At 60.7% G+C, this 922746-nt stretch carries 787 protein-coding genes, 6 tRNA genes, 21 pseudogenes and 2 riboswitches (2 of these 816 only partly in view); of the genes and pseudogenes, 384 read left to right on the forward strand and 430 right to left on the reverse strand.

Features of this window, described 5'->3' with window-relative positions:
- Positions 1-811 carry the 5' portion of a LysR substrate-binding domain-containing protein gene (locus J3P82_RS12550; protein ID WP_434563499.1) on the reverse strand. 86 nt of this gene lie to the left of the window's left edge, so the window shows 811 of its 897 coding nt (coding positions 1-811); it begins with the start codon at positions 809-811; its stop codon lies beyond the left edge, outside the window.
- 120 nt (positions 812-931) lie between these two features.
- Here J3P82_RS12550 and J3P82_RS12555 point away from each other — a divergent pair, with 120 nt between their 5' ends.
- The 5 genes from J3P82_RS12555 (at position 932) to yghX (ending at position 6929) form a co-directional block, all read left to right on the forward strand.
- A complete protein-coding gene (locus tag J3P82_RS12555) occupies positions 932-1123 on the forward strand; it encodes a hypothetical protein (RefSeq protein WP_434563501.1) in 192 nt (63 codons plus the stop codon).
- Positions 1120-2394: a glucarate dehydratase family protein gene (locus J3P82_RS12560; RefSeq protein WP_434563502.1), complete on the forward strand. Its 1275-nt coding sequence runs from the start codon at positions 1120-1122 to the stop codon at positions 2392-2394. Before J3P82_RS12555 ends, J3P82_RS12560 begins: the two co-directional genes overlap by 4 nt.
- Before the next feature lie 327 nt (positions 2395-2721).
- Positions 2722-3927 (forward strand): DUF1624 domain-containing protein, encoded by a 1206-nt coding sequence (locus tag J3P82_RS12565; RefSeq protein WP_434563504.1) that lies wholly within the window; start codon positions 2722-2724, stop codon positions 3925-3927.
- A gap of 377 nt (positions 3928-4304) precedes the next feature.
- Positions 4305-5948: a malate dehydrogenase (quinone) gene (mqo, locus tag J3P82_RS12570; RefSeq protein ID WP_434563506.1), complete on the forward strand. Its 1644-nt coding sequence runs from the start codon at positions 4305-4307 to the stop codon at positions 5946-5948.
- 90 nt (positions 5949-6038) lie between these two features.
- A complete protein-coding gene (gene yghX / locus J3P82_RS12575) occupies positions 6039-6929 on the forward strand; it encodes a YghX family hydrolase (RefSeq protein ID WP_434563508.1) in 891 nt (296 codons plus the stop codon).
- Positions 6930-6974: 45 nt separating this feature from the next.
- Here yghX and J3P82_RS12580 read toward each other — a convergent pair whose 3' ends face one another.
- Positions 6975-7445, reverse strand: a complete 471-nt coding sequence (locus J3P82_RS12580; protein ID WP_434563510.1) for an Rrf2 family transcriptional regulator — start codon at positions 7443-7445, stop codon at positions 6975-6977.
- A gap of 138 nt (positions 7446-7583) precedes the next feature.
- Here J3P82_RS12580 and J3P82_RS12585 point away from each other — a divergent pair, with 138 nt between their 5' ends.
- The gene (locus tag J3P82_RS12585; RefSeq protein ID WP_434563512.1) at positions 7584-8483 is read left to right on the forward strand and encodes an NAD(P)/FAD-dependent oxidoreductase; all 900 of its coding nucleotides are present in this window, start codon (positions 7584-7586) and stop codon (positions 8481-8483) included.
- A gap of 3 nt (positions 8484-8486) precedes the next feature.
- On the opposite strand, the gene J3P82_RS12590 is transcribed toward J3P82_RS12585, so the two are convergent.
- The 3 genes from J3P82_RS12590 to J3P82_RS12600 are packed head-to-tail and all read right to left on the reverse strand — an operon-like array spanning position 8487 to position 11517.
- On the reverse strand, positions 8487-9794 hold the full coding sequence (locus J3P82_RS12590; protein WP_434563514.1) for a CitMHS family transporter: 1308 nt from the start codon (positions 9792-9794) through the stop codon (positions 8487-8489).
- Between the two features lie 50 nt (positions 9795-9844).
- On the reverse strand, positions 9845-10168 hold the full coding sequence (locus J3P82_RS12595) for an AtuA-related protein (RefSeq protein WP_434563516.1): 324 nt from the start codon (positions 10166-10168) through the stop codon (positions 9845-9847).
- A complete protein-coding gene (locus tag J3P82_RS12600; protein WP_434563518.1) occupies positions 10168-11517 on the reverse strand; it encodes an acyclic terpene utilization AtuA family protein in 1350 nt (449 codons plus the stop codon). Before J3P82_RS12600 ends, J3P82_RS12595 begins: the two co-directional genes overlap by 1 nt.
- 99 nt (positions 11518-11616) lie before the next feature.
- Between J3P82_RS12600 and J3P82_RS12605 the strand changes: the two genes are divergently transcribed.
- Positions 11617-12507: a LysR family transcriptional regulator gene (locus J3P82_RS12605; RefSeq protein WP_434563520.1), complete on the forward strand. Its 891-nt coding sequence runs from the start codon at positions 11617-11619 to the stop codon at positions 12505-12507.
- Here J3P82_RS12605 and J3P82_RS12610 read toward each other — a convergent pair.
- On the reverse strand, positions 12501-13352 hold the full coding sequence (locus J3P82_RS12610) for a CAP domain-containing protein (RefSeq protein ID WP_434563522.1): 852 nt from the start codon (positions 13350-13352) through the stop codon (positions 12501-12503). The genes J3P82_RS12605 and J3P82_RS12610 overlap by 7 nt on opposite strands.
- A 347-nt stretch (positions 13353-13699) precedes the next feature.
- On the opposite strand from J3P82_RS12610, the gene J3P82_RS12615 reads away from it, so the two are divergent.
- Positions 13700-14926 carry an RtcB family protein gene (locus J3P82_RS12615; protein WP_434563524.1) on the forward strand — a complete coding sequence of 409 codons (1227 nt, stop codon included), beginning with the start codon at positions 13700-13702 and terminating at the stop codon, positions 14924-14926.
- A gap of 79 nt (positions 14927-15005) precedes the next feature.
- Here the strand turns inward: J3P82_RS12615 and J3P82_RS12620 are convergent, their stop codons facing one another.
- Positions 15006-16775, reverse strand: coding sequence for a sigma 54-interacting transcriptional regulator (locus J3P82_RS12620; protein ID WP_434563526.1), 1770 nt, complete (start codon positions 16773-16775; stop codon positions 15006-15008).
- Positions 16776-17058: 283 nt separating this feature from the next.
- Between J3P82_RS12620 and J3P82_RS12625 the strand changes: the two genes are divergently transcribed.
- The 6 genes from J3P82_RS12625 to J3P82_RS12650 all read left to right on the forward strand — a co-directional run bounded on the left by J3P82_RS12625 (position 17059) and on the right by J3P82_RS12650 (position 26122).
- Positions 17059-18531 carry a benzaldehyde dehydrogenase gene (locus J3P82_RS12625; protein ID WP_434563528.1) on the forward strand — a complete coding sequence of 491 codons (1473 nt, stop codon included), beginning with the start codon at positions 17059-17061 and terminating at the stop codon, positions 18529-18531.
- Positions 18532-18603: 72 nt separating this feature from the next.
- Positions 18604-19371, forward strand: coding sequence for a coniferyl-alcohol dehydrogenase (locus J3P82_RS12630; RefSeq protein ID WP_434563530.1), 768 nt, complete (start codon positions 18604-18606; stop codon positions 19369-19371).
- An 80-nt stretch (positions 19372-19451) separates the two neighbouring features.
- The gene (locus tag J3P82_RS12635) at positions 19452-21101 is read left to right on the forward strand and encodes a DUF1302 domain-containing protein (RefSeq protein WP_434563532.1); all 1650 of its coding nucleotides are present in this window, start codon (positions 19452-19454) and stop codon (positions 21099-21101) included.
- A gap of 15 nt (positions 21102-21116) precedes the next feature.
- Positions 21117-22478, forward strand: a complete 1362-nt coding sequence (locus J3P82_RS12640; RefSeq protein WP_434563534.1) for a DUF1329 domain-containing protein — start codon at positions 21117-21119, stop codon at positions 22476-22478.
- Positions 22479-22545: 67 nt separating this feature from the next.
- Positions 22546-23649 carry a WD40/YVTN/BNR-like repeat-containing protein gene (locus J3P82_RS12645; protein WP_434563536.1) on the forward strand — a complete coding sequence of 368 codons (1104 nt, stop codon included), beginning with the start codon at positions 22546-22548 and terminating at the stop codon, positions 23647-23649.
- A 52-nt stretch (positions 23650-23701) separates the two neighbouring features.
- Entirely contained in the window at positions 23702-26122 is a 2421-nt protein-coding gene (locus J3P82_RS12650; RefSeq protein WP_434563538.1) for an efflux RND transporter permease subunit, read from the forward strand.
- A gap of 67 nt (positions 26123-26189) precedes the next feature.
- On the opposite strand, the gene mhpT is transcribed toward J3P82_RS12650, so the two are convergent.
- Entirely contained in the window at positions 26190-27416 is a 1227-nt protein-coding gene (mhpT, locus tag J3P82_RS12655) for a 3-(3-hydroxy-phenyl)propionate transporter MhpT (RefSeq protein ID WP_434563540.1), read from the reverse strand.
- Positions 27417-27728: 312 nt separating this feature from the next.
- On the opposite strand from mhpT, the gene J3P82_RS12660 reads away from it, so the two are divergent.
- Positions 27729-29036 (forward strand): OprD family porin, encoded by a 1308-nt coding sequence (locus tag J3P82_RS12660; protein WP_434563542.1) that lies wholly within the window; start codon positions 27729-27731, stop codon positions 29034-29036.
- Between the two features lie 178 nt (positions 29037-29214).
- Here J3P82_RS12660 and J3P82_RS12665 read toward each other — a convergent pair whose 3' ends face one another.
- Positions 29215-29703 (reverse strand): MarR family winged helix-turn-helix transcriptional regulator, encoded by a 489-nt coding sequence (locus tag J3P82_RS12665; protein ID WP_434563544.1) that lies wholly within the window; start codon positions 29701-29703, stop codon positions 29215-29217.
- 214 nt (positions 29704-29917) lie between these two features.
- Between J3P82_RS12665 and J3P82_RS12670 the strand changes: the two genes are divergently transcribed.
- From J3P82_RS12670 to J3P82_RS12685, 4 genes are all read left to right on the forward strand, one after another.
- A complete protein-coding gene (locus J3P82_RS12670; RefSeq protein WP_010567568.1) occupies positions 29918-30748 on the forward strand; it encodes a p-hydroxycinnamoyl CoA hydratase/lyase in 831 nt (276 codons plus the stop codon).
- A gap of 112 nt (positions 30749-30860) precedes the next feature.
- Positions 30861-32309, forward strand: a complete 1449-nt coding sequence (locus tag J3P82_RS12675; protein WP_434563546.1) for an aldehyde dehydrogenase — start codon at positions 30861-30863, stop codon at positions 32307-32309.
- A gap of 146 nt (positions 32310-32455) precedes the next feature.
- Positions 32456-34333, forward strand: coding sequence for a feruloyl-CoA synthase (locus J3P82_RS12680; RefSeq protein ID WP_434563548.1), 1878 nt, complete (start codon positions 32456-32458; stop codon positions 34331-34333).
- Positions 34334-34420: 87 nt separating this feature from the next.
- Positions 34421-35134, forward strand: coding sequence for a GntR family transcriptional regulator (locus J3P82_RS12685; protein WP_434563550.1), 714 nt, complete (start codon positions 34421-34423; stop codon positions 35132-35134).
- Positions 35135-35151: 17 nt separating this feature from the next.
- On the opposite strand, the gene J3P82_RS12690 is transcribed toward J3P82_RS12685, so the two are convergent.
- Both J3P82_RS12690 and J3P82_RS12695 read right to left on the reverse strand, forming a co-directional pair.
- Positions 35152-36102 carry a PDR/VanB family oxidoreductase gene (locus J3P82_RS12690; RefSeq protein WP_434563552.1) on the reverse strand — a complete coding sequence of 317 codons (951 nt, stop codon included), beginning with the start codon at positions 36100-36102 and terminating at the stop codon, positions 35152-35154.
- Positions 36099-37184, reverse strand: a complete 1086-nt coding sequence (locus tag J3P82_RS12695) for a Rieske 2Fe-2S domain-containing protein (protein ID WP_434563554.1) — start codon at positions 37182-37184, stop codon at positions 36099-36101. Before J3P82_RS12695 ends, J3P82_RS12690 begins: the two co-directional genes overlap by 4 nt.
- A 168-nt stretch (positions 37185-37352) precedes the next feature.
- Here J3P82_RS12695 and J3P82_RS12700 point away from each other — a divergent pair, with 168 nt between their 5' ends.
- The 6 genes from J3P82_RS12700 (at position 37353) to J3P82_RS12725 (ending at position 49959) form a co-directional block, all read left to right on the forward strand.
- The gene (locus J3P82_RS12700; RefSeq protein ID WP_434563556.1) at positions 37353-37514 is read left to right on the forward strand and encodes a hypothetical protein; all 162 of its coding nucleotides are present in this window, start codon (positions 37353-37355) and stop codon (positions 37512-37514) included.
- 3 nt (positions 37515-37517) lie between these two features.
- Positions 37518-37943: a GlcG/HbpS family heme-binding protein gene (locus J3P82_RS12705; RefSeq protein WP_434563558.1), complete on the forward strand. Its 426-nt coding sequence runs from the start codon at positions 37518-37520 to the stop codon at positions 37941-37943.
- A 94-nt stretch (positions 37944-38037) separates the two neighbouring features.
- Positions 38038-38874, forward strand: coding sequence for an AraC family transcriptional regulator (locus J3P82_RS12710; RefSeq protein ID WP_434563560.1), 837 nt, complete (start codon positions 38038-38040; stop codon positions 38872-38874).
- A 54-nt stretch (positions 38875-38928) separates the two neighbouring features.
- Positions 38929-39531, forward strand: a complete 603-nt coding sequence (locus J3P82_RS12715; protein WP_434563562.1) for a LysE family translocator — start codon at positions 38929-38931, stop codon at positions 39529-39531.
- Positions 39532-39650: 119 nt separating this feature from the next.
- A complete protein-coding gene (locus J3P82_RS12720) occupies positions 39651-44768 on the forward strand; it encodes a dermonecrotic toxin domain-containing protein (protein ID WP_434563564.1) in 5118 nt (1705 codons plus the stop codon).
- Positions 44769-44880: 112 nt separating this feature from the next.
- The gene (locus J3P82_RS12725) at positions 44881-49959 is read left to right on the forward strand and encodes a dermonecrotic toxin domain-containing protein (protein WP_434563566.1); all 5079 of its coding nucleotides are present in this window, start codon (positions 44881-44883) and stop codon (positions 49957-49959) included.
- 41 nt (positions 49960-50000) lie between these two features.
- On the opposite strand, the gene J3P82_RS12730 is transcribed toward J3P82_RS12725, so the two are convergent.
- Complete coding sequence (locus tag J3P82_RS12730; protein ID WP_434563568.1) at positions 50001-50954, reverse strand: class I SAM-dependent methyltransferase; 954 nt, start codon at positions 50952-50954, stop codon at positions 50001-50003.
- 89 nt (positions 50955-51043) lie between these two features.
- Positions 51044-51706, reverse strand: a complete 663-nt coding sequence (locus J3P82_RS12735; RefSeq protein ID WP_186642956.1) for a murein L,D-transpeptidase catalytic domain family protein — start codon at positions 51704-51706, stop codon at positions 51044-51046.
- A gap of 180 nt (positions 51707-51886) precedes the next feature.
- Between J3P82_RS12735 and J3P82_RS12740 the strand changes: the two genes are divergently transcribed.
- Positions 51887-53449 (forward strand): L,D-transpeptidase family protein, encoded by a 1563-nt coding sequence (locus J3P82_RS12740; RefSeq protein WP_434563570.1) that lies wholly within the window; start codon positions 51887-51889, stop codon positions 53447-53449.
- Positions 53450-53461: 12 nt separating this feature from the next.
- Here J3P82_RS12740 and J3P82_RS12745 read toward each other — a convergent pair whose 3' ends face one another.
- On the reverse strand, positions 53462-54094 hold the full coding sequence (locus J3P82_RS12745) for an NAD(P)H-dependent oxidoreductase (RefSeq protein ID WP_434563572.1): 633 nt from the start codon (positions 54092-54094) through the stop codon (positions 53462-53464).
- Between the two features lie 86 nt (positions 54095-54180).
- On the opposite strand from J3P82_RS12745, the gene J3P82_RS12750 reads away from it, so the two are divergent.
- The 3 genes from J3P82_RS12750 to J3P82_RS12760 all read left to right on the forward strand — a co-directional run bounded on the left by J3P82_RS12750 (position 54181) and on the right by J3P82_RS12760 (position 58117).
- Entirely contained in the window at positions 54181-54807 is a 627-nt protein-coding gene (locus tag J3P82_RS12750) for a TetR/AcrR family transcriptional regulator (RefSeq protein WP_434563574.1), read from the forward strand.
- A gap of 129 nt (positions 54808-54936) precedes the next feature.
- Positions 54937-56463, forward strand: coding sequence for an alpha-amylase family glycosyl hydrolase (locus tag J3P82_RS12755; RefSeq protein WP_434563576.1), 1527 nt, complete (start codon positions 54937-54939; stop codon positions 56461-56463).
- Between the two features lie 10 nt (positions 56464-56473).
- Positions 56474-58117 (forward strand): alpha-amylase family protein, encoded by a 1644-nt coding sequence (locus J3P82_RS12760; RefSeq protein WP_434563578.1) that lies wholly within the window; start codon positions 56474-56476, stop codon positions 58115-58117.
- On the opposite strand, the gene J3P82_RS12765 is transcribed toward J3P82_RS12760, so the two are convergent.
- Positions 58070-59053 carry an SDR family oxidoreductase gene (locus tag J3P82_RS12765; RefSeq protein ID WP_434563580.1) on the reverse strand — a complete coding sequence of 328 codons (984 nt, stop codon included), beginning with the start codon at positions 59051-59053 and terminating at the stop codon, positions 58070-58072. The genes J3P82_RS12760 and J3P82_RS12765 overlap by 48 nt on opposite strands.
- Before the next feature lie 486 nt (positions 59054-59539).
- Between J3P82_RS12765 and nirB the strand changes: the two genes are divergently transcribed.
- The 3 genes from nirB to J3P82_RS12780 are packed head-to-tail and all read left to right on the forward strand — an operon-like array spanning position 59540 to position 62956.
- Positions 59540-62101, forward strand: a complete 2562-nt coding sequence (nirB, locus tag J3P82_RS12770; RefSeq protein ID WP_434563582.1) for a nitrite reductase large subunit NirB — start codon at positions 59540-59542, stop codon at positions 62099-62101.
- Positions 62101-62484 (forward strand): nitrite reductase small subunit NirD, encoded by a 384-nt coding sequence (gene nirD / locus J3P82_RS12775; protein WP_434563584.1) that lies wholly within the window; start codon positions 62101-62103, stop codon positions 62482-62484. Before nirB ends, nirD begins: the two co-directional genes overlap by 1 nt.
- Positions 62485-62515: 31 nt before the next feature.
- Positions 62516-62956, forward strand: coding sequence for a CBS domain-containing protein (locus tag J3P82_RS12780; protein ID WP_186611924.1), 441 nt, complete (start codon positions 62516-62518; stop codon positions 62954-62956).
- Positions 62957-63099: 143 nt separating this feature from the next.
- On the opposite strand, the gene J3P82_RS12785 is transcribed toward J3P82_RS12780, so the two are convergent.
- Positions 63100-64137 carry an AraC family transcriptional regulator ligand-binding domain-containing protein gene (locus J3P82_RS12785; RefSeq protein ID WP_434563586.1) on the reverse strand — a complete coding sequence of 346 codons (1038 nt, stop codon included), beginning with the start codon at positions 64135-64137 and terminating at the stop codon, positions 63100-63102.
- A gap of 8 nt (positions 64138-64145) precedes the next feature.
- Positions 64146-65060, reverse strand: coding sequence for a GGDEF domain-containing protein (locus tag J3P82_RS12790; RefSeq protein WP_434563588.1), 915 nt, complete (start codon positions 65058-65060; stop codon positions 64146-64148).
- A 483-nt stretch (positions 65061-65543) separates the two neighbouring features.
- Between J3P82_RS12790 and J3P82_RS12795 the strand changes: the two genes are divergently transcribed.
- From J3P82_RS12795 to J3P82_RS12815, 5 genes are all read left to right on the forward strand, one after another.
- Positions 65544-68066: a TonB-dependent receptor gene (locus tag J3P82_RS12795; protein ID WP_434563590.1), complete on the forward strand. Its 2523-nt coding sequence runs from the start codon at positions 65544-65546 to the stop codon at positions 68064-68066.
- 200 nt (positions 68067-68266) lie between these two features.
- Positions 68267-70135, forward strand: coding sequence for a phytase (locus J3P82_RS12800; protein WP_434563809.1), 1869 nt, complete (start codon positions 68267-68269; stop codon positions 70133-70135).
- A gap of 63 nt (positions 70136-70198) precedes the next feature.
- Entirely contained in the window at positions 70199-70906 is a 708-nt protein-coding gene (tolQ, locus tag J3P82_RS12805) for a protein TolQ (RefSeq protein ID WP_434563592.1), read from the forward strand.
- Positions 70907-70919: 13 nt separating this feature from the next.
- Positions 70920-71366 carry a protein TolR gene (gene tolR / locus J3P82_RS12810; RefSeq protein WP_434563594.1) on the forward strand — a complete coding sequence of 149 codons (447 nt, stop codon included), beginning with the start codon at positions 70920-70922 and terminating at the stop codon, positions 71364-71366.
- On the forward strand, positions 71363-72178 hold the full coding sequence (locus tag J3P82_RS12815) for an energy transducer TonB (RefSeq protein ID WP_434563596.1): 816 nt from the start codon (positions 71363-71365) through the stop codon (positions 72176-72178). The genes tolR and J3P82_RS12815 overlap by 4 nt, the downstream gene beginning before the upstream one ends.
- 6 nt (positions 72179-72184) lie before the next feature.
- Here J3P82_RS12815 and J3P82_RS12820 read toward each other — a convergent pair whose 3' ends face one another.
- Genes J3P82_RS12820 through J3P82_RS12835 form a run of 4 tightly spaced genes read right to left on the reverse strand, consistent with a single transcriptional unit; the run spans position 72185 to position 76852 of the window.
- Positions 72185-72697, reverse strand: coding sequence for a response regulator (locus J3P82_RS12820; protein ID WP_434563598.1), 513 nt, complete (start codon positions 72695-72697; stop codon positions 72185-72187).
- On the reverse strand, positions 72694-75006 hold the full coding sequence (locus J3P82_RS12825) for an ATP-binding protein (protein WP_434563600.1): 2313 nt from the start codon (positions 75004-75006) through the stop codon (positions 72694-72696). Before J3P82_RS12825 ends, J3P82_RS12820 begins: the two co-directional genes overlap by 4 nt.
- A complete protein-coding gene (locus J3P82_RS12830) occupies positions 75003-75671 on the reverse strand; it encodes a response regulator (protein WP_434563602.1) in 669 nt (222 codons plus the stop codon). Before J3P82_RS12830 ends, J3P82_RS12825 begins: the two co-directional genes overlap by 4 nt.
- Entirely contained in the window at positions 75668-76852 is a 1185-nt protein-coding gene (locus J3P82_RS12835; protein ID WP_434563604.1) for a sensor histidine kinase, read from the reverse strand. Before J3P82_RS12835 ends, J3P82_RS12830 begins: the two co-directional genes overlap by 4 nt.
- 174 nt (positions 76853-77026) lie before the next feature.
- On the opposite strand from J3P82_RS12835, the gene J3P82_RS12840 reads away from it, so the two are divergent.
- The 5 genes and pseudogenes from J3P82_RS12840 to J3P82_RS12860 all read left to right on the forward strand — a co-directional run.
- A complete protein-coding gene (locus J3P82_RS12840) occupies positions 77027-77548 on the forward strand; it encodes an SgcJ/EcaC family oxidoreductase (RefSeq protein ID WP_434563606.1) in 522 nt (173 codons plus the stop codon).
- A gap of 115 nt (positions 77549-77663) precedes the next feature.
- Positions 77664-78173, forward strand: a complete 510-nt coding sequence (locus J3P82_RS12845) for a sigma-70 family RNA polymerase sigma factor (protein WP_434563608.1) — start codon at positions 77664-77666, stop codon at positions 78171-78173.
- A complete protein-coding gene (locus J3P82_RS12850) occupies positions 78173-79117 on the forward strand; it encodes a FecR domain-containing protein (protein ID WP_434563811.1) in 945 nt (314 codons plus the stop codon). The genes J3P82_RS12845 and J3P82_RS12850 overlap by 1 nt, the downstream gene beginning before the upstream one ends.
- A 67-nt stretch (positions 79118-79184) precedes the next feature.
- Entirely contained in the window at positions 79185-81608 is a 2424-nt protein-coding gene (locus J3P82_RS12855; RefSeq protein WP_434563610.1) for a TonB-dependent siderophore receptor, read from the forward strand.
- 202 nt (positions 81609-81810) lie between these two features.
- A pseudogene (locus J3P82_RS12860) lies at positions 81811-81924 on the forward strand (nucleoid-structuring protein H-NS); the annotation flags it as partial.
- Between the two features lie 575 nt (positions 81925-82499).
- On the opposite strand, the gene J3P82_RS12865 reads toward J3P82_RS12860, so the two are convergent.
- Complete coding sequence (locus J3P82_RS12865) at positions 82500-82901, reverse strand: hypothetical protein (protein WP_434563612.1); 402 nt, start codon at positions 82899-82901, stop codon at positions 82500-82502.
- A gap of 247 nt (positions 82902-83148) precedes the next feature.
- Between J3P82_RS12865 and J3P82_RS12870 the strand changes: the two genes are divergently transcribed.
- Positions 83149-84219: a M42 family peptidase gene (locus J3P82_RS12870; RefSeq protein WP_434563614.1), complete on the forward strand. Its 1071-nt coding sequence runs from the start codon at positions 83149-83151 to the stop codon at positions 84217-84219.
- Between the two features lie 51 nt (positions 84220-84270).
- Here the strand turns inward: J3P82_RS12870 and J3P82_RS12875 are convergent, their stop codons facing one another.
- Positions 84271-84750, reverse strand: coding sequence for a DUF1348 family protein (locus J3P82_RS12875; RefSeq protein ID WP_434563616.1), 480 nt, complete (start codon positions 84748-84750; stop codon positions 84271-84273).
- Between the two features lie 111 nt (positions 84751-84861).
- The gene (locus J3P82_RS12880; RefSeq protein ID WP_434563618.1) at positions 84862-85428 is read right to left on the reverse strand and encodes a TetR/AcrR family transcriptional regulator; all 567 of its coding nucleotides are present in this window, start codon (positions 85426-85428) and stop codon (positions 84862-84864) included.
- A 124-nt stretch (positions 85429-85552) separates the two neighbouring features.
- Between J3P82_RS12880 and pssA the strand changes: the two genes are divergently transcribed.
- The 7 genes from pssA to J3P82_RS12915 all read left to right on the forward strand — a co-directional run bounded on the left by pssA (position 85553) and on the right by J3P82_RS12915 (position 93657).
- Entirely contained in the window at positions 85553-86896 is a 1344-nt protein-coding gene (pssA, locus tag J3P82_RS12885) for a CDP-diacylglycerol--serine O-phosphatidyltransferase (RefSeq protein WP_434563620.1), read from the forward strand.
- An 11-nt stretch (positions 86897-86907) separates the two neighbouring features.
- The gene (locus tag J3P82_RS12890) at positions 86908-87924 is read left to right on the forward strand and encodes an AraC family transcriptional regulator (RefSeq protein ID WP_434563813.1); all 1017 of its coding nucleotides are present in this window, start codon (positions 86908-86910) and stop codon (positions 87922-87924) included.
- Positions 87925-88092: 168 nt separating this feature from the next.
- Complete coding sequence (locus J3P82_RS12895; RefSeq protein ID WP_434563622.1) at positions 88093-89757, forward strand: AMP-binding protein; 1665 nt, start codon at positions 88093-88095, stop codon at positions 89755-89757.
- Between the two features lie 16 nt (positions 89758-89773).
- Positions 89774-90535, forward strand: a complete 762-nt coding sequence (locus J3P82_RS12900; protein WP_434563624.1) for an SDR family NAD(P)-dependent oxidoreductase — start codon at positions 89774-89776, stop codon at positions 90533-90535.
- Positions 90536-90539: 4 nt separating this feature from the next.
- Positions 90540-91733 (forward strand): acetyl-CoA C-acyltransferase, encoded by a 1194-nt coding sequence (locus tag J3P82_RS12905; RefSeq protein ID WP_434563626.1) that lies wholly within the window; start codon positions 90540-90542, stop codon positions 91731-91733.
- Between the two features lie 9 nt (positions 91734-91742).
- Complete coding sequence (locus tag J3P82_RS12910) at positions 91743-92870, forward strand: acyl-CoA dehydrogenase (protein ID WP_434563628.1); 1128 nt, start codon at positions 91743-91745, stop codon at positions 92868-92870.
- Positions 92871-92883: 13 nt separating this feature from the next.
- Positions 92884-93657, forward strand: coding sequence for an enoyl-CoA hydratase (locus tag J3P82_RS12915; RefSeq protein WP_434563630.1), 774 nt, complete (start codon positions 92884-92886; stop codon positions 93655-93657).
- 191 nt (positions 93658-93848) lie between these two features.
- Here the strand turns inward: J3P82_RS12915 and J3P82_RS12920 are convergent, their stop codons facing one another.
- From J3P82_RS12920 to J3P82_RS12945, 6 genes are all read right to left on the reverse strand, one after another.
- Complete coding sequence (locus J3P82_RS12920) at positions 93849-95000, reverse strand: acyl-CoA dehydrogenase family protein (protein WP_434563632.1); 1152 nt, start codon at positions 94998-95000, stop codon at positions 93849-93851.
- A 3-nt stretch (positions 95001-95003) separates the two neighbouring features.
- Positions 95004-96110 (reverse strand): enoyl-CoA hydratase/isomerase family protein, encoded by a 1107-nt coding sequence (locus J3P82_RS12925; protein WP_434563634.1) that lies wholly within the window; start codon positions 96108-96110, stop codon positions 95004-95006.
- Between the two features lie 123 nt (positions 96111-96233).
- Positions 96234-96941: an HPP family protein gene (locus J3P82_RS12930; protein WP_434563636.1), complete on the reverse strand. Its 708-nt coding sequence runs from the start codon at positions 96939-96941 to the stop codon at positions 96234-96236.
- A 173-nt stretch (positions 96942-97114) separates the two neighbouring features.
- Positions 97115-98494 (reverse strand): UDP-glucose dehydrogenase family protein, encoded by a 1380-nt coding sequence (locus J3P82_RS12935; protein ID WP_434563638.1) that lies wholly within the window; start codon positions 98492-98494, stop codon positions 97115-97117.
- 106 nt (positions 98495-98600) lie between these two features.
- Complete coding sequence (locus J3P82_RS12940; protein WP_434563640.1) at positions 98601-99521, reverse strand: LysR family transcriptional regulator; 921 nt, start codon at positions 99519-99521, stop codon at positions 98601-98603.
- A 138-nt stretch (positions 99522-99659) separates the two neighbouring features.
- Positions 99660-100463, reverse strand: coding sequence for a putative hydro-lyase (locus J3P82_RS12945; RefSeq protein WP_434563642.1), 804 nt, complete (start codon positions 100461-100463; stop codon positions 99660-99662).
- Positions 100464-100876: 413 nt separating this feature from the next.
- On the opposite strand from J3P82_RS12945, the pseudogene J3P82_RS12950 reads away from it, so the two are divergent.
- Positions 100877-101061: pseudogene (locus tag J3P82_RS12950) on the forward strand (OprD family outer membrane porin); the annotation flags it as partial.
- Positions 101062-101104: 43 nt separating this feature from the next.
- Positions 101105-101352, forward strand: a pseudogene (locus J3P82_RS12955) (OprD family outer membrane porin); the annotation flags it as partial.
- Positions 101353-101370: 18 nt separating this feature from the next.
- Here J3P82_RS12955 and phnE read toward each other — a convergent pair.
- Genes phnE through J3P82_RS12975 form a run of 4 tightly spaced genes read right to left on the reverse strand, consistent with a single transcriptional unit; the run spans position 101371 to position 104601 of the window.
- Positions 101371-102138 carry a phosphonate ABC transporter, permease protein PhnE gene (gene phnE, locus J3P82_RS12960; RefSeq protein WP_434563644.1) on the reverse strand — a complete coding sequence of 256 codons (768 nt, stop codon included), beginning with the start codon at positions 102136-102138 and terminating at the stop codon, positions 101371-101373.
- Positions 102135-102962 carry a PhnE/PtxC family ABC transporter permease gene (locus J3P82_RS12965; protein WP_434563646.1) on the reverse strand — a complete coding sequence of 276 codons (828 nt, stop codon included), beginning with the start codon at positions 102960-102962 and terminating at the stop codon, positions 102135-102137. Before J3P82_RS12965 ends, phnE begins: the two co-directional genes overlap by 4 nt.
- Entirely contained in the window at positions 102956-103753 is a 798-nt protein-coding gene (locus J3P82_RS12970) for a phosphonate ABC transporter ATP-binding protein (protein WP_434563648.1), read from the reverse strand. Before J3P82_RS12970 ends, J3P82_RS12965 begins: the two co-directional genes overlap by 7 nt.
- A complete protein-coding gene (locus tag J3P82_RS12975; RefSeq protein ID WP_434563650.1) occupies positions 103750-104601 on the reverse strand; it encodes a putative selenate ABC transporter substrate-binding protein in 852 nt (283 codons plus the stop codon). The genes J3P82_RS12970 and J3P82_RS12975 overlap by 4 nt, the downstream gene beginning before the upstream one ends.
- Positions 104602-104881: 280 nt before the next feature.
- On the opposite strand from J3P82_RS12975, the gene J3P82_RS12980 reads away from it, so the two are divergent.
- From J3P82_RS12980 to J3P82_RS13005, 6 genes are all read left to right on the forward strand, one after another.
- Positions 104882-105742 (forward strand): LysR substrate-binding domain-containing protein, encoded by an 861-nt coding sequence (locus J3P82_RS12980; RefSeq protein ID WP_434563652.1) that lies wholly within the window; start codon positions 104882-104884, stop codon positions 105740-105742.
- 119 nt (positions 105743-105861) lie between these two features.
- The gene (locus J3P82_RS12985) at positions 105862-106914 is read left to right on the forward strand and encodes a putative 2-aminoethylphosphonate ABC transporter ATP-binding protein (protein ID WP_434563654.1); all 1053 of its coding nucleotides are present in this window, start codon (positions 105862-105864) and stop codon (positions 106912-106914) included.
- A gap of 13 nt (positions 106915-106927) precedes the next feature.
- Positions 106928-108631: a putative 2-aminoethylphosphonate ABC transporter permease subunit gene (locus tag J3P82_RS12990; RefSeq protein ID WP_434563656.1), complete on the forward strand. Its 1704-nt coding sequence runs from the start codon at positions 106928-106930 to the stop codon at positions 108629-108631.
- Positions 108632-108647: 16 nt separating this feature from the next.
- Positions 108648-109475 (forward strand): phosphonoacetaldehyde hydrolase, encoded by an 828-nt coding sequence (phnX, locus tag J3P82_RS12995; protein ID WP_434563658.1) that lies wholly within the window; start codon positions 108648-108650, stop codon positions 109473-109475.
- A gap of 29 nt (positions 109476-109504) precedes the next feature.
- The gene (locus J3P82_RS13000; protein ID WP_434563660.1) at positions 109505-110524 is read left to right on the forward strand and encodes a putative 2-aminoethylphosphonate ABC transporter substrate-binding protein; all 1020 of its coding nucleotides are present in this window, start codon (positions 109505-109507) and stop codon (positions 110522-110524) included.
- Positions 110525-110599: 75 nt separating this feature from the next.
- On the forward strand, positions 110600-111754 hold the full coding sequence (locus J3P82_RS13005; RefSeq protein WP_434557200.1) for a TIGR03364 family FAD-dependent oxidoreductase: 1155 nt from the start codon (positions 110600-110602) through the stop codon (positions 111752-111754).
- A 52-nt stretch (positions 111755-111806) separates the two neighbouring features.
- Here J3P82_RS13005 and ppk2 read toward each other — a convergent pair whose 3' ends face one another.
- A complete protein-coding gene (gene ppk2 / locus J3P82_RS13010) occupies positions 111807-112724 on the reverse strand; it encodes a polyphosphate kinase 2 (protein ID WP_434557201.1) in 918 nt (305 codons plus the stop codon).
- Positions 112725-112894: 170 nt separating this feature from the next.
- On the opposite strand from ppk2, the gene pstS reads away from it, so the two are divergent.
- From pstS to J3P82_RS13040, 6 genes are all read left to right on the forward strand, one after another.
- Complete coding sequence (gene pstS, locus J3P82_RS13015; RefSeq protein ID WP_434557202.1) at positions 112895-113926, forward strand: phosphate ABC transporter substrate-binding protein PstS; 1032 nt, start codon at positions 112895-112897, stop codon at positions 113924-113926.
- 73 nt (positions 113927-113999) lie between these two features.
- Positions 114000-114965: a phosphate ABC transporter permease subunit PstC gene (gene pstC / locus J3P82_RS13020; RefSeq protein ID WP_434557203.1), complete on the forward strand. Its 966-nt coding sequence runs from the start codon at positions 114000-114002 to the stop codon at positions 114963-114965.
- Positions 114965-115876, forward strand: coding sequence for a phosphate ABC transporter permease PstA (gene pstA, locus J3P82_RS13025; protein ID WP_186611880.1), 912 nt, complete (start codon positions 114965-114967; stop codon positions 115874-115876). The genes pstC (J3P82_RS13020) and pstA (J3P82_RS13025) overlap by 1 nt, the downstream gene beginning before the upstream one ends.
- A 75-nt stretch (positions 115877-115951) precedes the next feature.
- Positions 115952-116713, forward strand: coding sequence for a phosphate ABC transporter ATP-binding protein PstB (pstB, locus tag J3P82_RS13030; protein ID WP_025214260.1), 762 nt, complete (start codon positions 115952-115954; stop codon positions 116711-116713).
- 93 nt (positions 116714-116806) lie between these two features.
- On the forward strand, positions 116807-117508 hold the full coding sequence (locus tag J3P82_RS13035; RefSeq protein ID WP_434557204.1) for a hypothetical protein: 702 nt from the start codon (positions 116807-116809) through the stop codon (positions 117506-117508).
- Positions 117505-118158, forward strand: a complete 654-nt coding sequence (locus J3P82_RS13040; RefSeq protein ID WP_434557205.1) for a hypothetical protein — start codon at positions 117505-117507, stop codon at positions 118156-118158. Before J3P82_RS13035 ends, J3P82_RS13040 begins: the two co-directional genes overlap by 4 nt.
- Before the next feature lie 2646 nt (positions 118159-120804).
- On the opposite strand, the gene J3P82_RS13045 is transcribed toward J3P82_RS13040, so the two are convergent.
- The 3 genes from J3P82_RS13045 to J3P82_RS13055 all read right to left on the reverse strand — a co-directional run bounded on the left by J3P82_RS13045 (position 120805) and on the right by J3P82_RS13055 (position 123559).
- A complete protein-coding gene (locus J3P82_RS13045; RefSeq protein WP_434557206.1) occupies positions 120805-120978 on the reverse strand; it encodes a hypothetical protein in 174 nt (57 codons plus the stop codon).
- Positions 120979-122167: 1189 nt separating this feature from the next.
- Positions 122168-122386 (reverse strand): antitoxin Xre/MbcA/ParS toxin-binding domain-containing protein, encoded by a 219-nt coding sequence (locus J3P82_RS13050; RefSeq protein WP_434557207.1) that lies wholly within the window; start codon positions 122384-122386, stop codon positions 122168-122170.
- Between the two features lie 516 nt (positions 122387-122902).
- A complete protein-coding gene (locus J3P82_RS13055; protein WP_434557208.1) occupies positions 122903-123559 on the reverse strand; it encodes a hypothetical protein in 657 nt (218 codons plus the stop codon).
- 317 nt (positions 123560-123876) lie between these two features.
- Here J3P82_RS13055 and J3P82_RS13060 point away from each other — a divergent pair, with 317 nt between their 5' ends.
- Positions 123877-124014, forward strand: coding sequence for a hypothetical protein (locus J3P82_RS13060; protein ID WP_434563815.1), 138 nt, complete (start codon positions 123877-123879; stop codon positions 124012-124014).
- A 127-nt stretch (positions 124015-124141) separates the two neighbouring features.
- Here the strand turns inward: J3P82_RS13060 and J3P82_RS13065 are convergent, their stop codons facing one another.
- The 14 genes from J3P82_RS13065 to arsQ all read right to left on the reverse strand — a co-directional run bounded on the left by J3P82_RS13065 (position 124142) and on the right by arsQ (position 138840).
- The gene (locus J3P82_RS13065; RefSeq protein WP_434557209.1) at positions 124142-126619 is read right to left on the reverse strand and encodes an arsenate reductase (azurin) large subunit; all 2478 of its coding nucleotides are present in this window, start codon (positions 126617-126619) and stop codon (positions 124142-124144) included.
- Between the two features lie 13 nt (positions 126620-126632).
- Positions 126633-127148, reverse strand: a complete 516-nt coding sequence (locus J3P82_RS13070) for an arsenate reductase (azurin) small subunit (protein ID WP_434557210.1) — start codon at positions 127146-127148, stop codon at positions 126633-126635.
- Positions 127149-127214: 66 nt separating this feature from the next.
- Positions 127215-127718, reverse strand: a complete 504-nt coding sequence (locus tag J3P82_RS13075) for an arsinothricin resistance N-acetyltransferase ArsN1 family A (RefSeq protein ID WP_434557211.1) — start codon at positions 127716-127718, stop codon at positions 127215-127217.
- A 113-nt stretch (positions 127719-127831) separates the two neighbouring features.
- On the reverse strand, positions 127832-128641 hold the full coding sequence (locus J3P82_RS13080; RefSeq protein WP_434557212.1) for an alpha/beta fold hydrolase: 810 nt from the start codon (positions 128639-128641) through the stop codon (positions 127832-127834).
- A gap of 16 nt (positions 128642-128657) precedes the next feature.
- Complete coding sequence (locus tag J3P82_RS13085) at positions 128658-129917, reverse strand: cytochrome P450 (protein ID WP_434557213.1); 1260 nt, start codon at positions 129915-129917, stop codon at positions 128658-128660.
- A 58-nt stretch (positions 129918-129975) separates the two neighbouring features.
- The gene (locus J3P82_RS13090) at positions 129976-130632 is read right to left on the reverse strand and encodes a class I SAM-dependent methyltransferase (RefSeq protein ID WP_434557214.1); all 657 of its coding nucleotides are present in this window, start codon (positions 130630-130632) and stop codon (positions 129976-129978) included.
- A 34-nt stretch (positions 130633-130666) separates the two neighbouring features.
- Complete coding sequence (locus J3P82_RS13095; RefSeq protein WP_434557215.1) at positions 130667-131731, reverse strand: methyltransferase domain-containing protein; 1065 nt, start codon at positions 131729-131731, stop codon at positions 130667-130669.
- Positions 131732-131770: 39 nt separating this feature from the next.
- Positions 131771-132616, reverse strand: coding sequence for a phosphate ABC transporter ATP-binding protein (locus J3P82_RS13100; RefSeq protein WP_434557216.1), 846 nt, complete (start codon positions 132614-132616; stop codon positions 131771-131773).
- A complete protein-coding gene (gene pstA, locus J3P82_RS13105) occupies positions 132607-133470 on the reverse strand; it encodes a phosphate ABC transporter permease PstA (RefSeq protein ID WP_434557217.1) in 864 nt (287 codons plus the stop codon). The genes J3P82_RS13100 and pstA (J3P82_RS13105) overlap by 10 nt, the downstream gene beginning before the upstream one ends.
- The gene (pstC, locus tag J3P82_RS13110) at positions 133457-134248 is read right to left on the reverse strand and encodes a phosphate ABC transporter permease subunit PstC (protein ID WP_434557218.1); all 792 of its coding nucleotides are present in this window, start codon (positions 134246-134248) and stop codon (positions 133457-133459) included. Before pstC (J3P82_RS13110) ends, pstA (J3P82_RS13105) begins: the two co-directional genes overlap by 14 nt.
- A 55-nt stretch (positions 134249-134303) precedes the next feature.
- The gene (locus tag J3P82_RS13115; protein WP_434557219.1) at positions 134304-135143 is read right to left on the reverse strand and encodes a phosphate ABC transporter substrate-binding protein; all 840 of its coding nucleotides are present in this window, start codon (positions 135141-135143) and stop codon (positions 134304-134306) included.
- Between the two features lie 51 nt (positions 135144-135194).
- Positions 135195-136208, reverse strand: coding sequence for a hypothetical protein (locus tag J3P82_RS13120; protein WP_434557220.1), 1014 nt, complete (start codon positions 136206-136208; stop codon positions 135195-135197).
- A gap of 19 nt (positions 136209-136227) precedes the next feature.
- Entirely contained in the window at positions 136228-137499 is a 1272-nt protein-coding gene (gene arsL, locus J3P82_RS13125) for an arsinothricin biosynthesis radical SAM protein ArsL (RefSeq protein WP_434563817.1), read from the reverse strand.
- A gap of 117 nt (positions 137500-137616) precedes the next feature.
- Entirely contained in the window at positions 137617-138840 is a 1224-nt protein-coding gene (arsQ, locus tag J3P82_RS13130) for an arsinothricin export permease ArsQ (RefSeq protein ID WP_434557221.1), read from the reverse strand.
- A 386-nt stretch (positions 138841-139226) separates the two neighbouring features.
- Here arsQ and J3P82_RS13135 point away from each other — a divergent pair, with 386 nt between their 5' ends.
- Entirely contained in the window at positions 139227-139730 is a 504-nt protein-coding gene (locus J3P82_RS13135; protein ID WP_434557222.1) for a MarR family winged helix-turn-helix transcriptional regulator, read from the forward strand.
- Positions 139731-140086: 356 nt separating this feature from the next.
- Here the strand turns inward: J3P82_RS13135 and arsH are convergent, their stop codons facing one another.
- The 6 genes from arsH to J3P82_RS13165 all read right to left on the reverse strand — a co-directional run bounded on the left by arsH (position 140087) and on the right by J3P82_RS13165 (position 145646).
- Positions 140087-140800, reverse strand: coding sequence for an arsenical resistance protein ArsH (gene arsH / locus J3P82_RS13140; protein WP_434557223.1), 714 nt, complete (start codon positions 140798-140800; stop codon positions 140087-140089).
- 47 nt (positions 140801-140847) lie between these two features.
- On the reverse strand, positions 140848-141318 hold the full coding sequence (locus tag J3P82_RS13145; RefSeq protein WP_434563819.1) for an arsenate reductase ArsC: 471 nt from the start codon (positions 141316-141318) through the stop codon (positions 140848-140850).
- A gap of 16 nt (positions 141319-141334) precedes the next feature.
- Complete coding sequence (locus tag J3P82_RS13150) at positions 141335-142618, reverse strand: arsenic transporter (RefSeq protein WP_434557224.1); 1284 nt, start codon at positions 142616-142618, stop codon at positions 141335-141337.
- Positions 142619-142643: 25 nt separating this feature from the next.
- Positions 142644-143000 carry a metalloregulator ArsR/SmtB family transcription factor gene (locus J3P82_RS13155; protein ID WP_434557225.1) on the reverse strand — a complete coding sequence of 119 codons (357 nt, stop codon included), beginning with the start codon at positions 142998-143000 and terminating at the stop codon, positions 142644-142646.
- A 788-nt stretch (positions 143001-143788) separates the two neighbouring features.
- Positions 143789-144343 (reverse strand): hypothetical protein, encoded by a 555-nt coding sequence (locus J3P82_RS13160; protein WP_434557226.1) that lies wholly within the window; start codon positions 144341-144343, stop codon positions 143789-143791.
- Between the two features lie 262 nt (positions 144344-144605).
- Positions 144606-145646 carry a DNA-binding protein gene (locus J3P82_RS13165; protein WP_434557227.1) on the reverse strand — a complete coding sequence of 347 codons (1041 nt, stop codon included), beginning with the start codon at positions 145644-145646 and terminating at the stop codon, positions 144606-144608.
- A 198-nt stretch (positions 145647-145844) separates the two neighbouring features.
- Here J3P82_RS13165 and J3P82_RS13170 point away from each other — a divergent pair, with 198 nt between their 5' ends.
- Entirely contained in the window at positions 145845-146795 is a 951-nt protein-coding gene (locus tag J3P82_RS13170) for a site-specific integrase (protein ID WP_434557228.1), read from the forward strand.
- A gap of 17 nt (positions 146796-146812) precedes the next feature.
- Here J3P82_RS13170 and J3P82_RS13175 read toward each other — a convergent pair whose 3' ends face one another.
- A complete protein-coding gene (locus J3P82_RS13175; protein ID WP_434557229.1) occupies positions 146813-147604 on the reverse strand; it encodes a hypothetical protein in 792 nt (263 codons plus the stop codon).
- Between the two features lie 823 nt (positions 147605-148427).
- Between J3P82_RS13175 and J3P82_RS13180 the strand changes: the two genes are divergently transcribed.
- A complete protein-coding gene (locus tag J3P82_RS13180; protein ID WP_434557230.1) occupies positions 148428-149396 on the forward strand; it encodes a toll/interleukin-1 receptor domain-containing protein in 969 nt (322 codons plus the stop codon).
- Positions 149397-149483: 87 nt separating this feature from the next.
- Here the strand turns inward: J3P82_RS13180 and J3P82_RS13185 are convergent, their stop codons facing one another.
- From J3P82_RS13185 to J3P82_RS13195, 3 genes are all read right to left on the reverse strand, one after another.
- The gene (locus J3P82_RS13185; RefSeq protein WP_434557231.1) at positions 149484-149942 is read right to left on the reverse strand and encodes a hypothetical protein; all 459 of its coding nucleotides are present in this window, start codon (positions 149940-149942) and stop codon (positions 149484-149486) included.
- A gap of 684 nt (positions 149943-150626) precedes the next feature.
- Entirely contained in the window at positions 150627-151124 is a 498-nt protein-coding gene (locus tag J3P82_RS13190) for a hypothetical protein (protein WP_434557232.1), read from the reverse strand.
- Between the two features lie 164 nt (positions 151125-151288).
- Positions 151289-151570: a hypothetical protein gene (locus tag J3P82_RS13195; RefSeq protein WP_434557233.1), complete on the reverse strand. Its 282-nt coding sequence runs from the start codon at positions 151568-151570 to the stop codon at positions 151289-151291.
- A 204-nt stretch (positions 151571-151774) separates the two neighbouring features.
- On the opposite strand from J3P82_RS13195, the gene J3P82_RS13200 reads away from it, so the two are divergent.
- The 3 genes from J3P82_RS13200 to J3P82_RS13210 all read left to right on the forward strand — a co-directional run bounded on the left by J3P82_RS13200 (position 151775) and on the right by J3P82_RS13210 (position 154471).
- Positions 151775-152410 carry a helix-turn-helix domain-containing protein gene (locus J3P82_RS13200; RefSeq protein WP_434557234.1) on the forward strand — a complete coding sequence of 212 codons (636 nt, stop codon included), beginning with the start codon at positions 151775-151777 and terminating at the stop codon, positions 152408-152410.
- Positions 152411-152678: 268 nt separating this feature from the next.
- Entirely contained in the window at positions 152679-153185 is a 507-nt protein-coding gene (locus tag J3P82_RS13205) for a DUF6338 family protein (protein WP_434557235.1), read from the forward strand.
- A gap of 641 nt (positions 153186-153826) precedes the next feature.
- Positions 153827-154471 (forward strand): hypothetical protein, encoded by a 645-nt coding sequence (locus tag J3P82_RS13210; protein ID WP_434557236.1) that lies wholly within the window; start codon positions 153827-153829, stop codon positions 154469-154471.
- A gap of 738 nt (positions 154472-155209) precedes the next feature.
- Here the strand turns inward: J3P82_RS13210 and J3P82_RS13215 are convergent.
- Positions 155210-155875 carry a hypothetical protein gene (locus J3P82_RS13215; RefSeq protein ID WP_434557237.1) on the reverse strand — a complete coding sequence of 222 codons (666 nt, stop codon included), beginning with the start codon at positions 155873-155875 and terminating at the stop codon, positions 155210-155212.
- 328 nt (positions 155876-156203) lie between these two features.
- On the opposite strand from J3P82_RS13215, the pseudogene J3P82_RS13220 reads away from it, so the two are divergent.
- A pseudogene (locus J3P82_RS13220) lies at positions 156204-156451 on the forward strand (DDE-type integrase/transposase/recombinase); the annotation flags it as partial.
- Between the two features lie 122 nt (positions 156452-156573).
- The gene (locus J3P82_RS13225; RefSeq protein WP_434557238.1) at positions 156574-157182 is read left to right on the forward strand and encodes a hypothetical protein; all 609 of its coding nucleotides are present in this window, start codon (positions 156574-156576) and stop codon (positions 157180-157182) included.
- Positions 157183-157226: 44 nt separating this feature from the next.
- Here J3P82_RS13225 and J3P82_RS13230 read toward each other — a convergent pair whose 3' ends face one another.
- The 10 genes from J3P82_RS13230 to J3P82_RS13275 all read right to left on the reverse strand — a co-directional run bounded on the left by J3P82_RS13230 (position 157227) and on the right by J3P82_RS13275 (position 172291).
- A complete protein-coding gene (locus J3P82_RS13230) occupies positions 157227-158897 on the reverse strand; it encodes a UvrD-helicase domain-containing protein (protein WP_434557239.1) in 1671 nt (556 codons plus the stop codon).
- A complete protein-coding gene (locus J3P82_RS13235) occupies positions 158894-160849 on the reverse strand; it encodes an ATP-dependent nuclease (protein WP_434557240.1) in 1956 nt (651 codons plus the stop codon). The genes J3P82_RS13230 and J3P82_RS13235 overlap by 4 nt, the downstream gene beginning before the upstream one ends.
- A gap of 211 nt (positions 160850-161060) precedes the next feature.
- Positions 161061-161969 (reverse strand): hypothetical protein, encoded by a 909-nt coding sequence (locus tag J3P82_RS13240; RefSeq protein WP_434557241.1) that lies wholly within the window; start codon positions 161967-161969, stop codon positions 161061-161063.
- 398 nt (positions 161970-162367) lie between these two features.
- A complete protein-coding gene (locus tag J3P82_RS13245; RefSeq protein ID WP_434557242.1) occupies positions 162368-163840 on the reverse strand; it encodes a hypothetical protein in 1473 nt (490 codons plus the stop codon).
- The gene (locus tag J3P82_RS13250) at positions 163809-164861 is read right to left on the reverse strand and encodes a hypothetical protein (RefSeq protein WP_146476376.1); all 1053 of its coding nucleotides are present in this window, start codon (positions 164859-164861) and stop codon (positions 163809-163811) included. The genes J3P82_RS13245 and J3P82_RS13250 overlap by 32 nt, the downstream gene beginning before the upstream one ends.
- A gap of 560 nt (positions 164862-165421) precedes the next feature.
- Positions 165422-165832: a hypothetical protein gene (locus J3P82_RS13255; protein WP_434557243.1), complete on the reverse strand. Its 411-nt coding sequence runs from the start codon at positions 165830-165832 to the stop codon at positions 165422-165424.
- Between the two features lie 1004 nt (positions 165833-166836).
- Positions 166837-167493, reverse strand: coding sequence for a hypothetical protein (locus J3P82_RS13260; protein WP_434557244.1), 657 nt, complete (start codon positions 167491-167493; stop codon positions 166837-166839).
- Between the two features lie 37 nt (positions 167494-167530).
- On the reverse strand, positions 167531-168442 hold the full coding sequence (locus J3P82_RS13265) for a TniB family NTP-binding protein (protein WP_434557245.1): 912 nt from the start codon (positions 168440-168442) through the stop codon (positions 167531-167533).
- Positions 168439-170247 carry a transposase gene (locus tag J3P82_RS13270; RefSeq protein ID WP_434557246.1) on the reverse strand — a complete coding sequence of 603 codons (1809 nt, stop codon included), beginning with the start codon at positions 170245-170247 and terminating at the stop codon, positions 168439-168441. Before J3P82_RS13270 ends, J3P82_RS13265 begins: the two co-directional genes overlap by 4 nt.
- A 1150-nt stretch (positions 170248-171397) precedes the next feature.
- Positions 171398-172291 (reverse strand): LysR family transcriptional regulator, encoded by an 894-nt coding sequence (locus J3P82_RS13275; RefSeq protein ID WP_434557247.1) that lies wholly within the window; start codon positions 172289-172291, stop codon positions 171398-171400.
- Positions 172292-172385: 94 nt separating this feature from the next.
- On the opposite strand from J3P82_RS13275, the gene J3P82_RS13280 reads away from it, so the two are divergent.
- Positions 172386-173552 carry an MFS transporter gene (locus J3P82_RS13280; protein ID WP_434557248.1) on the forward strand — a complete coding sequence of 389 codons (1167 nt, stop codon included), beginning with the start codon at positions 172386-172388 and terminating at the stop codon, positions 173550-173552.
- A gap of 65 nt (positions 173553-173617) precedes the next feature.
- Here the strand turns inward: J3P82_RS13280 and J3P82_RS13285 are convergent, their stop codons facing one another.
- Together J3P82_RS13285 and J3P82_RS13290 are read right to left on the reverse strand one after the other, a co-directional pair.
- Positions 173618-175471 (reverse strand): ABC transporter ATP-binding protein, encoded by a 1854-nt coding sequence (locus J3P82_RS13285; RefSeq protein ID WP_434557249.1) that lies wholly within the window; start codon positions 175469-175471, stop codon positions 173618-173620.
- 74 nt (positions 175472-175545) lie between these two features.
- Positions 175546-175680: pseudogene (locus J3P82_RS13290) on the reverse strand (GNAT family N-acetyltransferase); the annotation flags it as partial.
- Positions 175681-176003: 323 nt separating this feature from the next.
- Between J3P82_RS13290 and J3P82_RS13295 the strand changes: the two are divergent.
- On the forward strand, positions 176004-176750 hold the full coding sequence (locus J3P82_RS13295) for a hypothetical protein (protein ID WP_434557250.1): 747 nt from the start codon (positions 176004-176006) through the stop codon (positions 176748-176750).
- A 47-nt stretch (positions 176751-176797) separates the two neighbouring features.
- Here J3P82_RS13295 and J3P82_RS13300 read toward each other — a convergent pair whose 3' ends face one another.
- From J3P82_RS13300 to J3P82_RS13320, 5 genes are all read right to left on the reverse strand, one after another.
- Positions 176798-178507, reverse strand: a complete 1710-nt coding sequence (locus J3P82_RS13300) for a diguanylate cyclase (RefSeq protein WP_434557251.1) — start codon at positions 178505-178507, stop codon at positions 176798-176800.
- A gap of 359 nt (positions 178508-178866) precedes the next feature.
- Positions 178867-179181, reverse strand: a complete 315-nt coding sequence (locus tag J3P82_RS13305; RefSeq protein WP_434557252.1) for an antibiotic biosynthesis monooxygenase family protein — start codon at positions 179179-179181, stop codon at positions 178867-178869.
- Positions 179182-179215: 34 nt separating this feature from the next.
- Positions 179216-180190 (reverse strand): zinc-dependent alcohol dehydrogenase family protein, encoded by a 975-nt coding sequence (locus J3P82_RS13310; RefSeq protein ID WP_434557253.1) that lies wholly within the window; start codon positions 180188-180190, stop codon positions 179216-179218.
- Between the two features lie 62 nt (positions 180191-180252).
- Entirely contained in the window at positions 180253-180555 is a 303-nt protein-coding gene (locus J3P82_RS13315; RefSeq protein WP_186610312.1) for an ArsR/SmtB family transcription factor, read from the reverse strand.
- 67 nt (positions 180556-180622) lie between these two features.
- Entirely contained in the window at positions 180623-181537 is a 915-nt protein-coding gene (locus tag J3P82_RS13320; RefSeq protein ID WP_434557254.1) for a LysR substrate-binding domain-containing protein, read from the reverse strand.
- Positions 181538-181699: 162 nt separating this feature from the next.
- Between J3P82_RS13320 and J3P82_RS13325 the strand changes: the two genes are divergently transcribed.
- Entirely contained in the window at positions 181700-182710 is a 1011-nt protein-coding gene (locus J3P82_RS13325) for a zinc-dependent alcohol dehydrogenase family protein (protein WP_434557255.1), read from the forward strand.
- A gap of 43 nt (positions 182711-182753) precedes the next feature.
- Here J3P82_RS13325 and J3P82_RS13330 read toward each other — a convergent pair whose 3' ends face one another.
- Complete coding sequence (locus J3P82_RS13330) at positions 182754-183761, reverse strand: NAD(P)-dependent oxidoreductase (protein WP_434557256.1); 1008 nt, start codon at positions 183759-183761, stop codon at positions 182754-182756.
- A gap of 109 nt (positions 183762-183870) precedes the next feature.
- On the opposite strand from J3P82_RS13330, the gene J3P82_RS13335 reads away from it, so the two are divergent.
- Together J3P82_RS13335 and J3P82_RS13340 are read left to right on the forward strand one after the other, a co-directional pair.
- Entirely contained in the window at positions 183871-184500 is a 630-nt protein-coding gene (locus J3P82_RS13335; RefSeq protein ID WP_434557257.1) for a TetR/AcrR family transcriptional regulator, read from the forward strand.
- A 34-nt stretch (positions 184501-184534) separates the two neighbouring features.
- Positions 184535-185767, forward strand: coding sequence for an MFS transporter (locus J3P82_RS13340; RefSeq protein ID WP_434557258.1), 1233 nt, complete (start codon positions 184535-184537; stop codon positions 185765-185767).
- Here J3P82_RS13340 and J3P82_RS13345 read toward each other — a convergent pair.
- The 7 genes from J3P82_RS13345 to J3P82_RS13375 all read right to left on the reverse strand — a co-directional run bounded on the left by J3P82_RS13345 (position 185713) and on the right by J3P82_RS13375 (position 191928).
- On the reverse strand, positions 185713-186144 hold the full coding sequence (locus tag J3P82_RS13345; protein ID WP_434557259.1) for a DUF1810 domain-containing protein: 432 nt from the start codon (positions 186142-186144) through the stop codon (positions 185713-185715). The genes J3P82_RS13340 and J3P82_RS13345 overlap by 55 nt on opposite strands.
- Positions 186145-186147: 3 nt before the next feature.
- On the reverse strand, positions 186148-186840 hold the full coding sequence (locus J3P82_RS13350; protein WP_434557260.1) for a type 1 glutamine amidotransferase domain-containing protein: 693 nt from the start codon (positions 186838-186840) through the stop codon (positions 186148-186150).
- A 92-nt stretch (positions 186841-186932) separates the two neighbouring features.
- Positions 186933-188255: an NTP/NDP exchange transporter gene (locus J3P82_RS13355; protein ID WP_434557261.1), complete on the reverse strand. Its 1323-nt coding sequence runs from the start codon at positions 188253-188255 to the stop codon at positions 186933-186935.
- 67 nt (positions 188256-188322) lie between these two features.
- Positions 188323-189381 (reverse strand): oxidoreductase, encoded by a 1059-nt coding sequence (locus tag J3P82_RS13360; RefSeq protein WP_434557262.1) that lies wholly within the window; start codon positions 189379-189381, stop codon positions 188323-188325.
- A gap of 45 nt (positions 189382-189426) precedes the next feature.
- The gene (locus J3P82_RS13365) at positions 189427-189687 is read right to left on the reverse strand and encodes a DUF2790 domain-containing protein (RefSeq protein WP_434557263.1); all 261 of its coding nucleotides are present in this window, start codon (positions 189685-189687) and stop codon (positions 189427-189429) included.
- Positions 189688-189850: 163 nt separating this feature from the next.
- On the reverse strand, positions 189851-191224 hold the full coding sequence (locus tag J3P82_RS13370) for a heavy metal sensor histidine kinase (protein WP_434557264.1): 1374 nt from the start codon (positions 191222-191224) through the stop codon (positions 189851-189853).
- Positions 191224-191928, reverse strand: coding sequence for a heavy metal response regulator transcription factor (locus J3P82_RS13375; protein ID WP_434557265.1), 705 nt, complete (start codon positions 191926-191928; stop codon positions 191224-191226). The genes J3P82_RS13370 and J3P82_RS13375 overlap by 1 nt, the downstream gene beginning before the upstream one ends.
- A gap of 371 nt (positions 191929-192299) precedes the next feature.
- Between J3P82_RS13375 and J3P82_RS13380 the strand changes: the two genes are divergently transcribed.
- Entirely contained in the window at positions 192300-193100 is an 801-nt protein-coding gene (locus tag J3P82_RS13380; RefSeq protein ID WP_434557266.1) for an SDR family NAD(P)-dependent oxidoreductase, read from the forward strand.
- On the opposite strand, the gene J3P82_RS13385 is transcribed toward J3P82_RS13380, so the two are convergent.
- From J3P82_RS13385 to J3P82_RS13395, 3 genes are read right to left on the reverse strand one after another with little or no spacing between them, the layout of a single operon-like run.
- Positions 193076-194242: an alpha/beta hydrolase gene (locus J3P82_RS13385; protein WP_434563821.1), complete on the reverse strand. Its 1167-nt coding sequence runs from the start codon at positions 194240-194242 to the stop codon at positions 193076-193078. The genes J3P82_RS13380 and J3P82_RS13385 overlap by 25 nt on opposite strands.
- Before the next feature lie 47 nt (positions 194243-194289).
- Positions 194290-197421 carry an efflux RND transporter permease subunit gene (locus J3P82_RS13390; protein ID WP_434557267.1) on the reverse strand — a complete coding sequence of 1044 codons (3132 nt, stop codon included), beginning with the start codon at positions 197419-197421 and terminating at the stop codon, positions 194290-194292.
- Positions 197418-198581: an efflux RND transporter periplasmic adaptor subunit gene (locus tag J3P82_RS13395; protein WP_434557268.1), complete on the reverse strand. Its 1164-nt coding sequence runs from the start codon at positions 198579-198581 to the stop codon at positions 197418-197420. The genes J3P82_RS13390 and J3P82_RS13395 overlap by 4 nt, the downstream gene beginning before the upstream one ends.
- A 179-nt stretch (positions 198582-198760) precedes the next feature.
- Here J3P82_RS13395 and J3P82_RS13400 point away from each other — a divergent pair, with 179 nt between their 5' ends.
- The 5 genes from J3P82_RS13400 (at position 198761) to J3P82_RS13420 (ending at position 204483) form a co-directional block, all read left to right on the forward strand.
- The gene (locus J3P82_RS13400; RefSeq protein WP_434557269.1) at positions 198761-199570 is read left to right on the forward strand and encodes a MipA/OmpV family protein; all 810 of its coding nucleotides are present in this window, start codon (positions 198761-198763) and stop codon (positions 199568-199570) included.
- Positions 199570-200256, forward strand: coding sequence for a response regulator transcription factor (locus J3P82_RS13405; RefSeq protein ID WP_434557270.1), 687 nt, complete (start codon positions 199570-199572; stop codon positions 200254-200256). Before J3P82_RS13400 ends, J3P82_RS13405 begins: the two co-directional genes overlap by 1 nt.
- Positions 200225-201610, forward strand: a complete 1386-nt coding sequence (locus J3P82_RS13410; protein WP_434557271.1) for a sensor histidine kinase — start codon at positions 200225-200227, stop codon at positions 201608-201610. The genes J3P82_RS13405 and J3P82_RS13410 overlap by 32 nt, the downstream gene beginning before the upstream one ends.
- Positions 201611-201755: 145 nt before the next feature.
- A complete protein-coding gene (locus tag J3P82_RS13415; protein WP_434557272.1) occupies positions 201756-202229 on the forward strand; it encodes a (2Fe-2S)-binding protein in 474 nt (157 codons plus the stop codon).
- A 13-nt stretch (positions 202230-202242) separates the two neighbouring features.
- Positions 202243-204483: a molybdopterin cofactor-binding domain-containing protein gene (locus J3P82_RS13420; RefSeq protein ID WP_434557273.1), complete on the forward strand. Its 2241-nt coding sequence runs from the start codon at positions 202243-202245 to the stop codon at positions 204481-204483.
- Between the two features lie 199 nt (positions 204484-204682).
- Here the strand turns inward: J3P82_RS13420 and J3P82_RS13425 are convergent, their stop codons facing one another.
- A complete protein-coding gene (locus J3P82_RS13425; protein ID WP_434557274.1) occupies positions 204683-206203 on the reverse strand; it encodes a methyl-accepting chemotaxis protein in 1521 nt (506 codons plus the stop codon).
- A gap of 167 nt (positions 206204-206370) precedes the next feature.
- Here J3P82_RS13425 and J3P82_RS13430 point away from each other — a divergent pair, with 167 nt between their 5' ends.
- Complete coding sequence (locus tag J3P82_RS13430) at positions 206371-207519, forward strand: MalY/PatB family protein (RefSeq protein WP_434557275.1); 1149 nt, start codon at positions 206371-206373, stop codon at positions 207517-207519.
- Positions 207520-207650: 131 nt separating this feature from the next.
- Here the strand turns inward: J3P82_RS13430 and J3P82_RS13435 are convergent, their stop codons facing one another.
- Positions 207651-208055: a VOC family protein gene (locus tag J3P82_RS13435; protein WP_434557276.1), complete on the reverse strand. Its 405-nt coding sequence runs from the start codon at positions 208053-208055 to the stop codon at positions 207651-207653.
- A gap of 186 nt (positions 208056-208241) precedes the next feature.
- On the opposite strand from J3P82_RS13435, the gene J3P82_RS13440 reads away from it, so the two are divergent.
- Positions 208242-209099 carry an SDR family oxidoreductase gene (locus J3P82_RS13440; protein WP_186632555.1) on the forward strand — a complete coding sequence of 286 codons (858 nt, stop codon included), beginning with the start codon at positions 208242-208244 and terminating at the stop codon, positions 209097-209099.
- Between the two features lie 60 nt (positions 209100-209159).
- Here the strand turns inward: J3P82_RS13440 and J3P82_RS13445 are convergent, their stop codons facing one another.
- Genes J3P82_RS13445 through J3P82_RS13455 form a run of 3 tightly spaced genes read right to left on the reverse strand, consistent with a single transcriptional unit; the run spans position 209160 to position 210645 of the window.
- Positions 209160-209606: a DUF421 domain-containing protein gene (locus tag J3P82_RS13445; protein ID WP_186610290.1), complete on the reverse strand. Its 447-nt coding sequence runs from the start codon at positions 209604-209606 to the stop codon at positions 209160-209162.
- Positions 209607-209613: 7 nt separating this feature from the next.
- The gene (locus J3P82_RS13450) at positions 209614-210132 is read right to left on the reverse strand and encodes a hypothetical protein (protein WP_434557277.1); all 519 of its coding nucleotides are present in this window, start codon (positions 210130-210132) and stop codon (positions 209614-209616) included.
- A gap of 12 nt (positions 210133-210144) precedes the next feature.
- Complete coding sequence (locus J3P82_RS13455) at positions 210145-210645, reverse strand: CinA family protein (RefSeq protein WP_434557278.1); 501 nt, start codon at positions 210643-210645, stop codon at positions 210145-210147.
- 168 nt (positions 210646-210813) lie between these two features.
- Here J3P82_RS13455 and J3P82_RS13460 point away from each other — a divergent pair, with 168 nt between their 5' ends.
- Positions 210814-211425 carry a Yip1 family protein gene (locus J3P82_RS13460; protein WP_186632567.1) on the forward strand — a complete coding sequence of 204 codons (612 nt, stop codon included), beginning with the start codon at positions 210814-210816 and terminating at the stop codon, positions 211423-211425.
- A 154-nt stretch (positions 211426-211579) separates the two neighbouring features.
- Positions 211580-215725, forward strand: coding sequence for a CheR family methyltransferase (locus tag J3P82_RS13465; RefSeq protein WP_434557279.1), 4146 nt, complete (start codon positions 211580-211582; stop codon positions 215723-215725).
- Positions 215726-215961: 236 nt separating this feature from the next.
- On the opposite strand, the gene ligD (J3P82_RS13470) is transcribed toward J3P82_RS13465, so the two are convergent.
- The 4 genes from ligD (J3P82_RS13470) to J3P82_RS13485 are packed head-to-tail and all read right to left on the reverse strand — an operon-like array spanning position 215962 to position 222117.
- Positions 215962-218589, reverse strand: a complete 2628-nt coding sequence (ligD, locus tag J3P82_RS13470) for a DNA ligase D (RefSeq protein ID WP_434557280.1) — start codon at positions 218587-218589, stop codon at positions 215962-215964.
- A complete protein-coding gene (locus J3P82_RS13475) occupies positions 218586-219749 on the reverse strand; it encodes a carboxylate-amine ligase (protein WP_434557281.1) in 1164 nt (387 codons plus the stop codon). The genes ligD (J3P82_RS13470) and J3P82_RS13475 overlap by 4 nt, the downstream gene beginning before the upstream one ends.
- Positions 219721-220722 carry a methyltransferase gene (locus J3P82_RS13480; RefSeq protein ID WP_434557282.1) on the reverse strand — a complete coding sequence of 334 codons (1002 nt, stop codon included), beginning with the start codon at positions 220720-220722 and terminating at the stop codon, positions 219721-219723. Before J3P82_RS13480 ends, J3P82_RS13475 begins: the two co-directional genes overlap by 29 nt.
- Positions 220723-220731: 9 nt before the next feature.
- Positions 220732-222117, reverse strand: coding sequence for an iron-containing redox enzyme family protein (locus J3P82_RS13485; RefSeq protein ID WP_434557283.1), 1386 nt, complete (start codon positions 222115-222117; stop codon positions 220732-220734).
- 262 nt (positions 222118-222379) lie between these two features.
- Between J3P82_RS13485 and J3P82_RS13490 the strand changes: the two genes are divergently transcribed.
- Positions 222380-223723 (forward strand): cation:proton antiporter, encoded by a 1344-nt coding sequence (locus J3P82_RS13490; protein WP_434557284.1) that lies wholly within the window; start codon positions 222380-222382, stop codon positions 223721-223723.
- Here the strand turns inward: J3P82_RS13490 and J3P82_RS13495 are convergent.
- Complete coding sequence (locus J3P82_RS13495) at positions 223720-224256, reverse strand: hypothetical protein (protein ID WP_186632587.1); 537 nt, start codon at positions 224254-224256, stop codon at positions 223720-223722. The two genes, J3P82_RS13490 and J3P82_RS13495, sit on opposite strands and share 4 nt — an antisense overlap.
- 143 nt (positions 224257-224399) lie before the next feature.
- Between J3P82_RS13495 and J3P82_RS13500 the strand changes: the two genes are divergently transcribed.
- Positions 224400-224630, forward strand: coding sequence for a hypothetical protein (locus J3P82_RS13500; RefSeq protein WP_186632590.1), 231 nt, complete (start codon positions 224400-224402; stop codon positions 224628-224630).
- 27 nt (positions 224631-224657) lie between these two features.
- Here J3P82_RS13500 and J3P82_RS13505 read toward each other — a convergent pair whose 3' ends face one another.
- The 3 genes from J3P82_RS13505 to J3P82_RS13515 all read right to left on the reverse strand — a co-directional run bounded on the left by J3P82_RS13505 (position 224658) and on the right by J3P82_RS13515 (position 230625).
- The gene (locus J3P82_RS13505; RefSeq protein WP_434557285.1) at positions 224658-226595 is read right to left on the reverse strand and encodes a PAS domain S-box protein; all 1938 of its coding nucleotides are present in this window, start codon (positions 226593-226595) and stop codon (positions 224658-224660) included.
- An 89-nt stretch (positions 226596-226684) separates the two neighbouring features.
- The gene (locus tag J3P82_RS13510) at positions 226685-228976 is read right to left on the reverse strand and encodes an ATP-dependent DNA helicase (RefSeq protein WP_434557286.1); all 2292 of its coding nucleotides are present in this window, start codon (positions 228974-228976) and stop codon (positions 226685-226687) included.
- Complete coding sequence (locus tag J3P82_RS13515; RefSeq protein ID WP_434557287.1) at positions 228973-230625, reverse strand: VRR-NUC domain-containing protein; 1653 nt, start codon at positions 230623-230625, stop codon at positions 228973-228975. The genes J3P82_RS13510 and J3P82_RS13515 overlap by 4 nt, the downstream gene beginning before the upstream one ends.
- Positions 230626-230847: 222 nt before the next feature.
- On the opposite strand from J3P82_RS13515, the gene J3P82_RS13520 reads away from it, so the two are divergent.
- Entirely contained in the window at positions 230848-231072 is a 225-nt protein-coding gene (locus J3P82_RS13520) for a YgdI/YgdR family lipoprotein (RefSeq protein ID WP_434557288.1), read from the forward strand.
- Between the two features lie 95 nt (positions 231073-231167).
- On the opposite strand, the gene J3P82_RS13525 is transcribed toward J3P82_RS13520, so the two are convergent.
- On the reverse strand, positions 231168-232067 hold the full coding sequence (locus J3P82_RS13525; RefSeq protein WP_434557289.1) for a LysR family transcriptional regulator: 900 nt from the start codon (positions 232065-232067) through the stop codon (positions 231168-231170).
- Between the two features lie 131 nt (positions 232068-232198).
- On the opposite strand from J3P82_RS13525, the gene J3P82_RS13530 reads away from it, so the two are divergent.
- Both J3P82_RS13530 and J3P82_RS13535 read left to right on the forward strand, forming a co-directional pair.
- Positions 232199-233662, forward strand: coding sequence for an MFS transporter (locus J3P82_RS13530; RefSeq protein ID WP_434563823.1), 1464 nt, complete (start codon positions 232199-232201; stop codon positions 233660-233662).
- A gap of 192 nt (positions 233663-233854) precedes the next feature.
- Entirely contained in the window at positions 233855-234133 is a 279-nt protein-coding gene (locus tag J3P82_RS13535) for a DUF1652 domain-containing protein (RefSeq protein ID WP_186610273.1), read from the forward strand.
- 66 nt (positions 234134-234199) lie between these two features.
- On the opposite strand, the gene J3P82_RS13540 is transcribed toward J3P82_RS13535, so the two are convergent.
- The 5 genes from J3P82_RS13540 to J3P82_RS13560 form a co-directional block, all read right to left on the reverse strand.
- Positions 234200-236668 (reverse strand): UvrD-helicase domain-containing protein, encoded by a 2469-nt coding sequence (locus J3P82_RS13540; RefSeq protein WP_434557290.1) that lies wholly within the window; start codon positions 236666-236668, stop codon positions 234200-234202.
- Between the two features lie 210 nt (positions 236669-236878).
- Positions 236879-238525 carry a phosphoglucomutase (alpha-D-glucose-1,6-bisphosphate-dependent) gene (pgm, locus tag J3P82_RS13545; protein ID WP_434557291.1) on the reverse strand — a complete coding sequence of 549 codons (1647 nt, stop codon included), beginning with the start codon at positions 238523-238525 and terminating at the stop codon, positions 236879-236881.
- Positions 238526-238616: 91 nt separating this feature from the next.
- Complete coding sequence (locus J3P82_RS13550) at positions 238617-240014, reverse strand: PLP-dependent aminotransferase family protein (RefSeq protein ID WP_434557292.1); 1398 nt, start codon at positions 240012-240014, stop codon at positions 238617-238619.
- 75 nt (positions 240015-240089) lie between these two features.
- Positions 240090-241577 carry a hypothetical protein gene (locus J3P82_RS13555; protein ID WP_434557293.1) on the reverse strand — a complete coding sequence of 496 codons (1488 nt, stop codon included), beginning with the start codon at positions 241575-241577 and terminating at the stop codon, positions 240090-240092.
- 682 nt (positions 241578-242259) lie between these two features.
- Positions 242260-243285, reverse strand: a complete 1026-nt coding sequence (locus J3P82_RS13560) for a zinc-dependent alcohol dehydrogenase family protein (protein WP_434557294.1) — start codon at positions 243283-243285, stop codon at positions 242260-242262.
- 257 nt (positions 243286-243542) lie between these two features.
- Between J3P82_RS13560 and J3P82_RS13565 the strand changes: the two genes are divergently transcribed.
- On the forward strand, positions 243543-244457 hold the full coding sequence (locus J3P82_RS13565; RefSeq protein ID WP_434557295.1) for a LysR family transcriptional regulator: 915 nt from the start codon (positions 243543-243545) through the stop codon (positions 244455-244457).
- A 118-nt stretch (positions 244458-244575) separates the two neighbouring features.
- On the opposite strand, the gene J3P82_RS13570 is transcribed toward J3P82_RS13565, so the two are convergent.
- The 4 genes from J3P82_RS13570 to J3P82_RS13585 all read right to left on the reverse strand — a co-directional run bounded on the left by J3P82_RS13570 (position 244576) and on the right by J3P82_RS13585 (position 248174).
- Entirely contained in the window at positions 244576-245130 is a 555-nt protein-coding gene (locus J3P82_RS13570; RefSeq protein WP_434557296.1) for a hypothetical protein, read from the reverse strand.
- Positions 245131-245222: 92 nt separating this feature from the next.
- Positions 245223-246209 carry an acrylyl-CoA reductase (NADPH) gene (acuI, locus tag J3P82_RS13575; protein WP_434557297.1) on the reverse strand — a complete coding sequence of 329 codons (987 nt, stop codon included), beginning with the start codon at positions 246207-246209 and terminating at the stop codon, positions 245223-245225.
- A gap of 73 nt (positions 246210-246282) precedes the next feature.
- The gene (locus J3P82_RS13580) at positions 246283-247095 is read right to left on the reverse strand and encodes an oxidoreductase (RefSeq protein WP_434557298.1); all 813 of its coding nucleotides are present in this window, start codon (positions 247093-247095) and stop codon (positions 246283-246285) included.
- A gap of 194 nt (positions 247096-247289) precedes the next feature.
- On the reverse strand, positions 247290-248174 hold the full coding sequence (locus J3P82_RS13585; protein WP_434557299.1) for a LysR family transcriptional regulator: 885 nt from the start codon (positions 248172-248174) through the stop codon (positions 247290-247292).
- 149 nt (positions 248175-248323) lie between these two features.
- Between J3P82_RS13585 and J3P82_RS13590 the strand changes: the two genes are divergently transcribed.
- The 8 genes from J3P82_RS13590 to J3P82_RS13625 all read left to right on the forward strand — a co-directional run bounded on the left by J3P82_RS13590 (position 248324) and on the right by J3P82_RS13625 (position 261228).
- A complete protein-coding gene (locus J3P82_RS13590) occupies positions 248324-249556 on the forward strand; it encodes an MFS transporter (RefSeq protein WP_434557300.1) in 1233 nt (410 codons plus the stop codon).
- A gap of 298 nt (positions 249557-249854) precedes the next feature.
- On the forward strand, positions 249855-250610 hold the full coding sequence (locus tag J3P82_RS13595) for a substrate-binding periplasmic protein (RefSeq protein WP_434557301.1): 756 nt from the start codon (positions 249855-249857) through the stop codon (positions 250608-250610).
- Positions 250611-250790: 180 nt separating this feature from the next.
- Positions 250791-252044, forward strand: coding sequence for a multidrug efflux RND transporter periplasmic adaptor subunit MexE (gene mexE, locus J3P82_RS13600; RefSeq protein ID WP_434557302.1), 1254 nt, complete (start codon positions 250791-250793; stop codon positions 252042-252044).
- Between the two features lie 15 nt (positions 252045-252059).
- Positions 252060-255239, forward strand: coding sequence for an efflux RND transporter permease subunit (locus J3P82_RS13605; RefSeq protein ID WP_434557303.1), 3180 nt, complete (start codon positions 252060-252062; stop codon positions 255237-255239).
- Positions 255236-256660 (forward strand): efflux transporter outer membrane subunit, encoded by a 1425-nt coding sequence (locus tag J3P82_RS13610; RefSeq protein ID WP_434557304.1) that lies wholly within the window; start codon positions 255236-255238, stop codon positions 256658-256660. The genes J3P82_RS13605 and J3P82_RS13610 overlap by 4 nt, the downstream gene beginning before the upstream one ends.
- A gap of 190 nt (positions 256661-256850) precedes the next feature.
- Positions 256851-257906, forward strand: coding sequence for a tetratricopeptide repeat protein (locus J3P82_RS13615; protein WP_434557305.1), 1056 nt, complete (start codon positions 256851-256853; stop codon positions 257904-257906).
- Positions 257907-258043: 137 nt separating this feature from the next.
- Entirely contained in the window at positions 258044-259561 is a 1518-nt protein-coding gene (locus tag J3P82_RS13620) for an ATPase domain-containing protein (protein WP_434557306.1), read from the forward strand.
- On the forward strand, positions 259561-261228 hold the full coding sequence (locus tag J3P82_RS13625; RefSeq protein WP_434557307.1) for a response regulator: 1668 nt from the start codon (positions 259561-259563) through the stop codon (positions 261226-261228). The genes J3P82_RS13620 and J3P82_RS13625 overlap by 1 nt, the downstream gene beginning before the upstream one ends.
- 47 nt (positions 261229-261275) lie before the next feature.
- Here J3P82_RS13625 and J3P82_RS13630 read toward each other — a convergent pair whose 3' ends face one another.
- The 5 genes from J3P82_RS13630 to J3P82_RS13650 are packed head-to-tail and all read right to left on the reverse strand — an operon-like array spanning position 261276 to position 267795.
- Complete coding sequence (locus tag J3P82_RS13630; RefSeq protein ID WP_186610250.1) at positions 261276-261653, reverse strand: response regulator; 378 nt, start codon at positions 261651-261653, stop codon at positions 261276-261278.
- On the reverse strand, positions 261646-262911 hold the full coding sequence (locus tag J3P82_RS13635) for a hybrid sensor histidine kinase/response regulator (protein ID WP_434557308.1): 1266 nt from the start codon (positions 262909-262911) through the stop codon (positions 261646-261648). The genes J3P82_RS13630 and J3P82_RS13635 overlap by 8 nt, the downstream gene beginning before the upstream one ends.
- A gap of 5 nt (positions 262912-262916) precedes the next feature.
- Positions 262917-263504 (reverse strand): chemotaxis protein CheB, encoded by a 588-nt coding sequence (locus J3P82_RS13640; protein WP_434557309.1) that lies wholly within the window; start codon positions 263502-263504, stop codon positions 262917-262919.
- Positions 263501-264316 carry a CheR family methyltransferase gene (locus J3P82_RS13645; RefSeq protein WP_434557310.1) on the reverse strand — a complete coding sequence of 272 codons (816 nt, stop codon included), beginning with the start codon at positions 264314-264316 and terminating at the stop codon, positions 263501-263503. The genes J3P82_RS13640 and J3P82_RS13645 overlap by 4 nt, the downstream gene beginning before the upstream one ends.
- Positions 264316-267795, reverse strand: coding sequence for a response regulator (locus J3P82_RS13650; protein WP_434557311.1), 3480 nt, complete (start codon positions 267793-267795; stop codon positions 264316-264318). The genes J3P82_RS13645 and J3P82_RS13650 overlap by 1 nt, the downstream gene beginning before the upstream one ends.
- 261 nt (positions 267796-268056) lie before the next feature.
- Here J3P82_RS13650 and J3P82_RS13655 point away from each other — a divergent pair, with 261 nt between their 5' ends.
- The 10 genes from J3P82_RS13655 to J3P82_RS13700 all read left to right on the forward strand — a co-directional run bounded on the left by J3P82_RS13655 (position 268057) and on the right by J3P82_RS13700 (position 279379).
- The gene (locus J3P82_RS13655) at positions 268057-268428 is read left to right on the forward strand and encodes a response regulator (protein ID WP_434557312.1); all 372 of its coding nucleotides are present in this window, start codon (positions 268057-268059) and stop codon (positions 268426-268428) included.
- Positions 268429-268503: 75 nt separating this feature from the next.
- Positions 268504-269796: a glycosyltransferase gene (locus J3P82_RS13660; protein WP_434557313.1), complete on the forward strand. Its 1293-nt coding sequence runs from the start codon at positions 268504-268506 to the stop codon at positions 269794-269796.
- A gap of 93 nt (positions 269797-269889) precedes the next feature.
- Positions 269890-270795 carry an AraC family transcriptional regulator gene (locus J3P82_RS13665; RefSeq protein WP_434557314.1) on the forward strand — a complete coding sequence of 302 codons (906 nt, stop codon included), beginning with the start codon at positions 269890-269892 and terminating at the stop codon, positions 270793-270795.
- Between the two features lie 167 nt (positions 270796-270962).
- On the forward strand, positions 270963-272273 hold the full coding sequence (locus J3P82_RS13670; protein ID WP_434557315.1) for an ABC transporter substrate-binding protein: 1311 nt from the start codon (positions 270963-270965) through the stop codon (positions 272271-272273).
- 77 nt (positions 272274-272350) lie between these two features.
- Positions 272351-273286, forward strand: a complete 936-nt coding sequence (locus tag J3P82_RS13675; RefSeq protein WP_434557316.1) for a carbohydrate ABC transporter permease — start codon at positions 272351-272353, stop codon at positions 273284-273286.
- Positions 273287-273296: 10 nt separating this feature from the next.
- A complete protein-coding gene (locus J3P82_RS13680; RefSeq protein ID WP_434557317.1) occupies positions 273297-274127 on the forward strand; it encodes a carbohydrate ABC transporter permease in 831 nt (276 codons plus the stop codon).
- A gap of 38 nt (positions 274128-274165) precedes the next feature.
- The gene (locus tag J3P82_RS13685) at positions 274166-275269 is read left to right on the forward strand and encodes an ABC transporter ATP-binding protein (RefSeq protein WP_434557318.1); all 1104 of its coding nucleotides are present in this window, start codon (positions 274166-274168) and stop codon (positions 275267-275269) included.
- Between the two features lie 16 nt (positions 275270-275285).
- Positions 275286-276767, forward strand: coding sequence for a mannitol dehydrogenase family protein (locus J3P82_RS13690; RefSeq protein ID WP_434557319.1), 1482 nt, complete (start codon positions 275286-275288; stop codon positions 276765-276767).
- Positions 276768-276940: 173 nt separating this feature from the next.
- Positions 276941-278428, forward strand: coding sequence for a xylulokinase (xylB, locus tag J3P82_RS13695; protein WP_434557320.1), 1488 nt, complete (start codon positions 276941-276943; stop codon positions 278426-278428).
- A gap of 12 nt (positions 278429-278440) precedes the next feature.
- Positions 278441-279379, forward strand: coding sequence for a carbohydrate kinase family protein (locus tag J3P82_RS13700; protein ID WP_434557321.1), 939 nt, complete (start codon positions 278441-278443; stop codon positions 279377-279379).
- A 76-nt stretch (positions 279380-279455) separates the two neighbouring features.
- Here the strand turns inward: J3P82_RS13700 and J3P82_RS13705 are convergent, their stop codons facing one another.
- The 4 genes and pseudogenes from J3P82_RS13705 to J3P82_RS13720 all read right to left on the reverse strand — a co-directional run bounded on the left by J3P82_RS13705 (position 279456) and on the right by J3P82_RS13720 (position 282888).
- Positions 279456-279749 (reverse strand): DUF1652 domain-containing protein, encoded by a 294-nt coding sequence (locus J3P82_RS13705; protein ID WP_434557322.1) that lies wholly within the window; start codon positions 279747-279749, stop codon positions 279456-279458.
- A gap of 399 nt (positions 279750-280148) precedes the next feature.
- Positions 280149-281138 (reverse strand): annotated as a pseudogene (gene ilvA / locus J3P82_RS13710) (threonine ammonia-lyase, biosynthetic); the annotation flags it as partial.
- 224 nt (positions 281139-281362) lie between these two features.
- Positions 281363-282511 carry a PQQ-dependent sugar dehydrogenase gene (locus J3P82_RS13715; RefSeq protein ID WP_434557323.1) on the reverse strand — a complete coding sequence of 383 codons (1149 nt, stop codon included), beginning with the start codon at positions 282509-282511 and terminating at the stop codon, positions 281363-281365.
- A 35-nt stretch (positions 282512-282546) separates the two neighbouring features.
- Positions 282547-282888: a hypothetical protein gene (locus J3P82_RS13720; RefSeq protein ID WP_434557324.1), complete on the reverse strand. Its 342-nt coding sequence runs from the start codon at positions 282886-282888 to the stop codon at positions 282547-282549.
- A 213-nt stretch (positions 282889-283101) separates the two neighbouring features.
- On the opposite strand from J3P82_RS13720, the gene J3P82_RS13725 reads away from it, so the two are divergent.
- Both J3P82_RS13725 and ligD (J3P82_RS13730) read left to right on the forward strand, forming a co-directional pair.
- On the forward strand, positions 283102-283992 hold the full coding sequence (locus tag J3P82_RS13725; RefSeq protein ID WP_434557325.1) for a Ku protein: 891 nt from the start codon (positions 283102-283104) through the stop codon (positions 283990-283992).
- 33 nt (positions 283993-284025) lie between these two features.
- Positions 284026-285996 carry a DNA ligase D gene (gene ligD, locus J3P82_RS13730; protein ID WP_434557326.1) on the forward strand — a complete coding sequence of 657 codons (1971 nt, stop codon included), beginning with the start codon at positions 284026-284028 and terminating at the stop codon, positions 285994-285996.
- Positions 285997-286000: 4 nt separating this feature from the next.
- On the opposite strand, the gene lpxO is transcribed toward ligD (J3P82_RS13730), so the two are convergent.
- Complete coding sequence (gene lpxO, locus J3P82_RS13735; protein WP_434557327.1) at positions 286001-286903, reverse strand: lipid A hydroxylase LpxO; 903 nt, start codon at positions 286901-286903, stop codon at positions 286001-286003.
- 401 nt (positions 286904-287304) lie between these two features.
- Here lpxO and J3P82_RS13740 point away from each other — a divergent pair, with 401 nt between their 5' ends.
- Together J3P82_RS13740 and J3P82_RS13745 are read left to right on the forward strand one after the other, a co-directional pair.
- Positions 287305-288894 (forward strand): ABC-F family ATPase, encoded by a 1590-nt coding sequence (locus tag J3P82_RS13740; protein WP_186610222.1) that lies wholly within the window; start codon positions 287305-287307, stop codon positions 288892-288894.
- A 191-nt stretch (positions 288895-289085) separates the two neighbouring features.
- A complete protein-coding gene (locus J3P82_RS13745; RefSeq protein ID WP_434557328.1) occupies positions 289086-290285 on the forward strand; it encodes an MFS transporter in 1200 nt (399 codons plus the stop codon).
- On the opposite strand, the gene J3P82_RS13750 is transcribed toward J3P82_RS13745, so the two are convergent.
- Together J3P82_RS13750 and J3P82_RS13755 are read right to left on the reverse strand one after the other, a co-directional pair.
- Entirely contained in the window at positions 290279-291316 is a 1038-nt protein-coding gene (locus J3P82_RS13750) for an alpha/beta hydrolase family protein (protein WP_434557329.1), read from the reverse strand. The genes J3P82_RS13745 and J3P82_RS13750 overlap by 7 nt on opposite strands.
- Positions 291317-291499: 183 nt before the next feature.
- On the reverse strand, positions 291500-292108 hold the full coding sequence (locus J3P82_RS13755) for an FMN-dependent NADH-azoreductase (RefSeq protein WP_434557330.1): 609 nt from the start codon (positions 292106-292108) through the stop codon (positions 291500-291502).
- A gap of 130 nt (positions 292109-292238) precedes the next feature.
- Here J3P82_RS13755 and J3P82_RS13760 point away from each other — a divergent pair, with 130 nt between their 5' ends.
- Together J3P82_RS13760 and J3P82_RS13765 are read left to right on the forward strand one after the other, a co-directional pair.
- Complete coding sequence (locus tag J3P82_RS13760; RefSeq protein ID WP_434557331.1) at positions 292239-293147, forward strand: LysR substrate-binding domain-containing protein; 909 nt, start codon at positions 292239-292241, stop codon at positions 293145-293147.
- Positions 293144-293491 (forward strand): annotated as a pseudogene (locus J3P82_RS13765) (MmcQ/YjbR family DNA-binding protein); the annotation flags it as partial. The gene J3P82_RS13760 and the pseudogene J3P82_RS13765, both read left to right, overlap by 4 nt.
- 355 nt (positions 293492-293846) lie before the next feature.
- Here J3P82_RS13765 and J3P82_RS13770 read toward each other — a convergent pair.
- Both J3P82_RS13770 and J3P82_RS13775 read right to left on the reverse strand, forming a co-directional pair.
- Entirely contained in the window at positions 293847-294284 is a 438-nt protein-coding gene (locus J3P82_RS13770; RefSeq protein WP_434557332.1) for a hypothetical protein, read from the reverse strand.
- Positions 294285-294309: 25 nt separating this feature from the next.
- Positions 294310-295500: an NnrS family protein gene (locus J3P82_RS13775; protein WP_434557333.1), complete on the reverse strand. Its 1191-nt coding sequence runs from the start codon at positions 295498-295500 to the stop codon at positions 294310-294312.
- Between the two features lie 485 nt (positions 295501-295985).
- On the opposite strand from J3P82_RS13775, the gene J3P82_RS13780 reads away from it, so the two are divergent.
- On the forward strand, positions 295986-296498 hold the full coding sequence (locus tag J3P82_RS13780) for a hypothetical protein (RefSeq protein ID WP_434557334.1): 513 nt from the start codon (positions 295986-295988) through the stop codon (positions 296496-296498).
- 90 nt (positions 296499-296588) lie between these two features.
- Positions 296589-296903: pseudogene (locus J3P82_RS13785) on the forward strand (cytochrome D1 domain-containing protein); the annotation flags it as partial.
- A gap of 133 nt (positions 296904-297036) precedes the next feature.
- Here J3P82_RS13785 and J3P82_RS13790 read toward each other — a convergent pair.
- On the reverse strand, positions 297037-298515 hold the full coding sequence (locus tag J3P82_RS13790; protein WP_434557335.1) for a hypothetical protein: 1479 nt from the start codon (positions 298513-298515) through the stop codon (positions 297037-297039).
- Between the two features lie 183 nt (positions 298516-298698).
- Here J3P82_RS13790 and J3P82_RS13795 point away from each other — a divergent pair, with 183 nt between their 5' ends.
- The gene (locus J3P82_RS13795) at positions 298699-301356 is read left to right on the forward strand and encodes an excinuclease ABC subunit A (RefSeq protein WP_434557336.1); all 2658 of its coding nucleotides are present in this window, start codon (positions 298699-298701) and stop codon (positions 301354-301356) included.
- 167 nt (positions 301357-301523) lie between these two features.
- On the opposite strand, the gene hemN is transcribed toward J3P82_RS13795, so the two are convergent.
- The 3 genes and pseudogenes from hemN to J3P82_RS13810 form a co-directional block, all read right to left on the reverse strand.
- Positions 301524-302912, reverse strand: a complete 1389-nt coding sequence (gene hemN, locus J3P82_RS13800) for an oxygen-independent coproporphyrinogen III oxidase (RefSeq protein WP_434557337.1) — start codon at positions 302910-302912, stop codon at positions 301524-301526.
- Positions 302909-303403 (reverse strand): annotated as a pseudogene (locus J3P82_RS13805) (coproporphyrinogen III oxidase); the annotation flags it as partial. The gene hemN and the pseudogene J3P82_RS13805, both read right to left, overlap by 4 nt.
- 107 nt (positions 303404-303510) lie before the next feature.
- A pseudogene (locus J3P82_RS13810) lies at positions 303511-303690 on the reverse strand (hypothetical protein); the annotation flags it as partial.
- A gap of 336 nt (positions 303691-304026) precedes the next feature.
- Between J3P82_RS13810 and J3P82_RS13815 the strand changes: the two are divergent.
- On the forward strand, positions 304027-309639 hold the full coding sequence (locus J3P82_RS13815; protein ID WP_434557338.1) for a putative Ig domain-containing protein: 5613 nt from the start codon (positions 304027-304029) through the stop codon (positions 309637-309639).
- Between the two features lie 234 nt (positions 309640-309873).
- Here the strand turns inward: J3P82_RS13815 and J3P82_RS13820 are convergent, their stop codons facing one another.
- The 4 genes from J3P82_RS13820 to J3P82_RS13835 form a co-directional block, all read right to left on the reverse strand.
- Complete coding sequence (locus tag J3P82_RS13820) at positions 309874-311223, reverse strand: TolC family outer membrane protein (protein WP_434557339.1); 1350 nt, start codon at positions 311221-311223, stop codon at positions 309874-309876.
- A 2-nt stretch (positions 311224-311225) separates the two neighbouring features.
- On the reverse strand, positions 311226-312596 hold the full coding sequence (locus J3P82_RS13825) for an HlyD family type I secretion periplasmic adaptor subunit (protein WP_434557340.1): 1371 nt from the start codon (positions 312594-312596) through the stop codon (positions 311226-311228).
- A complete protein-coding gene (locus J3P82_RS13830; protein WP_434557341.1) occupies positions 312589-314310 on the reverse strand; it encodes a type I secretion system permease/ATPase in 1722 nt (573 codons plus the stop codon). The genes J3P82_RS13825 and J3P82_RS13830 overlap by 8 nt, the downstream gene beginning before the upstream one ends.
- Before the next feature lie 290 nt (positions 314311-314600).
- Entirely contained in the window at positions 314601-316001 is a 1401-nt protein-coding gene (locus J3P82_RS13835; protein WP_434557342.1) for an amino acid permease, read from the reverse strand.
- A gap of 221 nt (positions 316002-316222) precedes the next feature.
- Between J3P82_RS13835 and J3P82_RS13840 the strand changes: the two are divergent.
- Positions 316223-316327: pseudogene (locus tag J3P82_RS13840) on the forward strand (hypothetical protein); the annotation flags it as partial.
- Here J3P82_RS13840 and J3P82_RS13845 read toward each other — a convergent pair.
- Complete coding sequence (locus tag J3P82_RS13845) at positions 316284-317291, reverse strand: alpha/beta hydrolase (RefSeq protein WP_434557343.1); 1008 nt, start codon at positions 317289-317291, stop codon at positions 316284-316286. The pseudogene J3P82_RS13840 and the gene J3P82_RS13845 sit on opposite strands and share 44 nt — an antisense overlap.
- A gap of 14 nt (positions 317292-317305) precedes the next feature.
- On the reverse strand, positions 317306-317746 hold the full coding sequence (gene tspO, locus J3P82_RS13850; protein WP_305494863.1) for a tryptophan-rich sensory protein TspO: 441 nt from the start codon (positions 317744-317746) through the stop codon (positions 317306-317308).
- Between the two features lie 157 nt (positions 317747-317903).
- Here tspO and J3P82_RS13855 point away from each other — a divergent pair, with 157 nt between their 5' ends.
- From J3P82_RS13855 to J3P82_RS13865, 3 genes are all read left to right on the forward strand, one after another.
- Entirely contained in the window at positions 317904-319043 is a 1140-nt protein-coding gene (locus J3P82_RS13855; protein ID WP_434557344.1) for an epoxide hydrolase family protein, read from the forward strand.
- A gap of 369 nt (positions 319044-319412) precedes the next feature.
- On the forward strand, positions 319413-320348 hold the full coding sequence (locus J3P82_RS13860; protein WP_434557345.1) for an IS110 family transposase: 936 nt from the start codon (positions 319413-319415) through the stop codon (positions 320346-320348).
- 329 nt (positions 320349-320677) lie between these two features.
- Entirely contained in the window at positions 320678-320959 is a 282-nt protein-coding gene (locus J3P82_RS13865) for a fructose-bisphosphate aldolase (RefSeq protein WP_434557346.1), read from the forward strand.
- A 1004-nt stretch (positions 320960-321963) separates the two neighbouring features.
- On the opposite strand, the gene J3P82_RS13870 is transcribed toward J3P82_RS13865, so the two are convergent.
- From J3P82_RS13870 to J3P82_RS13890, 5 genes and pseudogenes are all read right to left on the reverse strand, one after another.
- Positions 321964-322185 (reverse strand): formate dehydrogenase subunit delta, encoded by a 222-nt coding sequence (locus J3P82_RS13870; RefSeq protein WP_434557347.1) that lies wholly within the window; start codon positions 322183-322185, stop codon positions 321964-321966.
- Entirely contained in the window at positions 322182-325058 is a 2877-nt protein-coding gene (gene fdhF, locus J3P82_RS13875; protein ID WP_434557348.1) for a formate dehydrogenase subunit alpha, read from the reverse strand. Before fdhF ends, J3P82_RS13870 begins: the two co-directional genes overlap by 4 nt.
- Positions 325055-326614, reverse strand: coding sequence for a formate dehydrogenase beta subunit (locus J3P82_RS13880; protein WP_434557349.1), 1560 nt, complete (start codon positions 326612-326614; stop codon positions 325055-325057). The genes fdhF and J3P82_RS13880 overlap by 4 nt, the downstream gene beginning before the upstream one ends.
- A complete protein-coding gene (locus J3P82_RS13885; protein ID WP_186610097.1) occupies positions 326608-327090 on the reverse strand; it encodes a formate dehydrogenase subunit gamma in 483 nt (160 codons plus the stop codon). Before J3P82_RS13885 ends, J3P82_RS13880 begins: the two co-directional genes overlap by 7 nt.
- Positions 327091-327400: 310 nt before the next feature.
- Positions 327401-327892: pseudogene (locus J3P82_RS13890) on the reverse strand (LysR substrate-binding domain-containing protein); the annotation flags it as partial.
- An 84-nt stretch (positions 327893-327976) separates the two neighbouring features.
- Between J3P82_RS13890 and J3P82_RS13895 the strand changes: the two are divergent.
- Positions 327977-328846, forward strand: coding sequence for an AraC family transcriptional regulator (locus tag J3P82_RS13895; protein ID WP_434557350.1), 870 nt, complete (start codon positions 327977-327979; stop codon positions 328844-328846).
- Positions 328847-328921: 75 nt separating this feature from the next.
- Here J3P82_RS13895 and J3P82_RS13900 read toward each other — a convergent pair whose 3' ends face one another.
- From J3P82_RS13900 to J3P82_RS13910, 3 genes are read right to left on the reverse strand one after another with little or no spacing between them, the layout of a single operon-like run.
- The gene (locus J3P82_RS13900) at positions 328922-329365 is read right to left on the reverse strand and encodes an HIT family protein (protein ID WP_434557351.1); all 444 of its coding nucleotides are present in this window, start codon (positions 329363-329365) and stop codon (positions 328922-328924) included.
- Positions 329366-329386: 21 nt separating this feature from the next.
- Complete coding sequence (locus J3P82_RS13905) at positions 329387-329749, reverse strand: response regulator (protein ID WP_434557352.1); 363 nt, start codon at positions 329747-329749, stop codon at positions 329387-329389.
- Positions 329746-331932, reverse strand: a complete 2187-nt coding sequence (locus J3P82_RS13910) for a PAS domain-containing sensor histidine kinase (RefSeq protein ID WP_434557353.1) — start codon at positions 331930-331932, stop codon at positions 329746-329748. Before J3P82_RS13910 ends, J3P82_RS13905 begins: the two co-directional genes overlap by 4 nt.
- Positions 331933-332384: 452 nt before the next feature.
- On the opposite strand from J3P82_RS13910, the gene J3P82_RS13915 reads away from it, so the two are divergent.
- Positions 332385-334106: an amidase gene (locus tag J3P82_RS13915; RefSeq protein WP_434557354.1), complete on the forward strand. Its 1722-nt coding sequence runs from the start codon at positions 332385-332387 to the stop codon at positions 334104-334106.
- An 82-nt stretch (positions 334107-334188) separates the two neighbouring features.
- Here the strand turns inward: J3P82_RS13915 and J3P82_RS13920 are convergent, their stop codons facing one another.
- Positions 334189-334968: an EAL domain-containing protein gene (locus J3P82_RS13920; protein ID WP_434557355.1), complete on the reverse strand. Its 780-nt coding sequence runs from the start codon at positions 334966-334968 to the stop codon at positions 334189-334191.
- Positions 334969-335059: 91 nt separating this feature from the next.
- On the opposite strand from J3P82_RS13920, the pseudogene J3P82_RS13925 reads away from it, so the two are divergent.
- Positions 335060-335173, forward strand: a pseudogene (locus J3P82_RS13925) (hypothetical protein); the annotation flags it as partial.
- 69 nt (positions 335174-335242) lie between these two features.
- Complete coding sequence (locus J3P82_RS13930) at positions 335243-336253, forward strand: DNA/RNA non-specific endonuclease (protein ID WP_434557356.1); 1011 nt, start codon at positions 335243-335245, stop codon at positions 336251-336253.
- Positions 336254-336320: 67 nt separating this feature from the next.
- Here the strand turns inward: J3P82_RS13930 and J3P82_RS13935 are convergent, their stop codons facing one another.
- The 4 genes from J3P82_RS13935 to J3P82_RS13950 form a co-directional block, all read right to left on the reverse strand.
- Entirely contained in the window at positions 336321-337085 is a 765-nt protein-coding gene (locus J3P82_RS13935; RefSeq protein ID WP_434557357.1) for an SDR family NAD(P)-dependent oxidoreductase, read from the reverse strand.
- Between the two features lie 184 nt (positions 337086-337269).
- On the reverse strand, positions 337270-338562 hold the full coding sequence (locus J3P82_RS13940) for a PQQ-dependent sugar dehydrogenase (RefSeq protein ID WP_434557358.1): 1293 nt from the start codon (positions 338560-338562) through the stop codon (positions 337270-337272).
- Positions 338559-338987, reverse strand: coding sequence for a DUF2231 domain-containing protein (locus J3P82_RS13945; protein WP_434557359.1), 429 nt, complete (start codon positions 338985-338987; stop codon positions 338559-338561). The genes J3P82_RS13940 and J3P82_RS13945 overlap by 4 nt, the downstream gene beginning before the upstream one ends.
- A gap of 136 nt (positions 338988-339123) precedes the next feature.
- Positions 339124-340047 (reverse strand): LysR family transcriptional regulator, encoded by a 924-nt coding sequence (locus J3P82_RS13950; RefSeq protein ID WP_434557360.1) that lies wholly within the window; start codon positions 340045-340047, stop codon positions 339124-339126.
- Between the two features lie 113 nt (positions 340048-340160).
- Between J3P82_RS13950 and J3P82_RS13955 the strand changes: the two genes are divergently transcribed.
- From J3P82_RS13955 to J3P82_RS13965, 3 genes are all read left to right on the forward strand, one after another.
- Complete coding sequence (locus J3P82_RS13955; protein ID WP_434557361.1) at positions 340161-341156, forward strand: aldo/keto reductase; 996 nt, start codon at positions 340161-340163, stop codon at positions 341154-341156.
- A gap of 107 nt (positions 341157-341263) precedes the next feature.
- Positions 341264-342673 (forward strand): putrescine-ornithine antiporter, encoded by a 1410-nt coding sequence (gene potE, locus J3P82_RS13960; RefSeq protein ID WP_434557362.1) that lies wholly within the window; start codon positions 341264-341266, stop codon positions 342671-342673.
- Complete coding sequence (locus J3P82_RS13965; RefSeq protein ID WP_434557363.1) at positions 342670-344973, forward strand: Orn/Lys/Arg decarboxylase N-terminal domain-containing protein; 2304 nt, start codon at positions 342670-342672, stop codon at positions 344971-344973. Before potE ends, J3P82_RS13965 begins: the two co-directional genes overlap by 4 nt.
- Before the next feature lie 21 nt (positions 344974-344994).
- Here the strand turns inward: J3P82_RS13965 and J3P82_RS13970 are convergent, their stop codons facing one another.
- Positions 344995-345690, reverse strand: coding sequence for a tRNA (adenine(22)-N(1))-methyltransferase (locus J3P82_RS13970; protein ID WP_434557364.1), 696 nt, complete (start codon positions 345688-345690; stop codon positions 344995-344997).
- A 241-nt stretch (positions 345691-345931) separates the two neighbouring features.
- On the opposite strand from J3P82_RS13970, the gene J3P82_RS13975 reads away from it, so the two are divergent.
- On the forward strand, positions 345932-346666 hold the full coding sequence (locus tag J3P82_RS13975; RefSeq protein WP_434563825.1) for a substrate-binding periplasmic protein: 735 nt from the start codon (positions 345932-345934) through the stop codon (positions 346664-346666).
- A 15-nt stretch (positions 346667-346681) separates the two neighbouring features.
- Here J3P82_RS13975 and J3P82_RS13980 read toward each other — a convergent pair whose 3' ends face one another.
- Complete coding sequence (locus tag J3P82_RS13980) at positions 346682-347140, reverse strand: winged helix-turn-helix transcriptional regulator (protein ID WP_434563827.1); 459 nt, start codon at positions 347138-347140, stop codon at positions 346682-346684.
- A 105-nt stretch (positions 347141-347245) separates the two neighbouring features.
- On the opposite strand from J3P82_RS13980, the gene J3P82_RS13985 reads away from it, so the two are divergent.
- Positions 347246-348502, forward strand: a complete 1257-nt coding sequence (locus J3P82_RS13985; protein ID WP_434557365.1) for an MFS transporter — start codon at positions 347246-347248, stop codon at positions 348500-348502.
- Positions 348478-348750 (forward strand): YceK/YidQ family lipoprotein, encoded by a 273-nt coding sequence (locus J3P82_RS13990; RefSeq protein ID WP_186642823.1) that lies wholly within the window; start codon positions 348478-348480, stop codon positions 348748-348750. Before J3P82_RS13985 ends, J3P82_RS13990 begins: the two co-directional genes overlap by 25 nt.
- 22 nt (positions 348751-348772) lie before the next feature.
- Here the strand turns inward: J3P82_RS13990 and J3P82_RS13995 are convergent, their stop codons facing one another.
- A complete protein-coding gene (locus tag J3P82_RS13995; protein WP_434557366.1) occupies positions 348773-349663 on the reverse strand; it encodes a LysR substrate-binding domain-containing protein in 891 nt (296 codons plus the stop codon).
- Between the two features lie 106 nt (positions 349664-349769).
- Between J3P82_RS13995 and J3P82_RS14000 the strand changes: the two genes are divergently transcribed.
- Complete coding sequence (locus J3P82_RS14000) at positions 349770-350225, forward strand: PACE efflux transporter (protein WP_434557367.1); 456 nt, start codon at positions 349770-349772, stop codon at positions 350223-350225.
- A 12-nt stretch (positions 350226-350237) separates the two neighbouring features.
- On the opposite strand, the gene J3P82_RS14005 is transcribed toward J3P82_RS14000, so the two are convergent.
- A complete protein-coding gene (locus J3P82_RS14005) occupies positions 350238-351092 on the reverse strand; it encodes a LysR family transcriptional regulator (protein WP_434557368.1) in 855 nt (284 codons plus the stop codon).
- 74 nt (positions 351093-351166) lie between these two features.
- Here J3P82_RS14005 and J3P82_RS14010 point away from each other — a divergent pair, with 74 nt between their 5' ends.
- The gene (locus J3P82_RS14010) at positions 351167-352111 is read left to right on the forward strand and encodes a DMT family transporter (protein ID WP_434557369.1); all 945 of its coding nucleotides are present in this window, start codon (positions 351167-351169) and stop codon (positions 352109-352111) included.
- On the opposite strand, the gene J3P82_RS14015 is transcribed toward J3P82_RS14010, so the two are convergent.
- Positions 352108-354162, reverse strand: a complete 2055-nt coding sequence (locus J3P82_RS14015) for a 2Fe-2S iron-sulfur cluster-binding protein (protein WP_434557370.1) — start codon at positions 354160-354162, stop codon at positions 352108-352110. The genes J3P82_RS14010 and J3P82_RS14015 overlap by 4 nt on opposite strands.
- Before the next feature lie 392 nt (positions 354163-354554).
- Here J3P82_RS14015 and yghU point away from each other — a divergent pair, with 392 nt between their 5' ends.
- Positions 354555-355394, forward strand: coding sequence for a glutathione-dependent disulfide-bond oxidoreductase (yghU, locus tag J3P82_RS14020; protein ID WP_434557371.1), 840 nt, complete (start codon positions 354555-354557; stop codon positions 355392-355394).
- Positions 355395-355450: 56 nt separating this feature from the next.
- Here the strand turns inward: yghU and J3P82_RS14025 are convergent, their stop codons facing one another.
- Positions 355451-356377, reverse strand: a complete 927-nt coding sequence (locus J3P82_RS14025; protein ID WP_434557372.1) for a Gfo/Idh/MocA family protein — start codon at positions 356375-356377, stop codon at positions 355451-355453.
- 91 nt (positions 356378-356468) lie between these two features.
- Positions 356469-357254 (reverse strand): DeoR/GlpR family DNA-binding transcription regulator, encoded by a 786-nt coding sequence (locus J3P82_RS14030; RefSeq protein WP_434557373.1) that lies wholly within the window; start codon positions 357252-357254, stop codon positions 356469-356471.
- A gap of 207 nt (positions 357255-357461) precedes the next feature.
- Between J3P82_RS14030 and mqo (J3P82_RS14035) the strand changes: the two genes are divergently transcribed.
- A complete protein-coding gene (gene mqo / locus J3P82_RS14035; RefSeq protein ID WP_434557374.1) occupies positions 357462-359111 on the forward strand; it encodes a malate dehydrogenase (quinone) in 1650 nt (549 codons plus the stop codon).
- Positions 359112-359174: 63 nt separating this feature from the next.
- Here the strand turns inward: mqo (J3P82_RS14035) and J3P82_RS14040 are convergent, their stop codons facing one another.
- The 20 genes from J3P82_RS14040 to gspG all read right to left on the reverse strand — a co-directional run bounded on the left by J3P82_RS14040 (position 359175) and on the right by gspG (position 392128).
- Positions 359175-360152 (reverse strand): LysR substrate-binding domain-containing protein, encoded by a 978-nt coding sequence (locus tag J3P82_RS14040; RefSeq protein ID WP_434557375.1) that lies wholly within the window; start codon positions 360150-360152, stop codon positions 359175-359177.
- 41 nt (positions 360153-360193) lie between these two features.
- The gene (locus J3P82_RS14045) at positions 360194-361159 is read right to left on the reverse strand and encodes a peptidylprolyl isomerase (protein ID WP_434557376.1); all 966 of its coding nucleotides are present in this window, start codon (positions 361157-361159) and stop codon (positions 360194-360196) included.
- 5 nt (positions 361160-361164) lie between these two features.
- On the reverse strand, positions 361165-361647 hold the full coding sequence (locus J3P82_RS14050) for a YbjN domain-containing protein (protein ID WP_434557377.1): 483 nt from the start codon (positions 361645-361647) through the stop codon (positions 361165-361167).
- A gap of 36 nt (positions 361648-361683) precedes the next feature.
- Positions 361684-362331, reverse strand: a complete 648-nt coding sequence (locus J3P82_RS14055) for a DNA repair protein (RefSeq protein ID WP_434557378.1) — start codon at positions 362329-362331, stop codon at positions 361684-361686.
- Between the two features lie 15 nt (positions 362332-362346).
- Entirely contained in the window at positions 362347-364038 is a 1692-nt protein-coding gene (locus tag J3P82_RS14060; RefSeq protein WP_434557379.1) for a putative porin, read from the reverse strand.
- A 35-nt stretch (positions 364039-364073) separates the two neighbouring features.
- Entirely contained in the window at positions 364074-364796 is a 723-nt protein-coding gene (locus tag J3P82_RS14065; protein ID WP_434557380.1) for an energy transducer TonB family protein, read from the reverse strand.
- Positions 364797-364799: 3 nt separating this feature from the next.
- Positions 364800-365225: an ExbD/TolR family protein gene (locus J3P82_RS14070; protein WP_434557381.1), complete on the reverse strand. Its 426-nt coding sequence runs from the start codon at positions 365223-365225 to the stop codon at positions 364800-364802.
- A gap of 10 nt (positions 365226-365235) precedes the next feature.
- Positions 365236-367068 carry a DUF2341 domain-containing protein gene (locus J3P82_RS14075; protein ID WP_434557382.1) on the reverse strand — a complete coding sequence of 611 codons (1833 nt, stop codon included), beginning with the start codon at positions 367066-367068 and terminating at the stop codon, positions 365236-365238.
- A gap of 31 nt (positions 367069-367099) precedes the next feature.
- On the reverse strand, positions 367100-368695 hold the full coding sequence (locus J3P82_RS14080; RefSeq protein ID WP_434557383.1) for a ShlB/FhaC/HecB family hemolysin secretion/activation protein: 1596 nt from the start codon (positions 368693-368695) through the stop codon (positions 367100-367102).
- 147 nt (positions 368696-368842) lie between these two features.
- A complete protein-coding gene (locus J3P82_RS14085) occupies positions 368843-369442 on the reverse strand; it encodes a transposase (protein WP_434557384.1) in 600 nt (199 codons plus the stop codon).
- Positions 369443-369695: 253 nt separating this feature from the next.
- Positions 369696-382187, reverse strand: coding sequence for a filamentous haemagglutinin family protein (locus J3P82_RS14090; protein WP_434557385.1), 12492 nt, complete (start codon positions 382185-382187; stop codon positions 369696-369698).
- Positions 382188-382389: 202 nt separating this feature from the next.
- The gene (locus J3P82_RS14095) at positions 382390-383622 is read right to left on the reverse strand and encodes a substrate-binding domain-containing protein (RefSeq protein WP_434557386.1); all 1233 of its coding nucleotides are present in this window, start codon (positions 383620-383622) and stop codon (positions 382390-382392) included.
- A 13-nt stretch (positions 383623-383635) separates the two neighbouring features.
- On the reverse strand, positions 383636-383869 hold the full coding sequence (locus J3P82_RS14100) for a hypothetical protein (RefSeq protein ID WP_434557387.1): 234 nt from the start codon (positions 383867-383869) through the stop codon (positions 383636-383638).
- Between the two features lie 91 nt (positions 383870-383960).
- A complete protein-coding gene (gspF, locus tag J3P82_RS14105) occupies positions 383961-385172 on the reverse strand; it encodes a type II secretion system inner membrane protein GspF (RefSeq protein WP_434557388.1) in 1212 nt (403 codons plus the stop codon).
- Positions 385172-386614, reverse strand: coding sequence for a type II secretion system ATPase GspE (gene gspE, locus J3P82_RS14110; RefSeq protein WP_434557389.1), 1443 nt, complete (start codon positions 386612-386614; stop codon positions 385172-385174). The genes gspF and gspE overlap by 1 nt, the downstream gene beginning before the upstream one ends.
- Positions 386611-388995 (reverse strand): type II secretion system secretin GspD, encoded by a 2385-nt coding sequence (gspD, locus tag J3P82_RS14115; RefSeq protein ID WP_434557390.1) that lies wholly within the window; start codon positions 388993-388995, stop codon positions 386611-386613. Before gspD ends, gspE begins: the two co-directional genes overlap by 4 nt.
- Entirely contained in the window at positions 388992-389546 is a 555-nt protein-coding gene (gspM, locus tag J3P82_RS14120) for a type II secretion system protein GspM (RefSeq protein WP_434557391.1), read from the reverse strand. The genes gspD and gspM overlap by 4 nt, the downstream gene beginning before the upstream one ends.
- Positions 389539-390711, reverse strand: a complete 1173-nt coding sequence (gene gspL, locus J3P82_RS14125) for a type II secretion system protein GspL (protein WP_434557392.1) — start codon at positions 390709-390711, stop codon at positions 389539-389541. Before gspL ends, gspM begins: the two co-directional genes overlap by 8 nt.
- Positions 390708-391691, reverse strand: a complete 984-nt coding sequence (gene gspK / locus J3P82_RS14130) for a type II secretion system minor pseudopilin GspK (protein WP_434563829.1) — start codon at positions 391689-391691, stop codon at positions 390708-390710. The genes gspL and gspK overlap by 4 nt, the downstream gene beginning before the upstream one ends.
- Positions 391679-392128 carry a type II secretion system major pseudopilin GspG gene (gene gspG / locus J3P82_RS14135; RefSeq protein ID WP_186610013.1) on the reverse strand — a complete coding sequence of 150 codons (450 nt, stop codon included), beginning with the start codon at positions 392126-392128 and terminating at the stop codon, positions 391679-391681. Before gspG ends, gspK begins: the two co-directional genes overlap by 13 nt.
- A gap of 173 nt (positions 392129-392301) precedes the next feature.
- Between gspG and gspI the strand changes: the two genes are divergently transcribed.
- Positions 392302-392682 carry a type II secretion system minor pseudopilin GspI gene (gene gspI, locus J3P82_RS14140; RefSeq protein WP_434557393.1) on the forward strand — a complete coding sequence of 127 codons (381 nt, stop codon included), beginning with the start codon at positions 392302-392304 and terminating at the stop codon, positions 392680-392682.
- A 1-nt stretch (position 392683) separates the two neighbouring features.
- Here the strand turns inward: gspI and J3P82_RS14145 are convergent, their stop codons facing one another.
- Complete coding sequence (locus J3P82_RS14145) at positions 392684-393112, reverse strand: type II secretion system protein N (RefSeq protein WP_434557394.1); 429 nt, start codon at positions 393110-393112, stop codon at positions 392684-392686.
- 93 nt (positions 393113-393205) lie between these two features.
- On the opposite strand from J3P82_RS14145, the gene gspH reads away from it, so the two are divergent.
- Positions 393206-393664, forward strand: coding sequence for a type II secretion system minor pseudopilin GspH (gspH, locus tag J3P82_RS14150; RefSeq protein ID WP_434557395.1), 459 nt, complete (start codon positions 393206-393208; stop codon positions 393662-393664).
- Positions 393664-394275, forward strand: coding sequence for a PulJ/GspJ family protein (locus J3P82_RS14155; protein ID WP_434557396.1), 612 nt, complete (start codon positions 393664-393666; stop codon positions 394273-394275). Before gspH ends, J3P82_RS14155 begins: the two co-directional genes overlap by 1 nt.
- Before the next feature lie 16 nt (positions 394276-394291).
- Here J3P82_RS14155 and J3P82_RS14160 read toward each other — a convergent pair whose 3' ends face one another.
- Genes J3P82_RS14160 through J3P82_RS14170 form a run of 3 tightly spaced genes read right to left on the reverse strand, consistent with a single transcriptional unit; the run spans position 394292 to position 396369 of the window.
- Positions 394292-395248: a FecR family protein gene (locus J3P82_RS14160; RefSeq protein WP_434557397.1), complete on the reverse strand. Its 957-nt coding sequence runs from the start codon at positions 395246-395248 to the stop codon at positions 394292-394294.
- Between the two features lie 54 nt (positions 395249-395302).
- Positions 395303-395848 carry an RNA polymerase sigma factor gene (locus tag J3P82_RS14165; RefSeq protein WP_434557398.1) on the reverse strand — a complete coding sequence of 182 codons (546 nt, stop codon included), beginning with the start codon at positions 395846-395848 and terminating at the stop codon, positions 395303-395305.
- 17 nt (positions 395849-395865) lie between these two features.
- Complete coding sequence (locus J3P82_RS14170; protein ID WP_434557399.1) at positions 395866-396369, reverse strand: secretin and TonB N-terminal domain-containing protein; 504 nt, start codon at positions 396367-396369, stop codon at positions 395866-395868.
- Positions 396370-396736: 367 nt separating this feature from the next.
- Between J3P82_RS14170 and J3P82_RS14175 the strand changes: the two genes are divergently transcribed.
- On the forward strand, positions 396737-397045 hold the full coding sequence (locus J3P82_RS14175; protein WP_186639264.1) for a hypothetical protein: 309 nt from the start codon (positions 396737-396739) through the stop codon (positions 397043-397045).
- A 225-nt stretch (positions 397046-397270) separates the two neighbouring features.
- The gene (locus J3P82_RS14180; RefSeq protein ID WP_434557400.1) at positions 397271-397444 is read left to right on the forward strand and encodes a hypothetical protein; all 174 of its coding nucleotides are present in this window, start codon (positions 397271-397273) and stop codon (positions 397442-397444) included.
- Positions 397445-397458: 14 nt separating this feature from the next.
- Here the strand turns inward: J3P82_RS14180 and J3P82_RS14185 are convergent, their stop codons facing one another.
- From J3P82_RS14185 to J3P82_RS14195, 3 genes are all read right to left on the reverse strand, one after another.
- Positions 397459-397830 (reverse strand): hypothetical protein, encoded by a 372-nt coding sequence (locus tag J3P82_RS14185; RefSeq protein WP_434563831.1) that lies wholly within the window; start codon positions 397828-397830, stop codon positions 397459-397461.
- A gap of 173 nt (positions 397831-398003) precedes the next feature.
- The gene (locus tag J3P82_RS14190) at positions 398004-398345 is read right to left on the reverse strand and encodes a hypothetical protein (protein WP_434557401.1); all 342 of its coding nucleotides are present in this window, start codon (positions 398343-398345) and stop codon (positions 398004-398006) included.
- Between the two features lie 170 nt (positions 398346-398515).
- A complete protein-coding gene (locus tag J3P82_RS14195; protein WP_434557402.1) occupies positions 398516-399694 on the reverse strand; it encodes a XylR family transcriptional regulator in 1179 nt (392 codons plus the stop codon).
- Positions 399695-399849: 155 nt separating this feature from the next.
- Here J3P82_RS14195 and xylA point away from each other — a divergent pair, with 155 nt between their 5' ends.
- From xylA to leuD, 6 genes are all read left to right on the forward strand, one after another.
- A complete protein-coding gene (gene xylA, locus J3P82_RS14200; RefSeq protein ID WP_434557403.1) occupies positions 399850-401166 on the forward strand; it encodes a xylose isomerase in 1317 nt (438 codons plus the stop codon).
- A gap of 149 nt (positions 401167-401315) precedes the next feature.
- Positions 401316-402317, forward strand: coding sequence for a D-xylose ABC transporter substrate-binding protein (gene xylF, locus J3P82_RS14205; RefSeq protein ID WP_434557404.1), 1002 nt, complete (start codon positions 401316-401318; stop codon positions 402315-402317).
- Between the two features lie 82 nt (positions 402318-402399).
- Positions 402400-403956: a D-xylose ABC transporter ATP-binding protein gene (xylG, locus tag J3P82_RS14210; RefSeq protein ID WP_434557405.1), complete on the forward strand. Its 1557-nt coding sequence runs from the start codon at positions 402400-402402 to the stop codon at positions 403954-403956.
- Positions 403957-405093, forward strand: a complete 1137-nt coding sequence (locus J3P82_RS14215) for a sugar ABC transporter permease (RefSeq protein ID WP_434557406.1) — start codon at positions 403957-403959, stop codon at positions 405091-405093.
- 150 nt (positions 405094-405243) lie between these two features.
- Complete coding sequence (gene leuC, locus J3P82_RS14220) at positions 405244-406665, forward strand: 3-isopropylmalate dehydratase large subunit (protein ID WP_434557407.1); 1422 nt, start codon at positions 405244-405246, stop codon at positions 406663-406665.
- A 3-nt stretch (positions 406666-406668) separates the two neighbouring features.
- Entirely contained in the window at positions 406669-407274 is a 606-nt protein-coding gene (gene leuD, locus J3P82_RS14225) for a 3-isopropylmalate dehydratase small subunit (RefSeq protein ID WP_434557408.1), read from the forward strand.
- 125 nt (positions 407275-407399) lie between these two features.
- On the opposite strand, the gene J3P82_RS14230 is transcribed toward leuD, so the two are convergent.
- Positions 407400-408071 carry a Bax inhibitor-1/YccA family protein gene (locus J3P82_RS14230; RefSeq protein WP_186609995.1) on the reverse strand — a complete coding sequence of 224 codons (672 nt, stop codon included), beginning with the start codon at positions 408069-408071 and terminating at the stop codon, positions 407400-407402.
- 124 nt (positions 408072-408195) lie between these two features.
- Between J3P82_RS14230 and J3P82_RS14235 the strand changes: the two genes are divergently transcribed.
- From J3P82_RS14235 to J3P82_RS14245, 3 genes are all read left to right on the forward strand, one after another.
- Positions 408196-408283, forward strand: a tRNA-Ser gene (locus J3P82_RS14235).
- A 122-nt stretch (positions 408284-408405) separates the two neighbouring features.
- A complete protein-coding gene (locus tag J3P82_RS14240; RefSeq protein WP_434557409.1) occupies positions 408406-409263 on the forward strand; it encodes an SPFH domain-containing protein in 858 nt (285 codons plus the stop codon).
- A 234-nt stretch (positions 409264-409497) separates the two neighbouring features.
- On the forward strand, positions 409498-411291 hold the full coding sequence (locus tag J3P82_RS14245; RefSeq protein ID WP_434557410.1) for a DAHL domain-containing protein: 1794 nt from the start codon (positions 409498-409500) through the stop codon (positions 411289-411291).
- Positions 411292-411335: 44 nt separating this feature from the next.
- Here J3P82_RS14245 and J3P82_RS14250 read toward each other — a convergent pair whose 3' ends face one another.
- Positions 411336-411527 carry a DUF2188 domain-containing protein gene (locus tag J3P82_RS14250; RefSeq protein WP_434557411.1) on the reverse strand — a complete coding sequence of 64 codons (192 nt, stop codon included), beginning with the start codon at positions 411525-411527 and terminating at the stop codon, positions 411336-411338.
- A gap of 102 nt (positions 411528-411629) precedes the next feature.
- A complete protein-coding gene (locus J3P82_RS14255; RefSeq protein ID WP_434557412.1) occupies positions 411630-412529 on the reverse strand; it encodes a polysaccharide deacetylase family protein in 900 nt (299 codons plus the stop codon).
- Between the two features lie 237 nt (positions 412530-412766).
- Here J3P82_RS14255 and J3P82_RS14260 point away from each other — a divergent pair, with 237 nt between their 5' ends.
- The 3 genes from J3P82_RS14260 (at position 412767) to J3P82_RS14270 (ending at position 413991) form a co-directional block, all read left to right on the forward strand.
- Positions 412767-413021 (forward strand): DUF6555 family protein, encoded by a 255-nt coding sequence (locus tag J3P82_RS14260; RefSeq protein ID WP_434557413.1) that lies wholly within the window; start codon positions 412767-412769, stop codon positions 413019-413021.
- A gap of 155 nt (positions 413022-413176) precedes the next feature.
- Positions 413177-413407 carry a hypothetical protein gene (locus tag J3P82_RS14265; RefSeq protein ID WP_186609990.1) on the forward strand — a complete coding sequence of 77 codons (231 nt, stop codon included), beginning with the start codon at positions 413177-413179 and terminating at the stop codon, positions 413405-413407.
- Between the two features lie 158 nt (positions 413408-413565).
- The gene (locus J3P82_RS14270) at positions 413566-413991 is read left to right on the forward strand and encodes a hypothetical protein (protein WP_434557414.1); all 426 of its coding nucleotides are present in this window, start codon (positions 413566-413568) and stop codon (positions 413989-413991) included.
- A 23-nt stretch (positions 413992-414014) separates the two neighbouring features.
- Here J3P82_RS14270 and J3P82_RS14275 read toward each other — a convergent pair whose 3' ends face one another.
- Positions 414015-414242 carry a PLD nuclease N-terminal domain-containing protein gene (locus tag J3P82_RS14275; protein WP_434557415.1) on the reverse strand — a complete coding sequence of 76 codons (228 nt, stop codon included), beginning with the start codon at positions 414240-414242 and terminating at the stop codon, positions 414015-414017.
- Between the two features lie 92 nt (positions 414243-414334).
- Positions 414335-414520, reverse strand: a complete 186-nt coding sequence (locus J3P82_RS14280) for a hypothetical protein (protein ID WP_434557416.1) — start codon at positions 414518-414520, stop codon at positions 414335-414337.
- A 247-nt stretch (positions 414521-414767) separates the two neighbouring features.
- Here J3P82_RS14280 and J3P82_RS14285 point away from each other — a divergent pair, with 247 nt between their 5' ends.
- The gene (locus J3P82_RS14285; RefSeq protein WP_434557417.1) at positions 414768-415130 is read left to right on the forward strand and encodes an NUDIX hydrolase; all 363 of its coding nucleotides are present in this window, start codon (positions 414768-414770) and stop codon (positions 415128-415130) included.
- Positions 415131-415205: 75 nt separating this feature from the next.
- Here J3P82_RS14285 and J3P82_RS14290 read toward each other — a convergent pair.
- Both J3P82_RS14290 and J3P82_RS14295 read right to left on the reverse strand, forming a co-directional pair.
- A tRNA-Leu gene (locus J3P82_RS14290) sits at positions 415206-415292 on the reverse strand.
- A 197-nt stretch (positions 415293-415489) separates the two neighbouring features.
- A tRNA-Cys gene (locus J3P82_RS14295) sits at positions 415490-415563 on the reverse strand.
- A 339-nt stretch (positions 415564-415902) separates the two neighbouring features.
- Between J3P82_RS14295 and J3P82_RS14300 the strand changes: the two genes are divergently transcribed.
- The 3 genes from J3P82_RS14300 (at position 415903) to J3P82_RS14310 (ending at position 418883) form a co-directional block, all read left to right on the forward strand.
- A complete protein-coding gene (locus J3P82_RS14300) occupies positions 415903-416739 on the forward strand; it encodes an SRPBCC family protein (protein WP_434557418.1) in 837 nt (278 codons plus the stop codon).
- Positions 416739-417911, forward strand: coding sequence for a zinc-dependent alcohol dehydrogenase (locus J3P82_RS14305; protein ID WP_434557419.1), 1173 nt, complete (start codon positions 416739-416741; stop codon positions 417909-417911). The genes J3P82_RS14300 and J3P82_RS14305 overlap by 1 nt, the downstream gene beginning before the upstream one ends.
- A gap of 192 nt (positions 417912-418103) precedes the next feature.
- On the forward strand, positions 418104-418883 hold the full coding sequence (locus tag J3P82_RS14310; protein ID WP_434557420.1) for a TSUP family transporter: 780 nt from the start codon (positions 418104-418106) through the stop codon (positions 418881-418883).
- Here J3P82_RS14310 and nudC read toward each other — a convergent pair.
- The 15 genes from nudC to J3P82_RS14385 form a co-directional block, all read right to left on the reverse strand.
- Positions 418851-419681, reverse strand: coding sequence for an NAD(+) diphosphatase (gene nudC, locus J3P82_RS14315; protein WP_434557421.1), 831 nt, complete (start codon positions 419679-419681; stop codon positions 418851-418853). The genes J3P82_RS14310 and nudC overlap by 33 nt on opposite strands.
- A gap of 6 nt (positions 419682-419687) precedes the next feature.
- A complete protein-coding gene (locus J3P82_RS14320) occupies positions 419688-420500 on the reverse strand; it encodes a crotonase/enoyl-CoA hydratase family protein (protein WP_434557422.1) in 813 nt (270 codons plus the stop codon).
- Between the two features lie 161 nt (positions 420501-420661).
- Entirely contained in the window at positions 420662-422143 is a 1482-nt protein-coding gene (locus J3P82_RS14325) for an efflux transporter outer membrane subunit (RefSeq protein ID WP_434557423.1), read from the reverse strand.
- Entirely contained in the window at positions 422140-425244 is a 3105-nt protein-coding gene (locus J3P82_RS14330) for an efflux RND transporter permease subunit (RefSeq protein WP_434557424.1), read from the reverse strand. Before J3P82_RS14330 ends, J3P82_RS14325 begins: the two co-directional genes overlap by 4 nt.
- Positions 425245-425353: 109 nt before the next feature.
- Positions 425354-428449: an MdtB/MuxB family multidrug efflux RND transporter permease subunit gene (locus J3P82_RS14335; protein WP_434557425.1), complete on the reverse strand. Its 3096-nt coding sequence runs from the start codon at positions 428447-428449 to the stop codon at positions 425354-425356.
- A complete protein-coding gene (locus J3P82_RS14340; protein WP_434557426.1) occupies positions 428446-429762 on the reverse strand; it encodes an MdtA/MuxA family multidrug efflux RND transporter periplasmic adaptor subunit in 1317 nt (438 codons plus the stop codon). Before J3P82_RS14340 ends, J3P82_RS14335 begins: the two co-directional genes overlap by 4 nt.
- Positions 429763-429952: 190 nt before the next feature.
- Positions 429953-430453, reverse strand: coding sequence for a thiol peroxidase (gene tpx, locus J3P82_RS14345; protein ID WP_434557427.1), 501 nt, complete (start codon positions 430451-430453; stop codon positions 429953-429955).
- A gap of 106 nt (positions 430454-430559) precedes the next feature.
- Complete coding sequence (locus J3P82_RS14350) at positions 430560-431231, reverse strand: DUF3313 domain-containing protein (RefSeq protein WP_434557428.1); 672 nt, start codon at positions 431229-431231, stop codon at positions 430560-430562.
- 92 nt (positions 431232-431323) lie between these two features.
- Positions 431324-431818, reverse strand: coding sequence for a hypothetical protein (locus J3P82_RS14355; protein WP_434557429.1), 495 nt, complete (start codon positions 431816-431818; stop codon positions 431324-431326).
- A gap of 266 nt (positions 431819-432084) precedes the next feature.
- The gene (locus J3P82_RS14360) at positions 432085-432882 is read right to left on the reverse strand and encodes a transglutaminase family protein (RefSeq protein WP_434557430.1); all 798 of its coding nucleotides are present in this window, start codon (positions 432880-432882) and stop codon (positions 432085-432087) included.
- A complete protein-coding gene (locus tag J3P82_RS14365) occupies positions 432879-433829 on the reverse strand; it encodes an alpha-E domain-containing protein (RefSeq protein ID WP_434557431.1) in 951 nt (316 codons plus the stop codon). The genes J3P82_RS14360 and J3P82_RS14365 overlap by 4 nt, the downstream gene beginning before the upstream one ends.
- A 3-nt stretch (positions 433830-433832) precedes the next feature.
- Positions 433833-435242, reverse strand: coding sequence for a circularly permuted type 2 ATP-grasp protein (locus J3P82_RS14370; RefSeq protein ID WP_434557432.1), 1410 nt, complete (start codon positions 435240-435242; stop codon positions 433833-433835).
- Positions 435243-435866: 624 nt separating this feature from the next.
- A complete protein-coding gene (locus tag J3P82_RS14375; RefSeq protein ID WP_434557433.1) occupies positions 435867-437900 on the reverse strand; it encodes a TonB-dependent siderophore receptor in 2034 nt (677 codons plus the stop codon).
- A gap of 241 nt (positions 437901-438141) precedes the next feature.
- Positions 438142-439911, reverse strand: coding sequence for a sodium:solute symporter family protein (locus J3P82_RS14380; RefSeq protein ID WP_434557434.1), 1770 nt, complete (start codon positions 439909-439911; stop codon positions 438142-438144).
- Between the two features lie 11 nt (positions 439912-439922).
- Positions 439923-440189 (reverse strand): DUF4212 domain-containing protein, encoded by a 267-nt coding sequence (locus J3P82_RS14385; protein WP_434557435.1) that lies wholly within the window; start codon positions 440187-440189, stop codon positions 439923-439925.
- A 242-nt stretch (positions 440190-440431) separates the two neighbouring features.
- Between J3P82_RS14385 and J3P82_RS14390 the strand changes: the two genes are divergently transcribed.
- Positions 440432-442228: a methyl-accepting chemotaxis protein gene (locus J3P82_RS14390; RefSeq protein WP_434557436.1), complete on the forward strand. Its 1797-nt coding sequence runs from the start codon at positions 440432-440434 to the stop codon at positions 442226-442228.
- 235 nt (positions 442229-442463) lie between these two features.
- On the opposite strand, the gene J3P82_RS14395 is transcribed toward J3P82_RS14390, so the two are convergent.
- The gene (locus tag J3P82_RS14395; RefSeq protein WP_003201656.1) at positions 442464-442661 is read right to left on the reverse strand and encodes a YbdD/YjiX family protein; all 198 of its coding nucleotides are present in this window, start codon (positions 442659-442661) and stop codon (positions 442464-442466) included.
- 15 nt (positions 442662-442676) lie between these two features.
- Positions 442677-444737 carry a carbon starvation CstA family protein gene (locus J3P82_RS14400; RefSeq protein ID WP_434557437.1) on the reverse strand — a complete coding sequence of 687 codons (2061 nt, stop codon included), beginning with the start codon at positions 444735-444737 and terminating at the stop codon, positions 442677-442679.
- A 238-nt stretch (positions 444738-444975) separates the two neighbouring features.
- Here J3P82_RS14400 and J3P82_RS14405 point away from each other — a divergent pair, with 238 nt between their 5' ends.
- The 3 genes from J3P82_RS14405 to J3P82_RS14415 all read left to right on the forward strand — a co-directional run bounded on the left by J3P82_RS14405 (position 444976) and on the right by J3P82_RS14415 (position 447908).
- Positions 444976-446337 (forward strand): cache domain-containing protein, encoded by a 1362-nt coding sequence (locus J3P82_RS14405; protein WP_434557438.1) that lies wholly within the window; start codon positions 444976-444978, stop codon positions 446335-446337.
- A gap of 31 nt (positions 446338-446368) precedes the next feature.
- Positions 446369-447001 (forward strand): response regulator, encoded by a 633-nt coding sequence (locus tag J3P82_RS14410; RefSeq protein WP_434557439.1) that lies wholly within the window; start codon positions 446369-446371, stop codon positions 446999-447001.
- A 115-nt stretch (positions 447002-447116) separates the two neighbouring features.
- Positions 447117-447908 (forward strand): transporter substrate-binding domain-containing protein, encoded by a 792-nt coding sequence (locus J3P82_RS14415; protein ID WP_434557440.1) that lies wholly within the window; start codon positions 447117-447119, stop codon positions 447906-447908.
- 76 nt (positions 447909-447984) lie between these two features.
- On the opposite strand, the gene J3P82_RS14420 is transcribed toward J3P82_RS14415, so the two are convergent.
- From J3P82_RS14420 to J3P82_RS14430, 3 genes are read right to left on the reverse strand one after another with little or no spacing between them, the layout of a single operon-like run.
- The gene (locus J3P82_RS14420; RefSeq protein WP_434557441.1) at positions 447985-449004 is read right to left on the reverse strand and encodes a TRAP transporter substrate-binding protein; all 1020 of its coding nucleotides are present in this window, start codon (positions 449002-449004) and stop codon (positions 447985-447987) included.
- A gap of 56 nt (positions 449005-449060) precedes the next feature.
- A complete protein-coding gene (locus tag J3P82_RS14425) occupies positions 449061-450341 on the reverse strand; it encodes a TRAP transporter large permease subunit (RefSeq protein WP_434557442.1) in 1281 nt (426 codons plus the stop codon).
- Complete coding sequence (locus tag J3P82_RS14430; protein ID WP_434557443.1) at positions 450338-450895, reverse strand: TRAP transporter small permease; 558 nt, start codon at positions 450893-450895, stop codon at positions 450338-450340. The genes J3P82_RS14425 and J3P82_RS14430 overlap by 4 nt, the downstream gene beginning before the upstream one ends.
- Positions 450896-451343: 448 nt before the next feature.
- Here J3P82_RS14430 and J3P82_RS14435 point away from each other — a divergent pair, with 448 nt between their 5' ends.
- Positions 451344-451532, forward strand: a complete 189-nt coding sequence (locus J3P82_RS14435) for a phage infection protein (RefSeq protein WP_434557444.1) — start codon at positions 451344-451346, stop codon at positions 451530-451532.
- A gap of 90 nt (positions 451533-451622) precedes the next feature.
- On the opposite strand, the gene J3P82_RS14440 is transcribed toward J3P82_RS14435, so the two are convergent.
- Positions 451623-456491 carry an NAD-glutamate dehydrogenase gene (locus J3P82_RS14440; RefSeq protein WP_434557445.1) on the reverse strand — a complete coding sequence of 1623 codons (4869 nt, stop codon included), beginning with the start codon at positions 456489-456491 and terminating at the stop codon, positions 451623-451625.
- 429 nt (positions 456492-456920) lie between these two features.
- On the opposite strand from J3P82_RS14440, the gene J3P82_RS14445 reads away from it, so the two are divergent.
- Positions 456921-457274: a hypothetical protein gene (locus J3P82_RS14445; protein ID WP_434557446.1), complete on the forward strand. Its 354-nt coding sequence runs from the start codon at positions 456921-456923 to the stop codon at positions 457272-457274.
- A gap of 166 nt (positions 457275-457440) precedes the next feature.
- On the opposite strand, the gene J3P82_RS14450 is transcribed toward J3P82_RS14445, so the two are convergent.
- Positions 457441-459594 carry a WG repeat-containing protein gene (locus J3P82_RS14450; protein WP_434557447.1) on the reverse strand — a complete coding sequence of 718 codons (2154 nt, stop codon included), beginning with the start codon at positions 459592-459594 and terminating at the stop codon, positions 457441-457443.
- Between the two features lie 242 nt (positions 459595-459836).
- Between J3P82_RS14450 and J3P82_RS14455 the strand changes: the two genes are divergently transcribed.
- The 15 genes from J3P82_RS14455 (at position 459837) to J3P82_RS14525 (ending at position 479964) form a co-directional block, all read left to right on the forward strand.
- Positions 459837-460862: a LacI family DNA-binding transcriptional regulator gene (locus tag J3P82_RS14455; protein WP_434557448.1), complete on the forward strand. Its 1026-nt coding sequence runs from the start codon at positions 459837-459839 to the stop codon at positions 460860-460862.
- An 80-nt stretch (positions 460863-460942) separates the two neighbouring features.
- Positions 460943-461725, forward strand: a complete 783-nt coding sequence (locus J3P82_RS14460) for a sugar phosphate isomerase/epimerase family protein (protein ID WP_434563833.1) — start codon at positions 460943-460945, stop codon at positions 461723-461725.
- A complete protein-coding gene (locus tag J3P82_RS14465) occupies positions 461718-462671 on the forward strand; it encodes a sugar kinase (protein ID WP_434557449.1) in 954 nt (317 codons plus the stop codon). Before J3P82_RS14460 ends, J3P82_RS14465 begins: the two co-directional genes overlap by 8 nt.
- A 62-nt stretch (positions 462672-462733) precedes the next feature.
- A complete protein-coding gene (locus J3P82_RS14470; protein ID WP_434557450.1) occupies positions 462734-464032 on the forward strand; it encodes an MFS transporter in 1299 nt (432 codons plus the stop codon).
- Between the two features lie 13 nt (positions 464033-464045).
- Positions 464046-465023 carry a 2-hydroxyacid dehydrogenase gene (locus J3P82_RS14475; RefSeq protein WP_434557451.1) on the forward strand — a complete coding sequence of 326 codons (978 nt, stop codon included), beginning with the start codon at positions 464046-464048 and terminating at the stop codon, positions 465021-465023.
- Positions 465024-465488: 465 nt separating this feature from the next.
- Positions 465489-467195: an ATP-binding cassette domain-containing protein gene (locus J3P82_RS14480; RefSeq protein ID WP_434557452.1), complete on the forward strand. Its 1707-nt coding sequence runs from the start codon at positions 465489-465491 to the stop codon at positions 467193-467195.
- A gap of 170 nt (positions 467196-467365) precedes the next feature.
- Positions 467366-468325, forward strand: coding sequence for an AAA family ATPase (locus J3P82_RS14485; RefSeq protein ID WP_039589986.1), 960 nt, complete (start codon positions 467366-467368; stop codon positions 468323-468325).
- Positions 468326-468334: 9 nt separating this feature from the next.
- Positions 468335-469279 (forward strand): DUF58 domain-containing protein, encoded by a 945-nt coding sequence (locus tag J3P82_RS14490; protein ID WP_434557453.1) that lies wholly within the window; start codon positions 468335-468337, stop codon positions 469277-469279.
- Positions 469276-469770, forward strand: a complete 495-nt coding sequence (locus J3P82_RS14495; protein ID WP_434557454.1) for a DUF4381 domain-containing protein — start codon at positions 469276-469278, stop codon at positions 469768-469770. Before J3P82_RS14490 ends, J3P82_RS14495 begins: the two co-directional genes overlap by 4 nt.
- The gene (locus J3P82_RS14500; protein ID WP_434557455.1) at positions 469763-470842 is read left to right on the forward strand and encodes a vWA domain-containing protein; all 1080 of its coding nucleotides are present in this window, start codon (positions 469763-469765) and stop codon (positions 470840-470842) included. The genes J3P82_RS14495 and J3P82_RS14500 overlap by 8 nt, the downstream gene beginning before the upstream one ends.
- A complete protein-coding gene (locus J3P82_RS14505) occupies positions 470839-472572 on the forward strand; it encodes a tetratricopeptide repeat protein (protein ID WP_434557456.1) in 1734 nt (577 codons plus the stop codon). Before J3P82_RS14500 ends, J3P82_RS14505 begins: the two co-directional genes overlap by 4 nt.
- A complete protein-coding gene (locus J3P82_RS14510; RefSeq protein WP_434557457.1) occupies positions 472569-474206 on the forward strand; it encodes a BatD family protein in 1638 nt (545 codons plus the stop codon). The genes J3P82_RS14505 and J3P82_RS14510 overlap by 4 nt, the downstream gene beginning before the upstream one ends.
- Before the next feature lie 276 nt (positions 474207-474482).
- A complete protein-coding gene (locus tag J3P82_RS14515) occupies positions 474483-475727 on the forward strand; it encodes an exonuclease SbcCD subunit D C-terminal domain-containing protein (RefSeq protein WP_434557458.1) in 1245 nt (414 codons plus the stop codon).
- Positions 475724-479365 (forward strand): AAA family ATPase, encoded by a 3642-nt coding sequence (locus tag J3P82_RS14520; protein ID WP_434557459.1) that lies wholly within the window; start codon positions 475724-475726, stop codon positions 479363-479365. The genes J3P82_RS14515 and J3P82_RS14520 overlap by 4 nt, the downstream gene beginning before the upstream one ends.
- Entirely contained in the window at positions 479362-479964 is a 603-nt protein-coding gene (locus tag J3P82_RS14525; RefSeq protein ID WP_434557460.1) for a glutathione S-transferase, read from the forward strand. Before J3P82_RS14520 ends, J3P82_RS14525 begins: the two co-directional genes overlap by 4 nt.
- A gap of 32 nt (positions 479965-479996) precedes the next feature.
- Here the strand turns inward: J3P82_RS14525 and J3P82_RS14530 are convergent, their stop codons facing one another.
- From J3P82_RS14530 to J3P82_RS14560, 7 genes are all read right to left on the reverse strand, one after another.
- Positions 479997-480122: a hypothetical protein gene (locus tag J3P82_RS14530; RefSeq protein ID WP_256207078.1), complete on the reverse strand. Its 126-nt coding sequence runs from the start codon at positions 480120-480122 to the stop codon at positions 479997-479999.
- Positions 480123-480291: 169 nt separating this feature from the next.
- Entirely contained in the window at positions 480292-480471 is a 180-nt protein-coding gene (locus tag J3P82_RS14535) for a hypothetical protein (RefSeq protein ID WP_434557461.1), read from the reverse strand.
- A gap of 156 nt (positions 480472-480627) precedes the next feature.
- On the reverse strand, positions 480628-481803 hold the full coding sequence (locus tag J3P82_RS14540; RefSeq protein WP_434557462.1) for a lactonase family protein: 1176 nt from the start codon (positions 481801-481803) through the stop codon (positions 480628-480630).
- Positions 481790-482086, reverse strand: coding sequence for a DUF5629 family protein (locus tag J3P82_RS14545; RefSeq protein ID WP_434557463.1), 297 nt, complete (start codon positions 482084-482086; stop codon positions 481790-481792). Before J3P82_RS14545 ends, J3P82_RS14540 begins: the two co-directional genes overlap by 14 nt.
- 201 nt (positions 482087-482287) lie before the next feature.
- Complete coding sequence (locus tag J3P82_RS14550) at positions 482288-483868, reverse strand: aldehyde dehydrogenase (NADP(+)) (protein ID WP_434557464.1); 1581 nt, start codon at positions 483866-483868, stop codon at positions 482288-482290.
- Between the two features lie 13 nt (positions 483869-483881).
- Complete coding sequence (araD1, locus tag J3P82_RS14555) at positions 483882-484874, reverse strand: AraD1 family protein (RefSeq protein WP_434557465.1); 993 nt, start codon at positions 484872-484874, stop codon at positions 483882-483884.
- Between the two features lie 64 nt (positions 484875-484938).
- On the reverse strand, positions 484939-486261 hold the full coding sequence (locus tag J3P82_RS14560) for an MFS transporter (RefSeq protein WP_434557466.1): 1323 nt from the start codon (positions 486259-486261) through the stop codon (positions 484939-484941).
- Between the two features lie 191 nt (positions 486262-486452).
- On the opposite strand from J3P82_RS14560, the gene J3P82_RS14565 reads away from it, so the two are divergent.
- The 3 genes from J3P82_RS14565 to J3P82_RS14575 all read left to right on the forward strand — a co-directional run bounded on the left by J3P82_RS14565 (position 486453) and on the right by J3P82_RS14575 (position 493858).
- Positions 486453-488189, forward strand: a complete 1737-nt coding sequence (locus J3P82_RS14565) for an IlvD/Edd family dehydratase (RefSeq protein WP_434557467.1) — start codon at positions 486453-486455, stop codon at positions 488187-488189.
- 105 nt (positions 488190-488294) lie between these two features.
- A complete protein-coding gene (locus J3P82_RS14570; protein ID WP_434557468.1) occupies positions 488295-489014 on the forward strand; it encodes a FadR/GntR family transcriptional regulator in 720 nt (239 codons plus the stop codon).
- Positions 489015-489154: 140 nt separating this feature from the next.
- Entirely contained in the window at positions 489155-493858 is a 4704-nt protein-coding gene (locus tag J3P82_RS14575) for a dermonecrotic toxin domain-containing protein (protein WP_434557469.1), read from the forward strand.
- Positions 493859-493942: 84 nt separating this feature from the next.
- Here J3P82_RS14575 and J3P82_RS14580 read toward each other — a convergent pair whose 3' ends face one another.
- The 8 genes from J3P82_RS14580 to J3P82_RS14615 form a co-directional block, all read right to left on the reverse strand.
- Positions 493943-496318: an efflux RND transporter permease subunit gene (locus J3P82_RS14580; RefSeq protein WP_434557470.1), complete on the reverse strand. Its 2376-nt coding sequence runs from the start codon at positions 496316-496318 to the stop codon at positions 493943-493945.
- Positions 496319-496361: 43 nt separating this feature from the next.
- On the reverse strand, positions 496362-497414 hold the full coding sequence (locus J3P82_RS14585) for a WD40/YVTN/BNR-like repeat-containing protein (protein WP_434557471.1): 1053 nt from the start codon (positions 497412-497414) through the stop codon (positions 496362-496364).
- A 258-nt stretch (positions 497415-497672) separates the two neighbouring features.
- Positions 497673-500330: an aminopeptidase N gene (pepN, locus tag J3P82_RS14590; RefSeq protein ID WP_434557472.1), complete on the reverse strand. Its 2658-nt coding sequence runs from the start codon at positions 500328-500330 to the stop codon at positions 497673-497675.
- 13 nt (positions 500331-500343) lie between these two features.
- Positions 500344-501174, reverse strand: coding sequence for a DUF2797 domain-containing protein (locus J3P82_RS14595; RefSeq protein WP_434557473.1), 831 nt, complete (start codon positions 501172-501174; stop codon positions 500344-500346).
- On the reverse strand, positions 501171-501431 hold the full coding sequence (locus J3P82_RS14600) for a YeaC family protein (RefSeq protein ID WP_434557474.1): 261 nt from the start codon (positions 501429-501431) through the stop codon (positions 501171-501173). The genes J3P82_RS14595 and J3P82_RS14600 overlap by 4 nt, the downstream gene beginning before the upstream one ends.
- 45 nt (positions 501432-501476) lie before the next feature.
- On the reverse strand, positions 501477-502349 hold the full coding sequence (locus J3P82_RS14605) for a rhomboid family intramembrane serine protease (protein WP_434557475.1): 873 nt from the start codon (positions 502347-502349) through the stop codon (positions 501477-501479).
- Positions 502346-503320 carry a metallophosphoesterase gene (locus J3P82_RS14610; RefSeq protein ID WP_434563835.1) on the reverse strand — a complete coding sequence of 325 codons (975 nt, stop codon included), beginning with the start codon at positions 503318-503320 and terminating at the stop codon, positions 502346-502348. The genes J3P82_RS14605 and J3P82_RS14610 overlap by 4 nt, the downstream gene beginning before the upstream one ends.
- Positions 503317-504207 (reverse strand): NAD(+) kinase, encoded by an 891-nt coding sequence (locus J3P82_RS14615; protein WP_003180647.1) that lies wholly within the window; start codon positions 504205-504207, stop codon positions 503317-503319. The genes J3P82_RS14610 and J3P82_RS14615 overlap by 4 nt, the downstream gene beginning before the upstream one ends.
- Before the next feature lie 105 nt (positions 504208-504312).
- On the opposite strand from J3P82_RS14615, the gene J3P82_RS14620 reads away from it, so the two are divergent.
- Positions 504313-505278: a DUF1853 family protein gene (locus J3P82_RS14620; RefSeq protein ID WP_434557476.1), complete on the forward strand. Its 966-nt coding sequence runs from the start codon at positions 504313-504315 to the stop codon at positions 505276-505278.
- A 47-nt stretch (positions 505279-505325) separates the two neighbouring features.
- On the opposite strand, the gene J3P82_RS14625 is transcribed toward J3P82_RS14620, so the two are convergent.
- The 3 genes from J3P82_RS14625 to J3P82_RS14635 form a co-directional block, all read right to left on the reverse strand.
- Positions 505326-506609, reverse strand: a complete 1284-nt coding sequence (locus tag J3P82_RS14625) for an arsenic transporter (protein WP_434557477.1) — start codon at positions 506607-506609, stop codon at positions 505326-505328.
- 37 nt (positions 506610-506646) lie between these two features.
- Entirely contained in the window at positions 506647-506997 is a 351-nt protein-coding gene (locus tag J3P82_RS14630; RefSeq protein WP_434557478.1) for a metalloregulator ArsR/SmtB family transcription factor, read from the reverse strand.
- A 129-nt stretch (positions 506998-507126) separates the two neighbouring features.
- Positions 507127-507684, reverse strand: a complete 558-nt coding sequence (locus J3P82_RS14635) for an NADPH-dependent FMN reductase (RefSeq protein ID WP_434557479.1) — start codon at positions 507682-507684, stop codon at positions 507127-507129.
- A 186-nt stretch (positions 507685-507870) separates the two neighbouring features.
- Here J3P82_RS14635 and J3P82_RS14640 point away from each other — a divergent pair, with 186 nt between their 5' ends.
- Both J3P82_RS14640 and J3P82_RS14645 read left to right on the forward strand, forming a co-directional pair.
- Positions 507871-508131 (forward strand): hypothetical protein, encoded by a 261-nt coding sequence (locus J3P82_RS14640; RefSeq protein ID WP_434557480.1) that lies wholly within the window; start codon positions 507871-507873, stop codon positions 508129-508131.
- An 85-nt stretch (positions 508132-508216) separates the two neighbouring features.
- Positions 508217-509110: a LysR family transcriptional regulator gene (locus J3P82_RS14645; RefSeq protein WP_434557481.1), complete on the forward strand. Its 894-nt coding sequence runs from the start codon at positions 508217-508219 to the stop codon at positions 509108-509110.
- On the opposite strand, the gene J3P82_RS14650 is transcribed toward J3P82_RS14645, so the two are convergent.
- The 4 genes from J3P82_RS14650 to J3P82_RS14665 form a co-directional block, all read right to left on the reverse strand.
- On the reverse strand, positions 509076-509690 hold the full coding sequence (locus J3P82_RS14650; protein WP_434557482.1) for a GNAT family N-acetyltransferase: 615 nt from the start codon (positions 509688-509690) through the stop codon (positions 509076-509078). The two genes, J3P82_RS14645 and J3P82_RS14650, sit on opposite strands and share 35 nt — an antisense overlap.
- 172 nt (positions 509691-509862) lie before the next feature.
- Positions 509863-510624: a DNA polymerase III subunit epsilon gene (dnaQ, locus tag J3P82_RS14655; RefSeq protein WP_434557483.1), complete on the reverse strand. Its 762-nt coding sequence runs from the start codon at positions 510622-510624 to the stop codon at positions 509863-509865.
- 82 nt (positions 510625-510706) lie between these two features.
- Positions 510707-511159, reverse strand: coding sequence for a ribonuclease HI (rnhA, locus tag J3P82_RS14660; RefSeq protein ID WP_434557484.1), 453 nt, complete (start codon positions 511157-511159; stop codon positions 510707-510709).
- Positions 511160-511248: 89 nt separating this feature from the next.
- Positions 511249-512007 (reverse strand): class I SAM-dependent methyltransferase, encoded by a 759-nt coding sequence (locus tag J3P82_RS14665; protein ID WP_434557485.1) that lies wholly within the window; start codon positions 512005-512007, stop codon positions 511249-511251.
- A 65-nt stretch (positions 512008-512072) separates the two neighbouring features.
- Between J3P82_RS14665 and gloB the strand changes: the two genes are divergently transcribed.
- From gloB to fabI, 8 genes are all read left to right on the forward strand, one after another.
- Positions 512073-512840 carry a hydroxyacylglutathione hydrolase gene (gene gloB, locus J3P82_RS14670; RefSeq protein ID WP_434557486.1) on the forward strand — a complete coding sequence of 256 codons (768 nt, stop codon included), beginning with the start codon at positions 512073-512075 and terminating at the stop codon, positions 512838-512840.
- Positions 512841-512939: 99 nt separating this feature from the next.
- Positions 512940-514388, forward strand: coding sequence for a transglycosylase SLT domain-containing protein (locus tag J3P82_RS14675; protein ID WP_434557487.1), 1449 nt, complete (start codon positions 512940-512942; stop codon positions 514386-514388).
- A gap of 286 nt (positions 514389-514674) precedes the next feature.
- Positions 514675-516504 carry an extracellular solute-binding protein gene (locus J3P82_RS14680; RefSeq protein WP_434563837.1) on the forward strand — a complete coding sequence of 610 codons (1830 nt, stop codon included), beginning with the start codon at positions 514675-514677 and terminating at the stop codon, positions 516502-516504.
- Complete coding sequence (locus tag J3P82_RS14685) at positions 516501-518354, forward strand: extracellular solute-binding protein (RefSeq protein ID WP_434557488.1); 1854 nt, start codon at positions 516501-516503, stop codon at positions 518352-518354. Before J3P82_RS14680 ends, J3P82_RS14685 begins: the two co-directional genes overlap by 4 nt.
- Before the next feature lie 4 nt (positions 518355-518358).
- Positions 518359-519432 carry a microcin C ABC transporter permease YejB gene (locus J3P82_RS14690; protein WP_434557489.1) on the forward strand — a complete coding sequence of 358 codons (1074 nt, stop codon included), beginning with the start codon at positions 518359-518361 and terminating at the stop codon, positions 519430-519432.
- Between the two features lies 1 nt (position 519433).
- Positions 519434-520453 carry an ABC transporter permease gene (locus tag J3P82_RS14695; RefSeq protein WP_186614950.1) on the forward strand — a complete coding sequence of 340 codons (1020 nt, stop codon included), beginning with the start codon at positions 519434-519436 and terminating at the stop codon, positions 520451-520453.
- Position 520454: 1 nt separating this feature from the next.
- Positions 520455-522065 carry an ABC transporter ATP-binding protein gene (locus tag J3P82_RS14700; RefSeq protein ID WP_434557490.1) on the forward strand — a complete coding sequence of 537 codons (1611 nt, stop codon included), beginning with the start codon at positions 520455-520457 and terminating at the stop codon, positions 522063-522065.
- Between the two features lie 19 nt (positions 522066-522084).
- The gene (gene fabI / locus J3P82_RS14705) at positions 522085-522879 is read left to right on the forward strand and encodes an enoyl-ACP reductase FabI (protein ID WP_150802880.1); all 795 of its coding nucleotides are present in this window, start codon (positions 522085-522087) and stop codon (positions 522877-522879) included.
- Positions 522880-522955: 76 nt separating this feature from the next.
- Here the strand turns inward: fabI and J3P82_RS14710 are convergent.
- A pseudogene (locus J3P82_RS14710) lies at positions 522956-523573 on the reverse strand (GGDEF domain-containing protein); the annotation flags it as partial.
- A gap of 187 nt (positions 523574-523760) precedes the next feature.
- Here J3P82_RS14710 and J3P82_RS14715 point away from each other — a divergent pair.
- Positions 523761-524585: an AraC family transcriptional regulator gene (locus tag J3P82_RS14715; RefSeq protein ID WP_434557491.1), complete on the forward strand. Its 825-nt coding sequence runs from the start codon at positions 523761-523763 to the stop codon at positions 524583-524585.
- Between the two features lie 49 nt (positions 524586-524634).
- Here J3P82_RS14715 and J3P82_RS14720 read toward each other — a convergent pair whose 3' ends face one another.
- Positions 524635-525222 (reverse strand): LysE family translocator, encoded by a 588-nt coding sequence (locus tag J3P82_RS14720; RefSeq protein WP_434557492.1) that lies wholly within the window; start codon positions 525220-525222, stop codon positions 524635-524637.
- Between the two features lie 174 nt (positions 525223-525396).
- Here J3P82_RS14720 and J3P82_RS14725 point away from each other — a divergent pair, with 174 nt between their 5' ends.
- The gene (locus J3P82_RS14725) at positions 525397-526851 is read left to right on the forward strand and encodes a TrkH family potassium uptake protein (protein WP_434557493.1); all 1455 of its coding nucleotides are present in this window, start codon (positions 525397-525399) and stop codon (positions 526849-526851) included.
- Positions 526852-526929: 78 nt separating this feature from the next.
- Here the strand turns inward: J3P82_RS14725 and J3P82_RS14730 are convergent, their stop codons facing one another.
- The gene (locus J3P82_RS14730) at positions 526930-527418 is read right to left on the reverse strand and encodes a hypothetical protein (RefSeq protein ID WP_434557494.1); all 489 of its coding nucleotides are present in this window, start codon (positions 527416-527418) and stop codon (positions 526930-526932) included.
- A gap of 150 nt (positions 527419-527568) precedes the next feature.
- Between J3P82_RS14730 and J3P82_RS14735 the strand changes: the two genes are divergently transcribed.
- Genes J3P82_RS14735 through J3P82_RS14745 form a run of 3 tightly spaced genes read left to right on the forward strand, consistent with a single transcriptional unit; the run spans position 527569 to position 529828 of the window.
- Entirely contained in the window at positions 527569-528651 is a 1083-nt protein-coding gene (locus tag J3P82_RS14735; RefSeq protein WP_434557495.1) for a bifunctional transcriptional activator/DNA repair enzyme AdaA, read from the forward strand.
- Between the two features lie 23 nt (positions 528652-528674).
- Entirely contained in the window at positions 528675-529292 is a 618-nt protein-coding gene (locus J3P82_RS14740; RefSeq protein ID WP_434557496.1) for a DNA-3-methyladenine glycosylase family protein, read from the forward strand.
- A 47-nt stretch (positions 529293-529339) separates the two neighbouring features.
- Positions 529340-529828 carry a GFA family protein gene (locus J3P82_RS14745; RefSeq protein ID WP_434557497.1) on the forward strand — a complete coding sequence of 163 codons (489 nt, stop codon included), beginning with the start codon at positions 529340-529342 and terminating at the stop codon, positions 529826-529828.
- On the opposite strand, the gene J3P82_RS14750 is transcribed toward J3P82_RS14745, so the two are convergent.
- Positions 529825-530427, reverse strand: coding sequence for a tRNA-(ms[2]io[6]A)-hydroxylase (locus J3P82_RS14750; RefSeq protein ID WP_434557498.1), 603 nt, complete (start codon positions 530425-530427; stop codon positions 529825-529827). The two genes, J3P82_RS14745 and J3P82_RS14750, sit on opposite strands and share 4 nt — an antisense overlap.
- A 160-nt stretch (positions 530428-530587) precedes the next feature.
- Between J3P82_RS14750 and J3P82_RS14755 the strand changes: the two genes are divergently transcribed.
- Complete coding sequence (locus J3P82_RS14755) at positions 530588-531451, forward strand: universal stress protein (RefSeq protein ID WP_434557499.1); 864 nt, start codon at positions 530588-530590, stop codon at positions 531449-531451.
- Positions 531452-531648: 197 nt separating this feature from the next.
- On the opposite strand, the gene J3P82_RS14760 is transcribed toward J3P82_RS14755, so the two are convergent.
- Positions 531649-532119 carry a DUF1289 domain-containing protein gene (locus J3P82_RS14760; RefSeq protein WP_434557500.1) on the reverse strand — a complete coding sequence of 157 codons (471 nt, stop codon included), beginning with the start codon at positions 532117-532119 and terminating at the stop codon, positions 531649-531651.
- A gap of 408 nt (positions 532120-532527) precedes the next feature.
- On the opposite strand from J3P82_RS14760, the gene acnB reads away from it, so the two are divergent.
- Positions 532528-535128, forward strand: a complete 2601-nt coding sequence (gene acnB / locus J3P82_RS14765; protein WP_434563839.1) for a bifunctional aconitate hydratase 2/2-methylisocitrate dehydratase — start codon at positions 532528-532530, stop codon at positions 535126-535128.
- A 78-nt stretch (positions 535129-535206) separates the two neighbouring features.
- On the opposite strand, the gene J3P82_RS14770 is transcribed toward acnB, so the two are convergent.
- Positions 535207-536487 (reverse strand): serine/threonine transporter, encoded by a 1281-nt coding sequence (locus J3P82_RS14770; protein ID WP_434557501.1) that lies wholly within the window; start codon positions 536485-536487, stop codon positions 535207-535209.
- A 298-nt stretch (positions 536488-536785) separates the two neighbouring features.
- On the opposite strand from J3P82_RS14770, the gene J3P82_RS14775 reads away from it, so the two are divergent.
- The 4 genes from J3P82_RS14775 to J3P82_RS14790 all read left to right on the forward strand — a co-directional run bounded on the left by J3P82_RS14775 (position 536786) and on the right by J3P82_RS14790 (position 541002).
- The gene (locus J3P82_RS14775) at positions 536786-537739 is read left to right on the forward strand and encodes a 2-hydroxyacid dehydrogenase (RefSeq protein WP_434557502.1); all 954 of its coding nucleotides are present in this window, start codon (positions 536786-536788) and stop codon (positions 537737-537739) included.
- 184 nt (positions 537740-537923) lie between these two features.
- Positions 537924-538991 (forward strand): phosphotransferase family protein, encoded by a 1068-nt coding sequence (locus tag J3P82_RS14780; protein WP_434557503.1) that lies wholly within the window; start codon positions 537924-537926, stop codon positions 538989-538991.
- A gap of 24 nt (positions 538992-539015) precedes the next feature.
- Positions 539016-539783: an SDR family oxidoreductase gene (locus J3P82_RS14785; RefSeq protein WP_434557504.1), complete on the forward strand. Its 768-nt coding sequence runs from the start codon at positions 539016-539018 to the stop codon at positions 539781-539783.
- A 103-nt stretch (positions 539784-539886) separates the two neighbouring features.
- Positions 539887-541002 carry a Gfo/Idh/MocA family protein gene (locus tag J3P82_RS14790; RefSeq protein ID WP_434557505.1) on the forward strand — a complete coding sequence of 372 codons (1116 nt, stop codon included), beginning with the start codon at positions 539887-539889 and terminating at the stop codon, positions 541000-541002.
- Positions 541003-541150: 148 nt separating this feature from the next.
- Here J3P82_RS14790 and J3P82_RS14795 read toward each other — a convergent pair.
- The 3 genes and pseudogenes from J3P82_RS14795 to J3P82_RS14805 form a co-directional block, all read right to left on the reverse strand.
- A pseudogene (locus J3P82_RS14795) lies at positions 541151-542581 on the reverse strand (FAD/NAD(P)-binding protein).
- A 326-nt stretch (positions 542582-542907) separates the two neighbouring features.
- Positions 542908-543273 (reverse strand): hypothetical protein, encoded by a 366-nt coding sequence (locus J3P82_RS14800; RefSeq protein ID WP_434557506.1) that lies wholly within the window; start codon positions 543271-543273, stop codon positions 542908-542910.
- A 131-nt stretch (positions 543274-543404) separates the two neighbouring features.
- Positions 543405-543968, reverse strand: coding sequence for a helix-turn-helix domain-containing protein (locus J3P82_RS14805; protein WP_434557507.1), 564 nt, complete (start codon positions 543966-543968; stop codon positions 543405-543407).
- Positions 543969-544068: 100 nt separating this feature from the next.
- Between J3P82_RS14805 and J3P82_RS14810 the strand changes: the two genes are divergently transcribed.
- From J3P82_RS14810 to J3P82_RS14840, 7 genes are all read left to right on the forward strand, one after another.
- A complete protein-coding gene (locus J3P82_RS14810) occupies positions 544069-544992 on the forward strand; it encodes a DMT family transporter (RefSeq protein WP_434557508.1) in 924 nt (307 codons plus the stop codon).
- 166 nt (positions 544993-545158) lie between these two features.
- Positions 545159-548080: a monovalent cation/H+ antiporter subunit A gene (locus J3P82_RS14815; RefSeq protein ID WP_434557509.1), complete on the forward strand. Its 2922-nt coding sequence runs from the start codon at positions 545159-545161 to the stop codon at positions 548078-548080.
- On the forward strand, positions 548080-548424 hold the full coding sequence (locus J3P82_RS14820; RefSeq protein ID WP_038579788.1) for a Na+/H+ antiporter subunit C: 345 nt from the start codon (positions 548080-548082) through the stop codon (positions 548422-548424). Before J3P82_RS14815 ends, J3P82_RS14820 begins: the two co-directional genes overlap by 1 nt.
- Complete coding sequence (locus J3P82_RS14825) at positions 548421-550106, forward strand: monovalent cation/H+ antiporter subunit D (protein ID WP_434557510.1); 1686 nt, start codon at positions 548421-548423, stop codon at positions 550104-550106. The genes J3P82_RS14820 and J3P82_RS14825 overlap by 4 nt, the downstream gene beginning before the upstream one ends.
- Complete coding sequence (locus J3P82_RS14830; RefSeq protein ID WP_434557511.1) at positions 550103-550591, forward strand: Na+/H+ antiporter subunit E; 489 nt, start codon at positions 550103-550105, stop codon at positions 550589-550591. The genes J3P82_RS14825 and J3P82_RS14830 overlap by 4 nt, the downstream gene beginning before the upstream one ends.
- Positions 550588-550866, forward strand: coding sequence for a K+/H+ antiporter subunit F (locus J3P82_RS14835; RefSeq protein WP_186615355.1), 279 nt, complete (start codon positions 550588-550590; stop codon positions 550864-550866). The genes J3P82_RS14830 and J3P82_RS14835 overlap by 4 nt, the downstream gene beginning before the upstream one ends.
- Positions 550863-551216, forward strand: a complete 354-nt coding sequence (locus tag J3P82_RS14840; RefSeq protein ID WP_434557512.1) for a Na+/H+ antiporter subunit G — start codon at positions 550863-550865, stop codon at positions 551214-551216. The genes J3P82_RS14835 and J3P82_RS14840 overlap by 4 nt, the downstream gene beginning before the upstream one ends.
- A gap of 173 nt (positions 551217-551389) precedes the next feature.
- Here J3P82_RS14840 and J3P82_RS14845 read toward each other — a convergent pair whose 3' ends face one another.
- From J3P82_RS14845 to J3P82_RS14855, 3 genes are all read right to left on the reverse strand, one after another.
- A complete protein-coding gene (locus J3P82_RS14845) occupies positions 551390-551827 on the reverse strand; it encodes a DUF3995 domain-containing protein (protein ID WP_434557513.1) in 438 nt (145 codons plus the stop codon).
- Positions 551828-551964: 137 nt separating this feature from the next.
- Positions 551965-552975: an ABC transporter substrate-binding protein gene (locus J3P82_RS14850; RefSeq protein WP_434557514.1), complete on the reverse strand. Its 1011-nt coding sequence runs from the start codon at positions 552973-552975 to the stop codon at positions 551965-551967.
- A gap of 189 nt (positions 552976-553164) precedes the next feature.
- Complete coding sequence (locus tag J3P82_RS14855; protein ID WP_434563841.1) at positions 553165-553614, reverse strand: hypothetical protein; 450 nt, start codon at positions 553612-553614, stop codon at positions 553165-553167.
- 458 nt (positions 553615-554072) lie between these two features.
- Between J3P82_RS14855 and J3P82_RS14860 the strand changes: the two genes are divergently transcribed.
- The 3 genes from J3P82_RS14860 to J3P82_RS14870 all read left to right on the forward strand — a co-directional run bounded on the left by J3P82_RS14860 (position 554073) and on the right by J3P82_RS14870 (position 554951).
- Positions 554073-554288 carry a hypothetical protein gene (locus tag J3P82_RS14860; RefSeq protein WP_434563843.1) on the forward strand — a complete coding sequence of 72 codons (216 nt, stop codon included), beginning with the start codon at positions 554073-554075 and terminating at the stop codon, positions 554286-554288.
- A gap of 108 nt (positions 554289-554396) precedes the next feature.
- Entirely contained in the window at positions 554397-554627 is a 231-nt protein-coding gene (locus tag J3P82_RS14865) for a hypothetical protein (RefSeq protein WP_434557515.1), read from the forward strand.
- Between the two features lie 87 nt (positions 554628-554714).
- Positions 554715-554951 carry a DUF2789 family protein gene (locus J3P82_RS14870; protein WP_434557516.1) on the forward strand — a complete coding sequence of 79 codons (237 nt, stop codon included), beginning with the start codon at positions 554715-554717 and terminating at the stop codon, positions 554949-554951.
- 150 nt (positions 554952-555101) lie between these two features.
- On the opposite strand, the gene J3P82_RS14875 is transcribed toward J3P82_RS14870, so the two are convergent.
- From J3P82_RS14875 to J3P82_RS14940, 14 genes are all read right to left on the reverse strand, one after another.
- Positions 555102-556709 (reverse strand): methyl-accepting chemotaxis protein, encoded by a 1608-nt coding sequence (locus tag J3P82_RS14875; protein WP_434557517.1) that lies wholly within the window; start codon positions 556707-556709, stop codon positions 555102-555104.
- 172 nt (positions 556710-556881) lie between these two features.
- The gene (locus tag J3P82_RS14880) at positions 556882-557286 is read right to left on the reverse strand and encodes a TraR/DksA family transcriptional regulator (RefSeq protein WP_434557518.1); all 405 of its coding nucleotides are present in this window, start codon (positions 557284-557286) and stop codon (positions 556882-556884) included.
- A 370-nt stretch (positions 557287-557656) separates the two neighbouring features.
- Entirely contained in the window at positions 557657-558679 is a 1023-nt protein-coding gene (locus tag J3P82_RS14885) for an ABC transporter permease (RefSeq protein ID WP_186615370.1), read from the reverse strand.
- A 34-nt stretch (positions 558680-558713) separates the two neighbouring features.
- On the reverse strand, positions 558714-560267 hold the full coding sequence (locus J3P82_RS14890; protein WP_434557519.1) for a sugar ABC transporter ATP-binding protein: 1554 nt from the start codon (positions 560265-560267) through the stop codon (positions 558714-558716).
- A gap of 73 nt (positions 560268-560340) precedes the next feature.
- The gene (locus J3P82_RS14895; protein WP_434557520.1) at positions 560341-561264 is read right to left on the reverse strand and encodes a sugar ABC transporter substrate-binding protein; all 924 of its coding nucleotides are present in this window, start codon (positions 561262-561264) and stop codon (positions 560341-560343) included.
- 52 nt (positions 561265-561316) lie between these two features.
- The gene (locus J3P82_RS14900; RefSeq protein ID WP_434557521.1) at positions 561317-561469 is read right to left on the reverse strand and encodes a hypothetical protein; all 153 of its coding nucleotides are present in this window, start codon (positions 561467-561469) and stop codon (positions 561317-561319) included.
- A 145-nt stretch (positions 561470-561614) separates the two neighbouring features.
- The gene (locus J3P82_RS14905; protein WP_434557522.1) at positions 561615-562664 is read right to left on the reverse strand and encodes a Gfo/Idh/MocA family protein; all 1050 of its coding nucleotides are present in this window, start codon (positions 562662-562664) and stop codon (positions 561615-561617) included.
- A gap of 33 nt (positions 562665-562697) precedes the next feature.
- Entirely contained in the window at positions 562698-563708 is a 1011-nt protein-coding gene (locus J3P82_RS14910; RefSeq protein ID WP_434557523.1) for a Gfo/Idh/MocA family protein, read from the reverse strand.
- A 31-nt stretch (positions 563709-563739) separates the two neighbouring features.
- The gene (gene iolD / locus J3P82_RS14915) at positions 563740-565671 is read right to left on the reverse strand and encodes a 3D-(3,5/4)-trihydroxycyclohexane-1,2-dione acylhydrolase (decyclizing) (RefSeq protein ID WP_434557524.1); all 1932 of its coding nucleotides are present in this window, start codon (positions 565669-565671) and stop codon (positions 563740-563742) included.
- 94 nt (positions 565672-565765) lie between these two features.
- Entirely contained in the window at positions 565766-566587 is an 822-nt protein-coding gene (locus tag J3P82_RS14920) for a TIM barrel protein (protein ID WP_434557525.1), read from the reverse strand.
- Positions 566588-566619: 32 nt separating this feature from the next.
- Positions 566620-568122 carry a CoA-acylating methylmalonate-semialdehyde dehydrogenase gene (locus J3P82_RS14925; protein ID WP_434557526.1) on the reverse strand — a complete coding sequence of 501 codons (1503 nt, stop codon included), beginning with the start codon at positions 568120-568122 and terminating at the stop codon, positions 566620-566622.
- 30 nt (positions 568123-568152) lie between these two features.
- Complete coding sequence (iolB, locus tag J3P82_RS14930) at positions 568153-568962, reverse strand: 5-deoxy-glucuronate isomerase (protein ID WP_434557527.1); 810 nt, start codon at positions 568960-568962, stop codon at positions 568153-568155.
- The gene (gene iolE, locus J3P82_RS14935; protein ID WP_434557528.1) at positions 568959-569852 is read right to left on the reverse strand and encodes a myo-inosose-2 dehydratase; all 894 of its coding nucleotides are present in this window, start codon (positions 569850-569852) and stop codon (positions 568959-568961) included. Before iolE ends, iolB begins: the two co-directional genes overlap by 4 nt.
- 91 nt (positions 569853-569943) lie before the next feature.
- Positions 569944-571881 (reverse strand): bifunctional 5-dehydro-2-deoxygluconokinase/5-dehydro-2-deoxyphosphogluconate aldolase, encoded by a 1938-nt coding sequence (locus J3P82_RS14940; RefSeq protein ID WP_434557529.1) that lies wholly within the window; start codon positions 571879-571881, stop codon positions 569944-569946.
- Between the two features lie 312 nt (positions 571882-572193).
- On the opposite strand from J3P82_RS14940, the gene J3P82_RS14945 reads away from it, so the two are divergent.
- Entirely contained in the window at positions 572194-573114 is a 921-nt protein-coding gene (locus tag J3P82_RS14945; RefSeq protein WP_434557530.1) for a MurR/RpiR family transcriptional regulator, read from the forward strand.
- 32 nt (positions 573115-573146) lie between these two features.
- Positions 573147-573758, forward strand: coding sequence for a glutathione S-transferase N-terminal domain-containing protein (locus tag J3P82_RS14950; RefSeq protein ID WP_434557531.1), 612 nt, complete (start codon positions 573147-573149; stop codon positions 573756-573758).
- Between the two features lie 480 nt (positions 573759-574238).
- On the opposite strand, the gene hcnC is transcribed toward J3P82_RS14950, so the two are convergent.
- The 3 genes from hcnC to hcnA are packed head-to-tail and all read right to left on the reverse strand — an operon-like array spanning position 574239 to position 577214.
- Positions 574239-575492 carry a cyanide-forming glycine dehydrogenase subunit HcnC gene (gene hcnC, locus J3P82_RS14955; protein ID WP_434557532.1) on the reverse strand — a complete coding sequence of 418 codons (1254 nt, stop codon included), beginning with the start codon at positions 575490-575492 and terminating at the stop codon, positions 574239-574241.
- Positions 575485-576894 (reverse strand): cyanide-forming glycine dehydrogenase subunit HcnB, encoded by a 1410-nt coding sequence (gene hcnB / locus J3P82_RS14960; protein WP_434557533.1) that lies wholly within the window; start codon positions 576892-576894, stop codon positions 575485-575487. The genes hcnC and hcnB overlap by 8 nt, the downstream gene beginning before the upstream one ends.
- Complete coding sequence (gene hcnA, locus J3P82_RS14965) at positions 576891-577214, reverse strand: cyanide-forming glycine dehydrogenase subunit HcnA (protein ID WP_434557534.1); 324 nt, start codon at positions 577212-577214, stop codon at positions 576891-576893. The genes hcnB and hcnA overlap by 4 nt, the downstream gene beginning before the upstream one ends.
- 281 nt (positions 577215-577495) lie before the next feature.
- Between hcnA and J3P82_RS14970 the strand changes: the two genes are divergently transcribed.
- Complete coding sequence (locus J3P82_RS14970; RefSeq protein WP_186640034.1) at positions 577496-578179, forward strand: response regulator transcription factor; 684 nt, start codon at positions 577496-577498, stop codon at positions 578177-578179.
- Entirely contained in the window at positions 578157-579542 is a 1386-nt protein-coding gene (locus tag J3P82_RS14975; protein ID WP_434557535.1) for a sensor histidine kinase, read from the forward strand. Before J3P82_RS14970 ends, J3P82_RS14975 begins: the two co-directional genes overlap by 23 nt.
- 16 nt (positions 579543-579558) lie before the next feature.
- Here J3P82_RS14975 and J3P82_RS14980 read toward each other — a convergent pair whose 3' ends face one another.
- The 20 genes from J3P82_RS14980 to J3P82_RS15075 form a co-directional block, all read right to left on the reverse strand.
- Complete coding sequence (locus J3P82_RS14980; protein WP_434557536.1) at positions 579559-579807, reverse strand: DUF1652 domain-containing protein; 249 nt, start codon at positions 579805-579807, stop codon at positions 579559-579561.
- Positions 579808-580045: 238 nt separating this feature from the next.
- A complete protein-coding gene (locus J3P82_RS14985; protein ID WP_434557537.1) occupies positions 580046-581530 on the reverse strand; it encodes a PAS domain S-box protein in 1485 nt (494 codons plus the stop codon).
- Between the two features lie 82 nt (positions 581531-581612).
- Positions 581613-582692, reverse strand: a complete 1080-nt coding sequence (locus tag J3P82_RS14990) for a tartrate dehydrogenase (protein WP_434557538.1) — start codon at positions 582690-582692, stop codon at positions 581613-581615.
- Between the two features lie 40 nt (positions 582693-582732).
- Entirely contained in the window at positions 582733-584190 is a 1458-nt protein-coding gene (locus J3P82_RS14995; RefSeq protein WP_434557539.1) for an NAD-dependent succinate-semialdehyde dehydrogenase, read from the reverse strand.
- Between the two features lie 1120 nt (positions 584191-585310).
- Positions 585311-586468 carry an acetylornithine deacetylase gene (gene argE / locus J3P82_RS15000; RefSeq protein ID WP_434557540.1) on the reverse strand — a complete coding sequence of 386 codons (1158 nt, stop codon included), beginning with the start codon at positions 586466-586468 and terminating at the stop codon, positions 585311-585313.
- Positions 586465-587619, reverse strand: a complete 1155-nt coding sequence (locus J3P82_RS15005; RefSeq protein ID WP_434557541.1) for an NAD(P)/FAD-dependent oxidoreductase — start codon at positions 587617-587619, stop codon at positions 586465-586467. The genes argE and J3P82_RS15005 overlap by 4 nt, the downstream gene beginning before the upstream one ends.
- Positions 587616-588992, reverse strand: coding sequence for an FAD-dependent oxidoreductase (locus J3P82_RS15010; RefSeq protein WP_434557542.1), 1377 nt, complete (start codon positions 588990-588992; stop codon positions 587616-587618). The genes J3P82_RS15005 and J3P82_RS15010 overlap by 4 nt, the downstream gene beginning before the upstream one ends.
- Positions 588974-589282, reverse strand: a complete 309-nt coding sequence (locus J3P82_RS15015; protein WP_434557543.1) for a (2Fe-2S)-binding protein — start codon at positions 589280-589282, stop codon at positions 588974-588976. Before J3P82_RS15015 ends, J3P82_RS15010 begins: the two co-directional genes overlap by 19 nt.
- Complete coding sequence (locus tag J3P82_RS15020; RefSeq protein ID WP_434557544.1) at positions 589279-591123, reverse strand: ABC transporter ATP-binding protein; 1845 nt, start codon at positions 591121-591123, stop codon at positions 589279-589281. Before J3P82_RS15020 ends, J3P82_RS15015 begins: the two co-directional genes overlap by 4 nt.
- Before the next feature lies 1 nt (position 591124).
- Positions 591125-592000, reverse strand: a complete 876-nt coding sequence (locus J3P82_RS15025) for an ABC transporter permease (protein ID WP_434557545.1) — start codon at positions 591998-592000, stop codon at positions 591125-591127.
- Positions 591997-592953 (reverse strand): ABC transporter permease, encoded by a 957-nt coding sequence (locus J3P82_RS15030; protein ID WP_186615531.1) that lies wholly within the window; start codon positions 592951-592953, stop codon positions 591997-591999. The genes J3P82_RS15025 and J3P82_RS15030 overlap by 4 nt, the downstream gene beginning before the upstream one ends.
- A gap of 42 nt (positions 592954-592995) precedes the next feature.
- Positions 592996-594639 carry an ABC transporter substrate-binding protein gene (locus J3P82_RS15035; RefSeq protein ID WP_434557546.1) on the reverse strand — a complete coding sequence of 548 codons (1644 nt, stop codon included), beginning with the start codon at positions 594637-594639 and terminating at the stop codon, positions 592996-592998.
- Between the two features lie 98 nt (positions 594640-594737).
- Complete coding sequence (locus tag J3P82_RS15040; RefSeq protein ID WP_434557547.1) at positions 594738-596012, reverse strand: NAD(P)/FAD-dependent oxidoreductase; 1275 nt, start codon at positions 596010-596012, stop codon at positions 594738-594740.
- A gap of 33 nt (positions 596013-596045) precedes the next feature.
- Positions 596046-596714, reverse strand: coding sequence for a haloacid dehalogenase type II (locus tag J3P82_RS15045; protein ID WP_434557548.1), 669 nt, complete (start codon positions 596712-596714; stop codon positions 596046-596048).
- Positions 596715-597052: 338 nt separating this feature from the next.
- Positions 597053-598699 carry a phospholipase D-like domain-containing protein gene (locus J3P82_RS15050; RefSeq protein WP_434557549.1) on the reverse strand — a complete coding sequence of 549 codons (1647 nt, stop codon included), beginning with the start codon at positions 598697-598699 and terminating at the stop codon, positions 597053-597055.
- A 52-nt stretch (positions 598700-598751) separates the two neighbouring features.
- Complete coding sequence (locus tag J3P82_RS15055; RefSeq protein WP_434563845.1) at positions 598752-599306, reverse strand: vWA domain-containing protein; 555 nt, start codon at positions 599304-599306, stop codon at positions 598752-598754.
- Between the two features lie 101 nt (positions 599307-599407).
- Positions 599408-600415, reverse strand: coding sequence for an ATP-binding protein (locus tag J3P82_RS15060; RefSeq protein WP_434557550.1), 1008 nt, complete (start codon positions 600413-600415; stop codon positions 599408-599410).
- Between the two features lie 66 nt (positions 600416-600481).
- Positions 600482-604255 (reverse strand): cobaltochelatase subunit CobN, encoded by a 3774-nt coding sequence (gene cobN / locus J3P82_RS15065; RefSeq protein ID WP_434557551.1) that lies wholly within the window; start codon positions 604253-604255, stop codon positions 600482-600484.
- A 3-nt stretch (positions 604256-604258) separates the two neighbouring features.
- Complete coding sequence (gene cobW / locus J3P82_RS15070) at positions 604259-605323, reverse strand: cobalamin biosynthesis protein CobW (RefSeq protein ID WP_434557552.1); 1065 nt, start codon at positions 605321-605323, stop codon at positions 604259-604261.
- A gap of 97 nt (positions 605324-605420) precedes the next feature.
- A riboswitch (cobalamin riboswitch) is annotated at positions 605421-605655 on the reverse strand.
- Complete coding sequence (locus J3P82_RS15075) at positions 605612-605782, reverse strand: hypothetical protein (protein ID WP_434557553.1); 171 nt, start codon at positions 605780-605782, stop codon at positions 605612-605614. (Overlaps the previous riboswitch by 44 nt.)
- 175 nt (positions 605783-605957) lie before the next feature.
- Here J3P82_RS15075 and J3P82_RS15080 point away from each other — a divergent pair, with 175 nt between their 5' ends.
- Both J3P82_RS15080 and rarD read left to right on the forward strand, forming a co-directional pair.
- Entirely contained in the window at positions 605958-606971 is a 1014-nt protein-coding gene (locus J3P82_RS15080) for an aldo/keto reductase (RefSeq protein ID WP_434557554.1), read from the forward strand.
- Positions 606972-607123: 152 nt separating this feature from the next.
- Positions 607124-608008 carry an EamA family transporter RarD gene (rarD, locus tag J3P82_RS15085; RefSeq protein WP_434557555.1) on the forward strand — a complete coding sequence of 295 codons (885 nt, stop codon included), beginning with the start codon at positions 607124-607126 and terminating at the stop codon, positions 608006-608008.
- Between the two features lie 74 nt (positions 608009-608082).
- Here rarD and hppD read toward each other — a convergent pair whose 3' ends face one another.
- Positions 608083-609159: a 4-hydroxyphenylpyruvate dioxygenase gene (gene hppD / locus J3P82_RS15090; RefSeq protein WP_434557556.1), complete on the reverse strand. Its 1077-nt coding sequence runs from the start codon at positions 609157-609159 to the stop codon at positions 608083-608085.
- A gap of 251 nt (positions 609160-609410) precedes the next feature.
- The gene (locus tag J3P82_RS15095; RefSeq protein WP_434557557.1) at positions 609411-610355 is read right to left on the reverse strand and encodes a DMT family transporter; all 945 of its coding nucleotides are present in this window, start codon (positions 610353-610355) and stop codon (positions 609411-609413) included.
- Positions 610356-610450: 95 nt separating this feature from the next.
- Here J3P82_RS15095 and J3P82_RS15100 point away from each other — a divergent pair, with 95 nt between their 5' ends.
- Both J3P82_RS15100 and J3P82_RS15105 read left to right on the forward strand, forming a co-directional pair.
- A complete protein-coding gene (locus J3P82_RS15100) occupies positions 610451-611323 on the forward strand; it encodes a LysR family transcriptional regulator (protein ID WP_434557558.1) in 873 nt (290 codons plus the stop codon).
- Positions 611324-611671: 348 nt separating this feature from the next.
- Positions 611672-612037: a histone-like nucleoid-structuring protein, MvaT/MvaU family gene (locus J3P82_RS15105; RefSeq protein WP_186641221.1), complete on the forward strand. Its 366-nt coding sequence runs from the start codon at positions 611672-611674 to the stop codon at positions 612035-612037.
- 92 nt (positions 612038-612129) lie between these two features.
- Here J3P82_RS15105 and J3P82_RS15110 read toward each other — a convergent pair whose 3' ends face one another.
- Positions 612130-612666: a DUF4946 domain-containing protein gene (locus J3P82_RS15110; protein WP_434557559.1), complete on the reverse strand. Its 537-nt coding sequence runs from the start codon at positions 612664-612666 to the stop codon at positions 612130-612132.
- Positions 612667-612853: 187 nt separating this feature from the next.
- Here J3P82_RS15110 and gloA point away from each other — a divergent pair, with 187 nt between their 5' ends.
- Positions 612854-613375 (forward strand): lactoylglutathione lyase, encoded by a 522-nt coding sequence (gene gloA, locus J3P82_RS15115; protein WP_434557560.1) that lies wholly within the window; start codon positions 612854-612856, stop codon positions 613373-613375.
- A gap of 66 nt (positions 613376-613441) precedes the next feature.
- Here the strand turns inward: gloA and ahpF are convergent, their stop codons facing one another.
- The 4 genes from ahpF to galU all read right to left on the reverse strand — a co-directional run bounded on the left by ahpF (position 613442) and on the right by galU (position 618239).
- The gene (gene ahpF / locus J3P82_RS15120; RefSeq protein ID WP_434563847.1) at positions 613442-615004 is read right to left on the reverse strand and encodes an alkyl hydroperoxide reductase subunit F; all 1563 of its coding nucleotides are present in this window, start codon (positions 615002-615004) and stop codon (positions 613442-613444) included.
- Between the two features lie 123 nt (positions 615005-615127).
- A complete protein-coding gene (gene ahpC, locus J3P82_RS15125; RefSeq protein ID WP_020294651.1) occupies positions 615128-615691 on the reverse strand; it encodes an alkyl hydroperoxide reductase subunit C in 564 nt (187 codons plus the stop codon).
- A 236-nt stretch (positions 615692-615927) separates the two neighbouring features.
- Positions 615928-617283 (reverse strand): glutathione-disulfide reductase, encoded by a 1356-nt coding sequence (gorA, locus tag J3P82_RS15130; protein WP_434557561.1) that lies wholly within the window; start codon positions 617281-617283, stop codon positions 615928-615930.
- Between the two features lie 116 nt (positions 617284-617399).
- Entirely contained in the window at positions 617400-618239 is an 840-nt protein-coding gene (gene galU, locus J3P82_RS15135; RefSeq protein WP_003182953.1) for a UTP--glucose-1-phosphate uridylyltransferase GalU, read from the reverse strand.
- A 232-nt stretch (positions 618240-618471) separates the two neighbouring features.
- On the opposite strand from galU, the gene J3P82_RS15140 reads away from it, so the two are divergent.
- A complete protein-coding gene (locus J3P82_RS15140) occupies positions 618472-618687 on the forward strand; it encodes a hypothetical protein (RefSeq protein ID WP_186614638.1) in 216 nt (71 codons plus the stop codon).
- A 114-nt stretch (positions 618688-618801) separates the two neighbouring features.
- Entirely contained in the window at positions 618802-619083 is a 282-nt protein-coding gene (locus tag J3P82_RS15145) for a hypothetical protein (protein ID WP_434557562.1), read from the forward strand.
- Position 619084: 1 nt separating this feature from the next.
- Here the strand turns inward: J3P82_RS15145 and J3P82_RS15150 are convergent, their stop codons facing one another.
- Positions 619085-619315 carry a hypothetical protein gene (locus J3P82_RS15150; protein ID WP_186614642.1) on the reverse strand — a complete coding sequence of 77 codons (231 nt, stop codon included), beginning with the start codon at positions 619313-619315 and terminating at the stop codon, positions 619085-619087.
- Between the two features lie 110 nt (positions 619316-619425).
- The gene (locus J3P82_RS15155) at positions 619426-619776 is read right to left on the reverse strand and encodes a hypothetical protein (RefSeq protein ID WP_434557563.1); all 351 of its coding nucleotides are present in this window, start codon (positions 619774-619776) and stop codon (positions 619426-619428) included.
- Positions 619777-619981: 205 nt separating this feature from the next.
- Between J3P82_RS15155 and J3P82_RS15160 the strand changes: the two genes are divergently transcribed.
- The 5 genes from J3P82_RS15160 to ada all read left to right on the forward strand — a co-directional run bounded on the left by J3P82_RS15160 (position 619982) and on the right by ada (position 623276).
- A complete protein-coding gene (locus J3P82_RS15160) occupies positions 619982-620284 on the forward strand; it encodes a DUF1883 domain-containing protein (RefSeq protein ID WP_434557564.1) in 303 nt (100 codons plus the stop codon).
- A 29-nt stretch (positions 620285-620313) separates the two neighbouring features.
- Positions 620314-620481: a hypothetical protein gene (locus J3P82_RS15165; RefSeq protein WP_434557565.1), complete on the forward strand. Its 168-nt coding sequence runs from the start codon at positions 620314-620316 to the stop codon at positions 620479-620481.
- A 246-nt stretch (positions 620482-620727) separates the two neighbouring features.
- Entirely contained in the window at positions 620728-621447 is a 720-nt protein-coding gene (locus tag J3P82_RS15170; protein ID WP_434557566.1) for a 2OG-Fe(II) oxygenase, read from the forward strand.
- Positions 621434-622114: a DNA oxidative demethylase AlkB gene (alkB, locus tag J3P82_RS15175; RefSeq protein ID WP_434557567.1), complete on the forward strand. Its 681-nt coding sequence runs from the start codon at positions 621434-621436 to the stop codon at positions 622112-622114. Before J3P82_RS15170 ends, alkB begins: the two co-directional genes overlap by 14 nt.
- 88 nt (positions 622115-622202) lie before the next feature.
- Positions 622203-623276, forward strand: a complete 1074-nt coding sequence (ada, locus tag J3P82_RS15180) for a bifunctional DNA-binding transcriptional regulator/O6-methylguanine-DNA methyltransferase Ada (RefSeq protein WP_434557568.1) — start codon at positions 622203-622205, stop codon at positions 623274-623276.
- Here the strand turns inward: ada and J3P82_RS15185 are convergent.
- Positions 623240-623728, reverse strand: a complete 489-nt coding sequence (locus J3P82_RS15185; protein ID WP_434557569.1) for a GyrI-like domain-containing protein — start codon at positions 623726-623728, stop codon at positions 623240-623242. The genes ada and J3P82_RS15185 overlap by 37 nt on opposite strands.
- Before the next feature lie 146 nt (positions 623729-623874).
- Between J3P82_RS15185 and J3P82_RS15190 the strand changes: the two genes are divergently transcribed.
- From J3P82_RS15190 to J3P82_RS15225, 8 genes are all read left to right on the forward strand, one after another.
- Entirely contained in the window at positions 623875-624936 is a 1062-nt protein-coding gene (locus J3P82_RS15190; protein ID WP_434557570.1) for an NAD(P)H-dependent flavin oxidoreductase, read from the forward strand.
- A gap of 114 nt (positions 624937-625050) precedes the next feature.
- Entirely contained in the window at positions 625051-625800 is a 750-nt protein-coding gene (gene modA, locus J3P82_RS15195; protein ID WP_434557571.1) for a molybdate ABC transporter substrate-binding protein, read from the forward strand.
- Positions 625801-626481: a molybdate ABC transporter permease subunit gene (gene modB, locus J3P82_RS15200; RefSeq protein WP_434557572.1), complete on the forward strand. Its 681-nt coding sequence runs from the start codon at positions 625801-625803 to the stop codon at positions 626479-626481.
- 3 nt (positions 626482-626484) lie between these two features.
- Positions 626485-627564, forward strand: coding sequence for a molybdenum ABC transporter ATP-binding protein (gene modC / locus J3P82_RS15205; protein ID WP_434557573.1), 1080 nt, complete (start codon positions 626485-626487; stop codon positions 627562-627564).
- 97 nt (positions 627565-627661) lie between these two features.
- Positions 627662-628699: a DNA topoisomerase IB gene (locus J3P82_RS15210; RefSeq protein WP_434557574.1), complete on the forward strand. Its 1038-nt coding sequence runs from the start codon at positions 627662-627664 to the stop codon at positions 628697-628699.
- 134 nt (positions 628700-628833) lie between these two features.
- Positions 628834-629397 carry an ATP-dependent Clp protease proteolytic subunit gene (locus tag J3P82_RS15215; protein ID WP_030142235.1) on the forward strand — a complete coding sequence of 188 codons (564 nt, stop codon included), beginning with the start codon at positions 628834-628836 and terminating at the stop codon, positions 629395-629397.
- Positions 629398-629626: 229 nt separating this feature from the next.
- Positions 629627-629806 (forward strand): general stress protein, encoded by a 180-nt coding sequence (locus J3P82_RS15220; protein ID WP_186614672.1) that lies wholly within the window; start codon positions 629627-629629, stop codon positions 629804-629806.
- Positions 629807-629869: 63 nt separating this feature from the next.
- Positions 629870-630094 carry a hypothetical protein gene (locus J3P82_RS15225; RefSeq protein ID WP_434557575.1) on the forward strand — a complete coding sequence of 75 codons (225 nt, stop codon included), beginning with the start codon at positions 629870-629872 and terminating at the stop codon, positions 630092-630094.
- A gap of 91 nt (positions 630095-630185) precedes the next feature.
- Here J3P82_RS15225 and J3P82_RS15230 read toward each other — a convergent pair whose 3' ends face one another.
- Together J3P82_RS15230 and J3P82_RS15235 are read right to left on the reverse strand one after the other, a co-directional pair.
- On the reverse strand, positions 630186-630938 hold the full coding sequence (locus J3P82_RS15230; RefSeq protein WP_434557576.1) for an OBAP family protein: 753 nt from the start codon (positions 630936-630938) through the stop codon (positions 630186-630188).
- Between the two features lie 88 nt (positions 630939-631026).
- Positions 631027-631563, reverse strand: coding sequence for a DUF3087 family protein (locus J3P82_RS15235; RefSeq protein ID WP_434557577.1), 537 nt, complete (start codon positions 631561-631563; stop codon positions 631027-631029).
- 218 nt (positions 631564-631781) lie between these two features.
- On the opposite strand from J3P82_RS15235, the gene ppnN reads away from it, so the two are divergent.
- Positions 631782-633155, forward strand: coding sequence for a nucleotide 5'-monophosphate nucleosidase PpnN (gene ppnN / locus J3P82_RS15240; protein ID WP_434557578.1), 1374 nt, complete (start codon positions 631782-631784; stop codon positions 633153-633155).
- Between the two features lie 44 nt (positions 633156-633199).
- Here ppnN and J3P82_RS15245 read toward each other — a convergent pair whose 3' ends face one another.
- Together J3P82_RS15245 and J3P82_RS15250 are read right to left on the reverse strand one after the other, a co-directional pair.
- A complete protein-coding gene (locus tag J3P82_RS15245; RefSeq protein ID WP_434557579.1) occupies positions 633200-633865 on the reverse strand; it encodes an HAD family hydrolase in 666 nt (221 codons plus the stop codon).
- Positions 633866-633932: 67 nt separating this feature from the next.
- Complete coding sequence (locus J3P82_RS15250; protein WP_434557580.1) at positions 633933-635279, reverse strand: MATE family efflux transporter; 1347 nt, start codon at positions 635277-635279, stop codon at positions 633933-633935.
- A gap of 592 nt (positions 635280-635871) precedes the next feature.
- Between J3P82_RS15250 and J3P82_RS15255 the strand changes: the two genes are divergently transcribed.
- The 10 genes from J3P82_RS15255 to J3P82_RS15300 all read left to right on the forward strand — a co-directional run bounded on the left by J3P82_RS15255 (position 635872) and on the right by J3P82_RS15300 (position 645157).
- Positions 635872-636783, forward strand: coding sequence for a methyl-accepting chemotaxis protein (locus tag J3P82_RS15255; protein ID WP_434563849.1), 912 nt, complete (start codon positions 635872-635874; stop codon positions 636781-636783).
- 9 nt (positions 636784-636792) lie between these two features.
- Positions 636793-637161: a response regulator gene (locus tag J3P82_RS15260; RefSeq protein ID WP_003203044.1), complete on the forward strand. Its 369-nt coding sequence runs from the start codon at positions 636793-636795 to the stop codon at positions 637159-637161.
- A 15-nt stretch (positions 637162-637176) separates the two neighbouring features.
- Entirely contained in the window at positions 637177-637461 is a 285-nt protein-coding gene (locus tag J3P82_RS15265) for an STAS domain-containing protein (protein WP_434557581.1), read from the forward strand.
- 39 nt (positions 637462-637500) lie between these two features.
- Positions 637501-639600, forward strand: coding sequence for a chemotaxis protein CheA (locus J3P82_RS15270; protein ID WP_434557582.1), 2100 nt, complete (start codon positions 637501-637503; stop codon positions 639598-639600).
- A 32-nt stretch (positions 639601-639632) separates the two neighbouring features.
- Positions 639633-641291 (forward strand): methyl-accepting chemotaxis protein, encoded by a 1659-nt coding sequence (locus J3P82_RS15275; RefSeq protein ID WP_434557583.1) that lies wholly within the window; start codon positions 639633-639635, stop codon positions 641289-641291.
- A 39-nt stretch (positions 641292-641330) separates the two neighbouring features.
- A complete protein-coding gene (locus tag J3P82_RS15280; protein WP_434557584.1) occupies positions 641331-641867 on the forward strand; it encodes a chemotaxis protein CheW in 537 nt (178 codons plus the stop codon).
- Positions 641864-642700 (forward strand): CheR family methyltransferase, encoded by an 837-nt coding sequence (locus J3P82_RS15285; protein ID WP_434557585.1) that lies wholly within the window; start codon positions 641864-641866, stop codon positions 642698-642700. The genes J3P82_RS15280 and J3P82_RS15285 overlap by 4 nt, the downstream gene beginning before the upstream one ends.
- Positions 642697-643191 (forward strand): chemoreceptor glutamine deamidase CheD, encoded by a 495-nt coding sequence (gene cheD, locus J3P82_RS15290; protein ID WP_434557586.1) that lies wholly within the window; start codon positions 642697-642699, stop codon positions 643189-643191. Before J3P82_RS15285 ends, cheD begins: the two co-directional genes overlap by 4 nt.
- Positions 643192-643193: 2 nt before the next feature.
- Positions 643194-644270 (forward strand): protein-glutamate methylesterase/protein-glutamine glutaminase, encoded by a 1077-nt coding sequence (locus J3P82_RS15295; RefSeq protein ID WP_434557587.1) that lies wholly within the window; start codon positions 643194-643196, stop codon positions 644268-644270.
- Positions 644271-644617: 347 nt separating this feature from the next.
- Positions 644618-645157, forward strand: coding sequence for a hypothetical protein (locus tag J3P82_RS15300; RefSeq protein ID WP_434557588.1), 540 nt, complete (start codon positions 644618-644620; stop codon positions 645155-645157).
- 42 nt (positions 645158-645199) lie between these two features.
- Here J3P82_RS15300 and J3P82_RS15305 read toward each other — a convergent pair whose 3' ends face one another.
- Both J3P82_RS15305 and J3P82_RS15310 read right to left on the reverse strand, forming a co-directional pair.
- Positions 645200-645688 carry an RES family NAD+ phosphorylase gene (locus tag J3P82_RS15305; RefSeq protein ID WP_434557589.1) on the reverse strand — a complete coding sequence of 163 codons (489 nt, stop codon included), beginning with the start codon at positions 645686-645688 and terminating at the stop codon, positions 645200-645202.
- Positions 645685-646131, reverse strand: coding sequence for an antitoxin Xre/MbcA/ParS toxin-binding domain-containing protein (locus J3P82_RS15310; protein ID WP_186614756.1), 447 nt, complete (start codon positions 646129-646131; stop codon positions 645685-645687). The genes J3P82_RS15305 and J3P82_RS15310 overlap by 4 nt, the downstream gene beginning before the upstream one ends.
- A 602-nt stretch (positions 646132-646733) precedes the next feature.
- Between J3P82_RS15310 and J3P82_RS15315 the strand changes: the two genes are divergently transcribed.
- The 3 genes from J3P82_RS15315 to J3P82_RS15325 all read left to right on the forward strand — a co-directional run bounded on the left by J3P82_RS15315 (position 646734) and on the right by J3P82_RS15325 (position 648911).
- Positions 646734-647261 carry an HvfA family oxazolone/thioamide-modified RiPP metallophore gene (locus J3P82_RS15315; protein WP_434557590.1) on the forward strand — a complete coding sequence of 176 codons (528 nt, stop codon included), beginning with the start codon at positions 646734-646736 and terminating at the stop codon, positions 647259-647261.
- A gap of 65 nt (positions 647262-647326) precedes the next feature.
- Positions 647327-648178, forward strand: coding sequence for an HvfB family MNIO-type RiPP peptide maturase (locus J3P82_RS15320; RefSeq protein WP_434557591.1), 852 nt, complete (start codon positions 647327-647329; stop codon positions 648176-648178).
- Positions 648171-648911 (forward strand): HvfC family RiPP maturation protein, encoded by a 741-nt coding sequence (locus J3P82_RS15325; RefSeq protein WP_434557592.1) that lies wholly within the window; start codon positions 648171-648173, stop codon positions 648909-648911. The genes J3P82_RS15320 and J3P82_RS15325 overlap by 8 nt, the downstream gene beginning before the upstream one ends.
- Before the next feature lie 179 nt (positions 648912-649090).
- On the opposite strand, the gene J3P82_RS15330 is transcribed toward J3P82_RS15325, so the two are convergent.
- Together J3P82_RS15330 and J3P82_RS15335 are read right to left on the reverse strand one after the other, a co-directional pair.
- Complete coding sequence (locus J3P82_RS15330; RefSeq protein ID WP_434557593.1) at positions 649091-649903, reverse strand: DUF1206 domain-containing protein; 813 nt, start codon at positions 649901-649903, stop codon at positions 649091-649093.
- Between the two features lie 193 nt (positions 649904-650096).
- Positions 650097-650681 carry a DUF6630 family protein gene (locus J3P82_RS15335; protein WP_434557594.1) on the reverse strand — a complete coding sequence of 195 codons (585 nt, stop codon included), beginning with the start codon at positions 650679-650681 and terminating at the stop codon, positions 650097-650099.
- A 183-nt stretch (positions 650682-650864) separates the two neighbouring features.
- On the opposite strand from J3P82_RS15335, the pseudogene J3P82_RS15340 reads away from it, so the two are divergent.
- A pseudogene (locus J3P82_RS15340) lies at positions 650865-651128 on the forward strand (AAA family ATPase); the annotation flags it as partial.
- A 60-nt stretch (positions 651129-651188) separates the two neighbouring features.
- Here the strand turns inward: J3P82_RS15340 and J3P82_RS15345 are convergent.
- Positions 651189-652160 carry a GlxA family transcriptional regulator gene (locus J3P82_RS15345; protein WP_434557595.1) on the reverse strand — a complete coding sequence of 324 codons (972 nt, stop codon included), beginning with the start codon at positions 652158-652160 and terminating at the stop codon, positions 651189-651191.
- A 151-nt stretch (positions 652161-652311) separates the two neighbouring features.
- On the opposite strand from J3P82_RS15345, the gene J3P82_RS15350 reads away from it, so the two are divergent.
- Entirely contained in the window at positions 652312-653202 is an 891-nt protein-coding gene (locus J3P82_RS15350) for an MBL fold metallo-hydrolase (protein WP_434557596.1), read from the forward strand.
- Positions 653203-653483: 281 nt separating this feature from the next.
- Here the strand turns inward: J3P82_RS15350 and J3P82_RS15355 are convergent, their stop codons facing one another.
- Together J3P82_RS15355 and J3P82_RS15360 are read right to left on the reverse strand one after the other, a co-directional pair.
- On the reverse strand, positions 653484-653927 hold the full coding sequence (locus tag J3P82_RS15355; protein ID WP_434557597.1) for a PaaI family thioesterase: 444 nt from the start codon (positions 653925-653927) through the stop codon (positions 653484-653486).
- 156 nt (positions 653928-654083) lie between these two features.
- Positions 654084-654812, reverse strand: a complete 729-nt coding sequence (locus J3P82_RS15360; protein ID WP_434557598.1) for a hypothetical protein — start codon at positions 654810-654812, stop codon at positions 654084-654086.
- A gap of 203 nt (positions 654813-655015) precedes the next feature.
- Here J3P82_RS15360 and J3P82_RS15365 point away from each other — a divergent pair.
- A pseudogene (locus J3P82_RS15365) lies at positions 655016-655234 on the forward strand (hypothetical protein); the annotation flags it as partial.
- A 421-nt stretch (positions 655235-655655) separates the two neighbouring features.
- On the opposite strand, the gene J3P82_RS15370 reads toward J3P82_RS15365, so the two are convergent.
- Together J3P82_RS15370 and J3P82_RS15375 are read right to left on the reverse strand one after the other, a co-directional pair.
- A complete protein-coding gene (locus J3P82_RS15370; RefSeq protein WP_434557599.1) occupies positions 655656-655769 on the reverse strand; it encodes a pyocin S6 family toxin immunity protein in 114 nt (37 codons plus the stop codon).
- Positions 655770-655810: 41 nt separating this feature from the next.
- Positions 655811-656698 (reverse strand): annotated as a pseudogene (locus tag J3P82_RS15375) (S-type pyocin domain-containing protein); the annotation flags it as partial.
- Positions 656699-656977: 279 nt separating this feature from the next.
- Here J3P82_RS15375 and J3P82_RS15380 point away from each other — a divergent pair.
- Positions 656978-657922, forward strand: a complete 945-nt coding sequence (locus J3P82_RS15380; protein WP_434557600.1) for a hypothetical protein — start codon at positions 656978-656980, stop codon at positions 657920-657922.
- On the opposite strand, the gene J3P82_RS15385 is transcribed toward J3P82_RS15380, so the two are convergent.
- From J3P82_RS15385 to J3P82_RS15395, 3 genes are all read right to left on the reverse strand, one after another.
- Positions 657902-658384 (reverse strand): HIT family protein, encoded by a 483-nt coding sequence (locus J3P82_RS15385; RefSeq protein ID WP_434557601.1) that lies wholly within the window; start codon positions 658382-658384, stop codon positions 657902-657904. The two genes, J3P82_RS15380 and J3P82_RS15385, sit on opposite strands and share 21 nt — an antisense overlap.
- Positions 658385-658426: 42 nt before the next feature.
- Positions 658427-659482: an alpha/beta hydrolase family protein gene (locus J3P82_RS15390; RefSeq protein WP_434557602.1), complete on the reverse strand. Its 1056-nt coding sequence runs from the start codon at positions 659480-659482 to the stop codon at positions 658427-658429.
- 221 nt (positions 659483-659703) lie between these two features.
- Positions 659704-660462, reverse strand: a complete 759-nt coding sequence (locus J3P82_RS15395) for a gamma-glutamyl-gamma-aminobutyrate hydrolase family protein (protein WP_434557603.1) — start codon at positions 660460-660462, stop codon at positions 659704-659706.
- 163 nt (positions 660463-660625) lie between these two features.
- Here J3P82_RS15395 and J3P82_RS15400 point away from each other — a divergent pair, with 163 nt between their 5' ends.
- Genes J3P82_RS15400 through J3P82_RS15420 form a run of 5 tightly spaced genes read left to right on the forward strand, consistent with a single transcriptional unit; the run spans position 660626 to position 664201 of the window.
- Positions 660626-662392, forward strand: coding sequence for a S8/S53 family peptidase (locus J3P82_RS15400; protein WP_434557604.1), 1767 nt, complete (start codon positions 660626-660628; stop codon positions 662390-662392).
- Between the two features lie 53 nt (positions 662393-662445).
- On the forward strand, positions 662446-662907 hold the full coding sequence (locus J3P82_RS15405) for a thiol-disulfide oxidoreductase DCC family protein (protein WP_434557605.1): 462 nt from the start codon (positions 662446-662448) through the stop codon (positions 662905-662907).
- Between the two features lie 39 nt (positions 662908-662946).
- Positions 662947-663108 carry a DUF2986 domain-containing protein gene (locus J3P82_RS15410; protein WP_434557606.1) on the forward strand — a complete coding sequence of 54 codons (162 nt, stop codon included), beginning with the start codon at positions 662947-662949 and terminating at the stop codon, positions 663106-663108.
- A gap of 4 nt (positions 663109-663112) precedes the next feature.
- Positions 663113-663913, forward strand: coding sequence for a DUF6630 family protein (locus tag J3P82_RS15415; protein WP_434557607.1), 801 nt, complete (start codon positions 663113-663115; stop codon positions 663911-663913).
- Between the two features lie 57 nt (positions 663914-663970).
- Positions 663971-664201 (forward strand): hypothetical protein, encoded by a 231-nt coding sequence (locus J3P82_RS15420; protein WP_434557608.1) that lies wholly within the window; start codon positions 663971-663973, stop codon positions 664199-664201.
- 52 nt (positions 664202-664253) lie between these two features.
- On the opposite strand, the gene J3P82_RS15425 is transcribed toward J3P82_RS15420, so the two are convergent.
- The 5 genes from J3P82_RS15425 to gabT form a co-directional block, all read right to left on the reverse strand.
- Complete coding sequence (locus J3P82_RS15425; protein ID WP_434557609.1) at positions 664254-664841, reverse strand: hypothetical protein; 588 nt, start codon at positions 664839-664841, stop codon at positions 664254-664256.
- Positions 664842-664845: 4 nt separating this feature from the next.
- A complete protein-coding gene (locus J3P82_RS15430; RefSeq protein ID WP_434557610.1) occupies positions 664846-665289 on the reverse strand; it encodes a DUF3592 domain-containing protein in 444 nt (147 codons plus the stop codon).
- A 202-nt stretch (positions 665290-665491) separates the two neighbouring features.
- The gene (locus J3P82_RS15435; protein ID WP_434557611.1) at positions 665492-665980 is read right to left on the reverse strand and encodes an Lrp/AsnC family transcriptional regulator; all 489 of its coding nucleotides are present in this window, start codon (positions 665978-665980) and stop codon (positions 665492-665494) included.
- Between the two features lie 45 nt (positions 665981-666025).
- On the reverse strand, positions 666026-666682 hold the full coding sequence (locus J3P82_RS15440) for a 2-haloalkanoic acid dehalogenase (RefSeq protein WP_434557612.1): 657 nt from the start codon (positions 666680-666682) through the stop codon (positions 666026-666028).
- A gap of 39 nt (positions 666683-666721) precedes the next feature.
- A complete protein-coding gene (gene gabT / locus J3P82_RS15445) occupies positions 666722-668017 on the reverse strand; it encodes a 4-aminobutyrate--2-oxoglutarate transaminase (protein ID WP_434557613.1) in 1296 nt (431 codons plus the stop codon).
- A gap of 287 nt (positions 668018-668304) precedes the next feature.
- Here gabT and J3P82_RS15450 point away from each other — a divergent pair, with 287 nt between their 5' ends.
- The 10 genes from J3P82_RS15450 to J3P82_RS15495 all read left to right on the forward strand — a co-directional run bounded on the left by J3P82_RS15450 (position 668305) and on the right by J3P82_RS15495 (position 678663).
- A complete protein-coding gene (locus J3P82_RS15450; RefSeq protein ID WP_434557614.1) occupies positions 668305-669231 on the forward strand; it encodes a 2-hydroxyacid dehydrogenase in 927 nt (308 codons plus the stop codon).
- Positions 669232-669436: 205 nt separating this feature from the next.
- Complete coding sequence (locus J3P82_RS15455) at positions 669437-670294, forward strand: GNAT family N-acetyltransferase (protein ID WP_434557615.1); 858 nt, start codon at positions 669437-669439, stop codon at positions 670292-670294.
- A 36-nt stretch (positions 670295-670330) separates the two neighbouring features.
- Positions 670331-671038: a cupin domain-containing protein gene (locus tag J3P82_RS15460; protein ID WP_434557616.1), complete on the forward strand. Its 708-nt coding sequence runs from the start codon at positions 670331-670333 to the stop codon at positions 671036-671038.
- Between the two features lie 503 nt (positions 671039-671541).
- Positions 671542-672735: an OprD family porin gene (locus tag J3P82_RS15465; RefSeq protein WP_434563851.1), complete on the forward strand. Its 1194-nt coding sequence runs from the start codon at positions 671542-671544 to the stop codon at positions 672733-672735.
- 180 nt (positions 672736-672915) lie between these two features.
- Complete coding sequence (locus tag J3P82_RS15470) at positions 672916-673737, forward strand: NAD-dependent epimerase/dehydratase family protein (RefSeq protein WP_434557617.1); 822 nt, start codon at positions 672916-672918, stop codon at positions 673735-673737.
- Positions 673738-673780: 43 nt separating this feature from the next.
- A complete protein-coding gene (locus J3P82_RS15475; RefSeq protein ID WP_434557618.1) occupies positions 673781-674686 on the forward strand; it encodes an SMP-30/gluconolactonase/LRE family protein in 906 nt (301 codons plus the stop codon).
- 56 nt (positions 674687-674742) lie between these two features.
- Positions 674743-675714, forward strand: coding sequence for a TRAP transporter substrate-binding protein (locus tag J3P82_RS15480; protein ID WP_434557619.1), 972 nt, complete (start codon positions 674743-674745; stop codon positions 675712-675714).
- Positions 675715-675788: 74 nt separating this feature from the next.
- Complete coding sequence (locus J3P82_RS15485; protein WP_186640446.1) at positions 675789-676316, forward strand: TRAP transporter small permease; 528 nt, start codon at positions 675789-675791, stop codon at positions 676314-676316.
- Complete coding sequence (locus J3P82_RS15490) at positions 676316-677596, forward strand: TRAP transporter large permease (protein ID WP_434557620.1); 1281 nt, start codon at positions 676316-676318, stop codon at positions 677594-677596. The genes J3P82_RS15485 and J3P82_RS15490 overlap by 1 nt, the downstream gene beginning before the upstream one ends.
- Positions 677597-677793: 197 nt before the next feature.
- Positions 677794-678663: an aldose 1-epimerase gene (locus J3P82_RS15495; RefSeq protein ID WP_434557621.1), complete on the forward strand. Its 870-nt coding sequence runs from the start codon at positions 677794-677796 to the stop codon at positions 678661-678663.
- 145 nt (positions 678664-678808) lie between these two features.
- Here J3P82_RS15495 and J3P82_RS15500 read toward each other — a convergent pair whose 3' ends face one another.
- The gene (locus J3P82_RS15500) at positions 678809-679609 is read right to left on the reverse strand and encodes a sulfite exporter TauE/SafE family protein (protein ID WP_434557622.1); all 801 of its coding nucleotides are present in this window, start codon (positions 679607-679609) and stop codon (positions 678809-678811) included.
- A 139-nt stretch (positions 679610-679748) separates the two neighbouring features.
- Between J3P82_RS15500 and J3P82_RS15505 the strand changes: the two genes are divergently transcribed.
- On the forward strand, positions 679749-680612 hold the full coding sequence (locus tag J3P82_RS15505) for an MBL fold metallo-hydrolase (protein ID WP_434557623.1): 864 nt from the start codon (positions 679749-679751) through the stop codon (positions 680610-680612).
- Between the two features lie 6 nt (positions 680613-680618).
- Here J3P82_RS15505 and bkdR read toward each other — a convergent pair whose 3' ends face one another.
- Positions 680619-681107, reverse strand: a complete 489-nt coding sequence (gene bkdR, locus J3P82_RS15510) for a Bkd operon transcriptional regulator BkdR (protein WP_003202929.1) — start codon at positions 681105-681107, stop codon at positions 680619-680621.
- Between the two features lie 192 nt (positions 681108-681299).
- On the opposite strand from bkdR, the gene J3P82_RS15515 reads away from it, so the two are divergent.
- From J3P82_RS15515 to J3P82_RS15535, 5 genes are all read left to right on the forward strand, one after another.
- Positions 681300-682535, forward strand: a complete 1236-nt coding sequence (locus J3P82_RS15515) for a 3-methyl-2-oxobutanoate dehydrogenase (2-methylpropanoyl-transferring) subunit alpha (protein WP_434557624.1) — start codon at positions 681300-681302, stop codon at positions 682533-682535.
- A 1-nt stretch (position 682536) separates the two neighbouring features.
- The gene (locus J3P82_RS15520; protein ID WP_434557625.1) at positions 682537-683595 is read left to right on the forward strand and encodes an alpha-ketoacid dehydrogenase subunit beta; all 1059 of its coding nucleotides are present in this window, start codon (positions 682537-682539) and stop codon (positions 683593-683595) included.
- Entirely contained in the window at positions 683596-684867 is a 1272-nt protein-coding gene (locus J3P82_RS15525; protein ID WP_434557626.1) for a dihydrolipoamide acetyltransferase family protein, read from the forward strand. It begins immediately after the preceding gene.
- A 17-nt stretch (positions 684868-684884) separates the two neighbouring features.
- Positions 684885-686267 (forward strand): dihydrolipoyl dehydrogenase, encoded by a 1383-nt coding sequence (gene lpdA, locus J3P82_RS15530; RefSeq protein ID WP_434557627.1) that lies wholly within the window; start codon positions 684885-684887, stop codon positions 686265-686267.
- 265 nt (positions 686268-686532) lie between these two features.
- The gene (locus tag J3P82_RS15535) at positions 686533-687552 is read left to right on the forward strand and encodes a branched-chain amino acid aminotransferase (protein ID WP_434557628.1); all 1020 of its coding nucleotides are present in this window, start codon (positions 686533-686535) and stop codon (positions 687550-687552) included.
- 179 nt (positions 687553-687731) lie between these two features.
- Here J3P82_RS15535 and J3P82_RS15540 read toward each other — a convergent pair whose 3' ends face one another.
- The gene (locus tag J3P82_RS15540) at positions 687732-688661 is read right to left on the reverse strand and encodes a DMT family transporter (protein ID WP_434557629.1); all 930 of its coding nucleotides are present in this window, start codon (positions 688659-688661) and stop codon (positions 687732-687734) included.
- A 110-nt stretch (positions 688662-688771) separates the two neighbouring features.
- On the opposite strand from J3P82_RS15540, the gene J3P82_RS15545 reads away from it, so the two are divergent.
- Entirely contained in the window at positions 688772-689563 is a 792-nt protein-coding gene (locus J3P82_RS15545) for a helix-turn-helix domain-containing protein (protein ID WP_434557630.1), read from the forward strand.
- Here J3P82_RS15545 and J3P82_RS15550 read toward each other — a convergent pair whose 3' ends face one another.
- A complete protein-coding gene (locus J3P82_RS15550) occupies positions 689564-690319 on the reverse strand; it encodes an ArsR/SmtB family transcription factor (protein WP_434557631.1) in 756 nt (251 codons plus the stop codon).
- Between the two features lie 82 nt (positions 690320-690401).
- Between J3P82_RS15550 and J3P82_RS15555 the strand changes: the two genes are divergently transcribed.
- Positions 690402-691514 carry a cytochrome P450 gene (locus J3P82_RS15555; protein ID WP_434557632.1) on the forward strand — a complete coding sequence of 371 codons (1113 nt, stop codon included), beginning with the start codon at positions 690402-690404 and terminating at the stop codon, positions 691512-691514.
- A gap of 13 nt (positions 691515-691527) precedes the next feature.
- Here J3P82_RS15555 and J3P82_RS15560 read toward each other — a convergent pair.
- Positions 691528-691626 (reverse strand): annotated as a pseudogene (locus tag J3P82_RS15560) (FKBP-type peptidyl-prolyl cis-trans isomerase); the annotation flags it as partial.
- A gap of 113 nt (positions 691627-691739) precedes the next feature.
- On the opposite strand from J3P82_RS15560, the gene J3P82_RS15565 reads away from it, so the two are divergent.
- Together J3P82_RS15565 and J3P82_RS15570 are read left to right on the forward strand one after the other, a co-directional pair.
- On the forward strand, positions 691740-692804 hold the full coding sequence (locus J3P82_RS15565) for a M4 family metallopeptidase (protein ID WP_434557633.1): 1065 nt from the start codon (positions 691740-691742) through the stop codon (positions 692802-692804).
- Entirely contained in the window at positions 692801-693124 is a 324-nt protein-coding gene (locus J3P82_RS15570) for a protealysin inhibitor emfourin (protein WP_434557634.1), read from the forward strand. Before J3P82_RS15565 ends, J3P82_RS15570 begins: the two co-directional genes overlap by 4 nt.
- Here the strand turns inward: J3P82_RS15570 and J3P82_RS15575 are convergent, their stop codons facing one another.
- Complete coding sequence (locus tag J3P82_RS15575; protein WP_434557635.1) at positions 693125-693433, reverse strand: RcnB family protein; 309 nt, start codon at positions 693431-693433, stop codon at positions 693125-693127.
- Between the two features lie 275 nt (positions 693434-693708).
- Here J3P82_RS15575 and J3P82_RS15580 point away from each other — a divergent pair, with 275 nt between their 5' ends.
- A complete protein-coding gene (locus tag J3P82_RS15580) occupies positions 693709-694803 on the forward strand; it encodes a DNA alkylation repair protein (protein ID WP_434557636.1) in 1095 nt (364 codons plus the stop codon).
- Positions 694804-694812: 9 nt separating this feature from the next.
- Here the strand turns inward: J3P82_RS15580 and J3P82_RS15585 are convergent, their stop codons facing one another.
- Positions 694813-696891, reverse strand: a complete 2079-nt coding sequence (locus J3P82_RS15585; RefSeq protein WP_434557637.1) for a putative bifunctional diguanylate cyclase/phosphodiesterase — start codon at positions 696889-696891, stop codon at positions 694813-694815.
- 228 nt (positions 696892-697119) lie between these two features.
- Here J3P82_RS15585 and pncA point away from each other — a divergent pair, with 228 nt between their 5' ends.
- The gene (gene pncA, locus J3P82_RS15590) at positions 697120-697773 is read left to right on the forward strand and encodes a bifunctional nicotinamidase/pyrazinamidase (RefSeq protein ID WP_434557638.1); all 654 of its coding nucleotides are present in this window, start codon (positions 697120-697122) and stop codon (positions 697771-697773) included.
- A 41-nt stretch (positions 697774-697814) separates the two neighbouring features.
- The gene (locus J3P82_RS15595; protein WP_434557639.1) at positions 697815-698456 is read left to right on the forward strand and encodes a DUF1345 domain-containing protein; all 642 of its coding nucleotides are present in this window, start codon (positions 697815-697817) and stop codon (positions 698454-698456) included.
- A 52-nt stretch (positions 698457-698508) separates the two neighbouring features.
- Here the strand turns inward: J3P82_RS15595 and J3P82_RS15600 are convergent, their stop codons facing one another.
- From J3P82_RS15600 to J3P82_RS15620, 5 genes are all read right to left on the reverse strand, one after another.
- Positions 698509-699822 carry an ATP-binding protein gene (locus tag J3P82_RS15600; RefSeq protein ID WP_434557640.1) on the reverse strand — a complete coding sequence of 438 codons (1314 nt, stop codon included), beginning with the start codon at positions 699820-699822 and terminating at the stop codon, positions 698509-698511.
- 3 nt (positions 699823-699825) lie between these two features.
- Complete coding sequence (locus tag J3P82_RS15605) at positions 699826-700527, reverse strand: response regulator transcription factor (protein ID WP_186615478.1); 702 nt, start codon at positions 700525-700527, stop codon at positions 699826-699828.
- A 181-nt stretch (positions 700528-700708) separates the two neighbouring features.
- Entirely contained in the window at positions 700709-703240 is a 2532-nt protein-coding gene (locus tag J3P82_RS15610; RefSeq protein ID WP_434557641.1) for an autotransporter outer membrane beta-barrel domain-containing protein, read from the reverse strand.
- Positions 703241-703465: 225 nt separating this feature from the next.
- Positions 703466-706294 (reverse strand): hypothetical protein, encoded by a 2829-nt coding sequence (locus J3P82_RS15615; RefSeq protein WP_434557642.1) that lies wholly within the window; start codon positions 706292-706294, stop codon positions 703466-703468.
- A gap of 195 nt (positions 706295-706489) precedes the next feature.
- Positions 706490-707677: a pyridoxal phosphate-dependent aminotransferase gene (locus J3P82_RS15620; RefSeq protein WP_434557643.1), complete on the reverse strand. Its 1188-nt coding sequence runs from the start codon at positions 707675-707677 to the stop codon at positions 706490-706492.
- Between the two features lie 93 nt (positions 707678-707770).
- A riboswitch (cobalamin riboswitch) is annotated at positions 707771-707992 on the forward strand.
- Between the two features lie 99 nt (positions 707993-708091).
- Here J3P82_RS15620 and J3P82_RS15625 point away from each other — a divergent pair.
- The 4 genes from J3P82_RS15625 to cobM all read left to right on the forward strand — a co-directional run bounded on the left by J3P82_RS15625 (position 708092) and on the right by cobM (position 710205).
- Positions 708092-708280: a CbtB domain-containing protein gene (locus J3P82_RS15625; RefSeq protein WP_434557644.1), complete on the forward strand. Its 189-nt coding sequence runs from the start codon at positions 708092-708094 to the stop codon at positions 708278-708280.
- Between the two features lie 11 nt (positions 708281-708291).
- Positions 708292-708987: a CbtA family protein gene (locus tag J3P82_RS15630; RefSeq protein WP_434557645.1), complete on the forward strand. Its 696-nt coding sequence runs from the start codon at positions 708292-708294 to the stop codon at positions 708985-708987.
- A complete protein-coding gene (locus J3P82_RS15635; RefSeq protein WP_434557646.1) occupies positions 708984-709388 on the forward strand; it encodes a cobalamin biosynthesis protein in 405 nt (134 codons plus the stop codon). Before J3P82_RS15630 ends, J3P82_RS15635 begins: the two co-directional genes overlap by 4 nt.
- Before the next feature lie 70 nt (positions 709389-709458).
- Positions 709459-710205 carry a precorrin-4 C(11)-methyltransferase gene (gene cobM / locus J3P82_RS15640; protein WP_434563853.1) on the forward strand — a complete coding sequence of 249 codons (747 nt, stop codon included), beginning with the start codon at positions 709459-709461 and terminating at the stop codon, positions 710203-710205.
- Between the two features lie 79 nt (positions 710206-710284).
- Here cobM and nfuA read toward each other — a convergent pair whose 3' ends face one another.
- Positions 710285-710869: a Fe-S biogenesis protein NfuA gene (gene nfuA / locus J3P82_RS15645; RefSeq protein WP_025214551.1), complete on the reverse strand. Its 585-nt coding sequence runs from the start codon at positions 710867-710869 to the stop codon at positions 710285-710287.
- Positions 710870-711123: 254 nt separating this feature from the next.
- Between nfuA and metH the strand changes: the two genes are divergently transcribed.
- Positions 711124-714834 (forward strand): methionine synthase, encoded by a 3711-nt coding sequence (metH, locus tag J3P82_RS15650; RefSeq protein WP_434557647.1) that lies wholly within the window; start codon positions 711124-711126, stop codon positions 714832-714834.
- A gap of 78 nt (positions 714835-714912) precedes the next feature.
- On the opposite strand, the gene J3P82_RS15655 is transcribed toward metH, so the two are convergent.
- A complete protein-coding gene (locus tag J3P82_RS15655) occupies positions 714913-721821 on the reverse strand; it encodes an NEL-type E3 ubiquitin ligase domain-containing protein (protein ID WP_434557648.1) in 6909 nt (2302 codons plus the stop codon).
- A gap of 168 nt (positions 721822-721989) precedes the next feature.
- Between J3P82_RS15655 and J3P82_RS15660 the strand changes: the two genes are divergently transcribed.
- From J3P82_RS15660 to J3P82_RS15670, 3 genes are all read left to right on the forward strand, one after another.
- A complete protein-coding gene (locus J3P82_RS15660) occupies positions 721990-722208 on the forward strand; it encodes a DUF2970 domain-containing protein (protein WP_434557649.1) in 219 nt (72 codons plus the stop codon).
- Positions 722209-722681: 473 nt separating this feature from the next.
- On the forward strand, positions 722682-724340 hold the full coding sequence (locus tag J3P82_RS15665) for a nitrite/sulfite reductase (RefSeq protein ID WP_434557650.1): 1659 nt from the start codon (positions 722682-722684) through the stop codon (positions 724338-724340).
- Positions 724324-724818 carry a DUF934 domain-containing protein gene (locus J3P82_RS15670; RefSeq protein ID WP_434557651.1) on the forward strand — a complete coding sequence of 165 codons (495 nt, stop codon included), beginning with the start codon at positions 724324-724326 and terminating at the stop codon, positions 724816-724818. The genes J3P82_RS15665 and J3P82_RS15670 overlap by 17 nt, the downstream gene beginning before the upstream one ends.
- A gap of 76 nt (positions 724819-724894) precedes the next feature.
- On the opposite strand, the gene sohB is transcribed toward J3P82_RS15670, so the two are convergent.
- Entirely contained in the window at positions 724895-725926 is a 1032-nt protein-coding gene (sohB, locus tag J3P82_RS15675) for a protease SohB (protein ID WP_434557652.1), read from the reverse strand.
- Positions 725927-726185: 259 nt separating this feature from the next.
- Between sohB and J3P82_RS15680 the strand changes: the two genes are divergently transcribed.
- From J3P82_RS15680 to J3P82_RS15690, 3 genes are all read left to right on the forward strand, one after another.
- Positions 726186-726896: a histidine phosphatase family protein gene (locus tag J3P82_RS15680; protein ID WP_434557653.1), complete on the forward strand. Its 711-nt coding sequence runs from the start codon at positions 726186-726188 to the stop codon at positions 726894-726896.
- Positions 726897-726948: 52 nt separating this feature from the next.
- Positions 726949-727266, forward strand: a complete 318-nt coding sequence (locus tag J3P82_RS15685; protein WP_434557654.1) for an SCP2 sterol-binding domain-containing protein — start codon at positions 726949-726951, stop codon at positions 727264-727266.
- 152 nt (positions 727267-727418) lie between these two features.
- Complete coding sequence (locus J3P82_RS15690; protein ID WP_434557655.1) at positions 727419-728282, forward strand: LysR family transcriptional regulator; 864 nt, start codon at positions 727419-727421, stop codon at positions 728280-728282.
- Between the two features lie 67 nt (positions 728283-728349).
- Here J3P82_RS15690 and J3P82_RS15695 read toward each other — a convergent pair whose 3' ends face one another.
- On the reverse strand, positions 728350-728583 hold the full coding sequence (locus tag J3P82_RS15695) for a YdcH family protein (RefSeq protein WP_434557656.1): 234 nt from the start codon (positions 728581-728583) through the stop codon (positions 728350-728352).
- Between the two features lie 217 nt (positions 728584-728800).
- Here J3P82_RS15695 and J3P82_RS15700 point away from each other — a divergent pair, with 217 nt between their 5' ends.
- Both J3P82_RS15700 and J3P82_RS15705 read left to right on the forward strand, forming a co-directional pair.
- A complete protein-coding gene (locus J3P82_RS15700; RefSeq protein ID WP_434557657.1) occupies positions 728801-729322 on the forward strand; it encodes a DUF4142 domain-containing protein in 522 nt (173 codons plus the stop codon).
- Positions 729323-729547: 225 nt separating this feature from the next.
- Positions 729548-730201 (forward strand): Pr6Pr family membrane protein, encoded by a 654-nt coding sequence (locus J3P82_RS15705; protein WP_434557658.1) that lies wholly within the window; start codon positions 729548-729550, stop codon positions 730199-730201.
- 81 nt (positions 730202-730282) lie between these two features.
- On the opposite strand, the gene J3P82_RS15710 is transcribed toward J3P82_RS15705, so the two are convergent.
- The 7 genes from J3P82_RS15710 to J3P82_RS15740 form a co-directional block, all read right to left on the reverse strand.
- Positions 730283-730564 (reverse strand): hypothetical protein, encoded by a 282-nt coding sequence (locus J3P82_RS15710; RefSeq protein ID WP_434557659.1) that lies wholly within the window; start codon positions 730562-730564, stop codon positions 730283-730285.
- A 94-nt stretch (positions 730565-730658) separates the two neighbouring features.
- Positions 730659-732770 (reverse strand): ATP-binding protein, encoded by a 2112-nt coding sequence (locus tag J3P82_RS15715; protein ID WP_434557660.1) that lies wholly within the window; start codon positions 732768-732770, stop codon positions 730659-730661.
- Positions 732771-733028: 258 nt separating this feature from the next.
- Complete coding sequence (locus J3P82_RS15720; RefSeq protein WP_434557661.1) at positions 733029-736127, reverse strand: error-prone DNA polymerase; 3099 nt, start codon at positions 736125-736127, stop codon at positions 733029-733031.
- Positions 736103-737524, reverse strand: a complete 1422-nt coding sequence (locus tag J3P82_RS15725; RefSeq protein WP_434557662.1) for a Y-family DNA polymerase — start codon at positions 737522-737524, stop codon at positions 736103-736105. The genes J3P82_RS15720 and J3P82_RS15725 overlap by 25 nt, the downstream gene beginning before the upstream one ends.
- 7 nt (positions 737525-737531) lie before the next feature.
- Positions 737532-738155 (reverse strand): translesion DNA synthesis-associated protein ImuA, encoded by a 624-nt coding sequence (gene imuA, locus J3P82_RS15730; RefSeq protein ID WP_434557663.1) that lies wholly within the window; start codon positions 738153-738155, stop codon positions 737532-737534.
- The gene (gene lexA, locus J3P82_RS15735; RefSeq protein ID WP_434557664.1) at positions 738155-738772 is read right to left on the reverse strand and encodes a transcriptional repressor LexA; all 618 of its coding nucleotides are present in this window, start codon (positions 738770-738772) and stop codon (positions 738155-738157) included. The genes imuA and lexA overlap by 1 nt, the downstream gene beginning before the upstream one ends.
- A 130-nt stretch (positions 738773-738902) precedes the next feature.
- Positions 738903-739787: a LysR family transcriptional regulator gene (locus tag J3P82_RS15740; protein WP_434557665.1), complete on the reverse strand. Its 885-nt coding sequence runs from the start codon at positions 739785-739787 to the stop codon at positions 738903-738905.
- Positions 739788-739917: 130 nt separating this feature from the next.
- On the opposite strand from J3P82_RS15740, the gene J3P82_RS15745 reads away from it, so the two are divergent.
- Together J3P82_RS15745 and J3P82_RS15750 are read left to right on the forward strand one after the other, a co-directional pair.
- Positions 739918-741561: a GMC family oxidoreductase gene (locus J3P82_RS15745; RefSeq protein WP_434557666.1), complete on the forward strand. Its 1644-nt coding sequence runs from the start codon at positions 739918-739920 to the stop codon at positions 741559-741561.
- A 123-nt stretch (positions 741562-741684) separates the two neighbouring features.
- The gene (locus tag J3P82_RS15750) at positions 741685-743307 is read left to right on the forward strand and encodes an MFS transporter (protein WP_434557667.1); all 1623 of its coding nucleotides are present in this window, start codon (positions 741685-741687) and stop codon (positions 743305-743307) included.
- 60 nt (positions 743308-743367) lie between these two features.
- On the opposite strand, the gene J3P82_RS15755 is transcribed toward J3P82_RS15750, so the two are convergent.
- Positions 743368-743775 (reverse strand): response regulator, encoded by a 408-nt coding sequence (locus J3P82_RS15755; protein WP_434557668.1) that lies wholly within the window; start codon positions 743773-743775, stop codon positions 743368-743370.
- 241 nt (positions 743776-744016) lie between these two features.
- Between J3P82_RS15755 and J3P82_RS15760 the strand changes: the two genes are divergently transcribed.
- Positions 744017-745963, forward strand: a complete 1947-nt coding sequence (locus J3P82_RS15760; RefSeq protein ID WP_434557669.1) for a DNA topoisomerase III — start codon at positions 744017-744019, stop codon at positions 745961-745963.
- Between the two features lie 681 nt (positions 745964-746644).
- Positions 746645-746974 carry a hypothetical protein gene (locus tag J3P82_RS15765; RefSeq protein ID WP_434557670.1) on the forward strand — a complete coding sequence of 110 codons (330 nt, stop codon included), beginning with the start codon at positions 746645-746647 and terminating at the stop codon, positions 746972-746974.
- 54 nt (positions 746975-747028) lie between these two features.
- Here the strand turns inward: J3P82_RS15765 and glsB are convergent, their stop codons facing one another.
- Positions 747029-747937 carry a glutaminase B gene (gene glsB, locus J3P82_RS15770; RefSeq protein ID WP_434557671.1) on the reverse strand — a complete coding sequence of 303 codons (909 nt, stop codon included), beginning with the start codon at positions 747935-747937 and terminating at the stop codon, positions 747029-747031.
- A gap of 139 nt (positions 747938-748076) precedes the next feature.
- On the opposite strand from glsB, the gene J3P82_RS15775 reads away from it, so the two are divergent.
- Entirely contained in the window at positions 748077-748271 is a 195-nt protein-coding gene (locus J3P82_RS15775) for a hypothetical protein (protein WP_434557672.1), read from the forward strand.
- A gap of 5 nt (positions 748272-748276) precedes the next feature.
- Here J3P82_RS15775 and J3P82_RS15780 read toward each other — a convergent pair whose 3' ends face one another.
- The 11 genes from J3P82_RS15780 to J3P82_RS15830 form a co-directional block, all read right to left on the reverse strand.
- On the reverse strand, positions 748277-749683 hold the full coding sequence (locus tag J3P82_RS15780) for a saccharopine dehydrogenase C-terminal domain-containing protein (protein WP_434557673.1): 1407 nt from the start codon (positions 749681-749683) through the stop codon (positions 748277-748279).
- 115 nt (positions 749684-749798) lie between these two features.
- Positions 749799-750608, reverse strand: coding sequence for a DUF3618 domain-containing protein (locus J3P82_RS15785; protein WP_434557674.1), 810 nt, complete (start codon positions 750606-750608; stop codon positions 749799-749801).
- On the reverse strand, positions 750605-751036 hold the full coding sequence (locus J3P82_RS15790; protein ID WP_434557675.1) for a phage holin family protein: 432 nt from the start codon (positions 751034-751036) through the stop codon (positions 750605-750607). Before J3P82_RS15790 ends, J3P82_RS15785 begins: the two co-directional genes overlap by 4 nt.
- Positions 751036-751695, reverse strand: coding sequence for a hypothetical protein (locus J3P82_RS15795; protein WP_434557676.1), 660 nt, complete (start codon positions 751693-751695; stop codon positions 751036-751038). Before J3P82_RS15795 ends, J3P82_RS15790 begins: the two co-directional genes overlap by 1 nt.
- A gap of 245 nt (positions 751696-751940) precedes the next feature.
- Positions 751941-752441, reverse strand: coding sequence for a ferritin-like domain-containing protein (locus J3P82_RS15800; RefSeq protein ID WP_434557677.1), 501 nt, complete (start codon positions 752439-752441; stop codon positions 751941-751943).
- Positions 752442-752567: 126 nt separating this feature from the next.
- Positions 752568-753497 carry a ZIP family metal transporter gene (locus tag J3P82_RS15805; RefSeq protein WP_434557678.1) on the reverse strand — a complete coding sequence of 310 codons (930 nt, stop codon included), beginning with the start codon at positions 753495-753497 and terminating at the stop codon, positions 752568-752570.
- Between the two features lie 107 nt (positions 753498-753604).
- Positions 753605-754486 (reverse strand): manganese catalase family protein, encoded by an 882-nt coding sequence (locus tag J3P82_RS15810; protein ID WP_434557679.1) that lies wholly within the window; start codon positions 754484-754486, stop codon positions 753605-753607.
- Positions 754487-754756: 270 nt separating this feature from the next.
- On the reverse strand, positions 754757-755134 hold the full coding sequence (locus J3P82_RS15815; RefSeq protein ID WP_039589227.1) for a general stress protein: 378 nt from the start codon (positions 755132-755134) through the stop codon (positions 754757-754759).
- 513 nt (positions 755135-755647) lie between these two features.
- Positions 755648-755896 carry a metallothionein gene (locus J3P82_RS15820; RefSeq protein WP_305500228.1) on the reverse strand — a complete coding sequence of 83 codons (249 nt, stop codon included), beginning with the start codon at positions 755894-755896 and terminating at the stop codon, positions 755648-755650.
- Positions 755897-755922: 26 nt separating this feature from the next.
- The gene (locus tag J3P82_RS15825; protein WP_434557680.1) at positions 755923-756192 is read right to left on the reverse strand and encodes a hypothetical protein; all 270 of its coding nucleotides are present in this window, start codon (positions 756190-756192) and stop codon (positions 755923-755925) included.
- Positions 756193-756264: 72 nt separating this feature from the next.
- Positions 756265-756774 carry a ferritin-like domain-containing protein gene (locus J3P82_RS15830; RefSeq protein ID WP_434557681.1) on the reverse strand — a complete coding sequence of 170 codons (510 nt, stop codon included), beginning with the start codon at positions 756772-756774 and terminating at the stop codon, positions 756265-756267.
- Positions 756775-756951: 177 nt separating this feature from the next.
- On the opposite strand from J3P82_RS15830, the gene J3P82_RS15835 reads away from it, so the two are divergent.
- A complete protein-coding gene (locus J3P82_RS15835; RefSeq protein ID WP_434557682.1) occupies positions 756952-757779 on the forward strand; it encodes an NAD-dependent protein deacetylase in 828 nt (275 codons plus the stop codon).
- Positions 757780-757793: 14 nt separating this feature from the next.
- On the opposite strand, the gene J3P82_RS15840 is transcribed toward J3P82_RS15835, so the two are convergent.
- Positions 757794-758696 carry a LysR substrate-binding domain-containing protein gene (locus tag J3P82_RS15840; RefSeq protein WP_434557683.1) on the reverse strand — a complete coding sequence of 301 codons (903 nt, stop codon included), beginning with the start codon at positions 758694-758696 and terminating at the stop codon, positions 757794-757796.
- 167 nt (positions 758697-758863) lie between these two features.
- On the opposite strand from J3P82_RS15840, the gene J3P82_RS15845 reads away from it, so the two are divergent.
- The 3 genes from J3P82_RS15845 to J3P82_RS15855 are packed head-to-tail and all read left to right on the forward strand — an operon-like array spanning position 758864 to position 761456.
- Positions 758864-759562 carry a CoA transferase subunit A gene (locus J3P82_RS15845; RefSeq protein WP_434557684.1) on the forward strand — a complete coding sequence of 233 codons (699 nt, stop codon included), beginning with the start codon at positions 758864-758866 and terminating at the stop codon, positions 759560-759562.
- A 35-nt stretch (positions 759563-759597) separates the two neighbouring features.
- Positions 759598-760263 (forward strand): CoA transferase subunit B, encoded by a 666-nt coding sequence (locus tag J3P82_RS15850; RefSeq protein ID WP_434557685.1) that lies wholly within the window; start codon positions 759598-759600, stop codon positions 760261-760263.
- 11 nt (positions 760264-760274) lie between these two features.
- Complete coding sequence (locus J3P82_RS15855) at positions 760275-761456, forward strand: acetyl-CoA C-acetyltransferase (protein ID WP_434557686.1); 1182 nt, start codon at positions 760275-760277, stop codon at positions 761454-761456.
- A 194-nt stretch (positions 761457-761650) separates the two neighbouring features.
- Here the strand turns inward: J3P82_RS15855 and J3P82_RS15860 are convergent, their stop codons facing one another.
- Positions 761651-762364 carry a FadR/GntR family transcriptional regulator gene (locus J3P82_RS15860; RefSeq protein WP_434557687.1) on the reverse strand — a complete coding sequence of 238 codons (714 nt, stop codon included), beginning with the start codon at positions 762362-762364 and terminating at the stop codon, positions 761651-761653.
- A 295-nt stretch (positions 762365-762659) separates the two neighbouring features.
- Here J3P82_RS15860 and gudD point away from each other — a divergent pair, with 295 nt between their 5' ends.
- On the forward strand, positions 762660-764003 hold the full coding sequence (gene gudD / locus J3P82_RS15865) for a glucarate dehydratase (RefSeq protein WP_434557688.1): 1344 nt from the start codon (positions 762660-762662) through the stop codon (positions 764001-764003).
- Between the two features lie 79 nt (positions 764004-764082).
- Here gudD and glgB read toward each other — a convergent pair whose 3' ends face one another.
- The 3 genes from glgB to J3P82_RS15880 all read right to left on the reverse strand — a co-directional run bounded on the left by glgB (position 764083) and on the right by J3P82_RS15880 (position 771863).
- Positions 764083-766317: a 1,4-alpha-glucan branching protein GlgB gene (gene glgB, locus J3P82_RS15870; RefSeq protein ID WP_434557689.1), complete on the reverse strand. Its 2235-nt coding sequence runs from the start codon at positions 766315-766317 to the stop codon at positions 764083-764085.
- A gap of 11 nt (positions 766318-766328) precedes the next feature.
- Positions 766329-769673: a maltose alpha-D-glucosyltransferase gene (treS, locus tag J3P82_RS15875; protein ID WP_434557690.1), complete on the reverse strand. Its 3345-nt coding sequence runs from the start codon at positions 769671-769673 to the stop codon at positions 766329-766331.
- A gap of 192 nt (positions 769674-769865) precedes the next feature.
- The gene (locus J3P82_RS15880; protein WP_434557691.1) at positions 769866-771863 is read right to left on the reverse strand and encodes an alpha-1,4-glucan--maltose-1-phosphate maltosyltransferase; all 1998 of its coding nucleotides are present in this window, start codon (positions 771861-771863) and stop codon (positions 769866-769868) included.
- A gap of 207 nt (positions 771864-772070) precedes the next feature.
- Here J3P82_RS15880 and J3P82_RS15885 point away from each other — a divergent pair, with 207 nt between their 5' ends.
- Positions 772071-772235, forward strand: a complete 165-nt coding sequence (locus J3P82_RS15885; RefSeq protein ID WP_434557692.1) for a hypothetical protein — start codon at positions 772071-772073, stop codon at positions 772233-772235.
- A 66-nt stretch (positions 772236-772301) separates the two neighbouring features.
- On the opposite strand, the gene J3P82_RS15890 is transcribed toward J3P82_RS15885, so the two are convergent.
- Positions 772302-772802: an MgtC/SapB family protein gene (locus J3P82_RS15890; protein ID WP_434557693.1), complete on the reverse strand. Its 501-nt coding sequence runs from the start codon at positions 772800-772802 to the stop codon at positions 772302-772304.
- A 138-nt stretch (positions 772803-772940) separates the two neighbouring features.
- On the opposite strand from J3P82_RS15890, the gene J3P82_RS15895 reads away from it, so the two are divergent.
- The 3 genes and pseudogenes from J3P82_RS15895 to J3P82_RS15905 all read left to right on the forward strand — a co-directional run bounded on the left by J3P82_RS15895 (position 772941) and on the right by J3P82_RS15905 (position 774250).
- Positions 772941-773177, forward strand: coding sequence for a DUF3203 family protein (locus J3P82_RS15895; RefSeq protein ID WP_434557694.1), 237 nt, complete (start codon positions 772941-772943; stop codon positions 773175-773177).
- Positions 773178-773204: 27 nt separating this feature from the next.
- Positions 773205-773687: pseudogene (locus tag J3P82_RS15900) on the forward strand (aminotransferase class I/II-fold pyridoxal phosphate-dependent enzyme); the annotation flags it as partial.
- A 131-nt stretch (positions 773688-773818) separates the two neighbouring features.
- Positions 773819-774250, forward strand: coding sequence for a hypothetical protein (locus J3P82_RS15905; RefSeq protein WP_434557695.1), 432 nt, complete (start codon positions 773819-773821; stop codon positions 774248-774250).
- A 30-nt stretch (positions 774251-774280) separates the two neighbouring features.
- On the opposite strand, the gene J3P82_RS15910 is transcribed toward J3P82_RS15905, so the two are convergent.
- Positions 774281-775027, reverse strand: a complete 747-nt coding sequence (locus tag J3P82_RS15910; protein WP_434557696.1) for an SDR family oxidoreductase — start codon at positions 775025-775027, stop codon at positions 774281-774283.
- 98 nt (positions 775028-775125) lie between these two features.
- A complete protein-coding gene (locus J3P82_RS15915; protein ID WP_434557697.1) occupies positions 775126-776004 on the reverse strand; it encodes a Dyp-type peroxidase in 879 nt (292 codons plus the stop codon).
- A gap of 227 nt (positions 776005-776231) precedes the next feature.
- On the opposite strand from J3P82_RS15915, the gene ampC reads away from it, so the two are divergent.
- Positions 776232-777380 carry a class C beta-lactamase gene (ampC, locus tag J3P82_RS15920; protein ID WP_434563855.1) on the forward strand — a complete coding sequence of 383 codons (1149 nt, stop codon included), beginning with the start codon at positions 776232-776234 and terminating at the stop codon, positions 777378-777380.
- 37 nt (positions 777381-777417) lie between these two features.
- On the opposite strand, the gene J3P82_RS15925 is transcribed toward ampC, so the two are convergent.
- The 4 genes from J3P82_RS15925 to J3P82_RS15940 form a co-directional block, all read right to left on the reverse strand.
- Positions 777418-777966 (reverse strand): DUF4174 domain-containing protein, encoded by a 549-nt coding sequence (locus J3P82_RS15925; protein WP_434557698.1) that lies wholly within the window; start codon positions 777964-777966, stop codon positions 777418-777420.
- Positions 777967-778101: 135 nt separating this feature from the next.
- Positions 778102-779460 carry an erythromycin esterase family protein gene (locus J3P82_RS15930; protein WP_434557699.1) on the reverse strand — a complete coding sequence of 453 codons (1359 nt, stop codon included), beginning with the start codon at positions 779458-779460 and terminating at the stop codon, positions 778102-778104.
- A 69-nt stretch (positions 779461-779529) separates the two neighbouring features.
- Positions 779530-780315: a sulfite exporter TauE/SafE family protein gene (locus J3P82_RS15935; RefSeq protein ID WP_434557700.1), complete on the reverse strand. Its 786-nt coding sequence runs from the start codon at positions 780313-780315 to the stop codon at positions 779530-779532.
- Positions 780316-780416: 101 nt separating this feature from the next.
- On the reverse strand, positions 780417-781166 hold the full coding sequence (locus J3P82_RS15940; protein ID WP_434557701.1) for a hypothetical protein: 750 nt from the start codon (positions 781164-781166) through the stop codon (positions 780417-780419).
- Between the two features lie 298 nt (positions 781167-781464).
- Here J3P82_RS15940 and J3P82_RS15945 point away from each other — a divergent pair, with 298 nt between their 5' ends.
- Positions 781465-782613 (forward strand): aldose epimerase family protein, encoded by a 1149-nt coding sequence (locus J3P82_RS15945; protein WP_434557702.1) that lies wholly within the window; start codon positions 781465-781467, stop codon positions 782611-782613.
- Between the two features lie 110 nt (positions 782614-782723).
- Complete coding sequence (locus tag J3P82_RS15950; protein ID WP_434557703.1) at positions 782724-783545, forward strand: aldo/keto reductase; 822 nt, start codon at positions 782724-782726, stop codon at positions 783543-783545.
- Between the two features lie 29 nt (positions 783546-783574).
- Here the strand turns inward: J3P82_RS15950 and J3P82_RS15955 are convergent, their stop codons facing one another.
- A complete protein-coding gene (locus tag J3P82_RS15955) occupies positions 783575-785938 on the reverse strand; it encodes a DNA polymerase II (RefSeq protein WP_434557704.1) in 2364 nt (787 codons plus the stop codon).
- 210 nt (positions 785939-786148) lie between these two features.
- Between J3P82_RS15955 and J3P82_RS15960 the strand changes: the two genes are divergently transcribed.
- From J3P82_RS15960 to J3P82_RS15980, 5 genes are all read left to right on the forward strand, one after another.
- Positions 786149-786589, forward strand: coding sequence for a CBS domain-containing protein (locus tag J3P82_RS15960; RefSeq protein ID WP_434557705.1), 441 nt, complete (start codon positions 786149-786151; stop codon positions 786587-786589).
- A gap of 70 nt (positions 786590-786659) precedes the next feature.
- The gene (locus tag J3P82_RS15965) at positions 786660-787256 is read left to right on the forward strand and encodes a paraquat-inducible protein A (protein ID WP_434557706.1); all 597 of its coding nucleotides are present in this window, start codon (positions 786660-786662) and stop codon (positions 787254-787256) included.
- A complete protein-coding gene (locus tag J3P82_RS15970) occupies positions 787253-787912 on the forward strand; it encodes a paraquat-inducible protein A (protein ID WP_434557707.1) in 660 nt (219 codons plus the stop codon). The genes J3P82_RS15965 and J3P82_RS15970 overlap by 4 nt, the downstream gene beginning before the upstream one ends.
- Positions 787893-789548 (forward strand): intermembrane transport protein PqiB, encoded by a 1656-nt coding sequence (locus J3P82_RS15975; protein ID WP_434557708.1) that lies wholly within the window; start codon positions 787893-787895, stop codon positions 789546-789548. The genes J3P82_RS15970 and J3P82_RS15975 overlap by 20 nt, the downstream gene beginning before the upstream one ends.
- 17 nt (positions 789549-789565) lie before the next feature.
- On the forward strand, positions 789566-790102 hold the full coding sequence (locus tag J3P82_RS15980) for a PqiC family protein (protein ID WP_434557709.1): 537 nt from the start codon (positions 789566-789568) through the stop codon (positions 790100-790102).
- Here J3P82_RS15980 and J3P82_RS15985 read toward each other — a convergent pair whose 3' ends face one another.
- Positions 790103-790732: a glutathione S-transferase family protein gene (locus J3P82_RS15985; protein WP_434557710.1), complete on the reverse strand. Its 630-nt coding sequence runs from the start codon at positions 790730-790732 to the stop codon at positions 790103-790105.
- A 197-nt stretch (positions 790733-790929) separates the two neighbouring features.
- On the opposite strand from J3P82_RS15985, the pseudogene J3P82_RS15990 reads away from it, so the two are divergent.
- Positions 790930-791202 (forward strand): annotated as a pseudogene (locus tag J3P82_RS15990) (hypothetical protein); the annotation flags it as partial.
- A 139-nt stretch (positions 791203-791341) separates the two neighbouring features.
- On the opposite strand, the gene J3P82_RS15995 reads toward J3P82_RS15990, so the two are convergent.
- The 3 genes from J3P82_RS15995 to J3P82_RS16005 form a co-directional block, all read right to left on the reverse strand.
- Complete coding sequence (locus tag J3P82_RS15995; protein ID WP_434557711.1) at positions 791342-792436, reverse strand: DUF1615 domain-containing protein; 1095 nt, start codon at positions 792434-792436, stop codon at positions 791342-791344.
- Positions 792437-792515: 79 nt separating this feature from the next.
- The gene (gene hemB / locus J3P82_RS16000; protein ID WP_434557712.1) at positions 792516-793490 is read right to left on the reverse strand and encodes a porphobilinogen synthase; all 975 of its coding nucleotides are present in this window, start codon (positions 793488-793490) and stop codon (positions 792516-792518) included.
- A 202-nt stretch (positions 793491-793692) separates the two neighbouring features.
- Positions 793693-794391 (reverse strand): glutathione binding-like protein, encoded by a 699-nt coding sequence (locus tag J3P82_RS16005; protein ID WP_434557713.1) that lies wholly within the window; start codon positions 794389-794391, stop codon positions 793693-793695.
- Between the two features lie 326 nt (positions 794392-794717).
- Here J3P82_RS16005 and J3P82_RS16010 point away from each other — a divergent pair, with 326 nt between their 5' ends.
- The gene (locus tag J3P82_RS16010; RefSeq protein ID WP_434557714.1) at positions 794718-795392 is read left to right on the forward strand and encodes a histidine phosphatase family protein; all 675 of its coding nucleotides are present in this window, start codon (positions 794718-794720) and stop codon (positions 795390-795392) included.
- Positions 795393-795479: 87 nt separating this feature from the next.
- Here J3P82_RS16010 and mnmH read toward each other — a convergent pair whose 3' ends face one another.
- Positions 795480-796583 carry a tRNA 2-selenouridine(34) synthase MnmH gene (gene mnmH / locus J3P82_RS16015; RefSeq protein ID WP_434557715.1) on the reverse strand — a complete coding sequence of 368 codons (1104 nt, stop codon included), beginning with the start codon at positions 796581-796583 and terminating at the stop codon, positions 795480-795482.
- Positions 796583-797617: a selenide, water dikinase SelD gene (gene selD / locus J3P82_RS16020; RefSeq protein ID WP_434557716.1), complete on the reverse strand. Its 1035-nt coding sequence runs from the start codon at positions 797615-797617 to the stop codon at positions 796583-796585. The genes mnmH and selD overlap by 1 nt, the downstream gene beginning before the upstream one ends.
- A 156-nt stretch (positions 797618-797773) precedes the next feature.
- Here selD and J3P82_RS16025 point away from each other — a divergent pair, with 156 nt between their 5' ends.
- The gene (locus J3P82_RS16025) at positions 797774-798043 is read left to right on the forward strand and encodes a hypothetical protein (RefSeq protein WP_186640255.1); all 270 of its coding nucleotides are present in this window, start codon (positions 797774-797776) and stop codon (positions 798041-798043) included.
- A gap of 5 nt (positions 798044-798048) precedes the next feature.
- Here J3P82_RS16025 and J3P82_RS16030 read toward each other — a convergent pair whose 3' ends face one another.
- A complete protein-coding gene (locus tag J3P82_RS16030) occupies positions 798049-798501 on the reverse strand; it encodes a DMT family transporter (RefSeq protein WP_434557717.1) in 453 nt (150 codons plus the stop codon).
- Position 798502: 1 nt separating this feature from the next.
- Positions 798503-798967 (reverse strand): DMT family transporter, encoded by a 465-nt coding sequence (locus J3P82_RS16035; RefSeq protein ID WP_434557718.1) that lies wholly within the window; start codon positions 798965-798967, stop codon positions 798503-798505.
- A gap of 146 nt (positions 798968-799113) precedes the next feature.
- On the opposite strand from J3P82_RS16035, the gene J3P82_RS16040 reads away from it, so the two are divergent.
- Complete coding sequence (locus J3P82_RS16040; RefSeq protein ID WP_434557719.1) at positions 799114-800049, forward strand: LysR family transcriptional regulator; 936 nt, start codon at positions 799114-799116, stop codon at positions 800047-800049.
- 115 nt (positions 800050-800164) lie between these two features.
- Positions 800165-800752, forward strand: coding sequence for a hypothetical protein (locus J3P82_RS16045; protein ID WP_434557720.1), 588 nt, complete (start codon positions 800165-800167; stop codon positions 800750-800752).
- A gap of 12 nt (positions 800753-800764) precedes the next feature.
- On the opposite strand, the gene J3P82_RS16050 is transcribed toward J3P82_RS16045, so the two are convergent.
- The 4 genes from J3P82_RS16050 to J3P82_RS16065 form a co-directional block, all read right to left on the reverse strand.
- Positions 800765-801481, reverse strand: coding sequence for an alpha/beta hydrolase (locus tag J3P82_RS16050; RefSeq protein WP_434557721.1), 717 nt, complete (start codon positions 801479-801481; stop codon positions 800765-800767).
- Between the two features lie 65 nt (positions 801482-801546).
- Entirely contained in the window at positions 801547-802659 is a 1113-nt protein-coding gene (locus tag J3P82_RS16055) for a succinylglutamate desuccinylase/aspartoacylase family protein (protein WP_434557722.1), read from the reverse strand.
- A gap of 104 nt (positions 802660-802763) precedes the next feature.
- Entirely contained in the window at positions 802764-803543 is a 780-nt protein-coding gene (locus J3P82_RS16060) for an ABC transporter substrate-binding protein (RefSeq protein ID WP_434557723.1), read from the reverse strand.
- 252 nt (positions 803544-803795) lie between these two features.
- On the reverse strand, positions 803796-804230 hold the full coding sequence (locus J3P82_RS16065; protein WP_434557724.1) for a rhodanese-like domain-containing protein: 435 nt from the start codon (positions 804228-804230) through the stop codon (positions 803796-803798).
- Between the two features lie 101 nt (positions 804231-804331).
- Between J3P82_RS16065 and ftrA the strand changes: the two genes are divergently transcribed.
- Positions 804332-805291: a transcriptional regulator FtrA gene (gene ftrA, locus J3P82_RS16070; RefSeq protein ID WP_434557725.1), complete on the forward strand. Its 960-nt coding sequence runs from the start codon at positions 804332-804334 to the stop codon at positions 805289-805291.
- Between the two features lie 47 nt (positions 805292-805338).
- Here the strand turns inward: ftrA and cobF are convergent, their stop codons facing one another.
- Both cobF and J3P82_RS16080 read right to left on the reverse strand, forming a co-directional pair.
- Positions 805339-806094: a precorrin-6A synthase (deacetylating) gene (gene cobF / locus J3P82_RS16075; protein WP_434557726.1), complete on the reverse strand. Its 756-nt coding sequence runs from the start codon at positions 806092-806094 to the stop codon at positions 805339-805341.
- Entirely contained in the window at positions 806091-806669 is a 579-nt protein-coding gene (locus J3P82_RS16080; RefSeq protein WP_434557727.1) for a histidine phosphatase family protein, read from the reverse strand. Before J3P82_RS16080 ends, cobF begins: the two co-directional genes overlap by 4 nt.
- Before the next feature lie 420 nt (positions 806670-807089).
- On the opposite strand from J3P82_RS16080, the gene J3P82_RS16085 reads away from it, so the two are divergent.
- The 4 genes from J3P82_RS16085 (at position 807090) to J3P82_RS16100 (ending at position 811067) form a co-directional block, all read left to right on the forward strand.
- Positions 807090-807842 carry an N-formylglutamate amidohydrolase gene (locus J3P82_RS16085; protein WP_434557728.1) on the forward strand — a complete coding sequence of 251 codons (753 nt, stop codon included), beginning with the start codon at positions 807090-807092 and terminating at the stop codon, positions 807840-807842.
- A 104-nt stretch (positions 807843-807946) separates the two neighbouring features.
- On the forward strand, positions 807947-808963 hold the full coding sequence (locus J3P82_RS16090; RefSeq protein WP_434557729.1) for an arginine N-succinyltransferase: 1017 nt from the start codon (positions 807947-807949) through the stop codon (positions 808961-808963).
- Positions 808964-809024: 61 nt separating this feature from the next.
- Positions 809025-810059, forward strand: a complete 1035-nt coding sequence (astA, locus tag J3P82_RS16095; protein WP_434557730.1) for an arginine N-succinyltransferase — start codon at positions 809025-809027, stop codon at positions 810057-810059.
- Between the two features lie 138 nt (positions 810060-810197).
- Positions 810198-811067, forward strand: a complete 870-nt coding sequence (locus tag J3P82_RS16100) for an isocitrate lyase/PEP mutase family protein (protein ID WP_434557731.1) — start codon at positions 810198-810200, stop codon at positions 811065-811067.
- An 81-nt stretch (positions 811068-811148) separates the two neighbouring features.
- Here the strand turns inward: J3P82_RS16100 and J3P82_RS16105 are convergent, their stop codons facing one another.
- Entirely contained in the window at positions 811149-812378 is a 1230-nt protein-coding gene (locus J3P82_RS16105) for an acyl-CoA dehydrogenase (RefSeq protein WP_434557732.1), read from the reverse strand.
- Positions 812379-812556: 178 nt separating this feature from the next.
- Between J3P82_RS16105 and J3P82_RS16110 the strand changes: the two genes are divergently transcribed.
- The 3 genes from J3P82_RS16110 to J3P82_RS16120 all read left to right on the forward strand — a co-directional run bounded on the left by J3P82_RS16110 (position 812557) and on the right by J3P82_RS16120 (position 814950).
- Positions 812557-813489, forward strand: a complete 933-nt coding sequence (locus J3P82_RS16110) for a LysR family transcriptional regulator (protein WP_434557733.1) — start codon at positions 812557-812559, stop codon at positions 813487-813489.
- Between the two features lie 103 nt (positions 813490-813592).
- Positions 813593-813994 (forward strand): MerR family transcriptional regulator, encoded by a 402-nt coding sequence (locus tag J3P82_RS16115; protein WP_434557734.1) that lies wholly within the window; start codon positions 813593-813595, stop codon positions 813992-813994.
- A 56-nt stretch (positions 813995-814050) separates the two neighbouring features.
- Entirely contained in the window at positions 814051-814950 is a 900-nt protein-coding gene (locus tag J3P82_RS16120) for a hydroxymethylglutaryl-CoA lyase (protein WP_434557735.1), read from the forward strand.
- A gap of 590 nt (positions 814951-815540) precedes the next feature.
- Here J3P82_RS16120 and J3P82_RS16125 read toward each other — a convergent pair.
- Positions 815541-817238: an AMP-binding protein gene (locus J3P82_RS16125; RefSeq protein WP_434557736.1), complete on the reverse strand. Its 1698-nt coding sequence runs from the start codon at positions 817236-817238 to the stop codon at positions 815541-815543.
- A 179-nt stretch (positions 817239-817417) separates the two neighbouring features.
- On the opposite strand from J3P82_RS16125, the gene J3P82_RS16130 reads away from it, so the two are divergent.
- The 4 genes from J3P82_RS16130 (at position 817418) to J3P82_RS16145 (ending at position 823060) form a co-directional block, all read left to right on the forward strand.
- The gene (locus J3P82_RS16130) at positions 817418-818581 is read left to right on the forward strand and encodes an isovaleryl-CoA dehydrogenase (RefSeq protein WP_434557737.1); all 1164 of its coding nucleotides are present in this window, start codon (positions 817418-817420) and stop codon (positions 818579-818581) included.
- A gap of 98 nt (positions 818582-818679) precedes the next feature.
- On the forward strand, positions 818680-820284 hold the full coding sequence (locus J3P82_RS16135; RefSeq protein ID WP_434557738.1) for a carboxyl transferase domain-containing protein: 1605 nt from the start codon (positions 818680-818682) through the stop codon (positions 820282-820284).
- A gap of 14 nt (positions 820285-820298) precedes the next feature.
- Positions 820299-821114 (forward strand): gamma-carboxygeranoyl-CoA hydratase, encoded by an 816-nt coding sequence (locus J3P82_RS16140; protein WP_434557739.1) that lies wholly within the window; start codon positions 820299-820301, stop codon positions 821112-821114.
- Positions 821114-823060 carry an acetyl/propionyl/methylcrotonyl-CoA carboxylase subunit alpha gene (locus J3P82_RS16145; protein ID WP_434557740.1) on the forward strand — a complete coding sequence of 649 codons (1947 nt, stop codon included), beginning with the start codon at positions 821114-821116 and terminating at the stop codon, positions 823058-823060. Before J3P82_RS16140 ends, J3P82_RS16145 begins: the two co-directional genes overlap by 1 nt.
- A gap of 28 nt (positions 823061-823088) precedes the next feature.
- On the opposite strand, the gene J3P82_RS16150 is transcribed toward J3P82_RS16145, so the two are convergent.
- Complete coding sequence (locus J3P82_RS16150; RefSeq protein ID WP_434557741.1) at positions 823089-823736, reverse strand: LexA family protein; 648 nt, start codon at positions 823734-823736, stop codon at positions 823089-823091.
- Between the two features lie 128 nt (positions 823737-823864).
- On the opposite strand from J3P82_RS16150, the gene J3P82_RS16155 reads away from it, so the two are divergent.
- Together J3P82_RS16155 and J3P82_RS16160 are read left to right on the forward strand one after the other, a co-directional pair.
- Complete coding sequence (locus tag J3P82_RS16155; protein WP_434557742.1) at positions 823865-824206, forward strand: DUF6124 family protein; 342 nt, start codon at positions 823865-823867, stop codon at positions 824204-824206.
- 492 nt (positions 824207-824698) lie between these two features.
- Complete coding sequence (locus J3P82_RS16160; RefSeq protein ID WP_434557743.1) at positions 824699-825850, forward strand: M14 family metallopeptidase; 1152 nt, start codon at positions 824699-824701, stop codon at positions 825848-825850.
- Between the two features lie 48 nt (positions 825851-825898).
- Here the strand turns inward: J3P82_RS16160 and J3P82_RS16165 are convergent, their stop codons facing one another.
- Together J3P82_RS16165 and J3P82_RS16170 are read right to left on the reverse strand one after the other, a co-directional pair.
- Positions 825899-826435, reverse strand: a complete 537-nt coding sequence (locus J3P82_RS16165; RefSeq protein ID WP_434557744.1) for a cytochrome b — start codon at positions 826433-826435, stop codon at positions 825899-825901.
- Positions 826432-827514 carry a catalase family peroxidase gene (locus J3P82_RS16170; RefSeq protein ID WP_434557745.1) on the reverse strand — a complete coding sequence of 361 codons (1083 nt, stop codon included), beginning with the start codon at positions 827512-827514 and terminating at the stop codon, positions 826432-826434. The genes J3P82_RS16165 and J3P82_RS16170 overlap by 4 nt, the downstream gene beginning before the upstream one ends.
- A 167-nt stretch (positions 827515-827681) precedes the next feature.
- Between J3P82_RS16170 and J3P82_RS16175 the strand changes: the two genes are divergently transcribed.
- Positions 827682-828188 (forward strand): sigma-70 family RNA polymerase sigma factor, encoded by a 507-nt coding sequence (locus J3P82_RS16175; protein WP_434557746.1) that lies wholly within the window; start codon positions 827682-827684, stop codon positions 828186-828188.
- Positions 828185-828937, forward strand: coding sequence for an anti-sigma factor family protein (locus J3P82_RS16180; RefSeq protein WP_434557747.1), 753 nt, complete (start codon positions 828185-828187; stop codon positions 828935-828937). The genes J3P82_RS16175 and J3P82_RS16180 overlap by 4 nt, the downstream gene beginning before the upstream one ends.
- 15 nt (positions 828938-828952) lie before the next feature.
- On the opposite strand, the gene J3P82_RS16185 is transcribed toward J3P82_RS16180, so the two are convergent.
- Positions 828953-829789, reverse strand: a complete 837-nt coding sequence (locus tag J3P82_RS16185; protein WP_434557748.1) for an IclR family transcriptional regulator — start codon at positions 829787-829789, stop codon at positions 828953-828955.
- A gap of 243 nt (positions 829790-830032) precedes the next feature.
- On the opposite strand from J3P82_RS16185, the gene J3P82_RS16190 reads away from it, so the two are divergent.
- The 8 genes from J3P82_RS16190 to J3P82_RS16225 all read left to right on the forward strand — a co-directional run bounded on the left by J3P82_RS16190 (position 830033) and on the right by J3P82_RS16225 (position 838077).
- Positions 830033-831058 carry an ABC transporter ATP-binding protein gene (locus J3P82_RS16190; RefSeq protein ID WP_434557749.1) on the forward strand — a complete coding sequence of 342 codons (1026 nt, stop codon included), beginning with the start codon at positions 830033-830035 and terminating at the stop codon, positions 831056-831058.
- Positions 831055-831924: an ABC transporter permease gene (locus J3P82_RS16195; protein ID WP_434557750.1), complete on the forward strand. Its 870-nt coding sequence runs from the start codon at positions 831055-831057 to the stop codon at positions 831922-831924. The genes J3P82_RS16190 and J3P82_RS16195 overlap by 4 nt, the downstream gene beginning before the upstream one ends.
- Before the next feature lie 6 nt (positions 831925-831930).
- A complete protein-coding gene (locus J3P82_RS16200) occupies positions 831931-832725 on the forward strand; it encodes an ABC transporter permease (protein WP_434557751.1) in 795 nt (264 codons plus the stop codon).
- Positions 832726-832732: 7 nt separating this feature from the next.
- The gene (locus tag J3P82_RS16205; RefSeq protein WP_434557752.1) at positions 832733-833023 is read left to right on the forward strand and encodes a (2Fe-2S)-binding protein; all 291 of its coding nucleotides are present in this window, start codon (positions 832733-832735) and stop codon (positions 833021-833023) included.
- The gene (locus J3P82_RS16210; RefSeq protein WP_434557753.1) at positions 833020-834375 is read left to right on the forward strand and encodes an FAD-dependent oxidoreductase; all 1356 of its coding nucleotides are present in this window, start codon (positions 833020-833022) and stop codon (positions 834373-834375) included. Before J3P82_RS16205 ends, J3P82_RS16210 begins: the two co-directional genes overlap by 4 nt.
- The gene (locus J3P82_RS16215; protein WP_434557754.1) at positions 834372-835487 is read left to right on the forward strand and encodes an NAD(P)/FAD-dependent oxidoreductase; all 1116 of its coding nucleotides are present in this window, start codon (positions 834372-834374) and stop codon (positions 835485-835487) included. The genes J3P82_RS16210 and J3P82_RS16215 overlap by 4 nt, the downstream gene beginning before the upstream one ends.
- An 18-nt stretch (positions 835488-835505) precedes the next feature.
- Positions 835506-836567 carry an ABC transporter substrate-binding protein gene (locus J3P82_RS16220; protein WP_434557755.1) on the forward strand — a complete coding sequence of 354 codons (1062 nt, stop codon included), beginning with the start codon at positions 835506-835508 and terminating at the stop codon, positions 836565-836567.
- Between the two features lie 157 nt (positions 836568-836724).
- Positions 836725-838077: a leucine-rich repeat-containing protein kinase family protein gene (locus J3P82_RS16225; protein WP_434557756.1), complete on the forward strand. Its 1353-nt coding sequence runs from the start codon at positions 836725-836727 to the stop codon at positions 838075-838077.
- Between the two features lie 3 nt (positions 838078-838080).
- Here the strand turns inward: J3P82_RS16225 and J3P82_RS16230 are convergent, their stop codons facing one another.
- Complete coding sequence (locus tag J3P82_RS16230) at positions 838081-838785, reverse strand: YebC/PmpR family DNA-binding transcriptional regulator (protein WP_434557757.1); 705 nt, start codon at positions 838783-838785, stop codon at positions 838081-838083.
- Between the two features lie 231 nt (positions 838786-839016).
- Here J3P82_RS16230 and J3P82_RS16235 point away from each other — a divergent pair, with 231 nt between their 5' ends.
- A complete protein-coding gene (locus tag J3P82_RS16235; protein WP_434557758.1) occupies positions 839017-840426 on the forward strand; it encodes a type VI secretion system Vgr family protein in 1410 nt (469 codons plus the stop codon).
- 7 nt (positions 840427-840433) lie between these two features.
- Here J3P82_RS16235 and J3P82_RS16240 read toward each other — a convergent pair whose 3' ends face one another.
- Positions 840434-841342 carry a 1-aminocyclopropane-1-carboxylate deaminase/D-cysteine desulfhydrase gene (locus J3P82_RS16240; RefSeq protein ID WP_434557759.1) on the reverse strand — a complete coding sequence of 303 codons (909 nt, stop codon included), beginning with the start codon at positions 841340-841342 and terminating at the stop codon, positions 840434-840436.
- 102 nt (positions 841343-841444) lie between these two features.
- Positions 841445-843484 (reverse strand): FAD-dependent oxidoreductase, encoded by a 2040-nt coding sequence (locus J3P82_RS16245; RefSeq protein ID WP_434557760.1) that lies wholly within the window; start codon positions 843482-843484, stop codon positions 841445-841447.
- Between the two features lie 436 nt (positions 843485-843920).
- Between J3P82_RS16245 and J3P82_RS16250 the strand changes: the two genes are divergently transcribed.
- Complete coding sequence (locus J3P82_RS16250) at positions 843921-845051, forward strand: carbon-nitrogen hydrolase family protein (RefSeq protein WP_434557761.1); 1131 nt, start codon at positions 843921-843923, stop codon at positions 845049-845051.
- A gap of 2 nt (positions 845052-845053) precedes the next feature.
- A complete protein-coding gene (locus tag J3P82_RS16255) occupies positions 845054-846091 on the forward strand; it encodes an AraC family transcriptional regulator (protein WP_434557762.1) in 1038 nt (345 codons plus the stop codon).
- A gap of 297 nt (positions 846092-846388) precedes the next feature.
- On the opposite strand, the gene J3P82_RS16260 is transcribed toward J3P82_RS16255, so the two are convergent.
- The 10 genes from J3P82_RS16260 to J3P82_RS16305 form a co-directional block, all read right to left on the reverse strand.
- Entirely contained in the window at positions 846389-847273 is an 885-nt protein-coding gene (locus tag J3P82_RS16260) for a DUF2242 domain-containing protein (protein ID WP_434557763.1), read from the reverse strand.
- A 223-nt stretch (positions 847274-847496) separates the two neighbouring features.
- Entirely contained in the window at positions 847497-849368 is a 1872-nt protein-coding gene (locus J3P82_RS16265) for a SurA N-terminal domain-containing protein (protein ID WP_434557764.1), read from the reverse strand.
- 224 nt (positions 849369-849592) lie between these two features.
- Positions 849593-849865, reverse strand: a complete 273-nt coding sequence (locus J3P82_RS16270; protein ID WP_008077714.1) for an HU family DNA-binding protein — start codon at positions 849863-849865, stop codon at positions 849593-849595.
- Positions 849866-850014: 149 nt separating this feature from the next.
- Positions 850015-852411, reverse strand: a complete 2397-nt coding sequence (gene lon, locus J3P82_RS16275; RefSeq protein WP_434557765.1) for an endopeptidase La — start codon at positions 852409-852411, stop codon at positions 850015-850017.
- 161 nt (positions 852412-852572) lie between these two features.
- Positions 852573-853856, reverse strand: a complete 1284-nt coding sequence (clpX, locus tag J3P82_RS16280; RefSeq protein WP_434557766.1) for an ATP-dependent Clp protease ATP-binding subunit ClpX — start codon at positions 853854-853856, stop codon at positions 852573-852575.
- A gap of 112 nt (positions 853857-853968) precedes the next feature.
- Positions 853969-854604, reverse strand: coding sequence for an ATP-dependent Clp endopeptidase proteolytic subunit ClpP (gene clpP, locus J3P82_RS16285; RefSeq protein WP_434557767.1), 636 nt, complete (start codon positions 854602-854604; stop codon positions 853969-853971).
- Between the two features lie 92 nt (positions 854605-854696).
- Positions 854697-856007, reverse strand: coding sequence for a trigger factor (tig, locus tag J3P82_RS16290; RefSeq protein WP_434557768.1), 1311 nt, complete (start codon positions 856005-856007; stop codon positions 854697-854699).
- Between the two features lie 424 nt (positions 856008-856431).
- Positions 856432-856516: transfer RNA gene (locus J3P82_RS16295), tRNA-Leu, on the reverse strand.
- Positions 856517-856574: 58 nt separating this feature from the next.
- Positions 856575-856650: transfer RNA gene (locus tag J3P82_RS16300), tRNA-His, on the reverse strand.
- Positions 856651-856691: 41 nt separating this feature from the next.
- Positions 856692-856768: transfer RNA gene (locus tag J3P82_RS16305), tRNA-Arg, on the reverse strand.
- A 281-nt stretch (positions 856769-857049) separates the two neighbouring features.
- Here J3P82_RS16305 and folD point away from each other — a divergent pair.
- Both folD and pbpG read left to right on the forward strand, forming a co-directional pair.
- Positions 857050-857904, forward strand: coding sequence for a bifunctional methylenetetrahydrofolate dehydrogenase/methenyltetrahydrofolate cyclohydrolase FolD (folD, locus tag J3P82_RS16310; protein ID WP_434557769.1), 855 nt, complete (start codon positions 857050-857052; stop codon positions 857902-857904).
- A gap of 278 nt (positions 857905-858182) precedes the next feature.
- Positions 858183-859121 carry a D-alanyl-D-alanine endopeptidase gene (gene pbpG, locus J3P82_RS16315; protein WP_434557770.1) on the forward strand — a complete coding sequence of 313 codons (939 nt, stop codon included), beginning with the start codon at positions 858183-858185 and terminating at the stop codon, positions 859119-859121.
- 76 nt (positions 859122-859197) lie between these two features.
- Here the strand turns inward: pbpG and J3P82_RS16320 are convergent, their stop codons facing one another.
- Together J3P82_RS16320 and J3P82_RS16325 are read right to left on the reverse strand one after the other, a co-directional pair.
- Positions 859198-859407 carry a DUF6021 family protein gene (locus J3P82_RS16320; protein ID WP_434557771.1) on the reverse strand — a complete coding sequence of 70 codons (210 nt, stop codon included), beginning with the start codon at positions 859405-859407 and terminating at the stop codon, positions 859198-859200.
- A gap of 100 nt (positions 859408-859507) precedes the next feature.
- The gene (locus J3P82_RS16325; protein ID WP_434557772.1) at positions 859508-860185 is read right to left on the reverse strand and encodes a peptidase C39 family protein; all 678 of its coding nucleotides are present in this window, start codon (positions 860183-860185) and stop codon (positions 859508-859510) included.
- Between the two features lie 225 nt (positions 860186-860410).
- Here J3P82_RS16325 and J3P82_RS16330 point away from each other — a divergent pair, with 225 nt between their 5' ends.
- Positions 860411-860575, forward strand: coding sequence for a hypothetical protein (locus J3P82_RS16330; protein WP_434557773.1), 165 nt, complete (start codon positions 860411-860413; stop codon positions 860573-860575).
- 66 nt (positions 860576-860641) lie between these two features.
- Here J3P82_RS16330 and J3P82_RS16335 read toward each other — a convergent pair whose 3' ends face one another.
- Both J3P82_RS16335 and J3P82_RS16340 read right to left on the reverse strand, forming a co-directional pair.
- Entirely contained in the window at positions 860642-861391 is a 750-nt protein-coding gene (locus tag J3P82_RS16335; RefSeq protein ID WP_434557774.1) for a TerC family protein, read from the reverse strand.
- A 27-nt stretch (positions 861392-861418) separates the two neighbouring features.
- Positions 861419-861682: a hypothetical protein gene (locus J3P82_RS16340; protein WP_434557775.1), complete on the reverse strand. Its 264-nt coding sequence runs from the start codon at positions 861680-861682 to the stop codon at positions 861419-861421.
- Between the two features lie 137 nt (positions 861683-861819).
- On the opposite strand from J3P82_RS16340, the gene nhaR reads away from it, so the two are divergent.
- Positions 861820-862716 (forward strand): transcriptional activator NhaR, encoded by an 897-nt coding sequence (gene nhaR, locus J3P82_RS16345; RefSeq protein WP_434557776.1) that lies wholly within the window; start codon positions 861820-861822, stop codon positions 862714-862716.
- Here nhaR and J3P82_RS16350 read toward each other — a convergent pair.
- The gene (locus tag J3P82_RS16350; protein ID WP_434557777.1) at positions 862713-863873 is read right to left on the reverse strand and encodes an MFS transporter; all 1161 of its coding nucleotides are present in this window, start codon (positions 863871-863873) and stop codon (positions 862713-862715) included. The genes nhaR and J3P82_RS16350 overlap by 4 nt on opposite strands.
- A gap of 280 nt (positions 863874-864153) precedes the next feature.
- Here J3P82_RS16350 and sstT point away from each other — a divergent pair, with 280 nt between their 5' ends.
- Positions 864154-865386, forward strand: coding sequence for a serine/threonine transporter SstT (sstT, locus tag J3P82_RS16355; protein WP_434557778.1), 1233 nt, complete (start codon positions 864154-864156; stop codon positions 865384-865386).
- Between the two features lie 63 nt (positions 865387-865449).
- Here the strand turns inward: sstT and J3P82_RS16360 are convergent, their stop codons facing one another.
- A complete protein-coding gene (locus tag J3P82_RS16360; protein WP_434557779.1) occupies positions 865450-865959 on the reverse strand; it encodes a DUF1993 domain-containing protein in 510 nt (169 codons plus the stop codon).
- Positions 865960-866088: 129 nt separating this feature from the next.
- Here J3P82_RS16360 and J3P82_RS16365 point away from each other — a divergent pair, with 129 nt between their 5' ends.
- The gene (locus J3P82_RS16365) at positions 866089-866736 is read left to right on the forward strand and encodes a YceH family protein (RefSeq protein WP_434557780.1); all 648 of its coding nucleotides are present in this window, start codon (positions 866089-866091) and stop codon (positions 866734-866736) included.
- A gap of 6 nt (positions 866737-866742) precedes the next feature.
- On the opposite strand, the gene J3P82_RS16370 is transcribed toward J3P82_RS16365, so the two are convergent.
- On the reverse strand, positions 866743-867564 hold the full coding sequence (locus tag J3P82_RS16370; protein ID WP_434557781.1) for a shikimate 5-dehydrogenase: 822 nt from the start codon (positions 867562-867564) through the stop codon (positions 866743-866745).
- A gap of 246 nt (positions 867565-867810) precedes the next feature.
- Here J3P82_RS16370 and J3P82_RS16375 point away from each other — a divergent pair, with 246 nt between their 5' ends.
- Positions 867811-868161, forward strand: a complete 351-nt coding sequence (locus tag J3P82_RS16375; protein WP_186609776.1) for a hypothetical protein — start codon at positions 867811-867813, stop codon at positions 868159-868161.
- An 80-nt stretch (positions 868162-868241) separates the two neighbouring features.
- Here J3P82_RS16375 and J3P82_RS16380 read toward each other — a convergent pair whose 3' ends face one another.
- The 5 genes from J3P82_RS16380 to J3P82_RS16400 all read right to left on the reverse strand — a co-directional run bounded on the left by J3P82_RS16380 (position 868242) and on the right by J3P82_RS16400 (position 876053).
- Positions 868242-869762: a nucleobase:cation symporter-2 family protein gene (locus J3P82_RS16380; protein ID WP_434557782.1), complete on the reverse strand. Its 1521-nt coding sequence runs from the start codon at positions 869760-869762 to the stop codon at positions 868242-868244.
- Between the two features lie 137 nt (positions 869763-869899).
- Complete coding sequence (locus J3P82_RS16385; protein ID WP_434557783.1) at positions 869900-870721, reverse strand: arylamine N-acetyltransferase family protein; 822 nt, start codon at positions 870719-870721, stop codon at positions 869900-869902.
- A 114-nt stretch (positions 870722-870835) separates the two neighbouring features.
- Positions 870836-871630, reverse strand: coding sequence for an exodeoxyribonuclease III (xth, locus tag J3P82_RS16390; protein WP_434557784.1), 795 nt, complete (start codon positions 871628-871630; stop codon positions 870836-870838).
- Positions 871631-871700: 70 nt separating this feature from the next.
- Positions 871701-874277, reverse strand: a complete 2577-nt coding sequence (locus J3P82_RS16395) for a bifunctional diguanylate cyclase/phosphodiesterase (protein ID WP_434557785.1) — start codon at positions 874275-874277, stop codon at positions 871701-871703.
- 204 nt (positions 874278-874481) lie between these two features.
- On the reverse strand, positions 874482-876053 hold the full coding sequence (locus J3P82_RS16400) for a sensor domain-containing diguanylate cyclase (protein ID WP_434557786.1): 1572 nt from the start codon (positions 876051-876053) through the stop codon (positions 874482-874484).
- A gap of 24 nt (positions 876054-876077) precedes the next feature.
- On the opposite strand from J3P82_RS16400, the gene J3P82_RS16405 reads away from it, so the two are divergent.
- From J3P82_RS16405 to J3P82_RS16420, 4 genes are all read left to right on the forward strand, one after another.
- Positions 876078-876269, forward strand: a complete 192-nt coding sequence (locus tag J3P82_RS16405) for a hypothetical protein (RefSeq protein WP_434557787.1) — start codon at positions 876078-876080, stop codon at positions 876267-876269.
- Between the two features lie 165 nt (positions 876270-876434).
- Entirely contained in the window at positions 876435-877790 is a 1356-nt protein-coding gene (chrA, locus tag J3P82_RS16410; RefSeq protein ID WP_434557788.1) for a chromate efflux transporter, read from the forward strand.
- A 222-nt stretch (positions 877791-878012) separates the two neighbouring features.
- Positions 878013-879155, forward strand: a complete 1143-nt coding sequence (locus tag J3P82_RS16415) for a mechanosensitive ion channel family protein (protein WP_434557789.1) — start codon at positions 878013-878015, stop codon at positions 879153-879155.
- A gap of 132 nt (positions 879156-879287) precedes the next feature.
- Positions 879288-879767, forward strand: a complete 480-nt coding sequence (locus J3P82_RS16420; RefSeq protein ID WP_434557790.1) for a hypothetical protein — start codon at positions 879288-879290, stop codon at positions 879765-879767.
- A 49-nt stretch (positions 879768-879816) separates the two neighbouring features.
- Here the strand turns inward: J3P82_RS16420 and J3P82_RS16425 are convergent, their stop codons facing one another.
- Together J3P82_RS16425 and J3P82_RS16430 are read right to left on the reverse strand one after the other, a co-directional pair.
- Entirely contained in the window at positions 879817-880071 is a 255-nt protein-coding gene (locus J3P82_RS16425) for a hypothetical protein (RefSeq protein ID WP_434557791.1), read from the reverse strand.
- 149 nt (positions 880072-880220) lie between these two features.
- Positions 880221-881432 (reverse strand): MFS transporter, encoded by a 1212-nt coding sequence (locus J3P82_RS16430; protein ID WP_434557792.1) that lies wholly within the window; start codon positions 881430-881432, stop codon positions 880221-880223.
- A gap of 240 nt (positions 881433-881672) precedes the next feature.
- Between J3P82_RS16430 and J3P82_RS16435 the strand changes: the two genes are divergently transcribed.
- Positions 881673-882590 carry an AraC family transcriptional regulator gene (locus J3P82_RS16435; RefSeq protein ID WP_434557793.1) on the forward strand — a complete coding sequence of 306 codons (918 nt, stop codon included), beginning with the start codon at positions 881673-881675 and terminating at the stop codon, positions 882588-882590.
- Here J3P82_RS16435 and J3P82_RS16440 read toward each other — a convergent pair.
- On the reverse strand, positions 882577-884109 hold the full coding sequence (locus J3P82_RS16440) for an amino acid racemase (RefSeq protein WP_434557794.1): 1533 nt from the start codon (positions 884107-884109) through the stop codon (positions 882577-882579). The genes J3P82_RS16435 and J3P82_RS16440 overlap by 14 nt on opposite strands.
- 11 nt (positions 884110-884120) lie before the next feature.
- Positions 884121-885416: a dicarboxylate/amino acid:cation symporter gene (locus tag J3P82_RS16445; protein WP_434557795.1), complete on the reverse strand. Its 1296-nt coding sequence runs from the start codon at positions 885414-885416 to the stop codon at positions 884121-884123.
- 227 nt (positions 885417-885643) lie between these two features.
- Here J3P82_RS16445 and J3P82_RS16450 point away from each other — a divergent pair, with 227 nt between their 5' ends.
- The gene (locus J3P82_RS16450; protein ID WP_434557796.1) at positions 885644-886561 is read left to right on the forward strand and encodes a LysR family transcriptional regulator; all 918 of its coding nucleotides are present in this window, start codon (positions 885644-885646) and stop codon (positions 886559-886561) included.
- 6 nt (positions 886562-886567) lie between these two features.
- On the opposite strand, the gene J3P82_RS16455 is transcribed toward J3P82_RS16450, so the two are convergent.
- The 4 genes from J3P82_RS16455 to J3P82_RS16470 form a co-directional block, all read right to left on the reverse strand.
- Positions 886568-887455, reverse strand: a complete 888-nt coding sequence (locus J3P82_RS16455; protein ID WP_434557797.1) for a LysR family transcriptional regulator — start codon at positions 887453-887455, stop codon at positions 886568-886570.
- Between the two features lie 5 nt (positions 887456-887460).
- Positions 887461-888147 carry a cysteine hydrolase family protein gene (locus J3P82_RS16460; protein ID WP_434557798.1) on the reverse strand — a complete coding sequence of 229 codons (687 nt, stop codon included), beginning with the start codon at positions 888145-888147 and terminating at the stop codon, positions 887461-887463.
- A gap of 111 nt (positions 888148-888258) precedes the next feature.
- Positions 888259-889116, reverse strand: a complete 858-nt coding sequence (locus J3P82_RS16465) for a TIGR03915 family putative DNA repair protein (RefSeq protein ID WP_434557799.1) — start codon at positions 889114-889116, stop codon at positions 888259-888261.
- Positions 889107-890327, reverse strand: coding sequence for a putative DNA modification/repair radical SAM protein (locus tag J3P82_RS16470; protein WP_434557800.1), 1221 nt, complete (start codon positions 890325-890327; stop codon positions 889107-889109). The genes J3P82_RS16465 and J3P82_RS16470 overlap by 10 nt, the downstream gene beginning before the upstream one ends.
- Positions 890328-890498: 171 nt before the next feature.
- Here J3P82_RS16470 and J3P82_RS16475 point away from each other — a divergent pair, with 171 nt between their 5' ends.
- The 3 genes from J3P82_RS16475 (at position 890499) to J3P82_RS16485 (ending at position 892061) form a co-directional block, all read left to right on the forward strand.
- Positions 890499-890669: a YhfG family protein gene (locus tag J3P82_RS16475; RefSeq protein WP_186609798.1), complete on the forward strand. Its 171-nt coding sequence runs from the start codon at positions 890499-890501 to the stop codon at positions 890667-890669.
- Positions 890669-891268, forward strand: coding sequence for a putative adenosine monophosphate-protein transferase Fic (locus tag J3P82_RS16480; protein WP_434557801.1), 600 nt, complete (start codon positions 890669-890671; stop codon positions 891266-891268). The genes J3P82_RS16475 and J3P82_RS16480 overlap by 1 nt, the downstream gene beginning before the upstream one ends.
- A 70-nt stretch (positions 891269-891338) precedes the next feature.
- A complete protein-coding gene (locus J3P82_RS16485) occupies positions 891339-892061 on the forward strand; it encodes a metallophosphoesterase (protein WP_434557802.1) in 723 nt (240 codons plus the stop codon).
- A 186-nt stretch (positions 892062-892247) separates the two neighbouring features.
- Here the strand turns inward: J3P82_RS16485 and J3P82_RS16490 are convergent, their stop codons facing one another.
- Together J3P82_RS16490 and J3P82_RS16495 are read right to left on the reverse strand one after the other, a co-directional pair.
- Positions 892248-892556 (reverse strand): BrnA antitoxin family protein, encoded by a 309-nt coding sequence (locus J3P82_RS16490; protein ID WP_434557803.1) that lies wholly within the window; start codon positions 892554-892556, stop codon positions 892248-892250.
- Positions 892553-892807, reverse strand: a complete 255-nt coding sequence (locus J3P82_RS16495) for a BrnT family toxin (protein ID WP_434557804.1) — start codon at positions 892805-892807, stop codon at positions 892553-892555. The genes J3P82_RS16490 and J3P82_RS16495 overlap by 4 nt, the downstream gene beginning before the upstream one ends.
- Before the next feature lie 177 nt (positions 892808-892984).
- On the opposite strand from J3P82_RS16495, the gene dusA reads away from it, so the two are divergent.
- The 4 genes from dusA to tal all read left to right on the forward strand — a co-directional run bounded on the left by dusA (position 892985) and on the right by tal (position 898962).
- Entirely contained in the window at positions 892985-893971 is a 987-nt protein-coding gene (gene dusA, locus J3P82_RS16500; protein ID WP_434557805.1) for a tRNA dihydrouridine(20/20a) synthase DusA, read from the forward strand.
- Between the two features lie 160 nt (positions 893972-894131).
- On the forward strand, positions 894132-895868 hold the full coding sequence (locus tag J3P82_RS16505) for a DEAD/DEAH box helicase (RefSeq protein ID WP_434557806.1): 1737 nt from the start codon (positions 894132-894134) through the stop codon (positions 895866-895868).
- The gene (locus tag J3P82_RS16510; RefSeq protein ID WP_434557807.1) at positions 895865-897853 is read left to right on the forward strand and encodes a UvrD-helicase domain-containing protein; all 1989 of its coding nucleotides are present in this window, start codon (positions 895865-895867) and stop codon (positions 897851-897853) included. The genes J3P82_RS16505 and J3P82_RS16510 overlap by 4 nt, the downstream gene beginning before the upstream one ends.
- Positions 897854-898035: 182 nt before the next feature.
- Complete coding sequence (gene tal / locus J3P82_RS16515; protein ID WP_186636508.1) at positions 898036-898962, forward strand: transaldolase; 927 nt, start codon at positions 898036-898038, stop codon at positions 898960-898962.
- A 107-nt stretch (positions 898963-899069) separates the two neighbouring features.
- Here tal and rssC read toward each other — a convergent pair whose 3' ends face one another.
- The 3 genes from rssC to J3P82_RS16530 all read right to left on the reverse strand — a co-directional run bounded on the left by rssC (position 899070) and on the right by J3P82_RS16530 (position 901766).
- Complete coding sequence (rssC, locus tag J3P82_RS16520) at positions 899070-899552, reverse strand: anti-sigma factor antagonist RssC (RefSeq protein WP_434557808.1); 483 nt, start codon at positions 899550-899552, stop codon at positions 899070-899072.
- On the reverse strand, positions 899552-900733 hold the full coding sequence (rssB, locus tag J3P82_RS16525; protein ID WP_434557809.1) for a two-component system response regulator RssB: 1182 nt from the start codon (positions 900731-900733) through the stop codon (positions 899552-899554). The genes rssC and rssB overlap by 1 nt, the downstream gene beginning before the upstream one ends.
- Before the next feature lie 343 nt (positions 900734-901076).
- Positions 901077-901766, reverse strand: a complete 690-nt coding sequence (locus tag J3P82_RS16530) for an MlaA family lipoprotein (protein WP_186636509.1) — start codon at positions 901764-901766, stop codon at positions 901077-901079.
- Between the two features lie 203 nt (positions 901767-901969).
- Between J3P82_RS16530 and J3P82_RS16535 the strand changes: the two genes are divergently transcribed.
- Both J3P82_RS16535 and J3P82_RS16540 read left to right on the forward strand, forming a co-directional pair.
- Positions 901970-902590, forward strand: a complete 621-nt coding sequence (locus tag J3P82_RS16535; protein ID WP_434557810.1) for an HAD family phosphatase — start codon at positions 901970-901972, stop codon at positions 902588-902590.
- 109 nt (positions 902591-902699) lie between these two features.
- Complete coding sequence (locus tag J3P82_RS16540; RefSeq protein WP_434557811.1) at positions 902700-902966, forward strand: DUF4404 family protein; 267 nt, start codon at positions 902700-902702, stop codon at positions 902964-902966.
- Between the two features lie 74 nt (positions 902967-903040).
- On the opposite strand, the gene queF is transcribed toward J3P82_RS16540, so the two are convergent.
- Positions 903041-903871 carry an NADPH-dependent 7-cyano-7-deazaguanine reductase QueF gene (queF, locus tag J3P82_RS16545; RefSeq protein WP_434557812.1) on the reverse strand — a complete coding sequence of 277 codons (831 nt, stop codon included), beginning with the start codon at positions 903869-903871 and terminating at the stop codon, positions 903041-903043.
- A gap of 167 nt (positions 903872-904038) precedes the next feature.
- Here queF and J3P82_RS16550 point away from each other — a divergent pair, with 167 nt between their 5' ends.
- Together J3P82_RS16550 and J3P82_RS16555 are read left to right on the forward strand one after the other, a co-directional pair.
- Positions 904039-904719, forward strand: a complete 681-nt coding sequence (locus J3P82_RS16550) for a heavy metal response regulator transcription factor (protein ID WP_434557813.1) — start codon at positions 904039-904041, stop codon at positions 904717-904719.
- Positions 904716-906074: a heavy metal sensor histidine kinase gene (locus J3P82_RS16555; protein ID WP_434557814.1), complete on the forward strand. Its 1359-nt coding sequence runs from the start codon at positions 904716-904718 to the stop codon at positions 906072-906074. The genes J3P82_RS16550 and J3P82_RS16555 overlap by 4 nt, the downstream gene beginning before the upstream one ends.
- A gap of 161 nt (positions 906075-906235) precedes the next feature.
- Here J3P82_RS16555 and J3P82_RS16560 read toward each other — a convergent pair whose 3' ends face one another.
- The 3 genes from J3P82_RS16560 to J3P82_RS16570 all read right to left on the reverse strand — a co-directional run bounded on the left by J3P82_RS16560 (position 906236) and on the right by J3P82_RS16570 (position 909485).
- Entirely contained in the window at positions 906236-907480 is a 1245-nt protein-coding gene (locus J3P82_RS16560) for a lipoprotein-releasing ABC transporter permease subunit (RefSeq protein ID WP_434557815.1), read from the reverse strand.
- A gap of 63 nt (positions 907481-907543) precedes the next feature.
- Positions 907544-908227 carry a lipoprotein-releasing ABC transporter ATP-binding protein LolD gene (gene lolD / locus J3P82_RS16565; protein ID WP_162843734.1) on the reverse strand — a complete coding sequence of 228 codons (684 nt, stop codon included), beginning with the start codon at positions 908225-908227 and terminating at the stop codon, positions 907544-907546.
- 7 nt (positions 908228-908234) lie between these two features.
- Positions 908235-909485: a lipoprotein-releasing ABC transporter permease subunit gene (locus J3P82_RS16570; protein ID WP_434557816.1), complete on the reverse strand. Its 1251-nt coding sequence runs from the start codon at positions 909483-909485 to the stop codon at positions 908235-908237.
- A gap of 94 nt (positions 909486-909579) precedes the next feature.
- Here J3P82_RS16570 and J3P82_RS16575 point away from each other — a divergent pair, with 94 nt between their 5' ends.
- Both J3P82_RS16575 and J3P82_RS16580 read left to right on the forward strand, forming a co-directional pair.
- The gene (locus J3P82_RS16575) at positions 909580-910176 is read left to right on the forward strand and encodes a PilZ domain-containing protein (RefSeq protein WP_434557817.1); all 597 of its coding nucleotides are present in this window, start codon (positions 909580-909582) and stop codon (positions 910174-910176) included.
- Positions 910173-910895, forward strand: coding sequence for a glycerophosphodiester phosphodiesterase (locus J3P82_RS16580; RefSeq protein WP_434557818.1), 723 nt, complete (start codon positions 910173-910175; stop codon positions 910893-910895). Before J3P82_RS16575 ends, J3P82_RS16580 begins: the two co-directional genes overlap by 4 nt.
- A 42-nt stretch (positions 910896-910937) precedes the next feature.
- Here J3P82_RS16580 and sthA read toward each other — a convergent pair whose 3' ends face one another.
- Both sthA and J3P82_RS16590 read right to left on the reverse strand, forming a co-directional pair.
- Entirely contained in the window at positions 910938-912332 is a 1395-nt protein-coding gene (gene sthA, locus J3P82_RS16585) for a Si-specific NAD(P)(+) transhydrogenase (protein WP_186609814.1), read from the reverse strand.
- Positions 912333-912556: 224 nt separating this feature from the next.
- On the reverse strand, positions 912557-913543 hold the full coding sequence (locus J3P82_RS16590; protein ID WP_434563857.1) for an FAD:protein FMN transferase: 987 nt from the start codon (positions 913541-913543) through the stop codon (positions 912557-912559).
- 131 nt (positions 913544-913674) lie between these two features.
- On the opposite strand from J3P82_RS16590, the gene J3P82_RS16595 reads away from it, so the two are divergent.
- Complete coding sequence (locus J3P82_RS16595) at positions 913675-914976, forward strand: MFS transporter (RefSeq protein WP_434557819.1); 1302 nt, start codon at positions 913675-913677, stop codon at positions 914974-914976.
- Between the two features lie 58 nt (positions 914977-915034).
- Here the strand turns inward: J3P82_RS16595 and J3P82_RS16600 are convergent, their stop codons facing one another.
- Complete coding sequence (locus J3P82_RS16600) at positions 915035-916498, reverse strand: glyceraldehyde-3-phosphate dehydrogenase (protein WP_434557820.1); 1464 nt, start codon at positions 916496-916498, stop codon at positions 915035-915037.
- Positions 916499-916667: 169 nt separating this feature from the next.
- Between J3P82_RS16600 and mfd the strand changes: the two genes are divergently transcribed.
- The 3 genes in view from mfd to J3P82_RS16615 are tightly spaced (at most 11 nt apart) and all read left to right on the forward strand, a layout consistent with a single transcriptional unit that may run on beyond the window.
- Positions 916668-920117, forward strand: a complete 3450-nt coding sequence (gene mfd / locus J3P82_RS16605; RefSeq protein ID WP_434557821.1) for a transcription-repair coupling factor — start codon at positions 916668-916670, stop codon at positions 920115-920117.
- A gap of 10 nt (positions 920118-920127) precedes the next feature.
- Positions 920128-920694 (forward strand): CsiV family protein, encoded by a 567-nt coding sequence (locus tag J3P82_RS16610; RefSeq protein ID WP_434557822.1) that lies wholly within the window; start codon positions 920128-920130, stop codon positions 920692-920694.
- Positions 920695-920705: 11 nt separating this feature from the next.
- Positions 920706-922746, forward strand: partial view of a DEAD/DEAH box helicase gene (locus J3P82_RS16615; RefSeq protein ID WP_434557823.1) — the 5' portion only. 653 nt of this gene lie beyond the right edge of the window; the window shows 2041 of its 2694 coding nt (coding positions 1-2041); the start codon lies at positions 920706-920708; the stop codon falls past the right edge of the window.

The following is a 922746-nucleotide window of genomic DNA, read 5'->3' on the forward strand; positions in this document are numbered from 1 at the left end:
GCAGCTCGCTCTGCACGCCTTGGCCCAGGTCGATCTCGCGAAACACCACGTGCTTGAACACCACGCTGGTCGCACAACGCGGCACCAGCGCCAGGCCCATGCCGGCGTTGACCAGCGCCAGGATGGTCAGCGACGACCCCAGCCATTGCACGAACTGCGGCGCGACCCTGGCCGAGCGCAGCATGCCGGTGAGCAGTTCGTTGAAGGGCGGGTAGGCGGAGTGGGAGTACATGAGGAAGGGTTGCCCATCCAGATCTTGCACGCTGACAGACTCGGCGCTCGCCAGCGGATGTTCGGCGGGCACGGCCAAAACGAACGGCTCGCGCACCAGGCATTCAGTGGCGTAGCCGGTTTCCAACAGCGGTGAGCGGACGATGCCCAAGTCGGTGCGTCGGGCCCGCAGGGCTTCGTGTTGCTGGTAGGTGTTCATCTCCGACAGGACGATTTTCACCTGCGGTTGTTTCAGCCGCGCCTCGGCGATGACTTTGGGCAGGAATTCATACACCGCGCTGCCAACGAAGCTGATGGTGACCGAGCCGATGTCGCCCTGGGCGAAACGTTTGGCGGCCACGGCGGCTTGCTGCGCTTGCTGCAACAGGTTCTGCGCTTCGATGAAAAACGCCCGGCCGGCGGCGGTGAGGGCGACGCTGCGAGTACTGCGAGTGAACAGCTCGACGCCTAGGTGATGTTCCAGCAACTGGATCTGCCGGCTCAAGGGTGGCTGGGTCATGTTCAGGCGTTCGGCGGCGCGGCGGAAGTTGAGTTCGGTCGCCACGGTGGTAAAGCAGCGCAGTTGGGCCAGTTCAAACATTGATTCAATCCGGGTATCAATCAAGTGCCAAGTTAGATTAGACGGGAACAATCCCCTGCGTCCATCATCGCACCGCTCTTCATAAAGAAAGCCCCACAAAAACAATATTGAGAGGCCCCCTTGAATCACATTCCAGATTCAACCCTGGCCATCACTTCGTTGGTCGCCGCCGTGGTGATCTTCTTCGCTCGTACCACACCCAAGCGCGACCCCCCCAATTCATTGTCCGGCCGGCGTGAAAGCGTTGCCGACGCCCAATCACCGGAAAAACCCCAAGCCCTGAACCCTGGCCCATCGGGAGCCGCTGTATGAAGATCAAACGCGTCACCGTGACACCCATTGCCTTTCGCGATCCACCGTTGCTGAACGCCAGCGGCATCCACGAGCCGTTCGCGCTGCGTTCGATCATCGAGATCGAAAGCGACAACGGCTACATCGGCCTCGGCGAGAGCTACGGCGATGCGCCGGCCCTGGCGATTCAGCAACAGGTCCAGAGCCAACTGATCGGCCTGGATCCGTTCAACCTCAACCAGTTGCGGGCCATCGTCCAGGCAACAGTCGCGGCCCATAAACCCGCGAGCGTCGCCGGTGCGGAACTGGCGCCGGGCTCTCACGCGAGCAAGGCGGTGAGCAATGCTTATTCGGCATTCGAGGTTGCCTGCCTAGATTTGCAGGCGCATTACCTGAACGTGCCGCTGGTGGATCTGCTGGGCGGCGCAATCCGTGACGAAATACCGTTCAGCGCCTACCTGTTTTTCAAGTACGCCGAGCACGTCGATTCACCGTACCCGCCGGACAGCTGGGGAGAGGCACTCAACGAGCAACAGATCGTCGCCCAGGCCCGGCGCATGATCGAGCAATACGGCTTCAAGAGCATCAAGCTCAAGGCCGGCGCCTTGGAGCCGGAACATGAAGTCGCCTGCATCAAGGCGTTGAAGCAGGCGTTTCCAGATCACCCGTTGCGCATCGACCCGAATGGCAACTGGTCGTTGGAAACGTCCATCCGCATGGCCGAGCTGCTCGGGGATGACCTGCAGTATTACGAGGACCCGACGCCTGGGCTGGAGGGCATGGCCGAGCTGCACAAACGTACGGGCTTGCCGCTGGCGACGAATATGGTGGTGACCGATTTCGACGAGTTTCGCCGCAGCGTGGCCCAGGACAGCGTGCAGATCGTCCTCGCCGACCACCATTATTGGGGCGGGCTGCGGGACACCCAAGTGCTGGCGAAGATGTGCGACACCTTTGGCCTCGGGGTGTCGATGCATTCCAACTCCCACCTGGGCATCAGCCTGATGGCGATGGCCCACGTGGCGGCGTCGGTGCCAAATCTGGATTATGCCTGCGACACCCATTACCCCTGGCAGGAACCGGATGAAGAAGTCATCAAGGGCGGCAAGCTGCCGTTTGTCGATGGCTGCGTGAAAATCACCCGGGCGCCGGGTCTCGGACTGGAGCTGGACCGCGATCAACTGGGCAAGCTGCATGAGCAGTTCCTCAGCTGCGGTATCCGCCAGCGTGACGATGTCCGGCAGATGCGTCGCTACCGGCCGGATTGGAAAACCGTCAAGCCGCGGTTCTGAGCTGAAGGCGAGGGGGCCTGCTGCGCAGGCCAGCGGGAGCAAGCTCCCTCGCCACAAGAGCGGGTCCGACTTCATTCCCAAGTACGGATACACCCCCCGTGGCGAGGGAGCTTGCTCCCGCTGGGTTGCGCAGCAGCCCCGGAACCAGACAACTCGGTGTCACTGCTCATTGAGTTGATCCTGCTGCGCAGGCCAGCGCTGCCAAAGCCCCCGCCAGTCCACACATTCGGGGACGATCAGAAAAGCCGTGTTATGTTATCCGCTTTCGTTCGGTAGGAATTCTCATTCCTGGCCCGGCACGGACCACCGACTTTCCTGAGTATCGCCATGAGCCTATCCCCAAGCGCGACAACACCGTGCGCTGTCATCGCTCCGTCCCTCGCGTCCAGCACCGCTAAAACCGCTACCCGTTTGCTTGCGATCGATGCCCTGCGGGGTTTCGTCATGTTGCTGATGCTGGTTGATCACGTACGCGAGACTTTCCTGCTGCACCGTCAAGTCACCGACCCCATCGATGCCTTGAGCGTGACCCCGGACCTGTTTTTCACGCGTTTGCTCAGCACGCTCTGTGCGCCGGTGTTCATCCTCCTCACCGGCTTGTCGGCCTGGCTCTACAGCCAGAAACACACGGCCAGTGAGACGTCGGTGTTCCTGCTCAAGCGCGGCCTGTTCCTGGTGTTCCTGGAACTGACCTTCGTGTGTTTCGCCTGGAATGCCGAGTTCCCGCCCAAGACTCTCTGGTTGCAGGTGATCTGGTGCATCGGTATCTGCATGATTGTCCTGGCGGCGCTGCTGCATCTCAAGCGCAGCTGGCTGATCGTGCTGGGCTTGGCCATCGTTGCCGGGCACAACCTGCTGGACGGCGTGGTGTTGGGGCCGGATTCGCCGTTTTTCGTGCCATGGTCGATCCTTCACCAGCGGGCATTCATCGACATCACTGAGTTCACCCGGGCTCGTACCACGTATCCGGTGCTGCCTTGGATCGGCGTGATTGTTCTGGGCTGGGCCATCGGGCCTTGGTTCGGCAAGGACATGGAACCCGCTGTCAGGTTGCGGCGGTTGTTCACGGTCGGCATCGGCCTGCTGGTCGCCTTCGTGCTGATTCGCTACCTCAATGTGTATGGCGACAAACCCTGGGTGCACACTGGTGACGCGCTGCGCACGTCCATGAGTTTTCTGAGCGCCACCAAGTACCCGCCATCGCTGATGTTCCTCCTGCCGACGCTCGGCGTGGGCTTGATCCTGCTGGCAGTCTTCGAGAAGGCCCAGGAGAAGGGCAGCATCGCGGTGCTGGCGGTCTATGGGGGCGCGCCGATGTTTTTCTATCTGCTGCACCTGTACGTGCTCAAGGCCATGTACCTGGTCGCCGTGATGATCTGGGGCACCAACCAGGGCGCCTACTTCGGCTTCGATCAGTTGCCGATGGTCTGGTTGTGGAGCGTGTTGCTGGGCGTCGCGCTGTTTTTTCCGACCCGTTGGTTTGCAGCCTTGAAGCAACGTCGTCGCGACATCGCCATCCTCAAGTACCTTTGAGTTAAAGGAGGGGGCGCACGTACGGGGCCGAACGGAGCCATTAAAACGCCGTCATTTGGTCGGCGTTTTTACCTCGAATGCAAAAATGCGCTTCGGTCTGCTTATTTCCTTCTGTAAACTCCCCCCGCTGCGACAATCGGGCACGGCCACGCCGGGCCCGATCCAGACCGTTTTGCAGTGTCCCTCACCCAGCTGAAGCCAAGACCTACAAGAAGACAGCGCCGGAGAGACATAAATGTGAGGCCGATATTGCTCGGCCCTGTAGGTCCATCCTCCAGTCCATTCGATACCCGCCCGCTGGCTGTGCCGGCATGGGCGTGGTCATCCCTCGAACAGGATTGGAGGGCGGAATGGCGTTTTATCCTAGGGATACACACATGTTGAAGAAAACACATACGGCGCTGCTGGGCCTGGCGATGGCGATGGGTCTTGCGACCACGCACGCCGCCGAGCCGAAAAAAGTGGATGTCTTGCTCATTGGTGGCGGCATCATGAGTTCGACCCTCGGTGTCTGGCTCAACGAGCTGGAGCCGGGCTGGACCATGGAAATGGTCGAGCGCCTGGACGGTGTTGCCGAAGAGAGTTCCAACGGTTGGAACAATGCCGGTACCGGTCACTCCGCGCTGGCCGAGCTGAACTACACGCCGGAAGACAAGAACGGCAAGGTCGACATCTCCAAGGCTATCGAAATCAACGAAGCCTTCCAGATTTCCCGCCAGTTCTGGTCGTGGCAGGTCAAGAATGGCGTGCTGAAGGATCCGCGCTCGTTCATCAATTCCACGCCGCACATGAGCTTTTTGTGGGGCGACGAGAACATCGCGTTCCTGAAGAAGCGCTACGAAGCTCTCCAGGCCAGCCCGTTGTTCGCCGGCATGCAGTATTCCGAAGATCCTGCGCAGATCAGCAAGTGGGTTCCGCTGATGATGCAAGGACGTGACCCGAGCCAGAAAGTCGCGGCCACCTGGAGCCCGCTGGGCACGGACGTGAACTTCGGTGAAATCACGCGCCAGTTCGCCACCTACCTGCAAACCAAGCCGAACTTCTCGCTCAAGCTGTCCAGCGAAGTGGAAAACATCACTCGCAACGAGGATGGCTCCTGGCGCGTTTCGTACAAGAACCTGAAGGACGGTACCGAAACCGAGACCGACGCCAAGTTCGTGTTCATCGGTGCTGGCGGCGGTGCGTTGCACCTGCTGCAGATGTCCGACATCCCCGAAGCCCGTGAATACGCTGGTTTCCCGGTGGGTGGTTCGTTCCTGGTGACCGAGAACCCGACCATCGCCCAGCTGCACTTGGCGAAGGCCTACGGCAAGGCTTCAGTTGGCGCGCCACCGATGTCGGTTCCGCATCTGGACACCCGCGTGCTCGATGGCAAGCGCGTCATTCTGTTTGGCCCGTTCGCCACGTTCTCCACCAAGTTCCTGAAGAACGGCTCGTACTTCGACTTGCTGACCAGCACCACGACCCACAACGTGTGGCCGATGACCAAGGTCGGTATCGAACAGTACCCGCTGGTGGAATACCTGGCCGGACAGCTGATGCTGTCGGACGAGGACCGTTTCAACGCGCTGAAGGAATACTTCCCGGAAGCCAAGCAGGAAGACTGGCGCCTGTGGCAAGCCGGCCAGCGTGTGCAGATCATCAAGCGTGATGAAGAGAAGGGCGGCGTGCTGAAACTCGGCACCGAAGTCGTTACATCCCAGGACGGCAGCATCGCCGGCCTGCTGGGTGCTTCGCCAGGCGCCTCGACCGCTGCGCCGATCATGCTGACCGTGCTTGAGAAGGTCTTCAAGGACAAGGTTGCGACCCCGGCCTGGCAGGAAAAACTGCGCCAGATCGTCCCGAGCTACGGCACCAAGCTCAACGAGAGCCCAGAGCGCGTAGCCCAGGAATGGGCCTACACCAGCGAAGTCCTGCAACTGACCCCGCCACCGGCTGTCGGCAAGGCAAACGCCGCGGCAGCACCGGCCAAACCGGCTGCTGACCGTGAGGCCAATCCAGCGGCTGACATGGCGCTGTAAACCGGACGCCGTCTGGTAAAAAGAAACGCCGCTCCTGGAGCGGCGTTTTTTTCGGCTATGATTTTTCGATCCCAGCCGAGGATCCTACCCATGACACGTCTCACCGCCAGGGACTTTGCTCCCGAACTGCTTGAACTCTACGACTTCTACGCCCATGGCCAGATTTCCCGGCGGGTCTTCCTCGAACGGGTCAGCCAATTCGCGGTGGGCGGGCTCACGGCGGGTGCGCTGTTGGCATCGTTGAGCCCCGATTATGCCCAGGCGATGCAGGTGAACTTCACCGACCCGGATATCCTGGCGCAGTACATCACCTATCCCTCGCCAAACGGCCACGGCCAGGTGCGTGCCTACTTGGTGCGGCCAGCCAAGGCCAGCGGAGCTACGCCCGGCGTGGTGGTGGCTCATGAAAACCGGGGGTTGAACCCATACATCGAAGACGTCGCCCGGCGCGTCGCCAAGGCCGGGTTCGTCGCGCTGGCACCCGATGGCCTGACATCGGTGGGCGGCTATCCGGGCAATGACGACAGGGGGCGCGAGCTGCAACAGCAAGTCGACCCGGAGAAACTGATGAACGATTTTTTCGCCGCGATCGAGTTTCTCGGCAAGCATGAGGCCGTGGGCGGGAAAAAAGTCGGCATCACCGGTTTCTGCTACGGCGGTGGGGTGGCCAACGCGGCCGCGGTGGCGTACCCGGAACTGGGCGCGGCGGTGCCGTTCTACGGACGCCAACCCAAACCCGAGGACGTGTCGCGGATCAAGGCGCCGCTATTGATCCACTACGCTGAACTCGACACGCGGATCAACGAAGGCTGGCCGGCCTATGAAGCGGCGCTCAAGGCCGGAAAGAAGGACTATCAGGCCTACATTTATCCAGGCGTCAATCATGGCTTTCACAACGACTCGACACCGCGTTATGACGAAGCGGCAGCTGATCTGGCGTGGTCGCGAACAATTGACTGGTTCAAGCGCTATCTCGCCTGAACGCCCGCCAACAAAACCCGCGCCATGGCGGTCTGCGTACTCGCTTCAATGATGGCTGTGTTCTGTCCCTGTGCCCGCCTCACCGGCGAAGAACTGCTGATAACGCTGATCAAAATCCTCCGCCAACTGCGCCAACGTAATGCTGCCCAGGCGCTTTAGCAGCAACGCCTGCGCCTCTTCGAACGCGTCCGTCAGCGCCGCGTTCACCGCCTGTTCCACCAGGCATTGCGGGTGATCGGTGGACAGGCCGATGGCGAAGATGGAGGTGCTGCCCAGCGCTTGGTGGATGTCGAGCAAGGTCATGTCCGACAAGGGCTTGGCCAGGCTCCAACCGCCGCGATGGCCTTTTTCCGACGTGACGTAACCCTGTTCCTTGAGCAGGGCCATGGTCCGGCGCACCACCACGGGATTGGTGCCAAGCATTTGCGCGAGGGTATCGGAGGTGGCGGATTGCTGATGCCGGTCCATATGGATCAGTACGTGCAGCATGCGGGAAAGACGCGTGTCGTTTCTCATGAAAATATCCGAAGGTAAAACCGTGTGGAGTATCGCCTGTAATCGCAAAAGTTACGAGACTATTGACAGTTGTTTTTCAAGAAACATACGATGTGTCGAGACTTTCCCACGCCCTCGTAAACATCTTGGAGAACGCTCATGGAATACGACGTCATCATTGCAGGCGGCAGCTATGCCGGAATGTCTGCAGGTCTTCAATTGGCCCGTGGCCGCCGCAAAGTGCTTGTCATCGACGCAGGCGAGCGTCGTAATCGGTTTGCCGCGACATCCCACGGCTTTCTCGGACAGGACGGCCGGGCGCCCGATGACATTGCCGATGACGCCCGAACGCAGCTCCTGGCGTACCCGACGGTGAAATGGGTTTCAGACACCGCAACGCACGCTGCCAGGCAGGAGGAGGGCTTCATCGTCGAAACCACCCACGGGCAACGCTACAGCGCTCATCGGCTGTTGCTCGCCACCGGGGTAATTGACGAACTGCCAGCGGTGCAGGGACTGGCGGAACGTTGGGGGCAAAGTGTCTTTCATTGCCCGTACTGCCATGGCTATGAGTTGGACCAGGGGCCGATTGGCTCCCTGGCGACCTCGCCGATGTCGCTTCACCATGCCTTGATGCTGCCAGACTGGGGGCCGACGACTTTCTTCACCAACGGCGTGTTCGAGCCGGATCCTGAGCAGTTGGCGAGTCTTGGGCAGCGCGGTGTTACCGTGGTGGAGGAGCCTGTCGAGCGCATCGAAGGCGAACAGGCCAACGTTGTGTTGGCCAGCGGTCGTGTGATCGCCATCGCCGGTCTGTTTGTCCTGCCGCGCACCCGGGTCGCCAGCTCGATCGCGCAAACGTTGGGCTGTACGTTCGAGGACGGCCCACTCGGGGCTTTCATCCAGTGCGACCCGATGACGCGTGAAACCAGCCTGCCGGGGGTGTTTGCCTGTGGGGATGCGGCGATGCCGTTCGGCTCGGTGGCGCTGGCCGTGGGCGATGGGGTGAGGGCGGGTTCGGGGGTGCATCGGTCGCTGATTTTCCAAACCCACCCTTGAGACTTATACCTGTACAGCCCCGGTCAGCACGGCGAAGGCGAGCATCACCAGGCTGACGCCCCAAGCCCAGAAAAAGGTATAGGCCATGTGCTTGCGCAGTTCGACACCGCTGAGGGCCAGGGCCAGGTAGACGCTGGGCACGACCGGACTGATGGAAAAACCGGTGTTCTCGCCGATCAGCATGGCTCGGGCCACCGCTTCGAGAGGAACACCGGCGGCAGCCGCTACGTCCTTGATCACCGGTAGCAAGGCGAAATAGTAAGCGTCCGGCGAAAAAATCATGCCCAGCGGGACGCCGAAGAACCCGACAATCACGTGCAGGTACTGGGCGGATCCGGCGGGCAGGATGTCGATCAGTGCCAGGGCCATGCCGTCGGACATTTTCGCGCCGGAGAGCACGCCCAACAGCACGGCGGCGGCCATCATCACCAAGACCATTTGCAGTGCATCGGAGGCGTGGGCCTTGAGGCGTTCGGCCTGGGCGTCCAGGGACGGGAAGTTCAAGGGCAGGGCGATGCCCAGCCCGACCATGAAACAGGCATACAAGGGAAAAATACCGGTGAACAGGCACGCGAGGATCACGCCAGTCAGGGCGACGTTCAGCCAGTAGCGCAGCTCGCGGGGCGACAGGCTGAAATCGCGTTGTTGAGTCTGCAGGTTGTCGATGTCACACGTCGCCGCCGCGCCTAGGGACATCGGTTGGCGACGCTGGGCGCGCGTTCCGAGGATGGTCGCCACCCCGAGCATGCACGCCAGGCCCACCATCTGTACCGGCAGCAAGCCCAGCCATAGCTCGGTGGCGTCGAGCCCCGACACCGCGGCGGCGCGGGCGGTCGTTCCGCCCCAGGGAACCATATTGACGACCCCAGCAGTAGTGCCGACCAGGCACAACAGCATCGTCGAACTCATGTTCAAGCGTTTGTACAAGGGCAGCAGTGCCGGGATGGTCAGCAGGAACGTCGCGGCGCCAACGCCATCGAGGTGCACCACCGAGGTCACCAACACCGTCACCAAGGCCACCGCCAGCGGCTTGCCGCCGGTGCTGCGGATCAGCAGGTTGACCAACGGATCGAACAATCCCCGATCACGCATGATGCCGAAGAACAGGATCGCAAACAGAAACAGCGCGGCGGTCGGAGCCACGGTGAGCAAGCCGGCCTTGATGAACTCGCCGATCTGCCCGAGGTTGAAACCGGCCAGCAGGCAAGCGACCACGGGGAGGGTGGTGAACGCCACCACCGGACTGATCCTGCGCAACAGTATCAATCCGATAATGACCAGCATCATCAGGAAACCCAGGGTTGTAATCATGTTGCAGCCTCTCTTTTTTATTGTTGTCGATGGATCGGGCAGCGCGTCGATCAGTCCTGCGGTCCCGGCAAGCGCAAGGCGAGCAGTAGATAGCTCAGGCTTTTGCCGTGGCGATCAAGACCGCAACTGCGATTCACACCACCTTCCAAGGCGTCTTCGAGCACGAAATTCAGGGCCTCCAGGTTCGGCAGCTCGTAGCGATGCACCTTCGACGGCTGGCGCGTCGCGAATTGCTCGGCCACGCGCTCGCAGGTCAGTTCGCGTAGCAACCATGAATAGTGGGCCGGGTCGTGGGGGAATACCGCGATGCTGAGGATGTTGCCTTTGTCGCCGGCACGGGCGTGGGCGAAATCGGCGAGGGTCACCAGGTTCATCAGTACCACTCCAGGGTTGTGTGGATTTCATCGCGCGGCAACAGGAAGCTGCGGGTTGTGACGGTCTCGACCAGATGTCGCCGGACGCCACCGCCACCCGCCGGTCCGTTGGTGTAGAGCGATTCCACTTCGGCCAGCAGGGCGTCGAGCAGCGAACGGTCGGTGTGGGTCAGGCCGATGCGCACGCGCACATCTTCCAGCGCGGGCGCCTGGGCCAGTTGTTTTTGCAGGTAACGGCCGCCCTGGTCGTTGAACAGACTGGCCACGCCCGACAGGTCAATCCAGGGTTGCACCCCAGGCGCCAACCGGTCGAAACGTTGCAGCAGAATCTCTCGAGCCAGTGCGGCGCGGGCCATGGCGCCGGGGCCTGCATAGGAAATTTCTGCCTCGCCGAACCAGAGCCCACGTTCGCCAGCCAGCCCTTTGAGCGTGTCGGGACGGGGATGGCCGAGCAGGCCGCTGACCTCGACACGGTCCTCACCCAAGTCATGGACGCGAGCCTGGCCCAGGTCCAGCACTACGTCGGGCGTCAGATAGCGTCGCGGGTCGTGCACTTCGTACAGCAGCTGTTCCTTGACGGTCTGTTCGCTGACTCTGCCGCCGCAGTCGCGCGTCTTTCCAATAACCAAGCGTCCATCCGCGTGGATTTCGGCAATCGGACATCCCAGGTTGGCCGGGTCGGGAATCTCTTTCACGCCGGGGTGGGCAAAATAACCACCGGTGACCTGGGTGCAGCACTCCAGCAAGTGTCCCGCCGTGGTGGCGACAGCCATCTTCTGCCAATCATCGGCGGCCCAGCCCAATCCGTGGCGGATCGCCCCCACGGCCAGTGACGGATCGGCGACGCGGCCACAGAGCACGATGCCGGCGCCGTCGGTGAGCGCCTGAACGATACCGTCGGCACCGGTGTAGACGTTTACCGAAACCGGTTGCTCACCCGCGCACGATGGCAGCCATTGCGAATAACGAGGGGGCGTTTCTTCAAGCAAGTCGTCACCCAACACACAAGCGATCTTCAGGTCAGGGAAGCGTCCCGCCAGCCCGTCACGCAGTCGTTGCGCCGCCGCCCTGGGGTTCGCTGCGCCGCCATTGGTGATAATCGCAATGCCGGCCTCGACGCACAGGTCCAGCATGGGCTCGAGGAAATCGAACAGGCGAGGGGAGTATCCAACCTGGGGATCCAGGCGCTTGCGCAACTGCGCTTCGGCCAACGTCCGCTCTGCCAACAGCTCAAGCATGATGTAGCGCTGACCGCTGCGTTGTGCCAAGTCTTGAGCCAGGCGCAGGGCGGCGTCAGGCCGGTCATTAGCGAAACCGGCCCCGCACCCGACGAGAATTGTTTTTGTCATGTCCGTTTTCCACTGAAGGGTGACCCATAGTGGACAGGCTGGATTGTTCTGTGAATTTTAAAGGTAGAATCAATTGATCCATTAATTCTATGAGTGGCCATGAACGTTTCTTTTCGACAGCTGCGTGCCTTCATCCTGATCGCCGAGACTTCAAGCTTCACCCGCACGGCAGAACAACTGCACCTGTCCCAGCCGGCGCTGAGCTACAACATTCGCAAGCTGGAAGAGAGCATGGGATTGCAGTTGCTGGCACGTAACACCCGCAGCGTCGAACTGACGCCGGCCGGTGAACATTTCCTGCCCCAGGCCAGGCGCATGCTGCGGGATATGGACGATGCCGTGCGCGACGCCCGCGACACCCTCAATCTCAGCCGCGGCACGCTCCGTTTGGCGGCGCTGCCCACGGCGGCCGCGTCATTCCTGCCCACCGTCATCGCCGCTTTCCAGCGTGAGCACCCTGGCGTGACCGTGAGTCTGCTCGACGGTCGCGCCGGGGAAATCATGGGCTGGGTGCAACGAGGCGAGGTGGAGGCGGGCATCACTTCGCTGCCTGACGATCTGTCCGGGCTGAGCTTCGCGCGCCTGTTGGATGACAACCTGGTATTGCTGAGCCACGCCGACCATTTGCGTGACGGCGAGGACGCCTGGAAGCGCCGGCCCTACATTGCCCTGACTGCGGACACCAGCATCCGGCCCCTGGCTGATGCTGCGTTGCGCTATCTGAACGTTGATCCGATACCGGCCTGGGAGGTGGCGCACATGAGCACGGCCACCGCCCTGGTGCGCGAAGGGCTGGGATTTTCCTTGTTGCCGGCCAGTTGCACGGCGGTCTTCAACATCGGCGAGCAGTGCACGGTCACTGCCATCGACCAGCCTGCAAGACGCTCAATCGGCCTGCTGCAACGCAAGCCCGTGGCTCAATCGCCTTCGCTGAGCCAGTTCATGAGCCATGTCCGGCAGACCTTGCGACAGGACCTGAAAGGTTATTGAGTACCGAACATGGCCGTCCAGTAGATGCCCGCGTCACTTTTAGGGTCCACTGCGTAACCGGCGCCCAATTCGCGAAATTGCGGGTTCATCAAGTTGGCGCAATGGCCCGGACTCGCCAGCCAGCCGTCCACCACCTTCAGCGCTGTGTCCTGCCCGGCGGCAATGTTTTCGCCGATAGCCTGTCCCAGGTAGCCGGCTAATTCGGCGCGATCGCCAGGCATGCGTCCGTCACGATCCTTGTGGTCGAAGAAGTTGTTGTTCGCCATCGCGCGGGTGTGGGTCACGGCGGCCAGGGCCAGGGTGCCGTTCCAGGCCAAAGGGGTGGTGGCCGCGAAAGCCGCGGTGCCACAACGGCGAGGTTGCGCGCGGGCGCTGTTGATGAGCTTGAGCAGCTTCTGGCCTTCGGCCTGCCAATCGCCGAGGCGCGCCGACAATAGCGGCCGGGCCAGTACGATGCGCCATTCACGGTCGAGGCGGCTGACGCCGATGTCGACGAATTGTGGGTCCAGCACGACCTGGCAGAAACTCTCCTGCACAGCCTTCATTGCCCCTTGCGCGTCCCGAGGCCCGGACAGGCTGATGGCCTGCACGTTGACCATTGGATACGCCGCCCGCGCCAAGGCCTGCTGCAGGTCACCGATCCCGTTGGCCGATAGAATCAGTCGCGAATCCATCGCCAGCGGCGGCAGTTCCAGGGACGCCTGGCCCGCGCAGCTTTGGGATTGGCTGCGGTAAAGGTTGATGGACTCGACCAGTTGCGTCTCTTCGGTGGCCAGCGCGGTGCTGGCAAACGCCACGCCCAGCGACAGCACGGCAAGACGCACGATGGAAAAAATGGCACGCATGTAAATCTCCCTTGAGCGGACGGCGCCTATGATGCGCAATTTTTGCCCCGCTGGGGCAACGGTATTCACGCTCTCTTGAAATCCCATGGAACGGCGCCGTTTGGTACCGTTCGGGACAATCCTCAAGAGTGGGATCAATTTTCAAGCGAATAGGTCCATTTTTTGACCGCATAAGCACTGGCGCCCAGTTCTTCGGCGGGGTCTTGGGCCCGTTCGAAGGCCCAGGCTCGCCACATCCTGTCACGCAAGTGCGTTCGCCAGATTGCCGCTGAATCTGCGTTCATGCCCAGTGTCGAAACTGTGAGCCGGCAATGAAGCCGGCGCACCAACAGAACAGAACCCCGGTCATGCAAGAGAAAAGCTACGAACTTCTGGAAGTCGCCAATGGCAAGCCCATCAAGCTCTGGACCCAGGGCGTGCCGGTGGAAGCCGAAGCCCGGCAGCAGTTGATGAACACGGCGAAGTTGCCGTTTATCTTCAAACACTTGGCGGTGATGCCCGACGTGCATCTGGGCAAGGGCTCGACCATCGGCAGCGTGATCCCGACCGTCGGGGCGATCATTCCTGCGGCGGTGGGCGTGGACATCGGTTGCGGCATGATCGCTGCCCGTACCTCGCTTGACGCCGCCGACTTGCCGGACAATCTCCGGGGCCTGCGCAGCGCCATTGAAAAAGCCGTCCCCCATGGCCGCAGCCTCAGCCACGGCGGGCGCGACAAGGGTGCCTGGAACAGCGTCCCAACGGAGGCTGACCAGGCGTGGGCCGCGCTGGCCGTACGGTTCAAGGCGATTACCGACAAATACCCCAAGCTCACCCGGACCAATAACCGCCAGCACCTCGGCACCCTGGGCAGCGGCAATCACTTCATCGAAGTGTGCCTGGATGAGGCCAATCGGGTCTGGTTCATGCTGCACAGTGGTTCCCGAGGCGTGGGCAATGCCATCGGCAATCTGTTTATCCAGCTCGCCCAGGCTGACATGCGCCAGCACCTGGCCAATCTGCCGGACCGTGACTTGGCCTATTTTGAAGAAGGCAGCAAGCATTTCGGCGACTATGTCGAAGCGGTGGGCTGGGCCCAGGATTTTGCCCGGCAGAATCGGGCATTGATGATGGAGGCGGTGATACGCGCCGCTCGGCAGGTCATCAGCAAACCGTTCGAGGTCGCCTTGGAAGCCGTGAATTGCCATCACAACTACGTGCAGAAAGAGCGACACTTCGGGCAAGACGTGTTGGTGACGCGCAAAGGCGCGGTGTCGGCGAGAAAAGGTGAGTTGGGCATCATTCCCGGCTCGATGGGCGCCAGGAGCTTCATCGTGCGTGGCTTGGGTAACGAGCAATCGTTTTGCTCTTGCAGCCACGGTGCCGGTCGGGTCATGAGTCGGACCGAGGCAAAAAGACGCTTCACCGTCGAGGATCAGATCCGCGCCACCTCGCATGTCGAATGCCGGAAAGACGTTGCCGTTATTGATGAAATTCCCATGGCGTACAAAGACATAGACAAGGTAATGCATGCACAACGTGAACTTGTCGAAGTGCTGCATACCCTGCGCCAAGTGGTGTGCGTCAAAGGTTGACGGAGCCCGTCATGGCCGTCAGCACGACGGATTGAAACACGCTCCGCAAAACCCGTGGCGAGGGACCACAGGCCTTTTTTCATTCGCCGACGCGTTGATGCTTCTTCAACCGGTAAGCGAATTGCGCCCGGCTCAGCCCCAGCGCCCTGGATGCAGCCGCCAGGTTGCCGCTGTTCATGTGCAAGGCTTCGTTGATCAAGCGTGACTCCAGGCCGTCAATGGAAAAATCTGCGTCCAACTGACTAAGGGACTTGAGCAACGGCGTCTTTGCCGTGCCCTCGCTCGTCGTGGCGCCCAAGGGTGACAAGCCGCCGTGGTCGTCGACCGAGTACGCGTCCACAGGCAGTCGTTCATCGCGAAACAGATGCACCAGGTCGATGGCCTGACCTTCTTCGCTGGCAATCAGGCCGCGTTCGATGAGGTTCTGCAATTCCCGCACATTGCCGGGAAAGTCATAGCGCAGCAGAACCTTCAAGGCCCGCATGGTCAGGCCCATCGGCGTGCGGCCGTATTCCAGGCAAAAGCGTTTGAGAAACGCATTGATCAACAGCGGTATGTCATCGCGGCGCTCGCGCAAGGGCGGAAGGGCGATGGGGTAGACGTTGAGCCGGTAGAACAAGTCTTCACGGAACTCGCCTTGCTCGACGGCTTTGCGCAGATCGATGTTCGTCGCCGCCACCACCCGCACATCGACCTTGATGCCATGGCCGCCACCGATCCGTTCGATTTCCCGTTCCTGCAAGGCGCGCAACAGCTTGCCTTGGCCGGCCAGGCTGAGGCAGGTGATTTCGTCGAGGAACAACGTGCCGCCATGGGCTCGCTCGAAACGGCCAGGGCGTGAATGGGTCGCGCCGGTGTAGGCGCCGCGCTCGACGCCGAACAACTCGGCCTCGATCAGGTTATCCGGTATGGCCGCGCAGTTGAGCGCGATGAAAGGCCCTTCGCAGCGACGGCTCAATTGGTGCAACTGCCGAGCAAACAACTCCTTGCCTACGCCAGACTCGCCGGTGACCAACACGGTGGCGGGCGTCAGGGCGACCCGTTGCAACGCCAGTGTCGCCGCGTTGAACGCCGCACTGGCGCCGATCAAGGGTTGCTCGCTGCCCGGCAGCGGGTCACTGGCGGCAATCGGGTTTGGCCTGGCGCCGGACGGCGCGGCCGCCGCTGGTGGTAATGCATTGAGGTAGCTCAGGTCGCGCTCGATGTCGCCCCATTGCTCGGCGGTCTTGCCGACGACACGGCAGCGCTCGTGTCCCATGCCCCGACACTCCACTTCGCGAAACACCACCAATTGCCCGAACAAGCCGCTGACGAAGCCGATGGCATAGCCCAGCTCGGTCCAGCACACCGGATCCTGCCCGGTGCCATAGGCGGCGACATGCTCGTCGGCTTCGCAGGAGTGATGCCAGAGGAATTCCCCTTCGTAGAAACCCGAATCCGCGTCGAACTTGAAGTGCAGTGGCTCGACCTTGGTCATGCCTTCGAGGGTATGCAGGTGCGTGCCTGCGCGAAATACCGCCGCGGCATCGGCGCGGGGCCAGCGCTCGCGAATCAGCCGCGCGTCCCGGGCGCCGGAGGAGTAGCCGGTGCGGGTGAGCATGCCTCGGGCCTGTTCGAGTCCTTGGCGCTCGATGATCTCCCGGCGCAATGCGCCGAAGGATGAGCTGTGCAGCAGCAACATGCGTTGGTCGTTGAGCCAGATTCGCCCATCGTCAGGCGAAAAAAACAGGCAGTCCGTCAGTTCTGCCGGGGTGGGGGAGCTGCTGTCGGTCAGTTCCTTGCTGTCTCCCCGTGGACGAAAAGGCTCGGTAGCAATGCGGTCCGGCAGCGGACAGTGGGGATTATTCATTGTTATGCCCCTGGTGGCGGTAGTCGAAATGAGCACCTGACGAGATAGTTATTAAGCATAACTTTATCAAATGAACAAGTGGCGAACGGCCAGCGGTGGGTTCGCTGGATGCGGCGTGGCCATTGTGTCAGGGGCAGAGCGTTGATCCAGGGCCCTGCGCGATGTTTCTGCAGGCCGGCGGGCGAAACCGGCACACGGCTTGCTCAAGCACTCCTACGGCGTTTGCGCCAGCGTCGGCAAGGCGCGGCAAACGATGACAACAACAAAGAGCCGGGAGCTTTAAATGTCTGCATCCGAAAACCACCTGCTGTCCCAGGTGATCGCGTCCCAGTGTGTATTCAACGGTGATTGGGTGCCTGCCTCTGGCCCGCTGCTGTCGATCATCGAGCCCGCGACCGGCGACGTGCTGATGCGAAGCGCCACGGCCGACGCGGCCGATATCGCCAAAGCCTGCCGCGACGCAGCGCTGGCACAACCGGCCTGGGCGGCCCTTGGCCCGCGGGACCGCGCGGCGATCTTGCGCAAAGCCGCCGATGTGGCTGAACAATCTTTTGCCGAGCTGGCGCTTTACGTCGCCCGGGAAACCGGCGCGGCGCTGTTCAAGGGGCAGCACGAGGTGCGTGAAGCAATCGTGCTGCTCCATCAGGCCGCGGGCATGCTGTCCCAGGCCCACGGGGTGGTGCTGCCCAGCGAAGCGGGGCGCTTGTCTTATGCGCGACGCCTGCCCCACGGAGTGGTCGGGGTGATCTCGCCCTTCAATTTCCCCTTGGTGTTGTCGATGCGCTCCGTGGCACCGGCGCTGGCGGCGGGCAACGCCGTGGTGCTCAAGCCCGATCCGCAAACGCCGGTCAGTGGCGGCTTTCTCATCGCGCGTCTGTTCGAAGCAGCGGGGTTGCCCAAGGGCTTGTTGCAAGTATTGCCCGGCGCGGCGGACGCCGGTGAAGCGCTGTGCCGCGACCCCAACGTGAAGATGATCGCTTTCACCGGGTCCACCGGTGCCGGTCGCAAAGTGGCCGAAGTGGCCGGGCGCAACCTGAAGAAGGTCGCGCTGGAGTTGGGTGGCAAGAACCCGCTGATTATTCTCGAGGACGCGGACCTGGACCTCGCCGCCAACAATGCCGCCTGGGGCGCTTGGCTGCACCAGGGGCAAATCTGCATGGCGACCGGCTTGATCCTCGTCCATGAGTCGATCGCCCAGGCCCTGATCCGCAAACTGGTGGACAAGGCTCGCGCCTTGACCGTGGGCAACGCTGCCCTTGAGCAAGCGGCGCTCGGGCCGTTGATCAATGGGCGGCAGTTGTTGCGCGTGCACGACATCGTCAGCGACAGCGTGCGCGCCGGGGCAACGCTGGAAACAGGCGGTGAATACAAGCGGTTGTTCTATCAACCGACCGTGCTCAGCGGCGTGAAGCCGGGCATGCGCGCCTTCGAGGAAGAAGTCTTCGGCCCGGTGGCGACGGTAGTCAGTTTTTCCAGCGACGAGGAAGCCATCGAAATGGCCAACCGCAGCGAGTACGGCCTGTCGGCTGCGGTCATCTCGCCCTCGGTGGGCCGGGCCATGGCCATCGGTGAGCGGTTGCAGTGCGGCATGTTGCACATCAATGACCAGACCGTCGCCGACGAGTGCGTCAATCCGTTCGGCGGCCGAGGCGCGTCGGGCAATGGCGGTAGCGTCGGCGGCCCGGCGGACTGGGACGAATACACCCAATGGCAGTGGGTGACCGTCAAGGACAAGGCGCCGCTTTACCCGTTCTGACGGGCTGGTTTTCTACAGGGGCCAATAAGCTGAGGCCCCTGCGAGCAGACAAAAACAATAAGAGGACTCAACATGAAACTCGACAACAAGATTGTGCTGGTGACCGGGGTCTCGTCGGGTATTGGCGCTGCCACGGCGAGCCTTCTGCGCGCCCATGGCGCCCAGGTGATTGGCGTGGACCTCAAGGCCCCGCACATGACCCTCGACGGTTTTGTGCTGGGCGATTTGAGCAGCGCCGAGAACATCGAACGGCTGCTGCCGCAGCTACCCGCACGGTTTGACAGCCTATGCAATATTGCTGGAGTGCCGGGCACCGCCAATCCGCAACTGCTGGCGCGGGTCAATTACCTTGGGTTGCGCCACTTGAGCCATGCATTGCTGCCACGGATCAACGCTGGCGGCAGCATCGTCAACGTCACCTCGATCCTTGGCGCCGAGTGGCCGTTACGTCTTGAGCAGCACAAGGCGCTGGCGCGCACCGACGGTTTCGCCGCCGGCCAAACCTGGTTGGCCGAGCATCCGGTGCCGGACTCGACCTGCTACCAGTACTTCAAGGAAGCCTTGATCGTCTGGAACTTCCTGCAGGCCCAACCCTGGTTCCTGGAACATTCGGTGCGCATGAACAGTGTCGCGCCAGGTCCGGTGTTCACACCCATCCTCGACGACTTCGTGAGCATGCTCGGGGAGGCGCGGACCCAGGCCGATGCCCATCGCATGAAGCGTCCGGCGTATGCCGATGAGGTGGCGGCGGTGATCGCTTTCCTGTGTGCCGACGAGTCGCGCTGGATCAACGGCGTCAACTTGCCGGTCGATGGTGGGTTGGCCTCCACCTACATCTGAAATGAGCCCCAGCGCGAGCTGCTACCTGAGCGTGTTGGCAGCAACGCCATGCCAAAAAATAACAATAATGAGAGCGCCCCATGGATAACCTCAAAGATTGCTTTCGTTTCAAGCACTGCGCCCTGTTCCTGGCGTTATGCAGCACCGGTGTGATGGTCGAAAGGACCGAGGCCATGCAAATGGACCTGGGTGATTCGGACTGGAAACTGCGCTGGGACAACACCATCAAGTACAGCCAGGCGTGGCGCCTGCAAGGGCAGGACAGCCGCTTGGTCAACGCGCCAACCGCCAACGGGTTGTACCCGTCGATCCAGAGCCAGGGCGACAAGAATTTCAGCAGCGGCCTGGTCTCCAACCGCCTGGACCTGTTTTCCGAAATGGACCTCAGCCGGCAGAATTACGGACTGCGGGTGAGCGGTGCAGCGTGGTATGACGATATCTACAACCAGGACACTGACAGTAGCGAACAAACCCATTTCCTCAGTGAAACCCGCAAGCTTCACGGCCGTGACGCGGAGATTCTCGACGCCTTCGTGTTCGTGCGCGGTGATCTCGGTGAAGACTCCCAGGGCGTGGCGCGGTTGGGTCGACACAGCCTGATCTACGGGGAAAGCCTGTTCTACGGCGGCAACGGCATTGCCAATGCCCAAGGCCCGACCGACGTGGTCAAGTTGCTTAGCGTACCGGGGACTCAGTTCAAGGAGATCCTGCGTCCGGTCAATCAGATCTCCGGCCAGTTGCAGATCAACCCGCAGCTTTCGGTGGGCGCTTATTATCAGTTCGAGTGGGAACGTTCCAACCTGCCCGGCGCCGGCAGCTACCTGAGCGATGCCGATGCCATCGGTTACGGCAGCGGTCCACTGCGCCAGGTGTTTGGCAACGACACGGTGAATGGCGGGGACCTGAAGCCGCGCAATTCGGGGCAGGGCGGCATGCAGATCCGCTTCAAGCCGACCGGCACCGAACTGGAGTTGGGTTTCTACGCGGCCCAATATCACGACAAAGCGCCGATCGGGTTGTACGCGTATCTGGACGGCGCGGCGGCTGCTGCCACGGGGTTGCCGATCCTGGGTTCCTATCGTCAGGTCTACGCCGAAGACATCAAGACCGCTGGCGTCAGCTTCTCCACGGCCTACGGTCCGTTCAACTTTGCCGGTGAAACGTCGGTGCGCTGGAACGCGCCGCTGGTGAGCAACCTGCAGGTGGTGACGCCGGGCATACAGGCCGATGGCGGCGACGACGCGTTGTTTGCCCGGGGCAAGACGGCCCACGCCAACTTGTCGGCGATTTACCTGTTATCGCCAACTGCTTTCTGGGATGGCGGATCGGCCCTTGCCGAACTGGCCTGGAACCGCACCCTGAGCGTGACCGAGAACGCCGCGGCGCTGGACTCTAACACCACTCGCGACGCCACGGCGCTGCGGGTATTGATGGAGCCGGCGTACTTCCAGATCATCGACGGCGTCGACCTGACCGTGCCGATCGGCATGGGCATCGTGCTGGACGGGCGTTCATCGGCGGTCAATAAATCCGGCTTTGGCAATACCCATTCCGGCGATTGGAGCGTTGGGCTCAAAGCCACCTACCTGCAGCGCTGGGACGTCGGCCTCAACTACGTGAACTTCTTCGGCGCCCCGAAAGCCGGGCTGCGCGAGGACGGCAATTTCAGTTACGGACAGTCGTTGGCCGACCGCGACTTCGTCTCGCTCTACGTGAAAACCTCATTCTAATAAGGTGGATTCGCCATGCAGAACCCAGCATTCCTCAACACCTGCGTCCTGACCCTCGCCCTGGCCGGCATGGGCCTGGCGCAGGCCGCCGTGTCGCCTGAACAGGCCGCACGCCTGAAAACCGATCTCACACCCCTGGGCGGGGAGCGCGCCGCCAATGCCGATGGCAGTATCCCGGCGTGGCAGGGCGGTTACACCCAGGTCGCGCCCGGCTATAAACCCGGTGACAAGCGCCCCGATCCATTCGCCGGCGAGAAGCCGCTGTATTCGATCAAGGCTTCGAACATGCAGCAGTACGCCAGCGCACTGGCCGAAGGGACGCAGCTGCTGCTGAAGAAATACCCGGACTATCGCCTGGACGTGTACCCGACCCATCGCTCGGCCGCCGCCCCGCAATGGGTCTATGACAACACCAGCAAGAATGCCAGCCGCGCCACGCTGGACGTCGACAGCGAAAAGGTCGCCAACGCTTATGGCGGCATCCCGTTTCCGATCCCGGAAAACGGTGCGCAAGTGCTGTGGAACTATCGGTTGTCCTGGCAGGGCGGCGACACCATCAGCTCGCCTTTCGACACCTGGCTGATGACCGCCGGTGGCAAGAAAGTCCAAGCGACCCGGGCCCTGTACACCTATCAACTTCCGTACTACGTCGAAGGCGGCAGCCTGGAAAACTATTCCGGCAAGTACCTGCTGGGCAAGCTGTTCACTGAGTTGCCGTCGTCCAAGGCCGGCGAAGGACTGATGACCCACTGGGACCTGGACCCGGCCAACCGTGCCGCCTGGCAGTATCTGGTCGGCCAGCGCCGGGTTCGCCGGGCGCCGAACATTGCCTATGACACGCCGGACTTCGTGACCTCCGGCGTCGGCCTGTTCGACGAAGCGTTCATGCTGTTCGGGCCTACCGACCGCTATGACCTGAAGCTGACCGGCAAAAAAGAGCTGATGGTTCCCTACAACAACAATCGCGCTGCGTTGGCCAAGAGCGACGACCTGGTCAAGGTGAACTTCCTCAATCCTGATCTGGTTCGTTGGGAAAAACATCGGGTCTGGGTGGTCGAGGCCACGCTCAAAGCTGGCAAGCGCCATGTGGTGCCGCGTCGGACCTACTACGTCGACGAAGACTCCTGGCAGATCCTGATGGTCGACGGCTACGACGCCCAAGGCAAACTCGGCCGGCAAATGTATTCGCTGACACTCTTGGCGCCGGACTTGCCAGCCCTCACCGCGCAGGTCATGTGGGGCAGCTACAACCTCGACACCGGTGCTTACTTCCTCAACTCATCGAGCAACGACCTGGCGGTCCAGTACCAGAAAGTCGCAAAACCTTCGGCGTCTTTTTTCACGCCGGATGCGATGGCCAACGAAAACATGCGCTGAACCTGTGGCGACCGTGGCGAGGTGAGGCTCGCTGCGGGCCCTTACGATTTCCAGGCGGGATGAAGACATGAGAGCTGAAAGAATCTTTGTGAGTCGCGGTCCGCTTTGGGGGGCTTGCGCCTTGGCGTTGTGCCTTTGGGCAAACGTGTCCGTGGCTGCGCAGCCGACGACATTCGCAGTGCTGCAGCAGCCGGCACTGCCAACCACCAAGGCCCAGCGTGCGGTATTGCTTGGGCTGGCCCGGGCCGGCGAGCGCTTGGTGGCGGTCGGTGAGCGCGGGATCGTGCTGCTCTGCGATGATGCTGGCGTGACTTGGCGCCAGGCCAAGGTGCCGGTCAGTGTCAGCCTGACCGCGGTGCAATTCGTCGATGCCGAGCAGGGCTGGGCGGTCGGCCATCTTGGCGTGGTCCTGCATACCACCGACGGCGGCGAGACCTGGCAGAAGCAACTCGACGGTGAACGTGCCATCGCCCTTGCGGCGCAGGTCGCCGGGCGCGATGCCGGCAGGCCGGGCGGCGCCGCCAACGTGGCGCAGGCACAGCAGATGCTCGATGACGGACCGGACAAGCCGTTTCTCGACCTGTATTTCAGTGACCGCCTGAACGGCTACGTCGTAGGCGCCTACAACCAGATCTTCCGCACCGACGACGGCGGCCGAAGCTGGCTGCCGTGGATGCGGCACGTGGACAATCCGCAGGGCTTGAACTTTTATGGCATCCGCGCCGTGGGCAAGGACCTGTTGCTGGTGGGCGAGCGCGGCCTGCTGTTGCGTTCGACCGATGCCGGGCAGTCTTTCCAGGCGTTGAAGTCACCTTACGAGGGCAGCTTTTTTGGCCTGCTCGGCACCCGCGATGGGGGCTTGGTTGCCTACGGTCTACGGGGCAATGCCTGGTGGTCCGACGACCGTGGCGACAGTTGGCGACGCCTGGAAACCACTATCGAATCGACGCTGTCGACGGCGCTTGAACTGCGCGACGGCAGCCTGCTGTTGGCCAGCCAGAGCGGAGAGCTTTTATTCAGTCAAGACCAGGGTCGCAGCTTTGACAGGCGACAAAGCCGCAGCGGCGCGACGGTCGCTGCCGTGCAACAGGCGGTCGACGGCAGCCTGGCGAGTGTCGGTTTGAGCGGCGTGGCCGCTGACCAGGATCCGCGGGCCTCCGGTAAACCTTGAAACTTCACGGTGTAGCGCTATCGGGCCACGGCTCGTGCAACAGGAGTCAAACTTGAAAGACGACAGAATCCAAACCGTGATCGGCCGCCAGGAAGACTTCGACCGGGCGTCGGGCAACTTCGCCGAACGGGCGATCTTCAACCATCGACCGCTGGTGGTCCTGCTGTGCCTGCTGGTGACGCTGGTGCTCGGCTGGCAAGCCACGCGCATCGGCATCAATGCCAGCTACGAGAAGACCATTCCCACCGGGCATCCCTACGTCGCCAATTTTCTCGAGAACCGCAGTGAGTTGAGCGGCCTGGGCAACTCGCTGCGCGTCGCCGTGGAGGTCAAGCACGGGAGCATTTTCACTAAGGATTATCTCGGCACCCTGGCCAAGCTCAACGATGAGCTTTACCTACTGCCGGGGGTCGATCGACCCTACATGAAGTCGTTGTGGACCCCGACTACGCGCTGGACCGCCGTGACTGAGGAAGGGCTCGATGGCGGCACCGTCATTCCTGACGACTACGATGGCTCGGCCACCAGCGTCGAACAAGTGCGGACCAATGTGGCCCGTTCCGGTGAAGTCGGTCAGTTGGTGGCCGGCAATTTCAAGTCCAGCGTGATCTTCGTTCCTTTGTTGGAAATCAATCCGCAGACGGGCAAGGCGCTGGACTATGGCGATTTCTCCCGGCAGTTGGAGGCGTTGCGGGACAAGTACCAGACCGACGACCTGCGGATTCACATCACCGGTTTCACCAAGATCGTCGGCGACCTGATCGAGGGGATGACCCAGGTCCTGCTGTTCTTCGTGGTAGCGGTACTGGTGACGGTCCTGGTGCTGTTTGGCTACACCCGTTGCGTGCGCAGCACCCTGGTGGTGGTAACGTGCTCACTGGCTGCGGTGCTCTGGCAACTGGGGCTGCTCGCCGTCCTCGGTTACGAGCTCGACCCGTACTCGGCCTTGGTGCCGTTCCTGGTGTTCGCCATCGGCATGAGCCACGGCGCGCAGAAGATGAACGGCATCATGCAGGACATCGGCCGCGGCACTCACCGGGTGGTCGCCGCACGCTATACCTTCCGCCGGCTGTTCGCCGCTGGCATCACCGCGTTGCTTTGCGATGCGGTGGGCTTCGCCGTGTTGCTGCTGATCAATATCCGAGTGATCCAGGACCTGGCAATCACCGCGAGCCTGGGTGTCGCGGTGCTGATTTTCACCAACTTGATCCTGCTGCCAATCCTGCTCAGCTACATCGGCGTCAGCCCGGCAGCGGCGCAACGCAGCCTGAGTGCGGAAACCAGCGAGCAACAGGCGCAGATCAAGCATCCGCTGTGGCGTGCCCTCGACCTGTTTACCCAACGGCGCTGGGCCATTGGCGCCATGCTGGTTGGCTTAGTGTTGGCCGCGTTCGGTTTTGCCGTCAGCCTGCATCTGAAAATCGGCGACCTGGACCCCGGCGCTCCGGAGCTGCGTGCCGACTCGCGCTACAACCGCGATGCGCTGTTCATGACCCAGAACTATGCGGCCAGCTCGGATATTTTCGTGGTCATGATCAAGACCCCGGAGGATCAATGCACCCGTTACGCCAGCCTGTCCGCGGTGGATGCCCTGGCCTGGCAGCTGGAGCAATTGCCCGGCGTGGAATCGACCACGTCGATGGCGGCGCTGAGCAAAATCGCCACGGCCGGTTACAACGAAGGCAACTTCAAATGGTACGAACTGATCCCCAACGACGGCGCGCTGGGCGCCGTGCAAACCCGTGCACCACGAGAACTGTTCAACCAGGGCTGCTCGATGCTGTCGCTGTACGTGTACCTGGCGGATCACAAGGCTGACACCTTGAACCGCGTGGTGGAGGCCAGTGAGCAGTTCATCGCTGGGCACTCGTTGCCAGAGGTCAAGTTCATGCTGGCGGCCGGCAGCGCGGGGATCGAAGCAGCGACGAACATCGTGGTGAAAAAATCCATGCGCGAGATGCTGTTCTGGGTCTACGGTGCGGTCAGCCTGCTGTGTTTGCTGACGTTCCGTAGCTGGCGCGCCACCCTGTGCGCAATGCTGCCGCTGATGCTTACTTCGATCCTGTGCGAGGCGCTGATGATGGGGTTGGGCATGGGCGTGAAAGTCGCGACACTGCCGGTCATCGCGTTGGGCGTGGGGATCGGCGTGGATTATGCGCTCTATGTACTGAGTGTGATCCTGGCTCGGATGCGTGCCGGCGATACCTTGGCCCAGGCGTATTACCAGGCGCTTTTGTTCACTGGGAAAGTGGTGTTGCTGACGGGGATGACGTTGGCTGTGGCGGTGTCGACCTGGGCTTTTTCGCCGATCAAGTTTCAGGCTGATATGGGGATTTTGCTGGCCTTCATGTTTTTGGTGAACATGCTTGGGGCTCTGATTTTGCTGCCGGCATTGGCTTGGTGGTTGCTGCCGCAGAAGGTGTTTTTAAAAAAGCCTGCGTTGAGTCCACAGGAGCGGTGGGTTAGGGGGTGATAGGGGACAGGGCATTTTTCGTGGGGGGTGAATATCCGTTACCGAAATAACGGATATTCACATGAGGTCAGGAGTTCTCCACAACAGGATTCGTAGCTCTTAACCGCGGCCCAGCCGAACGCCGAATCACGCCAAGAATAGCCACCGTAGCAACCACCAATCCAGGCGAAGTCGCGAGCAACACAGCGGTAGTACCACCCCCAGCCGCAAGGATCTGCCCGGCCGCCAAAGGCCCGGCCACCGAGCCCAGGCGTCCGATGGCCACTGCGGCTCCAACCCCCGTCGCGCGCACGACCGTGGGGTAGGAGGGCGGTGCCAAGGCATAGAGCACCAATTGCGCCGCCATGACGAACAACCCGGCGGCAAACCCGGCAATAGCCATCGGCACGATGCCGACTGACACCCCGACTCCGGCCAGGGCGCTCAGCAGGCCGGCGTAAACGAACAGCACCACCTTGCTGCCATTGCAACGGTCCAGCAACACGCCCCCCAGCAACGAGCCGAGGGCTCCGCCGATGTTGAACAACATCTGCACCAGGCCGGCCTGGGGTTTGCTGAAGCCCTGTTCCAACAGCAGGGACGGCAGCCAGTTGAGCAACATGTACATGACCGTCAGGGTGAAGAAATAGCTCAGCCAGAGGCCCAGGGTAGTGAGGCCTCGCCCTTCGCCGAACAGCGCCTGGCCAACAGAACCGCGGACTTCGCCGCCAGCGTCGCGGACCTGCTTGAACGCGCTGGACTCCGGTAGCCACAGCACCATCAACGGCACCACCAGCAAGGGCGCCAGGCCGCCGATGAAGAAGGTCATCTGCCAGTGCTCGCCGAACGTCATCGCAACCACTGCCGCCAGTGCGCCGCCCAGCGGAACGCCGGCGTACATCACGCTGATGGCCGTGCCGCGTCGTTGTTCGCCCACCGCCTCGGCGCACAAGGCGATGAGGTTGGGCAGGGCGGCTCCAAGGCCGAGGCCGGTCATGAAGCGCACTAACAGCAAAGTGGAATACTGTTCGACATAAGCGGTGCCAAGGGAGAACACACCGAACAGCAGGACGGCGGCGACGAGGATTTTCTTGCGTCCAATGCGATCGGCGATCCAGCCGCCGAAGAACGCACCCGGTAGCAGGCCGATGATGCCGGCGCTAAAGACCCAACCCATCATTTTCGGGTCCAGGGTAAACGTCTGGCGCAAGCCGGCAGCGGCGGTGCCGGCGGACTGAAGATCAAACCCTTCGATCAACGCGACGATGAAGCACAAAGCGATGGTCAACGTCGCACGACGCGGCGGACGGTTCATGGCAAATCCTCTTATTGTTGTTGTCGGGGCTGCGGTATGACAGGAAACCGCCAGCGCAGGATTAGATTAACAAAGCTAACTAAAAAATGGATCGCACGAAACGAACAGGCAAAAACGCCTGTTTTCTATTTCAAATCAATAAATTGACGTAGGTGACGCGGCCTGCGGCAATTTTAGTTAAGGATATTAACGTTCGATTATCGGTCACTCTGGATTGACGAATTACCCGCGCCGTTTCCATTCTCTGTCCGCACCGCCCCATCATCCGGGGCTGCCTCGATCGAAAACAACAACAAGAAGCGGACATCGAACATGCCAGAGCTCATAAGGGACGCCCACGCGGCGGGCTCAGTTTTCCCCGTCATTCATTGGTTGGCCGGCGCCGGGCTGGGCCTTTTTTGCAGCGTATCGCTAGCCGAAGGCTTCATCGACGATAGCCACGGCACGCTGACCCTGCGCAATTACTACATGGATCGCGACTACAAGGACGACGGCACCAAGACTGCCGCGCGGGAATGGGCCCAGGGTGTCTTCATGAACGTGGAGTCGGGATTCACTCCGGGGACAGTCGGGTTTGGCCTGGACGTGAGAGGATTGCTGGGGATCAAGCTCGACTCGTCACCGGATCGCAGCGGCACCGAACTGTTGCCCGTGTCCAGCAGCGACAAGCGCGCGGCGGATGAATATTCCCGCTTGGGCCTGACCGGCAAGCTGCGTTTCGGGCAAACGACCGTGAAGACCGGCGACGTGTCGATTTTCCTGCCGTTTGCCTTCGCCAGCCCGTCGCGTCTGCTGCCCCAGACGTTTCGTGGGACGACACTCAGCTCCAAGGACATCGACGGTTTGACGCTCAATACCGGCTACATCGATCGCATCGCCCGGCGCGATTCCACCGATTACCAGCCGATGACCATCGCCTCGCCCAATCGCCGTTTCAATGGCTCGGCAACCTCGTCTCACCTGGCTTACGTCGGCGGCGATTATCAGGTCAACAAAGACCTCAGCCTGCGCGCCTACCACGCCGAAGTGGCGGATTTATACCAGCAGAACACCCTCGCGTTGCTGCACAACCTGCCCCTCGGCGATGGCGTGTTGACCACTGACTTGCGCAGTTTCTTCAGCGACGAAGACGGCGCCGCCAAGGCCGGCAAGGTGGATAACCGCAACGTCTCGGCCTTGGTCGGCTATCGCCTCGGCGGGCACCGAGTCAGCCTGGGTTACATGCACTCCAGCGGCGACACGGCGACGCCTTACGTGTCTGGCACCGAGTTGATGGGCTTGAGCGAAATGACCATGAGTTCGGACTTTCTCAATGCCAAGGAACGCACTTGGCAGGCGATCCATGACTATGACTTCGCCGCCGTTGGCGTGCCCGGGCTGCGGACCCGATTGCGTTATGTGCGCGGCGATAATATCGAGCTCGCCGCCCTCAATGCTGAGGATCGCAAGGAACGCGAATTCCAGATGGAACTGGGCTATGTGATCCAGAGTGGTCCGCTGAAAAATGTTGGCTTGCTGGCGCGCAAATCGATCTATCGCAACGACTTTCCGGGCACGGCGGCGTTTCGCGACGAGAACCAGACCCGTTTCCTGGTGACGTACAGCGTGCCGATCTGGTGACTTGGCGAAGACTTCCTGTGAAAGAGCTTTTGTGGCGAGGGAGCTTGCTCCCGCTGGACTGCGGAGCAGTCCCAAGCTATTGAACGCAGGGCAGCAGGCTGACCGAGTGGACTGCATTGGGGTCGCTGCGCAACCCAGCGGGAGCAAGCTCCCTCGCCACAGGGGGAGCGGTGTTCTTCTACTGGTAAACCTTCTTCAACAACCGCAGCAGCTCTTCCCGCTCGGTACCGTTGAGCGCAGCGGTGGAATCGAGGTCACTCTGGGCGGCGATCTGCTTGAGCTCCTTGAGCAGCGTTTCGCCGGTCTTGCTCAGGAAAATCCCGTAGGAGCGCTTGTCCGGCTTGCAGCGCACCCGCACGGCCAAGGCGCGGCTTTCGAGTTTATTCAACAGCGGCACCACTTGCGGCGGCTCGATGGCCAATGCCTTGGCCAGGTCCGCCTGCATCAAGCCCGGGTTCTGGTCGATGACCGCCAGGGCGGAGAACTGCGCGGGCCGCAGGTCGTGGACGGCGAGCCGGCCGATCAGGTTCTGGAACAATTTCAACTGGGCGCGGCGCAGGGCATAACCAATCAGGTCATCCAGCGCGGAGTCCATCGGCGCCTGCGTGTCGCTACCGTCGGCCAGGGCCTCGGAGGCGGGTTCGGCAAGCTTGGAAGACTTGGCCATCGAAAGGTGCATCCTCAAGGTCAGTGATTAACAAGGCTATCCAGTTTGCCGAGGTTGCCGCGCGGTGGCTACGGTCGTATGGATTTTTTCTGATTCGCGTGCTCACTCAAACGGTCGAGAAATCAGAGGTAAATCGATTAATAGTTAATTGACATAACTAATATTCAAGGTTAGTTTTTGTCCATCTTCAGCCAAGAACAAGAGAGCACGCGCCATGAGCAATTACGAAGGACGCTGGACAACGGTCAAGGTCGAAATCGAGGAAGGCATTGCCTGGGTCATCCTCAATCGCCCGGAAAAACGCAATGCCATGAGCCCGACCCTCAACCGCGAGATGATCGATGTGCTGGAGACCTTGGAACAGGACCCGGCCGCTGGCGTACTGGTGCTGACTGGCGCGGGTGAAGCGTGGACCGCCGGCATGGACCTCAAGGAATATTTTCGCGAAGTGGACGCCGGGCCGGAAATCCTTCAGGAGAAGATCCGTCGCGAAGCCTCGCAATGGCAGTGGAAACTCCTGCGCATGTACGCCAAGCCTACCATCGCGATGGTCAACGGCTGGTGCTTCGGCGGCGGCTTCAGTCCGCTGGTGGCGTGCGACCTGGCGATCTGCGCCGACGAGGCGACGTTCGGCCTGTCGGAAATCAATTGGGGCATTCCGCCTGGAAACCTGGTCAGCAAGGCGATGGCCGACACCGTGGGGCATCGCCAGTCGTTGTACTACATCATGACCGGCAAGACTTTTGGTGGGCAGAAAGCCGCCGAAATGGGCCTGGTCAATGAAAGCGTGCCGTTGGCGCAGCTGCGCGAAGTCACCATTGAGCTGGCGCGCAACCTCCTGGAGAAAAACCCCGTGGTGCTGCGCGCGGCCAAGCATGGCTTCAAGCGCTGCCGTGAACTGACCTGGGAGCAAAACGAGGATTACCTCTACGCCAAGCTGGACCAGTCGCGTTTGCTCGACACCGAAGGTGGTCGCGAGCAGGGCATGAAACAGTTCCTCGACGACAAGAGCATCAAGCCCGGCCTGCAAGCCTATAAGCGATAGCGGCAGCTTCAAGCTTCAAGCTTCAAGCAGAAGCAGTTCGAGTTGTGCTTGCGGCTTGCTGCTTGCAGCTTAAAACTCCGTCTCATAACAATCATAACGAGGAGTCATCTACATGCTGGACGTGCCCCTGTTGATCGGCGGCCAGTCGTGTCCCGCCCGTGATGGCCGGACCTTCGAGCGCTGCAACCCGGTGACCGGTGAAGTGGTGTCTCGCGTGGCCGCCGCCACGTTGGAAGACGCCGACGCCGCCGTGGCGGCTGCGCAAGCGGCGTTTCCCGCCTGGGCGGCGCTGGCGCCCAACGAACGTCGCACTCGCTTGCTCCGCGCGGCCGAGCAGTTGCAGGCCCGCAGCGGCGAATTCATTGCCGCCGCCGGCGAGACCGGTGCCATGGCCAATTGGTACGGCTTCAACGTGCACCTGGCGGCAAACATGCTGCGCGAAGCAGCCTCCATGACCACCCAGATCAATGGCGAAGTTATTCCTTCGGACGTGCCCGGCAGTTTCGCCATGGCCTTGCGTCAGCCCTGTGGCGTGGTGCTGGGCATCGCGCCATGGAACGCCCCGGTGATTCTCGCCACCCGCGCCATCGCCATGCCCTTGGCTTGCGGCAACACGGTGGTGCTCAAGGCTTCGGAAATCAGCCCGGCGGTGCATCGGCTGATCGGCCAGGTGCTGCAAGACGCAGGTTTGGGTGACGGTGTGGTCAATGTCATCTGCAACGCGCCGGCGGATGCGCCGGCCATCGTCGAGCGCCTGATCGCCAACCCGGCGGTGCGCCGGGTCAACTTCACCGGCTCGACCCATGTCGGGCGCATCGTTGGGGAACTGTCGGCGCGCCACCTCAAGCCGGCACTGCTGGAGCTGGGCGGTAAGGCGCCGTTGCTGGTGCTGGACGACGCCGATCTGGACGCAGCGGTGGAAGCGGCCGCCTTCGGCGCCTACTTCAACCAAGGCCAGATCTGCATGTCCACCGAGCGGCTGATCGTCGACGCCCGCGTGGCCGATGCCTTTATCAGCCGACTGACCGCGAAGATCGCCACCTTGCGCGCCGGCGACCCTTCGGCGAGCGATTCGGTGCTGGGTTCGCTGGTGGACGCCAGCGCGGGGCAGCGCATCAAGGGACTGATCGACGATGCCCTGGCGAAAGGCGCGAAGCTGCTGGCGGGCGGTCAGTTGGATGGCAGCATTTTGCAACCGACCTTGCTCGATGGCGTCACCGCCCAGATGCGCCTGTACCGCGAAGAGTCCTTCGGACCGGTGGCGGTGTTGCTGCGCGGCGAGGGTGATGAACAACTGCTGCGCCTGGCCAACGATTCCGAGTTCGGCTTGTCGGCGGCGATCTTTAGCCGCGACACCAGCCGCGCCCTGGCCCTGGCCCAGCGGATCGAGTCAGGCATCTGCCACATCAATGGCCCGACCGTGCACGACGAGGCGCAAATGCCTTTCGGCGGGGTCAAGTCCAGCGGTTATGGCAGCTTCGGCGGCAAGGCGTCCATCGAGCATTTCACTCAGTTGCGCTGGGTGACGATGCAGAACGGCCCCCGACACTACCCGATCTGAAAGCCAGTGCAACACGGGCGGCAAGCGCTAACCGCCGCCGCCCGCCGCAGGCCAGACATAACAACAATTCCAAGGCCGCAGCCACACGCTGCCACGCTCCGCTCGTTTTGCGCGACCCGAGCGTGCCTTGATGGAGGAGATGCACCGTGAGTTCCGAGTTCAGATCATCCTCCCGGCCCGAGCCTGTGCGTTATCGCCAGGTGTCGATTGGCCATCCAGCTGTTGAAGTGCGCGAAGAGCAGGGCATTGTGCACATGCGCTCCCTGGAACCGCTGGCTCCGTTGCCGGCGCGTTTGCTCGATCGCCTGGTGCACTGGGCGCAGGTACGGCCAGACCAGACGTTCATTGCCGCCCGCGAAGACAAGGGTGAGTGGCGTCACGTCAGCTATGCACAAATGCTCGACAGCGTGCGAGCCATCGCCCAAGGCCTGCTGGCGTACGGGTTGTCGGCGGAAAAACCCTTGGCGTTGCTGTCGGGCAACGACATCGAGCACCTGCAGATGGCGTTGGGGGCCATGTACGCCGGTATTCCTTACTGCCCGGTGTCGCCGGCCTACTCGCTGTTGTCCCAGGATTTCGCCAAGCTGCGGCATGTCTGCGACGTGCTGCAACCGGGGCTGGTGTTCGTCAGCGACGCGGCGCCGTTTGAGCGGGCGGTCAATGCCGTGTTGCCGAGGGACATCCCATTGATCACGGTACGCGGCGAGATGGCGGGGCGCGGGCGGACAAGCTTCGCCAGCCTGCTGGCAGCGCCGGGCGGCATCGAAGCCGAGCGTGCCTTCGCCGCCACCGGCCCGGACAGTATCGCCAAGTTCCTGTTCACGTCTGGTTCCACCAAACTGCCCAAAGCGGTCATCACCACTCAGCGCATGCTTTGCGCCAACCAGCAGATGTTGTTGCAGACCTTCCCGGTATTCGGCGAAGAGCCGCCGGTGCTGGTGGACTGGCTGCCGTGGAATCACACGTTCGGCGGCAGCCATAACGTCGGTATCGTGCTGTACAACGGTGGTACGTTCTACCTCGACGATGGCAAACCCACCGTGCAGGGCTTCGCTGAAACCTTGCGCAACCTCAAGGAAATTTCCCCGACGGCCTACCTGACCGTGCCCAAGGGCTGGGAAGAGTTGGTCAGCGCCCTGGAACAGGATGCCGAGTTACGCGAGCGCTTCTTCAAGCGCATCAGCCTGTTTTTCTTCGCCGCGGCGGGCCTTTCGCAAAGCACCTGGGATCGACTCGACAAAGTGGCCGAACAGCATTGTGGCGAACGAATCCGCATGATGGCCGGCCTGGGGATGACCGAAGCATCGCCGTCCTGCACCTTCACCACCGGACCACTGTCGATGGCCGGCTACATCGGCTTGCCGGCGCCGGGTTGCGAAGTGCGGATGGTGCCGGTGGACGGCAAGTTCGAAGGACGCTTTCGCGGGCCGCACATCATGCCCGGCTACTGGCGAGCGCCAGAGCAGACCGCCGAGGTGTTCGATGAGGATGGCTTCTACTGCTCGGGTGATGCCATTAAACTCGCCGACCCCTCCAACCCACAGCTGGGGCTGATGTTCGATGGGCGGATTGCCGAGGATTTCAAATTGTCCTCCGGGGTGTTCGTCAGTGTCGGGCCGTTGCGCAACAGGGCGGTGCTGGAAGGCACGCCATATGTGCAAGACCTGGTGGTGACGGCACCGGATCGTCCGTGCCTGGGCGCATTGGTACTGCCACGCCTGCATGAATGCCGGCGCCTGTCGGGCCTTGGGCTGGACGCCAGTGACGCTGAAGTGCTGGCCAGCGCGCCGGTGCGCCAGTGGTTCGCCGATTGGCTGCGCCGCCTGAACCGCGAAGCCAACGGCAACGCCAGTCGCGTCGAATGGATCGCGCTGCTGGATGAACCCGCGTCCATCGACCGAGGGGAAATCACCGACAAGGGCTCAATCAATCAGCGGGCGGTGTTGCAATGGCGCGCGGCGAAGGTCGAGGCGCTGTACCGGGGCGAGGACCCGACGATCCTGCGCGCCGGACCGGTCGGCTGACACTGCCGCCTTGTGGGCGCGAGTACGCTCGCTCCCACAATTGATTGCAATTACTATGGCGGCTCTCTCTTCTCTGGAATCACCTGGATGAGCAAGCCCGGCCAAACGGTCCTGGTCGCATTGCGTCGCATGATCGCCTCTGGCGAGCTGGCGGCGGGCGAGCGACTGATGGAAATTCCCACCGCGCAATTGTTCGGCGTCTCACGGATGCCGGTGCGCATGGCGTTTCGCACCCTGGAGCAGGAAGGGTTGCTGGTGCGTTTTGGCGGGCGCGGTTTCCAGGTGCGTTCGGTCAGTGCCGAGGAAATCGCCGGGGCGGTGGAAGTGCGTGGCGTGCTCGAAGGCCTCGCCGCCCGGCAAACGGCCGAGCGGGGTCTGTCCGACGACGCCCGTCGCACGCTTGAACGGTGCCTGGTACAGGGCGACGAACTGTTCAACAAAGGCTACGTGACCGAAGAAGACCTGGAGGTCTACCACGACCTCAACATGCGTTTTCATCAAGCCATCGTCGAAGGCAGCCACAACCCGGCCATCGCCGATGCCCTGGCGCGCAATGACCACCTGCCATTCGCGTCAGTGACCGCCCTGGCGGTGGATCGCCAGAACATGGCCGGCGAGTTCCGCCGCTTCAATTACGCCCACATGCAGCATCACTCGGTGTTCGACGCGCTCGTCAGCCGCCAGGGTGCCCGCGCCGAAGCGATCATGCGCGAGCATGCCAACGCGACTTTGCGTTACGCCGAGGTATTCGGCTCGGCGTTGGCGGATGAGCGGATGAAGGTGATCCTTCGCTCAGAATGATGTGCCCATCGTGGTGGTTAGAGATCCAGCACCAACAACGGCGTCCGCGACCTTGAACAGCACGGCGTGAATTGATCATTGAGCGCCTGCTCGGCCTCGGTCAGGAACATGTCACGGTGTTCCGGCACGCCTTCCAGCACGCGGGTCAGGCAAGTACCGCAGACGCCTTGTTCGCACGAGATCGGAACCTCGACGCCATGGCTTTCCAGCACCTGCACCACGCTGCGGTCCGCCGGCACCTCGAACACGAGGCCGCTGCGAGCCAGTTTCACCGAGAAGCTGCCGTCCGCCGTGGTGTCTGTCGGCGCGGCGGCGAAGTACTCCCGGTGCAGGTTGGGCTCTTGCCAGCCTTGGGCCTTGGCGGTGTCGAGGACGTGCTGCATGAAACCACCGGGACCACACACATAGAGGTGCAGGTCGGCACTGGGCGAGGCCAATACCCGCGCGGCGTCCAATGCCGTGGCGGGCTCTTCGTCGAAGTGCAGGAAAACCCGGTCGGCATAAGGCGACTGCTGCAAGCGCTCAACGAAAGCCGCACGCTCCTTGGACCGCGCGCAGTAATGCAATTCGAACACTGCGCCGCCCTGGGCCAGGTGCTCGGCCATGCACAGGATCGGCGTGATGCCGATGCCTCCAGCAAACAGCAGGCTGCGCCGGGCCTGCGGGGCGAGGGCGAACAGGTTGCGCGGTTCGCTGATCAGCAATCGGGTTCCCGGCTGGATCTGTTCATGCAAACGGCGTGAGCCTCCACGTGACGAGGGATCCTTGAGCACGCCGATTAGGTAGCGATGCCGTTCCTCCGGGTGGTTGCACAGCGAATATTGGCGGATCAGCCCATCGGGCAGATGCACGTCGATGTGAGCGCCGGCAGTGAACGGTGGGAGTGGCTGGCCGTCGACACGCGTCAGCTCATAACTGCAAATGTCGAGGGCTTCATCGTGCCGTGCGGCGACCTGAACTTCGATCATGGCCGTTGCTCCGCGTGTTGTGGTTGCTGGGTCGTGGCGATCAACGCCGCCTGCTGCTCACGCTCCCGGGCGATCCAACGTTCCAGGACCCGACGCGACTGCACGCCGCCGGCGTCAATGTTGAGCTTGAGCAAGTTGCGCTGCGGATGGTCCAGCAGGTTGCGTTGCTGGCGTTCGAGCATCTCCAGGTCTTCGCTGAAAATCTTGCCCTGGCCTTCGCGAATGCTCGCGGTCAATGCGTCGTCCTGGGGCTGGAAGTGCCGGGCCATGCCCCAGAAATACCAGATGGATGTCTCGGTTTCCGGCGTGATGAAGTCCACCACAATGCTTGATGCCTTGAACTGTGGCGCGGCGTGATAACCGCCATGGCCCGCGTGAGCCACGCCGACTTCGATCAGTACATGGCTGGGCGGGGTGAAACGACAGATCTGCCAGCGGTCCACCGGCACATCGTCGGCCAGGTTGTTGCCACGCAGCGCCATGCGCCAGAACGGCGGGGCCATGATGTTTTCCATGTGGCGGGCGGTGACCACTTCATCACCCTCGACTGTGGTCACGGGCGGCGCCTCGTCGATTTCCTTCTGGCCGATGCTCGAGGCGTGTACATAGGTCTCGTGGGTCAGGTCCATCAGGTTGTCGATCATCAGGCGATAATCGCAGTGGATATGGAACAGGCCGCCGCCATACGCCCACTCAGCGCTCTGGGCCCACTCCAGATGAGGAATCAGCGACGGGTCCGCCAGCGCCTGTTCACCGGGCCAGACCCAGATAAACCCATGGCGTTCCTCAACGGCAAAGGTCTTGTTGCAAGGAAATCCACGTACCCGCTGGCCGGGCATCTCGACGGTTTTGCCGTCACCTCCCATGACCAATCCATGGTAGCCACACACCAGGTTGCCGTTTTCGACATAACCCAGCGAGAGCGGGGCGCCACGGTGGGGGCAAAAATCCTCGACGGCGGCGACTTTGCCTGCATGTCCGCGGTAGAAGACGATTTTCTCGCCACAAATCTGCCGACCCAACGGCTTATCGGCAATCTCATCGGGGGTGCAGGCAACGTACCAGGTGTTTTTGGGGTACATGGGAGGGATCTCCAGGCTGGTTTTATTTTTATCTGTGGATCCATTAACTCTCTTAATCAATTTACTTGTCAACGATTTTGCTGGTCGTGCGGACGATTGGCTTTATTAATGGATCCATAAATAAGAAATGCATAGGCCTTCGTCATTCGCGCCTGCAAGACAGGCGCAGTGATCAGCGTCGGCGCAAGCCTGCTCATGCGTACTCAGGTCAAGGATTTCGAATTTGTTGGCCCAAACTTCGTCGAAGAACAATACTTCGGCACGGTTATCGCCTTCGCGGTGCGCAAGAACGCTCTGCTGGCGAGCCCTTGTCCCATAAATATGGAGTGATTCATGAAAACCAAAGCGGTACTCACGGAACAGGACGTCGCTCAGCTTCTGGTAGCGGCCAAGGAACTGGCGCATCAGCGCCAATGGGCCGTTTCGGTCTGCGTGGTGGACGACGGCGGGCATCCCCTGGGGCTGTTGCGCCTGGACGGCGCCTCGCCATTGTCGAGCTACATCGCCACCGAAAAAGCCCGCACCGCCGCCATGGGCCGGCGTGACAGCAAGGTCTTCGAAGACATGATCAACGGGGGTCGTATCGCCTTCCTGAGCGCTCCGCACCTGCAGGGCATGCTCGAAGGCGGCGTGACGATCCGCCACGACGGCCAGTGTATCGGTGCCATCGGGGTGTCCGGCGTGAAGGCCGAGGAGGATGCGGAACTGGCGCGGTTGGCGGTGGAGACCGTATTGCCGATGATAACCCCAGATGCCTGACGCAAGGAGCTCCAATAAACGCTGCACAAATCTTCCAGACTGATTCGTCTGCAGCGTTTAATCTCCCCAAGCGGATAAGTGAACGAGGCAGCCCATGACAGCGCGCAACTGGATCGATCTCAAGCAGGACGCCACGTCCGGCATCGAGACGGTGCGCGCGCATTTCGAGGGCCACGCGTACGATCCGCACTGGCACGATGCCTACCTGGTGGGCGTGACGGAGCAGGGCGTGCAACAGTTTCACTGCCGTCAACAGCAACACAACAGCACGCCGGGCAAGGTGTTCCTGCTGGAACCCGGGGAATTGCATGACGGCAATGCGCCTCATGAAAACGGTTTTACCTACCGCACACTGTACCTGGAGCCGCATTGGCTGGAGCGCGAGCTGCGTTCCCTCTTCGAAGAAGCGCCGGACAATGCCCAGTTGGGCTTTGCCGCCACCCTCAACGATGACGCACGATTGGCACGGGCCACGGCCACGGCCTTCCAGAGCCTGCATGGGCAAGAGATTCTTATCGTCCGCCAGACTGCCCTCGACACGCTGCTGTCGAACCTGACCCAACACCTGCACTGGCGGGCTCGCATCAATCCCGATCCACGCCTGCCACTGGTTGCGCAGCAAGCCCGCGATTACTTGCACAGTCACTTGAGCGATGACATCGGCCTGGACGATTTGGCGCGGGTCGCAGGCGTGGATCGTTTTCGCTTGAGCCGTGCGTTCAAGGCGGCCTTCGGCCTGGCGCCCCATGCGTATCTGATCCAGCTGCGCCTGGCCCGGGCGCGACGCTTGCTCGCCAGCGGTGAAAGCGCCGCGACCGTGGCGGCCATGCTCGGCTTTGCCGATCAGAGTCACCTGGGCCGCTGGTTCCAGCGCGCCTATCGCTTGAGCCCGGCGGATTATCGAAAGCGCTGCTCAATTGTTCCAGACTGAGCCCGGCCGTGTCGGGATGATCAGCTCCACGATCATCTACCGAGAAGTTGCTTCATGGACCAGTTGCTGCCGTTTGCCTTGTTTGCCTTTGTCGCTTCCATCACTCCGGGCCCGACCAACATCCTGGTGCTGAGCCACAGCTCGCGCTACGGCCTGGCGACCACATGGCCGATCATCCTCGGCGCCTGCGCAGCGGCGGCGCTGCTGGTGTTATTGGTGGGCACCGGACTCGGCGATGTGCTGGCACGGCACGCGACGATTCAAACGGTCCTGTCCTGGGCCGGCATCGCCTGGCTGAGCTGGATGGCCTGGCAGATCTTCAGCGCGCCGGCCGAGGCCATCGATCCGGACCGACCGGTGGAAGGTCCACGGCTTGGGCTGGCGGGAGCGGCTGGTTTGCAACTGGTAAACCCGAAGACCTGGATGATGGCGCTGGCGGTGGTCAGCGTATTCGCCGGTGCCGAGGCGGACCGTACCGTGCGGGTGCTCTGGCTGTCCCTGGCGTTCTTCGCGATTTCCATTCCGTGCATGACCGCCTGGGCTTACTTGGGGCGGGGCGCCGCAAGGTTCTGCCGCTCCGCCGTGGCGATGGGGCGCTTCAACCGGATCATGGCGTTGTTGTTGCTGGTGTCGGCGTGGTTGACGTTGGTGGTGTAACCCCTTGCAACGGTTCGACGGTTTCAAAAAGTGATCGTTTTCGAGAGCATCCCACGCACCTGAGCTGAGCGTGCTCAAAATTTCGAACGCTAAATCGACCCCAAGGAAGGAGGTCTGTCATGTCCATTCAAACTACCCATATCGAGTTTATCCAGGCCAGGCTGCCAGCCTGGTTGAAGCGAGCCTCCCGTGCGGAGCAGAAGCGTTTCAAGGTCCTTGTCCAGCAATTGCAGCGCGACAGCGATGCGCTCAATGCGCTGCTGGTCGACCTGCCTGCACCGGAAACCTTCGCCAGCGAACTGCTGCAGGCCGAGCCACAAATACAGGCTTGGCGTCCAATAAACGGCGTCGGCGACAACGCGGATGCGATACGCCGTGCGAGGGTCAGGCGCGGGCCCTACGTTATTGATCCCACGTTGTCGGTGATCAAGGCGGCCATGGGCAATTATCCCCCCGGCGATGCGGTCATCGGCGGTGAGTTCGATACCAAGGGCGAGCTTTTCATTCAGGGACGGCCGCAGGAATTCACCCAATGGGGCGCGCCGTCGGACACTGCGCCTTTACCCATGAGCCCTGCCGAATTCGCGCGGCTGTGTCGCCGAGTGGACGTAGGCGGGGCTTACCGCCAATTGTTGGAAGGGACGCTGCCGCGCATCGGGAGCGAAATTCCCGCTATTGCGAACGCCTACATGGCGTATGCACGCAGCCAGCTGACTCATGATGCCTACGAGGCGAAACTGGACGGGCGCCTTGATGAAACCGGCGCCCGATTGCTGGCTCACGTTGGCATCCAACTTGAAGAGCGGCCCGTCGTCCCCCTGGCCTGCGAGGTCAAGTCCCTGGAGCTGCTGTCGGTGCCGCTGTTTGGCGCGCGGGTGTATTGGGGCGTGCAAGGGGACGCCAGCGGCGTGCGGCCGATTGTCCTGCACATTCCCAACGATGAAGTGGCGCCCCTCAAGCAGTTTGCCAGCCTGCAAGCCATGTCCGCCGAACTTACTGAGCGGGTACGCAGACGCCGCTATCGCGAGCGCCTGATGGAGTATTTTCCGTTGCGTCTACAAGCCTTGCTCGGGACGGCTCTCCATGACCAGGTGGAATGGCGGGTGGACGACAACCCTAACGTGATCCAGGAGCTCTACGCCAGGATCACCGGCTGGCGCGACGGGGAGCGGGGCGAGGATGGCAACCGTCACCGCATCCGGATACCGATGCCCAAGGTTGCCTGGGGAATGGGTGATCTTCGTATAGAACCCTGGACTGCTTGCTACAACGAATGGCGCGGCCAAGCCCTGGACAACGCTGCTGCGCTGATGGTCCCGACCCGGTATCTGGACTGGCAGGCGCAGTTGGCTCGCCTTGCCTACTGGGAGAACCTGGTCGAGCAAGCGTTAATGGTCGCCGCCACCATCTTTCCATTCTGTGCGCCCATTGGCATGACGGCAGCGGCGGTAGGCGGCGTGCGCCTCGTGTACGAAATCTTCGAGGGCATCCAGGCCTTCAATCAAGGGCAAGCCCAGGAAGGCATCGAGCATATCTTCAACGTATTGTTCGGAATCGCTCAAGGTGCCTACCTGGGGTTTATCGGCGGCGCCATTGAGCCCATGCAAGTGCATGATGGCAGCACGCGCTTGTGGAATGGCGATGTCACGCCTTTCCAGGCGCGACGATTGCCGCCCGTGGAGGCCCAGCAGGATGCCTGGGGTGTCTGGCGAACAACCGACAAGGCCTGGGTGCGAATTGATGATCGATACTTCGAAGTCCAAGGCACTGGCGATGCTTTGGACCTGAGCTTGCCCGTCGGGCATCGCGGCGTCAGGCCACCGCTGGCATGGAGCCGTGCCCGCGGTTGGCAATGGGCGCATCGTGACCCGATGCAGTGGGGAAACCTGGATCTGTTGCGGTCCTTCGCCGAGACGCCTGGCGAACTCGATGACGTGACGATTCTTGCGCTGCAGCGTCAGGTCGGAATCAGCGAGGCACATCTGCGCTATCTTCAAGCCGAGGGACAGCCGTTGCCGGCGATATTCGCCGACGCCCTGGATGAGGCACGCAACTGGCAGTGGCTGCGGCATACCATCGAGCGTCTGCGTCGTGATGAGGCGCCGGGTGGCAAGCATTTTCGGATCGTCCAGACACTGGTAGACCTGCCAGGCTGGCCGAAGAAATTGTCGCTGCGCTATTACGACGAAGTGACGCTTTATCCCGTGGGGAATAAGGCCAATACACGTTTTATTCGGCTGAGCAAGGCTGATCTGGAGCACGATGCCTGGGCGTCTTATGTCCTCGCCAACCTGGGCACGGACGAGCAGACCGCGATCCTCGGGCAAAGCAGCTTCGGCTTGCGTCCGGCTGAACGCAGTCGTCTGCTGGCCCAACGCTGGGCCGAGCTACTGGAGCGCAACGCCGCGCGGGTGACCAAGGGCATGCGCCGGTCCTCCGTGCTCGACCCTTTGTCCGCGCCGGTGCGCCGAGCCTTTCCGGGCTTACCGGAATCCATCGCCAATGAGCTTGCCCGGGAGACCACCGGCCAGGATCGCCTGCGCTTGCTCGACGGACGAGTGACGCAAGGGCTGGGTCAACGCTGTGCTGAAGCCTTGCGTGAGCTGCGCCTGAGCCGTGCGTTGCATGCCTTGGAGCGCGGTGAAAGCAGCGGTGATCGTGATCGCATTGTCATGGGGCTGCTCGGCCGCTCGCCGCAGGCCCAAGGTCGGCTGCATTTGCGCCTGTGGTCACGGGAGCTGAGAGGGCCAATCGAAGTGGAAGCAGAAGGCCCCATCAAGGTCATTCGCCAGGAGGACGATAAATACCGCCCGTTTGACGAATATGGTGAAGAGCTGGCTGGCCCCCTGGCGCTGGAGGAGGCCTTGCTGAGAGCCATGCCGGACGACGCGCGCCAGGCTCTGGGCTTGAATATCTGGGAAGCGGACACGCTTAGGGCTCAGCTATTTGCCCAGGCCATGGATGACCGGCAGGGACTGCGATCCTTTCTGTCGATGAAAGGCATCGGCAATGACGGTGCGCGTCCCCAGTGGCTGAACGGACGCTTGGGTTACCCGCTCAGCGGACGCGGACGGCTTGCGCTACAGGAATGGCGCGGGGGCTTGGATCATCGACTCGAGCAGCTGTATCCCAATCATGCAGGCATTGCCTTGGCGCGGCTTCGGCTGACTTTGGCCGAGCAGGCGCGGCGCGAGGGGATCGGCCTGGAAGATTTGCTCGGCGGGCTGGAGGCCCAGTGGACAGCGCTTGACGAAGGATTGCATCAATGGGCGGTTCATGATGAAGCCCATCATTCTGTTGAAAATCTCTATGACACCGAGGCGCGAGCCCGCCAGCGCAACGCCGTGGCAGAGGAAATTCGCCGTGCCTGGCGGCGCGCAACCGACCCACACCGGGAGGGCGGCGAGATAAGCTTGCAATTGGTGGGGCATGACATCGGCCGGCTTCCTCCCATCAACGCGAATTTCGATCACATTGAAGAGCTGACGCTAGTGGACTTGAGCCTGGACGAAGATCCTTCGGATTTCCTCCGGCTGTTCCCCAACCTCGATACGCTGCGTCTGCACGATAACCACCTCAAGGCGATTCCCGTGGCAGTGGGCGAGCTGCGCGGGTTGATGGAGCTGTCATTGGGCCACAATCCCCTTGCCATCACCGCCGACGTGTTTGCCCCTTTGCTGGGCGCCGATTCGGCGACTCATTTACGCGCCATGAACCTGTCCGGCATCAGCAGTGACGCAGCACCGTCGACCAGCGCCGCGATGATCGCCGCCATCAATCGCCTGGCCGAGCTGCCTTCCCTGCGCGAGGTGGTTTGGAACGACAACCTGCATTTCACCCCTCAGGAATTGGCGGCCCTTACTGCCTTGCCCGGATTGCACTCATTGGATCTGGTGAATTGTGGCCTGCGCCTGGATGAGGCGGGCAGTGCCTTCCTGCGCACGGCCACGTCGTTGAAAGGGTTGCGCTTGAGCGGCAATAACTGCACCTATCTCCCCAACCTGCCGGAACTGACGCAACTTCGGGAATTGGAACTGGCCAATGCCGGACTCGACAAGGTGCCGGTCCTGGCATTGGCCGTGCTTGCCAATCCTTCCGAGCATGCTTTTCTTGACCTCAAGGGTAACCGCATCAACGACATTCAGGACGAGCTACTTCCCGCGCTTGGCGCCCGGCCAAAACCTGACGACCTGGTACTGCTGCTTCATGATAACCCGCTGCCCAGTGCGCAGATCCAAGGGCTTCGGGTATTCAAGCCGGAAGCTTTTCGCTACACGGTCGATGCCTGGCTGGACAGCTTTCCTTCCTTCCAACGTTCTCTGGAGGCGGCTCGCGACGATGCCGGCAACCGGCGTTTCATCGATTGGTTCTCCACCGCGATGACCGAAGCCAATAGCCGCGCCGATATTGGACTTGCCTACAACGACCGGGTGAGGGCCGGCGCGGTGCTCCAGCACTACACGGGCTTTCGCACCGTCTATGCCGAGCTCTCGCCCCGGCTTGCGGACTTCGACCAACAATTGGGGGCTCTGCGCGGTCGCTTGCAAGCACGCATCCTGGACAGGGAGCAGCCGGACATCGCGGAGTTGGAAGTGCACTTCATGATGTTCACTGCGGTCCAGCGTGCCCGGCTTGAACCTCAAAGCGTGCCTTTTGCAGGTTTTCTGAACGAGCATTACGACTATTGGAATCTCATTCTGACAGCCCTGTATCCCGATGCCGTCCAGCGCAATGGGCTGATGACGCAAGAGCGCTTCATCGATTGGCTTTGCGATGCCCAGGACAGCTTCAACAACAACGATCAAGCGTCTCGCGTCGGGGAAATGACCTGGCGCCCCTACCTCGGGCTGATGTCCCTGGACTGGACCGATGGGCTGGCGATCTGGGACACGGTTGAAAACGATCTGGTGGACGCTTTCAGCGAGCCGGTAGACCCGTCCGGGTGGCCACAGGTGCTGCTGGATAACCTGGTGCACCCGGACGCCGATTTGCCGAGTGCCTTGGAACATGTCTCGGTGAATGGGCAGATGGTCTGGCGCAGGTCCAGCCTCGAGCCCATGGCCGATGTGGATTGGGCCGCAGGCCAGCCGGTCAACCTCAACGACGACCAGTTCCGACGGACCATGGCCATCTACCGCTCGGTCAAGAGCCGTGAAGTGGATGCATTGGTTCGTCGCATCACGACCGATCTGGTTGTCCCCTGGTGGCCGGTGCGGGCGCCTAGGTCAACTACCTGAAAAAAACCGCGCCGGCTTGCGTTCGTCCTGTTGGGACGTCGTCAGTCGGCATCAGCGTCAGGCTTGGCCTGGCGTTGACAATTCAACAGCCCCCAAGGAAGGAGGTGAAATCATGTCCACCCCCGAGACTCATGTAGAGTTCATCCAGGCCCGACTGCCTGGTTGGTTAACAAAAGCCGAGCGAGCGAGCCAAGAGCGTTTTCAGACGCTCACCCAACAGTTACAAAGCGACAGCGATGCGCTCGATGTGCTGGTCAAAGAGTGGCCCGACCCTAACGACTACACGCTCGATCAGCTCCAAAGCCAGCCCGAGATGCAGGGCTGGGGGCCGGTGATTGGCGCGAGTGCCAAGGATGCGGTGCGTCGGGCAAAGGTCAAGCGCGGTCCTTACGAGCCTTCATTGAGCGTAGTCGAAGCGGCCATGGGGAATTTTGCGCCAGGCGATGCGGTTGCCGACAGTGACTTCGATAGGAGAGGGCAGCTGTACGTCCAAGGCAAGCCTGACGAGTATTATCGATGGGGACAGCTGTCGGATACGGCCAGCATGCCCATGTCCCCGGCCCAATTCGCCCGGGTCTGCCGGCGGGTGGATGTCGGGGGAACCTACCGTAAGTTGCTGGAAAGCAAGTTGCCGCGCATCGCAGGCCGGGACCCTGAGGCTGCCTCCGTTTATAAGGCCTTTGCCCGTAGTCAGCTTGTGTATGACGCCTACGAGGCGAAGCTGGATGGGCGCCTCGATAAAACCGGCGAACAGTTGCTGGCATCGGTAGGGGTCCAACTGGAGGCAAGGCCGACGGCCGCCTTGGCGTGTGAGGTCAAGTCCTTGGAGTTGCTGTCGGTGCCGCTGTTCGGCGTGCGGGTCTTCTGGGGGGTGAAAGGTGACGCCAAGGGGGTTCGCCCGGTTGTGCTCCACATGCCCAATGACCTCGTTGCACCGATCATGCAGTTTTCGAGCTTGCAGGCAATGTCGGCTGAACTCACCGAGCGGGTGCGCAAACGCAGCTATCGCAAAAGCCTGATGAATTACTTCCCGCTGCGCTTGCAGGCCGAGTTGGATACGGCCTTGCATGAGCAGGTGGAATGGGAATTAAAGGGCAACCTGAATCTTTTCCAGGAAATCAATGCTCGCATAACCCACTGGCGCGAAGGCGAGCGGGGCGAAGACGACCATCATATTCGCATACCTGCGCCGCGCGTCGCCTGGGGCCTGGGCTATATACGCGAGGAACACTGGAACGGTCGCTACCACGAATGGCGCGGGCACGTCATGTCCAATGCATCGGCGTTGATGGTTTCGACCCGGGACAAAGACTGGCAGGCGCTCATGGCTCGGCTCGAATACTGGGAACGTATTGCCGAACAGACGCTGATGCTCGCCGCCAGCTTCATTCCGTTCTGCGCCCCAATTGGCATGGCAGCGGCGGCGGTAGGGGGCGTGCGGCTGGTGTATGAAATTTTCGAAGGCATCCAGGCGTTCAACGAAGGGCACGCGCAGGAGGGTATCGATCATATTTTCAATGTGTTGTTCGGCATCGCCCAGGGTGCCTATCTCGGGTTCACCGGGGCGGCGATCGAACCCATGCCGGTCAAGGATGGCACTCTGCGCTTGTGGAATGGTGACGTCACGCCTTTCGAAGCGCGGCGCTTGCCTGGCATGGAAGCCGAACAGGACGGCTGGGGCGTCTGGCGCACACCAAACGAGGCATGGGTCCGTATCGACGGTCGGTATTTTGAGGTCCAGGGCCAGGGCAACGCCTTGAAATTGCGTCTCCCTCCCAGGCATCGAGGGGTCACCCCGCCGCTGGAGTGGAGCCAGGCTCGTGGCTGGCAATGGGCACACCGCAACCCTCTGCAACGGGATAACCTGCAATTGCTGCGCAACTTTACCGAGACACCGGCTGAATTGGACGACCCTTCCATTTTGGCGGTGCAGCGGCGGGTCGGCATCAGTGAGGCGCATCTGCGCTACTTGCAGGTCGAGGGCCATCCGCTGCCGGCGCTGTTCAGCGATGCGTTGGCTGAAACACGCAATTGGAATCGGCTGCGCCAGGCCATAGGACGCCTGAGCCAGAATCAAGCGCCTGGGGGCGTACATTTTCGCAGTGTGCAAATGCTCCTTGAATTGCCAGGCTGGCCGAAAGGCGTTGCGCTGCGCTACCACGATGGCGTGCGGTTTTATCCCATGGGCGATGCCGCCGCTACACGTGTGATTCTATTGAGCACGTTGGATTTGGAGGGCGACGCGTGGGCAGGCCGTATCCTGGCCCGTCTCAGCATGGACGAGCAGACCGCGCTGTTGGGGCAAAACAGCTTCGGCCTGCGCCCGGTCGAACGCAGCCGGCTGTTGGCCGAACGTTGGGCCCGGCAACTGCTGGACAATACTCAGCGAGTGACGGCCGGCATGGCAGACTCTCCAGGGCTCGATCCACTGGCGGCCCCCCTGATACGGGATTTTCCGGGCCTGTCGGTGTCCATGGCCAATGAACTTGCCCGCCAGGCCATCGGCCACGACCGGTTGCGCCTGCTGCAAGGGCGGGTGAGTGAGAGGCTGGGCAGCCGGAGCGTCGAGACACTGCGAGAGTTACGCGTGAGCCGTGCCTTGCGGGCCCTGGAGCGTGGCGAAAGCAGCGCTGATCGAGACCGCATCATTGTCGGTTTGATTGACGGCATGTCTGAACTGAAGGGACATCTGCGTCTGCGGCTGTTTCTGCGCGATGTTTCCAGCCCGCTTGAGGTGGGCGAAACAGGGCCGCTGAAAACCATTCGTCAAGAGGGCGATGAGTACCGTGCTTTTGACGAACAAGGGAACGAGCTGACGGATACGCTGAGCCTGGAGGATGCATTGCTCAGGGCAATGCCGGACGTTGCGCGTCGGGCACTGGGGGTGAACATCTGGGAAGGCGCCAAATTACGCGCCCGGCTTCTTTCGCAAGCACTGGATGACCGGCAAGGCTTGCGCCGCTTTCTGATGATCCAGGGGCTCGGCATCGGCGGGTCCCGTCCACAATGGCTGAACGGGCAACTGGGGTATCCTCTCAGTGGACGTGGAAGGTTGCCGATGCATGTCTGGCGTAACAGCCTGAACGAGCGTCTTGAGCGGCTATACCCCAATCATGCGGGAGAGGAACTGGCGCGGCTTCAGGACAACCTGACCGATCAGGCCCGGCGCCGGAACGTCAGTGTTGAGGTTCTGATCACCCAATTGGAAAGCGAATGGGCGACGTTGGACGAGGTGCTGAGCCAATGGGAAATCTTCCAGGGTTCCCACCATCCCGCTGAAGACAACTATGAACTCGAGGGAAGGCTTTCACTGCGCAGGGACATCACGGGACGGATCCGCCGCGCCTGGTGGCGTGCGCCGGATTCCAATGGCGACAGCAACGAATTCACATTGCGGCTTGTGGGACTGCGAGTCGGCCATTTGCCGCCGATCAATGCACAATTCGAACACATCGAGCGACTGATTCTGACGGACATGGGCCTTAGCGAGGATCCTTCGGATTTCGTGCGGTTGTTTCCCAATATCGAATCGCTCGACTTGCAACATAACAGCCTCACCTCGATACCTTCGGCTGTAGGGACCTTTCCTGAATTGCTCGAGCTGTCATTGGGCGGTAACCCGCTCAATGTTGCGCCCGATCTCTTCGCGCCCCTGACCGGAGTTGATGCGGCGCCAAACCTGGAGACCTTGGACCTTTCGGGCGTGCGCACCGGCGCGGCCGGCCCGGATCTTGTCAGCGCTATTGATCGTCTGGCCGAGTTACCCTCGTTGCGTGAGCTGATATGGACCGACAATCTGGACTTCACCCCCGAGCAGCTGCAGGCCATCACGCATTTACCCGGGCTGCGAGAATTGGATTTATCGAACTGTGGATTGCGGCTGGATCAACAGAGCAGCGCCTTCCTGCGCACCGCTACAGGACTGGAGGAGCTTATCCTGAACGGCAACAACTGCAGCCAACTGCCCGCATTGCCCGAACTTGCGACGCTGTACGATCTCGAACTTTCCAACACAGGACTGACCCAAGTGCCACCGCTGGCATTGGAGGTACTGTCCCGGCCCTCAGGCGAGGATATCGAGGTCGACCTCAGCAACAACCACATCACGAACATCCAGGATGATCTGCTTCCCGTCCTCGATCGCCTTGAGCAAGGCACCTTCGGGCTTTTGTTTGAGGATAATCCGCTGCCCAGCGCCCAGATCGACGCCCTGCGCAGCCGGGATCCGCGCGCGTTCAGGTACTCGGTCGACGACTGGTTGTATATCAATACGGGGTTGCGTGCGGCCTTGGAAGTCGCCCGCGACGATGCCGGTGGACGGCGGTTCATCGACTGGTTCTGCGGGGCCGTTCGCGATGCCGACGCCCAACCTGGCGGGCTGTCTTTCGAGGACCGCACCAGAGCCGCCGCCATTCTGGAACACTACGTCGGGTATCAGAATGCTCACGATCCTCTTTCAACGCATGTGCCTGATTTCGACCAGCAGTTGGCCCAGCTACGCACTCGGTTGCAAGCGCGCAGCCAGGACCGACAGACGCCCGATCTCACCGAGCTGGAAGTCCATTTCATGATGTTCGAATCGGTTCTGCGCGCTCGTCTGCAACGACAACGCGCACCGTTCGCAAGTTTTCTGGTTGATCATTACGCCTATTGGAACCACACGCTGGCGCAGCGCTATCCCGATCCCGCGCAACGCCAGATGTATTCTACCCGAGAGGCGTTCATCGGCTGGCTCAGCGATGCCCAGGACACCTTCAACAACAATGATCATGCGCCCCGCATAGGTGAAATGACTTGGCGGCCCTACTTGGGATTGATGTCGGACGAATGGCCGCAGCACTTGTCAGCCTGGGATACGGTCGAGAGCGACCTCGTAGATGCCTTCAGCGATCCGGTGAATCCTGCCCGCTGGCCGCAGGTACTCTTGGATAACCTGGCGCAGCCTCACACAGATCTACCCAGCGCGTTGGCGCGCGTCGAGGAAAACGGTCAGTGGGTCTGGCGCCGTGCAGGGCTGGAGGCCGTGGCGGATGTGGATTGGACGGCGGGTCGTCCGGTGAGGCTCAACGAGGACCAACTGCGGCGAACCATGGCGATCTACCGATCAGTCAGAAGTTGGGACTTGGAGGCGACGGTGCGCCGGATTACCACGGGCATGGTCGACCGGTGGTGGCCGTTACGACCCAGATAATTCAATCAAGGCCTGGGCAGAGACCCGACCTCCATCGCGAGTCAGCCGATGGCCTGACCCTCTCGATTGAAGACCAGGGCCTTCAGGCCACAGGCCGGGTCAGCGTCCGGAAACTCCGGAGGGTTTTCCAGACGCTGTCCAAAAATCAGGCCCGGTGCTTCACGCATGACGCCGTCGATGAGAAAGTCCGGGCCGGTGGCCGGGTCGTTACTGCAGGCCAATACCGTGCCATGGACGGTCAGCAGTTCGGGCAGGCGGCGCAGCACGCGCTGGTAATCCTTGGTCAACAGGAAGCTGCCTTTCTGGAAGGTGGGTGGATCGATGATCACCAGGTCGTACGGGCCACTGTTGATCACCTTGCCCCAAGACTTGAACAAGTCGTGGCCAAGGAAGCTCACCTGCCCAAGGTCGTGGCCATTGAGCCGATGGTTGTCGCGACCGCGGCTCAGGGCCGCACGGGACATATCCAGGTTGACCACATGCCGAGCCCCGCCGGCAATGGCCGCCACTGAAAAACCGCAGGTGTAGGCGAACAGATTGAGCACGCGCTTGCCCTGGGCGTTGGCCCGCACCCAGTCGCGACCGTAGCGCATATCGAGGAACAGGCCGTTGTTCTGCTTCTTGCCCAAGTCGATTCGGTAGCGCAGGCCGCCTTCGGTCAGGGTCCATTCATCGATCGGTTCGCCTACTAGCCATTGGGTCAGGCTATCGGGCAAGTAGCGGTGCTGGACGGCGAGCGTATGGGCGGCGCTGTGCTGCCAGGCGGGCGAGGTGGGGAGGGCGCACAGCATTGACAGCAAATTCTCCAGCTGCGCCGCCTCGGGTTCCTTGAACAGCGAAACCAGTACCACCCCTTGCAGCCAATCGACGGTGATCTGCTCCAGCCCCGGCCAGCAGCGACCGCGGCCATGGAACAGGCGCCGGGTTTCTTCGGGCACCGATTCCAGGGCGGTCAGCAGATGGGTATGCAGGGTTTGCAGTGCTTCAGGGTTCATCGGACAACGCCAGCGATTCGAAAGGCCGGCATTTTAACCGTAGGCGGACCGGGCGCAATCCCTGTGGCGAGGGAGCTTGCTCCCGCTCATCAACCCTCGCTGGCCGCCAGAATGCTCGCCACTTGTTGCGGTTGGCAATTCAGATAAGCCGAGCGCTTGAGCCACGCCGGGTCGGGATACCAGGAAAACATGAATTGCCCACCCTTGAGCTTGTCGATCACCTGGCGCGCCACTTGCGGACGCACGGCGGGGCAGCCCAGGCTGCGACCGATGCGGCCCTGGCGAGCGCTCCACAGCGGATTCACGTAATCGGCGGCATGGATGACGATCGCGCGGTCGCGGGCCAAGTCGTTGAAACCCGGTTCAAGGCCATCCATGCGCAGCGAATAGCCATGGGCGCCCTGGTAACTTTCCTGGGTACGGAACAGTCCCAGGCTGGACTGGTAACTGCCCAGGCGGTTGGAGAACTGCGTGGCGAAGTTTTCCCCGGATTTCTGTCCGTGGGCTACCAGGTCGCGCAAGACCAGCTTTTTCTGGCGCAGGTCGAAGATCCATAGGCGCCGCGCCGTCGAAGGTTGCGAATAATCGATCACGGCAAGATGGCGAGCCTGTCGGGCACCGTTCGCGACTGCGCACTGCATCGCACTCAAGGCACTTTTCAGCGCTTGGGGATTGAGTTCCGGCGCCGCGTGGGCGAGGCTGTTGTAAAGCGGTTGGGCGTTGAGCTTTGCGGCCAGCGCCGGGCTGCACATCAGGGCAAGGCCGGTGATGAGCAGGCACAGTTGGCGCAGCAGGCCCGATACAGGCGAAAACAGCTGGGGGCGGCGTTCGTTTGCGGCATCCCATCCGATTTTGTTTGTTTGCATGATGATGGGTCGTACCTGTCGCAAAATTCACCGTCAACGAGACGGCCATGGATTGGAGTAAAGCAGTTGTTCAAAAAGACCGCATGTTACCTGAGCCTTTTCTTGCTCGTTGCGCCATTGGTCGCTGCAGCCGAGGACGGCGATCCAGCGCTGGCGCAGACCGCATTGGCGCAGCTGTCGGTCAACTGCCCCGATTTGGCTGCACGTGTCGACTTTCCGACGGTGATGAGCTTGCAGGCGCTGTACCAGCAAAACGCAGGCCAGGCACTCTGGTCGAACGATGAGCGGTTACAGGCGCTGCAGGTCCAATTGCAACAATTGGCTGACGATGGACTGGATCCGGCCCGCTACAGCTTGCCGGACGCAGGCGTCTACCCGAATGCCGCCTGTACCGACATCGCCATCAGCCAGCATTATCTGCAGGCGCTGCACGACCTGCGTTTCGGTTATCTGCCTCAAAAGCGCCTGGAGCCTGTCTGGAAAACCAATCCGCAGTTGCCGGACCGTCAAGCCATGGTGTTGCAATTCGCCGTGACGGGCCTGCACAACCCTGCCGAAGCTTTTGAGCAGGCCCGGCCGAGCCTCGATCTTTATCGCAACCTGCGCGAACTCTACGCCCGTCAGCGGCAGCTGCCTTTGGCTGACTGGCAATCGGTGCCCAGTGGCTCGCTGTTGCAGCCGGACAAACGCGATGCACGAGTTCCGGCGCTGGCCCGTCGACTGTTCAACGAGGGTTACCTGAGCGTGCCGCCCCCCGAGACCGATGAGCATTACGGGCCGAGCCTTGTGGATGCGATGAAAAGTTTCCAACTTCATCATTCGCTGCAAGCCGATGGCGTCGTGGGGCCGTGGACTGTCACCGAACTGAACATCAGCCCGGCGATGCGCCGCGAACAGCTGCGCATCAACCTGGAGCGCATGCGCTGGCTGGCCCAGGACCTCGAGCCGGACAGCGTGGTGGTCAACGTCGCGGCGGCGCAATTGACGGTTTACCAGGGCGGCGCGCCGATCTGGCAAACCCGTACCCAGGTGGGCCGTGCCGAACGGCAGACGCCATTGATCAAATCGCGGATCACGCGCTTGACGCTCAATCCCACGTGGACCATCCCGCCTACCATCATGCGCGAAGACAAACTGCCCGAGATTCGTCGCGATCCGGAGTTTCTCAGCCGACATAACCTCAGGGTGCTCGACCGGGACGGCATGCCGGTGGCGGTGGAGAACGTCGACTGGGACCACCCCGGCACACTGATGCTGCGCCAGGATCCCGGTGCGAAAAACCCGCTGGGCAAAATGGCGATCCGTTTCCCCAATCCGTTTTCCGTCTACCTGCATGACACGCCTAGCCAGGCGTTGTTCAGCAAAGGCCCGCGGGCATTCAGCTCAGGCTGCGTGCGTATCGAGCAAGTCATGCACCTGCGGGACTTGTTGGTGACTGCGGCCGAACGCACGCGCACCGACACTTTGCTGGCCAGCGAACTGACTCATGAGTTCAGGTTGGCCAAGCCCGTGCCGATCCTGCTGAGCTACTGGACCGCGCAAGCGGACAGCCAGGGCCGGGCGGTGTACGTGCCGGATATCTACCAACGCGATGCAGCCCTCTCTGTGGCCGGCAGCCGTGCGCTCTGACGGCGATCATGTTCAGGCGCAGTCGGCCTCGGCGCCGACGCGTGCCGTCTCGTCGGACGTCGAGAACAGCCGCTGCCCGATTGCCTGCGCAGTGTCCAGGTGAGTCTTCGGATTGACCGTTTCCGACTCGAGCAAGCGTTCGGAACTCACCACGCGGGCGCCGCAGTAATCGAAAATGCCATGTTCTATCTGGGTCACCATCGCCTGGTCATAGCCGTGACGTTGAAAGCTGTCCGCGTCCGCGCCACCCACGGCCACCAGATGGACCCGCAGATGTCGCAGCTGCTGGGAGAATGACTCGCCGAGCCGGAAATCGAACGCCCAGCCGTTGGAAAATACCCGGTCGATCCAGCCCTTGAGCAACGCCGGCATTGACCACCAGTAAATCGGATAGACCAGCACCAGCGCATCGGCACGCTCGATCCTGGCTTGCTCGGCCAGCACATCGGCAGGCGGCGAAGCCTCGCGGTGGTGGACCGCGTGGTCGGCGAAGCTGAAGCGTGGGTCGAACCCCTCGGTCGCCAGGTCGGCTATCTCGAACGTATCGGTCGGATTGGCCAAGATTATTCCGTTGCCGACGGCTTGGGCCAGCGCATGGGTCAGGGAACGGGGATCATGATGGGCAACAACGATCAAGGCATGCATGTCGAATCTCCTTCTGGCATCACACAACGTCAAGCGAGTATGCTTGGTTAAGTTACGAACAGTAAGTTACGGTTGGTAAAGTTAGCATGTCAAGCACAGATGAAAATTCACAGTCTTCTGCCGTACCCCGTCGACGCCTGTCGCGTGTGGATCGACAACGGCAACTGCTCGACGTCGCCTGGCGCCTGGTGCGGGAGGAGGGTAGCGAAGCGTTGACCTTGGCCAGGCTGGCGGAGCAGGCAGGGGTTACCAAGCCAATTGTCTACGACCACTTCATCACCCGGTCAGGCCTCCTGGCGGCGCTCTACCAGGATTTCGACGCCCGCCAGACCGCGTTGATGGATGCTGCACTCCAAGCCAGTGAACCGACGCTGAAAAGCCGGGCGCAGGTCATAGCTGCTTCCTTCGTCGAATGCGTTCTGCTTCAGGGGCGGGAGATTCCTGGGGTCAGCGCGGCCTTGAGCAGCACGCCAGAACTCGAACGCATCAAGAGGGAGTACGAAGGGATCTTCCTGGACAAATGCCGGGTGGTGCTGTCGCCGTTCGCCGGAACCGGGCGTCTTTCCCAAGCGAGCCTGCGGGGGATGCTGGGGGCGGCGGAGGCGTTGTCCGATGCGGCGGCCAACGGGGAAATCAGCGCGGACGAGGCCAAGCAGGAGCTGTTCGACAGCATCGTTTCGATGGTCGAGAGGGCCGAAATTACGCCTGGATGATTCACGTTCGATCAAGAAAAAACGAACCCCAAGCGCCTTTTCCGGTTCTTAACTGATGTCCCGGTTTACCAGGGACATCAGGCGGGGCTGCGGTCTTGCCCACCAAACACTGCGATCAAAGGAGGCGACATGCCCAACTCCTTCCCTTCGCCCTGGTGGAAGAACGCCGTGATCTACCAGGTCTATCCTCGCTCTTTTGCCGATTCCAACGGCGACGGCATCGGCGACCTCCCCGGACTGACGGCACGCCTGGACCACTTGCAGCGCCTGGGTATCGATGCGTTGTGGCTGTCCCCGGTGTACCGTTCGCCGATGTGCGATGCCGGTTATGACATCTGCGACTACACCGACGTCGACCCGCTGTTCGGCAGCCTGGCCGACCTCGACGCGCTGATTGCCCAGGCCCACGAACGTGGTTTAAAGGTGCTGCTCGACTTCGTGCCGAACCACACTTCCGACCAACATCCGTGGTTCATCGAATCGCGCTCCAGCCGCGACAACCCCAAGCGCGACTGGTACATCTGGCGCGACCAGCCGAACAACTGGCGTGCCTCGATCGACGGCGGCAGCGCCTGGACCTGGGACGAAACCAGCCAGCAGTATTATTTGCATTTCTTCTTGCCGCAGCAGCCCGATCTCAACTGGCACAACCCTGAAGTCGTTGCTGCCATGCAGCAAGTGCTGCATTTCTGGCTGCAGCGCGGCGTGGATGGCTTTCGCGTCGATGTGGTGCATTGCGTCGGCAAGGACCAGAGCTTTGCCGACGATCCGCGCTGCACGGCGGGCGAAACCATGGTCAAGATCAACGACCAGCCTTACAGTCACGAGGTGCTGCGCGGACTGCGCCGGCTGGTGGACAGCTACCCCGGCGAGCGCGTGCTGATCGGCGAAGTGAATATTCGCTCCACGGCCCAGGTCGCGGCCTATTACGGCGCCAGTGACGAGCTGCACATGTCGTTCAACTTTCCACCGTTGGACGCTCCTTGGGATCCGGTGGTGTTTCGAATGTGCGTGCGCGAAGTGGAAAACGACTTGGGCCCGCTGCAGGCGTGGCCGACCTGGGTGCTTTCCAACCACGACAACAGCCGCCACCGCAGCCGGTACGGCGGCTCATTGCGGCGGACCCGGGCAGCGGCGGTGATGTTGCTGACATTACGCGGGACGCCTTTTATCTACCAGGGTGAAGAGCTGGGCCTGGAGGATACGCAGGTGACCGCCCAGACCCGCGTTGATCCTGGCGGGCGCGATGGCAGCCGGGCGCCGCTGCCATGGACTGTCCAGGCGCCTCACGGTTGGTCGGGGCAGGCGCCGTGGCTGCCTTTTGCACCGGATGCCGGCTTGCTGTCGGTGCAAGCGCAGGAGCGAACCAGCGATTCCGTTTTGGCGCTGTACCGGCGTTTGCTGACGTGTCGGCGCAACAGCCGCGCGCTGCGCGTCGGCGACTGGCAAGAGCTGCCCTCGCACCCGCAGGTGCTGGCTTATCGGCGTCATTGCGCCGGCGACGAACGGCTGGTCTGCATCAACTTCGCCGACAGCGAGCACGCGTTTCCCCTGGCCGATTCCTGGCGCGTGCAGATCGCCAGCGACGGGGCCGGCGAAGGCCAGCCCTTCACCGGCCGCCTGGCCGCCGAGCAGGCCCTGATCCTGTGTCGATAAGGAGTGACCGATGAAAGCCAACTGGCATCGAAATACCTTGATCTACCAGATCGACCCTTCCTTGTTCTACGACAGCAACGGCGACGGCCGTGGCGACCTGAAAGGCATCATTCGCCAGCTCGACTATCTCCAGGCGCTGGGCGTCGGCGCGCTGTGGTTGATGCCCTTGTACCGCTCGCCGTTCAAGGATGCCGGCTATGACGTCAGCGATTTCATGGCCCTGGACCCGCGCTTCGGCAGTGAAGAAGACCTGCGTCAGTTGATCGTCCAGGCAGGGGAGCGGGGAATTCGGGTCATTCTCGAACTGGTGGTGCAACATACCTCGGACCAACATCCGTGGTTCCAGAGGGCGCGACGTGACAAGAACAGCGTCTACCGCGACTACTACCTGTGGTCCGACGAACCGGTGGACGACGGCAACCAACCGATTTTTCCGCCGGTGGAAAACAGCATCTGGCGTTGGGACGAACAGGCCGGGCAATACTATCGGCATCTGTTCTATCGTCATGAACCGGACCTCAACCTGGCGAACCCGAAAGTCGTCGAGGAAATCGAGCGGATCATGGTCCATTGGCTTGAACTGGGGATCGCCGGCTTTCGCCTCGATGCCGCTTCGCACCTGGTCGAGCAGGCAGGTCGCGGGGATGAAGAGCAGGGTGTCTGGGTGCTGGACCGGTTGTTCAAGTATATGACCCGAATCAATCCGCAAGGCGTGCTGATGGGCGAAGTGGACGTCGAGCCGGAACGCTACAGCCATTACTTCGGCACCGGCGAGCGCCTGGGCCTGGTACTGGATTTCTGGGTCAATAATCATCTGTTCCTGGCCTTGGCCCGAGGCGAAGCCGAACCCTTGCAGCGCGCGATCAGCCGACGCCCCGCACCGCCGGACGGTGCCAATTACGCCGTGTGGCTGCGCAACCATGACGAACTGGACCTGGAACGCTTGAGCGAGGAGGAACGCGAGGAAGTCATGCGGGCGTTTGCCCCGCAGGAAAACATGCGCTTGTATGGCCGGGGTATTCGCCGCCGCCTGGCGCCGATGCTGGATGGGAATGTGCATCGTCAGGCGCTGGCCCAGGCATTGCTGTTGTCGTTGCCGGGCACGCCAATCGTGCGGTATGGCGAAGAGATAGGCATGGGCGACGACCTTTCCCGCCCCGAGCGCCTGTCCGTGCGCACGCCGATGCAGTGGAGCGACCAGGTCAATGCGGGCTTCTCTTCGAGCCAATCCCTGGCTGCTCCGGTGATCGATGAAGGCCCGTTCGCCTACACGAACTTGAATGTCGCGCACCAGCAGGACGATCCCGATTCCTTGCTGGCTCGGACTCGCACGCTGCTATCGGCGCGGTCGCGATTGACCGAAGTCGGCGACGGCAAGGCGCAACTGTTGTCGATCAGCCATCCGGCGGTGTTCGCCATCGCTCACGTGTGCGACAACACTTCAGTCATGTTGGCGAACCTGAGTGCCGAAACGGTCGACGTGCAACTCAAGGAGATGGATGTGCAAGGCTTTGAGGAAGTGCTCGCGGACGGTCCGTACCCGCACTCGACAAAGTCGAGCCTGACGCTGCGTGGCTACGGATATCGCTGGTTCCGCCGCACCGGTTCAAAACAGCAGCAACACCACGGCGAGCAATCCTGCGACGGCAAATAATAGTGCCGACACCTGGGTCGAGCTGAAGGCCAATGCAGAGTCCCGCGAGCGGCCAGCGAACCGCCCGCGGGTACGGTGCAAGGATGGCTGCGACTCGAACAGATTGTCGGCTCGTTGGTTGTCATCATCCTCGTTGGTCATTTGCCCGGTGTAGGCGTTGCGGGCCAACAAGCGATCAAGCAGGCCCGGCATCAGGCACGTACCGACGATCGCCTTCAGGGAGGCGGTGCCCAGCCACAATTCCCTGGGCGTGCGCTTCACCACGCTGAAAATGGCCCGTGCCGCCACGTCCGGATCATGAATCGGCGGCACCGGTTGCGGCCGCTTGCCCAATTTGTTGCGCGCCCAATCGAACTGCGGGGTATTGATCGCCGGCAACTGCACCATGCAGACCCGGATGTCGCTGTGCTCGTGGAGCAATTCGCAGCGCAACGAATCGGTGAAGCCGCGCACCGCGAACTTGGCGCCGCAATAGGCCGCTTGCAGCGGAATGGCGCGATAGGCCAGCGCCGAGCCGACCTGGATGATTACCCCACGATTGCGCCGCCCCATCAGGTCCAAGGCCGCAAGCGTGCCGTGAACGGTGCCCAGGTAAGTCACCGCCGTGACCCTCTGGACCTCTTCGGCACCCAGTTGGCGGATAGGTGAAAACACAGTGACCATCGCGCAATTGACCCATACGCCGACCGGCCCCAACTCGCGCTCCATACGCTGTGCCGCTTCGAACACCGCCTCGGCATCGGCGACATCGACGCTGATTCCCAAGCTCATCGCACCCAACTGTTGCAATTCCTCTTGCGTGGCCGCCAGGCCTTGCTCGCCTCGGGCCAGCAACCCGACTCGATAGCCGGCGACGGCAAAACGGTGCGCGGTGGCACGGCCGACGCCAGCGGTGGCGCCACAGATCACGACGACAGGTGGGGTTCGCTCATCCATTGCATTCACCTCTGATCAATAGCCCTTTACCTGTGAAAATGGGTGCTGGCGATGGTTCAGGATTTTTGCACGCGGGTCGCAACGGCTGCACTTTTATGAAGCCGCGGGCGGGAGATCGCACCATCGCAAGGCAATCAGCGGAGGGCGCGACAGCCCTGGCAGCACCGTTGGCGAAGTGCCTGCGCCAGCGGCCAAGTCCGCGCCCGCAAGGGCTTTTTCTTGGGGAAGGGCCCGTGGGAACGGTGGCGGCCCAAGCTTGGCACGCTCGCTGCAAGAACCTCTACAGGCCCGCCGCGAACACAATCGAGTGGGCACCCCCGTCGGTCAACGATGATCGAGAGCCAGCAGGCCGGGGAATAACGGTAGGTCCAGGCGCAGCCGCCGGGCCGATACCGCACAGAACAGGCAAAGACGCCTGGAACCGCAAGGTTTCAGGCGTCTTTTTTTTGCTTCCAGAACCGTGATGGGCTTTTGTCGGGTGCTTTTATGAATTCCAACGTTGCTTCTCTGAACAAGCTGCAAACGCTGATCGTGATCGGCAATGGCATGGTCGGCCATCACTGCGTCGAGCAACTGGTCGAGCGCGGTGCGCTCGACCATTATCACGTGCGTGTCTTCAGTGAAGAGCCGATGCGTGCCTATGACCGCGTGCACCTGTCCGAGTATTTCTCGGGCCGCGACGCCGAGTCCCTGGCGCTTGGCGAAGCGTCGTTGTACCAGACTCCGGGTGTCACGCTGCACCTGGGCGTTCCGGTACTGGAAATCGACCGCCAGGCGCGCCAGGTAGTCACTGCCGGGGAACGCATCAGCTACGACAAACTGGTGCTCGCCACCGGCTCCTACCCATTCGTGCCGCCGATCCAGGGCGCCGAAGGCGATTCCTGCCTGGTCTATCGCACCCTGCAAGACCTCGACGCGATCCGTGCCGCCGCGAGCAATGCCCGTCGTGGCGTGGTGGTCGGTGGCGGCCTGCTGGGCCTGGAAGCCGCCAACGCCCTCAAGACTCTTGGCCTGGAAGCCCACGTAGTGGAATTCGCCCCGCGCTTGATGCCGGTGCAACTGGACGAGCAGGGCGGCCTGGCCCTCAAGGCGCGCATCGAGAAGCTGGGTGTCGGCGTGCATTTGTCCAAAGGCACTCAATCCATCAGCGCCGGTGAGCAGTACCGTTATCGGATGAACTTCGGTGACGACGACTTCCTGGAAACCGACCTGATCGTGTTCTCCGCCGGCATCCGCGCCCAGGATGCCTTGGCCCGCCAATGTGAATTGCAGATCGGCCCGCGCGGCGGCGTGGTGATTGACGACCTTTGCCAAAGCAGCGACCCGGACATCTACGCCATCGGTGAATGCGCCGCCTGGAATGGCAGCATCTTCGGCCTGGTCGCGCCGGGCTACCAAATGGCCCGTAACGTTGCGGCGCGCCTGTGTGGCCAGGCCGGCGAAGCGTTCACCGGCGCCGACATGTCCACCAAGCTCAAGCTGCTCGGCGTTGATGTGGGCTCCATTGGCGACGCCCATGGCAGCACCCCGGGTTCGCGCAGCTTCCAGTTCATCGACCAGACCAGCGCCAGCTACCGGCGTCTGGTGGTGGATGCCGACGGCAAACGGGTGATCGGCGCGGTGCTGGTCGGTGACAACAGTTACTACGATACGTTGTTGCAGTACATGCAGAACGCAATCGCCTTGCCCAAGGACGCCGCCGCGCTGATTCTGCCATCGTCCGAAGGCGCTCCGACACTGGGCCCGGCGGCGTTGCCCGAAGCGGCGACGATCTGCTCGTGCCACAACGTCACCAAGGGTTCGATCTGCTCGGCCATCGACGCGGGTTGCACCGACCTCGGCCAATTGAAGTGCGACACCAAGGCCGGCACCGGTTGCGGTGGTTGCGCAGCCCTGGTCAAGCAAGTATTCGAACACGAGCTGATTGCCCGTGGCGTCAGCGTCGACAAGAGCCTGTGCGAACACTTCGCCTACACCCGACAAGAGCTTTACGCCCTGGTGCGAGTGGAAGGGATCATCAGTTTTGAGGAGTTGTTGGCCAAGCACGGCCGTGGCCACACCGGCTGCGACCTGTGCAAGCCGGCCGTGGGCTCGATCCTGGCGTCGTGCTGGAACCAGCCGATCATGGACGCGCACCTGGTGCCGTTGCAGGACACCAACGACACCTTCATGGCGAACATGCAGAAAAACGGCACCTATTCGGTGGTGCCGCGCATCGCCGGGGGTGAAATCAGCGCTGACAAACTGATCGCCATCGGCGTGGTGGCGAAGAAATACGACCTCTACACCAAGATCACCGGCGGCCAGCGCATCGACCTGTTCGGTGCCCAGTTGCACCAGTTGCCGGACATTTGGGCCGAGCTGATCGAAGCCGGTTTCGAAACCGGTCACGCCTACGGCAAATCGACGCGCACGGTGAAATCATGCGTGGGCAGCACCTGGTGCCGCTACGGCGTGCAGGACAGTGTGCAAATGGCCCTGACCATCGAGGATCGCTACAAAGGCCTGCGCTCGCCACACAAACTCAAGTTCGCGGTGTCCGGCTGCACCCGCGAGTGCGCCGAAGCTCAGAGCAAGGACGTGGGTGTGATCGCCACCGAGAAGGGATGGAACCTCTATATCGCAGGCAACGGTGGCATGCGCCCGCGTCACGCCGAGCTGTTTGCCACCGACCTGGATGACGCCACGCTGATCCGCTATATCGATCGTTTCCTGATGTTCTACATCCGCACCGCCGACAAGCTGCAACGCACCTCGGTGTGGCGTGAAAGCCTGGAGGGCGGCCTGGGTTACCTCAAGGACGTGATCATCCACGACAGCCTGGGCCTGGGCGCCGAGCTTGAAGCGCAGATGCAACTGGTGGTCGACCGCTACGAATGCGAGTGGGCCAACGCCTTGAAAGACCCCGAGAAGCTCAAGCGCTTCCGCACATTCGTCAACGACAAGCGCGGCGATCCGGACGTCCATTTCGTCCGCGAGCGCGGCCAGCGTCGGCCGGTGCATGCCGGCGAACTTCACCTGATTCCCATCACCGAGGAGGTGCTCTGATGAGCCAGTCAAACGTCGTTCGTATTCCCGCTCGCGATCTCGCCCTGGAACCGTTGCAATGGCGCGCCCTGTGCAGCCGCGAGGACCTGGTGCCCAACTCCGGCGTGGTCGCCTGGCATGACGGGCGCCAGGTGGCGCTGCTCTACCTGCCAGATGAGGAGAAGCCGCTGTACGCCATCGACAATCGCGATCCCAAGTCCGGCGCGAACGTGATCGGTCGCGGCTTGCTGGGCAGCATCAAGGGTGAACTGGTGATTGCTTCGCCGATGTACAAACAGCATTTCCGCCTGGAAGACGGGCATTGCCTGGAATACCCGGAACAGCGCCTGCGAGTTTGGCCGGTGCGCTTGAATGGCGATGTGGTTGAAATTGGCGAAGACTGATTGCCGCTTTTTTTAAAGCTGGGGATGAACAATGAAAACCGCTGCTCAACTGGTAAGGCTCAAGAGCGTACAAAACCAGCAGGTCCACAGCATCGCGCCTGAGCAGACGGTGCTCGAAGCGCTGCAAATCATGGCCGAAAAAAACGTCGGCGCATTGCCGGTGATCGAGAACGGCCAGGTCATCGGCGTGTTCAGCGAGCGCGACTATGCACGCAAGATGGTTCTCAAGGGCCGCTCGTCAGTGGGCACGCCGGTGCGCACCATCATGAGCGCACCGGTCATCACCGCCGACAGCCAGCAGAGCATCGACCGCTGCATGGAAGTCATGACCGACAGCCATTTGCGACATCTGCCAGTGTTGGACAACGGGCAGCTGATCGGCCTGCTGTCGATCGGCGACCTGGTCAAGGAGGCGATCGTCGAACAGGCGGATCTGATCCGGCAGTTGGAGCATTACATTCGCGGGCATTGAGCCCGCTATTCTCCCAGGAGCGGCTCTTGTGGCGAGGGAGCTTGCTCCCGCTGGGCTGCGCAGCGGCCCCACGATCTTACAGTCGCTGCGCAACTGAGCGGGAGCAAGCTCCCTCGCCACAACAGCGGTTCACCGCGACAGCCTCAACCCAACATCAGCAACTGCCGGATCAGCTTCGGCGTACTACCCGTCCAGCGCTTGAACGAGCGGCGGAAATTGGCCGTGTCGTTGAAGCTCAGGTATTGGGCCACTTCCTCGTTGCTAAAGCCCTTGACCTGATACAGGTACAGCGCCACGTGGGTATGCACCCGGTCCACTTGCTGCTGGAAACCGGTGTGATGTTTGCGCAACTTGCGCTTGAGGGTTGCCGGGCTCATGGCGAAGGCCTGGGCGGTCTGCTCCAGGCTGGGCGTCTGTTGCACGTTTGAGCGCAGGTAGTCGTACAGGCAATCGAGAAAACTGGCGGTAAACCCCAGTTCATCGAGTCGATCCCGGGCTTCGGTCCGTGCGACCTGGCCGGCGGTGGCCGAGACGTTGGGCCAGGGTTGCGCCAGGCAATGGCGGGGCAGGCGCATCAAGTCCAGCGGTCGATTGAATTGGCTGTGCTCGCCCAGGTGAACCCAATATTGCTCGACGTAACGCGGCTCGTCATGACGAAAGCTGCACTGCCAAGGCAGGCGCTCGCCGCTGAGCCAGGCGCTCATCGCCACCATCGATGTCATGCTCGCCTCCAGCACGAAGCGCCATTGCTCATCGGCCCCGCAGCTGTCCAGCCAGTGAACGTAGGCGTAATGCTCATCCAGCAACAGGCGCGGCGCAGCCAAGGGGCAGAGCAGGGCTTGTTGCTCGATCAAGGTTTCCAGTGCCTGGTGCAGATTCTGCGCGTGGCGCAAGGCATGGCTGGCCGGCCCGTAATGCCCGGGCAGCAGCCGCTGGCCGAAGAGAAAACTGCTGTCGCTGGCGTCCAGCAGGCGCCGGCTGTTGTCGATCAAACCGAGGAACTGCTGGGGGCTGATGCGGCTCTGGCCCGCCAGGATGTCCTCGTGAAACAGCCCGGTGCCGCGCAGCAAACGGTGGCTGTCGATGCCCCGCGACAGCGCCAGGTCGATCAACGCGGCTGGTTGATAGTGGCCCGGAATGAAGCGGCTGTCGGTTTCGTACGAGCAGGTCTTGACGGTCATGGGCGGCCTCAGGCGCTTTTCGCCAGGGTTTGCCGGGACTGGGCTAACCTCAGGTTCAGGCGCTTGAGCAGGGCTTGGGGGCTTTCGTCGAACGCCATGACCACCGCCGTGCCCGCACTCAGTTGCAAGCGTTCACCGTGTTGCCGGGTCTTGTGGGCCAAACTGCGAACTGCCTGTTCAAGCTCTGCGGCCAGCCGTTGCGCCTGGCTTTCGCCGGTATCGGGCAACAGCACCACAAAACGATCGCCGGCCAGGCGGCAGAGCAGGTCCTGGCGCCGCAAGTTGAGCACCAGCAGCTGGCTGACGGCCTGCAACACCGCATCGCCTTCGCCATGGCCGAAGCGCTGGTTGATGGCACTGAAGTCGTCCAGGTCCAGCGCAAGCAATGACAACGGTTGCTGGCGACGTCGGCTGTCCTCCAGGCTGGCGGTCAATTCGTGCTTGAGGAAATCCGCGCCGCCCAAGGGAGTGAGTTTGTCGAACAGACGGTGCTCGCGAAACAGTCGCTCGCGCTTTTCCATCTGCCCGTTGATCGCCAGTTGCTCGCGGTGCCAATGATAAATCCCCAGCGTCAGCAAGATCATGCCCACCGGCATCGGTCCCGACTCCAGCCAGTGATCCCAAGTGATGCTTTCCGGCAGGCGAATGAATTCATCCAGGCTGTCGATCCACCATGAAAAAAAGATACAGCCCAGGCCCAGCACCAGGTAGTTGGTCACGCGACCGGCCGGGCGGCTTTTGAGCACCAGGCCCAGCCAGACCAACGCCAGCAGCGCCGATCCGCCTTCACCGAGGATGTCCAGCCAGATCCATTCCTCCAGCGGCTTGAGCGTTCCACTGGCCAGGTGCAGGAGCAATCCAAGGTTGGCGGCCAGCAGGAGCAAGGCCAGTTTCAAGCGATGAGGGCGGAGCACGGAGAACATGGCCGGAATCCTTTGCCAGAAGCGGAATGCGGCCCAGCACAGCAGATGGATGTGACAGCGCGGTGACGGTGGGTGAATGAAGTCGAGGGGTCGAATCAGCTCATCGGTCATGCGGATTTTTTCTCAGGCAACCCCATGTCCGTGGCGAGGGAGCTTGCTCCCGCTCGGCTGCGCAGCAGTCGTAAAACCGGTGCCTGCGGTGTGCCTGGCGAAATGCAGTGACTGGTTTGGGGCTGCTTCGCAACCCAGCGGGAGCAAGCTCCCTCGCCACGAAGAGCCCTGTATCTTCAGCTCATGGGCGTTGCTTGCGATTGCCAGGACAGGTCATTTCAGCTCATTCCATCCCCCCACCCCTGCAAATCAGCCCGTTACAGGCCCTACGACCCGAACCTGTCACAGAACCGTCATTGCCCACCCCTAGCGTGCCCTACCAATTGCCGGGCGGTTGCCTGGCGGATTTTCCGATTCCTGGGGAGGACCACCATGCATCACCGCACCAGCACTGCCGGACTCGTCGGCTTCACCTTCACCGCGCTGGCGTTGGCCATTGCCAGTGAACGGCTGAGCGCCGCCGAGCAAGCGGCCACGGAGCACGTCGAAGTGGTTGGCCAGGCGGCCAGCATCGACCAGGCGCTGAAGGAACAGCGCAGTTCCGACAGCATCAAGAGTGTGGTGCATGCTGACGGCGTGGCTCAATTGCCGGACGAAAACGTCGCCGAAGCGGTGCAGCGCCTGCCTGGTGTAAGCGTCGAGCGCGACCAGGGCGAAGGCCGTTTTGTGAGCGTGCGCGGCTTGGGCCCGGACCTCAACAGCGTGACCATCAACGGCACCCTCGTGCCGGCCCCCGAAAGCGAGCGCCGCGCCGTCGCCCTGGATGTGTTGCCCTCGGAACTGGTGCAGTCGCTCTCGGTGATCAAGACCCTCACGCCGGACATGGACGCAAATTCCCTCGGCGGCACGGTGGACGTCAAAAGCCTCTCGGCTTTCGACCACAAGAGCCTGTTCTACACCGGCAGCAGCGAAGCCAGCTACGACAAGAATACCGGCCAGACCAGCCCGAAATTTTCCGGCGCCATCAGCGACCGCTTCAGCCTCGGCGACGGCATCGACAACTTTGGCGTGGCCGCGGCGCTGAGCTGGCAGAAGCGTGACTTCGGTTCGGACAACGTCGAAACGGGCGGCGCCTGGGACTTCGAGCAGGGCCCACGACTCGAAGAACTGGAAATGCGTGACTATGACATTCGCCGGGAACGCGCCGGTGGCGGGCTGAACTTCGACTACAAACCCGACGACTTCAGCAGCTATTACCTGCGCACGCTCTACAGCCGCTACAAGGACAGCGAAACTCGCAACGCCGCCAGCATCGCCTTCGACGACCCGCAGGCGGCGGGGGAGCTGGGTGCTGCCGAGGGCGAACGCAAACTCAAGCAGCGTGAGGAGACCCAGGAAATCCAATCCTACGTGCTCGGCGGCGAACGCCTGTTTGGCCTCTGGACTTTGAGCGGCCAGGGCGGCTACAGCAAGTCCAGCGAAGACAGCCCCGGGCACATCGCCGGCGCCACGTTCAAAGGCATCGATGGATTCGACGGTGGCTTCTACGACAGCGACAAGCCGCGCCCGATCATTGGACCAGGCTTCTACGACCCGGCCAATTTCAGCCTCGACAAGGTCGATTGGGAACAACAGAAAACCACCGACACCGAAAAGAACCTGCGCCTCGATTTGGCCCGGGACTACGACCTGAATGGCTACGCCTCCCAGGTCAAATTCGGCGGCAAGGCCAGCCGCCGCGACAAGGACAACGACCTCGACGCGTGGGTCTACGAGGACTTTGGCGACCTGGGCTTCACTGATGGGCAGCTCAATCTCGGTCAATTCCAGAAGGGCAATGTGGATTACCGCCTCGGCCGGTTTGGCCCGGGCATCAGCGCCGACGCCATCAAGCAACTACTCGGTGGCCTTGACCGCGATCAGTTCTACGACGCGCAGGAATCGCGGGTCAATGACTTCACCATGAGCGAAGACATCAACGCTGCCTATCTGATGAACACCGTTGATATTGACGACTGGCGCTTCATTGCCGGCATGCGTTACGAAGGCACCGAGTTCGAGGCCAAGGGCACCGGTGCCACCGATGGGGTGTTCACCGACACACAAACCCGTCGCAAGTACCACCATTGGCTGCCGGGCCTGCACGCCCGCTACCAGTTGGACAAGAATACCCAGGTGCGCGCGGCCTGGACCAAGTCCGTGGTGCGCCCGACGTTCGGCCAGCTGGCGCCGGGATTTGTCATCGATGATGACGAAGCGACGTTCGGCAACCCGGACCTCAAGCCGCTGGAGTCGAGCAACCTGGACTTGGGCATCGAGCATTTCATGGGCCACGCCGGCACCGTTTCGGCCTTTGTGTTCTACAAGGACATCAAGAACTTCGTCTACAACACCGACCTGGCCGGCACCGGGGCCTGGACCGACTTCGCCGAAGCGCACAGTTTCGCCAACGGCGACAGCGCCAAGCTGTACGGCCTGGAACTGGCCTATTCGCAGAAGTTCGATTGGCTGCCGGCACCCTGGAACGGGCTGTTGCTGGGCGCCAACACCACCTTCAGCCGATCCGATGCCGAGATCGAAGGTTTCGACCAGGCCAGCGGCACCCAGCGCAAGCGCAGCATCGACCTGCCGAACCAGTCGGACACCGTCGGCAACCTGATGCTCGGTTGGGAAAACGACAAGCTGAGCCTGCGCCTGTCGGCCAACTACAAGTCGGCCTATCTCTATGAACTGGCGTCCATCAGCGACCGAGACCACGACCTGCACGTCGACGCCCAGACCTTCGTCGACTTCAGCGCCCGTTACTCGTTGACCAAGAACCTGCAAGTCAGTCTTGAGGCGCAGAACCTCACTGACGAGTCGTATTTCGTCTACACCGGCCATCGCTCGTATAACGGCCAGTACGAAGAGTACGGGCCGACGTACAAGCTGGGGCTGACGTTTACCCATTTTTGAATACACCACCGACCCTGTGGTGAGCAAGCTTGCTCCGCTTGGCGGGTTGGCGCGCCAGTGCGCAGCGCCTGGAAGGAGGGGCTGCTGCGCAGCCCAACGGGAGCAAGCTCCCTCGCCACGGGAACGGTGAACACGGCTCTATGACAAGGATTCTTCCGTTGAATACAAAGTTGTCTTTTCCCAAACATTATCTGCTAACGATGTGGCTCGGCCTGCTGGCCGGCCAAGCCTGGGCGGCCCCGAGCCTGAAACTGCAACCCTGGGCGCAGGCTTTCCCGGTGAATGCGATGGCATTCCTGCCCGGCAACGGGGCGACCGAACGTCTGGTGGCCGGCCATGATGGCTTGCTGTTGCTCGATGCCAACGGCCGCGAACTGACGCGCCTGAAGGGCGGCTTCGAAGGCCTCGACACCCGCGCCCTGGGGCGCAACGTGCTGGTCGCCAGCCTCGACAGTCAGCGCCAACAAGCGCTTCTGGTCAGCCTCGATCCACAAAAACGTCAATGGGGCACGCCGCTGTATCTGCCGACGCGGGACTTTCCGGTGAACGGGTTGTGCCTGTACCGCGACGAAGCGAGCAACCTGTTCGCGTTTCTCGTGGGGGAAGAGGGCAAGGGCGAACAATGGCTGGTCGGCGCCGGCGAGCGGCTGAGCGAAACTGCCCAGCGCGTGCGCGGCCTGCCGCTGCCACCGGATGCCACGACGTGCCAGGTCGAGGACGGCGCGAGCCAGCTATTGGTCAACGAAGAACGCGTCGGCTGGTGGGCCTATCCGGCGGCGGCGGAAGCCGATGCGGTGCGTATCCCAGTGGCGATGCGCAAGCCGTTCGGTGACATCGAGCACGCCGCCGGCGCGATGGCGACACTGCCGGGCGGCATGCTCGGACTCGATCCCGACGCTGCGCAACTTCACCTGTTCCAGCAAGAAGGCGAGGCCTGGATCTCGCAGGCCAAGCTACCGCTGCCGGGCCTGAAGGCGCCGGAAAGCCTGGCGCTGCGTAAGACTGCAAACGGCGTTGAATTGCTATTGCGCGATGATGACAACGGCCAGCTGTACCAAGGCCTGATCGACTGGCAACCGAAACCGCTGGCCGTGTCGCCGAAGTTGCCCAGCGTGCCCGCCGTCGCCCAGAGCGAACCCGTGGCGCGCCAGGGCGACGCCGCCGATGACCCGGCGATCTGGGTTCACCCGACCACGCCGGCGTTGAGCCGGGTCCTGGGCACCAACAAGAAGCAAGGCCTGCTGGCCTATGACCTGCAGGGCAAGCTGTTGCAGGAATTGCCGGTGGGGCGCCTCAATAACGTCGATGTCCGCTCGGGTTTCAAACTGGGCACGCAGACCGTCGACCTCGCCGTCGCCAGCAACCGTGATCGCAACAGCCTCAGCCTGTTCAGCATCGACCGCGCCAGCGGAGATCTGCGCGAAGCCGGCGAGATACCCACGCCGCTCAAGGAAATCTACGGCATCTGCCTGTTCCAGCCCGCCGAAGGGGAGCTGTACGCCTTCGCCAATGGCAAGGACGGTCGTTATCTGCAATACCGCCTGAGTGCTACGGGCGCCGGGGTCAAGGGTGAGCTGGTGCGTCAGTTCAACGTCGACAGCCAGCCCGAGGGCTGCGTTGCCGACGATCAGCGCCAGCGCCTGTTTCTCGGTGAGGAAGACGTCGGTGTCTGGGCCATGGACGCCCGTGCCGATCAGCCGAGCACCTTGACCCGAGTGATCAAGGTCGGCCCGCAGTTGCATGCCGATGTCGAGGGCATCGCCCTGTACCGCAACGCCGGGCATGACTACCTCGTGGTGTCCAGCCAGGGCAACGACAGCTATGTGCTGCTCGATGCCGAGCCGCCTTACGCCGTGCGCGGTGCTTTGCGGGTCGGCTTGAACGCGACCGCCGGAATCGATGGGGCTTCTGAAACCGATGGCCTGGAAGTCACCTCGGTGAACCTCGGTGGGCCTTGGAGCCAAGGGATGCTGGTGGTCCAGGACGGGCGCAAACGCATGCCCGAGCAAGCCCAGAATTTCAAGTTCGTGCCGTGGGCCGACGTGGCGAAAGCCCTTGGCCTGCCTTGAGCGGCGCTGTCATCAACCGGTCACCAACATCTCATGCAATAGCCGCCAGACAGGAGTTCAATCATGCAAGCGACACTGGAACACATGACCCTCTGGGGCCTGATCAGCGACGCGAGCCTGCTGGTCAAGGCCGTCATGCTCACGCTGCTGCTGGCCTCGCTGCTGAGCTGGTATCTGATCATCCAGCGCAGCGCTGTGCTGCAACGCAGTGAGCGCCAGTTCAACGGCTTCATCCAGCGTTTTCGCAGCAGCGCCGATTTGCTGCCGTTGTACCGCGAGACTGCCCAGGCGCGCGAAGAGGACGGCGGCGTCGCGCCGATTTTCCATGCCGGTTACCAAGCGTTCACCCAGCTGAACCTGCCTTCCGGTAACCCGGCGGTGGTGCTCGAAGGGGTCGAGCGTTCGCTGCACGTGGCGATCAGCGAGCAAGAGATCCAGTTGGAAAAAGGCCTGCAGTTTCTCGCCACCGTCGGCTCCGTCAGTCCCTATATCGGTTTGTTCGGCACCGTCTGGGGGATCATGAACGCTTTCCTCGGCTTGTCCCAGGTTCAGCAGGCCAGCCTGTCCACCGTCGCGCCGGGTATCGCCGAAGCGCTGATTGCCACCGCCATCGGCCTGTTCGCGGCGATCCCGGCGGTGGTTGCCTATAACCGCGTCGCGGCTCGTGGGCAAACCTTGCTGACCCGCTACTACGCCTTTGGCAACGAGCTGCAAGCGCGTCTGCACCGCAAGCTCCACGGTGCCCCGCTGAACCTGGCCACGGCCGCTTGAGAGGAGAGGGCAGATGCTGATCAAGCCGCAACGCAAGCACGGGCCGAAGGCCGAAATGAATGTGGTGCCCTACATCGACGTGATGCTGGTGCTGCTGGTGATTTTCATGGTCACCGCCCCGATGCTGACCCAAGGCGTGAAAATCGAATTGCCCAAGATCGCCAGCGAAGCCTTGGCCAATGACAGTCGCCAGCAGATCCTGACCTTGTCGGTGAAGGCCGAAGGTGGCTATTATTGGAACCTGGGCGGCGAGCTGGACACCCATCACCAGACCGACAGCGCCGTCGACCTGGACCAGATGCGCGCCAAGGTGGCTCAGGTGATTGCACAGCGCAGCGACACCCAGGTGTATATCCGCGCCGATGACCACGCTGATTACGGCCGGGTGGTGGCAGCGATGGCGGCTTTGCAGCAGGGCGGGGTGAGCAACCTGGGGTTGGTGACCGAGGCACCGCGATGACGGCCATGACATTTGACCGGGCTTCCCTGGGTCTTGCACTGATGCCCGGCCCCGGGCTCTGGCGGAACACGCTGGCGGCGGGGTTCGCCGTGGCGCTGCACGCGGCGGTGGCGGCCTTGCTGATATTGGGATGGACGCTGGAAAAACCGCAGGTCGAGACGCCTCGGGTATTGCGCACGCAACTGGTCATGCTGCCCCCGGCACCCGTGCCGGAAGCGCCCGCGCCAGCGCTCGTCCAGGAAACACGCGTGGCGCCAGAGCCGACGCCGGCACCGCTGGAAACACCGGGCCCCGCGCCGGCCAAGCCGACGGTTGACCCACGGATCCAGGCTCAGAAGTTGGAGCAGGCCGCCCTTGCGCGCAAACGGCTAGAGGCGCAAAAGCATGAGCAACAGGCTCAACAGCAACGCGAACGCCAGCAAAGCGAGCAGCGCCAGCAGGAAGCCGAGCAACAAGCTGCCGAACACCAACGCCAGGCGCAAGCGGCTCAGGCGCTGGCCCAGCAACGTCGCGCCGAGCAGGTCCGCGCGGCGGCGGCCGACAGTCGCAGCTATCTGCCCTTGAGCAAGGAAGCGCCGGACTACCCGCAACGGGCCCTGGACAAAGGCCTCGAAGGCGATTGCACCGTGGAATACAGCGTGACCCCGGACGGGCGCATCGATAACCCGAAGGTGCTCGACGGCTGCCACCCGCTGTTCATCCGGCCGTCATTGGCCGCCGCCCAGACCTTTCGCTACCAGCCGCGAATCGTCGATGGCAAGGCCGTCACGGTGCCAGCGGTGCGCAACACCTTTCACTTCCGGATCAAATAACCACACTCACCTGGGGCGTGTACCTGGATCCCCATCAGGGGTGTTTCCGGAAGGATTGGCGCCAGCGGTGGGTCGATGCTGGCGCAACAGTTCGATTTGCTGGGAAGGGACCAGGGTTCGCAACGCCTTGTAGAGCGCTCGGGTTTCCAACAGGTTCCAGACGCGCAACATGGTTTCCAGCGCGTCGAGGGGCTTGCTGATGAAATCCCGCGCGCCGAGTGCCAAGGCCCGTAACCGCGTGTCGCGGGTGGCGTCGGCGGTCAGGACCAGGATCGGCAGGTAATCGTTGGCCGGAATGCGCCGGTTGAGCTGCTCCAGCACGGCAAAGCCGTCAAAGGCCGGCATGTGCAGGTCGAGGATGACCAGGTCCGGCTCGAAACTGTTGAACAGGTCCAGCGTGCGCAGGGGTTCGGTGCTGCTCAGTACGTTGTGCAGCCCTTCACGGGCCAGCAATTGCTCCATCAGCTCCAGGTTGGGGCGCTGATCGTCGATGATCAGGATGCGCAAATCGTGGTTCATGCAGGCTCCGGTAAATAACGTTCGAGATGGCCCAGGAAGGCCTGGATATGAATAGGCTTGGTCAGGATCGCCGTGGCTCCGGCATCTTCCAACGCACGGTGGGCCAGGGCGCTGGTGTCGGCGGTGATCATCAACACTGGCGTGGACGCGGTGGCGGGGGACTGGCGCAGGCGGCGCAAGACTTCCAGGCCTTCGAGGTCGGGTAAGGTCACGTCCAGCAGGATCAGTTGCGGCGCATGCTGGCGAGCCAGGTCCAGGCCCATCTGGCCTTGCATGCTCGACAACAATTGGATGCCCGGGCGGCGCTGCATCAGGGTCTCGATCAAGGCGAGGCTCGACAGGTTGTCTTCGATGCACAGGACTTTGCCGTCGAACTCGGTGCGCGGGCGCGTCACTTCCAGCGCCACCCTGGGCGGCAGGTTGGAACCGCTGACATGGGCACTGGGCAACCGCAGCGTGAAACAGCAGCCGTGTCCCGGTTCGCTGCGCACTTGCAGGCTGCCCTGCATCATTTCCAGCAGGCTCTTGCTCAGGGACAGGCCGAGGCCGGTGCCCTCGACCTGGGGATCCGCGCCCAGGCGTTCGAAGGGCTTGAACAGTTTGCCCAACAGTTCCGGGGCAATACCATGCCCGGTGTCGCTGATGGCAACGTTCACCGCTGTGCCCTCGACGACGACTTCAATGCGCACCTCGCCGCCCGGCTTGTTGTACTTGATGGCATTGGACAGCAAGTTGAGCAGCACTTGGACCAGGCGCTGGCGGTCGGCAAGCACGCCGCTGCCCTCCGGCAATGGCGCAAGTCCGGCCAAGTGGATACCCGCGTCGGCGGCCATGGGCGAAACCAGCGTCAAGGCTTCATGGAGCACAGCCGGTAGCGCGATCGGTTCGATGTTCAGCGGCAGCCGGCCGGCCTCGATCCGGGCGATGTCGAGGACCTCGTTGATCAACGCCAACAAGTGCTGGCCGGCGCGCAGGATGTGGCTGACCTGCGGCCGCTGGCCGGCGATGGAGTCCATGTCCAGCAATTGCGCGAAGCCAAGGATGGAATTCAGCGGGGTGCGCAATTCATGGCTCATGCGCGATAGAAACTCGCTCTTGGCGCGACTGGCGCTTTCCGCTTCTTCACGGGCGGTGCGCAGGGCGATCTCGGCGGTACGCCGGTCGGTGATGTCCCGGGTAATCTTGGAAAAGCCGCGCAAGGCGCCAGTGCCGTCGTACTGCGCGGTGATGACCACGCTGGCCCAGAAGCGGCTGCCATCCTTGCGACAACGCCAGCCTTCTTCCATGTAATGGCCGTCGCGTGTGGCCTTGCGCAGGGCCATGTCCGGGTGCTCGGGACACTCTTCTGCCAGGTAGAACAGTGAAAAGTGCCGGCCGAGCACTTCCTGTTCGGTGTAGCCCTTGATCCGCTCGGCGCCAGCGTTCCAGGTGATCACGTGGCCCTTCGCGTCCAGGGCGAAAATCCCATAGTCCTTCACGCCATCGATGATCAGCCGCAGGCGTTCCTCGTTGTCGCGCAAGGCGCGCTCGCGCTCGGCCAGCAACTGCCCGGCTTCCACCAGGCGGGTGCCAAGCTGGCCGATTTCGTCCCGCTCCGGCGGTTGTGGCAACAAGGGTTGACCCAACGCCAGGCGCTGGGCGTTGCCCTGTACTTGCTGGACCCGGGCAACGATGCCCTTGGACAGGAACAACACGGCCACAACCGCACCGAACAATCCACACACCGCCGCCAGCAGCGTGGCGAACAACAGCCGCATGCGCGTGGCCGAGGCGGCGGCGCTGCGGTCGGCGAGCAGGGCATCTTCGCGAATGCGCATGGCGCTGATCTGTTCGCGCAATATATCCAGTACCTGTTTGTTCTCGATCAGGATCGCCGTAATGGCGGCGGTGTCGTCGGACTTGCCGGTGCGCAGGGCAAGCAGCCCCCGGAGTTTCTCGCCGATCAGCGGCGTGATGGTCTCGAGGTGCTCGCGCATCCTGGCGTCGCGGATGTTGTGATCCAGCCGCTGCAACGCGGCCTGGATCTTCGGCGTGGCCTGTTCATAGCCGGGCAGGAAGTCTTCGCGCCGGGTCAACAGGTAACCGCGCACGCTGGCCGCGGCTTCGGCCAGCAAGGTATGCACGGCCTGGATATCACCCTGGACCAGCAGGACCCGGCGAACGTCTTCCTCGGCGCGGGCGGTCTGGCGTTCGGTGATGTAGATCAGCACCAGCGACAGCAGCAGGACCACCAGCGGCAGCGAGATCACCACCAGTGCCTTGCCACGCAACGGCAGGTCGGCCCAACGGCGGGCAGTGAGAAACCTCATGGCCATTGTCCGCAGGGTTGGGCGACCAGCCCCAGGGCGACACCGCGCACCGCTGCCTGGGTGCGGTCGGCGGCGCCGAGCTTGCCGATGACTCGCTCGACGTGGGCTTTCGCCGTACCGGGTGCGATGCCGAGCTTCTCGCCGATCTCGCGATTGCTGAAACCACTGGCGACCAGCCCCAGCACCTGGCGTTCACGGGGCGTCAGGGCCTGGACGTGGGTGGTGCCGTTGGCGCCGCGCTCGGCCATGCGCCGCAAGAGCCGGGCGCTGACTGAGCTGTTGAGCGCTTCCTCGCCCTGGGCGACCCGTTTCAAGGCATTGAGCATTTCGGCACGGCTGGCATCCTTGAGCAGATAGCCAACGGCACCGGCGCTGATGGCCGCTTCGAGGTGATCGGGGCTGTCGTCCATCGTGAAGATGATCACTTTGATCTGCGGCTGACGTTGCCGCAGGATCCGCGCCGCACCAAGACCATTGAGCACCGGCATGCGGATGTCGAGAATGGCAATGTCCGGTTGCAGCCGTTCGCACAAATCCAGCGCCTCCTGACCGTCGCTGGCCTGGCCGACGACTTCGAACCCTTCGATGCCGGCCAGCATCGAGACGAATCCAGTGCGGGTGACTTCGTGATCGTCGGCCAACAGCAGGCGCAAGGGACGGTTCATGATTGGGCTCCTTGGGCTGGCAGCGGCACGCTGGCCAACAATCGAGTGCCGCCGCCGGGTTCGCTGCAACAGCTCAGTTGGCCGCCGAGCAGACTGGCGCGTTCCTGCATGGCCGCCAGCCCGAGGTGAGAGGTGCCCTGGGTCTCGACAGGTGTTTCCAGGGCAAACCCCCGACCATCGTCCTCGACCCGCAGCGAGACGTGATCGTCGCGCACCGCCAATCCCAGGACAACATGGCTCGCCTGGGCATGCTTGAGAATATTGTTGATGCCTTCCTGGGCAATGCGGAACAGCGCGATCTCGGCGTTCGGCGACAGGCGTGCCGCACTGTGCTCGGCCCACTCCACCTCCAGGCCAGCATCGCGCAGGCGATCGGCCTCCTTGTCGACGGCGGTAAACAAGCCGAAATCATCCAGCACATGGGGACGCAGGCCACCGATCAGCTGTCGACTTTCTCCGACGCAGCCTTGCGCCAAAGCCAGGATGGCTTGCAGCGCTTCGTCCAGCGCCGGCGGCAGAGGCGGACAGCGGCCGGCAAACCCTTGCAGGCGCTGGTGCAGTCCGGCCAGGTTCTGCGCCAAGCCATCGTGCAGGTCATACGCGACACGTTTGCGTTCGTCTTCCTGGGCGCTGAACAACCGATGGACCAGCTCGGACATGGTCCGCTCCCGGGCCTGGAGGGTCTGGAGCAGCCGGCTGTTCTCCAAGTGCGCCGCCAAGAGCGTTGCGAGCAATTGCAGTGATTCGATGTCTTCGGCGTCGGGCGCGCCCAGCGGCACGCTGTTGCCCAGCAGCAGCGCGCCGAACACCGCGCCATCGGCACCGCGCAGCGGGATTCGCAAGACTTGCGGCAACGCGCTGCCCGGGCAATCGAGCCATTGCGGGCTGGGCGAGGGCGGATGAGCCAGGTTGGCGAGTACGTCCAGGCCATCGCTGCCGCCATGGCTGGCGACTGTCTGCAACGGCGTATCCGGCGTCCACTCCAGCAGCAGGCCGTGGTCCATGGCGACGAACGCGCACGCGCGTTGCACCGCACGCTGGCGCATTTGCGCCAGTGGCAGCCGGGTCAGTTCATGCCCGGTGCCCAGCAACAGGCCCAGGCGTGCCGCCCGGCTTTGCGATTGGCGGTATTGGCTGCGGATCGCCAGGGCACTGCCAGGGTCATGGGGTGGGCTTTGCATGGGGAAACTCCAGCGTGGAAAGGAACCGGCCCGGTTCGTGATGGGCTCATTAGACCTTGTGATCGACACCGGGCCTATCTGCCGAACGGCATAGGCGATTGGCACCGGTTGGCCGATGGAGAGCACAGCGAACGCCGGCAAAGTGGGCTCATTGAAACCCAAAGGAACGCAACGATGAAAATGAAAACCTGTGCCCTGACTGCTTTTTTCCTGCTGGCTGCGCCATTTGTCCATGCCGCGGAGACTGCGCCCTTCGTCTATCGCACCGTGGCCGAGCAGCCGCAGAACGTGAATGACCGCGAAATCGCTGGGCTGTTCGACCGTTGGAACGCCGCGTTACAAACCGGCAGCGCCACCGCGGTGACCGGCCTTTACGCCCCGGATGCGATTTTGCAACCGACCGTGTCGAACAAGGTGCGCAGCACGCCGGCGCAGATCCAGGACTACTTCGACCACTTCCTGGCGGCCAAGCCTGTCGGCGTGATCAATTACCGGGAGATCCGTCACCTGGGGCCAGACGCGGCGATGGACAGCGGCGTCTACACGTTCACGCTGACCCAGGCCGATGGCACCCAGCGAGAAGTCCAGGCGCGCTATACCTTCCTCTATGAGCGTCTCGATGGCCAGTGGAAGATCATCAACCATCATTCCTCGGCCATGCCCGAAGTGCCCAAGACGCTGCATGCCAGTCACTAAAGTGGCTGGTTCCACCCGACGTGTTCGACATCGAGCCATTAAACCCTTGGATTAGCCTGCGGATATTAATTAGAATCAGTCTCATTTAAGACATTCTTGCCCAGGGCCTCTTCACATGCTTGATGCAGCTAAGCCGGCGGAGCACGCCCTTCATGCGTTATACCGTGACCACGGCGGTTGGCTCGAAGGTTGGCTGAGGCGGCGTCTGGGCAACGCCTGGGATGCGGCCGACCTGCGCCAGGATACGTTTTTGCGGGTATTGTCCAGCGCCCAACCCCTGGCCGACTTGCACGAACCACGTGCTTATCTGCTGACGGTGGGCAAGCGACTCCTGAGTAACTTCTACACCCGTCGCAACCTGGAACAGGCCTATCTCGACGCCTTGGCGAGCTTGCCTGAAGCCTGCGTCCCGTCCCCGGAGCAATGCTGGTTGCTGCTGGAAACCCTTCATGCACTCGATGAACTGCTCGACGGCCTGCCGCCCTTGGTGCGGCGGGCTTTTTTATGGAGCCAGCTCGAAGGGCTTGGCTATCGGGAAATCGCCGAGCGCTTGCAGGTGTCCGAGCGCACCATCAAGCGCTACATGGCCCTGGCCTATGAGCATTGCTTGTTGGTGGAGTTTTGATTCGCCAGGCACCGTCGCCCCAAGCCCGTGAAATCGCCCGGGCGGCGGCCCGCTGGTTGGCGAAGATCGAATCGGGCGAGGAGGGGGTCGATCACGCTGCGCTGCAACGCTGGCGCGAAAGCGACGCCGAGCACGAAGCCGCCTGGCAAAAAGCCCAGCGCTTGCGCCAACGATTCACCGAGGTTCCGCCTTCGCTGGGCATGGCAACGCTTGATCGTCCCGCGTTGGCACGCCGCGCCGTGCTCAAGCGCGCCTTGGGCGTCGCCGCGGTGATGCCCGCCGCCTGGTTGCTGGGACGCCAATTGCCATTGGACGCCTGGCGTGCCGACCTGCACACCGCCACCGGCGAGCAGCGTCGCTGGACGTTGGCCGATGGCATCGCCTTGCAACTGAACACCGACAGCGCCGTGGACCTCGACCTTCGTGCACGTCGCCTGGTGCTGGTACGCGGCGAAATCGCCCTCAAGGTTTCTGGCGCCCAGCCAATGGCGGTACTAGCTCCGTACGGTGTCATCACAGTCAACCGAGGCGAAGCCTGTATCCGTCTGGATGAGTCGACCTGCCAAGTGTCGGTCCTCAGCGGTTCAGTCCAAGTGCAGCCATCGCACGGGCCAACGCTGGGGCTGGAGCAAGGCCAGCGGGTCCATGTCCAAGCCGCCGGCGTGGGCCCGATCAGCGGTTTCGACGTCGTGCAAATGGGCTGGCGTGACGGGGTACTGACGGCACAGAACCAGCCGCTGGGCGACTTCCTTCGAGAGCTGGACCGTTATCGCCCGGGCGTGTTGCGCTGGGACCAGGACCTGGAAGCGCTTCGGGTCACCGGCAGTTTCCGTCTGGAAAACACCGATCGAATCCTCGCGCTGCTTTCGGCCAGCTTGCCCTTGGAAGTGCACATGCGCACTCGCTACTGGGTCACCGTGACCCGGCGCAAAAATATCGCCTGATACCTGTCCCCTTTTTTTGTCTCGCTTGTCATCCATGGCAACTGAACAAAAACGAGAGCGCTCTTCAATGTCCGCAGTACTCACTCCGCAGTTGCGCCTGGCCATGGCTGGCCGGCGTCCGTTGTTGAACCTGGGCCTCATGCTGAGCCTGAGCGCCAGTCCATTTTTCAGCTCTTCCAGTCTGGCCGAAGACAACGCCCGGCGCAGCTATCAGGTGCCGGCCGGCAGCCTCAGCGCCGCGCTGACCCGCTTCGCCGGGCTGGCCGGGGTCAATCTCTCTGTGGACCCGGCCTTGGTGAGCGGTCGCGACAGCACCGGGTTGGCTGGCGAGTATGGCGTGGAGGAGGGCTTTGCCCGCTTGCTGCAAGGTTCCGGGCTGCAACTGCAACCGGTCGGTGAGCAAGCGTATACGCTCACGCCGGCGCCGGAGGGCAGTAGCCTGCAATTGGCGCCGACTTCGATTCTTGGCGCCACCGATGCGGCGCGAGGCGAGCCGTACGCAGGCGGGCAAGTGGCGCGTCGCGGTTCCCAGGGTTTGCTCGGTTCGCGAGACTTCATGGAAACGCCGTTCAGCATGACCACCTACACCGGCGAGACGGTCAAGAACCTGCAAGCGCGGACCTTGGGCGATCTGGTCGCCAGCGATCCCTCGGTGCGCGCCACCAACCCGGCGGGTGGCCGCTATGAGCAATTCACCATCCGCGGGTTGAGCCTGTTCAACAGTGACGTTGCCTATAACGGTCTCTACGGCGTGCTGCCGACCTACACGATCGACATGGAAATGGCCGATCGCGTCGACATCCTCAAAGGCCCGACCCAATTGATCAACGGCATTTCGCCGCGCGGCAGCATCGGCGGCGGGATCAACGTGGTGCCCAAGCGCGCCACCGACAAGCCCATCACCTCCGTCACGGGCAGCTACGCCTCCGACAGCCAACCCGGCGCGGCCGTGGACGTCGGCCGACGGTTTGGCGAGGACAACCAGTTCGGTGTACGTTTCAACGGTGTGAAACAGTCCGGCGACACGGATTGGGACCACCAGAGCGTCGACCGCCAGATGGCCGTGCTGGGCCTGGACTTTCGCGGCGAACGCCTGCGACTCTCGACGGACATCGGGCACACCGAACGAGATACCGACGCGCCACAGGAACGCGTCCAGGTGGCCGCCACCGCGCCGGTTCCCCGTGCCAGTGATGTCAGTCGCAACTATGCGCAGCACTGGACCAAGGCGCGCACCGAGGACACCTTCGGCGCGGTGAACGCCGAATACGATGTCAACGATTCGGTCATGCTCTACGGCGGTGCCGGGGCGCGCAAGAGCAACCATGACTTCCTGCGGCACAACGTGGTGGTCAGCAATGCCGCTGGCGATTTTACCGTATCGCCCCGTGATTTCACCCGGGACGAAAACGTCCGCACGGCCAACGCCGGGGTGCGCAACTGGTTCCAGACCGGCCCGGTGAGCCATGAACTCAACCTGGCCGCCAGCTACTTCTACATGGACTTTGAAAACGGCGGCGCCCGCTACGCCAATGGCCGCAGCAACCTCTACGACCCGGTACCGACACCAACGCCGAACATCCCTACGCGCCCGGATGCCAAGGTCTACACCGAGAACCATTTCAGCGGCGTGGCGCTGTCCGACACCTTGGGTTTCTTCGAGGACCGGCTGCTGCTGACCCTCGGCGCACGCTGGCAACGCGTGGAGGTCGACGACTGGTCCGACGGCGTCAAAGGCCGTACGGCCTACGATGAAGAAAAAGTCTCGCCGTCAGGCGGGATTCTGTTCAAGGCCACCGACAAGCTGTCGCTCTATGCCAACTACATGGAAGGCCTGAGCCAAGGCAAGATCGCGCCGACGTCTGCCGATAACAGCGATGAAATATTCCCGCCGTTCATCAGCCGCCAGGTCGAGATTGGCGCCAAGTACGACGCCGGAGCGCTGGCGATCACCGCCGCGGTGTTTCGAATCAAGCAGCCGGCCTACGCGACCGACGCCACGACGAACGACTTCGGCCCGAACGGCAAGCGCGAAAACACCGGTGCTGAATTGAGTGTGTTCGGTGAGCCCATCAAAGGCGTGCGACTGCTGGGTGGGGTGATGTACATCGACAGCAAGTTGACCGATACCACCAACCCCGCTTTCGATGGCAACCGGGCACCGGCCACGCCGCAATACAACGTCAATCTCGGGGCTGAGTGGGACGTGCCGACGGTGCAGGGTTTGACCTTGACCAGTCGGGGTATTTATTCCAGCTCGCAGTATCTGGATCCTTCCAATACCAAGGAGATTGATTCCTGGGAGCGTTTTGACGTGGGGGCGCGTTATGCCTTCAAGGTGGATGACAAGCGCATTACCTTGCGGGCCAATGTCGAGAATGTGGCGGATAAGCGATATTGGAGTTCGGCGGGGGCTTCGGATGACAGTGAGCCTGGGTTGACGTTGGCTACGCCGCGGACTTATCTGGTATCGGCTACGGTGGATTTTTGAGGGCTTTGATGGTGTGTATATCCGTTTTTTGGTGATGGCTACTTATGGTTTCGCTTTTACAGCGAGTCACTTTCGATAGAGCCCGGAAGCCGGCCCAGTCGAAAGTAACCAAAGCGCTCTAGCCCCACCACTTGGTGCCTCGCTAAGGCTCGGCATGCCCTCACTCCGGCATTGCTCCGTGGGCCGCCGCGAAGGCCCATCCATGGGCCAGCGCGGCTATCCCGGCATCCATGCCGGGATGCCCACTGCGCAATGCCTGCGTTCGGCCATCGTGGTTAACGGGGCGCCCAAGATCAACGTCCGCCGCGAGGCGGCCTTAGAGCCGGCCTGTTTCCTTGATGACCGCATTCATCCTGATGGAATGAGGTTGCTCGGGCGATGACGGAGCATATCTGATTGAACCACCGTGATCGCAAGCCCGATCTTTCACATGAATTTGGAAGAGGCAAACCCGCGTGCGTGTCTTCCATTGAACACCGCCTTCGCCAACAAGACTAGTTGCCACAGAAGAAACGCGTACCCCATGAAACAGGTCGGCCCTAAGGCCGCCTCGCGGCGGACGTTGATCTCGGCGCCCCATTAACCACGCTGGCTGAACGAAGGTATTGCGCAGTGGGCAACCCGGCATGGATGCCGGGTTAGCCGCGCTGGGCCATGGATGGCCCTTCGCGGCGGCCCACGGAGCAATGCCTTCGTTCAGGCATGCCGAGCCTAAGCGAGGCACCAAGTGGTGGGGCAAAGGCGCTTTGGTTACTTTCGCGCTTTTCGAAAGTGACTCGCTGTAAGAGCGAAACCAATAGCAGCCGTTACCGAAGAAATGGATATACACGCAAAGCGAAACCGCCAGCAGCCATCACCGCAGCAACGGATATGCACACCGAGCGAAAACCCTCAACCACCACCAAACAAATCACGCGAATCCAACAACCGCCAGGCAATCTCAGGCCGCTTCTCCAGCCCTCGACGAATCGCCGCCGGAATCGACTGGCGAATCTTGCGGCACAGCCCAGGCTGCTCATCAAACTCGATCGCAATACCCCGCATGGTCCGCACCTCGTTAAAACCAGGCTCAATGGTCAAACGCACCCCCAGATTCTCAAACAACCGCTGTTGCAACCGCTCCAGCTCATCCAGGCTCTCGATATTCTCCAACCGCTCAAGCAGCCGTTTCTCTTCCTGGCGATTCAGGCAAAGGATGCGCAAATCGCTGCCCGGCGTTTGCAGCAACGCATCACGCCCACAATCACAGACGCCAGGCGGGCAGGGGGGACGGATGGGTATCGACGCGGTCATGGGCTCCACAAGATCTGCAACACAACAAAATCGTCTTTGGCATAGGGGTGTTCCACGCAATGTGATGCTTGGCGCCGCGCCGGTCAACCCTCCCGCGAGGCCACTTGTCCGCACCTCGGCAGGCCCCGCTCGTCAGTTTCGTCAGGATCCGATCAAATTTTTCAGCGCCAGGCGGGCTCAAGAAGACAGACACGTCGCGGCCCGCTTCGTCAGGCGGCCGCGCCCGGTAAAAAGGAGACCTCATTCGATGCAACCCAATCCGACCACCTTAGCGCTGCTGGAAGAACTGCTGATGGCCCGCGGGCCTGGCGGGCAAGAGCAGGAAGTGCGTGATATCTGTCTGCGCGAGCTCAAGCCGCACTGCGACGAAACCTGGGTCGATCCGGCCGGCAATGTCGTCGGCCTGATCAAGGGAGCCCGTCCGACTGCCAGGTCCAATTCGCCAATCAGGATCATGGCGCATCTGGATGAGATCGCCATGCTGGTCAAACGCATCGAGCCCGACGGCACCTTGCGGGTGGTGGCGCTGGGCGGTGCCAATCCGATCAATTTCGGGGTGTGCCCGGTGGACATTCTTGGCGACCGGGATTTCATTCCTGGCGTGCTGTCGTTCGGGTCGATGCACAGCACGGGCGAAACCCACCAGGGCGCGGATGTGCTGTCGGGCAACGTCAATTGGGGCGACGTCCATGTCATCACCCGTTGTTCCAGTGAGCAATTGCAAGCGCACGGGGTGCGTCCCGGGACGCGGGTGGTGTTGAGCCAGCATTGGCGCCGGCCATTTCGGGTTGGCGATGCCCTGGCCGCGCATTTCCTCGATGACCGCGCGCCCATGGTTGCCTCCATCCAGGCCGCCACGTTATTGGCCGCGCGTCGTGAAGAGCTGGCGGGCGACGTGTATTTCGTCTTCACGACGCAGGAAGAAGAGTCCAATGCCGGCGCGCTCTACGCTGCCAGCCATTTGCCTGGGGATGTCACGGTGGCGGTTGAGGTTGGGCCGGTGGTCGCGGAGTACGCGACTCGCCTGAGCGTCGATCCGATCATCAACACAGGCGATCAGAACGGCTGTTACAACCGCGATGTGGTCGATCAGTTGTACCAGGCCGGCAAACGCTGCGGGCTGACGCCGCAGTTCGCGCTGCTGGTGGATTTTGCCAGCGACGCCAGTGCAATCATGAGCAGCGGGATTTCAGCCCAGGGCGGTTGTATTGCGATTCCGACCGAGAACACCCACGGTTATGAACTGATCGTGGACGGCAGTATCGAGGCCTGCGCGGCGACGTTGCTGGAGTTTCTGCTCGATCGCGCAGGTGGCTGACACGCCACCGAGCTGAGCGTGGGAGCACGGTTTGCTCCCACGGTTCAGGCCTTATAACCCCAGCTCGGACAGCCCCGGATGATCGTCCGGGCGACGTCCCAGCGGCCAGCGGAACTTGCGCTCGCTTTCCTCGATCGGCAAGTCGTTGATGCAGGCGTAGCGGTTGGCCATCAAGCCGTTCTCGTCGAATTCCCAGTTTTCATTGCCATAGGAGCGGAACCAGTTGCCCGAGTCGTCGTGCCATTCATAGGCATAACGCACGGCGATGCGGTTGTCCGTGAACGCCCAGAGTTCCTTGATGAGTCGGTAATCCAATTCCTTGGCCCATTTTCGGTTCAGGAAAGCCTTGGCTTCTTCGCGGCTGTGGACGAACTCGGCGCGGTTACGCCATTGCGTGTCGAGGGTGTAGGCCAGCGAAACCTTTTGCGGATCGCGAGAGTTCCAGCCGTCCTCGGCCAGGCGAACTTTTTCAGCGGCCGTTTCGCGGGTGAAGGGCGGCAGGGGCGGGCGAGCTTCAGCAGAGGACGACATGGCTTATCTCCAATAAGGAATGATGAGTTGCACTACTGTTTATAAAGCGTGTTTTTACAGCGTAGTTTTTACGGCGGTCCTACGAACGAATCCTGCGGATACGCGTGTCGCTTATTGTCCAGCCAGCAAGGTTTTCAGGACGTCCTGCGCTTGATCGGCGGCGTCGTGATCGCCCATGACCAAGGCTAGGGTGATGGCGCCGTCGATCAGGATCAGCACCTGCCGGGCCAGTACCTGCGGCTGTTCGACGCCGTGGTCAACGCACAGGCGGGTGACGTAGTCGAGCAGCTTCTGCTTATGCAGCTTCGCCACTTGGCGGACCGGGTCCTGCGGATCGCCGGTTTCGCCGCTGGTGTTGATGAATGCGCAGCCGCGAAAGCCTTCGCTGGCGAACCAACCCTTGAGTACCGCAAATAGATTGAGCAACCGTGCAGCCGGCGTCGGCGCCTTGTCCACCTCGCTGCTGAACCAATGCATCCAGCGTTCGTCACGGCGCTTGAGGGCCGCGACCACCAGGTCCTCCTTGTTGGCGAAGTAGCGGTAGATGCTTTTCCTGGAGACGCCGGCGGTTTTCACCAGCAGATCCATGCCAGTGGCCGCGATGCCACTTCTGTAGATCAGCTTTTCGGTGACGTCGAGGATGATGTCTCGGGTTTCATTGCCAGTGATTTTGTTCATGCGGCCAACAGTAGAACGATCGTTCTTCATGGTCAAATATTTTTTCGTCGGCACGGGGAGGCCCAAACCCTCGCATCATGGTGTAAGCTCATCGGTTCTTCGGATTCGACCTTTTGCGAGCCCTATGCCGTCGCTTTTCAAACGCTCCCTGCTGCCCAAGCTGCGCAGCTTTGCACTCACCGCCGAGGCCGTGACCATCCTTGATGGTGCCGCCGAATTCCGCCGTTGCCTGCTGGAAAAAATCGCCCAGGCCACCCAGCGCATCTACATCGTGGCGCTGTATCTGCAACAGGATGAGGCCGGCCAGGAAATCCTCGATGCCTTGCATGCCGCCAAAGCCGCGCGCCCCGGGCTGGAGGTGGTCGTGGTGGTGGACTGGCTGCGTGCCCAGCGCGGCCTGATCGGCGCCAAGAAACAGCCGGGCAATTCGGCGTGGTATCAGCAACAGACCCGTAGCCACGCCAGTGAAGTGCCGATCTACGGCGTACCGGTGCAGACCCGCGAATTGTTTGGCGTGTTGCACTTGAAAGGCTTCGTGATCGACGATTGCGTGCTCTATAGCGGCGCGAGCCTGAACAACGTCTACCTGCACAAATTCGACAAATACCGCTACGACCGCTACCACCTGCTGCACAACACTGCGCTGGCCGATTCGATGCATCACCTGGTGCAACACGGCCTGATCACCTCCAAGGCCGTGCATCGCCTCGACCTGCCGAACCTGCCCAGCACCCGCAGCTTGCGCAACGACATCGGCGACCTGCGCAGTCGCCTCAAATACGCGACGTACGACACCACGGCCGGCAGCCTCGATAAGAATGGCCTGTCGGTCAGCCCGCTGCTGGGCGTCGGCAAGAACAACCCGCTGAGTCGGGTGATTGGCGAGCTGATCGACAGCAGCCGTCGGCAACTGACGATTTGCACGCCTTACTTCAATCTGCCGTTGGCCGTGACTCGGGAAATCAATCGTGCGCTGGCCCGCGGAGTGCGGATCGATATCATCGTCGGCGACAAGAGCGCCAACGATTTCTATATTCCGCCCAGCGAGCCGTTCAAGATCATCGCGGCGTTGCCTTATTTGTACGAAATCAGCCTGCGCCGCTTCGCCAAGCGCCACCAGCGCTACATCGACAGCGGCCAGTTGAACCTGCATCTGTGGCGTGACGGCGACAATACCTACCACCTCAAGGGCATGTGGGTCGACGAGCGCTACACCTTGCTCACCGGCAACAATCTCAACCCGCGGGCCTTTCGCCTGGACCTGGAAAATGCCCTGTTGCTTGACGACCCCAAGGGCGAATTGCTCGGGCCGCGACAGACTGAGCTGGAACAGATCTATCGGCACACCCGCCGGATCGAAAGCTACCTGGACCTGGAAACCCTGCCGGACTATCCGGCGGCGGTGGGCAAGTTCCTCAAGCGCGTCAGCCGGGTGCGAATAGAGCGTCTGCTTTACCGGATTCTGTGACCGCCCGCGCCATGCTGGAAAAAGACACCATTTCCATCCACTTGGTGCGCGAGGCGCTGCTGCAAAGCTGTGCCCCCGGCGTGGCGACCGACGAGGTGCTGCGTAAGGTGGGCATCGACCCGGCATTGCTCAACGATGCCCAGGCGCGAGTCCCGGCCCACGCCTATGCGCAGCTCTGGCGTTTGCTGGCCAGGCGTCTGGACGACGAATTCTTCGGCATGGACCCGCGCAAGCTCAAGTCCGGCAGCCTGGCCTTCCTGTGCCAGTGCACCATGGCCCAGCCAACGCTGGCAGCCGGGCTGACCGCGGGGCTGGGTTTTCTGTCGCTGATGCTCGAACACCTGCCGGCCCAGTGGGTCCGCCAGCAAAGCCTGGCGGAAATCGTCCTGCTGGAAGACGAGCAGGACCCGCGCCGGGCGTTTACCTACTTCACTTATTGGATGATTGTCCATGGCGTGGCCTGCTGGCTGGCCGGGCGACGCATTCCGATCCTGTCCGTCGAGTTGCGCTGCCCGGCGCCGGATTTCTGCGACGACTACCGTGTCATGTTCTCCCAGAACCTGCGCTTCGACCGGCCCCGCACTCGGATGATCTTTGCCGCCGACTGCCTGGACCTGCCCATTCGCCGCAGCCCCGAGGAACTCAAGCGCTTCCTGGCTCGAGCCCCGGCGAACATTCTGGTCAAGTACCGCGACCCGCAAAGCCTCTCCAGCCGCATCCGCCATGACCTGCGCCAGTTGCCTGCCGAACAGTGGCCGGAAACCGAGGCTTTGGCCCAGCAGCTGTGCGTTTCCGCCTCGACCCTGCGCCGCCGCCTGGCGGAGGAGGGGCAGACGTACCAAGGCCTCAAGGACAGCGTGCGCAAGGAGTTGGCAATCGCCTGGCTGGCCGAGCCGGCTATGAGCTTCGTCGAAATCGCCTCGCGCCTGGGGTTTGCCGATGCCAGTTCGTTCTACAAGGCGTTTCGCAAATGGTCCGGGTCCAATCCGGGGCACTATCGCACGTTGATTCTCAACGACCTCAGCTGACCCAGTCCTGTGTTGACAGCCCTGCTGCCAACCGTTCCCCGACACCATGGCCAAACCAGTCAAGCAATTTGATGGCTTTGACCATTGCCGCCCAGGCCCTTCGGCGCGAGTATTTCCCTGCTATTCACGGTTCCCCCAACCAATAAAAAGTACAGAGGGATTCTGGTCATGCGCGATTACTCGTCCGCCACCTCGCAGTTCGATTACCTGCACACCGTCAATGCCGCCTTGCACGGCTCGCTCGAAGCGCTCAATGCCTGCGTCGAATGTTGCGATCGCCACGCGTTGCCGGGGCGCATCGCCTTGTTCTGGGAGGGCCGTGACGGCAGCGACGCGACCTGGACTTACCGCGACCTGCAGGACAACGCGGCGCGTTTCGCCAATTTCCTGCGGGCGCAGGGTGTAGGCAAGGGCGACAAGGTTGCCGGCCTGTTGCCGCGCAATGCGGAACTGTTGATCGTGGTGCTCGCCACCTGGCGTATCGGCGCGGTGTACCAGCCGCTGTTCACCGCGTTCGGCCCCAAGGCCATCGAGCACCGCCTCGCCAGCTCGGGCGCGCGGGTGGTGGTGACCGACGCCAGCAATCGGCCCAAGCTCAATGAGGTTGCCGACTGCCCGACCCTCGTCACGGTCGGCGGCGACAAGGGCCAGGGCATTGTTCGCGGCGACTTCAGTTTCTGGGCCGAACTGGCCAACCACTCAAACCAGTGCGAACCGCTGATGCTGACCGGCGAGGATCCGTTCCTGCTGATGTTCACCTCCGGCACCACGGGGCCGGCCAAGGCGCTGTCGGTGCCGCTCAAGGCCATCGTCGCGTTTCAGAACTACATGCGTGACGCCGTGGACCTGCGGCCCGAGGACGCGTTCTGGAACGTCGCCGACCCGGGCTGGGCCTATGGCATTTATTTCGGCGTAACCGGGCCACTGGCGATGGGACATCCGATTACGTTCTACGACGGTCCGTTCACCCTGGAAAGCACCTGCCGAATCATCAACAAGTACGGCATCACCAATCTGGCCGGCTCGCCTACGGCTTATCGCCTGCTTATCGCCGGCGGCGAGCAGTTCGCCCGGTCGATCAAGGGCAAGCTGCGCATCGTCAGCAGCGCCGGTGAGCCGCTGAATCCGGAGGTGATCCGCTGGTTCGCCGACAACCTGAACGTGGTCATTCACGATCATTACGGCCAGACCGAATTGGGCATGGTCCTGTGCAATCACCATGGCCTGGAGCATCCGGTGCACCTCGGCGCTGCCGGTTTTGCCTCGCCGGGCCATCGGATCGTGGTGCTGGACGAAAACCACCGGGAATTGGGCGTTGCCCAGCCAGGCATTCTCGCGGTCGACCGCAGCCAGTCGCCCATGTGCTGGTTCGCCGGGTATGAAGGCGGACCGACCAAGGCCTTCGTCGGCGATTACTACCTGAGCGGCGACACCGTTGAGCTCAACCCCGACGGCAGCATCAGCTTCGTGGGGCGCAGCGACGATGTGATTACCACCTCCGGTTACCGCGTCGGTCCGTTCGACGTCGAAAGCGCGCTGATCGAACACCCGGCAGTAGTGGAGGCCGCGGTAATCGGCAAACCGGACCCTGAACGCACCGAGCTGGTGAAAGCTTTCGTGGTGCTCGGCGCCCAATACCGCGCCGCGCCGGAGCTGGCCGAGGAACTGCGCCTGCACGTGCGCCAGCGCCTGGCGGCCCATGCCTATCCCCGCGAAATCGAATTTGTCAGCGACTTGCCGAAAACCCCAAGCGGCAAATTGCAGCGCTTTATCTTGCGCAACCAGGAAATCGCCAAGGCTCAAGAGGCAATGGCGAAGAACGTTTCAGCTTGAACCCAAGGAAACCATGATGCAGATCAACAACAAGATTTTCCTCGTCAGCGGCGGCGCTTCCGGCCTCGGTGCGGCCACCGGTGAAATGCTGGTCAAGGCCGGCGCCAAGGTCATGCTGGTAGACCTCAACGCCGAGGCCGTGGCCGCCCAGGCGCAAAAGCTCGGTTGCCGCAGCGTGGTCGCGGACATCAGCAACGAAGCCGCGGCTGAAGCGGCGGTCAAGGCCACGGTCGATGCGTACGGTGGACTGAATGGCCTGGTGAACTGCGCCGGTATCGTGCGCGGCGAGAAGATCCTCGGCAAGAACGGCCCGCATGCCCTGGCCAGCTTCAGCCAGGTGATCAACGTCAACCTGATCGGCAGCTTCAACCTGCTGCGCCTGGCGGCGGCGGCCATCGCCGAGACCGAGGCCAGCGCCGACGGCGAGCGCGGAGTGATCATCAATACCGCGTCGGTGGCCGCTTTTGACGGTCAGATTGGCCAAGCCGCCTACGCGGCATCCAAGGGCGCGATTGCCAGCCTGACCTTGCCCGCCGCTCGCGAACTGGCACGCTTCGGCATCCGCGTGATGACCATTGCCCCCGGCATTTTCGAGACCCCGATGATGGCCGGCATGACTCCGGAGGTGCGCGAATCCCTGGCAGCCGGAGTGCCGTTTCCGCCGCGCCTGGGCAAACCCGCCGAGTACGCGGCGCTGGTCCGGCATATCATTGAAAACAGCATGCTCAACGGCGAGGTGATCCGTCTCGACGGTGCCTTGCGCATGGCAGCCAAGTAGGAGAATGCTCATGTCAAACGATCCGATTGTCATCGTCAGCGCCGTCCGCACCCCAATGGGCGGCTTCCAGGGCGAACTGAAAAGCCTCACCGCACCGCAACTCGGTTCCGCCGCGATCAAGGCTGCCGTGGAGCGAGCCGGCATTTCGCCGGAGGAGGTTGAAGAAGTGCTGTTCGGTTGCGTGCTCGCCGCGGGGCAGGGCCAGGCGCCGGCACGCCAGGCGGCGCTGGGCGCGGGGCTGGACAAATCGACCCGTTGCACCACGCTCAACAAGATGTGCGGTTCGGGCATGGAGGCGGCAATACTCGCCCATGACATGCTCGTCGCCGGCAGCGCCGACGTCGTGGTCGCCGGCGGCATGGAGAGCATGTCCAACGCCCCGTACCTGCTGGACCGCGCCCGCAGCGGCCTGCGCATGGGCCACGGCAAAGTGCTCGATCACATGTTCCTCGACGGCCTCGAAGACGCCTATGACAAGGGCCGTCTGATGGGCACCTTCGCCGAAGACTGCGCCCAAACCAATGGCTACAGCCGCGAAGCCCAGGATGCCTTTGCCATCGCGTCCACCACCCGCGCCCAGCAGGCGATAAAGGACGGCAGTTTTGACGCCGAGATCGTGCCGGTGCAGGTCATGGTCGGCAAGGAGCAGGTCACCGTGCGTCACGACGAGCAGCCGCCCAAGGCGCGCATCGACAAGATTCCCACGCTCAAGCCGGCCTTTCGCGAAGGCGGTAGCGTGACGGCGGCCAATGCCAGTTCGATTTCCGATGGCGCCGCGGCCCTGGTGCTGATGCGCCAGAGCCAGGCGCAACAGCGCGGTTTGACGCCGCTGGCGGTCATTCATGGGCATGCGGCGTTTGCCGACGCCCCAGGCTTGTTTCCGACCGCGCCGATTGGTGCGGTGAAGAAACTGATGGGTAAGACCGGCTGGTCGCTGGACGAGGTCGATCTGTTCGAAGTCAACGAAGCCTTCGCCGTGGTGGGGTTGGTGACTATGGACAAGTTGGAAATTCCCCATGACAAGTTCAACATCCACGGCGGCGCCTGCGCGTTGGGCCACCCGATCGGCGCGTCCGGCGCGCGAATTCTCGTGACCCTGTTGTCGGCCCTGCGCCAGAAAGGCCTCAAGCGCGGCGTCGCGGCCATTTGCATCGGCGGCGGCGAAGCCACGGCCATGGCCGTAGAATGCCTGTATTAAGGAATCACCATGCTTGCGACTGACGAACAAACCCAAATCCGCGACATGGCCCGGCAGTTCGCCCTGGAGCGCCTGAAACCGTTCGCCGCCGAATGGGACCGTGAACATCGCTTTCCTCGCGAAGCCATCGTTGAAATGGCCGAGCTGGGCTTTTTCGGCATGTTGGTGCCGGAACAGTGGGGCGGCTGTGACACCGGTTACCTGGCCTATGCGATGACCCTGGAAGAAATCGCTGCTGGCGACGGTGCCTGCTCGACCATCATGAGCGTGCATAACTCGGTGGGTTGCGTGCCGATTCTCAAGTTCGGCACCGATGAGCAAAAGGCTAGATTCCTCACGCCCCTGGCCAGCGGCGCGATGCTCGGCGCCTTCGCCCTGACCGAGCCCCAGGCTGGCTCGGACGCCAGCAGCCTCAAGACGCGGGCGCGGTTGGAGGGGGACCATTACGTGCTCAACGGTTGCAAGCAGTTCATCACCTCCGGGCAGAACGCCGGGGTGGTGATCGTGTTTGCGGTCACTGACCCGAGCGCCGGCAAGCGCGGCATCAGTGCCTTCATCGTGCCCACCGATTCTGCGGGCTACAGCGTGGCGCGGGTCGAGGACAAACTCGGCCAGCACGCCTCCGACACCTGCCAGATCCTGTTCGAGGACGTGAAGGTGCCAGTGGGCAATCGGCTCGGGGAGGAGGGTGAGGGCTACAAGATCGCCCTGGCGAACCTGGAAGGCGGGCGGGTCGGCATCGCCGCGCAGTCGGTGGGCATGGCCCGGGCAGCGTTCGAAGCCGCTCGCGACTATGCGCGCGAACGGCAAAGCTTCGGCAAGCCGATCATCGAGCACCAGGCCGTGGCGTTCCGCCTGGCCGACATGGCGACCCAGATCGCCGTGGCGCGGCAGATGGTCCACTATGCCGCCGCGCTGCGCGACGACGGCCAGCCGGCGCTGGTGGAAGCGTCCATGGCCAAGCTCTTCGCTTCGGAAATGGCCGAGAAGGTCTGCTCCATGGCGTTGCAGACCCTGGGCGGTTACGGTTACCTCAACGACTTCCCGCTGGAGCGCATCTACCGCGACGTGCGGGTCTGCCAGATCTATGAAGGCACCAGCGACATCCAGCGCATGGTCATTTCGCGCAATCTTTGAACAGGAGCCACGCATGAATTACGAAACGATTCTATTGGAGATCAAGGACCGCGTCGGCCTGATCACCCTCAACCGTCCCCAGGCATTGAACGCCCTGAATGCACAGATCGTCAGCGAGCTGAACCAAGCGTTGGACAGTCTGGAAGCCGACCCGAAGATCGGCTGCATCGTCCTGACCGGCTCGAAAAAAGCCTTCGCCGCCGGTGCCGACATCAAGGAAATGGCCGACCTGACCTACCCGCAGATCTATCTGGACGACCTGTTCAGCGATAGCGACCGGGTGGCTAACCGCCGCAAGCCGATCATTGCCGCCGTGAATGGCTTTGCCCTGGGTGGCGGCTGCGAGCTGGCGTTGATGTGCGATTTCATCCTGGCTGGCGATAACGCCAAGTTTGGCCAACCGGAAGTCAACCTCGGCGTGTTGCCGGGCATGGGCGGCACCCAGCGCCTGACCCGTGCGGTGGGCAAGGCCAAGGCCATGGAAATGTGCCTGACCGGGCGCTTTATCGATGCGCTCGAAGCGGAGCGCTGCGGCATCGTCGCGCGCATCGTTGCGGCTGATGAGCTGCTCGACGATGCATTGAAAACCGCGGCCTTGATTGCGTCCAAATCCGTGCCCATCAGCATGATGATCAAGGAAAGCGTCAACCGCGCCTTTGAAGTCAGCCTGTCGGAAGGCGTGCGTTTCGAACGCCGGGTATTTCACGCCGCATTTGCCACGCAGGATCAGAAGGAAGGCATGGCCGCGTTCGTGGCCAAGCGTGCCGCGGAGTTCCAGAACAAGTAAAATCAGGTCTACGGTGGGGCGGGGTTGCCCCCCGTGGCGAGGGAGCTTGCTCCCGCTGGACTGCGCAGCAGGCCCCTGCGGTTCTTCAGGTGCACCGCATTGACCTATTTGCGACTGCTGCGCAGCCGAGCGGGAGCAAGCTCCCTCGCCACGGGAATTTGATTGCCTGCGCGATTGAACTCGCGAAAGCTTTACACCAGGTAGTGCTTGAGCTCTCGGGCAATGACCATCCGCTGGATCTCGCTCGAACCCTCGTAGATCTGGGTAATCCGCGCATCGCGATAATAGCGCTCCACCGGATAATCCTCGAGGTAGCCATACCCACCGTGGATTTGTATCGCCGAGGAGCAGACCTTTTCGGCCATCTCCGAGGCGAACAGCTTGGCCTGGGAGGCTTCCGACAGACAGGGTTTGCCGGCGCTGCGCAGTCGTGCGGCGTGCAGAATCAGCAGTCGGGCGGCGTTCAGGCGAGTGTGCATGTCGGCCAGCAGGTTGGCGATGCTCTGGTGCTCGATGATCGGCTTGTCGAACTGCACCCGGTCGCGCGAATAGGCCAGGGCCGCTTCGAAGGCAGCTCGGGCGATGCCCAGGGCTTGGGCGGCGATACCGATGCGACCACCTTCGAGATTGGAGAGGGCGATGGCCAGGCCCTTGCCCCGCGCGCCCAATAGATTGGCCTCGGGTACGCTGCAGTTACTCAAGGTGACCGCGCAGGTGTCCGACGCGCGAATGCCCATCTTGTGTTCGGTGCGATCAACGATGAACCCAGGGGTGTCGGTCGGCACCAGGAACGCCGAGATGCCTTTCTTGCCTAGATCCGGGTCCGTCACGGCAAAGACAATCGCCAGTTTCGCTCGCTTGCCGTTGCTGACGAACTGCTTGGCACCATTGATGACCCATTGGCCGTCGCGCAATTCGGCCCGCGTGCGCAGATTGTGCGCCTCGGAGCCGGCCTGGGGTTCGGTCAGGCAGAAACAGCCAATCGCCTGGCCGCTGGCAAGGTCAGCCAACCAAGTCTTTTTCTGTTCGTCGGTGCCGAAATTCAGGACCGGACCGCAGCCCACCGAATTGTGGATGCTCATCAGTGCGCCAGTCGCACCGTCGCCCGCGGAGATTTCTTCCACGGCCAAGGCGTAGGCCACGTAATCGACATAGGTACCGCCCCATTCTTCGGGCACCACCATGCCCAGCAGGCCCAGTTCACCCATCTTCGCCACCAGCCCATCGTCGATCCAGCCGGCTTTTTCCCAGGCCTGGGCGTGCGGCGCGATTTCGCCACGGGCAAAATCACGAGCCATGTCGCGGATCATCACTTGTTCTTCGGTCAGCTCAAGGTCATGCATGATTCAATTCCCGTGGTAGTCGAAGCCGTCGAAGAAGCTCGCCACATGATCGGCGTCCAGCGCCTCCAGGGTCGGCGGATTCCAGCGCGGATTCTTGTCTTTATCGATCAGCAAGGCGCGCACGCCTTCGATCAGGTCTCCGCGCTCGAACCATTGGCGGTCCAGGTGCAGTTCCAGGGCAAAACAGTCTTCCAGGCTCAGGCGACGGCCGCGACGCAACATCTCCAGCGTCACTGCCATGGCCAAGGGAGAACGGGTTTCCAGCAGTTCGGCGGTCTTCAGCGACCATTCATGGCTGTTGGCGACCGTGACCTGGCGCAACTGCTCGACCATGCTGGGCACATCGGGCAGCGCGAAGAAATGATCGATGACCGGCCTCAAGTCGGCCAGGGGCGGGGCAGGGAGCTGCTGCACCGCCATCTTGGCGAGCAGGCTTTGTAAATCCTTGAGCGGTGCGTCGTGCCATTCCAGGCGATCGAGACGCTCGTCGAGCTGTGCGAGCTTGCGGCTGTCGAGATACCAGTCGGCCAGCCCACAGTACAACGCGTCTGCGGCGCGAATCTGCACGCCGCTGACGCCCAGGTAGATGCCCAGCTCACCGGGGATGCGCGGCAGGAAATAGCTGCCGCCCACGTCCGGGAAGTAACCGATGCCGACCTCGGGCATGCCCAGCCGGCTGCGTTCGGTCACCACCCGCAAGTCGGCGCCTTGCACCAGTCCCATGCCGCCGCCCAGCACAAAACCGTCCATCAGCGCGAGGATCGGCTTGCGGTAGTGGTGAATCGTCAGGTCGAGGGCGTATTCCTCGACGAAGAAATCTTCATGCAGGGTGTCGCCCTGCTTGTGGCTGTCGTACAGCGAGCGGATATCGCCGCCCGCGCAAAACGCCTTGTCGCCGGCACCACGCAGCACCACGGCGCGGATCTGCGGATCGCTGGCCCAGCTATCGAGTTGTTCCTGCAAGCTGCGCACCATGCCCAGGGTGAGGGCATTGAGGCCGGCGGGGCGGTTCAGGGTCAAATGGCCGATGTGATTACGGACCTCGACCAGCACTTCGTAAGGTGCGGTTTCGATACCGTCCGCAGCTTGGGATGAAACCTGAACTGTCATCGCTAACTCCCTGCTTTTCTTTGTAAATTTAGTCGCGCGTATCGGGATCGTAACAGCGCAAATTTGCATTGCACAACCGGGATACATGCAGGTCCTTCATGCATATTTATAGCAGCCACAGGCTCAGCCGCGACCCGACAGCACCTCCGTGATGCTGCGACGCTTGGCGTAACGCTCGCTGGCGTGGATCAATTGTTCGAGATCTTCGGGGGTTACGTCGAAAAACGCTTCCATTTCCTCAAGTGCCATTTGCAGGTCTTGCGCGGTAATGGCCTGGCGATCGACGGGAGGATGGTCGGCCGGTATGACCGCTACAGGTTCGCTGGCGCGCTTGGGATAACGCACGCGCGTGAGGTTGTTGTAAGCCAACGCAAAGGCGAGCAGGCCGGAGCCGGCCAGCATTGCAGCGCCGAGCGCCTGCCAGTCCAGCGCAACGATGGAGTGGTCGGCCAGCACCAACGTCGCCGCCAGGGCTCCCGCCGGAGGGTGCAGGCAACGCAGCCAGCACATCAACACCAGCGCCATGCCGGCGGCCAGGCAAGCGCTGCCCAGCGTGCGGCCGAGCACATGGGCCACCAGCAAGGCCAGGACCGACGCGCACAGATAACCGCCGAAAATCGACCAGGGCTGGGCGAGGGCACCTGACGAGACCGCGAACAGCAGCACGGCCGAGGCCCCGAGTGGGCCGATCAGGTGTTGCGCCACTTCCAGGCCAAACACTTGGCCACAGAGCCAGACACTGAACATTGTCCCCAGAGCCATGCCGATGGCGGCGCGGCTCCACTCGGTGGGACGGGTATTGATGGCAGCGGGGAACCAGCGAGAAAACATTAAGCGACGATCCGAAAAACGAACAAAAAAAGGGGCTTACGGGAGAATCCCTGAAAGCCCTTTAAGTGTTCCAACAGTTGGGGGAGGAACAGTGCACAGTGTGCCGTTCGCCACCTTCGCTTACAAATTCATATTAATGCTGTTTGAGTGCAGTTATTTTGATGTAAGGCGGCTCACGCGCGCTTGGACGCTTCAAACCATGCCTGCTGGGCGATGGGCAAGTCCCGCGATTGTCCTCGGCCCATCGGGAAATAGGTAAAGCCTTTGTCGGCCATGCGATCCGGGTCGTAGAGGTTTCGACCATCGAAAATCACCGGCGCCTTGAGTCGTTGCTGGATCAGTTGGAAATCCGGCGCCTTGAACGACTGCCATTCGGTGCAGATGATCAGCGCGTCGGCCCCCGCCAAGACCGATTCCGGCGTGCCCATGAGCATCAGTTTCGATTCATGGGGATAAAGCCGTTGGGTCTGTTGCATGGCTTCCGGGTCAAAGGCACGGACGCTGGCCCCGGCGGCCCACAACGACTCCAGGAGCGTGCGGCTGGGGGCGTCGCGCATGTCATCGGTGTTGGGTTTGAAGGCCAGGCCCCACAGCGCAAAAGTCTTGCCCCGCAGATCGCCGTTATAGAACGCGTTGATGCGTTCGAACAGCTTGTGTTTCTGGCGCAGGTTGACGGTTTCCACCGCTTGCAGCAGGTCGCTGGAGCAATGCGCTTGCTCGGCGGTGTGGATCAGGGCACGCATGTCCTTGGGAAAGCAGGACCCGCCGTAGCCGCACCCTGGATAAATGAAGTGATAGCCGATGCGTGAGTCGGCGCCGATCCCCTGACGCACCGACTCGATGTCTGCGCCCAAGTGTTCGGCCAGTTCGGCGATCTGGTTGATGAAGCTGATCTTGGTCGCCAGCATGCCGTTGGCCGCATATTTGGTCAGCTCGGCGCTGCGGACGTCCATGAACAGGATCCTGTCGTGGTTGCGGTTGAACGGCGCGTACAGCTCGCGCATGGTTTCGCGTACTTCCGCGCGCTCGCAACCGATGACGATGCGATCCGGGCGGCGGCAATCGGCGACGGCCGAGCCTTCCTTGAGAAACTCGGGGTTGGAGACGATATCGAACTGCAGCAAACGCCCGGCCTTGAGCAGGCATTTGTCGATGTGGGCCCTCAGGACATCGCCGGTGCCCACCGGCACGGTGGATTTCTCCACCACCACGACGGGCCGTTCGCGATAACGGGCGACCGCTTCGCCGACGGCCAGGACTTGGCGCAGATCCGCCGAACCGTCGTCCCGGGATGGGGTGCCGACGGCGATGAAAAGCACCTGGCCATGTTCCACCGCGACCTGTTCGTCACAGCTGAAATGCAAGCGCCCGGCTTCAAGCCCCTCGCGCATCAGCGCCGCCAACCCTGGCTCATAAATGCTGACCTGGCCCTGGCGCAGGGTTTCGATCTTCTGCGCATCAATGTCCATGCACACCACGTCATGGCCCACTTCGGCCAACACGACGGCTTGCACCAATCCAACGTAACCACTGCCGAACACACTGATTTTCATGGCGGACTCCCTGGACCATCCCGAGCAGGCGCAACCCGCGGCTCGCCGCAGTGCGCAGGTTTCAGGATAGGGCGGGGATGTTGCAGTTCACTGACAGGTACGGCGGCTAACCTTCGTGCAGACGGTATTGCGCCGGCAGTTGCGCGATGAATTCGTCGACCACCTCCCGCGTCAGGCTGACGATGTCTTCAACCCGTTCCATGCCGGCGCCGGTCCGCCAACTGGCAATGATGTCCATCACCGACGGCAGCGGCACGCCGTCCACCAGGGTCAAGGTGCCTTGGCTCAGCTCGCCCACCACCAACGCCGCCGGCATGGCGCCGATACCAAAGCCGTCCCGCACCAGGCGGGTGATGGCCGAAGCCGAATTCACGCAGTTGATGCGCGGCGAGACGACGTTGGCCGAGTGCAGCATGTTCAGGAGGTCCTGGTGCGGCCGTGAGTTGCGCGAAAACGTCACCACACGTTCCTGGGACAGATCCTCCAGGGAAGCGTAGTGCCGGTCATACACGGAGCCGGTACGCGCCACCCAATGCATGGGATAGCGCGTCAATAGGGTGTTGCGCACGCTGTCCAGGCGCAGGATGTCGGTCTGGAAAATGATGTCCTGGTAGCCTTTTTCCAGCTGCGAGCAGAGGTTACTCGCGGTGTCGGCGGTCAGCTCGATTTCCAGCGCCGGGTAGCGCTCCATCAGCCGCGTCACCAAGGGGCTTAGCCAGGTGTGGATCACCGTGTCCATCGCGCCAATGCGGATCCGCCCGCGCACTTGGCGCGGATCCTTGATCACCGCTTTCATGCTCTGCATGGTGTCCATGATGCGTTCGGCGTATTCCAGCACCCGCTGGCCTTCGGAGGTCAGCGACACGCCCTTTGAATCGCGCACGAACAGGCGCACGCCCATTTCATCTTCCAGGGCCGCGATCCGGCTGGAAATGGACGCCTGGGTGGTGAACAGCTTTTCCGCCGTGAGGCGAAAGCTCTTGAGGCGGGCGACCCAGACGAAGGTTTCGAGAAACTTGATATTCACTGGGGCGCTACCTCGCGGCGGTCATGGGCATTCAAGCCGGGCCCCGAACGGAGCCGAGGGGATTGATCAGGTGTTGGATCGATAACTGAGCGGTGTTCATCGCGTGTCCTTCAGGTTGAAAATCTGCCTCGTTCGATTTTACAACTCACTGTTCCACAGGTCCGTCACCAGCATGCAACCCGGCGCGTGGGTGATGCACAACGGCGGACGAGACGCCTGGACCACCGATTGGGGCGTTACACCGCAGGCCCAGAACACCGGTATTTCATCTGCTTCCACCGGCACCGCATCACCGTAGTCCGGCGCGTCCAGCGAATGAATGCCGATCAGCGCAGGGTCGCCGATGTGTATTGGAGCGCCGTGGACGTTGGGCATGCGCCCGGTGATCTGGATCGCCTGGATCGCCGCGGCGGCTTTCATCGGTCGCATGCTCACGACCATTTTGCCCGATAGCCGCGCGGTCGGGCGGGTATCAATGTTGGTGCGGAACATGGCGACATTACGCCCCAAGTCGATGTGCCTCAGACGGATACCGGCCTCAAGCAGCGGTTGCTCGAAGGAGAACGAGCAGCCGAGGGCGAAGGCCACCAGGTCATCCTGCCACAGGTGTTCGATGTCCAGCGGTTCTTCGCTCAGTTCGCCGTGACGGAACAGCCGATAGCGGGGCACCTCATGGCGGATATCGATGGGGACGCCCAAGTTGCGCAGGAACGGGTCGCCGGGTTCGCTCACGTCCAGCACTGGGCAGGCCTGGCGATTGAGTGTGCAGAACCGCAAGAATTCGTTGGCCCAGTCACCCGGCAGGATCACGATATTGGCTTGCACCCGACCCTGACCCAGGCCGCTGGTATGACCGTGGTATCGACCGGCTGCGATGTTCTGGCGCAGGGCTTGGGGCGTACAGGGCTGCAATTGCTCGAATGACAGGGCGGATGGACTCATCTGGGGATCTCCATGGTTCCTTTTCTAATGAACCCTTTTAGAAAATCAGCGCGGCGGCGTCCAACAAGGAAAATCAGTACCCCCCGACAAATAAAAGTTATTCGACGCTCGACAGACCGGGCGCCGCTACGCCAGACGAAGGTTTCGAGGAACTTGAGGCTCATGGGCTTCTCTTGGATTGATCGTTCTTATGATTGCAATTGTTACTCCAGCTCAGGCCTGGGCGGGCATCAAATTTTCTTATGCCCAAGCGTGCCCTTTTCCCGTTTGACGCGCTGATGCGCCGCTGGGAAGAATCCGCCCCACGACGCCCCGCCAGGCGCGTCGTCCCCACGACACTGCCCCACACAATAAACGAGGTGCGTACGCCGTCCCCGAAGGGACCGCTCGTGCTCAGAAAAAGGAGCACCCCCATGTCCCGTTTCATCGCGATTTGCTGGCGCGTCACACCGCCCGGCACCTTGCTCGGCCTCGGCCTGCTCGGCGCGCCGATAGCCCACGCCGACTTCTCAGGCGACAGCAAAGCCAGCCTGGAGGCCCGCAACTTCTACTTCAACCGTGATTTCAGGCAAGAGGGCGCGCGGGACAAGGCCGAAGAGTGGGCGCAAGGCTTCTTGTTGCGCATCGAGTCGGGGTACACCGCCGGCACCTTGGGTTTTGGCCTGGGCTGACCTTCATGACCCGCTACATCAGCGGCGACAACGTCCAGCGCAGCGCCGCCGGCGACGGCAAGGAATGGGAACGCAACACCGACATCGCCTATGTCATCCAGGACGGCACGCTGAAAGGGCTGGGTTTGAAATGGCGCAATGCAACGGTGCGCTCGAACTTCGGCAATGACCTGGATGAGAACCGGCTGATTGTCAGTTACACGATGGCGCTGTGGTAACGCCCCGCTGGGCCACCGTCACGCCTTGACCCAGCGCTGGCGGCTCCAACTGCTCAATGTGTCGACGGTGAAGACCAGCACCAACATGGCCAGGATCACCGTGCTGCCTTGGGCTTCCTGGAACAGGCTGAGGCTGACATAGAGCATCTGGCCCAGGCCCCCGGCACCGACGAAACCCAATACGCTGGCCATGCGGATATTGTTTTCCCAGCGGTACAGCGTGTAGGCCAATAGCTGCGGCATCAGGTTGGGCAGGGTGCCGTAGCAAAAAGCCCAGAGCGCGCTGCCGCCTTGCAGGCGAATGGCGTCGGCGGCTTGTGGCGGGGTGTTTTCCAGCGCCTCGGCAAACAGCCGGCCGAGCACGCCGACCGTGTGCAAGGCCAGTGCCAGCGTGCCGGCATTGGGGCCGAGTCCCGCGGCGAACACCATCAACGCCGCCCACACCAGTTCCGGCACCGCGCGCAACGCGTTCAGCAACAGGCGCGACGCGCTTTGCAGGGGCCAGCCAAGTCGCCCGGCGGCAGGCAGCGCCAAGGCCAACCCCAACACCGCCGCGAGCAGCGTGCCAACAGCAGACATGGCGATGGTTTCCAGCGCGCCGTGGCCGACCGCCTTCAGATAGGCCGGGCTCAGGTCGGGGCTGAGGAAGCGTTGCGCATAAGCGGCCATCTGCTTGAGATTGGTGTTGTCAGCCAACGCCGCCAGGTCGATGCCCAGGTACGCAAACGAGGCAACGACTGCCGCGCCAATGCCCAGCATCATCAACGTGTTGAGCAAGCGATTCATGCCAGCCTCCAGCGCAGCAGGCGACTGAGCTGATCGGCAAGCAGCACCAGTGCCAGGAACATCAGGAGCAGGCTGGCGACTTCTCCGCCGGCGAACATGCGCAACGACAGGTCCATTTGCTGCCCCAGGCCACCCGCACCAACGAAACCCATCACCACCGAGGCGCGAACGGCGCATTCCCAGCGATACACGGTGTACGACAGCAGCTCGGCGGCGACGTTAGGCAGGATCCCGTAGCAGAATGCCGCGAGCCGGCCGCTACCGGCCTGCATCAACGCGTGGGCCGGCCGCTGGTCGACCGACTCGTAGATTTCCGCGTAGACCTTGCCGAGCATGCCGCTGTAGGTAATGGCGATGGCCAACACACCGGCGGTCGGGCCCAGGCCGACGGCCCGGACAAAGAGCAAGGCCCAGACGATTTCCGGCACGCTGCGCAGGAAAATCAGCAGGCCGCGTATCGGCCAACGCAGCCACTGGCCCCATTGACTGGGCCTACCGGCACGGTACGCAGCCGACAATGACAAGGCGCGGCTGGCCAGCAGGCTGGCCGGAACCGCAAACAAAAGCGCCAGGGCCATACCGGCGGTGGCGATCGCCAAGGTCTGCAACGTGGCTTGCAGCAACATCTCGACGAACGCCTCGTCATGGGCCGGCGGCCAGAACGCGGCGACGAACCGGCCCATTTCGCTCTGGCTGTCGCTGGCCAGCAGCACGCCAAGGTTCAATTCGCTGAATCGCAGGCCCGGCCACAACAGGATTAGAGCCAAAAGGCCCATAAGCAGGCGAGGGCGGGCGGCCGGATCCCGGGAGTCACGCTTCAGCATCGGGGGATCTGCACGCTCGAGGATGGCGGTGGACTCGACAAGGACGCCAGTTGGTCATTGGCATACAGCGTGTCGAGCTGCTTGCGGTCGACCGCTTCGGCCGGCAAATCGAAGAGAATCTGGCCGTCTCGCAAGCCAATGATCCGGGAGAAATGTCCGAGGGCCAGCTCCACCGCATGCAAGCTGGTAACCAGGGTCACGCGATGTTCCCGGGCATGTTGGCAAAGCACCGACAGGGTGTGTTCGGCCAGCACCGGGTCCATCGCCGATACCGGCTCGTCCGCCAACAGCACCTCGGGCGCCTGGTACAGCACGCGGGCGATGCCGACCCGCTGCAGCTGTCCGCCGGACAACTGCTGGCATTGCGCGAACAGCTTGTCGTTCAGGTCCAATCGGGCCAAGGCCGCCCGCGCACCTGGAATATCCAGCGGATGCAGCAGGTTCAGCAGGCTCTTGCCCATGCCCCACTGGCCCAGTTTGCCGGCCAGCACCGCCGTGACCACGCGCTGGCGCGGGGGCAGGGGCGGCGCCTGATGGATAAGACCGATGCGCGCGCGCAAGCGCTGACGCTGACGCGCCGAGAGTTCCCAGGCTGACTCGCCCAACACCTGAACCTCACCCTGAGCCGGGCGCAGGGCAGTGGCCAGCACATTGAGCAAGCTGGATTTGCCAGCGCCCGACGGGCCGATGATAGCGACCTGTTCGCCCGCGCCGATGTGCAGGTCCACGCCACGCAGCGCCTGGGCGCCGTTGGCGTGAATCACGCTGGCCTGGGTCAGACGCAATGTCATTTGAGCAGGTCGGCGGCGCGTGCGGCTTCTTCGATGCCCTTGTAGTTTTCCGGCTTGGTTTCGATGAAGCGGCTGGCGGCTTGCAGGTCGAGGATTTCCTTGTCCTTCGGGTTCGCCGGGTCGAGCGCCAGGAACGCTGCCTTGATCTTGGCTGCCAGCGCCGGGTCGAGGGTGCCGCGCACGGTCCAGTTGTAGTCGAAGTACGCCGGGGTGGTGGCAAAGACCTTGACCTTGTTGGTGTCGACCTTGCCGGCAGCCACCAGTTTGTCCCAAACACTGGCGTTGAGCACACCGGCATCGACCTTGCCCGCCTGGACCCAGGCAGCGGTCGCGTCATGGGCGCCCGAGTAACCTACACGGCTGAAATAGCTTTCCGGCTTGATCCCGTCCTTGAGCATGAAATAACGCGGCATGAGGCTGCCCGAGGTGGACGAGATCGAGCCGAAGGCAAAGCTCTTGCCCTTGAGGTCGGCCAGGGACTTGACGGCGGGATCGGCGGTGATGAACTTGCTGGTGAACTGCGCATCTTGTTCACGTTGCACCAAGGGAATGGCGTTGCCGGTCTTCAGGCGTGCCTGCACGAAGGTGAAACCACCCAGCCAGGCCAGGTCGATCCGGTCGGTGGCCAGCGCCTCGACCACGGCGGGGTAATCACTTACCGGTATGAATTCCACTTTCATGCCAGTCTGTTGCTCCAGATAGGCACCCAGTGGCTTGAATTTGCGCAGCAGTTCGGTCGGCGCTTCATCGGGGATCGCGCTGACCTTCAAGGTGTCGGCGGCCTGGGCCAAAATGGAGCTAAAGGACAGGGTCAAACCGACGGCCAGGGCCAGGGTACGCTTGAGCATGAAAATCTCCGGTGCATGAAGGCAGGAATATTCAAGCGCCAGGCATCGGCCTGGCGCAGTGTGAGGGTAGACGAATAGAGGCGATTTTGATCGTTTCTACCGACCAGGTAAATCTCGCTGAATCGCAGTGCCGGGATCGTACAAGGTCAAACCCGTGATGCAAGCGGTTCTTTGAAGGAATTCGTTACCGCCCGAATACACAATTTTTCACCACGGCTGCAGGTTACCCATTCATTATTTATAGTCGCTTGCCCCATCACCTTTCTGGAGCGTCAACAACATGCTCAGCGCCGAGCTGAAGTCTTTCCACATGGTCGCTCGCCTGGCCAGCGTCACCCAGGCGGCGAAGAAGCTCGGGCTCAGCCAGCCGACGGTCACCACGCAGATACGCAACCTGGAAGCCCAGTACGGCGTGGAGCTGTTCTTCCGGGGAGGCCGGCGCCTGACGCTGAGCGATGAAGGCGCGCAGTTGTTGCCGATGGTGCAGAAGCTGTTGCAGCAGGAGGCCGACATCGATTTTTTCCTGCGCAACAGTGGCCAGGTGCAAGGCACGCTGCGCATTGGCGCCACCGCCCCTTATTACGTGCTCGATATTATCAAGGGCTTTCGCGAGCAGTTTGCGCTTTGCGAAGTGACCCTGGAGATCGGCAATTCGCTGCAGGTCATCGAGGCGCTGGAGGAGTACCGCGTGGACCTGGCTGCGTCCTCGCAACTGGTCGAGGACGCGCGTCTGACGCGGTTGGTGTTGGGGCATGACCCGTTGGTGCTCGCCGTACACCGCAGCCACCCACTTGCCAGCCATGATCGTGTGCCGCCGAGCGCCCTGGCCGGGCACTGCCTGCTGATGCGTGAGAAAGGCTCGACCACCCGCACACTCACCACGGCGCTGCTGGAGGCGGGCGTGGCGACAGGCCCGTTGTTGGAGATCGGCAGTCGCGAGTCTATTCGCGAAGCAGTCCTGCGCAACATCGGCGTCAGCATCATCGCGCGTCATGAAGTGCCGGAGAACCCGCAGCTCAAAGTCGTTGAACTGGAGGGCGCGCCTTTGATTGCGGAATACCTTTACTGTTTGAAAGAGCGCCGCCAGGCCCGACTGCCCTCGGCATTCCTGGAGTTGGCACGAGCGACAACCGGCGCCTGAACCCGCTACGCAAATTTGCCGATGGCACTATCGGCAGCTTTTAGCCAACTGCCATCAAGCTTTCGTACTGCCTGCCTACCATGACTCTCGTCGAGCTGACAGCTCATCGAGGTTACGTCATGACAAGCACACGCTCCGTAGACATGCAGATTCGCGACATCCATAAGGGTTTCGGAGCCTTCCAGGCGCTGGATGGGGTATCGCTGGATATCGCCGCGGGTGAACTGGTGTGCTTGCTCGGGCCGTCCGGCTGCGGCAAGACCACGCTGCTGCGCTGCATCGCCGGCCTGGAGCGGCAGGACCGTGGGACGATCATGATTGGCGCCCGGGATGTCTCGACCCTGGCGCCCCAGGCGCGTGACTACGGCATCCTTTTTCAATCTTATGCGCTGTTTCCCAACCTGACGGTGGAACAGAACATTGGCTACGGCTTGGCCGGTAATAGCCACGAGACGATTCGCCGGCGGGTCAACGAAATGCTCGACCTCGTCGGGCTGTGCGGCAGCGAGAAAAAATACCCGGGCCAGCTCTCGGGCGGACAGCAGCAGCGAGTCGCCTTGGCCCGTGCCTTGGCCCCGGCGCCGTCGTTGCTGCTGCTCGACGAACCGATGTCGGCCCTGGATGCCCGGGTACGCGAACATCTGTGCAGCGAGTTGCGCCAGCTGCAAAAACGCCTGGGCGTCACCACGTTGATGGTCACTCACAACCAGGACGAAGCGATGTTGATGGCTGACCGCATCGCGGTGATCAATCAGGGGCGCGTTGAACAATTTGCCAGCGCTCAACAGATCTACCGCGCACCGGCGACTGCCTTCGTCGCCGACTTTGTCGGGCAGGGCAACTGGCTGCCCTTCGAGCGCGGGCAGGATGGCCAGGTGCGCGTCGGCGGGCACCGCCTCAACCTGCATGGGGCTGACGCACGCCGCAGCGGACGACTCTTCTGCCGCCCGGAAGCGGTACGGATCAACCCGTCGACGCCGGAAGACAATCTGTTCGATGCACAATTGCGTGAGCTGACCTTCCTCGGCAATCGCTGCCGCTTGAGCTTTGAGCTGGACGCGTTGCCGGGCCACACGCTGCTGGCGGAGCTGGAGCCACACGCCATGGCGCAGCTGACCCATGCGCCGCTAAAAGTCGCGCTGCCGTCCCACAGCCTCCAGGTGTTCAGCTGATATGGAAGGCACGATGACCATCAAGCCGGCCGTGTTGCAGCCACGCCAAGTACCCGGTGATCTGGCAGACCGGGTGTTCATTCGCGGCGGGCAATGGCTGCTTCTGCTATTGCTGGTACTCGCGGTACTGCTGCCTTTGCTCGCCATGCTGTGGCGTGCTTTCAGCGGGGACGCCAGCCAGGGCGGCGGCCTGCAGTCGGCGCTGAGGTTGTTCACCAGCGCCCATTTCCGTTGGCTGATGGGCAACAGCCTGACGGCTTCGCTGACCGTCGCGGCAATCGTTGTGCCGCTGGCCTACGCCTTCGCCTATGCCTTGCAGCGCACCTGCATCGTGGCCAAGCCGTTGTGGCGAGGCATTTCGCTGCTGCCGTTGCTGGCACCATCGATGTTGCCGGGCATTGCGCTGATCTATCTGTTCGGCAACCAAGGGCTGTTGCGCGGTTTGGTGACCGACAATATCTACGGGTTCTGGGGCATCGTCCTCGGGCAAGTGATCTACACCTTTCCCCATGCGTTGATGGTGCTGATGTCGGCTTTGGCGTTGGCGGACGCGCGCTTGTTCGATGCCGCTGCGAGCATGGGCGCCTCGCCATCGCGAGCCTTTCGCAGCATCACCTGGCCCGGCAGCCGCCAAGGTGTGTTCGCGGCCTTCTGCCTGGTGTTCACCCTGTGCATCACCGATTTCGGCGTGCCCGTCACGGTCGGCGGTGATTACCAAGTGCTTGCATTGGAAGCCTACAAGGCTGTCGTTGGCCAACAGCAATTTGGCCGAGGGGCGCTGATCGGCGTGGTTCTGCTGCTGCCGGCGTTACTCAGCTTTGCGGTGGACGCGTGGCTGCGTCGTCGTCAGCGCGACACCCTGAGCGGTCGAGCACAGGTTTATCAGCCGTCGCCGTCATGGGGCAGGGACGCTGCCTTCCTGAGCGTAACGGCCCTGATCTGCTGCGCGCTGATCGGCGTGTTCGGCATGGCGGTGTACGCCTCACTTGTGCAGTTCTGGCCGTACGACCTGTCGTTGTCGCTGGAAAACTATGCCTTTTCCGAGCTGCCCGGCGGCTGGCTGGCTTATCGCAACAGCCTGTTACTGGCGCTGTGCAGCGCCTTGTTCGGCAGCCTTCTGATCTTCACCGGCACTTACCTGATCGAGAAAACCCGGCAGAGTCCGCTGACCCGGATCCTGCGCTTGCTCAGCTTCGTGCCAATGGCCGTGCCCGGCCTGGTGCTGGGCCTGGGCTACGTATTTTTCTTCAACGTGCCGGGCAATCCGCTGAACAGTTTATACGGCAGCCTCGCCCTGCTGGTGGTTTGCACCGTCGCCCACTTCTTGACGACCGCGCACATGACCGCAAGCACGGCCCTGCGGCAGCTCGACGACGAATTCGAAGCCGCGGCGCTGGCGCTCAAAGTGCCGCTGGCTCGCCACTTTCTGCGGGTGACGTTGCCCATGTGCCTGCCAGCGCTGCTCGACATCATCCGTTATCTGTTCGTGTCAGCGATGACCACCGTCTCGGCGGCGATCTTTCTCTACAGCCCTGACAGCGTCCTGGCCGCAGTGGCCGTGCTGAACATGGACGACGCCGGCAATGTCGGCGGGGCCGCCGCGATGTCCACGCTGATCCTGCTGACCTCGGCCGGTGTGTCGCTGCTGCTCGCGGCACTCTCGCGCCGGCTGGTGCGCCGTTCCCAAGCCTGGCGCCAGCTGGCACCGGGTCTTTGAAATCTTGGAGATAGTCATGCATTACCAAACCCCTACACACCTGCAGGCGGCCATTCTCGATTGGGCGGGCACTGTGGTGGACTTCGGTTCGTTCGCGCCGACGCGGATCTTCGTCGAAGCCTTCGCCAGCTTCGACATCGAGATCAGCCTGCAAGAGGCGCGTGGCCCGATGGGCATGGGCAAATGGGATCACATTCGTGCCTTGTGCAATCAGCCGGTGGTGGCTGAACGTTTCCATCGCCGCTTCGCACGTGCGCCGAGCGACGAGGACGTGACCGCGATCTACCAACGCTTCATGCCGCTGCAGATTGCGAAAGTCGCCAACCATTCAGACCTGATCCCCGGCGCATTGGACAGCATTGCTGCGCTGCGCCAGCGCGGTCTCAAGATCGGCAGTTGTTCCGGGTATCCCAGGCAGGTGATGGACAAGGTTGTCGAACTGGCCGCGGCCAAGGGTTATCGACCCGATCACGTGGTCGCCACCGATGACGTTCCCAAGGGGCGGCCAAGCCCGGCGCAGGCGCTGGCCAATGTGATTGCCCTGGGCCTGGACGACGTCGCGGGCTGTGTGAAGGTCGACGACACCGAACCCGGCATTCTCGAAGGGCGCAGGGCAGGGATGTGGACCGTGGCGCTGCGTTTTTCCGGCAATTTCCTCGGCCTCGACTGGGAGCAGTTCCAAGCCCTCTCGGCGCAACAGTTGGCGACCGAGCGTAGCCGCATCGACGGTTTGTTTGCTGCCTGCCGCCCGCATTATCTCATCGACACCATTGCCCAATTGCCCGCCGTGATTGACCAGATCAACGCGAAGCTGGCCCGCGGCGTATTGCCGTCCCATACCTGAAAGCCCACTGACTGACACGGAGCAGTACCATGTCCAAACGCATCACCTTGGCCGCTGGCTTGCTGGCCGCCTGTACCTTCCAGGCCCGGGCCGATACTGAACTGACTGTCTATACGGCCCTCGAAGTCGAGCAGCTCAAGGCCTACAAGCAAGCCTTCGAGCAGCAGAACCCGGACATCGAGATCAAATGGGTGCGCGACTCCACCGGCATCGTCACCGCCAAGCTGCTGGCAGAGAAGGATCGCCCGCAAGCCGATGTGGTCTGGGGACTCGCCGGCTCCAGCCTGGCGATTCTCAAGCAACAGGGTTTGCTCGATACCTACAGCCCGGCGAATCTCAACCAGATCGCCGCCAACTATCGGGATGCCGATACACCGCCAACTTGGGTCGGCATGGACGTCTGGGCCGCCGCGATCTGTTTCAATACGGTGGAAGCACAGAAGCAGGGCCTGCCCAAGCCCACACGCTGGGAAGACCTGGCCAACCCGGTGTACCAAGGCAAAATCGTCATGCCCAACCCGGCCTCGTCGGGCACCGGTTACCTGGATGTCAGCGCCTGGTTGCAAACCTTCGGCGAGGCCAAGGGCTGGGCCTACATGGACAAGTTGCACGCCAATATCGGCCAGTACACGCATTCCGGCTCCAAGCCCTGCAAGCTGGCGGCCGCCGGCGAGTTCCCCATCGGCATTTCGTTTGAGTACCCGGCCATCCAGCTCAAGCGCAAAGGCGCGCCCCTGGACATCGTGCTGCCCGCTGAAGGCCTGGGCTGGGAAATCGAAGCCACCGCCATCATCAAAGGCACCCAACACTTGGACGCCGCCAGGAAACTCGCTGATTTCTCGGCCAGCCGCGAGGCCATGGAACTGTACAAAGCCAACTTCGCCGTCCTGGCACAACCGGGCATCGCCGAACGTTTGCCGGAGCTGCCGGCGGACTACGAACAACGGCTGATCCGCAACGATTTCGCCTGGGCATCGGGGAACCGCGACAGGGTGCTTGCCGAGTGGCGCAAGCGTTACGACGGCAAGTCAGAACCCGTCGCCAAATAGCGTTCTGTAATGCCTGTCGCAGGCCCGGCGGTGTCGAGCGGGCCTCATAATATCGATCGTTTCCAAGGAGTTTTCATGTCTGAGCACGACTGCGATCTGCTGATCGTCGGCGCTGGCATTCTCGGGTTGGCCCATGCTTGGGCGGGTGCCAAGCGCGGCCTCAAGGTCAAGGTGTTCGAGCGCAGCCATACGCCGCTGGGCGCCTCGATTCGCAACTTCGGCCAGGCGTTGGTCGGCGGCCAGGCGCCGGGCATCATGCTGGACCTGGCACGGGAGGCGAACGGTTTATGGAAGACCCTGGGGCAGGGGGCCGGGCTGCATATGCACCAACAAGGCTCACTGTTGTTCGCCCGCACTGAGGTCGAAGAAGCATTGCTCGAGGCCTTCGTGAACGGGCGGGGCGCGACGTTGGGCTATCGCACCGAACTGCTGCGTGGCGAGGCGCTGGCGGCACTCTATGGCGGCCGTTTTGCCCACCATCGCGCGGCGCTGCTCGGCCTGGATGATCAGCAGTTGTATTCCCGCGAGGCGCTTGCGCAGATTGTCGATTACCTGGGCGCCTTGGGTGTCGAATTCCACTTTTCGACGCTGGTGCGCGATGTCCAGAGCAACTGTGCGTTAACCAGTACCGGACGCTTTACCGCGCGGCACATTGTCGTGTGCTCAGGCCATGACTACCAGACGCTGCTGGCCGAGCAAATCGCCGCGCTAAAACCGCAGGTGTGCGGACTTCAAATGCTGCGCGTCCGCCCACATCGGCCCTTGGCGTTGCGACATGCATTGCTCACAGGACTGAGCTGCGTGCACTACGGCGCCTTCGCCGATCTGCCTGAAGCGCAGGCCATCCGCGCGCAGATCCGCACGAACCATCCGGAGTTGGAGACGCATGGCATCCATTTGCTCATCAGTCCCACACCGCACGGCGATCTGATCATCGGCGACTCCCATGTCTACGGCAGCGACATCTCGCCGTTCAACGCCGAGCAGGTGGATCGGATTCTGATCGATCTTGCGCAAGATACCCTGGGCGGCCAAATCGAAGTACTGGAACGATGGCAAGGCGTGTATGGCGCGCGCGGACCTGGGCCGTTCAGCGTGCTCGCAGCCGCGCCGGGGGTTACCGCTGTGCTGATGCACACCGGGTTGGGGATGAGCGTGGGCCTTGCGCTTGGCGAGCGCACCGTTGCGGCCTTGCTGGGGGAAGCTCGCCCGCACAGTTCGGCGGCGTGATCTCAAATGCGCTACAAGGGGGGCCGTGCAGCGGCCCCCAACGTGGCTGACTTCAATACACCTGGGGCACGATCAGTTCAGGTGGCGTGGGGCTGCGGGAATAGTCTTCTTGCCTGACGCGCTGTGGCAGTTCGATTACCGGCAGCTCTACCTCTTCATAGGCCATCTGCCCAAGAAGATGATTGATGCAGTTGAGCCTGGCTTTCTTTTTGTCATCGGCCTGTACCACCCACCAAGGTGCTTCGGCAATGTGGGTGCGTTCAAGCATGATTTCCTTGGCCTTGGTATAGGCTTCCCACCGCCGGCGCGACTCCAGGTCCATGGGGCTGAGTTTCCACTGCTTGAGCGGATCATGGATGCGACTCAGAAAGCGCAGGTGCTGTTCCTGGTCGGAAATGGAGAACCAGTATTTGATCAACTGGATGCCGGAGCGAGCGAGCATGCGTTCGAACTCCGGCACGGTACGGAAAAACTCTTCGTACTGATCTTCGTTGCAAAACCCCATCACTTGTTCCACACCCGCACGGTTGTACCAGCTACGGTCGAACAGTACGATTTCGCCCGCCGCCGGCAGATGCGAGACGTAGCGCTGGAAGTACCATTGGGTACGTTCGCGGTCATTGGGGGCGGGCAGGGCGGCGACCCGGCAGACCCGGGGGTTCAGGCGTTGGGTGATGCGCTTGATGACGCCGCCTTTGCCGGCGGCATCCCGTCCTTCGAACAGGATCACGACTTTGTGGCCCGTCTTGACCACCCAGCTTTGCAGTTTGACCAGTTCGCCTTGCAGGCGGAACAGCTCGCTGAAATACAGCCGCCGAGCATCCTTCTCAGTGCCTTCCGTTACGTGCTCATCGAACAGCGCATTCAGGTCGTGCCCGTCTTCGGACAATTCCAGTTCCAGCTCTTCGTCACTGTGATCAAGCAGCTCACGGTGGATGCGCTGTATCAAGGTGTCTGGTGCAGAGGACATAGAAGGGGGCTCGCGGATTGAGGATGGCAAAGTGTTAGGCGAAATTTGTTACGAACCCATTACATCGGAATGCTTTGCTGCGGTAACCGGAGGCTTGCCATTGAGCTTTCATGAAAACGTAACAAAACTGCTGCAGAGTTCGGGAGCCCGTAATCACAAGGTGTCCCTTAATGAAAAGTTTGATGAAGTCTGCTGCGCTCGCCATTGCGGTTTCTCTGTGTGCCACCTCGGCGTCCTTCGCAGCAGAGAATGTCCGTCTGACGGGTTCCGGGGCGAGTTTCCCTGCGCCGATCTATCTCACCTGGTTCAAGGATTTCAGCAAGAAATCCGACGGTGTCACCGTTGATTACCAATCCAAGGGCAGCGGCGCGGGCGTACAGGACTTCCTGAACAAAACCGTCGATTTCGCCGCCAGTGACTCGGCAATGAAAGATGAAGATATCGCCAAGGTCGCCGAAGGCGTGCAGTTGCTGCCAATGACCGCTGGGGAAATCGTGCTGGCCTATAACCTGCCGGGCAATCCCAAGGGTCTCAAGCTGCCACGCGACGTATACTCGAACATTTTCCTGGGCAAGATCACGCGCTGGAACGATCCGCAGATCGCTGCCGCCAACCCGGACCTGAAACTGGCCGATACGCCGATCACGGTAGTCGTGCGTGCGGACTCCAGCGGTACGACCGCGGTGTTCACCAAGCACCTGGCAACCATCAACCCTGACTTCAAGCAGGCGCTGGGCGAGGGCAACACCGTCAACTGGCCGGCCAGTGACAAGTTCATCAAGTCGCCGAAAAACGATGGCGTCACCGCTACTGTGCGTCAAACCCCGGGCGCGATTGGCTACATCGAATACGGCTTCGCCAAGTTGGCCAAGGTCGACTTCGCCCAACTGCAGAACAAGGCCGGCAAATACGTCGTGCCGAACGCCGAAAGCGGTGCCGAGGCCCTGGCTGCGGTGAAGATGCCGGAAAACCTGGTGGCCTGGCTGCCGGATCCGGACGGTGCCAAGTCCTACCCGATCACTTCCTACACCTGGATGATCTTCCGCAAGGACAATGGCAACCCGGCCAAGGCCAAGGCCATGCGTGAAATGGTCGAATACAGCCTGACCGAAGGCCAGAAGATTGCCGATTCGATGGGTTACATCCCATTGCCGCAATCGGTCGTCGAGCAGGTTCGCAAAGCCTCCGCCAACATCCAGTAATGCCGTGAGGTCTCTCCCGGTGTGTGCTCCCAGCATGCCGGGGGAGTTTTCCCCCTTGTTCCGGACTTAGCCAATGAACAAACCTTTTGTCGTACCGGTTAATCCGGACTCCGCCTGCCAACCACCCTCGACGAAGGACTTCCTGGTTGATCGCACCTTTCGTGCGCTTGCGCGCATCGGGGTGATCCTGATTCTGGCATTGGTATTTGCGCTCGTGTTCGAAGTGGGCCGCAAGGCGCTTCCCGGCATGGAGAAACACGGTTTCGACGTGCTTTTAGGCAGCGTCTGGGACGTTAACCAGGGCAAATACGGCATTCTGCCGGCTATCTGGGGCACGCTCTACAGCGCCCTGATCGCGTTGTTGATCGCAGGCTTCTTCGGCGTCAGCATGGCGATCTTCCTGACCCAGGACTTCCTGCCGCCCAAGCTTGCCGCCATCTTTCGCACCATTGTCGAATTGCTCGCGGCCATTCCAAGCGTTGTCTATGGCCTGTGGGGGATCTACGTGGTGATCCCGGCGATTCGGCCACTGACGACCTGGCTGAACAGCGAGCTCGGCTGGGTGCCTTTTTTCGGTACCTCCCTGAGCGGACCGGGGCTGCTCCCTGCGGCACTGGTACTTGCCATCATGATTCTGCCGACCATTGCCGCCGTTTCCCAGGATGCTCTCACGGCCGTACCGATGAAAACCAAGCAGGCCGCCTATGGCATGGGGACTACCCATTGGGAAGCGATTCTCAAGGTGATGGTGCCGTCCGCCGCCACCGGCATTTTCGGCTCCCTGGTTCTCGGCTTGGGGCGCGCGTTGGGTGAGACCATGGCGCTGGCCATGCTGGTAGGCAATGCGAACAACATTTCCCTCTCGCTGTTCGCGCCGGCCAACACGCTGGCGGCCTTGCTCGCGCTGAACTTCCCGGAAGCCGGGCCGAACGAGATCGAGGTGTTGATGTATGCCGCACTGGTGCTGATGTTGATTACCTTGATCGTGAACATTTTCGGCTCCTTGATCATGATGTATGCCCAACGGGGAAATAGGTGATGACTGATCTCTCTGCTGCAACAGACTTGACCGCCCCTGCAGGCGCGATGCCCAGCCTGCAGCGCAAGTTCGAGGGCCGCGCCCTGCGCAGCCTGATCCTGACCACCCTGGTCTGGACGGGTGCGCTACTGGCCAGCGTGCCGCTGATTTCCGTGCTCTACATGCTGATTACCCGCGGTGGCGCTCGCCTGAACCTGGAAGTCTTCACCGAACTGCCGCCGACAGGCTTCGAGATGGGTGGGGGCTTCGGCAACGCAATGGCAGGCACCTTCGTGATGGTCGGTATCGCGGCGGCAATCGCGGTGCCGGTCGGCATCATGGCGGCGATCTTCCTGGCTGAACTGGGGCCGGACAGCAAACTGGCGAACGCCTCGCGTTTTGCCGCCAAGATGCTCACGGGTCTGCCTTCGATTCTGGCCGGGGTATTCGCTTATGCCCTGGTGGTGATGACCACCGGCACTTATTCGGCACCGGCGGGTGGCGTAGCGCTGGCGGTACTGATGCTGCCGATCGTCGTGCTGACGGCGGAAGAGTCGATGCGCATGGTGCCCAAGATCATGAAGGATGCCGCCTACGGCATGGGCTGCACCCGCTCACAGGTGATCTGGAAAATCGTCTTGCCTACCGGCATGCCGGCAATCCTGACCGGCGTCATGCTGGCCGTGGCACGTGCCGCGGGCGAGACGGCACCGTTGTTGTTCACCGCGTTGTTCAGCAACTACTGGATCTATCACCAAGGCAGTCTTGAGGTGATGAACCCGACTGCATCGCTTGCAGTGTTGATCTACAACTTCTCCGGCATGCCTTTCGATAACCAGCTCGAGCTCGCATGGGCGGCCTCGTTGGTGCTGGTGATGATCGTGCTGTTCGTCAACATCATCAGCCGTATTTTCGGCAAGCCTAAGTATTAAGAACGGGAGCATCTGATTTTGAACGTATCCACTGCGCAAATAGCCGCTCCGTTTGTCACCCAGGCGCCTGTAGTCATGGACTGCAAACTGGACAAGATTTTCTACGGAAACTTCATGGCGGTACGTGACAGCCATGTGCCGATCGAGAAGAACAAGATCACAGGATTCATCGGGCCTTCGGGCTGTGGCAAGAGTACCGTGCTGCGCAGCCTCAACCGGATGAATGACCTGGTGAAGGGGTTCCGTTTCGAAGGGCATGTGCATTTCCTTGGACAAGACGTCTACGGCAAGGGCGTTGATCCGGTGGTTGTGCGCCGCTACATCGGCATGGTGTTCCAACAGCCGAACCCGTTTTCGATGAGCATCTTCGACAACGTCGCGTTTGGCCTGCGCCTCAATCGCTACAAGGGCGATATCGGTGATCGGGTCAAGCACGCACTGCAAGGCGCCGCGCTGTGGGACGAGGTCAAGGACAAGCTCAAGGTCAGCGGCCTGTCGCTCTCCGGTGGCCAGCAACAACGTCTGTGCATTGCTCGCGCCATCGCGACCGAGCCGGAAGTCCTGCTGCTGGATGAGCCGTGTTCGGCACTCGACCCGATCGCTACCCGGCGGGTCGAGGAATTGATGGTCGAGTTGAAGAAGGACTACACCATCGCGCTGGTCACCCACAACATGCAGCAAGCCATCCGTGTCGCGGACACCACGGCGTTCTTCTCCGTGGATATTTCCCAGGGCACGCGCACCGGCTATCTGGTGGAGATGGGCCCGACGACGCAGATTTTCGATAACCCGCGTGAACAGATGACCGGGGATTACATCAGCGGTAAGTTCAGCTGAGCAACACCCCCGGTCAAGGCCGTATACCTGCAGAAGCCAAATGGATTTGGCGGGCATCCGGTAGACATTTACCCGCGTTTCCAAGGAGCACCAATGCCCGCAACACATCGGCTTGATTTGCCAGCAATTGAACGCGCACTGCGTGAAGTGCAGAGCCGCTTCGCCGAACTTAGCCGGCATTTCACAGAGCCCCGCGATCCCCTGACCGATGAAGTGCTGCACAATGTGCTTGAAGGTTACGCATTGGTTGACGAGTATGTTGCCCGCGGCGTTGACCTGTTCGATCTTCAGCAACTGAACTTGATGCTGGAGATCAATGCCACGGTACTCTGTGGCCGAGACCCGGCACGCCGCTTGGAATATGCCCAGCACCTGGCAGCGACAGAGGAGCATTTCTTCAATAACGTTGAAGGAGGCATCAAGGATTTGTTCAATTGGTACTGCGCGTATCGCAGCGAATCAGTCTGGAAACGTGCTGCTGGCGTCTATGTCCGCATCCTCAGCAAGCCGCAGTTGTTCATCGAAGGTAACAACCGCAGTGGGTCGCTGATCGTCAGTTATTTGCTCATGCGCGCCGGATTGCCTCCTTTCGTGCTGACGCTGGAGAACGCCGAGGGCTATTTCAACCCGTCCTCGGTCATACGCAATTCCGCCAAGCATGGCGTCAAGGCCTTGTACGAATTGCCCAAGATCAAGAAAAAATACGCAGCTTTCCTAGAAGAACAGGCACCTGATCCGATGAAGTTTTTTCTCAAAGGCAAGTCTTTACCCCTTTATCAAGGTGGTCATCGATGAGCGGGTCTGCAACGCTCGTCAAGTGCAAAACCTTCAGCAGCCGGGTAGGGCAGGCCATCCGCTGCGCTCTGCCGACGCAGCTGTTCAAGCGTCAGCGCATACGAATCTCGTTTGATATCGATGACACACTTGCCTGCCAACTTCACCACTGCGCAGTCGAACAAAGCAGGCTGCCAGCCTGTGTTCATCGCTGGTTGGGTGAGCCGTTGCGCGAGGGCACGCGTTCGCTGATCCGAGAGTTGCGCCGCCAGGATTGCAGCATCTGGGTCTACACGTCGTCCGGTCGCACGCCGTCCTACATCAGACGTTGGTTGCTGCTATACGGTATCCGCGTCGATGGAGTGGTCAACAGCGTGCTGCACAATCGCGCATTGACGGTGCATGGGCTGGCGAATTCGCCTTCAAAGTATCCGCCGGCGTTTGATATCGACTTGCATGTCGATGATTCCGAAGGCGTGCAAATTGAAGGTAACGACCATGGGTTTCGGGTTGTCGTAGTACATCCAGAGGATGACCGCTGGACACAGAAAGTCCTAGATGCGGTCACGATTGTCCAGGCGCAACTCGTTTGGCAGCAAATGCGCAGGCATGAAGAGCCGGTCTATCAACGAGCACAAGCTTTCCTTGAAGAAGCGGTCAGTTCTCGATGAGGGCATTGAGCTACAGGAGCTGATTCAATGGTTCGCATAATGTATATTATGTTAAACAAGATGTGTAATCCTGTTTACAGCGTTACTGGCGTCCGGCCCCTATCATCCTGCTGTGAGTGCTACCAGTTTATCGGAAACGATCGTCGGTTTCGCGGAAAGCCTTTCAGGCCGCGTACATGCGTGGCTTACCTAAGGAGATTCCTTAGATTCCTACGCGCCCGCCGAGCAACGAATGATCGGAGCGAGTTTTACCTAACCCACTGATTCTTCGACTCTTCGAAACACACTGCAGATGCGCTAGAAAAAATGACAACCAGACTCGTCATCTTGGCTTCGTCTGATGGTTAATCGGAAAAGCGAAAAGCCAGTTCCCTCAAAATCCTACATCTCGTTGATTTTTCTAATAAAGTCCTATGCTTTTATGATCATGCGAGACATGCGTACCGCTCCCATTGTCGCGAGTTAATCGGAGGAAAATCCCGGTTTTATCCAGCCCTGGACGTGATGATTGCCGCACCTCGCGACATTACGTACATTTCAGTGGATGATTATTTCTGCTAGTGGGCTCAGATGGACGTTTCATTTCACCCTTTGCTGACAAACCAAGGGCTACCAACGACAGTCGGCTCGGAGAGTTCTGCAGCAGAAATCTCGTTAGTACAGAATTATCTGCGGTCGCTTCCCTCAATACTGCTTGCTCAGGATGGCTATAAACTGTTGGTGGATTACTTTAGTACGACTATGTCGAGGCGCGTTAACGCGAGGCAAGATTTATACGTAATAGAGCGACTGCTTCTCTGGTGCTTTTCTATAAAAAAGGTTCCACTTTGCATGCTTATAGGTAAAGATATTTCGGAATTCATTAATTTTTTGAAGGCGCCCCCGGAAACATGGTTAGGTACAAGAGGAACTAGGCGATTCGTAGCGGTACGTGGTATTTCGAGGCCGAACCCAAAGTGGCGCCCGTGCTTTTCTCCAATATTAGATCCTGAGCGGGTGCGTTTTACTCTGAATAGATTTTTCCGGTTTAGCTCCAAAAGCGCCAGTCTTGTGATATGCCCTCCTTCACCTAAACGTACTACAATCAGGCAGTGCTGCTGTCAAAATGCAGAAGAACTGGCTTTAGAGTACTTGGAAATACTGGAACAATATCGGTCAGGTAGGGTTGCTAGCGAACGTGGTCTGTTTCTATTTGCAACATCGCTATATCTGCGCATAAGTCACGTTGAGTTAGCAAAGTATTGCAATGAATTTAGTATGCAGTGCTTTGTACTAAAGGCGGATGCCGGTGACTCGTTTAGACTTGCCACGAATACAGGCATGCTAGAACGGGAACTGCCCAGTGGCTACATGAAATTTTTTTTTCGTTGGCGGAAGCATCTTGGGTTGTCTAAGTACCCACAACCTACAGAGCAGCATCCAATATTCACGCGAAGAGCCCTAGTCAATTTCACTTGTGAGCTTCCTGATCTCTGCCCTGATGGGTATTCACCAACACAGATACTCAAGTCGCTACTCCTAAGGTGCGCGAATTGCAATAAAAAAATCGAAGTTAGACAAGCGTCAAACGTAGAGGCATCTGCCCAATTTAGGAAACGAATTAGTAACAAGCAGCTGACTCATCGAGCGATTGACGACATGTTCTTGGTCTCAAACAGTAACTCCTCCAGCCTCCCGATAGCTCCTATTCCACTTTTTGGTATGTCATCTCGAAGCCTCAGATCTTTGAGTGTTTCACTTAGAGTTAATATGCTAGTGGGGATCAATAAGTTTCTAGATATTGACGTCTGTAGGGCTGGCGTATCATTTTTTGATCTATTCGCGAGGCTAGTTTCAAGTCGGTTGAAGCTCATGGCCTTCGAAAAGCTGACGCTTTGGTCTCTGTTGATTCTGAGAAAAACACCAGCAGATATATTGGTGCATGAGGTGGAGCAATTTTACGTATTCTGTATGAACCCCTCAGCCGAATGGGTGGTTCAAGGGCGTGCGTTCAGGGACAACGGCTTATATGAGGATCCCGCATTCAGGATCAATCAGAACTGGCGTCCGTTTTATAAACTACGTCCAGATAAAGCGACCCAGATAGCACGTGCTAGTCGGATAGTAGGATGGTGTAATTCATGCTTTGTTACTCTCGTGAGAGCTGGTCACTTGCGTGAGAATCCATTTTCAGATTTTAACAAGCTCATAAACTAATGTTTGCATGGCTGTCGTACATCAAGCCTTACTTCGTCGGGGTCTTAGCCCGGAGGCTTCCATCCTCGTGTCTGCGCCAAGGGCCTGCGCGCTGCTATTGCAACTGCCCTCCCCGGCATTGGCGCCCCTACCTGTGCCAGGCTACATACTCGGTCTCAATCAGATGAACAGAGTCAATTGCGACTGTGCTCACTACCCATCGACAGTTACTGCGCCGCCTGGTTGAACATTGGTGGATACACCCGAACATGAACATCGGCGAGCGCTTATTTAACATCAGACATCGTCAGGCGATACGATTATTACTTGAATCGGATTGCGCCTACTGCTGCTCCATTCTTAATATATCAGTATGCGATCAATAACAATAATGGAGGCATTTAAAAGCCCGAGGCCAAGTCCCCTTCACACTCTCGCGCCCGAACCAAAAAATGGTTTGGCACCCGCCCATTATCCGCCGCCCAGAAAAAACTCGTCAAAATCAGCCGATTCCAAGCGGTTGGTTGGTTTTTCAAAGCCGTCGACATCATGGCGGAAGGATCCTTGTTGGATCAGTTGAACGGGATGTTTTGTTTCGATCGCGAAGCTGATCAACTGAGTCTCGGAACTGACGCCCCAGTACATCTATTATGTTCTGCTGACTGGGACGAGAGATTCTTCGTGGCCTGGTGTTTGATCGGTGCGCGCGAGCGAGAGCTTGCCAAGCAACTGAATGCTGACGGAGCCCACAACTTTTGGCCAGACGCGCGTTTCTGTGAAGCCGGTTGGGAAGGCCGTGTTCAAATGTGGCTGGCCAACCCCCATGGTTGAAGCTGATCACGTAAAGTTTGAAATCGTGAGATTCGTAGGCCAACCGCCCCGAAATCCCCTCCAGTTCGCACAATAGAATCGAGGTGCTACGGGCAAGAAGCCATGAGTTCAGTCTGAACATCCACATGGCTTCGTGCGTCCAACTGGCTCAGGTCATCCAATCGTTGTGTCTTCAAGGGTCAAGATCAGCGCCGATGATAAGCACACCTGGTCTTCCTGCAGCCACCGCTAGTCATGCGCTGCCTTGTGGAACGATCTGTGCAGTGCTTAGCTTAAAAGGGAACGTTGGCTGTATATATATACAGGTCTAGTAAAATACGATACTACCGAGGTCTCAAATGTGCCGACGCGTCCTGTGCTGGGCTCCTGATGAGCCTCAATCAGGCCTGGCACGGGCCTTAGTCATTCTCCACTGGCGATCACCGCCATGGTCGACATCGTTAATCAGGACACCCAGGTGCCAGATTCTTGGGGTTAAAATAAAGCTGTATGTATACACAGTATTTTCAGCCGCGCGCGCACGGGCACCCTGCCCTCACGCTCACCCCCACCTTTCCCACCAGCGTCAACGCTTTGCGCAGCCAGGGAAAAACTAAGCTATAGCTTAGATACGAGACAACCGCCCAAGATCCGTAAAAACTAGGGTGATCCTTAATTTTTCTAGGAAGTTTTCCAGCCACTGTCGCCTCACACAGATAACTGTAAACCAATTTTTTGCACTGTAAATCACAGCGGTTAACAGTATTGAAAACTGGTTTACACCCTCCTCTCTACCGTTCAGAGGCAGGGAACAGCGCCCATTGGGTGAGCAGGGGCACTCTGAAGGCTGGAGGCCTTTTTCTATAGGCTCCTCGAGCAGTGCCCGGGCGTCTTCTTGCGTGAGCTTCAACGTACCGGTAGCCAGTGCGGCGGCAAACAGCCTGAGCGTTGGTATATACCCTTGATGACCGCCAAGCCTTGGCCCACGATAGCATCGTAGGCAAAAGGGCCAGTTCGAGATCACTCAGGCGACAAACCCATGTTCTAAGCGCCTGACAAACTCAATCACCGTGTCAGTCTCCAATCTGGTTGCAACCATGCTGGCAGGAGCTTTGCCATCAAACGCTTTGAGTGGGTGAGACATCCAGCGCATCGCTGCATCGAGATCGCCGTTACACAAGTTCTTAGCTGCTTCGAGCACTTCTAGGTAACGGTCGTGTTGATCAGGGGACAAAGTGCTCATGTGAAAGCGCGCTCCGCTTTGGCTATGCCTCACGCCGGGCGTGCGCCCGCGTCGAGCTGTGATTATGGTCGATTGCTCGGCGAGCGTCTGCTGCCATTTGCGATGCTCCAGCGCTGAGCTGCTTCAGAGCAGCGGTGCTTGGAATTGCGCATTTAACGTCAACAGGTACACCCGATTCTCTTCAATCGCCTCTTCCAAGGGGCACATCGGGCAATGAGGGGCTACCAGCTACGGTTAGCCGGTGCGCATAGTCACAACCCGGCTGTTTCTATGGTGGTGAACGAATTGAGATTCCAATGCGTGATCCATCGTCTACATAGGTAAGTCTGAGGTCTACTCAGTGCGCATTAGGGAGTAAGCCGCCTAGTCTCCTCAGGTTACAAACCCATACCGCAACCTTCTCCGATTGTTGCTGTAACCTGGCGATATGCTTCCATGGATCGATGAATAGATTTCCGTTTGGCAGTCCAGCCATTGACCTGCCAAGCGAATCAGAAAGGTGCAATCTTGACCAATTCAAAGGTTCAGGGTCGGTTCTTTCTTTATTAGTTCCTTTCCCTTTCGCTTTTCCGCGGGAAGCAAACCAATCAGCTCATTATGGCAAACTCTATTCTGCTCCATGGATTGTGCTACTGCTTCATGCAAGTCCTTGGTCATAGAGTCAAGCTTAGCTTCCCAAGCGGTACCAATAAGCGAAATCGCATCTGGCTTGGAGAGCTTTTGAGCAGAACCTTTTTTGATAAGAAAATTTTGTAGTTCACGATATTCGATGTCTCTAATGCGCGACACCGAAAGTGCAGACTTTGCAACCCATTCAGCATGAATAAGGCTTTCGATCAGCGCACCATGGTTTTTGCCGAGACGTGCAAACAAACTTGGGAGGTCTTGCTCTAATGATGATGACATGGAAATATCAACAACATTCACTTGGAACCATTCCAGATTAACTCCATCTTCGGTTATTTTTCCTTTGATCTTTGAACATATCTGGGCGTAGTGCTTGCAGAGCATAGCGGCTCTCAAAATAACTGCCTCACGATCCGCTTCGCGCTGCTTGTCCTCGCGCCTTTCTTGCCAGTGCGTAGCGCCGCGGGCACCCGCGTAGGCACCGGCGAGGGCCGAGAAGAACGCGATGCCGCAGTTTATGATTAGGTCAGGCGTTTCCAAGCTCATTTAACTGAGTCCAATTTCAAAGCCACATCATGCCACACCACTGGTTTTCAGCCTATCTGCTGGCCACCATGTTCTGATGCTGCATGTCCCAGCGAGGGCCAGATCGCCAATAATGAAGCGATCCAGCGAGCGCAGGCGATTCAGACCGTAAGCTCGAACTACCGCACCGCGCATCAACTGTGTCAGGCAACCAATAGAAAGCTTGTCCCCAAGAACTCCAAGGCAGCGAGGAAAAATTCTTTCACATCAGCCATGCTCGGCCTACAGCTAGGCTCGATTGATAACAATGCCAAGCCGAGCTGGTGTTTGGCAACAAAGTGAAAGCCGATCATTGGCTGAGCCAGCCGACAGTAGAAACCGGTGATTGTTCGCGGCTGCAAATAGCTCGCAGTCGAGTGGGATACGAACTCGTGAAGGCAGAACTCGATAGGCTCAGCCATGGATTCGCCTGTTAATGCCCCCCCTCGAAGGACAGGTTTGCGCACAACCTCCTCCCTGGTCACTGCGAGACTGCGCTCGCCCAACAACCATGATCGTAAAGACTACAGAAAAAACGTCTCGCAGGTGTGAAAGAGCTATCCCTTAAAATCTTCGAGACTTGAAGCTGATCGTTTCTTTAAATTCTTCCACTTTCCCGATACGACGAATACTCGCCCATGTTCCTTTGTAATAGGGCACTACGTTTCGGTCAGTCCATGGAGTGATCAAATTACCCATAACACCATTGAAGTGGCCGAACTGCATGAACGTCTGATTCCGTTTGATATCCCGCTCCAGGTAGGCCAGTGCGTATGACGAGCCGTAGTCGTTGAACACCTCGACTACATCCCCGGAGGTGATAGCCAACGCTTGGGCATCGTCAGGGTTGATTTCCAGATAAGCCATCGGCACACGCCGGTTCACAAAATCGTTGTATTGGTCGTGGTAGAGAGTTTGCCACACCTCATTGATGCGTCCGTTGTTAACCCAAAACTGGTGTTTCTCCTTCTGTTCTGCCACCGGCTTCGGAAAGCCTGGCCACTTCGCTGGTTTGAACTCGGCTTTGCCGTCCGGCGTGTCGAACTTGTAGTCGGTGTAGAACATTTCTGTGCCGATCAATCTGCCGTCGCGGTACTCCTTGGCGGGTAACTGAACTCCATTGTTGCCCATGGCTCGCAGTCGCTCGTAGGTCACAAGGTTGCCCGTGCTTCCACCCTGACTATCAATAGGGCCGGCATCGGGTTGCCCGGCCATACGAAAGCCGTCGTTGAAAGCGTCTTCTTCGGTTTTCCAGTCGAACCCTGCGAAGCGCGTCGCCATGTCCTGTTTTCCTTCGACGGTATACATTTGCCGGAGGGTGTTGGCGATAGCCGCCGCAATGAGGCAGTCGGCTTTCGCTGAACCAGGAGGATCGGTGAATTTTTGGGACAGTCGCATCCTGCGTTCCCCATTCATGGAGGTAAGATTTATCTCACCAGGGTGGGCTGCCGGCAACATCACGTGGGCGGCTTCTGCTAGCTTGGTGGGGTAGAGGTTAATATTGACGAGGAAGAGCCCTCCTTTGTTCTTCACCGCATCATAGATGGCATCCACCATCTGCGCGGTTGAGCCGCCGCGAACATTGGCCATGGCCTCTTTAACAATATTGGCGCGCTTCGCAATAACAGCACGATGTTGTTGGGCATTGAGAGTGGTCTGGAACGGATTGGCCCCCCATGCTGTGTACATCATGCCTCTACCGTTGAGGATCTCCTGATCCACATAGATTTTGGTAGTACCTGGGTAGGGGGGGCGCGTATATCCCTCCTGATGCCCACCCATTCGCACCACACCCGTGCCCCGCCGTCCTACGTTATGGGTCGCAAGCACTAAATCGACCAAGGCAGACTGGATGAGATAGTTGTCATTGCCCCAGATGATCCCCTTTTCATAGGCATGCATGGTATGAGGTCGGTGGCCAGAAGCTTTAGGCTTGTAGGCCCACTCTGCGGCAAGCTTGAGCTTGGCTACCGACACGCCGGTGATCCGGCTGGTTTCTTCGAGGGACAATCGGTTAGCTTGCAGTGCTTGGTCGAACCCTTTGGTATAGGCAGAGATAAATTCTTTGTCGTGCCATTCCTGTTCAACCACGTAGGTCAACAGGCCGTTGAACAGGGCAATATCCGTTCCCGGTTCGATGTCCAGGTGAAGCACGTTGTCCTTGCCTGCCGCTTGTTCGGCTACGGCAATGGTCGGTGTTCTACGAGGGTCAACAAAAATCACTTTGGTTGGGGCAACGGTTTCTCCAGGAAAACGCTGTTTACGTTTGTCGACCGTCTGCCCCTGTAAGTTGGGTACCCAGTGGGCCAAAAAGTAGTTGGTTTGGGTTTCGTACGAGTTGCAGCCGATAGCAAAAATGACGTCAGCCAACTCGGCGTCTTCATAGCTGTTGTTGAGTTCGCCAATGCCCATCTCACGAGTAGCGTGGCACTCGGAATTATAGGCAGGGCGGTTGTGAATACGTACCAGCGGTGTTTTCAACGCTGTGAACATCAACTTGCCGGTGCCCCACGTATTCTCAAACCCGCCTCCAGCGCCTCCATGATCGAAGCAGTCGAAGGCCAGATCGGCGGGCCCATGATTATCAAGAATCTTCTTGGTCACGCCAGCGTAAAGTGCCAGCGCATCATCCCAACTGGTGTCTACCCACTGGTCAGCCACGTAGATGCGTGGACTGCGCAACCGCTCTTTACCCACGCCATCGGGGGTGTACATGACCTTAGCCAGTTGACCGCCTCGCGTGGATGACAACCCTTTATTAACGTCGCACAGTTTGTCGGGCACGATCATGATGTTGTAGCGCTTGCCATCCTTATCGGTAATCGTGTTCTGCATCGCAGGCGTCATGGTGACCGCCAAGGGAGGTACCTGTTTGCGGAAGTCGAGCCCTAGCGCGTTATCATCGGGCCCCCGCCCCCCTTCCTGATTTTCCGCCCATTTGTACACGTGATAGCCACAACCCACGATGCAAAAGTGGCAAGTCAGGTTGGTCTTTTGGGCCTCAGGCGGGGGGAGCGCCATACGATCTTTGTTGGTTGCCATTTGAATATCCTTATTACAGGAGGTTGGACTGACGTCCGTAGATCAACCCTTCTACGGCAACAGCACGTATCGAATCGTCGTTGGGGTTATATTCGAGCACTATGCTTGGAAGGTTTTCAGTAGCTTGGCCGGAAACCATTTGGCCAATATTCTCAGGGTCAAAAATGCTGAAATGACAAGGGCATTTAAACAACTTCTGTTCTGGGTCATAGGCGACCGGACAACCCATATGTGTACATAGCGTGCTGTAGGCGACAATGTCGCGCTCCGGGCCGACGCCACTTGGAACAGGAGCGCCGATCTTGATCAACGCACAAGGTGAGGACGCGTCGGGATAGAAAAACAGAACTGGTGTGTTGACCTGCAATTTCTGCGCATTGGCGATCGCTTTCATTTGATAGGGGAGATTTACTCGCCCCTCTACCGCTGGCGTTGTCGCCGCTTGTGTCGGTTCAGGTACTCCGATAGCCACGCTCGCAGCAACCCCGCCTCCCACCTTTAAGAAGACTCTCCTGGATATCGATGTCATCTCAGCCTCCGTATTGTGCTTGCGTCACGGGCAGTTGCCCGCCGGCAACGCGACTGGTTTGTGCTTTCACTCTGGTTGATTAACTGGAAGAAGGCGTTCGACGATCACGCAATCAAGCCAGCGACCGTCAAGACACGCATGCTTTTCATAGACTCCAACCTGTCGAAAACCGCAGGAGCGGCAGAGCGCAAGACTGGCGGTATTAAAAGTAAAAATTCGTGACAGCAGCTTCCAGAAACCACGCTTCTCGCTCTCTTCAAGAAGAGCCAAAAGCAGCTGCTTTCCTATGCCTCGTCCACGTACATCACGGCATAGGTAGATTGAGAAATCAGCGATTCCGCTATAGCAGTCTCGCGCTCGATAACTGCTTAAATTTGCCCAAGCGACAACCCGCCCCTCCTCATCCACATACACCAAATAGAGGTAACGCTCCATTGAGTTGATCCGGCCGCGGATCTCCTCAGCTGTACGCGGTAACGTTTCAAAGGTCGAGGTACGATCCTCAATTCCTTGGTTGTAAATCTCTGCTACCGCTGCAGCATCATTAGGCTGGGCCAAGCGAATAGACATCTATGCTTCATCCTTATGGTAGTCTGCCGCGCGTCTAGTTCTATTCCTAAAGCTCTGGGATCTGCCCTACTGCACATCTCAAAATCACACCATCGCTGCAACGGACAGGTGATTCAACCACTCAAGAAATCAAGCAGTATAGGATTTAACCATTCCGCTTCTTCCAGATGCAAAAAGTGACCTGCCCCTTCCTTTGTCACGATCCGGCAATCGGAAATCTGCTGTCCCATCCATTCATAAAACTCGGGTCGAAAAAAACTGGCGCTGCCAGACACCAGCAACGTTGGCGATTTTATGTGTTTGAAGAGATCCCGCCAATCAGTTACATTATTATTGATAATCATGTTGGCCGCTGAGAAACTGGATGCTAACTTCGCAATCGCGATCACTTCTTCCCTTTCGGTAGGTGAAGCGGTCTTCAACATACCCAAAATAAAATTAGCAATTTCAGTTTCACGAGTTAACTCGGGAATAAATCGCTTATAAAGGTTTGTGAGTGGCCGAATGTCTAGTTCTGCATCACCCCAATCGGTCATCATCGATGACGTCCCAAGTACAAAAGGAATTTCATCAATAAACACTAATTTTTTTATCCGCCCCTCACCAAATAGGTCTATATAGTTCCAGATAACGGAACAGCCCATAGACCACCCGACTAGGCTAACGCGCTCTAACCCCTCATGCTCCAATAGCTCATGAAGATCCATGGCGAGACGACTTATTCGCCCGCCCCGAGTAACCTTGGCGGAACGGCCATGCCCCCTCAAATCTGGAGCTAACAGTAGAAAGTCATCGCATAGGTAACTCAGCTGTTTTTTGAACGTAGAAGCACTGGACGCCCAGCCATGTATAAAGAGAACCGGTTCTCCCTCTCCCAAACGGTCATAATCAATGGTAATGCCATCGTTCGTCACATACTGCATAACCACTACTCCAAAGCTATTTCAAAGGTGATGCTTCTAACGTCTGAATACCCTTAAATATTGAATTGTCGCGCCATTTCAATGTATCAATATCTATATTGAGTCTTGAAAACCGCGCCAGCAGCTCTTGATAAAAAATACGCAATTCTAAAAGGGAGAGCATCCGACCAATGCACAAATGAGGCCCATAGCCGAATGAGAGCGCTTGATGCTCTTTCAATTCGGGACGTGCCAGTTTAAATGTGTCTGGATCAGGAAATACTTCTGGATCTCGGTTGGCTGCCCCCATAAACAAGATAACCAAGTCTTGGGGACTAATACAGACGCCATCAATCTCAATCGTTTCGCGGGCTTTTCTGGCAGTTCGGTTAACTGGAGGGTATATACGCAACGTTTCCTCCACAAATGAATCGATCAAGCTTGGATTTTCCCTGAGACAGCCTTCTATATCCGGGTTCTTTGCGAGAGCCATAAATGTATTGAGAATCAAATTTGTAGTAGTCTCAAAGCCAGAAACAATAAACAAAATGATGTTCGACAACGTAGCATGCAGTTCTTCCCGGGTGGATCCATCCCCATAAATTTCAATAAGACGCGCTGTCAACGTCTTATCGAAATTCGCGGGACGATTTGCCAGGCTCTCCATGAGCAAATCGCAGAACTCCATAAGCACATCATATGTGGGCTTAATACAACCTGGCGCTCTGCCGGCGCTCCCTACATAAGTAGAAATAACATCCGAGTAGCGCTGAAGATCCTTCAGCCGACTTTCGGTGAGCTCGCCCAGCCCCATAATTGACATGATAATCTTGGCTGGCAGAGGAAACGCTATTTCCTGATATATCTCGGTAGAGCCTTTGCCCGACTCAAAAACATCTAACGCACTCGCAACCTGCTCACGAATAAGTACTTCGTAATCTGTTAATGCGCGAGTTGTAAATAATGGAATTAACGAGTTTCGAGCCTGCTTATGCTTCTCACCATCATTATTCAACATCCATATTGAAAGCATCTCTCTGATTTTTTCATCATACACCAGTTCATCCCCACTGGGAGAGTCCACATACCTCTCCACCGTCAACGCTGGATCTCTTAACAGCTTCCTAACGGTGTCATATTTGAAAGCGATCCAGTATTTTTGCTGAGCATCATAAAAAATACCTTCGTTCTTATGCCACCATTGGAACGTAGGGTAAGGATTCGCTCTAAACTCATCTGACAAAACATTGTAGTGAATGGCAGTCTCTGGTGAACGAACCGAACTGAGAGTATTCATTGTATTTCCCCATAATCCTTGGTGGCGATTAACTGAAGACAGTATTTAAAGCACTACATTACCGAACGCCTAAAGCATAAAAAACGTCAAAACCACCAGCGGCGCCTACGACGCTACCGCAACATTTTTTACCAACCTTCCCAGCGGTATAAGATGAGAAGCCGGCATTTCTCATCCAGTCCTCAATCTGCATAATGCTGAACCCCGGCCAACGATCATGCTGTTCTTTTTGAAAGTCGAACTGAGTGTGCTCTATTAAGTCGGTGACGATCAGCTTGCCTGATGGTTTTAAACTTTTTTTAGCATCAATAAAAAACTGTGCCGGCGAGGTCAAATGATGAAGAACCATATTTGTTACAATCCCATCAAGCTCCCCTTCTTGGGCTGGAAGTCCATTCTCTTCAGCAACACGCATTTCAACTTTTCCGCCTAAGCGTGGATTTTTTCCTATTTCAGCAAGCATATTGGGACTAATGTCCGCAACGATTACTTTACTCAAACCGCCTTCCAGCAGAGCCTCAGTTAAAAAACCAGACCCTGCACCAAAATCCATGACGGTATCTGTTGGCTGAAACTGCCCTAAGTCGACCACATAGGAGCGGACATCATCCGAAAAATATGTCTTCCGTTCCTCACTCCAATGAGCTGATCTTTCATTAAAAAAAGCACGAGTGGTCGTTCCGTTAATCGTTTTTTCTTCAGGATTCGCAGACATGACTAACTCTCCAATTCGACCAGATATTGAATGACTAGCAGCACGAGCTTTTTGCAGGCGCTTGATTAACCGCCTCTGAATCCAGAATATAAAATGGGCCATCAGATGAAATTAGATACCGATCAGCAACTGACAGCGTATCAGGGACGCCGCGACGGTACATTTTTCCACTGTCCCCAACAATGGCTTTTGACGGGCCTTTGTACATAACCTTCGGACTCTCAACACCACAACTCTGTAGCGGCTTTTCACCGGTCACAGTAATCGAATAAAATTCCAGCTCTTCGATGATTTTTGCAGGATCATCATTCCTGACTTCAATTGTGATTCCCGCAAAACCAGTAGTCTCCAGGCTCGAATAGAATTGTTGCTCCTGAAGTACCCCTGCGTAACATGCCGACCAGAGCATTGCATCCTTTTTTACCACCTCTGGCACGGGGATATTTGAAACGTTATCCGAAATTGCAAACCGTCCCCCAGGCTTCAGTACACGGAAGATTTCCTGAAAAACTAGGTTTTTATCTCTATCTGCTAACAGGTTAATGACGCAGTTTGAAATGACCACATCAACACTGTTATCCCCAATGAGCGTGTTCTCATGGCGTAGCTTATCAGCCAAATCTTGATATTTTTGAATACCAACTACGTCACTTGGCGCATTGGATCGCAGATAATCATTTGCTTGGTCAAGGTCAAGGGCCAGATCGTGCGCAGATCCCATGCGAAATGCCAATGGTGCGGCTTCCACGCTGGATGAGAATTCAGGTAGGGCTTTACGAGCGATGCTGAGCATTGCGTCGTTGAAATCTATACCAATAACTGAGCCTGAAGGGCCAGCAATTTGAGCTGCAATATAGCAATTCATACCCGCCCCACAGCCCAGATCCAAGACGACGTCCCCTGAACGGATATACTTGGTAGGATTCCCGCACCCAAAATCTGCATCAACCACTGTTTTAGGCACTTTTTTCATAAGATTTACATCATATGCTTCGCTGCAGCAGACCACTTGCGTGTGAGAAGCAAGGATAGGATCTGCGCGATTTTCAGCCAGGGCAGCGTAATCTTCGCGAACGGAAAGTCCAATATGATCTGTCATTTTTCTACTCCTGTTTATACCGCTGATTGAATTAATAGATTATGCGAGTGCACCACTTATATAACTAGCAGTGACAACGTGCTGCGGCTTACTAAACAATGACTCTGTTGCCCCGCTTTCGACAATCTGGCCCGAAAGGCCATTCATCCAGAACATTACGCAATGATCGGAAATCCTGCGTGCCTGGGCCAAGTTGTGAGTAACTATAACGATAGTGCACTGCTCTTTTAGGCTCGCTATAAGCTCTTCGACCTTCGCGCTGGACAATGGATCTAGAGCACTGCAAGGTTCATCCATCAGTAAGACATCCGGGCTTAAGCACAGCGCTCTTGCGATGCAGAGACGCTGCTGCTGCCCTCCAGACAGTCGAGTAGCAGGCTTATCAAGGTCATGTTTCACCTCCTCCCACAGACCGACTCTGCGCAACTGAGCCTCCATCGATATGTGAGTTTCTTTCGCGCCTCGGAAACCTGCTTGGTAGAGCGCTATTTCTAAATTACGCTTAATTGTTGTAGGAAACGGATTCGGCCGCTGAAACACCATCCCAACGCGGCGACGCAGTTCGATAACGTCATGCCGCTCCTCAAGGATATTTTGTGAGTTGTAGTTTATTCGCCCGGTTACAGAACAATCAGGAATGAGATCCACCATGCGATTTAGACAATTCAAAAAACTTGTCTTTCCGCACCCTGATGGGCCTATCAAAGCTGTAATTGACCCTTTGGAAATATTTAGATTTACGCGAGACAATACTGACTTATCCGAATAAGCCACTGTTAAATCACTAATTTCAAACGCAACAAGGGGGGCGACTTCTACATTGACATAGCTGCTCGCTCCATTGCCCTCTACATGAGAGCGGTTGAATTCTAATTTTATAGACATTCTATATCCCCTCTTTGATGCATCCACAAATTTTTCATCGCAATAGTGAAACAATTAATCAAAACGATAAGCACAATCAGGACGAAAGCAGTGGCATAAGCATTGGAGTCACCACCCGTAACATTCATCGACAAATCATAAATGTGAATGGACAACGAGCGTCCAGAGTCGAGCAGCGAAGAGGGCATCCTGTCTACGTAACCACTCGTAAATATAAGAGCCGCGGTTTCTGCAAGCGCCCTGCCTACTCCGATTAATAAGCCTACAGTGACTCCTGGCAGCGCTGCCGGCGCTAGTATCTGGAAGATCACTTCCGTTTTATTCATCCCTAGCGCAGCCCCCCCGTAGCGATAAGTATTGGAGATCGACTGCAGCGACTGCTCAGTCGATCTTATAAAAATCGGCAACACCATGCACGCTAAAGTTAGTCCTCCTGAAAGAATTGAAAACTTTAACCCTAAGAGATCGCAAAACAATATATTTCCAAACAATCCAAAAACGATAGAAGGTATGCTGGATAATACTTCCAAGGTCGCTCGGAAGCTTCTTCCAAGCGGAGACGTACCGGGGAGATATTCAGCCAGTAAGATGGCCCCTCCAAGCCCTATAGGTATAACAGCACAAAGACACACGAATAAAATGAGCATTGTAGAAACCAATATGGGCCCAACACCTCCACTCCTCCCGCTATTGCTTGGTGGTTGCGTAATGAACGCCCAATCTATTTTGGATGCCCCATTTATCAAAATATCCGCCAACATAGCGACGGAGACGCAAACAACTAAACCAGCGCAACCCCACACAACTATCGTCAACAATGTGCCAGTTTTCGTCGGAAGCTTACGATATTTCACGCATCACCTCCTTGGGGTTAAAGAAACCCGACATCACGACCAGTGCAATCACCAAAAGCATCAGCGCAAATCCACTGGCAAACAACGCCGATCTATGAATATCCGCTGCATAAGCCATTTCTAATGCAATATTTGCAGCCAAAGTCCTAATCGGATCAAAAATCGTGGTCGGGATTTTTACAACGTTCCCTGTAACCATTAACACCGCCATTGTCTCGCCTAGTGCGCGGCCTAAGGCTAACGTCACGGCCGCATATAGTCCTGCTCGCGCTGACGGAAGAACGACGCTGAAAATAATTCTTTCTCTTGAAAGCCCTAAAGCAGCAGCCCCATTTATTAGTGAAGAAGGCACACGCCTTATGCTCTCTTTTGCAATTAATCCAACAGTTGGGATGATCATCAACGAAAGTATCAAACCCCCTGCCAACAAACTTGCGCCTGGTGGTTTAACTTTGTAGATGATCGGCGTGACCGCCATCAATCCCCACAACCCATATACAACTGATGGAACACCCGCGAGCAACGCAAGCAATTGCTCAAGAAATCTAGCTGCCCATCTCTCTCCGTAGAAATTGCAAAAAATTGCTATGCCTAAACCTATCGGTGCTGCGATTACTATCGCGCCTATGCTCACCAACACCGTCCCAATAATCATGGGTACAAAATTATAAAACCCGGAGTCAGGATTCCACGTTTTGTCGGTAAAAACTCTTTCAACTCCTATTGATGTCAAAAAAATGTACGCTTGATTAAATATAAAAACCAACATCAGCAGCATTATAAAAACACATGTCATCCCGCAGACGAAGAAGCTGATCGTTGTCACTCCGTTTCTACTTAAAGGAGACAAAGTACTGCTCCTCAACCAGATCTTTTACTGAAACTGACTGAATATAGTCAATAAAATGAGATGCCGCGACGCTGGGTTTCCCTTTCGTTACTAAATTAAGCGTCCTGGAAAGATCATACTTCTTGTCGGCTACATTCCGTGTAGAGGGTATCTGCCCACCCAGTGAAATCAATTTAAGTGCAGTTCCTGACTTCTCGCTGTATTCTGCGGTTCCGATCGAAACGTACCCTATCGCGCCGGGGCTGTTCGCCACAGTTTTTATACCTTGTTCATTCTCTCCAATTACAATATTTGCCTTGATATCAGCCGGCTCAAGATTCATAAACTCTGCAAACAGTTCTAGCGTAGAGCGCCCACTGGCCTTGTTTACAACCGTAATCGGCATATCCGCCCCGCCAAGCTCCTTCCAATTGGTTATTTGTCCAAGATAAATATTACGTATCTGCTCTTTCGACAGTACCTCAATGGGATTCGACTTATGGACAATGACTGCGATGCCGTCACGGGCTATTGGGTAATCAGTGAGTTCACGCTCTGATGCCTTTAGATCACGTGAAACCATTCCAATATCTGCGAGGCCGCTACGAGCATCTGAAACCCCTCGGGAGGAACCACCTGATTGAACATCAATTTGAACACCAGGATTCTCACGTTCGTAGCGCTTCGCAATTTCTGCGACCAGAGGCGCTATAGTACTGGAACCGGATATTACTATTTTTTCATTGTCCTTCTGGGTCGTAAGCGCTTTGCTTAAAAAAACTGTTACAGCTACTGCCGCCAGCGCCATTACCAACGACCACTTTATTTTCTGTGCGATAGCCATAAAACGCCCCTATCTTTTTCGTCCGTTGATTTGAGATTTTAGTGCCTACCACTAACAGCAATTTCCATCGCCTGACGTACAGCATTTCCCTTGATCAGCTAAAGGCTTTATACCTTTTGTAATGGCCGGATCTCGTATCGCCGGCGTATTGCAGTCGAATAAAGGAGCGTTCTCTAACGGAGGTGCGTTATAACAAGGCAGGCCAACAAAATTCCCCTGATAGGGAGCCCTTAATAGGAGGTTATAGGTTTTAGCACAAACGGCGGTTCTCACGCCTCGGCGATAAACATGCCCGTCATCGTCACAGACCTGAAGCCAAGGGCCACGATATAAGACGGCGTGCCCCTGCTCGAAACAAGGCCCGGACTTCCCTTTATATGCGTTAATCAGGAAAGGTTTAAGCTCGACGCCATTGGTGATCTGCAGTGGAAGATCGCTTAATTGATGGTAAGTAATACCATGAAAGCCCTCCTGTTCCAGCAGTTCGGAGATGGCAGATTCGGTAGGGGTTTGTACGATTGGATATGTTCTTACAGGCCCTATCTCCAGGTGATCATGACGCTCGTCAGCCAGCAGTACCAGCATCATCAACGTACCGTCTTGATTTAGTACGCGGTAACACTCACTTAATAATTTTTTCGTTTCGTTGGGTTCAACACCATTCAGAGTAAAGCAGACGTAAAGCCTGTCATGATTTGCTGACTTGGCAAGAGGATTGTCGCTTGAAAGACGCTTGATCTTTTTCTGCAAGCGAATTAGGTCGTGATAGTTCGCGATATTGGTCGAGCGCAATAACTCGTCGGCAATCTGAGGATTTTCGCTCCAATCAACAGCAGGCTCGGCTATAAGCGGTTTAGCACCTGGCTGGAGATTTTGTATTGCAACCTGTAACTCCTCACTTCCCTTATGCCCTACCAGCATGGGGTTCAACGCCGGACGAATAAATTCTCCGACAATAGGTTCCAGTTTCTCCCGCCAGTTGGATTGTCGACTTAGATCGAAACCACCAAACCCTTGACCTGCAATTTTCAAAGCTGCTTGGCGCAGCGCGAGCGACTTGTTCATAATTCCCCCAAGTTCACTGTTAGCATTTTAGGCAGCAGCGTTTGAAAACTCCCTCTTCAACCGGAGTCAGACTTTGAGCATACAACGTATCCAGTCGACTATCAGGGTGTTTCCAGTCAAAGTGAAATTCATGTTCTTCGAGTTCTAGCCTCTTAACACTTTCATTCTGAAGCAGCGGCGAACCTTTGTAGAGATGCAGCCTGGTTTCATATTGAATAGGGTCGACTATATCTACCAGCTGATTTTTCTCGACGAAATCGTGAAATTCTGCGATGTCCTCCAATCCCACCCAAGGATTAAACATGATAAAGGTGGGATTAACCTTAATGTTCAAGGAAAGCAAAAAGGCAATGGATTCTTCGATCATATCCATATCCATTTCCTTCACGACCTGATCCAATACTTCTTGTTTGGGGAATTCAAGCGCGGTGGTAATGAACGCCAACCCCAAAGAAACCATTTCCTTTATGGTCTCTTTGTTTTCTAGAATATGATCGACACGCGTAGTGAAATCATATGTCAGGCTTGGGTGTTTCTCATGCAGTTTGCGCATTATCATTATGCCGTGGTGCTTGGCATTAAAAAAATCCGCGTCGGTAAAGGTAAGATGCGTCATCCCCTGTTCTACTAGCGCAGCTGTGTCTCGCTCTACTAACTCGCTGGACACCATCAGCACTTTGCCGTCGTAAGCAGCGTAAACAGAACAGTACGTACACTTATGATGACAGCCACGGGTTCCCTCAATCCCCCCTACGATCTGTTTCGAACCGAGAAGCTTATCAATTTGGGGCTGAGGATATTTAAAGAGCGGAGGCGCTATCTCACGCTTCGGCAATCGAAAATTGTTTCTCTCTAGAAAGGGAACGACTATTTCCTTAGACTCAAGTTTTTTGATATCCACTATGCCCGCCAGGCTGGCATCTTGGCCATTGAGCCTTTTTAGCAGGTTCACCAGAGGAACTTCCCATTCGCCTACGATGGTATATTCACTATATTTGCCGGTAAGACGTTCGGCGTTGATAGTTGCGTACTGGCCAAAAAATACCTTTATTGCTTTATTATTCCAGCTGCTGATTTTGGCCGAAAGTTGTACTCCTGCTTGCAATGAATCAAATAACGGAACGGAAATGCAAACGACATCCGCGTCGGAAAACATCGATTCGACTAGCCCCTCCACATAGACATCAACCAACTGCGCATCAAATCCTGCATCGATAAGTGCTGTGGCCGCAGATATCGCGGTAAGAGGCTGGTAACCGCCTTCAAATGTTGTCGCCACTATTACTTTCATTTCCATGTCCCCACGCAATTGAGGTTAATATCCATACAGCTCTTAAACTGCAAGTAATTTTCGACACAGGTGCACGTGCCTCCTAACAAGATTCAGGAGGCAGTATTTATTATTTTTCTAGAAAGATAGGGCAGTTATCACGCATAAGGCACAGAGGCCTATAAAGGCTTGAAAGATCGAGGCGCCTGTTATTGTTTTGACATAGTTTATAGTGCTGCTATTCGCAAATGCGTCATTTCGCACCAACCAGTAAAAACTATCATTAGGCAAAATGGCTACAAACGATCCTAGGCAAATCGCATACACAACAGGTATCAAGTCTATTCCTGTGTTAGCCAAGACAGGTGCGAGTATGGGCGGAAGGGCTGAGAATGTTGCCAAGGATGAGCCATTTATGATCTTGAAAATAGCCGCAACTGAGAACAGCCCGATCAACATCAGCGAAGCTGACTTTACACCCGTGACTATCTCAACGGCATATCCAGCAGGCACAACACGCGCAAGCATATGCCCTAGCGCGGACGCGCAACCAATTATAAATAGAAGATTAGCTGTTCTTCTAATTGTGGAATCAAGCATCGGCTTGCGGTTTTCGTGCTTGGTCAGAAGGTAAGCCACAATAGCAGCGGTCAGAAGCGCACCGGCTGGAGCGGTAAAAAAGCCAATGACCGGGACTGCGGAGAGCTTACCGAAGTACCCAGCGAATAAAAGCGCAAATAGTAATGCGAGAGGAAACAGTAGCCTGGACGAACTAGCCCACTGAAAGTCCCTGCCCTCGCTCGGGGAGGCTTCTATGGCATCTGAATGGTCTCCTACCAAGCGGAGCCAAATCATGCCAGCCACAAAAGTCGTCACCATCAAGGTTAGACCCAGCACAATCAATCGGTGATCTTCGACGTTTGCCCCCACACCGAGGCCGATTATCAGCGGCCCTGCAGGTATCAACAGCTTGAAGCCACTGTAGCTGCCTACCGCAATCGCGGTTCTATAACGACCAGCTAACGGAGATAGCGCCGCATATGCGGTGTCAGGGCATACCATCCCTGCCCCCATCAACGGAGACATCACGACCCCTGCCCTGCCGAGATAAAGATCCTGTCCATGACTTAACCAGGCAGCTAGGTAGAACGCGCTGAGAAGCACAATACAAAAGTAACCGAGGTTGTTCCCGTATCCTGTGATCAATACGGAGATTATTTCGCTGTTCCCCAGCCCGCCCACGAGGCCCAAAGCGACAGTTAACACGATCATAAAAATGGGGAACGGAAGCGAGAAAGCCTTGGCTATCGAGCTACGAATTGAGGTAGGGATGGACTGGGCGCTGATTTCCAATTCGGACATGATCGCTTCCTTGCACGATTCGATAATTTACCCAGCGATCTACGCTAGGGGCACGTTTTCTGCGTATTCAAAACAACCCAGCATGAGGTCGAAAATCGGCAGACTGCAGGAAGTGACATGATTTTTCGACGATTCTACCGGCCCCATTTACGACGGGTCGTCCAGCATTCGTTCTGTTATTTTTTTGAATAGGGATTCGGGTAGAAATCTCTACACCTCGCCTTCTAAACCAGGATCGATTGGCTATCCATCAACCTGGCGGAGCCTATTCGTTGGTACTTGCAACCAATATAGGGATCCAATTTGGGTAATGTCAACCCCCTATTGGTGGTTGCAGCTATACCGCTGGAAAGCTACTGTTGGTAGTGACAACTGAAGAGAAATTTATGACCCAGTGCACCGATACCCACCTCATCAGTGATGCTGAAAACCTATTTGAAGCAGTTAATCAGCTGGTACGTGTCTATCAATTTAGAGACAGAGACCGAATCTGTTGCTATGACGTATCCGTCACCCAGTGCTACGCCCTAGAGACGCTGATCAAGCAGGGGCCATTGCGAATGCAGGCACTGGCAGAGGAAATGTTTCTTGATAAAAGCACGGCGAGCCGAGTCATCGATACTCTTGAACGCAAAGGTTACGTCGAGCGATCTGTTGATCTGGAAGATAAACGGGCCATTCAAATTCGAGTCACGGAAGCGGGTGAAAAGCTATATCAGAAAATCCGAATTGACCTGGTAGCCGAAGAGAGCGCTATGATCGCGAATCTCTCACCGGAGGTCAGAAAAGCCTCCGTAGCACTTATCAAACAGCTCACCCGGGCGGCGGAAATCCGCTGTGGTCTCGTAAAAAGCTGCTGCTCTACTCCATCGAAGGTCAGTTGCTCATGAAGCCATGACATTCGTCCCGATTGCCTCCCCTCCGATTCAATCCATCGATACCCCTTCTTGGTTTCCTACTGATACGTCAGATGCCTGCAGTGGCAAGACGGAATCAGTAAGCCTCCGGCCAAGTCGCCTTCCTGACCACGACGCCAAAGGCGATGCCTTTTAAGCGGGTCTTTCCATGTGGCGAAGCCGCACTGTGCTTATTTGTTCGCCAGTCGCTGCGCCAGTTGGATGGAAGTTCTGGTGCATGACGGCGCTGGCGCAACGGCTGACGTAGCAACTCCAGGCTTTGCGAGAGGTGCCGCATTCGAGGTTGTGGGGGATCGGAATGTGACTCATGTCGCTTCCTCGTGCTGACGTTAGATAGAGCGCTGGTTGACGCGTTTGGACAGTTCTCCAGCAGACTCTTTGCGCTCGGAGTAGCGATCAACCAGGTAGCTCTGGCGATCCCGCAAGAGCAGCGTGAACTTCATCAGCTCTTCCATCACGTCCACCAGACGGTCGTAGTACGAAGACGGCTTCATTCGGCCGGCCTCATCGAACTCTGTGAATGCCTTGGCTACGGAAGATTGGTTTGGAATAGTGAACATTCGCATCCACCGACCAAGCACGCGCAGCTGATTGACCACATTGAAAGATTGCGAGCCGCCGCAGACCTGCATCACAGCGAGGGTCTTTCCTTGCGTAGGTCGCACGGCACCAATCGCCAGCGGAACCCAGTCGATCTGGGCCTTGAAAACTGCGCTCATGGAACCGTGCCGCTCAGGCGAGCACCACACCTGTCCTTCAGACCATTGCATGAGTTCGCGTAACTCCGCGACCTTGGGGTGTGTGTCCGGAGCATCGTCCGGCAGCGGCAAACCCGAAGGGTCGAAGATTTTAGTTTCGGCGCCAAACTCCTCCAGCAAGCAGGCTGCTTCCTGAGTCACCAACCGGCTGAAAGAGCGCTCTCGCGTCGATCCATACAAGAGCAAAATTCGAGGTTTATGGACTGACGGCGTATGCGGCTCCAGTTGCTCCAGCGAAGGAGTGTCAAGCAGGTCGGCCTGTAAGTTCGGCAATGTGTCGTGCATATGAACTCCTACAATGGCGCCAGGTTGGGCACCGCCTCGGTTGATCTTTAAAGCGAACCTATGCGATTCAGTTCAGCTTTTAGCTGCTCAGCGTTAATAGTCTTCAGCGGCAGCGCAAGAAATGCGTTTACGCGCTCCCGGATTTTGGCGAGGGTTGTTTCGAACGCTGCGGTAACCTCGGCTTCCGACCCGGTTGTTTCGGACGGATCGGCCAAGCCCCAATGTGCCTTCAAGGCTGGGCCGAAAAAGATGGGGCATGCTTCTCCGGCAGCACGATCGCAGACGGTAATCACGATATCTGGGGGCGAGCCTTCAAAAGCGTCCGAAGCCTTGCTGCTTAAGCCCGCAGTGGAGATGCCTGCCGCTTCCAGTGTCTGCAATGCCTGCTGGTTTACTCGACCGCTGGGGAAGCTTCCCGAGCTGACCGCTTCTACGCCTTCAGGCGCCAAGTGATTGAACAACGCCTCAGACAGGATGCTGCGGCAGCTGTTGTGGGTGCACATGAACAAGACTTTCATCATAGGACTCCTTGATTTAGAAACTGAGGCGCAGTGCCAAGGCGCATAGGGTGGCGACGAGGATGGGCAAGGTCAGTACGATCCCGGTCTTGAAGTAGTACCCCCAGCTGATCTTGATGTCCTTCTTGGCCAGCACATGCAGCCACAACAGCGTGGCCAGGCTACCAATCGGAGTGATCTTCGGGCCCAAGTCGCAGCCAATGATGTTGGCGTACACCATGGCTTGCTGGACGACGCCATCAACTTCGGCGGCATGAATGGATAAGGCGCCAACCAGAACGGTAGGCATGTTGTTCATGATTGAAGACAGCAATGCTGTTAGCAGCCCTGTACCCAGGGACGCGCCCCAGACGCCGTAGCCGGCGAATACGTTCAGAATCTGGGCAATATGGTCTGTCAGACCGGCGTTCTTCAGGCCATAGACGACCAGATACATACCCAGGGAAAAAATCACCACTTGCCATGGGGCCTCTTTGAGAACCTTGCTTGTGTTGATGGCGTGACCACGAGCCGCGATGACATAGAGGATAAATGCACAGGCCGCTGCGATGGCGCTGATTGGTACACCCAGCGGCTCAAGGACAAAGAAGCTGACCAGGAGTACTGCCAGCACCCACCAGCCGGCTACAAAAGTGGCCCGGTCGTGGATTGCCGCGATAGGATTATCCAGTTGGTTGAGGTCGTAGGTTTTGGGGAGATCTTTGCGAAAAAACCATAACAACATCGCCAATGTCACCGCCACGCTGACGATGTTGACCGGCACCATGACCGAAGCATATTCGTTGAAGCCGATATTGAAGTAGTCGGCAGAAACGATATTGACTAGGTTGGAAACCACCAGTGGCAAGCTCGCCGTGTCGGCGATAAATCCAGCTGCCATGACAAATGCCAACGTAGCAGCGGAAGAAAAACGCAGCGCCAGCAACATAGCGATCACAATGGGGGTGAGGATCAATGCCGCTCCGTCATTGGCAAACAATGCCGACACAGCTGCGCCCAGCAAGACGATAAATGCAAACAACTTACGAGTGCTTCCGGCTCCCCACCGGGCTACATGCAACGCAGCCCACTTGAAAAAGCCCGCTTCATCAAGCAGCAGGCTGATGATGATGACCGCGATGAACGTCCCGGTGGCATTCCAGACGATGCGCCAAACCTCTGGTATGTCGGCAAGGGTAACGACGCCTGCCAGCAGCGCCACGATGGCACCCAGCATCGCGCTCCAACCTACCCCGAGCCCCCTAGGTTGCCAAATGACGAGCACGATGGTGGCGATAAATATCAATACAGCGATCAGCATTTCATTAATCCGTTTGGGGCGTGAATCAGCTGCGCACGGCCTGATTGATCGGTCGGTCGTTCATACTGCACAGGCGTTTAGCCTCGGTTTCCAGCCATTGCTTATTAGCGTTTACCACTTCCTTCAGAACTGCGATCACCCATGCAGGCAAATCGGGATTCAGGCGGTAGTACACCCACTGACCTTGGCGACGATCCATCAACAAACCAGCAGAGCGCAGCAGGGCCAAATGACGAGAAATCTTCGGCTGGCTCAGATCGAGTGCTGCTGTCAGTTCGCATACACACAGCTCACCTTCACTCACGACAAGCAGAGAAATTTTGGCTCGGGTGTCATCCGCCAAGCACTTGAATAAGGTTGTGGGGTTCATGGGTTCTGTCATAGATCCTCCAGGTGTTTGGTCTTAACCAAAACTAAGAGCTTGATGCGGTCGTGGATGGCGCAGAGCGTATGGGGAAGACATCGCGATCGTCGCTAGCAAATGCATATGGAAATTCGAATATACCCGCTGACGTATATCCGGTAAAGCGAATATGATTTCTCCTGTTTCGGCTTGCGATATAACAGCCCACTCGGGCGTAATAAAGGAGAGAAAAGGATGGAACCCGAGCTCAGAGGTGCGGGCGGAGTGCATGACGCTCATGAAAAAGCTTGGATCGAAGGTGCGTGATGCCCACGACTACAATTTTGCCATCGAATGGCTCATCGAGTTCCTTAGCCAGCGAACCACCGGTTTTTTTCAACTGATGAGGTCGGACGGGCGCAGCCGTCGGTAGTTTTCTCAAGTCCGAATGACTCGAAAATCATTTCCCAACCCCATGATATTGGGTCGCCGTATCCATCTTTCCGGTCGACGAAAAATCAGTCCAGCCACTACCGGGGCAGCGCACACCACCCGAGAAGGTCGAGACCGTGCTCCGCTGCCGAGCGTACGGGCCGACTCAAAAACAGGCTTCGGACATTTTGGGCATACCGAGATCCGGTTGGTAGGTTTGGAAGTGCGCAGAGAAGTGAAGGATCGCACCGAGAGACGTCGCGCCCGGTCGATGACAAGCAAAAAGCCTGTTAGGCCGAGGACGTTTCTCCTTCGCTATCCACACTGAGAGGCCGCGCCGGACTGGCACGGGGTATTTCTCTCATCTTCCGGCGCGGCTTTCACTGAGCAACGAATCATGCATTGCTGGATAGCAATGCTCGTGCTCGTTTCTGGCGCCTCACAAAGGGAAAGGTGACCAGTAGAAATAGCGTCATGCCAAAGATGTCAGCCACGAAGTTCTCGTAAGCCAGGGTAAATGGTATTCCATTAGCGGCTGGATCGATAAACACTTCGTTGCCGATCGAGCCTGCGAGCACATAGGCGACGCCGGCGAGGGGAGCCCAGCAGACCCCTCGGTTAAAATCGCGCACAATCGATCGCCACATCACACGCAGGAATGCTAACGGCCAAGTGTACAAAGGTATGCTCAGGATCTGCTTCATCACTGGGCGCAGCGGCGTCCTCTGTACTCCGCTGAATTCGAATGAGAGATAGCTCATCACGAAAGGAAAGGTGAAGCCGTACAGCGCATGGCAGAAGTTGTAATTCCACCCAATCAGATTAAACATCCGGCTTTGAACGATTAGGAACGTCATACTGATGACGAAGCCGATAAGGGCGGGAACTAGAATGTGACCTTTTTTCAACTGCATAAAAGCTCCTGGGGAGGGATGAAAGCGATTCGCCATCTAGGCTAACTCCTTCCTTCTATCTCGCAACTCAAAACAAGCCCTCGAAATTGTCGGTGACTTTTGTCCCCTGCGTATTAAGGCGCTCACCCCCGCTCCTTTCCGGCGCCGCCATCGCCACACGAGACGCGACTCGCCGCCCAATACGCTTCGACGCCCCCTAACAATCGTCCGAAAATAACTATCTGATTCAGGCGCTCGTGCGCATATTTCAAGTCAAGAATGCCCGCAACAGAGCCGCCATACACCGCGTGGAATTTGATCAGTCTAACTCTCCCTTGGTTTTATTTGGTGGTGCTTTGTTTTTTGCGCTGGTTTCAGCGTCAGAGCGATCCGTGGTTTGCCGCAACAGAATGAGCTCCGCAGAATATTGCTCGGACAGTCTTTTCGCTTCGGCCAACTGCGCGGTTGCGTGTGAAAGGCCATCCTCCAATCGCTTGGATTCGGCGCGCGACAGACCAAGTTGTTCTTGAAGTGCTTCTTTCGCACCGTCAGCCTTGGCAACCGCTGTCTTCATGACGGCAATCTCACCGGTCAATCGAACCGCCGCCTTTTCATGCGCCGCCGCCGATTTGGCCTGATGTCTGCACTCCCCCAGCAAGCGCTCGTTGTCTCTGTTGAGTCGAGTCAGTTCATCCTGCTTTACCATCAACGTTTGCTGGAGTTGGCGCAGCTCAACCTGGATTTGCTGCACCTGCCCTTCGTGACGACGTTGCTCTTGGTCGCGTTGATCCTTGACGGCCGTTCGGTAATGCTCAAGTGCGTCGCGAGCATGCGTATGCTTTTCTTCTAGCGAGAGAATTTGCTCATCCCGTTCCTGGATACGACGCTCCAAGTCGTCACGCGCCTGGTTCAATTGAGCATTACGGCCAAGCTCTTCACGCAGGGAAGTTTCACTCACCTGGAGCGCGGCAGTTTGAGCCTCCAAGGCCGACTGCTGAGCCTCAAATTGCCGCTTCAAGGTCGCGAGCTCGCCCTCCAAGCGTTGGTTGTGCTCCTCAAGATCACGAGACTGTTCATCAAACTTAGCTTGGGCGACAGTCAACGCCTCACTTCCCTCCTCCATCACCTGATCAAGAAGGCTTTCGACGCTCGCCTTCAGCGCATTGCCTATGCGGTCGCGTAGCTCGATGACCGGACGCTCAGCCGCGTCCAGCTCTTTCAGATATCGAGAAATCGTCGACTTGGAGCCGGTATTTCCGAGTTCTACCCGCACCCCGTCGATGCTCGGGTACATGCCCTTGGCCTGCAAGGCCTGCCTCGCCTTTTGCACCAACGTTTTGGTGATTCCACCCCGAGCCATGGATCCTCTCCTTCGATTTCGTACTGTGTTACATGTCATGTAATTACGTGACACGTTATAAGAATTCTAACGAATTGTATTAGTGGATCATAGGAATCTATAATAGGATGTTATGGCTTCTTGACTCTTTGCTGCTCTCAGAAAGCCTCCTTGCAGCGCAGAAAAAGCAAAACGCTCCGTTTTGGAAGGCAAAGCACGATGGAAAAGGCAGGTCGGTACCTAAGCGCCGGCACCCGAGAGAACACGCGAAAAAGTTACCGGGCGGCGATCGAGCACTTCGAAGTGACTTGGGGCGGGTACCTGCCCACGACCGGCGCGGGCGTCGTTCGCTACTTGGCGGAGTACGCCGACAAACTCTCCATCAACACTCTGAGGCAGCGCTTGGCAGCCCTTGCGCAATGGCACATCACCCAGGGCTTCCCTGATCCAACCAAAACGCCTGATGTTCGCCAGATGATCAAGGGCATCAAGGTCGTGCATCCTGCAAAGGTGAAACAGGCCGCCCCACTGCTGCTCCAGCACCTAGAGCAATCGGTCACCTGGCTTGAAGGGGAAGCTGCAACTGCGATTGAACGGGGAGATTACAAAACGCTGGTACGTCACCGTCGCTCGGTGGCGATTATCTTGATCGGGTTCTGGCGGGGTTTTCGAGGCGATGAGTTGGCCAGGCTTACGGTGGAGGACACCCAAGCCATAAGTGGTGAAGGAATTACCTTTTTTCTGCCTTACACCAAGGGTGATCGCCAGCATGAAGGAACAACGTTCCAGACGCCGGCCCTTAAAATGCTTTGCCCCGTGGAGGCCTACATCAGCTGGATAACAGTTGCCGGCATTGCGAAGGGCCCAGTGTTCCAGAGGATTGATCGCTGGGGGAAACTCTCGGGGAAAGCCATGCAACCGCATAGCCTGATACCAGTGCTCCGTCGCATTTTCGAAGAGGCAGGATTGCCAGCTGAACTGTATAGCAGTCACTCAATGCGGCGTGGCTTTGCAACCTGGGCGTCCGCCAATGGATGGGACATCAAAGGACTGATGAGCTATGTGGGCTGGAAGGATATGAAGTCGGCGCTGCGTTATATCGATGCGGGCACGTCGTTTGGAGGCTTGGCGCTGCGGAATACAAGCCCTAAGCTCGTGCCCCATACCTGAACAAAGAGTAGGTCGCCCTAAGAGGCCGGGGGCCGAACGGATGCGTACATCGGCCCGACATGCTTGATGGGGGCTCCATTGAACGATTCGGCCATCTGATTTTTACTCGCCATCCAATCCTCGAAATCTTGCGCCCGCTCATTCAGAAAAGGGTGGTCAGCAACAGAGGCGGCGATCAAGAAAGCAACGGCTTGACCTGTTTCCACGCAAACCAAAAGCTCACGATTTACATGCCAGCTGTTACAGCTTTGTACGCCGGTGAGCGAAAACCCGAACTCGTCGTTTCCCTCGGGCCCGGTCGCCTCTATATGGCTCAGCACCGACAACGGGTTCGGGTGAGCTCCATAATCAATTGAAGCGTCGTACATGCCTCTGACGTACTCCGCCATCACAGGCTGAAAGGGCTGCAAAATCTTGATTGCCTTATCGACAACGAAGACATTCCTGCAGGCTTTAAGGTCGTCAGTGCTCCGATGGCGATTGAGCCATATATCCGCCCTTGTCTCATCCTGACTGACCAAAAATGCATAGCAAGCTGACTCAAGAGCGGCACGGGCTACGGGGAAAACCAGTACCACATGACCTGACAGGGCCTCGCGTATGGCACCGAGGAGAGCTGTATATGCATTAATCGCAAGCAAGGCTGCGACCGGCGTCAACTCCAAGGGGCGGTTGAAAAACTCACGATGAAACACAGCGTCCATTTCATGCACGAGCCGCATCAATTCAGGCGGAGCAGCCGCATGCCCTTGGGAAACCTCTGTTGTTGCATCAAGGTATTCAGACAGCGTGCCTGCAGTCATTTTCATCAGTCTAAACTCCAGGGCAAAATGGTTTGATGATCTCACGACTCCGCGGCGAGGTATTATCACAGCTATGTGAGGTGTTCGTAGCGCTACGAAGCGAGTAGGCGTGTCCTGGCCTAACCTCTAGGGCTACGACGATGAGCTCTATCTAGGTCGTGAGTTCCAAAATCGACCACCCAGCTGCCTTCAGCGCCGTCCTTCGCTTTTGGCCAGCGACGCCCTGCCCCAATGAACTCTGACGTACGGCCAAGCACAGAATCTTTCACGCACAGCCATGCAGCCGCATAGCTTGATATCCGTACTGCGCTGCATTCCAAAGAAGCGGGATTGCCAGCGTAGCTGCAGCAGGCACTCAATGAGGCGAGGCTTCACGACCCCGGCGCCGCCAATGGATGGGAGATCAAAAGGCTGATGAACCACGTAGGTTGGAAGGACATGAAGTCGACGCTTCAGTACGTTGACGCAGGCAGGTCATTCGAAAGTTTGGCGATTCGTGCCGACACAGCCCGACTTGGATCCTAAGTTGCGAATGTCGTTTCTAGACGTGAGACAAGCGCGACATAGGATGACGACAGGGTAATTGCTATTTGCCACCTCCCTGCCCAAAATAGCCACGTGTGAGCACTGATTACATCATGCCCGCTCATTACAGATTCTCGACTGCGTACGCTCGGGCCACGGCACTATCAACTCGGGCCAAGGTGGGAGGAAAGCTAATGCCTCATTGCGTCCTCCGCATCCTGCGCGCCCGTGAAGCTAAGGCCTGTACTTCGGCATCGGACAGCCCCTAAGATCTAAGCCGTCACCAATCCATGGAGCGCTGATCTTGCCAAGCGTATTTTTTTCATACTGCCATGCCGATGAGGCGCTTCGTGATCAGCTGGAAAAGCAGCTATCGATGCTCAAGCGCCAGGGCGTTATCGACACTTGGCATGACCGCAGGATCGGCCCTGGTCAAGAAATCGATGCAGCCATAGACAACCATATCAACAGCGACGAAATCATCCTTCTCCTGGTCAGTCCTGACTTCATCTCCTCTGATTATTGCTACAACATCGAGATGACTCGCGCCATGGAGCGCCACGCCTCGAAGGAAGCGATCGTCATCCCTGTGATTTTGCGCGCGTGTGATTGGCATCATGCTCCGTTCGGTAAGCTGCTGGCCACGCCTGAGGATGGTAAACCCGTCACCCTTTGGCCTGACCGCGATGTAGCTTTCCTGCAAGTAGCGCAGGCAGTACGCAAAGCTGCAGAGCGATGCCGCAAGGATGTGACCATTCCTGCATCGCAAATCGCGCGCTCGGCGCCAGCTATTCCACAGCCGCCCTCCCCGCTATCGGCCACTGGCCCCCGGTCGAGTAACCTTAGAGTTGCCAAGAGCTTCACCCAGCGGGACAAAGATCAATTCTTGCTGGACACCTTTGAATACATCGCTCGCTACTTCGAGAACTCCCTGCAAGAGCTTCAAGCTCGTAATCCTGGCTATGAAGGTGTGTATCGTCGAATCGACGCCAATCGCTTTTCTGCGGTCATCTACAAGGACGGACGGGACGTTGCTAGGGGAACGGTGTTTACAGGAGGTCAGCTGGGTGCCGGGATTTACTACAGCCAAGGCGATTCGTTCGCGGGCAACAGCTACAACGAGTCACTTTCGGTAAACGCTGATGATCAGACCCTGTACTTGAAAACTGTGGGCATGTCTCGCTTTTCCGGACACGACCAGAAGCTGTCTCAAGAAGGTGCTGCGGAGGCGCTCTGGGGAATCGTCATCACGCCATTGCAACGCGAGAGATAACCTTTCCTGATCAACCACAGAGACTTAGTGATGGAGTGGAGGCGAGACGCGTATCGGGTGCTTATCGCCTGGAGTCAATGTCTGCCATCACTTGGGACGCTTCGAAGCAATAAGGGCATCGAAGGCCTCCTTGCTCGAACGTCCCTCCCGCATCCTTGCGACCAAAAAATCCGCATCCAACCCTGCTGGGTCAAAATGCTCTCGGGCATGCCGAACGATGCTCAACCAGAGCTCAAAAGGAACTGCTGTGTTATCACCATTTCTGTATCGATAACTTGGGCGCTGAAGCAACGATGGCGCTCGTAACACGAGGTCGTCAGACAGCCGTTGAAAAATTTGGAAGGGTGTCTCGCTCATCCCGATTAGGGAGGGATGGGTGAGGCGGCTGATCGATTGGATAGCTGACGCGGTATCGACCTTGTGCAGATTCGATAGACGTCGGACGTCCGCCTCAAATGCTTCTGGGCCAATTGACGTCACTAGTCGTTCAACAGATTCGAGTTCTGATAGGTTGTCACGGCCCAGCGTTTTTACGTGCTGCTCCATCATTCTCCTCCCGCTGACCAATTCCCTGCTTTCCACGCTCAAGAGGCCACTCTGAGCCACTGGAGCAACATCGTGGACATTCGGGAAATTGCTGTTACTCGTCATCGAGTGCCAATCGATGTTGTTCCACGTGCGCGTCGTCGCGCTCCCAAGCCTCTAGAAAATCAGTCCAATCATGCCAGTAGAATCCTGCCTCCACGCGACCTGCTGGCCCCAGAGCCACCGCGAAGCGGGATCTCCAAGGTTCTGGTATATCCGCGTCCCGAATAATCCAGCAACCTACGGGATGAGCCTCCCTAGGCAGCCGAACCAGTTCAGCGTGGTCAAGATGGCAGGCGCTCAATGGAACTTCATGATCAAGTCGTTCAAGCTCATCCAATCGTTCCAGAATTGATCGTGCGCTTTGATCGCCTGGTACCAGTTCAGCGAGCTGCCGTAGCGCCTTCCTTCGTTTTCGTTCTCGTAACCAGATATCACTCATTACGACGCCCTGAGAGCACGTAAGCACTCATGGTTAGTTGAGTTGGTGCTGCGCAGTTGTCTGTTAGACTTATCCATGGATTGCAAGCCCAGGCTACGCCACACAAGCGAAGGTCGGACGGGAGACAGGGAGGTCAGCTTCATAAGTTAGCGGCCTCTCGACTACCGCAGCCGAAACGCATATCCAAACAACATTCGCGGAAATTAACGAACTTTGATTCCGTGCTGCGCAAAATCGTTAAGGAGTGTCTTGCGACTCAGCATCGCTGGAAGCTTGAAAATGTTCCTGTAGCCGTACCAGAGGCCCATAGGCATAATCACTAACCCAAGCCCAAATGTGGCCGTAGCTGCAATAATGGCCGCTGGGATTGAGCCGAGCGAGAACACAACACCTTTCAATATTGTAGATCTAGCGATCAATCGGATGTCATCAAGATCGTATTCAACTTTTCCAGCTTTGTTTTCAAAAGCCAGCACCACAATGGTCTTTTTGGAGATTCTTTTGAAATACCAGGTTCGTGGAGTCTCGGTCGCCATCGCACCGTGAATTTTCAGGTATTTCGGAACGACCACCTGTTTGAAATAGAATGTCTCTCCTTTTTCATCTTCAAGTCGCACTCGACTGTAAAGAGCGTCAAGATCGCCTTGCGCTTGGATGTCATAATTTTTGATCGTTACGGTTATTTTTTCGAGGTCAGCCATTTTTCATCCTTAAGCGCATTGGTTTTCGGCAGACGCGGCTATCTGAATACCCATCAAACGCTTCCTGATGGCATCGTTCATGCGGTACATGTTTGAAAACGAAGTTGGGGTTATTGCCCTTTTCGCCTCCCGACCGGGCTGAAAACAGTCGGGGCCTTTAGGCTTCAGCAATCGTGCTCGCTTGTGATCACGTAGTGATCTCCTCCGACACTGCGAACCAGCTTGAAGCCGTCCTTCTCGGCGATGCACCGCACGGGAGGTGTCGCGATGGTCATACCGTTTTCCGACACTCCCGATTGGTCGCTGTAGACAAGCGCGACATAGCGCTCCCCCACTCTCGCGGCGCCGAAAAGGAATGCGTCGACACCGACCGACCAGTCGACGTGCTGAGCCCGAACGACTTCTGGAGGCAAGCCTTGTAAAGCGCCCTGGTGTTCCTCAGCCATCTGGCGGTCTCGCGCACAATCACAATTGAACATCTGCTTGATTCTCGACAATTGGTGAAACTATTACGAACGAGGAGCGACTACGCCGCCCCATCTCCCAGTAGGCTCCCAGTACGCGGCGCGATTTAGTAAATAATTGGGGGAATTGAGTGATCCTCCAACCGCAGTCACGCTGCGTACGCAAAACCATACCCAGGGCTGCGCATGCTGAGCCAGCCGTGTCGTACCACGCCGCTGATTGGTGCGCCGGCCAGTGCAAGCGAGATCACCAACGGCAAGTCGTACAGTTTTATACATCATATGACGTGTAACTGTACACAGCAACATGGCTACATCCTCTCTTTTGAGGACATCATCTTGTTGAAGCCAGCACTGGCAGCGGTCGTTCGAGCGGTTCGAGGGAATCTAGGCTTTACTCAGGAAAACCTTGCCCATGCAGCATCGCGCACATACCTGAGCAAAATCGAAAACGCCGAAAGCAGCCCCACTATTGATAAATTCGTAGAGCTTGCCGAGGCTCTTGGCATGAGCCCTTTGGCTTTCATGGCACTAATTCTCTCGACTCATAACAAGACCTCCTCTTTTACTTTGCTCGCAAAAGCCGCCGAGGAATTAGAGACCCTCCAAGAACGCGTCAGCGACGCTGACATCGCCGCGCATCTTGCTGGATTTGACCTAGTGAAGCGGCCTGCCGCTCGACCAGTGAATCTGATCAAGCTGAAAAATGTGCTGGAGTGCAAAGAGATTGGCTTGAGCAAGGCTGAGACCGCCAGGCGGCTCGGGATAAGTCGATCAACCGTGGGGTTTCTTTGGGAACGGTCGGTACCCACTGAAAACTGACCGACTCAGAGAGAAGCTTGCAGCACGCTAGGACATGCCAGTATGTTGTAGTGGCCTAATGAAACTGGATGCCCGTTTAGGCGAGAATGCTCACTAGGTAGAAGTGTTTGACGACAGACGATGCCTTTCTTTTTCTGCTGAATTCAAACGTAAAGCCGCAGGACACATGTCCGGTTCAGGACAGGACGGGTGACTGGATATGATCTAAACTACTATGGGCAATTTGATGGCACACTCTTGTGCTATTACACTGGCTACTGGGGAAAACATGGACATCTGGGCAGCCGATAAGCTGATCCTGTTTATCGCATTCGTCATTCCAGGCTTCATCAGCATAAAGTGTTATCAGCTCTTCCAGCCGGGGGTGATACGCAATGCGGCAGACCAGATAGTCGATGCCATCGCATACAGTTGCATCAACTACGCGCTGTTCCTATGGTTGATTTTCGCAGTGGAAGAAAGCGCGCTGCGCGCTGCACACCCGTTCCTTTATGGGTTGTTCTACGTCTTGGTTCTGTTAGTGGGCCCTGTCATCTGGGCGTTGATGTGGCGGTGGATGAGGTCATGGGAGGTGTTCCAAAAGAATGCGCCTCATCCCACCGCCAAACCTTGGGATTTCATATTTCAGCAGCGCAAGACCTACTGGGTGATAGTCCATCTCAAGGGAGGCGGTACAATTGGCGGGCTGTACGGTGTACGATCGTTCGCATCAAGCGCCCCAGCCCCAGAGCAGATTTACCTTGAAGAAGAATGGATAGTGGAGGATGGCGCCTGACTCGTGCTGTAGAATGCAGCGCAGGTGTACTGGTCAGCGGTTCAGAGATAGCGCACATCGAGTTCCGACAATACCGAGGGTGATTGCATGAGCGAAAAGGGACAGATCATTGGTAATGGTTATCAGCCTGAACTCTTGAAAAAGGGGTATCAGCCCATTGAACATGTGCCGCTCAATCGCCCCGAGCCAGGCGCTGGGTACCAGCCGACCAGCCAAGGCGACAACCCTTCTAATCCCCCTACTCCGCCCAGGGGGCGTTGAAGGCGGTTTTTTTGACTCAAGATCAGCTGTAAATTTTCCACCCATGGATTGAGGGAAAGTAAGTCCAGTCGCCCCCCCCCGGCCGGAGCTAGCTCGGGGTGTGGCTACAGCCTAAAAGCGCCACCAGTTCCTGGAAGTGTCCGATTTGAACCCTACAATCTGACTCAGTATGGCATGACAAATTTCGGGAACATGTAGGTATGCATCGACGACCCGGCACGGATAAATTTACTTTGAATTTAGCGTCGGCAATGCCCTAGCAATGTTTTTGCCCTCCCATTCAAGACTGCGTCGGGCAAAAAAGAGCGCTGGCGGTGGGGACAAACCTCACCACCAGAGTCTCTACAAGCCAATCTAAACTCAAAGGACGTCTCTGAGGCATGGCCAAACTACGTAACTTGCTCCCTCCGGGACGAGAAAACTTTGCTCAAGACCCTTTTGCACATAGTGCGCTCGGTGCGATGAAATGGGAGACCGCGAGTTTATACGCCGGCTACCCTATCGATCCGTCCGTTACGCCGTTGAGCGAACAGTTGAAGAACCCAGTGCTCTGGATGACTCAAGCGCATGCTATGTCTGAGGCGGCGTCAGCGGTGCTTCTAAAGGAGCAAAGCTTTGCAGAGATGCCGTTGTCCGTCCGCGCGGTCTGTGAGAGTCAATATTGCGCAATTGCCATGATGCTTATTGGCTACAGCCTCGAAGTCAGTCTCAAGGCAATGATCATCGTCGAGAACGGGATTGAGGGTTACACCCAGATGGGCAAGAAGACCATGCATCATCGCCTTGATGACCTGGCCTCGTCCCTGCCTGACCTCTCAAAAAAAGACAAAGCCATTCTGCTGGGACTTAGCCACTTCGTTAGCTGGGCAGGCCGGTATCCAGATCCGGGTACGGGCAAGGAGCACAAGCTGGACGAAATTTTTGACTTGGGCGAAAAGCACCAAGTGACAGCTTTCGACCTATTCAACGTGTCCAGCCGGGTGATGAAGCACGCGCAGACGGTCGTTAGCCAAGTGCTGGACTGAAACTTGTCTAACCTTTTATAGCTCCGTCGGCAGCGGCTCACCGGCTAAAACTTGCGCTACCTCAAGAGCAACTCACGCACGCGATTCGGCGCTTTCTGACCCAGAACACGATCGATGGAACGAAATCCGTAATCGCCTCGGAGACTATGAGCGGGTTCGGTTAAGCGACCAGCCACTCGTTGACGTATTTCTTGAGAAGGAGCTCCCTCGCTGGCGAGCATCGCGCAGAGCTCGACCTTTAGTTCGATCAAACTGCCCTCGGCTTCATCGACGAGTGCCAAAACTGTCAGCCCTTTCACAACAGACTCCAGAATCTCCCACCCGGTTTCGTGCCTACCACCTTTTTCCCCCACCCTAACAAGAGTCTGCTGGACTTGGTATGGAGGTCATCATCGCTACGCCTTAGGCTTTCCAACGCTGCCTCGAACAGGCATTCGGTTAGCGCGAAGTTCTCAACGAAGGTCACAGAATTCTTGTCTTCTGGAATCCATGAAAGCGTATCGATGAGCCAACCCGCGTGACGTTTCAGTCTATCCTGCAGACGCTCCGGCCAAGCAGGAGCATCCGCAAGGGCTCTTAGCAGCGCCGAAATGTCGGTAGTCCAGCCTATAGCATCAAATGTGAATTGAGATCGGTGCAGTACTTCGTTGTGGTCTGCTGGCAATGTCGAATTTAGCTTCCAGTGAATTGAAAATACATCCATTCAGTCTAATCACTAACGTCCCAAAATAGGCACGTTTAGCGACGCCCTGATTGCGCCTGTTGAAAAATGAATGGGAGCGCCGCAAAAAACAAAACACTCAAAAGAGAGTCCGCATAGGTTTTGTCAAAAAACAACCAGACAGAAAACGCTGCCACTGGAATACAGAGCAAAACTGACACTAGCATTGTTATGGCTACAAAAATGCGATCCGTCACCTCTTTGAAGGAATCGACCAGCGGCGCGATCAATTCAGCTAAAAACTCAGAGACAAGAAGCAAAGGAACATAGAGCAGTGCTGAAATCAGAAAAAAAGCAAGCTGGAGATTAGTTTTAGCAACAGGAATCTCAGGTAGATACTCTCCAATAAGGCGGGCGCTGCTTAGGAAAATATCTTTACTCGAAAATAGCGCCTTAAATACTGGCGGAGTAGAAATTGACAGGTAGAGCATTCCAAATGTCACTAGATAGAAAACGAATTTGTAGGCTGCTTCATCAGCCTTTTGACGATTATTCAATCGTCGGTCTGTCTCCATAACTCCAGCAGGCGCGATTGGTTCAATTGCCTCAACTGTCGTTGCATTCTGGCTTGAGATAGGTTTCTGGATAGACCGCCTCCTTCTGCCCCCCCAGAGAGACATAATTCCTGCATAAATGAATGATGCCACAACATTGAGTATCAGACTCCAGATATCACTAGCCATATTAATTCTTAACTGCTCGACGATTCAGATTATTCCGTTCCAGCAACGCTTTGAGCTCTTTGACTAAAAGTCACCAGCAAAGACCCTCCTAGATCTAGGAATACTAAGGGCAAATAGCCACTACTTCAACTATTTTCAGCGACCTGCTTCTCATTGTCGTGGTCAACTATTCTCGGATCGGACACGACCCTAAATTTTTCCTCGGCCTGAGCTGGGGCTTGTCCGTGGTTGGATTGGTACGGTCTGCGCCAGTAGATCTATCTAGAGCCGAAGCTCGATTCGTGCAGCTGACACCGACAAAGGCAGAGTCCATAGCCGCAGTATCGTGGCGCGCCGAGTGGAAGGCTTGGCGCTGTCGAACAAGTCGAGTGGGGATCTGGTTATCAAGACATTGGGCATGGCTTACGAATAGCGTGGCAGCCTAAAGGGCTGCTGTTCCACTCGGATCAAGGGTCGCAATATGACAGCCATCGGTTTCGCCAACGTCTCTGGCGTTACCGTATACGCCAAAGCATGAGCCGTCGTGGCAACTGTTGGAACAATGCGCCGATGGAGCGTGTGTCTCACAGCTTGAAGCTCTAAGACCGTGCCACTCACGGAAGTAGGAAACGCAGTACGTACCACATAAAGCACTAGAACGCCGATCGGTTACAGAGTATATGACTATCGGCTATTGCATATACCGCAAAGGATTTCACGTGACATTTCTCTCCAGATTATTTTGGCAAAAAACCACCCAAGCAACTGGCTACGAGCAGGAATTTAATGCCAGCCTACTTCGCACAAAGAAATGGAAGCTAAACCCACCAGCCTTTACGGCTCTGCCGGGACGGCTCCTGACCGAAGATGTGATGCCCCTGATTCAAGAGTGTTGGATTTCTGAGCTAGACGGCTGTGGCTATGAGGACTTCTCCCAGAAGTGCTTCCAGGTCACAATTAGCCTGCAGGAGCCTCTCCAAGAACTGCTTGGTGTTCCTTTGTTCTACACACTGGGATATGTGCAAGAAGACGGAAAAGGGGCTATCTTTCACACGGAGGTGGCGGAACTAAAACGGTTGGCTAGGAACAAGCAGCCACTCGCACATATTAATCTACATGCCTGGCTTACGTTGCCCACTTATGAAGTATTGGATTTCACACTGCTAACAACGCTCGGCACCTTGCTAGACATGCCTGATCTCAAAGGTCGAGCGGTTGCAGGACACCCTGCCGACTTTCCGGGGCACCCGAGCTATCATCCGCAACTTGTAGGAGATGAGTATCTGATCCAGAGTGGGCTCTCGCAACGGGTCATATTTTTCACTTGAAGACGTTGGAACTGGGGGCTCCATCTCTCGTGTGTAATTCGCAGTCACCACGCAGGTGCTTGCCATTTCTCAACGTAGCCAAGAAACTCTTCATGTGGCCTACGCACGGTTTTCCAACTGCTTACGTCGGCAAGCTTGTCTCTTGTCTTAGCCGTTGTGACCACAAGACGCCTCTTGGCGCGGGAAATACCCACGAAGAAAGTGCATCGAACTTCATGGGTGTCACTGCCCCAATAGGCCTCTTTCTCCAGACCTAGCAATATGACCGAATCAAACTCAAGGCCCTTGCTCTTGTGAACGGTCAGGATGCGGATTGACTGGTCATCAGACAGCTGGGCAAGGGCCTTGAGCAGGTCAGGCTCCTGGTCTAGTGCAGCATCAATATGCTTCTTAAGATCACGGATGATCTCCTTCAAACGATCACGCGACTCGTAATCATGGGAAAGGCCGGTCAGCAGGCTCACACCCACCATGGACAGAAACTCTTTTAGTAGCGTCCACCTCTGGGCGTAGTTTTTTGCGGCGAGATCCTCGGCAGCAGTCTTGCGTGCTTCCTTGATGAACCTGTTCCAATCGTTTCGCACGGAGCCTCCGTGGTCGTCGTCATCGGCTGGAATGATCCGCCTCAACAACCGCGTCCAGGCTTTCGGCTCCCGCGAACCATAAAGGCACAGCAGGAAGTCCACGACGACCAAGGCAATGGGCTCGGTGGTGATGTCCTGCATTTGATTTTCGTTGCGATAGGCGATACCAAGCCCATCAAGCGCAGAGGTCAATCGGATGGTGTAGGCCTCAGGATAACTCCTGACCAACACCGCAATTTCGGAGGGTGCCACACCCTCGACGTTGATCCAGATGTTGATCTGATCGGCAAGACTGAAGGCCTCGTCGGTGCAGTCCTTGAAAGACTGAAGCAGGATCTCACCGCCCTCACCACCCAAAAGCTCTGCGGGCATTTCAGAGCCGGGATCGAGGACTTTTATGAGGTCGTTCTGCAGCCTGAGAAGCTGAGGTTGCGAGCGAAAATTACGGTAAATGTTGAGATGGGTGGCTGCAAAATCCGCTTCAAACTTTCCGAATACGCCGTCAAGCGCGCCGGCCCAGCCCATGATCTTCTGCTTTACATCACCGACCGCAGTGACCCGGCGCGCCGTACCACCAAAAATCTTGCTGACCAGCGCGTACTGCTCGTCCGTGCAGTCCTGAAACTCATCAAGGAACACATCACTGTAGGTCTGCCTGATGGCATTCACCGCCATCGGATAAGCGTCCAGGATCTTCAGGGCCAGAGGGATCAGAAGTCCGAACTCGATCTGGACAGGGTGTGCCTTCCCTTTGGGTACTACTCGAAAACCCGCGTCTAACGCATCGTCGCCGGTGAGAACAGGGCGAAATCGCTCGATAATCCGCTTGGCGAAGCCATGGAACGTATAGCTGTCGAACCGACTGGCGTAGTCGGCCCCGCATCGCCTCCAAACCCTTTCCTTGAGGTTATTGCTCGCATCCACCTTGAAGGCAATGGCCAATATTCTATTCGGGTAACGGCATGCCCCCGTGGTCAGCAGAAAGTCAGCACGCTGGGCAAGCAGCTCAGACTTACCGGCGCCCGGGCCTGCAGTCAACGCCACGCACCGTTTGACCTCCCTGACCGCTACCTCCGCATTCGGCTCCAAAACGATGCCTTCCGAGGGCTTCCAAGCCTCGGGGGAAATCATTCCGAAAGCCCTTCGATCTTGGCGATGACGAAGTCCGCCAGACGATTTAGGGACGCAGGCATCTTGGCTATCAACTGATCATTTGTCAGGTTGGAAAGCGCTTCGATATGCGACTTTGGCTTGCTGTCGAGCTTGAAGCGCTTGTGGTAGGCCACAAAGTGCTTTCGCTCGATCAATGAATATTGGAAACGATCGTGATGACTATCGCCCAGCACGGACTTGGTTTGCCCCTGCTTCGGAACAACTAGGTCTTCAGGAGCCATACCATAGGCAAGCGGATAAGCCCTGAGCATCGAAAAATCCAGATCCATCGGCGCGGAAAAAAATACGCCCAAGGGCTCTAATTCGGCAACGTAGGATTTATATTGCGGATCCTTCTCAACCTTCAAGATTCCATGGGTCGGATGATTCCATACGGGTAAATTTTTGAGCTGATCGTCTGTCAGATACAGATCACCTGGCCGATGCTTTTTCATCTCCGTCGCGACGTATTTGATACGCCCCCACCCCCCACCAAAGCGTGCTACATCCAGATCCAACAACGTGACGTAAGGGATCTTGAGGCCACTGAGCAGCCTCCAGAAATGATTGATATGGCGACCACCCAGCGGCGCGATGGTAATGGCTGCTTCGTCGACTAACAGATTCTTCGCTGCGAGCAGCCGGGGCAGGACTATCTCCTCACTGTCGCCCTCCCCCAAGATAACCAGACGGGAAAAATAGACCTCTGGATAGGCCTGAACGGCTTCCCTCACAAACTTGTAGGCCTCACCCTTCTTATTGGGTGGCATCCGAATCTTCGTCACCACCGTGCAGCGCGACTCGTCCAACCTCAGGTACCTGATGGCCGAAGGGTCTATGCGCCGAAGCATCGAAGGTGCATGAGTCGCAATCAGAGCCTGGGCATCGGCGAATTTGGAGTCGCCAACCAACCCTTTGAGGGATGACACGATTCGCCCCAGGTAATGAGGCGACAGGCTGTTCTCTGGCTCTTCCAGGGCAACGATGGTGAATACCGCAGGACGCAGCTTCTCAGCGTCAAAGGAGTCGTCATTGCCATGCAGCACCGCTCGCCCGACAGCCTGGGACGACAAAACCAGCGAGAGATACAGCATCGATTTTTGGCCATCACTCAGCCGTGAGAAATCGACCAGTTGCTCGCCATGACCTGGGGAGAAGGACACCGAAAGATGCCGCAGCAGCGATTCGATCTCGTTGGCCATGAAGGTCACGCTCGGCTGCGTGAAAAACTGGCCCTTGTGGAGCTCTTTCCAAGTCTTGGTCAGGCCGGCGCTGAGGCTGAGCACCGATTCATTTTGAGTCAGGCTCTGGGAGATATCTGTGGTGAGCTGCTGGATCGTCTCACGCTGCTCCGACCAGTTCACGGCTCGCAGCAGACGTCCGAGCAAGGCGTTCGCGCCATAGGCGATGTGGTCAGCAGGATCTCGGCGAGCCGGAAGGTAGTGAACCTGGATGAAGTTTCGCTCGTCCCTGGGCACCGGGGCGGTGTCGACGGGAGCGTCATCTTCATCCACGTCCAAGACGTACACGAGGCTCTGCTCGATTTCATCGTCAATGCCAATGGTCGCATTCAAGCGGTATCTGACCCGAGGCACACCATCCGGGGTATCGAGGCGCATGTGCCCAAAGTGCATTGGAATCGTCGGGTGTTCGTTCTCGTCGTCGCTGAGTTCGGGAAAGGTGAACTCGGCCTCGATCCATAGCGCTCGCTGATCTGGCGCCTGCGTCTCATCATGCGGGACGAAGAAATCCGATCTACGCAATCGCCGCTGATTGGGGTCAAACGAAAAGAGGCGACAAAGCGCTTGGAGAGTCGCTGTCTTGCCGGAGCCGTTGGGCCCAATCAGAAATGTGAGGTCGGCCAAATCAACGGTGACTGGTTCCGCACCAAACGACTGAAAACCACAGATGCGAACGAACTGAAGCTTCAAAGTAGAATCCTTTCCATGTGAGGTCAGCGGTACGGGAGGGAACACGCCCCAATCCCAATCAGAAGCTCAATCAATCCAGCGGTACATTTCTGGCGCGATCGCGCGACCAGTACCGACGCGATTGAGCACATACAGCAGCCAATGGCCCCGAGGCTATTACGACGGCTCGGGGGCTTATTCTTTGTAGGACATGACAAAAGGTCGTCTGCCGTTAAGCGTATGCGAGCATCTGGCGGATCTTGCGCCCCCAGGTTTTATCGTGGATGAAACGTTGATGGTCGTGATCGCCATTAATGATCTCGTCCTTGGTCAGTGTCGATAGAACCTCCCAATCCTCACCAAACTTATAGGTGGCGTTATCCAAATGTGAGCTCTCAAGGAGATAAATCCCACGCTTGGAAAAACCAAAGACGAAGTAGCCTTGATATCCCCCTCGGCCCGTCGCGAAAAAATCAGGCTCGAACCGAGTGATCTCTCTGATCCTGTGTTCGATCACTCCCTGCTCTGACGCCCGCAGACCGGCCAGATAGGGTCTTACGATGGCTTCAGCGCTCTTCCAAGGGTATTTACCAGGGGGGAGCAAATCCCACTGCAACTGACGTGCCTGCACCTTCGCTATGCGCTGACGCTCAACGTCGAAGATCTCAAATTCGTGGAAAAATTCGAGCATGAGGTTTGCCAGGTGAACAAGCACTGCGGGCGGCTCATTGACTTCCACCCGGCGAGTCACGATGTACTCCTTCCCATCGATGACGCTTAGAAAAAGGTGCTCCATGGGCGGGCGAACAAAGTCGATGGGATATACATCCATTGTTCGAATCTGCACACCGCTGTGCTCTTGACCATGCCAGTCTTTCCAGCTCCGGTATTGCGGCACTGATTTTTTGATTAGCGGGAGATCTCGCCGTTTAATCTCTTTGCCGCGAGCATTGAATTCGCTGATTTTTCCAATCACCGCAGGAAGGATCGAATCACCGTCTTTTTCGAGGTGAGCAATCGCCAGTCGCGTCTGAACGTCTTGATCGATTTTGTCTCGCTCAATCACAAATAGCATCTCGCGAGCACCATGCGAGTGCGCGATGATTCTGTTGACGCTATTGATTGACTTGCCTGTGACCATTACTTTCGTCCTCGCCATCCGTGAGAGAAGCCAAGGGTAGCATACTGCCAGCAGAACTGAAGTGGCTGAGCTGTTGGCCCAGTAGCGTCTCTATCATGCTCAAACTTCACATTGGTCACCCCAATCCTTCCGCACGTGCTCCCGGACTTAACAAACTCCGTTATCCAAAGCGATGCACTCTGGCTGGCCTATTGTCGCAAAAATAAAAACTAGCGAAGGTTCATCCCGATGTGCGGACGCGATATCGATCTGAACAAAAAGGGTGTGTCAATTTCAAGAAAGCCAGAAAACCTCGCAAAACCTATCGCACCAGAAACCTCGCCACTCCATCACTCACGCCTCGCTTTTCACTGTGGCCACAGCAAAAATCTCTCGGCCAACGTTCGAATAGTGGCTCCTTATTTTTCAGTTGGATTCGTCGGAGCTGAATGTTCTGGCATTAGCTTAGGCTGGGATATCGGCTCGCGAATTGTTGCTGGCGGGTTTGTAGGTACGGGTGCTGAAATATGGGGCGCCACAGTTGCTACCGGTGATGCCAATGGAGGCGGGGCGTAAAGGAAGGCAAAGACTGCAATACCTATCGCTGCAGCGCCGAGCATCAGGAGACCTTGGCAACTGATCCTGTAAAAGAAGCTCTCGGCCTGTTCAATAGGATCGCCGACCATCTTTTTGTATTCGGATTCCGAGAGGAAACGATACAGTTTCGATTGCCAGTCCTGGCGTAACTGCCGCTGAATGTTTATGAATTTACGACCCGACATCACGTTCAACGTCGTGTAGCCGAATGCAACCGCCATCACGAGTGAAATAAGGTATGGGTTGATCTGGAGAGTTAGTCGCGCAGCGATCAAGCCCAAGCCCACAGTCAGCGCTGTCGAAATCGCTGCGATCGCCTGACGGGTCGCATCTGTCGCTTTGGAAGTTTCTTCAGTGACGGCCTTGCGGAGGTCTCCTAAAGATTTGAGGGTGTCCTTGGTGATCTCAGAGACCGCCATCTGATAAGCAATCTTGCCGCAATCCAGCGCAGCAGCAAGGTTCTCTCTGAAATACTGAAGCGCCTCTCCATCCGCCCTACCCGATCGAGCAATCTCAGCAGACAGCAGGATATGCTTCACTTCGGCTTCACGCGCATTTTCGTACACCCAAACCGCAGCATCCTGTACGACCTTGAAGTCGTTCAGCGTGATCTGCGGGGCGTCATTGATCGCTTTCGGGAGTGTGAGGTTTAGCTTAGGTGGCCCTCTGAAACTGAGCTTGCTCCCGGTCGCATCAATCTCGTTCGCGAAACACCGGCTTAGGGCGTCAAAGGCCTGAGCTGCCCAGACAATATGCAACGGATCAGCTTCATCGAGCTCATGGCTATCAGCGAGCAACCAGTGGCGAACATCCTCGGGCACGGTGCGGACGTCGGCTGACTCTTTCACCAAAAGCCGGGGCGACTTCGTTGCTTGAGACTCCACGTAGAGCACTTCAACACCCCAGTCGGCATACGTTCGAGCACGGGTGTTGAAGGATTCCAGCAGGCCAAGGACGTGCCATCGTGATGCCGAATGACCCTTTTCGAGGAAAGCTCTGAATCCCGCCTCTGTGGCCACGTACAAAACCGCAGTCTGATCATGCTCCTCCGGAAGCGGTTTCAAGAGCTCAGCGCGAAACGGCCCGAAAGCCTCATCCCCCTCCTCAACCTCGGTTTCGCCACCGGCGCTGTCATACGTGGTGACCGACCAAGCGGCAGAGGCTACTTGAACGATTGACCTAGCAGCATCAGCAGACAGGTTAGACACGATGAGGGTTGCATTTCCCTCAGTGATCAGCGCCTGACCTTCACGCGATAGGTCGTTAAGTAGGTTGGCCAGCTTTTGGTGTGACAACGCTGTCCTCCGTGACTCTGTCTGTATCCACGATGATTTGCACCTTTCCCCCTTCCAGCTCCACCACCTTTACGTTCGGGTTCTCCGCCCTGTCGGGGAACAGGATGGTGACGCCTTCGGTCGTAACAATCCTGCGCATGTAGGGCTGCCGGAGGATCTTACGATCGGGCTTGAAGCTGAGCTCATGCAACTTGCTTTTTTTAATGCGCGTGCGAGTCTCCTTCTCAAGGCGACCAGCTACCTTGTCATCTTCTGGGTGACCAGCAGCTAGCATAACTGCCTCCACGATCGCATCTTCATCGATCAGAGTACGAGTGCCGAGGTTCGCTTGTGCTTTCTTCAGGGCCTTGGCCACATTTTTGCCAGGAAGGTGTTCGATACAGGCTTGGAGCGCCCCTTTGAGCACTTTACGGGTAAGCTCGCTCAACTCCGTGTCGGAGACATCCCTAGTCACCGACAGAAAGTCGGTGAAGTAATCTGCCAGATCTACGCCATGCTTCGTACGATCAGTGGCCGAAACATTCTTGTCTGCAACACCATTAACCACACGGACGAGCGCCGTCTTCTGGATAGCTTTCTTTTCGTCTACCAAGGCGTTCACGATTCGGCGCAGCTTATTGCCTGGAGCTCCATCGTTTTGCTCTAGGGCCAGCTTATAGTCGTACTTGATCAAGCTATAGATCTTCACACTGGGGTCTTTGACCGACAGCTCGAACATCAACAAAACCCCGTCAGCACTACCGACGACATGCGCCCGATTGAAGCTAGCAGCCAGGCTCTGAGCACCTATGACAAACGGCGTGGCCCCGGTTGCAATCGCCTCAATTTCATTCCGCGTCGTGGAGACAGCCTTGAACATGAACACTGGCGCAGCAGCCATATCCACAACTTTACCGATAAAGAATGCTTCCTCCTCCAAGGCGCGCTCCGGCAGTGCCTCGAAGTTCTTGGTACCCACCACGTGCAGGATCATGCGGGCGATCTTGAGGGAATCTATTTCTTCGTCCGAAAAAAAACTCATGCAGTCTCCATTTCATAGCTCCCTCCTATACGGTAGGAGAAGTGGCTCGCCTCAGCAGATTTAGAGGCGGCAGTGCCGCATCCGTTGCAGCCTTGCAGAGGCCGACTCCATCCCCGAAAACGTAGGATTGGTAGAGATGCAGTGATCGGAGCATATACGTAAAGGCTGGCAAGCAGCCAGTATCATGAATTGCGTGTCACTCCCTGCCTAGATGGGGAATGAACAAGCTGAGGGGCAAACAGGCGGAGAGAAATGCGGACGCCTTCCAGGAGCTCAACTTCAGGAGCAACTGAGGCTACGTGAAAATGATTGAGCTGAGGCGTCTGCGCTTCTGCGCTTACAAAAAACCATCTCAGCACGTACCGTTCGTCGGGGAAAATCTGACCTTCTGACTACCGAAAATGTCAACGTTGACACGTTTGTGAAGGGTTTAGTGGGAAGTAAAAATTAATCTATACAACTGAATTTAAAAGGATTTCTATAAAATAACTTACAATGTCAACGCAGATCCCAATCGGATAGCGAAGTCGCCGTTTCGCAAGATGATGTGTTCACTGCAGTCATTCGCTGAGTAAGCTTTCGACCTGCCGGTTGTAACGTGCAACCGCTCTACGCATTAACGAATCAAAATTACGTTTCGGGATCTCACGCACGGTAGAGCGACTGCCATATGCTGCAACCGGAAAGTCGTAAAAAATATCCAGGAAGACGTCTACCACATCCTCGTGCTTCTGGGTTTCAGATTTTTTTTTGGAGTTAAACCCTGTCGTCTTTTTCAGGCCGGACGCCAGCAGTCCAGGGAAAATCATGCTGGGCAATACTGCCGGACACTTCGCTACGTGGAACCACGTTATGATCCTCCGTGACGGCAATGAGACAAGCATTCCGACCTTTGCTTGCTCGCCAAAAAACTCGCCTTCCTCAGTCATTGTCACTGCCAAAGAGAATTTGACTTGGATTACAAAATGCATTTTCAACTCCCCCTCCGATCGTTTGCTATCCACGCCCGCCACCAAATCCTGCGACGAAGTCCCTCAGATAAGGGCTCTCAATATCTTTCGCGAGCTCCAATAACTGGCTTAGGAGCTGCCGTCCTCGTTCAGGAGTAAAGATATTTGCTGCCCTTCCCAGCCCATACATATTGTCAAAGAAGTGGTGGCGCTGATCATAAGACCCCAAATACCGCTCAGCTGCAGATCGATCTGCATGGTCGACATAATCTAAGAGCAGACCTGTGAGGAGCACAGCAAGCCGTCTACGAATCACCTGGCTGATTAAAGGCCCGAGATTGAGATTATACCTGAACTGTTGAGAGTCAGTGCTAACCGGCTGCTTGGGAAACAGAGAAGTTATTACTCCGTGCCTTGGATAGAGCAACACTCGGATAATTAATTGTATCAGCCGCCACTGATGGAAATTTCCTCCTGCCTGGAAGTTTGGCTCCAATTTCGACATCAGAGACTGTATTGCCAGCAACGCTGACAGTACTCCTGACTCCAACCCTAACGGTTCCTTTGAAACAATATTCGGATTGGAGTGATAATGCCCAAACAGCTTTAAAGCCATGTTGAGTTTGTAGTTATATCTCCCAGGAGTATCGAGTATGGGAGCTGAGTGATGAGGGCAAACCGTGTGATAAACGTAACACCACTCCATTAGCATTGTTGGCAGCCGAAAATTCGTGATGTGTTCACAAAAGCATTGGTAGCAGAAGGCTCCTCGGTAGTATCGAGGTATCAGCCACGAACTCGTCGTATCAAAACATTGGAAGTCGACCTGTGACATTCCGATGCGTTCAAGGCAAGTTCGTGTGAACTCGCTCCCCGGATCAAAATCGGGATCGAAGTCTCCCTGTTGCATACAGCGCTGATAAATATCTGTTACCTCCCTCAGTGCGAGCTTTCCGATCCTTGGAATGGCGCCCTGCCGATGTAACCAAGACGAAAAAAGCTCATTTGGTAGCGGTTCATTAGGGTTACTCATCTTTAGAAGACCCGACGAACCATTGCGCCCTTAAAAGCGGATGGCATAAATTCAAAATTGTAGATGCGAGATTACCCTCTGTCCTCGCATAGAGATCGGACAGCACTGAGTTCGTAACAGCACTCAGTCCAATATCCTCGACGAAATCCTCGAAATAGTCCATGTATTGCTGCTTGCATTCGAAACTTTGCAAAATGCTCTCAGTACGACTTTGACTACCTGTAATTTCGCGCTGGTGAATAACACACTCGGCCTTTCCCCTTAACGGACTTTGCGACATCAAGAAGCTAATACTAGGTAGCGCCACGGCCATTTTGCTCAAATGACTAACAGTTGTTTTTTTCATCGAAACAGTGAGAGCAAAATCGTCGAGATCATCAATTGTAATCACCGATATAGACTGAATGCTAACCAGTTCGGTGACATATGAAGGGATGGGAGCACCATGGTATATTCCTTCTGCCCCCAACCCAAGCTCATAGTAGAAGGTCTCCAGCAAATTCATGCCGGTGAGTGCGGGGCGCGCCGCCAAATTTAAAATACATTTACTATGGGCCCTCAAGATATTCTCCATCAAAGTAGAAAGCCCCGCCCCTGGATATGCATTGACAATAGTAATCACTGGGTCAGCAGAAACGAAACTATTCATGATAGTTTCATATGCCGCTTGCTGGCACCGGGTCATTTTATGCTTTTGCATGGACATCTTCACGTTTAGTCTTAGGAGTGTGTAGATTGAAGCCAAATCTCATTGCGGTTTCACGAAGGCGGGGGAATTGCCCTACACTAATCCGCTCAGCGCCGGAATCGATTGCCTCCATTGCCAAGCACTTCATGATTTTAACAACGTTATCCATGATGCCGTACGACTCAGAAAGGATCAGCGCGTTGATCTCCGGACATGAAGTATTAGATTTTATTTTTAAGGGCAAATGCGCTTCATAGGTCGCGAGAAAATCTACAAAATCCTGTCCCATTTCCCAGTCCTTCACATAATATTGCACAAAGCGCCTGTCTATGATTCGATCAAGCGTGAGAATACTGCATGCTTCAGTATTCCCAAACGCGATCACACACAGCTTCAACGTACCGGCAAGATTACGCATTAAGGAAAGGAGCGTCCGCTTTTGAGCGTAAGGCTGCAGCAGCGCATCATTCAGCTCATCAATAACGATTGCGCGTATTCCATTCTCAGCGATGTATTTTAAAATAAGCTCCTCTTTGTCGGCAGTACTTCGGCGACTTATATCAATTCCGAAAGCCTGACAAAGCCGATCATGCAGCTTAAAGCGACTTGTATTCTCAGTTAATTCGATAAAGACCATTTTTTTATCGGAATTGGAGCTGAGATATTTCAGGTGATGCCAAGCGGCTGTTTTGCCATCCCCCCCATTCCCATAAATAAAAATGCAAGATGCCTGAATTTGGTGAGCCGTGTAAAGCATGTGACTTAGACACTCAAACACTGGCGCAAACTTCGGGTTATCGATCCAAAAATCATGTCTGCAAATCTTAATTCGCTCCTCCACAGGTAACTCAAGCTTGTGGCGATGCGCCTCCAGAACGTGGGAATAGTCAAAAGTAGGATGTGAATTCATAGCTTGAACCTATCTACAATGATTTTTGGCTCGAAGGTATTTGCGACACCTCCGCTGTTAGTGATGACACGTGGCGTACCGATTACAGGCTGAGGTGCAGGAGGGTTAGGCAGTCGCTCTCCTTGCGCGGTGACGTCTTTAGCACCGGCGTCATCAGGCAGTGGCAGAGCCTGTTTTGGTTTAGCTTTTACCTGCTGCGCCAAGAGTCGCTGGCGCTCTTGGGCTTCGAGTGCATACTCATCGTCGAGCATTCCACTTGGAACGTTGTGGCCAACAAGGCGAGCGCGAGACAGCCCTCGGTGATTGCTGTAGGACTCCCAGTTGTTAGAGAGCCTATCGCGTGTAAAACTACACGCGACATGCATAAACTGCCCTTCAATCAATACCCATATCGACCCGAGATCATATGGCTGATACCTAATCTCAACGTCTCGATATCCAATGTAGGGCTCAAGCTCGTATCGACCATATCTTCTTCCCGCAAAGTTAATTCCGTAGGGATGGATGACGTGACCATAAGAAGGTGAGAGAAAATCAATCAGAAAACGATCATGATCCTCAGGGCGGATGACCCTATCTCGATCCAGCAGTCCCAGAGAGTCATAGTGATCCCACGCTTGACGTGGCGTGCATCCGAGCGCCTGACGAACAGTTCCGTTATAAAGTATTGCCTCGTCCAGTAAAAACTTTGCGCACTCAATTACATTATATTTTGCATCGTGCTCAGGAGTTAGCCCCTGCCTCTGAATCACATTACTTCCAGTGGTGCCCGGTAAAAAATGCACCGAGGTCATGAAGGTGCCAATCACTCTTTCTATCAGCCCTCCGTACCATTTCTTGTCAACAGGGCGATGATCCCAGTCCATCCCCCAGCGCTTGCATGTTGCAATGAAGCGAGGACTTGTGAACTCCGCAGCATTATCTGTGTAAATCTGAAAGGGGATGCCGTGAAAGGGATAAGAATTAATGCCAGGAGCGTATAGCTCCAAAGATTTCGTCTTATCAAGAATTGCGAAACTCAAAGCATTTGCAACTGTTCTCAACCCAGGCGCCTGCAGGCTTAAATACAGTCCGAGTATGACCCTTGTTAAGGAACACATTAAAATTGTCAGCCAGGGACGCCCAACTATTACGCTCGAATCAAATTCATCCACAAGCAGAATATCTACGGAGGTGTGATCCATTTGCACTTGCTGAAGCACCCGCTCCATAACCTTTTTCCCAGACTTAATAAGATACTTGTTATCACCTTTTTCCTTGCTATGTTTACGATAGTACTTCTCTTTCTCCGGCTTAGCCGCCACAAACCTTCTAGCTTGATACTTACTGGGGGTACGTTCATTGTCAGGACATAAACCTTGCGATTCCTTCCAAACCTTCGCCGAGGACGCGCTCGGCCCTCGATAGTATTCTTGATACGCCATTTCCAAGGCGGCGCGCTGCCCTTCCGTAAGTGTTTCGCGTCCGGGTTTGGTTCCTCGCTTCTTCCTTGCCAGCTCAAGATAGCTTTCGGACGCTAGGAATTTATTGTACAGCTTGTAAAACTGGCTCTTTTTAAGTTCGAGAAGTTCCATCGCCTTGGGCTGATCAATCATGTTTTGTTTTAGCTGCTGAAAAATGGTATCCCGTTTCCGGGCGAGCCGCAGCTCAGCGTCACTTACATTCAATGATTGATATGGCACAGCCTCACGCATCACAGTTGGATTGGCGGGCTTCCAAGGCCTTGGAATCCTTAAAGGAGGAACCTTGGCCCTAACTGGTCGTGATGTGTGAATTGTAATTGAGGTGCCAGAGTCCTTCGTCATTAACACTCACCATACTAGAGACATGAAGATTTTGGCAGCAAGTTATGTGAGTAGCCCTTATTAATTCATAGATACCTCATAGCTGACGCCAGATTAATTCACTTGTTCTCTTTAACTGCCAAGACTCTAAGTAATCACTGAGATCATTAATTGCTTTCGCAAAGGAGGCCTAGTGACTTCGCATTGGCAACACGCTAGCTCACCATGTCGAGAACATCAACTAATTTTTAACACCGCCACCAGTCAGAAAGTTGACACTTCGAATATCTAATATATTGCTTCAAGCCGTGAAAATATCCGCTGAGTTTCGCAGCAAAACCTTACCACTTGAAAATCAATAAGTTACACTGCGCCTGACTATTTATGCATAAATTGAAAATCACCAATAAACAACTAATTCGGATTTTCGAGTGAGCTAGAACTCGCTATAAGCTTACAAACATTTCTACCTGCCAACGTCAAAGAAATAGACTCTGCGGGCGCCTTGACGCACAGTAGCTGAGCTCGTGCCAAGCATATTTGCACGATTTCAATGGTCGAATTGAATTGACTGAGGCGATTTAGTTTTCTAGAGCCATTTATTAATGGTTTCCTATCTGGCGTGCCGTTGGCACCTCACTAGCTAGTAGGGACTCATAAACTCAGAAAGCAAGAACCTTAGTTTCTTAACTACTGTAGGGCCTTGTTTCGGCGCTCTCAGAAGATGACAGTTTTACCTTCGAGGTCGAAAAACTCTTCATCAGATTCAGACCGTGAAGACGAGCTTCCAAAAGACGGTCATCTGCATACGCATATCTACCACTAAAGCTTGGGATGCGTGTTTGCCAGCCAAGAAGACGAGTTTGATACGTGCTGAAGCCCCGCTTACAGCAGCGATGGAAGGGTTGTGGAGGTGTGAGCGAAACCAGTCGATGACGTGCATTCACTGTGGGGCCTTGCAGACTCGTGGTGAAGCCATTGACCGGAAAAAAGACGCGCTGCAGCCTTTGAGCGGAAAAAAGAATTCATTCTTCCGGTCTACGTCTTCGTCCCTGCAAAAACCTCAACCAGATCATAGGGATATGATTTTCCACTTAACTGATAAAGCTCACACCTGCCTCATCCAGACTACCCCTTCCATGTGCCTCTACTTACAACACTGGGCTACCGCTCACATCCGATGATGCTCCAGCAGAAAATCTACAAACACCCGCACCCGCGCAGGCATTGCTGCGCCTCCTACAAAGACGGCATGGATCGGCTCACGATCTCCGGGATTCCAGCCATCGAGTAGCTGCACCAAATCGCCGCGCCGCAGATCCTCGGCCACGCTGAATTCGCCGATACGCGCGATGCCGGCGCCTACCCGTGCGAATTGCGCCAGCGCCTCTCCACTGCTGCATTCGATGTTGCCGCTGACCTTCAGGGAGAATTCTTTGCCGTCGCGGGTGAACGGCCAGTTCGGTTCGGCGCGACGAAAATTGAAGCGCAAACAGTTGTGCCGCAGCAGGTCTTCCGGTTCCAAGGGGGTGCCATGGCGCTCTAGATACTCGGGCGACGCTACCACCACCTGGCCGATGTCGCCGATCCTGCGCGCGGTCAGCGGGCTGTCGGGCAGATAGCCGAACCGCACCGCCACGTCGGCCTGGCCGCCAAGAATGTCGACCACTTCGTCGCCGAGGGTAAGGTCGACGACGATGTTCGGGTAGCGCGCGCTGAATGCGGCCACCAAGGGAACGATTGCCTGTCGCCCATGGCCGAGGGCTGCACTGACCCGCAGACGGCCCCTTGGCACGCCTTGGTCGGCGATGGCGTCTTCGACCTCGGCCATGTCGGCCAGGATACGCCGGGCGCCGCGTAGGTAAGCTTCGCCCTCGGCGGTGAAAGTGATCGCTCGCGTGGTACGCAACAGCAAGCGGGTGCCAAGACGATGTTCGGTACGCGCAATGATCCGACTGACCGCCGAAGGTGTCAGGCCCAATGCTCGGGCGGCGGCCGACAAGCTGCCCTCCTGCGCCACCATGGCGAAAATCGCCATTTCACCTGATCTACCGTTGAAGTCCATTTGTGCTCCGAAGGCAAAGGTCTTTGCCAGAAATGCTATCTACCGCCTGAAAAGGTAGCATCGTAGCATTTGCTGCACAGATGAGGAGACTTCCATGCGTATCAATCCACCACTTGTCGCGCTCGCCATCGGTGCCTTTGGCATCGGCGTTACTGAGTTCGCCCCCATGGGCATGTTGCCGGGCATCGCTGCGGATCTCGGCGTTTCCATTCCCGCCGCGGGTCTGTTGGTCAGTGCTTACGCCTTGGGCGTTCTGCTCGGCGCGCCGCTGATGACCCTGACCACCGGGAGGATTCCCCGGCGCTACCTGCTGATCGGACTCATGGCGATTTTCACCCTGGGAAATCTGATGTCAGCCCTGGCGACCGATTACTACAGCCTGATGTTCGCCAGGGTGGTGACCTCACTGAACCACGGTGCGTTCTTTGGCGTTGGCTCCATTGTCGCCGCCAGCGTGGTCGCCCCGGAAAAACGTGCCGGGGCGGTCGCGGCCATGTTCATGGGCCTGACCCTGGCGACCATCGGCGGTGTGCCGCTTGCCGCCTGGTTTGGCGAATTGTTTGGCTGGCGCAGCGCATTCTGGGGAATTACCGGCCTGGGCGTAGTGACTATGGCCGCGTTGTGGTTCGCGCTGCCCAACCTGCCGGCACCGCAAGGCAAAGGTGTGCTGGCCGAAATTCGGGTGCTGGGCCGTGGCCCGGTGCTGGGAGCGTTGGCCCTGACCGTGGTCGGTTCAGGTGCGATGTTCACCGTTTTCACTTATATCGCCCCGATCCTGACCAGCGAGACTCATGCCTCCACGCCCTTTATCACTGCCATGCTCGTGCTGTTCGGTGTGGGGCTGACGCTGGGCAATATGTGGGGCGGCAAGGCCGCGGATCGCTCGATAGACCGCACCTTGATCGTTTCGCTGAGCGTGCTGATCCTCGTGCTGCTGGCGTTCACCGTGCTGATGCGCTGGCCGCTGCCGGCCGCAATTGCCATCTTGATCTGGGGTATCGCCAGTTTTGCCTTGGTGCCTCCATTGCAGATGCGCGTGATGGACGCCGCCAAGGACGCACCCAACCTGGCCTCGGCAGTGAATATCGGTGCCTTCAACTTCGGCAACGCGATGGGTGCGGCGCTCGGCGGCGCGGTGATCAACGCGGGGTTGGGTTATCCAGCGATTTCCCTGGCCGGAGCGGCAATGGCGGCTCTGGGATTGCTGATGGTGTTGGCTTTTGCCTGGCGTTCCAGGGTGGTTGCGGCTGAGGCGGTGTGAAGTCCCCCCTGCTCTCCTCTCTGCACAACACCTGGAACGCGCGCTGCAGGTCGCCCCAGGCTGGGCTAATCCAAGCACTCGACCACGCCCCGGTCCTCCCCCAGGAACCCGCCGCTCTGGTGGTGCCACAATCGCGCATAGGTACCGTTCTTGCCGAGCAATTGGGCGTGGGTGCCTTGCTCGATGATGCGCCCATCATCCATGACGATGAGCCTGTCCATGGCCGCGATCGTGGACAGTCGATGAGCGATGGCGATCACGGTCTTGCCCTTCATCATTTCGTCGAGGCTTTCCTGGATGGCTACCTCGACTTCCGAATCCAGCGCGCTGGTGGCCTCGTCAAGCAGCAGGATCGGGGCATTTTTGAGCATCACTCGGGCAATGGCGATGCGCTGACGCTGGCCGCCCGAAAGCTTGATCCCCCGCTCGCCCACCAGTGTGTCGTAGCCGCTATGGCCTTGCTTGTCGCTCAGTCGATTGATGAACCCATCCGCTTGGGCGCTGGCGGCGGCACTGCGTATTTCCTCATCGGTGGCGTCGGGGCGACCGTAGGCGATGTTGTCGCGGATGGACCGGTGCAACAGCGACGTGTCCTGGGTGACCATGCCGATGGCGCTGCGCAGGCTGTCCTGCGTGACATGCGCGATGTTCTGCCCGTCGATTCGAATCTCACCGCTGTCGACGTCGTAGAAGCGCAGGAGCAGATTGATCAACGTGGATTTCCCGGCGCCGGAGCGGCCCACCAGCCCGATCTTCTCGCCTGGGCGAATGCTCAGGCTCAGGCCATCGAGCACCTGGCGCTCGCCGTTGTAATTGAAGTTCACATTGTCGAAGGTGACCGCGCCACCGGTGGTGACCAGCGCGCCGGCATCGGGCGCATCTTTTACCTTGGGGCCGCGGGTCAAGGTCGCCATGCCGTCCTGCACGGTGCCGATGTTCTCGAACAGCGAAGTCATTTGCCACATGATCCAGTGCGACATGCCATTGATGCGCAACGCCATGGCCGTAATCGCCGCCACGGCACCGGTGCCGACTTCGCCTTGATGCCATAGCCACAGCGCATAACCGCCCGACCCCATGATCAATGCGACGACCAAAGCCTGATTGACAATCTCGAACTGGCTGACCAAGCGCATCTGGCGAAAACCGGTTTGCTTGAAATCTTCCATGGCAGCGCGGGCGAAGTGTGCTTCGCGTTTTGAGTGGGAGAACAGCTTCACCGTGGTGATGTTGGTGTAGGCGTCCGAGATACGCCCGGTCATCGACGACCGCGCATTGGCCTGCTCCTGGCCGACTTTCTCCAGGCGCGGCACGAAGTACCGCATGGCCAGGCCGAACAACGCCACCCAGGCAATGAAAGGCAGCATCAGCTTCAAATCAAAGCCGCCAGCCAGAGCAATGATCGCAATGAAATACACGCCAATCCCCGGCGCGATCTCGATGATGGTGAACAGCACCTCGCGCACGGACAGCGCCGTTTGCATCACTTTGGTAGTGACCCGGCCGGAGAACTCATCCGAGAAGAACGAAAGGCTTTGCCGCAGCATCAGCCGATGAAAATCCCAGCGCAGTCGCAACGGCAGATTGATCGCCAATATCTGGTGCTGCACCATCGTGCGCAACGCCACCAGCCCGATGCTGGTCACCAGCATGATACCGATGCCCCACAGGACCCGGCTTTCCTGCCGGGTCGCATCACCACCGGCCTGCCAGGTCGAGAGCAGGTCGACGACCTGGCCGAGAAAAGAAAACAGCCAGGCTTCGTAGATCGACACCCCGGCGCTAAGCAGCGCCAGCGCCAGGATGTAACCGCGGGCGCCCCGCGTACAGGCCCACAGGAACCGCGCCAGACCGTCCGGTGGTGGCGGCACCTCGTCGGGCGGAAAAGGGTCGAGCCGTTGTTCAAATGCGTGAAGCATGGTGTCTCCATGACGATCCAATAAGGAGATTGGCATCTAAAGATTGCTTTGAAGGGTTTGGATGGAGGGCAAGATTATCCGTTCAAAGATTTTTCCATGACGATTGTGCGCTCTGCGCCGTGAAACGCGTCGCGAACTTTGCGAAAACCCAGGGAGCAATAAAACGCTTCTGCCGTGATCGAGGAAGGGACTCGCAACCATTCAACGCCGCGGCATCCACGCTGGTTGCCTTTCGAATAACGCAGTCCATTGAGCGCTGTTCCTTGCGTTCGGTTGTTGAAATGCCAGTGTAGGCGACTGCATGCCCACCGCACTCCGCACCGTCGCCGAGCACCATTTTTATGGGCACCACGCCCGCCACCCAGTCAGCCAGCGTTTGACATGTTCCTGTCAGCCAAGCGTCACCCTGACGTCAGATCCTCTTCCCTAAAGTACTCCCTGACTGCCCTGCGGTGCCGCTGTGACCAGCGGACCGATACAGGACCCATCGCTTTAGCTGGAACGGTTGCCATCAGCCGGAAGGAGAAACGCAATGAGCCATCCTGATGCGCACGTCAGTGCCCTCGAGCAATTTACCTGGCAATCGACACTCGACAGCAATCTGGACAGAAAAGGCCTGTTGCTCCGGCTGTTCGCCGAACAGCGATTCATGGCCGCGCAGGTGCGCGCCTGCAAGCTTGATCACAAGGATTACCTGCTTTCGCTGATTGATCCGGCGTCGACGACGAACGACGACACTCGGCACTCATCAAGCGTCGATAGCCATCGAATGCGGAGCGTCATCAGCGAAGCGGCAAAGAAAGCCCATTGGGGCACGCTCCCAAGACATGGTCGGGCGCAAGGCATCGCCGCCCACTATGACGCGCAGACCTGCATGGCGGTCGTACTCGATATCGAGGTGAGCGACGAAGGCCGCTTGATCATTCATGACGCGGTCGTGGTTGCGGACTTGGGTTGCTTGGCAAATTCTGGTCGCGTGCGCTCGCAGCTCGAAGGCGCTTGCCTGATGGGGATAGCGTTTGTGACGTCCTGCGATTTTGATCCGACCACCGGAGACGCCCGGGCTAAACCTGCCTATCGTACCCGCTGGCCACTGGTCTCTTGGCTGCCAGGACAGATCGCGGTGCACCTGATCAATCCCACCGGGGCTCGCGAAGCCGGCCAGCCCAGCCAGACCAGTTACGCACCTGTTGCCCGGGCCCTGTGCAATGCTATTTTGAGGGCTACGGGTAACGGGTCGGTCCGGATCCAGTCACTCCAAAGATCGAGCGCAAATTAATTCGCAGTTCCGCCGGGCTTATCAGGCAGCTATTCGAAACCCTTCGCTCAAACGGCTCCCACTTTGCGCACAGGCCAGGATTCAATCCGGTTTTTCCCAAGTCGCTTGGCCGCGTAGAGCGCCGAGTCAGCCGCTTTCAAAAGAGTACCTTGATCGGCCCCGCTGGTTTCTGTGGAAGCGACCCCAAACGAAGCCGTCACCGTGAATGTCTGCCCGTGGTCTGTAAGGCTCGTCTCTTCCAACGATGCTCGTATGGCTTCTGCTCGTGAAGCCGCGACCTCGGCTGAACATTCCGGCAGGATCACAATCAGCTCCTCGCCGCCAAAGCGACAGGCAATATCGGATGACCTGAGAGATTGCACGATCAATGCGGAGACCGCGCGCAGCACGGCGTCGCCGGCTGCATGGCCGTAAGAGTCATTCAACTGCTTGAAGTTATCGAGGTCCAGCATGATGACGCTCAGGCAAGAGCCGTTGCGCTCGGAGCGAGCGAGTTCGCGCTTGAGCGTCTCATCCATGAAGCGCCGGTTGTACAGCCCCGTCAGCGGATCCTTGATGGACTGGGTTTCCAGGACCTGGCGCATCCTGCCATTCGCCAAGGCCAATGCCGTTTGTTCCGCCACGGCTTCAGCGACCTGGTGCCCCTCCTCGGCCAAGTCACGCAGCCCAACTTGACGGATATGCAACAGCCCCAGAATCTCGCCATACGCCATTAACGGCAGACAACAATCGGTCACTTGCTCGGTCTCCGACGCCGCGGGGTAATGGGGGCAGCAGAGATCGCGGTGATGCTCGGTCAAATGCGATCGCCCTCGCCTGATTGCCCAGCAATCCTTGGGATTGAGCATGACATCGGTGCCCTTTTCCTCAACCTGCCCCCAGGACGCAGCGTGCTGCAGGACATCAGCAGAGTTGCGATAGAGAAAAAACTCCCCTTCGCTGGCAGGTATCAATCGCTGGCAGTAAGTGCTGGCCAGCTGGAGTATTTCCATCTGGGACAGCTCTGTCTGCAGCAACCTCGCCATGTCAGCGAGCAGGCCGATCTCGCCGTTACGGCGTTTCAAGCGCTCCAGGCTCTGGCTCAGTTGATCGCTGGCCAGGATCGCCGCTGCGGCGGACTCCGACTGACGACGGACGCTGCGGCGCATGGATACGTAAATGAAGCGACCTAAACCCAGGGTAACGATGAAACTAGCGATCGAAATCGCAACGGCCCAGCGAATGTTGCTTAGAAGCTGACGTTCGAGCGCCGCCAGTTCCTTTGTTTCGTCACTGATCAGTTCAGCGCTGATGGTACGAACGACGTCCATCAGGTCTTTACCACCGCCAGCAGCAATTTCCTCCTCGGCAGCATCATTTCCGTGGAGACTTACCAGCTTCACCACCCGATCCAGGTGCACCATTTTAAGCTCGGCATGACGGATGAACTCTTCAACACGCCCAACCTCTTCGGCTGGATCGCCTTGATAGGCTGCTCGCAGGCTTTTGAGGGCCGGAGGCAGTTGGGATACGGCGACATAGTAAGGTTGTAGAAAGACGTCCTTTTCCGTCAACGCGTAACCGCGCTCACCGGTTTCGGCATCAACCAACAGCCCTTGGACGTTGCGGATACGATCTATCTGTACCTCGACAACGTTTCGCTCCAGGCGAGTCTCGTTTGTCCAGAATAAGGTGATGGGACCAACGGCCGCTGTGACGGCCATGACAAGCGTCGCGGCACCCGCGGCGAAAAGAAGGCTTGCTTTACGATCAGGCATTGAAGATTACGCTCTTGGAAATCCAGCGAGGTCGGCCTAATGGAGACAGGCGCCAAGAGACAGAACCGACAAACGGTTTATTGCTTTGCACAATAAGGTAACCAAGCTGTATCCGCCAGATACCGCCAACGCTCTGGGAAACCCGTGCCGCATAACAAGCGCCGCGTGACGCTAGACAAATCAACGCTTCCAGGCCCGCAGAGGTTCTGCCCCCTGCCTTTAGGATCCAATGTTTTTTTCAATACCTGCGTGCTCAGCGCCTTTGAATAGACGCCGCCGTTGGCCTTGAGTATTTCATTCAAGGCCACGGCGCAATACCCTTTCGCGAGTGCCCTCCTCCACTTGCCCCGACAGGGCGATCAGGGGAAAGGCGCACGATCTGAAAACGCCGCCCCCTCAATATGGTAGACCGTCGGTTCTTCGGAAAAATATTCCTCCAAGCCCAGCATGAACACCCGATGGTCTTCACTTTCTTCAAAACCAGGCGTGTGGTCCTCAAGCGATTGCCATCGCACGATCAGATTGAATTGCTCGGGCGTTTCAATCCCTTGCGCCAGCAAGTGCCCGCAGTATCCCTTTGCGCCGGTAAGCAAGGGAGCGACCTCGGCAAATGCACCTTTGAACGATTCAATGCGTTCTTTGTGAACGGGCAACTTAGCGATCTCGTAGATCATGGCGTTTCTCCAGATTGATTTGATGACTGCGCACTCACCGAATGAGCGACGGCTCGACTGCAATCGCGATTTTTCCCTGAAGACCATTGTTGGGGCTCTCCAGCCGCGCATGGGCGAGCGCGAGGTCGGCAAGTGAATAAACGGCGCCGACGTGCGGGCGCAGCTGACCGCGCTCTATCAGGGTGCTCAACTCGTCCAGCTTGCCGCGGTTTTGTCGAGTGAAAACGAAGTGATAACTCGCGTTCTTGCCCCAGGCCTGGATGACGTTTTGTGGCTGGGCAATGTCCACGATGCTGACAACCCGGCCAAGTTGAGCGAGGGCGTCGGGGCTGCGCGATAATGTGTTGCCGCCGATGGTGTCAAACACCACATCGACGCCGCGGCCATTGGTTTCTCGATTGATCGCGTCGACGTAATCCTCTTTTTCGTAATCGATGAGCACATCGGCACCCATGCTTCGGGCGAATTCAAAGTTCGCTTCTCGCACGGTGGTGAAGACCCGCGCTCCGATGGCCTTCGCCAACTGGATCGCTACATGACCGACACCCCCCGCTCCACCGTGTATCAGAATGCTCTCGCCCACTTTGAGCGCTGCGCGCACGACCAATGCTTCCCACGCCGTGCCGCCAACCAAAGTCAGGCTAGCCGCCTCAAGATGGCTCAGCGAGGCGGGCTTCTTCCCGACGATGCTTTCGGCAGCGACGTGGTACTCGGCATAACTTCCTGGCCCTTCAAATATTTGCGGGGTGTACCAGACTTCGTCTCCTGGAACGAAGGCCGTCACACCCGACCCAACGGCTTCGACAACGCCAGATACGTCGTGGCCGGTAATCGCCGGCAGTGGCACCAGGTCGGCGTAATCACCCCGTCGAACCTGGAAATCCAATGGGTTGATGGAGGTTGCGTGGACTCGGACCAGGACTTGTCCCGACTGGGGCACGGGCTTGGGCACGTCGCTGAGCTCGAACGATTCAGGGCCGCCAAATGATTTCAGGATCATCGCTTTCATGGGTATCTCCTCATATCTATAAAAAGGGATATCGAGATATCTCGATATTTCACGGTAAAAAATTACAGCTCTTTTCCAATGATCTCGGCCAGCGCACTGATGGTTGCTTCATTCCGTTTGTAATAAGTCCACTGACCGATGCGCCTGACCTCTACCAGGCCCACTCGTTGCAACGTGGCCAGGTAACCCGACACCGTTGACTGAGAGAGTCCGATGCCTTCTTGAATACTGCTGACGCAGACTCCCACCGTGAGAACGTCACCCTCATCCTGCGGAGGGAAGTTCTTTGCGGGATCCTTCAAGCCTTTCAAGATTTCAAGGCGTGTAGGATTCGAGAGGGCTTTGAATATTTCGATCAGTTCCATGCTCCGAGGATATCGAGATTTTTCGATATGTCAATGCGCAACGTCAATTCAGTTTCTGGCCAGCCTGCTATCTCTCCAACCACTGCCCGAAGAGCTGAGGTAATTGCACGCGCATCCACTCGATGAACGCTTGAACTTGCGGGGCCAGGTGAGACCTGCTCGGATACAAGACCGATACAGGTCTAGCACGAGGTCGACAGCGCCGAAGCACCTCGACCAATGAACCGTCAGCAAGGTAACGGTCAAGGGTAATGCCAGGCGCTTGCAGAATGCCGAAGCCGGCGACGCCGCATTCCACATAGGCGTTGGACTCGTTGACCGTGATGCCATGGCGACTGACGTAGGCTCGCTCGCTAGCCCCATCGATAAACTGCCAAGGCAACGGGCGCTGGTTCTGGCCGGAGAGAAACGTGACGCCACGGTGCGCGCTCAGGTCATCAAGCGTCTTGGGTTCTCCATGCTCCTGAAGGTACCTGGGCGCAGCGCAAGTGATCATCGTGGCGTGGCCGATGCTACGGGCGACGAGACTCGAATCGGGCAGATCGCCGATACGCAGCGCGCAGTCCACGCCCTCCGCCACCAAGTCCACCGTCCTATCCGTCACGCCAAGTGCCAGCTCGATGGCAGGGTATCGCGTGGTGAAATCCCTGAAGCTCTCGATGAGCGCCGGCTGGGAAAAGGCTGTCGGGATGTCGACACGTAGCCGTCCGCGCATCGCCGAGCCTGGCAGCCCAAACATCGAAGTGGCCTGCGCAACGTCGCCAAGAATGCCTTTCACTCGCTCGTAAAAGCGCTCACCTTCAGAAGTGAGCCGCACCTTTCGCGTGGTTCGCTGGAATAGCCGCACGCCTAACGAAGTCTCCAGCTCTTGAATCGCACGACTGACTTGGGGGCGGCCTAGCTGCAAGGCGTCTGCCGTTCGGGTGAAGCTGCCGAGTTCGGCCAGCCTGGCGAACACCTGCATTGACTGAAGCAACTCCATGGGACCTCTCTCTGTTGTTTATTGTTAGCGCCAGAACGACAAGTTTTAACAAAACTATTGCCATAAAGCATAACAATCTTGTGCCTTTCCGCGCATTTATTGCGCCCATCCCCTGCGCAACACTGTCGCCAGTTGGTTTCATGTCCCTCTGGAGAAAGACAAATGAAAGCGTGGCTTCTGAAAGATTTTGGTCTCGACAATCTTGTACTGGATGAAACACCCACCCCAGAACCCAAGGCCGGCGAGTTGTTGGTGAAAATTGGCTCGGTCTCCCTGAATTTTCGTGACAAAGCGATCATCGATGGTATTTACGAACCCCATCTGGTGCCCAAGCCGTTGATCCCGGTGAGTGACGCAGCAGGGACCGTGGTCGCGGTCGGCGAAGGCGTCAGCCGCTTCAAGGTGGGCGACCGCGTTAACTCGCACCTGTATTCGCGCTGGATCGATGGCGAGCCTGGCCCGAACGAGCCTGCCTATTGCTTCGGCATGCCGCTCCCAGGCGGCTTGGCCGAGTACATGATCATTCACGAAGAAAGTGCCGTTCGGGCGCCAGATAACATGTCGGACGAAGAAGCGTCCACCTTGCCGATTGCAGCGCTGACGGCTTGGTATTCGTTGGTGGATTATGGCCAGATTCAGCCAGGTCAGACAGTCCTCGTACAGGGGACCGGGGGCGTCTCGATTTTCGCGGTGCAGCTGGCAACCGCGCTTGGCGCCAAGGTTATCGTCACCTCAAGCAGTGACGAAAATCTGCAAGCGGTGAAGCAGCTCGGCGCCGTCGCCGGCGTGAACTATCGGACCTTCCCACGCTGGGAAGAACAAGTGCTGAAACTGACCGACGGCAAGGGCGTGGACCTTCTGCTTGATGTTGCCGGCGGTGAAGGCCTGAATCAATCCATCCTGGCGACCAAGACCGCCGGCAAGATCGCGCAGATCGGCTTTCTGACCGGGCAAATCACCACGCTGAGCCTGATGCCGCTGATCTTCCGCCAGACCACCATTCGCGGCATTGCGGTCGCGCCTCGCTCATCGTTCGACCGCATGAACGAATTCCTCAACCAGCACGCGATCCGCCCGGTGATCGAGCAGACCTATGCGTTCGAAGAAGCGCAGCAGGCCTTCCAGCACTTGGCTCGTGGGGCGTTTGGCAAGGTGGTAATAAAGGTTTCGTAGAACAGCAGTAGCCGCCCTCGCCTTTTGGCGGTTGTTTTACAAGTCAGTACACCTGCAACTGGCGCAACTCCCCGCCCTCTTCCTTGAGGCGCTCCAGATACACCTCAGCGTTCAGCAATTGATAAGGAAAATGGAGCCCCGGTGAAGTCGGTGGCTGGCCGTCCACCCCAGTCAGGCGCTCCAGGAGCATGGCGACGCTGAGGCCGGTCAGTGGCGCCGTACCCGCAGGGTGGATCACGGCATGACGTGTGCGCAGCGGCTCGCCCTTCAGGCCTTCGCCCGCGAGTTCGATGATTATCTCGGTCGACATCGGCCTACCCTGGCGTCGGGTTGAACTGATGCCGATGCCAATGTTGAACTGGACGTTGGCGGCGCCCGTCGCGACGGCCAGCCCGGCGACGTCGATGGACGAGAAACCGGCGGCTTCGATTTCCGTGCCGTCTACCGCCTGGAACCTGCCCTTGGCATCCTCGCCTTCGCGCCAGACGAACACACCGTCGCGCCGTGTCAGTGCCGCTGGCAGCATTTTATTCAGGTGCTCAAAATCGCTGGCGACGGTCGGGCCGCCGGTGTCCTGCTCGTCGACCAGCGCGTTTATACTGATAGCGTCGACCCGACTGAATGCTCGCGCAATGCTCAGCGCCGATACGGTCGTCGCGCCTGCCATCCACTCGTAACCAAGGACAATCGGCGAGGCGCCAGGCGTGTGCATATACATTGCGATTTCCGGCGCGATCTCGAAGACTCCGGAGGAAATGCTGAGGTGCGGCACCCGCCGTTTCTGCGCATAACGCAATCCAGCAAGCGCGTGGTCCATATAAAAAACCACGACGGCGCTGATCGGGCGATCGCCTAGGCCCAAGTCGTCGGCGGCGGAGTCAATGACCACGCCCTGTGCCCCACCCATTTGCTCGGCGACCCGCTGGGCCTTGGCAAGATCGCGACCGCCAATCAACAGCGGCACGTCAGGATGGATCGCGCGCAGGGCGCGGGCAGTATGATGGCCAATGGCGCCAGAGCCGCCCATGAACAAGATAGGATCAAGTGACATTGCGAATTCTCCTCGTTTCCGGATCAAAACCTACTGTTAGTAGGTAAACTAGCACAACATCACGGACTTCCACCTACCATTGGTAGGTTTATTGATTTGGAACGACAACGTGCAGAAAAAAATCGAGCCTTCCTCCACCGATTCATCGCCCCGTCGGCTTTCGAAAGCCGAACGGCGCAAGCAGTTGCTCGACACCGCCTTGCTGATCGTGCGCGAGGAAAACGCAGACCGCTTGACCCTGGGACATCTTGCCGTTCGCGCTGGCGTGTCCAAGCCGGTCGTGTACGATCATTTCGGCACTCGTTCGGGCCTGCTGATCGAACTCTACAAGTGGATCGATACCGAGCGGGTCAGCGCTTTTCGTGAGGCGATGGCCAACACTGCGCGTAGCCCGCAGGAGACAGCTCAAGTCCTGGCCGGTGCCTACATCCAGTGCGCTGCGGACAATACCGACGAATTTCATGCGGTGGGCGCTGCCCTGGCCGGCAGCGAAGAGAAGGCAGCGGTTTTTCAGGAACTGCTGGATAATTGCGTGCAGATGTTCGTCAGCGTGCTCGCGCCTCACGCAACGTTGCCCGCCGTCGAGCTTGAGCGCTGCTGCATTGGGCTGGTTGGTGCGGGAGAAGCGCTTTCCGCTGCCTTGGTCAGGGGGCGCCATGGCGAGGACGAAGTCATTGAAGCGTTCGCTTCGCTGATCCGGGGCGTCTTGGGTTCGAACCGAGCAAGGCCCCTTTCGTAGCAACAGGCTTGATCAATACCTCAAGGACGTCTCCATGCGTAAGGATTACCTGGCTTTCTTCATTTCCCTGTTTCTGTCGAGGCTGGCGGATCAGATCTTGCTGTTCATCGTGCCGCTGGTGGTGTTCCAGACCACCCACAGCGCTTCCTGGGCCGGATTGGCGTTTTTCGTCGAGTCACTGCCGCGGTTCCTCGCGTTTCCGTTATGTGGCGCCTTGTGCGACAAGTACTCGCCGATCAGGATCCTGCACATCAGCCAGGTCTATCGAGCGCTGCTTTGCGTACTGGCGATGGCGCTCTATGGAGTCTTCGGTGGCATCGCTTGGCTTGTGGTGCTATCAGCCGTGTGCGGCGTGCTGACTACCCAAGGCATCATGGCTCGCGAAGTACTGATGCCGCATATCTTCCAGCACTATAGCTACACCAAGACCTTGTCTTACTCCCAGATCGCCGACCAGACCGGACTGGTCCTTGGCCCCCTGGTCGCAGCATTGATGCTGGACGTGTGGGCCTGGCATTGGGTGGTGCTGTGGATCGCCGGGCTGTTCCTCCTGGCGGACCTGAGCATGCGGGTGTGGCAACGCCTCAGCCGCATTACCCTGGAGACGTTCGAGCAGCATGAGGACATTTGGCTGCAACCGCTGCGGATCGCCTTCGGGCACATTGGCAATCTGGCGCAGTTGAAGAAAATCATCACCCTGGCGGTAGGCGTCAACCTGATCGTTGGCGTCACCATGGCCACCTCGGCGGCCATGGTGATCGGCGAGTACAGCGCCGGCAAGGACAACTATGCAGGCTTACAGGCGGCGGGCGCCGTGACCACGATCGTGATCCTGTTCTTTCTCGCCCGAGTGGCCCTGCCACTGCGGGTCCTGGGTGGCGTCGGCTACTCAATGATCGCCGCTGGCGCCTTCATCAGTGCCCTGAGTCCGAACCTGTTCGGCTACGTCTTGGGGTTCCTGTTGATTGTCGGTTTCGACAAGATGTTCAACGTCTACATGCGCACGATCCGGCAACAGGTCATACCGCCTCAGGATTTCGGCAAGACCGTAGGCGTGATCACGTTGCTCAATAACCTGTCGCAGCCTCTAGCCGGTTTGCTGGTAGCGTTGCTAGCCTCGCCTTTGGGCACGCAGCAGGTGATCCTGATCCTCGCCGTGCTGACCACGCTTCTGGGGGGCGCCGCGCTGTGGTGGTTTGCGAAGGCGCCACTTCACACCGACTGCCCAAGCAAGAGCAGCGTCTTGCGGTCCGGTTCACCCGAATAAAACAGGTCGAGCGCTTGTTGATACACCGGGGATCCGGACGGGACACTCGTGAAAAGCGTCAGGCACGAGCGGAATTTCATATCATCGGGCGAGCCGAATATCTGCCCGGCACTCAGCCTTCGGTGCTGCAAAACGGCTTCAACGCACGCCTCCAGTCGGGGGCCGAGCAACGCGTGCTGTAGATAGGCGCGAGCCTCGGCAGGGCCGGAAATCGCGAAGCGTCCGGCCATTTCGGAACGTCCGAGTCCCTGCAATTGCGCAAAGACGAACCACATCCAGTGACTGGTCTTGCGGCCCGCGCGCAGCTCCTCCATGACTCGACTGAACACCGGGCGCTGGGCCTCGACGAAACGGGACAGATTGAAAGTATCCTGCATGGCTCAGGCCGTCTGTTCCCGCTCCAGCCGCTTGAGCAGCGCCTCGGCAGCGGCTTCGGAAGATGCAGGATTCTGGCCGGTGATCAGGTGCCCGTCCTCGACTACATAGCTCGCCCAGTCCGCGCCTTTGGAATACTCGCCGCCCTTGGCCTTGAGCATGTCCTCCACCAGGAACGGCACCACGTGCGTCAGCCCCACCGCCTCTTCCTCGGAGTTGGTGAACCCGGTGACTTTCTTGCCTTTCACCACGGGTTGCCCGTCCGGTGCGTTGACGTTCTTCAACACGCCAGGGGCATGACAAACCGCCGCGATGGGTTTGTTCGAGGCATAGAAGGCTTCGATGAGCGTTTTGGAATCGGTGTCCTCGGCGAGATCCCAAAGGGGCCCGTGGCCTCCTGGATAGAACACGGCATCGAAATCATAGGGGTCGACCTCGCCCAGTGGCAGCGTGTTGGCCAATGCCGCTTGGGCCTTGGTATCGGCACCGAAGCGGCGAGTCGCATCGGTCTGGGCATCCGCTTCATCGCTCTTGGGGTCCAGCGGCGGTTGGCCGCCCTTTGGAGAAGCCAGCGTGACCGTGGCCCCGGCGTCGACGAACACGTAATAGGGCGCGGCAAATTCTTCCAGCCAGAAACCGGTCTTCTTGCCGGTGTCGCCCAACTGATCGTGAGATGTAAGGACCATTAGAATCTTCATGTGAGCCTATCCTCCGAGTGTGAATGGGCGAAGTGCGTTCGCCCTGCATTACTGTCAGAGGCTGTGTGGGGATGGACGTTCAAAAACGTTCTTCAAGCCCTGGCCGAAATCGCCGCCAAACGCAGCTCCCGTGAAGCGGCATAGTCGGCCTTACGGCCCAGTTGCCAGCCCAGGTAGCCCCACAGCAACGCGCAACACGCCCCCACCATTGCGGCCATACCGGCGCCCTGCCCCAGCATGTCGAGAAGACTCTTGGCCCAGCCACTCATGGCGTCACCGGCGCGATAAACCACGGTGTCGATGAAGTTCTTGGCCTTGTATTTACTCTCGGCATCCAGCGGCGCGAAGAGCATTTCCCTGCCCGGCCGCACGAACGCGTACTCGCCGATGCGTCGAATGATCATCAATGTCGCAAGCAGCGCAAATCCAGGCGCCAATGCAAGACCGACGAAGCCGATGCACATGAGCAACGGCACGATGGCCAACAGTGCGCGGATCCCCAGCTTCGGCGCGATACGACCGGTGATGAACAGTTGGGACAGTAACGCGCCCGCCTGGACGATGATGTCGATGGTGCCGAAGATGCGAACTTGCGAGGCGCGGTCCGGGTAGAGCTCGGCCACCAGGCGCGCCTGCTCGAAGTAGAGAAAGGTGCTGACCGTCGCCAACAGCACCACGAAGCCGGCGATCCCCAGCAGGTAAGGTGACTGGAACACCGCCGTCAAACCACTGAACGGGTTGCCCTGCAATGGCTGTCGGGGGCTTTGCGTCGGCGCCGCGCCAGGTCGGCCGGCCCCGCCCGTTTCTCGCCAACTCATCAGGGCCCGCTTCAATACCAGCGTGACACCGAGCAGCAAGGCCGCCAGCAGCATCAAGCCTGACGCACCGATCGCCTCGATGAACAGCGCACTCAGGGCCGGCCCCAGCAGACCGCCGATGCTGGCGCCCGCCGCGATGAAGGCGAATAAACGCTTGGCCTGCTCGCTGTCGAAGACATCCGCCATCAAGCTCCAGGCCACCGACACCACGAACAGGTTGTAGACCGAAATCCAGACGTAAAAGACCCTCGCCAGCCAGATGCTGTCCGGCTGGAACTGGAAGACCTCGACGAACATCAGCAGGTTGAAGCCGAAGAAGCCGTACACCCAGTCGATGAGGCGCAGGCGCGGCACTCGGGCACTGAGCCAAGCGAATAGCGGAACCGCCACCAGCATGGCCAGGAAAGTCGCGGTGAACAGCCATTGCAGGTTCTCCACCCCCGCCGCGATACCCATCGATTCGCGGATCGGACGCAGCATGAAATAACCGGTGAACAGACACAGGAACAGCAAAAAGCCGCACAGCGCCGGGCGCAGTTCACCGTCGCGGGCATTCAGGGCGAGGCTCAGCCGATGCAGATAGGAAGGCGTACGCATGGGAACTCCAAAAAACAGCTACGGACCAGAGGGATGGGCACGGAACGAGACCGTGCCCGAGGCGGCATCAGGGATAGATAACGCCGGTCAACCGTTCGGAGACCGCCCATAGCCGCTCGGCATCCGCTACGTCGGTCGCCGCGACGGGCGTCTTGGCGAAGCCCAGCGGACCGCGTTTCTCCTCGTCCCCCGTCGGGCCGTAATAAGCACCGCCCACGGCCTGCGGCGCCGTGGCGGCATACAGCGTGGGCAGTGCGCCTTGCGCCGCTGAGTGGTACACGTCGCGGTCCTTAGCCCAGCGCTGACCGAACTCGCTGTTGAGGCCCGGACCGCGCGCAATCAACTCGGTGACCGCAACGCCTGGGTGCGCGGCAATGCTGCGAATCCCCCACTTTTGGGCGTCACTGCGCTGTTGTAACGCAAAGGACCAATGCAGGATCGCCAGTTTCGACTGCGCGTAGGTCACATACGGGTCGTACTTTTGCTCGGCCTGAAGGTCATCAAAATTCACCGCGCCGCGCGCCGCTGCAATGCTTGAAAGGCTTACCACCCGGGCGTCCTCGCTTTGACGCAAGAGCGGCACCAGCAGGCCGGTCAGGGCAAAATGTCCCAGGTAATTGGTCGCCAGCTGCAGTTCGTAACCGTCCGCCGAAGTGCCGCGTTCGGGCGGCGACATGATGGCGGCATTGTTGATCAGCACGTCGAGGCGCGGCAGCTTCTGGTTAAGGCGTTGGGCTAGGCCGCGCACGGATGAGAGATTGGCCAGGTCCACGGCCTCGAATTGCACCTTGGCGCCGGGCACCGACTGCTGGATCCGGGCAATGGCCTCGGCGCCGCGTTCTGGATTGCGCGCCGCGATAATCACTTCGGCACCGGCGCGCGCCAGCGCCAGCGCATCCTCATAACCCATGCCGCTGGTGCCGCCGGTGATCAGCACGATCCGGCCCTTCTGGGATGGCATGTCGTCGGTCGACCAGTCGGGTTTCGGGGCAACTCGAGCCGAAGCCTCAATGCTTATGGCGCTGAGCAGCGCGACGCCGGCGGCCAGCGTCCGGGCCAGTCTCATCAGCGCACTGGTGCGGTTCTTGAAGTTGATTGCGCCGAAGCTTGTTGTTCTATTCCACATGGTTGAATGCTCTCTATTTAAAGAATTAAACGACACGGCCGGCGCTCACTGGATGGCGCACGCATCAGCCAGTTGCAGAAAACTGACCTGGCGGATTTCGCCGTGCGTATCCACATAGGTCATCTTTGCCGGCACCACTTCGCACACAGGCGATTGCGGCGCCTCGATACGAATGGCCTGGGCGACGTCCAGGGGCATGCCGTACTCGTAGGCCGGTGGTTGCGCTTGTTCTTTGGCAAACAGAGGTGAACCGCTCAAGGAAATGACCGCCAGCAGGCTGACGATCGAAAAATTCTGGATGTTCATGGTTGACTCCACGACTGCCTTTACCGGGATGGTGTTAGCACTCTAGGAGGGGGACGCTGACGTCAAGGTGACTGGCGACTGACAGGAACATGTCAAACGCCGGCGCGGGGAAAGCGCCGGCTTGCGCGGGATATAAAAGCGCCCGCAGAGGGTGTGGCGGCGGCTAGCGCGCTGCCTGGCTTGTCAGGGAAAAACCGAAGGTATTGAGGCCGTTCTTGCTATGGGCGAACACACGGCCTCCGTGCATGGAGGCCACCGCCCGCACGATGGAAAGTCCCAGGCCGTGGTGCGCATCACTTCGCGCCCGGGCGGCGTCGGCTCGATAGAAGCGCTCGAACAAGCGCTCCAGGTGCACATTGTCAATCGGCTCGCCGGCGTTGGAAACGCTCACTTCAGCCTGCATGCCATGGCTGACCAGACTCACGGTGATGGTGCTGGTCGGCACCGCGTAGCGCGCCGCGTTCTGAATCAGATTGGCCAGGGAGCGATGGAACAGGCGTCGGTCGATGCACACCTGCATGTCGCCCTGGATCACCACGCTCAGCTGCTTGTCGTGCAGGACCGGCTCCAGATACTCCACCGTCTTCGACGCCTCTTCATTCAGCGAGACATGACTCAGCTCGGTTGCCCGCTGCCCACTTTCGGCACCTGCCAGGAACAGCATGTCGTTGACAATGGTGCCCATCCGTTCCAGCTCTTCGAGGTTTGACTGCAACAGATCCTGAAGCTCGTTCACGTCCCGCCCATGGGCCAACGCAACCTGGGTCTGGCCGATAAGGTTGGTCAGCGGCGTGCGCAGTTCATGGGCGACATTGGCGTTGAACCCTTCGAGCTGGCACCAGGCTGCTTCCTGGCGCGCCAGGGCGCCATTGAATGACACGGCCAATTCCTGCAATTCCCCTGGCAGCGCCTCGGTGTCCAGCCGCTGCTTCGAGTCCCCGGGCGGCAGGCTGTTGGCCTGACGACTCAGGCGCCTGACCGGCCCCAGGCCGAAACGCGCGATCCAGTAGCCCAGCAGCGCCACTAGCACGACGCCGAGCGCCGACGTCAGGACCAAGGTCTTGGTGAAATTGTCCAGGGTCTTCATGAACGGCGTTGAATCGAGCCCGACGATAAAGCGCACCTCCGGTCGGCTACCCATCGCTGCGATGGTCTCGACCATCAGCATCATCGGCCGATTCCGGCCAGGCACCTCGACGGAGGAAAAACCATCCGGGCGCTTGGACCAATCCTGGCCGTCCGGCATCGCGCCGCCATAACTGTAGGCGGGGTTGTCAACCAGGACCCAATACCGCACCCGCTCGTCCGCGGGTGTCAGGCCGTCGAGCTTCTGGCGCAAGCCGACCCAGAATTCCGGCGAATCGTATTTTGCGAGGACCGGGTCGAGTACGGAATGGCGCAGGATCAACTCGTTTTGCATCTGGTCTTCGAGCGATTGCTTCAAGGAACAGCGCAACAGCGTCGCGCTCACGGCGGTGATGAGCGTGACCGCGAGGGCAAACATCAGGGCAAGCCGCTTGGCTATCGATCCTTTCATCACTGCGCACCGACTTGTCGGTCGCTGGCCTCACGACTCTCCAACACATAGCCCATGCCCCGGACGGTGTGCAGCAGCTTGCGCGGATACGGCGCGTCAACCTTGGCCCGCACGCGCTTGATCGCGACCTCGACCACATTGGCGTCGCTGTCGAAGTTCATGTCCCAGACCTGTTCGGCAATCATCAACTTGGAAAGAATTTCGCCCTGGTGCCGTGCCAGCAGGCTCAACAGGCAGAACTCCTTGGCCGTCAGGTCCAGCCGCACGCCGCCACGCGTCACCTTGCGTGCTTGCAGGTCGACTTCCAGATCGTCGATGCGCAAGTGCGTCGGGTCGGCGCTGTCATCGGCGCGACGTCGGATCAAGGCCTGGACGCGCGCTACCAACTCGGCAAAGGAAAAAGGTTTGGCCAGGTAGTCATCGGCGCCCTCTCGCAGCCCGCGGACACGATCGTCCACCGTGCCCCTGGCCGACAACATGATCACCGGGGTTTTCTTGTGCAAGCGCAGGCCCTGCAGCACGCCGTAGCCATCCTTGCCCGGCAGCATCACGTCGAGGATCACCACGTCGTAATCCATCTCCAGTGCATAGTGCAGGCCATCGATGCCATTGGTGGCGACATCGACAATGTAGCCGAGCTCGCTCAAGCCGCGATGGACGTAGGAGGACGTCTTTTCTTCGTCCTCGACAATGAGCAGACGCATCAAGTAATTCCTCTCCGGAAACGGGGGCAACCTACAGAGTCTAGACAGCAAAGGTGTCTGGAGGCTGACCGCTTCCTGACATTCTTGTCAGAAATGGGGCGGTGGCGATCATGAACCTACCAAAGCGCCACATCATAAGTGAGGTAGAGACGGTTGCTATCGCGTCCCCGTGAAAAATCCGAACGAGCTGGCGCCCGCAGTGGTTCTACGAGGTGCATCGCTTTCCCCCGCCGCCGAGAAATTCCTCTCGATTTTGCTGGAGCAGTGGCCGCAGTAGCGGCCGCCTGATGCCGCTCCTTTTCGCTGCCATACTCGTCTGCGGTGCCTGACACCGCTGCCTGCTCATCAACTCGATACCTGGAGCGATTTCCATGTCAAACGCAACCGGACAGAACCCTGTGGCACTCATCAGCGGCGCCGGCAGCGAGATGGGCATCGGCATGGCGATCGCGCGCAGGCTCGGTGCAGTCGGCGCCAGGCTGATCGTCACTGCGAGCAGCGCCCGCATTGCTCAACGGGTCGATGAGTTGCGGGCGCAAGGGTTTGAGGTCGAGGGGCGAGCCCTGGACCTCACGGATGAAACCCAGGTGCACGAGTTCGGACTGTGGGCTGAGTCGGTCTGGGGCCGGGTCGATATCCTGGTGAACAACGCCGGCATGTCCATGCAAGGAAGCCCGGAGTCTTTTGCCGACGTGGCGTCCATGGACCTGGCCGCGTGGAACCTGTCGCTGGCTCGCAACCTGACGACCGCGTTCCTGCTCACCCGAGCCGTCCTGCCCGGCATGCAGGCCCGCCGTTATGGACGCATCGTCAATATCAGCTCCACCACCGGCACTCGCTGCAGCAATCCCGGTGAAGCAGCCTACAGCGCCGCGAAGGCGGCGATGGTCGGCATGAGCATGGGCCTCGCGCTTGAAGTGGCCCAACAGGGCATCACCGTGAACAGCGTCGCGCCCGGCTGGATCGCGACAGGGTCGAGCTCTGCCGAAGAAGCCAACGCCGCACGCTACACGCCGATGGGCCGGGCCGGACGCCCCGAGGAAGTCGCCGCGCTGGTGGCCTTCCTGGCCTCTGCGGAGGCCAGCTACATCACCGGTGAAACCATGGTGGTGGATGGCGGCAATTGCCTGGTGGAGAACAAGGCGCCCTACTCAGCTACCGCCAACACCTGACGAATCACCCCCGATTGCCACTGGAAGTAAGGGTTGTAGGTCAGCCGCGCATGGATTTTACCCGGCTCGCTGTAACCCCAATCCGAATACCAGACTTCTTCCCCCGCTTCGCACCGGGCCACTTCGTCGGCGTTGCGGCTGTTGCGGCAGAACCGCAGGGTGCCGGAACGACCGTAGAGCGGGTTCGTTGGTGAGAACAGGATGCCCATGTGGGAGAACTGGCTGATTCGTTCGTCGGCGATGCGGTCGGTACGCGTCAGGACGCGTGAATCATGGGCCGCGCCGCTGTTGCCGGCCGGCGCCGCCTGCCCATACCAGATCAACCGGCTGGCGGAATGGGTAAATCGGTGTTTGAACAGCTCCCGCACGTAGCGCACGTCGACCACTGAATCCTGCTCAGTCAGGACAATGGCCACGGGACGGTCGAAGTCCTGGTGCTCGATGAGCCGACGAACCGCGACGCTGCTGCGGTAGAACTGGGCGAAGCCGTTGGTGGGGACGTTGTGGTAGCGCACCGCCGATTGTTGTGGCCGGGTATTGTCGGGGGCCAATATCCAGGTCTTGAAATGCGCCAGCCAGGGCGTGGCCCAGTCGTAGGATTCGCTCGATCGAAAGGCCGGTGAAAACAGCACGAGGCCCTTGATATCCGGGTCGTTGATGGCGTATGCCAGCGCAAGATTGGCGCCGGTTGAGAAACCGCCCAGGTAGACGTCCGCAAACTCCTTGCGCAGCAGCGCGACTTGTTCCTCGACCAACTGCTGCCACTGCTCCAGCTGCACGTCGATCAAGTCAGCCGGCTGGGTGCCGTGCCCCGGCAACAACGCAACGCGCACAACGAAGCCTTGCGCCGTGAGATCCTGGGCGATGTCGACGAAAGACCAGGGTGAATCCCCCAGGCCATGCAACAAGAGGATAGCTTTGCTGGACGGCGCATCGGGGCGCACTTCGTAAGGCGCGTTCCAGGCCAGTTCAGCGCTGCGGTTGGCGGTCTGGAACACCCGCCGTTCCTCGATCCATGCCCGTGACGCCTGCGTGTAATCCTCAAAGGTCGCAGGCTCCGTCCGGGCGTCGGCCGCGCTGGGTTGCCGGGCACACCCGGCCATCAGCGTCAGGCTCGCCACGATGGCGGCGATGCCCAGCATGAGCGGACGCCACGACGGAAAAACCGTGCTGATCTTTGCTGGAATCTTCAACGCTCACTCCCCGCTTCGCTGCCCAAACCGTTCGCCTCGTTACGTAGCTCCCCTTGCCAGAGCACGCCATGGATGCGCTTGTACAACCACTGCGCGCCGTCGTCCACGTAGGAAAACACTACGGGAATGACCAGCAGGCTCAGCACGGTCGAGGTGACCAGCCCACCGATCACTACGATCGCCATCGGCGCGCGAAAGCTCGGGTCGGTTCCCCAGCCCAGTGCGATGGGCATCATGCCTGCGCCCATCGCAATTGTCGTCATGATGATCGGTCGTGCGCGCTTGGCGCAGGCATCCAGGATCGCTTCGTGGCGGCCCAGGCCGTGGTCCCGACGGGCGAGGATGATGTAGTCGATCAGCAGGATCGAGTTCTTCGTCGCAATGCCCATCAGCATGATCAAGCCGATCATCGACGGCATCGATAAGGTCGAGCCGGTGATGAACAGCGCCAGGAACGCGCCGGGCACCGAGAGCACCAGGGCGACGAGGATAGTCACCGGTTGCATGAAGTCTTTGAGCAGCAGGACCAGCACCATGTAGATGCACAGCACCCCGGTCAGCATCGCCACGCCAAACCCCGAGGCAAGTTCGCCCATCGCCTCGGCATCGCCGACGGACGTCTGCACCAGACCGGGCGGCAGCTCGCGCAAACTCGGCAGGCCAAGCACGGCCTGCTCGATGTCGCCCAGCGCCTGGCCATTCGTCTCGATCTCGATGTTGACGTTGCGCATGCGGTCGAATCGGTCGATTTGCGCGGGGCCGCTGGCGATTTCCAGCGTTGCGACATTCTCCAGCGCGACCGGACCACGGGCACCGGGTACCGGCAGGCGCTTCAGCGTCTCGAAGTCCTGGCGAGCGGCATCGGTCAGCCGCACGACGACTGGCACCTGCCGTTCGCTGAAATTGAGCTTGGCCAGCTCCTGATCGTAGTCGCCCAAGGTTGCAACACGCAGCGTATCGGCGATTGCGTTCGAGGTGACGCCCAGGTCGGCGGCCCTGGCGAAATCGGGCCGAACCACCAGCTCGGGGCGCATCAGGCTGGCGCTCGAAATAACGCCGCCGACGCCAGGCAGCCCACGCAGTTCACCTTCGACCTTCTGCGCATGCCGGGTGAGCAAGGCGCCGTCCTCGCCGGCGAGCACCAGCATGTAGTTTTCCGACTCACCCATGCCGACCTTGACGCGTACGCCAGGCAAAACCGTGAGTGCTTCGCGCAGATGGTTTTCGATCTGCTGTTTGGTCAGGCCCGGTCGGTCGTCGCGGTGCGTCAGGTTCAGCGTCAGCACCGCCGTGCGGACATTGGCGAGACCGCTGCCGGCTGGCGCCATCGGGTCAGCGCCGGCGCGGCCATCGCCCACGGCGGTGTAGACCTTCTTGACGTGCGGGTTCTGCCCGACAAGCTCCCGCGCCTGTTCGGCCAGCACCAACGTGTCGCCCAGCTTGCTGCCGGGCGCCAGCGTGAGGGTCACTTGGGTCTGCCAGTCGTCCTCCGGCGGAATGAAGGTGCCCGGCAACACCGCCGCGAGCATCAGCCCCGCAGCGAAAAAAACCACAGCGCCGAGGCTGGTCACGGCACGATGGCGCAAGCACCAGCCTGCCCAGGACAAATACGTATCCAGCCACCAGGCCGGTCTGCGCTCCGGCTTCTGCGGCGCCCGCAGCAGGTAGGCCGCCATCATCGGCGTCAGCAGGCGGGCAACGACGAGGGAGAAAAAAACCGCTGTTGCCGCCGTCCAGCCGAACTGGACGAAGAACCTGCCGACCGTGCCGCTCATGAATGCCGTGGGCAGGAACACCGCGATCAGCGTAAACGCCGTGGCAATTACCGCCAGCCCGATCTCATCGGCGGCGTCCATGGCCGCTTGATAGGGTTTCTTGCCCATCTGCAAATGTCGCCCGATGTTCTCGACCTCGACGATGGCGTCGTCCACCAGCACGCCAATCACCAGCGACAGCGATAGCAGCGTGACGATGTTGAGGGTGAAGCCCATCCAATGCATCACCGCAAAAGTCGGTATCGCCGACAATGGCAACGCGACCGCCGTGACGAAGGTTGCTCGCCAATCCGGCAGGAACAGGAACACCACCAGCACCGCCAGCGCTGCCCCCTCGTAAAGCAGGTGCATGGAGCCCTGGTAATTCTCGATCACCGGATCGACCAGGTTGAAGGCTTGGGCGATGGTGATTTCAGGGTGTCGCGCCTTGAGTGTGTCGAGGGCGGCGCGCACCCCTTCGTCGACCTCTATTTCTCCGGCGCCTTTTGCCCGCAGGATCTCGAAGCCGACCACCGGCTTGCCGTCCAGGAATGCTGCCGAACGGCGCTCGCCGACGGTGTCGGATACCGTGGCAACCTGGTCGAGGCGGATGCGTCGGCCGTCGCTCAAGGTCACGTCCAGTAAGGCGATTTCTTCGGCCGACTGCACCGTGGCAAGGGTGCGCACCGTTTGCTCGATCCCGCCCAGGTCGACACGACCGCCCGAGGCTTCCTGTTGGATCTGGCGCAGTTGACGGGAGATGTCCAACGCCGTGGTGTTCAGCGCCAGCAGGCGCGCCGGGTCGAGGTCGATGCGAGTTTCCCGGGTCACCCCGCCGACACGATTGACCGCCCCCACGCCAGGCACCGCCAGCAAGGTCTTGCTGAGGGTGTTGTCGACGAACCATGACAGCGCTTCATCGTCCATGCGCGTCGCCGCCACCGTGTAGGTCAGGATCGGCGATCCGGCGAGCTCGATCTTCTGGATCACTGGGTCACGCAGGTCGGCGGGCAGGTCCGCCCGTACCCGGGAGATGGCGTCGCGCACATCATCCAGCGCTTCCTGCGTGGGCTTCTCGAGGCGGAACTCCACCGTGATATCGGCGTTGCCGTCGGTCAAGGTGCTCTGGATATGCTTGATGCCTTGCAGCGTCGCCAGCGAATCCTCGATCTTGCGCACCACATCGTTTTCCAGTTGTTCGGGTGAAGCGCCGGGCAGCTCCACCGATAGGGAGACCATGGGCAGGTCAACATCGGGGAAGTTCTGGACCTTCATTTTCCAGAAGCCCATCAAGCCAGCGAAGGTCAGCAAGAGGAACAACAGGACGGAAGGCGTCGGATTGCGGATCGACCAGGACGATACGTTAAGGCTCATTGCGCGCTCCCGCGTGTCAGGCTGCTTGTCGGCTGGCTGGTCGGGGTGCCGGTCGGATCGGTGCGCGACTGGACCACCCGGACGAGGTCTCCCTCGGCGAGAAAGCCGGCGCCGGCCTCGACCACGGCCGCCGTGCCGTCAATACCGCCGATGATCTCGACACGATCGCCGACGCGGCGTCCCACCGTCACTTTGACCCGGGTCACCTTGAACTGCGGTCCGACCTGAAGGACGTAACTGAAACCGTCATGCTGCAGCACCGCGCTCTGGGGCAGCGTCAGCATCCGCTCGGCGCCGACCGCGAACTCGCCACGTACGAACATCCCGGCACGCGCCGCGGTGCCCGCCGGGAGGTCGACATAGACCAAGCCGTTGCGGACCTGCATGTCCACCGTGGGCGCGACCCTGCGCACCCGGCCCTCGATAGCCTCGCCGTTGGCCGCAATCACCCGCACCAACTGGCCGGGAGTGAATTTACCCAGGTCCGATGCGGCGACTTCAGCGCGCCATTCGAGGCGACCGTCCCGAATCAGCCGGAACAGTTCCTGGCCGGCGGGCAGCACCGCGCCCACCGTGGCATTACGCGCCGAAATCACTCCATCGTCGGGCGCCATGACCTGAGTCTGGGCCAGGCGCAGATGTTGCAGCCGCTCCAGCGCCCTGGCTGCGTCCAGCCTCGCCTGCGCCGTGTGTTCAGCCGTCACGTGCAGGTGAACCTGCTGCTTGGATAACGCCCCGCTCGATTGCAGTTCCCGGGCGCGCTCGGCATTGCCCCGTGCTTCGGCGAGCGTCGCCTGCGCTTCGGCGGTGGCGGCGCGACGCTGCGCGAGTTCGGCGGCGATCGTTTCCGGAACAAATGTGGCGAGCACCTGGCCGCGCCGGACCTCATCGCCGACGTTCACCTTGACCTCGGCCAACCGCAAGCCATCGGATTCGGTACCGATGCTCGCTTCCTGCCACGCCATGACGTTGCCATACGCCAGGACACGGGTCGCCAGCATGGCCGATTGGAGTTGGGTGACGGCCACCGTGAGCGCAGGCCTGGCCGGCACTTCGGCGCTATCGGGTCCGCCGTCAGGCGAAACGGTCATCATCACGACGACGATGGCGCAGGCCAGGGTCACGACAAACAGAACAACATGCCGTGTTTTTCTTTTCATGGGGATCGTATTCCTGCGCAAGAGGCCGCGTGATTGCTTGAGGCGGCCACTATCCGACAGGGAACCTTTCGGAACTCTTACCAGCGAAAAGGTTGTTATCCAGACCCAACGGTAAGTGTCCAGTAAGAAGAAGTTTTCAACGATAGGGACGCTTTCATCCTATTGATCTGGAGACCGTCATGCGTTCCATGCCCTTGCCCACCTCGAAAAATTCAATTGCGACACGGCTGACTACGGCCACCTCTGTGTTTGTGCTGGGCTTGTGCGCGTCGATGGCCGCCAGCGCCGACGAACCTGAAGGCTCCCAATGGGGGCTTGGCGTGGGTGCGGTCAGCAGCCAGCAGCCGTACAAGGGCATCGATCGGGACAGCGAAGTCCTGCCGCTGATCTACTTTGAAAATGAATATGTACGAGTATTTGGGCCGACCGCCGAGATCAAGTTGCCGGGCCTGGAGTTCAGCGACACCCAACAGCTCGAATTCAGCATCGTCGGCGAGTACGACTTCAGCGGCTATGACGACGATGACGCGCGGATTCTCGATGGCATGCGTGACCGCGACGGTGGTTTCTGGGCAGGAGCCAAGGTGAAATGGCGCAACGACTTGGCCGATGTCAGTGCCGAGTGGCTGGCCGACGTATCAGGCAACAGCAAGGGCCAGCGCTTTGCCCTGGGATTGGAAAGGTCCTGGAAATTAGGCGAGCACATCATGCTCACGCCACGCCTGGCGGCCCTATGGCAGGACGATAAATACGTCGACTACTACTTCGGCGTTCGCGAAAGTGAAGCTCGCGCCGACCGGGCGGCCTATGATGCGAAGTCCGGTATCAATACTGAATTCGGGGTTCGTGGAAACTATATGTTCGATGATCATCACTCCGTGTTCCTGGACCTCAAGGCGACGCGCCTGTCCGATGAAATCAAGGACAGCCCGCTGGTGGATCGATCAACCGAGAACAGCGTGCTGTTCGGCTACCTGTACCGTTTCTGATGAGCCGCATTCTGCTGGTCGAGGACCATGAACGCCTGGCGCACCTGGTGAGCAAAGGCTTGTCGAGCGCCGGGATCGCCGTCGACGTCATCAGCCGCATCGATGCCGCGTGGGCGGCCATCCAGCAGGTGCCTTACCAGGCGCTGATCCTCGACCGGGGCTTGCCGGACGGCGATGGACTGGCCCTGCTGCAGCGTTTGCGCACTGCCGGGCTGGGCCTGCCGTGCCTGGTCCTAACGGCGCGGGATGCGCTGCATGATCGGGTTGAAGGTCTCGACGCCGGGGCGGACGACTACTTGCCCAAGCCGTTCGCCATGGACGAAATGGTTGCCCGCGTACGGGCATTGCTGCGTCGCCCGGCGGAACACCGGCCATTGGCGCCTGCCCACGGCGACCTCAGCGTGCAACCCGACATGGGCATCATGTGCAGCACCGAAGGCAGCGTGCCGCTGGCGCCTGCGGAAATGCAGATCATGCTGTTGCTGCTGCGCAAACCCGGCGAAATCGTCCGCCGCAGCGCCATCGAGGCGGCCGCGTGGGGCCTGAGCGAAGCCGTGACGCCGAACGCCCTGGACGTGGCGCTGCATCGTATCCGCCGAAAGCTGCTGGCGATCGGCTCCCATCAACGGATAGTCAATTTGAGAGGCCTGGGTTATGCCCTTCGTCAGGACGACTTGGCGCAATAGCATCAGCTTCAAGGTGCTGCTTGCCTACATCGCAGGCGTGGGATTGAGCATCCTGCTGATTGCACTCGGCGTGTTCGCTCTTGTCACCTCCAGGAGCGATATCCTGCTGAGCACGGACGTCGCCGAGCGTACCCATGAACTGGCCGATAAGCTGCTGTTCGACGCCACGGGCCGGCCCATCGGATTCGACAACAGCGAGGGTGACCGGATCTGGACCTTCCAGAGCCTGGGGGAGGAAATCGGCTACCGAGTACTGGATTCGGATGGGAGCGCCGTCCATGCATCCACTGACGCGGCGTTCTGGTCGCCTGCGGCGACCGTTCATCCAACGGAGCAATCGCAATTCAAGTTCGAGCGAAAAGGCATCCTGATGTACGCCGCCACCGCCCCGCTGGAGCACGACGGCAAGACTTGGTATTTGCAATTTGCCGCCAGCGAACGGCTGATGGAACTGCTCCACGAGGGGTTTGCCTGGCCGTTCATGGGCGCCGGTATCGTCCTGTTCAGCCTGGTGCTGCTTTTTGTCTTCGGCGCCTGCGCCTATTTCACATTGGGCTATGCGCTCAAGCCCTTGCGGGAAGTCTCGGAATCAGCGGCGGCCATCTCCCCGCGCTCCTTGCACTCGCGGCTGGAGGTCAGGACCGTGCCGTCCGAGGTGGCGCCGCTGGTGACCAGCTTCAACAGCGCCCTTGAACGCCTGGCGCACGGCTACCGCGTCCAGCAGGAATTCCTGGCGACCGCGGCACACGAGCTCAAGACCCCCCTGGCGTTGATCCGCGCCCAGATCGAACTGATGGAGCCCAGCAAGGGCCGCGACTCGCTGCTCAACGATGCCCAGCACATGACCCGCCAGGTCCAGCAACTATTGCTGCTGGCCGAAACGAGCGAAGCGCACAACTACAGCCTTGCCGCCGTGGATGTCATGGATGTTGCCCGGGAAGCCGCCCATTATCTGCAACGCATGGCCGACGCGGCGCACGTGCGCGTCGTGCTGGCGGCTCCGGTTGAGACGCAGGCGTCCTGGCAGGCCGACCGCAGCGCCCTTTTCACCCTGCTCAAAAACCTTCTGGAAAACGCCATCCAGCACGCCCCTGCCGATACCGAAATACGCGTTGAACTGAGCGCAGATACGTTGACCCTGCGCGATTGGGGCCCCGGGGTTGAACAAGACCAACTGGCGCAGATATTCACCCGTTTCTGGCGCGGCGCTCATCGACGCGACCACGGCGCGGGACTGGGCCTGACGATCTGCCAGGAGATCGCCCAGGCCCACGGATGGACGCTCGTCGCGCGCAGGGCCGAGCCTGGGTTGTTGTTTTGTTTGTCCCGGCCCGCCCCTGAGCGGCCCGCCTGAGCGCATGCGCCCAGGCTTGCTCACTGCCAACCGAACCTACAGGGGTGTTTTTGCAAGATTGGGCAATCATCGGACCGGATCGTGCAAGCTATCCCAGCCGAGGCTTTCTATAGTAATCGGTGCCAAACCTTCTGGAGCTGGTCCGATGAGCGCCCTCAATATCAATGGCCGTGAGCACACGGTAGACGTAGACCCCGGCACCCCGATTCTTTGGGCCTTGCGCGACACGCTGGGCATGACCGGTACCAAATTCGGCTGCGGTGCGGCCTTGTGTGGCGCCTGCACCGTTCACCTGGATGGCCAGGCCATTCGGTCCTGCGTGACGCCGATCGCCGCGGCGGTTGGCAAGAAGATCACCACCATTGAAGCGGCGACCGATGGCAGCGACCCGGTGGGCAGCGCCGTGCATGAGGCTTGGGTCAAGCACGACGTGGCGCAATGCGGCTACTGCCAGAGCGGCCAGATCATGAGCGCCACCGCGTTCCTCAAGGCCCAGCCCAAGGGCAAGCAGCCGACGCCGGCCGAGATCGATTCGGCCATGGCCGGCAATATCTGCCGTTGCGGCACTTACGCCCGCATCCGCGCCGCAGTGGCCGATGCCGCAAAAACACTTGCCTGACAGGAGCTGGTCCATGCTGAACGAGATTTTTCCAAATGAGCTGCCGCGCGCCCTGCAACACCTGCTTGATCGCGACGTGATTGAAGGCCCAGCCACCCTGCCCCGGCGCAGCTTCCTCAAGATCGTCGGCATCGGCGGCCTGGCCTTGGGCGCGTTCCCGCACCTTGCCCTGGCGCAACAGGCCGGCGGAGTTGGCGACGCAGCGCTGAAACCGACTCAGCAACCCTCGGCCTTCGTACAAATCGCGCCCAACGGCGAAGTCACCGTGACGATCAATCGCCTGGAGTTCGGCCAGGGTGTGCAGACTGGCTTGCCAATGATCCTCGCCGAAGAACTCGACGCCGACTGGAGCCTGGTGCGCACGCGCAACGGCAGCAACGACGCGGCCTACATGGACCCGGCGTTTGGCATCCACCTCACCGGCGGCTCCAATTCGATCAAGAACAGCTACACCCAATACCGCGAACTGGGCGCTCGCGCTCGCGCCATGTTGCTCGCCGCCGCGGCCGCGCGCTGGAATGTCGACGCCGCGAGCCTGACCACGCAAAACGGCACGGTGCTGGGCCCAGGTGGCCGCAAGGCGACTTACGGCGAGCTGGCCGAAGCCGCCATGGCGATGCCCGTGCCGGAGAAAGTCACGCTCAAGGATCCCAAGGATTTCCGCATCATCGGCCAGGCCACGACCCGCCTCGATGCCAAGGACAAGAGCAGCGGCCAGCAGGATTTCGGCATCGACATGCATCTGCCGGGACAACTGACTGCGGTGGTCGCTCGCCCACCGGTGTTCGGTGCCAGGATCGCGTCGCTGGACGACAGCGCCGCGCGCGCAACCAAAGGCGTGAAAGCCGTGCTGCGCGTGTCGCTGGACGGCGGTGCCGAAGGCGTTGCGGTGGTCGCCGACGGTTACTGGCAGGCAAAACTTGCACGTGATGCGCTGAAGGTCGAATGGGACGTGGCTAAAGTCGAAAAGGTCGACACGGAAAAACAACTGGCCCAGTACCGGGAGCTGGCCGGCCAACCCGGCGCGCTCCATTTCGATGCCGACATGACACCTCTCGCCTCGGCGCCGCATCGGTTGGAGGCTGAGTTTGTGTTTCCCTACCTGGCCCACGCCCCGATGGAGCCGTTGAACTGCACCGTTCAGCTATCCGAAGGCCGCGCCCAGTTGTGGGTCGGTACTCAGTTCCCGGGCGGCGACGCTGCGGCAGCGGCGAAGGTGCTGAGCCTCAAGCCCGAGCAAGTCCAGGTAAATGTACAGACGGCGGGCGGCGGTTTCGGGCGTCGTGGCGTGCCGACCAATGATTTTGTCGTGCAGGCTTGCGAAGTGGCCAAGGCCGCGCGCGCTGCGGGGCTTGATGCGCCAATCCGCACCCTGTGGAGCCGCGAGGACGACATCAAGGGCGGCTACTACCGTCCGATGCATCTGCACCGCTCGCGCATCGGTTTCGATGACAGTGGCAAGGTGTTGGCGTGGGACCACGCCCTGGTCGGGCAGTCCATCCTCGTCGGCACCCCATTCGCAGGGCAGATAAAGAATGGCATCGACCCCACCGCGACAGAAGGCCTGCGTGATCCATACCCCCTGCCGATGCGACTGACCGTGCATCACCCCAAGCTCAACGTGCCGGTGCTGTGGTGGCGCAGCGTGGGTTCTACTCATACCGCGTTCGTGATGGAGACGCTGATCGACGAAATCGCCCGTACGACAAAGCAGGACCCGGTGGCATACCGGATGAAATTGTTCGGCGACCAGAACCCCCGCCATCGCGCCGCGCTGCAATTGGCGGTGGACAAGAGCGAGTACGGCAAACGGCAGCTACCGGCCGGCCAGGCCTGGGGCGTGGCGGTGCACGAGTCGTTCAGTTCGGTGGTGGCCTACGTGGTGCAAGCCTCGGTGCAGGAGGGTCGTCCCGTGCTGCACAACGTGACGGCGGGCGTGCACTGCAACCTGGTGATCAACCCCCGCAGTGTCGAGGCCCAGGTGCAAGGCGCAGCCCTGATGGGCCTGTCGATGTGCTTGCCCGGTGGCGCGATCACGCTCAAGGATGGCGTCGTGCAACAGAGCAATTTCGCTGACTTCAGCGTGCCGCGCATTACCGACATGCCGCAGGTCGCCGTCCACATCGTTCCCAGCGCAGAGCCGCCGACCGGAATGGGCGAGCCCGGCCTGCCCGCCTTGGCCCCGGCATTTGCCAACGCCATTGCGAGTCTGACCGGGAAACCGCTGCGGCAGTTGCCGTTCAAGCTGGCGTAGTCGAGTTTAACGCCGCCCTTCAGGGCCGGCGGCAAACCAGCCACGGGTGGGTAGTGGTATCGATCGTCGATCGTTCCCACGCTCCTGCGTGGGAATGCCGCCAGGGACGCTCCGCGTTCCCCTTCTGGGGGGTGACGCGGAGCGTCACGGGATGCATTCCCACGCAGAGCGTGGGAACGATCATCAGTTCGTATCGACGCTATTTTCGCCCAAGCTGCCCGTCTGTCCCATGAAACGCCTGCCCCAGCGCCGCCAGTCGCTCCGCCAAGGGCGGCAGGCATTGGCTGCTGCGGGTCAGCACGCCGATGTTGTCGGCGTTGCGCTCGGCCACGGCCTGCACGGTTTGCAGCCGCTCATTGATGCCCATTGACGCCGCGGACTGTTGCTGGGTCGTGCTGGCGATCAGATCGTTGAAATGGTTGATCACCGCGATGTCTTCCACGACGGCATGCAGCAGCTGCGAGGCCTGCTGGCTGGCGGACACGCAACGCTCGACCCCTTCGCGGCTGTCTTGCATGGCGATGGCGGCCTGGCGGCTGCCCTGTTGCAGCTTGGCGATGATCTGCTGGATTTCCGTGGTGGATGTCGAGGTCCGTTGTGACAGCGTCCGGACCTCGTCGGCCACCACGGCAAATCCGCGCCCCTGCTCCCCGGCGCGGGCCGCCTCGATGGCGGCGTTGAGGGCCAGCAGGTTGGTTTGCTCGGCGATGCTGTTGATCACGTCCAGCACCTGGCCGATCTGCTGCGCCTGCTCGGCCAGCAGTTGCACGGTTTCATTGGTCAGGTTGATGCGCCCCGCCAACTCGAGAATATCTTCGCGGGTCTGGTCAACGGTGGTGCGCCCCCGGTTGACTTGCTCGTTGGCCTGTCCGGCGCGTTGCAGCGTCTGGCCGACATGGCCGGTAATATTTTCCATGGCCTGCATCAACTGGCCGATCGCGCCGCTCATCTGTGCCACTTCGTCCAACTGGTGCCGGGCACCGTTTTCCAGGGTCTGGCCGACCTGGGACAAGTCCTGGCCGAGGTCCGATAGCTGACGGGTATCGCGCACCACGCCGTCCACCAGGTGGGTCACTTGCTCGAGGAAATGGTCGAAACGCTCGCCGGACGAGACTTTCACGCCCTGGTTGCGTTGTGTACCGGGGTCACGGCTCAACTGCGCAGCGGCGGCCAGCACCTTGTCGAGCACGTCCTGGTTGTCCGTTGCATCGGCCAGGCTCTGGTTCGCCAGGTAGATCAGAATCACGCTTTCGACAACGACATAAAAGGCATGGACGAAAATCATCGTCCATCCACCGTGGGCATCCATCACGAATACCGGGTATCCAAGATGCTGGAGCCAATGGAAACCGACGTGGTGGATGGCAATGGTGGCGGCGGCCACGACGATCGGCAGCCAGTCGCGATAGAACGTCAACACCGCCAGCAGCACGAAGATGCCGAAGTGGAACTCGATCACGCCGCGGGTCTGGTTGATGTGCAGCGCCGCCATGACCATCAGCGCTATGGCGATGATGCAGCGCATGGCACGGGTGCCGCCAAGGCCGCGGTAGAGCAGCGTGGCCAGCAGGCACGTCGGTGCACCGATCAGCAATGCCTGGGTCAAGGTCGAATGAAGAAATGCCAGGCCCAGCGAATACAAGAGCGTGAGCCAGAGCAGCCCGAGCATGATGCGATCGGCTTTGCGGTAGTGATCGTTAAAGCGCAGGGGCGATTTCATCGGGGCTGTCCTTGTCATGAACGGGTGTCCATCGTCGGCGTATCGACGTCTCGGGACGAAACTGTAGCGCATTGCAACCAATTAATGGCAATTAGCTACCAACCTTTTTGTTCAGCTTCTTTGCTTTATGATGGCGCGATTCCGAATCCCTGACTGATGGAACCACCATGACTTTCGATTTCGACCGGGTGTTCGAACGCCACGGCACCGGCAGCACCAAATGGAGCCGCTACCCAGCCGAGGTATTGCCGATGTGGGTGGCCGATATGGATTTCGCCCCGCCGCCAGTGGTCATCGATGCGCTGCGCATGCGCCTGGAACACCCGATGCTAGGCTACAGCGTGGCCCAGGACAGCCTGCGCGCCGCCATCGTTGCCGATCTCTGGAGCAAGTACGCCTGGCGCGTCGAGCCGCAGCAGGTCCTGTTCCTGCCGGGGGTCGAGCCGGGGTTCAACATGGCGTTGCATGCCTTGGTCGAGCCGCAGCAAAACGTGGTGGTGCAGGTTCCGAACTACCCGCCACTGCGGCATGCGCCGGGCCATTGGCACCTGAACAAGGTAGAGCTGGCGTTCACACCGGTCGATGGCGAGTTCCATACGCCCCTGGCCGAACTGCGCGACGCCTTGCGCGGCGGCGGTGCGCTGCTGCTTAGCAACCCGCACAACCCGCTGGGCAAGGTGTTCGGGCGCGACGAGCTCAAGGCCGTGGCGGACATTTGTGTCGAGCAGGATGCCTGGATCATTTCCGACGAGATCCATGCCGAACTGTGCTTCGATGGCCGCGTGCACATCCCCACCTCGTCCCTCAGCCCGGAGATTGCCGAGCGGACCATCACACTGATGTCGGCCAGCAAGGCCTACAACATCGCAGGGCTGAAGACGTCGTTCGCGATCATCCAGAATGCCAAGCTGCGCGAGCGCGTCAATGGCGCCAGGGCCGGCATGGTCGACAGCGTCAACGCCCTCGGCCTCGAAGCGACCCGTGCCGCCTACAGCGAAGCGGGCCCATGGCTCGACGAATTGAAAGGCTACTTGCAGGCCAACCGCGATTACCTGGTCGAGGCGGTCAAGACTCGCCTTCCCGGTATCACCATGACCGTGCCCCAGGGTACTTACCTGGCGTGGCTGGACTGCTCGGCGCTGGGGCTGGACGATCCGCAAGGGTTTTTCCTGAAGGATGCCAAGGTTGGACTGAGCGCCGGGCTGGATTTTGCTGACGACGCGGGACAATTCGTGCGCCTGAACTTCGGTTGCCCGCGGGCGTTGCTGGAGGAAGGAATCGCGCGGATGGAACGCAGCCTCAAAGCCAGGGGCTGATCAGATCGTCCCGTGGCGAGGGAGCTTGCTCACGCTCGGTTGCGTAGCGACCGCAAGATTGTGGGGCTGCTTCGCACCCCAGCGGGAGCAAGCTCCCTCGCCACAAGAGCGGATCAGTTCAGACCCAGGGGTCAGTCATGCATATCCGGCGTATGCACGAAGCACAGCTTGTTTCCCTCCGGGTCCCGGCAATAGGCGCCGAAATAGTCCTTTGAATATTGCGGCCTTGGACCCGGGGCGCCTTCGTCGAAACCGCCCATGGCGAGGGCCATCTCCCAGGCGGCGCGTACGGCTTGCTGCGAGTCGGCGGCGAAGCTGACTTGCATGCCGTTGCCCCACGTGGCCGGCAGGCCATTGATGGGCACCTGGACGAACACCTGCGGCCAATGCTTGCCGGGCTGATGCCAGCCTTCCCCGGGTGGGCCCGAGTCGTCTTCGCTGTCCATGCGCACCAACCCCAGGCACCCCAGGACGGCATCGTAGAACGCGACCATTTTTGGTAGATCACGCGCACCAATCTGAATGTGACTGAACATGCCCTTCTCCTTATGAAGCATTGTTGCCATTGGAGAGCATGACCGTGCCCGCGTTCAGCGGAACATGAGCACGATCGACGAAACGCTTGGCGGGCACGCTCATCGACCGGCGGAAAAATCCGACCGAACTCTGGTCAAAAACCCGCAGTCCACCCTCCATCGCAACCACTAGGATGGAGAACGACAATGGCCAACTACCCAACCCCGCCTTTTCCAAAACAAAGCCAACCCGTGCCCGGCAGCCAACAGAAGATGGACCCGTACCCGGACTGTGGCGAACAGAGCTACAAAGGCTCCGGGCGCCTGGCGAACAAGATCGCCCTGATCACCGGCGCCGACAGCGGCATCGGGCGCGCCGTGGCGATTGCCTTCGCCCGAGAAGGCGCGGACGTAGCGATTTCCTACCTCAATGAACATGAGGACGCCAAGGAGACCGCACGCTGGGTCGAAGAAGCCGGCCGCCAGTGCCTGTTGCTGCCCGGTGACCTGGCAGACAAGGGGCAATGCCGCAAGGTCGTCGATGAGACCGTGGCGCGCTTCGGGCGCATCGACGTCCTCGTCAACAATGCCGCGTTTCAGATGACCCACGAGACCCTGGAAGAGATCCCGGACGAAGAATGGGTGCGCACGTTCGATATCAACATCACGGCGATGTTCAGGATCTGCCAGGCCGCCGTGCCGCACATGAAGGCCGGGGGTTCGATCATCAATACCACCTCGGTCAACTCCGACATGCCCAAGCCGACGCTGCTGGCCTACGCCACCACCAAGGGCGCCATCGCCAACTTCACCGGTGGCCTGGCGCAAATGCTCGGGTCCAAGGGCATCAGGGTCAACAGCGTCGCGCCAGGACCGATCTGGACGCCACTGATTGTCGCCACCATGCCCGAAGAAGAGGTGCAGAATTTCGGTTCCCAGACACCGCTGGGGCGTCCTGGCCAGCCGGTGGAAGTGGCGCCGATTTTCGTGCTGCTGGCCTCGGATGAGTCCAGCTACATCTCCGGCTCGCGGTATGCGGTGACGGGCGGCAAGCCGATACTCTAAGGCAACGCACGTACCACTGTGGTGAGGGAGCTTGCTCCCTCGCCACAAAAGCGCTCAGGCTCACTCCTCCTTGGCAATCACCGAAATCTTGCCGTTGCGCTCGATAATCGCAAACTTGATCTGCTCCAGGGTCTCGATGCCCTGGCTCGAACGTGCCGCCTCCATGATGTCCGCCTCCACCAGCCGGGCGTGGCGCATGCGACCCTGAAGGATGCGGCCGTCCTCGACGATGATCGTCGGCCCACCGTCGATCAGCCGCGATACCCAATTGGAGCGCAGCTTGAGCAACGAAAATCCGACGTCGATGGCGATCAGCGTGACGATGACCATGAACGCGTTGGTCAGCGAGAAATCGTCCCCCAGCAGCGCCTGCTGGGTAGCCTCGCCAATGATCATCAACAGGACAAAATCGAAGGTGGTGATCTCCGCCAGCGAACGTCGGCCGGCGATCTTGAACAACACCATCAACACCGCATACATAGCGGCGGCTCGCAGTACCGAATCCATACGTCACCTAAGGGAAGATGAATTGATTGAAGCTCACCGTCGCCCCGCCAGGAATAACGATGCGGCTGTGATAAGTCCCGAGGCCTTCGCTGAGCAATGACAGGTGCAGGTTGGCTTGTCCCTGGCCATCCGCCTGGATCCAGAGCTTTACACCCTGCCCGGCGGCGGCTGAGCGTATGGGCTGCGGTTGCACGCTCTGCACCTCGAACGCCTCCAGCCAATCGCCCCCAAGCTCGACTTCCAGCACCGCGTTGGATGCGCCTTTGAGACGCAGGACCATCGGATTGGTCGAGCCGTTGCGATGGAACGCCTCGTATTCGACGCTAATATTGCCGTCAGCGCTTTGCAGTTCGCGACTGCTCAACGGTCCGCGGGAAAACAGCCCGAGCAGGGTCAGGATCACCAACAGTACCAACACGTACCAGCCCACCCGCTCGAACCGCCAGACCTTGTGCTGGAACACCATGTCTTCGCGCACGGGAAACTCGCGGCTGCGATGGTCGTCCTGCTCCCATTGATCGGTCATGGGCGCACTCTCCTAGCGGCGTTCACCCGCCACGGCACGTTGGTGGTAACCGGGCAACTGCTGCAAGACGTACTCGCTGGCCTGCAGTTGCACCTGGCGACGGTCGCCAAAGAAGCGTTCCTGGCGACTGAACAGCGCGCGCTGGCCGTTCACCTGGAACGCCCAGGCAAAGCAGATCGTGCCGGCGGGTATGCCGTCCTTGTCGTCCGGTCCGAGCAGGCCCGTGGTGGCGACGGCGACGTTGGCGTTGGCGTCGTGAAGCGCGCCAAGGGCCATTTCCTCGGCGACCTCGCGACTGGTCAGATTGAAGGTGTCGATGGTGCGCGCCTTGACGCCCAGCAAACGTTGCTTGGCTTCGGGGGAATACACCACATAGCCGCTTTCGATCAGCGAACCGATGCCCGGCACTTCGGCCAGGAGCGTGACGATCAGCCCGGCGGTGCAGGACTCGGCGGTGGTCAGGCGCAGCTCATGCTCGCGCATGTAATCAACCAGGGATTGGGCAACAGTCATGGCATACAGTCCTTCATGGATGCTGTTGGGTTGACCCCTGCCGTTTTGAATCATTCCCTTTATCGCGCCGTCTCCCCGACCGGGCAAATAAATGAAACCCCTGCCCAATCCTGTACCTCATAACGGTATGAGCCTCACGCAGAGGCTGTCCCTGATCAGGAGGTCGTCATGTCTGTACTTTTCGTCAAACTGTTCACCCATCCCGAGTTCGCTTGGGTGGACATTCGCGAGCAGGAACAGGCTCATCCACACCACTACCTGGCCCATCTGCTGTTGCTCGCACTGATTCCGGCGGTGTGCCTGTTCATCGGCACCACCTGGACCGGTTGGAGCCTGGCCGAGAACGAAACGGTGAGGCTGAGTCGCGCCAGCGCATTGCAGTTGTGCGCGCTGCTGTACCTGACCATCGTCATTGGCGTCACGTTGATGGGGCTGTTCATCCGCTGGATGTCGCGCACGTTCGAAGCCCGCCCCTCGATCAACCAATGCATCGGATTTGCGGCCTACACCGCTACACCGTATTTCCTCGCTGGGATCTGCGGGCTCTATCCCAGCCGTTGGCTGGCCGTGGCGGTGCTGCTGGCGGCATCGGCCTATTCGACGTTCCTGCTGTTCGTCGGGCTGCCGAAATTCATGAACCTGAAGAAGGAACAAGGCCTTTTGTACTCGGCCAGCGTCTGGGGCGTCGGCCTGCTGGTGCTGGTGACGATCATGGTGGAAATGATCCTGCTGTGGTTCAACTACTTGCAGCCGGAGTACCTTCGCGTGCCGGTAGGCTGATCCGCCTTGAAGGCGCACAATGCCTGAAGGGGCGGCTTTGCAGGCGTCTGTTTTCGCAATCTTCGCGCAACCCGACTATCCTGCGAGTTTTTGTATCAATGAAATCGAGTCGGCAGTGCCGGACCGCCCCGCCGCCCTTTAAGGCCAAACTTATATGTCATCTCCTAGCAAACGGTCTCCCAACGTGCCACAACGACGAGAGCTGAGCCCCAGCGAATTGGACTTCCCCGTAGTAGGAATCGGCGCCTCCGCAGGCGGTTTGCAGGCCATCAAGCAGTTTTTCGAACACATGCCCAAGGACAATGGCATGGCTTTTGTCGTCGTCTTGCACCTGGCGCCGGATCATCAAAGCATCGCGGACAAAATCATCCAGGAATCAACCAAGATGACCGTGCTGCAAGTCACCGAGACGGTGCCTATCGAGAAAAATCACGTCTACGTGATTTCCCCGGCCCATCAGCTGTTGATGAATGACGGTTACTTGAAGGTTTCCCCGGCCGAACCACGCCAGGGCGGACACGTTGCCATCGATCTGTTCTTTCGTGACCTGGCCGATGTGCACAAGGAGCGGTCGTTCTGCCTGGTACTGTCGGGTACCGGCTCGGACGGCGCGGTGGGGTTGTCGCGGATCAAGGAACAAGGTGGCGTGACCCTCGCGCAATCCCCGGAAGACGCGGAATTCGATGGCATGCCGCAAGCGGCTATCGATACTCAGATGGTCGACCTGGTGCTGCCCGTTGCGGAGATGCCGCAAAAACTCCTGGAGATCTGGCGCAACTCCCAGGCGATCCGCCTGCCGACCGCCAACGACCCGGAAATCCATACCCAGCCTCCCGCGTCGGACCATGAGGCCGCGGTCGCCGAGCAGTTGTTGCATGACATCCTGGTGCAGCTGCGGTCCGGCACCGGGCATGACTTCAAACACTACAAGCGGGCCACCGTGCTACGCCGCATAGAACGACGCATGCAGGTCACGGCCCAGCCGGACCTCAGCGCCTATTACGGGTACTTGCAGAGTCATCCGGAAGAAACCAAGGCACTGCTGGGCGACTTGCTGATAGGCGTGACCAATTTTTTCCGCGACCGCGACGCATTCGAGGCTCTGGAGCGGGATGTCTTGCCCCAGCTTCTCCAACCCGTCGAGCCCGCCAGCGTGCCGCCCGAGGAAATACGCGTCTGGTCGGCCGGCTGCTCCACCGGCGAAGAAGCCTATACGCTGGCGATGCTGATCAGCGATCAGCTACAACACGAGAACAGCTCGGCCAAACTGCAGATCTTCGCCACCGATATTGACGAGCGCGCCATTGCCGTCGGGCGCAACGGTGCCTACCCGGAGGCGATCATTACCGACGTGCCGCCGACGCGCTTGCGCCAGTACTTCATGAAGGACGGCGCGTCTTATCGGGTGCGCAAGGAAATCCGCGAGCGCGTGCTGTTCGCCAAGCACAGCCTCCTGTCGGACCCGCCCTTCTCCCAGATCGACCTGATCGTCTGCCGGAACCTGCTGATCTATCTCGACCGCGAGGTGCAACGCGAAATCCTGCAGATGTTCCACTTCGCCTTGCGACCGGGTGGGTTCCTGTTTCTTGGCTCCTCGGAATCGGCCGATGCCTGCCACGAACTGTTCAGCCCCGTGGACAAGCGCAACCGGATTTTCCGCGCCAAGTACGGCACCACCAGCAGCCGCCGCACGCCGACCATGCCCCGTGGTGGATACGTGCGCAGCACGGTGTCCAAGGCCGCGCCGCTGGCTCCGGTGACGCGCAAGGTGTCATTCGCCGACATACATCTGCGCGCCATCGAGCAGGCTGCGCCTCCCAGCATAATTGTCGATGTCAGCGCCGACATTCTGCACATGACCGAAAGCGCCGGTCGTTTCCTGCGTCATGTGGGCGGCGAGCTGTCGCGCAACCTGCTGACATTGATCACCCCCCAGCTGCGCCTGGAGATCCGCACCGCGCTGTTCCAGGTCCAACAGAACGGCCAGCCGGTCAAGTCCCGGCAGGTCAATCTGGAGAGAGACGGACGGCGCTTCCTGGTGGATTTGCTGGTGCAGCCCTATCGCGATGACCAGTCCGACGGCGAATTCGTATTGGTTGTGTTCGAGGAAGAAGAAGTCGACCCCAGCCAGCAGGCTGAAGCCATCTCCAACCAGACCGAAAACCAGGTTCTATCCAACCTTGAACGCGAGCTGCAGCGGACCAAAGTGCACCTGCAGGACACGATCGAGCAGGCCGAGGTCTCCAGCGAGGAACTGAAGGCCTCCAACGAGGAAATGCAGGCCATCAACGAGGAATTGCGCTCGGCCACCGAAGAGCTGGAAACCAGCAAGGAAGAGCTGCAGTCGATCAATGAAGAACTGCTAACGGTCAACTACGAGCTCAAGACCAAGGTCGAAGAAACCGACAAGATCAACGATTACCTCACCAACCTGATCGCCTCCACGGACATCGCCACGGTGTTCGTCGACCGCAGCATGCGTATCAAATGGTTTACACCGAGGGCCACGGAGATTTTCAGCATGCTGCCGGTGGACACCGGCCGCTCGCTGCTGGACATCACCCATCGCCTGGACTACCCCGGCATGGCCGAAGACGCCACCCAAGTATTCGAGTCGCTGAACATGATCGAGCGCGAGGTCAGCAGCAACGACAGCCGCTGGTACATCGCTCGACTGTTGCCGTACCGCTCCAGCGAGGACCATATCGACGGCACCGTGCTGACCTTCATCGACATCACCAAGCGCCGGGCAGCCGAGGAAGAGCTGCGCCTGGGGGAGGAACGCATGCGACTGGTGGCCGAAAGCACCCGCGACTACGCCATCATCCTCCTGGATGAGCATGGTGTGATCACCAGTTGGAACACCGGGGCCGAGTTGATCTTCGGCCACACCAAGGCTGAAGCCGAAGGGGCCTATTACGATTTTCTCTTCACCCCTGATGACCGTGCGCTTGGCGCTCCGGAAACCGAACTGAGCACCGCCCGCGTCAACGGCCGCTGCGAAGATGAGCGCTGGCACCAACGCAAGGACGGCAGCCGTTTTTATTGCAGCGGCGAAGTCACGCTGCTTCAAGGCGACCACTTGCAGGGCTACGTGAAAATCGCCCGTGACCTCACCGGCCATAAGCGAATGCACGAAGAACAGACCCAGCGGCTGATGGAAACCCAGAACACCAGCCACCTGAAAGATGAATTTTTCGCGGTGATGTCCCACGAGCTCAAGCATCCGCTGAACCTGATCCAGCTCAACGCCGAATTGCTCCGGCGCCTGCCGGTGACCAAGACCGTCAGCGCGGCGGCCAAGGCGGTCAACACCATCTGCGACGCGGTCACCAGCCAGGCGCGGATCATCGACGACCTGCTGGACGTGGCGCGGGTGCGCACCGGCAAGCTCAAGCTCAAGCGCCAGGCAGTCAACCTTGCCCGCGTGCTGCAAGACATCTACACCGTAGTGATCAACGACAACCACCCGAACAAGGTCACCCTGGAATTACCCGAAGGCCCCGGCACCGAGCTGATCATCAACGCCGACCCGACCCGGTTGGAGCAGATCATCTGGAACCTGGTGAACAACGCGCTGAAATTCACCCCCAGCGGTGGTCGCGTGCAACTCGTCGCCAGCCACGACGGCCACATGGGACGCCTGGATGTGAAGGACTCGGGCGTGGGCATTGCGGCGGAGCATCTGAGCGAAGTGTTCGACCTGTTTGGCCAGGCCGAGACCCAGCACGCCACGCATCAACGCGAAGGGCTCGGTATCGGCCTGTCCCTGGTACGGCAGTTGACCGAAGCCCATGGTGGCAGTGTCGAAGTCAAATCCGAAGGGCTGGGCAAAGGCTGCACGTTCACCATTCGCCTGCCGTTGAGCAACGCCGTGATGGTCCCCGAACCGCAAGCCTGCGATGACCAATCCGGACGCTTGAGCGGCATGACGGTGCTGCTGGTGGATGACTCACCCGAGGTGCTCGATACCCTCAAGCTCCTGTTGGAGATGGAAGACGCCCACGTCCTCGCTTTCGACCAGCCGCAGGAAGCCTTGAAAGCAGCCAGGGACGCCCGTTTCGACGTTGTTATTTCGGACTTGGGCATGCCAGTGATGAACGGCCATGAATTGATGGAGGCGTTACGGCAGTTGCCCCACGTCAAACATATCCCCGCCATTGCCCTGACCGGCTACGGCGCGTCCATCGATCTGAAAAAATCCAAGCAATCGGGCTTCGACCAGCACATCGGCAAGCCGGTGTCCTATGACGAGCTGATCGACGCGATTGAGCAATTGCGGCGTTCGCAGGTTTATTAGAGGGTCGCTGGAGATGGGCCGCCTCTGGCTACAGTTCAATTTCTTTGGCGCGAGGCGCTTTCTGGGGCTGGAAACGGCTCTTGTGGCGAGGGGATTTATCCCCGCTGGGCTGCGTAGCAGCCCCAAAAGCAACGACCTCAACCTTACTGGCACACCGAGTTGTCTGGTTTGGGGGCCGCTGCGCAGCCCAACGGGGATTAAATCCCCTCGCCACAATAGAATTTCCGGAGACGCTGTTATTTAGCGGTTTTTTTCATGCCGATCCGCCGGCGCATCTCGGCGGTGATGCCCTGGCGGGTTTTCTTCAGATCCGCCCACGGCTCATGCCCGACCTCTGCCAGACGCTCGTGGACGTTGTGCACGTTCCACAAGTTGGCGCCCTTGAGTTCGGCGATTTCTTCGCGGTAAATCGGCACCGACACCGGCAACCCTTCGCGGGTCCGAGCCGCGTAAGCGCAGATGGTGGTGGCACCGAGGCCGTTGCGCAGGTAATCGATGAAGATCCGCCCTATCCGGTTTTTCGGCCCTGACACCGCCGAGAAGCGATCAGGCAACAGCTTGGCCATGTGGCTGACGATGGCGTGACTGAAGCCCTTGACCTCGTCCCAGCCAAGTTTACGCGTGAGAGGCACCACCACGTGGATGCCCTTGCCGCCGCTGGTCTTGAGAAACGCCTTCAAGCCCAGCTCATCGAGCACCGACAAGGTCAGCTGTGTGGCTTCCACCATGCTTTTCCAGGGCAATGCCGGGTCCGGGTCGAGGTCGAGGACAAAGCGATCAGGCTTGTCCAGATCGACGGACGTTGCGTTCCAGGTGTGCAATTCCACGGTGCTCATCTGTACCGCGCCAATCAGTGCTTCGGCGTTATTGATGATCATCACCGGTTGCCCGGTCAGGTCCTTGTCCAGGCTGGTGATGCCGGGAATGCCCAACCGCTCGGGGTTCTTCTGGAAAAACAGCTCGCCGGCGATGCCGTCCGGTGCCCGTACCAACGCCACCGGACGGTCGGCCAGTTCCGGCAGGATGAAGTCGGCGACGCTGGCGTAATATTCGGCCAGTTGCATTTTTGTCGTGCCACTGCTCGCATCGATAACCCGCTTTGGGTGGGTGATGCGGACCTTGCCCTCCAAGGCCGGCGCCTGGGTGGTCTTGGCCTTGGCTTTTGCCTTGGGCTTGGCGGATGCCGGTTCCGGTTCGTCCTTGGCTGCGGTTTTTTTCTTCGCGGTTTTTTCGACCGGTTTCGGCAGTTCCTGGGTAATCGCCTTCGCCGGCTTGTCGTTGCGCAAACCGTGGAACACCGCATGGCGCACCGAACCCTCCTTGGTCATCTCGGCAAACGCCACTTCGGCCAGCAGCTCGGGCTTAAGCCAGTGCACGCCCTTGGCGTCGTAGCCGGTCGGCGGGTTGACCACGGCGGCTTTTTTCGTCTCCAGGGGCAATAACTGCTGGTAGATGCTTTTTAGCGTGGTTTCGTTGAAGCCGGTGCCGACCTTGCCGGCGTAGCGCAGCTCACCGCTATCGACGTCGTGCAGGCCCAGCAACAGAGCACCGAATGCGCTGCGAGCGCCCTTTGGGTCGCTGAAACCGACCACCACGAACTCCTGGCGATTCTTGCACTTGAGCTTGATCCAGTCGTTGCTGCGGCGCGACACATACGCACTGCCCTGACGCTTGCCGATCAACCCTTCCATCTGCATCTGGCAGGCGCTGTTGAGCAGCGCCTCGGGAGTTTCCTCGAAGGCATCGGAGAAGCGCAGCAGCGGATCTTCGTTGGGCTCAAGCACGGCGGCCAGCGCGGCCCGGCGCTCTTGCACCGGGACTTTGCGCAAATCCATGCCATTGAGGTACGGCAAGTCGAACAGGTAATAAGCGATCTTGCCACTGCTGCCGGCGTCGAAGGCGTTTTGCAGGGCCTGGAAGTCCGGCACGCCTTGCTCATTGGCGACGACCATTTCACCGTCGAGCCAGGCTGATTCCAGTCCCAGCCCGGCCAGGGCCTCGGCCTGTTTCGGCAGTTTGTGGGTCCAGTCGTGGCCGTTGCGCGTGATCAAGCGGACATCGCCGTTGTCGATACGCGCCATGACCCGGTAGCCGTCGAACTTGATCTCGTAGAGCCAGTCGCCATCGGGCGCGCTTTCCACCAAGGTCGCCAGTTCCGGCTTGAGGGTTTCGGGGATCGGGCCGGCCACCGCGCCGCTGAGGGTGGTCTTGGCGTTCTTTTTCGACGGCTTGGCCTTGGCGGTTTTTTCCGGCTGCTTCACAGCGTTGGCCGCGGCAGCCTTGCCCCGGCGCTTGGGCACGATGGTGCGGTCGCTGAGCACGCTGTCCGGCTCGGCCTCGACCACGTTGTACTCGCTTTCCGGACGAGCTGCGTCGTCCTGGTGCTTGATCAGGAACCATTGCTCCTGCTTGCCCGGCATGTGAGTGCGCACCAGGTTCCACAGGCCGGCGAGTTTTTCCCCGCGCAGTTCGAACTTGAGCCGGCCCTTTTCGTAGGATTCGTGCACATCGCCCTGTGGGATCCACACGCCACGGTCCCAGACGATGACCTCACCGGCGCCGTAGTGTCCCTCCGGAATGCTGCCCTCGAAGGTCGCGTAATCGAGCGGATGGTCTTCGACGTGCACGGCCAGGCGCTTGACCTTCGGGTCCAGGGACGGGCCCTTGGGCACCGCCCAGCTCTTGAGCGCGCCGTCCAGTTCCAGGCGGAAGTCGTAATGCAGCCGCGTGGCGTCGTGCTTCTGGATGCAGTACTGCAGGGAGTGGGCGGTTTTCGCCGACTTGCGCGAGCGCTTCGCCGCCGGCTCCGGGGTGGCGGCGAAATCGCGCATGCGGTTGTAATCATCAAGGGTTTTGCTGGTCATGGGCCACCCGCAACTTGCGCAAGGGTGGGATCGGCCACGGGCATGCCCGCGGTTTCCGACAGCAGCTGATCAACGACCCGGCTCAGGGCCTGTTCAATCGAGTCCCCCAGCAGCAAGCCTTGTTCATAGAGCACAACCTGGCGATCGGCACTGGTGCCTTCCTGGATGATCCGGCGGGCTTGCTTGAAAACGTCCTGCACGCCTAGCGCTGTCGCGGTGTCGGCAAAGGTCTGTTCGGCCAGGTTCAGCCATTCGCCGATGAGCATGGGTTGATCCTGCCCTTCAACGATGAACTCCGCGAGGATGCCGTGGCGCTTGGCCCGGTAGCGGTTTTCCTTGAGGATCCAGTGGGACATCAGGCTGTAGTCGGCCCCCGGTTTTGGCTGAGCAACGGCATGGGCCACCATCAGGCGAAACAGCGATACGAGACACAGGACATCGTCGATTCGCGGACAGGCATCGCAGATACGCAGCTCAAGCGTCGGATACCGCGACGAAGGCCTGAGCACCCACCAGCAGTCACTGGGCTGGCGAATGGAACCGGTGCGCGTGAGCATTTCGACGTAGCCGTTGAATGCCGGCTCGTCCTCGAAAAACTCCGGTATACCCATTCGCGGCCATTCATCGCAGGCCACTTGGCGATAACTGCTGAACCCGCTGTGGGCGCCGTTCCAGAACGGTGAAGACGCGCTCAACGCCAACAGCATCGGCAGCCAGGGCAGCACTTCGTTCATGATGCGGACCCGGTCTTGGCCGGTCGGCACCTCTACGTGCACGTGCAGGCCCGACAACACACTGCGTCGCGCCACTCGCTGGTAATCGTCGAACAGTTGCTGGAAATGCAACTCGTCGGTGGGCTGCAAGCCAACGGTGGTCATCGGATGTGAGCCGGCGCTCAATAATCCCAGGCCATGGGGTGCGAGGCGTCGCGTCAGGCCGCTACGCACCTGGGCCAGGTAATCGGCCGCCTCGGCCAGGCTCTGGAAGATCGGCGAAGCCATCTCCACCTGGCTCAGGAACATCTCGTGGGCAAAATGTTCGCCCAGCTCCTCCCGGCATGCCGCAACCGCCGCCGCGGGCGGCTGGTCGGGCATGCGCCGGGTTTGCAGGTCGGTGATGAAATATTCTTCTTCAATGCCGAACTTCAGACGCCTGTTCATCAATATTCCCTCCAATACCCGCACCCGTGCGGGTGACGACCAACGCCACCACGGCGATCCTTTCCACGTCCTGATAACCCCGGGTCAGCAGCTCCTCGCCGAAGACGTCCGGGTCCAATTCCCTGTAGGTCCAGCCGAACTCGGCCGAGTCGCGCCAGGCGCCCAAGGCTTCGAGGAACGGATCGCGGCCATCGACCATCGCCACACCGGTATAGAGCACCAGCGAACCGCCAGGCGTCAGCCGGGGCAACGCCTGCTCGACGATGCGCAGCGACAACCCGGCGCCCAGCGCGCCGCCGCCATGGCGGTAGGCGCGCTCGGACGGGTCGGCCATGTAAGGCGGATTGGCGACGATCAGGTCGAAGCTGCCTTCCACGTCTTGCAGCACGTCACTGTGGCCAATCTCGACGTTGGCGACCTCAGCCAGCGCCGCGTTGACCGCGCAGAGGCGCAAGGCCATTGGATTGATGTCCACGGCCAACACCTGAGCCTCGCGCCGGGCACGGGCAATCACCAGCGCTCCGACGCCGGCACCGCAACCGATGTCCACGGCCCGATGCACCGCGCTGAAGTTCTGTTGCAGATGAGTGTGGATCAGTTGGGCAAAACGGTAGCTGTCCGGGCCAAAAAAAACCGCGTCGGTGGCCTGTGTGGGAAACGGCGAATGGGCGAACAGCATGCCGTCCAGGCTTGACCAGCGCACGCGGCTGTAAAGCAGGCCATCGCGCGCTTCGAGTACTTGGGCGTCCTGTAACTGGCGCTGTTCGTCGGCGGAGATCAGCCCCGGTGCAAACGGCCGCGACCAACCGAACACGTCCCGCAGGGTCTTCGAGCGCTCGTTACCGGGCCGTTGGTTGACCCGTTCGTGGGTCAACGGTGTCGGAGTGATAAAACGGTAGCCGTCGGCGTGCAGTCGGCGACCCAGTTGCAACAGCGCCAGGTCAGGTTCGGACAGGCGATCTTCCTGATTCATGCAAGGCTCCTAACGAAGGGCGGATTTGAGTTCGATGAAGCGGCGGGTCGCCAGCAACCCGGCCGGATGGCTGTGGCAGCGGGCCGAAAGCCAGGGCATCAGGATCTGCATCTGCTCGTCGGGCGCCTTGCCCCGCAGCGTTTGCTGCAAGTTCTGCACATCCGGGTCCTGCGCTGGCGTCGGTGGCTCATGGGCCGCGCCATGACTGCGACGGGCTCCGGGTCGACCGCGCTCGTCCAGCCAGTCGCCGGCGATCCAATCGTGCAGCAGTTGTTTCTCATAGGGGCTGAACACCCCGAACATCGCGGCCCCGGCGCCTTCGATGAGGGTCCAGAACCGACTGTTTTGCGGGTCTTCGTGACGCCGGATCCAGCCTTTGCCCTGCATGGCATTCAAGAAGCCCTGCAGTTGCCCGGGTTCCGCCAGCCATTGATTGACGGTCTTGCCTTCGAATTTGCAGTAGTCGGAATGCATGTGCTGGCCGAACGGGCGCTTGCGCTCGAGCATGTCGAGCAGCTCGCGCTCCAGGTCAAACGACTCGATGACCGCCCGACTGCCCTGCCCCAGATCGTTGAGGCGGTAGCCCCGGGTGACCCGGCGCCAGAACGATTCGCGGTCCGCCTCCATCGGCATCAACTGCATCAGCGACTGCACGGCTTTGTGGGCGTGGCCGGTGCTGGCGTTATCGATGGTCACGTGCAGGGTGAAATAATACGGGTCAATGTCGAGTTCGCTCAGCTCGTAGGCGCTGATCAACAAGTGCAGTGGCAGCTGTTCGTAGCCCAGGTTATAGCCGATGACTTCGGGCAGATACTCGTCGCCAGCATAGCCGAGGGCCAGTTGCACGGCGCCTTGCAGGTAGCGATCGTCATCGATATCGGGCATGTCCGGCAGGCCGTGTTCGGCGAGCAATTTGCGGTAGAGCACCACATGGTTCTGTGCCGGGACGCCGTCGCCAAGCTCTTCCAGGTAGGTGCACAGCAACCCTTCGAAACGGTGGTCATGCCAGTGCTTGAGCACGCCGTACAACCAGGCGCCGTCCACCAGTTTGGTCGGCGCCACGGCCTGGAGGAAATACAAGGCGTGGGCCTTGCTGGTGAAGAACTCCCGACGCCCGCCGTTTTTTCGCCGTTCCAGGTAATCGGCATATTGCCGGGCCACGTCGGCGCTGTGTTGCTCGACCCAGGCCAGCAATGCCGCCGGATCGTCAGGCATTTCCTGCGGAAGTGCGCTGGCTTGTTCAAGGCAGGGTTGCAGGAACGCTTGGGCAACCGCTTGCTTGTCTGCATCGTCGGGGCCTTGCAGCAGCCGCTCGTACGATTGGCGCACGTTACCGGCCGTGGAAAATGGCTGCGCGGTGGCAGGCCGGGATTGAAGGGGTGTCAGCGCAGTCATAAGGGCCTCTTGGGTTCTCGGCAGGACGCTGGATCAGTACGTCTCTTCCTTTGCAGAGCCTTGCGCGGGGGAAAAAATTCCCCAGGATCGATAGGCCGCCGGATAAACGGAACCGCGTGCAATACGGTTGAACCCTCGCTTCGCTCCGGCTCTCAAACCTTAGGCAGCAACAACCCGTCCATGTAGCGAGGTAGCCTATGTGGCGAGCTACAGGGACCCGTGGTCATCGCCACCCAACGCAGGCGCTATCCAAGGAGCAACCATGATCTTTACCGTGTGGGTGGCCGTGCTCGGAGCGGTGTTGCTGACCCTGGCCCTGACATCGTCCTACCTTCGCTGGATGCCGGTGACCACCTCGGCGGTGTGCCTGGCCCTGGGCGTCGCCATCGGGCCAGCGGGGCTCGGGTTGCTGAGACTCGAAGTCGACGATTCCTCGGTATGGATGGAGCACCTGACCGAAGTCGCCGTGGTGTTCTCGCTGTTTGTCAGCGGTCTCAAGCTTCGCCTGCCGCTGAAGGACCGCAGCTGGCGCGTTGCCTATGGTCTCGCCGGTCCGGTGATGATCCTGACCATCGCCGGCTTGTGCCTGGTCCTGCATTATCTGTTTGGCCTGGGCTGGGGTCTCTCGCTATTGATCGGCGCAATACTGGCGCCCACCGACCCGGTGCTGGCGGCCCTGGTACAGGTGAACGATGCCCGCGACAATGACCGCGTGCGTTTCGGCCTGTCCGGGGAGGCCGGACTGAACGACGGCACCGCATTTCCTTTTGTCATCCTTGGCTTGTTGATGCTGCGCGAACCCGACGGCGGTTTCCTCGGTGAATGGGCTTTGGGCGACGTCTTATGGGCCGTGCCGGCGGGCCTGCTGATTGGCTATTGGCTGGGGCGCGGCATCGGTCGACTCACCTTGTCGATGCGCATCAAGAACGCCGACAGCACCTTATCGCCCAATGACTACCTGGCCCTGGCCTTGATTGCCCTCGCCTACGTCGCGGCGGAAGCCGTCCAGGGCTATGGCTTTCTTTCCGTTTTCGCCGCTGGCCTGGGGCTGCGTCAGGCCGAGGTCGACTCCGGCGATGAAGACGCGCCACCGGCCGAGCACCTGGTGCAAGCGGTGGTCGGACACGAAACGGTCAATCCCGAGCAGGCGGTGCTGGGCGACGCGCAGGGGCTGGACGACGGCCAGGTGGCGGCCGGTGTGATGATGAGCGACATGCTGGCGTTCGGCAGTTTGGTGGAGCGGTCCATGGAGGTCTTCCTGGTAACGCTCCTGGGGGTCGTGCTCGCCAGCCACTGGGATTGGCGCGCCTTGATCGTCGGCGGACTGCTGTTTGTGGTGATACGCCCCTTGAGCGTGCTGGCAATGCCTTGGGGGCGGTTGTTGAAAGGACCGCAACGGCTATTGATCGGCTGGTTCGGCATCCGTGGCATCGGCAGCCTGTTTTACCTGTTCTATGCCCTGAATCATGATTTGCCGCCGGACGTGGCAGCGCTGTGCATCAACCTCACGTTGTCGGTGGTAGCGCTGAGCATCCTGGTGCACGGGTTAAGCACCCAGCCCGCGCTGGCCTGGTACGAGCGCCATAAAGCGAAGCCCGACGATTAGCCGCCCGGATCGGTGACTTGGATGAACACTGAGTAGACCCCCAGCAGCACCCAGAACGCCGCAAAGATCCACGGCGTGCGCAACGAGAACAGCAGCGACTTGCGATAACCCTTATGGGTCGACTCGCGCTCGCTGAACAGCGGCGATTCATCGTAGGCCAGGCCCATCAGCGGTTCACTGCGCAGCAATTCACTTTGCTTGAAATGCCAATGATCGATGATCTCGTAGGCGGCGCGGATGCCCGGCCAGGCATTGAGCGAACTCAGGAAACCCAGCAGCGCGAGGAATGGCGGCACGATCAGCGTAAACAGCTTGCCCCACTCCGGATTCAGGTTGGCCATGCAGGAGGCGAAGGCGATCACCAAAAACGACTGGGCGGTCAGGTAGGCATCGGTTCGATTAGCCAGGATGCTGGTTTCGTATTGGATTTCCCGACGGTAAAAGTCCAGCCGTTCCTTGGGCGAGCCGAACAGCTTGGCGTTGTGCTCGGTGAGTTCTTCTTCCGGGGTCTGGCGGGTAAGGATTCTGGGCATTGCGCAAGTTGTCCCTCGGCGTGATAGAGCGCCATTAGAAGGGAGCGTCGCGAGGCAAGTTCAAGCGGATGGACCAAAGGTCCAAGGAAACGCTATGGCGCCGTTGGGGTCTTTAAAGGCAACGAGGGCAAGAGGAAAACTGCGTGGATTATCTGGGATGGGTCCAATGGCCCGCGATGGGGGTAACGGTGCTGGCCGCATGGCTGATCGGCTCACGCCAGCCGCGCCGGCGGGTGGCGGGATTCAGCTGTTTTATCGTCAGCAATATTTTGTGGGTGGTGTGGGGCCTGCATACCAGCGCTTACGCACTGATCGTCTTGCAGTTCTGCCTGTGTGCGATGAATCTGCGGGGGTTCAAGAAAAATACACAGTGAGCAATACCTTTCCTGTGGCGAGGGGATTTATTTCATCGTCTGCCCAATGATCTGCACCAGGTCGATCTGCTTGAACGGCTTGGTCAGCCGCGGCAGCTCAATGGCGAAGCCTTCCAGGCGTTCGGCATAACCGGTCGCGAGGATGATCGGCAGGTTCGGCTGGCGCATACGCAGCAACTTTGCCAGCTGCGCGCCATCCATTTGTGGCATGGCCATGTCGGTGATCACCAGATCGATGCCCTGGTTGCGCTCATACAACTCCAGCGCCTGGGCGCCCGATGGTGCGCAGTGAACCCGATGTCCCAGGTCTTCGATCATCAGGCGGGTGCTGGTCAGCACCAGGCTGTCATCGTCCACCACCAGCACGCGCAGCTCCTGGACCGGTGGCGCCAGCATCTGCGTCACAGGCGGCGTCTCCGCTACCGAATCATCTGCCACCGGCAGCCAAAGCTCGGCGGTGGCGCCGATACTTTTTTCGCTCCTGAGTATCAGCCTGCCGCCCAACTGCTCGGCGAGGCCGTGCACCATGGACAGACCCAGGCCGGTGCCCTTGCCCACGCCCTTGGTGGTGAAAAACGGATCCACCGCCGAGGCCAGCGTCACCTCGTCCATGCCCTCGCCCTCGTCCGTGATCGCCAGGCAAATGTACCGCCCGGGGGCCAAGGACTTGTCCAGTCCCGTGACCTCGGTCGCCAACCGTTCCTGCGCCTGGATGAGTATCCTGCCGCCTTGTGGCATGGCGTCCCGGGCGTTGGTCGCCAGGTTGAGGATCGCCAGTTCGAGTTGATTGACATCGGCCCACACCGGCGCCAACGCCTCGGCGAACTGGGTCTGGATGTGAATCGAAGGGCCCATGGAGCTTTGCAGCAGACCGCTGATGCCCTGCACCAACGCCGCCAGCTCCACCGATTCGGAAGTGAGCTTCTGCCGACGGGCAAACGCGAGCATCCGCTGGGTCAGCGACACGCCGCGAAGTGCGCCCTGGGTCGCGTTATCCAACAGCTGGCTGAGCTTCGGATCGCTGGGCATGCGCTTGCGCACGATTTCCAGGTTGCCGAGGATCACCGTCAACAGGTTGTTGAAATCATGGGCGATGCCGCCGGTAAGCTGGCCGATGGCTTGCAATTTCTGTGACTGGAACAGTGCTTCACGGGCCTGTTCAAGGGCTTGCTGAGCCTGCGTGGCATCGGTGATGTCGCGGGTGATCTTGGCAAAGCCCAACAACGTCCCGGTATCGCTGCGAATCGCATCGATGACCACATGCGCCATGAATCGCGTGCCATCCCTGCGCACGCGCCAACCCTTCTTTTCAAAACGGCCCTCACTGGCAGCGATGCTCAGGGCGCGCTGTGGCTCACCGGCTTCGCGGTCTTCGGGTGTATAGAACATCGAAAAATGCTGGCCGATGGCTTGCGCCGGCAAGTACCCCTTGATCCGCTGCGCGCCCTGGTTCCAGTTGGTCACCTGGCCATCCGGACCGAGCATGTAAATGGCGTAGTCGGTGACGCTCTGCACCAACAGACGAAACTGCTGCTCGCTTTGCTTGAGGGTTTCTTCGGCCATCTTGCGATCGGTCAGGTCGCGGGTGATCTTGGCGAAGCCGAGCAGTTCTCCGCTCTGGCTGTCGATGATCGGATCAATGACCACATGGGACCAGAACAGCGTGCCGTCCTTGCGCACCCGCCAGCCCTCGCCTTCGAAGCGCCCCTCGCTCACGGCCGTATCCAGCGCCCGCTGCGGCAGGCCGGCGGCACGGTCCTGGTCGGTATAGAAACGGGAAAAATGCTCACCGAGGATTTCGGATTCTTCATAGCCCTTGAAACGTCGGGCGCCGGAGTTCCAACTGGTGATGATGCCCGACGGATCAGTCATGTAGATGGCATAGTCGACCACGGCGTCGATGAGCAATCGAAAGCGCTGGTCTTCATTGATGACGGGGCTGGTCTTTGGGTTGTTCTCAAGCATGTTGGCCGAGGAATCCTTGGGGATTTCGTGGAGTATGAAACAAGTGTCGCCGGAGGAAAAACCTGATTTATGTGGGGTTATGGGCGTTGCTAGTGGGGGGATTGGACCTGTTCCGGCCTGACCGACCACCATTGCGGTAGCAGCCGCTGCACCTTGGCCTCGCCAAACCGGTCGTCGATGAGCATGACGACGCCTTGATCCTGCTGGGTGCGGATGACGCGACCCGCCGCTTGCACGACCTTTTGCAGGCCGGGGTACAAATAGGTGTAATCGTAGCCATCGCCAAAAATGACCGCCATGCGTTGCTTGATCTGCTCGTTGACCGGGTTGAACTGCGCCAAGCCCAAGGTGGCAATGAAGGCGCCGATCAGTCGCGAACCCGGCAGGTCGATCCCCTCCCCGAACGCACCGCCCAGCACCGCGAAGCCGACGCCCTGGCTGTGCTCCATGAATCGTTCGAGGAACGCCTGGCGAGGCGCCTCGCCCATGCCGCGCGATTGCGTCCAGGTGACAATGTGCGGGTGCCGCTCGGCGAACAGTTCGGCCACTTGCTGCAAATAATCGAAACTGCTGAAGAACGCGAGGTAGTTGCCAGGACGTCCTTCGAACTGGCGCGCCATCAGCGCGACGATAGGCTCCAGGGATGCCTGGCGATGGGCAAACCGGGTAGAAATCCGGCTGATCACCTGGACATCCAGCTGTTGCGCCTGGAACGGCGACTCGACGTCGATCCATACAGTGTCGGCCGGTGTTCCCAGCAGGTCCGCGTAATACGGGCGAGGACTCAGGGTCGCGGAAAACAGCACGCTGCTGCGCGACGCCGTGAACCTGGGCCGCAGGAACCCGGCCGGGACGACGTTGCGCAGGCACAACGTAGAGAGGCTGCGCTGGCGACCGGACTCGCGCTTGTGGATGTCGAACAGGAAATGCTCGTCGAACGACTCCGCCACGCGACCGAATTGCAGGGCGTCGAAATAGAACGCTTGCAGCCCGCTGTCGAGTCCCTGGGGATGATCGTTCAGGTAGTCACCGATGGCCGTGACGCAGGACCCCAGCGCCTGGAGCAACTTGTCCGGGGGTTTGCCATAGGCCTGGTAAGCGGCGACTTGTGGTTCATGCAAGGCGCTCCACTGCCGATTGACCTTCTGCAGCGCCTTCTTCAACGGAGCGGGCGCGGTTTTCAGCACCGCCGCGAGTGCGGACTGATCAAGGGTCGCGCTGTACATCTGCCGGCCGCGCTCGACCAGGTTGTGCGCTTCGTCCACCAGGGTCGCGACCGTCCAGGCATTGGCCTGGGCGAGGCCGAAGAGCAAGGCGCTGAAGTCGAAGTAATAGTTGTAGTCGGCCACCACCACATCCGCCCATCGGGCCATTTCCTGGCTCAAATAATACGGACAAACCTCATGGGCCAGCGCGATGTCACGCAACGCAGCCTGATCGAGCAGCGTGACCTGGCTTGCCGCCTCCCGGGCCTGCGGCAGCCGATCGTAAAACCCGCGGGCCAGGGGGCACGATTCGCCATGGCAGGCTTTGTCCGGGTGTTCGCAGGCCTTGTCCCGAGCGATTATTTCCAATACCCGCAGCGGCATCGTGGAGTCGCGTTGGGTGATCAGCCGAGCCGCGTCCAGCGCCAGCTTGCGCCCCGGGGTTTTCGCCGTGAGAAAAAACACCTTGTCCAGGCGCTGCGGCGCGAGAGCCTTGAGCATGGGGAACAAGGTGCCCACGGTCTTGCCGATCCCCGTGGGCGCCTGGGCCATCAGGCAACGACCGGTGCTTACCGCTTTGAACACCGACTCAGCCAGGTGCCGTTGGCCGGGCCTGAAACCGGCGTGGGGAAATGCCAGGGCCTGGGCCCCCAGGTTACGTGCCAGGCGATGGCGCATCTCCTGTTCGGCCCAAGCCAGGAATAGTGCGCATTGCTGCTCGAAAAACGCCTGGAGTTGCGGCGCATCGAAGCTTTGCGCCAGGCAAGTCTCCTTTTCACTGACAATGTCGAAATACACCAAGGCCACGTCGATGCGCGGCAATTGCAGCTTCTGGCACATCAGCCAGCCGTAGATCTTCGCCTGGGCCCAATGCAACTGGCGATGGTTGTCGGGTTGTTTGCCCAGGTCGCCCCGATACGTCTTCACCTCTTCAAGGCAGTTGCGGACCGGATCGTAGCCGTCCGCCCTACCCTTGACCTTCAGCGCGTGATAGACGCCCTCCAGGCTCACTTCGGCCTGATAGCCCTCACTGCGCCGCGATGCCACGGTCCGGTGGCCGACAATGCCTTCCAGCGCCGTGGGCGACGGGGTGAAACGCAGGTCCAGATCGCCGACCTTGGCAGTGAATTCACACAACGCCCGGACCGCGATGCAGTAGCTCGGCGCCTCGGTCATGCGCCCTGCTCCGCCCATTGCACATAACAGACCGCGACAGGCATCTGGTGCTCATGGCAGAAGTCCAGCCAGCGCAATTGGTTGTCCTGCAGGCGATCACCCGGGCCTTTGACTTCGATCATGCGGTAGGTCTTGTGCTGCGGCCAGAACTGGATCAGGTCGGGCATTCCGGCACGGTTGGCCTTGATATCCAACAGCAGGCGGTTGAACCAGTGCCTGAGGTGTTCAGCCGGCAAGCAGTCGAGCGCTTGGTCCAGCAACTCCTCGGACAGCGCGCCCCAGAATACGAAAGGCGATTGCACGCCCGACTTTTGCGCGTAGCGGCGGCGGATGGTGTGCCGATAGCGACCGTCCTCCAACTCGGCGAAACATGCCGCGAACAGCTCGGCGCGGCGGTCATGGAAATCTTCATGGAGCAGGTCCACCGGGCCGCGTTGGAACGGGTGGAAAAAGGCGCCCGGCAGCGGCGCGAAGATCGCCGGCCAGCACAACAGGCCGAACAGCGAGTTAACCAGACTGTTCTCGACGTAATGTACCGGCGCGGCCTCATCATGCAGATGCGCCTGGACGCAATACTCCACCGACAGCGCCGGGTCGACGCGGGGCAAATGCAGGTCCAGCCGCTCCACCGCCCGAGCCATCGCCCGTGGCACCGGTGGCCCACCCAGTTTGCGCCGCAGTCGAGGCACAATCCTCAGCAAGGCCTGATGTTCGGCGGCACTTTGCGGCGACTGGGCCGCTGCTTCGCCCAGCTCAAGGGCCAAGGCATATTCGCCGATCCGCTCCAGTACCCGGATCATCCGCAGCCGGGCGCCGGGGTACGTGCAATCGCGATAAATGCGCAGGGCCAAGGCAAAATCGCCGGTGCGCTCGCCGTGCTGGCCGATCTGGAACAACAATTTGCCTCGGCGCCGCTCCAGCCAAGGGTTGTCCAGAACCAGGCTGTCGACTTGGGTGAGGATCGATTCGAGCGGCTCGCCAGCCTCGAAAGCTTGCTGGCATTGATGCAGGAAAAAACACGCATTGATGTCCTGTCGGCTGCGCAATCCCCGGGATTCGACGCTGAACTCGACCGCTTCATAAGTGAAGATGCCCAAGTCCGCCAACACGAACTCCGACCAGTCCTGGTAAAGATTACCGAAAAACATCAGTCGCAAGCGGTCGCACAGCGCCATGACCGTGACGCTGAACAGTCGATCCTCGAGCTGAGGGCACCAATCGCGAAACGGCTGGGGTTGGCTGCAATGATCGCTCAAGGCCTGCAGCCATTGGGTCTTTTTCGCCTTGGGGTGCTCGATCAAATGACCCAGGCAGAGGAGGACTTCCTGCTTGAGCAACACGTCAAACAGCTCGACCAGGGTAAGACTGGCGTGCTCCTCGACCCAGCCCAGCGCCAACAACGGCGCCACGGCGAGGTCGATTTCGCCGATTTCGCCGTAGTGCAGTTTGTTGCGGCGAAAGTGCAGCCCCTTGCGCATCACCAACCGTACCAACAACCCCTGGGACGAGCGCGGCAATGCCGAGAAATCCTCGATGAAGCGCAATTCTTCGCTGCCGAGCACATCGGCGTAACGTTGCGTCAGCCATGCGAGTACTCGCTGGAAGTTGTTCAGATAGTAAAAGGGATCGTCGAGGGGGTTGGCTGTCACGGAAAAGCGCCACGCATGCAGGAAGTACTGGTTATGCGTACAGATATCAGCTACTCGCGGCCCAAGCAACTGCAAAAGATGAGCGGTCTCCTATATTTAAAGGTGAAATCCTTCGATCGGCGATGAACTTTCCTACGGCAAGCGAGACCAATGGCGGTTAACTCAGTGATGGCCCGGTCGAATCAGCCGGGCTCGCGTCTTTTTGACTAGAGGTTATGGACTATGAACATCAGGTTTCTCGGGCTGCCCTTGGTCGCCGTGACGTTCCTGGCGCTGGCCGGCTGTTCGACACCGACCGTAGTGACCTTGCAGAACGGTACGCAGTATTTGACCGAGGACACCCCCAATACCCGTACCGCCGACGGCTTCTACGAGTTCGAAGACATTTCGGGCAGAAAAGTGCGGGTGCGCGCTGATGAGGTGGCAACGATACGCAAGGAAGATTGATTGTAATCGAGCCCTCTCCGTGAGGGCTGGCCTCTTGTGTTCCAGCAAACCGGCCCGAGCCTGTCAGCATCAGGTCGTTCACCTTGGCCAACGCTTCAACTTCCAGTCCCCGAACACACCTCCCGCAGACAGCTCCTTAGCCAGCGGTGCACAGGATCGGCATCCATCCTTGGGTGCCAAAGCATGGCGACGGTAAATTCAGGCACCGCGAACGGCAGCGCGAAACTGTGCATGTCGGTGCGCAAACGGGCGGTGTAGCGTTCCGGCACGCTGGCGATCAGGTCGCTTGAACGGGCGAGGCCCAGCGCAGTGGAGAAGCCCGGTACGGTGGTAATGATTTCGCGGGTCAAATCCATCGAGCCCAGGGCCTGGTCGATCAGGCCATGCTCGAGGCCACGCATGGAAACGCCGATGTGCTGGCCCGCCGCATAGTCGGCAACGTTCACCTCGCCCCGACTCAAGGGATGCCCCGCCCGCACCACACCCATCAGGCGATCGCTGAACAGCGCTTGCGTGCGCAACTCCGGGCGGGTGTCCTCACCCACCACGGCGGTCTCCAGATCCACGCTGCCTTCGCGTAGCGCCGTGCTGTCGCGGTCCGCCTTGTCGACAAAACGCAGCCTTATTCCAGGTGCTTGGCCGCCAATGTGGGCAAGCAGCTCGACCGCGAAGTTTTCCACGAACCCTTGGCGGGTGCGCAGCGTGAAGGTGCGGTTGATTCGTCGCAGATCCGGGGCCTGCACCGGGCGCAGCGCCGCCTGGACGTCCTGTAGCAGTTGACCCACCTGTTCGCGCAACTCCTGCGCCCGTGGCGTCGGAACCAGCCCACGCCCCGCCCGTACCAATAAAGGATCACCGGTGGCCTGGCGTAGACGCGCCAGCGCTCGGCTCATGGCCGAGGGGCTCAATCGCAGTCGTCGGGCCGCACCGGCCACGCTGCCTTCGGACAGCAAGGCCTCAAGGGTAACGAGCAGGTTGAGGTCAGGTGTGGACATGGTCGGCCCCGGTTCTGATAGATGGCGTTTGACGCAGCTATAGCATGCAACTGGTGCGTCTTCCGCCATGTTATGCCTCGGCGTACTGTTCCGACAGCTCCAATGCGAGAGCAGCAAACAGAGGGAACATGATGAAGCCAGCCGATACAGAGCAACGCTTGCCATCGGGCGCATTTCGACATCAGGGCGTTTCTGTACGCTGGGCCCTGGCCAGCCTTGCACTTTCCACGCTGCTCGCCTCCTTGGGCGCCAGCGTAGCCACCGTGGCCTTGCCAGTGCTGGCCCAGGCATTCGAGGCATCCTTCGCGCAGGTGCAATGGGTGGTGCTGGCTTATCTGCTGGCGATCACCACGTTGATCGTCAGCATGGGACGCCTGGGAGACCTGATGGGCCGCCGCACGCTTCTATTGATGGGTATTGCGTTATTTACGCTAGCGTCAGCCCTGTGTGGCTTGGCGTCCTCGTTGTGGTTGCTGATTGCCGCCCGGGCGCTGCAAGGTCTAGGGGCGGCCATCATGATGACCCTGACGATGGCGCTGGTCGGCGAAACGATCCCAAAGTCCAAGACCGGCGCCGCGATGGGACTGCTGGCCACGCTGTCGGCGGTGGGCACCGCCCTGGGCCCGTCGGTAGGTGGCCTGTTGACCAGCGGGTTCGGTTGGCATGCGGTGTTCCTGATCAACGTGCCACTCGGGCTGCTGACGCTGCTGCTGGCTTGGCAATCGCTGCCGGCCGGCCCCAGGGCGACAAATGCCGGGCAAGTGCGCTTCGATAGCCTGGGCACATTGCTCCTGGCCACGACGCTGGGCGCCTATGCCTTGGCGATGACCCTTGGGCACGGGAGCTTTGGCGGGTTGAATGCCGGGCTGCTACTGGCAGCCATCCTCAGCGGTGGGCTATTCGTCCGGGTGCAGCGTCGGCTCGCGTCGCCACTGATCCCCTTGGCGATGCTTGGCGACCGTTTGCTGGTGTCGGGCCTGGCGACGAATGCGCTGGTCGCAACGGTGATGATGGCGACCTTGCTCGTCGGGCCGTTCTATCTGTCTATCACGCTCGGTCTGCCTTCGACCATCGTCGGGCTGGTATTGGCAGCGGGACCGTGCCTCGCCGCCCTTTCCGGGGTTCCCGCCGGACGCTTGGCTGACCGGTTCGGTGCGCGCTCCATGCGGCTGGCCGGGTTGGCGACAATGGTCCTTGGCACCTCGCTGTTGTCATTGCTCTGCCCGGCGCTTGGCATCGGCGGCTATGTCGCTGCGATCGTGGTGACAACCCTTGGCTACGCGATGTTCCAGACGGCCAACAACACGGCTGTGATGGCGCCAGTCGCCGATAACCGGCGCGGCGTCGTCTCGGGGCTGCTGAACTTGTCCCGCAACTTGGGTTTTTTAACCGGTGCCTCAGTGCTCGGCGCGGTTTTCGCGGCCACGCTTCCGACCAACGGTATCTCCACGGCCAGCCCCGACGACGTTGCAAACGGCTTGCACGTCACCTTCGGCGTAGCGCTGGCATTGACGGCCCTGGGGTGGCTCATTGCGTTTAAACACCGCGTCCCAGAGCCATCGAGGGGATATCAGGAAAGCGCAGGCGAACGATGATGGCACGCTGGACATTTGTCGTTAGGTCATGACGCAGGTCAAAAAAACTGAACCAATCGCCAAACGGACTGAAAAAATCCACGTGACGTTCATTTTCAGGTGCTATTTTTAATTCTCATTGGTAGAGCCATGATGGCTCTTCCTTCCTGACGTGAGCAAAAGGAAGCGCTTGATGAAGAAGGCGGGCCGCAAATGAATAAAGGATCTTTCAGCAAGGTGACGTTCCCCAACGCCTGCCAATTGATGCGCTGGCATTTCCATCCTATGGGCTTCGAAGCCAGCATGGACGCGCCAGGCAGCATGGTTGCCCGGTTGTTCGACCGCGCCAGCGGCGAAACCATGATCGCGATTGCAGGCATTCCCTGCGCAACCGTAATGAACGCCCCCGACGTCGAGCGAATCATCGAAGCGGTGGAAGCCGAGCTTGAAGCCTTCGTACCGCCAGTTGGCTTGCAACGATTCGCCTCCTGACGCGTCCTGGCAAAACAAAGCCCACTAATTGATGTGGGCTTTTTTATGGGTTTCAATTCACTGATCTCAACCTCGGGCACGGCGATGGTCGAGGAAGAACGGCTTGCCCGCGCCGATCCGGTCCGAAGCCTTCGGGGCATTGGCCGCCTGGCCGTCCTGGGAGTCGACATACCAGTAGCAATGCTGGACCGCTCGGGTGATGCCCACGTAGGCCAGGCGCAGGATCTCCTCTTTCTGCGCCGTGTCGTACGGTTCGACGTCACCTTCCTGGCCCAACCCGGCCATCCGGTAAACCTGATTCTTGTAGGGCGAACGGGTGAGGTGCTGGCAATCCCCTAACAGGAACACCGCATCGGCTTGAAGACCTTTGGCGCTGTGATAGGTCATCAGCCTGAGCCGCCGCTGCGGGTACGGCAAGCTAGAATCCACATTAACTATTTGATTAATATTCTTTTCTATCAATAATTTATCTGAGCTTTTTCGATAAAGCATCAAGATCGAATCACCGTTGCGGTAATGTTCTTCGAGTCGCCGCGCCAACCCTTCATCGTCCCGGTCCAGCACGGTGACCGGACTTGGTGCACGGGGCTTGCCGCTTGCCTTGGCTTTTTTACCGGGGATGGATTGCGCCGAGCGAACGATGTGCTCGGCCGCATCAATGATGTATTGGTGGCTACGGTAGTTTTCAGTGAGCATTACCCGAGTTGTCGCCGGTGACCGGAACTGCTTGTCGAAGCCTATGAAGAAACTCGGCGAACTGCCGCGCCAACCGTAGATTGACTGCCAATCATCGCCCACGCACAGCAAGGATGAACGTTGCGCGCCGCGCCCCACGTGCATGGCGGGCCCGCGCCTGCGCACCTCGCCCAGACTCGCCCGTATCCAGGAGACGATTTGTGGAGAAACGTCCTGGAACTCGTCGATCATCAGATGCGAAAGCGGCCTCAGTAGCGCGTCGTCGAGCAGCTTGAAATTTTCTGGCGAATGCTCGCTGAACAGCGCAAACATCCGGTTGTAGGTCATCACTGGCGGCGACTGGTCGAGCAAATGGTCTTCAAACGCCCGCCAGAAACGACTCAAGGCTTCAAAAAAATACCGATCCGGATCGTCTTGGGCGAAACACATTTTGCCAACCGCATCCGGAACGTCCAGGCCGAGGTTTTCGATAAAGCCTGCCGCCGAGACGAAACAATCCAGCAACGGTGCTGAACTCAGTTCGCCCTTGACCCGGTAATCGAACCCGGGGCCCGAGCTGGCGTTGCCCGCCAGCGACGTCATGACGCGCCTGGAGTCTTCATAGCTATCTAGCCAAATCAAAGGCTTACGCGAAAAAGCTTGAAACAAGGTTCGCTTTACAGCCCATTCGGCACGCAGGCTCAGCTTGGCACCGGGACGGCTCAGTTGGGAGTTTTCCCGGGAATCGAACCCCAACATCACCCATGCATCGAGCGACTGACTATAGCCATGACAAAAGAACCGTGATCCGTTGATCTCGAACACCTGGCGCTTGGACTCAATGCCTTTGATCGGCCAGGCACCCGCGCGAAACCATAAGTCTTCAATCGCATCGCACAGCGCTTCATCGCGCTGGGCCGCCAGCTCAGTCACCGCCACGCGCTTTTGCACATCCGGGTGGTCACGTTCCAGCGACTTGAGTTGCAGCGCGTGGAGGGAAAGCGGCTTGATCAGCTCGCGGAAACGCTCGTCGCGTTGGTAGAGGTTGTGATAGCAGGCATTGAGTTGCTGGCGCTGGGCATCGTTGATGCGTAAATCGAACGGATTGCCCTGGGTGTGGTCGTCATCCGCCCCGGTGCGGTGGCTCAGCGTCTCGAAGGCCTGTAGCCGCTCAAACCCCGGCAGGCTACGGACCATGGGCAGGAGACGGGAATGGAAGGTGCGCACCAGGTCGCGCGCTTCCTTGAGGCTGATGGTGCGTCCCCATAGCGCAAACACCGCGATCAGCTTTTCGATGAAGTCCTTGCGCGATTCCCGGGTGAACGTCACCACGGTCATCGAATCCAGCTCAAAACCTAAGTACTGGGCGAGCAGCACAACCCGCAGTACCAATGTCGTGGACTTGCCCGCACCTGCGCCGGCCATGACCGAAGTCGTGGGTGTGTCGCTGAAAATCATTTTCCATTGCGCACTGCTGGGCTGCTCATCCGCCGGTAAACGTTGCGCAACGTCGGTTTTGACGCGCTTCTTCAGCTCGGCGGTGACGGGCAGGCGCCAATCGTCGAATAACAGGTCATCGACCTTGGGGGACGGGTGCTCGGTACTTCGTGAGTCACGGATCAACAGGACCTGACGGCCCTGCTCCAGCCCTTCGGCTTTGCCTTCGCCGAAACCGTAGTCGAATCCGGCGGCATGGCCGCTGCGAAAACCATCAGCCTGGCCGTGCAGCCAGGATGCGCGATGCTGGGCGCGCAGACGGGTCAGGCCGTGGCCGAAAAATCGCGCGGCCAGGCGTTTTAACCAAGGCATCTGAGCCATGGACGAAAGTTCGGGGGGAAGATCGGGGCTGTGTTGCGACACGCTGGAAACTCCGGTGTTTCAGAACCATAGCGACTATGGTGTCTGGATTTGCCAGCGGATTCCAGCCAAAAGCTTTTAACTCAGGGATTTAGGCGATGAAATGAAAGTGTGGTATCAGAATTTTCGGCCGCACGATTGCAAGCAGTCTCGCCCCGATCAAAGGATTTTCATCGATCGTGACGAGCCTGCTTGCTGTTGGAGAACTGTTTATTACCGTCCCGAAATGGCCCCGTCCACCAATGCCTGGGCCTCGACCACCAGCTGTTTCAGGTGCGCGTCGCCGATGAAGCTTTCGGCGTAGATCTTGTAGATGTCTTCGGTACCGGATGGACGTGCCGCGAACCAGCCGTTTTCGGTCATCACCTTCAAGCCGCCGATAGCCTGGTCGTTGCCTGGCGCATGGCTGAGGATGCTCTGGATCGCCTCCCCGGCCAGCTCGGTGGATTGGACCTGGTCCGGCGACAGCTTACTCAGGAGTGCTTTCTGTTGCGGGCTGGCCTTGGCGTCGACACGCACCGAGAACGGCTCGCCGAGCTCATCTGTCAGGGCACGGTAGGCCTGGCTTGGGTCACGACCGGTGCGAGCGGTCATTTCAGCCGCCAACAGCGCCGGGATCAGGCCATCCTTGTCGGTACTCCAGACGCCGCCGTCCTTGCGCAGGAACGAAGCACCTGCGCTCTCCTCGCCACCAAAACCCAGGGAACCATCGAACAGGCCATCGGCAAACCACTTGAAGCCCACCGGCACCTCATAGAGACGTCGCCCCAGGCGCTTGGCCACGCGATCGATCAGGCCGCTGCTGACCACGGTCTTGCCGATGGCGGCATCGGCCCGCCACTGCGGACGATTCTGGAACAGGTAATCGATGGACACCGCCAGGTAGTTGTTCGGCGCGAGCAGGCCGCCACTCGGCGTCACGATACCGTGGCGGTCGTGATCCGGGTCGCAGGCAAAAGCGACGTCGAAGCGTTCTTTAAGGCCAATCAGGCCTTGCATGGCATGGCTCGAAGAAGGGTCCATGCGGATTTGCCCATCCCAGTCGACCGTCATGAAGCGAAAGGTCGAATCCACGTGAGTATTGACCACATCAAGATCCAGCCGGTAGTGCTCGGCAATGGCCGGCCAATAGCGCACGCCCGCGCCGCCCAGCGGGTCGACGCCCAGGCGCAACCCGGCACCACGGATGGCATCGAAATCGATGACGTTGACCAGGTCCGCCACGTAGGTATTGAGGAAATCGTGACGGTTGGTGGTCTCTGCCTTGAGCGCCTGCTCATAGCTGATGCGCTTGACGCCAGCCAACTGATTAGCCAGCAGCTCATTGGCCTTGGCTTCGATCCATTTGGTGATGTGGGTATCTGCCGGACCGCCATTGGTGGGGTTGTATTTATAGCCGCCGCTTTGCGGCGGGTTGTGGGACGGCGTGATGACGATCCCGTCAGCCAGGCCGGTGGTACGGCCACGGTTGTAGCAAAGGATGGCGTGGGAAATCGCCGGCGTGGGCGTGTATTCGTCGCCTTCGGCGATCATGACGGTCACGCCGTTGGCGGCCAGCACTTCCAACGCGCTGGCGCCCGCCGGGGTCGACAGCGCATGGGTGTCGATACCGACGAACAACGGCCCGTTGATGCCCTGGGCTTCACGGTACAGGCAGATCGCCTGGCTGATGGCCAATACGTGCCATTCATTGAAGCCCAGATCGAAAGAGCTTCCGCGGTGGCCCGAAGTGCCAAAAGCCACGCGCTGGGTCGAAACCGAAGCATCGGGCCGGCCAGTGTAATAGGCCGTCACCAGTCGCGGGATATCGATCAACAACTCTGCCGGTGCCGGCTTGCCCGCAAATGGACTGACTGTCATGCAAAACCTCGGAATGGAGTGGCTCGAAAAATGAAAGCAGTTTACTGACAGTTCGACCATCAGGCGATGGGTTCGATCCATCGCCCTGCCATCATGATTGTTCGGCCCTCAACGCATCGGCCAGCGCGTGGAACGCTGCGTCTGGATCCTCGGTCCCGCTGACGACGTGGGCCAAACGCAGATGTTGGTCATAAAGTCCCTGCATGCTGAACAATTCCCCCGGCGCGATAACGATTCGCTGGGCAAGCAGGCGCTGGAAAACTCGCCGCAGATCAGCTTGGCGCGATGAGCGCACCCAGATCGTCGCGCCACCTTCAGGCTCCACCCATTGCAGGCAATCCCCTAGCCGTTCGCCCATCCACTGCGTTGTCGAAACGGCACTTTCACGCAGCAAGCGCCGCAGCACCTGTAAGTGCTGGTCGATCCGACCATTGCTATACAGGCGAGCAATCGCCTTCTGGCGAATCGGCGACAGACGAAACGCGCGTAACAGAAAGTGCCGCTGCAGCGACAGCGTCAGTTGCCGCGACAGCAGATAACCGTAGGGCGCTTCGGCACCGATGGTTTTTTCGAAAGTGGAGTAGACAATCAGCCGGTCCGGGTCAAGCAAATCTCGATAAGGCGTCCGGCCTGGCTCGAATATCAGGTCGGTATAGCTGTCGTTTTCCAGCACCCATGTGCCGTACAACTCCAGCAGCCGCGCCACCGCGTGGCGATTGCCTTCACTTGCCTGTTTACCCATGGGCATGCTCAGGACCGAGGACAGCACCACCAGCCTGACCGTTTCGCTCGCCAGTAATCGGGCCAGTTGATCGACATCGATTTCGCCCCCCTCCAGCAACGACAGCTCGATGACCTGGACATCGGTCGCTTGCAACAAGCGCAGGATCGTCCAGTCGCAGGGCGATTCGATCAACACCGTTGCGCCCCTGAGGGCCAGCACGGCAATCAGGATTTCCAGGACACCTCTCAGGTCGGCCCCGATATACACGTCGTCGGCGTTCCAGCATCTTGCCGGCGACGAGGTGTAGCGCGCCGCCAGCGCCATGCGCAGCTCCTGCTCGCCCCAAGGCTGCGAAGGCAGCTGCGAAGCGCGTGGATACTGGCGTAGCAACTCGCGCTCAAGCAACAGGAGCGGACTGTCCAGCGACTGCAAGGACGCCGGCTCATCGTCGCTCAGCGCTAGCATGCCTGGCCGGCGTGCGTTGACATACAAGGTTTCAAGCAAATCGTCGCCTCCGCCCAGGGTGGCAACACAGGGCACCGGCAACGCGTAATAACCGGACTTGGCGATCGGGTACACACGCCCTTCCTTCTCCAGTAAGGAATAAGCGTACTGGATGGTTGAAATGGATACGTTCAAGCGCTCGGATAATTGCCGCAACGACGGCAGGCGCACCGGGGCGTCGGTACCCAGCTCATTGATCAGGCTCGTCAGGTATCGATAGACCGCCTGGTAAGCAAAATCGGTTTCACGGCCACCCTTCATGAAGTCGGGCCAACAGAATGAGCCATGACCGGACATGACCGGATGATGGAGCAGAAATCGTTCAAGCGGTGCTCCTCAACGCGATGCCGATCGTCCACACAGGCCGTCGCCCTCCAGCTCGTCGTCCTCCGTATGAACGCTTGCGTCAGCCGCTTGCAGGTCCGTCGTCAAGACGCTTTCCGGTTCCGCTGGGCTAATACGCGTCCGGTACAACTTGCCTAGCATGAGAATGGGCAGGCCGCTGACATCGACCATCCATTGCGCTACCTGATCGGCTACGGCCCCGCCCCGCATGGCCTTGTGCAAATCTGGCATCGCCACCAGCATGCCGGGATGGCAACAACGCAGGAAATGCTCCAGGCCGGCGCCATTTTCCACTAAGGGCGCGAACAGCATGCAAACCAGTTGCGCCTCGTTGAGGCCCAGCGAGTTTTGTGCTTCGACAGCCGCCTGGGCGCGGCGCTCAGGACTGGCCGCCGGCGTGCCGAACAATTCCTGGACCTGCTGGCAGACGTGCATGGGCAGTCGCTTGCGATGCATGATCATGATGGTTCGCTGCACATAGTCGCTGTAGCCCGTTTCATAACTGCGCCCTTGCAGGTAGCAAGCCTGCAAGCCATACAAGTGGGCGGATAGATACGGACTGAGGTACTCATGCTCAAGCGTTGGCACGATCAGTCCCTCGGAGCGCACCCCCAGGAACTCGCTGAACAACGGCCAGTTGTTTTCTTCCGACCGGTCGACAATCAGGTCCTCGATGCTGATATGTCCTATCCGCCGACGGGCCTCGAACTGCCCCTCGGGCTGCCACGGCCCCAGGCATTCCTGCCCGTAGAAACCCCGGAAGATCTCGCCGTCCAGAGTATCGAGCTGAGTGAAGAGGCCGTCATAGCCACAACCGGCGTCAATGGCCCGGCCGATCTTGTGCATTGAGCGTTGGAGGCCCGTCATGAAGTGCTTTTGCTGGCGTGGCGTGTCACAGGTGACCCATGAGTCCACACCCGCCCCCCAGCGCGCCATGTGCCTGTAGAACTCCGCCATCGCCAGGTAGCCGTCGTCGCCCATACCCAAGAGGCTGTCATTCGAACGCAGGTGCCCCAGGACCAGCATATCCAAGCGATTGGCCTCGTGCCCCGCCGCCGATAACGCTTTGGTGTGGTTGAACGGCACCACTTCACGATTGTCCGCCATCAGCAGCTCCACACGCGGATCATCGTAGACAAACAGGGCGCTATAGCAGCGATGGATATTTTCCAGGCTGGCCTGCGTGGTCTCGCCCAGGCGAGGCGTGGCGACGCGCAGATCGAACGTCGTCGGATGCCGGCCAGCAATGCTCAACTGCGCGGCTCGCAAGGCCGTGAGAACGTAGAATCCTTCCCGGCTTCCATTCTGGATGGTCAACACTCGGTATTCGCCTATGCGGTCGATGCCTCCGGCTGCGACGATCAAGCGCTGAATCAAAAGCTGCAATGCAGTCCGTTCCGCACGAGAATAAAAATCCAGCAAGCGCTGCAATACTTGCTGATATACGTAAGTCATCGCCTGCTCATGAATTGCACTCATAACCATTTACCTGGAAATTCGATTATCGGCGTCGCGCCCGCTTGATTTACACGACGTGTTGGTCTGGAGGATTGTTTTGCTATTGCCAAGAGTATTGGCGATAGGCTTGAATGCTGTCCTGCGTAATTATTTGATACATACGAGCAGTGCCACCCCTTCTCCGCCGCCGGCACCGGCAGACCCCCCGAAAACATGGGGCATGGCCAAACTTCCAAAGTGTCCTAGGAGATTTCTTACAACTTCCCACAGACAAGGGATACAACAAATAAGGAACATGCCGAGCGGTGACCTGCCTCCTGCTCCAGCCACTCTCCCCCTTTGCCGACGCACAGGCATGAAGGAAATAACAAGAAAGTCACTTTGAGGATGCGCAGAAGATTGGAAATCAGTGCAAAGTCTATATCGCGCCACGACTTCTTCCTTGAGTGGGAAACAAGCGCTCAATTATCAGGACTTAAATAATGATTAGAAGATACAGATTAACGGTAAAAACCAGTTCAGTTGCCGTTCTGGCGACGTGAGCCTTCAACGCGCCGTAGTGAAACGGCTGGACGTCGCGCGTGCCAGGCGCAGGTGCGCGCTTTCCGGCGGACAGGATGGATTACGAGCAAGGAAGAAAATGGTCGGTACGACCAAGGACAGCGCAAGAGTCGAAGCCATGACTCTTGCGCAAGGGGGATAATCAGGCGGGGTCGACTACCTGAAGGGCAACACGTTCACGGCAAGGGCATTCGCCCATGTAACGGTGAGCCTCGACGAACTCGGAGAACGGAAACACCCGAGTCTTGAGCGGCAGCAGCACGCGATCAGCAGTCAGCTGATTGATATCGCGCAACGCCCGCTGCAACGCTACCTGGTCCTGGACAATGCCCAGCTCCGGCTTACCGGTGAAATTGCCTATGCAGTGCACAAAGAACTGAATGTTCTTCTGGAACGCCGCGCAGGCTGGAAAGGGTGTCTGGTTACCGCCCTGCAGGCCATACAGCACCAGGCTGCCGCGGGGTGCCAGCACGTCGCCGAGAAGCGACATCTGCGGCCCGCCAAGACCATCGAATACGACATCGACGCCACGACTATCAGTGAGCTTGTTGATTTGCATCAGCAAGTCCTGTTCTTCGGTGACGATGACCTTTTCAGCGCCAAGCGACAGCAGATACTCACGTTCGTCGCAAGTCTTGGTCGCCGCAATCACCCGTACGCCCAAGGCCTTGCCCAGTTGCACAAAGGATGGGCCGGCGCAATGGCTGGCGTCGGTCACCAAGGCAAATTGCCCGGGTTTCACCCGCGCCAGATCCATATAGGCAAAGTAGGCGATCAGCAGCGGCGTGTAATGCACCGCGGCTTCGATCGGGCTGAGCACGTCGGGATAACGGGTCAACGCCGTACGGGGTAGGACGATGATTTCACCGTACACCGGGTAATCGTTCGGGCTCTCGGCGGGGAAGCTGGCGACCTTGTCGCCCACCGCCAGATCATCGACACCCTCGCCGACCGCAGTCACCACCCCGGCCATCTCATGACCCAGCCCGGAAGGCAGGCGGGCCTGGGACGACGCCAGGTTCTGGCGCCACAGGGTGTCATACCAACTGATGCCGATCGCTTCAACGCGGACCTGCACTTCTCCTGGCGCAGGAAGGGCCGCCGCATGCTCTTCGCATTTGAGCACCTCGGCACCACCAAACTTGTGAAAACGGATCGTGCGGGACATCGCAAACCTCGTCAAAGTTACCTCTAATGCCATGAACTCTATCCGGGCTTTGGACCCAAGACCATCAGTGGCCATTAATAGTCGACATGCCTGTCATTGATTCCGCCGTATGAAAACCGAACCAGTCCCATAAGACCTATCCTTAAAAACTGAAATTAGCCGATGCAGAGTACCAGCCTTTCCCCGTAAGATTCACGCCGGTCATTGTTCTCATATGGCCGCCCACGTCAAGCTTGCCGAATCTGCCAGGACCCCAGATGAATCGTAATGACCTGCGTCGTGTCGACCTGAACCTGTTGATCGTGTTTGAAACACTGATGCATGAACGCAGTGTGACCCGCGCCGCCGAGAAGCTGTTTCTCGGCCAGCCGGCCATCAGTGCTGCGCTGTCGCGCCTGCGCAGCCTGTTCGATGACCCGCTGTTCGTGCGCACCGGACGCAGCATGGAGCCCACGGCGCGGGCGATCGAGATCTTCGCCCTGCTCTCCCCGGCCCTGGATTCGATTTCCACGGCCGTCAGCCGGGCAGCGGAGTTCGACCCCGCCACCAGCACGTCGGTGTTTCGCATTGGCCTGTCGGACGACGCCGAGTTCGCCCTGCTGCCCATGCTGCTCAAGCGCCTGCGGGCCGAAGCACCGGGCATTGTGCTGGTGGTGCGGCGAGTCAACTACATCTTGATGCCAGGTCTGCTCGCCTCAGGTGAAATCTCCATTGGTGTCAGCTACACCGACGACCTCCCGGCGAACGCCAAGCGCAAGGTATTGCGCCGCAGCTTACCCAAAGTGCTGCGCGCCGACACCGCGCCGGGACGATTGACCCTGGACGAGTTCTGCGCCCGCCCCCACGCACTGGTTTCCTTTGCCGGCGACTTGAGCGGCTTCATCGACGAAGAGCTGGAAAAACTCGACCGCAAGCGCCATGTAGTGCTGGCCGTGCCGCAGTTCAACGGCTTGAGCACGTTGCTGGCGGGCACCGACATCGTGGCTACGGTGCCCGACTACACCGCCGAGGCGCTGACCGCCGCTGGCGGCGTGCGCGCCGAAGACCCGCCGATCCCGGTGCGCAGCTTTGAATTGCACATGGCCTGGCGCGGATCCCAGGACAACGACCCGGGTGAACGCTGGTTGAGATCGCGGATTCAGATGTTTTTCGGGGACCCCGATAGCCTGTAATGGAATTCCACTGAACTCCATAAGGAAATTTTATAACGGTAGGTTATGGCAAACTCAGCGATGCCTTGATCCGAATGACCGTCGGGAGCCGACAGCCTACTATCCGGAAACCTGCGGTTTAGTTGCCCAGAATGTTCTTCAACGCAGCGGTGTGGCCGGCCGGGTCGTTTACGCTGGACATCACTTCGATGATGGTGACCTTCCGATCGTTCATCGTCATCAACGAGGCCATCAGTAGCTTCAGGCCGTTGAAATCGTCGGTGCCGTCCAGGCGGTACATCTTCAAGCCGTTCACCTGAATGGTCTTCTCGTTAGTCATGCGAAAGTTGGCTGACGCGGCCTGCTGCTTTTCCTTCAAGGTATCCACGGCAAGGCGAAACGCAGCGTCCGGAGTGGTGCCCGCAGTCGGCGCCGGACCTTCGGTAACGATGATGGCCCGCTCGCTTTCCGGATCGAAGTACATCGTACCGCCGTTCTCGCTGTTTAAGGTACGGGCCTCGACGCCTTTCAGCTCGAACTTCAGCTTGCCGCCTGCCAGGGACACCGATTGCGTGTCCGATACCTCCGTAGCGGTTTTTTCAGGCGCGGCAGCAATTGCCATGGTGGCCGCGCCGCTCAAGGCAGCAAGCACGCACAAGGAACGGGGCCAGCCCAACAGCAAATGCTTCGACATTGATAGCGCCTTTGTTTTCAGGCCGTCGAATACCGACGGCCTGTCGTGCGAACAGCCTAGCTTACTTGCCAAATGGCCACGAGAAGCGTAGGTCACGCGTTCACATCGACGACAGTGCGCCCCCGGACCTTTCCTTCCAGCACCTGACCGGCGACCGCTGGAACCTGTGCCAAACCCACCACCTGAGTGGTTCGGGCCAGCTTGCTCAAGTCGAGGTCCCGCGCCAGTCGTGCCCATGCCTGCAACCGGACGTCTTGCGGCGCATTGACGGAATCGATACCGGCCAGGGTCACGTTACGCAAGATGAAGGGCAATACCGATCCGGGCAGGTCCGCCCCCTGGGCCAGGCCGAACGCAGCGACAACGCCACGGTATTGAGTCTGCGCCAAGGCGTTGGCCAAGGTATGGCTGCCGACCGAGTCGATGACGCCCGCCCAACGCTCCTTGGCAATGGGTGCGCCCGGCTCTGACAAGGTGTGGCGATCGATGACGTGTGTCGCCCCCAGGTCGCTCAGGTACGCGGCTCCCTCTTGACGTCCGGTCGAGGCCACCACGCGATAGCCAAGGCCCGAGAGCAGCGCGATGGCCACCGAGCCGGCGCCGCCGCTGGCGCCCGTGACCAGGATATCGCCGCGCTCCGGGGTCAATCCGCTATGCTCCAGCGCCAAGACGCTGAGCATCGCGGTATAACCTGCCGTGCCGATCGCCATCGCTTCCCGGGTCGAAAATACCTCGGGGACTTTGACCAGCCAATCGCCACTCACCCGTGCCTTCTGGGCAAAACCGCCGTGATGGGTCTGGCTCAGCCCCCAACCGTTGGCCAGCACCCGGTCGCCAGCCTGGAAACCGGCGTGGCTGGAGCTTTCGACGATGCCGGCGAAGTCGATGCCTGGAATCAATGGAAACTGGCGGATCACCGGCGTGCGGCCACTGAGGGCCATGGCGTCCTTGTAGTTCACGGTGGAATATTCGATCGCGACAGTGACGTCTCCGGGCATCAAGTCCTGGTCGTTGAAGTCGACAAGGCTGGTGGAGATCACATCGCCAGTTTTAATGGAAAGCAGCGCTTTGAAGGTCATTGTTGTTTTCCTGTCCATTTGTGCGAATTCGGGCCAGCGCGTAGCTTCCAGAGCGCTGGACAGCGTAGGCGATTCAGGCCAGTTGCATGGCTTTGCGAATGCCCGAGTCCAGCAGGCCTGCCGGAGCGAAGCGGCGCATGAATTGCAGCTGGGCGGCGGCCTTGCCAGCGGTATAGCGCAATTTCGGCCGATCGGCACGAGCAGCCTTGAGCACCACGTCGGCGACCACTTCGGGCCCCTCGGCAGACGCCATTGCCTGATTGACGACTTTGGTTACCTTTACCCGAATATCCTCATACAGGTCCAGCTTGGCGTCGGCCTGGAAGCTGTTGCTCTCGAATGCCGTTTTCGTATACCCGGGCTCGATGACCACAACCCGGATGCCATGTGTACGCAGTTCGTGATCCAGCGCCTGGGAGTAGCCATCCACCGCATGTTTACTGGCCACATAGAGCGCCACGTAAGGCACGGGGACGACGCCGAGTATCGAACCGATGTTGATGATTCGACCGACACCTTGGCCCCGCATATGAGGCACGACGGCGCGGGTCATTCGCACGACACCGAGGAAATTGGTATCGAAGAGTGCCTTGGCTTGCTCGATCGAGCTCTCTTCCGCTGCGGCCGGGGCGAGTCCGAAGCCCGCGTTGTTGATCAACAAATCGATGCGCCCCTCCAACCGCAACAGCTCTGCGACGGCGGCTTCGACGCTGGCATCGTCAGTCACGTCCAGGGCCAGCATCGCAAACGCCTGACCTTGCGCCCGAGTTCCTCGTCGACTGGTGCCATACACACGGTAGCCGGCGGCCACGAGTCTGTTGGCAACGGCTTCTCCGATGCCAGACGAAGCGCCAGTCACCAACGCTACGGGTTTAGGGGTTGTCATAGGAAATCCTCGGGCTGGGTCGGTCCCGGCATCGGAGCGTGTCGGGCGAGGCTATGATGATGATCATAATCTTCGCCGTCAATGACTTTGATTTCGATCGACATCTAACTGACAGCTCAAGTACTCGCGCTACCTTGCCGCCACCCCTTTGTCAGGCAGATTTTACTGGTTGTTCCGGCTGTGATCCGCTGCGCTTACCGCTTGAATAACTCGGTGCACATGAAATCGATGAACACCCGCAACTTTGGCGCCAGATGCTTGCTGGAAGGCCAAAGCATGCGGAACGTGTTCTGGTGCTGATTGAAGTCATCCAGAACGGTGACCAATTCCCCAGCGGCGAGCGCATCGCGTACCGTCAAGTCCGGCACGCAGGCAATCCCCAATGCATCGCGTACAACGTGTAGCAACGCTTCGGTGGTGTTGCAGATCAGAGCTGCCGGGAGAGTGAGATCCGCCTCCCCTTCCCCGGCGACTGGCCAAACCTGCAATCTGCCGGAGCTCGGAAATCTGTACAGCAGGCAGACATGCTGCAACAAATCTGCCGGGACCTGCGGCCTGCCATGTTCCGCGAAGTACCGGGGTGAACCGACCACCAGCAGTTTAAACGTGCCCAACGGCCTGGACATCAGCCGGGAATCGTTCGGTTCGCCGGTACGAATAACCGCGTCAAAACCTTCCTCGACGATGTCTACCAATCGATCAGAAAAATCCAGGTCCAGCTCAATACTCGGATAGCGGCGCATAAAAGCAATCAGCGTCGGCATGACCAGCCCCGCCACCAAAGGCAGGCTCACTCGCAATCGGCCGCGCGGCGCTTTTCGGGTTTCGGACAACTCGAGTTCCGCCGCTTCGATTTCGCACAAGATGCGCCGGCAGCGCTCCAGGAAAAGCGCGCCCTCCGCCGTCAGCGTGATACTTCGCGTGCTGCGATGGAACAGACGCACGCCCAATCGTTGTTCCAGCCGAGCCACGCTTTTGCCCACCGCCGACGAGGAGACCCCGAGCACCCGGCCCGCCTCTGAAAAGCTTCGAGCCTCGGCGGCCCGAACAAAAAAATCTATCCCGCTTAACGATTCCATCGCAGATCCACCTGAGACAATTTGTCCGCTGTGTTCCGAACCTTAGCATTATTGTCTCCACTGTGAAGCGCATCTACCGTAGTCGCCAGATATTCATCCTTGTGGGACGGAATCATCCAGTCCATCAGCGGCTTACAGGAAGGTGAAACATGACGATTGCCAGTACCCGGATCGGCGCAGATCGAAACGACGGCGAAGATGCCGCACCACTCCCCCTCGGATCGCTGTTTGCCCTTGCACTGGCAGCGTTCGTCACTATCCTCACAGAAGCACTTCCCGCTGGCCTGCTGCCGCTGATCAGCGAAGGGCTGGCGGTCTCGCAAGCTTTCGCAGGCCAACTCGTTACTGTCTATGCCCTCGGTTCGTTGCTCGCCGCCATCCCGTTGACGGCGGCCACCCAAGGCATGCGCAGAAGACCCTTGTTGTTATTGGCCATCGCCGGCTTCGCCATCGCCAATACCGTCACGACACTGTCCACCAGCTATGGTCTGACGATCATCGCTCGGTTGCTCGGAGGTGTTTCAGCAGGGCTGCTTTGGGCATTGCTGGCCGGTTATGCCGCCCGCCTGGTGCCAGAACGCCAAAGAGGTCGGGCGATAGCCATTGCGATGGTTGGCGCGCCGTTGGCGCTGTCCCTGGGCGTGCCGGCTGGCACTCTGCTTGGCAATTTGATTGGCTGGCGGATGAGCTTCGCCGTCATGAGCGTGTTTGCGATTGCGTTGATGGTCTGGGTACGCCTGAAGGTGCCTGACTTCACTGGGCAACCCCGGGCGAAGCGGCTTGAATTAGGTCGGGTGTTTGCCCTGCCCGGTGTCCGCAGCGTGTTGTTCGTGGTGCTGACCTTCGTGTTGGCGCACAACATCCTATACACCTACATCGCTTCCTTCCTGGCAGCGTCCGGGTTGGCCGAGCGAACGGATCTTGTATTGCTGGTGTTTGGCGTCGCCTCGCTACTCGGCATCTGGATCGTCGGCGCATTGATTGATCGACACCTTCGGGCCCTGACGCTCGCCAGCACAGTCCTGTTTGCAATCGCCGCGTTGGTGCTAGGGATGATGAGAGACATGCCGGTCGCTATCTACGCCGCGATGGCCGCGTGGGGGATCGCTTTCGGTGGGGCCGGGACGCTGTTCCAGACAGCCATTGTCAAGACGGCGGCACAAGCGGCGGATCTCGCCCAGTCCATGCTGGTCACCGCATGGAACGTTGCGATTGCCGGCGGTGGGATCATCGGAGGCGCCTTGTTGAATCATCTGGGGGTCGTTGCGTTTGCGCCTGCGCTGACGGTTCTGCTGTTCTTGGCACTGGCGGTGGCGTGGTCGTCGCGACATGGCTTTGCGGCACACGCCGGGCGTGAGGCCGCTGCCGCTGCGGGAACCTGATATCCGCCCAAGGCAAAGCCTGCAAATCGCGACTCAGCCTCCCCTCGTCAAAGGCAGGCTGAGCGATTGATCAAGCAACCAGACATCAAATCCCAGGCACCCGGGTTTTTATCGTCGGGATGATCTATACCTTCAGGAGCACGCAATCAGGCCGGATGACAAACGCTGACATGTCCAGACAAGAACGCGCCGTGTATGCAAGCGCGTCCCCATGACACAGCGGCCTGCAAGACGATGTGACTGGCGCCCGGCATGCGTAGAATGGCGCCCCGCCCTTTCAATGCCTGAAGTATCGATCATGAGCCGGATCAACCGCGTATTGAATGGCCGTACCCAAGCATTGTGCCTGCTCTGCCTGTTGCTGCTGGTAGTCGATCACGCCCGCAGCGAGTCCCAAGTGATTGAACTGCACATCCTCGACGCGCCCCCACTGACCTTCGTCGACGACCCCAGGGGGTACGGGATTGTCGGCGACGTCGCGGTGCAAGCCATGACCCGTGCCGGGTACACCGCGAAGATCCATCTGCTTCCCTGGGCCAGGGCACAGAAACACGTCAGCGAAGAACGCGATTACTTGATAACACCTCTGTCACGTATCCCGGGGCGAGAAGATCGCTTCACCTGGATTGCCCGGATCATGCCCATGGAGCGAGCCTTTTTCAGCCTCGACCGGCAGGTGAACAGCTTCGCCCAAGCGAAAGCAACCTTCCGCAAGATAGGCGTCGGCCTGGGCAGCGCGCAGGAGGAGATCCTGCGCACAGAGGGCTTCCGGGACGACCAGATCTACCCCCTGGCCATCGGCGACAACCCCGCCCAGATGCTGCTGATGGGTCGTATCGATGCCTGGTTCAATGGGGTGCCGGAGAGTCGCTACATCTGGCCGAAAATGTCCAAGCGCAAACTGCTGATGAGTTCGGTCGGCAGCAGCGCCGACCTTTACCTGGCATGCTCCCGACGATGCTCGGCCAAGATTGTCGAGGACTTGCGTGGGGCGGTGGAGGCGTTGCGCAAGGAGGGTGAGATCAAGCGTATTCATGAGCTTTACCTGCCGTGACGCGCCGGATCGGTAAACATCGATACAATTGATAGCCAACTAACGAAAGCCCTGTTCCAGAGGGCTCATCGATGGCTTATATCATTCCGAATGATAGTTACCTTTGCTTCATTCGATTCGTTCCTCTGCGCCTCGCCACGCATCATCCGCCCATCTCAATACACTTGGCGGATGCTATCCATGGAACATTCACTTTCTAAACTGCGTTTTCCCCTCGCACTGTTGGCAGTGCTGGTGATCAGCGCTTGCGGCAAGACTCCCGATACGGCAGCTTCCATGCCGGCGGCCAAAGTCAGCGTGGCCAAGGTGCTGGAGCAGCCCGTCAACGAATGGGATGAATTCACCGGACGCCTCGAAGCGCCGGAAACCGTCGAGATTCGTCCACGTGTCTCGGGGCAGATCGATGAAGTGGCCTTCACCGAAGGCGCGCTGGTCAAGAAAGGCGACCTGCTGTTCCAGATCGACCCGCGCCCTTTCCAATCTGAAGTACGTCGCCTCGAAGCCCAACTGGCTCAGGCCCGCGCCACCGCCACCCGCAGCGAGAATGAAGCCCAGCGTGGCGAACGCCTGCGCTTGAGCAATGCCATCTCCGCCGAGCTCGCGGATTCGCGCACCAGCGCCGCCCAGGAAGCCCGTGCCGCCGCCGCAGCCATCCAGGCGCAGTTGGACCTGGCGAAACTGAACCTGAGCTTCACCCGCGTCACCTCGCCCATTAGTGGCCGCGTCAGCCGTGCGGAGATCACCGCTGGCAACCTGGTGACCGCCGACGTCACGCCGCTGACCAGCGTCGTTTCCACCGACAAGGTCTACGCCTATTTCGATGCCGACGAGCGCGTCTTCCTCAAGTACACCCAACTTGCCCGCCAGGGCCAGCGCGGCCAGGCCACGCCGGTCTACATGGGCCTGTCCAACGAAGACGGCAACCCGCACCAAGGCCAGATGAACTTCGTCGATAACCAGGTCAACCCGCAGACCGGCACCATCCGTGGTCGCGCGGTATTCGACAACAAAGACGGCGCCTTCACCCCGGGCCTCTACACCCGCCTGAAACTGGTGGGCAGCGGCACCTACTCCGCCGTGCTGATCAACGACGAAGCCGTGGGCACCGACCTGGGCAAAAAATTCGTACTGGTGATGGACGCCGAGAACAAGCCTGCGTACCGCGCCGTCGAGCTGGGTCCGAAGATCGAAGGCCTGCGCATCGTGCGCAACGGCTTGAGCAAGGACGACACCATCATCGTCAAGGGGCTGCAACGGGCCCGTCCGGGTTCGCCGGTTACGCCTGAAACCGTGCCGATGGCCAGCGAAGCCACCCTCGCCGCCTTGGCACAACAACGCAAAGCGCTCGAAGCCAGCAACTTGCCTCAGGTCGCGCCCGCCAAGGCGCCGTCCGGATCGGCAGGCAAACTGGCCTCTGCGTCCCCACGCGGTTAAGGGACTGAACTCAAGATGAAATTTTCCCAGTTCTTCATTTCACGGCCAATCTTTGCAGCGGTGCTCTCGCTGCTGATCCTGATCGCGGGCGCCATCTCGCTGTTCCAGCTACCGATCAGCGAATACCCGGAAGTCGTGCCACCGACCGTGGTCGTGCGCGCCAACTTCCCGGGCGCCAACCCCAAGGTGATCGGCGAAACCGTTGCCGCGCCCTTGGAGCAAGCCATCACCGGTGTCGAGAACATGCTGTACATGTCCTCGCAGTCCACCGCCGACGGCAAGATCACGCTGACCATCACCTTTGCCTTGGGCACCGACCTGGACAACGCCCAGGTGCAGGTGCAGAACCGCGTCACCCGTACCGAGCCCAAGTTGCCGGAGGAAGTGACCCGCATCGGTATCACCGTGGACAAGGCCTCGCCCGACCTGACGATGGTTGTGCACTTGACCTCGCCGGACCAACGCTACGACATGCTCTACCTGTCCAACTACGCCTTGCTCAACATCAAGGATGAGCTGGCGCGCCTGGGCGGCGTGGGTGATGTGCAACTGTTCGGCATGGGTGATTACTCCCTGCGGGTCTGGCTCGATCCGAACAAGACCGCTTCGCGCAACCTGACCGCCACTGACGTGGTCACGGCGATCCGTGAACAGAACCGCCAGGTCGCTGCCGGTGCCCTGGGGGCGCCACCAGCGCCTAACGCCACGGCGTTCCAACTGTCGGTCAACACCCAGGGTCGCCTGGTGAACGAAGAAGAGTTCGAGAACATCATCATTCGTTCCGGCGCCAACGGTGAAATCACTCGTTTGAAAGACATCGCCCGGGTCGAACTGGGCTCCAGTCAATACGCCCTGCGTTCACTGCTGGACAATCAGCCAGCGGTAGCAATCCCGATCTTCCAGCGCCCAGGTTCCAACGCCATCCAGATCTCCAACGATGTGCGCGAGAAAATGGACGAGTTGAAGAAAGGCTTCCCGGCCGGCATGGACTACAGCATCGTCTATGACCCGACGATCTTCGTGCGCGGCTCCATCGAAGCGGTGGTCCACACCCTGTTCGAAGCGCTGATTCTCGTGGTGCTGGTCGTCATCCTGTTCCTACAGACCTGGCGTGCGTCGATCATTCCATTAGTGGCGGTACCGGTATCGCTGATCGGTACGTTCGCCGTCATGCACCTGTTCGGTTTCTCGCTCAATGCGCTTTCGCTGTTCGGATTGGTACTGGCTATCGGTATCGTCGTGGACGACGCCATCGTGGTGGTGGAAAACGTCGAACGGAACATCGGCCTCGGGCTTACGCCGGTGGAAGCCACCAAGCGCGCCATGGGTGAAGTGACCGGGCCGATCATCGCCACGGCACTGGTGCTGTGCGCGGTGTTCGTGCCAGCGGCCTTCATCAGTGGCTTGACCGGACAGTTCTATAAGCAGTTCGCCTTGACCATCGCCATTTCGACGGTGATCTCGGCCTTCAACTCGCTGACCCTGTCGCCAGCCCTGGCAGCGGTATTGCTCAAGAGTCATGACGCGCCCAAGGACCGTTTTTCGCGAGCGCTGGACAAAATCTTCGGTGGCTGGCTGTTCCGTCCGTTCAACCGTTTCTTCGACCGCGCCAGCCACAGCTACGTGGGGACTGTCGGCCGCGTGATCCGCAGCAGCGGCATCGCCCTGGTCCTTTATGCGGGCCTGATGGTGCTGACCTTCTTCGGCTTCTCGAGCACGCCGACCGGTTTCGTGCCTGGCCAGGACAAGCAATACCTGGTGGCGTTCGCCCAGTTGCCGGACGCTGCGAGCCTGGACCGCACCGAAGACGTGATCAAACGCATGTCCGACATGGCCCTCAAACAGCCAGGCGTTGAAAGCGCGGTGGCCTTCCCGGGCCTGTCGATCAACGGTTTCACCAACAGCCCGAACTCCGGCATCGTGTTCGTCACCCTCAAGCCTTTTAACGAGCGCAAGGACCCGAGCATGTCAGCCGGTGCGATCGCCGGTGCGTTGAACGGCCAGTACTCGGAAATCCAGGAAGCCTACATGGCGATCTTCCCGCCGCCGCCGGTACAGGGCCTGGGCACCATCGGTGGTTTCCGCCTGCAAATCGAAGACCGGGGCAACCTGGGCTACGACGAGCTGTACAAGGAAACCATGAACATCATCACCAAGAGCCACAACGTGCCGGAACTGGCCGGGCTATTCACCAGCTACACCGTGAACGTGCCCCAGGTCGATGCCGCCATCGACCGTGAAAAAGCCAAGACCCATGGCGTGGCCGTCAGTGACATCTTCGACACCCTGCAGATCTACCTGGGTTCGCTGTATGCCAACGACTTCAACCGCTTCGGTCGTACCTACCAGGTCAACGTCCAGGCCGAGCAGCAGTTCCGCCTCGAGTCGGACCAGATCGGCCAGCTCAAGGTGCGCAACAACCGTGGCGAGATGATCCCGCTGGCGACCTTTATCAAGGTCAGCGACACCTCGGGACCGGACCGCGTAATGCACTACAACGGCTTTATCACCGCTGAAATCAACGGTGCCGCCGCACCGGGTTACAGCTCCGGCCAGGCTGAAAAAGCCATCGAGAAACTGCTCAAGGACGAACTGCCCAACGGCATGACCTACGAGTGGACCGACCTGACGTACCAGCAGATCCTCTCGGGCAACACCGCGCTGTTCGTGTTCCCGCTCTGCGTCCTGCTGGCGTTCCTGGTACTCGCGGCACAGTACGAAAGCTGGAGCCTGCCGTTGGCGGTCATCCTGATCGTACCGATGACCCTGCTGTCGGCCATCACCGGTGTGATTCTGTCGGGCGGTGACAACAACATCTTCACCCAGATCGGCTTGATCGTACTGGTGGGGCTTGCCTGTAAGAACGCGATTCTGATCGTCGAGTTCGCCAAGGATAAACAGCTCGAAGGCATGACCCCGCTGGCCGCCGTGCTCGAAGCCTGCCGCCTGCGTCTGCGGCCGATCCTGATGACCTCGTTCGCCTTCATCATGGGCGTGGTGCCCCTGGTGTTCTCCAGCGGCGCGGGTGCGGAAATGCGCCACGCCATGGGTGTCGCGGTGTTCTCGGGCATGCTCGGCGTGACCTTCTTTGGCCTGTTGCTGACCCCGGTGTTCTACGTATTGATCCGTAACTTCGTCGAGCGCAGCGAGGCCCGCAAAGCGGCCCGGGCCTTGAAACTGGAGGCGCAACAATGAGTTTGAAAGTGTTCATGCCGAGCTTGCTGGTTCTGGCACTGAGTGCCTGCGCCGTGGGCCCGGACTACCAGACACCGCAAACGGAGGCGGCAAATATCACCACCGCCACCGACGGCGCCGCCGGCCAGAAGAACTTCGATCGCGCGCGCTTCGAAGGCATCTGGTGGCAGCAGTTCGACGACCCGACCCTTAACGCGTTGGTGACCCGCTCCCTGGAAGGCAACCGTGAGTTGCGCGTGGCCTTCGCCCGTCTGCGGGCCGCCCGTGCGATTCGCGATGACGCCAGCAATGACGCCATGCCGACCATCACCAGCCGTGCCAGCAGCGAGTTGGGCAAGGGGCAGAACCCGATGGGCCAGACCGATGATCGGGTCAATAGCGAGCGCTACGACCTGGGCCTGGATATGGCCTGGGAGCTGGACCTGTTCGGCCGCATCCGGCGTAACCTGGAGGCCACCGACGCCGACCAGCAGGCCACCGAAGCCGACCTCTACCAGTTGCAGGTGACGATGATTGCCGAACTGGTGGATGCCTACGGCCAACTGCGCGGCGCCCAGCTTCGGGAGAAGATTGCCCTGGCGAACCTGGACAACCAACAGGCGTCACGCAAGATCACCGAAAGCCTGCGCGATGCCGGCGTCGGCGATCAGCTCGACGTGGTCCGTGCCGATGCTCGGCTGGCCGCAGTGGAAGCCAGCGTGCCACAACTGCAAGCCGAACAGGCCCGCCAGCGCAACCGCATTGCGACGTTGCTGGGCGAGCGCCCGGACAAGCTGAGCGTGGACCTGAGCCCCAAGCAGTTGCCGGCCATTGCCAAGGCCCTGCCAATTGGCGACCCCGGTCAACTGTTGCAACGCCGCCCAGACGTGCTCAGCGCCGAGCGTCAGCTGGCAGCCGCAACGGCACGCATCGGCGTGGCCAAGGCCGACCTGTTCCCACGGGTCAGCCTCAGCGGCTTCCTCGGCTTTACCGCTGGACGCGGTTCGCAGATCGGCTCCTCGGCGGCCAATGCCTGGGCGCTGGGTCCGAGCATTACCTGGGCAGCCTTCGACTTGGGCAGCGTGCGGGCGCGCTTGCGCGGTGCCAGCGCCGAGGCGGATGGCGCCCTGGCGAACTACGAGCAACAAGTGCTGCTGGCCCTGGAAGAGTCGGAAAATGCTTTCAGCGACTACGGCAAGCGCCAGCAACGGCTGATCTCGCTGATCCGCCAGAGCGAATCGAGCCGCGCGGCCGCCAACCTCGCCGAAATCCGCTACCGCGAAGGCACAGAGGACTTCCTCGTGCTCCTCGACGCCCAGCGTGAACGCCTGGCCGCCGAAGATAGCCAGGCCCAGGCCGAAGTCGACCTGTACCGCGGCATCGTCGCGATCTACAAGGCCCTCGGCGGCGGTTGGCAACCGGAAACCGTCGCCAGCAACTGACCCCTTCCCCACCGAGCTCCTTTGGTTGGCCGCAACCAGCCAAATTTTTGCCCCGCGTCTCATTTGGACGCGGGGCTTTTTTTGGTCGATCGCCCATACGTTTCGTACGCGGATAGCCACAAGGTTTGACTCAGGTCGCGGCCTGACCGAAGCTTGCGACATTTCACGCTCCTGGTTATGGATTACCTGCATGCCCTCGTCTCGCCGCTACCTGCTTCTCAGTCTTGCCGTTGTGTTGGCGATCGGTCTTGTCGCGATGTGGCAGCGCAGTACGACGCCGCAGATTCCCGAGGCTATCAAGCGCGGTTACAGCGAAGCCCTGGAACAAGCGCGCAATGGCCAGCCCGGCGCCGCGCGGATGTTGTATCAGCAATTGGGACGTCCGGACCTGTCGCCCAAGCGTCGGGTATGGCTGCACGCCGAACTGCCCAATTACCCCAGCCCGCAAGCCCTGAAACTGGCACAGGCGGACCTGCAAAGCGAAGCGCCAGATGTGCGGCGAGCCGCCATCGGCAGTATCGTCGGACTGGTGCCGAACGCCCATCGCAGCCTGTTGCTCGGCCCGCTGCTGGATGACAACGAGCCAGACGTTCGATTCGCCGCCGTGGATGCGCTGCTGGGGTCTTCACCGGATGAACTGGGCCTGTATTTCGCAGCGATGCAGATCGCTGTCGATACCTGGAAGCAAGTGTTGAACGACGGGCCACCGACTACCGAATCGCTCTATCAACTCGCCCGCCTGTACTTGCACAGCGCCGAGCTGAAAAAAGCCCAGCAGGCACTTGAACAGGCGCTGCGCCTGCAACCGGACAACCTGCCGGCGCTGGTCATGCAGGTCGACGTGCTGGACAAACAAGGCCAGGGGGAAGCCGCACGAAAATTGCTCGCCCGCCAGTTGCAAACCCAGCCGGCATCAGCTTATCTGCAACATGCACTGGGCATGTGGCTGCTGCAACACGGCCAGAGCGAATACGCGGTGCTCGGCCTGGCAAAAGCCGTGGAGCTGGAGCCTGAGAACAGGCATTACCGTTATGACTTGGCAACCACGTTGCACGCCGAGCAGGAAGTGGAAGCCGCGCAGAAACAGTTGCAGGAAATCGTTCAGCGCTACCCCGCCGACCGCAAGGCACGTGTGCTGCTGATCAACTATTGGAAGGAGACCGGACAGTTGCAGAATGTCCAGATCCTGCTGGCCCAACTGGAACAACTGAACCCCGATGACCCGGCGCTGCAACAAGGTCTCTAGGCCAATCGACGCGAGCCGAAAGTTGTGCAGCAATGCGCGTTTTGTCAAAGGAAGCGGAACCGCTACCACTGCCAGAGGTCAAGTGTTCAGGCAGTTCATTTCAGGCGATACCCCGTCAACTGCCCACTCCCCTAGTCATGAGAGGGTTATTTTTGATTACATCAAACGAGTCGATCAGCACCAAAGCCGCCATCGGTATCGAGGGACTGGACGATATTCTTTCCGGTGGTTTGTCCCGAGGACACGTGTTCCTCCTGGAGGGAGAGCCGGGCACCGGTAAAACTACGGTTGCCTTGCATTTCCTGATGGCCGGCGCCCAGGCCGGCGAACGCTCGTTGTACATCACCCTATCGGAGACCGAGCATGAACTGCGCCAGGGCGCAGCCTCCCACGGGTGGACGCTGGATAAAAACATTCATATTTTCGAACTGACCCCGCCCGAGAGCCTGCTCAACGCCGATCAGCAGCAGAGCCTGCTGTATTCGTCGGATCTGGAGTTGGGCGAAGCGACCCGACAAATCTTCGAAGTGGTGGAGCGCATCAAGCCGACCCGGGTCGTGCTGGACAGCCTTTCGGAGATCCGCCTGCTGGCGCAAAGCTCCCTGCGTTATCGTCGCCAGATTCTCGCGATTAAACACTATTTCGTGCGTTATGACGCTACCGTCCTGCTCCTTGATGACCTCACCACCGAGTCCCTGGACAAGACCGTGCACAGCGTGGCCCACGGCGTCATCCGCCTCGAGGAATTGACCCCCAACTACGGTGCCGAACGGCGGCGGCTGCGGGTGGTCAAGTATCGCGGGCAGAAATACCGTGGCGGCTACCACGACTTCACCATCATGAGCGACGGCTTGCACGTCTTCCCTCGTCTGGTGGCCGCCGAGCATCGCGGCCAGTACCAGCGCCAGCAGCTGTCGAGCGGCATCAGCGAAATGGATGCCCTGTTGGGCGGTGGCATCGAGACCGGCTCAAGCACCCTGATCCTCGGTCCGGCCGGTACCGGCAAGTCGCTGATCTCGTTGATCTTTGCTGCTGCTGCCGTGCTGCGCGGAGAAAAAGCCGCGCTGTTCATCTTCGACGAAGAACTGGGCTTGCTGTTCGAGCGCATGAAAAATATCGGCATCGATCTGCACGAACTGCAAAAAACCGGCAATCTGCTGATCGAGCAGGTCGATGCCGCAGAGCTGTCTCCGGGCGAGTTTTCCCATCGCGTGCGCCGTTGCGTCAGTGACGCAAATATCAAGACCGTAGTCATCGACAGCATCAACGGCTACCAGGCCGCCATGCCGGAAGAAAACGCCCTGGTCCTCCATATGCATGAGCTGTTGCTCTACCTCAATCGCAAAGGCGCGGCGACCTTCATGACCGTCGCGCAACACGGTCTGGTCGGCGACATGCAGGCACCGGTGGACATCACCTACCTGGCCGATACCGTAATCCTGCTGCGTTACTTCGAAGCGCTGGGCAAGGTTCGCCGGGCGGTTTCCGTTATCAAGAAACGCACTGGCGCCCATGAGTCGACCATCCGTGAATATCGCATCAGCACGCAGGGCATGACCATCGGTCAGCCGCTGGAGGCATTCCAGGGGGTATTGCGCGGCGTACCGACCTATATGGGCGCGGATAACCCGCTGCTCGGGGATGAAGCCCCGTGATGTCGGCAGAGCCACTGTCCGAGCGGGCGCTGATTCTTGCGCCGCTGGGACGGGACAGCCAGATCGCCCTCATGATTCTCAAGGAAGCCGGTTTCAACGGCCTCGTTTGCAGTCACCTGGGTCATTTGTGCGAAGAATTGGGGAAAGGCGCGGGCCTTTTGGTGATTTCATCGGAAGCCTTGGTCGGGCCGGATCTGGAAACCCTGTTCCAGCACATCGAACAGCAACCGGCCTGGTCCGACCTGCCCATCGTCCTGCTGACTCATCACGGTGGCCCCGAGCACAACCCGGTTGCTCGCATCGGCGCACAACTGGGCAACGTGACGTTCCTGGAGCGTCCGTTCCACCCGGTGACGCTCGTCAGCCTGGTGACCACCGCACTGCGTGGACGCCGAAGGCAATATGACGCACGGGACCGCCTGATTGATCTCAGCAATAGCGAGTTGCGCCTGCAAACCACCCTCGAAACCCTTGAGCAACAGGTCGAGGAGCGCACCGCCCAGCTGCGCCATAACGAAGAAGCCCTGCGCCAATCGCAGAAAATGGAAGCGGTCGGCCAGTTGACCGGCGGCATCGCCCATGACTTCAACAACATGCTTACCGGCATTATCGGCAGTCTCGAACTGCTGCGCCGACGCCTGGCCCGCGGCCGTACCGAAGACCTCGACAGTCTGATCGACCTGGGAGTGACGTCGGCTAATCGGGCGGCAGGCCTGACGCATCGGTTGCTGGCCTTCTCGCGCCGGCAATCGCTGGACTCCAAGGCCGTGCAAATGAACACCCTGGTATTGTCCATGGGCGAGTTGCTGCAACGCAGCCTCAACGAGAGCATCCGCCTGGAGATGCAACTGGACGAGCAGCTCTGGATCGCCGAAGCCGACCCCAACCAACTGGAGAGCGCCCTGCTCAACCTGGTGCTCAACGCCCGCGATGCAATGCCGGGTGGCGGCAAACTGGTGGTGCAGACCTTCAATCAATACCTGGACACCGGCTTCACCGGCGCCTACACCAACCTGGAGCCCGGCGACTACGTGGTGCTGAGCGTGCAAGACAGTGGTTGCGGGATGCCGGAAGCGGTGATCAACCGAGCGTTCGACCCGTTCTTCACCACCAAACCCATCGGCCAGGGCACGGGCCTGGGTCTCTCGATGATTTATGGATTCAGTAAGCAGTCGCGGGGCCATGTGACCATCAACAGCGAGGTCGGCAAAGGCACCACGGTGAACCTTTACCTGCCGCGTTTCGCGGGCGAAGAAATACACGAACCGTCAGCCGTCGCCCAACAGGCGCCTTATGCACAGGATGGCGAGACTGTGCTGATCGTTGAAGATGATCCAGCGGTGCGGGTATTGGTCTGTGCGGTGCTGGGCGAGTTGGGCTACGCCTTCGTCGAGGCCGCCGATGCCAATAGCGCGATGCCGATCCTACAATCGATCCAGCGCATCGACCTGCTGATCAGCGACGTAGGCCTTCCCGGCATGAACGGGCGGCAACTGGCGGAAATCGGCCGGCAGATCCGCCCGGATCTCAAGGTACTGTTCATCACCGGCTACGCCGAACACGCCGCAGTGCGCGGCGGTTTCCTGGACCCTGGCATGCAGATGATCACCAAGCCGTTCACGTTTGATCTGTTGACGGCGAAGGTGCGGGAGATGATCAAGGTTTGACTGGGACGCCTCGGCTGACACAAGCCAGCTCCCCAGTCATACAAAAGCTACGACAACATCCGCTGCATGATTTTCTGCAACACATCCAAGTCAAACGGCTTGTCCAGGATCGGCGCCTTGCGGGTAATGGGGCTGTCCGTCTCGCGCACTTCCTGGGCGTAACCGCTGATGAAGATGACCTTCAAGTCCGGACGCAACCTCACCGCGGGCTCGGCGATCTGCACGCCGGAAATGCCGCCGGGCAGGCGGAAGTCAGTAATCATCATGTCCAGATGGGGCTTGCTCGCGAGGATCTCGAACGCCTGCTCACCATTTTCAGCCTGCAGCACGCGATAGCCTTCGCCGGACAGGTAAGCCGACAGCACCATCAGGATCGAGGGGTCATCCTCGACGATCAGAACAACGTCTTGCGCATCTTCACTCATGAGAAGCCTTTGTTGGATCAATAGCTGCTGATACGACCCTGGGGTCACTCAGAGGTTGCGTCCGTTCGCCAGTTTTCTGAAAAGGCAGACAAACGCGAAACAACGCCCCTTCGTTGAGGCGGCTATCGACCGTGATGCTGCCGCCATGGGCGGTAACAATCTGTTCGGAGATGAACAAGCCCAACCCAAGGCCCGCCGTAGCGGCCTTGGAGGAAACCCGTTCGAACTGCTGGAAGATGCGCTTCTGATTCTCTTCGCTGATGCCGATGCCCTGGTCCTGGACCTCGACGCAAGCATGGTCGGGCGTCTTGTAGACACGCACGTCAATCGGACTCTTGCTGCCATAGCGCAGGGCATTCGTCAGCAGATTCGACACCACCTGCTCGATGCGGAACTCATCCCACTGCCCTTCTACCGAGGGTTCGGCCGTGCAGCTCAGTGTGCATTCGGCAGCGGCGATCTGCGGCTGGAAGTTGCGGACCAGGTTTTGCACCAGTGCCGTCAAGTTGAAGCGGGTCGGACGAATGGACAGCTTGCCGGTTCGAATGCGAGAGACGTCCAGCATGTCCTCGATCAAGCGGATCAGGCTTTTGATCTGGCGTTCATCGCGCTCCACCATCGCCTTCACCTTATCCAAGGTGAAGGCCGCGGCGTTGTCCCGCGCCAGGTGCATCTTGCGCAGCTGCGTTTCGAGGATCAGGCCATTGAGCGGCGTACGCACCTCATGAGCGACGATCGACATGAAGTCGTCACGCATGCGCACCGCCTGCTCAAGCTCGCTGCGGGTGGCTTGCAACTCCTCGAGCAACTGCTCCTGCTCCCGACGGCTCTGCTCGAGGGCAATCACTTGCTCCTTCATTGCCTTGCGCTGGCGATAGAGCTCGACGAACACGTTGACCTTGCTTTTGACCGCGTGGGTGTCCAGCGGCTTGTGCAAGAAATCCACCGCGCCACTTTCATAACCGGTGAACGCGTAGTTGCGCTCGCGGCCGGCGGCGCTGACGAAAATAATGGGAATGCTGCGGGTCTTTTCCGTGCCGCGCATCAGTTCGGCCAGTTCGAACCCGTTCATGCCCGGCATCTGCACATCGATGATTGCCAAGGCAAAGTCATGCTGCAAAAGCAGGGACAGCGCTTCATCGGCCGACAACGCCTTGAAGACTTGGCGGTCGTCGCGCTTGATCAGCGCTTCCAGGGCCAACAGATTCTCAGGCAGATCGTCGACGATCAGCAGTTTGGCTTGAATATCTCTTGGCATGTGGTTCATTCCAGCCCGGCCAGTAACTGGCCGATGCCCTGCAAAGTTAGGATGTGGTCGGGCTCATGCAAGCTGAGCGCCGCTTCGGGCATGGTGCAAACCTGCGCCTCCTCCGGGTCCTGGACAATCGTAAGGCCGCCCTGCGCCTTGACCTTGGCCAGGCCGCGGGCCCCGTCGCTGTTCGCGCCGGTCAGCACCACCGCCAGCAGGTCGGGACCGTAGACATCGGCCGCCGACTCGAACAACACATCGATTGACGGTCGCGAATGGTGCACCGGGGCCTCCAGGCTCAACGACAGGCTGCGGTCAGCTTCGACCGACAAATGATAACCAGGCGTCGCGACATACAAGGTTCCCGGGCTGATGTCCTGCTTGTCCTGGGCTTCCTCCACCGGTACCGCAAGGCGGTGGCGGAATACCTGGGCCAGCTGGCTATTGCGCTCGTCGGGCAAATGCAACACCACCAGAATGGGCACGCGAAAGCCCCTGCGCAGCGGGCTGAAGATTTTGAGCAGCGCTTCGACGCCTCCGGCGGATGCGCCGACGACGATGGCCTCGACCATGGGCCTGGATCTGTCTGTCACTGGATTCATAACTTGCGATAGATCCGTTCCTGTTTGACCAATGGTTCGAACTGCTTGCCGAACGCCGAAAAGTCGAGTGTTTCCTTGCTCCCCAGTACCAGGAAGCCACGATGGCAGAGGGACTCGTGAAAAAGTCCAAAGGCGCGATCTTGAAGCTTTTTATTGAAATAAATCAATACGTTACGACATGAAATCAACTGCGTTTCGGAAAACACACTGTCCGTCGCAAGGCTGTGATCGGCGAAGGTCACGTTCTGGCGCAGGGTTTTATCGAACATGGCGTAATCGTAGGCCGCCGTGTAGTAATCGGCAAACGAGAGCCGTCCTCCGGCAAGCTGGTAATTCTGGGTGTAGGCCCTGACGTTTTCCAGGGAAAAAATGCCCTGCTTGGCTTTTTCCAAAGAACGCGGATTGATGTCGGTTGCGTAAATGAGCGTGCGGTCCAGCAGGCCCTCTTCGCGCAGCAGGATCGCCATCGAATAGACCTCTTCGCCGGTGCTGCAACCGGCGATCCAGATCTTGATCGACGGGTAGGTCCTGAGCAGCGGAACGACTTCTTCGCGTATCGCCAGAAAATGCGCGGGATCGCGAAACATCTCGCTGACAGGAATCGTCAGCAGTTGCAGCAACTGCATGAACGCGCCCGGATCGTGCAGCACCCGCTCTTGCAAGGCTGAAATAGTCTTGCAGTCGAACTGGCTCAACGCGTGCAGGACCCGGCGCTTGATAGAGGCGCCAGAATAGTCGCGAAAATCGTAGCTGTACTTCAGGTAGATCGCTTCAATCAACAAACGAAGTTCAATGTCTGTATTACGTTCCACTAAATTCTTTCCATATTCGGCAACCACACGCGAATCAGTGAAAACAGGCGATCCAGGTCGATCGGCTTGGCCAGGTAGTCGTTGGAGCCCGCCGCCAGGCAGCGTTCCTGGTCATCTTTCATGGCCTTGGCTGTCACGGCGATGATCGGCAGTTTGCGCCAGCGTGGATCCTTGCGGATCAGCGCGGTAGCTTCAAAGCCATCCATCTCGGGCATCATCACGTCCATCAGTACCAAGTCGATGTCTTCGACCTCGTTCAGGCGCTCGATCGCCTCGTATCCGTTACGGCCAATGACCACGACCGCTCCTTTGGCCTCCAGGGCGCTGGTCAGGGCGAAAATGTTGCGCACGTCGTCATCCACCAACAACACTTTGCGGCCTTCGAACACCTTGTCGCGGCTGCGGGCAGTCTGGAGCATGCGCTGTCTTTCATGGGACAACCGGGATTCGACTTTGTGCAGAAAGAGTGTGACCTCGTCCAGCAGGCGCTCCGGCGAGCGCGCGCCCTTGATGATGATCGAGCGCGAATATTTGCGCAGCTCGGCTTCTTCATCGCGGGTCAAGTTGCGCCCGGTGTAGACAATCACCGGCGGGAACGAACAGATCTCCTCGCTGGACATGCGCTTGAGCAGGTCGTTGCCGAGCATGTCCGGCAACTTGAGGTCGATGATCATGCAGTCGTAGACATTGGTGCGCAGCAGTTCCAGGGCTTGCTGCGCCAGGCCGACGGCGGTGATTTCGATGTCATCGTCGCCGATCAGGCGGGTAATGCTGTCGCGCTGCAGATCATCGTCTTCCACCAGCAGCACCCGCTTGACCTTCTGGGTCAGCTTGGCTTCCAGGCGGGCGAAAACATCCTTGAGTTCCTCCCGGGTCGTCGGCTTGACGGCGTAACCGATGGCGCCCATGTGCATCGCCGCTTCGACGCGGTCTTCGACGGAGATGATGTGCACCGGAATGTGCCGGGTCTGGGCTTGTTCCTTGAGGCGCTGCAACACGGTCAACCCGGAGTGATCCGGCAGGCGCATGTCCAACAGGATCGCGTCGGGACTCAGTTGCAGGGCCAGGTCAAATCCCTCGTCGGCGCCATGGGCCACCAGGCATTGGTAACCGAGCTCGTGGGCGAGGTCGAACAGGATCCGGGCGAACTTGGGTTCGTCTTCAATGACCAGGATGCAGCGGGTCGCGAAAGGCGCCTTGTCGCGGTCGTCCGCGAATTGCGGGACTGGCGGGTCCACTTCAGCGACCAAGGACAGCGGTGTCGGCACATGGGCTGGCGCTGGCGCGGTTGTTGCCGGGGCGAACATCCTTGGCTCCACGGGCTCCTCGCCGGGCTCGATATAACGCTCGGGCAATACCAGAGTGAATACGCTGCCCTTCCCCGGCTCGCTGACAACCGAGATCGAACCGCCAAGCAAGGCAGCCAGGTCCCGGGAAATCGACAGGCCCAACCCGGTGCCGCCATAGCGGCGATTGGTGGTGCCATCAGCCTGGCGGAACGCCTCGAAAATACTCTGCTGCTGATCGGGCGCAATGCCTATTCCCGAATCACGCACCATGAACGCGATACCCGAACCCGGCTGGCCGGTCACCGAAAGCATGACAGAGCCCTGCTCGGTGAACTTCACCGCGTTGGACAGCAGGTTCTTGAGCACTTGCTCAAGACGCTGGCGATCGGTGTACAGCATCGCCGGCGCGTCCGGCATTATCTGCACTTCAAACGCCAGGCCTTTTTCAGCCGTCAGCGGCTTGAACATAGCCTGGAGCCCTTCCACCAGGCGCGGCACGCTGGTATTTTCCGGGCGCACTTCGAGTTTTCCGGCCTCGACCTTGGAAATGTCGAGGATGTCGTTGATCAGGTTCAGCAAATCATTGCCCGCGGAATAGATCGATTCGGCGAACTTGACCTGTTCCTCGCTGAGGTTGTTGTGCGGGTTCTCCGCCAGCAGTTTGGAGAGGATCAGCGAACTGTTGAGCGGCGTGCGCAGCTCATGGGACATATTGGCCAGGAACTCGGATTTGTATTTGCTCGAACGCTGCAGCTCTTCGGCACGCTCCTGCAACTGGATCTGCGCCAGGTTCAGCTCGCTGTTTTTCTGGTCCATGGCGTCGCGCTGTTCGGCCAGTTGCTCATTGGTCTGCTCCAGTTCCTGTTGCTGGGCTTCCAGGTGAGCCTGGGATTCCTTGAGGATCCGTGACTGTTCTTCCAGCTCCTCGTTGGCGGTCTTGAGCTCTTCCTGCTGCACTTGCAGCTCTTCGTTCAGTTGCTGCGTCTCAGCCAGTACTTCCTGCAGGCGCTGGCGATAACGGGCTGCCTCGATGGACGTGCCAATGTTGCCGGCAATCAATTCCAGCAGTTCAAGATCGCGCTCGGTCAGTGGCCGCAGGAAACCCAGCTCAATGACCCCGTTGATCCGGTCGTCGTCACGGGTTGGCACCACCAATACGCAGTTGGGCAAACCTTGGCCAAGCCCCGAGCTGATCTTGAGATAATCGCGTGGCACGTCGTCCAGGCGGATCAAGCGTCCTTGCTGCACGGCCTGCCCGACGATGCCTTCGCCGTGGAGGATCATTTGCTCCTGCTCGTCGTCCTCCCGGGACATGCCATAAGTGGCAACGCGCTTGAGGACGCCATTTTCTTCCCGCGCATAAAGCGCGGCGACTACGGTTCCCAGGTACTGGGCACAGAACTGCAGGATATTGCGCCCCAACAGACTCAAGGTCAGTTGTCCCAGGACCTGCTCGGCCAACTGCGTCTGCCCATTGCGCAACCAGGCCTGCTTCTCCAGGCGCAAGGCACTTTGCTGCTGGACTTTCAGGCTGGCGCTGTAGTTGCCGGACAACGTCAGCAGGTCGCGGCGACCGACATAGGCCAGCAGCCCGCTGACAGCGGCGACAAACAGCAGATACAGGGCAATGCTCCAGACCGTGGTGGTGCGCACCTCGTCGTTGCGCTCGGCGCGCAGTTGCTGCTCGGTTTCGACGACGTCCTCGAACGTCTTGCGTATCTCGTCGGTCAACCGCTTGCCACGCCCGGCCTTGAGCGCACCCCGGTAATCGCCACTGCTGCGCTGCAGATCGATCATGCTCTGCGCGTAATTGGCCCACTCTACTTGCAGCGCCTGGATCCGGTGCAAACGATCAGTTTGCACCGGGTTATCGGCTGTCAGTTCCAACAATGTATCCAGCGCCACCGCGATCCGTGGCTTGGCAACTTCATAAGGGTCGAGAAAATGCTCGTCGCCGCTCAACAGGTAGCCGCGCATGCCCGTTTCCAGGTCAACGCTCAACTTCAGCGCTTCATTGGCGTTATTGATCACCCGATCGGTGTGGCCGACCCACTGGATTACCGACAGCAGGTAAGTGATCAGCACAATGAAAAACACCGCGCTGAGGGCGCCCATGCCTAAAGGCAGGCTGATATTGCGGGCCAGGAGCTTGCGAAAACTTTGCTCGTCAACCGAAGACGAAGGGGTCATGGAAAAAAGGCCTTGGTGGACAGTTGAAAGTCATGGAGTGTGCCCAAAAAGCTGGGCTGGATCCACATTTCTGACAATTCAAGGACGCAAATCCCATGGCGATACACCGGGGGTTGTAAGGATGCGACTATCCTTGTCAGCTCTTGTACTATAGATCCTTTCTTGTACAGGTTCGGGAACTTGTGCCGCCTCGAAACTTACTCATGCATACGGCTGCTTTTTGCCGCGCCCCTACCGATTCCATCTTCCGAGAAGTCTATTATGCCCGTCCCCGCTTCTGACACCCCCTCCACCATCCTGGTAGTCGAAGACGACAGCATCGTGCGCATGCTGATTGTCGATGTGCTGGAAGAACTGGAATACAAGGTGCTGGAGGCGGATGGCTGCGAACAGGCGTTGGCTTTTCTGCGCAACGACACGCAGCCCATCGCCCTGATGATGACCGACGTCGGCCTGCCGGTCATGGACGGCCGCGAATTGGCGAAACAGGCTCGCGGTGTACGGCCCGGGCTGCCGATCCTGTTCGCCAGCGGTTACGCCGAAAGCATTGACGTGCCCGAAGGCATGAACGTAATCGGCAAGCCCTTCTCCATCGACCAGTTGCGCGACAAGGTCAAAAAGATTCTTTCTTGAGCCCGGGCCCATTCTTGGTCACTATCGGCGCCCCGCGCGCCGACTGCGCCTGATCCGCAACAAGGAATGCCCGTCATGTCCCACCCCATCGCCACCAAGGTCCTGGTGATCGGCTATGTCTGGCCCGAGCCACGCTCATCGGCGGCCGGCGGGCATGTCATGCAGCTACTGGAAGCGTTTCTCGGCGAAGGCTGGGAGATGACCTTCAGCAGCCCGGCCAAGCCTGGCGAAAACCGCGCCGATCTGCTCGCCTTGGGCATTCGCGAAGTAGCGATCGAGCTCAATAACGGCAGCTTCGACGCTTTCATTCAGGAGCTGGCGCCGGACATCGTCCTGTTCGACCAGTTCATGATGGAAGAACAGTTCGGCTGGAGGGTCGAGAAATGCTGCCCCGGCGCCCTGCGTGTCTTGGAAACGTCCGACCTGCAAAGCCTGCGTCACGCCCGGCATCAACGCTTGAAAGAGCGCTTGAAGGCCGACGAGTCGTCCCAGGATTTCAGCGACCTCTTCGCCCCGGCGCTGCGCGAGGAATTCGAGCTGATGGCCGACACCGACCTGGCCAAGCGGGAAATCGCCGCCCTGTATCGTTGCGACCTGAACCTGATGGTGTCTGAGATCGAGATCGAACTGTTGGTGGAACACTTCAAGGTACCCCGTGAATTGTTGCTCTGGTGCCCATTGATGCTGGATCTGCCCGATAAAACCTGTGCGCCGTTCGAAGAACGGGCGCATTTTCTCAGTATTGGCAACTTCCGCCATGCACCGAACTGGGACGCCGTGCTCTGGATGAAAAACGCCGTCTGGCCGCTGATTCGCCAGCGATTGCCCGGCGCGCAGCTGCACCTCTATGGCGCCTACACTCCGCCCAAGGCGGCGGCGCTGCACAATCCGGCGCAGGGATTCCACATCATGAACTGGGCCGAAGATGCCTTGCAGGTCATGTCGGCGGCACGCATCTGCCTGGCGCCATTGCGTTTCGGCGCAGGCATCAAGGGCAAACTGATCGAAGCCATGCTGTGCGGCACGCCCAGCGTCACCACCCCCATCGGCGCCGAGGCCATGCACGGTGGCATGCCCTGGCCCGGGGCAATCGCGCAAACTGCCGAAGACATCGCCAACGCAGCCGTGCAGTTGTACGGCGACCCGACGCGTTGGGCCGCTGCCCAGGAGGCGGGACTGGCCTTGCTCGCGGAGCGTTTTCGCAGGGAGGTCCACGGCCCGGCGTTGATTGACAGCATCAAGGCCTGCCGCGCCGATCTTGCGCGACGACGCCGGGACAACTTCACCGGCAGCATGCTCCGCCATCATCAACACAAGAGCACCCAGTACATGGCCCAGTGGATCGAGGAAAAAAACCGCAACAGTTGATGACGAGCTGCTTCAAGCAACCTGTGACGGGGCTGGAACCTGCCGGGCTTAGGGGGCATTATCAGCGGCGATAACAACAAAAGCGCCAGGCACATGACCCGAACAGCGAGAGTCACCGACCCCTCCTACGAGTTGATGGACGACCACAACGGGCTGTCCATCATCTACCGCCAGCACGGTTTTCCCTGCCCGTTGGTGCGCTGGCATTTCCATAAGGAATACGAGCTGCACCTGATCGTCGCCAGTTCGGGCAAGGTCTTCATCGGCGACTACATCGGCAATTTTTCCCCGCAGTCGCTGTTCCTCACCGGCCCCAACCTGCCCCATAACTGGATCAGCCAGGTGGCCGAGGACGAAGTAGTGCCCAAGCGCGACATGCTGGTGAACTTCACCGATGAGCTGTTCGAAAGCGGTAACCAGGTGTTTGCCGAGCTCAAGACCCTCGCCCCGCTGCTCGAACGTGCCCAGCACGGCATCGAGTTTCGCTGCAAGCGCACCATCCGCCAGGCCATGACCTTGATGCAACGCATCGCCGATGCCCACGGCATGAGCCGGCTGGGCTATTTCTTCATCCTGATGGAGTTGCTGGCGGCCTGCGATGATTACCAATTGCTGTCCGGCGCCACCAGTCCACAGGCGGCGGACGAACACAGCATTGACCGTACCAACCGGGCGGTGGATTACATCTTCGCCCACTACGCCCGGGAACTGTCCCTGGAAGAAGTCGCCGAGCACCTGGGCATGAAACCCACCTATTTCAGCCGCGTCTTCAAGCAAGCCACCGGCCGCTGCTTCATCGAATTCGTCAATCGACTGCGCATCAGCAAATCCTGCGAACTGCTGGCCGACGGCGACAAACCGGTGACCGATGTGTGTTTCGAGTCGGGCTTCAATAATATTTCCAACTTCAACCGACGCTTCCAGCAACTCAAGGGCATGACCCCCTCCCATTACCGGCGGCTGGCGGTGCAGCGGTTGACCGAGCAGAACCAGGGCTGAGATCTTTTCGAGATCCAGTGCAAAATAGTATCAGTAAAAGTGCGACGAATGATTTGTCACGCCGCCCATTGAAGGCTGTAATCAGCGCACATTCTTCCCCTCATCCGGAAGACACAAAAACAATAACTGTCCTTCTGCAGCCCGTGGGCGCGGAAAAGGAGTGCGCGATGAAACCTTCGGTAAAAGCTCTGCTTGTCTCCACCTGCATGACCCTCAGTAGCGTCAGCTTCGGCGCACAGACCCTGACCATTGCCACCGTCAACAACAGCGACATGATCCGCATGCAAAAGCTCTCGAAAACCTTCGAGGCCGAGCACCCGGACATCACGCTGAACTGGGTGGTGCTTGAAGAAAACGTACTGCGTCAACGCCTGACCACCGACATCGCCACCCAGGGCGGACAGTTCGACGTGCTGACCATTGGCATGTACGAAGCTGCACTTTGGGGCGCCAAGGGCTGGCTGGAACCGATGAAGGATTTACCGGCCTCCTACGACCTGGACGACGTCTTCCCTTCCGTGCGCGATGGCTTGTCGGTCAAGGGTTCGCTGTACGCCCTGCCGTTCTACGCTGAGAGCTCGATCACCTATTACCGCACCGACCTGTTCAAGAACGCCGGGCTGACCATGCCCGAACACCCAACCTGGACCCAGATCGGTGAGTTCGCAGGAAAGCTCACCGACAAATCCAAGGAACAATATGGCTTGTGCCTGCGGGGCAAAGCCGGCTGGGGCGAGAACATGGCGCTCATTACCACCCTGGCCAACGGTTTTGGGGCGCGCTGGTTCGATGAGAAGTGGCAGCCCGAATTCAATGGGCCCGAGTGGAAAGATGCACTGAACTTCTACGTTGACAACATGAAGAAATCCGGCCCGCCGGGCGCTTCCAGCAACGGTTTCAATGAAAACCTGGCGCTGTTCAACAGCGGCAAATGCGCGATCTGGGTCGATGCCAGCGTCGCCGGTTCGTTCGTCACCGACAAGACCCAGAGCAAGGTCGCCGACAACGTTGGTTTCACCTTCGCCCCCCACGAGAAAACCGACAAGGGCAGCTCGTGGATGTACTCCTGGTCGCTGGCCATTCCGACCAGCTCCAAAGCCAAGGAAGCGGCCAAGGTCTTCACTACTTGGGCAACGTCCAAGGAGTACGGCCAATTGGTCGCCAAGACCGACGGCATTGCCAACGTACCGCCAGGAACCCGCGCCTCAACCTACAGCGAGGAGTACATGAAGGCCGCGCCGTTTGCCAAGGTGACGCTGGAATCGTTGAAGGTCGCCGACCCGAAGGCTCCAACGCTCAAGCCCGTGCCCTACATCGGCATTCAGTTGGTGACCATTCCCGAATTCCAGGCCATCGGCACCCAAGTGGGCAAATTCTTCTCGGGCGCGCTGACCGGCCAGCAGACCGTGGACCAGGCATTGACCGCAGCGCAGTCCACCACCGAACGGGAAATGAAGCGCGCCGGGTATCCCAAGTAAAGGCTTGTAAACATCCATTTGTGGCGAGGGACTTTGCTCCCTCGCCACAGGGAATGCGTGCATAACGAGTGATCGACATGAATACCTCGACAACGACAGTCAAAGCCCCCATCGAAATAGCCCCGCCGCCGGCACGCAAGGTCCGTGTGGCAAACCCCGGCTGGTTCCTGGTCAGCCCTTCGGTCGCCTTGCTGCTGCTGTGGATGATCGTGCCGCTGGGCATGACCGTCTACTTCTCGATGATCCGCTACAACCTGCTCTACCCCGGCGAAAACCAATTCGTCGGGCTGGAGAACTTCACTTACTTCCTGACCGACTCGGGCTTCATGCCCGGCGCCACCAACACCCTGGTGCTGGTGGGCAGCGTGCTGCTGATCAGTATTGTCCTCGGGGTGTTGATCAGCGCCCTGCTGGAGGCCAGTGAGTTTTTCGGTCGTGGGATCGTGCGGGTGTTGCTGATCTCGCCGTTCTTCATCATGCCAACCGTGGGCGCGCTGATCTGGAAAAACCTGATTTTCCACCCGGTCTCCGGAATCCTCGCCTCGGTCTGGAAACTGTTCGGCGCGCAGCCGGTGGACTGGCTGGCGCATTACCCGCTGCTGTCGATCATTATCATCGTGTCGTGGCAATGGCTGCCCTTCGCGATCCTGATCCTGATGACCGCCATGCAATCCCTCGACCAGGAACAGAAAGAAGCCGCCCGCCTGGACGGTGCCGGCCCGATCGCGATCTTCTGGCACCTGACCCTGCCGCACCTGGCGCGACCGATTGCCGTCGTGCTGATGATCGAGACGATTTTCCTGCTGTCGGTGTTCGCCGAAATCTTCACCACCACCAACGGTGGTCCCGGCTACGCCTCGACCAACCTGGCCTACCTGATCTACAACCAGGCGCTGGTGCAGTTCGACGTCGGCATGGCGTCGGCCGGTGGTTTGATCGCCGTGGTGATCGCCAACATCGCCGCCATCATCCTCGTGCGGATGATCGGCAAAAACCTCACCGACAAGAACTGAGGCCGTCGCCATGACTCTTCAACAATCCCGTCGCCTGCAAAGCCTGCTGCTGGGCACGCTGGCCTGGGCCATCGCGATCCTGATCTTCTTTCCGATCTTCTGGATGGTGCTGACCAGCTTCAAGACCGAAATCGATGCGTTCGCCACCCCGCCGCAGTTCGTCTTCATGCCGACACTGGAGAACTACCTGCACATCAACGAGCGCAGCAACTACTTCAGCTTCGCCTGGAACTCGGTGGTGATTTCCTTCAGCGCCACGGCCCTTTGCCTGTTGATCGCGGTGCCGGCAGCCTACTCCATGGCGTTCTACGAAACCCAGCGCACCAAGGGCACCTTGCTGTGGATGCTCTCCACCAAGATGCTGCCGCCGGTGGGCGTGCTGATGCCGATCTATCTGCTGGCCAAGAGTTTTGGCCTGTTGGACACGCGCATTGCGCTGATCATCATCTACACGCTGATCAACCTGCCGATCGTGGTCTGGATGATTTACACCTACTTCAAGGACATTCCCCGCGACATCCTCGAAGCCGCACGCCTGGATGGCGCCACGCTCTGGCAGGAGATGATCCGCGTGCTGCTGCCGATCGCCAAGGGCGGCTTGGCTTCCACCGTGTTGTTGTCGTTGATCCTGTGCTGGAACGAGGCGTTCTGGTCGCTGAACCTCACCTCATCCAAAGCTGCGCCACTGACGGCGCTGATCGCCTCTTACTCCAGTCCGGAAGGTTTGTTCTGGGCCAAATTGTCGGCCGTCTCGACCCTGGCCTGCGCGCCGATCCTGATTTTTGGCTGGATCAGCCAGAAACAGCTGGTGCGCGGTTTGTCCTTCGGCGCTGTGAAGTAACGCGCCCACCCAGTTATCAGAAGCGGAGGCCCATCATCATGGCCAACCTGAAAATCAAGAATCTGCAAAAAGGCTTCGAAGGCTTCTCCATCATCAAGGGCATCGACCTTGAAGTGAACGACCGGGAATTCGTGGTCTTTGTCGGCCCGTCCGGCTGTGGCAAGTCCACCTTGCTGCGCCTGATTGCCGGCCTCGAAGAAGTCAGCGACGGCACCATCGAACTGGACGGCCGGGACATCACCGAAGTCAGCCCGGCCAAGCGCGACCTGGCGATGGTGTTCCAGACCTATGCCCTGTACCCGCACATGAGCGTGCGCAAGAACATGTCCTTCGCGCTGGACCTGGCCGGCGTGCCCAAGGCCGAGGTCGAGAAGAAAGTCAACGAAGCGGCACGCATCCTCGAGCTGGGGCCGATGCTGGAGCGCAAGCCCAAGCAATTGTCCGGCGGCCAGCGCCAACGCGTGGCCATTGGCCGAGCCATCGTGCGTAACCCGAAAATTTTTCTGTTCGACGAACCGCTGTCCAACCTCGACGCCGCCCTGCGCGTGCAGATGCGCCTGGAGCTGGCGCGCCTGCATAAAGAGCTGCAGGCGACCATGATCTACGTGACCCACGACCAAGTTGAAGCCATGACCCTGGCCGACAAAGTGGTGGTGCTCAACGGCGGGCGCATCGAGCAGGTCGGCTCGCCGCTGGACCTGTATCACCAGCCCGCCAACCTCTTCGTGGCCGGGTTCCTCGGCACGCCAAAAATGGGTTTCCTCAAGGGCAAGGTCACCGCACTGGACGGCCAGGGTTGCGAAGTCCTGCTGGACGCCGGGACGCGGATCAACCTGCCGTTGAGTGGTACAAGCCTGAGCGTTGGCGGCGCAGTAACCTTGGGCATTCGCCCGGAACACCTGAACCTGGCGCAACCGGGCGATTGCACGCTGCGAGTCACCGCCGACGTCAGCGAGCGGCTGGGCAGCGACACCTTCTGCCACGTCGTCACCGCCTCCGGCGAAGCCTTGACGATGCGCGTGCGCGGCGACCTGGCGAGCCGTTTCGGCGAGCAATTGGAGCTGCACCTGGACGCCGAACACTGCCATTTATTCGATGCCGAAGGCGTAGCGGTCACCCGTGCCCTGCGCGCTGCCGCCTGATTGCCGAGATTTTGCGATGAAACTCAACCGACAGAACCTGCACAACCTTAACGCCGAGGTCGCCCTGCCCGCCTATAACCTGAGCGACCGTCGCCAGGGCATCGTCCACATCGGCGTCGGCGGTTTCCACCGTGCGCACCAGGCGTATTACACCGATGCACTGATGAACACCGGCGAAGGCCTTGACTGGGCTATTTGTGGCGTGGGCCTGCGGGCCGATGACCGCCGCGCGCGGGACGACCTGGCCGGCCAGGACTACCTGTTCACCCTCTACGAACTGGGCGACACCGATGACACCGAAGTGCGGGTGGTCGGCGCCATCGCCGACATGCTGCTGGCCGAAGACGGCGCCCGTGCGCTGATCGACAAACTGGCCGACCCGCAAATCCGCATTGTCTCGTTGACCATCACCGAGGGCGGTTACTGCATCGACGACAGCAACGGCGAGTTCATGGCCCACCTGCCGCAGATCGAGCACGACCTGGCCCATCCGGACCAGCCGACCACGGTGTTCGGTTTCCTCTGCGCAGCCCTGGCCAAGCGCCGCGCCTTGGGGACGCCGGCGTTCACCCTGATGTCCTGCGACAACCTGCCCCACAACGGCGCGGTCACGCGCAAGGCGCTGCTGGCCTTCGCCGCGCTGCGTGACCCTGAGCTGGGACGGTGGATCGACCAGAACGTAAGCTTTCCCAACGCCATGGTCGACCGGATCACGCCGATGACCAGCAGCGCCCATCGCTTGCAGCTGCATGACGAACATGGCATCGATGACGCCTGGCCGGTGGTCTGCGAACCCTTTGTGCAGTGGGTGCTGGAAGACAAATTCGTCAGCGGTCGCCCGGCCTGGGAGAAGGTCGGGGTGCAGTTCACCGATGACGTTTCGCCCTATGAAGAAATGAAGATCAAGCTGCTCAACGGTAGCCATCTCGCCTTGACCTACCTTGGATTTCTCAAGGGCTATCGCTTCGTCCATGAAACCATGAACGACCCGCTGTTCGTGCGCTATATGCGCGCCTACATGGACCTGGATGTGACACCGCAACTGGCGCCGGTACCGGGCATCGACCTGAGCGAATACAAGAATACCCTGGTGGAGCGCTTCTCCAACCAAGCCATCGCCGACCAGTTGGAGCGGGTCTGTTCGGACGGCTCCTCGAAGTTTCCGAAATTCACCGTGCCGACCATTAACCGCTTGATCGCCGACGGCGCCGAAACCCGCCGCGCCGCGCTGGTGGTGGCGGCCTGGGCGGTGTACCTGAAGGGCGTGGACGAGAATGGCGTGAGCTATTCGATTCCCGACCCACGAGCGGCGTTCTGCCAGGCGCTGGTCGCCGACGACGTGCTGGTGACCCAGCGGGTGTTGGAGGTGGAAGAAATTTTTGGCACGGCGATCCCCCGTTCGCCCGAGTTCGTGGCAGCATTCGAGTGGTGCTGCAACAGCTTGCGCGAGCATGGGGTGACGCGAACGCTGGAACGAATCCTCGCTGACACGGACTGAGCGGGCACGCTCCGCTCTTGTGGCGAGGGAGCTTGCTCCCGCTGGGTTGCGAAGCGACCCCTGAGTTTTTCAGGCTCACCGCGTTGTCTGGATAGGACTGCTGCGCAGCCCAGCGGGAGCAAGCTCCCTCGCCACGCAGGTTTTGTGTTTTGTTCTTTGTTCCGAGGATTTCCATGGCAAACCAACAACTGTTCCTGGGCATCGACTGCGGCACCCAAGGCACCAAGGCGCTGATCCTGGATGCGATCAGCGGCCAGGTACTTGGCCATGGTGCCGCAGCCCACAGCATGATCAGCGGCGCCAACGGCCGTCGCGAACAAGACACCCAGCAATGGCTCGACGCGTTCACCCAGGCTACCCGGCAGGCGTTGTCGGCCGCCGGAGTCGATGGCCAGGCGATCCTCGGCATCGGCGTATCCGGCCAGCAGCATGGCCTGGTGCTGCTCGATGACCAGGGCCAGGTCCTGCGCCCGGCCAAGCTGTGGTGCGACACCGAGACGACCGCGCAAAACGATCGACTCCTGGCGCACCTCGGCGGTGAAAGTGGCTCCCTGGAGCGTCTCGGCGTGGTGATCGCTCCGGGATATACGGTTTCCAAATTGCTCTGGACCCAGGAACAGCATCCGCAAGTGTTCGAACGCATCGCCAGCGCCCTGCTGCCCCACGACTTCCTCAATTACTGGCTGACCGGCCGCCATTGCAGCGAATATGGCGATGCCTCGGGCACCGGCTATTTCAACGTGCGCACCCGCCAATGGGACACGGATCTGCTGCGACATATCGACCCCAGCGGACGCCTGCAATCGGCCTTGCCGGAATTGATCGAGGCCCATCAGCAGGTCGGCAGGATTCTGCCGGAGATTGCCGCGCACCTTGGCTTGAACCCCGAGGCCGTGGTGGCCAGCGGTGGCGGCGACAATATGATGGGCGCGATCGGCACGGGCAATATCCGGCCCGGCGTGATCACCATGAGCCTCGGCTCCTCCGGCACGGTGTATGCCTATGCGGCGGAGCCCGTGGTCAGCCCGCAGGCGTCGGTGGCAACGTTCTGTTCTTCCAGCGGCGGCTGGTTGCCACTGATCTGCACCATGAACCTGACCAACGCCACCGGGGCGCTGCGTGAGTTGTTGGACTTGGACCTCGACGCGTTCAATAGCTTGGTCACCCAAGCGCCGATCGGTGCCGAAGGCGTCTGCATGCTGCCGTTCCTCAACGGCGAGCGAGTCCCCGCCCTGCCGAACGCCACCGGCAGCCTGCTGGGCCTGACGTCCACCAACCTGACCCGGCCCAATCTATGCCGCGCCGTGGTCGAAGGCACGACCTTCGGCCTGCGTTACGGCCTTGACCTACTGAGAGCCAATGGGCTCGAGGCGCAGAGCATTCGCCTGATCGGCGGCGGCTCGAAGAGCCCGGTCTGGAGGCAGATCGTCGCCGATATCATGGACACCACGGTCATCTGCACCGAACAGAGCGAAGCGGCTGCCCTGGGCGGGGCGATCCAGGCGGCCTGGTGCCATGGCGGCGCGCAAGAACAGTTGGCTGAACTGTGCCAGCGTTGCGTCAAGCTCGACCCGGCCAGCGAAACCCGGCCCATCGCCGAACAGGTCGCGGCGTCCCAACAAGCTTATGCACTTTATCGGCAACACGTCGCAACCCTTTGAGAGCAGGCAACTATGTATCTGGTGTGTGGTGAAGCGCTGTTTGATCTATTCAGCGCAAACGAAGCGGCAGCTCCGGCTTCCCAAGTGAATTTCAAGGCAATCGCCGGCGGCTCGCCGTTCAACGTGGCGGTAGGGTTACGCCGGCTGGGGATCGAATCGGCGTTGTTTGGCGGGCTGTCCACGGACTACCTTGGGCAACGCTTGCGACAGGTATTGACCGAAGAAGGCGTCAGCGCACAATTCACCCATGACTTCGACGCCCCAACCACCCTGGCGATGGTCGCCGTAGGGACCAACGGCTCGCCCCACTATAGCTTTCGTGGCGAAGGGTGTGCCGACCGGCAACTGAACCTGGCCCATCTACCGGATCTGGGCCCTGAAGTGCGTGGTTTGCATGTCGGCTCGTTTTCGCTGGTGGTGCAACCCATTGCCGACACGCTCCTGACCTTGGTGCAACGGGAAAGCGGCCGGCGCCTGATCAGTTTCGACCCGAACGTGCGGCTTAACCCGCAACCAGACATTGAACTGTGGCGTTCACGAATTGCCACGTTAGTGCAATATGCCGACCTGATCAAAGTCAGCGATGAAGACCTGGGCCTGCTCTACCCCGACCGAGACCCGCATGAAGTGATCAGCGGCTGGCTGGAACATCGTTGCCAACTGGCATTTCTGACCCGTGGCGGTGACGGCGCGACGGTGTTCAGCCGTCATCATGGCGTCTGGTCGCTTGCCGCCTGTCCGGTCAAGATCGCCGATACCGTAGGCGCGGGCGATACGTTCCAGGCAGCACTGATCGCCTGGCTGACTGAACAGCAGTTGGACTGTGTGGAGGGTTTGAATTCGCTGACAGCGCAACAGATCAGCCAGATGCTTGATTTCGCCATGCGCGCTGCTGCACTGACTTGCAGCAAAATGGGACCGGACCTGCCTTATCGGCAGCAGCTCGGCTAGCCAATAGTTAAAACGCTGTACGCCGGGTTCGAACGAAGTCGGACCCGGTCGTCAGGCTTGCAAGGTCGAGGGACGGTTAGCGTCCGCTCATCCGGTGTTGCTGGTGGAAATAGTTTCCTGAACCGTGATTTGCAGAAGCGCGCCCATGGTCCAACTCTGTGCGCAGTTCGGCGATCAAGTCATTGATGGCGCGGCAGCCGGTAAGCTTGGTGGCATCGATGTCAGTCTTGACCAACGCTACGCGGTCGGTCTCGTGGTCGTCGTAAATCTTCACTGTCATCGACAAGTCCGGTGACAAGGTGCATTGCGAGCGCTTGGGTAGCAGGCTGCTTTCAATGATGTTTCGCATTTCGAGGGCAGATAAAAACATGGCAACTCTCTCCTGTTGAGGCAGCCAACTTATGTTCACGACGGCAGTATTTTCGTCCGATAGTTCCCTTCGGACTGGACTACGAATGCCTTACCGTTCGTTCATTTTGGCGTTTTCTGGTGTTGGAGCCCGTTCAATCGGACTCGGGTATCAACCCGCAAAAAACATGCCTGTACCTGGGTACATCTAGCCTGTTACAAATCAATCACTTAGCGATAAAATCAAGCGAAACGGTCGTGCAGAATGCAAGGAAGCGGTGTTTTTTTCATGCAAACTGCAATTGCCCGTTAGGCTTGCCAGGCTCAGAGTAGCCACTATTTCGACTTCATGGGCGGGCATCCGTCGGTTGCTCAAAAAAAACTGTGACGCGCCGGGCGATTCTCTTTAGACGGCCACGGCTGCGCGTTCCGCGACGTGGCGCAAGCTGTCAAAGTTGATGTTGGCCCCCGAGTCGATGGCCACCAGCGTCTGGCCTTGCGCTCCGCTGTCAGCCACGTACTGCTTGATACCCGCCACCGCCAAGGCGCCCGATGGCTCGGTGATCGAGCGCGTGTCGTCGTAGATGTCCCGGATCGCCGCGCAGAGCTGGTCGTTGGTGACGGTTATCACTTCATCGACACAGAATCGGCAGATATCGAAGCCATGGGCACCGATCTGTGCCACGGCCACGCCATCGGCGAAGGTGCCCACGCTGGGCAGCGTCACCCGCTCACTAGCAGCCAACGCCGCTTGAAGGCAGGCGGAGTGTTCGGACTCGACGCCGATGATGCGTATGTCCGGGCGCAGGTATTTGACGTACGCCGCGATTCCGGCGATCAGCCCGCCGCCACCGACCGGAACGAAAATGGCGTCCAGCGGACCTGGATGCTCGCGCAGGATCTCCATCGCGACCGTCCCCTGCCCAGCGATGACTTGCGGGTCGTCAAACGGCGAGACGAATTCCCGTCCGGTCTGCTGGGCCAGCTTCAAGGCGAATTCCAGAGCGAACGGAAAGCTGTCACCGTGCAGCAACGCCTCGGCGCCCCGGCTGCGCACGCCCAGTACCTTGAGCTGCGGCGTGGTGCTGGGCATGACAATGCAAGCGGAAATTCCCAGCTCCCGGGCAGCCAGCGCTACGCCTTGGGCATGATTACCCGCCGAAGCCGTGATCACGCCACGGCTGCGTTGCTCCTGGGTCAGTTGCACCAGTTTGTTGTAGGCGCCGCGAATCTTGAAGGAAAAGGTCGGCTGCAAGTCTTCGCGCTTGAGCAGGATCCGGTTTCCCAGGGCCTGCGACAGCGCTGGGGCCGCTTGCAACGGCGTGGCCACCGCCAGTTCATACACCGGCGCGGCCAGAATCATCTTGACGTAGTGCTCCAGCAGGGCTTGCTCGGCGCGGGTCGGGGTCATGGCGGTCTCCTGGTTCGAATGAAGCCCTGGAGACAGAAAGAAAAAACCCGCCTCTAGGGCGGGTTGGGTGCAGCCGTCAGCTAGCCCGCCAAATAAGCAATGGCGGTAATAATGCTTGGCTGGCTGCGCAGTACGGTGCAAGTCATGGCTGGACGTTAGCCGCGCGCGGTGGCCAAGTCAACGGAAATCCCGGCCCTGCTACCCGAACCTCATTGCATTCAAGGTCATTTAAGCCCGACCTTGTACAACGCACCGTCGCCTTCATCCGTCAGCACATACAGGAAACCATCCGGGCCCTGACGAACGTCACGGATGCGTTCGCCAAGTTCACCGAGCAAGCGTTCCTCATGGACGACCTTGTCGCCTTCGAACTCCAGCCGGATCAAATCCTTGGAAACCAGCGCACCGATAAAGACATTACGCTGCCACGCCTTGAATCGGTCGCTGTCGTAGAACGCCATCCCGCTCAGGCCCGGTGATACCTGCCAGACGTGGTGCGGGCCCTCGGTGCCTTCGGCGGTCTTGCCCTGGGCTTCGGGGATTGGCGCGCCGGAATAATTGTCGCCATGGGTCGCCAGGGGCCAGCCATAGTTCTTGCCGCGTTCGATGATATTCAACTCATCGCCGCCCTTGGGCCCGTGCTCGTTCTCCCACAGCGTACCGTTCCAAGGGTTCAACGCCGCGCCCTGGGGATTGCGAATGCCGTAGGACCAGATTTCGGGCCGGACGTTTTTCTGACCAACAAAGGGATTGTCGTCCGGCACCTTGCCGTCGGGGTAGATGCGCACGATCTTGCCTTGCAGTTTGTCCAAGTCCTGGGCGGTCGGGCGATCGTTGTTTTCCCCCAGGGTGATGAACAGGTAGCCGTCCCGGTCAAACACCAGGCGCGAGCCGAAATGGTTGCCGGTGGAAAGCTTGGGTTGCTGGCGGAAGATCACATTGAAATCTTTCAGACTCTTGAAGTCTTCGGACAATTGCCCGCGCCCGACGGCGGTGCCGGCCTTGCCGTCCTTGCCCGCCTCGGCATAGGAAAGGTAAACCGTGCGGTCCTGCTTGAAGTTCGGCGACAGCACAACGTCTAGCAAGCCGCCCTGGCTCCGAGCCCAAACATCCGGCACGCCGCTCAGCGGTGCTGAAAGCTTGCCGTCCGGGCTGACCCGCCGCAGGTTGCCCGACCGCTCCGTCACCAGCATTCCCTGTTGATCCGGCAGGAACGCCACTGACCAAGGGTGCTCAAGTCCCCGGGTCACTGTCGTTACTTCTACCGTGCCCTCCTCGCTTTTCATTTGCTCGGTCTGCGCGGCAGAGACCGGCGTGGCAAGGGTTAGGACAGCGCTGGCGCAAAGGGCCGCCAGGAGTGTTTTACGGATCATGCACACTTCCTTCTGTGGTGGGAAAAAAGACCGGCCTAGCGATTGCCGTTGTTGCTGTTTCCGGGCGGCGTGGGTGCCTCGATCGTCGGCCGCGCGGAACCCGATGGTTGCCCGGAGCGCGGGTAGCCGTTACCGATGCCGCCGTTTTCCAAGGTAGGCGGCCGGGGAACGGGCACGGTCGGGTTGTTCCGGATGTTCGGTACGTTGGGCTGGGTGCCCTGCATGCTGTTGGGATTGGCCCGGCGTATCGGACTGTTATAGGGATTGTTATTGCCCGGTAGATTCTGCGCCACGATCACCGAGCCCTGGTCGAAGGACGTGGCCTGGGCAGTAGCCGTCAGCAATAGCGCAATGGTGGCAATCATCAGCCTGTTCATTGGAATACCTCTTGGATTCAGGCATATCGAAAACACGCTACGCCGCAGGTTCGCGGTTGTTAAGCGAAATGTCCGCGCGAAGATGTAACCAGGCATCTCTGGGACGCCCGTTCCGCTGGCGCGATGGCCGCAGCCAGCCGGCGCGCGGTGGAAACTTTTGCCGGGGCTCGGAGGTCACCAGAGAGACTCATTTACCGGCAAGGAAAATCCACCATGGCACGGGCAATCTGGAAAGGCGCAATCAGTTTCGGGCTGGTCCACATTCCCGTGGCGCTGGTATCGGCCACCGCGTCCCAAGGCGTGGATTTCGACTGGTTGGACAAGCGCAGCATGGACCCGGTGGGCTACAAGCGCGTCAATAAGGTCACCGGCAAGGAGGTGACCAAGGACGACATCGTCAAAGGCGTGCAATACCAGAAAGGCCAATACGTGCTGATCAGCGAAGACGAAATCCGCGCCGCCCATCCCAAATCCACCCAGACCATCGATATTTTTTCCTTCGTCGACAGCGAAAAGATCCCCCTGCAGAACATCGACAAACCCTATTTCCTCGCGCCTGACAAACGCGGTGGCAAGGTCTATGCCTTGTTGCGCGAAACCCTGATCAAGACCAACAAAGTGGCGCTGGCCCATGTGGTGTTGCATACCCGCCAGCACTTGGCGGCGCTCATGCCTTTGGAGTCGGCCCTGGTGCTGGTGATGCTGCGCTGGCCCGCCGAGGTGCGCGAGCTCGACGTGCTGGAGTTGGGTGACGAAGTGACCAGCCCGACGCTGGCCAAGGGCGAGCTGGATATGGCCAAGCGCCTCGTGGAAGACATGAGTGGCGACTGGGAACCCGAGCAGTATCGCGACAGTTTCGAGGACAAGATCATGGAACTGGTGGAGAAGAAGGCCAACGAGGGCCGGCTCGAAGCGGTGGAAACCGACCCTGGCGAAGAACAGCGCAAGACCGCCGATGTCATCGACCTTACCGAACTGCTCAAGCGCAGCCTGGGCGGCAAGGGCAAGGCGCCGGACAAACCCGCCGAGAAGCCCGCGGCCAAATCCGCCAAGACCCGCAAGCCCGCTCCCGCTAAAAAAGCCACCAAGGCCTCCCGGGGCTAACCCCAAGGCGCCAGCAACACAAGGGAATCTGTCATGGCCAAGGCCGAGAGTGAATATGCCCGTCTGTCCGATGCCGCGCTGGACCCAGCGTCAGCTCCCCAGCCCCCCGGGAAAACCGCGCTGCCCGATCGACTGTTGCCGCAGCTGGCGACACCGGTCGAGCAACCGCCGGCCGGCGAATGGCGCTACGAAGTCAAGTTCGACGGTTATCGCCTGCTGGCCCGCATCGAAGGTGGCCAAATTCGCTTGTTCAACCGCAATCAGCTGGACTGGACCGACCGGCTGAAACTGCATGCCGATGCGCTGGCCGAATTGAATCTGGATAACAGCTGGCTCGACGGCGAGCTGGTGCTGCTCGATGACACCGGTCACTCCGATTTCGCAGCGCTGCGTCAAGCCTTCGAGATCGGCCGCACGGTAGACCTGATCTATTTCCTCTTCGACGCGCCTTTTCTCAACGGCGTGGACCTGCGCCAGACGCCTGTCGAACAACGCCGCGCCGCCTTGAAAAAGGCCCTCAGTAACAACGCGAGCAAGCGCCTGCGCTTCTCCGAGGCGTTCTCCGCCAGCCAGGGCGATATATTTGAAAGTGCCAACGCGCTCGCACTCGACGGCGTGGTCGGCAAGCGCCTGGGCAGCCCGTATGAATCGCGACGCAGCCCCGACTGGGTGAAACTCAAGTGCCGATTGCGCCAGGCCTTCGTCATCGTCGGTTTCACCCGCCCCCAAGGCAAGCGCCACGGCTTTGGCGCGCTGTTGCTGGCGGTCAATGGGCCATCGGGCTTGGTTTACGCCGGTCGGGTCAGCAGCGGGTTCAGCCAATCGCACATCAAGCAGTTGCATGAGCAGCTGTGCACGTTGGAGCGCGACGCTTCGCCGCTGGCGGAACCGCTCAACGGCACGCGTAGCCGCAGCGTGAAATGGGTCGAGCCGACCCAGGTCTGTGACGTCGAGTTCACCGAATGGACTCGGGACGGCTTGGTCAACCAGGCCGTCTTCCTCGGATTGCCCCACGACAGGCCCTCCGGCACGATCACCCGTGAGCAACCGATGCCGATAAAAGCCGAGCCGACCAAACCCAAGTACCGCGGTAAAACGCGCACTGTGGAAGTCGCCGGGGTGAAGATCACCCATCCCGAACGCGTCATCGACAGCGTCAGCGGTGTCCACAAAGACGAGCTGGCCCGATATTACGCGGACATCGCTCCGTGGATCCTGCCGCACCTCAAGCAGCGGCCAGTGGCTCTGCTGCGCGCGCCGGACGGGATTGGCGAAGAGCAATTCTTCCAGAAACACGCAGATCGCCTGGAGATTCCTCACATCAAACAGCTCAATCCGGCGCTGGATCCCGGCCACGCCGCGCTGATGGAAATAGACGGCGTCGCATCACTGGTCAGCGCGGCGCAGATGGGCACGGTAGAGTTGCACACCTGGACCGCGACCCATGACCGGATCGAGTCGCCGGACATGTTCGTCCTCGACCTTGACCCCGATCCGTCGCTGCCCTGGAGCGCCATGATCGAAGCCACCCGCATGACCCTGTCATTGCTCGACGAACTGGGTTTGCAGGCGTTCCTCAAGACCAGCGGCGGCAAGGGCATGCACATCATCGTGCCGTTGGCGCGCAGTGAAGGCTGGGACGCGACCAAGGCGTTCGCCAAGGCCATCTCGCAATTCATGACCCGGCAGATGCCCAAGCAGATCACCGCAACCATGGGACCAAAGAACAGGGTCGGCAAGATCTTCCTCGATTACCTGCGCAACTCGCGCGGCGCCAGTACGGTGGTCGCTTACTCAGTGCGCGCGCGGCCAGGGCTGCCAGTGTCGGTGCCCATCGCGCGGGCGGAGCTGGACGGCTTGCGCAACGCCCAGCAATGGGACATCTACACCGCCCTGGAACGGGCCAAGGGCTTGGGCGCGGATCCGTGGGAAGGCTACAGCCATCGCCAACGAATCACCGCCAGGATGTGGGAGCAGCTGGACGCGAAGAAACCTGGGGACTGAACCTTCAGATCCAGATGAACAGCGCCAGCAAGCCGCCGAAGAACGCCCATTTCTGCAGGTAATAGAGCGTGCGGTTGCGCTTCTTCAGGGCTTTGCCTTGCAGGCGAATCTTGTAGAGTCTGGAAAACGCTCGATTCAGTGCACCGGTCTTGTCGCTGGCCGCATCGTTGGGCGCGCCGGCAGCCGCCATCACGGTACGGCTGAACCAGCGGTTGAAGGCGGTGGCCCAACGAAATTTCATCGGCCGCTCCACGTCGCAGAACAAGATGATGCGGTTGTGTGGCGTGGTGTTCTCTGCGTAATGAATGAACGTCTCGTCGAACATCACCGCCTCGCCGTCGCGCCAATGGTAATGCTCGCCGTCGACGTTGATATAGCAGCCGGCCTCGTTGGGCGTTTCCAGGCCCAGGTGATAACGATAAGACCCGGCGTACGGATCTCGATGACGCACCAGCTTCGAGCCTGGCGGCAGTTCGGCGAACATCGCCGCCTTGATCGAGCCGATGCTCTGCACCAACTCAGTGGTGCGTGGGCAAAGCTTCATCGCCGAGGGATGGCTGTCGCCGTACCATTTCAGGTAGAAGCGCTTCCAGCCGGTCTTGAAGAAAGAGTTGAAGCCCAAATCGTCATACTGATTGGAACGCTTGATCTCCCCCGCCCGCAGCAGGTTCTGGCCTTCGGCGCGGATTTCCTCCCAATGGGCTTGCAAGGGACTCAGGTCGGGGAACTGCTCGGGGCTCAGGAATGGCTTGTTGGGCAGCTTCGAGCACAGGTACAGCAGGCAATTGATCGGCGCGAGAAAGGACGAGTGATCGCTCAGCTGGCGCCCGAGCTTGTGCCGTACGCGCCCACGCAAGTGCACATAGCCAATTGAAAGAAGGTAGATCGCGACAATGATGAGCTTCACGGGATCGGTCTGGTCCAGGAGTGAACAGGCTGCTGCTCCTGGCCAGCCAAGCGGCAACGGAGAGCGTCAAGTGAGATGGCGATTTAGCCACAATTTGTAACTGAAGGTTATCCCTCAGTGGTGAAAAACTGTCTTGCCTGGGTAACACCCTATCGTTAATGCGGCCAGATCAGTACAATCGCCGCCAAATATCACGCGCCCCCTTGGCCGATGCCGGAAAACCCGGCTTCGGCGCAACTCCACTCGGTCCAGGCGCTCCGTATGCAGCTGTCCTCTTATGCCGGATGGACCCTTGCGCTTGCGACCGCGAAGCCTCTAGCGCGGTGCGGATCGGCGCAAACAGGTACTGAACAGGTACTGCCGCACCCTTAGCTACTCTGAATGTTCCGCAGGATAAACCTTTGATCTCTACAGCTAACATCACGATGCAGTTCGGCGCCAAGCCGCTGTTCGAAAACGTCTCTGTCAAATTCGGCGCGGGCAACCGCTACGGCCTGATCGGCGCCAACGGTTGCGGCAAGTCGACCTTCATGAAAATCCTCGGCGGCGACCTCGAGCCGTCCGGCGGCCAGGTCATGCTCGAGCCGAATGTGCGCCTGGGTAAACTTCGCCAGGATCAGTTCGCCTACGAAGAATTCACCGTGATCGATACCGTGATCATGGGCCACGAGGAACTGTGGAAGGTCAAGGCCGAGCGCGACCGTATTTACTCGCTGCCAGAAATGACCGAAGAAGACGGCATGGCCGTGGCCGAGCTGGAAACCGAGTTTGCCGAAATGGACGGCTACACCGCCGAATCCCGCGCCGGCGAATTGCTGCTGGGCCTGGGTATCGGCATCGAACAGCATTTCGGCCCGATGAGCGAAGTCTCGCCAGGCTGGAAGCTGCGCGTGCTGCTGGCCCAGGCGCTGTTCTCCGATCCGGAAGTGCTGTTGCTGGACGAACCGACCAACCACCTGGATATCAACACCATCCGCTGGCTGGAAAACGTGCTGACCCAGCGTTCGAGCCTGATGATCATCATCTCCCACGACCGTCACTTCCTGAACAGTGTCTGCACCCACATGGCGGACCTGGACTACGGCGAGCTGCGCCTGTTCCCGGGCAACTACGACGAGTACATGACCGTGGCGACCCAGTCCCGCGAGCAATTGCTGTCGGACAACGCCAAGAAGAAAGCGCAGATTTCCGAACTCCAGTCGTTCGTCAGCCGCTTCTCGGCCAACGCCTCGAAAGCCAAGCAGGCCACCTCCCGCGCCAAGCAGATCGACAAGATCCAACTGGCCGAGGTCAAGCCTTCGAGCCGTGTCAGCCCGTTCATCCGCTTCGAGCAGACCAAGAAACTGCACCGCCAGGCGGTCATCGTCGAGCGCATGGCCAAGGGCTTTGACGGCAAGCCGCTGTTCAAGGACTTCAGCTTCACCGTCGAAGCCGGCGAGCGCGTGGCGATCATCGGCCCGAACGGCATCGGCAAGACCACGTTGCTGCGCACCCTGGTCAATGAACTGAAACCCGATGCCGGTACCGTGAAGTGGACCGACGCCGCCGAACTGGGCTACTACGCCCAGGACCATGCCCACGACTTCGAAGATGACGTCAATCTGTTCGACTGGATGGGCCAATGGACTCAGGGCGGCGAACAACTGGTTCGCGGCACCCTGGGCCGGATGCTGTTCTCCAACGACGAGATCCTCAAGTCGGTCAAGGTCATCTCCGGTGGTGAACAAGGCCGCATGCTGTTCGGCAAGCTGATCCTGCAGAAGCCGAACGTGCTCATCATGGACGAACCGACCAACCACTTGGACATGGAATCCATCGAAGCACTGAACCTGGCGCTGGAAAACTATCCGGGCACGCTGATCTTCGTCAGCCACGACCGTGAGTTCGTCTCGTCCCTGGCCACGCGGATCATCGAGCTGAGCGCCGACGGCGTGGTCGACTTCAGCGGCACCTATGACGATTACCTGCGCAGCCAGGGTGTGTTGTTCTAAGGGCAGCTTCGAGCGGTAAGCTTCAAGCGGCAAGTGAAAGGCCCGGTCCATGTGACCGGGCTTTTTGTATTTCCGGGGTAAGAAAGTGTTGCGTGCTCCATGGCTTGGCGAGCCTATTAGTTAGCCTGCTTCCTTTTCTCCCCTCCTCGCGCCATGATGAAGCTCTCCTGCCGCTGCCCGCGAACGAGCCCATGCCCACGCCCACGCCCACATCAGCCTCCAGTTCCCTGTCGATCACTTTGCAGATCGTCTCCATTGTTTTCTATACCTTCATCGCGTTTCTCTGCATCGGCCTGCCAATCGCTGTGTTGCCTGGCTATGTCCATGACCAACTGGGCTTCAGCGCGGTGGTGGCCGGGCTGACCATCGGTTCCCAATACCTGGCGACGCTGCTCAGTCGCCCCATGGCTGGACGGCTGTCGGACAGCATTGGCACGAAGCGGGCAATCGTCTACGGGTTGCTGGGGATTCTGCTCAGCGGCGTGCTGACGCTGATCTCAACGGTGCTGCAGGACTTCCCTCTGCCGAGCCTGCTGATCCTGATTGCCGGCCGGTTATTGCTCGGTGTCGCCCAGGGGCTGATCGGCGTCGGTACGATCAGTTGGTGCATGGGCCAAGTCGGAGTGGAACACACGGCCCGTTCGATTTCCTGGAACGGCATCGCTTCCTACGGCGCAATCGCTATCGGCGCCCCGCTGGGGGTGGTGATGGTCGATGGGTTGGGTTTCGCCAGCCTGGGCATCGCCTTGTCACTGCTCGCTGGCATGGCGTTGTTGCTGATTCGCAACAAGCCGTCGGTACCGGTCGTTCGTGGCGAGCGCCTGCCTTTCTGGGCGGTGTTTGGGCGCATTTCACCGTTTGGCGCCAGCCTGTGCCTGGCGTCGATCGGCTACGGCACGCTCACCACCTTCGTCACCCTCTTCTATCTCAGCCGCGGCTGGACCGGCGCGGCGTGGTGCCTGACGGTGTTTGGCGTGTGCTTCATCCTGGCACGGCTGTTGTTCATTTCCAGCATCGCCCGCTTCGGTGGCTTCAGTTCGGCCATTGTCTGCATGAGCATCGAAACCCTGGGGCTGGTGTTGCTGTGGCTGGCGCCGTCGACCGCGTTTGCCCTGGTCGGCGCGGGACTGGCCGGCTTCGGGCTGTCGCTGGTGTACCCGGCGCTGGGCGTGGAGGCGATCAAGCAAGTGCCCAACAGCAGCCGGGGCGCCGGACTGAGCGCCTACGCGGTGTTCTTTGACTTGGCGCTGGCGATTGCCGGTCCGTTGATGGGCGCGGTGGCGTCGAACCTCGGCTACTCGTCGATCTTCTTCTTTGCTGCCTTGTTGTCAATCATCGGGCTGGGGCTGGCGTTGCTGCTGCGACGGCGTGCGGAAAGAGTCGATCACTGATCGGCGGTCCTCAGGCCGGCCCGGGTCGGCTTGCCCAGTGCCTGGCTGAAAAAGCGGCTGGCCTCGGAGATCATCGTGCGGTGGATGTCCTTGCGGTCGACGCCATCGGCATCGGTGCACAGCGCCGGCATCGCCGCGATCTGCTCCTCCGTGCAAGGCGCCATGAAGACGAAGTGCCCTGCCCCGGCCAACGTCTTGAAATCCGGCGCGGTGGGCAGCTTGCGGGCCAAGGCTGCAGCATTCTTGTCAAAGGCCACCAGCTTGTCGCCGTCACCGCTATAAAGCAGCACCGGCACATGGACGTCGGCCAGCGTGTGCCGACCGAACTTCAAACTCAACGGTGCCATCAGCAATAACGCGCGGACCCTGGGGTCGGCCACCGGCGACAGGTCGTCGCGGTCGGCAATCAGTTCGCCCTGGGTGTTGCAGGCGTCACGGTCATCCGGGCGTTCCTGGCAGTAGCGGCGCAAGCGATTGAGATCTGGAGTGGCACCGGAAAGGATCAAGGCGGTTTCGCCACCGGCGGAATAGCCGATGACACCCACCTGCCCCGCGTTGACGTAAGGCGAGAGCATCGGATCGTTCAATGTCGCGGTGATCGCTTCGGAGATCTGGATCGGCCGCCCATACAAATTGCTCAAGGTGCCGAGCCGGCTGTGGTCCTGGGCATTGTCGCCGGGATGAATCACCGCCACCACGACAAACCCCTTGCGCGCCAGCGACGTGGCCAGGTCATGCAGCGCCAGCGGCGTGCCGGTATTGCCGTGGGACAGCATCAACAGCGGGAAACGGCCAATGGCTATCTGCGCGTTCGGCGCGGCGTCGATCTGGTAGCCGCCCAGTGCGCTGGATTGCTCCCCGGCGGTTGACGGATAGAACGCGATGGCATGCATTGGCTGGTGGTCCAGCGGATCAAGGAAGCTCAGCTCGTGAAATCCGGCGCTCCAATGCGGATGTGGCCCCGGTGCGGCTTGCACCGAACCGAACCCGCTCAAGCAACAAAGCAACAGCGCTGCACCAAGTCGTGTCATTGGATAATCCACCTTCAACCGCCGATCGGGAGCCCATTGGCCCGCGGTTCCGGTCGTGCATGATCTGCGCCATGAATTCCGACGCCGAATGCGGGAAAACCCCGCATCCCAGCCATCCATTGACGACGAGAATACAGGGTTTTGCGAAGGTTGCCCGCAGGGCTTGGCGCCTTTACGCAAGCCTTACGCGGCGGCGAATTGCTGGCTGATCTGCAGCTTGGCTTGGCTCATGCCCTTGGCACGCATGTCGTCTCCTTTGGCCAGGCCTTCAGCACGGACGAACTCGATGTCGGTAATGCCAAGAAAGCCGAACATGTGCTTGAGATAATCTTCATGGCCCACGCTACTCGGCTGTCCGGCATGCAGGCCGCCGGCGGTGGAAACGATCACCAGTTTCTTGCCGCCGCACAGACCTTCAAAGCCTGCATCGCCGTAGCGGAACGTTTGGCCGGCCACGGCGATACGGTCAATCCAGGCCTTGAGCTGCGTCGGGATGGTGAAGTTGTACATGGGTGCGGCGATGACCAGCGCGTCTGCTGCCTGGAACTCGGCCATTGTTTCTGCGCTGAGATCAGCTTCGTACTTGAGGGCGGCATCGCGCAGTTCGGCGCTGGTGCCAGCGGCAACGAGCGTCTGGGCGGAAAAGTGGCTGATGGCGTCGGCGGCCAAATCACGATAAGTGACGGTAATAGCCGGCTCGGCGGCTTTCCAGGCCTGCACCAGTTCACGGCTCAATTGGCGCGAAGCCGAGTTGTCGCCAAGGATGCTCGAATCGATATGCAACAGTTTCATGTGAATGCTCTCCTGAGTGAGGATCGCAACCAGGCGATCAAGTGCGAACAATCCTATCGATGAAACCAATAGCCGATAAGACCGCAAGAATGTGATAGTTCGTCCCACACACAGGACAATCGAAGCCACTATGCAAGACCTCAACGATCTGTACTACTTCGCCAAGGTGGTCGAAGCCGGTGGCTTCGCGGCCGCCGGACGCTTGCTGGGCATCCCCAAGTCGCGCCTGTCACGGCGTATCGCCGAGTTGGAAGAGCGCCTCGGCGCCCGCCTGCTGCAACGCACCACTCGCCAGTTGAAGCTGACGGCAGTGGGCGAACGCTACCTGAGCCATTGCCAGGCCATGTTGCTCGAAGCGGAGATGGCTGACGAGGCGGTGGCGAGCATGTCCAGCGAACCCCGCGGGCGGTTGCGAGTGTCGAGCCCGGTGGGGCTGGCTCATCAATTCCTGCCCGTGATCATCGAAACCTTTCTGGCGAAATTTCCCTTGGTCCAGCTGGAAATGACCCTGCTCAATCGGCGCGTGGACCTGATTGGCGAAGGCATCGACGTGGCGTTGCGCGTGCGCGACGTGGGCGACGAAGACCCGTTGCTGATGACCCGCCGCCTGCGCCAGGCCCGACTGACACTGGTTGCCAGCCCGGCATTCGTCGAAGGACGGCGAATCGAAACCCCGGACGACCTCAAGCAACTGCCGGTGCTGGGGGCACTGGACGCCGATCGGCTGGTTCATCTGCGCCTGCTCGACCGCAATGGGCAAAGTACCGAACTGGCCCTGGAGGCACGCCTGGGCATCGATGATTTCATCGTGCGCCGCGCCTGCGCCCTCGCCGGCCTGGGCATTACCTTGCTGCCCAGCATGTATTGCGAACAGGAGTTGCTTGACGGCAGGTTGGTGGAATTGTTGCCTGGATGGTCATCGCCCGATGGTTGGCTGTTGGCAGTCTATCCTCACCGGCGCGGCATGCTGCCGGCGGTGCGCGCGTGGATCGATCATCTGGTGGCGGCTTTCGAACAATGCGGGGACACAACGATATGAGTTTGAGCGAAGAGGACGTCGCACGGTTTTGCCTGGCTCTGCCAGGCGCCCGGGAAGACTACAAGTGGGGCGGCGTGCGGGTGTTTTCCATCGCCGCAAACAAAATGTTCGCCCTGCAAAACCTGCGGGGCGACTCATTGGCGTTCAAGGTCGACAAGGACCTGTTCCTCGGTCATTGCGACCGCCCGGGCATTCACCCGGCGCCTTATCTGGCGCGCGCGCAATGGATCATCATGCAGGCCCCCTACCCGCTGGGCGCCGACGAGTTGCGTGGTTTGCTGCAACGCTCCCATCAACTGGTGGTCAGCAAGTTGCCCAAGCGCACGCAGGTTGGGTTGCTGTTGGGCATTGGGCAACTCGACAATCAGGTCGGCGGCCAGGCTTTCACGCAGCATGGTAGTGATGACCCTCCAGGGTTCGTTTGACCCTTCACAGCCAGGGTGACAATCACCCTGCCAAGAAAGCATGTGCCCGAGGATACTGCGCCGCAGCCTGCAGGCGCGATGAAGGCGGCACATTAACAACTCCAGACACTTAGTCCCCGTGGCGAGGGAGCTTGCTCCCGCTCGGCTGCGCAGCAGTCGCAAAACCGACTGATGAGGTCCGCCTGCAAGAACGCCAGGGGCCTGCTGCGCAGGCCAGCGGGAGCAAGCTCCCTCGCCACGGGGAACGGTGTCGCCGCTAACGGTAGCGGTGTTTTCAGAACTGCCAATAGAACATTCCCTTCGCCAGCACCACGATCACCAGCATGTGCCCGAGGATACTGCGCCGCAGCCAGCAGGCGCGGTCAGGCGTCAGCCGGCCGCTTTTGAGCCAGTATGCGAGCCAGACGTAATGACCGACGATGCTCAGGGCCAACAGAATCTTCAGACTCAGCAGCAGGCCGAAGCTGTTGCTCAACGGCTGGCCCAAGGCGCCGCGATGCTGCCATGCCAGGGCAATGCCGGCGCCGTACAGCACCAGTACGACGCCATGCAGTACGTGCCGAGAACGCTTGGCGATGGCTTGGTCGGCGGCGTCGCGGATACCTTGCGTCAGCGGCTGTCGGGCGGCGTGCCAGATAACCACGTCGAAAAACAGCGTGCCGATGAAGGCGATGGCCGCCAACAGGTGCGTAACCAGCAAGACCCCGTACATTATCGATTCCCCCTGCCCGCTCGACTCATCCCGGATGCCCGTCCACGCGAGCCTTGAGCAGCATCGGTCCATAGCGCCAGGCGTAGAGGCCGAACGCCAATGTCCAGCACAGCCCCGCGATCCACAGCGCGGCAAACGGCAAGATCAGCACCAACAACACCCGGCTGAAACACGCGAGGTTCAACAGAATGAACGCCAGGGTCATGCCCGCCGGCGGTTCGAGAGCGCGCCCAGTGTGGCCCAGGCTGACGCGGGCGATCATCGCCAGGATCAGTCCGGCCATGGCGCCGATGGTCAGGCTGTGCACCGCCAGGCTCGGGTTCACCGGCACCCCGAAATGCCACAGCGCCATGCCCAGGCAGGCCAATGCCAGCCAGGCGTAGGCCAGGTGTAACGACCACAGCAGCGGCACCCGCCACAGATCCCGATCATGCCAGCGCACCAGTCGAATCCCGTGCCCCACCGCCAACGCGGTGAACAACAGGCCGACCCAGACGCTGGCCGACAATGCCGGACCGAAGGCATACAGCAACGCCACCAGCGCCGAACCCGCCAGCAACAGGCGGTCGAGCCACGGCCAAGGGGCCACGCCTTCCACCCGACCGAGGCCACGCTGGGTAAAGAACGGAATCACCCGCCCGCCAATCAACCCCATCATCGCCGCTACCAGCCACAGGCCGGCGAGCACGCCTTGACGCTGCAGGCCTTCGTCGTGTTGTACCAGGCCGTACACCGACAAGCCATCGGCGGCGGCCAACAGCAGCAATACCAGCACGATCGGGTAATTTCGCTTCTGCCGCACACGCCACAACGCCAGGCCCATCAGTGCTGCCACCGCCAAGGCAAAACCCAGCTCCAGCAGTGTCAACAGCGGCCAGGGCGCATCGACCAGCCAGGCCAGCCGAGCGCCCAGCCACAACAACGCCAGCGTGGCCAAGCGCTTGCCGCTGAGCCCCGGGGTGCCGGTCCAGGTCTGCACCGCCGTCAGCAGGAACCCGGCGATGATTGCCGGGCCGAAACCGAACAACAATTCATGACGGTGCCAGGCCAGCCAGCCGCCGGCCGGTTGCCAGGCCGACAAGCGCCCGGTAAACGCGGCGAGCCAAAAGGGAATGGCCAGCAGCGCTAGCACGCAACCGGCCAGAAAGAACGGCCGAAACGCCAGGCGCCACAGCGGCGCGATGGCCATGGCCTTGCGACGGTCAAGCAATTGCATACACCACTCCTTTGCCTCGCTGAACCGTCAGCGAGGTACGACAAACCAGGGTTCGAATGATCGGCTATCGACGCCGGCAGGCCTTGTCTCAGATCAAGCCAGCGCGTCGGCGACCTCCCGTCTCGAACAGGCACTTGCAAGGGGCTTGCCGAACGGGATCATTGTGGGAGCCGGGCTTGCCCATGAAGAGGCCAGAAGCCATTGCGCAAACGCTTGGATTGACCACCCGCCGACCCGCACCGCCGCTTTCTCAACCGGCACAGCGATAACACTCAATTGGCGATCAAACTTGACGAACGGATCGAGGCCAGAGGGGATTGCGTGTTGCGAAAACATCAGCACCTTTTGTCGGATATTGACGTCGACCTGTCAGTCCTGACAGTAGACCACCCTCCATTTGTCGCGCCCAATCAGGTGGCGCTGCGATCTCCAATGTCCGGCTCCACGGGCAGGGTCAAAAGCGCTTGTGACCGGAGAAACCAAAGATGAAAAATCTGGATGATTTTGTCGATTTCGAAGATGGAAGGCACGGCTGGGAAAATGATCTTGGATCTCTGGATGGAACACTCGAAGAGGAAGACACCCCAACAGGCAAGAATACTTTCTGGTCCGGCAGGCTGAAAGCGAAACACACCCAAGAAGAATTTGAGATTTCTGCTTCTCTCGCCAAGATGTTTTTCTTTTCTAGCGAAGGGCAGCAGGACGGGATATTTAATATATCTTTCGACTACCGCGTTCATTGGCCGGAGCAGGGAGAAGCAATACGGATATATCTCATGGCTTCAGGAGAAGTACCGCTGGGCTATTCCCGTACTTTAATAGATGAGAGAACTCCAGTGGACGAGTGGCTCCAATTTCCTTTAGCTAGCCTTCACTACGCCCGCAACAGGATGACCCCTGTCTTGATCGGCGCGCATGGCTCGCTTGAGAACCATGCGTCCTCCCGTAAGATAGACATCGATAACATCAGGGTTGTGGAATTGCCCGTTAAAAAATAGAAACTCACGAACGGCCGCCTGACGTCAAGCACTTGCATACACCGCTCCTTTGCCTCGCCGGACCATAGTCATCGCCTGCTGGCGGATTTCGCTAGCCTGCCCGATACACCGCAACACAGCGCCGACCCGCTGAACCTGTTCGTGGTAGTGGAGGCTGGAAATCATCATGTCGACATCGTTGACGGCGACCGTTTCGAAGTCCTGGCGCGTTTCGCCTCGCATTTTGCCGTGCATGGCGGGCCGAAGTTTTCGCCGGACGGACGCTTCGTCTATTTCGCCTCCCGGGACGGCTGGATCAGCCTGTACGACCTGCGTAACCTCGAACTGATCGCCGAGGTCCGGGCCGGACTCAATACTCGGAACCTGACGGTGAGCAAGGATGGTCGCTGGGTGCTGGTGGGCAACGAGATCAAGCGCCTGCCGATGAACAAGCCGTCCGGCAAGTACAACGAGGGCAACAAGATCGAGTTCGCCGAAGGAACCTCGCACTGACCCGTGGCGAGTGTTTGCTAAAGCATTGGTCAAACACTACCCATCCCTAGCGCAACCCATAGGAATGGATGCGTCCGTCATTATTGTCGTACCAATTGCCGTGCGCCCAGATCACGCGGTCCTGCGCCGGTTGGAAGCCGAGGATGCCCAAGTAACCTGTGATGGAGAGGCGTTGCCAGGAGCGGCCCCAATCGTTGGAATAGAACACTGCGTCGGCGGAGATGTTCGCGTTCGACCCAAAGTAGAGCCAGCGCGGCGGCTGGTGGTTGCTGGTGGTGTTGATCAGCAGGGTGTCTTGCCCCATCCAGAAATTGCCACCACGAACCTGTGTATCCGATGCCAGCGGTGCAAACACGCTGGGCAGGTCGCTCAAGGGCTTCCAACTGAGTGCGGCGGTGTCCAGTTCGGCAACAACATCTTGCCCACGGTCCCCCTGGTCAATCAGGCCAACCACCCGCCCGGCGTCGTTCTGCAGCAGTTTGCTGACAAAAAGATTGTCGTCACGCTGCACGTCGATCACCTGCCACTGCCCTGCCTTGGCTTGCAACCGGGCCCGTGTCGTGACGTTCACCGCGATATTGTGGCTCGCGCCGTCCGGATGGCCTCCCCAGAAACGCTGGGATACCCAGATAAATGCCGTCTGTGCATCAAGCTGCAGGACATGGGTCCGGGTTTCGCCATGTGTGCCTGCGTTCGTGCCCCAATCGGTGATGTCAGGGCGTTTGCCGTGGGCATATTCGGCGGACACCAACAGCGACTCGCGGGCCATTATTGGCGAGCTGTTCGCACCGCGATCGGCGGAGTAAAAGACGCCGGTGGAGACGGCACTCGCCTTCTCTTCATCACCGTATTCATCCACGGCGTCCGGCGTCCCGACCGCCCAGACTTCATTCAAACCGTGGAAATACGGGGCCAGGCTCCAGGCCAGCGACTCGACCTCGGGAAACCAGCCCTTGGTCAGCCAGGTCCAGCGCTGGCCTTGATCATCACTGCGAAGCACCACGGTCTGGCGGGTCTGGTGGGCGTTCGCGGTTTCAGGACGACGAAGGCCCGTGAGCAGAAACACACTGCTCCCGTCGGGGTTGGCCACCAGACAGGCGCTGCCGCTGACATGCGCCACGAGTTGGAATTGCCCTTGGGCGTCGAGGCGGGAAATGAAGGTGGTTTCCCTGTCAGCGTGAGAGAGCAAACTGGCAAAAATCCCAGGCTGCTCCGGTGCTTCAGGCTCATCTGACTTGCCATGGACCACCGCATCCAGGTCCACGACGTCCGCGGACGGTTCAAGCTCTTTCGCCTCCCTCTCCAAGCGCGCCACCAGCCAGGTTCCCTGCGGGGTCACCGTCACGCCCGTGCAATACTGCGCCATCGCTCGCAACCGGGTGTCCTTCACCGCGCCCACCTGCTGCTGGTCGGGACTGTCGCCGCCCAGTTCCAGCTTGGCGCTGACAATCATCCAGATGTACCAGAGCGTCGCACCGGCCAGCAGCGCGACAAACAGCGTGGAGAACACTTTGGATCGAGGCATGAGGGGGTCCGTATCCATGGGAAAAAATCTGCAGAGCTTTTCTCATCTCTTTCGCCTGGAGTAAATTTTTATCGCACGGCAAAGCCTGAACCCGGTCGCATAATTGTCAGCGCTGTGATCCAGTTCAACTCGTCCAACCTGAACGCCCCAGCGCATTGCACCGACGCACACAAGGAACGCTCAATGCCCGCTCGCATCGGCCCCGAATCAACCGCTTCATTGCCTGCAAGCACCGGGTTCGTCCGGGTGCGAGGCGCCCGCGAACACAACCTCAAGAATGTCGACGTCGATATCCCTCGCGATGCACTCGTGGTGTTCACCGGCGTGTCGGGTTCCGGCAAGTCGTCACTGGCTTTCTCCACGCTTTATGCCGAAGCCCAGCGGCGCTATTTCGAGTCCGTCGCGCCCTACGCGCGGCGCCTGATCGACCAGGTGGGCGTGCCGGACGTAGACAGCATCGAAGGCCTGCCGCCAGCGGTGGCCTTGCAGCAGCAACGCGGCACGCCCAGCGCGCGCTCCTCGGTGGGCAGTGTCACCACCTTGTCGAGCCTGATCCGCATGCTCTATTCTCGCGCCGGCAGCTACCCGGCCGACCAGCCGATGCTGTATGCCGAAGACTTCTCGCCCAACACGCCGCAGGGTGCCTGCGCGCAGTGCCACGGCTTGGGACGGGTCTATGAGGTGACCGAAGCGTCCATGGTGCCCGATCCTTCGTTGACCATCCGCGAACGCGCCGTGGCGGCCTGGCCAATGGCGTGGCAAGGGCAGAACCTGCGGGACATCCTGGTGACCCTGGGTTATGACGTCGACATTCCCTGGCGCGACCTGCCAAAGAAACAACGCAACTGGATCCTGTTCACCGAAGAAACGCCGACCGTCCCGGTGTACGCCGGGCTCACCCCGGCCCAAACCCGCGAAGCCCTCAAGCGCAAGCTCGAACCCAGCTACCAGGGCACGTTCAGCGGCGCCCGGCGCTACCTGCTGCACACGTTCATGCATTCGCAAAGCGCCCAGATGCGCAAGCGCGTGGCGCAATACATGCGCGCCAGCCCCTGCCCGGCGTGCGAGGGCAAACGCCTCAAGCGCCAGGCGCTGACGGTGACGTTCGCCGGCCTGGACATCGCCGAACTGTCGCACCTGCCATTGCTGGAGTTGGCCGACGTGCTCAAGGGTGTCGCCGCGCCCGACTATCTGCATCAGCCTGAAGAACCGGGCGATGTCCTCAGCCACCGCCAGACCCGCGAAGCCCGCGAGCAACGTGCCGCCCGGGGCGAAAATCCCCACGCGGGCGGGCCGGACGCGCGCCACACGCCCAACCTGTCCCTGGAAAAACGCCTGGCCGCCCAGCGCATCGCCGCCGAGCTGTTGGAGCGGATCACCACGCTGATCGACCTCGGCCTCGGCTACCTGGCCTTGGAGCGCAGCACGCCGACGCTGTCCTCCGGTGAACTGCAGCGCCTGCGCCTGGCCACCCAGCTCAACTCCCAGTTGTTCGGGGTGATCTACGTGCTGGATGAACCCTCCGCCGGCTTGCACCCCGCCGACAGCGAAGCGTTGTTCGGCGCCTTGCAGCGCCTGAAGGCGGCGGGCAATTCGGTGTTCGTGGTCGAGCACGACCTGGACACCATGCGCCGCGCCGACTGGCTCATCGACGTCGGCCCCGATGCGGGTGAGCAAGGCGGAAAAATCCTCTACAGCGGGCCACCTGAAGGCCTTGGCCAAGTGCCTGGGTCCCGGACCCGCGCCTATCTCTTCTCGCCAAGTCGCGCCGCCGCGAGCACCCGGCGTGAACCCAAGGGCTGGTTGCGCCTGGAAGGCATCACTCGCAACAACCTCGAGAATCTGAGCGCGGCCTTTCCCCTCGGCTGTTTCACGGCGGTGACCGGCATTTCGGGCTCAGGTAAATCCAGCCTCGTCAGCCAGGCCTTGCTTGACCTGATAGGCGCCCACCTGGGCCAGGCCGGCCCCACCGCAGAAGCCGATGAACAAAGCCTGGAAGACGAACCCGTGCAAACCAGCGGCGGCCATGTCACCGCCGGGCTCGATGGGATCAAGCGACTGGTGCAGGTCGACCAGAAACCCATCGGCCGCACACCTCGCTCCAACCTCGCCACCTACACCGGACTGTTCGACCACGTGCGCAAACTCTTCGCCGCTACCAAACAGGCAACAGCGCTGGGATTCGATGCCGGACGGTTTTCCTTCAACGTCGCCAAAGGCCGCTGCGAGACCTGTGAAGGCGAAGGTTTCGTCAGCGTGGAGTTGTTGTTCATGCCGAGCGTGTACGCCCCCTGCCCTACGTGCCATGGCGCCCGCTACAACCCGCAGACCCTGGAGGTGATTTGGCAGGGCTTGAACATCGCCCAAGTGCTGCAACTGACCGTGGACCAGGCGCTTGAGGTCTTCGCCGAACAAGCATCGGCGCGGCGCTCGTTGCAAGTGCTGCATGACATTGGCCTGGGCTATCTGCGCCTCGGCCAGCCGGCCACCGAGCTGTCCGGTGGCGAGGCCCAGCGGATCAAACTGGCAACGGAACTGCAACGCAAGGCCCGGGGGGCGACGTTATACGTGCTGGACGAGCCTACCAACGGCTTGCATCCCCAGGACGTCGATCGCTTGCTGGTGCAATTGAACCGTCTGGTGGACGAGGGCCACACCGTGGTAGTGGTCGAACATGACATGCGCGTTGTGGCCCAGAGCGACTGGGTCATCGACATTGGCCCGGGCGCGGGGACGCAGGGTGGCAAAGTCGTGGTGTGCGGCGCGCCGGAGGTGGTCGCGGCGTGTCGGGAAAGCCGCACGGCGCCATTTCTGGCGAGGGCTTTGCAGCCGAACCACTGAACCGTGGCGAGGGAGCTTGCTCCCGCTGGGTGGCGCAGCCGCCCCAAACCAGGCACCGCGGTGCAACAGCTGCACCCTGCCAGCCGGTTTGCGACTGCTACGCAGCCGAGCGGGGCGGTGCGACGTTTCGCTAAATCCCCTCGCCACAAGTGCTACTCGGTAGCTTCTCAAACCGTGCGCGAATACTGCACCGTCTGCTCCCCCGCCAGGTACGCATCGAACGCCATGGCCACGTTGCGCATCATCAGTTGCCCCTGGGGCAATAACACCAGCGAGTCCCCACGCTTCTCCAATAATCCATCGCCCACCAACTCCTCGAGCCGCTCCAGCGCGTCAGCGAAGTACTCGGCAAAGTGGATGCCATGACCCGCTTCGATCCGACCGAAATCAATCCGTCCGTGGCACATCAATTCGCTGATCACTTCGCGCCGCAAGCGGTCGTCATCGCTCAGGTGGTAGCCCCGGTGCACTGGCAACAAGCCCTGGTCCAGCCACGCGTAGTATTGGGAAAGCTCCTTGACGTTCTGGTTGTAGCTGTCACCGACCTTGCCGATTGAAGACACGCCCAGGCCAATCAGGTCGCAGTCGGCATGGGTGGAATAGCCCTGGAAATTACGCTGCAAGGTCCCCCGGGAACGGGCACGTACCAGTTCGTCGTCCGGCAAGGCGAAGTGATCCATGCCGATGTAGACGTAACCGGCCGCGGTCAGGCGGTTGATGGTCAGTTCCAGCAGCTCCAGCTTGCGTTCGGGTGGCGGCATGTCTTCGGGCCGGATCATCCGTTGCGCCCTCACCCGTTGCGGCAGGTGCGCGTAGCTGTACGCGGCGATCCGGTCAGGGCGCAAGGCGATGATCTTGCTCAAGGTGACACCGAAACTGGCCAGGGTTTGCAGCGGCAGGCCGTAGATCAGATCGACGCTGATCGACTTGAATCGAGCCCGCCGGGCCGCCTCTACCAGCTCGGTGACCTGGGCTTCGCTTTGCACCCGGTTGACGGCGGCCTGCACTTGCGCATCGAAATCCTGGATGCCGAAGCTCAGACGGTTGAAGCCAAGGCGACGCAAGCCTTGGATCTGTTCGGCATCGATCGTGCGGGGATCGACCTCGATGGAAAACTCATGGTCGTCACTGTCGTCCATGTCGAATGACTGGTTCAGGCAGTCCATCAGTTCAGCCAGTTGTCCATGGGTCAGGTAAGTCGGCGTGCCTCCGCCCAAGTGCAGTTGGGTCAACTTGCGCGAGCGTTCGAACAAGGTGGCTTGCAAGGCAATCTCGCGCTTGAGGTACGTCAGATACTCGACGGCGCGATGGGTCTTGCGCGTGATGATCTTGTTGCAGGCGCAGTAGTAGCAAAGGCTCTGGCAGAACGGGATATGGATGTACACCGAGAGCGGCTTGGGCACCTGCGCCTGGTGGCTGCGCCGGGCCGCCTGGCGGTATTCATCCATGGCGAACGCTTGGTGAAACTGCGGCGCGGTGGGATAGGACGTATAGCGTGGCCCCGGTCGATCGTATTTTTCGACCAGGGCGCGATTGAAACCGGTGGCTGCGTTCATGAAGGGTTCAACTTTTCAGAATAGTGTGGGCCCGCGCCCGCAGGTTCCGGGTCGAACAGGTTGCAGATCGCGTCTACGCTCAGGCGCCCGGCGGGCAGGATGCCGATGAAACGGCTCGACAGCTCGATCAATCCCTGAACGTGCAACTGTTCCAACACAGGCCAGACGCCTGCGAAATACTCGCGAAACACCAGGCCGAAACGCCTTTCGACCGCTGGGATATCCAGCTCCAGGTCACACGACAACTGCTCGGTGACCGTGGCCCCGATCAAGTTCTGCGCCTCGCAACGCCAGCCACGGCGCACTGGCAATTGCCCGGCATCGAGTTGCTGGCAGTACTGGAGCAGGTTGTCGGTGTTCTGCACGTACAGGTGCTCGATCTGGGTGATGGCCGACAAGCCGAAACCCACATGATCGCAGCAACCGTGACGGGTGAAACCCTGGCAGTTGCGATGCAGGCGTCCATGTTCCTGGGTGACCGCCAGGTCATCGAGGGTATGAAACAGGTCGAACATGACAATCTCCGAGTGCTGCGCGACAACAGTGTCGGGCTTATCCCATGCGGCCACCTTGATCTGTATCAAGCGCCCTGCTCGCTCTACCAATGGAGATAGAACATACCCTTGGCCAACAGCACGATCGCGACCAGATGCAAGAAGACGCTGGCATGGATGAATCGCACATAACCGGCCTTCATGCGCCCGCTTCGAAACAGCCAGATCGCCCAGAGGAAATGCCCCAGCACACTGGCCGCCAGGAGGATCTTCAACCCAAGCAACAGGTGCAAGGTCAGAAACAGCGGATACGTCATGGGGCTCCCCGGCGGCACTTGGGGCGCTGCCTTTATCCAAGGCTAACGCCGGTTGAGCATGGGGAGGTTGATGCCAATCAAGGAAAGCACGCGCTCATCCATTTCACCGTTGATCGTCAAAAAGCGTCAACAAAACGTTACACGCTGGCGGAATCGAGACAACCGCCGATCAGATCATCCAGTTTTTTGACACTTCGCCGATGTGCGGTCACAACTTTTTCGCTCCGGTGGGTCTTATCACCGAGGTCGCCGATGGAATATTGGCAGCTATCGAGGTTCTTAGCCTGATACGGAGATAAGTCCATGATTTTCAATGTGCAAAATTTTGGCGCCAAAGGAGATGGCGTTACTGACGACACGGCGGCCATTCAAAGTGCGATCGATGCGGCAGCGGCCGCAGGCGGCGGTCAGGTTTATATGCCGACCGGGACCTATATCGTTTCGGGTGGGGAGGAACCCTCCGATGGCTGCCTGATGCTCAAGAGCAACGTCTACCTGTACGGCGACGGCATGGGCGACACCACGGTCAAGCTGGCCGACGGCTCCGACGCCAAGATCACCGGCATTATCCGTTCGGCCTATGGCGAGGAAACCCACGATTTCGGCGTCAGCAACCTCACCATCGACGGTAACCGCGACGCCACCACCGGCAAGGTGGACGGCTGGTTCAACGGTTATATCCCCGGCGAAGAAGGCTACGACTCCAACGTCACCCTCGACAGCGTTGAGATCAAGGACTGCTCCGGGTACGGCTTCGACCCGCATGAGCAGACCGTCAACATGGTCATCAAGAACAGCGTGTCCCACGGCAATGGCCTGGACGGCTTCGTCGCCGACTTCCTCAGCGACAGCACCTTCGAAAACAACATCGCCTACAACAATGACCGACACGGTTTCAACGTCGTCACCAGCACCCACGATTTCACCATGACCAATAACATCGCCTACGACAACGGCGGCAACGGCATCGTGGTGCAACGTGGCAGCGAGGACATTCCCTCCCCCAGCAACATCACCATCACCGGCGGCGAGGTGTACGGCAACGGCGCCGAAGGCGTGCTGGTCAAACTGTCCAGCGACGTGACGGTCACCGGCGTCGACATCCATGACAACGCCAGCGCCGGGATTCGCATCTACGGCAGCAACCATGTCGAAGTGATCGACAACACACTCAACAACAACTCGTTGGGCAGTGCGGTTCCGGAAATCATCATCCAGTCCTATGACGACACGCTTGGGGTGTCGGGCAAGTACTTCAACGGCAGCGACAACCTCATCCAGGGCAACCTCATCAGTGGCAGCAACCTTTCCACCTATGGCGTCGCCGAGCGCAACGAAGACGGCACCGATCGCAACGCAATCATCGCCAACACCATCAGCCACACCAGCAAGGGCGCCACGCTGGTCTACGGCGACGGCAGCTACGTCAGCGCCACGGTGCCGATGACCACGGTTCAAGGCACGGCAGGCAATGACATCCTGACGGGCACCAGCGCCAGCGAGATTTTCTACGGCGCAGCCGGCAACGACACCATCAACGGCGCGGCTGGAAGCGACATCCTGGTGGGCGGCGCGGGCGTCGACAAACTCACCGGCGGCACAGGCGCCGATGTGTTCCGCTTCGCCAGCCAGTCGGACAGCTACCGCAATGCAACCGCAAGCTTCGATGACACCATCACCGATTTCGACGTCACCCAGGACAAGATCGACCTCGCCGACCTCGGCTTTAGCGGCCTGGGCAATGGCCGTGGCGGCACCTTGCAAGTCAGCTACAACGCCAGCAGCGACCGCACCTACATCAAGGATTACGACGCCGACGGCAGCGGCAATCGCTTCGAGCTGATTCTCTCGGGCAACCTGGCAAGCACCCTGACGGCGAACAATTTCATCTTCAATCGGGTGATCACCGGCACCGCCGGCAGCGACTCGTTGCTGGGCACCGATGCGGCCGACACCCTGCTCGGCCTGGCCGGCAATGACAGCCTCAGCGGCGGCGCGGGCGGCGACACGCTCAACGGCGGCGCCGGCATGGATACCCTCACCGGCGGCGCCGGGGCGGACACCTTCGTATTCGCCAACCGCATGGACAGCTATCGCAACTACAACACCGGTGGCGCCAACCTCGGAGACCTGATCACCGATTTCGACATCGGCGCCGACAAGATCGACCTCTCCGCCATGGGTTTCACCGGCCTGGGCGACGGCAAGAACAACACCGTCTACCTGGTTCTCAACAGTGCCGGCACCAAGACCTATATCAAGTCGCTGGACGCCGATGCCAATGGCAACCGGTTCGAGGTGGCGCTTGATGGCAATTACCTGGACAAACTGACCAGCGCCAACTTCGTCTTCGCGACCTCGTCGCCGACCAACCAGGCGCCGGTGCTGGCCACGCCCTTGCTAGACCAGAACGCGAATGAAAAAACACCGTTCAACTACGTGATACCGGCCACCAGTTTCACCGACCCGGACAATGACACCCTCAGCTACACCGCCAAGCTGGCCGATGGCAACGCCTTGCCCAGTTGGCTGACATTCGATGCCGCCACGCGCACCTTCAGTGGCACGCCGCCTGACACGGCGTCGGGCACCTACTCGATCCAAGTCACCGCAACCGACGGCAGCAACGCCACCGTCAGCGACAGCTTCACCCTGGCCGTGCAAGACGTGCCCAGTTCCGTGGTGATCAACGGCACGCCGAACAACGACACGCTGACCGGCACCGTCGCCAACGAACAGATTTTCGGCGGCGCGGGCAACGACACCCTCAACGGCGCAGCGGGCAACGACATCCTGGTGGGCGGCACGGGGGCGGACAAACTCACCGGCGGCACCGGCGCCGATGTGTTCCGCTACACCTCCACGCTCGACAGCTACCGCACCGGTTCCACCAGCGCCAGTGACCAGGTCCTTGATTTCGACGTGGCCGCCGACAAGATCGATGTCGCGGCGCTGGGCTACACCGGCTTGGGCAACGGACTCAATGGCACGCTGCAAGTCAGTTACAGCTCGTCGACCAATCGCACCTACCTGAAGGACCTCACGGTCGACGCCAACGGCAACCGCTTTGAAATCTCCCTGGCGGGCAATTTCGTCAACAGCCTGACGGCCAGTCATTTTGTCTTCGCCGACCAGAGCACCCCGACCAACGTGGCGCCGGTGGTGGGCATCCCGCTCCTGGACCAGAACGCCAGCGAAAGCACACCGTTCAGCTACACCGTGGCGAGCAATAGCTTCACCGACGCCAACCAGGATGTGCTGACCTACACCGCGACCCTCGCCAATGGCAGCGCCCTGCCCTCATGGCTGAGCTTCAATGCCACCAACCTGACCTTCACCGGCACGCCCACCGGCACTGCGGCGGGCAACTACGACGTACTGGTCAAGGCCACCGACCCCTCCGGCGCATCGGTCAGCGACAGCTTTGCCCTGGTGGTGGCCGATGCCCCCGCCAACACCATCACCGGCACGGCCAACGCCGAAAGCCTAAACGGTACGGCCGGCGCCGACCTGATCCTCGGCCTGGGCGGCAACGACACCATCAAGGCCGGCGCCGGTGCCGACATTGTCGATGGCGGTGCCGGGCGCGACTCGCTGTATGGCGGCGACGGTGCCGACACGTTCCGCTACAACAACCTGTCCGACAGCTACCGCGACTACGACACCGGAGGCGTCACGGCCACGGACACGCTCTACGACTTCACCGTCGGCGTCGACAAGATCGACGTGTCTGGGCTGGGTTTCCTCGGCCTCGGCGATGGCAGCAACCACACGCTCTACATGACCCTGAACGCGGCCGGCGACAAAACCTACGTCAAGTCCAGCCAGGCCGACGCCGATGGCAATCGCTTCGAGATCGCCCTGAACGGCAACTACCTCAACACCCTCACCGCCGATGATTTCGTCTTCGGCGAACGCGCCCAGCAGGACATCCTCTACCTGCCGACGCTCGGCCAATCCAACGCGCGCCTGCTGCGCATGAGCGAAGACGACGATCAGTCCGGCACCTCGATGCTGGTCAATGACCTGGACAGATACACCACCTACGACGTGCGCAGCCAGTTCAGCGATGCCGACGGCAACGGCATCGACATTGCGGTGGGCGGCAGCACGGTCAACGGCTTGTCGACCCTCGGCGCCGAAGAGTTGAAATTGTGCTGGTGGTTGACCGACACCAACCAACCCGGGCCGGCGCTGTTGCGTGCGGTGACTTTGCTGCGCGACCAGCTCACGGAGCTGAAATCCATCGACAACGTCACGATGGGCATTGTCTGGGGCCAGGGCGAGGAAGCCGCCCAGGAAATCGCCCGCGCCACGGACAAGGAAGCGGCAGCGGCGGCCTACAAGGCGGCGACGCTGAAGGTCTTCGATTACCTGCACGCCCAGTTTGGCAATTTCAATGTGTACATGATGGAGACCGGTCACTACGAGCAGGACGCGGCGCGTGCCCGTGGCTACTCGGAAGAAAAAATTGCTGCCATCGTCGCGGGCGTCGGTTATGTCCGCGCCACCCAGGAAGCCATCGCGGCCGAGCGCGCCGATGTGAAACTGGCGGTGGATTACACCGACCTGCCGCTGCGCTACGAAGTCGACCCGCTGGTGTATCCCGACGACGTCTGGCATCTGCATGAGGAGTCGGCGGAAATCGTCGGCCAGCGTCTGGCGGACTACATCGCAGGTGACCTCGGATTCCAGGGCAACCCTAACGACAACAACAGCGTCCAGGATATTTTCGACGGCGCGCAGAATGAAGGCGGAAAGATCTCCGGCACCGACCAGGCGGACACGCTGGTGGGCAGTTCCGGCAACGACATACTGGACGGTGACTTGGGTGCCGACTCGTTGACCGGTGGCGATGGCAACGACATCTACGTCGTCGACAACGCATTCGACAGCGTGGTGGAAACCAACACCTCGACCTCGCAGATCGATACGGTCCAGGCTTCGGTCAGCTGGACGCTCGGCGCCAACCTGGAAAACCTGGTATTGACCGGCGTGTCGGACATCGACGGGACCGGCAACGAGCGTCGCAACTTCATCACAGGCAACGCCGCCAACAACGTGCTCAATGGCGCTGCGGGGGCTGACAGCATGAGCGGTGGCGACGGTAACGACACCTACTATGTCGACAACGCCAGCGATGCGGTGATCGAGACCAGCAGCAATCCGGTGTCCGGCGGCATCGACAGCGTCCACAGCAGCCTCGCTACCTACACCTTGGGCAACAACGTGGAGAATCTGTACATCGACAGCGCCGGTGCCGCCAGCGGGATCGGTAATGCGCTGGGCAATACGCTGTTCGCCGGTGCGGGCGACAACATCCTCGACGGGCGCGATGGCAATGACACGGCATCGTTCGAGCGCGCCTCGGCCGGGGTGACCGTGAACCTGTCGACGTCTGCGCAGCAGAACACCGTGGGCTCAGGGCTCGACACGCTGAAGTTCATCGAGAACCTGACGGGCAGCGCCTACGCGGACACCTTGTCGGGCAACAGTGCCGGGAACATCCTCAACGGCGGCGCGGGCAACGACATCCTGGTGGGCGGTTCGGGCGACGACCGCCTGATCGGCGGCGCCGGCACTGACAATCTCACCGGCGGTACCGGCGCGGATACCTACGCGTTTGGTGCACTGTCGGACATGGGCGTCGGTGCGGCGCGCGATGTGATCAACGGTTTCAAGACGACGGAGCTGGATAAACTGGACTTCACCGGCCTGGACGCCAACCCGCTGACCGCCAACATCGATGCCTTCACCTTCATCGGCAGCAACGCCTTCGACGCCAGCAACGCCACCGGCCAGTTGCGTTTTGTCGACGGCATTCTCTACGGCAGCGTCAATGCCGACGCCACCGCCGAGTTCGAGTTTGAACTGGTTGGCGTCAAGGAGCTGCACGCCAGCGACTTCACTGCCTGAGTGATGGGGGCTGCTGCGCAGCCCAGCGGGGCGATGTGACGTTTCGCTAAATCCCCTCGCCACGGACTGCCTCTGTGGCGAGGGAGCTTGCTCCCGCTGGGGTGCGTAGCAGCCCCAAATCAGCTGAATCCGATCATTATCGATCCACCGCGCTGACTGGCTTGGGGGGCCGCTGCGCAGCCCAGCGGGAGCAAGCTCCCTCGCCACAAGAGCAACAGCCCGTGGGCCCGGGCCTTAGAACAAACTTTGCACCTGTTCCAGCACCGCGCGGTTCATCTGGCCGGTGTGGATGTGCAGGCTCACATAGCTTTGCAGCATGTCCAGTTTGGTGTCGAGCAGGTCCCGGCGCGCTTGGAATAGCCGTTGCTGGGCATCGAGGATGTCGACGGTCGAACGTACCCCGCCTTGAAACCCCTTCTCCGTCGACGTCAGCGCCCGTTGGTTGGATTCCACTGCCCGTTGCATCGCCTTGCTCTTGGCAAAACCTGCCACCACGCCCAGGTAATCGGTTTCGATGTCTTCGGCCAGTTGCTGACGCTGCACGTCGTAATCGGACTGGGCGCCTGCAAGCTGTGCTTCGGCCTTGGCTACCGACGCGCGCACCGCGCCGCCGCGATACAACGGAATGTCCAACTGCACGCCAACGTAATAAGTGTCCTGGCGCGGGTCCAGCTCCTGGTACTGACGGGTTTCCCGGCGGGTCAGTTGAGTGGTCAGCGACACCGTTGGATAGTGCCCGGAGCGCTGGCTGTCGGCCTGCGCCTCGGCCACTTTTACCGCCGCCAGCCGGGCCGCCAGTTCCGGGCTGGCCTCGCGGGCAATTGCCGTCCAGTACGGTAAATCCTGCTCCGGCGGAATCGGGGTTCCGGCGGGAAGTTCTTCGCGCATCGGTTGGATGTCATCAATCGGCACATTGGAACGGCCCGACAGCGCCCGCAGCGCCGCCACGCGCCGGGCGTTGGCTTCGGCTTCCTGGGCCTCCACCAGATCGAGCCGGGCCTGGGCCTCGTCGATGTCGGTGATTGCGCCCTGGCCCCCCTGATAAAGTTTTTTGCTCTGGATCACCAACCCATTGATGGCGGCTTTCTGCTGGGCGATCAACTTGAGCTCGTTCTCGGCCCGGGCGACGTCGAAATAGCCCTTGGCAACCCGATCGAACAGCGCCTGGCCGGCCACATCGAACTGCTGGCTACCGAGCGCTCCCCGGGCCTTGCCTTCCTGATACGCCGCCCAACGGCCCTTGTCATAGAGCGCCTGCTGCGCGGCCAAGGTCACGTTATTGGCCTGGTAATCGTTGCTGTTGACGTAGCCGCTGTCATCACCGCCATCGGTACGCCCGCCATACCCATAACGTGAGGACAACGACACTTGCGGGTACAGCCCGCCCCGACCGATCGCCTCTTCCTGGCGCGACGCATCAAAGGCGTGGGTCGCCGCTTGCAAGGTCGGGTCGTTGAGACGCGAGGCATCGTAAGCGGCGATCAGGCTCAACCCGCTCTCCGCTGCCCACACCGGGCCGATCACTGCCCAACTGGTACACAAACTCAACAGCACACGGACGCCGTAACGGCAACGGTCGGTCATGCTCATTCCTCTTTAAAGGCAGCCAACAAGCGTTCGCGCAAAGGTTTCATCAGATAGTTCATCAAGGTCCGCTCACCGGTCACCACGGTGACATCGGCGAGCATGCCCGGGCGCACCAGCAGCCCGGCCTCTTGCAGCGCAGCCACCGTGTCGGCGGGAATCTCGACCTTGGCGGAGAAGTACGGCTGGTGGGTTTGCTGGTCGATCAACTGGTCCGCCGACACGGTGGTGACCGTGCCCGTCACCGTTGGCGTATCCACCCGTTGCAGGGCCGTGAAATGCACGTGCACCGGCAATCCCGGGCGCAGCTTGTTGGCCATCAGCGGCTCAAAGCGCGCGGTGATCGCCATCGGCGCGTCCAGCGGCACAACCTGCATCAGGGTTTGCCCGGCCTGGGCGACGCCGCCGACCGTGTGGATCGACCTATCCATCACCTGCCCGGCCACCGGCGCTCGGATCGCGCCGTTGTCCACTTCGAATTGCAAGGCACGGATCTGATCGGCATAGCCCGCCGCCTCGGCGGACACTTCACTGAGCTGGGTTTCGGCATCGCGGCGAAATTCCTGCTGCGCCTGCAAAGCCTTGAGCCGGCTCTCGTTGATAGCTTGGCGTGTCCTGCCGACGTCACCGATGCCGGAAGCAATCTGTCCGGCCAGTTGCGCCGCATTACGCTCGGCCTCGAAGAGCTTGTTGCGCGGCACGTAGCCTTCCCGGGCCAGCTCGCGCAGGCCTTCGAGTTCCTGCTGCTGGAAACGCATTTGCGCGTCGTAGTTGCGCTTGACCCCTTCGTACCCCTGCAACTGCTGCTGCAAGGCGCCAATTTCATGCTCGATGATCTGCAGGCGGCTACCCAACTCGGCACGCCGCGTCAGGAACAACTGACTCTGCAGCGCCATGGCCGCCTTGACGCGCGGCTCTTCGGCCCGCTCCAGCAATTGCGCCGGCCACTGGATTTCAGCGGCGCCCAGGCGTTCGGCGATCAATCGCGCCTCGATACTGCGGTCGTTAAGCAGCTTGCCCAGGGTGACGTCCAACTGCGATTGCGCTTGCACGGTGTTGAGCTGTACCAGCAACTGGCCCTGGCTGACGCGGTCACCGTCGTTGACCAGCAACTTCTCCACTACACCGCCCACCAGCGATTGCACCGCCTTGCGCTCGCCCGCCACCACCACGGTTCCGCTGCCCACCACGCCCTGGTCGAGTGGCGCAAGGAAGGCCCAGAGCAGGAATCCGCCCAGCGTCAGGGCCAGGAAGATCACGCCGTAGCGCGCCGCGCCACCGGCATCGGTGCTGGCGCTGGGCAGGGTGTTACTGCTGAGTACGCTCAAGCCGTGATCGCCGTGGGCCGGTGTAGACGGTTTCAAATCAGGCATCTTTGCCAGCCTCCCGCACGGCGGCCGGCCTTGGCCCCGGCATCAGCGCCTTGAGCACGCGGTCCCGTGGCCCAAACGCTTGTTGAGTACCGTCCTTGAGCACCAGGATGTGATCGACCACCGCCAATACATTGGGCCGATGGGTGATCAACACCACCGTGCTGCCAGCCGCCTTGAGCACGCCGATCGCTTGTACCAGCGCCAGCTCGCCGGCCTCATCCAGGTTGGAATTGGGCTCGTCGAGCACGATCAGCGATGGGCTGCCATACAGCGCGCGAGCCAGGCCGAGGCGTTGCTTCTGGCCGCCGGACAAGCCAAGTCCGCCGGGGCCCAGCGGCGTGTCATAACCCTTGGGAAATCTCAGGATCATTTCGTGGATGCCCGCGTGACGTCCGGCGGCAATAATCTTGTCGGCGTCCTGCTCGCCGAAGCGGGCAATGTTGTCGGCAACGCTGCCGTCGAATAGCTCGATGTCCTGCGGCAGATAACCCAGGTACGGGCCCAAGGCGTCGTGGGACCATTGGCTGATCTCGGCATCGTCCAGCCGCACCGAGCCGCCCATGGCCGGCCATACCCCGACCAGCGCCCGGGCCAGCGTCGATTTACCGCTGGCGCTGGGACCGACCACCGCAAGCACCTCGCCTTTGCCCAGGCTGAAATTGATGCCCCGCAGGATCGGCTGCGAAGCACCGGGCGGCCCCACGTAGAGTTGTTCCAGGCGCACCGCGCCGGTGGGCGCAGGCAATGGCATGCGCAAGCGCTCGCGGGGGTGTTGCGCCAGCAGTTGGCTCAGCCGCTGGTAACTCTGGCGACCGGCGTTAAATTGCTTCCACGAGCCGATGGCGATTTCCACCGGCGCCAGGGCACGCCCCAACAACAGCGACATGGCGATCATCATGCCCGCCGACAACTGGCCTTCCAGCACCAGCAGCGCGCCCAGCCCCAAGGCCAGGGACTGACCGGAAATGCGCACGAAACGCGTCGCCGAGGTGATACGCGCGCCACGATCACTGGCATGTGCCTGCGCCGCGATAATCCGTTGTTGCAGCAGGCTCCAGCGCTGGCGCAGCGGCCCGAGCATACCCAAGGCCTGGATGACTTCGGCGTTCTGCAGCGTGCTGTTGACGTAGATCGATGACTGCACGCCCAACCGATTGGCCTCTCCCAGCCGGACGCGGGTCGCCAGCTCGCCCCACAGCGCCAGCCCGACCAACGCCAGTGCAAGCACCAGGGTCAGCACGCCGAACCAGGGGTGAATGATGAACGCGACCAGCAGGAAGATCGGCAACCACGGCGCATCGAGCAAGGCGATCAGGCCCTGGCCGGTAATCAACTGTCGCAAGGTGGCCAGGTCGCTCAGGACCTGTGCCGGGTTGGCGTTGTGCTCGCGCAGGCTACGGGCGAAGGCTGCGTCGAAAATCCGCTCGCCCAGGGCATCGTCCAGCCCGGCGCTCATTCGGATCATCACCTCGCCGCGCACCCACTCGATCAAGGCACTGAACATGAACAGGCCGAGGGCAATCAGCGTGAGCATGAACAAGGTGGTTTCGTTGCGGCTGGTGAGGACTCGGTCGTAGACCTGCATCATGTAGAGCGACGGCACCAGCACCAGCAGGTTGATCACCCCACTGAACAGCGCCAGCGACCCGAACACCCGGCGATAACTGAGCAAAGCGGCGTCGATGTCGTGCCGAGGATCGAGGAGCAAACCCATAGATATCAACCCGCAAAAGGAATAAACGGTCCCGGCGCAATCCATGCGAATCTAGGCGCCAATAAAAAAGCGCCAGGTAGCTGACATTGTCGCTATATGAGCCGAACGTCGCCGCTACGGGCGCCAAGTACTGACAACGCAACCTAGGGTTAGTGCCAGCATGGGATCGCTGTTTTTTTAGCCTTGTTGATGCAAGACGGGCGGGTAAAAAAGGGCTGCCGCGCAGCCCAGCGGGAGCAAGCTCTCTCGCCACAATGAGGGGCGGACCCGGAAACGGACCCGCAGGGAGGCTAGCTCAGGGAAACCGCCTCTTCAGGCTGCGGAGAATGTCGCGACGTCACCAGGCCGATGAACGAAATGACCAAGGCCAGGCCGAGGGTGGTGCTGACCTCGCTGCGATGCTCGGGCGTCACCATCATGACCGCCAGGGCGCCACCGATGAACAAGATCACCGCCCAGGTCAGCCACGGGAACAACCACATGCGAAAGGCCGGCTCGGCGCCTTGGCGAAGCAACAGCCGGCGCATGCGCAGCTGGGAAATGGCAATGACCAGATAAACCAGCAGAGCGATGGCGCCAGAACTGGCGAGCAGGTACTGGAACAAGCCTGCCGGCATGAAGAAGCTGAACAAGGTGATGCCCAATCCCAGAATCGTACTGGCAATCACTGCCGCCCGGGGTACGCCAGCGGACGAAGTCGCTTCCACCGCCCTCGGCGCATCGCCACGACGGCCGAGGGAATACAACATGCGCGAGGCGATGTAGATCGATGAATTCATGCAACTGGCCACGGCGATCAACACCACCACATCCACCATGAATTTGGCGTGGGGAATGTTCATCAACTCCAGCGCCCGCTGGTAGGAGCCCACGGAAGCCAGGAGTGGATCGTTCCAAGGCACTACGGAAATGACCACGAAGATCGACAACAGGTAGAACACGCCGATGCGCCAGATCACAGAGCGTGTAGCCTTGGCGATGTTTTGAGCGGGATTGCTGGACTCGGCAGCGGCGATCGTCACCGCCTCGGTACCAATGAAACTGAACATGATGGTAATAAAGGCGCCGACGACGGCGGACAATCCGTTGGGCGCAAAACCGCCGTGCTCTTCCATCAATCGGCTCAAGCCACTGGCTTCACGCTCGGGAATCCAACCCATCAACACGGCGAACCCCAGCGAGATGAAACCGATGATGGCCACGACCTTGGCCATCGCGAACCAGAACTCGAACTCGCCGTACTTCGAAACGCTGAACAGATTGGTCACGGCCAGGGCGACGATCGACACCGAAGCGAACAGCCAGGCATCGACGGAGGGAAACCATTGATTGAGGACATGACCGGCGGCAAGCGCCTCGATGGGGATCACCAGCACCCAGAACCACCAATAGAGCCAGCCGATGGTGAAGCCCGCCCAGCGTCCGATGGCCTGGTCGGCGTAAGTGGAAAATGAACCGGTGTCCGGGCGGGCGACAGCCATCTCGCCGAGCATTCGCATGACGAACACCACCAGCAGGCCAGAGAAAAGATACGCCAGCATCACGGCCGGTCCCGCGGCAGCGATGGCATGGCCCGATCCGACAAACAGACCGGCGCCGATGATCCCGGCAATTGAAAGCATGGTGACGTGACGAGGCTTGAAGCCCTGTGCAAGGTGGCCGTTCGAATCCTTGAAGCTCGGGCTGGTCATGTTTTTGTTCTCTTATCGACATTGAGGCGTGCCGAGGGACCGTCGGTGTTTTTGGTTTTCGCTCCCTCCTGAAAGCGGCACACCCTGGATGTCTGATCCGTCCCTCGCGAATTGGGCTTTGCAGTTGAATGTTCAGCCACGTTACCTGCCTACACTCCCGAGTTAGTTACCTGTGAGCGCCGCTTTTTTATCTGATTTCGCCACCGAAGGGTGGTCGCCCCCGGACGGCGGCGTCGCATAATCCGCTGATCTACAAGGAGCGGATCATTGGCGACTGGGAGATCAACGGGACGGAGCCGCCGTATGTCTGGCAGATTGGTGGGGGGTCGAAGCAGCGCTGAGCCGGGCCGTGATCCAGTCTCGACTGTGCTTGAGCACCCGCTCGGCGATCGCCGTCGGAAAATGAATGAACCCGTGGGGACAGGACGGTAAAAGATGCGCTTCAACCGTAGCGGCCGTGCCCCACAACTCAGCCAAGCAAAGCGTGTCGTCCCGGAGCGGGTCCAACTCGCCAGTGAACAGCAACGCCGGTGGCATCCCCGTGAAGTCACCATAGAGCGGCGACAGCGGTGCCTGGCGTCGCTCCTCATCGCTCAGGCCCGGCGTCAGCAGGCGCAGGGCATCGACCATACCGGGCCCGTCCAGCACCAGCGTCTCAGGACCGGCGGCATGGACGCTCGCGGTCCCGGCCAGATCGTAGACGCCGTAGTACAGCACCGCACCGCTTATGCGCCCAAGCAAATCCGGCCATTGCCTGAGCGCCAGCAGCGTTGCCACGGCCAAGTGGCCTCCAGCTGATTCACCCACAACGATCACCGGCAGATCGGCGAATTCCTCCTCGCCCAACAGCCATCGTGCTGCTGAGAGGCAGTCCTCCATCAGGCCTTCCACCGGTGTGCTGACCGCGAGCCGATAATCCACCGAGACCACCGCGACCTCGCACTCTTGCGCCATGGCGATGTTGAACGGGTCATTCATCTGGGCGTTGCCGATGACCCAGCCGCCACCGTGAAAATCCAGCACGACGCCTTTGGCTTTTCCTTTCGGCCGGATTATCCGCACTGGCACCGGGACATTGCCCGTGCCTATCCGGCGGTTTGCAGCCAGCAGCCCATGCTTGCCTAACTTGCCGGCGCCGTTGATTTGGCTGGCGCGCAACAACGCTTGAATGATGCGCGGAGTGACATGATTGCGGATGCGAAAGCGTGGCAGCCAAGCCAGTTTCTTGTTGAAACTGCGCACCTGCGCCAGCTCATTTTCATCCGCTGGCCATAGCTTTGCGGTATTCAATGGGCGGCTGCTCATCAGCGGTTATTGCGCAGGATGGAGAAATTCAGCGCAGCAGCCACGCACAGCCATGCCAGGTAAGGGAACAGGATCAACCCGGTGATCACGTCCAGGCGCAACGCCAACACCACCATCACCGCCACGACCAGCCAAAGCAGCGTAATCACCACCATACCGGCCAGGACCTGATGGGCACCGAAAAACACCGGAGTCCACAGGGTGTTGAGCGCAATCTGCGCCGCCCATAAAGCCAATACGAATTGGCTCCCCGGGATCAGGCTCAAGCGATATCCGGCCCACGCCAGCAGTAGATAAATGACTGTCCAGGCCACGGGAAACAACCAGTTGGGGGGTGTGAAGCGGGGTTTGACGAGGGATTCGTACCACTGGCCCGGTTTGAAAATGACACCGGTGCTTGCCGCAGCGCAGCAGGCGAGGAGAAAAATAAAGAAGGTCATTGTCCGTCCTTAGCTGGGTTCAGCTGTCGTGGTAGGGAGCATGGCAGGCAGCGGTGGGTTACGATCCAATGCAGTGTCCATTGTCCAAAGACTCGCTGGCCCGCGCATAAATTCAATAAGCGTTCGCGACGCCCGCAAAAGCCAACAGGGAACAAGCATGTTCGCCCGACCTTTCTCCATCGACATTCCTGAAAGCGCCCTTGATGACCTGCGCCATCGCCTGCGAAACACCCGGCTTCCGGTGCCACTGGCCGGGCAAGGTTGGAGCGAAGGGATGGACATTGATGTGCTCCATGCACTGATTGCCTATTGGTCGAACACCTTCGACTGGCGAACCCAGGAAGCAGCGCTCAACCGTCTGCCGCAGTTTGTCGCCACGCTGGGCGGGCAGCAGGTGCACTTCGTCCATCAGCGCGGCGTCGGGCCCAATCCGATGCCGCTGGTACTGACCCACGGCTGGCCCGGCTCGTTCATCGAGATGCAGCGCATCATCGCGTTGCTGACGGACCCGGCCAGCCATGGCGGCGATCCAGCCGATGCGTTCGATGTGGTGGTGCCGTCCTTGCCCGGCTACACCTTTTCCGCGCCGTTCAAGCAGGCGGGTTGCGGGCCCTTCGAGGTGGCGGGTTTGTGGGGCGAGCTGATGACCGGGCTCGGTTACGGGCGGTTCGGTGCGCAAGGCGGCGATGTGGGCGCGGCTGTAACGTCCTGGCTGGGCGTGCGCTTTCCCGAACGCCTGACCGGCCTCCACCTCAATTACATTCCCGGCGCGTACCGCCCGCCGCTTGGCGATACCGACCCGCCTTTGAGCGAAGAAGAAACCGCTTACCTGCAACGCGCCGCGGCCTTCAGCGAAGCCGAAGGCGCCTATGCGCACATCCAACGGACCAAACCGCAAACCCTGGCCGTGGGTCTCAACGATTCTCCGGCGGGATTGCTGGCCTGGATGGGGGAAAAGATTCTGTCGTGGTGCGATCCGAGCGCCGCTATTGATCGCGAATGGCTGCTGACCAATGTGACGCTCTACTGGGTGACGAACTGCATTGGTTCGTCGTTTCGTCCGTATGTGGAAGGCAGCCGGCGGCCCTTGCTGTTCGCCAGCGGTGAGCGAGTGAAGCCGCCGCTTGGGGTCGCGCTGTTTCCCAAGGAATTGCCGCTACCGCCACGCAGTTGGGTGGAGCGCGGCTACAACGTCAAGCGCTGGACGCAGATGCCGCGCGGTGGTCATTTTGCTGCGCTGGAGCAGCCGGAGTTGTTGGCGGAGGAGATTCGGGCGTTCTTTCGGGATTTGCGATGAGCCAAGGCGGTCTGCAAATCTTGTAGGAAATGACTACCCGTGGCGAGGGAGCTTGCTCCCGCTGGGCTGAGAAGCGGCCTAGGATCGGCGGCTCCGTTTCGTCAGACGTACCGCAGCGCCCGGTTTTGCGGCGGCTGCGCCCCCGAGCGGGAGCAAGCTTGTGTCTTTAACTGAGGTAATGTCAGAGATGAGAGGGGTGAATGGCAGCTGATGAGCAGCGGTGCCTTTTGAGCACGTGAGGGAGCCAAGCTGCCATCCACTCTTTTCACTCTGGTTCCAAGCTCGAACAGTTGACTGAGTCCGACCTCGAACAACAAGCGTGAGCCAGACCAGAGTGACCTCTCGCCCCTAAGCCTAGAGGTTTTACTCATGACTGCCTACGCCGGAATTGATGTGTCCAAAGCCACTTTGCAAATCGCGCTATTTCCCCAGGCAGGCGAACTGAGTGTGCCTAACACCGCCGAAGGGCTCGCCAAACTGGCTGGCTGGCTTGCTGAGAGACAGGTTGTGCGTGTTCTAGTTGAAGCGACAGGCGGCTATGAAAAGCTGTCGGTGCGGCTGCTAGCCAAGACCGGTTTTAAGGTTCAGCGAATCAACCCGGTTCGCGCTCGCCAGTTTGCGCAGGCTATGGGCAAGCGCGCTAAAACCGATCCCATTGACGCGCGAATGCTGGCGACGTTTGCTTCGGCCTTGGAGGAAAAAAACTTCATTTTCCCCGATGAGGCCCGCGACAAGCTTACCGAGTTGGTTAATCAGCGTGATGTCTTCATCCAGCAACGGGACGATAACCGGCGCCGTATTCAACAAGCGCAAGAGGCAGACGTGTTGGATGCTTATAGGGAACTCAATGCCAAACTCAAAGAGATGATCGCCGCCGCGGATAAGCGTATAGCCGCGCAAAGCCGGCAAATCGATGCCGAACTAATGGAGCGTTTGCGCTCGATCAAAGGGGTTGGCCCGGTGACCATCAGCAGCTTGTTCTGCTACCTGCCAGAATTGGGAGACCTGAGCCGTGGACAGGTCGCAGCGTTGGCTGGTGTAGCCCCCTATAACAACGACAGCGGGGCCAAGCGAGGTGTTAGGCGCATCTATGGAGGGAGATCAAGGCTACGTCGAGCGGTGTACATGAGCACTTTGGTTATGGTCCGCCACAACGATGATTTCAAAAACCGTTATGCCCGCCTTCGGGCAGCGGGAAAATGCTCAAAGGTAGCGTTGGTTGCGTGTATGCGTGTGTTGTTGATCAGGCTGAATGCCATGGTTCGGGATGGAAAACCATGGCAAGACCAACCTGCCAGCCGTTAGTCGGAGGAGAAGTTAAAGACAGTTGGCTCCCTCGCCACGGGTTCGGTGTGCGTCCTACAGGTCGGTTGTGGGGGTTGGGATCGACTTCTATAGTTGGGGCGTCGCTGGCTTTGGCTGGTGGCTGGGTTTCGCAGCCCGACTGCAAAGGAAATGCACCGTCGAATGAAATTCAGGCAAACTTGCCCGCGTTCATTTTATGGCGGTTGCGCGCGGGAGATCTTCGGGTCTGCCGGGTTTTCCTTCCTCGGTCTGCGAACCCGCGCGCAACTGCCACCCGTTTGTTTCGCAGCGAAAAGGTGGCATTTCTTTTTTCTTGAAGGAAATACCTTATGACAGCTGATCAAGCATCTTTCCGTTTCACCCCCCTCACCCAGACGGTCACCACACACCCCGTCCTGCTGATCGACAACCACGCTCCACTGCCCGAACTCCACGCCTGTGTCAGCGAGCGCCTGCACGCCACGCTCGATTACCTGACGCTAGTGGCCTGTTCCAGCCTGCGCGACTCATCCACCAGTGACATCAACACTCTGACCAACGTTGCCCGGATCCTCGTGCAGGACGTGGCCGACGTGTTCGGCGTCATCGAGCGACGCGGCCTCGAAGGCTGACCCACTGCGGAAGCGAGCTTGCTCGCGGTATAGGCTTGGCACTGAGTACATATCCATTGCTGCGGTGATGGCTGCTAATGGTTTCGCTTTTACAGCGACTCACTTTTATGAAGCGTAAAAGTAAGCAAAACGCTTTTGCCCCACCACTTGGTGCCTCGCTAAGGCTCGGCATGCCCGCACTCCGGCATTGCTCCGTGGGCCCGCCGCGAAGGCCCATCCATGGGCCAGCGCGGCTATCCCGGCATCCATGCCGGGATACCCACTCCACAATGCCTGCGTTCGGCCATCGTGGTTAACGGGGCGCCGAGATCAACGTCCGCCGCGAGGCGGCCTCGGAGCCGACCTGGTTCTTGGTAGGACCGCGTTTTTCCTGTGAGTGCGGGTTTGCTCGCGATGGTAGTTGGCACTTGGCAGGATGACGAAAGTACCTTGGTCTCCACTCCCACAAGCAAACGCCGCTTTCGAGAGCAAACGATAAACCTGTGGCGAGGGAGCTTGCTCCCGCTGGGCTGCGCAGCAGACCCAAAACCATTCAGCAAGGTGTATCTGGATAATCGCAGGGTTGCATTTTACGGCCGCTGCGCAGCCGAGCGGGAGCAAGCTCCCTCGCCACGGGGTATCGTTTTTCTTGAGTTCAGCATGTCTTTCGAAGACCAAGACCTCCCACAGGAGGAACGCGATCACCTACAGACAGGTCGGCTATAAGGCCGCCTCGCGGTGGACGTTGATTTCTGCGCCCCATTAACCACGCTGGCTGAACGAAGGTATTGCGCAGTGGGCACCTCGGCATGGATGCCGAGGTAGCCGCGCTGGGCCATGGATGGCCCTTCGTGGCGGCCCACGGAGCAATGCTTCGTTCAGGCACACCGAGCCCAGGCGAGGTGCCGAGTGGTGGGGCAAAAGCGTTTTGCTTACTTTTGCGCTTCTCAAAAGTGAGACGCCGTAAGGGCGGAACCATAAGCAGCCGTCACCGCAGAAACGGATATGTACCCGGTCAAAATAGATCAGGTAGCCCCCTCCGGTTCAGTCAACGCCGCCAACACCAACGGATGCAACACCGCATCCGGATGTTTTTCCTGCCACGCCCCGAGATCCCGGCGCATCCCCGGCGTCCAGAAGTTCTTGATGTGCTGTCGAACACCATTCACCGCCAGCGCCTGATCAGGCTCCGTGGCGAAGTAGCGGGCAATCTCGTTGGCCATCTTGACCAGGTTCTGCGAACTCATCGGCGCACCTCGGCTTTTTCGGCATGGCGACGTTCCTTCAGCAAGCGGCCTTGTTCATCACTGAACGCCTGGTAACGCTTCTGCCATTCCGAAGGCTGGCTGACTCGCACGATTTCCACCGCCGTCACCTTGTATTCCGGGCAGTTGGTAGCCCAGTCAGAATTGTCGGTGGTGATCACGTTGGCCCCGGATTCAGGGAAGTGGAACGTGGTGTAGACCACGCCCGGCGCCACCCGCTCGGTGACTTTGGCGCGCAGCACCGTCTGCCCGGCGCGGCTGCCGATACCGACCCAGTCTTCGTCGACAATCCCACGGTTCTCCGCATCGGTCGGGTGAATTTCCAGGCGATCTTCCTCGTGCCACGCCACGTTCTCGGTGCGCCGGGTCTGGGCGCCGACGTTGTATTGGCTGAGGATGCGTCCGGTGGTCAGCAGCAGCGGATAACGGCCGTTGACCTTCTCTTCGGTGGGCACGTAGCCGGTGAGCATGAAGCGCCCTTTGCCGCGCACGAACTCGTCGATGTGCATGGTCGGCGTACCGTCCGGCGCGGCCTCGTTGCAAGGCCATTGCAAGCTGCCGTGACGTTCCAGTTCGGCATAGCTGACGCGGCTGAACGTCGGCGTCAGGCGGGCGATCTCGTCCATGATTTCCGAAGGATGGTTGTAATGCATCTTGTAGCCAAGGGCATCGGCCAGGGCGATGGTGGCTTCCCAGTCAGCCTTGCCGGCCAACGGTTCCATCACTTTGCGGACCCGCGAGATGCGGCGTTCGGCGTTGGTGAAGGTGCCGTCCTTTTCCAGGAACGAGCTGCCCGGCAGGAACACGTGGGCGAACTTCGCTGTTTCGTTGAGGAAGATGTCCTGGACGATCACGCATTCCAGGGCGGTCAAGGCCGCGGTCACGTGCTGGGTGTTGGGGTCGCTCTGGGCGATGTCCTCGCCCTGGCAGTAAAGCGCCTTGAAGGTGCCGTCCAGCGCCGCCTCGAACATGTTCGGGATACGCAGGCCCGGGTCGGGTTGCAGGGTGACGTTCCAGGCTTGTTCGAACTGGGCGCGCACCGCTTCGTTGGAGATGTGCCGGTAGCCGGGCAATTCGTGGGGGAACGAGCCCATGTCGCAGGAACCCTGGACGTTGTTCTGCCCACGCAGTGGGTTCACTCCGACGCCTTCACGGCCAATGTTGCCGGTGACCATGGCCAGGTTGGCGATGCCCATCACCGAGGTACTGCCCTGGCTGTGCTCGGTGACGCCGAGGCCGTAGTAGATGGCCGCGTTGCCGCCCGTGGCGTAGAGCCGCGCGGCGGCGCGGATCTGCTCGGCAGGCACGCCGCAGACCGGGCCGAGGATCTCGGGGGCATTTTCCGGCAGGCTGACGAAATCGCGCCAGCGGGCAAAATCTGTCACCTCGCAACGCTCCTTGACGAAAGGCTCGTCAACCAGCCCTTCACTGACGATCACGTGGGCCAGCGCATTAAGCATCGCCACGTTGGTGCCCGGACGCAGCTGCAAATGCAGTTCGGCACGGGCGTGGGGTGAATCCACCAGGTCGATGCGCCGCGGGTCGATGACAATCAGCCGCGCGCCCTGGCGCAAGCGCCGCTTGAGCTGGGAGCCAAATACCGGGTGAGCGTCGGTGGGGTTGGCACCCATCACCATGATCACATCGGCTTTCATCACCGAGTCGAAGTTCTGGGTACCGGCGGATTCGCCCAGCGTTTGCTTGAGGCCGTAACCGGTCGGCGAATGGCAGACCCTGGCGCAGGTGTCGACGTTGTTGTTGCCGAACGCCGTGCGCACCAGTTTCTGCACCAGGTAGGTTTCTTCATTGGTGCAGCGGCTGGAGGTGATGCCGCCGATGGAATCGCGGCCGTACTTGAGCTGGATCCGTCGCAGTTCGCTGGCGGCATAGGTGACCGCCTCATCCCAACTAACCTCTTGCCATGGGTCGTTGATGTGCTTACGGATCATCGGCGTGGTGATGCGGTCTGGGTGCGTGGCGTAGCCCCAGGCGAAGCGCCCTTTGACGCACGAGTGGCCGTGGTTGGCCTGGCCGTTCTTGTCCGGGACCATGCGCACCAGTTGTTCGCCTTTCATCTCGGCGCGGAACGAGCAACCCACCCCGCAATAGGCGCAGGTCGTGACGACGCTGCGCTCCGGCTGGCCGATCTGCACGACGCTCTTGTCAATCAGCGTGGCCGTCGGACAGGCCTGGACGCAGGCACCGCAAGAGACGCATTCGGAGTCGAGGAAGTTCTCACCGCCGGCCGCTTCGACACGGGAATCGAAACCGCGTCCGGTGATGGTCAGGGCGAAGGTGCCCTGGATTTCCTCGCAGGCGCGCACGCAACGGCTGCAAACGATGCACTTGCTCGGGTCGTAATCAAAATAGGGGTTGGACACGTCCTTGGCTTCAGCCAGGTGATTGGCGCCCTCGTAGCCATAGCGCACTTCCCGCAGGCCCACCTGCCCCGCCACCGTCTGCAATTCGCAGTTGCCGTTGGCCGGGCACGTCAGGCAGTCCAGCGGGTGATCGGAAATGTACAGCTCCATCACGTTGCGGCGCAGCGTGGCGAGCTTGGAGGTCTGGGTGCGGACCACCATGCCGTCGGTGACCGGCGTGGTGCACGAGGCCGGGTAACCGCGCATGCCGTCGATCTCCACCAGGCACATGCGGCAGGAGCCGAAGGCTTCCATGCTGTCGGTGGCGCACAGTTTGGGGATGGTGGTGCCGAGCATGGCCGCCGCGCGCATCACCGAGGTGCCGGAAGGCACATTGATTTCGCGGCCGTCGATGGTCAGGGTGACCTGCACGTCGCTTTCGCGCGCCGGGGTGCCCAGGTCGATGTCGCTGGCTGGGTCGAAGAGCGTAATCATTGGTCGGCCTCCGTGGTCGCCAGACCGAAGTCGGCGGGGAAGTACTTGAGGGCGCTGGCGACGGGGTAGGACGTCATCCCACCGAGGGCACAGAGCGAGCCGTATTGCAGGGTGTCGCAAAGGTCTTGGAGCAACGCCGCCTGTTCCTGGCGGGCGTTGGCATCGGTGCTGGCGATCAAGCGATCCACCACCTCGACGCCACGGGTGGAACCCATGCGGCACGGCGTGCATTTGCCGCAGGATTCCTCGGCGCAGAACTGTAAGGCGAACCGGGCCATCCGGGCCATGTCGAGGCTGTCATCGGCGACCACTACGCCGCCGTGGCCGAGCATCGCGCCCATGGCGGCGAACGCTTCGTAGTCCAGCGGTGTATCGAACTGCGCCGGCGGCACCCAGGCGCCCAGCGGGCCGCCGACTTGCGCGGCCTTCAGCGGACGACCGCTGGCGGTGCCGCCGCCATACTCTTCCACCAACTCGCGCAGGCTCAGGCCGAACGCGCGCTCCACCAGGCCGCCGCGACGAACATTGCCGGCCAGCTGGAACGGCATGGTGCCCAGCGAGCGGCCCATGCCGAAGTCACGATAGAACTGCGCGCCCTTCTCCAGGATCACCGGCACCGAGGCCAGGGTCACGACGTTATGGACCAGGGTCGGCAAGCCGAACAGGCCCTGTAACGCTGGCAGCGGCGGCTTGGCGCGCACCATGCCGCGCTTGCCTTCGAGGGATTCCAGCAGCGCCGTTTCCTCGCCGCAGATGTAGGCGCCGGCGCCCACCCGGACGTCAATGTCGAAGGCGCAACCGCTGCCGCCCACGTCCGCGCCCAGGTAACCGGCCTCGCGGGCGATGTGCAGGGCTTGATTCAATGTGCTGATGGCGTCCGGATATTCGGAGCGTACGTAGATGTAGCCCATCGTCGCGCCGACGGCGATCCCGGCGATGACCATGCCTTCGATCAGCAGGAACGGATCGCCTTCCATCAGCATGCGGTCGGCGAAGGTGCCGGAGTCGCCCTCATCGGCGTTGCACACCACGTATTTCTGCGGGCCCTGGGCGTCGCGCACGGTGCGCCACTTGATGCCCGCAGGGAACGCCGCGCCGCCCCGGCCACGCAGGCCGGAATCCAGCACGTTGGCGACAACTTCGGTGCCGTCCATCTGGATCGCTCGGGCCAGGCCGAGGAATCCGCCTTGGGCGCGGTAGTCGTCGAGCGACAAAGGTTGGGTGATGCCGGCACGGGCGAAGAGCAAGCGCTGCTGGCTCTGGAGGTACGGGATGTTTTCTACCAGGCCCAGGGCGCAAGGGTGGCTACCAGGGTCGCGCGCCAGCGCATCGAGCAGGCCCGGCACGTCTTGCGCCGTGATCGGGCCAAAGCCCAAGCGCCCTTCGGGCGTTTCAAGCTCCACCAATGGCTCGAGCCAGTAGAGGCCACGGGAGCTGGTACGCCGCGCCTCCAGCGGCAATTGCCGACGTTCGGCCTCGCGGACCAACGCATCAGCCACTTTGTCCGCGCCGACGGCACGGGCCACTGAATCACGGGGAACGCAGAGGGTCAGCATGGACCATCCTCCAGGCAGCCATTCACCAGTTGGCGCAGGCGTTCCGGGGTCAGCCTTGCGTGCAGCTCCCCGTCCAGCTCCAGGGCCGGGGAGCAGACGCAAGCACCGAGGCAGTAGACCGGCCGCAGGCTGATGGCTCCGTCGGCGCTGGTGCCGTGATCGTCCAGCGACAGTTGCTCGCGCAACTGCGCCGCCAGGCCCTCGGCCCCCATGCTCTGGCACGACTCGGCCCGGCACAGGCGCAGCGTGTGACGCGCCGGCGGCGTGGTGCGAAAGTCATGGTAGAAGCTGATGACGCCGCGCACTTCAGCCAGGCTGAGGTTGAGGGCATGGGCGATTTCCGGGACGGCGGCGTCGGGCACGTACCCGCAACCTTCCTGGATGGCATGGAGGATGGGCAACAAGGCACCGGGGGTGTCCTTCTTGCGCGCCAGCACGCTGTGAATCAGAGGCAGGTGAAGCGTCTCATCAAGCATAAACGTACCTCGGCATCTCGAACCGCACCGCCGCGTGGCGGTAGCTGTTCGGAGTCTTGGCTGCGGCGTTCGGCCCACGTCACGGTAGCGTGGCAAATCCGATCGCCATTCTTGCTCTCCGGCCAGGTGTCTTTTGGCGCACTTGGTCCGGGGCATCTTCACAGCTTGCCACTCCCGGGGGTTGGCAATTGCACGTGGACGACGAAACGTGTTCTGAAAGCGACGATTGGTTAGCTTGCTTTTCGAAAAACCTTCCCTGACAAGATAGACGATGCAACGACTCTCTGACGGTCCCGAGCAACCGCCAGTGTCAGTTGATGTTACGCAATGCATTGGCAACCAGGGTAAACGCCGGCGAAGGTTGCCGTCGGCTGGGATAGTAAAGATAGTACCCAGGAAACGCTGGGCACCAATCCTCCAGTACGCGCACCAGCCGGCCCGCCCGCAGGTGCGGTTCGAATTCTTCTTCGGGCAGGTACGCCACGCCCAATCCGGCCAGTGCGGCTTCGACGATGTGGGTCGATGTGTTGAAGATCAGCTGGCCGTCCACCCGGACGTTCACCTCCTTGCCGCGCCGCTCGAAATCCCAGACATATAGCCCGCCCGATGTCGGCATGCGCTGATTGATACAGGGATGGCCGAGCAGGTCGCGCGGGCTCTTGGGAATGGCGCGACTGGCGAAATACACAGGTGAAGCAACGGCCGCCATCCGCAACGCAGGGCCTATCGGCACGGCAACCATGTCTTTGTCAATGGTATCGCCCAGGCGCACCCCCGCATCAAAGCGATCCGCGACGATGTCTCCGCTGTTTGAGCAAACGCGGCTAGGCAGGCTCGCCGCGTATAGTCGATGCTTATGTCGACCACACCTCCAAGAGCCGTATCCGTGCCTGAGCTACCTAACGACTGCGCTTACACCAAACGCTTCGACGCCGTACTGGCCTATATCGAGGCCAATCTTGAAGGTGATCTTTCGGTGCAGACGTTGAGTCACGTGGCGAACTTCTCGGTGTTTCACTTCCATCGCCAATTTACGGCATTCGTGGGCGTGCCGGTTTCGCGTTATGTGCAGCTTATGCGGCTACGACGCGCGGCACATCGCCTGGTCGCCCAGGGTGCCTATACGGTACTGGACGCCGCGCTGGATGCAGGCTTCAAAAGCCCCGAGGCATTTTGCCGGGCGTTCGGCCGAGCGTTCGGCAGTGCGCCAAGCGTGTTCAGGAAGAACGCGCATTGGCAGGTCTGGAACACGGTATTCGCCGTCCCTCATTTTTCCAGGAAAGTACTCATGCACGTACGAATCATCGAACTCCCCGAAATCAAGGTAGCGGCGCTTGAGCACCGCGGACCGCCTGGGCTCGTCAACGAGAGCGTGAGCCAGTTCATCGCATGGCGCATAGGTAGCGGGCAGTCGCCGGTGGCGTCGAGCCGCACGTTCGGCATTCCCTACGGCAATCCCGACACGACACCTCCACACGCCTTCCGATTCGCGATCTGCGGTGAGATTTTCGAAGACGTGAAGCCGAATGAGTTCGGCGTACACCCGCTGGTCATTCCCGGCGGTCGCTATGCCGTGGTGCGCCACGCGGGGTCTCCCGATCACATCGGCGAAACGATCTATCCGATCTACCGCGACTGGCTTCCCGGGAGCGGCGAAGAACTACGGGACCAGCCATTGGTTTTCCACTACCTGAGCGTCTATCCCGAGACACCGCAGGATCAATGGCAGACTGATGTGTATGTGCCGCTGCGGTAGCGGTACAAGCCCCTCTGCCCTTCGGCATGCCCGCAGCCCGGCGCATGGGAGCGTCCGGCGCCGATCAGGAGCCAGTCACCCCTCAGAACGAATACGCGCCACCAACCGCGCCTGCAATTGCTCAAGCTCCTGTGGATCAGCCTTCCCCTGCCCATGGGCGCCAGGCGCTTGGCCCTCCCAGCGTGGAACGATGTGCACATGGAGGTGGTAGACCGTCTGCCCCGCTGGCGCGCCATTGAATTGGGCGATCTGCACGCCGTCCGGCTGCAACTCGTCGACGATGACGCGGGTGAGGCGCTGCACTGCCGTCATCAGCTTACCCAGCACCGCTGGGTCGACCTCCAGGATATTGCGCGCCTGGGCCGCCTTGGGAATGACCAGTACGTGACCGCGCGACTGCGGGAAGAGGTCGAGGAAAGCCAACACATCCGCGTCTTCGTAGATCTTGTAGCAAGGGGCTTCGCCGCGAAGGATAAGCGCAAAAATATTCTGCGGATCGTATTGGCCGTGCAAGCTCATGGTTGCTCCTTGGAAGGTACTTTAACTTTTCAGCGTCAGCGCTATCTTCTGCTGCAATTCGCTTTCTGAAAATGGTTTATGCAAAACCGGGTATCCGGCAAATTCGCCAGGCACACCGCTAGCACCGTAGCCGGTACTGAACAGGAAAGGAATATCGCGACTACGCAGTATTTCTGCAACGGGAAAAACGCGTTCACCGGCCAGGTTGACGTCCAGGATCGCCAAGTCAATCTGCGCCGCGCCTGCCATTTCCCGGGCCACGGCGAGCCGGGGAACGGACGCCACCACGGTGCACCCCAGCTCTTCGAGCATTTCCTCGATCAACATGGCGACAGTGCCTTCGTCTTCGACAAGGAGCACTCTGATACCCACAAACAGGGTCATGCGTGGTTCTCAGCGACCATAAACGAGAAGCGACAGAGAACGCCCTCAGGAGCGAAGGTGAGCACGAATATTCCGCCAAGGTCACGCTCGATGCAACGCTTCATCAAACGTGAACCTAGCCCCTCGCGCTCCGGTTGGAGCACCGGCGGTCCGCCCTGCTCGCGCCAATCCACCGTCAGCAAGGTTCCGTTCGGTTGTGGCTGGACGTTCCAATTCACCGAAAGCCTGCCGGTCTCGACGGACATTGCGCCGTACTTGAGGGCGTTGATCGCCAGCTCATTGAGGGTCATTGTCAGGCCGAGGGCGATTCGCGTATCGACATCGATGGCATCGCCCTCGATGGTGATCCGACCGGGCTCGGCTCCGAATATCGGGGTGAGCACTTCCTGCGCCAGGGAAGCGAGGGGTGTATGGCCCCAATGCCGCCTCGTCAGCAGGTCGTGGGCTCGGGACAAAGCGAGAAGACGAGCCTCGAACCGGGTGTAGCCGTCCTTGGCGTCCTGGGCGTTGCGCGCCGTTTGGGCTGCCAGCGATTGCACGGTGGCGAGGGTGTTCTTGACCCGGTGATTGAGTTCGTCGATCAGTGTCTTCTGCCGGTCTTCCGCCTGCTTGCGCTCGGTAATATCCACGAGCATGTTGATGGCGCCCACCAAGTTGCCTTCGGCATCGTGCAGGGGCGTGGGATAGGGGGCGAACGGTACGCGCGAGCCATCCGGCCGTTCTGCTATCGCTTCGACACCGCGTATCGGTCGGTTTTCCTTCAAGGCGATCGCCATCGGACACTGGTCGTGGGGCAGCGGGTTTCCGTCGGTGGTGAACAGTTTCCAGGTCACGCACCAGAGCTCGCCCAACCGAGGCGTGCGACCTGATAGTTCGACCGCCGCCCGGTTGAAGAAGTTGATACGGCCGTCGGCGTCGGTGGTGTAGACCGCTGCGGGCAGCGCTTCGAGCAGATTGCGCATGTGCCGCTCGCTTTCGCGAATCTGATTCTCCATCCGTCGCGCCAAGGTGACATCCTGGAGCACCCGCACGCCATAGCAAAACACCCCGTCGGCGTTCCTGACCGATGAGCTGTGGATGTCCAGGTACACGGTCTCGCCGTCAGGCTTGAAAGCGCGCTTGCGCAGCTCGTAGTTGTCCAGCTCGCCGGCCACTTGACGCGCATATAAGGCAGCGTCCTCGTCGGTGCTGTCGGGGTGGGTGTAGTCCAGGAAAGTCATTTGCAACAGTTCTTCGCGCGACCGACCGAGCATGTTGCAGAGGGCGTCGTTCACCCGCAGCAGGCGTCCGTCCGCGCCGGCCTCGGCGATGCCGATCGTCGCCGCTTCGTACGTCGCCGCCAGCCTGTCGTCGCTCTCCTTGCGTGCGGCTTCGGCCGTATGGACACAGGTCATGTCCACCGTGAAGCAGCGCGTATTGAAGAGCTTGCCCTGTTCGAACCGCCCGTTGGAAGTGATCGAGACATGCTTGATCGAGCCGTCCTTGGCCCTCAAGCGCGCCGGATAGTTTTCCAGGCATTCGCCGCTGCTCAACTTGCCCAGAATGTCGCAGATGACGGGCTCGTCGACATGAAACTCGGTGATGTTGCGGCCGATATATTCCTTCGCCGGATAGCCCAGCAGGGTCAGCTCGGCCTTGTTGGCGCGCAGGATGATGCCCTCGCCACTGACGATGTGCAGGCCCACCGCGCTGTTTTCGAAAAAATCTTCGAGGTCGGCGTTCTTGCACCGAAGCTCTTCGGCCACGGCATGGTGGGCCGAGACATCCTGGAAGCAGTTGATAGCGCCCTGGATGACTCCTTGCGAATCCTTCAGGGCCCGGATATTCACCAGTGCCACGAACCGCGCCCCATCCGGACGTTCGATGATTACTTCCTGGTTGCGCGTCGGCAGACCCGTTTCCAGGGACGTCGCCATTGGGCAGTCTTCCAACGCAAGCGGGGTACCGTCGGGCAGGAAAAGGCGATAAGAACCGCAGAAGCGGTCCCCGCCCTCCCCCAGCTTCGGCACTCGTCCCCACATTGCCGCCGCCTCGCTGTTGTACCGGACCAGCCAGCCTGCGTGGTCGCAGACGTACACCGCGCCAGGAATGGCATCGAGCGCGTTCGTTCCAATCGCCACGAGACTTTCGTACTCGCTCGGCGGCGTATGCGCCTCTGTGGGAAACGCTTCAATATTCGACATGGTTCATCCTCAATCCGCCTGGCCTTGCCATCGCTGCGGTCCTGCAACTTCGCAATGGACACTAGACCTTCTGTTCATCCTGCGAGTTCAGGGAAACTCGACACCGCGTGAATTAAGGTCAGAACCTGAACAAATGGCGCGGTGTTTCCACCATGAGCGCACGCATAAGGTGCGCCGAAGCCTCCAGTGCATGCAACTGTTGCATCACGGTATCGAAACCGACGCGGCTTTCATGTTGTGTGTGCGGCCAGTCACTGCCAGTCAATGCTGATATCCCACAGGCGCCCTTGCCACAGGTCATCATTATTCTTGTGAACGCTAGTGCCCTCCAATCGCGCTCTCGTAGTAGAGTCTCCACCCGATGTCAGAACCCATTTCGAAAGACGTGAGCACCGGACCTATCGTTCGAACGACTCGCATCACGTCATTCGCCCAGCCGCAGCGATAACAACATGATTGAAATCACCGAAATCTCGATTGCCCAGCTCCGGGCTGCGCTCGAATCCGGCCAGGCCACGGCGGTTGAGCTGGTCCAGGCGTACCTTGCCCGGATCGCCGCCTACGACGGCCCGGACACCTCCACCGCCCTGAATGCGGTGGTGGTTCGCAACCCCGATGCGCTGGACGAAGCGCGGGCGTCCGATGCCCGTCGGGCCAAGGGCCAGACGTTGGGCCCGCTCGACGGCATTCCCTACACCGCCAAGGACAGCTACCTGGTAAAGGGGCTGACCGCCGCCTCCGGAAGCCCGGCGTTCAAGGATCTGGTTGCCTATCGCGACGCCTTTACCATTGAACGACTGCGTGGCGCCGGGGCCATCTGCCTAGGCAAGACCAACATGCCGCCGATGGCGAACGGCGGGATGCAGCGCGGCGTGTATGGCCGCGCTGAAAGCCCGTACAACGGCAATTACCTCACCGCGCCGTTCGCCTCGGGCTCTTCAAACGGTGCGGGCACCGCCACTGCCGCCAGTTTCGCCGCTTTCGGCCTGGCTGAAGAAACCTGGTCGAGCGGACGCGGCCCGGCCTCGAACAATGGCTTGTGTGCCTACACCCCTTCGCGCGGGGTGATATCGGTGCGGGGCAACTGGCCGTTGACGCCAACCATGGACGTCGTCGTGCCCTACGCCAGGACCATGGCCGACCTGCTCGAAGTATTGGACGTGGTGGTGGCGAATGATCCCGATACTCGCGGAGACCTTTGGCGCCTGCAGCCTTGGGTACCGATTCCGCCCGTGGACTCGATTCGTCCCGCCTCGTACCAAAGCCTCGCCGCCCAACCGGATACGCTGGCCGGCATCCGTTTCGGCGTCCCGCGCATGTACATCAACGCCGACCCGCAAGCGGGCACCGCGCAAAAGCCGGGAATCGGCGGCCCGACCGGTCAACGAATCATCACTCGTGCGTCGGTGATTGCCCTCTGGGAAGAGGCCCGCAAGGCGTTGGAGGCCCAAGGCGCGGAAGTGATCGAAGTGGATTTCCCGTTGGTGTCCAACTGCGAGGGCGATCGCCCTGGCGCACCGACCGTCTTCACTCGCGGCCTGGTGTCAAAGGAATTCCTCCACCATGAATTATGGGATCTGTCGGCCTGGGCATTCGATGATTTCCTGCGGGCCAATGGCGATCCGAAACTCAATCGCCTGGCTGACGTCGACGGACCGCTGATTTTTCCTCACGATCCCGGCACCCTGCCCAACCGCGAGGATGACCTGGCCGCCGGCATGGACGAATACGTGAAGATGGCCCAGCGCGGCATCACGCCGTGGGACCAGATTCCCACCTTGCCTGACGGTTTGCGTGGACTCGAAGAGACACGCCGGATCGATCTCGAAGACTGGATGCAGCGGCTCGGCCTGGATGCGGTGATCTTCCCCACCGTGGCCGACGTCGGCCCAGCGGACGCGGACGTCAATCCGGTATCTGCCGACATCGCCTGGAGCAACGGGGTTTGGGTCGCCAACGGCAACCTCGCCATCCGCCACCTGGGTGTGCCCACCGTCACCGTGCCGATGGGCGTGATGGCGGACATCGGCATGCCTGTAGGGCTGACATTCGCCGGCCGAGCCTATGACGATTCAAAGCTGTTGCAGCTGGCCTCGGCGTTCGAGTCGATGGGCTCGAAACGAATGATCCCGCCGCGCACGCCGCCATTGTCGAGTGATGACCAACAGGCCTGACGGCGATTCAAGCCTATCTGGCGAAAGCAGGCCCACCGCTGCGTTGCGGTGATGCCTGCGCCGCCAATACCAGGACTACCGACTAATCGAAGCAGCCAACCGCCAGCCGACCTATCTCGGGCCGGGCATAGAGATACCCCTGCATCAGCTCGATTCCCATTGCCAGCAACGTTGCGCTTTCTTCCCGCGTCTCGATGCCCTCGGCGATGACGATGATGCCCAGGCGACTGGCGACCAGGATAATGCCCTCGACGATGGCGCGCTTGACGGGGTCCTGGTCGATGTCACGGGTCAACGCCATGTCGATTTTCAATACCTGGGGTTGGAAAAGCGCCAACAGGTTGAGGCCCGAATAGCCTGAACCGAAATCGTCAATGGCGGTGGTGAAACCCTGGCGTTCGTATTCCAGGAAAATCGACTTCAGATGGTCAGGATCGTCCACCCGCTCGCCTTCGGTCACTTCGAACATGAGCCTGTTCGATGGAAAATCCGATTGGCGCGCGGCCTCCAATGTCGCCCGTATACAGGTCTCGGCCCGGTACACGGCGTTGGGTAGGAAGTTGATGCTGAGCAAGCAATCGGGGATGTCGAGGATCCCCAGCCTCGCAGATTCTTCGATCGCCTTCACTCGGCAGGCCTGGTCGAACCGATAGCGGTTGCTGTCATTTACAAGCCCGAGGATATGGGCTGCCGATTCGCCATTCAGCCCCCTGACCAACGCCTCATAGGCAAACGCCGTGCGCGTGCGGACATTGAAGATCGGCTGGAAAGCCATGGTGAAATCAAACCCCAGCACCTCATGGTTGCGACATTCGGCGCAACCAAGGGATTTGAAGGTTGGATGAGAAGAAGATTGGCTCATGATCAGTGTTCCGGTCGCGGAAAACGGGGTCGCTGTTGTTGCACAAACTATAGGCGATACCCTTGAGTCGGCACGGGCCCCGCTTTCTGAAGTTCTGTCGGGCCCGGCCAAGGACCTGTCGCTGCAGCTGTCCCATGTCACCCACCGTGCCAAAGACGCCCAGGCGGGCGACGACATCGACAGGCTCTACATCGTTATCCAATAACCGCTCAAGCTGGCAATGCTAGGGCCATTTGGAAGGAACACATCATCAAAGCTTCACGGTGCCTACGGCATGATGGTCGCTACCGAGCCCGCTCGTAGCAACGTTTATCAGCCCAGCGAGGAAGCGCCCGTGCCGTCATCAGCATCACCGATAAATGTGTCCCATCGACCACGACTGGCGGACCTCAAGCCGCTCGTTCAGCCCGTGCAACCCGTCGCCAATGAGCTGCGCCCGCCGACGGACCCCAGGGTCACCCCGGCAACGCAGTTGGAAAACCGAGAGGGATACCGCAGCGATTTCCTCGGCGAGTTCATGGTGCCCTGGCCTGCCCTTGATGCCGAGCAGGCAAAGGACGCCTATTCAACAGGCAACACCGGTAACCGCCTGGATTACACCCATTTCTCTATCACGATGTCGCGGCATCGACGGTTGGCGCTCGTTGCGGGGGTCAACATCGACGGCGCCAGCAGTGTCGAAATCGACCGCAAGCGCGATGCCTGGGCCTATGACGGTCGGCTGCCCAGCGACGCACAGATCGGCGAAGCACTCTACGCCGACAACCTGTTGGATCGCGGCCACCTCGTCAGGCGCCAGGATCCGAACTGGGGACAAGAGGCACACACGGCCAATGGCGACACGTTCCACTTCACCAACTGCTCGCCGCAAATGGCGGCCTTCAATCAGAAAACCTGGTTGGAGCTTGAGGACTACATTCTCGACAACACCCGCCGGTGGAAAGGCAGAGCGACGGTGTTCACCGGGCCACTGTTCCGTGAGGATGATCCCACCTACAGAGACGTACAAATTCCCACCGCATTCTGGAAAGTCGTGGCATTTCTCAGCGACGACGGCAAGCCATCCGCCAGTGCCTATATGATTGACCAGCAGCGCGAGCTCGGGAAACTTCAACTGGTATTCGGCGCGCTTAAAACCTACCGGCACAGCGTCGACCAGATTGAATCACTCACGGGCATTCGCTTCGGTGGCCTGGCTGACTACGATGGTTTTTCCAACGAGGAACGCTTGACGGGAACACGGATTGAAGCGGCAATCCGGGGTCCGGAGGATATTCTGCTTTAGCGGCCCGACCGGCGCCCGAGGTGTGTGCGCCGGTCGGGCTCTCAGCGGTCGCTCCCGCTCCGCAAGATCAGCCAGCGGTGACGGTCATGCCGCCATCGGCCATGACCACCGAACCGACCATGAAACTGGCGCGGTCGGACGCCAGGAAGGCGACCACCTCGGCGATTTCTTCCGGCTGCGCGGCGCGGCCGATAGGGGCTGCTTCACCGTGCTGGGCGAGGAACGCCGCGCCATCTTCCACCACGTCATTGAGAATATTGGTGACCACATCGCCGACACCGACCGCATTGACGCGAATGCCATGCTCGATGACTTCCAGCGCCAACGTGCGAGTCAGCTGCGCCAGTGCTCCCTTGGACGCGGTGTAGGCGGCAATGGTCGGGAAAGCAAAATAGGAGGCGTAGGAGGCAATGTTGACGATGGCCCCCGACTTGTTGGGCATCATCGCCTTGACCGCCTCGCGTGAATGCAGGAACGCCGCGGTGGCGTTGACGGCCTGGATGCGTTCCCAGTCCTGGCGCGTCATGTCGACGACCAACTTGTTGATGATGATCCCGGCGTTATTGACCAGGATGTCCAGCCGGCCGAACTGCTCGACCGCCAGGCCCACCGCGCGCTCGGCGGCGCCGTCCTCGGCGATGTCGGCCACCAGCGGCACCAGCCCCGGACGGGCCAGCTCGTTGACGGCGGGGTTGATGTCCTCGGCAATCACCTTGGCGCCACGGGTATGCAGCATCAGGGCGATAGCCTTGCCAATACCGCTGGCGGCGCCGGTCACCAGCGCGACTTTGCCTTCCACTTCGTTAGGGATGTTGTGTTTGAAATCGCTCATGGTCGTTCTCCTCGTTTACAGCCGACGAGGTATTCGCCGGCGCGCTGTCGTGATTGACGGCTTCACTGTCGCGCAACGAGGGTTAACGGGCTTTGGTGATGTTGCGGGGACTGTCGGGGTTTTGCGCGAACTTGCAAAACCAGCGGGATAGGCCGGGGCGACGGTGCGCCCCGGGCCTCATGCACTATGGCTTGCGCGTGACCCTCCACACGGTGTTCGCCAGGTCATCAGCAATGATCAACGCACCTCGAGGATCGACCGTCACACCGACGGGACGCCCACGGGTCTTGCCATCGGAACCGCGGAAGCCCGTGGCGAAGTCCACCGCCTCACCCGCAGGGCGACCGTCGCGGAACGGCACGAAGATCACTTTGTAGCCCACCGGCTGATCACGGTTCCAGCTGCCGTGCTCGCCGACGAATGCGCCTTCGGCGAACTGTTCGCCCATGGCGGGAATCGAGAAATCGACACCGAGCGCGGCGACGTGGGACCCGAGGCTGTAGTCGGGCTTGACCGCAGCGGCGACTTTTTGCGGATCCTGCGGTTGCGCGCGCGGGTCGACGTTCTGCCCCCAATAGCTATAGGGCCAGCCATAGAACGCGCCTTCGCGCACCGAGGTCAGGTAATCCGGCACCAGGTCGGGGCCCAACTCGTCGCGTTCGTTGACCACCGTCCACAACTGCCCGGAGCCAGGCTCGACCTTGAGCGCCGTCGGATTACGCAGACCGGTCGCGTAGGGTTTGTGGGCGCCCGTCTCGGCGTCGATCTGCCAGACCATGGCCCGGTCGATCTCAACTTCCATGCCGCGCTCGGTGACGTTGCTGTTCGAGCCTATGCCGACGTACAGCGAGCGGCCGTCGGGGCTGGCGGTCAAGGCCTTGGTCCAGTGGTGGTTGATCGCCGACGGCAGGTCGGTGACCTTGACGGGCGGACCGCTGGCCTTGGTCTGGCCGTCTGCGTAATCAAAGCGAACCAGCGCATCCTGGTTCGCCACGTACAGCTTGCCGTTGGCAAACGCCAGGCCATACGGCGCATTGAGGTTTTCGGCGAAGACCGTCTTGAGTTCGTAAGTGCCGTCGCCATCTGCATCGCGCAACAACGTGAGGCGATTGCCGCCCTTGACCTGGGTGTTGCCCTTGGCCTTGATGACGCTGGCAATCACGTCCTTGGGCTTGAGCTTCGCGGCGTTTCCGCCACGGCCCTCGGCGACAATAATGTCGCCGTTTGGCAAGACCAGCGTTTGACGCGGAATCTTCAGATCGGTCGCAATGGCGGTGATGTCGTAGCCTTGGGGCACCGTCGGCTTCTGGTCTCCCCACGCCACCGGCTCGGCGATTTTCATGCTGGGCAACAGGCCACGCTGGGGCTCTGGCAATTTAGGGTCGGGACCCAGTGCCTGGGTCGCGTCCCCTTCTCCTCCGCAAGCGCTCAGCAGCAGCGCCATGCTCAAGGCAGTCAATGCGATGCGCGGTTTCATTGCTCACCTCCCGAACGCAGGTTGGTAAGGCCGATCCACGCCGCCACGCAGGCCAGCAGCGTCGCGATGACAGACAGCACGAGGCCTTGGGGCATGATGGCCCAGGCGTCCTTGGCGTGTTCGAAAGCGTTGACCAACCCGAGGACCCAAGTGACCAGCAACAGCAGGAAGTACGCCAGCGGACGCCCGGCCTTGCGTTCGGCCCGGAGCAGATTGACCAGGGCGAACACCAGCGCCAGTCCACAAAACACCAGCCCACCGGCAATCAGCCAGGAGGCGAAATTGCTCCATTGGATCTGGTAGGTCTTGAAGTAAGCGATGTCGCTCAATAGCGCACCGAGAAACAGGGGAACGGTGCCGGCCAGCAAGACCGCGTGGAGCGGTCCTGGCGTGCTTCGGTAGAGGGGATGAGCGGTAACGGTCATTGGCAACTCCTTTTCGTTCAGCGGCCCTGATCGTTATCCGGTGAGAAGGCGATCAGGGTTGCGTTGATGACGCTAGGAAAATGATCGCGCTGCCAAGGCGTTAGTTCCGATATTTTCGTTGGCCCAGGATCTTCGGCTATATCTTCACCATCAGTTCCCCCTGCGCATCCGCCACGCCATGCAGCAACTCGATCACCCAATCGATAAACACCCGTACCCGGGGCGACAGTTGTCGATGCGGTGGGTAGACCATTGAAATCGGCCATAACGGCACCGGATGGTCTTTCAGCACCTCTATCAGCCGGCCCTCGGCCAGCTGCCGTTGGACGTGATAGCGCGGCACCTGGACCAAACCGAACCCGGCTTCACAGGCCGTGACGTAGGCGTCGGCATTGTTGACGGTCAGTTCGCCCGGTAGTTGCAACTCGCGCACCTGCCCTGCGACTTCGAATTCAAATGGAAAAAATCGTCCGCCGCCGGATGCAAAGCCGATGGCCTGGTGCGCAGTCAAATCCTCCGGTCGCAGCGGCGTTCCGGCGCGAGCCAGGTAACCGGGGCTGGCGCAGGTGAGCTGGGACAAGCGCACGACTGGCCGCGCCACCAATGCCTGGTCAGTGATGTTGCCGGCGCGGATTGCGCAGTCCACGCCCTCGCGCTGCAAGTGCACCTGGCGGTCATGAAAACCGATGTCCAGTTGCAACTGCGGATAGCGCCGATAAAAGTCCGGCAGGTTCGGCACGATCCAGGTGCAGCCGAACGCGATGGGCATGTCCACCCGCAAGGTGCCGCGAGGCTGGCTGCGTTGCGCAGACAGAGAGCCTTCGAGATCGTCCAATTCGTCCAGCAATTGGCCGCAGCGCTGGTAATAGGCTTGGCCATCGAGCGTGGCGCGCACTTGCCGCGTCGTGCGCTGTAGCAGTTGCACGCCCAGATGACCTTCGAGTTGTTGAATCAACAGGCTGACCGTGGCTCGTGGCAAGCCAAGATCATCGGCCGCCTTGCCAAAACCGCCCAATTCAACAATGCGCCGGAACACCTGCATGGCGTGTAATCGGTCCATAACGACACTCACTGTTCAGAAATCACGAATAGTTAAACCAGAATTGCCGGGTTTATCCAGAAATTCATGTACGGGACACTGGCCCTGTCATTCATTTCTTCGGAGTCAACCGCATGATCACTCGCCAACTCGGCCAAAACGGCCCACACGTCAGCGCCATCGGCCTGGGCTGCATGGGCATGTCGGACTTCTACACCACCGGGATCGACCCGCAAGAAGCCATTGCTACGCTCCACCGCGCCGTGGAGCTGGGCGTGACGCTGTTCGATACCGCCGACATGTATGGGCCTTACACCAACGAGACACTGCTCGGGCAAGCCTTGCGTGGCAAGCGTGAAGGGATCTACCTGGCGAGCAAGTTCGGCCTGGTGCGCAGCGAAGACCCCCACGCCCGGGGCGTCAACGGCCACCCCGATTACGTCCGACAGTCCGTCGACGGCAGTCTCAAGCGCCTCGATACCGATTACCTGGACCTCTATTACCAACACCGCATTGACCCGCAGGTGCCGGTAGAAGAAACGGTTGGCGCCATGGCAGAATTGGTCAAGGCCGGCAAGGTGCGCCACATCGGTCTCTCGGAAGCCAGCGCCGAGACGATCCAGCGGGCGCATGCGGTGCATCCTTTGGCGGCCGTGCAAAGCGAATACTCGCTGTGGTCCAGGGAGCCCGAGCACAACGGCGTGCTGGAAACCTGCCGGCGCCTGGGGATCGCCTTCGTCGCCTATAGCCCATTGGGTCGCGGTTTCCTGACGGGCGAACTGAAGGCCCCGGAGGATTTTGCCGCCGATGACTATCGCCGCTTCAATCCACGCTTCGAGGCCGACAATTTCTATCGCAACCTCGAGCTGGTCGAGCGAGTCAAGGCGTTGGCTGCGCAGAAAGACATCAGCGCCTCGCAATTGGCCCTGGCCTGGGTACTGGCCCAAGGGAGCAACGTGATCCCGATCCCAGGAACGAAACAGCGCAAGTATTTGGAGAGCAACGTAGCCGCGATCGGGGTTTCCCTGAACACCGATGAATTGAATCATCTGGATGAAATTTTCGGCGCCCAAGGAGCCGTGGCGGGCGCGCGATACGACGCTCAGGTGATGACCTTGCTCGACGGCTGAACAGCAACACGGTTGAGGGGGTGAAGGTAACGGCCCGGCCTTTCCTTGCTTAACAAAAAACCTCTGCTATAGCTTAAACCCTTCACTTTCTAATGCGAGGCAAGGGAATGTCAGCTGCCAAGAAAATGAGCGTGGGGCAGCTGACCATGCTGACTGCCGTCAATATGCTAGGGTCCGGCATCGTGCTGCTGCCGACCAAGCTCGCCGAAGTGGGCGGTATTTCGATCCTTTCCTGGCTGATCACAGCCACGGGCTCGCTCGCATTGGCCTACGCCTTTGCCCGCTGCGGCATGCTCAGCCGCAAGACCGGCGGCATGGGCGGATACGCTGAATACACCTTCGGCAAGTCCGGCAACTACATCACCAACTACACCTACGGCCTTTCGCTGCTGATTGCCAACGTGGCGATCAGCATCACCGCCGTCGGCTATATCCAGACGCTCTTCAGTATCCAGCTCGACTCGCTGCAGGTCGGCCTGGCAACCATCGCATTATTGTGGCTGACCACCTTTGCCAATTTCGGCGGGGCACGCATTACCGGCAAGATTGGCGCCGTGACAGTGTGGGGCGTGATAGCCCCGGTGGTGCTGGTTTCGACGGTCGGTTGGTTCTGGTTCGACAGCAGCATCTACGCAGCCGGTTGGAACCCTCACGACATGAACTGGTACGAGGCGGCCGGCGCTTCCGTGGCGATCACCCTTTGGGCGTTCCTGGGGTTGGAGTCGGCGTGCGCCAACGGCGACGCGGTGGAAAACCCCGAGAAAAACGTGCCGATTGCGGTCCTCGGCGGCACGCTGGGCGCGGCGGTGATCTACATCGTTTCAACCAATGTCATCGCCGGCATCGTCGACAACGCCGAGCTGGTCTCATCCACTGCGCCGTTCGGCCTGGTCTTCGCCAAGATGTTCACGCCGCTGGTGGGGAATATCGTCATGGGCCTGATGGTCATGGCGTGTGTCGGCTCGCTGCTCGGCTGGCAGTTCACCGTCGCCCAGGTCTTCAAGAGTTCGGCGGACACCGGGTACTTCCTGCCGATCTTCGCCAAGGCCAACAAGCACGGCGTGCCGATCATCAGCATGCTGATCTTGCTGGCGATGCAGACAGCGTTGGCATTGCTGACCATCAGTCCCGACCTCGCCAAGCAATTCGACACCTTGGTGAACCTCGCCGTGGTCACCAACCTGGTGCCCTACATCCTCTCCATGGCGACGCTGATGACCCTGCAAAAAGTCTCGAATGTCCCGGCCAACAAAGCACTGGTCACCAACATTGTCGCGGGCGTCGCCGCGGCCTACAGCTACCTGGCGCTGTACAGCTCGGGGGAACAGGCGCTGATGCTGGGCGGCGTGGCGGTCATCGTCGGCTATACGCTGTTCGGTTACGTCAATACCCGCCTGATCCGTCTTGAAGCGTTGAACAATAGCGTACCGACCCAGACCGTCGCGGCGCAGCACATCGTTGGCGAGCCCATTCCCGTCAACCACCTGAAGACGGCCAACCAGGAGGCCTTGCCATGACGGAACAGCGAAATCTATTGGGGATGCTGGCCTTGCTGGTGTCCAACGCGCCAGACAAGCGCAGCGTGTTCGGTCGAGCGCTGATCCAGTTGATAAGCGATGTGGAAGACCGCGCCGTCAGTGTGCTGACCTCCGAAAACCTGAGCGATGCCAAGTCGATCCTGAGCTCCGACCCGGCGATCCAGTGTGTGCTGCTCAGTTGGGAAATAGACACCAGCGAAGACCACCGCGAATGCATCGACTTGCTCACCGCGCTGCGCGAACGCAACACCCGGGTGCCGGTCTTCCTGATCAGCGATCGCAGCACCGCCTCCAACGTACCGCTGATCGTCATGCAACATGCCGACGACTTCATCTGGCTGCCGGAAGACACCAGCCGCTTCCTCAGCGGACGGATCCTGGCCGCCATCGAGCGCTATCGCCAGGCGGTACTGCCGCCGATGTTCGGCGCCCTGCTGAAGTTCGCCCGCAGCTACGAGTATTCCTGGCACACACCGGGGCATGCCGGTGGCACGGCTTTTCTGAAAAGCACGGCGGGCCGGGCGTTCTACGAGTTCTTCGGTGAAAACCTGCTGCGCTCGGACCTGTCGATTTCCGTCGGCGAACTGGGTTCGTTGCTCGACCACAGCGGCCCTATCGGCCAGGGCGAGCGCTATGCCGCCAAGGTGTTCGGCGCGCATCGCACCTACTACGTCACCAATGGCTCGTCGATGTCCAACCGGGTCATCCTCATGGCCAGCGTGACGCGCGACCAGATCGCGCTGTGTGATCGCAACTGCCACAAATCCGCAGAGCACGCGATGACCCTGTCCGGGGCCATTCCGACCTATCTGGTGCCGACCCGCAACCGCTTCGGCATCATTGGCCCGATCCTGCCACAGACCCTCAGCGCCGAAGGCGTGAAGGCCGCCATCGCCAGCAATCCACTGGTCAAGAGCCACATCGACCCGACGCCGGTGCACGCCATCATCACCAACTCCACTTACGATGGCCTGACCTATAACGTCACCCGCGTCGAGGAACTGCTGGGGCAAAGTGTCGACAGGCTGCATTTCGACGAAGCCTGGTACGGCTATGCGCGGTTCAATCCGTTGTACAAGGACCGCTTTGCCATGCACGGCAGTCCGGACGATCACGACCCGTCGAAACCGACCGTGTTCGCCACCCAGTCCACGCATAAATTGCTCGCGGCGCTGTCCCAGGCCTCGATGATCCACGTGCGCAACGGGCGTAACCCGATTCCTCATGGGCGCTTCAACGAGTCGTACATGATGCATGCTTCCACCTCGCCCAATTACGCGATCATGGCCTCGTGCGATGTCAGCTCGGCCATGATGGAGGCGCCCAGCGGGCAGATCCTGACCAGCGAAGCGATCGAGGAAGCCGTCGCCTTCCGCCAGGTCATCTCGCATATGCAAAGCGAGATGTTCAGCCATGACGACTGGTTCTTCTCCTGCTGGCAAACGCCATCGGTGCAGGTGGATGGACGGGCGATACCGTTTCACGAGGTCGATCCGGCCAGGCTCAAGGCTGATCCGAGTTGCTGGGTGCTGCACCCCAATGAGGTCTGGCACGGCTTCGGTGACATTGAGGACGGCTACTGCATGCTCGATCCGATCAAGGTCTCGGTCCTCAGCCCCGGAATGGGCGATGACGGCAACCTGCTGGACTTCGGCATTCCGGCGTGTGTGCTCAGCGCCTACTTGGGCACCCAGGGTATCGTGGTCGAGAAAACCACCGACTTCACCATCCTGTTCCTGTTTTCCATCGGCATCACCAAAGGCAAATGGGGCACCTTGGTCAACGCCCTGCTCGACTTCAAGCGCGACTACGATGAGAACCTGGAACTGGAGATGTGCCTGCCCGACTTGCTGAGTGCCAACCAGCAACGCTACGCGGGCATGGGTCTCAAGGACCTGGCTGAAGAGATCTTCGCCGCCATGAAAAAAACCAAGACCACCGCCGCCATGGCCCAGGCCTTCGGCATGCTGCCCAAGGCGCAGTTCAGCCCGGTGGAGGCGTATGAAAAACTGGTCAGGAACGAGATCGAAACAGTGACCTTGGACGAAGCCGCCGGCCGGATCGCGGCAACGGGAATCGTCCCGTACCCGCCGGGGATTCCCCTGCTGATGCCAGGGGAAAACGCAGGACCTGCGGACGGGCCGATACTGACCTACCTCAAGGCGTTGGAAAACTTTGACCGCTCATTCCCCGGCTTCACCCATGACACCCATGGGATTGAGAACGAGTCAGGCGTCTATCAGCTGCTGGTACTGAAACAGGACGCGGCCGGCCAGTGATCGATTGGCTGAACCAATGGCTCACGCCAACAGCTCGCTGATCCAGCGGACCTGAAGCGCCATATCCTGCACCTTCTCTTCGGCCACGGCCTGCTGCGCCTGGGCAAAACTGACCAAGGTCTTTTGCTTGAGTCGTAGCAGGCGCTGCCACTTGGCCAGGAATACCGGGCTTCGAGCCTGCAGTTGCAACGGGCCGAAGTACAGCTCTTCGGCGGTGTATGCCACCGGCCCGTCGCGCTCGGCGACGATGATTTCGTAGTAGAAGCGCTTCTCTCGCAGCACTTCCTCGCTCACGATGCGGTAATCGTTGTCCATCAACCATTGACGCAGTGGCTGCTCGCCGCCGTTGGGTTGCAGGATCAAACGTTCCCGGCCACTCAAGCGGCCCTTACCAGCGTCGAGAATGTCGCGAATCGTCTCGCCGCCCATGCCGCACAGACTGATCGCCGTGATGCCGTCCCCAGGCTCGATGGCCGCCAGGCCGTTGGCCAGGCGCACGCTGATTTTCGCGTCCAGTCCGCTTTCGCGCACCGCGCGTTCGGCCGAGCGGAACGGCGTCACTGCCACCTCGCCAGCCAGCGCCGCCGTGATTACGCCACGGTTGATCAATGCTACCGGCAGGTAACCATGGTCCGAGCCGATGTCGGCCAGGCGTGCCCCTGCCGGCACATGCCTCGCCACGCGCTCCAGGCGCATGGACAACGTTTGTTCGTTCACACTTCCAACCTTTTCAACGGCAGCAAAATAGACGCGAGGACTCCCCGGCTAGCCAATTGTGCCAGAGCCTGATTCACGACGTCCCACAGTGAATGCATCTGGCTGATTCTCCCCAGGCAACTGAGGGACCGTTCTCATAACGGCGCCACAGCCGACGTCAGCCATTTGATTGGGTCTATGCTTGTATTGGGTTCGCATAAGAACAGGGGACCACCCATCGGGAGAACATGTGAAGTATTCGATGCCTGCCGCAGCGCTGCTTTGTCTATTGCTCGGCTCAGCGAACGCAGCCGAGCCCTATCAAGTCGTGACTGAGGAATGGGCTCCCTACAACTACATGGAAAACAATCAGCTCACCGGCATGACCACGGAAATTGTCCGGGCCATCATGACGCTGACCGGAGACGACTTCGAAATATCGTTGCAACCGAGCATGCGCGCCACGCAGGTATTGAAGAACCGGCCCAAGACCATCATGTATTCGTTGTTCCGCACACCGGAGCGCGAACCGTTGTACAAGTGGGTCGGGCCACTCGTCGAAGAATCCATCCACGCCTATCAACTGTCCAGTTCGCCGCCGATCAACTCCCTGGAGCAGTTACTGCGGGCCCCGCAGGTCACCACGCGGCATGCCGGCCTGGTGCCCCAGATGCTGCAATCACTGGGTTTCAATAACCTGGACAAAAGCGCAACCGAAAGCAAACTGCTCTACCGCATGCTGCTGGCCGGGCGAACCAACATCATTGTCGGCGACACCGCTGCGGGAGTGGCTTACTACAGTCGGCAGTTGAGCATCGCCCCCGGCACCCTGCGCAAAATCCCCATCGAGCTTTATCGCTCCTCGCTGTACATCGCTTTCAACACTGGCAGTGACGACGAACTGATCGCCGCATGGACCCGCGCGTTGGAGCAACTGCGCCAGTCCGGTGAACTGGCGCGCATCCAGCGGCGCTATGAACAACCGACCCAACAGTAGAAAACAGGCCTGGCCTCAAGGCTCGTCGCCTATCCGTCTTGCCCGGTGACAATCCCAGGATTGGACCTTCTGGCCGCTCGAGGAGCGAACCTCGATCGGCATCAGCGGCTGTCCGGATGCGTTGTCCAACAGCTCCGAACGCGTCTCTTGCGGCGCGAACAGGAACCGCTCGCCCCACTGCCTCAAGCTGACCACGACCGGGAAGATCTCCTGTCCTTTTTCCGTCAGGACATACTCCTTGTAGGCGCTTCCATCCGAGGCAGGTCGCACGGCGAACACGCCGACCTCGACCAAGGCTTTCAGGCGCGACGCCAAGATGTTCTTGGCCACGCCAAGGTTCTTCTGGAACTCACTGAATCGGCGGATGCCATCGAAGGCATCGCGAATGATCATCAGCGACCAGCGATCGCCAATGACCTCCAAGGACCGGGAGACCGGGCACTCGCTGTTATGTGATGGAGCATCTTTCAACATCATGTCTGGCCTGCACTTGGTCAAAGTAGTTGCAATTTAAAACCTAAACCAGCAAAAACCCAATCAGGTATTCAATTGCAACCAGATTACACCATGGAGGCGCGCATGACCGCATACACCGACGTGAACCGAGGCTTGTCAGCGACGCTCACTTTACTGTTTTCAGTCACGTGCGCCCTCGCTGTCGCCAACGTCTACTTCGCGCAACCCTTGCTCGCCTCGATAGCGCAAAGCCTGGACGTCGCCCCCGGGTTGATCGGTATCGTGGTAACGGCGACTCAGATCGGATACGCGCTCGGACTGCTGTTCATTGTGCCACTGGGGGACAAGGTCAATCCCCGGAAACTGATTTTGACGCTCGTTGCGCTGTCCGTGGTTGCGTTGGCGGCGGTCGGCGCATCACGCCATTGGTGGGTCCTGCTAAGCGCCATGATCGTGACGGGGCTATTGGCAGTGGTCGTCCAGGTGCTGGTCGCCTACGCCGCCACGCTGTCGGCGCCATCGCAACGCGGGCAGGCGGTGGGCACTATTACCAGCGCGATTGTGCTGGGCATTCTTCTGGCACGGTTTACCTCAGGATTGATTGCCGACCTGGCAGGCTGGCGTGCGGTTTATTTCGTGTCCTCGGGGCTGATGCTGCTCATCGCCGCGGTGTTCTGCAAAGTGATTCCTGCCACAACGTCGCCCCGCCACCGACAATCCTACCCTGCGCTGATCGGGTCGATGTTCAAGCTGTTCTTGACCGAACCGGCCTTGCGAATCAGGGGTCTGTTCGCCTTGCTGATCTTCGCCGCCTTTTCCGTGTTGTGGACCGCCATGGTCCTACCGTTGAGCGCCCCGCCGCTGTCACTTTCCCACACCGCTATCGGCCTGTTTGGCCTGGCCGGTGTCGCCGGTGCCCTGGCGGCCAGGAGAGCCGGTCGCTGGGCCGACCGAGGTTTCGGACGACGTGTAACCGGCCTGTCGCTGGGGCTCTTGGTGCTGTCCTGGCTGCCTATCGCCTTTGCCGAAAGCTCGCTGGTGGCCTTGGTCTGCGGGGTGATCTTGCTCGACTTCGCCGTGCAAGCCGTGCACGTCACCAACCAAAGCCTTATTTTCGCCGCCCGCCCCGACGCACAAAGTCGCATGGTCGGCGCCTACATGTGGTTCTATTCGATCGGCAGCGCGCTCGGGGCTGCCGCCGCCACTCAGGTGTATGCGCTTTGGGGCTGGACGGCGGTCAGTCTGCTAGGAGGGTCGATCAGTGCGCTGGCGTTGGCTTTGTGGGGTATTTCGATTCATATGTCGGGCCGCCCCTCGGCGATGCTACAGTCGCGCACCAACAACGAGGGAATGCCATGCGCATCATCGGAACGGCTCTAATCATCGCACTGCTGACGGGATGCGCGACCGCCAACGAAACCTTCGGCACCGGCGGCCTTTGCGGTGTCAGCCCGTATTGCGGCGTGTATTTCGATTACCAGGTGCTCAAGGAGGCGGTGACAGAGGATAACTCAACGTTCGCCAGTGCATTCGCGCCGTTCGCGGCCATCGACCTGCCCTTGAGTTTCGTCGCCGATACGTTGATCCTGCCCTACACCATTTTTCACATGAGACCGTCCGAGGAATAAAGGCGATTGGCGCGACGAACATTCAACCGCCAAGCGCGCCCTGCGCAAGCAACCATTCACTGAACGCCCGCACCGCCGGCTGCCGCTCTCGCCCGGGCACACACACCAAGGTGTAACGCGCGCCCGCGAGGCGAATCTCCGGGCGATAGGCGATCAACTGGCCGCGCGCGACAGCTTCGGCAACCAGTACCTGGCTGGCCAACACCAATCCGTGTCCGACGATGGCTGCCTGCAAGGCATGCTGTTCCTCGTCATAACGCCGCAGACGGGCGCTCTCCAACCAATCGCCAATGCCGGCCTTGGCGCACCAGGCCGGCCAATCGACCGTGACGGCGGAGCTGCTCAACCACGGCACATCGATCAATTCAACGGGCGCCCCCGTAGCAGGCGGTTGCCAGTCGGGACGACAATACACGCCGAAATACTCATCCAGCAGTGGCTGCTCGACCAGTTGCGGATCAGGTTTGAACAGGGCGCGAATCGCCAGGTCGATGCTCGCGTCACGCCGCAGGTCCACCACCTCGTTACTGCTGTGCAGCCGGACGCTGATGTCCGGGTGCAAGCGATAAAACCCTCCGAGCCGTGGGATCAACCACAGGCTGGCGAAGGCCGGCGTGGTGCTCACCACCAGCGATTGCGCCACGCAGGACGGGGACAACACTTGCAGGCCCTGCTGGATATCGAGCAGCGCCCGGTGGACGTAGGTGTGCAGGCGCTCACCATCGACGCTCAGGCGAACGCTTTGGCTGGAGCGTTCGAACAGGCGCACGCCCAGTAAGGTTTCGAGATTCTTGATCTGATGGGAGATCGCCGCGGCGCTGATGTTCAGCTCCTGGGCGGCAGCCTTGAAACTGCCTAGCCGTGCGGCAGACTCGAAGCCGCGCAAGGCGGTAAGGGGCAATTTGGCAAACATGGGCGCAAGCGTTACTCACGTTGAGCGAGGCTCAATTTAGCTCAATTGTGCGCGCACGCTCAACTCGCGAGGCTGTGCTCCTGCCCCCAAGATCCGGAGACTACCGATGCAAGGCGCACCTCGCAAAATCCTCCAGGCCATACTCTACGAAGCGGGCGGTGTCCTGTTCGTGGCACCGGCGCTGACGCTGATCTACCAGCAAGGCATGGGTTATTCCACCTTGCTGTCCTTGGTGATATCTGCCGTCGCGCTGGGCTGGAACATGCTATTCAACAGCGCGTTCGAATGGTGGGAGCGCCGCCAGCACAACCGTCAGCGCAACTGGCAACGGCGGTTGTTGCACTCCTTGGGGTTCGAAGGCGGTTTGACGCTGATCCTTACTCCGGTGATTGCCGCGTGGCTAGGCATCAGCCTGTGGCTGGCGCTGGTAACCAATCTGGGATTGTTTGTGTTTTTCTTCTTTTACTCGCTGGTTTTTCAATGGGGATTCGATCGGGTGTTCGATGTCCCGCTGTCGGCGCAGTCTGGACAGACCTCGACATCCAAAGCCAACGCCACGTGATAGCGTGCTGCCCTACAGCCGAAAGCGCTGCTGGATGGCCTGGCCAAGCAAGTCCACCGCTTCATCGTCGCGGGACGCCTGGGATCGCATGAACACCACGTCGTGGTCCGGGATCACCGGCAGCTCATCAAGGATCCGCATGTTTTCCGTCACCCGACCGCGGTCGATCAGGCTGATCGCCAACCCGGCCTCCACGCAGGCCTTGACGGCCTGGTTGGAAGGGCTTTCGAGGACGATTCGCACCTTGCGCCCGCTTTGCCGGAGCGCTTGCAGCATGACCTGTCGGTAAGGGCATTGCGCCGCGTGCACGGCCAGCGCCAGCGGCTCGGTCAAATTCGCCGTCGCGTGAAGCGCCGCGACCCAGACCGGTGTCGTGGTGACGAGGAACTCAACCTCAGCGTTGCGCGGGTCCTTCGGCTGGGTGAGCACGGCGGCCTGGAGCTTGCCGCGCTGGACCTGCTCACGCAGGGCATAGCTGGGGGCGGTCTTGAGCTCGAGAATGACGTTCGGCCAGGCTGCGGTGAACGTTGGGACAATGTCGCGGATGACATGGCCGGCGTATTCGTCGGGCACCCCCAAGGTGATCCGTCCCGCCAGCCGCGTGCCGTGCAAGTCGGCCAACACCCGGTCATGGGTCGTGAGCAGTTCCGTCGTGGAAACGAGCAGGCGCTTGCCCAACGCGGTCAGGGAGACCGCTTGATTGTCACGGTCCAGCAGCCGGCCACCGGCGACCGCTTCCAGTCGCTGGATGTGCACGCTGACCGCCGCCGGGCTCTTGTGAAGTTGCTGCGCGGCAGCGCTGAATTTGCCTATTCGCGCGACCGCATGAAAGGTTCGTATCAGCTCGATATCCAGTATGGCTGCCATGATTCATCCTTCGTGAACGACTACTGCAAGATATTTTGATTTATTAGATTAGCCGGCTTTCGTAGCCTGTGACCATGAACTCGCCCAAATCGATCACTTGCCCTGCCACGCCCAGCTTGTATTGGCTGATTCCGTTGCCCTTGCTGGAAGCGGCGCTGGTCCTGGCCTGGAGCTCAGGCTTCGTCGGCGCGCGCTTCTCCATCGATTACGCGCCGCCGTTGCTCGTGGTGTTCTGGCGCTGCGTCCTGGTCACGCTGATCCTGTTTCCCTTCGTCGTCGGCCAGCTGCGACGAATCCCCTTCGCCGCATTCTTGAAGAACGCCGGTATCGGCCTGCTAGCGATGGCGGGTTATCTGGCCGGTATCACCCAAGGCATCGCCCTGGGTGTTCCGGCAGGCCTGGCCGCGCTGTTTGCCGACTTGCTGCCGATAGGCCTGGCACTGTTGGCTGCCGGCGTGCTGGGACAGCGTTTGGCGCCGGCAGTCTGGGCGGGCTTGGCCATCGGCCTGAGCGGTGTTGCCCTCGGCACCCAAGGCGCGTTGGCCTGGGGCGACGCGCCTTTGTGGGCTTATGGGTTGCCGTTGCTCGGCATGCTCTCGCTCGCTGCTGCGACCTTGTGGCAAAAGCAGCTTCCGGCCTCGCAATCGATTGGCCTGCTGCCCAATCTCTGGCTGCAATGTTGCGTCAGCGGCCTGGCGTTCGCGCTTATCGAGGGCGTACAGGGCAGCCTCGCGCCGATACCCAGTACTGGCTTTGTGCTGAGCGTCGTATGGACGGCGGGGTTGTCGACGATGGGCGGATACGGGCTCTATTGGTTGTGCCTGCGCCGGGCGACAGCCACCCGTGTCGCCAGCGTTCTCTACCTGAGCCCGCCCATTACGATGCTGTGGGCCTGGGCAATGTTCGACGAGCCGTTGTCGTGGCTCATGGCGTTGGGGATGGCGGTGTCTGCCGTCGGCATCTGGATGGTGATGCGTGATGAAGCCCGCGGTCGACGCAGCGCCACCGCCGCGCGTTAAACCTCCAGCACCAAAGGCTCACTGCCCTCGGCCGGTACCGCGCAACAAATCAGCACTTCGCCGTCGGCGACCGGCTCGACGGGCTGGGTCAAGTAATGCACCTGGCCTTGGGTCATGCGGGTTCTACAGGTGCCACAGGAACCGCCGCGGCAACTGAATTCCGGGTTCAGGCCCCGGGCCTCGGCCAACTCCAGCAGCGTCCCGCTACCCGGCTCCCAGCGCGCTTCCTTGGCCGAGCTGGCGAACAGCACTTTCACCGTTTCACTCGCCGCCGGCACCTGCTCGGCCACCGGCACACGGACCTCGATATCGCGCACCAGCGTAGACGGGCCAAAGGTTTCCGCATGGATGCGCTCATCGGGAATGCGCAGGCTGCGCAGGCCGTCATACAGCGCCTGGGTAAAGCCGCCCGGCCCGCACAAATAGAAGTCGTAGTCGTCCAGCGGCAGCCATTGCTTGAGCAGCGCCACATCGATTCTGCCGGACACGTCGTAACCTTGCCCGGCGCTGCCGTCGGTGGGCGGTTGGCTGACCACGCGCAACACCCGCAACTTGTCACCGGCACGGGCCGCCAGCTCGTCGATCTCTTTGCGAAAGGCCAGATCGGCCACGTGACGGGCGCTTTGTACCAGCCAGACCGAACGCATGCGGCTGATGCGTTTCCCTTGGTAGACCACCTCGCGCAACATCGACAGCAACGGCGTGATGCCAACGCCCGCTGCCAGTAGTACCAACGGGCGGCGCTCGATGGGGTCGACGGTGAAGTGGCCTTGGGGCGCCCGCGCCTCAATTTCATGGGCCGCCTGAACCTGTTCATGCAAGTGCGAAGACACCACGCCATCGCGCTTGACGCTAATGCGCAGGAAATCATCCGACGGCGCGCTGGACACGCTGTAGGTGCGGATCGACGGAATTTTCTGCCCATCCAGCAATACTCGCACTGGCAAATGCTGTCCGGCTTCGAACCGTGGCAAACCGGCCCCGTCGGTGGTTTGCAGATAAAGGGAGCGGATGCCGGGGCTTTCATCCACCGTCCGAGTGACCTGCAGCGCACGCCATTGGGTTCGCAGGGCTTCGGCCTGCAAGCGCTCCGCGGTTTGCTCCCAACTGCCGGTCATCAGCGAATTGGGCGAGTCACCTTCGTCCTGGTCCTTCCAGCGCAACGGTATCGCTGCGGGCCGGTAGACCACGCGTTGCGGAGTAACACGCAACAACCGCTCGGCGCCCTGGAACGCGGCGATCTGCGGGTCATCCAGCAACACCTCGGCGCAACCGCTCAGTTGCAACAGGTCGCCGGTTTCAAAGTCGACGAACACCAGCCCTGCACGCGGATTCAGCAGGATATTGCCCAACGTGTTGAAAAACAGATTCCCGGAAAAATCCGGGATGGTCAGCGTCCCGTCCTCGTCCATGTGCACAAAACCGGACTTGCCGCCACGGTGTGAAGCATCGACCTGCCGTTCGCCGTCTCGGATCACGTAGGTGGCGATGTAGAACGAATCGGCCGCCGTGACCAGCCGACGAACCAAGGCATCATCCACCTCCAGTTCACGCGAGACGGCAGGTTGCTCACCGACAAATCTGTATTGGCGCAGGTTGATGTAGCGCGGGCAGTTGCCATAGGCCTGGCTCACCGAGATCTCCAGGCCCTGGTCAAGCTCGCGGCGCACGACACCGTTCATGCGGTTACGTCGACGGGTGTGCAACTCGATACCCAGCATGCCGATGGCATCGCCCTCGCCCATGCCTTCCTGGGCTGGATCGCTCGGCTGCGGCTCGATATTGATGTGCAGCGTTTGCGGATCCGGTGAACTCATGAAGCCGGGCTGCCCGGTGCGCAGCGTCGCCCAGACATCGCCTTGACGATCCACCGCGCCCAGCACCACGAAGGGCAATTGGGCGTAGAACTCACGGTGCTGATCGGGCATCCAGGTGCGTGCCAGTTGCCGCTGGCCGACACCGGCCATCATGTCCACCGCGCCAACGGAGCGCTGCAAGGTCAACTCGCCTTCGTGCCAGGGCGAAGGTTGTGCTTTCGAGGCTTCGTTCATCGGCTACTCCTTGCGCCCCGGCTTTGCAGCTGGGTCAGTGCGCTGTGGTCAGGGAGGGTCCGTCACGCCTTAGGACAGGGCATGCGGTGGGTGAAGCCATCTTCTGCCCAAAGCCACGGCGCAGGAATACGCATGGATTGAAATCCACTGTTTCAGGAAATGGAATGACCTCGACGCCTGGGTCCTGGCGCAATCAAAGAGCGTTTAATTTTTGGCGCCAAAAAGCCCTTGTCCGGCTTATCTATTACTGAAGGAGATACAGACAATCAACCGCCGTTGTTCGCCTGACAAATCGCCCTTGGATTAGAGTCCATTTCTCGACGCGAGCCATTGTGCAAATGTGCCAAGGCTTCGTCCCAGGATCAGTGCATTCAAACGATAAGGTACGTCTCATGAGCAAAGCGTCTTACGTTCCCCCAAAAATCTGGAAGCACGAGGCCCCCTCGGGCGGCCAGTTTGCCAGCATCAACCGCCCGGTCGCCGGGCCGACCCACGAAAAAACCTTGCCGGTCGGCGAGCACCCGTTGCAGCTCTATTCACTGGCGACGCCCAACGGCGTCAAAGTCACGATCCTGCTCGAAGAGTTGCTGGCGCTCGGGCACACCGGCGCGGAATACGACGCCTGGCTGATTCGCATCGGCGAAGGCGACCAGTTTTCCAGCGGTTTTGTCGAGGTCAATCCAAACTCGAAGATTCCGGCCCTGCTGGATCGCAGCGTCGAGCCAGCGATCCGCGTCTTCGAGTCCGGGTCGATCCTGCTTTACCTGGCGGAAAAATTTGGCGCGCTGCTGCCCTCCGACCCGGCCGGCCGCACCGAAACCTTGAACTGGCTGTTCTGGCAGATGGGTTCGGCGCCGTACCTGGGCGGCGGTTTCGGGCATTTCTACGCTTACGCGCCGGAAAAACTCGAGTACCCGATCAATCGCTTCACCATGGAAGCCAAGCGCCAACTGGATGTGCTGGACCGTCGCCTGGCCGAAAACCAATACCTGGCGGGCGACCAGTACACCATCGCCGACATCGCGGTCTGGCCCTGGTACGGGCAACTAGTGCGCAACAACGTGTATTCAGCCGCGCAGTTCCTCTCGGCCCACGAATACATCCATGTGCAGCGCTGGGCCGAGGAAATCGCCAACCGGCCTGCGGTGATGCGCGGCCAGCGGGTCAACCGGACCTGGGGCGATGAAACGAGCCAGGTGCCGGAGCGACATCGGGCGCAGGATTTGGGCTAGGCGCGCCTACGCGAAACCCTGTGGCGAGGTAGCAAGCTTCCTCGCCACATGTTCTATCAATCGTAAAACGGTTCGACCAGGGTCCGGCTGCCCACGAAGAAGCTGTCCGCGACCAGGCGTAGCGGTTGCAAATCCATGTCGCTGGCCTTGTCCTTGATCAGCTGTTGGAAATGCCGGTACACCGCTGCGTACTCGCCCTCCTCCGACACCGTCTGGCGGACGCCGTCGATACTTAGCAGCGCGCCGCCATTGTCGAGCCGCAGGACGCCTTCGGCGCAGCGAATCTCAATGCTCCAAAGTTCGTCATGACCATGGTCGAAGTCAAACTCGGCACGGATATCGAGCTGGCGCGCGTCCGCCATCTTGATGCTCGCGGCAATCGGTGACTGGCAGTTGTCGGGGACGCGCAGTTCGGCCGACTCGACGAACAGCGACAGCGGCAGCAGATGGGTAGCAATCGACAGGGCATTGATGCCGGGATCAAAGACGCCCAGGCCACCGGGTTGCCAGATCCATGCCTGGCCCGGGTGCCATTTGCGCACGTCTTCCTTCCAATCGATCCGGACGCTTTGCAGCGTACGGCTGGCCAGCCAGTCGCGAGCCGCTGCGATGCCGGGCGCATAGCGCGAATGCCAGGCGTAGAGGCCGCTGACGCCTTGCTCGCGCGCCAGGTCGACAAGGGCCATCGCTTCGCCCAATGTCGCGCATGGCGGCTTTTCCACCAGCACGTGCTTGCCGGCAGCCAAGGCTTGCCGGACCAGCCCGAACCGACCTTGTGGCGGCGTGCAGAATGCGATTGCATCGACGTGCGGGCCGTTTTCCAGCAGCTCGCCCAAGGAGTGGAAATTCTCCGCCCCTGGGCAAGGCTGCCCTTGCGTGGCGACCGCCACCAGTTCGAACGCGGGGTTGGCGCGAATAGCGGGGACGTGTTGATCCTGGGCGATCTTGCCGTAGCCCACCAGACCGAGACGAATCGGTTGCATTGATGACTCCTGACTTTTGTACTTATGATTGGGCAGCAAACTAGACGTAAATCGCCTGGCGGACAATGGGTTCGTATCCCATTGCCCGGCGTCAGCGCTGCATCGGGGCGGTCACGACCTTGGAAATCCGGCTGAGAAAGGGTTCGAGTCGCTCCCGCGGTGCGTCGTGCTCGACCACCAACGCAGTGACTTCCTCGCAAGAGGCCACCTGATAGTGGGCAACGCTGGAAAGTTTTTCATTGGTCACCGCTACCACCACTTGACCGCTCGCCGCCACCGCCGCGCGTTTGAATTCCGCATCATCCAGGCCAAACGCCGTGACCCCATTGTCCGGGTCGATGGCGCAGGCACCGACAAAGCACAGGTCGAAATTGAACTGGCGCAATTGCTGGACGGCCGCCAGCCCGATGGCTCCGCCTGCGACAGGATTCAGGCGACCGCCCAGCAGAATGACTTCGGCGCGGGGCAGCTTCATCAGCTCCACCGCGATCAAGGGTGAGTTGGTGGAGAGGGTCAACCGCAGCTCCGGATCGATGGCGCGGGCGATGGCCAGGTTGGTCGACCCGGCATCGAGGAACACGTGCTGCCCGGCGATGAGCAGCGAGGCTGCCGTCTGGCCAAGCGTGCCCTTGCGTGCCGAATCCTGGTGAATCCGCACATCAATAGGCGCCTCGGCCGCTGGCAGGCGAATCGCGCCGCCATAGACGCGCTTGCACAAGCCCGCCGCTGCCAGCGCGCCCAAATCGCGCCGTATCGAGTGTTCCGAAACGTTGAACTCGACGGCCAAGTCAGCCGCAATGACCCGGCCATACAGGGCGAGGCGTTCGCTGATCAATCGCTGGCGTTCGCCGGGAAACGCTTCGTTAAAGGAACTCATGACATTGGCAACCTGCATAAACGAGCGACAACAAACACAAACGAGCACACTATGCCGCGTCCCCCGAGGATCGTCAAACCAGGCCGAATTGCCTTTCGTCACTCTCTCGCGCCGGGTCGTGAACAGTTTTTTCCCGAGGCGGGTCAACCCAAGGTCAGAGCGTCATTTCGTAAATGAGCGACTCACCCGGTCGCCGAGGGTCGAACTATGAACACTACGATTATCGCGGCCCTGGTGAGCGCCGTCGTCCTATCGGGCGCCACCGGTGCCCAGGCCGCAGAAACGAAAAAGGTCGATGTGCTGCTGGTGGGCGGAGGAATCATGAGTTCCACGCTGGGCATCTGGCTCAACGAGCTGGAGCCAGGCTGGTCGATGGAGATGGTCGAGCGCCTGGACGCGGTGGCCGAAGAAAGCTCCAACGGCTGGAACAACGCCGGCACCGGCCACTCAGCGTTGGCAGAACTCAACTACACACCGATGGACGAGCAAGGCAACGTCAATATTTCCAAAGCCATCGAGATCAACGAAGCCTTCCAGATCACCCGGCAGTTCCTGGCTTGGCAGGTCAAGAACAACGTCCTGAAAAACCCTCCGTCATTCATCAATTCCACGCCGCACATGAGTTTCGTGTGGGGGGACGACAACATCAGGTTCCTCAGGAAACGCTATGAGGCGCTGCAAGCGAGTCCGCTGTTCCGGCCCATGCAATATTCGGAGGATCCGGAGCAGATCAAGAAATGGGTGCCGCTGATGATGGAGGGCCGCGACCCGAACCAGAAACTTGCGGCGACCTGGACGCCGATCGGCACCGATGTGAATTTTGGTGAAATCACTCGTCAGTACGTCGGATATTTGCAAAGCAAAGCCAATTTCAGCCTGAAGCTTTCCAGCGAAGTCCGCGATATCACCCGCAATGACGATGGCTCCTGGCACGTGGAGTACAAGAACCTCAAGGACGGTGAGACGACAGCCACCGACGCCAAGTTCGTTTTCATCGGCGCGGGAGGTGGCGCGTTGCATCTGTTGCAGAAGTCGGGCATCGAGGAAGCGAAGGAATACGCAGGGTTTCCGGTCGGCGGCTCGTTCCTGGTTGCCGAGAACCCCACCATCGCCGAGCGACATATGGCCAAGGCATACGGGATAGCCTCCACCGGCGCGCCACCGATGTCCGTGCCGCACTTGGACACCCGAGTACTGGACGGCAAGCGCGTCATCCTGTTCGGTCCTTTCGCGACCTTCTCCACCAAATTCCTCAAGGAAGGCTCGTACTTCGACCTGTTTACCAGCATGACGCCACACAACATCTGGCCCATGACCAGAGTCGGCGTCGAGCAGTACCCGCTGGTGGAGTATCTGGCCGGCCAGCTGATGCTTTCCGACGACGACCGGTTCAAGGCCTTGCAGGAATACTTTCCCCAGGCCAAGCAGGAAGACTGGCGCCTCTGGCAAGCCGGCCAGCGGGTCCAGGTGATCAAGCGCGATGAAGAGAAAGGCGGCGTGCTCAAACTCGGTACCGAGGTGGTCGCCTCGCAGGATGGCAGCATCGCCGGATTGCTCGGAGCATCCCCCGGTGCCTCGACAGCGGCGCCTATCATGCTTGAAGTCATGCAGCGGGTCTTCAAGGACAAGGTCGCCTCCCCGGCCTGGCAGGAAAAGCTGCACCAGATCGTGCCGAGCTATGGAACCCGGCTCAACGATGACCCGGCGCGAGTCTACGAGGAATGGAAATACACCAGCGAACTGCTGCAACTGGCGCCGCCACCGGATATACGCGGCAACGCCGAGTCGAACGCCCCGACCAACAGCGATCCGGTGGGGCAGAAACACAGCGATTCCGACCCGGACATTGCTTTGTGAATGGCGTCCAGGCTGCCGTCTTGTAGCTGAGCCTTGAAACAACGGCTCAGCTACCGGCACAGCCTAGAACCAGTCCTCGTGCTCTTCAAACGCCGCGCGGACCATCGCCACCAATCGCACGACTTCCTGCCTGTGCGCTTCATCGCCATGCACGGCCAGCCAGACCTGCATCTGCATGTCGCCAGTGAACAATTCGGGCAAAGGTTGCAGGGTTTTGTCGAGCGAGCAAACGTAGTGCGGCAGCAGGCCGATACAGGCGCTCCATTGAATCATCTGGCGCATCAACTCATAGGAGTTCACCTGCGTAACGCCTGAGCGGCGCTCGCTGACGGCGCGGTTCCACGGTGCCAGCGAAGGCATTTTTGCGTAGCTGTGCAGGCTGACCAGCATGTAGTCCTGAAGCTCGGGAAGGCTGCGTGGGCGACTGGCTTCCCGGGAGTAGCGCTTGGCTATGTGCGGGATGTATTCCAGTTCGGCCAGGCAACTGAGTTCGGCCACCGGGAAAGATAGCTGCGGCGCCGTCGCCCGTGGGTCGGTGAGCCAGACGATGACATCCGCCTCAATCGACTCCTGGCCGGGTTGACCGTCGAGGCGCACCAGGTCCAGGCGCACGTTGGCGTGTTGGCGCAAGAAGCCAAGCAGCGCGCGGTTGAGGACGTCGTGCAGCAACGGCTCGGCCACGGCCACCCGCACCAGGGCCTGATCGGTGTCGAAGACATCAGGCAACGCCAGCAACGCACGGTGGGCCAGTAATTGGCTACGCAGGTCACGGCCATCCTGGCTGAGCATCAGCGCATTGCCCCGGTGTTCGAACAAGGGCCGGCCGTAATGGCTGGATAACCGCGAAAGTTTTTTGCGCAACAACGAGGCTTTGACATTCAGGCTGCGCGCGGCCTGCATGAAACAGCTACAGCGTGCCGCCACCAGGAAAAACTCCAGCGCTTGCGGATCCTTGAAGCCCTTCAGCGCTTGATCATCGGTCGTCACCGAAGCACCCAGCCGCACGTAATCTTGAACCTTGCCAATCTCCTCTAACGCCATACGCCCTCCTCCCTAAGGTAGCTCCACGGCGGCTGCGCCGCTTAACGAACAGACTCCAATGCCTCGTTCAGTTGCGCGCCATCGATGCTCAACGTCGCCTTGCTGACCAAACCTTCCAGATATGCCCTGGCCACCTGCTCCTGGCGCTGATTGCGCAGCGCCTCGCGCAACTGCCCACGCACCTCATCCAGACTGGCGGGACGTGCCGGTTGCATATCGGTGAGCTTGAGAACGTGAAAACCCGCCTGGCTGCGCAACGCGTCGGAAACACTGCCAACCCGCTGCCGCGCCAGCACTTGGCGCATTTCCGGCACGTATTGCTGCAACGGTTGCAGGCCGCTGTCGCCACCTCGTTGCGCCGTGGCCTGGTCCTCGGAAAACTCCCGGGCCAACGCGGCGAAATCAGCATTGGGAGCTTGGGCGCGGCGTGCCAGCTCGGTGGCTTTCTTGCGCACCGACTCTTCGTTGGCACCCGGCTCCAGCGCGATGAAAATCTGACTGACGCGATACAACGCCGGGCTTTGCAGCTGGTCCTTCGCTGCGTCATAGGCTTGTTGCAGCGCCTGCTCATCCGGGTAATCGGCAGGCACTTGGCTGACGGATTGCAGATAGGTGCGCAACAGGATCTGTTCGGTGGCGGCTCGGGTCATCTGTTGAATTTCCGGGCGTTCCTGCCAACCTTGCGCGTCGGCCTGCTGCAACAAGGCTTTTTCCGCCAGGCGCGCTCGAATCCAGCCTTCCAGGGCGCCACGATTGGCACGCAGTTGCTCGCGCACCGGCGGTGCCAACGAGCCCAGCACACCGTTGAGTTCGGCGCTGCTCAATCGCAGTTCACCCAGACTGGCAACGGCCGGCGCGGTCTCGCCTTGGCCTCGGGCCGCTACCGGTTGTGTCGGCGGTACCGAGGCATGGGGTGAATCGCCAGGGTCGAGGGCCACCACCAAGGCGATGCCTCCCGCCACCAGAATGACAAGACTGACGCCCACCCGTTTGCTGAACCTGCTCATCACGATCAAGCCTCTTCAACCGCGACTTCTGGTACTGGCGCAGCGTCCACCGCCTGTTGCTGGCGGGCCTGCTGGCTGTATTCGCGCAGGTACACCACGAACTCTTGCAGCAAGCGGTCCCAGAGCTCCAGCACGCCGCGCAAGTGGTCCTCGCTGACGCCTGCGGCGACGATCGCGTCCATCTCCATCACCAGGAATTCGCCCTGAAGGCTGAGGCGGGCAAAGCGGCGGCTGGCGTTCCAGACTTCGACCAAGCCTTCCGGCAACTTGCCCTCGATGCGCAACGCGCAGCTGAACGTAAAGTCGAGGAAGCTACCCTCGGCGGCGGCCGGGTTGCCGAAGCGCACGGCAAAACCGATGCCCTGGCTGGCGCTCAACAACTGCACTACCGCGCCTTGTTCGGTGCGATTGACGCGGTAGCCAGCGACTTGCAGCAACTCGCCGAGTTGCTCGGCGGTGATGCTCTGGATCAGTGCTTGTGTGGTCATGGCAGAACTTTCCTGTTGGGTAAAAGTGGGCGGTAATTATTTGCCCGCGGTGGTCGTGGTGGCGTCGAACTGGGTCTGGTACAGCGCATCGCCATAGCGCTGCGCCAATTCCTCGAACTTCACCCGCGCGCCGCTGGCGAAGGGCTGGCGAATCTTCAGCACATCACTGACCTCGATGTTTTCGTAGGCGCTGAGGATCTCTTTGGCGACGCCATACATCTGCTGGTTCTTCGCCACACATTGCTGCACTTCGCTCTCGCGACTGGTCAGGCTGGCTTGCAGGGTGGCGCGCGCCGCTTCGATACCGCGAGCCCGGCCCAGCAGTTCTTCGTAGGCTTGCTTGAATTTGCCGACCTGCTCGCCGCTGGCCGCCACCTGCGCCTGGGCGCTGCTGCGCACGGCATCCTGCTGGGCGCCCAGTTGTTCGTTCTGGCTGCGGGCCTTGGTCAGTTCGGCGGTCAGTTGCTTGATTTGCCCTTGCGCCGCGCTCAGTTGGCTCTCCGCTGCCTGGCGCGCAGCGGTGCCTTGCGCCTGTTCGCTCTGCAAGGCTTGCAACTGCTGTGTGGTGCTGCGCAACTGGGCACGCAGGCGCTCCTCCAAGGTTTGCGCCGAAGCACCCAAGGCTGCGCCGAGGCCCAGCAACAGCACCACAGCGTGGATGACGGGATGAAATGGCCTGGTCATATGGTCCTCCCGGCGCTAGAAGCGCGTATTGAGCTCAAGTTGCAGAACGTCGATAGCGAACGGCGCGCCATACACTTCTTCGCTGCTCAGCCAGCGCGCGGTGGCCAATACGTTGTCTTCGATTCCATAGTTGCCGCCGAGGAAATAACCCTTGGCGTTGGTGCCCCCGAGGTGGAACGAAGAATCGTTGAAGCCATCCGGCAAGGCATCCGGCTCGATGTACTTGTAGCCGGCGAACAGGTTCCAGTCGCCGCGCTTTTTCAGGTCCAGGGCACTGCCCAAGGTGAACTGCAGCATCCAGGCACTGTCACCGCTTTCGATGTCGCCGTTCTCATCCAGGTTGTTGGCCAGCGCACCGGCCGAGCGCTTGCGCATCTTGCCTTCGTCGTAGCCGAGGTTGACCAGGTAGTTGCCCTGGCTACGCAGCTTAAGGTCGTCGAACAGCAAAGTGTCCCACACCAGGTTGAGGTCGAGCAGGTTGAACTCCGAGGCCAGGCCTACGAACTGCGGCTGCGGCGAGGTGGTCGGCGCGGAAGGGTCCGGCACCAGGTCGCGTAGTTCCATCAACGTGTTGCCCTTTTGCATGAAGGCCGGGCGCGTTTCGTCGCTGTCACAGGCGGGGGCGCCGTCATAGATGGCACAGGGGTTGGAGCGCCGCCCTTCGATGTCATCGAACTGGTAATAAGCCAACGCGCCCTTGATGTTGTTGTCCGGGGCAAATGCCCAGTTCGCGCCAAGCTGGGCGCCGTAGAGCCACTTGTTCTCGCTGTCTTCCTTGTTGAAACCATCGCTCGACGCGCTGTCGGAGCTGTACTCCACCGGGAACGCACCGAGGGTGCCGAATAGCGCCAGGTCGCGGTTCAACGAGTGATTGAACGAGCCGGCCAAGCCGTCGAAATTAAGATCGTTGGAATACAGCAGATCGGTAGACATGAACGGGTTGGGCATGCGTCCACCGGTGAAGCTCAGTTCCTTGGTCGGGCGATAGTTGAGGTAGCCCTGGTCGAGCCACAGGTCCTTTTTGTCAAAGCCGCCGCCCAAGGTCTGGGTGGTGGAGACTGGACTGCTGTCCGAGCCCGTGCCCAGGCGGATAGCGGCTGTCCATTGCGGGGAAAGCGCGGCCCGCATACCCATGCGAGCGCGCAGGCGCAGCATGTTCTCGCGGTCTTCGCGGGTATTGAGCAGCGGTGGAAGTTGTGAGCCGCTGTTGGGGTTGACGTCATAAGGCCCGCTGTTATTGAGCTCGGCAAAATCAACGATCTCGTTACTGTTGCTGCCCGAGTAGAAGCGCGACTCGTTGCGCAGGCGCACGTCGCCTTCAAAGGTGACGCGTGAGACCCAGTCGGGGAAGGTGTTGGGCTGCGCCCAGTTTTCCTGTTTGGCTTGGGCGATCACTTCGGCTTTCACCTGGTCGCGAATCTGTTCCCGAACGATGGCCGGCACATACTGCACCCGGACCTCGCCCGGCGCGCCTGGCGCTGGCACCGCTGCGGTGTTGGCGGCCGTCTGCCGGGCTTGCGTGGCCTCGGCTTCGGCCTGGTCGATCAGCGCTTGGGCCTGGTCCTGTTTGAGCACGCCTTGTTGCACCAACAGGCGAATCAGATTGACCGTCGCGTTCTGCGAGGGTGTCTGCGCCAACGCGCTACCCGCCAGGCTGGCGATCACCAGGCCGACGCCCAGCGCCAATCGATTAACTTTGCAGATCATGAACACAACTCCTAATGGTCTCTTGGCGACCCGGCTTAGCCCGGCCGGCGTCCTTGTAGGCGGATACGCACCGGCACCTGCAACGAGGCGGGTGGGCGTTCCAGATTGGGTGAGGCGCGCAAGGTGGCCAGCACCTTGGCGTCAAGTTCGGCATCGCCGCTGGTGCGCCCCAGCTCCACCCGGATCACCCGGCCGGCCTGGTCCAGCCAGACATCGGCCTCCAGGCGGAAAACCAGGTTGCGCAGCTCGGGCGACTCGCGCAGCAAGCGTTGGAAGCTGTAGGCGAGGAACTGGCTGTAGGTGCCGTTGCCGAGGCGTCCGCCACCGGCGCCAGCCATCCCGCCGCCCTTGCCCGCGCCGATATTGAAAGCGTCGGAGCCAGCCTGGGCGTCGCTGTCCATTTGCATCGGGTCAGCCAGGTCCTCGGCGGGTGAAGGCGGTGCTTCTTCCTCCGGCTTGACTTCCTCTGGTTCGGGCGTCGGTTCGGGCTCGACGATTTTTTCTTCCACCGGTTTTTCCGGCTCCGGCGGTTTTTCCGGGGGCGGCGGCGGAGGTGGCGGCAACGGAATGATCGCCGGAATCTTCGGCGCCTCGCGACGGATGCCGCTCATGTCGTTGGCCCATGTCCACAGCAGCCAGGCCAAGCCCGCGCCCACCAGCAAACCGACGGTCCACTGCAACACGCGACGCACCCTGCCGGTGGCGTCCCGCTGTCGCTCCAGATGACCGTTTTGCGGCTGTTCAGGAAAAGACGTCATGACTCAGCCCTGGCTCGGTTTGCCGGTGACCAGGCCCACCTGGGACAATTCCAGGCGACGCAGCAGGTCCAGCACTTCAATGACTTTCTGGTACTGCACGGCCGAGTCCCCGCGCACGATGATCGGAAAATCCGGGCTCTGGGCTTTCTCGATACGCAAGCGATCTTCCAGTTCGTTGAGGGTGACCGGGTAGGCATCGAGGAACACCTGGCCGCCATCATTGATGGAAATCGCCTTGGTCTTGGGCTGCGAAAGCGAGATGGTCGAACTGGCCTTCGGCAGGTTGATCTGGATCCCGGAGACCTGGGCGGTGGCGGTGAGAATAAACATCACCAACACCACCATGAGCACGTCCACCAGCGGCGTGATGTTGATGGTGTCGACGGCGGCATCTTCGTCGTCGTCCGAGGCGCTATTGAGGTTGGCCATGGTCGCTCCCCTACACCGTCAACGATGGGCTGGCGACGTGGTTGCCCCGTCGATGCGCCGCTTCACTGGACTGGCTTTCGCCGTGGACTTCGGCCAGGCGGGTGATGAACTCGTCGACGAATACCCGCATGTCGGCGCTGACTTCCTTGTTGCGCGTGGTCAGGCGGTTGTAGCCAAACAGCGCCGGGATCGCGACGAACAACCCCATGGCGGTGGCCAGCAACGCGGCTGCCATGCCGGGGGCGATGGCGTTGATGTTTACATCACCGGCCATGGCGGTGCCGAGGAACACCACCATGATCCCCAGCACCGTCCCCAGCAGGCCGATGTAAGGGCCGCCGGCGATGGCGTTGGACAACGTCGACAACTTGGAACTGAGCTGTTGGTTTTCCCGGGTCCGTACACCGTCCATGGAACAGCGGATGGCTTCGATGGTGGCGGCGGAGATCGACGAGGTGTCGGCGCCCTGGTCGCGGCGCGTGCGGATCTCGGCAACCGCCACCCCATACAGGCGCCACAGCGACGAATCGCCCAGGCGCTGCGCCAGGTCGCGGTCATCGGCGAGCAGTTCCAGCCGCGTTCCGACCTTGGCGAAATGACTGCGGAAGACTTCGTTGGCGCGGCTGACACGGCTGACATTGCGGCTCTTGCGCACCATGATCACCCACGACTGCAGCATCATCAGCACCAGGACGGCAATGATCACCCAGGCGTCCAGCGGCACCGCGTTGAGCAGGAAACCCAGGCTGCCGAAACCGAAGCCGGACTGTTCTTCGTCCACCCCGTAGACCACCAGGCGCGACTCGGCGCCCTGGGCGGTGGCATCGGCCAGGATCTGCTCGGGCGAACGGGCGACGCGGGACAAGCGCAGTTCATCGAGAGCGCCGGTGAAGGCTTGATACGTAGCGGTCGGTGCCACCGCGCCGGCTTCAACGGCGGCCGGTGAATCGGCGCCGATGGCAATCGCACCCTGCAACGCTGGCAACGGTTGCGCCAGGCTCGCCGCCGGCTTTCCATTCACATACAAACGCAAGCCGCTGGCGTCAGCCGTCAACGCCAGGTGTTGCCATTGCCCCAGTGCCACGCCCTGGTTGGCCACGGCGCGCTGGCCGTTCACTTCCACAAAGGGCACGCCTTGGTTCACGCCCACCAGCAGCGCATTGCCGGCATCACGACGGGCCAGCAGCAGTTGCTCGCCTGCGCCCTGCTCCATCCGCAACCAGGTGCTGAAGGTCAACGCACCACCCGCGCTCACGCCCAGGGATGGACTGGCCGGCAGCAACAGCGGCTGACCGTTGAGCTGTGCCGAGCGCCCGATGACACCGTCGATGATGTTTGCCGGGGCGTTCTGCGCGTGGTTGGCAAAGGCGCTGGCGTCCCGTGGCGGTGCGCCAACGGCACCGTCAAAGTGATAGACCAGGCTGTAGTCGGCATCGAAGGCTGACTGAGCGTTGCTCGTGGCCGGCGCTTTCGGGTTGCCGTAGTACATCCAGACATCCTGGCGCTTGCCACCCTCCACCAGAGGCACGTCCACCCAGATCAGCGCCATGCCCATCAACGGGTCGAAACTCTCGATCTGGTGGTTGAGTACGGTGTGATCATCGGTGGCGACAAAACGGATGTCCGAGCCGTTTTCGTTGACGCCATCGAAGGTGAAATTGCCGGTGTGCAAACGCACCAGCAGCGAGGTGCGCCCCACCGCCTGGCTGATCGCCGCGCCCTGGGGCGTGGTGTCGATGCTGATCTGTTTGCGGTAGTGCCAATCGTCCTGCCACCAGGCGCTGGCCGTTGCCGGCAGCACGAGGCCCAGGCAAGCGAGAAGAATGAAAATCAAGCGATGCATAACGGGGTGCTCCAAGGTCTGTGCCTACCGGTCAAAAGGTCGCCTGCACATTGAAGTGCACGCGTGAATCGTGTTTGCGGGTGTTCGGGCCGTCCTTGAGCGGCAGGCCCCAGTCGAGGCTGCCCGACAGCCATTCGCGCAACGTGGCGCGGGTGCCGAAGCCGATACTCGCCAGGCTGTAGTCAGCCTCCTGGTCGGGCAGCGCGTCTTGCAGGGCCAACTGCGCGCCTTCGGCAAAGACGTATAAACGCCAGTTGTCGACGTAGCTGCCGAGGCCTTTACCCAGGTGCTTGCTCAACGACGGTGTGCGCAGTTCCTGGGAAAACAGCACGCCGTCATCGCCCGTGCGTTCCGCAGCGAGATAACCGCGCACACTGGTGGCTCCGCCGGCGGAAAACTGTTCGTTGGAGACCAGCGGCCCGGAGGCCAATTGGAAGCTCAGCTTGCTTGCCGCTTGCCAGTCGCCGGAAAAATTCTGGGTGAAGGTGCTGTCGCCCTTGAACACGGCGAAGCTGGGATTGGCCTCGTAGCGCTTGGCCCGAAATTCATCGGCGTCGCTGCCATAGCCGAAGAAGCTGCGGGTGCCGGCAACGATGCTCAGGCCCAGGCCGAACTGTGAGGTTTCGGTGTAGCGAAAGCCGTTGTAGGCCAAGGTGATCGGCGCGTACTTGATCGGCACCTCGTCATTGGAGCCGCCAAACTGCAGGGCTTCCTCGAAATCCTTGAAGTCCACGCCCACCGACAGCGAGTTGGCCCAAACGCCCTGGGGCGGCACGTTGTAGATCAGCGACGCGCCATAGGAATGCCCCTTGCCCAATACGTTGCTGCCGCCGATGGTCGCGACGTTGCTGTCGGACTGGTAGCCAGACAACTGCACGTTCCAACGCTCGCTCAGGGGCGCGTTATAGGAGCCCGACCAGACTTGCGCGTTGTCCCGGTCTTGGGGGGCGGTGAAATAAGTCAGCGAGGCCGAGTGGCCGCGTTGCCAGAGGTTGTTGTGGCCCAGCGTGACCACCGAACGCAGTTTCTCGGTGTCGGCGCTATAGTCATTGTTCAGCCCGACACTGGCTTGCCAGGGGTTCTTGTCTTCGACTTGCAAGTCGACATCCATGGTTCCCGGACGCTGCCCTTCGCGCACCACCGGCACCACCTGGCGCCCAGGGTTGCGGTTGGCCACGGCCAACTGGCTTTGCACCGCGGCGAAATCGGCCACTTTGCCTTCTTCCAGTGCCGGTACTTCTTCGCGGACATTGACCGGCGAATAGTGCTCGGTGCCGACCACGCGTACCCGGCCGATCTTGGTTTCGCTGACTTGCAGGTACACCACGCCGCCTTCCACCTGCTGCTCCGGCAGTTCGACGAACACCGACTGGTAACCCTTGGCCTGGTAGCGCTGTTGCAGGGCGTCGCGGGCGCCTTCGATATCGGTGAGCTTGCGTTGCGGCCCCAGGAACGCATACACCGCCTCTTCGATTTCCCGGGCATCGAGCACGGTGTTGCCGCGCACGACGTACTCATTCACGTCCACCAGGCGCGCTGGCGCTCCGGCCTCGGCCGCGACCGCTGTATCGGCTTCCTCGGCCCACAACGCTGGCGCCTCGGCAACGAGCATCAGCGCGAGCGCCATGGGCAGGTATGGCCTGCACCTGCCGATGTTGAAGTCCCAATGATCCACACATCCCCCTCGATTCAATTGCGCCACGCGCGCAGCGCCTGCTGCAAAGCCGCGCGCCGCATGACGCGCTGCCTTGGCATCGTGTTGTTGCCTGACGGTTTATTTGCGTTTGGTATGGCCTGCGTGCCTGGAAAGCCAGGTGTGCAACAAGGCGAAGTTCAGCGAAAACTCCGGCATGTGCATCAGGTCGCCGCAGAACACTTCACTGACGATGCGCTCGAGCAATTTCGCCGCGTGCGGGCTGTCCAGCAGCTCGCCGATATCGCGCACGAAGACCGAGAACGCCCAGACCCGCTGGTTCAACTCAAGGCCCACAAACCAGCGGAACAACAGGTTGTAATTGAGCTGCTCGTACAACTGTTTTTCACTGGGCAGCGAGTACAGCAGTTGCAACAGCAACGCGAGCATCAAGGCCGGTACCGGCACCTGGATGTGGTGGTCCCGCGCCCATTGCTGCAAGGGCTCGGACGCAACCTCCAGCAGCTCTTCGATTTGTGGGCGCAACATCACCAGTGAATGACCTGGCGGTACGTAGCTGGACAGTTCCTTCAAGGCACTCTGCCAATCGTCCTGGGACACGATCCACACCCAAGGCGCGCCGTAGCGGTACACCGAGACCGGTTTTTTGCGTGCGGCTTCAACAATTTTCGACAGGCGCTGGTCCAGCTCCTGCATGCCCACTTTCGAGTAACTTTCCATAGACCCCAACGCCCCTGTCACACCTGGCATCCAGCGCGAAATAGCGCCAGAAAAAGTTGTCCGGCTTCCCTGCAAAAGGCCTTTTCGTCCACAGCGATCCTGCGCCGTTGCCGTTTCACACAACCTTGACCCCGGCCACCTGCCACTACCGAACTTTTGTCATCGAATCTTCATGAACGGTTACCGACAGCGACCGAGCACCCATGAAAAAGGGCGACAGTTGCCTGTCGCCCTCAAGCTTTGTTGACGGTTGTTAGAGCGTCAGGTTGCGTTGTTCCTCCGGGGTCAACTGATTACGCGCCTGGTCGTCCAACCGTCCGGCGCCCAATACCCGCACGCTGTTGTTCGGTTCATGATCCGGTGCCCGGCTGGCGCCTTCCTGTGACGGTGCCAGGCGCTCGTTGCCAAAACCCAGGACCTGCACGCTGAACACCGACGGCATGCGGTTGCGCGAGGCGGCCTGTTGCTCGCGAGCCACGCCTTCCGCCGCGTCACTGGCCGACGCCGCGGCGGAACTGGCGTTGGTCAGCGCGCCGGTGTTGACCACTGCGCTGACCGGCACGCCGTTGGACTTGCCTTGCACCTGGATGTTGGCCGCGTTCACCACGTGCAAGGCGGCGATGTTGATATTGCCCGAGACCCGGATACCCGCCTCTCCCGCGTCGATGGTGCCGAGCGGCGCGAGCAGGTCGATATCGCCCGGTGCGACCTCCGCAATAGGGTTGAGCGTGGCGATACCGGCGCCAGTGCTCGGCACCGACGGCGACAGGGTGACGTTGCCCCAATTGTCGTAGACACGCTTGGGCGGTGTGTACACCAGGGTGGTTTTCGAACCGCGACCGGCGTTGATATCCCCTGTCGCGGACCAGGCGAGGATGTCGCCGCCAAAGGTGGTCATGATCCGGCTTTGTCCCAGCAACACGCTGCCGTTGCTGAACAACTGGATGTCGCCAACCCCTTGGGTGATGACCCCGGCACTGGACGGTGGCGCTTCGCCTTCGATACCAAAAACCTGCTGCCCGCCAGGCGTCAGCATCTGGATATCGCCACCAAAGTTGGTGTGCACCCCGGCGCCGCCGAACATCGTGATATCGCCCTGGTAAGCCAGCGGGTTGCCGGCCACGTCGTGGGTCGGGAACAGCGCGGCGATGGCGTTGCGACCGCGCAGGTAGCTACCGGAACGAGGACTGCTGGCGTTGTTGTACTCGCGACCACCGGCACGCAGTTCGGCGAAGTACACCTCGCGAGCAAACACCCGCTGCTGCTCGGCCGGCAACGCGGCGAAATAAGCCTGCGCCTGATCGGCCTCACCGCTGAAGCCATACCGCGACGCCAGCCAGGCCGCCAACTCGACCTCATAGGTTTTCGCCACCTTGCCCGGCTGTTGAGCCAGGCCGACACCAGTGTCCGCCAGGTTGGCCGGATCCAGGTATTGGCGCACGAAGCCCAAGTAATCCGGCCCGGCAGCGCCCACGCCGGCTTGCATCACGATGCTTGCGCCGGGGCGGTTGTCACCGGACTTCACCGGACCGAGGCTGGTCACCGCGGCCTGGTCTTCCATCAGGATATTGCGTCCGGCGTTGATCTCCAGCGTACCGGGGCCGGCGACATTGAAAGTGCTGTAGAGAATGTCCCGGCCGGCGGAGACAACGGAGATGTCGGTGGGGTCGTCGTGGACGAACAGGTTGCCGGTGCTGGTGGGCGAGCTTTCAAACTGCGTCAGTGAAGTGCCCGCAATGTCACCACTGTTAACGATATCCCGCCCCGCCATAATCCATGCGGGACTGGCGCCCTCGTACCACGTCTCGCCAGCCCTTGGGCCGGAACTGAAGGCAATCATTTCGCCCGTGCGCAAACCCACGATATCGCCAGTGACCGCATAGAAGCGCACTGGCTGATTGGCTCCTCGATAATTTCCGTCTGCACCGGTACCGCCAAACGCGAACAAGCCCATTCCGATACTCCTTGCACTCGCCCCTTCCAGATCGCCATGCAGCCCGCCCGATTTGTCCTTGTAATAGAACGCAGGATTGTCTGGGGTCGTCAGGCTGCTTGCCGGAGCACGGGTGGGTGATATTGCGTAGCCTCCCGCATAAATCGAATCCCCAGCGAGAAACTCCAGCTGCGCCTGGTTTCCAGGCGCCAGGATCAAGGAATAGGGGGTCACAAAGCCCCCTACCCCACGTGATGAGGGCCCGTAATACAGGCTGCCTGAGGGCGCGGCTACCCGCAAAATCGACGGATAGACGAAACGCCCGTCGGTTTGCGAATAGTCCATGCCGCTACGAGGCGTGGCGGTATTGACGCCAGCCGAAAGCTCTGCGCCTTGGGTCGAAGGCGTAAGGTGCCCTCCGGCGGCAAACAGATCGATAGCGGTATGGTCGGTCCACAGGCTGAACCAGGAATATCCGGGGCCTTTGATCCCACCGCCAAGATCCACCGATTGGGCGGCTCGTGTAGGCGCACGGCCCGGGTCCACCGCGGCGCCTAGCACGAGATTGCCTCGGGTATTCAGACTGGCGGTGGCGTCACCGGGTACCAGCAGCACTCCACCGGTCGCGCTAGCCATCGTTGCGTCATACGGGTTGTAGGCACGTATCTCTCGGGGATCCTGCGAACTCTTATTCGGACCGCTGATCAGTTCCATGCCGCCAAACGAACCGGCACTGGCCCTTAGCGAACCTCGCAGGTTCGTAAAGCTGCCATTCAGGTCATGGCGCGAATCTACCGGCTGGCCAGCATAGTCGAGAAACGCCCTTGCCTCCAATGAAGGGTTGAGGGCCCCGCCGATAGCCAGCAATAGGTCACCTCCACCGGTCAACTTCAATTGACCGTCTACCATGCGCCCGGTCGAGCCGACCGCCAAGACGATCCCCTGGCTGCGACTGGCGCTCTGCTCACCTCGCTCTCCACGGGGGGCCAACATACCCGCGTCGCCTGCGACTCGCACATCCACGTTGCCGCCACCCAAGGTGCCGATACCGGTAAAACCGTTCAATACCGGATCGGTGCCATGGGGCACATAAGTGCCGAAGTTAATCCACCAGGCGGTAGGCGTACCGTCACCATCGCCCTGGCGCCACAACCAATTCCCAACCCCCGAGCTCTCCATCTGCGGTGCATCTTCTGTCACGAGCGTACTTTGTTTTCTGCCGACGATGTCACCGGCCAAATCGCCGCCCACCGACAGCAGCAGGTTACCGCCATGGTCTGGATACCATGCGCGATATCGGCTGTCTGCGCCGCCATCCACCAAGCGCTCATAAGGGCTGTCACCGTTCCCCAGAATCGAGTCAGTCGGCAGGCCGGTTTTATTCAGCGAGACGCCTCGCGCAAGGTTGTAGCCCGCCGAGTCAGCCAGACTCAAGGACGACGTGCCCGCGGTATAAATGCCAAACAGCGATTGCATGCTGAAATCACCCGCGCTGATCAGGTCCAGATCGCCGGTACCGGTACGAAGAACACTGAAGCTGCTGGTGCCCACCACGTAGGTGTAAACGCTCCCACCGATGCATAACCCGGGCGCTTGCGAACAGAATTCGTCCTCGGACATGCCATACAGGTCCGCCAGTTCCGCCACCGGCCGCCCGACATAAGTCAGGTCACCGAAATAGTCGAGCGAGGCTTGCTCGGTCAGCGTCCGCCCCGCAGCGACACAGAGCCCTGCCCCCTGCCCGCAGAACTCGTCGACGCTTATGCCGTAGAGGTCAGCCAACTCGGCGACAGGCCGCCCGGAGTAGCTCAAGTCACCGTAATAGTCGAGCGAGGCTTGATCGGTCAACACCAAGCCACCCGCCTTCGCCAGCATCCCATAGTGAGTGTCGGCCACCGTGAAGCGTCCATGCTCGGCATAAGGATTGGCCAGGCGGGTATCAGCGGCCTGCAAATCGGCGCCAGCCACGGCACGCAACGACCAGGACTGCGAGCCCTCGGCCAACATCGGGGCTACCGCCCAGTTACGGCCCTTGCCATCGCCGCCGCGCAGATTGATTTTTTCCACGCCTGCGGCCAGCTTCACGTCGGTACCCGCGGGTATCAGCGCGCCCAAAGGCAAGAGCAGTGCGCCCGCCTGAACCACGGTGCTAGGGCTGTTCACTGTCACCGAACTTGCCGGACGGCTGGGCAGGGCCACACCTTTTGGCCAGACCAACCCGGTCAAAGTGGTATCGCCGATCAACACCGAACCACCTCCAAGGACCATCCCTTGAGCCACGGTCAGATCGGCCGTCAGGCGTGTACCGGCGGCATAGGCCACACGGCCATCGCTATAACGGATATCTGCCGCCAACACCGTGCCGGCAGGCAGTGAAATCGCTTCGGCCAACTCGCCGTCCACGGGCAGGCGGGTACCCGCAGCCAGGGTAACGGCTTGCAGCGGCAGGTCGTAGTTGAGGGTCGCGCCGGACAGGAACGTGGTGCCGTCCTGCAATTCAATGCCCGCTCGCGGCACGATCAAATCACCGTTGAACATCACCTTGCCGGGCGTCAGCACCCAGCCATCGTCATCCGGCGTTGCCGGCGGAGGCGCAAAACCGTCGTTGATGCTGCCATATACGCTAAGGTCGCCACCAGCGCGCAGCACCAGGCTGCCGACTTCGCCGGAACCGTACACGCCAGTCTTTGGCGTCAGTGGGTTGAGGCTGGCGTAGCGGTAACCGGAGAGGTCCAGGTCGCCCTGCACCACCAGATCGCCGTCGGCGGTGGCACTGACGATTTCGACGCCGGGGCGCAGATGGAAAGCGTTGCGATAGGCGGCATTGTTGAGGCCCGCCAGCTTGCCGTAGCGTAAGGCATTGTTGTTCAAGACATTGTCGATAAAGTCGCGGTTGTCGTCATGGATACCGTTGAGGTAATCCTGATTGATGACTTGGTACGGCCGGCCACTGGCCGCCGGGTCGGTGCCGTAGGCGGCATCGTCGTAGCGTTGCACGCCATTGAGCGCGATCAGCTTGGCGCCCTGGATGTTCAGGTTGCCGCTGGCGTCGATGGCGATGTCGCCGGCCGTGGCGCCGCCCAGGCGTGGCGCATTCAGCTCCAGGGTGCCACGGGCCTTGCCGTCGTGGCCGACCGTAGCGGCGGTGCCATGGCGCAAATCGATGCGCGCGCCACCGGCCAGCGTCAGCAGGCCATCTCCGGAACTGAGCTCAACCATGGCGCGGTTCGGCGAATCGATGATCTGGCCGTAGCTGTCGACCCGCAGCACGCGGCCATGGGCATCGAGCACGGCGTTGCCGCCAAGGGTCAAGCCTTGCTTGCCGGCCAGGCGGATGGAACCCACGCGCTCGCCGCTGGCGTCCACGGTGCCATTGACGGTGAGTTTGCCGCCGTCCACCGACACGTTGACCACGCCGGCCTTGAGGCCATCGCCGATCACCAGGTCACCCTGCTTGAGCTGGAAGCTGCGCCCGCCGAATACCTGGCCCTGGTTCAGGCGCTGGTTGAGGGCGGCAAACTCATCGCTCAGGCTGCCATCGCCCAGGCGTTGGGCGCGAATGTCCACGTTGCCGGCCTTGTAGGGCACGGCGGTGCCGCCCGCATCGTAGTAACCGCTGCTGCTGCCCAGCACGCTGCCCGCCAGGTCGACCTTGCCGGCGGCCGCCGCCAGTGCGGTGGCCTTGAGGGTGCCGGCCTGGTTGTTCACGGCGGAGAGATCGATCACCGAGCCGGCGGCCTGGCGGATATTGCCGTTGCGGCTTTCGAGGATCAGGTCACCGCCCCAACTATACTTGCTGACATCGTTGAAGGTGATTTTGCGTCCGGCCAGGTCGAGGCGCGCGGCATCGGTGAGGGTCAATTCATCCTCGGCGCTGAGGGTCAGCTTGCCGCTGGGTAGCACCACGGTGCCTTCGACCCGCACATTCTTGCCGTTCAACGCCAGCTCGGCGCCCAAGCTATCGGCGCCGGCCACCGGCAGGCGACTGCCCGCCGGAGCGCTGACACGGATATTGCCGCCCGCGGTGATCCGGTTGACCGACCCGGCCTCGCCGGTCATCAACGGCGTGAGGATGTTCAAGTTGCCGCCGCTGTACTGGAAGCCCTTGCCCGTGATGTATTCACCCTGACGCTGATAAACCAGCAGGCCACCCTTATGGTTGGCGGTGATGCGTTCGCTGGCGTTGAGATCGACGTTGGCAAATCCCAGTGCCAGTCGGTCATAGGCCTTGACCACCTTGGGCTCGGTGGTCGGGGCATAGCCAAAACCGATGCGTTCGGCGTCGATTTGCAGGTTGCCCGCGCCGGTACCGGCACTGTCGCGCACGATGCTGGCGGCCTCGTTTTGCGCACCGTTCCAGATCAGCTCGCGGGTGCGGATTCGTGCGGTTTCACCCGCCTCGCCCTTGCCGTAGATGGCGGGCGTGGTGAGCACCAACTCCTTGAGCCGTGATTTGCCGGTCGCCGCGTCAAAGGTATCGAGGCTGGCGTTGCCATAGAAATTCAGCGAATCGCGAGCGCCCAGCACCAGGGTTTCGAGCGCCGGCGCGCCGGCGCTGGTATCGCCGAGCAACAGGCGGTCAAGCACCTGCTGGTTGAGCGTCAGGCCATTGGGCAACAGATTGCGCGACGCCAGGTCAGCCAGGGTGTCGGCATTGCCGACGTTGATGCCGCCGACCGCCAGTGTCAGGTTACGGGTGCCAAAGCGCACGGCATCCGTCAGCTCGAAGCGATTGTCCGTGGCTGAGGCGATGGTGCCCTCGGAATACAGGCGGGTGGTGCCCGTGCAGACGCCATCGCATACACCGATGCGGATACTGCCGGGGGCACTATCTGGCTCCTGCGGGTTAGGCGCTGAAGGCGCCAGCATGTTCAGGTAGCCATTGGACACGGCCAGCACGCTGTTGCGACCGGGGCTATAGATATAGCCATCGTGCGAGTCACGGGCCACGGCGCCCATGCCCAGGGTATTGATCGACGCGCCTTGCTCCACGGTGATCCCGCCCTTCGGACTCGACGTCACCAGGAATACTTCAGGCGCCCGCAAGGTCGCGCCGCTGCGCAAGGTGATGTTTTGGGTCTTGGCGACGGAGCCATTGCCATTTCCGAACTCAAGGAAGTTACCGCCCTGGCCATAGCGGGCCAAGGCATAACCGCCGATGAACAGGCTGCTGGCGCCGATGGCATTCACCGCATCGTCGGTCAGGGTTACACCGTTCAATCCGGCGTTGGCTACCTGTCCAGCCTTGATGATTTCCAGGTCCCCGGCCCTGACCAACGTGAGTGAGGTGGTGCTGCCGCGACCCTCTTTGGCTGCTTTGCTCAGCAGTTTGCCGGCAAAACTGAAGCTCGGTTGGTCACTCTGGTTGCGCTCGAACGTGACGTTGAACGCCTTGGCATCCCGGGGCAGCAGGACGGCGGGCACGCCCAGGCGCGCGGCATCCGCCAGGGCGAACTGACTGAAGCTGGTCTCGTTGTACTGCGAATAGCGGCGCAGCGTATCGGCCGCGGTGACGATCACCTGGCTCGCCAGACTGTCGCGTACGCCGGTGCCGGCAATGCCGAGGGTACCGGCCGTTGCCCAGGAGCCGTTACGCATGGCCTGGGTCGGCACCACCCCGCCCTGCCCGGCCAGGCCGTTGACCTCGATGCGAAACGCACCCGGCAGCAGCGCGTAGGTCGAGGGCAGCAAGGTATAGGTGCCGGCCGGCAAGCCGGGGACGCCGGCACCGAGGGTAATCTGTTGGCCGGCCAAGGGGGCGACGGCGCCGGCTTCACCGCCCACGGGCGCATAGCCGGTCTGTACGCCAGGAACGATGGCGTAGACCGGGTTGCTGCTCAGTGCCGGTAACAGGAAACCGTCCGGGCCGAACTGCACCAAGGGGTTGAAGCGCGCGTCAGTGGAGCCGCCACGCCCCGAGATGAAACCGGCGCCGGTCAATTCACCGCCGCCGGACACATCAACCACGGCTCCCGCCGCGACGTCCATGGTCTCGCCCACCAGATCGATCTTGCCTGGCACGCCATTCAGGGCTGGCCGCAGCAGGCTCTTGTCGAGCGTCACGCCATCGAACACGTAGGATTTGCCATCCGCTGTTCCGCCATAGGGCATGACGAGCCCCGCGCCGCTGACGGAGGTCAGGCTGCCTGGCAAAAGGTTCACGTCACTGCCGGGACGCGACGCCGTTTCCAGCACCGTCTGGCCGATGATCAGGTTGCCCAAGGGCGCCCGCAGAATGCCGCCCTGATTGATGACATCCGCTTCGAGTCGCAACTCGCCGAACGCGGAGTAAGGCACCGAAGGGATCGCCGAGCCATTGCGGCCTATGTCTATTCGCTTGGCAGTCAGTGTCCCTTGCACACCGGTGCCGGGGTAGATCTGCGCGGCGGTGAGGCCCAGGACGCCAGGGGTTCGGAGTAACATTTTATGATCGGTCTGGCTGCTTGCCATCCGAATGTCACCCTGACTGTTGAGCTGCAGATCTGCAAAGCCGCGACGGTCGACCTGTCGAATTTCACCTTGGGACATCGTCAGGGTTCCGCTGCCACCGATTCTCACCGCGTCGCGAATATCAAGGAGCCCGGTCGCTGTCAGCTGCAATTTTCCCGCAGCAGGTTGTGCCGAAGGCGCCAGCCCTATGCCGGTGCTGCTGTTGTCCGCCCCGGCGGTCGTACTATCTTGCGCGCCGGCCAAGCGCACATAGTGGCCGCGCAGTTTGACCACCGAGTCCGCCGCCGCTGTCTCCGCCATGCCGTACGCACCCGCGTAGAGCTGAAGCGCATTGGCCATCGTCAGGTTGACATTGCCATCGAAGGTCAGCAGACCGGTACTGAAGAGGGACAACGTATCAAATCCGCCGGCCTCGACCTGATCCACCGCAAGCCGTGCATAGCCGTGTTCCAACAGGGCGGCGCCCTGTTCGGGAGCGCTACCGACGGCCATGCCCGTCGCGGAACGGTGTTGCTCGATCACCAGTTCGCGGGTCTTGCGCTGGTTGTCCGGCAATTCCGAGCTGTTCAAATAAACCGTCGCCCCTAGCCCGACCGACAAGCTTCCGCCCGCCGCGCCGGCGCCGCCGGCGGCGGCCTTGAACTGACCGTCCAGGTAAAGCCCACTGGTCGAGCCAAAACTGATGTCGCCGCCATGGCTGGCAACCACAAGGCGTTGCCCCGCGTCATCCAGCACCGCCTGGGCACCCGAAGCGTCGAGCAACGCGCCTTCGCGCACCACGATGAATTTACCGATACCGCCACCGTCGCCCGTCGCATGGTCAATCTCACCACCGATGACGATACTTCCGCCGTTACGCACGAAACCGTATGGGTTGCCCCTGGCACCCGTGGCGGTGGCGGCGCGAGCGGCTACGTCCAGGACCGCGTTCTCGCCGATCCAGATCGACTTGAAGTTGTCACTGGGCGGTATGACCGCCGCTTGCGGCCCAGGCGCGGAGCCGACCGTGATCGAACCGCCCCAGGCATTCAATGTGCCGTCCACGGTGATTTGGCCGATCCCACTCAAGCGGATCGCCTGCCCGGGATCGACGTTCAGCACGGCCGACTTGCCCACCAGCAGGTCCGCGGTGGCAACGTTCCCTGGGCGGGTATTCTGGCTGCCGGCTTGCAGCGACAGGCCGGCGCCCTGGCGTTGGGTCAGCACGCCCTTGGCGGCATCTTCGAGGTACAGCGGCGGCGTCCAGGTTTCCAGCGCGCTGCCAGGCGCACCACCGGTGGCGAGCCCAGCGGCGGCCGGGCCTTGGCGATACACCGGCAACGTGACGTCGACTCGGGTGCCCTCGGCAACCTCCAGGCCATCGTTGCCAATGATGTCGTAGGCGGAAAAGCCTTTCTTGAAGAAACCGCCATCGAGCAACAAAGTGCCCGCCGCCGAGGTCGCGGTGTCGCTGATCAGCACTTTACCGGCATGAAATTGCAAGGTGCCGCCGCCCTTTACACCCTGGCCACGCAACTCACCGCCCAGGCTCAATTCCCCAGTGACGGTGCTCAGGCTGACATCGCCGCCCTTGCCGCCCTGCAACTTGCCCGAATTGAGCAAGGCCGCGCCGGAAGAAACATCCAGCACACTGCCGGCGCCCAGCACGAGGGCGCCGCCGGTCTTCAGGGCAATGCTGCCACCGTTCTGGTAGGGCAAGGCGCTGATGTCGGCAGGGTCCAGTTGCAGATTGCTCCACAGTCCACTGGCGTCCAGGCGCACCCCTTTGCCCACGGTGATCGAGGAAGCGCCGGCCACCGGCATCGAGCCATCGACCTGAACGAAATCCCTGCCCACCTGAATGACGCCGCCGTGGGCGGTGATGTCAGCATTCACGGCCACTTTCGGGCCAAACAGACTGATGGTGCCGGCCGGGGCTACCTGCAACGCCCCCTCGACATTGATGCCTTCGCTGGCGGCTACTTTGATCGCACCCAGCTTGAAGCCGCTGAGCTGGTTGCTGTCCAGGTACAACCTCCCCTGGCGATCCGTCGGCAAGGCACTGCCGAGGTCGATGCCATTGGCAACGCCTGCGGCGCCTTTGCCGATGACGACGTTTTTTAGCGTATCGGCCGTGGCGCCAAGGGCATATTCCACGGTGCCGCTTTCCTTCACGTAGAACGGCACGTACGCGCCGACCACCAGTTGCCCACCCCGGGCCACGGCTTTTTGCGACTGCTGGTAGCCATCCAGGCCGGCCTGGGCGGCGCGGGTCTGGCGATCACCCTGGAAGGTGTCGCTGGCGAGTGTGCCTTCGAGCACCGCATTTCGTGTACCAATCACCAGCGTGCCGGCGTCGCGGCCAATGGTGTAGCCCGCTTCTTGGCGCGAGCGCGGGGCGATCAGGGGATTGTAGTAATAGTTCGTTTGCCCCCAGCGCTGGGTATGGTCTTCGTAGCCTTTGTAGAGGCCGGTATAGAGCCTGTCGCCGGGCGCACTGTTGAGTTCATACAAGCGGCCATCGGCGCCTCTGAGCCAGGTTTGCTTGATCGTGCCGCTTTGCACGTCCAGCGTGCCGCCGGACATATTGATCTGCGAGCCAGCCTGAGTGACCAAGTCATTACCGGTAAAACTCACGGTACCGCCCTGGGCCATCCATTCGGCGGCGCTATGGCCCTGGGTGCCGAGGTAGCCGCTGACTTCCAGCAAGCCACCGGCGGTGTACCAGCGATCGGTGGCGTAGCCGTTGGTGCCGGCCGGCACGAACACCAGCTCGCGGGTATCCACCCACACATCGTTGTTATTCAACGCACCTTCATCACGGTTGCCGGCGGCATCACGCTGCTCGTTGCCCTGGATGTTGACCTTGATGCTGTTCGCTTCCATCGCCACCTTGACCCCGGTGGCGCCGGACACATCGATCACCGCGCCGTCGCGCACCAGGCTGCGGGTGCCGGCATTCACCGCGACCTGGCCGCCGGTGGCGAGGGTGATCGAGCCTTTCTGGAAGTCGACGCTGCCGGCGCTGTCGATCCGCACCAGCGACAGGTCGCGGCGGTAGGTGTCGGCGGGGATCACCTTGCCGTCCTGGCTGACGACTGGTTTCAACAAGCTGTCGCGCTGACTGTCCAGGGCCGTGGCGCTGGCATCCAACAGGATCGCCGTGGTGCTGCCTTCGCCCAGGGTCACGTTGGCCTCGCTACCGCGCGCGGTCAGATGCAGCGTGCCACGGGTGTCCGCCGAGGTGCTGGCGACGGCCACGCCGTTTTGCCGCACCTGGTTGCCGGTCAGGGTCACGTCGCCGCTGGCCGCCATTAGCAGCCCCGTGTTGCTCACCTGCCCGGCGCCCGTGCCGCCTAGTTGATGGGCGATGACCTCATTGCCGCGGGTGGTTGAAGTCGAGTTGCCGTCGCTGGCGAAGCCCTTTTTGATCGTGAAGCTGTCACCGGCCGCCAGCACGGTTTGTCCGCGCTGGGTACTGATGGTGCCGGCATTGTCGACGGTCTTGCCCAGCAACAACACATAGCCGCCACCGGCGGTCGATTTGCTTGGGGCGGCCGTGGAAATCTGCGCGCCCTTTTCCACCCGAATCGCGCCTTGGGCGTTGGTGAAACTTGCGGCGCTGGCGTTGTAGAGGCCACCGGTCTTGAATTGCTCGTCGCTGAAATCCGTGGCGGCCGCCACCAGGTTACGCACGTTGACCTGGCTGCTGCCGCTGAACACTACACCGTTGCTGTTGAGGATCATCACCGTGCCGTCGGCCTTGATCTGGCCCTGGATCTGGCTCGGCGCGGTGCTGTTGTTGACTTTATTCAACGCCGCCCAACTGGCGTCCTGTTGAAACGCCAGGGTGGTGTCACGGCCGATATTGAACGTGTCCCAGTTGAGGATTGCCTTGTCGGCGGTCTGCTTGACGGTCACCACGACCTTGCCATTGGCATCGGTCTGTACCGGGCCATTGGCGTTGACGAACAGCGGCTTGCCGTCCGGACCAATCACCGCGTTCAGGCCATTGCCACCCAAACCGTTATGGATGGTTTGCGGTGCGCCAAAGGTCGCCGCACGCCCAGCCGCCTGGGCAGCCTGGCTGGCCGCAATCGCCGCCACCGTGCTGTTCATGTTCGCCAGCGAACGGCCCAACTGCTGCTGCACCCGTTGCTGCTGCGCCAGCGGTGGAGGCGTTCCAGGGCGCGGCGCGCTGGGGCTGGCCGGGCCCGCCGGAGCCGCGCCCTTGGCCGCGAACCAGGCCGAACTGAAACTGGTCGCTGCGTACGCGGGGTTGGCCAGCAGTAACAAGGCAATGGCCTGGGCCAAGGGCTTGAGGCACAGCACAGCGGTGGATTCAGCATTACGGCGAGTGGCTTTCTGTGGGCGGCGACGCATCACTACGGATCCTTTTTACGCAGGGCGAATTCGGTAGCGCCCTCTGGACGAGGCGCGCAAATGACTAATCCCAAGGCAGGTTGACGCCATCGCGACCGAACTTTTGTCATGCAATGTTCATCTGCCGGGCGGTTGTCTGAAACGAAAAACCGGCAACAGCGCGAGGCTGTTGCCGGTTCATGAAGCGGACCCTGATCAGGGCTTATTGCGGACGACCAATGCCGTTGCAAGCAGTGGTGTTACCCACCGACAGCGAGTTGGTGGCGGTCCAGAAGGTGCTGCGAATGGCCGTTTTCCAAGTGTCGGTGATTGGAATCAGCTTGGCGGCGATGATTTCATCGTCGTTGTTGTTGGCATCGGACAGGGTGTAGTGGCGACCGATGAAGTCACGTACGGCTGAGGTGTCGGTGCTGTCTTTGTAGCACTGGTTGAACACCATGAAGGTGTAGCCAACGATGCTGTAGCCCGTCGTCGGGTTAGGCAGGACCTTGGCCCAGTTTTCCGGCAGGCCGCGATCAGCAGCGGCTGGCGGAGCGATGGTGCTCAGGGCGGTCGTCACGTTGCCGACGGTGGGCAGGTTGCCGTTGACGCGAGCGACCACGGCGTTGCTGCTGGCGTTGACGTCTTCCGGACCGACGTAGCCGATGGCGCCTTCGGTGGAAAGCACGGTGCTGGCCATCGCAGTGCTGCCGGACACGGCAGTGGCGTTTGCCGGAACGGTGCCGACGGCTGTGGTGAAGGTGCCGTTGGTGGTGAACCTGGTCGGGCACTGGCTGTTCAAGTGACGGGTGAAGATCTCGCTGGTGCCGCTGCTGCCGGCGCGGTAGTAGACCTTGATCGGGGTGGTTGGATAAGCGCTGTTGACCTGGTTCCAAGTGGTGACAGTACCCGAGAAAATGTTGCACAACTGGGCGCTGGTCAGGTTCAGGTTGTTGACGGCGGTGCCGTTGGCCAACGTGAGTTTGTATGGAACGGTGACCGAAGTGGCTTCGGCAGGAATCTGGATGATCGGACCCCAGTTGGCGGCGTTGCCGGTCGGCACGGCGGGCGACTGGTGAGCGGCGCGATAGGTGGTCAGTTCAGCGCTGGACAGGATCGAGTCGCTACCGGCGTAGTCAACGCTCACGGCCGGAACGTAGACCTTTTCCAGGGCGGTGGCCGAGTTGCCGTCCAGGTTCCAGACCAGCACGTCGGAGTTGTTGGTCAGGAAAGCGGACTTGCCGCCGCCGCTGCCCACGCCCACGTAGTTGGCGAAGGCCGGTTGTGGCGCAGGGCCGTTGAGGATGCCGACGGGAGCCGCGACGCCACCGGTTGGAGGCACGCCGTACAGGTTCTGCGGCAGAGTGGCACCGCCACCGACGACAGCGGCCATGGCCTGGGCGGAGCAAAGGCCGGCGACGGCCATGGAAACAGCAAGAACGTTGCGCTTGAACATGAAGAATCTCCTTTCATCGTGTCTGGACGTTGGTAGTTCGCTTGTGCTTCTCATCGCGACCGCTGCCCCGAGCAGATTTCCAGCGCTCTTTTAAAGGGGTGGCCACGGCGTAGAAGCTCTCAACTTCCGGTGACAGAGAAAGGAAAAAATCTCGGGTGTTCGGTGCTGTTTTTCCTAAATATTCTCGGGAGTTACCGACACCTTCCTGACATTTCGCCCAGCTTTCGCGGCAGGAGCGAAACGCCATGGCATGCCCTCCCCCGTGGGCCGTAGCTTGGCGCGCCGTACATGTCGGACGGATGAACCCGAGTGGCGCTCTGGTGTGGGTTACGCAGGTTTCATTGCACCAGCTGATTGATCTCGATGATCGGCAGCAGGACAGCCATGACGATAGTCAGCACGACGCCACCCATGATCACGATCATCAGCGGCTCCAACAGCGCCGTCATGCCCATGGCCCGCCGTTCGATGTCGCGGGACAGGGTTTGCGCGGCGCGCTCGAGCATGGGCGGCAAGTTACCGGTTTTTTCGCCGCTGGCGATCAGGTGGATCAGGATGGGCGGGAACACCTTGCCGACTCGCAGCGCGTTGGCAAGGCCCACGCCTTCGCGTACCCGCAGCGTCGCATCGGCCACGCAATGACCCAGGCGATCGTTGGCCAGCGTCTGCCCGGCGGCGTCCAGGGCGCGCAACAGCGGCACGCCGGCGCTGCCGAGAATCGCCAGGGTCGAGGCGAAACGCGCCGTGTTCACCCCGAGCACGAAGCGGCCAATCAGCGGAAGCCGCAACACCCGGCTATGCCAGGCCAGGCGTGCCTCGGCGTTACGCAAATAGCGACGCCACCCCCACCAGCAGCCGGCGAGTCCGGCGAAGCAGGCCCAGCCCCACGCGCGCAGGAAATCGCTGGCCTGCAGCATCACTCGGGTCAGGGTTGGCAGGTCCTGGCGCGCCTGGGAAAAGGCGCTGACCACCTGCGGCACCACGAAACCCAGCAGGAAAATCACGATGACGATGGAGACCACGCCCACCACCGCCGGGTAGATGAACGCCGTGAGGATCTTGCCTCGCAGGTTATTGCGTTCTTCGATGTAGTCGGCCAGGCGTTCCATCACCTGGGCAAGGTCGCCGGATTCTTCGCCAGCGGCAATCATCGCCCGGTAAATCTCGGGAAAATCCCGTGGTCGTGCGGCGAGCGCATCGGCCAGGCGCATGCCATTGCGCACGTCGCCACGCACCGCGCCCAGGGTCTCGGCGATGTGGCGCTTCTCGGCCTGGTCAACGGTTGCCGACAGGGCCGCTTCCAACGGCAAGCTGGCGCCCAGCAGGCTCGCCAATTGGCGGGTGGCCCAGGCTAGATCGCCGTCGGACAGCTTGGGGCTGAACATACCGGGCGCACTGGCGCTGTTGATTGCTTGCTGTTCATCGATGCGCAACGGCGTTAACCCACGGCCACGCAGTTCACCCATCGCACTGCGCTGGCTGTCGGCTTCCAGCACGCCTTGTTGGATTTTCCCGGAGGCATCGGCCGCCTCGAAACGGTAGCGATTCATCAGGCGTCCCGGGTCACGCGCAGGATTTCTTCGCGGGCGGTGGAGCCACTCGTCACCCACCGCTCGCCGTCCTCGCGCATGCTCGACATGCCGGCCTGCCGCGCACAAATGCGCAACGCCTGTTCGCCTTCACCCTGGTGGATCAGCCGGCGCACCTCGTCGTCCACCACGAACAACTCGTGGATGCCGGTACGACCGCTGTAGCCGGTGTGATTGCAGCGCGGGCAGCCGTGGGGACGCCATTGCCCCGGCATCGCCTCGTCAGGCTGCTTGCATTCCGGACACAAGCGCCGCACCAGGCGTTGCGCGAGGACGCCGAGCAGTGACGACGCCAACAGGAAGGGTTCCACGCCGATATCGGTCAGCCGGGTCACCGCCGACACGGCGTCGTTGGTGTGCAAAGTCGCCAAGACCAAGTGCCCGGTCAACGAGGCCTGGACTGCAATCTGGGCGGTTTCCTGATCGCGGATTTCGCCGATCATGATCACGTCCGGGTCCTGGCGCAGGATGGCGCGCAGGGCCAGGCCGAAGCTCATGTCGATCCGGCTGTTGACCTGGATCTGGCTGATGCCCGGCAAATCGTATTCCACCGGGTCTTCGACAGTGAGAATGTTGCTGGTACTGGCATCCAGACGGGCCAGGGCGGCATAGAGCGTGGTGGTCTTGCCGCTGCCGGTGGGGCCGGTGACGAGCACGATGCCGTGGGGTTGGCGGATCAGTTGGTCCAGTTGAGTGAGCACGGCGGGCGCCATGCCCAAGGTTTCCAGCTGTAACCGCCCGGCCTGTTTGTCCAGCAGACGCATCACCACGCGCTCGCCGTGGCCGGTGGGCACGGTGGACACCCGCACGTCGATGGGTCGTCCGGCGACACGCAGGGCGATGCGGCCGTCTTGGGGCAAGCGTTTCTCGGCGATATCCAACTGCGCCATGATCTTGATCCGCGACACCAGCGCCGCATGCAGGGCCTTGCGCGGGGCGACTACATCGCGCAAGGCGCCATCGACGCGGTAGCGCACCACGGAATGAGTTTCGAACGGCTCGATATGAATGTCGCTGGCTTCATCCCGCGCCGCCTGGGTCAGCAACGCGTTGATCATGCGGATCACCGGGGCGCCACCTTCGCTGTCCAGCAGGTCGGCGACTTCCGGGATGTCCTGCATCAGCCGGTCCAGGTCGACTTCATTTTCCGCCGCGCCGACGATCGCGGCGGCGCTGCCGGTATCGGCGTAGGCGCTGGTCAGCAGCGCTTCCAACTCATCGTCGCGTATGCGTTGCAAGGCGGTGAAGCCATAACGGCGACGGACTTCGTTGATGGCCCAGCCGGGCGTTGCGGCGCTGACCAGCAGCACATCGCCCTCCTCGCCAGCCTTGAGCAACAGCCGTTGGGCCTTGGCCCAGGCGTAGGGCAACGCGCCCTGGCGGGTTGGTTGCGCAGGGTTCATGGCTGCCTGCCTGTTTCCAGCGGCACGGCGCGGATGGCTGCGCGGGGCACCTGATTGAGCGGCGCTGGATTGCGTGACGGCACGTTGAGCGGCATCGCCTGCTCGGCGGGCGGCAACTGCGGCGCCTGCATATCGGTAAGCGGCCATTTGTGGGTTGGCTGCAGATTGCCTTGGGCGCGACGGATAAAGTCATAGCGATTGAGGGTAATACTGCGTCCGACATTGTTGTCGCGGATGATGTACGGGCGCAGGAATACCATCAGGTTGGTCTTGGTCCGCGAACGGCTGTCGCTGCGAAACAGCGCGCCGATACCGGGGATACTGCCCAGCCCCGGAATGGCATCGGAGCTCTCGGTGAAACCATCCTGGAGCAAGCCGCCCAGTACCATGATCTGCCCATCGTCCAGCAGGATGCTGGTGTCGATGGCGCGCTTGTTGGTCACCGTGCCGGCGTCGCTGGACGCGCGCGGGTCCACGCTGCTGACTTCCTGGTAGATGTCCAGCTTGACCGTGCCGCCTTCGGAGATCTGCGGACGCACGTTCAGGCGCAGGCCTACTTCCTCGCGTTCGATGGTCTGGAACGGGTTGTTGCTGTTGCCGCCGCCATTGGTCACATAGTTGCCCGTGACGAACGGGATGGTCTGGCCGACGAAAATGCTCGCCGCTTCGTTGTCCAGCGTCAGCAGATTGGGGGTGGACAGCACGTTGGTACCGCCCTTGCTCTTCAGCGCGCGGGCCAGCACTTTCAGATCCAACACTTGGCCGATGCCCGGAATATTCACGGTGCCCGAGACCTTGCCGATGCTCAGGCCACCGGGCAGCGCATCGATACTGTTCTTAGCTGATGTATTGATGCCGGCGCCGCCCAGGTTGGCGCCGCCGATCCAGCCATTGCCGGCAAGGTCGCCGGCCTGCCATTGGATGCCGAATGCGCTGGCATCGTCTTCACTGACTTCGACGATCAGGCTTTCGATCACCACCTGGGCTCGGCGCTGGTCGAGCAGGTCGATGACCTCCCGCAGGTTGCGATACAACGGGTCGGGGGCGGAAATCAGCAAAGTGTTGGTGGTGGTATCGGCCTGCACGGTGACGCCATTGGCGGAAAACGCCACCGCGCTTTCGCCGGACTGATGGCCGCTCTGGCCGCTTTGACCACTCGGCATTTGCAGACCGGCGCCCTGGCCGTTGCTGTTTTGCGAGCTGGCGCCGCTGCTCGAGGAACTGTTGCCGTTGCCAGCGCTACTGTTACCCGATTGGCCACCCAGGCCACCGCCACTTAACAGGGCTCGTGCGCCGTCAGTGGACGCACCGGCCATTTCCCCTTCACCGGTGAGCAGGCCGCGCAACGCCTGCGCCAACTTGTTGGCCTGGGCGTTGCGCAGGTACACCACGTGAAGATTGCTCGGGTTGTTCTGCGCGTTGTCGAGCTTGTAGATCAGCTGGCGGGCCAATTCGGTTCGCTCGGGGCTGCCGGTGCGCAGGATGATGCTGTTGGACCGTGGGTCGCCAATCACCGAGACCTTTTGCGTGGCATCGGCACCCTGCACGTCCAGCAACTCGGAGACCATCGTCGCGATGTCGACCGCAATCCCGTTCTGCACCGGCACCACATCGGTGTCGATGGCCCCGGGAATGTCGATGTTGGCGATGATCTGCGCCACGCGCCTGAGGTTTTCCGCGTAGTCGGTGACCACCACCGTGTTGTTGCCAGGGTAGGCATTGATGGGGTTGTTGGCCGACACGATAGGCCGCAGCACCGGAATCAGGTTGACCGCGTTTTCGTATTGCAGGCGGTAGGTTCGCGTGATCATGCCATTGCCCGCCGGGCGATCGGCGTCCCCCACCGGGCCGCCCAGCAACTTGGCATCGGCCTCCGGCACCACCTGACTGACGCCCTCCACTTCGACCACGGCAAAGCCTTGCATGCGCAGGGCCGCCAGCAGCATGTCGTAGGCGGTATGGGCCGGCACTTCGCCTTCGGACACCAGGGTCAGTTGGCCTTTTACGCGCGGGTCCACCAGGAACTGGCGACCGGTTGCCCGGGATAAAGCTCGCACCACGGCGGGAATGTCGGCCTCGACAAAATTCAACTGCACCGGCTGCTTGCCCAAGCCGTTGCCGGCCACCGCCGCAGCGTCGGCGGAAGAACGTGGGCTCGAGCGCAACGGTGCCTTGTTGACCTGCCGCTGCCGCTGCTCTTGCACCTGGGCCTGGGCTCGCTGGCGCTCCACCAGTGCATCGCCGCTGCCGGTCTGCGCCAGGGGCTGGCCGAGTTCGCTTTGCGCGGCAATGGGCTGTGGTTGCTCGCCGCCCCATTGGCTACAGGCACTGAGCAGCAGCGCCAAGGGAAATGTTGACGCGTACGTACCAAACCGCTTCATGAAGAGTCCTTAGCGCCTGGCGCCTGTTCCATGCCGACGACCCCGGAAATCCGCGCGGCCGTCTCAGTACTTTGCGTTGTTGCACGTTGCAAATGAGCGTCGCGCACCCGCAGGCCGAGCCTGGGTGCGTCGTCCAATAACCAGTTCAACACGGCGTCGGCCGGCGCGTTATCGAGTGTCAGCCGCCATGTCATGACCTCACCCTCGGCGTTGTTCTCCAGGCGGTAGGCGCCCGCGAGGCCGATGCCATCCAAACGCTCATGCAAAACCTGCGGGGTGATCGCGCCGGGCGGCACGCCGGCGCCTTGTACCTCGCCCAGCACCGATTCCAGCGCTGCCGCCTGGGAACGCAGGCGCGGCAGTTCGGCCTGCCAATGATCGATGCGTTGCAGCGGTGGCTGGATCAGGCCGTACCACAGCACCATCACCGGCAACACCACGGCGGCGACGCGCAAGATGCGTTTATCCCGGGCGCTGCTGCGTTGCCAGAACTGTTGTGCGCTGGCGCGCTGCGCCTGCCAGCGAGCGCGATAGCGGGCAAGGCTATTCATCCGCGGCCTCCGCGACGGACGTCGTCTTGGCGTCCGCTGGCAGACGCTTAAGGGTCCACTGCCCGTTGGCCAGGTCCGCTTGTATGCCGGCTTGCGCCAGGCTGGCTTGCCAACTGCTCTCGGCAGGGGGTTTACGGGCCGGCGCGCGCGGGGTCAGGTGCAACTCCGTGCCATCGAAGTCGAGCGTGTCGACGGCGCCCGCCATGAACGGCAATCGCCCAGCCGCCTGCTGCACCAGGACCGCGAAGCTGACCGGTCCTTCGGCCAGCGCCCCGTCGCGTCGCGCATCGCGTTGCTGACGCGCCTGTTGCAAGGGATTGAGGACCACCGGCAACTCGGGGAAAACCTGCTGCACCCGACTGACCATCTGTCTCTTGATGGCTTGGCCCTCATCGGCCAGCCGCATGGCGTACAGATTGAGGCCAAGGGTCCAGATCAACGCCGCCACCGCGCAACAGGCCACGGCGCGGCCCCAGCGCTGATTGCCCCGTGGGTTCTGCTCGATGCCGCTGAGCAAACTCCACGCGGGCACCGGACCGATCCAGCGCTGTTCTGCCGGCAATGGATCGACGCCTGCCAAGCCTTCTGGCCCCGCGCCGACCCAACGCACCGTCCTTTCGCGCAATTGCTCGAGCCCTTCTTCTATCAAGGGATGAACCCAGGCGCGCTGAAGGTCCTCGCGGACCAGCAAATGATCGTCCATCCGAGTTGCCGTGCACGCGCCGGCCTCGGCCAACGATAAAAAGCACGGCGCCGCGTACAGGCCGCGCGGCTGCAACTTGAGCGTTTGCAACAACTGCGAAAGACCCAGCAGGGCCGCCCGGTCAAACCAAGCCAATTGCACCTGGCCGCCCATGTCGCGAGGCCCGTGTACCAAGTGAACGGTGGCGTCGCTGCCCAGCAGTAGATTATCTGCCGCGCAACGCACCGCATCGCCCAGGCGCGCAGGTGGCAGCGGGGGCAGTTCGACGCAGGCCAGCAAGCTGTCCTGGGGATGCAAACAGAGCTCCAACGCCTGGCCTTGGGCCGCGCTGCTCAGCTCGCGCAAAGACTGTCGACCCTGCTTGACCAGCGCGCCCTTGCGGTCGAGCCAGGCACACTCCAACAGGCTGTCGGCGCTCAACTGCGCCAACGGCGCCAGGGCCACCCGCAGCAAGGCAATCATGCGCCCACCCGCGACCAGATCACTCGGGGCCGGTTCAGCTCACCGCGATAAAACAGCGCCTGGACGCTGAACTGGCGCTGCTCGACGGTGGATTGCCCGCGCAATAGAAACCACTCGCTGGTGATGCCCAGGCGCAGTTGCTCAGTGCTCATCTGCGGTACACGCAAGCGGTTGAGGTAATCCCCGCTGTTAATGAACCACTGGCCACGGTCGCGCTCGGCGATCAGCGCTTGCGCCTGGGCCACGCTCATGCCGGGCACCCGCGCGGCCAAGACTTGGGCGGTGGTGGTGTTGCCGTTCACCCAGGTGATCGCGGGCAGCACCGTGACAAAGGGGCGCAAGCGCTCAAGGGCGGCGGGGTCGATACCCGGCAAGCCGGCCAAGTCATCGAAGTGGCGCAACATAGGCCGGGTAGCGGGCAGCGGACGGCTGTCGGCGTCGGGTGACGTCAGGCGGCCGCTATCGAATTCCGTTCCCGCGCCGGTGCTTTGCGAAGCAGGTTGCAAGCGCCTGGGGTAGGCCTCGATCACGCGCTGAACGATGCGATTGGCCTGGGCCAGGGGCACGCCCAGTTCGGCGCAAAGGCGTTCGAACACAGCGGATTCCAGCGTGTCGAGCTGCCCGTCCAGGACCAGGTTACGCAGGTTGAATTTGCTCTGCTCATCGCTGATGCGACCGTCGAACACGCCGCTCTCAGAACCCAGGCGCACGCCGCGCAAGGGCTGCGCCCAGTCCTGGTCCAAACGCGTCATGGGTTCGCGCAGCCGTTGCTGCCACAGCGCCTGCCGGGTCCACTCCAGCACCCCATTGGACAGCCAGGCGCCGCGCACCCGCTGGCTTTCGCTTTCCACGCCGCGGGTCACCTGCGTCTGCCGGGCGATCATGCCGGCGGCAATCACCGCCACCACGGTCGCCACCAGCAAGGCGCTGATCACCGCCATGCCGCGCTGCGCTGAATGCCCCACGGCTAGAGCTGCCAGGAGCCGATATCAGCGTTGACGCCTTCACCGTCGGGCTGGCCATCGGCGCCGAGGGAAAACACATCAACCTCGCCGTTGGTGCCTGGATTGAGGTAATTGTAGGCACGACCCCAAGGGTCCTTGGGCAATCGCTCCAGGTAAGCGCGCCAATTGGCGCTGGTGGCGTTGGCGGGCTTTTGCGCCAAGGCCGCGAGGCCTTCGTTCATGGTCGGGTAGCGCCCTTGATCAAGGCGAAACAGCTTGAGCGCCTGCATCAGCCCGGCGACGTCCTGACGAGCCGCGGTGGCCCTGGCCTGGTCCGGCCGGTCGAGGACTTTGGGCACGACCATGGCGGCGAGAATCCCGAGGATGACCACCACGACCATGATTTCGATCAGGGTAAAACCTCGCTGCCGGCGAGGGCCTTGTGTGGGACGGTTAGACGACGCGACACCCATCTCGACACTCCTTGGCTGGCGCCTGGTTCGGCGCGGGTTGAGGTTTCCATTCGCTGCGGATTGTTCCAGTCGCATATGTCACTGGTATAAAAAATCCTCAGGAGCTTTGGTCAGCAATCCGTCAAGTGCGGGCATTAGGCTGAAGTCCATTTCCCCCGACGACGCTCATCACCATGACCAGACAGGTGCCCCGGCAACGCGGTTTTACCCTGATCGAAGTGTTGGTGGCGCTGCTGATCGTGGCGGTGGCGATGTCGGCGGCGGTACGCGCCAGTGGACAAATGAGCCAGAGCAACGCGCTACTGCGCGAGCGCTCGGTGGCGCTGTTGGCGGCGCAGAACAGCCTGGCCGAACTGCGTCTGCGCGGGGTGAAGAACAAGGACAGCGCCATGCAGCGCTGTGATCAAGGACGCTTGAAACTCAGTTGTGAACAGCGGGTGACCCGCAGCGGCGATCTGCTGAGGGTGCAGGTCCTGGTGCATGATCGCGAACAAGACGGGCCACCGCTGGCGCGCCTGGAAACGTTGTTCAGCCGTCCCAACGCCAAACCATGAATCAACGCAGCGACGGCAGCGCCACCGGCGCCGGCAGACGGGCTATCGGCAAACGCGATTCAGTGCCGGCACGGTCGATGACCACGGCGTCGCCTTCGATACCACGCAAGCGCACGCCCTCCCCCAACTGCTCCCCCGCCAGGAAGGCCCGGGGCGGCGCGTCATCGATACTGAGGACCGCTACCGCGCCATTCGGGCCGGCCAACAGGCCGCTGAGCTTGATCTCCAGGGTATGCGCCGAACTGGCAAACCACTGGGTCGCCTCCTGGCCGGTGGCGGCCGGCGGTGGCAAGGCTTCGCTGCTGGCCTGGGCTTGCACGGGCGCCGAATCGTTGAGCAAAAAACCCCATGTGACCAGCCCCGCCACGCTGGCAAGCACGGCGGCAGCTTGTACCAGGGTGGCTGGGTTCAGCCGATGGAAATGGCGCATGAGCGGATCCTCCGTGAATTCCAGTGAATCAGGCTACCCGTGCTTCCTCACGTTTTTATTGCAAATCCACCCCAGCTACAGGCGCAGCGCCTCATGAATAATTGGCGACACCGGCAACAAGGCTTCACGCTGATCGAACTGATGGTGGTGTTGGTGATCATCGGCATTGCCAGCGCCGCCATCAGCTTGAACATCCACGCCGACCCGGCGCGCGGCCTGCGTGAAGACGCCAAGCGCCTGGCCTTGCTGCTGGAGACCGCCCAGGCCGAAGCGCGCAGCGATGGCCGGCGCATCGCCTGGGTCGCTGACAGCCAGGGCTACCGTTTCGTGCGGCTGGATGTCGTCGACGCGCGGGATCGGGAGTTCATCAACGATCCGCAACTACGGCCAAGACGCTGGGATTCGGCGCCGGTGGAGGTGCGGATACGTCAGGGCAAAACCCTGGTGTTGGATGCCGAATGGATTGGCCCCCCTCTGCAAGTCACCTTGTCCAGCAACCAGGCCAGCGTATCGGTGACGCGCACCGCGACTGGCCGCATCGAGGTGCGTTGATGGACCGGCAAAAAGGCTTCACGCTGATTGAGGTGATGGTCGCCATTATGCTGATGACGATCGTCAGCCTGATCGCCTGGCGCGGGCTCGACGGCGTGACCCGCGCCGACGCTCACTTGCAGGACAGCGTCGAGCAACACGCGCAACTGATGCGTGCGCTCAACCAGTTGCAGCGAGACTTCGCCCTGCGCGCCACCACTGAGTTGGCCGAGCCAAAAGCCCCTGACGACCCGTCTGTCACCCGCCGCCCGGCGCCTGCGGCGATCAGCATTCGCAGCAGCGACAGCGACCCGTTGCAATTGGAACTGATACGCGCCACGGCGGCGCAGGACGGCAGCGTGCAGCGCGTGAAGTGGTGGGTCGACAACGGCACGTTGTTTCGCGCCGCCGGTGCCGCCCGGTCGCGCTACCCGTTGCCTGCGCCCAAGGAAGGTGTGGCGGTGCTCAGTGAACTGGAGCGCGTCGATGTGCGGGTATGGCGCGCGGATCGCGGCTGGAGCCATCTGACCGGCAGCAAGGAGGAAAATCCGGCCGGCCTGGAGATCAGCTTCAACCGCCGCACGGCGCAAGGCACCGAGCAGTACCGCCAGGTATTGGCGCCGCTTGAATGATATTCCATGGGCGGTTTTAGCTGACCAGCACGATGCCGCCCGGTAGCTCGGTGATCGAGGCGCCATAGGCATCGCGAATCAGCACGGCGACATTCGCCAATTGCGCAAGGCTAAAGCGCGCCTGCACCTTGCGCTGGCCCAGCTGCGCGTTCATCAACACAATCATCCCAGGGCGGTAGCGGTTGATTTCGTCGATCACGCTCGCCAGCGGTGCGTCGTTGAACACCAGCATCTGCTCCCGCCAAGCCATCACTTGCTGGGTGTCGAAGGCGCTGGGTTGGCCTTGGCGCTGCGCGGTATAGGTCAACTGCAAGCCTTGCACCAGGCTCACGCGACGTCCCTGGTGCTGGACCTGCACACTGCCTTCCAGGCACGTTACGCACACGCTGCCATCGATGGCCCGCACATTGAACCGCGCGCCATCGGCCAGCAGCTCGGCATTCCCGGCCAATACGCGCAAAGGCGTACGGGCCTGGACTTCCACTTCGCCGCTCAACACTTCGATGGCGGCATCGCCAGCGGCCACGATGCGCTGACTGATACGCGTCTGGGTATTGAGTTCAAGCACTACGCCCTGGACCAGGTCGACACGCCGTTGCTCACCCACGCCGGTATGAAAATCAGCCCCCATGGACCCGCCATCCAACAGCGCCGGACGCGCGACCAGCACCGCCACCGACGCGGCAATCGCCCCGCCGAGGAACGCTCGCCGGCCGAAACGTCGGGGATGATCGATGACCTTCGCCGCCTGTACGCCTTGGAGCATTTGCTCGGCAGGCGCCATGGCTTGCCACAACTGCCGGGCCTGGACAAACGCCCGGGCATGTTCGGCGCTCTGGGCGCTCCAGCGGCGAAAGGCCTCGGCATCAGCTTGGGTGGCGTGCCCGGAAGTCAGGCGCACCAGCCAGTGGAAGGCTTCCTCCCGGAGCTGGCCAGCCGTGGCGGTGACCGATTCAGATGCGCTAATGGACATGTTTTTCAAACGTGAAATGACTCGAGAAAGTACGCGCGACACGCGCTTCATGACCTAAGACTGTTTTCCCGCACCGGGACCGAACCGCTGGATCACTTTTCTTTCCAGGCGATCGGCACAATATTCCAGCGCAGCCTTGAGTTCCTTCTCGACCATCCGGGTGGAAATGCCAAAACGCTGGGCGATCTCCAGGTGCGGCGTTTGCTCCATCCGCGATGCCATCAATATTTGCCGACGCCTGGAGGAAAGTTCGGTCAGCGCCTGCATCAGCGCGCGAATTTCAATCTGACCGCCCACGATCACCGCCGGGTCCTGATGCTCGTCGACCGTTTGCATCAGCTCTTCGATTTCGATACCGGTGAGCAGTCGCGCGTCCTGTGCACGACGGTCAGCGGCGATATTGAGGGCCATGCGAAACAGGTAGGCGCCGGGTTTCTGCACATCCACCGGCTGTTCCATGCGGTCTACCCGCAGATAGGTTTCATGCAATACGTCGTTGGCCAGGTCATCGGAGCCCAGACGCCGACGCAGGCGCGCGCGAAACACATCATAGGAAGCCAGGAACACCTTGAGCATGGCGCTCTGCTCCTTTTCCGTCATGGCTTTACCGCTCCTTCCTATGGGTTGCATTCCATGCCTGCGGCAGCGGCGTCCGGCACCACCAGCACAGTCACCGGCTGCGGCAACGACGTCGGCGGTATCTGGCCGATATTCAATCGGCCCAGCGCCTCGATAATCGCCGCATCACGCTGGTCATTACCGGTGGAAGCCAGCAAGCGACTGTGCTGCACCTCGCCCAACGCGCCCACCCACACCTGCAACGCTGCGCGATAACGGCCCGGGCGAGTCACCACGGAACGACATAGCGCCTGCTCCAGCGCAGACTGCAAGGCGTTGGCAAAACTGTTCTCGCGCAGCCTGGGGTTGCCGTGGCGTGGCGACGTATCTGCCCGGCTGGCGACCTCGGCCCGTTTGACGGTAAATGCATCCGCGCCAGTGTACAGCGCCATCAGGCCAGTTCCGGCCAATAACTGCTCCAGCGCCTGGCGCGCATGCAAGCGCCCATTCACAGCCGTCGACCGTCGTCCATGCGTCAGCTGGCGATCAACCAGAATCGCCATTGCGCTGGTTCTGCTGTAAAGGTCCAGGGCAGCACTCAGCTCCTGAGCGGGAATTGCAAATTCGACAAAGCGATCCGCTCGGTGGTCAGCCTCACGAGGCGCAGGCGTGGCTGACCACGCATCCCTTTGCGGCATCAGCGCATGGAGCAAAAAAAACAGTACCGTGGGCGCGAGGCAGCACCTGCTCAGCGCTTCTCTTGACATAGACGGCTTCCGGCCCGAACGGCGTGTCGACGCCCTGCGTTGGCGCATCATGAGAGCTGTACATGTCGTTTGTGTGACGGTCGCTGCAAAAAAAACATCGCCATACACTGCGCGATTCCGAGGTAGATTGGATTCTTCTGCCGCCGCGAAAAGGAACCTCGTCATGGACTGTCGCGTATTCACGCCACTGTTTCTTATCCTTCCCTTGTGGGTGCAAGCCGCCGAGCCAGTGAATGAGGGATGCATCAATGTCGAGGTGAACGGCTACAAGGCACTGTCCTATGAATGCCTGAGCGAGCAGATGGCCAACCCGAAGGGCACGGCGGCAGCTCGCAAGAACCAGGAAGCGATGAACGTGCCGATCGACCAGCGCGCGCCGAACAAGCTGGGCCTGTACAACCAGTCCGCTACGCGAATTCGCATGGGAAACACCTTTGGCAACTCCGCCTTGCCGCAACGCCCGCCGCAGTAGCGTAATGCTGTTCAGTTGAACCGTGGCGAGGGAGCTTGCTCCCGCTCGGCTGCGCAGCAGTCGCAAAACCTGCCAACGCGATCCGTCTGGAATACCGCATTGCCCATTTGCGCTGCTTCACAGCCCAGCGGGAGCAAGCTCCCTCGCCACAGGTTTGTTGTACCTCTTAAATCAACAGCATTACGCCGCAGTAGCGAGCACATCGCCGATTAGGCGACACTGGCGGTGAGGCCCTTGATCCAGCAGGCCCAGCCGCACTGGCGAATCGGTCGATTGCAGGCCAACGTATACGCGGCCAATATCGGCTCGGTGAAAGTGCTTCAGCGCTGTGGTCTTGTGTTGGAGCGTTCGAGCCGGGACGAAACCGGGCATGACGATTGGTACGGCCTTTCAATCTAGCTTCAGGGGCCAGTTTATCGAGACCCAAACGGATAATGCTCGATACGACAGGGATAGTCGTTGCCATCGCCTTTGCAGATCCCATCCAGGTAGCGGTATTTGATCCGGACCGTCTGGCCTTTTGCGGGCCATTGCCGGCGCGGCAGCGTGGCTTGGTAGTCTGCGGTTTCCGGGACGAAACCGAGCACCGCGCCCTCCTCCGGACATTCCACGCCGGGCGAGGCCGGACGCGCTTTCAATACCTGGACCTGGAGCTCTGGCGTGGGCCGTTTCACCACTTCGGTGACTTTCAGCTCGAGATCGCAGATCTGCCACGTCGCGGCCTGCACCGGTGCGCCAAGGGCTGCAAGCGTCAAGACGAATGGCATGGTGCGCGCTGGGAGCATTTTCATATCGGTCCTTGTCAGGTGCGGCGACTTTGCGTTCGCCATCCTCTCACAACCGGCACGTACGGTTCCCGTCCACAAAAAAAGCCCCGCGACCGAATGCGGTGCGGGGCAAGGGGATTGGTTGGTTGCGGCCAACCAAAGGAGCACGGTAAAAAGCGTTTACGAACCGGTCAGATGCATTCCTGTGCGGCGCGCTCGAAACTCGACGGCAAGAGATTGGAGGCCAGCAGGTGGCGCTCATAGATGAACACCTTGCCGCCGCTGCCGGCCTTGTAGGCTTCCAGCACGTTGTCCGCCAACACTTTGCTCGGCACGACGATGCGGTAGCTGCGCTGGGTCTGCGAGACCAAAGGGCTCAACGCGCTGCCTTGCAGCTTCGGTACGACGCACTCGGCGTATTGGGCCGGCGTCTTGCTCGTCTGCAAGGTCAGCGTCGGGTCGTTCGGCGCCGAGGCACAGCCCGCCAGCAACAACGGGGAGAACGCCAGGGCAAGCAAAGACAAAGGGCGCATGGGTCGGATCCTGAAAATAAAAGTACGCGGTGGCGTGTTCGATGGCGCTGATTTTCCATTGAATGCCGGCAAAGCAGAACTTGCATTTGGTAATGGTCACTATTACTCCCAGCAATAGTTGTAAGCCGGATAAGGATGACCAGAGCCGTCTGCAGCCCTGTGTCATTGCCTCAATCAGCCTGACGCACCTGGTACTCCCGAGGCGTGCAGCCGAATTCGCGACGGAACACGGTGTGCAGGTACTGCGCCGATTTGAAACCACAGTTCTGGGCAATGTCGGCAATCGGCGAATCGCTGTTTTCCAGTCCGTTGGCGGCGGCGGCCAGTTTGAAACGGAGGATTTCGTCGTGGACGCTGCAGCCCCGCTCCTTGCGAAAATGCGACTCCAGCGATGAGCGCGATATGCCTACATAAGCCGCCACTTGGGCGGTCTTGATGCCCTGGCAGGCGTACTGGCGAATGAACAGCAGTGCCTGCATGACATTAGGGTTGCCCAGCGGTTGATGCAGGCTCGATACCTGCACATTGATCGCATCCGGCGGGACCAGGATCTGCGTGCCGGTGGAGGGCATGCCGTGCAGCATTTGGTGGAGCAGACGTGCGGCGGTTCGGCCCATGGTTTCGGTGCCCTGCACCACCGAACTCAGGGGCACCCGCGTCAGGCTGCGGGTCAACGGGTCGTTGTCGATGCCGATCAGGGCGACTTCTTCCGGCACGGCGATCCCGGCGGTCAGGCAGGCTTGCAGCAACTGTCGGGCCCGGGCGTCGCTGACGGCGATAATACCGATGGGCTTGGGCAGGCTTTGCAGCCAGGCGATCTGCTGTTCGACGGCGCTGTCCCAGAGCGGTGCGCTGGTGCCCATGCCGCGATAGACCTCGGCCGGCAAGCCATCACGCTGGACCAATTGGCGAAACGCCTTTTCCCGCTCCTGGGCCCAGCGATTGGCTTGGGCTTCGGGCAGGCTGAAGCAGGCGAAACGCGTCAACCCAGCCTCGATCAGGTGCTCATAGGCCAGCTTGATCAAGGCGTGGTTATCCGTGGCGACATACGGAATGCCCTTGGGGTAGGCGCGTTCGTCCTGGTACGAGCCCCCCACCGCCACCACCGGCAATTTGATCCCGGCCAGCGCCTCGCCAATCAGCGGGTCGTCGAAGTCTGCAATGATCCCGTCGCCCTGCCAGCGTTCGATCCCTTTCAAGCGACACAGGAAATCTTCCTCGAGGAACAGGTCCCAGGACGCGCGCGTACTGCTCAGGTAGTTGCCGATGCCGCTGATAATGCCGCGATCGTAGATCTTGCTGCCATTGAACAGCAGGGCAATGCGGTGAACGGGCGGGACGGTTTTCATGGTGTGTTCCCTATGCCGATCGACACAGACTAGGCGCGCAAGCGTTGATTCTCAATACTCAAAATCGAACTGTCTGTTGGTGATTTTCATAATCTGCACCGGCAGGGGCGGCGTTAGTATCGGGACACCGCCAAGAACAAAAAGGAAACCGTCCCATGCCGTACTTCCCCGATGTCGAGACGATTCGCTATGAGGGCCCAGGCAGCGACTCACCGCTCGCCTTCCGCCATTACGATGCCGACAAGCTGGTGCTCGGCAAACCCATGCGCGAGCACCTGCGCATGGCCGTCTGCTACTGGCACACCTTTGTCTGGCCAGGGTCCGATGTGTTCGGTGCCGGGACGTTCAAGCGCCCGTGGCAGCATGCCGGGGACCCGCTGGAGCTGGCGATCGGCAAGGCCGAAGCGGCCTTCGAATTTTTCTCCAAGCTGGGCATCGACTACTACTGCTTCCACGACACCGACGTCGCGCCGCAAGGACAATCGCTGAAGGAATACCGCAACCACTTCGCGCAGATGGTCGACCACTTGGAGCGCCATCAGGAACAGACCGGGATCAAGCTGCTCTGGGGCACCGCCAATTGCTTCAGCAACCCCCGCTTCGCCGCAGGCGCCGCCAGCAATCCGAACCCGGAAGTATTTGCCTGCGCCGCCGCCCAGGTGTTCAGCGCCATGAACGCCACCCAGCGCCTCAAAGGCTCGAACTACGTGCTGTGGGGCGGCCGTGAAGGTTACGAAACCCTGCTCAATACCGATTTGAAACGCGAGCGTGAACAGCTGGGTCGTTTCATGCGCATGGTGGTCGACCACAAGCACAAGATCGGCTTCAAGGGCGACCTGCTGATCGAGCCCAAGCCCCAGGAACCGACCAAGCATCAATACGATTACGACAGCGCAACGGTGTTCGGCTTCCTGCAACAATTCGGCCTGGAAAACGAGATCAAGGTCAACATCGAGGCCAACCACGCCACGCTCGCCGGGCACAGTTTCCATCATGAAATCGCCACGGCGGTCTCGCTGGGGATCTTCGGCAGCATCGACGCCAACCGTGGCGATCCGCAGAACGGCTGGGACACCGACCAGTTCCCCAACAGCGTCGAGGAAATGACCCTGGCCACCTATGAAATCCTCAAGGCTGGGGGCTTCGGCAATGGTGGATTCAACTTCGATTCCAAGGTCCGCCGCCAGAGCCTGGACGACATCGACCTGTTCCACGGTCATGTCGCGGCGATGGATGTGCTCGCCCTTTCCCTGGAGCGCGCGGCGGCCATGGTGCAGAACGATCAGTTGCAAGCCTTCAAGGACCAGCGCTACGCCGGCTGGCAGCAGTCATTCGGCAAAGCGGTATTAGCGGGTGATTACAGCCTCGAATCGCTGGCCGAGCACGCCTTTACCAACGACCTGGACCCGCAGGCCGTCAGCGGTCGGCAAGAGATGCTCGAAAACGTCGTCAACCGGTTCATCTACCCCTGACAGTGAATCCGGTTCGCGGGCGCAGCGAGCTTGTTACATTCGCGCGACAAATCTGTGCCCGCAACGCCAAGCAACGCTCTACAGTTCTACCGGCATCACGTTCATCGTCAGGCAGTGTCTTTCAAAAAACAATAAAAGGACGCACCACCATGAAAAGCTTCAAACGTACCCTGCTCGCCGGCGCATTGGCCCTGCTATCGCTCCCGGTCATGGCCGACGCCACCCACCCGAAAATCGGTTTCTCCATCGACGACCTGCGCCTGGAGCGGTGGTCCCGGGACCGTGACTACTTCGTCGCGGCGGCGGAAAAACTCGACGCCAAAGTCTTCGTGCAATCGGCGGACGCCAACGAGCAAAAGCAGATTTCCCAGATCGAAAACCTGATTTCCCGTGGCGTCGACGTGATCGTCATCGTGCCGTTCAACGCCACCGTGCTGACCAACGCCGTCGCCGAAGCCAAGAAGGCCGGGATCAAAGTGGTGTCCTATGATCGGCTGATCCTCAACGCCGATATCGACGCCTACATTTCCTTCGATAACGAAAAGGTTGGCGAGATGCAGGCCAGCGGTGTGCTGAAGGCAGCGCCCAAGGGCAACTATTTCCTGCTGGGCGGCGCGCCCACGGACAACAATGCCAAGATTCTCCGCGAGGGCCAGATGAAGGTCCTGCAGCCGGCCATCGACAAGGGCGACATCAAGATTGTCGGCCAGCAATGGGTGAAGGAATGGAACCCCACCGAAGCCCTGAGCATCGTTGAAAACGCCCTGACCCGGAACAACAACAAGATCGATGGCATCGTCGCCTCCAATGACGCCACCGCCGGCGGCGCCATCCAGGCCTTGGCCGCGCAAAAATTGGCCGGCAAGGTGCCGATCTCGGGCCAGGACGCCGACCTGGCGGCGGTCAAGCGCGTCATCGATGGCACGCAGACCATGACTGTCTACAAACCGCTGAAATTGATCGCCTCCGAAGCGGCCAAGCTCTCGGTTCAACTGGCGCGCAACGAAAAACCCACCTACAGCTCGCAGTACGATAATGGCAACAAAAAAGTCGACACCATCCTGCTCACTCCCACCGCGCTGACCAAGGACAACATCGACCTGCTCGAAAAGGACGGGTTCTATACCAAGGCACAGATCGCCGGACAATGACCTGAGCGCCCTCCCCGCGGGCCCCATATCCGTCCCGCGGGGTTGTCGTTGATGTGTGAGCCCTTTTTTACGAGCCCTCGCCATGTCCGAATACCTGTTGCAAATGAACGGCATCGTTAAGACTTTCGACGGTGTCAAAGCCCTCAATGGCATCGACATCAAGGTCAAGCCAGGTGAATGCGTCGGCCTCTGCGGCGAGAACGGCGCGGGCAAATCCACCCTGATGAAAGTCCTGTCGGCGGTCTATCCCTACGGCACCTGGCAAGGTGAGATCCTCTGGGACGGCCAGCCGCTCAAAGCCCAATCGATCAGCGACACCGAAGCCGCCGGGATCGTCATCATCCATCAGGAACTGACCTTGGTTCCCGACCTGTCGGTGGCCGAAAACATCTTCATGGGCCACGAGTTGACGCTGCCCGGCGGGCGCATGAATTACCCGGCGATGATCCATCGCGCCGAAGCCCTGATGCGCGAACTCAAAGTGCCGGACATGAATGTCTCGCTGCCGGTTTCGCAGTACGGCGGTGGCTACCAGCAACTGGTGGAAATCGCCAAGGCGTTGAACAAACAGGCGCGCCTGTTGATTCTCGACGAGCCCTCCTCGGCTTTGACCCGCTCGGAAATCGACGTGCTGCTGGACATCATCCGCGACCTCAAGGCCAAGGGAGTTGCCTGCGTCTATATTTCCCACAAGCTCGATGAAGTGGCCGCCGTGTGCGACACCATTTCAGTGATTCGCGACGGCAAACACATCGCAACCACGGCCATGGCTGACATGGACATCCCGAAGATCATCACCCAAATGGTCGGGCGGGAAATGAGCAACCTCTACCCCACCGAACCCCATGAGGTGGGCGAGGTGATTTTCGAAGCGCGCCACATCACCTGCTACGACGTCGACAATCCCAGGCGCAAACGCGTCGACGATATTTCGTTCGAGCTCAAGCGCGGGGAGATCCTCGGCATCGCCGGGCTGGTAGGCGCCGGCCGCACGGAACTGGTGTCGGCGCTGTTCGGCGCCTACCCGGGTCGTCATGAAGGCGAAGTCTGGCTGGACGGCCAACCCATCGACACCGGCACGCCACTCAAGTCCATCCGCGCCGGCCTGTGCATGGTCCCCGAAGACCGCAAGCGCCAAGGCATCATTCCGGACCTGGGCGTCGGCCAGAACATCACCCTGGCCGTGCTGGACAACTACTCGAAACTGACCCGTATCGACGCCGAGGCCGAGCTGGGCAGCATCGACCGGGAAATCTCGCGCATGCACCTGAAGACCGCGACCCCGTTTTTACCGATCACCAGCCTTTCCGGGGGCAACCAGCAGAAAGCCGTGCTGGCGAAGATGCTCCTGACCAAGCCCAGGGTGTTGATTCTCGACGAGCCAACCCGCGGCGTGGATGTCGGTGCCAAGTACGAAATCTACAAGCTGATGGGCGCGCTGGCGGCCGACGGTGTGTCAATCATCATGGTGTCCTCGGAGCTGGCCGAAGTGCTGGGGATTTCCGATCGCGTGCTGGTGATCGGCGAAGGCCAGCTGCGCGGCGATTTCATCAATCAGCAATTGACCCAGGAACAGGTGCTCGCTGCCGCGCTCAGCCATCCCGAAGACCCTCACAACAATGATCGGAAGTCCGCGTAGATGAACCAGGTCAAACAACTGTTCACCCGCTACAAAATGCTTGCCCTGGTGATTGCCGTGGCGATTATCTGGCTATTCTTCAGTTGGCAAACCGACGGTGGTTTCCTGACCCCGCGCAACCTCTCGAACCTGCTGCGGCAGATGTCCATCACCGGCATCCTGGCCTGCGGCATGGTGCTGGTGATCATCAGCGGCGAGATCGATCTTTCGGTGGGCTCGTTGCTGGGCCTGTTGGGCGGGCTGGCAGCGATTCTCGACGTGGTCTACCACATTCCGCTGCTGGCGAACCTCAGCGTGGTCGCCCTGTGCGGACTGGTCATTGGCCTGGCCAACGGCTACATGACCGCCTACCTGCGCATCCCCTCCTTCATCGTGGGTCTGGGCGGCATGCTGGCGTTTCGCGGCATTCTGCTGGGCATCACCGGTGGCACCACCATCGCCCCGGTGTCGCCGGAGCTGGTTTATGTCGGCCAGGGTTACTTGCCCCACGCGGTCGGCACGGGACTTGGCGTGCTGTTGTTCGCTCTGACGCTGTTTCTGACCTGGAAGCAGCGGCGCAATCGTGCCCTTCACGGCCTCGCGGCGCATTCTCTGGCGCGGGACGTGGTGCGGGTGGTGTTGATTGGCGCGGTGCTGGCCGGGTTCGTCTACACGCTCAACAGCTATGACGGGATTCCGGTTCCGGTGTTGCTGCTGCTGATCCTGCTCGGCGTGTTCAGCTACGTGACCAGCCAGACCGTCTTCGGCCGGCGCGTCTATTCGGTGGGCAGCAACATGGAGGCCACGCGCCTGTCGGGCATCAACGTGCAGGCGGTGAAACTGTGGATCTTCGGCATCATGGGCGTGATGTGCGCCCTCGCCGGCATGGTCAACACGGCGCGCCTGGCCGCCGGCTCACCGTCGGCCGGCAACATGGGCGAACTGGACGCCATCGCCGCCTGCTTCATCGGCGGCACTTCCATGCGCGGCGGCTCCGGTACGGTCTACGGAGCACTCCTCGGCGCATTGGTCATCACCAGCCTGGACAACGGCATGTCGATGCTCGACGTCGACAGCTACTGGCAGATGATCGTCAAAGGCAGCATCTTGGTCTTGGCCGTGTGGGTGGACGTCAGCACCCGCACCGGCAGGCGCTGATCACTTCACCTCGGGGCGGCCTGCCCGCCGCCCCTGCCGGATGATTGATCACGACTCGTGTGCAACGCCTTCACTTTAGCGCTCTTGATGCCGCCTTGATGGTGAATATGCTGTTCGCAGGCAAGCCCCGCCAAGACAAGAAGCGCTCGTATGAACAGCCCGAGAACCCTCTATCAGAAACACATCGACAGCCATACCGTCTGCCCGCTGGATGACCAGGGTCATGTGCTGCTCTACATCGACCGCCAAGTCGCGAACGAGTACACCAGCCCGCAAGCCTTCAGCGGCCTGCGCGAAACCCGCCGCAGCGTCTGGCGGCCGAGCGCAACCCTTGCGGTGGTCGACCACGTCAACCCGACGACGCCCCAGCGCATCGCGACCATGCCGGATGCCGGCGGTGCCCGGCAGGTGTCGTACTTCGCCGAAAACTGTCGCGACTTCGGCATTGAGCTGTTCGATGTACTCGACAAACGCCAAGGCATCGAGCACGTCGTGGCCCCCGAGCAAGGCTTTATCCTGCCGGGCATGGTCGTCGCCGCCGGCGATAGCCATACCACCACCTATGGCGCATTGGGCGCGTTCGGTTTTGGCATCGGCACCTCTGAAATAGAACACTTGCTGGCAACGCAGACACTGGTCTACAAGCGCTTGAAAACCCTGCGCGTCCTAGTGAATGGCGAGCTCGGGGCGGGAGTCACCGCCAAGGACATCATCATGGCCCTGATTGAACAGATCGGCGCCTCCGGTGCCACCGGATATGCCATCGAATTCGCGGGCCCGGCCATCACTGCCCTGAGCGTCGAAGCCAGGATGACCATTTGCAACATGGCCGTTGAAGCCGGAGCCCGAGGCGCCTTCATGGCCCCGGATGACAAAGTCTTCGCCTACCTGCAAGCCAAGCCCCGGGCTCCCCAGGGCGAATTGTGGGAACGGGCCGTGGCCAAGTGGCGAGCATTGCACAGCGATGAAGGCGCGCTGTTCGATCGGGAAGTAACACTCGATGTCAATGCGCTGGAACCCATGGTGACTTGGGGCACCAGCCCCGACCAGGCGTTGCCGGTAGGCGCGCGCGTGCCGGACCCATCGACGCAGCTCGACCCCATCCTGCGCCAGGGCATGCAAAGGGCGCTGGACTACATGGGCTTGACACCAGGGATGCTGCTCAATGAGGTCGTCATCAGCCATGCGTTCATCGGCTCCTGCACCAATGCGCGTATCGAAGATTTGCGCGATGCGGCACGTGTCGTACGCGGCAAGCGCGTGGCGGCCCATGTGCGCGCAATGATCGTGCCCGGCTCCACGGCCGTGCGTGACCAGGCCGAAGAAGAGGGACTGGCCGGGATCTTCCGCGACGCCGGTTTCGAATGGCGCCAGTCGGGTTGCTCGATGTGCCTGGCGATGAACGACGACGTACTCGCACCAGGGGATCGCTGCGCGTCCAGCACCAATCGCAACTTTGAAGGACGCCAGGGCGCAGGCGCGCGCACCCACCTGATGAGCCCGGCCATGGTCGCTGCCGCGGCGATAACCGGCCATCTGACTGACGTTCGTTCACTGCTCGCGGAGGCTTGAAGCATGCAACCTTTTGACACCGTCGCTGGCATCGCCGCCCCACTGCTGCCTGCCAACATCGACACTGACGTGATCATGCCCAAGCAGTTTCTCAAGGGCATCGACCGCCAAGGGCTGGACACTGGCCTGTTTTTCGACCTGAGATGGCTGGAGCCTGGCGTTCCCAATCCTGAGTTCGTCCTCAATAGAACCGGCTGGCGTGGGGCAACGTTCCTGGTGGTGGGCGACAATTTTGGCTGCGGCTCGAGCCGGGAGCACGCTGTGTGGGGGTTGCAGCAGATGGGCATTCGGGCGCTGATCGGTACGAGCTTCGCGGGGATCTTCTACGACAATTGCCAGCGAAACGGGGTACTGCTGATTGAGCTTCCCGAGACTCGGTGGAAGAAAGTCGCGGACGTTATCAGCCAGGCCGGAACGGCGCATATCAACGTCAATTTGCCTGGGCAGTGCATTGAACTAGCGGACGGTACTGTCGTTGCGTTCGAGATCGACGGACTGCGCAAGCAATCGTTGCTGCTCGGGTTGGATGCCATTGGTGCCACACTTCAACGCGCGCAACAGATTCGCCGCTTTGAGAGTCAGCACTTGGCGCAAAACCCCTGGTTGTGATGGTTCTCTTGCCGATCCCGCAATAAACCCGAGAAAAAGGCGCAAAAAAAACGGCGCCCTCCCTTTCAGGAGAGGCGCCGTTTCTCACGTCAACAGCTCACACCGAAGCAGACGCTCCAGCAATATCAGTCATCGCGACCCATCAGGCCAAACAGCTGCAACAAGCTGACAAACAGGTTGTAGATCGACACATACAGGCTAACGGTCGCCATGATGTAGTTGCGCTCGCCGCCATGGATGATGGCGCTGGTCTGGTACAGGATGCAGACCGACGAGAACAGCACGAAGCCGGCGCTGATTGCCAGTTGGAGGCCGCTGATCTGGAAGAAGAAGCTAGCCACCACCGCGCCCAGCAACACGAAGAAACCGGCGGTGATGAAACCGCTCAGGAAACTCATGTCCTTGCGGGAGATCAGCACGTAGGCCGACAGGCCGCCGAATACCAGGGCTGTCATCGCGAAAGCCGAGCTGACTACTTCAGCGCCGCCTTGCATGCCCAGGTAACGGTTGAGGATCGGGCCGAGCAAGAAGCCCATGAAACCGGTCAGGGCAAACGCCGAAACCAGGCCCCAGGCCGAGTCGCGGAGCTTGTTGGTAAGGAAGAATAGGCCGTAGAAACCGATCAGCACGACGAAGATGTTCGGGTAACCGACACGCATCTGTTGTGCGACGAAGGCCATCACACCGCTGAAAGCGAGCGTGAGTGCCAGCAGGCCATAAGTGTTGCGCAGGACGCGGCTAACCTCTAGCTGCTCAGCCTGCACGCTGTTGTTCACTGCGTAATCCTGTTCGCGCATGGCGACACTCCTCCGGTTTTGAAACATTCAGTGGCATGGATCATAACAGACGCTCTGTAACAAGCTACGTAGAGAGTTTGACAGTGTGTTTCATTCGGGTATTATGGCGCCCGCAACGCAATACGGAGGTGTGGCCGAGTGGTTTAAGGCAACGGTCTTGAAAACCGTCGACTGTAACAGGTCCATGAGTTCGAATCCCATCGCCTCCGCCATCTTCTAACGTTAGAGCCCTGAATTTTCAGGGCTTTTTCGTGTCTGGCGTTTGAAAAAACAGTGACGGTCTTCACAAAGGAAACAGTGCATGCCACCTCCAACCCCACTCAAGGAAAGTAAAGTGAACAGCAAAACCATCGGTTCGATCGCCGCTGCAATTCTCGGCGTGGTCCTGTTATGCGTGTTCTATGGCAGTTGGTACACCGTTGATGAGACCGAGCGCGGCGTGCTCTTGCGCAACGGAGCCCTGGTCGGCGTGGTTGAGCCGGGTTTGTCGTTCAAGATGCCGTTTATCGAGTCGGTCCGCTTGATCAGCACGCAAAGCCAGGTCACCGCCTACAATGACCTGCAGGCGTACAGCAAGGACCAGCAATCCGCCGAGCTCAAGGTGTCGGTGTCCTGGCACATCGCGCCTTCCGATGTGGCCAAGGTCTATACCCAGTTCAAGGACCTCGAAGGCATTCGGGACCGGATGATCAGCCGACAGGTGCCGACCCAGGTCGAGAACGTGTTTGGCAAGTTCAACGCTGTCGCGGCAGTGCAGAACCGCGTTCAGTTGGTCAACGATATTTCGGCGGCAATCAAGGCGACGATTACCGGACCGGTGATCATCGACAGCGTCCAGGTCGAGAACATCGATTTCAGCGATGCCTACGAAAAAGCCATCGAAGCGCGCATGGCGGCGGAAGTCCAGGTCAAGACCCGTGAGCAACAGCTCGCCACCGAGCAGGTCCAGGCGCAGATCCGCGTGACCCAGGCCCAGGCGGAAGCCGATTCGCAGGTTGCCCAGGCCAAGGCAGATGCCCTCGCAACTGAATTGCGCGGCAGGGCCGAGGCCGAAGCGATCAAGGCTCGCGCCCAGGCGCTGGCCAGTAACCAGAACCTGGTGGAACTGACCAAGGCCGAGCGCTGGAACGGCGAGTTGCCCACCACCATGTTGCCCAACACCGCCCTGCCTTTCATCGATCTCAACAAATAGGTCCATCGGCGCGGTCCGTCCTGGCCGCGCCTCCCCCGCACGACAACTGCCGAACAAAGCGCCGCCCCGCCTCGTTGACGCTACACTTCGTTCAATGAGGAACCCAATGTTCGTCGTTGGCAGGGAATTCAACGTGTACCCAGGCAAAACCCCCGCGCAGCCTTTCGCCCTGATCATTTCCACGTTGCAGAATCGAGCACGTGCTTCGGTCTCCATCGTGAACAGGAGAAACGCGTGACCATTCTCTTCAGAAAATACAAATGGCCCGCCTTGTTGGCCGTAGCGCTGATTGTTTTCTCGGCGTTGATTTTCTTTTTAATAAAGTCCTACACCTACGACACATCGACTTACTTCGAGTCGCGCGACTTCATTCGTCAACTTAAACAAGCCGACGCGAACTGGAACGTAAAAATCCTTCGGAAAAAAATAGGCGTCAACAACAACCTTTCGCTCACCCCGCCGCCCGACGCGCAAAGTCGATGGGAGCAATTGGAACGACTGAACCACTCCGGTCCGCTGGCAACGCTGTGGGCGTCAAGGCGCCAGGGCTACGTGGATGCGGTCAAGAACAAGAGCCTGTTGGTGGCGCAATTCGAGCAACACAATGCCAACTTGCGTACGTCGTTGGACGCACTACCGACGGTTGAGGATCAAATACAAACCTTGCTGCAGGAGATGAAAGCCGACGGGGACATTGCCCGTTTGACGGCCGCCTCCAATGTCCTCGACCTGGCGTTGACGACTTTGGAATACGCCCTCTACGTCACGTCGGACAAAGCGGCGGAAGTACAAGACCGGTTAAATGAACTCGAACAACACATTGATTCGTTGCCCGCCGCCTCTCGCCCGACCTTTATCGCCCTGATACAGCACGTCAAGACCATCATTCAAGAGCAGCCGTTGGTCAACGACCTGCTGGATCGCATCAGCGTCATACCCGTAGCCCAGGAACTGGACAGCATCAATGAGCTATTGAACGAAACGCAACGCCGGACGGCCGCGACAGACCGGCAGTACCATATGTACCTGGCCATCTGCGCCAGCCTGATGGCGCTGTTGATGATTTACCTCGCCGTGCGGCTGGTGCGCAGCTATTCGGTGATCAATCAGATCAACCATGAGCTGCAGGCTTCCAACGACAACCTCGAAGAGCGCGTGCAAGCGCGTACGCAGGAGCTGAAAGAGGCCGAGCGCGAGTTGGTGGATGCCGCGCGCATGGCGGGCATGGCCGAGATCGCGACGAACGTCTTGCACAACGTCGGCAACGTGCTCAACAGCGTGAATATTTCAGCGGAGCTGGTGACCCGCAAGTTGAAGAACAGCAAGACGCAGGGATTGGGGCGAGCTGTCAGGATGATGAACGAACATACCCAGGATCTGGGCCAGTTCATCACCGAGGACGAAAAAGGCAAGCTGTTGCCCCGCTACTTCAATGAACTGGCCGACTCCGTTGCCGCCGAACAGGCGCTGCTCATTGAAGAGCTGGCGCAACTGACCAGAAGCATTGATCACATCAAGGAAATCGTCACGACCCAGCAAACCTACGCCGGGGCCGCCAGGCTGATCGAGCCGCTGAATATCGCCGAGCTGTTCGAAGATGCATTGCGCATGAATTCGGGCGCGCTGAGCAGGCACCATGTCACCGTCATCAAGGATTATCAGGACACACCGGTGATGCTGGGCGACAAGCACCGGTTGCTGCTGATCCTGATCAATTTGATCAGCAATGCCAAGTTCGCCATGTCCCATATCGAACCGCCTAGGGAAATGGTCTTGGGCATTCGTATCGTCGAGCCGGCAACCTTATGTTTGACCGTCAAGGATCGTGGCGAAGGCATCGCGCCTGAGCACCTGGCCAGGATCTTCAATCACGGGTTCACGACCCGCAAGAACGGCCACGGATTCGGCTTGCACAGTTGCGCTTTAGCGGCGGTCGAGATGAACGGCCGCCTTCATGTCCACAGTGACGGGCCTGGGCAAGGCGCGGTGTTCACCCTGGAAATTCCGCTGGAACTGGCGGTTTCCTGATCCGATAGGCAGCGCGGCGGGTTTGACTGCCCGCCGCGCTTCGCCTACCGAGTGTTGCCTGGCTGGACGCTACGGCGCCTCCTGGCCGGCAACGCGACGGCATAGGCCAGCGCTTCCTCGCGCGAAGCGAAGGAGCCCAACCGGTCGGCCTGGGTACAAACCCGCCACGGGCCGCTGTTTACGCTGAGTACGTCATAACCATTGATGTGCATTTTCGTCAGCATCGCAGTACTCATGATTCTCACCTCCTGGAAAAACAGGTTACGGCGTCTACATTACTCCCGGTTTTCGGCCCGGCGCCTACCGAATGTCGCGCCGTGTCCAACCAGGAAAAACCATCAATGGGCGTCCGAATCCCATAGCCAGTCCCACAAACCGGGTAGATGCACGGGCTGGGAGGTATTCTGGACCGTGCGCGCCATCGCAGCGCGCTCAAGGGCCTGGCTGTCGTCATAAAAAGGCTTGGCGGCCGTCTTCAGGCCGGTTTCGCGGGCGCTGTCGAGCAGAATCTGCAGGTACTCGCGGGCGTGGCGAGCGGTATAGCGATTGAGGTCATGGAAGGTCACCACGACCGGTATCACCCCGTCCACGGCCGGTAGTTGCCCGGCAGCGATACGCTCACGCACTTCGGAGAGCTGGCGTGTCAGGCTCATCCGTCGCCGCGGACTCAGGGTGATGCCCCAGACTTTTCCATCGTTGGCACTCAAGTCCGTCAGCAATACGTGCATGCCGTGCCGCTGATAGGCCGCGAAGGTGCGCCTGTCATAGCTCCAGAACGGTGGCCTCACCAGGCTGGGCGGCGCGCCGGTCACTGCGGCAATATCGTTTGCGCCGTTGACGAGCGACTGCTCCAGTTCGTCAGGATTCAGGAATCGATGATTGGTGTGCCAATGGGTTGCCGTATGTAAGCCCAGCAGGTGCCCTTCCCTCTGCTCACGATGCATGACCGAACGGCCGATGTCGCTGCCTCCGGCTCGCGGCGCACGCGTCTGGACAAAAAATACAGCCTTGATCCCTGGCTGCACCGGGTTATGTGCAAGGGCCTCCAACACATCCAGGCTAGGATTCCAGAACGACGATGCGCTGGGACCGTCGTCAAAGGTCAACAGGAAACGGATCGGAGGTTGAGCGCGCAAGCGTTGCTCGGTGTTCGGAGTCAGTTCGACCGGTGATCCAATGCATCCCGACAAACCACTGGCAATGAACATCATGACCAGCGCCCCGACGATATTCTTCATGTTTTGCCTTTATTCAGTGCCGCAATGCATTGCCTTCGATCCCTGGCACCTTGTTTTGAAGCTCACCTTGGAGAAGGTTAACCGGGTTTGGTTCCGCACCGTGAGCACTGTCGTTCCAGGCCATGCGGCGCAAGCTGGCCAAAGGCCTGCGCGGGGCTTTTTCGACCGTCTGGAAATCCGATGGAATTTTCCGAACGCCTCCGTATCCATCCGTATAGGATCAATTAGGGAGGATTTATGGGCGGTCCATCGCTTTACATCATCGACTACATGCTCCATGGCGAGCCCAAGTCTTTCATCATTCGCGCAGACTTGATGAATAACTCCGAAGCTTGGCATTGGGCCAGTTGCGACGCGGGTGTTGGGCGCATACCCAAATTCGGCAGGGAAAAGGTCAAGCGGGTATCAAAACCCATGGCGGAAAAATACGGTATTACCGATGTGCGCTGGCGAGTCTCCGTCGCGCCCTCGTGGATAAAGGAGTCCGGCTGAAACGGATATGACAGACTCTGGCGCGCCGACTGTCCAGTCGCGTGCCGGATGTCCCACAGACCAGTAATAACTCAACTACGCTTTATTGCAGCATTACCCGTCACTACCGATGGGTTTTGTGCTGCCTGATCCTCAACCTTGAATGGAGGTGTGACATGTCCGAAAAAGAGTCCATCACCACCCTGCTCACTTTGCTGGAATCGCGCCAGGCTCGGCTGACCGCAGCCTGCAAAGAAATCGCCGACTGGGTCGACCACCAGGGTGGCCACCCCGCCGCGGTCCGTATCCGCGATCGCCTCAACGACATCGAGAAAGACGCCCCTTCGATCCAGAGCGCATTGTCATCGTTGAAGCCCTCGGAGCCACCGCTACCCAAATTTCGGTAGCGCCAGGCTTCATTAACGCCAGGCTGCGTTGATGACTGTTGCCTGACAGATTCCCCCCTACGGTCTACCGGTTGAAAAACCGATGGAACAAGGACCGTTCTTTGCGCCTCGATATTGATAGGTATGGCTGCAAAGAAACGTCGAAAGGGAGAATCATCATGAATGCCAAAGTCCTGCTGCTGATCGCCTGCGCAGTCCCCTCCACGGTCATGGCCCAAGGATGTGACGTCACTACCCGGTCCCAGAGCCAAGCGGTAGCGCAAGTCGAAACCCGCAGTTGTTATGAATATCAAGGCGTGCCCGCCGAGGCCATCGGCTGGTCCTGCAGCAACGAAAGCAAGGGAACCCTGAGCACCGAAAAGAAACCGGTCGAGCGCTGCGCCGAAGGCTATGTGGCGACCTGCAAGGCCAGGCTTACCCAGGAAGCCTTGGCCAATCCCCATTCAACCAGCAAGGATCGCAGCGGTGGGTCGGCCAACCTTCCGGACAATGCGCAAGTCATCCGGTACTACTATGGCGCACATCAGCTTCAGCAAGCGCAAAAGGACTGCGAAACCACCGGCGGCCAGTGGAAAAACCGCTGACCGGGTGGCTCGCATAGGCTGCGTCAGCCCTTGCTGTGCTCGGGCGATGAAGGCGGGTTCTTCATGCCTCGCGGCCCCGCCACGCCCCAGACAATCAAGCCCAGCACAGGCACGATGATCAACAGCAGCGCCCAGCCTGCCTTGGTACCGGCCGATTTATCGCTCCGGAAGACGCTGACAATCGCCCACAAATCCACGAGCAACAGCAGCACCGCAACGGCGATCCAGAAATAACTGGCTAATTCAGACATGTCCTAATCCTCTTGTCAGTCTATGGATTAGGCATGGCCACCGAGGGTCCGTTCAAAGAATCTGCTTAACCGGTGGCGTGACAGCCGTGCAGCTACTCGCGTTCGTTCAGATAGGCGACCCATTGCTCATAGGCCTCATGTTGACGCCGGACTGCCTCGTCCCAGGCATTCCCGGACATTTGATGGATACAGATCAGCGTCATCATTTCTGATGTGGCGGTATCGAGCTCAACTAAAAGCTCGTGGGATTTGATCTTGAAATCTTCAACGGTGGTCATTCTGCTCGTTCCCCCATTCACCGGGACCGGTTCGTCCACCCAACATTGATGCGTTTTTTCCAAGCTGATTCATTTTTGGCGATGACCGGTCGCTCAAGCGTACCGCTGGCGAAATGGATGCAGTCTTTGCCGTGGGCTCGCGGTCCCACAGGTATCAGCAAAATAAATTTTGAACACACCGAGCGCGCAAGGCTCAAATATTGCAGTTATATTGCAATTTAATGACAGTCGGTGAGTGGGCAAGGCTATGAAAATTCGAGCGACCGTCATCTGCGAAGAAGACCGCCATATCCTGCTGGTGCGCAAACCCAAGAGCCGCTGGGCCCTGCCGGGTGGCACTGTCGAGCGCGGCGAAAGCCATGCCGACGCAGCCCTGAGAGAGCTGGCGGAGGAAACCGGGCTGAGCGCCGAGAACCTTCTCTACTTGATGCGGCTCAACGAAGGCGGCACCGAGCATCACGTGTTCGAAGCTTCAATCAACGACTCGAAGGCAGCCCGGCCACAGAACGAAATCTGCGACTGCCTCTGGCATCCGCTGGATGCCATTGCCCAGTTGCAGATGAAAAAGGGTACGCGGGAGATACTGGAGGCGTTTCGGCGCAGGTTGTGATCGGTGGCTGGAGACTTTCAGCGGAGCAAACAAAAAGGGTTGCATGAGGAATATCATGCAACCCTTTGTTTTGTATGGTGCCCGAAGCCGGAATCGAACCGGCACGCCCTTACGAGCGGGGGATTTTAAGTCCCATGCGTCTACCAGTTTCGCCATTCGGGCGGTAGCGCGGCCAAGCCGTGTGAAACTGGCAGATGTATGCATCTGCCAGGATCGAGCCTGGTGCAACAGAGGGGGAAATATATACATCCCTCCCCGGTGAAGCAAGGATGCCCTTGCCCTTTTAAAGACAAAACCTTTCACTGCTTGGTGAATAAAAAAAGCTCTGTAGATCATGGATCTACAGAGCTTTTTAAAAGTGGAGGCCGAAGTCGGAATCGAACCGGCGTAGGTGGATTTGCAATCCACTGCATAACCATTTTGCTATTCGGCCTCAAGACGCTTGATGCAATGCAACCACATCAACCGCATACAAACTGATCAGGACGAGAGCCGCCATTAGCGAGCTATCTCCTTGAAAACATTAAGTTTTTTAACACCCCAATGCGTTCGATGGGCGCAATTATGTACTCATTTGCCTGGACTGACAACCCCTTGATTTCAAAAAAATTTTAGCTGCTGGCCGGCCTTCCGGCTCTTTTGACCCGGCAAGACAAGGGGGCGAAACCCGCCCCGCGTCCGGCTCATCGGAAACCGCCAAAGCCAACGGAACAACCCCGTACGCCCTCGGTTCATTCCTTATGTCGTCCCTGTATTAATAAGGAGAATCATCATGACCGAACGTCCAAAACTGGTGGCGAGCCGGGCCCCGGTTCCCACGCCTTCGCACCCTAATCTCGGCACGCCGGAGCGTTTGGTGTCGCTGGTTGCAGGTTCACTGCTGATCGCCAACGGCTTGCGCCAAGGGGGTCTGAAAGGCTGGCCACAAGTGCTGCTGGGTGCATGCGCGGCCTGGCGTGGCTACAGCGGCACATGCAGGGTCAAGCGCGCATTGACCCACAGCCCGTTCGAGCAAACTTTCGAACAGGATCGAGACTGGGACGGCAGCAAGGTGATCTCCCGCAGCATCACGGTGGGCAAGCCCAGGGAAGAGGTCTTTGCGTTCTGCCGCAACCCGGCCAATCTCGGGTCGTTGATGCCTTGGGTCGATGCCATCGAGCAGACCGGCGAGCGCACCTATCGCTGGGTCGCCCATGGGCCGATGGAAAAGACGCTGCACTGGGACCTCGAAGAGTGCGAGCCCAAGGAAGGCCGCAAACTGCACTGGGTCGCCGGGCCGGATAAACGATTCAAGCATGACATCCAAATGCACTTCAGCGATGCACCGGCCGGCCGCGGTACGCAAATCAAAGTCATCGTCGCCTGCCAGACGCCCCTCGGCGCGGCTGGCTACGCCCTGGCCGCGGCCATTTCACGGTTTTCGGACAAAGCCTTGCTGAACGTGCTGCGCAGCATCAAGCAACAGCTGGAGACTGGGGAAGTGAGTACCAACAAAATGCGCGAGCAAACCAGGGATTTTCTCTTCGTGCACCCGGCCAGCAAAGCGACTCAAGCACCGGCCAATGATTCTCCCACTGACAAATCCGGACTCAACGGAGGTACCGTCTGATGCGCGCACTGACTTGGCAAGGCCCCAACTCATTACAAGTCGAGACCGTCGACGACCCGTCCATCCTCAACCCTCGCGATGCCATCGTGCGAGTCATCCTGTCATCAGTCTGCGGCTCGGATTTGCACCTGCTTGGCGGTTACGTACCGACCATGCAGGCCGGCGATATCATTGGCCATGAATTCATGGGCGAAGTAGTGGAAACCGGCTCGGCTGTCACCCAATTCAAGAAGGGCGACCGGGTCGTAACGGTGTCGATTGTCGGCTGCGGCGAATGCGAGCACTGCCAGCGCTCGGACTTTTCCTGCTGCGACAACTCCAATCCAAACCCCACCGCTACGGACATTGCCTACGGCCAGCCGGCTTGCGGCATCATTGGCTACAGCCATGCCTTTGGCGGTTACGCCGGCAGCCACGCGACTTACATCCGCGTGCCTTTCGCCGACGTGAACCTGTTCACCATCCCCGATGGCGTCAGCGACGAACAGGCGGTGTTCGTCTCTGACGCAGTGCCCACCGGCTATTTCGCCGCCGACAATGCCGACATCCAGCGCGGCGATACAGTGGCGGTGTGGGGCTGCGGCGGCGTTGGGCTGATGGCAATCTCCAGCGCCTATTTGCTGGGCGCCGAACGAGTGATCGCCATCGACCGCTTTCCCGATCGCTTACGCCTGGCCGAAGAAAAGGCTGGCGCCATCGCCCTTAATTACGAGACCACCGATGTGCACGCCGCCTTGCTGGAGCTGACCGGCGGCCGCGGACCGGATCGCTGCATCGATTGCGTCGGCATGGAGGCTCACGGCACCGAGGTCGATTATTTCTACGACAAGACCAAGCAGATGCTGCGCCTGCACACTGAGCGCGGAACCGTCCTGCGCCAGTCGATCCGCGCCTGTCGCAAAGGCGGAACGGTGTCGGTGGTCGGGGTGTACGGCGGCTTGCTGGACAAATTCCCCATGGGGGCGATCGTCAACAAATCCCTGACCCTGCGTTCGGGCCAGCAACCGGGACAGCGCTACGTGAGGCGGTTGTTCGAGCACATCCAGAAAGGTGAGCTGGACCCCTCCTATCTGCTGACCCATCCCATGGGGCTGGAGCAGTCGGTGGAGGGCTATGGAATGTTCAAGGACAAGCGCGAAAATTGCTTGCGAGCGGTGTTTCGGCCGGAGTGAGGTTATTCGTGGCGATCATGCACCCGTACGCCAGAGTTGATCCACGCTGGCAAACACAACGCATCACCGTGACGAGGAAGGAGCAAGCTTCCTCGCCACGGGCGATTTGAGGCAGTCGCGGGCCGGCGCCGTTATGGGTAACATAACGGCCTTCCCGCAGCCTTTCTGCGACCTGCCCAATAAGCCCATTCCATGCCTTTTGAACTCAGCGTAGACCTCTCCACCCTCGCTATCCTGGCCGTTGTCGCGTTCATTGCCGGTTTCATCGACGCCATTGCCGGCGGTGGCGGCCTGCTCACCACACCTGCCCTGTTGACCGCCGGCCTGCCGCCGCACCTGGTCCTGGGCACCAATAAGCTGAGTTCGACCTTTGGCTCGGCCACGGCCAGCTTTACCTTCTACAGGCGCAAGTTGTTTCATCCACGGCAGTGGACTCACGCGATTGTCGGCACGCTGGTCGGTGCACTGGCCGGCGCCATCGTCGCCCATTACCTGCCCGCCGAATGGCTGAACAAGATGCTGCCGGTGATTGTCTTTGCCTGCGGCTTGTACCTGCTGTTCGGCGGCACACCCAAGGCGCCGCTGGACAGTGACGCGCCGATCAAGAAGACCTGGCAGGCGCCCCAAGGCTTCACCCTGGGTTTCTATGACGGCGTGGCCGGCCCGGGAACCGGCGCGTTCTGGACCGTCAGCAGCCTGCTGCTCTACCCTATCGACCTGGTCAAGGCCAGCGGCGTGGCTCGCAGCATGAACTTCGTCAGCAACATCGCGGCGCTGTCGGTGTTCATCTTCTCGGGCCAGGTGGATTGGATCATCGGCCTGAGCATGGGCCTGTCGGTGATGGTCGGCGCCTTCTTTGGCGCGCGCACCGCCATCAGCGGCGGCGCGAAGTTCATCCGCCCGGTGTTCATCACCGTGGTGCTGGGCCTGACCGTGCGTCTAGCCTGGCAGCACTGGTTCAGCGTGGCCTAGACGCCGGGCGACATAGAGGTCGATCAGGTAGCGAGCGATGGAACGCGAGGCCGGCAACGGCGGCAGGTCGTGAACGTTGAACCACTGGGCGTCCTCGATTTCATCTTCCTGGGGCACGATGTCGCCCCCGGCGTACTCGGCATGGAAACCCAGCATCATCGAATGGGGGAACGGCCAGCACTGGCTGCCCACGTACTGGATGTTCTTCACTTCGATGCTGACTTCCTCGCGCACCTCCCGGACCAGGCAATCCTCCGCCGACTCACCCGGCTCGGCAAACCCCGCCAAGGTGCTGTAGACACCGCTGACGAACCGGGGCGAACGGGCCAGCAGGACTTCATCGCCACGGGTGATCAATACGATCATGCTGGGTGAGATGCGCGGGTAATGCCGCAGGTCGCACGCCTGACAATACATCGCCCGCTCCCCCGGAACCTGGCTCATGCGCTGGCCGCAACTGCCACAGAAGCGATGCTCCCGGGCCCAGGTGCCGACCTGCGCCGCATAGCCCAGTACCTTGAACAGCGTGTGGTCGTCCTCGAGCATGAACGCCCGCAGGCCTTTCCAGTTGCAGCCGGGAATCTCCAGAGAGCTGCGCAATTCCAGCAGGTAGACCGGTTCGCCATCCAGATGACCGATGCCATGTTCGGCGAGGATCGACAGGTCCTGGCGCTTGAGCCAGTCGCGGGGAAACAACGCGCCGTTGTCATCGTACAAAAAACCTTCCGGGCTGCGAGCGACGGCCCAGCCGCCGGGGAGGTCGGTGTCGAGTACTGCGGTGGTCCAACATGAAATCATGATCGATCAATCCAGAAATTCGGGTTTCTGTTTGCTCATATGGGCGGCCATGGCCACGCGCAGGTCGTTGGATTGCAACATGGCGGCGTTCCAGGTGGCGACGTATTCCAGCCCGTCGTCGATGCGATGATCGCGCATGTAGCTGATCATTTCCTTGGTGCCGGCGATAGCGATCGGCGACTTGGCGGCAATTTCCCGGGCAATGCCCATCACCCCGTCGAGCAGGCTGGCGGCATCGCTGTAGACACGATTGACCAGGCCAATGCTGCGCGCTTCGTCGGCACCAAAGGTGCGCCCCGTATAAGCGAGTTCACGCAGCATGCCGTCCCCGATGATCCGGGGCAAGCGTTGCAATGTGCCAACATCGGCGGCCATGCCGATGTCGATTTCCTTGATGGAGAACTGCGCGTCCTGGGCGGCGTAGCGCATGTCGCAGGCGGAAATCAGGTCGATGGCACCGCCCAGGCAATAACCCTGGATCGCCGCGAGAACCGGTTTACGGCAATTGTCCACGGCGTTGAACGAGGCTTGCAGTTCCAGGATCTTGCGCCGCAGCACACGGGCGTTGCGGCCGACATCCTTGCCCAGTTCATTCGCCACTCCGGCCAGCATCATCAGGTCGATGCCGGACGAAAAGTGCTTGCCGGCACCGCTCAGGACCACCACTCGCACTTCGTCGGTATCGTCGACCCACTGGAAGATATCGATGATCTCAGTCCAGAACGCAGCGTTCATCGCGTTGATCTTGTCCGGGCGATTGATCTGCACATGGGCGATTTTATCCGCAAGTTCGACGTTGAACGCTTGATATTGCGACATGGCAGTGATCCTTAACCGGCAGAAAAGAGGCTTGAACTATAGCAAGCCATCACCACAGGACGTAGGCAGTGCATCGGCCAAAAGCGGGACTGCTGGCCTGTGGCGAGGGAGCTTGCTCCCGCTGGGCTGCGGAGCAGCCCCATATTTCATCAGCGGCGCGATTATGGCTTCTCGCTCGCCTGCAACTGCCCATCCCAACCCCCGCCCAACGCGGCGATCAACTGCACGCTGGCGATCAAGCGGCTCTGTTGCAGGTTCAACACGCTACGCTCGCTGCTCAGCGCGGTGGCTTGCACGGTCACGACGTCGAGGTAGCCGATCAACCCCGCCCGGTATTGGTTCTGGGTCAGGCGCAGGGACTCGCGGGCGGCGTCCAGGGCTTCCTGGCGTACGCGGGCCTCGTCTTCGAGCACCTTGAGCTGGATCATATAGTTCTCGACTTCACGGAACCCGTCGAGCACGGTCTGGCGATAGGTCGCGACGGTCTGGTCGTAGGCCGCGACACTGCGGTCGACTTCGGCCGAGCGCTGGCCGCCGTCGAACAGCGTCATCGCCAATTGCGGTCCCACCGACCAGAAGCGGTTCGGCACACTCACCCAATTATCGTAAGTGGAGCTGCTGTAGCCACCGCTCAGGCTCAGGGTCAGGTCTGGATAATAGGCCGCCTTTGCCACGCCGATATTGGCGTTGGCGGCCATGACCGAGCGCTCCGCCGAAGCGATGTCCGGACGGCGCTCGAGCAACTGCGAAGGCAGCGCCACCGGGACCTGCGGCAGTGTCGGAAGGTCTTGGGTTTCGGCCAGGCTGAATTCGGCCGGAGGCAGGCCGATCAGTACGGCGATGGCATTTTCAAATTGGGCCCGCTGCCAGATCAGGTCGATCAGGTCGCCCTGGGTGGTCTTGAGCTGGTTTTGCGCCTGGGCCACCGCGTCCTTGCCGGACACCCCGGCGCGGTACTGGTTTTCGGTCATTTTCAGCGAGCGCTGGTAGTTGTCGACGGTGGTCTGCAACAAGCGCTTCTGCTCGTCGATCACGCGCAGCTGCAAATAGTTTTGCACCAGTTCCGATTGCTGGCTCAGGCGCATCGCCGCCAGATCGGCAAAACTGGCTTGGGCGCTGGCCTCGTCGGCCTCCAAGGTGCGGCGCAATTTGCCCCAGACGTCCGCTTCCCAGCTCACGCCTGCCTGGGCGCTGTAGGTGTCGCGGATGCCGCTGGAGGAACTGCTCAGGCTCGAACTGCTGCTGCCGGTGCCCTGGCTGGAGCGGTTCTTTCCAACGGTCAGGTCCACCGTCGGGAAAAATGCCCCACGGGCACTGCGCGCCAGCGCCTGGGCCTGACGGTACTGGGCTTCGGCCTGGGCCACGGTCTGGTTGGAAGCGTTGAGCTTTTCCACCAGTTCATTGAGTCGGGTATCCGCGTACAGCTCCCACCAGGCACCACGGGCCAGGGCGTCGCTGGGGTTGGCCTGGCGCCAGCCCTGGGCCTCTTTGTATTGCACAGGTGCGGCGGCAGCCGGACGCTGGTAATCCGGGCCGATCGCGCAAGCACTCAGCATCGCCACGCACAGCGCCAGGCTCAGTACCCGCGAGCCACGGGCAGTCGCCAGCGGTGCGGCGAAGTTGGAAAACGAACGGTCGGTCATAACGGAGTTTCCAGGGCAGCATCAGTGCGCACCCCACGCCAGCGGTTGAAGCGATGGCGCAGGTTATCGAGATAAAGGTAAACCACCGGGGTGGTGTAAAGCGTCAGGACCTGGCTGAACACCAGCCCGCCGATGATCGTCAGGCCCAGTGGCTGGCGCATTTCCGACCCTTCGGCACCGCCGAGCAGCAGCGGCAAGGCGCCAAGGATGGCCGCCAGCGTGGTCATCAGGATCGGCCGCAGCCGCAACAGGCACGCACTGCGGATCGACTCCAGCGGCGTCTGGCCGGCGCGCTCCAGCTGCAGCGCAAGATCGATCATCAGGATCGCGTTCTTCTTCACCACGCCAATCAACAGAAACAGGCCCAGCAACGAGATCAGGCTGAATTCACTGCCCAGCGCGTAGATCGACAGCAGCGCGCCCACCCCCGCCGAGGGCAAGGTGGACAGGATGGTCAGCGGATGAATGTAGCTTTCATACAACACGCCCAGAACCAGGTACACCGCCAGCAACGCCCCGAGGATCATGAACGGCTGGCTTTTCTGGGTGGCGGCAAAGGCGTCGGCAGTGCCGGCCATCTTCGCGATGACATCCTCCGGCATCCCAAGCTTGGCAATGGCCCGCTCAATGGCGGCCGTGCCCTGCTCCACCGTGACGCCTTCTGTCATATCGAAGGAAATGCCCTCGGAAGCAAACTGCCCTTCATGGCTGACCCGGTCGTCTTCCAGGCTGTTTTCATAATAAGCAATCGTCGACAGCGGGACCCGCGCCCCGTCGGCAGTGATGACCTGGACCTGCTCGAGTGTCTTGGGATCCTGGGCGTACTTGGGGTTGACCTCCATCACCACCTGATACTGATTGAGGCTGTCGTAGATGGTGGAAATCTGCCGCTGGCTGTAGGCGTTGTTCAGCACCGACGTGACCATGTCCATGTCGATACCCAGGCGCTTGGCCTGGTCGCGGTCCACCACCAGCGTCACCTGCTGCGCCCCGCCACCGTCACGGGCATCGATGGCGGTCAGTTCCGGCAAGGCACGAAAAGCGGCGACGACCTTGGGGTACCACGCGCGCAGCGACGCCAGGTCGGCGCTCTGCAGGATGTAGGAATATTGCGAGGTGGTCTGCTCGCGACCGCCACCGAACTGCAAGTCCTGGTCGGCCATCAGCATCAACTGACCGCCGGGTACCTTGGGCATTTCCTTGCGCAGCCGTTCGATAACTTTCTGCGCGGAAATGCCCCGCTCCTTGATCGGCTTGAGGCGCACCAGCATGAAGGCATTATTGGTGCCGTTGTTGCCACCGATAAAGCCCGCCACGCTCTGCACCGCTTCGTCCTTGAGCACGGCGCGTCGGAAGATCTCCATCTTCGGCTGCATCACGTTGAACGACAGCCCGTCGTCGCCGCGCACGAAGCCAATCAACTGGCCCGTGTCCTGCTGCGGCATGAACGTTTTCGGCACTACCACGTACAACGCGATGTTCACGCCGATGGTCAGCAACAGGCTGAGCAAGGTCAGGCGCCGATGGCGCAGCACCCAGTCCAACGTCCGTGCGTAGCCACGGACCATCCGTTCGTTGAGGCCCTGGCTCCAGCGCTGCAAGCGGTTTTCCTGTCCGGGCACGTGAGGCTTGAGCCAGCGGGCGCAGAGCATCGGCGTAAGTGTCAGGGACACCACCAGCGAGACGACAATGGCGGCCGCCAGGGTGATGGAGAACTCGCGAAACAGGCTCTCGACGATCCCGCCCATGAACAGGATCGAAAGGAACACCGCCACCAGCGAAGCGTTCATCGACAACAGGGTGAAACCCACCTCTTCGGCGCCGAGATAGGCGGCCTTCATCGGCGGTACACCTTTGTCGATGTGCCGGGAAATGTTCTCCAGCACCACGATGGCGTCGTCCACCACCAGCCCAGTGGCGAGGATCAGCGCCATCAGCGACAGGTTGTTCAGGGAGAAACCGTACAGGTACATCACCGCGAACGTGCCCACCAGCGACACCGGCACCGCCAGCGTCGGGATCAGCGAGGCGCGGAAGTTGCCGAGGAACAGGAACACCACCAGCACCACCAGGGCCACGGCGATCAGCAGGGTCATTTCCGCTTCGTGCAGGGTGGCCTTGATGACCGGCGAGCGGTCCATGGCCAGGTTCAACTTGACACTGGCCGGCAGCACCGCTTGCAATGCTGGCAGCTGGTTCTTGATCTCGTTGACGGTCTCGATGATGTTGGCGCCGGCCTGGCGATTGATCACCAGCAGCACGGCGGCGTCGTTGTTGAAGAAACCGCTGTTATAGCGATCCTCGACGCTGTCGCTGACCTTGGCGACGTCCTTGAGCCGCAGCACCGAGCCGTCCTGGTAGCGGATGATCAGTGTTTCGTAGTCTTTGGCCTTTTCCAGTTGGTCATTGGCCTGGACTTGCCACATCCGCTTGTCGTCCTCGACCGAACCCTTGGGCCGGCGCACATTGCTGTCGGCGATGGCCGTGCGTACGTCGTCCAGTGCCACGCCGTACTGGTTGAGCAACTGCGGCTCCAGTTCGATACGCACCGCTGGCAGGGAACTGCCGCCGATCTGCACTTCACCAACGCCTGAGACCTGGGACAAGCTCTGGGACAGGATCGTCGAAGCCAGGTCGTAGAGCTGGCCTTTCTCCAACACATCCGAGGTCAGCGACAACACCATGATCGGCGCCTGGGACGGGTTGACCTTCTTGTAGGTCGGCATGCTACGCATACCGCTGGGCAGCAAGTTGCGCGAGGCGTTGATGGCGGCCTGCACCTCGCGTGCGGCGCCGTTGATGTCGCGGTCCAGGTCAAATTGCAGGATCACCCGCGTGGAGCCCTGGCTGGAGCGGCTGCTCATGGTATTGACGCCGGCGATGGCGCCGAAGGAGCGTTCCAGCGGCGTCGCCACCGTGGAGGCCATCACCTCGGGGCTGGCTCCGGGCAGATTGGCTTGGACCACGATCACCGGAAAGTCCATCTGCGGCAACGGCGAAACTGGCAGCAGGCCAAAGCACACGCCGCCGAGCAGCATGATCGCGAAGCTCAGGAGCATGGTTGCTACCGGGCGACGGATGAAGGGGCCGGAGAGGTTCATCGGCGACAGCTCCGAGTTACAAGCCGCAAGCTGCAAGCTAAAGGCGCGCGCTGTACCTGCTCTTCCCTTGCAGCTTGTAGCTTGCCGCTTGAAGCTACGCTCGCCACCGTCATACCTGCACCTCCTTCCCCTCAGGCCGGGCAAAGCGCCGGCCCAGACGATCGAAGTACAGGTAGATCACCGGCGTGGTGAACAGCGTCAGCACCTGGCTGACCAGCAGGCCGCCCACCATCACCAACCCCAACGGCTGGCGCAGTTCGGCGCCGGAGCCGGTGGCGAGCATCAGCGGTACCGCGCCGAACAGTGCCGCCAGGGTGGTCATCAGGATCGGCCGAAAGCGCAACAACGCGGCCTGATAGATGGCCGTCTCCGGGTCCAGGCCCTGGTTGCGTTCGGCGTCCAGGGCAAAGTCGATCATCATGATCGCGTTTTTCTTGACGATGCCGATCAACAAGATGATGCCGATGATCGCGATCATGCCCAGGTCATTGCCGCTGAGGATCAACGCCAGCAAGGCGCCGATGGCCGCCGACGGCAACGTGGAGAGAATCGTGATCGGATGGATATAGCTCTCGTACAAAACCCCCAGCACGATGTACATGGTTACCACTGCTGCCAGGATCAGCAGCAACGTGCTCGACAGCGACGCCTGGAATGCCTCGGCCGCGCCTTGGAACTGGGTCTGCACGCCTACCGGCATGCCGATGTCCTGCTGGACCTTTTCGATCACATCGACGGCGTGCCCGAGGGCAACGCCCGGCGCCAGGTTGAAGGACATCATCACCGCCGGGAACTGGCCGATGTGGGCAATCGCCAGTTGCGCCTGGCGCTCTTCCACCCGGGCCAGGCTCGACAACCGCACTTGCCCGCCATCGGTGGTCTTGACGTGTATCTGGTCCAGCGCCTGCGGACCGATTCTCTCGCCGGCCTGGGCTTGCAGCACCACCCGGTACTGGCTGGCCTGGGTGTAGATGGTGGAGATCTGCCGCTGGCCGAAAGCGTCGTACAGCGCATCGGTGATGTTCGACACCGACACGCCCAGGCGCGAAGCGGCGTCGCGGTCGATCACCAGGTAAACCTGCAAGCCCTTGTCCTGCAAGTCGCTCGCGACATCGGTCAGTTCCGGCTGCTGGGCCAAGGCCTCGACCAGACGGCCGCTCCACAGGCTGAGCAACTCGGCGTCCGGTGACGACAGGCTGAATTGATACTGGGTGCGGCTGACCCGGTCCTCGATGGTCAGGTCCTGCACCGGTTGCATGAACAGGCGGATGCCCACCAAACGGTCCAGCTGCGGCTGCAAGCGGGCAATGATCTCGGTAGCGCTGTCGTCCCGTTCGCTGTGGGGCTTGAGGTTGATCAACAGGCGCCCGCTGTTGAGCGTGGCATTGTCGCCATCCACGCCGATGTACGACGACAGGCTTTCCACCGCCGGGTCGGTGAGGATGACCTTGGCCAATTGCTGCTGGCGCTCGCTCATGGCGGCAAAGGATATTGATTGTGGCGCTTCGGAAATGCCCTGGATCACGCCGGTGTCCTGCACCGGGAAAAAGCCCTTGGGCACGGCCAGGTACAACACCACCGTCAGCACCAGGCTGCCCACCGCCACCAAAAGGGTCAGCGGCTGGTGCTTGAGCACCCATTGCAATTTGCGCCCGTAGGCTGCGATCAGCCAGTCGATCCAGGCACCGCTGGCGCGGTAGAAGCGGCCCTGCTCTTCTTCCTTGGGCTCGCGCTTGAGCAATCGGGCGCACATCATCGGCGTCAGGGTCAGCGATACCACCAGCGAGATCAGGATGGCCACCGCCAGGGTGATGGCGAACTCACGGAACAAGCGCCCGACCACGTCCGCCATGAACAGCAGCGGTATCAACACCGCGATCAGCGACAGCGTCAGGGAAATCAACGTGAAGCCGATCTGCTTCGCACCCTTGAGCGCCGCCTGCATCGGGCTGTCGCCCTCCTCGATGTAACGGGCGATGTTCTCCAGCATGACGATAGCGTCGTCCACCACGAAACCGGTGGCGATGGTCAGCGCCATCAGCGTCAGGTTGTTGATGGAGAAACCGGCCAGGTACATCACGCCGAACGTACCGATCAGCGACAGCGGCACGGCCACGGAAGGAATGATGGTGGCGCTGACTCGTCGCAGGAACAGGAACGTCACCATCACCACCAGGGCGATCGCGATCAGCAGCTCGTGTTGCACGTCGGTGACCGAGGCACGGATGGTCTGGGTGCGGTCGGTGAGCACGGTCACGTCGAGGCCGGCCGGCAAGTTGTCGGTGATGCTCGGCAACAGGGCCTTGATCCGGTCGACCACTTCGATGACGTTGGCCCCGGGCTGGCGCTGGATGTTCAGCAGCACGGCCTGGTTTTCGTTGGCCCAAGCCGCAAGGCGTTCGTTTTCCGCGCCATCGACGATCTGCGCCACGTCCTTGAGCCGCAACGGTGCGCCGTTGGCGTAGGCCAGGATCAGTTCGGCGTAGTCCTTGGGCGACGTCAACTGGTCGTTGGCGTCGAGCATCGAGACCCGGGTCGGGCCATCGAAATTGCCCTTGGGTTGGTTGACGTTGGAAGCGCCGATCAGGGTGCGCACGTCCGCCAGGTTCAGGCCGGCGGCCGCCAGGGCTTCGGGATTGACTTTGATGCGCACGGCCTGGCGCTGGCCACCGGCAATGGTGACCATGCCGACGCCACTTATCTGGGCGATCTTCTGCGCCATGCGCGTATCCACCAAGTCATTGAGCTTGGGCAACAGCATGGTCTTGGAGGTGATTGCCAGGGTCAGCACCGGGGTGTCCGCCGGGTTGACCTTGTTGTACACCGGCGGCGCCGGCAGGTCGTTGGGCAACAGGTTGGTGGCGGCGTTGATCGCGGCCTGCACCTGCTGTTCGGCGACGTCCATGTTGACGTCGAGGCTGAAGCGCAGGGTAATCACCGAGGCGCCGCCGGAACTGGTGGACGCCATTTGCGTCAGCCCCGGCATCTGCCCGAACTGCCGTTCCAGGGGCGCGGTCACGGCGCTGGTCATGACATCGGGGCTGGCGCCCGGGTACAGGGTCATCACGCGGATGGTCGGGTAATCGACCTGGGGCAACGCCGACACCGGCAGCAGCCGATAGGCGATCAGGCCGGCCAGGACAATGGCCAGCATACTCAGGGTCGTGGCGACCGGACGGAGAATGAACAGCCGCGAGAAATTCATGCGCCGCCCTTTTTCGCCTTATCGGCCACGGCCGGTTCAGTCGGGGCCGCGGCGCTCTTGCCTTGCAGGTGCTCGGTCGGCGTGGTCGGCACGTCCTGGCTGTCGTTGACCACCTCCACTTCGCTGCCTTCCTTCAAGCGGTCGGTGCCTTCGAGCACCACCCGGTCGCCGGCTGCCAGTCCTTCGGTAACGACCGTGTGCTCGCCATCGCTGGCGCCGACCTTGAGCTTCCTGATGGTGACCTTCTTGTCGCCGTCCAGGGCATAGACGAAGGTGCCATTGGTGCCGAACTGAATGGCAGCGGTCGGCGCCAGGACCACGCCTTTGAGCGTGTCGGCCAGCAAGCGCACGTTGACGAACTGGTTGGGAAACAACGATTGATCGCGGTTTTCGTAGCGGGCCTTGAACTTCAAGGTGCCGGTGGTCACATCGATCTGGTTGTCCAGGCTTTGCAGCACCCCGCTGGCCTGGAGCTTGACGTCGCCCCGGTCCCACGCCTCGACCGGCAACTTCGCCCCGCTGCGGTAGCGGGCGAGCACGGTTTCGAGGTTATTTTCCGGGAGGGTGAACACCACGCTGATCGGCTGGGTCTGGGTGATGACCGCCAGCGCCGTGGTGTCGTTGGCCGCCACCAGGTTGCCGACGTCCAACTGACGCAAGCCTACGCGACCGGTGATCGGCGCGCGGATCTTGGTGAATTCCAGGTTGAGCTTGGCGTCGTTGACCGCCGCCTGGTTGGTCTTGACCGTGCCTTGGTACTGACCCACCAACGCAGCGGCGGTGTCGAGAGTCTGCTTGGCGATGCTGTCTTCGGCGTACAGGCCGCGATAGCGCTCCAGGTCGACCTGGGCGTTCTTCAATTGAGCCTGGTTCTGCAGCAGCGTGCCTTCGGCCTGGAGCAAGGCGTTCTGGTACGGACGGGGGTCGATTTCAGCCAGTAGATCCCCGGCCTTGACCATTTGCCCTTCTTCAAAGGCGATCTTGACCAATTCCCCGCCCACCCGGCTGCGCACATTGATGGTGTTGAGCGCCGTCACCGTGCCCAGCGCCTTGTAGTACAGCGGAAAATCCCCCGTGGCCGCTGGCGCCACCCGTACCGGAATCGGTCCGGTCGCCCCACCAAATCCGGGCCGCATACCGCCCGCTCGTCCCGTTTGACCAGCGGTTGCTTTCTGCTCGGCTCCGGCTTTCTGATCGGTGCCGGCGGGCCAGAACTTCCAGGCCAGCAGCGCGACGGCCAAGACGACGAACAGGCCGAATAACCAGCGACGGGAGTTGCGGGAAACAGAGGATTGCATTGAATGGTCAACCATGGGGCGCGTGGGCTTCTTTTACGGGAGGCTGAACGATAAGCACTGGCGAGGTTTTAGCAAAGCGCCTTTACCGGCAATTTACCTTTGGCTTACGTTTCGCTTGGTCGGCTAAAGCCTTGAAACACAAATGAAAACGGCCTGGACAGGCCAGGCCGTTAACAATTGTAATAAATACTTTATTTCTGAAGACTTATTTCAGAGCAGCAAGCGCGGCGTCGTAGTTCGGCTCTTCAGCGATTTCCTTGACCAGCTCGCTGTGCAGCACGGTGTCGTTTTCGTCCAGCACGACCACGGCACGAGCAGTCAGGCCGGCCAGCGGGCCGTCGGCGATGGCAACGCCGTAGTTCTCGATGAACTCGGCACCGCGCAGGGTCGACAGGTTCTGCACGTTTTCCAGGCCTTCGGCACCGCAGAAACGCGCTTGGGCGAATGGCAGGTCGGCGGAGATGCACAGCACCACGGTGTTTTCCAGATCGTTGGCCTGGGCGTTGAACTTGCGCACGGAGGTGGCGCAGGTTGGGGTGTCAACGCTTGGGAAAATGTTCAGCACCTTGCGCTTGCCGGCGAAATCCTTCAGGGAAACGTCCGACAGATTGCCGGCAACCAGGGAAAAGGCTGGCGCCTTGGAACCGGCTTGTGGCAATTGGCCGTTGACTTGGACAGGGTTGCCTTTGAGGGTGACTTGAGCCATGAACGGATTCCTTCTGACAGGTTTGAAAATGGTGAGGCCGGAGTTAACCATGAAATGGTGCTCCGACCTATGCCTGCACACAAAAAGTCACGAGTCACGGAGCCTGCTATTTAGCCTTGAGCTGCAAATATGACTGATGCAGATCCGCCGCCCAGCCATCGATGACCCCTTTGACATCATCGGGCTTCATGACCTGGGCCTCGTTCGACAACGGTTTACCCGTGCCCTTGCGCACCACCTGGGCGACCACCGCGTTATTGCCACCGTCGAGAAACACCGCTTCGGTGCCCAGCGTGGTCTCCTGGTCGCGAATGCCGCTGGCGGTACTGACCGCGGCGGCCACCAGGGCGATCGGAATCACTTCATAAGGCTTCAGCCCCTCGGTCTTGCTGCTAACCGCGGTGATCGCGGCCCGCACCACCAGGACACCCGGACCGGGGCTGGTCGCCAGCGGCAGCGACTTGCCGGCTTCACGCTTGAGCGCCTGGTCGTAGTAACTGGTGATACCGGCCAATGTGGCCGACGGAATCTTCACCGTCGGTTGCGGCTTGGGGTAGAGCTGTGTCGGTTCGATATAAATGCTGGAGTACTTGGCCAGATCGATATCGGGATCGACCCAACGCATCACCTCGGCTCCCGACGGCGATTTTTCTTCCTTGAGCCGACTGTAGTCACCCAGGAAACCGGAATATTCATCCGGCTGGGTGACCTTGCTCGAGCAACCCGCCAAGGCGAGCGAGGCAATGCAGACGGTGCCGATCATAGACGCAAACTTCATGCTGTCACTCCTGTAAGCCACACCGGACGGGGGCAGGAACTACAGGTATAGCCAATGAGCAGGTTTTTGCCTGCGCGGGACAGAAGAAGTGTTCAGCCTCGCTCGCGCGGTATCAGGCTCTGTAACTGCTGGGCGAGAAAACCCGCATCGAAAACGAACGTATCCGGATCCTTCAACCCGTTGGTCCGACGCCATTGCCACTGTGTCGATGGCGGTTGGCAAACCAGGGAAATGCTGCCGTGGCGGGTGGCGGTCAGGCCAATGATCGACAAGGAAATCAACCCACCCGCGCCCATCACATCCGGCACGAACTCAACCGGCTTGCCGGTGATGGATAACGTCAGCTTCTGGGTCTTGAAACCGGACGTTTCGGCAGGAACACTCGGCCCATGAGCGACATACGCCTCACGACGCAATTCCAGAAGGTTTGGCGCCATGACCGGCGCCAACCACTGCTCGATTTGCCCGTACAACGCCTCGATCTGCTCAGCCCAGACCGCGGACTGGGCCTGGTGTAGTTGCTTCTTGTGCGCTTCGCTGTCGGCGTAATGACGAAGCATCTCGCCCAATTGCTGTACATCGTCCATGCGCTGTTCCTCGATTAAGGGCGTGTTGCGAAGCGCGATGATGACAGGTTCGCAGCTTTTGTGGCGAGGGAGCTTGCTCCCGCTGGGTTGCGAAGCGACCCCAAGCCGTTGAATGTGTTCTGCCTGATGGACCGAAGCGCCTGGTTTCAGGGCTGCTGCGCAGCCCAGCGGGAGCAAGCTCCCTCGCCACGGTTTGGGGCTACGCAGTACGTGGCTCCATGGGAGGTGGTTTGCTCGCGATGAAACCTCAGGCTTCAACCATTGAATTATTGATGCTGCACCTGCACCATCGAACTCACCTGCACCCGCGCGTGCATCTGCTCCGCCCCGCCGCCGCGGCGCATGCCGCGCACCGGGCAGGCGTCGAGGTAGTCCAGGCCGACCGCCAGTTTCAGGTGTCGGTCGGGGCGGATCAGGCGGTTGGTCACGTCGAAGCTGTACCAGCCGTCGCCCAGCCAGGCTTCCGCCCAGGCGTGGCTGGCCAGGTGGTTTTCATCTTCGGTGCACAGGTAGCCGGACACATAGCGCGCCGGTACGCCCAGGCTGCGGGCGCAGGACACGAATGCATGGGTATGGTCCTGGCAGACGCCCGCGCCACCGGCAAACGCTTCGGCGGCGGTGCTGCTGACGGCGGTTGTACCGGGGCTATAGGGCATGCGCTCGGCGAGGCCGTTCATCAAGTCGGACAGCGCCGAACGATCACGCCGTGCTCCGCATTGGGCAACGGCAAAAGCGCTGAGGTTGTCATCAATCTGCGTCAGGTGGCTGGTGCGCAGGAACGGCAGCGGCGATTGGCTATCGGGTTCCATTTCCACCGCCTGGTGGATTTGCACCTCACCGTAAGCAGTCAGCACCAGGGCGCCGTGGGGCTCGTCCATGGTCATCACATGCAGAATATTCCCGTAAGGGTCGAGCTGGCTGCGCACCAGGCGCGGCAATTCCAGGTGCCATTGCAAAATCCGCTGGCGCTGGCTGTCCTTGGGGGTGAGGCGAAGGAACTGGATGCTGGTGCAGACTTCATCGGTGTAGCTGTAAGTCGTGTCATGGCGTATGGACAGTTTCATACCACCTCCAGATAGGACTCGTGAACAGTCTGGCCCAGATGACGGATCTGGCCGATGAGCTCGGTCAGCCACTGATGCAGGCCCGAGGCGAGGATTTCATCGATCCCCGAATAGCGCAGCCGCGCATTCAGCTCGGCGGCCAGGCGCTGGGCCGGACGGCCATTGTTGCCCGGCAGGCTGGAGAGGATATGGTCCAGTTCTTCGATGCAGGCGTGCAGCGAGCGCGGGACGTCGGCTCGCAGCAGCAACATCTCGGACACCTGCTCGGCATTCGGCGCGTTGCGATAGATCTCGTTGAACGCTTCGAACGAAGACAGCGCGCGCAACAAGGCACTCCATTGATAGTAGCCACGGGCCGAATTGTCGCTGACCTCCTCCGACTCCTCGCCGAACATTTCGTAGCGCGCGTCCAGCAGGCGCAAGGTGTTGTCGGCCCGCTCGATGAAGGTGCCAAGGCGAATGAAGCAATAGGCGTCGTTGCGCATGATCGTGCCCGACGTCGCGCCACGGAACAGGTGCGAACGCTCCTTGACCCATTCGCAGAAATGGCTGATGCCGTAGCGGCCCAGGCCGTTGCTGGCGATGTTGCGCATCTCCAGCCAGGTGGCGTTGATGTTCTCCCACATGTCGGCGGTGATACGCCCGCGCACGGCATGGGCATTGGTTCGCGCGGCACGCAGGCAGCTATAGATACTGCCGGGGTTGGTTTCGTCCAGCGCAAAAAAATGCAGCATGCGCTCGCTGTTGAGCGCGTCATAACGGGCGTTGTAGTCGTCCAGGGTACCGGCCGCCAAAAGCGACATCGCCAGCTCGGCGTGCCCGTCGCTGCGCCCGGCCTGGGGCATCAGCGACAGTGAATAACTGACTTCGAGCATGCGCGCCAGGTTCTCGGCGCGCTCCAGGTAGCGGGACATCCAATAGAGGTCAGAAGCGGTTCTTGAAAGCATGTCTTAATCCTCCACTACCCAAGTGTCTTTGGTGCCGCCGCCCTGGGACGAATTCACCACCAGCGAGCCCTCGCGAAGGGCCACACGGGTCAGGCCGCCGGGTACCAGGCGGGTTTCCTTGCCCGATAGCACGAACGGACGCAAATCGATGTGGCGCGGGGCGATGCCGCTTTCGACAAAGGTCGGGCACGTCGACAGGCTCAAGGTCGGTTGGGCGATGTAGGCTTCGGGCCTGGCCTTGAGGCGGGCGCGGAAATCTTCGATTTCCGCTGCGGTGGCGGCAGGCCCCACGAGCATGCCGTAGCCCCCGGAGCCCTGGGTTTCCTTGACCACCAGATCGGGCAGGTTGGCCAACACATGGGACAGATCCTGCGGTTTGCGGCACTGCCAGGTGGGCACATTCTTCAGGATCGGTTCTTCGGTGAGGTAGAAACGGATCATCTCGTCGACATAGGGATAGATCGACTTGTCATCCGCCACGCCAGTGCCGACCGCGTTCGCCAATACCACGTTGCCGGAGCGATAGACTGCGACCAGCCCGGGCACACCCAGCATGGAGTCAGGATTGAACGACAGCGGATCGAGATAGGCATCGTCGAGGCGACGGTAGATCACATCGACCTGCCGGGGACCGGCGGTGGTGCGCATGTAGACGTGGTCATCGCGCACGAACAGGTCCGCACCTTCCACCAATTCGACGCCCATCTCCCGGGCCAGGAAGGCATGTTCGAAATAGGCACTGTTGAAACGCCCCGGGGTGAGCACCACGGCGGTCGGATTTTCCAAGGGGCTTGAGCTTTTGAGGGTATCGAGCAGCAAATTCGGATAATGGTCGATGGGCGCCACGCGCTGGGCTGCGAACAACTCGGGGAACAAGCGCATCATCATCTTGCGATCCTCGAGCATGTAGCTCACGCCACTGGGCGTACGCAAGTTGTCCTCCAGCACGTAATAGCTGCCATCGCCATCGCGAACCAGGTCGACGCCGGCGATATGGGCGTAGATGCCACGGTGCAGGTCCAGGCCTTGCATCGCGATCTGGTAACCCTCGTTGGCCAACACTTGCTCGGCCGGAATGATGCCTTCCTTGAGAATGCGTTGCCCGTGGTAGATATCGGCCAGGAACATGTTCAGGGCCTGGACACGCTGGATGCAGCCGCGCTCGACCATCTGCCATTCGCTGGCCTTGATGCTGCGGGGAATGATGTCGAACGGGATCAGGCGCTCGGTGCCCTGCTCGTCGCCATAGAGCGTGAACGTAATGCCCGCCCGATGGAACAGCAGGTCGGCTTCGCGCCGGCGTTGCTCCAACAGCTCCAGCGGCGTGTCCGCCAGCCAGCGCGAGAAAGCTTGGTAATGCGGGCGGCAATCACCCTTTGCGTCATACATTTCGTTGAAAAAAGCGTGGGGCATAGCCAACTCCCAGCCGTGTCGTACACGGCATTTCTTATTACGTCGTCATTCCACCAAGTCTGGCCTTGCCTTGTTTTTATGAGCCCTGTTTCTCTGAACACCTCGTTAGGCATGGGTCTCTGATTCAGGCCTTTGCGTCTGGATGACGTGCGCCCCCTTGTATTTACGTCTCGAAGACCTCGTTGGTTCGTTCTACCGGAGCCGAAGCAAAGGCTGTGCCTAAGTCCCATGGATTGAAACAATGCTGGAAAAAACGTCGCAGGACGATGAAAAAGCGAAATTTATTTTCAATTTCGCGACGCAAGCGCGTTTGAGGCCTGAGACCTTTTTTTCGAATTGCCGCGACTTGGCGACAAACGGGTCGAATCGGTGCAACGAGACGGGACGGCAACATTAAATGCCCTGAAAAGGGGAAATTTATACCCATTCACTGTAGGCAAGTTTTATCTGTGGCGAGAAGAAGAAATCCCTGGAGCTGTTTAACCCGCAGGCGGTGCTGGCATTTCGGTGGGATAAACCGGCGCTGCTCGTGACAGCGAACTAAAGAAAGTGACCCGCGAAAAAAATGCCCGGCCTTTGAAGTCCGGGCATTTTCGTTGGTACCTTCTGATCAGAACGTCACGATTAAAACGTCACGCTGGCGCTCAACCTGGCGGTACGCGGCTCGCCGACGTTGACCATCAACTGGCTGCCGGTGGACGACGGGTAGTACTGCTTGTCGAACAGGTTGTCGACGTTCAGCTGCAACGAGGTCTTGTGCCCGAACACCGGCGATTCCCAGCGCAGGAAGGCGTCGGCAACGGTGTAGCTGCTGAGCCAGAAATCGTTGGCGGCATTGGCGGCCCGCTCGCCGACGTAACGCGCGCCGGCACCGGCATGCCAGGCGCCAAATTCGGCGGGCACGTTCAGGTGATGGGACAGGTACAGGCTGGCGGTGTGTTTGGGGGCGTCGGGCAGGCGGTGACCTTCGTTCCTTGGGTCATCCAGAATCTCGGTGTGGGTATAGGCGTAGGTGCCGATCAGGTCCCAACGGTCGGCGAGGCGACCGGTGATGTCGAGTTCCAGGCCCTGGGAGCCGACTTTGCCGGCGGCCTCGGAGACATCGTCAACGGTGGTCACGACGTTCTTTTTGACGATATCGAACAAGGCAAGATTGATGTTCAAGCCCGGCAGCGGATCGTATTTTGCGCCGATCTCGTAGCTGCGACCTTCTTCCGGTTTGAAGGTTGCAAGGTTTTTATCGACGGTATCGTTCGGCTTGAACGAGCGGCTGTAGTTGCCATAGAACGATAGCTCCTCGGTAGCTTTATAAACGAGGCCCAGGAACGGCACAAACGCATCGCCGTTGTCGTCGCGAACTGTTACAGGCTTAATCGACCCCTGTTTGCTGAACTGATCGTAATGCTGATAGCGCCCCCCAAGCACTAGAATCCAACGATCATCCAAGTGCCAGTTGTCCTTCAGATACACCGAACTGGAGGTCAGTTTGTTGCTCAAGTTGCTTTGCACAGCATTGACTCTGCTCGGCTCTCCCAATCCACCGTACACCGGTGCCGCGGGGTCAAAGCCTGCTTGGAAAGCTCCACGAAAGGTCTTGCCACGAAACTGATCGGAGACCTGGTTATCAACGCCGATCAACAGGTCATGACGCTGGCCGAACAGTTCCTGTTTGCCAATGAAATCCCAACTGGCGTAGCGGGTTTCATCGTCATAATGCGCGCCATTGGCGGCACGCTGAAGGACATTGCCGGACATACGCGGCTGCGCAAGCGAAAGACTGTATCGGTCATTGTTCCAGCCATAAGTCACGCGGGTTTTCCAGGCATCGCTCAGCTCATATTCGAACCGCGCGGTAGCCGTCTCACGAATCCCCACACTTTTGGCCCAAGGTTCATCCATGCGCTTGTCATAGTCGATGTCGGCCGGATGCCCATCGGTGAATATCGTCCCGCGGTCAAACGGATTGGAATATTCGTTGTACTCATAACTCAAATTCAACGAAGCTCGCTCGCCGGTCCAGGCCAAAGACGGTGCCACCAGGGTGCTTTCGTTGACCCCGTAGTTGCGCCAGTAATCCTCATGGCCGCGCTCGGCGACCAGGCGATAGGCCAAGCCGGTGTCGCCCAGCGGCCCGGTGGTGTCCAGGGCCATGGTGCCGCCGCCTTCGCTGTAGGCGGAACCGCTCAATGTTGTGCTCTGAACGTATTCGGGCTTCTTGCTGATGACGTTGATCAACCCGCCGGGCTCCAGCGCGCCGTAGAGCATCGACGCCGGGCCCTTGAGCACTTCGACCCGCTCGGTGGTGGCGCTGAAGTTGTGGCCCAGGTTCGAGCGCACACCGTCGCGCAAAATCGAGCCGTCGTCATTGGTGCCGAACCCGCGCTTGACCAGCGAGTCCCGGGAGTTGCCCAGGGTGTTGCCCTGGCTGACGCCGCTGACGAACTTCATTGCCTCATCCAGCGAGCGTACCTGGTAATCGGCCAGCGTTTGCTGGGTCACCACGTTGATTGACTGCGCCTCCTCCTTGATCGGTACATCGCTCTTGCTCGCCGTGCTGGCTTGCGATGCCGTGTAGCCTTCGTCCTGAATGATCCGACTGCCTTGCACATCCGTGGTGGGCAGTTCGAGAGCGTCCTGCGCCCTCAAGGGGCTGGCCATGAAACAGCAGGACAGCGCGGGTAAAACACATTTGACGAGGGCATTGCGGTAAACGAGAGGGGTGGAACGATTCAAGACGCTGCACTCTGGAGGGAGGGAATGTGAATGAGAGTGAATATACTTTGAGAATTATTCCCAGTAAACACTTTCGCCTCAAGGTCACCCCATACAAACAAGGGCGCCGGATCACTCCGGCGCCCTTGTTTGTTGTTCCCCCATTCAGTGGCGGGCTTGCGACCGGTCAGTGGTCGATGGCGGCACCGGCCCCTCTCGGTACGCGGATGTCCTCGACCAGGTGCTGGATGTGCTCCGGTGGCGGCGCGGTGAAGCGTGACACCACCACCGCAGCCAGGAAGTTGAGGAGCATCCCCAAGGTGCCGATGCCTTCAGGGGAAACACCCAGCCACCAATGCTCAGCGGTGTTCATCGTCGGGTTGATGAACTTGAAGTAGACGATGTAGGTAAATGTGAAGGTCAGCCCGACGATCATCCCGGCGATGGCGCCTTCGCGGTTCATACGTTTGGAGAAGATCCCCATGACAATGACCGGGAAGAAGGAAGACGCCGCCAACCCGAAGGCGAACGCAACCACCTGTGCAACGAATGCCGGGGGATAGATGCCGAATAATCCGGCAATCAACACCGCCACGCCGGCGGCAATACGTGCCGCGAGCAACTCTTGCTTTTCGTTGATCCTGGGCATGATGTTGCTTTTGAGCAGGTCATGGGAAATCGAGGTGGAGATCACCAGCAACAGCCCCGCTGCCGTCGAAAGCGCCGCCGCCAGGCCACCGGCGGCGATCAATGCGATCACCCACCCCGGCAGACCGGCAATCTCAGGGTTGGCCAAGACCATGATGTCGTTGTCGACATACAGTTCGTTGGCCACCGGCGAGACCTGGTTCTTGAGCAATCGCTGCTCATGTGCGCCGCGCTCGCCGGTAAAACTCGGCGCGCCAACCAAAGCCGCCCCCGGGCCGTATTGGATGATGCCGTCGTTGTTCTTGTCCGCCCACGCAATCAGTCCGGAATTTTCCCAGGCCTTGAACCAGCTCGGCGCGGTGGAGTAACTGATATTGGGGATGGACGTCAGCAGATTGGTGCGAGCAAAGGCCGCGACGGCCGGTGCGGTGGTGTAGAGAATGGCAATGAACAGCAATGCGTAGCCCGCCGACTTGCGCGCATCCCGTACGGTGGGCGTGGTAAAGAAACGCACGATCACATGGGGCAAGCCCGCAGTCCCGACCATCAGCGCCATGGTGATGAAAAACACGTCGGTGGTCGATTTGGTGCCGTCGGTATAGGCGGTGAATCCCAACTCGGCGCCCAGGCCATTCAGCCGTTCGATCACGCTCTGCCCCGAGCCGGTCACTTCGCTGATGAAGCCCAACTGCGGTATCGGATTACCGGTGATCATTATCGAGATATAAATGGCCGGCACCATGTAGGCAAAGATCATCACGCAATACTGCGCCACCTGGGTATAGGTGATGCCTTTCATGCCGCCCAACACCGAATAAAAGAACACGATGGCCATGCCGATCATCACGCCGGTGTTGATATCCACTTCCAGGTAACGGGAAAAGACAATGCCCACACCGCGCATCTGCCCCGCCACGTAAGTAAAGGAAATGAAAATCACGCAGATCACCGCCACCACCCGCGCCGTCTGCGAGTAATAACGCGCACCGACGAACTCGGGCACGGTGAACTTGCCGAATTTGCGCAGGTACGGCGCCAGGCACATCGCAAGCAGCACGTAGCCGCCCGTCCATCCCATCAGGTAGACCGAACCGTCATAGCCGGCAAAAGCGATGATCCCCGCCATGGAAATGAACGAGGCGGCCGACATCCAGTCGGCGCCCGTGGCCATGCCGTTGAGTACGGGATGTACGCCTTTACTGGCAATGTAGTATTCACTGGTGGAGCCGGCCCGCGTCCAGATTGCAATGCCAATGTAGAGGGCAAATGAGGCGCCGACGAACAGGTAGATCAGGGTTTGGGTATCCATGCTCATCGGCCTCAGTCTTCGTGAACGTCATATTTGCGATCGAGCTGATTCATCTTCCAGACATAGAAGAAAATCTCGACCACAAAGACATAAATGGACCCTTGCTGGGCAAACCAGAACCCCAAGGGCGTACCAAAGAAGCTGATGGTATTGAGTACATCAACCAGCAAAATGCCGAAGCCGAACGACACCAAGAACCAGATGGCTAGCAGCACCAGCATCCAGCGTAGGTTTTCCGTCCAGTAGGCACGCGCAGCCTGTTGCTTTTCAGTGGACATGGAGGGGCCTCCCGTTTTGTTTTTATTGTTTTCCCTTTCAAACCGTAGCAGTCGCTGGGCAAGGCGCTAGTACGACTTTCGTCTAATCCACTGCTACTGGTATTGACATCCCTGTCCCATCGCCTGCAAAGCCCATGAACAGCAGAATTACCGAAGTGATATCAAATAGCCCAAATGTACTAAAGCTTTGGCGCTATCGGTCGAATGTATGCCATCGAATCTTTTTTTTCCCTGGAGCAGTGATGCAGACGTTAAAGGCCTTGTACGAGTCTATCGAAATGCAGTTTTTCGATACCCTCACGAAAAAGCTTTCAAGCCTTTTCCTGCTGGTGCTGGTCAGTGGTCTGCTGTATTGGGTGGCCCTCAGTGCACGCGCCGACATTGTCCTGCAGTTGCGCACCGCTCAACTGGATGGCGCTTTGCTGGGACAAATCGAAGATCGGCTCGACAGCCTCACCCATGCCCTGCTCTTCGGCGCGTTCCTGACGCTGGGCATGATCAGTTTCATGGTCTGGTACTTCCGCCACCTCATCGTTCGTCCGGTTATCACCATGACCAAGGCCCTGGAAGAGATCGCCAATGGCGAGGGCGATTTGTCCAAGGACCTGCCGCTGGTGACCCACGACGAGATCCGCACCCTGGCCGCGACTTGCAACCGCTTCCTGGCCAAGCAGCGCGAGATCATCAGTAACGTCCAGGCATTGACTGTGCACATCGCCGTCGAGTCGGCCCGCTCGCTTAAGAACATCAGCGACTCCAGCGACAGCGCTACCCACCAGGCACGCTTCGCCAAGGAAGTGATGGACCAGAGCAACACCGCCGTGGGCCGTATCGAAGAGGTCTCGCGCCAGACCCAGGGTATTTCAGGGACCACCGCGCAGAACCTGAGCATGGCCCGTGATTCCTACGCCGAGCTGCTGGAAGTGACCGGCAACATCAGCGAGATTTCCACCAGCCTCGGCGAATTCGCTACGCTGGTGGACGCCTTGAACCAGCGCTCCTCGAGCATCAAGTCGATTGTCGGCCTGATCCAGCAGATCTCCGCCCAGACCAACCTGTTGGCCCTCAACGCCGCCATTGAAGCGGCGCGAGCCGGGGAAAGCGGCCGTGGTTTCGCCGTGGTGGCCGATGAAGTGCGCACCTTGGCGCAGAACGTCAGCCGCGCCACCGACGACATTTCGCGCAACATCGACGCGATGCTCCAGGAAGTCAGCTCGACCCACCAGCAGACCACCCAGATCAGCCACAGCGCCCGGGAAACCCAGAAAGTCGTGGAGCGCGCGTCTGGTCATTTCGAAAGCATGATCGTCGACTTCGAATCCACCAACGGCAAGCTCGCCGACATCGCCGACCACATCCAGCAGTTTGCCGACACCAACACCGGCATCAACGAACGGGTCACCCAAATCCACGCCGATAGCCAGTCCATCGACCAGCGTATGCAGCAATCGGCGACGGCTACTCGCGACCTGTCCGGCGTTGCTGAAAAGGTCCAGACCTTGTTGGGTCGCTTCGTGCTCGGCCATGGCAAGCTGGACGCCGCCATCACCCGCGCCAGCCAATGCCGCGACACGCTTCAGGTGCGTCTGCAGGCGTTGCAAGACGAGGGCCTCAACCTGTTCGATCAGAGTTACAAACTGGTTCCGGGCACCGATCCCAAGCAATACCTGACCAGCTACACCGAGCGCTTTGCCCGGGCCTGCCAAGAGGAATGCGACAAGCTCACCCGCAGCACGCCGGGCGGCAAGGTCTCGTTCATTGTCGATACGAAGGGCTATTGCCCGGTCAACAACAGCTGGGTTTCCAAGCCCCCGACCGGCGACCGCACGGTGGACTTGCCGGTGTGCCGCAACAAGCGGATCTTCAACGACCCGATCGGCCTGCGCGCGGCGGGCAACGTCCAGCGCTTCCTGCTCCAGACCTACCTGCGCGACACTGGGGAAATCATGACCGAGATCGACGTACCCTTCTTCTTCGGCGGCCGCCACTGGGGTAACTTGCGGGTGGGCTTCGATGCGGCGGTGTTGTTGGCGGACTGATTCATAAAGCAATCAAGCCAGACAACTGCCCCGTGGCGAGGGAGCTTGCTCCCGCTCGGCTGCGCAGCAGTCGCAAAACCGGCCGATGCGGTCGGCCTGAAGAAACGCTGGGGCCTGCTTCGCACGCCAGCGGGAGCAAGCTCCCTCGCCACAGGGGATTTGTGGCGTATGCAAACCTTGAGAACCCCAGAAACAACTGTGGGAGCTTGCTAGCTCCCACAGGATTTACCTCAACTCAACAACACTTGGGCCCACCCTTGCCACCGTAACGGGCCTCCTGGCGTTCGCGGAAGAACGCCTCGTAGTCCATCAGCGGTTTATCCGGGTGCTTGGTTTGCATGTGCTCGACGTAGTTGTCGTAGTCGGGCATGCCGACCATCAGGCGCGCGGCCTGACCGAGGTATTTACCGAGGCGACTCAAGTCATTGAACATCGTTGCAATCCTCGATCAAGCGTCCGGCAGGGCCTGGAATGGCGCTTCTTTGTCCGTGCGTTCTTTCGTGCCCCAGGCGGCGATGCCGACCTTGAGCGCGTAGAACAGGATGCTGAAGACCACGAACAGGAACAACACCGTCAGCGTTGCGTTGGTGTAGGCGTTGAACACCACGTGCTGCATCTGCTCGATGCTCTTGGCCGGGGCCAGGATCTGGCCGGCGGCCAGGGCATCGTTGTATTTGCGCGCCAGGGCCAGGAAGCCGATCGCCGGGTTGGCGTCGAACAGCTTGATCAGGCCTGCGGTGGTGGTGCAGATCAACAGCCAGCTCGCCGGCAACAGCGTGACCCAGACGTAGCGCTGGCGCTTCATCTTGATCAGCACCACGGTGGCGAGCATCAGCGCGATACCGGCCAGCATCTGGTTGGAGATGCCGAACAGCGGCCACAAGGTGTTGATGCCGCCCAGCGGATCGATCACGCCCTGGTACAGCAAGTAACCCCACAGCGCGACGCAGCCGGCGGTGGCGATCAGGTTGGCGGTCCACGATTCGGTGCGCTTGAGGGCCGGCACGAACGAGCCGAGCAGATCCTGCAGCATGAACCGTCCGGCACGGGTGCCGGCGTCCACTGCCGTCAGAATGAACAGCGCTTCGAACAGGATCGCGAAGTGGTACCAGAACGCCATGGTGTTCTCACCCGGCAACACCGAGTGCAAGATCTGCGCGATACCCACCGCCAGGGTCGGCGCACCGCCGGCGCGAGCCAGGATGGTGGTCTCGCCGATGTCCTTGGCCACCGCTTGCAACGCCTCGGGGGTGATTGCAAAACCCCAGCCGCTGATGGTTTGCGCCACGGTCACCACGTCACCGCCGACGATCGCCGCCGGACTGTTCATGGCGAAGTACACGCCCGGCTCGATCACCGAGGCGGCGACCATCGCCATGATCGCCACGAAGGACTCCATCAGCATGCCGCCGTAGCCGATGTAGCGCGCGTTGGTTTCGTTATCCAGCAGCTTGGGCGTGGTGCCCGAGGAGATCAGCGCATGGAAGCCCGAGACCGCGCCGCAGGCGATGGTGATGAACAGGAACGGGAACAGACCGCCCTTCCACACCGGTCCCGTGCCGTCGGTGAACTGGGTCAGCGCCGGCATTTTCAGCTCGGGCATGGTGACCAGGATGCCGATCGCCAGGGCGATGATCGTGCCGATCTTGAGGAAGGTCGACAGGTAGTCCCGTGGCGCCAGGATCAGCCACACCGGCAGCACCGCGGCGACAAAACCGTAGCCGATCAGCATCCAGGTGATCTGGATCCCGGTAAAGGTGAAGGCCTTGGCCCAGACCGGATCGGCGGCAATCTGCCCGCCCAGCCAGATCGAACCCAGCAGCAACAGCACGCCGATGAGCGAGATTTCACCAATGCGGCCCGGGCGGATGTAGCGCATGTAGATGCCCATGAACATCGCGATCGGGATGGTCGCCATCACCGTGAAGATGCCCCATGGGCTCTCGGCCAGGGCCTTGACCACGATCAGCGCCAGCACCGCGAGGATGATGATCATGATCAGGAAGCAGCCGAACAGCGCGATGGTGCCGGGGATGCGGCCCATTTCCTCGCGCACCATGTCGCCCAGGGAGCGACCGTTGCGGCGGGTCGACAGGAACAGGACCATGAAGTCCTGCACCGCACCGGCCAGCACCACGCCGGCGATCAGCCAGAGCGTGCCGGGCAGGTAGCCCATCTGCGCCGCCAGCACCGGCCCGACCAACGGCCCCGCGCCGGCAATGGCCGCGAAGTGATGGCCGAAGAGGATGTGTTTGTTGGTCGGGACATAGTCCAGGCCATCGTTGTTGAGCACGGCGGGCGTGGCCCGGCGCGCATCGAGTTGCATCACGTTGTTGGCGATGAAGAGGCTGTAGTAGCGGTAGGCGACCAGGTAAATGGCCACGGCCGCGACGACGATCCAGAGGGCGTTGATCGGCTCTCCGCGGCGCAAGGCCACGACACTCAGCGCACAAGCTCCCAGAACAGCCACGGCAAACCAGGCGAGGTGTTTAACCAGACGGGTTGTCATTGCGTGTCTCCTGCCGATATCCAATGGATTGCGGCGATTGTTTTTATAGTGTGCCCCGGCTATTCGGAGCCGACCCAATATCCCTGCAAGCCGTCAATAAATAAATCCGCAGTACTACGTACGGGGTACCTACGTAGTACTACGTAGATGCCCGCTGCCATAGGTTTTATGCCTGCCCCATGGGTTTGGCATATGATGCCGCCATTCGCCTCCCCGCCGAGTCCGGACAGGAGTAAAGATGCTGCTCAAACACAAGATCGTCGCCCTCGGGATTTTGCCGCTGGTCCTGGCGATTGCCGTTATTGGTGCCTTGGTCATCTCGCTCAACCGCCAGCTGGGCGATCAACAGGCGCAACTGATCGAAGACAGTATCCTGGCCAGCAAACGCGCCGAGTTGAAGAACTACGTAGAAATGGCCCAGAGCCTGATCGCCCCGCTGTACGACGATGGCAAGGGCGACGCGCGGGCGCAGCAGCAGGTGCTGGAAGAACTGCGCAAGCTCAGCTTTGGCATCAACGGTTATTTCTTCGTCTACGACCGCCAGGGTCGCAACCTGATGCACGCCCGCCAATCGGAGCTGGTGGGGCAATACCTCTGGGACATGAAGGACCCTCAAGGCCTGCCCGTGATCCAGGCGTTGCTCAAGAGCGCCGAATCAGGCGAGGGCTTCCAGCGTTATGCCTGGAACAAGCCCTCCTCCGGCCAAGTGACCGACAAGCTCGCCTACGTCGTGATGTTGGATCGCTGGGGCTGGATGCTCGGCACCGGGATCTACCTGGAGGACGTCGAACGCGCCACCCAGCAGGCACGCGACGAAGTGGCCCAAGGCATCCACACCACCATGCAGGCCATCGCCGCCATCGCACTGGTGGCGGTGTTGTTGGTGTTCGCCGGCGGCATCACCCTCAATGTCAGCGAACACCGCCTGGCCGACAAGAAACTCCAGCGCCTGAACCAGCGCATCGTCAGCTTGCAGGAAGAAGAACGCTCGCGGGTGTCTCGCGAGCTTCACGACGGTATCAGCCAATTATTGGTGTCGATCAAATTCCAGTTCGAACTGGCCAGCCATGTACTCGAAAATGGCCAGGAAAACGGCCTGGGTATCCTGAAAAACGCCACGGATCGCCTGGGTGAAGCCATCGGTGAAATCCGCAGCATCTCCCACGACTTGCGCTCTTCATTGCTCGACACCTTGGGCCTGCCCGCCGCCATCGGCCAGCTCGCGGCAGAATTCGAGCAGCGCAGCGGCCTGGAGGTCGCCTACCGGAGCAACGAATTCGATTGTCGCCTGGAAAACGGCGCCCCCGTCTCGCTGTTCCGCATCGCCCAGGAAGCGCTGACCAACATCGAGCGACACGCCGGGGCGAAACGTGTCGCCATCACCCTGTTCGGCTCGGGCCAATCCTTGCGCCTGACCGTGGTCGACGATGGGATGGGCTTCAACGTCCCGCAGGTCGAACGTGGCCATACGGGGATCGGCCTGCGTAATATCCGCGAACGGGTCGAGCATTTCGGCGGACGGCTGGAACTGACATCGGTACCGGGACGAAGCGAGCTAGATATCTTGCTGCCCATGACCATGCCCGCCACGGAAAGCTGATGCGCATTCATTTCAACAAGAGCACCTGCCCATGAACCTGCCTGCGGTTATACGCGTCGCGTTGGTCGACGATCATTCCCTGGTCCGCGACGGCATCCGTGCGCTGCTGTCCGTCATGCCCCAACTAGACGTGGTCGGCGAAGCGGAGAATGGCGTGCAGGCGATCGAAATGGTGGAGCGCTGCCAGCCGGACCTGCTGCTGATGGACATCGGTCTCAAGGACATGAACGGCCTGGAGCTTACCCGGCTGCTGGGCAAGCAGTACCCCAGCCTCAAGATCCTGATCTTGAGCATGTACGACAATCATGAATACATCAGCGAATCGGTGCGCGCCGGTGCTAGCGGCTATGTCCTGAAGAATTCACCGTCCAAGGAAATCGTCGCCGCCATAGAAGCCATCATCAGCGGCGGCACTTTCTACAGCGCCGAGATCGCCCAGCGCCTCGCCACCGACCCGAACACCGACAGCGAACTGACACCGCGCGAAAGCCAGGTCCTGGCGAAAATGGCCCAAGGGCTAAACAACAAGGAAATGGCCCGGGAACTGGACATCAGCGTCCGCACCGTCGAAACCCATCGCCTGAGCATCCGCCGCAAGCTCAACATCGATAAACCCGCCGCCTTGGTGAAATACGCAATCGACCATGGGCTCATTTCCCGCTAAGCCACCCACCGCCCCAGAGGAATGACGGCTCGGCTTCGCCCTTCAGTGACAGCCCGCCGACACTTTTACTACACTCGACGGCCTAGTCCCTCCCCTTGCGAGACGTCCTATCAATATGAAAACCATAACAAGCACGATGACGTTCTGCGGCCTGCTCGCGCTCTGCGCCAGCGCCTTGGCCGAGCCAACCCCTTCGCACCTGGACCAGGTGCTGCAAAAAGGTGAACTGCGGGTGTGCACAACGGGCGACTACAAGCCCTACACCTACAAGGCTGAATCGGGCGATTACGAAGGCATCGATATCGACATGGCCCGCTCCCTGGCGGCGAGCCTGGGCGTCAAGGTGCAATGGGTGCAGACCTCTTGGAAAACCTTGATGCCGGATATGATCGCCGGCAAATGCGACATCGGCATGGGCGGGATTTCGGTGACCCTGGAGCGGCAGAAGAAGGCTTATTTCAGCAGCACCCTGGACGTCGACGGCAAGATCCCGCTGGTGCGTTGCGAGGACCAGTCGCGCTACCAGACCATCGAGCAGATGAACCAGCCTTCGGTGCGTCTCGTCGAACCGGCCGGCGGCACCAACGAAGCGTTCGTGCGAGCGTTCCTGCCCAAGGGCCAACTCGCTTTTCATGACAACGTGACGATCTTCCAGGAGCTGCTGGACAAACGCGCCGACGTGATGATCACCGATGCCTCGGAAGCGCTCTACCAACAGAAGCTCAAGCCGGGCCTCTGCGCGGTCAACCCGAGCCAATACCTGCAATACGGCGAGAAGGCCTACCTGCTGCCTCGTGACGACAACAGCTGGAAAATGTATGTCGACCAATGGCTGCACCTGAGCAAGGCCAACGGCAGTTATCAGAAAGTGATTGGGCAGTGGCTGGCGGTTCCCGGTGCACAATGATCCGTTGAAGGCATAAAAAACCGGTGGAAGCGCGCTTGGCCGCCTCCACCGGTCTGATCCAATCAGGACATCATCCTCACTGCCCAGCACGCACCTTGGCGATTTCGGCATACATCATCTTCACCAGGTCACCGTCCAGGGACTTGGCGAATTTGTCGATCACCGGTTGCACGCGCTCGCGGAAGCGATCTTTCTCGGCCGGAGTGATTTCGTTGACGGTCATTGCGCCCGCCAGCGTCGCTTTCGCCTTGTCCATGCTCGCTGCCGTGACCTCGCGCTGGAAGGTCTGCGCCTCGGCTGCCGCCGCGCGAACCAGAGCCTTTTCATCATCGTTCAGGCGATTCCAGGTTTTCTGGCTGATGATCAGCGACTGCGGATTGAAGATGTGGCCGGTCACCGAAAGGTATTTCTGTACCTCGTAGAACTTGTTGCCTTCGATCACCGTAAACGGGTTTTCCTGCCCGTCGATGGTGTGTTGTTCCAGGCCGGTGTAGACCTCGGGGAATGCCATCGGCACCGGGTTCGCGCCCAGGGCCGTGAAGGTCTCCAGGTAGATCGGCGATTGGATGACCCGGATCTTCAGGCCTTGCATGTCCTCCAGTTTCGCCACTGGATGCTTGCTATTGGTCAGGTTGCGGAAACCCAGGTCCCAATAGCCCAGGCCGACCAGGCCCTTGCTGTCCAGTTGCGCCGCGAGTTTCTGGCCGACTGGCCCGTCAATCACTGCATGGGCTTCCTCGGCGTTATTGAACAGGAACGGGAAGTCGAGCATGGCGAAATCCGCGGCCTGGGCGGCCAGGATGCCGGAGTTGAGCACGGTGATATCCAGCGTGCCGCCTTGCAGCGCCGAGACGGTCTGCACGTCGCCGCCCAGGGTTCCGCCAGGAAACAGACGAACCTTGATCTTGCCGCCGCTCTTGTCGCTGAGCAGGTCGGCGAACTTTTGCGCGCCCTGCCCTTGCGGGTGCTCCTTGACGTTCTGGAAGGCGAAACGCAAGGTGCGCTCGCGGATCTCGTCCGCGTGGGCGGCGACACTGCCCAATAGCAAGCCCGTCGCGCACGCCCCGGCCAGCAAGGTTTTCATCAGTTTTTGCATTTGAGTCTCCGATCATTATTGTTGTTAGCGTAGAGCGGTCAGGGTTGTCACTGGCGTCAACCAGTGAAGAATTTCAGCGGTCCCAGGACCAGCTGGGGGAACAGCACCAGCAAAAACAGCACGGCAAACTGCGCCAGCATGAACGGCCATACGCCGCGCACGATCTCTTCAAAGTCGAGCTTCGCCACGCCGCACACCACGTTCAGCACCGTGCCCACTGGCGGTGTGATCAGGCCAATCGCCGTGTTGATCAGAAACAGCACGCCGAAGTACACCGGATCGATGCCCGCCTGGATCACGGCCGGCATCAGCACCGGCGTGAGGATGAGAATGGTCGGGGTCATGTCCATCACCGTGCCGACCAAGATGATCAACGCCATCATCACCAGTAGCAGAAGGGTCTGGTTGTCCATGAACGGCGCCAGCAGTTCCGCCAGTTGACCGGGCAAGTCGGCGATGGTCACCAGCCACGATGAAACCATGGCCGCCGCCACCAACAGCATCACCACCGAGGTGGTCCTGGCCGAGGACAGGATCACTTCGTACAGCTGGCTGATCTTCATTTCCCGGTAGATCACCAACGACACGAACAACGAGTACACCGCCGCGACCACCGCCGCTTCCGTGGGCGTGAAAATGCCGAATTTCAGACCGAGGATGATGATCAGCGGCAGGCCCATCGCCCAGCTGCCATCGAGCAATGTGCGCAGCACTTCGGCACGGGAGCGCTTGGGTGGCGTCTCGACGATTTCGCGACGGGAGATGAACCACCAGGCGACGGCCAGCCCGGCGCCAAGCATCAGCCCTGGCACGATCCCGGCCAGGAACAACTTGGAGATCGACACGCCGGACGCCACGCCAAAGACGATGAAACCAATGCTCGGCGGAATGACCGGCGCAATAGTGCTACCAGCAGCGATCAACCCGGCCGAGCGCCCCCGGTTGTGCCCGGCCAGCACCATCATCGGCACCAGCAACGCCGCCAGCGCCGCCGCATCGGCGACGGCCGAGCCAGACAGCGACGCCAACAGGCAGGAGGCAATAATCGCCACGTAACCCAGGCCCCCGCGCTTGTGCCCAACCAGCGCCATGGCAATGTTGACGATGCGCTTGGAGAGCCCGCCGACGTTCATGACTTCGCCGGCCAGCATGAAGAACGGCACCGCCATCAGCGGGAAGCTGTCGGCACCATTGAGCAGGTTCTGCGCGATTATCTGGGCGTCGAACAGGTCCAGGTAAAACATCAGCGACACGCTGACCACCAGCAAGGCAAAGGCAATCGGCATTCCCAGCGCCATGCTGCCCATCAACGATCCCAGGAAGATGGCCAAGGTCATGGGCGGGTACTCTTGATGGTGTCAGCGATGGTGTCAGGATTGATTGCCGGGGTGTCGCTTTGCTCGACCATCACCAGCTCCTCGTCCCTGAGTTTGCCGGACAGCGCCAAGTACAGCTCGTACACCAGGATGGCGCTGGCGCTGGCACCGAACACCAGTCCTGCGGCGTAGAACAACGCCATCGACAGGCCGGAAGCCGGCGCGACCACGTCCAGGTTGATGACCGCCTGCTGCCAACTTCCACTGACTATCAGCCAGCAGATGTACAGCATCAACAGATGGCTGATGATCAGGCAAGCACGCTGGCCCGCTGGCGGCAAGCGCTTGACCAGGCTGTTCATGCCCAGGTGGGCGCGATCCTTGAGCGCCACCAGGGCGCCCAGGAAAATCATCCAGACGAAGAACCACCGCGACAGTTCTTCCGACACGCTGATGCCGGAGTTGAAGGCATAGCGCAACACGACGTTACCGAACACCAGTACGATCATCGCGACCATGCACAAGACGATCAGCAGCTTCAGCAGCTTGAAATACAAATCGACGACTTTTGTCATCTTCGAGACCTCTCGGACTTTAGGTGCCGACATTCAGCCGGCTCGCCAGTGCAGCTATTAGCGCGGGTCGCTAGCGGGTCGCTTGAGAGGTGCTGGACGTTGCTTCGGGACACGAGCAACGGCTTGATGGAAACGCGCGTGGCGCGGGTGGACGGGTACGCATCGGATGTTCCTCTTTTTTATTATGGTCACGGCCAGCTGGCGAGACGTGTTGCGACTAAAATGTACCAACCGGTTAGTTCGGTCAATACGCCAGGCGAGGTCGCCTGAAAAAACGTGCGATTATCGGCTAGGGCTGGGTGGCGACTTCGTGCCACGCATGCCTCTTGAAACGGCACCTTAATGGCAACTTAAATTTTCGGTTAGTTGCCCTGATTAAATGAACTTTGTTCAACCTGGATTTTCGCGATTTTATACATGCGCTCTTCCACTGGTTGGCGGTGTTGGCTTGTCGAATGTTGCCTCGGCGAGTGCGCAGGCCGACAGCCCGTCTGCCCAACAACTGGCCGAAGGTGGTTCCGATCGCCTGATTCAGAATCGCGTGGCTGAAGGCGGTTCTGATCGCCTGATTCAGAATCGCGTTGCCGAAGGCGGGGCCGATCGGTTGCAGGAGCTTCGCGAACGCAGCGCGGTCTGAAGGCGCTGTTGTGGCGAGGGAGCAAGCGTTTGAACAGCCAAGAAAAAGCCCCGCGTCTTTCGAGGCGGGGCTTGTTCATTCAGCGCTGTATCAGTTGGCCGTGACGACCGCCTGACCGCTCAACGCAAGGTCGAGCAGCTCGCGGTTGGCCACCGCGTACATGGCATAGTCGGTGCCGCTGGCGGCGCGGATGTCCACCAGCATGGCGCGCCAGCGCTCAACCATCTCGCGGTGCTGCTCCAGCCACAGCGCCAGGCGTGTTTCCACGTCCTGGGTGCCGTCGCCCTCTTGCAAGACCGAGATGGTAATCGCCCGTTGCTGCCAGTCGATGTCATCGCGGAACGCTTCGCGGGCCAGGGCCTGCCAGTTGTTGTCCACCGGCAAGGCGCTGATCTGTTGCAGGTACCAGGTGATGTCCAGCGCGCTGCCCACGGCGAAGTACGCCTTGGCTACATCGGCGGCGTTCTGGCCAGTCACGTCGGACGCCTCGATGATCGGCAGCAAGGTGTACAGGTGCGTGGTGCCGGCAACCATGCGCGCGAGCAACTCCGGCACGCCGGCGGCCACGTAGGCCTGGTAGCGGGTCTGCCAGCCTTCACGGGTCGGGCCTTCCAGCAACTCGTCGAGCTTGAGACCCAACGCCGCCAGGTGCGGACCGAAGTGAGCGACGTCGCGGGCAGCGTTCTGCTCGTTGCGGCGGCTGCGCAAGAACCAGCGGGTGGCGCGACGGCCCAGGCGCATCAGCTCGTCCATCAGTTCCAGTTGCACGTCGGCCGAGACCTGGTGGTCCAGGGCTTCGATCTGGCGGAACCAGTGTGGGAGATGGAAGATATCCCGCACGATCACATAGGCGCCGGCCACGTTCGCCGGGCTCATGCCGGTGGACTCTTTCAACCGTTGGACGAAGGTGATGCCCATGTGGTTGACGAGGTCGTTGGCGATCTGGGTGCTGACGATCTCGCGTTTCAGGCGATGGCGACGCATGGCCTCGGAGAACTTGCTCACCAGCATCGGTGGGAACGCAGTCTCCATGTCACGGGTCAGGTAATCGTCATCCGGTACCTGGGAGTTGAGCAGCGCTTCCTTGAGGTCGATCTTGCTGTAGGAGATCAACACCGACAGTTCGGCACGGGTCAGGCCATGGCCCGCCGCGACGCGTTCGGCCAGTTGCTCTTCGGTCGGCAGGAACTCGATAGCGCGGTCCAGCTTGCCACGCACTTCCAGGTCGTTCATCAGGCGCTTGTATTCGGCAATCCGCACGAAGGCGCGGCGTGCCGCCAGGGACAGGGCCTGGGTCTGCTTGTAGTTATTGCCCAACACCAGGCCGCCGACTTCGTCGGTCATGCTCGCCAGCAACTGGTTGCGTTGCTTGTCGGTCATGTCGCCGGCCTGCACCACTTCGTTGAGCAGGATCTTGATGTTCACTTCGTGGTCGGAGCAGTCCACGCCACCGGCGTTGTCGATGAAGTCGGTGTTGGAACCGCCGCCATTGAGACCGAACTCGACACGACCCAGTTGGGTCATCCCCAGGTTGCCGCCCTCGCCTACCACCTTGCAGCGCAGCTCGTTGCCGTTCACGCGCAGCGCATCGTTGGCCTTGTCGCCGACGTCGGCGTGGCTTTCGGTGCTGGCCTTGACGTAGGTGCCGATACCGCCGTTCCACAACAGGTCCACCGGCGCCTTGAGCAAGGCGTTCAGCAGTTCGGTCGGGGTCAGCTTGTCGGCCTTGATGTCGAAGCGTTCTTTCATCTGCGGCGAGATCGCGATGCTCTTGGCACTGCGCGAGAAGATACCGCCGCCTTCGGACATGATGCTGGTGTCGTAGTCGGTCCAGGCCGAACGCGGCAGTTCGAACAGACGCTTGCGCTCGGCAAAGCTGCTGGCAGGCTCCGGGTTCGGGTCGATGAAGATGTGCAGATGGTTGAAAGCCGCGACCAGTTGCAGCTTGTCGGACATCAACAAGCCGTTGCCGAACACGTCGCCGGCCATGTCGCCGACACCCACTACGGTGATGCTATCTTCCTGGACATTGATGCCGCGCTCGCGGAAGTGGCGCTGAACGCCGACCCACGCGCCCTTGGCGGTGATACCCATTTTCTTGTGGTCGTAACCGGCCGAACCGCCGGAGGCAAACGCATCGCCGAGCCAGAAGCCGTAGTCGATGGCGATGCCGTTGGCGATGTCGGAGAAGGTCGCGGTGCCTTTGTCCGCCGCCACCACCAGGTACGGGTCATCATCGTCATGCCGCACGACGTTGGCCGGCGGCACCAGGGCGCCGTCCTTCAGGTTGTCGGTGATGTCCAGCAGCCCCGAAATGAAGATGCGGTAGCAAGCGATGCCCTCGGCCGCGATCTCGTCCCGGCTGCCGCCCAATGGCAGGCGACGCGGCAGGAAACCACCTTTGGCGCCCACCGGCACGATCACCGAGTTCTTCACTTGCTGGGCTTTTACCAGGCCAAGCACTTCGGTGCGGTAGTCTTCTTCACGGTCAGACCAGCGCAAGCCGCCACGGGCGACGTTGCCGAAACGCAGGTGCACGCCTTCGACCCGTGGCGAGTAGACGAAGATTTCGAACTTCGGCACTGGCTTGGGCAGTTCCGGGATCAGGTGTGGGTTGAACTTGAAGCTGAAGTAGGACTTGTTCTGGCCGTTGGCGTCGGTCTGGTAGAAGTTGGTCCGCAGGGTTGCCTTGATCAGGTCCAGGTAGCGACGCAGGATCCGGTCTTCGTTGAGCACCTGAACGTCGTCCAAGGCCGAGAGGATCGCCTGTTCCAGACGCAGCTGTTTGTCTTCCAGGTCATCGCCGCTGAGCTTGCGCGCCAGGTAGAAGCGGGTCTTGAACAACCGGGTCAGCTCACGAGCGATGTCGGTGTGGTTGTTCAGGGTGCTGGCGATGTAGCCAAGGTCGAAGCCCAGGCGGATCTGCTTCAGGTAACGGGCGTAGGCACGCAGCAGCGCCACGTCGCGCCATGGCAGGCCGGCGGTGAGCACCAGGCGGTTGAACGCATCGTTCTCGGCATCGCCACGGACAATGTGGACGAAGGCGTCCTGCAAGGTGTCGTTGAGCTGCTGGATATCGAGGTCCAGGCCTTCGGCGGCGGTGAACGCAAAATCATGGATCCAGAACTCGCGGCCATTGGTATGGCGCAGGCGATACGGGAACTCGCCCAGCACGCGCAGACCCAGGTTTTCCAGGATCGGCAGCACGTCGGACAGCGCCAGCGGCGTGTCGGCGTGATACAGCTTGCAGTGCAGCTCACGCTGGCCGGACACCTGGCCCAACGGCTGGTAGAAGCTCATCACCAGCGGGTTGGTTTCGTTCAGGCTCAGCAGGTGCTGCATGTCCACCACGGCGGAGTGCGCGGCAAAACGCTCGCGGTAGCCGGCCGGGAAACCTTTCGGAAAGTCCGATAGCACATTGGTGCCCTGGGCTTCGCCGAAGCTCTCGATCACCAGGCTGGCGTAGTCATCCTTCCAGCTGCGGCAGGCCTGCACGACTTCTTTTTCCAGCAGGACCGGGTCGATGTCGAGACGGTTTTTCGGGTCCACCCGCAGGATCAACTGCACGCGGGCCAGCACGGATTCGGAGAAGAAGGTCCAGAATTCGCAGTCCGAAGCTTTCAGGCGGTCCATCAGCACTTGCTGGATTTTCTGGCGCACTTCGGTGGAATAGATGTCGCGCGGCACATAGGCCAGGCAGTAGCAGAAGCGGCCGTACGGGTCTTTGCGCAGGAACACGCGGATCTTGTTGCGTTCCTGGATCTGCACGATGGACATGACGGTGCTGAACAGCTCGTCCACCGGCGTCTGGAACAGGTCGTCGCGGGGCAGCACTTCGACCACCTGGGCCAGTTCCTTGCCCAGGTGCGCCTTGGCCTGGAAGCCCGAACGGCGCTCGATTTCCTCGACCTTGCGGCGGATGTACGGGATGACCCGCACGCTCTCGCCATACACCGAGGAGGTGTACAGGCCCATGAAGCGGCATTCCTTGATGACCTTGCCGTCGGCGTCGATTTCACGGATCGACACGTAGTCCGGATAAGCCGGACGGTGCACCCGGCTCGGGTGCGCGGCCTTGGCGAACGACAGCAGGGTCGGTTCGCGCAGGTAATTGACCGCGTAGTCTTCGATACGCAGGTCCTCGGCGGTGAGGCCGGCGCGCAGCAATTTGGTCAGGCCGAGGAACGAGTCAGGGTTGTACTCGATGTGGCCGCCGTCGGCTTCATCGCGAACCACGAACTCTTCGTAGCCGAGGAAGGTGAAGTGGTTGCCCACCAGCCATTCCAGGAAGCTCTTGATTTCGGCTTTTTCATCGGCATCGGTGGCGTAGGCGCTGTTGTCCAGGCTCGCCAGGATTTCCCGGACCTTGGCTTTCATCGGCTCGAAATCGGCCACGGCCACGCGCACTTCGCCCAGCACTTGCTCAAGTTCCTTGCTCAGGACATTGAGTTCGGCGGCGTTGGCGCAGCGGTCGATTTCCAGGTACATCAACGACTCTTGCAGCACGTCGTCGCCCTGGGTGCCTTTGGGCAGGATTTCCAGCAACTCGCCCTTGCTGCCGCGACGCACGCTCAGGACGGTGGTTTGCAGGGTGTGGATGCTGTAGCCGCGACGGTTCAGCTCGGTGCGGACCGAATCCACCAGGAACGGCAAGTCATGGTGCAGCACTTCGACGGCGGTGTGGGTCGACTGCCAGCCGTGACGTTCGTAATCGGGGTTGTAGACGCGCACCTGCGGTTGCGCGTGCTCGAAGCGCTCAAGCAGGCGCCAGGCAGACAGGGTGCAGCCGGCGAGGTCGGACAACCGGCGCTGGGTAAGTTCATCGAGGGAAATGATGCCGAAGAATTGTTCAGCGAACAGCGCCACTTGTGGCAGTGCCTGTTCACTGATGTGCTGCGCCAGTGCCGCTTGCAGTTGGTGCTGGAAGTCGGCTTTGCTGGCTGCGGTGAAGAACGCCATCTGTGGTACTCCGCTTGGGCTTGTTATTGATGGTAGCGTCGCGTGCAACCCCTTCCGGGGCCGTCGGCCATCCTGTTCCTGATTCTCGGGCAGAGGAAACAGGATGACAGGTGGGTGAAGCTGGACGAGACCCGCAGGTCACATCCTTTTCCATGTAATTTCCATGTCATGGACACCTGCAAAAAGCACTCCGCGATGCCCTTTGCAGGTGCACATCCGTTGCGCAGCTTAACGAGTGCGACAATGTGCCTGCTTGCAGCGCTGCGACATATTCGGTCATCGGCTAGCGCTACAGCCGGTGTGCATCGAACAACCCTAGCAGCCTAACGCCCAAACGGCACCCTGCGCGGGTAATCCAGCAGAAAATCGTCCAGGCTGGCAGAATTCGGTTTTTCGCGTTTGACGGCTCATCGAGCCAGGAGCCACCCGATGAAAATGACCACTGCCCTGCTGATCGCCAACCCGTGCGACGACGAAGAGGACAACATGGCCATGCTGTGTTGCCACAGCAGCCAGGGCGACATGTTCCTGATGACCCGCTACCCCGACGAAGACGAGCTGGAAATCACCCTCGACGGCGAACCCTCGACGCTGGATGGCGCGAAGGTCACGCTCAGCCCAACCCTGCTGAAAATCGAAATCGCCGCGGCGGATGCCGACGCGCTCAGCGGCGATGATGTGCTGGAAATCACTCATAGCAGCGATGCGGCGGACCTGGCGGAAGTGGAACTGACGTTGCAAAACATCCTTAGGGGGACCGGCACCTATATCAGCCAACTCTGAAACCAAAGGCGAATACGCTCCTGTGGCGAGGGAGCTTGCTCCCGCTGGGTTGCGCAGCAACCCCAAAACCAGGCACCACGAATATGGCAGCTAAACCGCGTCGGCCGACTTGCGACTGCTGCGCAGCCGAGCGGGAGCAAGCTGCCTCGCCACGGGGGTCGGGGTGTCACTCGGATTGCCGCACCTGATTGCCATCGGCGTCATACACCAGGTATTCATCACTGTTACTCGGGTCCCTTACATAATAACGGGCGCCGTTGCCGTTATCCGGCACCTTCATACTGGTGTAGGAGCCGAGTTCCTTGATCAACTGGTTGTCTTCACTTATCAAGACCAACCCTGAACCATCGCCAGCCCGGATAGCAGCGGCGTAGCGGGTCTGGAACGCGTTGATCTGGCTGTAATCCAGCGGAACCTGCAACTTGCCAGTCAGGTCGATGGCACCGTAGAGGCTGTCACGCCCGACCACCGCCATGCCGTTGGAAAACGGTTCCACCTCGTCATACGGCAGTTTGATCGGCAACCGCGCACCCTGGCGATTGATGAAGACGAACGTCCCGTTCTTCGTGTCCTGCAGCAGCAGCGGTTGTTGCCCGACAAAACGACCTTTGACGTTGTAGCCTTCAAGATTGATCCGCTTGCCTTGAAGGTTGAAAACGTCCTGGCGATTGCCGTCGGGGGAGCTGGTGTAAAGGTAGCCGTCGCTGTGCTCGATGCTTGAAAACCGCGCGGGCAGGACTTCCTTGCCGTCCAGGGTGTAGGCGCCGTAGAGCCCCTCCGTCGCATAGGTACGCGTGCCGAGACGGGCGATGAACAGGTTGTCGGTCACGGTGGGGTTGACGAATTTCATCGGCAATATGAAACGGTGCCCCTTGGCATCGTAGAGCCCATAAGGTCCGTTGGTTTCACGCTCCACCAGCAGCAGGCCATCACGCAACTCTTCGGTGATGTGTTCGAACGGCAGGTCGACAAGCTTGTTGCTCCCGGCGGGGAAATAGGCGAACTGGCTGCGTAACGCCTGCCCGTCCGACTCGGGGTCGCTGGATTTTTCCGCGATGAACAGAGTGTAGGCATCGGCCATCAGACTGTCCTGCACCTGCACCCAACGGGGCTTGATCAGCCACTGTCCGGCCGGATCGACGAAACCGTAGCGCTCGGCCTCGCGGTCCAGGGCGATGTAGCGCGCTTGTTCCGCCAGGACGTTGTCGACCGCGGCGAATTCGACGGTGTTGTCTTCCAGCGGATCGAGCACATGAATGACGATACGCTGCGGGGTGGCCTCGAAGCGGTAGTCGACCTCGGTATTTTTCAACGGCCCGGCCTGAGCGACCAGCGCTTGGGTGACACGCTCCAGCTGTTGTTGTACTGCCTGGCCGGTCTTGAGCTGAGCAAGATCATCCTTGGTTTGCAGCAGCGCGTCGTAATAAGCACGCAATGCGGCAATATCGCGCTCAGACGGGAAGGCACGGGAGTTGTTACCGTTGCTGTAGAGCGCCTTGCCCTCCTCGGTCAGCCCTTGCAAAACGAAAGTCGACATCTTCGGCGTACTCAGGCGCACTGAAGCGCTTGCGTCACCCAATGCCATGAGCTGGAAGGACTGGCCGTCGTCCAGGGTCACGCTGGGGTGATCCTTGTCCAGCACCACTTTGCGGAACGCCGGATAGCTGCGGTACGCAACCGTCAGGCCGAGACTGGCCAAGGGTTTGTTGACCGAAAGCACGAAGGCCTCATGGGACAAGATCATGTCGTCGGGCTCGTCCTGCGGCGGCGCCTTCAGGTCGGCAAAGCTTTTTTCGCTGCCATCGCGAAAACGCAGGCGCTGCGGCAGGTACTGCTCGGCAGTCGGTTCATTCGGCATGGCCGCGCGCTTCCAGAGCGGATCAAGACTGTTGGTATCCAGTCTCACTTCGGAACCGTCGGCAAACAGCCGCTGGGCAAAACTCAGGCCCTGGATCGATGCCAGCTCAGCTTTCAGTTGCGCGCTGGTGAACGGGACGAACAGCGTCTCGTACTGCAACGATTGCTCCTCGGCTGGCTCGGTCGTCTCGATATTCAAGCTCAACTGCGCGTCACTGAACCGTTCCAGGGACCTGAGGGTTTCGCCGGTGTCCTGGATCAAGTAATTGAGGCGCTTCTCCACGTCGGGCAGCGCCAACGTGCCGATGTCGTCCAGGCCGCCTTCGTTCAAGTCCTCGGCGACGAAACCTTCATCGGCCGGCGCCCCGCTGCGGTGCAACAAGGTATAGGACGCAAAGCCCACCACCAACAGGGTCGCCGTCAAAATCGACAGCAATCTCAAACGAGGCTGGGTAACGTTCATGGCGGCTTCGGTCGTCAAAGGGCTGGGAAGGCAGGCAGCTAAACACATGGCCTGGCGCGCTGCAAATTCCTTGAAAGGCCCGGTTCTGATAAATGTCTGCCCGCACCGTCGCCGCTGTCGGACCGAGGTGAACCACCGTCGGTCGCACCTGTGATGCATCGCCCTTGACGCCGGATCAGCTTCTAGTGTTTCCTGAAACCGGTTTCAGAGCCGCTAAAAATCCAATAAGCAGGTTTCAATCCGTGAATTCTTTCTCCGCCGCCCAGCGCAGCCGCGTAACCATGTTAGATGTCGCCGAACGCGCCGGGGTCTCCAAGGCCAGCGTCTCGCGCTTCATTGGCGAGGACCGCCCGCTGCTTTCCGAAGCCATCGCCCGACGCATAGAGCAGGCGATCAGCGAGCTGGGTTACCGGCCGAACCAGATGGCCCGCGGCCTGAAACGCGGGCGCACACGCCTGATCGGCATGCTCGTGGCCGATATCCGCAACCCCTATTCAATTGCCGTGATGCATGGCGTAGAAACCGCCTGCCGTCGCCACGGCTACAGCCTTGTGGTGTGCAACACCGACCGCGATGATGAGCAGGAGCGCCAGCATCTGGCGCTGTTGCGCGCCTACAACATCGAAGGGCTGATCGTGAACACGCTGGGCCATCACCGTGACGAACTGTTCGAGCTGCGCAGCGAAATGCCCATGGTCCTGGTGGATCGCAAGGTCGATCGGCTCGACAGCGACTTGGTGGGTCTGGACAACCCGGCGGCCGTCGAAATGGCCCTCGACCACCTCGAACAGCGGGGTTACCGCGATCTGCTACTGGTAACCGAGCCGTTCGACGGCACCAGCTCGCGCATCGAGCGAGTCGAGAGTTTCAAGGCCGGCATCGAGCGCCGCCCTGCCTTGGCTGGCGCCGTGGTGGAAACCTGCGATCAACTGGCCGGGCGCATCAAAGACTTCCTTGCCCAGCCAGGCCTCGGCCCCAAGGCACTCTTTTGCGCCAACGGCATCGCCGCGCTGGCCGCCACCCAAGTATTGCGCCAATTGGGCTGCCACTTGTTCGACGATGTTGGGCTGATCGCCCTCGACGACCTCGATTGGTATCCCTTGGTGGGCAGCGGTATCACCGCCCTGGCACAGCCGACGGCTGAGATCGGCGCCAGCGCGTTCGAGTGTTTGCTCAAGCGCTTGCGTGGCGACAACGGGCCGGTACGGACCCTGGATTTTGCGGCGCAGCTGATTGAGCGTGGATCGACGCGCGACGTCCTTCAATGACTGCACTGGCTGCTGCTGAAATCCAAGGCTCAGCCTTTTTTTTGAACAAAACTGAAACCGGTTTCAGAGGTACAAGAACTCTGCATAGCCCACCCGTTTCCATCAGCCTCTCCAGCTACGGTGCCGACCTGGTGCGCCAGCACGGCCAAGGCAGCTTCATCGCGCTGCTGGCCGCCGCCGGTGCCTCGCGAATCGAATGGCGCGAAGAATTGCTCACCACTGAACAACCCACCGAGCTGGCCGTCGACGCGCGAGCCCAGGGACTGAAGAGTGTCTATTCGTCGCCCCTTGAGCTCTGGCTGCCCGGCCAGTCCAAGCCCAATCCCGAATTGACCGTCGCCCTGCAACGCTGCGAGGCGTTCGGCTCGACGTGGCTTAAAGTTTCCCTCGGGCACTTCACCGACTCCCACGACCTGTCGGCCCTCGCCGACAGGCTCGCGGCAAGTCCCGTGCAACTGTTGGTGGAAAACGACCAGACCTTGCAAGGTGGGCGGATCGAACCCTTGCAACGTTTCTTCGCCGCCATTGAACAATGCGGGTTGCCTGTCGGCATGACCTTCGACATTGGCAACTGGCAATGGCAGGACCAATCGGCCACGGGGGCGGCCCGACAACTCGGACGGCATGTGGCGTATGTGCACTGCAAGGCGGTGGCCCGGCGTGCCGACGGCAAACTGATCGCCGTGCCCCCGGCCCTGGCAGACCTGCATCTGTGGGAGCAACTGTTCAAACACATGCCCGTCGGCGTGATGCGTGCCGCCGAATACCCGCTGCAAGGCGATGACCTGCTGGCCTTGACCGCCGAACATGTCACCACTTTGTCGCGCCTCGGGCAATCGCGCCGGGAGCCTGCCCATGACTGAATTCGATGTGTTGTCGTTCGGCGAAACCATGGCGATGCTGGTGGCCGACCAGACCGGCGACCTGGCCGGCGTCAGTCAATTTCACAAACGCATCGCCGGGGCCGACAGCAACGTGGCTATCGGTTTGTCGCGACTGGGCTTCAATGTCGCCTGGCTCAGCCGGGTCGGCGCAGACTCCCTCGGACGCTTCGTGACGCGGACGCTGGAGGAAGAAGGCCTGGATTGTCGCCACGTGGCGGTGGATCCGGCGCATCCCACTGGATTCCAACTGAAGTCCCGCTCCGACGATGGCAGCGACCCGCAAGTCGAGTATTTCCGTCGCGGTTCGGCGGCCAGTCATTTATCGATCGAATCCATCGCCGCGCCGTTGCTGGGCGCTCGTCACCTGCATGCCACCGGCATCGTGCCGGCGCTGTCGGCCACGGCCGGTGAAATGTCCTTTGAATTGATGACCCGAATGCGCGAGGCCGGTCGCAGCCTGTCGTTCGATCCCAACCTGCGCCCGAGCCTGTGGCCCAGCGAAGCGATGATGATCCGCGAGATCAATCGTCACGCGGCCCTGGCCCATTGGGTCTTGCCGGGGCTTGGCGAAGGTCGCTTGCTGACCGGCCGTGAAGATCCGGCCGACATCGCCGCGTTCTACCTCGACCAGGGCGCCGAAGTCGTGGTGATCAAGCTCGGCGCCGACGGGGCCTATTACCGCACCGCACTGGACCAGGGCTTTATTGGCGCTGTGCCGGTTCCCCGGGTGGTGGACACCGTGGGCGCCGGTGATGGCTTCGCCGTGGGCCTGATCAGCGCGCTGCTTGAAGGCCGCGACGTCACCGAAGCGGTACGACGCGCCAATTGGATCGGCAGCCGCGCGGTGCAGAGTCGCGGGGACATGGAAGGTCTACCGACGCGCCTGGAGTTATCGGCTGAATTCGAGGCCGCCTGCTGCCAATAGAAACTGGAAAAGTTTCACAAACGCACCTGCTGAACAAAAACAACAAGCTCAGGAGTCATGACATGCAAACGCTCAATCTCGCCGCCCGCCGCTGGTGGTACATCATGCCCATTGTGTTCATCACCTACAGCCTGGCGTACCTCGACCGGGCCAACTACGGTTTCGCCGCCGCCTCGGGGATGGCCGAGGACCTGATGATAACGCCCGGGTTGTCGTCGCTGCTGGGCGCGCTGTTTTTCCTAGGTTACTTTTTCTTCCAGATACCCGGGGCGATCTACGCGCAAAAACACAGCGTGAAAAAACTGATATTCGTCAGCCTGATCCTCTGGGGCTCGCTGGCGACCCTGACGGGTGTGGTATCCAATGCGTATTGGCTGATCGTGATCCGCTTCATGCTCGGCGTGGTCGAAGCCGCGGTGATGCCGGCGATGCTGGTCTACCTGTGCCACTGGTTCACCCGCGCCGAACGCTCGCGCGCCAACACCTTCCTGATCCTCGGCAACCCGGTGACCATGTTGTGGATGTCCGTGGTCTCGGGTTATCTGGTGGAGCAATTCGATTGGCGCTGGATGTTCATCATCGAAGGCCTGCCGGCAGTGCTCTGGGCCTTTGTCTGGTGGCGCCTGGCCGATGATCGCCCGGCCCAGGCCAAGTGGCTCAGCGACCAAGAAAAACAGGACCTGGAAAGCGCGCTGGCCGCCGAGCAGGTCGGCATCAAGGCGGTGAAGAACTATGCCGAGGCCTTCCGCTCACCCAAGGTAATCATCCTGGCCCTGCAGTTTTTCTGCTGGAGCATCGGTGTCTATGGTTTCGTGCTGTGGTTGCCATCGATCCTCAAGGCCGGCCTGAAGATGAACATGGTCGAGGCCGGGTGGCTGTCATCGCTGCCTTATCTGGCGGCGGTGATCGCGATGCTGATCATCTCCTGGGCGTCGGATAAAGTGCAGAAGCGCAAGCGCTTTGTCTGGCCGCCGTTGCTGGTCGCCTCCATCGCCTTCTACGCTTCCTACCTGCTAGGGGCGGAGCATTTCTGGTGGTCCTACACCTTGCTGGTGATCGCCGGCGCCTGCATGTATGCGCCTTACGGTCCGTTCTTCGCCATCGTCCCGGAAATCCTGCCGGCCAACGTCGCCGGCGGCGCCATGGCATTGATCAACAGCATGGGCGCACTGGGTTCGTTCGGCGGCTCGTACCTGGTGGGCTACCTCAACGGCTCCACCGGCTCCACCGGCATGTCCTTCTTGCTGATGAGCGGCGCGTTGCTGCTGTCGGTGGTACTGACCCTGGCCCTCAAGCCCGGCGCCAGCGACCGGGTCGTGTCCAAACCTGCGACGCCACAGCCGGCGCCCGCCCGTCCCTGAATCGAGAATCCTCATGAAAAAACACGTCGTGGTGTACAAAGCACTTTCAACGCAATTGATGGAACGCTTGCAAGCACAGGCCCAGGTCACCCTGATTGAACGCCTCGATGACCGGGGCTTGGCCCAACTGCGCGAAGCCCTGCCCAGCGCCCATGGCCTGCTGGGCGCAAGCCTCAGGCTCGATGCGTCGCTACTGGACCTGGCACCCCAGCTGGAGGCGATCGCCAGCGTTTCGGTTGGGGTCGACAACTACGACATCGATTACCTGACCGAACGGCGCATCGTGCTCACCAATACGCCGGATGTGCTGACCGAGACCACCGCCGACACCGGGTTCGCCTTGATCCTCGCGACCGCCCGCCGCGTGGTGGAGCTGGCCAACCTGATCCGCGCCGGCCAATGGCAGCAGAGCATCGGCGCCAAGCATTTCGGCAGCGATGTCCACGGCAAGACCCTTGGCATCGTCGGCATGGGACGCATCGGCGAAGCGTTGGCCCAACGCGGCCATTTCGGTTTCGGCATGCCGGTGCTCTATCACAGCCACTCACCCAAGCCGGCGGTGGAGCAACGTTTCAACGCCCGCTACTGCGGCCTCGATACGCTGCTGCAAGAAGCTGATTTCATTTGCCTGACGTTGCCGCTGACCACTGAGACCCAAGGGCTCATCGACGCACGGGCGTTCGCACAGATGCGTCCCGAGAGCATTTTTATCAATATCTCCCGGGGCAAGGTGGTGGACGAAACGGCGATGATCGAAGCCCTGCGCAGCGGGCAGATCCGTGGCGCCGGACTGGACGTGTTCGACCGCGAACCCTTGAGCGCCGACTCGCCCCTGTTGCAGATGGACAACGTGGTCGCGACGCCACACATCGGCTCGGCGACCCATGAAACACGGGAAGCGATGGCACGTTGTGCGGTGGACAATCTGCTGGCGGCATTGGCGGGTGAACGGCCGATGGATCTGGTGAATCCGGGGGTTTGGAAGGGCTGAATCGTTTGGCCAGGAGGCTGGCTCCAGAAGTTGTATGTGGCGAGGGATTTATCCCTCGCCACTAAGGGCTGCCGGTACTGGATATTGCTAGCTGACCGAAAAAACCAACCCTTGAACCTTGTTGAATCATGCTCGAATCTTATCCATCCAAAATGAGCAAACCTTTCAAACCGTTGAAATAGATAGTGAAAAAGCCAGAACCCCACAATAACTCTTCTTCCTACAGGCGCGCCCTACCGGTCGCCAAGAACCGCCCTACGCCATCATCGGAAGTTGCGCCCTAGCCCATCCAAACGCCTGCTGTTATTAATTATGCACTTGCACCAAAACACGCAAGTTAGGTGAACGCCGAGCGACACACAGAATAATCAATAGAGCGGTCATTGATTTGTTGCGCTCTGCAGATGTTACGTAGCGGCTGAAACAATTTATCCACAAACACTCCCAGACGGTCGTATGCACTCTATGCAAACCTTCATCAGAACTGCCTGCAAAAAACATACGACACTTCTGACGTTAACCATTGCAACAATCATAATACTCAAACTTATCGCACTGGCCCCGCCCTTGCTCTTGGGGACCATTGTCGACACCCTATATGGCGTAAAACAGACAACAGCCAGAACGTTACTCATGCTTACGGTAGGCCTTGTTGTCGCCGGATGCGCCCAAGCGATCATCAGCCCACTTCAGATCCATTTCTTATCCAAGCTGGTCCAGCAGATCATGATGGCCGCGTCTATTGAGTGGCTGACCAATCTAATGCGCAAAGAGTTTGCCCAATTCAGCTCGTGGCGAATCGGGCACTTCATAAAATCGGTTGAGCGCGGCATCACCGCTCACGAACAGTTGCTGACGTTTTTTGTCACTGTTGGACTGCCGTTGTGCCTGGAATTTTTAATCGTCGGCGGTGCGTTCTTTTATATGGGCGGTATCGAGGTTTTCGTGAGCACGACCGTTTTAGGAGTTCTCTATCTGATAGTCACCCACAAAATTATCAGATGGCGCAGGAAACACATTGATGCGGTCAACGAGCAGGAAGATGAACTGAGCGCTCATCTGTATAACACGCTTGCGGCTGGCAAAGCGATAAAGCTGGAAAATGCCGAATCTACCGCAACACAACCGCTAAACGATGCCTTCAAGGGCTACGCCGATGCCGCGGTGTGCGCGGCGACCTCTGGTGGTTTTCTGAACGCCGCCAAGATCCTGTTCGTCAGCCTTTCCACGGGCGGATTATTGGGCTGGGGAGTCCTTGATCAACTGTCGAGCCAGCCCAGTATCAGTGTCGGACAACTGGTGGCGATTTTTTCCATCGCGGGCAGCTACTTACTCAATATCGCTGCGTTAACGGAGGGATACCGCGTGCTGGACCAGTTTTTTGCCGACCAGCGTCGACTTCTAAGCCTGCTTTCGCTTCCAAACTTTGATCATGGCGATCGGCAATCGACCACCGTTTTCAAGGGGCCATCGACACTGACTCTCGATCCGTGCGTACTGACCGAAAACAACCAAGTTCGCCTGACGATTACACAAAAGCTGTCATTCATTCAAAACCAATCAGTGGCGATCATCGGTCAGAGCGGTGCTGGTAAGTCTACGTTGCTGGAAATTCTCGCCGGTCTCGATCAAAAAACGCGAAGTCAGTTGAGCATCAACGCAACCCCCGTTTCGCAAATGAACCCTCGTTTCCACTTGAGTGCGTTGAGGTATTGCCCCCAACAGCCCCGTTTTTTGGAAGGTCCCTTTGAACAGTCCGTACTGTTCGGAGCAGAAATGTCGCCTTGTCTCAGCCAGACAATACGACGATTGCAGCTTGAGGAAATCGTTTCCCAACGGACCCTTTCTGAACAGGCATCAAATATCTCTGGCGGAGAAGCCAAGCGCCTGTCTCTGCTGCGGCTGATCAACAGGCCTGGACGATTCAATTTGTTCGACGAACCGAGTGCTTCAATCGAGCCTGGGATGACCGGTTCCGTATGGGACCTACTGTTCGATACTTTCGCGGAACGCGGATTAATCTGCGTCACGCACGATTTCGATCATCTGTTTCGTTTTGATCGAGTCATCGTACTGCATAACGGCGCGATTGCTGGCGACGGAGGCTGGCAGGCGCTGGTCGAAAGACCGGCAATCAAATCATTGCTAAATGACATCCGGACACAGCACTAGCCCCCGCCGCCGTCGCGAGCCAGCGCCGTGCATCGAATCCAATGCCGATCACAAATCCGCACATCCATCAAAATCCCGTTAGTCGCCACCCCCCACCATGCATTAAAGTAACGCCCCCAGCCCCGGCGTTATCCAGACGTCTGGGCCACCCTTTCCAGGAACAGTCACCGATGGAACATCGTGAAGCGCTACTGGCGCTGCGAACCTTTCTTTCAACGCAGATTCTCGGCCAGGAAAAACTCATCGAGCGCCTGCTCATCGCCCTGCTCGCCGACGGCCATATGCTGGTGGAAGGTGCGCCTGGTCTGGCCAAGACCAAGGCGATCAAGGAGCTGGCCGAGGGCATCGAAGCGCAGTTTCATCGCATCCAATTTACCCCCGACCTGCTGCCTGCGGACATCACAGGCACCGAGATCTATCGCCCGGAAACCGGCAGTTTCGTGTTCCAGCAAGGGCCGATCTTTCACAACCTGGTATTGGCCGACGAAATCAACCGGGCCCCGGCCAAGGTCCAGTCGGCCTTGCTCGAAGCGATGGCCGAGCGGCAGGTCAGCGTCGGGCGCAGCACCTATGAACTGTCGCCGCTGTTCCTGGTGATGGCCACGCAGAACCCGATCGAGCAGGAAGGCACCTATCCGTTGCCCGAAGCCCAGCTCGACCGATTCCTGATGCACGTCAAGATCGGTTTTCCGGATGCCGCGGTTGAGCGCCGTATCCTGCAACAGGCCCGGGGCGAAGCACTGAATGGCGAAACCAAGCCTGAGCGGCGCGTGAGCCAACAGGCGATTTTTTCCGCACGCAAGGAAATCCTCGGCTTGTACATGGCCGACGCTGTGGAGGAATACCTGGTGCAGCTGATCATGGCGACCCGCAACCCGGCCAAGTTCGACCCGGAAATGGCCGAGTGGATCGCCTACGGCGCCAGCCCGCGGGGTTCGATTGCCCTGGACCGTTGCGCCCGCGCCCATGCCTGGCTGGCCGGACGCGACTTTGTCAGCCCGGAAGACATCCAGGCCGTGCTGTTCGACGTGCTGCGCCATCGCATCATCCTCTCGTTCGAAGCCGAAGCCGCCGGCATTGACCAGGACCGGGTCGTGCAGCGGATTCTCGACGTCGTCGCAGTCGCTTGAGCATTGGCAATGAATGACCCACTGGCGCCCGTCCCGGGCATCCGCGTCAGCCTTTCGGAGCTGATCGAGATGCGCCACCGTGTGCGCGAGGTGCAATTGTTCTCCACCCCCGGCCAGCGTAGCCCGTTGATTGGCCTGCACCACTCCAAGCTGCGTGGACGCGGTGTGGATTTCGACCAGGTGCGGGTCTATCAGGCCGGCGACGATGTGCGGACCATCGACTGGCGCGTCACCGCGCGGACCCAGGAGCCCCACACCAAGCTGTTCCACGAAGAACGGGAGCGGCCGATCTTCATCATGATCGAGCAAAGCCATCGCCTGTTCTTCGGCTCCGGGCAGGTTTTCAAATCGGTGCTGGCCGCCCAGGCCGCCAGCCTGATCGGCTGGGCCGCGCTGGGGCACAACGACCGGGTGGGCGGGCTGGTGTTCGGCAATAACACCCATTACGAAGTCAAGCCCCGGCGCAGCAAGCAGAGCCTGCTGCAATTGCTCAATCGCCTGGTGCGCGTCAATCAATCGCTGCACACCGAAGGTGAGTCGGACCACGACTCGTTCGGCGTCGCCTTGCGCCGCGCCCGGGAGGTGCTGCGTCCCGGCAGCCTGGCCATCGTGATTTGCGACGAGCGCGCCCTGTCCGACGGTGCCGAGCAGCAATTGAGCCTGCTATCGCGCCATTGCGATCTGTTGCTGCTGCCGTTGTCCGACCCGCTGGACCACGCCCTGCCCGCCGCCGGGCTGCTTCGGTTTGCCCAACGGGGCGAGCAGCTGGAGATCGACACGCTGAACTTCGAACTGCGCCAGACCTATCGCGCCCAGGCCGAGGCACGGCTGGAGCGCTGGGAAATGCTCGCGCAGAAGCTGCGAATCCTGATGCTGCCGTTGAGCACGCAGGGCGACATGGTCGAACAACTGCGCGAGTACCTGAACCCCAAGCGGCCAGGGAAAACCCGATGAGCAGCCTTGATCAACTGCAGCCGCTCATGGCCCCGCCCCCGATTGGCTTCTGGCCGCCCGCGCCAGGCTGGTGGTTGCTGCTGGTGCTGATGCCACTGCTGGGCCTGGGCCTGTGGCAGTTGCGCCGGTTCATTCCCGCCAGGCGTACCGATTCGCGCACCGAACAACCGCTGGACCCGGTACGCCTCGCGGCGCTGGCCGAACTCGCCCTGCTGCCCAAACCCTACGACGGCGCACCCGCCGGGGCCTGGCTGCAGCAACTCAACGGGCTGCTCAAGCGCCTGTGTCGCAACCACTATCCCTACAGCCAGAGCCACACCCTCAATGGACGCAAATGGCTGGCCTTCCTCGATAACCGCTGCCCGGCCGCCGGCCTGACCCGCTGGATGATCCTGGTGGAAGGCGCCTACAAGCCTGAATGCAAGCTCGATGACAAAGCCATTGCCGGCCTGACCCAGGCGGTCGAGATCTGGATTCGCAAGCATGTTTGAATTCGCCTGGCCGTGGATCTTCGCCCTGTTGCCATTGCCCTGGCTGATGCGCCTGGTTCTGCCGGCGGCGGACAGCGGTGAGCCGGCCCTCAAGGTCAGTTTCCTGGAAGACCTCGAAGGCTTGGTTGGGCGCCGGGCCCGGGCCAACCTGCCCACCTGGCGCCAGCAGGCGCCCTTCATCCTGCTGTGGCTCCTGCTGCTGATCGCCGCCGCCCGCCCGCAATGGCTCGGCGAACCGCTGCCGATTGCCGCCAGCGGCCGCGACCTCTTGGTGGCGGTGGACGTATCAGGGTCGATGGATTTTCCCGACATGCAGTGGAAGGACGAGGAAGTCAGTCGCCTGGCGCTGGTCCAGCACACGCTCGGGGACTTTCTCGAAAGCCGCGAAGGCGACCGGGTCGGCCTGATCCTGTTCGGCAGCCAGGCTTATCTGCAAGCGCCGTTGACCTTTGACCGTCACACCGTGCGCCTCTGGCTCGACGAGGCGCGCGTAGGCATCGCCGGCAAGAACACCGCCATCGGCGATGCCATTGGCCTGGCACTCAAACGCCTGCGCCAACGTCCGGCCCACAGCCGCGTGCTGATCCTGGTCACCGATGGCGCCAACAACGGTGGCGAAATCGATCCGCTGACCGCCGCCCAACTGGCCGCCGATGAAAGCGTGAAAATCTACACCATCGGCGTGGGCGCCGATCCAGAGCAAACGGGCACGGCCGGCTTCCTGGGCGTCAACCCGAGCCTGGATCTCGACGAAGCGACACTCAGGGACATCGCCCAAGTCACCGGCGGTCAATATTTTCGAGCCCAGGATGGAGAGCAATTGCTGGCGATCAAGACCACCCTCGACCAACTCGAACCGGTGGCGCAGCAACCGACCCAGGCACGCCCGTCCCTGGCGCTCTATCAGTGGCCGCTGGCCGTTGCGCTGTTGTTGAGCATGTTGCTGGTGGCCAGGGAACGCTGGCCGGACAACCCGTTGCAGCGGCTCTTTACCCAGCCGCTGTTTCAGCCATCGCAATCCTCTGAATGGCGTAAACGGCTCAAGCGCCTGCGACTGCGGAGGCGCCGATGATCGCGCTCTGGCCGCATTGGCTGCGCCCTGGTTTCATCCTGCTGCTGCCTCTGTTGGGTTGGCTGCTCTGGCAACTGTGGCACCGGCAAAAACGCGTGGGCCGCTGGCAGATGATCCTGCCCCCGGCGTTCCATGCGGTGCTGCTCAGCGGTGGCAGCGGCCGTGAAAGCCGACTGCCCTGGATTGCCCTGGGCCTGGGCTGGCTGCTGATGGTGCTGGCCTTGCTCGGCCCCAGCTGGACGCGCGTCGAACAGACCAGCCAGAAACCCGCCGATCCGCTGGTTGTGATCTTGGAACTGGGCCCGGAAATGCTCGCCACCGACGTCCCGCCCACGCGCCTGGAACAGGCCCGGCGCAAAGTGCTGGACGTGCTGCAAAATCGCAGTGATTCACAGACCGCGATCATCGTTTACGCCGGCAGCGCCCACACCCTGGTGCCGCTGTCCGACGACCTGGCCACCAGCGCCAACCTGCTCGAGGCCCTGGCGCCGTCGATCATGCCGCAAAACGGCCACCGCGCCGACTTGGCGGTCACCAAAGCCATGGCCTTGCTCGATCAGGCCGGGCTTGGTCATGGCCGGATCCTGCTGATAGGGTCGTCGCTGAACGAGCAGGAACGCCTAGGCATCCGGCAGGTTTTGGACGGTTCCGCGACGCGCTTGCTGATGCTCGGCATCGGTACCCGTGAAGGCGCGCCAGTGGCCCAGGAGGATGGCAGTTACCTCAAGGACCCACAGGGCGCCATCCTGGTCCCGCGCCTGGACAGCCCGAGCCTCAAATCCTTCATCAATGAACTGGACGGCCGCTACCGGCCGGCACGCCTGGATGACGGTGACCTGCGCGGCCTGGGGCTGTTGGACGGCCCACGCCGTCTGCGCAGCGATGGTCAGAAACTGCGCCTGGATACCTGGGCGGACCAAGGCTACTGGCTGCTTCTGCCGCTGTTATTGCTGGCCGCGTGCGCCGGGCGGCGTGGTTGGCTGTTCTGCCTGCCGCTGCTGTTCGCCTTTCCGCAAACCGGCCATGCTTTCGAATTCCAGGACTTGTGGTTGCGCGCCGATCAACAAGGACAGCACTTGCTCAAGCAAAAACGCCCCGCCGAGGCGGCCGCCCATTTCGAGGACAGCCAATGGCAGGGGGTTGCCTTGTACGAAGCCGGTGCGTACAGCGAAGCCGCCCGACGGTTTGCCGAAGGCAACGATGCCCGGGCTCATTACAATCGCGGCAACGCCTTGGCCAGGAGCGGCGAGCTGGAAGCCGCCATCGATGCCTATGAACAAGCCTTGGAGCTGCAACCGGACCTGCGCCCGGCGCAGACCAACAAAGCCCTGGTGGAAAGTTTGCTGAAAGAGCAGGCACCGCCACCGGATGCGCCCAAGCCTGCCGAACGCGAGGAACCTAACCCCGCCGAGCAACCGCCGGATACCGATGCTTCGGCGCAGTCTTCAGAGCCGGGGCAGCCGTCCTCCGACGCCAGCGCGGCGCCCGACGAATCCTCGGCATCCCAGGCACCGCCGCCCGGCGCCCAGGATGTGCCCGGCAGCGAGTTGCCCGACGAGCAGACCACCACCCCGCCACTGCGTCCGGCCGCGGGCCAGCGCAATGAAGAAGAACAGCGCCAGGCACTTGAACAGTGGCTGCGCCAGATCCCGGATAACCCGGGCGAACTGCTCAGGCGAAAATTCTGGTATGAACAGCAAAGCCACCAGGCCCAGGAAAAACACCAATGAGCCGCTGCATCGTCTATCTGCTTCTATTGCTGCTTTGGGCTGTCGGCTCCCAAGCCGCACAGCTCACCGCCAGCGTGGACCGCAGCCGCCTGAATTCCGGGGAGACCGTTGAGCTGACGCTGGAGTCCAACGACGCCACGCTGTTCGGCAAACCTGACCTGAGCGCTCTGCAGGCGCTATTCGATGTGCGGGGCACGCGCCAGGTCAACCAGTTGACCACCCTCGACGGCGAGAATCGCGCCACCACCCGCTGGATCGTGACCCTGCTCCCGCGCCAGAGCGGCACCGTGGTGATACCGGCCCTGCAATTGGGCGAAACAACCAGCCAGCCGATCACGTTGCAGGTGATCGAAAGCGAAACCCGTAACGCCTCCGGCACCCTCGCGCCCGTCTTTATCGAGGCCAACCTCGACCAGGCCCAGGTGTATGTGCAGGCCCAGGCGATCCTTACGCTGCGCATCTACCATTCGGTGTCGCTGTACGACGACAGCAGCCTGACACCGTTGCACATTCCTGACGCACGCACCGAGCAACTGGGCGAATCACGTACCTACGAGAAGGTCATCAACGACGTTCGCCACGGCGTGATCGAACTGCGTTACGGCATTTATCCGCAGCGCAGCGGCGAACTGACGATCCCGGTCCAGACCTTCAGCGCCACGCTGGTCGAGCCAACCGCCCAGGGCACGGCAACGCCGGGCGCCAAACCTGGCCAGTTGATGCGAGTCAGCTCCACGCCATTGCCATTGACCGTCATGCCCAAGCCCGCCAGCTACCCGGCCGACCTGCCATGGCTGCCGGCCCGCAGCCTGTCCTTGAGCGAAAGTTGGAGCCCGGAACCGACCCACAGCCAGGTCGGCGACTCACTGACCCGCAGCCTGACGCTGGAGGCCGAAGGCTTGACCAGCGCCCAGCTGCCTCCGTTGCCCGCGACCGAGATCAACGGCCTGCGGCGTTATCCCGACCAGCCGGTGCTGAGCAGTCGCAGCAGCGAACGCGGCCTTGTGGGCAGTCGTGAAGATCGCGAGGCGCTGGTGCCCAACCGCAGCGGCACCATCGAGCTGCCACCGGTGGAAGTGGTCTGGTGGAACACCCTGGAAGATCACCTGGACCGCACCAGCCTGCCCGCGCGAACCCTGCAAGTGGCGAACAATCCGAGCCTGATGGTCGACACACCGGCGGGCCCCGCTCAAATCGTCACGACCGTGGACAGCGAGACGCTGTGGTATTGGCAACTGAGCACGCTCATCCTGACCTGTACCACACTGCTCGGGTTCGGCCTGTGGTGGCGAGCCCGCTGGCAACCGGCGATCCTGCGCGCGACCCAGGCCGGACCGAGCCCACGCACCCTGCTGGACGACCTCAAGCGTGCCTGCCTGGCCAACGACCCCCACGCCACCCGCCAGGCGCTGGACGCCTGGGCCCGCCAGCAACCGGAAACCCTGGCCGACATGGCGGCGCGTTTCGTGCCGCTGTCCGACGCCCTGGACGGCTTGAACGGCGCCCTCTACAGCGAAACCGGCCAGCACTGGCAAGGCGAAGACCTGTGGCGTGCGATTCGCACCATCCCGCCCCTTGAGGGCGCACAGGATTCAACCAGCGATTCGAGCCTGCCGCCGCTGTACCCCAAATAACCCTCGCGAACGGCGCCGAGCTTTTGTGGCGAGGGAGCTTGCTCCCGCTGGCGCGCGCAGCACGCCCAAAGCCAGGCGCCTCGGTGTATCGGAAAGGTTGCGACTGGCTAGTTAGGGCCGCTGCGCAGCCCAACGGGAGCAAGCTCCCTCGCCACAAAAGCAGGCGTTAGACGATCCAGGGAAGTTGACCAAGTCCCCAATGCCATTTCCCAGTAAACTCTGCATTTTTGCGCCGCCTCTCTTCCCGCGGCCATCCTCTGTTTTCTGGAGTCTGCCTTGCGTCTGTTTCACACCTCCGATTGGCACCTTGGACAAAACCTCCACGGCCAGGAACGCGACTTCGAACACGCCTGTTTCCTCGATTGGCTGCTGCGCCAACTGGCCAGCGAAAAACCTGACGTACTGCTGATCGCCGGCGATATCTTCGACACCGTCAACCCGCCGGTCAAAGCCCAGGAGCGGCTGTACGATTTCATCGTCAGTGCCCACGAACAACACCCCAGCCTGACCATCGTCATGATCGCCGGCAACCACGACTCCGGCTCGCGTATCGAACTGCCGGCGCCGTTGATGCGGCGCTTGCGCACCCATGCCCTGGGCCGGGTGCTGTGGCTGGACGATGGGCAGCTGGACGTCGAGCGCCTGCTGCTGCCGTTGCCCGACGCCAAGGGCAAGGTCAAGGCCTGGTGCCTCGCCCTGCCATTCCTGCGCCCAGCGGAAGTGACCGGCGCGCAACTGGGCGACGATTACTTGCGCGGCATCGGCCAGGTCCATGAGTGGCTGATCGCCGCCGCCAACGCCAAACGCAAGAAGGGCCAGGCGTTGATCGCCGTCAGCCATGCGCACATGGCGGGGGGCTCGGTCTCGGAAGACTCCGAGCGCAGCCTGATCATCGGCAACGCCGAGGCCCTGCCCGCCAGTCTTTTCGGCCCAAGCATCAGCTACGTCGCCCTCGGTCACTTGCACAAGCCACAGAAGGTCAACGGCGAAGAACGCATCCGCTACAGCGGCTCGCCAATCCCGTTGTCGTTTTCCGAGATTGGCTACCGGCACCAGATCCTCGACGTCACGCTGGATGGCGAAACCCTGGTGAACGTCGAACCGCGGCTGATTCCCCGCGCCGTCAACCTGCAACGCCTGGGCCCTGCAACCCTGGCCGATATTGTTGTGCAGCTCAAGGAATTGCCGGACATCGACTTGTTGGCCGACACCCAGCGCCAGCCCTGGTTGGAAGTACGGGTGCGCCTCGACGAGCCGCAACCGGATCTGCGCCATCAAGTGGAAACCGCCCTGCAAGGCAAAGCCGTACGGTTGGTGCGTATCGCCGCCGAGTACGCCGGCAGCGGCGCGGCTGGCGCCGCCGGGGACAATGCCGCGCTGGTCGACCTTGACCAGCTCAGCCCGCAGCAATTGTTCAGCCGCGCCTGGCTGGACACCTACGGCAACGAAGTCGACGAACAGACCCTCAAGGATTTTGCTGTGTTGCTGCAAGACGTGCAGACGGAGAGTGAGCAGCCATGAAAATTCTCGCGATCCGCCTGAAGAACCTCGCCTCGCTGGCAGGGCCTTTTGAAATCGACTTCACCGCAGAGCCATTGGCCAGCGCCGGCCTGTTTGCCATCACCGGCCCCACCGGCGCGGGCAAGAGCACGCTGCTCGATGCCTTGTGCCTGGCGTTGTTCGGCGCCGTGCCGCGCCTGAGCAACACCGGGCGCGATGCCAAGGTGCCAGACGCCGATGGCGAAATCGCCACGGGCGACCCACGCACGCTGTTGCGCCGTGGCACCGGTGACGGTTACGCCGAAGTGGATTTTCGCGGCATCGACGGCCGCCGCTACCGGGCCCGATGGGAGGCCAATCGCGCCCGGGAAAAGGCCGGCGGCAAGTTGCAGGCAAGCCGCCAGAGCCTGCGGGACCTGGACAACGATCAATTGCTGGCAAGCCAGAAAGGTGAATACAAAACCCAACTCGAAGCCGCCCTGGGCCTGAACTTCGAACAGTTCACCCGTGCCGTGCTGCTGGCCCAGAGCGAGTTCAGCGCCTTTCTCAAGGCTGACGACAACGACCGCAGCGAACTGCTGGAAAAGCTCACCGACACCGCCCTGTATACCCGCCTCGGCCGCCGCGCGTTCGACAAGGCCAAGCAGGCCAAGGAAACCCACAAGCAGCTCCAGGACCAGGCGACCGGCGTCACACCGCTGCCCCCCGAAACCCGGGCTGAGCTGGACCAGCGTTTCAACGAAGCCCAGCTGCTGCTCAAGACCCAACAGACGCAACTCAAGCAACTGGAGCAGCAGCACACCTGGCTCAAGGACTTGCGCCAGCTGCAGGACGAACAGGCCAGCGCCGCCGAACAACTGCAACAGGCCCAGGTCGATTGGGATGGGCTGGCGGACGAACGCCTGAAATTGACACGCCTGGACCAACTGGCGCCGCAGCGGCATCAGTTCCTCCGTCAAGCGGAGCTCACGCGCCAACTTGAGCCGCTAGCCGTCAGGATCCAACAACTGACCCAGCAACAAGTGGAGCTGCACGAGCAACAGGCCGAACTGGAGAAGCGCCTCGGCGTCGCGCAATTGGCCCTGGCCGCTGCCCGCCAGCAGAGCACCGATAACGCGCCGCTGCTGCGCCAGGCCTTCGATGAGCAAAGCAGCCTCGAACGACTGGCCACGGACGCCGGCCAACGCGCCGAGCACTTGCAACAGGCCCAACAGGCTAGCGCCGACGGCCAGCGCACGATTGAGTCCTTGCTGGCGCAGCAACGGCAGGTTGCCGAGCGCCTGCAACGGATCGCTGGCGAGCTCGAACAAAGCACCGATCTTGCACCGCTGGGCGATGCCTGGGGCGCCTACCGCGATCGCCTGCAACAGCTGATGCTGATCGGAAATCGACTGAACAAAGGTCAAGAGGAGCTTGCGCTCCTGGAACACAGCGCCGCTCGCGCCACCGAGAACCTGGCGACCCGCCGACAGGATCTCGAAGTGCTCTACAAGGAGGCCGACGCCGAGCCGGACGCCGTGGCCGAACAGATCCAACTGCTCGGCACCCTGCTCCAAGACAACCGCAAGCAACTGCGCGCGTTCGAAGAATTGACCCGTCTGTGGGCCAGTCAGCAGGCGCTGGACAAGCGCACGGCCGACCTTGAACAGCGCCAGCGACAGGCGTTGCAGGAGCGTGACCGGCTGGTGCGTGAAGGTGGAGAAGCCAAGGCCGAACTGACCCTCGCCACACAGACGCTCGCCGTCACCCGCGACCTGCTGGAACGCCAACGCCTGGCCCGCAGCGAAAGCGTCGAGCAACTGCGCGAGCAACTACAGGACGATCAACCTTGCCCGGTCTGTGGTAGCGTCGAACACCCTTATCATCAGCCCGAAGCGCTGCTGGAAAGTCTCGGGCGATTCGACGCAAGCGAACAGGCCAACGCCCAGAAGGCTGTCGACCTGCTCAATGAAAAAGTCATTGACCTGCGGGCGCGGTACAGCGGCGTCATCGCCCAGCTCAAGGAGTTCAAGCAGCAGCAGGAGCAACTGGCGGACCAGCAACAGAGCCTCGCGCCAAGCGTCGAAGCCCACCCGTTGTCGGCGCAACTGCTGGCCCAGGACGCGGATAAGCGCGACGCCTGGCTGGACCAGCAAAACAGTCAATTGAACCTGCGTATCAGCCAGGACGAACAACGCCAGGGCGCCCTGCTCACCCTGCAACAGGACGCCACACGCCTGGCCCAGCAGTTGCGCGATGCCGAGACGGCAAGCCAGCAGGCGTCACTGCACCTGAACAATCAGCAACAGGAGCTGGCCCGGGATCGCCAGCGCCTTGAGGATGAACTGGGTCATTTCAGCGCCTTGCTGCCGGCGGACACCTTGCAGGCACTGCGCACCGAGCCCGCCGCGACCTTTATGCAGCTCGACCAGCAGATCAGCCAGCGCCTGGCGCAGTTGGACCAGCAACGCGAAGAACTCGCCGAACAGCTTCAGCGCCAGCAGTCCCTGGAAAAAGAGCAGGACCGCCAGCAGGTTCGCCTGCAGCAGGTGGAATCGGCGCAACAGCAGTTCAATGCCCTGGCCGGACAGCAACAGGCCTGCCAACAAAAACTCGTCCAGTTGCTGGGTGAACACACCAGCGCCGAACAATGGCAGCAGCAACTCGACCAGGCCCTGGAACAGGCCCGCAATGCCGAGGCCACGGCCAATCAACAATTGCAAGATCTGCGCAACAGCCTTGTGCAGCTGGCTGCCGAGCTCCAGGCCCGGCATGAACAGGCGCAATCGGTGGAGGCCGAACAGCAGGTGTTGAATACCCGCATCGCGCAATGGCGCGCCTCCCATCCAGAATTGGACAACGCAGCGCTTGACGCCCTGCTCGGCCTCGACGAGCAGCAGGTCGGTCAACTGCGGCAACGGCTGCTCAACAGCGACAAAGCCATCGAGCAAGCCCGCGTGCTGCTTACCGAACGCGAACAGCGCTTGCAAAATCATCAGGCCCAACACAACGGCAATCTGGCGCCTGAGCAACTGACCCAAGCCTTGGCCGAACTGCAGGACCAATCCGCCGCCAGCGAGCAACGCTGCGCCGAGTTGCGGGCCGAGCAGGCCGAGGACCAACGTCGACAAAACGCCAACCAGGCCCTGGCCCAGCAGATCGAACAGGCCTACGCCGAGTACCAGCGCTGGGCACGCCTGGACGCGTTGATCGGTTCGGCCACCGGCGACCGTTTCCGCAAACTGGCCCAGGCTTACAACCTCGACCTGCTGGTGCATCACGCCAATACCCAGTTGCGGCAATTGGTCCGGCGCTACCGGCTCAAGCGTGGCGGCAGCATGCTCGGGCTACTGGTGATGGACACGGAGATGGGCGACGAGCTGCGCTCGGTGCATTCTTTGTCCGGCGGCGAAACCTTCCTGGTTTCCCTGGCGCTGGCACTGGGCCTGGCCTCGATGGCGTCCAGCACCCTGAGAATCGAATCGCTGTTCATCGACGAAGGTTTCGGCAGCCTCGACCCCGAATCGCTGCAACTGGCCATGGACGCCCTCGACGGCTTGCAGGCCCAAGGGCGCAAAGTCGCGGTCATTTCCCACGTGCAGGAAATGCATGAACGGATCCCGGTGCAGATCCAGGTCCGACGCCAGGGCAACGGGCTGAGCACGGTGGAAGTGAAATGAGCCGCGCCACGCTGTATTCCTTCCGCCGTTGCCCCTATGCCATGCGAGCTCGCATCGCATTGCGCTACAGCAATGTCGCGCTGGACCTGATCGAAGTCAGCCTCAAGGCCAAGCCGCCCGAGATGCTGGCGCTGTCCAGCAAAGGCACGGTGCCGGTGCTGGCAGTCGACGACCGGGTAATCGATGAAAGCCTGGAAATCATGCAATGGGCCTTGGTCCAGCACGATCCGCAAGACTGGCGTCTACGGGACGATCCCCAGGGCCAGGCGTTGACGGCGGCGTTGATCGAGGAAAACGACCAGGTATTCAAGCTCCACTTGAACCGCTACAAATACCCGGAGCGGCATCCCGAATACCCGAAGGAACATTACCGCAGCGAAGGGGAAATTTTCCTGCGTAAACTGGAAGGACTGCTTGAAACCCGTCCGTTCCTGGCGGCGGCGCATCAGAGCCTGGCCGACGTGGCCGTGATGCCGTTCATACGCCAGTTCGCTCATGTTGATCGCGACTGGTTTGCCCAGGCGCCCTATCCGCGGCTACAGGACTGGTTGCAGAGATTCCTGGATTCCGAGCTGTTCGTGGCGATCATGGCCAAGTAGCTGATTACACACAGCCCTTGTTGCCTGGCCGCTCAGTCGCTCAGCAAACTCAACAACCGCTCACGAGCCACTTCCAGCTCACCTGGAACCGGCTGGGCTGCCGAGACAATCGGCGTGGAATAGAGAAACAGCAACATCACTGCAAGACGCATCGCCATGGTGTCGATCCTTATTGGTAAGGAGTCAATTAACTAGCGTCAAATTTAACCACATGGCCAAGTGATATCACAATAGGGTTTTTACCCAGACGCACGAAGCCTGCGATCTTTTCTCTCTTTAGCACGCCGTAGGAGATGAAAAGATCGCAGGCTTCAGTTGCAGCGAGATTCAGTGCTGGATCTTGTGGTCCAGCGCCGCGTAGAAATTGGCGCTCTGTTGCAGGTATTTTTCGGTGTAGCTTTGGGTACGGTTTTTCTTGTCGCTGATCTCAATGCTCGCACTGGCCGGCAAGGCCACGGTGGCGGAAATAGCGGAAGCGGCGATCACGGAGAAAAGATTCAGATTCATGGCGGTAGTCCTCGGATTCAGTTAGCTGATTTGCCCGTTGGGGCCGTGAAGCAAACTTACGCGCCGAGGCGTCTCGTCTTGAAATGCTTTGTAATACTAGCGACTATCAGTCTCGTTGATACAGCGGCGAAGGCCCCATAGAACGGGGCCTTCGGGTTATTGACGAACCATGAACTTCAGATCGCTTGGCGCATCCATTGCCAGCTTCTGCACGGTTCTACCCAGCAGACCGGTGTTCGGATCTCGCTCGATGACGACGATCTGGTTGCTCTTCTGATTGGCCACCAGGACAAATTTTCCAGTCGGGTCGAGGCTGAATTCCCGAGGATGGTCGCCCTCGACTGAACGCCGCTGTAGCTCCTTCAGCGTGCCAGCCGCCGGGTCGATGGCGAACACCAGCAGTTCGTTGGTGGTGCCCCGATTGCTGACGTACAGGAACTTGCCATCTTTGGAGGCATGCAGTGCCGCCACTGCCCTGCCCGGCTGGGGTTTATCCGCCGCCAGGTCGACAAGCTGGCGCTGGCTCAGGCGACCATCCGCGTAGTCGAAAACGGCGACCTGGGCGGTCATCTCCATGGTCAGCCAAGCATGTTTCTCGTCACTGCTGAACAACAGGTGACGCGGCCCGCTGCCCGGCGGCAACTGCACGAATGCTGGGTCGGCGGGTGTCAGTGGCAGCTCGGGATTGGCCTTGGGGTCGTAGCGGTAGACGAACACCTTGTCCGCCCCCAGGTCATTGGCGAACACGTACTTGCCGTCTGGCGAAGGCACCGCCGAATGCACATGGCCGGACTTCTGCCGCTCAGGGTTGACCCGACTTGGCTGATGACTGCCCGACTGCACCACCGGAGCCAGCTTGCCGTCTTGCCCCACTGGCAGCACGACCAAGGTGCCGCCCGGGTTTTCCAGCACGGAATAATTGCTGACCAGCAAATGCTGGCCATCGAGGCTCAGACTGGAATGGGTTGGCTCGTTGCCCAGGCTTTGTACCTGATTGAGCAGGCTCAGCTCATGGGTCTTGGGGTCAATGGCGTAGCTGCTGACCTTGCCCACCGGATCCTTCTGACCCGGGCCGTTTTCGTTGACCACGAACAACCGGGTCATGTCCTTGGAAAGGGTCAGCCAGGACGGGTTGTCCGTCTTGATCACTTGCAGCGGCTTGGCGTCGAGCTGTCCGGTGCGGCTGTCGAACTGCATGCGGTAGATGCCCTGGCTCTGGTCCGCCGTGTAGGAGCCGACCAGCAATTGATAATGTTCGGCGGTGTCTGCCTGGACGCCCATGGCGCCCACGCTGCCGGCCATCAACAATGGCCAGAAACTACGCATTTTCATCTTCTTGGTCCTCGTCGTCGTGGCCGCTGGTGGCTTCCACGCATTCCAGGTGATGGTCGCCCGAGTCGCTGGTGATGATCCAATGCTTCAGGGCTTTGTCGAAGGTCGCGGCCTGCATCTGCGCAGGTGTAAAACGCCAGTGCTCAAGGGTGCGGCCATTCATGCACTCAACGTGCAACTGGTCTTGCTCGTCGAGGGAAAAATCGAACGCGTGCAGCCCGTCGATGATCAGCATGTCGCAATTTTCGAGGGCGTGCAGCAGGGTGTCGGTCGGGGCAGTCATAGCGATCAGTCAGTCATTGGAAAGGCGGCATGATAACCCAATGTCGGACCGGGCCTGGGCCCATAAGGTTCGAAAACCCTGCCACCGGCACAATCGCCAACGCAAACAGGCCCGCCCCACAATCCGAAAGCATCCGAATGGTGGGAGCGGGCCTGCCTGGATACGCGACAGCCCATCAAAGCTCAATGGACTGCCTGATCCTCAGAGCGCCTCGCGCCCCGGTACGCCATCCACCAGCCGCTGAATGCCCAGCGGGTTGGCGTTTTTCAGCGGCTCCGGCAAGAGGTTGTCGGGGTAGTTCTGGAAGCATACCGGCCGCAGGAAACGATCGATCGCCAAGGTGCCGACCGACGTGCCACGGGCATCGGATGTCGCCGGGTAAGGCCCGCCGTGAACCATCGAGTCGCAGACCTCGACGCCGGTTGGATAACCGTTGAGCAGGATGCGACCGACCTTCTGTTCCAGCAGCGGCGTCAGTTCGCCGAACTGTTCGAAGTCCGCCGGCTCGCCGATTATCGTGGCGGTCAATTGTCCGTGCAGGCCGTTCAGCGCAGCGGTCAGTTGCGCCTGGTCCGCCACCTCGACAAACACCGTGGTCGGGCCGAAGACTTCTTCCTGCAATGCCTCGTCGCCGTTGATCAGCAGGCTGGCGTCAGCCTTGAACAACTGCGGCTGGGCCTGGTTGCCTTGCTGTTCGCCACCCGCCAGATGTTCGATGCCGGAATGAGCCAACAGCTTCTGCAAGCCTTTGCCGTAGCTTTGCAGCGTGCCGGCATTGAGCATGGTTTGCGGTGCCTGGTCGTTGATCAGCGCAGCCACTTGCTGGGTGAAGGCGGTGAACTGTGGCGACCGAATGCCGATCACTAGACCAGGATTGGTGCAGAACTGGCCGCAGCCTTGCACCACCGAGGCGGTCAGGTCGCGAGCGATACTTTGGGCGCGGGCCTCCAGCGCTTTTGGCAAGACGATCACCGGGTTGATGCTCGACATTTCGGCGAATACCGGGATCGGTTGGGGCCGCGCGGCCGCCATGTCGCACAGGGCGCGCCCGCCCTTGAGGGAACCGGTGAAGCCGACGGCCTGGATCGCCGGATGCTTGACCAGCCATTCGCCGACGCCACCGCCGTAGATCATGTTGAACACACCGGCCGGCATCGAGGTTTTTTCAGCCGCGCGAATGATCGCATCGGCCACGTGTTCGGCCGTGGCCATGTGACCGCTGTGGGCCTTGAACACCACCGGGCAACCGGCGGCCAGCGCGGCGGCGGTGTCACCGCCAGCGGTGGAGAATGCCAGCGGGAAGTTGCTGGCGCCAAACACCGCCACCGGGCCGAGGCCGATGCGGTACTGGCGCAGGTCTGGACGCGGCAGCGGCGTACGCTCAGGCAACGCGCGGTCAATGCGCGCGCCGTAGAAATCGCCACGGCGCAAGACTTTGGCAAACAGGCGCATCTGCCCGCTGGTGCGCCCGCGTTCGCCCTGGATCCGTGCGGCTGGCAAGGCAGTTTCACGACAGACCACGGCGACGAACTCATCGCCCAGGGCGTCCAGCTCATCGGCAATCGCGTCGAGAAACTCGGCCCGACGCGCCGCGCTCAGGCTGCGATAAGCAGGATAAGCCGCTGCCGCGGCCTTGGCGGCAGCGTCGACTTCTTCTGCCGTGGCCTGGAAGAATTCATGGGGCAAGGCCTCGCCGGTATTGGCGTCGAAGCTTTGCACGCGAGTCTGGCCGGCCGCGCTGCGCGTCCCGCCGATGTAGTTGTGGCCAAGGATCTGGTTCATCGCAAGTCTCCTTTTAAAGTGTGCCGATAGTACCTGGGTTGAACACCGCGTCTACCGGAGCAATGCCGTTGATCAGCGGTGCGCCGAATTCGGCCTGGCTGATTTCGAACACATCCCCCGGCTGGGTGCGGATGCCGTCGGCGAACGACAGGGTCGCGGTGCCGAAGAAGTGAACGTGCACGTCCCCCGGGCGCAGGAACTGACTGTACTTGAAGTGATGGAACTCCAGGTTTTCGAGGCTGTGACACATGTTCGCCTCGCCGCTGAGGAATTCGTTCTGCCACAACACTTCGCCGTTGCGCAGGATACGACTGGTCCCGGACAGATGTTGAGGCAGTTCTCCCACGCGAAGTTCCGGGCCGTAGCTGCAACTGCGCAATTTCGAGTGAGCCAGGTACAGGTAATTCTTGCGTTCCATCACATGGTCGGAAAACTCGTTGCCCACGGCAAAGCCCAGGCGATACGGCTTGCCGTCGTGGCCGATGACGTACAGGCCGCTGATTTCCGGCTCTTCGCCGGCGTCTTCGGCGAACGGCGGCAACGGGAACGGATGGCCCGGACGGACGACGATACTGCCGTCGCCCTTGTAGAACCATTCCGGTTGCACGCCGGCCTGCCCGGCCGCCGGTTTGCCGCCCTCCACGCCCCATTTGAAGATGCGCATGGTGTCGGTCATCGCACTTTCGTCACCGGCCTGCTGGTGCATCTTGTCCCGGGCCGAAGCGCTGCCCAGGTGAGTCAGACCGGTCCCGCTGACCAGCAAGTGCGCCGGGTCTGGATGATCCAGCGGTGGCAGGATGCGCAATTCACCGAGCAACTGCGCATAGTCATGAGTCGCCCCCAGGCCCAGGCCACTGACCTGCTGCTCAAGCTTCACGCCCGCTTCGATGGCGGCCAGCGCCAGCTCCCGCACAGTACCGGCGCCCTGCACTTCGCGCACCTGCTCGCCCTCTATCACACCGACGCGGCGTTCGCCGTTACTCAATTCGAACTGAACTAAACGCATGGGGGTTTCTCCCTGTAAACAAAAACATGAATAGGCTTAGCAGGCTTTCACAATTGCAATAAATTCAGGTACGCGTCGCCCCCCGGGCGCTCGCCGCGAACTGATCGGCCGGCAACACGTGCTTGCGCTCCAGCAGGCGGTACACCACGCCGGTCAACACCAGGCCAAAGACCATCACACACGAGAGGAAATACAGCCCAGACGCCAGATTGCCGGTGTACTCCTTCAGCGCACCGATCACGAACGGTCCGATGTAACCGCCCAGGTTGCCCACCGAGTTGATCAGCGCAATGCCCGCCGCCGCGCTGGCGCCGGCAAAGAAACGCCCGGGCAAAGTCCAGAACACCGCCGTGCAGGAGAACAGCGCAAACGCCACCAGGCACAACGCCGCCAATTGCAGCACCGGCACCGTCAGCCAGGCACTGAGGAACAGGCCGATGGCGCCCAGCACATACAGCACCGCCAAATGGCCGTAGCGGTCGTTCAAGCGGTCGGAACTGCGGGGAATGATCAACAGCCCGATGATGCCGAAGATGTACGGCACCGAGGACACGAATCCGGTCACCAGGTCCGTACCACCGAACTGTTTGATCAGCGTCGGCAGCCACAGGCCCAGGCCGTAGATGCTCAGGGTCACCGGCAGATAGAACAGCGCCAGCAGCAAGACACGCTTGTCTTTGAGCGCATGCAGCGGATTGCCATGGCGGGTCTGGCCGTATTCCTCCAGGTCCTTTTTCAGCTCACCGGTCAACCAATCCTTCTCGCTCTGATCCATCCATTTGACCTGGTGCGGGCCGTCCGGCAGGTAACGCAGCACCGGCCAGGTCAACAGCACCGCCGGCAGGCCGATGACAATGAACAGCCACTGCCAGCCATGCAGGCCGAGGATGCCGTCCATGCCCAGCAAGCCACCAGACACGGGGCCGGTGATCATCATCGCGATGGGTTGGGAAAGAATGAACAGACCAAGGATCTTGCCGCGATGGCGCACTGGGAACCATTGGGTGATGTAATACAGCACGCCCGGGAAGAACCCGGCCTCCGCCGCACCCAGCAAAAAGCGCATCACATAGAAGCTGTGGGGACCCTGCACAAAGGCCATGCCGATGGTGATGGCGCCCCAGGTGAGCATGATCCGGGCGAACCAGCGCCGGGCACCGAAGCGCTCCAGCATCAGGTTGCTGGGAATCTCCAGCAGGAAGTAACCGATGAAAAACAGCCCTGCACCCAGGCCGTAGGCGGCGTCGCCAATACCGATGTCGGCGCCCATGTGCAGCTTGGCGAAGCCCACGGCGGAGCGGTCCACGTAGGCAATCAGGTACAGCAGGATCAGGAAAGGAATCAGTTTCAGCGTGATGCGACGAATAAGCCGCAATTCCTGGCTCATGGGACCGGTCTCCGATTGTTGTTGTTATAGAAGCTCGGGGGATTTCTCTGGAATGACCGCCAGGACAACCCCTCCGTTGAACCGGACTATATAGTAATACTATTTGAGCAACAACACTTCCAAACCGCGCAAATTGCGCTTATGTTACGCTTCAGCTAGAACAATATAGTCATACAATAAGAGAATCGATCATGTCTGATAAGAAACCCTCCCTGCGCTCGGCCCAATGGTTTGGCACCGCCGACAAGAACGGCTTCATGTACCGCAGCTGGATGAAAAATCAGGGCATCGCCGACCATCAGTTTCACGGCAAGCCGATCATCGGTATCTGCAACACCTGGTCGGAGCTGACACCGTGCAACGCGCATTTCCGGCAGATTGCCGAACACGTCAAGCGCGGCGTGATCGAAGCCGGGGGCTTCCCGGTGGAATTCCCGGTGTTTTCCAATGGCGAATCGAACCTGCGCCCCACCGCCATGCTCACCCGCAACCTGGCGAGCATGGACGTGGAAGAGGCCATTCGCGGCAACCCGATTGACGGCGTGGTGCTGCTCACCGGTTGCGACAAAACCACCCCCGCGCTGTTGATGGGCGCCGCCAGCTGCGACGTGCCTGCCATCGTCGTCACCGGCGGACCGATGCTCAACGGCAAGCACAAGGGCCAGGACATCGGCTCGGGCACCGTGGTCTGGCAACTGAGCGAACAGGTCAAGGCCGGCACCATCACCATTGACGACTTTCTTGCGGCCGAGGGCGGCATGTCCCGCTCGGCCGGCACTTGCAACACCATGGGCACCGCCTCGACCATGGCCTGCATGGCCGAAGCCCTCGGCACGTCCCTGCCCCACAACGCCGCCATTCCAGCGGTGGACGCGCGCCGTTACGTGCTCGCCCACATGTCCGGCATGCGCGCCGTGGAAATGGTCCGTGAAGACCTCAAGCTGTCGAAGATCCTGACCAAGGAAGCTTTCGAAAACGCCATCCGCGTCAACGCCGCGATTGGCGGTTCGACCAACGCGGTGATCCATCTCAAGGCCATTGCCGGACGCATCGGCGTACAGCTGGACCTGGACGACTGGACTCGCATCGGTCGTGGCATGCCGACCATCGTCGACCTGCAACCGTCCGGGCGCTTCCTGATGGAAGAGTTCTACTACGCCGGCGGTTTGCCTGCCGTGTTGCGCCGCCTCGGTGAAGCCAACCTGATTCCGCACCCGAACGCCTTGACCGTCAACGGCAAGAGCCTGGGGGAAAACACCAAGGACGCGCCAATCTACGGCCAGGACGAAGTCATCCGAACCCTGGACAATCCGATCCGCGCCGACGGCGGGATTTGCGTACTGCGCGGTAACCTGGCGCCACTGGGCGCAGTGCTCAAGCCGTCCGCCGCCACCGCCGAACTGATGCAGCATCGCGGTCGTGCGGTGGTGTTCGAGAACTTCGACGAATACAAGGCGCGGATCAACGATCCGGAACTGGACGTCGACGCCGACTCGATCCTGGTCATGAAGAACTGCGGGCCGAAGGGTTATCCGGGCATGGCCGAAGTCGGCAACATGGGCTTGCCGGCCAAGCTGCTGGCCCAAGGCGTGACGGACATGGTGCGGATTTCCGATGCGCGCATGAGCGGCACCGCCTACGGCACCGTGGTGCTGCATGTGGCACCGGAAGCGGCGGCCGGCGGACCTTTGGCCGCTGTGAAAGAAGGCGACTGGATCGAACTCGATTGCGCCAGCGGCCGCCTGCACCTGGACATCCCGGACGCCGAACTCGCCGCGCGCCTGGCCGACCTGCCACCGCGGCAGAACCTGTTAGTGGGCGGTTATCGCCAGCTGTACATCGACCACGTCCTGCAAGCGGACCAGGGCTGTGACTTCGATTTCCTGGTGGGCTGTCGTGGGGCCGAGGTGCCACGCCACTCTCACTGATCCACTCGCCACAAGTCACTCAAGCCCAAGGGTTTAGCCTGATGAATACCCGCCGCGCCTGCTATCATGCGCGGCACCCCCTCGTACAGGATCGCGCCGCGTCCCATGGATTACCGCAAACCCTCCGACCGCAAAAGCATGCATGCGCGCATCGTCCAGGAACTGGGCATGCAGATCGTCTCCGGGCGCTTCAAGCCCGACGACAAACTGCCGGCCGAAGCCTTGCTGTGCGAAGAGTATGCGGTCAGTCGCCCGGTGCTGCGCGAAGCCACGCGAGTGCTGGTCGCCAAGGGCCTGGTGTATTCGCGACCGCGCGTGGGCACGGTGGTCAAGCCGCGTCGGGAGTGGCACATGCTCGATCCCGATGTGCTGCATTGGCTGATGCAAAGCAGCCCGCAAAATGAGTTTTTCAACCTGCTGACCAGCGTGCGCAGCATCATCGAGCCGGCCGCCGCCGCCCTCGCCGCCCAGTTCGCCACCGATGAAGACATCGCTGCCATCCACGAAGCCTACCAGCGCATGGACGCGGCCCCGACTCCCGAGGCGCTGCTGCAACCAGACCTGGATTTCCACAGCCGCATCGCCGACGCCACCCACAACGACCTGCTCGCCAACTTGTGCAACATGCTGTCGGTGGCCATCGCCGAAGCGCTCAAGCATTCCAACCAGCGGCCCAACCTGCATGAGCTGGCGATGCCACGACACAAGGCGATCCTCACCGCCATCGAGAACCGCGACGCACTCGGCGCTCGCCATGCCACGCTGGTGCAGCTGGACGATGCCCGCAGCGCGCTGAATGTGGTGCTCGGCAACGACCCCGCCTGATACGTCCCTGGCTCCAACGCCACCTGCCACACGCCGCACTTGACCGGGTGGTATGTATGTACCACCCGCACGGAACAGCGAAGTCGATACTTTTCCCGCCGTCATTCCGACGGCCACGGAATTTAGGAAAAGGACTTCTCATGACCGCCCTCCCCACGGCCGATACCGCCGCCGCATTGGCGCAAAGGGTCAGCCTGCAGTTCGCCGGCCGCCCGACCTTCGAACAGGTCGTCCAACGCATGCTTGTGCAAGCCCTCAAGGAAAACTACTCCACCCTGGCCATTGACCTCTCCAAGACCCAGCTGGCAACACCGAATGAAGCTGGCAAAAGCTGGGTCGCCCGGCCGTTCATGGCCCTGGTGCTCGATTACCTCGCCCTCGGTACGCCCGTGGATTTTTCGTCGCGCGCAGGCCTCGACGCCTATCTCTCCGATACATTCCCCAAACGTCTTCGGCCAGAGGCTGGGCATAACCTGGACATCAAGGTCATCGAGAAATGCGTGCTCGAGCTGCCCTGGATCGTCGCAGCCGGATTCGAACAAGCCCTGACGCATTACTGGAACACCGACATCGAAACCACCACGCCAACGGGACTGAACGCTGGGACCAGCCGATGGCAGTGGCTCGGCGATACACTGCGCAATCTTCTGCACCTGCGCGGGCTGCAACAGCCCCGCCTCACTGAACCGGCGCGCGATGCCCTGGAGCAGATCGTCCGCTGGCCCGACCGCGATCAGCGTTTCCGACACAACGTCCCGCCCGTCTATGCCTACAGCCTGGAAAGTACCCTCACCCAAGGCACCCGCAACACGGTATTGCCCAGCACTGACCTGCTGCTGCTTCATTACACTCAGTATGGGCTCGTCATTTTGCTTTGCAGCCCGGGGAGTACCGTCCAAACCTTCGATTCGATGGAGGCCTTCAACCAGCATTGGCGCGAACGGATCGCTAGCCAATATGCCGTCGACACGGTCACCCTCCAGCGCTACGAGATCGGCGGCAATGCTTTTGATACCCAGGCCGGATTGATGCTGGAGCAGCAACTGGCCGCCGTCAGCGCGGTCCGACTGCCGTCCCGGATCGGTCTCCAGCCGTTGAATGATCTCTACAACGAGGTGACCGATCCCGCCCGGGATCTGCGCGATATTCCGCGCCTGCTGCCAGAAACGTCGGAGCGACTTGAGCCACTGTTGCCTGACTGGCTAAAAAAGGCCTCGGTTGTCGACCAAACGAAATTCCAGCATCACGCCCTGGCGCTGGCTGGGGCCAAAAGACGCAACGACGGCCAGACCTATCTCAGCGACATCCAGGACATCAAGCGTTTCACCGCCAGCGCCCTGCTCGACCAGATGGGGCAAATGAACGACAGCCATTCTGACAAGGCCCAGTCCAGCCGTTACAACCCCGACGATGTGGTGCTCGACTTCACCGTGTCGGCAGGATATCCGGGCACCGTAGGCATCAGCGAAAAGAGGCAAATGAGCCTGACGGAGTTGGCCATCAAAAACCTCGTTGCCCGGCCCAGCGGCAACTTGAAGCTCAGCCATCGCCAGGGGCTCACCCTGCCGTCGTGGCTGACAGCGGATTTCATTACCCGCAAGGATGGGTTGGTCGAGCAGGTTGATATCGGCACGACGTATCCGCGTTACCTGCAACAAAAACTCTTCGACGATCTGCCCCAGGCGCAGCGTCGCCAGGGGCTGTTTGCCGAACAGATCCCCGCGCAGCTGGTGCTCGAAGCATTGAAGCAGGTGTTGAACAGCGAGAACGGCATGACGCGACCAGGCTTGGGCCTGGTCGAAGCACTCTTGCACCTCGACGCGCAGAATCAACAAATCAATGGGCAGCGCGTGGTCGTCCGCCACTTGGCGTTCTTGCGCAAGGCCCAGGCGAAACCCGACATCGTTGCCAACATGTTCATTATCGAGGCCGAGGCCGTGCACACTGGCCCGCACCTGCTGTATCGGCCTTTTTACTCGCCTTCCTTACAGCAATTCCCGACACGGGCGGCGTTGCTGCAAGCCGTCGTCGAACCTGGAGACCTGCAAGACAGCGTGCTGACTTGGATGTCTGACGCTGCGCGGACGGTGTACGCCAACGGAGGTTTCCAGGAACCGCACATCGTGCGTTTTTTCCAGGGCGACGAGTTCAGCGTCCCCGAGAAGCCGGCCCCGGCGACGATCGCTGTCGACGAGGGCAGCGAGGAGCTGCGGCAATTGCTGCATAACGGCAAGCTGACGCAATACCTCTACGGTTGCAACGCCCGGGCTCTGATCGCCCAGGCCGACCGGCAGTCGGTGTCCAACAGTGAAAGCCGCTGGGCAGTACTGCTCGAAGGCGGCAACTTATTGTTCAACGCAGTGCTGGTGCCCTTTCTGCGTGGGCCGGTCATGGCCGTCGCCTGGCTGTGGAACCTGATGGCCAGCGCCAGTCAGGATATCCCGGCCCTGAGCGGCGAGGATCCGATGGCGCGAGAGCTCGCCGCCGTTGATTTGCTGCTCAATCTGGTCATGCTGGTGAGTCAATTTCCGTCCATCAGTGCCCCGGCCCGCACTGTCGTACCTCAAGCGCTGAAGCAACAGGCAATGGATGCTCCCGCCCCGCGCGCCATCCCTGAACAATGGCCCGCGCCAACCGCGCCCAGCCTTCAGGAAGGCTACGTGGCCCTGCCGGAACTGACCCACGCCGACAACACCACCCTGGACTTCAGCTTCGCCAGTGCCCGTCGTGGTCTGACATTGGCACAACGCGCCGAGTTGCTGCGCTTGCAGGCACCGCACCCGGCGTTACTCCCCGAGCCGGTCAGGAGCGGGCCACACGCGGGTCTGTATGTGATCGACCACCAGTGGCACGCCCTGGTCGAGAACAGGCTGTATCGAGTCAGCCCGGAATCGGACGGCAGCGCGACGATTATCGACCCAATGGATCAGTCTCGAAGTGGCCCGGTGCTCAGATTGAATCGTGAAGGCCAATGGGCCATGGATCTGGGCTTGCGCCTGCGAGGAGGCATGCCCGGCAATCGGGTAATGGAACAGCGTCGCCTCAATGCCGAAAAAAAAGCTCGACTGATTCGTGAGTTGAGAGAGTTCACCGGGCAACAAGCCATTCGGCAACAAGCCGTGGACACCGCTCAAGCGGTGATGGAAAGGGTGCAGGAAGGTGCGACTTATACCGCTGAGCAGCGCGCGGCAAGACGCAAGGTGCTCTACGACCTGCTTAACGAGCAGATCGATCTCTGCGAAAAGATACTGGATAACGGCCCTGACTATGCCCGGCTCAATATAGAGCCGCCTCCGGGAACCTACCCCGCCTTGATGGAAAACGTGGTCAACGATGCCCGCAAGGCTTACGTAGTCATTGAAATGGACCTGCAAGCCCTGCTTGCCACCTATCCAGAATTTACCCGGCCAGGGTTTGAACTGGTGGAAGCCGCGCTCACCAATATTCAAGGTTACGAGCGATACCTCATCGCCTTGAGCGACATCAACGATCGTGCAATCCAATCTCTGGAGCTCACGGACAGATACCTGGAAAAGCTGTTGAACCTGGATGCCACGGGTGAACAGGCATTCAGACGCTTGACCCACGGCCGGTTGCCCAATGAAAGGAGCGCACTGGCGACCAAAGCCCTGCAATTGCCAACCCTCACATCGTTGGCTCTGAAACTCAACGATCACGGCTTGTCCGCAAGCCTGACCAACATCATCGAACCCTTGATAAAACAGGTTCGTTCGCATTCCGACCTGCGCCTGTACGACCTGGCCGCGTCGGAGCACCTGGAAGTGCTTGAGACCCTGACCGAGCAGTACGGCAAAGCGCTCGATGGCTTGCAAGGTCTTAAAGCCCTCAACTCCACTGACGTTCACGAAGCCTATTTCGACAGGTTGTTCAAGCTGGTCGAAGGCCTTTACCTGGACGCATCCAGTCGCCTGGCAGACCAAATAAAACCTGAGCCGAAACCGCGAAAACGCCCCCCGAAACGCCCGAAGGCATCAGCGGGACGCCCGCTAAAAAAAGTAATCAAGACGCGCCACAGTGGTGTCCTGATTGGCGACCTGAAGCCGGCGGGCACCGCCTCGCCAATAGACGTGGTCGAGCTGCGTTCCGAAGTCGACAACGAATTGCTCGCCACCTATTCGCAGCATGAAGACGCGTGGGATGTCGTGGAAGAACAGCGCCCTGCCCCCGCGCCCAGGACAAGGTCGCTCCGGGCGATCAAGAGCGAGGCACGCACAGCGCTCGATCGACTGCCGGAACGCCTGCGCAAAGCCGAAGATTACAAGAAGCGTTGCCGTCATCCTCAGGAAATCGAGGAGATCATGAGCAATGAGGCCGCTCGCTTTCGCCAACTGTCCGAAGAGCTCGATCGCGCCTTCGCCGCCTCTCAAACGCCGGCAACCGCGGCAGAACTCAGGCTATCCAGCCAACTGACGGATGCCGTGACCCGCCTGACCGCCAAGGGCATTGAGCTGCGTACCGAGCTGAGCCTGCAACTGCCGCCCACCGACGGCAACCTGCAATACCTGTTCGACAAGAACCTGATACAGGTCGCGCGGCTTGGCGAACGCAAAGCGCTGAAAGGTACGCGCAAGGACTTTCTCCAGGAGTACGCCATCAACGACCGCAAAGGATTCCCCATCTGGTACGCACATTTTCACTATGACGCGGCCGAGAAGCCGAAAGCCGACTACAGCGTCGCGCACTTGAAGACCAAGGAACAACGCAAGGAGCACTATTACTCGCTGCTGGCCAAGGCCGACAACCCTTATGCGGTCGTGGACGTGCATCGCGGACGATTAGGCAAGCCCTTGGCGCAGAGCAAGTTCTTGCCCTTAGCCGACTGATCGGGTCAAAACAACAAGCCGCAGCCCTGGGCTGCGGCTTGTGCCGATCACTTGAAAAATGTGCCGAACATTCCCCGCCGTCACTCAATGGGCAAACAACGAATTACCCTTCTGCCCCGCCAGCTTCTCAGGCTTGATCAGGAACCGCGCCAGCGCCGGCAACAGCCACAGCGCGCCGAACATGTTCCACAGCAGCATGAACGTCAGCATCAAGCCCATGTCGGCCTGGAACTTGATGGCCGAGAAAATCCAGGTGCACACGCCGATCGCCAGGCACAGCCCGGTGAACAATACGGCTTTGCCCGTGGACTTCAGCGTCTGGTAGTAGGCCTCCTGCAACGGCAAGCCGGCCCGCAGGAAACTTTCCAAACGGCTGTAGATGTAGATGCCGTAGTCCACGCCAATCCCCACGCCGAGCGCCACCACCGGCAAGGTCGCGACCTTCACGCCAATGCCCATGAACGCCATCAGCGCATTGCCCAGCACCGAGGTCAGCACCAGCGGCAGCACAATGCACAGCGTCGCCGCCCAGGAACGGAAGGTGATCATGCACATGGTCGCCACACAGATGTACACCAGGATCAGGATGGTCAGTTCTGACTCCTTGATCACTTCGTTGGTGGCCGCCTCAATGCCGGCGTTACCGGCGGCAAGGATGAACTCCAGCCCATCGCGATTGTTGTCCTTGGCAAAGTCCTGCACCGCCTTCACGGCGCGGTCCAGGGTCTCGGCCTTGTGGTCATTGAGGAACACCAGCACCGGTGCCAGGGAGCAACTGTTGTTGTACAGGCCATCGGCCCGGGCGATGGAGTTGTTCAGCACGTCCGGGTTGCGCGACAGGGTTTCCCATTTCAGGTTGCCCTCGTTCATGCCCTTGATCATTTGCTTGGACACGGTCACCAGGGAAATGGCCGACTGCACGCCCTCGGTGTTCTGCATCTTCCACATCAGCTCGTCGATAGGCGCCATGGCCTCGTAGCGCGAGCAGCCCTCGGCCTTGGTCTTGACCATCACCACCAGCACATCGGAACTGGTGGAATAGTTGCTGATGATGAAATTGTTGTCCTGGTTGTAACGCGAGTCCGGACGCAGTTCCGGCGCGCCCTGGTCAAGGTCGCCGATCTTCAGGTTTTGGCTGTACCAGAGGCCGCCGCCGAAGGCGAGCACGGCCAGGGCAATCGACACCGGGGCAACTTTGGCGCTGGCGAAGTTCGACAGCAGGCGCCAGAACGGATGCTCCCGGGTCGCGTCTTTCTTGCTGCGCTCAACGGCACGCTTGCTGATGCCGACGTAGGAAATCGCCACCGGCAGCAGGATCAGGTTGGTGAACACGATCACCGCCACGCCGATGGACGCGCCGATGGCCAGTTCGCGGATCACGCCGATGTCGATGATCAACAGGGTAATGAAGCCGACGGCATCGGCCAGGATCGCGATCATCCCCGGCAGGAACAATTGGCGGAAGGTGCGCCGTGCGGCGGTCAGGGCGTTGTCCGCCTCGCTGGATTGCAAGGCGATGCCGTTGATTTTCTGCACGCCGTGGGAAATGCCGATGGCGAAGATCAGGAACGGCACCAGCATCGAATACGGATCCAGGCCGAAACCGGCCGCGTGCATCAACCCCAACTGCCAGACCACGGCCACCAGCGTTGTGCTCAACACCGCGACGGTGCTGCGCATGCAGTGGGTGAACCAGTACAGCAGGATCAGGGTAATGACGAAGGCGACGCCGAAGAACAGCACCACCATGACCAGGCCGTCGATCAGGTCGCCGACCTTTTTCGCGAAGCCGACGATGTGAATCTGCACATTGGGATTCTGGGCTTCGAACTTGTTGCGGATCTTGTCTTCAAGCTCGTGGGAAAACTTGCGGTAGTCCAAGGCGAGCAATTTTCCCTGGTCCTGCGGGTCCGGGTAGGACTCCAGCAGCGGGATATCGATGATGCTCGACTTGAAATCGTTGGCGACAAGACGCCCCACCTGGCCGGACTTGAGCACGTTGTTGCGCAGAAGATCGAGGCTTTCGGCCGAGCCGTTATAACTCTGCGGAATCACCTCGCCACCGGCGAAGCCCTCTTCCGTCACTTCGGTCCAGCGCACGCTGGGGCTCCACAGTGACTTCAGGCCGGAGCGATCGACGCCCGAGATGTAGAACACTTCGTCGTGGATCTGGCGCAGCGTCTCCATGTAGTCCTTGGAAAAGATATCGCCGTCGGTGGCCTCCACGGAAATCCGCACCGTGTTGCCCAGGTTCGCCAGGTCATTGCGGTGCTCGAGCATCTTCTCGATGAAGGGGTGCTGGAGGGGGATCATTTTTTCGAAACTGGTGGACGGCCGGATCAGCGTGGCCTGCCAGAACAGGAAAATGCTGACCAGCAGGCAAATGATGATCACTGCCGGGCGGTTGTTGAAAATAAGGCGTTCGAGGAACGTCGCCTTGTCTTGGTGATGACTGCTCATGGGGTCCGCCTTCTTGTTATTGTGCCCGTCTGACAGGCCCGGCTCATTTGCTCAATTCGGCGCCCGAGGGCGTGGTGGTGCGAACGCCGCCCTGTCCCGCCAGGATCAGGTTGCCGTTGCCCGCCGCCGTGACCGCCGCCACCGAAATACGGTCAGGGCGGTTGAACACGCTGAAGGTCACGCCGTCATTGGTGCTGCGCACCACGCTGCCGCCGTTGCCGACGATCACGATCGAGCCGTCCGACAGAAGGGTGCTTCCCGACAAACCGAACTCCAACGCGCCACGGGCGGCCTTGAGTTCGACCTGCTGCCAGGTATCGCCGAAATCGGTAGAACGGTAGAGGTTGCCGCGCAGGCCATAGGCCAACAGTGTCGAAGGCTGGGCGGTGCCAATCACGCCAAACAGCGAGCCCTCATACGGGCCTTCGAGCTTTTCCCAGGTCTGCCCCCAGTCGGGAGATCGGAACATGCTGCCGGCTTCGCCGACGATGAACAGCCCGGCGTCTTTCACGGCGGTCAAGGCGTTGAGGTGGAATTGGTCTTCGTTATCGAGGCGGTCGCTGGCGTCGGCCCAGTGCTTGCCGCCATCGGTGGTTTCGTACAACGCACCGTAGGCGCCCACCGCAAGACCATGGCTGGCGTCCTTGAACCAGACGTCCAGCAACGGCGCTTCGCGGGTGAGGTCTTCGAATTGTTTGGCCCAGGTGGCGCCGCCGTCCTCGCTGGCGAGGATCTGCGCGTCATGCCCGACGGCCCAGCCGTGTTTGTCGTCGACGAAAAACACCGCGGTAAGCAGTTGGCGAGTCGGCACCTTGGCCTGGGACCAGGTCTTGCCCTGGTCATCGGAATAAACGATATGCCCACGGTCGCCGACTGCCACCAGGCGCGGCCCGGCATGAACCACATCGAGCATCAGGGTTTTGCTGGCCTTGGCCGAATCGACGGAGTAGATAACATCGGACGTCGATGCCGCGACCGCCAGCACCGGTGCCGACAAGACGGCAGAGCCCAGCAGCGAGAGCACCGAGGCCAGCAACGCCACTCGGCGCAGCAACGGCGGCCGGCAGCGGCCCACAGCCATGACAGGCTCATTCATAGACCTTTCCCCCATTATTATTGTTATGGCGTGGTACGTTGCCAGTCTTGGAGCATAGCCCTGAAACCTGCAATCTAGAGCCACTTCGCAAGCTGACCTATCGTATCGGGCTTTCGAAAGGTCTGACAATCGACGCCACGTTATCTTTTGTTAACCGGGGGGATATCGGCCAAGGGTGAATCAGAAGACATTCGTGAGGGTGATGAATGTGGCGAGGGGATTTATCCCCTCGCCACAAAAAGGCAATGCGCAGCCCAGTCACGCCAGGCTCTTGCTCACCACCTCGAACACATCGGCGGACAACCCGCCGGACGCCAGGATGCGCTCCAGCTCGGCCTTCATCAGCGCCTGGCGGGCGCTGTCGTATTTGCGCCAGCGAGTCAGCGGCGCCAGTTGCCGCGAGGCGATCTGCGGGTTGAAGCCGTTGAGCTCGATCACCAGGTCCGCCAGGAAGCGATAACCCGAACCGTCGGCTGCATGGAAGTTGATCAGGTTCTGCCCGGCAAACGCGCCCACCAGCGCCCGTACCTTGTTCGGATTCTTGATATTGAAGGCCGGATGCCCCATCAATGCCTTGACCCGCGCCAGCCCACCCGGCAGCGGGCTGCCAGCCTGGACGCTGAACCACTGGTCCATGACCAGCGGGTTGCCCTTGAAGTTTTCCGCGAACACTTCCAGCGCCTTGGATTTTTCGGCTTCGTATGGCGAATTCACCAGCACCGCCAGCGCGGTCAGGCGCTCGGTCATGTTGTCGGCTGTCTCGAACTGTTCCAGGGTCGCACTCAGCACCTCAGGCTTGTCGGTCAGCATCAGGTACGACAGGGCGATGTTTTGCAGCGCGCGACGAGCGAAGTGCTCGGCCTCGGCCACGTATGGCGTGCGCTTGGACAGGTCGCGGTTGGCTTCATAGCGCAGCCACAACGCCTCGAACAGGTTCTCGGCCAACTGCCGGCGGGCAAATTCGCGGGCGGCGTGGATCGCCTCGACGTCCGCCACTTCGCTGATTTCAGTCAGGTAGGCTTCGCTTGGCAGCGAGAGCATTTCCGCGACCATCGCCTGGTCCAGGGATTCGTCCGACAGGACGGTGCGCAACGCGCTGATCAACCGAGGGTCCAGCACCAGGCTCTGGCCCTTCTGATGCTGGCCAATCAATTCCTGCAACACCTGCACCGACAACTGCTGGCCGGCGTCCCAGCGGTTGAAGCCATCGCTGTCGTGTTGCATCAGGAACATCAACTGGTCGCGGTTGTACGGGAAGCTCAGCTTCACCGGCGCCGAGAAACCGCGCAGCAGCGACGGCAAAGGTTTCTCGGCAACGTCTACGAACGTGAACGTTTGCTCGGCCTCGGTCACCGAGATCACCCGGGACGTGCCGTTCGCAGCCGCTTCATCGGCCAGTCGCAACGGGATCTCGGCGCCCTTGCTGTCCAGCAGTCCCAGTTCGACGGGAATCACGAACGGCAGCTTTTCCATTTTGTCCGGCGTCGGCGGGCAGCTCTGGCGCAAGGTCAGGCTGTAGGCCTTGGCCGCGGCGTCGTAGGACTCGCTCACCGCCAGCCGTGGCGTGCCGGCCTGGCTGTACCAGCGCTTGAATTGCGTCAGGTCGACACCGTTGGCATCTTCCATGGCCTCGATGAAGTCGTCGCAGGTCACGGCCTGGCCGTCGTGGCGTTCGAAGTACAGGTCGCTGCCCTTGCGGAAGCCTTCGGCCCCCAACAGGGTATGGATCATGCCGACCACTTCCGAGCCCTTTTCGTACACGGTCAGGGTGTAGAAGTTGGAAATCTCGATGAAGCTGTCCGGGCGCACCGGGTGGGCCATGGGCCCGGCGTCCTCGGCGAACTGGTGGGTACGCAGGTAAGCCACGTCCTGGATGCGCTTGACGGTCGCGGAGTTCATGTCCGCCGAGAAGCCGGCGTCGCGGAACACCGTGAAACCTTCCTTGAGCGACAATTGGAACCAGTCGCGGCAGGTCACGCGGTTGCCCGACCAGTTATGGAAATATTCGTGGGCGACGATCGCCTCGACCCGCTGGTGCGCGGCGTCGGTGGCGGTTTCGGCCCGGGCCAGCACGGCGCTGGAGTTGAATATATTGAGGCCCTTGTTCTCCATGGCGCCCATGTTGAAGTCGTTGACGGCAACGATCATGAAGATGTCCAGGTCGTATTCGCGTCCGTACACCTCCTCGTCCCAGCGCATCGATTTCTTCAGGCTGGTCATGGCGTGCTGGCACTTGTCGATGTTTTCCGGCTCGACGTAGATGCGCAGCGCCACGGTGCGCTCGGTCATCGTGGTGAAGGTGTCTTCGACGCACCACAGGTCACCGGCGACCAGGGCGAACAGATAGGCCGGTTTCTTGAATGGATCTTCCCAGGTCGCCCAATGCCGGCCCTCTTCGCCGGGGCCGCTGGCAATCGGGTTGCCGTTGGACAGCAGCACCGGATAGCTGTGCTGTTCAGCCACCACGGTGGTGGTGAACTTGCTCATCACGTCCGGACGGTCGAGGTAATAGGTGATCTTGCGGAAACCTTCGGCCTCGCACTGGGTGCAGAACATGCTGCCGGATTTGTACAGGCCTTCCAGGGCGGTGTTGGTTTCCGGATGGATGCGCACGGTGGTGTCGAGCGTGAACGCCTGGGCCTTGGGCTGCAACGTCAGATGGCTATCGTCGAGTTGATAGTCGCCCTGCCCCAGGTCGGCGTCGTCGAGCTTGATCGACAACAGCTCCAGCTGCTGGCCGTCGAGCACCAGCGGCGGCAGCCCGGCATCGCGCTCGGGATTGCGGCGCATCACCAGTTGCGCATGGACCAGGCTGTGGTCCTCGAACAGCTCGAAGGTCAGGTGCGTCTCGTCGATCAGGTATTCGGGCGCCTGATAGTCCTTCAGGTAAATCATCTTCGGTTGTTCGGTGCGCATGGGTCGAATCCTTCTACTGATGCACGGCGAGCTGGTAAGCCGTGTATTTACGGATGTTGATCACGCCGGTGTCGAAAATCAGATACTGGCCCTTGATTCCCAGCAGCGTGCCTTCGGCGATCGGGTTCTTGTCCAGGTTGAAGCTGACGATCTTGGCCGGGTATTGCTCCACCGGGTAGCGGATCTCGACCGGTTCGACGTCCGCTATGGTCTGGATCGCCTGCAGGCCGAATCGTTCCTGCAAACCCTGCAGCCCTTGAGCGCAGCTTTCAAACAGTGAATCACGGATCTGCGGTAAATCCACCGCGACGGCATCGCCCTTGAGCAAGGCCCGCCAATTGGTCTTGTCCGCCACTTGGCTGCGAAACAGGTCTTCGACAAAGCCCGACTGCTGCCGGGTCGCCACACGCAGGATCGGCAACGCCTGGCTCGCGCCTTGATCCAACCAGCGGGTCGGCAATTGCGTGGCGCGGGTAATGCCGACTTTCACGCCCGACGAGTTGGCCAGGTAGACCACATGATCGGTCATGCAGAACTGCTCGCCCCAGGCCGGATCCCGGCAAGTGCCCGCCTCGAAATGGCAACGCTCCGGGCTCATGATGCACAGGTCGCACTGGGCCAGCTTGGTCATGCAGGGATAGCAATAACCCTGGCTGAAACTGGTCTTGGTCCGGCGTCCGCAATGGGTGCAGTGGATCGCACCGAGGTATTCCAGGCGGATCGTGCTGCCGATCAATGGATTGACCGGCACCTCGACGTCGCCCAGGCGAAAGGCGTATTGAACGTTCGGCCCGTCAAGGCGGGCCGACATCTTGCTGATTGCACCGCGGCCAATCTCGATCAATGGATGGCGTCCGACTTGAACAGGATATTCGGAACGATGGTCGCGTTCGACTGGCATTCCTGCGGGCCCATGTAGCCGGTGCGCTCTTCCTCGGGCAGGTTCTGGATTTCCCAGGCGATCATTGCTTGCAGCGACAGTTCGCGTTGCTCGGCGGTGAGCTTGTTGCCATCGGCCCATTTACCGATTTCCACGGCCAGCTTCAGGCTCCGGTAGATATCGGGGGTGATGTTCTTGATCATTTCGTTAAAGGAAGACATGGGTTCTCCGCGCAAACGCGCATTGTCAAAAGGCACAGGCGCCGATCAAAGGGCCATTTTACGGCGAGCGAACAGCCCGCCCAACAAACCCGTGAAGCAGCCGACGAGCAGCCCGCCGACGTGGGCCGCATTGGCGATTTCACCGAAACCGATCAGCGAGACCAGCCCGGACAGGCACAACAGCAACCACACCAGCATCATCACCAGCACCCCACGGGGCAAGTGATAGGCCGGGTTCGGTGCGAGCAGTTGGTAAATCCAGCAATGCCCCAGCAGGCCGTATAGCACCCCGGACAGCCCGCCGAACAGTGTCGCGCCACTGAACACGTACTGGGCGAAATTCGACACGAGGCTGAACAGCAGCGTCAGCCCCAACAGGTTGATACCACCCTGGCGCGCTTCGATCCTGCGCCCCAGCTCCCAGTACCACATGCCATTCATGGCGATGTGCAGGAAACCGAAGTGAACCAGCATCGGTGTTACCAGGCGCCACCACTGTCCCGCCGCCAGGCTGTCGCCCAGCGGGGTGAACTGGATGTAGTCACCGACCACGCGAAATTCAAGGAAGGTCAGCCAGCGCAACGTCTCGAGGTTTTCACCCAGCAGGGTCACGGCCGCGACGATCAGGCTCAACAACAACACCAGCGCGGTGATCGGACTGGCCTTAAGTTGCTGGACGAACCCGGGGCGAGTCGAGGTGCGGCCGGAGGCTGGAAGCTCCAACTGCTGGTCCGGATCGCCAGCGGGAAAACGGGCGTAGAGCGAGCGCACGTCTTCGCTGATTTCATCCGGCACCCAAAGCACTTGCTCGCCCGCCTCTTCGCTGACGCGATGGGGCACTTGCATGCGTTGCAGCAGCTTGACGAAGCCGCTCAGGTCGACTGCCAGGGGCAGGCGCAAAACCGCGACGACACTCATCGCACCACCTCCGGCCGTTCGACATTGACCCAGACGAACTTGTGCGGATCCAGGCGGGTTTCCTGGTCGAGTCGATAGGCGACCAGCTTGCCATAGAGCACGGCGCTGTAATCCAGGCAGGCGAGGTTCGGACGCAGCGGCGCGGGTTTGCCGCTGCGCCAGTAATGCCCGACGAACAGCAACGGCTCGTCGACGCCATAGCGCAGCAGATTGTTCTTTTCATCCGGGGACAACGGTGTGCGGGCCACCGGTTCGGGCAACGCATCGGGTTGGAACACGATGTCGCCGTAGGTCTGCGGATTGTCTTCCCAGAATTTGGTGCGAAAAAACGAGCGGGTCAGGCCATCGCCGCCGGTCAGGGTCAGGCCATGGGGCAAGCGCATGTCGGTACCGCGCAGCAAACGGTCAAACACGGTACAGGCGAAACTGCCCGATTCGGCCGACGCCTGGAGAAAATGCTCGTCGACGCAGCCATCGGGGAACAAACCCCGCAACGGCTCGATCAGGCCGGCGTCCCAGCAGGCGTGCACAACCCGGAAGCGCCCGGCGTCGATAAACAGCGGTAGCTCGTAGAACCACTTGAGGAAATCCTGCCAGTCGCCCGGATGTTGCTCGAATTGACTCAGGGTTTCGTTGAGCAGGCGCGCATGGCGCGGCGTGTGTTCGCGCACGTAGCGCTGGCCGCTGCCCGGCAACGCCGGTGTGCTCCAGCCCAGGGCGTTGAACTCATGGTTGCCCATGATGCACAGCGCCTGGCCGGCCTGGACCATGTCGTGGACGATGTGCAGCGCCTCGCGAATCCGCGGACCACGGTCAATGATGTCGCCAAGGAACACGGCCATGCGCGACGGATGCCGCCAGACCCCACCCTGCTTGTGGTACCCGAGTCGGTCCAGCAGGTGTTCCAAGGTCAGGGCGCATCCGTGCACGTCGCCGATCAAATCGTAACTGCGCGCAGGATCGAGCATCAGTCGCCTCCACCCCCCAACCGACTGCCCCAGCCGAGCTTGGTCCGGCAGACTTCGTAATAGTTGTGATCCAGCGGATGGATCAGGCGCAGCTTCTGCGCCTTCTTGCTGACGGTGATGGTATCACCCGGCGCACAGGTGAAATGGTTCTGGCCATCACAGGACACTTGCGGGTAGATCTGCATATCCTTGGACACGACGATTTTCAGCTCACTGTTGCCATCGACCACGATGGGTCGCCCAGACAAGGTATGGGGGTACATCGGCACAATCACAATAGCGTCGAGCTTGGGGTGCATGATCGGCCCCCCGGCAGACAGTGCATACGCAGTGGAACCGGTCGGCGTGGCGACGATCAGGCCGTCGGCCTTCTGGCTGCAGACGAACTGGCCGTCGATATACAGCTCGAACTCGATCATGCGCGTGGATTTGCCGGGGTGCAGCACCACGTCGTTGAGCGCGTCGCCCTGGCCGATGGCCTCGGCGTGACGGCGCACCTCGGCTTGCAGCAGGAAGCGGTTTTCCACCAGGTAGTGGCCGTCCAGCACCTCGGCGACCTTGATTTCCAGCTCGTCAGGGCGGATATCGGTCAAGAAACCCAGGCTGCCGCGATTGATCCCGAGCACCGGGATATTGTGCCGGGCCAAGGCCCGGGCGGCGCCCAGCAAGCTGCCGTCGCCACCGACCACGATGACCATGTCACAGACTTCGCCGAGCATCTTGCGCGACGAAGTCTGCAGGCCGTGGCCCGGCAGCACTTCGGCGATGGTATCTTCGAGGATCACGTGCAGGTGCCGCTCCAGGAGGAAGCGCTTGAGACGGCGAACGGTGTCCAGCACCTGCGAACTGCCCAGGCGACCGATGATGCCGATATTGCGAAATTGCTCCATGAGGCTCCTGCGAAGGTCTGCGGCGGGCGAAAAACACGATTATGGGCGAAAGCGCTCCATAGACAAAATTCTTTAAGCCTCCAGCGCAACGGCTATGCTCGCAAGATGATCCTGTTCCCTGAATTGCTGGACCTGCCCCGTCGCCTGCACCATCCCGAAGTGCGCGACCTGGCGTGGGTGATCGTCGCCCCGCCGATGCTCATCGACCCGCCTTGGCCCCAGCGCCATCCGTTGGCCGGCAGTGACTGGGTACAACAGCCCCATCGGCTGGAAGATTGGTTGCGGCAATTGGACCGCGACAGCTATCCACTCCTCCATTGCCTGTCCCAAGGGCGGACGCGGCGCCTGGGCCTGTATTACGAGAGGCTGTGGCAGTTTGCCGTGCAGCACGCACCGGGGATCGAGTTGATCGCGGCGAACCTGCCGATCCGCCGCGAAGGCCATACGCTGGGCGAGCTGGACCTGTTGTTGCGCGATGGCGATGGGGTTCATCACCTGGAACTGGCGATCAAGCTGTACCTCGGGCCGCAGCACGGTAACGGGCTGGACGCCGCGCAATGGCTGGGCCCGGGCTGCCATGACCGGCTCGACCGCAAGCTGGCGCATCTGCGCGAGCACCAACTGCCGATCTCGGCGCGCCCGGAGAGCCGCGAGGCCCTGGCGGCGCTGGGCATCGAACACTCGGGCATCGAGTCATTTCGCTCGCACCTGTGGCTCGGCGGTTACTTGCTTTACCCCTGGCCAGGCGAGGCCGAACCACCCAGCGGTGCTCATCCCAGGCACTTGCGCGGCCGATGGCTGCATCAACGAGATTGGCTCGGATTCGTCGCCCAGCGCCCACCAGGCCGCTGGCAACCCCTGCCCCGCGCGGCCTGGCTGGCCCCGGCGCATTACCCTGCGGACCAGACCTGGACCGCCGCGCAACTGGACGCTTGGCGAGCGGCCCTCGACCCCATGGCGCCAGCGCAACTGATGGTGCGCCTGACGGAAAATGCCCAGGGCGAGTGGGAGGAAGCCGAACGGGCATTCCTGGTAGCGGATCTTTGGCCGGATGTGCCGGGCAATGGTTAACCGCCCGCCCTGTTGAATGCCTGCTCGTGCAATGTATCCGACGTGATCTAGAGGGACAGCCGCACCGCCAGCGCCGCCAACGTCACCAGCAACACCGGCACCGTCAGAACGATCCCGACCTTGAAGTAATAACCCCAACCGATCTGGATGTTCTTGCGCGCCAGCACATGCAGCCACAGCAACGTCGCCAGGCTGCCAATCGGCGTGATTTTCGGCCCCAGGTCGCTGCCGATGACGTTGGCATAGATCATCGCCTCCTTCACCACCCCGGTGGCCTGGCTGGCGTCGATGGACAAGGCACCAATCAGGACCGTCGGCAGGTTGTTCATCACCGATGAGAGCAACGCCGTCAACAAGCCGGTACCCATGGCCGCGCCCCACACACCGTAGCCGGCGAAGGCGTCGAGCCACTGGGCCAGATAGTCGGTCAGCCCGGCGTTGCGCAGGCCATAGACCACCAGGTACATGCCCAGGGAGAAGATCACGATCTGCCACGGCGCTTCTTTCATCGCCTTGCGAGTGGAGATCTTGTGACCGCGAGCCGCGACAGCCAACAACAACGCAGCGCAGACCGCCGAGATCGCGCTGATGGGAATCCCCAGCGGCTCCAGGGCGAAACAGCCCAGCAGCAGGATCACCAGCACCGCCCAACCGGCATAAAACGTGGCCTTGTCGTGGATCGCCGTCGCTGGATCGTCCAGCTGGCCAGGGTCATAGTCGCGTGGGATGTCGTGGCGAAAGAACCACAACAAGATCGCCAGGCTCGCCGCCACGCTGACCAGGTTCACCGGCACCATGACCGCCGCGTAGCGGTTGAAGCCAATGCCGAAGAAGTCCGCCGAGACGATGTTCACCAGGTTCGACACCACCAACGGCAGGCTCGCCGTATCGGCGATGAAACCGGCCCCCATGACGAACGCGAGGGTCGCCGCCGGGGAGAACCGCAACGCCAGCAACATCGAAATCACGATGGGCGTCAGGATCAGCGCTGCGCCGTCGTTGGCGAACAACGCCGACACCAGTGCCCCGAGCAGCACCATGAATGCGAACAGCTTGCGTCCGCTGCCTCGCCCCCATCGGGCCACATGCAGGGCGGCCCAGGCAAAAAAACCGGCCTCGTCCAGCAACAGGCTGATAATGATCAGCGCGACAAACGTGCCGGTGGCGTTCCAGATGATGTGCCACACCAAGGTGATATCACCGACCTGCACCACCCCGCTCAGCAACGCCAACAGCGCGCCGAGCGTGGCGCTCCAGCCGACACCCAGCCCTTTGGGCTGCCAGATCACCAACGTTATGGTCAGCAGGAAAATCAACGACGCGAGCAGCATGCGCAACAACCTTGGGAGGAAACGGTTAAAAAAAGCGTCAGCAGCAGCGCGCCACCGGACGATCCGCCATGACGCGCAAGCGCTCGACATCCGCCGCCAACCAAGGCGCATGAGCCGCCAGCGCTTGCTGGAGCAACGTATGGACCCAGGATGGCAATTGGGCGTGTAAACGGTAGTAGACCCATTGCCCCTGGCGCCGGTCGCTGAGCAAGCCGGCGTGACGCAACTGAGCCAGGTGCCGGGAGATCTTCGGCTGGCTCAGATCCAGCGCAGCGGTGAGTTCACAGACACACAACTCGCCTTCACGGGTGACCAGCAGCGCAATACGCGTGCGGGTGTCGTCGGCCAAGGCCTTGAAGATATCGACGGGGTTAGGGGAATCGGGCATGGCGGGAGAATATCTGGATAAGCGAACGGTGAATATATGGAATTCCGAATATGCAGTAAAGCGGCATTGCAATATATCCCGTGGCGAGGAGCTTGCCCCCTCACCACAGGATGTTCGGTGCTGCCAAGATCAAGCTTTCTTGTGTTGCTCGACCCACTTGCCATAGGCATCGATGAATTTCTGCAGGAACGGTCGCACAGATTCCGACAGGTTACCGGCTTCGTCGAAGGCAGTACCCGCGCCACTCAGGTAAGCTTCAGGTTGCTGCATGCAAGGCACATCGAGAAACACCAGGGACTGGCGCAAATGGTGGTTGGCACCGAAACCGCCGATGGCGCCGGGCGATGCGCTGAAGACCGCGCCAGGCTTGCCACTCAGGCAGCTTTGGCCATAGGGGCGCGAGCCGACGTCGATGGCGTTTTTCAGCGGAGCGGGCACCGAGCGGTTGTACTCGGGCGTGACGAACAACAGCGCATCGGCAGCGCCGACCTTCTGGCGAAATGCGGTGTAGGCCGCTGGCGGCGAGACGTCGATGTCTTCGTTGTAGAGCGGCAGCTCGCCAATTTCGACGATTTCCAGTTTCAGGTTGGACGGGGCCATGTCGGCCAGGGCCAGCGCAACCTTTCGGTTGATCGATGCCTTGCGCAGGCTGCCCACCAAAACGGCCACTGTGTAGACATTACTCATGAGAGGCTTCTCGACTATCGGCTCAAAGGGAGCCTGTAGTTATAGATGATCGGCACCACAATTGGACCAATGGAACAGCTAAAACCTGCCAATCGGACTATTTTTTTACTGTAGGAAAACTTACCGCACTTGACCAAGGTCTACAGAACCGCAAATCGAGTGATTTATTCCCAGAGGTTCCAAGCAATGGCAGCAGTACTTGTCGGACAATTTCACGCACGGGACGCCGAGGGTCGCGTCTATTCAGTGCATGAATTCCAAGAATCAGACCCGTCGCCAGACGGTATTGGCAAGGATGTCATCACTTATAAGCTGGCCATTGGCGATCGGGTCAACAAGCTCGACGAGGGCACGTTTGTCCTGGTGCAATCCGGCACCCAGCTGATCCGCGAACCTGAAACGCCGCAGCAGCGTCCGGCGCAAGTCGAAACGCAGATCGCTCTATAACTCTTTGCATGAGCAGAAGTCGCACCCGTAATTGGGTTAGGATTCAGCCACTCAATGGCTTACCTGCCTAATACGGACCTCTTGCATGCGTTTACGCCACATCGAAGTGATCCAGGCGCTGCTGCAGACTGGCCACCTGGGCACCGCGGCCGAATGGCTGCAGTTGCCGGTGGCCGAAGTCGAGTCGATCCTGCGCGATGCGGAGGCCCAGCTCGGTTTCATGCTGTTCGCCAGCGTACGCGGACGGTTACAGGCCACTCGAGAAACCCTGGAGTTACGCGAAGGCATCACGCGGCTGTACGACACCCTCGAACCGATACAGCGGCTGGCCAGCAGCCTGAAACATTATCAGGCGCCGCCCCTGCGCATCATTTGCACCCCTCCGCTGGCCCAACAGCTGCTGCCCCTGAGCATCGCCGCCCTGCGCCGACGCCATCCAGATGCGCCTTGCAATCTGCTCAGCCAACCGACACGCGACATCGTCAAGAGCCTGCTGCTGCGTGAAAGCGACTTGGGCCTGAGCCTTCACGATCCCGAACATCCCGACATCCACTGCCAGATGATCGCCCAAGGCAAACTGCAATTGCTCGCGCCCCACGGCTGGCTGCAACCGCGGCAGAAATACATTTCGCTTCAGGATCTGGCGGGGCAGTCGCTGGTCGGGCTCGAGGGCCACGACCCGCTGAGCCCGGTATTCGACCATAAGCTGGCGGCGCTACGGCCGGCACCGCTGGTGCAGATTCGCGTGCAGACCCACCAGATGATGCGTGCGATGGTCGAGGCTGGGGAAGGCCTGGCCATTGTCGACCCGTTCACCGCCTCCGGGGCCAAGGGCAGCGGGCTGGACATTTGCCCGGTGTCGCCGGCCGTTCCCATCTGTCTTTATGCGCTGAGCCTGAACGGCGCGCCGCCTTCACCGACGGTGCAATCGTTGCTGGAGCGGGTTACGGAACAAGCCGAGGCGTTGCTGAACCACTGACGGTCATGCCCAGCGGATCGTCGAACAACCGATACCAGAACAACGCCACTTCGGCGGTGTGCCGATCGATGCCGCGATAGCGCAGGTGGTCGATTCCTCCCAGCACATAGCCGCAACGCTCGTAGAGCCGGCAGGCGCCCAGATTGTTGTTCTGGGTTTCCAGCATGATGCCCGGCAGTTTTTTCTTGCGACTCCAGAACTGAGCGACATCGAGCAGGGCCTTGGCTACGCCATGCCGGCGAGCCGGGGCATGCACCGCCAATTCGTCGATGTGGGCGTAACCGTTCCAGTTGGTACTGACGACCAGATGTCCCACCGGCTGGTCATCCAGATAAGCCATGAAGATTTCGCTGTCCGGCGCGTCGCGAAAGCTGCTGAACTCTTCCGGATCGATGCCGTAGCACTTGCGATACGGAACGATGGGCGTCACGGGCCATTGATCCACCGGCCGACCGATCTGCGCCGTGCCGTAGACACTGACCTCGAAACTGAAGTCGCTGCCCCAGATGTAGGCCGCGAAGCCATCATCGACGACGCGCACCGACAGGCCGGGGTACTTGGGGTTCATGACCGGTTGCATGCTGGGGAACGTCCTCATTCCTTGAGACAACCAACGGCGTCGTGCCATCCATTGCCCTTGCCTCTCGAAACTTCATACATCAACGCGGGTATCCATGGCCTGCCTTCACTTCAGGTTAGAAGAGACTGGCGATTGTTGCGAGATTGATATGAACGATCCCATAGGCGGTTCATCAATTAGCCGCAGCCTGCGCCTCGGCCAATTGTGTCCACAATGCCGGGGCACCGGCCGACTTGGCGATGGCTTCCAGACGTGCGACATGTTCAGCCAGGTCGCTTTCGCTGGCACGGATGATCCGGGCTGGCTTACGGTCCGCAGGCAGACGACGAATTTCGGTCGCCTGGTTACCCGAACCTTCACCGGTGCCGTTGCCGTCCGAAGCGTTGCCGGCCAGGGACAGGCTGGTCTGGCCGCCGGTCATGGTCAGGTAGACGTCAGCGAGAATCTCGGAGTCGAGCAAGGCGCCGTGCAGTTCACGACCGGAGTTGTCGACGCCGTAGCGCTTGCACAGGGCATCGAGGCTGTTGCGCTGTCCGGGGTGCCGCTCCCGAGCCATCATCAAGGTGTCGAGAATGGTGCAATGCCGGGTGATATCCGCCCGGTCATGCTGGCCCATCAGGGCGAATTCATTGTTGATGAACCCGACGTCGAACGCCGCGTTATGAATGATCAGTTGCGCGCCCTGGATGAATTCGAAGAACTCATCGGCCACCTCGGCGAAACGCGGCTTGCCCACCAGGAACTCGTTGGTGATGCCGTGCACGCCGATGGCGCCTTCGTCGCTTTCGCGGTCCGGTTGCAGGTAAACGTGGAAGTGACGGCCGGTCAGGCGCCGACCCATCAGCTCGACACAGCCGATTTCGATAATCCGGTGACCGTCGGTCACCGGCATGCCAGTGGTTTCGGTATCCAGTACTACAGATCTGTTGGCCATCTAGTGTTCAGCTCTCAACGGACAGTCTTGCAAAAGCGCGGATGTTAACACGCTGACGAAGCGCAGTGCTTTTGTGGCCTTATCAAGTCTGCTTGTAACCCCGTACCTCATCCACCCCACGGTTGGCCAACTGGTCGGCCCGCTCGTTGCCGTGATGACCGATATGACCGCGCACCCATTTCCAGGTGACGTTGTGACGGTTGACTTGCTCATCCAGGAGTTTCCAAAGGTCAGCGTTTTTGACCGGCTCCTTCGCCGCCGTCTTCCAGCCGCGCTTCTTCCAGTTCGCCATCCACTCGTTGATGCCTTTCATCACGTACTGCGAGTCGGTCACCAACAGCACGTCGCATGAGCGCTTGAGTTCTTCCAGGCCGCGGATGGCGCCCATCAGCTCCATGCGGTTGTTGGTGGTGTTGGCTTCGCCGCCCCAGAGCTCCTTTTCCACGCCCTTGCACACCAGCAACGCACCCCAGCCACCCGGGCCGGGATTGCCCTTGCAGGCGCCATCAGTGAAAAGTTCTACGCTATCGCTCATGCCAATCTATCCAAAAAATTGCAAAGGCCTGCCGGTCGGGAGCGAGCGACGCCCGAAGCCGAATGCCGGCAAGAACCATCAGAAAAGGGTTACGGCTCGATGTGACGGCGATTGACCTTGGCCATCGGCAAGGGAATCAGCTTGCCCATCGGTTCGCGTCGCGCCTGGCGCACCGGGCGCAAGCCGACTGCGATCTTGCGCGCGACCAATAAATAGAAACCGCCACCGGACAGTTGCCAATCACCGGCCTTGCGCTCCCAGCCGGCCAGACGGCCCTGCCACTTGGGCGACGCAAGCGGCGGACGATAGCACCCGAAGCGGCGTTTCTCCAGCGCGAAGCCCAGCAGGTTCAGCCAGTCGCCTACCCGCGAGGCCGAAATGCACCGGGCCTGGCGCAACGCGTCGCTGGCAAAGACATGCCGCAGCCCCCAACTGCTCCAGGGATTGATGCCAATGATCACCAAGTGCCCGCCGGGACGTACGCTGCTGGCGGCTTCTCGCAACAAACCATGGGGAGACAAGCAGAAATCCAGGCCGTGCTGCATCACCACCACGTCGGCGGCATGCTCGCTCAACGGCCAGGCTTGCTCTTCACAGACAATCTCCACGCCGGGCAACGGCGCGCCCAGGCGAACGTTGCGCTGGACCTGCGGCGCCGAAGGCGGTGTCTGCGCCGAGGGACCGTAATGCACTAGATAACCGCCAAAGAACCGGCCCAGCTCGTCTTCGAGCATACGTCGTTCTTCTTCCAGCAAGAATTGCCCGACCGGGCCGGATAGCCATTCACGGGCGGAGCTGATCAGTGCCAGCCATTCAGGATCGGCCTGAGCGAACGCTTCATCGGTCATTGCATTCTCCAACGCGCCAGGAAGTTCTAAGATGCGCCTTTGTTTTGAGCTTGGCGAATTCCACGATGATACAGATCACTGCCCTGCCCGCGTTTACCGATAACTACATTTGGTTGTTACAGGATCACTCGACCCGGCACTGCGCCGTGGTCGACCCGGGCGACGCCGCCCCCGTGCAGGCCTGGCTCGACGCGCATCCCGGCTGGGTCTTGAGCGACATCCTGGTCACCCACCATCATCATGACCACGTCGGCGGTGTCCAGGCGCTGAAAAACGCGACCAACGCCACCGTGTACGGCCCGGCCAACGAGCAAATCCCGGCGCGAGACGTGGCCCTGGAGGACAACGCCAAGGTCAAGGTGCTCGGCCTGGATTTCGACGTCTACGCCGTACCTGGACACACGTTGGGGCATATTGCCTATTACCACCACGGCCTGCTGTTCTGTGGCGACACGCTGTTCGCCGCTGGCTGCGGCAGGCTTTTCGAGGGTACGCCGCAACAGATGCATCACTCCCTGGGCCGACTTGCCGCGCTGCCTGAAGATACCCTGGTCTATTGCACCCATGAATATACCCTGAGCAACCTGAAGTTCGCTGCAGCGGTCGAGCCAGCGAACCCGGACGTTGCCGCCCGCCTGGAAAAAGTCATCCAGCAACGCGACCAAGGCGTCATCACACTGCCCTCGACCCTGGCCCTGGAAAAACTCACCAATCCTTTTTTGCGCACCGCTGAAACATCCGTTAAACAAAAAGCAGACGAACGGAACGGCCAGCGTAACCAGACGCCGAGTGAGGTTTTTGCGGCCTTGAGGGCGTGGAAAGATAAGTTCTAAGGCTGCTATCGATTGATACAAAAATTCTGAATGGTTGACCTGTTGGGGTGCGCTTCCTAGAATCGGCCGACATTTTTGCCCGGAACTTACTTCCAGCCAATGTCGTCATCTATCCGTAGGTCCGTCCAGTCAGACACATTGACCCGCTTGGCTCAAGCCATCGCGGTGGCTGTGTCCGCCACGCTGGCGGGCTGTCAGAGCAGCGGCCAGGTGCCGCAGGCCGATGTCGCGCATACGCCGAAAATCGCTGCGCGGGCCAAGCAGAAGCCGGTTTGGCTCACCGAGAAGCCCACCCCCCAGGTGCCCCAGGACGTGTGGGAACGCATGCGCCAGGGTTTCCAGCTCCAGGAAACCGCCGGCGTCAACCCGCGCATCGAACAACAGCGCCTGTGGTTTGCCAGCAACCCGTCGTTTCTGGAGAACGCCGGCGAGCGTGGCAGCCTGTACATCCATTACATTGTCGAGCGACTTGAAGAACGCAACATGCCGCTGGAGCTGGCGCTGCTGCCGGTGATCGAGAGCGCCTACAACCCCATGGCCTACTCCCGGGCCAACGCAGTGGGGCTGTGGCAGTTCATTCCGTCCACCGGGCGTTATTTCAACCTGCGCCAGACCCGCTTCTACGACGGGCGTCGCGATATCACCGCTTCCACCACGGCCGCCATGGACTACCTGACGCGCCTGCACGACATGTTCAACGGCGACTGGCTGCTGGCGCTGGCGGCGTACAATGCGGGTGAGGGCACGGTCAGCCGGGCCATCGAGCGCAACGAAAAACTGGGCCTGCCCACCGACTACTGGAACCTGCCGCTGCCCAGCGAGACCCAGGCCTATGTGCCAAAGCTGCTGGCACTGTCCCAGGTGGTGCTGTCCCCCGATGCCTATGGCGTGAACCTCAACCCGATCGCCAACGAACCCTACTTCCAGGTTGTCGAGATCAACCAGCGCATGGACCTGTCCAAGGTCGCCGCGGTCGCGAACATCGACGAAGACGAGCTGTTCCAGCTCAACCCGGCCTTCAAGCAGCGCACCACCATCGACGGCCCGCAGCATTTGCTCGTGCCGACGTCCAAGGCGCAGTTGCTGACCGCCAGCCTGTCGACGATGCGCCCGGAAGAACTGATCAGCCCGCGTTCGCTCAAACCGGTTTTCGAAACCGCCGAAGACAGCGACGTGGAAGGCGCAAAGCGCACCTACCGGGTCAAGCGCGGCGATAACCTGGCGCAGATCGCCAAGGCCAACAACGTCCAGACCAAAGACCTGCAACGCTGGAACAAGCTCAGCGGCAACAAGCTCAAGGTCGGCCAGACCCTGGTGATGCAGGACGTTAGGGCTGCGAAGGCTAACGGCAAGCGCATCAATACGGTCGTGGCCGCCAAGGGCAAGGAACAAAAGAAGCAGACCCAATACAAGGTCAAGCAAGGCGACTCGCTGTATGTCGTCGCCAAACGCTTCAATGTCGAGATGCAACACCTCAAGCGCTGGAACCCACGAATGGGCAAGGCGCTCAAGCCTGGGCAGATGCTGACGGTTTACTCCCCGCATTAACAGCAGAGTTCCCCGTGGCGAGGGAGCTTGCTCCCGCTGGGCTGCGCAGCAGCCCCAAAAGCAGCGACTCAATTCACCTGTCGCACCGAGGTGCCAGGTTCGGGGGTTGCTTCGCCCGAAGCGTCGGACCGTCCCAGCGGGAGCAAGCTCCCTCGCCACAAAGGCACTCTCGCCACGAGTCCAGGTAATCTCCAGCGCTTTGAGCCTCCGCCTTTTTCCTGCCGATACAAGCTGTTACTGTACAGCCCATAAAAGCCCAAGCCGCCTGTATCGGATCCCAGACTTGATACGTCCCCTCCTCCTGCTCCTGATCAGCCTGGCCCTGAGCTCCTCCGCCGGCGCTACCATCAGCGAAAGCCATGGCTATGCGCAATTTGGCACGCTCAAGTACCCGGCCCGATTCGCCCACTTCGACTGGGTCAATCCGCAAGCGCCCAAGGGCGGCACCTTGCGGATCATGGCGTTTGGCACCTTCGATACGCTCAACCCCTACACATTCAAGGGTAGCAGCCCGGTCTCCACGGCGAATTTCCTGCAGTACGGCATCAACGAGTTGAACGAGCCGTTGATGGTCGGCACCGGCCAGTACGCGCCGTCCGGGGATGAGCCGACGTCGAGTTACGGCTTGATCGCCCAGTCCGTGGAATACAGCGAGGACCGCAGTTGGGTGGTGTTCAACCTGCGACCCGAAGCGCGCTTCCACGATGGCGTACCGATCACCGCCTACGACGTAGCGTTTTCCTATCGGACGCTCCTCAAGGACGGCCATCCGCTGTACCGGACCAACCTTCAGGAAGTGCTGCGGGTCGATATCCTCAGCCCGCTGAAAATCCGCTTCGTCTTCAAGCGCTCGGGCAATCCGCTGCTGATCCTGCGCCTGGGTGAGTTACCGGTGCTGCCACAACATTACTGGAAAAACCGCGATTTCAAGGCGACCACCTTCGAGCCGCCCCTGGGCAGCGGCCCTTACCGAATCACCAAAGTCCAGCCCGGCCGTCAATTGATCTTCGAGCGGGTCAAGGATTACTGGGGCAAGGACCTGCCGGTCAATCGCGGCAAATACAATTTCAACCGGATGGAAGTGGAGTTCTACCGCGACAGCGAAGTCGCCTTCGAAGGGTTCAAGGCCGGCGAGTTCGATATCTACATCGAACACCAGGCCAAGAACTGGGCCAACGGTTACAACTTCCCCGCGGTCAACCGTGGCGATGTGATCAAGGCGCAGATCCCCCACCAGATTCCGACCCAGACCCAAGGCCTGTTCATGAACACTCGGCGCGGCACCTTCGCCGAGGTCAAGGTACGGGAAGCCCTGGGATTGATGTTCGATTTCGAATGGACCAACCGCACGCTGTTCAGCGGCGCCTACAAACGCACCCTCAGTTACTACCCCAACAGCGAATTCTCGGCGACGGGCCTTCCGGTAGGCCACGAATGGCTGTTGCTCAAGCCGTACCGCGAGCAACTGCCCGCTCAGTTGCTGACCGAACCCTTCAGCTTGCCCAAGACCGACGGGCGCGGCATTCCCCGGGAAACGTTGCGCAGGGCCCTGGCCCTGCTGAAGGAAGCCGGATGGACCCTCAACGGCCAGCGCCTGCTGAACGCTGAACGCCAACCCTTGCGCTTCGAGATCCTGTTGGTGAATCCGAACCTGGAGCGCATCCTCCAGCCCTACGTCGAGAACCTTGCCAGCATCGGCATCCAGGCCCGCCTGCGCACGGTGGACCGCGCCCAGTACAAGCAGCGCCTGGACCAGTTCGACTTCGACATGATCCTGCTGACCCTGGGCCAGACCCTCAGCCCCGGCCTTGAACAATGGCAGTATTTCCACTCCAGCCAGGTCGGGATCAAGGGCAGCAAGAATTATGCGGGGATCGCCAACCCGGTGGTCGACCATCTATTGGAAAAGCTGCTCGCCGCCCAGACCCGCGATGAACAGGTGGCCGCCGGCAAGGCGCTGGATCGTGTGCTGCTGTGGCAGCATTACTGCATTCCCAACTGGTATCTCAATTATCATCGCCTGGCGTACCGCAACCGGTTCGCCTTTGTCACTACGCCGCCCTACACCCTGGGCCTGAGCGCATGGTGGCTGAAATCTTCGGAGAAAGATCAATGAAGCCTCTACGCGCCCTGCTCCTGCAGGCCAGCTGCCTGTTATTTTCCGGGCTGGCTTGTGCCGCGCCGCAGCACGCCTTGACCTTGTACAACGAGCCGCCGAAATACCCGGCCAATTTCAAGCATTTCGACTACGTAAACCCCGACGCGCCCAAGGGCGGGATATTTCGCCAGGGCGGGTTTGGCAGCTTCGACAGCCTCAACCCGTTCATCAACAAAGGCGTACCGGCCGAGGACATCGGCCTGATCTACGACACCCTGGCCAAGCAAGGCCTGGATGAACCGTTTACCGAATACGGCCTGATCGCCGAGAAAATCGAGAAAGCCCCGGACAACGGCTGGGTACGGTTCTACCTGCGCCCCGAAGCCCGTTTCCATGACGGCCATCCGGTGCGTGCGGACGACGTGGTCTTCAGCTTCCAGACCTTGACCAGGGACGGCGCCCCGATGTTTCGCGGTTATTACAACGATGTCGCCGAAGTCATCGCCGAAGACCCGCTCAAGGTCCTGTTCAAATTCAAGCACACCCACAACCGCGAACTGCCACTGATCCTCGGCCAACTGCCGGTATTGCCAAAACACTGGTGGGCCGACCGCGACTTCAACAAGGGCAACCTGGAGTTCCCCCTGGGCAGCGGCCCCTACAAAGTCAATGAAGTGAAGGCCGGTCGCTCGATACGCTATGAGCGCGTGAAGGATTATTGGGGCAAGGACCTGCCGGTCAATCGCGGCTTCTATAATTTCGACGTATTGACCACCGACTATTACCGCGACAACACCGTGGCCGTCGAAGCCCTGAAAGCCGGACAGTTCGACTTCTGGCTGGAGATGAGCGCCAAGAACTGGGCCAACGCCTACAACATCCCGGCCGTCACCGAGGGCCGGCTGGTGAAGGAACAGATCCCCAACGGCAACCCCACCGGCATGCAAGGATTTGTCTACAACCTGCGCCGGCCGGTGTTCCAGGATGTGCGAGTGCGCAAGGCCCTGAGCCTGTTGTTGGACTTCGAGTGGACCAACAAGCAGCTGTTCAGCGGCGCCTACGCCCGCACACGCAGTTATTTCGAGAATTCGGAGATGGCCGCCACCGGTCTGCCCGGCGAAGACGAGCTGAAGATCCTCGAACCACTGCGGGGCAAAATCCCCGAGCAGGTCTTCACCGAAGCTTTCCAGCCATCGATGTGCGACGGCAGCGGCATGATCCGCGACCAGCAGCGCAAAGCCTATCAGTTGCTGCAAGAAGCGGGCTGGCGCATCGTCGACGACAAGATGGTCGATACCCAAGGCAAGCCCGTGGTCCTGGAATTCCTGCTAGCCCAGACCGAGTTCGAGCGGGTATTGCTGCCATTCAAGCGCAACCTGAGTGACCTGGGCATAGAACTGGTGATCCGCCGCGTCGACGTGTCCCAGTACATCAACCGCGTGCGTTCACGGGATTTCGACCTGGTGGTAGGCAGCTTCCCGCAGTCCAGCTCACCGGGGAACGAACAGCGCGAATTCTGGATGTCGGCCGCTGCGGACAAACCTGGCAGCCGCAACACCATGGGCCTGAAGGATCCCGCCGTCGACCAGTTGGTGGAACAGTTGATCAACGCCGACTCGCGCAAGAGCCTGGTCACTCATGCCCGCGCGCTCGACCGGGTGTTGCAGTGGGGCTACTACGTGATACCCAACTGGCACATCAAGACCTGGCGCGTCGCCTACTGGAACCACATCGGCCATCCAAAAGTCCCGCCAACTTATGACATCGGCACCACCACCTGGTGGGTCAAACCGGACATCAAGCCGGCCGATGAAGTGGAGAAACAAGTGATCGAGCAACAAATCGCCGCCCCCGCGAGTGTGGAGTAACAACATGCTGGCTTATATTTTTCGGCGACTGTTGCTCATCATCCCGACCCTGTTCGGCATCTTGCTGATCAATTTCGTGATTATCCAGGCGGCGCCCGGGGGCCCGGTGGAGCAGATGATCGCCAAGCTCGAAGGCTTCGAAGGCGCCACCAGCCGCATCGCCGGTGGCGGTGCCGAAGTATCGGTGGCCGGCTCCGCCTACCGTGGCGCCCAAGGCCTGGACCCCGCGCTGGTCAAGGAAATCGAGCGCATGTACGGCTTCGACAAGTCGCCCCCCGAACGCCTGTGGATCATGATCAAGAACTACGCCCGCCTGGATTTCGGCGACAGTTTCTTCCGCGACGCCAAGGTTATCGACCTGATCAAGGAAAAGATGCCGGTGTCCATCTCCCTCGGGTTATGGAGCACGCTGATCATGTACCTGGTGTCGATCCCGCTGGGGATCGCCAAGGCGACGCGGCACGGCAGTCATTTCGATGTATGGACCAGTTCGGCAATCATCGTCGGCTACGCGATTCCCTCGTTCCTCTTCGCCATCCTGTTGATCGTGGTGTTCGCCGGCGGCAGTTATTTCGACTGGTTTCCGTTACGCGGGCTGACCTCCAACAACTTCGACGAATTGAGCATGGGCGGCAAGATCCTCGACTATTTCTGGCACCTGGCCTTGCCCGTAACAGCGCTGGTGATCGGCAACTTCGCCACCATGACCTTATTGACCAAGAACAGCTTCCTCGATGAAATCAACAAGCAGTACGTGGTCACCGCGAAAGCCAAGGGCCTGACGCGCAACCGCGTGCTGTATGGCCATGTATTTCGCAACGCCATGCTGCTGGTGATCGCCGGTTTCCCGTCGGCGTTTATCGGGATCTTCTTCACCGGTTCGTTGCTGGTGGAGGTGATCTTTTCCCTCGACGGCCTCGGGCTCATGAGCTTCGAAGCCGCCATCAACCGCGATTATCCGGTGGTGTTCGGCACCCTTTTCATCTTCACCTTGCTGGGTCTGGTGGTGAAACTGATCGGTGACTTGACCTACACCTTCGTCGATCCGCGCATCGACTTCGAAAGCCGGGAGCATTGAGATGAACCTGTCCCCTCTCAATCGCCGGCGCTTCGAACTGTTCAAGGCCAACAAGCGTGGCTGGTGGTCGCTGTGGCTGTTCCTGATCCTGTTCGGGCTGAGCCTGGGCGCCGAACTGATCGCCAACGACAAGCCGCTGGTGGTGCATTACGACGACGGCTGGTATTTCCCGGCCCTCAAGCGCTACCCGGAAACTACCTTCGGTGGCGAATTCCCCCTGGAAGCCAACTATAAGAGCCCGTACATCCGCGAACTGCTCGCGGCCAAAAACGCCTGGGTGCTGTGGGCGCCTATTCCGTTCAGCTACCAGAGCATCAATTACGATCTGAAGGTCCCGGCCCCCGCGCCGCCCTCCTCGGTGAATTGGCTCGGCACCGATGACCAGGGCCGCGATGTCATGGCGCGGGTGATCTATGGCTTTCGCATTTCGGTGTTGTTCGCGCTGACGCTGACGGTGCTCAGCTCGATCATCGGCGTGATCGCCGGCGCCCTGCAGGGCTTCTATGGCGGCTGGGTGGACCTGGCCGGCCAGCGCTTCCTGGAAATCTGGTCCGGGCTGCCGGTGCTGTACCTACTGATCATCCTCGCCAGTTTCGTCCAGCCGAACTTCTGGTGGTTGCTGGGCATCATGTTGCTGTTTTCCTGGATGAGCCTGGTGGACGTGGTGCGCGCCGAGTTCCTGCGCGGGCGCAATCTCGAATACGTGCGCGCGGCGCGGGCGCTGGGCATGCAGAACGGCGCGATCATGTTCCGCCACATCCTGCCCAATGCCATGGTCTCGACCATGACCTTCATGCCGTTCATCCTCACCGGTGCCATCGGCACCCTTACCGCCCTGGACTTCCTCGGTTTCGGCCTGCCGGCCGGTGCGCCGTCCCTGGGCGAGTTGGTGGCCCAGGGCAAATCAAACCTGCAGGCGCCGTGGCTGGGTATCAGCGCGTTCGCCGTACTGGCGATCATGCTGAGCCTGTTGGTGTTCATCGGCGAGTCCGCTCGCGATGCCTTCGATCCGAGGAAGTGAAATGAACCAGGACAATCTGATCGAAGTGCGCGACCTCGCAGTGGAGTTCATCGTCGGTGAGCGCCGCCAGCGCGTGGTGGAGGGCGTCAGCTTCGACATCAAGCGTGGCGAAACCCTCGCCCTGGTAGGCGAAAGTGGCTCGGGCAAATCCGTGACGGCGCATTCGATCCTGCGCTTGCTGCCCTACCCGCTGGCCCACCACCCGACCGGGACCATCCAGTACGCCGGCCAGAATCTGCTGGGCCTGAAGGAAAAAACCATTCGCCATATCCGCGGCAACCGGATCGCGATGATCTTCCAGGAGCCGATGACCTCGCTCAATCCCTTGCACTGCATTGAAAAACAGATCAACGAGGTGCTCGGCATCCACAAGGGCCTGACCGGCAAGGTCGCGACCCGTCGTAGCCTCGAACTGCTGGAACTGGTCGGCATCCCTGAACCGCACAAGCGCCTCAAGGCCCTGCCCCATGAGCTGTCGGGCGGCCAGCGCCAGCGGGTGATGATCGCCATGGCCTTGGCCAATGAGCCGGAGCTGCTGATCGCCGACGAACCGACCACCGCGCTGGATGTCACCGTCCAGCTGAAAATCCTCGAACTGCTCAAGGAGTTGCAGGCGCGCTTGGGCATGTCGTTGCTGCTGATCAGCCACGATTTGAACCTGGTGCGAAGAATTGCGCATCGCGTATGTGTCATGCAGCGCGGTTGCATCGTCGAACAGGCATCGTGCGCGCAGTTGTTCCGCGCGCCGCAACATCCGTACACTCGGGAACTGCTGGCTGCCGAGCCCAGCGGCGAACCGGCGACCAACGTCGTCGGCCCGCCGTTGTTACAGGTCGAGGACCTGAAAGTCTGGTTTCCGATCAAGAAAGGCCTGTTCAAGCGCACGGTGGATTACATCAAGGCCGTGGACGGGATCCGCTTCAGCCTGCCCCAGGGCCAGACCCTGGGCATCGTCGGCGAGAGTGGTTCGGGTAAATCCACGCTGGGGCTGGCGATCTTGCGGTTGATCGGCAGCCAGGGCGGGATTCGCTTCGAAGGCAAGCAGCTCGACAGCCTGACGCAACAACAGGTCCGGCCGTTGCGCCGGGAGATGCAAGTGGTGTTTCAGGACCCGTTCGGCAGCCTGAGCCCGCGGATGTGTGTGAGCCAGATCGTCGGCGAAGGCTTGCGGATCCACAAGATCGGCACCGAAGCCGAACAGGAACAAGCGATAATCGCGGCATTGAAGGAGGTAGGCCTGGACCCGGAAACCCGGAACCGCTACCCCCATGAATTTTCCGGAGGGCAACGGCAGCGTATCGCCATCGCCCGGGCCCTGGTGCTCAAGCCGGCGTTGATTTTGCTGGACGAACCAACGTCGGCCCTGGACCGCACCGTGCAACGCCAAGTGGTGGAGCTGTTGCGGTCGTTGCAAACCAAGTACAACCTGACGTACCTGTTTATCAGCCATGATCTGGCTGTCGTCAAAGCGCTGAGCCACCAGCTGATGGTGGTCAAGCATGGCCAAGTGGTCGAACAAGGTGATGCCCGCAGCATATTCGCCGCGCCGCAGCACCCCTATACACAGCAGTTGCTGGAGGCCGCTTTCCTGGCCCCAACAACTGCCGAATAACCTGAAAGAGGAGCAACACATGGGTTTTCTCGCCGGTAAGCGCGTACTGATCGTCGGTGTCGCCAGCAAGCTGTCCATCGCATCCGGCATCGCCGCCGCCATGCATCGCGAGGGCGCTGAGCTTGCCTTCACTTATCAGAACGACAAACTCAAGGGTCGTGTCGAAGAGTTCGCGCAAGGCTGGGGTTCGAGCCCTGAGCTGTGCTTCCCGTGCGACGTGGCCAGCGATGAAGAAATCGCCAAGGTCTTCGAAGCCCTGAGCAAGAAGTGGGACGGCCTGGACTGCATCGTGCACTCCGTGGGCTTCGCCCCGGGCGACCAGCTCGACGGCGACTTCACCGAAGCCACCACCCGTGAAGGCTTCCGTATTGCCCACGACATCAGCGCCTACAGCTTCGTCGCCCTGGCCAAGGCCGGTCGCGAGATGATGAAAGGCCGCAACGGCAGCCTGCTGACCCTGTCGTACCTGGGCGCCGAGCGCACCATGCCGAACTACAACGTCATGGGCATGGCCAAGGCTTCCCTGGAAGCCGGCGTACGCTACCTGGCCGGGTCCCTGGGCCCGGACGGCACCCGCGTCAACTGCGTATCGGCTGGCCCGATCCGCACCCTCGCCGCGTCCGGCATCAAGAACTTCCGCAAGATGCTGGCCGCCAACGAAGCGCAAACCCCGCTGCGTCGCAACGTCACCATCGACGAAGTCGGCAACGCCGGCGCCTTCCTGTGCTCGGACCTGGCGTCGGGCATCAGCGGTGAAATCATGTACGTGGACGGCGGCTTCAACACCACCGCCATGGGCAACCTCGAAGAGTAATCTTCACGTTGCAACAAAAACGCCGCTTGCCCTGGAAAGGCCAAGCGGCGTTTTTTTGTCTTCCGTGAATCCCTTCTCAGTGCCGTCCCTGCTTCTGCGCATACATCGCCGCATCCGCATCCGCCAACAGACTGTCGATCGATGCGTGCCGCTTGGGGTCGTATTCGATCTGGCCGACGCTGAAGCGAATGTCATAGCCGCGCTGCAAGGTCGCGTTGCGCTCATCCAGGATCTCCCCGAGCCGTGCCATGATCGCCGCGGTCTCGACATGGGAAGCGCCGGTGAGCAAGGCGACGAACTCATCGCCGCCCAGGCGACCGATGACATCGCTTTCGCGAAAGGCGATACGCAGCACGTCGGCAAAGGTTTTCAGGGCGCTGTCACCCTCGGCATGGCCGAAGCGGTCGTTGATCGGCTTGAAGTCAATGAGATCGAAGAACAGCAAGGTGGCCGGACGCGACAGCCGATCACACACACTCAGCGCATGCTGGGCCAGCGTCTTGAAGCCTCGCCGGTTGGACAACAGCGTCATTTCATCCATGCTCGCCATCTGCACGGCAATCATTTCCTGCTCGGCCATGCTTGCCAGGTCGCGCAGCATTTCGCGTTCGTCGTCGTTGAGCTTTCGCGGCTTAGTGTCCAGCAGGCACTTGCTCCCATCCTCCAGCCCCAATGGATGCCCGGCATAGTAGAGAGTACCGGGCCTGTCCGTGACCTGCTTGAGGCGGACGGCTTCATTGTCCGGTTTGCGTGGTCCGAACATCGTGAGCTCCATTGACGAGACTCACTGCAGTCTAGTCCACTGCCGTAGCGAACTCGAACAGCATTTTGCGGCGCAGGCTAATACAATCAGGCACAGCCCATCACACAGGACACGGACGATGAAGCCTGCCCAACATGACGCCGCCCCCCGTTTCTGGCGCGACGCGGCCCTGCCCTTCATCGAGGCGCGGGCCATCGCCGATGGGCGCAAGGTCTGCTATTCGCGTCACTCCCATGATCATTTCTCCATCGGCGCGATCACGGCCGGACGCAGCACCTACTTGCACGAGCAATCGCGGTTCCAGGTGCGCAGCGGGACGGTGGTGCTGATGAACCCAGGCGACGTTCACGCCTGCAATCCGATCGACGATCAGCCTTGGTCCTACCTGATGTTGTATGTCGACACCCATTGGCTGCGGGATTTGCAACGTCGCATTGGCTTCGACCCCTCGCTGGATTTCCAGGCGTTCGACACCACCCACAGCCGTGATGCCGCGCTTTTCTCGGGGCTGTGCAGCCTTTATGAGCGGTTGGTGGATGAACAGTCCGATACCCGCGACAAGCAAGCCGCCGCCGAAGCGTTTTTCACCGACCTGCAGCATCGTCTCAACCCGGCCGGGCGCCCGGACCGGGGCAGCCATCCGGCGCTGATGCGGGCAGCGCAATTTATCCATGATCACTGCACCGAAGCGCTCAAGCTCGAGGACATCTGCGCCTTCGCCCAGCTTTCGCCGTCCTATCTGAGCCGGGCTTTCAAGCGTCACTATGGCATGACGCCCCACGCCTTCCTGATCAACCGCCGAATCCAGTTCGCCCGCCGTCAATTGCGCGAAGGCAAGTTGATCGCCGACGTGGCGCTGGGCAGCGGGTTCGCCGACCAGGCGCATTTCCAGCGGGCCTTCAAGCAACACCTGGCGGCCACGCCCGGCCAATACCGCGGCTGATGCTCCCTCGCCACCACAGCATTCCCGCCACCAGAGCGTGGATGCAAGCTCACGGCAATAGCAGATACACCGCACTGGCGACCAGCAATGCCGCCATCGCCCGGTTGAACAGGCGCATGGTCGCCGGATTGCCCAACCAGGTACGCAAGAAACTCCCGGCATAGGCCCAGCAACCCACCGAGACGTAGCAGATCACCAGGTAGATAGCCGCGAACTGCCAAACCAGAAGCGCCTCGCTGTCAGCCACGAACGCCCCCATTCCTGCCACACAGGCCAACCAGGCCTTAGGATTGAGCCATTGCATCAGCGCGCCGTAGAACATCGTCGGCGCGCGGCCCTCGTCCCGCTCGCCCAGCTCACCATTGTCGATCGCCAGTTTCCAGGCCATGAACAACAGGAACGCTACGCCGGCCAGTTGCACCACCCGGGTCAGGCCCGGCCAGCGCTGTAACACCTCGTGCAACCCGAGGCCCATCAGGACCAACAACAGGACAAACCCGAGGGTAGCGCCGGCCACATGGCGCAACGTGGCCCGAAAGCCATATCGCGCCCCGGAGCTGAGGGCGACAATGTTGACGGGGCCGGGCGTGATGGAGGCGACCAGGGCAAAGGCGGCCATGGAAAAAACAAGGCTCATCGCATACCTACTTCATTTGAGTGGGAAGGCTGCCAGGCTAAAGTACGGTGCCGGACGGGTATTGAAGAAAACTGCCTTGTCTTCGAACCTCATCGCTGTTTTTTTACGCAAATTTTACGCGGCGAACGAGGGACCAAATCGATACTGTGCCACTCTTCGAATCAGGCGTTTCCCATGTCCATTGCGGTACTGCGTCTCGTCGGTTTCATCCTCGGTATTTTCTTGATTACCCTGGCGGTCAGCATGGTGATCCCGCTGTTGACGCTGATCTACTACGACCGCAACGATGACCTGTCGGCGTTCCTCTGGTCGAGCCTGATTACATTCGTCTCTGGGGTTGCGTTGGTTGCCCGAGGCAGACCGGAACAGGCCCAGATGCGCCCCAGGGAAATGTACCTGCTGACCACCGCCAGCTGGGTCGTGGTTTGCGCCTTCGCCGCATTGCCAATGGTGTTCATCCAGCACATCAGCTACACCGATGCGTTTTTCGAAACGATGTCGGGCATCACGACCACCGGCTCGACCATCCTGACTGGCCTGGACACGGCATCCCCCGGCCTGCTGATCTGGCGCTCGATGCTGCACTGGCTCGGCGGGATCGGCTTCATCGGCATGGCGGTGGCGATCCTGCCGCTGCTGCGGGTCGGCGGCATGCGACTGTTCCAGACCGAATCATCGGACTGGTCGGAAAAGGTCACGCCGCGCTCTCACGTCGCGGCCCACTACATCTTGTGGATTTATGTCGGGTTGACGGCCCTCGCGACACTCGCGCTGTGGCTTGCCGGCATGACCCCGTTCGAGGCGATAAACCATGCAATGTCGCTGATTTCCACCGGCGGTTTCTCCACATCCGATGCCTCCCTGGCACATTGGCCTCAACCCTCCATTCATTGGGTATCAGTCGTCGTGATGATGGCAGGATCGCTGCCCTTTACGCTGTATGTCGCGACGCTGCGGGGCAACACGAACGCGTTGCTCAAGGATCAGCAAGTCAGGGGGTTCGTCGGATTCCTGGTCATTACCTGGCTCGTGGTCGGCACGTGGCTGAGCCTGAACAGTGAGCATGGCTGGTGGGACGCGGTCCGCATCGTGGCGGTCAACGTCACCTCCGTCGTCACGACCACCGGCGTGGCGCTGGGCGATTACACCCTGTGGGGCAGCTTCGCCCTGTTGCTGTTCTTTTACTTGACGTTCGTCGGAGGCTGTTCGGGTTCCACTGCCGGAGGACTGAAGATCTTTCGCTTTCAAGTCGCTGGGGCCTTGCTGATGGCCAGTTTGAAACAGCTGATCCACCCCCGGGCGGTGATCCGAAAAAAATACAACAATCATCCCATCGACGAGGAAATCGTTCGCTCCCTGCTGACGTTCTCGTTCTTCTTTACCATCACGATCGGGGCCATCGCCCTGGGCCTGGCGCTGATCGGCCTGGACTGGACGACAGCCTTGACCGGCGCTGCCACCGCTGTGTGCAACGTTGGCCCCGGCTTGGGCAACATCATTGGCCCGGCGGGCAATTTTTCGACGTTGCCGGACGCGGCAAAATGGCTGCTGACCATCGGCATGCTGCTGGGGCGATTGGAGATCCTGACGGTGTCGGTATTGTTCACGCCGGTGTTCTGGAAATATTGACGCTTCGACAAGACATGTTTGGCAGGCGAAAAAAGCCGCGAGACCTTGAAACAGGTATCGCGGCTGATTTTTTAGCGATCAGCGATCGTTCTTGATCGACGAACGGGTCGCGTTGGTCAGGCCCTTGGTGTTGTGGGTGCCGGGGGTAGCCGTGGAAATCGCCGACGCTTTGCTCAAGCCTCGGGTATCGCGATCCTTAGCAATGGACGAGGTCGCGGAAGCCTTGCTGGTTCGGTCCGTTCGAGTGGTACCGGTGTGCTTGCCGCTCAAGCCATGATCGCGAGTGCGAGTACCGCTGTGATCACTCGCCAGTCCCTTGCCGTGACCGCTGGAGTCACTGGACTTGCCATTGGCTTGTCCACCGCCGATGCCACCGCCGACACCACCACCGTGGCCACCGGCATTGCCACCGCCGTTACCGCCACCGTTGCCGCCACCCCCACCATTGCCACCGCCGGCGGCATAGCTCGAACCGATGGGCGACAGGTCGGCGGGCAGCAGGGCCGAGGCACCGAACGCCAGGGCACACACAGCAACGGCAATGAGGGTTTTCTTATGTTTGGACATGATGTCTCCGAAAGACAAAAACAGCGCTTGAACCTTTAAGACTCGAAGGTTCCATTTTTGTTCGCTACCGCCCGACCAACGTGACGTAATAAAAATTCACTGTCGATTTTCCGGTGGAGGCTGCGCCGTCACAATCCTATGCTTGAGCCCATGAACGCACATAGCCCCCTGCTCCCGCCGCACGCCGAAATGGTCCGCGCCATGCTCGAACGAGACACCGCCTACGAAGGGGTGTTTTTCACGGCGGTCAAGACCACCGGTATTTTCTGCCGCCCCAGTTGCACGGCCCGCAAGCCGAAACCGGAGAACGTGGAATTCTTCGCCCATGCCGACGAAGCCATGTCCGCCGGTTACCGCGCCTGCCTGCGCTGCAAGCCGTTGGACGCCGCCGCGATCGCCCCCGACTGGGTCCAGGCGCTGCTCCAGGCCGTGGATGCCCAGCCCGACCTGCGCTGGACCGATGCCCTGCTACAGGAACGAGGCATCGAACCGCTGAAACTGCGCCGCTGGTTCAAGCAGCATTTCGGCATGACCTTCCACGCCTACCTGCGCACCCGGCGCTTGGGCATCGCCCTGGGCGGTATCAAGGAGGGTGCCTCGATTGACAACGCGGCGTTCGATTCCGGCTACGAATCGCTGAGCGGCTTTCGTGACGCTTTCGTCAAGTCCTTCCACATCACGCCGGGCCGCGCCGGCCTCAGCGAGCCCTTGCTGTTCACCCGCCTGACCACGCCGCTGGGGCCCATGCTGGCCATGGCCGAGCGTCGTGGCCTGGTGTTGTTGGAGTTCCTCGACCGCCCGGCCTTGACCAAGGAGCTGGAAGAATTGCGGCATCGCTACGGCTATACGGTCGCGCCGGGGCACAACGCACATCTGCACCAGATCGACCGCGAACTGGCCGACTATTTCGCCGGGAAGCTCACCTGCTTCACCGTCCCGCTGCACATGCCCGGCAGCGCTTTCGCGGCGCGGGTTTGGGCCGAGTTGCAGAAAATCCCCTACGGCGAAACCCGCAGCTACGGTGCCATCGCCGCCGCCCTCGGCAGCCCTGGGGCCAGCCGCGCCGTGGGTTTAGCCAATGGGCAGAACCGACTGGCGATCATCATCCCCTGCCACCGGGTGATCGGTGCGGATGGCTCGTTGACCGGCTACGGTGGAGGTCAGCCGCGCAAGGCGTTTTTGTTGCGGCTGGAGAAAGCCGCGGTGCAGGTTTCGCTGCCGCTGGCGTTTTGATCGATGCCCCGGACAGAGATCTGATGACTGTGCCCTATCACCAAGCGACGGCATTCCTGGCAAGCCTCGACGAAGACTGGCGACGCCATGTCGAGGCGACCGGCCCCTGCCTGCTGCAATCCAAGCCGGCGCGCGACCCGTATGAGGCGCTGGTGCGGGCGATTGCCTATCAGCAGCTGCACGCCAAAGCCGGGGACGCGATCCTTGGTCGGCTTTTGGCGCTATTTCCCCAAGGGAGATTTCCCCGCCCCGAACAAATACTGGCAACCGACGTGACGCAGATGCGCAGCTGCGGCTTTTCCGCCAATAAGATCGCGACCATCCAAGGCATCGCCCAGGCGACGCTGGACGGGATCGTGCCGGATTACGCCACTGCCCTGGCCATGGACGATGAAGCGCTGATCGAACGCCTGGTCACCTTGCGCGGTGTCGGCCGCTGGACCGTGGAGATGCTGCTGATCTACAGCCTGGAGCGGCCCGATATCCTGCCGGCGGATGACTTTGGAGTTCGCGACGGTTACCGGCGGCTCAAGGGTTTGGACGCTCAACCGAATCGCAGGCAGATGATCGACATTAGCCAGGCCTGGAGCCCGTATCGAACGGTCGCGGCGTGGTACTTGTGGCGGGTGCCAACCCGCTGACCGTCTAAGCTGTCCCGGGACATTTGCAATTCGTACCGGAGGCTACCATGCAGCTCGAAGGATCCTGCCACTGCGGCGCCGTAACGTTCAGCCTGGACTGCGTTCACCCCTACCCCTACCAGCGCTGCTACTGCTCGATTTGCCGCAAGACCCAGGGCGGCGGCGGTTATGCGATCAACCTGGGAGGCGACGCGAAAAGCCTGAAGGTGCAAGGTCGCAAGCACATAACGATCTACCATGCGCGCCTCAAGGACGAAGGCGCCAAACGGTCCCACCGCAGCAGCGCCGAGCGGCATTTCTGCTCGCTGTGCGGCTCGGGATTGTGGCTATTCAGCCCGCAATGGCCGGAGTTGATCCATCCTTTTGCCTCGGCCATCGATACACCGCTGCCTGTGCCGCCGGAACACACCCATCTGATGCTCGGTTCCAAGGCGCCGTGGGTAGAAGTCGAGGCGCGCCCGGGCGACCAGCAATTGGAGGTGTATCCAGAGGAATCGATCGCCCAATGGCATGAGCGCCTGGGTTTGACCCGTTAGGCTGGCACGCCGCTGTGGAACCGAAACTCCACGTCCGCCGACTCGATCAACTCGCGCTCGGCGGCACGGACTCGGTCGATGACCTGGGCAATGTCCTTGGCGTCACCGTATTGGTAGGCCAGTTTCAAGTAACCCTGGAAGTGCCTGGCTTCGCTTTTCAGCAGGCCGAAATAGAACTTGCCGAGTTCCTCATCCAGATGCGGCACCAAGGCCTCGAAACGCTCGCAACTGCGGGCTTCGATGAAGGCGCCGACCACCAGCGTGTCCACCAGTTTCACCGGCTCGTGGCTGCGCACCACCTTGCGCAAACCCGAGGCATAGCGTCCGGCGGAGAGCTGGCGCAGCGCGACCTTGCGCTTTTTCATCAGGCGCATGACTTGCTCGTGATGCACCAGTTCTTCCCGGGCCAGGCGCGACATCATGTTGATCAGGTCGACATGGGAATGGTACTTGGCTATCAGGCTCAGGGCGGTGCTGGCGGCCTTGAACTCGCAGTTCTTGTGGTCGATCAGCAACGTTTCCTGGTCGGCCAGCGCGGCCTGGACCCAGGCATCGGGGGTGCGGCAGCCGAGGAATTCGTGGATTTCAGGAAGGATCATGGGGCTCACGGCAAGAAGGTAGTCGAGCGAAGGGCGCCGATTATACCGGCCTGCCCCCAGACCACCAGCCACCGCTGTTGATATGCATCAAGTCGACGGGCCGTCCATAGCAACTATAGTTGAGCGACGCAGTGCCTTTTTATTGCTGGAGACGCCGATCATGCAAGCCATTCGCAGCATCCTGGTGGTCATCGAACCTGAACATTCGGAAAGCCTGGCACTTAAGCGCGCCAAACTGATCGCCGGTGTGACCCAGGCGCACCTGCACCTGCTGGTGTGCGACAAACGGCACGATCACGCCGGCATGCTCGGCGTGTTGAAGGCGGCCTTGGTGGCGGACGGCTACAGCGTGACCACCGAGCAGGCCTGGAACGAGAGTCTCTACGAAACCATCATCGATGTGCAGCAGGCCGAAGGTTGTGGCTTGGTCATCAAGCAGCATTTCCCTGACAGCCCCTTGAAAAAAGCCCTGCTGACCCCGGCCGACTGGAAACTGCTGCGCCATTGCCCAACCCCGGTGCTGCTGGTCAAGACTACGGGCTCCTGGAAGGACAGGGTCATCCTGGCCGCCGTCGACGTGGGCAATGCCGATGACGAGCATCGCCACCTGCACTCGACGATCATCGACCATGGCTATGACATCGCCCTCCTCGCCAAGGCGCACCTGCATGTCATCAGCGCCCACCCGTCGCCGATGCTCTCGTCCGCCGACCCGACCTTCCAGCTCAAGCAAACCATCGCGGCCCGCTACCGTGAGCAATGCCGGGCGTTCCAGGCCGAATTCGATATCGATGACCAACACCTGCATATCATGGAAGGCCCGGCGGACGTGCTGATCCCCTTCATGGCCCACAAGCTCCAGGCGGCGGTCACGGTGATCGGCACCGTGGCCCGCTCGGGTTTGTCAGGGGTGCTGATCGGCAACACCGCCGAAGCCGTGCTCGATACCCTGGAAAGCGATGTGCTGGTGCTCAAGCCGCAGGAAGTCGAGGATCACCTGGTGGAGCTGGCGGTCAAGGAATGAGGCGCGGACGATAAGGCTGTTGTGGCGAGGGAGCTTGCTCCCGCTCGGCTGCGCAGCAGACGCCTGGATTTTCCAGGTTTAGCAATTATCAGGATCAAGAGCGAGGGTCGCTTCGCAACCCAGCGGGAGCAAGCTCCCTCGCCACAAGAGCTACCTGGTCCAAAAACTAAAAGTAACTTGCCACATATGAAGGCCTGTCAGCCGCCGATCGCATCCTTCAGGAACCCCGGCGCGATATAGCGCTGGTAATGGGCTTCGGACAGCAGGAAAAATTCCCGATCAATGGCATCGCGCAGGTCCGGCAGCTCCCAATCGCGAAATTCCGGCATCAGCACCATGCCGTACGCCTCCAGGTTGTTGATCACCCGCGCGCCCCGGGCGATCAACTGATAGGCCCAGCAATATTCCGACTGGTGGGGCACGAAGCGGATCTTGCGCGATTCCAGTTGCTGGCGCAGCAGGCCCGGGTCGAACACCTCCAGCTTGGCCACCATCACCTGCACCAACAGCTGCTCCAGCCGCATCCACACCGCGCGCTTTTGCTCCTCGTTGTAGCCGTTCCAGTGAATCACTTCGTGGTGGAACCGCTTGCAACCACGGCAGACCAAGTCACCGTAGACAGTGGAACAGAGGCCGACGCAGGGGGTCTTGATGAGCTGGTTGGGCATAGGTAACGCACACGCAAAAAAACAGGACAGGCCGGCATGTTAGCCCTTTGTCTAAGATTGATCACCCCTTCAAACTTCATGGCCAACTTACCTTTAATATTTTTTTCACGTAGAATCAGCCAGCCTTTTAAGGCGCCAATGTCCGTTAGAAGCTGTTTTCAAAGCGTCACGAGCACAGTCGTTCCTTCAGAGCGGTGTTGGCGAAGGGTCTTTCCAGCGGGGAAAGCCCAACGCCAACCCTCATCAGCTCCCGTTCTGCAGGCGTAAAACTTTGAAAGCAGCTTCTGTGAGGAACTCCGGCAACTCTGGCGTGGAGGCCCAAAAGGCCCCCTGACGCGCATGAGTGCCGTGAGTTTCTGGATGAGCGTCCCGGACACCCATTTGGGACCACTGATGAGGGTAATAACTGTGCTTGAAGCCTACCGCAAACATATCGAAGAGCGCGCAGCACTGGGTATCGTTCCCCAGCCGCTTAACGCCGAACAAACCGCAGGCCTGGTCGAGCTGCTGAAGAATCCCCCGGCTGGCGAAGAAGCTTTCCTCGTTGACCTGATCACCAATCGCGTTCCGCCTGGCGTTGACGAAGCCGCCTACGTCAAGGCCGGTTTCCTCTCCGCACTGGCCAAGGGCGAAGCCCAGTCCCCTCTGATTGACAAGAAGCGCGCGGTCGAACTGCTCGGCACCATGCAGGGCGGCTACAACATCGTCACCCTGGTCGAGCTGCTGGACAACGCCGAGCTGGCGCCGGTCGCTGCCAAGGAACTCAAGCACACCCTGCTGATGTTCGATGCGTTCCACGACGTCGCGGAAAAAGCCAAGAACGGCAACGTTCACGCCAAGGCCGTGCTGCAATCCTGGGCCGATGGCGAGTGGTTCAAGAATCGCCCGGTGCTGGCCGACAAGATCAGCCTGCGCGTGTTCAAGGTGACTGGCGAAACCAACACCGACGACCTGTCCCCTGCCCCGGATGCCTGGTCCCGCCCGGACATCCCGCTGCACGCCCTGGCCATGCTGAAAATGGCCCGTGACGGCATCGTCCCGGACGAGCAAGGCAAGACCGGCCCGATGAAGCAGATCGAAGAGATGCGTGGCCAAGGCTTCCCGATTGCCTACGTCGGTGACGTGGTCGGTACCGGTTCGTCGCGTAAATCGGCGACCAACTCGGTGCTCTGGTTCTTTGGCGATGACGTTCCGTACGTCCCGAACAAGCGTGCCGGCGGTTTCTGCTTCGGCAGCAAGATCGCGCCGATTTTCTACAACACCATGGAAGACGCCGGCGCCCTGCCGATCGAATTCGATGTGTCCAACATGCACATGGGCGACGTGATCGACCTGTACCCGCATGCTGGCAAAGTCTGCAAGCACGGTACCGATGAAGTCCTGACCACCTTCGAAATGAAGACCCCGGTCCTGTTGGACGAAGTCCGCGCTGGCGGCCGTATCCCGCTGATCATTGGCCGTGGCCTGACCGAAAAAGCACGCACCGAGCTGGGCCTGCCACCGTCGGACCTGTTCAAGAAGCCTGAAGCACCGGCCGAAAGCACCAAGGGCTTCACCCTGGCGCAGAAGATGGTCGGCAAGGCTTGCGGCGTGACCGGCGTTCGCCCGGGCACCTACTGCGAACCGAAGATGACCACCGTCGGTTCCCAGGACACCACTGGCCCGATGACCCGTGACGAACTCAAGGACCTGGCGTGCCTGGGCTTCTCGACCGATCTGGTGATGCAGTCCTTCTGCCACACCGCGGCTTATCCGAAGCCGATCGACGTGACCACCCACCACACCCTGCCTGACTTCATCATGACCCGCGGCGGCGTGTCCCTGCGTCCTGGCGACGGCATCATCCACAGCTGGCTGAACCGCATGCTGCTGCCGGACACCGTCGGCACCGGTGGCGACTCCCACACCCGTTTCCCGATTGGCATTTCGTTCCCGGCCGGTTCCGGCCTGGTGGCCTTCGCCGCCGCCACCGGCGTCATGCCGCTGGACATGCCCGAGTCGATCCTGGTTCGTTTCAAGGGCAAGCTGCAACCGGGCGTCACCCTGCGTGACCTGGTCCATGCCATCCCTTACTACGCCATCCAGAAAGGCCTGCTGACCGTCGAGAAGAAAGGCAAGAAAAACGCCTTCTCCGGCCGCATCCTGGAAATCGAAGGCCTGGAGACCCTGACCGTCGAACAAGCCTTCGAGCTGTCCGACGCCTCGGCAGAGCGTTCGGCCGCCGGTTGCACCATCAAGCTGTCCAAGGAATCGATTGCCGAGTACCTGCAGTCGAACATCACCCTGCTGCGCTGGATGATCGGCGAAGGCTACGGCGATCCTCGCACCCTGGAACGTCGTGCCCAGGCGATGGAAGCCTGGCTGGCCAACCCCGAGCTGCTGGAAGCCGACAAGGACGCCGAATACGCCGAGATCATCGAGATCGACCTGGCCGACGTCAAGGAGCCTGTGCTCTGCGCGCCGAACGATCCGGACGACGCCCGTCTGCTGTCCAGCGTTGCTGGCGAGAAGATCGACGAGGTGTTCATCGGTTCGTGCATGACCAACATCGGTCACTTCCGCGCGGCCGGTAAACTGCTGGAGCAGGTCAAGGGTCAGCTGCCAACCCGTCTGTGGCTGTCGCCGCCGACCAAGATGGACGCTCACCAGCTCACCGAAGAAGGCTACTACGGCATCTACGGCAAGGCCGGCGCACGCATGGAAATGCCAGGCTGCTCGCTGTGCATGGGTAACCAGGCGCGCGTTGAACCGAACTCCACCGTGGTATCGACGTCGACCCGTAACTTCCCGAACCGTCTGGGCGACGGCGCGAATGTCTACCTGGCTTCGGCCGAGCTGGCATCGGTGGCGTCCATCCTGGGTCGCCTGCCGACCGTCGAGGAGTACATGGAATACGCCGGCAAGATCGACAGCATGGCAGCGGACGTGTACCGCTACCTGAGCTTCGACCAGATCGCCGAGTTCCGTGAAGCGGCTGCCAATGCCAACATCCCGGTCGTTCAAGCCTAACGCTTAGACGCCCGACAAAAAACGCCGCCCTTCTCGCGAGGGGCGGCGTTTTTTTATGCCTGTCCACAGAGCGACTGGTCAGGCCGTCAGCGAATAGACCAGCGCAGTAATCGCCACCAACCCCACCAGCACCACAAAGACACTCGACGCCTGGCCGCGATAGCGGGCCATGGCCGGGACTTTGCGGATGGCGTACATCGGCATCAGGAACAGGATCGCCGCAATGACGGGACCGCCGAGGGTTTCGATCATGCCGAGGATGCTCGGGTTGAGCGTGGCGACGATCCAGCACACCAGCAGCATGAAGGCCGCAGTCAGGCGATCGAGGGTCTTGGCGGCTGGACGGCGTCCGCTCTTGACGATCAGGCCCTTGAGGCCTTCGCTGGCGCCGATGTAATGGCCGAGGAATGACTTGGAGATCGCCACGAACGCAATCAATGGCGCTGCGAACGCAATGGTCGGATTGCTGAAATGGTTGGCCAGGTACGACAGGATCGACAGGTTCTGCGCCTTGGCCTCGGCCAACTGCGCCGGGGACAGGGTCAACACGCAACTGAACACGAAGAACAGCACCATCACCACCATCAACAGATGGGCACGGGACAGGATCTGCGCGCTGCGCTCTTCAGCGCGGGGACCGTAGCGACGCTTCTGATCCACCGCAAACGCCGAGATGATGGGCGAGTGGTTGAACGAGAACACCATCACCGGAATCGCCAGCCACAGGGTATGCAGCAGCGCCGAAGGCTGCGGCAACGTGGAGGCCGTGGTCAGGATGCCGCCGTTCCAATGCGGAACCAGGAACACCGCCAGGAACAGCAGCGCCACGATGAAGGGATAGACCATCAGGCTCATGGCTTTGACGATCGCCTGCTCGCCGCAGCGCACCACCGCCAGCAGGCCCAGGATCAGCATCAGCGATAGCACGGCGCGAGGTGGCGGCTGCACGTGCAGTTGATGCTCCAGGAAGCTGCCCACCGTATTGGTCAGCGCCACGCTGTAGATCAGCAGGATCGGAAAAATCGCAAAAAAATAGAGCAAGGTGATCAGCGCACCGGCCTTGATGCCGAAATGCTCCTCCACCACCTTGGTGATGTCCGCGCCTTCACGGCCGGACAACACGAAGCGGGTCAGGCCACGGTGCGCGTAAAAGGTCATGGGAAACGCCAGCAAGGCGAGGATCACTAGCGGCCAGAAACCGCCGAGGCCGGCATTGATCGGCAAGAACAGCGTGCCGGCACCAATGGCGGTCCCAAACAGGCCCAGCATCCAAGTCGTATCGTGGCGACTCCATTGGCTGATGGTGGCAGGGGCTGTCGTTTCAACGCGCTCTTGGACGCTATTGGCCTGATCATTCATCCGGTCGGATCTCCGCATTCCGGTCACATGCACCCGGCCGGGACGAGTCGGAAAAACCCGACAGGCAGCGCCCTGGCCGAAACAGGGGCGCGATTGTCCTGGATTCGTGAGCAGAAGCAAAGGCTTAGCTGAAGAGTGGTTATGCGGAGCAGAGGGTCCGAGTTCGAAACGCGAGTCGATAATCCATGACCGCGAGTGGATCCGAAATGAACATCTAAAAAGCCCCGCCTCCCGCCCTTCGCCCCCCTACAATCAAGCTCATTACCGATGATCAACAAACTGCCCACAGGAGCACAGCATGACCGCAACCGTTCTGGTACTGGTGGAAACTGTCAACGAATACCTGCCGATCCTGGAACGCCAGGGCTATCACCTGGAATTGGCGCCAACCCCTGCCGAACGCAGGACGGCGATATACGAACACGGCGATCGCTTCAGCGCGGTGTTGACCCGCGGTCCCTTGGGCTTGACCGCCGAGGAAATGGCCGCCCTGCCCAACCTGAAAATCATCTGCGTGATCGGCGCAGGTTATGAACAAGTGGACCTGCAAGCGGCACGCGACCGTGGCATCGTCGTCACCAACGGCGCCGGGGTCAACGCTTCCTCGGTGGCCGACCATGCCATGGCCCTGCTGCTGGCGCTGGTGCGTGACATTCCTCGCGCCGATGCCAGCGTGCGCCGGGGTGAATGGGCGAAAGTCATGCGTCCTTCCCTGGCCGGCAAACGCCTGGGTGTGCTCGGCCTGGGCGCCGTGGGCATGGCCATTGCCAAGCGGGCGGCCCTCGGTTTCGACATGAGCGTCAGCTACCACAACCGACGGGTGCGCAATGATGTCTCCTATACCTTCTGCGCCACGCCCATGGAACTGGCTCGCGCCTCCGACTTCCTGATCATTGCCACGCCAGGTGGCCTGGACACCCGCCAGCTGATCAACAAACAAGTCCTCGATGCCTTGGGCCCCAACGGCTTTTTGGTCAACATCGCCCGGGCCAGCGTCGTCGCGACTGGTGATCTGCTCAGCGCCCTTGAACAACGGCGAATTGCCGGAGCGGCCCTGGATGTGTTCGATCACGAACCCGAGGTACCCGATGCGTTGAAAAAACTGCCAAACGTGGTGCTGACGCCCCACGTCGCAGGCCTGTCGCCGGAAGCGACCCGCGGGACGGTGGAGCTGGTGGGCCAGAACCTGACCGCGTTCTTTTCCGGTAAACCGGTGCTGACCCCAGTGCCATTGCCCGAGGGGCGGTTTTGAGCCGAGCACTGGCTCAACTCCACCTTCATCCTTGGGACAGACTGGCAAGCCCGCAGGCCATCAGGCCCGCTGATTACTCTGCAACACGCTAACCTATAAGACCCGGGCGTGCTTGTGGCGCCTGCGCCACCCCATTAGATTAGCCAATGATCGATGGCCTCCAAAATAAGCAGAAGGGATAAGCATGGCAGTTACTGATCAGTCCACCCGGGTGCGCGACGGTGAAGAACTCGATGCCAGCCTGATCGACCCGTACCTCAAGGCCCATATTCCCGGCCTGACCGGCACACCGGTGATCAGCCAGTTTCCTGGCGGCGCGTCGAACCTGACCTACCTGCTGGAATATCCCGAACAGGAATTCGTGCTGCGCCGTCCGCCGTTCGGCCACAAAGCGAAATCCGCCCATGACATGGGCCGCGAGTTTCGTATCCTCAATCAGTTGCGCGACGGTTTCCCGTATTGCCCGAAAGGCTATGTGCATTGCACCGATGAGTCGGTGATGGGCGCCGAGTTCTACGTGATGGAACGGGTCAAAGGCATCATCCTGCGCGCCGAGTTGCCGCCGGAACTGGGCTTCGACGCAACCCGTACCGAAGCGCTGTGCAAAAGTTTCATCGACCGTCTCGTCGAACTTCACCGGGTCGATTACCAGGCGTGCGGCCTGGCCGACCTGGGCAAGCCTGAAGGCTACGTGGCCCGGCAGATTCGTGGCTGGAGCGATCGCTACGAAAAAGCACTGACCCCCGACGCGCCGAAATGGGAAGTGGTGAAGGCCTGGCTCAACGACAAGATGCCCGCCGATCACCCAACCTCAAGCATCGTCCACAACGACTATCGCTTCGACAACGTGATCCTTGATCCCGAAAACCCGATGCAGATCATCGGCGTGCTGGACTGGGAACTGACCACCCTCGGCGACCCGCTGATGGATCTGGGTAACAGCCTCGCCTACTGGATCGAGGCCGGCGATCCGGCGCCGGTGCAATTGCTGCGCCGCCAGCCCAGCCATGCGCCGGGCATGCTGACCCGTCGGGAATTCGTTGATTATTACGCCGAGCGCGCCGGCATCCGCGTCGATAACTTCGACTTCTATTACACCTATGGGCTGTTCCGCCTGGCGGGTATTGTCCAGCAGATCTACTACCGCTTCTTTCATGGCCAGACCCAGGACAAACGCTTCGCGCAGTTCGTTCAGATGAACCAGCTGCTGGAACAGATGAGCCTGCAAGTCATCCACAAATCCACGCTCTGAGCGCACCTATAACAAGGAAACAGCATGTCCAAGACTCAGTTGTTCGACCTCGACGGCAAGATCGCCTTCGTTTCCGGCGCCAGCCGCGGCATTGGCGAGGCCATCGCCAAGTTGCTCGCCCAGCAAGGCGCTCATGTGATAGTTTCGAGCCGCAAGCTCGACGGTTGCCAGCACGTGGCAGACGCAATCATCGCCGCCGGCGGCAAGGCCACCGCCATTGCCTGCCACATTGGTGAAATGGAACAGATCAGCCGAGTGTTCGCCGGGATTCGCGAGCAGTTCGGGCGTCTGGACATCCTGGTTAACAACGCAGCCACCAACCCGCAATTCTGCAACGTGCTGGACACCGACCTGGGCGCGTTCCAGAAAACCGTCGATGTGAACATCCGCGGCTACTTCTTCATGTCGGTGGAAGCCGGCAAGCTGATGCGTGAGAACGGCGGCGGCAGCATCATCAACGTCGCGTCGATCAATGGTATTTCGCCGGGTATTTTCCAAGGCATCTACTCGGTGACCAAGGCCGCGGTGATCAACATGACCAAGGTCTTCGCCAAGGAATGCGCGCAGTTCGGCATCCGCTGCAACGCCCTGCTGCCGGGGCTGACCGACACCAAGTTCGCCTCGGCGCTGGTCAAGAACGACGCCATCCTGAAAACCGCCCTGGCGCAGATCCCCCTCAAGCGTGTGGCCGATCCAAGCGAAATGGCCGGCGCAGTGTTGTACTTGGCCAGTGATGCGTCGAGCTACACCACAGGTGTGGCGCTGAATGTGGACGGGGGTTTCCTGTCCTGAGATTTATTTTCGCGAAATGAATATTTATTCCAATGATTGCAATTAGGGAATAATTATTCCATAAAGAGCCCTTCTGAAAATAAAAATTCAAAGGGCTCTTCTCATGCGTGAACTCGGCATCGGTCTGATTGGCACCGGATTCATGGGCCGTGCCCATGCCTTGGCGTTCCACAATGCCAAAGCGGTGTTCGACCTTCCCCTGGACCTGAAACTGGCCGCCTTGGCTGACGCCGATCCGCAGCGCGCGCGCCAATGCGCCCAAAGCTGGGGCTTCGAGACGTCCCACGGCGACTGGCAGCAACTGATCGACAATCCCAACGTGCACCTGATCGCCATCACCACGCCCAACCATCTGCATTATCCGATGGCCATGGCCGCGCTGGCCGCGGGCAAACCTGTCTACTGTGAAAAACCGCTGGCAGTTTCCCTGGAACAGGCCGACCGCATGCGACAGGCCGCCAAGGCCGCCGGCGTGGTGACGCGGGTCGGCTACAACTATCAGCACAACCCGATCATCCAGTTGGCGCGGGAGATGATCCAGCGCGGGGACCTGGGGCGGATCGTCAGTTTCCAAGGCGAATTCAGCGAAGACTTCATGGCCGATCCGGCCTCGCCGTGGTCATGGCGTTGCGAAGCGACCCACGCCGGCGGCGCGCTGGCGGACCTGGGTAGCCACTTGCTGGCGATGGCCCGGCACTTGTTGGGCGATGTCGAGGCCGTGTGCGCCGACAGCCAGACCGTGCACCATCAACGCCCTGCCAACGCCGGCAATGCCGAACAACGTGCCATCGCCGTGGATGACCAGGTCCACGCACTGCTGCGTTTCGCCAATGGCGCCCGGGGCACAGTGAGCAGCAGTTGGCTCAAGCACGGCTACAAGAACCACCTGGGTTTTGAGATCAGCGGCACCCTGGGCACCCTGGCATTTGATCAGGAACGGCTGAACGAACTGCGCGTCTGTCACGCTGGCCAGCCGGGCTTCCAGCGATTGCTGGCCGGGCCGGACCTGCCCGGCTATGCCGCATTCAGCCCGGCCGCCGGGCACCAGTTGGGGTACAACGAACTGAAGACGCTGGAAGTGCAGGAACTGATCATGACCCTCGCTGGCGAAGGCGGCAACGGCACGGATTTCGAGGAAGCCTGGGAAGTAGAGCGGCTGGCGGCGGCGATTCGCGTGGCAGCGCGGGAGGAGCGTTGGGTGACAGTGCATGCGCAATAAAGACCGCTCTTGTGGCGAGGGAGCTTGCTCCCGCTGGGTTGCGCAGCAATCCCAAAGAAGCCGAATGCATTCAAGCTGATACACCCGGGTTGAATGGTTTTGGGTCTACTTCGTAGCCCAGCGGGAGCAAGCTCCCTCGCCACAATGTTCAACGTTGGGTTTGCAACTCAACCAACCGCCCCGCCAACGCCTTGGCCTGGCTCGCCACATCAGTCACGGCAGTACTTTCCCACCACATTCCCCGCAGTGGCGGGCCCATGGCGAACAGGCGGTCGGCTGGCTCGCCTTTGGCATCCAGCACCGCGCCGTCGGCACGCGCGGCGATGCCCAAGGCCAGCGGTCCCGGCTGGATCAGCCCTCGGGCCAGCAACTGTTGCGGTAACGGTCGTGCAACGCGTCGCCAGTCATATTCGATGCCGCTGGAGTTGATCAACGCGGCGCCCCGCACCTCCGCCAATCCGGTCTCGCCCCGTCAGCGGATACTGATACTCAGCGTGCCCGGTTCGGACGCGGCCACGCCCTTGAACGACGCCGCCTGGATCCGCAGCCGCCCTTCCCCATGCAGACGCGCCACCAGCTCCGCGCTCAACGGAGGCGAACGATGGTGATGACTCTCCCACCACGGCCGCACATGCCGCACGAACTGCCGGCGCTGCACATCGCTGGCCTGGTTCCACAAGCGCCCGATGTGCGCACGCACCGTGTCCAGCGGCGCTTGCCAATCGATCCCTTGGGCTTGGGCCTGGCGGCATTGCTCGCGCAGGGCGCGCATCAACTGGCGGGGCGAACGCAGGCTGTGATCTTCGGCAAGGAAATCCACCCAGGCGGGCGGCTGGCGGCGCACATGGGGCAGCAGGCCGTGGCGGGAAAACACTTCGATTGGCCCGCGGTGCCCGGCCTGTTCCAGGGAAACGACGGCATCGACCATGGTCAGCCCCGAGCCGATGATCAGCACCGGGGACTGCGGGTCGAGCTGACGCATCGCAGCCACATCCCAAGGATCCAGAGCCGCGGCATTCAAGACGCTGGATTCGGTTTGCGGGGTGCGCGCCGCCGGGAACATGCCGGTGGCCAACACCGCGAAACGGCTACGCAGGACTTGGCCGTCGTTCAGCGTGACCACCACGGCGTCGCCAGCAAGCTGCAGGTCCGCGGCCTCCCCGCGCACGTGCTCGGCGGTCGAACCGTTTTGTGCGCCCACCTCGCGAGCCTCGGCCAGGCGTTGCTGCACATAGAGACCAAACATCCCTCGGGGTGGGAACAACTCGCTGATGGGCACGTGCTGTTTGTCTGACTCGGGCCAACCGCCGGCTTCGATGAACGCCGTGAGCCACTGGGTCAAATCATCGGCGTTGTCCGGATCGACACTCATGCGCGCCGCGTTGCCGTTCAAGGTGTGGCCCAGTTCCACGGCGCTGTAGGCCTCGCCCCGGCCTAGTTCGCTGCGCGGCTCGACGATCAGCACCTCGCGCCGGCCCGGCAGGCGCAGCAACTGCACGGCCAGCATGGCGCCGCTCAAGCCTCCGCCGATGATGAGGACGTCGGTGGAACGGGGACTCGAGGTGGGAGCTTCAGTCATCGAAAACTTCCGTCATGGAAACAGGGCAACGCAGGTCGATCGTTGATCGTTGTCCCGACGAATCCGGAAGGGAGCGCCAATGCAACAGAACGACCAATCGCTACCTTACTGCCATTGCCTGATGATTCGAAAGCCTTCTTTAGTCCCAAAAAGAGCGATAGCTGTTTTTGGCTTTGCCCTGCCACCTAAGCCGCCACATCGCCATTGCAAAGTATCTGGCCGATTGCTGGCGTGTATGAACAACTGACCATGGCCGACTCTACGCAAGGCCGGATAACGTACTTCCACACGACGAGACCCGGCCCAGTCGCCAGCTCACTTTCAAACTAGGTAACCTTGTACGTCTGCATTTCGGAATAGAGTGTCGTTCCATGCTTTTGACTTATGCTGGTGATCAACCTCACCTCCGTACCGGAAGGCACTGGCCGGCCAACCGTCCCCGTTTCCCAAAACGCATATCCAACTTTCAACATCTCATCAGTGATGTCCGTTGACCCAACCATCATTCCTCCGACATAAGACATCGCGCATATGATTTTCCCCTCAAGTTTTGTTTTTGAAGGGAGGGAAGCAACAACCGAACAGTCATCAAGAAATTGGGAGGTCAGCGTCCCATTGGATGCTTGTTTGATTATTGGTTTTGGAAACAACTCCGACTCTGGAATAAATCTTATTGCGCCTTTAGCGTTCATTTCAGGGACCTCTGTGTAATGGAGTTTTCTTGCCGTCGACCGACCACTTCATCAGCCACAACACGACACTAGAACTCCCACCCACACGCGTCTACTGTCAGAGTTTACAGGTGTGTAACCGAGTGACGGACTCAGATCACCACGTTGCGCACAAACCGCACCGCCACCAAACCATCGTTGCGATAGGCATGGGGCTGGTTGCTGGCGAACATGAAAAACTCACCGGTGCCAATCCGGCGCTCTTCGCTGCCCAACAGCAGCGTCAGGCAGCCTTCGAATACATAAAGTTGTTCGCTCCAACCGTCGGCGTCGGGCTCTGAAGGGTAATGCTCGCCCGGCTCCAGCCGCCATTCCCAGAGTTCCACCTCACGGCTGGCGGTGGCCTTGGCGAGCAACACAGCCTTGCTGCCAGGGATCACGCCGGCCCAGGCCAGCTCGTTGATACGGCTCGGATCGCGGGCGTCGGGGGCCTGGATCAGATCGCTGAAGGCCACGTCCAAGGCTTCTGCGACGCGGTCGAGGGTGGTCAGGCTGACATTCTTCTCACCGGCTTCGATGGCGACCAGCATCCGCCGGCTGACCCCAGACAATTGCGCCAAAGCCGTCTGGCTGAGCTGCGCGGCGTGCCGCAGGCGACGGACGTTCTGGCTGACGTGTTGCAGGACGGAGGCCCGCTGGCCGCTTTCTTTGTGCACTATATTGCTCATCTGCCGGGGTTGCGCATTATACTGCCCAACTTATTCGTTCGGGCGCATTGTGCGTCCGCCTCAAGTGGCGCGCAAGGTCATGGCATCTATGAACTCCCCGCAAGCTTCCTCCCGTTTCTCAAGGTTCAGCAAGGCCGAATGCGTCCTGGTGCTGATCACCATGATCTGGGGCGGGACTTTCCTGCTGGTGCAGCACGCCATGACGGTCAGCGGCCCGATGTTTTTCGTCGGCCTGCGCTTCGCTGCCGCGGCGGCGTTCGTTGCGCTGTTCTCCTGGCGGCATCTGCGGGACCTGACGCTGTTCGAACTCAAGGCTGGGTGTTTCATCGGCGTGGCGATCATGCTCGGTTATGGCTTGCAGACCGTCGGCCTGCAAACCATCCCTAGCAGCCAATCGGCGTTCATCACCGCGCTTTACGTGCCGTTCGTACCCTTGCTGCAATGGCTGGTTCTGGGCCGTCGACCGGGCTTGATGCCGAGCATCGGCATCATGCTGGCGTTCACCGGGTTGATGCTGGTGTCCGGTCCGGCCGGGGCGTCGTTGAACTTCAGTCCGGGCGAAATAGCCACGCTGATCAGCGCCATTGCCATTGCGGCAGAGATCATCCTGATCAGCGCGTATGCCGGCCAGGTCGATGTGCGCCGGGTGACCGTGGTGCAACTGGCAAGCACTGCCGTGCTGGCGTTCCTGATGGTGGTGCCGACCCAGGAAGTGATTCCTGACTTTTCCTGGCTGCTGTTGATCAGCGCCGTCGGCCTGGGCGCCGCCAGCGCAGCGATCCAGGTGGCGATGAACTGGGCACAGAAAAGCGTCTCGCCGACCCGCGCCACGCTGATCTATGCCGGCGAGCCGGTATGGGCCGGCATCGCCGGGCGCCTGGCGGGCGAGCGGTTGCCGGCGATTGCGTTGTTCGGCGCGGCGCTGATCGTGGCGGCGGTGATTGTCAGTGAGTTGAAGACTCGGAGCAAAGGCGTTGTCGAGGTGGATGAAGGGCTTGAGCGCGAGCAGTGAGACCAGTGCTCCAATACGCGTGCTGAGCCCAAACTGTGTCCACTGACCAAACGACGCAAAGTCGGAAAAATCCACCTACCTTGTAGGATTCTGCGACACCCTCGCGGTTGGTGATCCGCAATACGCCACGTATGATCCCTCACAACCTTCCGCCGAATAGAAGCCTATGTCACTGATAGTTCTATTGCTTTTGCCTTTCCTCGGCAGCTGTGTCGCGGCGCTGCTGCCGCATAACGCCCGTAACGCCGAATCGCTGCTGGCCGGCCTCGTGGCCCTGGCCGGCACGGTTCAGGTGGCCTTGCTGTACCCGCAGATCGCCGACGGTGGCGTGATCCGCGAGCACTATGAGTGGTTGCCCAGCCTGGGGCTGGATTTCGTGCTGCGCCTGGACGGCTTTGCCTGGCTGTTTTCCTTGCTGGTGCTGGGCATCGGCACGCTGGTGTCGCTGTACGCCCGCTACTACATGTCGCCGGACGATCCGGTGCCGCGTTTCTTCGCGTTTTTCCTGGCGTTCATGGGCGCCATGCTCGGGCTGGTGATCTCCGGCAACCTGATCCAGATGGTGTTTTTCTGGGAACTGACCAGCCTGTTCTCATTCCTGCTGATCGGCTATTGGCACCACCGCGCCGACGCTCGACGCGGCGCCTATATGGCGTTGATGGTCACCGGTGCCGGTGGGCTTTGCCTGTTGGCCGGGGTGATGCTGCTCGGCCATGTGGTGGGCAGCTATGAACTGGACGAGATCCTGGCCGCCGGCGACCTGATCCGTGCACATGCCCTCTACCCTATCCTGTTGCCGCTGATCCTGATTGGCGCCTTGAGCAAAAGCGCCCAATTTCCTTTTCACTTCTGGCTTCCCCACGCTATGGCCGCGCCCACGCCGGTGTCGGCCTACCTGCACTCGGCGACCATGGTCAAGGCCGGGGTGTTCCTGCTGGCGCGGTTGTGGCCGTCGTTGTCGGGCAGCGAAGAATGGTTCTACATCGTCGGCGGCGCGGGGGCCTGTACGTTGCTGCTGGGCGCCTACTGCGCGATGTTCCAGAACGACCTCAAGGGTCTGCTGGCCTATTCCACCATCAGCCACCTCGGGCTGATTACCCTGCTGCTGGGCCTGAACAGTCCGCTGGCGGCCGTGGCGGCGGTGTTCCATATCCTCAACCACGCCACGTTCAAGGCGTCGCTGTTCATGGCCGCCGGGATCATCGACCACGAAAGCGGCACCCGGGACATTCGCAAGCTCAGCGGCCTGGTGCGGCTGATTCCGTTCACCGCGACCCTGGCCATGGTCGCCAGCGCGGCCATGGCCGGGGTGCCGCTGCTCAATGGCTTCCTGTCCAAGGAAATGTTCTTCGCCGAGACGGTGTTTATCTCCGCCACGGCCTGGGTCGAGCTGGCGCTGCCCATCATCGCCACCATCGCCGGGACGTTCAGCGTCGCCTACTCCCTGCGTTTTACTGTGGATGTATTCTTCGGCCCCACCGCCACCGACCTGCCCCACACGCCTCATGAGCCGCCGCGCTGGATGCGCGCGCCGGTGGAGTTGCTGGTATTTACTTGCCTGTTGGTGGGGATCTTTCCGGCCCAGGTGGTCGGTTCGTTGCTTGCGGCCGCCGCGCTGCCGGTGGTGGGCGGCCCGCTGCCCGAGTACAGCCTGGCAATCTGGCACGGCCTGAACGCGCCGATGATCATGAGCCTGGTGGCGATGTCGGGGGGCATCGTCTTGTACTTGCTGCTGCGCAATCAGTTCAAGCGAGGCCACATCAAGCACCCGCCGCTGATCGGCCGTCTCAGCGGCAAGCGGCTGTTCGTACGCTGCCTGGTGCTGATGATGCGCCAAGGCCGACGCTTGGAGCGCAGGATCAGCACCCGGCGCCTGCAAGCCCAACTGTTTTTCCTGGTACTGGCGGCGGTGTTGGCCGGGCTGATTCCGATGCTGCACAGCACGCTGGTCTGGGGCGACCGGCCGAAGATCCCCGGCTCCGTCGTGTTTGTCACCCTGTGGCTGCTGGCCATCGCCTGTGCCTTGGGCGCGGCCTGGCAGGCCAAGTATCACCGTCTCGCGGCGCTGACGATGGTCAGTGTCTGTGGCCTGATGACGTGTGTGACCTTCGTCTGGTTCTCGGCTCCGGACTTGGCCTTGACGCAACTGGTGGTTGAAGTGGTCACCACCGTGCTGATCTTGCTGGGGCTGCGCTGGCTGCCCCGACGGATCGAAGACGCGCTACCTCGGCCCAACAGCGAACGGCGCGCACGTATCCGTCGCCTGCGAGACTTGCTGCTGTCCGTCACCGTCGGCGCCGGCATGGCGCTGCTGTCCTATGCGATGCTGACGCGCCAGACGCCCAATGACATTTCTTCGTTCTACCTCAGCCGGGCCCTGCCCGAGGGCGGTGGCACCAATGTTGTGAATGTGATGCTGGTGGATTTCCGCGGCTTCGATACCCTGGGGGAAATTACCGTGCTGGCGGCGGTGGCCCTCGCGGTGTTCGCCCTGTTGCGGCGGTTCCGGCCGCCCAGAGAGAGCATGCAATTGCCGGCGCAACAACGCCTGCTGGCCCCGGACGTGGTCACCGACCTGGTCAACCCGCGCCACGCCAGCGATACCGCGCTGGGCTTCATGATGGTGCCCTCGGTGCTGGTGCGGCTGTTGCTGCCCATCGCCTTGGTGGTGTCGTTCTACTTGTTCATGCGTGGCCACAATCAACCGGGTGGCGGCTTTGTCGCTGGGCTGGTGATGTCGGTGGCGTTCATCCTCCAATACATGGTCGCCGGCACCCAGTGGGTCGAGGCGCAAATGAGCCTGCGGCCGCTGCGCTGGATGGGCACCGGGCTGCTGTTCGCCACCGTCACCGGCCTGGGTGCGATGGCGGTGGGCTATCCGTTCCTGACCACCCACACCTGGCATCTCACATTGCCGCTGCTGGGCGACATTCATCTGGCCAGCGCGCTGTTTTTCGACATTGGCGTGTACGCCGTGGTAGTCGGCTCGACGCTGTTGATCCTCACCGCCCTCGCCCACCAGTCGGTGCGCGCGCACAAACCGGGCCTGCATCCCAAACCCGTCGCACAACCGGTAGGAGCCGCCTGATGGAAGAAGTCATCGCAATTGCAATCGGCGTGCTGGCCGCCTCGGGGGTCTGGCTGGTGCTGCGACCGCGAACCTTCCAAGTGGTCATGGGCCTGTGCCTGCTGTCGTATGGCGTCAACCTGTTCATCTTCAGCATGGGCAGCCTGTTCATCGGCAAAGAGCCGATCATCAAGAACGGCGTGCCCCAGGACCTGTTGCATTACACCGACCCACTGCCCCAGGCCTTGGTGCTGACCGCCATCGTGATCAGCTTCGCCATGACCGCCTTGTTCCTCGTGGTGTTGCTCGCGTCCCGGGGGCTGACCGGCACCGACCATGTGGACGGTCGGGAGCCCAAGGAATGATGCTGACGTCTCACCTGATCGCCGCGCCCATCCTGTTGCCGCTGCTGACTGCCGCGTTGATGCTGATGCTCGGCGAAAAGCACCGTCCGCTCAAGGCGCGGATCAACCTGTTTTCCAGCCTGCTGGGCCTGGGCATCGCCGTGCTGTTGTTGCGCTGGACCCAGGACCAGGCACTGCCCGCGTCCATTGGCGTGTACCTGCCGGGCAATTGGCAGGCACCGTTCGGCATTGTGCTGGTGGTCGATCGCCTGTCAGCCCTGATGCTGGTACTGACCGGCATCATCGGTGTGTGCGCCCTGCTGTTCGCCATGGCCCGATGGGACCGTGCCGGGGCGAGTTTCCATGCCTTGTTCCAGATCCAGCTCATGGGCCTCTACGGCGCGTTCCTGACGGCGGACCTGTTCAACCTGTTCGTGTTTTTCGAAGTCTTGCTGGCGGCCTCCTACGGTTTGATGCTGCATGGCTCGGGCCGCGCGCGGGTGTCGTCGGGGCTGCATTACATCTCCATCAATCTGTTGGCTTCGTCGCTGTTCCTGATTGGCGCGGCCCTGATCTACGGTGTCACCGGGACATTGAACATGGCCGACCTGGCCTTGAAAGTGCCCCTGGTGCCGGAAGCCGACCGCGGCCTGCTGCACGCTGGCGCGGGGATCCTCGCGGTGGCGTTCCTGGCCAAGGCCGGCATGTGGCCGCTGAACTTCTGGCTGGTGCCGGCCTACAGCGCGGCCAGCGCCCCGGTGGCGGCACTGTTTGCGATCATGACCAAGGTGGGCGTCTATACGATCCTGCGCTTGTGGACCTTGCTGTTTTCCGGGCAGGCCGGCGCGTCGGCGTATTTTGGGGCCGACTGGCTGATCTATGGCGGCATGGCGACGATCGTCTGCGCGGCCATCGCCATTCTCGCGGCCCAGCGCCTGGAGCGCATGGCCAGCCTGAGTATCCTGGTATCGGCGGGGATCCTGCTGTCGTCCATCGGCTTTGCCCAGCCCAACCTCGTGGGGGCGGCGCTGTTTTATCTGGTGAGTTCCACCCTGGCGCTCTGCGCGCTGTTCTTGCTGGCCGAGTTGATCGAACGATCACGCTCGGCCAATGAAACGCCATTGGACGATGACCTCGACAGCCTTCCGCGCCCACTGGAATCCCTGCAGCCGCCCAAGGGCATCAACCTAGACGACGAGCAGAAGGCCGTGGTCGGCCAAGTGATTCCCTGGACGATGGCCTTCCTCGGCTTGAGTTTCATCTTCTGTGCGTTGTTGATTATCGGCATGCCGCCGCTTTCAGGCTTCATCGCAAAGTTGGGTCTGCTCCATGCGTTGCTCAATCCACAGGGGCTCGGCGCGAGTGCCGACGTGCCCGTGTCGCCCGCGGCGTGGGGCTTGCTGGCGTTGCTGGTCCTGTCGGGGCTGGCTTCGCTGATTGCTTTTTCACGCCTGGGCATCCAACGATTCTGGACGCCGCAAGAGCGGCCCTCCCCACTGCTGCGACCGTTCGAATGTATGCCGGTCATCTTATTGCTGGGCCTGGGGATCGCCTTGACCTTCAAGGCCGAGCCGTTGCTGCGCTACACCCAGTCCGCCGCCGATGTGCTGAACCACCCGGAACATTACGTGATGTCGGTACTTGCCACTCGCGCCGTGCCCAACCCTGAAACCCGCGCTGGGTTGCGCGAGGTGCAACCATGAAGCGTCTGTTTCCCGCGCCGTGGCTGTCCCTCGCGCTGTGGCTGCTCTGGCTGGCGTTGAATCTATCCCTCAGCGCCGGTCATGTGCTGCTTGGCGCCGCGCTGGGCTTCCTGGCGCCGTTGATGATGCGCCCGCTGCGACCACGCCCGATCCGCATCCGGCGACCGTGGGTGATGCTGCGGCTGTTCTTGTTGGTGGGGCGCGACGTACTGGTGTCCAACGTGGCCGTCGCCTGGAGTGTCCTGAACGCCGGGCGCCGTCCACCTCGCTCGCGGTTCCTCAAGGTGCCGCTGGATCTGCACGATGCCAACGGCCTGGCAGTGCTGTCGATGATCACCACGGTGATTCCCGGGACGGTCTGGTCGGAGCTGGCGCTGGACCGCAGCATCCTGTTGATGCACGTGTTTGATCTGGAGGACGAAGCGGCATTCATTGCGCACTTCAAGGCCACCTACGAGCGTCCCTTGATGGAGATTTTCGAATGAGCCCGCTGCTATCCAATGCGATCCTGTTGAGCCTGTTCCTGTTCTCGCTGACCATGGTCCTGACTCTGGTGCGCCTGTTCAAGGGCCCCTCGGCACAGGACCGGGTCCTGGCCCTCGACTATCTGTACATCGTTGCGATGCTGATGATGCTGGTGCTGGGCATTCGATATGCCAGCGACACCTATTTCGAGGCAGCGCTACTGATCGCCCTGTTCGGCTTTGTCGGCTCGTTTGCCCTGGCCAAGTTCCTGTTGCGTGGCGAGGTGATCGAATGATGGGCCAATTGCCGATGTGGGTGGAAATCGCCGTGGCGATCCTGTTGGTGTCGAGCAGCCTGTTCGCCCTGGTCGGGGCAATCGGGCTGGTGCGCTTGAAAGATTACTTCCAGCGCATGCACCCGCCTGCCCTGGCTTCGACGCTGGGTGCCTGGTGCGTGGCGCTGGCCTCGATCATCTATTTTTCGGCCCTCAAGTCCGGGCCAGTGCTGCATGCCTGGTTGATCCCGATCCTGCTGTCCATCACGGTGCCGGTGACCACGTTGCTGCTGGCCCGGGCGGCCTTGTTCCGCAAGCGCATGGCGGGGGACGACGTGCCGGCGGAGGTAAGCAGTCGCCGGACCGACTGACAGACATTTCGAGCTGGTACAGCTTTTGTGGCGAGGGAGCTTGCTCCCGCTGGGCTGCGCAGCAGCCCCAAGGCCTGCCACCTTGGTGTGTCAGGCTGATTGTGTTCAATTTTTCTGGGAGGGCTGCGCCCTCCAGCGGGAGCAAGCTCCCTCGCCACAACGGCATTCGTGGTTCAAGCCCACGCCACCGTCAACAACCCCGCCCCTAACACGACACATAACGGCGAGTAGACCCAGGTGTCGAGCCGGGCGAACGTCGAGCCCTTGACCTCCTTGAAGAAGCCCATCAGGTTCGACTCGCCGATGGCGCGGGCGAACATCACCAAGGCAATCGCGCTGATCAGCCACTGCAGAGCCCGGTGGGTGACGGGCGGCGCGAGCAAGCCGACCCGCAGGCACACCAGCAGCGCAATCATCAGCAGCGCGATGGCCACCAACAACGTCAGCCATCCCGATGGGTTGAATGCCGGCCGCAGTGTGCCGCCCTGCTTCACCGGAACCTGCGGCACCACCGCCGAAGCCGCCCATCGGCCACCGAGGGCCCAATACATATGAATCAAGCTGATGGTCGCAAACACTGCGACCAGCGACCGAGCCACTAAAAGCGTCATTCGCCAGCCTCCTGAATAAGGTTGAACAATCATCCTAGCTGGAATTCGGCATTTCGCTGGACGGGCGCAGGTTGCCAGTTTCCAGCGAATGACGCCTTGCCCAGGATCAACTGTTCTACTGGCTGGCATCGAGCGCGCTACAGGGCGGCGGAAACCTTGTCGGCAACGTCCTTGGGCAACCATGCCTGCCAGACCTGAGGGTGAGCCTTGAGGAACGCTTCGGCCGCTTCACGTGAAGGGGTGCGTTTCTCGCTCATGTCGGCGAGGGCCTTGTTCAGTGGCTCAATGGGCAAGTCGACCTTGCTGAAGAACTCGGCGATGTCGGGATGTTGTTTCTGGAACGGCACGGACACGCCAATCGACAGTTTCGACGCCAAGGACCGGGTTGGCTTCGGATTGGGGTTGTCGGCGTCGGTCAGGGTTTTCCAGGCCTCGGCATCGAACGGCGGCTCTTGCAGTTGCACCAGCTTGAAACGTCCGAGCAACGGCGTCGGCGACCAGTAATAAAACAGGACGGGCTTGCCACGACGGATCGAGGAAGTGATTTCCGCATCGAGCGCGGCTCCGGAGCCGCTGCGAAAATTGACATAGCTGTCGGAAAGACCGTAAGCCTTGAGCTTCTGTTTATTGACCACTTCGGACGTCCAGCCGATGGGGCTGTTGAGGAAACGTCCCTTGTCGGGGCTCTCCGGGTCCTTGAACACATGCTTGTAGCGCGCCAAGTCCTCGACGCTGCGCAGGTCCGGCGCCAACGGCTTGATGCCCTTGGCCGGGTCACCCTTGATGACGTATTCCGGCACCCACCAACCTTCGGTCGCACCCTTGACGGTATCGCCCAGGGCAACCACCTTGCCCTCAGCCTCGGCCTTGACCCACACCGGGCTGCGTCCCGCCCACTCCTCGCCGATCACTTGGATGTCGTTATTGGCCAGGGCGGTTTCCAAGGTAATGGTAGTGCCGGGTAACGTATCGGTCGGCAGCCCATAGCCCTTTTCGACGATGACCCGAAGGATGTCGGTGATCAGGCTGCCGCTTTCCCAGTTCAGGTCGGCGAAATGGATCGGCGCCGATGCGGCTGATGACGGGAGTGGCGAAACCAATGCAGCGAGGGTGGCCCAGGCAGCCAGCCACTGTCGAACGCGTTTCATGCTTGATACCTCATGCCAGATACAGCAGTGACCGAACGGCGTTGCGAACCAAGCGCAAGCCGGTGAATAGTTCAGTCAATTGACTGTAGCCAAGGTTCCAGTACGCGCCGTGTAAATACTGTTATCAACGCGCAAAGTCCGAGAGCGACTCAAACCGATGCGTCCGTTTACTTAGCTGCGGTGCACTTTCTATTCGCTGGCCTTGAATGTCACGAGTTCACCCTTGCGCCATTTGGCGGCCTTCGCAGTGACCGCTTTCAGGGTCTTGGTCAAGCCTTCCTGCAGCTGTTGGTCAGCCGCGAACACCGTCACCACGCTGTGGCCTTCCTTGAACAGGATCGCATGACCGTCTGCTGTCGTGACAAACGCGTAGTCACCCAGGCCATAGACTGTCAACTTGATCTCACGAAACTTGATTTCAAACTTGCCACCCTCGCGACTTGGCAACACCGCCGCGCGAAAATGGTCGCCAACCTTGAGTTCGAGCCTGGGCTTGTCATCCACCACCAGGGCCGATTCGGTATCGATTTCGGCAATATAAATACCTTCGGCGGTCTGCTCGGTGACGTAGACAAACCGTGACTGGAATTGCTTGACCAGTTTTGCCCGCAGGTCACCCAGAACAAATAACGCATGCATGTCGAGATTACTTACTGCCAAGGAAACATCCCCATCTTTTTAAACGGCCACGCTCCAGGCGTGGACCAAGAGAACCCGCACGGTCGCAAGGGACCTGTCATTGAACTCAAAATTGAACGGCGCACCCTGACCCGGGGCGAGAGAAGACTAAAGGATCGCCACGCTCGCTGTCTTTCCCAGAGATCGTCAGGGGCTGAAGGAAAACACCACACTGATTATCGGAAAAGGTGGGACTACTAACTTTAGGGAAATTTCTCACTTAGAAAAGCATTTTTCTGACATCGAGACCAAAAAAAATTGCTTTAGATAGGCAGCACATCCACAGGGTGCTGCTGATTCTAGAGCAGCCAGTGGCGTGGAGACTACTCGAAACAACCTACAATTCGTCGGTAAACCATAGAAAAGGAATTCACATGGGTACTTTCACAACCCTGATCCGCCCCGTTACCTCGCGTGTTATGCAAGCACATGCCTCCACTGATGGCTGCGAAGGCAGTGCAAATCCCTTGATCCAGCCGCAATATAGGGTCGTTCTGGCCGGTAAGTGTTTTTTTCACATCGAAGAGACGTCGACTGGACGTGTAAGAGGTTTCCGAGCCGATCATAACGAAGCCTGCCATCTGGCCAGAAGCCTGGAACAGAACCCTGCTGTCTCATCTGCGCCCTGTCCATGACTTAACTGAGCCGCCAACCTGCAACTGCTGCCATACTGGCAGCTCGGCGAAGACCGCCGCCTATCGGCGGTCTTCGCACAATAATATGACTTGAACGGAAGACGCGACGTGACGGAACTTGATATTGGCGACTTTTTCATCCGGGGCGAAGCGAGAGAGGTCGAAGGCGAGTTCCAGGCCGTCATTGTGATGCGCGCCAAATCACCCTCCAACGCTGTCACTTACCACCAGGTGGAGAAGGATCGCTGGTTCAAGACCACGGAAATTGCCGCCGAGGCCGCCAGGGAAGCGGCAAAGGCATTGAAGCTTGCGGTGGATGAAGGTGCACTGAAAGCTTGAAATCGATCGAACTCCTGACGACCGCTTGCCCTCAGATAAGGGAAGCAACCGAGGCGCCATGACGGTGCCAGCCTAAAGGAGTCCCCCATGCAACAGCCATCCCACGATCTCAAGACCCTGTTCGACCAACTCGGGCTGCCCTCGGAGGGCACCGACATCGACGGTTTCATCGGGGAGCACCCACTGGACCCGGACACCAAGCTGGTCGATGCGCCTTTCTGGTCGGATCAGCAAAAGGATCTGCTGCGCGAATGGCTGCTCGCCGACGGTGAGGAAGCGGTGCTGGTGGATCAACTGAATGTACGCTTGCACGACGGCAAGTAACCCAAGAGTATCGCCAGACCGCTCTTGTGGCGAGGGAGCTTGCTCCCGCTCGGCTGCGCAGCAGTCGCCGGCCTTATTGGGCCCGCTTCGCAGGCCAGCGGGAGCAAGCTCCCTCGCCACAAGAGCTCGGCGCACAGGTTGCGTTGAGACTCAGCGCGCCTTCTCGGGCTTGTAGCCCAACCGCAACCCACCCCAGTGACGACCCTTGAGCATGATCGGCACCGACAGGTCATGCATCAGCTCCCCGGTGTCGCGCGTGTAGGTTTGCAGCAGCACCGGCTGCTGGTGGCTGCCGCAGCGAATCCCGGTACGATCGGAAAACTTGCGCTTGGTGCGGTTGTTCAGGGTGTCTACCTGAGGATCGCCAGTCAGTGGCTGGCAGAAGGCGTTGTTGTGGGTCGGCACGTAGCCTTGCTGGGTACAGGCGATTGCAAACACCAGGCCTTCATGCCGGGCAAGTAGCGGTTCCTGGATGGCCGGCAGTACCTGATCGGTGTAGCGGTCGAAACGCGTCTGGAACTTGGCCGGATGGGTCTTGGGGATGGGCTGGTAGCTCCGGTCGAACAGGTCGTCCAGACTGATGCGACCCTGGTCGATGTCCGCTTCGAACTGCGCAGCAATCCGGCTCGCCCCTTCGCGCGCCAGATCGTAGACCCGCTGGTGATAATCGTCCAGGCCCACTTCGGCCAGGCGCTCGCTGATGGTTTCGGCCTGGCCTTCCATCTGGATGGCGGCCTCGGCCAGGCGCTGGGTCTGTTGGTCACTGATCGCCAGGTCGCTGCGCATTTGCTCAATGGCATGGAACAGGCTGTCGAGTTGCCCACGGTTGGTGTCCGTGCCTTGGGCGATGGCGCTGACCTGGGTTTCGACACCGGCGGCGAGCCGGGCAATGTTTTCCAGGTGCTGGCCAGTGTGCTCGACCTGCTGCACGCCGCTGTCCAGGTCGCCGGCCAGTTGGCGGATCTGTTCGACCACTTGCGCGGTGCGCTGCTGGATGTCCGCCACCATGACCCCGACCTCGCCGGTTGCCGCAGCCGTGCGTCCGGCCAGGCCGCGAACCTCGTCGGCCACCACCGCGAAACCGCGGCCATGCTCACCGGCCCGTGCCGCTTCGATGGCGGCATTGAGGGCCAGCAAGTTGGTCTGGCTGGCGATCGATTGAATCACCAGGCTCACGCGCTGGATTTCGTCGCTGCGCACGCTCAGCGCTTCGATCAACTCGCGGCTGTCATTGGCGCGCTGGCTGAGCTGATGCATGCGGCTGATGGACTCCACCAGCTCGCTGCGCCCGGCGACACTGCTGCGATGGGCCTCGCTGGCCGCGCCCAAGGCCTGCTGGCTGAGCTGCGAGGTAGCCTGCTCGGTTGCGATCATCGCTTCGGCGTTGCTGACGATCTGCGCCGCAGCGCCGAGTTGCGACTGGACCTTGCCGGCCAATTGCTTGACGGAATAGGCAACGCCTGCGGCAGACAGCGCGTTATGGCTGGTGGTGTAGGAAAGATCGCGGGTCAGTTCGGCGAGGCTGTCACTCGCCGGCGATACCGGCGCGCTGGCCAGCCGCGAACGCAGGCGTGGCAGCCAGACGACCAGCATCGCCAGGGGCAGGCCCACGTACAACGGCCAACCGCCCAGGCTCATGCCGCACAGCAGCAAGGCCAGCGCGACGCTTTGCAACGTCGGCGCAAGCCAGCGCGCCGTGCCATGCGCCGCGGATACCGGGGCCGGCACCGTCCCCGCCAGAGATCCGTCTGTCGCCATTTTCGCCACCATAGTTCTCATTGTTATGCACGCATTAAACGCCACTACGGAGCCATTATCCATGGTCCATTAGTCGTGTTGTTGCGTCAGCTCCACGAAAACAGTCAGACACGCGAAAACAAAAGATCGCAGCCTCCTAACGGGAGGCTGCGATCTTTTTGCGAAACGCGGATCAGGCCTGACGCTGGTGCTTGTCGATCTGTTCGTGACGTTCCTGGGCTTCGATGCAGTACTTGGTGGTCGGGCTGATCAGCAGGCGCTTGAGGCCGATCGGCTCGCCGCTGTCGTCGCACCAGCCGAAGCTTTGGTCGTTGATGCGGTCCAGGGCCTGCTCCAGTTGCGGAAGCATGCGCTGGTCACGATCGATGGCGTTGACCAACCAGGTGCGCTCTTCTTCCACGGAAGCGGCGTCCGCCGGGTCGGCCGGGGTGTCCAGGCTCTCAATGGCGATTCGGTTCTGTTCGATGCGCTCGTGGGTTTCGACTTTCATGTTCTGCAACAGCTTGGTGAAGTAAGCCAGCTGCTCGGCATTCATGTAGTCATCCGCCGGCATGGCCAGCAACTTTTCCTTTGTCATTGATTTCTCTATAAAAAAACGTGCATTAAGGCAAATTATGAAGCGTTCCGCACGAGGCTGTGTACAAACAGTGCCTGCGCGACTTCTCGTAGAAACCCGAAGCTGCCACGCTCATCGGGAAGGCGCCGTCTATTCCAAGCGCCACCCGGCACTCAATTTACGAGGGGCGGCAGTCTAAGGCCGAGTTGTGGGCTCAGCAACTGAAAACATAGGGAAAATGTCCGACAACCCCTTTAAAAGCCGTCTGACAGACTCAAGGCGGTCATCGGAGTGCGTTTATAACAAGAAATTCAGTGCGATGGCTGTATTAAGAAGACAAATGGCAACGCCACGCGGGTCAGGCGTGGCGCGTTGTCGCATCTGCGGGAGTCTAGCGCTTGAGTTTGCGTTTGTTGCGGTACTGGTCGATAACCACCGCGACGACAATGATCAGCCCTTTGATGATGTCCTGGATATAGGCATCGACGCCGACGAAGGTGAATCCGCTGGCCATCACCCCGAGGATCAGCGCACCGATCACGGTCCCGGTGATGCGCCCCACCCCGCCCGCCAGGCTGGTGCCGCCGATCACCGCTGCGGCAATCGCATCAAGCTCATAAGACATGCCCATGCCGGCCTGTCCGGTTGCCGCCCGCGCCGATGCCACCACCCCGGCCAGGCCCGCCAGCAACCCGGCGATGCTGTAGACAATCACCAAGTGACGCTTGACGTTGATGCCCGAGGTGCGCGCCGCCTGCATGTTGCCGCCGATGGCGTAGGTATATTTGCCGTACTTGGTGTAGCGCAAGGCGATGTGGAAGATCACCGCCACCACCAGAAAGATGATCACCGGCATGGCGCCGTGGCCGATGGCGGTGTAGGAATCGGACAACATGCTCACCGGCTGGCCTTCGGTGTAATAACGCGCCAGGCCTCGGGCCGAGACCATCATGCCGAGGGTGGCAATAAAGGGCGGGATACCGGTGATGGCGATGATGCTGCCGTTGATCGCCCCGGCCAGCAAGCCAACGCCCAGTCCGGCGATCACTGGGATCCACACCGGCAAGTCCGTCAGGGAAGGAAACACCGCCCGGGCGAAATCCGAAGTCTGGGCCAGGCTGGCGGCGATCATCGCCGACAACGCCAGCACCGAGCCGGATGACAGGTCGATGCCGGTGGTGATGATCACCTGGGTCACGCCGATGGCCAGCAGGCCAATGATCGACACTTGCAGGATCATCAGTACCAGGCGCTGGGAGTTCATCAGGAAACTCTGGTCACGCATGATCCAACCGAACATCTCGAACACCAGGCCGATGCCGATCAGCACCAGGAAGATGCTCAGTTCCGTCGGCAGCCGCCGACGCGTCCGGGCCGGTGTGGCCGCAGGTTTGTTTTCCAATATTGCGTTCATAGCCACTCACCTTTTTTATTCGGACTGATGGGCATCAGGACAAACCCGAGGCCAGTTGCATCACTCGTTCCTGGGTCGCTTCGCTGCGCTCGAGGGTGCCCATCAGGTCGCCTTCGTGCATCACCATGACCCGGTCGCTCATGCCCAGCACTTCGGGCAGTTCCGAAGAAATCATGATGACCGCCATGCCTTCGCTGGCGAGGTAGGAAATGAGCCGGTAGATCTCGGCCTTGGCGCCGACGTCGATGCCGCGTGTCGGCTCGTCGAGAATCAGGATCCGCGGGTTGGTCATCAGCCATCGGGCCAGCAAGGCCTTCTGCTGATTCCCGCCAGACAAGGTATCAATGCACTGCTCAAGGGACGGGGTCTTGACCCGCAATTTCTTGCACATGTCTTCACACAACGCACGCAGGGCCTTCTGCTGGATGAAGCCGTTGCCGACGTAATGGGGCAGCACAGCCATTTCCATGTTTTCCAGCACCGACAGGCACGGAAACAGCCCGCTGAGCTTGCGGTCCTCGGTCAACAGCGCGAAGCCCTTCTCGATCGCCATGTGCGGGTCGGTGATGCGCACCGGTTGGCCGTCCAGGAGGATTTCGCCACCGGTGCTCGGCGTCACGCCAAAGATCGCCTCGGCGACGTTGGTCCGGCCCGAGCCCATAAGACCGGCGATACCGAGGATCTCCCCGGCGTGCAGGTCGAACGATACCCCTTTGAAAATGCCGTCCAGGCTCAGGTCGCGTACCGACATCACCAGATCACCGATGGGTTTGTCGCGCACCGGGAACAGCTGGCTCAGTTCACGCCCCACCATCATCGAAATCAGGCTGTCGCCGTCCATGCTGTCGGCCCGTTGCAGGCCGATGTAGGCGCCGTCGCGAAACACCGCTACTTCATCGGCGATGGCGAACACTTCATTCATTTTGTGGGTGATATAGATGATGCCCTTACCTTGGGACTTGAGGTCGGCAATGATCGAGAACAAGTGGGCGACTTCCGTCTCGGTGATGGCCGAGGTGGGTTCGTCCATGATCAGGATGTCGGAATCGTAGGAAACAGCCTTGGCGATCTCGACCATCTGCCGCTCGGCGATGCTCAGGTTGCCCACCTGCTCTTCGGGGTCGAGCTTGATCCGCAGGCGCTCCAGCAACCGCGCGGTGCAGCGGTGCATTTCGCCGTGGTCGACCATGTGCAGGCCGTTGAGCTGTTCGCGACCGATCCAGATGTTCTCGGCGATGCTCATGTGGGGCATCAGGTTCAGTTCCTGATGGATCATCGCGATCCCGGCCTGCAAGGCCGCCAGGGGCGTGTCGAAGGTGATCGGCTTGCCGCGCAGGCGCAGTTCACCGGCGTCCGGCTGGTAGATGCCGGCGATAATCTTCATCAAGGTGGATTTGCCTGCGCCGTTTTCACCCATCAGGGCCAGCACCGAGCCGGGGCGTACCCGCAATTGCACGTCGGACAGAGCCACCACGCCGGGAAATCCCTTGCTGACGTTAATGACTTCCAACAGGTACGGTTCGTCAGGTATCGCGCCCGGTTGGAACGTTGTTGCCGGGGCGCTCGAAGCGGTCGCTGAAGCGAACATGGTCAGGTACTCCCTTGGCAAGGTCGGCGCGGCGACCTTGCCCGTTTATTGTTGTGATGGAACGGGTGGGGCGTCACTTGAACTGATCGACGTTCTCCGGCGTGATCAGGCGATACGGCACCACGACGGATTCCGTTTTCTCGCCCTTGGCCATTTTGACCGCCGTGTCGATGGAGCCATCAGCCTGGCCCTTGGCGTCCTGGAACACCGATACCGCCATCTCGCCTTTCTTGATGGCGTTCAAGCCGTCCGGCGTGCCATCGACCCCGGCAATCAGGACGCTGCCCTTCTCTTTGCCAGCGCCCTTGAGCGCCATTGCCGCGCCGATGGCCATCTCGTCGTTGTTGGACACCACGGCCTGGAAGTCGCGGCCCTGGGTCAGCCAATCGTTGACCAGGGTCATGCCTTTGTCCCGCGACCAGGTGCCGGTCTGTTCCTGTTCGATCTTGATGCCCGGGTACTTGGCCAGCACTTCCTTGACGCCCTTGGTGCGGTTGGTGGTGGAGTTGTTCGCCAGATCGCCCAGCAGGATCACGATATCGCCCTTGCCGCCCATCTTGTCGGCCAGGTATTGCATCTGCATGCGCCCGGCTTCCAGGTCATCGGAGGCCACGGTGACCACCCCTTCCGGCAACTTCGGATCGTCCGGGCGGCGGTTGACGTACACCAGCGGGATGCCGGCCGCCACGGCGGCCTTGGTAATGCGCTGGGTCGCGGCGGTGTCAACGGGGTTGACGATGAGCGCATCGACCTTCTGGCTGATGAAGCTTTCGACCTGGCTCAGTTGCTTGACCACGTCGCTGCGCGCGTCCTCGAACTGCAAGGTGACGCCGTCCGGCAGGGCCTTGGCTTTCTTGTCCATGGATTCGCGCAGGTAGGTCAGCCAGGTGTCATCGAACTGGGACATGCTGACGCCGATCTTCAGGTCCGCCAGGGCAGCGCCGCTGGCAAGCATCAGCGACAGGGCCAGCGAGGCAAAACGGGTCTTGGTCTTCATGAACGGTCTGTCTCCACATTCTTGTTGGTTTTATGGATAAGGCGTGACGGATTCAGGAACGCGGTAAACGCACGATCGGCGCGCCGGGCATGCAACACACCACGGCGCCCTTGCGCTGGATGCACAGGGATTCGAACAAAGGAAGGATTGCGGACAGGCGCAAGGGCAGTGGCAGGTGAAACGCAGAGCGGTTGAAGGTTTTCATCGACGGTACCTGGCTGTGTTTCTTGTTTTTGTTTAGTTCGTCGTTCGTTCAAGGCGGGCCTGGATAAACGCGAACAGGGTTGTCGGTAACCTGGATTCGACTTTATTGGAAAATATTTTCCATATCAACTAATTTTAGAATTTTATTAGTTTTTTGTTCCATGGCCGACAGGCATAGATAAAATCACCACTTCACCCTGCTCCGCGCTCTGCCTTGCAGCGTCCAAAAGCTGGGTGGTCGCCAAGGCATCGCGGGCTTCCACCGGCAGCGGCCCGGCGCCTTGCAACGCGGCTTGAAAACCCTGGTAGAACGCCAGCCAGCAACCGCGCTCCGAGGACACGCGCTCGCGCTCGGTGCCGTGTTCGAACCAGCCCCAACGCCGATGTTCCTCGGCGCCCCAGCGCTCGCCCTCGGTGGCCGGGCTCAATCCCGCCAAAGCCTGGGCTTCCTGCCCGTCGAGGCCCTCGACGGTATAGCAGCCCTGCGTGCCGCTGACGCGAAAGCGTGGCCGCGGCGCGTTCTGCAAGCAACTGCCACTCAAGTGCGAGACCACGCCGTTGGCATGGCTCAGCGAGAGGAAAAAGCCATTGTCGTAGGCCTGGCCGGGCTGTCGATAATCCAGCTCGGCGTAGACCCGGAGCACCGGCCCGAACAATTGCAGCGCCTGGTCCACCAAGTGACTACCCAGGTCACGAAGGAACCCGCCACCGCTGCCCTTGCCCACAGAGGACGGCGAATAACGCTCCACGCTGGATTCAAAGCGAATGACCTGTCCCAGGGCGCCGGAGGCGAGCAACTTGCGAACGGTGAGGAAATCCGAATCCCAGCGACGGTTCTGATACACGCTCAACGGCACGCCGCGCCGTTCGGCGGCCAGCACCATCGCTTCGGCCTGGGTTGCGTCGGGGGCGAATGGCTTGTCGCTGACCACCGCCACGCCGAGCTCGATGGCTTCCAGCACCACGGCCGGCCGCGCCTCCAGCGGCGTGGACACCACCACCGCGTCGACGCCGGCCGCTACCAACTGTGCCAAGCTGTCGAAGGCCGGTACCCGTGGATGGTCGGCCGCCAATTGCTGGCGCCGCTCGGCGGACCGGGTCACCACGCCGACGAACGTCGCCCCGGACAGACTGCTGATCAGCGGCGCGTGGAAAAAGCGCCCGCCCTTGCCGTAGCCTACTAATCCGATTCGCATGAAAATCCCTTATGCAAGTTCTGAAGGAATGTATCAGCCGTAGAAACGAGGACGCTGCGGCAACTCGACCTTCACAATCTGGCCACTCTGCTGCGCTTGGATACACGCATCCGCCGCTACTGCCGCGGCGAAGCCGTCCCAGGCCGAAGGCCCGCCCACTAGCCCGGCGCGTACGCCGTCGATGAACGCTTGCAGCTCAACGTCATAGGCCGCGATGAAGCGGTCTTTCCAGTCCATCAGGATCGCATTGGACAGCTTGGCGTCGCTGCGCAGCTGAACCTGGGACGGTTCCGGCAGCTTGGCGATGCCGGTCTCCCCCACCACTTCGCACTGGATGTCATAGCCGTACTGGCAATTGACGAACACTTCGACGTCGATGCGCGTGCCCTTGGCGGTTTCCAGCAAGACGACCTGCGGGTCCCGCAAGTGCGCCAAGGCCTTGCTGGTCTTGCGCGGGAACACCACCTGCACCGACACGTAGTCATCGGCCAACAGCCAGCGCAACACATCGAGCTCGTGGATCAAGGTGTCGGTGATTGCCATGTCGGTCTTGTAGTTCTCACCCACGCTCGGGTTGCGGTGGGCGCAGTGCAGCATCAGCGGCTCGCCGATCTGGCCGCTGTCGATCACCGCTTTGAGCGCTCGATAGCCTTCATCGTAGGGGCGCATGAAACCCACCTGCACCAGGCGCTTGCCGTGGGCCACTTCGGCGTCGATGATCCGGCGGCAGCCTTCGGCGGTGACAGCCAAGGGTTTTTCACAGAACACCGGCTTGCCCGCCGCAATGGCCGCCAGGACGAATTCTTCGTGGCTCGGCCCCCAGGAGGTGACCAGGATCGCCTCGACGTCCGGCGCCTTGATCAATGCATGGCCGTCGGGGTAGACCTCGGCGGTCAGCTTCAAGTCGGCCACCACCTTCGCCGCCTGGGCGAGGTTGATGTCGGTCACCGCCACCACCTGGCTGTTGAGCAAGGTTTGGCTGCAACGACGGATGTGGTCCTGGCCGATGGCCCCGGTGCCGATGACGCCCAGCTTCAAAGACATTTGGAACTCCTTAATGTAGGTGTTGGGGCAATCAGTATTGACGGGCCTTGGCCAGTCGTTCATTGAGGGTCTTGGCGACCGCGTCGGTGCGGGCGCTGGTGGAGACCTGCGCCACGCCGACCCGCCACCAGGACAGGTATTTGTGGATCATTGTCTTGGGCAGGACCTTGATATCGATCAGCGTCGAGACTGTCTGGCGCCGGGCATCGGCCAAGGCTGCGTGCAGCTCGTCGAGGGTCTTGACCTTATAGGTCTTGCAGCCGTAGGCCGCCGCGCTCATGGCGAAGTCCACCGGCACAAAACCGCCGTCGAGCTTGCCGGTGTCCGGGTTGCGGAAGCGGAACTCGGTGCCGAAGCTGTCCATGCCGTGTTCCATTTGCAGGTTGTTGATGCAACCGAACGTCATGTTGTCGAGCAGCACGACGTTGATCTTGCGGCGTTCCTGGATCGAAGTGGCGAGTTCCGAATGCAGCATCATGTAGGAACCGTCACCCACCAAGGCATAGACCTCTTTGTCCGGCTCGGCGAGTTTCACCCCCAGGGCAGCGTTTACCTCATAGCCCATGCACGAATAACCGTATTCGACGTGGTAGGTATTCACGCCCAGGCTGCGCCAGCTGCGCTGCAAATCGCCGGGCAAGCTGCCGGCGGCGGCAACGATGATCGCGTCGTCCCCGAGCGTTTCGTTGAGAGTGCCCAGCACGCGGCTCTGGGTCAGGCAGGAGCCGGTGAGTTCGATGAACTCGCGAAACACCGCTGGGTCCATGTGGTCGTTGATTTCCGGGACGAAGTCCTCGGTCTTGAAGTCTGCCTGATAGATCCGGTCCACCTCGGCATCCAACTGAGCCTTGGCGTCGAAGATCTGCCCGCTCCATTCGGCGCGATAATCGCCCATCCCGGCCGACAACGCCTCCAGGCCCGAACGGGCGTCGGCCAGCAGTTGCACGCCATCGAGCTTCAAGGCATCGCACGGGCTGATGTTGAGGTTGAGAAACTGCACGTCGGGGTGCTGGAACAGCCATTTCGACGCGGTGGTGAAATCGCTGTAGCGCGTACCGATACCGATGATCAAGTCCGCTTCCTTGGCCAGCAGGTTCGCCGCCAGGCAGCCGGTTTCGCCGACGCCGCCGACGTTCAGCGAGTGGCTGGAGACCACGGCACTTTTACCGGCCTGGGTCTCGGCAAACGGAATGTCGAAGCGCTCGGCGAAGGCCTGGAGCGCGGCGTTGGCGCCGGAATAGCGCACGCCGCCACCACAGATGATCAACGGCTTGCGCTTGCCCTTGAGCAGCGCCAGGGCATCGCCGAGCATCGCTTCGGTGGCCGGGCGGCGGTCGATGCGGTGCACGCGTTTTTGCAGGAAGTAATCCGGATAGTCGTAGGCCTCGGCCTGCACATCCTGAGGCAGCGCCAGGGTCACCGCGCCGGTCTCGACCGGATCGGTGAGCACGCGCATTGCCTGGATCGCGGCGGTCATCAGTTGCTCAGGGCGATTGATCCGGTCCCAGTATTTGCTCACGGCCTTGAACGCATCGTTGGTGCTGATGCTCAGGTCGTGGAATTGTTCGATCTGCTGTAGCACCGGGTCCGGCTGGCGGCTGGCATAGACGTCACCGGGTAATAGCAGCAACGGAATACGGTTGGCTGTCGCGGTTGCGGCGGCGGTCAGCATGTTCGCCGCGCCGGGGCCAACCGATGAGCTGCAGGCGTAGATCTTGCGCCGCAGGTGCTGCTTGGCAAACCCGATGGCGGCATGGGCCATGCCCTGTTCGTTGCGGCCCTGATGGACCACTAGGTCGCCACTGTCCTGTTCAAGCGCCTGGCCCAGGCCCAGCACATTGCCGTGGCCAAAAATGGTAAACACCCCGGCGATGAACTTGCTCTGTACGCCATCGACCTCGATGTACTGGTTATCGAGGAATTTCACCAGGGCCTGGGCCATGGTCAGTCGTGTTGTGGTCATGCTTGCACCTTATTCTGGATTGCAGGTCTGGAATGCAACTGGCGGCGCTCGGTTTCGGTTCCCGCTGCAAAGCCCGGCCAGATTGGCAGTCGCGTCAGGCCTGGGAGCTTTTCAGGTGGTTCATGCTCGCCCCTAACGCCTGGCGGATATCGGCCAGCTCATGGACGCTTTCGGCAAACGGCTCGAAGGACAAATAGCCTTCATAACCTGCGGCCCTCAGCGCTTCGATCTGCCCAGCGTTGCCGAGAATGTCGGCCTCGCCGACCAGCACCCGATGGCCGTCGCGAATGGTCGCCAACGGTGCCTGGGCATCCTCGACGCCGGAAATGTGCACCAGCCCGGTCAGGTCAGGGAAAAATTCCTCTTCGCCTGCCAAGTGATGATGAAAGGTGTCATGCACCAGGCGGAACACATCCAGCCCGCCGCTGGCCTTGATCGCTTCCACCGCCGTGCGCTTGTGCCGCAACGAACACTCTTCGAAACCCAGCGGCTCGATGAAGCCGTAGATACCAAAGGCGCGCAGGATCGGCGCCAGCTCACTGAGCGAGGTGCGTAGCCCCGCCGCGCGCTCGGACTCGCTGCGCGGGTCGGTGCGGTCGTTGAGCGGGCACATCACCAGTCCCTCGGCGCCGCATTCGCGGGCGTAGTCAGCCAATCGCACGGCCTGGGTGCGGCGCTCCTCGTTCCACACATCGAAGGGGTACAGGGCGTTGATCGACAACACCTTGATGCCGCGTGCCTCGCACAACTCACGGACCCGGGCCGGTGGCATGCCGTCTTCGATCTCGACGCCCTTCAGGTCATTGCGAATCTCGATGGCGTCGGTTTTCAGCGCCAGGGCCAGGTCGATGAACGCCGGGAGTGACAGGCGCGGGGCAACCATTCGGTTCAAGGCAAAACGCAGGGGCTTGTTCATTGTTGTTCTCCCTCCGGCATTCATTAGATGGGTTATTGGGCAGTGGGCATGCTGAATTCAGGCCCCTTGGCGATACTGTCGGGCCAGCGTTGCATCACGCTCTTGTAGCGACTGTAGAAGCGCAGGCCTTCCTCGCCGTAGGCGTGGTGATCGCCAAACAACGAACGCTTCCAGCCCCCAAAGGAATGCCAGGCCATGGGCACCGGAATCGGCACGTTGATGCCCACCATGCCGACCTTGATGCTGCGGGCAAACGCCCGGGCGATGCCGCCGTCGCGGGTGAAACACGACACGCCGTTGCCGAACTCATGGGCATTGATCAACGCCACCGCCGTGGCGAAATCCGGTACACGGACGATCCCCAGCACCGGACCGAAAATCTCTTGCTGGTAGATGCTCATCTCGGCAGTGACCTGGTCGAACAGCGTCGCCCCGACAAAGAAGCCCTGCTCGGCTCCCGGTACTTTGAAGCCGCGACCATCGACAATCAGGCGAGCGCCTTCGGCCACGCCAGCGTCGATGAAACCTTCGACTTTGGCCTTATGCTCGGCCGTCACCAGCGGGCCCATGTCGGTGCCAGGTTGCTGGCCGTTGCCGACCTTCAACTGGTCGATACGCGGCAGCAGGCGAGCGATCAGTTCATCGCCGACCTCGCCCACCGCCACGGCAATGGAAATCGCCATGCAGCGCTCGCCGGCCGAACCGTAGGCCGCGCCGATCAGCGCATCCGCCGCCTGGTCGAGGTCAGCGTCGGGCATGACAATCATGTGATTTTTCGCCCCGCCCAAGGCCTGTACGCGCTTGCCGTTCGCGGTGCCTTGCTGGTGGATGTATTCGGCGATGGGCGTGGAACCGACAAAGGAAATCGCCTCGATGTCCGGGTGCTGCAATAGCGCATCCACCGCCGCCTTATCGCCCTGGACGACGTTGAACACCCCGTCCGGCAGGCCTGCTTCGGTCAGCAAGCGGGCCATTAGCAGGCTTGCGGACGGGTCGCGCTCCGAAGGCTTGAGGATGAAACAGTTGCCGGCGACCAGCGCCAGGGGAATCATCCACAACGGCACCATCACCGGAAAATTGAATGGCGTTACGCCGGCGCACACGCCCAGGGGCTGGCGCAGGTTCCAGTTGTCGATGCCGCCGCCGATGTTGTCGCTGAAATCGGTCTTGAGCAGGCTCGGCGCACCGCAGGCGTACTCGACGATCTCGATGCCGCGGGTGACTTCGCCGTGGGCGTCGGACAGCACCTTGCCGTGTTCGCGGCTGATGATCTGCGCCAGTTCGTCATGATGACGGTCCAGCAGCTCCTTGAACTTGAACATGACGCGCGAGCGGCGCAACGACGACTGCTCGGACCAGCCCGGGAACGCGGCCAGCGCCGATGCCACCGCCGCCTCGACGGTTCCCGGTTCGGCCAGCGCCACCCGAGCCTGCACCGCGCCGGTGGCGGGGTTGAAGACATTGCTGAACCGGGCGGCGTCGTTGTCCTGCACGCGGCCGTTGATGTAATGGCCTATTACCGGGGTGTCGCTCATGGTGCGTGTTCTCCGTGCGAATTCTGTGAGTCAGAGGTCGAGCAGCCAGCTGTGCTGCGGATCGTTATGGAACTGCCAGACCCGCTTCGGACCGGCCATGACGTTCAGGTAATAGGACTCGTATCCATAAGGCACGCTGACCGGGTGGTAGCCCTTGGGCACCACCACCAGATCGCTGTTCTCCACGGCCATGGCCTGGTCGATGCTGCGGTCGTCGGTGTAGACCCGCTGGAACACGAAGCCCTGGGACGGGTTGACTTGGTGGTAATAGGTTTCTTCGAGAAAGCTCTGGTGCGGCAAATCGTCGGTGTCGTGCTTGTGCGGCGGATAGCTGGACGAGTGCCCCGACGGTGTGCGCACTTCCACCACTAGCAGCGAATGGGCCGGTTCACTGTCGGGCAGGATGTCGCAGACGTAACGGGTATTGGCGCCCTTGCCACGGACGCTGCGATTCATGCTCTCGGGCCGGATCAACCGTGGGCCGTATTCATTCGAGGCCGCACCCTTCGCTGCGCACACCGCCACCTGCACATCGCTCAACGCGGTGACCTGGGCTTGGCTGCCGGGCGGCAGGTAAGCGGCGTAGGGCGACTTGTCCTCGAACACCGATTGGCGATCGCCGAGGTTGTCCCAATCGAAGGCGCCCTGCCCCGGCGCTTCACCCTTGAGGTTCATGCGGCCGCTGAGCAACACCACGCACAGTTCCTGGTCACCGGCAGCCACCGGCAGGGTCTCGCCAAGGCTCAAGCGGTAGGCGGCGAAACCGACGTATTCCAATGCATCGCGCGGCAGTTCGACCATGGTTCGATCGCTGGGATTGCTCTTGATCAGCAGGCTCATGGCGCAGTCCTCTCTTGCAACAGGGCACGCAGGGTGTCGTAGCCCTTTTTCGCATAGACATAACTCGGCGCAACCGCCGGGTCCTGCTCGGCTTCCACCACCAGCCAGCCTTGGTAATCGGCGGCCAGCAGGACGTCCAGCAGCGCGGCGAAATCAATGTCGCCATCCCCCGGCACGGTGAAGGTGCCGTTGATGATGCAGTCGGGAAAGCTCCAGAGATTATTGCGCGCCAGTTGCACGACAGGTTTGCGCACGTCCTTAAAGTGCACATGGCAGATGCGTTCGATGTGTTTGCGCAGGACCTGCAACGGTTCGCCGCCGCCCATGTAGCAATGGCCCGAGTCGAACAAAAGACCGACCTCGCTGCCGGTCAAGGCCATGAGTTTGTCGATGTCCGAAGGTGATTCGACGTAGGCACCCATATGGTGGTGATACGCCAGGCGCACGCCTTGGGACAGGGTGAAGCGCGCCAGTTCGGTCAACTTGTCGGCGTAGGTTTGCCAGGCCTGATCGGTATGAAAGCGCGGCCGTTCGATCAACGGGATGCGCTGGCCCTGGATGGAGTCCGCCACTTCGCCGTAGACCAGCACCGTCGCGCCGTTCTGCGCCAATAGCTCGACATGGCTGGCAATCGCGTCGATTTCCTCGGCCGCCGAACGTCGCGCAAGGCGGCTGGAGTACCAGCCGGAGACCAACGCCAGATCATACGGACGCAACACGTCACCGACGCCCTTGGCATCCTTGGGAAATTTGCCGTTGAGCTCGAAACCTTCGTAACCGATTTCCTTGCCTTCGCTCAGCGCCGTGCTCAACGGCGTCTCGCCACCCAGGGACGGCAAGTCGTCGTTGCTCCAGGAAATCGGGTTGATGCCAATTCGAATAGCGGGCATGGCTGCACCTTTTTTGTTGTTTTCTCTAATGTTCAACCGATCACCTATGGCGAGGGAGCTTGCTCCCTCGCCACAAAAACCTGCGCAGTCATCAAGCACGGGCGCTGCGCCAGGCCTCGATCAATTCCACAAACCTGCCCTGCACGTCCCGAATCAGCGTTTCATCATCGATTTCCCCGGCCAACCAGGCCCGGCTCGGCTCCTGGAAAATCGTCCGGCCCACGGCAAAACCCCGGCACGTGGTGCTTTGGCTGGCTTGCCGAAAACCTTCGGCCAGCGCGGCGGCGGGCGCATTGAGGCCCAGCAGCACCACACCCCGGCAATACGGGTCACGCGCCTGGATCAGTTCGTCGAGTTGCTTCCACTCTTCGGCAGTCTGGCCTTCGATTTTCCACCACGCGGGAAAGATCCCCAGGTTGTAGAGGCGCTTGAGCGCGCGATAGAGCACATCCGGATGGGCCGAGGGGTGGTCCTTGGGCGGAATGACTTCCAGCAGCAATTCATGGCCGCTGACCTGGGAGGCTTTGTACAAGCCCATCAGTTGCGCCTCTTGTTCCAGTCGCAGCAGCGGCTCGTCATCGGGGTGGAATTGCACCAGGCACTTGATGATTTGTTCCTGCGGCCAAGCGATCAGGTTGCTGCCGATCGACCGTCCATGCTCGAACGCCAGCGGCCGCGAGCCTTGGACTTCCACCGGACGCGCTACCCACCAGCCGCGTCCGGTGGCGGCGTTCAGCGAGTCCTGGCCAAAACGCTGGTCGGCCAGCAGGCCGACGTCGGCGTCGATGCCTTGGCGTTGCAGGTCGGCCTCGACCCGCTCCACGGCCTGGATGAACAGTTGCTTGAGCTGGCCGATGCTGTCGAGGTCGCGCCCGCTCTTCTGGGCCAATTCCACCAACTGCCAACGATGGTCGAAGGCAAAAACGAACAGTTGTTTCCAGGTCTTACGCGGCACGCTGACCTGATGCAGCCGTTGCAATACGGCGTCCTGGTCTGGACGGGTGATTGGCACCGGGCTGTCGAACAGATACTCAAGTTCGGCCCGGGTCGGCATGGCCGGGGCACAGGCGTGGCGCGACACCACTAATCCGCCACAGGCGTTAGCCAATTGGCAGCAGCGCTCGTCGCTGGCGTCTTCCAGCCAACCGGCCAAAAAGCCCGACATGAACGCGTCACCCGCGCCGAGTACGTTCAACACCTCGACCCGCACGCCGGGGTAAAGGGCGCCGTCTTCCAGTCGGTTCGCAACCTCGCCGTGGATCACCGTGCAACCCTGCGGGCCGAGCTTGACCACCAGGGTGGCCGCCGTCAGCGAGCGTACGGTGCGCAGCGCGGTCAGCAAGTTTTCACTGCCGCCGGCAATCAAAAACTCTTCTTCGGTGCCGACGATCAGGTCGAAACGCGGCAGGATGCCTTGGACGTGTTGGCTGACTTTGCGGTCGGCGACAAAACGGGTTTCCCCATCGGCCTTGCTCGCCAAGCCCCAGAGCACCGGGCGGTAATCGATGTCGAGGACGCGCTTGACCTGATGTTTCTCGGCAAAGTCCAGCGCCTGGATGCTGGCGTCGTAGACGCCTTCGGTGGAGAAATGCGTGCCGGTGATCAGCAGCGCCTTGCTGGACGCAATGAAGGCTTCGTCGATGTCTGCGGCCCGTAGCGCCATGTCCGCGCAGTTTTCCCGGTAGAACACCAGGGGGAAGGTTTCCCGGTCCTTAATCCCCAAAAGGACCATGGCCGTCAGGCGTTCAGGATCGACTTTTATGCCGCTGACATCACACCCTTCGCGCGCTAGGGACTGGACGAGGAAGCGCCCCATGTGATCATCGCCTACCCGGCTGAGCATCGCCGACTTGAGTCCCAGGCGGGCCGTGCCGAAGGCGATGTTGGCAGATGAGCCGCCGAGGTATTTGGCAAAACTGCTGACATCTTCCAGGCGCGCGCCGATTTGCTGCGCGTAGAGATCGACGCCCAAACGTCCCAGGCAGATCACATCCAATTGACGCCCACTGGCAAAACGAGTCTGGCCCATGCTGGCTCCTGTTATTTTTATCAGCCTGCGCTTGGCGCCGGAACCGACGCCAACGCTTTGTTGGAAGCAGACTAAAACGAGCGAGCGGCAATAATCAATATTTATTCCATAAATTTTTTATGTGGAATATTTTTTCCAATACGCTATTGGTCAACCGGGCCAGACGCAGTGCATCGTTTCAGCAGGTGTTACAACCTCGTCTGCCGCTGATTTTCCCAGCGCCTACGCTGTAGACTGCGACCAGCCAACCTATTGTCGAGGGTCTACCCGATCTGCCGGGTGCCCTATAAGAACAAGCCAGAAGGATTTCCTATGACCCGCCCCGATCTGCCGGCGCCGTCCGAGAGCGCGTCCGAAGCCGCCCTCCCCAGCCCACCGGTCAACGCCGAGCGGCTGTTGCAACTGATTACCGAGGAATACGAAAGCCTGCCGCGCCAGCTCAAACGCATCGCCAGCTACATGAGCCAGCAAAGCGACCGGATCATGGTCGACCGCATCAGCGACATCGCCCGGGAGTGCGAAGTACACCCGTCGGCCATCGTCCGGTTTTCGCAACGCTTCGGCTTCAGCGGCTTCAGCGAAATGCAGGCGCTGTTTCGCGAGGCGTACACCCACAAGACCACGCCGGTACAGAACTACCAGCAACGTATTCGCAGCATGATCGCCAACAAATCGCAGAAGGCCAGCGCCGGCGACCTGGCACGCGAATGCGTCAATGCCACGCTGTCGGGCATCGAGCGCCTGGGGCTGGAGCTGGACGACGTAGCGTTCGAAAAGGCCGTCGATCTGGTGGTCAACGCCGATAACATCTACGTCGTCGGTGTACGCCGCTCATTCGCGGTGGCCGATTACCTGGTCTACAACCTGCAACACACCAACAAGCGCATTCATCTGGTCTCCGGCCTGGGCGGCAGTTATCGCGAGCAGATGCGCAGCGTGCGGGCCAACGACCTGGTCATCGCCATCAGCTTTACGCCCTACGGCAAGGAAACCCAGCATTGCCTGCGCATCGCCCAGCATCACCAGGCCAAGACGCTGATCATCACGGACAGCAACCTGTCGCCCCTGGCCAAGCGGGCCAACGCGGTCTTGCTGGTGAATGAAGGCAGCTCGTTCGCGTTCCGTTCCTTGAGTGCCACGTTGTGCCTGTGCCAGGCATTGTTCATTGCCGTGGCGTACCGGCTGGAACTCAAGGTCGATGAAATCCATGAACAGGTCGGGTTCGAGGATTGATCCTGACCTGACAAACCGCTGAAGGAGGATCCATGAAACTGATCGGCATGCTGGACTCGCCCTATGTGCGACGCGTCGCCATTTCCGCCAAACGCCTGGGAATTGTCCTCGAACATGAATCGGTCTCGGTGTTCAGGCACTTCCAGCACTTCCAGAGCATCAATCCGGTGGTCAAGGCACCGACCCTGCTGCTCGACGATGGCTTGGTGCTGATGGATTCCACCTTGATCATCGACTATCTGGAGACCTTGGCCGGCCCCGGAAACAGCCTGATGCCGACCGAGCCAGGGCAACGGTTGCGATCGCTTCAGCTGATCGGCTTGGCGTTGGCGGCGTGCGAGAAGTCGGTGCAGATCTATTACGAACGCACGCTGCGACCGACGGAAATCCAGCACGCGCCGTGGGTCGAGCGGGTATCGGGCCAGCTGCTCGCAGCCTACGAGGCGCTGGAACAGGCCCTGGAGAAACAGCCGCTGCCCACCGATGGCTCGCTCGATCAGGCCGGTATTACCGTCGCGGTGGCGTGGAGCTTCACCAATCTGCTGGTCGCTGATCAGGTGCAAGGCAAGGCGTTCCCGCAGATCAGCGCGTTTACCGTCTATGCCGAAGGGCTGGAGGCGTTTGTCAGCACGCCGATGGAATAACCGATGGGAGCGAGCAAGCCCGCTCCCATCGTAATGCTGTTCACTTAGGGCGATCGACAAATCCGTGGCGAGGGAGCTTGCTCCCGCTGGGTGACGCAGTCACCCTAAAACCAGGCACCGCGGTGCAACAGGTAAACTCTGCCAGCCGGATTTACGACTGCTGCGCAGCCGAGCGGGAGCAAGCTCCCTCGCCACAGAAGCCTGTGCGTCCCAAACCCTGTGTACCCTCTGGGGAAACATGTCGCTGACACACTCCCACCAATCGGAATAGCACTCCCTCGCCGCAAGGGATTGCCATGCCACGAACTTAAAGACCGAACGCAATCCCGTGGCGAGGGAGCTTGCTCCCGCTGGGTGGCGCAGCCGCCCCAAAACCAGGCACCGCGGTGCAACAGGTGAACTCTGCCAGCCGGATTTACGACTGCTGCGCAGGCCTATCATTTTTCTTAAATGAACCGCATTGCGCTCCCATCGGCATTTTCAGGCCAACGCCATTGCCTTCTTCTCGGCAGTCATCTCGAACCGATCCGCCAGGAACGGTGTGATGTCCAGCGGCAACGGTTCGTCGTTCACCAGTTTATCCAACAGCACGCCGGTAATGGCCGAGGTGAGGATGCCGGTGCGGAAATGTCCGCAAGCGTTGAGGTAACCCTGCGCGCCGCGCATCGGCCCCAGGATCGGCAGCTCATCGGGTGAGCCGGGACGCAGGCCGGCCCAGGTGCGTTTCAAGTTGATGTCGGCCAGCTGCGGGATACAACGCACCGCACCTTGCACCAAGCCTTCGATCTCGGGGTAGGTGGTGGTCACGTCGAAGCCTTTGTCCTCCGTGGTGCTGCCGATCAGGATTTCGCCGTTGTCTTTCTGCGCCACATAACAATCGCTGGTGGTCAGGCAGCCCTTGAGGATCTTTGGCATGCGCTCGGTCAGCAGGATCTGGCCCTTGACCGGCTTGACTGGAATCCGCACGCCCGTGGCCTGCTCGCTCAGATCCGCGGCCCAGGCCCCGGCGGCGTTGATCAGGGTCTGGCAACTGAACGTCCCGGCCTCGGCGGTCTTCACGCCCGTCACCCGAGTCCCGCTACGCAAGACTTCAGTCACGTTAGTGTTGAAGAACATATCGACGCCGTTCTGCCGTGCGCCCTCGGTGTAGGCATCGGCCAGGCGGAACGGGCTGACCTGGTGGTCGCACAGGAACTCCAGCGCGCCGCGGGCCTCATGGCTGACATTCGGCTCGGCCTCGCGCAAGGCGGCCTGGTCGAGCCAACGCACCTGATCGGCCAGATGAGGAATGCAAGCAACGATGTGCTCGGCGTACAAGCGGTCCTCATCGTCATAGATCACAAACTTGAGCCCGGTCTCTTCGAACTTGAAATCCATGCCATGGCGGTCGATCAACTCGCGGTGCAACTGCGGGTACAGCGCATTGGACTGCAAGGCGAAATCGAAAAACGAGGCGGGTAAAATGTGCGGTGTGCTGGCATCCACCGCCACGGCGGCGCCCTGGGCCTGGCGCTTGCGATTGGCCGACATCATGCGAAAGAAAATCACCCCGCAACCCAGGCCCACCGATTCGCCGATGGCCCACAGGCCACCGGCCGATGCGCGGGTGGCGTTGCCGGGGCGCTTGGCATCGATCAGGGCGATCTTCAGGTGCCTGCGTTTGGACAGCTGATAGGCACAGGAAGCGCCGATCACACCTCCACCCGCAATCACTACGTCATAGTGTCTAGTCATCGGAAACGGCCTCCATGGCGACGTTCTGGAACGCTGAAAAAGGAATCGGATCGATGGGGAAACGCGGCCGCAGCCAGCCCACATCGGCGCGCCCGGTGGCTTCGCGCAACCGGTCGGAGCAATAGCCGACACACATGCGCCCCTGGCAATCGCCCATGCTCACGCGGGTTCGCATTTTCAGGCTGGCCATGTCTTGCACGCCCTGCTCCAAGGCGCGATCAATGTCGGCGCGCGTGGCATGTTCGCAGCGACAGATCACCGTATCGGCGCTCGGCAGCGTCGTTTGCCCGGCCCCGCGTCGGGTGTAGCGATCGACAGCGGCGCGAAAGCGGATAATCCGATCCAGTTGCGCTTGGTAACGCTCGCGCTGCTTCAGAGCCGCGGGCGCATCCAGGACCTCGCGTTGCACCAAAGCCGACAGCGCCGCGATGCGCCCGCTCAGCATGGCGGCTTCACCGCCGCGAATCCCGCCCATGTCGCCCGCCAGATGAACATGGGCCTCGCTGCCGCGCTGCCAGGCATCGGACACGGCTCGCAGGTAGCCGTCCTCGCTGAAGCCATGCTCAAGCCCCATCTGCTGGCTCAATTGGGTGCGCGGGATAAACCCATACCCGACCGCCAGTGTCTGGGCCGGCACCTGTTCGGCGCGCGCGAGGTCCGGCGCCCAATCACCGGAATAGGGCGCTACGGTTACATTGCTCAACTCCCCTTCGCCCTGGGCCCGCACCACGCCCCAACCGTAACGCACGGGAATGCGATGCCGCTTGAGATAGGCCAGCATGCCCAATCCATCGAGAAACAGCTGCGGCTTGTTCAACAAAGCCAAGCTCTGCCTGGCAATCTTGCCAAAGGCACAGGCCTCGTAGACACCCGCCACGGCGACGCCCGACGCGTGCAGCTGACAAGCCACCAGCGGCAGCAGCGGTCCGGTCCCCGCAATGACGACCGGGCTTGGCGGTTTTACCACCCCGCTCTTGATCTGCAACTGCAGGCCGCCGAGCATCATCACGCCTGGCAGCGTCCAGCCCGGGAACGGCACGCTGCGCTCATGACAACCGGCCGCCAGGATCAATTGCGAATAGGCAACCTCACGCAGGCGCTCGTCGGCGTCCAGCAGCATCAGAGCCCGGAAACCTTCGGCGCCGATGACACGGCTGCCCAATCGCACGTCGATCAAGTCGGCGTGACGCTGGAATTGCCCATGGAGTTTCTCCAGCGCTTGGCTGTAACGAGGTCCCAGGTAGTCCAGGCGCACACCATCGCGCAGCGGCCCGCGATACACCACGCCCCCCAGGCGCGGTGCTTCCTCGAGCAACGTGCAGCGAACCCCGTGGGAGGCCAGCTCGATGGCTGCCGCCATGCCCGCCGGCCCGCCGCCGACGATCACTGGATCGAGGTTCATGGCGCCTCCGTCTCGGCAATGCGGTTGGCCCGGGTTTCGATCTGCATGCCGGGTCGCACCAGGGTCTGGCAAGCGCGACGCTTGTGACGGCCGTCGATCTTGACAAGGCAGCATTGGCAGACGCCCATGCCGCAGTAGGCCCCGCTGATCTGGCCATGGTCGTTGCGCGCCACCTGGCGCCTCCCCACGGCCTGGATCACGGTCAGCACGGTTTCGCCTTGAGCGGCATTGACCGTCTGCCCGTCCAGGCGCACGGTCATGTCGGCCTGTTTCAACGGCTGGATATCGTAGTGTCGGTGTATGAGTTCTTGAGGTTGCATCGTGCTGCACTTCCTTGATAGTTCAGTAGGCCTCGGCTCCTTGCGGAAAGCCATTACTACCCGGCGTCATTGCCCCGCCAGCGACTGCGCGCCAAAACGGGGCGGCGGACGCAGCATGCTGGTGCGTGCCGGAACAACGTTAGGGAATATTTGTGACGAAGTGTTGATCCAGGCCAGTAAATCCCTATGTCGTCTCCCATGAAGTTTTTTTCAGAAAGCCGACAGGTATTATTTGGCAGAATGCTGCGCAGTCGCTCCAATTTCCTCATCCGGAACTGCCCATGAACCGCATCCTGACCATCGAAGACGACGCCGTGACCGCCCGTGAGATCGTCGCCGAACTGACCCGCAACGGCCTGGACGTCGATTGGGTCGACAATGGCCGCGAAGGCCTGGAACGGGCCGTCAGCGGTGACTACGACCTGATCACCCTGGACCGCATGCTGCCCGAGCTCGACGGTCTGGTGATCGTCACCACGTTGCGGACCATGGGCGTGGCCACGCCGATCCTGATGATCAGCGCCCTTTCCGATGTCGACGAACGCGTGCGCGGCCTGCGCGCTGGCGGCGACGATTACCTGACCAAGCCGTTTGCCACTGACGAGATGGCCGCCCGCGTCGAAGTGCTGCTGCGGCGCAACAATGGCGCCCGCGAACCGGAAACCGTGCTGCGGGTGGCGGACCTGGAGCTGAACCTGATCAGCCGCGAAGCCAGCCGTAACAGCCAATTGCTGAGCCTGCTGCCCACCGAGTACAAGCTGCTGGAATTTCTCATGCGCAACAGCGGCCAGATCCTCTCGCGCATGATGATTTTCGAGGAAGTCTGGGGTTATCACTTCGACCCGGGCACCAACCTGATCGATGTCCACATCGGTCGCCTGCGCAAGAAAATCGACCCGCCGGGCCTGGAACCGCTGATCCGCACGGTACGAGGTTCCGGTTATGTCATTGCTGAACCCCGCTAAGGGCTGGCGCTCCTCCAGCAGCCGCCTGCTGGCGCTCTACAGTGCGCTGTTCGTGATCTGGAGCGCGATCCTGATGGGGGTGATGTATTACGAGGTATTCGGCTACCTCGACAGCCTCGCCAAGCATTCGCTGATGCAACGCCAGCACCTGTTTGCCCGCATCCACGGCGATCAATTGGAAGACGCGCTGATGGCCAGCCTGACCCTGGATGAGCGCGGCGTCGACGCCTACGGCCTGTTCGACCCGCAACTGCGCCATTTGAGCGGGCCGATCCTGCGCATCCCCGCCGACCTGCCCCTGGATGGCAAGATTCATATGCTCGGTGGCTGCGTCGATTCCGACGATCCAGGCGTGCCGTCCGACAGCTGCGATGCGGTAGCGACCCGGACCCAGGACGGTCGCTGGCTGGTACTGGCACGGGACAACGGCTCGCTGTTCGCGGTGACGCGGATCATCCTGCACGCCTTGTTCTGGGGCGTGTCGCTGACCATCCTGCCAGGCGTTGCCGGCTGGCATCTGCTGCGCCGCCGTCCGCTGCGGCGCATTCGCGCCTTGCAGGCGAGTGCCGAAGCAATCGTCGCCGGCGACCTGAAGCATCGCCTGCCGCTGTCGAGTCGTCGCGATGAGTTGGACATGCTGGCCGCCATCGTCAATGCCATGCTCGACCGCATCGAACGATTGATGAATGAAGTCAAAGGCGTGTGCGACAACATCGCCCACGACCTGCGAACACCGCTGACACGCCTGCGCGCCCAGCTTTATCGCATCCAGCAAGAGGCGGCGGACGGCTCTGCCGAAGCGCTGCAAATGGACCAGGTGATCGCCGAGACCGACACGCTCATGGCGCGATTTCGCGGCTTGCTGCGAATTTCCGAGCTGGAGGACCAACAGCGCCGCTCTGGCTTCGTGCGCCTCGACCCGTTGCCGCTGTTGCAGGAATTGCACGACTTCTACCTGCCACTGGCTGAAGAAGGCGAACTGGTCTTCATCCTGGAATTACCCGACAGCCTGCCCTTGCTCAACGGCGATCGCGCCTTGCTGTTCGAAGCGGTGTCAAACCTGTTGAGCAACTCGATCAAGTTCACCCCGCCGGGCGGCAAGGTGATCCTGCGAGGCGTCGATCAGGGCGACAGCACGCGCATCGAAGTACTCGACTCCGGCCCCGGTATCCCCGAGGCAGAACGCAAGGCGGTGTTCCGGCGTTTCTATCGCGCCGAGGGCAGCAGCCAGCACGGCGGATTCGGCCTGGGCCTGTCGATCGTCGCCGCAATAGCCAGCTTGCACGGGTTCACGCTGGAGGTGGATCGCAGCGAGTCGGGAGGCGCGCGCCTGGTGCTCGATTGTCGGGCGACGCTGCTCTGATCATGCGCTCTATAACTCAGGCCGGATCGCTGCGATGCAACGGCGTGTTGTACAGCTCATAGCGCAGTTCATCGATCAGCTTGGCCAGGCTTTCTTCAGATCGGATGCTTTCCACGCTCATGCCGCTGACCACCAGGTCAACCTCGCCGCTTTCTTCGTGATACAGGCGGATGGTGAGCGTGCCATCGCCATTGAGGCTGCATTCGCAAGCCAGTGGCGCAAAGCTTTTTTCGAGTTGGGCGCGCAGGGGAGCCAGATGAGTCATGGCGTGCACCTCAGCTTCGAAAGCGCAAATGACCCGTGGACGATCCCGGCCTGATGGCTCGGGCAGACGTCCTGTCGTTCTCGATCTTGAAGGGTTCAGTGCACATCGTGGCGTATTCCTTGACTGTTTCGTGGGGACGCGGCATCAACTGGAACGCCGCACCCTTCAGCCTAAGGACGTTACAGCCCGAGCAAAACCCGTATTTGCACCAGTACGCCAGGTGCATTTGCACTGGCTATCATGGTGCCTTCATCCGCCATTCGTTGGCGAACAAGCCGCGTTCCCGCGCCCACACAATCGCCTCGCTGCGGCTGTGGACGTCGAGTTTCGAATAGAGAGTCGCCACATGATTGCGCACGGTATTGGGGGCCAACTTCAAACGCGCGGCAATTTCCTTATCCGCCAGTCCCTCGCAAATCAGCCCCAGCACATCACGCTCCCGGGCCGTCAGTTCGGTGAAAGACGTCGCCGGCGACTGCGCGTTGATGCTTTTCACATTGGCCAGTTTTTCGATCAGGGTCCGGCTGAACCATGACGCGTCCTTCATCACTTCCTCGATGGCGGCCACCAATTCCAGCTCCGAGCGCTTGCGCTCGGTGATGTTCATCAGCACCAGCAAGTAGCACGGTTTGTCCTGGATGAGTACGGTATCGGCGGCTACTTCGCAATCGATCTGCTCCCCGCCTTTCTTATGCACCTTGACGTCGACGCTGGACACCGCGGCAGCCTTTTCCAGTCGGGCAAAAAGCGCCGCCCCGGCGTCCTTGTCGAGAAAGCCGATTTCCTCCACGGTCTTGCCCAACAGTTCCTCGCTGGCGTATCCGCTGGCCTGAAGAAAAGCCTCGTTGATTTCCAGCAGTTGCTGCTCACCGCTGCAGATCAAGGTCGGCACCGGCGACAGGCGGAACGATTTGGCAAAACGCTCCTCGCTCTGGCGCAGTGCGGTTTCCGCCTTGCGTCGTGGTTCCATGTCCATGAAGGAAAACAACATGCAATCTTCATCGTGCAGGTCCAGCGGCTGACCCGCGACAACCACCTGCTTGTTGGTGCCGTCAGGCAATCGCAGCTCGGCCTGCATCTGCGGAATGGTCGCGCCCTGCCCCAGCCGCTCGATGGCCAGGGCGCGCTTCTCGGCCGCCTCGAGTACATCCAACTCGTACACCGAACGCCCGATCACCTGCTCGCGACTGTAGCCGGTCATTTCCAGGAAACCCGCGTTGACCTTGATGTAGCGCAGGTCGCTCAGACGGCAGATCACCGCTGGCGCCGGGTTGGCGCCGAAGGTCTTCTCGAAACGCTGTTCAGCGCTGGCCCATTCGGTGGCGTCGCTGAGAATAAGCACCAGGTATTCCGGTTCGTCGTTGCGGTCGGTCAGCACCATGCCGCGGATGCGGTGCACCCAGGTGCGATCCGGATCCGCCGCCGGTGTGACTTCCACCAGCACGTCACTGAATTCATCGCCGCGCGCCACGCGGGCGATCGGGTAGTTTTCCTCGGGCAGCGAATGATTGTTGCGGTAGCGCAGGTTGAAGCGTTTGGCGTACGCCTTGGCATTGCGACCCAGCTCTTCAAGTGCCTTGACGCCGTGCATGGTCAAGGCGGCTTCGTTGGCCCAGGCGATGGTCTGGTCGACCTCCACCAGGATCACGCCGTCAGACAGCCCGGCGATGATCTGCAGCAATTGGCGACGATTGGTATCGGTGTTCGGGACGCCCTGATTCATTGGGTCTCCATGGGTCATAACGTTCAAGCACGGATGCGCTGAAGGTTACGACCACATGGGCTGGCGATCGTGCGCCAGGGCCTCAAAGCGCCGAAGCGATAGCCTTGCCGACGTCCTGGGTCGAGCCCTGCCCGCCCAGGTCCGGGGTGATCGGCCCTTGGGCAATCACCTGCTCGATAGCCTGGAGAATCCCGTCATGGGCCGCGCGATAACGCTCATCGCCATTGCCGAGGAAATCGAGCATCAGCGCGCCGGACCAGATCATCGCGATCGGGTTCGCGATGTTCTGCCCGTAGATGTCTGGCGCCGAGCCGTGCACCGGTTCGAACAGTGATGGAAAGCGTCGCTCCGGGTCGAGATTGGCCGACGGCGCAATACCGATGGTTCCGGCGCAGGCCGGGCCCAGGTCGGAGAGAATATCGCCGAACAGGTTCGAGGCAACTACCACGTCGAAACGGTCCGGCTGCAAGACAAAACGCGCGCAGAGGATGTCGATGTGTTGCTTGTCCCAGGTCACCTCGGGGTAGTGCTCGGCCATCAACGCAGTGCGTTCATCCCAGTACGGCATGCTGATGGAGATCCCGTTGGACTTGGTCGCCGCCGTCAGGCGCTTGCGCGGTCGAGCCTGGGCCAAATCGAAAGCAAACTTGAGGATCCGGTCGACGCCTCGGCGGGTGAACACCGACTCCTGCAAGACGAACTCATGCTCGGTGCCCTCGAACATCTTGCCGCCGACCGATGAATATTCACCCTCGGTGTTTTCACGGATTACCACGAAATCGATATCCCCCGCCTCTCGTCCGGCCAGCGGGCACGGCACACCTGGAAACAGGCGCACCGGGCGAATGTTCACGTACTGGTCGAAATCGCGGCGGAACTTGAGCAGCGAGCCCCACAGGGAAATATGGTCCGGGACCTTGTCCGGCCAACCCACGGCGCCGAAGTAGATCGCGTCGAAACCCCTGAGTTGCTCGAACCAGTCGGTGGGCATCATCTGCCCGTGCTCCAAGTAATAATCACAGTGGGCCCAATCGAGCACTTCAATGCTCAAGTCCAACTGCCACTTCTTCGCGGCCTGCTCCAACACGCGCAGGCCTTCGGGCAGCACTTCCCTGCCAATACCATCACCGGCAATCGCAGCGATTCGAAAGGGTTTGCTCATCAATCATGACTCCCAAGGGTCCGTTCAAACGATGGCCGCATCACAACCCACCGATGTGGAAGGCTTTGACTTCAAGGTATTCATCCAGGCCGTACTTGCTGCCTTCGCGGCCCAGTCCCGACTGTTTGATACCGCCGAAGGGCGCAACTTCCATGGAAATGATCCCGGTATTGAGGCCGATCATGCCGAACTCCAGCGCCTCACCGAACCGCCATGAACGGCGCAGGTCCTGGGTGAAGTAATAAGCGCCCAGGCCATAGGGCGTGGCATTGGCCAGAGCCAATGCCTCATCTTCGGTGGTAAAACGCATCAGCGGGGCAACGGGGCCGAAGGTTTCTTCGTTGGCCAGCAGCATCCCGGCATGGGCGTCGCCCAGCACCGTCGGCTCGACAAACTGGCTGTCGCCCCGGGGAATCGCGCCACACAACAATCGCGCGCCCTGGCTCAGCGCATCATCGATATGCCGGGCGACCTTGCTCACCGCCGCCGGGTTGATCAACGGGCCGATCATGACATCGGCCTCAAGGCCATTGCCGACCTTGAGCTTGCGCACCTCTTGCACCAGGCGCTCGGCGAAGCATTCGTAGATACCGTCCTGCACCAGGATACGGTTGGCGCAGACACAGGTCTGGCCGGCGTTGCGAAACTTGCTTTGCATGATGCCGACCACGGCCTGTTCCAGGTCCGCGTCGTCAAACACAATGAACGGCGCGTTGCCCCCCAGCTCCAGGCTCAGCCGCTTGATGTGCTCGGCGCTCTGGCGCATCAGCAGCCGGCCGACCGCCGTGGAGCCGGTGAAGGAAATCTTCCGTACCGTGGGGTTGCCGGTCAGCTCCTCGCCAATACCGGCGGGCAAACCGGTCACGACGTTGAAAACCCCGGCCGGAATCCCGACCCGCTCGGCCAGCACCGCCAATGCCAGCGCCGACAAGGGCGTCAGGTCTGAAGGCTTGACGATGACCGGGCACCCCGCCGCCAAGGCCGGCGCGCATTTGCGGGTGATCATCGCATTGGGGAAATTCCACGGCGTGATGGCGGCGCAGACACCCACCGATTGCTTGAGCGTGAGCAGGCGACGGTCCCCGCTGGGGGCCGGTATGGTTTCGCCATAGATCCGGCGGGCTTCTTCGGCGAACCATTTGACGAAGCCGGCACCATAGCGAATCTCGCCCTTGGCTTCGCTCAGCGGCTTGCCCTGCTCATAGGTCATGATCAGCGCGAGGTCGTCGAAGTTGTCCATCATGGCTTGATACCAGCGCTCCAACAGCCCCGCCCGCTCCGCCGCCGGACGCGCCCGCCACGCCGGCCAGGCCCGCTCGGCGGCCTCGATGGCGCGCCGGGTCTCGCTGCCTTGCATCGCAGGGACGCGGGCGAGCACTTGGCCGGTGGCAGGGTTGATGACGTCGAGGGTGGCGCCATCGTCGGCGGCGATCCACTGTCCATCGATATAGGCCAGTTCCGCCAGCAGGCTGGGGTCTTTCAGGTGTTGTGTGAGCATGGTCATGTCCTGTTTCGAGGTAGCTCCAGTCTAGGGAGACGCTACGGCGCAGGATGCTGAAAGTGGGGTTTGGGCGGTGTTGGATGCTGAAGTTTTGGGGTGGGACGGCAGGCTATACCGAGGGGCTGTGGTTGCTTTGCTTTGTGGCTGGGTGTGGGTGTATATCCTTTTTTTGGGTGATGGCTGATTATGGTTTCGCTTTTACAGCGACTCACTTTCGAAGAGCGCGAAAGTAAGCAAAGCGCTTTTGCCCCACCACTCGGCACCTCGCCTCGGCTCGGTGTGCCCTCACTCCGGCATTGCTCCGTGGGCCCGCCGCGAAGGCCCATCCATGGGCCAGCGCGGCTATCCCGGCATCCATGCCGGGATGCCCACTGCGCAATACCTGCGTTCGGCCAGCGTGGTTAACGGGGCGCCGAGATCAACGTCCGCTGCGAGGCGGCCTTAGAGCCGACCTGGTTTGGGTGGGATTGCGTTTTTCCTGTGCGAGCCTGCTTGCTACGGAACTCAAAGAAAACGATGCCCCCGTGGCGAGGGAGCTTGCTCCCGCTCGGCTGCGCAGCGGCCGTAAAATGCAACCCTGCGATTATCCAGATACACCTTGCTGAATGGTTTTGGGTCTGCTGCGCAGCCCAGCGGGAGCAAGCTCCCTCGCCACAGGTTTATCGTTTGCTCTAAAAGCGGCGTTTGCTTGTGGGAGTGAAGATCAAGGTACTTTCGTCATCCCGCCAACTGCAACTGCCAACTGCCATCGCGAGCAGGCTCCCACAGAAGAAACTCGATCCCAACCAAACCAGGTCGGCCCTAAGGCCGCCTCGCGGCGGACGTTGATCTCGGCGCCCCGTTAACCACGCTGGCTGAACGAAGGTATTGTGGAGGGGGCACCTCGGCATGGATGCCGAGGTAGCCGCGCTGGGCCATGGATGGCCCTTCGCGGCGGGCCCCCGGAGCAATGCCTTCGTTCAGGCATGCCGAGCCTAGGCGAGGCACCAAGTGGTGGGGCAAAGGCGCTTTGGTTACTTTCGCGCCTTTCGAAAGTGACTCGCTGTAAAAGCGAAACCGTCAGCAGCCACAACAAAAAAAACGGATATACACACAAATCCATCAGCCAAAAAACAGCCTAAAGCCTCAAAGAACCCAACAACCCCGCCAAAAACCGCTCCCCCGCCTGCATCTGACTCACCTCGATAAACTCATCAGGCTTATGCGCCTGCTCGATCGAACCAGGCCCACAGACCACCACAGGCACATCCAACCGCTGCTTGAACAACCCACCCTCAGTCCCAAAGGACACCTTCGCCGTCCCCGTACCCGGCGCAGCGAAGCCGCTTAGAAAACGCACCGCCTCAACACTCGGATGCGTATCGAGCCCCGGATAGACATTCAACGTCTGGATCTCGATGTCCGCCACGCTCGAAAGCTTCTTCGCCTCGCGAACGATCACCTCGGCCTGCTCGCGCAGGTGCTCCAGAAACTGATCCAGATCATCGGCCGGCAGATTGCGCACTTCGAAATCCAGCGTGCACAGGTTCGGCACGATGTTCAGTGCCTTGCCGCCGACGATCTGCCCAACATGCACGGTGCTGTAGGGCACGTCGTAAGCCGCATCCTGGGCGCCTTGCTCCTGTAATTGCTGCTGGCTGCGGCGCAACGCCGCGATGAAATCGCACGCCACGTGGATGGCATTGACCGAGCGTGGTGCCAGGGATGAATGGGCCTCCAGGCCACGGCAGTAGGTGCGGTAGGAGCCCTTGCCCTTGTGGCCCAGCACGAACTGCATGTTGGTCGGCTCGCCGATCACGCAGAGGAACGGCCGCACCGGCGCCAAGTGCAGCACGTCGAGCAGGCGTCGGACGCCCACGCAGCCGATTTCTTCATCGTGGGAAAGCGCCAGTTGCAGCGGCCGGGTCAACGAATGGTCGGCGGCGTCGAGCATGGCGTCGATAGCCAGGGCGATGAAGCCCTTCATGTCACAGCTGCCACGCCCATACACCCGGCCATCACGCAGCGTCGCCTGGAACGCCGGGACGGTCCAGGCCTGCCCCGCCGCCGGGACGACGTCGGTGTGTCCGGACAACAGGATACCGGGTAGTTCCCGTGGACCGGTGCTGGCGAACAGGTTGGCCTTCTTGCCGCTTTCGTCCTTGACGATCAGCGACTCGATGCCCTTGCCCAGCAGCACATCGCGCACGTATTCGATCAGCGCCATGTTCGACTCCGAAGAGACCGTTTCGAACGCCAGCAGACGTTCGAAGATGGCTTGCACACGGGGCTTCATGAGGCCTTGCTCCGTTGTTCGACGGATGGGGCGAACCGGCGGATGGAGAACGGTTCGATTGACGTGCGGGTGCTGCCGGTGCTGATCAGTTCGGCCATGACGTCACCGACGCCCGGACCGAGTTGGAAGCCATGGCCGCTGAAGCCGAAGGCGTAGTACAAGCCGTCGACGTTGCCGCTGGCGCCCATGATCGGCAGGTTGTCGGGCAGGTAGCCTTCGATGCCGCTCCACACGCGGATGATGTTGAGGTTGCCGACGCCCGGCAGCAGGCGCCGCATCTGCTCCAGTTGGTTGAGAATACTGCGTGGCTCGACGTAGGCGCGGCGGTTGAGCATGTCCGGCACGCGGCGATAGCCGCCGCCGATGATGATGTTGCCCCGTGGAATCTGGCGAAAATAGATCACTTCTTCAGGGATCTTGGTGAACACCCCGATCACCGTCGGCAAGGCGTAAGGCACCGGTTCGGTGACGGCCATTTGCGGGCCGTTCGGCGCCAGCGGCACCGGCTCGCCGAATTGCTCCGAGAGTTTTTGCCCCCAGGCGCCCGCCGTGATCAACAGCTGCGCGGCGCTGAACCGGCGGCCATCGGTGGTGGTGACGCTGAATTCACCGTTGGCCTTTTGCACTTCGGCGACCTCCGTGCGTTCCTCGATCCGCGCCCCCAGTCGTCGGGCCGCCCGGGCGAACGCCGGTGCCGCCAGGCGTGGGTTGGCGTGACCGTCGTGGGGCGCGTAGGAACCGCCCTTGACGTCTTTGCCGAGGAACGGGAAACGCGTATGCAGTTCGCTGCCTTGATAGATCTGCAAATCCAGCTGCCGGGCTTCGGGCGCGCCGGCGTAGGCTTGCAGCTCAGCGATTTCATCCTCGCGATAACACACGCGCAGATGCCCGCTGGGGATGAACTCCAAGTCGTCGTCGATCAACTCCGGCAATCGTTGCCACAGCGCAAAGGAACGGTTCGCCAATTCAAGCTGGCCAAGAAATCGCCCTTGGCGCCGCACGTTGCCGAAGTTCACACCGCTGGCGTACTGACCGATCTGGTCGCGCTCCAGCAAGATCACCGACTGGCCCCGTTGGCGCAGGAAAAATGCCGACGCCGAGCCCATCACCCCACCGCCGACAATAATCACATCGGCCTTATCAACGGTCATGGCGTCACCTCCCGGGTCGACATCGAAAGCGGTTTGACCGGTGCCTGACCACGCTGACGCCCGACCTCTTGCACCGGCACCCCGGCGGCGGCGGCGATCACTTCGGCCCCGGCCTGGGAGCAATAGCGCCCCTGGCAGCGGCCCATGCCGACGCGGCTGAACGCCTTGGCCCGGTTGACTTCACAAGCGCCCTTTTCGCTGACGGTGCGGCGTAGCTCGCCGGCGGTGATCATTTCGCACCGGCAGACGATGGCTTCGTCCGGCAACGCCTTGGCCTGTGTCGCCGGCCAGGGGAACGCCTGGGCCAGGCCGAGGCGAAATGCTTCCATCACACCCAAGGCACGCCGTGCCTCGGCCATCCGTGCCGCGTCCACCGGTTGTTGCAGGTCGCTGAGCAAGGCCATGGCGACCAGGCGCCCGGCGTGCTCGGCGGCGTCCGCGCCACGGATCCGCGAGCCATCCCCCGCCGCATAGACGCCGCTGACCGTGGTCCGGCCCTCATCATCGGTTTCCAGCAGCCATTGCCCAGACGCCTCGTCGAAGCGCAGTCGACAGCCGGCCAGATCGGCCAGTTGGGTTTCCGGGCGCAGGTGATAACCGAGCGCCACCGCGTCGCAATCCACCGTCAGCGTCTCGCCGTTCGCGGTGCGCACGCGAACGCCACTCACGCCTGTGGCCGGCTCACCGAGCACCTGCAACGGCGAAACCCCGAGATGCACCGCGATCTTCGCCCGATACAACTGCGCCAGCAGTTTCATGCCGGTAAACAGCAATCCCGGACGCGCCATGAGTTTGGGCAAGGCCTGGATGCGCTTGCCCAGCGGCGAAGTGTCCAGCACCGCCGCAACCTGGGCCCCGGCTTTCACATACTGGCTCGCCACCAGGTACAGCAACGGCCCGCTGCCCATGAACACCACCCGGTGACCGATGGACACCGCCTGGGCCTTCAAGGCGATCTGAGCGCCGCCGAGGCTGTAGGTGCCGCCCAATTGCCAACCTTCGATGGGCATCAAGCGGTCGGTGGCGCCGGTGCAGAGGATCAGCGCGTCGTACTCCAGCGTTGAATGCTGGCCTTGGCTGACGCAGCACAATTGCCCCGGTGTCAAGTTCCAGACCAGCGTGTCGGGTCGGTAATCGATCTGTGGGCGCAGGCGATCGAAGCTCTCGTGCAGGTCGCGGGCCTTGTCGGCTTCGGTGCCGTAGAGCGTTGCGTAGTCGCGGGTGAACCCTTCAGGCTGGCGACGGTAGATCTGCCCGCCGTCACGCCGGCTCTCGTCGACCAGGACCGGTTTGAAACCCGCCGCGACCAAGGTCTGGGCACAACGAATGCCGGCCGGCCCGGCGCCGACAATGACTATCCGCGCAGTGGCCATACTGCCTCCGGTTGTTGAGTGATGATATCCAGCCCTTCGCGGACTTCTTGGGAGCAGGCGCGCAAGCGTTCGCCGCTGCGGGTCCAGACCCAGCAATCCTGGCACGCGCCCATCAGGCAAAAACCGGCACGGCTGCCCGGATCGAACTCAGACTGGCGCAGCGCCGGGCCTTGGGTCAGTAAGGCAACCATTAGCGTGTCGCCCTGCAACGCTTCGATGGGCACGCCATCCACCTGCAAGTTGACGACGGGGCGGCCCTGCTCGGCCAACCTCACAAAACGCGCGTTCATGCGTAGGCTCCCGCGATCATGCTGTTTGAATCCTGTTGGCTTTTTAGCAGTTCGCTGCTGTCGTGATGACAGAGCACCTCGCTACCGCCGTCGATCACCCGTCGGGGTGGCGCGGTGTGGTTGCACAGGCCATCGACCCGCACCGGGCAGCGGTTGAGAAAGGTGCACAGTTCTGGTTCGTTAGCCTTTGGCCCCAACGGTGGAAGCGTGCCGCAGGTGGTGGCGCCGCAGGTTTCCAGCCAGCCCTGGCGCAGCTCCGGGACCGAATGAATGAGCAAATCGGTGTAAGGATGAAACGGCGCCTGAGCGAACGATTGTCGGGTACCCGCCTGGACCTTGTGGCCGCTGTACATCACCACAATGTCGTCGCACAAGGCGCGGACGGTGGAGATGTCGTGGCTGATGAACAGGTACGAAACGCCCAGTTGCTGGCGCAGGTCGCGCAACAATTCGAGGATCGCCGCGCCGACCACGGTGTCGAGCGCCGAGGTCACTTCATCGCAGAGGATCAGGTCCGGTTTGGCCGCCAGCGCCCGGGCCAGGTTGACCCGCTGCTTCTGCCCTCCGGACAGCTCGCTCGGGCGGCGCTCGGCCAAGTCCCGTGGCAGGCGAACGAGGTCGAGCAACTCGCCGATGCGCTCGCGCAGGGCCGCGCCCTTGAGGCCAAAATACATCTTCAGCGGCCGGCTTAAGATGGCGCTGATGCTGTGCATCGGATTGAGCGCGGTGTCGGCGTTCTGGAACACCATCTGGATGCGTCGGAACTGGTCAGCGGTGCGTTCGGACAGACTGCCGCCCAGCGGCGCTCCATCAAAAGTCAGCCCGCCTAGGGCCGGAGGCAGCAGCCCCGCCACCACCCGGGCCAGGGTCGATTTGCCCGAGCCGGATTCGCCGATCACCCCAATGGCCTGGCCTCGACGCACGGTCAGGTCAATGCCTTCGAGGACGCGGATCGCCGGCATGCCCTGCGCGTTCTTGTTGCCGTAGCCGGCGGTCAGGCCTTGGATGGTCAGCAGCGGCGCATCCTCGGCCACGCCGCAGGGCGGCCGGATCGTCGTGTCCGGCCGCGCCGCCGCCAGCAGGCTGCGGGTGTAGGCATGGACCGGGCCCTTGAGCAGCGGCGTGGTGGCGCTCTGTTCGAAGATCTGTCCGCCGTTGAGCACCACGATCTGATCGGCCATCTGCGCCACGACCGCCAGGTCATGGGAAACGTAGACCGCCGTCGCGCCACGCTCGCGCACCACGCGCTTGAAGGCGCGCAACACGTCGATCTGAGTCGTGACGTCGAGGGCCGTGGTCGGTTCGTCGAGCACCACCAGCAGCGGATCGCTGATCAGCGCCATGGCCGCCATCACCCGCTGCAGTTGCCCGCCGGAGACTTGGTGGGGGTAGCGCTGGCCGATGCGCTCGGGGTCGGGCAGCGCCAGGTCGCGGAACAGTTCGATGGCCTTGGCTTCGAGCACCGCCCGGCTGCCCAGGCCGTGGATCAAGGCGCCCTCCACCACTTGATCAATGAGTTTTTTCGCCGGATTGAACGCCGCCGCGGCGCTTTGGGCAATATAGGAGACGCGATTGCCGCGCAGCCGTTGCAGCTCGCCTTCGCTCAGCGCCAGCATGTCATGCTCGCCGATCCGCACCACGCCGCCGGCCAGCCGACAGCCACGCCGGGCATAGCCAAGCAGCGCCAGGGCGATGGTGGTCTTGCCGGAGCCGGACTCGCCAATCAACGCCAGCACCTCGCCTTTCTCCAGGGAGAAGCTGACGCCCTTGACGATCTCCACTTCACTGCGTTCGCCGCAGGCGACCACTCGCAGGTTTTCGACTCGAATCAATTCGCTCATCTCAATGACCTCCCGAACGTCGATTGCGCCGCGAGGACAGGCGGTCGATAAACAGGTTGACGCCAATCGTCAGGGTGCCGATGGCCAAGGCCGGAATCACGATCGCCGGCGCGCCCTGGTTGAGGCCGCCGATATTTTCCCGCACCAGCGAACCCAGGTCGGCGTCCGGCGGTTGCACGCCGAGGCCGAGAAAACTCATGCCGCTGAGCAACAGCACGATGAATCCGAAGCGCAGGCCCAGGTCAGCCAGCACCGGGTTGAGCATGTTCGGCAGGATCTCCACGCAGGCGATGTATAGCCGACGCTCGCCACGGGTGCGGGCCACTTGCACGTACTCGAGGGCCTCGATGTTCACCGCCATGCTGCGAGCGATGCGGAACGCGCCCGGGGTGAAACTCAGCACCGCCGTGCAAATCAACAGCGTCACCGAGGAGCCAAAGGCCGAGACCATGATCAGCGCGAGCATCTTGCTCGGAATCGAAATGAAGGCGTCCATCAGGCGGCTGATCAGTTCGTCCAACCACTTCGGCGACACCACCGAGAGCAGCGCGCAACTGGTGCCCAAACCGCTCGCCAACACTGCCGCCACCAAAGCCAGGCCGACGGTAAACCGCGCGCCCACCAGGATCCGGCTGAGCATGTCACGGCCCAAATAATCGGTGCCCAGCGGGTAAGCAGCGCTGAGGCCGTCGAAGACGTTGTCGGAGACCACTTCGCCCACGGGATGTGGCGCCAGCCAGGGGCCGAAGACCGCCGCCAGCAACCAGATCACACACATCGCGGCACCGAGCAGGCCGAGCCAGGAGGTGCCATGGGAAACCTTGCCATAACCCAGTTCAGGCGCGGCAGGCGGGGCTTTCACAATGAGATTGTTCATTGGTTTCTCAGCCTCGGATTGGACAGGATCGCGCACAGGTCGGCAATCAGCACCAGCATCAAGTACGCCGTGCAGAACAGCATGGTGCAGGCCTGGACCAAGGCCATGTCGCGGTTCGTCACCGCGTCGACCATGAGGCTGGCGATGCCGGGATAATTGAAAATCGTCTCGACGATCACCACCCCGCCCAGCAGGTAGGAGAGGCTCAAGGCGATGGCATTGGCGATGGGACCGATGGCGTTAGGCAAGGCGTGGCGCAAGACCACCCGCATCGGGCTGACGCCTTTGAGGCGGGCCATTTCCACATAGGGACTGTCGAGCTGGTCGATCACCGCCGCCCGGGTCATGCGGGCCATTTGCGCGACGATCACGCAACACAGCGTCATGACCGGCAAGGCGTAGGTGCGCATGAATTGCAGCGGCGACGTGACCTCGCTTGAATAGGACAACGCCGACAACCAGCCGAGGTTGACGGCGAAGATCAGCACCGCCAGCGTGGCAACCAGAAACTCCGGCACCGCCACCATCGTCAGGGTGAAGAAGCTCAGCACGCTGTCGATGCGCCCGCCCCGGCCCATCGCCGAGCCGATGCCCAGGATCAGCGCCACCGGCACCGACACCAGCGCCGTGGCAGCGGCGAGCATCAGGGTGTTGGGCACGCGTCCGGCCATCAGCTCGCTGACCGGCACGGCGTTGGAAATCGACACGCCCATGTCACCGCTGAGCAGGCTGGTCAGCCAGTGCAGGTAACGCAACACCCCCGGCTGATCGAGGCCCATTTTCACCCGCAGGGCCGCCACTTGCTCAGGCGTGGCGAACTGTCCGAGGGACTGTTGCGCCGCGTCTCCCGGCAATACCGCCGTGATGGCGAACACCACCATCGAGACGATCAGCAGGGTTACGATCGCGGCGCCGAGGCGCCGGCCGATCAACCACAATGTGTTGCTATTCATCATCCGATCCTCTTGCCAGGTCGCGGAGCCAGATAACGCTCATCAAGCATCCAGCCAGACTTGCTCGGAGAACATGTAGCCCATGAACCCGCCCAACGGGTTGGTGCCATAACCCTTGATGCGCTGGTCGACGCCGTCGATGTTGCTGATGAACACGGGGATGCCGATGCCACTGTGGTCATGCACCAGCGTCTGCATGTCGGCGTACATCTTGCCGCGCTTGGCCTCGTCGGTTTCGCCCCTCGCCTGCACCAGCAACTGATCGAACTGCGGGTTTTTCCAGCCGGACTCGTTCCACGGCGCCGAGGACTGGAAAAACTGCGAGAACAGCATGTCGGCATTCGGCCGCGGGTTGATGTTGCCGAAGCTCAGCGGGTGCTTGGCCCAGTGGTTGGACCAGTAGCCGTCGCTCGGCAGCCGGTTGACGTTGAGCTTGAGCCCGGCTTCCTTGGCCGATTGCTGCAGCAGCACGGCGACGTCCACCGAACCGGTGGCGGCCGGCGAGCACATGACCGGCATGCTGATGCTTTCCATGCCGGCTTTTTTCAGCAGGAAGCGCGCCTTCTCGGGGTCGTAGGTGCGTTGTGGCAGGTCGGCATTGAAGAAGCGCGCGCCGGGGGCGATCGGGTGATCATTGCCGACCCTGGCGAAGCCCCGGAAGATCGCCGACTTGACCTGCTCGCGATCGAGCAGCAACTTCATCGCCTCGGTGAATTCCGGGCTCTGGCCTGGCATCTGGTCCTGGCGAATGATCAGGTCGGTGTAGTTGCCCGACGGTGAATCGACGACCCGGTGGCCGGCGCTGTCCTTGATGCGTGCGGTCGAACGTGGGTTGACTTCGTTGATGATCTGCACGTCGCCGGACAGCAGCGCGTTGACCCGTGACGGCTCATCCGCGATACCAATGAATTCGATCTCGTCCAGGTAGGGCAAGCCGGGTTTCCAGTAGTTGGCATTGCGCGCGCCGATGGAGCGCACACCGGGCTTGAATTCCTTGACCTTGAACGGACCGGTGCCGATGCCCTGGCTGAAATCACTGGTGCCCTCGGGCACGATCAACATATGGGAAACGGCGAGGATCGACGGCAGCTCGGCATTCGGACCGCTGAGGCGGATCTGTACTTCGTGGGTGCCGTTGGTCTTGACCTCTTCGAACTGCGACGCCAGTGGCAAGACCTTGGATCCGGTGATCGGATCCTTGTGCCGCATCAGCGAAAACACTACGTCCGCTGCCGTCAGCCCTTTACCGTTGTGGAACGTGACTTCCTTGCGCAGGGTGATCACCCAGAGCGTGGCGTCGGTGGTGTCGATGCGTTCAGCCAGTTCCAGTTGCGGCACCATGTGGCTGTCGAAACGGGTCAGGCCGTTGTAGAACATGTAATGGCGCACATAATCGGTGGACGACGAGCCTTTGGCCGGGTCCAGGGTGTCGGCGGTGGAACTGGTGATGCCGGCTACGCGGATACGTCCGCCGGGCTTGCCATTGCCGAGGCTCGCGGCGTCATCGGCCAACAGCTTGCCGGCCGCGCCAAACAAGCTGCCGGCACCTGCTGCGGCGACCCCGGCCAACCCCAGCATCTGCAATGCGTGGCGACGTGACATGCCGCGGTTGAGCCCTTCGAAAACACGCAGACTTTCTGTGCCGGTAATCAACTGGCCGTCGGTGCTGTTCTTATTGTCAGTCATGTCAGTTCTACCTTCCGCAAGTGATAGGGCTCGGTTGCGCACGGTCGACGCAACGGAATGTTGAAACGGCTGTTGAAACGTAAAGCGCTGCCTTGAAATCAGTGCAGGTAGTCCTGCAGGCGGTAATACGCGCCTACCAGCGGCAGGAACCAGGGCTTGCCGAAGTGCCCGGGAATCGCCGGCCAGTCGAGTTCTCGCCAAGGGTTTGCCTCGACTTTCCCGGCCATGACATCCGCCATGACCTGGCCCATGTGCACCGACATCTGCACGCCGTGGCCGCTGTAGCCCATGGAGTGATAGACCCCGCCGTGCTGGCCGGCCCTGGGCAGGCGGTCAGACGTCATGTCCACCAGCCCGCCCCAGCAATAGTCGATCTTCACGTCGGCCAGTTGCGGGAACATCTGCACCATCGCCGCCTGCAGCACCTTGCCGCTCTTGGCATCGGAAACACTGTCGGACATGGCAAACCGCGCACGACCGCCAAACAGCAGACGGCTGTCGGGGGTCAGGCGAAAGTAATTGCCGATCATGCGGCTGGTAACGTAGGAGCGGCGTGCCGGCAGCAAGCTGTCGATCAGCGACTGGGACAATACCTCGGTGGCGACCACGAAACTGCCCACCGGTACGATGCGCCGTCGGTACCAACCGAGCCCGCCTTGCTGGCAGGCGCCAGTGGCCAGCAGCACCTGGGACGCGTGCAGCACGCCTTTGCTGGTATTGACCTGATAGCCGCTGCCGCTGGCTTTCCAATCCTTCACTTCCACGCCCTGGAAGATCAACGCGCCGTGCCGCGCCGCCGCCTCGGCCAGGCCGACACCAAAGCGCCCAACGTGCATCTGCACACCGTTGCGCTGCAGCAGGCCACCGTGGAACTGGGCCGAATTGACCTCGACGCGAACCTCCTGCGCGGACAACAACTGCACCTCGGCGTCCACCTCCTTGCGGATCAATTCACAGGTGCGCGCCAACCCTTCGTAGTGCATCGGCTTGGCGGCCAATTTGAGCTTGCCGTTGCGCGTCAGGTCGCAGGCAATTCCCTCCTGCTCCACCAGCGAGACCACGCTGTGCACGGCGCTTTCGTAGGCCTGGTAATACGCCCGGGCTTTCTCGGCGCCGAGGCTGGCGGTGAGCGAGGCGTAATCCTGGGCGACACCGGTGTTGCACTGCCCGCCGTTTCGCCCCGACGCCTCGCCGATCACCCTTCCAGCTTCCAGCACAGCCACGCTGGCGCCCTTCAAGGCCAGGGCACGGGCCGCGGCCAGGCCGGTGAAACCGCCGCCAACGATGGCGACATCGACCTGCCCGGGCAACCCGCCGAGCTGGGCACCGGTGAAGGCCGGTGCGGTATCGAGCCAATAGGACTCACTGCCCATGTCTAACCCCTTACCTTGAAGAGTGCGCTCAACTCAGAGCCCGACCAGACCGGGCAACCCGCCGATGTCCGGAATCTGGTGGTAGCCATAGACCGCATTGCCAGGTTGCTCGTGACCACGGGCGACGAAGGCCTTGTTCTTGATCTTCATGTCGTGGGCCGGCATCAGGTCGTAGCGAAAGCTCGACGACACATGCAAGACGTCCTCCGGCCCGCAGCCGAGGTTATCAAGCATGAATTCGAACGCCGCCAGACGCGGCTTGTAGGCCTGGGCCTGCTGGGCCGTGAAGACTTTGTGAAAAGGCGCGCCGAGCTTGTCGACGTTGGACATGATCTGGTCGTCCATCGCGTTGGAAAAAATCACCAGGGGGATCTTGTCGGCGATTTTCGACAGGCCCGCCGGCACATCGGCGTGGGGGCCCCAGGTTGGTACGGCGTCGTAATAGAGCTGGCCTTCGCTCCGGTATTCGACGCCCCAACGCTTGCAGACCCGCATGAGGGAGGTCTTGATGATTTCATCATACGGCCGCCAGTCACCCATCACCTGGTCAAGGCGATAAGCGGCGAAATCCTTGACGAACTGGTCCATCTGCCCGGCGTCGACGCGGTCGGCGAACAGCTCGCGCGTCATGCTGCCCATCTGGAAATTGGTCAACGTGCCGTAGCAGTCGAAGGTGATGTACTTGGGTCGAAGAAAGCTCATGTGTGCGGTCCTGGTTTGTTGTTGAAGGCATGACGAGGCAAACATTGACGCCGTTCGTGAAGCATCGGTGCAACGCTGCATCACGTTTTCATTACAACACCATGAGACCGTGGAAAAACCGTTAAAAAGAGTGGCCGCTTGGTACAAACCACCGTTTTGCAGGGCCCGCTCAGCAGACTTTGCGGGATGCTCCAGACACGGGCGTTGCACCCGTGTTCCTGTGGGTTCGAGGGCATTTATGGTGCGTAAAATGTCTCATCAGGGCAGCTTTTACGGCAGATTCTGCGCCACCGCGCGAGGGCCCGTGCACGCGCGACCTCCGTCGGGGGACAGCCTTCTCAGCGCCCGCAGAACCTCACCCGGGACAACATCCGCAAATCCCCTTCGCGGTAGTAGTCGTCGCTCCAGCTGTCGTCCGGGGCCAGGGGCTTGACCTGCTTGAGGGCGAGTTTCTTGGCGAAATAGCGGAACCGGTAATGCTCGTAGAAACGCAGCAGCTCCAGACCGTAGCGGTCGGCCAGGTCGGTGTCGCCTTGGATGATGAGGTAGTTCTCGTCGTTGCTGCTGCTGGCGGCGGCGCTCAGGTTATGGCTACCGCTGATGATCGTCGGCGTGTCGCTGGTGAAATCGGTGACCACGGCCTTGGTGTGGACCAGCAGGTTGCCCTTCTGGCCTTTCATGTTTTCCCTGAGCCAACCTTCCAGGCCGGTATTGAGCAATGCGGTGGCGGCGAATTCAGCGGTGCGGTCGGCGTGGAAACCGGTGATTCGGCTGGTGGTGTTCTGCAGGCCGTAACGCAGGACGTCGTCGTTGGGCTGGCCGAGCAAGGCATCGAGGATCCGCTCGGGCAAGGCAAACGCGGTGACGAACAGCAGGTCCTTTCGAGCGGCATCGATGACTTCGACGAAGCGATCGAGGTCGCCCTGCCCGCTGCGAGGCGAGAACCCGGCGAACAGCTTCTCGTCCCTCGCCATGGGATTGTTGCGGGTCAGCCACTCGCGGGTGGCCCCGACGTCGTCGGGCGCGGCCCAGATTTGCTCGAACACCTCAAGATAGGTGGCGCTGATCCGTGGCTCGTCCAGCACATGGACGACGTTGGCCTGACGATAGACGCCGTTGGCGGTGAAATTGGTGCTGCCGCACAGCACCGCTTCGGGGTGCGGCACGCCGGCCTCGTCGACCTTGCCGAGGACGATGAACTTGTTGTGGAAAATAGTGTGGGTGAGCCGCCCCCGCTTGTTCGCCGCCGGCAGCTTTTCCAGGCTGGCCTCGTTGCGCAGCGTAGTATCGTCATCCGGTTCGGCATGGTAGAGCACCCTCACCCGCACACCGCGCGCATGGGCGGCGTTCACCGCATCGACGATCACCGGCAGCTCGTATTCGTAGATGGCGACGTCCAGCGCCCAGTTCGCATCCAGGGCGCGGTCGACGAAACCGATCAGCCGCCCCAGCAAGCCGTTTTCCAGCCAGCGACGCGGCGCGTCGGGCCAGTCGTCGATGGACAGGTTGCGGTTGGCACTGATCAGCGCATCCAGTTCGGGAAACTTGCGTTGGAACGCCTGGCTGGCGGCCACCGCCCGGTTGAAGATGACCTGCTGGTTGGCCGGCTGGCCGTCATCGCTGGTGACGGTCACTGCCAGGGATTCGCCCAGTTGCGGCGCCTCGGGAGTGCCATAGGCCAAGTGGACACGGTAGTGGATCGTCATGCCGGGATTCACGGCGTAGTCGGCCCAGCGAAATTTCTGTAGCGGCGCCTTGTCGCTGGGCGTGGCGTGGAACTGGGGAAAGGTGTGGGCCTTGTCGGGGAAGGTCAGGCTGTTGAAGAGGAACAGCCAGGGCTTGTCGCCCTGCTGCTTCTCGATGGCAAAGCCCAGCAGGCCCTTGCGCCGGGATTCGGCCAGGTCCATGGCGAGCAACACGCCGTTGGTGCCGGCGTAGGCCTTGACCCGGAAATCGTCCTGGGGATTGGTGACGAGTATGCGCATGGTTCACTCCTGGAAGGGTTGCCTGAGCATAGAGCAGTCATGCGCGAACCCATCAGCTCTCATCAAGATGGCGATACTCAGCCCCCAACTGGCCCGCCAACTGCTTCGCCCGGCCCAGGCGAATCGGCCCGCGCTCGATGTCGATCAACAGGCTGGGGCATTCGAGCAATGGCAGCGACGTGCCTGCTTTCACGCGACCGTCGGTCATCAGCAGCACCCGTTGTTGCTCCGCCGGGAAGCGCTTGCGCCGGGCCGCGAGCCAGCGCCCGGCCTCGTTCACCGCCGCCAGCAACGGCGTGCCGCCACCGGCGCCCAATGTGTCGAGCCAGTCACGCAGGCCAATGGCGGCCTTGAGACCTTGCACATGCCAGGCCGGAACGCCACCGCTGGCCGTCAGCAGCGCCAATCGGACGCGTTGTCGGTAGGCATCGTCGAACAGTTGCGCCAGCAGCCCCTTGCCGTCGCTCAAGGCCCGATGGCGACGGGTCGAAGCCGAGGCGTCGACGATCACCAGCCACAACTCATGGGCGGAACGCTGGCGCCATTTCAAGCGCAGGTCCGCAGGCAGGCGTGGACGGCCGTTGAGCAAGGTGCCCGGCCAGTCCACCACGCCGCCGGTTGCCGTTTTGCTTCGGCCCTGACGGCCCTGATCCAACCGTCCCGGACGGGGTCTGGCATTCGCCCCCGCCGGCGAATGGGGGCGAATGCCTAGGGCTTTTTTGGCCAGCTCGGCACATCACGCCGGGCGCCGGTGGGTAACGCCCGGGCCGGTAAGTCGCCCCATTGGCCCTGGCCTTCGCTGGGCCTGCTCGCCTCGTTCGGACTCGACTGCGGGGCCTGGGACGGCTCCGGTGCGGGCGCGGTGTGGCCGCGGCGGCGATGGCGCAGGGCAAATTCGGCGACGGCATCGATGTCCTCGTCGGCAATGGCATCCGCGCCACGCCAGGCCGCATGCGCGCGGGCGGCGCGCAACCAGACGAGATCGGCGCGCAAACCATCGACTCCAGCCGCAAAGCAACGCTCGGTAATCTGCGCCAGCGCCGCGTCGTCCAGCGGGATTTGCGCCAACCGCGCCCGCGCCTGCTGGCAACGTTTGCGCAGTTGCTGCTGGGCCGGCTCCCACTCGGTGCAAAACGACGCGGGGTCGCTGTCGAAATCCAGCCGCCGGCGAATGATCTGCCCGCGCTCGGAAGGTGCGGTTTGGCCGTCCAGTACCACGTTCAAGCCGAAGCGGTCGAGTAGTTGCGGACGCAATTCACCCTCTTCAGGATTCATGGTGCCGATCAATACAAAGCGCGCCGAATGCCGATGGGAAATGCCGTCGCGCTCGATCAGGTTGGTACCGCTGGCCGCGACATCGAGCAGCAAGTCCACCAAGTGATCGGGCAGCAGGTTCACTTCATCGACATACAGCACACCCCCGTCGGCCTTGGCCAACACGCCGGGGGAAAACTGCGCGCGCCCCTGCGCCAATGCCGCGTCCAAATCGAGGGTGCCCACGAGCCGCTCTTCAGTGGCACCCAGGGGCAAGGTGACGAACTGACCGCTGGCCAGCAGGTCTGCCAGACCCCGGGCCAGGGTGGACTTGGCCATCCCTCGCGGGCCTTCGATCAGCACACCGCCGATTTTCGGGTCGATGGCGGCCAGGCACAGCGCCAGCTTCAAGTCATCGGCGCCGACCACGGCGGAGAGCGGGAAATGGGGGGTGTCGGTCATGTTGAGTGTCTCATGGATATTCGATAAACCCTGTGGCCACAAAGGCCCGCGTCGATCATCAATAAGTCAGCCATCTTCTTCAATGTCCAACAACAGGTGCTCCAGCGCCTGGCGGTATTCGCCGGGATCCTGCCACATCCCCCGCTGCTGCGCCTCGAGCATGCGTTCGGTCATGTCTCGCAACGCGTCGGGGTTGTGCTGGCGGACGAAGTCGCGGGTGTCCGGGTCGAGCAGGTAAGCGTCGGCCAGCAAGGCGTATTGGTGGTCGTCGATCAGCTGCGTGGTGGCGTCGAAGGCGAACAGATTATCCACGGTCGCAGCCAGTTCAAACGCGCCTTTGTAGCCGTGGCGCTTGACCCCGGCGATCCATTTCGGATTGACCGCACGGGAGCGGATGACCCGGTTCAGTTCTTCCTTCAGGGTGCGCATCCTGGGCAGGTCAGGCTGGCTGTGATCGCCGTGGTAACTGGCTGTCGGCTGACCGCTCAGGGTTTCGACCGCCGCGAGCATGCCACCTTGGAACTGGTAGTAATCGTTGGAATCGAGCAGGTCGTGCTCGCGGTTGTCCTGGTTCTGCAACACCGCTTGCACCTGGCTCAGGCGCCGGGAGAATTGATCCCGCGCCGCCGTGCCTTCATCGCCTGAGCCATAAGCGTAGCCGCCCCAATTGAGGTACACCTGCGCCAAGTCTTCTCGGCTCTGCCAGAGACGACCGTCAATGGCGCCCTGCACACCCGCGCCATAGGCACCGGGCTTGGCGCCGAAGATCCGCCAGCCAGCCTGGCGCGCGGCGTCCTCCAACGACACGCCCGAATGCAGCAAGGTTTCGCGCTCGCCACGGACTTTCGCCGCCAACGGGTTCATGTCGTCAGGTTCATCAAGGGCCGCAACGGCTTGCACCGCCGCATCGAACAAGCGGATCAGGTTGGCGAAGGCATCCCGGAAGAACCCGGACACCCGCAGCGTGACATCGACCCGCGGCCGGTCCAGCAGGCTCAACGGCAAGATCTCGAAATCGTCGACCCGCTGGCTGCCCGTGGCCCACACCGGGCGCACGCCCATCAACGCCATGGCTTGGGCGATGTCGTCGCCGCCGGTGCGCATGGTGGCGGTGCCCCACACCGACAGGCCGAGTTGGCGCAAGTGGTCGCCGTGGTCTTGCAAATGCCGTTCGAGGATCAGGTTCGCCGACTGGAAGCCGATGCGCCACGCGGTGGTGGTGGGCAGGTTGCGCACATCGACGGAAAAGAAGTTGCGGCCGGTGGGCAGCACGTCCAGGCGCCCGCGACTCGGCGCGCCACTGGGGCCGGCCGGGACAAAGCGGCCGGCCAAGGCGTCGAGCAAGCCGCGCATTTCCGCTGGGCCGCAAGCGTCCAGGCGCGGCGCGACGACCGAGCGCAGGTGCTCGATGATGTCCGCGACAGCTTCCCAGCCCGGCGCGTCGAGCCACGCGAGTTCGCCTGCCAGGGCTTGTTCGATCAACCCGGCGGCGAACAGCTCCAGGCGCTCCCGAGTGTCGCCGACGGTGCGCCATGGCTCGTCGCTGACCTCGCGCAACACCTCGGGGCGGTCCGCTTCCCAGGGTTCGGCCAGGGCACAATCGAGTGGGTCGAAACCCAACCCGAACGCCTTCGCCAACGCCCGCAGCAAGCTCGATTGAGCGCCCTTGCCATCGCCTCGGGGGATGCGCAGCAACGCCAGCAAAGTGTCGATGCGCAGCCGCCCGGCGGGCGACTCGCCGAAGATGTGCAGCCCATCGCGGATCTGCGACTCCTTCAAATCGCAGAGGTAAGTGTCCAGGCGCGGCAGCCAGACCGCGGCGTCGACGTCGCTGTCGAGCGCGGCATCAAGTTGCAGTTCGCGGTCGATGTGGGTCTCGCGCACCAGGTTTAAGATGTCCCGTTGCAGCTCTCGGGCGCGGCGCGGGTCGAGCAGTTGCGCCTCGTAATATTCGTCGGCCAGCAGCTCCAGGTTACGCAGCGGCCCATAGGTTTCGGCCCGGGTCAGCGGCGGCATCAGGTGGTCGATAATCACTGCCTGGGTCCGACGCTTGGCTTGGGCACCCTCGCCCGGGTCGTTGACGATGAACGGGTAGATGTTCGGCAGCGGCCCGAGCAACGCATCCGGCCAGCAGTTCTCCGACAGCCCGACGCCCTTGCCCGGTAGCCATTCGAGGTTTCCGTGCTTGCCGACATGAATCACCGCGTGGGCGCCGTAGGTGTGGCGCAGCCAGAAATAAAACGCCAGGTAGCCGTGGGGCGGCACCAGGTCCGGGTCGTGGTACACCGCGCTCGGATCGACCTGATAACCGCGCGCCGGCTGGATACCGACAAACGTCAGGCCAAGGCGCACGCCGGCGATCATCAGTCGGCCGTCGCGGAACATCGGGTCCTGTTCGGGCACGCCCCAGCGCTCCAGCACCGCCAGGCGATTGGCCTCGGGCAGTGCGTCGAACAGGCTGTGATAAGCCACCAGCGCCAGGCTTTGATGGCAGGGCCGCAGGTCGAGGCTGTCCAGATCGTTACTGACGCCGCCGAGCAACCGCTGGATCAACGCAGTGCCGCTGTCCGGCAATTCGGCCGCCAGCGGATAACCTTCGGCCTGCATGGCGCGCAGGATATTCAGCGCCGCCGCTGGGGTGTCCAGGCCGACACCGTTGCCGATGCGCCCGTCCCGGGTCGGGTAGTTGGCGAGAATCAGCGCCACGCGCTTTTCTACGTTGGGCAGGCGCGCCAGGCGGGTCCAGCGCCGGGCCAGTTCGGCGACGAAGTCCATGCGCTCGGGCACCGCCCGGTAGCAGACCACGTCGCTCTGGCTGCGCTCGCTGCGCCAGGCCAGGTCCTTGAAGCTGATGGGACGGCTGATGATCCGGCCATCCAGCTCGGGCAAGGCAATGTGCATCGCCAGGTCGCGCGGCCCCAGGCCCTGCTCGCTGGCGCGCCAGCCGGGTTCATTGTCCTGGGCGCAGATCGCCTGGATCACCGGGATGTTGCGGCGAAACGGTCGCAGGTGCGGTGCTTCAGGGCTCGATTGAGCGAAGCCGGTGGTGTTGAGAATCACGTCCGCCTCTATCTCTTCCAGCCAATCTTCCACCCGTGCCAGGCAGCCGGGTTCCTTGAGGCTGGCCACGGCAATCGGTAGCGGATTCAGCCCTACCGCTTGCAGGCGCTGGCAGAACACGTCGATGAAGGCCGTGTTCGCCGCTTGCAGGTGAGAACGGTAGAACAGCACCGCCGCGACCGGTTGTTCGGCCTGCCAGTCGGTTTGCCAATCGTTCAGGGTCGCGTTGGTTTTTCCAGGATGGTAGATCGCCGTGCGCGGCAGCGGCTGCGGTTCGGCCCACGGGTAATCGCGACCAAACCATTGGCTGCCGAGGTGATGAAACAAGTTCAGGGCGTTCCCCAATCCACCCTGGCGCAAAAACTGCCAGAGTCGGTCGCGATCCTCGAAGGGCACATTGCTCAGTTCGCTGAGCTCCGGATCGGGGCGATCATCCCCCGGCACCAGGATCAGCTTCACGCCGCGCCCGGCGAGTTCCATCAGCCGCTCGATGCCGTAGCGCCAATAGCCGATGCCGCCATGCAGCGACAACAGGATGACCTTGGCATGACGCAGCACGTCGTCGATGTACAGATCCACGGAGGCGTGGTTCTGCACCTGCATCGGGTTGGCGAGGCGAAACTGCGGGTAGTCATCCGGCAACTGCCGCGCCGCTTCGGCCAGCAGCGCCAGGCTGGAGTCGCCGCTGCACAGGATCACCAGCTCGGCGGGGGTTTGCCCGAGGTCGGCGATGTTGTCATCCGACACAAATCCGCCGGGCTGGGTCCTGAGCAGGTGCATGGCTTAGGCGCTGAGGGCAGCGCGCAACTGCGCTTCGAGCAGGCCGGCATCCAGCGCCTGACCGATCAGTACCAGGCGCGTAACCCGCGCTTCATCGGCGCCCCACTGGCGGTCGAAGTGTTTGTCGAAACGGGTGCCGACGCCCTGGATCAACAGGCGCATCGGCTTGTTCGGGATTGCCGCAAAACCCTTGACCCGCAGTACGCCATGCTGGACCACCAGTTGCGTCAGCGCGTCCAGCAGCAGGCTTTCATCGGCCTGGGGCAACTCGATGGAAATCGAATCGAAGGCATCGTGATCGTGGTCGTCTTCATCGCCGTCATGGTGGTGATCGTGATGACTGTGACGCCCGTCGATGTGTTCTTCGGAGCCGGCGCCCAGGCCGATCAGCACGTCCAGCGGCAGGCGACCGCTGCTGGCTTCGATGACCTTGACCGCTGGCGGCAGTTCTTCGGCGACTTCCAGACGGACTCGGGCCAGGTCTTCGGGGCTGATCAGGTCGGCTTTATTGAGGATCACCAAGTCGGCGCTCGCCAGCTGATCGGCGAACAGCTCGTGCAGCGGTGATTCGTGGTCCAGGTTCGGGTCCAGCTTGCGCTGGGCATCGACCTGGTCGGGGAACGCGGCAAACGTGCCGGCGGCCACGGCTGGGCTGTCGACCACGGTGATCACCGCATCGACGGTGCAGGCGCTGCGGATTTCCGGCCACTGGAACGCCTGGACCAAGGGCTTGGGCAATGCCAGGCCGGAGGTTTCGATGAGGATGTGATCAAGGTCGCCGCGCCGGGCGACCAGCTCGCGCATCACCGGGAAGAATTCTTCCTGCACCGTGCAGCACAGGCAACCGTTGGCCAGTTCATAGACGCGGCCGTTGGCTTCTTCTTCGGTGCAACCGATGGAGCACTGCTTGAGGATTTCGCCGTCGATGCCCAGCTCGCCGAATTCGTTGACGATGACCGCAATGCGCCGGCCCTGGGCATTGTCGAGCATGTGCCGGAGCAAAGTGGTCTTACCCGAGCCGAGGAAACCGGTGACGATGGTGACGGGGAGTTTGGCCAGTGTTTTCATCGGATGCCCTTTGGCAAGGTGGCGGGCAAACGGGACGACAACCGCAGGCAGGCACGCGCGGAAGATTTCGCCACCGGATCACCCCGCCCGGTTGTAGTGAGAATCTGTTGTCGAGGCAGGTCTCCTGGCTTTCGGCGGGCCAGTCCGGGCTTGTCTTGCAAAGCCTTGCACTGGCGTTTCCTGCGCCTTCCCGTGCGCCTTTTTTACAAAGGACTTGCACAGTGGCCTGGCAGGAACGTCACCGTTCACAGTTGCGGGGGCAGCCGCGGCTTGGACCGCGTTCCCTTCTTAGCTTCGGCGCACGCCAAAGAACCTCGAAGGCGCAAGGCTACGCAGGGTGTGCAGGCGGGTCAATCTCTGGAAGGCAATCTCCCGGCGGCCGAGGCGCCGCGGCGAGATCAACGGGCCGCCACGCGCCAGAGCCGGGCGATGCGGGCCACGCCAAAAGGCGTCTTTCATTTTTTTGTTCTCCGGTTCCGATGCACGGCATGCTGCCCGATGACCCAGGGGCTGACGCTGGTCCAGCGCACAATATTCCTGAAGCATTATCAGCCAATTTCACAAAGCGGTTGGATCCACGCGGCGGTTCTGGTATTTGATTGGACCTTTCCCATCGATAAAAAGGATCTTGTCCATGAGCTACCGCACGCTGGGTCATTCCGGGTTGCAAGTCTCAACGCTGACCCTGGGCACCATGATGTTCGGCGAACAGACCAGCACCGAGGATTCACTGCGGATCATCGGCAAGGCCTGGGACCAGGGCATCAACTTCATCGACACGGCCGACGTCTACACCAACGGCCGGTCCGAGGAAATCGTCGGCGAGGCGATCGCCAATCATCGCCATGAATGGGTGCTCGCCACCAAGGTCGGTTTCGGCCCGCCGGACGGCATGCCCAACCGCAGCGGCCTGAGCCGCAAGCATCTGTTCAATGGCATCGAGGCCAGCCTGACGCGCCTGGGCACCGATTACCTGGACATTTATTACCTGCACCGCGAAGACCACAACACGCCGTTGCAGGTCACGGTGTCGGCCATTGGCGATCTGATTCGCCAGGGCAAGATCCGTTACTGGGGCCTGTCGAACTACCGCGCCTGGCGCATTGCCGAGGTGATTCGCATCGCCGACGACCTAGGCGTCGACCGGCCGGTGATCAGCCAGCCGTTGTACAACATCGTCAATCGCCAGGCGGAAACCGAACAAATCGCCGCTGCGCAGAACTACGGCCTCGGCGTGGTGCCCTACAGCCCCCTCGCCCGTGGCGTGCTCAGCGGCAAATATGCGCCGGACGTGGCGCCGGACGCCAACAGCCGCGCCGGCCGCCAGGACAAGCGCATCCTGGAGACCGAATGGCGGGTCGAGTCCTTGCGCATTGCCCAGCAGATCCAGCAATACACCCAGGAGCGCGGCGTGGGTATCGTCGAGTTCGCCATCGCCTGGGTGCTGAACAACCGCGCCGTCACGTCGGCCATCGTCGGGCCGCGCACCGAGGAGCAGTGGGACGCGTATACCAAGGCACAGGCGGTGCAGATCACGGCGGACGACGAAGCCTTCATCGATTCGCTGGTGACGCCGGGGCATGCTTCGACACCGGGCTTCAATGACATGAGCCATTTCGTGCCGGGGCGCGTGCCGCGTACGTCGTAACTTACACAGAGATCACCGTGGCGAGGGAGCTTGCTCCCGCTCGGCTGCGCAGCAGTCGCTCTTTTGGGGCCGCTACGCGGCCCAGCGGGAGCAAGCTCCCTCGCCACGGGTAAACGGCTCTCTTTTTGCAGTCCCAATAACAAGAGGCACCCGTGTCCAAAGGCATCGCTCTATCGGTCTCGGCCTCCGCCCTGTTCGCCGTCATGTACTACTACACCTCGCTGCTCACACCCCTGACCGGCCTGGAGATCTTCGGCTGGCGCATGCTGCTGACGATGCCGTGCATGACGGCCTTCATGCTGGTCTCGCGGGAGTGGAAATTGGTCTCGGATCTTGTCCAGCGCCTGGTCGCGACACCGCAACTGCTGCTCGGGGCGATGGCCTCTTCGGCATTGATGGGTGCGCAGCTGTGGCTGTTCATGTGGGCACCGCTCAACGGCTACAGCCTGGACGTGTCGCTGGGGTACTTCCTGTTGCCGCTGTCGATGGTGCTGACCGGCCGTATTGCCTATGGCGAACGCCTCTCGCGCTTTCAGAAAATCGCCGTGTTCTTCGCCACCCTCGGAGTGCTCAACGAGCTCTACCAGGTCGGCGGGCTTTCCTGGGCGACGTTGCTGGTGGTGGTGGGTTACCCGATCTACTTCATCTTGCGCAAACGCCTGCGCACCGACAACCTGGGCGGGCTCTGGTTGGACATGACGCTGATGCTGCCGTTGGCATTGTGGTTCGTGCAGAGCGGTGAACAGGGTTTCGGCGTCTTCGATCAATACCCGTGGCTGTCGCTGCTCATCCCGGTACTGGGCGTCATCAGTGCCTCGGCGCTGGTGGCCTACATCGTTGCCAGCCGGCTGCTGCCGTTCAGCCTGTTCGGACTGTTGAGCTATGTCGAGCCGGTGCTGTTGCTGGGCGTCGCGCTGCTGTTGGGGGAAAGCATTGAGGCGCAAGAATGGCTGACCTACATTCCCATCTGGATGGCGGTGGCGGTGCTGGTGTTCGAAGGGTTCAAGCATCTGGTGCGACAGCGGCGCAGAGCCTGAAGGCCAAGCACCCACCGGAAAATAAAAAACCCGCCAGGCATCACAGCCAGGCGGGTTTTTTCATGAGTCAGGCATCACTCGGTGGCAAGCACGCCACGACGCACCTGGTCACGCTCAATCGACTCGAACAGCGCCTTGAAGTTGCCTTCGCCGAAGCCATCGTCACCCTTGCGCTGGATGAATTCGAAGAACACCGGGCCCATCAGGGTTTCCGAGAAGATCTGCAGCAACAAGCGCCTGTCACCCTGCTCGGAAGCGCCGTCCAGCAGAATGCCGCGCGATTGCAGTTCATCTACCGGTTCGCCGTGGTTCGGCAGGCGGCCTTCGAGCATTTCGTAGTAGGTGTCCGGCGGCGCGGTCATGAAGCGCATGCCGATCTTCTTCAGCGCATCCCAGGTTTTGATCAGATCGTCGGTCAGGAAGGCCACGTGCTGGATGCCTTCGCCGTTGAACTGCATCAGGAACTCCTCGATCTGCCCGGCGCCCTTGGACGACTCTTCGTTCAACGGGATGCGGATCATGCCATCCGGGGCGGTCATGGCCTTGGACGTCAGGCCGGTGTATTCACCCTTGATGTCGAAGTAGCGGATCTCACGGAAATTGAACAGCTTCTCGTAGAAGTTCGCCCAATAGGCCATGCGTCCGCGATAGACGTTGTGCGTCAGGTGGTCGATGATTTTCAGGCCCGCGCCGACGGGATTGCGGTCGACACCTTCGAGGAACACAAAGTCGATGTCATAGATGGAGCTGCCTTCGCCAAAACGGTCGATCAGGTACAACGGCGCGCCGCCGATGCCTTTGATCGCCGGCAGATTCAGCTCCATCGGACCGGTTTCGATATGGATCGGCTGGGCACCGAGTTCCAGGGCGCGCTGGTAGGCTTTTTGCGAGTCCTTGACACGGAACGCCATGCCGCACACCGACGGGCCATGCTCGGCGGCGAAGTAGGACGCCACGCTATTGGGTTCGTTGTTGAGGATCAGGTTGATCGCGCCCTGGCGATACAGGTGCACGTCCTTGGAACGGTGCGTGGCGACTTTGGTGAAGCCCATGATCTCGAAGATCGGCTCCAGGGTGTTGGGTGTTGGGGACGCGAATTCGATGAATTCAAAGCCCATCAGGCCCATCGGGTTTTCGTATAGATCTGCCATGTCGGCGCCTCATCATGCTCAATCAATTAACAAGAAACGTTAGTTGCCAGTGATGCTGAGGGCACGCGGTGGCGCGCAGGAAATACCACGAACGCTGCGGGCGAGGTAGTCGCCGTAGATCAGTTGAAACCCAAGTATCTTCATTGTCGACCCAAGGCTCTTGCGGGCGAGGCTTCTGCTGCCAGAAGACGTTATTCTTATATGCGTAACCGGATTCTACACAGCGTAACCATGTTTGTCCGCCTTGGGTATCAAATCGCCTTTGCGGTCGAACGCGCAAGCGGTTTGTTGCACAGGAAAATTCCCGTCAGGATCAGCCCCCCGCCTACGCACATCATCGCCGTAAGCCGTTCGTCGAGTAGCAACGCACCCAGCAATACCGCCGTCAACGGATTAAGCGCGATGAACACCCCGGAACGGGTCGCGCCGATTTTGCGGATACCGTCATACCAGGCGATATAGGCCAGCGCCGAGCCCAGCACGCCGAGATACAGCAGGCTCAGCCATTGCCTGATATCCAGGGCTAACAAAGCACCAAAATGGATATCGCCACTGGCGGCACACGCCACCCACAACATCAAGGTGCCCAGCAGGATCGACCAGGTGACAGTCTGCAGAGGGCCCAGACTTTCACTCAGGCCCTTGGAAAACAGCGAATAGATCCCCCAGCCCAGCACGCAGCCGAAAATCAGCACGTCACCCATCCAACCCTGTCCCGTGGTCTGCAGCACGGACGGATCACGGTTGACGATCACCAACCCCGCCCCGCCGATGCACAACAGGATGCCAGCGACTTTCAAGCGACCCAGCCGCTCCTTGAACAGGCACCAGGACGCCACCCCGATCATCGCCGGGTTCAACGCCACAATCAGCGAGGCACGCGACGCATTGATGTGCTGCAAGCCGTAAAAGAAGCACAGGTTGTAGACAAAGATGCCGAAGAAACCCAGCACCGCCAACCAAAGGCCCTGCTTCAGGCTGGGCTTGGCCAAGGGGATACGGGCCAGGCCGAGAAACATCAGCAACGCGATACTCGCCAGCAGAAAGCGCAGGCTGGCGGCAAACATTGGGGCCAGGGCATCGGAGAGGATCCTGCCGGCGACGAAGGTCCCGCCCCAGATCATGGTGACCATGGCGAGTTTCAGGTAGACCGGCAGATCGGAAGGTGTTGGAACGGCATGTTCGCGAGAGATCATCGCTTCACCCAATTTGAGATTTATTCGAGTCCCGTATCACCGGGATGATGTATGGTCGGCCTCATGCTTCATCATCGTAAAATGAGCTTTTACTCATGACCCTGACCCAACTGGAAATCTTTTCGCTGGTCGCCGAACTGCGCGGCTTCACTCCGGCGGCCATACGGTTGGGGATCGGTCAGTCCGCGGTGTCGCACGCCATCAAATCCCTGGAACAGGAATTGGGCGTCGAATTGTTCCGACGCCATCAATCCCTTGTGGAGCCCAGCGATATCGGCCAGCAACTGTTGTTGCGGGCCCGAGCGATGCTCGGACTCGCCAATACCTTGCGTCAGGAAGCCGCCGACGCCCGGGGCATGCGACGCGGGACCTTGCGCATAGGCTCGTTCGGCCCGACTTCCTCGATGAAATTGCTCCCGACCATCCTGCGGCGCTACCGCGCCTTGCACCCGGGAATCGAGGTGCATGTCGACGAAGGGCCGGACCGCCAGGTGCTGCAATGGCTGGATGAACGGCGTATCGACGTTGGTTTCGTGGTGCTACCCGAAGAACGCCTCGATACGTTCGCCTTGACGGAGGACCAGATGGTCGCCCTGTTGCCCGCCACCCACCCCCTCGCCGCCCGAGCCAGCCTTGAGCTCAGGGAGCTGTGCAACGACCCTTTCATACTCACCGAGGCGGGCTCGTCGGAACTGGTCTGGCGGCTGTTCAATAGCGCCCGACTCACTCCGAACGTACGCTATCGCTGCTCGCAACTGCTCAGTACGCTGGATATTGTCAGCCGCGGGGACGCGGTGAGTGTGGTGTCTGAAGGCTCGTTGCCTTCGATCGAGAATCCAGGGTTCGTTCTTCGGCCGCTATCGCCTCCGATTCCAAGGCAGATCGGCCTGGCCGTGCTCGACCGCCGTCAGTCCTCGCCAGCGACGCTGGCGTTTATCGAGCTGGCCAGGACACTACACCCGGTCTAGCGTGGCGCTTGCCCGCCGCGGCGAAGCTTGCTCACTGGCGGACATGCTTGAGTTATAAATAAATCGATGGCGAAAAGATCATAACTTTCGATCACCTTATCGGCGTGTATCTAATAGCCAGATTCCGCCGCCAACGTCTTGACGTGGGCGGCGTGCCTGAGGTGAATCGCTACTGTTGTTACATAACGAAAAAGTTACGATTTACACTTTTTGATTTAACTACTACAATTTTTTCTGCCTGTACCAGACAGCAGGAGAGTCATTAATCACCGAGTCGCTACAAGGCGCTGGGCTTATAGCTTTGTTTGCGGTTGGTATCAGCCATATATTTTGATTGGAGTAATGATATTGTCCAGACTCGCTGAATTTCGCAAAGCCGAAAAGGCCCTTCAAGAGCAGCTCGCGCAGCTGGAAGCCTTGAAGAATGACGCCGGGCTCAAGAAAGAAATCGAATTCGAAGAGAAGCTCCAGGGGCTGATGAAGACTTATGGCAAGGGCCTGCGCGACATCATCGCGATTCTCGATCCGAATCCATCCAAGTCAGGCCTGTCGCCGGCCAAGACGCCGAAGACCCGGCGTGCCCGTGTCGTCAAGGTGTACCAGAACCCGCATACTGGCGAATTGATCGAAACCAAGGGCGGCAACCATCGCGGCTTGAAATCCTGGAAAGAGGAGTATGGTGCGAGCACCGTTGATTCCTGGTTGCGCAGCTGAGAGCCACTACAATGCAAAAGCCCTGACGTAGACTCAGGGCTTTTTTATGGGCTGAACTTCTGGCTTGCTTCGAGCGCATTACGCCGAAGGTCTTATAGTTTCAGGCTATTTCGTACTGACTGTATTTCATCCTGGCTTTCAACAAATACCTGCGCCTGTCCGGCGTAGGACAACACGTAGGCGCTCCCCTCGCTTAATGCTGCGACCAGCGTCTGCGACAATACATGACTGCCGTTCTGCGTGATTGTGCAAGTGGTTTCCAAAGCGTTGACGCCGCCCAACATGGAAGCGTGAATCTTAGTGCATACACTTTGATATCCGCCTTGGAAAAAATCCTTTTGAATGGACTTGCGCATTTCCAGCAACACGCCTTGCAAGTTGACTTGGTGACTGGCCTCCACGGGTGTGGTGGTCAGCTCCATGACCATTACCGCATTGCCTGAAGGGTCGTTCTTGGTCGCACGCTGCCGGGTGGTGCCCGGTGGTGTCACGGGAGCTGACGCGTCGGCAGGGAGCGACTCGATGAGCCAGCCCTGGGGCCAGGTAACCTGCGGTTCGGCCGCACTGGCCCCAAGACTCGCAGCGATGACAAACAGCGGGACAACCAGCGAAAGGAACGGTCGAAACATTGCGTTGCACTCACGGACCAATCGTCAAGTTTGAAGCGCGCCGCACCGCCAGGCAATAGCCAGGTTTGGCGATGTCGCGCCCCTTGCGTATCATGGACACACCTGCAAGGAAGCCGTCTGACGCAAGCCCAGGACCGTCGCGCCAAGCGTGCGACGCCGTTTGCCCCACTTATTTTCCGGAGGGCCCATGAGCCTGCACGAACTCAACACTTTCCCTGGCGTCACCGCCCAGCCCGACGCCGCAACGGCCAAGTTCGTCTTCAACCACACCATGCTGCGGGTCAAGGACATCACCAAGTCCCTCGATTTCTACACCCGCGTGCTGGGTTTTTCCCTGGTGGAGAAACGCGATTTCCCAGAAGCCGAATTCAGCCTGTATTTCCTTGCGCTGGTCGACAAGAACCAGATCCCGGCGGACGCTGCGGCGCGTACCGAGTGGATGAAATCGATCCCCGGCATCCTCGAACTGACCCACAACCATGGCACCGAAAACGACCCGGCATTTGCCTACCACAACGGCAACGCCGACCCACGCGGCTTCGGCCACATCTGCATCTCGGTGCCGGATGTCGTCGCCGCCTGCGAGCGCTTCGAAGCGTTGGGCTGCGACTTCCAGAAGCGCCTGAGCGATGGCCGCATGAAAAGCCTGGCGTTCATCAAGGATCCGGACGGCTACTGGGTCGAAATCATCCAGCCCGCACCGCTGTAGACGCCTCGCCGAAAAAAAACCCCATGGGCCGAAACTCATGGGGTTTGGTTTTTCCAGCGGCTGGCGTCAGGCCGGCGCGGAGGTGCGGATCAGGTGATCGAAAGCACTCAGCGAAGCCTTCGCGCCCTCGCCCACGGCGATGACGATCTGCTTGTACGGCACGGTGGTCACGTCACCGGCGGCGAACACACCCGCAATCGAGGTCTCACCCCGGGCATCGACGATGATCTCGCCACGCGGTGACAGCTCGACGGTACCCTTGAGCCAATCGGTGTTAGGCAACAGGCCGATTTGCACGAAGATGCCTTCCAGCACGACGTCGCGCACTTCACCGCTTGGACGGTCCTTGTAGCGCAGGCCGTTGACCTTCTGCCCGTCACCGGTCACTTCGGTGGTCTGGGCGTTGGTGATCACCGTCACGTTTGGCAGGCTGTGCAGCTTGCGCTGCAACACCGCGTCGGCGCGCAGTTGAGTGTCAAATTCTAGTAAGGTGACATGAGCCACGATACCGGCCAGGTCGATCGCCGCTTCGACGCCGGAGTTGCCGCCGCCGATCACCGCCACGCGCTTGCCCTTGAACAGCGGGCCGTCACAGTGCGGGCAGTAAGCCACGCCCTTGTTGCGGTATTGCTGCTCACCCGGCACGTTCATTTCGCGCCAGCGGGCACCGGTCGCCAAAATCACCGTCTTGGCCTTGAGGCTCGCGCCGCTGGCGAACTTGATTTCATGCAGCCCGCCATCCTTGCCTGGCACCAAGCCGTCGGCACGCTGCAGGTTCATGATGTCGACGTCGTACTGCTTGACGTGTTCTTCCAGCGCGACGGCCAGTTTCGGGCCTTCGGTTTCCTGGACCGAGATGAAGTTCTCGATGGCCATGGTGTCGAGCACCTGGCCGCCAAAACGCTCGGCCGCAACGCCGGTGCGGATGCCTTTACGGGCCGCGTAGATCGCCGCCGAAGCACCGGCCGGGCCACCGCCGACCACCAGCACATCAAAGGCATCCTTGGCGCTGATCTTCTCGGCCTGGCGCTCGATGCCGCTGGTGTCGATCTTGGCCAGAATCTCTTCCAGGCCCATGCGGCCCTGGCCGAAGTTCATACCGTTCAAGTAAACGCTTGGCACGGCCATGATCTGACGCTCGTCGACCTCGGCCTGGAACAGCGCGCCGTCGATAGCGACGTGACGGATGTTCGGGTTCAGCACCGCCATCAGGTTCAGCGCCTGGACCACGTCCGGGCAGTTCTGGCACGACAATGAGAAATACGTCTCGAAGTTGAACTCGCCCTTGAGCGAGCGGATCTGTTCGATCACTTCGACACTGGCCTTCGAAGGGTGGCCGCCGACTTGCAGCAAGGCCAGCACCAGCGAAGTGAATTCATGCCCCATGGGGATACCGGCGAAACGCAGGCTGATATCGGCGCCCGGGCGATTCAACGAAAACGATGGCTTGCGCGCATCGGTGCCGTTGTCGAGCAAGGTAATCTGGTTGGAAAGACTGGCAACGTCTTGGAGTAATGCGAGCATTTCCTGGGATTTCGCACCGTCGTCGAGGGAAGCGACGATCTCGATCGGCTGGGTGACCCGTTCCAGGTATGACTTCAACTGAGCTTTAAGATTGGCGTCCAACATACGGGCGATTTCCATGTTTGAATTTCAGAAAAAACAACGCCCGAGCGAATCTCGCCCGGGCGTTTTTTGGGGCGAAGCGGCTTACTTGATTAAGAGCGGATCGCCCTCGGATGACTCACAGACTTAGATCTTGCCGACCAGGTCCAGGGACGGAGCCAAGGTGGCCTCGCCTTCTTTCCACTTGGCTGGGCAGACTTCGCCTGGGTGAGCAGCAACGTACTGAGCAGCCTTGATCTTGCGCAGCAGCTCGGAAGCGTCACGGCCTACACCACCGTCGTTGATTTCAACGATCTTGATCTGGCCTTCAGGGTTGATCACGAAGGTACCCCGATCCGCCAGGCCGGCTTCTTCGATCAGCACGTCAAAGTTGCGGGAGATGGTCAGGGTCGGGTCGCCGATCATGGTGTACTGGATCTTGCCGATGGCTGGCGAGGTGTTGTGCCAGGCAGCGTGGGCAAAGTGAGTGTCGGTCGACACGCTGTAGATCTCGACGCCCAGCTTCTGGAATTCGGCGTAGTTGTCGGCCAGGTCTTCCAGCTCGGTTGGGCAAACGAAGGTGAAGTCAGCTGGGTAGAAGAATACGACAGACCACTTGCCTTTCAGGTCGGCGTCCGAGACTTCGACGAAAGCGCCGTTTTTGAAAGCGGTCGCTTTGAACGGTTTAACTTGGCTGTTGATGATAGGCATCGTTGACTCTCCGTCAGGGGTTGAAAAGTTGATGAGGTGAATCTTAGCCACTCATTCCTCCGATGGCTCATTGGCAAACCTCATGCGAATGATTGGTTTTGGCTATCAGGAATCTATATAGATAGAAGAAATCTGTAGAAGCTGCCGAAGGCGGCGATCTGTTGATCGTGGCAGCCGACAAACAGTTCACAAGGCTGGACCGATGGATCGCAGCCTTGTGTCTTGAGGGGCGTTGGTCAGGCGGTGGGTGTACGCATGGTGACGAATTCTTCGGCGGCGGTTGGATGAACGCCGACGGTTTCGTCGAAGTCGCGCTTGGTGGCGCCCGCCTTCAGGGCAATCGCCAGTCCTTGGACGATTTCCCCAGCATCCGGCCCGACCATGTGGCAACCCAACACCTTGTCGGTCCTGGCATCGACCACCAGCTTCATCAGCGTGCGTTCCTGACATTCGGTGAGGGTCAGTTTCATCGGCCGGAAACGGCTTTCGAAGATTTGCACTTCGTGGCCCTCTTCGCGGGCTTGCTCCTCGGTCAAGCCAACGGTGCCGATATTCGGCAAGCTGAACACGGCCGTGGGGATCATCCGGTAATCCACCAGGCGATATTGCTCGGGCTTGAACAGGCGGCGCGCCACCGCCATGCCTTCGGCCAGCGCGACCGGTGTCAGCTGCACGCGACCGATCACGTCGCCAATGGCCAGGATCGACGGCTCGGCGGTCTCGTACTTTTCGTTGACCTGTACGAAACCCTTGTCGTCCAGCGTGACCCCGGTGTTCTCCAGGCCAAGGTTGTCGAGCATCGGGCGGCGGCCAGTGGCATAGAACACGCAATCGGTGGCCAGCGTGCGACCGTCCTTGAGCGTCACCTTCAGGCTGCCGTCGGTCTCCTTGTCGATACGCTGGATGTCGGCCTTGAATTGCAAATCGAGGCCACGGCGTTGCAGCTCCTCGGCCAGGTGTTTGCGCACCGCGCCGTCGAAGCCGCGCAGGAACAAGTCGCCGCGGTACAGCAAGGAAGTCTGCGCGCCCATGCCATGGAAAATCCCGGCGAACTCCACCGCGATATAGCCGCCACCCACTACCAGCATGCGCTTGGGCAGCGACTTGAGGAAAAACGCCTCGTTGGAGCTGATGGCGTGCTCGCGCCCTGGAATGTCCGGAATCACCGGCCAGCCGCCCGTGGCGATCATGATGTGTTGGGCGGTATGGCGTTGGCCGTTGATCTCGACTTCGTGAGGACCGGTAATCTTCGCGTGGCCTTCATGCAGCGTGACGCCGCTGTTGACCAGCAGGTTACGGTAGATGCCGTTGAGGCGATTGATCTCGCGATCCTTGTTGGCGATCAGCGTGGCCCAGTCGAAACTCGCCTCGCCTGCTGTCCAACCATAGGCCGACGCTTGTTCGAAGTCCTCGGCGTAGTGCGCGCCGTAGACCAGCAGCTTTTTCGGCACGCAGCCCACGTTCACGCACGTACCGCCCAGGTAACGGCTTTCCGCCACGGCTACCTTCGCGCCAAAACCGGCGGCAAACCGTGCGGCTCGAACACCGCCGGAACCGGCGCCAATCACATACAGATCAAAATCGTAGGCCATCTTCTATCTCCTTCGGCAGGCCGTCAGCATACCTGCTGTTCCTGCCTGGGAGCAGCCAGACAAAAAAAAAGCCCCGAACCAGTCGGGGCGTTTTTTTTCAAGGTGTGGCCAGGCTATCAGTAAGCCTTGCCAGTCTTGTAGAAGTTTTCGAAGCAGAAGTTGGTCGCGTCGATGTAGCCTTCGGCGCCACCGCAGTCGAAACGCTTGCCCTTGAACTTGTAGGCCATCACGCAGCCATTCTGGGCTTGTTTCATCAAGGCGTCGGTGATCTGGATTTCACCACCCTTGCCTGGCTCGGTCTGTTCGATCAGGTCGAAGATGTCCGGGGTCAGGATGTAGCGGCCGATGATCGCCAGGTTCGACGGTGCATCTTCCGGCTTCGGCTTTTCAACCATGCTGTGAACGCGGTAGATATCGTCGCGGATCATTTCACCGGCGATCACGCCGTACTTGTTGGTTTCCTGCGGATCGACTTCCTGGATCGCCACGATGGAGCAGCGGAACTGCTTGTACAGCTTGACCATCTGGGTGAGTACGCCGTCGCCTTCCAGGTTGACGCACAAGTCATCCGCCAGCACTACGGCGAACGGTTCGTCACCGATCAGCGGGCGGCCGGTCAGGATCGCGTGGCCCAGGCCTTTCATTTCAGTCTGGCGGGTGTAGGAGAACGAGCACTCGTCCAGCAGTTTGCGAATGCCGACCAGGTATTTCTCCTTGTCGGTGCCCTTGATCTGGTTTTCCAACTCGTAGCTGATGTCGAAATGGTCTTCCAGGGCGCGCTTGCCACGGCCGGTGACGATGGAGATTTCCGTCAGGCCTGCGTCAAGGGCTTCTTCGACGCCGTACTGGATCAGTGGCTTGTTCACCACCGGCAGCATTTCTTTGGGCATGGCTTTAGTCGCTGGCAGGAAGCGAGTACCGTAACCGGCTGCTGGGAACAAGCATTTCTTGATCATATAAGTCCTTGAAAAGGCGGTATGTACGAGTTTCGGCGCAGTCTAATCAGCCAGCAGGCGCCTTACAATGCCTGCACTGGCCAACCGATGCCATCATAGAGAAATAAACCGTCGGATAGTTCAATCCCCTTTCGTTCCGATGGCTCCAGCGGTCCCACTGTACGCCCCTGAGCGCTGTTTGCGAGCATTTGGCGTATTATGGCGGCCTTGATCCCGCCAACGAGGCAGCTAGATGTCGGCAACACAGAACGCAAACGGTTATTCGGTCAGCCAGGACAAGGACGGCCAATGGTGGATTACCAACTACCATGGCGAGCAAGTCGCCGGCCCCCTGCCCAGCAAGGCCATGGCGGTTGAAGTGGCCGCGGTTTTCCAGGACGAACGCTCTGCCCCGGCCCCTCGGGAGCGTGAGCAGGCGCCCGCGCGCAATAATCGCCGCAAGAAGTAATCGATCGATCCCCATCGAGGCCAGGTTGTCTTGATGGGGAACGTGGTTTAGCTGTACCGGAATGGCCATTCGCTATAATCTCGCGCCATTCCTTCCCTTCTCGATGACGATCCCATGAAAAAAATCCTGGTGCTGTTCGCAGTCCTGGCCTTGGCAGGCTGTGCCTCGGCACAAAAGACCTATATGGATAACGGCGAACAGGGCCTGACCATCGATTGTTCGGGCGAGGCCAACTCCTGGGCGACTTGTTACGAAAAAGCCGATGCGTCCTGTGCCGGTACGGGCTACCGCATCGTCGGCACCGACGGCACGCCACAGGCCAAGGAAAGCGAGAAAACCCTTGGCGTCGACATCGGCAACTTCACCAGCCGTAGCGTGCTAGTGGTATGTAAATAATCTAGATGTGGATCTCGGCGAACTTGATGCCCAAGCCCCTCAGGGTCTCGATCAGGTCGTCGAGCCGGCTGAAAGATTCGACTTCGTCCTGGTCATCCACCAGGAAATAACTGCGCCCGGCGCTTTTCTTGAAAAATACGATCCACTCGCCTGGGCTTCCAGGGTTCTGGATCACATGGGTGGCGTGGATCAACCCTTCTGCGTGGCGCTCGCGCACCTGCTCGCGTTTCATCGACTCAACTCCATAAATGACAATGCCGCCAACGTTCACCGTGGCGGCATTATTTTTGTCGAGGGCGCAGCTTAACCGATGCCCGGCCTGCTCGTCAGGCCGAGCCGTGCTCAGCCGGAGATGCAAGCGTTGGCCGCGTCCTGCACATCACCCGGGCGCACCGGCACGTTGGACAGGCTTTCGTGCAACTTGATGCTGCTGCCGCTGGAGCGCTCGTCAATGTCGAATACCGCGGCCGGCAGCGCCGACAGCTTGCCCGGGACGATCATCCGGACACCGTTCTTGTGCGGCTCCATCTGCAGCGGGCCACGGGTCTTCAGCAACTTGTCGGCCACGCACTTGGCGTATTCATGGGGTTTCTTCCCGGAGATGACGCTCATGGTGGGAGGCGACTGGTTGATGTCCGATACCGATGCACATCCACCCAAGGCCAAGGCCAATACCCACACGCTTCGCTTCATATGATTCCTCCGGTAAAGACCCTCCGACAATACAAATGCCGTTTTTCTCCGGCGCTCTGCGTTTTTTATCCGCCCGCGCGCAGTAAATGGACGGCACCTGGAACGGGGGACGGATATTAACCCGCGGTGCTGATAAACTGCGCGCCATAATTATTGCTCCACCTTACCGTCTTGACTTGCAAGAAATGCCCTTCTGGAGGCGCTTATGAAATTCATCCACCAGCGCGAGCACCTCAACGAGGACGATATCGTCGTTATCGAATGCTCCCAAATGTGCAACATCCGTTTGATGAACGACGCCAATTTCCGTAGTTTCAAGAACGGTGGCCGGCACACTTACCATGGCGGCGCATTCGACACGTTCCCGGCCAAGATTACCGCGCCGAGCACCGGTTTCTGGAACATTACCATCGACACCGTCAACCATCGCGCTATCAGCGTCACACGCAAGCCGACCCTGACCCACAAAATCAAGATCATCCGGCGCTCCAGCTCGAAACTGAGCTGAGCCGCCCCGTGCCGAAGACAGGACAGACCGTGGCCCAGACAACCAAATACGTGATCAAGTACAAACTCAACGGCGAACGCCGCTTCGAGTTCGCGCAACTGAAAAATGGCACCGAGGAAGAAGCCTTGGCAGAGCTGGAGAAGCTGCATGGCGAAAGCGATGTGATCAGCGACCTCAAGGTCAGCAAGTCACTCTGAGCGTGGCACCCGGCGGGACAAGATGCCTTTGTGGCGAGGGAGCTTGCTCCCGCTCGGCTGCGCAGCAGTCGCAAAATGCGTCAACGCGGTACATCTAATGGCTCCTGCTGCCTGATTGGGGCGGCTTCGCCACCCAGCGGGAGCAAGCTCCCTCGCCACAGAAAGCTTTTCAATACCGCAAGAATCGGAGTGCCCGGCAACGCAGCGCTCCACAGACTGATCAGTCCGTCCATAAGGATTGCACTCATGTCCTCTACGTCATCGCTGATCCAACGCATTAATGACCTTGACTGGCCCGCCCTGGAACAAAGCCTCGACCAGGACGGCTGCGCGATCGTTCGCCAGCTGCTGCCGGCAGCGCTGTGCCTGGAGCTGCGCGGCTTGTACAGCGACCCGGGGCTGTTTCGTTCCCGGGTGATCATGGCGCGTCATGGATTCGGCCGTGGCGAGTACCAGTATTTTCGTTACCCGCTGCCTGAGGCCGTCCAACAACTGCGTCAATCGCTGTATCCGCTCCTGGTGCCGCTGGCTAACCGCTGGAATGAATGCATGGGTTTACCGGTGCGATATCCCGACCAGCACGCCGATTTCGTCCAGCGCTGTCACGCTGCCGGGCAACAACGGCCCACGCCCTTGCTGTTGCAATACGGCCCGCAGGATTACAACTGCCTGCATCAGGATCTGTACGGTGAGCACGTGTTCCCTTTGCAGGTGGCGATCCTGCTGTCGGAACCGGACCAGGAATTTACCGGTGGCGAGTTTGTCTTGACCGAGCAACGTCCGCGCATGCAGTCGCGTCCCCAGGTCATCGATCTGAAACAGGGCGACGCCGTGGTGTTTGCCGTGCACCAGCGACCCGTCAAAGGCGTTCGCGGTTATTATCGGGTGAACTTGCGCCACGGCGTCAGCCGCGTGCTCAGCGGCCGCCGGCATACACTCGGGATCATTTTTCATGATGCGCAATGACGATACGCCCATCACCCTGGACCTGTTCGCCGACCAGGCGCCCACCACGCCTGGCCAGACCGAACAGATCGGCGAGCAGTCCTTCGTGCTGCGCGGGTTTGCCTTGCCCTGGCTCGATCGGTTGCTGCCGGCGCTGGATGCGGTCTTGCAGGCCGCACCGTTCCGGCAAATGGTCACGCCCGGCGGCTTTACCATGTCGGTCGCCTTGAGCAGCTGCGGCGCGCTCGGCTGGACCACTGACCGCAGCGGCTACCGTTACACGGCCCATGATCCGCAGACAGGCCAACCCTGGCCAGACATGCCGGCGGTGTTCCGGGAGCTGGCGCGCGCCGCTGCCCGGCAGGCACAGTTCGAGCATTTTGAACCCGATGCCTGCCTGATCAACCGCTACGTGCCCGGCGCGCGGATGTCGCTGCACCAGGACAAGAACGAACGCTCCCTCAGTGCTCCTATCGTCTCGATGTCCCTGGGCCTGCCGGCGGTGTTCCAATTCGGCGGCTTCGAGCGCAGCGACAAAAGCTTGCGGGTCCCGCTGTTTCACGGCGACATCGTGGTCTGGGGCGGCGTGGATCGGTTGCGTTATCACGGCGTGCTGCCACTCAAGCAAGGAGAGCATCCGCAACTGGGCGCCCAGCGGATCAACCTGACGTTTCGCACCGCCGGGTGAAGGTGCAGAATTCAACCGCAAGACCCGGAGTGTTGCCGCCATGCGGGCTCGCTATCGTAGGCAAAACGGGCCAATGGACAGAACAACCATGAACAACACTTCAAACACCCTCGCCCCTGAACTCGACCCGCGCTGGGCCGCCGTGCTCGCTCGGGACCCGCGCGCCGATGGGCAATTCGTCTATGGCGTGAAAACCACCGGCATCTATTGCCACCCCAGCAGCCTGTCGCGCCTGCCCAACCCGCGCAACATCGAATTCTTCGACACACCGGAACAGGCCCAGGCAGCCGGGTATCGTCCCAGCAAACGGGTGGCCAGGGATCAGACGCAGATCGCCGCGCAGCAAGCGGCGCGGGTCGCGGCCGCTTGCCGGCAGATCGAGGCAGCTGAAAACCTTCCTGGGCTCAGTGAACTGGCCGAAGCCGCGGGCCTGAGCCCGTTCCATTTTCATCGGGTCTTCAAGGCCGTTACCGGCCTGACGCCCAAAGCCTATGCCGCCGCCCACCGTTCAAGCAAAGTGCGCGAACGCCTGGCCGATGCCGGGACAGTCACCGAAGCGCTGTACGACGCAGGGTTCAATTCCAACAGCCGGTTTTATGAAGCCGCCGATAAAGTCCTCGGCATGAAACCCGCCGACTACCGTGCCGCCGGGCAGAACACCGACATTCGCTTCGCCGTCGGCCAGTGCTCCCTCGGGGCGATCCTGGTGGCGCAAAGCGAGCGTGGCGTGTGCGCGATCTTGCTGGGGGACGATCCGGATGTCCTGGTGCGCGACCTGCAAGACAAGTTCCGCAGGGCAAACCTGATCGGTGCCGACCGGGAATTCGAGCAGTTGATAGCCCAGGTGGTGGGCTTCATCGAAGCGCCGGCGCTGGGCTTGGACCTGCCACTGGATCTACGCGGCACGGCATTTCAGGAGCGGGTCTGGCAAGCCCTGCGGGAGATCCCGCCAGGCAGCACCGCCAGCTACGCCGAAATTGCCATGCGCATCGGCTTGCCCAAGGCGGTGCGCGCCGTGGCCCAGGCCTGCGGCGCCAACAGCCTCGCGGTAGCCATCCCCTGTCACCGGGTGGTGCGCAGCGACGGCAACCTGTCGGGCTATCGCTGGGGCGTGGAGCGCAAGCGTCAGTTGCTGGCGCTTGAACGCTCGTCCGAAGACTGAACGCCGATGTAGATCGCGACCGAGTCGGGGGCGCTGTACACCTCGAAATCGGTGGTGAAACGACGCAGGGTCTGCGGGTTGTCGGCGAAATACGCCCAGATCAAGCCCCACGCCTCTATCACGCAGTCAGGCATCGGCCCCTTGGCCGAGAACACCAGGTAATCCCCGCCCTCGACGTTAACGGCGGGGTAGCCTGCGCTGGTGGCATCGACCTCGACACCAGCAGTTACGTTGAAGTAGCCGGTCGCGTCGGACTCATAGTCGGAATACACCCCATAGACGAACGATTCCGACTGCCTGGCCGGGACTTTTTCGAACAGTCCTTCGGTGAAGAATTGCTGCCACATCGGGCCGATCCTCGCCGCGTCGCCCTGTTGCTCCTCGGAGTTGCGGGTGCGCACCTGCAGGCCGGCAACGGTGAACGGTTCGACTGTCTTGAGTTTCACGTCCATGGGTCAGGCTCCTTGATGATTGAAGCCGCATGGTACCCATCCCATCGCCAGGAACAAACCCGCGTACCGATTGAAAAACTCGACTGGCCTCGGCCGGGTCACACCTGCTAAAAACGTTGTTTCCTTCTGCCGTCGGAGACCCGTACATGAGCCAGTGGCCAGACACGCGCATTCTTGACCAGCTCGGGATCGAGCTTCCCATCATCCAGGGGCCGTTGGCCGGGGTGACCGGTCCGGCCATGGTGGTCGCCACCTGCAATGCCGGCGGGCTGGGCTCGATGCCGGCGGCAATGCTGGATGTGGAGCAACTGCGCCAGGCGCTGACGACGATCAGCGAACAGACCGACAACCCCTTCAACGTGAATTTTTTCTGCCACCAGCCGCCAGCGTTCGACGAACAACGGGCCGCGGCCTGGAAGCAACACCTCAAGCCTTACTACCAAGAGCTGGGCGCCGATTTCGAGGCGCCGACGCCCATGTCCAATCGCACTCCGTTCGACGATGCGGCCTGTCGGGTGCTGGAAGAAATGCGACCCAAGGTGGTGAGCTTTCATTTCGGCCTTCCGGAAAAATCGTTGCTGGATCGCGTCAAGGCCACCGGCGCGAAAATCCTTTCTTCGGCCACCACCGTCGAGGAAGCCATCTGGCTTGAACAACATGGCTGCGACGCGATCATCGCCATGGGCTATGAAGCCGGCGGCCATCGCGGGATGTTCCTGAGCGACGACCTCAACACCCAAGTGGGCCTGTTCGCCTTGCTGCCGCAGGTGGTGGACGCGGTGAAAGTTCCGGTTATCGCCACCGGCGGTATTGGCGATGCGCGGGGGATCGTCGCGGCGTTCGCCCTCGGCGCGTCGGCGGTGCAACTGGGCAGCGCCTATCTGTTCACCCCAGAAGCCAAGATCAGCGACTCCCATCGCCAAGCGCTGCGCACGGCCAAGGAAAGCCAGACCGCCGTCACCAACCTGTTCACCGGTCGCCCCGCCCGGGGCATCGTCAACCGGGTGATGCGTGAAGTCGGCCCGATGAGCCCGCTCGCGCCGGCGTTCCCCCTGGCGGGCGGCGCACTGATGCCCTTGCGTGCCAAGGATGACGCGGACTTCGCCAATCTCTGGGCTGGCCAGGCTTTTCCCATGGGTCACGAGCTGCCGAGCGGCGAGCTGACCCGGCGCTTGGCCGAGGAAGCGCTGGCCCGGTTCAAGGGCTGACTGGACAGCGACGTCTACGCGAGCAAGGCCGCTCCCAAAAATGCAGCGTTCCGTTTGTCGTGTATTCGCTATATATTCCGCTATATAGCGAAACCGTCCCCCGGAGCCTCTTTCATGCGCCTCACCCGCTTTGCGCCATTGCTGCTGATCCCGCTGGTCATTGTCACTGCCCAAGCCGAGGAAGTGCAGGTCGCCGTTGCCTCCAACTTCACCGCGCCGATGCAAGCTATCGCCAGCGATTTTGAAAAAGACACCGGCCACAAACTGACAGCCGCCTTTGGCGCGACCGGGCAGTTCTACACCCAGATCAAGAACGGCGCGCCGTTTGAGGTCTTCCTCGCCGCCGACGACACGACGCCGGCCAGGCTGGAAAGCGAAGGCGATGCGCTCAAGGGCTCGCGCTTCACCTACGCCATCGGCACGCTGGCGTTATGGTCGGCCAAGGCCGGTTATGTCGACAGCGCGGGCCAAGTCCTGCGGGACAATGCATTCCAGCATCTGTCCATCGCCAACCCGAAAGCCGCGCCCTACGGGCTGGCCGCCACCCAGGTACTCGAAAAACTTGGGTTGACCGCGCACGTCAAAAACAAAATCGTCGAAGGCCAGAACATTACCCAGGCCTATCAGTTCGTCTCCACGGGCAATGCCGAGCTGGGCTTCGTGGCCCTGTCCCAGGTCTACAAAGACGGCAAGCTGGCGAGCGGTTCAGCGTGGGTCGTCCCGCCCGAACTGCATGATCCGATCAAGCAGGACGCGGTGATTCTCGGTAAAGGCCGGGACAACCCCGCCGCCCTCGCGCTATTGGAGTATCTCAAGGGTCCAAAAGCCGCCGCGATCATCCAAGCCTACGGTTATCAACGCTAAATGCCGCTGACCAGTGCCGACTACGCCGCCATCTGGCTGACCCTGAAACTGGCGTCGCTGACCACGGTCATCCTGCTGCTCATCGGCACGCCCATTGCGCTGTGGCTATCGCGCACCCAGTCGTGGCTGCGCGGGCCTGTGGGCGCGGTAGTCGCCCTTCCGCTGGTGCTGCCGCCCACTGTTATCGGCTTCTATCTGCTGCTGGCGTTGGGGCCCAATGGCTGGATCGGCCAGTTTACCCAGTCGCTCGGTTTGGGCACCCTCACCTTCAGCTTTACTGGACTGGTGATTGGCTCGGTAATTTACTCCTTGCCCTTTGTGGTGCAGCCGTTGCAGAACGCTTTTTCCGCCATCGGCAGCCGTCCGCTGGAAGTCGCCGCCACCCTGCGCGCCGGCCCTTGGGACACGTTTTTCAGCGTGGTCGTGCCCCTGGCCCGGCCCGGTTTCATCACTGCGGCGATTCTCGGTTTCGCCCACACCGTCGGCGAATTCGGCGTGGTACTGATGATCGGCGGCAACATCCCGGAAAAGACGCGGGTGGTGTCGGTGCAGATCTACGACCATGTCGAAGCCCTCGAATACGCCCAAGCCCACTGGCTGGCGGCGGCGATGTTGGTGTTTTCCTTCCTGGTGCTGCTGGCGTTGTACTCCAGCCGCCGGGCACGCGCGGGTTGGAGCTGATCGATGATCCAGGCGAGATTTCAACTCAGCCGTGGAGATTTTTCCCTGGACCTGGACGTGCAGCTGCCTGGCAATGGCGTGACGGCGCTGTATGGCGAGTCCGGCTCCGGCAAGACCACGTGCCTGCGCTGCATCGCCGGCTTGGAGCGGCCGGCGCGGGGTTTCGTCGAGGTCAATGGCCAGGTGTGGCAGGACAGCGAGCGCGGCATATTCGTGCCGCCCCATCATCGCGCGCTGGGGTACGTCTTCCAGGAGGCAAGCCTGTTCGAGCACCTGTCGGTAAGCGACAACCTGTCATTCGGTCTCAAGCGGGTGGCACCGGCGCAGCGACGCGTGGACATGGACCACGCGACGCAACTGCTGGGCATCGGGCATTTGCTCGACCGGCGACCGCACAACCTGTCCGGCGGCGAACGCCAGCGCGTGGGCATCGCCCGCGCCCTGCTCACCAGCCCACGCTTGTTGCTGATGGATGAGCCACTGGCGGCTCTCGATACGCGGCGCAAGAATGAAATCCTGCCGTACCTGCAACGGCTGCATGATGAGCTGGACATACCGATCCTCTACGTCAGCCATTCCCAGGACGAAGTGGCGCGCCTGGCCGATCACATCGTCCTGCTCGACGCCGGCCGTGCCTTGGCCAGCGGCCCGATTGGCGAAACCCTGGCCCGACTCGACCTGCCTCTGGCTCAAGGCGATGACGCGGGCGTGGTAATCCAGGGCAGCGTCAGCGGCTATGACCCCGCGTACCAATTGCTCACCCTGACACTGCCCGACAGCCAGCTCCAAGTGCGTGTCGCCCATCAGCCAATGGCTGTCGGCCAGCCGCTGCGCTTCAAGGTCCAGGCCCGGGACGTCAGCCTGAGCCTGGCGAACGACGCGCAGACCAGCATTCTCAATCGCTTGCCGGTCACCGTGGTCAGCGAACTGGCTGGCGACAACGCCGCCCATGTCCTGATCCGACTGGAAGCCGCCGGCACGCCGCTGCTGGCGCGCATCACCCGTTACTCCCGGGACCAGTTAGAGCTTCAACCCGGCCAGGTGCTTTGGGCGCAGATCAAGGCGGTGGCGGTGTTGGCGTAGCACTGAGGATTGGGGCGACAGCAGAATCTCGGCACGACCGCAACGGGCAGCGGTCAATGAATTCACAGGCCACTGAATTCGTTGCCAAGGATCAATCATGCCCGACACGCTGCTGCCCGATGCACTCCCGGCCGACCTCCACTACGTCGATGACACCGCCCCGGGCATCACCCGCAAGAAACTGCGGGGCAAGTTCTGCTATTTCGACCCGTCGGGCCAGCGCCTGACCGACCCTGCCGAAATCCAGCGCATCAATGCCCTTGCCGTTCCGCCGGCCTACACCGATGTGTGGATCTGCACCGACCCGCGCGGCCATATCCAGGCCACCGGGCGTGACGCTCGGGGACGCAAGCAGTACCGCTATCATTCGCGCTGGCGCGAAGTGCGCGATGCCGACAAGTATTCACGCATGCTGGAATTCGGACGCACCCTGCCCCGCCTGCGCAAACGCCTGGAGGAAATCCTCGCCACGCCCGGTTTCAGCCGCGATAAAGTCATGGCAACGGTCATTACCTTGCTCGACGTGACGCTGATCCGCGTCGGCAACACGCAATACGCCCGGGACAACCGCTCCTATGGCTTGACCACCCTGCGCAACAAGCACGTCGAGGTCAACGGCAGCGCCATCGCGTTCCAGTTCCGCGGCAAGAGTGGGGTCGAACACCAGATCACCGTGAAAGACCGGCGCCTGGCGAGAATCGTCAAGCGATGCCAGGAAATTCCCGGGCAAAACCTCTTTCAATACCTGGATGAGGACGGCGAGCGTCACGCCATCACCTCTTCGGACATCAACGCCTACCTCAAGACGCTCACTGGCGCCGACTTCACCGCCAAGGATTATCGCACCTGGGCCGGTAGCGCCGCGGCGCTGGACGGGCTGCGGACGTTGCAATGGGAGACCGAAACCGAAGCCAAGCGCCACGTCGCCGGGATGGTCAGGCAAGTCGCACGGCAGTTGGGCAACACGCCCGCCGTCTGTCGAAAATGCTACATCCACCCCGCCGTGTTGGAAGGATTCATGGGCGGTGTTCTGCGCGACCTGCCTAAACCTCGGGTGCGTAAAGGCCTGAGTGCGCAGGAAGCCGCGCTGACGATGTTCCTGCAACGCATGACCCAAGCGGTCGAAGCCTGTTGAGCGAAGCGCTGGATGAGTGACCGCTCTCGATTTGCCCGCGACGCATTGGAACATCCGACAGCAGGCGAACTCCCACCTGTACAGAGCCGCTGATCCGCAGACTCGTCACCGCGTCAAGCCGAGAGGAGTTTCAGATGTCCGAACACATTGTCCATTTCCATTGCCAGATCGACCAGGGAACCACCGAACGCTTCCGGGACAACTGCCTGGAAGCCATTGAAAAAGGCGCCGACTCGCTGATGCTCAACCTGTCTACGGTCGGCGGCAGCACCAATTTCGGGTTTACTCTCTACACCTTCATCAAGTCCCTCCCGGTGCCAGTACGCGCGGTAAATGCCGGCAACATCGAGTCGATGGGCATCGTCATGTACCTCGCCGCCAGCGACCGCACCACCACCCCGCACTCACGCTTCCTGATCCACCCGATGAATTGGTATTTCGGCCAGAAATCGGTGGACCATTCGCGCCTGCGCGAATACCTGTCCAGCCTGGACAACGACGTGGCGCGGTATGTGGAAATCTATGTGAAGGAAACTGCCGGCGCCGCCACGCAATTGGATATTTTCAAATGCCTCTGCGCGGAGGAACGCGTGATCCCGGCAGAAAATTCCTTGGCCTTCGGCATAGCCCACCGCGTGGAACAAGTGGTGTTTCCACCCGAGGCCAAGCATTGGAAAGTCAGCGGCGGCGAGGACTAAAACAACCCGCGAACGATGAACAAATACAATTTGCCGCCGCCAGGCTTATTAACAAAATCGATGCTGTACAAGTTCAAGCGAAACGGCTGTCCAAGTTTACGTTGCGGTATGTTCAAGTCGATGCCGTTCGTCGCCAGCGAAACGTTTTTTTTAAACTTCCCTGGGCAATTTTCTTTCACAGTACTGCGAGGCACGATTTACTCGCTTAACCAAAATGAGGAATCTCGAAATGGCTAATAGCGGAAACAAGAACCCAGGTAACTTCGCAAACGACCGCGAGAAAGCATCCGAAGCTGGCAAGAAAGGCGGACATGCTTCTGGTGGCAACTTTGCAAACGACCGGGAAAAAGCCTCTGAAGCCGGCAAAAAAGGTGGCGAACGCAGCCATGGCGGTGGCAGGAAATCGTAACCCGGAGAACCGTTGGGGCGCGGCCTGACCGCGCCCTGGCGCTTAACCCTGTCGAGGTCATGCATGAGCCAGGATCGATTCATCGTCAGTTTCATCGCCGACGGCCAACCGGACAACCGGGTGCTGGCGGCTGGCACCGAGACGCTGACTACCGAAGAAGCCGAGGCGCTTCTGAGGGTTACGTTTACTGAACTAAAGAGCGTCAATATAACTGACGTTCAAGTTCAGAAAAGAACCAAGCCAAACGAAACGGAACATGATGTTCCGGGGCACTTCAAACAGCCTTAATTTATTTAACTCCCCCTTACACTAACTCCCTGCCCCCGTGGCCAGGGAGCTTGCTCCCTCACCAAAAAAGCAATGTTCAGCAGATTCGCTTTCAGTGAGCATGCCCCGTCGGATCCTTGATCTGCCACACCTGCCCCTTTTGCCAGGCATCCGCGCCCGGATCAATCGCCGGCGCGTCGATGCCCGCGCGGGCGCGTTTCTTCGCTTCGCTGTCGATGCCCATCCGGCGGTCGCGCTCACGGACCAGCTGGGGGTCGATCTGGCCATCGGCGGTGAAGCCCATCATCAACTGCGGGACGCCGTAAGGCAGCGCATTGCCCTGTTCGGTATGCCAGGTGTGCCAGGTCTTGCCGTAGGTGCTGACGAGGTTTTTCATCAAGCGGGTTTCTGCCACTTCGGGTATGCCCGGCGCAACCAATTGCCCCGACTTCACCTCATGCACATGGCTGTGCCACAGCTGCTTTTCGCTGGCCGGCAGGCCTTCGAACAGCCGCTTGCTGATGATGTATTCCACGCCCATCAACTTGGCATTGGCGCTATTGGCATCGAAGATCGCGCATTGGAACACCTCTTCGTTCAGCGCCGTGCAATAGTGGTGCGCTTCCATTTGCCCGGACATCCGCCCGTTGTAAAAATGAAAGCCATCCAGGTAGGTATCCAACGCCTGCAACGGAGGCTTGTTCTGCATGATCCCCGCCCCCGCCTCCAGCGTCGCGGTGGTCGGACTCTTCGCGGCGCCCGGGGCGTCCACGGCTGAATCGCTATTGCCACCCGCGCAGCCCGCCAGTCCCATCGTCGCCGCGCACAGCATGGCCCAGGTTCCATGAACGATCTTGCCTGACATCTCGACTCTCCTTTCCATGATTGTCCATGAGAAAAGCGGCCAAGGTTCGAGGTTTGATTTTTCCCTTTGGGCAAGCGACGAGCGGCGGTTATTCGCGCGCGCTATAGGCCTGTTTCACCGTTTCGATCCAAGAGGGCTCCAGGCGCAATTGCTCCGGGTCCAGGCCCAGCGCCTGCATGTTTTGCTGATGTTCGTCGGCTTCGCGATTCAGGGAGGCCTGTTCACTGGAATTGGCGTCCAGCAGGTGCATTTGGGTCAGGCCCAGATGATAGAACCGCAACAGCTTCATCGCTGCCGGGTCTTGCGCTTGCACGCCGGCTTTGACCTGGTGCATCACATTGGTGATGCTCATCAGGCTGCGCTTGAGCTGCCAGCCGTAGACCGCCGCCGCCATCCATGGCTGGGACCAGAAATACATGCGCATCAGGCCAGCCATCACCAGCACCGCAACGAATACGCCACCCACGTTGAAGCGAAAATTATCGCCCCCAGGTGTTCCGAACAGCATCACGGCGAAAGTGGACAGAAGCATCGCCAGCGCCAGGAACACCACTGCAATAATGAGGGTGCTGCGCCGCGTCTGCTGCCGGTAAGCCGCCGCGTCCCACGGTTTGATCTCGAACATCGCGTCGCAATTTCCTTGTGTGGCGTGAAAAGACTCGCGCATTATCGCCTGCCCGGTCGATTTAGCTATGCTGGGGCTCATTTTGTGAGGCAACCAACCCGAAGGACCCGGATCAAAGTCCATGGCGATACCGCGAGGATCGTGCGATCGTTCTGCGTGGACGTTTTTTTCAAGATGCCGCTCGTCGTGTGTACGGCATCGTTTTCAAGGAAAGCTGAATGACTCAAAGACATGTAATCAACGCCTCGGTAAGTCCCAAGGGCAGCCTGGAGACCTTGTCCCAGCGCGAAGTCCAGCAACTGAGTGAAGCCGGTTCCGGCAGCATCTATGATCTTTTCCGCCAGTGCGCCCTGGCCATTCTCAACACCGGCGCCCATGTCGATAACGCCAAGACCATCCTTGAAGCCTACAAGGACTTCGAGATCCGTATTCACCAACAGGACCGGGGCGTGCGCCTGGAGCTGCTGAACGCGCCGGCCGACGCGTTCGTCGACGGCGAGATGATCGCCAGCACCCGCGAAATGCTCTTCAGCGCCCTGCGCGACATTGTCTACACCGAGAACGAACTGGACAGCCAGCGCATCGACCTGAGTACGTCCCAGGGCATCAGCGACTACGTCTTCCACCTGCTGCGCAATGCCCGCACACTGCGCCCAGGCGTCGAGCCGAAAATCGTCGTGTGCTGGGGCGGTCACTCGATCAATACCGAAGAATACAAGTACACCAAGAAGGTCGGCCATGAACTGGGCCTGCGCAGCCTGGACATCTGCACCGGTTGCGGCCCGGGCGTGATGAAAGGCCCGATGAAAGGCGCGACCATTGCCCACGCCAAGCAGCGGATCCAGGGCGGCCGCTACCTGGGCCTGACGGAGCCGGGCATCATTGCCGCCGAAGCGCCAAACCCGATCGTCAACGAGCTAGTGATCCTGCCGGACATCGAGAAGCGCCTCGAAGCCTTCGTGCGCGTCGGCCACGGCATCATCATCTTCCCGGGCGGCGCCGGCACCGCCGAAGAGTTCCTGTACCTGTTGGGCATCCTCATGCACCCGGCCAACCAGGACCTGCCCTTCCCGGTCGTGCTCACCGGGCCGAAAAGCGCCGCGCCGTACTTGGACCAACTGCATGCGTTCGTGGGTGCAACCTTGGGCGAGGCCGCGCAGAAGCATTACCAGATCATCATCGACGACCCGGCCGAAGTGGCGCGGCAGATGACCCAAGGCCTCAAGGAAGTGAAGCAGTTCCGCCGCGAGCGCAACGATGCCTTCCACTTCAACTGGCTGCTGAAGATCGACGAAGGCTTCCAGCGCCCGTTCGACCCGACTCACGCCAACATGGCCAGCCTGGGCCTGAGCCGCGACCTGCCGCCCCACGAACTGGCCGCCAACCTGCGCCGGGCGTTTTCCGGGATCGTCGCCGGCAACGTCAAGGACAAGGGTATCCGCCTGATCGAAGAGCATGGTCCGTACGAGATCAACGGCGACCCGGCGATCATGGAGCCCCTCGATCGCCTGCTCCAGGCGTTCGTCGCCCAGCACCGGATGAAACTGCCGGGTGGCGCGGAATATGTGCCGTGCTATCGCGTGGTGACCTGACCTGAGTCACGAAGCAAGCCTGTGGGAGCAAACTCCCACAGGCTCTAGCGGTGTGTTGAAAGACGCATCGATCCGTCGTCATCCACTTCGACGCCAATGCCTTGGTAATCCGCGATCTGCGAATGCAGCGTCACCACCGGGTGCGTATGCGTGGCGGTGACTACCATCACGTCCGCACCCGCCGCCTCGCCGGCCTTTATGCCGGCTTCGGCATCCTCGAACACCAGGCATTGCTGCGCGGTCACCTGCAAGCGCTGCGCCGCCAATAAATAACAGCTGGGGTTCGGCTTGCCGTCGCTCACGTCTTCGGCGGTCACCATCACGTCGGGCCGTGCAATCCCGGCCGCCTCCATGCGGCGCAGGGCCAGTGCCATGGGCGCCGAAGTGACGATTGCCCATTGCGTCGGCGGCAGGCGCTTGAGGAAGGCCAGTGCACCGGGCACTTCGACCACCCCATCCACGTCCTCGATTTCTTCCCGGGTGAGCTGCTCGGCCTCGGCCTGGGCGTCCACGCCTGGCAGACGCTGGCGGGCGACGGTATCGACGGCGCGCACGCCATGGATCGTCGGCAGGAACGTCGCCACATCCAGGCCATGGCGCAGGGCCCAGCGCGTCCAGATCCGCTCGGTGGCGGCGACGGAATTGAGCAGCGTGCCGTCCATGTCGAAGAGGAAGGCGCGGTAGCTGGCGGATGGAAGTTCTACAGACATCGAAATCCTCATGAATGACAAGATCAACGGCGGGCACTGTAACACCCGCTAAACTCGCTCAAGGTCTCTAGACCAAGCGCTCGATCCGCTGATGCTGCCAGACCCGTTTGTAATACAGCGTTTGGAGCAACAGCATGCTCAGGTACGCCACTGGGAACGCCATCCACACCCCTTGCAGGCCGAAGTGCGCGTCCAGCAGGTAAGCCGCCGGTACTTGCACGCCAAGGATGCAAAAAATCGAGATCGCCACCGGCACCAGCACCGTGCCGCTGGCGCGCATGATGCCGCCGATGATTGCCTGGAAGCCGAACACCAAAAGGCTCCAGAGCATGATATGCAACAGGTGTTCGGCCTGGACCCGTGCCGCCGGATCGGTGATAAACAGCCCCAGCAGCCAATGGGACATCAGGTACCCGAGCAGCACCAGCCCACCCGTCAGCCAGACATTGATCAACAACCCGGTGCGCAGGATCGGCCCCAGCCGCTCCAGACGCCCGGCGCCAATGGCCTGGGCGCCAAGGATCGAAGCGGTGATGGCAATCGACAGCGCCGGGAACTGCACGTAATTGACGATCTGCGTCACCGCGCCGTAGGCGGCCGTGGCCTGGGAGCCGTGGGAGTTGACCAACGCCAGGATCACCAGCTCCGACAGGGAGATCACCACCATCTGCAACCCCGTCGGCAAACCGATGCGCAGCACTTTGCCAAGGATTACCCGGTCCAGGCGCATCGCGGCGAACAGCGCACGGTCCGGCGCCAAGGCATGCTTGCGGCGGTTCAGACGCCACACGAGCATGCCCATGGCCGTCGCGGTGCCCACCAACCCGGCCCACGCCGCGCTCTGGATGCCCATCTGCGGCAATCCCAGCCAGCCGCGAATCAGCGCCGGCGTGAGCATCAGCCCGACGCTGGTGGACACCAGCAACGCCAACAGCGGCGACAGGGTATCGCTCACACCGCGCAGCAGCTGGGTGAAGAGCACGAATACCAGCAACATCGGCAAGATCCACATCATTACGCGCGCATAGGAAATGGCATCTTCGAGCACATCGTCCGGCGTCCCAAGCCCTTGCAAGGCCTCGCGGGCGAAGACACTGCCAAGGACTGCCGCCACCAACCCGATGATCGCCCCCAGCAACAGCGTCGAACCGGCAATCGCTTTCACCGTGCCGGTCTCGCCAGCGCCGTAGGCCTGGCCGATCAGCACCCCCGCGCCGGCGCCCAGACCGATCACCAGGGCGATGAAGAAAAACACGATGGGAAACATGCCCGACACCGAGGCCAGCGCCTGCGTGCCAAGCATCTGGCCGATGTAGATGCTGTTGAGCGTGCCGGACATCGACTGGAGGAAATTGGACAGGACCATGGGGGCCAGGAACAGCAGGTAGGTTTTCCAGAGAGGCTGGGTGGGCATGAGGGCTCGTTGGCAGGTTCAGAATCCGATGCGAAGTAATTTAGCTCAATCCCCGGATCTCGTTTCAATGAATGTCCGCTTTTGTGGCGAAGGGGCAAGCTCCTTCACCACAAGGTTTGCATAGACCTGGCCTTCTCGACATTTCTCCGATTTCGTCTATTCTCAGATAGCAATGTGCCATTATTTTTGCCGGAACCGGACGACTGGTACTCAAGACCAAGTCGGCATTGCAGATAACCAGTTATTCGCAAATATCCTCTTGGCAACACTGTTCAAGGACCGAACCATGACGTCGTATTCCCACGACCACTCCCTCGCCCAAACCCCGCCGCGCATCGTCTGGCACGCCGTTATCGTGGCCGTTGCCGCCAGCGTCGGCGTGCTGGCAGTCAACGGCACGAGTGTGCAGAACATCTGTTTGAGCGTCGTGCTACTGGTCCTTGGCGTGGCTGTCGGTGTCTTGGCCGCGCGGTCGCAACGGCTTCAGCTTGACGAGGCAGTCGCCGCCGCCATCGCCCGTCGCGAGCAGGAGGCCGCCGACCATGGCGCCCATAAAGCCACCGCGCAACTCAACGAAGTGATCCTCGGCGCGATGCCGATCTGGGCCAAGCAAGTTGAAAGTTCGCGCCAGCAAACCGAAACCGCGATCGTCTCGCTGACCAGCCGCTTCATTGGGATTTCTTCGCGTCTGGAAGAGACCGTACAAGCCTCTGAATTGGCCGCCGGCGAGTTGACCGGCAACAGCAGCGGTGGCGCCGTACAAGCCCTGGCGCAGAGCGAAGGCGAACTGGTCAAGGTTATCGACTCGTTGAAAACGACCCAGGCCAGCCGCGATGAAACCCTGGCCCAAGTGCGCAACCTGACCGCCTACACCGGCGAGCTGCGGACCATGGCCGCCGATGTCGCGGCGATTGCCGCCCAGACCAACCTGCTGGCCCTCAACGCCGCCATCGAAGCCGCCCGGGCAGGCGAAGCCGGGCGAGGTTTTGCCGTGGTGGCCGATGCTGTACGCGCCCTGTCGAGCAAATCCAGCGAGACCGGCCAACAGATGTCGGCCAAGGTCGACGTGATCAATACCGCCATCACCCAACTGGTGCAGGCCGCGTCCAGCGGCGCGGACCAGGACAGCCAGTCCGTGGTCGTGTCCGAAGGCAGCATCCAACGGGTGCTCGAGCGCTTCAAAAGCGTGACCGGGCGCCTCGCCGATTCGGCCGACATGCTGCAGCGCGAAAGCTTCGGCATTCGCGACGAGCTCACCGAAGTGCTGGTCAACTTGCAATTCCAGGATCGGGTCAGCCAGATACTCAGCCACGTGCGCGACAACATCGAGGACCTGCACGTACACATTCAGCAGGCCAGCCAGTCGCCCGAACAGGTCGTCTCCATCGACGCCCGGCAATGGCTGGCGCGCATGGAAACCACTTACGCCACTGACGAGCAACGCCGTAATCACCACGGCGGCTCGGCTGCGCAACAGTCTTCACAGGAAATCACCTTCTTCTAGGAGCCCCTCATGGCTAAAAGTGTATTGGTTGTCGACGACTCCGCGAGCGTCCGGCAGGTGGTCGGCATCGCGTTGAAAAGTGCCGGCTACGACGTCATCGAGGCGAGCGATGGCAAGGATGCGCTGGGCAAGCTCAATGGCCAGAAAGTGCACCTGATCATCAGCGACGTGAACATGCCGAACATGGACGGCATCACCTTCGTCAAGGAGGTCAAGAAGCTGGCCAGCTACAAGTTCACGCCGATCATCATGCTGACCACCGAATCCCAGGAATCGAAGAAGCAAGAGGGTCAGGCCGCAGGCGCCAAGGCCTGGGTGGTCAAGCCGTTCCAACCGGCGCAGATGCTGGCGGCGGTATCCAAGCTGATTCTTCCTTGATGGTCGGAGGCTTCAATGCCGCTGCTGTACGAAATAGACGATGACACTGCGCAGGTGCAGATCGACGGCGAACTGACGATCTACACCGCCGCCGACCTCGCCGCGCAATGGCTGCCTCGATTGGGGGCAACGCCACGAATGGCGGTGGACCTGTCGCAGGTCACCGAGATGGACGGCGCCGGCTTGCAGCTGCTGCTGATGGTTCAGCGCGAAGCCCCCAAGGCCGGCACCGAACTGACGGTGACCGGCCAAAGCAAAGCTGTCACGCAAACACTCGCCCTGTGCAACCTGGTTGCCTAGAGCCGCCGCAACACGTCGGACACGACAAAGGATATGAGCGTGAGCATCAATCTCGATCAGGCACAACAAACCTTCATCGTCGAGGCCCGGGAACAATTGCAGGCGATGGAAGAGTCGCTGCTGCAACTGGAGAACGACCCCGGCGACGATGACGCCATCGGCGCGATCTTCCGGGCGGCCCATACGATCAAGGGTTCGGCAGGGCTGTTCGGCCTGGAGCCGATCGTCAGCTTCACGCACATCGTCGAAGACGTACTCGATCGCCTGCGCGAAGGCAGCGTCACAGTGGACCCGGGCCTGATCGCGGTGCTGCTCAAATCCGGCGACCATATGCTCGAGCTGATCGACGTGGTCGCCAACCAAGGCTCGACGTTGCAGCCCCCTGCCCTGGCCCGGGAAATGGAGCTGTGCCAGATGCTGCAGGAATACCAGGCGCCCACGCTCGCCACCGAACCGACGCCGACGCCGCAAACCGAAACGACCGAGCCCGGCGAAGCGAGCCTCTGGCACATCTCCCTGCGCTTCGGCCAGGAGGTGTTTCGCAATGGCATGGACCCGTTGTCGTTCCTGCGCTATCTGCAGACCCTCGGCGACATCGTCCACATCACTACGCTGACCGACGCGATGCCGACGGTCGAAGCCTGGGATGCCGAGTCGTGCTACCTGGGGTTTGATATCGAGTTTCGCTCCGCCGCCGGTCATGCCGCGATCAACGAAGTCTTCGATTTCGTGCGGGAAGATTGCCAGATCGACATCGTGGCCGCGCAAGACATCGAGCGCGAAGCCAACACGGGCCTGGTCGCCAACGCCCAGGCGCAGGTCGACGAAAGCACCGCGATGGTCACCACGGGCGAGCTGATGCCCGACCAACGCAAGACCCCACGCATGCCAGCCCAGGTCTCGCCTGACAAACAAGCCGTCACCAGCGACAGCAAAGGCAAAGATGGGACTTATGTAAGAGTCAACGCCGACAAACTCGACGAACTGATCAATCTGGTTGGCGAGCTGGTCATTGCCAGCGCCGGCGCCAGCCTGCTGGCCCGCACCTGCCAGAACGACCCGCTGCAGGAAGCCGCCTCGTCGGTGTCCGGGCTGGTGGAGGAAATTCTCGACGGCGCCCTGCGCCTGCGCATGATCCCCATCGGTGAAACCTTCAACCGCTTTCGCCGGGTGGTGCGCGATGTCAGCCAGGAACTGGGCAAGGACATCGACCTGATCATCAGCGGCGCGGAAACCGAGCTGGACAAGACCGTCGTGGAAAAGATCGGCGACCCGCTCATGCACTTGCTGCGCAACGCCATGGACCACGGCATCGAAACCGCCGAGGCGCGGCGGGCGGTCGGCAAACCGGCCAAGGGGCATCTGCACCTCAACGCCTATCACGACTCCGGTAGCATCGTGCTGGAAATCGCCGACGACGGCGCCGGCCTGAACCGCGACCGCATCCTGGAAAAAGCCCAGGAGCGCGGACTGATTGCGCCGGGCGCGAACCTGACCGACCAGGAAATCTACAACCTGATTTTCGAGCCCGGCTTCTCCACCGCCCAGGCCGTGACCAACCTGTCCGGACGCGGCGTGGGCATGGACGTGGTCAAGCGCAACATCACCCTGCTGCGCGGCACCGTCGACCTCGACAGTCAACCGGGCAAGGGTACCGTGGTGCGCATCCGCTTGCCGCTGACCCTGGCAATCATCAATGGATTTCTGGTCGGCATCGGCCAGTCCACCTATGTGATTCCGCTGGACATGGTCCAGGAATGCATCGAGCTGAGCGAAGACGATGGCGTCGCCAGTCGCGAACAAGGCTACCTCGACCTGCGCGGCGAAGTGCTGCCGTTGGTGTACCTGCGCGATCACTTCCACCATGAAGGCCCGGCCTCGCGCCGGCAGAACGTGGTGGTGGTGCGCTACGCCGAACTCAAGGCCGGGCTGGTGGTGGATGACCTGCTGGGCGAATTCCAGACCGTGATCAAGCCCCTGGGCAAGCTGTTCGGCGCCCTGCGCGGCATCAGCGGCTCGACCATCCTGGGCAGCGGCGCCGTGGCGTTGATCCTCGACGTACCCGCCCTGCTCACTCAAATCGTACAAATAGAAAACCGCTACAACGCTACCCAACTACAACAAGCCAACGCTCGCTGACGCTTCAACACTCCATGGAGAGGTATTCCCCAATGAAATGGTTCTACAACCTTAGAATCGCCACCAAACTGATCACCTCGTTCCTTGTGGTGTTGGCGCTGACCGCCGTCATGGGCGTGTTTTCGATCATTCAGCTGGGCCAGGTGAACGGCACCACCGCCGAGATCCGCGAGAACTGGATGCCCTCCATGCGCGCCGCATCGGGGATGCGCTTCTACGCAGCGAGCTTTCGCCTGAAGGAAAACCGCCATATCACGGCCGACTCCGAGCAGGAACGGGTCACCCTGGAACAGGAAGCCGAAGACGCCAAGAAGGGCTTCGAAACCCGCCTTGGCACGTATGAAAAACTGCTGTCCACCGCCGAAGACCGCCAACTGTTCGAAACCACTCGCAATGACTGGGTCGCTTATCTGACGGTCAGCAAGGACCTGTTCGCGCTGTCCCGGCAAAACCAGACCGAGCAAGCCATGGCCCTGCTCAAGGGCGAGTCCAAGCGCCAGTTCGATCTGGTGACGGCCGATCTGCAGAAGCTCGTTGAGCTCAACGCCGCCGGCGCAGACGTAGCCAGTGCACATGGCACTGAACTGTATGAAGATGCGCGCCTGTCCATCATCGCCGTACTGGTTGCCGCCCTGCTGGTGGGCCTAGGCTTGGCGCTGTTCATCTCGCGGATCATCTCCCGCCCATTGAAGCAGGCGGCCGCCGTCGCCGAACAACTGGCCGAAGGCAACCTGAACGCGAAAATCGAAGCCGGCTCCAAGGACGAAACCGGCATGGTGCTCAGCGCGATGCAGAACATGGTCGGCAAGCTGTCGCACATCATCGGAGAAGTGCGCAACGCAGCGGACAACCTTGCCAGCGCCTCCGAAGAAGTCAGCGCCACCGCACAATCGATGAGCCAGGCCACCAGCGAACAGGCGGCCAGCGTCGAGGAAACCAGTGCGTCCATCGAGCAGATGAGCGCCAGCATCAACCAGAACACCGAGAACGCCAAGGTGACCGACGGCATGGCCAGCAAGGCCGCCAAGGAAGCCACCGACGGCGGCGAATCGGTGCAGCAGACCGTGGTGGCGATGAAGAAAATCGCCCAGCGCATCAGCATCATCGACGACATCGCCTACCAGACCAACCTGCTGGCGCTCAACGCCGCCATCGAAGCTGCTCGCGCCGGCGAACATGGCAAAGGTTTCGCGGTGGTCGCCGCCGAAGTGCGCAAACTGGCCGAACGCAGCCAAGTCGCCGCCCAGGAAATCGGCGAGCTGTCGTCCAGCAGCGTCGACATGGCCGAGAAGGCCGGGAACCTGCTCAACGAAATGGTGCCATCCATCAACAAGACCTCGGACCTGGTGCAGGAAATCAGCGCCGCCTCCGAAGAGCAGGCCGCTGGCGTGGCGCAGATCAACACCGCCATGACCCAGCTCAACCAGGTCACCCAGCAGAACGCTTCCAGCAGCGAAGAACTGGCCGCCACCGCCGAAGAGATGAGCAGCCAGGCCGAGCAGCTGCAACAGGCCATGAGCTTCTTCACCTTGGACACGCCGGCCAAGTCGGCCATGCAGAGCGCCAGGGTCGATAACACCCCAGGGCCGTCCAGCCGTAAACCGGCGCGGGCACCGGCACCGGTGATGCCCAAGGCGTTTGCCTACAACATGGCCAGCGCGCCGGACGAATCGGAATTCACCCGGTTCTGATGGCCCGGTCCCACAGGCTTGCTTAAAGGAGAAAAGGCAATGGGCGCCATCGCGACCACACGTCAAACCGTCAGCGCGGTCGAGGAAGAAGCGCAGTACCTGACGTTCATGCTCGGCACTGAGATGTTCGCCATCGGCATCCTGTGCATCAAGGAAATCATCGAGTACGGCAACCTCACCGTGGTGCCGATGATGCCGGCCTTCGTGCGCGGAGTGATCAACCTGCGCGGCGCGGTCGTGCCGGTGGTGGACTTGTCGGCTCGTTTCGGCCGACCGAATTCCGCCATCAGCCGGCGCAGTTGCGTGGTGATCATCGAGGCCGCCAGCGCCGACGGGCAGGCCCAGGACATCGGCCTGTTGGTCGACACAGTGTCGGCGGTGCTGGAGATCCCGGCTTCGCAGATCGAGCCGCCACCGAGTTTCGGCGCGAAGATCCGCGCCGACTTCATCAGCGGCATGGCCAAGGTCGACGGCAAGTTCGTCATCGTGCTGGAGGTGGACCGGGTGTTGTCCATCGACGAGATGTCCGAACTCGCCCAAGCCAGCCCCACCGCATTGGAAGCGCCTGACTCATGAGCACAGCCACTTGCAAGGAACGCACGGTGAATTCAATGGCGCTCAGCGACCGGGAGTTCGGCCAATTCCAATCCTGGCTGTACCAGGCCGCCGGTATCAACCTGTCGCCGGCCAAGAAAGCCCTAGTGGCCGGGCGGCTGTTCAAGCGCCTCAAGCACTATGAGCTCGACAGCTACGGCGAGTACTTCACGCTGATCATGAACGGCCAGCGCGCCGATGAACTGCAGGTGGCGCTGGACCTGCTCACCACCAACGAAACCTATTTTTTCCGCGAACCCAAGCACTTCGATTTCCTCCGCGACCAAGTGCTGCCCCATGCGACGCCTGGCAAGACCTTTCGCCTGTGGAGTGCGGCCAGTTCCTCTGGCGAGGAACCCTACAGCCTGGCCATGACCCTGGCCGAAGGGCTGGGCACCACGCCCTGGGAAGTCATCGGTTCGGACATCAGCAGCCAGGTGCTGGCCAAGGCGCGCTCCGGGCACTATCCGATGGAGCGCGCCCGCAACCTGCCCCATCAGTTGCTGGTCAAATACTGCCTCAAGGGCACCGGCCGCCAGCAAGGCACGATGCTCATCGACCGGGCGCTGCGCAACCGGGTCAACTTCATCCAGGTCAACCTCAACGAGGCCTTGCCGGAGCTGGGGGAGTTCGACGTGATTTTCCTGCGCAACGTGATGATCTACTTCGACCAGCCGACCAAAAGCAAAGTGGTCGCCCGGCTGATTCCCCGGCTCAAGTCCGGCGGGTATTTCATCGTCAGCCATTCGGAAAGCCTCAACGGCGTGTCCGATGCGTTGAAGCTGGTCGCCCCTTCGATTTATCGCAAGCCATGAGCGCCGCAATGGAGGTGGCCGAGGTCTATCTGGGACCGGGGGAGTTTCGCTTCGCGACCTGCCCGACAAGGCTGCGGACGATTCTCGGTTCATGCGTGGCAATCACGCTCTGGCATCCACAGCGCAAGATTGGCGGCATGTGCCATTTCATGTTGCCCAGCCGGGTGCGTTGCTCCACAGCGCTGAACGGGATGTACGCCGACGAAGCCATCGAATTGTTCATTCGCCAGGCACGGGCCCATCACACCAAGCCCGAGGAATATCAGCTCAAGCTGTTCGGCGGCGGCGAGATGTTCCCTGAGCTGCAACGCCATGTGGCATTCGGCGACGTGGCCCGGTCGAACGTCAACGCGGCGCTGGAAATGGCCGCGCTGTATCGCCTCGACCTGATCGCCCAGGACATGGGCAGCACCGGTCATCGCAGCATCATTTTCGACCTTTGCACGGGCGACGTCTGGGTCAGGCACCAACCGATAAGGACCCTGCATTAATCATGTCAGGCAAAAAGATAAATGTATTGCTGGTGGATGATTCCGCCGTGGTCCGCCAGGTGTTGCTGGCGATCCTCAGCGACACGCCGGACATCAACGTCATCGGCGCGGCCTCCGACCCGATCTTCGCCATGGATAAACTGGCGAAGGAATGGCCCGACGTGATTGTGCTGGACGTGGAAATGCCGCGCATGGACGGCATCACCTTCCTGAAGAAAATCATGAGCGAGCGCCCAACCCCAGTGGTAATCTGCTCCTCACTGACGCCCAAGGGCGCGGAAACCACGTTGCAAGCCATGGCTGCGGGCGCGGTGGAAATCATCACCAAGCCCACCAGCGGCCTAAAGAACTTCTTGCTGGAATCGGCTCCCGAATTGGTCTCCGCCATCCGCGCCGCCGCCCAAGTCAACGTCCGTAACCTGGGCAAGCGCCCTGCTCCGGCCCCGCTGACACCGGCGACCAAACTCACCGCGGACGCCATGCTGCCCGCCGCCAATGGCCACGCCATGGCCCAGACCACCGAACGCATCGTCGCCATGGGCACCTCCACGGGCGGCACCCAGGCGCTGGAAGCGGTGCTGACCGCCTTGCCCCGTGTGTGCCCTGGCATCGTCATTGTCCAGCACATGCCGGAAAAATTCACCGCGTCGTTCGCCGCGCGGCTCAACAGCCTCTGCCAGATCGAAGTGCGCGAAGCGAAAAACAACGACCGCATCCACCCCGGTCTAGCCCTCATCGCCCCCGGCGGCAAGCACATGATGGTGACCCGCAGCGGCGCGTTCTACCACGTGCAAGTGGTGGACGGCCCGCTGGTCAACCGCCATCGCCCTTCGGTGGACGTGCTGTTTCGTTCGGTGGCCAAGTTCGCCGGCCGCAACGCCACCGGCATCATCATGACCGGCATGGGCGACGACGGCGCCCGCGGCCTCAAGGAAATGCTCGACGCCGGCAGCGCTACCGTGGCCCAGGACGAAGCCAGCTGCGTGGTGTTCGGCATGCCCAAGGAAGCCATCAAGCTCAACGCCGCGCAACGGGTGATGGGGTTGCAGGAGATTGCGCAGGTGATATTGCATCGCTGATCGACGCCTGACCCGTGGCGAGGGAGCTTGCTCCCTCGCCAAAAAAGCTTTCTACACTGGCGAAATCGTCGCCAGCACACCGATCAGCAACGTCAACGCCAGGAAACCACCCAAAAAAATCGCCATCTTCGCCATGAGCTTTCTCCCAATAGAGTCATTGCGCCGTGACCGAACTGTGGAGCGGGAACTGATACCGTTACAGATGCACCTGCCGCCAAAAAATGCGGATCAGCGCATAAACCCAATGACCCGAGAAACCAGGAATGGACAAGTACGCCATGATCCCCGCTATCATGCCGCACGCCCATCCGAGGGGCGTGTTGCAAGCCACCCTAAAGGACTCAGGTATGACCCTTCTGCCGTCACGCGCCACCCTCTTCTTCTCCGGTATTTTGCTCAGTTCCGTATGCCTGGCCGAAGGCGAGCCGGCAGAAAGCGTTATCAAGGACTCGACCAAATCCGCGGTCTCGTCATTCATCACCGCCGGCAAGAACCTCTTGGGCGGCGTCAGCGAAGGCGTGCTCGATGGTCGCGAATCAGTCCAGGGCACCGACGGCGCAGCGATCATCTCCTCCGACGAGCAGATGAAAGATCGCATCAACGTTGAAGTGCTGAAGCTGGAGCCCAGCGATGAAAACGTCACCATCACCCTCGGTTTCAAGAACAGCACCGACACCCAACTGCGCCTGATCAACCTCGGGCAAACCGGTGCGCTGCTGGCCATCGACCAAGCCGGTTACGCCAACCGACTCACCGGGCTGGACAACCCTGACGAAGTCACCGTCCCACCGAAGACCGCCGTGCGACAGAAGTTCGTGTTTGAAGGCATGAACGAGGCGATCAGTGCCGTGCGTGTTTGGGGGAAGGATTATTCGGTGAAAAAGTAGTCCGTAGCAGGGCTCGTTACCCCGTCAGAACATGCCTAGTCTTTACCTGACCAATCGAGTATCCAAGCCAAACCGCGCTTGGGAAATCAGCTTGAATTGGTCCATCGCCAAATCGCAGCTCACCAGCAAATTCCAGGAATGACGGGTTACCGCCGAAGGAATCAGCACGAAGGGAAAGTTCGCCAGCAACTCGTCGGCAAACAGTTGCTGGTTCGGCGAAGGTTGAGTCGGGGCGAGCCAATTAGGGTTTGGCACGTCTTCGGCATGAACCACCTTGATCAGTGCCGGATCCAGCACCTCAAAGCAGGTCAGCAGATGGGGCACCTTGTCCAGCGCGTCGAACCCCAGATGCGCCGCGACCTCCAAAATAGCGGTGGAAGGATCGGCCGAGGCGTAGATCACCCGACGGCCGGGAGGATTCCAACGCCCGCCGGATCGTTGCGCACCGACGCCACTGTCCCATGTCTCCTTGTAGACCTCGCGATCAAGACGCCATGCATGCCACTTGCCCTCCCAGGGCAAAGGACTCATTGATAAACCCCATGCTCGATACGGCTCAGGTAATCCTCCACGACCTGAAAGCCCAGCGAGTTGTCGATCAACTCCAGGGGTACATGGCCATCCAGATATCTGCAGGGCTTCTCCAGCCAGTCCTCAGCCAATGTTTGGCTGCCAAATACCTCAGTGGCATGTTCCAAGGCTTGGGCATATTGAAACGCAACGGTACTTTGTTGGCGGTTCAGCCGTACCGGTTGCGCCTCTTTCGCCAAGCGCTGTACGGTCCTGACAGACTTGCCTGTGATGCGCTCAAGGAGACCATGCTCCATGTACAGCTTTGATCCGGAGAGCATCTCCCTGACATCGCTCAAATAAAAACCTTCCTGGGTGTAACGAATAATCAGCAGGCGTTCATCTCCTTTGCGCCCTTGCAACAACACCTGGGTCGGCTTTTCAACGGTCTTCTCGCGGTGCATCGCCGCCGTTTTCCCGGTAGGTCTGACGGTGCCCCCCTCTGCCTGCTTAGCTGCAACGGCCATCATGCTAGCCTCCTTACGACATTTGACGTAAGCATAGCGCCAAATGTCGTCAGGGCAACAATTGAATTTATCAGGCCCGGCTTCCTGGCTTCCCGGCATCAATCAATCCTCATCCGATAAAACGGGGCTGCGCTTGCTGTATTGCATGCACAACAGATAGCACCAGATCCTAGGGGCAGTATTTCCGAAGGCCAACCCTAAAAAGTCGTCAGAGATTTCGTTCATCCACTCCATAAGCATCCATCTTCTGTAGGAAACACACCAAACCCGTGGCGAGGGAGCTTGCTCCCGCTGGGCTGCGCAGCGGCCCCCCTTGAACCCTCTGTATCCACGACACAGAGCAATACAAACACCCCGCTAAATGACATATCCCAGATACACGGCAAGGGCCAAATGGCCCCGTCCGAACAGGCCTGTCCCGCTTGCTTCGTCCCGACGCGCTCAACGCATCGCCGGGTCGCAAGCAGCGTGACAACCGCCACGGCACGCCCCGCGCAACGTTGCCTTGGGGCACACCCCTTCTTATCTGGAGAACTGTCATGACCCGTACAAAAAACTCGAACGCCGCTCGCTTCGCCCTCGCCGCACTCGCCCTGTCCGGCGGCTTGAGCCTGGCCCAATCCGCCTTCGCGGTGGACGCCCTGCCCCAGGGTTATCAGCTGGCTTCGGCGGAAAAAACCTCCGAAGGCAAATGCGGTGAAGGTAAATGCGGTGCTGCCGAATCGGGCAAAAAAGTCACCGACGCGGAAGGCAAGTGCGGCGAAGGCAAATGCGGCGCCGACGAATCCGGCAAAAAAGTCACCGCGGCGGAAGGCAAGTGCGGTGAAGGCAAATGCGGCGACGCGTCCTTTGCCCGTACCGACACCGACGACGATGCGCGCGTGTCACTGAAAGAATTCCTCAGCGTCGCGCCGACCCAGCAAGCCGAGTTCGAGAAGATGGACACCAACCATGACGGCTACCTGTCCGAGGCGGAAACCTACAAATACCGGACTGGCCAATACACCGCCAACGGCAAGAAAGTGCCCACCGAGCTGTTCATCCACATGAGCAAAGCCAAGGAGTAAATCCTTCGCTCCCGCCCTCCCGGTGGATCACACCGGGAGGCTTTGGTCATCCCTGGAGAACTGCGATGAGCACTTTCACCCCACCCAACGGCGCCGGGCTCGGTCTACGCCGGGCCATGCTTGGCAATCTGCTGGAAATGGCCCCGGGGGCCGTGGACTTCCTCGAATGCGCCCCGGACAACTGGATCGGCGTCGGCGGCGTCTACGCCGAACAATTGGACCAACTGGCCGCAAAGCACCCCATCACCTGCCACGGCCTGTCCCTATCCCTCGGCGGCCCACAACCGCTCGACCTCGACCTGCTGCGCGGCACCCGGCGTTTTCTCGATCGCTACGCCGTGGCGATCTACAGCGAGCACCTGAGCTACTGCTCCGCCAGCGGCCACCTCTACGACCTCTTGCCGATCCCCTTCACCGAAGAAGCCGTCCACCACGTCGCCGCGCGCATACGCCTGACCCAGGACCTACTGGGCCAGCGCATCGCCGTGGAAAACATCTCCTACTACGCCGCGCCCTTCCAGGCCATGAGCGAAATCGACTTCATCACCGCAGTCCTCGAAGAAGCCGACTGCGACCTGCTGCTCGACGTGAACAACCTCTACGTCAACGCCATCAATCACCGCTACGACGCCCACAAATTCCTCGCCGCCCTGCCCGCGCAACGCGTCAGCTACCTGCACGTTGCCGGCCATTACGACGAAGCCGACGACCTGAAAATCGACACCCACGGCGCGGCTGTCAAGCAAGACGTCTGGAACCTTCTGTACCAGGCCTACCAACGATTCGGACCCGTGCCGACACTGCTCGAACGCGACTTCAACTTCCCGCCGTTATCGGAACTGCTCGCCGAAATCGACCAGATCAAACAGCTGCAACAACTCGCCTGCCCGGCCACACCGGAGGCCCGCCATGCCTGAACAACTGCTCGACCAACTCGACTGCATGGCCAACTACGTCCGCAACCCGCACAACCCGCCCCCACCCGGCCTGGAAGCCCGACGCCTGGCCATCTACCGCCAACTGTTCGTCGGCAACATCCAATCGCTGCTCGCCGCCAACTTCCCGGTCATCCACCAAACCCTGCCGCCCGCCGACTGGCGACGACTGGTCCACGACTTCTACGCCTACCACCGCTGCCAGACGCCACTGTTCACACAGCTCGCCGGCGAGTTCGTCGCCTACCTGGAACAACACCCGGATCTGCAAGACTTTCCTCCGTGGCTGCTCGAACTCGCCCAACACGAATGGACTGAAAGCGCCCTGCTGCTGAGCGATGCGGTGGAACCGTCGCACAATCCCCACGGTGATCTGATCGAAGGCGCGCCCGTGGTCTACGGACTCGCGCAGGCACATGCCTATGAATGGCCGGTGTGCGACATCGGGCCGGATTACCAGCCCACCGAAAAGCCTGCGGCTCCGACCTTGGTGTTGTTACAGCGGCACGCCGGGCGAGTGACGTTTTCGCGGCTGGCTCCGATGGCTTATGCGTTGTTGGTTTCGCTGATGGAGCATCGGCGCAGTGGGCGGGAGCATCTGGTGGCGTTGGCTGAGGTCGCTGGAGTGTCGGTGCGGGAGTTGATGCCGATGGGGGTGGCGGCGCTTGAGGGGTTCAAGGCGCAGGGGATTGTGTTGGGGACGCGTTGGGGGTGAGTTGTGATGACAGCAATAGGACCAGCAATAGCAGCAATAGCAGCAATAGGGGACAGATTTATTTACCGCAAATAAATCTGTCCCCTTTCCAGTCCTTTCCACTCGTCCCCTTTCCACTCAAAACCAGGGGCTTCGATCGAGCGTTGAGGCTGCAAGTAGCCCCTCAGTCCTGCTTTGCACTACGTTCTCGACAATCCGGGCACTTCCATATTTATCTTCCGCCAGAAGGCTTCAGCGAAGCTGTAAGTCGAGAAAGCGATCAATCCGAACGCCATTACCATCAAAACCAACCACCCAGCTGGTAAATTCTGGAGCGCCTCAAGGGCTTCCTTCATACCGGGTGGATCCACGGCTTGATAGGCAGAGCCGCTAACCGCCAACAGCAATGCAATCTCTATAAAGACGACGCCACGTGCTATCAGGCCAAACCGAGACACTGGGCGGACGTACCGCATGACGTCTTCGTCCGCCTCGAAATACTTCTCAAACGATGCCTTCCATCCCTTGATAAGGTGAGCGATTCCAACGCCAAGCGGAATAAGAGCAATCAGATACACCAATAAGTTGGAATGCTGCCAGGACAATAGATGCGCCAGCCAATCTGTGGTGTGTTCTCCTGGGTTGCCCGAGCTACTAGTTCCGCTTACAAGTAGGCCTAGCGCAAAAAATGCCATAGCAGCATTGACCAAACCTCCCGCAAACAGACCGGTGCGAATTATCAGACCCTTGAGATTTTTGCCGTGATGGTCGACATCACGCATGGCTTGCAGAACACGCCATGCCGCAAATGCGAGCAGACCTGCCACGACTACCCCCACTAAAAAATAGCCAAACGGCTGGCCAAATAAGGCTTCCAAGCTTTTATGGCTGTCTTTCGGCTTTGTCGAATCTTGTGCCGCAAGCAATGCGAAGATACCGATGATTAGGTAAATCACTCCTCGAGCGGCGTACCCTCCACGTGCAAGGATGATAAGGCTATGGTGCGCTGACATTGGCTGCTTTCCTGAAAGTAATACAGGAACAGACTCGTCTGGCTGGAAGGGGTTCTATCGTTAAATTCAAGGCCTCAGCCCTGACCGACGAAGAGTCGCTCATTGATTACGGAGGCGACAGCCGGCTCCCGGCCAACAGCGGTCGTTGCTGCACTGATTCAAGGGCAGTGATTGCCTCAGCCAGTCTCCATCGCTAGAAGCTCTCAAGACTCACCTGGATTCCAGCTCGTCCAGCCAACTCAGTAATCGCTCCCAGCCGATCAGCGTCAATAATGACACCTTCGTAATTCTCACCTCCGGAGTCCAGGTGAAGATACCGTTTACCAAACCGAGCCAGCCACTGATCAAAGTAGTGGAGCACCTCTGGCATTGAGGAAGCGCCTTCGCGCACATACGCGTAGGGTTCTTTCAAACCACTGGCGCTGACCAGATAAGGCGCCTGATACTCAAATACGTCGTAACCCTTCCAATCCAGGCTAAGGAGAACGAGGTGTTCAAGCTTTTGTCCCTTTGAGTCATTCAGGAATCCCTCCGTGAGGGCACTGGGTGCGTCGTCCCCCATTGCGTATCTACGCATGACACGTCTAACAAGTCTGGCGCCTTCTTTTTCCGGAATGAACGCAACCAGTGCCTGGGCGAACGCCTCCAGTGCTTTTTTTTGACCGGGATCGCTTCGCTCGGGGCGCAGTTCCTTCATGATTGCTGATGCGCTAAGGTTGGTTTCCTCGGGCGGAGGCATGGTAAAGCGTCCACCAAAAAGCCGATCTAAAATGCCCATGCCAGTCCCTGTATGACGGTGAAGAAAACCATCTCGTTTAAATAGCCTCGAGTGGAGCGAGATATCGGTTAAGTCCAGTGCAGCCGAATGCAGCCGCAGCCAATCAAAACTTTATTGGGAAAGCGGGTCAACCATGAAAACAACACAGGCGGCTTTTTTTCAGTATTAACCGCCGCCGAATGATTCTGGCGTGTATTGCTCAGAACGCTGCTCCACCGGGGTCAGCACCGTCCCGACTTGCCGGACAATTGCCCCGAATTGCTGGCGAATCTGCCGGAGTTTCTTAAGTTCATGTGGCGGACGAGAAAATCAGCCCGGGCAAAGATGATCCAACTCGTGGCGACTGCCCCCTCAACTTGCCGCGTGGTCTGTCTGCGGTCTAACCGGGATACCAGAGTTTTTCTGGCGAGCGTTGGAAATTCGACTGGCCAGGCTCTGCGGGATTGATCGAAGGTTGGCTCCTTCAGCGCGAGGCTGCCGGAGTTGAGTGGCGCCTTCCAATCCCCCTCAAATCTTCCGCCCCACCCCAAGACAAAACATCTTCCGATAATCGGAGGGCGACGTCCCCAGATGCGCGCCGAAATGCTGCCTCAACGACAATGACGTCCCAAACCCCACCTCCCCCGCGATACATTCAATAGGCAGCTCTGTCGTTTCAAGTAACGCCTGCGCCCTAGCCACTCGTTCAGCGGTCAACCATTTCGACACGGTTGTGCCGGTCGCTTCCTTGAACCGACGGGTAAAAGTGCGCCTGCTCATTTTCGCCATGTCTGCCAGAACGTCGAGGGACAGGTCGTTGGACAGGTTCATTCGGGCCCACGTCAGGACGTCGGACAGGTGAGTTTCCCCAGATAATTGCGGCACCGGGTGCTCAACATACTGCGCCTGGCCTCCGGGCCTGTGGGGTGGCGTCACGAGCATTTTCGCGGTGCGATTCGCTACATCTGCGCCGAGTCGCTCGCGTATCAGGTGCAGGCAACAATCGATGGCCGCGACCGTTCCGGCGGACGTCACGATGTTATCGGCGCTGACGTAGAGCACCTCGGGCTTGAATCGAACCTTGGGAAAACGTTGCGCAAACTGGTCACGGACGGCCCAGTGGGTGGTTGCTTCCTTCCCATCGAGCAGCCCGGCATCGCCGAGGACGAACGCTCCCAAACACAATCCCACGATGAGTTTGCCTTGCGCATTGGCGAGCTGCAGCGCTTCCACGAGCTGGGGCGACGCAACGAGGGATTGATCGCCCCATGCGGGGATGATGATGACGTCGGAAGTTTTCATGAGTTCCAGGCCGAGGCTTACCGACAGGCCGATGCCTTGGTCGGTACTGACCATGCCGGGCACTTCTGCGCAGTAATTGATTTCATACCGAGGCTCATCGGGCACGGGTTGCGCGGTTCCCAAGACCATTCCAGGCACGGACAGATGGAAAAGGCTGACGCCTTCGAACGCTAGGACAGCAACGCGTATGGGGAGCATGAGGGGGCCTCAATTCGCCCCGCAGGGCTCAAATCGAACAACGTCGAGCAGTTGGCCCAATTATAGCGAAATATGTCATTCGGGCCACTGTTGACCCCCGAGACATTCGGCAAGAATGGGCTCCTCGATGTAAACAACAGGATTGATTCTTATGAAACTCAGAACTTTATCGCTTGCCCTCAGCGTTGCTTGTGCCTTCGCTGCTACTCCGTCTTTCGCCAGTTCAAACGCGCCCAAGGCGCCTGATACCTCTCATAAGTTGGGTCTGCAGCAGGTTCGTAACGCGACGGTGAAAATCACCTACGGTGACACCACCTTCCTGATCGACCCGATGCTTGCTAAAAAAGGCGCTTATCCGGGGTTTGAAAACACCTATCGAAGCAACCTGCGCAACCCCCTGGTTGATCTGACGGAATCACCGGAGAAAGTTATCGCCGGCGTCGACGCCGTCATCGTCACCCATACGCACTTGGACCACTGGGACGATGCCGCGCAAAAAGCGCTGCCTAAAGACATTCCGTTGTTCGCCCAGCATGAAGAAGATGCGCAGCTGATTCGCTCCCAGGGTTTCAAGAACGTGCGCGTGCTGACGGATGAAGCCGAATTCGGCGGCGTGAAGATCACCAAGACCGGCGGCCAGCATGGCACTGACGAAATGTATGCCGTGCCAGCGCTCGCAAAACCGCTAGGCGAAGCCATGGGCGTGGTTTTCCAGGCACCGGGCTATAAGACTCTCTACCTTGCAGGTGACACGATCTGGCGCAAAGAGGTCGACCAAGCCATCAACCAATACCACCCGGAAGTTATCGTGCTCAATGCTGGGAAGGCAAAAATGGCGGGGTTCGACGGTTCGATCATCATGGGCGAAGAAGATGTGCTTCGCGCCTCAAAAGCCGCGGAAAACGCGCAGATAGTCGCCGTGCACATGGACGCGATCAACCATATGTCCCTGACGCGTGAAGAGTTGCGCGCCTACGTCAAGAAGCAAGGGATCGAGGGTCGTGTAGACATTCCGGAAGACGGCGCTTCGCTGGAGTTCTAAAAGTGAAAGGGACGGGGCTATTTGGCAAATAAATCCGTCCCTCTTGGGCGCAATGCGGTTCAATTAAGAAAAATGACGACGCGTGGCGAGGGAGCTTGCTCCCGCTCGGCTGCGAAGCAGTCGTAAACCGGCGGATGCGGTGTGTCTGATGTTCCGCATTTGGCAGGTTTTAGGGCCGCTTCGCGGCCCAGCGGGAGCAAGCTCCCTCGCCACGGGTTTGTCGATTGCCTTAAGTGAACGGCATTCCCCCCTTGGGCGTCCCCTTTTCTCGAATAGGGATTTCAAGCTTTCAAGGGAATATTGCGCATAGTGACCAAGGCAGTGGCACAAAGGGTTTCCTTACCCTGCTTTACGGCAAACAAATCGGCGGCCGCAACCGTGCTGCTGTTCGATGCGTTGATTACCCTCCCCCTGGCCAGGAGCTTCTCGCCGTCAGCAGGGGCAATTAATTTGACGGTGAAATCCGTAGTCATATTTATCCAGCCCGGCGGCAGCAGGGTCCCAGCGGCCGAGCCCCCCGCAAAATCGGCCAATGCTCCGACGATGCCACCTTGAAAATAGCCATTATGCTGAGTGAGTTCTTTGCGCGCTGGCTGTTCGATTTCACAATGACCCGGCTTTAAATAATTGTAATGAAACCCCAATAGCTTTGCCGCCGGCATACTGAGTACAGCGCCTTGTACGTGCTTATCAAAGTCAGGATTGCTTGCAGCGAAATCTTCCATGGCATTAATCCTTCAAATAATGACTAGGCTTTTTATACGACGCGCAAACCTATAGCGTTCCCAAGGTAATAAGTCCAAGGCCTTGCGACAAAAATAAGGGAGTTGAATGTCCGTTGATAGGAAATCCACTCCCGATAATCCCAATGCAGTTAAGACTCAAGCCCGCACCGAAATCCGCTCCGCTGCCCGCCTCTCAAACATCGCCTGTTCCGTCTCCCGCGTCGCCCGCTCGCCCTTGTACGCCAGCTGATTGAAAAACAACCCGTCCGAATATTCCTGTATGGACACCGATCCACGGTCTTTCAGCAATGGGGCCAGATCGATCGTGTTGGCGAAGTTTTCCTTGGTCAGGCTGTAGAAGCCCAGGTAGCTGCCGGACCAAGGCGAGTCGGCGTCGACCAGGTCGATGGAGGCGTCGCGGACCGCGATGGCGGCGGCTTTCAGGTCCTTCGAGTCGTTGAGCAAATCGGTCAGCCGCTGGATATCGGAGCTGCTGAGCTGGCCGGCGCTGTTGAGGACTTTCAGGCTGCCGTCGGCGTCGACGGTGAAGCCGTATTTCTTGCCGGCCAAGTCCGGATGGGTCGCTGAGAGCGCGGATTGAAAGTCCTCGAACGAGGACTTCAGCGTACTGGTCGCCCCTTTCAGGATCTCGGCGTATCGAGGAAAGTCCGATGATTGCGACCGACCGATCCAGGTCTCGATCGCCTCAGGCATTGGCATCGTCGCCTGGGCTTCTTCGCTGGGATGGAAGATGGCCGCTGGGCTGGCGTTGGACAGGGCTAGTTTTGCAGCGTCTGTCGGCGCCTGGGTCACGAGCGGTTGCTCGGAGCGTGTAAGGTGGGTGTTGGCAGGTGCGATATAAGCGGAGCTGACGGAAAGTACCATTTTCATCGGTCCATGATTGGGGGGATTCAGAAGGGTTATCGACGGCAATGGATCCAACTTTAGGAATCGCTCCCTTTCGCCTGTTGCAGCTGCGATTCGCTAAACAGCCCCGTCATCCCCGCCGCACCGATCTAGATAAGCTCCACTCCTCTGCATCAACACTCCCAGAGCGTTTCAAGCTTTATCCTTCAGACAAATCCTGCGCGGACTTGATGGCCGGGTACAGGGTCAGCGTGAACCTGGATTTGCAGGTCAATGCCAACAATATCTTTGACCGCCGTTACTACTCGGCGATTGCCACGTCCGCGGATTATGGAGGAGATTCCTCGGCTGCATTAAGGCCTATCCATACTACAGTTACCAGCTGTCCCGGTAATCGAAGGCTATTTAAAGACATCGATGCCCTAATAATTTTTTCCTAGGCCTGTTCGCTGCGGTTAGTCAGATACAGCAATAGGTTTCTTGGCAGCTCTATCGAGCAAGCCTCCTGCAACGCATCTACTTGAAGGGCAGACAATTCGTAATCGTATAGATAATCCTCCTTTTTCACCCAGCCCATTATCTTTGCCAGATCCTGACTATTGATTCAGAGCGTTTTTTCATATGACGCGAAATCGTCCCCATCATTCACCCCCTTTACTATATGCGTCAAAAGCATGTCTGGTAGCTTCCGGTTACCAAGCGATTCGGTGACGGAAAGAGATTTGGCAATCAAACCGTTCCGGGTCAATCAGATGATCCAAGTTACCCCCATGGAACCTCAGAAAACTTTTAACAATGCTATTTTCATCTGAAAGCCGCAGCTTGACTGCGTTCAGATAACAATCGATAGACAGACTGAGCCTAGTCAGCACTTACGCCAATGTAATATTCCAATCCAACAGGAAATTCAATATCCAAAAGCTCCTCGATTCTCTTTAGCTGCTCCGCTGTTATCTCCAGCTCGCTAGGACTCACCTCACTGAAAGTTTTTTTCTCAACTATCTGCGCGAGCGCTTCGCTGGAAACACCAGAATGAAATCCTTGTATTCCGGCGGATAGATCGGATTGACGATGATGCTGTCTGCGACCGGCGTCGGCGGGTAGATCCAGATATGCGGGGCCTGAGGCGCGGCCTCCAGGGTGGGGATGCCGATGGTGTCGGAGGGGTCGATGGCCGGGGTCCAGATCAGTTCGATGCCGTCGCCAAGGTCAGCGACGTATTGGTCGGCGCGAGGCGTGATGTGAACGACGTCGACCATTTCCCAGTCGCGGTTCTGCCCGGTGTAGAACCCGTACCCCTTGAGGCTGCCGTCGGCCTGTTGTTCGATGGTCAGGCGCATGCGGCTGCGGGCCTGAGTGAGGTTGCGTAGTTGTTCTTCGCTGTACAGGGCGCTGTCGCCCAGGCTGGACGGCCAGAGCAAGGCAACGATGCCGGTCAACAGTGCCGCGCCGACCGTGCCACCAGCTGCTCCGACCGTTGACACAGCGGAGCCACTCAGCGCGAGTCTGCCCAAGGTAACGGGGATTGCACTTGCGCCGATCTGCTCGAGGGGAATGGTTCCTGAAGCGTCGGGGCTTCTACCGCCCAGCCACGTCAGCTCGCCGTACTGCTTGACCAAGTCCGCCGGGATGTAACCGTTGGGGTTGCTGTAATCAATGATGCCGTTGGGTAACGCGCAGCTTTTGGCGAATACGGACCCGATGGTGACGAGGGGCTTTTTATCCACCTTGGCCCAGCGCTCTTTTTCATAGGCGGCCTGGCGGGCGAGCATGGCTTCGTGACCGCGTTGGAGCGCTTCGTACTTGGCCACTTCGCTGGAGGTCATGTCTCGATAGGAGGCGGTGTGCCCTTCGCCGGAACGTGGGTTACGGATCCTGGGCAGATCTTTTAGGCGTGTGGTCACGAGTCGCGAATCTCATCCTGAAAATCCAGGACGGACGCTAACGCAGGCAATGAAATCGGCGATATAGGAGGTTTCCTTTACTGCTAGCTCCGTTTTCATCAAGCGTCGTAGGGCTGGAAATCAGCGCTCAAGGCTCGCCGGAGAAAACACGGCCTGTCCCACACGCCCCATGCTCGGCATGAGGTATCCTGCGCTGCGTAAAACACCATCGCGGCCTGCGCATGCAAATGCTGTTCACGGCCCTACAAGCAGCCCTGAAGGTTGCTCCAGGAGGTCTGCATGTTGATAGGACATCGATTCGAGCGCACCGCGCGGGACGACCTGCACATTCACTCGCTCAACCGGCTGCAGAGCGGATTCGTGCTGCTGGCATGCGCGATGGCCTTTATCTTTCCGGTGGCGGCCGTCCTGGCGATTGCCACGGCAGATTCGCCACTGGCGAGTGTGGACCCGCTGTCCTCACTTCTGACCGTGCTCGGGCTGCTATTGATTCCTGCCGCTGGCCTGCTCCTACTGGTTTACTCCGGCACCCGCGAGACCTTGCTGTTATCGCGCCTGGACGGTGAAGGCAAACGCCGCACCCGAAACGTTTTCGGACGCCGCGAGCGAGTGCATTCGGTGTTCAGGATCGACGCCGCCAAATCCCTCGAACTTCGCCGCCGCCCCGAGGCCGAGCCAGCCCGCACCCAGGTATGGCTGGTGCTGCGCGATGGCACCGAGCATCGCCTGACGACCGACAACGTTCCGGTAACGCCGGGACGCAAACGCACCGACGTGTGGCTGAATGAACTGGCCGACTATTTGAAGGTGGCAGTCCCCACCGAAGTGGTCATGGGTTCGACGACCGGTGCGCCGGCTGCCTATAGGCCTGCTCCAACCCCAGCGAAGATCGCCAGGCAGCGCAAAGCAAAGGCACCCATGCCTTGCGCTGATACGAGTGATCGACTGGGCATCCCCGCACGCGCCCTCCTCGCCTTGCTTGGCACCTTCCTCGCAGTGTTCGAGCTGATCCGGATAATCGCATTGCTGCGCGCACTGTTTACCGGGCGACTGCGCATCGGCATCTCCCGCCCGACGACCTTCTATTGGACCGAGCAACCGATGGCCTTCTCATTCCACGTGCTGATCGGCATAGCCGAGTTGCTGGTTATTGGCGTCATCGCCTGGGGTTGCCTGCGCGTGGCGATCCAGGGGCGGATGAAATCAACCGAACTGCGCTCGTAGAACCGCAATGACGCTATCAATAGAGGCACCTTGCACCGGGGGCGGGACAGGACGTTCACAGAACTCTCGCCATACAAAGAGCGTCAGTTCCGCGCCATCAGTCTGAGGCGGATTGCTTTCAATCGAGCCGAACTTCTGCAACAGCCTGTACCGGTCATCACTCCAGAACAGCGCTTCGACCCAGTGATAGATCGGAATAAAATGGAAGTGGATGGAGTAACCCGCGTCGTGACCGAAACGGCCGATGTAAAGTCGTTTGGGTTGCAGGTGAGTTTCAATGGCCTGCTGGATTCGCGCTTGCAAGACACCTAACTCCGCCAGCGCCTCGGTCGGCAGTGAGGCCAGGGAGTTCGTCATCTGTTTTGCGCTGAGCATCACATAGCCGGGCAACGCGCTGTCAAGGCGATGGTTGATCATCCAATACTCAGATTCATGAATGACGAAGCGAGGCGATATGTCCATAGGCGGCCTTGATGAAGTTGGGGTTAGGGACGTCAACGCAGCTTACCGACTGCCCTCTTCCATGCCCGGCGACTGCGCCAAAAACTCCGCTATCAGCGACACGACCTGCTGTTGAATCACCTCACGAGCACGACCGTTGTCGCCGTCCCGGCAGATGATGCCATCGCCCGGCACTTCCTCCTCTAGCATTTCCTGCGCGCCAGGTTTGCACCGCGACATGAAGCTGAAATGGCTGGCATCGCTGATCTCCACGTAACGGCTGGATGCCGCCGGCAAGCGTTTGGCGAGGTTGGCCGATTCCAGCTCGGCGGGAAGCTCGTGCGAGGGCACGCCCGCCGCGATCACCAGAGCGGGCACCGGCAATGCGGCGAGGCTTTTGTCGGTCATGCCCCGGGAAAGGCCCAGGTCCAGCGTCACCACGGCAGTGACGCGTTTATCGCGCCAATCGGCGGCCAGTGCGCCCCGTGATTCCGGAGTGCTCGCCGGGTTTATCTGGTCGTAGACGGTGCAACTGGATAACTGCGGATGGCCTTTGCAATCCTGGGCGAAGCGGTCGGGATCGAAACGAGCACCGGCAATCTCCAAGGCAGTCCAGCCGCCAAGGGAATGGCCCACGACTGCAATTCTGCCATTGGTAACCTGGCCAAATTTTTCCGGTTGGGTCGTGATCCCATCAATGGCGCGGCGCAGGTCAATGGGTCGCTGCCAAAGCTGCGCCGCTGCCTGAGGGCTGCGGTCATGGGTGGTGGTGCCTGGATGATTGACGGCGGCGACGATAAAGCCCTTATGAGCCAAGGCGCTCGCCAGCCAGGCCTGGTTGCTCCAGTTCCCTCGGTATCCGTGGGAAAGCAGTACCAGTGGATGCTCGCCAGCTGAAGGCGGCGCGTCCTGAACGGCAGAAGCACCGACAAACACCGCGTTATCGGCGATCAGTTGCGGGGCGGCTGCAGTTGCGCTCGGGTACCAGACAACCATCTCCAGCGGACGGTCGTTGGGGGAACCCGACAGGGTGGAAGCGCGGAAGCCGATAGGGTTTTCGCCAGCGAGCGCGGGCGAGGCCAGGCACGCCAACAACAAAGCGCCAAAAGCAATTTTCAATGTCGTTCTTCCTTGATCGGATCAGCAGAAATCTGCGTGAGCATTAAAGCCCACTTTCGGATCGCCGTGGCTGTTGTTCAGAAAACTTAATTCATCCCTCAGAACCGCCACGGTGCAATAGGCGACCCGGAGTAGATCAGATGCACCGCGCGCGCAGTGCATCAGCGCCACTGCGCAGAGAGCTTCGCATCGGCAAACACCTGCTCGCCGGTGGTAACCCGTTAACTGCGTCTAGCGTCTTTCTCCGCCCGCGCCCGACACGCGTCCCCAAACGCGCGAAAAATCGCCCGATAATCGGCGTTGTCCATCACCTCCCATTCCGGATGCCATTGCACGCCCAAGGCAAACGCCCGACTGCCTTCCACCGAAAGCCCCTCGACCAATCCGTCTTCCGCCACGGCCTCGATGCGCAAGCCCTGCCCCACCCGCGCGATGCCCTGGCCGTGGACAGAGTTGACTTCGACTACGTCCTTGAGGCCCAGCCGCGTCAGCACGCCACCCGGCCGCACCGTCAGGGCATGCGTGCGGGCGTACTGTTGCTGGACGGGTTCGTTGCCGGACGGTTCATGTTCGGCGCCTGGGCCGTCAAGTTGCTGATGGAGCGTGCCGCCGAAGGCGACGTTCATTTCCTGGAAGCCCCGGCAGATGCCGAGTACCGGCAGGCCGGCTTCCACGGCGGCGCGCCAGAGCGGCAGCGCCAGGTTATCGCGGGCCGGGTCGTGCTCGGTGCCCGGCGGGCTGGGCGGGCCGCCGTATTGATGGGGCTCGATATTGGAAGGCGATCCGGTGAACAGCAGCCCATCCAGGCTGGCGATGATCTGGGCCGGGTCAAGCAACGCGGGGAACACCGGCAGGATGACGGGCAGCCCTTCGGCTGCGGTGGCGACGGCCTCGGCGTATTTGTCGTTGCTGAGCTGGACGGTGTGCGGACCGATTTTGCCTGAACAGGCGATGACACCGATCATGGGTGGACGAGACATGGGACTCCCTGACCTTTTAGGTCTCAGACGTTTATGTATCCGATTGTGGCGCGGGTTCGGTTGTTCCATTTCGATGACGACCGCCATGGATCGCATCCCAGGGCTGAACGAAGCCCGCGACACAACGGTCGGAACAGCAATCCCCGGCAAAGAAACCTCACTCATGCGCTCACCATCCGCCGCCCTCGTTACGTTGCTCACCTTGTCCGCCAGCACGATTGCACTGGCGCAAGAACCGTTGCGCCTGGAAAGCCTGAAGCGCTGCGGCGACCTGCTCGAAAGCCAGCGCCAGGAATGGTGCCTCACCGCGCGCGGGCTGGGTGACGCAACGCCGCAACTGAAACTGGGTGAAAAAGCGATTCCCGCCGAGAATATTCAACGTGAAGGGCAAACCCTGCGCGTGCGTCTGGACAGCGCCGATTACCAGAGTGGCCCACTCTGGCTAGAGGAGGGTCCGCGCGCCAGCAATGCCGTCTGGTTGACGCTGCGCAACAGCCACGTGCTGGCCGCCGGGCCGAATGAAGTGGCGAAGAACATGGACGGGCTGACCACGTATGTGGATCTGGTCAGCGTGCTGATCGAAGAAAGCCACGATGGCCGCCAGGAAGCTGAGCGTCTGGCGGGCAAGTACGGGGCGACGGTGGTCGGTAGTATCGCGCCGCTGAACGTCTATCAGCTGCGCCTGCCGGCCAAAGATCTGGTGCAGCGTGATGCGTTGGTGCTGCGGCTGGGTGGCGAGACCAGTGTCGATGCGGTGGTGATCGAGGAGTCCGCAGCCGAAGAGGCCGAGCAAGCGCCCGCCCAGCTTGAGGAACCGAAAAAACCGGATCAGGACTCTGATGAATGGTCCGCGAACCGCTTCCTCGACGCCGTGCATTATTACCAGCGGCGCGTCCCGGGGCAGCAGGCGCCAATCCAACCGCAGCCGGTGCGCATCGGCTTGATCGAGCGCGACGTGGATTTCGACACGGCGGATTTCGCCGATTACCTCGGTGCCTGTTCGGTACCGCGCACCTGCGTCTATGCCCGCGACGCGGACAAGCCGGACAACCATGGTACGACCGTCGCCGGCATTCTCGCCGCACGCTGGAACGACGGCGGCAATACTGGTTTCCTCCGTGGCCTGGAAAAGGCCAGCGGTGGTTTCGAAGTGATCGTCGAGCGAAATTCCGACGCCGGTATCACCGCCAACATCGCGGCCTCGGTCAACCTCGTCGAGGACGGCGTGCGTGTGCTTAATTGGAGCTGGGGCATTCACCGCGTTGGCGCCAAGGACGTCAAGGGCGATGACGTGGATTCGCTGTTGCGTTCGGGCATCGCCATGGGCGGCTACGAAGAGTTGTTGGAGGAATTTTTCCTGTGGCTGCGCAAGGAACATCCCGACGTCGTGGTAGTGAATTCCGCCGGCAACGGCTCATCATTCTCCGGCACAGACGAATACCGCCTGCCCTCCTCGTTCATCACCGAGCAACTGCTGGTGGTCGGCGGGCACCAGCGCAGCGAACGCGCCGGGGTGGCGGTCGACGATCCGGGCTATGCAGTCAAGCGCAACTCTTCGAACACCGACATGCGCGTCGACATCACCGCCGCCGCGTGCACCCACGCCTCGACGGTCAACGCCGGCCAGGACGGCGCGGTGCATTGCGGCACATCCTACGCCACGCCGATGATCACGGGCCTGTTGGCCGCGATGCTGTCGATCAATCCGCAACTTCATCCCGAGCAACTGCGCATGCTCCTACGCCGCAGCGCCATGACCATCGGCGACAATCACGACTTCGAGCAAATGGATGGCGAAGACCTCACCGCGCCCATCTTGCCGTCGGAGCGCAACCACCAACTTAACGATAAGGACGTCGGCCGTTCGGCGCGGCTGGACATGCAAAAGGCCCTGGACCTGTCGGTACAGAGTCGCAGCCGGGTGCGTTGAGGCGGCAACAGGCGCTATGATCCGCCATACATGACTTTCGAGGAACCACGCCTATGCCGGCCTCACACGTGCGACCTACAACCGCGCCACTGCTCGAACCCGGCGAAACGGTGGTTCTATTCGACGGCGTGTGCAAGCTCTGCAACGGCTGGGCGAGGTTCCTGATACGCCATGATCAACAACGGCGGGTGCGGCTGGCGGCGGTGCAGTCGCCCGAGGGCCAGGCCCTGCTTGCCTGGGCAGGCTTGCCAATGGATCAGTTCGACACCATGGCGGTGATCCGCGACCGGCAATATTGGGAGCGTTCGGAGGCCTTTTTCGAAATCGTCTCGCAGTTGCCCGCCCGCTGGCATCCGGTGAAATGGCTGCGCCTCTTCCCGCGCCCGCTTCGGGATTGGGTCTACGATCGCATCGCGCTGAACCGCTATCGGCTCTTCGGCAAATACGACACGTGCCTGCTACCCAATGCCGACCATGCAAAGCGTTTCTTGAAAATGCCTGCAACCGAGGGTTAAATCCCCCATTCCCAGCGCCTGCGAGCCCGAGTAGACAACATGAATCGCCGTAAAAAAATCAACCAGCTGCTCAAGGCCAACGCCAAGAAGGCCAGCGCCAAGTTGGCGCCCAAGAGCAAGGATAAATACATCAGCAAAGCCGACCGATTGAAACTGGCGGCTGAAGGCAATCCAGATGTGATCGTTTCCCCTGAGAGCTGACCCTTTGACCCCCATCGATCCGCTGTCGCTTCAACGCATCGTCACGGCTCACGGCAAACCCGAGGGCGCGAGCTATTTCGATGCGGAGGAAAGCCTCGTTCATGACATTTTTCCCGACCGCATCATGTTCCAGACCCATTACCTGGACCACAGCAGTTATGAAGTGGATGTCGCCGAGGGCGTGGTCCGTGTGCGCAAGACGCGCCTGGACAATTACCACCGAGGCCACAAGGCCCAGGTGATCGACGATGACATGGACGATGACGATTGGGTGGAGTTGGCCAGCCTTTGGCAACGCTTGAGCCGCGACCTGGACACTCAAGGGCAAGGACCGGGCCCGGATCCGGTTGATACCCTGGCGGACCTGTTCGACTGCCTGTTCGACGAGGCGCACGCGCAGGCGCTGATCGAGAATATGCCAGCCCCTACCGGCCAATGGGACTGGGCCTGGACGCAAGTGCAATCGGCGCTTGCCGGGTCCCGGCAATTGGCTGGGTTCGAATGGAAGGAATGGTCGTTGTCCGGCGTCTACGCCATCAACGCCCTGGCCCCGCTGCAGGAGCTGGGCATTGAAATTCCTGTGCCTGACAGCAAAACCGTGGACGCGATCAACCGCGCCAACGATTGGGAACGCGCGTTGCTCCAGTATTTCAACGCACGATTGGAAACCCACGATTTGAAGCTGCTGGCCATCGGCACGCACTTCGATGAGTACCAGGCGTTTGCCTGCCTGCCGATGAACGGCCTGGGTTTGGCCAATGCGTTGGAGATCCTCGGCAGGCTGGGCATCGTCTATAAATACTAAGCCCCTGGTGCGGCGATTTTACGCCGCTGAATAAGTGTCCTTGAGCTCGGATACAACATGAAGAACTGTGAATATTGCGGGGCCCTTATCCTCGCCGACAACGGTGCGTGCAAACGTTGCTCCGAAGCAATGCGCCTTATGGCCGAAGCCCCCGCGCCGAGCGGGCCGTCGAGGGGGCTAAAAATCGTGAAATGGGTGCTTATCGGTTTGCTGGTCGCGGTGCTCGTCGCTGTGGCAGGGATCATTTGGGTGCTGAAGACGTTGGGGCCGATGCCTTCTTTAGGTTGATCGCTACGCCGATGCCTTTGTGGCGAGGGAGCCAGCTCGCTCCCACCCTGAACTAGAATAAATAGCCCATATAGATCGCCGCACCACCACCGGCCTGCAAACCGGCGTTCACACCCGCCATGACCACCGCCCCCTTGGCCGAGCGCGCCAGTTGCCGGTTGACCGTGGTTGAAGCAATGAGCGAAGTCGCCGGATTGGAACTCAGCGCCACCGACAACGCCAGCAACTTGGGGTCCAGCCCAAACAGCAAGGCTGTGGCCGAACCGCCAACCACCAGGCCTACGCCCACTTCGGTATACATGCAAGGACCCGTGATGTCGTCGCTGGTCAGGTCGCGATTGGCCAAGGCGTCGCTGACAAACACCTTGCCGGTGCTGGGAAATGCCTCCGCCGCACCGGCCGCAGCCACACCCTTGCCCTTGATCTGGATATTGATCTTGCCGAAGCGCGGCAGCCTTGCGCCAAACCCGACACCCACGCCGACACCGCCATAGCGGTAGCTGACGTCCTCGCCCTGGGGCGAACGCAGGATAATCGAGCCGCCGCTGCCCGCCACCATGACCACGGTCAGACCGCCGCCGCTGGCGGTCTGGTACTGCCAGCGACTTTCATTGACCGGGAGAGGGATGCTGTAGCTCATACGTTCAAAGTCCTTTATGTGAATGAGCCGCACCGCGGCCGCGTTGACGGAAAGCTTTTAGCAGGCCGACAAGGGCGAACACCAGACCGATGAACCCGAGCACCCCGGGGGTACCCCACAGTGCGGCCGGGGCATCGACGATGGCGCTGCCAGCCGGCTGCTCGGGCAGGTAATGTACCCGCACCGGTTGGTCTTTCTGGAAGCCGAAGATAAAACCACCCTGGGGATAGGAGATTTTTTCACCGCTGACGGTGGTGAAAGCGATTTCAGGATGCGAACCACCGGCATTCAAGTGACTGACGATGCCGTCGGCGGTCTGTGCGCGGGCAAGGAAGTCGCGGCGCTCGAGGGTGAGGTTGACGGCAATGCCCAACAAGCCAACGCCAATCAGCGCAAAAAGCAGGCCCAGCAGTATCGTCCCTATGCGTGACGGCGTGTCGTTAGCCATAGCTTGTCCCGGTATTCGTCCATGAAAGAAGGCGGTGAGGATAACAAAAAGTCAGGCTATGGCGTAACAGGATTTGAATGCAGGGCTACGGTGTTGGGTCAGTTTGAAATGAAGCTGGAGCCACCGCAATTGCGAGTAAGCTCCCACACAGGTTCTCAGGTGCTGAGGCCCTTCTTCGGAAGGGCTTTTGCGCCAACGCTCATCAATGCCGCAACAGCTTGCGCAATGGAACTTCATCCTTGCGCACCGGCGACTTGATGACGATGTAGCTGAAATACTTGGAGATGCCGATGTTCTTGTCCAGCAGGCCTTCCATTACCTCCTGGTAATCCTGGATGCTGCGGGTCATGAAACGCACGAGGTAATCGTAGCCGCCGCTGATCAGGTGGCATTCGAGCACTTCGTCCACCAGGCGGATATTGGATTCGAACTTGGCGAAGTCTTCACGCTTGTGGTCGCTCAAGGTGACCTCGGTGAAAACCGTCACCGAATCGGTGATCTTGGCGAGATTGAGATGGGCCTTGTAGCTGGAAATATACCCCGCCGACTCCAGCCGCTTGACCCGTTGCAGGCAGGGGCTGGCGGACAGGCCCACGGCGTCGGCCAGGCTGACGTTGGTCATGCGACCGTCTTTTTGAAGCTCGACCAATATGCTGATGTCGATCCGGTCCAGTTTCGCTACACCTTCCATCGCCTACCTCGTGCCTGGTGTTTGTAAGACCATCTTCTAACAAAATCAGCGCCGTAAAGACAGCTGATGCTGAGCCACCAGATCCGCCATGCTGTTGATGCAATAGTCCGCCGCGCAGGGTGCTGGGGAGCTGTGCAGTTCACGGCAGATCAAGCACATAGCCCCAACGGCTCGTGGCCGGGCGCCGGGACGGGTCACTTGGAGGATCGCCTCGGCGTCGAGATCATTGGCGGCCAGCCAATCTTCATCGTGCAACGGGTCGCTCGCCAACGAAATGAAATCCTCCGGTTCGATGCCCAGGCGCTCGCACAACACGCCACGGTCCTCGGCGTCGCGATCACCGAGCACCAACAAGCGATAGAACTTGCGCAGGTACAGCATCGCCCCCGGCGCATCCTCGAACAGCGTCCAGCCCGCGGCTGATCGGGCAAAGCTCATGCCCTCCTCCCAACTGGCCTTGAGCTGCCAACGCTCGGCCAGCTGACGATGGGCAAAACACAGCAAGCCACTGAAGCCCAGTTCGCCAAAGCGCGGGTACAAGGCTTGCAGAACCTGGTCGAACTCAGCGAGCACGGCGGTCTTGTCCAATGGCCCGGCATGGCTCTCCAGCAGCGGCTGCAACGCCGTCCAGACGCCAGCGTCGCGATCCACCAGGACTTCATCGCAGTCGATCAACAACGCCCGATATTCAGTCAGCCTCATCTGTACCGCCTCCGATGATGTCCATTGATCAACGCTCCATTAACCGACGCTGACGCGTGCCAAGGCGCCCTCGAGAATCTGCAACGCTTCGTCGATCTGTGCTTCGCTGGTCACCAGCGGCGCGAGGAAACGCAGGACGTTGCGGTACACCCCGCACTTGATCACCAGCAGCCCGCCGGCGCGGGCTTCGTCGATCAGCCGTTGGTTCAGCTCAGCATCCGGGGTCCGCGCATCGTCCGTTTTGATCAGCTCGATTGCCAGCATGAAACCACTGCCGCGCACGTCGCCAATGAACGGATAACGCGCCTGCAAACCCAGCAGGCCTTGGCGCAGCCGTTCACCCAAGGCTTCGCCACGGGCCAGCAATTGTTCTTGCTCGAAGACATCGATCACCGCCAGCGCCGCCGCGCACGAAAGCGCATTGCCGCCGTACGTGCCACCGAGTCCGCCGGGCAACGGCGCGTCCATGATCTCGGCCTTGCCGACCACACCCGACAACGGCAAGCCACCGGCGAGGCTCTTGGCGACGGTGACCAGGTCCGGCTGGATGTCGGCATGCTGGAAACCGAACCACTTGCCGGTACGGCCGAAACCGGTCTGGATTTCATCGAGAATCAACACGATGCCATGTTTCTCGGTCAAGGCGCGCAGGCCCTGGAGGAACTCGACGGGCGCGCAAAGGAAACCGCCATCGCCTTGCACCGGTTCGATGATGATTGCCGCGACCCGCTCTGGCGCAACCTGGGTCGCCAGCAGTTCGTCCAGCGCTCGCAGGGCCATTTCGCTGGTGACGCCGCGATAGGCGTTCGGATAAGGCGTGTGGAAGACTTCCGGCGCGAACGGCCCGAAGTTCTGCTTATACGGCTGGCTCATTCCGGTCAGGGTGGTGCCGAGCAGGGTCCGGCCGTGAAACCCACCGCGAAAGGCGATCACTGCCGAGCGGTTGGTGTGGGCGCGAGCAATCTTCACGGCGTTTTCCACAGCTTCGGCGCCGGAGGTGAAAAACGCAGCTTTATAGGCGTGTTGGCCGCCGATCATCTCGCACAGGCGCCGGGCCAGGTCCAAGTAGGGTTTATAGGCCACGACCTGGAAGCAGGCATGGGAAACCTTCTGCAACTGGGCCTGCACCGCCGCGACAACCTTGGGGTGGTTATGGCCGATATTCAGCACGCCGATGCCGCCGACGAAGTCCAGGTAGCGCTTGCCGTCCACGTCCCATAATTCGGAACCTTGGGCTCGATCGATCACCAGCGGGTGCGCCGTCACCAGCCCACGGGGCACGTATTGATCACGCTGACGGAGCAGACTCGGGGTTTCTTCGACTTTACTGTTCATTGGCATTTCCCATCGTGAGCCGCGCAACCAGGAAGCGGCTGCGGTGTCACCACAGGTTAAGCGTTCGGCACGATTGTCTAAGCCGAACTTGGTCGTCGAGAAATCCGGATCGACTGTTTACCCCCCGGCAAACAGCAGATTCCTCCATGGGCCTCGCACCCCAACGATTCTGCCGCCGGGAACGCTTTACAACCCGCGCCATGCGCCCCTGCGCCCTGCTTTCGAAAGATCCTGCTCCGCCGTTGAGGCATGCTTGAGACTCCCGAACTTGAGATGAGAACCGACCCATGGCGCTGCTTTATAAAGCTGATCCGGTACGCGGCGAACACTGGCGACGCTTGTTCGCCGAACAGGCGCCAGACATCGAATGGCGGGCCTGGCCGGACATCGGCGATCCAAGGGATATCCAGTACCTCGCGGCCTGGCAGGCACCGGACGACATCGAAACGCTGCTGCCGAATCTGCAAGTGCTGTTCGCCTTGTCGGCAGGCGTCGATCAGCTCGACCTCGGTCGGTTGCCGCCGTCGCTGCCGGTGGTTCGCCTACTTGATCCGGGCATCACCCAAGGCATGTGCGAATACGCCAGTTTCGCCGTGCTCAGCGTGCACCGGGACATGTTGCGCTATCGCCAGCAACAAGCCGGACGTTGCTGGCAGGCGCATCCCCTGGTGCCTGCCTGGCAGCGTCGGGTCGGCGTCATGGGCTTGGGTTTGCAGGCGCGGCAGATACTGGCGACGTTGGCGCCCTTTGGCTTCGCCTTGTCCGGCTGGGCCCGCAGCGAACATCAGATCGACGGCGTGGCCTGTCATGCCGGACCCGAGCAACTGCCGGCCTTTCTCGCCCAGTGCGATATCGTGCTGTGCGTGCTGCCGCTGACCGAGCAGACCGAAGGCATTCTCAACCGTCGGCTCTTCGAACAACTGCCCAAGGGCGCAGCCTTGATCAACATGGGCCGGGGCGGTCATCTGGTCGAGGCGGATCTGCTCGACGCACTCGCCAGCGGCCAGCTCAGCGCGGCGGTGCTCGACGTGTTGGCGCAGGAACCGGCCGCGCCGGAGCATCCGTTCTGGCAGCACCCGCAAATCCTGCTGACACCCCACATCGCGGCGATGACCCAACCGGAAACAGCCTTTGGCGTCTTGCTGGAAAACATCCGTCGGCATCAACGGGGCGAATCGATGCTGGGACGGGTTGATCGCGAGCGCCGCTACTGACTGTTCATTGTCGCTGGCAAATCGGCTCGGTATTTCCTGCTGGGCGGACGTCTCGTTTGGGCAAGAAATTCGGCCCGCGCCACCGCTGCTTAGCGAACCTGCCGAATTGGTTTTCGGCCCTTGTCAGCCCCGGTGGCAGGTGAGATACAGACAACCACCACGGACGATTGCGTCCGGCTCGACATCAATTTCATGGGGACCCGCCATGTCCATTTCGCAACGCCCTGCTTATCTTTATCGCGCCATGACCGCGGCCGATGTCCCGGCGGCCCACGCCTTGTCCGTGCAGTTGAAATGGCCCCATCGCCTGGAAGACTGGGCGATGCTGCAGCGCGTCGCCCAGGGGTATGTCGTGCTGGACCAGGAGCGGCTGATCGGTACCGCGTTTACCTGTGGCCAAGGCGACTACGCCACCATCGGCCTGGTCATCGTCAGTGACGAGTACCAGGGCCAGGGGATCGGCCGCAAGTTGATGGAGTTGGCTATCGAGGCGTGCGGATCGCGGACCGCCGTTCTCAACGCGACGCTGGCCGGCGCACCGTTGTACGCCAGCCAGGGCTTCGTTGAGTTCGGGTATATCCAGCAACACCAGGGGCAAGCATTGGCGTCTGCCGCGCCGGAGCTGGCCAGTGGGCAACGCTGTCGACCACTGGCATCGGCCGATCACGCCGAGCTGATCAGGCTGGCCAATGCCGGCAGCGGTCTGGACAGGGCGGCGGTGCTGAACGATGTGTTCGCCGATGTTGAACAAGGCGTCGGCATCGAGCGGGACGGCCGCCTATGCGCCTTCGCCCTGATGCGCCCCTTCGGCCGTGGGCGCTGCATCGGCCCGGTCATCGCCCAAGACGCTACACAGGCCCGGCATGTGATCGCAGTGCTGGTGGCCCAGGTGCCGGAGGCGTTCGTGCGCATTGATATTCCCGCTGACTGCGGCCTGGCCCCCTGGCTGGAAGACATCGGGCTCAAGCGCGTGGACACCGTCACCCAAATGGCTCGCGGCGCCCCGCCCCAGGCCACCGGCGGCGTGCGCCAATTCGCGCCGGTGACCCAGGCCATCGGCTGACGCCCTATCCGCAGCACTTCTCTGGAGAAAAAATTGATGCTTGAGCCCACTGCAATACTGTTGGCACGCGCCGACGGCAGCCCCACCGCCACGCTTTTTCGTCCAGGTTCGCTGGGCGCCAACGACCCGTTCGACCGGCTCGTCGCCCATGCCGGAGCCGACGGCATGACGGCCGGTGTGGTCCAGGCCAGCGGCCGGTACGGCAGCGATGCATACCCTTTCAGCGAAACCGTCGTCGTGCATGCCGGGGCCGTCACGCTGCGCAGCCCGGCGCAGACGCTGCACCTGCAGCCGGGGGAAAGCGCGGTGATCGCCCGGGGCACGGCCCTTGAGATTGAGGCGCAGCCCGCTTCCCTCTGGGCATTCTGTGCCGACACGCAGTCTGTCGCGACCAAGCAACCCGGACTCACCGCCCTGCCCGCGTCTACCTTGCTATCGCCTTCAGCGGCACCCGATGAAGCGATCCTGCTGGGCCCAACACCGCAGTGCCGCTCGCAAAACCTGTTTGTCGAGGAAGCGACCGACTTGCGCATCGGCATCTGGGACTCGACGCCCTACACCCGCAAGTCCCGGCCGCACAAGCTGCATGAACTGATGCACCTGCTCGAAGGCAGCGTCACCTTGCAGGCAGCCGACGGAACCGAGCTGGTGGTCAAAACCGGCGATACGGTGTTCGTGCCGTTGGACGCGCCCTGTGCCTGGAAAAGCAGCGTCTATGTGCGCAAGATTTATGTGGTGAGATAGGCCTGCGTCGTCATAGCTACATGGCTCCACGTTTGGCCCTATTGCATGCAAACAGATTGACGCAGTCGCTCTAGTGGCGAGGGAGCTTGCTCCCTCGCCACTAGAGCTTCTAAGCCCCTCCGCCCCCCAACATTCGACTAATGTCTTAGGCCAGTCATCGCATAACTGCGCCCGTTGAAAGCTATCCTGAGGCGAGTTTTGCCCAAACCAGAGCCCTCTCGGCCCGAGTTTTCCTAAGCGGCAAGCATTCTGAATGCCTCAGGCCAAGGCCTATCAGCAAGAAAAAATCGCAGTAATGGCCAGTTGACAATGACGGAGCGGCGCCAAATAATCCCCGTCATGTTGTACGACGACGTATGACAAATAAAAACAACAAAAAAGTAGGGAGCGCCATAGTGAGCACACGTGTCCGTTTTTCGTCCGATCGCAGTCCAAACCGCCGTACTCTTCTCAATACCAGCCCCGCCCTGGTCCTGCTCGGTTGCAGCAGCCTTGCCGCGTTTATGCCAATGAGCGCCAGCGCCGCAGGCTTTGTCGATGATGGCAAAGCCACGCTGAACCTTCGCAACTTCTACATCAACCGCAACTTCACCAACCCGGACAATGCCCAGGGCAAAGCCGAAGAGTGGACCCAGAGTTTCATCCTCGATGCCAAGTCCGGTTTCACCCAAGGCACGGTCGGTTTCGGCCTGGACATCCTGGGCATGTACGCGGTCAAGCTCGACGGTGGCCGTGGCACGGCGAACACGTCCCTGTTGCCGATTCATGACGATGGCCGCCCCGCCGATGACTACGGTCGCCTGGGTGTAGCCCTCAAGGCCAAAGTGTCGAAGACCGAATTGAAAGTCGGCGAATGGATGCCGGTGCTGCCGATCCTGCGTTCCGACGACGGTCGTTCCCTGCCGCAAACCTTCCGTGGCGGCCAGGTGACTTCGACCGAAATCAACGGCCTGAGCCTTTACGGCGGCCAGTTCCGTGGCAACAGCCCGCGCAACGACGCGAGCATGGAAGACATGTCGATGAACGGCCGCGGCGCGTTCACCTCCGACCGCTTCAACTTCGGTGGCGGCGAATACGCCTTCAACGAAAAACGCACCCAGGTGGGCGTCTGGTACGCGGAACTGTCTGACATCTACCAGCAGCAATATTTCAACCTGACCCACAGCCAACCCATGGGCGACTGGACCCTGGGCGCCAACCTTGGCTACTTCATCGGCAAGGAAAATGGCAGTGCCTTGGCCGGCGACCTGGACAACAAAACCGCATTCGCCATGCTCTCGGCCAAATACGGCGGCAACACCTTCTACGTCGGCCTGCAGAAAGTCGGCGGCGATGATGCCTGGATGCGCGTCAACGGCACCAGCGGCGGCACCCTGGCGAACGACAGCTATAACTCCAGCTACGACAACGCCAAGGAAAAATCCTGGCAAGTGCGCCACGACTACAACTTCGCCGCTGTCGGCGTGCCGGGCCTGACCCTGATGAACCGCTACATCAGCGGCGACAACGTGCACACCGCCACCGTTGACGACGGCAAGGAATGGGGCCGTGAAAGTGAGCTGGCTTATACCGTACAGAGCGGTGTACTGAAGAGCCTCAACGTGAAATGGCGTAACTCGTCGCTTCGTCGTGACTTCAGCACCAACGAATTCGACGAAAACCGAATCATCTTCAACTATCCACTTTCGCTCCTGTAACACCGAGGAACCCTTGCCATGTGCGCCTGCCAGCGCCATGGCAAGCCCCGGCAAGGACGCCGACCTAGAGCGGTTCGTCGATCAAACGTTGACAAGGTAGCGGAAGGATAAGGATATTCCATCTCGGTCGTACGACAACTTATAACAACTGTACCTCTCATTGTTTGCTCAGGTAATGCCATGACCACGACACAGATTCGCCAACCCTTCAATCGCCTGCTGTTGACCGGCGCCGCCGGCGGCCTGGGCAAAGTCTTGCGCGAACGCCTCAAGCCTTACGCCCGCCAGATTCGCCTGTCGGACATCGCCAACATGGCACCTGCCATCGATGAAAGCGAGGAAGTGGTGCCATGCGACCTGTCGGATAAACAGGCCGTGCACCAACTGGTGGAAGGCGTTGATGCCATCCTGCATTTCGGTGGTGTTTCGGTAGAGCGTCCGTTCGAAGAGATCCTTGGCGCCAACATCAGTGGCGTGTTCCACATTTATGAAGCGGCGCGCAAGCACGGCGTCAAGCGCGTGATTTTCGCCAGCTCCAACCATGTCATCGGCTTCTACAAGCAGGACGAGGCCCTCGACGCCCATTGCCTTCGCCGTCCGGATGGCTACTACGGCCTGTCCAAGTCCTACGGCGAAGACATGGCCAGTTTCTATTTCGATCGCTACGGCATCGAGACCGTGAGCATCCGCATCGGCTCGTCGTTCCCGGAGCCGCAGAACCGCCGGATGATGAGCACCTGGCTGAGCTTCGACGACCTCACCCAACTGATCGAATGCTCGCTCTACACCCCTGAAGTCGGCCATACCGTGGTCTACGGCGTCTCCGCCAACCGCGACGTCTGGTGGGACAACAGCCACGCCGCGCACCTGGGCTACCAGCCCAAGGACACCTCGGAAATCTTCCGCGCCAAAGTCGAAGCGCAGCCGATGCCGGCCGCCGATGACCCGGCCATGGTCTACCAGGGCGGCGCTTTTGTAGCGACCGGCCCGTTCGACGACTGATTCGCCTGTTTTTCATGGGATACGAACGAACCAAGGAATCGCCATGCAAGCCGAATTGATTGTCGATGCACGCAACGCCGTCGGGGAAAGCCCGGTATGGGTCCCCGAGGAAAACGCCCTGTATTGGGTAGATATTCCCAGCGGCGGCCTGCAACGCTGGAACGCCAGCAGCGGAAAAATCCAGGGTTGGGAAGCACCGGAGATGCTCGCTTGCATCGCCCGTCACCAGGACGGTGGCTGGGTTGCGGGCATGGAAAGCGGTTTCTTCCGCCTGTACCCCCATGAGGACGGCAGCCTCGATAGCGAGCTGTGCGCGAGCGTCGAACACAGCCGCACCGACATGCGCCTCAACGATGGCCGTTGCGATCGCCAAGGCCGTTTCTGGGCCGGCAGCATGGTGCTGAACATGGGCGCCAATGCCGACGAAGGCCGGATGTACCGCTTCGATGCCGGACAGCGCAGCCCGGTCGAGGCACAATTGAGCGGTTTCATCGTGCCCAATGGCCTGGGTTTCAGCCCGGACGGGCGCACCATGTACCTCTCCGATTCGCACCCGTTGATCCAGCAGATCTGGGCCTTCGACTACGACATCGACAGCGGCACCCCGTCCAACCGACGGCTGTTCGTCGACATGATGCCGTTGGCCGGACGCCCGGACGGCGCGGCGGTGGATGCCGACGGTTGCTATTGGATTTGCGCCAACGACGCTGGGCTGATTCACCGCTTCACCCCGGATGGACGCCTCGACCGCTCGCTGGAAGTGCCGGTGAAGAAACCGACCATGTGCGCCTTCGGCGGCAGCCGGTTGGACACCCTGTATGTGACCTCGATCCGTCCGGGCGACGACAACAATCCACAGTCCTTGGCCGGTGGCGTGTTCGCCCTCGATCCCGGCGTCAAGGGCCTCGCCGAACCTGCTTTCGGAGGACTGAAGCCCTCCGCGACCTGATCTGCTTTACCGCTTCACATCGATAGACATAAAAACAACAACACTGGAGATTGACCATGAATTTTAAACGCACGCTTCTGATCGCGGCCCTGCCCCTGGCCTTCCTGGCGCAGGCGGCACACGCTGAACTCACCCTGAAAATCGCCGACATCCACCCCAAGGGCTACCCGACCGTAGTCGCTGAGGAGTCCATGGGTAAAACCCTGGAAAAAGAAAGCAACGGCGAATTGAAGTTCAAGTACTTCCCGGGTGGCGTACTGGGTTCCGAAAAAGAAGTCATCGAGCAAATGCAAGCCGGCGCGATCCAGATGTCCCGCGTCAGCCTGGGCATTGTCGGCCCTGTGGTGCCGGACGTGAACGTCTTCAACATGCCGTTCATCTTCCGCGACCAGGCGCACATGCGCGCCGTCATCGACGGTGACGTGGGCGATGCGATCCTCGACCGGATCACCAACTCCGAGTTCGGCCTGGTGGCCCTGGCCTGGATGGACGGCGGTACCCGCAACCTCTACACCAAGAAACCGGTGCGCAAGCTTGAAGACCTCAAGGGCATGAAGATCCGTGTCCAAGGCAACCCAATGTTCATCGAAACCTTCAACGCCATGGGCGCCAACGGTATCGCCATGGACACCGGCGAGATCTTCAGCGCCCTGCAGACCGGCGTGATCGACGGCGCGGAAAACAACCCACCGACCATGCTCGAGCACAACCACTACCAGAACGCCAAGTTCTACAGCCTGACCGGCCACCTGATCCTGCCTGAGCCAATCGTGATGTCGAAAATCACCTGGAACAAGCTCACCCCAGAACAACAGGTCATGGTCAAGAAAGCCGCCAAGGCTGCCCAGGCTGAAGAGCGCGATCTGTGGGACAAGAAATCCGCCGCCAGTGAAGAAAAACTCAAGGCCGCTGGCGTCGAGTTCATCACCGTCGACAAAAAACCCTTCTATGACGCCACCGCGCCGATCCGGGCCAAATACGGTGCTCCGTATGCCGACCTGATCAAGCGTATCGAAGCCGTCAAGTAACACCTCTGAATCTGTACTCATGAAAAGGCTGGGCGCGCCGCAGGTGAAGGCGCGCCCGGTTACGGTGGAACCCGATGAAGAATTTGCTGCTGCGTATCAACGACACGATTTACATGACTTGCATCTGGGTGGCCGGCCTTTCTGTCCTCGCCGTTGCGCTGATGATTCCGTGGGGGGTGTTCGCCCGCTACGTACTCGGTACCGGCTCAAGCTGGCCGGAGCCCACCGCCATCTTGCTGATGATCGTATTTACCTTCATTGGTGCTGCTGCCAGCTACCGCTCCGGTTCGCACATGGCCGTGGACATGGTTACCAGCCGCATGCCCCCGCACTGGCAAACCCTGGCTTCGGTTTTCACGCAGCTATTGATGGCGGCGGTGTGCATTTTCATGACCGTCTGGGGCACCAAGCTGTGCATGACCACCTGGAATCAGTTCATGAGCGCCATCCCCACCCTGCGCGTCGGCATCACCTACATGCCGATCCCGATCGGTGGTTTCCTGACCCTGATTTTTGTCCTGGAAAAACTCTTGCTGGGTGACCAAAGCAAGCGTCGGGTCGTGCAGTTCGACCTGGTTGAAGAAAACGAAGGTGCCGCTTAATGGACGCGCTGATTCTGCTGGGCAGTTTTTTGTTGTTGATCCTGATCGGCATGCCGGTCGCCTATGCGCTGGGCGCTGCCGCCCTGATCGGGGCGTGGTGGATCGATATTCCGTTCCAGGCCATGATGATCCAGGTAACGGGCGGGGTGAACAAATTCTCGTTGCTGGCCATTCCGTTCTTCGTGCTGGCCGGTGCGATCATGGCCGAGGGCGGCATGTCCCGCCGACTGGTGGCGTTCGCCAGTGTGCTGGTGGGCTTCGTGCGCGGTGGCCTGTCTTTGGTCAACCTCGTGGCCTCGAGTTTTTTTGGCGCGATCTCCGGCTCCTCGGTGGCCGATACCGCCTCGGTCGGCTCGGTGCTGATCCCGGAAATGACACGCCAGGGCTATCCGCGTGAGTACGCCACCGCCGTCACCGTCAGTGGTTCGGTGCAAGCGCTGCTGACACCGCCCAGCCACAACGCGGTGCTGTACTCCCTCGCCGCTGGCGGTACTGTCTCCATCGGTTCGCTGTTCATGGCCGGTATCGTGCCCGGCATCATGATGAACCTCTGCCTGATGGCGCTGTGCCTGGTCTTCGCGAAAAAGCGCAACTACCCCAAGGGCGAAGTGATTCCCCTCAAGCAAGCGTTGAAGATCTGCCGGGAAGCCATGTGGGGCATGATGACCCTGTTCATCATCCTTGGCGGCATTCTCTCTGGTGTTTTCACCGCCACCGAATCGGCCGCCATTGCCGTGGTGTGGGCATTCTTCGTGACCATGTGCATCTATCGCGACTACAAGTGGAGCGAGTTGCCTAAACTGATGCACCGTACGGTACGCACCATCTCCATCGTGATGATCCTGATCGGCTTCGCCGCCAGCTTCGGCTACATCATGACGCTGATGGAAATCCCGGCGAAAATCACCACCGCGTTCCTGACACTGTCAGACAACCGCTACGTGATCCTGATGTGCATCAACGTGATGTTGCTGCTGTTGGGCACCGTGATGGACATGGCGCCGCTGATCCTGATCCTGACGCCAATCCTGATGCCGGTGATCGTGGGCATCGGCGTGGATCCGGTGCAGTTCGGCATGATCATGCTGGTGAACCTGGGTATAGGGCTGATCACGCCACCGGTGGGCGCGGTGTTGTTCGTCGGTTCCGCCATCGGCAAGGTCAGCATCGAAAGCACCGTCAAGGCGCTGCTGCCGTTCTACGCCATGCTGTTCCTGGTCCTGCTGCTGGTGACTTACGTCCCCGCCATTTCGCTGTGGTTGCCGAATCTGGTGTTGTAATCCGACAGTGAGCAAGCCCCCTTGTGGCGAGGGAGCTTGCTCCCGCTGGACTGCGCAGCAGGCCCACCCGGTTTGAACTCGGGCGACTGCTGCGCAGCCGAGCGGGAGCAAGCTCCCTCGCCACAAAAGCTATCTGCCCTTCCCAAAAAAGCTATCTGCCCTTCCTATATCTGCCCTTCCTAATAGACGCGACCACCATGACGCAGCCCCTTCTCCATCTCGAAGACGAACTCACCCGCCTGACCCTGGCCCCGCATTTGGGCGCCAGTCTCGTTGAGTGGACATTACGCAGCACCGACGCCCCGCTGCTACGCCCTCCCGCCCCACAAGCGCTGGAAAACGGCCTGCCGGGCAAGCTGGGTTGTTTCCCTCTGATCCCCTGGTCGAACCGCATTGCCGAAGGCGGTTTCGACTGCCCCGGTGGCTGGCTGGCACTGGAAGCCAACAGCCCCAACGACCCGTTTCCGATCCACGGCAGCGCCTGGCAACAACCCTGGCAAGTCATCGAACAAAGCGGTCAGGAAGCGTTACTGCAACTCGACAGCCTGCAACCGTTCGCCTACTGCGCCAGCTTGCGGATCCGCCTCAGCGGCGGGCAGTTGCAGATCGCGATGCTTGTCACCCACACGGCCAAACAGCCCGCGTGGCATGGGCTGGGTCTGCATCCGTATTTTCCGCGCACCGCCGGTACGCGCCTGCAAACCCGGGCGAGCGAAGTCTGGAAATGCGACGCCTCGAAGTTGCCGACCGAGCTGAGCGAAGTGCCTGCCGAGTGGGATTTCCAAGAGATTCGCGCCCTGCCCGATACCCTCGTCGACAATGGTTTCGACGGCTGGGACGGTCAATGCCTGATCCAGCAACCGGACTTGGGCTATGAGTTGGAATGCCGCGCCAGCGGCAGCAAATACTTCCTGCTGTACTGCCCCGTCGGGCTGGACTTTTTCTGCATCGAACCGGTCAGCCATCCGGTCAATGCCCACCATCTGCCAGGACGGCCGGGGTTGCGTTTGCTCGAGCAAGGGCAGTCGGTGGCGTTGGGGTTTTCGATGCAGTGCCGGTTGCTGTAGACACACCACCCCGTGGCGAGGGAGCTTGCTCCCGCTGGCCTGCGCAGCAGGCCCATACAGTCTTGACCCAAGGCGTCTGCTGCGCAGCCGAGCGGGAGCAAGCTCCCTCGCCACAAAGGCAATGTGCAATCCTGATTCGTCGCAGCTACGCCCGCAGCAACATGAACACCGCCACCGCCAGGCATACCCCGGCAAATCCCACCTGCAACGCCCGCGCTGGAACCTTCGCCGAAAACCGTCGCCCGAGCACCATCCCGACAATGCTCGCCGCAATGAATACGCCGCCTACCCGGTCGATGCTGACCCCAGCATGAAACGCCCCCGCCACGCCAATCAGTGAAATCAGGCTGATGACCATCAGCGACGTGGCGACAATGCCGCGCATCTGCACGTCGGTCAGTTGCTTGAACGCCGGCACGATCAAGAAGCCGCCACCAACGCCCAACAACCCCGAGACAATGCCCGTCACGGCGCCCAATGCCGACAATGTGGCGGTGCACCGCGCGGTCCAGGCCAGGCGACCGGTCTGCTGATCAAGCAGGCAATTCTTCTGGCCCCAACTGGCCGCGCCATGATCGCTGGGGCCCGGTTGCGCGGTCTCCCGTCGCAACATGCGCGCCGCCACCAACACCATCAACAGGCTGAACAGGATCATCAGGATTTTTTCCGAAAGCTGGTGGGCGAGGTAGATGCCCAGCGGCGAAAACACCGCGCCCAGCAGCGCAATCAACAGGGCCGCCCGGTATCGCACCAGGCCATGACGCAACCCATCGATGGCGCCCACCGCCGCCGCGCTGCCCACCGCGAACAACGCCACTGGCGCGGCCTGGGTCATGCTCCAACCCAGGCCCAACACCAAGGCCGGCACGGCCAGAATACCGCCGCCCGCGCCCGTCAGGCCAAGGACCAGGCCCATGACCACACCGAAAAGACTTGCCAATAACATTCAGGTTCTCTCAAGCCGCGCACCCCTGTTGTCAGGCGTGATCGCATTTGCAGGACGCGGTGGCCCTCACTTAAGCTGCGGACCTTATGTTGTAAACCTCAAGCGTAGCAACCGCTTCTTCCCGCACAGGTCCGTTGTCATGCCCGCGCAGATCCAGAGCTTTCTCGACCCCTCTTCCAAGACCTATACCTACGTGGTGTATGAACACAACGGTGGGCAATGCGCCGTGGTCGACCCGGTGCTCGACTACGATCCGGCTTCGGGCCGCAGCGGCACCGAACAGGCCGACCGGGTGATCGCTTTCGTGACCGAACATCAACTGACGGTGCAATGGCTGCTGGAAACCCACGCTCATGCCGATCACTTGTCCGCCGCCCCTTACTTGCGAGGCAAACTGGGGGGCAAGATCGCTATCGGCGAATCGATCCATCAGGTTCAGAGTGTCTTCAAGGCGCTGTTCAACCTCGAAGCGCAATTTGCGGTGGATGGCTCACAGTTCGATCACCTGTTCGCGGCCGACGAATCTTTTCTCATCGGCAACCTCAAGGCCACCGCCTTGCACGTGCCCGGCCACACCCCGGCGGACATGGCCTACCTGATCGATGGGGATGTGATCCTGGTGGGTGACACGCTGTTCATGCCCGACGTCGGCACCGCCCGCTGCGACTTCCCGGGCGGCAATGCCCATCAGCTCTACGCTTCGATCCGCAAACTGCTGGCCTTCCCCGCCGGCGTGCGGCTTTATGTGTGCCATGACTATCCACCGGAGGAACGCGAGCCTCACTGCGTGAGTACCGTGGGTGAGCAGCGCCAGCACAACATCCATGTTCGCGATGGCATCGACGAGGCCTCGTTCGTTGCGATGCGCACCCAGCGTGACCAGACCCTGGGCATGCCGACACTGCTGTTGCCAGCGATCCAGGTGAATGTGCGGGCCGGACACCTGCCGCCGGCCGAGGGCAATGGCGTGACTTATCTGAAGATTCCAATCAATCAGCTTTAGCAGCTTTCACGTACCCAACGTCAACCCATTCGCCGGCAGCGGCAGCGCGGTCTTGTAGCGCACCTGCTTGAGGGCAAAGCTTGAGCGGATGTTCGCCACGCCTGGCACCTTGGTCAGAAAGTCCATCATGAAGCGCTCCAGCGATTGGATGGTCGGCACCAATACGCGGATCAGGTAGTCCGGGTCGCCCGCCATCAAATAGCATTCCATCACCTCGGGCCGGTCGGAGATCGCCTCTTCGAAATGCTGCAGCGCCTCCTCCACCTGTTTCTCCAGGCTGACATGGATAAACACGTTGACATGCAGGCCCAGCAGGTCGGCATCCAGCAAGGTGACCTGCTCGCGAATCACCCCCAGTTCCTCCATGGCCCGGACCCGATTGAAGCACGGCGTCGGCGACAGGTTGACCGAACGGGCGAGATCAGCATTGGTGATGCGGGCGTTTTCCTGAAGGCTGTTCAAGATGCCAATGTCGGTACGATCCAATTTGCGCATGAGACAAAATTTCCCGTTTCTTATCGTTGTGCAGATTTTTTATCTGCAAATCATCTAAACGGCAAGCCAACAGAGAAAAATATTCTTCTACGTCGAGCCTATGATTGTTGTAGGACAATTTCCCCTACCCGGGGAAATTCGTCAGCTAGCGCGCCCACTACAAGAAATTCACAAGATCGAGCGTAGAAAGCCATGAACCCAGCGTACGAACCGCTACGCCTGCACGTCCCAGAACCCTCGGGCCGTCCCGGCTGCAAGACTGACTTCTCCTACCTGCATCTGACCGATGCCGGCACGGTGCGCAAACCTCCAATCGATGTCGAACCCGCCGACACCGCCGATCTGGCGCGAAGCCTAATCCGCGTGCTCGATGACCAAGGCAATGCCATGGGCGAATGGGCCGCGGACATCCCCGTCGAGATCCTGCGCAAAGGCATGCGCGCCATGCTCAAGACGCGCATCTACGACAACCGCATGGTCGTCGCACAGCGCCAGAAAAAGATGTCGTTCTACATGCAAAGCCTTGGCGAGGAAGCCATCGGCAGCGCCCAGGCCCTGGCGTTGAACTTCGACGACATGTGCTTCCCCACCTACCGACAGCAAAGCATCCTGATGGCCCGCGAAGTGCCGCTGGTGGACTTGATCTGCCAACTGCTGTCCAACGAGCGCGACCCGCTCAAGGGCCGGCAATTGCCGATCATGTATTCGGTCAAGGACGCCGGTTTCTTCACCATTTCCGGCAACCTCGCCACCCAGTTCATCCAAGGCGTGGGCTGGGGCATGGCCTCGGCGATCAAGGGCGACACCAAGATCGCCTCGGCCTGGATCGGCGACGGCGCCACCGCCGAATCGGACTTCCACACCGCCCTCACCTTCGCCCACGTCTACCGGGCGCCAGTGATCCTCAATGTGGTCAACAACCAATGGGCGATTTCTACCTTCCAGGCCATTGCCGGCGGTGAAGCCACCACGTTCGCCGGACGCGGCGTCGGCTGTGGCATCGCCTCGCTGCGAGTCGATGGCAACGATTTCATCGCCGTCTACGCCGCTTCGCGTTGGGCCGCCGAACGCGCCCGCCGCAACCTCGGCCCGGCGCTGATCGAATGGGTCACCTACCGCGCCGGTCCTCACTCCACGTCCGACGACCCGTCGAAATACCGCCCCGCCGATGACTGGAGCCACTTCCCGCTGGGCGATCCGATTGCGCGCCTCAAACAACACCTGGTGAAGATCGGCCAGTGGTCCGAAGAGGAACACGCCGCCGTCAGCGCCGAACTTGAAGCCCAGGTAATCGCCGCGCAGAAGGAAGCCGAGCAGTACGGCACCCTTGCCGGCGGACAGATTCCAAGCGCCGCGACCATGTTCGAAGACGTCTACAAAGAGATGCCGGAGCACTTGAAGCGCCAGCGTCAGCAGTTGGGGATCTGACATGAACGATCACAACAACACTATTGCGTTGGACACCGCCATGACGACTACCACCATGACCATGATCCAGGCCCTGCGCTCGGCCATGGACGTGATGCTCGAGCGCGACGACAACGTCGTGGTGTTCGGCCAGGACGTCGGTTACTTCGGCGGCGTGTTCCGCTGCACCGAAGGCCTGCAGAACAAGTACGGCACCTCGCGGGTGTTCGACGCGCCGATTTCCGAAAGCGGCATCGTCGGCGTGGCGGTGGGCATGGGCGCCTACGGGCTGCGGCCAGTGGCCGAGATACAGTTCGCCGACTACGTCTACCCCGCCTCGGACCAGATCATTTCCGAAGCCGCGCGCCTGCGCTATCGCTCGGCCGGCGAGTTCACCGCGCCGATGACCCTGCGCATGCCCTGCGGCGGTGGTATCTATGGCGGCCAGACCCACAGCCAGAGCATCGAGGCGATGTTCACCCAGGTCTGCGGGCTGCGCACCGTCATGCCGTCCAACCCCTACGACGCCAAGGGCTTGCTGATCGCTTCCATCGAAAACGATGACCCGGTGATCTTCCTCGAACCCAAGCGCCTGTATAACGGCCCGTTCGACGGCCACCACGACCGCCCGGTAACGCCGTGGTCCAAGCACCCGCAGGCGCAAGTGCCGGACGGCTACTACACGGTGCCGCTGGACGTCGCCGCCATCACCCGTCCGGGCAAGGACGTGACCGTCCTGACTTACGGCACCACGGTCTACGTCTCTCAAGTAGCCGCCGAAGAGACCGGCATCGACGCTGAAGTCATCGACCTGCGCAGCCTCTGGCCGCTGGACCTGGACACCATCGTCAAATCCGTGAAGAAGACCGGCCGCTGCGTCGTGGTCCATGAGGCCACGCGCACCTGCGGTTTCGGCGCCGAGCTGGTGTCGCTGGTGCAAGAACATTGCTTCCATCACCTGGAAGCGCCCATCGAGCGCGTCACCGGTTGGGACACCCCCTACCCGCACGCACAGGAGTGGGCGTATTTCCCAGGGCCGTCCCGTGTGGGCGCGGCGTTGAAACGGGTCATGGAGGTCTGAATGGGCACGCACGTTATCAAGATGCCGGACATCGGCGAAGGCATCGCGGAAGTTGAACTGTCGGTGTGGCACGTCAAGGTTGGCGACATGGTGGTTGAAGACCAAGTGCTGGCCGACGTGATGACCGACAAGGCGATGGTCGATATTCCTTCGCCGGTGCACGGCCGGGTCATCGCCTTGGGTGGCGAACCCGGTGAAGTCATGGCGGTGGGCAGCGAGCTGATCCGCATTGAAGTGGAAGGTGCCGGCAACCTGAAGGAATCGGCGGCACCGGTGGCCAAGCCTGAGCCTGTCGCGAAGCCTGAACAGGCATCGAAACCAGAACCCGTGGCGGAAAAACCCACCGTCGCACCTCGCCCGGTACAAGCGGCCCAGGCCCCCGTGGCCCGCGACCCCGACGAGCGTCCGCTGGCCTCGCCGGCCGTGCGCAAACACGCGCTGGACCTGGGCATTCAATTGCGCCTGGTCCAAGGCAGCGGCCCCGCCGGACGCGTCCTTCATGAAGACCTCGAAGCCTACCTGGCCCAGGGTCCGTCGACCCAGGCCAAGGGTGGTTCGGGTTATGCCGAACGTCACGACGAGCAACAGATCCCGGTGATCGGCATGCGCCGCAAGATCGCCCAGCGCATGCAGGAAGCCACCCAACGCGCCGCCCACTTCAGCTACGTCGAGGAAATCGACGTCACGGCGCTGGAAGAACTGCGGGTTCACCTGAACGAAAAACACGGCGCCAGTCGCGGCAAGCTCACTTTGTTGCCATTCCTGGTCCGCGCGTTGGTCGTGGCCCTGCGCGACTTTCCGCAGATGAATGCGCGCTACGACGACGAAGCCCAGGTCATCCACCGTTCAGGCGCCGTGCATGTCGGCGTGGCGACCCAGAGCGACGTCGGCCTGATGGTGCCGGTGGTGCGCCACGCCGAAGCTCGCAGCCTGTGGGACAGCGCGACGGAAATCTCGCGCCTGGCCACCGCGGCCCGCAACGGCAAGGCCAGTCGCGACGAACTGTCCGGCTCGACCATCACCCTGACCAGCCTCGGCGCGCTCGGTGGCATCGTCAGCACGCCGGTGCTGAACCTGCCGGAAGTGGCGATTGTCGGCGTGAACAAAATCGTCGAACGCCCGATGGTGATCAAGGGCCAGATCGTGATTCGCAAGATGATGAATCTCTCCAGCTCCTTCGATCACCGGGTGGTCGATGGCATGGACGCGGCGCAATTCATCCAGGCCCTGCGTGGCCTGCTCGAACAACCCGCCACGTTGTTCGTGGACTAATCATCAGTGGAGCAGGCATGCAAACTTTGAACACCAAGCTGCTGATCATCGGCGGCGGCCCTGGCGGTTATGTGGCGGCGATCCGTGCCGGCCAACTGGGCATCGAAACCATCCTGGTGGAAGGGCAGGCACTGGGCGGGACTTGCCTGAACATCGGCTGCATTCCGTCCAAGGCGTTGATCCATGTGGCCGAGCAGTTCCACCAGACCCGGCACCACAGCCAAGGCTCGGCCTTGGGCATTACCGTGGCGGCGCCGAGCCTGGACATCGGCAAGAGCGTGGAATGGAAGGACGGCATCGTCGATCGCCTGACCACCGGCGTCGCGGCGCTGCTAAAAAGACACAAGGTCCAAGTCATTCACGGCTGGGCCAAGGTCATCGACGGCAAGACTGTGGAAGTCGGTGACAGCCGTATCCAGTGCGAACACCTGTTGCTGGCCACCGGTTCTAAGAGCGTCGAGCTGCCGATGCTACCTATTGGCGGGCCGATCATTTCCTCCACCGAAGCCCTCGCCCCCACCGCGGTGCCCAAGCACCTGGTGGTGGTCGGCGGCGGCTACATCGGGCTGGAATTGGGCATCGCCTATCGCAAGCTCGGCGCCGAGGTCAGCGTGGTCGAGGCCCAGGAGCGGATCCTGCCGGCCTACGACGCCGAGCTGACCCAACCGGTGCACGAAGCGCTCAAGCAGTTGGGCGTGAAGCTGTACCTCAAGCACAGCGTCGAAGGTTTCGATGCCCGGGCCAGCACCTTGCAAGTGCGTGATCCCAACGGCGACACGTTGAACCTCGACACCGACCGGGTGCTGGTAGCAGTCGGACGTAAACCCAACACCCAGGGTTGGAACCTCGAAGCGCTGGACCTGGCGATGAACGGCTCGGCGCTGAAAATCGACAACCGGTGCCAGACCAGCATGCGCAATGTCTGGGCCATCGGTGACCTGAGCGGCGAACCGATGCTCGCCCACCGGGCCATGGCCCAGGGCGAAATGGTTGCCGAGCTGATCGCCGGCCAGCACCGGGAGTTCAACCCGACGGCCATCGTTGCGGTGTGCTTCACCGATCCGGAAGTGGTCGTGGTCGGCAAGACGCCAGACGAGGCCAAGGCCGCCGGGCTTGATTGCATTGTGTCGAGCTTCCCGTTCGCGGCCAACGGCCGGGCCATGACGTTGGAATCGAAAAGCGGTTTCGTCCGGGTCGTGGCGCGCCGGGACAATCACCTGATCGTCGGTTGGCAAGCGGTGGGCGTGGGTGTGTCGGAGTTGTCCACGGCGTTCGGCCAATCCCTGGAAATGGGTGCGCGCCTGGAAGACATCGCCGGCACCATCCACGCCCACCCGACGCTGGGCGAGGCCGTGCAGGAAGCGGCGTTGCGGGCATTGGGGCATGCGTTGCATCTCTAGACGTGTAGCGCATCTGTAGGCATGAGTTTCACCTGTGGCGAGGGAGCTTGCTCCCGCTGGGCTGCGAAGCGGCCCCGTTTTTGCGACTGCTGCGCAGTCGAGCGGGAGCAAGCTCCCTCGCCACAGATGTGAAACGCCGGGAAAATATGCCTGCCCCTTATCGAGCGGGCTGCGAAACACCCCCGGAATGAAGTATTGTTGTCCCCATTAAAAAACGTCAGAAGCCTTGAACCGTTTCGACGGTTGTCAGGAAATAGAGGGTGTCATGGGTAACGAGAGCATCAATTGGGACAAACTGGGCTTTGACTACATCAAGACCGACAAGCGCTACCTGTCGCACTGGCGCGATGGCGCCTGGGACACAGGCACCCTGACCGAAGACAACGTGCTGCACATCAGCGAGGGTTCCACCGCCCTGCACTACGGCCAGCAATGCTTCGAAGGCCTGAAGGCCTATCGTTGCAGGGACGGTTCGATCAACCTGTTCCGCCCGGACCAGAACGCCGCCCGCATGCAACGCAGCTGCGCCCGCCTGCTGATGCCGCACGTCGACACCGAGCAGTTCGTCGAAGCCTGCAAGCAAGTGGTCCGTGCCAACGAGCGCTTCATCCCGCCGTACGGCACCGGCGGCGCGCTGTACCTGCGCCCGTTCGTGATCGGCGTGGGTGACAACATCGGCGTGCGCACCGCCCCCGAGTTCATCTTCTCGATCTTCTGCATCCCGGTCGGCGCGTACTTCAAGGGCGGCCTGACCCCACACAATTTCCTGATCTCCAGCTTCGACCGCGCTGCCCCACAAGGCACCGGCGCGGCCAAGGTCGGTGGCAACTACGCCGCCAGCCTGATGCCCGGCTCCCAGGCCAAGAAGGCCAGTTTCGCCGACTGCATCTACCTGGACCCGATGACCCATTCGAAAATCGAGGAAGTCGGCTCGGCCAACTTCTTCGGCATCACCCACGACAACAAATTCATCACCCCCAACTCCCCGTCGGTCCTGCCAGGCATCACCCGCCTGTCGCTGATCGAACTGGCGAAATCGCGCCTGGGCCTGGAAGTGATCGAAGGTGATGTGTTCATCGACAAGCTGGCGGATTTCAAGGAAGCCGGGGCCTGCGGTACCGCCGCAGTGATCACGCCGATTGGCGGCATCAGCTACAAGGACAAGCTGCATGTGTTCCACAGCGAAACCGAAGTCGGCCCGATCACCCAGAAACTCTACAAAGAGCTGACCGGCGTGCAGACCGGCGACGTGGAAGCGCCGGCGGGCTGGATCGTCAAGGTCTGATCTAAGTCCCCCGGTAGCACTGGGGGGCTTTTGTGGCGAGGGAGCTTGCTCCCGCTCGACTGCGCAGCAGTCGCAACCCGCTAAACGCGGTCTACCTGAATGACCGCGTTGCTTGGCTTTGGGGCTGCTGCGCAGCCCAGCGGGAGCAAGCTCCCTCGCCACATGGAGCCGCGCCAGCTCTACCCTCGTCGCAAAACCGACCCTCGTCGCCATCGCTGGCGAAACCAGCCGTAGCCGCTGACCAGCACAATCCCACTCAATACCAAGACCGCCCCAACGATGAAGTTCGGCTCCAGCGGCTCATCCAGCAACCAGACACCAAAACCGATGCCGAACAACGGCGTCATGAACGACAGCACCCCCAATTGCGACGCCAGGTAGCGACGCAGCAGGGAGAACCAGATCAGGAAACTGGCGAAAGACACCAGCAACACCTGGAACGCCATGCTCGCAAAGAGCTGCGGCGTCGGGTTGATTGTCGTTTCCCCGAGCGCCGCCGACGCGCCGATCAGCAGTATCCCGGCGCCCACCAGCTGGTAAAGCAGCGTCTGGCTGGCCGGCAGGTCAGTCAGTCGCGAACAGCGTACCGTCACCGTGGTTGCGCCCCACAGCGCGCCGGCCAGCAAGCCCATCCCGTCACCGAGCAACGAGCTGCCGCTCGCCGCGCCCGAGCCGCCACTGAAGGCCACCACGATCCCGCCGAATGCCACCGCGATGCCCAGCCATTGCGCCGGCTTGAGACGTTCGCTCGGCAGTCTCCAGTGCAGGCCGAGGGCGGCGAACATCGGTGCGGTGTACAAGAAAATCACCATGTGCGAAGCCGTCGTGTGGCGCAGGCCTTCGCCCACCAGCACGAATTCCAAGGCGAACAACAACCCCACCAACAGGCCCGGACGCCAACTTCCATCGGCCAGGGACAGACGTTCGCCGCGCGCCAATACCAACAGCCAGACCAATACCGCTGCGATGGCCGAGCGCACCCCCAGTTGCAGCATTGGCGCCATGTCGGCCGCGCTGGCCTTGATCGCGACTTGCTGGAATCCCCAGATCGCACAGAGGCCGGTCATCAGGGCGCCGACCTGGCCATCCAGGGCGCGGCGGGTAGTCATGGGAAAACTCCTTGGGCAGAAAATAGATGAAAGGATTGTCTGCCTGACAGCTTTGCTGGATATAGTGATTACCCGACAAGCCATCCCGGTAATCCGCCATTGCGATCGATATGCAGCCTCCAGCCCAGCATCTGAAGATTCCTCCGTTCGAAGCGGCCCTGCCCTCGCCGATTTTCTTTCGCAGCGCCTGCATGCCGGCCCATGCCACTTACCCTCGGCACCGGCACGCCTGGGGAGAGTTCGTCTACTCCTACAGCGGCGTGATGGAGATCGAGATCGCCCAGCACCATTACCTGGCGCCACCGCAATACGGCATCTGGCTACCGCCGGACATGGAACACGTTGGGTTCAATCGGCATGAGGCCTGCCATTGTTCGTTATATCTGGCGGCCGAACTGTGCGGTGCGCTGCCCGCCGTGCCCTGCGCGCTGACCTTGAGCCCGCTGATCCGCGCCCTGTTGGAAGAGCTGCGCAGCGACCCGCCGAGCCAGCCACAGACGTCCGAGCAGCAGCGCTTGTTGCAGGTGCTGCTGGACAAGCTGGTCCAGGCGCCCCATGTCGGCAGTTATTTGCCGTCTTCGGATGATCCGCTGTTGGGCCCCGTGCTGCGGGCCTTGGAGGAGAATCCCAGCGACCCGCGTTCCTTGCCGCAACTGGCCCGCGCCGCCAACACCACCGAGCGCACGCTGATGCGTCGGGCCCAGCGGGACCTGGGCATGTCACTGGTGGAATGGCGCCAGCGCCTGAAAGTCATCGAAGCCCTGGCCCTGCTCGAACGTGGCCAGAGCGTGGAAACCATCGGCCTGGACCTGGGCTACAGCAGCGCTTCGGCGTTCATCAGCATGTTCCGCAAAATGATGGGCACCACGCCGGATGAATACCGACGCAGGCATATGGCTTGATTAGCGCAGGTCCGCAGGCGAGACGCGCCTGCTCACGATAGCGGCCGCGGGTTGGGTCTGAGTTTCAGCGCTGATGCCAAACCGCGCCGCCATCTCCCGCTGTCCTGCAGCCGTCAGCCCCAAGGCACGGCTGTCCAGGTCCTGGATCACCCACTTGCGCTTGATCGCCACTTGCAGCAATGCCTTGCCCAAGGCACCTCCCAGATGCGGCCGGCGCATGCTCCAGTCCAGGCACGGGCAGGCGAATCGGCGTCGCTGGAGCATCAGCGCCGGAACGTCAACGCCCAACCCGTTGAACAGCGCCTCGCCGGACTCACTCAGCTGGTAGCCCTCGCCCTCCACGCCCACGAGCCATCCGGCTTCCAGCAGACGGTCATGCAACCTCACCGCCAACGTACCGGCCATGTGGTCGTAGCACGTGCGAGCGAATTGCAGGCGATCCGGAGTGCGCGAGGTGAAGGTCGGGCTGGCGCTCTGGCCGATCACCATCAAGGCTTCGAGGGCCTGGGCCACACGTGGGTCAGCGAGGCTGTAGTAACGATGGCGACCCTGGACATGCAAGCGCACCAGGGCCTGCTCCCTGAGCTTCGCCAGATGTGCACTGGCGGTGGAGGCACTGACTTCGGCGATACTCGCCAGCTCCGTGCTGGTGCGGGCATGACCGTCCATCAACGCGCAGAGCATGCGGGTGCGGGCCGGTTCGGCAATGGCCGCCGCCACCTGGGATACGCCCACGTCATGTTGTCCTGCATCCATATTTCGCTCCCCGCCGAATCAAGCCATGCATCGACTGGAGATAGTAGCAACACTTTCTTCATCACGAACGAGGCAGCGCTTCATGGACCCGATCATCGCCGCGACTCACGCCGATCCTTACCCTTACTACGCGAGCCTGCGGGCCAATGGCGGGTTGACCTTCGATCCTCAATTGAAGCTCTGGATCGCCAGCAGCGCCGAAGCGGTCTGCGCCGTATTGCATCATGCCGATTGCCATGTGCGTCCGGCCGATGAGCCGGTGCCGAGCGCCATTGCCGGTGGGCCTGCCGGCCGGGTCTTCGGGCGCCTGATGCGGATGAACGACGGGGAACGGCAGCGGTGCCCGAAGGCGGCGATTTCGCCCGCGTTGCGGGACATCGATCCCTGGCAAGTCGAAGCGTTGGTCAAGAGGCGCTTTCTCAGGGATGGCGCCGAGGGCCTGCATCAGGCCCAGTTTATCGGACCGGCCAGCGTGGTGGCGGCGTTGCTGGGTTTCGACCCGGCGCAGAGCCGCCTGATCAGCGAATGGACGGGAGATTTCGTCGCCTGCCTTTCGCCCTTGAGCCAGGCGGCGCAACGGGAGGCGGCGCACCGGGCCAGTAAGCGACTGACCGGCGCTTTCCACGAGCGCATCGCGGCGCAAGACAATCCTGTGTTGACGCGCATCTGCCGGGGTTTCCAAGACACCGACAGCCTCGTCGCCAACCTGATCGGCCTGCTCTCGCAAACCTATGAGGCCACGGCTGGCCTCATCGGCAACGCGCTGCTGGCGCTGATCCGTGATCCCGCCTTGCGCGTCTTGCTCCGCGATAATCCTGAACAGGTCGGCCCATTGCTGGCCGAAGTCCAGCGTTTCGACCCTGCGGTACAAAACACCCGGCGCTTCGTCGCCCTGCCCTGCGAAATCCTCGGCACGGCGCTGCAACCCACGGATGCGGTGCTGGTGCTGCTGGCCTCGGCGAATCGCGACCCGCAGCTCAATCCGCAACCGGACGTCCTGCTGCTGGATCGCCCGAACCGGCGAAGTTTCAGCTTCGGCAGCGGGCGCCATGAATGTCCCGGCCAGAGCCTGGCGATGGATATTGCCCGCGCCACGCTGGGTGCGATTCTCGGGGACCAACCACGACTGGAACAGTTGGCTTGGTGCTACCGCCCTTCCGTCAATGGACGGATCCCGCTGTTCAGCGACCAATGATGGACACGAGTCCTCAATCGTCCCGCGTCAGCACTTCCAGCAGCTCGATTTCAAATATGAGATGGCTGTTGGGCTTGATGTGCGCCCCCATGGACCGCTCACCGTAAGCCGCGGGGTTTTCGCAGAATTCGATGCGACTGGCAACCTTTTGCCGCGCAAGGGAACCGCAACGGCCACATCGGTTCACATGGGTATCGACCCTGCCTTTCAGATAAGGACTTTCTGATGATCGACTCTCGCCCGCTGCATAGTTTTATCCCGCCTTATATCCTCAATCGCATCATCGCCCATGGCTCGGAACAGCAACGCTCCAGCGCCCTCGGCACGCTGACCCACGTTAAGAACCTGCGTCACAATCCCGGCCCGCCGAGTAATGCGCCCGCTGCGGCCAAACTGCCCAAGCCTGGCCAGGCCGGCCATCCGCAGCGCAGCATTCATGACGCCCAGAACAACATGGAATTGCCGGGCCAGCCGGTGCGCCTGGAAGGCCAAGCGGCCAGCGGCGACCCCGCGGTGGACGAAGCGTACGACGCACTCGGCGCCACCTATGAGTTTTTCTGGAAAGTGCTGGGGCGCGACTCCATCGACAACAAAGGCTTTGCCCTGGTCGGCACCGTGCATTACGGCCAAGACTATGAAAACGCATTCTGGAATGGCGCGCAGATGGTGTTTGGCGACGGCGATGGCGAAATCTTCCAACGCTTCACCCGCTCCCTCGATGTAGTGGCCCACGAGCTGGCCCACGGCGTCACCGAAAGCGAAGCCGGCTTGATCTACGCCAACCAGTCCGGCGCGCTGAACGAGTCGATTTCCGATGTGTTTGGGGTGCTGGTCAAGCAGTTCGTCCTGGGCCAGACCGCCGACCAGGCCGACTGGCTGATCGGCGCCGACCTGCTCACCGACAAGATCAATGGTGACGGCCTGCGCAGCATGTCCAACCCCGGCACCGCCTACGATGACCCATTGCTGGGCAAGGACCCGCAACCGGCGCACATGCGCGAGTTCGTCATCACCCGTGAAGACAACGGCGGTGTGCACATCAACTCTGGCATTCCCAACCGGGCCTTTTATCTGGTGGCGACGGCACTCGGCGGATTTGCCTGGGAAAAGGCCGGGCGGATCTGGTATGACACTTTGTGCGACCGACAACTGGCCAATGACGCCTCCTTCAGCGCCTTCGCCCGCCTGACCGTCGCGCACGCCCGCCAACGCTTCGGCGAACGGGAAGTGCAAGCGGTGCAGGATGGCTGGGCCCAGGTGGGCGTCGACCTGAACGAGGAGAACGGATGAAAACCCTTCCAGACCTGGACGATAAAGCCGTCGTCAAGCTGTCACGCCAAGGCGGCGTGGCGGCCATCCACGCCCTGACCCGCCCCCGGGAAATCGAGTTCGCCCAGTGCGACCTCGATCAGCGCACGCGCATCTGCTCAGTGTTGGAGGGGTGCCTGCCGCTCACCTCTTCTACGCCGGGCCGGGGCGACCAGCGTTACTTCCAGATCGAGGTGCGTTTCCGCGCCAACGACCAGGACGATGAGATGGTGTTGCAGGTGCCCGAGAACCAGGCACCTGGCGAACTGGTTCATTTGTGGGACAAGGGCGAGGTGCTCTGATTAACGTGTGGCCGGGACGATCTTGACGATCGCGCCGGACACGGTTTCGACCAGCAAATATTTGTCATCGATCTGCACCCATTGTTGCTCTTCTGTAGGTTGCTCGAGTTTCTTCTGCTTCCAATCTTTAATGGCCCGGTCCGAACGCTGATAGTCGGCGGGTACCCGGTCATTCTCCACCAGCCTGCGGCCATTGCTCGGCGAGTGCTCCAAGGCGTCTCCGGTTTTCTCGACCGCTTGCGCAACGGGGCCAAGGGCTCCAAGGCTGGCGATCAGGACCAGGCTGGCGATCAGGGTTGGTTTACGCATAAAAAACTCCAGGTTATCCAAGGTACTGAATCTGGGACTTCATCGACGGCGAATCATTCATTTTACTGGTGCTTCTGAAGGCGCCCATGCCCTTGTGGCGAGGGAGCTTGCTCCCGCTGGGTTGCGCAGCGACCCCAATCCAGGCAACGCGTTCATTCAGTGATACCCCATTCACCGGGTTTACGACTGCTGCGCAGCCGAGCGGGAGCAAGCTCCCTCGCCACGGGTTGCGCCTGGCATGGCATAGTGGCGGCTCCTGGACCACGGACCTCGCCATGACCTCTTCATCCCCCGCCCTGAAGGAAATCTTCAACGCCGAGCGCCTGCAGCACATCGCCACCGAAACGCGCGCGGTGTACCCAGCCTTCGATGCCAAGGCGTTCCTGCACATGGCCACCGACGGACTGGCCCAATTGTCGGTGATGCAGCGCATGGCGCGGGTCAGCGAGTGTCTGCATGAGGTAATGCCGCTGAGTTATGAAGCCTCGCTCGACGTTCTGCGGGCCTTGGCCCCTCGGCTGAACAGCATGTTCGTGAGCATGTTCCTGCCCCACTACGTGGCGTCTTATGGTCGGCATAGTTTTGACCTGTCGATGGACGCGCTCAAATATTTCACCCGGTTCGGCTCTGCGGAGTTCGCCGTCCGGCATTTCCTGCGCGATGATTTGGCGCACACCCTCAAGGTCATGCACGACTGGTCACTGGACGCCAACGAGCATGTACGACGCCTCGCCAGCGAGGGCAGTCGGCCGCGCTTGCCGTGGTCGTTTCATCTGGAACCAATCCAGGCCAACCCGGAACTCACCGCCGCGATCCTCGATGCCCTCAAGGCTGACGACAGCCTCTACGTGCGCAAATCCGTCGCCAATCATCTCAACGACGTGACCAAACAGCATCCCGACTGGGTACTGGAGCGGATCGAAGGGTGGCCGCTGCAGGACCGCCACACAGCCTGGATCGCCCGTCACGCGCTGCGCAGCCTGATCAAGCAAGGCAATCTTCGGGCGCTGGCCGTGATCGGCGCAGGCGGCAAGGCGCAGGTTGAGATTTCGGATTTGCAGGTGACGCCGCCGGTGATTCGCCTCGGAGAACAGGTCATCCTGTCCTTCAAGGTGAAATCAACCTCTGAACAGGACCAACGCCTGGTGATCGATTACGCCATCGACTACGTGAAAGCGTCAGGTGGCACGTCGGCCAAGGTGTTCAAGCTCAAGACCTTCGACCTGCCCGCCCTTGCTTCTGCCAGCCTCAGGCGCTCCCAACACATCCGCGAACTGACCACCCGCCGGCACTACGCGGGCCGGCATGCGGTGCATTTGCTGGTCAATGGCGAGCGACTGGGCAGCGCCGCATTCGAGATCCTTCCCTGAGCGAATGCCTCAGGCCATCGCCACGCGTTGCGCCTGGCGGATGTCGTGCAAGAAGCGCTCGGCCGGCAGCGGATGACCCAACAGATAGCCTTGCAGCGAATCGCAGCCCAACTGGGTCAGGAAGTCTTGTTGTACGTCGGTTTCCACGCCTTCGGCGACGATCCGCAGGCCCAGGGCCTGGCCAAGGGCGACGATGGCCGAGACGATGGCCGCGTCATCGCTGTCGTGCTCCAGGTCACGCACGAAGCCACGATCGATCTTCAGCTCGTTGGCCGGCAGGCGCTTGAGGTACATCAAGCTCGAGTAACCGGTGCCGAAGTCGTCGATGGACAGGTCCACGCCCATGTCCGACAGTTGCTGCAGCACGGTCATGCTCGCGTCCGCGTCGCTCATGGCCGTGGTTTCGGTGATTTCCAGGGTCAGGCTGTTGGCAGGCAAATGGTGGGTCTCCAGCGCCTTGGCGACACTCTGCACCAAGCCTGTATGGCAGAACTGCAACGCCGAAAGGTTCACCGCGATGCGCCAATCGGTGTAGCCCAGCACGTACCATTCGCGCATCTGCCGGCAGGCTTCGTTCAGCACCCACTCGCCGATGGGAATGATCAACCCGGTCTTTTCGGCCAAGTCGATAAAGGTGTCGGGCATCATCATGCCCTGGGTCGGATGGGACCAGCGCAGCAGCGCTTCAGCGCCGACCGGACGGCCATTCGCCGCGTCGAACTTGGGTTGGTAATGCAGGCTGAACTGCCGCTGCTCGACGGCGATGCGCAAGTCTTGCAGCAGCTGCAACTGCTTGCGGGCGTTGCTGTTCATCGACGCGTCGAAAAAACTGTAGCCATTCTTGCCGGCGCCCTTGGCGTGGTACATCGCGGCGTCGGCATTCATCAGCAGCTCTTCGGCGCTTTCGCCGTTGCCGGGAAAAAGCGCGATGCCGACACTGGCGGATATCTGCAGGTCATGGTCGGCGACCCGGAACGTGCGCGCGATCAGCGCGACCTGGCGCGCAGCCAGGCGCAAGGCGTCGTCGGGATCGGCCAGTTGCACAAGCAGGACGAACTCGTCACCACCGATCCGCGCGAGGGTGTCCTGGTTGCGCAAGTCCTCGCGCAGACGCAAGGCCACGTCCCGCAACAACAGATCGCCCATGTGGTGCCCGAACGCGTCGTTGACCGGTTTGAAACCGTCGAGGTCGATGAACATCAACGCAAAACAGCCGCCCTGCTCTTGCACCCGGTGCATGGCCTGGCCGATGCGATCCGCCAGCAATACGCGATTGGGCAACCCGGTCAGGGGATCGTGCAGGGCCAGTTGAGTCAGTTCCCGATTGGCCTGGGTCAGCGACTTGGCGAGTTCCGCGGTACGGGCTTCCAGACGCGCGTCCAGAATCGACGTCAGCAAGGCAATCGACAGCACCGCCAATGTGGTGATCAGCACCAGATTGTCCAGCCCCTTGCCGCTCAAGCCGTCCAGGGACCCGCAGAAACTGCCGTCGCTGAACTGCGCCGCGGCCATGCCGGTGTAGTGCATGCCGACAATGGCGATGCCCATCACCACGGCGGCGCCAGCGCGGGCGATTCGTACATGAGGGGAATTCTGGCGCAGGCGCACGGCAATCCATAACGCCGCCGCGCACGCCACGACGGCAATCAGCAGCGAGGCGCCAAACAACGTCGGGTCATAATCAATGCCCGGCTGCATCCGTAACGCCGCCATGCCGGTGTAATGCATGGCGCTGATGCCGATGCCCATGACCAGCGCGCCAAACGCCAACTGCCAGGCCCGAAGTTTCGGCTGATTAACCAGCCACAGGGCAAAGCCGCTGGAAAGAATCGCGATCAGCAGGGACAGCGCGGTGATCGCCACATCGTAGCCAAGCTCCACCGGCAGCGTGAACGCGAGCATGCCGATGAAGTGCATGGACCAGATGCCCACCCCCATCGCCAGCGAACCACCCGCCATCCACAAATGAACGGCACGGCCCTGAGCGGTAGCGATACGCCCCGTCAGGTCCAGCGCGGTATAAGACGCCAGGATCGCAACAAACAAAGAGATAGAAACAAGGGCGGGGGAATAACTGCCGATAAGCATGGGTTTTTCTCGTGACAGAAAGCCGAAGTGCCTCCATGCCCGGTTGAAAGTCGGCGATTGTACACAATTGGTACGGCCGTGCACGGACCGGACATCAAAAAGCCATCACTGATGAAATATTTGCGACGAAAGACACTTCGCGCAAAAAAACCAGGCGCCGTTGCGACGAAGAACCCAGCTCCGAATCGGTTCGGCTAAGATCACCACGTCACTTTCAGGAGCGCCTGCATGATTGTTCCAGACACCAAAGCCACAAACACCGCATTACTGGTCATCGACATCCAGAACGACTTCATTCCCGGCGGCCAATTAGCGGTGCCGGGCGGCGACGAAATCGTACCGCTGGTCAACCAACTGGCCCGTACGTTCCGACACGTCGTGTGCGCCCAGGACTGGCACCCCGCCGGACATGCCTCGTTTGCCTCCAGCCACGCAGGCAAACAACCTTTCGACATCATCCAACTGCCCTACGGCGAACAGAAACTCTGGCCCGACCATTGCGTCGAAGGCACACCGGGCGCCGCGCTGCACCCGGACCTGAACCTGCCCCACGCGCAATTGATCATCCGCAAAGGCTGCAACCCGGCCATCGACAGTTATTCGGCCTTCATGGAAGCCGATCGCCAGACACCTACCGGGCTAACGGGTTACCTCAAGGAACGCGGCATCGACACGGTGTACATGGTCGGGCTGGCCCTGGATTTCTGCGTGATGTATTCGGCGCTGGATGCACGTATGGCCGGTTTCAATGCAATCGTCTTGCTGGACGCTTGCCGAGGCATTGATATCGACGGATCAATGGATACGGCCATCCGCCGCATGCAAGAGGCTGGCGTGAAATTGATCCAATCGAGCGACATTGCCGATCCCGCTTTGGCGTGATGATTCATACTCCGTGCATTTCCGCCTGACAGTGAACTCCCATGCCCCGCCTCGCCCGCACCCACCCGCGTCTGTCCTGCGCCACGCTTATCGGCCTGACGGCGGGGCTGCTGATTCCCGCGGACTCGATCATCAGCCAAATACTGATCGGCTGGAATGTCGGGGTCTGGACATACCTGGTGCTGATGTTCTGGTTGACCGTGCGGGCCAAGGCACCGGACGTCCAGCGCATCGCCGAACGCGAAGACGAGAACGCGGGGCTGGTCCTGCTGATGGTCTGCATCGCGGCGCTGGCGAGCCTGGCGACCATCACCTTCGAACTGGCGGGCAGCCGTGACCTGCAAACCGCCGCAAAACTGCTGCATTACGGTGTCACCGCGTTGACCGTGATCGGTTCATGGCTGCTGATCGGGGTGATTTTCAGCGTCCACTACGCGCGGTTGTATTACACCTGGGAAGGCAAGGAACCGGCACTGCGCTTTGCCGAAGGGCTGACCACGCCCAACTATTGGGATTTCCTGTATTTCTCTTTCACCATCGGCGTGGCGGTGCAGACGTCGGACGTGGGTGTTGCGACGCGGCAGTTGCGCAAGATTGTGTTGGCGCAGTCATTGATTGGGTTTGTGTTCAATACGGCGATCCTGGGGTTTTCGATCAATATTGCGGCGGGGTTGTTTGGGTGACGGTATGGGGCCACTTCGTGGCCCAGCGGGAGCAAGCTCCCTCGCCACGGGTTCAGTGAACAGCTTCAGGAGGTGTGGGCAGCCACAGCCGGAATCGTGCCCCGCCCAGTGGCGAGGCCTCGACGGTCAGTGTGCCGCCCTGGGCTTGCAGGGCGCGGCGGCTGATCGCCAGGCCGAGGCCGAAGCCGCCGGTGGCGCGGTCGCGGCTGCGGTCCAGGCGGTAGAACGGCTCGAACACCCGCTCGCGCTCGCTGTCGGGAATGCCGATGCCATCATCGTCGACCCAGATTTCACAGCCTTGCTCGCCGACCAGCACACCGACCTGGATACGCTTCTCGCAATAACGCATGGCATTGCGCAACAGGTTCTGCAACGCCCGTGCGGTGAGGCGTGGGTCCAGCACGAATCGCTCCAGCGCTCCGTGCAGCAACACGTCAATCACCACCTCCGGTGCCGCCAGGTCTTCGTCGAGGCTGCCGAGGATGCTGTCGATGAATTCGTCCAGCGGCACTTCGACCCGCTCCGGCAGGCGCTCGGGGTTCTGCAAACGGCTGTAGGACAGCAGCTCCAGCACCAATTCATCCAACTCGCGAATGTGTGCCACCAACCCTTGCAAACGCTCGCGACTGGCGGGCGGCAGGTCTTCGGACAAGGCCAGCGCCAGGCCGAAATCCAGCCGGGTCAGCGGCGTTCGCAACTCGTGGGACACAGCGTTTAGCAGGTCCCGTTGCTGATTGAGCAGACTCTCGATGTCGCCGGCCATGGTGTCGAACACATGGGCCAGGCTGCCGATGTTGGAACTCGGTGTGATCTGCGTACGCTCGCTCAAGTGGCCCTTGCCGAAACGCTCGGCGGTGCGCTTGAGCCGTTCCAGATCGCGCCAGTGCGGCCGCAGCCAGAGCAACAGGCAGGCCAGCATCGTCGCGCCGATCAACACGTTGATGCTCCAGTACAACCAACTGACGTCGGCCGGGTCCGGCGGCACGACCAACTTCACCGCCGTGCGCTCGTCCAGCGGCGCCGCCGCCAAAGTTCGCCAGGCCCAGTCACCGAGACGCACCACATTCTCGCCGCGCTTGAGCCGCGCCTGTTCATCGGCGCTGAAGCCCTCATCATCGACAGCGGCCAGTTCTATGCGCAGAGGATCGAACTCCTTGTCCATCTGCGCCGCCAGCGCCGGCCATTGTTCGCTGGGGACGGCGTGGAACTGCTTGACCATCAAGGTTTGCAGGCCCCGGGAATAATCAAGGTTGTAGGTCAGGAAACGTTCATGGAACAGGCGGATCACCAGCTCCGGCATCAGGTAGATCGCCGCGCTGTAGGAAACGATGGTGACCAGGTAAAGGCGAATCAGCAGCTTCCACATCGGTCAGCATTCCCATTCGGAACGGCTGAACAGATAGCCCTTGCCCCACACGGTCTTGATCTTGCGCGCTTCGCCAGCGTTGTCGTCGAACTTGCGCCGCAACTTGGAAATAGCCACGTCCACCGAACGATCAGTGCCGTTGAATTCGATGCCGCGCAAGCGTTGCAGAATCTGGTCGCGGCTCAGCACTTCACCGGAATGCCGGGCCAGCACCACCAGCAGGTTGTATTCGCCGCTGGACAGCTCCACCGGCTGCCCACGCCAGGTCACCGTGCGTTCGGACAGATCGATGCACAGGTTGCCCATGACGATGCGATCATTGACCGTCTGCGGCTCGGTCAGGCTGCTGCGTCGCAACAATGTCCGCACTCGGGCGAGCAACACCCGTGGCTCGCAGGGTTTGGTGACATAGTCGTCCGCACCCATCTCCAGGCCCAGCACCTGGTCGTGGCTGTCGTCGCGGGCGGTGAGCATCAGGATTGGTAGAGTCGCCGAATCGGCCCGCAGCAAGCGGCAGACCTGCAAGCCGTCCAGCCCCGGCAGCATCAGATCGAGGATCACCAGGTCCGGCGGATTGACCCGCGCCCGCTCACGTACATGGTCGCCACGGTTGAGCACGCTGACGTGATAGCCGTTGCGCTCCAGGTAGCTGGCGATCAATTCACAGAGGGCGGCGTCGTCTTCGACGAGGAGGATGTTGGGCATGGGTGTATCCAAAGGTACAAGGCGCTGAGAATCTCAAGCCGCCAAGGATATACGCCCTCGTCCGCCGCTGAGCAAAACCCTTACATAATTTCACACAGCCTCAACGTATCTTTATTCCGGATACAGAAATGCCCCGACGTTATCGGGGCATTTCACATTATCCCAAGGCAGGAACCGTCATTTAAAAGAAATAACTCAACCGCAAGCTACCGCTCCAATCCTGACTGACGGTCGTCCCCTTGCTGCCCCCAACCTGGCCCGAAACCTGCCAGTTACGTTGGGCTGGCGTCCACTTCAGGCCTGCACCGTATTCGAACGCGGTACTGGCGCGGTCGTCATCGAAGCTGTCATCGTTAATCCGAACTTCGTTGGTCTTCACGAACTCATGGTTGACGCCGGCCGACAGGCTAGGCTCCAACAGGCTGCCGTTGTCGAGACTGATTACACGTCCGCCCCTTACGCCTACATTTCCTTGCACAGAACGCATAGTGTCGGCTTTGACCTCAAGACCGTTGTCCAGGCGATAACTCTCGCTCTGGGTGACGCCGGTCGAGACCCGCACTTGCGGCTCAATGAAGTAGTTATCTTGCAGGCGGATATGCTTGCCCACTGCAACCGAACCGCTGGCGCCCAAGGCTTTGTAGTCACCCTTTGAGCGCGTGCCGTCGCTCATGGTGACCTTGGCTTTGTTGTTGAACTGATTGACCTTGGCCATGACATTGACGAACACACCGCTCTGAACATCGAATGTACTGCCGTAAACACCGAGATTTACGCTGTCGACCGTTGCGCTGGATCCATACCGCAGGTCCATGTTGGTGTGACTGGTACCCACGAACCCACCCAGCACCCATGCGCGATCACCAATATCTACCAGCGTATCGGCACCGCCGGTGATTCCGTTCTGGTTCTGTGAGTAACCGTCGCCATAGGCATTTTCGACGCTGTACTGATTACCGTAAGTCCGTATCCAGACACTGTTGCTCAACTTGGTCTCGTTGTCGCTGGCCGAACGCATTGACGCATCGGGCCGTGCGCTGAGCCCCCGATCACCGATCTGATCGTTGAGCATATTCATTTCAGCATTCAATACGCTGCGAGCGCTGCCGGCCAAAGCCAGTGCCGTATTAGTGGACGGGCTGACGGTGTCTCGGTCGGGATTGAGGTACAAACCCTCGCCGTCCTTCTTCAATCGATAGACGAACGTACCGGCGTCGACTGTCTCACGACCGCCCAGCGAGAAACTCGCGTCGCCAGCAGCAATGTTGCCGATCTTGACCGCTTCGGCACTGGTTGGCGTCGTCCCGGTCGCGGAGACCAGCAATTGATGCTGCCCGCTGGCTGTACCGGTGACATTCAGGAAGTCCGTGTTGCCGTTCCCCAGGTCGGTGCCCATGACAAAGGTGCCGTTACCCGACAGCTCGCCAATGTTCAGCTGTTGAAACTGCTCATTAGTGCCCATGCGAACCACACCACTGCTCAGGCCGAGTCGCTGCACGGTGCTGTCGCCGGTCATCACCCATTGCGCCGCATTGTTGATATTCAGGTTGCCCGAATTGGTGATCTGGCCGGTCAGTACAGAGCCGTTATTGAGCAATACGCTGCCGTTGGCATCCGAGAGGACGTCGCCGGTCATCTGGCTGTTGTTGTCCAGCTTAAGGTCGAATACGTTCTCCACATTGCCGTTGATTGCAGAACCGTTATTCAGATTGACCGCGGCCCCCGTACCCGCAACGGCCAGTACGTTGCCGTTCAACGTGCTGTTGGTGTTGAGGTTGACGCTGGTGACGTTCTGCAAATTGCCTTCAAGCGAGGAGGCGTTCTGCATCAACCACGAGACAGTACTGCCGGTCTCGGCAATGACGTCGCCGCGTAGCGCGCTGGCATCGACGTTGACGTTGGCAGTGGAGCGGTTGGTGGCTTGCAACAATGTTCCGTTACCACCGTTCAACTGCGAGCCATTGAGCACGTTGATGGTAGCGACGGCGCCAGCAGCACCAAAGGACCCCACTACGATCGCCGAGCCGGTGTCCCCTGTTACGAGCGTATTGTTCAACGTCACCGTACTGGCGTTGACGCCTGTATTGTCCGCGCCGATTCGCAGGCCGTCCTGTCCACCGGAAATGGTACTGCCGGTCGCCGAAAGCGTTGCGCCTTCAAGCTGGACGCCATAACTGGTGGCGCCGGTGCCACGCAAGGTCGAATCGTTGACCGTCAGGACGCTGAAGCCGGTGGCGTTTGCACCACCGAGGAGGCCGGTAATCGTGCTTCCGCCTGTGACCGTTGCGCTGGAGGCGGTTGGGGTGTTGATATTGCGCCCCAACAGCAGGCCCATACTGTTGCTACTGGTAATAGTGCTGGCATCAATGGTGGCGGAGCTGTCGATCAGCTGAAGACCTCCTCTGTCCACCGCACTATTAACCGTTGCGCCCGAGAGGTTCACGCGAGAAGCGGTGGCATCAATGCGCTGACTCTGGCCTCCGTTGAAAACCACATCGGCATCTTGGGCACTAACGGTCAGCGCTGTACCGTTATCGATTGTGAGTGTCCCCCCTCCCGACACACGCCAGTCTTCAAGAGGGGATGTGTTGTCCACAGTGCCATCCTGCCCCGGCAGGAGAATAGCCGCGAAAGAGTAGGAGGAAACAAAGAAAATCGAACCGAGCAAATAGCGGCCTGCCTTTCCACACTTTGAACCTGATATGCGAGACATTGTATTTTCCTGACAATAGACATAACCGTTAAATGATTTCTCTTAAAAAAACCATCTCTCGAAAGCGCCCGGCAGAATAAAGATTATCGAGCACAACGAATGTAGGAATAATCCTCCGAAGAGCTCAGAATTTTCCGAAACAAAAAAAAAGCAAAGATTACGACCGCAGGGAATCAAGCCAGGAGTTCACACCCCTGGACGTGATTATCTGCTCAGACAACAATATTATGGCGTCGGCGCAGGCGCATCCATCCGATCGCAATACTCAAAACTGGTATTGATGATATCGAACAGCTTAATTACCACCTCGGATGACTGAGTACCGTTTATATCGGTTTCATACCAATATTTCCCGAAGGCAATTGCCCCCCTGAAAGGCTGGTTCAATTTGAACTTATCAGCCGTGCCGACCTGCGCAATATCGACCTGATCCGCCGCCTTGATCACGTAGGGTTGTGAATCTGCCGTGCCTGGCACTTCGGCTGTGCCGGTTATATCCGTGACACCCACAAAATGAACCGTAATGTTTTTCCCTGGCGGCAAGTTCGTTGCGTCTTTAGGGATACCCATGGCCATTGTCCAAGCCGTTACAGGGTTGTCCATTGCAAAACAAGAAATCTCGTCACGGGTCCGCATCCTGATGGTTGGAGGCAGCAGGTCAATTTTCTGAGCATTAACAACCACATCCTGCTCAGGCGATTTAATAATATTATTATTACTACCAACGTATTTAATCGTCCAATAAGCTTTAACCGTAGCTGTTGGCAATGCCTTGATGAACGCTGCCGTAACGTTCCCCACTAATTCGCTCTCTCCACCAAAGGGTAGAAACGTGTCAACCAGTGTGCCATTAATATAGAAATCGACTTGCTCACCCCCTACGAGATCAGGCAAACCAAACCAGACTGGAACACTGATGGTACCGGGGCTATTCCTATCGCCAGGGGTAATGATATTAGATGTATTGGAAGCCCCTTTCACTGTAACCAGCTGCAGGTCGGGGTTGATCAGGTCGGGTAAATCGGGGTTGCCGGGGCCCGCATACACAAAATTCAAAAATATGTAAATCACCGGACTATCAAGCGGAGTAGATCCGACGCGGGTGTGCTCGTACCAGACTTTTACCTCCTTGGGTTGTGTCGAATCGTCGAAAAGCCTGGCTAACTTAACGTAATCAAGGGTGAACTCAACATTCGCCGTACCTAGAGGTTTTTTACCAAAACTTTCGAAAACCAGCGAATCAGAAGCATCCTCAATAAACAACTCAATTTCATCCGTGCTGAGACCGTGGAGCGGCTGTTCGACAATAGCCAGCACAGGTGCAGAGCCCGTCACGAAGTCGTCGAGATATAAGGGAACCGTTCGATTCGGGTCGGTCTTTGGAACTTTGGGCTCAAGTAATTCTGGATCTTGTGCCAACCGTAGATCAAACAAAGGTCGAGCATCCGAGCGCGCGCTCAGGTTACCAGGCAAATCTTTCCATTCATAGGCGTGAGAGACCCGAGTCAGGTTAGGTAAATTACGGAGCTCCGCGCTGTCAACGTCGAATGAGCCAGTGGCATCCACTGTGCCCTCAAACACCTTTAGCACGGTGGTACCCGAAGACAGATAATAACTTAAAACATCATCAAGTCGGCGCAGCGGATAACCGACGGGCACGGTGCAAAGCATTTTCGGATTTGTCGTGATCCAGGCTTCATCAAGAACGTAGCCAGGTCCGGCGGGCCGATTGGTCATCGTGACATCAGGTGTCGGTTTGTTTTTCAGTCGCGCAGGAACTTTAACCTCGAACGGTGCGGTACGGTCAATGGCGAACTCTACAATCGTCGAGTCGTCTTTGTTACCGCCACCGCCCTTGTACAACTCATAACGAACTTCGTAACGCGTGGGATCGGCAGGCGTCGGGGCCTCTGGAAACAGACTCGCGTCCACCTCCATTTCGAACGGGTCTGGACGACCTGCGATTAGCTCCATATCAAAGTATCCTGGTACCTTCTGTTCAGTGCCACCCACCACGGTGTAATAAATTTCCAGCTCATCTCCATCCTGAGGATCGGCGAGATTTGTAGCGGTAAAAATTAACAGTCCCGAGTCAAGAACGCTGACAGGAATCGAATCATCAGCCAGCTTATCGTTGATTGCAGCATCGACAGTTACAATGCCTGTAGATACTGCATTTGCACGCGCTTTTGGGGGTTGTAGTTTTGCTCTCATTTCCGTTACTCCTTCGTTCATTGATTTTGTACTCAGACCGGTCGGCCCACTTTCCCCAGGTGTCACTCTGTCTATTCTCACCAATCCTTTTTTCGACATGGCAACCAATCGTCCCCCTCGATAGAGGCGACAAAACACTAGCGCCGAATCATTATCAATGAGCGGTCGGACATAAATTTCAAATGGGACGACCAGCTCATAACCATTATTAACATCATCTGAAGACAGTATCCTGGACCATACTCCTTGCGTTCCTTGAACGGGGTCACCGCTTCCATTTAGCGACCGATATCCCGTCCAATAAACTTCATTGCGATCTCCTGGCAAAGCGATCCCAATGGCAGGAGGGATTCTTACAGTAACGCCGACAATAAGTGGAGGCTCCGTTTTATTGTTCAGATATCCCCACAACGTGGAATGAGGAAAGCTGGGCTCCGCCAGCACTAACAAAGGAGCGTGATCGATGGTTAACTTTCGTGATGGCGAATCGTCAAAATTACCGCCTCCGCGTTTCCAGACGCGGTAGGAAACAAACGCCTCGCCGTCCAACGACATTTGGGCAGGTGTCAAAGGCTCATAAATAAAGGGATCCACAACGATCGCTGGATAAGTTCTATCAACTATTCTAGTTTCGACTCCGCTTTGTAGCCAGAGCACCCAAAGTTGATCATTAGGTCCCGGATCAGCCCACAGAGGAATAACTATCCGCGTGCCGGAGTTCAATATATCAAGAGGCACATAACCTTCTGCGTCATTATCATCCACCCCTTCAACAGACAACGGCTCTGCCAACACTCCCGGTGTAAGCGCAGTTGAAACAGTGGACCGAAGCTTTGTCATGAGCTGTATCACCTTAGCGAGAGCCAAATTATTCTGCTGAAGATAATTAAGCTCCGGCCCCAGATATCTGGCTACTGTCAGGTCTGACAGGTTTGATGACCGTCTGTCGGCTAAATTCGGCGCTCGTTGGGGGGCGGCAAGATGTTGCAACAAGGTTCTACATATGCTCGCGCACGATCCATTTCTGCCCTTTGTTTAACTTGGGACCACTTTGCACAACTCAGCAGCGCACAACGCAATGCTCCGACAAGCGTTACTCAATGCCGTCCGCCCCACCACCAACCCAATCCGAATATGTCCCGCGGCACTCGGCCCAAACGCCTCCCCCGCCAACACCGACACGCCATACCCATCCAGCAACCGCTCGGCAAACGCCTGGGCACCCAGCCCCGTCTCACGCACATCGACCATCACGAACATGCCGCCATCGGGCCGCACCGGTTTGAGGCCCGGGCAGTTTTCCAGCGCCGCGCACACCTGGTCCCGGCGTTGGCTATATTCCTCGCGCATCCGCGCCACCTCAGGCAATTCCTGCTCAAGGGCAACTTGGGCGGCGCGCTGGACGAAGTCCGGCAGGCCGAACAGCATGCACAGCGACAGGTTCGCCAGGTGTCCGGCGAGCGCTTCGGGGCCGATGGCCCAGCCGATGCGCCAGCCGGTCATGGCATGGGATTTGGACAGGCTGTTGATGGTGACCGTGCGCTCGGCCATGCCCGGCAGTCCGGCCGGGCTGATGTGTTCGCCTTCGTAGAGCAAGTCGCTGTAGACCTCGTCGCTGATCAGCCACAAGTCATGATCAATGCACAGCTGCGCCAACGCTTGCCAAGTGGGCAGCGGCAGGCTGGCGCCGGAGGGATTGTTGGGGCTGTTGAGCAGCATGGCGCGGGTGCGCGAGGTGATCAGCCGGGCAACGTCGGACGGCTCGACCCGGAAAGCGTTTTCGGGGCTCACCGGCACCGGCACCACTGTCGCCCCGCAGGCGCCGAACACCGCTTCATAGGTGACGTACATCGGCTCGGCGACGATGACTTCATCGCCGGGGTTGAGCAAACATTGCGCAACGGCATACACGGCGCACTGAGCACCGGGTAACACCGTGACGTGCCCAGCGTCCACCGTTTGGCCGCAACGCGCTTGATGGCGGCGGGCAATGCTGGCCCGCAGGGCGTGCAGACCACGAGTATCCGAGTAATGAGTATCGCCGGCCCGCAGGCTGGCGACGGCGGCTTCGACGATGGCGCACGGAGTGTCGAAATCCGGGTCGCCCACCGACAGCAACAGCACCTCCCTGCCCTGCTCGCGCATGGCCAGCGCCCGATCATGTATCTGCCAGGCGGCGGCGCCGTCGCCGGTGATGCGTTGGGTCAAGGCTGAAAAGCGCATGTGTTTCTCCTGTGAGCGCGGTGTCCAGCCTCAACCCTATCTCAAATCACCAAGCGCGCCAGACACATTGACGCCCACCCCCGCCCATGGTCTCCTGTGCACCTTGTTACGGGTGCCCTTCACAGGGTGAAACGGGAAACCGGTGAATCGTGTGCTTTACTTCAAGGCCACGTCAGTCCGGTGCTGCCCCCGCAACGGTAAGCGAGCGAAGCGTCGAATCCACTGTGCATGCGCATGGGAAGGTGATGCTTGCAGGCAAGGCTCAAGGCCCAGCCCCTCGTTAGCCCGGAGACCGGCCCATGACTCATGCTCAACAAACCCGCGGTGGGCGGGCGCTGTTCGAATCCTGGCAAGCCTTCGCCCGGGTTTTCATTGCGCTCGATTTACCCGCTGAAAAGACCAGAGGGAAGCGCCATGTCGACCATCAGCAGCACCGCCCGCACCACCAGTAGCACCGTCACCCTGAGCCAGCGCCTGAGCGCAGCGATCTTCGCCTCCATCCTCGGTGCGGGTCTGGTCTATTTCGCCGGTTTCTCCCACATCGAAGCGGTGCACAACGCGGCCCACGACACACGGCACAGCGCCGCGTTCCCCTGCCACTGAGACCTGCCGACATGATCAAGCGTATCGCCCAGACCGCCGGTTTCAGCGGGTTGCTGGCCGCCCTGCTGCTGACTCTTCTGCAAAGCCTGTGGGTATCGCCGCTGATCCAGCAGGCCGAAACCTACGAAAACGCTCCGGTGGCCGAGGCCCATGAACACGCTTCGGGCGCGGCGCACACCCACGACGCCGAAGCCTGGGCACCGGAAGACGGCTGGCAACGCGTACTCTCCACCACCGGAGGCAACCTGGTGGTCGCGGTGGGTTTCGCCCTGATGCTGGCGGGTTTGTATACCTTGCGCGCGCCGACTCGTACGTCCCAGGGCTTGCTTTGGGGCCTGGCCGGTTACGCCACTTTTGTCCTGGCGCCAACCCTCGGCCTGCCGCCGGAATTGCCTGGCACCGCGGCGGCTGATCTGGCCCAGCGGCAGATGTGGTGGATCGGCACGGCGGCGTCCACGGCAGTCGGCATCGCGCTGATGGTTTTCGGTCGGCATTGGCTGCTCAAGCTGCTGGGTCTGGCAACCTTGCTGGTGCCCCACGTGATCGGCGCGCCGCAACCCGAGGTTCATTCGATGCTGGCGCCCGAAACGCTGGAAAGTCAGTTCAAAATCGCCTCACAGTTGACCAACATTGCGTTCTGGCTCGCCTTGGGGCTGATCAGCGCCTGGCTGTTTCGCCGTGGCGGCCAGGCGCACCACGACGCATGAAGGCCGGGCCGATCCTGGTGGTCGGCCTGGGCTGCCAACGCGGCTGTCCGGCCAGTGCGCTGCGGGCATTGCTTGACCGGACGCTGCTGGCCCACGGCATTGCGCTCGATGAGGTGCGGGCCCTGGCCAGTATTGATCTGAAGCATGACGAACCGGGACTGTTGGAGCTGGCGGAGCAATTGGCGCTGCCGCTGACGTGTTTCACTGCCGAACAGTTGTCGGGCTATCAAGGGCAGCTCAGCCACCGTTCCCGGATCGCCTTCGAGCGTACCGGCTGCCACGGCATCGCCGAAAGCGCCGCCCTCGCACTGGCCGAGCAATTGGGTTTTTCGCCCGCAACCTTGCGGGTGACCCGTCAGAAAGGCCCGCAGGCCACCTTGGCATTGGCGACGACATCGTAACGCCGGATAATCGCCCGCCGAATCATGAGCGTCGCTCATGCAAGCCTTCATCGTTCAACAGGAACCGGTCATGACCGTTTATTTCATCGGCGCCGGCCCCGGCGACCCGGAGCTGATCACCGTCAAGGGCCAGCGGCTGATTCGCAGTTGCGCCGTGATCATCTACGCCGGCTCCCTGGTGCCCGCCGCCGTGCTGGAAGGCCACCGCGCCGAGCAGGTGGTCAACAGCGCCGAGCTGCATCTGGAACAAATCATCGAGGTAATCAAGGATGCCCATCTCAATGGGCAGGATGTGGCTCGGGTGCATTCTGGCGATCCAGGCCTGTATGGCGCCATCGGCGAGCAGATCCGCTGCCTGCGGGGGCTGGACATCCCTTTCGAGATCATCCCGGGCGTCACCGCCACCTCAGCCTGCGCCGCCCTGTTGGGTGCCGAACTGACGCTGCCCGACGTATCCCAGAGTGTGATCCTGACTCGCTACGCGGACAAAACCGCCATGCCCGCTGGAGAGGAACTTGCCAGCCTGGCGCAGCATGGAACGACCATGGCGATCCACCTGGGCGTCAATCACCTGGAAAAAATCGTCGGTGAACTGCTGCCTCACTACGGCGCGGATTGTCCGATAGCGGTGGTTCATCGGGCGACGTGGCCGGATCAGGATTGGGTGGTGGGTACGCTGGCGGATATTGCCGAGAAGGTGCAGGCCAAGGGCTTCCGCCGCACGGCGCTGATCCTGGTGGGGCGGGTACTGGGCAACGAGGTGTTCAGCGAGTCTTCGCTGTACCGCGCCGGCCATGCGCATCTCTACAGGCCCTGAAACAATCGATCAGACGGCAAAAACCATGTGGCGAGGGAGCAGGCACCCTCGCCACAGCTCTTGCTGGCAGTGACACCTATCAGTAGTAGGCGTTTTCTTTCTGCGTGTGGTCGGTCACGTCGCGCACGCCCTTGAGCTCCGGGATGCGTTCAAGCAGCGTGCGCTCGATGCCTTCCCTCAAGGTCACGTCCGCCTGGCCGCAGCCCTGGCAGCCGCCGCCGAACTGAAGCACGGCGATGCCGTCTTCGACTACGTCGATCAGCGATACCTGGCCGCCGTGGCTGGCCAGCCCCGGATTGATCTCGGTTTGCAGGTAATAATTGATACGCTCGTTGACCGGGCTGTCGGCATTGACCATCGGCACCTTGGCGTTCGGCGCCTTGATGGTCAATTGGCCGCCCATGCGGTCGGTGGCGTAGTCGACCACCGCATCGTCCAGGAACGCTTCGCTGAACGAGTCGATGTACGCGGTGAAGCTCTTGAGCCCCAGCGCGGTGTCTTCAGGTTTTTCTTCCCCCGGCTTGCAGTAGGCAATGCACGTCTCTGCGTACTGGGTGCCGGGCTGGGTGATGAAGATGCGGATGCCGATACCCGGGGTGTTCTGCTTGGACAGCAGGTCAGCCAGGTAATCGTGGGCGGCATCGGTAATGGTAATGGCGGTCATGGAAACTCCTCGCAGGCTTGCCGGCAGTTTACGCCAATCATCGCGCCGGACAAAGTCCTAGTATTTTTGTCAGGAAAGCACCCGACGGCAAGCAGGATGACTGCCATTTTCGCCGCGCTCAAGCCGTAGGTGATGTGGGCCAGCATGGCCTTGCAAACATGAGCGGTTTTCATGCAAAAGTCACTCATGATCAAATCCCGTGCAGGTTTGCTATTATCCCGCCCTTCGTAATGGTCTTTTTTCCAGGTAGTCCTATGTCCGATCGCAGCGCTCGCCTTTATCTTCTCCAGCAAGCTCTCAAGGAACGCATCCTGATCCTTGACGGCGGCATGGGCACGATGATCCAGAGCTACAAGCTGGAGGAGCAGGACTACCGCGGCAAGCGCTTCGCCGACTGGCCGAGCGACGTCAAGGGCAACAATGACCTGCTCGTGCTCAGCCGTCCCGACGTAATCGGCGCCATTGAAAAAGCCTACCTGGACGCGGGTGCCGACATTCTTGAAACCAATACTTTCAACGCCACCCAAGTGTCCCAGGCCGACTACGGCATGCAGGGCCTGGCCTACGAGCTGAACCTGGAAGGTGCGCGCCTGGCCCGCCAGGTGGCCGACGCCAAGACCCTCGAAACCCCCGACAAGCCGCGCTTCGTCGCCGGCGTGCTCGGCCCGACCAGCCGCACCTGCTCGCTGTCGCCGGACGTGAACAACCCTGGCTACCGCAACGTGACCTTCGACGAGCTGGTGGAGAACTACACCGAGGCCACCAAGGGCCTGATCGAAGGTGGCGCCGACCTGATCCTGATCGAGACCATCTTCGACACGCTGAACGCCAAGGCAGCGATTTTCGCCGTACAAGGCGTTTATGAAGAACTAGGCGTCGAATTGCCGATCATGATTTCCGGCACCATCACCGACGCGTCCGGTCGCACCCTCTCCGGCCAGACCACTGAGGCGTTCTGGAACTCCGTGGCCCACGCCAAGCCCATCTCCGTGGGCCTGAACTGCGCCCTCGGCGCCAGCGAATTGCGCCCGTACCTGGAAGAACTGTCGAACAAGGCCAGCACCCACGTATCGGCCCACCCGAACGCCGGCCTGCCCAACGAATTCGGTGAATACGATGAGCTGCCGGCCGAGACGGCCAAGGTCATCGAAGAGTTCGCCCAAAGTGGTTTCCTGAACATCGTCGGCGGTTGCTGCGGCACCACCCCGGCGCACATCGAAGCCATTGCCAAGGCCGTGGCCGGGTATGCGCCACGACAGATCCCGGAAATTCCTCGGGCGTGCCGCCTATCGGGACTGGAACCGTTCACCATTGATCGCAGCTCGTTGTTCGTCAATGTCGGCGAGCGGACCAACATTACCGGCTCCGCCAAGTTCGCCCGGTTGATCCGCGAGGACAACTACACCGAAGCCCTGGAAGTGGCCCTGCAACAAGTCGAGGCCGGCGCCCAGGTGATCGACATCAACATGGACGAGGGCATGCTCGATTCGAAGAAGGCCATGGTGACCTTCCTCAACCTGATCGCCGGCGAACCGGACATTTCCCGCGTACCGATCATGATCGACTCGTCCAAGTGGGAAGTGATCGAAGCGGGCCTCAAGTGCATCCAGGGCAAGGGCATCGTCAACTCCATCAGCATGAAGGAAGGCGTCGAGCAGTTCATCCAGCACGCCAAGCTGTGCAAGCGCTACGGCGCCGCCGTGGTGGTGATGGCCTTCGACGAAGCCGGCCAGGCCGATACCGAGGCGCGCAAGAAGGAAATCTGCAAGCGCTCCTACGACATCCTGGTCAATGAAGTCGGCTTCCCACCGGAAGACATCATCTTCGATCCGAACATCTTCGCCGTCGCCACCGGCATTGAAGAGCACAACAACTATGCCGTGGACTTCATCAACGCCTGCGCCTACATCCGCGACGAACTGCCGTACGCGCTGACGTCTGGCGGCGTGTCCAACGTGTCGTTCTCGTTCCGCGGCAACAACCCGGTGCGCGAGGCGATCCACTCGGTGTTCCTGCTGTATGCGATCCGGGCGGGCCTGACCATGGGCATCGTCAACGCCGGCCAACTGGAGATCTACGACCAGATCCCGGTGGAGCTGCGCGATGCCGTGGAAGACGTGATCCTCAACCGCACCCCCGAAGGCACCGACGCCCTGCTCGCCATCGCCGACAAGTACAAGGGCGATGGCAGCGTCAAGGAAGCGGAAACCGAGGAATGGCGCGGCTGGGAGGTCAACAAGCGCCTGGAGCATGCGCTGGTCAAGGGCATCACCACCCACATCGTCGAAGACACCGAAGAATCGCGTCAGTCCTTCAGCCGTCCGATCGAGGTCATCGAAGGCCCATTGATGGCGGGCATGAACATCGTTGGCGACCTGTTTGGCGCCGGCAAAATGTTCCTGCCGCAAGTGGTCAAGTCCGCCCGCGTGATGAAACAGGCCGTGGCCCACCTGATCCCGTTCATCGAGGCGGAGAAAGGCGACAAGCCGGAGGCCAAGGGCAAGATCCTCATGGCCACGGTCAAGGGCGACGTGCATGACATTGGCAAGAACATCGTCGGCGTGGTGCTCGGTTGCAACGGCTATGACATTGTCGACCTGGGCGTGATGGTGCCGGCGGAGAAGATCCTGCAGGTGGCCAAGGAGCAGAAATGCGACATCATCGGCCTCTCTGGCCTGATCACCCCGTCCCTGGATGAAATGGTCCACGTGGCCCGCGAGATGCAGCGCCAGGACTTTCACCTGCCGCTGATGATCGGTGGCGCCACCACCTCCAAGGCCCACACGGCGGTGAAGATCGAACCCAAGTACAGCAACGACGCGGTGATCTACGTCACCGACGCCTCCCGCGCCGTGGGCGTGGCGACCCAGTTGCTGTCCAAGGAACTGAAACCGGCGTTCGTCGAGAAAACCCGCCTGGAATACATCGATGTGCGCGAGCGCACGTCCAACCGCAGCGCTCGCACCGAACGCCTGAGCTACCCGGCGGCCGTGGCGAAGAAGCCGCAGTTCGACTGGAGCAGCTACCAGCCGGTCAAGCCGACCTTCACCGGCGCGCGAGTGCTGGACGACATCGACTTGAACGTCCTCGCCGAATACATCGACTGGACGCCGTTCTTCATTTCCTGGGACCTGGCCGGCAAATACCCGCGCATCCTCACCGACGAAGTGGTCGGCGAAGCGGCCACCGCGCTGTACGCCGACGCCCGGGCGATGCTGCGCAAGCTGATCGACGAAAAACTCATCAGCGCCCGCGCCGTGTTCGGCTTCTGGCCGGCCAACCAGGTGCATGACGACGACTTGGAAGTCTATGGCGACGACGGCAAGCCGCTGGCGCGCCTGCATCACCTGCGCCAGCAGATCATCAAGACCGACGGCAAGCCGAACTTCTCCCTGGCCGACTTCGTTGCGCCCAAGGACAGCGGCGTGACCGACTATGTCGGCGGCTTCATCACCACCGCCGGCATCGGCGCCGAAGAAGTCGCCAAGGCCTATCAGGAAGCTGGCGACGACTACAACTCGATCATGGTCAAGGCCCTGGCCGACCGCCTGGCCGAAGCCTGCGCCGAATGGCTGCACCAGCAGGTGCGCAAGGAACATTGGGGTTACGCCAAGGACGAGAGCCTGGACAACGACGCCCTGATCAAAGAGCAATACACCGGCATCCGCCCTGCCCCCGGCTACCCGGCCTGCCCGGATCACACCGAGAAGGCCACGCTGTTCCGCCTGCTCGATCCCGAAGCCAGCGAGCTGAAGGCCGGACGCAGCGGCGTGTTCCTCACCGAGCACTACGCCATGTTCCCGGCGGCAGCGGTCAGCGGTTGGTATTTCGCCCATCCACAGGCGCAATATTTTGCCGTGGGCAAGATCGACAAGGACCAAGTCCAGAGCTACACCGCCCGCAAGGGGCAGGACTTGAGCGTGACCGAGCGTTGGTTGTCGCCGAACCTGGGTTACGACAACTGAGCACAAAATGCCGACCGTCGATGGCCCCCAACATCGACAGGTCGGCATTCGTCTGCGCCGCTTAAGCGCAGACTCGGATCAGTTGCGGTGTGACGGCCCAGGTTGAGGTGATCCGTTCCCGGAGATCTCCGTTTCAGCCGCGACGCCCCGCAAGTCATTCAGCTCCCTTCGCGTCAGCTCGACCAGTTTCTGCGTGCGCAGGGTATCCACTGTTCTGCTCAACGCGTTCAGTTGCAGGTTGTACTGCTGCGTATCGACTTCGCCGTCAGCCCGGCGGTCTTCGAGTTCGCTCAGCAGTTGATCACGTCGATGGGCAACGGAATCACTGATGTCGCTCATTTGCTCCGGATATCGCTCGTGTAGGTAGTTCGTCCAGTATTCCCGCGAGACCATGCTCACCAATAGCGCATCGGTCTGCTCTGCCTCAAGAATCGAGGCACGCGTCTGTGCCAGCCGCGCTCCGGTGATCGGGGCGCCGTAGGCCATATGAGAGGGCTGCGCCGGCAAATCGATGCCATCACCCCAACCTGTCGTCAGACCAATGCGATAGCGCAGACGCATTTCTGCCCGGTCCGTGCCCGTGCCTGCTACTTCGGCCAACGTATCGACCCTGTCCAGCCGAAACAATTGCCGCGACAAGCGCAGCAAGGCCTGGCCCCTTAATATCGGGCGGTCCTGGGGAATGTCGCGCAGGGCCTGATAGACAAATACCCGAACCTCCAGCTCGCTGAACGTCAGAATACGACCGTCGATGCAGGTACCGTGGGTCTCAGCGTTCTGGAACAGCAACTGGCGCAACTCGCTGTTCTCGCCGGCAGCCTCCATGACATTCCACACCCTTCGCGTCAGCTCTGCGCGGCCAAACCTGAAATCGAACGTGTCTTGCAAGAGTGCGATCAACTGGAAGAACCGCTCATGATCGTTTTCTTCGGCCAATTGCGTCCAGATTCTGCTCCGCAGGCTTGTCTGCTCAACATCTGAGCCGACCAACCATGGTTCCAACGCCATGGGCGATGTATCACGCGAAGGATCAAGGAGAGGCTCGACCGGGGCGACGGCGGCGTGAGGATCGTGGCCGTCTCCATGGACTTCGCCCTCGGAGTCGTCAAAATCCGAAGTGCCACCTTCACCCTCTCCCGTCTCTAGCACGGCTATCCAGCTGTCCAGCTCGTCCAGGGAAAGGCCCATCAGGCTCGTGCGATTGTGCTGTTCACTGTAGCTACGAAGTTCCCAGAGGGCGTCGAACAAGAGTTCTTCACAATGACTCAGATCCGTCCCGGCCACGAGCGCGTCGTGATTGCCGTTCAGCAGCCCCTCTGGAATATCGGTAAGCGCATTGCTGCTGAGGTTCAGTACACGCAGATGTTGCGCACTCAATACGTGCTGGGGCCATTCCTCTATCTCGTTGTCGCTTAGATCCAGCGTTTCGAGCTGGCCGAAATCCGCAGGATCGAACGTATCCAGCCCGTTGCTGCGCAGGTTGAGTCCACGCAAGCGACCGTTGGCCAATAGCGGGTAAACCGTCTCCGGCGCCAGGTTGTTATAAGCCACCTCCAGGTATTCCAAACGATTCATTTGAAGGACAGCGTCTGGCAGCGCGCTCAGTCCATTGCTGCTCAGGTTCAATTGATTCACATGGGGGAAAGACGCTAAAAAACCGTTCGAACCCTGTTCGCTTAACAAGACCCCCGAAAGATCCAGGTCCGTTACACCAGGTAGTCGTTCAACCATCTGAGGCAAGTCGCCCAGCTGTAGACCATGCAGACTCAGTGTCTGCCCTGCCCCATCCAAGCGCGTCAAGCCTTCTTGCCACGCGTCGCGAATGCGTTTCGCCGCAAACACTCGGTTCTGGGAAGACACTATGCTCCTGCCTTGGCGTAGTTGCCGTGTAAAGATCCAACCATTCAACTGACGAGTCAGCGAGTGACGTGCCTGGTGCCACTGACTGATCTGCGCGTCGATTTGCCTGTTGGTCATCCCGTCCCTGCGCCACTGCTCAAGCTTCAGCGCGGCCTGTTCCGACGTCATGCTCGGATCCACACGCTGCAGACGAAGTTGCAGCCCGGCATCTCCCTCGGCCACTGCCGATTCCTCTGGCAGAGGCAATAAAAGTTGAGCGATCGACCAGCCTGTTTCTGAAGGCGGGAAATGAAGCGGTATCGTTTCCTGGGCAAATCGCGCCAACGCGCCTTGGGGAAGTCCTGTTGCATGCTCGACGCGTTGCCGCGCCGCGCCTAGGGCTGCTTCGCCTTCAGGGCTGAAGGGATTCCCGGTCAAGTTGACTTTCAGCAAAACCTCGTCACTGGACAGCACTGTCGATGGCAGCAACCGCAGCTGGTTGTCACGCAAGTCCAGCCAAGCCAGTTGCGAGAGGTGCTCGGCCCCGGTCGGCCAAGCCTGCAATTGGGTTGCCTTGAGATTCAACGCCCTGAGCTGCGTCAAGGCGCTGACATCGAAGGTGTTGAGCGGGTTGTTTTCCAGGTTCAGTTCTACAAGATTCTTCACGTCGTTGAATTGTGCTTGCAGAGCAGGTTGGACGAGCAGGTTGTTGTTGCGCATGTCCAGTTGCCTTAAGGCCGGCAAGTCGCCGGCGACAAAAGGCAATTCGGTGAAGCCACTGTCACTGATGTCCATGATCAGTGTGCCACTGAAGGCCCTGAAGAAGTTGCGTGCCTGCTCCAGGGAAACGTCCAACGACCCAAGGTTCAATGTTCGGACATGGGAAAAACTGCCGGTGGGCAACACCGGCAGCATCGTTATTTTTTCAGTGGCAAGACTCGATCCGGATGGAGGCAACTCAAACCTGGCGCTACCCACCTGCAGACCAAAACGCCGGTGTAGAGCATCGGTCCAGCTGTTTCGCAAGACGCGAAACAAGCGTCCGCCTTCGGGCTCTCTCCAGTGCGCTGAAAGAACAGCATGTGTCAATCCGGCAGGCTCAGTCGGCTCATAAAACTGGGTAAAGATTGCATCGTGTTCAGCCCTGAGTGTTTCCAGCGCATCAAATCGTTCCTGGGGGGTGTTCGAAGCGTTCTTGAATCGCTCGGGCAGGCGTCCCAGGTACTCGCTCCTCCCGATCATGAGCTGCAATTGCTCGTGACAGTACTCGTCCACCATTCGGTCCAGATCAACCAGATGACCGAACGCACCGGAGTAGCTGCTGACGTACCGGTAGGCACGCTTGAAGGCTTCGGGAGTCAGTTTTGACCAATCCAGCGACAACCCGCTCCACAGCTTTTCGTGCCCTTCGAATATCGCCTCAGGCAACGTGTGTATAGACGTGTGCGTCAAGTCCAGGCGTTCGAGTTGCGGCAGGCTCTGCACAGAGTCGGGCCATCGCGATAACGCATAGGGCGCCTCGATCTTCAACGTTCGCAAACGGCTCAACGGCGTCAGATCAAGACCTTGGATGATGGCCGAGTCGAAACCTGAGTAGTAGATGTGCAACGCCTCCAGTGAAGTCAACGCTGTGAGTCTCGCCGGGAAATCCGCTGCCAACATGGAAGCGCCGGTGGTGAACCGCAGATTGATGAGCTTTGGCATCTGGCCCACGGCTTGCGGCAATGTGGTCAGCGGTTGTGCTTGGATGGACAGATCGATATAGGCGTTTTCCCGCCCGCCAATCGACAATTTCGTCACGCCGGGAAAATGCGCCAGGAAGGCATCCGCATTGGCGTCGGTCAGGCCGCTGCCCACGATCGACAATTCACGCACGTGTGAAAAGTCGGCGCTGATTGCCGGCGGCGACTCTTCGCAAGAAAGCGCCAAGCGCGCTGCTTCAGGCAGCTCCTGTGCCAGCGGGCCATTGCGCCAGCTGTCCTTGAGCGCCAGCACAAATTGATTTTTGTGAAAGTCGGCCGAAGTGCCCGTCGCCGCTCCCCGCCATTGATCGAGCGCATCACTGAGCGCGTCCCACTCACGCTGGCGCGTTTGCAGTACCGAATAGATCTGCTGATCTGTCTTGCCCCGCTGCTGCCGGATAAAGGCCTGGGCCTGCTGTCCCTCCGGATAAAGCGCCTCCACCCGCGCCTCCAGGGAAGGATTCATCCCCCTGCCACGCCCGCTGGCGTAATAGCCCTTGAGCGTCGCGCTTATTCGAACCGGTGGCTTGAAGCGTTTGGCGTGAGGCTCCAGGAACTCTGTCAGTACCTCGTGATGCGAGTCAGCGTAATCGATGATTTTGCGTTGCAGTTCGCCGCTCGGATCGACACGCGACAACCCCAGTGCGGAACGCGCATCATCAGGCAAGGTTTGCAGGAGCGAGCCGTAGAAGTTGTCACCCTGGCGGGGGATGCTGTCGAGCGTTTCCCCACGCTCATTGAACGCCTGATAACGAGGTCCGTTTTTGATCAGGTACTTTGTTTCACGCGCATATTTGTCGCCGATGCTATCCAGCAGTACACCCTTGGTGCTTTCCTCGCGGACTTCCAGACGCACTGCATCCGGCCATCCCGGCAATCTTTCCAAGGCACGCAATGCCAGGCGCCGGCTGTCAGCTGAGGTGATATTGTCGCTGCGCAATCGTGCATACGCCCGAACCTGACGTCCTTGTCGTGCATACCAGCGGGCCTCTTCCAGCATCTTTAATGGCGTGCGTCGCGTTGCATCCAGACGAGCCAGATCAGCGGAACTGCCCTGGGCGATCACCTCCTGCGCGGCAGCCTCGCCAAGGCCGGGACACTCACGTTGCAAGATCCTGATTCGAACGTCCGTCGATTCCGCGTAGTAGAGACTGTCGAAAATCGCCGGCTCATGGGGTTGGGCAAAATCCTCCGGTTGCCGGATGGTCACTTTGGAGGGTGTCGCACCGTGCAACCGGCCCGCCACCTGGCCTGCCTCGGCATCCGCCTTGAACAGGCGCATTGCATCCCTCAGCCCAGGCGGGGGAGCCGCACGGTCCATGTGCATTTTGCGCAAGGTGTCGTCGCTGACGCCGCTGATATCGGCGAGCCGGAGCAGCACCTCGTCCGAGAACGCTGCGGTCTCATGCCCGATGCGCCTGAGCAGTGTCAGGCGATCCCACGTCATCGGACGTTCAAGCGAATGTCGCCAGGCGCCAGTACCGTTATGCACGAGGATGGGTTGATACGCCGCGGTGTCCGTCGGATGCTTGACGCGCCATTTGTGAATCGACTCGTCGAAAAACTGCTCGTAGGCCTTGCCCCCTTGCCGGATATAGGTCTTGCCATCGACTTCGTATTGCCCCAACGCGTTCGGAGCGCTCCTGCCGTCGAGCGTTACCGCGCTTTCATAGCCGCTCAGATCCGGCCTCCACAGGCGAATTTCGCCATTGGGCAATGTCACGGCCTGAAGGCGCTCGATCACCGGTTCCGGTTTGATAGCGACCAGCTTGCTGAACCCGGCGCCCGCGCCGGCCATGACGCCAATCATCGCCAGGTTTTGCGCGACATCGACCAAGTGCGCCTTGGCGGCTCGTTTATCGCCTTCACCCCACTCGACTGCACCGTCAAGGGTTTCGTACAACAGTTGTCCCGCCATGACCGTCATCATGACCTCACCCAACACCGGAACGAACATGGACAGCATATTCACGGCAAACAGACCCAGCTGCTCCAGATGGGCGAGTTTTGCGGCTCTAGTCTTGACGTCGACGTCATTGGTGGGAACTGCATGACTGCGCGCATCGGCGAGCACCCTTTCACGATGCTGGTCGTAGAGGTAGGTCCACAGATCCAGGTTATCAGCCCACAACGCCCGGCCTTCCTGAGGGCGCGTTGAAGTGGCGATGTACGGGGCAGGATTGCGCTGCATCTTTGGACGTTTAGGAGGAAGCTCATTGGGCTGCGTCAGAAGCGAAAAAGGATCGACGAAAGGCAGCCACTGCACACTTAATGGATCGCTCGATGACCCGGCCACTTCCTGGACAAACTGGCTGAAGAAATAGGGTCGCTTGTCGTAGGGCACGAACTGGCTGAAGAAACGCTGATAGGACGTCGGCTTGGTGTCTTGCGATTTCCCGGTATCGGGAGTGGTCAGCAACTGTTTGAAACGCCTATCCAGTTGGTCGTTGTTGTAGCGTTTCAATGGATGCACGGGGTCATGGGGAACGTAGAGAATCAATTCAGTGCTGTAACGATGCATCTCACAAATCGAGAACGCGATACAGCCCACCAGCCTCTGCTTCATCAGGGTCATGTCTTCGAACCAGACCGGTTTTTCATCGATCCAGGGGTTGTTCTGTCCCTTGATGACCGAGCGGATCATCGCGTAATCCTTGGGTTCGATATCCTTTGCCAGCAGCGCTTGCTCGGCTGCGGCCCTCAGCGCGGTTTTCTGGCTGGCAATGAAGTGCTGGCGAAGCGTCGTGTCGGTCGTCGCGTCAGCCGGGTAGAAAAATGACTTGAGGTAGGCCTGGTACTTCGCACCGATATCCAGCGTGCGGCACAAGGTCAGGAATTGACCGACCGACATGTCCAACGCCACCGACGTGTCAGTGCCGGGCGGGTCCGTTTCAACTACAAATCTGGAGCTTTCGTGGTAGGCGTCCTGGTCACACTCCCAGCGTTCAAAGTTGTGCAGCGCGGCTTGCAGCAGGGGCAACTTGAACAGTTCGAACCAAGTCACTTCGGTATTCAACACACCCAATTTCAGCGGTCGCCTGAGGCTTAGCTGGGTCTTGTCGACGTCCACCTCAATCTTGAATCGGTCTTTCAGTGCCTTGCGCAGTAGCGGCCTGGCAAAACTGTCGATGTCCTGGAACGTTGACAGGGTTTTATCCAGCTGGGTCTGTGCTGCGAATTTGTCCTTGAAACAGGCATCCACAACCTTACGCTGCGCTGGCGAAGCGTTCCTATACCAGGCCGGCGCTTGGGTTCCGGCTTGTTTGATTTCCTGTTTGCGGAGTGTCGAAGCCTCGATAAGCCAGGCGGGCATTGCGGTTTCCAAAAAACCTGCGTGCAAACTCTCCGTAGCCCGCGGTCTTGTCTGTTGTGCTTTTTCCGGCGTATGTGTGGAACTGGGTGACATAGGTCGCTCCTTTGAATGAAGCGACAGCAAACCAGCTCGGCGAAGCGTATATGCGGTACATAGTTATGGAGGAATCGGCACTGTGTAACAGAACGAGAATGAGCAGATTCAATCCACGAATGCGCAGTTTGACTATGCTTTGTCGGGACGACTTTTAGTGAGGGATGTATGGACGATCCAGTCGACAACAAACCGCCAACGCTGTTGCAGATGATGCACAGCGTGCTGGCTGCGGCGCTCGGTGTGCAGAGCAACAAGAACCGCGCCCGGGATTTCACCCACGGCAAGCCGACTCACTTTGTGATATTGGGAATCGCGTTCACGGTGATCTTTGCCCTGACGCTGTTTGGCATCGTCAAGCTGGTGGTGCATCTGGCGGGTTTGTAGAAACCTCCGGCATAAACCCTGCGGGAGCTGGCGAACCGGCTCCCGCATTGGCATTGCGTGGGCGGCAGATTATTGATGGCTGACCCAGAACACCGCCGTGCCCACCACCAGGATAATCAGGAACAGAATGGCCCAGGCATCAACGGTACTGTCGCTTTTCCTTGCTTTGGTCGGATTGCTCATTGCATCGCCTCTTGTCGGTTTTGTAGGTGATTGCATAGGGACTCGACCACAGTTAAGACGATGATTGCCCGTACGACAAATGTGGGTTAGGCAATAATCGATCTCATTAGTCGATTTGGTTCTTTACATATACTCAAACATCACTTTTGCGCATAACTCAAAACAGGTATCTTGCACCGGCTCCTCTAGGAGTGCGCGGCCGTGCGCGCAGAATTGCCGAGGCAGAACCCGATTTCAGCGAGCCACCTGCAGCTGTTTCTGATCGGCCCAAGCCTGAGAACGAGACTTATATGTACGTATATGACGAGTACGATCAGCGGATCATCGAGGACCGCGTCAAGCAGTTCCGGGATCAGACCCGACGCTATCTGGCAGGCGAGCTGAGCGAAGAAGAATTCCGCCCTCTGCGCTTGCAGAATGGCCTGTATATCCAGCGCTTCGCCCCGATGCTGCGCGTGGCGGTGCCTTATGGTCAGTTGACTTCGCGCCAGGTACGCAAGCTGGCCCAGATTGCCCGCGACTATGACAAGGGCTACGCCCACATCAGTACCCGGCAGAACGTCCAGTACAACTGGCCTGCCCTGGAAGACGTGCCGGAAATTCTCGCGGAACTGGCCACGGTGCAGATGCACGCGATCCAGACCAGCGGCAACTGCCTGCGCAACGTCACCACCGACCAGTTTGCCGGTGTTGCGGCCGACGAGGTGATCGACCCGCGCCCATGGTGCGAAATCGTCCGTCAATGGACGACGTTCCACCCGGAATTCGCCTACCTGCCGCGCAAGTTCAAGATCGCCATCAACGGCTCGAGCTCGGACCGCGCCGCTATTGAAGTCCATGACATCGGCCTGGAAACGGTCTACAACGCCGCAGGAGAGCTGGGCTTCCGTGTGCTGGTGGGTGGCGGCCTCGGCCGTACCCCGGTGGTCGGAGCGTTCATCAACGAGTTCCTGCCGTGGCAAGACCTGTTGAGCTACCTCGACGCCATCCTGCGCGTATACAACCGCTACGGTCGTCGCGACAACAAGTACAAGGCGCGGATCAAGATCCTGGTCAAGGCCCTGACGCCTGAAGTCTTCGCCGAGAAGGTCGAAGCCGAGATGGCCCACCTGCGCGGCGGCCAGACCACCCTGACCGAAGCCGAAGTGCAACGCGTGGCCAAGCATTTCGTCGACCCGCAATACAAGGCTTTGGACAACGGGGACGCCGAACTGGCTGCCCTTGACAAGGAACATCCCGGCTTCGCCCGCTGGCGTACCCGCAACACCCTGGCCCACAAAAAGCCGGGCTACGTTGCAGTGACCCTGTCCCTGAAGCCCACCGGCGTTGCGCCGGGCGACATCACCGACAAACAACTGGACGCCGTCGCCGACCTGGCCGACCGCTACAGCTTCGGCCAGCTGCGCACCTCCCACGAGCAGAACATCATCCTCGCGGACGTCGAGCAGAGCCAGTTGTTCACCCTGTGGGGCGAGTTGCGCGAGCAAGGTTTCGCCACGCCGAACATCGGCCTGCTGACCGACATCATCTGCTGCCCCGGCGGTGATTTCTGCTCCCTGGCAAACGCCAAGTCGATCCCGATCGCCGAATCGATCCAGCGCCGCTTCGACGACCTAGATTATCTGTTCGACATCGGCGAGCTGGACCTGAACATTTCAGGTTGCATGAACGCCTGCGGCCACCACCACGTGGGCCACATCGGCATCCTGGGCGTGGACAAGAAAGGCGAAGAGTTCTACCAGGTCTCCCTCGGCGGCAGTGGCAACCGCGACGCCAGCCTGGGCAAGATCCTTGGCCCGTCGTTTGCCCAGGACGCCATGCCTGACGTGATCGAGAAACTGATCGACGTGTACATCGAACAACGTACCGAAGACGAGCGTTTCATCGACACTTATCAACGTATTGGCATCGACCTCTTCAAGGAACGCGTCTATGCAGCGAATCATTAAGAACAACGAGGTCGTCGACGAAACCTGGCACCTGCTGCCCAAGGACGCGACCTTCGATGGCATTTCCAACTGCGATGACTTGATCGTGCCCTTGGCCCTGTGGCGCGACCATGCCCACGCCCTCAAGGCCCGCGACGGCGGTCTGGGCGTGTGGCTGGACGCCGACGAGGAAGCCGAAGAAATCGGCGATGACGCCAATCAGTTGCAGGTCATTGCCTTGAACTTCCCGGCCTTCACCGATGGGCGCAGCTACTCCAACGCCCGCCTGTTGCGTGACCGTTATGGCTTCAAAGGCGAATTGCGGGCGATTGGCGACGTGCTGCGCGACCAGCTCTTCTACATGCGCCGCTGCGGTTTCGACGCCTTTGCCCTGCGGGCCGACAAAGACCCCTATGAAGCTCTCGAAAGCCTCAAGGACTTCTCCGTGACCTACCAGGCCGCTACCGACGAGCCGCTGCCGCTGTTTCGTCGTCGCTGATAACGGGAAAACGAAAAAGCCCTGATCCGGGTGCACCGGATCAGGGCTTTCTTATTCACCGGTCAATGACCGCGCGTTACCAGAACCGCTGCTGCGTCAGGCGACTCCACCAGCTCAGCAGCACGCGGTCCACCGAACCGCTGGCGGCCATGCCAATACGCTCTTGCAGGCTTTTACGTTCGGCATAGTGCAGGTGGTAAAGGTCAGCGGTCTTGGCCCTTTCGGCCAGGTATTCGTCGCTGGTTTTCAGTTCGTCAACCAGACGCTTGCTCAGTGCGGCAACACCCAGCCAGACTTCACCGGTCGCCACTTCATCGATGGCCAGTTGCGGGCGATAGTTGGCCACGAAGTTCTTGAACAGCTCATGAGTAATGTCCAGGTCTTCCTGGAATTTCTCCCGGCCCTTCTCGGTGTTTTCACCAAACACGGTCAGGGTCCGCTTGTATTCGCCGGCTGTCAGCACTTCGAAATCGATGTCGTGTTTCTTCAGCAGGCGATTGACGTTGGGCAACTGGGCGACGACGCCGATGGAGCCCAGGATGGCGAAGGGGGCGCTGATGATCTTCTCGCCGATGCACGCCATCATGTAGCCGCCGCTCGCCGCGACTTTGTCGATGCACACCGTCAGCGGCACGCCGGCCTGGCGGATCCGCGCCAGTTGCGACGAGGCCAGGCCATAGCTGTGAACCATGCCGCCACCGCTTTCAAGGCGCAGCACCACTTCGTCCTTCGGGGTCGCCAGGGTCAGCAGCGCGGTGATTTCGTGGCGCAGGCTTTCGGTGGCGGAAGCCTTGATGTCACCGTCGAAATCCAGCACGAACACCCGAGGCTTGGCGGCCGGCTTGTCTTTTTGTTTCTTCCCGGCTTTTTCAGCCTTGCCTTCGGCCTTGCGCAGGGCCTTGAGCTGGTCCTTGTCCAGCAGCGTCTGCTCCAGGCGCTCGCGCAACCCTTTGTAGAAATCGTTGAGCTTGCTGACCTGCAACTGCCCGGCCGACTTGCGTCGCCCCTTGCTGCGCAGCGCAGCAAAGCTGGCCATGACCACCAGAATAGCGATCACCAGCGTCACCGTCTTGGCCAGGAAACCGGCGTATTCGACAAAAAACTCCACAGCGACTCCTTAAATGCAATGCGCCACTGAACGCAGGCGCGTAACGCTGCCAGCATACCCATGCGCCTGCCCTGCTGCCAGCCATGAAATCTGTGGTTACCTTAGCGTCCGCCAAGGTGAAGCCAAGCACTCAAACGGGGCAGGCTCCCTCGCTATGGGCTGTAACGGCCATTTCAAACAAGCGTATGTTTTTTCATTGACAGGCCAACGCCATCCTCATAACCTCGCCAAACCTTCAACGTACCGGGATGACGCGGACGTGGGCAGCATTTATCTGATTCGACATGGCCAGGCCTCCTTCGGTGCGGACGACTACGATGTCCTTTCGCCCAACGGCATACGTCAGGCGCAAGTGCTGGGCAGCCATCTGGCGGAGCTCGGGGTCGTGTTCGATCGCTGCCTCTCGGGCGACCTGCGTCGCCAGCAGGACACCGCCATCGGCGCGCTAGGCCAGATGGCCGCCGCCGGGCTGCCGGTTCCAGAACTGGAAATCGACGCCGCGTTCAATGAATTCGATGCCGACGCAGTGATCCGCGCCCTGTTGCCGGACATGCTGCCCGAAGAGCCCGAGGCCCTGCATATCCTGCGTAATGCTGCGCAGAACCGCGCTGAATTCCAGCGTATCTTTGCCTTGATCGTCGAGCGCTGGCTCGCTGGCCAATACGACCCGCCGGGGCTGGAAAGCTGGCTGGGTTTCGTCGAGCGCGTCCAGGCTGGCCTGCAGCGCCTCCTCGAAAAGGCCGACAAGACCGACAAGATCGCCGTGTTCACCTCCGGCGGAACCATTACCGCCCTGCTCCACCTGATTACCCAGATGCCTGCCCGGCAGGCCTTCGAACTGAACTGGCAGATCGTCAACACCTCGCTCAACCACCTGAAATTCAGGGGCCGCGAGGTGGCCTTGGCTTCCTTCAACAGTCATGCGCACCTGCAACTGCTGAAGACCCCGGACCTCATCACCTTTCGCTGAGTCCGGATTACTTGCAGACCCTTGCTGTACCACCCAAATAAGGACCGAAACCATGACCTCCGTAGCCGACGCCGTAAAAGCCATGCAAGCCAAGTTCAACCCAGCCGCCGCTGCCGGCCTGGACCTGGTGTTTGGTTTCAATATCACTGACGAAGACAAGCAGTACGCGCTGATCGTCAAGGATGGCACTTGCGACATCCAGGAAGGCGAGAACCCCGACGCCAATTGCACACTGATCATGGACAGCGAAACCCTCAAGGGCATCGTCAGCGGCGAAACTGACGGCATGCAAGCCTTCATGGGCGGCAAGCTGCGCGTCGAAGGCGACATGATGCTATCGATGAAGCTGTCCGAGCTGTTCCCTTCCTGAGATCGGCTCGCGCCACCGCTGTAGCCGAATCCCGCCCTTGTGGCGGGATTTTTGTTTCCTCTGCATGGCCACCGCATCGCGAGCGGATCACGGTGGTATCGGACAAAACTGCCAGCTCTTACAATGCCCGCTTCCCCCGCAACGGCCCGACCATGGACATCGACCTCGCCCGCACCTTCCTGGAAATTGTCCGCCACGGCAGCCTCGCCGCCGCGGCTGAAAAGCTGCACGTCACCCAGACTGCAATTACCGCCCGGGTACAGAAGCTTGAGAGCCAGCTCGGCTGTGGGTTGTTCGTGCGCAACCGGGCCGGCGCCCGGTTGACCGCCGATGGCGAAGCCTTCGTGGTCTATGCCAATCAGCTCGTACAAACCTGGGAGGCCGCTCGCCGCGACCTGCCGTTGCCCGAGGGTTATCGCAACGTTCTGCACCTCGGCGGAGAAGTCAGTTTGTGCAACCCCTTGATGCTTGCCTGGGCCGGGGCGCTGCGCCAGGCAATTCCCGGCCACGCCCTGCGCATGGACATCCGTGACGGGGAAAAGCTGTTGCAACAACTGGAGCTGGGGCTGCTGGACGCAGCGGTGGTGTATCAGCCCGAATACTGGCCAAGGCTGCAAGTCGAACAGCTTTTGGAAGAAAAGCTCATCCTCGTGCGCCTGGCTGCTCACCCCGAACCCTACGTGTACATCGATTGGAGCGCCGATTTTCGCCGGCAGCACGATACAGCGCTGCCGGACAAGGCCAAGGCCGCCGTGACCTTCAATCTCGGCCCCCTGGCGTTGCAGTACATCCTGGAAAACGGTGGCAGCGGTTATTTCCGCACGCGGGTCGTGAAGAGCTACCTGGACAGTGGAATCCTCGAGCGGGTGCCCAAGGCGCCGGAGTTCAACTACCCGACCTACCTGGTGTATTCCAGGGATCGGGATTCGGCGGCGTTGCAGCAGGCATTCGAGGTGTTGCGGGGGATCGTCAAGACGGGCAGCGATTGGTCCCAGCGCTGGGATCCGCTGGGCTGATGCCCCGGTATCTGTGGCGAGGGGATTTATCCCTCGCCACAACGGTTCTTAGCTAATCGCCATCCTGCTACCTCTGCACCAACTTGGCGATCTTGTCCTTGGTCTGCAAGCGTTCTTTCTTGAGTGTCTCCAAAGCAGGATCGGAAAGCGTGACGGGCGGCTTCTCGGCATTCACGACCTCGGCATCGATTCGCGCATACTTCTTGAGCAATTCGTCGAGCGTCGGATCCTCGCTACGTTTTTGCTGGATGTGGTCTGTTGTGCAATCAAGATCCTGGCAAAGATCATGGGACACCGGCATGGAGCACCTCCTTCATGAGTTCGGTGGCACGTGCTTTTCTTGGCACTGCCTGTCATCAGCATGGCCTTGCCGGTCGGCTTCTGTCGACCGCCAATCCGACCAGCGGTGACCGTTCGTCGTCCCGCCATGCGCTGCGATCAAACCTTCACCCGCGTATCGCCCTCCATTGATCAGTGACCACAAGAAACACTTGTACAACCTGTGTGGAGACTTACCTATGGACAGATTTACCCTGCGTCAACTCGGCCTGGCAGTTGCCTTGAGTACCAGCATGGGCATGGCATGGGCCGCGACGTCCAACGACTTCGTCGACAACGCGGCGGCCGGCGGCATTGCGGAAATCGAAACCAGCAAGCTGGCATTGCAAAAAAGCCAATCGGCGGACATCAAGGAGTTCGCCAACAAGATGATTACCGACCACACCAAAGCCAATGAAGAGCTGAAGGCGCTGGCGCAAAAACATGACATCGAAGTCCCTGACGACACCACGTTGATGAAGAAGGCCAAGGCCAAGATTCTTGATGTGCGCGATGAGTCCTTCGATCCGGCCTACGCCAATAACCAGGTGATGGCCCATGAAGAAACCATCGCCCTCTTCAAGAAGGAGGCCGAGACCGTCACCGACGACAAGAAGCCCGGTAATACCGAACTGAAAGCGTTCGCCCAGAAAATGCTGCCGGACCTGCAGCATCATCTGGAAATGGCCAAGAAACTTCAGGCTGCTCATCCAAGCAAGTAACACCGCAAGTCCCGGGGCCGTCCTCACGGAAAGACGGCCCCGCTCCCTTCTCATTGCCCTGCAATAACTCCCTGCCCCTGCTACCGCCGGTCGGCACTGTCAATTCCTACAGTAGAAACTGTTGCTGTGCTCTCCTAGGGTCCCGCTCAACAGACACCTGTTCATGAGCGTCCAACCTAATGGGGGCTTTGCCGTCGCAGGTTTCGTTTAGCCAGGAGCGAAATCATGAGCGATAAGCTGGTATTGACTCGAAGCGGCAGCGGCATCGCCGTGAAGATTGCAGCACTGTTGGGATGGTTTGCCTTGACTCTCCAACTCTGCCTGATCCTTGTCTCGCGTTGGCAGGGCGGCAAGAGTCTGCTGGGTGGGGCGGACATTTTCTTCAGCTATTTCACTGTATTGACCAATATTCTCGTCGCACTGGTGTTGAGCTATGCCGCCACCTCAGGGGATTCGGCATTGCGCCGGTTTTTCCTGAACCCCAAGGTCCAGGGCGGTGTGGCCGCTTCGATTGTACTGGTCGGGCTGGCCTACAACTTGCTGCTGCGCAATGTCTGGGATCCGCAAGGTTGGCAATGGGTGGCCGACGAATTGCTGCACGATGTGATGCCAGTGGTGTTTATGCTCTATTGGTGGTTCTGCGTGCCCAAGGCACCGCTGCAATGGCGGGATATCGGACCATGGCTGCTTTATCCGCTGGCTTATTTCATTTATGCGCTGGTGCGGGGCGCCATTGTCGACTCGTATCCTTATCCGTTTATCGAAGTGAACACGTTGGGGCTTACGCAAGTGTTGATCAACGCGGTCATGGTGCTGGTGGGGTTCGTGCTGGTGTCGCTGGCGGTGGTCGCCCTGGATCGCTGTAAGGGCACGCGCTGAGCGGCTGAAGCCAAGGGGTATGATCCATTCCCGGTGTGCACTGCCTTGCCGCACACCGGGGGGAACCTGTCCATCTGGCAATCAACCGCCGTCAGTGTCGATGTCAGCATCCGTGCTGTCATCGGACTTAGGCCGATCAGGATCAGGCTCAAAACCTGGACTGAAGGTGTTGTCATTGTCCTGGTGATGTTGTTTCTGATCGACCTCGCTATCAGCGCTCTGGGCCTCGTCCGCCCCAGGTGGGCTCACCGGTTGGGCGCCCGACGAGTTGGCCTGGGTCTGCGGATCGATGGCCGGGTCGTTGCGCGGGGACGTGGTCTGCGTCTGGCCTTGCTGCTGCGTATTTGCAGGCTTGTCGTTCATAGGCACCTCTCATGACAGGGCCGGCTAATGACCGGCCTTGGTTATTCGAAGGTCGCGAAGGGGCCTGGGTTCCATTTTGTTTACAGTGTCGCGTTCACCCGCCCAGTACTGACCTGACCATCCGGGTCAGCGCCTCCGGGTTATAGGGTTTGCTCAGCAAATAAGTGTCGGGACTCAATTGATGGTTGCGCGAGATGATGTCGCGCGTGTGCCCCGAGGTGAACAACACGGGCACCGGTGGGATCTGGACCTTGGCCCAGGCCGCCAGGTCGGAACTCTTGATCAGGCCGGGCATGACCACGTCAGTGAAAATAAGATCCACCGCGACGCCTTCCAGCAAGAGCTTCATTGCCTCGTCGCCGTTGGCGGCGGTCAAGGTCCGGTAACCGGACAGTTCGAGCAAGTCCACCGAGGCGCTGCGCACTTCATCGTTGTCTTCCACCACCAGGATCGTTTCCTGTCCGCCGGAGGCGAGTGTGCTCTGGTGCGCCGAATCCGAGGCTTCAGGCTGGTGGCTGCGCGGGAAGTACATGTGCACCTGGGTACCTTCCCCCGGGCGGCTGGAAATTTCAATATGACCGCCGCTCTGCTTGACGAACCCGAAGACCATGCTCAACCCGAGCCCGGTGCCCTGGCCGTCGGTCTTGGTGGTAAAAAATGGCTCGAACACTTGGTTCAGGACTTCCGGCGCCATGCCTGCGCCGCTGTCGATCACCGACAGTCGTACGTAATCGCCGGCAGCGACGCCCTTGCCAACGCAGGATGATTCATTCAGCACGATGTTGTCGCCGATCATGCTGATGACGCCTTCGCCGCCCATGGCATCGCGGGCGTTGATCGCCAAGTTCAACAGGGCATTTTCCAACTGGTTGCGATCGACATGGATACACCAAGGCTCAACGGGCAACGAGACCTCGATCCGAATGGTTTCGCCCAAGGCCCGTTGCAGCAACTCGCCCAGGCCATCATAGATGCGCCGTGGGTTGTAGACCGCCGGCGACAATGGCTGGCGTCGGGCAAAAGCCAGCAGTTGCGATGACAACTTGGCGCCCCGCTCCACGGCTTCGATTGAAGCCCCCACCCGCCGCTGCACGTTGGGATTGTCAGGTTCGTGACGAGCCAGCAAGTGCAGGTTGCCGGCGATCACCTGCAACAGATTATTGAAGTCATGGGCCACGCCGCCGGTGAGCCCACCGATGGCCTCGAGTTTCTGCGACTGGCGCAACTGATCTTCAGCCGCCAACCGTGCCTGTACCTCGTCGGCGACGCGTTGCTCCAGATCGCGGGTGAACTTGAGCAATGAGGCTTCGGCGGTCTTGCGCTCGTTGATATCGATCAGCACACCGGGAAAGCGCAGGGGCTTGCCCAACGCATCGAACTCGCATCGACCGCTGGCCAGCACCCAAAGGTAATCGCCCTCGCCACGGCGCACACGGTATTCAGCGGTGTAGGGTGTGCCCGTGCGCACCGTCAAATCGACCCGTTGCTCAACGTCTTCAAGGTCATCCGGATGGATACGCTGGCGTGCGATTTCGATGGGCAATGCGTCCAGCGGACATTCCGGCGGATAGTCGAACGTACGCGCGAAACGCTCATCGCCAGACAGGGTGTCGGCCTGGATATCCCAGACAAACGAACCCAGCAACGGCCCGGCCGAGAGCGCCAGTTGGATGCGTTCATTCACCGCACGGTAACCGCGCTCAGCCTCTTGCCGGGCCCGCTCGGTCAGTACCAGTTCGGTGGTTTCCACGACGATGGCCAACACGCCCGCCGGTGTGTGATCGTCGTCGGGCACCGGGCTGTAATAGAGGTCCATCCAGACATCTTCGGGCTTGCCATCGCGCAGCAGCACCAGCTCCTTGCTGCGATAGGACAACGTGCCACCGGCCAGGCACACGTCCAGCACGTGGCGATTGAACTCGGCCACTTCCGGCCAGCCCAACTCCACCGCGCGTCCCAACAGATAGGGATGACGGCCGCCCGCAAACTCGGCATAGGCGTCGTTATAAATCATGAAGCCCTGGCGGCCCCACAACATGACCATTGGCAAGGGCGAAGCCAACATCAATTGGACGGCGCTGCGCAGGCTGGCGGACCAGTGCTCGATCGCGCCCAGTTCGGTGCGACCCCAATCGTACGCCCGGATGCGCCGGGCCATTTCGCCGTCCCATCCGGGACACCCGTTATTCTGGGATAAGAACTTCATGGAACGACTCTCACCTCAAACTACCAGCAGGGAAGCGGCATACCACAAGTCCCTTGTGCTAGTGCTTCGAGCGCAAGGTTGGCAATTGGTTTCATGCGGCAGGTGCGCGCCGCTCCCCGTGGCGAGGGAGCTTGCTCCCGCTGGGGGGCGCAGCCGCCCCAAATCGGTTTTCCTGATTCTTCAGACGGACCGCGCCAGCTGTATTGCGACGGCTGCGCCGCCGAGCGGGAGCAAGCTCCCTCGCCACGGGCTGCAGCGCTAACGAAAATCCCGGCTGCGCACATGGATGCCCGCCAGCAGTCCGGTCAGGTCGCTCAAGCGCCCGGCGATCAGGTGGCGGACTTCACCGACACTCTCCCAGCGCCCATCCACCCTGAGCAATTGCGATCCCACCAGGACCTTGCGCTGGCGTTCGGCGAGGTCGCGCCAAACCACTACGTTGAGGTTGCCGAATTCATCTTCCAGGGTGACGAAGGTCACGCCGCTGGCCGTGCCCGGGCGCTGGCGACCGGTGACCAGACCGGCGACGCTGACGTTGCGACCATGTTCAACGTCCTGCAACTCCCGCGAACTGCGGCAGCGCCGGGCGCGCAGTTCGGGACGCAGCAAGGCCAGCGGATGAGGGCCCAACGTCGTGCCCAGCGTGGCGTAGTCAGCGAACAGATTTTCTCCCACGGTGGGTTTTGGCAAATCCACGGGCGGCTCTTCCTGACTGGGCAGGCCCGCGAACAGGCCCAGTTGTTTTTGTACCCCGGCAATGTCCCAACGGGCGCGGTGGCGATCGCCGGCCAGACCGCGCAAGGCACTGGCGTCAGCCAGTTGTGCCAAGGCCCGGGCATCAAGTCGAGCACGCTCGCCGAGGTCGGCCACATCGCTGAAAGCCCGCTGCCCGCGAGCTACCTCGATGCGCCTGGCATCGTCCTCGCGAAAACCCTTGATCATGCGCAGGCCCATGCGAATGGCCGGTTGCTGGCCTTCCAAGGGTTCGAGACTGCAGTCCCAATCGCTGGCGCGCACGTCCACCGGACGGATCTGCAACTGATGGCGGCGAGCATCCTGGAGGATCTGGTCCGGGCTGTAGAACCCCATGGGCCAACTGTTGATCAAGGCACAGGCGAACGCCGCCGGTTCGTGGCATTTGAGCCAGCTGCTGGCGTAGGTCAGCAAGGCGAAACTGGCGGCGTGGGATTCAGGGAAACCGTAATTGCCGAAGCCTTTGATCTGCTCGAAGATTTGCGCGGCATATTCAAGGCTGTAACCCCTGGCCTCCATCCCGTCGGCCAGCCGCTTCTTGTGAGGCTCAAGCCCACCGTGGCGTTTCCAGGCAGCCATGGAGCGACGCAGCTGGTCCGCTTCACCCGGACTGTAACCCGCGGCGACGATGGCGATCTGCATGACCTGTTCTTGGAATAGCGGAACACCCAAGGTACGTCCCAATACTTCTTCCAATTCTGGCGAAGGGTAAGTGACAGCCTCCTCCTTGTTTCGCCGACGCAGATACGGATGGACCATGCCGCCCTGGATCGGTCCCGGCCGCACGATCGCCACTTCGATCACCAGGTCGTAATACTCCTTGGGTTTGAGCCGCGGCAACATTGCCATCTGCGCCCGGGATTCGATCTGGAACACGCCGATGGTGTCGGCGCGGCTGATCATATCGAACGTGGCTTTGTCGTCCTTGGCCAGCGACGCCAAGGTATGGCGTATGCCCCGGTAGTGCGCGATCAAATCGAAACATCGGCGAATCGCGCTGAGCATGCCCAAGGCCAGGATGTCCACCTTGAGCAGCCCGACCGCATCGAGGTCGTCCTTGTCCCACTGGATGATGGTGCGCTCGGCCATGGCGGCGTTTTCCACCGGCACCAGGGTGTCCAGGGGCTGCTGGGAAATCACGAAGCCGCCGGGGTGCTGGGACAAGTGCCGGGGAAAGCCGATCAACTGCTGGGTCAGCCCCAGCACCCGACGCAACACCGGGCTGTCCGGGTCGAAACCGCCCTCACGCAAGCGGTCCAATGGCGGTGCCTCGTCACTCCAACGCCCGCAGCAATCGGCCAGGGCATTGACCTGGTCCGGCGGCAGGCCCAGGGCCTTGGCCACGTCGCGCACCGCCCCGGCACCGTGGTAACTGCTGACCACTGCGGTCAACGCCGCGCGATGGCGGCCATAACGCTGGAACACGTACTGCAAGACTTCTTCACGGCGCTCATGTTCGAAATCGACATCGATGTCCGGCGGCTCATTGCGCTCGCGGGACAGGAAACGCTCGAACAGCATCTCGGTACGGCTCGGGTCGATTTCGGTGATGCCCAGGGCAAAGCACACCGCCGAGTTGGCCGCTGACCCGCGTCCCTGACAGAGAATATTGCGGCTGCGGGCAAACCTGACGATATCGTGGACCGTGAGGAAATAACTGTCGTAACCCAGCTCGGCGATCAACTTCAATTCCTTGTCGATCTGCACCCGCACCTTGTCTTCCACGCCGTCCTTCCACCGCTCGCGCATGCCGCGTTCGGCCAGCTTCCGCAGCCATGACGCCGGGTCGTGGCCCTCAGGCACCAGCTCGCGCGGGTATTCATAGCGCAACTGATCGAGATCGAAGGTACAACGCCGGGCGATCTCCAGGGTTTCATCGAGCAAGGCGCGAGGGTAGAGATCGGCCAGATCCTTGCGGCTGCGCAAATGACGCTCGCCGTTGGGATGCAGACGCTGGCCCGCCTCGGCCACGGTGACGTGGTGGCGGATGGCAGTCATGGTGTCTTGCAAGGCGCGGCGACCGCGAACATGCATGTGCACATCGCCCGTGGCGACAGCAGGAAGATCCAGGCGTGTGGCCAACGCCAGCAAGTCGGCCAGGCGCTTGCGGTCGTCCTGTCCGCAATGCAACTGCACGGCCAGCCACAGGCGCCCGGCAAAAAAACGCTGGAGCCAACGGCCTTGCGCCTCGGGATCCTTGCCGCCGGGAACCCACAACGCCAACAGTCCCGGCAGGGGTTCGTCGAAATCTTCCCGGACGATGCGATAACGGCCCTTCTCGCTGCGACGCCGGGCGCGGGTGATCAGCCGGCACAAGGCTTGATAGCCTTCGAGGTTTTCCACCAGCAGCACCAGCTTGGGGCCATCCTCGACCTGGATTTCGCTGCCCACGATCAGTTGCAGCTCCAGCTCTTTGGCCGCCTGCCAGGCCCGGACGATCCCGGCCAGGGTGCATTCATCGGTAATCGCCAGGGCCCGATAGCCCTGTTGTCTGGCACGGCGACACAGCTCCAGGGCGCTGGAGGCGCCGCGCTGGAAGCTGAAGTTCGACAAGCAATGCAGTTCGGCGTAGTCGATGTTCATGCGAACCAGCCTTGCAGCCATAACGGCCCGCTTTCGCCCACCGGTCGATAGGCCCAGGCGCGTTGCCCGGTACGGGTTTCGATCAGGTAGTAATCGCGGCGCACGTCGGCGCCGTCCCACCAGCCGGACTCGATGCGTTCCGGGCCCATGAGGATGCGCGCCTGACTCTCGGGCAACGCCTGGGGCTCGCCAAGCAGCCAGCCGGGACGCTGGATTTCATCGCGCAGAGGACAGGCCTGGCGCCAAGGCTCGGGCGTCAGTTGCCAAGCGCACTCAGGTCGATGATCGTCGCCAAACCCCAGCCCTTGCACGGCATCGTCGCCCAGGCGCGCCCGCAGTCGTTCGCGCAATTGCTCCCAGGGCAAGGACTGCTGGGGACGTTCGTCGAACAACTCCAGGCGCTGGGGCACGAAGCTCGGCAGGTCTTCGGCGCACAACCGAACACCGCGCACGGGTGCCTCGACCTGTACCTGTTCGAGACGGCCACGAGCCAGTTCGAACAGCATTGAAGGGTCCCGCTCGGCGCTGAGCAGGCCGACCTTGATCACCGTGTCGGGCAAACCCGCATGCTCCAGATGCAGGTCGAAGCGCTGCACGCCGCTGTCGCGCCCGGCTAAAAAGGCCGACAGATCACCGGTCAAGCGGCGCAGCGGAAACAGCAACGCTTGGTGCGATTGCACGTCGTAATTGAGCTCGATACGCACATCGAAACGGTCCGCAGGCAAATAGAACGACAGCGCCAGGGGGCGATTGCCCGTCAGCGCGTCGAAGTGCTTGAGCACGTCGGCCTCGAAGCGCCGCGCCAAGGTGTGTCGGGGCAAGGCCTGGACCTGGTCCAGGCGGCGCAGGCCCATGCGCGACAACGCCGTGGCGACGTCGGGCGCCAGGCCGATGCGGTCCACGGGCATGTGCTCCAGGTACGCTTGCAGGGTCTCGCCATCGGGCACCACCAGGGCATCATAAGCATTGGCCAGTACCCGCGCTGCCACCGGGTTGGGGGCAGCGACGATGCGATGGCGAAAGCCCAGTTCCGTCAGTTCGTCCCGCAAGCGCGCCTCGAATACCGGCCAGGGCCCGAACAGCCCCAGGCTCGATTCGATTTCGAACACCACCGTGCGCGGGTAATGCACGCTGACCTGGGAACTGAAGCGGTAGGCCCAGGCTGCCAGGAATTGTTGCCAATGCTCGATCTGCGCCGCGTCGTACTCGGCCGTGGCAAACCCTTTGCTCAGGGCCTGGGCGGCGGTCATGGTCTGCCCGGGCCGCAAGCCCAGGGCGCGGGCCGGTTCATTGACCGCTTGCAACACTCGACGCTGGGCCGGACCGGTCAGCAGCGCCAGGGGCTCGTCGGGATCGGGGCGCTGGCGCAACGCGGCGTCCAACGCCAATTGCGGAAAGAGGATACAGACCCAGCGCATCGCAACCTCAATGCTCGGTGTGCGTGGGAAACGCAATCGGTGCCGAACGAGCCAGCCCGCCCCGGGACTTGAGCACTCGCAATTGTGCCGGCCGGGCATCGATGGCAATCCGCAGGGCCGCCGGAGACGGGTTGATGGCTTCCTGGATCGAGCGCCAGGCGAACGCCAGGGTCTGGCCGGTTTCCGCCGCGACTTGCAACCGGCGCAGGGCCCGGTCATCCGCCTGCCGAGGCCAGCACAGCACCGCGCCGCAACTGCCCGAACGCAAGCATTGCTCAGTGGCCCACAAGGCATCGCGTTGATCGGCCTGGATGATCGACAGCTGGCGCAGGTCGACCCCGGCATTTCGCCAAGCCTGGGGATAGGGTACGAACGGCGGCGCCACCAGCACGATCCGCTCCCCCGCCGCCGACAGCCGCGCGAGGGTCGGCCAGACCAGTTGCAACTCGCCCACGCCCGGCGCGCTGATGAGAATTTCCGTCAGTGCCGCTTCCGGCCAGCCGCCATTGGGCAATGCCGCGTCCAGCGCCGCATGACCGGTGGGCTGCGGGCTGGCGGCCGGCGGCGCAGGCCGGCCTCTCCAGACTTGGCCGCCATTGAACAGCGTGTCCAGCGCAACGACAGCGCCCATCAGCCTTGTCTCACCAAGCCACAGAACACGCCTTCGATCGCCAGGTCCTGGTCGGCTGCAACGATGATTGGCTGATAGGCCGGGTTGCGGGGCAACAGGCGCACGCGCTCGCCGACTTGCTCGAAGCGCTTGATGGTCACCTCCCCGTCCAGGCGCGCCACGACGATCTGCCCATTGGCGGCCTGGGGCGTGCGCTGCACACCCACCAGGTCACCGTCGAGAATGCCGTCCTCAATCATCGAATCGCCCTGGACCCGCAACAAATAATCCGGCGCCTTGGTGAAAATCGCCGGGTCCAGCAGCAGGCGGCTGTGAACCTCGGCGTCGGCGCCAATCGGCAGCCCGGCAGCCACCCGCCCCAGCACCGGCACGTCCAGCAACTCGGGGCGTGGCGGTTGGTTCAGCAGCCGAATGCCTCGGGCCTGGTGCGGATTGACCTCGATGAAACCGGCCTCCGTCAACGCCAGCACATGCTTGCGCGCCACGCTGCGAGAGGCGAAACCAAACGCCTCGCTGATTTCAGCGAGGCTCGGAGGCTGGCCCTGCTCGGCGATGCGTTCGCGGATAAAGGTCAGGATAGCGGTGCGGCGAGGAGTGAGAGTCGTCATGGAGTACATTTGTACTCCTGTCGGTTTTTTCTGACAAGCGCCGCCAGTCAGTTCACAGGTTGGCTGTACAAATCATTGTGGCGAGGCCGCTGGCTCCCTCGCCACAGGGTTCTAGACTGACGGAGATTTGGCAGCGCGGCTAAGGCAGCAGCAGCCCCTGCTCACGCTCGCACAACTGCACCACGTAATCCCACAACACGCGTAACCGGACGGATTTGTGCAGCTCGCGGCGGGTACTGATCCAATAGCTTCGGCAGATGCTCTCGTCCGGCAACAAGGGCACCAGCGTCGGATCGCTGCTGGCCATGTAGCACGGCAGCACGGCGATTCCCAGGCCCGAACGCGCGGCCTGCTGCTGGGCGATGACGCTGGTGCTGTGGAAGACGACCCGCGGCTTGCGGCAAAAGCTGTTGAGGAACATCAATTCCTGGCTGAACAACAGGTCGTCGACATAGCCGATCCAGGCGTGACGAGCCAGGTCCTCGCGGCTGTGCAACGGCGGCGAGCGGTCCAGGTAGCCCTGGCTGGCATACAGGGCCAGGCGGTAATCGGTGAGTTTGCGAGTGACCAGCAGGTCGGCCGCCGGCCGTTCAAGGTGAATACTGATTTCCGCCTCGCGGTTGAGGATACTGACGAACCGCGGCACGGCGACCAGCTCCACCTCCAACCCCGGATAACGCTCGAACAACCCATTCATGCGACTGGCCAGGAACATGATGCCCAGCCCTTCCGTCACACCTAACCGGATCTTGCCCAGGGGTGCGCTGGACTGGGTGATGTCTTCCTGGGCGAGCAGCGCGACGTTCTCCATGGCTTCGGCATGCTTGAGCAGTGCTTCACCCGCTGGGGTCAGTTCGTAGCCCTGGGCGTGCTGGACAAACAACGCCGTGCCGAGGCTTTTCTCGATGGCCTCGATGTGCCGCGCCACCGTGGCATGGGTGGTGTTGAGCCGTCGCGCGGCGGTCAACAAGCGGCCGCTGCGTTGCAGTTCCAGGAAGTAGCGCAGGTCATTCCAATCGAACATGAGCCTTCCTTGCAAACGCCTGAAGTGGTGACTGTTTATAAACGCACAGCCGCTGCGCAAAAACTAACATTCTTTTGACGAAAACTAACAACTAGGATGAGTCCCACAAGAACAAAAAATGAGGTCGCGAATGCAACCTGTCGTCGATGAATACGATTACGTGATCGTGGGCGCCGGTCCCGCTGGATGCCTTCTGGCCAACCGGCTTTCGGCCAATCCGCAACACCGGGTGCTGCTGCTCGAAGCCGGTGGCCGTGACAATTATCCCTGGATTCATATCCCGGTCGGCTACCTGTTCTGCATCGGTAACCCGCGCACCGACTGGTGCTTCAAGACCGAAGCACAACCGGGCCTGCAAGGGCGCGCGCTGAGCTATCCGCGCGGCAAGGTGCTAGGCGGCTGCTCGTCGATCAACGGCATGATCTACATGCGCGGCCAGGCCGCGGACTACGATGGCTGGGCCGCCGAGGGTAATCCCGGCTGGGCCTGGAAAGACGTGTTGCCGCTGTTCAGGCAGAGCGAAAACCACTTCGCGGGAGACTCCGATTTTCATGGCGCGAGCGGGGAATGGCGAGTCGAACGCCAGCGCCTGTCATGGCCGATTCTCGATGCCTTCCGCACCGCTGCCGAGCAGAGCGGCATCCCCAGCGTCGACGATTTCAACGGTGGCGACAACGAAGGCTGTGGCTACTTCCAGGTCAACCAGAAAGCCGGGGTGCGTTGGAACGCGGCCAAGGCCTTTCTCAAACCGATTCGCAACCGCCCCAACCTGACGATATTGACCGAGGTCGAGGTAGACCGCGTGTTGTTGCGTGACGATCGTGCCCACGCCGTCAGCGCCCGCTGGCAAGGCGAAAACATGACGTTCAAGGCCCGCAAGGAAATCGTCCTGTGCGCCGGCGCCGTTGGCTCGCCGAGCATTTTGCAGCGCTCCGGGATCGGCCCGCGCAGCCTGTTGCAGCGCCTGGGCATCGGCGTGGTCCACGAGTTGCCCGGCGTTGGTGGCAACTTGCAGGATCACTTGCAGTTGCGGCTGATCTACCAGTTGGAAAACGCCCGTACGCTGAACCAGATCGCCGGCACGCTGTGGGGCAAGATGGGCATGGGCTTGCGCTACCTGTACGACCGCAGCGGCCCGTTGTCCATGGCCCCGAGCCAACTCGGCGCGTTCGCCCGCTCGGGGCCGGAACAGACCTCGGCCAACCTTGAATACCATGTACAACCGTTGTCCCTGGAGCGCTTCGGCGAACCGCTGCACAGCTTTGCGGCGTTCACCGCGTCGGTGTGCGACTTGCGTCCGATGAGCCGCGGCCGCGTAGATATCCGCTCAGCCGATCCCCGTGACGCGCCGTTGATCCAGCCCAATTATCTGAGCCATCCCGAAGACCTGCGGGTCGCCGCCGACGCCATCCGCCTGACCCGACGCATCGTCGCCTCCCCGGCCCTGGGCGCCTTCAAGCCGGTGGAATACCTGCCCGGCCCCAGCCTGCAAACCGAAGAAGAATTGCACCAGGCCGCCGCGCGCATCGGCACGACGATTTTCCATCCGGTGGGCACTTGCCGCATGGGCCCGGACGCCGACGCCGTGGTGGATGCGCAACTGCGCGTGCATGGCATCAAGGGTCTGCGCATCGCCGACGCCTCGATCATGCCGCGCATCACCTCGGGCAACACCTGCTCGCCGACGCTGATGATTGCCGAGAAGGCGGCGCAGATGATGCTTGCGCCAGCGACCACCAGCATCACGACACAAAAGCAGCCCGCCACGGTCTGAAAAACACCAAGAGCCCCCGTGGCGAGGGAAGCACGTAAACCAAGGAAAACGTGTCAAGTCAGGAGACGCCCCACCCGGCGTTGCAGTGGAACAACAAAAACAATCACTGTGAGGGATACCGCTATGTCTGAGCATGTTCAGCCCCTGGAAGCCACGCGCAGCGCCGGCACCAGTCAGGAAACGCAGAAAGTCATCTTCGCCTCGTCCCTGGGGACGGTGTTCGAGTGGTACGACTTTTTTCTCTACGGCGCCCTGGCGGCGGTGATCAGCAAGCAGTTCTTTGCCGGGGTGAACGACACCACGGCGTTCATTTTTGCCTTGATGGCCTTCGCCGCCGGCTTCATCGTGCGTCCGTTCGGCGCCTTGGTGTTTGGTCGATTGGGCGACATGATCGGGCGCAAGTACACCTTCCTGGCGACCATCGTGCTGATGGGCCTGGCCACCTTCTGCGTCGGCCTGCTGCCCAACTACGCCAGCATCGGCATCGCCGCGCCGATCATCCTGGTGGTGTTGCGCATGCTCCAGGGCCTGGCCTTGGGCGGTGAGTACGGCGGCGCGGCCACCTATGTCGCCGAGCACGCACCGATGGGCAAGCGCGGTTTCCACACCAGTTGGATTCAGTCCACCGCCACCCTGGGGCTGTTGCTCTCGCTGCTGGTGGTGCTGGGGTGCCGTTACTTTACCGGTGACCAGTTCGAAGTCTGGGGCTGGCGCATTCCGTTCCTGTTGTCGATCCTGCTGCTGGGCATCTCCACCTGGATCCGCCTGAGCCTGCACGAGTCGCCGGCCTTCCTGAAAATGAAAGAAGAAGGCAAGTGCTGCAAGGCGCCGATCCGCGAATCGTTCGGCAAATGGGAAAACCTGAAGGTGGTGCTGATCGCCCTGTTCAGCATCAACGCCGGGCAAGCGGTGACCTTCTATGCCGCGCAATTCTATGTGCTGTTTTTCCTCACCCAATTCCTCAAGATGGACCCGGCACTCGCCAATAGCCTGCTGATCGTCAGCGTCATCATCGGCGCACCGTTCTTCATCTTCTTTGGCTGGCTGTCGGACAAGGTCGGACGCAAACCGATACTGATGATCGGCCTGCTGTTGGCGACGGCTTTGTACTTTCCGATCTTCAAGACGCTTGCGCATTACGCCAACCCGGCCATCGACTTGGCAAGCCGCCAGGCACCGATCACCGTGGTCGCCGATCCGGCCACCTGTACCTTCCAGTTCGACCCGGTGGGCAAGGCGCGTTTCGACAGCCCCTGCGACAAGGTCAAGACCTTCCTGGTCAAGCAAGGCCTGCCCTACAGCAGCGTCGCGGCGCCTGCCGGCAGCAGCGTGCAAGTGAGCGTCGGTGACGTGAAACTCGAAGGCTACGACGAAGCCGCCCTGCGCGGCGCGGTGACGCTGGCGGGCTACCCGCAACAGGCCGACGCCCAGCAGATCAACCGGCCGATGATCGTCGCCCTGATCGTGGCGCTGATCATCATCTCCGCGATGTGCTACGGTCCGCTGGCGGCGCTGATGGTGGAACTGTTCCCGACCCGCATTCGCTACACGTCGATGTCCCTTCCGTACCACATCGGCAATGGCTGGTTCGGCGGCTTCCTGCCCACCGTGTCGTTCGCGCTGGTGGTCTATACCGGGGATATTTTCTATGGGCTGTGGTACCCGGTGGTGATCACGGGCGTGAGCCTGGTGGTGGGGATGATCTGCCTGCGGGAAACCAGGAACGTGGATTTGGATACCAACTGAGGATCTGTCCCCCGTGGCGAGGGAGTTTGCTCCCTCGCCACGGGAACTGCATTACAGCCATCAATGCACCGAGTGATCTTTTACCGTGCTTTCCACCAGGTCGAGCATCTGCCCCAGCGCCCACGGCTTGGCAATGAACGAGGCCTGGTGCTTGATCCCCGCGCTTTCCGGCGTCTCGAAGCCCGACATGATCAGCAGTGGTATCTGTGGCCAGCGATCCCCGGTCAGGTTGGCGAGGTCCGCTCCGTCCATCGCCCCAGGCATGGTGATATCGGTCAGCAGCAGGTCCACGTAATCGGCGCTCTCTTCGAGAAAGGTCAGTGCCGAATCAGCGCTCTCCCGGGGCTCGACGACAAACCCCTCTTCCTCGAGGATTTCACACAAAAACTCCAGGATGGTCGGATCATCCTCAACAACGAGAATCAAACGCGTGGTCGCCTGTCCGTTGCCCTTCGGCATCGAATTCATGAAAGTGACTCTCCTTGATTCCATTAACTTGCTCTGCGGTTTCAATCGCTCTGCAAGTTATGAGCGATGCCCTTGCGAGAAATTCATTCTGCTTGCCTATTCAGTCGCCAAGCGACAAGCCAAGCGGGCTGTTGCAACGCAGCGCAACGTTTTATCTGTATATCCATACAGATAAAGCTTGCTCCGGCGCCGATCCCTGACCATGCTAGCGCCCCATGAAACCTGCTTAGGAAGAGGCGTTATGCGGTTGTACCTGTGTGAAAAACCGTCCCAGGCCAAGGACATCGCCACAGTGCTGGGCGCCACGCGGCGCGGCGACGGTTGCTGGCTGGGCGCGAACGTCACGGTCACCTGGTGCATCGGCCATCTGTTGGAAACCGCCCCACCCGACGCCTACGACGCGCGCTACAAGCGCTGGGTGCTGGCCGACCTGCCCATCGTGCCGGCGCGATGGAAAATGACGGTCAAGCCGAAAACCGCCGGGCAGTACAAAGCGGTCAAGCGGCTCCTGGGGGAAGCGACGGAACTGGTCATCGCCACCGATGCCGACCGCGAGGGCGAAATGATCGCCCGGGAGCTGGTCGAGCATTGCCGCTATCGCGGGCCGATCCAGCGACTGTGGTTGTCGGCCCTGGACGACGCGTCGATCCGCAAGGCCCTCGGCGCACTCAAGCCCGGCGCGGAAACCTTCAACCTGTACCATTCGGCCCTCGGCCGCTCACGGGCCGATTGGCTGATCGGCATGAACATGAGTCGCCTGTTCACGCTCCTGGGGCGCCAATCCGGTTATCAAGGCGTCTTGCCGGTGGGCCGCGTGCAGACGCCGACCCTGCGACTGGTGGTGGATCGCGACCGCAGCATTGCCGATTTCGTACCGGTCGCCTACTGGGCCATCGACGTGCAACTGAGCGATGCCGGCACCGCCTTCACCGCTCAATGGCGCGCCGATCCGGACGCCTGCGACGACCAGGAACGCTGCCTGAACCAGGCCCTGGCCCGCGACGCCGCCCAGGCCATGGGCAACGCTGCCACCGCCCGGGTCATCAAGGTACGCACCGAACGCATGCGCGAAGCGGCGCCGCTACCGTTCGACCTGGGCACCCTGCAGGAAGTCTGCTCGAAGAAGCTCGGCCTTGGCGCCCAGGAAACCCTGGACGTTGCCCAGTCGCTCTACGAAACCTACAAGCTCATCACTTATCCGCGCAGCGATTGCGGTTTCCTGCCGGTGAGCCAGCACGGCGAAGCGCCCGCCATTCTCGCCGCCCTTGCCCAGGCCGATCCGGGCCTTGCACCGCTGCGCGATCACCTGCAACCCCAACGCAAATCCCGCGCCTGGAACGACGCCAAGGTCAGCGCGCACCACGGCATCATTCCCACGGCTGCGGCGAAGAACCTCGACAAGCTCGCCGGCAAGCAGCGCGCTGTCTACGCGCTGATTCGCGCGCGCTACCTGGCGCAGTTCCTGCCCAACCATGAATACGACCGGACCCAGGCCGACTTCGATTGTGCCGGCCAGGCCCTGCGCGCGGTCGGCAAGCAGATCGTCGAACCCGGCTGGAAGCGCGCCCTGCCCGAAGCACTCGCACCGGCACGGGGACGCGAAGCACCCGTGCCACAAACCTTGCCGCCGCTGGCCGAAGGCCGCGACTGCACAGTCGACGAGGTGATTCACAAAGACCTGTGGACCCAGCCACCCAAGCCGTTCACCGAGGGCGACCTGATCAAGGCGATGAAGAACGTCGCCAAGCTGGTGGAGGATCCGTTGCTCAAGCAGAAGCTCAAGGACACCACCGGCATCGGCACCGAAGCGACCCGCGCTTCGATCATCCAGGGCTTGCTCGATCGTGGTTATCTGGTAAAGAACGGCAAGGCCCTGGCCGCCACTCCAGCGGCGTTCAGCCTGATCGACGCGGTGCCTAGGGCGATCGCCGACCCCGGCACCACTGCAATCTGGGAACAAGCGCTGGACATGGTGCAAAGCGGCGAAATGAGCCTGGAAGAATTCGTCACCCGGCAAGCCGCCTGGATGAGCAAGCACGTCGCCCGCTGCCAAGGCATGAGCCTGACCATCAACGGCCCGGCCAGCCCCGCCGGACGTGGGGCCGCGCCGTGGAAGAAAAAACGCAAGCCGGCCAAGCGCAAAACTGACGGCGCACCGCGCAAGGCGAGCACGGCCAAGGCCACCTGAGCCCTGCCGCAGAAGAGCAAGCCAGATGCGATCCCGTGGCGAGGGAGCTTGCTCCCGCTGGGCTGCGTAGCAGCCCCAAGTAACCTCACACAATATGTCTGACACATCGCATGTGCCTTTTTTAGGGCCGCTTCGCGCCCCAGCGGGAGCAAGCTCCCTCGCCACGGGAAACCACCCGCAGCTGTTTTTCCATACCCAAACCATTTTGTCCGACAATATGTAGTGCCAAAAAATAATCACTACAAAACCGTTGACGCCTCCGATTTGCCCTTGCATGATGCAGACGTCTCCCCGATCGGGAGTACAGGCAAATGTTTGAGCAAGCTCGTCTGACCGCCGAGCTGTTTTTTTGGTAAAGGGACTGCCCACAAGGCAGATTGAAGGTGCTGACCTGGCATGACCGTCCGGTGACAAGGACGAGAAACGCTGGCGATCAATCCTCATGACGCATGGGCTCGACCCTCAAAGTCGACACTGGCCTGAAGATTCTTCGCTGTTTTTCTTCGTTGTAGCGCATCTGCGTAGCAGCCCTTCGATAACACTACATAACTGATGCACGACCCCGTCGAAGCTCGACGGATGAACGCTGACGGCCTGGTTTCGGTGACAGGCAAACATCACCGAACAGCGAAGTTTTGCGAACCACCAGACAGATCAACCAAATGGTCAAGGGGCTTACACATGAATCTGAATAATCAACCATCTATTGATGAACTGGCTCGCATGTTCGCAGCACACAAAGACAGCCTGGACAGCCACATCCTGTGGATCAGCAAGACCGGCCAGGTCCATATGGACTGCCTCTCGCCCTTCACCCAGGAAGACGAGTTCGACAAGCACCAGCAAGACCTATGCGCCCGGCTGAAAATGTACCGCCGTGGCCAAGGCTACGTCGGCAAGAAAGCCGCCGCCGACAAGGACTTCATGGGCCGCGTGCTACAAACGCTGACCCAGGCCTGGCCGTCGGTGCAGGACAGCGCTGAGGTTCGGGTCATTGACCGCCTCTGCTGACATTCCTTAGCAAAAGGCCCGCTCCTGAATCAGCAGCGGGCCTTTTTTTTGTCATCAGAAAACCGACCAGCCGATCCGTTGGCTGAGCAGTTCCAGCGCCGCCATGCCGGCGAGGGAATTGCCGGCAACGTTGAGTTCCGGCGACCAGACGCAGACCGTGAACTGCCCCGGCACCACGGCGACAATCCCACCGCCCACGCCGCTCTTGCCCGGCAGGCCAACGCGATAGGCGAAGTTGCCCGCCTCGTCGTACAGGCCGCTGGTGGCCATGATGGAGTTGACCTGCTGAGTCTGGCGAGCGCTGAGGATCTGCTCGCCGCTGTGCTTGCAAAAACCATCGTTGGCCAGGAAGCAGAACGCACGGGCCAGGTCGATGCAGTTCATTCGTAGCGCGCAGTGGCTGAAATAGCTGCGCAAGACCGCTTCCACGTCGTTATGGAAATTGCCGAAAGATTGCATCAGATAGGCCATCGCCGCGTTTCGCGCGCGGTGCTGGTATTCCGACTCGGCGACCTTGCCATCCACCATCACTTGGGGATTGCCCGACAAGCGACGTACGAAATCACGCATCGACAGCGCCGGAGCGGCGAAGCGTGATTGATTGATGTCGCAGATCACCAGGGCCCCGGCGTTGATGAACGGATTACGCGGCCGGCCGCGTTCGAACTCCAGCTGCACCAACGAGTTGAAAGGCTGGCCGGACGGCTCGTGGCCCAAGCGCTCCCAGATGGCTTCGCCGGAATGCTCGATCGCCTGCACCAGGCTGAAGACCTTGGAAATACTCTGTACCGAAAACGGCGTGTCAGCATCGCCTGCGCGATACATCTCACCGTCATTGCTGTACACGGCAATGCCCAGCTGATTGGCCGGCACCGTGCCCAGAGCAGGAATGTAATCGGCTACCTTGCCCTGGCCGATCAGGGGGCGAACCGCGTCGAGGATCTCGTTCAACAGTGCTTGCATGTGCGCATGGGTCCGATCATTCCCCGTTCGAGTGCGGGGATACAGACGCTAGACGCCGTTGGGCGTGGGCAGAGCACACTGAGCTGGATGAAAATCCCGCAGTCTATAGTTCAAAGGACCAACCGGCAGGAGGTAAACGATGCGCCAGATCATGCAAAAAGAACCCTGGTGGGCCGCGCCGCCCCGCCCAGGGCAGGATGAAAACGAGTTGGAATGGGGCTGGCTGGTGATCTACAGCGAAGGCGAGCCGCGTTTCGAATTCATCCTGGAGCGCCCCTCTGACGAACAGATCCGCCATCGCAAGGGATGCCGCGTGACGCTGGGGTCTGAATGACCCGACTAGGGTGTCGTGAAATGCTCGAATTGCCAGCTATTCGCAGCGCCATCCTCGGACTGTTTATGAACCGCGCCACCCGGCGTCCAGTCGGTGCGCTGGCCCACCAGCGTGCCGAGGTAAGGCCGGGCGACTTCTAGCACACGCTGGTAATCCATTTGCTCGGGCTCGACGATGCCACGGTCCGGATGCTCTACCGCCCAGACGATGCCCGACAGCACCCCCGCCGCCACTTGCAGGCTGGTGGCGTTGTTGAAGGGCACCAGCGCCCGGGCTTCGTCGATGCTCAGCACCGAGCCGAACCAGTAGGCATTCAGCTCATGGCCCATCAGCAAGACACCGAGGGCGTCGGCGCCGCCGCTGTCGATTTCGCCATTGAGGATGCGTTGCCGGGTTTGCGCTTCCCAGCCGCGACCGACCAGCTCATGAATCGACAGCAGCGCGTCATTGCAAGGGTGATAGGCGTAATGCAGCGTCGGTCGATAGACCAATCTGCGTTGCTCCTTGACGGTCAGCAGGTCAGCCGTCGATGCGGTTTCATGATGGGTAATCATCAGCCCCAGGCAGGGGCCGCCCAACGGCGTCCACGTCTTGACCAGCACGCGGGCACTGGGACGTTCGAGATAAATCGTGTTGCGCGTGCCGAAGCGATGACGTCGGGCAGACGTCGGCCAACTGCGCTCATGGCTGCCCCAACCGAGTTCCGCCGGCTGGCTGCCCTCGCTGATGAAGCCTTCCACCGACCAAGTGTTGACGAACTCATCGTCCTCCTTGAGACGCTGCGAACGCTGGGTATCGCGTTCGGCAAAATGGATGACCTTGATACCCATCTCCATGCATAACCGCGCCCAGTCGATGCCTTCGCGGTCCTGGGGCAACGGATGGTCCAACTGCACTGCCAACTCCATCAGTCCAGCTTTGAGCAAATGGGTAATCAAGCCTGGATTGGCGCCATGGGCAACGACTGCCGTCGGGCCTTTGCCCAACTTCTTGCGCAGGTCCAGCACCTGATAGCGCAACGCATAGTTGGTGCGGTGGGAAAGGTCCAGGTGCGGATCGTCATAGCCACCGGCCCAGGGTTCGACGCAGGTGTCCAAGTACAGGGCGTCCTTATCGAAGGCGTACGCCATGACCGCCAATGAGCTGACCTCCACCGACACGTTGACGATGAAGTCACCGGGCTTCACGAAGCGATCCAGCGTCTGTACAAAGGTCTGCTCGGTCAGCGCCTTGCGGACAAAACGAATGCCCCGCTCCTTGAACCAGATCTCCTGCTCAATCACCGGTGCGATGACGGTGATGCGCTCGACCTCGATGTGATCCTGCCTGAGTAGCAAGGGCAACGTGGCTCGCGCAATGGAGCCGAAGCCGATGAAGACCAGATGGCCGCTGAACGGGACCTGATGTTTCATGTGCTGCCTCCTTGGGAACGGTGTACTTCAGATGAAATAACCGCACAACAGCCGAGGCTCTGCCAACCTTGACAGGTACGGCGCGGGAACATCCCGCACCGCCTCTTGCGCTCGCCTACGAGGTACCCAACCCGCCGGACAGATCCGCGCCGGAATGCGCGTGTCCAGGGGCTGGCGTGGCGGCTGGCTGGTCACGATGCTCGGTGGTCTTGCTCACCGTATCGCGCACCGTTTCATAGCCTTCGCGCGCCTTTTGCTTGGCCTTGTCGGCCAGGTCGGCGCTGGTCCTGCCCATCACCCGCTGTTCGGTCGACGTGCTAGGCAACGCAGCCCCCAGCATGGCGCCCAAGGCGATACCCGCAGCCGCCAGCATCAGCGGTTGCTCTTTGAGCAAGCGACTGAACTGCTCGCCCAGGTCCTGGGAACCCTGGCTCATTCGCGCCCCCGTTTCATGGGCGCTGTGGCGGGCATGACGGGCGCCGGCACCGAGACCGTCAGCCAGGTGCGAAGCCTTGTCCTTGAGATGGTGGAAGCCTTCGCGCAACGAATCGGTGGTGTCATGCAAATGATCCTTGGCGCTGCCCAGGCCACCGGCAAGTCCCTCGCTCCAGCCGCTGCCGTCCTGGTCGGGTCCGACGCGATAGCCGACCCGCGGCGGGTGGTTCTGGCCGAGCATCAACCAGCACAAGCCGACCGTGGTCAACACGGTCGGCACCGGGTTATTGCGCACCGTGGTGCCGAGGTTGCCGAAAAATTCCGCGCCATTGCCCTTCACCAGGCCCAGTGCCTGATCGAGCATTTGGCCCGGGGTGAACTTGCTGCCCAAGGCATCGACGATGTGGCTGATATGGGCGCGCTGCTCATCGATCTCGCGCTCGATGGTTTCCGGGCTCTTTTCGGATTCGGTTTTGAATTCATCCTTCATGAGGCTTTCCTCCGCAGGGCTTCCTGGTCTTTGTTCAAGGCATCGAGCGTTCGGTCAGGCTTGAAGTGGGACGGTTCGAACTGCTTCTTGCCCGACTGGACCATGACGAAGCCGATGATCATCGCCACCACACCAACGATCAGCGCGGCCAGCCACGGCGCCATCATCGTACTCAGGCCATACACCACTGCCATCAACAGGATGATAAAACCGGCCAGCAGCACCATCGCGCCGCCGGCCACCCCGGCGATGCCCGCCTTCAGCGAGTTGAGACTGGCTTGGAACTCAGCCTTGGCCAGCGCCAATTCCTTGGTGAACAGCGAAGGGACTTCATGGGTCAGTTGCCTGAGCAAGCCCATGACCGATGCATCGTTGTCGGGCGCCGTGGTCCCGGTGGGACGCTGCAGATCGGGGTCTGGTCGGTTCATCACAATTCTCCTCTGGTATTGGCCGAACCCGGCAGCGAGCCGGTGGCTGAGTCACTGGGATGGTCTTGGACGCTGGGTGAAGTCGGAGTAACGCCAGTGGCCAGGCCACTGCTTGGTGTTGTTGCGGCACCCGGACCGATGGGGTCAGGGGTTGGCTCGAAGGGTCGCTGGGCGCCGAATCCGCCGGCCGGTGGATTCGAATTCCCGGCCGCAGGGTCGTCGACCTCAGTGGCCACCGGCGAGGTGCCGGCCTTGAGGAACCGCGACAGGCCGAAGCCTACTGCGATGCTGCCGGCGAGGAACAGACCGGGATTATCCCGTGCCAGGCGAGAGCCGTCGTGCAGCAACTCTTCGGCGCTCTTGTTGCGCAACTTGCCGGCCAGACCGCTCATGCTATCGGCCATGTCCGCCAAGTAATGCGAGAGGCCAAGGGTGTCGTTGGCTTCGAGTTCCGACATGGCCGACTTGGCGCCACGCGCCAAGGCATCGATCTGGTCCGCCGCGGTATCGCGGTATTGGCCGAAGTGCGCATCGGCCTTTTCGCGGGCGCTGCCGATGGCTTCGTTCACGTCCTCCTTGATGTGGTTAAGGGACTCGTCAGGTCGCCCCTGACTTGAAGTGCCGCTTTGTCGCTCGGGGTTGTTGTCCGGGATAGTCATGTCTGTCCATCGCCTCCGTGATGAAAAACTCAACAACAGGCAAGCGCCGAAACGCTGCCTGGATAAGTGCCTCTCAGAACAAGTGACGGGACGCGCTGGAGCGTAGTTCCAACGATTTTTATTGCCGGACGCTGTGCGGTCGTTGGGGGCGTTTGGCTGGGTTTCGCTTAAAAAAAGGGCATTGGGATGAGCTCCAATGCCCTATTCAACACTGCACCCGTGGCGAGGGACCTCGCCAGTTCGCCTCAAGTCTCCATCGTCGCCGCCTGGTTGCCGCCCTGCTCGGCGATCTTCGAAAGTTTCTCATCGGTGGCCTTCTCTTCCTTGAGCGTGGCCAGCAACAAACCGACCACTTCGTCGCCCAGGTTCAAATGCTTGGCCATGGCGATCAGCGTGCCGTAGCTGGCGATTTCGTAGTGCTCGATCTTTTGTTGCGCAGCGATCAGCCCCGCATCAAGCACCGCGCCCTTCTCGATTTCCTCGAGCAGTTCCTTCGTCTCTTCCACCAGCCCTTCCATGGCAATGCATTTCATGCGCTTGAGCTTGATACCCGCCACTTCGACAAGGGTGTCAATGCGTTCGATCTGGCCTTGGGTTTCTTCAAGGTGATCGTTGAAGGCTTGCGCCAGCAAGGGGTTGGTGGTGGCCCGGGCCATGCGTGGCAAGGCACGAGTGATCTGCTTTTCGGCGCTGTAGACATCGGACAGTTCGTGAATGAACAGGTCCGTCACGGTTTTTCTGGCCATCTCGGCATCCTCCTTCGGGTTGAAGTGGTGAAGCGCCGCTTCACCTGTCATCAACACTGACCCGGAGCAAAATGCGGATGTTCAAGAAAATCCGTGAACGCCTGGACGGAGGGTTCCGGGTGCGTTTTAACCCAGCGCGGTGTCGAGGAACATCATCACCGCGAACCCCATCATCAGGCCCAGGGTCGCGGGGGTCTCGTGACCGTTGCGATGGGTTTCCGGAATGACTTCATGGGAGACCACGAAGATCATCGCCCCCGCCGCCAATCCGAGGCTGATGGGGTAAGCCACGGCCACGCCCGAGGACATGCCCAGGCCGATCACCGCGCCCAGCGGTTCCATCAGTCCCGAACCGACCGCGATAAGCGCGGCCCGCAGAGTGCTGATCCCGGTCACACGCAGCGCCATGGCAATGGCCAGGCCTTCGGGGATGTCCTGGATCGCGATGGCGGTGGTCAGGGGCAGGCCGACCTTGAGGTCGCCATTGGCAAAGCTGACGCCGATGGCCATGCCCTCCGGCAGGTTGTGCAAGGTAATCGCGAGGACGAACAACCACACCCGGTTGATGCGCTTGGCTTCAGGACCGCGGCGCCCACTCAGCTCATGTTCGTGGGGCACGAAGCGGTCGAGCCCGACCATCAGCGCGACGCCCAGCCCCAGGCCGATAACGACCACCAGGGCGGCGAGCAACTGGTTGCCGCAGATGATCTGTGCAGCCTCGATCCCCGGCAGGATAAGCGAAAACGAGCTGGCCGCGAGCATCATCCCGGCAGCGAAACCGAGCATGATGTCCTGGGTCCGCGATGAAATATCGCGCAGCACCACCGCCATCATCGCCCCCAACGCGGTAGCGGCAAAACCGGACACCCCTCCCAACGCCGCATAGCTCAGGTGCTGACGATCGGCCCCCACCAAGGCGTTGTAACCGCTGTACAACAGCAGTACGGCGACCAGCGCCAAACCCAGCCAGAAGCTCACGCCCAGCAGCAGGTTGTTTTGCACAGGATCGAGCCAGGTACGCCAGGGTGATCGGATCCGGGAGGTGGGCTGGTCCATCAAAGGTCCTTGTTGATTTGGCCGTGCGATGCCCGACCGTCAAGCGCAATGGCATAACGATCAGGCGATATTTTCAGGCGGGGGGGCTAAGCCCCCTCGCCGGCTTCTTACAGTTTGTCACCTTGCATCCCCGAACCCAAGTCGGCGCCCGTGGTGGGATTGCTTTCAGGGTTGGACATCGTCCGCGCCTTCATGTCCATCAATAGCGCTTCGTCCTTTTCACTCAACTGCACGCTGGCCAGGCCATCGCCGCCGTCGACCGCTGGCGTTGGGTTTTCAACGTACTCCCAATCGTCACCCTGGTTCCATGGGCCGCGCACGGTAGGTTCACCCTGGGACATGTTGAAGTACACGTTGGTGAACTCCGGCATGCCTGGCAGTTTACCTTGCGGGAAGTTGGGCTGGATGGAGTGCAGGGCTTTTTCGAACGACAGTTGGTGGGCGATTTCACGGGTCATCAAGAAGCCCAGGGCTTCTTTCACACCAGGATCGTCAGTGACGTTCATTAGCCGCTCATAAACGATTTTTGCCCGGGCCTCGGCGGCGATGTTCGAACGCATGTCCGCCGTCGGTTCGCCGATTGTATCGATGTAGGCGGCGGTCCATGGCACACCGGCTGAGTTGGTCAACGGCGAGCCGGCGCCATACAGCACACTGGTGATGTGCGAATCATTGCCGGCCCCATTGATTTCCCGGTATAGCTGGCCCTCCTGCTCGACGCCTTCAGCCATCTTGCCCTTGGCGCCCTTGTTCAGCATGACGATGATCGAACCGATCACCTCCAGATGGCTGAGCTCTTCGGTGGCAATGTCCATCAGCAGGTCCTTGCGGCCTGGATCATCTTCGGACAGGGCCTGGGTGAAATAGCGCGACGCCGCCGCCAACTCGCCCTGGGCACCGCCAAACTGTTCAAGCAACAGATTGGCCAGTCCTGGATTGGGCTCAGCGACACGCACGGTATATTGCAGTCGTTTGTTATGTACGAACATGGTAAAACTCCTCGTTCAGGACACAGTTCATGAGAACACTGCCGGCGGCAGGCCCATGAAAGTCAGAAGAAGTTAAACGAATAAAATTTGTTTTTTATTCAAGGCAGAAGACGAATGGTAGTTGCAAGCGACCCAAACTCGTCCAAGCCTTGATATATATGAATCATTCAACGAAGCCGGGCATGACATGACCGACGTTGAATAGAACTGATGGTGAGGCCGGAACAGACCCCATGCCAACGGCATGGGGTCTGCGGATACCACGGGACATTACGATTTACGACCGCCACCGTGGCTGTTTTCACCGCCTTTCTTGCCAGCTTCGGAAGCTTTTTCCCGGTCGTTGGCAAAGTTGCCACCCGACGCCTGGCCACCTTTGCGGCCCGCTTCAGAAGCCCTTTCAGGGTCATTGGCAAAGTTGCCACCCGAGGCTTGACCCCCTTTGCGGCCGGCTTCTGCGGCACGTTCCGGATCGTTGGCAAAATTGCCACCCGACATATGACCGCCCTTACGGCCGGCCTCGGCTGCGCGTTCCGGATCGTTAGCGAAGTTGCCGCCCGATGCCTGGCCGCCTTTCTTGCCGGCTTCCGATGCTTTCTCACGATCGTTAGCGAAATTGCCAGGGTTGTTATTACCTGTATTTGCCATTTCATTCACCTCGTTAGTTGCTATTTGCGAACCCCGTTGGCTCGTACTTATTAGGAAAACCTGAACCGCTCAAGGTTTGAATAAAGTTCTTCAAACGGCGACGAGCGGTCATTCTGTTGTTTATCTACCGCTGCGCTTGTCATGTATTGAAAATCGCTATCGAACAAGCGGCGATCAATTAGCACTATCAAATGCAGAGCCATGTGGGAGCGAGCCTGCTCGCGAATGCTATTTATCAGTCGATACTAAATTTTGACCTTTCTATTGCATTCGCGAGCAGGCTCGCTCCCACAAAGTTGTCACCTCAAGCATGTAAAAACAGTGCGTGTCTTTCCACGCTGTCCGCCAAAGGCCGAATGGCGCCGGCACCCCACTGCACCGGTCTCGTCACCCAGGCCGCGCGCCGTTCCAGGAAGCCAAAACTCGCGAGCTGCCGGTGTTGTCTTGCACCACCGCACTGACCGGCTTGCGGTGTCCGGGCACCCTGTCGCCGATGCCCGGATAAAGCGATGTTCAGGGTGAAATCGGATCGCTGGCCGGGAACGTTTCCTCCAGCGCTTCATCCAGTTGGTTATTGGTAATGTCCCGCTCGCCGACCTTGCCACTTTGTTCACAATGACAATCCGCCGCCGGACATGGCTCGCCATTCGGGTGTTGTTCTGCGCAGGCCTGGCTGCAATAGGCCTCGCCGTCGTGATTGAACACCCGCTCGGGATCTACCTCGCAATGGCAGCCGGGGCAGCCACACTGCAGTTCGCTCATGTTTGTCCTCCAAGGGTCCGCGGTTGTCAGGATCCCACCAGTAGCTGAACCTCAAGATTGGCCGCCGCGACGCCGTGCTTCGCTACATACACTTCATCGGTCCAGCCTTTGGTCAGGTTGCGATAAGTCTGTGTGCCCAAGGCCGTTCCGCTGTCCCATTCAATGACGTCGCCGATATCGACGTCATTGGCGGGCCCCAGCTCAAGCACCGTGTGGCCTTCCTCTTCCGCCACGTAGACTCCCACCCTGGCACTCTGTCGATTGATGGCTCTAACCTCACCGGTGGTCTGCTTCATACCTGTCCTCTTTGCGGTTGATGGCAGGTTTGGCGCGGCCGAACCGTGCCGGGCCGCGCCTCGCATTGCACCTCAGCGCTTGGCTTCGGTATGCGGATTGGCCGAACGCTCAAGGAACGCCTGGGTGATTTCCGGCAGATGATCGCGCAGCCATTCAGCCATGGCGATTTCCTGGGGCAGAATCTGCTCGCAGGCCTTTTGCGTTTCTACATCGCCGGCTACTTTCGCCGCTTCGATCAGCACCGTGTACGAAGCGATTTCCAGGTTCTCGAAGACGTAGCCACTCATGGCGCCCTTGACTACTTCGTCACTCATCGCCATGCCGCCCATGGCTTGACCGAACGCCATCAGCTTGCCGGCCATGTCCTTGAGCATCGACGGGCTACCGCCCAGGCGCTGGATGCATTGCTCCACCAGTTTCTGCTGCCCGAGGGTCTCTTCGATGTGCTGTTCGATCCGCGCCTTGAGCACCGGGTAATGTTCCAGGCGCTCGGCCTGGGCCTTGAGCATTTTCTCCGCTTGCTGTTCCATGGCGTGAGCGTCGTTGAGCCAATCCAGCAGGTTGTCTTTAGGGGTTGCCATTGCGTTCTCCTTATTCAGTATCCATAGCGCACCGTTGTGCGAAAAATCTGAAATACCGCACATAAGGTGGATGTTCCTCGCGCCGGGAAAGTTTGAAGAAAGACCCAGGGAGGGCGACGAAAGGCGCACAGCGAGCCCGATGCTAACCTCAAGATTCAAGCCCAGCGGAGAATGCAAATGTCCGACGATCTTCACCGTGACCCTATCGAACAGCTTCAGGCATACATGGCCGGACGCCGCTTCCTGGTGTTGACCGGCGCGGGCATCAGCACCCCCTCCGGCATTCCCGATTACCGCGACACCGACGGCGTGCGACGGGGCCGCCAGCCAATGATGTATCAAGAGTTTCTCGCCCGGCCCGAGGCACGGCGGCGCTACTGGGCGCGGGCGATGCTGGGCTGGCCGCGCATGCGTCAAGCCCGGCCGAACCAGGCCCACGAAGCTTTGGCGGCGTTGCAGGGACAAGAACGCATCAGTGGCCTGATTACCCAGAATGTCGACGCCCTGCACGACCAGGCCGGCAGCCAGCAGGTCATCGAGCTGCACGGCAACCTGCACCGGGTGCTGTGCCTGGATTGCAGCCAGCGGAGCGAGCGGCAGCGGATACAATTATTGATGGAGGCACAAAATCCTTACCTGGCAGGCGTCGATGCGGTGCAGGCACCCGACGGCGACACTTTGTTGGATCCGGCATTCGAAGCGCGCTTCCAGATTCCCCGCTGCCCTCATTGCGACGGCGAGCGCTTGAAACCCGATGTGGTTTTCTTTGGTGAAAACGTCGCCGCCGCCACCGCGACTCGCGCCACCGAGGCAGTCGGCCAAGCAGATGGATTGTTGGTGGTGGGTTCTTCGTTGATGGCGTATTCGGCGTTTCGCCTGTGCCGGGCAATCAAGGAACAAGGCAAGCCGCTGCTGGCGATCAATCGGGGCAAGACCCGCGCCGATGACCTCCTGGACCTCAAGGTCGAGGCGCCGTGTGAGCAACTGTTGCCCTTGCTGATCTGACGACGGCTGGCGATTTATCGCGCCGACAGCCGAACAGCCAAGTCCTGATCCTTGAACGTATCGAACAACGCCTGGGCCGCCGCCGACAGTTCATACCCCGGCTTGGTCAGCACGCCGATAGCCCGCTCGATCACCGGATCGCTGAGCGTGATGCAGCGCGCGCCCAGCTCGTGCATCTGGCCGACGCACAAGGCCGGCACGGCGCTCACGCCCAGGCCGCTGGCAACCATCCGCCCGACGGTCGCCAACTGATGGCTCTCGAACTCCACCGGCAGTTTCATGCCCCGGGCCTGAAGGTGCTCTTCGAGCATGACTCGCACGGTGGAGGGTCGTTGCAGGGTAATGAACGGATGCTCCAGCAACGCTTGCCAATCGATCTCGGCGAGCTGGGCCAAGGGCGAATCCAACGGCACCACCGCAACGAAACGATCGAGGTACAACGGCGTGAAGACCAGCGACGAACTCTGCAGCGGCTCGAACGCCACGCCCAGTTCCACGTGGCGATCACGAACCATTTCCAGCACCTGCTCGTTGATCACGTCGTTCACCGTGACGTTGACATTCGGGAACCGGGCGCGGAAGGTCTTCAGGATGGGCGGCAGCAGGTTGCCGGCAAAGGACGGCATCGCCGCCAATGTCACGCGACCGCGTTGCAAGGTGAAGCGCTGGCGCATCTCGTCTTCGGCGTTGTCCCAATCGGCGATCAGTCGACGGGCCAAGGGCAGCAGCGATTCGCCTTCCGGCGTCAACGCGACATTACGGGTATTGCGGCTGAACAAACGACCTCCGAGCCCTTCTTCCAGCGCCTTGATGGTCAAGCTCAGGGCCGACTGGGAAAGATGCAACCGCTCGCACGCCACGGCGAAGCTCAGGCTTTGGGCCACGGCGAGGAACGCGCGGATTTGCTTGAGGGTCATGGTGGCTGCGCTCCCAGCGGCAAGCGGTGAGTTTCAAGCTGCAAGTGAATGACAGCAATTATTGAGTTTTATCAATCAATCACACGCAAAAATCAACTTAACAAATATATGACTTGGCGCAACACTGCATTCCATTGCGACCCCACTCAAGAATAAAAGAGGTGTCTATGGCAGGTTTCGACAAACGCGTGAGCTCCTACGAGGAGGCGCTGGAAGGCTTGGAGGACGGCATGACCATCATCGCCGGCGGCTTCGGCCTGTGCGGCATCCCGGAGAACCTGATCGCCGAGATCAAGCGCAAGGGCACCCGAGACCTCACCGTGGTATCCAACAACTGCGGCGTCGACGGTTTCGGCCTCGGCGTGCTGCTCGTAGACCGGCAGATCCGCAAGGTCGTGGCCTCCTATGTGGGCGAAAACGCCTTGTTCGAGCAGCAATTGCTCAGCGGCGAAATCGAAGTCGTGCTCACTCCCCAAGGCACCCTCGCCGAAAAAATGCGCGCGGGCGGCGCGGGCATCCCGGCGTTTTTCACCGCCACCGGCGTCGGCACGCCCGTGGCCGAAGGCAAGGAAGTACGTGAATTCCATGGCCGCCAGTATCTGATGGAAGAATCCATCACCGGCGACTTCGCCATCGTCAAAGGCTGGAAAGCCGACCATTTCGGCAACGTGATCTATCGTCACACCGCCCAGAACTTCAATCCGCTGGCCGCCACGGCGGGCAAGATCACCGTGGTGGAAGTCGAGGAAATCGTCGAACCCGGCGAGCTGGACCCGGCGCAGATCCACACCCCTGGCATCTACGTCGACCGGGTCATTTGCGGCACGTTCGAAAAGCGCATCGAACAGCGCACCGTGCGCAAGTGATCCCCTGCCCCCGGCCCGAATGAAGGAATAACACCATGGCACTTTCCCGCGAACAAATGGCTCAACGCGTCGCCCGCGAAATGCAGGACGGCTACTACGTGAACCTCGGCATCGGCATTCCAACCCTGGTCGCCAACTACATCCCCGAAGGCATGGAAGTCATGCTGCAATCGGAAAACGGCTTGCTCGGCATGGGCGCGTTTCCCACCGATGCCGAAGTCGATGCCGACATGATCAACGCCGGCAAGCAGACCGTCACCGCGCGCATCGGCGCGTCGATCTTCTCTTCCGCCGAGTCCTTCGCGATGATCCGCGGCGGCCACATCGACCTGACCGTACTCGGCGCATTCGAGGTGGACGTCGAGGGCAATATCGCCTCGTGGATGATTCCCGGCAAGCTGGTCAAGGGCATGGGCGGCGCGATGGACCTGGTGGCCGGTGCCGAGAACATCATTGTCACCATGACCCACGCGTCCAAGGACGGTGAGTCGAAACTGCTGCCACGCTGCAGCCTGCCGCTGACCGGCGCCGGCTGCATCAAGCGCGTGCTGACTGACCTGGCCTACCTGGAAATCCAAGACGGCGCCTTCATCCTGAAAGAACGTGCGCCAGGCGTCAGCGTCGAGGAAATCGTCGCCAAGACCGCCGGCAAATTGATCGTGCCGGACCACGTGCCTGAAATGCAGTTCGCTGCCCAGTGAGGAGAGATTCGATGCAAGAAGTCGTGATTGTCGCCGCTACCCGTACCGCCATCGGCAGCTTCCAGGGTTCGCTGGCTGCCATTCCCGCGCCGGAACTTGGCGCCGCGGTGATCCGTCGCTTGCTGGAACAGACCGGTCTTTCCGGCGAGCAGGTCGATGAAGTGATCCTCGGCCAGGTATTGACTGCTGGTTCCGGACAGAACCCGGCGCGCCAGGCGTCGATCCTCGCCGGCCTGCCCCATGCCGTGCCAGCACTGACCCTGAACAAGGTCTGCGGCTCGGGTCTCAAGGCGCTGCACCTGGGCGCCCAGGCGATTCGCTGCGGCGATGCCGAAGTCATCATCGCCGGCGGCATGGAGAGCATGAGCCTGGCCCCGTACGTGTTGCCAGCGGCCCGCACCGGTTTGCGCATGGGGCACGCGAAGATGATCGACAGCATGATCACCGACGGCCTGTGGGACGCGTTCAACGATTACCACATGGGCATCACCGCCGAGAACCTGGTGGACAAATACGGCATCAGCCGCGAGGCGCAGGATGCTTTCGCCGCGGCGTCCCAACAGAAAGCCGTCGCCGCCATCAAAGGCGGGCGTTTCGCCGATGAGATCACGCCGATCCTGATTCCCCAGCGCAAGGGCGACCCGGTGGCGTTCGCCACTGACGAACAACCGCGCGCCGGTACCACCGCCGAAGCCCTGGGCAAACTCAAGCCGGCGTTCAAGAAGGACGGCAGCGTGACTGCGGGCAATGCCTCTTCGCTAAACGATGGTGCCGCCGCCGTGATCCTGATGAGCGCGGAAAAAGCCAAGGCATTGGGCTTGCCGGTGCTGGCGAAAATCAGCGCCTATGCCAACGCTGGCGTCGACCCGGCCATCATGGGCATCGGTCCGGTCTCGGCCACCCGCCGCTGCCTGGACAAGGCCGGCTGGTCGTTGGACCAACTGGACCTGATCGAAGCCAACGAAGCCTTCGCCGCCCAGTCGCTGGCGGTGGCCAAGGAACTGGAATGGGACATGGCCAAGGTCAACGTCAACGGCGGTGCCATCGCCCTGGGCCACCCGATTGGCGCTTCGGGCTGCCGGGTGCTGGTGACGCTGCTGCACGAGATGATCAAGCGCGACGCCAAGAAAGGCCTGGCGACACTGTGCATCGGCGGCGGCCAGGGCGTGGCCCTGGCGTTGGAACGGGGGTAATCGACAACAGGCACAACGGTGGCTGCGCGGACCCACGATATCCGCGTAACCACTGGTGGCAGACCGGCGCAACCTGGGTTGCGCCGGTTTTTTTTGCCTACACCGAACCCGTGGCGCAGAACTCGGCAACCCCTGCGATCGAATGTGAGAGCGAGCCTGCTCGTAATGGCGGTAGTTCAGGCGACGCTGAGACTTCAGGCGCCCGCGCCAAATCGGTCGCGGCTGTTGGTCAGGTGCAGCCACATGGCCGCACGGGCAGCGTCCGGGTCCTGGCGTCTGATCGCGTTGAAAATCGCTTCGTGCTCAAGGTTCGCCAACTGCGCCAGCTTGCCCAGGTCCGCCTGGCCGCGTTCGGCCACATTGACCCGCGTGCGCGGAATCATCGAACTGCCCAAGTGCTGCATGATTTCGACAAAGCAGCTGTTTTCCGTGGCTTCGGCAATCAGCAGATGGAAACGCCGGTCGGCTTCGGCGCAGCTGTCGTTGTTGCTGAGCAAACGCTGATAGTCATCCAGCGCCTGGCGCATCTGCTGCAGTTGCTGCTCGCTGCGACGCTGTGCGGCCAACGCGGCGGCCTGGGTTTCCAAGCCCAGGCGCAATTCCAGAATGCCCCGCACGCCGGCCGCGGTATCGACATTGAGGCGCAGTCCCTGCTCCCCGGTCTGCTCCAACACAAAGGTGCCGATGCCGTGCCGGGTTTCCACCAACCCCGAAGCCTGCAACTTGGAAATCGCCTCGCGCACCACGGTGCGACTCACGCCGTGCTCCCGCACGATGGCGCCTTCGGACGGCAGCTTCTCCCCAGGCTTCAACTGCCCAAGCAAGATGCTCTGGCTCAACTTTGTCACCAAGTCATGGGCCAGGTTGTGGGTGCGTTTGCGCAAGGGCGCTTCGACGTCGTGCTGCATGGTCACTGTTCCTTGAAACGACAGGCTGGTTGCGGAAGCAACCAGCACCACGAACTTGTATGACAAGTGCAACCGTGTCAATCCTCCGGCAGATTCGTCGCTTACGGGGGATTCATACCGACGTTTAATTCGTTAACAAATTTTCTTTTTAAATCAATAAGTAGAAATAATCCTCAAAATAAAACCCTGCCTAAACGCCAAAGCGCTCTTGTCACCAAAAAAAATTGGGTTGTATGATGTCTATCAACATCGTCGCCATACGACGTCCCGTATAAAAACAATGAGTGGGATAACAATGCATACCCAAGACACCCGCAAAGCCCCGATCATCACCAGCATGCAAGTCGTGCCGGTGGCTGGCCACGACGGCATGCTGCTGAACCTCAGCGGTGCCCATGGCCCGTTTTTCACTCGCAATATCGTGATTATCAAGGACAACGCCGGGCACACCGGCGTGGGCGAAGTGCCCGGTGGCGAGCGCATTCGCCAGACCCTCGAAGACGCCCGTTCACTGGTGGTCGGCAGCCCCATCGGCACCTACCAGAAAATCCTCAACAGCGTGCGCCAGGCTTTCGCCGACCGCGATGCCGGTGGCCGTGGCTTGCAGACGTTCGACCTGCGCATCACCATCCACGCGGTCACCGGCCTGGAAGCCGCATTGTTGGACCTGCTCGGCCAGCACCTGGACGTACCGGTCGCCGCCCTGCTCGGCGAAGGCCAGCAGCGCGACGAAGTGAAAATGCTCGGCTATCTGTTTTATGTCGGTGATCGCCAGCAGACCGACCTGGCCTACCGCAGCGAGCCGCAGGCTGAAAACGACTGGTTCCGCCTGCGCCACGAAAAGGCCCTGGACGCCGATGCGGTGGTGCGCCTGGCCGAAGCGGCCCAAGCGCATTACGGTTTCCAAGACTTCAAGCTCAAGGGCGGCGTGCTCAGGGGTGATGAAGAAATCGAAGCGGTCACGGCCCTGGCTGAGCGTTTTCCCGAAGCGCGTATCACCCTGGACCCGAACGGCGCCTGGTCATTGAAGGAAGCCATCCGCCTGTGCCGTGACCAGCATAAAGTGCTGGCGTACGCCGAAGACCCGTGCGGTGCCGAGAACGGTTACTCGGGCCGCGAGGTCATGGCCGAGTTCCGTCGCGCCACGGGCCTGAAGACCGCCACCAACATGATCGCCACCGATTGGCGTGAAATGGGTCACGCGATTACCTTGCAGTCAGTGGATATTCCACTGGCCGACCCGCATTTTTGGACGATGCAGGGTTCCGTCCGGGTGGCACAGATGTGCAATGAATGGGGCCTGACCTGGGGCTCGCACTCCAACAACCACTTCGATATTTCCTTGGCGATGTTCACCCACGTGGCCGCTGCGGCACCGGGCGATATCACTGCCATCGACACCCACTGGATCTGGCAGGACGGCCAGCGGCTGACCAAGGCGCCCCTGCAGATCAAGGGCGGTTGCGTGCAGGTGCCGAAGAAACCGGGGCTGGGGGTTGAGCTGGACATGGACCAGTTGGCGAAGGCCCATGAGCTCTACAAGGGCATGGGACTCGGGGCGCGGGATGATTCGGTGGCGATGCAGTATCTGATTCCGGGCTGGAGTTTCAACAACAAACAGCCGTGCCTGGTGCGCTGAAGCTCAGAACGCAATCTTTTGTGGCGAGGGGATTTATCCCCTCGCCACAGTCATTATCCACTCAGCAATCTTTGCTGTACTAACCCTCCGGCCGCAAGATCAACACCGCCAACGGCGGCAGGTTCAGTTCCAACGACAGCGCCTGGCCGTGGCTCGGGACTTCCTCGGTGGAGGCACCGCCGCCGTTGCCATAGTTGGAGCCGGCGTAGGTGTCGGCATCGCTGTTGAGCAGCTCTACCCATCGCCCGCCAAACGGCACGCCCACGCGGTAAGCCTCCCGTGGCACTGGCGTGAAGTTGGCGACCACCAGCACCGGCCGGCCATCCTTGCTCCAGCGCAGCCATGCATAGACGCTGTTGACCGCATCGTCGCCAATCAACCACTGGAAGCCCTGCGGCGCATCGTCCTGGTCGTGCAGCGCCGGCTCTTCGCGATAGAGTCGGTTCAGATCACTCACCAGCTTCTGCACCCCGCGGTGCTCGGGGTATTGCATCAGGTACCAGTCCAGCTGCTGGTCGTGGTTCCACTCGCGCCACTGACCAAACTCGCAGCCCATGAACAACAATTTCTTGCCCGGATGGCCCCACATAAAGCTGAGGTAGGCACGCAGGTTGGCGAATTTCTGCCAACGATCGCCTGGCATCTTGTCGATCAGCGAGCGTTTGCCGTGGACCACTTCGTCATGGGAAATCGGCAAGACGAATCGCTCGGACCAGGCGTACACCAGGCCGAAACTCAGCTCGTTGTGATGATGGGCGCGGTACACCGGGTCCTGCTGGATGTAATGCAGCGAGTCGTGCATCCAGCCCATGTTCCATTTGTAGGCGAAACCCAGCCCGCCCTGCTGCGTGCTCTGGCTGACGCCCGGCCACGCCGTGGACTCCTCGGCGATGACCAGCGCGCCGGGGGTTTCCAGCGCGACCACATCGTTGAGGTGGCGCAGGAAATCGATCGCTTCCAGGTTTTCCCGGCCACCGTGGCGGTTGGGCACCCATTCACCGGCCTTGCGCGAATAGTCGCGATACAACATCGAGGCCACGGCATCCACCCGCAGGCCATCAATGTGAAAATGCTTCAGCCAATGCAACGCCGACGCCAGCATGAAGCCGTGCACTTCGGTGCGGCCCAGGTTGTAGATCAGCGTGTCCCAATCCTGGTGAAAGCCTTCCAGAGGGTTGCCATATTCGTACAGCGCAGTGCCGTCGAATTGGGCCAGGCCGTGGGTGTCCGTGGGGAAATGCGCGGGCACCCAGTCGAGGATCACACCGATATTGGCTTGGTGGCAGGCGTTGATGAACGCAGCGAAATCGTCGGGCGAGCCGAACCGCGCCGTCGGCGCAAACTGCGAGAGCGGCTGATAGCCCCATGAGCCGCCGAACGGGTGCTCCATGATCGGCATCAGTTCGATGTGAGTGAAGCCCAGGTCCTTGACGTAGGGGATCAGCCGATCGGCCAACTCGTGCCAGTTGTATTGCCGGGCCACTTCGCCCGCCTCGTCGATCTCGCACTGCCAGGAACCGGCGTGCAATTCGTAGATCGACAACGGCGCGCCTGGCAGCTGGCGCTCACGGCGACTTTGCATCCATTCGTCGTCACGCCATTCGATTTTCAGTGGCGCGGCAACCTTGGACGCCGTGTCCGGCGGCATCTGGGTGGCCAGTGCCACCGGGTCGGCCTTGAGCGGCAGGATGCCGTGGGCGCCGAGGATTTCATATTTGTAGCCCTCCCCCGGACCCAGCCTCGGAATGAAAATTTCCCATACACCGGACGGATAACGGATGCGCATCGGGTGCCGACGGCCATCCCAGACGTTGAAATCCCCCACCACCGATACCCGCCGCGCATTCGGCGCCCAGACGGCGAAGCGCACGCCGTCGATGCCATCGACTGTGGTCAGTTGCGCACCGAGGCAGGAACTGAGGTCGCGGTGATTGCCTTCGGCGAACAGGTAAAGATCCATTTCCCCCAGCAACGGGCCGAAGCTGTAGGGGTCTTCGGCGACTTGCTCGCCACCAGCCCAGCGAGTGCGCAGCAGGTACGGCTGGGCGCGGTCGAAATGGCCGACGAACAGGCCCGGGGTTTCGGTGACCTGCAACTCGCCCAGCTCTTCGTCGCTGTCGCGGGCAAGCACGTGCACGCTCAGTGCACCGGGCAGGTACGCGCGGATGAATTGTCCGCCCGCGCCATCACCATGGGGACCCAGGATCGAAAACGGGTCTTGATGCTCGGCGCGCACCAGCGCGTCGATGTCATGGGGGGCCGGCAGTAATGACTCTTTGGGCTGCCCCTGGGATTCCTTGTTCGAGACGCTCATGATTCTCTCCACTAAATCGGTCCGGCTAAATCGGAAAAGGGTTGCAACCCACTCAATAACCCGTACAGACCGTGCAACGGCACGGGCAGCCAGGCGGGGCGATTCTCGGCTTCATAAGCCACCTCATAGGCCGCCTTCTCCAGGCCGAACAACGCCAGCGCGGCGTTTTCGCCTTCAGCATCCTTCCACTCATGGGCAAGACTAGCTGCCGCTAGCCGATATGCCTGGACAAATGCCTGGCGGGCCTCAGTCAAATAACGCTCGGCGACCCGTTTGCGCGCCGCATCGGCATCGGCCGTGGTGTCGACGGTGTGCAGCTGGATCGCCATCGCCGCCGCGTAATCGAAGGAACGCAGCACACCGCTGACGTCCTTGTACGGGCTGTGCTTGCCACGTCGCTCATGCAACGGCCGCGCCGGCTCGCCTTCGAAGTCGATCAGGTAGGCATCGCCCTTGATCACCAGCACCTGCCCCAGGTGCAGATCGCCATGGACGCGGATGCGCAAGCCACCGGCAGCCTTGCCGGCGAGTTCCTGGACATGGGCCAGCACGGTTTTCTTGTGCTCCAGCAAGCGTGCGACCATTGCTTGGTCCGCCGGGTTCAATTGGCTCTGGTTCTGCTTGAGTAGGCGCAAGGCGTTTTCCACCTGGGCGACGACGTCCTTGCCGATCGCCTGGGCTTCCTTGGCGCTGGTGGCCTGCGGCGCAAAGTCCGGGTTGTCGGTGGGCTCGGCGAGTACCCGGTGCATTTCCCCCAGGCGCTGGCCGAGCATGCCGGCGAAATCCTTCAACTCGCCCAGGGCGTTGTAATGCTGTTCCTGTTCGGACATGGCGTCCGCCAGCTCATCGCGCAAGGCGCGTTCCAGGTTGTTCTGGGTCCATTCCCAGGCGTCGCCCTGATTGCTCAGGTAGCCCTGGGCAATCATCAGCAGCGCATCCTCGCCTTGGGCGTCGCGACGAATCACTGACCCCAGCAGCGGCGAAATATTGCTGAAGCCCGCAGCGGTCAGGTAAGCGCTCATCTCCAGTTCCGGGTGCACGCCGGACGCGACCTTGCGGATCAACTTGAGCACCAGGCTGCCGCCGACCACCACCGAACTGTTGGACTGCTCGGCGGACAGGTAACGCACCTCAGGCTCGGCACCCAGGTTCAGTGCCGCCAGGCCTGCGGTGGGTTCAAAGCGTAATTCGCCATCGGCGCAAGGCAGCACCGTGCTGTCCTGCATCCCCTGCATCACGGCTCGTACGAAGTTTTCCAGGGTGAACGCATCGGTGATCAGCCCGACCTGACGGCCCCGACGGACTCGCGACAAGGCCAGTTGCTGAGGCAGCGCTGGGCCCACTTGGTCATCGGCCAACAGGCCGAAGGGCAACTGATAGCGCAGCGTCTGGCCCGCGCTAGTGACATCGATTTCGCTGAGCAGCACCGGGTGTTGCGGATCGCCGAAGCGCACGCCGTAGACGATGTCGATGTTCTCGATGGCGCTGTCCTTGCCGGCGAACCAGCGGCGGTTCTGCAGCCAGTTCGGCAGGATGCCCTGCTCCAGGGTGGTGCGCGACGGCGCCTCGAGCAATTCTTCCAGGCGTTTTTTCAGTACCAGGGTGGTGAAATCCGGCAGGCTCTGGGCAGGTTCCACGTGCCAACTCGGCATCTGGTTTTCCGCCGCCAGGGCGAACCAGTAAAAGCCATACGGCGCCAGGGTCAGGAGGAAATTCAACTGGCCGATGGGCGGGAAGGCATTGCCGCCGAGCATTTCCACCGGGACCATGCCGGCATAGGCCGACAGATCCAGTTCGGCGGCCTGGGCGCTGCGCGATACGTTGGCCACGCACAAGATGATTTCATGCTTGCCGTCCGGCCCGGTGTATTCGCGGGTGTAGGCCAGGATCCTACGGTTGCTCGGCGAGAGCATCTTCAGCGTGCCGCGACCGAAGGCCTTGGATTGCTTGCGCACCGCCAGCATCCGCCGGGTCCAGTTGAGCAACGAATGCGGGTCGCCGGCCTGAGTCTCGACGTTCACCGACAGATAACCGTATTGCGGGTCCATGATCGGCGGCAGCACCAGGCTTGCCGGATCGGCGCGGGAGAAACCGCCGTTGCGGTCGATGGACCACTGCATCGGCGTGCGCACGCCATCGCGGTCGCCCAGGTAGATGTTGTCGCCCATGCCAATCTCATCGCCGTAGTACAAAGTCGGCGTACCGGGCATCGACAGCAGCAGGCTGTTGAGCAATTCCACGCGGCGACGGTCGCGCTCCATCAGCGGCGCCAGGCGACGGCGAATCCCCAGGTTGATCCGCGCGCGACGGTCGGCGGCGTAATAATTCCACAGGTAATCGCGTTCCTTGTCGGTGACCATCTCCAGGGTCAATTCATCATGGTTGCGCAGGAAAATCGCCCATTGGCAGTTCGCCGGAATCTCAGGGGTCTGGCGCAGGATGTCGGTGATGGGGAAGCGGTCTTCCTGGGCCAGCGCCATGTACATGCGCGGCATCAGCGGGAAGTGGAATGCCATGTGGCACTCGTCACCGTTCAGGCCCTGGGCGTCGACGTCGCCGAAATACAGCTGGGTGTCTTCCGGCCATTGGTTGGCTTCGGCCAGCAACATGCGGTCGGGATAATTGGCGTCGATCTCGGCGCGGATCAGCTTGAGGACGTCGTGGGTCTCGGGCAGGTTTTCATTGTTGGTGCCGTCGCGCTCGATCAGGTACGGAATCGCATCCAGGCGCAGGCCGTCGATGCCCATGTCGAGCCAATAGCGCATCACCGACAGCACGGCCTTGAGCACCTGGGGATTGTCGAAATTGAGGTCCGGCTGGTGCGAATAGAAGCGGTGCCAGAAGTACTGGCCGGCGACCGGATCCCAGGTCCAGTTGGACTTTTCGGTGTCGAGGAAGATGATCCGCGTACCGTCGTATTTGTGATCGTCATCGGACCAGACGTAGAAGTCCCGGGCCTTCGAGCCCGGCTTGGCCTTGCGGGCGCGCTGGAACCAGGGGTGTTGGTCGGAGGTGTGATTGATGACCAGCTCGGTGATCACCCGCAGGTTGCGCTTGTGGGCCTCGGCAATGAAACGCCGCGCGTCGGCCATGGTGCCGTAATCGGGGCTGACGCCACGGTACTCGGCGATGTCGTAGCCGTCATCGCGCCGGGGCGAGGGATAGAACGGCAGCAGCCAGATGGTGTTGACGCCCAGGTCGGCAATGTAATCGAGCTTCTCGATCAGCCCGGGGAAATCACCGATCCCGTCGTTGTTGGAGTCGAAATAGGATTTGACGTGGACCTGATAGATAACCGCGTCCTTGTACCAGAGCGGGTCGTTGATAAAGGCGGCAGACCGGGGTTTCTTGGCCATTTGCAACTCCTGAAGAAATCGATAAAGCCGTTGAGCTGGCTGGCAGGATCCATGTGGCGAGGGAGCTTGCTCCCGCTGGGCTGCGTAGCGGCCCCAAAAAAGGCGATGAGTGCTTCGCACTGGAGCGCCAGCCCGGTCAAGCGGGAGCAAGCTCCCTCGCCACAAAGAGCGATCACTGCAATCGCTTGCGTTTCACGCCACGCTGATCCGCCAAATCCCGAACGGCTGGTACGCCGGGTCGATGCGCATGAATTGGTACTTGCCGTACCAGCTCCAGCGGTGTCCGTTCATCAAATCCTCGCCTTGAGTCTGGGCATCGTCAGGCAGGCCCATCTCCCACAGCGGTAACTCGAAATTGGCTTCCTGGACGTTATGCGGATCAAGGCTCACCGCCACCAGGATGAAATTGCTGCCATCGGGGGTGCGCTTGCCGAAATAAAGGATGTTGTCGTTCCAGGCGTTGTAGATCTTCAGGCCCAGGTGCGTGTGCAATGCCGGATTCTGTCGGCGAATTCGGTTGAGCTGGGCGATCTCGGCAATGATGTTGCCCGGCGCGGTGAAGTCCCGTGGCCGGATCTCGTATTTCTCCGAGTCGAGGTACTCTTCCTTGCCCGGCACCGCCGCCGATTCGCACAGTTCAAAACCCGAGTACATGCCCCACAGGCCCGACCCCATGGTCGCCAGCGCCGCGCGAATCAGGAAACCTGCACGCCCCGCCTCATGGAGAAACGCCGGGTTGATGTCCGGTGTGTTGACGAAGAAATTCGGCCGGTAGCATTCGCGCAGGGGCGATTCATTGAGTTCGGTGAAATAGGTCGCCAGCTCGGCCTTGGTGTTGCGCCAGGTAAAATAAGTGTAGCTCTGGGAATAACCGACCTTGCCCAAACGCGCCATCATCGCCGGCGTGGTGAACGCTTCCGCCAGGAACATTACTTCAGGGTATTGCGATCGCACATCGGCGATCAGCCACTGCCAGAACGGCAAAGGCTTGGTGTGGGGATTATCGACGCGGAATATCTTCACCCCTTCGTTGACCCAGCCCACCACGATGTCGCGCAGCTCCAGCCACAGGCTGGGGATGGCATCGGCGGCGTAGAAATCGACGTTGACGATGTCCTGATACTTCTTCGGCGGGTTTTCCGCGTATTTGATCGTGCCGTCCGGCCGCCAGCTGAACCAGCCCGGGTGCTGCTTGAGCCAAGGGTGGTCCTGCGAACATTGAATGGCGAAGTCGAGGGCGATCTCAAGGCCATGGTCGGCGGCAGCGGCCACCAGGCGGCGGAAATCCTCGCGTGTGCCCAACTGCGGATGAATCGCCTCGTGCCCGCCCTCCTCGCTGCCGATGGCATACGGGCTGCCCGGATCGTCTGGACCCGCGGTAAGGGAGTTGTTCGGCCCTTTGCGGAAGCTGCGGCCGATGGGATGGATCGGCGGGAAATACAACACGTCGAAGCCCATGTCCTGGATCACCGCCAGGCGCGAATGAACGTCATTGAACGTGCCGTGGCGGCTGGCATCATCGGTGATAGAGCGCGGAAACAGCTCATACCAACTGGCGAACTCGGCAAGTTCACGCTCTACGTCCAACGGGTACTCGGGACTGATGCTCAAGTAAGGGCGATGATCGGCCAGGGACATCAGGTCGGCGCTGCGGGGCTCGAGGAACAAGGCGACCTGCTCTTCCGGCAACAGGCCTGAAAGCTCATGGTGCAGCTCGGTCAGCTGTTCCCTCAGTTCGCCATCGCTACGCTCGGCGGCCTGTTGCACGTAATTGCGGCCTTCCTGCAGCTCGAGGCTGATGGGCACCCCGGCGGCGTATTTCTTTTGCAGCTCGTAACAAAAGCTGGCGAATTGATCGAGCCAGGCCTCGATGCAAAACACGTAGCGACCCTGCACCGGCGCATTGAACTGCCCACTCCAGCTGTTATTACCCAGCTCGGCCATGACCTCGCTGTTCCATATCTCATCTTCCAAGGCCCGCCAGCGGATCCGCACGGCCAACTTGTCGTGGCCATCGGCGAACACCTTGCTGGTCACCGTCACATCCCGCCCCGCCAGGGCCTTGGCGGCAAACTGCCCGCCGTCGATCACTGGCATGGTGTTTTCAATTGCAATACGTGGCAACAACAAGGCCTGTGACAACAGCAAATGTGGGTTGTACACCCGGTCGGTCGGCTGTTCGGCAGTCATCGAGCATCGCTCCTTTTACGCCCCATGGACGCGCTTGTGGCGGAAAGGCCCAACGGGTCCCTGATTTAACTCACTTAAGCTCCGAACCGGACCGGCGACCAAAAGTTCAGCGAGATTTACTGGCCGGCTCCGGGGAATCAAATCCGTCGAGTCATGGTCAACCCAACAAGCACGACTCAAGCCACATCCCCTCCGGAGAGCCGCTCCATGAGCATTCCCATCCCAGCCGAAACACCCGATCCGAATATCGACGACCCCAACCTGCCGCCACCGGGTCCTGAACCGGAGCCGATTCCAGAAAAAGACCCACCGCTCGACCCGCAACCGCCTCTGGGAGATCCGCCGAGCGAGGCGCCGCCGGAGCGGGTGTGAAGTAGCCTAGTCGCAACTCAGGAACGACGTGAAACCTGCCGGAGCGTCAAGCCAGGAAGACCTGGCTTACACCTTGTCGTCCTTTTCCAACGCCCGGACAATCATCGGCATCACGCTGAAGATCGCCAGCGCCAACACCGTGCTGAGTACTGCCGTTGCTTCGCGCCCCAACCCGGCAGCGACGCCGATGGCCGCCGTCATCCACAGGCCGGCGGCGGTGGTCAGGCCCTTGACGTGACTTTCGTCGCCATCGGCGTTTTTCAGGATAGTGCCGGCGCCGAGGAAGCCGATGCCGGCCACAACGCCCTGGATCACGCGGCTCATGGCGTCAGCCTGGGAGCCGGACATCTGCGGCACCAGCACGAACAGCGCAGCCCCCAGCGCCACCAGCATATGGGTACGCACGCCCGCGGCCTTGCCCTTGTGTTCACGCTCGAACCCGAGGATGCCCCCTAGCAGTGCAGCCATCACCAGACGCACCGTTACGCGGGTCATTTGCTCGGTATCGGTGATGTCGGCGAATTCCGCTTGCAGGGTTATCCAGACCTCATCCCACCACGATTCCATGGACCTTCCTCTTTCGTGTCGATAAATGATGGACCACAAGCGGGGCCAGACGTGCCCGCCCCCGACCGCTGATCAGCCGCAACGAACCCTGCTGATCCTCAGGCGCCTAACGATCAGGTATCAGAAAGGAGCACCTCCATGACTGTGCATATCGATGAAAACCAGACCTGCCGTTTCGAGACGCCCAACCTCCAGGAACAGCGTCCGGCCAGCGAACTGACCATCATCACCGACCCAGAGAAAGCCATGTCGGCTGTGGAACTCAATAGCGGGCGGTTCTACTTGACCGAAGCGGAGGTAAATGCCTTGACCGTGGCCGGGGCGGCTGACGGTCGCCAGAACTTGAAAGCGACAGACAGTGACTCGGTGATCTGAATCACATCGACGGCTCCGAAGGGCTGGTGCGGCTCGTTCGACAAGCGCCTGGCCCCGGGCTATCGCATCGGCTGGGTCGCCGCCGGGCGCTATGCGCGGAAGATCGAACGGCTCAAGCTCATGACGTCGTTGTGCGCCTCGATGCCAGCCCAGGCCGCCATTGCCGACTACTGCAACACGGTGGCTACGACCGTCACCTGCGCAAATTGCGCTGCACTGGAAGAGCAGCAAAGCGCCATGCTCGCTGCCATTGCCCGCTACTTCCCGGCCAAGACCCGCGTGAGCCAGCCGGGGGGCGGCTATTTCCTGTAGCTGGAACTGCCGGAGCAGATCGATTCGCTGAAACTGTTCCAGGTGGCCCTGGCGCAGGGCATCAGCATTGCGCCGGGACCAATCTTTTCAGCGACCGGCGTTTCAGCAATTGCATTCGCTTGAACTAATGGCAGCCCGTGGACTGAAGTCTCAGAAAAGGCCATGGAGACGTTGTGGCGGATTATTCGCTCGTTTTGAAACAAGTGAAACTGCCGCAGAAAACCGTAACAACCTGTCAACTCTGACAGTAGATGACCTGGCCTTGGCCGAGTAGTTTGGGCTCACTGGCCCACCGATACGGGTTAGGTCCTTACTGTTTGGAGAAGACGATGAACTACTCGCAAAAGTTTGAGAATAACGACCTGGATGGCTGGGATAATCCCCAAGCCTCCCCCAGAATATTAAAGGACGGCCACAACCATTACATTGCCCCAGCCAAACTGGAGGTAGACACCAGCTTGTTCTTTTACAAAACGTTCACGCCAGCCGTGCCTCCAGGCACCCTTATTGAGATGAAGTTCAAGATCAAAGTACCGGAGGGGGAAAAAGTCACCCAACTAGCGTGCGGGCTCATGAAAACAACCACCCGCGTTGATTTCCCTAACATGCCGAAGTCAGATGGCAAGTGGCATGAATATGAAGGTAAATTCACGGCCGATGCCTCCGACGCGAATATTTTTTTTATCTCAGCAACTCATGAAAATGCACAAATGAAAGACATTGAGACAGGAGTCGACGAGATCTTCATCACTTCAACATAGGCTTATCGATAGGGCAGTGAGAGGACAGCCTCACCGCCCGCCGCCCAGGTCCACAAACGTCCCGGTCGCATACGAAGCCTTGTCCGACAGTAACCAGATAATCGCTTCGGCCACTTCATCAGGGCGTCCGCCCCGGGCCATGGGAATCGCCGATTCAAGCTTGCTGACCCGATCCGGATCGCCGCTGAGGGCGTGGAAATCGGTATAGATGTAGCCTGGGCGGACCGCGTTGACGCGAATGCCTTCGCCGGCCACTTCCTTGGAAAGTCCGACGGTGAAAGTATCGAGCGCCCCTTTGGAGGCCGCGTAATCCACGTATTCCGCCGGCGCGCCGAGGCGGGCGGCGACTGACGAGACGTTGACGATGCTGCCGCCCTGCCCGCCATGCCTGGGCGACATGCGCAGCACCGCATGCTTGGCGCACAGGATCGGCCCCAACACGTTGGTCTTGAGGATCTTGAGAATGCGGAACTCGGACATTTCATCGAGTCGGGATTTGTGCGCAACCGTACCGGCGTTGTTTACCAGTGCGGTGACACGCCCCAACTCGGCGTCAACGCGGTTGAACAGGCCGACCACCTCGTCCTCGATACTCACGTCGGCCCGTACCGCGATGGCCTGCGCGCCCTTGGCCCGGACCTGTTCGAGTACGTCCTGGGCGGCATTTTCGTCGGTTTGGTAATTGATGCAGATCCGGTAGCCAAGGTCGGCAGCCAACAGCGCCGTGGCCGCCCCGATCCCGCGACCGCCGCCGGTGATGACGATGATTTTATCCACGCTGCCTCTCCGTTCCACGCAAACACGTCGAGCCCAAGAATAACGTTCACCTGCGTTTTTGCACAACGCGGCCCGCTTACCGGGCCGCGGCACCCGCCCTAGCGTACGAGTGCGCGCAGGTCCAGGCGACCGTCCAACAGCGGCGGGCACCAATAATAACCGCCGGTAATCGGTCGGCTCATGCGGTATAAACCGTCGGTGATACCGTCCTCCAGCCCGCTCATGCGACGCAGTTGCGCCTCGAAGGCGTCGAGGGAGAAACCGAACGCGAGGAACATCAGGCCAGCGCGATCGCCTTCGATCCAGGGCATGGAACGGCGCACGACGAAAGCCTCCGGGGCGAAGCTTTCCTGGGCCGTGCGCTTGACGTGGGCGGACTCCGGCGCGTCTTCGATTTCTTCGTTGTCGCTCAGGCGACGGCCCATGATGTTGTCACGCTCATGGGGCTGCATCGCCGCGAAACCATCCAGATCATGTTGCCACTGCTGGATCGCGGCAAAACTGCCACCGCGCAGCCCGTCGTTGCCCTGGGCCAGGGCGGCGGCGATGGCCGCTTCGTCATGGGGGTTTTCGGTGCCATCTTCGTAGCCGGTCAGGTCGTGCCCGGTCATGTGGCGGAAGGTTTCGTTCATCTGCACCAGGCGCAGGGCCGGTGCCAATGCTGCTTCGATGGCGCGACTGCGGTGCAGCAGCTCGCCCCGGTCCTCGCCGTGCAACCAGCACCAGAGCGCATGCTGGGTCGACGGGTTGTCGACGCCCACACCGGCCAGCGCGGGAAACGCCCGCAAGCCTTCGACTTGGCCGCCCAGCGCCTGGACCAGCGACTCGCCAAAGCCAACCACCGCGCGGCCATTCAATTGAAGCAGCAATTTGTCGAGCGCAGCCGGCAGTGCCTCGACCGACTCCAGGGCAAAAAACAGATGACGGGCCTGAGGCGGAACAGGGGTGGCGAGAATGCCGGGCTGGTAGTAACTCATGGGAACTCCTTTGAAAAGAGCCGCGAGTTTACCCGGCGGCCGCCGCTTTGTGTGGTTTGGCTTGAGGCCCGTCACTTTGAGCCATTAAGCTTTTTCCGTAGGAGCATGCCCACCGCGCTGTCGGACCAGTCGGAAACAAGCCCCTGCCCAACCGCTACTATTTGCCGCGTAGCGGAAAACGCCCTAGATTGACCACCCTCAAGGAAGGCCAACGAGAGCGGTCCATGATGCAAATTGCCAAATCGATACTCGCCGGGACGTTTTTTCTCGTCTGCGCAACTGCTCCGGGGTTCGCCCAGGAGCGCATTGAAGAGACGGTCAACGCCGTGATCCAGCCGCTGATGAAACAACAGGACATCGCCGGCATGGCGGTGGCGATCACCCGCAACGGTCAACGCCAGTACTTCAACTATGGCGTTGCTTCCAAGGACACAAAAAAAGCAGTCACCGACCAGACCCTGTTCGAAGTCGGCTCGATCAGCAAGGTCTTCACCGCGACGCTTGGCGCCTACGCCCAGGCCCAAGGCAAACTGTCCCTGACGGACCCCGCCGGCCGCTTCGCCCGCGAGCTGCGTGGCAGTGCCTTGGAAAGCATCCGCCTGCTCGATCTCGCCACCTATACCGCGGGCGGCCTTCCTTTGCAGTTTCCCGACGATGCCGACCGACCCGACCGCATGTTCAGTTACTACCAGAGTTGGAAACCGCTCTACCCGGTCGGCACCCAGCGGCTGTATTCGAACCCGAGCATCGGCTTGTTCGGCCATCTGGCGGCCCGCAGCCTGGGCCGAACGTTTGACGAGGCGATGGAACAAACGTTGATACCCGGGCTGGGCCTCAAGCATAGCTACGTGCGGGTGCCGCAGGACCAACTGGGCCGATATGCCCAAGGCTACGCAAAGGATGGCAAGCCCGTGCGGGTCGGCCCCGGCGCGATGGATTCGGAGGCCTACGGGGTGAAGACCAGCTCATCGGACCTGATTCGTTTCGTCGAGGCCAACCTGCAACCTGAAAAGCTGGACGCTGACCTCAAGCAAGCCATCGCTACGACACAAACAGGTTTCTACAAGGCCGGCGAAATGACCCAGGGGCTGGGCTGGGAGTTCTACCCCGCCCCGTTCACCCTGGAGAACTTGCTCGCCGGCAACACGCCAGGGATGGCCCTGACCCCGCAAAAAGTCGAACCGCTCGAGCCACCCCGCGCAGCGCCGGACGGGGCCTGGATCAACAAGACCGGGTCTACCAATGGTTTCGGTGCGTACGCGGCGTTCGTGCCCGGGAAGGATGTGGGGATTGTGATGCTGGCGAATAAAAACTACCCGATCGAAGAACGGGTGAAGGCCGCGCATCGGATTCTGATGGCGTTGCAAGAGCAATGAGATCCCCTCACCACAGGGGACCTCGTCGCTCTTGGAATCAATCCTCCAACGCTTTCGGCGCAGCCGCAGGCTTGGCTGCCTTGCCCGGCTTCGCGCCTTTCGCCTCTTTGGCCGGCTCGGGTTCCGGCGCCGGGGGTGGCGCCGGAGGGGTCGCTTCTTTTTCCGCTGCGGGGAGTTTATCGACGGTGTCGAACAGCTCCTTCAATTCGATCGCGCCCGAATGCTCAAGCTTCTTTTCCCCGTCCTTGCCCACCAGGATGATCTTGGTCTGCGCACCGGCCCCCAGTTTGAGAGAACGAATCAGCGCCATGGTGCTCTGCGGATCAAGGTCCTTGCCGTCACGCTGCCCGATGGTATTGAGCACGGTGTAGAGCACCAAGTTGCGCTCGGAAAAACCCTGCTTGCCCGCCGGCTCATCCAAGGCTTTCTTCAGGCTTACCCACGCAGGATCGACGGAGCTGGGCGCGATGACGATCAGCGGGCGAGACTTGCCGACTTCCGCCACCAAGGGTGAATCGCCATCGGCGGCGAACAGGGGGCCGGCGATGGCCAGCAGGGTAGCGAAGGTCAACGACCGAATAAGCATGCGCCTCTCCTTTTGATATTTACGCTGTACTGATTGCACATGGCGGCGATTGTTCCGCGAGAGTCGCCCGATACGCAGCTGCCTGCCCTGAAGCTTAGGCGACCGGACCCATAGCGCAACCGTGACACCAGGCGTTCATAGGCCGAACGGAAAAGTATCTTCCTCGTGTTCCGGCGGGTGAGGCGCTGGTAACGGCGTGACGGCTTCGGTCTGTTCGAACCAGAGCCAGGCATCGAATTGTTCGGCCAGCACTGCCTCGAAATAGTGGCTCTGGCGTTCGGTCTCGGGGCGGTAGATCACACCGATGGCGCGTTCAAGCAGCGGCTCCGACAACGCGTCCAACAAGTCTTCGTCGGGCGCGGTTCGCCAGTCGGTCAGCGATGCACCCACGCCTGCCAGCAAAAACTCCCGCTCCCAACTACCGGCCAGCGCTGGCACGACTTGCTTGATTTTCATCGGCGCGTCCCAGTCATCGGCCGCCGCCACGCTGCCATGGTCGGTGCCCATGCCCAGCAACACTGCGCCGCGACCATAGGCCATGCGGCACAGCTGGCCAATGTTGAACTCACCTTCCCAGCCCATGCGCGTCGCGGCGGCATTGCCGATGTGGGAGTTATGCGCCCAGACCACCGCCTTCGCATCGGGCCCGCGATGGTCCAACAGGCTCTGCAAGGTGTCGAACATATGCTTGTCGCGCAGGTTCCAGGACGATTTGCCGCCACGGTACATGGCGCGGTAGTACTGTTCGGCAGCGCGCACGACGCGGGCGTTCTGGACGGCACTGAAGAATCCTTCGTCATCCTTGATCAACGGGTCGAGGCGCTCGGCCAGCAAGCTGTTGAGCTGCTCGACCACGGCGTCTTCGCACGTCGCCAGGTTGCCGCGTTCGGTGAAATGGCCGTACAAGGCCGGATCGTCGTGCCACGGCGTCAGGCAGCCATAACGGTGTCGGGCGTCACGGGACAGATGTGGATGGCTCTTGTCGAGGTAATCGAGCACCTCGTCGATGGAATGCCGCAGGCTGTAGACGTCCAGGCCGCGGAACTCCACGCGTCGAGCGGCAGGCTGGTCGAGGTTGTGGTCCCGCAGCCAACGAACGAAGGCTTGGACGTCGCTGTTGCGCCACATCCAGCTCGGGAAACGGGCGAAGGCCTGCTGTTTCCAGGCCGAGGGGCCGAGGTCGCGGACGCAACGGTCGACTTGCCCGGCATCGGGCCAGTCGGCTTCGACGGCGACAATGGCGAAGCCGTGATGCTCGATCAGATGTCGGGTGATGGCGGCGCGGGTGCGGTAGAAGTCGTGGGTGCCGTGGCTGGCTTCGCCGATCAGTACGACTTTGGCGTCGGCGAAGCGATCGAACATCTGGCCAAAGGCCGGGCTGTCCTCGGCGGGCAGCGGCTCGGCGTGATGACGCAAGATGTCGGCAATGTCGCTGCGCGGTTCGGCGCGACGACGGCGTAGGCGTTGCAGCAGATCTCTGGCTGGGCTGTTCATGGATCGTGGCCTCATCAGTACCTGGTTTACAGGTATGACTATCGCGACATCCGCATGACTCCGAGCAAATCAGAACGCCAGTTTGACGCCGATCAGCGCCAACATCACCGCCAGGCAAGGGCGCAGGAGTTCGTCGGAAATGCGTCCCGACAAGTGGCTGCCCAGGTAGATGCCCGGCAACGAACCGATCAGCAGAAAGCCCAGGATGTGCCAGTCCATGTTGCCCATGCTGGCATGGCCCAGGCCAGCGACCAGGGTCAGCGGCACGGCATGGGCGATTTCGGTGCCCACCAGGCGCTTGGTGACGAGGAACGGATAAAGGATAAACAACGCGACGGTGCCCAGAGCGCCAGCGCCGATGGAGGTCAATGCGACCATCGTGCCCAACACCAGGCCGGTGATGACGGTGAGTACATTGAGCCGCGAACCGCTGGGGTTGTAATGGCCGCCGGCGCGGTCATGGGCGAATTGCAGCAGGCGTTTCTTGAACAAAATCGCCAGGGCGGTGGCGAACAGCACAAAGCCCAGGGCTTGCTTGATGACCGCGTTCATCGCGTCGGGCGATCCGTCCAGGCTGCTGAGAAACCACAGGGTCAGCCCGACCGCCGGCACACTGCCAAGGGTCAGCCAACCGGTAATCGCCCAGTCGATATTGCGATTTTTGGCATGGACAAGGACGCCGCCGGATTTGGTGATTGCCGCGTACAGCAGGTCCGTACCCACCGCCGTCGCCGGGTTGATACCAAACCACAACAGGATTGGGGTCATCAGCGATCCGCCACCCACGCCGGTCATCCCGACGATGAAACCGACCACCAGGCCCGCTACGACTAAACCGACATTACCGAAATCCATCAAACCCGTCTCAGCGCGACCGCGTGAAAAATCTGGCCGCGAGCATAGCGATTTTTCTTATAACTCCCTATATCGATGTGATCTATCTTTATTCCATTTTTTTACTGAACCGGCAGGAAATTGAGGAACAGCAAGCTCTGCGCGTAATTGAGCCCTATGCGCCGATAGCGCTCGTCGAGCATCTGCGTCAGCAAGTCCAGCCGCGCAACAATTTTCCCGAATTCGACGGCAAAACTCAGGTTACTGCCCTCCTCCGAAATCTCGTTGGAAAACAGCACTGGCGTGCCGTCCTTGTTCTGCCGCTGGCCCAGCAACCACGTGGCTTTCTCGATATTGCGCGCCGCGTTGCTGACGAAACGCGGGTCGATGGTGTCGGTCATGTAGAACTCGAGGCGATTGCCGTGGGCCGTCACCAGCATGCTCCCGATGGCGTAGATGAACGCACCGACCCGGTCGCCGAGAAACTCCGGGCTCATGGCGTAGCTCAGGGCGGCGAGATCCTTTTTGCTGCCCAGGGCTGGCAGCGGTTGCTGCTGCTCGATGGCCTGGCGCACCTGTTTGACGGCGATACGCGCATCCAGGAAGCCCGACTTTCGCAGCTCTTCAGGGTTGCGCAGGTAAAGCTTGTGCATCAGCAGGTAAAGACTTTCCAGGTTGTCATGCATCGAGAGCGTGGCCATGCGGTCGACACTGGTCTGCAAGAACTCCTGGGGCCTGGCGTTGCTGAACTGAGTGACCATGTCCTGGCCTTGCTGATGGCTGCAGCCGCCGCTGAGCAGCAACATCAGGCCCGCCAGCAGCAAGCCGCAGCGCCGTGGCACTACCATTTCGAAAGGGAAAACACCGGCCATTGAATCTCGGTCTGGGCATGGGGAAGCGGTGGGGGGTCGCCGCTTCCTGGCCATGCATAGAGCGGCAAAAGTCCCAAAAGTGCAGTGGCCGCCAGCGAATCTCACGTTCGGGTCAGGCTCGCTCCACTCAATTAGTCTTACTTTTTAATTGATAATTCTGTATTTATGGCTATAAATCCCTTCGCAAGCCGTAAATAGAAAGACTACTAAACAGAAAAACCTTCATCGCTGTCCGACCAAGTAACGGACTCGACCCGCGTTAAAACAACAACAAAACAACAGGAAGGAAGGTCACACCATGCTTGAATCCAAATATCTGCTCACGGCCCTCGGAGTCTCTCTGATGATCGCCACCTCATCCCAGGCCGCGGGCCTGACCAACGAACGCGTTGCGTTCGGCAAGACCAACGACGGCACCGCGGTTGAAAAATACATCCTGCGCAACAGCCATGGCATGGAGGCTACCGTCATCACCTATGGCGGGATCCTGCAATCGCTGATCGTGCCGGACAAAAACGGCATGACCGCCGACGTCGTGCTGGGCTTCGACGATGTTCAGGGCTACCAGAAGAACGGCAACGTGTATTTCGGCGCGACCATCGGCCGCTTCGGCAACCGCCTCGCCGGCGGCGCCTTCGAGCTGGACGGCAAGCGCTACCAAGTACCGCAGAACGATAAGGACAACTCCTTGCACGGCGGACCTCAAGGGTTCGACAAGCGGGTATGGAAAGCCGAGCCGAGCAATGACAAGGATTCGGTAGGCGTGACCCTGACGTATGTATCGGCGGACGGCGAAATGGGTTTTCCCGGCAACCTGACGACGGACGTTACCTACAGCCTCAACGACAAGAACGAACTGCGCATCGACTACAAGGCCACCACCGACAAACCGACGGTGCTGAACCTGACCAACCACAGCTATTTCAACCTGGCTGGCGCGGGCAACGGCGACATCCTCAAGCAAGTCGCGACCCTGCACGCGTCCCGTTATACGCCAGTGACGGCCAAGCTCATCCCCACCGGCGAGCTGGCGCCTGTCGCTGGCACGCCGATGGACTTCACCAAGCCCACTGCGATTGGCACGCATATCAAGGCTGATCACCCTCAGCTCAAGTTTGCCGAGCCGAAACAGGGCGGCTTCGATTTCAACTGGGTGCTCGACGCCAAGGGTGACGTGAGCAAACTCGCCGCCGATGTCCAGGATCCGCAATCCGGACGGCGCTTGCAGCTCTATACCACCGAACCCGGCGTGCAGTTCTACACCAGCAATTTCCTCGATGGCACGGTCAAGGGCAAGCAAGGCAAGGTCTATTCGCACTGGGGTGCGTTCACCCTCGAGACCCAGCACTACCCGGACTCGCCCAACCAGCCGTCCTTCCCTTCAACGCGACTTGACCCGGGCCAGGCCTATACCCAGGCCATGGTGCTGAAGTTCTCGGCCGAGTAACTTCCCCACGATTGATCGTTCTCGCCCGTTACGCGGGAACGATCAAGATGGGAACACCTGGTCTATCCTGCTGCCACACGCTTTATCGACCCGCAGAGCAGGAGACGTGCATGAGAACCGTGGAATTGGCCGGCGTTTCGGTACCGGTAATCGGCCAGGGCACTTGGCGCCTGGGTGAAGAACCGTCCCATCACAAGAAGGAAGTGGCCGCCCTGCGCTTGGGCATCGAACTGGGCATGACGCTGATTGATACGGCGGAAATGTACGCCGAGGGCGGCGCCGAACACGTCGTTGGCGAAGCGATCACCGGGCTGCGCGACCAGGTGTTCCTGGTGAGTAAGGTCTATCCGCACAACGCCAGTCGTAAGGGCATTCCGTTGGCCTGCGAGCGCAGCTTGCGACGGCTCGACACCGATTACATCGACCTGTATCTGCTGCACTGGCGCGGCCAGTACCCGTTGGAAGAAACCGTCGAAACGTTTGAACGCTTGCGCGAAGAAGGCAAGATCGGGCGCTGGGGCGTGTCGAACTTTGACGTCGCTGACCTCGAGGTACTGGCCACGCCGGCCTGCGCCACCAATCAAGTGCTGTACAACCTGCATGAACGCGGCATCGAATTCGACCTGCTGCCCTGGTGCCAACAGCAGCGCATGCCGGTCATGGCTTACTGCCCGGTCGGCCAGGGTGGACATTTGCTGAAGGATCACACCTTGCAACAGATCGCCGAGCGCCACCGCGCGACGCCGGCGCAGATCGCCCTGGCCTGGCTCTTGCGCCAGGACAACGTCATCGCCGTCCCCAAGGCCGTGCAACCTGAACATGTGCGCCTGAACGCCGAAGCCGCGAATCTGCAGCTTGAGCCCCAGGATCTGGCGGCGTTGGACCTGATGTTCCCGCAGCCACAGGGCAAGCAGCGGTTGGCGATGGTTTAGTCCTGACGCAATCGGAACTCTTGTGGCGATCAGAACAACCCCATCTGCCCCCCAATCAATGTTGAAAAATCATCGTCCACAAAGGGCAGGATTGCATCCGCCAACGGCTGCAGTTGCTTGGTCACGTAGTGGTCGTAGTCGATCGGCGCACTACGGGTTTCCAGTGGCTCAGGCCCTGCGACGGTGATCACGTAGCTGATCCAGCCACCGTTCTGATACTGCCGTGGACGGCCCTGGCGCTCGTTGAACTCATCGGCGAGCCGCGCTGCCCGAACATGGGGCGGAACGTTGCGTTCGTAGTCATCCAGCGGGCGGCGCAGGCGCTTGCGGTAGACCAGTCGATCATCGAACGCCCCGGCCAGCGTCTGCTGCACATAATCGCGCACGTAGTCCTGATAGGGCTTGCGGTGGAAGATCCGCCCGTACAGCTCCTGCTGGAACTGCCGGGCCAGGGGCGACCAGTCGGTGCGCACGGTTTCAAGGCCTTTGTAGATGATTTCGTCGCTGCCGTCGGCGCGGGTCACCAGCCCGGCGTAGCGCTTCTTGCTGCCCTCTTCCGTGCCACGAATCGTGGGCATCAGGAAGCGCTTGAAATGGGTTTCGAACTGCAGCTCCAGCGCACTCTGCAATCCATACTCGTCGCGCACATGATCGCCCCACCATTGGTTGACGTAAGCCACCAGGTCCCGGCCTATCTGTGCGGCCTCTTCCTGGCCGTGAGCCCGGCCCAACCAGACGAATGTCGAGTCCGTATCGCCATAGATCACCACGTGCCCCTGGGCTTCGATCAGCTGCCGGGTGCGCTGCATGATCTGGTGCCCGCGCAGGGTGATGGACGACGCCAGGCGCGTGTCGAAGAAACGACAGCCGCTGGAACCGAGCACGCCGTAAAACGCGTTCATGATGATTTTCAGGGCCTGGGACAGCGGCGCGTTGTGTTCGCGCTTGGCCGTTTCCCGGCCTTCGGCGACCCGCGCCACGATGGCGGGCAGGCAGTGGCGGGTGCGAGAGAACCGCGCCCCGCGAAAACCCGGCACCGACTCGCCATCGTCCGGGTGGCGCAGGCCTTCGATCAAGCCCACCGGGTCGATGAGAAAGGTGCGGATGATCGATGGATAGAGGCTCTTGTAGTCCAGCACCAGCACCGACTCATAGAGCCCCGGCTGGGAGTCCATGACAAACCCGCCAGGGCTGGCCTCGGGGGGACGCTGGCCGAGATTCGGCGCGACGAAACCCTGGCGGTGCATCAGCGGCATGTACAAATGCGTGAACGCCGCCACCGATCCCCCGCTGCGATCCGCCGGCAGGCCGGTGACGCTGGCCCGCTCCAGCAGGAACTTGAGCAGCTCGGTCTTGGCGAAGATCCGCGTGACCAACTCGCAGTCCTTGAGGTTGTAGCGCGCCAGGGCCGGCTTGTCCTCGGCGAACATGCGGTTGATCTCGTCCATGCGCTGGTAGGGGTTGTCGATGGACTTGCCTTCGCCGAGCAGTGTCTGGGCGACGTTTTCCAGGCTGAACGAAGGAAAACTCCAAGTGGCCGAACGCAAGGACTCGATCCCGTCGATGATCAACCGCCCGGCCGCCGAGGCGAAGAAATGGTTGTTGCGCGCGCCGTGCTCGCGCCATTGCATTTCTTCGCCACCACGCCCCAGGCGCAGCGGCACGGCCAGCCGGCGGGCGTGTTCATGCAGCACGCGCAAATCGAACTGCACCAGGTTCCAGCCGATGATCGCGTCGGGGTCGAAGCGAGCAAACCATTCGTTGAGTTTCTTCAGCAGCAGCGTGCGGGATTCGCAGTATTCGAACTGGAAATCCACAGCGCTGGCGTCGCCGTTGGGCGGCCCGAGCATATACACCTGGCGCTCGCCGCAGCCTTCCAGGGCGATGGAATACAGATCACCCTGGGCGGTGGTTTCGATGTCCAGGGACACCAGTCGCAACGGTGGACGGTACTCAGGCGCCGGTTTCATCTGGGCATCGACCAGCAGGCCATCGGCGGCCGGCGTGCCGCCGAACCAGACCGGCGCGGTGATGAAGCGCTCCATCAGGTAACGCTCCGGCGGCCGGATGTCAGCCTCGAACACCTCGACGCCGGCACGGCGCAACGTGGTGTCCAGGCGCATCAGTTGCGCATGTTGCCGGCAATACAGGCCCAGCACCGGGCGATGCTCGAAATCCAGCAGCTCCAGGGGACGCAACTCGACATCCTTCTCGCCCTGCAGCAGCGCCTCGACCTGGCCGCGCTGGAACTGCGGCACGAACGCCACCGACGGCTGCACCGGCAGCCGCACACGGCGGGGGCCGGCGTCGGTGGCCAGCCAGAACTCGACTTCAGTGCCCGCCGGGGTATCGCGCCAATGCCGGGTCAGGACGAAGCCCTGCTGTAGATCCACCGCTGAAACCTCAGATTTTCCATAAGGGGTGATTCTACCTGCGGCGAGGGAACTTCACCTGCTCAACTGACACGCCATCAACTTGCTGTTGTGGCGAATATTTTACCGGTCATGACGCTTTTGGACGGCTGACTGCCGCTTTATCGCTTGCTCTGCGCCGTTGGGTCTACGATCCTTAAACCACCCGCAAAACGCTACCCGAGGCCACCCATGAAAACCGTCGCGCAGTTGCTCCGGATAAAAGACGAGAAGAACCAGCAAGTGCATACCATTTCACCGGACGACATGGTGCTGCAGGCGCTGATGCGCATGGCCGAAAAAAACGTCGGTGCCCTGCTGGTGGTAAAAAACGACGAAGTGCTAGGCATCATCAGCGAGCGCGACTATGCACGCAAAATGGTCTTGCATGGCCGCTCCTCGGTGGGCACGAAAGTCCGCGACATCATGGTTTCGCCGGTCATCACCATCGATCCGCACCAAACCGTCGAGACTTGCCTGAGCATCATGACCGACAAGCACCTGCGACATTTGCCGGTGGTGGAGGATGGCAAGCTGGTCGGCCTTTTGTCCATCGGTGACCTGGTCAAGGAAGCCATCGCCGAGCAGGCGGACCTGATCAGACAACTGGAGCAATACATTCGCGGCGAATGATCGGCGCGCACGGGTTGCTCATTTCCAACTCACTTCTATATTGAAGGAGTTGTCCCTGCCGAGCATTCCCATGGCCGTTACCGACCGACTGATCATTTGTGAGCATTGCGATGCGGTGTACGAGCCTGTTGCGCTGGTCCCGCATCAAAAAGCCACGTGCGTGCAATGCCACGCGGTGATCCAGCGCTACAACGGCCTGACCATCGAACAGCGCCTGGCCTTGACCATCACGGCAGCGGTGCTGTGGGCCTTCGCCAACGTCTATCCGGTGATGAGCATCCGCCTCCAGGGCCTGAGCAACAGCGCGACCCTGTGGGATTCGGTCGTGGCCCTGAGTCAGGGGCCCATTACCTTTATCGCCCTGGTGGCCGCGGTCGCGATCATCATCGCCCCGGCCTTCCAGTTGACGCTGCTGCTCTGGGTGTTGGGCTACGCCCATTCCAACCGGCGCGCACCGGCGTTCAACCTGTGCATGCGCAGCCTGGAGACCCTGCGACCGTGGAGCATGCTGGAGGTCTGCTTGCTGGGGGCCCTGGTGGCTGTCATCAAGCTTGCCGGGTTGCTGGATGTGCTTCCCGGCATAGGCCTGTTCGCCCTGGCGGCCTTGAGCCTGCTGATGATCCGCATTGCCGGTCGCGATGTCCGCGACCTGTGGAACACCCTGTGAACGTTGCTTCGCCGGGCAACCCTCCCAAGGCCAGCGATCTGAACTTGTGTCTTTGCCACAGCTGCGGCCTGGCTTGCGACATGACCGACGAACCCGAGACCTGCCCGCGCTGCGATGCCGCCCTGCACCGGCGCAAACCCGATACCCTGACCCGCACCTGGGCCTACATGCTGGCGGCGCTGGTGTTCTACATCCCGGCCAACCTGCTTCCGGTCATGAATACCCAAATGCTCGGTGACGGTGCGGACAGCACCATCATCAGCGGCGTACTCGAGTTCTGGCACAGTGGTGCCTGGGACATCGCGCTGATAATCTTCATCGCCAGCATTGCGGTGCCGGGCATCAAGTTCGTCGTGCTGACGTTGCTGCTGGTGACCGTGCAACGGCGCAGTACCTGGGCGCAGGTGCAGCGTGCCAAGCTATACCGGCTGGTCGAAGTCATCGGCTACTGGTCGATGCTTGACGTGCTGGTCGTGGCCCTGGTGGCGGCGCTGGTCAAATTCCAGGCCCTGAGCGACATCGAACCACGACCGGGGATCCTCTTCTTCGGCCTCGTGGTGCTGTTTACCATGCTGTCGGCAATGAGTTTCGACCCACGGCTGATCTGGGATACCCAACCCTCCGAGGAGCTCATGGATGAAGTCGCAAGCCACTGACGGACAGCCCGCACCGGGCCGCGCCCATGTCTCCACCCGACGCTGGACCGTGTCGCTGGTGTGGATCGTGCCGATCATCGCGGTGCTGGTGGGCGTGTCCCTGGTGGTCAACAACTGGCTGCAGGAAGGCCCGACCATCACCATCACCTTCAAGACAGGCGAAGGCCTGACCGCCAACAAGACCCCGGTCAAGTACCGCAACGTGGTCATTGGCCAGGTTACTGACGTGCAGCTGAGCAATGATCAGAAGAACGTCACCGCCACGGTCAAGCTGGCCAAGACAGCCGACACCTTTACCCACGAAGACTCGGTGTTCTGGGTGGTGAGGCCGCGCATCGGCGCGGGGGGGATCTCCGGGATCGACACCTTGCTGTCGGGGGACTTCATCGGTGCCGACGCCGGACATTCGAAAGTGCGCGCCAAATCCTTCACCGGCCTGGAGGCACCGCCACCGATCACCTACGGCGAACCGGGCAAGCGTTTCACCTTGCATTCCCAGGACCTCGGTTCGCTGGACATCGGTTCGCCGGTGTACCTGCGCAAGATCCCGGTAGGCCAGGTGGTGTCCTACGCACTGGACGCCGAGGGCAAAGGCGTCAACATCGAAGTGTTCGTCAACGCGCCAAACGATGCGTACGTCACCGAGAACACCCGGTTCTGGAACGTCAGCGGCGTGGACGTCAACGTCGGCGCCAATGGTTTCGCGGTCAAGACCGAGTCCCTTTCCGCCTTGCTGGTTGGCGGCATTGCCTTCCGGGCTCCGGAATACAGCCCCAACGATGTACCCGCTGCCGAAAACAAGAACTTCGAGCTGTTCGCCGATCAACAGAGCGCCCTGGCTCCGCCCAGTGGCAAGGCGCAATACCTGGCCCTGCGCTTCGACCAGGCCTTGCGCGGCTTGCGCGTCGGCGCGCCGGTGGAGTTCCTCGGGATCGAGATTGGCCGGGTGGTCGCCATGAACCTGGACTTCGACGAGAAACAGCGCACATTCCCGGTCAACGTGGGAATCGTGATCTACCCCCAACTGCTCGGCAAAGCCCATGAAAAACTGCTCAAGTCGCTCAACCACGATCCGGAAGACGAAGCCGCCGCCGCGCGCCTGGTCGGCAGTTTCGTTGAACGGGGCCTGCGCGCCCAGGCTCGCAGCGGCAACCTGCTGACTGGGCAGTTGTACATTTCGCTGGATTTTTACCCCAAGGCTGAGAAAGTCGCCTTCGACTCCTCCGCCCGGCCCCTCCGGATCCCGACCATTCCCGGCAGCCTCCAGCAGTTGCAGGAACAACTCCAGACGGTGGTGGAGCGAATCAACAAGCTGCCGCTGGAAAGCATCGCCAGCAACCTGGACGGTAACCTCGTGGAGCTGCGCAAAGGCCTGACGCAATTCAACAGCAAGACCCTTCCGGGCGTGCAAAGCACCTTGCAGGACGTGAGCAAGACCTTGCAATCGGCGAATTCGACCCTGGCAGAGGACTCACCCCAGCGCGAACAACTGACCCAGACCATGGATGACCTGGGCCGGATGTCACGATCGCTGCGCGAGCTGTCCGACTACCTGAGCCGTCACCCTGAATCGCTGCTGCGCGGTCGTCCGAAAGACGCTCCGGCGCAGAACCTGACCTTTCCGGCGAAAGAATGATCACAGGAGCACGCTTGATGCCGCTGATGCTGAAATGCTCGTTGATTGCCTTGGCGTTGCTACTCGGTGCCTGCCGTAGCGACCCTATTCACTATCACACCCTGAGCCCGGTCCAACCGGGCGGCCTGGTGCACGCCAGCGAGGACATCCAGATCGAGCATGTCAGCGTTCCTCCTCAGGTGGATCGCACCCAAATGGTCATCCGCCAAGGCGACAGCGGGTTGGCCATCCTCGAAACCGAATGGTGGGGTTCCAGCCTGGCAGACGAGCTGCGCAGCAGCCTTGACGAACAACTGAGCAACCCCGGGGCGCCGAAGCGGCTGTTGCGGGTAGATGTACAACGCTTCGACTCGATCCCCGGACGCTATGCCCGCATGGACGTGCAATGGCGCTTGCGCAACCTTGGCGACGACGTCCGAACCCTCACCTGCCGCAGCAGCTTGCAGACACCGGCGGCGGGCAGTATTGGCGACTTGGTGAAGGGCCATCAGAACAACGTCCGGCAATTCGTCGCCCTTGTCAGGCAAGCCGCCTCTGGTAACGCATGCCCTTGATCACTGCGGCCAATGCAATGAAAGCACTGGTGCGATCCGCGGATGGTGGTCGATGCGCTCCAGCAAGCCATAGAACTCAGGGCGAGCGCTGAGCATCGCTTGGCGCGTGTCGACCCACTTGGTGATCACCGCCGCCAGGATATCCAACGCACCGGGTTCGGTCCCACAGAGGAAAGGTGTCGCCGGGAACTGGTCGGCAAACAGCGCCCAGTTGCGATACAAGCGTTGTTTCGTGCCCGCCACCAGCCGCTCTTGGGTAGCCTCGTCGCCGTCAGGCAGCCAGCGTTGCGGAAAATCGATGATGCCGATGGGCGTGTAGCAATTGGCGGCGATATACACCAGGCCACGGATAATTTGCGCGCGACGGGCCGGGTCATCCGGGAGCAGTTTCGATTCTGGAAAGGACAAGCCCAGGTGAATCAGAATCGCTGCCGCCTCGGTCAGCACCGAGCCGTCCGCCAGTTGCAGGGTCGGGACCTGCTTCTGCGGATTTAATGCCTCGAGCTCTTTTGCCGCCTCGTTGTCCTCGGTCGAATAGGTATCCACCCGGCGGTAAGGCACGCCGCACAGCGCCAGGGCAATCTCCACGGCCGAGGAACCGGACTGGCTGTGGCCGAATAACTGATACATGTCGTTTGCCTCCTGCGAAGGGATTCTGCCGGTAGAGCCCCGCTTGCCTATTCATGTTCCATCAACCTGACCGACAGCCAGCCAACCAGCTATCACCGCTGTCGATGTTCACCATCACGTCAATGAAGTTCTCACGCTCAGTGCCCGGCGCAACAATGAGCCCACACCCAATAACTGCAACCCCGGAGCACACCACCATGAAACGCCAAATCATTCTCAGCGTCGCTTTCTCGGTTCTGGCAGCCAACGTATTCGCCGCCTCTTCCCACCCGATCGTTGCCGAAGGCGGCTCCGATCGTTTGATCGAAAACCGTGTTGCCGAAGGCGGCGCCGATCGCCTGCTGGAACGCCGCGTCGCTGAAGGTGGCTCCGACCGCCTGATCGAAAACCGTGTTGCCGAAGGCGGCGCCGATCGCCTGCTGGAACGCCGCGTCGCTGAAGGTGGCTCCGATCGCCTGGCTCAGAACCGCGCATGAGTTGCCAGCAAATCTCAGATGTTGTTCATCACCATCCGTGGCGAGGAAAGCCCCTCGCCACGCTGACCCGGCTAGCATTGAAGCCCCACTAAAAGCCCGGCCTTATCCGCCGGGCTTTTTCGTGTTCAGCCTGTTAGCGCCCCGAGGACCGCGCCATGCACCGCTGGTAACGTTCGTCCACTCGCTTGGCAAACCAGGCGGTGGTCAGCTTGCGGGTAATCTTCGGGCTCTTGAGGACGATGCCCGGCAATATCGCCCTGGGCAGCGGCTTACCTTCAGACTTTTCCGCTAATTCGAACACACGCTTGTAGAGTTTGCTGTCCTCGAACGCCAGGCTGTCACCCAACTCCAATTGATTACGAATGGTCGGGTTGCGCATCCCCAACGACTTGCCCAACGTGCGCACCGCCAGTTCCGTGCTGCCGGGCATGATCGAATTGGGGAGGATCAAATCACCGTCCAAGGCCAAGGGAATGCCCGAAGCGCGACTCACGGCGTGCTGGAAAGCTGCGTTGCGGCTGGCGTACCACCCGGCGTTGAAATCAGCGAAGCGGTACAACGGCTCGGTGTAGCTCACGGGATACCCCAGCAGGTGCGCCGTACCGAAATACATTCCGCCACGACGACTGAACACTTCGCGACGAATCGAGCCATCCACCGCATAAGGGTAATTGCGGGCATTGGCCTGGGCGAACGCGATGCTGACTTGCATCGGCCCACCCGTGTGAACCGGATTGAAGCCGTCGAAGAGCGTCTTGCCCAGCGGCACCATGCTGATAAAGTCATCAAAAATCGCGCTGAGTTCTTTCTCGCTTCGCGCCGCATTGAGTCGATCGCTGTAGCTTTTGCCATTGGGCGAGCGCACCTGGAGCGCGCCGCTGACCAGCAGTCCGGGAATGTGCACTTTCGCCGCGCGACGGTCGATTTCCTGACGGGCAATCTTGCCGAGCCCCGGCACTGCCGGGTCGGCCTGGAAGGTTGATTCCTGTTCGGTCACGGCAAGCACCGAACAGATATTTTGCGTCGTGGCCGGGATCTGCTGTGCCGAAAGCGCCACATAGATGTCCGTGGCCCAGCCTTCCCGATCAGCCGTCTTGGCCGGCAACAGCCGAACGATCTGCGCCTTGACTTCGGCTGGCTGGCGTTCAGGCTCTTGGGCCTGCCGGCTGCCGCAGCCAGCCAGTGCCAGCAATGCGGTGAGACTGATCATCAAACGAGTGAATGGCATGGTGTTCCGTCAGATCCAATGTTCGGGAGCAACCATACGATCAAAAGCCAGCAGAAATCCAATGGGAAGCGATGTCGGGTCAGATTCCGCTCAACGCCAGGTCCATCGCAAAATAGGTAAAAATCAGGTCTGCTCCGGCACGCTTGATCGCGCCAAGGCTTTCCCGTACCACGCGGGCCTCATCGATGGCGTCGGCCTGGGCGGCGAACTTGATCATCGCGTATTCGCCGCTGACCTGATAAGCCGACAACGGCAGGTTCGAGGCCTGGCGAATGTCGCGGATGATATCGAGGTAGGCACCGGCCGGCTTGACCATCAGTGCGTCGGCGCCCTCTTGCTCATCAAGCAACGACTCGCGCAGCGCCTCGCGACGGTTCATCGGGTTCATCTGATAACTTTTGCGGTCGCCTTTCAAAGCGCTGCCGCCTGCTTCGCGAAACGGGCCGTACAACGCCGAGGCGAATTTGGTCGAGTAGGCCATGATTGCCGTCTGGCTGAAGCCCGCGTCATCCAAAGCCTTGCGGATGGCCTGGACTTGCCCGTCCATGGCTGCCGACGGCCCGATGACATCGGCACCCGCGCGTGCAGCCGCCACGGCTTGTTTGCCGAGGTTGACCAGGGTCCGATCGTTATCCACTTCATGGCCGTGCAGGACGCCGCAGTGACCATGATCGGTGTATTCACAGAAGCAGGTATCGGACATCACGACCATTTCCGGCACGGCATTCTTGCAGATTCCTGCCATGCGCGAGACCAGGCCACGCTCGCTCCACGTGTCGCTGCCGTCGTTGTCCAAGTGATGGGAAACGCCAAACGTCATCACCGACTTGATGCCAGCGCGGGCGTACCGCTCAATCTCACCGGCCAGCTTGGATTCCGGAATGCGCGCCACGCCCGGCATGCTCTTGATCGGCACGAAGTCATTGATTTCTTCTTCGACAAATATAGGCAGCACCAGGTCGTTCAAGGTGAACTCGGTTTCCTGGAACAGGCTGCGCAAGTTTGCGTTGCGGCGCAGACGGCGTGGACGCGCTTCGGGGAACTGGCTGGACATGGGACTCCTGAGTGGACGATTGATCGCGAGGCAAAGCTTATGCCCTGACCCGGCACGGCACAAACGCTGACAACAGAACAGAGTATTACCCGCGCCGCAATAATCCGCTTACAACGTCAGCGAGCCATTGATGCACGTCACCACCGCGCCACCAATCCTTCATTCAACTGCTTGAGATCGAATCGGCGGGTCATCGGCGGCATCACCCAGGAATCTTCAAGCCGCGCGCCACCGCCGGGCGCGCCAGGAAACGCTCCAACACCCGAGTCACGTTGGGGAAATCGTGGATGCCCACCAGATCACCGGCCTCGTAAAAGCCGATCAGGTTGCGCACCCACGGGAATGTCGCGATATCGGCGATGGTGTAACGCTCGCCCATGATCCAGTCCCGCCCTTGCAGGCGCCCGTCGAGCACCTTGAGCAGGCGCTTGCTTTCCTCGGCGTAACGATCGCGGGGACGCTTATCTTCGTAGTCCTTGCCGGCGAATTTGTTGAAGAAGCCCAACTGGCCGAACATCGGACCGATACCGCCCATCTGAAACATCAACCACTGGATCGTCTCGTAGCGCGCCGCCGACTCCTGGGCCAGCAGTTGGCCGCTCTTGTCTGCGAGGTAAATCAGGATCGCCCCCGATTCGAACAACGCCAGCGGCTGGTCCCCCGGCCCATGGGGGTCGAGGACGGCCGGGATCTTGTTGTTGGGGTTCAGGGACAGGAATTCAGGGGACAGCTGGTCGTTGCTGGCAAAGTCGACCTTGTGCGGCTCGTAGGGCAGGCCGGTCTCTTCCAACATGATCGAGACCTTCACCCCGTTGGGGGTCGGCAGCGAGTAGAGCTGGATCCACTCCGGGTACTGGGCGGGCCATTTTTCGGTGATGGGAAACGAGGTCAGGTTGGGCATAACGTGGATTCCAAGTATCAGCCAGAAAGCTGGAGCATAAATCAGCTGATGGGGTTTTGGTGCCTCAATCATGCCCCCCTGCAAGGGACCGGACTGCCTGTTCTTAAAACCGCAACATCCTGTCGCTAACATTCGCCCCACCTGCCGGAAGGACGCCGCTACAGTGCATGGCGCCGGCCAGGATCGAACCAAAGGGCAGAAAGGGACTCAGAGAAGTGCCCCGAGGCATCGAAGCGGCATAACGACATGGAAAACACCCGAGCCACACGCTCTGCGGTGCCGAGGTTTGTCAGCCTGAATCAAGAAGACCGAAGACACCTATATCCATGATGACCCCACAGAGATTCACCGGTTACCTCAAACGCCGTTCGTGGCTGATGCTACCGACGTTGCTTGTGGCCTGTGGCCTGGTGCTGTCGCTGGAGTCCAGCGTGAGCCGCGCCCAGCCCGCCGATGGCGTCCAGACCCTGGTGTTCCTGCGTCACGCCGAAAAACCCGCCGGCGGGCTCGGCCAGCTCAATTGCCAGGGGCTGAACCGGGCCATCGACCTGGCGACCCTGCTGCCGGAAAAATTCGGCAAGGCCGACTATGTGTTCGCGGCCAACCCGACTCGAAACGTCGAAGAGGGTGAGCTGGATAATTCCTACAGCTATATTCGCCCGCTGATGACCATCAGCCCCAGCGCCATCAAGCTCGGGTTGCCGGTGAACATCGAATATTCGGCCAACGACACCAGCGACCTGGCTGACGAGTTGCTGCATGACAAGTACCACAACTCCACCATCTACACCGCCTGGTCCCACGGCTACCTGCCGGAACTGATCAATACAGTCGCGGGCGAAGCGATGGGCAAGCGCCAGACAATCACCGATGACTGGGCATCGAATGATTTCGATTCGCTGTATGTGCTGACCCTGACCTGGCACAACGGCAAGGCCAGCCTCACCAGCCAAAGCTACAAGCAAGGGCTGGACAACGGGCAAGAGACTTGCCCGACCTGACCTGATGGCCGTTTCCATGGGCAAAGCACCCGTGGAAACGAGCCCGCCAGCGCCTGCTTCGGCTCGGCGGGATGATGAGCGTCGAGTTCATCCTTGCCGAGCAGCGCGCTCACGCAAATACGCCAATACCGCCGCGTGCTCTCCGGCAAATTCGATTCGCCCGCCCTTCTTCTCCCGCTGGAACACATACATCGGGTCGTAATATTCACGCAGCAGGCCGTCGATCCAGCCGCGATGCAAGTCGACGGCGCCGGTACTGGCCTGCTCGGCCAGGGCTGCTTCCATGATGTCCATCAATCGCCGATGACGATCGCCACCCAGGCGCTTGTGAATATTGTCCAGGCTTGCGAGCAGCCGTTCGGAAAACAGCGAGAACCCTTCATCGCCATGCACCTCGATAAATTCGGCGCACAGGTTGACCACGTAGTCGCGCAGGATCCGCTCGACCCGCCGCTCCAGGCTGTCTTCAAGCCAGACCATCGGCACCTGCTGCATGCGCTGGTACAAGGGCAATGGGACGGCGCAACTGCCCACCATGCGGCTTTCATCTTCCAGCACGAATTGTTCGATGCCGGCGGCACGCTTTTTCAGCACATCCACCGCCAACAGGTTCTCGAAATCGATGTTGGATGGCTGCCCGGTGGCGCGTTTGCCGAAACTTGAACCGCGATGGTTGGCATAGCCTTCCAGGTCAAGGGCATTGTCCAGTCGGGCCAGCACTTCGGTCTTGCCGGTGCCGGTCATGCCGCCCAGCAGGACCAGGTCGCACTGGGCAGCGGCCTGCTCGACCGTTTCAAGCAGGAATGTGCGCATGGCCTTGTAGCCCCCGCCGACCCTGGGATAATCGATGCCCGCCTCGTCCTTGAGCCATTGCTGGACGATTTGCGAGCGTAAGCCTCCACGGAAGCAATACAACATTCCATCGGGATGGGACCGGGCGAAATCTGCCCAGGCCTGGATGCGCTGGGCCTTGGTTTCACCGGATACCAGTTGGTGGCCCAAGACAATGGCGGCCTGCTGACCCTGCTGTTTGTAACAGGTGCCGACGCGTTGCCGCTCGATGTCGGTCATCAACGGTAGATTGATCACGCCGGGGAACGCGCCCTTGTGAAATTCGATGGGCGCGCGGGTGTCCATCATCGGACGATCGTTGAGAAAGATGTCGCGGTAATCGGTAATGTCGTTGGGCATCAAGACACCTCGACCGCGTAGCTCTGTCGCTCGACCAGCTCACCGATTGGCGCCAACGCAAGGCCCAGTTCGGCAGCAACCGCGAGGAACTGTTCGTTGCCCTCGGGGTTGACCGCGACCAGCAGGCCGCCGCTGGTCTGCGGGTCGCACAGCACGCGCTTGTGCAGTTCCTGGACACGTCCGACCTTGCTGGCGTAGCTGTCGTAGTTGCGCAGCGTGCCGCCCGGCACGCAGCCCTGATCGAGATAATACTCAACGCCCGGCAAGCGCGGCACCGCGTCATAGCGAACGCGGGCGGTGAGCTGGCTGCCGTCAGCCATTTCCACCAAATGCCCGAGCAAGCCGAAACCGGTGATATCGGTCATCGCGGTCACGCCGTCGAGCTTGCCGAAACGGCTGCCGGGTTTGTTGAGGGTGCACATCCAGTCGCGGGCCAGACCAACGTCGGCGGCGCGCAACTTGCCTTTTTTTTCCGCGGTCGTGAGGATGCCGATGCCCAGGGGTTTGGTCAGGTACAACAGGCAACCGGCGGTCGCGGTATCGTTGCGTTTCATGTGGCGCTTCTGCACCAGGCCCGTGACCGCCAGGCCGAACATCGGCTCCGGCGCGTCAATCGAATGCCCGCCCGCCAAGGGGATGCCCGCCTCGTCACACACCGACCGACCGCCACGAATCACCTCCCTGGCGATTTCCGGGGCCAGGACATTGACTGGCCAACCAAGAATGGCGATGGCCATCAGCGGATCACCGCCCATGGCATAGATGTCGCTGATGGCGTTGGTGGCAGCGATGCGACCGAAATCGAACGGATCGTCGACGATTGGCATGAAGAAATCGGTGGTCGAGACCACGCCGCGCTCATCGTCGATGGCGTAGACCGCCGCATCGTCCCGGGAGGCATTGCCCACCCATAACTTGGGGTCAAGGTTCTGCGCACCGCTGCCGGCCAGAATCACCTCCAGCACCTGGGGCGAGATCTTGCAGCCGCAACCGGCGCCATGGCTGTACTGGGTCAGGCGAATCGGCTCGCTCATGGGCATACCTCTCGTAAGTCAAGGTGGGCGATTCTACCAGCAACGCCAACCGTTCACCGCCCGCGTCGCGATCGATCACCGGCCATCCAACGGAATTTTTCCGCCGCTGGAGGACTCACTTGATTAGACCCAGACACTTAACTCGGGAGATTGCCGATGCCAACCGCCAGCAACCACCTTGATTACGGTCTCGATACGCTGTTCGGCCGCGAGACCAAAAGCGTCGACTGTCAATTCGACGTCAAGCGCCTCGATGACGGTGAGCCGCCATGGTTTGCCCTGCATGTACGCCCACCGCTGCCGGAAGACCTGGCGAAAGCCCAAATCGTGGTGTTCAGCGCCGAAGGCCGACGCGTCAGTGGCATTGTCCGACGCACCGAGCACCTGGCCGATGACAGCCTGCAACTGGACGTCGAACCCGCCTGAACCGTTCAGGTGCGCCGCGTATTGCTGCGGTACATGAACACCAGCGCCAGTGCCAGGCAGGCCATGGCCAAGAGGCGGCTGGCGGACAGCTCGATGGCCGGGTTGCCCAGCCAGCCAAAGTTGTCGATCAGCATGCCCATGCCCAGTTGCCCGGTGATGACCGCCACCGTTGCCACGGCCGTGCCAATGCGCGGCACTGCCCCAACCATGACGACCATGTAGACGACGCCGAACAATGCGCCGCCCAGTTGCCATTTGGGCACGTCCAGCAGGCTGACCGCGTGAGCCGGCTCGAAAAAGACGATCAGCAGACCCGTGACCACGGTGCCCACGACGAAGGTCAGCAGGCTACTGCGCAACACGCCGACCGTCTGGCCCAGGCGGCCATTGACTGCCGCTTGCACACTCAACACCGCACCGGCGGCGACCACCACCAACAATAAAAAGAACACGCTCATATCAACCTCGGGCAATCAGGACAAGGGCCACCACAATCAACGCCAACGCCAGCCAGCGCTCGCCGTTGACCCGTTTTCGGCTCGCGCCGAACCAACCGAAATGGTCAATCAGCACGCTTTTGCCGACTTGGCCGGAGAGGATCGCGATCATGGTCATGGCGACGCCGATATGCGGGGTGGCCAGCGTCAGCACGACCACGTAGATCGGCCCCAACAAGCCGCCGATCAGTTGCCAGCGCGGAAGTTCGTTCAGCGCCGGCCCTTGTTGCGGACCGCTGAACAGCAACAGCAGGAACAACAGCGCCGAGCCGACGCCAAAGATGCTCAGCGTTGCCCATAGATGACCGACCTGAACACCGAGCGGTCCCAACAGCCCGGCCTCTACCGACAAGCCCATGCCCGCAAGGATGACCAGCGGCAGCAATAGCCAGCGCAGGAACGCTCGTGGTTGTGTGGCCGTCGTCATGGACGCGGCCCCGTTGGATGATGTTGATTGCATTGGATGACCTGCCTGGAAACGAGATGACGGCTATTATCGGCTGGCGTCGCTGTGCGATAAATGGGAGCATCCCGATAACACTTTTGCGCAACACGCACAGCGGGACGCTTCTCATGCACGGCCTCAACGAATTGGGTTTCAAGGCGCTACGATTGTTCGTCGCGGTGCTCGATCACGGCAGTTTTTCAGAAGTGGCGCGGCGCGAAGGACTGGCCCCCTCATCGATTTCCCGGCAGATCCAGTTGATGGAACAGGCGCTGAACCAGCAATTGTTGTATCGCCATACCCGTGCGGTCACGCCCACCGAAGCCGGTCGCCTGCTTGGGCATCATGCGCGACTGGTGCTGGTCCAATTGGAGGAAGCTGAACAGGCCCTGCAAGAACAGCACAGCGAACCCGCGGGCCTGGTGCGGATCAACGCTCCCGTGGTGTTTGGCCAGCGTCATCTAACGCCATGGCTGGGCCAATTGTGCGGACGCTATCCCAAGCTGCAATTGGATATCCAACAGACCGACAGTTACATCGACCCACTGCAGGAAGGCGCTGACCTGCTCTTTCGCATCGGCCCGCTGCATGACTCCGGCATGCAGGCGCGGATTGTCGCGCCGCACCGTTTCCAGATTGCCGCCAGCCCCACCTACCTGGCCCGCCACGGCACGCCGCGTAAGCCTCAGGACCTCGCCGCCCACCAATGCCTTGCCTATAAAGGCGTGGCCGGTCAACAACGTTGGTTTTTCCGCAAGCCGGGTCAAGCCTGGACGCCCTACAACGTCAGGGGGCCGATCACTGGCAACCACGCCGACACCTTGACCCAGGCCGCCGAGCAAGGCCTTGGCCTGGTGATGTTTCCGTCGTGGCTGATCGGCGAAGCCGTGCGCAACGGCACGCTGGTGCCGGTCTTGGCAGATTACGAAACGTCCAACAGCCTCGAACCCCAGCAGATCGCCATTCTCTGGCCCGGCAGCCGACGCCTGTCGGTGAAGGTCCGCACGGTGATCGACTTTTTCCTGGAGTGTTTCGGCGAAGTGCCGTATTGGGATCGTCCTTGACGATCGCGTGCGGCGCCATCGACTTGACCCGATTGGAATCGGTCTTGCGCTGGAACCCGAGGTAACGCCCATGGGATGATCGGCCCTCAAGCACGACCATCCGTGGAGAGTTTCAATGTCATCGCTGCGTAAACAAGCCGCCACCCTGTTGCTGACGGCGATCGCCAGCCTGGTCGTATTGCCTGCCCTGGCCGCTCAGCCCAAGGCCGCGGCGCAGGCGCCGGCCCAGAAGGTTTCGATGCTCGGCGGCAAATTCAGCTTCACCTTGCCCAAGGGGTTCATCGCCACCCCCCTTTCCGCCGGTGACGCGGCCCAGGGCACCGCCGGAGCGACCGGTACGATGTACAGCAATGCCACCACCCGAACGGTGGTGATCACCGCCGAGAACGCCCTGATCAATGGCACAACGGTGAAGGATAATGACGGTACGTTCCTCGACACTTCCATGGCCGATTTCGCTGCCCAAAAAAACAAGACGCTGGCCGACGTCAAGATACTGAGCGAAAAAAGCCTGACCCAAAAAACCTCCGGCCTGGGCCTGCGCCAGCTCGACACCCGCGCCACCCAGGGCGGCGGGCCAACCCTCGACACGACCCTGCTGGGCGCCTCCGGTACGCGCATGGCGGTCGTGCAGGTCATTTCCAGGGCCAGCGATAGCGCCGCTCATGAGGCTTTAGTGAAGCAGATCGTCAGCGGCAAGTGACGGGCCTGACGCTCACGGGTTAAGCCGCTCCAGCCAGGCCCGCAAATCCTTCACTTCCAGCGCGCTGATGTTGTGGCCGAGGCCCGGATAGGCGTGAAATTCAGGCTCAAGGGCCAGGGTCTTGAGAAACGTGTCGGCGTCGGTGCCGTCCTGATAGGGAATGATCGGGTCCGCCGTGCCGTGGCCGATGAACACGGCCAGCGCCCGCCGCGATTCGTCTGGCGTCAGTTCGGCCCGCAGCACCGGCAGGACGCGCCCGCCCATCGCGGCGATGCCACCGACAACTTCGGGGTGTCGCAGCGCCACTTCATAACTCATCATCGCGCCCTGGCTGAAACCCACCAGATACACGTTGCTCGCATCGGTCGGGTACTTGGCCCGGGCCTTTTCGATGAAATCCAACAGCATCTTGCCGCTGGCCTTCAGATCTGACGTGTCACCGTCATAGGCGCCCTCGCCTTTTTTGGCAAACCACTGGTAACGCCCAGGGTCCATGGACTTGGGGGCACGCACCGAGAGGTAGTTGTAATGCTTGGGCAACTCGTCCGCGAGCGACAGCAAGTCTTCTTCATTGCTGCCCGAACCGTGCAGGAAAATCACCAGCGGCCGGTTCCTGGCCTGCTCATCGGCGCGAGCCAGGTAATTGAGCGGCAAGTCCGTGTGCAGCGCAGGTTGGGCCTGCACGCCGGCGGATACCAGCAGCATGAACAGGGCGAACGCTTTAAGCATCTGTCTTCCTCCATCGAGTGATAACCGCACGCAAACGACCCGTGCGGTGAGGTAGACAGCACTTCTCAGTCGTTGATCAATTTGCCCGCGCGAATCGGCTCGCGCCCGGCGATTTTTGCCTGCCAGATGCCCGGCTGTGTGTAGCGTCCGCGATCCAGGGCAAACAGTACCCCGCTGGTTCCGGCTCGAACGGTGGTTACCCGGTCGTTCAATGGATCGACCACTTCAAACAGCGGATCTGCGCATTCGACCCACTCCCCCGCCTCGCGCAGAAAACTCACCACGCCGTGATGCGGCGCGAACAAGTACTGGGTGCCCTCGAACGGGAAACCTTCGCAGCATTGTGCTGGCGCGGCCGGCCAGTCGCCGCAAATAAAGCCCTGTTCAGCCAGGAATCCAAGGATGGCTTCGCAATTGGCCTGGGCCTGATCGACTCGGGTGTCGCTCATGCTGCCCAGTTCCAGCGTGGTCGCCAGGTTGGCCGCCGGGATGGTCGCGTTCGGGAACATCCTCGCCAGGCGCAACCAAGGCGTGGAGCAGGACTCGTCGAACGAGCTGCCACCGGAATCTTCGCACAACAACGCCACCCCGGCCTTGAGCCGCGCAGCCAGTGAGCGCCATTGTGGCCATTGTTGCGGCAAGGCATAGAGATGGATCGCGGCCTCGAAATCACAATGAAGGTCCAGCGTGACGTCGGCGTCGCAGGCATGGCGAAGCAACAGCCGATGCAGCCCTTCGAGTTGCGAAGGCGCCGTGGGCAAGCCATCGAGGACCTCGACCATTGTCTGGCGGATCAAGGTGATATTGGCGGCCGGATCGTCCCCCAGACGGTCCCCGATGCGCTCCGCCACCGGGGCGCTGAGTTCCACGAAGGAACGGTTGAAATTCTTGCCGCTGCCCAATTCGAAGCGCCCCATGTGGGCACTTTGCAGATGCTGATCAAGGCCGATAGGATTGGCCACCGGCACGAGCTCGATGACGCCCCTGAGCAGCCCTTGCGCTTCAAGGTCGTTGAGTCGCTGTTTCAACTCCCAGGCCGTGCGCATGCCCGGCAGCTCATCGGCGTGCAGGCTGGCCTGGATATACACCTTGCGCGGGCCATGGCCATAGCGAAACACGCTGAGCCGGCGCTCCGTGCCTAAATGGCTCCACGGCAGGGTATGGTCGATGCGTTGCATAGGCTCTCCCAGATAACGGTTTTCGACAGGCGCAGGGTAAAACAATCGCCCATGAAAAAGGTGGCCGGCCGGGTCAACGGCGGGCCACCTGCTTGCTTCAGCGATTAATGCCCGTAGACGTCAAAAGCGAAGTATTTGTCCTGCACTTTCTTGTAGGTGCCGTTGGCGCGGATTTCGGTGATGGCGGCGTTGAATTTATCGGCCAGGGCCTTATCGCCCTTACGCACCGCAATGCCGGCGCCGCCGCCGAAATATTTGGCATCTTCATAGGTCGGCCCTACGAAGGCAAAGCCCTTGCCGGCGTCGGTTTTCAGGAAACCTTGGTCGAGGTTGACCGAATCGGCCAGCATGGCGTCGAGGCGACCGGCGACCATGTCCAGGTTGGCTTCCTGCTGGGAGCTGTAGCGCACCAGGTTGATCCCTGCCGGCACCAGCACTTCGGTAGCGAAGCGGTCATGGGTACTGGCCCGCAGCACACCGACTTTCTTGCCTTTGAGCTCGGTCAGCGGGTCCTTGACGTCGGTGCCTTCCTTCATCACGAAACGCGCCGGGGTATGGTAGTACTTGATGGTGAAGTCGACATTTTTCTTGCGGTCATCGGTGATAGTCATCGACGACAGGACGGCGTCGATCTTCTTGACCTTCAACGCTGGAATCAACCCGTCGAACTCTTGCTCGACCCAGGTGCATTTGACCTTCATCTGTTCACACAGCGCGTCGCCGATATCCACATCGAAGCCGGCCAGCTTGCCGTCAGCGGTTTTCATCGAAAAAGGTGGATAGCCGGCCTCGATCCCGAGGCGGATCGGCTTGGCGTCTTCGGCCACGGCCGAAAGGGACAATACGGACAGTGCCAGGGCACCGAACATGACTAGCTTCTTCATTTTTGCTCCTGAGTGCGCAGGTTTTCTTGATGTTATTGGCAGATTCGGAAACAGCGTTCGGTCAGCGAAAAACCGAAGTGGACGGAGTCTAGAGAGGCACTCAGGCGGGGAATTATGTTGAGGCGACAAATAGTTATAAAAATCCTCAGGCTTGACGGAGGACGATGGGATTTGCGAAAAACCTGACAGATAAGCGCCTGTGACGAGGGAGCATGCTCCCTCTCCACAGGATGAACTGCCTTGTAGAAAGTCTCAGCAATCGCAGCTGATGGCCTTCTCCGCCACGCGCTCCACCGAGCCGGTCAGGCGAAACCCTTCATCGAGCCAGCCCATGACGCCACCGATCATTTCCTTGACCGGGTAGCCCAGGGTCGCCAGGCGCACCGCGGCCTTGTTGGCGCCGTTGCAATGCGGCCCGGCGCAATAGACCACGAACAACGTGGCCTTGGAATAAGCGCCTAGCGCCTGGGCGGTGAGCGTACGGGTTGGCAGATTGATCGCCCCTGGCACGTGCCCGCGTTCGTAGGCCAGCGGGCCACGCACATCCACCAGTATAAAATCGGCTTCGCCTGCCGCTTGGCTGGCATGCACGTCGGAACAATCGGTTTCGAACATCAGGCGTCGACTGAAATGCTGGAGGGCAAGATCGGACGGGGCAGCAGGCACTTCGCGCACGGGACTGGTCATCGGTGTTGTCTCCTGGGACAGAAAGGGCTGTAAGAGACTTTATCCCCCTGAGGCGAACCGCTACAGTGGCGCACACGACACTCTGTGGGAATTTTCCGCCAATGCAGTCCACCCCCGGCCTGGTTGCAATCCTCGCTTATGACGGCTTGTGTACCTTCGAGTTTGGCGTCGCCGTGGAAATTTTCGGACTGGCACGGCCCGAGTTCGATTTCCCCTGGTATGAGCACCGCATCGTCGCCGTCGACGACGGGCCGTTGCGCGCCATGGGCGGCTTCCGGGTATTGGCCGATGGCGGCATGGAGCTGCTCGACACGGCCCGGACCATTATCGTGCCGGGCTGGCGCAGCCGCAGCGATCCACCGTCCGATGCCCTGCTCCAGGCCCTGCGCCGAGCCCACGCCCGCGGTGCCCGCTTGCTGTCGATCTGCTCCGGGGCTTTTGTCCTGGCGGCCACCGGACTGCTCGATGGCTTGGGCGCCACGACGCACTGGCGCTACACCGACGAACTCGCCAAACACTACCCTGCCATTGCTGTAGACCCCGATGTGCTTTACGTCGATTCGGGCCAGGTCATCACGTCAGCCGGCAGCGCGGCAGGCATCGATGCCTGCCTGCATCTGGTGGCACGTGATTTCGGAACCCAAGTCGCCAACGCCGTGGCGCGTCGACTGGTCATGGCAACGCAGCGCACGGGCGGCCAGGCGCAATTCATTCCCTCGCCGGTCAGCCGAACACCGCGCAGCGACCTGTCCGGGGTTATGCAGTGGGCTCGCGAACGTCTGCATGAACCGCTGGGCGTGCGCGAACTGGCCAGCCAGGCGGCCATGAGCGAACGGACCTTCCTGCGCCGCTTCACCGAGGCCTGTGGCCTGTCCCCCAAGGCTTGGCTGCAACATGAACGCCTGGCGCGGGCCCGGGCGCTATTGGAAAGCACCGAGGACAACACCGACATCATCGCCCAGCTGTGCGGCTACCGTTCGGTGGAAAGCTTCCGCGTGGCGTTTCGCAGTGTGGTGGGGTTGGCGCCATCGGTGTATCGGGAGCGGTTTGGACGAGGGTGAAGATGGGGATGGCTAAAGCCATACCCCGTGGCGAGTCGCCAACGCTATCAACGCTTGCGCAATAAATAAGTATCCATGATCCAGCCATTGGCCTGCCGCGCCGCCTTGCGGGTGCGTTCGATGTCGTCGGCCACGTCGCCCAACCGGCCGGCGATGAGTCGCTCATCCGACGTTCCGACATAGGCGCCCCAGTAAATATGGGTATCGGGATCGCTCACCTGCCGATACGCATCCTCGGCGTCGAGCATCACCACCACGCTGCCCGCGTCGCCCACCTGCCCCGCCGCCAGCCGTCGGCCCGTGGTGATTTCCAGCGAGCCACCGATGCTGTTCAACGACACTTTGTGGCGAGCCGCAAGGGCCTGGACGCTGGTGATGCCAGGGATCACGTCGTATTCAAAATTACAACGTCCCGAGTCAAGGATCGCCTGGAGGATGCGCAGGGTGCTGTCATACAGCGACGGATCGCCCCACACCAAGAAACCGCCGCGCTGTCCGTCAGACAATTCTTCGTTGATCAGCCTTTCGAAGGTGGCCTGCTTCGCACGATTCAGTTCTTCGACGCTGATCGTATAGTCCAAGTCGTTGCGCCGGCGCTCAGGGCTATGGGCTTCGACGAAACGGTAGGGATGGTCGACGATGTAGCGTTGGCAAATGTCACGCCGCAGGTCCAGCAGCTTGTCCTTGGCAGGCCCCTTATCCATCAGGAAAAACACATCCACCAGGTTCAAGGCCTTCACCGCCTGCATCGTCAGGTGTTCCGGATCGCCGGCGCCGATGCCGATCACCGATAATTTCTTCATTCCAGCACCTCCCTGGCAGGCCCCTGAGCGCAAAAACGCCAGACATCGTTGAACCGCAGGTCGATGACAGAAAGCGGTTCAATGTCGATCCGGTTGACCATGACGACAGGACACCTGAGGACATTGATCAAGGCCGCACGGATCACGAACGGATGGGTGACGGCCAGCCAGTGGCCCGGTGTATTTTCCAGGGAGGCCAGCCAGTCGCCGACACGGCGACACAAACGGGAGACGGATTCACCACCATGCGGCGCGGCATCCGGATCGTCGCGCCAGGCTTGAAGCTGCTGCGGTTCAGTCTGGAGCAATTCATCGACGGACAACCCGCGCCAGCGACCGAAGTCACAATCGGCCAACGCTTGTACCAACCGCGGCTCGTTGTCCAACAACGCGGCGGTCTGGCGCGTGCGCAGCTCCGGTCCGCACAGCAGACCGCGGACGTTCCGATATTCGCGCCCCATCTCAGCACGCTTCGCCAGCCAGGCGGCATCCAACGGTTCGTCCAGCCCGAAGCGTGCTTGTTTTTGGGCGGCGGTACGTGCATGGCACATCAGGGTCAGGTGGGTTGCTCGCACGCTGGATACTCAGGCATTTGGAAATCGATGGAGGGGAAAGCCCCGTGCTTTCTTGTACAGCACCTTATATGAAATCAATTATTCGAGACAAAAAGGCGCCTTGTCCTACACAGACAGGAGCAATGCCTGACATACCTCGATTATTCGAGCCAAACCCTTGCCCTACAAGGCTTGCGGATAATTTCAGGGGTTTTTAAACGGATCATAAAAACCTCTGGACATGCGGCCCCTGCTAACCAAATACTATTTTCGAAGTTACGGAAGAACTCAGTACCCATCCAGGCAAGGAGCATGGATCCTCTCTCCAGAGACCCGATCACCGATCCGTACCTGGCCTGTTGGTGCAAACCCGTTTAGCCTTGAAGGCCCAGAAGCTGGCCTTGGCCCAGGCACCGTCGCCTGCCAAACTTTGTGAACTCTATGCGTGAATCCATTGAATGTACCGAATGGGGTCTGTACACCAAGCCGGCGTTCCGATTGCTCCGGGAGGAATCCGAGCACCCCGTGCTGCTGGTTTGCGAGCACGCCAGCCGCTTCATCCCAGACGCGCTGAACGACCTGGGCCTGGATGAAACGGCCGCCCAGGAACATATTGCCTGGGACATTGGGGCCTTGGCCCTCGCCGAGCGGCTGTCCGAAACCCTCGGAGCAACCCTGCTGTCCGCTAATTACTCGCGATTGTTGATCGACTTGAACCGCCCACTTCACGTCGCCGACAGCATTCCGGCACAAAGCGAGATCTACCAGGTTCCCGGTAATCAGTCCCTGGACGGCACAACGCGCGAATATCGCCAACAGTGCCTCTTCCATCCATTTCATGATCAATTGCGGGCTTTGATCGACCAACGCCTGGGCGAAAATCGCACCGTGCGAGTGGTGGGTATCCACAGTTTTACACCGGTTTTCTATGGACAACCGCGTGCCCTCGAGGCCGGCGTGCTGTTTGGCGAAGCCAGGGACTACGCCCAGCGCATCGTCGACGGGCTCGGGCGACATTCGCTGCGGGCGGCCGGTAACCAGCCTTACAAAGTCAGTCCCTTGAGCGACATGACAGTTCCGGTACACGGCGACGGCCGTGGCCTGGAATCGGTGCTGATCGAGGTACGCAATGACCAGTTGCGCAGTCCCGAGTCAGTACGGACCTGGAGCGCTTATCTCGCTGCGCTGCTATAACACGACGGTGATGAAATTCCGGCTACAGCTACAACGCGTGGACATCGACAGTGATCGTCAAGCCCGGTACCTATCCGCGGGCTCTTTGAACAGGAGTGCTATCCATGCTGGTTCTACGTCCAGTTCGGTTAACCGATTTGCCGCAAGTGCAACAGCTGGCCCGCGACAGCCTGGTAGGTGTCACTTCTCTGCCTGACGACACCGATCACCTGCGGGACAGAATCCTCGCTTCGTGCGCCTCTTTCGACGCCGATCTGCAGAGCCCTGGCGCAGAGAACTACTTTTTTGTCTTGCAGGACCTTGCGTCAGGCCGTCTGGTGGGCTGCTCCGAAATTGTCGCCGCGACCGGTTGCAACGAACCGTTCTACAGCCTGCGCAACCGGCCGTTTTCCAGCGAGTCCCGGGAGCTGAACATTCAGCATGGCGTACCAGCGCTGTCGTTGTGCCAGGACCTCAACGGCCAGACGCTGCTACGCGGTTTCCACATCGACGCCGCGCGCGTGCGCACGCCTGAATCGGAGCTGCTCTCCCGGGCCCGGCTGATGTTCATCGGTGCTCATCCCCGGCGCTTTGCCGAGGCGGTAATCACCGAAATCGTCGGTTTCAGCAGTGAAGACGGCCAGTCGCCCTTCTGGGACGCCATCGGCCAGCATTTCTTCGACCTGCCCTATACCGAAGCCGAACGTCTGTGCGGCCTGCAAAGCCGTACCTTTCTCGCCGAACTGATGCCTCAATACCCGATCTATGTCCCCATGCTGCCGCCAGAGGCGCAGGCCTGCATCGGCCGGGTGCATCCCGATGGCCAGGAAGCCTTCGACATTTTGGAGCGCGAGGGTTTCGAAACGAATAACTACGTGGACATCTTTGACGGCGGGCCGACGCTGCATGCCCGGATAACGAACATTCGCTCGATCACCCACAGCCGTTCAACCATCGCGCGACAGAGACGGCAGATCGATGCCCGGGGTCGTTACCTGGTCAGCAATGAGGGCCTTGGAAACTTCCGGGCCATCATCGCCGAGCTGGAGGTCAACGCCGAAGAGCCGGTGTCCCTGCACCCTGACATGCTGGCAGCGCTGGGTATCGCAGAAGGTGATCGGGTCCGGGTGGTCAGCCTATGAAACGCGTTCGATTTCGTACCTTGTGCCGAGACCGTGCCCGGCATGATGAAGGAGCCACGTCATGATAGTTCGCCCGGTCGCCCTGACCGACCTCCCCGCCCTGCTGGAACTGGCCCGTTGCGCCGGCCCGGGGTTTACCAGCCTGCCCGGCAATGAAGAGCGCCTGGCGCACCGCGTGCGCTGGGCCCAACGCACCTTTGCCGGGCAGGTCGAGCGGGCCGACGCTGACTACCTGTTCGTGCTCGAGGACGATGACCGTCGAGTAGTGGGCATCAGCGCACTGACCGGCGCGGTCGGGCTACGCGAGCCCTGGTACAACTATCGCGTCGGTGTAACGGTCAACTCGGCGCCTGAGCTGGGCATCCAACGGCAAATCCCCACGTTGTTCCTCAACAATGAAATGACCGGACAATCGGAGATCTGCTCGTTATTCCTCCACCCGGAGCTGCGTCGCGGCCACAACGGGCGCTTGTTGTCCCTTGCACGCCTGCTGTTCGTCGCCGAATTTTCCCGGTTGTTTGGAGAAAAGCTGATCGCCGAATTACGAGGCCAAGCGGATGAACAAGGCTGCTCGCCATTTTGGGACAGCCTGGGGCGGCACTTTTTCAAGAAAGACTTCAGCTGCGCCGATCAGTTGTCCGGGATGGGCAACAAGTCGTTCATCGCCGAGTTGATGCCACGTCAACCGTTGTACACCTGCCTGCTCACCAAACAGGCCCAGGCTGTCATTGGCAAGGCGCATCCGGACACCGAACCCGCCCTCAAGATCCTCAACGCCGAAGGTTTCGTCCACAAGGGATACGTTGATATTTTCGATGCCGGCCCGGTGATCGAGGCGCCGGTATCGACGATCCGTAGCGTGCGTGATAGCCGTTCGCTGTCCTTGATGATCGGCACGCCCGACGAACAGGCGCCGATCTGGCTGATTCATAACCGTCGCCTGGAAAACTGCCGCGTCACCAGCGCCCGGGCGCACCAGCACGGTGAAAGCCTGCTCGTCGATCGCGCCACCGCCAAACGCTTGCAAGTGCAACCGGGCGACACGGTTCGCGCCGTGACATTACTCAAGCATGGGCGACATGCCGTGGCGGCCTAGCCTTGGCACAGTTGGATGCGCCGGGAACATGGCCCATGCGCATTCGTCATCATCTTTTCGCCTGCCACGTGATAGCCTTTGGACATTCGGCGTTGACATCTTTGCTCAAGCCCTTCCATTCCCATTGGTGGAACTCACATGTCCAGGCTTTCCCATCAACATTTGCGTCGCAACTTTCGCCAACTGCTGGCTTCCCAAACCTGCTACCACACCGCCTCGGTGTTTGATCCGATGTCGGCGCGCATTGCCGCCGACCTAGGTTTTGAAGTGGGTATCCTGGGCGGCTCCGTCGCGTCATTGCAGGTACTGGGCGCGCCGGACTTTGCCTTGATCACCCTCAGCGAGTTCGCCGAACAGGCCACCCGCATTGGTCGCGTGGCTCAACTGCCGGTGATTGCCGACGCCGACCACGGCTATGGCAACGCGCTGAACGTGATGCGCACCATCATCGAGCTGGAACGTGCGGGCGTAGCTGCGTTGACGATTGAAGACACCCTGCTCCCGGCGCAGTTTGGCCGCAAATCCACTGACCTGATCAGCGTGGCCGAAGGCGTCGGCAAGATCCGCGCGGCACTGGAAGCGAGAGTCGATTCGGAAATGGCGATCATCGCCCGCACCAATGCCGGGATCCTGCCAGTCCAGGAAATCATCAGCCGCACCCAGCAATACGAACGCGCCGGCGCCGACGGGATTTGCATGGTGGGCGTGCAGGACTTCGAACACCTGGAAAAGATCAGCGAGAACCTGAGCGTGCCATTGATGCTGGTCACTTACGGAAACCCGCTGCTGCGCGACGACAAACGCCTGGCCGAGCTGGGCGTACGCATCACCATCGATGGCCACGGCGCCTATTTCGCCGCGATCAAGGCCACCTATGACAGCCTGCGGGAACAGCGACAGATCTTCACGCAGGCGTCGGACCTCAGCGCCACCGAACTGACCCACACCTACACCCAGCCCGAGGAATACATCCGCTGGGCCGAGGAATACATGAGCGTCAAAGAGTAGGGTTGATCAGTGACCGGTAGGTAAATGCAAGTACGCCATCGCGAGCAGGCTCGTGATGGCGTAGGCAGATTGAAGTAATCCTCACTGCCCGCTGCGGAGCATTTCCTTGGGCACGTACTTGCCGAGCTCGAACTTGCCGATGGCGGCGCGGTGGACTTCATCCGGACCGTCGGCCAGGCGCAGGGTGCGCTGCATGGCGTACATATAGGCCAACGGGAAATCGTTGGAAACCCCAGCGCCGCCGTGGATCTGGATCGCACGGTCGATTACCTTCAGGGCGACGTTCGGCGCAACGACCTTGATCTGGGCGATTTCGCTCTTGGCCACTTTGTTACCTGCAGTGTCCATCATATAAGCCGCCTTCAAGGTCAACAGGCGAGCCATGTCGATCTCCATCCGCGAATCGGCAATCTTGTCGATGTTGCCCCCCAGGCGCGCCAACGGCTTGCCAAACGCGGTGCGGCTGATGGCCCGCTGGCACATCAACTCCAATGCCCGTTCGGCCATGCCGATCGACCGCATGCAGTGATGAATCCGACCCGGGCCCAGGCGACCTTGGGCGATTTCAAAGCCGCGCCCCTCGCCCAACAGGACGTTTTCGTACGGAACCCGCACGTTATCAAACAGCACTTCGGCGTGACCGTGGGGCGCATCGTCATAGCCGAACACCGGCAGCGGCCGGACGATTTTCACCCCAGGGGTATCAACGGGCACCAAAATCATCGAGTGCTGGGCGTGACGCGGCGCGTCGGGATTACTCAAGCCCATGAAGATCAGGATTTTACAGCGCGGATCGCAAGCACCTGACGTCCACCACTTCTTGCCATTGATCACCCACTGATCGCCGTCGCGCTCGGCACGGGCGGCCATGTTGGTGGCGTCAGAAGAGGCGACGTCCGGTTCGGTCATGGCGAAGGCCGACCGAATCTCGCCCCGTAGCAGCGGCTCGAGCCAGCGCTGCTTTTGTTCTTCGTTGGCATAACGCACCAGCACTTCCATGTTGCCGGTGTCCGGCGCCGAACAGTTGAACGGCTCCGGCCCCAGCAACGAACGCCCCATGATTTCTGCCAGCGGCGCGTATTCCAGGTTGGTCAGCCCGGCTCCCAGCTCTGACTCCGGAAGGAAAAGATTCCACAGTCCCTCGTCCCGCGCCTTCGCCTTGAGTTCCTCCATGATCGCGGTGGGCTGCCAACGGTCGCCTTCAGCCACTTGCCGTTCGAACACGGCTTCAGCCGGGTAGACATAGGCGTCCATGAACGCCTTGACGCGTTCACGCAGTTCCTGAACCTTGGGGGAATAGGCAAAATCCATGGGCAGCACCTTCTTGGCAGAGGTTGTTTTTAGGTCATGAAATCGATGCTAGTTCAGCTACGAAAATTTACCTAACCTATTCTCGGCGTGTATTAACATTCATCACCGATATATGTTTCACTGATTCGCATTGCCACCCGGCACCTCATAACAAGCCCAAGAATAAGAGTGCAGCGCCATGAATCTGAGCAAGGTCGACCTTAACCTTTTCATTGTTTTCGATGCGATCTACACCGAAGCCAACCTGACCCGCGCCGGGCAGATCGTTGGCATCACTCAGCCGGCCGTGTCCAATGCCCTGGCGCGTTTGCGCGAGACCTTCAACGACCCGCTGTTCGTGCGCACCGCCCAAGGCATGGTGCCTACCCCGATGGCGCAGAACATTATCGGGCCGGTGCGCAACGCCCTGTCGCTGCTGCGGGTGTCGGTGCAGGAAAGCCGGATATTCAACCCTTTGCAGGCCGTCAAGACTTACCGCATCAGCATGACCGACCTCACCGAAGGCGTGATCCTGCCCCCGTTGTTCCAGCGCCTACGCCGCCTGGCGCCGACCGTGGCCATCGAAAGTTTCCTCTCCAAGCGCCGTGAAACCACCAAGGAGCTGGCCGCCGGCCGCCTGGACTTCGCGGTCGACGCGCCGCTCAATACCGATCCGCAGGTGCGGCACGTCAAGCTGATGGAAGATCGCTACGTCTGCGCTATGCGCAAGGGGCACCCGTTGGCGGGCAAAGATAAAATCAGCCTCGACGATTACCTGTCCCAAACCCATGTGCACATTTCCAGCCGCCGCAACGGTTTGGGCTATGTCGACCTGGCCTTGGGCAAAATGGGCATCCAGCGCAAGATCGCCCTACGCTCGCAGCATTATCTGATGGCATCCCAGGTGCTTCAGCAGACCGACATGGTCATGACGGTTCCCGAACGCTTTTCTCGCCGTCACGATTTGCATGCCTTCCTGCTTCCGGTCAACGACGTACCGCCGGTGGAAACCCACCTCTACTGGCACGAAAGTACTGACCAGGACCCGGCGAACCGTTGGATGCGCGAGCAGATGATCGAGCTGTGCCAGCAAGTCACGGCCCATGAGAAGAAGCTCGACAACGTGGTGTGAAGCGATAGCCGGGGTAAACGTTCGCGAGCAAGCCCCCGCAGCTTGACGTGAACGTCAAGCTGCCATTAGCTTAGCGCCAACCCCTATCGTTTCGAGCGCTTCCATGAGCAGCCAGACCTACAGCATCTCCGACCTCGCCCGCGAATTGGACATCACCACCCGCGCCATCCGCTTCTATGAAGAACAAGGCCTGTTGAGTCCGGAACGGCGTGGCCAGGAGCGCATCTATTCGCCGCGGGATAAAGTCAGCCTGAAGCTGATTCTGCGGGGCAAGCGCATCGGGTTTTCCTTGGCCGAGTGCCGTGAGTTGATCGAACTCTACGACCCCAGCAGCGGCAATCAGAAGCAGTTGCATAGCATGCTGGCGAAGATCGTCGAGCGCCGGGAACAACTCGAACAACAACTGCTGGACATCGAACAGATGAAGCTGGAACTCGACACCGCCGAAGAACGCTGCATCCAGGCGCTGGAGCAGACGATCAAGGGCGAGGAAACCGTCCAATAACATTGCCAAGCCCGCTGCCGCAGCGAAATATCGCCCTTCACTACAGGTCAATCGCCATGTCCCTTCCCTCCTTTGTACGCCTGATCGAGGTCGGCCCCCGCGACGGGCTGCAGAATGAAGCACAGCCCATCAGCGTCGCCGACAAGGTGCGCCTGGTGGATGCACTGAGCGCTGCCGGCCTTGGTTACATCGAGGCCGGCAGTTTCGTTTCGCCCAAATGGGTGCCGCAGATGGCCGGCTCCGCCGAGGTGTTTGCGCAAATCCAACGCAAGCCCGGTGTCACCTACGGCGCCCTGGCACCGAACCTGCGCGGTTTCGAAGACGCGCTGGCGGCCGGGGTAAAGGAAGTGGCGGTATTCGCCGCAGCGTCCGAAGCGTTCTCCCAGCGCAACATCAATTGCTCCATCAAGGAAAGCCTGGAGCGCTTCACCCCGATCATGGAAGCGGCGAAACGCAGCGACGTCAGCGTGCGCGGCTACGTGTCGTGCGTGCTGGGCTGCCCTTACGAGGGCGAGGTCCAGCCAGGGCAAGTGGCCTGGGTTGCCAGGGAGCTATACGCCATGGGCTGCTACGAAGTGTCCTTGGGTGACACCATCGGCACCGGTACCGCTGGCGCAACGCGCAGGATGTTCGAAGAGGTTTCAGCGCACGTGCCGAGGGAAAAACTGGCGGGACATTTCCACGACACCTATGGCCAGGCGATGGCCAACGTCTACGCCAGCCTTTTGGAGGGCATTGCGGTGTTCGACAGCTCCATTGCCGGCTTGGGGGGCTGCCCCTATGCCAAGGGAGCCAGCGGTAACGTTGCGACGGAAGACGTGCTGTACCTGCTCAATGGCTTGGGCATCGAGACCGGTATCAACCTGGACGCCTTGATTGCCGCGGGCCGACAGATTTGTGAGGTGCTAGGTCGCCCGACCGGTTCGCGCGTCGCCAAGGCTCGACTGGCACAGTGAGGTGTTACCGCCCCGCTTGTAACGGGGATGAAACGAGTAACACGGAAACAATTTGTCAGGTTTGGCGCGCCAGGCTTTTCAGCGAAAAACCGTATAACCTTGATTTGTATGGATTTTTAAAACTTGGCACGGCACCTGCTATATCTCTTGCACAACAAAAATAAAAACAAAGCGACACACCCAATAAAAACAAGACGAAACGACTCTGACATAACAAGAACAACACGGCAGAGACGCAGCTAACAGATTTTTTTGGAGAAGATGTGCTTTTCAGGGTGCTTCCAGGAGCAACCCGCAACCGGGCAGAGAACAATAAAACTACCTTCAGGTAGCTCCCGAATCGGTTGGATCGCCAGGCGAAAAAGCAGGTCAGCGCTCAAAAAAATACGTTTGCTCTTGATCCCGGATGGGGATCGCCAGAAACAGCGGTAAAGGGTCACGGCTACCAAAAACAACAACAGGCCGCCCCTCAATAATAAAAAAAGAGCACGCGACGACAAAATTAAAGGGGAGCTTCGGCTCCCCTTTGTGCTGTCTGGCGTTTGGGTCTTCCTTATGGAGCGAGCTTGCTTGCTCCCAGGGAATTTTGCTCAGCCTTCCACATTGCGCAGTTCTTCGATGCTGATTTCGCGCATGCGGAATTTCTGGATCTTGCCGGTCACCGTCATTGGAAACTCGTCCACAAACTTGAAGTGACGCGGCGTCTTGAAGTGAGCAATGCGATCCTTGCACCACGCTTGCAGCTCCTGCTCGGTGGCGCTGTGGCCAGGATGAAACTTGATCCAGGCAACAATCTCCTCGCCGTAGCGTGAGCATGGAATGCCGATCACTTGCACGTCCGCCACCGCTGGGTGGGTGAAGAAGAACTCTTCCAGCTCACGGGGGTAAACATTCTCTCCGCCACGGATGATCATGTCCTTGTTGCGCCCGACGATGCAGACATACCCCTGCTCATCCAGGGTCGCCAGGTCGCCGGTGTGCATCCAGCGATCCTGATCAATCGCCTCGGCAGTGCCCTTTGGGTTGTTCCAGTAACCGAGCATCACGCTGTAGCCGCGGGTACACAGTTCGCCGATGGTGTCACGGGGAACGATGTTTCCTTCTTGATCGATGATTTTACTTTCCAGTTGCGGCTGGGTACGGCCTACGGTGGTGACGCGCAGTTCCAGCTCGTCGGTAGGACTGGTCTGCAATGATACGGGGCTGGTTTCCGTCATGCCGTAGGCAATCTGCACCTCGGCCATGTGCATTTCATTGATGACCCGCCGCATGACTTCGATCGGGCACGTGGCCCCGGCCATGATCCCGGTGCGCAGGCTGGACAGGTCGAATTCGGTCCGCCGCGGGTGATCCAGCATGGCGATGAACATGGTCGGCACGCCGTACAACGCGGTGGCTTTTTCTTCGCACACGCTAGTGAGCGTCAGCAACGGATCGAAGGCATCGTTGGGGTAGACCATCGTGCTGCCATGGGTCATGCAGCCCAGGTTGCCCATGACCATGCCAAAACAGTGGTAGAGCGGCACCGGGATAACCAGGCGATCGTTCTCGCTCAGGCCGAGGCTTTCGCCGACCATATATCCGTTGTTCAAAATGTTGCGATGGCTGAGGGTCGCTCCCTTCGGGAAACCGGTGGTGCCCGAGGTGTACTGGATGTTGACCGCTTGATCGTAGTGCAAGCTGGCCTCGCACTCGGCCAGCTGCTGCGCCGATACCGAAGCGGCCAACGCTTGGAGTTGCGACCACGGCAGGAAACCCGAAGGAGGCTGAGGATCCAGGCTGATCACGCCGCGCAAATCCGGCAACTGCTCGCTGCGTAGTTGACCGATCGGTTGTTCACTCAACTCCGGCGCCAGCGTCTGCACCATCCCGTGATAATCCGACGTCTTGAACGCGCCGGCGCACACCAGCCATTGACACCCCGATTGTTTCAGCACGTATTCCAGCTCGGAGGTGCGATAGGCCGGGTTGATGTTGACAAGAATGACGCCGAGCTTGGCGCTGGCGAACTGGCTGATACACCACTGCGCGCAGTTGGGCGACCACACGCCGAGGCGGTCGCCGGCTTTCAGGCCCAACGCCATCAATGCCCGCGCATGCACGTCGACGGTCTCGCCCAGTTGCCGCCAGGTGTAGCGCAGCGATTGGTGGCGAACCACCAACGCCTCGCTATCCTGATACCGAGCCACCGCCTGGTCGAACGCCTGGCCGATGGTCTGCGCCAACAGCGCTTTGTCTTGAGAGCCTCGGGTATAGCTGAGCTGCGATTGCGAACCGGATTGATCCATGACGCCCCCTCTTATCGTTTTTGATAGGTGTGCGGTGCGATTCAAGCGCACTTACTCTGGCCCAAGTTGACGTTAACGTAAAGAGCATTGACAGCTCTTCATCCCACGCTTACGTTAACGTAAAGGTGAGAGTGATCCTACGGCCTTCCACAACCGATAAAAAAGCTAAAAGGTGCCCCATGAGCTACCCATCCCTGAATTTTGCCCTCGGCGAAACCATCGATATGTTGCGCGATCAAGTGCAATCCTTCGTTAAGGCAGAGCTGGCGCCTCGGGCGGCGCAGATCGATATCGACAACCTGTTTCCCGCCGATATGTGGCGAAAATTCGGTGACATGGGCCTGCTGGGCATCACCGTAGCTGAAGAATACGGTGGCGCCGGCCTGGGCTACCTGGCTCATGTGGTCGCCATGGAAGAAATCAGCCGCGGCTCGGCCTCGGTCGCCCTCTCCTATGGCGCTCACTCCAATCTTTGCGTCAACCAGATCAACCGCAACGGCAACCATGAGCAGAAGAGCAAATACCTGCCCAAGCTCATCAGCGGCGAACACGTCGGCGCATTGGCGATGAGCGAGCCGAACGCCGGTTCTGACGTGGTCTCGATGAAACTGCGGGCCGACAAACGCGGCGATCGCTACGTGCTCAACGGCAGCAAGACCTGGATCACCAACGGCCCCGACGCCAGCACCTACGTGATCTACGCCAAGACCGACCTGGAGAGAGGCGCCCATGGCATTACCGCCTTCATCGTCGAGCGCGATTGGAAAGGCTTCAGCCGAAGCAACAAGTTCGACAAGCTCGGCATGCGCGGCTCCAACACCTGCGAGCTGTTTTTCGATGACGTCGAGGTGCCGGAGGAAAACATTCTCGGCGTGCTCAACGGCGGTGTGAAAGTCCTCATGAGTGGTCTCGACTACGAACGCGTGGTCCTGTCCGGCGGCCCTACTGGCATCATGCAGGCCTGTATGGACCTGATCGTGCCCTACATTCACGACCGCAAGCAGTTCGGCCAGAGCATTGGCGAATTCCAACTGATCCAAGGCAAAGTCGCCGACATGTACACCCAGCTCAACGCCAGTCGCGCGTATCTCTATGCGGTGGCCCAGGCCTGCGAACGCGGTGAAACGACCCGCAAGGACGCCGCCGGGGTGATCCTCTACAGCGCCGAACGCGCCACGCAAATGGCCCTCGACGCGATCCAGATCCTGGGCGGTAACGGCTATATCAACGAATTCCCGGCCGGGCGTTTGCTGCGGGACGCCAAGCTGTACGAAATCGGTGCCGGCACCAGTGAGATTCGTCGGATGCTGATCGGTCGCGAACTGTTTAACGAGACGAAATGAATTTCGTCAGTTGCAAGCGGCAAGCTACAAGCGGCAAGAAGAATGCGCTCTTGCTTGCAGCTTGTGACTTGAAGCTCAAAGCTGCTACGGAGTAGCCCATGATTCTGCACACTCAGCTCAATCCACGCTCGCCGGAATTCATCGCCAACCGCGATGCCATGCTCGGACAGGTCGAGGCGCTGCGCACCTTGCTCGCGCACGTCCAGCAAGGCGGCGGCCCGAAGGCGCAGCAACGGCATACCTCACGGGGCAAGCTACTGCCGCGCGAACGCATCAACCGCCTGCTGGACCCGGGTTCATCCTTCCTCGAAATCAGTCCGTTGGCGGCCTACGAGGTGTATGGCGAGGACGTCCCGGCTGCTGGCGTGATCGCCGGCATCGGCCGCGTGGAAGGCATCGAATGCATGATTGTCGCCAACGATGCGACGGTCAAAGGTGGCTCCTACTATCCGTTGACGGTGAAAAAACACCTGCGCGCCCAGGCCATCGCCCAGCAAAATCGCCTGCCGTGCATTTACCTGGTCGACTCCGGCGGCGCCAACCTGCCACGCCAGGACGAAGTGTTCCCGGACCGCGAGCATTTTGGCCGGATCTTCTTCAACCAAGCCAACATGAGTGCCCAAGGCATCCCGCAGATTGCCGTGGTCATGGGTTCCTGCACCGCCGGTGGCGCCTACGTGCCGGCGATGGCCGACGAGGCGATCATGGTCCGCCAGCAGGCGACGATCTTTCTTGCCGGCCCACCGTTGGTAAAAGCGGCGACTGGCGAAGTCGTCAGCGCCGAGGACCTGGGCGGTGCCGATGTGCATTGCAAGATTTCCGGCGTCGCCGACCATTACGCCGACAGCGACGAACACGCCCTGGCGCTGGCCCGCCGCAGCGTGGCCAACCTCAACTGGCGCAAGCTTGGCGGTGTGCAGCAACGCACGCCCATCGCCCCGCTGTATTCGAGCGACGAGCTGTACGGCGTGGTACCGGCCGACGCCAAGCAGCCGTTCGATGTCCGCGAGGTCATCGCGCGCCTGGTGGACGGTTCGGTGTTCGATGAATTCAAGGCACTGTTCGGAACGACCCTGGTGTGCGGCTTCGCCCACGTGCACGGTTACCCCGTCGCGATCCTGGCCAATAACGGCATCCTGTTCGCCGAGGCTGCGCAGAAAGGCGCGCACTTCATCGAACTGGCCTGTCAGCGCGGGATACCGTTGCTGTTCCTGCAAAACATCACCGGTTTCATGGTCGGCCAGAAATACGAAGCCGGCGGCATCGCCAAGCACGGTGCCAAACTAGTCACCGCCGTGGCCTGTGCCCGGGTACCGAAATTCACCGTGATCATCGGCGGCAGTTTCGGCGCGGGTAACTACGGCATGTGCGGGCGCGCCTATGATCCGCGCTTCTTGTGGATGTGGCCGAACGCACGAATCGGCGTAATGGGCGCCGAACAGGCCGCCGGCGTGCTGGTACAGGTCAAGCGTGAGCAGGCCGAACGCAGCGGCCAGTCGTTCAGCGCCTCCCAGGAAACCGAGATCAAGCAACCGATTCTCGACCAGTACGAAGAACAAGGACATCCCTACTATTCCAGCGCGCGGCTGTGGGACGACGGCGTCATCGACCCGGCGCAAACCCGCGATGTGCTGGGCCTGGCCTTGTCCGCGTCGCTGAACGCGCCCATCGAACCGAGCCGCTTCGGCGTGTTCAGGATGTAACCGGGGAAACACCCATGAACCAGTACAACACGCTCGAACTGCACACCGACCCGCGCGGATTCGCCACCCTGTGGCTCAGCCGCGAGTCGAAGAACAACGCATTCAACGCCGAAATGATCCGTGAGTTGATCCTCGCCCTGGATCAGGTCGGCGGCGATTCCAACCTACGCTTCCTGTTGATCCGTGGCCGAGGCAAACACTTCAGCGCCGGCGCTGACCTGGCCTGGATGCAACAGTCCGCCGAACTTGACTACCACACCAATCTCGACGACGCCCGAGAGCTGGCGGAGTTGATGTACAACCTCGCCAAGTTGAAGATCCCGACGCTCGCCGTGGTCCAGGGCGCAGCGTTTGGTGGCGCGTTGGGTCTGATCAGCGCCTGCGACATGGCCATCGGCGCCGACGAAGCGCAGTTCTGCCTGTCCGAAGTGCGCATTGGCTTGGCACCTGCGGTAATCAGCCCGTTCGTGGTGCAAGCCATCGGCGAACGGGCGGCACGGCGTTATGCCCTGACGGCGGAACGCTTCGGCGGACAACGTGCGAAGGAGATCGGTTTATTGTCGGAAAGTTACCCGGCCGAAGCACTGGACGGTCAGCTCGGGCAATGGGTCGACAACCTGCTTCTAAACAGCCCGGCGGCGATGCGCGCCAGCAAGGAACTGTTGCGCGAAGTCGGCAACGGCGCGCTCACTCCGGCATTGCGACGCTACACCGAAAACGCCATCGCCCGGATACGCGTCAGCGCCGAAGGCCAGGAGGGTCTGCGGGCCTTCCTGCAAAAGCGCGCGCCGAACTGGCAACCCGAGTCAAGCAACAAGGAGCCGCGTTGATGAGCGCCCCTGTCCTCACCACGCTACTGGTCGCCAACCGCGGTGAGATCGCTTGCCGCGTCATGCGCACCGCCAAGGCCATGGGCCTGACCACCGTCGCTGTGCACAGCGCCACCGACCGTGACGCACGGCATAGCCGCGAAGCAGACCTGCGCGTCGACCTGGGTGGCAGCAAGGCCGCCGACAGCTACCTGCAAATCGACAAGCTGATCGCCGCGGCCCAGGCCAGTGGCGCCCAGGCGATTCATCCAGGCTATGGTTTTCTTTCGGAAAACGCCGGGTTTGCCAGGGCTATCGAAACAGCCGGGCTGATCTTCCTTGGCCCCCCCGCCTCGGCCATCGACGCCATGGGCAGCAAATCCGCGGCCAAGGCCTTGATGGAAACCGCTGGCGTGCCGCTGGTGCCCGGCTATCACGGTGAAGCCCAGGACCTGGACACGTTCCGTGATGCCGCCGAGCGCATCGGCTACCCGGTACTGCTCAAGGCTACCGCAGGCGGCGGCGGTAAAGGCATGAAGGTCGTCGAGGACGTCAGCCAGCTGGCCGAAGCATTGGCCTCGGCCCAGCGTGAAGCGCAGTCTTCCTTCGGCGATTCGCGGATGCTGGTGGAAAAATACCTGCTCAAGCCGCGTCACGTGGAGATCCAGGTGTTCGCCGACCAACACGGCAACTGCCTATACCTGAACGAACGCGATTGCTCGATCCAGCGTCGGCATCAAAAAGTCGTGGAGGAGGCGCCGGCCCCCGGGCTGAGTGCGCAGACGCGCAGGGCGATGGGCGAAGCCGCCGTGCGGGCCGCCCAGGCAATCGGCTATGTCGGGGCGGGCACGGTGGAGTTCCTGCTGGATTCGCGGGGCGAGTTTTTCTTCATGGAGATGAACACCCGGCTGCAGGTCGAGCACCCCGTCACCGAAGCCATCACCGGGCTGGACCTGGTGGCCTGGCAAATCCGCGTCGCCCTGGGTGAGCCACTGCCCATTACTCAAGAACAAGTGCCGCTGCGCGGCCATGCCATCGAGGTACGGCTGTACGCCGAGGACCCGACCAACGACTTCCTGCCGGCCACCGGGCGCTTGTCGCTGTATCGTGAGTCCGCCGAAGGAGAAGGCCGGCGGGTCGACAGCGGGGTTGAAGAAGGCGACGAGATTTCGCCGTTCTACGACCCCATGCTCGGCAAGCTGATCGCCTGGGGCGAGAACCGCGAACAGGCGCGCTTGCGGCTGCTGGCGATGCTCGACGAGTTCGCTATTGGCGGGCTGAAAACCAATATCGGCTTTCTTCGTCGCATCATCGGTCACCCCGCTTTCGCGGCGGCGGAGCTGGACACCGGATTTATCCCACGCTACCAGGCGCAATTACTGCCAGAACCTGGCGAACTGGACGACGACTTCTGGCACGCAGCGGCCCAGGGCTTCGCCTTGAGCCTGACGCCACGTGTCCGAGCCGATGATGCCAATTCCCCCTGGGCCGATACCGCCGGGCTGCGTCTGGGGCTGCCTGGGGAAATCACTCTGCATTTGAGCTGCGACGGCCAGGATCGCGCCGTGACATTGGACGTTACCGCCCGTTGCGTCGAAGTCAAAGATGAGCACCTGGTCATCGAGTACAACGGCCTGCGTCGCAGCCATCTCGCCATTCGCCAGGGCGACAGCCTGTACCTGCGGTGGAACGGTGACTTGCATCGAGTCGATGCCTATGACCCATTGGCCGCGGCCGAAGCAAGCCACAGTCAGGGCGGCCTGGTCGCGCCGATGAACGGCAGCATCGTTCGGGTATTGGTGAGTGCCGGCCAGGCGGTGGAAGCCGGCGCGCAACTGGTGGTGCTGGAAGCGATGAAGATGGAGCACAGCATCCGTGCGCCCAAGGCCGGCATCGTCAAAGCGCTGTACTGCCAGGAAGGTGAAATGGTCAGCGAAGGCAGCACGTTGGTGGCGCTCGAGGAATAAGCATCGGCCCGTTCCCGGGCCGATCCAGTCAGAACCTGATGGTGGCTTGCACGACCACGCCGATGATGCGGCATTGCTCGGTGTAGAGGGTTTTCGGGTAAGTAGGATTGAGCGGAACCAGGTAACGCTGCCCGCTCTCTTCGATTAATTTGCGAAAGGTCGCATCGCTGCTGCCGGGCAATTGAGCGACGACCAATTTACCGGGCGCCGCTTCAATGGCCGGGTCGACCAGGATCGACATGCCCTCGGGAATACTCAGCCCGCTCGGCGCGGTCATCGCGTCTCCCACCACCACCAGCCAGAATGCATCGCCTTGGGCATGGTAGTCGGTCAGTTCGTAGCGGGACTGTCCGTAGTCAGCCACATCACCTTCGCGAACGACAGTGATGTCGCGCCAGTCGCTGACTGGGTAGCGGAAGTACGGGTTGTACTTCTGCGCCAGGGCCATGCCCTCATCGGTGGAGGTATCCGGCTCGCGGATGACCATTGCCACCTCAAGGAACTCCAGCCCCAATTCCTGCAGCACCCTGTTCATGTCCTCGAGACTGGGTTGCCGGCGCTTGGTCAGCCAATGGCCGACACCGCCCTGGGACATTCCCAAACGTTCTGCAAGCACCACCTGCGTGATGTGCAGCTCCTTCATCTTGGCCTTGACCAACTCTATCCATTTATCCATGAGCGGCACGATACGTGGATGGCCACGTCCATCAAAACACAGATTGTAGTATTTAAATTATCGTCACAATTACGTGGCGTACTAAGCTGGGCTCAGGATTTCAAACCTGCACGGAGAAACTCGACACCATGGAAACGCCCGACAAAAACGAGCCCACAATACCTACCGACAGCACATTTCCATCTTTCCAGGATTGCCCCGCGGCTCAACGCGCCTTGGATTACTACTTGAAACCGGGTGTTACCGACGCCCAGGCCGAACATCGTTTCTTCGACGTCAACCGTAACATCAGCGGCGAAGAAGCCTTGGTCCACGCTTGCGACCTGCTGCGCTGCGCGGCGGCCACTGCCAACGAATCCGCCCGCCAGCTCACCGGTTCGAACCGTGACCTGGCATTTTCGGTGGTGCATATGATCGATCTGGTCAAGGCCATGCTTGACCGGTCGCTGGACGGTTACCCTACCCGATAGGCACTCTTCAGGAATGGCACCACGAACGTGGCCCACAGAAATTATTTTTCAATCGGAGCGATAAAATCATTTGACTTGCAAATGATAATGATTATTATTGCATCAACTGGTCGCGAGATCAGTCGATAGGCCAGAGGACCTTAGGTCGGACTTCTGGAATATCTCCTCATCAGGCTAATCACGGTTTTTGACCCGGCTTTTTGCCGGGTCTTTTTTTTGCCGATTTTTCGGCTTAGGTCTTCAGGCTAATGAAGTCTTCAGATGTCGCTAAATTCAATGGCGGCGATGGTAGCAAAGGAACATTCAGTAACAAAGTCCCTGCACGGCAAATGAGCGTAACGATCGACAGGCAGCACTTGAGAATCAATCAAGGACGCTCTAATCTGGCTTGGCGTCCAGGGAGGGCGCCCCCTTCATCCCAACGTGCAAATCGTCCCGGTTTTCCTTTCCTAGCGTGTAAAGTAACGGCCATGAACATCCTCTGCAGGAATCGTGACCGTGGCAAAATCCTCCTTTGACATCAGCGCCAATTTCGACAGCGGCAACATTGAGGTCGTGGACATCAGCAACCCGTTGCAATCGCTGCTGAAGATCAGGCCCGACACCCGCAGCGCGCATTTCCAGTGGTTCCACTTCAAGGCCAGCGGCTTGCATGTCGGTCAGGAATATTCCTTTCGCCTGCTCAATGCCAGTCAATCGGCCTACAACCAGGCATGGACCGGCTATCAGGCGGTCGCGTCCTACGATCACGTCAACTGGTTCCGGATTCCTACCCAATTCGAGGGCGACGCCCTGCGCTTCCACCTGGAAGCCGAACAGCCGCACGCCTGGTTTGCCTACTTTGAACCCTACAGCCGCGGACGTCACGACTGGCTGATCGAACAGGCCCTGCACAAGGCCGGCACCGAGCTGTTGGCGACGGATAAAAGCGTCGAAGGTCGGGATATTCAATTACTGCGCAAAGGTAGCGGTACCGAAGGCCGGCTGAAGGTCTGGATCATTGCCCAACAGCATCCCGGCGAGCACATGGCCGAGTGGTTCATGGAGGGCGTCATCGAACGCCTCCAGCATCAGGACGATGCGCAACTGAACCGGTTGCTGGCCAAGGCCGATTTGTACCTGGTGCCGAACATGAACCCGGATGGCGCTTTTCACGGTCATCTGCGCACCAATGCCAAGGGCCAGGACCTAAACCGGGCGTGGCAGAATGCCAATCCGGAAACCAGCCCCGAGGTATTTTTCGTACAGCAGCACATGGAAAAATACGGCGTCGATCTGTTCCTCGACGTCCATGGCGATGAAGAAATCCCCCACGTTTTCACCGCCGGTTGTGAAGGCAACCCGGGCTATACGCCACGCATCGCCGGACTCGAAGAACGCTTTCGCAGCCATCTCAAGCGCCAGACCAAAGACTTCCAGACCACCCACGGCTACACACGCGACGAACCGGGCCAGGCCAACATGACCCTGGCCTGCAACGCTGTCGGTCAGAAATACGATTGCTTGTCCCTGACCTTGGAAATGCCGTTCAAGGACCACGACGATCACCCGAACCCACACACGGGCTGGTCCGGCAAGCGCTCGATGCAACTGGGCAAGGACGTCTTGAGCACGGTTGCGGACATGGTCGACGAATTGCGCTGATTCAATCCCCGTGACGCGGGAGCGGGCCCCCTCGCCACGGATCATGCGTCAGCTCTTGCCGCGCAACATGCTGTCCAACACCTCATCCCGGCGCACCCAGCCGTGAAAAAGCGCCGCCGCCAGATGCACCAGCACCGTCAGGAACAGTAGATACGCCAGGTAACCATGGGCCTTGCGCAACAACGCAAAGGTTTGGGCATCGGCGGGCAGGATGGAAGGCAAGCGAAGCGATTCGCTGAGCATCACCGGATCTCCCGCTGCCGAAATCATGCTCCAGCCCAACAGCGGCAGAATCAGCATCAACGCGTACAGCAAGACATGCGAAGCCTTGGCCGCCAACGCCTGCCAACCCGGCAGATCGGCCGGAAGCGGCGGCGTGCGTGTGGTGAAGCGCACCACCAGACGCACCATCACCAACAGCAGAATCGCGATGCCCAGGGGTTTGTGCAATTGGACCAGCCATTCATGGCGCTCGGACACCGAGGCAACCATGCCTGCGCCGATGAACAACATCGCAATAATCATCAAGGCCATCAGCCAATGCAGCAGCCGGGCCAGCACTGTGAAATGTCGGGGGGCGTTCATTGGCGGGACTCCTGGGCGGCGGGCAGTTGGCCGACTTCGCTGGTACGTCGCAGATAAGAACTGGCATAGGCAGCCGAGCGCGCGGCCAGCAGCGGGTCGTCAGAGCCTTCGATACCCTTGGGCAAGATCAACGGGTCGTAGTTGATGTCGCGGCATTCGCCGTTGTCCTGCGCCTGGGCACGCTCCAGCACCAAGGTGCCGGCATTGATCACCTTGCGGTCATCGGGCCAGACCTTGCTGGCGTCGTTGACCGGATCTCCCGGGTTGGCCAAGGTGACGTTCAACTGCCAGCGCAGTGGTCCGGTCGCCAAGCGTTTCGTCAGGTCCTGGGCCAGGAAATCGGCGCCTTGGGGAGGCGTTGCATCCGCAGCGTCCTGGCTCATCGGCACCACACCCCAGCGCACGGCCTGACGCTCACCTTTCGGGCTGACCAGATAGAACGCGTTGATGCCGTTATAGGTTTCGGTGGCATAGCTGGCCGAGGGTTTCGCGGTCTTGATCCATTGCAGGAACGGCATTGCCTCAGGGTGCGCGGCAAAGAAGGCGGGCACGGCTGCCGGGTCCGGTTTCCCGGTGGCCGGGTCCGGCGATTGAGCCTGTTGCAACTGGTAGAAAGCCTGCGGCGTTCCCACCGGAAACACCGGCATGCTGTTCATACCCGTGCGCCATTGCTGACCGTCGGCCTGGGTAAAACGTAGCGCCAGGCTGCGGATCGGTACGCCGCCGTCCGGTGCGTAAGGATTACCGCTGGGCAATGCAAAACGGCCGACCACCGGCGTGCGCGCATCGTTGAACACCCGTGCGCTGGAGTAAGTGCGCGCCTCGCCGCTGCTTTCAAAATAACCGGCAACACAGACGCCTTTGGAGTGATTGCGCCGAAAGCCCGGATGAACCCCATTGTTCGTTTCCAAGACGTTGACCAACGCCTTGGGCGTCAGGCGTTGTGGGTCGAGGGTGCCATTGACGTAGGCAAACGCCCCGGCCAGCGCGGCAACGACAAGGGCAATGCCCGTCAGACGCAGTGTCAGGCTGGCGCCGCTCAATGGCGGCCGACTCGGTTCGGAGGAAGGGTCAACCATTTGCAGACTCCATGGCACAAGGCCGTTTATGGACAGGACCCGTCAGACGAAAGCCCGACGGCTTTATTCCCACGCTCGGTATTTATTTTTCCTGCGCTGGAATAATCTCGCGGCTGGATCGTCTTTCCAGTCCCCACACAGTGACTGCCCAACGAAGCCGCACGCCCATGAACGAACTCGACGACCAGTTGCGCCTGCTCATCCCACGGCTGAGACGCTTTGCCGTGTCGCTGACGCGCAATCCCAGCAATGCCGACGACCTGGTGCAGGCGTGCCTGGAACGGGCCTTGTCAAAGTGGAACGACAAGCGCCCGGACGGCGACCTGCGAGCCTGGCTGTTTTCGATTCTTTATCGGCAATTCCTCGATGCCCACCGCCGCTCCCGACGTTACGCGCGCATGCTGGAATTCTTCACCGGCCGCGACGATGCGCACCCTTCGGCCGAACGCAGCGTCATCGCCCAATCGTCACTCCAGGCTTTCGATCAACTGCCCACCGAACAGCGTGCGCTGCTGTTGTGGGTGTCGGTGGAAGGCTTGAGCTACCAGCAAGTCGCCGACATTCTCGGCGTACCGACCGGCACCGTAATGTCGCGCCTGTCCCGCGCCCGCCAGAACTTGCGTCAACTCAGCGAAGGCGAAATTGCCCGCCCTGCCCTGCGGATACTCAAATGATCAACATGCCCCCCAGCGACAACGACCTGCACGCCTACGTCGATCATCAATTGAGCGAAGACGACCGGCGGCGGGTGGAAACCTACCTGGCCACAAACCCCGCGGCCACCAAGCGCGTGCAGGCCTGGCGACAGGACGCCCAGCACTTGCGCGCGACCCTGAGCGCAGCCTTGCAATATCCACCGAATCCCGACTTGGACCCGGCGATCATCCGTCGACGCCTGAAACATCGCGCCCGCCGCTACCTCGCCAGCGCAGCCGTGCTGGTGCTGGCCGTCGGCGTGGGCGGATTCGGTGGCTGGCAGGCACGGCAAATGACCCTGCTGAGCGCCGCCGCGCCTATGGCTGACGCCTTGCAAGCATACCGGTTGATTGCCCAGCAGGGCATCCTCCCAGCCGACTACCAGACAGGCGACGAGCAGAGCATGCAGGGCTGGCTCGACCGCTACTTCACCCAGGCCAATCGCCTGCCGGACCTCTCGGCAGCGGGCTTCAAGCCGGTCAGCGGACGATTGCTCAGCACCGAACAAGGCGCGGCGGCGATGGTGATTTATCAGGACCCGAGCGGCCAGAAGATCAGCTTCTACGTGCGTCCACCGGGCCCGAAAAACTTCCTGCTGCCCCGTGGCAGCCGGCGCGACGGCGAATTGCAGGCGCAATACTGGTCCGGGCCGGGGTACAACTACGCGATAGTCATCCCCAGCGATACGCCCGCCGCGCAGAAGCTCAAGCAGACGCTGGACTTCTGAGTTCAAAACCGCGACTTATCCCTGCCTGAACACCTGCGAGGGCCTGCGCAGCAGTGGGTCGAAGGGATTGATTCGCGGCCCGATCACGGCGGCTTCGCGCTTGAGCATCTCCACCACCGTCGGCAGTCGATCCGGCCCGAGCCGGTCGCTGATCGTCGCCACGCTCAACGCTGCAACGGCCCGGCCTTCACGATCGAGGATGGGCACCGCCACCCCGGCCATCCCCTGCAGCACTCCGGTGTTGCGCCCGGCGTAACCCAGCGTGCGGACGTTCTCGACTTCCGTGCGCAGGAAGACTTCGTCGTACAAATGAAAATCCTTGAGTCGTGGCAAGTTGTAATGGATCACCGTTTCGCGTTCCTCCTCCGGCAGGAACGCCAGGATCGCCAGGCTGCCTTGCCCCACGCCCAAGGCCACTCGACCGCCGATGTCGCCGGTGAAGGTGCGGATCGGAAACGGCCCTTCACTGCGATCCAGGCAAATCGCATCGAAGCCGCAGCGCGCCAGCAGAAACAGCGAATCCCCCAATGACGCCGACAGCCGCAACATGGCAGGCCTGGCCAGTTCGCGCAGGTTGCCGGTGTTGCCCGCACGGGCCGCCAGGGCAAAGAAGTCCAGGCTCAGGCGATAACGTTTGCTGCGCGTATCCTGCTCGACCATGCCTTCGTCCATCAGGCTGCGCAGCAAGCGGTGCGTGGTCGGTTGTGACAGGCCGATGCGCTGGGCCAGCTGCGTCACCCGCTCCCCGCCTTCAACGGTGTCCCCGAGGCTGCGCAGCACGGCAAACAGCCGGGAGACCGAGCCGACTCCGACTTCACCTTTTTCATTATTCCGCTCAGTGGAATCAGCCATACATTTTCTCGTTAGATAATTTACTCACCGAATGAAAACGAAAATAGTCATCGCCTCAGTGAAATAGTCCATTGAGCCCATCCTAGTCTTCGTCCTACTCTGCGTCCATACAGGGGCGATTCGAACAACAGCGGCAGCCGACTTGAGGTCGAGCGCCAACGCACCCCGCAGCACCCTTTCGTATCTGCCCATAAAAAAGCGCGCCTTGCGGCGACGCATAACAATCTCAGGTGGAGCGCAGTCATGGCTTTCGTGCAACTTGAAAACTTGAGCAAACGTTATGGCGACCTCGACGCCGTGGTCGCCACCAACCTCTCGGTGGAAAAAGGCGAGTTCGTCTCCCTGCTGGGGCCGTCCGGTTGCGGCAAGACTACGACCTTGCAAATGATCGCCGGCTTCGTTGAAGCCAGCAGCGGTCGTATCCTGCTGGACGGACGCGATATCACCCACGCCAAACCCGCCAGCCGGGGCCTGGGTGTGGTGTTCCAGAGCTACGCGCTGTTTCCCCACATGACCGTCAAGGACAACGTCGCCTTCGGCTTGCGCATGCGCAAAGTGCCCGGTGACCAATTGCAGTCGCGAGTCGATCGGGTGCTCAAGCTGGTGCGCCTGGACCTGCACGCCGAGCGCTACCCACGGGAACTCTCCGGCGGCCAGCGCCAGCGCGTGGCACTGGCCCGGGCGTTGGTGATCGAACCGCCGGTACTGCTGCTCGATGAACCGCTGTCCAACCTTGACGCCAACCTGCGCGAAGAAATGCAGTTCGAGATCCGCCGCATCCAGCGTGAAGTCGGCATCACCACCTTGATGGTGACGCACGACCAGTCCGAGGCGCTGTCGATCAGCGACCGGGTCGTGGTGATGCAGGCTGGGCGCATCACCCAGATCGACGCGCCCTACACCCTTTATGAACACCCTCGCACCGAGTTCATTTCCGGGTTCGTCGGCAAAGCCAACCTCCTGCCCGGTACGCGTGACAATGCCGGGATCGCGCAGGTCAGCAGCATCGGCCAAGGCGAGCTGACCCTGAGCCTGCGTCCGGAAAAAATCGATCTGTGCGCCCCCGGTTCGGGCCGACTGCAAGGCACCCTCAGCAGCCGCTTTTTCCTCGGCAGCCAATGGCTGTACAGCGTTTCCACGCCACTGGGCGAGCTCAGCGTGGTGCGCCGCAACGACGGCTCGGCCCCACTGAGCGAAGGCACCGTGGTTGGCCTGGACTGGGATCCTGCGCTGCTGCGGGTGCTGAGCGTGGACGAGGTGCCGGCATGAGACTGATCGACGCGATGCGCCGGGGCCGCCAAGGCTATTTGATGTCGGCCCCAGCCCTGGCCTTGTACCTGGGCCTGCTGGTGATTCCCCTCGGTTTGACGCTGGTGTTGTCGTTCAATGTCTTCGACTACGGCTCGGGCACCAACAGCGAGGCCTACACCTTCGAGCATTACACCAGCCTGCTGGGCGACCCGTATTTCTATGAAATTTTCCTGCGCACGTTCTGGATCAGCGCGCTGACCACGGTCTTGTGCGTGGTGATCGGCGTACCCGAGGCCTACATTCTCAGCCGCATGGGCGCGCCTTGGCGTTCGATTTTCCTGATCCTGATCCTTACGCCGCTGCTGATATCGGTGGTGGTGCGGGCCTTCGGCTGGAGCCTGCTGCTCGGTGCCGACGGCCTGGTCAACCAGACACTGCAGGCCCTCGGCGGCTCGCCGATGAAACTTCTTTATACGCCGTTCGCCGTGGTCATCGCCCTGGTGCACGTGATGCTGCCGTTCATGATCATTCCGGTCTGGACCTCGCTGCAAAAGCTCGACCCGGCTGCCGAACAAGCCGCTCTCTCCCTCGGTGCGAGCCAGTTCACGGTGATCCGCAAAGTGGTGCTCCCGCAGATCATGCCCGGCGTGTTGTCCGGCACGCTGATCGTGTTCGGCCTCGCCGCCAGTTCCTTCGCCATCCCGGGCCTGCTCGGCGGGCGGCGCTTGAAGATGGTCGCCACGCTGATCTACGACCAGTACCTGTCGGAACTCAACTGGCCCATGGGCGCAGCCATTGCCGTCGCGCTGTTGCTGCTCAACCTGCTGATCATGTTGTCGTGGAACCGCATGATCGAAGGCCGCTACAAGAAATCATTGGGGTAATTCACCATGTTCAGGAACGGTCCTTTCGCCCTGTTGTTTCACACCCTGGTGGTGGTATTCATGCTGGCGCCGCTGGTGGTGGTCTGCCTGGTCGCCTTCACCCCGGAAAACACCCTGAGCCTGCCCACCACGGACTTTTCCCTGCGCTGGTTCCGGGCCGTGTTCGAGCGCGCGGATTTCGTCGACGCCTTCTACAACAGCCTGATCCTGGCCTTCTGCGCAGCCTCCCTGGCAACCTTGATCGCGGTGCCGGCAGCGCTGGCAATCACTCGGCTGGAATTTCCTGGCCGGGATTTTTTCAACGGGTTGTTTCTCTCGCCGATCATCATTCCGCACCTGGTGCTGGGCGTGGCGCTGCTGCGGTTGTTCGCACTGATGGGCGTGAACGGCAGCTTCGCCTGGTTGATCTTCGCCCATGTGTTGGTGATCACGCCGTATGTGTTGCGCCTGGTGCTGGCCTCCGCCATCGGCTTGGATCGTAGCGCCGAACAGGCGGCGCAATCGCTGGGGGCCGGACGCTTCACGCTGTTCAGGGAAATCACGTTGCCGATGATCCTGCCGGGCGTGGCTGGCGGCTGGCTGCTGGCGTTCATCAACAGTTTCGATGAAGTCACGCTGTCGATCTTCGTCACCTCGCCGGCCACGCAAACCCTGCCGGTGCGCATGTACGTCTACGCCACCGAATCCATCGACCCGATGATGGCGGCGGTGTCGGCGCTGGTCATCGGGCTCACCGCGCTGACCATGATTCTGCTCGACCGGGTCTACGGCCTGGACCGGGTTCTGGTAGGCAAACAATGAGGGCACCATGGCGCTGCTGAAACGACTGGCCGAAGGCGACCGCCCGGCTCTGGACTTCATCCTTGACGGCGAACCGGCCAGCGGCCTGCTCGGCGATACCGTGTTGACCGCCGTGCTGACCAGCAGCGAACACCTGCGCGGCAGTGATTTCAGCGCCGAGCCCCGGGCCGGTTTCTGCCTGATGGGCGCCTGCCAGGATTGCTGGGTTCGCCTGGGCGACGGCCGCCGCGTGCGCGCCTGCTCGACCCTGCTCGAAGCCGGCCAGCAGATCAGCCGCGAACCGGGACGCCAGGTATGAAACCCATCGCCATCATCGGCGCCGGCCCCGCCGGTATCCGTGCCGCGCAGACGCTGGTTGGCCACGGCATCTACCCGGTCCTGCTCGACGAAGCCGCACGCGGCGGCGGGCAGATTTACCGGCGCCAGCCGGCCCACTTCAAGCGCTCGCCGGCCAAGCTCTACGGCTTCGAAGCGCACAAGGCCAGCGCCATTCACCAAACCGTGGATCAATTGCGCGAACAGATCGACTACCGCCCCGACACCTTGGTGTGGAATGCCGAGGCCGGACAGCTGGACACCTTGCACGCTGGCCGCGCCGCTCGCCTGGCGTACACCAGCGTGATCGTCGCAACGGGCGCCACCGACAGGATCCTGCCGGTCCCTGGCTGGACCCTGCCGGGGGTGTACAGCCTGGGCGCGGCGCAGATCGCCCTGAAATTCCAGGGCTGCGCCATCGGTGAGCGCATCGTGTTCGCCGGCAGCGGGCCGTTGCTGTATCTGGTGGCTTACCAATATGCCAAGGCCGGCGCGAACGTGGTCGCGGTACTCGACAGCTCCCCGTTCAACGCCCAGGCCCGCGCCCTGCCCGGCCTGCTCGCTCAGCCGGCGACCCTGGCCAAGGGGATTTACTACCGCGCCTGGCTGACGGCCCATGGCGTCGCCGTGCACCAAGGCGCGAGCCTTTCGCGCATCGACGGCGAACGTCGAGTGCAGTCGTTGCAATGGCAACACAAAAAAGGCCAGCACGTACTCGATTGCGATGCGGTCGCCTTCGCCCATGGCTTGCGCAGCGAAACCCAACTGGCCGATCTGCTGGGCTGCGAATTTTCCTGGAGCCCGCTCAATCGCGCCTGGCTGCCGCAACGCGACAACGCGGGTCGCAGCAGCGCGGCGGGAGTTTACCTGGCCGGTGACGGCGCCGGCATCATGGGCGCAGACGCCGCCGAGATGGCGGGCGAACGGGCGGCCCTGGCGGTGCTCGAAGACATGGGTTACCGGATCGACCCGCAACGTTGCGCGCAATTGGAACAATCGCTCGAACGCATCGGCCATTTCCGTCAAGGCCTGGAGCGCGCGTTTGCTTTTCCCGAGGACTGGGCAAGCGGTGCCGCCGACGATCTGATGATCTGCCGCTGCGAAGAAGTCAGCGTTGGCGACATTCGTCGGGTCGTCGGCGAAGGCCATTGGGAGATCAACCGGGTCAAGGCCCATTGCCGGGTCGGCATGGGCCGTTGCCAGGGACGGATGTGCGGTGCCGCGGCAGCGGAAATCATCGCCCGTGAAAGTGCGCGCACTGTCGATCAGATCGGTCGCCTGCGCGCGCAGGCACCGATCAAGCCAGTGCCGTTTGGCCTGGAGGTCGGGCCATGATCGAAGTGGATGTGGTGATCGTCGGCGGTGGCATCGTCGGCGCCTCGGCGGCACTGTTCCTGAGCAAGGCCGGACGTCGCGTGGCGCTGCTGGAGCGGGATTTCTGTGGCGCGCATTCGAGTGGCGTCAACTACGGCGGCGTGCGACGTCAGGGCCGGCCATTGTCCCAGCTGCCGCTGTCGCAACGCGCCCATGAAATCTGGAGTCAATTGCCGCAACTGATTGGCATCGACGGTGAGTATCAGCGCAGCGGCCATCTGAAGCTCGCCCGCAGCCTCGACGACCTGCGGGCATTGCACGACTATGCCGCCAGCAGCCAGGGCTTCGGCCTCGATTTGCAGTTGCTGGATCGCGACGAGCTGCGCAGGCGGTTCCCCTGGGTCGGCAGCGTCGCGGTCGGCGCCTCCCTGTGCCCTGGCGACGGCCACGCCAACCCACGCCTGGTGTCGCCGGCGTTTGCCCAGGCCGCCCGCCGGCATGGCGCGCAGGTTCACGAACAATGCCCGGTCAGCAGCGTTACGCACGACGGGCAGCGCTTTGCCGTGCGAACCGACGCCGGCCTTGAACTGCGCGCACCGTGGCTGCTGAACTGCGCCGGGGCCTGGGCGAGCCGGTTCGCCGCGCAGTTCGGCGAAGCAGTACCGATGCACGCCGGTCATCCGGCAATGCTGGTCACCGAGCCGCTGCCCGTCGTGATGGACGCCAGCACCGGCGTCGAGGGCGGCGGCATCTATGCGCGCCAGGTCGCCCGGGGCAATTGCGTACTGGGCGGGGGCCAGGGTTTCGCCTTGGACGATGCCCGTGCCCGCCCCGGCCAGAGCGCCGTCGTCGAGATCCTGCGCCAGGCTGTCGAACTCTACCCGTTCCTTGAGGGCGCCCAGGCGATTCGCACCTGGAGCGGCACCGAAGGCTATCTGCCCGATCGCCAACCCGTGATCGGCCCCAGCAGCACCCAACCCGGTCTGTTGCATGCGTTCGGCTTCGCCGGCGCGGGTTTCCAGATCGGCCCCGCGGTGGGCCAGGCGCTCACCGAGATCATCTGCAGCGGCGCCTCAACCACGTCGCTGGATGCGTTTTCCATCACCCGGTTCCACTCCATCTCCGTTGCTTGATAGAGGAAGGTCGCGCCAATGAATAACGTCAAACGCAGTGCACTGTTCGGTTTCTGCTCGCTGGGTTCCGCTTGCCTGGGCGCCCTGCTCCCAGTCACCCAGGCGTTGGCCGAGCCGACGCTCTACCTGGGCATGAACGGCGGCACCATGGAGCGGCTCTATGCCGACAAGGTCTTGCCGGCTTTCGAGAAGGCCAACAATGTCAAAGTGGTGATCGTGCCCGGCACCTCTGCGGACATCCTGGCAAAAGTCCAGGCAAGCAAAGGCAACCCGCAGATGCACGTGATGTTCCTCGACGACGGCATCATGTACCGCGCCATCGCCATGGGCCTGTGCGACAAGCTGGAAGACAGCCCGCCCCTGGCGCAGATCCCGGCCAAGGGACGTATCAAGGACCAGGCCGTTGCGGTAAGCCTTGGGGTCACCGGGCTGGCGTACAACACGCGGCTGTTCAAGGAAAAAGGCTGGAGCGCGCCGACTTCGTGGATGGATTTGGCCGACCCGCGCTTCAAGGACAAAGTGGTCTTTCAATCCGTAGCCTCGTCAACCTTCGGCCTGCACGGTTTCTTGATGTTCAACCGGATCCAGGGCGGCAGCGAAACCGACGTCGAGCCAGGCTTCAAGGCTTGGCCCAACACGATCGGGCGCAATGTGCTGGAGTACATCCCCAGCTCGGCGAAAATTTCCGAAATGCTGCAAACGGACGAAGCGGCGCTGTTCCCGCTGACGCCGACCCAGGTGACCGCGTTGAAACTCAAGGGCATGCCGGTCGAGTACGCGCAACCGAAGGAAGGCGCGGTGGTGCTGAACGTCGCCGAGTGCGCCGTGGCCCAGAACAGCGAACCTGAATTGGCGCAGAAACTCGCCGCTTTCCTGCTCACGCCTGAAGCCCAGGCCATCGCCCTTGAAGAAGGTGACCAGATCCCCTCCAACCCCAACACACCGACCACCGACAAGACCCGTGGCCAAGTGGAGGCAATGAAGCAATACCTGGAAACCGCGATCGCGGTGGACTGGGATCAGGTCAACGAACAGCGTCCGGCCTGGAATGCCCGGTGGAATCGCAGCATCGAACGCTAGGACAACGGGCGCCGATCTTTTTGTTTATCATGCGGGTCAACAACGCCAACGAACTCGGCGCTTGATTCCTGTGGCAAGGGAGCTTGTTCCCTCGCCACGGGTTCGGTGCCGAGTTCGATATTTGTGCTCCCCTCACGGCCCTTATGCGACCCCACCCATGCACACCCTCACCCAATTGCGCACCGGCCAACTGTCGGGCATCACCCGGCTGAAGCTGTCCTGCGGCCTGACGCAGTTCCCCCGGGAAATTTTCAATCTCGCGGACTCGCTCGAAATCCTCGACCTCAGTGGCAACCAGCTCGATACGCTGCCCGACGACCTATATCGGCTGACGCGCCTGCGGGTGCTGTTCTGTTCGGACAACCACTTTACCGAACTGCCCGAATGCCTGGGTCGCTGTAGTGCATTGACAATGATCGGCTTCAAGGCCAACCGCATCGAACGCGTGAGCGGCGCTGCCTTGCCGCCACTGCTGCGTTGGCTGATCTTGACCGACAACCGCATCAGCCGACTGCCGGATGAGCTGGGCCAGCGTCCGCACTTGCAAAAGTTGATGCTGGCGGGCAATCGCCTTCGCCAATTGCCCGAGAGCCTGGCCCAATGTGATCGCCTCGAACTGCTGCGCATCGCCGCCAATCAACTGGCCGAACTGCCGTCGTGGCTGCTGCGGATGCCCAGCCTCAGTTGGCTGGCCTACGCCGGCAATCCATTGGAGGCCCAAGCCGAGGCCGCCGCCCTGCATGGCGCCACGCCTGTTGATTGGGCGCTACTGAGCTTGCAAGCTTCATTGGGCGAAGGGGCTTCAGGCGTGATTCATCAAGCGCTGTGGCAACCGCCCGGCCAGGACGCGCGAAACGTCGCCGTCAAGTTGTACAAGGGCCAGATGACCAGTGACGGTTCCCCGTCGCATGAAATGCATGCCTGCATCACAGCCGGTCAACATCCGAACCTGATCGAGGTGCTCGGCCAGATCGACGGCCATCCCGAGCAACAGGCCGGGCTGGTGATGACGCTAATCGGCCCCGATTACTACAACCTGGCCGGACTACCGAGCCTGACGTCCTGTACCCGCGACGTTTATGACGATGAGCTGCGCCTGCATGCCGATGTGGCTTTGCGCATCGTCCGGGGCATTGCTTCGGCGGCGGCTCACTTGCATCGCCAGGGCATTACCCATGGTGATCTGTACGGGCACAATATCCTTTGCAATGACCAGGGCGACTGCCTGCTCGGAGACTTCGGCGCGGCGTCTTTCCATGCCACCACGGACAACGTACAGACCCGCGCACTGCAGCGCATCGAGGTGCGAGCCTTCGGGATTTTGCTGGGGGAATTGCTGGCGCGGATCGAACCGGCGCTCGCTGCCGAGGAGCTGGCAAAGTTGCAGGATCTGCAGGCGCGCTGCTGCCAGCCGCAGGTGCTGGCACGGCCGGGGTTCGATGAGATTGAAGGTTTACTGCGCGAACGTGGCGAGGGAGCAAACTCCCCCACCAGAGAAAAACGCGGGTAGTGCTTAGCCGGCCAAGCCGACAAACATGTCCTGCACATCGTCATGGTTATCGAGGCCTTCGAGGAACGCTTCGACCTCGGCCATCTGCTCGTCGGTCAGGCCGCTGACCGGGTTTTTCGGCTGATAGCCCAGTTTGGCCGACAACACCGTGAAGCCCTGCTCCGGCAGTGCCTTTTGCACGGCATCGAGGTCGGCAGGTTCAGTGATGAACAGCGTCGCGCCGTCGTCACCCGGCTCGAAATCCTGGGCACCGGCCTCGATGGCGGCCATTTCCGGATCGGCGTCGGGGCTGTCCGGGGCGGCCTCGATCATGCCGACGTGGTTGAAGTCCCAGGCGACCGAACCCGACGCGCCGAGCTGCCCCTTACGGAACGCAACGCGAATCTCCGCGACGGTACGGTTGATGTTGTCGGTCACGCACTCGACGATCAGCGGCACCTGATGGGGCGCGAACCCCTCGTAGGTCACGCGATGGTACTGCACGGTTTCGCCGAGCTGGCCGGAGCCTTTCTTGATCGCACGCTCCAGGGTCTCGCGGGGCATCGAGGCTTTTTTCGCCTGTTCGACCACCAATCGCAGGTGCGCATTGGTCGCGACATCAGCGCCGTTGCGCGCGGCAATGGTGATCTCCTTCACCAATTTGCCGAAGATCTTGCCCTTGGCGTTGGCAGCCGCTTCTTTGTGTTTAACCTTCCACTGTGCGCCCATTACTCACTCTCTTGTCTGACGCGCCGAGACATCTGCCGGCCGGCGCTGTGGCGCAAGTTTATACGGCCTATACCGGCTGATCGACCAAAAAATCGCTCCCGTCGCGGCCTGTGTTGAATCGACATTTCCCCGTTGTGCTGTAGGGCGTTTCTGAAACAGCGATTCGGGGACAGCGTTGCACGCTGGGGTTTCGTACCCTTTGCACCTCTCTCTCAGCAAGTATGGGCTGCAATGCGCAACGATACGGAACACCCCTTCAGCCTGACGATCATCGAAAGCGATATGCGCCTGCAAGTCCTCAGGCTCAACGGCCGGGAGGCCTTGAATCGGCCGTACCGCTTCGACCTCGACCTGATTGGCCTGGTGCCGCCGATCAGTCCCGACGCATTGCTTGGACAAGCGGCCTTCCTGCGCCTGAGTGAAGCGTCAGGGGTCCACGGGATTGTGCACAGCGTCAGCCTGGCCGCTGACACTGCACACCTCGTCGACTACCGCTTGACGCTGGTTCCCTACCTCCAGCAACTGGACCAGGGCCCGCGGCGACGGGTTTTCCATCGGCTCAGTGTCGTACAGATTTTGCAGCGTCTGCTGGAGGAAAACGCGGTGCCTTCCCACAGCTATCGTTTTGAGCTGCCGCACGGGCGTTACCCGAGTCGCCCCTTCTGTATTCAATATGAGGAAAGCGACCTGACGCTTTTACAGCGGTTGTGCGAGGAAGAAGGCATCCATTATCACTTCGAGCACGACGCCCGAGGCCATGTCGCGGTATTTGCCGAGGACGCCATAAGCTTCCCCGCGCCGGCGGTTGAACTGCTCATGCGCCCGGATGCGGACAGGCACTCGACGCTCAGGCAGCTATACCAACGGCATCGCTCGATAACCTCAGGCCCTCCCGCCGGGTTCCGTGACCGAGCACCTGCCGAAGCCGCCCCTCCGCATATGGCCCTGGCCACAGGCGCGGCCGGCGAACGAATACCTGAAGATCCGGCGCAGCTTCATCGTTTCCAGGCCGGTGGCCGTAGCCTGGAGCGGTTGCGCTATCGACACGGCGAGATACACGGCCATTCCATCGAGCCGGCTCTGCGCAGCGGTCATATCGCACAGATCTGCAATCACCCGCTATCGGCCTTCAATGACCAATGGCTGATTGTCGAGGTCCAGCATCGCGGACGACAGTTTTCCATTCTTGAAACGAACCTGCCGGCCACACCGCCCGAGCGGAACTACCGCAACCGGTTTTCCGCGATACCCTGGTCCACTGTGTTCCGGCCACCCCTGAAGCACCCGAGGCCGCGCATACCCGGTTATCACGTCGCCTACGTGCTCGGCCCGGCCGGCCAGCCGGCCTGGCCCGATGAGCATGGCCAGGTCGAGGTGTGTCTCTGGAGTCCCGCCGAAGAAGCAATCACATTGCCAGTCTCGTGGCAGGCGCCTGACGAGCGTTCCCCGTTGATCGCCGGCAGTGAAGTATTGGTCAGTTTTCTCGAGGGTGATCCCGACCGGCCGGTACTGTGCCCGGCAATGCCCGGTTCGGGATTGAACAGCGATGGCACCTCCCCGGCGCACCCGTCGGAGCCAGGCGGCAAAGATGTCGGCTTGCTGTTCGACTGGCTCATGAACCCACCGGACGCCTCGCCTTGACGACCGGTCACGCAAGTCCCCGGCGGCCTTGCAAGCCGCCGGTATGAACGAAGATCAAGCGGGTGCCGGGTGCAAACATCCCGGCCTCGACCCGAGCCTTGAGCAACATCAACGCCTTGCCGGTGTACAACGGCTCCAGCTCGATAACATGGGTGGTTTCGATGAAGGTGATAAGGTCGGCATCCACCCGGGCAAAACCGCCCCGGCTGCCATCGAGCAGTTCATACAGCGGATCGGCAAGCTCCGCTGCCTCGACGATTCTTTCGACCTGGGGCTTCACCCCATGGTCCTCGGGCACGGCCAGGACACCATAGACGGGACGCTTGCCGGCTTCAGCCAGCACCAGGCCCGCCAGCGACGTTCCAGTGCCGCAGGGCAACCACCAACCGTGGTAATCGTCCCAACCCAACCCTTGCAACTGAGCGCTGACGCTGGTCACCCACGTCATGCAGCCTTTGGCGCCAGGCAACCCATACCCCCCTTCGGGTATCGGCCATAAACGCGGATATTGCGCCTGCCAGGGCGCCCAGAAATCCGGATCATGCCGTCTTCGGTATCCTTCGTATCCCAACCAATGCAGCGTCATGCCGAACGCTTTCAGGTCGAGCACCGTTGGCGTGTCCTGGGGATGGCCGCGCAGCAGCCCAACGGTCGCAAAACCGAAGCGCTCGCCCGCTGCGGCCAGTGCATGCAAGTGATTGGAATAAGCGCCGCCCAGGCTCATGACGCCGTCGGCACCGGCCTCTTGCGCATCGCGCAAATGATGAAGCAGCTTGAACCACTTGTTGCCGCTGACCAGTGAATCGATCTGGTCCAGGCGCAACACCGCCACCTCGACACTGGCACGGGCGAGCCAGTCCAGGTGAAGGGGTTCGAGGCGCGGTTCAGGTTGCCAATCAAGGGCGGGGAGAAACATCGCAGCAGGCCGAGGGGGAACAGGCCAGCATCTTAGCAGCTCGATTCAAACACCTGCGGGAGCGAAGCTGTTCGCTACCGCAGGAATCATCAGGACCGAGCGCTACAGCTGCGCCGCCAACCGCGAACCCTGGTTGATCGCACGCTTGGCGTCCAGCTCCGCCGCCACGTCCGCACCGCCGATGAGATGGACGCTCTGGCCAGCGGCTTCCAGGCCTTCCTGCAATTCGCGCAGCGGATCCTGGCCAGCGCAGATCACGACGTTGTCCACCGCCAGCACTTGCGGCTCACCCGTTTCGCCGATGCGGATGTGCAAGCCCTCGTCGTCAATTTTCAGGTACTCGACGCTGTTAAGCATTTGCACCTGCTTGTTTTTCAGGCCCGTGCGGTGAATCCAGCCGGTGGTCTTGCCCAGGCCGTCGCCGACCTTGGAGGTCTTGCGTTGCAGCAGGAATACCTGGCGCGCCGGTGCATGGGGTTCGGCCTTGATCCCAGCGACACCGCCACGAGCCTCGAGGTGGGTGTCGATCCCCCATTCCTTCCAGAACGCTTCACGGTCCTGGCTAGTGGCAACGCCCTGGTGAACCAGGAACTCCGACACGTCGAAGCCAATACCGCCGGCCCCGATCACCGCGACACTGTGGCCCACCGGCTTGCGCTCGAGGATCACGTCCAGATAGCTCAACACCTTGGCATGCTCCACACCTGGAATAGCCGGTGTACGCGGCGCGATGCCGGTGGCGAGGATGATCTCGTCGTAACCGCCGGCCAACAGCTGCGCTACATCGACGCGGGTATCGAGGCACAACTCAACATGGGTGGTCTGCAATTTGCGCTTGAAGTAGCGCAGGGTTTCAAAGAATTCTTCCTTGCCCGGCACGCGCTTGGCGATGTTGAACTGACCGCCGATTTCGCTGGCCGAATCGAACAACGTCACTTGGTGCCCACGCTCGGCCGCCACGGTGGCCGCCGACAACCCGGCGGGACCAGCGCCGACCACGGCGATTTTCTTCACCTGGGTCACCGGCAGGTAATTGAGTTCGGTTTCATGGCACGCCCGCGGATTCACCAGGCAACTGGTGAGCTTGCCGCCGAACGTATGGTCCAGGCAGGCCTGGTTGCAACCGATGCAGGTGTTGATTTCATCGCTGCGACCGGCAGCGGCTTTGTTGACGAACTCCGGATCGGCGAGGAAGGGCCGCGCCATGGACACCATGTCGGCGTCGCCTTCGGCCAGGATCCGCTCGGCGACTTCGGGCGTATTGATACGGTTGGTGGTGATCAGTGGAATGCCCACTGAGCCACGCAGCTTGGCCGTGACCTTACTGAACGCCGCCCGCGGCACCTTGGTGGCAATGGTCGGGATACGCGCTTCATGCCAACCGATACCGGTGTTGATGATCGTCGCACCGGCCGCTTCGATGGCCTGGGCCAACTGGACAATTTCGTCCCAGGTGCTGCCACCTTCCACCAGATCGAGCATCGACAGGCGGAAGATAATGATGAAGTTCGGGCCAACCGCCTCGCGCACGCGGCGCACGATCTCTACCGGCAGGCGCATGCGGTTCTCGTAGCTGCCGCCCCAACGGTCGGTTCGGTGGTTGGTGTGGGCGGCGAGGAATTGATTAATGAAATAGCCTTCCGAGCCCATGATCTCGACACCGTCGTACTCGGCCTTCTGGGCCAGGACCGAGCAGGTAACGAAATCGCGAATTTGTTTTTCGATGCCCTCTTCGTCCAGTTCCCTGGGCTTGAACGGATTGATCGGTGCCTGGATCGCGCTCGGAGCGACCTGCTTGGGGCTGTAGGCATAGCGACCCGCATGGAGAATCTGCATGCAGATCTTGCCGCCAGCCTCGTGCACGGCCCGGGTGACAATCTGGTGCTTGAGGGCTTCTTCCTCAGTGGTCAGCTTGGCCGCGCCAGAGTAGACACCGCCCTCGTCGTTCGGCCCGATCCCACCGGTGACCATCAGGCCCACCCCACCCCGGGCGCGCTCGGCAAAATACGCTGCCATGCGTTCGAAGCCGCCGGGCTTCTCTTCGAGACCAGTGTGCATCGAGCCCATCAGTGTACGGTTGCGCAGCGTGGTAAAGCCCAGGTCCAGCGGGGCCAGTAGGTGCGGGTAATGGGAGGCGGTCATCGGTAACTCCACAACGGACGATCACGGAAAAAAGCGCAAGCTCTGCGGCTTGCGTCTGTCATGGCCCACAGCGTAAGAGTCCGGATGCGGGCGCTCAATGACCGTAAGTGACAAGTTAATGATCTAAATGCGCAAGGCGCCGACCAGTCGTGCACGACTCCCGACCAGCCTCTCGCCCCGTGAAGCGCTGCTGGGCATGACGCCACCGGTGCTGTTGATCTTGCTGCTGATTCTGATCCGGATCAGGAAGGCCAAAAATCACTAGCGTGCCGTGCCAGCGCAGAGGGTGTTCGAGGTTTTCCCCGACACCCTTACGTCTATTCGCGTTGCTTACAAATCAGTGCCTGCCCTTCGCTAATCCCTTGTTTTACCGTACCCTGCCCCGTAGCTCCTGACGAAAAATCACGAACCTGCACACGGCCGCTGACTGTTCCCCATGCGCAAATTTCTGTACCTGCTGTTTTCACTGGCCTTGATTGCCGCCCTGGTCACCTACGCACTGTGGACGACCGATCGTCCGACGGGTCATTACCTGTCTGACCTTCGGATAAACCTGGCGGTCGACCAAGGCACCCCGGCGGATCGAGGCAATCTGCTGGGCATCCAGCCTGAACTGTTTCCCACCGACTACCAAAGCCCGGAACGCCTGCATCGCAAACTGGCGGCCTATCTGCAGACGGCTCGCGACCAAGGGTTTCTCAACGACAAGACCATCGTGGTCCTGCCGGAGCACATCGGCACCTGGTTAATGGTCAGCGGTGAGAAAGACGAGGTGTACCAAGCCACCACATTCAAGCAAGCCATGCATTGGCTGGCGGTCAGCAATCCGCTGGCTTTCATCCGGGCGTTGGCGGGTGCCAAAGGCGATAGTCGCCTGGACGACGCCTACCTGCGCATGAAAGCAGCCACCATGGCCCATGATTACCAGACGCTGTTCGGCGGGCTGGCCAAGGAATTCGGCGTGACCCTGGTGGCCGGTTCCATCGTGCTACCCGAACCCAGCGTCAGCGAAGGCGAACTGAAGATCGGTCGCGGCGCGCTGTACAACAGCAGCCTGGTGTTCGGTCGCAATGGCCGGCCGATCGGCCAACCGCAGCGCCAACGACATCCGGTGTTTGACCAGCAGGAGGTGCTTGAGGCCGAGCACTCGGACGCGAGCCGAGTGATCGAGACCCCCGCGGGTCGGCTGGGCGTACTGATCGGCAGCGACAGTTGGTACCCGCTTCATTATCGGCAGCTCAACGAACAGGGCGCTCAATTGATTGCCGTGCCCGCTTTTGTCATGGGTCGCGACACGTGGGACAAGCCATGGAGCGGCTATAAAGGCCTGTCCACTCCGGACGAAGTGAGCCTCAAGCCCGGCGAATTGACTGAAGGCCAAGCCTGGCTTCGCCTGACATTGATCAGCCAGCGGCCTATCAGCCAGGCGCGGGGCGGCGTCAGCGTGTTCTTGCGCGGGCAATTCTGGGACAACGGCAGCGCCGGCCAGAGCTTCATCAGCCACAACGGCGAGCAATTCTCCGATGGCGAATCCCGTGGCGCCCGCCTGCTGAACCTCTGGCTGTGAACATGAAGCGGCAACCGATGCGCCTGGGCGACCTCTCCGTTGGTTTCGTCCACAGCCTCGCTGATGCAGTGGCCAGCCACGGACAGGAACCCCAGCCTTTGCTCGAACAATACGGCCTCGATGCGGCGCGCCTGGCCGAGCCCGGGGCGCGCTTGTCGATTCCGCGCTACATGCGCCTGGGCCACGCTGCAATCCAATTGACCGAAGATCCCGCCCTGGGATTGCGCATGGGTCAGCTCAGTCGCTTGAGCCAAGCCGGGCTGGCCGGCGTCACTGCGGCCCAGGCGCCGAATGTACGCGAAGCCGCGCGCTGCATGATCCGTTTCGAGCCGCTGTATGGCTCCAACTATCGTGGGCAGTCGAGCTTTCATGAGGACACCCGAGGCGCTTGGCTGCGGTTCTATTCCATCAGCCCTTATAACGCCTACAACCGCTTCGTCGTGGATTCCATTATCGCTGGCTGGCTCCAGCAATTGTCCAGCGTGAGCAATGTCGCGCTGCGCGCCGAACACATCAACATCGAATTCCAGGAACCTGCCTATGCGCAGGCCTATCGGATCTTCGGCGATTGCCACATCCAGTTCGGTGCCGAGCAGAACCAACTGCGCCTTGGCCTGGAAAGTCTTGCCCAGCGCAATCCACAACATTGCCCAAGCACCTGGCGGCACCTGGTCCAATTATGCGAACGGGAACTGGAGCAACTGACTCGCACCCGCACCCTGCGCGAGCGCATCATCCAATTGCTGGGGCCGCTACTCAGCGGCGGACGGGAGCCGGGCCTTGAAGAAGTGGCGACACGCCTGAAGCTGCCGAGCTGGACGTTGCGTCGCAAACTGGCTGAAGAAGGTACGCAATTCAGGGCGATCCTCAACGACACCCGCCGAGACCTCGCCATGACGTACATTCGCGACACGGAACTGGCATTCGGAGAAATCGCTTACTTGCTCGGATTCGCCTCGGCCGAAGCGTTTCAACGCGCCTTCAAGCGCTGGAACAACCAGACGCCGGGAGAGTTTCGCCGCAGTCGCAAGGGAGCGTAGCTGCGCAGCTTGCCGTACGGTCTGCAGTTAACTTGCGCGCCTACAGCTCCGTCGCATCTTCGGCTGGCTCCAATGGGTCCAGCTCATAGGCCTGATATTCCAGCAGCTCTTCCTGATAATCGTCCATTACGAATCCTTCCCATAAATGTTGAAACCGAGGGCTTGATGGCCTCGAATCAGCATAAAGCTGCTTTATGAACAAAACATGAAGCCGAGGCTTCATGAATTAAACGTAGCACAGCGTCAGGAAATTAATGAATGAAGTGTGGCAAGGGATTACAACCCTGCCACCACCACTCAGGACGCCGGAAGTGGCTGGATGGGCTCGGAGGGCGGCGGCAAGGAACTGGCCGGTGGCGGAGTGACGGTTTCCGTCGACGAAGGCGCGTAGGACTCCGGCTCGCCAGGGGCGATCGGCGCTGGCTCGACTGGCGGCGCGACCGGCTCCGACACGGCAGGAGCCGGTTCCATAGGCGCCGGCGCAACTTCTTGGACCGGGGCCAAAGGTACTGGCGCAAGCGCTGGTTGAGGAGCCTGCAGCGCAGCCGGCTCAGGAGCGGGCATCGCCGCGGCCGGCTCGGCCCTTGATTCCGGAATGCCCAGCTCGGTCTTGGGTTTTACGAGGTTTTCAACGGACTTCTTCGTTTCCTTCGCTTCCGGAGGCAGGAACGCCTCCACCAGCGTAAAGAAACGCTCATAGAACTTGTCTGCCGACACCGTTTCGCTGGCGACCTTGACCATCGAATCGTCCGAGGAGCCAATCGGCATCGACACCGATCCCAGTACACCCACGCCCAAGCTGGCGGAGTTGTTGGTTTTCTTCAGGGCGTAGCGGTCCTGCAAGGCGTTGGCAAACAGGGTCGCCCGATGCCCTGGACCGCCATCTTCGGCGCAGACCAGGTTGAAGCTGATCTCCATGTGGGTATCGCCGGTTTGCTGGAAGCTCTTGTGGCCGCTGACCAGTTTCGGGTCGCTGCTGGTGATGATGTAGCCCTGGCTGAGCAACGCACGACGCCCTGCTTCACAGGTCGCCACGTCAGTCACTGAATAAGTTCGCGAAAACGTGCCCGAATCATCGAAGTTTTCATGCTCGTAGATGGCGGCTTTTTTGGAGGAACAACCGGCGGCAACCGCCAGCAGCAAGGCCAGCCCAACGGTGCGCATGTGAAATGATCTGAACATTGAACATCCTGAGGAAAACAATCCGGGGCGTATTGTGCAGCAGAACGCTGCCGGGCAGCGTGGGTAGCTCGCCCAAAGGGATTACAAGTCTACGGGGGGTTGGCTGCGGGAAAAAGACTCAATCTCGATGAATCGATGAACATCCTTGTCGTGGCAATACACGGATACAAAAAAAGACCCCGGCCTTTCGGCCGGGGTCTGGTGGGCAACGCATCAAGAACCGTCAGAAACGCTTGATGTCCGCCTGGTTTTCCAACTGTTTGCGATAGGCCGCGAAGTCTTGCTGGCCGACGCGTGAAGCGAGGTAGCGGCGGTACTCGGCCTTTTCTTCCTCGGTCGGCGCCGCAGCTTCGTTCACACCGTTCAAGCGCAGGACCGTCAGGCTGCCGTCAGGCAGGGTCACGCTGGCGAACGTCGGCTTGTCCTTCGCCTCGGGCTTGGGCATGCGGAACAGCGCCTGCAGCACGGCCGGGTCGATACCGTCCTGACTACGGGTTGCCGCTTCGAAGGTCTTCCAGCTCTGGCCGTTGATCGGCTTGTCCAGTGCTGTCTTGCCATCGCGCAGGCTGGCAATCAACTCATCGGCCTGGGTCTTGGAAGCCGAGCTGGCATGTTCCTTGGTCAACTGGGCGCGAATAGGCCCGGCGACTTTGTCCAGCGGCAGTTGCTCAGGCTTGCGGTGCTCCTTGGCTCGCAGCACCACGACGGTTTCCGGATCCAGCTCGATGGCGGTGCTGTTGGCACCCTCCTCCAGCACTTCCGGGCTGAACGCAGCGGTGACCACGGCACGGTTAGCCGCAATCCCTTCACCGCCTTCACGACCGAACGGTGCCGACGTGTGAACGGTCAGCTTCAAGTCCTGGGCCGGCTGTGCCAAGTCGGAAGCCTCGAACGAGGCATCTTCCAACTGTTTGGTCGCCTCGACAAAACGCTGCTCCACTTGCTGGGTCTTCAGGTCGCGGGTCAGCTTGTCCTTCAGGCTCGCAAAGCTCGGGACCTCAGGTGCTTCGATCCCCAGCAACTTGATCAGGTGCAGGCCGAAATCGGTTCGTACCGGTGCCGATACCTGATCCTTGTTCAAGGCATACAGCGCCTTTTCGAACTCCGGATCGTAAACGCCCGGACCGGCGAAGCCCAGGTCGCCACCGTTGTTGGCTGAACCCGGATCCTGGGAGAATTCCTTCGCCAAGGCTTCAAACGACTCACCCTTGGCCAGTCTAGCCTGGATTTCGTCGATCTTCGCCTTGGCCTGGGCCTCGGTGACCTTGTCGTTCACTTCGATCAGGATGTGCGCAGCCCGACGCTGTTCGGACAGGTTGGCGATTTCTTTCTGATACGCCGATTGCAGCTCCTCGTCCTTGACGGTGACTTGGTCGAAGAAAGAGGATTTTTTCAGCTCTACGTAATCGATGACCACCTGATCAGGCGTCATGAACTCCTTGGCGTGCTGGTCGTAGTAGGCCTTGACCTCATCATCGGTCAGCTTCACAGCCGATGGGTCCGCCTTGATGGATAGCGTCGCAAAGTCGCGGGTCTGCTTCTCCAACCGGGCAAATGCCAACACCTGGGCATCGGTGACAAAGCCACTGCCAGCCAGACCGGCGCGCAGTTGGCCGATCAGCATTTCCTGCGTCAGCATCTGACGGAACTGCAAACGACCGTAACCCAACTGACGGATCACCTGGTCGAAACGCTCAGGGCTGAATTTGCCGCCGACCTGGAACTCAGGCGTCTGCAGGATCACTTGGTCCAGCGCGGCTTCGGAGAAAGCGAATTTAGCATCATGAGCGCCTTGCAGCAGCAGCTTGCGATCGATCAGGCCCTTGAGGGCCGAGTCGCGCAGCATTTTCTCGTCCAGCAAGGAAGCGTCGAAATCCTTGCCCAACTGTTGCATGAGCTGACGGCGTTGCATATCCACTGCTTGGATCAGCTCGTTCTGGCTGATTTCTTCGCCATTGACCTTGGCCGCGTCATTACTGCTGGTGGTGGCTTGAAAAATGGCTTCGAAACCGGTCAACGCCATCAATGCGACGATGATCCCGATGATGGTCTTGGCAATCCAGCCTTGTGAATTGTCCCTGATATTCTGCAGCATGCGTCCCCCAGAAACGGTTGAACTTCAAATTTAGGCAACCGTGGAGCGTGGGTAGAATCCGGATAGAAGAAAGGCGCATCCGAGGATGCGCCTTCTCGTAACTGGCGGAGCGGACCGGGCTCGAACCCGCGAGCCCTGGCGTGACAGCCCGGTTGTTACCGGACGCATTACCGCTCCGCTGCCAAGCCAGGCATGACCCCGACCCGGATAAACTCAGTGAAACCTTAGTTAACGGCTTCTTTCAGTGCTTTACCAGCTTTGAAGCCTGGCTTTTTGGCAGCAGCGATCTGCAGCGTCTTGCCGGTCTGCGGGTTGCGACCAACACGAGCTGGACGATCGGTAACGGAGAACGTACCGAAACCAACCAGAACAACAGAGTCGCCAGCCTTGAGAGCGCCAGTGACGGATTCGATTACAGCGTCCAGCGCACGGCCAGCAGCAGCTTTCGGGATATCAGCGGATGCAGCGATAGCATCAATCAGTTCCGACTTGTTCACTCTAAGTCCCCTTATATCTATTTTGAGATGATTCTAAGTTTTTTTGGTGAAAGCAAAAACGAGTGCTGAATGGCCTGCAGACACTTAAGAGCCGCTTTATAACAAGGGCTCTAAAAAACTGTCAAGGAAGCCCCCCAGGCAAATGCGTATTAATGCGTGCTAATTCTTTCCTTAGAGTCAGACTCTCGCTTTTCTTCCTTCGCGACAATCTCCGGAGCCACATCCGGCAAGGGCTCCGGCGCGTATTGCAGCGCAATTTGCAGGACCTCGTCAATCCATTTAACCGGTTTGATCTGAAGATCCTGCTTGATGTTGTCAGGAATTTCCTTCAAATCACGGACATTCTCTTCCGGAATGATCACGATCTTGATCCCGCCACGGTGAGCCGCCAGCAGTTTTTCCTTCAGGCCACCGATCGCCAACACCTGCCCGCGCAGGGTGATTTCGCCTGTCATGGCAACATCCGCGCGCACCGGAATACCAGTCAACGCAGAAACCAGGGCGGTGCACATACCCACGCCAGCACTCGGTCCGTCCTTGGGTGTCGCCCCCTCCGGCATGTGGATGTGCGTATCGCGTTTCTCGTGGAAATCCAAGGGGATGCCCAGGCTACGCGCGCGGCTGCGGACAACCGTCAACGCCGCGGTGATCGATTCCACCATCACATCACCGAGGGAACCGGTCTTGATCAGTTGTCCTTTGCCCGGCACCACAGCGGCTTCGATGGTGAGCAATTCGCCACCGACTTGCGTCCACGCCAGGCCTGTCACCTGACCTATCTGATCCTGCTGCTCGGCCAGGCCGTAGCGGAATTTACGCACGCCAAGGAAGTGCTCCAGCAAGTCCGCCGTCACCTTGACCGAGAAGCGTTTTTCCAGCGCATGTTCCTTCACCGCCTTGCGGCAGACCTTGGCAATTTGCCGCTCCAGGCCACGCACACCGGCTTCACGGGTGTAGTAACGAATGATGTCGCGAATCGCTTCCTCGTCAAATTCCAGCTCGCCTTTCTTCAAGCCGTTGGCCTGGATCTGCTTGGGCGAAAGGTATTTCACGGCAATGTTGATCTTCTCGTCTTCGGTATAGCCAGGAAGACGAATCACCTCCATCCGGTCCAGCAGCGCTGGCGGGATATTCATGGAGTTGGAGGTGCAGAGGAACATCACATCCGACAAGTCGTAATCGACTTCCAGATAATGGTCGTTGAAATTGTGATTCTGCTCGGGGTCGAGTACTTCCAGCAACGCAGACGCGGGATCGCCGCGCATATCGCTGCCCATCTTGTCGATTTCATCCAAAAGGAACAATGGGTTGCGTACGCCAACCTTTGTCATCTTTTGAATCAATCTTCCCGGCATAGACCCGATGTAGGTACGGCGATGACCACGGATTTCGGCTTCGTCGCGCACGCCACCGAGGGCCATGCGAACGAATTTACGGTTGGTGGCGTGGGCAATCGATTCCGCCAGGGAGGTTTTACCCACCCCCGGAGGACCGACCAGGCACAGGACCGGACCACGGATTTTCTTCACGCGCTTCTGCACGGCGAGGTATTCAAGGATGCGTTCCTTGACCTCTTCCAGGCCGTAATGGTCGGCATCCAGGATGTCTTCGGCACGCGCCAGATCGAGGCGCACCTTGCTCTGGGCTTTCCACGGCACCTGGACCAACCAATCGATGTAGGAGCGCACCACGGTGGCCTCGGCTGACATCGGCGACATTTGCTTGAGCTTGTTCAGCTCGGCCTGGGCCTTGGCAAGGGCATCCTTCGGCAGGCCGGCGGCATCGATGCGCTTCTTGAGCTCTTCGATCTCGTTGTGACCTTCATCGCCATCGCCGAGCTCTTTCTGAATGGCCTTCATCTGCTCGTTCAGGTAGTACTCGCGCTGGCTGCGCTCCATCTGCTTCTTGACGCGACCGCGAATGCGCTTCTCGACCTGCAGCAGGTCGATCTCTCCGTCGAGCAACGCCAGCACGTGCTCGACGCGCGCCGACAGATCGATGATTTCGAGGATTTCCTGTTTCTGCTCGATCTTGAGGGCCATGTGGGCCGCCATCGTATCGACCAGGCGCCCGGGTTCATCGATGCTGTTAAGCGACGACAGCACCTCGGCAGGCACCTTCTTGCCCAACTGCACGTACTGTTCGAACTGCGACAGCAGGCTGCGGACAAACACCTCGGATTCACGCTCCGGCGCATCGACTTCATCGATCAACGAGACTTCGGCACGGCAATGACCGTCCACTTCGCTGAAACGCTCGACCGAGCCACGCTGCTCGCCCTCAACCAGCACCTTGACAGTGCCGTCAGGGAGCTTGAGCAGCTGCAGAACCGTTGCAATCGTACCTACGCGATAAAGTGCGTCTTCGCCGGGATCATCGTCGGCAGGGTTTCTCTGAGCGATCAGAAGAATCTGCTTATCACCGGTCATCGCGGCCTCGAGGGCTTCGATGGACTTCTCGCGCCCCACGAACAGCGGGATAACCATGTGCGGATACACCACGACATCGCGCAATGGCAGGAGAGGCAATTCGATGGTTGTCTTCATGATTTCGCCTCTACGGCGGCCATAAGGCCGTAAACAGATGGAAGTAAGCTTGAAACCAAGATGGGGGCAGCCTTTAAAAAAAACAAGCGCTAAGACACGTCTAAAACGCGCTAATAGCAAAGGGGCCCGAAGGCCCCTTCTTTATTTCGGCAGCTGGACACTCAGACGTCCGGTGCAGCCTTGGCAGTCGGCTCACTGTTTTCGTAGATGTACAGCGGCTTGGACTTGCCTTCGATCACGCTTTCGTCGATCACGACTTTACTCACCTCGGACTGCGAGGGGATTTCGTACATCGTGTCGAGCAGTACGCCTTCCAGAATCGAGCGCAACCCACGGGCACCGGTCTTACGCTCCAGGGCTCGCTTGGCGACGGATTTCAGCGCGTCGGAACGGAACTCCAGGTCTACACCTTCCATTTCGAACAGCTTGGCATACTGCTTGGTCAGGGCGTTCTTCGGCTCGGTCAGAATCTGCATCAATGCCGCTTCATCCAACTCATCCAGCGTCGCCAGGACCGGTAGACGACCGACGAATTCCGGGATCAGACCGAACTTGACCAAATCGTCAGGCTCGACTTCACGCAGGGACTCACCCACCTTCTTACCCTCTTCCTTGCTGCGCACTTCGGCGTTGAAACCAATGCCGCCGCGCGTAGAGCGGTTCTGGATGACCTTTTCGAGGCCAGAGAACGCACCACCGCAGATGAACAGGATGTTACGGGTATCGACCTGCAGGAATTCCTGCTGCGGATGCTTGCGACCACCCTGGGGTGGAACGGAAGCGACCGTGCCTTCGATCAACTTGAGCAAGGCCTGTTGCACGCCCTCGCCGGAAACATCCCGGGTGATGGACGGGTTATCGGACTTGCGGGAAATCTTGTCGATTTCGTCGATGTAGACAATGCCCATCTGGGCCTTTTCAACATCATAGTCGCATTTCTGCAACAGCTTCTGAATGATGTTCTCGACGTCCTCACCTACATAACCCGCCTCGGTGAGGGTGGTTGCGTCGGCGATGGTGAACGGAACGTTCAGCAAGCGCGCCAGGGTTTCGGCAAGCAGGGTCTTACCCGAGCCTGTCGGGCCGATCAGCAGGATGTTGCTCTTGCCGAGTTCGACGTCGTCATTCTTTTTGTCACGCTGGTTCAGGCGCTTGTAGTGGTTGTACACCGCTACGGCCAGTACCTTTTTCGCGCGCTCCTGACCGATTACATACTGGTCGAGGATGCCGCTGATTTCTTTAGGCGAAGGCAACTTATGGGCGCTGCTTTCGGCCTGGGCTTCCTGCACCTCCTCGCGGATGATGTCATTGCACAGGTCGACGCACTCGTCGCAAATGAAGACCGAGGGGCCGGCAATCAATTTGCGTACTTCATGCTGGCTTTTGCCACAGAAGGAGCAATAAAGCAGTTTGCCGTTGTCCTCGCCGTTGCGGGTGTCAGTCATTCGATCGATCCAAATCCGATAGGCTTGCAACACAAGATGAAGGCAAATGCGGGCTTTTTCAAGCCCGCAGGTGATCGGACTTGCCGATCAACCTCATTTTGAGCTGCTTATATTAAGCGGGGCGCTGGCTGATCACTTCATCGATCAGGCCATATTCACGTGCGGCTTCAGCGCTCATGAAATTGTCGCGATTGGTATCGCGCTCGATTTCTTCAAGCGTGTGCCCGCTGTGCTTGGCCATCAAGGTGTTGAGACGCTCGCGGATGAAGAGGATTTCCTTGGCATGGATTTCGATATCCGATGCCTGGCCTTGGAAACCGCCCAGTGGCTGGTGAATCATCACGCGGGAGTTCGGCAGGCAGTAACGCTTGCCCTGGGCGCCGGCGGTCAGCAAAAACGCTCCCATGCTGCACGCCTGACCGATACAGGTCGTCGAAACGTTAGGCTTGATGAACTGCATGGTGTCGTAGATCGACATGCCCGCCGTCACCGAACCGCCTGGCGAGTTGATATAGAGATGGATGTCTTTGTCCGGGTTTTCGGCTTCAAGGAACAACAGCTGCGCGCAGATCAGGTTGGCCATGTAATCCTCTACCGGCCCCACCAAAAAGATCACTCGTTCCTTGAGCAGACGCGAATAGATGTCATAGGCACGTTCGCCACGGGCGGACTGCTCGATAACCATCGGGACCAGGCCGCCAGCGGCTTGGATGTCAGAGCTCTGCTGATAAAAAGAATTGCGGGACATGTCTCGCAGTCACTCCCAAATAGTTATGTCTTGAATACGCATAAGCCAGCGCGAAGGCTGGCTTATGGTGTGTGTTTCTTACTGCGGAACCATCAATCGGCTTGTGGAGCTTCCACCGGCTTGACCGCTTCTTCGTAAGAGACCGCTTTGTCGGTCACGCTAGCTTTCTGCAGAACAGTATCCACAACTTGTTCTTCCAGCACAACCGAACGGACTTCGTTCAGCTGCTGCTCGTTCTTGTAGTACCAGGACACCACTTGCTCAGGCTCTTGATACGCCGAAGCCATTTCCTGGATCAGCTCACGAACGCGCGCTTCGTCAGGCTTGAGCTCGAACTGCTTGACCACTTCAGCGACGATAAGGCCCAGCACGACACGGCGCTTGGCTTGTTCTTCGAACAGCTCGGCCGGCAGCTGGTCAGGCTTGATGTTGCCACCGAACTGCTGAACGGCCTGTACGCGCAGACGGTTCACTTCGTTGTCCAGCAGCGCCTTTGGCACTTCGATCGGGTTGGAGGCCAGCAGACCGTCCATGACTTGGTTCTTGACCTTCGACTTGATGGCCTGACGCAGTTCACGCTCCATGTTCTTGCGAACTTCGGTGCGGAAACCTTCCAGACCGGTTTCCTTGATACCGAACTGGGCGAAGAACTCTTCGTTCAGCTCAGGCAGCTTCGGCTCGGAAACACTGTTGACGGTCACGGTGAACTCGGCGGCCTTGCCGGCCAGGTCCAGGTTCTGGTAGTCCTCGGGGAACGTCAGGTTCAGCACACGCTCTTCGCCGGCCTTGGCGCCAACCAGGCCATCTTCGAAACCAGGAATCATGCGACCGGAGCCCAGCACCAGCTGGGTAGCCTTGGCGGAACCGCCGGCGAACACTTCACCGTCGACCTTGCCGACGAAATCGATGTTCAACTGGTCTTCGTTCTGGGCGGCACGATCGGTCGCCTCGAAACGGGTGTTCTGCTTGCGCAGGATGTCGAGCATCTTGTCCAGGTCGGCGTCTGAAACGTCAGCGCTCAGGCGCTCGACAGCAATGGACTCAAAACCGGCAACAGTGAACTCCGGGAACACTTCGAACGTGGCGACGAACTCGAGGTCCTTGCCTTTTTCCAGCACTTTAGGCTCGACGGAAGGAGCACCAGCCGGATTCAGCTTCTGCTCGACGACAGCTTCGTAGAACGAAGACTGGATCACGTCGCCCACGGCTTCCTGGCGTGCATCAGCTTCGTAGCGCTGGCGGATTACGCTCATTGGCACTTTGCCTGGGCGGAAACCTGGGATTTTGGCCTTTTGGGCAGTCTGCTGCAGACGCTTGTTGACCTGAGTCTCGATGCGCTCAGCCGGCACGGTGATGCTCATGCGGCGCTCAAGAGCAGAAGTATTTTCAACAGAAACTTGCATGGATATTCCTCGTTGCACAGACGTTGGCCGGGCGTTTCCGACCCCAGAATCAAGGGCATGCATTCTAGTAGGTCAAACTCAAGAAGTCACCCTACTGAAAACGCGCAGGAAACAAGCGCCGAATTTAGAAGCGGGACAATGCGTCATGCCCCGCCCAGTTTGCAAATACAGTCGGTCATTGCCAGGGCTCTGGGTAGCACTTCTATATATAGAAGCATCGCTTCCCTTCTACCCCGGCATACGGCTCGCGCTGGAAGGCCGACGGAAAGTCGAGCATCATCACGAAACACATTTGCGACGAATCGCATGCTTCGCAGCCGCGCCCAGAACCAGGCCGAGGCGCATACGCGATCCTTGAAAACAAAAACGGCGCAGCCCTTTTCAGGTTCTGCGCCGTTCTCTGCTAATTAAATAGCGACTTGTATGGTGCGGACGGAGAGACTCGAACTCTCACACCTTGCGGCGCTGGAACCTAAATCCAGTGTGTCTACCAATTCCACCACATCCGCGTATCAAGCTTTTAAAGCAAAGGCGCCAGACTATTAAATCTGGCGCCTTTCTAGAATATGGGGTGGACGATGGGGATCGAACCCACGACAACGGGAGTCACAATCCCGTGCTCTACCAACTGAGCTACGCCCACCATATTGCCTTGTAGCGTTACTTGTGCCAAAGCTGCCTAATTGGCGCACCCGGCAGGACTCGAACCTGCGACCATCCGCTTAGAAGGCGGATGCTCTATCCAGCTGAGCTACGGGCGCCTTTTTAATCTGTATTCTTGGACGATTACAAACTAAGTGCTTTCAGTTTCGCCGAATTGAAACAACCAACTCCGCTCGACCTTCTTAACCAGTGCTAGGCTGTGCCCGACAAGTGCGACGAATGTTATAGACGGCCCGATAGGTCGTCAACTCTTTTTTAAAAAAAATTCATTTAATTAAAGGAGTTAGGGGAATTTGCAGACCAAGCGCCTTTGCCCTCACGCCTCGGCATGCGAGAATGCGTTCTCTTTTTTTCCCCTCTCGATGGTTAACCACGCGCAATGACTGCACAACTTATCGACGGCAAATCGATCGCCGCCAGCCTGCGCCAGCAGATCGCCCAACGAGTCACCGAGCGCCGCCAACAGGGCCTGCGCACGCCCGGCCTTGCGGTAATCCTGGTCGGCAGCGATCCTGCCTCTCAGGTTTATGTCTCGCACAAGCGTAAAGACTGTGAAGAGGTCGGCTTCCTTTCCCAGGCCTACGACCTGCCTTGCGAAACCTCTCAGCAAGCGCTGGCCGAGTTGATCGACCGCCTCAATGACGATCCGAACATCGACGGCGTGCTGCTTCAGTTGCCCCTGCCCGAGCACCTCGATGCCTCGAAACTGCTGGAGCGTATCCGCCCGGACAAAGACGTCGACGGTTTCCATCCTTATAACGTCGGGCGCCTCGCCCAGCGCATTCCCTTGCTGCGCCCCTGCACGCCCAAGGGCATCATGACCTTGCTGGAAAGCACCGGCGTGGACCTTTACGGACTCGATGCCGTGGTGGTGGGCGCCTCCAATATCGTCGGTCGCCCGATGGCCATGGAGTTGCTGCTGGCCGGTTGCACCGTCACCGTGACCCATCGTTTCACCAAAGACCTGGCGGGCCACGTCGGCCGCGCCGACCTGGTGGTCGTCGCCGCCGGCAAGCCTGGCCTGGTCCGGGGCGAGTGGATCAAGGAAGGTGCCATCGTCATCGACGTGGGCATCAACCGCCAGGACGATGGCAAGCTGGTGGGCGACGTGGTCTATGAGACCGCCCTGCCCCGCGCCGGCTGGATCACTCCGGTTCCCGGCGGAGTGGGACCGATGACCCGCGCCTGCCTGTTGGAGAACACCCTCTACGCGGCCGAGACGCTGCATAGCTGACAGACGGGACGACCCGCCCAATCCCGTGGAGCGAGCCTCTTCGCTCCGCGGTGTACCGGTGGCCGGATCCTGCTCCGCCAGACAGCGGATTCCCTATCCCCCCAAACTACAAATTTTTCAGATTCGATTCGCCAGAATCGCCCTCCATTAAACTTTATTCATTCACGAGTCCCGGTGGCACAGGCATATAGCGCTGTCCTCGCCCATACTCATAAAATGCGACGCTTTTTAACAAGCCGCTGTCCAACGGCATCTTCAACTCTATCGAGTCTACTCGCGTGAAAATTCGTCTTTCGGTCATTAGCCTGCTTTTCGTTTTCACAGGCACTCTCATCACGCAAAACGTCAGCGCGCAGGAAACCATTGCGGCTCCCCGAGACAGCTCGAAATTGCAAGTCGCCTCCGGCAGCGCAATCCTCCTGGATCTACAGACAGACAAAGTCGTCTACTCGAGCAATCCGGACGTCGTAGTGCCGATTGCTTCGGTGACCAAGTTGATGACCGGCCTGATTGTCCTGGACGCCAAGCAGAACCTGAACGAATACATCTCGATGACCATCGCCAACACGCCAGAAATGAAGGGCGTGTTCTCCCGGGTCAAGCTCAACAGTGAGCTATCACGCCGGGACGTGCTGCTGATTGCGCTGATGTCCTCGGAAAACCGCGCCGCCGCCAGTCTCGCCCATCACTATCCCGGCGGTTACGCAGCGTTCATTGCGGCGATGAACGCCAAGGCCAAGGCGTTGGGCATGACCAGCACCCATTATGTCGAGCCCACTGGCCTGTCTACCCAAAACGTATCGACCGCCCGTGACCTGACGAAACTGTTGATCGCGGCGCGCAAATACCCGTTGCTGAGCGAATTGAGCACCACCAAGGAAAAGACCGTGACGTTCCGCAAGCCGGTCTATAGCCTCGGCTTTCGCAACACTGATCACCTGGTCCACAAGGCCAACTGGGACATTCAACTGACCAAGACCGGCTTCACTAACCAGGCTGGTCATTGCCTGGTGCTGGTCACAAAAATGGGTAATCGCCCGATGGCATTGGTCATTCTTGACGCCTTCGGCAAATACACCCATTTTGCCGATGCAAGCCGCATCCGCAGTTGGGTCGAGACAGGCAAAAGCGCCAGCGTCCCGGCCGTGGCCCTTCAATACAAAGCCGCGAAGAATCTCAAGAGCCGCCAAAGCGGTGTGGTTGAAGCATCCAAGTAGACGTGGCGCAACAATCCTATAGCCCCAGACAAATAGCCCCGACCCAATAGCCCCGACGTGTCGGGGCTATTTTCATTCAGGGCTTGAGGTCACCCAAAGGATCGTAAGGCCTGGAAGAAGGTGCATCCTGCGATTCCTTCTCGTCATCCAGGGGCGCCTTCGCCGGCCCTATCGGATCGACCTGCGGATCGTCGAGATCCGGCGAGTCCGGATCGAACCCCAAATCATCATTACCCGACGAATGCTCGGAAGAATGTGGCCCCGAAGGTGTTTTCGACTGTGCCATTGCAGCCTCCTTGAATCATGGCCCGGAGTTTCCAGGCCCTGACGATAGGAACCCGTTGCATGCCAGGTTGTGCCCGACAGCTGACGAACGGGGATCTCATTCAGTGTGCAGCATCCAGAGCCTTGGTCGCCCGCGCCCCTGCCTGCTCTTGTCCTGCCCCGGCCAATTCCTCGGCGGCTTTCAACCAGCGTTGCGAATCAACATTGGCAGGAAGTTGCGTAGGCTTCTGGATCAGTACGGCCCAGCCCCCAGCACCTTTGAAAGCCGACTCGAATGCATCGAAGCTCATCAAAGAGCGCCGATTCATTCCAGAGCGCAGCAGCACCGTGCGTTTCTGCCGGTTATAACCTGCGAGGATTGCGTAGCGCGGCTCGGACCAGAACGCCGAACCCTTGGTGTAGCGCAGCAATACCGGATAGCCCGCCGCCACCTGTTCGAGCAATGCGGCAAGTTCACCATCGAGGGGGTACACCACCAACCCGTATTCATGCGCCAGGGTTTGCAGGTTCTGCTGCAAACGAGCCTCGCCACCGGGCAGCTGCAGAGGTTTCTCCAGCAGCCCGGGCGTAATTACCGTTCCTTGCAAGGTCAACAGAGCCGCCATCGATTGCGGCGCGCCCTGGTGCATTTCACCGCGAAAGAACGGCACGCTGTTGAGCTCCACCCGCTCGGGCAGGCGCTTGATCTGCGGCGACACGCTGCCGGCGCACCCCATCAGGGCGGCGAGGCAGGACAATGCCAATACCAGTGATCGAAAAGATGAAATTACTGGCGACATGATGACTCTCTTGTTCAGGCAGACCCGGCATTTGAGCCGGGCGTGGGCCGACGATCATAAGGCGCGCGTCGGCCCGGGTATAGCCATAGGCAACAGTTTCACCACTGCGATAGAACGAACCGATCCTTCGCCGCGCACCACTGATCGACTGCTCGTAACACTTGAGCGACTAGACTGTCCATTGCAGAGAGTGTATTGCCCGGTTCCGGGCAGAAGGAGGCCCAGATGAGCCTGATGATGACTGTTCTGATGCTGGTATTCGGCTGGCTGAGCGTAGCGGCGGCCATGTTGTGGGGCGTGCTGCGGATCGCCCGGCGCCACCACCCCGCGCCGCAGCCACAAGCGCAACAGAACCCGAAAACCACCGCCCGCCACGCCACCGCGCACTGACCTTTACGTCGTCCATAAAAAAGCCGCCCGGGACCTTCGATCCCGGGCGGCTTTTGTCTATCTGGCTCAGGCTTGCTCGACGGCCTTCTTTTCCCTGGCCCGACGGGACAGCATGTTCAACACCTCGATCGCTGCCGAGAAGGCCATGGCCGCGTAGATGTAGCCCTTGGGCACGTGGGCACCGAAGCCTTCGGCAATCAGCGTCATGCCGATCATGATCAAGAAGCCCAGGGCAAGCATCACCACGGTAGGGTTGTCGTTGATGAACTTGGCCAGTGGCTCGGCGGCCAGCAGCATCACCAGAACCGAAACCACCACGGCGATGATCATGATCGGCAAGTGTTCGGTCATGCCCACCGCCGTAATGATGCTATCGATGGAGAACACCAGGTCGAGCATCAGGATCTGACCGATCGCGGCGGCAAACCCAAGGGTCACGCCTGACGTAGCGGACTTCGGATCATTCGGTGCCGGATCCATGCTGTGGTGAATCTCAGTAGTAGCCTTCCACAGCAGGAAGAGGCCGCCCGCGATCAAAATCATGTCTTTCCAGGAAAATGCCTGGCCGAGGATCTCGATGACAGGTTCGGTCAACTGCACGATGAAGGCGATGGTGCTCAACAAGCCCAGGCGCAGGATCAACGCCATGCCGATACCGATCCGCCGAGCCTTGGCCCGATGTTGTTCGGGCAGCTTGTTGGTCAGAATCGAAATGAAGATCAGGTTATCGATGCCGAGCACGATTTCCATGACGACCAGGGTTGCCAGGGCAATCCAGGCGGTTGGGCTGGCGGCGAGCTGTAACAGATAATCCATGGGGCAGTCCTGACTCGATAAGACGGGTTAAAGGGTTTGGGTGGAGGGTTTGGCTGCTTCAGCTTCGTCCTCGGGTTCTTCCTTGGGGCTGATCAACCCGCCGGAGAGCTCGCTGATGGCCTGTTCGGCAGCCTTGTGAGTATCGTCGATGGCCTGCTTGGCCGTTTCAACCGCTTGTTCCTTCAGCTGCTCTGCCAAGTGCTGGGCGCTTTTTTCGGCTTGTTCGCAACCCACGAGCGCCACCGACGACAACGATAGCAAGGCTACCAGGCCCAAGGATTTATACGTCATGAAGACAGTGCCTCTCAGAGAATGGACGGAGCCTAAAGATGGCTCACCAATGGCCCGGCATTCTAGAGACGCAAATACTTCAGGAAAATTCGTATTTTCAGCGGTTATACTTCGGTTTTTACGAACTGGTGCACCTCATGCTCAATTACCGCCAGCTGCATTATTTCTGGGTGGTCGCCAAGACCGGCAGCATCGTGCGTGCCTGCGAGCAACTGAACCTGACCCCGCAAACCATCAGCGGGCAGATTTCCCTGTTCGAGCAGACCTACAATATCAAGTTGTTCCGACGCGTCGGGCGCCAGTTGGAGCTGACCGAAGCCGGCCGCCAGACGCTGCCCTACGCCGAACACATGTTCCAGCTGGGCGGCGAACTGGAATTGATGTTGCGCGCCCAGCCCAACGAGCAGCAAACGTTGTTTCGGGTCGGGGTGGCGGATGTGGTGCCCAAGTCCATCGTCTACCGACTGTTGGCACCGACCATGGAGCTGAACGACCCACTGCGCATCACCTGCCGCGAAGACAAGCTCGAGCGGTTACTGGCAGACCTGGCGATTCAACGCCTGGACCTGGTGATTTCGGACAGCCCGATGCCGACGCACCTGGACATCAAGGGCTTCAGCCAGAAACTGGGGGAATGCGGGATCAGTTTTTTCGCCACAGCCGCGTTGGCCGAGCGCCATGGGCAGGATTTTCCCCACAGCTTGCATGACGCCCCGCTACTGATTCCCGGGCCGGAGACGGTGGTGCGCAGCCGCTTGCAACGTTGGTTCGCCGAGCAACAGATCCAACCGCGTATCGTCGGCGAATTTGACGACAGCGCGCTGATGCAGGCGTTTGGTCAGTCAGGCAGCGGGATTTTCATCGGCCCCAGCGTGATTGCCGAAGAGGTGAAGCGGCAGTACGGCGTGCAGGTCATCGGCCAGACCGATGCGGTGAGCGAGTCGTTCTACGCGATTTCCGTGGAGCGCAAGGTCAGCCATCCGGGCATCGTCGCGATCGCCGAAGGGGCACGCCGCGAGCTGTTCAGTGGCTAGCACTGCGCGCAGCTGACGCGGGGTTTGAACGTCATCAGCCATAACGTCAGCAGGATCGACACCAGGATGAACCCGGCCGCGGCGAAACCGACATTGCCCAGCCCCAGGGTATCGATCACCCGTCCGCCGACCATCGCGCCCAGGCCGATTCCCAGGTTGGCGCCGGCGATGTTCAGGGACGCGGCGAACGCCGGCGCCTCAGGCGCAGCCTTCATCAACCGGACATGGCTGACGAGGAACAAAGCCGCCTGGGTCACGCCCCAAATGCCCAGCGCGGCGGCCAGCCCCAGCGTCGAATGAATGCTCGGCACCAGCGCCACCATACCGCCGATCATGAACAGGCAGAACACCATCGACGCGATCAACGGATGTCGGTCCACCGCGCGGCCTCCCATGGAATTGCCCAGCAGGCCCACGGCGCCAAAGCCCATCAGGCACCAGCCTACGAGCGTGCCGTCGAAGCCGGCCAGCCGCTCGAGAATATCCGCCAGGTAGGTGTAGGCGGTGAACATGCCGCTGAATACCAGCACCGACAACAGCACATGCCCCTGCATCAAAGGGCTGCGCAGGATTGTGAGCTGCGAGCGAAAGCTCACCTGGTGCAGGTGCAGCTTGGTTTTTGGCAGGTAGATAAACAGCAGCAGCGCCTTGGCAAACGCGATAACAGCCAGGATTCCAAAAGCGCTGCGCCAGCCAAACGCATCGGCGATCAGCGTGCCCACCGGAATGCCGAATACCGTGGCACAGACGATGCCGAATCCGATCCGGGCAATAGCGCGTCCGGCGAACTGCGGTCCGACAATGTCTACCGCCGTTTCGCTGGCCAACGCCCAGAATACCGGCAGGCCCAGCGCCGGGATCAGCCGGGCAACGGCCATGACCCAGATGTTGGGTGCCAGCGCCGCGAGGGTGTTGGCCAGGCCGAACATCACCAGCACGCTGATAAACAATTTGCGCCGCTCGACACGGGCGAACCAGGCCGTCAGGAACGGCCCGAACGCCGCAACGGTAAACGCGAACAAGGTCACCAGCAGCCCCGCCTGGGGGATGCTGACGTGCAGATCACGGGCAATGGATGGCAGCAGGCCGACGATGATAAATTCCGTGGTCAACACCGTGAAACCAGCGGCGGACAACAGAAAGATTGGCAACAGCATGCAAGACTCCAGAAAAACGACGACACCAGCGCTAGCCCTAGGGCCCGCCGGAGATATTGAAAGGTGAGAAAGGCAGAGCCTAACAGAATGTGCCGGTCAGAAAAATCCACTCAAAGATGCAGGTGACGGATCGTCACAGGTCCGTCAGATTTTTCGTCGGGCTGTGATAAAGTCCGCGCCCTGCAAACGCTCCACCTTCTTTTCGGTCCCGCTCATGTGGCCTGCCCGCTTGTTGCCCTGATTGGCTGACCGTTGCAAACAAAAAATCAGAGATACCGTCATGACAGCTGTCTCCCCTTCTCTTCTGCACCGCCTCAAACACACCGGCCTGGTCACGCAAATCATCATCGGCCTGGTCGCCGGTATCTTTCTGGCATGGCTGGCGCCGGAGCTGGCAACGTCCACGGCATTCATCGGCAAGGTCTTCGTCTCAGCGCTCAAGGCTGTCGCGCCGATCCTGGTGTTCGTGCTGGTCATGGCCTCGATCGCCAACCATAAGCACGGCCAACAGACCCATATCCGGCCGATCCTGTTCCTTTATCTGTTGGGCACTTTCGCAGCGTCTGTGGTCGCGGTCGTTGCCAGCATGCTGTTCCCCTCGAACCTGGTACTCAGCGCGCAAGATGTCGCCGTCACTGCACCAGGTGGCATCGGCGAAGTGCTGCAAAGCCTGGCGCTCAGCGTGGTCGACAATCCGGTCCATGCCTTGATGGAGGGCAACTTCATCGGCATCCTGGCCTGGGCCATCGGCATGGGCGTCGCCATCCGCCACGCCGGGCAAACCACGCGCACCGTGTTGGATGACCTGTCCAACGGCGTGACCGTGATCGTGCGCCTGGTCATCCGCTTCGCGCCGCTGGGGATCTTCGGGCTGGTGGCCTCGACCCTGGCCACTTCCGGCTTTGGCGCCCTGCTCGGTTACTTGCACCTGCTGACCGTGTTGATCGGCTGCATGCTGTTCGTGGCGCTGGTGGTTAACCCGCTCATCGTGCTGTGGAAGCTGCGTCGCAACCCATACCCGTTGGTGTTCACCTGCCTGCGCGAGAGCGGCATCACCGCGTTCTTCACCCGAAGCTCGGCGGCGAACATTCCGGTGAACCTGGAACTGAGCAAACGCCTCGGTTTGCACGAAGACACCTACTCGGTCTCGATCCCGCTGGGCGCGACCATCAACATGGCCGGTGCCGCCATCACCATCACAGTGTTGACGCTGGCGGCCGTGCATACCCTGGGTATCGCGGTGGACTTGCCCACGGCAGTGCTGCTGAGTGTTGTCGCCGCCATCTGCGCCTGCGGTGCGTCCGGTGTCGCCGGCGGTTCACTGCTGCTCATTCCGCTGGCCTGCAGCCTGTTTGGCATCCCCAGCGAAATCGCCATGCAAGTGGTCGCTGTGGGGTTCATCATCGGTGTCCTGCAGGACTCGGCGGAAACTGCGCTGAATTCGTCGACGGACGTGTTGTTCACCGCGGCGGCTTGCCTGGGTGAGGAAGAACGGTCGCAGCGTACTGCCTGACAGACAGACACAAAAAAGCCCGGAACGGCCCACACCGTTCCGGGCTTTTTCATGCTTGCGGGTTTAGAACGCGCCCATGTAATCGCGCTTGCCGACTTCCACGCCGTTGTGACGCAACAGGGCGTAGGTGGTGGTGACATGGAAGAAGAATTGCGGCAGACCGTAGGTCAACAGGTAGGTTTGACCGCTGAAGCGCTTCTCCTTCGGCGTGCCCGGACGGGTCACGATTTCAATGCCTTCCTTGCCGTCGATCTGCTCGGGCTTGATGCCATCGATGAACGCCAGCACCTTGGCGATCAACGCTTGCAGCTCAGCGAAAGTGGTCTCGCTGTCGTCATATTTCGGTACTTCAATCTCGGCCAGGCGAGCGGACACGCCCTTGGCGAAATCCACGGCGATCTGCACCTGGCGCACCAACGGGAACATGTCCGGGAACAGGCGCGCTTGCAGGAAAGCGTTCGGGTCGATGCTTTTTGAGGTGGCGTGGGCTTCGGCCTTGTTCAGGACATCGCTCAGGGCATCGAGCATCTGCTTGAAAACCGGGACGGATGCGGCGTATAGGGAAATAGTCATGGTGGTCTCATGCGGGTGGTGAAGAAAGATGAATCGAACGTGGGCGATTATAGCCACGGCTTGTTACGCACCTTGTCTTTTATTGCGCAAGGATTAGGCTAGCGTCCTCCACAGCATAGGGAACGCGCGATGAGCATCGAAGAACAAAGCCAGGCCGAAGAACCACGGCTCAATAGCACGGAAATCCGCATTCTCGGCGCATTGATCGAAAAGCAGGCGACCAATCCCGAAACCTATCCCCTCACGCTCAACGCGCTGGTGCTTGCCTGTAACCAGAAAACCAGTCGTGAACCAGTGACCAACCTCAATCCGGGCCAGGTTGGCCAGAGCCTGCGGGCATTGGAAGGTCGAGGCTTCACCCGACTGGTGATGGGCAGCCGCGCCGACCGCTGGGAACACCGGGTCGACAAAGCGCTGGAGCTGGTGCCGGCCCAGGTGATCCTGATGGGGTTGCTGTTCTTGCGCGGCCCGCAAACGGTCAATGAGCTGCTGACCCGCAGCGGACGCATGCATGACTTCGAAGACGCCGAGCAAGTCGTGCATCAGCTTGAGCGGCTGATTGCCCGAGGCTTGGCGCTGCTGGTGCCACGCCAGGCCGGCCAGCGCGAAGACCGTTATGTGCATGCGATGGGCGACCCAGCGGACATCGAGGCCATCCTCGCCGCCCGCCACCAACCAACAGAACGCAGCATTGGCAGCGGCGTATCGCTGGAGCGCATCGAAGAACTCGAAGCGCGGATCGCCGCATTGGAAGAACGCCTGGCACGACTGGAATAACGAGGCCTACACGGAGCGGGCGAAGGCCACGGCTTTTTCGAACTGTTCCAGATTGGGCCGCACGCCGGTGTACAGCACGAACTGCTCCAAGGCCTGGATTGCGATGACTTCCAGGCCGGTGATCACCCGTTTGCCCTGCGCCCGGCCCTGCACGATCAACGGCGTTTCCGACGGGATCGCCACGACATCGAACACGGTGTCGGCCGCGGCGATTGCCGCGGGGCCGAACGCCAGGTGGTCCGCTTCCGGGCCGCCGCTCATGCCGATTGGCGTTACGTTGATCAGCATCTGCGGGCGTCGGTCAGCCAGTTCAGCTTGCCAGTCGTAACCCAGCGACTCGGCAAGGGCTCGGCCAGTGGTTTCGTTGCGAGCGACGATCAACCCGTTCTTGTAGCCCCCGTCGCGCAAGGCGCTGGCGACGGCCTTGGCCATGCCGCCGCTGCCGCGCAGCGCAAAGGTCGAATCCTTGGGCACGGCATGACTTTGCAGCAACTGAGCGATGGCGATGTAGTCGGTGTTGTAGGCCTTCAAGTGCCCATCGGTATTGACGATGGTGTTGATGGACTGGATCGCTGCGGCGGAAGGGTCCAATTCGTCGACCAAGGCAATGCACGCCTCCTTGAACGGCATCGATACGCCGCAGCCACGAATACCCAAGGCACGAATCCCGCGCACCGCACCGGGCAGGTCCTGGCTGCTGAAGGCCTTGTAATAGAAATTCAGCCCCAGTTGTTCGTACAGATGATTGTGAAAGCGCAGGCCAAAATTGCCTGGGCGCCCCGATAGCGACATGCACAGTTGGGTGTCTTTGTTGGGATTGATCTGCATGCTCGTCTCCTTGATGCGACTTTCGGACAGGTGGGATCGCCGTCCCGACAGTTTATTTCGATGATCAGACACCGGGCGCAGCGCGGCGACTCGGCAATCTGTAAAAAAAACCGCCACAAACCTTACACAACATTTACCCAACGACGTTCAAAATCCTGGAAAAATCGCGGTCATAGCCAGTATCCCCGCGCCCCTACTTGGGTCTGTTGCAGACCACAGGCGCCGGGGCCGGAACGAGGAATCGCCATGAAACGCAAGCTCCCCATCATCGCCCTGCTCGTGGGGGCTCTCGCGGTCACCGGCCAGGCATCCGCCCATGGTCGCGGTGGTTGGGAGGGGCCCGCAGTGTTCGGCGCCATCGTCGGCTCGGCCATCGTTGGTTCGGCGCTGATCAGCCGTGACCGGCCGGTGTACGTCCAGCAACCGGTTTACGTGCAGCCGCAGCCGGTCTATGTGCAACAGCCGCCCCCGGTTTATTACCAGCCGCAACCGGTGTACGTGGAACAGCCGATCTACTACCGCCCGGCACCGGTGTATTACGGACCGCCACGGGGCTACTACTACGGTCCACCACGCGGCCACTATGGTCGCTGGTAATCACCGTTCAAGCGAAAAAAAAGCAGCCGGCGATCAGTGATCGCCGGCTGCTTTTTTTTGGGCTGATATCAGCTACGAGGTCAGACGTGCTCGCTGCTTTTAAGCCGCACCGGGCCGTGCTCTGGCGCCAGGTGCTCAGGCACCGCTACCACCGGAATCTCGTTGCCGTCGCAGTCGTGCAGCTTGCCGTCGCTGAAGTAATCCCCTTCGCGCAGCGCCGCCAGGTCCTGGTAACGCAACACCCGCTCGGTACCGGCGGCGAAAACGGACTGCTGGTCGGAATTACCCGCGGTGAAGTGGTTGAACGCCAGGTTCAGGATGATCGCCATGATCGCCGAGGAGCTGATGCCCGAGTGAAAGATCGTCGCGAACCAGCTGGGGAAATGATCGTAGAAGTTCGGGGCAGCGATAGGAATCATGCCAAAGCCGATGGACGTGGCGACGATGATCAGGTTGACGTTATTACGGTAATCAACCTTCGACAGGGTCCGGATGCCGCTGGCGGCCACGGTGCCGAACAGCACGATACCGGCGCCACCGAGCACCGAGGTGGGCACTGCGGCGATCACCCGCCCCATGAACGGCAACAGGCCGAGCACGACCAGGAACACCCCGCCAGTCGCCACCACGAAACGGCTCTTGATTCCGGTCACCGCCACCAGGCCAACGTTCTGGGCGAAGGCGCTCTGGGTGAAGGAACCGAAAATCGGCGCGATCATGCTCGACAGCATGTCCGCCCGCAGACCGTCACCCAGGCGCCGCGAGTCGACCTTGGTGTCGATGATCTCACCCACTGCCAGGATATCGGCGGAGGTTTCCACCAACGTCACCATGATCACAATGCACATCGACAGGATCGCGGCGATGTGAAAGGTCGGCATTCCAAAATGGAACGGCGTCGGGAAGCCGAACATCGGGCCTTCGCCGACAGAGGAAAAATCTGCCATGCCAAGGAACACCGCGATGACCGTACCGATGACCATCGCCAGCAGAATCGACAGCCGCGAGATGGTCGCGCTGCCCATTTTGCTCAGCAACAACACCAACACCAGGGTCACCGCAGCCAGGCCGATGTTCGCCATGCTGCCGAAATCGGGCGCATGGCTGTTGCCGCCCATTGCCCAGCGCGCCGCCACCGGCATCAATGTCAGGCCGATGGTGGTGATGACGATGCCGGTGACCAATGGTGGGAAGAACCGGGTGATCCGCGAAAACACCGGCGTAATCAGCAGGCCGATCAGGGATGCGGCAATGACCGCGCCGAGGATGGCCTGGAAGCCCCCTTCCCCACCGGTGCCGACAATCGCGACCATGGTGGCGACGCCCGAAAACGAAACGCCTTGGACCAACGGCAACTGACAGCCAAAAAACGGCACGCCGAGCGTCTGCAACAGTGTTGCCAGCCCCCCTGCGAACAATGACGCGGCGATCAGTAGACCGATGTCCGACGGTGACAACCCCGCCGCCTGGCCAATGATCAACGGTACCGCGACGATGCCACCGTACATGGTCAACACATGCTGCAGGCCGTAAGCCATATTCGCGCCGACACCGAGATTTTCATCCTCGGGCCGTGGGAGTGAATCATGGGGCGTTTTCATGGTTCGGGGGTTCCCTGTTTTTTGTTATGGGCACACTGTATTCAAAACTCGGGACAAATGTCCATAGAGTTGTATACAACTTGTTACCCGTGCGTCGTCGACAGGGTTGCAATTCCCGAACCAGAAGGTTCAGCTTCTTACACCAAAAGCCGCTGTACCGCGGGCCGCAGCTCCTCTCGGGGCGGCACATTCAAACCGAACTCCTTTTCCAGCAGATCGATGAGTTCATCGATATCGTTAATGGTGCGTCGCTCGCTGTCGTGTCCAATCCGGTGCACAGCGTAGCTGTTGCCGTTGAGTGTCTTGCGCAGCCCGTCGCCCGTGCGAGCGACCATCAACCGGCCCATGAACGGCGATTGCGGGTGGGAGCAGACGTACCAATTGCCGACGGTGTAGTCGATTTCTTCCTGGCGTTGCAGATCGAACAGGTACATTGGCCGCCATTCATCGGCGACCTCGGCACGCAGCAGATAGCTGTCTTCATTGGCCTCGATGCGGTACGGCTCGTGAGGCGTCGGTTGGATGTCGCAACTGTCCAGCAACAGCGGCGCGGTGGGTACCATGCCGCCGAAGCCGACATCGGTGATATAGCGCACGCCGTCAAGCGTCACCAGGCTCAAGCGATGAGTGCGCGCGGGCCAGGCGCCCTCCGGCGCGTTCATGACGACCCGTCCGGTGATGCCCCGGGCGTCGAAGCCCAGCTCCTGCAAGAGCGCCAGGAACAATTGATTGAGCTCATAGCAATAACCGCCGCGCCCTTGCTCAAAAACCTTGCGTTCGACGGATTCAAGGTCGATGGGCACCGGCTGACGCAGCAGTGACGAGAGGGTCTCGAAAGGAAACTCGGCCGTATGACGCCCTTGGAGCAGGCGCAACGTATCGAGGGTTGGCGGTGGGGCCGTGTTGAAGCCCAGGCGGCGCAAATAACGGCCGGTATCGCTCAGTCGCGGTTCGCTCATGGGGATGTCCTTTCCTGTCAGGTGCAGGGCCTGCGGTAGGGTCGCGGCCATTGCGGCAGGTATAAGGCATTTCCCTCCAGCGGACAAATCTGACTGGCGACTGCCCCCAAATCCTTAACGCTGCTTTCGCGACGACAACCGGATCCAAGTGGGAGCATGGTCGCTGGGATGTGGCTGGTTCCTGACCCAGGCGTCCACGCCCGCCTCGCTCAGGTAAGCGCTGGCCGCCGGGTTGAGCAGCAGATGATCGATGCGCAGCCCGGAATTCTTCTGCCAATGCTGACGGAAATAATCCCAGAACGTGTAGATACGCTCGTCTGGATACAGATGACGCAACGAGTCCGTCCAGCCCTGGTCCAGCAAGCGTTGGTAACATTCGCGGCTTTGCGGTTGCAACAGCGCATCCTTGAGCCAGGAGCGCGGGTTGTAGATGTCCATGTCGGTGGGCACCACGTTGTAGTCTCCGGCTAGGACCACCGGATGATCGCTTGCCTGTAGCGCCTGCGCATAATCGATCAGCCGTTCGAACCAGGCCAATTTATAGTCGAACTTGGGGCCTGGCTGCGGGTTGCCGTTGGGCAGGTAAAGGCAGCCCACCAGGACACCGTGCACCGCCGCTTCCAGGTAGCGACTGTGACTGTCGTCGTCGCCGCCCGGCAAGCCGCGCCGGCTCTCCAGCGGTTGCGCATCGCGGGCCAGGATCGCAACCCCATTCCACGAAGCCTGGCCATGCCAGATCGATCCGTACCCTACCGACTCCAGTTCCGCTGCCGGGAAATCCTTGTCCGCCGCCTTGAGTTCCTGCAGGCATACGACGTCGGGTTTCTCCCGTTCTAGCCATTCCAGCAGGTTAGGCAACCGGGCCCGGATGCCGTTGATGTTGAAGGTTGCGATTCGCAGGTTCTTCATGGGCCAAAAACTCTGAATGCCAACACACTGGTTGTGACCGTGAGGAAGCCGCCCAGGTTGCAACCACTGTTCAGGAATTGGTTCGCGCTAACGACTGGCCGCTCTGGAGCAAGTTCGCGAATGCCTGTTTGTCGATTGGCCGACTGAGGAAATAACCCTGGACTTCGTGGCATTCATCCGAGCCCAGCGACCCCAGTTGGGCCAGCGTTTCAACGCCTTCGGCAGTGACGGTCAAGCCCATCGCCTTGCCCAGGTTGATGATCGCCTGGACCACGGCCCGATCGTTACTGCTGTTGCTCATGGAGGCGATGAAGCGCTTGTCGATCTTGATGCCATCGAATGGGTAGGTACGCAAATAACCGAGGGATGAATAACCGGTGCCGAAGTCGTCCATGTTCAAGCGCACGCCCAACTCCTTGAGCGCATTCATGACCTGGAGCGCGCCATTCACATCGTTCAGCATGACGTTTTCGGTAATTTCCAGCTCCAGGCGACTCGCCGGGAAATGGGTTTGGATCAGCACTTGGCGTACATCCTCCACGACATCGCTGCGTTCGAATTGGGCCGGGGAAAGATTGACCGAAACCATCAACGCTCCCGGCCACGTCAACGCGGTCTGGCAGGCCTCACGCAATACCCAGCGTGAAAGCGGGACAATCAGGTCGGTTTGTTCGGCCAGCGGGATAAAAGCGTCGGGGGCCAACAAGCCTTGGGTCGGATGCTGCCAGCGAACCAGCGCCTCGACCGCGACGATTTCCCTGCCATCGACTTTGTAGCGCGGCTGGAAATGCAGGATGAACTCGTTGTTCTTCACCGCCTGGCGCAGGTCGCTTTCCAGCTGGCGGCGATGCTGGATCTGGTCGTTCATGTGCGAGACGAAATAGCACCAAGTCTTCTTGCCCTCTGACTTGGCCTGATACAAGGCGATGTCGGCGCAGCGGATCAACTCACTCGGCACATAGCCTTGGCGGCGGCTGACGGCAATGCCGATGCTGGCGCCGATGTGCAGCGAATGGGTCTCGTAGTGAATCGGCTGTTGCAGGCTGTCGATCAATCGCGCGCAGAATCGATCAATTTCAGCGCTGTGCTCCACGCCACTGAGTACCACCACGAACTCATCGCCTCCCAGGCGCGCCACCAGGTCCTGCTCGCGCGTGCTGTCGCGCAGGCGCTGGGCGACTTCCAGCAACACCGCATCGCCGGCCGGGTGGCCAAGCGAATCGTTGATCGGCTTGAAGTTGTCCAGGTCCACCATCAGCAGGGCCAACGGCGCGGCATGCTCCTTGGCGACCAAGGCATCGTCCAGGTGCCTCGCCAACTTGTTGCGGTTCGGCAGGCCGGTCAACGCATCGTGCAGCGAAAGATGCTGGACCTGGGCATGAGCTGCCACCTCGTCGGTGATGTCGCTGGCGGTGCCGCGATACCCCGTAACGACGGTCTTGTCATAGATCGGCCGCGCCGAAACCCGACAGAATCGCAACTGCCCGGAATGATCACGGTAGGAACAGCGCAGGTTGCTGGCGTTCTGATCCTCCACCAGTTTGCCCAGCCACAGCGCGATCGGCGTCGTATCGCAATACAACAGTTGTTCGATGTCCTGGCCCAGCCACTGCTGGTCGGAAAATCCCGTGACGGTATTGAAGCGACCCGACAGGTAGGTGAGGTGTTGCTGGCTGTCGATTTCCCAGATCCAGTCGGACGCGGCCTCGGCCACGGCGCGAAAGCGCTCTTCGCTGGCTTCAAGCGCTTGTTTCGACTTTTCAAGGCTGTCGTAGCTGGCATCTACCTGTCGAGCCGTGCGCATGGCATAGCGAAAAAAGTAAGCGGTGAGCAACGCCAGGATCAGCAACGCACCACCCAATGGCGGCAGCAGGGACCAGAGCAACTGCTGGCCCGGCCGCTCCAGCCGCGACACCAGGCTATACCCCGTGCTATCCAGCGGCACGGCGGCCTGGCCGGGCTCCAACGCGGTGTCTTTGACGAGGGTCAACTCGGTAAGGCCGTAGCTCTTGCCCAGCTTGCGAAGTTTGACGGGCGTCAGCTGATCGACGAACAGCAAGACCGACGTCCCTTCAGGCGCGACCCGGGGGCGTTCGTCATTGGGAAGAATCACCGAAGCCGTAACCACGGCCGGCCAGCCTTCGAACAAGGTGTAACGGATCGCGGGCGTCGTCAGGTCAGCTTGCGCCTGGAGCTGATCCATGAGGTCCGCCAGCGGCGTATCCATGTAGGCCGTTGCCTCTGCCTGGACATGCTGCCCTCGCACCACGGCGTATTTGGTGCGCTCACGGTCAATGACGAATACCCCTTCATAGTCATCATTGGTGAATAGCGTCTTGCCCATGTTCTGTTCGGCATAGGCCCACTGCACGTTGACTTCACCGTTGAGGTGATCATAGGCCGTGGTCCAGTAGGCGTAGCTGGCGATGTAGTTTTTCGAGGCGGTGATGCGATTATCAAGGGCGCGTTCGATATAGAAATGGGTCTTGCGCACATCCTCCGTATCCAACTTTTGCGCGATGTTGAACAGCGCGACAACGGCCACCAGAACCCCCAGGACAAACAATCCGCCGACGGCCACCACCAGGCGACGGGTAATCGGCGTGTGACGCTTGGCGTCAGAGGGGGTAGCGGCAGTGGTGTCCATTGACGTGCTCCTGTCCTTGCGGCGCTGGATTCGCCGTACAGCTTTACTTCATGAGCGGCGCTCGGCCCTGGCGTTTTCTTAACCTTAGCAGCCACCGCTGTGACAGATGACGAGCCCACGGAATTTGACGAAAGGGCCTACGCATCGCTTGCGCCACGGGTCGAACAATGGACTGTCCTGCGCTACTGATGATTCCAACGAATCTCAACGATCGGAGCGCTCCAAAGCATCGAGCACGCCTTCCCTGGACAAGGCCTCGACACAGTTGCGACCGCTGTGCTTGGCTTGATAGAGCGCCGCATCGGCGCGCTGGATAAACACTTCGGTACTGTCCAGGCTGCTAGGCACGAAGGCATAGCAGCCCAGGCTCACGGTCAGATAACCGGAGGGGGAAGCCGAATGGGTAATATGCTTGTCGATGACACTGCGACGGATCTGCTCGGCCAATGCCATCGCGCCCTGCAGGTTGGTGTCAGGCAGCAGCACAGCGAACTCCTCACCGCCGTAACGCACCGCCAGGTCGGCTTTGCGATGACAGCAATTCTTGAGGACGGTCGCAACTTCCGCCAGGCAGTGGTCCCCGGCAACGTGCCCGTAGGTATCGTTGTAGCGTTTGAAGAAATCGATATCGAGCATGATCAGGCTCAACGGGCTGCGCTGGCGGGCGCCTCGGCCAAATTCGATGTCCAGGGCGCGCTCGAACAAGCGGCGGTTTGCCAGTCCGGTCAGGCTGTCATGGGTGGCGATCAGCTCCAGCGCCTCCTGGGCCCTGCGCAGGTCGGCTTCAATTCGCTCGCTGTTACGCACCTGGCGCACGAATACCCAGCCGAACAGGCAGATGCCCAACACGACCAGGCCCACGATGAGACTGGATTGGAACGCTCTGTCGTACCCGCCCGCGAGGATCGCTTCTTCAGACATCGCGGCGGTGACCACCAATGGATACGCGTGCAAATGCTGATGATCATAAAGCCTGATGACCCCATCGGCGGCGGAGCGGATCACGGCATTGCCCGTGGCGGTCCCTTGCGTCTCATGCTGGAACACCGCTTCCTGGGCCAGGGAGCGGCCGATCCTGGTCTCATCGAAAGGCCGGCGAGCCAGCAAGGTGCCGTCGGCCAGGGCGAGGACCATCTCGCCTTCGTCATCGAGGCTGAAGCTTTTGAAGAACTGATCGAAGTAGGCCATTTTGACCCCGGCCATCAGCACGCCCTGGAAATTGCCGTCCGAATCGTTCAATCGCCTTGAAACGGGGATGATCCACTCACCGCTCTGGCGACTGCGTATCGCCGGCCCGATATGCGCAAGCAGGGAAGCATTCTGTTGATGGAAAGCAAAATATTCGCGATCCGCGACCCCCGCTCCCCTGTGCAGACTGGCGAAGGAGGTGATGACCCAATGTCCGTCCTTGTCAAACAGGAACAGCCCATGCAACTGCTCCAACGACTGCACGCGCCGGGCGAACGTCTGTTGCAGACGCGGTTGTAACGCAGGGCCGAAACCGTCGATCTGCATCCAGTCCGCCAGGCTCGCGAGGACCAGGTCAGTCTGTTGGAACGTGTCCTGGGCCTGCTGGGCCATGGCCCGCGTCAGGTTGGCCGAGGCGACGCGGGCCGACGCCAGGTCGTAGCGACGGGACTGTTCCAACTGCAGGTAGAGCAAGCCACACAGGCACAGGCAGACAGCGGCGATAAACGCAACCGCTGCCTTGAGCAACGGCAGGCGCTTGAGAGCACCACCGGGAGCGTGGAACGGATCAAAAGTGGGGATAGGCAAGCGAATTCCTGAGGGGGGCAATACATGAGCGAATCGCTCAAAGCCCCCAATATTCGTGAGCTTAGCCTGCCGCTTGTAGGGCGGCAATTAGCCATTGGAACGAAGCCGATGGGTGGTTCAATGGATCCAAAAACCCCGCTGCAAATCACCGCGATGCCCTTGGAATCGATATCAGGATTGCACTGTAAAACGTTGCTTCATCGACCGACTCCTTGATGAATATCTTGAAAGACGGCATGAGGACGGGCCCGGATTATTTTTGCGTAGGTTGTCCAGCCCCGTGAAAGTGCGTTTTTTTACAAGCAAAGCTTGTCGGGGGCTATCTAAATTGCGTCACGCGCCATAACGTTGGCAGCCCTTGACTACAAATACCCGACGACCATGAGCAAACCGACCCCGGCCGCCGACGTCCCATTGACCCGCCCCGCGACCGTCAGTCTGCGGGAAGCTTTCTGGTTCTGGCTCAAGTTGGGCTTCATCAGCTTTGGCGGCCCGGCGGGACAGATCTCGATCATGCACCAGGAACTCGTGGAGCGCCGTCGCTGGATCTCCGAACGACGCTTCCTGCATGCGCTCAATTACTGCATGTTGCTGCCAGGGCCGGAGGCGCAGCAGTTGGCCACTTACCTGGGCTGGCTGATGCATCGCAGCTGGGGCGGGGTGATTGCCGGGGCGTTGTTCGTCCTGCCGTCGCTGTTCATCCTGATTGCGTTGTCCTGGCTGTATGTCGCCTTTGGCGAAGTGCCGGCAGTGGCGGGAATTTTCTACGGCATCAAGCCCGCGGTAACGGCAATCGTGGTGCATGCTGCGCATCGGATAGGCTCGCGCGCGCTCAAGAACGGCTGGTTATGGGTCATCGCCGCGGCGTCATTCACGGCCATATTCGCGTTTGATGTTCCCTTTCCCCTTATCGTATTGGGCGCCGCTGTCATCGGCTATTTCGGTGGCCGCTGGGCACCGGAAAAATTCAGCCTGGGTGGCCATGGGGCCAATCATCGATCCTACGGCCCGGCGCTGATAGACGACGACACCCCGCCACCGGAACACGCCCGGTTCAGCCCCGCTCGACTCGTTCGCTTGGCGATGATCGGCGCCCTGTTGTGGTCATTGCCGATGGGTCTGCTAACGATGCTTTTCGGCTGGGAAGGCACTCTCACGCAAATGGCCTGGTTCTTCACCAAGGCCGCGTTGCTGACGTTCGGTGGCGCCTATGCGGTGTTGCCCTATCTGTATCAGGGCGCCGTCGAGCACTTTGGCTGGCTGACGCCGACCCAAATGATCGACGGCCTGGCGCTGGGCGAAACCACGCCCGGGCCGCTGATCATGGTGGTGGCATTCGTCGGTTTCGTCGGCGGCTACGTGATGCAAGTGTTCGGTCCCGATCAGGCCTTCATGGCCGGCGCCGTGGCGGCCTCGCTGGTAACCTGGTTCACTTTCCTGCCGTCCTTCCTGTTCATCCTGGCAGGCGGGCCGTTGGTGGAATCGACGCATGATTCCTTGAAGTTCACCGCCCCCCTGACCGCCATTACCGCCGCCGTAGTCGGCGTGATCCTCAACCTGGCGTGCTTCTTTGGCTACCACGTACTCTGGCCCAACGGGTTCGCCGGTGCGCTGGACTGGCCCTCGGCAATCATCGCGACAGCAGCGGCCATTGCGCTATTTCGCTACAAGCGCGGGGTGATCCAGGTGCTGTTGGCATGCGGGCTTGCCGGGTTGGCGGTGCATTTGCTGCGCTAGACGAGACGTTTGCTCAGGTAGATTGCGCAAGCCGGGCACACAATCTGTCGGATCCCTCGCCCGAAACTACGCCGCCTCTGCCGGAACCTGCAACAGCTCCCGTAAGAAAATTGAACGGCCCCTGGCTGAGGCGAACTAATCAGGTTCATGGCCCGGCCAAGGCCTTCGCGTCAAATCGGCCTGGGTCCCGACCTGAACAGCAATGGCACAGGTGACCCGTCAATGGATTCAACCTCCCTCGAAATCTTTACCGACACCCAACTGCTGGGCATCTCCATCGCCAACTGGTTACTGGCACTGACCGTGACGGCGGTGAGTTTTATCATCGCCAGGACAGGCGTCGGTTTCCTGCTGAAAAACGTGCGTGCCCGGGCTCAAAAACCTGATGCCTACCTCAGCCACATCGCTGTCGAAGTGCTTTCCAGTACCAGCAATACCTTGTTGTTATTGGCCTCGATTCTGATTGGCATCGGCATATTGGACCTACCGGAACGCTGGTTGGGCCGGGTCAGCAGCCTTTGGTTCGTGGTGGCCGCCTTGCAGGTGGGATTGTGGGCAAACCGGGCGATCGCCCTGGCGTTGCTGCACTATTTCGCCCGTCACAGCCATACCGATATTCATCAGAAAAGTGCCTTGGCCACCCTGAGCCTATGGGGCGCGAAGGTGTTCCTGTGGGCGGTGGTGCTGCTGGCCATGCTTTCCAACCTGGGCGTGAATATTACGGCCTTTATCGCCAGCCTCGGGGTTGGCGGCATCGCCGTGGCGCTCGCCGTGCAGAACATCCTCGGGGATTTGTTCGCCTCGCTGTCAATCGCCGTGGACAAACCCTTCGAAGTCGGTGACTTCATTGTGGTGGGCTCCCTGGCCGGCACCGTAGAACACGTCGGCCTAAAAACCACGCGGATCCGCAGCCTGGGCGGCGAGCAGATCGTCATGGCCAACGCCGGGATGATCAGCACCACGATCCAGAACTACAAGCGGCTCCAGGAGCGGCGCATCGTTTTCGAATTTGCTCTGCCCCAGCAATGCTCGCCAGAACAACTGCGCCAAGTGCCGGTTATCGTCGAACGCATCATCAAGGCTCAGGAAAAGACCCGCTTCGACCGCGCGCACTTTCGCGGGTTTGGTGAAAGCGCACTGGAATTCGAGACGGTGTATATCGTGCTGGATCCCAGCTACAACGTGTACATGGACATCCAGCAGGCCATCAACCTGGACATGATGGAGGAATTCGCCAAGATCGGCGTGCGCTTCGCCATGCCGTCCCGCGCCGTGCACATCGCTTCGCTGCCGGATACACCCGAGCGAATGTCCACGGATAATGTGCCCGCGCAGGCTGCGGCGTCGTTTGGGGCGCGGCATTGATGCGCTTTATCCCGTGTGAGCTGCCCGAATCCGGCCCTTCGCCAATCGAAATGAAACGACTCATGACCCAGCGCAAATGAACACTCAGCCCCTTCAGCTAAGCTCAACCTATCACCACGACAGGGAATAGACATGAGCAAGGCAGACGAACTCGCGGCCAAATTGAGGCAGGCCCATCGAACCCCGGCCGATACCGACAATTGCGCCGACCTGGCCATTGAACATTGGCCCGGCCAGGTCTATGACTTGTACCGTCAGATCGAAACCTGGCTGGCGCCGGTCTGTGAGGCCGGCCTGGACATCCGACACAATCCGACCCACGTCTTTGAACGCCATTGCAGTGGTTCGACCTACAACTACGCCATCGACCAACTGGTGATCGAAGGCAATCATCGGCGCATCGTGCTCGACCCGATCGCGCGCTTCTCCTCCAGTTCGGACGGCTGCATCGAAATCCACATGACGGGCCTGGAGCGCTGCATCCTGCGCACCGTGGGCGGGCACGGCGAATCGGTCTGGCATCTGCGGCCAACCGGACAGCAGCGCTCAGAACCGCTGACGCTGGATGAAGATGCGTTCCTCTCGGTTGTCGAGGAAGGCCTGGGACTCTGAATGAAAATGGGCGACCTTGAGTCGCCCATTTTCGCGGAGACCGAAGCGTTTAGCCGGCCGCCGAATCAAGTCGGGCGTCAGGCCCTGATTCAAGTTCCCGAGCCCCATGGGTCGCTGTTTGTCTGCCAACCAGAGTTGCCCAGGCGTTATCGATCTCGTCGGCGGCGCCTTGTGCATGCTGGGCATCCGCCCAGCTCCAATAGCGCTCGGACACCAACCCGCCCACTGCCTGAGCGCACAACTCATCGCAACTGATGCCCATCTTGCCCGCAGCCGCGATCACCGCGAGGAGCGCTTGTTCCAATTGGGAAACTCTTTCGGTAGACACAAAACTAACCAACTCGACAGGTAACGAGTCCAAAGCTTAGCAAGATATCAATGTGCCACCAACCGCAGCCGCCCAGCGGTTCATTCAAGCACTTTGTGGCTTTGCACTCGCCGCATCGTCTCTGATCAACCCAACGCACCGGACGTCGCCGCACTCGAAACGGGCGGAGACTGGCGAGCCGCCAGGAAGGCCAGGACGGCAGCAATGCCCAGTACGCCGGCGCTGGTTTCGAACGTCGCACGATAGCCGCTCGCATCAAACAGGACGCCCCCAACGGTGGCGCCCGTGGCGATGGCAAGCTGGACGATCGCCACCATCAATCCGCCGCCTGCTTCGGCATTCTCGGGCAAGGACCTAGCCAGCCAGGTCCACCAGCCAACTGGGGCCGCTGTCGCCACCAGGCCCCAGAGACCCAGCAGCACGGCGGTGATGATCACCGACTCACCGAACGCAACCAAGGCGAGGGCAATTGCTGCCATCAATAATGGGATGATGACGAGCGTTCGATACAAGCCATTTTCCAGGAATGAGCCGATCAGGAAGGTGCCGAGCAGACCCGCCAAACCCACCACCAACAGCATCAACGACAGCAGCGACACGCTCACCTGCGTCACTGTTTCCAGGAACGGGCGCAGATAAGTGAACAACATGAATTGACCCATGAAGAACGTGCTGACCGCCAGCATGCCCAATGCCACCGGCGCCTGGGCCATCAATTTGAAAGGGTTGCCAGTGCCTCGTTTCGCATTGGCGGGCATCGAAGGCAGGCGCAACAGCAGCCAGACGAGGGCAAGCGCGGCGACAGGCACGATGCAAAAGAACGCGGCCCGCCAACCCATGATCGCCCCGAGAAAACTGCCCAACGGCGCGGCCACCACCGTCGCCAAGGCATTGCCACCATTGACGATAGCCAAGGCGCGGGGGATTTTGTCCTCCGGTACCAGGCGCATGGCCGTGGCCGCCGACAGCGACCAGAAGCCGCCAATCGCAACGCCGATCAACGCACGGCCGACCATGAATATCGCGTAATTGGGCGCCACAGCAGCCACTGTTCCAGACACGATCATCAGCATTGTCAGCGCCGAGAGTAGCCATTTGCGGTCGACTCGCGCGGCAACCGATGCGATGAACAGGCTGGTGACCAGTGCAAATGCGCCGGAGACGGCAATGCCTTGGCCGGCCTGCCCTTCGCTGACGTGAAGATCCGTCGCTACCGGCGTCAGCAGGCTGACCGGCATGAACTCCGAGGCCACGAGCGCGAAGGCGGCAAGCGACATGGCGAGCACCGCACCCCACGCAGGCTGGCCCTGCGGTTTGGGTAATGAGGTAGTGGTCATTGATGAAAGCCTTGAATTATCGATGGGTTAAGCGTCGGGCTATGCAACGCCCGAAAATGAAAACAACGGCTCGCAGCCGCTGATTGGATTCTGCATTTTCAAGGACTCGCGCCGTTGGTCGGTAGAACGTTTCACTGGAGTTCTTGCCTGATCCTGTGAACGTATCTGTAGGGCGTAGGCAACGCTTCGCTTGGCGGGTTAATGTTCTGCCCATAACTATCAACCCGACAGAAGATCGACATGACCACTCAAGGCAGATCGCCACAAAAGCGCCTCGCGGGCCTCATCGGTACCCGGGCGACCGGAACGGGCGACTTCGAGACGTCGATTGCCGGCCTGTGTTTTTTCCGCCGCGACGCCCCTGCCCCGCCCGCGACCTGCATGATCGAACCGAGCGTCGTCCTCGTCGCCCAGGGCATGAAACAAGTCTGGATCGGCGGCCAGGCTTATGGCTATGACACCACGCGGTTCCTCATGACATCGCTGGATATGCCCGCAAATTCCGAAGTGCTGATGGCAAGCCCGGAACAGCCGTGCCTGGGCTTGGTCATGAGGTTGGACTTGCGCATGGTCGCCGATCTGGTCGCCCAGGGCGGCCTGGCGCCACGCGTGGAACGCCCGGTCGGGATTGGCGCCGGAATCGGTACGGCTACGCCTGATTTCCTGGCGCCGTTCGCACGTTTGCTGGCCTTGTTGGATGAGCCCGAGGCGATCCCGGTACTGGCGCCATTGATCCAGCGTGAAATCCACTATCGACTGTTGATGAGCGACCAGGCGGCGCGACTGAGGCAGATTGCCTCCGTCGACAGCCAGGGGTATCGGATCGCCAAGGCGATAGACTGGCTGAAACTGAACTACACCGGGCCAATCCGCGTCGACGACCTCGCGGCCCGAGTGCAGATGAGCGCGCCGACGTTCCATCATCATTTTCGTCAGCTCACCGCGATGAGTCCGCTGCAATACCAGAAGTGGCTGCGGTTGAACGAGGCAAAGCGCTTGATGCTCAATGAGCACTTGGACGTGGCGAGCGCCGCCTACAGGGTCGGCTATGAAAGCCCCTCGCAGTTCAGCCGTGAATACAGCCGCCTGTTCGGCGAATCCCCCAAGCGTGATATTGCCGCCTTGCGCAGGCCGCCGAGTGTCATCAAAACCGTCTGATTGAACTGAACCCTTGTGGCGACGGAGCCTTGGAGTCGCCCGGCGCCTCATCCAGCATCCCGGCCAGCGCAATGCATTTCAACGCCAAGATCATCGTCGGGTCTACCAACGCCACGCGATGGCCGTTGAGCTCGTAAGCCGGGCAATGGCCGAGCACCAGCGGCAACTCCGTACACCCGAGGATCAACACCTTCGCGCCCAATTCGCACAAGTGTTCGGCCGCGAGGAGCAATTGCTCCTTGCAGAGCCCTTCGGTGTAGCCGGCCTTGATACCGCGGGGCCCGTAGATCGCCTCCATTACCATGGCTTGATAATCGACACCGGGCGCAACAAGCTCAAGCCCGGCGCGGTTGGCAGCCTGGTGATAGACCTGGCTTTGCAACGTACCCGAGGTCGCCAGCAGGCCGACCGCCTTGCCGGCGCCGTATTCGTCCACAATCCAGTCCACCGTCTCGGTCAGCATATTCACGATCGGCACCGTCAAATGCGCCTGGATACGTTCGACGAACGCGTGGGCGGTGTTGCAGGGGATCGCGATGGCATGGGCGCCCGACGCTTCAAGGCGCTTGCACGCGGCGTATAACGCCATCGTCGGGTCGGTTTCGGCGCGCAGCAGATTGGCCGTTCGATCGGGTATTTGTGGGTTTTGCTCGACAACCATCTTGATGTGGTCCTGATCTTTGCGAGCCGGCGTATGGCTGACCACCTTGGCCATGAAATCCACCGTGGCCGCAGGCCCGACACCGCCAACCACACCCAGCTTGAACGCCGGACGGCTCGGCGGCTCGCGGTCCGTCGTCGCGAAATCCACGTAAACCTGATTGATGTCCGGCACGGCGATCCCACGGCGCTGCAAGTCATTGCCGATGAGCGAAAGCTCAGTCATGCCGGGCAGAATCAGGGTGGCGCCCTGGGCTTGAAGCGAAAGGCACGCCTGGAAAACCGCCTCGAACGGTGCGCCTTCAAAGTGACCGCCCTTGATGCCATCGAGGCCGTACATCGCCTCCATCACATTCGATTGTGCTTCGACGGCGGGGTAGACGATGGGGAAGTCCTTGCCGAAGTGATCTTCGAACAAACCGCAATGGCGCACGAAGTCGGAAGCAATCACGCCCAACGTTGCCCCGACCGGTACGCGGCGGCGGACGTGTCGGCTCAGGGCGGCCATCATGTCCAGAACCGCGATACCCAATTCAGCCTGGATCTGCGCGCGGAAAGTCTGGCTCGCGAAGCATGGCAGCATCACTGCATCAAGGCCATTGGCCTCGAATGCCTTGCAGACCTGGAAGACGTAGAACTGGCGCGACGTCATGCTCGCGCTTTCGTCCAAGGGCAGCAGCACGTCTTTGAAGGGGTGCTGCTCAAACAGGAAATGGTAGCGACCCGGCTCCTCCAGCACGGCCCTGGACTTGACCAGTTTATTAAACAAATCAGCGCCAGCCAGCGACCCCAGGCCACCGACGATGCCTAGCTTGCGCACCGCAAGCGCGTTGCGAATCGACTTCCCCTTCGCTCTCATATCCTGGCTCCTCAAACCACCGGAACCGGTTCGACGGCTGACCGGACGGTAGCCTGCTCGCGGCCGTCCTCAGCAGGCTCCTCGTGCGGCTCGGCTTTGGCGACGACTGCCGTTGCAATGCTGTTGCCCACCACATTGGTGGCAGTGCGCGCCATGTCCAGGAACTGATCGATACCAATGATCAGCAGCAGCCCCGCCTCCGGGAGGTTGAACATCGGCAACGTTGCCGCGACCACCACGACCGAGGCACGCGCGACGCCGGCCATGCCCTTGCTGGTGATCATCAGCGTCAGGAGAATCAGCACCTGTTGAGTGAAACTCAGGTCGATGTTGTAGGCCTGGGCGATGAACAGGATGGCGAAGGCCTGGTACATCATCGAGCCGTCCAGGTTGAACGAATACCCCAGGGGCAGGACGAAACTGGATACGCGCTTAGGCGCGCCGAACTTCTCCAGCGCCTCGATGGTTTTGGGGTACGCGGATTCGCTGCTGGCGGTGGAAAACGCCAGTAGGATCGGTTCGCGAATAAGCTTGCCAAGGTGGAACACGGAACGTCCGAGGAACACGTACCCGGCACCGAACAACAGTGCCCAGAGAATCAGGATGCCCAAGTAGAATTCGGCGATGAGCTTGCCGTAGTCCACCAGCAAGCCCAGCCCCTGGGTGGTGATGGCAGACGCAATGGCGGCGAACACCCCAATCGGCGCGAAGGCCATGACATAGTCGGTGATCTTGAACATCACTTTCGCCAGCTCCTCGATGGAATCGGTGATACGCATAAAACCGGCGCGTTTGACGCCAGCCAGCGCGAAGCCGAAGAACAGCGAAAAGACCACGATCTGGAGGATTTCGTTATTGGCCATCGCCTCGGCAATGCTGCGAGGAAACACATGACCGATAAACGCCTTGAGACTGAAATCGCCGGTGTTGACCGGCACGGCGGCGGTCGCATGCTGGGCCACTTCCATGTTCAATCCGGCACCGGGTTGAAACAAATTCACCAACCCCATCCCAATCAGCAGCGAGACCACCGACGCCGTCACGAACCAGGCCATTGCCCGGGCGCCAATCCGGCCCACGGAACGGGAATTGCCCATGCTGGCGATGCCCCCCACCAGCGTCGCGAACACCAGCGGCGCGATGATCATCTTGATCATGCGCAGGAAAATATCCGTGACCATCGAGAAATACGCCGCAATCTCCTTGGCGTTTTGCTCGCTCCCTGCGAAATGATGACACGCCCAACCCGTCAGCACGCCTAAGGCAATGCCCATTGCTATTCGACGCGGGAGCTTGTTCTTCTTCACGGTACTGTCCTCAAGTAGTTCTTGGATTTTTTTTACTTGGCGGGGAATACGCTGACCGCACGCTGCTGCGAGTCATCAACGCTACGAGGACGATTCTAGGGAGCGGATTGAGCGACATGATGAGTAATCCGGCTGACGCCATGCGTTTTTGGAATAATTTCGAATTCGCTGCGATAGGCCGGGGCAATGAGTTCTAGAATCTGTCGATCGCAGCGGGAGATTCCAAGATGCAACTCAAATGGCTGGACGATCTTTTGGCGATTGCCGAATGTAAGAACTTCTCTCGGGCAGCCGAAGTCCGGTGTGTGACGCAATCGGCTTTGTCGCGGCGCATTCGTTCGCTTGAGGAATGGGTGGGGGTCAAACTCGTGGACCGTGGCACCTACCCCGTCCAATTGACGGCGGCGGGCATTACCTTCTGCGATGAAAGCAGGGAAGCGCTGGCCGGACTCTTGAGGTTGCGCTCAACCTTGCGCGATGTGGAACGCATGCCGGGACGCTCGATCCAGATCACCGCAGGCCATAGCCTGTCGATGACCTTCCTGCCCAAGTGGCTTTCGCAATTCCAACAACACAACGAGCAGTTCAACGCCCGGGTAGTGGCCGCCAATATCCACGACGCGGTCATTGCCCTGGAAGAAGGCAGTTGCGACTTGATGATGGTCTACCATCACCCACTCGCGCCCATTCTGCTGGACGTCGAGCGTTTTGGCAGCCTGACCCTCGGCCACGACGCATTCATTCCACTCTGTGCGCCCAATCGCAAGGGCGAGCCGCTGTTCCGTCTGCCGGGCCGCTCCGGCAAAGCCGTCCCGTACCTCGCCTACACGGCCACGACGTTTCTCGGCCGTGTCGCCGACATTGTCATCAAGAACGGCCCGGCCCCGGCCGCGCTGGAGCGCTGTTATGAAGCCGACATGGCGATGCTGCTGATGCGCATGGCAATCGAAGGCTACGGCGTGGCCTGGTTGCCACAAAGCGCAGTGATCGATGAGCTGGAGCGAGGGTTGCTGGTCAGGGCCGGTGACGAGCAATGGAGTACGCGGCTGGAGATTCGCTCGTATTGTGCGATTGCCAATCGCAATCCGACGATGCGCAAGTTATGGAAGACCCTGGAAGGGGCTTCGTTGAGCCCGTCGGCTTAGTCCTGGTCAGGCCTTACCCTGGTAGTACTGCGCCATGTAATCGACGAACGCCCGAACCTTGGCTGGCAGATGCCGGGCATGAGGATAAAGCGCGTAGTAGTGCCGCTCCCCGAGGGTGTGCTCAGGCAGGATCCGCACCAGCCTACCCGCCAGCAAGTCATCCTGCACCGTCGCCAAGGTGAACGCGGCGATGCCACCGCCCGCGCGGGCGCAGGCGTGCAAGGCGGTAATGGTGTCCGTATGAAATGTGCCCTGGCAATCCAGCGTGGTCGATTCGCCGCCTTCATTGCCGAGCGTCCACTGAGTGGCTACCCCGTAGGTCAGCAATCGATGGTCGTAGAGTTCGGCCACGCTGCGAGGCAAACCGCACTTGAACACATAGGCCGGCGCCGCCACGAGCACCAGCGGCGAGATGCTGAGCAACCGGGCGACCAAGCTGCTGTCGGCCAACGGTCCGCAAATTCGCAGCGCCACATCGAAGCGATCGGCCACCAGATCGATCAGGGAATCGGAGCACGACAAATCAACCCTGATATCCGGAAAACGTGCCTGGAACGCCGGCAACCAATGCGCGAGCTCCAACGTGCCAATGACCAGCGGCGCGCTGACTCGAAGCAGTCCGGAGGGCCGCTCCTGTTCCAGGGCGGCGGCATGGGACGCAGCGTCCACGCGATCGAGAATATCCACGCAAGCTGCGTAATACCCTTCCCCTGCCGCCGTCAGACTCATGTGCCGGGTATTACGGTTGATCAGACGCACGCCCAGCGCGGATTCCAGTTGCTGCAAATGCCGGGACACCGAGGAGTGCGTGGTGTCCAGTCGCTCGGCGGCGGCTGAAAAACCCTTGGCTTCGGCGATGCAGCGGAACACGCGCATGGCGAGCATCTGATTCATGGGCTTTAGCGCACCGGTAACTTGATGATGTCGGCGGTGTTCATCACATCACCGAACGTGTCCTCGATCTCGGCGAGGGCAGCCTTGTGCAAAGTGTCTTTGTCGACCGAGTCCCCGTTGGCTCGGGTAATCGCGCGGGTGGCCGAGGCATCGGCCGCCACCAGCACCTTGTAGCTCATGGGTGCAGCATCACGGGCAGCCCCCGCCACGCACGCATGGGTCATGAGGCCGGAGACGATCAGGTTCTCGATGCCCGCGGCTTTCAGGCGCTTGTCCAGGTCGGTGCTGCCGAACACGCTCACGGTGGTTTTCTGCAAGATCGGATCCTTGGCTCGGGGCTGCATGTCAGGGTGGAATTTCACGGTTTCACCGTCGAGGGCAAACACTGGCGAACCGGCAGGCGCAATGTGCTGGACATGGTAGACCGGCATTTGATGTTCATCGGCGAACTCGATCAGTTTGCGAGCATTGCCCAGCGCTGCAGGGCCATCGGGGATCGGCATCTTACCGGTGAAGTACTCGTTCTGAAAATCAATAACCAGTAACGCGGTTTTACCGGAAGGCAATTGACTGACCGGCACGGCGCCAGACATGGCGCGGATGGTCGGGTGACTTTCGGCCGAGGCGCCGGCACTGGCGAGAACGCCCGATAAGACACAAGCACTGAGGAAACGGCGGGCGAAACGTTGCATGGGAGATTCCTTCATTCGTGGAGTGGACGAGGGAATGCTAGGGGGATGGTCTGCACCGGAACACAGTGTGCGCGGCACAGGACTTGTTTGGGGTTTGCACAGATACGTCGTTCAACGCAGTGCCTCTGCCATGCTGCCAACGATTATCCGCTTACCTTCCCTCTCCCCCACCTCCGACGCTTGCCCATCCCGCTGCTTCCCCTGCCGCGCCTGTCCCACCAGCTGCGGAATCAAGTTCCCTTCCGGCAAATGCTTCCAGAATCGCCCCGGCATGTGCTGTCGCAACGCGGTGGGATTGAGCCTTGCCGGGTTGAAAATGTGACGATAATAGGTGCGCCACAACTCGGCGCCGGGATCCTCGGCGTGGCGGGCCCATTGTTGCCACTGCTCGGGGCAGCGCCGCTGGTAATCCAGCGATTGGCCATCGAAACGGATACCGTCGCGAGGCGTTGCGATTAGCCAGCGTTGCCGGCCCAGCCGCTCGGCGAAATGACCACTGGCGCTTTCAAGGATGTCGTGGGCCGGCTGGTGGAAAGCCACCAGATCCAGTTCCAGTCGCTCGGCCACGGCTGGCGGCAAGGGAATGAAACGCACAAAGGCATGCAGATGATGGACTTCGCGGCTGACCTGCTTGATGCGCCGTTGCAGTTCGCTGCCCAGTCGATCCCCGGCGAGCATGGCCGTGCGGTCGCCATGGGCGACGCGCCAGAGCACTTCATACAACAGACTCCAGCGCTGCTCACCCTGATAGCGGCTGGCCTGTTCGAGCTGATCCAACAAGGCCGCCGGAACGCGCGTGCGGAACGGTCCCGGACCTTGCGGCAAGGGCGCCGGCACGGCCAATAAATCGGCCGTGGGGCCCTGGGACCATGTCACGTCGCAGGGGTCGATTCCATGTCCGAGCAATGTTCGGGCCTGGTCACGCCAGATGGCGAAATCATCGTCACAATCCAGCGCGATCATGCCCATAATCCCATTTGCACAGGCCGTTGAGGATCGCGCAAACGCGCCCGCAGCAAGCCGCTGCGCATCTGAGCGTCGGCGGGTCGATAATCGCTGGTGACGATAAACGGCCGGGCCTTCTCCAGTACGCAGCGCATCTGCACCAGATCGTCGTAGCGAATCCGCCGCTCCCTGCGCAGCGCTACCAGGCGTTGCACACTCCGCAGGCCGATGCCGGGGATACGCGCCAGCAACGCAGGCTCGGCGCGGTTGAGGTCCAGAGGGAAAACCTCGCGGTTGGCCAATGCCCAGGCCAGCTTGGGATCGATGTCCAGGTCCAGGTTGGCGGTTTTTCCCAGCAGCTCGCCGGCCTTGTAGCCGTAGCCGCGCATGAGGAAGTCGGCCTGATACAGACGATGCTCGCGCAGCAATGGCGGCGCGGCCAGCGGAACGCTGGCGGGGCTGTCGGGGATCGGGCTGAAGGCGGAATAGTAGACCCGCCGCAAGCCGTAGCCTTGGTAGAGCGACTCGGCATTGCTCAGGATGGCGTGGTCATCGGTGGCATCAGCCCCCACGATCACTTGGGTGCTTTGCCCGGCCGGGGCAAAACGCGGCGCCCGAGGCTCGCCGGCCACCGCTTGTTGACCCTGATGGATGGTGCCCATGGCCTGGCGGATGGTCGTCAATTGCTTTTCCGGCGCCAGGCGCTTGAGGCTCACCTCGCTGGACAGTTCGATGTTCACGCTCAGGCGGTCCGCCAACCGTCCCGCTTCTTCGATCAACAGCGGATCAGCATCGGGAATGGTCTTGAGATGGATGTAACCGCGGAACTGGTGTTCCTCTCGCAGCAGCCGTGCCACTCGGATCAATTGCTCCATTGTGTAATCCGCCGAGCGAATAATGCCGGAGCTGAGGAACAGGCCGCTGATGCAGTTTCGCCGGTAGAAATCCAGTGTCAGGCGAACCACCTCCTCCGGCGTGAATCGCGCCCTCGGGACATTACTGGAGCGACGGTTGACGCAGTACTGGCAGTCATACAGGCAGAAATTGGTCAGCAACACCTTGAGTAGAGAAACACAGCGGCCGTCCGGCGTATAACTATGGCAAATGCCCATGCCATCGGTCGCGCCAAGCCCGTCGCGCCCCCGAGAGCTGCGTTTGGGGGCGCCACTGCTGGCGCAAGATGCGTCATATTTGGCGGCGTCGGCAAGAATGCCGAGCTTAGCGATGAGTTGCATGGAAGAATGCCCGGACACTGGATGCATACACAGTATTTTGAGACGCACCGCGATGCAAGCTCCGTTGGTCAATCCAGGCTCCTGAAGGACCGAATCATCTCGGCCACGGCGTAGGCCCTGGCGGCGGGATGGGCTATAATCCGTTCACCCACGCGATTGAGGTTCAGCCCCATGGGCAATGTCAGCCTTGAGACAAAGAAGGCCTACGCGGCCAGGACGCGCCGATCCAATTACGCCGCCAGCCTGCGCCTGGAAGGCTTCAAGGTGTCTCCCGAAGACGGCGAATGCAAGCTGCCCTCCCGTGAACAAGTCCTGAAGACCTTCACCCAGACCCGAACCTGATGCCCGACAAATACGGCGTAGGCGAAGACGCCTACTGCTACGCGGGCTCCACCGTCCTTCGCAATAAACTCGAGATCCGCGACGAATCGACCCTGGACGAAGCCGAACAACAACTGTCGGCCATCGCAGCGGCAAGCGTCGAATTCAACCCTCCCCCCTACAGCCTGAGCTACCTACAGAATATCCATCGAGCATTGTTCTGCGACCTGTTCGAGTGGGCCGGGGAGCTGCGCACCGTTGGCATGGCCAAACAAGCCACGCGCTTTTGCCAACCCGAATACATGGAAAAGGAAGCCGACAAGATCTTCGCCAAACTGGCGACGGCGAACTGGTTCGAGGGCATGGACCGAGCGGAGTTGATCGTGGCTGTGGCAGATGCCTATTGCGACATAAACGTCGTGCACCCCTTCCGCGAAGGCAATGGCCGCGCCCAGCGCATACTGTTTGAGCATCTGATCATGAATGCCGGATTTGAGATCAGTTGGTGGGGGATCGAAAAAGACGAATGGATTTGCGCCAATATCGCGGCCTACAACGGCGTGCTTGGGCCTATGGAAGAAGTGTTTGAGAAATGTATCGGGCAGGCGATCCAACCCTAAGCATAAGCCTCACTCTTGCTCCCCATTTAAGTGCTACATTTCCCACTCCAAATCTGCCAAAAGATAAACCATGTACAGGACCGCCTCCTTCCCCGCGAACAAGCAAGGTCGCGACTTCGTGGTGGGCGACATCCACGGTCATTTCGAGTTACTTGCCACGGCCTTGAACACGCTGAACTTCAATACCGAACTGGACCGTATTTTTTCCGTGGGCGATCTTATCGACCGGGGCCCCGACTCTGAGGGCGTATTGAACTGGCTTGAGAAGCCCTGGTTTCACGCGGTGCGCGGCAATCATGAGCAAATGCTGATCGACGGTATCACCGGCCATGGGGACAGACCCAGGCATATCCGCAACGGTGGCGCTTGGCTCTACACGTTGAAGCCTGCCATCCAGGACAAGCTGTTAAAGGCCTTCGAAAAACTTCCAGTCATGATCGAAATCCATCTATCGCCAAACGAAACGGTCGGGGTCGTACATGCCCAGGCGCCGATGATCGGCCTTAACGATGATTGGCAGAGTGCGAAAGACGCCATTACCGGAAAACTGGGAGAGCAGTGTCAACACCAAGCCTTGGCGCAAGCCCTGTATGCCCGAGAAAAAATAGAACGACAGGACCAGACTTCAATCAAGGGCCTCCACGCGCTCTACGTCGGGCACTCAACCGTCCCCAAGGTCACGCGCCTCGGCAACGTGGTTTATATGGACACCGGCTGCTCCTTTTCCGACGGTGCGTTAAGCCTCGTGGAAATCAACAGCCAAGCCGTTATCAGCGTAGGCACGACACAATGAAATAACGGCCCGTCTCGCGCGCAGGCGCTGGGCCAACCGCAATCGCTGGCGCCCCCATACCTTGTCTAGTCCTGAAATAGGTTTACACCTGTTTCAGGACTAGACATTACCGAAACAAAACCAATCAGCAGACAGCAAAAAGCCGCCTCATCGGCGGCTAACTATTTGGGGAATAATATCTGGCGGCTAAGCCTTCAGTTCTTCCGGTGTATGCGTCTTGAGCCAATCGGCCAAGGCGGCGTTCATCCGTGTTTGCCAGCCCGGCCCAGAAGCCCTGAATTTCTCCAGCACGTCAGCATCGAAACGAACATTGACGTGTTCTTTAGTGGCTGCCGCCTTTGGCCGACCACGCTTTGGCTTGAGCATTTCCTTTGCCTGAGCTTTGCCGAACAATCCCACAAGCACCTCGCTGGCTGGTTTGGCCTTGGCAAAGTCTTCGGTCGACCATTCGGGGTTCGCCGTATCGACCCTCTCAGGACTGGGTTTCTTGGTCATAATTTTTGACCCCCGTTTGTTGGCTTTACGAAAGCTGATGACGTGGACTGCGTCACCCCGTGGGTAAACACTACGACATGCAGCCGATCCCCTATGTACCCCATCGCGCGATAGCGACACTCGCCGTAGTCGAATCGATCATCTTCCAGGATCAATGCTGTAGACCATTCAAAGTCCCGCACGAGGGCAAACGGAAGTCCACGTTCTTCGACGTTGCGAGCGTCTTTGGCTGGGTCATAAGTAATCTGCATGTAATTATCGTAGCCACATTAAATCATGAAGACAAGGTGTGCGTCGAAACGATGACCGAGCCTGCGCTCTGCCTGGTTGTCATTAACGATTGAGTCGCCAGGCTCGAGAGCCCGCCAAGTACCCGACAAGCATCCCTGATAAACTACGCCCATTCGCCCCGATGACTCAGATTCCCAATGCCCCTACAACCTGCTTCGCTGTCCCGCCGTTTTTCCGTTGCGCCGATGATGGATTGGACTGACGCCCATTGCCGCTATTTCCTGCGCATCCTCTCCAAACACGCCCTGCTCTACAGCGAAATGGTCACCACTGGCGCGCTGCTTAACGGTGATCACGAGCGCTTCCTGCGCCACCATGAGACCGAACATCCGCTTGCCTTGCAGCTGGGCGGTAGCGTTCCGAGCGACTTGGCGGCCTGTGCCCGGATGGCCGAGGAACACGGTTACGATGAGGTCAATCTGAATGTCGGTTGCCCCAGCGACCGAGTGCAGAACAACATGATCGGCGCCTGCCTGATGGGGCATCCAGAGCTGGTGGCCGATTGCGTGAAAGCGATGCGTGATGCGGCGTCGATTCCGGTGACGGTCAAGCATCGGATCGGAATCAACGGACGCGACAGTTACGAGCAGTTGTGTGAATTCGTCGGCACGGTGCACGAAGCCGGGTGCACCAGTTTTACTGTGCATGCGCGGATTGCGATCCTGGAAGGGCTTTCGCCGAAGGAGAACCGTGACATTCCGCCGTTGCGGTATGACGTGGTGGCGCGGTTGAAAGCTGATTTCCCTGGACTGGAAATCGTCCTGAACGGCGGGATCAAGACGCTCGAGGCGTGCCACGAACACCTGCAGACGTTCGACGGTGTCATGCTCGGACGCGAGGCCTACCACAACCCGTACCTGCTGGCCGAGGTCGATCAACAGCTGTTCGGCAGTACCGCGCCGATCATCAGCCGCGCCGAAGCCCTGGCACAGTTGCGGCCTTATATCGCCGATCACTTGGCCACAGGTGGCGCCATGCATCACATCACCCGGCATGTATTGGGGCTGGGCACTGGCTTCCCGGGGGCCCGGCGGTTTCGGCAGTTGTTGTCGGTGGACATCCACAAGACGACGGATCCGTTGGCGCTTCTGGACCAGGCGGGACAGTTGCTGGAGGGGCGTTAACGCGCGCCGGTCACGCAAACGATTTAGTTAAAAACTCGCCACTTGCATTTAACTCGATACTCGCTCAAAAGGGCGATTTTTGGATCCACAACACTCGCACCTTGTTCCAACAGTATGTAAAACTGTTATGCCATCACGGATCACAAGGACGATTACCGCCATGCAAGGGCAGCATCCGCTTATTAAAAAGCTTTTTGAATTTGTCCATGCCGAGCGCGATGCAAACCTTCATCAACTCTTGCAAACCTGGCAGCGACCATTACATGAGAAGCTTGAAAAGGGTTTGACCCAGGGTTTCACGCGCCTGGAAAAAGCCGACAAAGCGACGTGTCTTTGGGCCTCTCTCGATGCCAGTGAATCACGTTTTCGTGAAGGGGACATGTTGCGGTTGCACTTGGGCGATCCGTCTACCGGCCTGTTGTGCGCCCGGATGACCTTCGAGCGTGAAGAAGATGGCCGATGGTTGCTGAGCGAGAAACTGGCCCATACGGTATGGGACCAGTACCAGGACGGACCTTGCTATGCCGACATGGACGCGCTGGATCTGACGCCGCGCTATGAAAAGGCCCTGGAAGATATTGCCGATTCAGTCCATGCCGACAATATCATTGTCCCGTTGCTCGATACCGCGCCGATCATTACTTTCAACGACGCGGAGCTGGATTATGCCGAGAGTTTCGCTGTTAAGAACAAGTGTAACGAGTTACAGGCGCGCGCTGTCGCCATGGCCTATGCCGCCGAGCAAATGACTTGTATCCAAGGGCCTCCAGGGACAGGCAAGACCCGCGCACTGGCTCTTATTGCACAACTATTGGTTGAGCGTCAGGAACGGGTGTTCGTCACCTCCCATACGCATATGGCTATCAACAACGCCCTTGCCAAGATTGCCGAGCGCAAAATTCCGACCGTGAAGATTGGCGGTCGGCGAGAGGACGTAAGCAAGACCGTCGACTGGGCAAAAACACCCGCCGACTGGGAGAACTTACCCGAGGACGGAAGTGGCTATGTCATTGGCGCAACACCGTTTGCCACCGGCAGCCAGCTAGAGCATTTCAAGTTCGACACGGTGATCTTTGACGAAGCCAGTCAGATTACCCTCCCCCTCGCGCTGATGGCCATGCGAAAAGGTAGGCGATTTATCTTCATTGGGGACCAGAAACAACTGCCACCGGTGCTGTTGTCCCAGTCGATCCTGTCCGGTGAATCGATGTCGATATTTGGCCGTCTCACCTCCCAAACCGCCGACCATACGGTAATGCTCGAAGAAACCTATCGGATGAACCAGTGGTTGACCGAGTGGCCGAGCAACACTTACTACAAAGGCAAGTTACGTGCAGCAGGGCCTAACAAGGCACGACGTTTCGATTACGTTGACGTCAAGTCCCCGATGGACCGCGTCTTTGATCCGGACGCAAGCGCCGTATTTATCCCCACGGCCGACAGAACGGCCAAGACGCGCAACTATCGCGATGCCCAGTACGTAGTAGAACTCTGCAAGGTCGCCCAGACCATGGGCATCGCCCTGTCCGATATCGGCATTGTCACGCCTTACCGAGCCCAAGGCCGGGCGATTCGAACGCTGTTGGCCCGTCATTTCGGGCGCGAAATCGCCAGCGGTATTGTAGCGGATACGGTTGAGCGAATGCAGGGACAGGAACGTGAGCTCATCATTTTTTCAATGGCCAGTGGCGATGAGGTATTCATTGGGGCTGTGGCGGAATTTTTCTTCCAACCTGAGCGATTGAATGTCTCCATTACCCGGGCCATGACGAAATTGATCATCATCGGACCTGAATTAACGCAAGGAATCGAATGCAGCAACAGCATCACGCAGCAATGGGCCAATGATTATTCAAGCCTGATCAGCCGATGCAGCAAAGTGGTGCTCACGCCATGACGCTATTTATTCCTGAATGGCAACGCAGCACCGGCGCGCATGTTCACGTTAAACGCGTGCTGCGCAAATTGGACGATCACCATGTCGTACGTCAGTGCCTTGCTCGGGAAGCTTGGGCACCGGATTTTTTCGTTCAACACGCGCAACATCAATGGCTGGTTATGTTGTTGTGTGAAACCTCCTTTGAAGCACTGGATCCTGATCAACTGTTCGCTGCAACCGAACAGCAGGCCTTCAAGGAGCTGCTATTGCGCCTGGAAGCAACCGAGCCCGACGGGATGCCGACCGGACAGAAGCTCGGCAAGCTGATCGTTATGTGGAACTGCACCCCCGAACAGACCCGGCGCCTGTGGCAGCATTACTCAAGGCCTGATGGCCCGCGGCTGATGTCCAAGAGCACCTTTATTGATCATGGCCATGAACAACTGGCCAAATTGCTTAGCTCACTGAGCCACGAAGCCAGCGACATGCTTATGGGGCACTACTTTCCAGAAGCTGAGATACCTGCAATCTGTACAACTCGCCGCCATTTCTCGCGGAATAACTCGCCAAAAACCACACGTTACTTTCTGGACTCACAACAAGAATGGGCCAGTAAGCTGGATCTGGAGCTGCCTGAAGAACAAACGCAAACCTTGCATGACTTCTCAGTGAGGCTGGTCAACGGTGTTGCGGGTAGCGGCAAGACATTGATTGCCGCTAACCGAGCTTTGATCCTGGCAAAGAAGTTTCCCGATCAGAAAATATTGATGCTGATCCATAACGTCCCGGTGGTTAAAGACCTCAAGCACCGCTTGAAAAAGGCAAGCCCGGACGGTTTGCCTCGCAACCTGACAATCATGACGGCATTGGCATGGATACGGCAGCAATGGGTGAATCATTTTGAGTCACAACCGGAGATGGCATCACCCATCAGGGTGACTAGCCAAATCGCCCATTATCGAAAGTCCTTTCCCGAGTTAAAACCCGATGATCAGCAACTCCTGGATGAGTTCGATTTCATCAACGAGTCACTGATCTCCAACGAGCAGGACTATCTGGCCGCGGAACGCGCCGGCCAGGGATTCGCTTTGCGCAAGGAAGAACGAACACAAGTGTGGTCTCTCTACCGGCAAGTCACTGACGCGCTGAGCAAGCAAGGCGCTTGCTTATGGAGTTCGTTGTCCCGTGACTTGTGCCTCAGGACGCTCGATAAACTCGATAAGTACCAGCATATCCTGGTAGACGAAGCTCAGTTCTTCGCCCCGACCTGGTTTCAACTGGTCAAAAGCACATTGACCGAATCCGAAGGCAGCTTGTTTTTATGCGCCGATCCCAACCAGGGCTTTTTGAAAAGCCGACTCAGTTGGAAGCGTGTAGGCCTGGATGTAGCGGGCAAAACGAAGAAGCTTCACCACTCCTACCGAACCACTCAGGCCATACTTCGGGCTGCCGGTCTTGTCTTGGCCGAATTCACCCAAACCGACCCGGACGATTATCTGCAACCTGATTTCGATGGCATGGATGAAGGTATCGAACCGCTGCTGATCCGATCAGACACTCCCCAGGATGCGGTCATACAGACCTGTAACGAGATAGCCGACTACCTGCAAACCCAGCAGATTAACCTATCGAACATGCTGGTTCTCTATGGACGAGATACCAATAAGAAACTTCTGTTCAAGGCATTGAGTGAGCGATTCGGTTCGCGCAAAGTCTGGGATCTGAACAGCATGGAGTCCGTACACGTCGACGTAGATAATCTGCGTGTTTCCAGCCTGGACACGGCTACCGGGCTTGAAGCCAGTATCGTGTTTCTGTTGGGCCTGGAAAAACTCATGAAAGAAACGGCCCAGGCCGGCGTACTGTCCGCCCAGGAGTGCGAACAGAACTCGCGCAAACTCTACATGGCAATGACTCGGGCCGGTCAGCGGCTGATCCTGATCTCGACGGCACGTCTGCCGGAAAGTATTGCAGGCTTGTTCCTGAACGCACAACAGCCATGACCATCAGGCGGTGGCGTTGAACCTGCAAGCTGTTTTGGCATCGTATCTAGCGGTAGTTGCCCCGGCCTTTCAAACAGCTGTTTTCAGGTTGTTGCCGCTGGGGCCATCGATACCTCTTCACACCCTTGAGTGGCTGCCGGCCCTCGGGTAATGTCAACGGACCCATAGGACAGAGCACGCCCATGACTTCCAAGCTGGAACAACTCAAGCAGTTCACTACCGTCGTGGCCGATACCGGCGACTTCGAAGCCATCGCCCGCATCAAGCCCGTAGACGCTACCACCAACCCTTCCCTGCTGCTCAAGGCCTCGGCCATTCATGGTTACGCCGAGCTGCTGAACGCCTGCGTGGCGGACTGCAAGGGCGACGTGGGCTTGGCGAGCGACCGTTTTGGCGTCGCGGTGGGCCAAGAGATCCTGAAAGTGATTCCGGGGCGCATTTCCACCGAAGTGGATGCGCGCCTGTCGTTCGACACCGAGGCCATGTTGAAGCGTGCCCATCGCCTGGTCGACCTGTACGAAAAGGCCGGTGTGGGTCGTGAGCGCGTACTGATCAAGATCGCGTCCACCTGGGAAGGCATCCGCGCCGCCGAGAAGCTGGAGCGCGAGGGTATCCAGTGCAACCTGACCCTGCTGTTCTCCTTCGCCCAAGCCGCCGCCTGCGCCGATGCCGGCGTGTTCCTGATTTCGCCGTTCGTGGGTCGTATCTATGACTGGTACAAGAAGGCCAATGGCAACGATTACACCGGTTCCGATGATCCGGGCGTGCAATCGGTGACGCGCATCTACAACTACTACAAGGCCAATGACTACAAGACCGTGGTCATGGGCGCAAGCTTCCGCAATCTGAACCAGATCGAGCAATTGGCCGGCTGCGACCGCTTGACGGTCAGCCCTGAACTGCTGGAAAAACTGGCCGCCGACGAGGGCAAGTTGGAACGCAAGCTGGCGCCTGGGCAAGCCGGAGAAGCACGCTTGAGCCTCAACGAGGCACAGTTCCGCTGGCTGTCCAACGAGGACGCCATGGCGACCGAGAAACTGGCCGAAGGCATCCGCCAGTTCGCTCGGGACCAGGAGAAGCTGGAAGCGTTGCTGCAAGCCAAGCTCTGAACTGAGTCAGCGACATGCAAAAGGGCGAACCTGAATGGGTTCGCCCTTTTTTGTGCGGCCGTTGTGATGTAGCTGCTGCGCTAAGGCCGCTCAGCCAATAGAGAGAATCAAGGACGCTCCAACGCGTTAACCAAGTCATGGAACGCTTCACGGTTGGAGTCGTTCAGTCCCATGAGGATCTTGTGAGCTTCCAGCACCTTGATCCGCACTTCCTCTTCGGACTGGTCCTGGTCAGGCAGATCGTCCAGGCACTCCGGGCATGGTATCGGGTCGCCGACGATATTGAACACCTGGTCGAAGCCCATCGATTGCAGAAGACGGGTGATGTCGTTGTGGGTGGTGACGACGGTAGGCAGCAGGCCAACCTTTTGCCGCGACAGGATCGACAGCTTGGCCAGCAAGCCCAAGGTGGTGCTGTCGATGCTGCGGGTTTCGGTCAAGTCGATCACGATGGCGCTGAAGTTCAGCGCGGTGAAGATCTTTTCGATTGTCGCATCCAGCGCTGAACACAAGGTCAGGCGCACTTCACCGACAAACTTCAGGACAAATGTGCCGTCCTGCTCGGCGAACTGGATTCTACCGGTACTCATCAAAGGTTCCTGCTCAACACTAACAGGGCGATATCATCCGGCATCTCCCCGAGCGTGGCTAATCCAAACACTTGACGCAAGCCTTCCAGGCTGCCGCCCGCTGCACTCACCCGTTCAGGCAAGGCCGCTTCTTTCTCTTTGAGTGTAGGTTCCGACAAAAGGTCCAGAATGCCATCAGACATCAGCGTCAGGCTGAACGCCGGTGGCAGTTCCAGCACGTGGTCTTCATAGGTCGCCTCGTTGAACAGGCCTACCGGCAAGCCACGCCCTTCCAGGTAACGAACACTGTCGGGTGTATACAACACTGGCAACGGCAGGTGACCGCCGATGCTATACGTCAACAAACCAGTCTCCTCGTCGATGACTCCACCGACCATCGTGACGTGTTTGCCCAGCTTACAACTGATCAGGCCCCGGTTGATATGCCCAAGGACTTCCGAAGGCTTGAATTCCGGCAAGGTACCGTTGCGCTTGGATTCGAACAGCAAGCGCGTGGTCATGAATTTCAGCAGTACCGTCACGAACGCCGACGAAGCGCCATGGCCGGAAACGTCCGCCAGGTAGAACGCCACTCGACGTTCATCGACCCGGAAATAATCAACAAAATCTCCCGACAGGTACAACGACGGGATGATCTGGTGGGCAAAGCGGAAGCCATCGACTGTCCAGGGGCTGACCGGCAGCATGTTCATCTGCACCTGGCGCCCGGCGTTCTGGTCTTCCTGCAACAGGTTCAGGCTGGCTTCCAGCTCACGGTTGGCCGTTTCCAACTTCTCGCGATAGCGCTGGTTTTCCCCCAACAGGCGCGAGCGGTCCAGCGCCCGGCGTACCGAGTGTTCAAGCACGGCGAGGTCTTCGAGGGGCTTGATCAGGTAATCCGCCGCGCCCAGGCGCAAGGCCTCGACCGCGTCGTTCATCACGCCCGCACCCGACACCACGATCACCGGGGTCTGCGACGACAGCTCGGTGACCTGGCGAATGAGTTCGAGTCCGCCCATCTGCGGCATGCGCAGGTCGCAGATGACCAGGTCGGGCTTGTCCTGCTCGAATACCTGGAGACCCTGTTGGCCGTTGCTGGCCTGCAGGACGCTGAAACCACTGTCTTCCAAGTAGGCTGCGAGACTGGCTCGCACCACTTCGTCATCATCGATTATCAGCAGCGTGGCACTGGTTATTGGCATGTGGGCAAACGGCGCCAGAATTAGGTTGGCGTAGCGGGCTGGGCAATCGGGCCTGGCGCGCACTACTGGATTCGCTTTCTAGCCTCTCTGTCGTACAGGTTTCAGGCTTTTGCCCTACACGCATATACATCAGAGGTGCCCTTCTAAGGCGCAGACGGTACTCCCATCCGCGGGGCGTTTCAAGCTCATGCAGATAGCCGCTTGCCGTCTTTATTTGTCAAAGCACGGAGAGTTATAAGAACCGAGCGAAGCGTAACTCAATGGAAGGATGGAACGGTGCCTTGGCGGACGCCAAAGCGAAGAAGGCGGCCTTTCGGCCGCCTTCTTGTTTTACAAATCGAAATCAGAAATCGTCTTCGACCTGGCCATCCTTGACCTTGAATTCGCGGTTTTGCAGGTAGGCATTGCGGATGAACACATATTTGTCGCCGCTGACCATCTTCTCGGCCGACAACAGGCTGGCGCGGGTATCGACGATGTTCAGGCCCCAGATCGAATTGCGCACCGACACATTATCGATATACGGGTACGGCGTGGCATAGCTGTCGACCATCTTCGCCGGCGCATCACGCAACGTGCTGGGCCCGAGCAAGGGCAGCATCAGGTACGGCCCGCTGCCCAGGCCCCAGTACCCCAAGGTCTGGCCAAAATCTTCGTCGTTGCGCTGCAATCCCATCTTGGTGCCTACGTCGAAGAAGCCCAGGAGGCCAAAGGTGGTGTTGAAAATCAGTCGTGCAGTGTCGACCCCGGCGGCGGCCGGTTTGGCCTGCAGCACGTCGTTGGCGAGGTTGCCCACATCACCGATGTTGCGGAACATATTGTGGATGCCGTCCTCAAGGAACTGCGGCGTTACGTATTGATAACCTTGGGCCAGCGGCTTGAGGGCATAGGTGTCAATGGTGTCGTTGAAGGTAAAGATCGGACGGTTGACGCTTTCCCATGGATCTTCTTCCGTGGCGGCCTGGGCGGCGAACGGCACCAGCAGGACACTGGCAGACAGACACAGCTGAGCTAGACGATGGCTCCAGCGCATAGGGAAAAACTCCTTGGATTAATCTGGCAAGGGCGCCGAGCCCAGGCGGTAAGGTGGCTAGTATAAGGCGGAACGCGTGGATAGGCAGCACTGAAAAGAGCATCTGACTGTAGGAACATTCCCCGATCCGCTGCCTTCATTTCATTGTCACCGGAATGTCATAGGACCTCGTTAGGCTGCTTGGTTATTTCAAGGACGTTCTCATGCCCCGCGCCGAAGCCCTGCCCCTCCCCGCTCCCAGCCTCACCGCCGTACTGTTTGGCCTGAGTGGATGCCTGGTGGATTTCGGCGCGCGTGTTCGCCAGCCAGGGGCCACGCCGACGGATCTCGCACAACCGACACCCGGTGCATTGGAAAGCCTGCAACGTTTGCAGCATCTGGATATTCCCTGCGCCTGGCTCGACGAATTGCCGCCTGCTGTCAGCCATAGCCTCGCCGCCTCATTGCCGGCATTCATCAAGGCGCCGCAACTTCCTGCAACAAATCAGCCATGGCCAGCACCGCATGCCTGCTGGCAATCGCTGATGGCGCTGGACGTCCAGCAATTGGACGGCTGCGTGTTGGTCAGTAGCGAACCGAAGTTGTTGCAGTCGGGGCTCAACGCCGGTCTGTGGACCATCGGGCTGGCGTCCTGTGGCTCGTTGTGCGGCCTGGCGCCCGCCGAGTGGCAGGCCTTGAGCCAACAAGCACGGGAGGCCAAACGCGCCAAGGCCACCGTGCAGCTGTTCGGCCTGGGCGTGCATTCGGTGATCGATCATCTGGGCGAACTCGATACCTGCTTGGCCGATATCAGCCTGCGCCGACTTAAAGGCGAGAAGCCCTGACCAGGATCATGCAGGGCGCGTAAGTGTGGATTACTCTTAAGGCAAGCCACGGACTTTTGACGCCGCGTCACGGTCCATGGAAGTGCCTATCAATAAAGGGAGTACGCCAATGCCTGCCCGCCGCGAACTGCAAGACCAACTCGATACCTTGCGCGAGCAATTGGAACAGAACCCGCCGTTGTCCGAGTCGGAGCGAGAAAATCTGCACGAGCTCATGGCTCAACTTGAAGCCGAGATTAAATTGGAAAACGCTCTTCAAAATCCCAGTTTGGCCGATGGCGTAAACTTGGCCGTGGAGCGCTTTGAAGTTGACCACCCGGGTATCGCGGGCACCTTGCGCAACATCATGCTGACGTTGGGCAACATGGGAATCTGAATGACCGGATGCAAAAGCCCCGCTGGCGATAGCGGGGCTTTTTACTGTTGGCTTACATACCCTTGAAGGGATATTTATTGACGAACCAAGCGCTGGTTCGGCAACTGCACCGTTTCAGTACTGCGATACGGATTGATATCCAACCCACCCCGCCGCACATACCGCGCATACACCGTCAATTTCTCCGGCTTGAGCAAGCGCTGCAGGTCCAGGAAGATCCGCTCGACACACTGCTCGTGAAAGTCCGAATGCTGGCGGAAGCTGACGATGTAGGCCAGCAGGCTCGCGTGGTCCAGCGCCGCACCGCGATATTCCACCGCCACGCTGCCCCAGTCCGGCTGGCTGGTCACCGGGCAGTTGGACTTGAGCAAATGGCTATGCAGGCTTTCCTCGACGATACGCGATGCATCGCAACGCAGCAGCTCGGGACGCGGATGCTCGTAGGAGTCGACGCTGATGTCCAGGTCGTCTACGCACACACCAGGCAAGGCGACGACGCCTTCGCTTTCGACATCCTTGAGGCTGCGAATCCGCACGCCTACCGGCTTGCCCGCCGCGGCCGACAGGTCCTGGCGCAGAGTGGCTTGCAGGCTCGCGCTGTCGTTGAACGCCGTCTGGTTCAAGGAGTTCAGGTACAGCTTGAAGGACTTGGATTCGATGATGTTCGGCGAATCCGCCGGGATCGCGAATTCAGCGATAGCCACCACTGGCTTGCCGGACGGCAACAGCCAGGACAGCTCGAAACAGTTCCAGAAATCCACACCCTTGTACGGCAGGGTCTCGGCTGTCAGTCCCAGCTCCGCCCATTTCGCGGTGCGCGGGATCGGGAACAGCAGTGACGGCGTGTACGTGGCGATGTATTCGCTGGATTTGCCCAGCGGCGAGTGTTCGGCTGCGGGATGCATGACGGAAACCTGACTGAAGAATCAGCGGATTCTACCAGTCTTTACGGTTCTCTTGAGCCCTTGCTCCGCCAACTGGCTTGCAGTCGCATTACAACTTTGTCAGCTTGCCCCATGACACCATGCACCACGGTATAACGCCCTCGTTCAAACACAGCCGCGAGCAACCCATGAAACTGCTGATTGTCGAAGACCAACTGAAAACCGGCCAATACCTGCGCCAAGGCTTGAGCGAAGCCGGGTTCAACGCCGACCTGGTGGCCGATGGCATCACCGGCGAGCAACTGGCCCTGAGCGGTGAATACGCGCTGCTGATTCTCGACGTGATGCTGCCCGGTCGCGATGGCTGGCAGATCCTGCAAGCGGTACGCGGTGCTGGGCTGGAAACGCCGGTGCTGTTCCTGACCGCGCGCGATGCGGTGCAGGACCGGGTACACGGGTTGGAACTGGGTGCCGACGATTACTTGGTCAAGCCCTTTGCCTTTTCCGAACTGCTGGCCCGGGTTCGAAGCCTGCTGCGCCGAGGCAGTTCGGCGGCCCAGGAAACCAGCTTGCAACTGGCCGACTTGCGCCTGGATCTGATCCGCCGCCGCGTCGAACGCAATGGCCGACGCATCGACCTGACCGCCAAGGAGTTTGCCTTGCTGGAAATGTTGCTGCGGCGCCAGGGCGAAGTACTGCCGAAGTCCCTGATCGCCTCGCAGGTCTGGGACATGAATTTCGACAGCGACACCAACGTCATCGAGGTGGCGATCCGGCGTCTGCGGATCAAGGTTGACGATGACTTTCCCAACAAGCTGATCCACACCGTGCGCGGCATGGGCTATGTCCTCGAAGAGCGCAACCTGTGACCCGCCGCTGGTCGCTGAGCAACCGGTTGGCGCTGCTTTTCGCGGCCTGCACCGCCGTCGTGTCATTGTTCGCCGGCGTACTGTTCAGCCGAGGCAGCGAGGCACATTTCATCGAGTTGGACCAGCAAGTGCTCGAAGCCAAGCTGATTGGCGTGCGGCGCGCCTTGCAGGACAGCCATGGCCACGATCCGCGCAAACTTCTGGACGATGAGTTGAGCCGTCAGGCAGACCTGGCCTTGCGCATCAAGGACAACGAAGGCGTCCGCTGGCATGGCGGCTCGATTCGAATTCCAGCGCAAGTGCCGCAGCGGCCCGGCTTGTCCACGCTCAGCGACGCCGACACTGATTATCGGGTGTTGAATGCGCCGCTGTATCTTGATCGCGCGGACTCAGCGCAGCTCACGCTGCTGCTCGACATCACTCATCACCAGCACTTCCTGCAGCGCATGCAGCGCCTGATCTGGTTGACCGTCGGCCTCTCGGCAGTGGCCACCGCCCTGCTCGGCGCCTGGGCTGCCCGGCGTGGCTTGCGCCCCTTGCGACGCATGGGCGCGATTGCCGGCAGCGTCTCGGCCCGCTCGCTCGATGCCCGACTGCCAGAAGAGCATATGCCTGCCGAACTGGCGGAATTGGCCCACAGCATCAACGACATGCTCGGGCGCCTCGATGATGCGTTTCAGCGGCTCTCCGGGTTTTCTGCCGATATCGCCCATGAATTGCGCACGCCCCTGTCGAATTTGCTGACTCATACCCAAGTCACCCTCACCCGTGAGCGCTCGTTGGAAGATTACCGCGAGGCGTTGCACAGCAATCTCGAAGAACTGCAATGGATGGCGCAACTGGTCAACGACATGCTCTACCTGGCCAAGGCTGACCACGGCCTGCTGGCGCTCAATCGCGAACCGCTGCAACTGGCCGAGGAAGTGGACGTGCTGTTGGACTTTTTCGCACCGTTAGCCGAAGACGCCAATGTGCGGCTGGGTCGCGAGGGCGAAAGCTGCATCGAGGGTGACCGCAACATGATGCGTCGGGCCTTTTCCAACCTGCTGGACAACGCCCTGCGCTTCACCCCAGTTGGCGGCGAAGTGCGGGTGCGAATTATCGATGGGGCTCAAGGGGTGAGCGTAAGCGTGGAAAACAGTGGCGAGGGGGTTGCAGCAGATTTGCTGCCGCGCCTGTTCGACCGCTTCTATCGCGCCGACCCGTCCCGCCAGGAAGGCAGCAGCGAGCACGCTGGACTGGGGCTGGCCATCACCCGCTCGATCATCCGCGCCCATGGCGGGGAGATCCGTTGCGAATCGGCTGATGGCTGGACGCGGTTTGTGATTGAGTTGCCAAAGGCCGGTCAGCCCTGACACAAAACCCTGTGGCGAGGGAGCTTGCTCCCGCTGGAGCGCGAAGCGCTCCCAAAAAATCTGAAAGTCTGCACATCATCCATAATAAGCCCGCCGCTTTTGGGGCTGCTGCGCAGCCCAGCGGGAGCAAGCTCCCTCGCCACGGGGGGCTTCACGGGCTATCAGGAATACCGCAACGCCTGCGCCGGTTCGATCTTCGCTGCGCGCCACGCCGGGTACACGGTGGCAAGAAAGCTCAGGATGAACCCCGCCGAGCAGATCAACACCACGTCGCCACGCTGAAGTTCCGACGGCAAATTGCTGACGAAGTACACATCAGAACTGAAGATGTGTTGGCCGCTGACCCTTTCCAGCCAGCCCACCAGCGCGCTGACATTCAACGCCGCAATCACCCCCAGCACGCCACCGATGAGCGTACCGACGACGCCAATCACTGTGCCCTGGACCATGAAGATCGCCATGATCTGCCGCGGTGTGGCGCCAATCGTGCGCAGGATGGCGATGTCCGCGCCTTTATCGTTCACCACCATGATCAAGGTGGCGATGATGTTGAACGCCGCCACCGCGACGATCATCAACAACAGCAGGCCGATCATGGTCTTTTCCATTTTCATGGCGCTGAACAGGCTGCCCTGGGTGTGGGTCCAGTCGTCGGCCTTGTAGGCCGCGCCAAGGCCGGTGGCGATATCACCGGAGACTTTCGGGGCCGCGTACAAATCCTTCACCGCCAGGCGCACACTCTGCACCTGGTTCGGCTGCCAGTGCTGCATCTGTGCGGCGTCGGCAAGGTGGATCAGCGCCATCGAGCCGTCCAGCTCTGCACCAACCTTGAACACACCCACCACGTTCAACCGCTGCATCCGTGGCGTGATGCCGCCCGGCGCGGTGCTGACTTCCGGCACGATCAAGGTCAGCTTGTCGCCGACGTTGAGGCGGAAACGCCGGGCAGTGATTTCGCCGATGACAACGCCAAACTCGCCCGGCTTCAGGGCATCGAGACGCCCCTGGACGATGTGCTGGGCGACGATCGAGACCTGGCCCTCCTGGGCCGGGTCAACGCCGCTGATCTGGATCGGCTGCATCGAGCCTTTGTGGCTCAACATCCCTTCCATCTCGGTGAACGGCACGGCGGCCGTCACTTCAGGATTTTTCAACGCCGCGGCGGCCACCGGCTGCCAATCGTCGATCGGATTGACGCCGACGATGGTGGCGTGAGGCACCATGCCGAGGATGCGCGAGCTCATTTCGCGCTGGAAGCCGTTCATCACCGACAGCACGACGATCATCGCCAGCACGCCCAAGGCGAGGCCGATCATCGAGGTCATGGAGATGAACGAAACGAAGCGATTGCGGCGCTTGGCGCGGGTATAGCGCGTGCCGATAAAGATCGATAACGGTCTGAACATTCGCGGGGCACCGTATGAAAATAAAAGACCCGACACTTGCAGCAAGTACCGGGTTCTGGCCAGTCAGATGGGCGTCAAGCAACCTTCCTGCAAGTGCAGGACGCGGTCCATCTGCCGGGCCAGGTTCATGTCGTGAGTCACCACAAGAAACGCCGTACGCATCGAGGTGCTGAGCTCCAGCATCAAATCCTGGATGCCTTGTGCGGTGTGGGAATCGAGGTTGCCGGTGGGCTCGTCGAGCATCACCAGCCCCGGCTTGTTGACCAAGGCGCGGGCAATCGCCACACGCTGGCGCTCACCACCGGACAGCTCGGCCGGCTTGTGCTCCAGGCGATGGCCCAGCCCTACCCGCTCCAGCAACGCCGTGGCGCGCTGCCGGGCTTCGGGAATCGCCGTGCGGCCGATCAACAGCGGCATGCAGACGTTTTCCAGGGCGGTGAACTCGGGCAGCAGATGGTGGAACTGGTAGACGAAACCCAGCGACCGGTTGCGCAGCAGGCCCCGGGCCTTCTCGTTCAGCGCCGACAGTTCTTCACCGGCCAGCCAGACACTGCCGGCAGTCGGCGTATCCAGGCCACCGAGCAGGTTCAGCAAAGTACTTTTGCCCGATCCGGAGGTGCCGACAATCGCCACGCGCTCGCCAGGATGCAGTTCCAGTTGCAGGCCCGACAACACCACCACCGACTCCGGGCCTTCCTCGTAGGATTTGCCCAGGTTGCGGCAGCTCAAGATAGCTTTTTCACTCATGCCCGACTCACTCATAACGTAACGCCTCTGCCGGCTGGGTGCGCGCGGCACGCCAGGCTGGGTACAGGGTGGCGAGGAAACTCAGGATCAACGCGGCGCCGCAGACCATCAACACGTCATCGGACTGCAACTGCGATGGCAGGTAATCGATGAAATACACGTCGGCGTTGAGAAACTTGTGCCCGAGCAGCCCTTCAAGGGCGGCAATCGCGGCGCTGACATTCAATGCGGCGAACATCCCGACCAAGGCCCCCACGAACGTACCGATCACGCCGATGACCGTGCCCTGGACCATGAAGATGCGCATGATCTGCCCCGGCGTGGCGCCGAGGGTGCGCAGTATGGCGATGTCGCCTTTCTTGTCGTTCACCACCATCACCAGCGTCGAGATGATGTTGAAGGCCGCCACGGCCACGATCAGCAACAGCAGCAGGCCGATCATGGCCTTCTCCATGCGGATCGCCTGGTACAGGTTGCCGTGGGTGCGGGTCCAGTCACGGGCGTAGTAACGGTCTTCGCCGAGCTGCTGGGCAATGCTCCAGGCAACGCGCGGCGCCTGGAACAGGTCGTCGAACTTCAGCCGCAGGCCCTGCACTTGATCCGGCTTCCAGCGATGCAGGCGGGCCAGATCCTGGAGATTGGTCACGCCCAGGTAGCCGTCCAGCTCGCCGGCGCCGACATGGAAAATGCCGACCACGGTAAAGCGCTTCATGCGCGGGAACATCCCGCCCGGCGTCACGGTGACCTCCGGAGCGACAAACGTCAGCTTGTCGCCGATGGCCACGCCGAGCTTGGCCGCAGCCTTGTCGCCGATCACGATGCCGAAGCTGCCCGGCGCCAAGTCGTCGAGTTTGCCCTGTTTCATGAAGTTGTCGATGATCGACACCTTCCGCTCGAGCCCGGGGTCGATGCCGTTGAGCAAGACTTTGGAGACTTTGCCGTCGTTGGTCAGCAGCCCCTGCATCTGGGTGAAGGGCGCAACGGCCAGCACCTGAGGGTTCTGCTTGACCTTGGCGGCCAGGCTTGGCCAGTCGCTGATGGCTTCCCCGGTTTCGAGGGTCGCGTGGGGCACCATGCCCAGCACGCGGGTGCGCATTTCATGATCGAAGCCGTTCATCACCGACAGCACGACGATCATCACGACCACGCCCAAGGCGAGTCCGATGATGGAAGTCAGGGAAATGAACGATACAAAATGATTGCGACGCTTTGCACGGGTATAACGCGTGCCGATAAATACGAAGAGAGGTCTGAACATGTCGGGGCTTGTTCGGAGGGAAAAGGAACGTCCTTGTGGCGGGGGTCACAAACCAGCTTTACACTCAGACCACCGCCGCTACCATGGGTTCGCCATGTCGACATTAGATGAAGAAGATCGCCGCGAATACTACCGTATCGAGGACACGATCGCACTGGAAATTCGGCCCTTGTCCATTCCTGAAGCTGCCAGCCAGGAAGTGTTGCAGGATGAGTCCCCACTGTTCAATCTGCTCAGCGAACTGCACCTGAGCGAATTCGAGTCACAACACCTGTTGCGCCAGATCAGCGAGCGCGAACGCAGCATCGCGGCCTATCTCAAGGCCATGAACAAGCGCATCGATTTGCTCAGCCAGGTCATCGCCGTGACGGTACTCGGCGAAATCGGCGAGCCCCAGCCGGTGATCATCTCCGAAGGCGGCATCGACTTCCAATACCCCACCCCCATCGCCGTCGGCGCCCACCTTTCGATCAAATTGGTGCTGATGCCCCAGGCGTTGGGGTTGTTGCTCCGTGCGCGCGTCACCCATTGCGACCCCAAGGGCGGTGGCTATGACGTAGGCACCGAGTTTGAACACCCGACTGACGCCCAGCGGCAATTGCTGGCCCGCTATATCCTGCAAAAACAGGCTCAGGAACGACGCCTGGCCCGAGAACTGAACGAATCTGGCATCGATAAGGAAGAACCGTGACCCTCATTTATGGCCACCGCGGCGCCAAGGGCGAAGCACCGGAAAACACCCTCATCGGTTTCCAGGAATGTCTCAAGCACGGCGTGCGCCGTTGCGAGCTGGACCTGCACTTGTCAATGGACGGCGAATTGATGGTGATCCACGATCCGACCCTCAAGCGCACCACGGACCGTCGGGGCAAGGTCGTTGAGCACACCGCTGCCGAACTGGTGACCTACGACGCGCGCAAGGGTGGACCGGGTTGGATCAAGCCTTGCCCGATCCCGCGCCTGGAAGAACTGTTCGAACAGTGTGATTTCGAGCACTGGCAACTGGAGGTGAAAAGCGCATCACGCACCCGGGCTGCCGCCACCGTGCTGGGGATCCGCGAGATGGCCCAGCGTTTCGGACTGCTGGACAAGATCACCATTACGTCCAGTTCCAGGGAAGTCCTCAAGGCCGCCCTGGACCTGACGCCAGACGTTTCCCGTGGACTGGTGGCCGAATACGCCTGGCTCGACCCGTTGAAGGTCGCCCAAAGCTATGGCTGCGAGATTCTCGCGTTGAACTGGACCCTGTGCACGCCGGAACGCCTGGTCAAGGCGCAGCGCCAGGGGCTGCATGTGTCGGTGTGGACCGTCAACGAGCCCGCGCTGATGCGCAGGCTCGCCGACTTTGGCGCTGACAGCCTGATTACAGACTTTCCCGGTTTGGCCACTGCCACCCTTGAGAATTGCTGAAATCGGTCTCCCCGGCCGGCTCAGGCCACCGGCCGGAGCCGCTCAAAAAAGCCGGTTGAGCCCGTCGTAGGCGGCTACCCGATAGGCTTCGGCCATGGTCGGGTAGTTGAACGTGGTGTTGACGAAGTACTTCAGCGTGTTCAGTTCGCCCGGCTGGTTCATGATCGCCTGGCCGATGTGCACGATCTCCGATGCCTGGTAGCCGAAGCAGTGCACGCCGAGCACTTCCAGGGTCTCGCGGTGGAACAGGATCTTCAGCATGCCTTGCGGCTCGCCGGCGATCTGCGCCCGCGCCATGCTCTTGAAGAACGCCTTGCCCACTTCGTATGGCACCTTGGCCTGGGTCAGCTCCTGCTCGTTCTTGCCGATCGAGCTGATCTCCGGGATGGTGTAGATGCCGGTCGGCACATCGTTGACGAAGCGCCAGCTGCCGTTGTCGACAATGCTGCCGGCAGCCGAACGGCCCTGGTCGTGGGCGGCGCTGGCCAGGCTTGGCCAACCGATCACGTCGCCGGCGCCATAAATGTTCGGCACGCAGGTACGATAGTTCTCGTCGACTTCGATCTGGCCGCGGCTGTTGACCTTCACGCCGATATTTTCGAGGCCCAGTGTATCGGTGTTACCGGTACGGCCGTTGCACCAGAGCAAGGCGTCGGCCTTGATCTTCTTGCCCGACTTGAGGTGCAGAATCACGCCGTTGTCGCAACCTTCGACGCGCTCGTAGTCTTCGTTGTGGCGCACGGTGATGTTGTTGTTGCTGAAGTGATAGCTCAGGGCCTGGGAGATTTCCGAGTCGAGGAAGCTCAGCAACTGGCCGCGGTTGTCCACCAGCTCCACCAGCACACCCAGGCCGCTGAAGATCGAGGCGTATTCGCAACCGATCACGCCGGCGCCGTAGACGATCAGCTTACGCGGGGTGTGCCCCAGGCTCAGGATGGTGTCGCTATCGTAGATACGCGCGTGGTTGAAATCGATGTCGGCCGGGCGATACGGACGCGATCCCGTGGCGATGATGATGTGCTTGGCCACCAGTTTCTCGACCACGCCATTGCCGCAGACCACTTCGACCGTCTGCTCGTCGGCAAAGCTGCCGGTGCCGAAGAACACGTCGACCCGATTGCGGGCGTAGTAGCCGGTACGCGAGGCCACTTGCTTGGAGATCACCTTCTCGGCGCTCTTGAGCACGTCCGGGAAGGAGAACCAGCGCGGCTCGCCGATGGCCCGGAACATCGGGTTGGTGTTGAATTGCATGATCTGCCGGACCGAGTGACGCAAGGCCTTGGACGGGATGGTGCCCAAGTGGGTGCAGTTGCCGCCGACCTGCCGACGGCTGTCGACCATCGCCACCTTGCGCCCTGCCTTGGCGGCGTTCATGGCCGCACCCTCTCCCGCCGGGCCGGAACCCAATACCACCACGTCGTAGTTGTAGACAGCCATGCGTACTCCTCAGAACAGGCCGCGGCGCCACATTTGGCTCCGACGGCTAAATCATGCCGGCCGGCGGCATGAAGGAACAATTTTCGGACCGGTTCACGCCACCGGCCACAGTCTATTAGAAGCGTCAACGCCGCGCACATTACCCCTTGGTCGCGTCGTAGGCTAGGGGGCGCTCCCCTTTACCTGCGCTATTTCGCCACAGGTAACCTTTCAGGGCGCTGTCATCATTGGGTTTTTCCGCTGGCCATCCGTTCAAACGCATCGTTTGTGCGAACGACGAAACGGTCATTGCCCCGCAAGACGAAAAATACCCCGATGCCATGCTCCTGGGCATAGTCCCAACCCTGTTCAGGACCGAGAATCAGCAACAACGTCGACAGTCCATCGGCCATCATCGCCGAAGGATGAATCACCGTGACGGACGCCAGGCTGTGTAGGACCGGCGCACCGGTGCGTGCATCAAAGGTGTGGGAATATCGCCTGCCGCCCCGCTCGAAATATCTACGGTAGTCGCCCGAGGTCGAAACGCCATAACCCTTGAGCTCAATGACCCGCTCCGCCACTCGTTTGTCGTCCCGGGGTTCTTCCAGGGCGATACGCCAAGCGGAATCATCCGGCTTGCGCCCGACGGCCTTGAGTTCTCCAGTGACCTCGGCCAGATAACTGTCGATGCCCAATGCCTTCAGCCGGGCGGCGATGCGGTCGACGGCATAGCCCGCCGCGATGCTGTTGAAGTCGACCTCGACCGCGGCGTCTTTGCACAACCGCTCGCCGTCGATGTGCAAATGCCGATAGCCGACACGTTGCCGTACCTGGGCCAAAGCGTCGGCACTGGGCACCTCTTCGGTACGGGACTGAGGGCCAAACCCCCATAGATTCAGCAAAGGTTCCACGGTCAGGTCGAAAGCGCCATCGCTTTGCGAAGACAGCTGCTCACCGACCCGGATCAATTCGAGAACCGGACCTGGCATGACCGCACAACTGTCGGCTGGCAGCGCGTTGAAACGCTCGATGTCCGAGTCACCGCGATAGGTGGAAAATTGCCGATCGACCTCGGCAAGGATGTTTTCCACCTCGCCGCGCACCTCTTTCAGACCGGGTGTGGCGACATGCCTGACGTACTGGATCGAATAGCGACTACCCATGGTCGGGCCATCGAAGCGTTCAAGGGTGTCGCCGTTGCCGCAACCGGACAACACGCCGGCCAGCATCACAAGCCCAATCCATCGTCCAGTTAACAAATCTTCATCTCCCCTCAAAACCACGCCGGCCATTATGGGCTACAGCGCTCCCGCAGCGAGCAATGCTTCCCTACAAGATTGGCCAGAGTGAGTACCTACACATGCCTTCCCAAACGAGCAACGGCAAGGCGATTTTTCGCGTTGTCAGCGGCAACTTCCTGGAGATGTTCGATTTCATGGTCTATGGCTTCTACGCCACGGCCATCGCCAAGACATTCTTCCCCACCGACAGTGCCTTTGCCTCGCTGATGCTGTCCTTGGCGACATTCGGCGCTGGGTTCCTGATGCGTCCCTTGGGGGCGATTTTTCTCGGCGCCTACATCGACCGCCACGGCCGCCGCAAAGGCCTGATCATCACCCTCGCGATGATGGCCGCCGGCACCGTGCTGATTGCCTGTGTGCCGGGTTACGCCACCCTCGGCGTGGCAGCGCCGTTGCTGGTGCTGCTGGGGCGGTTGTTGCAAGGCTTCTCCGCTGGCGTCGAATTGGGTGGTGTTTCGGTGTACCTGGCGGAGATTTCCACGCCGGGGAGCAAGGGCTTTTTTGTCAGTTGGCAATCCGCCAGCCAACAGGCCGCCGTCGTGTTTGCCGGCTTGCTGGGAGTCGCTCTGAATCATTGGCTCAGCCCCGTGGAAATGGGTGAATGGGGCTGGCGCGTGCCGTTCCTGATCGGTTGCCTGATCGTGCCGGTCATCTTCGTGATTCGCCGTTCGCTGGAAGAAACGCCTGAATTCCAGGCAAGAAAACACCGTCCTACCCTGTCGGAAATCGTCCGCTCCGTCGGCCAGAATTTCGGCATCGTCCTGGCGGGCATGGCGCTGGTGGTGATGACCACTGTGTCGTTCTACCTGATCACTGCCTACACACCAACATTTGGCAAGGCCGAGCTGAACCTGTCAGACCTGGATGCCCTGCTGGTCACGGTGTGTATCGGCTTATCGAATTTTTTCTGGCTGCCAGTCATGGGCGCGTTTTCCGACAAGATCGGGCGCAAACCCTTGCTGCTGGGTGCGACCATTCTCGCAATCTTGACTGCATACCCCGCGCTGTCCTGGCTGGTGGCGAACCCCAGTTTCAGCCATTTGCTGATCGTCGAGTTGTGGTTGTCGTTCCTGTATGGATCGTACAACGGAGCGATGGTGGTCGCCTTGACGGAGATCATGCCCGTCGAAGTGCGCACCACTGGTTTTTCCCTGGCCTACAGCCTGGCGACGGCGACGTTCGGTGGGTTTACCCCGGCGGCCTGTACTTATCTGATCCATGTGCTGAATAACAAGGCCGCGCCGGGGATCTGGCTCAGTGGCGCGGCGGTATTGGGTTTGGTTGCGACGCTGGTGCTCTTCAAGGGCAACCGGCACGAACTGCGAACGGCGCAGGCCTCAGTGGTCAGCGGTGCCCGATAAATTCCAGGCGAAAAAAAACGCCCTGACAAGTCGGGGCGTTTTCACAAGCGGTTAAGGCTTAGCGCGGGAACGCAGGCGGATTCACATCAGCCATGTCTTCCATTACGCGAACCACCTGGCAGCTGTAGCCGAACTCGTTGTCGTACCAGACGTACAGAACAACGCGGTTGTCCTGGACGATGGTCGCTTCGGCGTCGACAACACCGGCGTGGCGCGAGCCGACGAAGTCGGTGGAAACGACTTCCTGCGAGTTGACGTAGTCGATTTGCTTGTGCAGATCGGAATGCAGCGCCATGTAGCGCAGGTACTCGTTCATTTCCTCACGGGTGGCGGCTTTCTCAAGGTTCAGGTTGAGAATGGCCATCGACACGTTCGGGGTCGGCACACGGATCGCGTTACCGGTCAGCTTGCCGGCCAGCTCAGGCAGGGCCTTGGCGGCAGCGGTGGCAGCACCGGTCTCGGTGATGACCATGTTCAGCGCGGCGCTGCGACCACGGCGATCACCTTTGTGGAAGTTGTCGATCAGGTTTTGGTCGTTGGTGTACGAGTGAACCGTTTCAACGTGACCGTTAATGATGCCGAACTTGTCGTTCACAGCCTTGAGCACCGGCACGATGGCGTTGGTGGTGCAGGAAGCGGCGGACACGATCTTGTCGTCAGGGGTGATTTCGTTGTGGTTGATGCCGTGAACGATGTTCTTCAGCTTGCCCTTGCCAGGCGCAGTCAGAACAACACGGTCGATACCCGGGCAGGCCAGATGCTGGCCGAGGCCGTCGGCGTCACGCCATACACCGGTGTTGTCCACCAGCAGGGCGTCCTTGATGCCGTACTGGGTGTAATCCACCTCGGCCGGGTTCTTCGCGTAGATCACCTGGATCAGGTTACCGTTGGCGGTGATGGTGTTGTTTTCTTCATCGATGGTAATAGTGCCGTTGAACGAACCATGGACCGAATCGCGACGCAGCAGGCTGGCGCGCTTGGTCAGGTCATTCTCGGCGCCCTTGCGCACGACGATGGCCCGCAGGCGCAGGCCGTCGCCACCACCGGTTTTTTCGATCAGGATGCGCGCCAGCAGGCGGCCGATACGACCGAAACCGTACAGCACGACGTCGGTGCCTTTGCGGGCCGAAGCGTTTTGCTGACCGACCACATCAGCCATTTCTTCACGAACGAATTGCTCGGCGCTACGGCCATTGCCTTCGTTGCGGAATTTGAAAGCCAACTTGCCCAGGTCTACCGACGCCGCGCCGAGCTTGAGCTCGCTCATGGCCTTGAGCAGGGGGAAAGTTTCGTGGACGGAGAGTTCGCTGTCGTCGGAAGAACGGTGGCGAGCAAAGCGGTGGGCCTTGAGGATCGCGATGACAGACTGGTTGATCAGGCTGCGGCCATAGATCGAGCTCACCACGTTGTTATTGCGGTAGAGCTGACCGATGAGAGGGATCATCGCTTCGGCGAGGGCTTCACGATCAATCCATTCACCAAGACACTGGTCGGGCTTCTGAGTCACGGTAACCTTCCACATGTAGGGGCTGAAAAAAGGGGCTACATTATGACGCCGAGTCCTCTGCGGAGCAATGCGCGCCCGTCGCGCCGTGGTTTTAGGTGCTGCAAGAGTAGTCCGCGACTGACAGCCGGGCACTTCCCCCGCTACAATTGTCGACTTTGTCGCAACGCTTGGAGCTCAACCTTCCGTGCCCGTTCTGCGTCTTCCGCTTCTCCCTGCCGCGGCAGGTAAACAGCACTGGGGCAACCTGCCCGGTGCCGCCCTGAGCCTGGCCATTGCCGAGGCTGCCAGCGCTGCAAAGCGCTTCACCCTGTTATTGACCGCTGACAGCCAGAGCGCCGAGCGGCTCGAACAGGAGCTGGCTTTCTTCGCCCCGGATTTGCCCGTGCTGCATTTCCCGGACTGGGAAACCCTGCCCTACGATCTGTTCTCGCCCCACCAGGACATCATTTCCCAGCGTATCGCCAGCCTTTATCGGCTGCCGGAACTCAGTCATGGCGTTTTGGTAGTGCCCATCACCACGGCCCTACATCGCCTGGCACCAACCCAATTCCTGCTCGGCAGCAGCCTGGTGCTGGACATCGGTCAGAAGCTCGACGTCGAGCAAATGCGCACCCGGCTCGAGGCCAGCGGCTACCGCTACGTCGATACGGTGTACGAGCACGGTGAGTTCACGGTGCGCGGCGCCTTGATCGATCTGTTCCCGATGGGCAGCAAATTGCCGTATCGCATCGACCTGTTCGACGACGAGATCGAGACGCTGCGTACCTTCGACCCGGAAAACCAGCGTTCCATCGACAAGGTCCAGTCGATCCGCCTGCTGCCGGCCAAGGAATTCCCGTTGCAAAAAGACGCCGTGACCCGTTTCAAGGCACGGTTTCGCGAGCGCTTCGATGTGGATTTCCGCCGCTGCCCGATCTTCCAGGACCTGAGTAGCGGCATCACACCTGCGGGTATCGAGTATTACCTGCCGCTGTTTTTCGAAGAGACGTCCACCCTGTTCGACTACCTGCCCCAGGACACCCAAGTGTTTTCCCTGCCAGGCATCGAGCAGGCGGCGGAAAACTTCTGGAACGACGTGCGCAACCGCTACGAGGAACGCCGCGTCGATCCGGCCCGGCCTTTGTTGCCGCCGGCCGAGTTGTTCCTGCCGGTGGAAGACTGCTTCGCCCGGCTCAAGAGCTGGCCACGCGTGGTGGCGAGCCAGCAGGACGTGGAAGTGGGTGCCGGTCGCGAACGCTTCCCGGCCAAGCCACTGCCGGATCTGGCGATCGAAGCCAAGGCCACGCAACCTTTGGCGGCCCTGGCCGGTTTTCTTGACGAGTTCCCCGGCCGCGTGCTGTTCACCGCTGAGTCCGCGGGACGGCGCGAAGTATTGCTGGAGCTGCTCGAACGCCTGAAACTGCGGCCGAAGACCGTCGACAGCTGGCCGGACTTTGTCGCCGGCAAGGATCGCCTGGCGATCACCATCGCCCCGCTGAACGACGGACTGGTTCTCGAGGATCCGGCCCTGGCATTGGTCGCCGAAAGCCCGCTGTTCGGCCAGCGCGTAATGCAGCGCCGCCGCCGTGAAAAACGCGCCGACGCCGCCAACGACGCGGTCATCAAGAACCTCACGGAACTGCGCGAAGGCGCGCCGGTAGTGCACATCGACCATGGCGTAGGCCGCTACCTGGGCCTGGCAACGCTGGAAATCGATAACCAGGCCGCCGAGTTCCTCACCCTGGAATACGCCGAGGGCGCCAAACTCTACGTGCCGGTGGCGAACCTGCACCTGATCGCCCGCTACACCGGCAGCGACGACGCCCTGGCGCCGCTGCACCGCCTGGGTTCGGAAACCTGGCAGAAAGCCAAGCGCAAGGCCGCCGAACAGGTGCGCGATGTCGCCGCCGAATTGCTCGATATCTATGCCCGCCGGGCCGCGCGGGAGGGTCATGCGTTTGCCGACCCGAAAGCCGACTACGAAACGTTCAGCGCGGGTTTCCCGTTCGAAGAAACCGTCGACCAGCAGACCACCATCGAAGCCGTGCGCGCCGACATGCTCGCGTCCAAGCCGATGGACCGGCTGGTGTGCGGCGACGTCGGTTTCGGCAAGACCGAAGTGGCGATGCGCGCCGCCTTCATTGCCGTGCACGGAGGCAAACAGGTCGCGATCCTGGTACCGACCACCCTGCTCGCCCAGCAGCATTACAACAGTTTCCGCGACCGTTTCGCCGACTGGCCGGTGACCGTGGAAGTGATGAGCCGTTTCAAATCCACCAAGCAAGTGAACGCCGCCATTGCCGACTTGGCCGAGGGCAAGATCGACATCGTCATCGGTACGCACAAGCTGCTGCAGGATGACGTGAAGATCAAGAATCTCGGGCTGGTGATCATCGACGAGGAGCACCGCTTCGGTGTACGCCAGAAAGAACAGCTCAAGGCGCTGCGCAGCGAAGTCGACATCCTGACCCTCACCGCCACGCCAATCCCGCGCACGCTGAACATGGCGGTATCGGGCATGCGCGATCTGTCGATCATCGCCACGCCGCCGGCCCGTCGCCTGTCGGTGCGTACGTTCGTCATGGAGCAGAACAAGAGCACGGTCAAGGAAGCCTTGCTGCGTGAGCTGCTGCGCGGCGGCCAGGTCTACTACCTGCACAACGACGTGAAGACCATCGACAAATGCGCCGCCGACCTGGCCGAGCTGGTGCCGGAAGCCCGAATCGGCATCGGCCACGGGCAGATGCGCGAACGCGAACTCGAACAGGTGATGAGCGACTTCTATCACAAGCGCTTCAACGTGCTGATCGCCTCGACCATCATCGAGACCGGCATCGACGTGCCAAGCGCCAACACCATCATCATTGAGCGCGCCGACAAGTTCGGCCTGGCCCAGCTGCACCAGTTGCGCGGCCGGGTTGGGCGCAGTCACCACCAGGCCTATGCCTACCTGCTGACGCCGCCCCGCCAGCAGATCACCCCGGACGCGGAAAAGCGCCTGGAAGCCATTGCCAATACCCAGGACCTCGGTGCCGGTTTCGTGCTGGCCACCAACGACCTGGAAATTCGTGGCGCTGGCGAATTGCTCGGCGATGGTCAGAGCGGCCAGATCCAGGCCGTCGGCTTCACGCTGTACATGGAAATGCTCGAACGCGCAGTCAAGTCGATTCGCAAGGGCGAGCAGCCGAACCTCGACCAGCCCCTGGGCGGCGGGCCGGAGATCAACCTGCGGGTGCCGGCGCTGATCCCGGAAGATTACCTGCCGGACGTCCATGCCCGATTGATCCTGTACAAGCGCATCGCCTCGGCCACCGACGAAGAAGGCCTCAAGGACCTGCAAGTGGAGATGATCGACCGCTTCGGCCTGCTTCCGGAGCCGACCAAGAACCTGGTCCGCACCACGCTGCTCAAGCTCAAGGCCGAGCAACTGGGCATCAAGAAAGTCGACGGTGGCCCCAACGGTGGCCGTATCGAATTCGAAGCCCAGACGCCGGTCGATCCGCTGGTGCTGATCAAGCTGATCCAGGGCCAGCCCAAACGCTACAAGTTCGAAGGCGCCACGATGTTCAAGTTCATGGTGCCCATGGAACGCCCGGAAGAGCGTTTCAATACCGTTGAAGCGCTGTTCGAGCGCCTCACTCCGACCACTGCTTGAAGGACGCCCAATGCGCCTGTTTCGCTCCTTGACGTTGTTGATGACCCTGATCGCTCCCCTGGCGTTTGCCGACGACCTGTACCAGGTTGAAATGATCCTGGTCCGCCAGAATGCTGAACCGGCGATTATCAGCCGCGCCGCGCCGGAAGACTGGGACGCCGGCGCGCAACGCCTTGGCGCGGACAGCCAGCGCACGCCGGCACTGGGCAACATCGTCGAGAAACTCAACGCCAGCGGCCAATACACCGTGCTGGTGCACAAGGCCTGGCAGCAGAACCTGGGCGAACAAGGGCGCAAAATCGCCGTCAGCGACGGCGCCGAACAGTTCGGTCAGTTTCCCATCGAGGGCACCCTCGAACTGAAGCTCGGTCGCTTCACCGACGTCGACGCGGACTTCTGGGTCAATCAAATCGACGCCAACGGCTTAGTCACCGCCAGCGAGCGGCTCAAGCAGCAGAGCCATACCAAGAATGGCCAACTGAACTTCCTCGATAACGGCCATCTAGGCTTGCTGATCAAGATCACCTCGCTGACCGCGCCTGCGCCACGGCAGGCTCCCGACGTGATTCCGGACTGATCGGCGCGCCTATGCCCTCGCCCCTGAGCAAACCCCTGGCTCCTTCCTGGGTCAATCGATTCAAGGAACAAAGCCTGGAGCGTGGGCGCCGTTACGCCCTGGAAAACCGCGTCAGGATCGTCGAGGCCGGTGACAGCACCATTATTGCAAGTTGCGAAGGTTCCGGCGGAAGCGTCTATCGTCAGACCATTCGCCTCAAGGAGTCGGCCAAAGGTGCGTTGATCCTGCTCGAAGCGGCCTGCTCTTGTCCGGTGCGCATCAACTGCAAGCATTGCGCCGCCGTACTGCTGCAAGTCCAGGAAACCCTGGCCTACCCTGCCGCCGAAAAAGATGCGCAGTTGCTGGAAAAACTCCAGGCAGTGTTGGACAACCGCAGTCCCAAGGCCGCACCGCAGGTCTTGGTGGACAACGTGCAGCCGGTGCCACGGCTGTGGCTGGCGAGTGTCGAATTCAGCGCCTTCGAGCCGCGCAATGGCAAGATGCAGCGCTACATCCAGCACCGCGCCGCGCTCTCGTTCAGCTATTTGGACGAGTACGTCAGCGGCCAGCGCAACACCGACGTGCTGATTCGCCAGGAAACCCAGACGCTGCGGATAAAACGCCAGACCGATGTCGAACAGTCCTACCGCGAACAGCTGCGAATCCTCGGTTTCAAGGTGGCGACCCGGCAAAGCAAGGCGCTGCCGGAAAGCGCTGGCGAACTGTACGAAATGGTCAATGACAGTGCCTGGCTGACGTTTACCCTCAACGATCTGCCGAAACTGCGAAGCCAGGGTTGGGAATTGCAGATCGACGAAGATTTCGGTTTCGACCTGACGGCGGTGGACGAGTGGTACGCCACGGTCGAGGACACACCGGAGCGTGACTGGTTCGACCTGGAGCTGGGCATCATCGTCAACGGCGAGCGACTGAGCCTGCTGCCGATCCTGTTGAACCTGATGCGCTCGCACATCGAACTGTTCAACCCGGAACGGCTGGCCAGGCGTCGCGATGACGAGCTCATCCTGGTCAATTTGCCCAACCGTCCAAACTCGGAATTCGGTCCGCAGCAGGTGGCCCTGCCCTACGGCCGGCTGAAACCGGTACTGGCGACGCTCGGCGAGTTTTACCTGCAAGAGCCCGGCACCACCAAACTGCGACTCAACAGCGCGGACGCCCTGCGCCTGAACCCGCTGCAGGATATGCCCCTGCGCTGGGAGGGCGGTGAACACATCCGCGGCCTCGCCCAGCGCCTGCGCGACATCAAGGATTACACCGCCACCGCGCCGCAAGGCCTGAACGCAACGCTGCGCCCCTACCAGCTCGAAGGCCTGAGCTGGATGCAATCGCTGCGGCAGCTGGAAGTCGGCGGTATCCTCGCGGATGACATGGGGCTGGGCAAAACCCTACAAACCCTGGCGCACATTCTCAGCGAAAAAATCGCCGGTCGCCTCGACCGGCCGTGCATGGTCGTGATGCCGACGAGCCTGATTCCCAACTGGCTCGACGAGGCAAGCCATTTCACCCCGCAGCTCAAGGTACTGGCGTTGTACGGTGCCGGGCGCAAGAAACATTTCGAGCGGTTGGCTGATTACGACCTGATCCTTACCACCTATGCCCTGCTCCCCAAGGATGTCGAACGACTGACAGCGCAGCCCCTCCACGTACTCATCCTCGATGAAGCCCAGTACATCAAGAATCCCACCAGCAAAGCCGCCCAGGCCGCCCGCGAACTCAACGCCCGGCAGCGGCTCTGCCTGTCCGGCACGCCGCTGGAAAACCACCTCGGGGAATTGTGGTCGCTGTTTCACTTCCTGCTGCCGGGATGGCTTGGCGACGTCAAGAGTTTCAACCGCGACTACCGCGTGCCGATCGAAAAACGCCACAGCGACGTACGATTGCAGCACCTCAACGGTAGGATCAAACCTTTCCTGCTGCGCAGGACCAAGGAACAAGTGGCGACCGAACTACCGCCCAAGACCGAGATCATCCATTGGGTCGAGCTCAGCGATACCCAGCGGGACGTCTACGAAACCATGCGCCTGGCCATGGACAAGAAAGTCCGCGATGAGA

This window comes from Pseudomonas sp. Z4-20, assembly GCF_051131955.1.
Taxonomy (GTDB): Bacteria; Pseudomonadota; Gammaproteobacteria; order Pseudomonadales; family Pseudomonadaceae; genus Aquipseudomonas; species Aquipseudomonas marvdashtae.

Coding starts and splice junctions, on each gene's coding strand:
- J3P82_RS14995 (WP_434557539.1), bottom strand. CDS start 584,190: ATGCTCACACAACACCTGAAAGACCCCAGCCTGCTGGCGGAACTGGCC.
- J3P82_RS13380 (WP_434557266.1), top strand. CDS start 192,300: ATGTCAAACGCAACCGGACAGAACCCTGTGGCACTCATCAGCGGCGCC.
- J3P82_RS14325 (WP_434557423.1), bottom strand. CDS start 422,143: ATGACCGACCGTTCGTTTTCCAACTTCGCCGCACCGCTGGCGACTGCC.
- J3P82_RS14330 (WP_434557424.1), bottom strand. CDS start 425,244: ATGAACCTCTCCGGCCCCTTCATCCGTCGCCCGGTAGCAACCATGCTC.
- J3P82_RS14025 (WP_434557372.1), bottom strand. CDS start 356,377: ATGCAACCGATTCGTCTCGGTCTGGTGGGCTACGGCAAGATCGCCCAG.
- J3P82_RS13620 (WP_434557306.1), top strand. CDS start 258,044: ATGAGAGGGTTATTTTTGATTACATCAAACGAGTCGATCAGCACCAAA.
- J3P82_RS15790 (WP_434557675.1), bottom strand. CDS start 751,036: ATGAACCGACCAGACCCCGATCTGCAGCGTCCCACCGGGACCACGGCG.
- J3P82_RS16100 (WP_434557731.1), top strand. CDS start 810,198: ATGTCCAGGCTTTCCCATCAACATTTGCGTCGCAACTTTCGCCAACTG.
- J3P82_RS15220 (WP_186614672.1), top strand. CDS start 629,627: ATGGCTAATAGCGGAAACAAGAACCCAGGTAACTTCGCAAACGACCGC.
- J3P82_RS14810 (WP_434557508.1), top strand. CDS start 544,069: ATGAACTCCCCGCAAGCTTCCTCCCGTTTCTCAAGGTTCAGCAAGGCC.
- J3P82_RS15940 (WP_434557701.1), bottom strand. CDS start 781,166: ATGGCCGGTGTTTTCCCTTTCGAAATGGTAGTGCCACGGCGCTGCGGC.
- J3P82_RS16335 (WP_434557774.1), bottom strand. CDS start 861,391: ATGGATTATCTGTTACAGCTCGCCGCCAGCCCAACCGCCTGGATTGCC.
- J3P82_RS14005 (WP_434557368.1), bottom strand. CDS start 351,092: ATGGCAGCCATACTGGATATCGAGCTGATACGAACCTTTCATGCGGTC.
- J3P82_RS13750 (WP_434557329.1), bottom strand. CDS start 291,316: ATGACACGACTTGGTGCAGCGCTGTTGCTTTGTTGCTTGAGCGGGTTC.
- J3P82_RS13280 (WP_434557248.1), top strand. CDS start 172,386: ATGCGTATCAATCCACCACTTGTCGCGCTCGCCATCGGTGCCTTTGGC.
- J3P82_RS15190 (WP_434557570.1), top strand. CDS start 623,875: ATGAGCCAGTGGCCAGACACGCGCATTCTTGACCAGCTCGGGATCGAG.
- J3P82_RS15725 (WP_434557662.1), bottom strand. CDS start 737,524: ATGCGCTGGGTCTGTATCCTCTTTCCGCAATTGGCGTTGGACGCCGCG.
- J3P82_RS16450 (WP_434557796.1), top strand. CDS start 885,644: ATGCAACTCAAATGGCTGGACGATCTTTTGGCGATTGCCGAATGTAAG.
- J3P82_RS13915 (WP_434557354.1), top strand. CDS start 332,385: ATGATTGAAATCACCGAAATCTCGATTGCCCAGCTCCGGGCTGCGCTC.
- J3P82_RS15355 (WP_434557597.1), bottom strand. CDS start 653,927: ATGGAAGATTTCGCTGCAAGCAATCCTGACTTTGATAAGCACGTACAA.
- J3P82_RS14090 (WP_434557385.1), bottom strand. CDS start 382,187: ATGCGTCGCCGCCCACAGAAAGCCACTCGCCGTAATGCTGAATCCACC.
- J3P82_RS13405 (WP_434557270.1), top strand. CDS start 199,570: ATGAGCCGCATTCTGCTGGTCGAGGACCATGAACGCCTGGCGCACCTG.
- J3P82_RS16105 (WP_434557732.1), bottom strand. CDS start 812,378: ATGGATTTTGCCTATTCCCCCAAGGTTCAGGAACTGCGTGAACGCGTC.
- J3P82_RS13570 (WP_434557296.1), bottom strand. CDS start 245,130: ATGTCGAAGCATTTGCTGTTGGGCTGGCCCCGTTCCTTGTGCGTGCTT.
- lexA (WP_434557664.1), bottom strand. CDS start 738,772: ATGTACTCCATGACGACTCTCACTCCTCGCCGCACCGCTATCCTGACC.
- J3P82_RS14725 (WP_434557493.1), top strand. CDS start 525,397: ATGTCCATTGCGGTACTGCGTCTCGTCGGTTTCATCCTCGGTATTTTC.
- J3P82_RS13670 (WP_434557315.1), top strand. CDS start 270,963: ATGAAACCTTCGGTAAAAGCTCTGCTTGTCTCCACCTGCATGACCCTC.
- hcnA (WP_434557534.1), bottom strand. CDS start 577,214: ATGCAACCTCAAGAACTCATACACCGACACTACGATATCCAGCCGTTG.
- J3P82_RS15350 (WP_434557596.1), top strand. CDS start 652,312: ATGAAACTCAGAACTTTATCGCTTGCCCTCAGCGTTGCTTGTGCCTTC.
- J3P82_RS14300 (WP_434557418.1), top strand. CDS start 415,903: ATGACCGAACGTCCAAAACTGGTGGCGAGCCGGGCCCCGGTTCCCACG.
- J3P82_RS14975 (WP_434557535.1), top strand. CDS start 578,157: ATGTCATTGCTGAACCCCGCTAAGGGCTGGCGCTCCTCCAGCAGCCGC.
- J3P82_RS16180 (WP_434557747.1), top strand. CDS start 828,185: ATGATCAACATGCCCCCCAGCGACAACGACCTGCACGCCTACGTCGAT.
- J3P82_RS13815 (WP_434557338.1), top strand. CDS start 304,027: ATGATTTTCAATGTGCAAAATTTTGGCGCCAAAGGAGATGGCGTTACT.
- J3P82_RS15345 (WP_434557595.1), bottom strand. CDS start 652,160: ATGCTCCCCATACGCGTTGCTGTCCTAGCGTTCGAAGGCGTCAGCCTT.
- J3P82_RS14270 (WP_434557414.1), top strand. CDS start 413,566: ATGAATGCCAAAGTCCTGCTGCTGATCGCCTGCGCAGTCCCCTCCACG.
- J3P82_RS15505 (WP_434557623.1), top strand. CDS start 679,749: ATGCCCGCGCAGATCCAGAGCTTTCTCGACCCCTCTTCCAAGACCTAT.
- J3P82_RS15420 (WP_434557608.1), top strand. CDS start 663,971: ATGAAGAACTGTGAATATTGCGGGGCCCTTATCCTCGCCGACAACGGT.
- gspM (WP_434557391.1), bottom strand. CDS start 389,546: ATGAATAGCCTTGCCCGCTATCGCGCTCGCTGGCAGGCGCAGCGCGCC.
- J3P82_RS14170 (WP_434557399.1), bottom strand. CDS start 396,369: ATGGCGATTCTGGTTGATCGCCAGCTGACGCATGGACGACGGTCGACG.
- J3P82_RS13440 (WP_186632555.1), top strand. CDS start 208,242: ATGGCCAACTACCCAACCCCGCCTTTTCCAAAACAAAGCCAACCCGTG.
- tolQ (WP_434563592.1), top strand. CDS start 70,199: ATGCAAGCGACACTGGAACACATGACCCTCTGGGGCCTGATCAGCGAC.
- J3P82_RS16340 (WP_434557775.1), bottom strand. CDS start 861,682: ATGACGTATAAATCCTTGGGCCTGGTAGCCTTGCTATCGTTGTCGTCG.
- J3P82_RS12825 (WP_434563600.1), bottom strand. CDS start 75,006: ATGAGGTTTCTCACTGCCCGCCGTTGGGCCGACCTGCCGTTGCGTGGC.
- J3P82_RS14695 (WP_186614950.1), top strand. CDS start 519,434: ATGAACCTGTCCCCTCTCAATCGCCGGCGCTTCGAACTGTTCAAGGCC.
- J3P82_RS16255 (WP_434557762.1), top strand. CDS start 845,054: ATGAAGCGGCAACCGATGCGCCTGGGCGACCTCTCCGTTGGTTTCGTC.
- J3P82_RS15625 (WP_434557644.1), top strand. CDS start 708,092: ATGTCGACCATCAGCAGCACCGCCCGCACCACCAGTAGCACCGTCACC.
- J3P82_RS15410 (WP_434557606.1), top strand. CDS start 662,947: ATGAATCGCCGTAAAAAAATCAACCAGCTGCTCAAGGCCAACGCCAAG.
- pncA (WP_434557638.1), top strand. CDS start 697,120: ATGATTGTTCCAGACACCAAAGCCACAAACACCGCATTACTGGTCATC.
- modA (WP_434557571.1), top strand. CDS start 625,051: ATGCGCCTCACCCGCTTTGCGCCATTGCTGCTGATCCCGCTGGTCATT.
- J3P82_RS13830 (WP_434557341.1), bottom strand. CDS start 314,310: ATGGGTTTGCTCCTCGATCCTCGGCACGACATCGACGCCGCTTTGCTC.
- J3P82_RS15765 (WP_434557670.1), top strand. CDS start 746,645: ATGAATCTGAATAATCAACCATCTATTGATGAACTGGCTCGCATGTTC.
- J3P82_RS13385 (WP_434563821.1), bottom strand. CDS start 194,242: ATGCTGGGCATCGCCGCCATCGTGGCGAGCCTGACGCTGATGGCCGGG.
- J3P82_RS13355 (WP_434557261.1), bottom strand. CDS start 188,255: ATGCGTACGCCTTCCTATCTGCATCGGCTGAGCCTCGCCCTGAATGCC.
- J3P82_RS13190 (WP_434557232.1), bottom strand. CDS start 151,124: ATGGCTGACCTCGAAAAAATAACCGTAACGATCAAAAATTATGACATC.
- hcnC (WP_434557532.1), bottom strand. CDS start 575,492: ATGACTAGACACTATGACGTAGTGATTGCGGGTGGAGGTGTGATCGGC.
- J3P82_RS13770 (WP_434557332.1), bottom strand. CDS start 294,284: ATGTACGGGGTCTTGCTGGTTACGCACCTGTTGGCGGCCATCGCCTTC.
- J3P82_RS16475 (WP_186609798.1), top strand. CDS start 890,499: ATGGGCAATGTCAGCCTTGAGACAAAGAAGGCCTACGCGGCCAGGACG.
- J3P82_RS14950 (WP_434557531.1), top strand. CDS start 573,147: ATGAAACTGATCGGCATGCTGGACTCGCCCTATGTGCGACGCGTCGCC.
- J3P82_RS14780 (WP_434557503.1), top strand. CDS start 537,924: ATGGCAGTTACTGATCAGTCCACCCGGGTGCGCGACGGTGAAGAACTC.
- J3P82_RS12735 (WP_186642956.1), bottom strand. CDS start 51,706: ATGTGCAGCCCGGCGCTGGCCGCAAAGCTCAACGCCCAACCGCTTTAC.
- J3P82_RS15395 (WP_434557603.1), bottom strand. CDS start 660,462: ATGTCTCGTCCACCCATGATCGGTGTCATCGCCTGTTCAGGCAAAATC.
- J3P82_RS12765 (WP_434563580.1), bottom strand. CDS start 59,053: ATGGATGAGCGAACCCCACCTGTCGTCGTGATCTGTGGCGCCACCGCT.
- J3P82_RS14475 (WP_434557451.1), top strand. CDS start 464,046: ATGAAAAAACACGTCGTGGTGTACAAAGCACTTTCAACGCAATTGATG.
- J3P82_RS13390 (WP_434557267.1), bottom strand. CDS start 197,421: ATGAGCCTTAACGTATCGTCCTGGTCGATCCGCAATCCGACGCCTTCC.
- J3P82_RS13395 (WP_434557268.1), bottom strand. CDS start 198,581: ATGAAAAGAAAAACACGGCATGTTGTTCTGTTTGTCGTGACCCTGGCC.
- J3P82_RS12845 (WP_434563608.1), top strand. CDS start 77,664: ATGCTTGATGCAGCTAAGCCGGCGGAGCACGCCCTTCATGCGTTATAC.
- J3P82_RS14185 (WP_434563831.1), bottom strand. CDS start 397,830: ATGCTCCCAGCGCGCACCATGCCATTCGTCTTGACGCTTGCAGCCCTT.
- J3P82_RS15565 (WP_434557633.1), top strand. CDS start 691,740: ATGATCGACTCTCGCCCGCTGCATAGTTTTATCCCGCCTTATATCCTC.
- J3P82_RS12855 (WP_434563610.1), top strand. CDS start 79,185: ATGTCCGCAGTACTCACTCCGCAGTTGCGCCTGGCCATGGCTGGCCGG.
- J3P82_RS15695 (WP_434557656.1), bottom strand. CDS start 728,583: ATGCCGGTGTCCCATGATCTTTGCCAGGATCTTGATTGCACAACAGAC.
- mqo (WP_434563506.1), top strand. CDS start 4,305: ATGTTGAAGAAAACACATACGGCGCTGCTGGGCCTGGCGATGGCGATG.
- J3P82_RS16595 (WP_434557819.1), top strand. CDS start 913,675: ATGCCTTCCCAAACGAGCAACGGCAAGGCGATTTTTCGCGTTGTCAGC.
- J3P82_RS13300 (WP_434557251.1), bottom strand. CDS start 178,507: ATGCCTGATCGTAAAGCAAGCCTTCTTTTCGCCGCGGGTGCCGCGACG.
- J3P82_RS14900 (WP_434557521.1), bottom strand. CDS start 561,469: ATGAAAACCTTCAACCGCTCTGCGTTTCACCTGCCACTGCCCTTGCGC.
- dnaQ (WP_434557483.1), bottom strand. CDS start 510,624: ATGGCCAACAGATCTGTAGTACTGGATACCGAAACCACTGGCATGCCG.
- J3P82_RS15035 (WP_434557546.1), bottom strand. CDS start 594,639: ATGACTGACAATAAGAACAGCACCGACGGCCAGTTGATTACCGGCACA.
- folD (WP_434557769.1), top strand. CDS start 857,050: ATGACTGCACAACTTATCGACGGCAAATCGATCGCCGCCAGCCTGCGC.
- J3P82_RS14365 (WP_434557431.1), bottom strand. CDS start 433,829: ATGCTTTCAAGAACCGCTTCTGACCTCTATTGGATGTCCCGCTACCTG.
- gloA (WP_434557560.1), top strand. CDS start 612,854: ATGAGCCTGCACGAACTCAACACTTTCCCTGGCGTCACCGCCCAGCCC.
- J3P82_RS15030 (WP_186615531.1), bottom strand. CDS start 592,953: ATGAATAGCAACACATTGTGGTTGATCGGCCGGCGCCTCGGCGCCGCG.
- J3P82_RS13360 (WP_434557262.1), bottom strand. CDS start 189,381: ATGTGGAATAGAACAACAAGCTTCGGCGCAATCAACTTCAAGAACCGC.
- J3P82_RS14910 (WP_434557523.1), bottom strand. CDS start 563,708: ATGTCTTTGAAGCTGGGCGTCATCGGCACCGGGGCCATCGGCCAGGAC.
- J3P82_RS13760 (WP_434557331.1), top strand. CDS start 292,239: ATGCAAGACCTCAACGATCTGTACTACTTCGCCAAGGTGGTCGAAGCC.
- J3P82_RS15310 (WP_186614756.1), bottom strand. CDS start 646,131: ATGCACCGCGAGAAGACCGTTGAAAAGCCGACCCAGGTGTTGTTGCAA.
- J3P82_RS13330 (WP_434557256.1), bottom strand. CDS start 183,761: ATGTCACTTGATCCTATCTTGTTCATGGGCGGCTCTGGCGCCATTGGC.
- J3P82_RS15605 (WP_186615478.1), bottom strand. CDS start 700,527: ATGCCCAACATCCTCCTCGTCGAAGACGACGCCGCCCTCTGTGAATTG.
- J3P82_RS16225 (WP_434557756.1), top strand. CDS start 836,725: ATGCACACCCTCACCCAATTGCGCACCGGCCAACTGTCGGGCATCACC.
- J3P82_RS12905 (WP_434563626.1), top strand. CDS start 90,540: ATGCTCATGTCAAACGATCCGATTGTCATCGTCAGCGCCGTCCGCACC.
- J3P82_RS13425 (WP_434557274.1), bottom strand. CDS start 206,203: ATGAAATCGCCCCTGCGCTTTAACGATCACTACCGCAAAGCCGATCGC.
- J3P82_RS14605 (WP_434557475.1), bottom strand. CDS start 502,349: ATGAGTGTCGTCGCGGTTTTGCGCCTGCCCCTGGCAGTCGACCTGAGC.
- J3P82_RS16530 (WP_186636509.1), bottom strand. CDS start 901,766: ATGCGCTGGAGCCATCGTCTAGCTCAGCTGTGTCTGTCTGCCAGTGTC.
- xth (WP_434557784.1), bottom strand. CDS start 871,630: ATGAAGAACCTGCGAATCGCAACCTTCAACATCAACGGCATCCGGGCC.
- J3P82_RS13715 (WP_434557323.1), bottom strand. CDS start 282,511: ATGATCCGTAAAACACTCCTGGCGGCCCTTTGCGCCAGCGCTGTCCTA.
- gspI (WP_434557393.1), top strand. CDS start 392,302: ATGACCAGACAGGTGCCCCGGCAACGCGGTTTTACCCTGATCGAAGTG.
- J3P82_RS15110 (WP_434557559.1), bottom strand. CDS start 612,666: ATGTTTCGACCGTTCCTTTCGCTGGTTGTCCCGCTGTTTGTCATCGCT.
- J3P82_RS14585 (WP_434557471.1), bottom strand. CDS start 497,414: ATGAATGAGCCTGTCATGGCTGTGGGCCGCTGCCGGCCGCCGTTGCTG.
- J3P82_RS14640 (WP_434557480.1), top strand. CDS start 507,871: ATGGCAGCAGTACTTGTCGGACAATTTCACGCACGGGACGCCGAGGGT.
- J3P82_RS12660 (WP_434563542.1), top strand. CDS start 27,729: ATGCCAGAGCTCATAAGGGACGCCCACGCGGCGGGCTCAGTTTTCCCC.
- queF (WP_434557812.1), bottom strand. CDS start 903,871: ATGCATCCCGCAGCCGAACACTCGCCGCTGGGCAAATCCAGCGAATAC.
- J3P82_RS16155 (WP_434557742.1), top strand. CDS start 823,865: ATGGAAACGCCCGACAAAAACGAGCCCACAATACCTACCGACAGCACA.
- J3P82_RS14190 (WP_434557401.1), bottom strand. CDS start 398,345: ATGCGCCCTTTGTCTTTGCTTGCCCTGGCGTTCTCCCCGTTGTTGCTG.
- rssC (WP_434557808.1), bottom strand. CDS start 899,552: ATGAGTACCGGTAGAATCCAGTTCGCCGAGCAGGACGGCACATTTGTC.
- cheD (WP_434557586.1), top strand. CDS start 642,697: ATGAGCGCCGCAATGGAGGTGGCCGAGGTCTATCTGGGACCGGGGGAG.
- J3P82_RS12640 (WP_434563534.1), top strand. CDS start 21,117: ATGCAGAACCCAGCATTCCTCAACACCTGCGTCCTGACCCTCGCCCTG.
- J3P82_RS12915 (WP_434563630.1), top strand. CDS start 92,884: ATGAATTACGAAACGATTCTATTGGAGATCAAGGACCGCGTCGGCCTG.
- J3P82_RS12620 (WP_434563526.1), bottom strand. CDS start 16,775: ATGAATAATCCCCACTGTCCGCTGCCGGACCGCATTGCTACCGAGCCT.
- J3P82_RS16145 (WP_434557740.1), top strand. CDS start 821,114: ATGAGCGCCCCTGTCCTCACCACGCTACTGGTCGCCAACCGCGGTGAG.
- J3P82_RS13495 (WP_186632587.1), bottom strand. CDS start 224,256: ATGCCCAGAATCCTTACCCGCCAGACCCCGGAAGAAGAACTCACCGAG.
- J3P82_RS15830 (WP_434557681.1), bottom strand. CDS start 756,774: ATGGCAACCCCTAAAGACAACCTGCTGGATTGGCTCAACGACGCTCAC.
- J3P82_RS15880 (WP_434557691.1), bottom strand. CDS start 771,863: ATGACTGCCGAACAGCCGACCGACCGGGTGTACAACCCACATTTGCTG.
- J3P82_RS15995 (WP_434557711.1), bottom strand. CDS start 792,436: ATGCCATTCACTCGTTTGATGATCAGTCTCACCGCATTGCTGGCACTG.
- J3P82_RS13615 (WP_434557305.1), top strand. CDS start 256,851: ATGCCCTCGTCTCGCCGCTACCTGCTTCTCAGTCTTGCCGTTGTGTTG.
- J3P82_RS16415 (WP_434557789.1), top strand. CDS start 878,013: ATGGATTCAACCTCCCTCGAAATCTTTACCGACACCCAACTGCTGGGC.
- J3P82_RS15490 (WP_434557620.1), top strand. CDS start 676,316: ATGGACGCGCTGATTCTGCTGGGCAGTTTTTTGTTGTTGATCCTGATC.
- J3P82_RS15550 (WP_434557631.1), bottom strand. CDS start 690,319: ATGGATGCAGGACAACATGACGTGGGCGTATCCCAGGTGGCGGCGGCC.
- J3P82_RS14905 (WP_434557522.1), bottom strand. CDS start 562,664: ATGCGAATCGGATTAGTAGGCTACGGCAAGGGCGGGCGCTTTTTCCAC.
- J3P82_RS14070 (WP_434557381.1), bottom strand. CDS start 365,225: ATGGCCAACCTCAATAGCGCCTCGGACGACGACGAAGATGCCGCCGTC.
- J3P82_RS15025 (WP_434557545.1), bottom strand. CDS start 592,000: ATGAACAATCTCATTGTGAAAGCCCCGCCTGCCGCGCCTGAACTGGGT.
- J3P82_RS14335 (WP_434557425.1), bottom strand. CDS start 428,449: ATGAATTTCTCGCGGCTGTTCATTCTCCGTCCGGTCGCCACGACCCTG.
- J3P82_RS13920 (WP_434557355.1), bottom strand. CDS start 334,968: ATGAGCCAATCTTCTTCTCATCCAACCTTCAAATCCCTTGGTTGCGCC.
- J3P82_RS14845 (WP_434557513.1), bottom strand. CDS start 551,827: ATGACGCTTTTAGTGGCTCGGTCGCTGGTCGCAGTGTTTGCGACCATC.
- J3P82_RS15960 (WP_434557705.1), top strand. CDS start 786,149: ATGAAAACCGTCGCGCAGTTGCTCCGGATAAAAGACGAGAAGAACCAG.
- J3P82_RS12745 (WP_434563572.1), bottom strand. CDS start 54,094: ATGCATGCCTTGATCGTTGTTGCCCATCATGATCCCCGTTCCCTGACC.
- J3P82_RS13345 (WP_434557259.1), bottom strand. CDS start 186,144: ATGCAGGATACTTTCAATCTGTCCCGTTTCGTCGAGGCCCAGCGCCCG.
- J3P82_RS13085 (WP_434557213.1), bottom strand. CDS start 129,917: ATGAATACTCTCAGTTCGGTTCGTTCACCAGAGACTGCCATTCACTAC.
- J3P82_RS14165 (WP_434557398.1), bottom strand. CDS start 395,848: ATGACGGAAAAGGAGCAGAGCGCCATGCTCAAGGTGTTCCTGGCTTCC.
- J3P82_RS15685 (WP_434557654.1), top strand. CDS start 726,949: ATGACCTCCGTAGCCGACGCCGTAAAAGCCATGCAAGCCAAGTTCAAC.
- J3P82_RS14530 (WP_256207078.1), bottom strand. CDS start 480,122: ATGGCGATGCGTCTTGCAGTGATGTTGCTGTTTCTCTATTCCACGCCG.
- J3P82_RS14480 (WP_434557452.1), top strand. CDS start 465,489: ATGCAAACCTTCATCAGAACTGCCTGCAAAAAACATACGACACTTCTG.
- J3P82_RS14570 (WP_434557468.1), top strand. CDS start 488,295: ATGGATTACCGCAAACCCTCCGACCGCAAAAGCATGCATGCGCGCATC.
- J3P82_RS13605 (WP_434557303.1), top strand. CDS start 252,060: ATGAAATTTTCCCAGTTCTTCATTTCACGGCCAATCTTTGCAGCGGTG.
- J3P82_RS13045 (WP_434557206.1), bottom strand. CDS start 120,978: ATGTACTGGGGCGTCAGTTCCGAGACTCAGTTGATCAGCTTCGCGATC.
- pstB (WP_025214260.1), top strand. CDS start 115,952: ATGGACTGCAAACTGGACAAGATTTTCTACGGAAACTTCATGGCGGTA.
- J3P82_RS16560 (WP_434557815.1), bottom strand. CDS start 907,480: ATGTTCAGACCGTTATCGATCTTTATCGGCACGCGCTATACCCGCGCC.
- J3P82_RS13065 (WP_434557209.1), bottom strand. CDS start 126,619: ATGGCAACCAACAAAGATCGTATGGCGCTCCCCCCGCCTGAGGCCCAA.
- J3P82_RS16135 (WP_434557738.1), top strand. CDS start 818,680: ATGATTCTGCACACTCAGCTCAATCCACGCTCGCCGGAATTCATCGCC.
- J3P82_RS13265 (WP_434557245.1), bottom strand. CDS start 168,442: ATGAATTCACATCCTACTTTTGACTATTCCCACGTTCTGGAGGCGCAT.
- J3P82_RS14400 (WP_434557437.1), bottom strand. CDS start 444,737: ATGACAACCCGTCTGGTTAAACACCTCGCCTGGTTTGCCGTGGCTGTT.
- clpP (WP_434557767.1), bottom strand. CDS start 854,604: ATGTCCCGCAATTCTTTTTATCAGCAGAGCTCTGACATCCAAGCCGCT.
- J3P82_RS13325 (WP_434557255.1), top strand. CDS start 181,700: ATGAAAGCGTGGCTTCTGAAAGATTTTGGTCTCGACAATCTTGTACTG.
- J3P82_RS15710 (WP_434557659.1), bottom strand. CDS start 730,564: ATGAACGACAAGCCTGCAAATACGCAGCAGCAAGGCCAGACGCAGACC.
- J3P82_RS14440 (WP_434557445.1), bottom strand. CDS start 456,491: ATGGCGTTCTTCACCGCAGCCAGCAAAGCCGACTTCCAGCACCAACTG.
- J3P82_RS15020 (WP_434557544.1), bottom strand. CDS start 591,123: ATGAGCGAATTGATTCGAGTCGAAAACCTGCGAGTGGTCGCCTGCGGC.
- J3P82_RS14675 (WP_434557487.1), top strand. CDS start 512,940: ATGTCGTCATCTATCCGTAGGTCCGTCCAGTCAGACACATTGACCCGC.
- galU (WP_003182953.1), bottom strand. CDS start 618,239: ATGATCAAGAAATGCTTGTTCCCAGCAGCCGGTTACGGTACTCGCTTC.
- J3P82_RS12835 (WP_434563604.1), bottom strand. CDS start 76,852: ATGCAAAGCCCACCCCATGACCCTGGCAGTGCCCTGGCGATCCGCAGC.
- J3P82_RS12725 (WP_434563566.1), top strand. CDS start 44,881: ATGTCCACCCCCGAGACTCATGTAGAGTTCATCCAGGCCCGACTGCCT.
- J3P82_RS12800 (WP_434563809.1), top strand. CDS start 68,267: ATGTGGCTCGGCCTGCTGGCCGGCCAAGCCTGGGCGGCCCCGAGCCTG.
- J3P82_RS15095 (WP_434557557.1), bottom strand. CDS start 610,355: ATGATCTCTCGCGAACATGCCGTTCCAACACCTTCCGATCTGCCGGTC.
- J3P82_RS13205 (WP_434557235.1), top strand. CDS start 152,679: ATGGACATCTGGGCAGCCGATAAGCTGATCCTGTTTATCGCATTCGTC.
- fabI (WP_150802880.1), top strand. CDS start 522,085: ATGGGTTTTCTCGCCGGTAAGCGCGTACTGATCGTCGGTGTCGCCAGC.
- J3P82_RS13145 (WP_434563819.1), bottom strand. CDS start 141,318: ATGAAAGTCTTGTTCATGTGCACCCACAACAGCTGCCGCAGCATCCTG.
- J3P82_RS15805 (WP_434557678.1), bottom strand. CDS start 753,497: ATGGACCAGCCCACCTCCCGGATCCGATCACCCTGGCGTACCTGGCTC.
- yghX (WP_434563508.1), top strand. CDS start 6,039: ATGACACGTCTCACCGCCAGGGACTTTGCTCCCGAACTGCTTGAACTC.
- J3P82_RS15950 (WP_434557703.1), top strand. CDS start 782,724: ATGAGAACCGTGGAATTGGCCGGCGTTTCGGTACCGGTAATCGGCCAG.
- J3P82_RS16505 (WP_434557806.1), top strand. CDS start 894,132: ATGCAAGGGCAGCATCCGCTTATTAAAAAGCTTTTTGAATTTGTCCAT.
- cobN (WP_434557551.1), bottom strand. CDS start 604,255: ATGCACCTGCTCAGGACCCAGCCCGGCGGATTTGTGTCGGATGACAAC.
- J3P82_RS15890 (WP_434557693.1), bottom strand. CDS start 772,802: ATGGAATCGTGGTGGGATGAGGTCTGGATAACCCTGCAAGCGGAATTC.
- J3P82_RS14685 (WP_434557488.1), top strand. CDS start 516,501: ATGAAGCCTCTACGCGCCCTGCTCCTGCAGGCCAGCTGCCTGTTATTT.
- J3P82_RS15780 (WP_434557673.1), bottom strand. CDS start 749,683: ATGAAACATCAGGTCCCGTTCAGCGGCCATCTGGTCTTCATCGGCTTC.
- J3P82_RS13945 (WP_434557359.1), bottom strand. CDS start 338,987: ATGACCGTTACCGCTCATCCCCTCTACCGAAGCACGCCAGGACCGCTC.
- J3P82_RS16250 (WP_434557761.1), top strand. CDS start 843,921: ATGCGCAAATTTCTGTACCTGCTGTTTTCACTGGCCTTGATTGCCGCC.
- J3P82_RS13375 (WP_434557265.1), bottom strand. CDS start 191,928: ATGCGTCTGCTCATTGTCGAGGACGAAGAAAAGACGTCCTCCTACGTC.
- J3P82_RS12610 (WP_434563522.1), bottom strand. CDS start 13,352: ATGCGTGCCATTTTTTCCATCGTGCGTCTTGCCGTGCTGTCGCTGGGC.
- J3P82_RS12715 (WP_434563562.1), top strand. CDS start 38,929: ATGGACCAGTTGCTGCCGTTTGCCTTGTTTGCCTTTGTCGCTTCCATC.
- J3P82_RS14830 (WP_434557511.1), top strand. CDS start 550,103: ATGAAGCGTCTGTTTCCCGCGCCGTGGCTGTCCCTCGCGCTGTGGCTG.
- lolD (WP_162843734.1), bottom strand. CDS start 908,227: ATGAGTGAAAAAGCTATCTTGAGCTGCCGCAACCTGGGCAAATCCTAC.
- J3P82_RS15500 (WP_434557622.1), bottom strand. CDS start 679,609: ATGTTATTGGCAAGTCTTTTCGGTGTGGTCATGGGCCTGGTCCTTGGC.
- J3P82_RS12970 (WP_434563648.1), bottom strand. CDS start 103,753: ATGACATTGCGTCTGACCCAGGCCAGCGTGATTCACGCCAACGGCGCC.
- J3P82_RS14650 (WP_434557482.1), bottom strand. CDS start 509,690: ATGCAACCGGTCATGAACCCCAAGTACCCCGGCCTGTCGGTGCGCGTC.
- arsQ (WP_434557221.1), bottom strand. CDS start 138,840: ATGTCCGAATTGGAAATCAGCGCCCAGTCCATCCCTACCTCAATTCGT.
- J3P82_RS15140 (WP_186614638.1), top strand. CDS start 618,472: ATGTCGGCAACACAGAACGCAAACGGTTATTCGGTCAGCCAGGACAAG.
- J3P82_RS16055 (WP_434557722.1), bottom strand. CDS start 802,659: ATGCAACGCATCGACCATACCCTGCCGTGGAGCCATTTAGGCACGGAG.
- J3P82_RS16385 (WP_434557783.1), bottom strand. CDS start 870,721: ATGAGCGAACCGCGACTGAGCGATACCGGCCGTTATTTGCGCCGCCTG.
- J3P82_RS12670 (WP_010567568.1), top strand. CDS start 29,918: ATGAGCAATTACGAAGGACGCTGGACAACGGTCAAGGTCGAAATCGAG.
- J3P82_RS12925 (WP_434563634.1), bottom strand. CDS start 96,110: ATGACAGTTCAGGTTTCATCCCAAGCTGCGGACGGTATCGAAACCGCA.
- J3P82_RS14920 (WP_434557525.1), bottom strand. CDS start 566,587: ATGAACAAGCCCCTGCGTTTTGCCTTGAACCGAATGGTTGCCCCGCGC.
- J3P82_RS14720 (WP_434557492.1), bottom strand. CDS start 525,222: ATGAGCCTTGTTTTTTCCATGGCCGCCTTTGCCCTGGTCGCCTCCATC.
- J3P82_RS14735 (WP_434557495.1), top strand. CDS start 527,569: ATGAACGCACATAGCCCCCTGCTCCCGCCGCACGCCGAAATGGTCCGC.
- J3P82_RS15720 (WP_434557661.1), bottom strand. CDS start 736,127: ATGGCTGCAAGGCTGGTTCGCATGAACATCGACTACGCCGAACTGCAT.
- J3P82_RS16165 (WP_434557744.1), bottom strand. CDS start 826,435: ATGAACGCCCCCCGACATTTCACAGTGCTGGCCCGGCTGCTGCATTGG.
- J3P82_RS14740 (WP_434557496.1), top strand. CDS start 528,675: ATGACTGTGCCCTATCACCAAGCGACGGCATTCCTGGCAAGCCTCGAC.
- J3P82_RS12870 (WP_434563614.1), top strand. CDS start 83,149: ATGCAACCCAATCCGACCACCTTAGCGCTGCTGGAAGAACTGCTGATG.
- J3P82_RS16150 (WP_434557741.1), bottom strand. CDS start 823,736: ATGGATAAATGGATAGAGTTGGTCAAGGCCAAGATGAAGGAGCTGCAC.
- J3P82_RS16170 (WP_434557745.1), bottom strand. CDS start 827,514: ATGGTTGACCCTTCCTCCGAACCGAGTCGGCCGCCATTGAGCGGCGCC.
- J3P82_RS13465 (WP_434557279.1), top strand. CDS start 211,580: ATGTCATCTCCTAGCAAACGGTCTCCCAACGTGCCACAACGACGAGAG.
- J3P82_RS14370 (WP_434557432.1), bottom strand. CDS start 435,242: ATGCCCCACGCTTTTTTCAACGAAATGTATGACGCAAAGGGTGATTGC.
- J3P82_RS13445 (WP_186610290.1), bottom strand. CDS start 209,606: ATGGATTCGGTACTGCGAGCCGCCGCTATGTATGCGGTGTTGATGGTG.
- J3P82_RS14085 (WP_434557384.1), bottom strand. CDS start 369,442: ATGGAAAGTTACTCGAAAGTGGGCATGCAGGAGCTGGACCAGCGCCTG.
- J3P82_RS15170 (WP_434557566.1), top strand. CDS start 620,728: ATGTCCTCTACGTCATCGCTGATCCAACGCATTAATGACCTTGACTGG.
- J3P82_RS16245 (WP_434557760.1), bottom strand. CDS start 843,484: ATGACCGCCTCCCATTACCCGCACCTACTGGCCCCGCTGGACCTGGGC.
- gspE (WP_434557389.1), bottom strand. CDS start 386,614: ATGAACCCTGCGCAACCAACCCGCCAGGGCGCGTTGCCCTACGCCTGG.
- J3P82_RS13160 (WP_434557226.1), bottom strand. CDS start 144,343: ATGGCGAATCGCTTTCATCCCTCCCCAGGAGCTTTTATGCAGTTGAAA.
- tpx (WP_434557427.1), bottom strand. CDS start 430,453: ATGGCTCAAGTCACCCTCAAAGGCAACCCTGTCCAAGTCAACGGCCAA.
- J3P82_RS16115 (WP_434557734.1), top strand. CDS start 813,593: ATGAGCAGCCAGACCTACAGCATCTCCGACCTCGCCCGCGAATTGGAC.
- J3P82_RS12965 (WP_434563646.1), bottom strand. CDS start 102,962: ATGCTGAAGCGTGACTCCCGGGATCCGGCCGCCCGCCCTCGCCTGCTT.
- J3P82_RS14355 (WP_434557429.1), bottom strand. CDS start 431,818: ATGGACGATGTACAGCAATTGGGCGAGATGCTTCGTCATTACGCCGAC.
- J3P82_RS12585 (WP_434563512.1), top strand. CDS start 7,584: ATGGAATACGACGTCATCATTGCAGGCGGCAGCTATGCCGGAATGTCT.
- J3P82_RS14450 (WP_434557447.1), bottom strand. CDS start 459,594: ATGAACGTTACCCAGCCTCGTTTGAGATTGCTGTCGATTTTGACGGCG.
- J3P82_RS13430 (WP_434557275.1), top strand. CDS start 206,371: ATGACTTTCGATTTCGACCGGGTGTTCGAACGCCACGGCACCGGCAGC.
- ppk2 (WP_434557201.1), bottom strand. CDS start 112,724: ATGTCCTCTGCACCAGACACCTTGATACAGCGCATCCACCGTGAGCTG.
- J3P82_RS14490 (WP_434557453.1), top strand. CDS start 468,335: ATGAATGACCCACTGGCGCCCGTCCCGGGCATCCGCGTCAGCCTTTCG.
- J3P82_RS15320 (WP_434557591.1), top strand. CDS start 647,327: ATGAGCACTTTCACCCCACCCAACGGCGCCGGGCTCGGTCTACGCCGG.
- J3P82_RS13630 (WP_186610250.1), bottom strand. CDS start 261,653: ATGAGTGAAGATGCGCAAGACGTTGTTCTGATCGTCGAGGATGACCCC.
- J3P82_RS14260 (WP_434557413.1), top strand. CDS start 412,767: ATGGGCGGTCCATCGCTTTACATCATCGACTACATGCTCCATGGCGAG.
- hcnB (WP_434557533.1), bottom strand. CDS start 576,894: ATGAACCTCGATCCAGTGATCGTCGGCGGCGGGCCGGCGGGCATGGCG.
- J3P82_RS15670 (WP_434557651.1), top strand. CDS start 724,324: ATGCAGCGAATCATTAAGAACAACGAGGTCGTCGACGAAACCTGGCAC.
- J3P82_RS16090 (WP_434557729.1), top strand. CDS start 807,947: ATGCTGGTTCTACGTCCAGTTCGGTTAACCGATTTGCCGCAAGTGCAA.
- J3P82_RS14925 (WP_434557526.1), bottom strand. CDS start 568,122: ATGAGCGACACCCCGGTAATAGGCCATTACATCAACGGCCGCGTGCAG.
- J3P82_RS16570 (WP_434557816.1), bottom strand. CDS start 909,485: ATGTTCAGACCTCTCTTCGTATTTATCGGCACGCGTTATACCCGTGCA.
- J3P82_RS14340 (WP_434557426.1), bottom strand. CDS start 429,762: ATGGTTGACCATTCAATGCAATCCTCTGTTTCCCGCAACTCCCGTCGC.
- J3P82_RS15280 (WP_434557584.1), top strand. CDS start 641,331: ATGGGCGCCATCGCGACCACACGTCAAACCGTCAGCGCGGTCGAGGAA.
- ppnN (WP_434557578.1), top strand. CDS start 631,782: ATGACTCAAAGACATGTAATCAACGCCTCGGTAAGTCCCAAGGGCAGC.
- J3P82_RS15160 (WP_434557564.1), top strand. CDS start 619,982: ATGAAATTCATCCACCAGCGCGAGCACCTCAACGAGGACGATATCGTC.
- J3P82_RS14790 (WP_434557505.1), top strand. CDS start 539,887: ATGCGTGAACTCGGCATCGGTCTGATTGGCACCGGATTCATGGGCCGT.
- J3P82_RS15915 (WP_434557697.1), bottom strand. CDS start 776,004: ATGAGTTACTACCAGCCCGGCATTCTCGCCACCCCTGTTCCGCCTCAG.
- J3P82_RS14885 (WP_186615370.1), bottom strand. CDS start 558,679: ATGAACGCAATATTGGAAAACAAACCTGCGGCCACACCGGCCCGGACG.
- J3P82_RS14890 (WP_434557519.1), bottom strand. CDS start 560,267: ATGTTCGCTTCAGCGACCGCTTCGAGCGCCCCGGCAACAACGTTCCAA.
- J3P82_RS14550 (WP_434557464.1), bottom strand. CDS start 483,868: ATGAACCAGATCCTTGGCCACAACTACATCGGCGGGACGCGCAGCGCG.
- mnmH (WP_434557715.1), bottom strand. CDS start 796,583: ATGCCCAACGACATTACCGATTACCGCGACATCTTTCTCAACGATCGT.
- J3P82_RS13185 (WP_434557231.1), bottom strand. CDS start 149,942: ATGGAGCAGCACGTAAAAACGCTGGGCCGTGACAACCTATCAGAACTC.
- J3P82_RS13115 (WP_434557219.1), bottom strand. CDS start 135,143: ATGGCTATCGCACAGAAAATAAAGTGGTCGTTGGTAATGGCGCTGGCG.
- J3P82_RS15540 (WP_434557629.1), bottom strand. CDS start 688,661: ATGACTACCCGCCGCGCCCTGGATGGCCAGGTCGGCGCCCTGATGACC.
- J3P82_RS14880 (WP_434557518.1), bottom strand. CDS start 557,286: ATGACAAAGGAAAAGTTGCTGGCCATGCCGGCGGATGACTACATGAAT.
- J3P82_RS15080 (WP_434557554.1), top strand. CDS start 605,958: ATGAGCTACCGCACGCTGGGTCATTCCGGGTTGCAAGTCTCAACGCTG.
- J3P82_RS13040 (WP_434557205.1), top strand. CDS start 117,505: ATGAGCGGGTCTGCAACGCTCGTCAAGTGCAAAACCTTCAGCAGCCGG.
- J3P82_RS13505 (WP_434557285.1), bottom strand. CDS start 226,595: ATGCTTGAGAACAACCCAAAGACCAGCCCCGTCATCAATGAAGACCAG.
- J3P82_RS16040 (WP_434557719.1), top strand. CDS start 799,114: ATGCACGGCCTCAACGAATTGGGTTTCAAGGCGCTACGATTGTTCGTC.
- J3P82_RS13170 (WP_434557228.1), top strand. CDS start 145,845: ATGGAAAAGGCAGGTCGGTACCTAAGCGCCGGCACCCGAGAGAACACG.
- J3P82_RS14275 (WP_434557415.1), bottom strand. CDS start 414,242: ATGTCTGAATTAGCCAGTTATTTCTGGATCGCCGTTGCGGTGCTGCTG.
- J3P82_RS16260 (WP_434557763.1), bottom strand. CDS start 847,273: ATGTTCAGATCATTTCACATGCGCACCGTTGGGCTGGCCTTGCTGCTG.
- pstC (WP_434557203.1), top strand. CDS start 114,000: ATGAACAAACCTTTTGTCGTACCGGTTAATCCGGACTCCGCCTGCCAA.
- J3P82_RS12675 (WP_434563546.1), top strand. CDS start 30,861: ATGCTGGACGTGCCCCTGTTGATCGGCGGCCAGTCGTGTCCCGCCCGT.
- J3P82_RS15440 (WP_434557612.1), bottom strand. CDS start 666,682: ATGAGGCTGACTGAATATCGGGCGTTGTTGATCGACTGCGATGAAGTC.
- J3P82_RS14485 (WP_039589986.1), top strand. CDS start 467,366: ATGGAACATCGTGAAGCGCTACTGGCGCTGCGAACCTTTCTTTCAACG.
- J3P82_RS13175 (WP_434557229.1), bottom strand. CDS start 147,604: ATGAAAATGACTGCAGGCACGCTGTCTGAATACCTTGATGCAACAACA.
- J3P82_RS12625 (WP_434563528.1), top strand. CDS start 17,059: ATGTCTGCATCCGAAAACCACCTGCTGTCCCAGGTGATCGCGTCCCAG.
- J3P82_RS15230 (WP_434557576.1), bottom strand. CDS start 630,938: ATGTCAGGCAAGATCGTTCATGGAACCTGGGCCATGCTGTGCGCGGCG.
- J3P82_RS15265 (WP_434557581.1), top strand. CDS start 637,177: ATGCCGCTGCTGTACGAAATAGACGATGACACTGCGCAGGTGCAGATC.
- J3P82_RS12645 (WP_434563536.1), top strand. CDS start 22,546: ATGAGAGCTGAAAGAATCTTTGTGAGTCGCGGTCCGCTTTGGGGGGCT.
- rnhA (WP_434557484.1), bottom strand. CDS start 511,159: ATGAGCGATAGCGTAGAACTTTTCACTGATGGCGCCTGCAAGGGCAAT.
- J3P82_RS14000 (WP_434557367.1), top strand. CDS start 349,770: ATGCAAGGCGCACCTCGCAAAATCCTCCAGGCCATACTCTACGAAGCG.
- J3P82_RS14050 (WP_434557377.1), bottom strand. CDS start 361,647: ATGACCACACAAGCACTGATCCAGAGCATCACCGCCGAGCAACTCGGC.
- J3P82_RS16085 (WP_434557728.1), top strand. CDS start 807,090: ATGCGTGAATCCATTGAATGTACCGAATGGGGTCTGTACACCAAGCCG.
- J3P82_RS16395 (WP_434557785.1), bottom strand. CDS start 874,277: ATGGACACCACTGCCGCTACCCCCTCTGACGCCAAGCGTCACACGCCG.
- J3P82_RS13520 (WP_434557288.1), top strand. CDS start 230,848: ATGAACATCAGGTTTCTCGGGCTGCCCTTGGTCGCCGTGACGTTCCTG.
- J3P82_RS12730 (WP_434563568.1), bottom strand. CDS start 50,954: ATGAACCCTGAAGCACTGCAAACCCTGCATACCCATCTGCTGACCGCC.
- J3P82_RS15215 (WP_030142235.1), top strand. CDS start 628,834: ATGTCCGAACACATTGTCCATTTCCATTGCCAGATCGACCAGGGAACC.
- J3P82_RS13610 (WP_434557304.1), top strand. CDS start 255,236: ATGAGTTTGAAAGTGTTCATGCCGAGCTTGCTGGTTCTGGCACTGAGT.
- J3P82_RS15155 (WP_434557563.1), bottom strand. CDS start 619,776: ATGAAGCGAAGCGTGTGGGTATTGGCCTTGGCCTTGGGTGGATGTGCA.
- J3P82_RS16030 (WP_434557717.1), bottom strand. CDS start 798,501: ATGAGCGTGTTCTTTTTATTGTTGGTGGTGGTCGCCGCCGGTGCGGTG.
- J3P82_RS13285 (WP_434557249.1), bottom strand. CDS start 175,471: ATGCTTCACGCATTTGAACAACGGCTCGACCCTTTTCCGCCCGACGAG.
- J3P82_RS12600 (WP_434563518.1), bottom strand. CDS start 11,517: ATGACAAAAACAATTCTCGTCGGGTGCGGGGCCGGTTTCGCTAATGAC.
- J3P82_RS14080 (WP_434557383.1), bottom strand. CDS start 368,695: ATGGCGCTCGCGCTGATGCTCGTTGCCGAGGCGCCAGCGTTGTGGGCC.
- J3P82_RS13825 (WP_434557340.1), bottom strand. CDS start 312,596: ATGCCTGATTTGAAACCGTCTACACCGGCCCACGGCGATCACGGCTTG.
- J3P82_RS14840 (WP_434557512.1), top strand. CDS start 550,863: ATGATGGGCCAATTGCCGATGTGGGTGGAAATCGCCGTGGCGATCCTG.
- J3P82_RS12720 (WP_434563564.1), top strand. CDS start 39,651: ATGTCCATTCAAACTACCCATATCGAGTTTATCCAGGCCAGGCTGCCA.
- J3P82_RS15150 (WP_186614642.1), bottom strand. CDS start 619,315: ATGAAACGCGAGCAGGTGCGCGAGCGCCACGCAGAAGGGTTGATCCAC.
- J3P82_RS13550 (WP_434557292.1), bottom strand. CDS start 240,014: ATGAAGGGTGGCCGTGAAACCGATTTTGCTTACCAGGCGGTCTATCGA.
- J3P82_RS13200 (WP_434557234.1), top strand. CDS start 151,775: ATGCTGAGCCAGCCGTGTCGTACCACGCCGCTGATTGGTGCGCCGGCC.
- J3P82_RS16235 (WP_434557758.1), top strand. CDS start 839,017: ATGCGCAACGATACGGAACACCCCTTCAGCCTGACGATCATCGAAAGC.
- J3P82_RS14850 (WP_434557514.1), bottom strand. CDS start 552,975: ATGAAACGCGTTCGACAGTGGCTGGCTGCCTGGGCCACCCTCGCTGCA.
- J3P82_RS13650 (WP_434557311.1), bottom strand. CDS start 267,795: ATGACCCCTTCGTCTTCGGTTGACGAGCAAAGTTTTCGCAAGCTCCTG.
- J3P82_RS16430 (WP_434557792.1), bottom strand. CDS start 881,432: ATGACCACTACCTCATTACCCAAACCGCAGGGCCAGCCTGCGTGGGGT.
- J3P82_RS15660 (WP_434557649.1), top strand. CDS start 721,990: ATGGACGATCCAGTCGACAACAAACCGCCAACGCTGTTGCAGATGATG.
- imuA (WP_434557663.1), bottom strand. CDS start 738,155: ATGGGCGCTGTCGTTGCGCTGGACACGCTGTTCAATGGCGGCCAAGTC.
- J3P82_RS15580 (WP_434557636.1), top strand. CDS start 693,709: ATGACCTCTTCATCCCCCGCCCTGAAGGAAATCTTCAACGCCGAGCGC.
- J3P82_RS14215 (WP_434557406.1), top strand. CDS start 403,957: ATGAACCAGGTCAAACAACTGTTCACCCGCTACAAAATGCTTGCCCTG.
- J3P82_RS13635 (WP_434557308.1), bottom strand. CDS start 262,911: ATGCCAAGAGATATTCAAGCCAAACTGCTGATCGTCGACGATCTGCCT.
- J3P82_RS14430 (WP_434557443.1), bottom strand. CDS start 450,895: ATGACAAAAGTCGTCGATTTGTATTTCAAGCTGCTGAAGCTGCTGATC.
- J3P82_RS15860 (WP_434557687.1), bottom strand. CDS start 762,364: ATGCAGCACGACGTCGAAGCGCCCTTGCGCAAACGCACCCACAACCTG.
- J3P82_RS13965 (WP_434557363.1), top strand. CDS start 342,670: ATGACGGAACAGCGAAATCTATTGGGGATGCTGGCCTTGCTGGTGTCC.
- J3P82_RS16535 (WP_434557810.1), top strand. CDS start 901,970: ATGCCCCGCGCCGAAGCCCTGCCCCTCCCCGCTCCCAGCCTCACCGCC.
- J3P82_RS14700 (WP_434557490.1), top strand. CDS start 520,455: ATGAACCAGGACAATCTGATCGAAGTGCGCGACCTCGCAGTGGAGTTC.
- J3P82_RS15235 (WP_434557577.1), bottom strand. CDS start 631,563: ATGTTCGAGATCAAACCGTGGGACGCGGCGGCTTACCGGCAGCAGACG.
- xylA (WP_434557403.1), top strand. CDS start 399,850: ATGCCGTACTTCCCCGATGTCGAGACGATTCGCTATGAGGGCCCAGGC.
- J3P82_RS13420 (WP_434557273.1), top strand. CDS start 202,243: ATGCTGAACGAGATTTTTCCAAATGAGCTGCCGCGCGCCCTGCAACAC.
- J3P82_RS14420 (WP_434557441.1), bottom strand. CDS start 449,004: ATGCAAAAACTGATGAAAACCTTGCTGGCCGGGGCGTGCGCGACGGGC.
- J3P82_RS12865 (WP_434563612.1), bottom strand. CDS start 82,901: ATGACCGCGTCGATACCCATCCGTCCCCCCTGCCCGCCTGGCGTCTGT.
- J3P82_RS15305 (WP_434557589.1), bottom strand. CDS start 645,688: ATGAGTCCTTTGCCCTGGGAGGGCAAGTGGCATGCATGGCGTCTTGAT.
- J3P82_RS13210 (WP_434557236.1), top strand. CDS start 153,827: ATGGCCAAACTACGTAACTTGCTCCCTCCGGGACGAGAAAACTTTGCT.
- gspF (WP_434557388.1), bottom strand. CDS start 385,172: ATGAATCGCTACCGTTTCGAGGCGGCCGATGCCTCCGGGAAAATCCAA.
- J3P82_RS16025 (WP_186640255.1), top strand. CDS start 797,774: ATGCCAACCGCCAGCAACCACCTTGATTACGGTCTCGATACGCTGTTC.
- J3P82_RS14860 (WP_434563843.1), top strand. CDS start 554,073: ATGCAAGCACATGCCTCCACTGATGGCTGCGAAGGCAGTGCAAATCCC.
- J3P82_RS15635 (WP_434557646.1), top strand. CDS start 708,984: ATGAAGGCCGGGCCGATCCTGGTGGTCGGCCTGGGCTGCCAACGCGGC.
- tal (WP_186636508.1), top strand. CDS start 898,036: ATGACTTCCAAGCTGGAACAACTCAAGCAGTTCACTACCGTCGTGGCC.
- J3P82_RS16380 (WP_434557782.1), bottom strand. CDS start 869,762: ATGAAAACGCCCCATGATTCACTCCCACGGCCCGAGGATGAAAATCTC.
- J3P82_RS14060 (WP_434557379.1), bottom strand. CDS start 364,038: ATGATCTGCAAAGTTAATCGATTGGCGCTGGGCGTCGGCCTGGTGATC.
- J3P82_RS15015 (WP_434557543.1), bottom strand. CDS start 589,282: ATGAACGCGCGTTTTGTGAGGTTGGCCGAGCAGGGCCGCCCCGTCGTC.
- J3P82_RS16375 (WP_186609776.1), top strand. CDS start 867,811: ATGAAACGCAAGCTCCCCATCATCGCCCTGCTCGTGGGGGCTCTCGCG.
- J3P82_RS13050 (WP_434557207.1), bottom strand. CDS start 122,386: ATGAGCACTTTGTCCCCTGATCAACACGACCGTTACCTAGAAGTGCTC.
- J3P82_RS16480 (WP_434557801.1), top strand. CDS start 890,669: ATGCCCGACAAATACGGCGTAGGCGAAGACGCCTACTGCTACGCGGGC.
- J3P82_RS15945 (WP_434557702.1), top strand. CDS start 781,465: ATGCTTGAATCCAAATATCTGCTCACGGCCCTCGGAGTCTCTCTGATG.
- J3P82_RS13055 (WP_434557208.1), bottom strand. CDS start 123,559: ATGAGCTTGGAAACGCCTGACCTAATCATAAACTGCGGCATCGCGTTC.
- J3P82_RS15210 (WP_434557574.1), top strand. CDS start 627,662: ATGCCCGACACGCTGCTGCCCGATGCACTCCCGGCCGACCTCCACTAC.
- J3P82_RS12895 (WP_434563622.1), top strand. CDS start 88,093: ATGCGCGATTACTCGTCCGCCACCTCGCAGTTCGATTACCTGCACACC.
- J3P82_RS15570 (WP_434557634.1), top strand. CDS start 692,801: ATGAAAACCCTTCCAGACCTGGACGATAAAGCCGTCGTCAAGCTGTCA.
- J3P82_RS15525 (WP_434557626.1), top strand. CDS start 683,596: ATGGGCACGCACGTTATCAAGATGCCGGACATCGGCGAAGGCATCGCG.
- J3P82_RS12840 (WP_434563606.1), top strand. CDS start 77,027: ATGAAAATGAAAACCTGTGCCCTGACTGCTTTTTTCCTGCTGGCTGCG.
- J3P82_RS14495 (WP_434557454.1), top strand. CDS start 469,276: ATGAGCAGCCTTGATCAACTGCAGCCGCTCATGGCCCCGCCCCCGATT.
- metH (WP_434557647.1), top strand. CDS start 711,124: ATGTCCGATCGCAGCGCTCGCCTTTATCTTCTCCAGCAAGCTCTCAAG.
- J3P82_RS13525 (WP_434557289.1), bottom strand. CDS start 232,067: ATGTCCACACCTGACCTCAACCTGCTCGTTACCCTTGAGGCCTTGCTG.
- J3P82_RS15405 (WP_434557605.1), top strand. CDS start 662,446: ATGCCGGCCTCACACGTGCGACCTACAACCGCGCCACTGCTCGAACCC.
- J3P82_RS13275 (WP_434557247.1), bottom strand. CDS start 172,291: ATGGACTTCAACGGTAGATCAGGTGAAATGGCGATTTTCGCCATGGTG.
- J3P82_RS14775 (WP_434557502.1), top strand. CDS start 536,786: ATGACCGCAACCGTTCTGGTACTGGTGGAAACTGTCAACGAATACCTG.
- J3P82_RS13120 (WP_434557220.1), bottom strand. CDS start 136,208: ATGAACAAGTCGCTCGCGCTGCGCCAAGCAGCTTTGAAAATTGCAGGT.
- J3P82_RS16550 (WP_434557813.1), top strand. CDS start 904,039: ATGAAACTGCTGATTGTCGAAGACCAACTGAAAACCGGCCAATACCTG.
- J3P82_RS15585 (WP_434557637.1), bottom strand. CDS start 696,891: ATGCTTATCGGCAGTTATTCCCCCGCCCTTGTTTCTATCTCTTTGTTT.
- J3P82_RS16455 (WP_434557797.1), bottom strand. CDS start 887,455: ATGAATCAGATGCTCGCCATGCGCGTGTTCCGCTGCATCGCCGAAGCC.
- J3P82_RS14940 (WP_434557529.1), bottom strand. CDS start 571,881: ATGGGCCAGACTCGTTTTGCCAGTGGGCGTCAATTGGATGTGATCTGC.
- tolR (WP_434563594.1), top strand. CDS start 70,920: ATGCTGATCAAGCCGCAACGCAAGCACGGGCCGAAGGCCGAAATGAAT.
- J3P82_RS16215 (WP_434557754.1), top strand. CDS start 834,372: ATGATCGAAGTGGATGTGGTGATCGTCGGCGGTGGCATCGTCGGCGCC.
- J3P82_RS16470 (WP_434557800.1), bottom strand. CDS start 890,327: ATGCAACTCATCGCTAAGCTCGGCATTCTTGCCGACGCCGCCAAATAT.
- J3P82_RS13705 (WP_434557322.1), bottom strand. CDS start 279,749: ATGTTTTTATCTGCCCTCGAAATGCGAAACATCATTGAAAGCAGCCTG.
- J3P82_RS15615 (WP_434557642.1), bottom strand. CDS start 706,294: ATGACAAAGCTTCGGTCCACTGTTTCAACTGCGCTTACACCGGGAGTG.
- J3P82_RS15145 (WP_434557562.1), top strand. CDS start 618,802: ATGAAAAAAATCCTGGTGCTGTTCGCAGTCCTGGCCTTGGCAGGCTGT.
- J3P82_RS14855 (WP_434563841.1), bottom strand. CDS start 553,614: ATGCATGCGTTATTTGTTCTGGGTGACCTGCGGGCAAAACTGGTCAAG.
- J3P82_RS15705 (WP_434557658.1), top strand. CDS start 729,548: ATGAGCGATAAGCTGGTATTGACTCGAAGCGGCAGCGGCATCGCCGTG.
- J3P82_RS12615 (WP_434563524.1), top strand. CDS start 13,700: ATGCAAGAGAAAAGCTACGAACTTCTGGAAGTCGCCAATGGCAAGCCC.
- J3P82_RS14310 (WP_434557420.1), top strand. CDS start 418,104: ATGCCTTTTGAACTCAGCGTAGACCTCTCCACCCTCGCTATCCTGGCC.
- J3P82_RS16420 (WP_434557790.1), top strand. CDS start 879,288: ATGAGCAAGGCAGACGAACTCGCGGCCAAATTGAGGCAGGCCCATCGA.
- J3P82_RS15775 (WP_434557672.1), top strand. CDS start 748,077: ATGCGCCAGATCATGCAAAAAGAACCCTGGTGGGCCGCGCCGCCCCGC.
- J3P82_RS13940 (WP_434557358.1), bottom strand. CDS start 338,562: ATGAAACCGCGCATCGCATTGACTGCCTTGAGCATGGCGCTGCTGCTG.
- J3P82_RS16435 (WP_434557793.1), top strand. CDS start 881,673: ATGACCACTCAAGGCAGATCGCCACAAAAGCGCCTCGCGGGCCTCATC.
- J3P82_RS12920 (WP_434563632.1), bottom strand. CDS start 95,000: ATGCATGACCTTGAGCTGACCGAAGAACAAGTGATGATCCGCGACATG.
- J3P82_RS13780 (WP_434557334.1), top strand. CDS start 295,986: ATGAAAAATCTGGATGATTTTGTCGATTTCGAAGATGGAAGGCACGGC.
- J3P82_RS13215 (WP_434557237.1), bottom strand. CDS start 155,875: ATGGCTAGTGATATCTGGAGTCTGATACTCAATGTTGTGGCATCATTC.
- J3P82_RS16190 (WP_434557749.1), top strand. CDS start 830,033: ATGGCTTTCGTGCAACTTGAAAACTTGAGCAAACGTTATGGCGACCTC.
- J3P82_RS13480 (WP_434557282.1), bottom strand. CDS start 220,722: ATGAATCAGGAAGATCGCCTGTCCGAACCTGACCTGGCGCTGTTGCAA.
- J3P82_RS14405 (WP_434557438.1), top strand. CDS start 444,976: ATGCTGCTCAAACACAAGATCGTCGCCCTCGGGATTTTGCCGCTGGTC.
- J3P82_RS13155 (WP_434557225.1), bottom strand. CDS start 143,000: ATGACAGAACCCATGAACCCCACAACCTTATTCAAGTGCTTGGCGGAT.
- J3P82_RS15965 (WP_434557706.1), top strand. CDS start 786,660: ATGGCCGTTACCGACCGACTGATCATTTGTGAGCATTGCGATGCGGTG.
- J3P82_RS13135 (WP_434557222.1), top strand. CDS start 139,227: ATGACCCAGTGCACCGATACCCACCTCATCAGTGATGCTGAAAACCTA.
- J3P82_RS15495 (WP_434557621.1), top strand. CDS start 677,794: ATGACGCAGCCCCTTCTCCATCTCGAAGACGAACTCACCCGCCTGACC.
- J3P82_RS13320 (WP_434557254.1), bottom strand. CDS start 181,537: ATGGAGTTGCTTCAGTCAATGCAGGTGTTCGCCAGGCTGGCCGAACTC.
- ftrA (WP_434557725.1), top strand. CDS start 804,332: ATGCAGTCCACCCCCGGCCTGGTTGCAATCCTCGCTTATGACGGCTTG.
- J3P82_RS15450 (WP_434557614.1), top strand. CDS start 668,305: ATGGCGCTGCTTTATAAAGCTGATCCGGTACGCGGCGAACACTGGCGA.
- J3P82_RS13585 (WP_434557299.1), bottom strand. CDS start 248,174: ATGGAATCGTTAAGCGGGATAGATTTTTTTGTTCGGGCCGCCGAGGCT.
- rssB (WP_434557809.1), bottom strand. CDS start 900,733: ATGCCAATAACCAGTGCCACGCTGCTGATAATCGATGATGACGAAGTG.
- J3P82_RS16220 (WP_434557755.1), top strand. CDS start 835,506: ATGAATAACGTCAAACGCAGTGCACTGTTCGGTTTCTGCTCGCTGGGT.
- J3P82_RS14425 (WP_434557442.1), bottom strand. CDS start 450,341: ATGACCTTGGCCATCTTCCTGGGATCGTTGATGGGCAGCATGGCGCTG.
- J3P82_RS12560 (WP_434563502.1), top strand. CDS start 1,120: ATGAAGATCAAACGCGTCACCGTGACACCCATTGCCTTTCGCGATCCA.
- J3P82_RS16175 (WP_434557746.1), top strand. CDS start 827,682: ATGAACGAACTCGACGACCAGTTGCGCCTGCTCATCCCACGGCTGAGA.
- J3P82_RS14980 (WP_434557536.1), bottom strand. CDS start 579,807: ATGACTCATCTGGCTCCCCTGCGCGCCCAACTCGAAAAAAGCTTTGCG.
- J3P82_RS15935 (WP_434557700.1), bottom strand. CDS start 780,315: ATGGATTTCGGTAATGTCGGTTTAGTCGTAGCGGGCCTGGTGGTCGGT.
- mhpT (WP_434563540.1), bottom strand. CDS start 27,416: ATGAACCGTCCGCCGCGTCGTGCGACGTTGACCATCGCTTTGTGCTTC.
- J3P82_RS12795 (WP_434563590.1), top strand. CDS start 65,544: ATGCATCACCGCACCAGCACTGCCGGACTCGTCGGCTTCACCTTCACC.
- selD (WP_434557716.1), bottom strand. CDS start 797,617: ATGAGCGAGCCGATTCGCCTGACCCAGTACAGCCATGGCGCCGGTTGC.
- J3P82_RS15795 (WP_434557676.1), bottom strand. CDS start 751,695: ATGACTATCCCGGACAACAACCCCGAGCGACAAAGCGGCACTTCAAGT.
- J3P82_RS16195 (WP_434557750.1), top strand. CDS start 831,055: ATGAGACTGATCGACGCGATGCGCCGGGGCCGCCAAGGCTATTTGATG.
- J3P82_RS14820 (WP_038579788.1), top strand. CDS start 548,080: ATGGAAGAAGTCATCGCAATTGCAATCGGCGTGCTGGCCGCCTCGGGG.
- J3P82_RS13165 (WP_434557227.1), bottom strand. CDS start 145,646: ATGGCTCGGGGTGGAATCACCAAAACGTTGGTGCAAAAGGCGAGGCAG.
- gspG (WP_186610013.1), bottom strand. CDS start 392,128: ATGGGTGTCGCGTCGTCTAACCGTCCCACACAAGGCCCTCGCCGGCAG.
- J3P82_RS16060 (WP_434557723.1), bottom strand. CDS start 803,543: ATGAAGAAGCTAGTCATGTTCGGTGCCCTGGCACTGTCCGTATTGTCC.
- J3P82_RS15690 (WP_434557655.1), top strand. CDS start 727,419: ATGGACATCGACCTCGCCCGCACCTTCCTGGAAATTGTCCGCCACGGC.
- J3P82_RS16185 (WP_434557748.1), bottom strand. CDS start 829,789: ATGGCTGATTCCACTGAGCGGAATAATGAAAAAGGTGAAGTCGGAGTC.
- bkdR (WP_003202929.1), bottom strand. CDS start 681,107: ATGCGCAAATTGGATCGTACCGACATTGGCATCTTGAACAGCCTTCAG.
- J3P82_RS15010 (WP_434557542.1), bottom strand. CDS start 588,992: ATGGCCACTGCGCGGATAGTCATTGTCGGCGCCGGGCCGGCCGGCATT.
- sthA (WP_186609814.1), bottom strand. CDS start 912,332: ATGGCTGTCTACAACTACGACGTGGTGGTATTGGGTTCCGGCCCGGCG.
- J3P82_RS12695 (WP_434563554.1), bottom strand. CDS start 37,184: ATGTACCCCAAAAACACCTGGTACGTTGCCTGCACCCCCGATGAGATT.
- J3P82_RS13995 (WP_434557366.1), bottom strand. CDS start 349,663: ATGTTTGCCAAATTGCCCCTTACCGCCTTGCGCGGCTTCGAGTCTGCC.
- J3P82_RS16205 (WP_434557752.1), top strand. CDS start 832,733: ATGGCGCTGCTGAAACGACTGGCCGAAGGCGACCGCCCGGCTCTGGAC.
- pstS (WP_434557202.1), top strand. CDS start 112,895: ATGAAAAGTTTGATGAAGTCTGCTGCGCTCGCCATTGCGGTTTCTCTG.
- J3P82_RS15515 (WP_434557624.1), top strand. CDS start 681,300: ATGAACCCAGCGTACGAACCGCTACGCCTGCACGTCCCAGAACCCTCG.
- gudD (WP_434557688.1), top strand. CDS start 762,660: ATGCATACCCAAGACACCCGCAAAGCCCCGATCATCACCAGCATGCAA.
- J3P82_RS15275 (WP_434557583.1), top strand. CDS start 639,633: ATGAAATGGTTCTACAACCTTAGAATCGCCACCAAACTGATCACCTCG.
- J3P82_RS14625 (WP_434557477.1), bottom strand. CDS start 506,609: ATGCTGCTCGCGTCGTTGATTTTCCTGCTGACCATAACGTTGGTGATC.
- J3P82_RS15885 (WP_434557692.1), top strand. CDS start 772,071: ATGAGCATTCCCATCCCAGCCGAAACACCCGATCCGAATATCGACGAC.
- J3P82_RS15250 (WP_434557580.1), bottom strand. CDS start 635,279: ATGCCCACCCAGCCTCTCTGGAAAACCTACCTGCTGTTCCTGGCCCCC.
- J3P82_RS14045 (WP_434557376.1), bottom strand. CDS start 361,159: ATGAGCAGGTTCAGCAAACGGGTGGGCGTCAGTCTTGTCATTCTGGTG.
- J3P82_RS15380 (WP_434557600.1), top strand. CDS start 656,978: ATGTTGATAGGACATCGATTCGAGCGCACCGCGCGGGACGACCTGCAC.
- J3P82_RS13835 (WP_434557342.1), bottom strand. CDS start 316,001: ATGACCAGCCCGAGCTTCAAGGATTCGAACGGCCACCTTGCACAGGGC.
- iolD (WP_434557524.1), bottom strand. CDS start 565,671: ATGACCACAACACGACTGACCATGGCCCAGGCCCTGGTGAAATTCCTC.
- J3P82_RS12595 (WP_434563516.1), bottom strand. CDS start 10,168: ATGAACCTGGTGACCCTCGCCGATTTCGCCCACGCCCGTGCCGGCGAC.
- J3P82_RS16575 (WP_434557817.1), top strand. CDS start 909,580: ATGTCGACATTAGATGAAGAAGATCGCCGCGAATACTACCGTATCGAG.
- pgm (WP_434557291.1), bottom strand. CDS start 238,525: ATGACAGTCAGTCCATTTGCGGGCAAGCCGGCACCGGCAGAGTTGTTG.
- J3P82_RS14505 (WP_434557456.1), top strand. CDS start 470,839: ATGATCGCGCTCTGGCCGCATTGGCTGCGCCCTGGTTTCATCCTGCTG.
- J3P82_RS16120 (WP_434557735.1), top strand. CDS start 814,051: ATGTCCCTTCCCTCCTTTGTACGCCTGATCGAGGTCGGCCCCCGCGAC.
- J3P82_RS13790 (WP_434557335.1), bottom strand. CDS start 298,515: ATGCCTCGATCCAAAGTGTTCTCCACGCTGTTTGTCGCGCTGCTGGCC.
- hemB (WP_434557712.1), bottom strand. CDS start 793,490: ATGTCCAGCCAGTTCCCCGAAGCGCGTCCACGCCGTCTGCGCCGCAAC.
- J3P82_RS13555 (WP_434557293.1), bottom strand. CDS start 241,577: ATGAGTGCAATTCATGAGCAGGCGATGACTTACGTATATCAGCAAGTA.
- potE (WP_434557362.1), top strand. CDS start 341,264: ATGTCAGCTGCCAAGAAAATGAGCGTGGGGCAGCTGACCATGCTGACT.
- J3P82_RS13475 (WP_434557281.1), bottom strand. CDS start 219,749: ATGAACAGGCGTCTGAAGTTCGGCATTGAAGAAGAATATTTCATCACC.
- J3P82_RS13795 (WP_434557336.1), top strand. CDS start 298,699: ATGCCCGCTCGCATCGGCCCCGAATCAACCGCTTCATTGCCTGCAAGC.
- J3P82_RS12580 (WP_434563510.1), bottom strand. CDS start 7,445: ATGAGAAACGACACGCGTCTTTCCCGCATGCTGCACGTACTGATCCAT.
- J3P82_RS14580 (WP_434557470.1), bottom strand. CDS start 496,318: ATGAGCAGTCATCACCAAGACAAGGCGACGTTCCTCGAACGCCTTATT.
- J3P82_RS15465 (WP_434563851.1), top strand. CDS start 671,542: ATGCCAATGAGCGCCAGCGCCGCAGGCTTTGTCGATGATGGCAAAGCC.
- treS (WP_434557690.1), bottom strand. CDS start 769,673: ATGGCCAAGAAACCCCGGTCTGCCGCCTTTATCAACGACCCGCTCTGG.
- J3P82_RS12690 (WP_434563552.1), bottom strand. CDS start 36,102: ATGATCGAAGTTCAGGTCGCCGCACGGCACGATGAAGCCCTCGACATT.
- mqo (WP_434557374.1), top strand. CDS start 357,462: ATGAACACTACGATTATCGCGGCCCTGGTGAGCGCCGTCGTCCTATCG.
- J3P82_RS16495 (WP_434557804.1), bottom strand. CDS start 892,807: ATGCAGATTACTTATGACCCAGCCAAAGACGCTCGCAACGTCGAAGAA.
- J3P82_RS14895 (WP_434557520.1), bottom strand. CDS start 561,264: ATGAAGACCAAGACCCGTTTTGCCTCGCTGGCCCTGTCGCTGATGCTT.
- J3P82_RS16465 (WP_434557799.1), bottom strand. CDS start 889,116: ATGGGCATGATCGCGCTGGATTGTGACGATGATTTCGCCATCTGGCGT.
- J3P82_RS12750 (WP_434563574.1), top strand. CDS start 54,181: ATGTCAAGCACAGATGAAAATTCACAGTCTTCTGCCGTACCCCGTCGA.
- J3P82_RS15745 (WP_434557666.1), top strand. CDS start 739,918: ATGCAACCTGTCGTCGATGAATACGATTACGTGATCGTGGGCGCCGGT.
- J3P82_RS15845 (WP_434557684.1), top strand. CDS start 758,864: ATGGCAGGTTTCGACAAACGCGTGAGCTCCTACGAGGAGGCGCTGGAA.
- J3P82_RS13880 (WP_434557349.1), bottom strand. CDS start 326,614: ATGCTGACCCTCTGCGTTCCCCGTGATTCAGTGGCCCGTGCCGTCGGC.
- J3P82_RS13035 (WP_434557204.1), top strand. CDS start 116,807: ATGCCCGCAACACATCGGCTTGATTTGCCAGCAATTGAACGCGCACTG.
- J3P82_RS14600 (WP_434557474.1), bottom strand. CDS start 501,431: ATGTCTTCCTTTAACGAAATGATCAAGAACATCACCCCCGATATCTAC.
- nirB (WP_434563582.1), top strand. CDS start 59,540: ATGAATTCCAACGTTGCTTCTCTGAACAAGCTGCAAACGCTGATCGTG.
- J3P82_RS15855 (WP_434557686.1), top strand. CDS start 760,275: ATGCAAGAAGTCGTGATTGTCGCCGCTACCCGTACCGCCATCGGCAGC.
- J3P82_RS12710 (WP_434563560.1), top strand. CDS start 38,038: ATGACAGCGCGCAACTGGATCGATCTCAAGCAGGACGCCACGTCCGGC.
- tig (WP_434557768.1), bottom strand. CDS start 856,007: ATGCAAGTTTCTGTTGAAAATACTTCTGCTCTTGAGCGCCGCATGAGC.
- modC (WP_434557573.1), top strand. CDS start 626,485: ATGATCCAGGCGAGATTTCAACTCAGCCGTGGAGATTTTTCCCTGGAC.
- J3P82_RS14615 (WP_003180647.1), bottom strand. CDS start 504,207: ATGGAGCAATTTCGCAATATCGGCATCATCGGTCGCCTGGGCAGTTCG.
- lon (WP_434557765.1), bottom strand. CDS start 852,411: ATGAAGACAACCATCGAATTGCCTCTCCTGCCATTGCGCGATGTCGTG.
- J3P82_RS15315 (WP_434557590.1), top strand. CDS start 646,734: ATGACCCGTACAAAAAACTCGAACGCCGCTCGCTTCGCCCTCGCCGCA.
- J3P82_RS14380 (WP_434557434.1), bottom strand. CDS start 439,911: ATGGATACCCAAACCCTGATCTACCTGTTCGTCGGCGCCTCATTTGCC.
- J3P82_RS16600 (WP_434557820.1), bottom strand. CDS start 916,498: ATGTGGAAGGTTACCGTGACTCAGAAGCCCGACCAGTGTCTTGGTGAA.
- J3P82_RS15430 (WP_434557610.1), bottom strand. CDS start 665,289: ATGGCTAACGACACGCCGTCACGCATAGGGACGATACTGCTGGGCCTG.
- J3P82_RS13365 (WP_434557263.1), bottom strand. CDS start 189,687: ATGAACATCCAGAATTTTTCGATCGTCAGCCTGCTGGCGGTCATTTCC.
- J3P82_RS15555 (WP_434557632.1), top strand. CDS start 690,402: ATGGACCCGATCATCGCCGCGACTCACGCCGATCCTTACCCTTACTAC.
- J3P82_RS13315 (WP_186610312.1), bottom strand. CDS start 180,555: ATGGAACTGATCGAAATATTCAAAGCCCTCTCGAATCCTACACGCCTT.
- J3P82_RS13100 (WP_434557216.1), bottom strand. CDS start 132,616: ATGTCTATAAAATTAGAATTCAACCGCTCTCATGTAGAGGGCAATGGA.
- J3P82_RS14815 (WP_434557509.1), top strand. CDS start 545,159: ATGTCACTGATAGTTCTATTGCTTTTGCCTTTCCTCGGCAGCTGTGTC.
- J3P82_RS15325 (WP_434557592.1), top strand. CDS start 648,171: ATGCCTGAACAACTGCTCGACCAACTCGACTGCATGGCCAACTACGTC.
- J3P82_RS14545 (WP_434557463.1), bottom strand. CDS start 482,086: ATGACTGCCCCGACCGACACCCTGCTGCACGCCCTCGAAAATTGCGAC.
- J3P82_RS16330 (WP_434557773.1), top strand. CDS start 860,411: ATGAGCCTGATGATGACTGTTCTGATGCTGGTATTCGGCTGGCTGAGC.
- J3P82_RS14690 (WP_434557489.1), top strand. CDS start 518,359: ATGCTGGCTTATATTTTTCGGCGACTGTTGCTCATCATCCCGACCCTG.
- J3P82_RS12790 (WP_434563588.1), bottom strand. CDS start 65,060: ATGTTCTCCGTGCTCCGCCCTCATCGCTTGAAACTGGCCTTGCTCCTG.
- J3P82_RS13255 (WP_434557243.1), bottom strand. CDS start 165,832: ATGCATTTTGTAATCCAAGTCAAATTCTCTTTGGCAGTGACAATGACT.
- J3P82_RS16365 (WP_434557780.1), top strand. CDS start 866,089: ATGAGCATCGAAGAACAAAGCCAGGCCGAAGAACCACGGCTCAATAGC.
- J3P82_RS13460 (WP_186632567.1), top strand. CDS start 210,814: ATGTCTGTACTTTTCGTCAAACTGTTCACCCATCCCGAGTTCGCTTGG.
- J3P82_RS15655 (WP_434557648.1), bottom strand. CDS start 721,821: ATGTCACCCAGTTCCACACATACGCCGGAAAAAGCACAACAGACAAGA.
- araD1 (WP_434557465.1), bottom strand. CDS start 484,874: ATGCGTTTAGTTCAGTTCGAATTGAGTAACGGCGAACGCCGCGTCGGT.
- J3P82_RS13295 (WP_434557250.1), top strand. CDS start 176,004: ATGAGCCATCCTGATGCGCACGTCAGTGCCCTCGAGCAATTTACCTGG.
- J3P82_RS14055 (WP_434557378.1), bottom strand. CDS start 362,331: ATGACCAGGCCATTTCATCCCGTCATCCACGCTGTGGTGCTGTTGCTG.
- J3P82_RS15535 (WP_434557628.1), top strand. CDS start 686,533: ATGGGTAACGAGAGCATCAATTGGGACAAACTGGGCTTTGACTACATC.
- J3P82_RS15520 (WP_434557625.1), top strand. CDS start 682,537: ATGAACGATCACAACAACACTATTGCGTTGGACACCGCCATGACGACT.
- J3P82_RS16460 (WP_434557798.1), bottom strand. CDS start 888,147: ATGCAACGTTTCGCCCGCCGTTTCCTCAGTGCTTGTGTCTTATCGGGC.
- glsB (WP_434557671.1), bottom strand. CDS start 747,937: ATGCAAGCACTGTTGAACGAGATCCTCGACGCGGTTCGCCCCCTGATC.
- J3P82_RS13530 (WP_434563823.1), top strand. CDS start 232,199: ATGAAGCCAGCCGATACAGAGCAACGCTTGCCATCGGGCGCATTTCGA.
- fdhF (WP_434557348.1), bottom strand. CDS start 325,058: ATGATTACGCTCTTCGACCCAGCCAGCGACATCGACCTGGGCACCCCG.
- J3P82_RS13625 (WP_434557307.1), top strand. CDS start 259,561: ATGTCGGCAGAGCCACTGTCCGAGCGGGCGCTGATTCTTGCGCCGCTG.
- acuI (WP_434557297.1), bottom strand. CDS start 246,209: ATGACCTTCAAAGCGCTGCTTTCCATTAAAACTGGCGATGTGATCTCC.
- J3P82_RS16050 (WP_434557721.1), bottom strand. CDS start 801,481: ATGCTTAAAGCGTTCGCCCTGTTCATGCTGCTGGTATCCGCCGGCGTG.
- J3P82_RS14970 (WP_186640034.1), top strand. CDS start 577,496: ATGAACCGCATCCTGACCATCGAAGACGACGCCGTGACCGCCCGTGAG.
- J3P82_RS13985 (WP_434557365.1), top strand. CDS start 347,246: ATGACCGCATACACCGACGTGAACCGAGGCTTGTCAGCGACGCTCACT.
- J3P82_RS13310 (WP_434557253.1), bottom strand. CDS start 180,190: ATGAAAGCGATGATCCTGAAATCATTTGGCGGCCCTGAATCGTTCGAG.
- J3P82_RS14645 (WP_434557481.1), top strand. CDS start 508,217: ATGCGTTTACGCCACATCGAAGTGATCCAGGCGCTGCTGCAGACTGGC.
- gspL (WP_434557392.1), bottom strand. CDS start 390,711: ATGATTGCCTTGCTGCGGGTGGCCCTGGCGCCGTTGGCGCAGTTGAGC.
- J3P82_RS16130 (WP_434557737.1), top strand. CDS start 817,418: ATGAGCTACCCATCCCTGAATTTTGCCCTCGGCGAAACCATCGATATG.
- J3P82_RS14750 (WP_434557498.1), bottom strand. CDS start 530,427: ATGATCCTTCCTGAAATCCACGAATTCCTCGGCTGCCGCACCCCCGAT.
- J3P82_RS15815 (WP_039589227.1), bottom strand. CDS start 755,134: ATGGCAAATACAGGTAATAACAACCCTGGCAATTTCGCTAACGATCGT.
- J3P82_RS15400 (WP_434557604.1), top strand. CDS start 660,626: ATGCGCTCACCATCCGCCGCCCTCGTTACGTTGCTCACCTTGTCCGCC.
- J3P82_RS13640 (WP_434557309.1), bottom strand. CDS start 263,504: ATGAATCCAGTGACAGACAGATCCAGGCCCATGGTCGAGGCCATCGTC.
- gloB (WP_434557486.1), top strand. CDS start 512,073: ATGATACAGATCACTGCCCTGCCCGCGTTTACCGATAACTACATTTGG.
- nhaR (WP_434557776.1), top strand. CDS start 861,820: ATGCTCAATTACCGCCAGCTGCATTATTTCTGGGTGGTCGCCAAGACC.
- J3P82_RS14770 (WP_434557501.1), bottom strand. CDS start 536,487: ATGAATGATCAGGCCAATAGCGTCCAAGAGCGCGTTGAAACGACAGCC.
- alkB (WP_434557567.1), top strand. CDS start 621,434: ATGATGCGCAATGACGATACGCCCATCACCCTGGACCTGTTCGCCGAC.
- J3P82_RS15255 (WP_434563849.1), top strand. CDS start 635,872: ATGCCGATCTGGGCCAAGCAAGTTGAAAGTTCGCGCCAGCAAACCGAA.
- J3P82_RS13535 (WP_186610273.1), top strand. CDS start 233,855: ATGAATAAAGGATCTTTCAGCAAGGTGACGTTCCCCAACGCCTGCCAA.
- J3P82_RS12785 (WP_434563586.1), bottom strand. CDS start 64,137: ATGACCGTCAAGACCTGCTCGTACGAAACCGACAGCCGCTTCATTCCG.
- J3P82_RS16490 (WP_434557803.1), bottom strand. CDS start 892,556: ATGACCAAGAAACCCAGTCCTGAGAGGGTCGATACGGCGAACCCCGAA.
- J3P82_RS14195 (WP_434557402.1), bottom strand. CDS start 399,694: ATGAAAACCGTCCCGCCCGTTCACCGCATTGCCCTGCTGTTCAATGGC.
- leuD (WP_434557408.1), top strand. CDS start 406,669: ATGCAACCTTTTGACACCGTCGCTGGCATCGCCGCCCCACTGCTGCCT.
- J3P82_RS16230 (WP_434557757.1), bottom strand. CDS start 838,785: ATGGGCGCACAGTGGAAGGTTAAACACAAAGAAGCGGCTGCCAACGCC.
- J3P82_RS14075 (WP_434557382.1), bottom strand. CDS start 367,068: ATGCATCGCTTGATTTTCATTCTTCTCGCTTGCCTGGGCCTCGTGCTG.
- J3P82_RS12935 (WP_434563638.1), bottom strand. CDS start 98,494: ATGAAAATCAGTGTGTTCGGCAGTGGTTACGTTGGATTGGTGCAAGCC.
- J3P82_RS13565 (WP_434557295.1), top strand. CDS start 243,543: ATGAATCGTAATGACCTGCGTCGTGTCGACCTGAACCTGTTGATCGTG.
- J3P82_RS13660 (WP_434557313.1), top strand. CDS start 268,504: ATGTCCCACCCCATCGCCACCAAGGTCCTGGTGATCGGCTATGTCTGG.
- J3P82_RS12665 (WP_434563544.1), bottom strand. CDS start 29,703: ATGGCCAAGTCTTCCAAGCTTGCCGAACCCGCCTCCGAGGCCCTGGCC.
- xylF (WP_434557404.1), top strand. CDS start 401,316: ATGAAAAGCTTCAAACGTACCCTGCTCGCCGGCGCATTGGCCCTGCTA.
- J3P82_RS14160 (WP_434557397.1), bottom strand. CDS start 395,248: ATGTCCATTAGCGCATCTGAATCGGTCACCGCCACGGCTGGCCAGCTC.
- J3P82_RS12990 (WP_434563656.1), top strand. CDS start 106,928: ATGACCATCAAGCCGGCCGTGTTGCAGCCACGCCAAGTACCCGGTGAT.
- J3P82_RS14730 (WP_434557494.1), bottom strand. CDS start 527,418: ATGTCCAAACATAAGAAAACCCTCATTGCCGTTGCTGTGTGTGCCCTG.
- J3P82_RS12635 (WP_434563532.1), top strand. CDS start 19,452: ATGGATAACCTCAAAGATTGCTTTCGTTTCAAGCACTGCGCCCTGTTC.
- J3P82_RS12685 (WP_434563550.1), top strand. CDS start 34,421: ATGAGCAAGCCCGGCCAAACGGTCCTGGTCGCATTGCGTCGCATGATC.
- J3P82_RS13070 (WP_434557210.1), bottom strand. CDS start 127,148: ATGACATCGATATCCAGGAGAGTCTTCTTAAAGGTGGGAGGCGGGGTT.
- J3P82_RS15480 (WP_434557619.1), top strand. CDS start 674,743: ATGAATTTTAAACGCACGCTTCTGATCGCGGCCCTGCCCCTGGCCTTC.
- clpX (WP_434557766.1), bottom strand. CDS start 853,856: ATGACTGACACCCGCAACGGCGAGGACAACGGCAAACTGCTTTATTGC.
- J3P82_RS14280 (WP_434557416.1), bottom strand. CDS start 414,520: ATGACCACCGTTGAAGATTTCAAGATCAAATCCCACGAGCTTTTAGTT.
- J3P82_RS15260 (WP_003203044.1), top strand. CDS start 636,793: ATGGCTAAAAGTGTATTGGTTGTCGACGACTCCGCGAGCGTCCGGCAG.
- J3P82_RS13090 (WP_434557214.1), bottom strand. CDS start 130,632: ATGTCTGCGAATCCTGAAGAAAAAACGATTAACGGAACGACCACTCGT.
- J3P82_RS15820 (WP_305500228.1), bottom strand. CDS start 755,896: ATGAGCGAACTGCAGTGTGGCTGCCCCGGCTGCCATTGCGAGGTAGAT.
- J3P82_RS14350 (WP_434557428.1), bottom strand. CDS start 431,231: ATGAAGTTTGCGTCTATGATCGGCACCGTCTGCATTGCCTCGCTCGCC.
- J3P82_RS15595 (WP_434557639.1), top strand. CDS start 697,815: ATGCCCCGCCTCGCCCGCACCCACCCGCGTCTGTCCTGCGCCACGCTT.
- J3P82_RS13775 (WP_434557333.1), bottom strand. CDS start 295,500: ATGCAATTGCTTGACCGTCGCAAGGCCATGGCCATCGCGCCGCTGTGG.
- J3P82_RS13370 (WP_434557264.1), bottom strand. CDS start 191,224: ATGAAAGGATCGATAGCCAAGCGGCTTGCCCTGATGTTTGCCCTCGCG.
- J3P82_RS14010 (WP_434557369.1), top strand. CDS start 351,167: ATGAACTCGCCCAAATCGATCACTTGCCCTGCCACGCCCAGCTTGTAT.
- J3P82_RS15460 (WP_434557616.1), top strand. CDS start 670,331: ATGCTTGAGCCCACTGCAATACTGTTGGCACGCGCCGACGGCAGCCCC.
- J3P82_RS13400 (WP_434557269.1), top strand. CDS start 198,761: ATGCGTTCCATGCCCTTGCCCACCTCGAAAAATTCAATTGCGACACGG.
- J3P82_RS14390 (WP_434557436.1), top strand. CDS start 440,432: ATGCAGACGTTAAAGGCCTTGTACGAGTCTATCGAAATGCAGTTTTTC.
- J3P82_RS13410 (WP_434557271.1), top strand. CDS start 200,225: ATGCCCTTCGTCAGGACGACTTGGCGCAATAGCATCAGCTTCAAGGTG.
- J3P82_RS13680 (WP_434557317.1), top strand. CDS start 273,297: ATGACTCTTCAACAATCCCGTCGCCTGCAAAGCCTGCTGCTGGGCACG.
- J3P82_RS14525 (WP_434557460.1), top strand. CDS start 479,362: ATGAGCCGCGCCACGCTGTATTCCTTCCGCCGTTGCCCCTATGCCATG.
- J3P82_RS14825 (WP_434557510.1), top strand. CDS start 548,421: ATGATGCTGACGTCTCACCTGATCGCCGCGCCCATCCTGTTGCCGCTG.
- nudC (WP_434557421.1), bottom strand. CDS start 419,681: ATGATTTCATGTTGGACCACCGCAGTACTCGACACCGACCTCCCCGGC.
- J3P82_RS15100 (WP_434557558.1), top strand. CDS start 610,451: ATGACCCTGACCCAACTGGAAATCTTTTCGCTGGTCGCCGAACTGCGC.
- J3P82_RS13855 (WP_434557344.1), top strand. CDS start 317,904: ATGTTCGCCCGACCTTTCTCCATCGACATTCCTGAAAGCGCCCTTGAT.
- sstT (WP_434557778.1), top strand. CDS start 864,154: ATGACAGCTGTCTCCCCTTCTCTTCTGCACCGCCTCAAACACACCGGC.
- J3P82_RS12880 (WP_434563618.1), bottom strand. CDS start 85,428: ATGAACAAAATCACTGGCAATGAAACCCGAGACATCATCCTCGACGTC.
- J3P82_RS14095 (WP_434557386.1), bottom strand. CDS start 383,622: ATGTTCAAGCGCAACGTTCTTGCTGTTTCCATGGCCGTCGCCGGCCTT.
- J3P82_RS13865 (WP_434557346.1), top strand. CDS start 320,678: ATGACAGCTGATCAAGCATCTTTCCGTTTCACCCCCCTCACCCAGACG.
- J3P82_RS14565 (WP_434557467.1), top strand. CDS start 486,453: ATGTCTGATAAGAAACCCTCCCTGCGCTCGGCCCAATGGTTTGGCACC.
- J3P82_RS14990 (WP_434557538.1), bottom strand. CDS start 582,692: ATGAGCAAACCCTTTCGAATCGCTGCGATTGCCGGTGATGGTATTGGC.
- J3P82_RS12930 (WP_434563636.1), bottom strand. CDS start 96,941: ATGTTTTCTCGCTGGTTCCCCGCTGCCATCAATACCCGTCCCACCGAG.
- J3P82_RS15285 (WP_434557585.1), top strand. CDS start 641,864: ATGAGCACAGCCACTTGCAAGGAACGCACGGTGAATTCAATGGCGCTC.
- J3P82_RS12985 (WP_434563654.1), top strand. CDS start 105,862: ATGACAAGCACACGCTCCGTAGACATGCAGATTCGCGACATCCATAAG.
- J3P82_RS15475 (WP_434557618.1), top strand. CDS start 673,781: ATGCAAGCCGAATTGATTGTCGATGCACGCAACGCCGTCGGGGAAAGC.
- J3P82_RS15700 (WP_434557657.1), top strand. CDS start 728,801: ATGGACAGATTTACCCTGCGTCAACTCGGCCTGGCAGTTGCCTTGAGT.
- J3P82_RS14835 (WP_186615355.1), top strand. CDS start 550,588: ATGAGCCCGCTGCTATCCAATGCGATCCTGTTGAGCCTGTTCCTGTTC.
- nirD (WP_434563584.1), top strand. CDS start 62,101: ATGAGCCAGTCAAACGTCGTTCGTATTCCCGCTCGCGATCTCGCCCTG.
- J3P82_RS13955 (WP_434557361.1), top strand. CDS start 340,161: ATGATCACTCGCCAACTCGGCCAAAACGGCCCACACGTCAGCGCCATC.
- J3P82_RS14155 (WP_434557396.1), top strand. CDS start 393,664: ATGGACCGGCAAAAAGGCTTCACGCTGATTGAGGTGATGGTCGCCATT.
- J3P82_RS13450 (WP_434557277.1), bottom strand. CDS start 210,132: ATGACCGATCAATGGGAGCAGGACGACCATCGCAGCCGCGAGTTTCCC.
- J3P82_RS15575 (WP_434557635.1), bottom strand. CDS start 693,433: ATGCGTAAACCAACCCTGATCGCCAGCCTGGTCCTGATCGCCAGCCTT.
- J3P82_RS12605 (WP_434563520.1), top strand. CDS start 11,617: ATGAACGTTTCTTTTCGACAGCTGCGTGCCTTCATCCTGATCGCCGAG.
- J3P82_RS14265 (WP_186609990.1), top strand. CDS start 413,177: ATGTCCGAAAAAGAGTCCATCACCACCCTGCTCACTTTGCTGGAATCG.
- J3P82_RS13725 (WP_434557325.1), top strand. CDS start 283,102: ATGGCACGGGCAATCTGGAAAGGCGCAATCAGTTTCGGGCTGGTCCAC.
- J3P82_RS13435 (WP_434557276.1), bottom strand. CDS start 208,055: ATGTTCAGTCACATTCAGATTGGTGCGCGTGATCTACCAAAAATGGTC.
- pepN (WP_434557472.1), bottom strand. CDS start 500,330: ATGCGCACCGAACAACCGAAGATGATTTACCTGAAGGACTATCAGGCG.
- J3P82_RS14875 (WP_434557517.1), bottom strand. CDS start 556,709: ATGGCGACAGACGGATCTCTGGCGGGGACGGTGCCGGCCCCGGTATCC.
- J3P82_RS14630 (WP_434557478.1), bottom strand. CDS start 506,997: ATGCCCGATTCCCCTAACCCCGTCGATATCTTCAAGGCCTTGGCCGAC.
- gorA (WP_434557561.1), bottom strand. CDS start 617,283: ATGGCCTACGATTTTGATCTGTATGTGATTGGCGCCGGTTCCGGCGGT.
- J3P82_RS14030 (WP_434557373.1), bottom strand. CDS start 357,254: ATGAGTTCCTTTAACGAAGCGTTTCCCGGCGAACGCCAGCGATTGATC.
- iolE (WP_434557528.1), bottom strand. CDS start 569,852: ATGCCCGCTATTCGAATTGGCATCAACCCGATTTCCTGGAGCAACGAC.
- J3P82_RS13655 (WP_434557312.1), top strand. CDS start 268,057: ATGCCCGTCCCCGCTTCTGACACCCCCTCCACCATCCTGGTAGTCGAA.
- J3P82_RS15360 (WP_434557598.1), bottom strand. CDS start 654,812: ATGGTACTTTCCGTCAGCTCCGCTTATATCGCACCTGCCAACACCCAC.
- J3P82_RS14665 (WP_434557485.1), bottom strand. CDS start 512,007: ATGACCGATGAAGCGTTCGCTCAGGCCGATCCTGAATGGCTGGCACTG.
- J3P82_RS16125 (WP_434557736.1), bottom strand. CDS start 817,238: ATGGATCAATCCGGTTCGCAATCGCAGCTCAGCTATACCCGAGGCTCT.
- J3P82_RS14620 (WP_434557476.1), top strand. CDS start 504,313: ATGATCCTGTTCCCTGAATTGCTGGACCTGCCCCGTCGCCTGCACCAT.
- J3P82_RS12815 (WP_434563596.1), top strand. CDS start 71,363: ATGACGGCCATGACATTTGACCGGGCTTCCCTGGGTCTTGCACTGATG.
- pssA (WP_434563620.1), top strand. CDS start 85,553: ATGCCGTCGCTTTTCAAACGCTCCCTGCTGCCCAAGCTGCGCAGCTTT.
- J3P82_RS13885 (WP_186610097.1), bottom strand. CDS start 327,090: ATGCTTGATGAGACGCTTCACCTGCCTCTGATTCACAGCGTGCTGGCG.
- J3P82_RS12705 (WP_434563558.1), top strand. CDS start 37,518: ATGAAAACCAAAGCGGTACTCACGGAACAGGACGTCGCTCAGCTTCTG.
- J3P82_RS15985 (WP_434557710.1), bottom strand. CDS start 790,732: ATGTATCAGTTATTCGGCCACAGCCAGTCCGGTTCCTCGGCCGTGGAG.
- J3P82_RS15620 (WP_434557643.1), bottom strand. CDS start 707,677: ATGCGCTTTTCAGCCTTGACCCAACGCATCACCGGCGACGGCGCCGCC.
- arsL (WP_434563817.1), bottom strand. CDS start 137,499: ATGAAAGTAATAGTGGCGACAACATTTGAAGGCGGTTACCAGCCTCTT.
- J3P82_RS15455 (WP_434557615.1), top strand. CDS start 669,437: ATGTCCATTTCGCAACGCCCTGCTTATCTTTATCGCGCCATGACCGCG.
- J3P82_RS13260 (WP_434557244.1), bottom strand. CDS start 167,493: ATGAATAGTTTCGTTTCTGCTGACCCAGTGATTACTATTGTCAATGCA.
- J3P82_RS14760 (WP_434557500.1), bottom strand. CDS start 532,119: ATGCCCAACCAGCTCATCAAGACCCCCTGCGTCGGCCTCTGTTCCACT.
- J3P82_RS15840 (WP_434557683.1), bottom strand. CDS start 758,696: ATGACCCTCAAGCAAATCCGCGCGTTCCTCGCCGTGGCCCAAAGCCTG.
- J3P82_RS13510 (WP_434557286.1), bottom strand. CDS start 228,976: ATGACCGAGGCGCCGAGCTACTGCATCGCGGTCCGGGCGTTGTGTGAA.
- J3P82_RS14520 (WP_434557459.1), top strand. CDS start 475,724: ATGAAAATTCTCGCGATCCGCCTGAAGAACCTCGCCTCGCTGGCAGGG.
- J3P82_RS15785 (WP_434557674.1), bottom strand. CDS start 750,608: ATGAAGGATGAATTCAAAACCGAATCCGAAAAGAGCCCGGAAACCATC.
- J3P82_RS16510 (WP_434557807.1), top strand. CDS start 895,865: ATGACGCTATTTATTCCTGAATGGCAACGCAGCACCGGCGCGCATGTT.
- J3P82_RS12975 (WP_434563650.1), bottom strand. CDS start 104,601: ATGCTCAAGCGTACCCTGGCCCTGGCCGTCGGTTTGACCCTGTCCTTT.
- J3P82_RS16320 (WP_434557771.1), bottom strand. CDS start 859,407: ATGGCACAGTCGAAAACACCTTCGGGGCCACATTCTTCCGAGCATTCG.
- J3P82_RS16405 (WP_434557787.1), top strand. CDS start 876,078: ATGAGCGAATCGCTCAAAGCCCCCAATATTCGTGAGCTTAGCCTGCCG.
- J3P82_RS16200 (WP_434557751.1), top strand. CDS start 831,931: ATGTTCAGGAACGGTCCTTTCGCCCTGTTGTTTCACACCCTGGTGGTG.
- J3P82_RS15225 (WP_434557575.1), top strand. CDS start 629,870: ATGAGCCAGGATCGATTCATCGTCAGTTTCATCGCCGACGGCCAACCG.
- J3P82_RS15895 (WP_434557694.1), top strand. CDS start 772,941: ATGACTGTGCATATCGATGAAAACCAGACCTGCCGTTTCGAGACGCCC.
- leuC (WP_434557407.1), top strand. CDS start 405,244: ATGAACAGCCCGAGAACCCTCTATCAGAAACACATCGACAGCCATACC.
- J3P82_RS15800 (WP_434557677.1), bottom strand. CDS start 752,441: ATGGCCAGAAAAACCGTGACGGACCTGTTCATTCACGAACTGTCCGAT.
- J3P82_RS12755 (WP_434563576.1), top strand. CDS start 54,937: ATGCCCAACTCCTTCCCTTCGCCCTGGTGGAAGAACGCCGTGATCTAC.
- J3P82_RS14375 (WP_434557433.1), bottom strand. CDS start 437,900: ATGGCCAGCCCCTTGAGGGCGCAGGACGCTCTCGAACTGCCCACCACG.
- J3P82_RS15385 (WP_434557601.1), bottom strand. CDS start 658,384: ATGGACATATCGCCTCGCTTCGTCATTCATGAATCTGAGTATTGGATG.
- dusA (WP_434557805.1), top strand. CDS start 892,985: ATGCCCCTACAACCTGCTTCGCTGTCCCGCCGTTTTTCCGTTGCGCCG.
- J3P82_RS13305 (WP_434557252.1), bottom strand. CDS start 179,181: ATGATCTACGAGATCGCTAAGTTGCCCGTTCACAAAGAACGCATTGAA.
- J3P82_RS13150 (WP_434557224.1), bottom strand. CDS start 142,618: ATGCTGATCGCTGTATTGATATTTATCGCCACCATCGTGCTCGTCATT.
- J3P82_RS15075 (WP_434557553.1), bottom strand. CDS start 605,782: ATGAAAGACGCCTTTTGGCGTGGCCCGCATCGCCCGGCTCTGGCGCGT.
- J3P82_RS13350 (WP_434557260.1), bottom strand. CDS start 186,840: ATGAAGATTCTAATGGTCCTTACATCTCACGATCAGTTGGGCGACACC.
- J3P82_RS12945 (WP_434563642.1), bottom strand. CDS start 100,463: ATGAGTCCATCCGCCCTGTCATTCGAGCAATTGCAGCCCTGTACGCCC.
- J3P82_RS13195 (WP_434557233.1), bottom strand. CDS start 151,570: ATGGCTGAGGAACACCAGGGCGCTTTACAAGGCTTGCCTCCAGAAGTC.
- J3P82_RS15740 (WP_434557665.1), bottom strand. CDS start 739,787: ATGTTCGATTGGAATGACCTGCGCTACTTCCTGGAACTGCAACGCAGC.
- J3P82_RS14255 (WP_434557412.1), bottom strand. CDS start 412,529: ATGAAGAATATCGTCGGGGCGCTGGTCATGATGTTCATTGCCAGTGGT.
- arsH (WP_434557223.1), bottom strand. CDS start 140,800: ATGCACGACACATTGCCGAACTTACAGGCCGACCTGCTTGACACTCCT.
- J3P82_RS14560 (WP_434557466.1), bottom strand. CDS start 486,261: ATGAGCCAGGAATTGCGGCTTATTCGTCGCATCACGCTGAAACTGATT.
- J3P82_RS14415 (WP_434557440.1), top strand. CDS start 447,117: ATGAAAACCATAACAAGCACGATGACGTTCTGCGGCCTGCTCGCGCTC.
- J3P82_RS14445 (WP_434557446.1), top strand. CDS start 456,921: ATGAAAATGACCACTGCCCTGCTGATCGCCAACCCGTGCGACGACGAA.
- J3P82_RS13690 (WP_434557319.1), top strand. CDS start 275,286: ATGAAACTCAACCGACAGAACCTGCACAACCTTAACGCCGAGGTCGCC.
- nfuA (WP_025214551.1), bottom strand. CDS start 710,869: ATGACCGCCATTACCATTACCGATGCCGCCCACGATTACCTGGCTGAC.
- J3P82_RS12875 (WP_434563616.1), bottom strand. CDS start 84,750: ATGTCGTCCTCTGCTGAAGCTCGCCCGCCCCTGCCGCCCTTCACCCGC.
- J3P82_RS12980 (WP_434563652.1), top strand. CDS start 104,882: ATGCTCAGCGCCGAGCTGAAGTCTTTCCACATGGTCGCTCGCCTGGCC.
- J3P82_RS14065 (WP_434557380.1), bottom strand. CDS start 364,796: ATGACGTCTTTTCCTGAACAGCCGCAAAACGGTCATCTGGAGCGACAG.
- astA (WP_434557730.1), top strand. CDS start 809,025: ATGATAGTTCGCCCGGTCGCCCTGACCGACCTCCCCGCCCTGCTGGAA.
- J3P82_RS15005 (WP_434557541.1), bottom strand. CDS start 587,619: ATGACCGTTGATAAGGCCGATGTGATTATTGTCGGCGGTGGGGTGATG.
- J3P82_RS16045 (WP_434557720.1), top strand. CDS start 800,165: ATGTCATCGCTGCGTAAACAAGCCGCCACCCTGTTGCTGACGGCGATC.
- J3P82_RS15045 (WP_434557548.1), bottom strand. CDS start 596,714: ATGAGCTTTCTTCGACCCAAGTACATCACCTTCGACTGCTACGGCACG.
- J3P82_RS16590 (WP_434563857.1), bottom strand. CDS start 913,543: ATGCTGGCCGGCGTGTTGTCCGGTTGCGGCAACGGCGACACCCTTGAA.
- J3P82_RS14305 (WP_434557419.1), top strand. CDS start 416,739: ATGCGCGCACTGACTTGGCAAGGCCCCAACTCATTACAAGTCGAGACC.
- J3P82_RS15850 (WP_434557685.1), top strand. CDS start 759,598: ATGGCACTTTCCCGCGAACAAATGGCTCAACGCGTCGCCCGCGAAATG.
- J3P82_RS15545 (WP_434557630.1), top strand. CDS start 688,772: ATGCAGCCTCCAGCCCAGCATCTGAAGATTCCTCCGTTCGAAGCGGCC.
- J3P82_RS13005 (WP_434557200.1), top strand. CDS start 110,600: ATGTCTGAGCACGACTGCGATCTGCTGATCGTCGGCGCTGGCATTCTC.
- J3P82_RS15335 (WP_434557594.1), bottom strand. CDS start 650,681: ATGGGCATTTTAGATCGGCTTTTTGGTGGACGCTTTACCATGCCTCCG.
- J3P82_RS15245 (WP_434557579.1), bottom strand. CDS start 633,865: ATGTCTGTAGAACTTCCATCCGCCAGCTACCGCGCCTTCCTCTTCGAC.
- J3P82_RS12820 (WP_434563598.1), bottom strand. CDS start 72,697: ATGAACCACGATTTGCGCATCCTGATCATCGACGATCAGCGCCCCAAC.
- J3P82_RS13935 (WP_434557357.1), bottom strand. CDS start 337,085: ATGAGCGATTTCAAACACAACATCCCTAACGAAGTGGAAGGCAAAGTC.
- J3P82_RS14360 (WP_434557430.1), bottom strand. CDS start 432,882: ATGAAACTGTCCATACGCCATGACACGACTTACAGCTACACCGATGAA.
- mexE (WP_434557302.1), top strand. CDS start 250,791: ATGGAACATTCACTTTCTAAACTGCGTTTTCCCCTCGCACTGTTGGCA.
- J3P82_RS13340 (WP_434557258.1), top strand. CDS start 184,535: ATGCGTAAGGATTACCTGGCTTTCTTCATTTCCCTGTTTCTGTCGAGG.
- J3P82_RS13930 (WP_434557356.1), top strand. CDS start 335,243: ATGATGGTCGCTACCGAGCCCGCTCGTAGCAACGTTTATCAGCCCAGC.
- J3P82_RS15810 (WP_434557679.1), bottom strand. CDS start 754,486: ATGTTCGTACATAACAAACGACTGCAATATACCGTGCGTGTCGCTGAG.
- J3P82_RS12900 (WP_434563624.1), top strand. CDS start 89,774: ATGCAGATCAACAACAAGATTTTCCTCGTCAGCGGCGGCGCTTCCGGC.
- J3P82_RS16440 (WP_434557794.1), bottom strand. CDS start 884,109: ATGAGAGCGAAGGGGAAGTCGATTCGCAACGCGCTTGCGGTGCGCAAG.
- J3P82_RS14175 (WP_186639264.1), top strand. CDS start 396,737: ATGGACTGTCGCGTATTCACGCCACTGTTTCTTATCCTTCCCTTGTGG.
- J3P82_RS15610 (WP_434557641.1), bottom strand. CDS start 703,240: ATGTCTCGCATATCAGGTTCAAAGTGTGGAAAGGCAGGCCGCTATTTG.
- ahpC (WP_020294651.1), bottom strand. CDS start 615,691: ATGCCTATCATCAACAGCCAAGTTAAACCGTTCAAAGCGACCGCTTTC.
- J3P82_RS14785 (WP_434557504.1), top strand. CDS start 539,016: ATGTCCAAGACTCAGTTGTTCGACCTCGACGGCAAGATCGCCTTCGTT.
- J3P82_RS13870 (WP_434557347.1), bottom strand. CDS start 322,185: ATGAGTTCGCAGAACCTGGTCAAGATGGCCAACGAGATTGCCCGCTAC.
- J3P82_RS13075 (WP_434557211.1), bottom strand. CDS start 127,718: ATGTCTATTCGCTTGGCCCAGCCTAATGATGCTGCAGCGGTAGCAGAG.
- J3P82_RS15715 (WP_434557660.1), bottom strand. CDS start 732,770: ATGAAGTTCTTATCCCAGAATAACGGGTGTCCCGGATGGGACGGCGAA.
- pstA (WP_186611880.1), top strand. CDS start 114,965: ATGACTGATCTCTCTGCTGCAACAGACTTGACCGCCCCTGCAGGCGCG.
- J3P82_RS13900 (WP_434557351.1), bottom strand. CDS start 329,365: ATGAGCTTGCACGGCCAATACGATCCGCAGAATATTTTTGCGCTTATC.
- J3P82_RS13095 (WP_434557215.1), bottom strand. CDS start 131,731: ATGACAGATCATATTGGACTTTCCGTTCGCGAAGATTACGCTGCCCTG.
- J3P82_RS13415 (WP_434557272.1), top strand. CDS start 201,756: ATGAGCGCCCTCAATATCAATGGCCGTGAGCACACGGTAGACGTAGAC.
- ampC (WP_434563855.1), top strand. CDS start 776,232: ATGCAAATTGCCAAATCGATACTCGCCGGGACGTTTTTTCTCGTCTGC.
- J3P82_RS13000 (WP_434563660.1), top strand. CDS start 109,505: ATGTCCAAACGCATCACCTTGGCCGCTGGCTTGCTGGCCGCCTGTACC.
- J3P82_RS12590 (WP_434563514.1), bottom strand. CDS start 9,794: ATGATTACAACCCTGGGTTTCCTGATGATGCTGGTCATTATCGGATTG.
- J3P82_RS15835 (WP_434557682.1), top strand. CDS start 756,952: ATGTCCGACGATCTTCACCGTGACCCTATCGAACAGCTTCAGGCATAC.
- J3P82_RS13720 (WP_434557324.1), bottom strand. CDS start 282,888: ATGAACAGGCTGATGATTGCCACCATTGCGCTATTGCTGACGGCTACT.
- J3P82_RS14945 (WP_434557530.1), top strand. CDS start 572,194: ATGACCCGCCCCGATCTGCCGGCGCCGTCCGAGAGCGCGTCCGAAGCC.
- J3P82_RS15330 (WP_434557593.1), bottom strand. CDS start 649,903: ATGTCAGCGCACCATAGCCTTATCATCCTTGCACGTGGAGGGTACGCC.
- J3P82_RS15665 (WP_434557650.1), top strand. CDS start 722,682: ATGTACGTATATGACGAGTACGATCAGCGGATCATCGAGGACCGCGTC.
- J3P82_RS15435 (WP_434557611.1), bottom strand. CDS start 665,980: ATGGAAGGTGTAGCGAAACTGGACCGGATCGACATCAGCATATTGGTC.
- J3P82_RS16485 (WP_434557802.1), top strand. CDS start 891,339: ATGTACAGGACCGCCTCCTTCCCCGCGAACAAGCAAGGTCGCGACTTC.
- modB (WP_434557572.1), top strand. CDS start 625,801: ATGCCGCTGACCAGTGCCGACTACGCCGCCATCTGGCTGACCCTGAAA.
- gspD (WP_434557390.1), bottom strand. CDS start 388,995: ATGAAGCGGTTTGGTACGTACGCGTCAACATTTCCCTTGGCGCTGCTG.
- J3P82_RS16540 (WP_434557811.1), top strand. CDS start 902,700: ATGCCTGCCCGCCGCGAACTGCAAGACCAACTCGATACCTTGCGCGAG.
- J3P82_RS13490 (WP_434557284.1), top strand. CDS start 222,380: ATGATCTTTACCGTGTGGGTGGCCGTGCTCGGAGCGGTGTTGCTGACC.
- J3P82_RS16110 (WP_434557733.1), top strand. CDS start 812,557: ATGAATCTGAGCAAGGTCGACCTTAACCTTTTCATTGTTTTCGATGCG.
- J3P82_RS15060 (WP_434557550.1), bottom strand. CDS start 600,415: ATGACCGACACCCCCCATTTCCCGCTCTCCGCCGTGGTCGGCGCCGAT.
- J3P82_RS16065 (WP_434557724.1), bottom strand. CDS start 804,230: ATGACCAGTCCCGTGCGCGAAGTGCCTGCTGCCCCGTCCGATCTTGCC.
- J3P82_RS16010 (WP_434557714.1), top strand. CDS start 794,718: ATGATGACCCCACAGAGATTCACCGGTTACCTCAAACGCCGTTCGTGG.
- J3P82_RS16140 (WP_434557739.1), top strand. CDS start 820,299: ATGAACCAGTACAACACGCTCGAACTGCACACCGACCCGCGCGGATTC.
- J3P82_RS14230 (WP_186609995.1), bottom strand. CDS start 408,071: ATGCGCGAACAGGATTACGCAGTGAACAACAGCGTGCAGGCTGAGCAG.
- J3P82_RS12760 (WP_434563578.1), top strand. CDS start 56,474: ATGAAAGCCAACTGGCATCGAAATACCTTGATCTACCAGATCGACCCT.
- J3P82_RS14470 (WP_434557450.1), top strand. CDS start 462,734: ATGCAAACGCTCAATCTCGCCGCCCGCCGCTGGTGGTACATCATGCCC.
- ligD (WP_434557280.1), bottom strand. CDS start 218,589: ATGACCAGCAAAACCCTTGATGATTACAACCGCATGCGCGATTTCGCC.
- J3P82_RS13230 (WP_434557239.1), bottom strand. CDS start 158,897: ATGATTTCCCCCGAGGCTTGGAAGCCCTCGGAAGGCATCGTTTTGGAG.
- J3P82_RS15905 (WP_434557695.1), top strand. CDS start 773,819: ATGAACTACTCGCAAAAGTTTGAGAATAACGACCTGGATGGCTGGGAT.
- J3P82_RS16360 (WP_434557779.1), bottom strand. CDS start 865,959: ATGACTATTTCCCTATACGCCGCATCCGTCCCGGTTTTCAAGCAGATG.
- J3P82_RS14320 (WP_434557422.1), bottom strand. CDS start 420,500: ATGTCGCAATATCAAGCGTTCAACGTCGAACTTGCGGATAAAATCGCC.
- chrA (WP_434557788.1), top strand. CDS start 876,435: ATGAGCAAACCGACCCCGGCCGCCGACGTCCCATTGACCCGCCCCGCG.
- J3P82_RS13485 (WP_434557283.1), bottom strand. CDS start 222,117: ATGACTGCGCTGACACCCCTTCAATCCCGGCCTGCCACCGCGCAGCCA.
- J3P82_RS15300 (WP_434557588.1), top strand. CDS start 644,618: ATGACCCTTCTGCCGTCACGCGCCACCCTCTTCTTCTCCGGTATTTTG.
- hemN (WP_434557337.1), bottom strand. CDS start 302,912: ATGAACGCAGCCACCGGTTTCAATCGCGCCCTGGTCGAAAAATACGAT.
- J3P82_RS15980 (WP_434557709.1), top strand. CDS start 789,566: ATGCCGCTGATGCTGAAATGCTCGTTGATTGCCTTGGCGTTGCTACTC.
- J3P82_RS13990 (WP_186642823.1), top strand. CDS start 348,478: ATGCGCATCATCGGAACGGCTCTAATCATCGCACTGCTGACGGGATGC.
- J3P82_RS15750 (WP_434557667.1), top strand. CDS start 741,685: ATGTCTGAGCATGTTCAGCCCCTGGAAGCCACGCGCAGCGCCGGCACC.
- J3P82_RS15425 (WP_434557609.1), bottom strand. CDS start 664,841: ATGAGCTACAGCATCCCTCTCCCGGTCAATGAAAGTCGCTGGCAGTAC.
- J3P82_RS15760 (WP_434557669.1), top strand. CDS start 744,017: ATGCGGTTGTACCTGTGTGAAAAACCGTCCCAGGCCAAGGACATCGCC.
- J3P82_RS12565 (WP_434563504.1), top strand. CDS start 2,722: ATGAGCCTATCCCCAAGCGCGACAACACCGTGCGCTGTCATCGCTCCG.
- J3P82_RS15485 (WP_186640446.1), top strand. CDS start 675,789: ATGAAGAATTTGCTGCTGCGTATCAACGACACGATTTACATGACTTGC.
- J3P82_RS13980 (WP_434563827.1), bottom strand. CDS start 347,140: ATGTTGAAAGATGCTCCATCACATAACAGCGAGTGCCCGGTCTCCCGG.
- glgB (WP_434557689.1), bottom strand. CDS start 766,317: ATGAGCGTCTCGAACAAGGAATCCCAGGGGCAGCCCAAAGAGTCATTA.
- J3P82_RS15930 (WP_434557699.1), bottom strand. CDS start 779,460: ATGAACAGCCCAGCCAGAGATCTGCTGCAACGCCTACGCCGTCGTCGC.
- cobM (WP_434563853.1), top strand. CDS start 709,459: ATGACCGTTTATTTCATCGGCGCCGGCCCCGGCGACCCGGAGCTGATC.
- J3P82_RS15975 (WP_434557708.1), top strand. CDS start 787,893: ATGAAGTCGCAAGCCACTGACGGACAGCCCGCACCGGGCCGCGCCCAT.
- J3P82_RS14410 (WP_434557439.1), top strand. CDS start 446,369: ATGAACCTGCCTGCGGTTATACGCGTCGCGTTGGTCGACGATCATTCC.
- J3P82_RS13455 (WP_434557278.1), bottom strand. CDS start 210,645: ATGACTGTTGCCCAATCCCTGGTTGATTACATGCGCGAGCATGAGCTG.
- J3P82_RS12630 (WP_434563530.1), top strand. CDS start 18,604: ATGAAACTCGACAACAAGATTGTGCTGGTGACCGGGGTCTCGTCGGGT.
- cobF (WP_434557726.1), bottom strand. CDS start 806,094: ATGAAGAAATTATCGGTGATCGGCATCGGCGCCGGCGATCCGGAACAC.
- J3P82_RS14465 (WP_434557449.1), top strand. CDS start 461,718: ATGACTGAATTCGATGTGTTGTCGTTCGGCGAAACCATGGCGATGCTG.
- J3P82_RS15630 (WP_434557645.1), top strand. CDS start 708,292: ATGATCAAGCGTATCGCCCAGACCGCCGGTTTCAGCGGGTTGCTGGCC.
- J3P82_RS15040 (WP_434557547.1), bottom strand. CDS start 596,012: ATGGGCAGTGAGTCCTATTGGCTCGATACCGCACCGGCCTTCACCGGT.
- J3P82_RS16350 (WP_434557777.1), bottom strand. CDS start 863,873: ATGCTGTTGCCAATCTTTCTGTTGTCCGCCGCTGGTTTCACGGTGTTG.
- J3P82_RS14870 (WP_434557516.1), top strand. CDS start 554,715: ATGCAACAGCCATCCCACGATCTCAAGACCCTGTTCGACCAACTCGGG.
- gabT (WP_434557613.1), bottom strand. CDS start 668,017: ATGAACAGTAAAGTCGAAGAAACCCCGAGTCTGCTCCGTCAGCGTGAT.
- J3P82_RS15755 (WP_434557668.1), bottom strand. CDS start 743,775: ATGAATTCGATGCCGAAGGGCAACGGACAGGCGACCACGCGTTTGATT.
- J3P82_RS13700 (WP_434557321.1), top strand. CDS start 278,441: ATGTATCTGGTGTGTGGTGAAGCGCTGTTTGATCTATTCAGCGCAAAC.
- J3P82_RS13685 (WP_434557318.1), top strand. CDS start 274,166: ATGGCCAACCTGAAAATCAAGAATCTGCAAAAAGGCTTCGAAGGCTTC.
- J3P82_RS14635 (WP_434557479.1), bottom strand. CDS start 507,684: ATGAGTAATGTCTACACAGTGGCCGTTTTGGTGGGCAGCCTGCGCAAG.
- J3P82_RS15470 (WP_434557617.1), top strand. CDS start 672,916: ATGACCACGACACAGATTCGCCAACCCTTCAATCGCCTGCTGTTGACC.
- J3P82_RS14100 (WP_434557387.1), bottom strand. CDS start 383,869: ATGGCGTTTCGCTCCTGCCGCGAAAGCTGGGCGAAATGTCAGGAAGGT.
- J3P82_RS16370 (WP_434557781.1), bottom strand. CDS start 867,564: ATGCAGATCAATCCCAACAAAGACACCCAACTGTGCATGTCGCTATCG.
- J3P82_RS14250 (WP_434557411.1), bottom strand. CDS start 411,527: ATGAGTACTGCGATGCTGACGAAAATGCACATCAATGGTTATGACGTA.
- J3P82_RS15600 (WP_434557640.1), bottom strand. CDS start 699,822: ATGTGGAAGCTGCTGATTCGCCTTTACCTGGTCACCATCGTTTCCTAC.
- J3P82_RS13240 (WP_434557241.1), bottom strand. CDS start 161,969: ATGGTCACAGGCAAGTCAATCAATAGCGTCAACAGAATCATCGCGCAC.
- J3P82_RS15925 (WP_434557698.1), bottom strand. CDS start 777,966: ATGCTTATTCGGTCGTTGACCTTCGCTACCCTGCTGGCCATCGCCGGC.
- yghU (WP_434557371.1), top strand. CDS start 354,555: ATGAGCAAAGCGTCTTACGTTCCCCCAAAAATCTGGAAGCACGAGGCC.
- cobW (WP_434557552.1), bottom strand. CDS start 605,323: ATGAAAACACTGGCCAAACTCCCCGTCACCATCGTCACCGGTTTCCTC.
- J3P82_RS13270 (WP_434557246.1), bottom strand. CDS start 170,247: ATGACGAAGGACTCTGGCACCTCAATTACAATTCACACATCACGACCA.
- J3P82_RS16265 (WP_434557764.1), bottom strand. CDS start 849,368: ATGCTGCAGAATATCAGGGACAATTCACAAGGCTGGATTGCCAAGACC.
- J3P82_RS14500 (WP_434557455.1), top strand. CDS start 469,763: ATGTTTGAATTCGCCTGGCCGTGGATCTTCGCCCTGTTGCCATTGCCC.
- ada (WP_434557568.1), top strand. CDS start 622,203: ATGAACAACACTTCAAACACCCTCGCCCCTGAACTCGACCCGCGCTGG.
- J3P82_RS15825 (WP_434557680.1), bottom strand. CDS start 756,192: ATGAAGCAGACCACCGGTGAGGTTAGAGCCATCAATCGACAGAGTGCC.
- J3P82_RS14535 (WP_434557461.1), bottom strand. CDS start 480,471: ATGAATCTGAATCTTTTCTCCGTGATCGCCGCTTCCGCTATTTCCGCC.
- J3P82_RS14755 (WP_434557499.1), top strand. CDS start 530,588: ATGCAAGCCATTCGCAGCATCCTGGTGGTCATCGAACCTGAACATTCG.
- J3P82_RS14285 (WP_434557417.1), top strand. CDS start 414,768: ATGAAAATTCGAGCGACCGTCATCTGCGAAGAAGACCGCCATATCCTG.
- J3P82_RS13820 (WP_434557339.1), bottom strand. CDS start 311,223: ATGACCGACCGTTGCCGTTACGGCGTCCGTGTGCTGTTGAGTTTGTGT.
- tspO (WP_305494863.1), bottom strand. CDS start 317,746: ATGACCTTCTTTATTTTTCTCCTCGCCTGCTGCGCTGCGGCAAGCACC.
- J3P82_RS13560 (WP_434557294.1), bottom strand. CDS start 243,285: ATGTCCCGCACGATCCGTTTTCACAAGTTTGGTGGTGCCGAGGTGCTC.
- J3P82_RS14745 (WP_434557497.1), top strand. CDS start 529,340: ATGCAGCTCGAAGGATCCTGCCACTGCGGCGCCGTAACGTTCAGCCTG.
- J3P82_RS13905 (WP_434557352.1), bottom strand. CDS start 329,749: ATGACCCTGTTTGTGGGTATCAGAGTGCTCCTTGTCGAAGACGAAGGC.
- J3P82_RS13595 (WP_434557301.1), top strand. CDS start 249,855: ATGAGCCGGATCAACCGCGTATTGAATGGCCGTACCCAAGCATTGTGC.
- phnE (WP_434563644.1), bottom strand. CDS start 102,138: ATGAATCGCTTGCTCAACACGTTGATGATGCTGGGCATTGGCGCGGCA.
- J3P82_RS14395 (WP_003201656.1), bottom strand. CDS start 442,661: ATGTTCAATGACTTGAGTCGCCTCGGTAAATACCTCGGTCAGGCCGCG.
- J3P82_RS16610 (WP_434557822.1), top strand. CDS start 920,128: ATGCGCCTGTTTCGCTCCTTGACGTTGTTGATGACCCTGATCGCTCCC.
- pstC (WP_434557218.1), bottom strand. CDS start 134,248: ATGCTGCTGATGTTGGTTTTTATATTTAATCAAGCGTACATTTTTTTG.
- J3P82_RS14575 (WP_434557469.1), top strand. CDS start 489,155: ATGACCGCCCTCCCCACGGCCGATACCGCCGCCGCATTGGCGCAAAGG.
- J3P82_RS13910 (WP_434557353.1), bottom strand. CDS start 331,932: ATGTCGAATATTGAAGCGTTTCCCACAGAGGCGCATACGCCGCCGAGC.
- J3P82_RS14800 (WP_434557506.1), bottom strand. CDS start 543,273: ATGAACGCTAAAGGCGCAATAAGATTTATTCCAGAGTCGGAGTTGTTT.
- ahpF (WP_434563847.1), bottom strand. CDS start 615,004: ATGTTGGACGCCAATCTTAAAGCTCAGTTGAAGTCATACCTGGAACGG.
- J3P82_RS12830 (WP_434563602.1), bottom strand. CDS start 75,671: ATGAACCGTCCCTTGCGCCTGCTGTTGGCCGACGATCACGAAGTCACC.
- J3P82_RS14015 (WP_434557370.1), bottom strand. CDS start 354,162: ATGAACGAAGCCTCGAAAGCACAACCTTCGCCCTGGCACGAAGGCGAG.
- J3P82_RS13975 (WP_434563825.1), top strand. CDS start 345,932: ATGCCTGCCGCAGCGCTGCTTTGTCTATTGCTCGGCTCAGCGAACGCA.
- hppD (WP_434557556.1), bottom strand. CDS start 609,159: ATGGCAGATCTATACGAAAACCCGATGGGCCTGATGGGCTTTGAATTC.
- J3P82_RS16005 (WP_434557713.1), bottom strand. CDS start 794,391: ATGCCCAACCTGACCTCGTTTCCCATCACCGAAAAATGGCCCGCCCAG.
- J3P82_RS13950 (WP_434557360.1), bottom strand. CDS start 340,047: ATGGACCGATTACACGCCATGCAGGTGTTCCGGCGCATTGTTGAATTG.
- J3P82_RS14040 (WP_434557375.1), bottom strand. CDS start 360,152: ATGGCGTTAGAGGAGATTGGCAAGGTTCAAGATTACGTGCGGCTGGGT.
- gspH (WP_434557395.1), top strand. CDS start 393,206: ATGAATAATTGGCGACACCGGCAACAAGGCTTCACGCTGATCGAACTG.
- J3P82_RS14385 (WP_434557435.1), bottom strand. CDS start 440,189: ATGTCCACTGAAAAGCAACAGGCTGCGCGTGCCTACTGGACGGAAAAC.
- J3P82_RS15185 (WP_434557569.1), bottom strand. CDS start 623,728: ATGGACGTGAAACTCAAGACAGTCGAACCGTTCACCGTTGCCGGCCTG.
- argE (WP_434557540.1), bottom strand. CDS start 586,468: ATGAAGCCCCGTGTGCAAGCCATCTTCGAACGTCTGCTGGCGTTCGAA.
- xylB (WP_434557320.1), top strand. CDS start 276,941: ATGGCAAACCAACAACTGTTCCTGGGCATCGACTGCGGCACCCAAGGC.
- J3P82_RS16035 (WP_434557718.1), bottom strand. CDS start 798,967: ATGACGACGGCCACACAACCACGAGCGTTCCTGCGCTGGCTATTGCTG.
- J3P82_RS13860 (WP_434557345.1), top strand. CDS start 319,413: ATGACTGCCTACGCCGGAATTGATGTGTCCAAAGCCACTTTGCAAATC.
- J3P82_RS13755 (WP_434557330.1), bottom strand. CDS start 292,108: ATGAAACTGTTGCATATCGATTCGAGCATCCTTGGCGACAACTCGGCT.
- J3P82_RS12890 (WP_434563813.1), top strand. CDS start 86,908: ATGCTGGAAAAAGACACCATTTCCATCCACTTGGTGCGCGAGGCGCTG.
- J3P82_RS16325 (WP_434557772.1), bottom strand. CDS start 860,185: ATGTCGCCAGTAATTTCATCTTTTCGATCACTGGTATTGGCATTGTCC.
- J3P82_RS12910 (WP_434563628.1), top strand. CDS start 91,743: ATGCTTGCGACTGACGAACAAACCCAAATCCGCGACATGGCCCGGCAG.
- J3P82_RS14715 (WP_434557491.1), top strand. CDS start 523,761: ATGAAGCCTGCCCAACATGACGCCGCCCCCCGTTTCTGGCGCGACGCG.
- lpdA (WP_434557627.1), top strand. CDS start 684,885: ATGCAAACTTTGAACACCAAGCTGCTGATCATCGGCGGCGGCCCTGGC.
- J3P82_RS15050 (WP_434557549.1), bottom strand. CDS start 598,699: ATGCGCATACTCGTCACCAATCCCCAGGACGATTTCCGGGTCAAGGCC.
- J3P82_RS13080 (WP_434557212.1), bottom strand. CDS start 128,641: ATGCAGTATGTGACGAACGATGGCATTACCATTGATTATGACCGTTTG.
- J3P82_RS14985 (WP_434557537.1), bottom strand. CDS start 581,530: ATGAATCAGGGCGTCCCGAACACCGATACCAATCGTCGCCAATTGCTG.
- J3P82_RS13590 (WP_434557300.1), top strand. CDS start 248,324: ATGACGATTGCCAGTACCCGGATCGGCGCAGATCGAAACGACGGCGAA.
- J3P82_RS15295 (WP_434557587.1), top strand. CDS start 643,194: ATGTCAGGCAAAAAGATAAATGTATTGCTGGTGGATGATTCCGCCGTG.
- J3P82_RS13250 (WP_146476376.1), bottom strand. CDS start 164,861: ATGAGTTTTTTTTCGGACGAAGAAATAGATTCCCTCAAGATCGCCCGC.
- J3P82_RS14510 (WP_434557457.1), top strand. CDS start 472,569: ATGAGCCGCTGCATCGTCTATCTGCTTCTATTGCTGCTTTGGGCTGTC.
- J3P82_RS13580 (WP_434557298.1), bottom strand. CDS start 247,095: ATGACAACCCCTAAACCCGTAGCGTTGGTGACTGGCGCTTCGTCTGGC.
- J3P82_RS16240 (WP_434557759.1), bottom strand. CDS start 841,342: ATGTTTCTCCCCGCCCTTGATTGGCAACCTGAACCGCGCCTCGAACCC.
- J3P82_RS14540 (WP_434557462.1), bottom strand. CDS start 481,803: ATGAAAATGCGTAGTTTCTGGCCATTGTTGATGGCCGGCAGCGTGGGC.
- J3P82_RS14145 (WP_434557394.1), bottom strand. CDS start 393,112: ATGCGCCATTTCCATCGGCTGAACCCAGCCACCCTGGTACAAGCTGCC.
- J3P82_RS13675 (WP_434557316.1), top strand. CDS start 272,351: ATGAATACCTCGACAACGACAGTCAAAGCCCCCATCGAAATAGCCCCG.
- xylG (WP_434557405.1), top strand. CDS start 402,400: ATGTCCGAATACCTGTTGCAAATGAACGGCATCGTTAAGACTTTCGAC.
- J3P82_RS13665 (WP_434557314.1), top strand. CDS start 269,890: ATGACCCGAACAGCGAGAGTCACCGACCCCTCCTACGAGTTGATGGAC.
- ligD (WP_434557326.1), top strand. CDS start 284,026: ATGGCCAAGGCCGAGAGTGAATATGCCCGTCTGTCCGATGCCGCGCTG.
- iolB (WP_434557527.1), bottom strand. CDS start 568,962: ATGAGCCTGCTGATCAAGAGCAATCCCAGCGATCGAACCATGGTCGAA.
- J3P82_RS16210 (WP_434557753.1), top strand. CDS start 833,020: ATGAAACCCATCGCCATCATCGGCGCCGGCCCCGCCGGTATCCGTGCC.
- phnX (WP_434563658.1), top strand. CDS start 108,648: ATGCATTACCAAACCCCTACACACCTGCAGGCGGCCATTCTCGATTGG.
- J3P82_RS13745 (WP_434557328.1), top strand. CDS start 289,086: ATGCCCACGCCCACGCCCACATCAGCCTCCAGTTCCCTGTCGATCACT.
- J3P82_RS12780 (WP_186611924.1), top strand. CDS start 62,516: ATGAAAACCGCTGCTCAACTGGTAAGGCTCAAGAGCGTACAAAACCAG.